The organism is Devosia beringensis (genome assembly GCF_014926585.1).
GTDB classification, from domain to species: Bacteria; Pseudomonadota; Alphaproteobacteria; order Rhizobiales; family Devosiaceae; genus Devosia; species Devosia beringensis.
Genome location: NZ_CP045422.1, coordinates 2,423,441 through 3,336,849 on the forward strand (window position 1 = coordinate 2,423,441; position 913,409 = coordinate 3,336,849).

General features: G+C 63.3%; 869 protein-coding genes, 4 tRNA genes, 2 other RNA genes, 3 pseudogenes, 2 riboswitches and 1 other annotated feature (1 of these 881 cut by a window edge). Of the genes and pseudogenes, 461 read left to right on the plus strand and 417 right to left on the minus strand.

Annotated features, from left to right (window positions below; all coding sequences use genetic code 11):
* From GDR53_RS11900 to serA, 4 genes are all read left to right on the plus strand, one after another.
* On the plus strand, positions 1-149 hold the final stretch of the coding sequence (locus GDR53_RS11900; protein WP_232846613.1) for a molybdopterin-dependent oxidoreductase. The gene continues 352 nt to the left of window position 1, outside the view; 149 of the gene's 501 nt are visible here — the last part of the coding sequence; its start codon lies beyond the left edge, outside the window; its stop codon occupies positions 147-149.
* 57 nt (positions 150-206) lie between these two features.
* Entirely contained in the window at positions 207-2,279 is a 2,073-nt protein-coding gene (locus GDR53_RS11905; protein ID WP_193334706.1) for an ATP-binding protein, read from the plus strand.
* A gap of 149 nt (positions 2,280-2,428) precedes the next feature.
* Positions 2,429-3,604 (plus strand): phosphoserine transaminase, encoded by a 1,176-nt coding sequence (locus GDR53_RS11910; RefSeq protein WP_193334707.1) that lies wholly within the window; start codon positions 2,429-2,431, stop codon positions 3,602-3,604.
* A 154-nt stretch (positions 3,605-3,758) separates the two neighbouring features.
* Positions 3,759-5,342, plus strand: coding sequence for a phosphoglycerate dehydrogenase (gene serA, locus GDR53_RS11915; RefSeq protein ID WP_193334708.1), 1,584 nt, complete (start codon positions 3,759-3,761; stop codon positions 5,340-5,342).
* Between the two features lie 396 nt (positions 5,343-5,738).
* On the opposite strand, the gene GDR53_RS11920 is transcribed toward serA, so the two are convergent.
* The gene (locus GDR53_RS11920; protein WP_193334709.1) at positions 5,739-6,683 is read right to left on the minus strand and encodes a DMT family transporter; all 945 of its coding nucleotides are present in this window, start codon (positions 6,681-6,683) and stop codon (positions 5,739-5,741) included.
* Positions 6,684-6,840: 157 nt separating this feature from the next.
* On the opposite strand from GDR53_RS11920, the gene GDR53_RS11925 reads away from it, so the two are divergent.
* Both GDR53_RS11925 and GDR53_RS11930 read left to right on the plus strand, forming a co-directional pair.
* Positions 6,841-8,130, plus strand: a complete 1,290-nt coding sequence (locus GDR53_RS11925) for an adenylosuccinate synthase (RefSeq protein WP_193334710.1) — start codon at positions 6,841-6,843, stop codon at positions 8,128-8,130.
* Between the two features lie 48 nt (positions 8,131-8,178).
* Complete coding sequence (locus GDR53_RS11930) at positions 8,179-10,143, plus strand: hypothetical protein (RefSeq protein ID WP_193334711.1); 1,965 nt, start codon at positions 8,179-8,181, stop codon at positions 10,141-10,143.
* Between the two features lie 7 nt (positions 10,144-10,150).
* On the opposite strand, the gene GDR53_RS11935 is transcribed toward GDR53_RS11930, so the two are convergent.
* From GDR53_RS11935 to thiB, 3 genes are read right to left on the minus strand one after another with little or no spacing between them, the layout of a single operon-like run.
* Positions 10,151-10,789 (minus strand): ATP-binding cassette domain-containing protein, encoded by a 639-nt coding sequence (locus GDR53_RS11935; protein WP_193334712.1) that lies wholly within the window; start codon positions 10,787-10,789, stop codon positions 10,151-10,153.
* Positions 10,776-12,368 (minus strand): ABC transporter permease family protein, encoded by a 1,593-nt coding sequence (locus tag GDR53_RS11940; RefSeq protein ID WP_193334713.1) that lies wholly within the window; start codon positions 12,366-12,368, stop codon positions 10,776-10,778. Before GDR53_RS11940 ends, GDR53_RS11935 begins: the two co-directional genes overlap by 14 nt.
* A gap of 13 nt (positions 12,369-12,381) precedes the next feature.
* The gene (thiB, locus tag GDR53_RS11945) at positions 12,382-13,389 is read right to left on the minus strand and encodes a thiamine ABC transporter substrate binding subunit (protein WP_193334714.1); all 1,008 of its coding nucleotides are present in this window, start codon (positions 13,387-13,389) and stop codon (positions 12,382-12,384) included.
* Positions 13,390-13,457: 68 nt separating this feature from the next.
* Positions 13,458-13,558, minus strand: a riboswitch (TPP riboswitch).
* Between the two features lie 26 nt (positions 13,559-13,584).
* Here thiB and GDR53_RS11950 point away from each other — a divergent pair.
* Positions 13,585-14,268 (plus strand): thiamine diphosphokinase, encoded by a 684-nt coding sequence (locus GDR53_RS11950; protein ID WP_193334715.1) that lies wholly within the window; start codon positions 13,585-13,587, stop codon positions 14,266-14,268.
* A gap of 62 nt (positions 14,269-14,330) precedes the next feature.
* Here GDR53_RS11950 and fliJ read toward each other — a convergent pair whose 3' ends face one another.
* Entirely contained in the window at positions 14,331-14,744 is a 414-nt protein-coding gene (gene fliJ / locus GDR53_RS11955; protein WP_193334716.1) for a flagellar export protein FliJ, read from the minus strand.
* A gap of 52 nt (positions 14,745-14,796) precedes the next feature.
* Entirely contained in the window at positions 14,797-16,125 is a 1,329-nt protein-coding gene (fliI, locus tag GDR53_RS11960) for a flagellar protein export ATPase FliI (RefSeq protein ID WP_193334717.1), read from the minus strand.
* 420 nt (positions 16,126-16,545) lie between these two features.
* Here fliI and ctrA point away from each other — a divergent pair, with 420 nt between their 5' ends.
* The 3 genes from ctrA (at position 16,546) to GDR53_RS11975 (ending at position 19,610) form a co-directional block, all read left to right on the plus strand.
* Positions 16,546-17,253, plus strand: a complete 708-nt coding sequence (ctrA, locus tag GDR53_RS11965; protein WP_193334718.1) for a response regulator transcription factor CtrA — start codon at positions 16,546-16,548, stop codon at positions 17,251-17,253.
* Positions 17,254-17,422: 169 nt separating this feature from the next.
* Positions 17,423-18,280 carry an alpha/beta fold hydrolase gene (locus GDR53_RS11970; RefSeq protein ID WP_193334719.1) on the plus strand — a complete coding sequence of 286 codons (858 nt, stop codon included), beginning with the start codon at positions 17,423-17,425 and terminating at the stop codon, positions 18,278-18,280.
* A 61-nt stretch (positions 18,281-18,341) separates the two neighbouring features.
* Positions 18,342-19,610 carry an RNA polymerase sigma factor gene (locus tag GDR53_RS11975; RefSeq protein ID WP_193334720.1) on the plus strand — a complete coding sequence of 423 codons (1,269 nt, stop codon included), beginning with the start codon at positions 18,342-18,344 and terminating at the stop codon, positions 19,608-19,610.
* Here GDR53_RS11975 and GDR53_RS11980 read toward each other — a convergent pair.
* The 3 genes from GDR53_RS11980 to GDR53_RS11990 form a co-directional block, all read right to left on the minus strand.
* Entirely contained in the window at positions 19,607-19,972 is a 366-nt protein-coding gene (locus tag GDR53_RS11980; RefSeq protein WP_193334721.1) for a response regulator, read from the minus strand. The genes GDR53_RS11975 and GDR53_RS11980 overlap by 4 nt on opposite strands.
* Before the next feature lie 82 nt (positions 19,973-20,054).
* Positions 20,055-20,732, minus strand: a complete 678-nt coding sequence (chpT, locus tag GDR53_RS11985; RefSeq protein ID WP_193334722.1) for a histidine phosphotransferase ChpT — start codon at positions 20,730-20,732, stop codon at positions 20,055-20,057.
* Positions 20,733-20,849: 117 nt separating this feature from the next.
* Positions 20,850-21,368: a YHS domain-containing (seleno)protein gene (locus GDR53_RS11990; protein ID WP_210321325.1), complete on the minus strand. Its 519-nt coding sequence runs from the start codon at positions 21,366-21,368 to the stop codon at positions 20,850-20,852.
* 93 nt (positions 21,369-21,461) lie between these two features.
* Between GDR53_RS11990 and GDR53_RS11995 the strand changes: the two genes are divergently transcribed.
* Both GDR53_RS11995 and GDR53_RS12000 read left to right on the plus strand, forming a co-directional pair.
* Entirely contained in the window at positions 21,462-22,031 is a 570-nt protein-coding gene (locus GDR53_RS11995; protein ID WP_193334724.1) for a DUF1134 domain-containing protein, read from the plus strand.
* 179 nt (positions 22,032-22,210) lie between these two features.
* Entirely contained in the window at positions 22,211-23,386 is a 1,176-nt protein-coding gene (locus GDR53_RS12000) for a coiled-coil domain-containing protein (protein WP_193334725.1), read from the plus strand.
* Between the two features lie 145 nt (positions 23,387-23,531).
* Here GDR53_RS12000 and GDR53_RS12005 read toward each other — a convergent pair whose 3' ends face one another.
* The gene (locus tag GDR53_RS12005; RefSeq protein ID WP_193334726.1) at positions 23,532-23,807 is read right to left on the minus strand and encodes a DUF6476 family protein; all 276 of its coding nucleotides are present in this window, start codon (positions 23,805-23,807) and stop codon (positions 23,532-23,534) included.
* A gap of 70 nt (positions 23,808-23,877) precedes the next feature.
* On the opposite strand from GDR53_RS12005, the gene GDR53_RS12010 reads away from it, so the two are divergent.
* Together GDR53_RS12010 and rpoH are read left to right on the plus strand one after the other, a co-directional pair.
* Positions 23,878-24,906 carry an RluA family pseudouridine synthase gene (locus GDR53_RS12010; RefSeq protein WP_193334727.1) on the plus strand — a complete coding sequence of 343 codons (1,029 nt, stop codon included), beginning with the start codon at positions 23,878-23,880 and terminating at the stop codon, positions 24,904-24,906.
* Between the two features lie 231 nt (positions 24,907-25,137).
* Positions 25,138-26,007 (plus strand): RNA polymerase sigma factor RpoH, encoded by an 870-nt coding sequence (gene rpoH, locus GDR53_RS12015; RefSeq protein ID WP_193334728.1) that lies wholly within the window; start codon positions 25,138-25,140, stop codon positions 26,005-26,007.
* A gap of 53 nt (positions 26,008-26,060) precedes the next feature.
* Here the strand turns inward: rpoH and GDR53_RS12020 are convergent, their stop codons facing one another.
* From GDR53_RS12020 to GDR53_RS12045, 6 genes are all read right to left on the minus strand, one after another.
* Positions 26,061-26,981, minus strand: a complete 921-nt coding sequence (locus GDR53_RS12020) for a PRC-barrel domain-containing protein (RefSeq protein WP_193334729.1) — start codon at positions 26,979-26,981, stop codon at positions 26,061-26,063.
* A gap of 103 nt (positions 26,982-27,084) precedes the next feature.
* Complete coding sequence (locus GDR53_RS12025; protein ID WP_193334730.1) at positions 27,085-28,179, minus strand: PRC-barrel domain-containing protein; 1,095 nt, start codon at positions 28,177-28,179, stop codon at positions 27,085-27,087.
* Positions 28,180-28,396: 217 nt separating this feature from the next.
* The gene (locus GDR53_RS12030) at positions 28,397-28,852 is read right to left on the minus strand and encodes a GNAT family N-acetyltransferase (protein WP_193334731.1); all 456 of its coding nucleotides are present in this window, start codon (positions 28,850-28,852) and stop codon (positions 28,397-28,399) included.
* A 33-nt stretch (positions 28,853-28,885) separates the two neighbouring features.
* Complete coding sequence (locus tag GDR53_RS12035; protein WP_193334732.1) at positions 28,886-29,956, minus strand: zinc-binding metallopeptidase family protein; 1,071 nt, start codon at positions 29,954-29,956, stop codon at positions 28,886-28,888.
* Positions 29,957-30,076: 120 nt separating this feature from the next.
* Entirely contained in the window at positions 30,077-31,798 is a 1,722-nt protein-coding gene (locus GDR53_RS12040) for a sulfatase-like hydrolase/transferase (RefSeq protein WP_332872445.1), read from the minus strand.
* Positions 31,777-32,277 carry a sulfatase-like hydrolase/transferase gene (locus tag GDR53_RS12045; RefSeq protein ID WP_193334734.1) on the minus strand — a complete coding sequence of 167 codons (501 nt, stop codon included), beginning with the start codon at positions 32,275-32,277 and terminating at the stop codon, positions 31,777-31,779. Before GDR53_RS12045 ends, GDR53_RS12040 begins: the two co-directional genes overlap by 22 nt.
* 234 nt (positions 32,278-32,511) lie before the next feature.
* On the opposite strand from GDR53_RS12045, the gene GDR53_RS12050 reads away from it, so the two are divergent.
* Both GDR53_RS12050 and GDR53_RS12055 read left to right on the plus strand, forming a co-directional pair.
* The gene (locus GDR53_RS12050; protein WP_193334735.1) at positions 32,512-32,976 is read left to right on the plus strand and encodes an iron chaperone; all 465 of its coding nucleotides are present in this window, start codon (positions 32,512-32,514) and stop codon (positions 32,974-32,976) included.
* Complete coding sequence (locus GDR53_RS12055; RefSeq protein WP_193334736.1) at positions 32,973-33,584, plus strand: LysE family translocator; 612 nt, start codon at positions 32,973-32,975, stop codon at positions 33,582-33,584. Before GDR53_RS12050 ends, GDR53_RS12055 begins: the two co-directional genes overlap by 4 nt.
* Here GDR53_RS12055 and GDR53_RS12060 read toward each other — a convergent pair.
* From GDR53_RS12060 to fliF, 7 genes are read right to left on the minus strand one after another with little or no spacing between them, the layout of a single operon-like run.
* Positions 33,581-34,525, minus strand: coding sequence for an aminoglycoside phosphotransferase family protein (locus GDR53_RS12060; RefSeq protein ID WP_193334737.1), 945 nt, complete (start codon positions 34,523-34,525; stop codon positions 33,581-33,583). The genes GDR53_RS12055 and GDR53_RS12060 overlap by 4 nt on opposite strands.
* A 2-nt stretch (positions 34,526-34,527) precedes the next feature.
* Positions 34,528-36,666, minus strand: a complete 2,139-nt coding sequence (gene flhA / locus GDR53_RS12065) for a flagellar biosynthesis protein FlhA (protein WP_193334738.1) — start codon at positions 36,664-36,666, stop codon at positions 34,528-34,530.
* Between the two features lie 7 nt (positions 36,667-36,673).
* Positions 36,674-38,041: a sigma-54-dependent transcriptional regulator FlbD gene (gene flbD, locus GDR53_RS12070; RefSeq protein ID WP_193334739.1), complete on the minus strand. Its 1,368-nt coding sequence runs from the start codon at positions 38,039-38,041 to the stop codon at positions 36,674-36,676.
* A 13-nt stretch (positions 38,042-38,054) separates the two neighbouring features.
* Positions 38,055-38,345 (minus strand): flagellar motor switch protein FliN, encoded by a 291-nt coding sequence (gene fliN / locus GDR53_RS12075; RefSeq protein ID WP_193338072.1) that lies wholly within the window; start codon positions 38,343-38,345, stop codon positions 38,055-38,057.
* A gap of 50 nt (positions 38,346-38,395) precedes the next feature.
* Positions 38,396-39,055, minus strand: coding sequence for a FliH/SctL family protein (locus GDR53_RS12080; RefSeq protein ID WP_193334740.1), 660 nt, complete (start codon positions 39,053-39,055; stop codon positions 38,396-38,398).
* The gene (gene fliG, locus GDR53_RS12085) at positions 39,056-40,141 is read right to left on the minus strand and encodes a flagellar motor switch protein FliG (protein WP_193334741.1); all 1,086 of its coding nucleotides are present in this window, start codon (positions 40,139-40,141) and stop codon (positions 39,056-39,058) included.
* 5 nt (positions 40,142-40,146) lie between these two features.
* Positions 40,147-41,775 (minus strand): flagellar basal-body MS-ring/collar protein FliF, encoded by a 1,629-nt coding sequence (gene fliF / locus GDR53_RS12090; protein WP_193334742.1) that lies wholly within the window; start codon positions 41,773-41,775, stop codon positions 40,147-40,149.
* 160 nt (positions 41,776-41,935) lie between these two features.
* Between fliF and GDR53_RS12095 the strand changes: the two genes are divergently transcribed.
* Complete coding sequence (locus tag GDR53_RS12095; protein WP_193334743.1) at positions 41,936-42,559, plus strand: glutathione S-transferase family protein; 624 nt, start codon at positions 41,936-41,938, stop codon at positions 42,557-42,559.
* 61 nt (positions 42,560-42,620) lie between these two features.
* Here GDR53_RS12095 and sciP read toward each other — a convergent pair whose 3' ends face one another.
* The 3 genes from sciP to GDR53_RS12110 form a co-directional block, all read right to left on the minus strand.
* Positions 42,621-42,899: a CtrA inhibitor SciP gene (sciP, locus tag GDR53_RS12100; RefSeq protein ID WP_035102845.1), complete on the minus strand. Its 279-nt coding sequence runs from the start codon at positions 42,897-42,899 to the stop codon at positions 42,621-42,623.
* A 206-nt stretch (positions 42,900-43,105) separates the two neighbouring features.
* Complete coding sequence (locus tag GDR53_RS12105) at positions 43,106-43,813, minus strand: flagellar hook assembly protein FlgD (RefSeq protein ID WP_193334744.1); 708 nt, start codon at positions 43,811-43,813, stop codon at positions 43,106-43,108.
* A gap of 12 nt (positions 43,814-43,825) precedes the next feature.
* On the minus strand, positions 43,826-45,418 hold the full coding sequence (locus tag GDR53_RS12110; RefSeq protein ID WP_193334745.1) for a flagellar hook-length control protein FliK: 1,593 nt from the start codon (positions 45,416-45,418) through the stop codon (positions 43,826-43,828).
* A 247-nt stretch (positions 45,419-45,665) separates the two neighbouring features.
* On the opposite strand from GDR53_RS12110, the gene mnmA reads away from it, so the two are divergent.
* Positions 45,666-46,817, plus strand: coding sequence for a tRNA 2-thiouridine(34) synthase MnmA (mnmA, locus tag GDR53_RS12115; protein WP_193334746.1), 1,152 nt, complete (start codon positions 45,666-45,668; stop codon positions 46,815-46,817).
* A 6-nt stretch (positions 46,818-46,823) separates the two neighbouring features.
* Here mnmA and GDR53_RS12120 read toward each other — a convergent pair whose 3' ends face one another.
* From GDR53_RS12120 to GDR53_RS12130, 3 genes are all read right to left on the minus strand, one after another.
* Positions 46,824-47,009, minus strand: coding sequence for a hypothetical protein (locus tag GDR53_RS12120; RefSeq protein ID WP_193334747.1), 186 nt, complete (start codon positions 47,007-47,009; stop codon positions 46,824-46,826).
* A 161-nt stretch (positions 47,010-47,170) separates the two neighbouring features.
* The gene (locus GDR53_RS12125; RefSeq protein WP_193334748.1) at positions 47,171-48,121 is read right to left on the minus strand and encodes a ring-cleaving dioxygenase; all 951 of its coding nucleotides are present in this window, start codon (positions 48,119-48,121) and stop codon (positions 47,171-47,173) included.
* 135 nt (positions 48,122-48,256) lie between these two features.
* Positions 48,257-48,616: a DUF2200 domain-containing protein gene (locus GDR53_RS12130; RefSeq protein WP_193334749.1), complete on the minus strand. Its 360-nt coding sequence runs from the start codon at positions 48,614-48,616 to the stop codon at positions 48,257-48,259.
* Positions 48,617-48,789: 173 nt separating this feature from the next.
* Between GDR53_RS12130 and GDR53_RS12135 the strand changes: the two genes are divergently transcribed.
* From GDR53_RS12135 to GDR53_RS12155, 5 genes are all read left to right on the plus strand, one after another.
* On the plus strand, positions 48,790-50,025 hold the full coding sequence (locus GDR53_RS12135; RefSeq protein ID WP_193334750.1) for a putative DNA modification/repair radical SAM protein: 1,236 nt from the start codon (positions 48,790-48,792) through the stop codon (positions 50,023-50,025).
* Positions 50,025-51,482, plus strand: coding sequence for a UdgX family uracil-DNA binding protein (locus GDR53_RS12140; protein WP_193334751.1), 1,458 nt, complete (start codon positions 50,025-50,027; stop codon positions 51,480-51,482). Before GDR53_RS12135 ends, GDR53_RS12140 begins: the two co-directional genes overlap by 1 nt.
* An 83-nt stretch (positions 51,483-51,565) precedes the next feature.
* Positions 51,566-51,642 (plus strand) — tRNA-Met (locus tag GDR53_RS12145).
* 617 nt (positions 51,643-52,259) lie between these two features.
* Complete coding sequence (locus GDR53_RS12150) at positions 52,260-53,168, plus strand: tyrosine-type recombinase/integrase (RefSeq protein ID WP_193334752.1); 909 nt, start codon at positions 52,260-52,262, stop codon at positions 53,166-53,168.
* Positions 53,169-53,171: 3 nt separating this feature from the next.
* A complete protein-coding gene (locus GDR53_RS12155) occupies positions 53,172-54,362 on the plus strand; it encodes an IS91 family transposase (protein WP_193334753.1) in 1,191 nt (396 codons plus the stop codon).
* A gap of 602 nt (positions 54,363-54,964) precedes the next feature.
* Here GDR53_RS12155 and GDR53_RS12160 read toward each other — a convergent pair.
* From GDR53_RS12160 to GDR53_RS12180, 5 genes are all read right to left on the minus strand, one after another.
* Positions 54,965-56,143, minus strand: coding sequence for an NAD(P)/FAD-dependent oxidoreductase (locus GDR53_RS12160; protein WP_193334754.1), 1,179 nt, complete (start codon positions 56,141-56,143; stop codon positions 54,965-54,967).
* A complete protein-coding gene (locus tag GDR53_RS12165) occupies positions 56,140-56,826 on the minus strand; it encodes a methyltransferase domain-containing protein (RefSeq protein ID WP_232846614.1) in 687 nt (228 codons plus the stop codon). The genes GDR53_RS12160 and GDR53_RS12165 overlap by 4 nt, the downstream gene beginning before the upstream one ends.
* A 29-nt stretch (positions 56,827-56,855) precedes the next feature.
* Positions 56,856-57,941 carry a type III polyketide synthase gene (locus tag GDR53_RS12170; RefSeq protein ID WP_193334756.1) on the minus strand — a complete coding sequence of 362 codons (1,086 nt, stop codon included), beginning with the start codon at positions 57,939-57,941 and terminating at the stop codon, positions 56,856-56,858.
* A 177-nt stretch (positions 57,942-58,118) separates the two neighbouring features.
* Positions 58,119-59,308 (minus strand): IS3 family transposase gene (locus tag GDR53_RS12175; RefSeq protein WP_193334513.1). Its coding sequence is split into 2 segments (ribosomal slippage): positions 58,119-59,050 and positions 59,050-59,308, totalling 1,191 coding nucleotides; the frame shifts between segments, so codons are not numbered across the junction.
* A gap of 164 nt (positions 59,309-59,472) precedes the next feature.
* Positions 59,473-60,945, minus strand: a complete 1,473-nt coding sequence (locus GDR53_RS12180; protein WP_332872322.1) for a DHA2 family efflux MFS transporter permease subunit — start codon at positions 60,943-60,945, stop codon at positions 59,473-59,475.
* Positions 60,946-61,458: 513 nt separating this feature from the next.
* On the opposite strand from GDR53_RS12180, the gene GDR53_RS12185 reads away from it, so the two are divergent.
* Positions 61,459-61,689, plus strand: coding sequence for a hypothetical protein (locus tag GDR53_RS12185; RefSeq protein WP_193334758.1), 231 nt, complete (start codon positions 61,459-61,461; stop codon positions 61,687-61,689).
* Positions 61,690-61,845: 156 nt separating this feature from the next.
* Here GDR53_RS12185 and GDR53_RS12190 read toward each other — a convergent pair whose 3' ends face one another.
* From GDR53_RS12190 to GDR53_RS12200, 3 genes are read right to left on the minus strand one after another with little or no spacing between them, the layout of a single operon-like run.
* On the minus strand, positions 61,846-63,015 hold the full coding sequence (locus GDR53_RS12190) for an acyl-CoA synthetase (RefSeq protein WP_193334759.1): 1,170 nt from the start codon (positions 63,013-63,015) through the stop codon (positions 61,846-61,848).
* Entirely contained in the window at positions 63,012-64,298 is a 1,287-nt protein-coding gene (locus GDR53_RS12195; RefSeq protein ID WP_193334760.1) for a GGDEF domain-containing protein, read from the minus strand. The genes GDR53_RS12190 and GDR53_RS12195 overlap by 4 nt, the downstream gene beginning before the upstream one ends.
* Before the next feature lie 8 nt (positions 64,299-64,306).
* The gene (locus GDR53_RS12200; RefSeq protein WP_210321326.1) at positions 64,307-64,660 is read right to left on the minus strand and encodes a hypothetical protein; all 354 of its coding nucleotides are present in this window, start codon (positions 64,658-64,660) and stop codon (positions 64,307-64,309) included.
* A 383-nt stretch (positions 64,661-65,043) separates the two neighbouring features.
* Between GDR53_RS12200 and GDR53_RS12205 the strand changes: the two are divergent.
* Positions 65,044-65,951: pseudogene (locus GDR53_RS12205) on the plus strand (tyrosine-type recombinase/integrase).
* A gap of 3 nt (positions 65,952-65,954) precedes the next feature.
* Positions 65,955-67,145, plus strand: a complete 1,191-nt coding sequence (locus GDR53_RS12210) for an IS91 family transposase (RefSeq protein ID WP_193334753.1) — start codon at positions 65,955-65,957, stop codon at positions 67,143-67,145.
* Positions 67,146-67,532: 387 nt separating this feature from the next.
* Here the strand turns inward: GDR53_RS12210 and GDR53_RS12215 are convergent, their stop codons facing one another.
* The 4 genes from GDR53_RS12215 to ltnD all read right to left on the minus strand — a co-directional run bounded on the left by GDR53_RS12215 (position 67,533) and on the right by ltnD (position 71,366).
* Entirely contained in the window at positions 67,533-68,303 is a 771-nt protein-coding gene (locus GDR53_RS12215) for an EAL domain-containing protein (protein WP_193334762.1), read from the minus strand.
* A gap of 470 nt (positions 68,304-68,773) precedes the next feature.
* Positions 68,774-69,661, minus strand: a complete 888-nt coding sequence (locus tag GDR53_RS12220) for an NAD-dependent epimerase/dehydratase family protein (RefSeq protein WP_193334763.1) — start codon at positions 69,659-69,661, stop codon at positions 68,774-68,776.
* Entirely contained in the window at positions 69,658-70,446 is a 789-nt protein-coding gene (locus GDR53_RS12225) for a hydroxypyruvate isomerase family protein (RefSeq protein WP_193334764.1), read from the minus strand. The genes GDR53_RS12220 and GDR53_RS12225 overlap by 4 nt, the downstream gene beginning before the upstream one ends.
* A gap of 2 nt (positions 70,447-70,448) precedes the next feature.
* Positions 70,449-71,366 carry an L-threonate dehydrogenase gene (gene ltnD, locus GDR53_RS12230; RefSeq protein WP_193334765.1) on the minus strand — a complete coding sequence of 306 codons (918 nt, stop codon included), beginning with the start codon at positions 71,364-71,366 and terminating at the stop codon, positions 70,449-70,451.
* A gap of 146 nt (positions 71,367-71,512) precedes the next feature.
* Here ltnD and GDR53_RS12235 point away from each other — a divergent pair, with 146 nt between their 5' ends.
* From GDR53_RS12235 to GDR53_RS12250, 4 genes are read left to right on the plus strand one after another with little or no spacing between them, the layout of a single operon-like run.
* Positions 71,513-72,535 carry a LacI family DNA-binding transcriptional regulator gene (locus GDR53_RS12235; RefSeq protein ID WP_193334766.1) on the plus strand — a complete coding sequence of 341 codons (1,023 nt, stop codon included), beginning with the start codon at positions 71,513-71,515 and terminating at the stop codon, positions 72,533-72,535.
* Between the two features lie 13 nt (positions 72,536-72,548).
* Positions 72,549-73,817, plus strand: coding sequence for a 3-oxo-tetronate kinase (otnK, locus tag GDR53_RS12240; RefSeq protein WP_193334767.1), 1,269 nt, complete (start codon positions 72,549-72,551; stop codon positions 73,815-73,817).
* Positions 73,810-74,466, plus strand: a complete 657-nt coding sequence (gene otnC, locus GDR53_RS12245) for a 3-oxo-tetronate 4-phosphate decarboxylase (protein WP_193334768.1) — start codon at positions 73,810-73,812, stop codon at positions 74,464-74,466. The genes otnK and otnC overlap by 8 nt, the downstream gene beginning before the upstream one ends.
* Before the next feature lie 19 nt (positions 74,467-74,485).
* Positions 74,486-75,394 (plus strand): NAD(P)-dependent oxidoreductase, encoded by a 909-nt coding sequence (locus tag GDR53_RS12250; protein WP_193334769.1) that lies wholly within the window; start codon positions 74,486-74,488, stop codon positions 75,392-75,394.
* Between the two features lie 48 nt (positions 75,395-75,442).
* Here the strand turns inward: GDR53_RS12250 and GDR53_RS12255 are convergent.
* The 10 genes and pseudogenes from GDR53_RS12255 to GDR53_RS12300 all read right to left on the minus strand — a co-directional run.
* Positions 75,443-75,847, minus strand: a pseudogene (locus GDR53_RS12255) (ABC transporter permease); the annotation flags it as partial.
* On the minus strand, positions 75,810-76,250 hold the full coding sequence (locus tag GDR53_RS12260; protein WP_193334770.1) for an ABC transporter substrate-binding protein: 441 nt from the start codon (positions 76,248-76,250) through the stop codon (positions 75,810-75,812). The gene GDR53_RS12260 and the pseudogene GDR53_RS12255, both read right to left, overlap by 38 nt.
* 8 nt (positions 76,251-76,258) lie before the next feature.
* The gene (locus GDR53_RS12265; protein ID WP_193334771.1) at positions 76,259-77,560 is read right to left on the minus strand and encodes a PQQ-dependent sugar dehydrogenase; all 1,302 of its coding nucleotides are present in this window, start codon (positions 77,558-77,560) and stop codon (positions 76,259-76,261) included.
* A gap of 750 nt (positions 77,561-78,310) precedes the next feature.
* Positions 78,311-79,003 carry a PIG-L deacetylase family protein gene (locus GDR53_RS12270; RefSeq protein ID WP_193334772.1) on the minus strand — a complete coding sequence of 231 codons (693 nt, stop codon included), beginning with the start codon at positions 79,001-79,003 and terminating at the stop codon, positions 78,311-78,313.
* Positions 79,004-79,007: 4 nt separating this feature from the next.
* Complete coding sequence (locus tag GDR53_RS12275) at positions 79,008-80,279, minus strand: amylo-alpha-1,6-glucosidase (RefSeq protein WP_193334773.1); 1,272 nt, start codon at positions 80,277-80,279, stop codon at positions 79,008-79,010.
* Positions 80,280-80,308: 29 nt separating this feature from the next.
* On the minus strand, positions 80,309-81,346 hold the full coding sequence (locus tag GDR53_RS12280; protein WP_193334774.1) for an ABC transporter ATP-binding protein: 1,038 nt from the start codon (positions 81,344-81,346) through the stop codon (positions 80,309-80,311).
* A gap of 11 nt (positions 81,347-81,357) precedes the next feature.
* Positions 81,358-82,206 (minus strand): carbohydrate ABC transporter permease, encoded by an 849-nt coding sequence (locus tag GDR53_RS12285; RefSeq protein WP_193334775.1) that lies wholly within the window; start codon positions 82,204-82,206, stop codon positions 81,358-81,360.
* Positions 82,203-83,048: a carbohydrate ABC transporter permease gene (locus GDR53_RS12290; protein WP_193334776.1), complete on the minus strand. Its 846-nt coding sequence runs from the start codon at positions 83,046-83,048 to the stop codon at positions 82,203-82,205. The genes GDR53_RS12285 and GDR53_RS12290 overlap by 4 nt, the downstream gene beginning before the upstream one ends.
* A 73-nt stretch (positions 83,049-83,121) precedes the next feature.
* Positions 83,122-84,324 (minus strand): ABC transporter substrate-binding protein, encoded by a 1,203-nt coding sequence (locus GDR53_RS12295; RefSeq protein WP_332872324.1) that lies wholly within the window; start codon positions 84,322-84,324, stop codon positions 83,122-83,124.
* Between the two features lie 62 nt (positions 84,325-84,386).
* Positions 84,387-85,448, minus strand: a complete 1,062-nt coding sequence (locus GDR53_RS12300; protein ID WP_193334778.1) for a LacI family DNA-binding transcriptional regulator — start codon at positions 85,446-85,448, stop codon at positions 84,387-84,389.
* A 430-nt stretch (positions 85,449-85,878) separates the two neighbouring features.
* Here GDR53_RS12300 and GDR53_RS12305 point away from each other — a divergent pair, with 430 nt between their 5' ends.
* The 4 genes from GDR53_RS12305 (at position 85,879) to GDR53_RS12320 (ending at position 90,558) form a co-directional block, all read left to right on the plus strand.
* Positions 85,879-87,078: an IS256 family transposase gene (locus GDR53_RS12305; protein WP_193334779.1), complete on the plus strand. Its 1,200-nt coding sequence runs from the start codon at positions 85,879-85,881 to the stop codon at positions 87,076-87,078.
* A 444-nt stretch (positions 87,079-87,522) separates the two neighbouring features.
* On the plus strand, positions 87,523-88,503 hold the full coding sequence (locus tag GDR53_RS12310; protein ID WP_193334780.1) for a Bug family tripartite tricarboxylate transporter substrate binding protein: 981 nt from the start codon (positions 87,523-87,525) through the stop codon (positions 88,501-88,503).
* A gap of 68 nt (positions 88,504-88,571) precedes the next feature.
* Positions 88,572-89,054 carry a tripartite tricarboxylate transporter TctB family protein gene (locus GDR53_RS12315; protein ID WP_193334781.1) on the plus strand — a complete coding sequence of 161 codons (483 nt, stop codon included), beginning with the start codon at positions 88,572-88,574 and terminating at the stop codon, positions 89,052-89,054.
* A gap of 13 nt (positions 89,055-89,067) precedes the next feature.
* Positions 89,068-90,558 (plus strand): tripartite tricarboxylate transporter permease, encoded by a 1,491-nt coding sequence (locus GDR53_RS12320; protein ID WP_232846615.1) that lies wholly within the window; start codon positions 89,068-89,070, stop codon positions 90,556-90,558.
* Positions 90,559-90,776: 218 nt separating this feature from the next.
* Here GDR53_RS12320 and GDR53_RS12325 read toward each other — a convergent pair whose 3' ends face one another.
* Both GDR53_RS12325 and GDR53_RS12330 read right to left on the minus strand, forming a co-directional pair.
* Positions 90,777-91,676, minus strand: coding sequence for a LysR family transcriptional regulator (locus GDR53_RS12325; protein WP_193334782.1), 900 nt, complete (start codon positions 91,674-91,676; stop codon positions 90,777-90,779).
* Positions 91,677-92,363: 687 nt separating this feature from the next.
* Positions 92,364-92,993 (minus strand): 4-carboxy-4-hydroxy-2-oxoadipate aldolase/oxaloacetate decarboxylase, encoded by a 630-nt coding sequence (locus tag GDR53_RS12330; protein WP_210321327.1) that lies wholly within the window; start codon positions 92,991-92,993, stop codon positions 92,364-92,366.
* 129 nt (positions 92,994-93,122) lie between these two features.
* Between GDR53_RS12330 and GDR53_RS12335 the strand changes: the two genes are divergently transcribed.
* Positions 93,123-94,061: a LysR family transcriptional regulator gene (locus GDR53_RS12335; protein ID WP_193334784.1), complete on the plus strand. Its 939-nt coding sequence runs from the start codon at positions 93,123-93,125 to the stop codon at positions 94,059-94,061.
* Positions 94,062-94,284: 223 nt separating this feature from the next.
* Positions 94,285-95,067 carry a 2-keto-4-pentenoate hydratase gene (locus GDR53_RS12340; RefSeq protein WP_193334785.1) on the plus strand — a complete coding sequence of 261 codons (783 nt, stop codon included), beginning with the start codon at positions 94,285-94,287 and terminating at the stop codon, positions 95,065-95,067.
* Positions 95,068-95,281: 214 nt separating this feature from the next.
* Here the strand turns inward: GDR53_RS12340 and GDR53_RS12345 are convergent, their stop codons facing one another.
* The 3 genes from GDR53_RS12345 to GDR53_RS12355 all read right to left on the minus strand — a co-directional run bounded on the left by GDR53_RS12345 (position 95,282) and on the right by GDR53_RS12355 (position 98,838).
* The gene (locus tag GDR53_RS12345) at positions 95,282-96,259 is read right to left on the minus strand and encodes a Bug family tripartite tricarboxylate transporter substrate binding protein (protein WP_193334786.1); all 978 of its coding nucleotides are present in this window, start codon (positions 96,257-96,259) and stop codon (positions 95,282-95,284) included.
* Positions 96,260-96,337: 78 nt separating this feature from the next.
* Positions 96,338-98,008: a thiamine pyrophosphate-binding protein gene (locus tag GDR53_RS12350; protein WP_193334787.1), complete on the minus strand. Its 1,671-nt coding sequence runs from the start codon at positions 98,006-98,008 to the stop codon at positions 96,338-96,340.
* Between the two features lie 56 nt (positions 98,009-98,064).
* The gene (locus GDR53_RS12355; RefSeq protein ID WP_193334788.1) at positions 98,065-98,838 is read right to left on the minus strand and encodes an HpcH/HpaI aldolase family protein; all 774 of its coding nucleotides are present in this window, start codon (positions 98,836-98,838) and stop codon (positions 98,065-98,067) included.
* A gap of 385 nt (positions 98,839-99,223) precedes the next feature.
* Between GDR53_RS12355 and GDR53_RS12360 the strand changes: the two genes are divergently transcribed.
* From GDR53_RS12360 to GDR53_RS19780, 6 genes are all read left to right on the plus strand, one after another.
* Positions 99,224-100,720, plus strand: coding sequence for a tripartite tricarboxylate transporter permease (locus GDR53_RS12360; RefSeq protein ID WP_193334789.1), 1,497 nt, complete (start codon positions 99,224-99,226; stop codon positions 100,718-100,720).
* Complete coding sequence (locus tag GDR53_RS12365) at positions 100,717-101,208, plus strand: tripartite tricarboxylate transporter TctB family protein (protein ID WP_193334790.1); 492 nt, start codon at positions 100,717-100,719, stop codon at positions 101,206-101,208. The genes GDR53_RS12360 and GDR53_RS12365 overlap by 4 nt, the downstream gene beginning before the upstream one ends.
* A gap of 37 nt (positions 101,209-101,245) precedes the next feature.
* Complete coding sequence (locus GDR53_RS12370; protein WP_193334791.1) at positions 101,246-102,274, plus strand: amidohydrolase family protein; 1,029 nt, start codon at positions 101,246-101,248, stop codon at positions 102,272-102,274.
* Between the two features lie 20 nt (positions 102,275-102,294).
* Complete coding sequence (locus GDR53_RS12375) at positions 102,295-103,236, plus strand: ABC transporter substrate-binding protein (RefSeq protein ID WP_193334792.1); 942 nt, start codon at positions 102,295-102,297, stop codon at positions 103,234-103,236.
* Between the two features lie 320 nt (positions 103,237-103,556).
* A complete protein-coding gene (locus GDR53_RS12380; protein WP_193334793.1) occupies positions 103,557-105,002 on the plus strand; it encodes an aldehyde dehydrogenase in 1,446 nt (481 codons plus the stop codon).
* A 142-nt stretch (positions 105,003-105,144) separates the two neighbouring features.
* Positions 105,145-105,342 carry an FAD-dependent monooxygenase gene (locus GDR53_RS19780; RefSeq protein WP_232846821.1) on the plus strand — a complete coding sequence of 66 codons (198 nt, stop codon included), beginning with the start codon at positions 105,145-105,147 and terminating at the stop codon, positions 105,340-105,342.
* Positions 105,343-105,681: 339 nt separating this feature from the next.
* On the opposite strand, the gene GDR53_RS12390 is transcribed toward GDR53_RS19780, so the two are convergent.
* A complete protein-coding gene (locus tag GDR53_RS12390) occupies positions 105,682-107,406 on the minus strand; it encodes a M28 family peptidase (RefSeq protein WP_193334794.1) in 1,725 nt (574 codons plus the stop codon).
* Positions 107,407-107,600: 194 nt separating this feature from the next.
* Between GDR53_RS12390 and GDR53_RS12395 the strand changes: the two genes are divergently transcribed.
* The 4 genes from GDR53_RS12395 to GDR53_RS12410 are packed head-to-tail and all read left to right on the plus strand — an operon-like array spanning position 107,601 to position 113,571.
* Positions 107,601-108,320 (plus strand): GntR family transcriptional regulator, encoded by a 720-nt coding sequence (locus tag GDR53_RS12395; protein WP_193334795.1) that lies wholly within the window; start codon positions 107,601-107,603, stop codon positions 108,318-108,320.
* Positions 108,321-108,357: 37 nt separating this feature from the next.
* Entirely contained in the window at positions 108,358-110,190 is a 1,833-nt protein-coding gene (locus tag GDR53_RS12400; protein WP_210321328.1) for a hydantoinase B/oxoprolinase family protein, read from the plus strand.
* A 1-nt stretch (position 110,191) separates the two neighbouring features.
* On the plus strand, positions 110,192-112,213 hold the full coding sequence (locus GDR53_RS12405) for a hydantoinase/oxoprolinase family protein (protein ID WP_210321329.1): 2,022 nt from the start codon (positions 110,192-110,194) through the stop codon (positions 112,211-112,213).
* A complete protein-coding gene (locus tag GDR53_RS12410) occupies positions 112,210-113,571 on the plus strand; it encodes a M20/M25/M40 family metallo-hydrolase (protein ID WP_193334796.1) in 1,362 nt (453 codons plus the stop codon). Before GDR53_RS12405 ends, GDR53_RS12410 begins: the two co-directional genes overlap by 4 nt.
* Here GDR53_RS12410 and GDR53_RS12415 read toward each other — a convergent pair.
* Both GDR53_RS12415 and GDR53_RS12420 read right to left on the minus strand, forming a co-directional pair.
* Entirely contained in the window at positions 113,568-114,545 is a 978-nt protein-coding gene (locus GDR53_RS12415; RefSeq protein ID WP_193334797.1) for an ABC transporter ATP-binding protein, read from the minus strand. The two genes, GDR53_RS12410 and GDR53_RS12415, sit on opposite strands and share 4 nt — an antisense overlap.
* Positions 114,535-115,536: an ABC transporter ATP-binding protein gene (locus tag GDR53_RS12420; protein WP_193334798.1), complete on the minus strand. Its 1,002-nt coding sequence runs from the start codon at positions 115,534-115,536 to the stop codon at positions 114,535-114,537. The genes GDR53_RS12415 and GDR53_RS12420 overlap by 11 nt, the downstream gene beginning before the upstream one ends.
* Positions 115,537-115,628: 92 nt before the next feature.
* Between GDR53_RS12420 and GDR53_RS12425 the strand changes: the two genes are divergently transcribed.
* From GDR53_RS12425 to GDR53_RS12445, 5 genes are read left to right on the plus strand one after another with little or no spacing between them, the layout of a single operon-like run.
* Positions 115,629-117,236, plus strand: coding sequence for an ABC transporter substrate-binding protein (locus GDR53_RS12425; protein WP_193334799.1), 1,608 nt, complete (start codon positions 115,629-115,631; stop codon positions 117,234-117,236).
* A 5-nt stretch (positions 117,237-117,241) separates the two neighbouring features.
* Positions 117,242-118,204, plus strand: a complete 963-nt coding sequence (locus GDR53_RS12430; protein ID WP_193334800.1) for an ABC transporter permease — start codon at positions 117,242-117,244, stop codon at positions 118,202-118,204.
* Positions 118,201-119,106, plus strand: a complete 906-nt coding sequence (locus GDR53_RS12435) for an ABC transporter permease (RefSeq protein WP_210321330.1) — start codon at positions 118,201-118,203, stop codon at positions 119,104-119,106. The genes GDR53_RS12430 and GDR53_RS12435 overlap by 4 nt, the downstream gene beginning before the upstream one ends.
* 2 nt (positions 119,107-119,108) lie before the next feature.
* Positions 119,109-120,272: a M24 family metallopeptidase gene (locus GDR53_RS12440; RefSeq protein WP_193334801.1), complete on the plus strand. Its 1,164-nt coding sequence runs from the start codon at positions 119,109-119,111 to the stop codon at positions 120,270-120,272.
* Between the two features lie 22 nt (positions 120,273-120,294).
* Positions 120,295-121,146, plus strand: coding sequence for an alpha/beta fold hydrolase (locus GDR53_RS12445; protein WP_193334802.1), 852 nt, complete (start codon positions 120,295-120,297; stop codon positions 121,144-121,146).
* Between the two features lie 172 nt (positions 121,147-121,318).
* Here the strand turns inward: GDR53_RS12445 and GDR53_RS12450 are convergent, their stop codons facing one another.
* Together GDR53_RS12450 and GDR53_RS12455 are read right to left on the minus strand one after the other, a co-directional pair.
* On the minus strand, positions 121,319-122,044 hold the full coding sequence (locus GDR53_RS12450) for a substrate-binding domain-containing protein (protein ID WP_193334803.1): 726 nt from the start codon (positions 122,042-122,044) through the stop codon (positions 121,319-121,321).
* Between the two features lie 189 nt (positions 122,045-122,233).
* Positions 122,234-122,782: a recombinase family protein gene (locus tag GDR53_RS12455; protein ID WP_193334804.1), complete on the minus strand. Its 549-nt coding sequence runs from the start codon at positions 122,780-122,782 to the stop codon at positions 122,234-122,236.
* A gap of 409 nt (positions 122,783-123,191) precedes the next feature.
* Here GDR53_RS12455 and GDR53_RS12460 point away from each other — a divergent pair, with 409 nt between their 5' ends.
* The gene (locus GDR53_RS12460) at positions 123,192-125,246 is read left to right on the plus strand and encodes a methyl-accepting chemotaxis protein (RefSeq protein ID WP_193334805.1); all 2,055 of its coding nucleotides are present in this window, start codon (positions 123,192-123,194) and stop codon (positions 125,244-125,246) included.
* Positions 125,247-125,801: 555 nt separating this feature from the next.
* On the opposite strand, the gene GDR53_RS12465 is transcribed toward GDR53_RS12460, so the two are convergent.
* Both GDR53_RS12465 and GDR53_RS12470 read right to left on the minus strand, forming a co-directional pair.
* On the minus strand, positions 125,802-126,116 hold the full coding sequence (locus GDR53_RS12465) for a response regulator (protein WP_232846616.1): 315 nt from the start codon (positions 126,114-126,116) through the stop codon (positions 125,802-125,804).
* A gap of 420 nt (positions 126,117-126,536) precedes the next feature.
* Complete coding sequence (locus tag GDR53_RS12470; RefSeq protein ID WP_193334807.1) at positions 126,537-127,205, minus strand: sensor histidine kinase; 669 nt, start codon at positions 127,203-127,205, stop codon at positions 126,537-126,539.
* Positions 127,206-127,304: 99 nt separating this feature from the next.
* Here GDR53_RS12470 and GDR53_RS12475 point away from each other — a divergent pair.
* Positions 127,305-128,494, plus strand: a protein-coding gene (locus GDR53_RS12475; RefSeq protein ID WP_193334513.1) for an IS3 family transposase whose coding sequence is annotated in 2 segments (ribosomal slippage) — positions 127,305-127,563 and positions 127,563-128,494 — 1,191 coding nt in all. Because the reading frame shifts where the segments join, the coding sequence is not laid out codon by codon here.
* 208 nt (positions 128,495-128,702) lie between these two features.
* Here GDR53_RS12475 and GDR53_RS12480 read toward each other — a convergent pair.
* On the minus strand, positions 128,703-129,971 hold the full coding sequence (locus GDR53_RS12480) for a site-specific integrase (RefSeq protein WP_193334808.1): 1,269 nt from the start codon (positions 129,969-129,971) through the stop codon (positions 128,703-128,705).
* A 339-nt stretch (positions 129,972-130,310) separates the two neighbouring features.
* Here GDR53_RS12480 and GDR53_RS12485 point away from each other — a divergent pair, with 339 nt between their 5' ends.
* The 11 genes from GDR53_RS12485 (at position 130,311) to GDR53_RS12535 (ending at position 144,332) form a co-directional block, all read left to right on the plus strand.
* A complete protein-coding gene (locus tag GDR53_RS12485; protein WP_193334809.1) occupies positions 130,311-131,282 on the plus strand; it encodes an acetylxylan esterase in 972 nt (323 codons plus the stop codon).
* Positions 131,283-131,349: 67 nt separating this feature from the next.
* A complete protein-coding gene (locus GDR53_RS12490) occupies positions 131,350-132,369 on the plus strand; it encodes a LacI family DNA-binding transcriptional regulator (RefSeq protein WP_193334810.1) in 1,020 nt (339 codons plus the stop codon).
* 413 nt (positions 132,370-132,782) lie between these two features.
* Positions 132,783-134,723 (plus strand): ABC transporter substrate-binding protein, encoded by a 1,941-nt coding sequence (locus GDR53_RS12495; RefSeq protein WP_193334811.1) that lies wholly within the window; start codon positions 132,783-132,785, stop codon positions 134,721-134,723.
* A 222-nt stretch (positions 134,724-134,945) separates the two neighbouring features.
* The gene (locus GDR53_RS12500) at positions 134,946-135,938 is read left to right on the plus strand and encodes an ABC transporter permease (protein ID WP_193334812.1); all 993 of its coding nucleotides are present in this window, start codon (positions 134,946-134,948) and stop codon (positions 135,936-135,938) included.
* An 84-nt stretch (positions 135,939-136,022) separates the two neighbouring features.
* Positions 136,023-137,084, plus strand: a complete 1,062-nt coding sequence (locus GDR53_RS12505; RefSeq protein WP_408639804.1) for an ABC transporter permease — start codon at positions 136,023-136,025, stop codon at positions 137,082-137,084.
* A gap of 4 nt (positions 137,085-137,088) precedes the next feature.
* Positions 137,089-138,117 carry an ABC transporter ATP-binding protein gene (locus GDR53_RS12510; RefSeq protein WP_193338077.1) on the plus strand — a complete coding sequence of 343 codons (1,029 nt, stop codon included), beginning with the start codon at positions 137,089-137,091 and terminating at the stop codon, positions 138,115-138,117.
* Positions 138,114-139,148, plus strand: a complete 1,035-nt coding sequence (locus GDR53_RS12515; protein ID WP_193334814.1) for an ABC transporter ATP-binding protein — start codon at positions 138,114-138,116, stop codon at positions 139,146-139,148. Before GDR53_RS12510 ends, GDR53_RS12515 begins: the two co-directional genes overlap by 4 nt.
* Complete coding sequence (locus GDR53_RS12520; protein WP_193334815.1) at positions 139,149-141,002, plus strand: DUF2264 domain-containing protein; 1,854 nt, start codon at positions 139,149-139,151, stop codon at positions 141,000-141,002.
* A complete protein-coding gene (locus tag GDR53_RS12525; protein ID WP_193338078.1) occupies positions 140,999-142,009 on the plus strand; it encodes a hydroxyacid dehydrogenase in 1,011 nt (336 codons plus the stop codon). The genes GDR53_RS12520 and GDR53_RS12525 overlap by 4 nt, the downstream gene beginning before the upstream one ends.
* A gap of 86 nt (positions 142,010-142,095) precedes the next feature.
* Positions 142,096-143,682: an acyltransferase gene (locus GDR53_RS12530; protein WP_232846617.1), complete on the plus strand. Its 1,587-nt coding sequence runs from the start codon at positions 142,096-142,098 to the stop codon at positions 143,680-143,682.
* Positions 143,683-143,684: 2 nt separating this feature from the next.
* A complete protein-coding gene (locus GDR53_RS12535) occupies positions 143,685-144,332 on the plus strand; it encodes a ThuA domain-containing protein (protein ID WP_193334816.1) in 648 nt (215 codons plus the stop codon).
* Between the two features lie 6 nt (positions 144,333-144,338).
* Here the strand turns inward: GDR53_RS12535 and GDR53_RS12540 are convergent, their stop codons facing one another.
* Entirely contained in the window at positions 144,339-145,061 is a 723-nt protein-coding gene (locus tag GDR53_RS12540) for a class I SAM-dependent methyltransferase (protein WP_193334817.1), read from the minus strand.
* Between the two features lie 146 nt (positions 145,062-145,207).
* Between GDR53_RS12540 and GDR53_RS12545 the strand changes: the two genes are divergently transcribed.
* Complete coding sequence (locus tag GDR53_RS12545) at positions 145,208-145,699, plus strand: YciE/YciF ferroxidase family protein (RefSeq protein ID WP_193334818.1); 492 nt, start codon at positions 145,208-145,210, stop codon at positions 145,697-145,699.
* A gap of 56 nt (positions 145,700-145,755) precedes the next feature.
* Positions 145,756-145,977 (plus strand): DUF2934 domain-containing protein, encoded by a 222-nt coding sequence (locus GDR53_RS12550; protein ID WP_193334819.1) that lies wholly within the window; start codon positions 145,756-145,758, stop codon positions 145,975-145,977.
* 117 nt (positions 145,978-146,094) lie between these two features.
* Here GDR53_RS12550 and efp read toward each other — a convergent pair whose 3' ends face one another.
* Entirely contained in the window at positions 146,095-146,664 is a 570-nt protein-coding gene (efp, locus tag GDR53_RS12555; protein ID WP_193334820.1) for an elongation factor P, read from the minus strand.
* Positions 146,665-146,790: 126 nt separating this feature from the next.
* Here efp and epmA point away from each other — a divergent pair, with 126 nt between their 5' ends.
* From epmA to GDR53_RS12570, 3 genes are read left to right on the plus strand one after another with little or no spacing between them, the layout of a single operon-like run.
* Positions 146,791-147,849 carry an EF-P lysine aminoacylase EpmA gene (epmA, locus tag GDR53_RS12560; protein WP_210321332.1) on the plus strand — a complete coding sequence of 353 codons (1,059 nt, stop codon included), beginning with the start codon at positions 146,791-146,793 and terminating at the stop codon, positions 147,847-147,849.
* Entirely contained in the window at positions 147,846-148,901 is a 1,056-nt protein-coding gene (locus tag GDR53_RS12565) for a lysine-2,3-aminomutase-like protein (protein WP_193334821.1), read from the plus strand. Before epmA ends, GDR53_RS12565 begins: the two co-directional genes overlap by 4 nt.
* Positions 148,902-148,903: 2 nt before the next feature.
* The gene (locus tag GDR53_RS12570; protein WP_193338081.1) at positions 148,904-149,185 is read left to right on the plus strand and encodes a hypothetical protein; all 282 of its coding nucleotides are present in this window, start codon (positions 148,904-148,906) and stop codon (positions 149,183-149,185) included.
* Positions 149,186-149,188: 3 nt separating this feature from the next.
* On the opposite strand, the gene GDR53_RS12575 is transcribed toward GDR53_RS12570, so the two are convergent.
* The 5 genes from GDR53_RS12575 to GDR53_RS12595 form a co-directional block, all read right to left on the minus strand.
* A complete protein-coding gene (locus GDR53_RS12575; RefSeq protein WP_193334822.1) occupies positions 149,189-149,674 on the minus strand; it encodes a DUF2165 family protein in 486 nt (161 codons plus the stop codon).
* Between the two features lie 146 nt (positions 149,675-149,820).
* On the minus strand, positions 149,821-150,990 hold the full coding sequence (gene fabV / locus GDR53_RS12580) for an enoyl-ACP reductase FabV (protein WP_193334823.1): 1,170 nt from the start codon (positions 150,988-150,990) through the stop codon (positions 149,821-149,823).
* Between the two features lie 105 nt (positions 150,991-151,095).
* Positions 151,096-151,746: a glutathione S-transferase family protein gene (locus GDR53_RS12585; protein ID WP_193334824.1), complete on the minus strand. Its 651-nt coding sequence runs from the start codon at positions 151,744-151,746 to the stop codon at positions 151,096-151,098.
* A 2-nt stretch (positions 151,747-151,748) separates the two neighbouring features.
* The gene (locus tag GDR53_RS12590) at positions 151,749-153,461 is read right to left on the minus strand and encodes a Rieske 2Fe-2S domain-containing protein (RefSeq protein ID WP_193334825.1); all 1,713 of its coding nucleotides are present in this window, start codon (positions 153,459-153,461) and stop codon (positions 151,749-151,751) included.
* An 87-nt stretch (positions 153,462-153,548) separates the two neighbouring features.
* Entirely contained in the window at positions 153,549-154,442 is an 894-nt protein-coding gene (locus GDR53_RS12595; protein ID WP_193334826.1) for an aromatic ring-hydroxylating oxygenase subunit alpha, read from the minus strand.
* Between the two features lie 134 nt (positions 154,443-154,576).
* On the opposite strand from GDR53_RS12595, the gene GDR53_RS12600 reads away from it, so the two are divergent.
* Positions 154,577-155,623: an Ldh family oxidoreductase gene (locus GDR53_RS12600; protein ID WP_193334827.1), complete on the plus strand. Its 1,047-nt coding sequence runs from the start codon at positions 154,577-154,579 to the stop codon at positions 155,621-155,623.
* Here the strand turns inward: GDR53_RS12600 and GDR53_RS12605 are convergent.
* Positions 155,620-156,423, minus strand: a complete 804-nt coding sequence (locus tag GDR53_RS12605; RefSeq protein ID WP_193334828.1) for an endonuclease/exonuclease/phosphatase family protein — start codon at positions 156,421-156,423, stop codon at positions 155,620-155,622. The two genes, GDR53_RS12600 and GDR53_RS12605, sit on opposite strands and share 4 nt — an antisense overlap.
* A 3-nt stretch (positions 156,424-156,426) precedes the next feature.
* The gene (locus tag GDR53_RS12610; RefSeq protein ID WP_193334829.1) at positions 156,427-157,203 is read right to left on the minus strand and encodes an SDR family NAD(P)-dependent oxidoreductase; all 777 of its coding nucleotides are present in this window, start codon (positions 157,201-157,203) and stop codon (positions 156,427-156,429) included.
* Positions 157,204-157,594: 391 nt separating this feature from the next.
* Between GDR53_RS12610 and GDR53_RS12615 the strand changes: the two genes are divergently transcribed.
* Together GDR53_RS12615 and GDR53_RS12620 are read left to right on the plus strand one after the other, a co-directional pair.
* Complete coding sequence (locus GDR53_RS12615; RefSeq protein ID WP_232846618.1) at positions 157,595-159,406, plus strand: autotransporter assembly complex protein TamA; 1,812 nt, start codon at positions 157,595-157,597, stop codon at positions 159,404-159,406.
* On the plus strand, positions 159,406-163,734 hold the full coding sequence (locus GDR53_RS12620; protein WP_193334831.1) for a translocation/assembly module TamB domain-containing protein: 4,329 nt from the start codon (positions 159,406-159,408) through the stop codon (positions 163,732-163,734). Before GDR53_RS12615 ends, GDR53_RS12620 begins: the two co-directional genes overlap by 1 nt.
* Before the next feature lie 12 nt (positions 163,735-163,746).
* On the opposite strand, the gene GDR53_RS12625 is transcribed toward GDR53_RS12620, so the two are convergent.
* Positions 163,747-164,445 (minus strand): DUF1223 domain-containing protein, encoded by a 699-nt coding sequence (locus GDR53_RS12625; protein WP_193334832.1) that lies wholly within the window; start codon positions 164,443-164,445, stop codon positions 163,747-163,749.
* Positions 164,446-164,592: 147 nt separating this feature from the next.
* Here GDR53_RS12625 and GDR53_RS12630 point away from each other — a divergent pair, with 147 nt between their 5' ends.
* Complete coding sequence (locus tag GDR53_RS12630) at positions 164,593-165,195, plus strand: class I SAM-dependent methyltransferase (protein ID WP_193334833.1); 603 nt, start codon at positions 164,593-164,595, stop codon at positions 165,193-165,195.
* A gap of 78 nt (positions 165,196-165,273) precedes the next feature.
* Here the strand turns inward: GDR53_RS12630 and GDR53_RS12635 are convergent, their stop codons facing one another.
* From GDR53_RS12635 to GDR53_RS12650, 4 genes are read right to left on the minus strand one after another with little or no spacing between them, the layout of a single operon-like run.
* Positions 165,274-167,121 (minus strand): extracellular solute-binding protein, encoded by a 1,848-nt coding sequence (locus GDR53_RS12635; RefSeq protein ID WP_193334834.1) that lies wholly within the window; start codon positions 167,119-167,121, stop codon positions 165,274-165,276.
* A 47-nt stretch (positions 167,122-167,168) separates the two neighbouring features.
* Entirely contained in the window at positions 167,169-168,794 is a 1,626-nt protein-coding gene (locus tag GDR53_RS12640) for an ABC transporter ATP-binding protein (protein ID WP_193334835.1), read from the minus strand.
* On the minus strand, positions 168,791-169,927 hold the full coding sequence (locus GDR53_RS12645; protein ID WP_193334836.1) for an ABC transporter permease: 1,137 nt from the start codon (positions 169,925-169,927) through the stop codon (positions 168,791-168,793). Before GDR53_RS12645 ends, GDR53_RS12640 begins: the two co-directional genes overlap by 4 nt.
* Complete coding sequence (locus GDR53_RS12650) at positions 169,924-171,018, minus strand: microcin C ABC transporter permease YejB (protein ID WP_193334837.1); 1,095 nt, start codon at positions 171,016-171,018, stop codon at positions 169,924-169,926. The genes GDR53_RS12645 and GDR53_RS12650 overlap by 4 nt, the downstream gene beginning before the upstream one ends.
* Positions 171,019-171,231: 213 nt before the next feature.
* Here GDR53_RS12650 and GDR53_RS12655 point away from each other — a divergent pair, with 213 nt between their 5' ends.
* From GDR53_RS12655 to GDR53_RS12740, 18 genes are all read left to right on the plus strand, one after another.
* The gene (locus GDR53_RS12655; protein WP_193334838.1) at positions 171,232-171,465 is read left to right on the plus strand and encodes a hypothetical protein; all 234 of its coding nucleotides are present in this window, start codon (positions 171,232-171,234) and stop codon (positions 171,463-171,465) included.
* 121 nt (positions 171,466-171,586) lie between these two features.
* Positions 171,587-172,228: an AprI/Inh family metalloprotease inhibitor gene (locus tag GDR53_RS12660; RefSeq protein ID WP_193334839.1), complete on the plus strand. Its 642-nt coding sequence runs from the start codon at positions 171,587-171,589 to the stop codon at positions 172,226-172,228.
* Between the two features lie 183 nt (positions 172,229-172,411).
* Entirely contained in the window at positions 172,412-173,569 is a 1,158-nt protein-coding gene (gene zapE, locus GDR53_RS12665) for a cell division protein ZapE (RefSeq protein WP_232846619.1), read from the plus strand.
* Positions 173,570-173,716: 147 nt separating this feature from the next.
* Positions 173,717-174,679 (plus strand): malate dehydrogenase, encoded by a 963-nt coding sequence (gene mdh / locus GDR53_RS12670; RefSeq protein ID WP_193334840.1) that lies wholly within the window; start codon positions 173,717-173,719, stop codon positions 174,677-174,679.
* A gap of 161 nt (positions 174,680-174,840) precedes the next feature.
* The gene (sucC, locus tag GDR53_RS12675; RefSeq protein ID WP_193334841.1) at positions 174,841-176,040 is read left to right on the plus strand and encodes an ADP-forming succinate--CoA ligase subunit beta; all 1,200 of its coding nucleotides are present in this window, start codon (positions 174,841-174,843) and stop codon (positions 176,038-176,040) included.
* A gap of 23 nt (positions 176,041-176,063) precedes the next feature.
* The gene (gene sucD / locus GDR53_RS12680; protein WP_193334842.1) at positions 176,064-176,972 is read left to right on the plus strand and encodes a succinate--CoA ligase subunit alpha; all 909 of its coding nucleotides are present in this window, start codon (positions 176,064-176,066) and stop codon (positions 176,970-176,972) included.
* Between the two features lie 232 nt (positions 176,973-177,204).
* Entirely contained in the window at positions 177,205-180,207 is a 3,003-nt protein-coding gene (locus tag GDR53_RS12685; RefSeq protein WP_193334843.1) for a 2-oxoglutarate dehydrogenase E1 component, read from the plus strand.
* Positions 180,208-180,218: 11 nt separating this feature from the next.
* Complete coding sequence (gene odhB / locus GDR53_RS12690; RefSeq protein ID WP_193334844.1) at positions 180,219-181,517, plus strand: 2-oxoglutarate dehydrogenase complex dihydrolipoyllysine-residue succinyltransferase; 1,299 nt, start codon at positions 180,219-180,221, stop codon at positions 181,515-181,517.
* Positions 181,518-181,676: 159 nt separating this feature from the next.
* Positions 181,677-182,123 (plus strand): hypothetical protein, encoded by a 447-nt coding sequence (locus GDR53_RS12695; RefSeq protein ID WP_193334845.1) that lies wholly within the window; start codon positions 181,677-181,679, stop codon positions 182,121-182,123.
* 92 nt (positions 182,124-182,215) lie between these two features.
* Positions 182,216-182,848 carry a LysE family transporter gene (locus GDR53_RS12700; RefSeq protein WP_232846620.1) on the plus strand — a complete coding sequence of 211 codons (633 nt, stop codon included), beginning with the start codon at positions 182,216-182,218 and terminating at the stop codon, positions 182,846-182,848.
* A gap of 18 nt (positions 182,849-182,866) precedes the next feature.
* Positions 182,867-184,276: a dihydrolipoyl dehydrogenase gene (lpdA, locus tag GDR53_RS12705; RefSeq protein ID WP_193334846.1), complete on the plus strand. Its 1,410-nt coding sequence runs from the start codon at positions 182,867-182,869 to the stop codon at positions 184,274-184,276.
* Between the two features lie 309 nt (positions 184,277-184,585).
* Positions 184,586-185,566, plus strand: coding sequence for a TRAP transporter substrate-binding protein (locus GDR53_RS12710; RefSeq protein WP_193334847.1), 981 nt, complete (start codon positions 184,586-184,588; stop codon positions 185,564-185,566).
* 61 nt (positions 185,567-185,627) lie between these two features.
* Positions 185,628-186,155 (plus strand): TRAP transporter small permease, encoded by a 528-nt coding sequence (locus GDR53_RS12715; RefSeq protein WP_408639760.1) that lies wholly within the window; start codon positions 185,628-185,630, stop codon positions 186,153-186,155.
* Positions 186,156-186,160: 5 nt separating this feature from the next.
* On the plus strand, positions 186,161-187,447 hold the full coding sequence (locus GDR53_RS12720; protein WP_193334848.1) for a TRAP transporter large permease: 1,287 nt from the start codon (positions 186,161-186,163) through the stop codon (positions 187,445-187,447).
* On the plus strand, positions 187,447-188,178 hold the full coding sequence (locus GDR53_RS12725) for a FadR/GntR family transcriptional regulator (RefSeq protein ID WP_193334849.1): 732 nt from the start codon (positions 187,447-187,449) through the stop codon (positions 188,176-188,178). Before GDR53_RS12720 ends, GDR53_RS12725 begins: the two co-directional genes overlap by 1 nt.
* 19 nt (positions 188,179-188,197) lie before the next feature.
* Positions 188,198-189,040, plus strand: a complete 843-nt coding sequence (kduI, locus tag GDR53_RS12730; RefSeq protein WP_193334850.1) for a 5-dehydro-4-deoxy-D-glucuronate isomerase — start codon at positions 188,198-188,200, stop codon at positions 189,038-189,040.
* Positions 189,037-189,801, plus strand: a complete 765-nt coding sequence (gene kduD / locus GDR53_RS12735; RefSeq protein WP_193334851.1) for a 2-dehydro-3-deoxy-D-gluconate 5-dehydrogenase KduD — start codon at positions 189,037-189,039, stop codon at positions 189,799-189,801. The genes kduI and kduD overlap by 4 nt, the downstream gene beginning before the upstream one ends.
* A gap of 4 nt (positions 189,802-189,805) precedes the next feature.
* Positions 189,806-190,141 carry a cupin domain-containing protein gene (locus GDR53_RS12740; protein ID WP_193334852.1) on the plus strand — a complete coding sequence of 112 codons (336 nt, stop codon included), beginning with the start codon at positions 189,806-189,808 and terminating at the stop codon, positions 190,139-190,141.
* Between the two features lie 181 nt (positions 190,142-190,322).
* Here GDR53_RS12740 and GDR53_RS12745 read toward each other — a convergent pair whose 3' ends face one another.
* Positions 190,323-190,943, minus strand: coding sequence for a peptidase M15 (locus tag GDR53_RS12745; protein WP_193334853.1), 621 nt, complete (start codon positions 190,941-190,943; stop codon positions 190,323-190,325).
* 80 nt (positions 190,944-191,023) lie between these two features.
* On the opposite strand from GDR53_RS12745, the gene GDR53_RS12750 reads away from it, so the two are divergent.
* The 5 genes from GDR53_RS12750 to GDR53_RS12770 all read left to right on the plus strand — a co-directional run bounded on the left by GDR53_RS12750 (position 191,024) and on the right by GDR53_RS12770 (position 195,650).
* Positions 191,024-191,638, plus strand: coding sequence for a trimeric intracellular cation channel family protein (locus tag GDR53_RS12750; RefSeq protein ID WP_193334854.1), 615 nt, complete (start codon positions 191,024-191,026; stop codon positions 191,636-191,638).
* The gene (locus GDR53_RS12755) at positions 191,635-191,982 is read left to right on the plus strand and encodes a DUF4326 domain-containing protein (protein ID WP_193334855.1); all 348 of its coding nucleotides are present in this window, start codon (positions 191,635-191,637) and stop codon (positions 191,980-191,982) included. Before GDR53_RS12750 ends, GDR53_RS12755 begins: the two co-directional genes overlap by 4 nt.
* 58 nt (positions 191,983-192,040) lie before the next feature.
* Positions 192,041-193,246 (plus strand): mannonate dehydratase, encoded by a 1,206-nt coding sequence (gene uxuA / locus GDR53_RS12760; protein ID WP_193334856.1) that lies wholly within the window; start codon positions 192,041-192,043, stop codon positions 193,244-193,246.
* A gap of 103 nt (positions 193,247-193,349) precedes the next feature.
* A complete protein-coding gene (locus tag GDR53_RS12765) occupies positions 193,350-195,242 on the plus strand; it encodes an ATP-binding protein (protein WP_193334857.1) in 1,893 nt (630 codons plus the stop codon).
* Between the two features lie 3 nt (positions 195,243-195,245).
* Positions 195,246-195,650 (plus strand): response regulator, encoded by a 405-nt coding sequence (locus GDR53_RS12770; RefSeq protein ID WP_193334858.1) that lies wholly within the window; start codon positions 195,246-195,248, stop codon positions 195,648-195,650.
* 83 nt (positions 195,651-195,733) lie between these two features.
* On the opposite strand, the gene GDR53_RS12775 is transcribed toward GDR53_RS12770, so the two are convergent.
* On the minus strand, positions 195,734-197,095 hold the full coding sequence (locus GDR53_RS12775; RefSeq protein WP_193334859.1) for an aminotransferase class I/II-fold pyridoxal phosphate-dependent enzyme: 1,362 nt from the start codon (positions 197,093-197,095) through the stop codon (positions 195,734-195,736).
* Between the two features lie 211 nt (positions 197,096-197,306).
* Between GDR53_RS12775 and GDR53_RS19875 the strand changes: the two genes are divergently transcribed.
* Positions 197,307-199,700 carry a putative bifunctional diguanylate cyclase/phosphodiesterase gene (locus GDR53_RS19875; RefSeq protein ID WP_193334860.1) on the plus strand — a complete coding sequence of 798 codons (2,394 nt, stop codon included), beginning with the start codon at positions 197,307-197,309 and terminating at the stop codon, positions 199,698-199,700.
* A 1-nt stretch (position 199,701) separates the two neighbouring features.
* Here GDR53_RS19875 and GDR53_RS12785 read toward each other — a convergent pair whose 3' ends face one another.
* The 7 genes from GDR53_RS12785 to GDR53_RS12815 all read right to left on the minus strand — a co-directional run bounded on the left by GDR53_RS12785 (position 199,702) and on the right by GDR53_RS12815 (position 204,511).
* Entirely contained in the window at positions 199,702-200,844 is a 1,143-nt protein-coding gene (locus GDR53_RS12785; RefSeq protein WP_193334861.1) for a succinylglutamate desuccinylase/aspartoacylase family protein, read from the minus strand.
* Between the two features lie 8 nt (positions 200,845-200,852).
* The gene (locus tag GDR53_RS12790; protein ID WP_193334862.1) at positions 200,853-201,143 is read right to left on the minus strand and encodes an MTH1187 family thiamine-binding protein; all 291 of its coding nucleotides are present in this window, start codon (positions 201,141-201,143) and stop codon (positions 200,853-200,855) included.
* A 7-nt stretch (positions 201,144-201,150) separates the two neighbouring features.
* Positions 201,151-201,885, minus strand: coding sequence for an ABC transporter permease (locus GDR53_RS12795; protein WP_193334863.1), 735 nt, complete (start codon positions 201,883-201,885; stop codon positions 201,151-201,153).
* On the minus strand, positions 201,885-202,694 hold the full coding sequence (locus GDR53_RS12800; protein WP_193334864.1) for an ABC transporter permease subunit: 810 nt from the start codon (positions 202,692-202,694) through the stop codon (positions 201,885-201,887). Before GDR53_RS12800 ends, GDR53_RS12795 begins: the two co-directional genes overlap by 1 nt.
* Before the next feature lie 84 nt (positions 202,695-202,778).
* Positions 202,779-203,531, minus strand: a complete 753-nt coding sequence (locus tag GDR53_RS12805) for a transporter substrate-binding domain-containing protein (protein WP_193334865.1) — start codon at positions 203,529-203,531, stop codon at positions 202,779-202,781.
* Between the two features lie 19 nt (positions 203,532-203,550).
* A complete protein-coding gene (locus GDR53_RS12810) occupies positions 203,551-204,384 on the minus strand; it encodes an ABC transporter ATP-binding protein (RefSeq protein WP_193334866.1) in 834 nt (277 codons plus the stop codon).
* Entirely contained in the window at positions 204,359-204,511 is a 153-nt protein-coding gene (locus tag GDR53_RS12815) for a hypothetical protein (protein ID WP_193334867.1), read from the minus strand. Before GDR53_RS12815 ends, GDR53_RS12810 begins: the two co-directional genes overlap by 26 nt.
* A gap of 52 nt (positions 204,512-204,563) precedes the next feature.
* Here GDR53_RS12815 and GDR53_RS12820 point away from each other — a divergent pair, with 52 nt between their 5' ends.
* Positions 204,564-205,370 carry a YdcF family protein gene (locus GDR53_RS12820; RefSeq protein WP_193334868.1) on the plus strand — a complete coding sequence of 269 codons (807 nt, stop codon included), beginning with the start codon at positions 204,564-204,566 and terminating at the stop codon, positions 205,368-205,370.
* 69 nt (positions 205,371-205,439) lie between these two features.
* Here GDR53_RS12820 and GDR53_RS12825 read toward each other — a convergent pair whose 3' ends face one another.
* A complete protein-coding gene (locus GDR53_RS12825; RefSeq protein ID WP_193338085.1) occupies positions 205,440-206,234 on the minus strand; it encodes a response regulator in 795 nt (264 codons plus the stop codon).
* Positions 206,235-206,393: 159 nt separating this feature from the next.
* Here GDR53_RS12825 and GDR53_RS12830 point away from each other — a divergent pair, with 159 nt between their 5' ends.
* Both GDR53_RS12830 and GDR53_RS12835 read left to right on the plus strand, forming a co-directional pair.
* Complete coding sequence (locus tag GDR53_RS12830; RefSeq protein WP_193334869.1) at positions 206,394-206,612, plus strand: NepR family anti-sigma factor; 219 nt, start codon at positions 206,394-206,396, stop codon at positions 206,610-206,612.
* A 4-nt stretch (positions 206,613-206,616) separates the two neighbouring features.
* Positions 206,617-207,189 carry an RNA polymerase sigma factor gene (locus GDR53_RS12835; protein WP_193334870.1) on the plus strand — a complete coding sequence of 191 codons (573 nt, stop codon included), beginning with the start codon at positions 206,617-206,619 and terminating at the stop codon, positions 207,187-207,189.
* Here GDR53_RS12835 and GDR53_RS12840 read toward each other — a convergent pair.
* Positions 207,164-207,553: a response regulator gene (locus tag GDR53_RS12840; RefSeq protein ID WP_193334871.1), complete on the minus strand. Its 390-nt coding sequence runs from the start codon at positions 207,551-207,553 to the stop codon at positions 207,164-207,166. The two genes, GDR53_RS12835 and GDR53_RS12840, sit on opposite strands and share 26 nt — an antisense overlap.
* A gap of 194 nt (positions 207,554-207,747) precedes the next feature.
* Here GDR53_RS12840 and GDR53_RS12845 point away from each other — a divergent pair, with 194 nt between their 5' ends.
* From GDR53_RS12845 to GDR53_RS12860, 4 genes are all read left to right on the plus strand, one after another.
* A complete protein-coding gene (locus GDR53_RS12845) occupies positions 207,748-208,440 on the plus strand; it encodes a Crp/Fnr family transcriptional regulator (protein WP_193338086.1) in 693 nt (230 codons plus the stop codon).
* Between the two features lie 121 nt (positions 208,441-208,561).
* Positions 208,562-209,311 carry a sensor histidine kinase gene (locus GDR53_RS12850; protein WP_193334872.1) on the plus strand — a complete coding sequence of 250 codons (750 nt, stop codon included), beginning with the start codon at positions 208,562-208,564 and terminating at the stop codon, positions 209,309-209,311.
* A 32-nt stretch (positions 209,312-209,343) separates the two neighbouring features.
* The gene (locus GDR53_RS12855) at positions 209,344-210,252 is read left to right on the plus strand and encodes a diacylglycerol/lipid kinase family protein (protein ID WP_193334873.1); all 909 of its coding nucleotides are present in this window, start codon (positions 209,344-209,346) and stop codon (positions 210,250-210,252) included.
* A gap of 217 nt (positions 210,253-210,469) precedes the next feature.
* Positions 210,470-211,867: an HWE histidine kinase domain-containing protein gene (locus GDR53_RS12860; protein WP_193334874.1), complete on the plus strand. Its 1,398-nt coding sequence runs from the start codon at positions 210,470-210,472 to the stop codon at positions 211,865-211,867.
* A gap of 20 nt (positions 211,868-211,887) precedes the next feature.
* Here GDR53_RS12860 and GDR53_RS12865 read toward each other — a convergent pair whose 3' ends face one another.
* From GDR53_RS12865 to GDR53_RS12935, 15 genes are all read right to left on the minus strand, one after another.
* Positions 211,888-212,328 carry a hypothetical protein gene (locus GDR53_RS12865; RefSeq protein ID WP_193334875.1) on the minus strand — a complete coding sequence of 147 codons (441 nt, stop codon included), beginning with the start codon at positions 212,326-212,328 and terminating at the stop codon, positions 211,888-211,890.
* A gap of 5 nt (positions 212,329-212,333) precedes the next feature.
* Positions 212,334-212,702 (minus strand): DUF883 family protein, encoded by a 369-nt coding sequence (locus tag GDR53_RS12870; RefSeq protein ID WP_193334876.1) that lies wholly within the window; start codon positions 212,700-212,702, stop codon positions 212,334-212,336.
* Positions 212,703-212,909: 207 nt separating this feature from the next.
* Positions 212,910-213,068 (minus strand): DUF3309 family protein, encoded by a 159-nt coding sequence (locus GDR53_RS12875; protein WP_193334877.1) that lies wholly within the window; start codon positions 213,066-213,068, stop codon positions 212,910-212,912.
* A gap of 41 nt (positions 213,069-213,109) precedes the next feature.
* Positions 213,110-213,274: a hypothetical protein gene (locus tag GDR53_RS12880; protein WP_193334878.1), complete on the minus strand. Its 165-nt coding sequence runs from the start codon at positions 213,272-213,274 to the stop codon at positions 213,110-213,112.
* Positions 213,275-213,399: 125 nt separating this feature from the next.
* A complete protein-coding gene (locus GDR53_RS12885) occupies positions 213,400-214,278 on the minus strand; it encodes a transglutaminase family protein (protein ID WP_193334879.1) in 879 nt (292 codons plus the stop codon).
* 5 nt (positions 214,279-214,283) lie between these two features.
* The gene (locus tag GDR53_RS12890; protein WP_193334880.1) at positions 214,284-216,692 is read right to left on the minus strand and encodes a circularly permuted type 2 ATP-grasp protein; all 2,409 of its coding nucleotides are present in this window, start codon (positions 216,690-216,692) and stop codon (positions 214,284-214,286) included.
* A 4-nt stretch (positions 216,693-216,696) separates the two neighbouring features.
* The gene (locus GDR53_RS12895; protein WP_193334881.1) at positions 216,697-220,047 is read right to left on the minus strand and encodes a transglutaminase family protein; all 3,351 of its coding nucleotides are present in this window, start codon (positions 220,045-220,047) and stop codon (positions 216,697-216,699) included.
* Between the two features lie 84 nt (positions 220,048-220,131).
* Complete coding sequence (locus GDR53_RS12900) at positions 220,132-221,718, minus strand: FGGY-family carbohydrate kinase (protein WP_193334882.1); 1,587 nt, start codon at positions 221,716-221,718, stop codon at positions 220,132-220,134.
* Between the two features lie 58 nt (positions 221,719-221,776).
* On the minus strand, positions 221,777-223,252 hold the full coding sequence (locus GDR53_RS12905) for a mannitol dehydrogenase family protein (RefSeq protein ID WP_193334883.1): 1,476 nt from the start codon (positions 223,250-223,252) through the stop codon (positions 221,777-221,779).
* A gap of 59 nt (positions 223,253-223,311) precedes the next feature.
* Entirely contained in the window at positions 223,312-224,316 is a 1,005-nt protein-coding gene (locus GDR53_RS12910; protein WP_193334884.1) for an ABC transporter ATP-binding protein, read from the minus strand.
* 11 nt (positions 224,317-224,327) lie between these two features.
* On the minus strand, positions 224,328-225,158 hold the full coding sequence (locus GDR53_RS12915; protein ID WP_193334885.1) for a carbohydrate ABC transporter permease: 831 nt from the start codon (positions 225,156-225,158) through the stop codon (positions 224,328-224,330).
* An 11-nt stretch (positions 225,159-225,169) separates the two neighbouring features.
* The gene (locus GDR53_RS12920) at positions 225,170-226,042 is read right to left on the minus strand and encodes a carbohydrate ABC transporter permease (protein ID WP_193334886.1); all 873 of its coding nucleotides are present in this window, start codon (positions 226,040-226,042) and stop codon (positions 225,170-225,172) included.
* A gap of 217 nt (positions 226,043-226,259) precedes the next feature.
* On the minus strand, positions 226,260-227,567 hold the full coding sequence (locus tag GDR53_RS12925) for an ABC transporter substrate-binding protein (protein ID WP_193334887.1): 1,308 nt from the start codon (positions 227,565-227,567) through the stop codon (positions 226,260-226,262).
* Between the two features lie 157 nt (positions 227,568-227,724).
* On the minus strand, positions 227,725-228,684 hold the full coding sequence (locus GDR53_RS12930; RefSeq protein ID WP_193334888.1) for a sugar-binding transcriptional regulator: 960 nt from the start codon (positions 228,682-228,684) through the stop codon (positions 227,725-227,727).
* Positions 228,685-228,745: 61 nt separating this feature from the next.
* Complete coding sequence (locus GDR53_RS12935) at positions 228,746-229,519, minus strand: FadR/GntR family transcriptional regulator (RefSeq protein ID WP_193334889.1); 774 nt, start codon at positions 229,517-229,519, stop codon at positions 228,746-228,748.
* A gap of 492 nt (positions 229,520-230,011) precedes the next feature.
* Here GDR53_RS12935 and chvE point away from each other — a divergent pair, with 492 nt between their 5' ends.
* The 3 genes from chvE to mmsB all read left to right on the plus strand — a co-directional run bounded on the left by chvE (position 230,012) and on the right by mmsB (position 233,992).
* A complete protein-coding gene (chvE, locus tag GDR53_RS12940) occupies positions 230,012-231,040 on the plus strand; it encodes a multiple monosaccharide ABC transporter substrate-binding protein (RefSeq protein WP_193338087.1) in 1,029 nt (342 codons plus the stop codon).
* A 103-nt stretch (positions 231,041-231,143) separates the two neighbouring features.
* Entirely contained in the window at positions 231,144-232,676 is a 1,533-nt protein-coding gene (gene mmsA, locus GDR53_RS12945) for a multiple monosaccharide ABC transporter ATP-binding protein (RefSeq protein WP_193334890.1), read from the plus strand.
* Positions 232,673-233,992, plus strand: coding sequence for a multiple monosaccharide ABC transporter permease (mmsB, locus tag GDR53_RS12950; RefSeq protein WP_193334891.1), 1,320 nt, complete (start codon positions 232,673-232,675; stop codon positions 233,990-233,992). The genes mmsA and mmsB overlap by 4 nt, the downstream gene beginning before the upstream one ends.
* 130 nt (positions 233,993-234,122) lie before the next feature.
* On the opposite strand, the gene GDR53_RS12955 is transcribed toward mmsB, so the two are convergent.
* Entirely contained in the window at positions 234,123-234,956 is an 834-nt protein-coding gene (locus tag GDR53_RS12955; protein ID WP_193334892.1) for an ergot alkaloid biosynthesis protein, read from the minus strand.
* The gene (locus GDR53_RS12960; RefSeq protein ID WP_193334893.1) at positions 234,953-235,414 is read right to left on the minus strand and encodes a nuclear transport factor 2 family protein; all 462 of its coding nucleotides are present in this window, start codon (positions 235,412-235,414) and stop codon (positions 234,953-234,955) included. Before GDR53_RS12960 ends, GDR53_RS12955 begins: the two co-directional genes overlap by 4 nt.
* Positions 235,415-235,472: 58 nt before the next feature.
* Here GDR53_RS12960 and GDR53_RS12965 point away from each other — a divergent pair, with 58 nt between their 5' ends.
* Positions 235,473-236,120: a TetR/AcrR family transcriptional regulator gene (locus GDR53_RS12965; protein WP_210321334.1), complete on the plus strand. Its 648-nt coding sequence runs from the start codon at positions 235,473-235,475 to the stop codon at positions 236,118-236,120.
* A 91-nt stretch (positions 236,121-236,211) separates the two neighbouring features.
* On the opposite strand, the gene GDR53_RS12970 is transcribed toward GDR53_RS12965, so the two are convergent.
* The 9 genes from GDR53_RS12970 to GDR53_RS13010 all read right to left on the minus strand — a co-directional run bounded on the left by GDR53_RS12970 (position 236,212) and on the right by GDR53_RS13010 (position 247,159).
* Positions 236,212-237,291, minus strand: a complete 1,080-nt coding sequence (locus GDR53_RS12970) for an alkene reductase (protein ID WP_193334894.1) — start codon at positions 237,289-237,291, stop codon at positions 236,212-236,214.
* 308 nt (positions 237,292-237,599) lie between these two features.
* Positions 237,600-238,091 carry a chemotaxis protein CheW gene (locus tag GDR53_RS12975; RefSeq protein ID WP_193334895.1) on the minus strand — a complete coding sequence of 164 codons (492 nt, stop codon included), beginning with the start codon at positions 238,089-238,091 and terminating at the stop codon, positions 237,600-237,602.
* Positions 238,091-240,175 carry a methyl-accepting chemotaxis protein gene (locus tag GDR53_RS12980; RefSeq protein ID WP_232846621.1) on the minus strand — a complete coding sequence of 695 codons (2,085 nt, stop codon included), beginning with the start codon at positions 240,173-240,175 and terminating at the stop codon, positions 238,091-238,093. The genes GDR53_RS12975 and GDR53_RS12980 overlap by 1 nt, the downstream gene beginning before the upstream one ends.
* Positions 240,176-240,545: 370 nt before the next feature.
* Positions 240,546-242,162 carry an EAL domain-containing protein gene (locus GDR53_RS12985; RefSeq protein WP_193334896.1) on the minus strand — a complete coding sequence of 539 codons (1,617 nt, stop codon included), beginning with the start codon at positions 242,160-242,162 and terminating at the stop codon, positions 240,546-240,548.
* Between the two features lie 142 nt (positions 242,163-242,304).
* Positions 242,305-243,138 (minus strand): 3-mercaptopyruvate sulfurtransferase, encoded by an 834-nt coding sequence (gene sseA / locus GDR53_RS12990; RefSeq protein ID WP_193334897.1) that lies wholly within the window; start codon positions 243,136-243,138, stop codon positions 242,305-242,307.
* A gap of 57 nt (positions 243,139-243,195) precedes the next feature.
* The gene (locus tag GDR53_RS12995) at positions 243,196-244,260 is read right to left on the minus strand and encodes an ABC transporter ATP-binding protein (RefSeq protein ID WP_193334898.1); all 1,065 of its coding nucleotides are present in this window, start codon (positions 244,258-244,260) and stop codon (positions 243,196-243,198) included.
* Between the two features lie 2 nt (positions 244,261-244,262).
* The gene (locus GDR53_RS13000) at positions 244,263-245,054 is read right to left on the minus strand and encodes an ABC transporter permease (protein ID WP_193334899.1); all 792 of its coding nucleotides are present in this window, start codon (positions 245,052-245,054) and stop codon (positions 244,263-244,265) included.
* Positions 245,051-245,935 (minus strand): ABC transporter permease, encoded by an 885-nt coding sequence (locus GDR53_RS13005; protein ID WP_193334900.1) that lies wholly within the window; start codon positions 245,933-245,935, stop codon positions 245,051-245,053. Before GDR53_RS13005 ends, GDR53_RS13000 begins: the two co-directional genes overlap by 4 nt.
* Before the next feature lie 114 nt (positions 245,936-246,049).
* Positions 246,050-247,159, minus strand: coding sequence for an ABC transporter substrate-binding protein (locus GDR53_RS13010; RefSeq protein WP_193334901.1), 1,110 nt, complete (start codon positions 247,157-247,159; stop codon positions 246,050-246,052).
* Positions 247,160-247,591: 432 nt separating this feature from the next.
* On the opposite strand from GDR53_RS13010, the gene GDR53_RS13015 reads away from it, so the two are divergent.
* The 4 genes from GDR53_RS13015 (at position 247,592) to GDR53_RS13030 (ending at position 252,707) form a co-directional block, all read left to right on the plus strand.
* A complete protein-coding gene (locus tag GDR53_RS13015) occupies positions 247,592-248,857 on the plus strand; it encodes an imelysin family protein (protein WP_193334902.1) in 1,266 nt (421 codons plus the stop codon).
* A 175-nt stretch (positions 248,858-249,032) separates the two neighbouring features.
* The gene (locus tag GDR53_RS13020; RefSeq protein WP_193334903.1) at positions 249,033-250,544 is read left to right on the plus strand and encodes a di-heme oxidoreductase family protein; all 1,512 of its coding nucleotides are present in this window, start codon (positions 249,033-249,035) and stop codon (positions 250,542-250,544) included.
* Entirely contained in the window at positions 250,544-251,614 is a 1,071-nt protein-coding gene (locus GDR53_RS13025) for an imelysin family protein (RefSeq protein ID WP_193334904.1), read from the plus strand. The genes GDR53_RS13020 and GDR53_RS13025 overlap by 1 nt, the downstream gene beginning before the upstream one ends.
* A gap of 1 nt (position 251,615) precedes the next feature.
* On the plus strand, positions 251,616-252,707 hold the full coding sequence (locus GDR53_RS13030; RefSeq protein ID WP_193334905.1) for a DUF1513 domain-containing protein: 1,092 nt from the start codon (positions 251,616-251,618) through the stop codon (positions 252,705-252,707).
* A 1-nt stretch (position 252,708) separates the two neighbouring features.
* Here the strand turns inward: GDR53_RS13030 and GDR53_RS13035 are convergent, their stop codons facing one another.
* Positions 252,709-253,617: a S66 peptidase family protein gene (locus tag GDR53_RS13035; RefSeq protein ID WP_193334906.1), complete on the minus strand. Its 909-nt coding sequence runs from the start codon at positions 253,615-253,617 to the stop codon at positions 252,709-252,711.
* A 143-nt stretch (positions 253,618-253,760) separates the two neighbouring features.
* Positions 253,761-254,777, minus strand: coding sequence for a substrate-binding domain-containing protein (locus GDR53_RS13040; RefSeq protein WP_193334907.1), 1,017 nt, complete (start codon positions 254,775-254,777; stop codon positions 253,761-253,763).
* A gap of 473 nt (positions 254,778-255,250) precedes the next feature.
* On the opposite strand from GDR53_RS13040, the gene GDR53_RS13045 reads away from it, so the two are divergent.
* From GDR53_RS13045 to GDR53_RS13095, 11 genes are all read left to right on the plus strand, one after another.
* Positions 255,251-256,615, plus strand: coding sequence for an ABC transporter substrate-binding protein (locus GDR53_RS13045; protein ID WP_193334908.1), 1,365 nt, complete (start codon positions 255,251-255,253; stop codon positions 256,613-256,615).
* A 94-nt stretch (positions 256,616-256,709) separates the two neighbouring features.
* Positions 256,710-257,720 (plus strand): carbohydrate ABC transporter permease, encoded by a 1,011-nt coding sequence (locus tag GDR53_RS13050; RefSeq protein WP_193338090.1) that lies wholly within the window; start codon positions 256,710-256,712, stop codon positions 257,718-257,720.
* A complete protein-coding gene (locus GDR53_RS13055) occupies positions 257,720-258,925 on the plus strand; it encodes a carbohydrate ABC transporter permease (RefSeq protein WP_193334909.1) in 1,206 nt (401 codons plus the stop codon). Before GDR53_RS13050 ends, GDR53_RS13055 begins: the two co-directional genes overlap by 1 nt.
* 60 nt (positions 258,926-258,985) lie before the next feature.
* Positions 258,986-259,990 (plus strand): ABC transporter ATP-binding protein, encoded by a 1,005-nt coding sequence (locus GDR53_RS13060; protein WP_193334910.1) that lies wholly within the window; start codon positions 258,986-258,988, stop codon positions 259,988-259,990.
* 519 nt (positions 259,991-260,509) lie between these two features.
* Positions 260,510-261,778 carry an ABC transporter substrate-binding protein gene (locus tag GDR53_RS13065; protein WP_193334911.1) on the plus strand — a complete coding sequence of 423 codons (1,269 nt, stop codon included), beginning with the start codon at positions 260,510-260,512 and terminating at the stop codon, positions 261,776-261,778.
* An 81-nt stretch (positions 261,779-261,859) separates the two neighbouring features.
* Complete coding sequence (locus tag GDR53_RS13070) at positions 261,860-262,840, plus strand: carbohydrate ABC transporter permease (protein WP_193334912.1); 981 nt, start codon at positions 261,860-261,862, stop codon at positions 262,838-262,840.
* Entirely contained in the window at positions 262,840-263,685 is an 846-nt protein-coding gene (locus GDR53_RS13075) for a carbohydrate ABC transporter permease (RefSeq protein WP_193334913.1), read from the plus strand. The genes GDR53_RS13070 and GDR53_RS13075 overlap by 1 nt, the downstream gene beginning before the upstream one ends.
* A gap of 11 nt (positions 263,686-263,696) precedes the next feature.
* Positions 263,697-264,704 carry an ABC transporter ATP-binding protein gene (locus GDR53_RS13080; RefSeq protein ID WP_193334914.1) on the plus strand — a complete coding sequence of 336 codons (1,008 nt, stop codon included), beginning with the start codon at positions 263,697-263,699 and terminating at the stop codon, positions 264,702-264,704.
* Between the two features lie 168 nt (positions 264,705-264,872).
* The gene (locus tag GDR53_RS13085) at positions 264,873-265,655 is read left to right on the plus strand and encodes a ThuA domain-containing protein (RefSeq protein WP_193334915.1); all 783 of its coding nucleotides are present in this window, start codon (positions 264,873-264,875) and stop codon (positions 265,653-265,655) included.
* A 229-nt stretch (positions 265,656-265,884) separates the two neighbouring features.
* Positions 265,885-266,931, plus strand: coding sequence for a Gfo/Idh/MocA family protein (locus tag GDR53_RS13090; protein WP_193334916.1), 1,047 nt, complete (start codon positions 265,885-265,887; stop codon positions 266,929-266,931).
* Positions 266,932-267,277: 346 nt separating this feature from the next.
* Entirely contained in the window at positions 267,278-267,529 is a 252-nt protein-coding gene (locus tag GDR53_RS13095; protein ID WP_193334917.1) for a GlsB/YeaQ/YmgE family stress response membrane protein, read from the plus strand.
* 67 nt (positions 267,530-267,596) lie between these two features.
* Here GDR53_RS13095 and GDR53_RS13100 read toward each other — a convergent pair whose 3' ends face one another.
* A complete protein-coding gene (locus tag GDR53_RS13100; protein WP_193334918.1) occupies positions 267,597-268,373 on the minus strand; it encodes an SDR family NAD(P)-dependent oxidoreductase in 777 nt (258 codons plus the stop codon).
* A 98-nt stretch (positions 268,374-268,471) separates the two neighbouring features.
* Between GDR53_RS13100 and GDR53_RS13105 the strand changes: the two genes are divergently transcribed.
* On the plus strand, positions 268,472-268,981 hold the full coding sequence (locus GDR53_RS13105; protein ID WP_193334919.1) for a MarR family winged helix-turn-helix transcriptional regulator: 510 nt from the start codon (positions 268,472-268,474) through the stop codon (positions 268,979-268,981).
* 84 nt (positions 268,982-269,065) lie between these two features.
* Here the strand turns inward: GDR53_RS13105 and GDR53_RS13110 are convergent, their stop codons facing one another.
* Positions 269,066-270,673, minus strand: a complete 1,608-nt coding sequence (locus GDR53_RS13110) for a bifunctional metallophosphatase/5'-nucleotidase (RefSeq protein ID WP_193334920.1) — start codon at positions 270,671-270,673, stop codon at positions 269,066-269,068.
* Between the two features lie 286 nt (positions 270,674-270,959).
* Here GDR53_RS13110 and GDR53_RS13115 point away from each other — a divergent pair, with 286 nt between their 5' ends.
* Together GDR53_RS13115 and GDR53_RS13120 are read left to right on the plus strand one after the other, a co-directional pair.
* Positions 270,960-271,421, plus strand: a complete 462-nt coding sequence (locus tag GDR53_RS13115) for a GtrA family protein (protein ID WP_193334921.1) — start codon at positions 270,960-270,962, stop codon at positions 271,419-271,421.
* Positions 271,422-271,487: 66 nt separating this feature from the next.
* Positions 271,488-272,135 (plus strand): ThuA domain-containing protein, encoded by a 648-nt coding sequence (locus GDR53_RS13120; protein ID WP_193334922.1) that lies wholly within the window; start codon positions 271,488-271,490, stop codon positions 272,133-272,135.
* 165 nt (positions 272,136-272,300) lie between these two features.
* Here the strand turns inward: GDR53_RS13120 and GDR53_RS13125 are convergent, their stop codons facing one another.
* A complete protein-coding gene (locus GDR53_RS13125) occupies positions 272,301-272,939 on the minus strand; it encodes an NrsF family protein (RefSeq protein WP_193334923.1) in 639 nt (212 codons plus the stop codon).
* A complete protein-coding gene (locus tag GDR53_RS13130) occupies positions 272,936-273,487 on the minus strand; it encodes a sigma-70 family RNA polymerase sigma factor (RefSeq protein WP_193334924.1) in 552 nt (183 codons plus the stop codon). Before GDR53_RS13130 ends, GDR53_RS13125 begins: the two co-directional genes overlap by 4 nt.
* Before the next feature lie 167 nt (positions 273,488-273,654).
* Between GDR53_RS13130 and GDR53_RS13135 the strand changes: the two genes are divergently transcribed.
* The 5 genes from GDR53_RS13135 to GDR53_RS13155 all read left to right on the plus strand — a co-directional run bounded on the left by GDR53_RS13135 (position 273,655) and on the right by GDR53_RS13155 (position 278,559).
* Positions 273,655-273,972, plus strand: coding sequence for a hypothetical protein (locus tag GDR53_RS13135; RefSeq protein WP_193334925.1), 318 nt, complete (start codon positions 273,655-273,657; stop codon positions 273,970-273,972).
* Positions 273,973-274,057: 85 nt separating this feature from the next.
* A complete protein-coding gene (locus tag GDR53_RS13140; RefSeq protein ID WP_193334926.1) occupies positions 274,058-274,906 on the plus strand; it encodes a cytochrome b/b6 domain-containing protein in 849 nt (282 codons plus the stop codon).
* Positions 274,903-275,703 carry a molybdopterin-dependent oxidoreductase gene (locus GDR53_RS13145; RefSeq protein ID WP_193334927.1) on the plus strand — a complete coding sequence of 267 codons (801 nt, stop codon included), beginning with the start codon at positions 274,903-274,905 and terminating at the stop codon, positions 275,701-275,703. Before GDR53_RS13140 ends, GDR53_RS13145 begins: the two co-directional genes overlap by 4 nt.
* Before the next feature lie 351 nt (positions 275,704-276,054).
* A complete protein-coding gene (locus GDR53_RS13150) occupies positions 276,055-277,596 on the plus strand; it encodes a DEAD/DEAH box helicase (RefSeq protein WP_232846622.1) in 1,542 nt (513 codons plus the stop codon).
* Positions 277,597-277,662: 66 nt separating this feature from the next.
* Entirely contained in the window at positions 277,663-278,559 is an 897-nt protein-coding gene (locus GDR53_RS13155; RefSeq protein WP_193334928.1) for a 2-dehydropantoate 2-reductase, read from the plus strand.
* On the opposite strand, the gene GDR53_RS13160 is transcribed toward GDR53_RS13155, so the two are convergent.
* Both GDR53_RS13160 and otsB read right to left on the minus strand, forming a co-directional pair.
* Positions 278,547-279,953, minus strand: coding sequence for an alpha,alpha-trehalose-phosphate synthase (UDP-forming) (locus GDR53_RS13160; protein WP_193334929.1), 1,407 nt, complete (start codon positions 279,951-279,953; stop codon positions 278,547-278,549). The genes GDR53_RS13155 and GDR53_RS13160 overlap by 13 nt on opposite strands.
* Before the next feature lie 26 nt (positions 279,954-279,979).
* Positions 279,980-280,753, minus strand: a complete 774-nt coding sequence (gene otsB, locus GDR53_RS13165) for a trehalose-phosphatase (RefSeq protein ID WP_193334930.1) — start codon at positions 280,751-280,753, stop codon at positions 279,980-279,982.
* Between the two features lie 171 nt (positions 280,754-280,924).
* Between otsB and GDR53_RS13170 the strand changes: the two genes are divergently transcribed.
* Positions 280,925-281,077 (plus strand): hypothetical protein, encoded by a 153-nt coding sequence (locus GDR53_RS13170; protein ID WP_193334931.1) that lies wholly within the window; start codon positions 280,925-280,927, stop codon positions 281,075-281,077.
* A 3-nt stretch (positions 281,078-281,080) separates the two neighbouring features.
* On the opposite strand, the gene GDR53_RS13175 is transcribed toward GDR53_RS13170, so the two are convergent.
* The 5 genes from GDR53_RS13175 to GDR53_RS13195 all read right to left on the minus strand — a co-directional run bounded on the left by GDR53_RS13175 (position 281,081) and on the right by GDR53_RS13195 (position 284,665).
* Positions 281,081-281,704: a nucleoside deaminase gene (locus GDR53_RS13175; protein WP_193334932.1), complete on the minus strand. Its 624-nt coding sequence runs from the start codon at positions 281,702-281,704 to the stop codon at positions 281,081-281,083.
* 58 nt (positions 281,705-281,762) lie between these two features.
* Entirely contained in the window at positions 281,763-282,539 is a 777-nt protein-coding gene (locus GDR53_RS13180) for an META domain-containing protein (RefSeq protein WP_193334933.1), read from the minus strand.
* 74 nt (positions 282,540-282,613) lie between these two features.
* Entirely contained in the window at positions 282,614-283,102 is a 489-nt protein-coding gene (locus GDR53_RS13185) for an ureidoglycolate lyase (protein WP_193334934.1), read from the minus strand.
* Positions 283,102-283,923, minus strand: coding sequence for a bifunctional allantoicase/(S)-ureidoglycine aminohydrolase (locus GDR53_RS13190; RefSeq protein ID WP_193334935.1), 822 nt, complete (start codon positions 283,921-283,923; stop codon positions 283,102-283,104). The genes GDR53_RS13185 and GDR53_RS13190 overlap by 1 nt, the downstream gene beginning before the upstream one ends.
* Positions 283,924-283,978: 55 nt before the next feature.
* Positions 283,979-284,665: a glutathione S-transferase gene (locus GDR53_RS13195; protein WP_193334936.1), complete on the minus strand. Its 687-nt coding sequence runs from the start codon at positions 284,663-284,665 to the stop codon at positions 283,979-283,981.
* A gap of 286 nt (positions 284,666-284,951) precedes the next feature.
* On the opposite strand from GDR53_RS13195, the gene GDR53_RS13200 reads away from it, so the two are divergent.
* Positions 284,952-285,584, plus strand: a complete 633-nt coding sequence (locus GDR53_RS13200) for a nitroreductase family protein (RefSeq protein WP_193334937.1) — start codon at positions 284,952-284,954, stop codon at positions 285,582-285,584.
* 56 nt (positions 285,585-285,640) lie between these two features.
* Here GDR53_RS13200 and puuE read toward each other — a convergent pair whose 3' ends face one another.
* Positions 285,641-287,056 carry an allantoinase PuuE gene (puuE, locus tag GDR53_RS13205; protein ID WP_193334938.1) on the minus strand — a complete coding sequence of 472 codons (1,416 nt, stop codon included), beginning with the start codon at positions 287,054-287,056 and terminating at the stop codon, positions 285,641-285,643.
* 154 nt (positions 287,057-287,210) lie between these two features.
* Here puuE and uraH point away from each other — a divergent pair, with 154 nt between their 5' ends.
* The 11 genes from uraH to GDR53_RS13260 all read left to right on the plus strand — a co-directional run bounded on the left by uraH (position 287,211) and on the right by GDR53_RS13260 (position 301,719).
* Positions 287,211-287,567, plus strand: a complete 357-nt coding sequence (gene uraH, locus GDR53_RS13210) for a hydroxyisourate hydrolase (RefSeq protein WP_193334939.1) — start codon at positions 287,211-287,213, stop codon at positions 287,565-287,567.
* Between the two features lie 3 nt (positions 287,568-287,570).
* A complete protein-coding gene (xdhA, locus tag GDR53_RS13215) occupies positions 287,571-289,037 on the plus strand; it encodes a xanthine dehydrogenase small subunit (protein WP_193334940.1) in 1,467 nt (488 codons plus the stop codon).
* Positions 289,034-291,364, plus strand: coding sequence for a xanthine dehydrogenase molybdopterin binding subunit (gene xdhB, locus GDR53_RS13220; RefSeq protein ID WP_193334941.1), 2,331 nt, complete (start codon positions 289,034-289,036; stop codon positions 291,362-291,364). The genes xdhA and xdhB overlap by 4 nt, the downstream gene beginning before the upstream one ends.
* On the plus strand, positions 291,361-292,224 hold the full coding sequence (xdhC, locus tag GDR53_RS13225) for a xanthine dehydrogenase accessory protein XdhC (RefSeq protein ID WP_193334942.1): 864 nt from the start codon (positions 291,361-291,363) through the stop codon (positions 292,222-292,224). The genes xdhB and xdhC overlap by 4 nt, the downstream gene beginning before the upstream one ends.
* A complete protein-coding gene (locus GDR53_RS13230; protein WP_232846623.1) occupies positions 292,214-293,758 on the plus strand; it encodes an ABC transporter ATP-binding protein in 1,545 nt (514 codons plus the stop codon). Before xdhC ends, GDR53_RS13230 begins: the two co-directional genes overlap by 11 nt.
* Positions 293,742-294,824: an ABC transporter permease gene (locus GDR53_RS13235; protein WP_193338092.1), complete on the plus strand. Its 1,083-nt coding sequence runs from the start codon at positions 293,742-293,744 to the stop codon at positions 294,822-294,824. Before GDR53_RS13230 ends, GDR53_RS13235 begins: the two co-directional genes overlap by 17 nt.
* Entirely contained in the window at positions 294,825-295,748 is a 924-nt protein-coding gene (locus GDR53_RS13240) for an ABC transporter permease (protein ID WP_193334943.1), read from the plus strand. It abuts the gene before it with no gap.
* Positions 295,749-295,801: 53 nt separating this feature from the next.
* Positions 295,802-296,887 carry a BMP family ABC transporter substrate-binding protein gene (locus GDR53_RS13245; protein ID WP_193334944.1) on the plus strand — a complete coding sequence of 362 codons (1,086 nt, stop codon included), beginning with the start codon at positions 295,802-295,804 and terminating at the stop codon, positions 296,885-296,887.
* An 84-nt stretch (positions 296,888-296,971) separates the two neighbouring features.
* Complete coding sequence (locus tag GDR53_RS13250; protein ID WP_193334945.1) at positions 296,972-298,198, plus strand: urate hydroxylase PuuD; 1,227 nt, start codon at positions 296,972-296,974, stop codon at positions 298,196-298,198.
* 2 nt (positions 298,199-298,200) lie between these two features.
* Positions 298,201-299,490, plus strand: coding sequence for a guanine deaminase (gene guaD, locus GDR53_RS13255; protein WP_408639805.1), 1,290 nt, complete (start codon positions 298,201-298,203; stop codon positions 299,488-299,490).
* A gap of 51 nt (positions 299,491-299,541) precedes the next feature.
* A complete protein-coding gene (locus GDR53_RS13260; protein ID WP_193334947.1) occupies positions 299,542-301,719 on the plus strand; it encodes a malate synthase G in 2,178 nt (725 codons plus the stop codon).
* Between the two features lie 13 nt (positions 301,720-301,732).
* Here the strand turns inward: GDR53_RS13260 and ade are convergent, their stop codons facing one another.
* Entirely contained in the window at positions 301,733-303,442 is a 1,710-nt protein-coding gene (gene ade / locus GDR53_RS13265) for an adenine deaminase (protein WP_193334948.1), read from the minus strand.
* Positions 303,443-303,561: 119 nt separating this feature from the next.
* Here ade and GDR53_RS13270 point away from each other — a divergent pair, with 119 nt between their 5' ends.
* Positions 303,562-303,720 carry a hypothetical protein gene (locus GDR53_RS13270; RefSeq protein ID WP_193334949.1) on the plus strand — a complete coding sequence of 53 codons (159 nt, stop codon included), beginning with the start codon at positions 303,562-303,564 and terminating at the stop codon, positions 303,718-303,720.
* Between the two features lie 41 nt (positions 303,721-303,761).
* The gene (locus GDR53_RS13275; RefSeq protein WP_193334950.1) at positions 303,762-304,721 is read left to right on the plus strand and encodes a DNA topoisomerase IB; all 960 of its coding nucleotides are present in this window, start codon (positions 303,762-303,764) and stop codon (positions 304,719-304,721) included.
* On the opposite strand, the gene GDR53_RS13280 is transcribed toward GDR53_RS13275, so the two are convergent.
* Entirely contained in the window at positions 304,718-307,039 is a 2,322-nt protein-coding gene (locus tag GDR53_RS13280) for a putative bifunctional diguanylate cyclase/phosphodiesterase (RefSeq protein WP_193334951.1), read from the minus strand. The two genes, GDR53_RS13275 and GDR53_RS13280, sit on opposite strands and share 4 nt — an antisense overlap.
* Before the next feature lie 216 nt (positions 307,040-307,255).
* Here GDR53_RS13280 and GDR53_RS13285 point away from each other — a divergent pair, with 216 nt between their 5' ends.
* Genes GDR53_RS13285 through GDR53_RS13300 form a run of 4 tightly spaced genes read left to right on the plus strand, consistent with a single transcriptional unit; the run spans position 307,256 to position 310,423 of the window.
* Complete coding sequence (locus GDR53_RS13285) at positions 307,256-308,302, plus strand: NAD(P)-dependent alcohol dehydrogenase (protein WP_193334952.1); 1,047 nt, start codon at positions 307,256-307,258, stop codon at positions 308,300-308,302.
* Between the two features lie 27 nt (positions 308,303-308,329).
* Positions 308,330-309,115 carry an SDR family NAD(P)-dependent oxidoreductase gene (locus GDR53_RS13290; RefSeq protein WP_193334953.1) on the plus strand — a complete coding sequence of 262 codons (786 nt, stop codon included), beginning with the start codon at positions 308,330-308,332 and terminating at the stop codon, positions 309,113-309,115.
* Entirely contained in the window at positions 309,115-309,900 is a 786-nt protein-coding gene (locus GDR53_RS13295; protein ID WP_193334954.1) for a hypothetical protein, read from the plus strand. The genes GDR53_RS13290 and GDR53_RS13295 overlap by 1 nt, the downstream gene beginning before the upstream one ends.
* Positions 309,901-309,919: 19 nt before the next feature.
* Positions 309,920-310,423, plus strand: coding sequence for an MgtC/SapB family protein (locus tag GDR53_RS13300; protein ID WP_193334955.1), 504 nt, complete (start codon positions 309,920-309,922; stop codon positions 310,421-310,423).
* Positions 310,424-310,720: 297 nt separating this feature from the next.
* Here the strand turns inward: GDR53_RS13300 and GDR53_RS13305 are convergent, their stop codons facing one another.
* A complete protein-coding gene (locus GDR53_RS13305; protein ID WP_193334956.1) occupies positions 310,721-311,167 on the minus strand; it encodes a response regulator in 447 nt (148 codons plus the stop codon).
* A gap of 408 nt (positions 311,168-311,575) precedes the next feature.
* On the opposite strand from GDR53_RS13305, the gene GDR53_RS13310 reads away from it, so the two are divergent.
* Positions 311,576-313,207 (plus strand): tetratricopeptide repeat protein, encoded by a 1,632-nt coding sequence (locus GDR53_RS13310; RefSeq protein ID WP_193334957.1) that lies wholly within the window; start codon positions 311,576-311,578, stop codon positions 313,205-313,207.
* 18 nt (positions 313,208-313,225) lie between these two features.
* Here the strand turns inward: GDR53_RS13310 and GDR53_RS13315 are convergent, their stop codons facing one another.
* Genes GDR53_RS13315 through GDR53_RS13325 form a run of 3 tightly spaced genes read right to left on the minus strand, consistent with a single transcriptional unit; the run spans position 313,226 to position 316,177 of the window.
* Entirely contained in the window at positions 313,226-313,558 is a 333-nt protein-coding gene (locus GDR53_RS13315; protein ID WP_193334958.1) for a DMT family transporter, read from the minus strand.
* Complete coding sequence (gene murD / locus GDR53_RS13320) at positions 313,555-314,856, minus strand: UDP-N-acetylmuramoyl-L-alanine--D-glutamate ligase (protein WP_193334959.1); 1,302 nt, start codon at positions 314,854-314,856, stop codon at positions 313,555-313,557. The genes GDR53_RS13315 and murD overlap by 4 nt, the downstream gene beginning before the upstream one ends.
* Entirely contained in the window at positions 314,846-316,177 is a 1,332-nt protein-coding gene (locus tag GDR53_RS13325) for an endonuclease domain-containing protein (RefSeq protein ID WP_193334960.1), read from the minus strand. The genes murD and GDR53_RS13325 overlap by 11 nt, the downstream gene beginning before the upstream one ends.
* Before the next feature lie 146 nt (positions 316,178-316,323).
* Here GDR53_RS13325 and GDR53_RS13330 point away from each other — a divergent pair, with 146 nt between their 5' ends.
* Entirely contained in the window at positions 316,324-316,752 is a 429-nt protein-coding gene (locus GDR53_RS13330; protein WP_193334961.1) for a YciI family protein, read from the plus strand.
* A 115-nt stretch (positions 316,753-316,867) separates the two neighbouring features.
* On the opposite strand, the gene GDR53_RS13335 is transcribed toward GDR53_RS13330, so the two are convergent.
* Positions 316,868-317,758 (minus strand): metallophosphoesterase family protein, encoded by an 891-nt coding sequence (locus GDR53_RS13335; protein ID WP_193334962.1) that lies wholly within the window; start codon positions 317,756-317,758, stop codon positions 316,868-316,870.
* A 111-nt stretch (positions 317,759-317,869) separates the two neighbouring features.
* Here GDR53_RS13335 and GDR53_RS13340 point away from each other — a divergent pair, with 111 nt between their 5' ends.
* Positions 317,870-318,346 (plus strand): NUDIX domain-containing protein, encoded by a 477-nt coding sequence (locus tag GDR53_RS13340; protein ID WP_232846624.1) that lies wholly within the window; start codon positions 317,870-317,872, stop codon positions 318,344-318,346.
* 9 nt (positions 318,347-318,355) lie between these two features.
* Here the strand turns inward: GDR53_RS13340 and GDR53_RS13345 are convergent, their stop codons facing one another.
* Entirely contained in the window at positions 318,356-319,315 is a 960-nt protein-coding gene (locus GDR53_RS13345; protein ID WP_193334963.1) for a glutathione S-transferase family protein, read from the minus strand.
* Positions 319,316-319,732: 417 nt separating this feature from the next.
* On the opposite strand from GDR53_RS13345, the gene GDR53_RS13350 reads away from it, so the two are divergent.
* The 3 genes from GDR53_RS13350 to GDR53_RS13360 all read left to right on the plus strand — a co-directional run bounded on the left by GDR53_RS13350 (position 319,733) and on the right by GDR53_RS13360 (position 322,129).
* A complete protein-coding gene (locus tag GDR53_RS13350; protein WP_210321335.1) occupies positions 319,733-320,224 on the plus strand; it encodes a GNAT family N-acetyltransferase in 492 nt (163 codons plus the stop codon).
* A gap of 106 nt (positions 320,225-320,330) precedes the next feature.
* On the plus strand, positions 320,331-320,957 hold the full coding sequence (locus GDR53_RS13355; RefSeq protein ID WP_193334965.1) for a CoA pyrophosphatase: 627 nt from the start codon (positions 320,331-320,333) through the stop codon (positions 320,955-320,957).
* Positions 320,954-322,129 (plus strand): CCA tRNA nucleotidyltransferase, encoded by a 1,176-nt coding sequence (locus GDR53_RS13360; protein WP_193334966.1) that lies wholly within the window; start codon positions 320,954-320,956, stop codon positions 322,127-322,129. The genes GDR53_RS13355 and GDR53_RS13360 overlap by 4 nt, the downstream gene beginning before the upstream one ends.
* On the opposite strand, the gene GDR53_RS13365 is transcribed toward GDR53_RS13360, so the two are convergent.
* Positions 322,126-322,323 carry a DUF1059 domain-containing protein gene (locus tag GDR53_RS13365; RefSeq protein WP_193334967.1) on the minus strand — a complete coding sequence of 66 codons (198 nt, stop codon included), beginning with the start codon at positions 322,321-322,323 and terminating at the stop codon, positions 322,126-322,128. The genes GDR53_RS13360 and GDR53_RS13365 overlap by 4 nt on opposite strands.
* A 162-nt stretch (positions 322,324-322,485) precedes the next feature.
* Between GDR53_RS13365 and GDR53_RS13370 the strand changes: the two genes are divergently transcribed.
* Positions 322,486-323,049, plus strand: a complete 564-nt coding sequence (locus tag GDR53_RS13370; protein ID WP_232846625.1) for a DUF2062 domain-containing protein — start codon at positions 322,486-322,488, stop codon at positions 323,047-323,049.
* Here the strand turns inward: GDR53_RS13370 and GDR53_RS13375 are convergent.
* Genes GDR53_RS13375 through GDR53_RS13385 form a run of 3 tightly spaced genes read right to left on the minus strand, consistent with a single transcriptional unit; the run spans position 323,031 to position 325,540 of the window.
* Positions 323,031-324,155, minus strand: a complete 1,125-nt coding sequence (locus GDR53_RS13375; protein WP_193334969.1) for an AAA family ATPase — start codon at positions 324,153-324,155, stop codon at positions 323,031-323,033. The two genes, GDR53_RS13370 and GDR53_RS13375, sit on opposite strands and share 19 nt — an antisense overlap.
* A 15-nt stretch (positions 324,156-324,170) precedes the next feature.
* Positions 324,171-325,073: an oxygen-dependent coproporphyrinogen oxidase gene (hemF, locus tag GDR53_RS13380; RefSeq protein WP_193334970.1), complete on the minus strand. Its 903-nt coding sequence runs from the start codon at positions 325,071-325,073 to the stop codon at positions 324,171-324,173.
* Positions 325,070-325,540 (minus strand): tRNA (cytidine(34)-2'-O)-methyltransferase, encoded by a 471-nt coding sequence (locus GDR53_RS13385; RefSeq protein WP_193334971.1) that lies wholly within the window; start codon positions 325,538-325,540, stop codon positions 325,070-325,072. Before GDR53_RS13385 ends, hemF begins: the two co-directional genes overlap by 4 nt.
* Positions 325,541-325,770: 230 nt before the next feature.
* On the opposite strand from GDR53_RS13385, the gene petA reads away from it, so the two are divergent.
* The 5 genes from petA to GDR53_RS13410 all read left to right on the plus strand — a co-directional run bounded on the left by petA (position 325,771) and on the right by GDR53_RS13410 (position 329,394).
* Positions 325,771-326,295, plus strand: coding sequence for a ubiquinol-cytochrome c reductase iron-sulfur subunit (petA, locus tag GDR53_RS13390; RefSeq protein ID WP_193334972.1), 525 nt, complete (start codon positions 325,771-325,773; stop codon positions 326,293-326,295).
* Positions 326,296-326,309: 14 nt separating this feature from the next.
* The gene (locus GDR53_RS13395) at positions 326,310-327,560 is read left to right on the plus strand and encodes a cytochrome b (RefSeq protein WP_193334973.1); all 1,251 of its coding nucleotides are present in this window, start codon (positions 326,310-326,312) and stop codon (positions 327,558-327,560) included.
* Positions 327,561-327,576: 16 nt separating this feature from the next.
* Complete coding sequence (locus tag GDR53_RS13400; RefSeq protein ID WP_193334974.1) at positions 327,577-328,422, plus strand: cytochrome c1; 846 nt, start codon at positions 327,577-327,579, stop codon at positions 328,420-328,422.
* A 219-nt stretch (positions 328,423-328,641) separates the two neighbouring features.
* Positions 328,642-328,836, plus strand: coding sequence for a hypothetical protein (locus GDR53_RS13405; RefSeq protein ID WP_193334975.1), 195 nt, complete (start codon positions 328,642-328,644; stop codon positions 328,834-328,836).
* A 24-nt stretch (positions 328,837-328,860) separates the two neighbouring features.
* Entirely contained in the window at positions 328,861-329,394 is a 534-nt protein-coding gene (locus tag GDR53_RS13410) for an adenine phosphoribosyltransferase (RefSeq protein ID WP_193334976.1), read from the plus strand.
* 27 nt (positions 329,395-329,421) lie between these two features.
* Here the strand turns inward: GDR53_RS13410 and GDR53_RS13415 are convergent, their stop codons facing one another.
* The 6 genes from GDR53_RS13415 to GDR53_RS13440 all read right to left on the minus strand — a co-directional run bounded on the left by GDR53_RS13415 (position 329,422) and on the right by GDR53_RS13440 (position 333,504).
* A complete protein-coding gene (locus GDR53_RS13415; protein WP_193334977.1) occupies positions 329,422-329,823 on the minus strand; it encodes a GFA family protein in 402 nt (133 codons plus the stop codon).
* Between the two features lie 137 nt (positions 329,824-329,960).
* Complete coding sequence (locus GDR53_RS13420; RefSeq protein WP_193334978.1) at positions 329,961-330,980, minus strand: TerC family protein; 1,020 nt, start codon at positions 330,978-330,980, stop codon at positions 329,961-329,963.
* 158 nt (positions 330,981-331,138) lie between these two features.
* Complete coding sequence (locus GDR53_RS13425) at positions 331,139-331,483, minus strand: hypothetical protein (protein ID WP_193334979.1); 345 nt, start codon at positions 331,481-331,483, stop codon at positions 331,139-331,141.
* Positions 331,484-331,514: 31 nt separating this feature from the next.
* Positions 331,515-332,072, minus strand: coding sequence for a MaoC family dehydratase (locus tag GDR53_RS13430; RefSeq protein ID WP_193334980.1), 558 nt, complete (start codon positions 332,070-332,072; stop codon positions 331,515-331,517).
* Positions 332,069-332,548, minus strand: a complete 480-nt coding sequence (locus tag GDR53_RS13435; RefSeq protein ID WP_193334981.1) for a MaoC family dehydratase — start codon at positions 332,546-332,548, stop codon at positions 332,069-332,071. The genes GDR53_RS13430 and GDR53_RS13435 overlap by 4 nt, the downstream gene beginning before the upstream one ends.
* Before the next feature lie 83 nt (positions 332,549-332,631).
* Positions 332,632-333,504, minus strand: a complete 873-nt coding sequence (locus tag GDR53_RS13440; RefSeq protein WP_193334982.1) for an AraC family transcriptional regulator — start codon at positions 333,502-333,504, stop codon at positions 332,632-332,634.
* A gap of 104 nt (positions 333,505-333,608) precedes the next feature.
* Here GDR53_RS13440 and melA (GDR53_RS13445) point away from each other — a divergent pair, with 104 nt between their 5' ends.
* Positions 333,609-335,063: an alpha-glucosidase/alpha-galactosidase gene (gene melA, locus GDR53_RS13445; protein WP_193334983.1), complete on the plus strand. Its 1,455-nt coding sequence runs from the start codon at positions 333,609-333,611 to the stop codon at positions 335,061-335,063.
* Positions 335,064-335,193: 130 nt separating this feature from the next.
* Here melA (GDR53_RS13445) and melA (GDR53_RS13450) read toward each other — a convergent pair whose 3' ends face one another.
* From melA (GDR53_RS13450) to GDR53_RS13470, 5 genes are all read right to left on the minus strand, one after another.
* Positions 335,194-336,561, minus strand: a complete 1,368-nt coding sequence (gene melA, locus GDR53_RS13450) for an alpha-glucosidase/alpha-galactosidase (protein ID WP_193334984.1) — start codon at positions 336,559-336,561, stop codon at positions 335,194-335,196.
* A 12-nt stretch (positions 336,562-336,573) separates the two neighbouring features.
* The gene (locus tag GDR53_RS13455; protein WP_193334985.1) at positions 336,574-338,244 is read right to left on the minus strand and encodes an ABC transporter ATP-binding protein; all 1,671 of its coding nucleotides are present in this window, start codon (positions 338,242-338,244) and stop codon (positions 336,574-336,576) included.
* Positions 338,245-338,254: 10 nt separating this feature from the next.
* A complete protein-coding gene (locus GDR53_RS13460; RefSeq protein ID WP_232846825.1) occupies positions 338,255-339,385 on the minus strand; it encodes an ABC transporter permease in 1,131 nt (376 codons plus the stop codon).
* A gap of 53 nt (positions 339,386-339,438) precedes the next feature.
* Positions 339,439-340,449, minus strand: a complete 1,011-nt coding sequence (locus GDR53_RS13465) for an ABC transporter permease (RefSeq protein ID WP_193334987.1) — start codon at positions 340,447-340,449, stop codon at positions 339,439-339,441.
* A 68-nt stretch (positions 340,450-340,517) separates the two neighbouring features.
* Positions 340,518-342,599 (minus strand): ABC transporter substrate-binding protein, encoded by a 2,082-nt coding sequence (locus GDR53_RS13470; protein WP_193334988.1) that lies wholly within the window; start codon positions 342,597-342,599, stop codon positions 340,518-340,520.
* A 159-nt stretch (positions 342,600-342,758) separates the two neighbouring features.
* Here GDR53_RS13470 and GDR53_RS13475 point away from each other — a divergent pair, with 159 nt between their 5' ends.
* Complete coding sequence (locus GDR53_RS13475) at positions 342,759-343,682, plus strand: helix-turn-helix domain-containing protein (RefSeq protein WP_193334989.1); 924 nt, start codon at positions 342,759-342,761, stop codon at positions 343,680-343,682.
* Between the two features lie 3 nt (positions 343,683-343,685).
* Here the strand turns inward: GDR53_RS13475 and GDR53_RS13480 are convergent, their stop codons facing one another.
* Both GDR53_RS13480 and ychF read right to left on the minus strand, forming a co-directional pair.
* The gene (locus GDR53_RS13480) at positions 343,686-344,126 is read right to left on the minus strand and encodes a GNAT family N-acetyltransferase (protein ID WP_193334990.1); all 441 of its coding nucleotides are present in this window, start codon (positions 344,124-344,126) and stop codon (positions 343,686-343,688) included.
* A gap of 2 nt (positions 344,127-344,128) precedes the next feature.
* Positions 344,129-345,226 (minus strand): redox-regulated ATPase YchF, encoded by a 1,098-nt coding sequence (ychF, locus tag GDR53_RS13485; RefSeq protein WP_193334991.1) that lies wholly within the window; start codon positions 345,224-345,226, stop codon positions 344,129-344,131.
* 150 nt (positions 345,227-345,376) lie between these two features.
* On the opposite strand from ychF, the gene GDR53_RS13490 reads away from it, so the two are divergent.
* Positions 345,377-346,681 (plus strand): PQQ-dependent sugar dehydrogenase, encoded by a 1,305-nt coding sequence (locus tag GDR53_RS13490; protein WP_408639761.1) that lies wholly within the window; start codon positions 345,377-345,379, stop codon positions 346,679-346,681.
* Positions 346,682-346,738: 57 nt separating this feature from the next.
* Here GDR53_RS13490 and pth read toward each other — a convergent pair whose 3' ends face one another.
* From pth to lgt, 10 genes are all read right to left on the minus strand, one after another.
* Positions 346,739-347,464 (minus strand): aminoacyl-tRNA hydrolase, encoded by a 726-nt coding sequence (gene pth, locus GDR53_RS13495; RefSeq protein ID WP_193334992.1) that lies wholly within the window; start codon positions 347,462-347,464, stop codon positions 346,739-346,741.
* A 70-nt stretch (positions 347,465-347,534) separates the two neighbouring features.
* Positions 347,535-348,167: a 50S ribosomal protein L25/general stress protein Ctc gene (locus GDR53_RS13500; RefSeq protein WP_193334993.1), complete on the minus strand. Its 633-nt coding sequence runs from the start codon at positions 348,165-348,167 to the stop codon at positions 347,535-347,537.
* Positions 348,168-348,292: 125 nt separating this feature from the next.
* Positions 348,293-349,534 carry an RNA polymerase sigma factor gene (locus tag GDR53_RS13505; RefSeq protein ID WP_232846626.1) on the minus strand — a complete coding sequence of 414 codons (1,242 nt, stop codon included), beginning with the start codon at positions 349,532-349,534 and terminating at the stop codon, positions 348,293-348,295.
* Positions 349,531-349,875, minus strand: a complete 345-nt coding sequence (locus tag GDR53_RS13510; protein WP_193334995.1) for a YciI family protein — start codon at positions 349,873-349,875, stop codon at positions 349,531-349,533. The genes GDR53_RS13505 and GDR53_RS13510 overlap by 4 nt, the downstream gene beginning before the upstream one ends.
* Before the next feature lie 11 nt (positions 349,876-349,886).
* On the minus strand, positions 349,887-350,234 hold the full coding sequence (locus tag GDR53_RS13515; protein WP_193334996.1) for a YciI family protein: 348 nt from the start codon (positions 350,232-350,234) through the stop codon (positions 349,887-349,889).
* Positions 350,235-350,328: 94 nt separating this feature from the next.
* Positions 350,329-350,688, minus strand: coding sequence for a YciI family protein (locus tag GDR53_RS13520; RefSeq protein WP_193334997.1), 360 nt, complete (start codon positions 350,686-350,688; stop codon positions 350,329-350,331).
* An 81-nt stretch (positions 350,689-350,769) separates the two neighbouring features.
* Positions 350,770-351,702 (minus strand): ribose-phosphate pyrophosphokinase, encoded by a 933-nt coding sequence (locus GDR53_RS13525; RefSeq protein WP_193334998.1) that lies wholly within the window; start codon positions 351,700-351,702, stop codon positions 350,770-350,772.
* Positions 351,703-351,815: 113 nt separating this feature from the next.
* Positions 351,816-352,577, minus strand: a complete 762-nt coding sequence (pgeF, locus tag GDR53_RS13530) for a peptidoglycan editing factor PgeF (RefSeq protein WP_193334999.1) — start codon at positions 352,575-352,577, stop codon at positions 351,816-351,818.
* Positions 352,577-353,659: a class I SAM-dependent methyltransferase gene (locus GDR53_RS13535; RefSeq protein ID WP_193335000.1), complete on the minus strand. Its 1,083-nt coding sequence runs from the start codon at positions 353,657-353,659 to the stop codon at positions 352,577-352,579. The genes pgeF and GDR53_RS13535 overlap by 1 nt, the downstream gene beginning before the upstream one ends.
* Position 353,660: 1 nt before the next feature.
* Positions 353,661-354,488 (minus strand): prolipoprotein diacylglyceryl transferase, encoded by an 828-nt coding sequence (lgt, locus tag GDR53_RS13540; RefSeq protein ID WP_193335001.1) that lies wholly within the window; start codon positions 354,486-354,488, stop codon positions 353,661-353,663.
* Between the two features lie 111 nt (positions 354,489-354,599).
* Here lgt and GDR53_RS13545 point away from each other — a divergent pair, with 111 nt between their 5' ends.
* The 4 genes from GDR53_RS13545 to proC all read left to right on the plus strand — a co-directional run bounded on the left by GDR53_RS13545 (position 354,600) and on the right by proC (position 357,145).
* Positions 354,600-354,854 (plus strand): accessory factor UbiK family protein, encoded by a 255-nt coding sequence (locus GDR53_RS13545; RefSeq protein ID WP_193335002.1) that lies wholly within the window; start codon positions 354,600-354,602, stop codon positions 354,852-354,854.
* 2 nt (positions 354,855-354,856) lie between these two features.
* Positions 354,857-355,576 carry a metallophosphoesterase family protein gene (locus tag GDR53_RS13550; RefSeq protein WP_193335003.1) on the plus strand — a complete coding sequence of 240 codons (720 nt, stop codon included), beginning with the start codon at positions 354,857-354,859 and terminating at the stop codon, positions 355,574-355,576.
* A gap of 247 nt (positions 355,577-355,823) precedes the next feature.
* On the plus strand, positions 355,824-356,324 hold the full coding sequence (locus GDR53_RS13555; protein ID WP_193335004.1) for a type III secretion system chaperone family protein: 501 nt from the start codon (positions 355,824-355,826) through the stop codon (positions 356,322-356,324).
* Complete coding sequence (gene proC / locus GDR53_RS13560; RefSeq protein WP_232846627.1) at positions 356,321-357,145, plus strand: pyrroline-5-carboxylate reductase; 825 nt, start codon at positions 356,321-356,323, stop codon at positions 357,143-357,145. The genes GDR53_RS13555 and proC overlap by 4 nt, the downstream gene beginning before the upstream one ends.
* 71 nt (positions 357,146-357,216) lie before the next feature.
* Here the strand turns inward: proC and GDR53_RS13565 are convergent, their stop codons facing one another.
* Positions 357,217-357,426 (minus strand): cold-shock protein, encoded by a 210-nt coding sequence (locus GDR53_RS13565; RefSeq protein WP_193335005.1) that lies wholly within the window; start codon positions 357,424-357,426, stop codon positions 357,217-357,219.
* 490 nt (positions 357,427-357,916) lie between these two features.
* Here GDR53_RS13565 and GDR53_RS13570 point away from each other — a divergent pair, with 490 nt between their 5' ends.
* Both GDR53_RS13570 and ltaE read left to right on the plus strand, forming a co-directional pair.
* Positions 357,917-358,927 (plus strand): methyltransferase, encoded by a 1,011-nt coding sequence (locus GDR53_RS13570; RefSeq protein WP_193335006.1) that lies wholly within the window; start codon positions 357,917-357,919, stop codon positions 358,925-358,927.
* 69 nt (positions 358,928-358,996) lie between these two features.
* Positions 358,997-360,025: a low-specificity L-threonine aldolase gene (gene ltaE, locus GDR53_RS13575; RefSeq protein ID WP_193335007.1), complete on the plus strand. Its 1,029-nt coding sequence runs from the start codon at positions 358,997-358,999 to the stop codon at positions 360,023-360,025.
* A 55-nt stretch (positions 360,026-360,080) separates the two neighbouring features.
* On the opposite strand, the gene carB is transcribed toward ltaE, so the two are convergent.
* A complete protein-coding gene (gene carB / locus GDR53_RS13580; RefSeq protein WP_193335008.1) occupies positions 360,081-363,392 on the minus strand; it encodes a carbamoyl-phosphate synthase large subunit in 3,312 nt (1,103 codons plus the stop codon).
* 378 nt (positions 363,393-363,770) lie between these two features.
* On the opposite strand from carB, the gene GDR53_RS13585 reads away from it, so the two are divergent.
* The 5 genes from GDR53_RS13585 to GDR53_RS13605 all read left to right on the plus strand — a co-directional run bounded on the left by GDR53_RS13585 (position 363,771) and on the right by GDR53_RS13605 (position 369,983).
* The gene (locus tag GDR53_RS13585; RefSeq protein ID WP_193335009.1) at positions 363,771-366,053 is read left to right on the plus strand and encodes a putative bifunctional diguanylate cyclase/phosphodiesterase; all 2,283 of its coding nucleotides are present in this window, start codon (positions 363,771-363,773) and stop codon (positions 366,051-366,053) included.
* 94 nt (positions 366,054-366,147) lie between these two features.
* On the plus strand, positions 366,148-367,017 hold the full coding sequence (locus GDR53_RS13590; RefSeq protein WP_232846827.1) for an amino acid ABC transporter substrate-binding protein: 870 nt from the start codon (positions 366,148-366,150) through the stop codon (positions 367,015-367,017).
* The gene (locus GDR53_RS13595) at positions 367,017-367,919 is read left to right on the plus strand and encodes an amino acid ABC transporter substrate-binding protein (RefSeq protein WP_193335011.1); all 903 of its coding nucleotides are present in this window, start codon (positions 367,017-367,019) and stop codon (positions 367,917-367,919) included. The genes GDR53_RS13590 and GDR53_RS13595 overlap by 1 nt, the downstream gene beginning before the upstream one ends.
* A 259-nt stretch (positions 367,920-368,178) precedes the next feature.
* Positions 368,179-369,042 carry a flagellar motor stator protein MotA gene (motA, locus tag GDR53_RS13600; RefSeq protein WP_193335012.1) on the plus strand — a complete coding sequence of 288 codons (864 nt, stop codon included), beginning with the start codon at positions 368,179-368,181 and terminating at the stop codon, positions 369,040-369,042.
* 20 nt (positions 369,043-369,062) lie between these two features.
* Positions 369,063-369,983, plus strand: coding sequence for a flagellar motor protein MotB (locus GDR53_RS13605; RefSeq protein WP_193335013.1), 921 nt, complete (start codon positions 369,063-369,065; stop codon positions 369,981-369,983).
* Positions 369,984-369,986: 3 nt separating this feature from the next.
* Here GDR53_RS13605 and clpS read toward each other — a convergent pair whose 3' ends face one another.
* Positions 369,987-370,292 carry an ATP-dependent Clp protease adapter ClpS gene (gene clpS / locus GDR53_RS13610; protein ID WP_193335014.1) on the minus strand — a complete coding sequence of 102 codons (306 nt, stop codon included), beginning with the start codon at positions 370,290-370,292 and terminating at the stop codon, positions 369,987-369,989.
* 95 nt (positions 370,293-370,387) lie between these two features.
* Here clpS and GDR53_RS13615 point away from each other — a divergent pair, with 95 nt between their 5' ends.
* Complete coding sequence (locus GDR53_RS13615; protein WP_193335015.1) at positions 370,388-370,561, plus strand: DUF1328 family protein; 174 nt, start codon at positions 370,388-370,390, stop codon at positions 370,559-370,561.
* 10 nt (positions 370,562-370,571) lie between these two features.
* Here the strand turns inward: GDR53_RS13615 and GDR53_RS13620 are convergent, their stop codons facing one another.
* The 5 genes from GDR53_RS13620 to GDR53_RS13640 all read right to left on the minus strand — a co-directional run bounded on the left by GDR53_RS13620 (position 370,572) and on the right by GDR53_RS13640 (position 374,212).
* Positions 370,572-371,039 carry a GNAT family N-acetyltransferase gene (locus GDR53_RS13620; protein ID WP_193335016.1) on the minus strand — a complete coding sequence of 156 codons (468 nt, stop codon included), beginning with the start codon at positions 371,037-371,039 and terminating at the stop codon, positions 370,572-370,574.
* A gap of 20 nt (positions 371,040-371,059) precedes the next feature.
* Positions 371,060-372,592 (minus strand): permease, encoded by a 1,533-nt coding sequence (locus GDR53_RS13625; RefSeq protein ID WP_193335017.1) that lies wholly within the window; start codon positions 372,590-372,592, stop codon positions 371,060-371,062.
* A complete protein-coding gene (locus GDR53_RS13630; RefSeq protein ID WP_193335018.1) occupies positions 372,589-373,347 on the minus strand; it encodes an ABC transporter ATP-binding protein in 759 nt (252 codons plus the stop codon). Before GDR53_RS13630 ends, GDR53_RS13625 begins: the two co-directional genes overlap by 4 nt.
* Positions 373,348-373,432: 85 nt before the next feature.
* Positions 373,433-373,672, minus strand: coding sequence for a hypothetical protein (locus tag GDR53_RS13635; protein WP_193335019.1), 240 nt, complete (start codon positions 373,670-373,672; stop codon positions 373,433-373,435).
* Between the two features lie 105 nt (positions 373,673-373,777).
* The gene (locus GDR53_RS13640) at positions 373,778-374,212 is read right to left on the minus strand and encodes an organic hydroperoxide resistance protein (RefSeq protein WP_193335020.1); all 435 of its coding nucleotides are present in this window, start codon (positions 374,210-374,212) and stop codon (positions 373,778-373,780) included.
* A gap of 122 nt (positions 374,213-374,334) precedes the next feature.
* Here GDR53_RS13640 and GDR53_RS13645 point away from each other — a divergent pair, with 122 nt between their 5' ends.
* Positions 374,335-374,781, plus strand: coding sequence for a MarR family winged helix-turn-helix transcriptional regulator (locus GDR53_RS13645; protein WP_232846628.1), 447 nt, complete (start codon positions 374,335-374,337; stop codon positions 374,779-374,781).
* Here GDR53_RS13645 and GDR53_RS13650 read toward each other — a convergent pair whose 3' ends face one another.
* On the minus strand, positions 374,782-375,498 hold the full coding sequence (locus tag GDR53_RS13650; RefSeq protein WP_193335021.1) for a ribonuclease T2 family protein: 717 nt from the start codon (positions 375,496-375,498) through the stop codon (positions 374,782-374,784).
* A gap of 50 nt (positions 375,499-375,548) precedes the next feature.
* Positions 375,549-377,525, minus strand: coding sequence for a bifunctional 2',3'-cyclic-nucleotide 2'-phosphodiesterase/3'-nucleotidase (locus GDR53_RS13655; RefSeq protein ID WP_193335022.1), 1,977 nt, complete (start codon positions 377,523-377,525; stop codon positions 375,549-375,551).
* A gap of 642 nt (positions 377,526-378,167) precedes the next feature.
* Between GDR53_RS13655 and ypfJ the strand changes: the two genes are divergently transcribed.
* From ypfJ to GDR53_RS13670, 3 genes are all read left to right on the plus strand, one after another.
* Positions 378,168-379,097 (plus strand): KPN_02809 family neutral zinc metallopeptidase, encoded by a 930-nt coding sequence (gene ypfJ / locus GDR53_RS13660; protein WP_193335023.1) that lies wholly within the window; start codon positions 378,168-378,170, stop codon positions 379,095-379,097.
* 93 nt (positions 379,098-379,190) lie between these two features.
* Positions 379,191-379,703: a hypothetical protein gene (locus tag GDR53_RS13665; RefSeq protein WP_193335024.1), complete on the plus strand. Its 513-nt coding sequence runs from the start codon at positions 379,191-379,193 to the stop codon at positions 379,701-379,703.
* A gap of 82 nt (positions 379,704-379,785) precedes the next feature.
* Positions 379,786-381,246 (plus strand): glycosyltransferase family 32 protein, encoded by a 1,461-nt coding sequence (locus GDR53_RS13670; protein WP_193335025.1) that lies wholly within the window; start codon positions 379,786-379,788, stop codon positions 381,244-381,246.
* Between the two features lie 30 nt (positions 381,247-381,276).
* Here GDR53_RS13670 and carA read toward each other — a convergent pair whose 3' ends face one another.
* Positions 381,277-382,491 (minus strand): glutamine-hydrolyzing carbamoyl-phosphate synthase small subunit, encoded by a 1,215-nt coding sequence (gene carA, locus GDR53_RS13675; protein ID WP_193335026.1) that lies wholly within the window; start codon positions 382,489-382,491, stop codon positions 381,277-381,279.
* 194 nt (positions 382,492-382,685) lie between these two features.
* Here carA and GDR53_RS13680 point away from each other — a divergent pair, with 194 nt between their 5' ends.
* Positions 382,686-383,135 (plus strand): GatB/YqeY domain-containing protein, encoded by a 450-nt coding sequence (locus GDR53_RS13680; RefSeq protein ID WP_193335027.1) that lies wholly within the window; start codon positions 382,686-382,688, stop codon positions 383,133-383,135.
* Here the strand turns inward: GDR53_RS13680 and GDR53_RS13685 are convergent, their stop codons facing one another.
* The gene (locus GDR53_RS13685; protein ID WP_193335028.1) at positions 383,136-384,329 is read right to left on the minus strand and encodes an MFS transporter; all 1,194 of its coding nucleotides are present in this window, start codon (positions 384,327-384,329) and stop codon (positions 383,136-383,138) included.
* A 180-nt stretch (positions 384,330-384,509) separates the two neighbouring features.
* On the opposite strand from GDR53_RS13685, the gene GDR53_RS13690 reads away from it, so the two are divergent.
* Positions 384,510-385,073, plus strand: a complete 564-nt coding sequence (locus tag GDR53_RS13690) for a DUF308 domain-containing protein (RefSeq protein WP_193335029.1) — start codon at positions 384,510-384,512, stop codon at positions 385,071-385,073.
* 6 nt (positions 385,074-385,079) lie between these two features.
* Here the strand turns inward: GDR53_RS13690 and GDR53_RS13695 are convergent, their stop codons facing one another.
* Positions 385,080-385,475: a hypothetical protein gene (locus tag GDR53_RS13695; RefSeq protein WP_193335030.1), complete on the minus strand. Its 396-nt coding sequence runs from the start codon at positions 385,473-385,475 to the stop codon at positions 385,080-385,082.
* Between the two features lie 70 nt (positions 385,476-385,545).
* Between GDR53_RS13695 and dnaG the strand changes: the two genes are divergently transcribed.
* The 8 genes from dnaG (at position 385,546) to queF (ending at position 391,663) form a co-directional block, all read left to right on the plus strand.
* Positions 385,546-387,480 carry a DNA primase gene (gene dnaG / locus GDR53_RS13700; RefSeq protein WP_193335031.1) on the plus strand — a complete coding sequence of 645 codons (1,935 nt, stop codon included), beginning with the start codon at positions 385,546-385,548 and terminating at the stop codon, positions 387,478-387,480.
* A 182-nt stretch (positions 387,481-387,662) separates the two neighbouring features.
* The gene (gene rpoD / locus GDR53_RS13705; RefSeq protein ID WP_193335032.1) at positions 387,663-389,732 is read left to right on the plus strand and encodes an RNA polymerase sigma factor RpoD; all 2,070 of its coding nucleotides are present in this window, start codon (positions 387,663-387,665) and stop codon (positions 389,730-389,732) included.
* 10 nt (positions 389,733-389,742) lie between these two features.
* On the plus strand, positions 389,743-390,003 hold the full coding sequence (locus GDR53_RS13710; protein WP_193335033.1) for a DUF4160 domain-containing protein: 261 nt from the start codon (positions 389,743-389,745) through the stop codon (positions 390,001-390,003).
* Positions 389,958-390,287, plus strand: a complete 330-nt coding sequence (locus GDR53_RS13715) for a DUF2442 domain-containing protein (RefSeq protein ID WP_193335034.1) — start codon at positions 389,958-389,960, stop codon at positions 390,285-390,287. Before GDR53_RS13710 ends, GDR53_RS13715 begins: the two co-directional genes overlap by 46 nt.
* Entirely contained in the window at positions 390,284-390,592 is a 309-nt protein-coding gene (locus GDR53_RS13720) for a DUF2442 domain-containing protein (protein ID WP_193335035.1), read from the plus strand. The genes GDR53_RS13715 and GDR53_RS13720 overlap by 4 nt, the downstream gene beginning before the upstream one ends.
* 23 nt (positions 390,593-390,615) lie before the next feature.
* The gene (locus GDR53_RS13725) at positions 390,616-390,906 is read left to right on the plus strand and encodes an HlyU family transcriptional regulator (protein WP_193335036.1); all 291 of its coding nucleotides are present in this window, start codon (positions 390,616-390,618) and stop codon (positions 390,904-390,906) included.
* Between the two features lie 87 nt (positions 390,907-390,993).
* Positions 390,994-391,215: a hypothetical protein gene (locus GDR53_RS13730; RefSeq protein WP_193335037.1), complete on the plus strand. Its 222-nt coding sequence runs from the start codon at positions 390,994-390,996 to the stop codon at positions 391,213-391,215.
* 1 nt (position 391,216) lies between these two features.
* Entirely contained in the window at positions 391,217-391,663 is a 447-nt protein-coding gene (gene queF / locus GDR53_RS13735; RefSeq protein ID WP_193335038.1) for a preQ(1) synthase, read from the plus strand.
* Here queF and GDR53_RS13740 read toward each other — a convergent pair.
* The 4 genes from GDR53_RS13740 to GDR53_RS13755 all read right to left on the minus strand — a co-directional run bounded on the left by GDR53_RS13740 (position 391,660) and on the right by GDR53_RS13755 (position 396,556).
* The gene (locus GDR53_RS13740; protein ID WP_193335039.1) at positions 391,660-392,703 is read right to left on the minus strand and encodes an LLM class flavin-dependent oxidoreductase; all 1,044 of its coding nucleotides are present in this window, start codon (positions 392,701-392,703) and stop codon (positions 391,660-391,662) included. The two genes, queF and GDR53_RS13740, sit on opposite strands and share 4 nt — an antisense overlap.
* A 104-nt stretch (positions 392,704-392,807) precedes the next feature.
* Positions 392,808-393,503, minus strand: a complete 696-nt coding sequence (locus tag GDR53_RS13745) for a tellurite resistance TerB family protein (protein WP_193335040.1) — start codon at positions 393,501-393,503, stop codon at positions 392,808-392,810.
* Positions 393,504-393,671: 168 nt separating this feature from the next.
* Positions 393,672-394,052, minus strand: coding sequence for a hypothetical protein (locus GDR53_RS13750; protein ID WP_193335041.1), 381 nt, complete (start codon positions 394,050-394,052; stop codon positions 393,672-393,674).
* 284 nt (positions 394,053-394,336) lie between these two features.
* The gene (locus GDR53_RS13755; protein WP_193335042.1) at positions 394,337-396,556 is read right to left on the minus strand and encodes an OmpA family protein; all 2,220 of its coding nucleotides are present in this window, start codon (positions 396,554-396,556) and stop codon (positions 394,337-394,339) included.
* Positions 396,557-396,851: 295 nt separating this feature from the next.
* Here GDR53_RS13755 and GDR53_RS13760 point away from each other — a divergent pair, with 295 nt between their 5' ends.
* A complete protein-coding gene (locus GDR53_RS13760) occupies positions 396,852-397,274 on the plus strand; it encodes a secondary thiamine-phosphate synthase enzyme YjbQ (RefSeq protein ID WP_193335043.1) in 423 nt (140 codons plus the stop codon).
* Positions 397,274-398,098: a sulfite exporter TauE/SafE family protein gene (locus GDR53_RS13765; protein WP_232846629.1), complete on the plus strand. Its 825-nt coding sequence runs from the start codon at positions 397,274-397,276 to the stop codon at positions 398,096-398,098. The genes GDR53_RS13760 and GDR53_RS13765 overlap by 1 nt, the downstream gene beginning before the upstream one ends.
* Before the next feature lie 82 nt (positions 398,099-398,180).
* Here the strand turns inward: GDR53_RS13765 and GDR53_RS13770 are convergent, their stop codons facing one another.
* Positions 398,181-398,900: an SIMPL domain-containing protein gene (locus GDR53_RS13770; protein ID WP_193335044.1), complete on the minus strand. Its 720-nt coding sequence runs from the start codon at positions 398,898-398,900 to the stop codon at positions 398,181-398,183.
* A gap of 204 nt (positions 398,901-399,104) precedes the next feature.
* Between GDR53_RS13770 and GDR53_RS13775 the strand changes: the two genes are divergently transcribed.
* A complete protein-coding gene (locus GDR53_RS13775; RefSeq protein ID WP_193335045.1) occupies positions 399,105-400,256 on the plus strand; it encodes a fumarylacetoacetate hydrolase family protein in 1,152 nt (383 codons plus the stop codon).
* Positions 400,257-400,302: 46 nt separating this feature from the next.
* The gene (locus GDR53_RS13780) at positions 400,303-401,742 is read left to right on the plus strand and encodes an aldehyde dehydrogenase family protein (protein WP_193335046.1); all 1,440 of its coding nucleotides are present in this window, start codon (positions 400,303-400,305) and stop codon (positions 401,740-401,742) included.
* A gap of 59 nt (positions 401,743-401,801) precedes the next feature.
* Here GDR53_RS13780 and GDR53_RS13785 read toward each other — a convergent pair whose 3' ends face one another.
* Positions 401,802-403,004: an aminotransferase-like domain-containing protein gene (locus tag GDR53_RS13785; protein ID WP_193335047.1), complete on the minus strand. Its 1,203-nt coding sequence runs from the start codon at positions 403,002-403,004 to the stop codon at positions 401,802-401,804.
* Positions 403,005-403,199: 195 nt separating this feature from the next.
* Between GDR53_RS13785 and GDR53_RS13790 the strand changes: the two genes are divergently transcribed.
* The 14 genes from GDR53_RS13790 to GDR53_RS13855 all read left to right on the plus strand — a co-directional run bounded on the left by GDR53_RS13790 (position 403,200) and on the right by GDR53_RS13855 (position 418,679).
* Positions 403,200-403,610 carry a rhodanese-like domain-containing protein gene (locus GDR53_RS13790; RefSeq protein WP_408639762.1) on the plus strand — a complete coding sequence of 137 codons (411 nt, stop codon included), beginning with the start codon at positions 403,200-403,202 and terminating at the stop codon, positions 403,608-403,610.
* 142 nt (positions 403,611-403,752) lie between these two features.
* On the plus strand, positions 403,753-405,078 hold the full coding sequence (locus GDR53_RS13795; RefSeq protein WP_193335049.1) for an aminotransferase-like domain-containing protein: 1,326 nt from the start codon (positions 403,753-403,755) through the stop codon (positions 405,076-405,078).
* 171 nt (positions 405,079-405,249) lie between these two features.
* Positions 405,250-407,049: a hypothetical protein gene (locus GDR53_RS13800; protein WP_193335050.1), complete on the plus strand. Its 1,800-nt coding sequence runs from the start codon at positions 405,250-405,252 to the stop codon at positions 407,047-407,049.
* 150 nt (positions 407,050-407,199) lie between these two features.
* Positions 407,200-407,409, plus strand: a complete 210-nt coding sequence (locus GDR53_RS13805; protein WP_193335051.1) for an osmotically-inducible lipoprotein B — start codon at positions 407,200-407,202, stop codon at positions 407,407-407,409.
* Positions 407,410-407,550: 141 nt separating this feature from the next.
* The gene (locus GDR53_RS13810) at positions 407,551-408,231 is read left to right on the plus strand and encodes a hypothetical protein (protein ID WP_193335052.1); all 681 of its coding nucleotides are present in this window, start codon (positions 407,551-407,553) and stop codon (positions 408,229-408,231) included.
* Between the two features lie 249 nt (positions 408,232-408,480).
* On the plus strand, positions 408,481-410,412 hold the full coding sequence (locus tag GDR53_RS13815; RefSeq protein WP_193335053.1) for an alpha/beta fold hydrolase: 1,932 nt from the start codon (positions 408,481-408,483) through the stop codon (positions 410,410-410,412).
* Positions 410,413-410,591: 179 nt separating this feature from the next.
* Entirely contained in the window at positions 410,592-411,758 is a 1,167-nt protein-coding gene (locus tag GDR53_RS13820; protein ID WP_193335054.1) for an ROK family transcriptional regulator, read from the plus strand.
* Positions 411,755-412,558 carry an ATP-binding cassette domain-containing protein gene (locus tag GDR53_RS13825; RefSeq protein ID WP_193335055.1) on the plus strand — a complete coding sequence of 268 codons (804 nt, stop codon included), beginning with the start codon at positions 411,755-411,757 and terminating at the stop codon, positions 412,556-412,558. Before GDR53_RS13820 ends, GDR53_RS13825 begins: the two co-directional genes overlap by 4 nt.
* A gap of 5 nt (positions 412,559-412,563) precedes the next feature.
* On the plus strand, positions 412,564-413,595 hold the full coding sequence (locus GDR53_RS13830; RefSeq protein WP_408639806.1) for a sugar ABC transporter substrate-binding protein: 1,032 nt from the start codon (positions 412,564-412,566) through the stop codon (positions 413,593-413,595).
* A 66-nt stretch (positions 413,596-413,661) separates the two neighbouring features.
* On the plus strand, positions 413,662-414,657 hold the full coding sequence (locus GDR53_RS13835; RefSeq protein WP_193335057.1) for an ABC transporter permease: 996 nt from the start codon (positions 413,662-413,664) through the stop codon (positions 414,655-414,657).
* A 2-nt stretch (positions 414,658-414,659) separates the two neighbouring features.
* Complete coding sequence (locus GDR53_RS13840; protein WP_193338099.1) at positions 414,660-415,436, plus strand: SDR family NAD(P)-dependent oxidoreductase; 777 nt, start codon at positions 414,660-414,662, stop codon at positions 415,434-415,436.
* Positions 415,437-415,570: 134 nt separating this feature from the next.
* Positions 415,571-417,196 carry an MFS transporter gene (locus GDR53_RS13845; protein WP_193335058.1) on the plus strand — a complete coding sequence of 542 codons (1,626 nt, stop codon included), beginning with the start codon at positions 415,571-415,573 and terminating at the stop codon, positions 417,194-417,196.
* A 644-nt stretch (positions 417,197-417,840) separates the two neighbouring features.
* Entirely contained in the window at positions 417,841-418,110 is a 270-nt protein-coding gene (locus GDR53_RS13850) for a hypothetical protein (protein ID WP_193335059.1), read from the plus strand.
* A gap of 353 nt (positions 418,111-418,463) precedes the next feature.
* Positions 418,464-418,679: a hypervirulence associated TUDOR domain-containing protein gene (locus GDR53_RS13855; RefSeq protein ID WP_193335060.1), complete on the plus strand. Its 216-nt coding sequence runs from the start codon at positions 418,464-418,466 to the stop codon at positions 418,677-418,679.
* Positions 418,680-418,731: 52 nt separating this feature from the next.
* Here the strand turns inward: GDR53_RS13855 and GDR53_RS13860 are convergent, their stop codons facing one another.
* From GDR53_RS13860 to GDR53_RS13895, 8 genes are all read right to left on the minus strand, one after another.
* The gene (locus GDR53_RS13860; RefSeq protein ID WP_193335061.1) at positions 418,732-419,694 is read right to left on the minus strand and encodes an IS110 family RNA-guided transposase; all 963 of its coding nucleotides are present in this window, start codon (positions 419,692-419,694) and stop codon (positions 418,732-418,734) included.
* A 297-nt stretch (positions 419,695-419,991) separates the two neighbouring features.
* Positions 419,992-420,693: a phosphate regulon transcriptional regulator PhoB gene (gene phoB, locus GDR53_RS13865; RefSeq protein ID WP_193335062.1), complete on the minus strand. Its 702-nt coding sequence runs from the start codon at positions 420,691-420,693 to the stop codon at positions 419,992-419,994.
* A 3-nt stretch (positions 420,694-420,696) separates the two neighbouring features.
* A complete protein-coding gene (phoU, locus tag GDR53_RS13870) occupies positions 420,697-421,398 on the minus strand; it encodes a phosphate signaling complex protein PhoU (protein WP_193335063.1) in 702 nt (233 codons plus the stop codon).
* A gap of 69 nt (positions 421,399-421,467) precedes the next feature.
* Positions 421,468-422,250, minus strand: coding sequence for a phosphate ABC transporter ATP-binding protein PstB (gene pstB / locus GDR53_RS13875; protein ID WP_232846828.1), 783 nt, complete (start codon positions 422,248-422,250; stop codon positions 421,468-421,470).
* A 74-nt stretch (positions 422,251-422,324) separates the two neighbouring features.
* On the minus strand, positions 422,325-423,689 hold the full coding sequence (gene pstA, locus GDR53_RS13880) for a phosphate ABC transporter permease PstA (protein ID WP_193335064.1): 1,365 nt from the start codon (positions 423,687-423,689) through the stop codon (positions 422,325-422,327).
* Positions 423,689-425,068, minus strand: a complete 1,380-nt coding sequence (pstC, locus tag GDR53_RS13885; RefSeq protein WP_193335065.1) for a phosphate ABC transporter permease subunit PstC — start codon at positions 425,066-425,068, stop codon at positions 423,689-423,691. The genes pstA and pstC overlap by 1 nt, the downstream gene beginning before the upstream one ends.
* Positions 425,069-425,128: 60 nt before the next feature.
* Positions 425,129-426,136 carry a substrate-binding domain-containing protein gene (locus GDR53_RS13890; protein ID WP_193335066.1) on the minus strand — a complete coding sequence of 336 codons (1,008 nt, stop codon included), beginning with the start codon at positions 426,134-426,136 and terminating at the stop codon, positions 425,129-425,131.
* Between the two features lie 432 nt (positions 426,137-426,568).
* Positions 426,569-427,324, minus strand: coding sequence for an IclR family transcriptional regulator domain-containing protein (locus GDR53_RS13895; RefSeq protein WP_193335067.1), 756 nt, complete (start codon positions 427,322-427,324; stop codon positions 426,569-426,571).
* 159 nt (positions 427,325-427,483) lie between these two features.
* Here GDR53_RS13895 and GDR53_RS13900 point away from each other — a divergent pair, with 159 nt between their 5' ends.
* Together GDR53_RS13900 and GDR53_RS13905 are read left to right on the plus strand one after the other, a co-directional pair.
* On the plus strand, positions 427,484-428,233 hold the full coding sequence (locus GDR53_RS13900; RefSeq protein WP_193335068.1) for a 2-keto-4-pentenoate hydratase: 750 nt from the start codon (positions 427,484-427,486) through the stop codon (positions 428,231-428,233).
* Between the two features lie 169 nt (positions 428,234-428,402).
* Positions 428,403-428,478: transfer RNA gene (locus tag GDR53_RS13905), tRNA-Ile, on the plus strand.
* Positions 428,479-428,521: 43 nt separating this feature from the next.
* Here the strand turns inward: GDR53_RS13905 and GDR53_RS13910 are convergent.
* The 3 genes from GDR53_RS13910 to GDR53_RS13920 are packed head-to-tail and all read right to left on the minus strand — an operon-like array spanning position 428,522 to position 431,487.
* On the minus strand, positions 428,522-429,277 hold the full coding sequence (locus tag GDR53_RS13910) for an ABC transporter ATP-binding protein (protein WP_193335069.1): 756 nt from the start codon (positions 429,275-429,277) through the stop codon (positions 428,522-428,524).
* The gene (locus tag GDR53_RS13915; RefSeq protein WP_193335070.1) at positions 429,271-430,347 is read right to left on the minus strand and encodes a FecCD family ABC transporter permease; all 1,077 of its coding nucleotides are present in this window, start codon (positions 430,345-430,347) and stop codon (positions 429,271-429,273) included. The genes GDR53_RS13910 and GDR53_RS13915 overlap by 7 nt, the downstream gene beginning before the upstream one ends.
* 3 nt (positions 430,348-430,350) lie before the next feature.
* A complete protein-coding gene (locus GDR53_RS13920) occupies positions 430,351-431,487 on the minus strand; it encodes an ABC transporter substrate-binding protein (protein ID WP_193335071.1) in 1,137 nt (378 codons plus the stop codon).
* A gap of 104 nt (positions 431,488-431,591) precedes the next feature.
* Between GDR53_RS13920 and GDR53_RS13925 the strand changes: the two genes are divergently transcribed.
* From GDR53_RS13925 to GDR53_RS13940, 4 genes are all read left to right on the plus strand, one after another.
* Complete coding sequence (locus GDR53_RS13925; protein WP_193338101.1) at positions 431,592-432,374, plus strand: class I SAM-dependent methyltransferase; 783 nt, start codon at positions 431,592-431,594, stop codon at positions 432,372-432,374.
* Between the two features lie 157 nt (positions 432,375-432,531).
* A complete protein-coding gene (locus GDR53_RS13930) occupies positions 432,532-433,764 on the plus strand; it encodes an efflux RND transporter periplasmic adaptor subunit (RefSeq protein ID WP_193335072.1) in 1,233 nt (410 codons plus the stop codon).
* A 1-nt stretch (position 433,765) separates the two neighbouring features.
* The gene (locus GDR53_RS13935) at positions 433,766-434,479 is read left to right on the plus strand and encodes an ABC transporter ATP-binding protein (RefSeq protein ID WP_193335073.1); all 714 of its coding nucleotides are present in this window, start codon (positions 433,766-433,768) and stop codon (positions 434,477-434,479) included.
* Complete coding sequence (locus GDR53_RS13940) at positions 434,469-435,680, plus strand: ABC transporter permease (protein ID WP_193335074.1); 1,212 nt, start codon at positions 434,469-434,471, stop codon at positions 435,678-435,680. The genes GDR53_RS13935 and GDR53_RS13940 overlap by 11 nt, the downstream gene beginning before the upstream one ends.
* A 62-nt stretch (positions 435,681-435,742) precedes the next feature.
* On the opposite strand, the gene hemN is transcribed toward GDR53_RS13940, so the two are convergent.
* Positions 435,743-437,089 (minus strand): oxygen-independent coproporphyrinogen III oxidase, encoded by a 1,347-nt coding sequence (hemN, locus tag GDR53_RS13945; protein WP_193335075.1) that lies wholly within the window; start codon positions 437,087-437,089, stop codon positions 435,743-435,745.
* Positions 437,090-437,489: 400 nt separating this feature from the next.
* Between hemN and GDR53_RS13950 the strand changes: the two genes are divergently transcribed.
* Positions 437,490-440,159 carry a PAS domain-containing protein gene (locus GDR53_RS13950; protein WP_193335076.1) on the plus strand — a complete coding sequence of 890 codons (2,670 nt, stop codon included), beginning with the start codon at positions 437,490-437,492 and terminating at the stop codon, positions 440,157-440,159.
* Complete coding sequence (locus GDR53_RS13955; protein WP_193335077.1) at positions 440,156-440,512, plus strand: response regulator; 357 nt, start codon at positions 440,156-440,158, stop codon at positions 440,510-440,512. Before GDR53_RS13950 ends, GDR53_RS13955 begins: the two co-directional genes overlap by 4 nt.
* Before the next feature lie 10 nt (positions 440,513-440,522).
* On the opposite strand, the gene GDR53_RS13960 is transcribed toward GDR53_RS13955, so the two are convergent.
* Together GDR53_RS13960 and GDR53_RS13965 are read right to left on the minus strand one after the other, a co-directional pair.
* Positions 440,523-441,161 (minus strand): LysE family translocator, encoded by a 639-nt coding sequence (locus tag GDR53_RS13960; RefSeq protein WP_193335078.1) that lies wholly within the window; start codon positions 441,159-441,161, stop codon positions 440,523-440,525.
* Between the two features lie 31 nt (positions 441,162-441,192).
* Positions 441,193-442,134, minus strand: coding sequence for a nucleoside hydrolase (locus GDR53_RS13965; RefSeq protein WP_193335079.1), 942 nt, complete (start codon positions 442,132-442,134; stop codon positions 441,193-441,195).
* A 224-nt stretch (positions 442,135-442,358) separates the two neighbouring features.
* On the opposite strand from GDR53_RS13965, the gene GDR53_RS13970 reads away from it, so the two are divergent.
* The 8 genes from GDR53_RS13970 to GDR53_RS14005 all read left to right on the plus strand — a co-directional run bounded on the left by GDR53_RS13970 (position 442,359) and on the right by GDR53_RS14005 (position 456,249).
* Complete coding sequence (locus tag GDR53_RS13970; protein ID WP_408639763.1) at positions 442,359-444,215, plus strand: monovalent cation:proton antiporter-2 (CPA2) family protein; 1,857 nt, start codon at positions 442,359-442,361, stop codon at positions 444,213-444,215.
* 103 nt (positions 444,216-444,318) lie between these two features.
* Positions 444,319-446,796, plus strand: coding sequence for a glycogen/starch/alpha-glucan phosphorylase (locus GDR53_RS13975; protein WP_193335080.1), 2,478 nt, complete (start codon positions 444,319-444,321; stop codon positions 446,794-446,796).
* Between the two features lie 106 nt (positions 446,797-446,902).
* Positions 446,903-449,098 carry a 1,4-alpha-glucan branching protein GlgB gene (glgB, locus tag GDR53_RS13980; protein WP_193335081.1) on the plus strand — a complete coding sequence of 732 codons (2,196 nt, stop codon included), beginning with the start codon at positions 446,903-446,905 and terminating at the stop codon, positions 449,096-449,098.
* A gap of 50 nt (positions 449,099-449,148) precedes the next feature.
* Positions 449,149-450,420: a glucose-1-phosphate adenylyltransferase gene (gene glgC, locus GDR53_RS13985; RefSeq protein ID WP_193335082.1), complete on the plus strand. Its 1,272-nt coding sequence runs from the start codon at positions 449,149-449,151 to the stop codon at positions 450,418-450,420.
* Positions 450,420-451,880, plus strand: a complete 1,461-nt coding sequence (gene glgA, locus GDR53_RS13990) for a glycogen synthase GlgA (protein WP_193338103.1) — start codon at positions 450,420-450,422, stop codon at positions 451,878-451,880. Before glgC ends, glgA begins: the two co-directional genes overlap by 1 nt.
* Complete coding sequence (locus GDR53_RS13995) at positions 451,864-453,495, plus strand: alpha-D-glucose phosphate-specific phosphoglucomutase (RefSeq protein ID WP_408639764.1); 1,632 nt, start codon at positions 451,864-451,866, stop codon at positions 453,493-453,495. Before glgA ends, GDR53_RS13995 begins: the two co-directional genes overlap by 17 nt.
* 13 nt (positions 453,496-453,508) lie before the next feature.
* Positions 453,509-455,518: a glycogen debranching protein GlgX gene (glgX, locus tag GDR53_RS14000; RefSeq protein ID WP_193335084.1), complete on the plus strand. Its 2,010-nt coding sequence runs from the start codon at positions 453,509-453,511 to the stop codon at positions 455,516-455,518.
* Complete coding sequence (locus GDR53_RS14005; protein ID WP_193335085.1) at positions 455,515-456,249, plus strand: metallophosphoesterase; 735 nt, start codon at positions 455,515-455,517, stop codon at positions 456,247-456,249. The genes glgX and GDR53_RS14005 overlap by 4 nt, the downstream gene beginning before the upstream one ends.
* 108 nt (positions 456,250-456,357) lie before the next feature.
* Here GDR53_RS14005 and ureG read toward each other — a convergent pair whose 3' ends face one another.
* The 13 genes from ureG to GDR53_RS14070 all read right to left on the minus strand — a co-directional run bounded on the left by ureG (position 456,358) and on the right by GDR53_RS14070 (position 464,568).
* Complete coding sequence (gene ureG, locus GDR53_RS14010) at positions 456,358-456,996, minus strand: urease accessory protein UreG (RefSeq protein WP_193335086.1); 639 nt, start codon at positions 456,994-456,996, stop codon at positions 456,358-456,360.
* Positions 456,993-457,424: a DUF3995 domain-containing protein gene (locus tag GDR53_RS14015; RefSeq protein ID WP_193335087.1), complete on the minus strand. Its 432-nt coding sequence runs from the start codon at positions 457,422-457,424 to the stop codon at positions 456,993-456,995. The genes ureG and GDR53_RS14015 overlap by 4 nt, the downstream gene beginning before the upstream one ends.
* The gene (locus GDR53_RS14020; RefSeq protein WP_193335088.1) at positions 457,421-458,083 is read right to left on the minus strand and encodes an urease accessory protein UreF; all 663 of its coding nucleotides are present in this window, start codon (positions 458,081-458,083) and stop codon (positions 457,421-457,423) included. The genes GDR53_RS14015 and GDR53_RS14020 overlap by 4 nt, the downstream gene beginning before the upstream one ends.
* Positions 458,080-458,544, minus strand: coding sequence for an urease accessory protein UreE (locus tag GDR53_RS14025; RefSeq protein WP_193335089.1), 465 nt, complete (start codon positions 458,542-458,544; stop codon positions 458,080-458,082). The genes GDR53_RS14020 and GDR53_RS14025 overlap by 4 nt, the downstream gene beginning before the upstream one ends.
* A gap of 114 nt (positions 458,545-458,658) precedes the next feature.
* Positions 458,659-459,045: an MliC family protein gene (locus GDR53_RS14030; protein WP_193335090.1), complete on the minus strand. Its 387-nt coding sequence runs from the start codon at positions 459,043-459,045 to the stop codon at positions 458,659-458,661.
* Between the two features lie 145 nt (positions 459,046-459,190).
* On the minus strand, positions 459,191-459,640 hold the full coding sequence (locus tag GDR53_RS14035) for a DUF4126 family protein (RefSeq protein WP_193335091.1): 450 nt from the start codon (positions 459,638-459,640) through the stop codon (positions 459,191-459,193).
* Between the two features lie 76 nt (positions 459,641-459,716).
* On the minus strand, positions 459,717-460,601 hold the full coding sequence (locus GDR53_RS14040) for a methyltransferase domain-containing protein (RefSeq protein ID WP_193335092.1): 885 nt from the start codon (positions 460,599-460,601) through the stop codon (positions 459,717-459,719).
* A 53-nt stretch (positions 460,602-460,654) separates the two neighbouring features.
* Entirely contained in the window at positions 460,655-462,364 is a 1,710-nt protein-coding gene (ureC, locus tag GDR53_RS14045) for an urease subunit alpha (protein WP_193335093.1), read from the minus strand.
* Between the two features lie 17 nt (positions 462,365-462,381).
* The gene (locus tag GDR53_RS14050; protein WP_193335094.1) at positions 462,382-462,780 is read right to left on the minus strand and encodes a hypothetical protein; all 399 of its coding nucleotides are present in this window, start codon (positions 462,778-462,780) and stop codon (positions 462,382-462,384) included.
* Between the two features lie 60 nt (positions 462,781-462,840).
* Positions 462,841-463,149, minus strand: coding sequence for an urease subunit beta (locus tag GDR53_RS14055; protein WP_193335095.1), 309 nt, complete (start codon positions 463,147-463,149; stop codon positions 462,841-462,843).
* Positions 463,150-463,156: 7 nt separating this feature from the next.
* Entirely contained in the window at positions 463,157-463,411 is a 255-nt protein-coding gene (locus GDR53_RS14060; RefSeq protein WP_193335096.1) for a DUF1272 domain-containing protein, read from the minus strand.
* 6 nt (positions 463,412-463,417) lie between these two features.
* Positions 463,418-463,720 carry an urease subunit gamma gene (locus tag GDR53_RS14065; protein WP_193335097.1) on the minus strand — a complete coding sequence of 101 codons (303 nt, stop codon included), beginning with the start codon at positions 463,718-463,720 and terminating at the stop codon, positions 463,418-463,420.
* Between the two features lie 8 nt (positions 463,721-463,728).
* Positions 463,729-464,568: an urease accessory protein UreD gene (locus GDR53_RS14070; RefSeq protein WP_232846630.1), complete on the minus strand. Its 840-nt coding sequence runs from the start codon at positions 464,566-464,568 to the stop codon at positions 463,729-463,731.
* Positions 464,569-464,618: 50 nt separating this feature from the next.
* On the opposite strand from GDR53_RS14070, the gene GDR53_RS14075 reads away from it, so the two are divergent.
* A complete protein-coding gene (locus tag GDR53_RS14075) occupies positions 464,619-464,978 on the plus strand; it encodes a hypothetical protein (RefSeq protein WP_193335098.1) in 360 nt (119 codons plus the stop codon).
* A gap of 53 nt (positions 464,979-465,031) precedes the next feature.
* Here the strand turns inward: GDR53_RS14075 and urtE are convergent, their stop codons facing one another.
* The 6 genes from urtE to urtA all read right to left on the minus strand — a co-directional run bounded on the left by urtE (position 465,032) and on the right by urtA (position 471,747).
* Positions 465,032-465,733 (minus strand): urea ABC transporter ATP-binding subunit UrtE, encoded by a 702-nt coding sequence (urtE, locus tag GDR53_RS14080; RefSeq protein WP_193335099.1) that lies wholly within the window; start codon positions 465,731-465,733, stop codon positions 465,032-465,034.
* Positions 465,730-466,803 (minus strand): alpha/beta fold hydrolase, encoded by a 1,074-nt coding sequence (locus tag GDR53_RS14085; protein WP_193335100.1) that lies wholly within the window; start codon positions 466,801-466,803, stop codon positions 465,730-465,732. The genes urtE and GDR53_RS14085 overlap by 4 nt, the downstream gene beginning before the upstream one ends.
* Positions 466,804-466,807: 4 nt before the next feature.
* On the minus strand, positions 466,808-467,563 hold the full coding sequence (gene urtD / locus GDR53_RS14090; RefSeq protein WP_193335101.1) for an urea ABC transporter ATP-binding protein UrtD: 756 nt from the start codon (positions 467,561-467,563) through the stop codon (positions 466,808-466,810).
* A gap of 3 nt (positions 467,564-467,566) precedes the next feature.
* Positions 467,567-468,742 (minus strand): urea ABC transporter permease subunit UrtC, encoded by a 1,176-nt coding sequence (gene urtC, locus GDR53_RS14095; protein WP_193335102.1) that lies wholly within the window; start codon positions 468,740-468,742, stop codon positions 467,567-467,569.
* Entirely contained in the window at positions 468,739-470,373 is a 1,635-nt protein-coding gene (gene urtB / locus GDR53_RS14100; protein WP_193335103.1) for an urea ABC transporter permease subunit UrtB, read from the minus strand. Before urtB ends, urtC begins: the two co-directional genes overlap by 4 nt.
* 75 nt (positions 470,374-470,448) lie before the next feature.
* On the minus strand, positions 470,449-471,747 hold the full coding sequence (gene urtA, locus GDR53_RS14105; protein ID WP_193338105.1) for an urea ABC transporter substrate-binding protein: 1,299 nt from the start codon (positions 471,745-471,747) through the stop codon (positions 470,449-470,451).
* Positions 471,748-471,986: 239 nt separating this feature from the next.
* Here urtA and GDR53_RS14110 point away from each other — a divergent pair, with 239 nt between their 5' ends.
* The 5 genes from GDR53_RS14110 (at position 471,987) to GDR53_RS14130 (ending at position 479,334) form a co-directional block, all read left to right on the plus strand.
* Positions 471,987-475,361 (plus strand): hybrid sensor histidine kinase/response regulator, encoded by a 3,375-nt coding sequence (locus GDR53_RS14110; RefSeq protein WP_193335104.1) that lies wholly within the window; start codon positions 471,987-471,989, stop codon positions 475,359-475,361.
* Positions 475,348-476,277, plus strand: a complete 930-nt coding sequence (locus GDR53_RS14115) for a response regulator transcription factor (RefSeq protein WP_193335105.1) — start codon at positions 475,348-475,350, stop codon at positions 476,275-476,277. The genes GDR53_RS14110 and GDR53_RS14115 overlap by 14 nt, the downstream gene beginning before the upstream one ends.
* Before the next feature lie 382 nt (positions 476,278-476,659).
* The gene (locus tag GDR53_RS14120) at positions 476,660-477,676 is read left to right on the plus strand and encodes an ABC transporter substrate-binding protein (protein WP_193338106.1); all 1,017 of its coding nucleotides are present in this window, start codon (positions 476,660-476,662) and stop codon (positions 477,674-477,676) included.
* Positions 477,677-477,763: 87 nt separating this feature from the next.
* Entirely contained in the window at positions 477,764-478,519 is a 756-nt protein-coding gene (locus GDR53_RS14125; protein WP_193338107.1) for an ABC transporter ATP-binding protein, read from the plus strand.
* Positions 478,516-479,334 (plus strand): ABC transporter permease, encoded by an 819-nt coding sequence (locus tag GDR53_RS14130; protein WP_193335106.1) that lies wholly within the window; start codon positions 478,516-478,518, stop codon positions 479,332-479,334. Before GDR53_RS14125 ends, GDR53_RS14130 begins: the two co-directional genes overlap by 4 nt.
* On the opposite strand, the gene GDR53_RS14135 is transcribed toward GDR53_RS14130, so the two are convergent.
* A complete protein-coding gene (locus tag GDR53_RS14135; protein WP_408639765.1) occupies positions 479,331-479,849 on the minus strand; it encodes a MarR family winged helix-turn-helix transcriptional regulator in 519 nt (172 codons plus the stop codon). The two genes, GDR53_RS14130 and GDR53_RS14135, sit on opposite strands and share 4 nt — an antisense overlap.
* A gap of 133 nt (positions 479,850-479,982) precedes the next feature.
* On the opposite strand from GDR53_RS14135, the gene GDR53_RS14140 reads away from it, so the two are divergent.
* The gene (locus GDR53_RS14140) at positions 479,983-480,873 is read left to right on the plus strand and encodes a branched-chain amino acid aminotransferase (protein WP_193335107.1); all 891 of its coding nucleotides are present in this window, start codon (positions 479,983-479,985) and stop codon (positions 480,871-480,873) included.
* Positions 480,874-480,936: 63 nt separating this feature from the next.
* On the opposite strand, the gene GDR53_RS14145 is transcribed toward GDR53_RS14140, so the two are convergent.
* The 4 genes from GDR53_RS14145 to GDR53_RS14160 are packed head-to-tail and all read right to left on the minus strand — an operon-like array spanning position 480,937 to position 484,793.
* The gene (locus GDR53_RS14145) at positions 480,937-481,527 is read right to left on the minus strand and encodes an ABC-type transport auxiliary lipoprotein family protein (protein ID WP_210321336.1); all 591 of its coding nucleotides are present in this window, start codon (positions 481,525-481,527) and stop codon (positions 480,937-480,939) included.
* 5 nt (positions 481,528-481,532) lie between these two features.
* Positions 481,533-483,128, minus strand: coding sequence for an MlaD family protein (locus GDR53_RS14150; protein WP_193335109.1), 1,596 nt, complete (start codon positions 483,126-483,128; stop codon positions 481,533-481,535).
* 3 nt (positions 483,129-483,131) lie between these two features.
* The gene (locus GDR53_RS14155) at positions 483,132-483,923 is read right to left on the minus strand and encodes an ABC transporter ATP-binding protein (RefSeq protein ID WP_193335110.1); all 792 of its coding nucleotides are present in this window, start codon (positions 483,921-483,923) and stop codon (positions 483,132-483,134) included.
* 3 nt (positions 483,924-483,926) lie between these two features.
* Positions 483,927-484,793, minus strand: coding sequence for an MlaE family ABC transporter permease (locus GDR53_RS14160; protein WP_193335111.1), 867 nt, complete (start codon positions 484,791-484,793; stop codon positions 483,927-483,929).
* Here GDR53_RS14160 and GDR53_RS14165 point away from each other — a divergent pair, their 5' ends adjacent.
* Positions 484,794-485,123: a hypothetical protein gene (locus GDR53_RS14165; RefSeq protein WP_193335112.1), complete on the plus strand. Its 330-nt coding sequence runs from the start codon at positions 484,794-484,796 to the stop codon at positions 485,121-485,123. It begins immediately after the preceding gene.
* Between the two features lie 45 nt (positions 485,124-485,168).
* Here GDR53_RS14165 and GDR53_RS14170 read toward each other — a convergent pair whose 3' ends face one another.
* From GDR53_RS14170 to GDR53_RS14200, 7 genes are all read right to left on the minus strand, one after another.
* A complete protein-coding gene (locus GDR53_RS14170) occupies positions 485,169-485,615 on the minus strand; it encodes a molybdenum cofactor biosynthesis protein MoaE (RefSeq protein ID WP_193335113.1) in 447 nt (148 codons plus the stop codon).
* Between the two features lie 2 nt (positions 485,616-485,617).
* Positions 485,618-485,869 (minus strand): MoaD/ThiS family protein, encoded by a 252-nt coding sequence (locus tag GDR53_RS14175; RefSeq protein WP_193335114.1) that lies wholly within the window; start codon positions 485,867-485,869, stop codon positions 485,618-485,620.
* Entirely contained in the window at positions 485,866-486,432 is a 567-nt protein-coding gene (gene pgsA / locus GDR53_RS14180; protein WP_193335115.1) for a CDP-diacylglycerol--glycerol-3-phosphate 3-phosphatidyltransferase, read from the minus strand. Before pgsA ends, GDR53_RS14175 begins: the two co-directional genes overlap by 4 nt.
* A gap of 114 nt (positions 486,433-486,546) precedes the next feature.
* Positions 486,547-487,620 (minus strand): 3-deoxy-7-phosphoheptulonate synthase, encoded by a 1,074-nt coding sequence (locus GDR53_RS14185; RefSeq protein ID WP_193335116.1) that lies wholly within the window; start codon positions 487,618-487,620, stop codon positions 486,547-486,549.
* 222 nt (positions 487,621-487,842) lie between these two features.
* Entirely contained in the window at positions 487,843-488,643 is an 801-nt protein-coding gene (locus GDR53_RS14190; RefSeq protein ID WP_193335117.1) for an ABC transporter permease, read from the minus strand.
* Between the two features lie 2 nt (positions 488,644-488,645).
* Positions 488,646-489,452: an ABC transporter permease gene (locus GDR53_RS14195; protein WP_193335118.1), complete on the minus strand. Its 807-nt coding sequence runs from the start codon at positions 489,450-489,452 to the stop codon at positions 488,646-488,648.
* Complete coding sequence (locus GDR53_RS14200; RefSeq protein ID WP_193335119.1) at positions 489,449-490,453, minus strand: ABC transporter ATP-binding protein; 1,005 nt, start codon at positions 490,451-490,453, stop codon at positions 489,449-489,451. The genes GDR53_RS14195 and GDR53_RS14200 overlap by 4 nt, the downstream gene beginning before the upstream one ends.
* 292 nt (positions 490,454-490,745) lie before the next feature.
* On the opposite strand from GDR53_RS14200, the gene GDR53_RS14205 reads away from it, so the two are divergent.
* The 3 genes from GDR53_RS14205 to GDR53_RS14215 all read left to right on the plus strand — a co-directional run bounded on the left by GDR53_RS14205 (position 490,746) and on the right by GDR53_RS14215 (position 494,539).
* Positions 490,746-491,909 (plus strand): ROK family transcriptional regulator, encoded by a 1,164-nt coding sequence (locus tag GDR53_RS14205; protein WP_193335120.1) that lies wholly within the window; start codon positions 490,746-490,748, stop codon positions 491,907-491,909.
* A 479-nt stretch (positions 491,910-492,388) separates the two neighbouring features.
* Positions 492,389-494,137 carry a methyl-accepting chemotaxis protein gene (locus tag GDR53_RS14210; protein ID WP_232846631.1) on the plus strand — a complete coding sequence of 583 codons (1,749 nt, stop codon included), beginning with the start codon at positions 492,389-492,391 and terminating at the stop codon, positions 494,135-494,137.
* A gap of 63 nt (positions 494,138-494,200) precedes the next feature.
* Entirely contained in the window at positions 494,201-494,539 is a 339-nt protein-coding gene (locus tag GDR53_RS14215) for a hypothetical protein (protein WP_193335122.1), read from the plus strand.
* Between the two features lie 152 nt (positions 494,540-494,691).
* Here the strand turns inward: GDR53_RS14215 and uvrC are convergent, their stop codons facing one another.
* Together uvrC and GDR53_RS14225 are read right to left on the minus strand one after the other, a co-directional pair.
* The gene (gene uvrC / locus GDR53_RS14220; RefSeq protein WP_193335123.1) at positions 494,692-496,581 is read right to left on the minus strand and encodes an excinuclease ABC subunit UvrC; all 1,890 of its coding nucleotides are present in this window, start codon (positions 496,579-496,581) and stop codon (positions 494,692-494,694) included.
* Positions 496,578-497,378 (minus strand): SDR family oxidoreductase, encoded by an 801-nt coding sequence (locus GDR53_RS14225; RefSeq protein WP_193335124.1) that lies wholly within the window; start codon positions 497,376-497,378, stop codon positions 496,578-496,580. The genes uvrC and GDR53_RS14225 overlap by 4 nt, the downstream gene beginning before the upstream one ends.
* 259 nt (positions 497,379-497,637) lie before the next feature.
* Here GDR53_RS14225 and GDR53_RS14230 point away from each other — a divergent pair, with 259 nt between their 5' ends.
* Positions 497,638-498,561 carry a DMT family transporter gene (locus GDR53_RS14230; protein WP_193335125.1) on the plus strand — a complete coding sequence of 308 codons (924 nt, stop codon included), beginning with the start codon at positions 497,638-497,640 and terminating at the stop codon, positions 498,559-498,561.
* Here GDR53_RS14230 and GDR53_RS14235 read toward each other — a convergent pair whose 3' ends face one another.
* The 3 genes from GDR53_RS14235 to GDR53_RS14245 all read right to left on the minus strand — a co-directional run bounded on the left by GDR53_RS14235 (position 498,562) and on the right by GDR53_RS14245 (position 500,048).
* Positions 498,562-498,957, minus strand: coding sequence for a DUF2177 family protein (locus GDR53_RS14235; protein ID WP_232846632.1), 396 nt, complete (start codon positions 498,955-498,957; stop codon positions 498,562-498,564).
* A gap of 101 nt (positions 498,958-499,058) precedes the next feature.
* Positions 499,059-499,529: an SH3 domain-containing protein gene (locus GDR53_RS14240; RefSeq protein ID WP_193335127.1), complete on the minus strand. Its 471-nt coding sequence runs from the start codon at positions 499,527-499,529 to the stop codon at positions 499,059-499,061.
* A 96-nt stretch (positions 499,530-499,625) separates the two neighbouring features.
* On the minus strand, positions 499,626-500,048 hold the full coding sequence (locus GDR53_RS14245) for a MarR family winged helix-turn-helix transcriptional regulator (RefSeq protein WP_193335128.1): 423 nt from the start codon (positions 500,046-500,048) through the stop codon (positions 499,626-499,628).
* A 144-nt stretch (positions 500,049-500,192) separates the two neighbouring features.
* Between GDR53_RS14245 and GDR53_RS14250 the strand changes: the two genes are divergently transcribed.
* From GDR53_RS14250 to hemH, 3 genes are all read left to right on the plus strand, one after another.
* Entirely contained in the window at positions 500,193-501,092 is a 900-nt protein-coding gene (locus GDR53_RS14250) for a LysR family transcriptional regulator (RefSeq protein ID WP_193335129.1), read from the plus strand.
* An 8-nt stretch (positions 501,093-501,100) separates the two neighbouring features.
* Positions 501,101-502,774, plus strand: coding sequence for a HoxN/HupN/NixA family nickel/cobalt transporter (locus GDR53_RS14255; protein ID WP_193335130.1), 1,674 nt, complete (start codon positions 501,101-501,103; stop codon positions 502,772-502,774).
* 106 nt (positions 502,775-502,880) lie between these two features.
* Complete coding sequence (gene hemH, locus GDR53_RS14260) at positions 502,881-503,906, plus strand: ferrochelatase (protein WP_193335131.1); 1,026 nt, start codon at positions 502,881-502,883, stop codon at positions 503,904-503,906.
* Positions 503,907-504,116: 210 nt separating this feature from the next.
* Here the strand turns inward: hemH and GDR53_RS14265 are convergent, their stop codons facing one another.
* The 7 genes from GDR53_RS14265 to GDR53_RS14295 all read right to left on the minus strand — a co-directional run bounded on the left by GDR53_RS14265 (position 504,117) and on the right by GDR53_RS14295 (position 514,066).
* Positions 504,117-504,845: a FadR/GntR family transcriptional regulator gene (locus GDR53_RS14265; RefSeq protein WP_193335132.1), complete on the minus strand. Its 729-nt coding sequence runs from the start codon at positions 504,843-504,845 to the stop codon at positions 504,117-504,119.
* A 61-nt stretch (positions 504,846-504,906) separates the two neighbouring features.
* Positions 504,907-506,115: an aminotransferase class V-fold PLP-dependent enzyme gene (locus tag GDR53_RS14270; RefSeq protein ID WP_193335133.1), complete on the minus strand. Its 1,209-nt coding sequence runs from the start codon at positions 506,113-506,115 to the stop codon at positions 504,907-504,909.
* Between the two features lies 1 nt (position 506,116).
* Positions 506,117-507,004, minus strand: coding sequence for an ABC transporter permease (locus tag GDR53_RS14275; RefSeq protein WP_193335134.1), 888 nt, complete (start codon positions 507,002-507,004; stop codon positions 506,117-506,119).
* Positions 507,001-507,930: an ABC transporter permease gene (locus GDR53_RS14280; RefSeq protein ID WP_193335135.1), complete on the minus strand. Its 930-nt coding sequence runs from the start codon at positions 507,928-507,930 to the stop codon at positions 507,001-507,003. Before GDR53_RS14280 ends, GDR53_RS14275 begins: the two co-directional genes overlap by 4 nt.
* A gap of 10 nt (positions 507,931-507,940) precedes the next feature.
* The gene (locus tag GDR53_RS14285; protein ID WP_193335136.1) at positions 507,941-509,698 is read right to left on the minus strand and encodes an ABC transporter ATP-binding protein; all 1,758 of its coding nucleotides are present in this window, start codon (positions 509,696-509,698) and stop codon (positions 507,941-507,943) included.
* A gap of 70 nt (positions 509,699-509,768) precedes the next feature.
* On the minus strand, positions 509,769-511,385 hold the full coding sequence (locus GDR53_RS14290; protein WP_193335137.1) for a peptide ABC transporter substrate-binding protein: 1,617 nt from the start codon (positions 511,383-511,385) through the stop codon (positions 509,769-509,771).
* A gap of 323 nt (positions 511,386-511,708) precedes the next feature.
* Positions 511,709-514,066 (minus strand): transketolase, encoded by a 2,358-nt coding sequence (locus GDR53_RS14295; RefSeq protein WP_193335138.1) that lies wholly within the window; start codon positions 514,064-514,066, stop codon positions 511,709-511,711.
* Between the two features lie 115 nt (positions 514,067-514,181).
* Here GDR53_RS14295 and GDR53_RS14300 point away from each other — a divergent pair, with 115 nt between their 5' ends.
* Positions 514,182-514,667, plus strand: coding sequence for an Lrp/AsnC family transcriptional regulator (locus tag GDR53_RS14300; RefSeq protein WP_232846633.1), 486 nt, complete (start codon positions 514,182-514,184; stop codon positions 514,665-514,667).
* A 3-nt stretch (positions 514,668-514,670) separates the two neighbouring features.
* On the opposite strand, the gene GDR53_RS14305 is transcribed toward GDR53_RS14300, so the two are convergent.
* Together GDR53_RS14305 and GDR53_RS14310 are read right to left on the minus strand one after the other, a co-directional pair.
* The gene (locus GDR53_RS14305) at positions 514,671-515,033 is read right to left on the minus strand and encodes an SH3 domain-containing protein (protein WP_193335139.1); all 363 of its coding nucleotides are present in this window, start codon (positions 515,031-515,033) and stop codon (positions 514,671-514,673) included.
* A gap of 58 nt (positions 515,034-515,091) precedes the next feature.
* The gene (locus GDR53_RS14310; RefSeq protein ID WP_193335140.1) at positions 515,092-515,598 is read right to left on the minus strand and encodes a pyridoxamine 5'-phosphate oxidase family protein; all 507 of its coding nucleotides are present in this window, start codon (positions 515,596-515,598) and stop codon (positions 515,092-515,094) included.
* 190 nt (positions 515,599-515,788) lie between these two features.
* Here GDR53_RS14310 and GDR53_RS14315 point away from each other — a divergent pair, with 190 nt between their 5' ends.
* Positions 515,789-516,364: an NAD(P)H-dependent oxidoreductase gene (locus tag GDR53_RS14315; protein WP_193335141.1), complete on the plus strand. Its 576-nt coding sequence runs from the start codon at positions 515,789-515,791 to the stop codon at positions 516,362-516,364.
* Here the strand turns inward: GDR53_RS14315 and GDR53_RS14320 are convergent.
* The 5 genes from GDR53_RS14320 to GDR53_RS14340 form a co-directional block, all read right to left on the minus strand.
* On the minus strand, positions 516,361-516,567 hold the full coding sequence (locus tag GDR53_RS14320) for a YgaP family membrane protein (RefSeq protein WP_193335142.1): 207 nt from the start codon (positions 516,565-516,567) through the stop codon (positions 516,361-516,363). The two genes, GDR53_RS14315 and GDR53_RS14320, sit on opposite strands and share 4 nt — an antisense overlap.
* 95 nt (positions 516,568-516,662) lie before the next feature.
* On the minus strand, positions 516,663-517,094 hold the full coding sequence (locus GDR53_RS14325) for an SH3 domain-containing protein (protein WP_193335143.1): 432 nt from the start codon (positions 517,092-517,094) through the stop codon (positions 516,663-516,665).
* A gap of 44 nt (positions 517,095-517,138) precedes the next feature.
* A complete protein-coding gene (locus GDR53_RS14330) occupies positions 517,139-517,333 on the minus strand; it encodes a hypothetical protein (RefSeq protein ID WP_193335144.1) in 195 nt (64 codons plus the stop codon).
* A 95-nt stretch (positions 517,334-517,428) separates the two neighbouring features.
* Positions 517,429-517,782 (minus strand): hypothetical protein, encoded by a 354-nt coding sequence (locus GDR53_RS14335; protein WP_193335145.1) that lies wholly within the window; start codon positions 517,780-517,782, stop codon positions 517,429-517,431.
* A 251-nt stretch (positions 517,783-518,033) separates the two neighbouring features.
* Positions 518,034-518,996 (minus strand): IS110 family RNA-guided transposase, encoded by a 963-nt coding sequence (locus tag GDR53_RS14340; protein WP_193335061.1) that lies wholly within the window; start codon positions 518,994-518,996, stop codon positions 518,034-518,036.
* 284 nt (positions 518,997-519,280) lie between these two features.
* Between GDR53_RS14340 and GDR53_RS14345 the strand changes: the two genes are divergently transcribed.
* Positions 519,281-519,676 carry an endonuclease domain-containing protein gene (locus tag GDR53_RS14345; protein WP_193335146.1) on the plus strand — a complete coding sequence of 132 codons (396 nt, stop codon included), beginning with the start codon at positions 519,281-519,283 and terminating at the stop codon, positions 519,674-519,676.
* A gap of 168 nt (positions 519,677-519,844) precedes the next feature.
* On the opposite strand, the gene GDR53_RS14350 is transcribed toward GDR53_RS14345, so the two are convergent.
* The 3 genes from GDR53_RS14350 to GDR53_RS14360 all read right to left on the minus strand — a co-directional run bounded on the left by GDR53_RS14350 (position 519,845) and on the right by GDR53_RS14360 (position 525,157).
* On the minus strand, positions 519,845-520,807 hold the full coding sequence (locus GDR53_RS14350; RefSeq protein ID WP_193335061.1) for an IS110 family RNA-guided transposase: 963 nt from the start codon (positions 520,805-520,807) through the stop codon (positions 519,845-519,847).
* A gap of 286 nt (positions 520,808-521,093) precedes the next feature.
* On the minus strand, positions 521,094-523,442 hold the full coding sequence (uvrB, locus tag GDR53_RS14355; RefSeq protein WP_269802209.1) for an excinuclease ABC subunit UvrB: 2,349 nt from the start codon (positions 523,440-523,442) through the stop codon (positions 521,094-521,096).
* A gap of 470 nt (positions 523,443-523,912) precedes the next feature.
* Entirely contained in the window at positions 523,913-525,157 is a 1,245-nt protein-coding gene (locus GDR53_RS14360; RefSeq protein ID WP_193335148.1) for a PQQ-dependent sugar dehydrogenase, read from the minus strand.
* Positions 525,158-525,371: 214 nt separating this feature from the next.
* Here GDR53_RS14360 and GDR53_RS14365 point away from each other — a divergent pair, with 214 nt between their 5' ends.
* From GDR53_RS14365 to GDR53_RS14385, 5 genes are all read left to right on the plus strand, one after another.
* Positions 525,372-525,812: a DUF3429 domain-containing protein gene (locus GDR53_RS14365; RefSeq protein WP_193335149.1), complete on the plus strand. Its 441-nt coding sequence runs from the start codon at positions 525,372-525,374 to the stop codon at positions 525,810-525,812.
* Positions 525,809-526,798 carry an NAD(P)/FAD-dependent oxidoreductase gene (locus tag GDR53_RS14370; protein ID WP_193335150.1) on the plus strand — a complete coding sequence of 330 codons (990 nt, stop codon included), beginning with the start codon at positions 525,809-525,811 and terminating at the stop codon, positions 526,796-526,798. Before GDR53_RS14365 ends, GDR53_RS14370 begins: the two co-directional genes overlap by 4 nt.
* Positions 526,799-526,873: 75 nt before the next feature.
* A complete protein-coding gene (locus GDR53_RS14375) occupies positions 526,874-527,416 on the plus strand; it encodes a GFA family protein (protein ID WP_232846634.1) in 543 nt (180 codons plus the stop codon).
* A gap of 180 nt (positions 527,417-527,596) precedes the next feature.
* Positions 527,597-528,505, plus strand: a complete 909-nt coding sequence (locus tag GDR53_RS14380; RefSeq protein WP_193334752.1) for a tyrosine-type recombinase/integrase — start codon at positions 527,597-527,599, stop codon at positions 528,503-528,505.
* 3 nt (positions 528,506-528,508) lie between these two features.
* Entirely contained in the window at positions 528,509-529,699 is a 1,191-nt protein-coding gene (locus tag GDR53_RS14385; RefSeq protein ID WP_193334753.1) for an IS91 family transposase, read from the plus strand.
* Between the two features lie 364 nt (positions 529,700-530,063).
* Here the strand turns inward: GDR53_RS14385 and GDR53_RS14390 are convergent, their stop codons facing one another.
* Entirely contained in the window at positions 530,064-530,639 is a 576-nt protein-coding gene (locus GDR53_RS14390) for a DUF1349 domain-containing protein (protein ID WP_193335152.1), read from the minus strand.
* 119 nt (positions 530,640-530,758) lie between these two features.
* A complete protein-coding gene (locus GDR53_RS14395; protein WP_193335153.1) occupies positions 530,759-531,478 on the minus strand; it encodes an SDR family NAD(P)-dependent oxidoreductase in 720 nt (239 codons plus the stop codon).
* 155 nt (positions 531,479-531,633) lie between these two features.
* On the opposite strand from GDR53_RS14395, the gene GDR53_RS14400 reads away from it, so the two are divergent.
* Both GDR53_RS14400 and GDR53_RS14405 read left to right on the plus strand, forming a co-directional pair.
* The gene (locus tag GDR53_RS14400; RefSeq protein WP_332872446.1) at positions 531,634-531,960 is read left to right on the plus strand and encodes a winged helix-turn-helix transcriptional regulator; all 327 of its coding nucleotides are present in this window, start codon (positions 531,634-531,636) and stop codon (positions 531,958-531,960) included.
* 463 nt (positions 531,961-532,423) lie between these two features.
* A complete protein-coding gene (locus GDR53_RS14405; protein WP_193335155.1) occupies positions 532,424-532,891 on the plus strand; it encodes an SH3 domain-containing protein in 468 nt (155 codons plus the stop codon).
* Between the two features lie 54 nt (positions 532,892-532,945).
* Here GDR53_RS14405 and GDR53_RS14410 read toward each other — a convergent pair whose 3' ends face one another.
* Both GDR53_RS14410 and GDR53_RS14415 read right to left on the minus strand, forming a co-directional pair.
* On the minus strand, positions 532,946-534,643 hold the full coding sequence (locus GDR53_RS14410; protein WP_232846635.1) for a heavy metal translocating P-type ATPase: 1,698 nt from the start codon (positions 534,641-534,643) through the stop codon (positions 532,946-532,948).
* 239 nt (positions 534,644-534,882) lie between these two features.
* Complete coding sequence (locus GDR53_RS14415; RefSeq protein ID WP_193335156.1) at positions 534,883-535,230, minus strand: YciI family protein; 348 nt, start codon at positions 535,228-535,230, stop codon at positions 534,883-534,885.
* Between the two features lie 302 nt (positions 535,231-535,532).
* Here GDR53_RS14415 and GDR53_RS14420 point away from each other — a divergent pair, with 302 nt between their 5' ends.
* From GDR53_RS14420 to GDR53_RS14435, 4 genes are all read left to right on the plus strand, one after another.
* Positions 535,533-535,901 carry a response regulator gene (locus GDR53_RS14420; RefSeq protein WP_193335157.1) on the plus strand — a complete coding sequence of 123 codons (369 nt, stop codon included), beginning with the start codon at positions 535,533-535,535 and terminating at the stop codon, positions 535,899-535,901.
* 139 nt (positions 535,902-536,040) lie between these two features.
* Positions 536,041-537,561 (plus strand): sensor histidine kinase, encoded by a 1,521-nt coding sequence (locus GDR53_RS14425; protein ID WP_193335158.1) that lies wholly within the window; start codon positions 536,041-536,043, stop codon positions 537,559-537,561.
* Positions 537,558-538,004 carry a response regulator gene (locus GDR53_RS14430; RefSeq protein ID WP_193335159.1) on the plus strand — a complete coding sequence of 149 codons (447 nt, stop codon included), beginning with the start codon at positions 537,558-537,560 and terminating at the stop codon, positions 538,002-538,004. The genes GDR53_RS14425 and GDR53_RS14430 overlap by 4 nt, the downstream gene beginning before the upstream one ends.
* A 2-nt stretch (positions 538,005-538,006) precedes the next feature.
* Positions 538,007-539,041, plus strand: coding sequence for a histidine kinase dimerization/phosphoacceptor domain -containing protein (locus GDR53_RS14435; protein WP_193335160.1), 1,035 nt, complete (start codon positions 538,007-538,009; stop codon positions 539,039-539,041).
* On the opposite strand, the gene GDR53_RS14440 is transcribed toward GDR53_RS14435, so the two are convergent.
* Both GDR53_RS14440 and GDR53_RS14445 read right to left on the minus strand, forming a co-directional pair.
* The gene (locus GDR53_RS14440; RefSeq protein WP_193335161.1) at positions 539,038-540,102 is read right to left on the minus strand and encodes an FUSC family protein; all 1,065 of its coding nucleotides are present in this window, start codon (positions 540,100-540,102) and stop codon (positions 539,038-539,040) included. The genes GDR53_RS14435 and GDR53_RS14440 overlap by 4 nt on opposite strands.
* A 10-nt stretch (positions 540,103-540,112) precedes the next feature.
* The gene (locus GDR53_RS14445; protein WP_193335162.1) at positions 540,113-541,294 is read right to left on the minus strand and encodes an HlyD family secretion protein; all 1,182 of its coding nucleotides are present in this window, start codon (positions 541,292-541,294) and stop codon (positions 540,113-540,115) included.
* A 112-nt stretch (positions 541,295-541,406) separates the two neighbouring features.
* Between GDR53_RS14445 and GDR53_RS14450 the strand changes: the two genes are divergently transcribed.
* Together GDR53_RS14450 and GDR53_RS14455 are read left to right on the plus strand one after the other, a co-directional pair.
* Positions 541,407-541,871: a MarR family winged helix-turn-helix transcriptional regulator gene (locus GDR53_RS14450; RefSeq protein ID WP_193335163.1), complete on the plus strand. Its 465-nt coding sequence runs from the start codon at positions 541,407-541,409 to the stop codon at positions 541,869-541,871.
* A gap of 204 nt (positions 541,872-542,075) precedes the next feature.
* The gene (locus tag GDR53_RS14455) at positions 542,076-542,288 is read left to right on the plus strand and encodes a cold-shock protein (RefSeq protein ID WP_137152574.1); all 213 of its coding nucleotides are present in this window, start codon (positions 542,076-542,078) and stop codon (positions 542,286-542,288) included.
* 175 nt (positions 542,289-542,463) lie between these two features.
* Here GDR53_RS14455 and GDR53_RS14460 read toward each other — a convergent pair whose 3' ends face one another.
* From GDR53_RS14460 to GDR53_RS14470, 3 genes are all read right to left on the minus strand, one after another.
* Positions 542,464-543,117 (minus strand): SH3 domain-containing protein, encoded by a 654-nt coding sequence (locus GDR53_RS14460; protein WP_193335164.1) that lies wholly within the window; start codon positions 543,115-543,117, stop codon positions 542,464-542,466.
* A 212-nt stretch (positions 543,118-543,329) separates the two neighbouring features.
* Positions 543,330-543,734 carry an acyl-CoA thioesterase gene (locus GDR53_RS14465; RefSeq protein ID WP_193335165.1) on the minus strand — a complete coding sequence of 135 codons (405 nt, stop codon included), beginning with the start codon at positions 543,732-543,734 and terminating at the stop codon, positions 543,330-543,332.
* Positions 543,731-544,327 carry a thymidine kinase gene (locus tag GDR53_RS14470; protein ID WP_193335166.1) on the minus strand — a complete coding sequence of 199 codons (597 nt, stop codon included), beginning with the start codon at positions 544,325-544,327 and terminating at the stop codon, positions 543,731-543,733. The genes GDR53_RS14465 and GDR53_RS14470 overlap by 4 nt, the downstream gene beginning before the upstream one ends.
* Positions 544,328-544,646: 319 nt before the next feature.
* On the opposite strand from GDR53_RS14470, the gene GDR53_RS14475 reads away from it, so the two are divergent.
* Both GDR53_RS14475 and GDR53_RS14480 read left to right on the plus strand, forming a co-directional pair.
* A complete protein-coding gene (locus GDR53_RS14475) occupies positions 544,647-545,039 on the plus strand; it encodes a DUF2147 domain-containing protein (RefSeq protein WP_193335167.1) in 393 nt (130 codons plus the stop codon).
* Entirely contained in the window at positions 545,039-545,440 is a 402-nt protein-coding gene (locus GDR53_RS14480) for a DUF2147 domain-containing protein (protein WP_210321337.1), read from the plus strand. Before GDR53_RS14475 ends, GDR53_RS14480 begins: the two co-directional genes overlap by 1 nt.
* A 9-nt stretch (positions 545,441-545,449) precedes the next feature.
* Here GDR53_RS14480 and GDR53_RS14485 read toward each other — a convergent pair whose 3' ends face one another.
* From GDR53_RS14485 to GDR53_RS14495, 3 genes are all read right to left on the minus strand, one after another.
* Entirely contained in the window at positions 545,450-546,355 is a 906-nt protein-coding gene (locus tag GDR53_RS14485) for a DMT family transporter (RefSeq protein ID WP_193335169.1), read from the minus strand.
* Between the two features lie 130 nt (positions 546,356-546,485).
* Positions 546,486-547,718 carry an aminotransferase class V-fold PLP-dependent enzyme gene (locus tag GDR53_RS14490; protein WP_193335170.1) on the minus strand — a complete coding sequence of 411 codons (1,233 nt, stop codon included), beginning with the start codon at positions 547,716-547,718 and terminating at the stop codon, positions 546,486-546,488.
* 188 nt (positions 547,719-547,906) lie between these two features.
* Complete coding sequence (locus GDR53_RS14495; protein ID WP_193335171.1) at positions 547,907-548,587, minus strand: Spy/CpxP family protein refolding chaperone; 681 nt, start codon at positions 548,585-548,587, stop codon at positions 547,907-547,909.
* Between the two features lie 125 nt (positions 548,588-548,712).
* On the opposite strand from GDR53_RS14495, the gene GDR53_RS14500 reads away from it, so the two are divergent.
* Positions 548,713-549,144 carry a GNAT family N-acetyltransferase gene (locus tag GDR53_RS14500; RefSeq protein ID WP_193335172.1) on the plus strand — a complete coding sequence of 144 codons (432 nt, stop codon included), beginning with the start codon at positions 548,713-548,715 and terminating at the stop codon, positions 549,142-549,144.
* Here the strand turns inward: GDR53_RS14500 and GDR53_RS14505 are convergent.
* Both GDR53_RS14505 and GDR53_RS14510 read right to left on the minus strand, forming a co-directional pair.
* The gene (locus GDR53_RS14505; RefSeq protein WP_193338111.1) at positions 549,107-551,284 is read right to left on the minus strand and encodes a heavy metal translocating P-type ATPase; all 2,178 of its coding nucleotides are present in this window, start codon (positions 551,282-551,284) and stop codon (positions 549,107-549,109) included. The genes GDR53_RS14500 and GDR53_RS14505 overlap by 38 nt on opposite strands.
* A gap of 145 nt (positions 551,285-551,429) precedes the next feature.
* Complete coding sequence (locus tag GDR53_RS14510) at positions 551,430-551,909, minus strand: DUF992 domain-containing protein (protein WP_193335173.1); 480 nt, start codon at positions 551,907-551,909, stop codon at positions 551,430-551,432.
* Between the two features lie 117 nt (positions 551,910-552,026).
* Between GDR53_RS14510 and GDR53_RS14515 the strand changes: the two genes are divergently transcribed.
* A complete protein-coding gene (locus tag GDR53_RS14515; RefSeq protein WP_193335174.1) occupies positions 552,027-552,443 on the plus strand; it encodes a MerR family transcriptional regulator in 417 nt (138 codons plus the stop codon).
* A 3-nt stretch (positions 552,444-552,446) separates the two neighbouring features.
* On the opposite strand, the gene GDR53_RS14520 is transcribed toward GDR53_RS14515, so the two are convergent.
* The 4 genes from GDR53_RS14520 to GDR53_RS14535 all read right to left on the minus strand — a co-directional run bounded on the left by GDR53_RS14520 (position 552,447) and on the right by GDR53_RS14535 (position 556,312).
* Positions 552,447-553,148, minus strand: coding sequence for a class I SAM-dependent methyltransferase (locus GDR53_RS14520; protein ID WP_193335175.1), 702 nt, complete (start codon positions 553,146-553,148; stop codon positions 552,447-552,449).
* An 82-nt stretch (positions 553,149-553,230) separates the two neighbouring features.
* Complete coding sequence (locus GDR53_RS14525) at positions 553,231-554,289, minus strand: quaternary amine ABC transporter ATP-binding protein (RefSeq protein WP_193335176.1); 1,059 nt, start codon at positions 554,287-554,289, stop codon at positions 553,231-553,233.
* Positions 554,289-555,158: an ABC transporter permease gene (locus tag GDR53_RS14530; RefSeq protein WP_193335177.1), complete on the minus strand. Its 870-nt coding sequence runs from the start codon at positions 555,156-555,158 to the stop codon at positions 554,289-554,291. Before GDR53_RS14530 ends, GDR53_RS14525 begins: the two co-directional genes overlap by 1 nt.
* Positions 555,159-555,286: 128 nt before the next feature.
* The gene (locus GDR53_RS14535) at positions 555,287-556,312 is read right to left on the minus strand and encodes a glycine betaine ABC transporter substrate-binding protein (RefSeq protein ID WP_193335178.1); all 1,026 of its coding nucleotides are present in this window, start codon (positions 556,310-556,312) and stop codon (positions 555,287-555,289) included.
* A gap of 427 nt (positions 556,313-556,739) precedes the next feature.
* Positions 556,740-556,795: a sequence feature (sul1 is cis-regulatory element that is thought to sense ions involved in sulfur or methionine metabolism; They are found in Alphaproteobacteria), on the plus strand.
* A 70-nt stretch (positions 556,796-556,865) separates the two neighbouring features.
* Between GDR53_RS14535 and GDR53_RS14540 the strand changes: the two genes are divergently transcribed.
* Complete coding sequence (locus GDR53_RS14540; RefSeq protein ID WP_193335179.1) at positions 556,866-558,350, plus strand: SulP family inorganic anion transporter; 1,485 nt, start codon at positions 556,866-556,868, stop codon at positions 558,348-558,350.
* A gap of 62 nt (positions 558,351-558,412) precedes the next feature.
* On the opposite strand, the gene GDR53_RS14545 is transcribed toward GDR53_RS14540, so the two are convergent.
* Both GDR53_RS14545 and GDR53_RS14550 read right to left on the minus strand, forming a co-directional pair.
* The gene (locus GDR53_RS14545) at positions 558,413-558,841 is read right to left on the minus strand and encodes a CBS domain-containing protein (RefSeq protein ID WP_193335180.1); all 429 of its coding nucleotides are present in this window, start codon (positions 558,839-558,841) and stop codon (positions 558,413-558,415) included.
* A gap of 146 nt (positions 558,842-558,987) precedes the next feature.
* On the minus strand, positions 558,988-559,290 hold the full coding sequence (locus tag GDR53_RS14550; protein WP_193335181.1) for a hypothetical protein: 303 nt from the start codon (positions 559,288-559,290) through the stop codon (positions 558,988-558,990).
* Positions 559,291-559,437: 147 nt separating this feature from the next.
* Here GDR53_RS14550 and GDR53_RS14555 point away from each other — a divergent pair, with 147 nt between their 5' ends.
* Both GDR53_RS14555 and GDR53_RS14560 read left to right on the plus strand, forming a co-directional pair.
* A complete protein-coding gene (locus GDR53_RS14555; protein ID WP_193335182.1) occupies positions 559,438-559,854 on the plus strand; it encodes a DUF4864 domain-containing protein in 417 nt (138 codons plus the stop codon).
* Between the two features lie 66 nt (positions 559,855-559,920).
* Positions 559,921-561,123: a pyridoxal phosphate-dependent aminotransferase gene (locus GDR53_RS14560; protein WP_193335183.1), complete on the plus strand. Its 1,203-nt coding sequence runs from the start codon at positions 559,921-559,923 to the stop codon at positions 561,121-561,123.
* Positions 561,124-561,268: 145 nt separating this feature from the next.
* On the opposite strand, the gene GDR53_RS14565 is transcribed toward GDR53_RS14560, so the two are convergent.
* The 5 genes from GDR53_RS14565 to greA all read right to left on the minus strand — a co-directional run bounded on the left by GDR53_RS14565 (position 561,269) and on the right by greA (position 566,546).
* On the minus strand, positions 561,269-562,378 hold the full coding sequence (locus GDR53_RS14565) for a hypothetical protein (RefSeq protein ID WP_193335184.1): 1,110 nt from the start codon (positions 562,376-562,378) through the stop codon (positions 561,269-561,271).
* 691 nt (positions 562,379-563,069) lie between these two features.
* Complete coding sequence (locus GDR53_RS14570) at positions 563,070-563,237, minus strand: Thivi_2564 family membrane protein (protein WP_193335185.1); 168 nt, start codon at positions 563,235-563,237, stop codon at positions 563,070-563,072.
* Between the two features lie 798 nt (positions 563,238-564,035).
* A complete protein-coding gene (locus GDR53_RS14575) occupies positions 564,036-564,929 on the minus strand; it encodes a LysR family transcriptional regulator (RefSeq protein WP_193335186.1) in 894 nt (297 codons plus the stop codon).
* 36 nt (positions 564,930-564,965) lie between these two features.
* On the minus strand, positions 564,966-565,916 hold the full coding sequence (gene trxB / locus GDR53_RS14580) for a thioredoxin-disulfide reductase (RefSeq protein ID WP_193335187.1): 951 nt from the start codon (positions 565,914-565,916) through the stop codon (positions 564,966-564,968).
* Positions 565,917-566,072: 156 nt separating this feature from the next.
* A complete protein-coding gene (greA, locus tag GDR53_RS14585) occupies positions 566,073-566,546 on the minus strand; it encodes a transcription elongation factor GreA (RefSeq protein WP_193335188.1) in 474 nt (157 codons plus the stop codon).
* Between the two features lie 201 nt (positions 566,547-566,747).
* Here greA and GDR53_RS14590 point away from each other — a divergent pair, with 201 nt between their 5' ends.
* From GDR53_RS14590 to GDR53_RS14610, 5 genes are all read left to right on the plus strand, one after another.
* A complete protein-coding gene (locus GDR53_RS14590; protein WP_193335189.1) occupies positions 566,748-567,890 on the plus strand; it encodes a PQQ-dependent sugar dehydrogenase in 1,143 nt (380 codons plus the stop codon).
* 196 nt (positions 567,891-568,086) lie between these two features.
* Positions 568,087-569,001, plus strand: coding sequence for a polyphosphate kinase 2 (gene ppk2 / locus GDR53_RS14595; RefSeq protein ID WP_193335190.1), 915 nt, complete (start codon positions 568,087-568,089; stop codon positions 568,999-569,001).
* Positions 569,002-569,088: 87 nt separating this feature from the next.
* The gene (locus GDR53_RS14600) at positions 569,089-571,263 is read left to right on the plus strand and encodes an FdhF/YdeP family oxidoreductase (RefSeq protein WP_193335191.1); all 2,175 of its coding nucleotides are present in this window, start codon (positions 569,089-569,091) and stop codon (positions 571,261-571,263) included.
* A 5-nt stretch (positions 571,264-571,268) separates the two neighbouring features.
* Positions 571,269-571,949 carry a DUF2461 domain-containing protein gene (locus GDR53_RS14605; RefSeq protein WP_210321338.1) on the plus strand — a complete coding sequence of 227 codons (681 nt, stop codon included), beginning with the start codon at positions 571,269-571,271 and terminating at the stop codon, positions 571,947-571,949.
* Positions 571,950-572,094: 145 nt separating this feature from the next.
* Positions 572,095-573,189 (plus strand): methyl-accepting chemotaxis protein, encoded by a 1,095-nt coding sequence (locus GDR53_RS14610; protein ID WP_193335193.1) that lies wholly within the window; start codon positions 572,095-572,097, stop codon positions 573,187-573,189.
* Between the two features lie 6 nt (positions 573,190-573,195).
* Here GDR53_RS14610 and GDR53_RS14615 read toward each other — a convergent pair whose 3' ends face one another.
* The 4 genes from GDR53_RS14615 to GDR53_RS14630 form a co-directional block, all read right to left on the minus strand.
* Positions 573,196-574,089, minus strand: a complete 894-nt coding sequence (locus tag GDR53_RS14615) for a TolB family protein (protein WP_193335194.1) — start codon at positions 574,087-574,089, stop codon at positions 573,196-573,198.
* 72 nt (positions 574,090-574,161) lie between these two features.
* Positions 574,162-575,595 carry a M16 family metallopeptidase gene (locus tag GDR53_RS14620; protein WP_193335195.1) on the minus strand — a complete coding sequence of 478 codons (1,434 nt, stop codon included), beginning with the start codon at positions 575,593-575,595 and terminating at the stop codon, positions 574,162-574,164.
* 4 nt (positions 575,596-575,599) lie between these two features.
* Positions 575,600-576,973, minus strand: a complete 1,374-nt coding sequence (locus GDR53_RS14625) for a M16 family metallopeptidase (RefSeq protein WP_193335196.1) — start codon at positions 576,971-576,973, stop codon at positions 575,600-575,602.
* Positions 576,974-577,087: 114 nt separating this feature from the next.
* On the minus strand, positions 577,088-579,277 hold the full coding sequence (locus tag GDR53_RS14630; protein ID WP_193335197.1) for an AI-2E family transporter: 2,190 nt from the start codon (positions 579,275-579,277) through the stop codon (positions 577,088-577,090).
* A gap of 135 nt (positions 579,278-579,412) precedes the next feature.
* Between GDR53_RS14630 and ettA the strand changes: the two genes are divergently transcribed.
* From ettA to GDR53_RS14645, 3 genes are all read left to right on the plus strand, one after another.
* Positions 579,413-581,068 (plus strand): energy-dependent translational throttle protein EttA, encoded by a 1,656-nt coding sequence (ettA, locus tag GDR53_RS14635; RefSeq protein WP_193335198.1) that lies wholly within the window; start codon positions 579,413-579,415, stop codon positions 581,066-581,068.
* Positions 581,069-581,158: 90 nt separating this feature from the next.
* A complete protein-coding gene (locus GDR53_RS14640) occupies positions 581,159-581,440 on the plus strand; it encodes a hypothetical protein (RefSeq protein ID WP_210321339.1) in 282 nt (93 codons plus the stop codon).
* Positions 581,440-582,309 carry an alpha/beta fold hydrolase gene (locus GDR53_RS14645; RefSeq protein WP_193335200.1) on the plus strand — a complete coding sequence of 290 codons (870 nt, stop codon included), beginning with the start codon at positions 581,440-581,442 and terminating at the stop codon, positions 582,307-582,309. The genes GDR53_RS14640 and GDR53_RS14645 overlap by 1 nt, the downstream gene beginning before the upstream one ends.
* A gap of 144 nt (positions 582,310-582,453) precedes the next feature.
* Here the strand turns inward: GDR53_RS14645 and GDR53_RS14650 are convergent, their stop codons facing one another.
* Positions 582,454-582,903: a host attachment protein gene (locus GDR53_RS14650; protein ID WP_193335201.1), complete on the minus strand. Its 450-nt coding sequence runs from the start codon at positions 582,901-582,903 to the stop codon at positions 582,454-582,456.
* 216 nt (positions 582,904-583,119) lie between these two features.
* Here GDR53_RS14650 and rarD point away from each other — a divergent pair, with 216 nt between their 5' ends.
* Positions 583,120-584,082 (plus strand): EamA family transporter RarD, encoded by a 963-nt coding sequence (gene rarD, locus GDR53_RS14655; protein ID WP_193335202.1) that lies wholly within the window; start codon positions 583,120-583,122, stop codon positions 584,080-584,082.
* Here the strand turns inward: rarD and GDR53_RS14660 are convergent.
* Entirely contained in the window at positions 584,079-584,978 is a 900-nt protein-coding gene (locus GDR53_RS14660; RefSeq protein WP_193335203.1) for a hydrogen peroxide-inducible genes activator, read from the minus strand. The two genes, rarD and GDR53_RS14660, sit on opposite strands and share 4 nt — an antisense overlap.
* Positions 584,979-585,073: 95 nt before the next feature.
* Between GDR53_RS14660 and katG the strand changes: the two genes are divergently transcribed.
* The 17 genes from katG to mraY all read left to right on the plus strand — a co-directional run bounded on the left by katG (position 585,074) and on the right by mraY (position 603,517).
* A complete protein-coding gene (gene katG, locus GDR53_RS14665) occupies positions 585,074-587,287 on the plus strand; it encodes a catalase/peroxidase HPI (RefSeq protein ID WP_193335204.1) in 2,214 nt (737 codons plus the stop codon).
* 203 nt (positions 587,288-587,490) lie between these two features.
* The gene (locus tag GDR53_RS14670; RefSeq protein WP_193335205.1) at positions 587,491-588,621 is read left to right on the plus strand and encodes a DUF2336 domain-containing protein; all 1,131 of its coding nucleotides are present in this window, start codon (positions 587,491-587,493) and stop codon (positions 588,619-588,621) included.
* Positions 588,622-588,774: 153 nt separating this feature from the next.
* Positions 588,775-589,725 (plus strand): ArsR/SmtB family transcription factor, encoded by a 951-nt coding sequence (locus GDR53_RS14675; protein WP_193335206.1) that lies wholly within the window; start codon positions 588,775-588,777, stop codon positions 589,723-589,725.
* A 14-nt stretch (positions 589,726-589,739) separates the two neighbouring features.
* Positions 589,740-590,636: a methylenetetrahydrofolate reductase [NAD(P)H] gene (metF, locus tag GDR53_RS14680; protein WP_193335207.1), complete on the plus strand. Its 897-nt coding sequence runs from the start codon at positions 589,740-589,742 to the stop codon at positions 590,634-590,636.
* A 310-nt stretch (positions 590,637-590,946) separates the two neighbouring features.
* On the plus strand, positions 590,947-591,807 hold the full coding sequence (locus GDR53_RS14685) for a hypothetical protein (protein ID WP_193335208.1): 861 nt from the start codon (positions 590,947-590,949) through the stop codon (positions 591,805-591,807).
* 128 nt (positions 591,808-591,935) lie between these two features.
* Entirely contained in the window at positions 591,936-592,676 is a 741-nt protein-coding gene (locus GDR53_RS14690) for a TerB family tellurite resistance protein (protein WP_193335209.1), read from the plus strand.
* Between the two features lie 47 nt (positions 592,677-592,723).
* An RNA gene (gene rnpB, locus GDR53_RS14695) (RNase P RNA component class A) lies at positions 592,724-593,115 on the plus strand.
* A gap of 152 nt (positions 593,116-593,267) precedes the next feature.
* Entirely contained in the window at positions 593,268-594,368 is a 1,101-nt protein-coding gene (locus tag GDR53_RS14700; protein WP_193335210.1) for a carboxynorspermidine decarboxylase, read from the plus strand.
* Between the two features lie 40 nt (positions 594,369-594,408).
* Positions 594,409-595,689 carry a saccharopine dehydrogenase family protein gene (locus GDR53_RS14705; protein ID WP_193335211.1) on the plus strand — a complete coding sequence of 427 codons (1,281 nt, stop codon included), beginning with the start codon at positions 594,409-594,411 and terminating at the stop codon, positions 595,687-595,689.
* 111 nt (positions 595,690-595,800) lie between these two features.
* A complete protein-coding gene (locus GDR53_RS14710; RefSeq protein WP_193335212.1) occupies positions 595,801-596,058 on the plus strand; it encodes a BrnT family toxin in 258 nt (85 codons plus the stop codon).
* Positions 596,048-596,305 carry a BrnA antitoxin family protein gene (locus tag GDR53_RS14715; protein WP_232846636.1) on the plus strand — a complete coding sequence of 86 codons (258 nt, stop codon included), beginning with the start codon at positions 596,048-596,050 and terminating at the stop codon, positions 596,303-596,305. The genes GDR53_RS14710 and GDR53_RS14715 overlap by 11 nt, the downstream gene beginning before the upstream one ends.
* Positions 596,306-596,458: 153 nt before the next feature.
* Positions 596,459-597,457, plus strand: a complete 999-nt coding sequence (gene rsmH / locus GDR53_RS14720) for a 16S rRNA (cytosine(1402)-N(4))-methyltransferase RsmH (RefSeq protein WP_210321340.1) — start codon at positions 596,459-596,461, stop codon at positions 597,455-597,457.
* A complete protein-coding gene (gene ftsL / locus GDR53_RS14725; RefSeq protein WP_193335215.1) occupies positions 597,454-597,837 on the plus strand; it encodes a cell division protein FtsL in 384 nt (127 codons plus the stop codon). Before rsmH ends, ftsL begins: the two co-directional genes overlap by 4 nt.
* Positions 597,837-599,546: a peptidoglycan D,D-transpeptidase FtsI family protein gene (locus tag GDR53_RS14730; protein WP_193335216.1), complete on the plus strand. Its 1,710-nt coding sequence runs from the start codon at positions 597,837-597,839 to the stop codon at positions 599,544-599,546. Before ftsL ends, GDR53_RS14730 begins: the two co-directional genes overlap by 1 nt.
* A 24-nt stretch (positions 599,547-599,570) precedes the next feature.
* Complete coding sequence (locus GDR53_RS14735; RefSeq protein ID WP_232846637.1) at positions 599,571-601,016, plus strand: UDP-N-acetylmuramoyl-L-alanyl-D-glutamate--2,6-diaminopimelate ligase; 1,446 nt, start codon at positions 599,571-599,573, stop codon at positions 601,014-601,016.
* Entirely contained in the window at positions 601,016-602,404 is a 1,389-nt protein-coding gene (locus GDR53_RS14740) for a UDP-N-acetylmuramoyl-tripeptide--D-alanyl-D-alanine ligase (protein WP_193335217.1), read from the plus strand. Before GDR53_RS14735 ends, GDR53_RS14740 begins: the two co-directional genes overlap by 1 nt.
* Before the next feature lie 27 nt (positions 602,405-602,431).
* Positions 602,432-603,517 (plus strand): phospho-N-acetylmuramoyl-pentapeptide-transferase, encoded by a 1,086-nt coding sequence (mraY, locus tag GDR53_RS14745; protein WP_193335218.1) that lies wholly within the window; start codon positions 602,432-602,434, stop codon positions 603,515-603,517.
* A gap of 21 nt (positions 603,518-603,538) precedes the next feature.
* Here mraY and GDR53_RS14750 read toward each other — a convergent pair whose 3' ends face one another.
* Both GDR53_RS14750 and GDR53_RS14755 read right to left on the minus strand, forming a co-directional pair.
* A complete protein-coding gene (locus tag GDR53_RS14750; RefSeq protein ID WP_193335219.1) occupies positions 603,539-604,237 on the minus strand; it encodes an anti-sigma factor in 699 nt (232 codons plus the stop codon).
* Positions 604,234-604,788, minus strand: a complete 555-nt coding sequence (locus GDR53_RS14755) for a sigma-70 family RNA polymerase sigma factor (RefSeq protein ID WP_232846638.1) — start codon at positions 604,786-604,788, stop codon at positions 604,234-604,236. The genes GDR53_RS14750 and GDR53_RS14755 overlap by 4 nt, the downstream gene beginning before the upstream one ends.
* A 150-nt stretch (positions 604,789-604,938) precedes the next feature.
* Here GDR53_RS14755 and GDR53_RS14760 point away from each other — a divergent pair, with 150 nt between their 5' ends.
* From GDR53_RS14760 to ftsA, 8 genes are all read left to right on the plus strand, one after another.
* Positions 604,939-605,727, plus strand: a complete 789-nt coding sequence (locus GDR53_RS14760; protein WP_193335220.1) for a DUF4394 domain-containing protein — start codon at positions 604,939-604,941, stop codon at positions 605,725-605,727.
* Positions 605,728-605,882: 155 nt separating this feature from the next.
* Positions 605,883-607,052, plus strand: a complete 1,170-nt coding sequence (locus GDR53_RS14765) for a peptidoglycan glycosyltransferase FtsW (RefSeq protein WP_193338114.1) — start codon at positions 605,883-605,885, stop codon at positions 607,050-607,052.
* On the plus strand, positions 607,049-608,158 hold the full coding sequence (gene murG, locus GDR53_RS14770) for an undecaprenyldiphospho-muramoylpentapeptide beta-N-acetylglucosaminyltransferase (protein WP_193335221.1): 1,110 nt from the start codon (positions 607,049-607,051) through the stop codon (positions 608,156-608,158). The genes GDR53_RS14765 and murG overlap by 4 nt, the downstream gene beginning before the upstream one ends.
* Positions 608,155-609,573, plus strand: a complete 1,419-nt coding sequence (murC, locus tag GDR53_RS14775; protein ID WP_193335222.1) for a UDP-N-acetylmuramate--L-alanine ligase — start codon at positions 608,155-608,157, stop codon at positions 609,571-609,573. The genes murG and murC overlap by 4 nt, the downstream gene beginning before the upstream one ends.
* Positions 609,570-610,547 carry a UDP-N-acetylmuramate dehydrogenase gene (gene murB, locus GDR53_RS14780; RefSeq protein WP_193335223.1) on the plus strand — a complete coding sequence of 326 codons (978 nt, stop codon included), beginning with the start codon at positions 609,570-609,572 and terminating at the stop codon, positions 610,545-610,547. Before murC ends, murB begins: the two co-directional genes overlap by 4 nt.
* Before the next feature lie 2 nt (positions 610,548-610,549).
* Entirely contained in the window at positions 610,550-611,470 is a 921-nt protein-coding gene (locus tag GDR53_RS14785; RefSeq protein ID WP_193335224.1) for a D-alanine--D-alanine ligase, read from the plus strand.
* 32 nt (positions 611,471-611,502) lie between these two features.
* Entirely contained in the window at positions 611,503-612,450 is a 948-nt protein-coding gene (locus GDR53_RS14790) for a cell division protein FtsQ/DivIB (protein ID WP_193335225.1), read from the plus strand.
* An 11-nt stretch (positions 612,451-612,461) separates the two neighbouring features.
* Complete coding sequence (gene ftsA / locus GDR53_RS14795; protein ID WP_232846639.1) at positions 612,462-613,760, plus strand: cell division protein FtsA; 1,299 nt, start codon at positions 612,462-612,464, stop codon at positions 613,758-613,760.
* On the opposite strand, the gene GDR53_RS14800 is transcribed toward ftsA, so the two are convergent.
* From GDR53_RS14800 to GDR53_RS14810, 3 genes are all read right to left on the minus strand, one after another.
* Positions 613,757-614,392: a LysE family translocator gene (locus GDR53_RS14800; protein WP_193335227.1), complete on the minus strand. Its 636-nt coding sequence runs from the start codon at positions 614,390-614,392 to the stop codon at positions 613,757-613,759. The two genes, ftsA and GDR53_RS14800, sit on opposite strands and share 4 nt — an antisense overlap.
* 37 nt (positions 614,393-614,429) lie before the next feature.
* Positions 614,430-615,236, minus strand: coding sequence for a nucleotidyltransferase domain-containing protein (locus tag GDR53_RS14805; protein WP_193335228.1), 807 nt, complete (start codon positions 615,234-615,236; stop codon positions 614,430-614,432).
* Between the two features lie 89 nt (positions 615,237-615,325).
* Positions 615,326-615,787, minus strand: a complete 462-nt coding sequence (locus tag GDR53_RS14810; RefSeq protein ID WP_193335229.1) for a VOC family protein — start codon at positions 615,785-615,787, stop codon at positions 615,326-615,328.
* Between the two features lie 243 nt (positions 615,788-616,030).
* Here GDR53_RS14810 and ftsZ point away from each other — a divergent pair, with 243 nt between their 5' ends.
* From ftsZ to GDR53_RS14850, 8 genes are all read left to right on the plus strand, one after another.
* Positions 616,031-617,734, plus strand: coding sequence for a cell division protein FtsZ (gene ftsZ, locus GDR53_RS14815; protein WP_193335230.1), 1,704 nt, complete (start codon positions 616,031-616,033; stop codon positions 617,732-617,734).
* 110 nt (positions 617,735-617,844) lie between these two features.
* Entirely contained in the window at positions 617,845-618,801 is a 957-nt protein-coding gene (lpxC, locus tag GDR53_RS14820; RefSeq protein WP_193335231.1) for a UDP-3-O-acyl-N-acetylglucosamine deacetylase, read from the plus strand.
* A gap of 95 nt (positions 618,802-618,896) precedes the next feature.
* Positions 618,897-619,733: an outer membrane protein assembly factor BamD gene (locus GDR53_RS14825; RefSeq protein ID WP_193335232.1), complete on the plus strand. Its 837-nt coding sequence runs from the start codon at positions 618,897-618,899 to the stop codon at positions 619,731-619,733.
* Positions 619,734-619,953: 220 nt separating this feature from the next.
* Positions 619,954-621,624, plus strand: coding sequence for a DNA repair protein RecN (gene recN / locus GDR53_RS14830; RefSeq protein WP_193335233.1), 1,671 nt, complete (start codon positions 619,954-619,956; stop codon positions 621,622-621,624).
* A 175-nt stretch (positions 621,625-621,799) separates the two neighbouring features.
* Positions 621,800-624,007, plus strand: a complete 2,208-nt coding sequence (ligA, locus tag GDR53_RS14835; protein WP_193338115.1) for an NAD-dependent DNA ligase LigA — start codon at positions 621,800-621,802, stop codon at positions 624,005-624,007.
* Positions 624,008-624,028: 21 nt separating this feature from the next.
* The gene (locus tag GDR53_RS14840; protein WP_193335234.1) at positions 624,029-625,306 is read left to right on the plus strand and encodes a hypothetical protein; all 1,278 of its coding nucleotides are present in this window, start codon (positions 624,029-624,031) and stop codon (positions 625,304-625,306) included.
* A 70-nt stretch (positions 625,307-625,376) separates the two neighbouring features.
* Positions 625,377-625,835 carry a DUF3828 domain-containing protein gene (locus GDR53_RS14845; RefSeq protein ID WP_193335235.1) on the plus strand — a complete coding sequence of 153 codons (459 nt, stop codon included), beginning with the start codon at positions 625,377-625,379 and terminating at the stop codon, positions 625,833-625,835.
* Between the two features lie 108 nt (positions 625,836-625,943).
* Complete coding sequence (locus GDR53_RS14850; protein WP_193335236.1) at positions 625,944-626,438, plus strand: hypothetical protein; 495 nt, start codon at positions 625,944-625,946, stop codon at positions 626,436-626,438.
* Between the two features lie 137 nt (positions 626,439-626,575).
* On the opposite strand, the gene GDR53_RS14855 is transcribed toward GDR53_RS14850, so the two are convergent.
* Positions 626,576-627,517 (minus strand): IS110 family RNA-guided transposase, encoded by a 942-nt coding sequence (locus GDR53_RS14855; protein WP_193335237.1) that lies wholly within the window; start codon positions 627,515-627,517, stop codon positions 626,576-626,578.
* Positions 627,518-627,817: 300 nt separating this feature from the next.
* On the minus strand, positions 627,818-629,641 hold the full coding sequence (locus tag GDR53_RS14860; RefSeq protein WP_193335238.1) for an aminopeptidase P family protein: 1,824 nt from the start codon (positions 629,639-629,641) through the stop codon (positions 627,818-627,820).
* Positions 629,642-629,768: 127 nt separating this feature from the next.
* Here GDR53_RS14860 and GDR53_RS19880 point away from each other — a divergent pair, with 127 nt between their 5' ends.
* The gene (locus GDR53_RS19880) at positions 629,769-629,903 is read left to right on the plus strand and encodes a hypothetical protein (protein ID WP_269802194.1); all 135 of its coding nucleotides are present in this window, start codon (positions 629,769-629,771) and stop codon (positions 629,901-629,903) included.
* Between the two features lie 120 nt (positions 629,904-630,023).
* The gene (locus GDR53_RS19885) at positions 630,024-630,155 is read left to right on the plus strand and encodes a hypothetical protein (protein ID WP_269802195.1); all 132 of its coding nucleotides are present in this window, start codon (positions 630,024-630,026) and stop codon (positions 630,153-630,155) included.
* A 184-nt stretch (positions 630,156-630,339) separates the two neighbouring features.
* Here GDR53_RS19885 and GDR53_RS14865 read toward each other — a convergent pair whose 3' ends face one another.
* A complete protein-coding gene (locus GDR53_RS14865; protein WP_193335239.1) occupies positions 630,340-631,209 on the minus strand; it encodes a 50S ribosomal protein L11 methyltransferase in 870 nt (289 codons plus the stop codon).
* Positions 631,210-631,386: 177 nt separating this feature from the next.
* Between GDR53_RS14865 and GDR53_RS14870 the strand changes: the two genes are divergently transcribed.
* A complete protein-coding gene (locus GDR53_RS14870; RefSeq protein ID WP_193335240.1) occupies positions 631,387-631,626 on the plus strand; it encodes a hypothetical protein in 240 nt (79 codons plus the stop codon).
* Here GDR53_RS14870 and GDR53_RS14875 read toward each other — a convergent pair whose 3' ends face one another.
* Positions 631,627-631,944 carry a heavy metal-binding domain-containing protein gene (locus tag GDR53_RS14875; protein ID WP_193335241.1) on the minus strand — a complete coding sequence of 106 codons (318 nt, stop codon included), beginning with the start codon at positions 631,942-631,944 and terminating at the stop codon, positions 631,627-631,629.
* A 250-nt stretch (positions 631,945-632,194) separates the two neighbouring features.
* Here GDR53_RS14875 and GDR53_RS14880 point away from each other — a divergent pair, with 250 nt between their 5' ends.
* Positions 632,195-632,725 (plus strand): hypothetical protein, encoded by a 531-nt coding sequence (locus GDR53_RS14880; RefSeq protein ID WP_193335242.1) that lies wholly within the window; start codon positions 632,195-632,197, stop codon positions 632,723-632,725.
* 3 nt (positions 632,726-632,728) lie between these two features.
* Here GDR53_RS14880 and GDR53_RS14885 read toward each other — a convergent pair whose 3' ends face one another.
* Positions 632,729-635,068: an ATP-dependent helicase gene (locus tag GDR53_RS14885; RefSeq protein ID WP_232846640.1), complete on the minus strand. Its 2,340-nt coding sequence runs from the start codon at positions 635,066-635,068 to the stop codon at positions 632,729-632,731.
* Between the two features lie 200 nt (positions 635,069-635,268).
* Between GDR53_RS14885 and GDR53_RS14890 the strand changes: the two genes are divergently transcribed.
* Both GDR53_RS14890 and GDR53_RS14895 read left to right on the plus strand, forming a co-directional pair.
* Positions 635,269-637,449, plus strand: coding sequence for an esterase-like activity of phytase family protein (locus GDR53_RS14890; protein WP_193335244.1), 2,181 nt, complete (start codon positions 635,269-635,271; stop codon positions 637,447-637,449).
* A gap of 194 nt (positions 637,450-637,643) precedes the next feature.
* Entirely contained in the window at positions 637,644-641,264 is a 3,621-nt protein-coding gene (locus GDR53_RS14895; RefSeq protein ID WP_193335245.1) for an AsmA family protein, read from the plus strand.
* Here GDR53_RS14895 and GDR53_RS14900 read toward each other — a convergent pair.
* The 3 genes from GDR53_RS14900 to ssrA form a co-directional block, all read right to left on the minus strand.
* On the minus strand, positions 641,261-641,497 hold the full coding sequence (locus GDR53_RS14900) for a ribbon-helix-helix domain-containing protein (RefSeq protein ID WP_193335246.1): 237 nt from the start codon (positions 641,495-641,497) through the stop codon (positions 641,261-641,263). The two genes, GDR53_RS14895 and GDR53_RS14900, sit on opposite strands and share 4 nt — an antisense overlap.
* A 9-nt stretch (positions 641,498-641,506) precedes the next feature.
* Complete coding sequence (locus GDR53_RS14905) at positions 641,507-641,995, minus strand: SspB family protein (RefSeq protein ID WP_193335247.1); 489 nt, start codon at positions 641,993-641,995, stop codon at positions 641,507-641,509.
* A 111-nt stretch (positions 641,996-642,106) separates the two neighbouring features.
* Positions 642,107-642,463: a transfer-messenger RNA gene (gene ssrA, locus GDR53_RS14910) on the minus strand.
* A 72-nt stretch (positions 642,464-642,535) separates the two neighbouring features.
* Positions 642,536-642,746, plus strand: a riboswitch (cobalamin riboswitch).
* A gap of 53 nt (positions 642,747-642,799) precedes the next feature.
* Between ssrA and GDR53_RS14915 the strand changes: the two genes are divergently transcribed.
* Both GDR53_RS14915 and GDR53_RS14920 read left to right on the plus strand, forming a co-directional pair.
* Complete coding sequence (locus tag GDR53_RS14915; RefSeq protein ID WP_193335248.1) at positions 642,800-643,480, plus strand: energy-coupling factor ABC transporter permease; 681 nt, start codon at positions 642,800-642,802, stop codon at positions 643,478-643,480.
* A 113-nt stretch (positions 643,481-643,593) separates the two neighbouring features.
* Positions 643,594-644,184 (plus strand): DUF1003 domain-containing protein, encoded by a 591-nt coding sequence (locus tag GDR53_RS14920; protein ID WP_193335249.1) that lies wholly within the window; start codon positions 643,594-643,596, stop codon positions 644,182-644,184.
* A gap of 3 nt (positions 644,185-644,187) precedes the next feature.
* Here the strand turns inward: GDR53_RS14920 and GDR53_RS14925 are convergent, their stop codons facing one another.
* Positions 644,188-644,388 (minus strand): YdeI/OmpD-associated family protein, encoded by a 201-nt coding sequence (locus tag GDR53_RS14925; protein WP_210321341.1) that lies wholly within the window; start codon positions 644,386-644,388, stop codon positions 644,188-644,190.
* A 224-nt stretch (positions 644,389-644,612) separates the two neighbouring features.
* Here GDR53_RS14925 and GDR53_RS14930 point away from each other — a divergent pair, with 224 nt between their 5' ends.
* From GDR53_RS14930 to hflC, 7 genes are all read left to right on the plus strand, one after another.
* Positions 644,613-645,407 carry a thymidylate synthase gene (locus GDR53_RS14930; RefSeq protein ID WP_193335251.1) on the plus strand — a complete coding sequence of 265 codons (795 nt, stop codon included), beginning with the start codon at positions 644,613-644,615 and terminating at the stop codon, positions 645,405-645,407.
* The gene (locus GDR53_RS14935; protein WP_193335252.1) at positions 645,404-645,721 is read left to right on the plus strand and encodes a nucleoside triphosphate pyrophosphohydrolase family protein; all 318 of its coding nucleotides are present in this window, start codon (positions 645,404-645,406) and stop codon (positions 645,719-645,721) included. Before GDR53_RS14930 ends, GDR53_RS14935 begins: the two co-directional genes overlap by 4 nt.
* Before the next feature lie 90 nt (positions 645,722-645,811).
* Entirely contained in the window at positions 645,812-646,819 is a 1,008-nt protein-coding gene (locus GDR53_RS14940; protein ID WP_193335253.1) for a DUF4424 domain-containing protein, read from the plus strand.
* Positions 646,819-647,298, plus strand: coding sequence for a GNAT family N-acetyltransferase (locus tag GDR53_RS14945; RefSeq protein WP_193335254.1), 480 nt, complete (start codon positions 646,819-646,821; stop codon positions 647,296-647,298). Before GDR53_RS14940 ends, GDR53_RS14945 begins: the two co-directional genes overlap by 1 nt.
* Entirely contained in the window at positions 647,295-647,819 is a 525-nt protein-coding gene (locus tag GDR53_RS14950; protein WP_193335255.1) for a dihydrofolate reductase, read from the plus strand. Before GDR53_RS14945 ends, GDR53_RS14950 begins: the two co-directional genes overlap by 4 nt.
* A 62-nt stretch (positions 647,820-647,881) precedes the next feature.
* Positions 647,882-649,009: an FtsH protease activity modulator HflK gene (gene hflK, locus GDR53_RS14955; RefSeq protein WP_193335256.1), complete on the plus strand. Its 1,128-nt coding sequence runs from the start codon at positions 647,882-647,884 to the stop codon at positions 649,007-649,009.
* A 3-nt stretch (positions 649,010-649,012) separates the two neighbouring features.
* Positions 649,013-650,134: a protease modulator HflC gene (gene hflC, locus GDR53_RS14960; protein WP_193335257.1), complete on the plus strand. Its 1,122-nt coding sequence runs from the start codon at positions 649,013-649,015 to the stop codon at positions 650,132-650,134.
* 77 nt (positions 650,135-650,211) lie between these two features.
* On the opposite strand, the gene serB is transcribed toward hflC, so the two are convergent.
* A complete protein-coding gene (gene serB, locus GDR53_RS14965; protein ID WP_193335258.1) occupies positions 650,212-651,084 on the minus strand; it encodes a phosphoserine phosphatase SerB in 873 nt (290 codons plus the stop codon).
* Between the two features lie 24 nt (positions 651,085-651,108).
* On the opposite strand from serB, the gene miaA reads away from it, so the two are divergent.
* Positions 651,109-651,987 (plus strand): tRNA (adenosine(37)-N6)-dimethylallyltransferase MiaA, encoded by an 879-nt coding sequence (miaA, locus tag GDR53_RS14970; protein ID WP_408639766.1) that lies wholly within the window; start codon positions 651,109-651,111, stop codon positions 651,985-651,987.
* On the opposite strand, the gene GDR53_RS14975 is transcribed toward miaA, so the two are convergent.
* Complete coding sequence (locus GDR53_RS14975; protein ID WP_193335259.1) at positions 651,984-653,399, minus strand: MATE family efflux transporter; 1,416 nt, start codon at positions 653,397-653,399, stop codon at positions 651,984-651,986. The genes miaA and GDR53_RS14975 overlap by 4 nt on opposite strands.
* An 89-nt stretch (positions 653,400-653,488) precedes the next feature.
* On the opposite strand from GDR53_RS14975, the gene GDR53_RS14980 reads away from it, so the two are divergent.
* The 4 genes from GDR53_RS14980 (at position 653,489) to GDR53_RS14995 (ending at position 655,313) form a co-directional block, all read left to right on the plus strand.
* Complete coding sequence (locus GDR53_RS14980) at positions 653,489-653,863, plus strand: DUF423 domain-containing protein (protein ID WP_193335260.1); 375 nt, start codon at positions 653,489-653,491, stop codon at positions 653,861-653,863.
* 62 nt (positions 653,864-653,925) lie between these two features.
* On the plus strand, positions 653,926-654,201 hold the full coding sequence (locus GDR53_RS14985) for a hypothetical protein (RefSeq protein ID WP_193335261.1): 276 nt from the start codon (positions 653,926-653,928) through the stop codon (positions 654,199-654,201).
* A gap of 293 nt (positions 654,202-654,494) precedes the next feature.
* The gene (locus GDR53_RS14990; protein ID WP_193335262.1) at positions 654,495-654,707 is read left to right on the plus strand and encodes a cold-shock protein; all 213 of its coding nucleotides are present in this window, start codon (positions 654,495-654,497) and stop codon (positions 654,705-654,707) included.
* Between the two features lie 150 nt (positions 654,708-654,857).
* Positions 654,858-655,313 carry an NUDIX hydrolase gene (locus GDR53_RS14995; RefSeq protein ID WP_193335263.1) on the plus strand — a complete coding sequence of 152 codons (456 nt, stop codon included), beginning with the start codon at positions 654,858-654,860 and terminating at the stop codon, positions 655,311-655,313.
* A gap of 2 nt (positions 655,314-655,315) precedes the next feature.
* Here the strand turns inward: GDR53_RS14995 and GDR53_RS15000 are convergent, their stop codons facing one another.
* Positions 655,316-656,815: an inorganic phosphate transporter gene (locus GDR53_RS15000; protein WP_193335264.1), complete on the minus strand. Its 1,500-nt coding sequence runs from the start codon at positions 656,813-656,815 to the stop codon at positions 655,316-655,318.
* Positions 656,816-657,202: 387 nt separating this feature from the next.
* Between GDR53_RS15000 and GDR53_RS15005 the strand changes: the two genes are divergently transcribed.
* The 5 genes from GDR53_RS15005 (at position 657,203) to GDR53_RS15025 (ending at position 663,394) form a co-directional block, all read left to right on the plus strand.
* Positions 657,203-658,972 carry an acetolactate synthase 3 large subunit gene (locus GDR53_RS15005; RefSeq protein WP_193335265.1) on the plus strand — a complete coding sequence of 590 codons (1,770 nt, stop codon included), beginning with the start codon at positions 657,203-657,205 and terminating at the stop codon, positions 658,970-658,972.
* Between the two features lie 21 nt (positions 658,973-658,993).
* On the plus strand, positions 658,994-659,548 hold the full coding sequence (ilvN, locus tag GDR53_RS15010) for an acetolactate synthase small subunit (RefSeq protein WP_193335266.1): 555 nt from the start codon (positions 658,994-658,996) through the stop codon (positions 659,546-659,548).
* A 141-nt stretch (positions 659,549-659,689) separates the two neighbouring features.
* Positions 659,690-660,433 (plus strand): pyridoxine 5'-phosphate synthase, encoded by a 744-nt coding sequence (locus GDR53_RS15015; RefSeq protein WP_193335267.1) that lies wholly within the window; start codon positions 659,690-659,692, stop codon positions 660,431-660,433.
* A 263-nt stretch (positions 660,434-660,696) separates the two neighbouring features.
* Complete coding sequence (locus tag GDR53_RS15020) at positions 660,697-661,311, plus strand: NADPH-dependent FMN reductase (RefSeq protein WP_193335268.1); 615 nt, start codon at positions 660,697-660,699, stop codon at positions 661,309-661,311.
* A gap of 154 nt (positions 661,312-661,465) precedes the next feature.
* Entirely contained in the window at positions 661,466-663,394 is a 1,929-nt protein-coding gene (locus GDR53_RS15025) for a potassium transporter Kup (protein WP_408639767.1), read from the plus strand.
* 9 nt (positions 663,395-663,403) lie between these two features.
* Here the strand turns inward: GDR53_RS15025 and GDR53_RS15030 are convergent, their stop codons facing one another.
* Together GDR53_RS15030 and GDR53_RS15035 are read right to left on the minus strand one after the other, a co-directional pair.
* A complete protein-coding gene (locus GDR53_RS15030; protein WP_193335269.1) occupies positions 663,404-663,844 on the minus strand; it encodes a hypothetical protein in 441 nt (146 codons plus the stop codon).
* A gap of 173 nt (positions 663,845-664,017) precedes the next feature.
* On the minus strand, positions 664,018-665,151 hold the full coding sequence (locus tag GDR53_RS15035; protein ID WP_193335270.1) for an NADH:flavin oxidoreductase/NADH oxidase: 1,134 nt from the start codon (positions 665,149-665,151) through the stop codon (positions 664,018-664,020).
* 131 nt (positions 665,152-665,282) lie between these two features.
* Here GDR53_RS15035 and GDR53_RS15040 point away from each other — a divergent pair, with 131 nt between their 5' ends.
* Entirely contained in the window at positions 665,283-666,179 is an 897-nt protein-coding gene (locus GDR53_RS15040) for a hypothetical protein (protein ID WP_193335271.1), read from the plus strand.
* Positions 666,180-666,220: 41 nt separating this feature from the next.
* Here GDR53_RS15040 and GDR53_RS15045 read toward each other — a convergent pair whose 3' ends face one another.
* Positions 666,221-668,194: a PhoX family protein gene (locus GDR53_RS15045; RefSeq protein ID WP_193335272.1), complete on the minus strand. Its 1,974-nt coding sequence runs from the start codon at positions 668,192-668,194 to the stop codon at positions 666,221-666,223.
* Between the two features lie 201 nt (positions 668,195-668,395).
* Between GDR53_RS15045 and GDR53_RS15050 the strand changes: the two genes are divergently transcribed.
* Complete coding sequence (locus tag GDR53_RS15050) at positions 668,396-669,055, plus strand: TetR/AcrR family transcriptional regulator (protein ID WP_193338118.1); 660 nt, start codon at positions 668,396-668,398, stop codon at positions 669,053-669,055.
* A gap of 25 nt (positions 669,056-669,080) precedes the next feature.
* Positions 669,081-670,100, plus strand: a complete 1,020-nt coding sequence (ilvC, locus tag GDR53_RS15055) for a ketol-acid reductoisomerase (RefSeq protein ID WP_193335273.1) — start codon at positions 669,081-669,083, stop codon at positions 670,098-670,100.
* A gap of 76 nt (positions 670,101-670,176) precedes the next feature.
* Here ilvC and GDR53_RS15060 read toward each other — a convergent pair whose 3' ends face one another.
* Both GDR53_RS15060 and GDR53_RS15065 read right to left on the minus strand, forming a co-directional pair.
* Complete coding sequence (locus GDR53_RS15060) at positions 670,177-671,274, minus strand: hypothetical protein (RefSeq protein WP_193335274.1); 1,098 nt, start codon at positions 671,272-671,274, stop codon at positions 670,177-670,179.
* Entirely contained in the window at positions 671,274-671,786 is a 513-nt protein-coding gene (locus GDR53_RS15065; RefSeq protein WP_193335275.1) for a hypothetical protein, read from the minus strand. The genes GDR53_RS15060 and GDR53_RS15065 overlap by 1 nt, the downstream gene beginning before the upstream one ends.
* A 256-nt stretch (positions 671,787-672,042) precedes the next feature.
* Here GDR53_RS15065 and GDR53_RS15070 point away from each other — a divergent pair, with 256 nt between their 5' ends.
* The 8 genes from GDR53_RS15070 to GDR53_RS15100 all read left to right on the plus strand — a co-directional run bounded on the left by GDR53_RS15070 (position 672,043) and on the right by GDR53_RS15100 (position 678,220).
* Positions 672,043-672,513 carry a GFA family protein gene (locus GDR53_RS15070; protein ID WP_193335276.1) on the plus strand — a complete coding sequence of 157 codons (471 nt, stop codon included), beginning with the start codon at positions 672,043-672,045 and terminating at the stop codon, positions 672,511-672,513.
* A gap of 2 nt (positions 672,514-672,515) precedes the next feature.
* Positions 672,516-673,007, plus strand: a complete 492-nt coding sequence (locus GDR53_RS15075; protein ID WP_193335277.1) for a heme-degrading domain-containing protein — start codon at positions 672,516-672,518, stop codon at positions 673,005-673,007.
* 9 nt (positions 673,008-673,016) lie between these two features.
* A complete protein-coding gene (locus GDR53_RS15080) occupies positions 673,017-673,901 on the plus strand; it encodes a PhzF family phenazine biosynthesis protein (RefSeq protein WP_193335278.1) in 885 nt (294 codons plus the stop codon).
* Between the two features lie 70 nt (positions 673,902-673,971).
* Entirely contained in the window at positions 673,972-674,799 is an 828-nt protein-coding gene (locus GDR53_RS15085) for a glycerophosphodiester phosphodiesterase family protein (protein ID WP_193335279.1), read from the plus strand.
* A gap of 82 nt (positions 674,800-674,881) precedes the next feature.
* The gene (locus GDR53_RS19890; protein ID WP_269802196.1) at positions 674,882-675,007 is read left to right on the plus strand and encodes a hypothetical protein; all 126 of its coding nucleotides are present in this window, start codon (positions 674,882-674,884) and stop codon (positions 675,005-675,007) included.
* 113 nt (positions 675,008-675,120) lie between these two features.
* Positions 675,121-676,680: a 2-isopropylmalate synthase gene (locus GDR53_RS15090; protein WP_193335280.1), complete on the plus strand. Its 1,560-nt coding sequence runs from the start codon at positions 675,121-675,123 to the stop codon at positions 676,678-676,680.
* A 53-nt stretch (positions 676,681-676,733) separates the two neighbouring features.
* A complete protein-coding gene (locus GDR53_RS15095) occupies positions 676,734-677,183 on the plus strand; it encodes a GNAT family N-acetyltransferase (protein ID WP_193335281.1) in 450 nt (149 codons plus the stop codon).
* 92 nt (positions 677,184-677,275) lie between these two features.
* The gene (locus tag GDR53_RS15100) at positions 677,276-678,220 is read left to right on the plus strand and encodes an endonuclease/exonuclease/phosphatase family protein (RefSeq protein ID WP_193335282.1); all 945 of its coding nucleotides are present in this window, start codon (positions 677,276-677,278) and stop codon (positions 678,218-678,220) included.
* On the opposite strand, the gene GDR53_RS15105 is transcribed toward GDR53_RS15100, so the two are convergent.
* The gene (locus GDR53_RS15105; protein WP_193335283.1) at positions 678,217-679,320 is read right to left on the minus strand and encodes a pyridoxal phosphate-dependent aminotransferase; all 1,104 of its coding nucleotides are present in this window, start codon (positions 679,318-679,320) and stop codon (positions 678,217-678,219) included. The genes GDR53_RS15100 and GDR53_RS15105 overlap by 4 nt on opposite strands.
* A 401-nt stretch (positions 679,321-679,721) precedes the next feature.
* On the opposite strand from GDR53_RS15105, the gene GDR53_RS15110 reads away from it, so the two are divergent.
* From GDR53_RS15110 to GDR53_RS15130, 5 genes are all read left to right on the plus strand, one after another.
* Positions 679,722-679,928, plus strand: coding sequence for a hypothetical protein (locus GDR53_RS15110; protein ID WP_193335284.1), 207 nt, complete (start codon positions 679,722-679,724; stop codon positions 679,926-679,928).
* Positions 679,929-680,155: 227 nt separating this feature from the next.
* Positions 680,156-680,231 (plus strand) — tRNA-Lys (locus tag GDR53_RS15115).
* A gap of 239 nt (positions 680,232-680,470) precedes the next feature.
* The gene (locus tag GDR53_RS15120) at positions 680,471-681,166 is read left to right on the plus strand and encodes a YjbE family putative metal transport protein (protein WP_193335285.1); all 696 of its coding nucleotides are present in this window, start codon (positions 680,471-680,473) and stop codon (positions 681,164-681,166) included.
* 119 nt (positions 681,167-681,285) lie between these two features.
* Positions 681,286-682,458, plus strand: a complete 1,173-nt coding sequence (locus GDR53_RS15125; protein WP_193335286.1) for a lipid II:glycine glycyltransferase FemX — start codon at positions 681,286-681,288, stop codon at positions 682,456-682,458.
* Complete coding sequence (locus tag GDR53_RS15130; protein ID WP_193335287.1) at positions 682,455-683,777, plus strand: lipopolysaccharide biosynthesis protein; 1,323 nt, start codon at positions 682,455-682,457, stop codon at positions 683,775-683,777. The genes GDR53_RS15125 and GDR53_RS15130 overlap by 4 nt, the downstream gene beginning before the upstream one ends.
* A 9-nt stretch (positions 683,778-683,786) precedes the next feature.
* Here the strand turns inward: GDR53_RS15130 and GDR53_RS15135 are convergent, their stop codons facing one another.
* Entirely contained in the window at positions 683,787-684,353 is a 567-nt protein-coding gene (locus GDR53_RS15135; protein ID WP_193335288.1) for a hypothetical protein, read from the minus strand.
* Positions 684,354-684,543: 190 nt separating this feature from the next.
* Between GDR53_RS15135 and acs the strand changes: the two genes are divergently transcribed.
* The 6 genes from acs to GDR53_RS15165 all read left to right on the plus strand — a co-directional run bounded on the left by acs (position 684,544) and on the right by GDR53_RS15165 (position 692,411).
* Entirely contained in the window at positions 684,544-686,490 is a 1,947-nt protein-coding gene (gene acs / locus GDR53_RS15140) for an acetate--CoA ligase (RefSeq protein ID WP_193335289.1), read from the plus strand.
* Positions 686,491-686,766: 276 nt separating this feature from the next.
* Positions 686,767-687,828, plus strand: coding sequence for a glycoside hydrolase family 3 protein (locus GDR53_RS15145; protein WP_193335290.1), 1,062 nt, complete (start codon positions 686,767-686,769; stop codon positions 687,826-687,828).
* Positions 687,829-687,929: 101 nt separating this feature from the next.
* On the plus strand, positions 687,930-688,730 hold the full coding sequence (locus GDR53_RS15150; protein WP_193335291.1) for a UDP-2,3-diacylglucosamine diphosphatase: 801 nt from the start codon (positions 687,930-687,932) through the stop codon (positions 688,728-688,730).
* Positions 688,731-688,817: 87 nt separating this feature from the next.
* Positions 688,818-689,870, plus strand: coding sequence for a glycosyltransferase family 4 protein (locus GDR53_RS15155; RefSeq protein WP_193335292.1), 1,053 nt, complete (start codon positions 688,818-688,820; stop codon positions 689,868-689,870).
* A gap of 87 nt (positions 689,871-689,957) precedes the next feature.
* Positions 689,958-691,133: an MFS transporter gene (locus GDR53_RS15160; protein WP_193335293.1), complete on the plus strand. Its 1,176-nt coding sequence runs from the start codon at positions 689,958-689,960 to the stop codon at positions 691,131-691,133.
* Between the two features lie 90 nt (positions 691,134-691,223).
* On the plus strand, positions 691,224-692,411 hold the full coding sequence (locus tag GDR53_RS15165) for an MFS transporter (RefSeq protein WP_193335294.1): 1,188 nt from the start codon (positions 691,224-691,226) through the stop codon (positions 692,409-692,411).
* 144 nt (positions 692,412-692,555) lie between these two features.
* Here the strand turns inward: GDR53_RS15165 and GDR53_RS15170 are convergent, their stop codons facing one another.
* Positions 692,556-697,730: an apolipoprotein A-IV repeat region-like domain-containing protein gene (locus GDR53_RS15170; protein WP_193335295.1), complete on the minus strand. Its 5,175-nt coding sequence runs from the start codon at positions 697,728-697,730 to the stop codon at positions 692,556-692,558.
* 355 nt (positions 697,731-698,085) lie between these two features.
* Between GDR53_RS15170 and GDR53_RS15175 the strand changes: the two genes are divergently transcribed.
* The 12 genes from GDR53_RS15175 (at position 698,086) to GDR53_RS15230 (ending at position 709,678) form a co-directional block, all read left to right on the plus strand.
* Positions 698,086-698,478 carry an Hpt domain-containing protein gene (locus tag GDR53_RS15175; RefSeq protein ID WP_193335296.1) on the plus strand — a complete coding sequence of 131 codons (393 nt, stop codon included), beginning with the start codon at positions 698,086-698,088 and terminating at the stop codon, positions 698,476-698,478.
* A 165-nt stretch (positions 698,479-698,643) separates the two neighbouring features.
* The gene (locus tag GDR53_RS15180) at positions 698,644-700,245 is read left to right on the plus strand and encodes a peptide chain release factor 3 (protein WP_193335297.1); all 1,602 of its coding nucleotides are present in this window, start codon (positions 698,644-698,646) and stop codon (positions 700,243-700,245) included.
* Positions 700,242-701,444 (plus strand): class I SAM-dependent methyltransferase, encoded by a 1,203-nt coding sequence (locus tag GDR53_RS15185; RefSeq protein WP_210321342.1) that lies wholly within the window; start codon positions 700,242-700,244, stop codon positions 701,442-701,444. The genes GDR53_RS15180 and GDR53_RS15185 overlap by 4 nt, the downstream gene beginning before the upstream one ends.
* Positions 701,445-701,514: 70 nt before the next feature.
* The gene (locus GDR53_RS15190) at positions 701,515-701,835 is read left to right on the plus strand and encodes a 2Fe-2S iron-sulfur cluster-binding protein (RefSeq protein WP_193335298.1); all 321 of its coding nucleotides are present in this window, start codon (positions 701,515-701,517) and stop codon (positions 701,833-701,835) included.
* A 207-nt stretch (positions 701,836-702,042) separates the two neighbouring features.
* Positions 702,043-703,443 carry a siroheme synthase CysG gene (gene cysG, locus GDR53_RS15195; RefSeq protein WP_193335299.1) on the plus strand — a complete coding sequence of 467 codons (1,401 nt, stop codon included), beginning with the start codon at positions 702,043-702,045 and terminating at the stop codon, positions 703,441-703,443.
* Positions 703,444-703,447: 4 nt separating this feature from the next.
* Entirely contained in the window at positions 703,448-703,771 is a 324-nt protein-coding gene (locus GDR53_RS15200; protein ID WP_193335300.1) for a DUF2849 domain-containing protein, read from the plus strand.
* Positions 703,758-705,416, plus strand: coding sequence for a nitrite/sulfite reductase (locus GDR53_RS15205; protein ID WP_193335301.1), 1,659 nt, complete (start codon positions 703,758-703,760; stop codon positions 705,414-705,416). Before GDR53_RS15200 ends, GDR53_RS15205 begins: the two co-directional genes overlap by 14 nt.
* On the plus strand, positions 705,403-706,677 hold the full coding sequence (locus GDR53_RS15210; RefSeq protein ID WP_193335302.1) for a phosphoadenylyl-sulfate reductase: 1,275 nt from the start codon (positions 705,403-705,405) through the stop codon (positions 706,675-706,677). Before GDR53_RS15205 ends, GDR53_RS15210 begins: the two co-directional genes overlap by 14 nt.
* A gap of 92 nt (positions 706,678-706,769) precedes the next feature.
* Positions 706,770-707,795, plus strand: coding sequence for an NAD(P)/FAD-dependent oxidoreductase (locus tag GDR53_RS15215; RefSeq protein WP_193335303.1), 1,026 nt, complete (start codon positions 706,770-706,772; stop codon positions 707,793-707,795).
* A complete protein-coding gene (locus tag GDR53_RS15220; RefSeq protein WP_193335304.1) occupies positions 707,795-708,115 on the plus strand; it encodes a 2Fe-2S iron-sulfur cluster-binding protein in 321 nt (106 codons plus the stop codon). The genes GDR53_RS15215 and GDR53_RS15220 overlap by 1 nt, the downstream gene beginning before the upstream one ends.
* 96 nt (positions 708,116-708,211) lie before the next feature.
* Positions 708,212-708,763 (plus strand): DUF2269 family protein, encoded by a 552-nt coding sequence (locus tag GDR53_RS15225; protein ID WP_193335305.1) that lies wholly within the window; start codon positions 708,212-708,214, stop codon positions 708,761-708,763.
* Between the two features lie 144 nt (positions 708,764-708,907).
* A complete protein-coding gene (locus GDR53_RS15230) occupies positions 708,908-709,678 on the plus strand; it encodes an EAL domain-containing protein (protein ID WP_193335306.1) in 771 nt (256 codons plus the stop codon).
* An 18-nt stretch (positions 709,679-709,696) separates the two neighbouring features.
* On the opposite strand, the gene GDR53_RS15235 is transcribed toward GDR53_RS15230, so the two are convergent.
* From GDR53_RS15235 to GDR53_RS15250, 4 genes are all read right to left on the minus strand, one after another.
* Positions 709,697-710,707: a YcjF family protein gene (locus tag GDR53_RS15235; RefSeq protein ID WP_193335307.1), complete on the minus strand. Its 1,011-nt coding sequence runs from the start codon at positions 710,705-710,707 to the stop codon at positions 709,697-709,699.
* On the minus strand, positions 710,704-712,155 hold the full coding sequence (locus GDR53_RS15240; RefSeq protein WP_193335308.1) for a YcjX family GTP-binding protein: 1,452 nt from the start codon (positions 712,153-712,155) through the stop codon (positions 710,704-710,706). The genes GDR53_RS15235 and GDR53_RS15240 overlap by 4 nt, the downstream gene beginning before the upstream one ends.
* Before the next feature lie 85 nt (positions 712,156-712,240).
* Complete coding sequence (locus GDR53_RS15245; RefSeq protein WP_193335309.1) at positions 712,241-713,161, minus strand: homoserine O-succinyltransferase; 921 nt, start codon at positions 713,159-713,161, stop codon at positions 712,241-712,243.
* Between the two features lie 67 nt (positions 713,162-713,228).
* Complete coding sequence (locus GDR53_RS15250; protein WP_193335310.1) at positions 713,229-714,095, minus strand: ATPase; 867 nt, start codon at positions 714,093-714,095, stop codon at positions 713,229-713,231.
* A gap of 229 nt (positions 714,096-714,324) precedes the next feature.
* On the opposite strand from GDR53_RS15250, the gene GDR53_RS15255 reads away from it, so the two are divergent.
* From GDR53_RS15255 to GDR53_RS15265, 3 genes are all read left to right on the plus strand, one after another.
* A complete protein-coding gene (locus tag GDR53_RS15255) occupies positions 714,325-716,106 on the plus strand; it encodes a flagellar hook protein FlgE (RefSeq protein WP_193335311.1) in 1,782 nt (593 codons plus the stop codon).
* Between the two features lie 68 nt (positions 716,107-716,174).
* Positions 716,175-718,022: a flagellar hook-associated protein FlgK gene (gene flgK, locus GDR53_RS15260; protein WP_193335312.1), complete on the plus strand. Its 1,848-nt coding sequence runs from the start codon at positions 716,175-716,177 to the stop codon at positions 718,020-718,022.
* A gap of 14 nt (positions 718,023-718,036) precedes the next feature.
* Positions 718,037-719,977 (plus strand): hypothetical protein, encoded by a 1,941-nt coding sequence (locus GDR53_RS15265; protein ID WP_193335313.1) that lies wholly within the window; start codon positions 718,037-718,039, stop codon positions 719,975-719,977.
* A 78-nt stretch (positions 719,978-720,055) separates the two neighbouring features.
* Here GDR53_RS15265 and flaF read toward each other — a convergent pair whose 3' ends face one another.
* From flaF to GDR53_RS15305, 8 genes are all read right to left on the minus strand, one after another.
* Positions 720,056-720,430, minus strand: a complete 375-nt coding sequence (gene flaF, locus GDR53_RS15270) for a flagellar biosynthesis regulator FlaF (protein ID WP_193335314.1) — start codon at positions 720,428-720,430, stop codon at positions 720,056-720,058.
* Entirely contained in the window at positions 720,381-720,806 is a 426-nt protein-coding gene (gene flbT / locus GDR53_RS15275; RefSeq protein ID WP_193335315.1) for a flagellar biosynthesis repressor FlbT, read from the minus strand. Before flbT ends, flaF begins: the two co-directional genes overlap by 50 nt.
* Positions 720,807-720,920: 114 nt before the next feature.
* Positions 720,921-722,705 carry a flagellin N-terminal helical domain-containing protein gene (locus GDR53_RS15280; RefSeq protein ID WP_193335316.1) on the minus strand — a complete coding sequence of 595 codons (1,785 nt, stop codon included), beginning with the start codon at positions 722,703-722,705 and terminating at the stop codon, positions 720,921-720,923.
* Positions 722,706-722,937: 232 nt separating this feature from the next.
* Entirely contained in the window at positions 722,938-724,722 is a 1,785-nt protein-coding gene (locus GDR53_RS15285; protein WP_193335317.1) for a flagellin N-terminal helical domain-containing protein, read from the minus strand.
* 255 nt (positions 724,723-724,977) lie between these two features.
* Positions 724,978-725,328: a hypothetical protein gene (locus GDR53_RS15290; RefSeq protein WP_193335318.1), complete on the minus strand. Its 351-nt coding sequence runs from the start codon at positions 725,326-725,328 to the stop codon at positions 724,978-724,980.
* Positions 725,329-725,431: 103 nt separating this feature from the next.
* Positions 725,432-725,899 carry a flagellar protein FlgN gene (locus tag GDR53_RS15295; protein ID WP_193335319.1) on the minus strand — a complete coding sequence of 156 codons (468 nt, stop codon included), beginning with the start codon at positions 725,897-725,899 and terminating at the stop codon, positions 725,432-725,434.
* Positions 725,896-726,225, minus strand: coding sequence for a rod-binding protein (locus GDR53_RS15300; RefSeq protein ID WP_193335320.1), 330 nt, complete (start codon positions 726,223-726,225; stop codon positions 725,896-725,898). Before GDR53_RS15300 ends, GDR53_RS15295 begins: the two co-directional genes overlap by 4 nt.
* On the minus strand, positions 726,225-727,349 hold the full coding sequence (locus GDR53_RS15305) for a flagellar basal body P-ring protein FlgI (RefSeq protein ID WP_193335321.1): 1,125 nt from the start codon (positions 727,347-727,349) through the stop codon (positions 726,225-726,227). Before GDR53_RS15305 ends, GDR53_RS15300 begins: the two co-directional genes overlap by 1 nt.
* Positions 727,350-727,595: 246 nt before the next feature.
* Here GDR53_RS15305 and GDR53_RS15310 point away from each other — a divergent pair, with 246 nt between their 5' ends.
* On the plus strand, positions 727,596-728,015 hold the full coding sequence (locus GDR53_RS15310) for a flagellar assembly protein FliX (protein ID WP_193335322.1): 420 nt from the start codon (positions 727,596-727,598) through the stop codon (positions 728,013-728,015).
* Positions 728,016-728,165: 150 nt separating this feature from the next.
* A complete protein-coding gene (gene dksA, locus GDR53_RS15315) occupies positions 728,166-728,585 on the plus strand; it encodes an RNA polymerase-binding protein DksA (RefSeq protein ID WP_193335323.1) in 420 nt (139 codons plus the stop codon).
* Positions 728,586-728,661: 76 nt separating this feature from the next.
* Here dksA and arsH read toward each other — a convergent pair whose 3' ends face one another.
* The 14 genes from arsH to flgF form a co-directional block, all read right to left on the minus strand.
* Complete coding sequence (gene arsH, locus GDR53_RS15320; RefSeq protein WP_269802197.1) at positions 728,662-729,369, minus strand: arsenical resistance protein ArsH; 708 nt, start codon at positions 729,367-729,369, stop codon at positions 728,662-728,664.
* Entirely contained in the window at positions 729,362-729,784 is a 423-nt protein-coding gene (gene arsC, locus GDR53_RS15325; protein ID WP_193335324.1) for an arsenate reductase (glutaredoxin), read from the minus strand. Before arsC ends, arsH begins: the two co-directional genes overlap by 8 nt.
* Positions 729,781-730,839, minus strand: coding sequence for an ACR3 family arsenite efflux transporter (gene arsB, locus GDR53_RS15330; RefSeq protein WP_193335325.1), 1,059 nt, complete (start codon positions 730,837-730,839; stop codon positions 729,781-729,783). Before arsB ends, arsC begins: the two co-directional genes overlap by 4 nt.
* A gap of 3 nt (positions 730,840-730,842) precedes the next feature.
* The gene (locus GDR53_RS15335) at positions 730,843-731,370 is read right to left on the minus strand and encodes an arsenate reductase ArsC (protein ID WP_193335326.1); all 528 of its coding nucleotides are present in this window, start codon (positions 731,368-731,370) and stop codon (positions 730,843-730,845) included.
* Positions 731,363-731,719, minus strand: a complete 357-nt coding sequence (locus GDR53_RS15340) for an ArsR/SmtB family transcription factor (RefSeq protein ID WP_193335327.1) — start codon at positions 731,717-731,719, stop codon at positions 731,363-731,365. Before GDR53_RS15340 ends, GDR53_RS15335 begins: the two co-directional genes overlap by 8 nt.
* An 88-nt stretch (positions 731,720-731,807) precedes the next feature.
* Complete coding sequence (locus GDR53_RS15345; protein ID WP_193335328.1) at positions 731,808-732,227, minus strand: curlin; 420 nt, start codon at positions 732,225-732,227, stop codon at positions 731,808-731,810.
* A 115-nt stretch (positions 732,228-732,342) separates the two neighbouring features.
* Complete coding sequence (gene csgH, locus GDR53_RS15350) at positions 732,343-732,726, minus strand: curli-like amyloid fiber formation chaperone CsgH (protein WP_193335329.1); 384 nt, start codon at positions 732,724-732,726, stop codon at positions 732,343-732,345.
* Between the two features lie 70 nt (positions 732,727-732,796).
* On the minus strand, positions 732,797-733,228 hold the full coding sequence (locus GDR53_RS15355) for a curlin (protein ID WP_193335330.1): 432 nt from the start codon (positions 733,226-733,228) through the stop codon (positions 732,797-732,799).
* A gap of 96 nt (positions 733,229-733,324) precedes the next feature.
* Positions 733,325-734,932: an ABC-F family ATP-binding cassette domain-containing protein gene (locus GDR53_RS15360; RefSeq protein ID WP_193335331.1), complete on the minus strand. Its 1,608-nt coding sequence runs from the start codon at positions 734,930-734,932 to the stop codon at positions 733,325-733,327.
* A 261-nt stretch (positions 734,933-735,193) separates the two neighbouring features.
* Positions 735,194-736,684 (minus strand): carboxypeptidase M32, encoded by a 1,491-nt coding sequence (locus GDR53_RS15365; RefSeq protein WP_193335332.1) that lies wholly within the window; start codon positions 736,682-736,684, stop codon positions 735,194-735,196.
* A 579-nt stretch (positions 736,685-737,263) separates the two neighbouring features.
* On the minus strand, positions 737,264-738,001 hold the full coding sequence (flgH, locus tag GDR53_RS15370) for a flagellar basal body L-ring protein FlgH (RefSeq protein ID WP_193335333.1): 738 nt from the start codon (positions 737,999-738,001) through the stop codon (positions 737,264-737,266).
* Positions 738,002-738,022: 21 nt separating this feature from the next.
* Positions 738,023-738,967 (minus strand): flagellar basal body P-ring formation chaperone FlgA, encoded by a 945-nt coding sequence (gene flgA, locus GDR53_RS15375; RefSeq protein WP_193335334.1) that lies wholly within the window; start codon positions 738,965-738,967, stop codon positions 738,023-738,025.
* 13 nt (positions 738,968-738,980) lie between these two features.
* The gene (flgG, locus tag GDR53_RS15380) at positions 738,981-739,766 is read right to left on the minus strand and encodes a flagellar basal-body rod protein FlgG (RefSeq protein WP_193335335.1); all 786 of its coding nucleotides are present in this window, start codon (positions 739,764-739,766) and stop codon (positions 738,981-738,983) included.
* Between the two features lie 15 nt (positions 739,767-739,781).
* On the minus strand, positions 739,782-740,522 hold the full coding sequence (flgF, locus tag GDR53_RS15385) for a flagellar basal-body rod protein FlgF (protein WP_332872347.1): 741 nt from the start codon (positions 740,520-740,522) through the stop codon (positions 739,782-739,784).
* A gap of 284 nt (positions 740,523-740,806) precedes the next feature.
* On the opposite strand from flgF, the gene GDR53_RS15390 reads away from it, so the two are divergent.
* The 5 genes from GDR53_RS15390 (at position 740,807) to GDR53_RS15410 (ending at position 747,491) form a co-directional block, all read left to right on the plus strand.
* Positions 740,807-741,310, plus strand: a complete 504-nt coding sequence (locus tag GDR53_RS15390; protein ID WP_193335336.1) for a flagellar basal body-associated FliL family protein — start codon at positions 740,807-740,809, stop codon at positions 741,308-741,310.
* The gene (gene fliM / locus GDR53_RS15395) at positions 741,310-742,485 is read left to right on the plus strand and encodes a flagellar motor switch protein FliM (RefSeq protein ID WP_193335337.1); all 1,176 of its coding nucleotides are present in this window, start codon (positions 741,310-741,312) and stop codon (positions 742,483-742,485) included. Before GDR53_RS15390 ends, fliM begins: the two co-directional genes overlap by 1 nt.
* Positions 742,485-742,919, plus strand: coding sequence for a DUF6468 domain-containing protein (locus tag GDR53_RS15400; protein ID WP_193335338.1), 435 nt, complete (start codon positions 742,485-742,487; stop codon positions 742,917-742,919). The genes fliM and GDR53_RS15400 overlap by 1 nt, the downstream gene beginning before the upstream one ends.
* Entirely contained in the window at positions 742,916-744,007 is a 1,092-nt protein-coding gene (locus GDR53_RS15405) for a MotE family protein (RefSeq protein ID WP_193335339.1), read from the plus strand. Before GDR53_RS15400 ends, GDR53_RS15405 begins: the two co-directional genes overlap by 4 nt.
* A gap of 184 nt (positions 744,008-744,191) precedes the next feature.
* Positions 744,192-747,491 carry a tetratricopeptide repeat protein gene (locus tag GDR53_RS15410; protein WP_193335340.1) on the plus strand — a complete coding sequence of 1,100 codons (3,300 nt, stop codon included), beginning with the start codon at positions 744,192-744,194 and terminating at the stop codon, positions 747,489-747,491.
* A 7-nt stretch (positions 747,492-747,498) separates the two neighbouring features.
* Here the strand turns inward: GDR53_RS15410 and fliP are convergent, their stop codons facing one another.
* Complete coding sequence (fliP, locus tag GDR53_RS19800) at positions 747,499-748,293, minus strand: flagellar type III secretion system pore protein FliP (RefSeq protein WP_408639768.1); 795 nt, start codon at positions 748,291-748,293, stop codon at positions 747,499-747,501.
* Positions 748,259-748,924, minus strand: a complete 666-nt coding sequence (locus GDR53_RS19805) for a flagellar biosynthetic protein FliO (protein WP_232846642.1) — start codon at positions 748,922-748,924, stop codon at positions 748,259-748,261. Before GDR53_RS19805 ends, fliP begins: the two co-directional genes overlap by 35 nt.
* A gap of 174 nt (positions 748,925-749,098) precedes the next feature.
* On the opposite strand from GDR53_RS19805, the gene flgB reads away from it, so the two are divergent.
* The 6 genes from flgB to flhB all read left to right on the plus strand — a co-directional run bounded on the left by flgB (position 749,099) and on the right by flhB (position 752,544).
* Positions 749,099-749,503 (plus strand): flagellar basal body rod protein FlgB, encoded by a 405-nt coding sequence (gene flgB / locus GDR53_RS15420; RefSeq protein ID WP_193335342.1) that lies wholly within the window; start codon positions 749,099-749,101, stop codon positions 749,501-749,503.
* Between the two features lie 22 nt (positions 749,504-749,525).
* Positions 749,526-749,936: a flagellar basal body rod protein FlgC gene (gene flgC / locus GDR53_RS15425; protein WP_193335343.1), complete on the plus strand. Its 411-nt coding sequence runs from the start codon at positions 749,526-749,528 to the stop codon at positions 749,934-749,936.
* 17 nt (positions 749,937-749,953) lie between these two features.
* A complete protein-coding gene (locus GDR53_RS15430; protein ID WP_210321343.1) occupies positions 749,954-750,289 on the plus strand; it encodes a flagellar hook-basal body complex protein FliE in 336 nt (111 codons plus the stop codon).
* A gap of 134 nt (positions 750,290-750,423) precedes the next feature.
* The gene (gene fliQ / locus GDR53_RS15435) at positions 750,424-750,690 is read left to right on the plus strand and encodes a flagellar biosynthesis protein FliQ (protein WP_193335344.1); all 267 of its coding nucleotides are present in this window, start codon (positions 750,424-750,426) and stop codon (positions 750,688-750,690) included.
* Between the two features lie 3 nt (positions 750,691-750,693).
* On the plus strand, positions 750,694-751,461 hold the full coding sequence (gene fliR, locus GDR53_RS15440) for a flagellar biosynthetic protein FliR (protein WP_193335345.1): 768 nt from the start codon (positions 750,694-750,696) through the stop codon (positions 751,459-751,461).
* Entirely contained in the window at positions 751,462-752,544 is a 1,083-nt protein-coding gene (gene flhB / locus GDR53_RS15445; RefSeq protein WP_193335346.1) for a flagellar biosynthesis protein FlhB, read from the plus strand.
* Between the two features lie 24 nt (positions 752,545-752,568).
* Here the strand turns inward: flhB and GDR53_RS15450 are convergent, their stop codons facing one another.
* Positions 752,569-752,994 (minus strand): PACE efflux transporter, encoded by a 426-nt coding sequence (locus tag GDR53_RS15450; protein ID WP_193335347.1) that lies wholly within the window; start codon positions 752,992-752,994, stop codon positions 752,569-752,571.
* Positions 752,995-753,320: 326 nt separating this feature from the next.
* Between GDR53_RS15450 and cckA the strand changes: the two genes are divergently transcribed.
* Positions 753,321-755,894: a cell cycle histidine kinase CckA gene (gene cckA / locus GDR53_RS15455; RefSeq protein ID WP_193335348.1), complete on the plus strand. Its 2,574-nt coding sequence runs from the start codon at positions 753,321-753,323 to the stop codon at positions 755,892-755,894.
* Entirely contained in the window at positions 755,891-756,286 is a 396-nt protein-coding gene (locus GDR53_RS15460; RefSeq protein WP_193335349.1) for a DUF2237 family protein, read from the plus strand. Before cckA ends, GDR53_RS15460 begins: the two co-directional genes overlap by 4 nt.
* Before the next feature lie 10 nt (positions 756,287-756,296).
* Here the strand turns inward: GDR53_RS15460 and GDR53_RS15465 are convergent, their stop codons facing one another.
* Both GDR53_RS15465 and araD1 read right to left on the minus strand, forming a co-directional pair.
* Positions 756,297-757,310: an aldo/keto reductase gene (locus tag GDR53_RS15465; protein WP_193335350.1), complete on the minus strand. Its 1,014-nt coding sequence runs from the start codon at positions 757,308-757,310 to the stop codon at positions 756,297-756,299.
* Positions 757,311-757,382: 72 nt separating this feature from the next.
* Positions 757,383-758,378, minus strand: a complete 996-nt coding sequence (gene araD1, locus GDR53_RS15470) for an AraD1 family protein (RefSeq protein ID WP_193335351.1) — start codon at positions 758,376-758,378, stop codon at positions 757,383-757,385.
* Positions 758,379-758,656: 278 nt separating this feature from the next.
* Here araD1 and recA point away from each other — a divergent pair, with 278 nt between their 5' ends.
* The 3 genes from recA to GDR53_RS15485 all read left to right on the plus strand — a co-directional run bounded on the left by recA (position 758,657) and on the right by GDR53_RS15485 (position 763,465).
* Positions 758,657-759,730: a recombinase RecA gene (gene recA, locus GDR53_RS15475; protein WP_193335352.1), complete on the plus strand. Its 1,074-nt coding sequence runs from the start codon at positions 758,657-758,659 to the stop codon at positions 759,728-759,730.
* 241 nt (positions 759,731-759,971) lie between these two features.
* Positions 759,972-762,611 (plus strand): alanine--tRNA ligase, encoded by a 2,640-nt coding sequence (gene alaS / locus GDR53_RS15480; RefSeq protein WP_193335353.1) that lies wholly within the window; start codon positions 759,972-759,974, stop codon positions 762,609-762,611.
* Positions 762,612-762,814: 203 nt separating this feature from the next.
* The gene (locus GDR53_RS15485; protein WP_193335354.1) at positions 762,815-763,465 is read left to right on the plus strand and encodes a pyridoxamine 5'-phosphate oxidase family protein; all 651 of its coding nucleotides are present in this window, start codon (positions 762,815-762,817) and stop codon (positions 763,463-763,465) included.
* 14 nt (positions 763,466-763,479) lie between these two features.
* On the opposite strand, the gene GDR53_RS15490 is transcribed toward GDR53_RS15485, so the two are convergent.
* From GDR53_RS15490 to GDR53_RS15510, 5 genes are all read right to left on the minus strand, one after another.
* Positions 763,480-764,364 carry a DMT family transporter gene (locus tag GDR53_RS15490; RefSeq protein WP_193335355.1) on the minus strand — a complete coding sequence of 295 codons (885 nt, stop codon included), beginning with the start codon at positions 764,362-764,364 and terminating at the stop codon, positions 763,480-763,482.
* Positions 764,365-764,443: 79 nt separating this feature from the next.
* Positions 764,444-765,376 (minus strand): DMT family transporter, encoded by a 933-nt coding sequence (locus tag GDR53_RS15495; protein WP_193335356.1) that lies wholly within the window; start codon positions 765,374-765,376, stop codon positions 764,444-764,446.
* A gap of 173 nt (positions 765,377-765,549) precedes the next feature.
* Positions 765,550-766,656 carry an OmpP1/FadL family transporter gene (locus tag GDR53_RS15500; RefSeq protein ID WP_193335357.1) on the minus strand — a complete coding sequence of 369 codons (1,107 nt, stop codon included), beginning with the start codon at positions 766,654-766,656 and terminating at the stop codon, positions 765,550-765,552.
* 285 nt (positions 766,657-766,941) lie between these two features.
* The gene (locus GDR53_RS15505; RefSeq protein WP_193335358.1) at positions 766,942-767,679 is read right to left on the minus strand and encodes a head GIN domain-containing protein; all 738 of its coding nucleotides are present in this window, start codon (positions 767,677-767,679) and stop codon (positions 766,942-766,944) included.
* A gap of 182 nt (positions 767,680-767,861) precedes the next feature.
* The gene (locus GDR53_RS15510; RefSeq protein WP_193335359.1) at positions 767,862-769,076 is read right to left on the minus strand and encodes an NADP-dependent isocitrate dehydrogenase; all 1,215 of its coding nucleotides are present in this window, start codon (positions 769,074-769,076) and stop codon (positions 767,862-767,864) included.
* A 103-nt stretch (positions 769,077-769,179) separates the two neighbouring features.
* Between GDR53_RS15510 and GDR53_RS15515 the strand changes: the two genes are divergently transcribed.
* Both GDR53_RS15515 and fabF read left to right on the plus strand, forming a co-directional pair.
* Complete coding sequence (locus GDR53_RS15515) at positions 769,180-769,638, plus strand: MarR family winged helix-turn-helix transcriptional regulator (RefSeq protein WP_193335360.1); 459 nt, start codon at positions 769,180-769,182, stop codon at positions 769,636-769,638.
* A gap of 51 nt (positions 769,639-769,689) precedes the next feature.
* Positions 769,690-770,970 (plus strand): beta-ketoacyl-ACP synthase II, encoded by a 1,281-nt coding sequence (fabF, locus tag GDR53_RS15520; RefSeq protein ID WP_193335361.1) that lies wholly within the window; start codon positions 769,690-769,692, stop codon positions 770,968-770,970.
* A gap of 10 nt (positions 770,971-770,980) precedes the next feature.
* Here fabF and GDR53_RS15525 read toward each other — a convergent pair whose 3' ends face one another.
* Both GDR53_RS15525 and GDR53_RS15530 read right to left on the minus strand, forming a co-directional pair.
* Positions 770,981-771,316, minus strand: a complete 336-nt coding sequence (locus GDR53_RS15525; protein WP_210321344.1) for a TfoX/Sxy family protein — start codon at positions 771,314-771,316, stop codon at positions 770,981-770,983.
* Positions 771,313-771,753, minus strand: coding sequence for a GFA family protein (locus tag GDR53_RS15530; protein WP_193335362.1), 441 nt, complete (start codon positions 771,751-771,753; stop codon positions 771,313-771,315). The genes GDR53_RS15525 and GDR53_RS15530 overlap by 4 nt, the downstream gene beginning before the upstream one ends.
* A gap of 99 nt (positions 771,754-771,852) precedes the next feature.
* Here GDR53_RS15530 and GDR53_RS15535 point away from each other — a divergent pair, with 99 nt between their 5' ends.
* From GDR53_RS15535 to GDR53_RS15560, 6 genes are all read left to right on the plus strand, one after another.
* Positions 771,853-772,434 carry a GNAT family N-acetyltransferase gene (locus tag GDR53_RS15535; protein ID WP_193335363.1) on the plus strand — a complete coding sequence of 194 codons (582 nt, stop codon included), beginning with the start codon at positions 771,853-771,855 and terminating at the stop codon, positions 772,432-772,434.
* Positions 772,435-772,561: 127 nt separating this feature from the next.
* Positions 772,562-773,164: a GNAT family N-acetyltransferase gene (locus GDR53_RS15540; RefSeq protein WP_193335364.1), complete on the plus strand. Its 603-nt coding sequence runs from the start codon at positions 772,562-772,564 to the stop codon at positions 773,162-773,164.
* Between the two features lie 55 nt (positions 773,165-773,219).
* On the plus strand, positions 773,220-774,026 hold the full coding sequence (locus tag GDR53_RS15545) for an RNA methyltransferase (RefSeq protein ID WP_193335365.1): 807 nt from the start codon (positions 773,220-773,222) through the stop codon (positions 774,024-774,026).
* Between the two features lie 107 nt (positions 774,027-774,133).
* Positions 774,134-775,402, plus strand: a complete 1,269-nt coding sequence (locus GDR53_RS15550; RefSeq protein ID WP_193335366.1) for an MFS transporter — start codon at positions 774,134-774,136, stop codon at positions 775,400-775,402.
* A 152-nt stretch (positions 775,403-775,554) separates the two neighbouring features.
* Positions 775,555-776,172 carry a 30S ribosomal protein S4 gene (gene rpsD / locus GDR53_RS15555; RefSeq protein WP_193335367.1) on the plus strand — a complete coding sequence of 206 codons (618 nt, stop codon included), beginning with the start codon at positions 775,555-775,557 and terminating at the stop codon, positions 776,170-776,172.
* A 232-nt stretch (positions 776,173-776,404) separates the two neighbouring features.
* Complete coding sequence (locus GDR53_RS15560; RefSeq protein WP_193335368.1) at positions 776,405-776,827, plus strand: VOC family protein; 423 nt, start codon at positions 776,405-776,407, stop codon at positions 776,825-776,827.
* Positions 776,828-776,874: 47 nt separating this feature from the next.
* Here the strand turns inward: GDR53_RS15560 and sbmA are convergent, their stop codons facing one another.
* Positions 776,875-778,176, minus strand: coding sequence for a peptide antibiotic transporter SbmA (gene sbmA / locus GDR53_RS15565; protein WP_193335369.1), 1,302 nt, complete (start codon positions 778,174-778,176; stop codon positions 776,875-776,877).
* 166 nt (positions 778,177-778,342) lie between these two features.
* Between sbmA and ttcA the strand changes: the two genes are divergently transcribed.
* The 3 genes from ttcA to GDR53_RS15580 all read left to right on the plus strand — a co-directional run bounded on the left by ttcA (position 778,343) and on the right by GDR53_RS15580 (position 781,272).
* Positions 778,343-779,212, plus strand: a complete 870-nt coding sequence (ttcA, locus tag GDR53_RS15570) for a tRNA 2-thiocytidine(32) synthetase TtcA (protein WP_193335370.1) — start codon at positions 778,343-778,345, stop codon at positions 779,210-779,212.
* Positions 779,213-779,223: 11 nt separating this feature from the next.
* Positions 779,224-780,027: an inositol monophosphatase family protein gene (locus GDR53_RS15575; RefSeq protein ID WP_193338124.1), complete on the plus strand. Its 804-nt coding sequence runs from the start codon at positions 779,224-779,226 to the stop codon at positions 780,025-780,027.
* Positions 780,028-780,309: 282 nt separating this feature from the next.
* Positions 780,310-781,272, plus strand: coding sequence for an IS110 family RNA-guided transposase (locus tag GDR53_RS15580; RefSeq protein ID WP_193335061.1), 963 nt, complete (start codon positions 780,310-780,312; stop codon positions 781,270-781,272).
* 27 nt (positions 781,273-781,299) lie between these two features.
* Here GDR53_RS15580 and GDR53_RS15585 read toward each other — a convergent pair whose 3' ends face one another.
* Positions 781,300-782,496 (minus strand): pyridoxal-phosphate-dependent aminotransferase family protein, encoded by a 1,197-nt coding sequence (locus tag GDR53_RS15585; RefSeq protein WP_193335371.1) that lies wholly within the window; start codon positions 782,494-782,496, stop codon positions 781,300-781,302.
* Positions 782,497-783,047: 551 nt separating this feature from the next.
* Here GDR53_RS15585 and GDR53_RS15590 point away from each other — a divergent pair.
* The 3 genes from GDR53_RS15590 to GDR53_RS15600 are packed head-to-tail and all read left to right on the plus strand — an operon-like array spanning position 783,048 to position 784,367.
* Positions 783,048-783,362, plus strand: coding sequence for an ArsR/SmtB family transcription factor (locus GDR53_RS15590; RefSeq protein WP_193335372.1), 315 nt, complete (start codon positions 783,048-783,050; stop codon positions 783,360-783,362).
* Positions 783,359-783,700 carry an SRPBCC domain-containing protein gene (locus GDR53_RS15595; RefSeq protein WP_193335373.1) on the plus strand — a complete coding sequence of 114 codons (342 nt, stop codon included), beginning with the start codon at positions 783,359-783,361 and terminating at the stop codon, positions 783,698-783,700. The genes GDR53_RS15590 and GDR53_RS15595 overlap by 4 nt, the downstream gene beginning before the upstream one ends.
* A 37-nt stretch (positions 783,701-783,737) precedes the next feature.
* Positions 783,738-784,367 carry an ATP-dependent Clp protease proteolytic subunit gene (locus GDR53_RS15600; RefSeq protein ID WP_193335374.1) on the plus strand — a complete coding sequence of 210 codons (630 nt, stop codon included), beginning with the start codon at positions 783,738-783,740 and terminating at the stop codon, positions 784,365-784,367.
* Here the strand turns inward: GDR53_RS15600 and GDR53_RS15605 are convergent.
* The 16 genes from GDR53_RS15605 to purC all read right to left on the minus strand — a co-directional run bounded on the left by GDR53_RS15605 (position 784,364) and on the right by purC (position 798,998).
* Positions 784,364-785,626, minus strand: a complete 1,263-nt coding sequence (locus tag GDR53_RS15605; protein WP_193335375.1) for a multidrug effflux MFS transporter — start codon at positions 785,624-785,626, stop codon at positions 784,364-784,366. The genes GDR53_RS15600 and GDR53_RS15605 overlap by 4 nt on opposite strands.
* A 127-nt stretch (positions 785,627-785,753) precedes the next feature.
* On the minus strand, positions 785,754-786,971 hold the full coding sequence (locus GDR53_RS15610) for an MFS transporter (RefSeq protein WP_193335376.1): 1,218 nt from the start codon (positions 786,969-786,971) through the stop codon (positions 785,754-785,756).
* A 163-nt stretch (positions 786,972-787,134) separates the two neighbouring features.
* Entirely contained in the window at positions 787,135-787,470 is a 336-nt protein-coding gene (gene grxD / locus GDR53_RS15615; protein ID WP_193335377.1) for a Grx4 family monothiol glutaredoxin, read from the minus strand.
* A gap of 146 nt (positions 787,471-787,616) precedes the next feature.
* Complete coding sequence (locus tag GDR53_RS15620; RefSeq protein WP_193335378.1) at positions 787,617-788,243, minus strand: HAD family hydrolase; 627 nt, start codon at positions 788,241-788,243, stop codon at positions 787,617-787,619.
* Positions 788,244-788,256: 13 nt separating this feature from the next.
* Positions 788,257-788,568 (minus strand): DUF6665 family protein, encoded by a 312-nt coding sequence (locus GDR53_RS15625; RefSeq protein WP_232846643.1) that lies wholly within the window; start codon positions 788,566-788,568, stop codon positions 788,257-788,259.
* A 5-nt stretch (positions 788,569-788,573) separates the two neighbouring features.
* Positions 788,574-788,807: a BolA family protein gene (locus GDR53_RS15630; RefSeq protein WP_193335379.1), complete on the minus strand. Its 234-nt coding sequence runs from the start codon at positions 788,805-788,807 to the stop codon at positions 788,574-788,576.
* A gap of 83 nt (positions 788,808-788,890) precedes the next feature.
* A complete protein-coding gene (locus GDR53_RS15635; RefSeq protein ID WP_193335380.1) occupies positions 788,891-789,457 on the minus strand; it encodes a hypothetical protein in 567 nt (188 codons plus the stop codon).
* Between the two features lie 81 nt (positions 789,458-789,538).
* Positions 789,539-791,773, minus strand: a complete 2,235-nt coding sequence (purL, locus tag GDR53_RS15640) for a phosphoribosylformylglycinamidine synthase subunit PurL (protein ID WP_193335381.1) — start codon at positions 791,771-791,773, stop codon at positions 789,539-789,541.
* Positions 791,773-792,381 carry a DJ-1/PfpI family protein gene (locus GDR53_RS15645; RefSeq protein WP_193335382.1) on the minus strand — a complete coding sequence of 203 codons (609 nt, stop codon included), beginning with the start codon at positions 792,379-792,381 and terminating at the stop codon, positions 791,773-791,775. The genes purL and GDR53_RS15645 overlap by 1 nt, the downstream gene beginning before the upstream one ends.
* A 59-nt stretch (positions 792,382-792,440) precedes the next feature.
* Positions 792,441-793,109 carry a phosphoribosylformylglycinamidine synthase subunit PurQ gene (purQ, locus tag GDR53_RS15650; RefSeq protein WP_193335383.1) on the minus strand — a complete coding sequence of 223 codons (669 nt, stop codon included), beginning with the start codon at positions 793,107-793,109 and terminating at the stop codon, positions 792,441-792,443.
* Positions 793,110-793,223: 114 nt separating this feature from the next.
* Positions 793,224-794,297 carry an acyltransferase family protein gene (locus GDR53_RS15655; protein ID WP_193335384.1) on the minus strand — a complete coding sequence of 358 codons (1,074 nt, stop codon included), beginning with the start codon at positions 794,295-794,297 and terminating at the stop codon, positions 793,224-793,226.
* A 129-nt stretch (positions 794,298-794,426) separates the two neighbouring features.
* Positions 794,427-795,800, minus strand: coding sequence for a hypothetical protein (locus tag GDR53_RS15660; protein ID WP_193335385.1), 1,374 nt, complete (start codon positions 795,798-795,800; stop codon positions 794,427-794,429).
* Positions 795,778-797,262, minus strand: a complete 1,485-nt coding sequence (locus GDR53_RS15665; protein ID WP_193335386.1) for an NAD(P)/FAD-dependent oxidoreductase — start codon at positions 797,260-797,262, stop codon at positions 795,778-795,780. The genes GDR53_RS15660 and GDR53_RS15665 overlap by 23 nt, the downstream gene beginning before the upstream one ends.
* The gene (locus GDR53_RS15670) at positions 797,259-797,726 is read right to left on the minus strand and encodes a GtrA family protein (RefSeq protein ID WP_193335387.1); all 468 of its coding nucleotides are present in this window, start codon (positions 797,724-797,726) and stop codon (positions 797,259-797,261) included. Before GDR53_RS15670 ends, GDR53_RS15665 begins: the two co-directional genes overlap by 4 nt.
* A 248-nt stretch (positions 797,727-797,974) precedes the next feature.
* The gene (gene purS, locus GDR53_RS15675; RefSeq protein WP_193335388.1) at positions 797,975-798,217 is read right to left on the minus strand and encodes a phosphoribosylformylglycinamidine synthase subunit PurS; all 243 of its coding nucleotides are present in this window, start codon (positions 798,215-798,217) and stop codon (positions 797,975-797,977) included.
* Between the two features lie 16 nt (positions 798,218-798,233).
* The gene (gene purC, locus GDR53_RS15680) at positions 798,234-798,998 is read right to left on the minus strand and encodes a phosphoribosylaminoimidazolesuccinocarboxamide synthase (protein ID WP_193335389.1); all 765 of its coding nucleotides are present in this window, start codon (positions 798,996-798,998) and stop codon (positions 798,234-798,236) included.
* Positions 798,999-799,226: 228 nt separating this feature from the next.
* Here purC and GDR53_RS15685 point away from each other — a divergent pair, with 228 nt between their 5' ends.
* Entirely contained in the window at positions 799,227-799,550 is a 324-nt protein-coding gene (locus tag GDR53_RS15685; RefSeq protein WP_193335390.1) for a DUF1476 domain-containing protein, read from the plus strand.
* A gap of 351 nt (positions 799,551-799,901) precedes the next feature.
* Here the strand turns inward: GDR53_RS15685 and GDR53_RS15690 are convergent, their stop codons facing one another.
* Entirely contained in the window at positions 799,902-800,795 is an 894-nt protein-coding gene (locus GDR53_RS15690) for a sensor domain-containing diguanylate cyclase (RefSeq protein ID WP_193335391.1), read from the minus strand.
* Between the two features lie 836 nt (positions 800,796-801,631).
* On the opposite strand from GDR53_RS15690, the gene GDR53_RS15695 reads away from it, so the two are divergent.
* Positions 801,632-801,892: a hypothetical protein gene (locus GDR53_RS15695; protein ID WP_193335392.1), complete on the plus strand. Its 261-nt coding sequence runs from the start codon at positions 801,632-801,634 to the stop codon at positions 801,890-801,892.
* A 903-nt stretch (positions 801,893-802,795) separates the two neighbouring features.
* On the opposite strand, the gene GDR53_RS15700 is transcribed toward GDR53_RS15695, so the two are convergent.
* The 6 genes from GDR53_RS15700 to rpe are packed head-to-tail and all read right to left on the minus strand — an operon-like array spanning position 802,796 to position 806,237.
* Positions 802,796-803,221 carry a GNAT family N-acetyltransferase gene (locus tag GDR53_RS15700; protein ID WP_193335393.1) on the minus strand — a complete coding sequence of 142 codons (426 nt, stop codon included), beginning with the start codon at positions 803,219-803,221 and terminating at the stop codon, positions 802,796-802,798.
* Positions 803,221-803,769, minus strand: a complete 549-nt coding sequence (locus GDR53_RS15705; protein ID WP_193335394.1) for an RBBP9/YdeN family alpha/beta hydrolase — start codon at positions 803,767-803,769, stop codon at positions 803,221-803,223. Before GDR53_RS15705 ends, GDR53_RS15700 begins: the two co-directional genes overlap by 1 nt.
* Positions 803,766-803,990 (minus strand): GNAT family N-acetyltransferase, encoded by a 225-nt coding sequence (locus GDR53_RS15710; RefSeq protein WP_193335395.1) that lies wholly within the window; start codon positions 803,988-803,990, stop codon positions 803,766-803,768. The genes GDR53_RS15705 and GDR53_RS15710 overlap by 4 nt, the downstream gene beginning before the upstream one ends.
* Positions 803,987-804,187 (minus strand): hypothetical protein, encoded by a 201-nt coding sequence (locus tag GDR53_RS15715; RefSeq protein WP_193335396.1) that lies wholly within the window; start codon positions 804,185-804,187, stop codon positions 803,987-803,989. The genes GDR53_RS15710 and GDR53_RS15715 overlap by 4 nt, the downstream gene beginning before the upstream one ends.
* The gene (gene purB, locus GDR53_RS15720; RefSeq protein WP_193335397.1) at positions 804,184-805,512 is read right to left on the minus strand and encodes an adenylosuccinate lyase; all 1,329 of its coding nucleotides are present in this window, start codon (positions 805,510-805,512) and stop codon (positions 804,184-804,186) included. Before purB ends, GDR53_RS15715 begins: the two co-directional genes overlap by 4 nt.
* Positions 805,513-805,556: 44 nt before the next feature.
* Positions 805,557-806,237: a ribulose-phosphate 3-epimerase gene (gene rpe, locus GDR53_RS15725; protein ID WP_193335398.1), complete on the minus strand. Its 681-nt coding sequence runs from the start codon at positions 806,235-806,237 to the stop codon at positions 805,557-805,559.
* Between the two features lie 186 nt (positions 806,238-806,423).
* On the opposite strand from rpe, the gene GDR53_RS15730 reads away from it, so the two are divergent.
* Positions 806,424-807,776 (plus strand): leucyl aminopeptidase family protein, encoded by a 1,353-nt coding sequence (locus tag GDR53_RS15730; protein ID WP_193335399.1) that lies wholly within the window; start codon positions 806,424-806,426, stop codon positions 807,774-807,776.
* A 67-nt stretch (positions 807,777-807,843) separates the two neighbouring features.
* Here the strand turns inward: GDR53_RS15730 and GDR53_RS15735 are convergent, their stop codons facing one another.
* A complete protein-coding gene (locus tag GDR53_RS15735; RefSeq protein WP_193335400.1) occupies positions 807,844-808,074 on the minus strand; it encodes a hypothetical protein in 231 nt (76 codons plus the stop codon).
* A 184-nt stretch (positions 808,075-808,258) separates the two neighbouring features.
* Here GDR53_RS15735 and GDR53_RS15740 point away from each other — a divergent pair, with 184 nt between their 5' ends.
* Positions 808,259-808,639: a response regulator gene (locus GDR53_RS15740; RefSeq protein WP_193335401.1), complete on the plus strand. Its 381-nt coding sequence runs from the start codon at positions 808,259-808,261 to the stop codon at positions 808,637-808,639.
* Here the strand turns inward: GDR53_RS15740 and GDR53_RS15745 are convergent.
* The 3 genes from GDR53_RS15745 to GDR53_RS15755 form a co-directional block, all read right to left on the minus strand.
* Positions 808,617-809,279: a Crp/Fnr family transcriptional regulator gene (locus GDR53_RS15745; RefSeq protein WP_232846644.1), complete on the minus strand. Its 663-nt coding sequence runs from the start codon at positions 809,277-809,279 to the stop codon at positions 808,617-808,619. The two genes, GDR53_RS15740 and GDR53_RS15745, sit on opposite strands and share 23 nt — an antisense overlap.
* Positions 809,280-809,489: 210 nt before the next feature.
* Entirely contained in the window at positions 809,490-809,732 is a 243-nt protein-coding gene (locus GDR53_RS15750) for a DUF6894 family protein (RefSeq protein WP_193335403.1), read from the minus strand.
* 258 nt (positions 809,733-809,990) lie between these two features.
* Complete coding sequence (locus GDR53_RS15755; protein ID WP_232846645.1) at positions 809,991-812,015, minus strand: methyl-accepting chemotaxis protein; 2,025 nt, start codon at positions 812,013-812,015, stop codon at positions 809,991-809,993.
* 263 nt (positions 812,016-812,278) lie between these two features.
* On the opposite strand from GDR53_RS15755, the gene GDR53_RS15760 reads away from it, so the two are divergent.
* On the plus strand, positions 812,279-813,013 hold the full coding sequence (locus tag GDR53_RS15760) for a cytochrome c biogenesis CcdA family protein (protein ID WP_193335405.1): 735 nt from the start codon (positions 812,279-812,281) through the stop codon (positions 813,011-813,013).
* An 88-nt stretch (positions 813,014-813,101) separates the two neighbouring features.
* On the plus strand, positions 813,102-814,358 hold the full coding sequence (locus tag GDR53_RS15765) for a GNAT family N-acetyltransferase (RefSeq protein ID WP_193335406.1): 1,257 nt from the start codon (positions 813,102-813,104) through the stop codon (positions 814,356-814,358).
* 47 nt (positions 814,359-814,405) lie between these two features.
* On the opposite strand, the gene GDR53_RS15770 is transcribed toward GDR53_RS15765, so the two are convergent.
* On the minus strand, positions 814,406-815,431 hold the full coding sequence (locus tag GDR53_RS15770) for a hypothetical protein (protein ID WP_193335407.1): 1,026 nt from the start codon (positions 815,429-815,431) through the stop codon (positions 814,406-814,408).
* 740 nt (positions 815,432-816,171) lie between these two features.
* Entirely contained in the window at positions 816,172-817,005 is an 834-nt protein-coding gene (map, locus tag GDR53_RS15775) for a type I methionyl aminopeptidase (RefSeq protein ID WP_193338126.1), read from the minus strand.
* Between the two features lie 126 nt (positions 817,006-817,131).
* Between map and GDR53_RS15780 the strand changes: the two genes are divergently transcribed.
* The 3 genes from GDR53_RS15780 (at position 817,132) to GDR53_RS15790 (ending at position 818,626) form a co-directional block, all read left to right on the plus strand.
* Positions 817,132-817,902: a competence/damage-inducible protein A gene (locus GDR53_RS15780; protein WP_193335408.1), complete on the plus strand. Its 771-nt coding sequence runs from the start codon at positions 817,132-817,134 to the stop codon at positions 817,900-817,902.
* Positions 817,903-817,982: 80 nt separating this feature from the next.
* Positions 817,983-818,480 (plus strand): xanthine phosphoribosyltransferase, encoded by a 498-nt coding sequence (gpt, locus tag GDR53_RS15785; RefSeq protein ID WP_193335409.1) that lies wholly within the window; start codon positions 817,983-817,985, stop codon positions 818,478-818,480.
* A 61-nt stretch (positions 818,481-818,541) separates the two neighbouring features.
* Positions 818,542-818,626 (plus strand) — tRNA-Leu (locus GDR53_RS15790).
* 55 nt (positions 818,627-818,681) lie between these two features.
* Here GDR53_RS15790 and GDR53_RS15795 read toward each other — a convergent pair.
* A complete protein-coding gene (locus tag GDR53_RS15795) occupies positions 818,682-819,017 on the minus strand; it encodes a hypothetical protein (RefSeq protein ID WP_193335410.1) in 336 nt (111 codons plus the stop codon).
* Between the two features lie 191 nt (positions 819,018-819,208).
* Here GDR53_RS15795 and GDR53_RS15800 point away from each other — a divergent pair, with 191 nt between their 5' ends.
* Both GDR53_RS15800 and GDR53_RS15805 read left to right on the plus strand, forming a co-directional pair.
* The gene (locus GDR53_RS15800) at positions 819,209-819,586 is read left to right on the plus strand and encodes a RidA family protein (RefSeq protein WP_193335411.1); all 378 of its coding nucleotides are present in this window, start codon (positions 819,209-819,211) and stop codon (positions 819,584-819,586) included.
* Complete coding sequence (locus GDR53_RS15805) at positions 819,586-819,870, plus strand: ASCH domain-containing protein (protein WP_193335412.1); 285 nt, start codon at positions 819,586-819,588, stop codon at positions 819,868-819,870. The genes GDR53_RS15800 and GDR53_RS15805 overlap by 1 nt, the downstream gene beginning before the upstream one ends.
* Here GDR53_RS15805 and GDR53_RS15810 read toward each other — a convergent pair.
* Positions 819,867-820,526 (minus strand): RluA family pseudouridine synthase, encoded by a 660-nt coding sequence (locus GDR53_RS15810; protein WP_232846837.1) that lies wholly within the window; start codon positions 820,524-820,526, stop codon positions 819,867-819,869. The genes GDR53_RS15805 and GDR53_RS15810 overlap by 4 nt on opposite strands.
* A gap of 172 nt (positions 820,527-820,698) precedes the next feature.
* Here GDR53_RS15810 and GDR53_RS15815 point away from each other — a divergent pair, with 172 nt between their 5' ends.
* The 8 genes from GDR53_RS15815 to GDR53_RS15850 all read left to right on the plus strand — a co-directional run bounded on the left by GDR53_RS15815 (position 820,699) and on the right by GDR53_RS15850 (position 825,992).
* Positions 820,699-820,881, plus strand: a complete 183-nt coding sequence (locus GDR53_RS15815) for a CsbD family protein (RefSeq protein WP_193335414.1) — start codon at positions 820,699-820,701, stop codon at positions 820,879-820,881.
* A gap of 138 nt (positions 820,882-821,019) precedes the next feature.
* Positions 821,020-821,556: a methylated-DNA--[protein]-cysteine S-methyltransferase gene (locus tag GDR53_RS15820; RefSeq protein ID WP_193335415.1), complete on the plus strand. Its 537-nt coding sequence runs from the start codon at positions 821,020-821,022 to the stop codon at positions 821,554-821,556.
* Between the two features lie 2 nt (positions 821,557-821,558).
* Positions 821,559-822,449, plus strand: a complete 891-nt coding sequence (locus tag GDR53_RS15825) for a CHAD domain-containing protein (RefSeq protein WP_193335416.1) — start codon at positions 821,559-821,561, stop codon at positions 822,447-822,449.
* Between the two features lie 2 nt (positions 822,450-822,451).
* Positions 822,452-822,931: a CYTH domain-containing protein gene (locus GDR53_RS15830; protein WP_193335417.1), complete on the plus strand. Its 480-nt coding sequence runs from the start codon at positions 822,452-822,454 to the stop codon at positions 822,929-822,931.
* A 131-nt stretch (positions 822,932-823,062) separates the two neighbouring features.
* Positions 823,063-823,818, plus strand: a complete 756-nt coding sequence (locus tag GDR53_RS15835; protein WP_193335418.1) for an SDR family NAD(P)-dependent oxidoreductase — start codon at positions 823,063-823,065, stop codon at positions 823,816-823,818.
* 102 nt (positions 823,819-823,920) lie between these two features.
* Positions 823,921-824,823 (plus strand): DMT family transporter, encoded by a 903-nt coding sequence (locus GDR53_RS15840; RefSeq protein ID WP_193335419.1) that lies wholly within the window; start codon positions 823,921-823,923, stop codon positions 824,821-824,823.
* 74 nt (positions 824,824-824,897) lie between these two features.
* Positions 824,898-825,278, plus strand: a complete 381-nt coding sequence (locus tag GDR53_RS15845; RefSeq protein ID WP_193335420.1) for a DUF1622 domain-containing protein — start codon at positions 824,898-824,900, stop codon at positions 825,276-825,278.
* Positions 825,279-825,416: 138 nt separating this feature from the next.
* On the plus strand, positions 825,417-825,992 hold the full coding sequence (locus tag GDR53_RS15850; RefSeq protein ID WP_193335421.1) for a hypothetical protein: 576 nt from the start codon (positions 825,417-825,419) through the stop codon (positions 825,990-825,992).
* Here the strand turns inward: GDR53_RS15850 and GDR53_RS15855 are convergent.
* Together GDR53_RS15855 and GDR53_RS15860 are read right to left on the minus strand one after the other, a co-directional pair.
* The gene (locus GDR53_RS15855; RefSeq protein WP_193335422.1) at positions 825,976-826,518 is read right to left on the minus strand and encodes a gluconokinase; all 543 of its coding nucleotides are present in this window, start codon (positions 826,516-826,518) and stop codon (positions 825,976-825,978) included. The two genes, GDR53_RS15850 and GDR53_RS15855, sit on opposite strands and share 17 nt — an antisense overlap.
* 3 nt (positions 826,519-826,521) lie before the next feature.
* Positions 826,522-827,286 carry an SDR family oxidoreductase gene (locus tag GDR53_RS15860; RefSeq protein ID WP_193335423.1) on the minus strand — a complete coding sequence of 255 codons (765 nt, stop codon included), beginning with the start codon at positions 827,284-827,286 and terminating at the stop codon, positions 826,522-826,524.
* 195 nt (positions 827,287-827,481) lie between these two features.
* Between GDR53_RS15860 and gndA the strand changes: the two genes are divergently transcribed.
* Entirely contained in the window at positions 827,482-828,900 is a 1,419-nt protein-coding gene (gndA, locus tag GDR53_RS15865) for an NADP-dependent phosphogluconate dehydrogenase (protein WP_193335424.1), read from the plus strand.
* 71 nt (positions 828,901-828,971) lie between these two features.
* Positions 828,972-830,282, plus strand: coding sequence for a chloride channel protein (locus GDR53_RS15870; protein ID WP_193335425.1), 1,311 nt, complete (start codon positions 828,972-828,974; stop codon positions 830,280-830,282).
* Here GDR53_RS15870 and GDR53_RS15875 read toward each other — a convergent pair.
* From GDR53_RS15875 to GDR53_RS15890, 4 genes are all read right to left on the minus strand, one after another.
* Positions 830,258-830,740 (minus strand): GNAT family N-acetyltransferase, encoded by a 483-nt coding sequence (locus GDR53_RS15875; RefSeq protein ID WP_193338127.1) that lies wholly within the window; start codon positions 830,738-830,740, stop codon positions 830,258-830,260. The two genes, GDR53_RS15870 and GDR53_RS15875, sit on opposite strands and share 25 nt — an antisense overlap.
* Positions 830,718-832,061, minus strand: coding sequence for a TCR/Tet family MFS transporter (locus tag GDR53_RS15880; RefSeq protein ID WP_193335426.1), 1,344 nt, complete (start codon positions 832,059-832,061; stop codon positions 830,718-830,720). Before GDR53_RS15880 ends, GDR53_RS15875 begins: the two co-directional genes overlap by 23 nt.
* Positions 832,062-832,184: 123 nt before the next feature.
* Complete coding sequence (locus GDR53_RS15885; protein ID WP_193335427.1) at positions 832,185-833,417, minus strand: FAD-dependent monooxygenase; 1,233 nt, start codon at positions 833,415-833,417, stop codon at positions 832,185-832,187.
* Positions 833,418-833,433: 16 nt separating this feature from the next.
* Positions 833,434-833,679, minus strand: a complete 246-nt coding sequence (locus GDR53_RS15890) for a zinc-finger domain-containing protein (protein WP_193335428.1) — start codon at positions 833,677-833,679, stop codon at positions 833,434-833,436.
* A 154-nt stretch (positions 833,680-833,833) separates the two neighbouring features.
* On the opposite strand from GDR53_RS15890, the gene GDR53_RS15895 reads away from it, so the two are divergent.
* The 3 genes from GDR53_RS15895 to GDR53_RS15905 all read left to right on the plus strand — a co-directional run bounded on the left by GDR53_RS15895 (position 833,834) and on the right by GDR53_RS15905 (position 835,852).
* Positions 833,834-834,604 carry an alpha/beta fold hydrolase gene (locus tag GDR53_RS15895; protein WP_193335429.1) on the plus strand — a complete coding sequence of 257 codons (771 nt, stop codon included), beginning with the start codon at positions 833,834-833,836 and terminating at the stop codon, positions 834,602-834,604.
* Positions 834,605-834,683: 79 nt separating this feature from the next.
* Entirely contained in the window at positions 834,684-835,523 is an 840-nt protein-coding gene (cysE, locus tag GDR53_RS15900; protein ID WP_193335430.1) for a serine O-acetyltransferase, read from the plus strand.
* A 113-nt stretch (positions 835,524-835,636) separates the two neighbouring features.
* Positions 835,637-835,852 (plus strand): DUF3126 family protein, encoded by a 216-nt coding sequence (locus GDR53_RS15905; RefSeq protein ID WP_193335431.1) that lies wholly within the window; start codon positions 835,637-835,639, stop codon positions 835,850-835,852.
* A 3-nt stretch (positions 835,853-835,855) separates the two neighbouring features.
* On the opposite strand, the gene GDR53_RS15910 is transcribed toward GDR53_RS15905, so the two are convergent.
* On the minus strand, positions 835,856-836,530 hold the full coding sequence (locus GDR53_RS15910) for a hypothetical protein (protein ID WP_193335432.1): 675 nt from the start codon (positions 836,528-836,530) through the stop codon (positions 835,856-835,858).
* Between the two features lie 117 nt (positions 836,531-836,647).
* On the opposite strand from GDR53_RS15910, the gene GDR53_RS15915 reads away from it, so the two are divergent.
* On the plus strand, positions 836,648-836,965 hold the full coding sequence (locus GDR53_RS15915) for a DUF6949 family protein (protein WP_193335433.1): 318 nt from the start codon (positions 836,648-836,650) through the stop codon (positions 836,963-836,965).
* 140 nt (positions 836,966-837,105) lie between these two features.
* Here GDR53_RS15915 and GDR53_RS15920 read toward each other — a convergent pair whose 3' ends face one another.
* From GDR53_RS15920 to GDR53_RS15935, 4 genes are all read right to left on the minus strand, one after another.
* The gene (locus GDR53_RS15920; protein WP_232846646.1) at positions 837,106-837,738 is read right to left on the minus strand and encodes a transglutaminase-like cysteine peptidase; all 633 of its coding nucleotides are present in this window, start codon (positions 837,736-837,738) and stop codon (positions 837,106-837,108) included.
* A 141-nt stretch (positions 837,739-837,879) separates the two neighbouring features.
* Positions 837,880-838,446, minus strand: coding sequence for a hypothetical protein (locus tag GDR53_RS15925; protein WP_193335434.1), 567 nt, complete (start codon positions 838,444-838,446; stop codon positions 837,880-837,882).
* 123 nt (positions 838,447-838,569) lie between these two features.
* Positions 838,570-839,202: a PilZ domain-containing protein gene (locus tag GDR53_RS15930; RefSeq protein WP_232846647.1), complete on the minus strand. Its 633-nt coding sequence runs from the start codon at positions 839,200-839,202 to the stop codon at positions 838,570-838,572.
* A 123-nt stretch (positions 839,203-839,325) separates the two neighbouring features.
* Positions 839,326-839,979: a PAS domain-containing protein gene (locus GDR53_RS15935; protein WP_193335435.1), complete on the minus strand. Its 654-nt coding sequence runs from the start codon at positions 839,977-839,979 to the stop codon at positions 839,326-839,328.
* Positions 839,980-840,160: 181 nt separating this feature from the next.
* Here GDR53_RS15935 and GDR53_RS15940 point away from each other — a divergent pair, with 181 nt between their 5' ends.
* On the plus strand, positions 840,161-840,895 hold the full coding sequence (locus tag GDR53_RS15940) for a rhomboid family intramembrane serine protease (protein WP_193335436.1): 735 nt from the start codon (positions 840,161-840,163) through the stop codon (positions 840,893-840,895).
* Here the strand turns inward: GDR53_RS15940 and hisI are convergent.
* Positions 840,892-841,347, minus strand: coding sequence for a phosphoribosyl-AMP cyclohydrolase (gene hisI, locus GDR53_RS15945; RefSeq protein ID WP_193335437.1), 456 nt, complete (start codon positions 841,345-841,347; stop codon positions 840,892-840,894). The genes GDR53_RS15940 and hisI overlap by 4 nt on opposite strands.
* 42 nt (positions 841,348-841,389) lie before the next feature.
* Positions 841,390-842,013 (minus strand): GTP cyclohydrolase I FolE, encoded by a 624-nt coding sequence (gene folE, locus GDR53_RS15950; RefSeq protein WP_193335438.1) that lies wholly within the window; start codon positions 842,011-842,013, stop codon positions 841,390-841,392.
* 141 nt (positions 842,014-842,154) lie between these two features.
* Here folE and GDR53_RS15955 point away from each other — a divergent pair, with 141 nt between their 5' ends.
* From GDR53_RS15955 to GDR53_RS15990, 9 genes are all read left to right on the plus strand, one after another.
* Positions 842,155-842,607 (plus strand): iron-sulfur cluster assembly scaffold protein, encoded by a 453-nt coding sequence (locus GDR53_RS15955; protein WP_193335439.1) that lies wholly within the window; start codon positions 842,155-842,157, stop codon positions 842,605-842,607.
* Positions 842,607-842,942, plus strand: coding sequence for a membrane protein insertion efficiency factor YidD (gene yidD, locus GDR53_RS15960; RefSeq protein ID WP_193335440.1), 336 nt, complete (start codon positions 842,607-842,609; stop codon positions 842,940-842,942). Before GDR53_RS15955 ends, yidD begins: the two co-directional genes overlap by 1 nt.
* A complete protein-coding gene (locus tag GDR53_RS19950) occupies positions 842,932-843,087 on the plus strand; it encodes a GFA family protein (protein ID WP_456298502.1) in 156 nt (51 codons plus the stop codon). Before yidD ends, GDR53_RS19950 begins: the two co-directional genes overlap by 11 nt.
* Positions 843,021-843,329, plus strand: a complete 309-nt coding sequence (locus GDR53_RS15965; RefSeq protein ID WP_456298503.1) for a GFA family protein — start codon at positions 843,021-843,023, stop codon at positions 843,327-843,329. The genes GDR53_RS19950 and GDR53_RS15965 overlap by 67 nt, the downstream gene beginning before the upstream one ends.
* A gap of 188 nt (positions 843,330-843,517) precedes the next feature.
* On the plus strand, positions 843,518-845,497 hold the full coding sequence (gene thrS, locus GDR53_RS15970; protein ID WP_193335441.1) for a threonine--tRNA ligase: 1,980 nt from the start codon (positions 843,518-843,520) through the stop codon (positions 845,495-845,497).
* Positions 845,498-845,500: 3 nt separating this feature from the next.
* Positions 845,501-845,728, plus strand: a complete 228-nt coding sequence (locus GDR53_RS15975) for a hypothetical protein (protein ID WP_193335442.1) — start codon at positions 845,501-845,503, stop codon at positions 845,726-845,728.
* Positions 845,729-845,745: 17 nt separating this feature from the next.
* Positions 845,746-846,180 (plus strand): alternative ribosome rescue aminoacyl-tRNA hydrolase ArfB, encoded by a 435-nt coding sequence (arfB, locus tag GDR53_RS15980; protein ID WP_193335443.1) that lies wholly within the window; start codon positions 845,746-845,748, stop codon positions 846,178-846,180.
* Positions 846,181-846,368: 188 nt separating this feature from the next.
* On the plus strand, positions 846,369-847,715 hold the full coding sequence (locus GDR53_RS15985; protein ID WP_193335444.1) for a UDP-glucose dehydrogenase family protein: 1,347 nt from the start codon (positions 846,369-846,371) through the stop codon (positions 847,713-847,715).
* A gap of 96 nt (positions 847,716-847,811) precedes the next feature.
* Positions 847,812-848,810: an NAD-dependent epimerase/dehydratase family protein gene (locus GDR53_RS15990; RefSeq protein WP_193335445.1), complete on the plus strand. Its 999-nt coding sequence runs from the start codon at positions 847,812-847,814 to the stop codon at positions 848,808-848,810.
* 79 nt (positions 848,811-848,889) lie between these two features.
* On the opposite strand, the gene GDR53_RS15995 is transcribed toward GDR53_RS15990, so the two are convergent.
* Both GDR53_RS15995 and GDR53_RS16000 read right to left on the minus strand, forming a co-directional pair.
* Complete coding sequence (locus tag GDR53_RS15995) at positions 848,890-850,692, minus strand: hypothetical protein (RefSeq protein WP_193335446.1); 1,803 nt, start codon at positions 850,690-850,692, stop codon at positions 848,890-848,892.
* Between the two features lie 105 nt (positions 850,693-850,797).
* Positions 850,798-851,763: a hypothetical protein gene (locus tag GDR53_RS16000; protein ID WP_193335447.1), complete on the minus strand. Its 966-nt coding sequence runs from the start codon at positions 851,761-851,763 to the stop codon at positions 850,798-850,800.
* A 191-nt stretch (positions 851,764-851,954) separates the two neighbouring features.
* Between GDR53_RS16000 and GDR53_RS16005 the strand changes: the two genes are divergently transcribed.
* The 3 genes from GDR53_RS16005 (at position 851,955) to GDR53_RS16015 (ending at position 855,041) form a co-directional block, all read left to right on the plus strand.
* On the plus strand, positions 851,955-852,542 hold the full coding sequence (locus tag GDR53_RS16005; RefSeq protein ID WP_193335448.1) for a nitroreductase family protein: 588 nt from the start codon (positions 851,955-851,957) through the stop codon (positions 852,540-852,542).
* A gap of 83 nt (positions 852,543-852,625) precedes the next feature.
* Entirely contained in the window at positions 852,626-853,432 is an 807-nt protein-coding gene (locus tag GDR53_RS16010; protein ID WP_193335449.1) for a transglycosylase SLT domain-containing protein, read from the plus strand.
* Positions 853,433-853,835: 403 nt separating this feature from the next.
* Positions 853,836-855,041: a DUF2336 domain-containing protein gene (locus GDR53_RS16015; protein WP_193335450.1), complete on the plus strand. Its 1,206-nt coding sequence runs from the start codon at positions 853,836-853,838 to the stop codon at positions 855,039-855,041.
* On the opposite strand, the gene GDR53_RS16020 is transcribed toward GDR53_RS16015, so the two are convergent.
* Positions 855,038-855,859: an NAD kinase gene (locus tag GDR53_RS16020; protein ID WP_193338130.1), complete on the minus strand. Its 822-nt coding sequence runs from the start codon at positions 855,857-855,859 to the stop codon at positions 855,038-855,040. The genes GDR53_RS16015 and GDR53_RS16020 overlap by 4 nt on opposite strands.
* Before the next feature lie 289 nt (positions 855,860-856,148).
* Positions 856,149-857,576 (minus strand): mannose-1-phosphate guanylyltransferase/mannose-6-phosphate isomerase, encoded by a 1,428-nt coding sequence (locus GDR53_RS16025; protein ID WP_193335451.1) that lies wholly within the window; start codon positions 857,574-857,576, stop codon positions 856,149-856,151.
* 440 nt (positions 857,577-858,016) lie between these two features.
* Here GDR53_RS16025 and cysD point away from each other — a divergent pair, with 440 nt between their 5' ends.
* From cysD to cysQ, 3 genes are read left to right on the plus strand one after another with little or no spacing between them, the layout of a single operon-like run.
* Positions 858,017-858,925, plus strand: a complete 909-nt coding sequence (cysD, locus tag GDR53_RS16030) for a sulfate adenylyltransferase subunit CysD (protein WP_193335452.1) — start codon at positions 858,017-858,019, stop codon at positions 858,923-858,925.
* Positions 858,925-860,823 (plus strand): sulfate adenylyltransferase subunit CysN, encoded by a 1,899-nt coding sequence (cysN, locus tag GDR53_RS16035; RefSeq protein ID WP_193335453.1) that lies wholly within the window; start codon positions 858,925-858,927, stop codon positions 860,821-860,823. Before cysD ends, cysN begins: the two co-directional genes overlap by 1 nt.
* A 28-nt stretch (positions 860,824-860,851) precedes the next feature.
* Complete coding sequence (gene cysQ / locus GDR53_RS16040) at positions 860,852-861,643, plus strand: 3'(2'),5'-bisphosphate nucleotidase CysQ (RefSeq protein WP_193335454.1); 792 nt, start codon at positions 860,852-860,854, stop codon at positions 861,641-861,643.
* A gap of 104 nt (positions 861,644-861,747) precedes the next feature.
* Here the strand turns inward: cysQ and GDR53_RS16045 are convergent.
* The 3 genes from GDR53_RS16045 to GDR53_RS16055 all read right to left on the minus strand — a co-directional run bounded on the left by GDR53_RS16045 (position 861,748) and on the right by GDR53_RS16055 (position 864,379).
* A protein-coding gene (locus tag GDR53_RS16045) for an IS3 family transposase (RefSeq protein ID WP_210321345.1) occupies positions 861,748-862,874 on the minus strand; the annotation gives its coding sequence in 2 pieces (ribosomal slippage) (positions 861,748-862,634 and positions 862,634-862,874; 1,128 coding nt in all).
* 72 nt (positions 862,875-862,946) lie between these two features.
* Entirely contained in the window at positions 862,947-863,213 is a 267-nt protein-coding gene (locus tag GDR53_RS16050) for a hypothetical protein (RefSeq protein WP_193335456.1), read from the minus strand.
* Positions 863,214-863,578: 365 nt separating this feature from the next.
* Positions 863,579-864,379, minus strand: a complete 801-nt coding sequence (locus tag GDR53_RS16055; protein ID WP_193335457.1) for a metallophosphoesterase family protein — start codon at positions 864,377-864,379, stop codon at positions 863,579-863,581.
* 387 nt (positions 864,380-864,766) lie between these two features.
* Between GDR53_RS16055 and GDR53_RS16060 the strand changes: the two genes are divergently transcribed.
* From GDR53_RS16060 to GDR53_RS16090, 7 genes are all read left to right on the plus strand, one after another.
* Positions 864,767-865,956 (plus strand): IS3 family transposase gene (locus GDR53_RS16060; RefSeq protein ID WP_193335458.1). Its coding sequence is split into 2 segments (ribosomal slippage): positions 864,767-865,025 and positions 865,025-865,956, totalling 1,191 coding nucleotides; the frame shifts between segments, so codons are not numbered across the junction.
* Positions 865,957-866,216: 260 nt separating this feature from the next.
* Positions 866,217-867,536 (plus strand): glycosyltransferase family 87 protein, encoded by a 1,320-nt coding sequence (locus GDR53_RS16065; RefSeq protein ID WP_193335459.1) that lies wholly within the window; start codon positions 866,217-866,219, stop codon positions 867,534-867,536.
* Positions 867,537-868,583 (plus strand): hypothetical protein, encoded by a 1,047-nt coding sequence (locus tag GDR53_RS16070; RefSeq protein ID WP_193335460.1) that lies wholly within the window; start codon positions 867,537-867,539, stop codon positions 868,581-868,583.
* A 37-nt stretch (positions 868,584-868,620) separates the two neighbouring features.
* Positions 868,621-870,075 (plus strand): MBOAT family O-acyltransferase, encoded by a 1,455-nt coding sequence (locus tag GDR53_RS16075; RefSeq protein WP_193335461.1) that lies wholly within the window; start codon positions 868,621-868,623, stop codon positions 870,073-870,075.
* 48 nt (positions 870,076-870,123) lie between these two features.
* Positions 870,124-870,369: an acyl carrier protein gene (locus GDR53_RS16080; RefSeq protein WP_193335462.1), complete on the plus strand. Its 246-nt coding sequence runs from the start codon at positions 870,124-870,126 to the stop codon at positions 870,367-870,369.
* Entirely contained in the window at positions 870,366-871,658 is a 1,293-nt protein-coding gene (locus tag GDR53_RS16085; protein WP_193335463.1) for a class I adenylate-forming enzyme family protein, read from the plus strand. Before GDR53_RS16080 ends, GDR53_RS16085 begins: the two co-directional genes overlap by 4 nt.
* A gap of 2 nt (positions 871,659-871,660) precedes the next feature.
* Positions 871,661-872,404, plus strand: a complete 744-nt coding sequence (locus tag GDR53_RS16090; RefSeq protein ID WP_193335464.1) for an SDR family NAD(P)-dependent oxidoreductase — start codon at positions 871,661-871,663, stop codon at positions 872,402-872,404.
* A 61-nt stretch (positions 872,405-872,465) separates the two neighbouring features.
* Here GDR53_RS16090 and GDR53_RS16095 read toward each other — a convergent pair whose 3' ends face one another.
* The 3 genes from GDR53_RS16095 to GDR53_RS16105 all read right to left on the minus strand — a co-directional run bounded on the left by GDR53_RS16095 (position 872,466) and on the right by GDR53_RS16105 (position 877,184).
* Positions 872,466-873,851 carry an O-antigen ligase family protein gene (locus tag GDR53_RS16095; protein WP_193335465.1) on the minus strand — a complete coding sequence of 462 codons (1,386 nt, stop codon included), beginning with the start codon at positions 873,849-873,851 and terminating at the stop codon, positions 872,466-872,468.
* 83 nt (positions 873,852-873,934) lie between these two features.
* Positions 873,935-874,747, minus strand: coding sequence for a sugar transferase (locus tag GDR53_RS16100; RefSeq protein WP_193335466.1), 813 nt, complete (start codon positions 874,745-874,747; stop codon positions 873,935-873,937).
* 220 nt (positions 874,748-874,967) lie between these two features.
* Entirely contained in the window at positions 874,968-877,184 is a 2,217-nt protein-coding gene (locus GDR53_RS16105; RefSeq protein WP_193335467.1) for a LamG domain-containing protein, read from the minus strand.
* A gap of 1,188 nt (positions 877,185-878,372) precedes the next feature.
* Between GDR53_RS16105 and GDR53_RS16110 the strand changes: the two genes are divergently transcribed.
* Positions 878,373-880,508, plus strand: a complete 2,136-nt coding sequence (locus GDR53_RS16110) for a GumC family protein (RefSeq protein WP_193335468.1) — start codon at positions 878,373-878,375, stop codon at positions 880,506-880,508.
* A gap of 26 nt (positions 880,509-880,534) precedes the next feature.
* Here the strand turns inward: GDR53_RS16110 and GDR53_RS16115 are convergent, their stop codons facing one another.
* A complete protein-coding gene (locus tag GDR53_RS16115) occupies positions 880,535-881,443 on the minus strand; it encodes a hypothetical protein (protein WP_193335469.1) in 909 nt (302 codons plus the stop codon).
* 232 nt (positions 881,444-881,675) lie between these two features.
* On the opposite strand from GDR53_RS16115, the gene GDR53_RS16120 reads away from it, so the two are divergent.
* The 3 genes from GDR53_RS16120 (at position 881,676) to GDR53_RS16130 (ending at position 884,411) form a co-directional block, all read left to right on the plus strand.
* Positions 881,676-882,740 carry a glycosyltransferase family 4 protein gene (locus GDR53_RS16120; RefSeq protein WP_193335470.1) on the plus strand — a complete coding sequence of 355 codons (1,065 nt, stop codon included), beginning with the start codon at positions 881,676-881,678 and terminating at the stop codon, positions 882,738-882,740.
* A complete protein-coding gene (locus tag GDR53_RS16125) occupies positions 882,718-883,902 on the plus strand; it encodes a glycosyltransferase (protein WP_193335471.1) in 1,185 nt (394 codons plus the stop codon). Before GDR53_RS16120 ends, GDR53_RS16125 begins: the two co-directional genes overlap by 23 nt.
* Before the next feature lie 116 nt (positions 883,903-884,018).
* Complete coding sequence (locus GDR53_RS16130) at positions 884,019-884,411, plus strand: hypothetical protein (RefSeq protein WP_193335472.1); 393 nt, start codon at positions 884,019-884,021, stop codon at positions 884,409-884,411.
* Between the two features lie 4 nt (positions 884,412-884,415).
* Here GDR53_RS16130 and GDR53_RS16135 read toward each other — a convergent pair whose 3' ends face one another.
* Positions 884,416-885,900: an oligosaccharide flippase family protein gene (locus GDR53_RS16135; protein WP_193335473.1), complete on the minus strand. Its 1,485-nt coding sequence runs from the start codon at positions 885,898-885,900 to the stop codon at positions 884,416-884,418.
* A gap of 371 nt (positions 885,901-886,271) precedes the next feature.
* On the opposite strand from GDR53_RS16135, the gene GDR53_RS16140 reads away from it, so the two are divergent.
* Positions 886,272-888,257: a tetratricopeptide repeat protein gene (locus tag GDR53_RS16140; protein ID WP_193335474.1), complete on the plus strand. Its 1,986-nt coding sequence runs from the start codon at positions 886,272-886,274 to the stop codon at positions 888,255-888,257.
* A gap of 39 nt (positions 888,258-888,296) precedes the next feature.
* Entirely contained in the window at positions 888,297-889,253 is a 957-nt protein-coding gene (locus GDR53_RS16145) for a glycosyltransferase family 2 protein (RefSeq protein WP_193335475.1), read from the plus strand.
* Between the two features lie 91 nt (positions 889,254-889,344).
* Here the strand turns inward: GDR53_RS16145 and GDR53_RS16150 are convergent, their stop codons facing one another.
* Positions 889,345-889,893: a hypothetical protein gene (locus tag GDR53_RS16150; RefSeq protein WP_193335476.1), complete on the minus strand. Its 549-nt coding sequence runs from the start codon at positions 889,891-889,893 to the stop codon at positions 889,345-889,347.
* 101 nt (positions 889,894-889,994) lie between these two features.
* Between GDR53_RS16150 and GDR53_RS16155 the strand changes: the two genes are divergently transcribed.
* Both GDR53_RS16155 and GDR53_RS16160 read left to right on the plus strand, forming a co-directional pair.
* Positions 889,995-890,789, plus strand: coding sequence for a hypothetical protein (locus GDR53_RS16155; RefSeq protein ID WP_193335477.1), 795 nt, complete (start codon positions 889,995-889,997; stop codon positions 890,787-890,789).
* Between the two features lie 3 nt (positions 890,790-890,792).
* The gene (locus GDR53_RS16160; RefSeq protein WP_193335478.1) at positions 890,793-892,211 is read left to right on the plus strand and encodes an O-antigen ligase family protein; all 1,419 of its coding nucleotides are present in this window, start codon (positions 890,793-890,795) and stop codon (positions 892,209-892,211) included.
* 540 nt (positions 892,212-892,751) lie between these two features.
* On the opposite strand, the gene GDR53_RS16165 is transcribed toward GDR53_RS16160, so the two are convergent.
* The 8 genes from GDR53_RS16165 to GDR53_RS16200 all read right to left on the minus strand — a co-directional run bounded on the left by GDR53_RS16165 (position 892,752) and on the right by GDR53_RS16200 (position 900,873).
* Positions 892,752-893,792 carry an NAD-dependent epimerase/dehydratase family protein gene (locus GDR53_RS16165; RefSeq protein WP_193335479.1) on the minus strand — a complete coding sequence of 347 codons (1,041 nt, stop codon included), beginning with the start codon at positions 893,790-893,792 and terminating at the stop codon, positions 892,752-892,754.
* Between the two features lie 111 nt (positions 893,793-893,903).
* Positions 893,904-895,001 (minus strand): NAD(P)/FAD-dependent oxidoreductase, encoded by a 1,098-nt coding sequence (locus GDR53_RS16170; protein ID WP_332872354.1) that lies wholly within the window; start codon positions 894,999-895,001, stop codon positions 893,904-893,906.
* A gap of 5 nt (positions 895,002-895,006) precedes the next feature.
* A complete protein-coding gene (locus tag GDR53_RS16175) occupies positions 895,007-896,014 on the minus strand; it encodes a glycosyltransferase family 2 protein (RefSeq protein ID WP_193335480.1) in 1,008 nt (335 codons plus the stop codon).
* A gap of 51 nt (positions 896,015-896,065) precedes the next feature.
* Positions 896,066-896,611 (minus strand): dTDP-4-dehydrorhamnose 3,5-epimerase, encoded by a 546-nt coding sequence (rfbC, locus tag GDR53_RS16180; RefSeq protein WP_193335481.1) that lies wholly within the window; start codon positions 896,609-896,611, stop codon positions 896,066-896,068.
* Positions 896,612-897,928, minus strand: coding sequence for an NAD(P)H-dependent oxidoreductase (locus GDR53_RS16185; protein ID WP_193335482.1), 1,317 nt, complete (start codon positions 897,926-897,928; stop codon positions 896,612-896,614).
* Positions 897,929-897,976: 48 nt separating this feature from the next.
* Positions 897,977-898,753, minus strand: coding sequence for a glucose-1-phosphate cytidylyltransferase (gene rfbF / locus GDR53_RS16190; protein ID WP_193335483.1), 777 nt, complete (start codon positions 898,751-898,753; stop codon positions 897,977-897,979).
* A gap of 144 nt (positions 898,754-898,897) precedes the next feature.
* Complete coding sequence (locus GDR53_RS16195) at positions 898,898-899,488, minus strand: HAD family hydrolase (protein WP_232846648.1); 591 nt, start codon at positions 899,486-899,488, stop codon at positions 898,898-898,900.
* A gap of 83 nt (positions 899,489-899,571) precedes the next feature.
* Complete coding sequence (locus tag GDR53_RS16200; protein WP_193335485.1) at positions 899,572-900,873, minus strand: hypothetical protein; 1,302 nt, start codon at positions 900,871-900,873, stop codon at positions 899,572-899,574.
* A gap of 156 nt (positions 900,874-901,029) precedes the next feature.
* Here GDR53_RS16200 and GDR53_RS16205 point away from each other — a divergent pair, with 156 nt between their 5' ends.
* The 5 genes from GDR53_RS16205 (at position 901,030) to GDR53_RS16225 (ending at position 907,567) form a co-directional block, all read left to right on the plus strand.
* Positions 901,030-902,325: a UbiA family prenyltransferase gene (locus tag GDR53_RS16205; RefSeq protein WP_193335486.1), complete on the plus strand. Its 1,296-nt coding sequence runs from the start codon at positions 901,030-901,032 to the stop codon at positions 902,323-902,325.
* Between the two features lie 12 nt (positions 902,326-902,337).
* Positions 902,338-902,712 carry an EamA family transporter gene (locus tag GDR53_RS16210; RefSeq protein ID WP_193335487.1) on the plus strand — a complete coding sequence of 125 codons (375 nt, stop codon included), beginning with the start codon at positions 902,338-902,340 and terminating at the stop codon, positions 902,710-902,712.
* A 95-nt stretch (positions 902,713-902,807) separates the two neighbouring features.
* On the plus strand, positions 902,808-903,362 hold the full coding sequence (locus GDR53_RS16215; RefSeq protein ID WP_193335488.1) for a transglutaminase-like cysteine peptidase: 555 nt from the start codon (positions 902,808-902,810) through the stop codon (positions 903,360-903,362).
* Positions 903,363-904,196: 834 nt separating this feature from the next.
* Positions 904,197-905,306, plus strand: coding sequence for a glycosyltransferase family 4 protein (locus tag GDR53_RS16220; protein WP_193335489.1), 1,110 nt, complete (start codon positions 904,197-904,199; stop codon positions 905,304-905,306).
* A gap of 632 nt (positions 905,307-905,938) precedes the next feature.
* Positions 905,939-907,567, plus strand: coding sequence for a GMC oxidoreductase (locus GDR53_RS16225; RefSeq protein ID WP_193335490.1), 1,629 nt, complete (start codon positions 905,939-905,941; stop codon positions 907,565-907,567).
* Here the strand turns inward: GDR53_RS16225 and GDR53_RS16230 are convergent.
* The 3 genes from GDR53_RS16230 to GDR53_RS16240 all read right to left on the minus strand — a co-directional run bounded on the left by GDR53_RS16230 (position 907,564) and on the right by GDR53_RS16240 (position 910,343).
* Positions 907,564-908,520 (minus strand): endonuclease/exonuclease/phosphatase family protein, encoded by a 957-nt coding sequence (locus GDR53_RS16230; RefSeq protein WP_193335491.1) that lies wholly within the window; start codon positions 908,518-908,520, stop codon positions 907,564-907,566. The two genes, GDR53_RS16225 and GDR53_RS16230, sit on opposite strands and share 4 nt — an antisense overlap.
* A gap of 86 nt (positions 908,521-908,606) precedes the next feature.
* Positions 908,607-908,951 carry a hypothetical protein gene (locus GDR53_RS16235; protein ID WP_193335492.1) on the minus strand — a complete coding sequence of 115 codons (345 nt, stop codon included), beginning with the start codon at positions 908,949-908,951 and terminating at the stop codon, positions 908,607-908,609.
* Positions 908,952-909,243: 292 nt separating this feature from the next.
* Positions 909,244-910,343 (minus strand): IS3 family transposase gene (locus tag GDR53_RS16240; protein ID WP_193335493.1). Its coding sequence is split into 2 segments (ribosomal slippage): positions 909,244-910,091 and positions 910,091-910,343, totalling 1,101 coding nucleotides; the frame shifts between segments, so codons are not numbered across the junction.
* A gap of 33 nt (positions 910,344-910,376) precedes the next feature.
* Here GDR53_RS16240 and GDR53_RS16245 point away from each other — a divergent pair.
* On the plus strand, positions 910,377-910,541 hold the full coding sequence (locus tag GDR53_RS16245) for a hypothetical protein (RefSeq protein WP_193335494.1): 165 nt from the start codon (positions 910,377-910,379) through the stop codon (positions 910,539-910,541).
* A 992-nt stretch (positions 910,542-911,533) separates the two neighbouring features.
* Here the strand turns inward: GDR53_RS16245 and GDR53_RS16250 are convergent.
* The 3 genes and pseudogenes from GDR53_RS16250 to GDR53_RS16260 all read right to left on the minus strand — a co-directional run.
* Positions 911,534-912,037, minus strand: a pseudogene (locus GDR53_RS16250) (transposase); the annotation flags it as partial.
* Between the two features lie 6 nt (positions 912,038-912,043).
* A complete protein-coding gene (locus tag GDR53_RS16255; protein ID WP_193335495.1) occupies positions 912,044-912,442 on the minus strand; it encodes a phage integrase N-terminal SAM-like domain-containing protein in 399 nt (132 codons plus the stop codon).
* Positions 912,443-912,754: 312 nt separating this feature from the next.
* On the minus strand, positions 912,755-913,201 hold the full coding sequence (locus GDR53_RS16260) for a MarR family winged helix-turn-helix transcriptional regulator (protein WP_193335496.1): 447 nt from the start codon (positions 913,199-913,201) through the stop codon (positions 912,755-912,757).
* Positions 913,202-913,409: the final 208 nt, after the last annotated feature.

The following is a 913,409-nucleotide window of genomic DNA, read 5'->3' on the forward strand; positions in this document are numbered from 1 at the left end:
TGGCGAGCCGGGTCAATGGCGATCTGCTGAGCGTGCGTGACAAGGGTCCGCTCTTTGTCATCTACCCGTTCGATACGCAGCCCGAGCTGTTCAACGAAGTCTATTTCGGGCGCTCCGTCTGGCAGGTAACCGCCATGAGCGTGCAGTAGGTGGAAACAGGACTGCTGGCAGCGGTAAGCCAAGCCTCGCGGCGGATGATGGCGGCAATGGCCACGCTGGCCATTGTCAGCGTCGTGCTGCTGGCCTCGATAGTGTGGCTGTTTGCCGAGCTGCGCGAGCGGCAGGATGCGGTGTCCCAATCCATCCGCGAGGATGCCGTCTGGGCCGCATTCCAGACTGATCGCGAAACCGCCCGGCTCAGCGAAGCCCTCAGGGCCCCGCCGACGGCCGGCTCGGCGAGCGAAGTCACCCTGGCCTTTGACCTGCTGTACAGTCGCATGGAACTGCTGGGCGCTGGATCCTATGCCATCACCTTCGGCAGCGATCCGGTGATTGGCAAGACGGCCGCCCAGATCGTCACCCTGATCAAGGACATGACGCCGCAGATGGACCGGATCATCGCCGATCCCTCCGTCTATCCGGCCCTGGCAGCCGAGCTGCAGGCAGCGGTCCGCAGTGCCCGCGCCCAGACCAATGCCCTGATCATCGCCACCAATGCCGCCGTCAATGCCAAGCGCGTGGAAGAGCGCAGCAAGGCCCTCGATACCTATTGGCACATCGGGGCGGCGGTTTCGGCGCTGACCGTGGCGCTGACGCTGATGGTGGTGCTGCTGGCGCTGCAATTGCGGCACATTGCCCGCTCGGGGCAGGAAATGGCGGCGCTGAGCCGTCGCAATGAGCGGGCCGCCATCGAGGCACAGGCGGCCAATCTGGCCAAGTCCACCTTTCTGGCTACCATGAGCCACGAGATCCGCACGCCGCTCAACGGCATTATCGGCATGGCCGACCTGCTGGGCGATTCCGAGCTCAGTCCGGAGCAGCGCAACCAGCTGCGGGTCATGCGGCAGTCGGGCGATATCCTGCTCGACGTGATCACCGATATTCTCGACTTCTCCAAGCTTGAAGCCGGTGAGATGCGCATCGACAGGCAGGCGGTCAGCCTGCCGCAATTGCTGCAGTCGGTGCGTGAGATCATGGCGCCCCGGGCGGCCGGCGCGCGGCTGATGCTGCAGGTGACGGGGCCGGACATCGTCATCCAGGCCGATGCGGGACGCCTGCGGCAGATCCTGATCAATCTGGTGGGCAATGCCATCAAGTTTACGCGGGTGGGGTCAATCACGGTGTCGGCGGTACTGGTGGGCGAGATGCTGCAGGTGCGTGTGGTGGATACCGGCGCGGGCATTGCCGAAGACGATCTGCCCCGCCTGTTCAAGGATTTCAGCCAGCTCGACGGCTCCAATACCCGCCTGCATGGTGGCACCGGCCTCGGGCTGGCGATCTGCCGGCGTCTTGTCGAAACCATCGGCGGCCGCATCGGCGTAGAGAGCCAGCTGGGGCAGGGCAGCACCTTCTGGTTTGAACTTCCGGTCGGACCGGTCGATGCTGGCGCTGGCCAGCCAGCGCAAGCGGCGTCGGAGGCGCGGCGCTTTACCGGCACGGGCCGGGTGCTGGTGGTGGATGACAATGCGATCAACCGCGCCGTTGCAGGGGGATTGCTGCAGCGCATGGGCATGGACGTGGCCTATGCCGAAAACGGGGCCGAGGCCCTCGATCGCATGGCCGGAGGCGCGTTCGACTTCGTCTTCATGGACATGCAGATGCCGGTGCTCGATGGCCTGGCGGCAACGCAGCAGGCCCGGGCGGCGGGACAGACCGTGCCGATTGTCGGGCTGACGGCCAATGCCTTCGAGTCCGATCGCGAGGCCTGTCTCGCGGCCGGGATGGACGGGTTCCTTGCCAAGCCCATAACGCGGCAGAAGCTGGAGGCGGTGCTGGTGCAGCTGCTTGGCCAGTCAATGGCCGAAGCTGACATGCCGGCAGAACCACTGCCCCCCAATGTCGATAGCGACTATCAGCAGGCGCTGATCGCCGAGGTCGGCCAGGAGACCTTCGACGCGCTCACGGCGCGGTTCGGCGCGGAACTGACGGTGATGATGGCGACGGCGCGCGCCGCTGCTTTGGCAGGCGACGGCAAGACACTGGAGGCGACGCTGCACACCATCAAGGGGGCCGCGCTCAGCCTGGGCTATGGCCAGCTGGCCGAGAGCATCGACCGGCTCCGCCAGCAACCCGAGATCACCGCCGCCGATGTCGACGAGCTCAGGCTCATGGCCGCCTGAAGCGGCCGGGGCAGTCGGGCGCCCGGGCGCCGTGCGGCGCAAGAAAAGAGTCATTGACGGGTCGCGGCTTCGGGCGTATCTGCAGCCTCAGGACATCTCGCCCTAACGCGAGACGCATAGACCTGGGAGGGTCGCTGAAGATGGCTCCAATGCCCCTGACCGCGCCGGCGGTAAAACCGGCCAATCCAAATTTTTCCTCGGGCCCCTGTGCCAAGCGTCCTGGCTGGACGGTTGATGCGCTATCCAATGCGCTGGTCGGCCGGTCGCACCGGTCCAAGCCGGGCAAGGCGCGCATCCAGCAGGCCATCGACCTGACGCGGCAGCTGCTCGAAGTGCCCGCCGATTACCGCATCGGCATTGTCCCCGCTTCCGATACCGGCGCCGTCGAAATGGCCATGTGGTCCATGCTGGGCGCGCGCGGCGTCGACATGCTGGCCTGGGAGAGCTTTGGCGAGGGCTGGGTCACCGATGTGGCCAAGCAGCTCAAGCTCGACGATGTGCGCATCATCAAGGCGCCCTATGGCGAACTGCCCGACCTCGCCCAAGTCGATACCGATCGCGACGTCGTTTTCACCTGGAACGGCACCACTTCGGGCGTGCGCGTCCCCGATGCCGACTGGATCAAGGCCGATCGCCAGGGTCTGACCATTTGCGACGCCACCTCGGCGGCCTTTGCGCAAAAGCTCGATTTCGCCAAGCTCGATGTCGTCACCTTCTCCTGGCAGAAGGCGCTGGGGGGCGAAGCCGCCCATGGCGTGCTGATCCTGTCGCCACGGGCCGTCGAGCGGCTCGAAAGCTTCAAGCCCGACCGGCCGCTGCCCAAGATCTTCCGCCTGACCAAGGGTGGCAAGCTGCTCGAGGAAGTCTTCGAGGCGGCGACCATCAATACGCCCTCGATGATCTGCATCGAAGACGCGATCGACGCCATGCAATGGGGTCTCGATCTGGGCGGGCTCAGCGGCATGCAGGCTCGCGCCGATGCCAATTTCAAGGTGCTGTCCGACTGGGTCGCTAAGACCGACTGGGTCGATTTCCTGGCCAAGGACGCGGCCAACCGCTCCAATACCTCGGTATGCCTCTCCATTGTCGATCCGGCCATTGCCGCGCTTGACGATGCGGCGCAGGCGAGTTTTGCCAAGGCCATGGTGTCCCGGCTCGACAAGGCCGCCGTCGCCTATGATATCGGCGCCTACAAGGATGCCCCCTCGGGCCTGCGCATCTGGGCCGGCTGCACCATCGAGACGGCCGACCTTGCCGCGCTCGTGCCGTGGCTGGACTTTGCCTTTGCCGAGGAAAAGGCCGCGCTCGACAAGGCCGCTGCCTAACTCACAGACCCCCACCCAACCTCCCCCTGAAGGGGGAGGGGCTGATCGAGTATTGGGTACCAAGGTGCCAAGGACTCGGAGCCACTCCTCCCCCTTCAGGGGGAGGCCGGGTGGGGGCTCTCTCCCCACACTCGCTTTTATCAGGGATTACCCAATGCCCAAGGTTCTCGTTTCCGACAAGCTCAGCATGGCCGCCGTCCAGATCTTCAAGGATAATGGCGTCGAGGTCGACTATCTGCCCGATCTGGGCAAGGACAAGGAAAAGTTGCTCGAAGTCATCGGCCAGTATGATGGCCTGGCCATCCGCTCGGCCACCAAGGTGACCGAAAAGATCCTGGCTGCCGCGACCAATCTCAAGGTCATCGGCCGGGCCGGCATCGGCGTCGACAATGTCGACATCCCGGCCGCCACCAAGAAGGGCGTCATCGTGATGAACACCCCCTTCGGCAATTCCATCACCACGGCCGAGCATGCCATTGCCATGATGATGGCGCTGGCGCGCCAGCTGCCCGAGGCCGATGCCTCCACCCGCGCCGGCAAGTGGGAAAAGAACCGCTTCATGGGCGTCGAAGTCACCAGCAAGGTGCTCGGCCTGATCGGGGCGGGCAATATCGGCTCGATCGTCGCCGACCGGGCGCAGGGGCTCAAGATGAAGGTCGTGGCCTTTGACCCCTTCCTGACGCCGGAGCGGGCGCTGGAAATCGGCGTCGAAAAGGTCACGCTGGACGAGCTGCTGGCGCGCGCCGATTTCATTACCCTCCATACCCCGCTGATCGACGCCACGCGCAACATCCTCAATGCCGGGGCGCTGGCCAAGACCAAGAAGGGCGTGCGCATCGTCAACTGCGCCCGTGGCGGGCTGATCGATGAGGCCGCGCTTTACGAGGCGCTCAAGTCCGGCCAGGTGGCCGGCGCGGCGCTCGACGTGTTCCTCGAAGAGCCAGCGACCGCCAATCCGCTGTTCGAGCTGGCCAATGTCATTGCCACGCCGCATCTGGGTGCCTCGACCAGCGAGGCGCAGGAAAATGTGGCGCTGCAGGTGGCCGAGCAGATTTCGGCCTATCTCAATGCCGGCGAGATCACCAATGCGCTCAACTTCCCGTCCATCTCTGCCGAGGAAGCGCCACGCCTGACGCCCTTCATCAAGCTGGCCGAAATGCTCGGCTCGTTTGCCGGTCAGCTGACCGAAACGGCGATCATGGGCATCAAGATCGAGTTCGAGGGTGATGTTGCCAGCATGAATACCCGCCCCATGGTGGCCTCGGCCGTCTATGGCGTGATGCGGCCGATGATGCCGGACGTGAACATGGTCTCGGCGCCGCAGATCGCCAAGGAGCGCGGTATCGGCGTCGAAGTGGTGACGCGCGAGCAGCAGGGCGCCTATGAGAACTATATCCGGCTGACGGTGGTGACCGAGCGGCAGGAGCGCGCGGTGGCCGGCACGGTGTTTGCCAGCGGCAAGCCGCGCATCATCCAGGTCAAGAACATCAATATGGAAGCCGAGCTGACGCCCTCCATGCTCTATGTCACCAATGAGGACAAGCCGGGCCATATCGGTCGCCTCGGCACCCTGCTGGGGACGCTGGGCATCAATATCGCCAACTTCAACCTCGGTCGTGCCGAAGCCGGTGCCGACGCCATTGCGCTGGTGTCGATCGACGGTGCGCTCGACGAGGCGCAACTGGGCCAGATCGCGGCGCTCGAAGGCGTCAAGCAGGCCAAGTCGCTGCGGTTCTAGGCATCTGCATCGTGCAGGATTTTAGGGTCGGCGCTCTGGCGCCGGCCCTTTTTGCTGTCGCTAGCGCAGCCACTTTATCCATCTTGTCCCCGGGCCAAAAACCGCGCGCATACTGTGTGCATTCCCGCCATTCACGCGGCCCCGACGCAGGGCCGGGCGGGGAGGATCGGATGGAGAGGGCGCTCTCCTGCGTGGGCAGAAAGTTGGCAGCCGGACCTGCAATATTGGTACCGCCTGATACCAGACCCCCTAAGCAAGCCGATACCGTGATGGGCGGCCCCTGGCTCCCCAAGTTTGTACACTGGCTCGAGTCAGAGGCCGCCCATTACCCGTGAAAACCGCAAGCGCAAGCCGGGCGGCGTTTCGGCGCGTTTGCGCTCTGGCGTGGCGCGTTGCCTAGCGCAGGCGGCGGGCGGCCCATTCGGCCATGGCAATGCCGGCAATGATGATGGCGGCGGCGAGGTAATGATAGAGCTCGAGCCGCTCGCCCAGGATCAGCACCGAGCCCAGCGTGCCAAAGACCGGGATCAGGTTGTGGCTGGGGGCGGCGCGGTTGGGGCCGACCAGCTCGACGCCGCGGGCATAGGCGATCTGGCTGAACATGGAGGGGAAGATCATCACATAGACCAGCACGGCCCAGACGGTGGGCGACATGGCGGGGATGCTGGCAAAGGCGGTGATGCCGGGGCCGAACAGCTGCAGCATGACCAGGCCGGTGATCGCGGCGCCGGTAAAGGCGACGGCCATGAAACTCATCATGTGCACCTGGGGCCGGAACCGCAGAGCCAGCGTATAGGCGGTATAAGTCAGGCAGGCGAGCAGGACATACCCGTCGCCGATATTGATATCGAGCGTAAGGATGCGGCGCAGGTCGCCATGGGTGGCCGTGAGCATGACGCCGGTAATGGCGATCAGCACGCCGACCACCTGCAGAATGGTGGCGCGGACGCGGAAGACGATGAAATTGGCCGCGAGAATCATCATGGGCAGGGCGCCCGTCTCGATCGAGGAATTGACGGCCGTGGTGGTGGTCAGCCCCATATAGAGCAGCACATTGTAAAGCGCATAGCCCAGCGCGCCATAGGCCATCAGCAGCGGCCAGGTGCGGCGGATCACCGGCCAGTCGGCCGCCAGGAAGCGCCACGAGAATGGCAGGATGAACAGGGTGGCGCCCACGCAGCGGGCCGAAAGCAGCAGAAACGGGTCGATTTCGCCCACGACCAGCTTGGCGGCGACCACATTGCCGCCCCAGAACAGCGGCGCCAGAATCAGCAGCAGGTAGGGTTGATCGAGCAGTCTGGCGGAAATGCCGCGATTTTGGTGATCCAGCGGCTTTGTCATCGGGACCCGGGTGATGTAAGGACAGTCGGACTTAGCAGTTATTCGGCCCCGTTGAAACGTCAACACCATGGGTCGGGAAGACAGTGGTCCAATTTTGTTGAGGCGCGACAGGCATGTCGGGCCCTTGGTGTCACGCCGATCCTGGAGATGGAATTTCATGGCTAATGTGGTTGTCGTCGGCTCGCAGTGGGGCGACGAGGGCAAGGGCAAGATTGTCGACTGGCTCAGCGAGCGCGCCGATGTGGTGGTGCGCTACCAGGGCGGCCACAATGCCGGCCATACGCTGGTCATCGACGGGGTAAGCTACAAGCTGGCTCTGCTGCCCTCCGGTCTCGTCCAGGGCAAGCTCTCGGTCATCGGCAATGGCGTGGTGGTCGATCCGCACCATTTCGTCGGCGAGCTGGAAAAGCTGCGCGCCCAGGGCGTGGTCATCACCCCCGAAATCCTGCGCATTGCCGACAATGCGCCGCTGATCCTGTCGCTGCATCGCGAGCTGGACGCCATCCGCGAGGATTCCAATTCCGGCCTCAAGATCGGCACCACCAAGCGCGGTATCGGCCCGGCCTATGAAGACAAGGTGGGCCGCCGCGCCATTCGCCTGGTTGATCTCAGCGAACCCGATACGCTGATGGTCAAGATCGAACGCCTGCTGACCCATCACAATGCGCTGCGTCGCGGCATGGGCCTGGTCGAGATCGAGGCCCAAAAGATCTATGACGAGCTGACCGCCGTCGCCGCCGATATCCTGCCCTTTATGGACCAGGTGTGGAAGGTGCTCGACGACAAGCGCAAGGCCGGCGCTCGCATCCTGTTCGAGGGCGCCCAGGGCGCGCTGCTGGACAATGATCACGGCACCTATCCCTTCGTGACCTCGTCCAATACCGTTGCCGGGCAGGCTGCCGCCGGTTCGGGCCTGGGGCCTACGGCCATCGGCTATGTGCTGGGCATTACCAAGGCCTATACGACACGCGTCGGCGAAGGCCCGTTCCCCTGCGAGCTGGACGACGAGATCGGCCGGCACCTGGCCGTAGTGGGGCGCGAAGTGGGCGTCAATACCGGGCGGCCGCGGCGCTGCGGCTGGTTCGACGCCGTGCTGGTGCGCCAGACTGTCAAGACATCAGGCATTACCGGCATCGCGCTGACCAAGCTCGATATCCTTGATGGCCTCAAAGAGATCAAGGTCTGCGTCGGCTATGAGCTGGACGGATCACGGATTGATTATCTGCCTGCCTCAATGGGGGCACAAGCGCGGGTTAAGCCGATTTACGAGACGCTGGAAGGCTGGTCGGAAACGACAGCCGGGGCGCGCAGCTGGGCGCAGTTGCCGGCCCAGGCGATCAAATATGTGCGCTTCATCGAAGAGCAGATCGGTGCGCCGGTAGCCATGCTGTCGACGAGCCCGGAACGGCTCGATACCATCCTTGTCGTTGACCCGTTCCAAGACTGAGTTTTTTTGTTACAACACGTCGCAGACATCGTGAGTATCAAGTAACCAATGGCGGACTACAAAGAGCTGTTGCGCCGGGCGATCTCGGCGCTGCCGGAGAATAACGGGGCCGCCCGCCGCGCGGTCTATGAGAAGGCGCGTTCGGCCCTGGTCGGGCAGTTGCGGGCTATTTCTCCACCGCTCCCGGCAAAGGACATTACCCAGCACAGGCTGCAGCTCGAAGATTGTATTCGCCAGGTCGAGCAGGAGGCCAGCGAGGCCGTCATCACGCTTGGACGCGAGGGAATGCCCGCCATGCGGGCTTTTGAGCCACGTCCGGCCGAAGCAAAGCCAGCAGAGACCAAGCCAGACGACGTCCGCCCCGTGGTCACCGAGCCGGTGATCCAGCAGCCCGTCAACGATGCCCCGACCGGGCCGGCGGCCCCTGCGGTGACGGCCCCGAAATCGACCGCCAATATGTCGATCGAGGAAATTATCGCCGAGGCCGCGGCGACCGGCGGCACCTCGATGATCCAGGTGCCGGTGGTCAACAAACCGAATTCGGACGCCGAATCAGCTGTGCTGCCGTCGCGCTCCGAACCGGTCCGCGCCGCGCCTATGGGCCCCGTGCCCACCACGCGCCCACCGGAATCGCTGATCCTGCCAAATGCTAGTGACAAGCGCGCCCAGCTGCCCGTGGCGGCCAATTCACCGGGCGAGAGCTATCGCCCGGGCGGTCGCATGGAGCCATCAGTCAGCGGTGCGCAGGTCGCCGTGCGCCAGCAGACTGCTCCCGTCAACGCGACAGCCGTGCAACCGGCGCTGTCGGCCGTGCGCGAAGTCGAACTTGAAACAATCGAGCCGGATGCCAGCGAGGCCGAGGGCGCCATTGAACGGGCGATCGAGACGCTGGATCGGGAAGCACGTGGCGAGAGCAATGGCGAGGCGCCGGAATCGGCCCAGACCATCGCCGAACGCATGTTCGCGACGCCGCGCAGCGGTGCTGACGATGGCGATGACAGCGGCTTTGTGTCGTCGCCCGGCGCCGGGCGTTCAGGCTCCGGGCTGACGATATTCCTCGTGGTCTTTGCCATCCTGCTGGCCGGCGTTGGCGGGGCCGGCTTCTGGGCCTGGCGCGAAGGCTATGTCGATCTCGACCAGATGTTTGGCCAGGCGCAGCCGGTGGTGGCCGAAACGGCCGATCCGACACTGCCCACGACACCCACGCTTGATCCGGTTCAACAGCCCGATGCCGCCACCGACCCGGTTGCCGCGCCCGGCAATACGGCGACGACGACAGCGGCTGAACCGACCAATACGCTTGAAGGCCTTGAGGCCGATGACCGCCTCGACCCAACGCCGCAGCCCGTGGTGCCGACCGGCAATGAGACGGTGCTGCCGCCGCTGGCCGACGCCGATGCCAAGGGCGAGGAGCGCCTGCCGGGGCAGGATGCCAGCACGATTGCCGCCAATGATCCGAGCGCCTCTGTCGATCCGGCAGTGCTGGCCGGCAGCCAGTCCCTGCTGCTCGAGGCCAGTGCCACCGGCACCACCGGGGCCGTGCCGTTCTCGGGTACCGTAGAATGGCGCGAGGGTGTGGACGAGCTTGGCCTGCCGACGCTGATCGGTCACGCCAGCATTCCGGCGCGCAATCTCGGGGTCGACGTGACGATCCGCAAGAATTCTGATCCGAGCCTGCCGGCCAGTCATTTGATGGAAGTGGATTTCCAGGTTTCGGACACCTTCATCGGTGGCACCGTGGCCAATCTTCCCGGCGTGCTGCTCAAGGATCAGGAACTGGTGCCGGGCACGCCGCTGGTGGGCGCTTCGGCGCGCGTGGTGGGCAATTCGTTCCTGTTCGCGCTCAGCGCTACGCCAGCCGACGCCACGACCAATACCGATCTGCTGGAAAACCGGAAGTGGATGGATCTGGCCGTGGTCTATGGCACTGGTCGCAATGCCATCATCACCCTCGAAAAGGATGATGACGCGCAGGCCCTGTTCGACAAGGTCTTTGCCACCTGGGCTGAGTGAGGACGCGCTAGAGGCGTTCCAGCCGCCGCTCGACCAGGCGGAACCGCCGGTTGGCGAGGCTGTCGACGTCATCGGCGTGATGGCTGACCAGGATAGTGTGCCAGCCATGGCGCAGGGTCAGGGTGCGGACGAGATCACGCACCGTGCCGCGGGTCTCGTCATCGAGGGCTGAGAAGGGCTCGTCGAGCAAGAGCACCGGCCGATTGCGCAGCAGGGTGCGGGCCAGGGCCACGCGCTGCTTCTGCCCGACGGACAACGTGGCGGTAATCTGGCCTTCGGTGCCCTCCAGTCCCACCTCGGCCAGCGCCTGGGCAACCCTGTCGTATGCTTCTGCCCGCGGCGTGCGCGCCGGCAAGCCCAGCCGGACATTGCTGTCGGTCCGCAAGTGCTCGAACAGGCTTTCCGACTGCAGCAGCAGGGAAACCGGCCGTTCTTCGGGGGGCAGGGGCAGCAGATCGGTGCCGTCCAGCGTCAGACTGCCCGAGAAGGGCTGCAGAAATCCCGCTATGAGGTCGAGCAGGGTGGACTTGCCCGAACCGCTGGTTCCCGAGATGGCGGTGATCTCGCCGGGAGCGGCAGCAAAGCTGAACACATAGGGTGCCGCCTGGCCGGGATGGGCGAAGGTGAGCGCGTCAGCGAGCAGCATTGGCAATCCTTGAGAACAGTCTGGGCAGGCCGACAAAGGCGATGATGGTGCCGACCAGCAGGATGGCGGCGATGGCGGCAGCATCATTACTGCGATAGCTGCCCAGCGCGCGGAACATCATCAGGGGCAGAGTCTGGAAATCCTGGGTACCGAACAGGGCGACGACGCCGAGGTCACCCAGCGAAAAGCAGAAGGCGAGCGCCAGCATGACGCCGATATCCTTGCCGAGGAGGGGATATTCGACCGTGATGAACTGCCGCCAGCCGGACAGGTCGAGCGAGCGGATCAGCTTGCCGCGCGTGCGGGCAATGGCCTCGAGCGGGGGACCCAGCGTGGCGATGGCAAAGGGCAAAGCAAGCAGGCTGTTGGCTAGGATGACCACAAAGGGCGCCGCTGCCGCCGGGGCGACACCCAGATTGCGCACGAGCAGAAAGAAGCCGAGCGACAGCACGACCGCCGGCACGGCCAGATAGGCAAAGACCGGCATGCCCAGCAGGGTGCGCAGGATGCCATGGTCGGTGGCAGCCCGGCCGAGTGCCAGTCCGAGGGCAAGGGCCAGCGTCAATATCGCCGATGCCGTGCCGATCAGCAGGCTGCTGAGGGCAGCCTGCCAGAAGGTGGATTGGGTCAGCAGGCTCCCCATGCCGGTGCCCAGTCCATCGACCAGAACGGATGCCAGCGGCAGCACGAAGCCGATGCTGCAGGTGAGCAGGATCAGCGTCTGGAGAACCCGGGCGAGGGGGCGGTCACGCCAGGTTGGCGCGATGGAGGCGCCGAAACTGGTGGGGATTGGAGCCAGTGCGGCGGCGATCAGGATGACGCCCGAGCAGACCGCGATCTGGGTCAAGGCCAGGTGAACCGCGCCGGTCAGGTCGAAATCCTGGCGCACTGCCGCATAGATGGCGACCTCAAGGGTCTGGTTGCCCGGACCGCCGCCCAGCAGCAGCACGATGGGGAAACTGGTAAAGGCGAGCAGAAAGATGATGGCGGCAAGGCCGGGCATGGTGCCGCGCATGGCGGGCCAGTCGAGAATGGCAAAGCGTTGTTGCGCCGTGAGGCCGAGAGACTGGCCGGTCTTGAGACGTTCCGCGGGGATCGCATCGAGCCGGGCCAGCAGGATGCGGGCGGCAAAGGCGCCGTCGAGAATGACATGAGCCAGCAGGATACCGGAGAGACCGAAGGCCGGGTTACCCAGCGGGAAACCGAGCAGGGCGTCACTGGCCTGGTTGATCCAGCCATTGCGGCCCCAGATGTCGAGCAGGCCAAACGCCACGACCATGCCGGGGGTAACGATGGCCGAGGCGAACAGGCCGACCAGCAGATCGCGCCCGGGAAACCGCAGGCGATTGAGCGCCCAGGCCAGGGCCATGCCGACCGTCAGGGAGAGCACGGTGGTGAGGCTGGCCTGCAGCGTGGTCATGCGTAGCAGGTGGGGGATATCTATGCGCGAGGCGGTGCCCTCGCTGCCGGTGGCGGCAGCAAGGATTGCCCAGAGCACCAGGGCGATGAGCCCGACAATGGCCAGCGCCAGGCCGATCGCGATGGCGATGCGGGCGGGGCGGACGGGCAGGGTCAGCATGGCGGGGCCGGACCTACTGGACGGCGGTCAGCATTTCGTCGATCCAGGCCTTGGCATTGGCGGCGATTTCCGCATCGGTCAGGGTCAGCGTCGTGGACGGCTGCGGCAGGGCCTTGAACACAGGATCGAGGGCGTCGCCGAGATCTGTCACCGGCATCATCCAGTTGGTGGACGGCATGATCTTCTGCCCCTCGGCCGAGCTCAGATAGGCCAGAAACTGGCGGGCCAGTTCCTGGTGCTGTGACGATTTGAGGATACCGGCCACTTCGGTCTGGGCCAGATGGCCTTCGTCGAACAGGGCCGCGTGGATGGTTTGATCGTCTTCGGCAATGATGTGATAGGCCGGGGACGTGGTGTAGCTCAGCGCCATGTCGGCCTCTCCGGTCAGGAACAGATTGTAGCTCTCGCTCCATTCGCGGGTAATGGTCAGGATATGCGGCTTGAGGCCGGCCCAGATCTCGGGCGCCCGATCGCCATAGGCGGCCCGGATCCACAGGACCAGTCCCAGGCCCGGGGTGGCTGAACGCGGGTCCTGGATGGCGATCTTGAAATCGGCGGGCAGGGCGATCAGTTCCTCGAAGGATTTTGGCGGCGTGGCGACGCTGTCGCTGTCATAGACAAAGGCGAAGTGGGCGTAGTCGAAAGGCACGAACTGCGCGTCGGTCCAGGCTTCGGGCAGGGTAAGGCCGGAGAGATCGAGGCCGTGATCGGCAAAGAGGCCGGTGGCACGGGCCTCGCCGGCAATGGCGGTATCGAGGCCCACGATCAGGTCGGCCTGCGTGGTGTCGCCTTCGAGCTGGACGCGGCGCAGGGTGCCGATGGAGCTGTCGGCGGCGATCCATTCGACCGAGCAGCCACCACAGATAGCCTCGAAGCCAGCCTTTAGCGCCGGGCCGGGGCCCCATTCGGCGGCAAAGCCGTCATAGGTGTAGATGGTGAGCACGGGCGCGTCCTGCGCCAAAGTGGGGGTTGCGAGCAGTCCGAAAAGGACCGCAGCAACGAAACCGGTGGACTTGACCATGGGTCATTCCCTTCGTTGGTTGCGGTCATGAAGAAGGGGATGTGTGTCAATGGCGAGAGGCCGAGAGACGGCCTTGCCATCTCGAACTTCCTCCGCCAGCATGACCTGGTTCAGGTTCAATGGGTAACTCTCAGCTCCGGAATAGTCCGGAACACCCCAGCGAGACACCCCACACTTAATGAGAGCTTTGTGACAGTGCAAGAGACTTCCGCGCGCCCCACGGACCGCGAGATCATCCGCTTTGAGCGGCCCATGGCCATCGTTGGCGGCGGTGTCGTTGACCCCGCACTGCTGCGCGAACTGGCGGAACGAGGCGTAGCGCTGGTGGGGGCGGATGGCGGTGGCGACGCCATCGGCGCAGCGGGCCTCGTGCCAGAACTGATCGTGGGCGACCTCGATTCGCTCAGCGATCGGGCTGCTTGGGAAGCGCGGACGCGGGTCATCCACATCCCCGAGCAGATCAGTACCGATTTCCAGAAAGCGCTGTATTCGACCGAGGCGCCGGTGACCCTGGCCCTGGGGATGACGGGCAAGAGGCTCGATCATACGCTGGCGGCGCTGAGTGCCGTGCTGGAATATGCGCCGCAGCGGCGGCTGGTACTGGTCGACGAGGTCGATGTCGCGCTGGCGGTGATCGGACCTATCGGATTTGCCGCGGGCGCGGGGGAACGGGTGTCAATCCATCCGCTGGTGCCGGTCAGTTTTCGCACCTCAAGCGGATTGCGCTATCGGCTTGATGGATTGCAGCTGGAGCCCGGCGGGCTGCTGGGCACCTCCAATGAAGGCACAGGCGGGCAGGTCGAGATCGTGCCGATGGATGGCACGCCCTGGCTGCTGATCCTGGGCAAGGAGCGGCTCTGGGATCTGGTGGCAGCCTGACGCGGCCGCACAAGGCAAAAAGGCCCGCGCAAGCGGGCCTTTGATGCTGGTTCGATCAGGCCTTACTGGGTGCGGAAACGCAGGCGACCGATCTCGTCATATTCTGACTGCTCGATCTTGAGCTGTTCGGCGGCCTCGCGCTGATGCTCTCGCTGGTCCAGCAATTCGACCTTCTTGAGGTCTTCCAGGGCTTCCGCCAGCGCATCCTGCGCCGCTTCGAGCTTGCCGCGCATATCGCTGGCCGAGGCCAGCAGATTGTCGCGCCGGGCCAGGGCTGCCTTGGCGAAGGTGGAATAGGCAAAATGGGCGATGTCGGAGATGCCGGTCTTGGTGTGCTCGATCTCGATCTGCTGGTCGAGTTCGGACGCCATGCGCTCGAAATCGTTGACCATCATTTCAATCTGCGCCACCTGGCGTCGCTTCTCGTCCACCTGAAACTTCTTGAGCCGGATGAGGCTCTCACTGCGCGATTTCAAGACTTGTACTCCTTACACACCAAGTCAGTTCCGGGGCCAATACAGCGCCCCATCAGTCTGCCGCGCCCGCTTCGGCGATAATGGCCTCAAGCATCTGATAGCCCTCGGCAACTGTCGTCGTCTCTTCCCGGTCCTGGCTCAGAAAAGCTTCCAGGGCCGGATAGATAGCGATTGCGCGGTCCACTTTCGGATCTGACCCTTTCCGGTAAGCCCCCAGCCGGATCAGTTCCTCCATGTCGGCATAGATCGACATGAGTTCGCGTGCCTTGGCCAGGACCGGTCTGAACTCGACCGGCACACACCCTGGCATGGTGCGCGAGATGGACCGGAGCACGTTGACCGCCGGGTAACGTCCCCGTTCGGCTATCCCGCGCTCCATCACGATATGCCCATCGAGAATGCCGCGTACGGCATCGGCAATGGGCTCATTGTGATCATCACCTTCGACTAAAACGGTAAATAGACCGGTAACAGAACCGCTGGTTGGCGTGCCCGGACCCGCCCTTTCCAACAATCGCGGCAATTCTGTGAACACCGTTGGCGGATATCCCTTGGCGGTGGGCGGCTCGCCAATGGCCAGGCCGATCTCGCGCTGGGCCATGGCAAAGCGGGTCAGGCTGTCCATCATGCACAGGACGCGCTTGCCCTGGTCGCGGAAATATTCCGACAGGGTCAGGCTCATATAGGCGGCCTGCCGCCGCATCAGGGCGGCTTCATCGGAGGTGGCCACCACCACCACGGCATGGGCGAGGCCTTCTTCGCCCAGATATTCCTGGATGAATTCATGAACTTCGCGGCCGCGCTCGCCGATGAGGCCGATGATGGCCACGTCGACATTGGTATTGCGCGCAAGCATGGACATCAGCACCGACTTGCCGACGCCCGAGCCGGCAAAGATGCCCAGGCGCTGGCCCTCGCAGACGGTGGTGAAGGTGTTAAGGCAGCGTACGCCCAGATCGAGCGGGTCGCCGACGCGGACGCGGTCATGGGCAAGCAACGGGTTCTGCCGCAGCGGATAGGCAATGGCGCCGCGGGCCAGGGGCCCCTTGCCGTCGATGGGCTCGCCATTGGCGTTGATGACACGCCCCAGCCAGCTTTCGGACGGAAAGGCGGCCCCGTCATTGCGCTGGAAGATGGCCTTGCAGCCAAGACGGACACCGGAGAGCTGGCCAAAGGGCAGGCACAGGGCGTGCCCGGCCTTGAAGCCGATGATCTCGGCAGCCAGATGGGCGCCGTCCGTGGTTTCGATCTGGACGCGCCCGCCCACCCGCAATTCGCGCACGGGGCCGACGATTTCGATCAACAGGCCCTGGACCGATTTGACGCGGCCATAGACCTCGATGTCGTCGATGGCCTCGATGGCGGAGATCAAAGCTCTCATGACGGGTTCAACTTGCGTGTCGCATTGCAGGCATTAAGGTTTCCAGACGGTCTCGAATCGAGCCGGTGACGAATCGACAGTAACCCAACGTTAAGCAAAAGGCGCTATTTGAGGCGATGGACCGGTCCGCCTGCTGATTGGCGTGTGACCCTCCGCAAACCCCCGCAAAGCCGCCATTGCATGAGTCTAAAGAGTCGGTTGCGGCCTCGACTTAAACCAATTTCTTAAGAAAAATTGATAAGATTAATCTTTTAATTTCAATGAGTTAGACTAAATTGCGGGGAATGGCATTTGCGTATTGCGGAACCGAATTAAACTTTGTTAACTATTTGGACTTAGGGTTCAGTCATATCCAGTAGGGTTGGCGTGGGCAGGCCAGGTCCCACGGTTCCAGCAGGAACGAATGACAAGGGGAATATAATGCGGGTACTCCTTATAGAGGACGACAGCGCGACAGCGCAGAGCATCGAACTGATGCTCAAGTCGGAGAGCTTCAACGTCTACACCACCGATCTGGGTGAAGAAGGCGTCGATCTCGGCAAACTATATGATTATGATATTATTCTGCTCGATCTGAATCTGCCCGACATGAGCGGCTACGAGGTGCTTCGCACCCTGCGTGTCGCCAAGGTGCAGACGCCGATCCTGATCCTCAGCGGTCTGGCCGGCATCGAGGACAAGGTTCGTGGTCTCGGCTTTGGTGCCGACGACTACATGACCAAGCCCTTCCACAAGGACGAGCTCGTGGCCCGCATCCACGCCATCGTTCGCCGTTCCAAGGGTCATGCCCAGTCGGTCATCACCACTGGCGAGCTGACGGTCAACCTCGACACCAAGACCGTCGAAGTGCAGACCCAGCGCGTGCACCTGACTGGCAAGGAATACCAGATGCTCGAGCTGCTTTCCCTCCGCAAGGGAACCACGCTCACCAAGGAAATGTTCCTCAACCACCTCTATGGCGGCATGGACGAACCCGAGCTCAAGATCATCGACGTGTTCATCTGCAAGCTGCGCAAGAAGCTCTCCGTTGCGACGGGCGGCAAGAACTATATCGAAACCGTCTGGGGTCGCGGCTATGTGCTGCGCGAGCCCGATGAGGTCGAGAGCTATTCCGAGAACGTCGCCTAGTTCTGCAGCGTCTGCTCGAACGAATTTGACCCCACGTGACCCGTCACGTGGGGTTTTTCATTGTCGGCCTGCCGTGGCGCGATGGTGTCGAAGTCGGGATGGCTGTTTCGTCGTCTGATCGGAAGCGCGCCGCAGGCCGCGCTGATCGTTCATGTCGAGGAGACCCATAATGATCCGCACCGCCATCATTGCCGGCGCCCTTTTTGTCACCAGCGCTGCCGTGGCCCAATCCGGGCAGACCGTACCCGTCAATGGTATGGAGATCTATTACGAGGTCAGCGGCGAGGGCGATCCGCTCATCGTGCTGCACGGCGCCTATATGAACATCCCGAGCATGGGGGCGATCATTCCCAGGCTGGCGGAAACGCACAAGGTCTATGCCATCGAGTTTCAGGGCCACGGCCGCACGACCGATATCGATCGGCCCATCACCTATCCCCATCTGGCGGACGACGTTGCCGCCTTAATGGATGCAGTCGGGCTCGAAAAGGCGGATGTGTTCGGCTATTCGATGGGCTCGGCCGCGGGACTGCAACTGGCCATTAGGCATCCCGAAAAAGTCGACAAGCTGGTGGCCGCATCGGTCTCCTACGATGTGTCCGGCTTTCAGCCGGCGTTTGCCGCCATGATCCCGTCCATGACGCCCGAAATGTTTGTCGGCACGCCGATGGAAGACGACTATCGCAAGCTGGCGGTCAACAAGGACGGTTTCCGTGCCCTGGTGGAAAAGCTGATCGCGCTGGAACATGAGCCGCTGGCATGGGGCGCCAAGGTGGCCGCGCTTGAAACGCCGGTGCTGATCATCACGGGCGATGCCGACGTGGCCACGCTGGAGCATGCCGTCGCCATGTTCCGTCTGCTGGGCGGCGGCGAAATGGGTGACATGGGTGCGCCCCTGCCGGCATCGCGCCTGGCGGTGCTGCCGGCCACCTCGCATACGGCGGTGATTGGCCAGGTTGACCTGCTGCATGCCGTCATTGAGCCCTTCCTGCAGGGCGAGACGCCCAAAGGCATGTTTGATCAATAGCCGCGCCGCGCCCTGCCGCAGTGCCTTGCCTCCGCCCGCGCGGCCTGCTCAATTGCCGTCCATGACGACCGAGTCCGAGATCCATCGCGCTATCACGGTTACGTGGAAGATCGAGCGGCCCCGCCTTATCGCCGGGCTGACGCGAATGGTGCGCGACATTTCACTGGCCGAGGAGTTCGCCCAGGATGCGCTGGTCTCGGCGCTCAAGGCCTGGCCGGAGACCGGGGTGCCGCATAATCCGGGCGCCTGGCTGATGCAGACCGCCAAGCGGCGGGCGATCGATCATTTCCGCCACAAGGCCATGGCGGCCACCAAGCTGGCCGAGGTCGAACGGGGTATCGAGAATGAACAGCCCGATGTCGTCGAGAGCCTGCATGAGGCCATTGACGATGAGGTTGGCGACGATCTGCTGCGGCTGATGTTTACCTCGTGCCATCCGATCCTGCCGCCTGAAGCGCGCATTGCGCTGACCCTGCGCCTGCTGGGCGGACTGACCACCGAGGAGATTGCGCGGGCCTTCCTGGTGGCCGAGCCCACGATTGGCCAACGCATCGTGCGGGCGAAAAAAACAATTGCCCAGGCCGGCATTCCGTTCGAGGTGCCGCGGGGGCCCGAACGGGCGGCCCGGTTGGGCTCGGTGCTCAGCGTGATCTATCTGATCTTCAACGAGGGCTATTCGGCCACGGCGGGGCAGGACTGGATACGGCCGCAGCTCTGCGAGGAGGCCATGCGGCTGGGGCGCGTGCTGGCCCGGCTGGCGCCGGAAGAATCGGAGGTGCATGCGCTGGTGGCGCTCATGGAAATCCAGGCGTCGCGGCTGGGCGCCCGAACCGACCGCTCCGGCGCGCCGGTCTTGCTGCCGGACCAGGACCGCGGGCGTTGGGACTGGCTGCTGATTGAACGGGGTCTGCAGGCATTGGAGCAGGCCCTGGCGCTGGGTGGGGCGGACGGGCCCTATGCGCTGCAGGCGGCGATCGCGGCCTGCCACGCGCGGGCCCGCAAGGCGGCCGATACCGACTGGTCAAGGATTGCCGCGCTCTACGGGATTCTGATGGCGCGGACGCCCTCGGCGGTGATCGAGCTCAACCGGGCGGTGGCGGTGTCGATGGCCGAGGGGCCGGCTGCGGGTCTGGCATTGGTCGATGCGATCCGCGACGATCCGGCCCTGGCCGACTATCATCTGCTGTTTGGCGTGCGCGGGGATATGTTGAGCCGGCTGGGGCGGCAGGCAGAGGCGGCTGCCGAGTTCACGCGGGCTGCGGCGCTGACGCGCAATGCACGCGAGCGGGACTATCTACTGGGACGGGCGGCTGCGGCCGAACGAGGTTAGGCGGCCTGGTCGAGGTCGAATTTGGATTCGAGGATGGTGCGGTCGAAGGGCTTCATCATGTAGTCGCTGGCGCCGGCCTTGAGGGCCAGCGCGATAGCGCCGATATCGTTCTCGACCGTGCAATAGACCACATAGGGTTTTTCGCCGCCGACATAACCCCTGAGCAGCTTGAGGAATTCCAGGCCGGACAGGATGGGCATGTTCCAGTCGAGCAGGATGGCGTCCGGCATTTCGGCGCGGCACTTGTCGAAGGCTTCCTGGCCGTCCTCGGCCTCATCGACAATGTAATCCATGTTCTCGAGGATGCGGCGCGCGACTTTGCGCACGACGGTCGAGTCATCGACGATCAGGCAGGACTTCATGTCGAAAGGGCTCCGCAGCGACTGACGCGCCATTCATTGTGACGCAGCAGTTCCTAGCATTTGGTTAGCAAAGTGCTGACCGCTATGCCGCCGTTTCAACAGCCCGGGGGATTGCGGTAAACAGGAACACGTCATTCTCGATGCCGATGCTGATATCCATGTCGGTCATGCGGGCGAGAATGCCGGTATAGAAGGGCTGAATACCGCGCGCATCGACGAAACCCTCATCGGGGGTACCGGCCAGCAGGCCGGCGGCGCCGGATGGGATCAGCGTCTTCTGGCGCTTTTCGGGATCGCTCCTGGAGGTGAACTCGAACCGCTCATTGCCTGCATCGCCATTGATGGCTGCGGTGACCTGGCCGCCGCGTGGCACGGACATGGCGGCAATCAGCAGCATGTTCATGAACAGCTTGGCCTTGTGCTTGGGCAAAAGGATCAGCGGCACATTCCATTCCAGATCGGCCTTCTCGATCTCGAACAGGATACGGGCGACCCGCTCGCATTCGCGGGTGTCGATATCGGTGCCCGAGGTCGAGGAGGCGCCATAGGCCAGGCGGGCGAATTCGAGCTTCGCGCGGCTCTGGCGCGCGGCATTGGCGATCAGGTCGCGGGCGCCGTCGGCCATTTCGGACTGGGCCGGGTCGCCCAGCACTTCAAGGCCATTGCCGATGGCGCCGATCGGGTTGATCAGGTCATGGCAGACGCGGCTGCAGAGCATCGCCGCGAGGTCGGTTGCCTTAAGGTCGATGATGTCGGCCATGCTGCTGTCTCCGTAGCGCGGGAATGTCGGCAAAGAATCACTTTTGCCGACATTAGAGGCTGGTGGTTAAAAGTGGACCCCCAATTGACTGCGGGGGCCGCCCGTCCACCAGGAAGTTCAGTTGATGGAGAGGTTCTTGGACAGCTCGGGCCATTTTTCCTCGGCCGTGCGCGCTGCGGCGTCCGGTGACAGCAGGAAGGCCTCGCGGTTGGCGGCGGAATAGAAGAGGTAGAGCCGCTGCTTGAAGACGACGAAAATCGCCGCATCGCTGTCGGAGACAAAGCCGCGCGACACGCCGGTGACGTCGTGTCCGCCATATTGGGGGGCATAAATGTCCGGCGCGCTGGCGAAGATGTCGCGATTGGCCGCCGTGGCGAAGCGCCAGACCACGTTCTTCCAGATGAATTCGTATTCGGCGAGCCCCGGCAGGGGCGCCGGTTCGGTGAAGTAGCTGACCGGATCCATGCCCGCAATGGCGAGGCCAGTGAGCGGATCGGTGACGATCAGCGTCACCACGGATTGCGCCCGGACCGGCTGCAGGGTGGTCGCAACCATGCCCAAAAGCGGCAAAACAAAGGCGAGAATGGTTAAGATTTGTTTAGAGGTTTGCTTCATCTTCAAATCAAGGATCGGCATGCGGGCGGATTTCAGACTGCCTCACAAAAGTTAAGGTCCAGGTCCTTATACGCCTGCAATTGCCGTATTTGCCTTTCGCCAGGGAGTTACCCGATGATCAGACGCCTCGTCATTCTGTTTGCCATGCTGTGCGCGGTGGCTGCACCGGTTCCGGTCGCCTTCGCGCAGGGATCGCTCAGCGACACCTATTCGGGCGATGACCTCGTCAACAATGGCAAGCAGTTCTTTGGCTCCGCCTCGCAGGGCCTGGCCTCTGTCGTGGAACGGGCCGTGAGCCAGTTCGGGCTGCCCAATGGCTATATTCTGGGTGAAGACGCCGGCGGGGCGCTGTTTGCCGGCGCACGCTATGGCGAGGGCATCCTGCACACCCGCAATGCCGGTGAGTTCAACATCTTCTGGCAGGGCCCCTCGATTGGCTTTGACGTCGGTGGCGATGGCTCCAAGGTCATGATGCTGGTCTACAATCTCAGCCAGGTGCCTGACTCGCTGGGGCGGTTTGCCGGCGTCGATGGCTCGGCCTATGTGCTGGGCGGCTTCGGCATGACCGTGCTCAAGCGCGGCAATGTGGTGATGGTCCCGATCCGCTCGGGCGTCGGGGCCCGGCTGGGCGTGAACGTGGGCTATCTCAAGTTCACCAATGAGCCCACCTGGAACCCGTTCTGATCCATTAACTGCCACCGAACAATTTTACCGTGCCGGGGCCAAAAAACCCCGGCACTGTCGTGACGGGGTCGCCCATCCGCGTTAGGGTTAAGCGCTGGTGAAGATGGCGGCGCTGCCCCATTGCTGCCAGAACGGGGAGGTCCAGGCGGGTCCAAGCCCCTGGTTTCGGAGTTCAGCCGATGCTCATCGAGAACGTCATGTATTTCGCGCTCGGCCTGCTTGTCGCTAGCCTGATCGCCCTGATCATGCTGCCGGCGGTCTGGAAGCGTGCGGTACGGCTGACCAAGCGCCGCATCGAGGCTGCCACGCCCATCACCCTGGCCGAGTTCCGCGCCGACAAGGATCAGCTGCGGGCCGAGTTTGCCCTGTCCACACGACGGCTCGAAATCAATGTCGAAACCTTGCGCAAGCGCCTGGCCGAGCAATTGGGCGACGTCAACCAGAAGCGCAACGAGCTGGTGCTGCTCAAGACCGAACGCGACAAGAACCTTGAAATCATCGCCGAGCTGGAGAGCCGGGGCAGCGCCTTGCGCAGCCGCGTCACCGAGCTGGAACGCGAAGCGACCGACCTGACGCAGCGGCTGCGTATGCGCGAGCGCGACCTGGCGCAGCGCAGCGACGAACGAGACACGCTGCACCAGACGGTCGGAAGCGCGCTGCCCAAGGCCGGCATGGTCTATGGTACTGAGCTGACCGGCGACTACGAGCAGGATATCGAGCGACTGGGCACCGCCCTGCTCATCGAGCAGAATCGCGCGGGCTTTCTGGAAGACCAGGCCAAGAGCCTGGTCAACCGGCTGGAAACGTCGGACCGCCGCAGCATCGAAACCAATGCGGCCATCGCCAAGATGCGTGCGGCCCTGGCGGAACGCGATGACAGCCAGGCCAGCGAGACGGACGGGCTGGTGGCGGCTGAAGCGCGCATGGCCAGTGCGGAAAATCGGCTCAACGCCATCCTGGCCGAGAGTCAGCAGATCGTCGAACGCACTTCGGGGCGGGTCGAACACCTGCTGGCTGACAAGCTGGCGCTTGAGGCCGAGGTTGAAACCCTGCGCAAGAAGGTGCTCGGCGTGGAATCGAGCATCATGGCCGATTGGGACAGTGAACGCCTCGAAGAGGCTTATCTGCGCGAAAAACTCAACGATATTGCGGCCAGCGTCAGTCGGCTGGTCTATGCCGTCGATAACGACACGGCGGTGGCGCCCAATCCCGAAGAGAGCCTGTTTGACCGGGTGCAGCGGTTTGCCGATGACGGGGAAAGCCGTGATGCCCTGCCGGCGGATCCCGCGCCCGTCAGCCGCCGCGGCTCGGTTTCCGACCGCATGGCGGCGCTGCGGGAAATCCAGGATCGCTAGGCTGGACAGCGTCTGACGGCGTGCATGCCGCGGGGCTTGCGCCTAGAGCCTTTCACCGTTTCGCTGAAACGGCTCAATAGCTCTAGGTCTTTGGTTTGTCGCGTTTTCGAACCGCAAAAGTGGAGCCACTTTTGCTGAAAACGCTCTAGCGAATGCCGACGCTGCGGGTCATCTCGCCGGTTTCCTGATTGAACAGAGCCAGCGTGGTGGCGCCATCGAGCGTATAGGTGACGTTGATGGCGCCTTCATTGACCAAAGCCGAGACCACAACGGCGCCGGCGGGCAGGGAAATGGCCTCGGCGATGGCTGGCGGGGGGGAGTCGCGCATCACGCGATAGACAAGGGCGACGCCAATCGCCATAAAGCCCAGCAACAGGATGCCGATCGAGATACCGAACGAGCGGCGTGCCTTCCCCAGCATGGCGAGAGCCTCGGGCGTGAACGGTTCATCCGCCTTTTGCTCGCTGGGCCCAGTTTCGTTAGGATTAGCCATGGCTGAAGATACCGCACTAGAGTTCGAGGGCGACGAGGTTGAAGTCGTGGTCGATGCCGAGATGGCCGGCGGCCGGCTCGATGCCGCATTGGCCAAGGCGCACAGCGTGCTCAGCCGCAGCCGGATCAAGGAGCTGATCCTGACCGGCGCCGTCAGCATCGACGGCAAACCCGTCAGTGAGCCCAAATACCGACTTAGCGCCGGTGAGACAATCATTCTTCTGGCCCCGCCCCCAGAAGATCCCGAGCCGCAGGCGGAGAATATCCCGCTCGATATCCTCTACGAGGACGATCAGCTGATCGTGATCAACAAGCCGGTGGGCATGGTGGTGCATCCGGCCCCGGGATCACCCAATGGCACGCTGGTCAATGCGCTGATCTATCATTGCGGGGAAAGCCTGCAGGGTATTGGCGGGGTCAAGCGGCCCGGCATCGTGCACCGGCTCGACCGGGACACTTCGGGCGTGATGGTCGCGGCCAAGACCGAGCGGGCGCATCGTCACCTGTCGGCGCAGTTTGCCGATCATGGCCGTACCGGCCCGCTGCACCGGGCCTATATTGCCTTTGTGTGGGGATCGACCGAGACCGCCAAGGGCAGTATCGACGCCCCGCTTGGCCGTGACCAGAACAACCGGCTCAAGCAGACCGTTCGCAAAGATGGTCGCGAAGCCATCACCCATTACATGGTGGAAGCACGCTTCGGCGACGAGGGCTGGGACATCACCCGCATCCAGTGCCAGCTCGAGACGGGCCGCACGCATCAGATCCGCGTGCACATGGCCCATATCGGCCACCCGCTGGTTGCCGACAGCGTCTATGCCTCGGGCTATGCCACCAAGATCAACCGGTTGCCGCCGGAAGTCGCCGCGCCGATCCAGGCGCTGGGCCGGCAGGCGCTGCATGCGGCCGAGCTGGGCTTCGAGCATCCGGTGACCAAAGAGGAGATGTCGTTCGAGGCGCCGCTGCCGCCAGATCTGGAAGCGCTGGAAGAGGCGCTGGGTGATTACAACAAGGCGTTTGCGCGCTAGACTCACCGCATGGTGATGGCGCAAGAGCGCCAACCATGCGTTGGATTGAGATAACGGGACGTTTTCCGTCGGCGGCGTCACTTCGCAATGTTGATGCAACGTTCCGCATCTTACAATCGCCAAACTGGTTTCCTATATATCCATCGTCGTCTTACGATGGTCTGGCCGGACGTCGATGGATTGATGCTATTCCGCCCGCGGCATGCGGGGGAAAACGAAAGGGGTGCAATGATGGCCCAAACGAATTTGCCAGTGCTTTCAGCCGAAGGCGGGCTCAGCCGCTATCTGCAGGAAATCCGGAAGTTCCCCATGCTGGAGCCGGATGAAGAGTTCATGCTGGCCAAGCGCTACAAGGAACATGAAGATCCCGGTGCTGCCCAGAAGCTGATCACCAGCCATCTGCGGCTGGTGGCCAAGATCGCCATGGGTTATCGCGGCTATGGCCTGCCGATTTCCGAAGTGATTTCGGAAGGCAATGTGGGCCTGATGCACGCCGTCAAGCGCTTCGAGCCCGACAAGGGCTTCCGGCTGGCCACCTATGCCATGTGGTGGATCCGGGCAGCGATTCAGGAATATGTGCTGCGCTCGTGGAGCCTGGTCAAGATCGGCACGACGGCCGCCCAGAAGCGGCTGTTCTTCAACCTGCGCAAGGTGAAGGGCCAGATCGCGGCGCTCGACGATGGTGCCCTGCATCCCGACCAGATCACGCAGATCGCCACCACGCTCAAGGTCACCGAGGCCGATGTGGTGTCGATGAATGCGCGTCTGTCCGGCGACGCGTCGCTGAACTCGCCGATGCGGGCCGATGAAGGCTCGTCGGAGTGGCAGGACTGGCTGGTCGACGATACGCCCAGCCAGGAAACCATGCTGGGCGAAAGCGAAGAATATTCTGAGCGCATGGGCCTGCTGACTACGGCAATGGATGTGCTCAACGAGCGCGAGAAGGCGATCTTCCATGCCCGCCGGCTGCAGGAAAATCCTTCGACGCTGGAAGAGCTGGCTCAGCAATATGACGTCAGCCGCGAGCGCATTCGCCAGATCGAGGTGCGTGCCTTTGAAAAGGTGCAGGATGCCGTGCGGGAAGCCGCCGGCGCGCACTGAAAGAACGACTGAAGTGAAAAAGGCGGGCCATGGGCCCGCCTTTTTTGTTGCCGCTATGGGGTAAAGATCATGCGCTGGGTGGCGCGATCCTGCGCGTAGGTCGCCGCGTCATAGGTGGGTTGGGTCTCGAGCTGTTCGCGCGTGGCGTTGATGAACAGGTAGCGGTTGTCGCGGGTGTCGGTGGAGAAGGTCAGGTTCTCATAACCAACGGCCACCGGCTTGGCGCCCAGGCCCAGAAAACCGCCGACATCGATGATGATGGCGTCAATGGTGCCATCGTCATTGGCCAGTACCTCGCCGATGGTCCCAATCTGCTGGTCGTCTATGCCATAGACGCCAATGCCCAGCATTTCTTCGCTGGTAAGGCCGGCGGTATCGAAATCGGCCAGGTTGGCGCGATCCACAGCAATGCCGGTGTCTTCACGCGCGGGTTGATCGGTCGTCAGCGCCTGGTCAATGGTTGTGGCATTGGGATTGCCATCGACAAGCTGTGCCTCCTCTTCGGCCGGTGTCAGCGCCGGCTCTCCCGTTGTCTCTACGCTGTCGGCCCAGATGAAGGCGGGCGCGGCCCTGAGCGCCTCGGCGGTCGTTGCCAGCACCCAGCGATAGGTACCGTCGCTGGCTTCAAGCCATTGCAGCTGGGCAAAATCGACTGCGACATCCTTGGCGCCGAGACCAAGAAAGCCGCCGGCACCGATAACCACCGCCGAAATCCCGATGCTCGGGGTAACGACCAGATCGACAATCGTGCCGACTTCTTCGGCGTCATCGGCTGCCGAGGTGAAGACGGATTTGTTGAGCAGTTTAGTGACCAGAGTGTCGGCGCCGGTGACGACATAGCCGCGCGACAATACGGTGGGTGCGACGATCCCGGTGCGCGCCAGTTCGCTGCTGGGGGCGAGCGGGGCAGCGTCCTGGGCGAAACTGGCGGACGCCAGCATGAGGGTGAGCGTAGAAAAGGCAATCAGGCGCATGGGCAAATCCTCCAGTGGAACGCGCGAAAAGGGCCGGCTAGATGCCGGCCCTCCGTAGAATGATCCGCGAGGAATCGTGATTCCGGCGATCCGGCGGACCGAATTACATATCGGTGGCGCGCTGGGTCGGATCGGTAGCGTAGGTGCTTTCGTCATATTCAGGCTGAGCTTCGAGCTGCTCACGCGTGAAGTCGCTGTAGATTACCAGGTCGCCATTTTCATTGGACGCGAATTCGAGGTTGTCCAAGGCAACAGCAACGGTCTTCTGGCCGAGGCCGAGAAAACCACCAAAGTCGACCATCATTGCATCGATCTCACCATCGGCGGTGAGCAGGATGTCACCCACTTCGGCAATGTCATCACCATCTGGGCCGATCACGGTCGCGCCGGTCAGGTTGTCAGCCGTCAGGGCCTCAAACTCGATGGTTTCGTAACCTTCCCGAGGCATGGTCATTGGCATGGCGTCGTCATTGGTGGCTGCCGGAGCCATTGCTGGGTCGGCCGGGGCCATTGCCGGGTCCGCTGGGGCCACGGCTGGGTCAGCCGGGGCCATTGCTGGATCAGCAGGGGCCATTGCTGGATCAGCAGGGGCCATGGCTGGATCGGCCGGGGCCATGCCGTCAGTGGTGGTCATGCCATCGGTGCCCATGGCATCGGCGGGCTCATCTTCTTCCCAGACGAAATCCGGAGCGCCATTGAGCGCGTCGGCCGTGGTGGGCAGAACCCAACGTTCGGTGTTGTCGGCAGCAAGGGAGAATTCAAGCTCGGAGAAATCCACGGCAACAGACTTTTCGCCAATGCCCAGGAAGCCGCCAACGCCGATGATCACGGCGGTTATTTCGCCATTCTCGCTGAACACCAGGTCGGTGACATTGCCGATTTCTTCGGCATCATCGCCATTGCTCGAATAAACGGGCTGGTCGATCAGGCGGGTGGCCAGATTGTCGGTGTCCACCGCAGTATAGCCGGCCGACAGTTCAAAGCCTGGCGACATGGTATTGTTGGCCGACATTGCGTCATCACTATTGGTGTCAGTGGTGACGCTGGTGTCAGGAGCCGTATCGACGCCTTCGGTCGCAGGCGCCTCGGTGGTGGTTGCCGGGGCCATTGGATCGGTGGCCGGTGCGGCATCCTGCGCCATGGCGCCGGTGGACATCAATGCTGCAAGGGCAGTAGTGGCCATGAGGGTGCGGATCATAGTAAGCTCCGTATGTTCATTCTTGAAGTGAACGGGCCGTGCGGTGCAAAACTTGGCTGTGGCGCACCGTGCGGCCCATGATGCTGGAACAACGCATCGACGTGCGGAGACGTTCCGAACGAATTTTTCCCGCAGGGTTAGATGCTTGGCCTGCGTGTCCCCAATCGGGGCCGATTTTCCGGCGGTCGGGTGGGCCAGCGGCGCGTTATCTTGCAGCCTAATCGGTGAGGCGTGCGCTCTCATGATCATAGCTGCGCATAGCCCGGTGCGGCATGCCGCCATCGATGAATTCAGGACCGAAGGCAGCAAAGCCAAGTCGCTCGTAAAAGCCGAGCTTGTCGGACTGGGCGGTGAGGTAGAAGCGGTTGCGCCCGGCCTGGCGCGCATGCGCCATGGCCGCGTGGATCATCGCCTTGGCGATGCCTTGGCCGCGAAAGGCGTGCCGCACGGCGACGCGGCCAATCTTGATATGTTCGGGCTTGTCGAGCAGGCGCAGGGTGCCGACCACTTCGCCAGCAGCGATGGCCACGAAATGGGTAGCCGTGAGGTCGTCAGCGTCGTTTTCCTCGGCTTCAGGCACCTTCTGCTCCCACACGAATACCTCGCGGCGCAGTGCGAAGGCGGCATTGCACAGAGTTGAAAAAGGCGGCACGATGAGGATGGTAGTGGTCATGGCGCCAGGATAGCCGAGTGTGGGCCCCGTTGCCTAGCGGGCACCCAGGGTCCACTGGCGATGCACCAGCTGATGCACGAAGCTGAGCTTTTCTATTACCTGGGGCGTCAGGACGAAGGGATAGGCGTCGGGGTGGCCCATGGCACGATTGAGATTGTTCAGCATGCTGGCCACCGGCACCCAGTTATCGACGATGGTCTGGGCATCAGGCGCGTTGTAGGGCACGAAGCCGGTCTGAATGGAGAGGTCGGCCTCCTGGCCATCCACCCGGGCATGGACGCCGAAGGCTGACGCCATCTCGACCGTGTCCACGATATGGAGATAATGCGCGAAGGTTTCGGCGAAATCTTCCCAGGGATGGGCGGTGGCATAGCTGCTGATATAGCTCTGTGACCAGCCGGCGGGGGCGCCATCGGCATAGTGGGCCTGCAGGGCCTGGGCATAATCCACAGATTCATTGCCGAACAGGCGGCGGAATTCGGGCAGCGGGGCGCGGCCATCGATCAGCAGGTCCCAGTAATGGTGGCCGATCTCGTGGCGGAAATGGCCGAGCAGGGTGCGGTAAGGCTCGCCCATGCTGGTGCGGCGCGCCTCGCGCTCGGCGTCGTCCGCCTCGACCAGGGCAATGGTGATGATGCCGTTTTCGTGGCCGGTGAGTACCCGTTCATTGGCGATGGGCGTATCGGCGAGAAAGCGGAAGGAGAGGCCGTGTTCGGGGTTGCTGGTGCGGGTCTGCAGGGGCAGGTCGAGCCGGAGCAAGGAGTAGAACAGGCGCTTTTTGGCGCGCTCGATGACCTGCCAGTGGGCGAGGTTGAGCGGGTCGCTGATGTCGGGAATGGTGTCGTTGTGCCGGCAGGCGGCGCAGAAGGTGTCGCCGCCGGGAACGGCGCGGATCAGCCAGTTGCAGGCGCCATGGCGGGCATTCTGGCAGAATATGTAGGGCTCGTCGGGAAAGGTCGAGGAGGCCCAGGTGCCGGCTTGCTGAACCAGTGACACCAGGGCGTTCTTGTCGGAACGATAGCCCAGCGTATGGCCGCAGCGCTCGCAGCTGGCGTTTTCGAAATAGACGGTGTTACCGCAGTGGTCACAGGCAAATAGCTTCATCGGATCCTCGATACATCACCGCAACAATGCACGAAGCATGCGCCTGTTCCGTGACCGTCAAGGTCCGAGGTCTCCGCTATTGGGCTTGATAGCGCAACGGGGGTGGGCAGGACGCCAGCATTATTGAGGGGCATCCCCCAGTGGCGGTTCGGATTGCTCGACTTTTTCCAGCAACTGCGTCGTGCCGTCGGCGAACTCGACAAATTCGACCCGTTGTGTGGTCACGCGATAGGTCGCGCCATCCAGATGGTAGACGAAGTCCACCTTGCCTGGTCTGGCAATGATTTTTACTTCGGTGGGACCGACCGGCAGGATGACGGTATCTGAGCCCGCGCGACCATCGACGGTATCGTTGCCAAGGCCGACGACCACCTTGTTGTCCGTCGCACCGAGACGGTACTCATCATCGAAGTTGGTGCCGACGAAGTTCTCAATCTGTGAAATCGTATCCACATCATCGCCACTCGTAACCGTCGGGCCGGCCATGTCCACTGCGATGGCGCCCAGACTTGAACTGTAATCGGCCCAGTCTAATGCAGGACCTCCAACAAGAGTGTCGCTTCCCGGACCGCCGATGAGGCGATCATCGCCGTCATTACCGCGCAATACGTCATTGCCAGGACCGCCGATCAGGACGTCCGATGACTTCGAGCCGATAAGAAGGTCATCCCCTTCTCCGCCTTCCACCGTGGAAGCGCCCGTCGACTGGAGCACATCATCACCGCCGAGTCCGTAAAGCTGACCAAAGCCGGCAATTTTGTTGTCCTGCTCGTTGCCTGTAAGGCTCATTGGCACTAGCAGACTGGACATCTGCAGTTCTTCGATATTGGCGGGCAGTTCATAGGAAACAGCGGCGTAAATGGTGTCATAGCCGCTGTCTGGTTGCTCGGTGATGGTGGCGTCGGCGCTCATAATGAAATAGCTATCGTTGCCCGGGCCGCCCACCGCACCATGCGCCGCCGGCGCCAGCACCATGAGGTTGGCGCCCTCTATCGGTTGCCCCACGCCCTCGGTTACCCATTGCCAGCCGTCTTGCTTGAGCGCGGTTTCCAGGTCGATGCGCAGGCTGGTCTTGGCGAGGAGATAATTGGGGTCGCTGGCCAGGTTGGTCCAGCTGTGGGGATCGGCTACTATGTCATAGAGCTCCTCGGAACCCTCGGGGTATCGGATATAGCGCATCTCCTCCGTGCGGATGGATGCCGCGCCAAACATGGTGGTAATGGCAACGCCGCCGTCCACATGGGACGTATCCTCAACGAAGGGCAGCAGCGATCGTCCAGACATTTCGTGCGTTGCCGTGACCCCAGCCAGTTCAAGCATGGTGGGGGCGATGTCGACCAGCTCCACGGGCTGGCTCACGACCTGACCGGCATTGGGGTTTCCCGGCACCTTGATGATCAGGGGCGCGCGCCCCGCCTCTTCCCAGAGGGTAAACTTGTGCCAGGTGTCCTTGTCGCCAAGGTGGTACCCGTGGTCGCTCCACAACATGACCGCGGTATCGTGGCTGTGGCCGGTTTCCTCGATGGCGTCGAGCATCCGGCCTACCATGGCATCGGCGAAGCTGATGCTGGCGAAATAGCTCTGCACCGCCGCGGGCCATTCTCCAGCGGCCTCCAGTGTATTCTGGGCGTTTTGTCCGATAATGCTGTCTACGTAAGCCGGGATATCGTCTCGGTCATTGTCCAGCACTAACGGCAAAGCCATTTGAGCGAGGGGATAGAGGTCGAAATACTCTTGCGGCACAATCCAGTTGGAATGGGGCTTGAAGATGCCCAGATACAGGTTGAATGGCTGATCGGGCGGGGCCGAGCGCAGATAGTCTATGGCGGCACTGGTGTTGATGAAATCCCGTGCTGCTCCACGTTGACCTCAAGTGCTCCAAATACGGGGAAGGAGCCAATTGAGGTCTCGTCAATACCATCTCCGTTGGACGTCCAATAATCATTAGACAAGGAATAGACGTCACAGAGGACGCTGACATCCTCCTGATCCATCATGGCCAGCGGCAAGTGGAACACCTTGCCATAAATGGCCGTATTGTAGCCGGCCGCCTTGATCATGGCGGGCACGGTGTCCTGCGGGGTCACGTATTCGAACCAGGGCTGGGTATTGTAGTGGACGCCAGTCAGCGCGGGGTCCTTGCCTGTCAGGATGGACGTCCGCGACGGATTGCACAGGGCAACCTGGGCAAAGGCATTCTGAAAGGTCACGCCTTCAGCCATCAGGCGATCGATGTTGGGCGTGTGCAAGACCCCTGGATAAAGGGACTTGAAGGTCGCGAACGCATTCATATCGTCCACGGCGATCGTGATTATGTTCATGCTGATACCCGGAACTGAAGACCGCATCCGTCTTGGTGGTGCCCACGCCAATCTGACAACAAGCGATAGACCGCCTTGTTCAACCTATTCGCCACAGATCGGCAACTCAACAAGCGGCAGGATGATCTGCTTGACGTGGCGCGTGCAAGGCCATCTATCGAAAAGTCGGCTGGGCTTGGAAAGTCGGGCTGTTGCATGTCCTGGTTGCAAATACCGGGATATTGATGCTGTGGGATGACAGAAGTCAGCAAAAGGCAGCTGTTTACGGGCAACGCGCAAGATCTGGGTGATGGCCGGGCCAGCATGCAGGCACGGTGCGGGTTAGGGATGGTGGTGACCATGGAACATGACAGCAAGGATGTAGATTTCTATATCGCCGCGCTCCCCGAGGGAGTGCGGGAGATTTTTGCGGCCGTGCGACAGACCATTGCGAATCTGCTGCCGGAGGCCGCCGAGATGATCAAGTATGACATGCCGAGCTGGCAGCTTTCGGGTCGCCCGGTGATCTATGCAGCCGCGTGGAAGCACCATATCGGGCTTTACCCGGTCTATTATGGCGACGCGGCTTTTGAGGCGGCGATCGGGCCTTATCGGGTCAAGAAGGACACGGTGCGCTTGGTCTATAGCAAGCCGATCCCGCATGATATCATCGCGCAAATCGTGGTGGCGCGCCGCGCCCAACTGGAAGCTGAATCGTGAGCATTGAATTTCTGATCACCACGCTGATTGTCGTGGTCTCGCCGGGGACCGGGGCGCTCTACACCATTGCGGCGGGCTTGAGCCGGGGCGGCAAGGCCAGTGTCTGGGCGGCCTTTGGCTGCACGCTGGGGATCATCCCCCATATGCTGGCGGCCATTACCGGGCTGGCGGCCATTTTGCATACCAGTGCGCTGGCCTTCGAGATCATCAAATATCTCGGCGTTGCCTATCTGCTCTATATGGCGTGGGCGACGCTGCGCGACACCAGTTCGCTCAGCGTGGAAGCCGACAGCGCCGACAAGTCGATACGCAAGGTGCTGGTCGAAGCGGTGCTGATCAATATTCTCAATCCCAAGCTGTCGATCTTCTTTTTCGCCTTCCTGCCGCAGTTCGTGCCGGCGAGCGCGCCCCATGCACTGCGCCAGATGCTCGAGCTCAGCGGCGTGTTCATGGTGATCAGCTTTGTGGTATTCGCCGTCTATGGGCTGTTTGCCGCAGCGATCCGTGGCCAGCTGGTGACGCGGCCGGCAATCATGGTGTGGATGCGGCGGAGCTTTGCCGGGATCTTCGTGCTGCTCAGTGCCCGGCTGGCGCTGATGGAGCGCTAGCCCATCGTGCTGGTTATGGCCTCGGCCACGTCGAGATAGATGCGGCCTTCCTCGATCTGGCCGATCTGCAGCAGGTGCAGGCCGGTGGAGACGCGCTCGATATAGCCCCATTGCCAGATGGCTTCGCTCGGCACCTGGGTGCGCCGCGTCAGGTGGCGGACATGGCTGCGCGCGATGTCGTGGGCGTGGGGGCCGGCAATGCCCTCGTGCCAGGCCCGCAGCAGCACGCCCAGATCATAGGCCGGCTCGATGGCAAGTCCATCGGGATCGATGAAGCGGAACTGCGGCGGCTCGCTGTCGAGCAGTGCCAGGGTGTTGGCCGGGTGCGGATCGCCATGCGCCAGCACGGCATTTTCCGGGCGGTAGGCCGCGGCGCGATCCTGGCAATACATCAGCGCCATGTCGATGACAGCCTGGGCGCAGGGCTGGCCAGCGTCGTAGCTGAGCGACAGAATGGCTTGTGCCAGGCTATTGGCCTTGTCGGCGCCGGTGGGGCAGGGCAGATCGGCGGGAACGGGCATCCAGGCCTGCAGCAGGGTGGCGCACATGATGTCGACCTGCCGCTCATAGGGCAGTTCGAGCGTATCGAGACGCTCACCCAGGCGCTCAAGCAGCATGGCATGGCGGTCGGGATCATGGCGGAGCAGTTTGACGTAACCCCGTCCGTCGGCACGGCGCAGCACCTCGGCCTCGTGACGGCCGGCGAGGGTGCCGGGGGTGCCCAGCTTGAGGATGACGATCTCGCCGGTCTCGGTGGTGGCTTCGGCAACGAAGGCGGCAGTGCCGCCGGGCAGCGCCGGACCGATGGTCAGGCCCCAGTCCTGTTCGAGACTGCTGAGGGTGTCGTCTAGGTTGGCGAGCCAGGCCAAGCCCGCCTCACCCTCCGAGATAGCGCGGCGGCTGACCACATCTGGAACGGGAAAGCGGGCCGGTTCGCTCATGGTCAGACGCTGCCGATGGTCTTGAGGCGGATACGGGGATGGACCTCGTTCTGGCTCATGACCACGGTCTGGGGGCGGAAGCGCTCGATGATGGCGCGGACATGGGCGCGAATGCCGGGCGAGGTGATGAGGACCGGGATTTCGCCAGCCTGGGCGGCGCGTTCATAGGCGGTCTGGACCGCACCGATGAACTGCTGCAGGCGCGAGGGGGCCATGGCCAGGTGGCGGTTGTCGCCCTCGCCCACCATGGCTTCGGCAAAGTCGCGTTCCCATTGCGGGCCGAGCGTCAGCAGCGGCAGGTTGCCGTCCGGGCCCAGATTGGCGGCGCAGAGCTGGCGGGCCAGGCGGCTGCGCACATGCTCGGCAATGGTCTGTACCGAGCGGCCATTGCCGGCGATCTCGGCAATGCCCTCGAGAATGGTCGACAGATCGCGGATCGAGATGCGCTCGTTGAGCAGGGTCTGCAGCACGCGCTGCACGCCCGAGACGGTGATGAGGCCCGGCACGATGTCCTCGACCAGCTTCTGCTGCTCCTTGGGCAGGCCCGAGAGCAGGGACTGCACATTGGCGTAGCTGAGCAGGTCGGCGACGTTGGCCTTGAGCACCTCGGTGAGGTGGGTGGAGATTACTGTGGATGGATCGATGATGGAGAGGCCGCGCAGTTCGGCCTCGTCGCGCAAAGCCGGCTCGATCCAGGTGGCGGGCAGGCCGAAGGTGGGTTCGGTGGTGTGGTGACCCGGCAGATCGATCTGGTTGCCATAGGGGTCCATGACCATGAGCTGGTTGGCATAGATTTCGCCGGCGCCGGCTTCGACTTCCTTGATGCGGACCTTGTAGGCATTGGGCTCGAGCTGCATGTTGTCGAGGATGCGGACGGGCGGCATGACAAAGCCCAGCTCGGTCGCCAGCTGGCGGCGCAGCGCCTTGATCTGCTCGGTAAGGCGATCGGAGCCGTTTTCGTCTTCCTTGACCAGGCTGAGCAGGCCATAGCCGAGCTCGAGCTTGAGTTCGTCGATCTTGAGGCTATCGGTGATGGGCTGTTCCTGGCTTGGTCCGGCCGGGCCACCGGGCTGGGCCGCGGCCTTGCTGACCGCGGCCAGGCTGGCATCGGCAATGCGCTCGTCCTTGGAGCGGGCGGAGCGCCAGGCGACATAGCCGACAAAGCCGGCGATGGACAGAAACGGAATGATCGGCATGCCGGGCAGGAAGGCCAGCAGGGCCATGACGGCCGAGGACATGCCCAAAGCGCGGGGATAGCCGGTGAATTGGGCCGAGAGCGCCTTGTCGGCGGAACCGGTGACGCCGGACTTGGACACCAGGATACCGGCGGCCGTCGAAACGATCAGGGCGGGGATCTGTGAGACCAGGCCATCACCAATGGTGAGCAGGGTATAGACATTGCCTGCCTCCTGGATGGAGAGGCCCTCCTGCATCATGCCGATGAAGATGCCGGCAATGACGTTGATGAAGGTGATGATCAGGCCGGCAATGGCGTCGCCACGCACGAACTTGCTGGCGCCGTCCATGTTGCCGAAGAAGGCGCTTTCGCCTTCGAGCTCGGCGCGGCGCTTCTTGGCGGTATCCTCGTCGATGAGGCCGGAGCTGAGATCGGCATCGATGGCCATCTGCTTGCCGGGCATGGCGTCGAGGTTGAAGCGGGCGGCCACTTCGGCGATACGGCCCGAACCCTTGGTGATGACGATGAAGTTGACCAGCACCAGGATGGCAAAGACCACGACGCCGATGACGAAATTGCCGCGCATGACGAAATTGCCGAAGGCCTCGATCACGTGGCCGGCGGCGGCCGTGCCGGTATGGCCCTCGGCCAGGATCAGGCGGGTCGTGGCCAGGTTGAGGCCCAGCCGCAGCATGGTGGCGATCAGCAGCACGGTGGGGAAAGACGAGAATTCGAGCGGCTTCTGGATGAACAGCGCCGTCATCAGGATCATGACCGAAAAGACGATCGAGATAGCCAGCAGGCCGTCGAGCAGCAGCGGCGGGATCGGCACGATGAGGATGACGATGAGCCCCATGACGCCCATGGCCAGGGCGATATCGCCCGAGCGCATGATGTCCACGACCGACGCGGCGGTCGGCAGCTTGAAGGGCGAATGTACGCGGCCGGTGGGCAGGTCGGTCATCTAGGTCCTAAGCGACGGAGCGCCGTTCGCCGGGTTCGGGCACGGGGCTGCCCTCGTCGGCATATTGGTTGAGCTTGTTGCGCAGCGTGCGGATCGAGATGCCCAGGATCGTGGCGGCATGGGTGCGGTTGCCCAGCGTGTGATCGAGGGTATCGAGAATGAGGTCGCGCTCGACATCGGCCACGGTGCGGCCGACCAGGGCCGCCGACATGGTTTGTGCGGTCTGCGCCAGCTGCGATGACAGCGAGCTGGCGGCAGCCACATCATTGAGACCCATGCCATCGGGCAGGACAATGGCATCGGGACCGATGACATCGCCTGAAGAGAGCAACACCGCGCGATGCAACGTGTTTTCCAGCTCACGGACATTTCCCGGCCAGGGGGCCTTGAGCAGGGCAGCACGAGCGTCAGGGGAGAGAACGCGCGGTGGCAGGCCATTGGCCTTGGCATATTTGTCGACAAAGTGCTCGCTGAGCGCGGCGATGTCGCCGGGGCGATCGCGCAGGGGGGGCAGCTTGAGATTGACGACGTTGAGACGGAACAGCAGATCCTCGCGGAAGCTGCCTTCGCGGACAGCGTCGTTGAGATTGCGGTTGGAGGTGGCGAGGATGCGAATGTCGACCGGGACGGGCTTGCCGCCGCCGACGCGGTCGATCAATCGCTCCTGGATGGCGCGCAACAGCTTGGACTGCAGGCGCACGTCCATTTCGCTGATTTCGTCGAGCAGCAGGGTGCCGCCGGAGGCTTCCTCGAACTTGCCGATACGGCGGGCAATGGCGCCGGTAAAAGCACCCTTTTCATGGCCGAACAGTTCGGATTCCAGCAGGGCCTCGGGAATGGCGGCGCAGTTGATCGAGATGAACGGCTTGTTGGCGCGCTTACTGCGGGCATGGACGTATTTGGCGATGACTTCCTTGCCGGTGCCGCTCTCGCCAGTGATCAGGATGGAGGCATCGGAACCGGCGATCTGGTCGGCCATCCGGACGACACGTTCCATGGCCGGGTCGCGGAACAGGAATTCGGCGCTGTCGCGGGCCACCGCGGCAATGACGGCCGCGATCAGCTCGGCATCGGGCGGCAGGGGGATATATTCCTTGGCGCCGGCGCGAATGGCGTTGACCGCGGCGGCCGCATTGGCCTCGACGCCGCAGGCCACCACGGGGATAGCGATGCGCTCGCCCTCGAGCCCGGCAATGAGCCCGGCAATGTCCATGACCACATCGACCAGCAGGAGATCGGCGCCGCGACCGGCGCGCAGGGCGGCCAGCGCGATCTCGACCGAGGGGGCGTGCGCGACCTTGGCGCCGCCATTCATGGCCATCTTGGTGGCCTCACTGAGCTGGCCTTCGAGGGCCCCGATGATTAGCAGACGCATCCTGAGTTCCTCCTTATTGCGGCTTGATGATTTCGGTCATGGTGACGCCGAGCTTGGACTCGACCAGCACGATTTCACCACGCGCAACGAGGCGCTCATTGATGAAGATTTCCACGGCCTCGCCGACCTGACGGTCCAGTTCGATGACCGTGCCGGTATCGAGCTTGAGCAGGTCGGAAACGGCCATCTTGGTGCGGCCGAGTACGACCGAAATGCGGACGGGAACGTCGAACACGGCTTCGAGGTCGGCGGCGCTACGCTCGACATAGGCCTCGGGGGCGTCATCCTTGACGGCGGCCAGCATCTCTTCGAAGCTGATGGGTTCTTCGGTATCGGGGTCGTTATCAGAAGCGCTCAATGGCCACTCTCCTGTGCAATGGGTTTGCCGGACTTGGCGGCGAGATAGGCGGTGATCTTCTTGTCGATATCCTTGGAAACGGCGCCGATATCGCGGACGAGACCGCCATCGACCCATTCCAGCTTGCCGTCGCCGACGCGCTGATCGGGGTCACCCATCACCACAAGGCGCCCGGAAAAGCCTGACGTCTGCATCTGCGCGGTGGCGATATCGCGGATACCATCGGCTATCGAGGGGTGGCAGCGCACCACCAGATGGGGGACGCTGCCGAGGCTCTGCATGCATTCGCCGATCAGGCTGTCGAGCTCGGCCGTGGGAAAGCGGGCCAGCAGGTGCAGGGCCAGCTTGCGGCCGATCGCGGCAGCCAGGCTGATGGCCTCGCGCTGGGCCAAGGCAGTGGCATCGTCCAGCGCTGCGGCCATGGCAGCGCTCTGGGTGGCCAGGGTGGCCGCGGCCGCGGCGAGGGTCTGGGCAGCCATGGAGGTGGCGTTGCGCTCGCCCGCGGCCAATCCCTCGGCATAGGCGTCCTCGCGCGCCTGGGCGACCAGTTCGGCAACCAGCTCTTCGGGCACTGTGGGCTTGGGCGGCGCGGCCGGCGTCGCCTGGCTCTTCTGGCCCATGTCGAGATTGAAGGTGAAACGTGCGGGTTGTGCCACTTACGCCACCATCTGATCGTCGGACTTGGTCTTCATGATCATGATCTCGCCCTTGGCGGCGAGATCCTTGGCCGTGGAGACCATGCGGCCCTGGGCATCGTCGACATCTTTGAGGCGAACGGGACCCATGGCCTCCATATCGTCCTTGAGCAGCTTGGCGGTGCGGCCGGACATATTGTTGAAGAAGGTTTCCTTGATCGCGTCGTTGGCGCCCTTGAGCGCCATGGCCAGTTCCTTCTTGTCCATGCGCGCCAGCAGGGTCTGGATGGCCGAGGATTCGAGCTTGGCCAGGTCCTCGAAGGTGAACATCAGCGCCTTGATGCGTTCGGCATCGTCGCGGTTGTTCTCTTCGAGCGTGGTGATGAAGCGGGCCTCGGTCTGGCGATCGAAGGAGTTGAAGATCTCGGCCATCTGTTCGTGGCTGTCGCGGCGCTTGGAATGGTTGAGCGTCGACATGAATTCGGTGCGCAGGGTGGACTCGATCTTTTCGAGGATTTCCTTCTGCACCGGGTCGAGGCCAAGCATGCGGGTGACCACGTCCATGGCCAGTTCCTCGGGCAGCACGGCCAGGACCTGGGAAGCATGGTCGGTGGCGATCTTGGAGAGCACCACGGCGATGGTCTGGGGATATTCGTTCTTGAGATAGGCGGCCAGGACGTCGGCCTGCACGTTGGAGAGCTTTTCCCACATGTTGCGGCCGGCCGGGCCACGGATCTCTTCCATTATGGAATCGACCTTGTCCTGACTGAGGAAGCTGAGCAGCAGGCGCTCGGTGGAATCGGTATTGCCGGACAGCGAGCCATTGGAGGAAACGGCGGTGACGAACTCGATCATCAGGTCATCGAGCATTTCCTGGGTGATCGGCCCGAGGCGCACCATGGCCCGGCTGAGCTGCTTGACCTCAAGCTCGTCGAGCTCGTCAAAGATGGGCTTGCCGTAATCTGGTCCAAGGGCCAGCAGCAGTGCGGCGGCCTTTTCGTCGCCTTTGAGGACGCGCGTCGTCGTCGCGTCGGTGACAACCAGCTGGCTGGCGGCCTTGGCGGCTTCGGGTGCTGGCGTTTCGCCGGATTGGGATACGAGGGCCATGAGGGTTACGCCGCGCTACCAAGCCAGTCGCGCACGATCAGCGCGGCCTGCTTGGGGTTTTCTTCAACAAGGTCACCGACCATTTTGAGCGTCTGGAGCTGGGTTTCGCCCATCGACTTGGCGTTGGCGACCCAGGCTGGGGTCTTGTCCTTGGACTCCTCGGACTGGGCGGTGATGAGCTGTCCGTCGGCGCCGACCACGCCGTTATGACCAACTTCGGCGGCCGAAGGCAGCGAGAGTGGCTTGGTCTCGGGCGTCAGGACCTTCTTGAGCAGCGGACGCATGACGAAGAAGACCAGCGCCAGGGCGATCAGCAGGGTGACGGCCATCTCGGCGCCGTTCATCAGGTCGTCGCGGGTGAAGTCGAGCAGGCCACCAGTGCCGTCGGTGCCTGGGGGGGCGATGGACGGGCGCTCGGCAAACTGCATGTTGACCACTTCAACGCTATCGCCGCGGGTGTCGGAATAGCCGACGGCCGAGCGGACCAGCGTGAGGATCTGGGTTACTTCATCGGCACTGCGCGGCGCGTAGACCATGTTGCCAGCGCCGTCATCGGTATAGGTGCCGTCGACCACCACGGCCACCGACAGGCGCTTGATCTGGCCGGCTTCGGTGACGGCCGTCTGGGTGGTCTTGGAGATTTCGTAATTGGTCACTTCCTCGGTAGAAGTGCCCTGCTCGGAGGCGCCGCCGGTGCCGGCACCCGAGGCGCCCGGCAGTTCGTTGGCAACGGTGACCTGGCCATTGGCGCCGGCCGTGAGATTTTCGGTTTCGCGCAGCTGGCTGGACCGGACCACCTGGGATTCAGGATCGAAGGTTTCCTGGGTCGTGGTGGAGCGGTTGTAGTCGATCTCGGCTGATACTTCGACGCGGGCACGGCCGGGGCCTACGACATTGGCCAGCATGTCCTCGACGCGGGTGCGCATGAGGTTCTCGTAGCTCAGGGTCCGCTCGGTGGCTTCGCCCGACATGGCGCCGTCAGCTTCGTCGCCGGTGCCAGAGGCCAGCAGGTTGCCCTGATCATCGACGATGGAGACGCGGCTGGGGGTGAGGCCCTCGATGGCGGAAGACACCATGTGCTGGATGGCGCGGATTTCGCCGTTCGAGAGTTCACCGCGCACCGACAGGACGATGGAGGCGGAGGGATCGCTGCGCTCGCGCCGGAACAGTTCGCGCTCGGGCAGCACCAGGTGCACGCGCGCCGTCTTGATGCGGGTCAGCGAGGTGATGGTGCGGGCCAGCTCGCCTTCGAGGGCGCGGACATTGTTGATGTTCTGCACAAAGCTGGTGGCGCCCAGGGTCGACTGCTCATCGAAGATCTCGTAGCCGACCTGGCCGCGCTGCGGCAGGCCTGAACCGGCCAGCGTCATACGCAGGGTGGTGATCTGCTCGCGCGGCACCAGAATCGTGTCACCTTCACCGCGCAGCTCGTAGGGTACGTTGAGGGTCTGCAACTCGCTGATGATGGCCGAAGAGTCTTCCAGCGCGAGGCCGGTATAGAGCGGCGCCAGGTTGGGGGTCTGCGCCCGCATGATCAGGAAGGCGAAAAAGCCGAGCATGAGCACAGCGACGGTCGCCATCGCTGCCAGACGCGGCAGCCCGATGCGGGTCATCAACTGTGAGAAACTGTCCAAGCCGACACTCGATTCAAACGGGGCCAATGCGACGCAAAGCTGCACGGCGATCGCTGGGCAAAAATTACCTACCTGGTGGTAAACAGAGTCTTAACGAATTGTCGCAGAATGCAAATTCCGGCAGATTGTGCCGGGCTAAGTGAATGAAGGGTTCCCGAATATGCTCAAAATTCTCGGTCGCGTGACGTCGATAAATGTGCGCAAGGCGCTCTGGGTGCTCGATGAGCTGGGCATTGCCCATGAGCGGGAGGACTGGGGACTGCCGCTGCGCGATCCCCACGTGCCAGAGTTCCTGGCGCTCAACCCCAATGCCCAGGTGCCCGTGCTGATCGAGGACGGGTTTGTGCTGTGGGAGAGCATCGCCATCATGGGCTATCTCAACCAGACCCATGGCGGCGGCGCGCTGCTGCCGGCAGACCCCAGGGAGCAGGCGCTGGCGATGCAATGGGTGCTCTGGCAAAACAACGACATGGGGAGCCACTGGGGCTATCCATTGCGCTCGATCATTCGCAAGGAAGCGGGCTTTGATGACGCGGACAAGCTGGCCCAGCAGATTGCCGCCTGGACGGACAAGATGGCCATCATCGAGGCGCATTTGGCCAGGAGCGGCCCGTTTGTGATCGGCTCGGCCTTCTCGCTGGCCGATATTGCCATCACGCTGGGGCTGCACCGCTGGTTTGCCATTCCGTTCGAGCATGCGCCCATGCCTGCGGCGGAGGCCTATTACCAGGGCATGCTGCAGCGGCCGGCGGCCAAGGCATGGCTGACCGCGCAAACGCCATAACAGCAAAGCCCGCCCGGCGAACCGGGCGGGCTTTGATTATCTGAGCCAGGAGCCTTTCGGCTCAGCCTTCGCGGTAGTGCTGGATCCAGGTCGTCCGCAATCCAGCAAGCCCATGCTTGTCGATAGCCGCTTGCCAATTCAGAAATTCATCGACGCTGAGTGTATAACGGTCGCAGGCCTCTTCAAGGCTGAGCAGACCGCCGCGCACAGCAGCGACGACTTCGGCTTTACGGCGAATGACCCACCGCCGCGTATTCGCGGGGGGAAGATCTGCAATCGTGAGCGGACTTCCGTCCGGCCCGATAACGTACTTAACGCGAGGTCGCATCTGTACGGTCATTTTACTCTCTACTCAAACCTGACCATATGTTGAGTAGACTAGGACAGTTGCCTTAAAATTCGACTAAGGCAAAGCTTACAACAGGTTAAAGCAAAGCCGCGGATTGATGATGCCCGCCTGGCACCGAAAAGATCGAGGGTGCCTTCAGCAGAACACCCCCAGGCGGGGCCCGAGGGTGTGCGACAGGTCGGTGCAGAAAGGTGGCGTCAGGCCTCTGTTTCCGGCGTCTCGGTGGCAGGGGGCTTGGCGGTGACATCGGGGATGCGGACGTCGGTTACGTCGGTAATGGCGACCCGGCGGCTGCCGATGGTGAGGATCGGGACGGCGCCGGTGAAATCGACGGCGGTGACCACGCCGATGGAGGCGGTGCTGATATTGACGGCCTTGCCGTTGGCATCGGCGCCCTTGATGTCGATGGTGTAGACACCATTGGGCTTGGCATTGCCATCGCTGCCGATGCCATCCCAGCGGAAGGTGCCGGGCCCAATATCGAGGGGGCCATTCTGCGTGTAGACCACCTGACCATTGGCGTCCTTGATGGTGACATTGGCGTTGGTGGCATTGGCGTCGGCGCTATAGGCCCAGAAGACGGCATCGCTGTCCGTCAACTCGCCGGTCTTGCCCGAGGAGGTGACTTCCTTGCCGATATAGGACACGGCGTCGGACTTGGCGGTGTTCTGGCCGGCCAGCATCAGCGTTTCGAGAAATTCATTGGTCTTGAGCTGCTGCTCGACGCCGGAGAACTGCACCAGCTGCTGGGTGAACTGGTTGGTGTCGAGCGGGTCCAGCGGATTCTGGTTCTTCAGCTGGGTGGTCAGGATGCTGAGGAAGGTATCGAAATTGTCCGCTATGCCGGCACGTGCCGAGGACGATGTCGTCGTGTTGCTGGTACCCGATACATTGCTGACAGCCATAACAACTACTCCTTACGCGATGATGTTAACGCCGCTGGCCGTGAGGCTGGCGCGGTAGAGATTGACAGTGGGTGGGGCTTCTTCGATGTCATCAACCCGGCCGCCATTGAGGCTGAACTGCTGGCCCTGGTCGTCGCGCGCCTGCTGCTGGCCACCACTGAAGGGGCTCTGCTTGAGCGAGAATTCAAGGTTGGTCTTGCCGGCATCGAGACCGGCCTGCTGCAGCGCCCGTTCCAGGGCGCGCTGATCGCGCTGCATCAGGTCGAGCGTCTCGGATTTCTCCACCACCAGGCGGGCATTGATCTGGCCGGACTTGTCGATGTCTAGCTTGACGTCGATACGGCCCAGCTCGGGCGGATCGAGGCGCATCTGGAAGCGGGTATTGCCGTCATTGACCTGGCGGACCAGCTCGAAGGCCAGTTGCGGCAGGTTGAGCTGCTGCTGGCTGGTCTGGTAGCCGGCCTGGATGACGCGCGGCGCCACGGCATCGGCGCGGGCAGCCTGCACCGTATTCTGCGCGGTACCCTGCGTGTCGTTGCGAATCTCGTTGACCGTGGCAGCGGCGGCCGCATTGGCCTTGGTATCGGCGGGGGTCTTGTCGGTATCGTCCCTGGGCTTGGCGTCCTGGTCGGTGGGGGCATCACCGCCTGAACCGGCCTTGGCATCGACGCTGAGCACCGGGGCCGGTGTCGCGCTGTCGGCTGAATCCGTGGTCGACGTGGCGGCGGCCCCGGCCTCGGCAGGCTTGCCGATCAGCGCGGTCTCGGTGAGGCTGAGGCTGGGCGTGCCGAGCGCCGGTCCGGTGGCGCCGGAATCGGCCACGGCGGGGGCTGCCAGCAATTTGGCTATGGCGGCGGCGAGGTCGGCATCAGCGGCGCTGTCGGCCTGCAGGTTGAGGCTGGCCAGAGCGCTGGCAGTATTGCCATCGCTCTTGAGGGCCTGCGCCAGTTTGGCGAGCTTGTCGCCAATGGACTGCAGCAACTGGGTCACGTCGGCGCCGGCATCGGCATTGGCGGCGGTGGCTTCGCCACCGAGCAGGGCCTGGGCCAGTGGGGCCATGCCCTGGGCCAGGCGCGCGGTGGTGCTGAGATCGCCATCCGCGGATGGCTGGGCCAGGGCTGCCAGATCGGCCAGCGATGGCGTCGCCAGGGCGGACAGGTCGATGTCGAGCTTGGCGCTCAGGCCCTCGAGCGCGCTATCAATGCGCTTGAGCAGTTCGGGATCGGCCGCTTCGCCGGCCTCCAGGCTCTGCTTGAGGGCGGCCAGATCCTTGACCAGACCGGCAAACATGGCCTTGGCGTCGATCGGGGTGGCAATGGGCAGTGTCGCGTCGATGGCGGTGGCCATGGCCTCGGGATCTTGCGGCTCGCTGTCGGCTTCGCCCGGCTGGGCATCGCCCAGGATCAGGCTCGCCAGCTTGCTGAGCGCCGATTCCAGCTTGGAACCAGCAGTTGCCTTGCCCTCCGCGGCCGGTTCGCTGCCGCCCAGCAAGGCGGCGAATGCACCATTTGCGCCATCGTCGGCTTCGGCCCCCTGGGCGTTGAAAGCCCTGGTGGTTGAAGCGCCCGTTGGGGCTTTGCTGGTAACGGTCAGGTGAGATGCCACGGTTTGGCTCGCAAGAATGAGACTAGTCCGACCAGATCAATGCAAGCGCCTTGCCAGTTTGGGAAATCCGGCAAATCTCATTTTGCTGCAACAGCTTGACCCAAGCGCCGGGTCGCGGCCTGGCGATACCAATAGGGGCAGGCGGCAATAGTTGCCGGGCAAATGTTGCGGGCGCGCGGCGAAAGCTGTATCTAGCGGCCACCAATTAATCCGCTGGCCCTTGAACCCAACCGGATACAGGACAGATATGAACTCGCTTGATATTGCCAAGCGCCCCGAAGACACGCGCGTTGTAGTCGCGATGTCCGGCGGCGTGGATTCCTCGGTCGTTGCCGGCCTCTTGGCCCGACAGGGCTATGACGTCGTCGGCGTTACGCTGCAGCTTTATGATCATGGCGAGGCGACCCATCGCAAGGGCGCCTGCTGTGCCGGCCAGGACATTCATGATGCGCGCCGGGTCGCCGCCGCCCTGGGCATTCCCCATTACGTGCTCGACTATGAAGAGCGCTTCAAGCGCAGCGTCATTGCGCCCTTTGCCAATGCCTATCAGCAGGGCGAGACCCCGGTGCCCTGCATTGCCTGCAATCAGTCGGTCAAGTTCGTCGATCTGCTGGAAGTGGCGCGGGACCTAGGCGCCGATGTGCTGGCCACGGGACATTACGTGCAGTCGCGGCTGGGCGAGGACGGGCGGCGACAGCTGTTCCGGCCGGTCGATGCCGAGCGCGACCAGACCTATTTCCTGTTTGCCACCACCCAGGAGCAACTCGATTATCTGCGCTTTCCGCTCGGCGGCCTCAGCAAGGCGGCGGTGCGCGAAATGGCGCGCGAGATGGGGCTCGAAATCGCCGAAAAGCATGACAGCCAGGACATCTGCTTCGTGCCGCAGGGCAAGTATGCCGACATCATCCGCAAGATGCATCCCGAGGCCGTGGCCGGCGGTGACATCGTGCATCTGGATGGCCGCGTGCTGGGTCAACATGCCGGAATTGTCAATTACACGATCGGCCAGCGCAAGGGCCTTGGCATTGCCGCGGCCGAGCCGCTCTACGTGATCAAGCTCGACTACAAGAGCCGGCAGGTGATCGTGGGGCCGCGCGAGGCACTCAAGACCCATACGGTGCGGTTGCGCAATGTGAACTGGCTGGGCGGCACGCCGCTGGCCGAGCTCAGCGCCGGCAATGGCGCCCCGGTCGAGGTCAAGATCCGCTCGACTACCGGGCCGCAGTCAGCGGTGATCCACAGCCGGGATGGCGATGTGTTCGTGACGCTGGTGAGCGGGGAATATGGCGTGTCGCCCGGACAGGCCTGCGTGTTCTATGCCGATGACACCGCCACCGCGGAAGTCTGGGGTGGCGGCTTTATCGCCGAGGCCGTGCCGCAGGTGTTTGCGGCGGCCTGAGGCGGACTACTGCGCTGGCGCCTGGCTTGGCGCCGGCGAGGTCGCCTCGGCATTGGCTTCGCGCAACTGCTGATAGGCATTGATGCCGCCCAGCGAGGTCGAGATGGCGATGACCACGATAAGGGCACCAAGCACCAGAATGACGATGCGACCGCGGTTGAGGGCGAAGGGGCTTGGTTTTGGTTCGTCCATGATGGCCTCGAACTGAGTCTGCAGATGCACGAGGGAGCGCGTGCTGGCAGATTAGTCATGCACGACAATGGCTGCAAAAGTAAGGCGTGGGCTGCAAAAGCAAGGCCTGACGGCATAAGCCGCGGTGCCTCTCCCCCGCGGGGGAGAGGCGGGCCGGTGGATTACACCAGCGGCTTGAGATTGGCCTCGATGCTGGCGCGGCGGCTTTCGAGGAAGGGCGGCAAAGCCAGGGTCTCGCCAAGGCTTTCCATCGGCTCGTCGGCGGCAAAGCCGGGGACGTCGGTGGCAATCTCGAACAGGATGCCATTGGGCTCGCGGAAATAGAGCGAGGTGAAGTAGAAGCGCTCCACTTCGCCGCTCGAGCGAATGCCGGCCTGAGTGACCCGATCGATCCAGAGCCGCAGGCTGTCCTGATCGGGCGTGCGGAAGGCAACGTGATGCACGCCACCGGCACCGGGCCGGGCTGGCGGCAGCGCGGGATCGACAACAACATGCAGCTCGGCGCCCGGGCCGCCGGGGCCCATTTCAAAGACATGAGTTTCCGGCGTGTGGCTGGTCATGGCGTAGGAGCGGACCTTGCGCATGTTCATCACCTGGGTGAGCACGGCTTCGGTACGATCTAGCCGCGGCACGGCCATCGAGATGGGGCCCAGGCCGATGATTTGGCGTTCAGCCGGTACCGGCGACTTGGCCCAGGGCACGACCTTGTTGACCGCATCAATCACCATGCGGAAGCGCTGGCCCTCGAAATCCTCGAAATCGAGGGAGAGCTGGCCGTTGCGCTCCTTGATGGCGCTGGTGCCGACGTTTTTCGTCTGCAGGTGGTTCTTCCACCAGTTCAGGCTGTCCTCGCTGTCGACGCGCAGGCCGGTGCGGCTGACGGTGTGGTTGCCGCGCTGCTCGCGTGCCGTCTCGAAATCAAAGAAGGTCAGATCGGCGCCCGGGGAAGCCACGCCATCGCCATAGAACAGGTGATAGGCGGTGGTCTGGTCCTGGTTGACCGTCTTCTTGATCAACCGCATGCCCAGTGTCTGGGTATAAAAGGCCAGGTTCTTCTTGGGCTCGGCGGTGACCGCCGTGAGGTGATGGATGCCTCCGAGTTCGAGCGTCATGGTCATATCTCCTGAACTGGCGCGGGTGCCGCGCTGCTGTTGCGGTAGATGTAGAGGACCGCGACCAGTTTGTGCAGGCTGACAATACCGACAGACTGATGTCGATACTTGAACAAAGGTGCTGCTATGCCGCGGTCAGGCGGCGGGGGTGCGTAGGATTTTTGCCATGGACCTGCCCTTGGCGAGCTCGTCGATGAGTTTGTCCATGATGCGGATTTCGCGCATTGTTGGCTCGGCAATTTCCTCTACCCGCACCCCGCAGATGACGCCGGTGACCAGGGATCGGGCCGGGTTCATGGCCGGCGCCTGGGCGAAGAAATTTTCCAGCGTCACGCCCGATGCAATGGCCTGGTCGAGGCTTTGCCTGTCATGGCCGGTGAGCCAGAAGAGGATTTGGTCGACTTCCTGCCGGGTGCGGCTCTTGCGTTCCGCCTTCGTGACGTAGAGCGGATAAATGCTGGCAAAGCTGTAATTGTAGACCCGCTGATTGGTCATGACCGAGCGCCTCCCACCCAGGGGCAGTCTAAAGCATGTTGTGGGCGCGGCAAGCGTCGTTAGCGGTCGGCGTGTCTTGGGTCAGCGATCACGATTGCCCGAGACCTGTCTTTTTGACATGTCCCTCGCCAGCCCGATGCGTTATCCCTTGCAGGAACATAAAGGGAACAATCATGGCCACGCTGACACTGCGCCGGAAGCTGGCAATCCTCGTCGATGCCGCAAAATACGATGCGTCCTGCGCATCATCCGGTACCGAAAAGCGCAGCAGCGCGGGGACCGGCGGCATCGGTTCGACCGAAGGCAGCGGCATCTGCCACTCCTATGCGCCAGACGGCCGCTGCATCTCGCTGCTCAAGATCCTGCTCACCAATTTCTGCGTTTATGACTGCGTCTACTGCGTCAACCGCTCGTCGTCCAATGTGGCGCGGGCGCGGTTCAGCGTCGAGGAAGTGGTCAAGCTGACGCTCGATTTCTACAAGCGCAATTATATCGAGGGCCTGTTCCTCTCCTCGGGCGTGATCCGCTCGCCGGACTATACGATGGAAGAGCTGGTGCGGGTGGCTCGAAGCCTGCGCGAGGAGCACCAGTTTGCCGGCTATATCCACCTCAAGGTGATACCCAATGCGGCGCCTGAACTGCTGGTCGAGGCGGGGCGCTGGGCCGATCGGCTCTCGACCAATATCGAGATGCCGACCGATATCGGGCTCGAGGCGCTGGCGCCGGAGAAAAAGCCGAGCGAAATCCGCACCGCCATGGCCAATGTGCGTGGCAAGCTCGACGAAGCGGGGCCGGACAAAAAGGCGCGGGCCAAAAAGCCGAAATTTGCTCCCGCCGGGCAATCGACGCAGATGATCGTCGGTGCCGATGCGGCCGATGATGGGGCCATTCTTAACCGGGCGGCAGGGCTCTATTCGGGCTACAAGCTGCGGCGGGTCTATTACTCAGCCTTTTCACCGATACCCGATGCCAGCGCGCGCCTGCCGCTCAAGGCGCCGCCGCTGATGCGCGAGCACCGGCTCTACCAGGCCGACTGGCTGATCCGGTTTTATGGCTTTGACGTCCCCGAGATCGTTTCGGGCGGCGAAGACGGGCTACTCGACCTCGTCATCGATCCCAAGCTCGCCTGGGCGCTCAAGAGCCGGGCGCGCTTTCCGGTCAACGTCAACCGTGCCGACCGGGAAATGCTGCTGCGGGTGCCGGGCCTTGGCACGCGCAGCGTCGAGCGGATCATCGCCACCCGCCGGCATCACAGCCTGCGGCTCGATGATGTGGCGCGCATTGCCGGCACAATCGACAAGATACGCCCTTTCATCGAGGCGGTGGACTGGACGCCGGGTGGATTGACCGATGATGCGCGCCTGCGCGCCCGCCTCGTGCCACCGCCGGAACAGTTGAGCCTGTTCTGATGCATGTCGTCCGCCTGCTGGCCCCTAATGACTTTGCCGAATGGCGCGGCAAGGCGCGGCAATTGCTGGCGGCGGGTTTATCCCCCGGGCAAGTGGAGTGGCGTATGCTGGGCGATGCCGGTGGTTTGCTCGACGACGTCGACGCCATGGCTCTGCCCCAGGCCGATCGTCCGATCGGCTCGGTGCCGCGGCAATTCCTCGATCTTGCGCAACAGGCCATCTGCCATGCCGATCCGGCGCGCTTTGCCGTGCTCTATGACCTGCTCTGGGCGCTGCAAAGCAATAACCGATTGCTTGAAGACGCGATACTCAGTGCTAACAGTCTGTTAACGAAATGGGCCTCTGCGGTACGGCGAGACAGCCACAAGATGAAGGCCTTTGTGCGCTTCAAAGCCATTGGCGATGACAGCGGGCTGGAGCGCTATGCGGCCTGGTTCGAGCCCGAGCATTATACGCTCGAAATGACGGCGCCGTTCTTTGCCCGGCGCTTCGACGGCATGGTCTGGGCCATCGTGACACCCTATCGCAGCGTCTATTGGGACGGGGACAGCCTGGCCTTCGGGCCGGGCGGGCAGCGTGCCGACGTGCCGCAGGACGATGCGGTGGAGGACGACTGGAAAACGTATTTCTCCTCCATCTTCAATCCGGCGCGGCTCAAGGTCAGCATGATGAAATCGGAAATGCCGATGAAATACTGGCGCAATCTGCCCGAGGCCGAGCTGATTGCGCCGCTGATCCGTGGCGCGCGACAGATGGCGGATGACATGATCGAGCGGGCCGCCAGCCAACCGCCATCCCGGCACCTGCGACAGCAGGCACGCGAGCCAGAGACCCAGGATAGCCTTGGGGATATCGCGACGCTCGCCGATGCCCGTGCCGCCATACAGGGCTGCCAGCGCTGCCCGCTCTATGAGCAGGCAACGCAGGCCGTATTTGGCGAGGGACCTGAACAGGCCGCCGTGATGTTTGTCGGCGAGCAGCCGGGTGACCAGGAGGATCTGAAAGGGAAACCTTTTGTTGGGCCGGCCGGCCAGGTGTTCGATGCGGCGGTGGCAAAGGTCGGCATTGATCGGTCGAGCGTCTATGTCACCAATGCGGTCAAGCACTTCAAATTTGTGCCCCGCGGCAAGCGGCGCATCCACCAGCGACCCGATGGCGGCGAAGTGCAGGCCTGCAAGTTCTGGCTCAATCTCGAGATCGGGCTGGTGAGGCCCAGGATCATCGTGGCTCTGGGCGCCACGGCGGCGCAGAGCCTGCTCGGAAAAGCCATCAAGATCAGCGCCTTGCGCGGGGCGCCAGTCAGCATGGCGGATGGCACGATCCTGTTTGTCACCAATCATCCCTCCTACCTGCTGCGTATCCCCGATGCCGAGGGCAGGGCGCGGGAGAGTGCCAAATTCGAGGCCGACCTGATGCTGGTGCGCCAGGCGCTGGACGCCTTGTCGATGCGGGGATAAAACTTGTCAGAGTAGCGTCTTGACAGGGTGGCGTGGTAAACTTAGTTAGGGCGCGTGGACGGGGCAACCCGTGCATGCCTTATGGCGGAGTAGCTCAGTTGGTTAGAGCAGCGGAATCATAATCCGTGTGTCCCCAGTTCAAATCTGGGCTTCGCTACCATTCAAACCCCCGGGAAACCGGGGGTTTTTTGTTGCCCGAAGGAACAAGACTGTTCCGCGTTTGAGGGGCAGGTAGCAAATAGGTAGCATGCGGTTCGAATCGAATCGCATTAAGGCGTTGAAATGGGCTGGCCTTCCCACTCTAGTCGGTTCAGATCCCTCTCTCTCCGCCATCGATCGACTATAACTTATTGATAAACAACGTTTTGTTTGCCCCATTTGTGAGGCGTGTGCACCTTTGTGTGCACTTGGCAGCTGCAATCGCTATTGGCATGCAGATCATTCACGAAAGCCGAACTCGCGGCCGTCTCTGCTCATGGCGATTGGAAATATGCCCATTGCGGGACCACGAACGCGCAGCCGATCAGGGCGTAAGACTCAGACGTTATCACCGAGTCCTCGAACGTCGACTGCGGGAGGTCGTGAGCGCAGCGCCAGAAGCATCTTAGACGCACGAGCTGACCGCAGGTGCCTGTCTGAAATGGGGTGGAAGAACGAACCCGCTGGCGCGGGAGGGTGGCCGCTGTGGGATGGTGGCGGGCCCTGAAGTCCTCGCCTGATTGAGCATCCCCGCATTCAGGCGTTCCATTCGGCTCCTTCATTTCCAGGAGCCCAACGATGTCCACGATCCTTCCCAACACCTCTGTCAGTCCACTGCGCCAGAAGCTGATCGACGATATGACCATGCGGCATTTCTCGGTGGCGACCCAGCGCAACTACATCCGCGATGTGGGGGGCTTCGCCAGTTTCCTGCGGCGGCCGCCGGATACCGCGACCACCGAGGATGTGCGCCAGTTCCAGCTGGCCCAGAGCGAGGCCGGCGTTCCGGTGCCCACCATGAACAGCGTGGTCTCGGCGCTGCGGTTTTTCTTCGCCAATACCCTCGACCGACCCGATCTGGCGCGCAAGCTGGTGCGGGCAAGACACCCCCGCAACCTGCCGGTGGTGTTGAGCCGCGACGAGGTCGCGCGTCTGCTCAACGCGACCACCAGCCTCAAGCACCAGGCGGCGCTGTCGGTTGCCTATGGCGCAGGATTGCGCGTCGGCGAAGTCGCCATGCTCAAGGTGCGCGATATCGACAGCGCGCGCATGCTGATCCGCGTCGAGCGCGGCAAGGGCGGGCGATACCGCAATGCCATGCTCTCGCCCGACCTGCTCACCCTGTTGCGCCAGTGGTGGCAGGATGGCCATCGCCAGGGTGTGCTGCATCGCGACGGCTGGCTGTTTCCCGGCCAGCATGCCCTCAAGCCGATCAGTACCAGGCAGCTCTATCGTGTCGTGGTCGAAGCGGCCCAGGCGGCCGAGATCACGAGGCGCGTCGGGCCGCATACCCTGCGGCACAGCTTTGCTACCCATCTGCTGGAGGACGGCGTCGATATCCGCGTGATCCAGGTGCTGCTCGGGCACAGCAAGCTCGAGACGACAGCACTCTATACCAAGGTGGCAACCCGCACGGTGCGGTCCGTCACCAGTCCGCTCGACCGTCTGGGCATCTTCGTTCCAACTGAGGCGCCGCCCGACGCCTGAGCGGTGCGCGCCATCATCGAGGTCGCCGATGTCTTCCGTTCGGCCGGTCCAGCCTACCGGCTCGCCCATGCCGGGCATCTGAGCCTGGACCAACTCAAGGTCATGTCGGCGATCGAGACCTGTCGCACCGCTGCCCTGGGCGGTCACGTTGAGGCCTGCACTGACTGCGGGCATCAGCGCATCGCCTATAACTCTTGCCGCAACCGGCACTGTCCCCGGTGCCAGGGCGCTGCCGCACGCACCTGGCTGGAGCAGCGCGAGGCTGACCTGCTGCCGGTCGGCTATTTCCACGTCGTGTTCACGCTGCCCGCCGAGATCGCCGATATCGCCTTCCACAACAAGGCGCAGGTCTATGACCGGCTGTTCAAGGCGGCGTCCGAGACCATGCTGACGATCGCCGCCGACCCAAAACACCTTGGCGCCCGCATCGGCATCACCGCTGTACTGCACAGCTGGGGCTCGGCAATGACCCACCATCCGCACATCCACATGATCGTGCCCGGTGGCGGCATCACGCCGGATGGAGGTTGGATATCATCGCGGCCGGCCTTCCTGCTGCCGGTGAGGGTGCTCGGCGCATTGTTCCGCCGCCTGTTCCTGACCCGGCTGCTCGAACTGCACGATGCTGGCCGGCTCACCTTCTACGGCAAGATGGCAGAGCTCAGCGATCGCCGTGCCTTCCAGCGTCACCTCGCGCCGGCCCGCAAGAAGCGCTGGGTGGTTTACGCCAAGCCGCCCTTTGCCGGGCCAGAGGCGGTGCTCGCCTATCTCTCCCGCTACACCCACCGGGTGGCGATCTCCAACAACCGCCTCATCGCCTTCGATGGGACTGCGGTGACCTTCCGCTACAAGGACTATCGCCGCACCGGCGCCGACCGGCAGCAGGTCATGACCCTGGCCGTCGACGAGTTCATCCGCCGCTTCCTGGTCCACGTCCTGCCACGCGGCTTCCACCGCATCCGGCACTACGGTCTGCTCGCCAGCTCCGCCCGTAAGGACTGCCTTGCCCAGGCCCGCAGTCTGCTCGAGGTCGCACCGGCGCCGGAGGACGCCGCGGTAACTCAGGAGACTGCCGATCCGCGGCCACCATGCCCGTGCTGTGGCGGCACTATGGTCATCATCGAGACCTTCGCCCGAGGCTGCAGGCCCCGCGCGCCGCCTGCAGCGACAGCCAAACCGGGAGAACGCCCATGACCCGGCATGATCCAATATCGGCCCAGACTGCGATGCCACCGTCGCGGCCTGCTGGAGATCTTGCCCCGCTCAATGGCCGGGCCATCATGGCACCCGCTATGGACCACATCTGCCGCCGCAAGCGCCCCTGCATCAGCCTCTTCATCGACCCGTTCGCCCCGGCCGTATCGCCTCCCGCACGCGCTCAGGGCCGTTCCCAAGCCGGCCAAATCCAGAATTACCCATAGCGCTGAGCCTGCGGATCGCGGGTTCGGTCATCCCAGACTTTCGGGCGCCTATCGGCAGCCGAAACTCTTCAGGAAATCGGTCTGGCAGCTTTTGGCCTAACTGTTCAAAAAGCGGACGTCTAAGAAGTGGCCAAGCTATCTGAAAAATGGAAATGGTCGGACTGCAACCGTCATGACCGGAACGGCGCTTCGATCGACATCGCAGCGAATCCGGCGACATTGTGCTCGGCATTGTTGTGACTGCTCGCCTAGTCACCCTAGGACCCGCACCTGGAACGCGACATTCGTGAACATCGCTGCCGCAACGCATATGCCTGAACGCAGGTCATTGTTGAGCGGATCAGAAACCGTAGAATCTGTACTGCGATATACCAATCAAAACCCGGGAAGCGTTTTGGTCTTGCCACTCACGCGCGCGCCTACCGAAAGTGCGGCAGGCAACACTTTAACTACAGTGCGTACCAGCGAGGCACTTTGTGGAAAGATTGCGAGCTTTGCCAGAAAAGCCGCAGCATGGATGCGTATAGCGAACTGCCGCCTCCATGCTTTGGCGTAGGCTGCGCCTGCGACAGCCCTACCGGCCTTGTCCCATATTTGAACCTGCCGCAGCTGTTCGGCTAATAACCAACCCGATTGCAATGCCATTGAAATGCCTTCTGCGATGATTGGGTGAGACTCGCCTGCAATGTTTCCAACCCGGAAAATGTCGTCCTGATATTGCTGTCGAATGCCTGGCCGGATCGGTCCGGCAGCCAGCCATTCTTCATGCAAACGCGCGTCAGCGAGAGCTGTTTGTGCTGAAGGGCAAGAGGCCAGAATATGGCGATGCACCACCTGTGCTGCCGACAACCCGGGCTGGTTCGATCGCAGTTGTGTGAGCACGTCACGCCGAATACAGCATGAAATTGATAGCCGCCCCTTATCTGCCCACACCATGCCCCCATAGCCCCCGGGGAACAAAAGTAGCGGCATCAGATTGCTCGCCAGTTTTGCCTGCGTTAAATGGGCTTTAAAGCCCAAGAAATCGTGGGGACGGTTGCGCTTTTCCAGATTGCTGGTGAGCTTTCCAGGTTCCCACGACCCATGTGCCGCGACAACTACCGGCGCGGCGAGGTCCATGGCCTGGCCACGTTCTTCAATGCGAACAGTGGCGAGGTCGCCATTACGGGTGATCTCTACCGCTCGCCAGGGCTGCAAGACGGTAATGCCAGCGTGGCGTGCAGCATCAAGCAACAGATTGTCCAGCACATCGCGGCCAAGGGCCCGTCCGAAAGCATCGCTATCGGCTTTCGGCATGGGCGCCTCCAATGCCGCCCCTGAGGCGAAGAGCGCCAGTCGCGCGACTTCTGGTCCGGCCAGGTTCCTGAAGGCCTCGCCAACGCCCAGTCTGTCAAGCAATGCCAAATTGACCGCCGAGATGAACTCGCCACAAACTTTGCGACGCGGAAACTCTGAACGCTCGATGATGGCTACCGATCGCCCCTGTCGCGCCAAAGATAGAGCCGTGGAAGCGCCGCCTGGGCCCGCACCAATTACAATGGCGTCGAATTTCACCGGTCTGCTCCTGAAGTTACAGCGGCGAAAACGTGGGTAAAGGGCCCCACTCGCCGCTCGGTCAAAACCTGACCCGCACCGTCTGGCCAGACTCGAGATAATTCGTCGCCGACAAATCCCGCCCGCACACTGACAGCGGCATCATGCAGCGTTACCGCATTGGCCCCAACAAACCTTAGAAACCAAGTGCTCCACAGAGCAATGCGACTCCGACGGGGCTCCGTGGCTAGAAACACGGGCGCAAGTGTTGGCATCGCTGCCAGCAGCTTGCTCAATGCGCCGCCGTCAAAGTGATGCAAAAACAGATTGGCAAAAACGGCATCGAACTGACCGGCTTCTTCACGCGCGATCCACTCAAATACGTCCGCCGTGACGGTCTTTACCTGCCATCCCAATGCCGCGAATTGCTTGATGCGTAGTGGAGTAATCAGATTGATCTGATCGAGCATCAACAATTCGACGGCGCCGTAGCGTCGTCCGAGCTTACGCGCGACGGCAAGCATAAAAGCGCCGTCGCCTGAACCAATCTCAAGCAGGCGAAGATTACCTGGTCTGATATGGCTACGCATGAGCCCTGCCATAATCCTCGTCTGAAACATCAGGGCATTGATCACCACCAAATCGCGCCGCGAGCCGATCGCGTCGGGATCATCTGCTGGCAGGCTATCAAGCAATTCGGGCATGAGCTGCCGCGCCATTGTACCCCGCAGCATCAGTGAGCCGCGTCCATGGTGTGAAACAACATTGTCTCGGCGGTAAGTCCCGGGCCAAACGCCATAGCGCAGCCCCGATGGTCGGCCTTGCGCACGGCCATCATAGCTTCGAGGACAAACATCACCGTAGCCGAGCTCATATTGCCTTTGGCGCGAAGCACTTCCCGCGAGGCCGCCAAGGCGTTGAAGGGAAGGCTAAGAGCGCGTTCGACCGCATCGAGTACCGATTTGCCACCTGGATGCACCGCCCACAGGTCGATTGCCGCTATCGGTGCTCCGTCCAGAATTTCGGCAGCCTTTGCGCCGAGGATTTCGTGAATGGCTGCGGGTACTTGACCTGACAGGACCATGTCAAACCCGTCATCACGAACGCTCCAGGTCATCAGTTCGCGACTGTCGGGCGCCACCACGGCGTGGAAGCTATCGAGCGCCATGCCGGTTGCTTCTGCGCTGATGATGGAGGCAGCGCAGCCGTCCCCCCAAAGACAGAAAGACAGTAGCTTTTCCAGATCAGTGGTTTCCTTGAGATGTATGGTACACAACTCGATATTGACCACCAGCACGCGCGCGTTTGGCTCAGAGCGTACGATATGCCGCGCTTGCTTGAGCGCATTGATCGCTGCGTAGCATCCCATGAAGCCAATGATCGTGCGTTCGACGCTGGTAGAAAGTCCGCATCTCGCCACGATTTCTAGATCCATACCGGGGGCAGAAAAGCCGGTGCAGGTGGTCACGATAATATGGCTGATAGCAGCCCTGTCCTGCCCTACCAATACCTTGTTGACTGCTTGCTCTGCGAGTATCGGCGCCAAGCGGGCATAGATGTCCATGCGCTTGGCCGTTCCTGGGAACGCGCCTCGGGCAAACACGCCATCAGCATCTGCACTCGCCGCAGTGGCATCTGAGGCTGGTGCAAAGCAAGCATAGCGATGCTCAATGCCACCCTTGTCTGCCATACGGTTAAACACAGCCCGGCGTCTCGGTTCATCAGCAAGCAAGGTGCCGGCAAAATCAATGAAGAACCGATGCACGTCGTTGGCGGGAACAGCCGTGGCTACGCTGTTGAGGTAGGCTTGAGTCGGCATATGATATTGTCCAGTCGTACGGTCTAAGCGCATCTCGCGGGAGTTTTCTTCGACGAAGGCCGCTACCGTCGCACCACCGTTAAGCAAACCATCGGGGCGAAGGTTGCATCAACGGGTTGAGAGCTCATGACGCTCTCCGTTCCAGGAGTCCTTTCACAGTGACGTTGCCCCCAACTTCTATCCAGCGTGAAGTAGACTCGGGCGGTTAGTTTGGTCGATCTGGCCGGGGTGAGCGACGGGGGCTGGCGCGGAGCTGGTCATTGAGCGGAGCGGCAGATCCCGTCGCGGGTTGAAGGTGTCGGCGTATTCGGCAGGCGTCATCCAACCCAGCCGCGAGTGCGGCCGGTGCAGATTGTAATCGGCGCGCCAAGACGCCACGGTGGCCCGGACGTGAGCAAGCGATGGGAACAGGGTCTCGTTGAGCAGTTCGTCCCGCAGCCGGCCGTTAAAGCTCTCGATGAAGGCATTCTGGATCGGCTTGCCAGGGGCAATGTAGTGCCAGTCGATCCCCATCCGGTCAGCGAAGCCCAGGATGGCATTGGACGTGAACTCAGTCCCATTGTCGCTGACGATCATCTTGGGGCGTCCTCGAGTAGCCATCAGCGTCTCCAGCTCTCTGGCAACGCGCAGACCAGACAGCGAGGTGTCGGCAACCAAGGTCAGGCATTCGCGTGTGCAGTCATCGACCACTGTCAGCACCCGGAAGCGCCGACCGTCGGTCATCTGGTCGGAGACGAAGTCCAGGGACCAGCGTTCGTTGGGCGCCATTGGGATCAGCATCGGCGCCCTGGTGCCCATGGCACGCTTGCGGCCGCCTCGACGGCGCACCATCAGCTTCTCCTCGCGATAGATCCGGAACAGGCGCTTGTGATTGACCTGATACCCTTCCCGCCGCAGCAGGACGTGCAGCCGCCGATAGCCAAACCGTCGCCGCTCATGGGCAATGGCCTTCATCCGGTCGCGCAGCACGATGTCATCGGTTCGCAGCGCCTGGTAGCGCATCGTCATCCGGCAACATCCCAATACTCGGCACGCCCGCCGCTCGCTCATCCCATAGGCAGTCTGGAGATGGGCGACAGCATCCCGCTCGGCGGCGGGCGCTACCATTTTTTTCCAAGAAGATCTTTCAGCGCGGCATTATCGAGCATGCTGTCGGCCAGCAGCTTCTTGAGCCGGGCGTTCTCGTCCTCAAGCGCCTTCAGTCGTCGGGCCTCGCTGACGTCCATGCCGCCATACTTGGCCTTCCATTTGTAGATGCTGGCATTGCTGACGCCATGCTTGCGGCACAGGTCGGCAACTGGAACGCCGGCCTCCTGCTCCTTCAAGATCGCAATGATCTGCTCTTCGGTGAACCTGGTTCGCTTCATCTCTGGTCCTTCTGATGGGGCCAGAGCCTACTTCAAACTGGATTAGGCGCAGGGGGCAACGTCACACAGCACCGTTCTTAAGGCCGGACAGGGTGTTAGCATCAGGTTATCAGCAACGTCCGCAGGTATTTCAAAGTTTGTGACAAGGGCCTCAGCGACCCACGTCATCCATCAACACTAGTCTTTTCACGCTGAGCAAGAGGCAACAGCGCCAACGCCAGCACCGTAAGAACCGCCACGAACGCCCACGCCTCATTTATTGACATCGTGATTGCCGCCTTCTGCACAAATGGGGCGACCAGAGCTTGATTTGCCTGATCGAATGAACCTGATTGTGCTGCCGTAAAAAGCCCAGCCGGAATGCCGATCGATGTTGCGGTGATTGCATCGCCTTCCATCAGTTTCCCAATGATATACTGGCTGTGGACGTCGGACCGGCCGTAGATGATTGAGTCTATGATTGCGAGCCCGATGGCGCCGCCGAGATTTCGCATGAGATTGAACAAGCCGCTCGCGTCAGGCACTTTTTCGCGTGGCAGACTACCAAGCGCCAGTCGCGTCGGCGGAAGCAAACAGAACATTATGGCTACGCCACGTAGGATTTGCGGAACCACCATCTGAGCGGCATCGGTCGACACGGTCTGGAAAGCGCTCGCGCTCATCCCCAAGGCGAACAACGCAAAGCCGGCGCCAATCAATATTCTCGGGTCGAAACGCTGCTCCAAATACACCGCTAACGGTGCGGTGGCTAACTGAGCCAAGCCTGTCACAAGCATGATCGAGCCGATTTCAAGCGCGTTGTGACCACGAACGAAACCGAGGAAAACCGGCATCAGATAGACAGACCCGAACAGCCCGATTCCGAGCACAAAGCTCAAAATACAGCCAACAAGGAACGGCCTATCGCCAAGGGTGCTGAGGTCCACTATGGGCCTATCCGCTGCCAGACTGCGAAGGGCAAAGCCGTATGCGCATATAATTGTGACAGCCAGCAACACAAGTACCAACGGTGAGGCCCAACCTTCATCGGGTGCCTGCTTGAGGCCAAGCTGCAGGCTTGCTAGTGCAATGGCGAGCATGACCAGTGACAGCCAGTCGAGCGTGCCAAGAACCGCCGGGTTAGGTTCGTCTTTCGGAAGAAACAGCGCAGCGACAAACCCTGCGACAATGCCTGGAGCAACATTGATCAGGAACAGCCAATGCCAAGAGTAGGTTTCCGTAATCCATCCACCTACAATCGGTCCAACAGTTGGCGCTAAGACGGCCAGCAAGCCGGCCAGTGTCGTGGCACGACCTTGGCTGCGAGCCGGAAACAAGACAAATACAGCCGAGAATACGGACGGAATCAGCGTCCCGCCCGCAAAGCCCTGTAGTACCCGCCAAATAACCAAAGACTCAAAATTGCTGCTGGCAGCACACCCGATTGAGGCAACACAAAACAAGGTGACAGCAATTACGAATAACCAGCGTCCTGTGAGCAGCCGGGTGAGATAGCCAGTTAGCGGAATGGCGATGACTTCCGCTATTAAATAGGCTGTCTGCAGCCAGCTCAGTCGATCGGGCTCTATGCCGACGGAGCTTTGTATGGCGGTGATCGAAGTCGCGACCACCTGCACGTCGAGGATCGCCATGAACATGCCGACGCACATGGCAATAAACCCTAGCCAAATGGTCGTTGACCTAAGCGTATTTGTCTGGTCTCGCATAAAATTATGCTCACTTCATTCGGACGGCGTTTTTTAGAAGAGGCGCTTCCGTATGATTTGCGCAAGCGAATTACATTGTCCGACCGTCAACTCGAACGCGAAAGCTGTTCCTCACGTGATCCATCCAAATTTCTCCATTGCAGCCTACACCGCCTCTTCAGCTGTTCAGGCTGCGTGACATCGCATGCTACCGCCAGCGCACTCCCCAGCGGTTCGAATCCCGCGCGGTGAATTTGCCATTGGTGGTTGTGTGAGGCTCAACCCTGTCGATGGGATTTCAGCAACACGTTACAGCATCGCAGGCTTCAAGCATTCAGGGAGACGACGATGAGGTGTGGCTGTTGTTGGGTCTGCCGTTGTTCCCGCTTAGAGCAGGTCGAACCTGCCGTTTCTCGACACGCTGGGCGCATCCATGCGACATGGATGTAAGATGGGAGAGCGGATGTGAATGATGATCAGATCGAATTGGCAGCCACAGGGCAGGCACTGAAGGCTCTCCTCGCAGTGCTGGCCTCGAACCGGGTTATAGACAGCGAGCATTGGAACGAACTAATCAGCGTTATGATTCGAGATATTCCAAACATTCAGGTCGAAAGCGTTGAAGACGACAATCAACATTTAACCGCGATTTCCGAGGCACTTAGATTTTATAAGGTTGCGATTCCGGCCACCTAAGCCGCAGCCACCATTTCATCGAACCGGTCCGGCGTCCGCCAGGCGGGCCGTGAGGCTCTCTGAGATCGACCCAGCGGTTCCAAAATGCTGTGCGGTGAAGTAATGGCCAGCCGCTGTTTGATGGTCAAGGCTCCCGCAGGATTGGGGCATAAACCATTAATCCCAGTCTTTTAACTTGCCCATTCCATTCCGCGGCAACACGTCCCCGAAGCTGAAATACCTCGGGCGTTCGTGAAACGGGAGGCGCGCCGAAGCCGTGAGCTCCAGCATACTTAGCAATTCGGAAGGGTTGCGATGATCTGGCGTGACAACGAACGCCTTCAAACGGCCATCCGCGGAAAGCCGGACCGCTGCGTCGACCACACCCACAACCTCCCGCAAGATGGCCGCTATGCGCTCTGGTGAGACGTTGTGCCCAGCGACCTGCACCGCACCGTCACGTCGGCCGGCCAGTCTCAAACTGCGATCGTCGATGCGCTCGACAAAGTCGGGTAGCGCAGCCACGGCGCCGCGGAGATCTACAAGCTGCCAGTCGCCGTCAGCCAGTGCCATCAAGTTCCAACGCGGGAGGAGGTGGTAGGCCATCGCGGGTACGTCCCGGATGGCGATCGCACCTGTCTCGGACGCGCCGTAAACGTCCACCAGCCGGGCCAGTCCAGCCACGATTAGTTCAGTGCCAATCGTCGTATCCAGCGCCCCACCCGAACTCACACCAATGACATCGGGGGGGAAGCGACGGGTTAGCCGTAGCAGGGCTCGCCATTGATCCGGAACCGCAACGACCAAATCGCCTGGCTGCAAACTGAGCGGTGTGCCGACTTTGCGCATGACCACGGGTATACCGAGCGCGTCTGGAAGCAGCGCCGTCCAGATCATGCCATATAGATGGTGTGCCGGGACCAATGCGACTACCCTGCGGCGCCCCTCGAGCAGCCCAGCGAGGAACGAGGCTTCTTCCAGTAGTTCCGATACTCGGTGGGGATAAGGTTGCGGCCTGTCCGTCGTACCTGACGATCGCACCGTAATAGACGCGTCCGGTTGGGAAATCCCCCGCATGATCAAGTCGATCCAGGCGCCAACCGTTTGCGGACTTTCCTCGCCAAGGATACCGTCATCGAGGTTGAAGGTCTCCGCCAGCGCCCCGAGGGCGCCAAGCTGTTCAAGCGAGTCCAGACCAATCCCTTCGTCACCGATAGGCATCGCTTCGGGCCAATCGCCAGATATTGACGGAACGAGGTCGCTTTCCCGAAGGCGACCAATCTCCGCGATGACCACAGCGCAGGTGATACGGTGAACGCTTGACCGCTTCAATTTGAGCAAGCTCAAGCTGCGCGGCCTTCCACGCGGTGCACGCGGTTTCGCCCGGCCCGCTTGGCGGAGTAAAGACGGGCGTCCGCAAGCGCGAGGAGGCCATCGATCGAGCCTTGCGCTTCGTCTATAGTCGCACAGCCGAAACTGGCTGTCGCTTCGACGATACCGATCGAGCTCGCAACGGTAAGTGCTGCGATGGCCTTGCGCATTTCTTCGGCGAGGGCGAGCGCCTCTTCACGATCAAAGCGCGGCAGCAAAGCGGCAAATTCCTCTCCTCCAAGCCGCGCAAATAAACCGCGCGGCGGGAGCAGCATTGCGCAGGCGGTCACCACGCCGCATAGCAGGAGATCGCCCACCGGGTGCCCATGAATGTCGTTAACTGATTTGAAGTGGTCTAGATCGAGGACTATCAGCGAGAATGGCTGCTGAAAATCACGCCAGTGCGTCTGTTCCTGCTGCATCGACTGGCTGAGATGCCGGCGGTTCGCGGCCCCAGTCAGAGGGTCGCTCATCAACAGCCGCTGTAGGTCGGCGGTCCCCTCGTTGTGTTGAGGGACATCCCGCAGCACCACAAAAAAGCCAGACCGCGTCATCTCACTTTTCGATCGCGCTACGACGAGACGCTGGCACCAGTAGTGTTCGCCGCCAGCACGCTGCTGCCACCCTTCCTGCAGGTGCCAACCATCGCGTTCGGCAATTTCGATTTGCTCACCCAAGCGCGGCACTTGCCCTGACGCTTCCGCTCCCAGAACCGTATCTAGATCCTGACCCGCGACTTCCAAATGGTCATGACCTGTCAGCTGAGTGAAGCAGACATTGGCGGATACGATCTTGCGGTCTGAGTCGATCTCAACCGTTGCGTAGCCGTTGACGCTGTCCAAAAGGGTAGCAAACCATGTATCCGCTTGGCGTAGGCGACGTTCCTGAACAACCTGCTCGCTGACGTCCGCGAGAGTCGCCATGAGCCGATCTGGCCCGAGTTTGACCAGCGTGCAGGACAGGACTTGCGGACTTCCCACTTTTCGCCCCGTTCCCAAATCCACATAGATTCGATGACCATCGCAGATTTTGCCTGTGTCGGGGCGAAAGTCGTTAGCAATACTGCGCAGCTCCGGAGCATGCTGTTCCAGTGCGGAGAACAGGTTGCTGGCATCGCGCGAGCCGGTGAGAGGCAGCAGATGCTGCATGGCGTGGGGATTGATCATCGCGATATCGCCCGCGGCGTTGCATTCGAGCAAGCCAACGGGACAAGCGTACAAGAACTCGAGTAGTTCTTCTTCACTCGACCGGTCAGACATCGCGTATCCTATCGCTCGACGAGAATGTAACGGCGCAAGCCACCGGCTCTTGCCAGCAAACGCAAGCGCACCCGTGTTGGCCGCATGCGCAGGGTCAAGACATAGGGAACTATGTCGTCCAGTTCGGGCTCGTCTTGAAAGCGTTGGGCCACCATGAAATTGTTCATGCACTGGGCCACTGCTTCAAAAAAATGAGCGCCAACTACCTGAGATGCGTCAAGCCCCGCCATGCGCGCTTCGGTCGCATTGTAGACGTTTACCGTTGTATCTTGTGAAAACCCAACGACGCCGTAGGGCAGCAAATTGTGCTCTGTCGCACTCATGGCTTCGAGCTCAGCGAGCGTTACCGCCTCAAAGCTCATTGTTGATCCTGCCAAGTCACCGCTCCTTTTGCCTTACAGTATGGGCGCCAGCCATTAACAAACCAACCCGGAAATAGCAGCGGCGTTTCGGGTGTTCCAACCAATCTGGCACCGGCAGCGCACGCCCGAACGGCCAAAAAATGGGTGCTGAGCCGCCTCGAGGTGACAACCGCTGGATGGCAGCTTGCATGAACTCTCGCTCAAAGCGCGAACGGCAAAGATGGGGTAGGTGTCGGACGGTCTTGTGTGGGGTGGAAGAACGAACCCGCTGGCGCGGGAGGGTGGCCGCTGTGGGATGGTGGCGGGCCCTGAAGTCCTCGCCTGATTGAGCATCCCCGCATTCAGGCGTTCCATTCGGCTCCTTCATTTCCAGGAGCCCAACGATGTCCACGATCCTTCCCAACACCTCTGTCAGTCCACTGCGCCAGAAGCTGATCGACGATATGACCATGCGGCATTTCTCGGTGGCGACCCAGCGCAACTACATCCGCGATGTGGGGGCTTCGCCAGTTTCCTGCGGCGGCCGCCGGATACCGCGACCACCGAGGATGTGCGCCAGTTCCAGCTGGCCCAGAGCGAGGCCGGCGTTCCGGTGCCCACCATGAACAGCGTGGTCTCGGCGCTGCGGTTTTTCTTCGCCAATACCCTCGACCGACCCGATCTGGCGCGCAAGCTGGTGCGGGCAAGACACCCCCGCAACCTGCCGGTGGTGTTGAGCCGCGACGAGGTCGCGCGTCTGCTCAACGCGACCACCAGCCTCAAGCACCAGGCGGCGCTGTCGGTTGCCTATGGCGCAGGATTGCGCGTCGGCGAAGTCGCCATGCTCAAGGTGCGCGATATCGACAGCGCGCGCATGCTGATCCGCGTCGAGCGCGGCAAGGGCGGGCGATACCGCAATGCCATGCTCTCGCCCGACCTGCTCACCCTGTTGCGCCAGTGGTGGCAGGATGGCCATCGCCAGGGTGTGCTGCATCGCGACGGCTGGCTGTTTCCCGGCCAGCATGCCCTCAAGCCGATCAGTACCAGGCAGCTCTATCGTGTCGTGGTCGAAGCGGCCCAGGCGGCCGAGATCACGAGGCGCGTCGGGCCGCATACCCTGCGGCACAGCTTTGCTACCCATCTGCTGGAGGACGGCGTCGATATCCGCGTGATCCAGGTGCTGCTCGGGCACAGCAAGCTCGAGACGACAGCACTCTATACCAAGGTGGCAACCCGCACGGTGCGGTCCGTCACCAGTCCGCTCGACCGTCTGGGCATCTTCGTTCCAACTGAGGCGCCGCCCGACGCCTGAGCGGTGCGCGCCATCATCGAGGTCGCCGATGTCTTCCGTTCGGCCGGTCCAGCCTACCGGCTCGCCCATGCCGGGCATCTGAGCCTGGACCAACTCAAGGTCATGTCGGCGATCGAGACCTGTCGCACCGCTGCCCTGGGCGGTCACGTTGAGGCCTGCACTGACTGCGGGCATCAGCGCATCGCCTATAACTCTTGCCGCAACCGGCACTGTCCCCGGTGCCAGGGCGCTGCCGCACGCACCTGGCTGGAGCAGCGCGAGGCTGACCTGCTGCCGGTCGGCTATTTCCACGTCGTGTTCACGCTGCCCGCCGAGATCGCCGATATCGCCTTCCACAACAAGGCGCAGGTCTATGACCGGCTGTTCAAGGCGGCGTCCGAGACCATGCTGACGATCGCCGCCGACCCAAAACACCTTGGCGCCCGCATCGGCATCACCGCTGTACTGCACAGCTGGGGCTCGGCAATGACCCACCATCCGCACATCCACATGATCGTGCCCGGTGGCGGCATCACGCCGGATGGAGGTTGGATATCATCGCGGCCGGCCTTCCTGCTGCCGGTGAGGGTGCTCGGCGCATTGTTCCGCCGCCTGTTCCTGACCCGGCTGCTCGAACTGCACGATGCTGGCCGGCTCACCTTCTACGGCAAGATGGCAGAGCTCAGCGATCGCCGTGCCTTCCAGCGTCACCTCGCGCCGGCCCGCAAGAAGCGCTGGGTGGTTTACGCCAAGCCGCCCTTTGCCGGGCCAGAGGCGGTGCTCGCCTATCTCTCCCGCTACACCCACCGGGTGGCGATCTCCAACAACCGCCTCATCGCCTTCGATGGGACTGCGGTGACCTTCCGCTACAAGGACTATCGCCGCACCGGCGCCGACCGGCAGCAGGTCATGACCCTGGCCGTCGACGAGTTCATCCGCCGCTTCCTGGTCCACGTCCTGCCACGCGGCTTCCACCGCATCCGGCACTACGGTCTGCTCGCCAGCTCCGCCCGTAAGGACTGCCTTGCCCAGGCCCGCAGTCTGCTCGAGGTCGCACCGGCGCCGGAGGACGCCGCGGTAACTCAGGAGACTGCCGATCCGCGGCCACCATGCCCGTGCTGTGGCGGCACTATGGTCATCATCGAGACCTTCGCCCGAGGCTGCAGGCCCCGCGCGCCGCCTGCAGCGACAGCCAAACCGGGAGAACGCCCATGACCCGGCATGATCCAATATCGGCCCAGACTGCGATGCCACCGTCGCGGCCTGCTGGAGATCTTGCCCCGCTCAATGGCCGGGCCATCATGGCACCCGCTATGGACCACATCTGCCGCCGCAAGCGCCCCTGCATCAGCCTCTTCATCGACCCGTTCGCCCCGGCCGTATCGCCTCCCGCACGCGCTCAGGGCCGTTCCCAAGCCGGCCAAATCCAGAATTACCCATAGCGCTGAGCCTGCGGATCGCGGGTTCGGTCATCCCAGACTTTCGGGCGCCTATCGGCAGCCGAAACTCTTCAGGGTTCCAGACAGTCCGCTTCTGGACGCGAGCGACAGGTTAGCAGCCGTTGGGCTGCCACTATTTAGAAATGGATTGGGTTGCAGAGAATTATGCTGCCTTTCGCGTAACCTCGGCCATAGTCTGAAATGTCTCGATCATCGGCTTCGCAAAATAGTAGCCTTGAATCAGCCTGATCCCGGCGCTTCTTAGCATTAGTAGCTCGGCCTCGGTCTCGACGCCCTCGCCCAGCACGGTAATGCCCAGCTGCCGCGCAATTCCGACGATGCCGGCGACGATAGCCTGCTTGGCCGGCGAGGAAGCGATCCCACGCACCAATACCATATCGATTTTGATCAGGTCGGTCTGAAACTGAGCCAATAGCGCCAGCCCCGCATATCCAGCGCCAAAATCATCCAGCGCCGTGGTGAATCCCATGCGCTTGTATTCGGCCACGATGTGCCGAATGTGGCTGACGTCTTCCATCCGCTCGTTTTCGGTGAACTCGAACATCAACCGGCTGGTGTCGAAGTGTGCCTTGGATGCCGCGCCCAGCGTTGCACGAATGCAGGCCTTTGGCTCATACACTGCATTGGGCAGGAAATTAATGGAGAGCTTTGCAGTCGGATCCGCCAGCTTCGCGCCCGCCAATTCGATCGCCTTGACCCGGCAGGCCTGATCGAAAGCATATCGGTTTTCGGGGGTGAGCTGGCTGAGCACCTGAAAGGCAGATTCGCCGGCGACGCCACGCACCAGTGACTCATAGCCCCAGATTGTCCCTGCCTCTACATCGACGATAGGCTGGAAGGCCATGGTGAAGGGGATGGAAAAATTGTTGGCGTCAGCATTGCGGCAGCCGTCGCAGCCCGTGGCAGAGCTCATGATGTGGTTTTTTCTCGTTGATGGATACATAGCCGACGCTAGGATCAGGATGTCACAGAGACATTACGGAAATATCACTCTCCCGTCGCCTTTGGTTTGAGCTGGAATCTGCGGCGCGACGCTGTTGACCTTATAAAAACCAACTGCCGTAGGTCGTGCGGCGCTAGCTCTCTGCCACTACCGCCACGGCGGTCTACCCAACCACGCTCATCGAACAGCCTAAGCATGGGGATGAAACTGGCTTGTTGGCATGACCGGAGTTGGGCAGTCTACGTTCAATAATAAACTCGCACATGGGGTCGGTAACTGCCAGGCAGAAACGCGCCCCATTGTGGTCGTTCAGACCGCCTTACCTTTGTCCTAAAAGTAGTCGCTCCGCTCAAGTCGAGGAAATGGCGATAACGCGACGTATTTCTGCCGTTCAGAGCGTTCGCAAGGGTCACCAAATCGAACGCCAGGATGTCTGGTGCCTAAACGTATTTGCGCCAGTTGTGTTGTTCCACAAAGCCCAGAACGTCCCGGATCTTGCGGTTGGAAATGGGCGCCTCCGACCCCGAGATCTCTCCGATAATGGGGGAGTTAGGGGCCCAGTCGCGCAGGAATTCAAGGGTTGGCGCGTTGGCCGTGATCTCGTCGTTGACGGCGTTGAAGACCTGGTAGCCCAGGCCGTCCTTGGCAATGCACAGATCGACGATCTGCCCGAGATCGCGCGCATCGATATAGCTCCAGGCATTGCGCTTGCGCGACGCTGGATCGGCCAGGAAGCGGGGAAACATGTCGTATTCGTGCGGCTCGATCACATTGCCGATGCGCAGGGCGTATATATCGTTGCCGCTCCGCATGGCAAAGGCACGTGCGGTCTTCTCGTTGACGACCTTGGACAGGCCATAGCTGTCCATCGGGTCGCTGTCATAGTCTTCGGTGAGCGGAAAGCTGTGAAAATCCTTGTCGCCCTCGGCAAAGCAAACTCCATAGGTGGTTTCGCTGGACGCGATGATCACCTTCTTGATCCCCAGCTTCACCGCCGCTTCGATGACATTGTATGTCGAGGTGACATTGGCGATGAAGGTGGTGTTGTCGGGCCGCAGCAGGACCCGAGGAACGGCGGCAAAATGGACGACGGCGTCCACCGGCGCCGGCCCGGTACCAGACGCAAACTCTGCCATGTCGAAATGCATTGACAGTGCATTGAACACCTGACCGCCGTCGGTGAGATCGGTCACCACGGTGTTGACGCCCTTGTGGTCGAGCGGCACAAGATCAAGGTTGAGCACGTCGTGGCCCCTGTCGAGCAGGTAGGGCACAACATGCCGTCCGGCCTTGCCGCTGCCGCCGGTAAAGACGATGCGCTTGCTCATAGTTTGTTCTCCATCACAGTAAGGTGGTCGCGCCAGACAAGGCCCATGACCGTATCGCCCTTTGGCCGATATTCGAGGCCGACAAAGTCGCGGTAGCCTAACGCATCGAGCTGTTGAAGAATGCCGATATCGTCGAGTTCGCCGCTGCCGGGTTCGTGCCGGTGCGGCACGGCCGCGATCTGCACGTGACCGATGATCGGCAGCAGCTTGGCAAGGCTAGTCAGCACGTCGCCGTGCAGGATCTGGCGGTGGTAGATGTCATATTGCAGCTTGAGGTTAGGCAGGCCTATCGCGCCGATCAGGTTGGCTGCCCAGGCAAAATCATTGAGAAAATAGCCCGGCATGTCACGGCCGTTGATCGGCTCGATGACGATCTCGATGCCAAGAGGCGCGGCTGCAGCGCAAGCCAGCGCGATGTTGTCGGAATAGGCCGCCACGGCATCCGCATCATCGCGCCGGCCATGGCCGCTCATCAGGTGCAGGCGGGCGGGCTTGAGCACCTTGGCATAGTCCATGGCCTGCGCCACCGATGCCGCAAAAGCCGCGCGCTGCGCCGGAACGGCTGCCATACCTCGGGCGCCGGCCGCCCAGTCGCCCGGGGGCAGGTTGAACAGGGCCAGCGTCAGCTTGTGGTGCTGGAGGCGCTCGGCAATCGCATCGACCGTATGATCATACGGAAAGAGGAACTCGACCGCCGTGAAGCCGGCATCGGCCGCCGCCGCAAAGCGGTCGAGAAATGCGTGCTCATTGAACATCATGGTCAGGTTTGCAGCCAGCTTGACCATGCTCAGGCGTCCGTTCTGGCGGGCAGGGCGATGCCGGTGATCTCTGCAATCAGCCGGGCCGGGGAGGCATCGTCGTCGCGCCCCATACCGGCGGCAGCCGTCATCAGGAACAGTTGCAGCGCCGAGGCTGCGATGGGCAGCGGAAAGGTTTCGGCGCGGCCGATATCGCTGACGATGCCGAGATCCTTGGTGAAGATGTTGACCGCGCTCCTCGGCGAATAATCGCCGTCGAGGATATGCGGCACGCGGTTTTCGAACATCCAGGAATTTCCGGCCGATGCGGTGATCACCTCATAGACCTTGGCGATATCGAGGCCCAGCTTACTGGCAAAGGTGATGGCCTCGCAGGCCGCCGCGATATGCACCCCGGCCAGCAGCTGGTTGACCATCTTGAACGAGGCGCCGATACCCGCCTCATCGCCCAGTTCGTAGACTTTGCCGGCCATGGCATCGAGCGCCGGTCGGGCGGCCGCAAACGCCTGAGGCGTGCCCGAGGCCATGAAGGTCAGTTCGCCCGACCCGGCGCGCGCCGCGCCGCCGCTCATCGGCGCATCTAGGTAGAGCAGGCCAGTCTCGGCACAACGCGCCGCGAGCGTCCGGGCCACGGCAGGCGCCATGGTGGCGCAGGAGATGATGACGCTGCCCGGCTGCATCGCCGGGACAATGCCGGAGGGCCCAAACAGCACAGTCTCGGTCTGGCCTGAATTGACCACCACGACGGCCACGATGCTGGCCGAGGCGGCCGCATCGGCGGGGCTGTGGCCGACCACGCCGCCTGCGGTCGCCAGGGCTGAAGTTGCGGCGGGCGTGACGTCAAAGCCGCGCACTACATGGCCTGCGCGCAGCAGGGATTGTGCCATGCCCAATCCCATCGATCCTAGGCCGATAACGGCGATCGTGTGCGAAGTGCCTGCGGACATTTCTGGTTCCTCATCTGCGGCGGCTGACGAACACCGGTTGCCGATGGCTGCCAATCAGTCTTATGGTAGCGCTGTCATTGTTGGCGATCATGGCCCGATCGCGGCCCTGGTGTCAATCAAGTCAACAGCGCTAAGGCAGTCCGTGTATGGGTGGCAAACGATTGGCAGGACGGCGGCAGGGCGTGACCCTCAGCGAAGTGGCACTCCGTGCAGCGGTCAGCGAAATCACGGTGTCGCGCATCTTGCGCAACACTGGCCCGATCGCTGAGGCTACCCGCTTGCGGGTGCTCGAGGCGGTGCGCGAGACCGGCTACGTGCCCAATCGCCTGGCGGGCGGGCTAGCATCCTCCGGCTCCAAACTGGTTGGCGTCATCGTCCCATCGCTGACCAATGTCGTGTTCCCAGAAGTGCTGGGCGGCATCCGCTCGGCTCTGATTGGTACGGGCTTTCAGGCGGTGATCGGCGTCAGCGACTATGACTTGGCTGTCGAGGAAGAACTGGTCGCCTCGCTGCTCGCCTGGCGGCCCGAGGCCATGCTGATTGCCGGCTTCGAGCATACGCTGGCGGCCCGCGCCATGCTCGACAACAGCGGCGTCCGCGTCGCCGAACTGATGGATATCGACAGCGCGCCGATCGATCTGGCGGTCGGCCATTCGCACTGGCAGGCCGGCCATGACAGCGGGCGCTATCTGCTGGACCGCGGCTACACCAGGTTTGGCTATGTCGGGCATGACTGGCTGGCCGATCGCCGGGCCAGGCTGCGTCATGATGGACTGGTGGCGGCGCTGGCCGAAGCAGGCCTGACGCTGGTCGAGAGCCAGCGCAACGATGGGCCAAGCTCGACACATGCCGGGCGTGACACGCTTGCAGCGCTGCTGGCGCGCGGCTCGGGACTCGATGTCGTGGTGTTTTCCAATGACGACATGGCCGTCGGGGGGGTGTTTCATTGCCTCGGCGCCGGCATCCGGCCCAAGACAGACTTGGCGCTGTTTGGCTTTAATGGCGTCGATATCGGCCAGGCTCTGCCCATGCCACTCTCCACCATGCGGTCCAATCGCTTCCTGACCGGAAAGACCGCCATCGAGCGCGTGCTGGCGCAGCGCGAGCGGCCCGGGCAAACCGAAATCATCGACACGGGCTACCAGATCCTGCCCGGCGCAACCGCCTGAAACGAGGACCCCAATGCTGCTTGGCGCTATAGCCGATGATCTGACCGGAGCCACTGACCTGTCCCTGATGCTTGCGCGCAACGGCATGAAAACCGTGCAATATGTTGGAGTACCCCAGGCCGGTGCCGATTTTGGCGATGCCGAAGCCCTAGTGGTGGCGCTCAAGTCGCGCACGATTGCCGCTGGTGATGCCATTGACATGAGCCTTGCCGCAGCGCGGGCCTTGCTGGCTGCCGGGGCCAGGCAGATCCTGTTCAAATATTGCTCGACCTTTGACTCCACTGATGCGGGCAATATCGGCCCGGTCGCCGATGCGCTGCGCGATCTGCTGGGCGGCGGGATTGCGATTGCCTGTCCAGCCTTTCCCGCGGCGGGCCGGTCTGTCTATCAGGGCCACCTGTTCGTGGGTCACACACTGTTGTCGGACTCGCCGATGAAGGACCACCCGCTGACGCCGATGCGCGACGCCAATCTCGTTCGGGTGCTGCAGAGGCAGACACGCCACACAGTGGGCCTGCTGCCGCTGAATGTGGTGGCCGCGGGTCCACACGCGGTGCAGCTCGCCCTGGCCGAGGCCGCCAAGTCGGGCCACGGGATGATGATTGCCGATGCCGTGGCGGATGCCGACCTGCGAGTGCTGGGCACGGCGCTGGCGGAGGCGAGGCTGATCACCGGCGGCTCGGGGATCGCAATGGGCCTGCCGGACAACTTCCGGCGCCAAGGCCAGATCGGCACGACGCCGCTCCCCGCCCGCATGACCGCGCCTGCCGGGCGCTCAGTCATCCTCGCCGGATCCTGCTCGGCGGCGACCCGCGGGCAGGTCGCTGGAGCCATCGCCGCGGGCATTCCGGCGCTCCGCCTTACCCCGCTCGATATCGCGGCTGGAACCCAGGATGCGGCCGGCGTGGCGCAATGGGTTTTGGCCCAAAACGCAAATGCACCGGCACTGGTCTATTCAAGCGATGACCCAGCGTCGGTCCGCCTTTCGCAATCAAGCCTCGGTGTCGAGCGGGCAGGCGCGCTGGTGGAAGAGCTACTGGGCGCCGTCAGCATCATTCTGCGCAATAGCGGATTTTCGCGTTTCCTCGTTGCCGGAGGAGAGACCTCGGGCGCGGTGGTGGCGGCCTTGGGGGCCCAGGCGCTGCGGATCGGTCCCGAGATCACCCCCGGCGTTCCCTGGACCCGCAGCATCGGCGTGCCCGATCTGGCCCTGGCTCTCAAGTCAGGCAATTTCGGCGACCCTGACTTTTTCCTCTCCGCCTGGGACAAGCTTGATGACTGACTCCATCCGACATGCCGAAAACCTCGCCCGTACCGACATCGTCAGGGTCGGCAAATCCCTGTTCGAGCGCGGCCTGACCTTCGGGTCGACCGGCAATATCAGCGTTCGGCTCGACGACGGGGGCTGGCTGATGACCCCGACCAATGCCTCGCTCGGCGACCTCGATCCAGCGCGGCTGTCGCTGTTTGACAACACCGGGCGCCATGTCGGGGGCGATGCGCCCACCAAGGAAGGCGCGCTGCATCTGGCCATGTATGGCCAGCGCCCGGATGCGCGAGCCGTGGTGCATCTGCATTCGACCCATTCGGTGGCGGTGAGCCTGCTCGAGGGTATCGATCCGCTGGACGTGCTGCCGCCGCTGACGGCTTATTATGTGATGCGCGTCGGCCGGCTGCCGCTGGTGCCCTACCTGCCGCCCGGTGATGCGGAACTGGCCCGGGCCGTCGGTGCCCTCAGCGGCGCCCATCATGCGGTGCTGCTGGCAAATCATGGGCCGGTGGTGGCGGGCACCAGCCTCGCCAACGCGCAATATGCAACCGAGGAACTGGAGGAAACCGCGCGCCTGTTCCTGCTACTGGGCACGCGGGTGATCCGGCCGCTGACCCCGCAGCAGGTCGCCGACCTGCGCCAACGCTTTGATCTCAAATAGTCTCAACAAGGAATTCGACATGTCTGACGTTTCTCGCACCGCTGACACAATCGGCTTTATCGGCCTTGGCCTGATGGGCCATGGCATGGCCAAGAATATCGTGGAAAAGGGCTATGCCCTGACGACGATGGGCCACCGCAATCGCACCCCGGTCGACGATCTGGTGGGGCGCGGGGCAGTCGAGGCCGCCTCGGTAGCCGAGCTGGCCGGCCGCTCCGACGTTGTCTTCCTCTGCGTTACCGGCTCGACCGAAGTCGAGGCGCTGGTGCGCGGCCCCGACGGGCTGCTCGCTCATCTCAAGGCCGGTTCGGTGGTGATCGATTGTTCCAGCTCGGATCCAACCTCGACCGTCAAGCTGGGCGCCGAGCTCAAAGCCGCCGGCATCGACTATGCCGACGCGCCCCTGAGCCGGACCCCCAAGGAAGCCTGGGAAGGCACGCTCGACACCATGGTGGGCGCTGAAGAGGCCGTGTTTGCGCGCATTGCACCGGTCCTTGGCACCTGGGCCGGCAAGATCGTCCATATCGGCGGAGTTGGGGACGGGCACCGCATGAAACTGCTCAACAATTTCATTTCGCTGGGCTATGGCGCGATCTATGCCGAAGCGCTGGTCCTGGCCGACAGGGTGGGCATTTCAGCCGATCGGCTCGACCAGGTGATCCGGGGCGGGCGCATGGACTGCGGCTTCTACCAGACATTCATGCGCTACACGCTCGAGGGCGACCGCGACGCGCACAAGTTCAGCCTCGCCAATGCGTTCAAGGACCTGCGCTATCTCGAAGCGATGGCCGATGGGGCAGGGCTGGTCAATGTGGTGGGCAATGCGGTCAAGAATTCCTATGGCGTCGCCATCGCCGCAGGCGGGGCCAAGGACTATGTGCCGATGCTGCCCGACTATATCGACCGGCTGAACGGCGGCACGAAATAACCAAGAAAATGAGCTCCCCCTCCCGGTGCGGGAGGGGGCGTGCGGGCCTCAGTCGGACGAACGCAGCTGGCGGATCCGTTCGAAGGCGACAGCGATGATGATCGATCCGCCGATGAACGTGCCCTGCCAGAAGGCGTTGATCCCCAGCAGACCCAGGCTGTTGCGGATCACCTCGATCAGCGCCGCGCCGACCAGGGCGCCGATCGCCGTGCCCACGCCGCCGACGAGGCTGGCTCCGCCGATGACCGCCGCGGCGATCACCTGCAGCTCCATGCCGGTGCCGATATTGGTCGTCACCGCGCCCAGCCAGCCGGTCTAGATGATGCCGGCTATGCCTGCCGACAGCGCCGACAGCATATAGACCACGACCTTGACCTGCCGCACCGGGACGCCGGTCAGCGTTGCCGCACTCTCGTTACCGCCGATCGCATAAAGATGGCGGCCAAACTTGGTCCGGGCTGCCCGCTACGGCGGTAGTCCTGCCCTTGAGGTCGACAACGGTCTGGATCGGACTGTCGGCGGCAACCATAAGACCGCCCACCGCCAGCGAATGGGGCACCATGGTGACCATATTGCCAGCGGCGCGCTGGCTGGAGACCCAGACGAAATCGGACAGGATGACGTCGACGGCGCCGGTCAGCAGCGCGACCTGCCCGGCCCGGCTATCGGCCAGCGGCCGGATCTGCAAGTTCACCCCATGGCTGGCGTCGAGACCTAGCCGCTTGATGGTCTCGATCTCCCACTGCACGGTGCCGCTTTCATGCACACCGACGGTCAGAACCTCCTGCGCACCAGCAAGGGCGATAGTGCCGGCTAGGATCAGGCCGGCAAGAATGGTTGCTAAGACATAGCGCATGGCGGCGATCAGGCGCCGGTCACGCGCCAGATGACGTCGCCGACGTCATCGGCCATCAGCACCGCCTTGTCCGCCGCAATCGCCACGCCCACCGGCCGCCCATAGGAGAATTTCTCGTCCGGCGACAGGAAATCGGTGAGAATATCCCGCGGCACGCCGACCGGCTTGCCATTCTCTAATGCCACGAAGGTCATCTTATAGCCGCTCAGAATGCTGCGGTTCCACGAGCCGTGCTGGCCGATCGCCATGCCGGCCGGCAAGCCGGGCAAAGTCCCTTCCGGCAGATAGCAGAGGCCGAGCGACGCGGTATGGCCGCCCAGCGCATAATCGGGATGGTCCTGCTTGGCGGCAGGATGGGCCGGGTCCTGCTTCACGCGATCGTCGACCACGCCCCAATAGGAATAGGGCCAGCCGTAAAAGCCGCCGTCGCGCACCGAAGTCAGGTAATCGGGGGGCGTCTCGTCGCCCAGGCCATCGCGCTCGTTGACCACGGTCCAAAGAGCGCCGGTCGTCGGCTCCCACGCCATGCCCACCGGGTTGCGCAAGCCACCGGCAAATACGCGGGACTGGCCGGTGACGAGGTCGAGTTCGTGGATGCAGGCGCGGTCGATCTCGACCTCCATGCCCAGATCCCCGATATTGCTCATCGAACCGACCGCCACATAGAGCTTGGTCCCGTCCGCGCTGGCAATGAGATTGCGCGTCCAGTGCCCGCCCGGCTTGCAATCCATCAGCTTGCGCCCCGGCGCTGTGATGCGCGTGGCGCCGGCCTCGTAGGGATAGGCGAGCACGGCATCGCTGGCGCCGACATAGAGCGTGTCGCCGATCAGCACCATGCCGAACGGCTGGCGCACGCCCTCGATGAAAGCATGGCGGATTTCAGCGACCCCGTCGCCATCGCTGTCGCGCAGCAGGGTGATGCGATTGGGGCTGGTGCCCGACGCGCGCGCCCGCTTCATGGTGACGGACATGGCGTGGCCGAACACGCCGCTCGGCTTGCCGTCTTCGCCCATCGATTCGGCGACCAGCACGTCGCCATTGGGCAGCACATGCATATGGCGCGGATGATCGAGGCCGGTTGCGAAAGCGTCGACCTTGAGGCCCGCAGCCGCCGTCGGGGTGCGACCGTTTTCCCAGCCCTTGGCCGTCGGCATTTTGAGCGTCGGAATACTGCCCTGGGCCTTGGGCGCAGGAATGACCGGCGCCGGGCCGAACACCGGCGGACGCGGACCGTCCCCGCGATGTCGGATAGCAACGGCCACGGCACCGATACCGGCAACAATATTGGCAAAGATGGAATTCACGGTCACGGGGATTACTCGATCAGGATAAGGTGGGGATCGACTGGCGCAGCGCCAGCAATTACCACGCTCCGGCGTCGGGGACTAGGGCGAGCGCCAGCCATCTGCGCGATCTGCAGCAGCGCCGATACCCACGCCCCTCCTCCAACACTTGCAAACCGCCTGGCGCCCACCTGCACGATTCTGCCATCCAGGCCCACCCCAAGGCCCCTGGACCGACCCGCATAGCTCGACCCGGCTAGGAAATCCCCCGAAGCCACCCGCGACATACCGACCGCTTCGCCGAGAACCTCGAAGGTAAGCACGACGCCCGTGACATCGAATCTCTGATGCCCCTGTCGCTGACCAAGTAACTACCCACCGACTGCTCTCCACCCCATTTGCGCCGCCCGCCGCTCCTTCGAGGGGCGGCAGTTTTTGGGAAGCCGCCGAAGGGTCCCGGATGGCCGAATTGGGGTCGACAACTGCCAGGCAGAAACGCGCCCCATTTCAGCCATTTAATCAGTCTCTCCGACTTCCTAGAAGCAGACCGTCCGCTCAAGTCGTGGCCATATTTACGGCGCTCTAGATCTCACTCGAACCACGATCAGCTGCAAAAGCGTGTTCACGGGAGAACAGGCAATGCACACGGGGGTTTAGTTCTCGGCCATTTTCCAGACCACCGCTCCAGCTCCTTTGTGCCTTGTGGGGCCTCTGCCGTTCGTCTGGTGCGCTGAAACAACACGTGGACGCAAAGCCTGAGACCTCAACTGGGGTGGTTCACCCTCGGCTCACGCTTGCTCGGTTGACGACTGGTCTGACCATAGGTGCCTTTGGGAGCAGGTCCCTGATGTCGACGAAGGGGAAGACAGGTTCGAAGCGGAAGGCTTCGGCGTGGCTGCCTTCGGGCGCATTGGCCTGACTGGCGCGGAATGCCGAAAGCACGCGGGACGCGCTGACAAAGCGGTCCGGATCCTGCGAAGCGTGACACCGGATGGCCGCATCCTTGGCCTCGACATGGGCCGTGATGTCGACATAGTGCGTCGGGCTGGCGCCCACGCCGCGCAGCGTGTCGCAATGAAGCACAGGCGCCGCGAAGGACGCGGCGATGCGCACGCCTTCGCTCAGGGCCCGGTGGTCGCCGTGATAGTCATTGGCAGCGTGGGTGATGATGAGATCGGGCGAGGCGCGCTCGATCGCGCCCTTGAGCGCCTTGACGAGGGTGGCATCGGCGACCAGTTCCCCATCGGGCAGGTCCAGAAAGTGCAGATCCGCATTGAGCAGGCCTGCGGCAGCCTCTGCCTCTGCCTTGCGGGTGGCGCGGAGATGGCCCGGAGCGCCCCGCCCGCCGCGCGTGCCGTCGGTGACAATGACATAGGCGAGTTGGTCGCCCCGCGCCGCCAGGGCGGCGAGCGTGCCAAACATGAAGATCTCGATGTCGTCGGGATGCGCACCGATGGCGAGCACGTTCATGGGGTCAGGCCTCGATGAATTCCAGGACCATGGCCGCCGTCCAAGTGAAGCGCCCGCCGCCACAGGGTTCGGCGGTGATCGGATCATAATATTCAGCAAAACCCGACTCGATAATGAGGTCAAGGCTTGAGCGCCTGATGTGGTCGGCCACGGCGCGCTCGCCGCTGGCGGCGAGGCCATCGGCGATCATGTAATTGGTCACCAGCCAGACCGGCCCGCGCCAGTAGCGCTTGGCCTCGAAGCGCGGGTCGTCCGGGTCCTGGCTTGGCACGATGAACTTCACCTTGTCCGACCATCGTTCGATGGTGCGCGCAATCGCGGCCGCGCGACCGGCGGGAATATCAGCCAGCGCCGGCAGCATGCCGCCCAACGAGGCGCTGTCGATCAGCTTGCCCGTGGTCCGGTCCTTGCAGAGATACAGGCCGTGGCTGTCGCTCCACAGGCCTTCGAGCGCAGCGATACCCTTCTTGGCCCGCGCCCGATTGGCGGCGCCAATCTGCCTCTCGCCCAGCGCTTCTGCCAGATCGGCGAGGTCCGCACAGGCACGAATGAGGATGGCATTGAAGCCGGGGTCGATTACCTGGAAAGGCGAAGCATCGTGCAGCTTCGCATTGTCCCAACCCAGCGATCTGAACTTTTCGACCAGCCAGAGGTAGCGGTCATATTGCGCCTTGGTCGGCCGGTGGGCGGGGTCGGCATGCTGGGTGTCGCGACGGGTATAGGGCGTGATGCCCTCGGTCGGAACACGCTCGAAGGCTTCGTCCCAATCCACTGAATTGTCGCGGCCCGCTTCCCAGGGATGAAGAATGGCGACCAGCCCTTCGGCCCGGGGATCGCGGTAGCGATAGAACCAGTCATGCCACCTGTCGATTTTGGGCAGCAGCAGCCGGGCTTTCTCCTCGGCCAGCTTTCTGTCCTTGGCGCGCTCGAACAGGCGTTTGACCGCAAAGCCCGCCACCGCCGGCTGGGTGAGGCCTGACGTCGGCGTCGGGCGCTTGGTGTCCCACACGCCCGGACCTGGAAAGTAGCCATCCGAATACACATGGAAGACGATATGCGGCACCATGCCGTCGGGCCATTGGTGCTCGAACAGGGTCTCGATTTCCTGCCAGGCACGGGCTTCGTCGAAATGGGCCTGACCCAGCGCGGTGAGGCAGGAATCCCAGTTCCACTGGAAAGGATAGAGCCCTTTCGTGGGTACGGTATAGGTGCCTTGGTCGTTCTCCTTGAGAACGTCGATGGCCAAGGTGCGCAATGCGGCAGTATCGGTCTTCATGAACCAGCTTTCGGCAATTGGGTTGAGTGTCAGACGGCCAGCGCTGTTTCGGGGTCGAACCAGCGGACGCGATCGGGCTTGGGTGCTAGGCGCAACTGATCGCCTGGAGCCACCTTGAGGTCGCTGTCGAGCACCGCGCGGAAAAGTTTTCCTGCCACCTCGGTCGTGACTAGCGTATGCGCGCCCAAGGGCTCGACAACGCGCACAGTTGCGGCAAAGCCGTCCGATGCGATCTCGACGTCCTCGGGGCGGATGGCAAATTCGAGACTATCGCCGACCGCCGGGCCCGCCAGCGTGACCCCCGCCACTTCAAACTGGCCGTTGGCGCCACGGGTGGCCGGCAGGAAGTTCATCGGCGGATTGCCGATGAAGCTGCCCACAAAGCGCGCCGCCGGGTTGCGGTAAACCTCAACCGGGCTGGCGGCCTGCACGATCTTGCCGCCATTCATCACCGAGATGCGATCGGCCAGCGACATGGCTTCAACCTGATCATGGGTGACATAGATGGTGGTGGTCTTGCTGTCGGCGAGCACGCCTTTGAGTTCGGCGCGCATCTCGAGACGCAGCAGCGCATCGAGATTGGACAGCGGCTCGTCCATCAGGATCACATCCGGCTCCATGGCGAGCGCCCGAGCCACGGCAACACGCTGGCGCTGCCCGCCCGACAACTGGCCCGAATAGCGCTTGAGGAGCTGCTCGATATGCATGAGTTCGGCGGTGCGATTGACCCGCCGATCGATTTCCGCCTGGGGCAGCTTTTTCATCCGCAGGCCAAAGGCGATGTTCTCGAAGACCGTCAGATGCGGGAACACGGCATAGTTTTGGAACACCATGGCGATACCGCGCTCGCGCGGCGGCAGGTGGTCGACGCGACGCCCGCCGATCCACACCTCGCCATGGCTCGGGGTTTCGAGCCCGGCAATGATGCGCAAAAGCGTGGTCTTGCCGCAGCCCGAGGCGCCGAGCAGGACCATGAACTCCTGGTCGGCAATGGTGAGGTCGATGGAATGCAGGGCGGTAAAGGCCCCGAAGCGCTTGGCGGCGTTCTTGATGACAATTTCAGCCATGGATCTCTCCTTTACCTGTTGGCGATGCCCCACATCGCAAACAGGTATTTGCGAACGGCGAAGATGAAGATGAGTGCGGGCACGACGAGCGCGGCGCCACCGGCGAACTTAAGATGAAGCGGCGACACGTTCAGGTTTTGGATCAGGAATGCGGGCAGCGTCCGGTTCTCGATGGTCAGCACCGCCGCGGCAAAGACCTCGTTCCAGGAAATGGTGAAGGCAAAGACTGCCGACGCAGCGATCCCGGGCAGGACGAGCGGCAGAACAACCTTCTGAAACGCCTGCCAGCGATTGCAGCCAAGCGTCCAGGCGGCCTCCTCGAGTTCCAGCGGGATGCCCGAAAAGAGCGAGAAGGTGATCAAGACGGCAAAGGGAATGGCCAGCACGGTATGGACGAGCGCCAGCCCGATCGCTGTATCGTCCAGCCCGGTCCGGATGAACATGACCGCCAGTGGCAAGGCCAGAAGCGGCAACGGGAAGGCCCGGGTCATCACCACCAGCATGCGGAACACTTCCTTGCCGGGGAATTCAAAGCGCGAGAGGGCATAGCCAGCCGGCGCACCAATGCCGATGGAAAGCACCATGGTGAGCACGGCGACGAGCACGGAGTTCCAGAGCGCGCGTCCGACACCCGAAAATCCGGCGAAGAACTGCAGCGAGGAGAAGTCAAAGCCCGGCAGACCAGTCTTGGGGAAGCCACTGACCTGGCTGGGCGAGGAGAGCGCGTTGACCATCAGCAGATAGATGGGCACCAGCACCCAGGCGCAAATCAGGAGCACGCAGGCCCAGAACAGGAACTTGCCCGCCCGGCGCGCCGACTGCACAGTGGAAGGGACGTCGTTGGTCTTGGCGGCACTCATATCGTGGCCCCCTTGGGAACGCGCAGCACGCGCAGGTAAAACAGCGTGGCGATAATCGAAATGCCCAGAATGACCAGCGCATAGGCCGAGGCCACGTTGCGATCCTGCAGCGCGAACTGCCAGTTATAGGTCTCGCCCATGAGGACGGGCAGCGTCGTGCCGCCCAAGGCTGTGACCACGGCGAACACCTCGAAGGCTGCCAGCGTGCGCAGGATCAGGGCCGATTGTAGGCTTGGGCGCAGCATGGGCAGGGTGATCTTGATAAAGCGCTGCCAGGGGCTGGCGCCGAACACTTCCCCAGCTTCATAATATTCCTTGGGGATCAGGCCCATACCGGACACCAGGATCACCATCATGATGGCGGTGGCGCGCCAGATTTCGGCGAGAACAACGGCCAGAAAGATCACCCAGATGTTCTGGTAGCCCAAAAAGAGGATGGGCTGATCCACCACGCCAAGGCCGTTCAGCAAGGAATTGAGGAAGCCCGACTGCTCGAAGATGGCCAGCCAGACAATGCCTGCTGCCAGGTCCGACAGACCGAGCGGTATGGAGAAGATGTAAAGGATCGCGTTGCGGCCCCGTTGCAGCTTGGTGACGATCGACGCCATCGACAGCGCCATGGCAAGCTGGATAGGCACGACGACGGCGGCGAGCAGTAATGTCCACCCGAGCGCGGAGCCGAATTTCCAGTGTGTCGCCATGGTCGTGAGGGGCTGCAGCGAAAAGCCGCCGTCACGGGTAAAGGCCAGCACCGCGATCTCGACAAAGGGATAGACGAAAAAGACCAGCAGGAAGACCGTTGCCGGCAGTAACAGCAGATAGGGCAGCACTTTGGCTTGCATGATCTTGTTCCGGGATCTGGTCACCACCCGGCCCCTTGCGGCGTCGGGTGGTCATCGCAGGGGGGAGGAGGCTTTAGTTGACCGGGCAGGCGCCTTCGGAGGCGGCGTCCGGGAGCCAGCACGGGGCGTTGGCCTGGGTCATGAGGCCACGCAGGGTCTCTGCCTGCTGGTTCAGCACGTCTTCGACCGGCTGGTTGCCGAGCACGATGCGCTCGAACGTGTCGGTATAGACCTGGTTGAACTGACCGCCGAGGTCACCAAGACCGACCGGCAGGAGCGCTGGCAGGGCATCGTCCGCGGTCGTCATCGCGTTGATGGCGGGGCCGAGAGCCTTGGCTGATTCAGGCAGTTCAGCCGGCAACCCGGCGTCGGTCACCGGGTAGAAGTTGGTGGCCAGAAGCGTTGCGACCTGCGTTTCGGGCTGCATCATATAGGCAATGAGGGCCTTGGATGCGTCCATGTCCGGCGCACTTGCCGGGATGGCAATACCCGCAAGAACAGGCATGAAGCCGCGGCCAGCCGGGCCCGAGGGCGCAGGGAAGGCCACGAAGTCATCGGGACGCTGGTTGAAGGCATCGGCAAGGCGGGCAATATGGTCGAAGGCGACCCAGACGTCACCGGCCAGGAGAGGCTCTTGCATGAAGGCGTAATTGGTCGACGCCGGGTTGGTGTACTGCCACAGTTCCTTGAATTTGTTCCAGCCTTCGGCAGCTTCGGCGGAACGGAACTTGGTGACCGTCGATCCGGCATAGGAGGGCAGCAGGAAGCCCTGGAAGAAGCGATGTTTGAGCCCCTGCGGGCCAGCTGGGAAGCCGAACTTGGGCGAGCCCGTTTCTTCCGCAAGCGCCTTGGCCCAGGCGATCAAATCGTCATAAGTGAGAGCGTTGATGTCGGCGCCTTCAGGCAAATATTCGAGCGCCTGCCTGCTGGCGGCCATGACATAGTTGGCCTGCATCCACGGCAGGTATTTTTGTTCGTCTCCGCCGAGCTTGCCCAGTTCCATGAAGGCGTCGCTGACGGTGATGCCGGATAGGTCAATGTCGGAGAGGTCGACCAGGCTGTCGCCATAGGTCGAGAGGTCGCCGTGCAGCGCCCCTACGACACCGATCTGGCCTGAGCCGGCCTGGATTTCCGCGGCGAGGCGCGTGAGGAACGGCCCGGTTTCCGAAGCCTGATAGTCGACGCCGGGCTCGAAGCCGGCAAGCACCTGCTCACGCATCTTCTGCGTTTCTTCCACCGGAGCGGCCTGGGTTGACCAGAACAGGGTCTGTGCCATGGCGACCCCCGATGTTAAGGCCAGAGCCATCGTGGCTCCGGCCAAGGCGGCGATCGGCTTTTTCATTGTCTTTCTCCCTTTTGATTTGTTGCAGTTGGCACAGGTCCGTGGCTGGCGCGGCTGACCAGTGCGGGTCGGATGAGCCGCGTGAGTGGCTCCGTGTTGCGACCTGCGATGATCTCGATCAGCATCTCGCCGATCTCGCGCCCGGCCGCGCGGGTCGAGGTTTCAAACGTTGTGAGGCCGGGCGGCGCGAAGGTGGCGGCTCCGATATTGTCGAAGCCGACGACGGAAAGGTCCCGTGGCACTGAAATGCCGGCGCGGTTGGCCTCTTCCAGCACGGAAAGCGCCAGCTCGTCGAAAAGCCCGAGTATGGCCGTCGGCCGGTTGGGTGAATTGACCAGCTTTCGGATGCTGGCGACGGTGGCCGTCCGGTCAAAACGTGGGGCCGAAACGATTTCGAGCCGGACCGAGCTGTCGCCTCGCAGCGCAATGGCAGTTTTGATACCACTTTCGCGCAGATGTCGGAACATCATGGGTTCAGCGATGCTGACAAGTCCGAAATGGCGGTGTCCGAGATCATAGAGCAGGTCGAACGCCTCCCCGAAGGCGGCCTCGCCATCGGCGTCGAGCCAGTTGACCGGCTTGCTCTGATCGAGGATGCGACCATGCGTGACAAACGGGACCTTCCGGTCGAGCAGGAAGTCCACCCGCTCGTCCACTTCTGCAATGCGCAAGAGCACGACGCCATCGGCGCGGCCGGATTCGACCACATGGCGCAGAACCGAGAGCTCGGACTGGCCTGCAGGCGCTGTCGCCAGCAACAGGTCCACGCCGTGCGCGACGAGGCCCTCGCCAAGGCCAGTCACGAACTCACCGATATAGGAATCGACGAAATTGGGGCCGCGGACCGGAAGCACCAGCCCGGCAAAGCCGCTACGCCCGGACGCCAGCTGGCGGGCGGCGACATTAGGCACGTATCCGTGTTCACGCGCCGCAGCGGCCACGCGCTGGCGCGTCTTGAGGGCAATCTTGGGATGATCGGCCAGGGCACGCGAGACGGTCGTGATCGACACGTCCAGGTGCTCGGCCAACTCCTTCAATGTCTTGCCGCGGTTTGACATATTGCGCTCAATTCAGAGGTACAAGCGCTTGCAACCAAATTACAAGCGTTTGCAATTCTGATTGCGAACCGTAACCGTTGTCAACCAAAAACGCATGGCTGCTGTGAATCCTGGGTTGAGTGCTCGTTTGCGCGGTATGGCCCGGGGCGCCGGCTCAACGAGATTAGGGCCTTTTTGCCTAGTGAGTGGAGCAGCATTCAGGGCGAACCATCACAACCTCGCATTCCGCTACCGGCCCCGCAAAAGCACGGCCGTAACGCGCCCCATTCCGGCCGTTCAAGCAGGCACTTCGATTTCCCGAAAGCGGTCGGTGGCCCTCAGCTAATCGGTCGTGTCCCCGGACGTGGTGTAGCTGAGTAGCGCGGTAGTCATCGGCGCTTTCCGGTAGGGTCTGGTTGCTTACACCAACCTGATACCGAAAGGACGACCGATGACCGACGATATGATGAACCTGCGCGCGCTGGTGGAGAAGACCCCCGATGCCGATATTCTGCGCGAGATGATCGGCTTTGCCGCCGAGCGGCTGATGGAGCTGGAGGTGGGTGCAGCCACCGGCGCTGGCTATGGCGAGAAGAGCGCTGAGCGCCTGGCGCAGCGCAATGGCTACCGGGAGCGGGACTGGGAGACGCGGGCCGGCACGGTCGAACTGCGCATTCCCAAGCTCAGGAAGGGCAGTTACTTCCCCGGCTTCCTTGAACCGCGGCGTCTGGCCGAGAAGGCGCTGACGGCGGTGATCCAGGAGGCCTATGTCCAGGGCATCTCCACCCGGTCCGTGGACGACTTGGTCAAGGCCATGGGCATGAGCGGTATCTCCAAGAGCCAGGTGAGCCGATTGTGCGAGGACATCGACGGCAAGGTGAAGGCCTTCCTCGACCGCCCCATCGAAGGCGACTGGCCGTATCTGTGGATCGATGCCACCTACCTCAAGGTGCGCCGGGGCGGCCGCATCGTCTCGGTGGCCGCCATCATCGCCGTGGGCGTCAACAGTGACGGCCGGCGCGAGGTTCTGGGCATGCAGATCGGCACGTCCGAAGCCGAGCCGATCTGGACCGAGTTCCTGCGCAAGCTAACCCGTCGCGGCCTGCGCGGGGTCAAGCTGGTGGTCTCGGACGCCCATGAGGGCATTAAGGCGGCCGTCAGCAAGGTGCTGTGCGCCACCAGGCAGCGCTGCCGCGTCCACTTCATGCGCAATGTGCTGGCCCATGCCGGCAAGAGCGGGCGGCGCGTCGCCAGTGCCTTCATCGCCACCGCCTTCGCTCAGGAAACGCCAGAGGCAGCCAGTAGCCAATGGCGGGCCGTCGCTGACCAGATCCGCCCCAAAGTGCCCAAGCTCGCCGCGATCATGGACGAGGCCGAGACCGATGTGCTGGCTTATATGACCTTCCCCAGGGAGCATCGCGTCCAGCTCCACAGCACCAACCCGATCGAACGGGTCAATGGCGAGATCAAGCGCCGCACCGAGGTCGTGGGCATCTTCCCCAACGACGACGCCATCATCCGCCTGGTCGGCGCCATCCTGCTCGAGCAAAACGATGAGTGGGCCGTCCAGAGGTCTCGCTACATGACGCTGGAATCCGTCGCCCCATTGAGCGATGATCCTCTCGTCAGCCTGCCAGCCGTGGCCCGCTGATCAGCCCGGCCCATGCCGGAAAAGCCTCGAGGCCAAGCCTCAGCTACACCACGCTACGGGACACGATCAGCTAATCCCTCCACGAACTTTTGGAGAGCTCCCCCAAGGCGTCCAATACTGTCTGGGGGCACTTCCATTCGGTCGAGTTATGGATGAGGCGACTGGTATCTCTCGACGGCGGAAGGCAGGACTGGCGGTAACTAGGCGACCTAGCGCGCGAGAACCTGTCAGTCTTCTTTCCACCGCCCCATCAGCAATCGGATAGACGACACGATGCTTCGAAGGGGCAGTCTGCAGACTGGAAAATGTAGCCATAGAATTGGGACATCAATTGGGTGACTACTGAATTAACCAAACTGGAATGTCCGCAATCGGATCGATGTGGCAAGCCAAACTGGAGGAAATTGAACGATGGAAATTTGAACCATCGGCAGGAGGACCAAAATGAAGATGCTCAGCACGCTGGTTGCGCGGAGGATTTCGTTCGTCATAATGGCAGGCACTGCGGTCGGAATGGCAATGCCCGCTATTGCGCAGTCGTATCCCGAACGGCCGATTACGGTGATTGTTCCATTCGGCCCAGGGGGTACCACAGACCTGACGGCCCGGGCATTCCAGAAGGCATTCGCCGACAACAACCTTCTTGCCCAACCGCTGGTAGTTGCCAATGTCACTGGCGGTGCAGTGGGCTCGGTTGGCGCCCGCCAAGTGCTCTCCAGCGCGCCTGACGGCTACACCTTCCTTCTTCACCATCTGGGGATGATGTCGGCGGGAGCGGTTGGCACCCAGGATTTCAGCTACACCGACTTCGAGCCGGTCGCGGGCACTACCGACTTTTGTTCCGTTGTAGTCGTGGCCGCCGACAGCCCCTACAATTCGCTTTCCGATATGCTCACGGACGCCGCTGCCCACCCCGATACGATCCTTTATGGCGCTAACCTGGGTGGCAATATTCATATTGCTGGCCTGATGCTCGAAGCGCTCCAGCCCGGCGCCGATTTCCGCATCGTCCAGATCGGGGCGGAGGTAGACAATGTCACCGCCATCAAGGGCGGCATCATCAATGCGACAACCCTCTCCACGGGCACCTACACCCGTTACAAGGCAGAGGGACTGAAGGCCCTTGCGGATCTGGCTGAACTTCGGGAGCCGACTGTGCCGGAAGTCCCCACCGCCAAGGAGCAGGGCTATGACATGACATTCTGCGTAGCGCATTGGTGGTTTGCGCCCAAGGGAACGCCGCCTGAGGTGATAGATACATTCGCGCAGGCATTGAAGGCCGCCATGGATGACCCCACTCTGCGGGCCTATTTCGAAGAACGCTCGACGTTGCTGACCTTTGAATCCGGGCCCGAATTCAAGGCCGATCTTGATGCGACCTACGAAGTGATCGCTCCAATCGCGGTGCGCGCTGCGGAACAGTGACATCGCTTCGTCGGCAGGAAGCGGCCGGCAGGCGACGCCGATTGCCCGCCCTTGATTAGGATCCTCTGATGTTCAGACGAGATGTGTTGCTTGTTTTTGGGCTGCTGGTGGTGTGTGGCGTTGTTGCGTTGGGTTCCGCCAACCTTCGGACGAGCAGCTTCGAACCTCTAGGTCCGGCAGCGTTTCCGTTGGGCCTAGCCTCGGTCATTGCCTGCCTTTCCCTGGTTCTGCTTGTTCAGTCCTGCATGCAGGCAAGATATAAATCGCGCCTGCCGAAAGTAGTCGAAGCAATCCCAACAGAAGGGGTATCGCCCCTGCGACAGTCCTGGCTGGCCGCTGCGATGATGGCTTTGGCGATTGGCTTTGGCGTAGCCATAGGAATCCTTCGAATAGACTTCGCCCTGGCCAGCGCGATCTTTCTGTTGGCGACGATGACGATCATGACGCGGTTCAGACTACGCTCCTTGCCGCTCATACTCGCGATTTCGGCCGCGACGGCCTTTGGTAGCGACTACCTTTTCACGAAAATACTCGTGATCAATCTGCCCTGAAGGAGAGCGGTCGTTGGAATGGGTTGGCTATAGTCTCGCACTCTTTGCCCCGACGCCCCTGTTGCTGATGTTGGTGGGCACTACGCTCGGTATTGTGGTCGGGGCAATCCCCGGCCTCAGCGGAACGATGCTAATTTCGCTGACGCTCCCACTTACTTTCGCAATGTCGCCACTCAACGCCATCGTGCTGCTTATCGCCATGTATGTCGGGGCGATCTCCGGCGGGTTGATCTCAGCAACGCTGCTGCGAATGCCGGGAACGCCATCTTCCATCATGACAACCTTTGACGGCTATCCAATGGCCCAGCAAGGCAAGGCTGCACGCGCACTCGGCCTGGGTATCGTCGCTTCGTTTGTAGGTGGCCTTCTGTCCTGGGTCGTGCTGGTTTTGCTAACCCGGCCGCTCGCTGACCTTGCGGCCGGATTCGGACCCTTCGAGAAATTCAGTTTGGTGATGATGGCGCTTGTTCTTATCGCCGCGGTGAGCGAGGGCTCCCTCCTGCGCGGACTAATCGCGGGACTGCTTGGCATGCTTGTGGCAATGCCGGGCGTCGATCCGGCGCTTGGCGGGTTGCGCTTGACCTTCGGTTTCAACTTCCTTGATGCAGGGTTGGATCTTGCGCCGGTGCTTATCGGCGTTTTTGCCGTTAGCCAGATCATCCGGGACAGCAGCGACATTGAGGGCCAGCCGCCGCAGATACATGATATCGGTACTCGAGACGTGTTGCTGCCGTGGAGGGACTGGAAGCGGCACGGCGGTAACATGCTGCAATCATCGGCCATCGGCACGTGGATCGGCATATTACCCGGCATCGGGGCAAATATTGCGTCGGTGGTAGCGTACACTTTCGCTCGACGCGTTTCCAAAGAGCCCGAGAAATTCGGCAAGGGCAGCGAAGAGGGCATAATAGCATCGGAGGCGGCCAACAATGCCAGCGTCGGCGGCGCCCTGGTGCCCCTGATCGCAATGGGTATTCCCGGCAGTGTCATTGATGCGGTCCTGCTCGGGGCGTTTGCCATGCATGCGCTCACGCCCGGTACGCTGCTTTTTCAGAATAACCCGGATCTCGTCGCCGCCATGATGGGGTCGGCGTTGATTGCCAACTTCATGATGTTTGTGCTCATGGTTCTTACGGCCAGGTATATCGCCAAGCTCTGCGCTGTGCCCCGCGCCTTTCTGCTGCCGCTGATCATGTTCTTTTGCGTCGTTGGTACATTTGCCCTGCGTGGCAACATGCTGGATGTGTGGGTAATGTTGGGCTTTGGACTCGTCGGGCTTGCGCTTGAGGCCTGTCGCATTCCCCTGGGACCCTTTGTCATTGGACTGGTTCTTGCACCCATTGCCGAAATCAATCTGCGCTCGGGCCTTATGATCTCCGCCGGCTCGATCGAGCCGTTGTTCACGCGACCCATATCCGCGGTCTTCATGTTTGTAGCGATCGTTTTGCTAGCCTGGCAGCTACGTGAGGAGCTGATTGTGTCGCGGCAAACTCGGCGGGTATGATGGCGCGGGGACAATTCCTGTTTGTACGCCGCTGACGGACTATCCAGGACCGAACACTGGCGTCAGACGCGGCGCTGCACACCATGCCCGAAGAGGTGTGCTTGTCCAAAAAGGTCATGCTGGCCTTTAGGCGTTGTGAGCATGCCGTGGCCTAGTCTGCACAGTCTTGGCGGCTTTTCATCTGGTTTTGCATGTCCTCAAGCGGCCACGCTATTTGATTAGAGGCCGCGGATTTTCATGCAGACGTCGCGCATGACGTCAGCGACCATCCTGGCACCCTTCGAAAGCGGGCTATCTGCAACAACTGCTGTTTCAACATGGTACGCGACGGCTCGGTTGGCTATTGGTCGCGTACGGATCAGGCCCGCAGCCACTTCTTTCGCCACGGCAAATTTTGGCAGCAGGGTGGAGCCACCGCCGGCCAGAATGAGTCCCTTTATGATCTCGATAGAGTCTATGAGGTAGAGGGGTTCGAGCGTAATGCCTTCCTGGTCGGCCGCAGAAAATATCGCGGCGCCGATGCCATTTTCTCGTCCAGGGATAATCAATGGCATTGCCAAGACCTCGGTAATCTCGATCGGACCGTCACCCGTCGCATCTGCGGTAAGGCAAACATATTCAAGCACGTCACTGGCTAGTTCCGTGGTCTTGATAAGCTTGCTGACCTCGGTCAGCGAACTTACGACGCCGAAGTCGATCCGTCCTGCCAGCAGCCATTCCTGCACGGCATATGACATGCCAACCATTATTTTGATTTTTAATGCCGGGTAAAGTTCCCGACAACGGATAAGAAGTTCCGGAACGACTGCTGCACCAAAAAGTGGCGGCAGACCCAGCGTTACATCCCCCCCCACCGTCCCGGAAAAGGCCATCACCGCACGTCGAGCCTCATAAAGTGACTGGAATATCTGGGTAGACCTGCTCAGAAGCTCCTGACCTGCGGGGGTAGCCTCAGCGCCACGGCCATCTCGGCTCAGCAATAGAACGCCGAGTTCTTCCTCGAGAAGCTTGATTTGTCGGCTGAGTGCGGGAGGGGCGACATTCAGTTTCTCCGCCGCCTTTGTAAAACTCCCGATTTCAGCAACCTGAACGAAATAGCGCAACTGTATAAGTTTCATGGCTAAGTGCTCTTTGTTCCAGGCTCAATGCTCTAATTGGTTCGTCAACCATGCTTCGGGCGCCCATCCTATCGGAACCACCTCCGATATCGAGTTCTCGGTGTTCTGCAGACAATGCTCGCCAGCGTTGTCCTGCTGAAAACACATGCGGTACTTGCCCTGACGGGGACGGGATTCTACAATTTGACTGCTGGATTGATTATCTTGGGGTAGGTTGGAGCTTCCTGTACATCGGCGTTGCCAATCTCCTCACCCAAACCTATGCGACCGCCGAAAAGGGCAAGGCGCAAGCCACCAACGATCTGACCATCGTCGTCGTGGGAGTTGCAGCTTCGCCCGGCGCCGGCGCGCTGCAAAACACCATCGGCTGGCAGGCACTAAACCTGTGGCTCTTGCCCTGGCTGGCTGCTGCAGCCGCAGCAAGCCTCTGGCTTCAGCTGTCACCAATGTTCAGTGTGGCGTCGGCAAATCGCCCCATGTCGGTCGTCCCGGGCCCTTCGGCAGGTTCCTATGAGCTGTCGTTCCCTCAAGGGCGCGGCAAATGGGTGGCAATCGGGGGTTGGTGTGTTTCGGAGAGTGCTCGGACCTGACATCGCGCTCTTTTTGTCGCTGCAATTGATGCCTCTACCCTAGATGTCTTGTGCGCAGCGCGGGACCGGTGCCAGACGTGGACTGATTATCGCGAAATCAGCCTTCAGGCAGAAACCGCTCCAATTTCATTATTCCGTAAGTTGACTCTCCAGCTGCAAGCCGAAGACGCAATTTTGCCTCGCCTTCTTCGCGTGTTTGGCTGAGCTGCAGCACCTGATCCAACTCATGCGGGTCAATCACCACTAGTCCATCGCGATCGCCGACAACAATATCACCGGGTCGGACAAGGGTTCCACCACACATAACAGGCGTCTGTACCTTTCCAACCTGACGCTTGCCCGATCCCTTTATCGAAATGCCGCGTGCAAAAACGGGGAAGCCGCTGTCAATCATGGACTGCACATCCCGCACTGAGCCATCAACGACCAGACCACCCGCTCCAATGGCGAGGGCCCCCGCCGTCATGACATCACCCCAGATGCCTGATTCCATGAATCCCTTGGCGTCGACAACCATGATGTCGCCCGCGGCCATGCGAGTTAAGGCGTAGTGCAGCATGAGGTTGTCGGCAGGTTCGCTATCAACTGTAAATGCACGACCGGCCAAACGCATTTTGGGATCAATCGGCTTGATGCCTGAATCCATTGCTCCGCGCCGGCCCTGCGCCTCATGTATGGTGGCCGATCCCAATCTCTTGAGCGTCTCGAGCGTGATTTCGTCGGGCACCTGCCCCTCCATATTTCGAACCGCAGAATTGACGCGGCAAGTGTTTATGAGCCTAGAGTAGGCAAAGGGCGTCGGCCGGGAAGAGAGCTTTTTCTTCTAACAGCTAGACACGACACCGGGGGAACGACCGTGAAGCTTCAGCAGTTGCGCTACCTTATCCAAGTTGCCGAGTCAGGCAGCTTCACCAAGGCCGCAACCAAGCTCAATATCGCCCAGCCGGCGCTCAGCAAGCAGATTCGATTGCTGGAAGACGACTTGGGTGTTCTCCTGTTTAGTCGCGACGGGCGTGGCGTACTGCCAACCGCCGCGGGCCGCGAACTTGTTGACAGGGCCAGCTCGTTGTTCACTGACCTCTATGACATGCGCCAATCGGTGATGCGGTATCGCGACACCGTCGAGGGGAGCGTGACAATCGGCATGATGCCGTTACTTGGCGCACATGTTGTTCCTGGCTTGCTGCTGCGGGCTCGAGAGTTGCATCCCAACGTGCGTGTCAACCTCATGGTGGGCATGTCCAGTGCGATACATGAGTGGGTGATATCGGGACGTGTCGATTTCGGAGTGGTCTCCGCTGCAGCGGAGACGAGCACCTACTTGGTTTATGAAGTGGTTGGTCGAGACAGGCTTCATCTGGTCACCAGCACGCTGGATTTGCCGGCTGAAGAGGGGGGAGTAGTTACCCTTGCGGAGGCCCTGGCCTATCCATTGGTTCTCCCGACCAAGTCGAACGGAATCCGAGCACTGATCGAGCGCAACGCGACCAATCTGGGCCTAACCGTCCAGCCGGTGCTGGAGGTGGATTCGGTAGAGATAATCAAGCGGCTCCTGCCGACTGGCATCGGGCGAACCATCTTGCCCAGCTACTCCATAGCGGAGGAAGTCAAGCGAGGAGAGTTACGCAGCGATCCCATCGTCGATCCGGAAATGGACCACGAGGTGGCGATCAGCTTCACGGCCGAGCGCCCCCTGAGCCCGATAGCCTCAGCTATCGCGTCGATCCTCCGCCAGGTCGTCGTTGCCGAACTGCATCCGCTGGCCGCTCTAAACGCGCCGACTGAGTATAACTGATAGAGCGGATGGTCAGCTTCCGGTGGTAAGCCCGCCAGTCCAAAATACTCATGGTTGGGGAATGGCACCGGTCGGCAATCGAGTGACTCAGATGATCTGCAGGACGGTGTGTGCGCCCAAGGCTCGCCTGAGCGTCCACTCGTTCAGAACCTGAATAAGAGTACTGAGCCTGCCACGCGTTCCCCTTTCGTCAAAGCGCACAAGACCTCCCAAGGGGAACTGCATGAAATTGTTGCCAGGGCAGATTGCCAAAGCCGCGGAGTTTCTCATCCAGGCGCGCCGGGATGGACGGCGGCTAGATTCGCTGCCGGATGCTCTCCGGCCTCAGTCCATCGATGAGGCGCACGCGATCCAGGACGCCGTATTCGCGCGTTCTGGAGAAAAAATCTCGGCCATAAAAGTCGGTGCGACGAAGGACGGTACCGTCTTTCGCGGCATTCTTCATGAGTCGCTATGCCGCGCCAGCCCGGCCGTTTTCGATGCCACCGAACATGACTTCGTCGGTATTGAAGCGGAGATCGCTTTTCGCTTTCCTGACGGTCTGGCGCCCTCCGACAAGAGCTATTTGCCTGAGGTCGTTGCAGCCGCCGCCAGCGCCTTGGCGGCCTTTGACATCGTCGGCACGCGTTTCGACAACTTCATGGCGCTGAGCCAGTTCGACAGGATCGCGGATGGACTGAATGCCGGCGGCTTCGTCTACGGCAGGGAACTTGCCGACTGGCGAGGTGTGGACTTCACGACCATGCCTGTTGAGGTCTGGGTCGATGGCAGCCGCGTGTACTCGGGCATTGGCGGCCATGCTTCAGTGGACCCCTTCCTGCCGGTTCTGAGATATGTGGATTCGGTGCGAGAAGCGGGGCTGCCACCGGGCACCTGCCTGACAACGGGCTCTTTTTGCGGCTTTTTGCCAGTCGCTCCAGGTCAAACTATTGGCGCCACCCTAGGTCGATTCGAAGCGATAGAGGTAACGCTGCGGGCCGCCGACGGAAGAGCCCGGCAAAGTTGACTGCGACACAGGCTCACTGGAACTACCTTGCGTCAAACGGCTAGTGTCGGCCGGGCGAATGCTCAATCATCGCGTGGCGATACCAGAGCTTGGCGAGGCGAAAGGTCGTACCAGCGTTCCCAACCTACAATCGACTGGTCCGGCGCGTTGGCCGCTGATGGGCGGGTAAAGTCAAAAAACGCCCACGCTGCAGCGTGGGCGTCATTGGTCATGGTCAGTTGCCATCCTGCTTGGCAAGGTCGATCAGAGGCTTGAAGCGCTTCTCGATCTCGTCCCAGGCCGCAGCGTATTCGCTAGGGTTGAGGAAACGGCCGTTGATCGCCCGCTCTTTGAGATAGGCTTGGGTTTCTGGGGCATCCAGAGCCTTCTTCAACGACGCAGCAAGTATATCGACTGTCGCTGGCTCCATATTGGCAGGCCCGACGACGCCGAGATCTACCGAAAGGGAGCCGACGTCATAGCCCTGTGCCTTGAAGGTCTTGACGCCAGAAACATCCTCGCCATCGGCCATGACGCCGAGGATGCGCAACTGGCCGCTTGCCACCTGCGGCAAAACCTCACTAAGCGTATTGAACGATACATCGATATGGCCACCAAGAAGGGCAGTCATCTGCTGTGCGCCGCCCGTGAAGTTGACGGTGGCCAACTTGATGCCGAGTGAGCGGGCGAAGTCGAGGCTGGCCAAGTGACCAGTAGAAAGACGTCCTGCGGTACCGGCCTTGAGGGAGCCGGGGTTCGCCTTAGCCGCAGCAATCAGATCCTCCACCGTGTTGTATGGGCTGGAGGCGAGAACAGTCGCTGCCGAGTTGGACGTCTGCAGTGACGCGATGGGCTGGAAGTCATCACGGCCATATGTCGACTGCCGCTCCTCGTCGAGATACGCAGCAGCAGTCGGCAGCACCATCCACATCACCGTGTAGCCGTCGGGCTTGGAACCGACGAGTTCAACTGACCCGATTTGCATCGAAGCGCCTGGTTTATTGACAACCTGAACGGTAACGCCAAGGTCGGCCTCCACCAGCGGCGCGATGACACGGGCGAACTGATCGGTGCCGCCACCCGGCGGCACCGGCACGATCATCGTGACGGTGCTGCCCGGGGTTGGGAACTCCTGTGCGTTAGCCGCAAGCGGCATGACACCGGCGACCAGCCCAACCAAGCCCGCCGCTACAAGATTGATATATCGTTTCATTGTCTAAACTCCCTTTTCCATTGTTCTTGAATACGTCTTGCCTGCCCCGCTCCTCCACCAAGCGGTCTTTCTCCAAAGTCAGGTCGTGGGCGGCTTGTAGCCGACGGCGTCCCGCATGTTTGGAGCCAACACCTGATCCGAGACATGAACATCCCATATCTCGACATCGGCATGTGCCTCATAGTCCTTCATCAGCCCGGCGAACTGGGCGATATCGCTGATCGTGGCGCCGCGTACGCCGAAGCCCTTGGCGATCGCCTCGAACGGCGGGCGACCGAAAACCGCACCGCTGTCGTCGATTCCATCCTTGCGCAGCTTGTGCACCTCTGCCCCGAAGGCCCCGTCATTGCAGCAGACGATGAGCAGTTTTACTCCCTGACGCTTCAACGACTCCAGCTCCTGGATTTGCATAAGCAGCCCGCCATCGCCCTCGAACAGCACGACTCGGCCATTCTTGCGGGCAACAGCGATACCGGAGGCGAAAGCGAAGGCGTTACCGATGGCGCCGAATGCGCGCACCGCATGATAGTTGCGCGGATCGGCACCCCGCATGGTCGTGTGCCAATAGGCCTGGTGCGCAGAGCCACTGACGAAGTCGTAGTCGGTGGGAATGACTCGCTCGAGTTCTTCGAACACCCGGCGCGGATCGAGTGTACCATCGGAGATGATATAACGGGTGTCGTCGGCGGGTTCTTCACGCAGACGTTTGGATAGCGCCAAGCTGCGGATATCGGCCTTCGCCTGCTTGCTGGCAACTGCGGCCAGCAGGGCCGTTGCGGCCAGCTTTGCGTCTGCCTTGATATAGACGTGGGCTGGCTTCAGCCCCTCCCTATAGCCGGTCGGGAGAATGTCGACCTGAACCATCTTGGCATTGGGGAACATCTTGCCGGAGTCGGTTGTAAAACGCGAAAGGCTGGCGCCAAAGACGACGACCAGGTCGACGCTTTTGCCGACGTCCCGGGAAGCCTGTCTTGCGTATCCGCCGACTATGCCAAGAGAGTTGGGGTTGTGGTCAAACATGCCCTTGGCGAGCAGTGAGGTGCCGAGCATGGCGCCGGTTTTTTCCGCCAGTGCCTCGACCTCGCTCCGCGCGTCGGACTGCATCACACCGCGACCGGCGACGATCACAGGCGCCTTGGCCTCCGACAGCAGTGAAGCCAGTTCCGCGATCTGGCCGGGGTCTGGCGTGATGCGTTGCGGCTGTGGCAGCAGTTCTGCGGATGGGCGATACGTGCCGAGATCCGGCGCGACCAGCTCCTGCAGATCGGCGGGTACGCCGATCACAACCGGTTTGCGGTCGAACTGCGCAATGTAAAACGCCTCGCGAACATCGTGATACATGCGCGCTGTGCTGTGCAGCGGAATATATTCTGCGCCGCAGGCCTTTGCCAGCGCAGCGTGGTCCATTGCCTGAAGGTACCATGGCGCGGTCAGCGGGGCTTCGCCGGCAAACACCACAAGCGGAACAAAATTGCGGGCCGCAGTCGTCAACGCCGTCATCGTCTGGGTGAAACCGGGACCATGGGTGACCGACGCCACGCCCACCTTGCCGGTGGCACTCCAGTAGCCGATCGCCATCATACAGGCGCAGTGCTCATGCCGAACGCCGAAGGTGGTCATGCCGGGCAGATGGCTCATCGCCGTCATCCACAGCATGTTGCCGTCACCCATCAGGCCGAATTGCGTATCGACGCCTTCTGCGGCAAACGCTTCAGCAAGGGCGTGGTAGATTTGTCTTTGGTGACTCACGTCAACTCCGGTGATGCTTGAGTAAAAGAATGGCGTTGAGTATCGCGCCCGCGACTCTATTTCTTGGCAAACGTCCACTTCTCCGCCAGCGTATCCGCCGCCCGGGCCAGGATCACTGCATCTACGCCGACCGCGATGAACTGAAATCCGTAGTCGATATAGCGTTCGATCTCATCGTCGTTGGTGGCAATGATACCCGATGGCTTGCCGACGGCCTTGAGCCGCTTGGCTGCGAAAGCGATCAGCGTCTGCACGTCGGCATGGCCCGACTGACCGATAAGACCCATCGACGCCGACAGATCGGCCGGTCCGATAAAGACACCGTCCACACCATCCACTAAAGCGATGTCCTCGATGACCGCGATCGCATCCTTTGTCTCGGCCTGCACCAGCAGGCAAATTTCCTCTGAGGCGCGGTGCAGATAGTCGGGAATGCGGCCAAAGCGACCTGCGCGTGTGGCGCCCCCGATGCCGCGTATGCCGGCCGGCGGGTAGCGTACAGAGGCCACGGCTGCCCGTGCCTCGTCAGCGCTCTGGATATAAGGCACGATCATGCTGAGCGCCCCTAGATCGAGCATCATCTTGAACAGGACTGGGTCATTCCAGGGCAGTCGAACCACCGGCATGGTTCGGCTACGCCCCAGAACCTGCAACTGCGCAAGAACATCGGTAATGGTGTTGGGTGAATGCTCACCGTCGATGACCATCCAGTCGAAGCCAGCATCACACAGCACTTCCGTAACTAGTGGATCACGGAACGTCTGCCAGAAGCCAAGCTGGCGCTGACCCGCAGCCAGCGACTTCTTGAATGGATTGGTCGGTAATTCCATGACGCTACCTGTCCTCTGCCTCTGTCCGGTTGCCAATGCAGCGAACTTGCCGTGCAAGGCGAACCTCCAGATTGACGCGCTTTCTCCATGTGCCGGTGAGGGTGGTGGTAACGCGTCCGAAATGGACTAGGACACAGCGTGGCCAACGGAGCCACAACAGTTTGGTTATTTCAGGTGTGCCGCAATGCTGTCTTGTGGCCGCGAAGGTTTGGGCCATAACTCGGGACGCTGACCTGCGGAACTCTTTCGAGCAATCGATAGCCGACGCGGCGACGTAAAAAGATCAAGTGCGTGATGTGGCAACTGTTTTGAATCATTGCGTTTACGGTTTGCTTTGGGAAGACTTATCGCCTTGCCGCGAGATGTCTCGGGAGGAGAACACACGGTGGATACTTTCCAGCTGCTGCTCGGCGGTTTTGCGACCTGTCTCGAGCCGCATAACCTGATGTTTGCGTTCCTCGGTTGTCTCATCGGGACAATGGTGGGTGTGCTACCAGGGCTCGGGCCGGCCGCCGGCACTGCAATCCTTATTCCAGTGACCGCCGGCCTCGATCCGACTGGCGCAATCATCATGCTGGCCGCGATCTACTACGGAGCCATGTACGGGGGCACGATTACCTCTGTGCTGATGAACACCCCGGGCGAGGCAGCGTCCGCCGTGACCTGCATCGACGGCTACGAGATGGCCAAGAGGGGGCGGGCAGGCGCCGCGCTCTCGATCGCTGCCATCGGTTCGTTTGTCGGTGGCATTATCGCGACCATCGGCCTTGTATTCCTGGCTTTGCCACTGACAAAGCTGGCGCTGACCTTCGGTCCGCCCGAGGTATTCGCCGTCCTTGTGGTCGGCTTGTCGCTGGTGACGGCGCTGGCAAGCCGCTCCCTGCTTCGTGGCCTGATCGCCGCTGTGATTGGCTTGCTCATCGCCCAGGTGGGCATCGACCCCGTTCAGGGCGCCCCGCGCTTCATCTTCGGCTTTCCCGAACTGCTCGACGGTTTCGGCGTGGTCCCGGTCGTAATGGGCCTGTTTGGCATCACCGAAATCCTGCTCAATGTCGAATCCCGCGCGACCCAGCCGAAAACGGCAAAGCTCTCGACCCTGATGCTCACCAGGGACGATGTAAAGGCCTCCGTCGGCCCGATCGGACGTGGCACGGTTATCGGCTTTTTCCTCGGACTGGTGCCTGGGCTCGGAACCGTCGTGCCGGCCTTTCTGTCCTACGTCGTGGAGAAGCGCATTTCCAGGACGCCCGAGCGGTTCGGCAAGGGCGCGATCGAGGGTGTCGCCGGGCCAGAAACCGCCAACAATTCCTGCGCCAATGCTTCGCTGATCCCGCTCTTTACACTTGGCGTGCCGAGTTCGCCGACGACCGCGATCCTGATGGGTGCCTTCATGATCAACGGCCTCACCCCTGGGCCGCAGCTCTTCATCGATCACGCCGAATTCGTATGGGCGGTAATTGCCAGTCTGGTGGTCGGCAATGTGATCCTGCTGATCCTGAACCTGCCCTTTGTCCCGGTGTGGACGACAATTCTCAAAATCCCCTATTCTCTGATGATCGTTATCATCATCGGTTTCTCGGTGATTGGCGCCTACAGCATCAACAACAATGTCTTCGATATCGCGGCGATGCTTGTCTTCGGCTTGGTCGGTTACATTTTCAAGAAACTCGATATCCCGACCGCTCCGCTGGTGTTGACCTTCGTGCTGGCTCCCCTGATGGAAAGCGGACTGCGCCAGTCTCTTGAAATGTCGCAGGGTGACTTCTCGATCTTCCTCACCCGGCCCATCACCACGACCCTACTAACCTTCGCACTGGTCTCGATCGCGGTGTCGACCTTCCAGGCAGTCAAGCCGGTGCGCGGAGCGGACAGCGAAGCATGAGTGAACCATCCCTTGCCCCGCCCCGAACCATGCAGCGTAGCTACCAGATCGCAGGCGCAGTGCTGCTGCTTTTCGCGGCGTACATCGTGACGACCGCGCTTCGCATGCGCTACTACACCTCGCTCGGCCCTGGCCCCGGCTTCTTCTCCTTCTGGCTCGGGCTTGCGCTCGGCATACTGGCCCTGGTCATGGTCGGCCAGGCAACATTCGGCAAATCTGATGATATGCCGGAAGGCTATATCGCCGAACGCGGCGGCTATCTGCGGCTAGGCACGATCATCCTCTGCCTCGTTGGCGTGGTCGTCTTCTTCGAGCGGCTGGGCTATTCGCTGACCATGCTCATAGTATTCGCAGTTTTGCTGCGCGGTCTCGGTCGCTTCAACTGGCTGGTGTCCATCGGCGGCGCGCTGATTGGAAGTTTCGGCATCAATTATATCTTCACTACCTGGCTCCAGGTGCCTCTCCCCAGAGGCGTCCTTGGCTGGTGAGTGCCATTGCACACATATTGAAAATAGGACCCCTAAAATGATCATCGACGTCCATGGGCATTACACGACCGTGATGAAAGACGTAATGGCGTGGCGCGCCATGCAGCTCAACGCCATGAACGATCCGGCCAACAAGCCCAAGCCCGATTTCGGCATCAGCGATGACCGTATCCGGGAGACGCTGGAGAGCGGCCAGATCAGGCTGCAGCGTGAGCGCGGCACGGACGTGACCATCTTCTCCCCGATCGCCAGTGCTATGGCCCACCACCTCGGCAACGAAGCGATCAGTCAGGAATGGACGCGAATGTGCAACGACCTGATCTACCGCGCCGTCTCGATGTATCCCAAGAATTTCATCGCCGTCTGCCAATTGCCTCAGTTCCCTGGAGTATCACCCAAGAACTGCATTGCCGAGCTCGAACGCTGCGTCGAGACCATGGGTTTCGTGGGCTGCAATCTCAATCCGGACCCCTCCGGCGGCAACTGGAGCGGCCCCCCACTAACCGACCGCTACTGGTACCCGATCTACGAGAAGATGGTTGAGCTAGACGTGCCGGCGATGATCCACACGGCGCTGTCCGATAACCCCAACTTCCACACCACCGGCGTCCACTACATCAACGGCGACACCACCGCCTTCATGCAGTTTCTGCAATCGCAACTGTTCAAGGATTTCCCCACGCTGCGCTTCGTCATTCCGCATGGCGGTGGCGCTGTGCCTTATCATTGGGGTCGTTATCGCGGTCTCGCCATTGACCTCAAGATGCCTCCGCTCGGCGAGCACCTGCTCGACAATATCTTCTTCGATACATGCGTTTATCACCAGCCGGGCGTCGAATTGCTGGCCAAGGTAATCCCGGCCAAGAACATCCTCTTTGCTTCCGAAATGATTGGCGCTGTCCAGGCGATCGATCCGGAGACCGGGCACTACTTCGACGACACCAAGCGCTACCTCGACGATGTGCCGTTTCTTTCCGACGACGAGCGTACGCTGATTTTCGAGGGCAATGCCCGTCGGGTCTATCCGCGGCTCAATGCTCGTCTCGCCGCCGTGGGCCTCAGCTGACGCTCAGACAGGAGGTAAATATGGCTGACAAACTTATTCTGAAAACCTGGTTCGAAATGGCGCCTCATTTGGAGGCGCTGGTTGATGGCCGTGTCACGTCCGAACGCATCGTTCTGGATCGCGTCAACTATCCGTTCCCTAAGGCCGTGCGGGCCCTGGTGCGCGATGAAGAGTTCGACGTCTCGGAGGTGCCGCTAACAACCCTGGCGCTGGCCCGGGCCTATCGCGACACCTATATCGGGCTGCCGGTGGTCGTGTCGCGTGACTTTCATCAGCGCTCCATCGTGGTGCGAAAGGACGCACCATTCCACGGACCGGCCGATCTCGCCGGAAAGCGCATCGGCGTGCGAGCCTATTCGGTGACCACTGGCGTCTGGGTGCGCGGAATCCTGCAGGAGGAGTTCGGCGTCGATCCCGCCAAAGTGACCTGGGTAACCACCGAGGACGCCCATGTTAGCGAATATAGCGAACCTTCCAACGTCGAACGCGCACCCGCCGGCGCCGATCTTCTCGACCTGCTGCTTAAGGGCGAGATTGACGCGGCGATCGGGCTCCGGAACCACGACTTCTCAAAGGTCCGCTATCTGTTCGACGATGTCGACAAGGCGACCGCCGAGTGGCACCGCAAAACTGGGGTCTATCCGGTAAACCACATCATGTCGGTGCGCTGCACGCTTGCGGCCGCCCATCCCTGGTTGTCGGCCGAGATTTTCCGAATGTTCGAAGAGGCCAAGCAACTCGCCATGCAGGCAGGCTGGCAGGCCCAGCCGACCTTCATCGACGGCACCGCCCGCGAAACACTTCTCGCCATGGTCGGCCCCGACCTCATGCCCAACGGCCTCATCCCCAACCGCCCAGCATTCAGCATGCTCCTCGAAATGGCCCACCACCAGGGCCTCACCCCGCGGCTGTTCGGGATCGACGATGTTATCGCTACGCCAGGGTCACCAGCGAGCAACTAAGCTTCGGATACGCGCAAAGCGTAACTGGCTGGAACCTGCGACGACCAACCGATTGAAAAGCCTCAGTTTGGAACTGATGGAGACGCCGATCCCGAAAACAGTTCGCGCCATCTTTGGTTACCAGCGCGTCATAGCGACGCCGACCGTGCCGAAGCGCGGGGACTGCCGCTGACGTCGCTATGTGTTGTTCCTTGCCGCCTATTGGGGGGCTCTGGATCAACCGAGCCAATGTTGCCTTCGCTGGTGGCCTCGAAGCATCGATCAAAGCCGAACTACTCGGCTTCTAATAACGGAGCGCTGCGGCGCAGGAGGAGACTGACATGGACATTGGATTTCTGATCGACGGCGCTGATCGTGGCGCCAGTGGGGGCGCAACCTATGACCGCCTGGACCCCTTCACAGGCAAGCTGGCGACGCGCGCCGCTGCCGCGACAGTGGCCGATGCCAATGCGGCCGTGGACGCGGCCGCAGTCGCCTTCAAGACCTGGTCCAAGACTGGTCCCGGGGAACGGCGCGCGCTTTTGGTCAAGGCGGCGGATGTCATGGCAAGCAAGGTCGGGGAGTTTACCCAGCTCATGATCGAAGAGACGGGTTCGACCGGGCCCTGGGCTGGCTTCAACGTCATGCTCGCCGCCAATATGCTGCGCGAAGCGGGGGCGATGACCACGCAGATTTCCGGCGAGATCATTCCATCCGACAAGCCGGGCACGCTCTCGATGGGCATGCGCCAGGCCGCGGGCGTGTGCCTCGGCATCGCGCCCTGGAATGCTCCGGTCATCCTAGGCACCCGGGCGATCGCCATGGCCATTGCCTGTGGCAACACCGTCGTGCTCAAGGCGTCGGAAGCCTGCCCCGGCGTGCATCGGCTGATCGGGCAATGCCTGCATGAGGCCGGCATCCCAGCCGGGGTGATCAACGTCATCACCAACGACCCCAAGGACGCCGCCGCGATCGTCGAAGCCCTGATCGCCCACCCTTCCGTGCGTCGCGTCAACTTCACCGGCTCGACCAGTGTCGGCCGGCGGATCGGGGAACTGGCGGGCAAGCATCTCAAACCCGCTCTGCTCGAACTGGGCGGCAAGGCGCCGTTCATCGTGCTCGACGATGCCGACATCGACGGCGCGGTCAATGCCGCCATCTTCGGCTCGTTCATGCATCAGGGCCAGATCTGCATGTCGACCGAACGGATCATCGTCGACAACACTGTCGCCGATGAATTCGTCGACAAGCTCGCCGCCCGTGCGGCGCAACTCCCGGCCGGCGATCCGCGCGGCCACGTGGTGCTCGGCTCGCTGGTGAGCCTTGCGGCGGCAGAAAAGAACGAGGCTTTGGTCACCGATGCGGTCGCCAAGGGCGCCGTGGTGCGGGCCGGCGGCAAGCGCACCGGCACTGTGGTGGCGGCGACCATTCTCGATAACGTCACCCCGGCCATGCGGGTCTATACCGAGGAGTCGTTTGGTCCGGTCAAGCCGATCGTCCGCGTCGATGGCGAGGACGAAGCGGTGCGGGTCGCCAACGACACCGAATACGGGCTGTCCTCCGCCATCTTCAGCCGCGACATCCAGCGGGCGCTGTCGGTTGCGGCGCGCCTCGAATCCGGGATCTGCCATATCAATGGCCCCACGGTGAATGACGAGGCGCAGATGCCGTTCGGGGGCATGAAGGGGTCGGGCTATGGCCGGTTCGGGGGCAAGGCCGCCATCGCCGAGTTCACCGACCTGCGCTGGGTCACCATCGAAGATCCCAACCAGCACTATCCGTTCTAGGATGCGGACGGGGCCGGCCCGTCAGGCTGGGGCGGCTACTCGAGCAGGCCGGCATCGACAATGTCATCATCGAAGAGCGCAGCCCGGACTATGTGCCGGGCAGCATCTCGCCGGCGTGCTCGAACAGGGGAGCGTCGAACTGATGGAGCGGGCCGGCTTGGCCGACCGGCTGCATGCCGAGGGCCCGCCCCATGACGCGGTGGAACTCAGCTTTGACGGGGACGCGCATCGCCTCGATTTTCGAGAACTGATCGGCCGGCAGGTCATGGTCTATGGCCAGACCGAGGTGACGCGCGACCTGATGGCGGCGCGGGGGGAGTTTCGCAGAGATGCAGAATGATCTTCCACAGAGGCCGGTGGTGCCAAAGCGATAACTCTTTTCGGCGCTCGAGCAGCTTATCGGAGTCACGCATCGAATGGCCGCTTTCCGAAGGCCTCGACGAAAAGCGGACAGACCGCTGCCGGCCCCCTTTCTGCCATTCATCAGGGCGCGGGCAACGGCAATAATGGGGCCGGTAACCGCCAGACCGCTTTCGGAAACCTGATGCGCATAGCGGACCTTGGCAACGCTTCCATTTTCTTCAAAGTGAGAATGGCTCATGCGCTATCTTCAAGTGATCGTCTCTCTTCCTGTTTTGGCAAGCCGCCAAGATGGAAGCTTCCACTTGGCGGCTTGATGTCACAGGTTAAGAAGTCGGCTGGCCTGGCGTAGTGCGGCAGCGGTGCGGTTAGAGCCGCGCATCAATTGCGTGCGGGCAAAGCCGCGCATCTCGGGCGCATGGCTGGACAGTTCGGTTGCCACCGACAGGGCCGGCAGGCCAGCCACCGGCAAGGCCGGATCATGGGTAAAGCGCGGCCCGCGGGTATAGTTGAGCGGTACCAGGATGCGGGCAAGGCCCTGGATTGCCGCATTGGCATCGGCCGCCGACACGCTGCCAGCCGATATGCCCGTATAAAAGCCATCGAGGTCCTTGGTTAGTGCCGAAAGGGCGGTCGTGACCGGATCGAGCATCACGGCGTCGTCCCCGGCGGCCTTTCGATACTTCTCAAGCGTTGCGGCGAATTCAGCCGCCGTGACGCGCCAGTCGAACGGCAGGATGTCTGCATTTGCTACCGCCATCACCGCGCCGAGATAGACCTTGATGTCCCGGATCAAAATATCGCGGTCGGCGATGTCCATCAGGTCATTTTCAGTATGCCAGGCGATGTTTCCGCCGCAGCCGCCTACAGTGTAGTAGTTCATCTCTTGGCGCTTCTGCACGGTCATCGTCGATGACAGCATGAAAAAGCTCGACAGCCCGATATTGTTGAACGAGTAGTCGCCGGCGCGCAGCGGGCGTTCGCCCTCAAATTCCAGGCCCGTCAGGTCATGCACGACGCTCTTGCAGAGCTCGGTAGCCTCGCTCATGCAGGCGACATTCTCATAGACCTCTGCCCAGCGGCAGCCGGGGCTGTCGCAATTAACCTGTGCGACGCAATTTTCGTCGAGATCAAGCGCGAAGGCGTCGGCAAACCAGGCCGAGCCCGCATAGCGACCCGTCGAGTGTCCCGGCCACCAGGCGATGCGCACCGAGCGGCGCAGCTTGTCCTTGTTGTGCCAGAGCAGGCGGGCAATTTCGAGCAGGGCCGCATCGCCTGTGGCATTGTCGCCGACGCCCACGTCCCAGCTGTCATAGTGACCGGCCAGCAGCACGAACTTGTCCGGCTCGCTAGTGCCTGTCACGTTCACCACCGGCACCAGCGACTTGAACCAGCCCTCTTCGAGCCGGGTGCGAATGGTGGCGCTGCCGCCGGCCTTGGCCAGCGCGATCAGCTTGTGGCCATCGGCATTGTTGACCACCGCAATTGGGATGGCCGGCTTGCGCGGCAGGTCGTCCAGATCGGGCGTGCCCCAGATCGAGCTGCTGATACCCCAGTGCCGGTCGACGCCGGGATTGACAGCGATGACGCCGATAGCGCCCTTTTCCTGGAATTCCAGCACCTTGTTTGGGGAAGCAAAGCCGTCGGTCAGCACGATCTTGCCGCGAATGCGGTCGGCAGCGGCGGCGGCCTCATCGCGGTTTTTCTCGTAAAAGCTCGACACGTTCGCCGACAGCGTGCCTGGAATATGGTGCAGCACCCCCGTCAGGCCCTCAGGGCAGGAAGTCGAATAGGCCGGCGGCTTGGATGCCAGCACCTCGCCACCCGCCTCGACGGATGCTTCATAGGGAATGGACAGATAGAGATTGGCTTCGAGCAGGTCGACAGGCACGCCCAGCGCTGTCAGGCGCCGGGCAATATCATGGGCCGAGGCTTCGACATCTTCGGGCTTCCAGCGCGGCATGGTCGAAAAGGCCTCGACCAGAGGCCATGCGGCATCCGCATTGACCTGATCTACTACCTGCCTGATTGTCGTATCCAGCATATCGTCCTCCATCTATCCCGTGAGCATGTCCGGCTACACGATGCCTGATGGATTATTGTACGACAATCCAGATTGTCGTACAATTTGTCTGGGCATAGCCGTTTGCCCCGGTTAGTGTTCGCAAAAAGCTCTTGCGCCGGCGCATGTCGTCATGGTGTCGGTGAGCCAGTTTTCATTCTAGACGGGCGGGACTGATGGACGATTTGCGCACACTCTTTCAAGCCGACGCGGAGAGCCTTGCTGCCGCGCCGGGTGGAGAGGCGGTGCAGGCTCCCCAATTGGTGCGCGAGCGGGTGTTTGTCTTGGTGCGTAATGCCATTGTGGATGGGCGCCTGGCGCCCGGCACGCGGTTGACCGAGCGGGAGCTTTGCGAGGCCTTCGGCATTTCCCGGACCGTGGTCCGCGAGATCGCCAGGCGTCTGGAGGCCGAGAAGCTGGCCACGGTCATCCCCCATCGCGGCCTGACGGTAGCCACCTTGACGCGCAAGCATGTCCAGGAAATCTACGAGATTCGCACCGAGCTGGAAGCCATCGCCGTCCGCAGCTTCCTCAACGCGGCGACGGATGCACACATTGCCCAGGCGCAGGCCTTCGGCGCGCAACTGCTCGATGCCGGCAAGCGTGGTGACAAGGTGCGCCTGGTCGAGACCATGGCGCGTTTCAACCATTTCATGAGCGAAGTGGCCGACAACCAGGTTGTCACTGAAGTCCTTGATCAGCTGAGTACCCGGATCAACAGGCTGCGTGTAATGGCCATGGCCGAGCCGGGTCAGCTCGAGACCGGCATGGAGGGCGTGCGCGCCATCATTGCCGGGATCACGGCACGCGATTTGACGGCCGCCGAATCCGCGGTCCGCGTCTATGTCCGCCGCTCCGGCGAGGCTGTTCTGCGGCATATGGACGGTGACCATTGACCGGCTCCCGCCAACACTTTTCTTCCCTGAAAGGCCAATGATGACTCCTGCTTCATCTGCTCTGCCGGCCCTGGCGCCGGATGCATCCCCGCTTTGCGATCCCGTCACCGTGGAAATCATTCGCGGCGCGATCATGGCCACGCAGCGCGAGATGGAGGCCCTGATCGAGCGCACGGCTATCTCGGCCTTCATTCGCGAGAAGAAGGATTTCTACACCGCGCTGTTCGATGAACGCGGGGTCATGGCGGTCGGCTCGATGGTGCCGATCTTCGGAGATCTGACGACGCCGGTATTCGAGAAATTCCCGCGCGAGAGCATGCGCCCCGGCGATCTCTATTGGTACAATGACTGCTATGGCTCCAAGGGGGCCGTGACCCATTCCAATGATCAGGTCTTGCTGGCCCCGGTGTTTCATGGTGACCGGCTCTGTGCCTTCGTGATGAGCTGGGCGCATTTTGCCGATATTGGCGGCCTGCATCCGGGCTCGATCAGCCCCGACGCGACGTCGATCTACCAGGAGGGCATCATCATCCCGCCCACCAAGCTGATCGATGCGGGCGTGGTCAACGAGATGGCCTTGGCCATCTTCCATCGCAATTCGCGCTATCCCGCCCAGAGCGAAGGCGACATGTCGGCGCTGATGGCTGCCGTGCATCTGGGCGCGACGCGCGTTGGCGAGATCGTGGCGCGCCATGGCGCTGACCGCGTCGCTGATGCCCTGGCGCAACTGCTCGAGCGGACCCGCAGCCTCGTCCGCCGCCGCCTGGCCGAAACCTTTGACTACGGCACCTATAAATTCGCCGACCAGATCGACAGCGACGGGCACGGCAATGGCCCCTTTGCGCTGCGCTTTGCCATCACCCGCGAAAAGGGCAAGGACGGCGAGGATCGCTTCATCTTCGACGCCACCGAAAGCGATGATCAGGCGCCCGGTCCGGTCAATCTGATCATGAACAAGGGCGTCCCCGGCATGGCGCTGGGACTGTATTTTCTCGGCGGCGACCCCTCTCAGGTCGTCAATGCCGGCGGACCGCTGGCCATTGATGAAGTCCGCCTGCGTCCCGGCTCGATCGTCCAACCCAATTTTCCTGCGCCGCTGGGCATGCGCGGCCTGACCATGATGCGCATGCTGGCCGTGCTCAATGGCCTGGTCAATCGCGGCAAGGGTGGCGCACCGGCAGCCCATTCAGCCTATGTCGTCACCATCATGCGGGGCACCTTTGGCAAGGAGACCGGCGAGGCCAAGCCCTTCCTGCTGGCTGACGGGATCGGCGTCGGCTATGGCGCGCGCGACTTTGCCGATGGCATAGACGCGGTCTATTTCGTCGCCCAGGAAAACTATCCCGTCGAGTTCCTCGAAGCGGGCTATCCGATCCGCCTGCGCCAATATGGCGTGGTGCCCGATTCGGGCGGTCCGGGTCGCTGGCGCGGCGGCACCGGCATTATCCGCGAATATGAAATCCTCGCCGACGAGGCCCTGCTGGCCATCCGCATCGATGGCGTCAAGAATCCGCCATGGGGCTATGCGGGCGGCATGTCGGGCGGTGGCGGCCATATCGTGGTCAATCCAGGCACACCGCAAGAACGCGAGATTGCGCCGCTGTCGGACGGCACGGCGCTCAAGAAGGGCGATATCCTGCGCATTCGCACCGGCGGCGGCGGCGGCATGGGTCACCCCTATGACCGGCCGGCTGAAAGCGTGCTGGAAGATGTCGCCGGTGGCTTTGTCACTCCCGCGGCCGCGGAAAGTTTCTACGGCGTGGTGATCACCGATGGTGAAGTCGATGTGGCGGCGACCGATCGGCTACGCCGCAATCCGCCCCCCGTCAAAGCCTTCCACCGCAACACCTATGTCGATGAGCTCGTGTAACATGACCCGACCCAATCTTGCCGTTGCCGTGGATATCGGTGGTACTTTTACTGACGTCGCTCTGGTGGATCGCGCCGGCCGCTCCTGGCGCGCCAAGACGCCCTCGATTCCGGCCGATCCCTCTGAGGCCTTCCTCAATGGTATCCGGCTTGCCCTCGAGCAGGCCGGAGCGTCGGCGGCCGATCTCGATCAGGTTCTGCATGGCACAACCGTTGCCACCAATATGATCCTGGAAGGCAAGGGCGCCCGTACCGCCCTCGTGACAACCCGCGGCTTCCGGCACGTGCTGGCCATCGGCCGGCAGGACATTCCGCGCAAGGCCAATCTCTATACCTGGATCAAGCCGGTGCCGCCCGTTCCGGCCAGCCGCATCGTCGAGATCGACGAACGCATCGCTGCTGGCGGCGCCGTACTCGAAACGCTGGACGAGGCGAGCGTCCGCGCCGCGGCAGCCCAGATTCGGGGCATGAATGTGGAGGCCGTCGCCGTGTGCCTGATTCATGCCTATGCCAATCCGGAACATGAGCGGCGCGCCGCCGACATCCTGCGCGCGGAGCTGCCCGACCTGGCCGTCACCGTGTCCAGTGATGTGCTGCCGGTAGTGCGCGAATATGAGCGCAGCCTGACTACCGTTCTCAATGCTACCGTGATGCCGGGCGTGACCTCCTATGTGGCCAGGCTCGAAAAGCGGCTGACCGATGAGGGCTCGGGCGTGCCCCTGATGCTCATGCAGTCCAATGGCGGCGTCGCTGGTGCGGCCAAAATCCGCCTGGCGCCGGCGCTGACCGCCTTGTCGGGCCCGGCTGCTGGCGTGGTCGGCGCCCGTGCGGCGGCCGAAGCCTGCGGCATTGCCGACATCATTACCGTGGATATCGGCGGTACGTCGGCCGATATCTGCCTCATCAAGGATGGTCAGATCGGCCTGACCCAGCACGGTTCAGTGGGCGATTGGCCCCTCGCTTTGCCCATGGTGGACATGATTACCATTGGTGCGGGCGGCGGTTCGCTGGCGCGGATCAAGGATGGTGGTCTGACCGTGGGGCCGGAAAGCGCTGGCGCCCGCCCCGGACCGGCCTGCTATGGCCATGGCGGCACCGAGCCCACCGTCACCGATGCCCATGTGGCGCTGGGACAATTGCCTGCCCGCCTGCTGGGCGGGCGCATGGTGCTCGATATCGATGCGGCCAAGGCGGCCGTCATGCGCGTGGCGACGCCGCTTGGCCTCGATCTGGAGACGGCGGCGCGGGGTATCCTCGCCATTGTCGACAACCACATGGTGGGTGCCATGCGGGTGGTGTCGGTCGAGCGGGGTCACGATCCGCGTGACTTCACCCTGGTGCCGTTTGGCGGGGCAGGGCCCCTGCATGGCTGCGCGCTGGCAGAACTGCTCGATATCGGCCGCGTGCTGATAACGCCGGCGCCGGGCGTGCTTTGCGCCGATGGCCTGCTTGCCGCCGATCTGCGCTCGGAATTCTCCCGCGCCATGGCCTTTGCCGGTCCGATGGATCCGCAGGCAACCGCGCCGATCATTGCCGAACTGGAGCAGCAGGCAGCCGACTGGCTCGATGTCGAGGATGTCGCTGCCGAGGCCCGCGTTATCGAGCGCAAGGCGCTGTTGCGCTATGCCGGCCAAGGCGGGGAAATCGCCGTCGACTATGCGCCCGACCGCGCCACGGTGGAGGACAATTTCCGCGCAGCGCACAAGGCCCTCTATGGCTTCAACCTGGGGGCGGCGATCGAACTGGTTACGCTGCGCGTGCATGCCACCGGGCTGGCGGCCAGCCCACCCATCGTCAATCTCGAACCAGGCGAAATGCCGGTGCCGCAGGAATTCACCGCTGTCAGCATCGATGGCGCCAGCCGTGACGTCCCGGTGATTGACCGGGCCACGCTCGGGGCGGGGGCTAGCTTTGCCGGTCCGCTCATCCTGACCCAGCTCGATACAACCACTTATGTTGCTCCCGGCTGGCACGGCACGGTCCATTCATCAGGCGGCATCCTCCTGACGCGCGGTGCAGCATGACCTCGGCCAGTCTCGCATCGGTCTTCGACCATATCGCCGCCCGCGACGACGACTATGTCGCCCGTCTCATCGACTATGTCCGCAACCCATCCATCAGTGCGCACAATATCGGCATTCGCGAAGTGTCCGAACTGCTGGTCACAATGCTGGGCGATCTGGGGCTGGAGGTGGAAGCCATCCCCACCAAGGGGCACCCCTTCGTGCTGGCCCGCTATACCGTCGATCCGGCCAAGCCGACGGTGCTGCTTTACGGTCACTATGACGTGCAGCCGCCCGATCCACTCGAATTGTGGGACAGCCCGCCTTTCGAGCCGACCATCCGCAATGGGCGTATCTATGCCCGCGGCGTCGGGGACAATAAGGGGCAGCATTTCGCCCAGATCATGGCCATCGAGGCGCATCTGAAGGTGCATGGCACGCTGCCTTGCAACCTCATCTTCCTGCTCGAAGGCGAGGAAGAGATCGGCTCGCCGCAGATCGCCGATTTCGTGCGCGATCACAAGGAGCGGCTCAAGGCCGATCTGGTGGTGACGGCCGATGGTCCGCTGCACGAATCAGGCCGGGCCACGCTGACCTATGGCGTGCGCGGCATGACCTCGTTCGAGCTGCGCGTCCGCACCGCCGCGCGCGATGCCCATTCGGGCAATTACGGCGGCGTCATGCCCAATGCCATCTGGACGCTGGTGCACCTGCTGTCGACCATGAAGACCCCGGACGGTCGCATCACCATTGATGGACTGCACGACCAGATCATCCCCCCGACGGCTGCCGAAATCGCTGCAACACAAGCACTGCCGCTCGACCTGCCGGCCTATATGGCCGAGATGGGCTTGTCCCGCCTGGACGAACCGGCAGATCGCCCGTTCTGGGACCGGTTGATGTTCCACCCGACCCTGACCATCAATGGCCTGCATGGCGGCTATGGCGGCCCGGGCAGCAAGTCGGTCCTGCCGGCCGAGGCGGTGGCCAAATGCGATATCCGCCTGGTGGATGCGATGACGCCCGAGCATGTGCAAGCCTGCGTCAAGACGCATGTGGCTAAGCATGCGCCGGAGGTGGAGGTTGTCACCTATGGCTCGATGTTGCCCTCAAAGACGCCGCTCGATGATCCCTGGGGCGTCCTTATTCAGGAGGCCATCCTCGAAGCTCGTGGCGAAGCGCCTCTGGTCTATCCTTGTGCGGGGGGCAGCCTGCCAGACTATGTCTTTACCAAAATCCTGGGGGTGCCGGCCTTCGTCATGCCCTATGCCAATGCCGACGAAGCCAATCACGCTCCCAATGAGAATTTGGAAATCGAGTTGTTTCTCAAGGGTATCCGCACCGGCGCGGCGTTGCTAGACCGGCTGGGCCGGGGCTAAACCCCGGCCATTGCCGCGGTCTCGATGGGGTGGTAGCAGGCCACCGCGCTCAGCTCGGGATAGCCCTTGAGCACCGGTTCTTCCTGCCGGCAGATATCGGTTGCCCGATTGCAGCGCGGATTGAAGCGGCAGCCTGGCGGCGGATTGACCGGATTGGGTGGCTCGCCGCGGGCGGCAGTGCCCCGCGCCAGTCTGGCCCGGGCCGGATCTGGCTCTAGGGCCGAGCCGCGCAAGGCGACAGCATATGGATGCCGAGGCTGCACCAGCACCTGGTCCGCGTCTCCTGCCTCGACCGCGCGGCCCAGATACATCACCATGACCCGCTGCGAGATGGCCCGCACCACCGCCAGATCATGGGCGATGAAGATGATGGCGATGCCCAGGCGCTGCTGCAGATCGATCAGCAGGTTGACCACCTGCGCCTGCACGGACACGTCCAAGGCCGAAACCGGCTCGTCGCAGACCAGCACGGAGGGCTCGGCCGCCAAAGCGCGGGCAATGCCGATGCGCTGGCGCTGGCCGCCTGAAAATTCATGGGGAAAACGAGATGTAGAGGCCGGGTCGAGCCCCACAGCGCTCAGCAGTTCCTCGACGCGCGCCTTGCGGGCAGCGCCCTTGGCCAGGCCATGCACGTCCAGCGGCTCGGCGACGATGTCCAGCACGGTGCGCCGGGGGTTGAGCGACATATAGGGGTCCTGGAACACCATCTGCACCTGCCGACGCAGGGCGCGGTCTCGCTTGATGGGGGCTCCCCGAAACAGGATCTCGCCCTCGTCTGGCGTTTCAAGGCCCACCAGCATGCGGGCCAGGGTGGATTTGCCACAACCCGATTCGCCGACAATGGCCAGGGTCTCGCCCGGCGCCACGCTCAGGCTGACACCCTTGACGGCATGGAAGGACTTGCCCAGCACGGCGCCACCGGCCCGGAAGGTCTTGGACAGGTTTCGCGCTTCGAGGATCGGTTCAACCGGCATGAGTAGTCTCCGCAAGGGGGTAGTGGCAGGCATGGGCGCGCCCGGGACGGGTCGCGAGCAGTTCCGGGCGCACCTGACTGCAGAGCGCCCCGCGATGGCCGCAGCGCGGATGGAATGCGCAGCCGCTGGGCAGGGCGATCAGGTTGGGGGGCGAGCCCTTGATAGGCTCAAGCCGCTCGACGGTTTCGATGCGCGGTGCCGAGGCCATCAGCGCCGCTGTATAGGGGTGGGCGGGGGCCCGGAACAGGTCGTCCACCGTGCCGGTCTCCACCAGCCGTCCGGCATACATGACGGCGACGCGCTCGGCGCTGCGGGCGACAACGCCCAGATCGTGGGTGATCAGCAGCATGGCCATGCCCAGTTCGTCGCGCAGCTCATCGAGCAGGTCGAGGATCTGCGCCTGCACGGTAACGTCCAGTGCCGTGGTGGGTTCGTCGGCGATCAGCACTTCGGGCTTGAGCGCAATCGCCGAGGCGATGAGAATGCGTTGCCGCATGCCGCCGGAAAATTGATGGGGAAAATCATCGATGCGGCGCTCCGATGAGGCAATATGGACCGATCGCAACAGCTCGATCGATCGCTCGCGGGCCTCCTTGCGGGACACCCCAAGATGGGTGCGGTAAATCTCGCCCAGTTGGTCTCCAATCGACAGCACGGGGTTCAGTGCCGAGAGCGCATCCTGGAAAACCAGGCTGATGACCCGCCCGCGCAGCTTGCGCTTGGCGTCCTCGTCCAGGGTGAGCAGGTCGTGTCCGGCCAGCTGCATCCGGTCCGCCTGGATCGATGCTTTGCCGCGTACAATGCCCATAATCGCGCGCGTCGACACCGATTTTCCCGAGCCCGATTCCCCAACCAGGGCAAGCACTTCGCCACGTTTGAGATCAAAGGATACGTCGCGCACGGCCTGTACCTCGCCCCGCAGGGTGTCGAAGCTCACATTCAGCCCGGAAACCGATAGTACGGTGCGTTCATCTGCCTGTTGTTTAGTCACGCGATGGCCTCGCTTATAAATTGTACGACAATCCTTGACACGGCTTTGGAGAGGCCGCAACACTCACGTGTCAATCGAACAGCGAGACCGCTATGATCCGCAATGTTAGGAATGCCTTTACCCGCCGAGCCGTGCTGATGGGCGGTATCTTGGTGGCTGCCGCAGCCACCGGCCTGACCGCGGTCAGTGCCCAGGATGCCACCCGTCTGGTCATCGGGACGACCGCCGATGTCGTCAACTTCAACCCACTGGTCGGCAATAGCCGCTCCGATACCTGGGTTACCAACCTGATGTATCCGCGCCTCATGCAGATGACCGCCCAGGGCTCCAAGGACCCCTACGTGGCCACGGACTGGGGCTATTCGGAAGACGGTCTTACGGCCTGGCTCGAGATCCGCGATGATCTGACCTGGAGCGATGGCACCGCCTTTTCCGCCGAAGACGTCGCCTTCACCATCACGGCGGTGACCAGCGAAAAGATTGGCGTTACTGCCGGTCTGGTTCCCGCCTTTGTCAGTGCGACGGCTGCATCGCCGACGCGCGTCGAATTCGTGCTGAGCCGCCCCGACAGCACCTTCCTGACCAATATCGGCTTCTGGATGCCGATCGTGCCAAAGCATGCTTTCCCCGAAGTCGGCCAGGTCGCCGCCTTTGCCAATGACAAGGATTGGGTGAGCGCCGGCCCGTTCCAGCTGGCCAGCGTGGAAGTGGGTCAGCGCTACGTCCTCGAAGCCGTCGACAACTATCCACTGGTCGAGGCCGGCCGCGCCACGATCGACGAAGTCGAATTCCGCGTCTTCCCCGACGTCAATGCCGAAGCCCTGGCCCTGCGCGCCGGCGATCTGGATCTGATCGCCAATGCCCTGCCGGCGCCGATCGCCCAGACGCTCAACGGTCAGCCCGGGATCACCGTCGAACAGGCGCCATCGCTGGGCTGGTCGCACGTGCTCTACAACATGCAGCGCGAGCCGCTGGACAATGTGCTGGTGCGTCAAGCCCTGGCCCATTCGGTGGACTATGAGGCCATTCGCGCCATTGCCATGCAGGGTCTGGCGCAATCGACCAATTCTTCCGTGATTTCGCCGGTGCTGAGCTATTGGGCGGATCCGGCCATGGAAGAATATACCTTTGATCCTGAGGCCGCCAAAGCCTTGCTGACGGAGGCCGGCTATGCCGATGCCGATGGCGACGGCATGTTCGACGATCTTGAACTCTCCCTGCTCTATGAGCAGAGCGCTGCCGATATCGCGAACTGGGCGCAGATCATGAAGGACAGCGCTGCGCAGTCCGGCATAACGATCAATCTGGTTGGCCTTGAGCGCAATACCTACCTGGCACGCGGCCGGGAAAAGGACTTCGATATCTATGCCGGCAACTGGGCCGTCATGGAAGAACCGGCTGCCTATCTGGGTCTGGCCTACCGCACCGATGGCTTTATCAACTACGCCTCGATTTCCGATCCGGAACTCGAAAAGCTGATCGACGCGGCCCAGGCTGCGACCACGCCGGAGGCCGTCAAGGAACAGGTCCAGGCTGCGGCCCGCCTGATCCAGGAACAGGTCTATGACAACGTGCTCTACTACCAGACCTTCCAGTTCGCTTATAACAGCGACAAGTGGGAAGGTTTCGTGATGCAGCCGTCAGACCTGCTGTCTCTGGTCAATCCACTCTCGCTGGCCTCGGTCAAGCCAAAGGGCTAACTCCTGTGCACTTGAGCGGCTATGTATTGCAGCGGCTGCTGCGCGGACTGGCGACCTTCTGGTTCGCCGTGACCATCACCTTCTTCCTCGTCCGGCTGCTGCCGGGCGACCCGGTGCTGGCTGTTGCCGGCCCGGGCATGACGGAGGAAATCCGCCTCCAGCAGCTCGCGCTTTACGGATTGGACCGCCCCCTGGCGGTCCAATACTTTGCCTATCTGCGTGAACTCGTGCAGGGCAATCTGGGCATTTCCTTCCTTCGGAGCCAGCCTGTTACCCAGGTCCTGATGGAGCGCCTGCCGTGGACGCTCCTGCTGACCGGGGCGGCGCTGGTGCTGACAGTGCTGTTGGGCATACCGCTGGGCGTTCTGGCGGCGACCCGTGCCCGTGGCTGGGTGGACCAGTTTGTCCAGGTCTCCGGCGTCATCGGCCAGTCCCTCTTCGTGCCATCCATCGGCATCTTCCTGCTCTATACGCTGGGCCTGATGGCCGGGCTGTTTCCCATTGGCGGCGCCGTCAAATCCGGACTGACCGGCTTTGCCTGGTATGCCAGTGTGGCCCACCATCTCGTGCTGCCCTGCCTGACCCTGGTCATGGCTCAACTAGCTTCCTACGTCCTGACCCTGCGCTCGACACTGATCGAGGCGCTGGGTGAGGAATATTGCGACCTCGCCCGCGCCAAGGGCACACCCGAGCGCACCGTCGTTTGGAAGCATGCTTTGCGCAATGCCCTGTTGCCGACCACGACGCTGATCGGTCTGCAGATCGGCTTTCTGGTGGGTGGTGCGGTGCTGACCGAAACCATCTACGCCTATCCCGGCGTCGGTCGGGCTATTTTCGAAGCGGTGGGACAGCTCGATTTCCCCGTGCTGCAGGGCGCCTTTGTGCTGCTGGCCGCTACCGTGGTGCTGGCCAATCTCGTCACTGACCTCGCCTACGGTTTCCTCGATCCACGGGTTCGCGCCGGATGACCATGACGACAATTACCCCCGCACCATCCCCGCTTCCCACAGCCGCGGTCCTACCACCGGCAGACCTCTCGCCAGGCCGCCGGACGTGGCGCGCCTTCCGCCGCAATCCGCTTGGCATGGGCTCGGCTGCCGTCATTCTGCTCATGGTCGCCGTCGCGGTGCTGGCGCCGCTGCTCGCGACCTTTCCCGGCGGCTATGGCCCGGAGATCCTGCAGGCGCCTTCGGCTGCCCATCCCTTTGGCACGGACGATCTGGGCCGCGATGTCCTGGCTCAGGTCATCTGGGGAACCCGCATCTCCATGATCATCGGCTTTGCCGCGTCCTTCCTGGCCATCATCATCGGGGTGGCCCTGGGCGTGCTGGCCGCCTATGCCCGCCGGCTCGACGGCGTCATCTCGATGCTGGTCGATGTCTCGCTGGCATTGCCCGTGCTGCCGTTGATGATCCTGGTCGCCGCCTTGGTGGGGCCGTCGGTGACGACGCTCGTCGTGGTGATTGCCCTGTTCTCCTGGCCTGAAGTCACCCGCATCGTGCGCTCACAGGCGCTGTCGGTGACAAGGCTGCCCTATGTCGATGCGGCCCGCACGATTGGCGGCTCCCACATCTGGATCATGACGCGCCATATCCTGCCGGCCGTGGCGCCGATCATCGTGGTGTCGGTCGTGCTGACCGCGTCGCGCGCCGTGCTGTCGGAGGCGGGCCTCTCCTTTCTGGGGCTCGGCGATCCGGAAAGCTGGTCCTGGGGCAAGATCCTGTTCAATGCCCAGCGCTCGGGCGCGCTGACCGTCGCCTGGTGGTGCACGCTGTTTCCCTCACTGGCCATCCTGCTGCTCGTGGTGTCCTCCACCCTCGTGTCCATCGCCTATAACGATGCGCGCAATCCCAGAACAAGGGAGAACTAGCCTTGAAACAACGGCTCTCGCCAGTCACCTATCGGCGCATCCAGGACGGCGTGCGCGCCCGCATGGAAGCGGGCGGGTTTGATGGCCTCCTGGTCGACGACCACCATCATGTCGCCTATCTCACCGGTTTTTTTCATTTCCCCAATGAGCGCCCTGCCGCGGTCTGGCTGACAGCGACGCAATGCCTGATGCTGGTGCCGGCGCTGGAAGCCGACCATGCCGAAAAGCAGAATACGGTTGCCGAATTCGTCGTCTATCCCGAGTTCCCGGGCATAGAAGATGCCTTTTCCATCCTGCTGGGTCAGGTCAGACCAACCGGTCGCATCGCCTATTCGCCGGCGACGCCGGCGGGGCGGGTTGAGAAATTTAAGACCTATGCGCCGGATGCGACGTGGGTGATGTCGGAAATCCTCGAGGAGGCCCGGCTGCTGAAATTTCCCGAGGAGATCGTGCTACACCGCGAGGCGGCGCGCATTTCGGACGCCATGGTCGAAGCCGGGCTCACGCTGATACGCGATGTCATTGCATCGGGTGCGCCCCTGCCCACCGAGGCCGAACTGGCCAGCCACGTTACCCGATTTGGCGTGTCCACCATGTATGCCGAGCATGACGATGTCGTGGTCGGCCAGATGCTGGCTGGCGGCCTGGTCTATACCGGCAAGAATGCCGCCTTTCCACATGGCCTGCCATCGGCCGAACGGGTCAAGCCGGGCGAGACCTTCATCCTTTCGCTCGGTTGTGCCGTCGGCGGGCGCTTGGCCGAGAGCGAGCGGACTTTTGTCATGGGCCAGCCCAGTGACGAGCAGCGCCGCTATTTCGAGGTCGCCACCCGCGCCCAGCAGACGGGCGTAGAGGCCCTGGTCGCAGGGCGCGCCTGTTCGGAGGCCAACCGGATCTGCATCGATGTGATCAAGCAGGCGGGCATGGGGAAATTCCTGCGCCACCGCATGGGCCATGGCATCGGCATCTGGCTGCACGAGCCGCCCTGGATCGCCGATGGCGATGACAGCCCGCTACAGCCGGGCATGATCGTCTCCTGCGAACCGGGCCTTTATATTCCCGGTCATGGCGGCTACCGCATTTCCGATACGGTGCTGATCACCGAGGCCGGCCCGGAACGCCTGACCAATCGTCCCCGCACCATCGATGAAAGCATCATCGGCTAAACCGCATTAAAGGAGAACAGCAATGGATGTGACCATCAATGGCGCACGCCTGAACGTCGAGGTCCTGGGTGGAGACGACAAAGCCAAGCCTGTAATGATCGTCCACCACGGCGCGCCGGGGCTGGGCAGCCATGCCGAGCCCAAGGCCTCGTTCGGTCCGTTCGCGGACGAATACCGCGTCGTCGTCTTCGACGCGCGCGGCAGCGGCGCCTCCGAGGACAAGGCGCCCTTTACCCATGAGCAGTGGGCGGCCGATGTCGATGCCATCCGCGAATGGATCGGCGCCGAGCAGATCATCATGGCTGGCGGTTCCTATGGCGGCTTCATCTCGATGGAATATGCCATCCGCTTTCCCGACCGGGTCCTGGCCATGGTGCTGCGCGATACCTCGGCCGACAATGCCCATCGCGAACTGTCGCGCGCCAATGCCCTGGCCTCGCCGCGCATCGAGGTCGACCTCGACCTGTTCAACCGCATCATGGCCGGCACGACGCGCGACAACGCTGACCTCAAGGCCGCCTGGGCCCATATCCTGCCGCTCTATGACCACGACCTCGATATGGCAAAGGTGCAGTCGCGCATCGAGAACACGCCCTATCACTATGCGACGCACAATTTCGCCTTCGCCGTGAACCAGGAAAACTACGACCTCAAGGACAAGCTGCCCGGCATCAAGGTGCCCACACTGATCACCGTCGGCCGACATGACTGGATCACGCCCGTATCAGCGTCCGAGACGATCCACCGCCTGATAGCGGGCAGCGAACTGGTGATCTTTGAACATTCCGGCCATGCGCCGCAGGTGGAGGAAGCGCCCAAGTTCCAGGCCACGGTACGGGACTTCCTCAAACGCGCCCTCGACACAGCCGACTGATGGCCCATTATTTGGCAAACTGCATGTCTGCTTCAAGGTGATTGGTAGCAGGCTCACAATGACCGCCTGGGGCGCACTGCCGACTGGCCGCTGTCGCCCCATGTCGGTCATTCGGGCACCGCGTCAGCTTGCTTAAAGCGGCCGTGCAAGGCGGCTGAACGTCAGTGATGGATCAATAGTGGCCAGCGGAAGGTGCACGCACACTGTCGATGATGGCCTTGGGTGCCGGGAGGTGCCAGATGACCTGGTAGGCCTCAACCACATCGAATGGCGTGACCTCCCGTCCGGGCAATGCCACCCATGGGGGTACCGGCAACCCGAGCAGGGCCGCCAGCGTGACGCGCGCTGCGGCGCAGCCCTGATCATAGGGCATCTGGGCGCCGACCCCCTTGATCATGCCATGGCGCGCCATGTCGAGGGCGACCTCGTTGCCCAGGTCGACGGTGGTAATGGGCATGTCGATGCCGTCCTGGGACAGTGCCCGAGCCGCCTTCATTGCCGGCACGTCCCAGACCGCAAAAATGCCCGAGAGCCCAGGAGTCTTGTCCACCATGGCCAGGGCTGCCGGCCTGGCGCCATCCAGTTCGGCAAAGCGTTCGCGCACCAGCGTGACATCGGGCCGATGGGTGGCCATCCATTTGCGAAAGGCGATTTCGCGTTCGTGGGTGGCAAAGAAGTCGATGCCATAGCCGAGAATGCCGGCGGCGCCGTTAGCCGGAATGTGGGGCGACAGCATCGCGGCGCAGCTCTGGCCGAGTCCGAAATTGTCGGTCGAAACCACGCTGGCATAGTCGGCCCCCGGCAGCATGCCCGTCGGGGCGTTGTCGAGCAGTACCAGCTTGCGGCCGGGGCTATAGCCAGTTTTGGAGCGGTGGATCCCTTCCGCCGCTTCGCTCAAATAGGCATAGTGGGAGCCAGTGTAACGTCTGCTCCGACAGTCGGGCGTTCAACCCGTTTGCCGCATTGCCTCGGTTTGAGCGGCCCGTCGGCTTTCAGGAAAATCAAAACGTGGTCTGAACGGCCGGAATGGGGCGCGTTGCTGCCAATGGCTGTCGAACAGCGACCGGCGCCCTTGGACCAAGAATCATCACTCAGGTTCAGCCAGAATTCGATAGACCTGCATGCGGGAGCAGCCAAGGCGTTGGCCTATTTCAGACGGCCCCAATCCCTCCCTATGTAGAACACGCACCTGTGCTCGATCTACTCGACGCTTACCACCGACATACCGGCCTTGCGCCTTGGCCTGCTGGATACCCTCGCGCTGACGCTCCTTGATGAAACGTCGCTCCATCTGCGCCACCATGCCAAGTACGGTCAGGACGATATGCCCCATTTCACCGCGGGTGGACACGTGGGGGTCGAGCATGGTGACGAATGCCTGTCGCTGCTCGCACTCGTGGATCAGGTTTAGTACGTCACGTGTGTCGCGGCCGAGCCGGTCCAAGCGCGCCACCATCAACTCATCGCCGGGTCTTAGAAACTGTATGACGGTTTCTAATTCGACACGCCCTTCGCGACTGCCGCCAGATACCTTTTCTGACCGAATTATCTCGCATCCTTCTGCTTTGAGCTTGGCAATTTGGATGTCTAGATCTTGATCAATGCTGCTAACGCGGGCGTAGCCGATGCGGGCCATGTGTCACCTCAAGGTTTAGCCTTGAGGCTCGCACGTCACAAATAGTGGGTGTCAACCCAGAGGTTACGCTACCGTCGCCAGCGACGTTACGTCACGCGCGGGTACGCCCTGACGTGACTGGGGGTGGGCGTAGCAGGGACTGATTTTGGCAGGCAAGGTGCGCGTTCCGGCTCGGCAGTTTTCGACCCCATATCGGTCGTACCAGCCAGTCCGGTGAATGCCTGAAAGCGGTCATGCTCCGGTCCAGGGCGCGAGCCAGCAGTCAAGTTAGTGAATTAATAACCATAATCTGCTAACCTTATCGTTGACCGACTAGCGTCTGCGGTCCTTCATTTTACCACCACTTGCCTTCGCTCCCTGCCGGTAGCCCGCAGGAGCTTAAGCATTTATTCATCAGATGAGACTGGTCATGATTTTTGCAAAGTTGGGTATAGCTGGACGCCTCTCAGTTGGCTTCGGCTTCGTGTTGTTGATGATGATTGCTTTGACTTGGAATTCAGTGAGCCAGGTCAATTTTATGAATGGCAATCTTGTCCAGGTGAACGAGGTCAATAGTGTTAAGCAACGCTATGCAATCAACTTCCGCGGTAGCGTCCATGACCGGGCGATCGCTGTTCGTGATGTGATCCTGGCAGGGTCACCAGATCAGGTCGCCACCGCCTTGACGCTGATCGGAAAGCTCGCCGGCGACTATGCTGTCAGCGAACTGGCGATGACACAAATGCTAGCCGGGCCATCAGGTGCGACCGATACTGAAAAGACAATCATCGCCGAGATCGCGGACATTCAAGCGCGGACCAATCCGCTCGTCTCACAGATCATAGACCTGCGTAACCAGGGCGATCTTGCGCAGGCGAGCTCTGTATTGAACGCACAGGCAGCGCCACTTTTCCGAGACTGGCTGGGAGCAATTAACAAGTACATTGATTATCAGACCGGGCTGAACGACGAGATCGGCGGTCAGGTCAATGCGTCGGCAAGTGGCTTCCAACTTACTGCGTTGATGTCGCTTGCACTGGTCCTGGTTCTCTCCATCGCTGCGGCTGTTCTGGTAAGTCGATCAGTCACCGTTCCCGTTAGAAAGCTTTCCCGGACCATGCGTGTTTTGGCGGACGGCGACTATACAAACGAAGTGCCGTATGTTGGGCGCCCTGACGAGTTGGGCGTGATGGCAGGAACGGTCGAGGTGTTCCGCAAGAACGGGCTACAGGTAGCCAACATGACCGCAGCAGAAGCCTCTCGCATCATTGAGGACGAAACAGCTCGAAAGACTATGATGTCAGAGTTGCAAGAAGCATTCGGGACTGTCGTAAATGCTGCAGCCGAAGGCGATTTTTCGCGACGCGTCAACGCCTCCTTCCCCGATGCCGAACTCAACGCGTTGGCCGGCAGCGTCAACACCTTGGTTCAAACTGTCGATACCGGCCTGGCCGAGACGAGCCTCGTCCTGGCAGCGATTGCAGAGGCAGACCTTACCAAGCGCGTGACTGGCAATTACCAAGGGGCCTTTAGCACCTTAAAAGACGACACTAACGCCGTTGCAGACAAGATGAGCGATATTGTCGACCAATTGCGCGTCACGTCGAGGTCTCTCAAGCTCGCCACTAGCGAGATATTAGCGGGTGCCAACGATCTGTCGGAGCGCACTACCAAACAGGCTTCAACCATTGAACAGACCTCAGCCGCCATGGAGCAAATGGCCCACACGGTCACGCAAAATGCACAGCGTTCTCAAGACGCCAGTCTCAATGCTTCCTCTGTGACAAAGATTGCAGAAGAGGGCGGTCAGGTGATGATCGAGACCACCTCTGCTATGGAGCGGATTACCAGTTCATCAGCCAAGATATCCAATATCATCGGGTTGATCGACGACATCGCGTTCCAAACCAACCTTCTTGCCCTTAACGCGTCTGTTGAGGCAGCCCGTGCGGGCGATGCTGGCAAGGGATTTGCTGTCGTGGCAGTCGAAGTGCGTCGTCTCGCACAATCGGCTGCCAGCGCTTCATCCGAGGTCAAGGTTCTAATCGAACAAAGCGCCGGCGAAGTATCGGGCGGTACCCGCCTCGTTGCTGAAGCAGCTGACAAACTCAATGCGATGCTCGAAGGTATCCGCGCCAATTCTGGCCTGATGGATGGCATTGCAAAAGACAGCCAAGAACAGGCTTCCTCGATCAAGGAAGTGGCAACAGCGGTTCGTCAGATGGATGAGATGACCCAGCACAACGCCGCTCTGGTTGAACAGATAAACGCATCGATCGAACAGACAGAAGCCCAGGCGATCCAATTAGACGGCATCGTGGATATCTTCACCATTGATGACAATCGGCAAGTTGAGGCGAGTGCAGTTGCCAAGAGGGTATCGTCAGGTGGGATTAAGGATCTGCAGGGCCGCGCCAAGCTTGCTGCGAAGCGTTTCGTTACCCAAGGCAATGCCGCAATAAAGCAGGATTGGAACGAGTTCTAAGCTAGAGCTCTATTTTTTGAGATTGCGACCTCGCCTTCTCATACCCGCCGCGCAACATCACAGCCTGCGGCTTTCAGTCTGCCATCGAACTGGAAACGAAGGTCAGCCGGCGCAATATTGTTCCGGCTGATCCCGCTTTATGCCAAGTCTAACCAAGAAGGCTGGGTTCACTTTCGTCCCGATGACGTTGCCCCAAGTTTGCCAATCCACCAATGCCTGCTTTTCCTGTAGGCTATTCCCAATGCTGCCGGTCTGCCCCCTAACTTGCCACCTAGGCTCAAGCAAGGGTAAGCGACAATCGGTCTGGCGGCAGTCGTACCATTTTGCCGTTCACGCCGCCTTTTCGATTTCCTGAAGGCGGTCGGTCAAGTGAAGGTCTCGCAAGTGTCGAAAAGCGGTGCTTTGCTGGTAGTCTAATTGTGGCGATTGATCGCGCCACTCAACAATTCTAGGACTAAAAAATCACGCCCTAAAGTGATCTCCAGCGACGTTACCCACTTGGATCAATCCTGATTAAAGTATCCTCTTTCCCATAAGAAAGAGGGCAGGCGCGGTCTAAATCGCCAGCAAATCGCGCAAGGAAACCATCACGTCGTCATGTCGGTAAGGCTTGCTAAAGAAGACGCTACCGTCGGGCATATCGGAGGGTAGAATCTTATGGTGTCCAGACGTGACGATGATTCTAACCGGCGGCCACCGATCCCGCACAGCCGCAGCCAGCTTCAGCCCATCCATGCTGCCGGGCATATCAATATCGGTAAACAGCATGCTGATCGACGGATTGGCTTCCAACAAGTCGATCGCTTGATCGGCGTTTTCGGCCTCGAATACACGGAAGGCCTCGCGCTCAAGCTGATCAATGACATCCATGCGGATCAGAGGCTCGTCCTCGACCACTAGGACTGATATTCGCGTGCTCATACTTTCCGGGCACCTTTGGTTGGATTATGGGTAGAGCTACTCAAATTTAAGCGAACAACTCGACGTTTCGATCCCTGTCTCAAGATATTTTGATGGTTTGTCATGCAAATCTCAATACCTCTGCTTTAAGCCGTCAAGCGGACAATCGGGACTGGGCGAAAGCTGTGATCTGCTGATCTGACATTAGGAGTTGGATTGGTGGCCGACGCTAAGACCTCGCACTGCAATTGTATGGCCCGGTGGAGACGACCCAGCATCGGTGGATCTCGCCCCCGTCATAAGGAATGAAATCGAAAGTTGCCGACTAGCCATCGATGGTCAATGCGTCATATGTGCCTTGTGGAACGGATGTTTTGCGTCGCAAAACCACTATGATGACACAATGCTGGTCGGCAGTCGGACAGTGATCGTCGTACCTCCGGCTCCACTCGCCCGCGCGAGTGTTCCGCCGATCTGGCGGACGAAGGCGTCTATGAACCGTGTTCCCATGCCTGACGATGCTGACGCCCGCTCACTTCCATCGATGCCGACGCCGTCATCTTGCACTGACAGGCTGAACTCGCTGTCACGCTGTCTGAAGCCGAGAATGATACGTCCTTTCTTGGCGGGGAAAGCATATTTTACCGCGTTTGTAACAAGCTCGTTGACCAACAAGCCAATCGGCACGGCATTGTCGGCACTGACCGTAAAAGGTTCGACATCCAAGGCGATCTCGATTGTCGATTTTTCGCCAAGCAGACTTGAACGAAGGCTTGCGGCAATTCCGGCGAGGTAGGCGGGCATATCCACCGGCCCAAAGACACTCGAGCGGGCGATCACGTCGTATAGATTTCCAACCGCGTTGATGCGCGACTGCATGGCTTGATATCCCGGGACGCACGGGTCTGCTGCTTGTCTGAGTTCAAAAGAGACAAATGCCGAGATTACCGCGAGCGAGTTTTTGATGCGGTGCGCCAGTTCCGCCGCCATCATGTCCTTGTTGCGATCTGAATTGATGGCCTCAGTGACATCCTCGAAAGCCAGCAGGAGGTTGGTCATATCGTCGATCAGCTTCTGGCGCAGTGGACTGACAGTGACGTTGCCCCCTGCGCCTAATCCAGTTTGAAGTAGGCTCTGGCCCCATCAGAAGGACCAGAGATGAAGCGAACCAGGTTCACCGAAGAGCAGATCATTGCGATCTTGAAGGAGCAGGAGGCCGGCGTTCCAGTTGCCGACCTGTGCCGCAAGCATGGCGTCAGCAATGCCAGCATCTACAAATGGAAGGCCAAGTATGGCGGCATGGACGTCAGCGAGGCCCGACGACTGAAGGCGCTTGAGGACGAGAACGCCCGGCTCAAGAAGCTGCTGGCCGACAGCATGCTCGATAATGCCGCGCTGAAAGATCTTCTTGGAAAAAAATGGTAGCGCCCGCCGCCGAGCGGGATGCTGTCGCCCATCTCCAGACTGCCTATGGGATGAGCGAGCGGCGGGCGTGCCGAGTATTGGGATGTTGCCGGATGACGATGCGCTACCAGGCGCTGCGAACCGATGACATCGTGCTGCGCGACCGGATGAAGGCCATTGCCCATGAGCGGCGACGGTTTGGCTATCGGCGGCTGCACGTCCTGCTGCGGCGGGAAGGGTATCAGGTCAATCACAAGCGCCTGTTCCGGATCTATCGCGAGGAGAAGCTGATGGTGCGCCGTCGAGGCGGCCGCAAGCGTGCCATGGGCACCAGGGCGCCGATGCTGATCCCAATGGCGCCCAACGAACGCTGGTCCCTGGACTTCGTCTCCGACCAGATGACCGACGGTCGGCGCTTCCGGGTGCTGACAGTGGTCGATGACTGCACACGCGAATGCCTGACCTTGGTTGCCGACACCTCGCTGTCTGGTCTGCGCGTTGCCAGAGAGCTGGAGACGCTGATGGCTACTCGAGGACGCCCCAAGATGATCGTCAGCGACAATGGGACTGAGTTCACGTCCAATGCCATCCTGGGCTTCGCTGACCGGATGGGGATCGACTGGCACTACATTGCCCCTGGCAAGCCGATCCAGAATGCCTTCATCGAGAGCTTTAACGGCCGGCTGCGGGACGAACTGCTCAACGAGACCCTGTTCCCATCGCTTGCTCACGTCCGGGCCACCGTGGCGTCTTGGCGCGCCGATTACAATCTGCACCGGCCGCACTCGCGGCTGGGTTGGATGACGCCTGCCGAATACGCCGACACCTTCAACCCGCGACGGGATCTGCCGCTCCGCTCAATGACCAGCTCCGCGCCAGCCCCCGTCGCTCACCCCGGCCAGATCGACCAAACTAACCGCCCGAGTCTACTTCACGCTGGATAGAAGTTGGGGGCAACGTCACCGACCGTTTACTCAAGTCCGGGTCGGCGGCGGTGAGGACAAAATCAGCGCTGGTAACGATCAAGATCGGGGACGACGCGACGCTGAAGTGGAAAGTGGCAGACGCTAGTCATCTGGCAGCGATCATCGCCAAGCTGAGGGCCGTTGGTGAGGTGATCCCCCTTCAATCTCCAACACCGTCAAAGCCCGGCTAATCTTCAGGTTTGGTGGATGCCTTCGCCATCGCAGCCATGGCTTCGCCGGTTTGTTCCCCGTAGGCGCGTAGGGCCTCGACTGCATGGTCGGCGTACCGAAGTGTAGTCTGAGTGGATTTATGCCCGAGCAAGGCACCCACCTGCGCCAGCGATAGACCGCCCATGACCGACCAGGATGCAAAAGTGTGGCGCAGAGTATGAAGGGTCGCCGATGCGTCAATCTCTGCAGCGGCGCGTATCTGATGCCAAGGCCGCTGCAAGGATATTGGTGATCCCTCCTTCGCACCTTCAAATAACAGCTTGTCCGGTGCTCCGCGCTCAAGTGCGGACAATGCCAAAACAACCTGGGTACCATACGGGATCACCCTGGATCCGGTCTTGCTATCGGCCAGCCGAAAGCAGTTTTTTCCTTCGTCCACGTCACGCCACCTCAGGGTCATAACCTCGCTGTAGCGCATACCCGTATATAGCAGGACGCGAATGGCCGCAGTCGCTTTGCTGCTCACGACCTGGGCCTGATCAGTGACGTCGAGTTGAGTGATTAATCTGCCGACCTCAGCTTCATCAAGGAAACGATCCTTCCGATGCTCCTTGTATTTCCGAATGGAGCTGGCCGGGTTGTCGTCGCGTAAGCCCCATTCTTGAGCGCAGCCAAACATTTTGGAAACCAGTGCAACGACCCGGTTGGCAATGCCTTCGCCGCCGCGGATTATACGCCGGCCGCGCGGCTTAGCCTTCAACTCGCGCGCGGTTTTGCCGTCTCTCACGGCAACCTTCATGCGATCAATGTCCTGTCGCGTCACATCTCTGACGCGCATTAAACCGAGGGTAGGGATCACGTGGTTGTCCAGGTTAGCTCGGTCAGTCTGGACGCTCCGGGGCTTTTTATGGGGCACGGCATACTCAGCGAGATACCGCGTCGCGAGCTCCGCTACAGTGCCCGATGCCCGGTCAGTTTGACGCTGCTGACTAACATCCTCTCCGGCGGCCGACTTCGCCAGCCATTGGCGAGCGATCTGGCGGGCCTGGTCCACAGTGAGGGGGCCGTGATCTCCAACTTTGGGGCGGCGTTGTTGGCCACTGGACGTTCGATAGTACACGAAATAGACGCGCTTCCCAGCTGGCGTGACCTTGACGCCGAAGCCAGGAACCTCTGTGTCCCAGCGAATTACGTCAGGCGCTTTTCTGGCTTTGCCAGTTTCATCGATCGGCGGCGTGGCGGGGGTGATAGCCTCGACGATCTTTTTCGTTAATTTGACTCGCATGTTTGACGATCATCTGTGCCGCTAGGTAGCAAACTAGGTAGCAGTGTAGCGGGTGATTGGTCGTATTACGAGGGGGCTGATGGGAATGAGCCAATCTGAAGATGTTTTATATTCAGGGGTTTGTGGTAAAAGCTGGTAATTGAGGGTGCTCGCACGCGCGAGGGTATCGCGGAATCATAATCCGTGTGTCCCCAGTTCAAATCTGGGCTTCGCTACCAATTCAGACCCCTGGAAACCTGATGGTTTCCGGGGGTTTTTGTTTGTTGGCCATGGCGATCATCTGGCATGGCAGCGCGGGGGCGTGCATGGTGGCGGCGACTTGATTTGCGGGAGTTCGCCATGCCGTTTCCAGACCTGACCCAGCCCGAACTGGGCGCCTATCAAAGCGGCGTGCAGACGCCCGGGGATTTCGCGGCGTTCTGGGAGAGCACCCTGGCCGAGGCGCGGGCGATCGGCGGGACGGTCAGCATTGTAAAGCAGGCGACGACGCTGACCGCAGTCGAGGTCTTTGACGTGACGTTTCCGGGGTTTGGCGGGCATCCGGTCAAGGGCTGGCTGGTGCTACCGACGCAACGCAGCGGGAAACTGCCGCTGGTGGTGCAGTTTGTCGGCTATGGCGGCGGGCGGGGATTTCCGCACGAACAGCTGCACTGGGCAGCCTCGGGCTATGCCTATTTCCGCATGGATACGCGCGGGCAGGGCAGTGGCTGGAGCGTGGGGGAGACGCCCGATCCGGTGGGCTCAACGCCCTCGGTTCCGGGCGTGATGACCAAGGGCGTGCTGGACAAAAACGGGTATTACTACCGGCGGGTATTCGCCGACGGGGTGCGGGCGATCGATGCGCTGCTGGGCCAGGACTTTGTGGATGCTGACAAAATTGCCGTCTGTGGCGGCAGCCAGGGCGGCGGGATTGCGCTGGCGGTGGCGGGCATAGACATGCGGGTGACCGCAGCGATGCCGGATGTGCCGTTCCTGTGCGATTATCCCCGGGCAGTGGCGAAGGCGACGCGCGACCCCTATGGCGAAATCGTGCGTTTCCTGGCCCAGCATCGCGACAAGAAAGACCAAGTTTTCGAAACACTTGCCTATTTCGACGGGGTGAATTTTGCCCGGCAGGCCAAGGCGCCAGCTCTGTTCTCGGTGGCGGTGATGGACGATATCTGTCCCCCCTCGACGGTCTATGGCGCCTTCAATGCCTATGCCGGGGATAACAAGACCATGATCGAATATGAGTTCAACAATCACGAGGGCGGTGGACCGTTTCAGGACCGGGCACAGATGGAGTGGCTGGCCAAGCAGTTCCGGGGATAAGTGCAGTCAGGACTTGCCTCGCGCAAGAAACGCAAATATTGCGTAGTTGAGCAGTTCGAGGCAGATCATGGCAGTGCAGAAGCGGGCCAACCAGGCCGATATCGCCGAACGCCTAGGCGTATCAGTGAGTACGGTGTCGCGCGCGCTGGCCAATGAGATGGGCATCAGCGATGCGGTGCGGCGTGATGTGCAGCGCATGGCGCGCTCTCTTGGGTATAAATCCAAGCATATAACGGGCCCGACGGGCGGGGATAAACGGGCGGTGGCGCTGGTGCCGCTGGGGAATGCGACCAGCGGGCTGTCCGGCTTCTATTTCGGCATTGTCGAGGGCATGCGGCAGCAGGCGGCGGAAGCCGGCATGATGCTCGACGTGCGGCTGGTCAACGACCAGATGGTGACGCTCGACATGATCCGCAAACAGATTGACCAGGCCGATGCCGGCGGGCTGTTGCTGGCTGGGATCGACGCCTGGGACGAGCTGGCGGCGTGGTGCGCACAGGAAGATATCCCCGCCGTGCTGGTCAATGGCAGCGACCCGCGCATGCGGCTCAGTTCGGTCTCGCCGGCCAATTTCTACGGGGCCTATCTGGCCACGCAGCGGCTGCTCGATGCCGGACACCGCCGCATCCTGCACTATACCCATCGCTATCGGCCGACAATTCTGCAGCGGCAGCGGGGCTTTGAGGCGGCCATTGCAGCCACGCCCGGCGCGCAGGGGATCATCGTCAATACGGCCGACCGGGATTCCCGCGGCCTGCTGGCCGACCTTCTGACGGGCAAACATGACGTGACCGCGCTGTTCTGCTGGAACGACATTGCCGCCGTCGAAATGCTCGAGAGCATTTATGCCCCCGACAGTCCGCTGCCTAAGGGCTTTTCGATCATCGGCTTTGACGACCTGCCGCTGGCAGGGATGGCGACGCCGCGGCTGAGCACGACGCGGGTGGATCGCGAGGCGATCGGGCGTGGTGCAGTGCGGCTGCTGAGCCAGCATATGGAGGGGGAAGGGGCGGTGCAGCAGCTCGAGATCGGCGTCAGCATGGTCGAAGGCGAAACCGTGTTTGCCGCCATTTCGTCGCCAGTATGAACGTATGATGTTGTTCCGTTCATCGGCTTTCCTCAGCCTAAAACCTTGTTCGCGCGACGCAAAATGAACAAATTTGCGTAACTTGCATGAATTGCGTAAATTGCTTGAAATAGCGCAAGTTGTGAACTAGCCTCTGTCCATCGGCAGAGCGCACCGACGAGCCCCAAGCTCAGGTGACGCTGCCGGGAGGGGCGCCGACAAACCATACCCCGTTCATCTGCCGCCTCAGGCGGACTGCTGCTCGCCTGGCGCGGGACGCAGATCTCACCGCTCACAACGAGCGGGAGCGCCGGCCAAAGGCCGGCACAGGAGGACGTGCCGGCCTTTGGCCGGCGCGGTTGCGGATGGTGGCACTGGGTCGCCATGCGCCAGACGAAACCCGGGCGAGGCAGCCCGGAACAGGGAGGATGAGGATGAAGCAGTTTACACTTTTCGGTCGTGCCGAGGGGCCAAGTGGCCTGCGGCTGGCCGGCGCAGTGGCGCTGACGGCGCTACTGGCGGCGGCGGGGCCGGCGCTCGGCCAGCAACAGGCGCCGATACTGGACGCCATGGTCGAAAGCGGCGACCTGCCGCCGGTGGCCGAACGGCTGCCAGCCAATCCGCTGGTGGTTGAACCGGTCGACAGCGTCGGCACCTATGGTGGCACCTGGCGCTCGGCGTTGCGCGGCGGGCTCGACAATGCCTGGATCGCACGTACCGTCGCCTATGACGGGCTGGTGCGCTACAATCGCGAATGGGATGAAATCATTCCCAACCTTGCCGAGAGCTGGGAGGTCAGCGAGGACGCGACCACCTATACGTTCAAGCTGCGCGAAGGGCTGAAGTGGAACAACGGCACGCCCTTTACCAGCGCCGATATCGCCTTTGCCGTCGAACTGATGAGCGAGCCCAGCTATGGCGTAGGCACCTTCATCAAGAATGCCAACAATCCAGTGACGGCCGAGGTGGTCGACGAGACCACGGTCAAGCTGATCTTTGAAAAGCCCAACGGCATCATCATGGACGAGCTGGCCAGTGTGAACGGGCTGACGCTAGTGTCGCTGAGCAAGGACTATTGCAGCCAGTTCTACCCCAAATACAATCCGAACGCTGCCGAAGAGGCCAAGGCGGCCGGGTTTGAAACCTGGGAATTGTGGATGGCCAATCGTTGCAGCTGGTCCACAGAGACCATCCGCTTCGCCAATCCCGAATTGCCGTTCATGAATGCCTGGATGATCGAGGAGCCGCTGACCGGCGACGCCACCCGGGCTACCTTCGTGCGCAATCCCTATTACTGGAAGGTCGACAGCGCGGGCAACCAGTTGCCCTATATCGACCGGCTCGAAATGCGGGTCTCGGATTCGCTCGAAGAAATCACCCTGATGGCGCTCAACGGGGAAATCGACTTCCAGGATCGTCACATCGCGACGGTGGCCAACCAGCCGCTGTTCTTTGATGGCCAGGAAGAAGGCGACTATCGCCTGGGCGAGAATATCCCCTCGAACATGAACACCATGGTGCTGCAGTTCAACTTGAACCATGTCGACCCGGTCCGGCGCGAGCTGTTCTCCAACAAGGACTTCCGTATCGGCGTCAGCCATCTGATCGACCGCCAGGAAATCATCGATGTGGTGTTCACCGGCCAGGGCTCGCCAGGCCAGGCCGCGCCGCGTCCGGAATCGCCATTCTATGACGAGGAAATGACCACCCAATATACCGAGTTCGATCCCGACGCGGCGGCTGCGGCCTTTGCGGCGGCGGGCCTGGGCGAAAAGAATGGCGATGGCTTCTACACCATGCCGGACGGTTCGCCGCTGGTGGTGACCATCGACATGATCTCGGCCTTCCGCGCGGAATGGACCGATATGATGGAGCTGATGCAGCTGCAGCTCGAAGCGGGTGGCATCGATATCGAGCTCAACAATATCGACCGCACGCTCTATTACGACAAGCGCCCCACCGGCGACTATGACGCGCAGATCTGGCAGGGCGATGGCGGCCTCGATGTGATCCAGGAGCCGCGCTACTACATGCCGAGCGGCGATGAATCGGTCTGGGCCTATCGCTGGGCGCAGTGGTATCTGGGCTCGCGCCCCGAGATTGCCGAGGAGCCGGCCGAATGGGCCAAGCAGCAAATGGAGCTGATGAACCAGCTGCGGGCCAGCGGTGATCCGGCGGAGCGCGACGAGCTGATGAAGCAGATCCTGACCATCGCCAAGGAAAACTTCCCGGTGATTGGCGTCAGCCTGCCCGGCAACGGCTACTATATTGCCAAGAACAACCTGCGCAATGTCGCCGAGCCCATGCTGCATGCCTATCTGTTCCCCACCCCCGGTCCCTACGATCCGTTCCAGTGGTACTTCGCCGCGGAATAACCTCGTCCCTCCCACCCCTCGCGGCAGCAGTGCTGCGGGGGGACCCAATGCAGCCACGCCTGGTGGCGGCTGAGCAGACGTTCCCTCCCCATGGGATGGGGCCGGCGAGGGGCTGGTCAGGTCGACCCTCATAGTCCCCCGCCATCATTGCCTCCCCTCACTGGGCTGAGGCGAAAAGAGCCGCTGCAGCGCGTGGCGAGCAGGCTTTACAGGAGATGCCCCATGCTGGGTTTCATCGGCCGACGATTGATTGCCATGGTCCTGACCATGTGGGCGGTGAGCTTTGTGGCCTTTGCCATTATCCAGCTGCCGCCGGGCGACTACCTGACCACCTATATGGCGACGCTGGCCGCCAATGGCGACCGGGTCGACCCGGCTACCATCGAGGCGCTGCGACAGCAGTATGGCTTTGGCGAGCCCTATATCGTGCAGTACTGGAAATGGATCAGCGGCATCGTGCTGCGCGGCGATTTCGGGCAGAGCTTTGAGTGGAAGGCGCCGGTGACAACGCTGATCTGGGGCCGGCTGGGCAATTCCATCCTGCTCGAAGGGCTGGCCGTGATCGTGATGTGGCTGGTGGCCGTGCCGATCGGCATCTATGCGGCAGTGCGCAAATATTCGCTGGGCGATTACCTGGCCACCATCGGCGGCTTTATCGGCCTCGCCATTCCCAATTTCTTCTTCGCGCTGATCCTGATGTATCTCAGCTTCATCTGGTTCGGGGAGACCATTGGCGGGCTGTTCTCGCCGCAATATGAGGCGGCGCGCTGGAGCCCGGGCCGGGTCTGGGACTTCCTGAGCCATGCCTGGGCCCCGGTGCTGGTGCTGTCGATGGCCGGCACTGCCGAGCTTATCCGCATCCTGCGGGCCAATCTACTCGACGAGCTCAAGAAGCCCTATGTGACGACGGCGCGGGCCAAGGGGCTCAGCGAATTCCGCACCATCATGAAATATCCGGTGCGGGTGGCGCTCAACCCGCTGATCTCGACCATTGGCTGGCTGCTGCCGGCGCTGGTGTCGAGCTCGGTGATCGTGTCGGTCGTGCTCAACCTGCCAACAGCCGGGCCGCTGCTGCTGCGCTCGCTCACGAGCCAGGACATGTTCCTGGCCGGCGCCATCATCATGCTGCTGGGCATGCTGACAGTCATCGGCACGCTGGTCTCTGATCTTCTCCTCGCGTGGATCGATCCGCGCATTCGGTACGGGAGCAAATAAATGGCAATGGATACCCTGACCCGCAATCCTGCCGTCGATACGGTCCCGGTGGTACGCGCCAAGCGCGAGAGCCAGTTCGACCTGATGTGGCGCCGCTTCCGCCAGCACCGGCTGGCGCTGGTGAGCCTGTGGATCGTTGTGGCCTTCTATCTGGTGGCGATCTTTGCCGAGTTCCTGGCGCCGACCGACCCGGGCGCCTATAGCGCACGCTATACCTATGCACCGCCCCAGGGCATCCAGCTGTTCTCGACCGGCGAGGACGGCTCCTGGCGCCTGGCGCCGCATGTGAATGGCTATGCCAGCGAAATTGACCCCAAGGCGATGCGGCGGACCTTCGTCATCGACCCCGAGGTGGAAATCCCGGTGCAGTTCCTGGCCCCCAGCGAACCCTATCTGCTGGCCGGGGTGATCCCGATGAGCGTCAAGTTCATCGGGGTGACCGAGGCGCGGGCGCCCTTCTACATCCTGGGTGCCGACCGGCTGGGACGGGACCTGCTGAGCCGGCTGATCCATGGCACGCGGATTTCGCTCTCCATTGGCCTGGCCGGCGTGACGCTCAGCCTCTTCTTCGGCATCATCATCGGCGGCTTTGCCGGCTATTATGGTGGTTGGTTCGACAGCGCGGTGATGCGGGTGGTCGAGTTCATCCGCTCGATGCCGACCATTCCGCTGTGGCTGGGCCTGGCCGCCGCCATGCCCAAGGACTGGAGCGCGCTGCAGACCTACTTCGCCATCACCATCATCCTCAGCCTGATCGGCTGGACCGAACTGGCGCGGGTCGTGCGCGGGCGGTTCCTCAGCCTGCGCACCGAGGACTTCGTGACCGCGGCGCAGCTGGATGGCGCCAGCGATTGGCGCATTATCACCCGGCACATGGTGCCCAGCTTCATGAGCCACATCATAGCGGCGGCGACGCTGGCCATTCCGGGCATGATCCTGGCGGAGACGGCGCTGAGCTTTCTCGGTCTGGGGCTGCAGGCGCCGATCGTCAGCTGGGGCACGCTGCTGCAGGACGCCCAGAATATCCGCACGCTGGCGACGGCGCCATGGCTGCTGACGCCGGGCCTTTGCGTGGTGGTGGTGATCCTGGCGATGAACTTTTTCGGCGACGGCCTGCGCGACGCGGCCGATCCCCATGGACGGTGAGATGATGACCGAACACAGCAAACCCATCCTGACCATCCAAGACATGTCGATCGTGTTCTCCTCGCCCGACGAGGCCGATATCGAGGCGGTGCGGCAGGTCGACCTGACGCTGACGCCGGGCAAGACGCTGGCGCTGGTGGGCGAAAGCGGCTGCGGCAAATCGGTTACGGCGCGGGCCATCCTGCGCCTGCTCGACTCCAATGCGAAAATTCCGCGCGGGCGCATCCTGTTCGAACCCGAGGGCGAGGCGGCCACCGACATTGCCCAGCTCAAGCAGGACAGCCTGGCGCTGCGCAAGATCCGCGGCAACCAGATCGCCATGATTTTCCAGGAGCCGATGAGTTCGCTATCGCCGGTGCATACGATTGGTGACCAGATCGACGAGATGATGACCATCCATGAGGGGCTCAACCACAAGCAGGCTCGCGAGCGCACGGTGGCGCTGCTCGACAAGGTGGGTGTGCCGGGGGCGCGCGAGCGGGAGGGGGCCTATCCATTCGAGCTCAGCGGCGGGTTGCGGCAGCGGGCGATGATCGCCATGGCTTTGGCCTGCACACCGCAATTGCTGATCGCCGACGAGCCGACCACGGCGCTGGACGTGACGACACAGGCGCAGATCCTCGACCTTCTGCGCCAGCTGCAGGCCGATTTCGGCATGGCCATGCTGTTCATCACCCATGATCTGGGCGTGGTGGCGGAAATCGCCGACGAGGTGGCGGTGATGTATCTGGGCGATGTGGTGGAGCAGGGCAATGTCTTCGATGTCTTCGCCCGTCCCAGCCATCCCTATACCCAGGCGCTGATGGCCTCGATCCCCAAGATGGCGCGCAAAGCCGAGCGGGTGCGGCTCAACCCAATCAAGGGCACTGTGCCGGCGCCAAGGGATAGACCGGTGGGCTGCGCCTTTACCAGCCGGTGTCCGCATGCCTTCGAGCCCTGCGCCAGTGTGCGGCCGGCGCGGACGGCAGTGGGCGATGGCCATCATGCCCGCTGCCACCTGCTGACAGCGGTACCGGTGGAGGAAATGGCATGAGCCGGCTGCTGACCGTCGAGAATCTGAGCAAGCATTTCACCCTGGGCGCGGGCCTGTTCGGCAAGGGCAGGCGGCTCGATGCGCTGACCGAAATCAACCTGACCGTGGAGGCCGGTGAAACGCTGGCCATCGTGGGCGAAAGCGGCTGCGGCAAGACCACTTTAGGGCGCTGCATCATCCAGGCGCAGTCGGTCAGCGAGGGAAGGGTGGTGTACCATCCCAAGGCGGGTGGCGATGTCGAACTGACCGCGCTGAGCAAGCGCGACATCAAGCCGTGGCGGCGCGATATCCGCATGATCTTCCAGGACCCGATGAGCTCGCTCAACCCCAATATGCGGGTGTTCGACATCGTCGCCGAACCGCTGCGCATACACAAGATCGCCAAGGGCAAGGCGCTTGAGGACATGGTGATCTCGATCCTCGAAAAGGTGGGCATTCCGGCCGAGGCGGTGGGACGCTATCCGCATGCCTTTTCGGGCGGGCAGCGGCAGCGCATCGGCATTGCCAGGGCGCTGGTGCTCGAGCCCAAGCTGGTGATTGCCGACGAGGCGGTATCGGCGCTGGACGTGTCGATCCAGGCGCAGGTACTCAACCTGCTCGAGGATCTCAAGACCGACCTGGGGTTGACCTATATCTTCATCAGCCACGACCTCGGGGTGGTCAACTATATCGCCGACCGGGTGGTGGTGATGTATCTGGGCCATGTGGTGGAAAATGCGCCCACCGAAATGCTCTTCGAGCGGCCGCGCCATCCCTATTCAGAGCTGCTGCTCGAGGCGCTGCCGATTGCCGACCCGCTGCGGCGCAAGGGCCCGAGCGCCGAGGTGCGCGGCGAGATCCCCTATCTGGGCAACCGGCCCAAGGGCTGCCCGTTCAACACCCGCTGCAAATATGCCCAGGATGTCTGCCGCACCGACAGGCCGGTGCTGCGACCCATCCATGGGAGCGCGCAGGAAGCGGCCTGCCACTTTGCCGAAGAACTCAATCTGAAGGGCGCCTATGACGGCGCGCCAGTCAAGGAAATTGCCTAGATGACCCATGATCCGGTGAGCGCCAATCCACTGTTTGGCAATCCGCTGCAGACCCGAGCCGATGCGACAAAGGCGCTGGGAGACCTGTTTAATCCGCTGCTGCCGTATTTTTCCGAAGGCGGAGCGCGGGTGCGGCTCGACGGGGCGGGGGCGCATTTCGACCGCGCGGCGGCCGACCTCGAAGGCTTTGCCCGGCCGCTCTGGGGACTGGCACCGCTGGCGGCAGGCGGCGGGGATTTCGCGCATTGGGAACTCTATCGCCGTGGTCTCGCCAATGGCACGGACCCCGAGCATCCCGACTATTGGGGCGCGGTCAATTCGACCGACCAGCGCATGGTGGAGCTGGCGGCGATCGGCTTTGCCATGCGGCTGATCCCGCAGCTGGTTTGGGAACCGCTGGAGCAGAAGGCCAAGGACAATCTGGCGGCCTATCTCAAGCATGCGCGGCAGTTCAACTATGCAGACAATAACTGGAAGTTCTTCCGGGTGCTGGTCGATCTGGGACTGGAAGAATGCGGCGTCGAATTCGACCGGACGCTGACCGACAAGTATCTCGAGGAACTGGACGGCTTTTACATCGCCGATGGCTGGTACCGCGACGGGAATATCCGCCGCATCGACCACTACATTCCCTTCGCCATGCACTTTTACGGGCTGATCTACGCCAAGCTGGCGCGGGGCGACGAGAAGCGCGTGGCCGCCTACAAGGAACGGGCGGTGGCCTTTGCCAAGGATATTCGCCACTGGTTCGACGAGGATGGCGGTACACTGGCCTTCGGGCGGAGCCTGACCTATCGCTTTGCCTGTGGCGGCTTCTGGGGCGCGCTGGCCTTTGCCGATCTCGAGGCCTTGCCGTGGAGCGAGATCAAGGGGCAGTATATGCGCCACCTGCGCTGGTGGGCGGACAAGCCGATTGCGCATGGCAATGGCGTGCTGTCGATCGGGTTCGGCTATCCGAACCTGTTCATGAGCGAGAGCTACAATTCGGCCGGCTCGCCCTATTGGGCGCTCAAGGCATTTTTGCCGCTGGCGCTGGGCAAAGAGCATCCGTTCTGGGCGGCGGCGGAAGCGCCGGCCGTGGTGGACGAAAAGCCGGTGCCGCTCAAGCATCCGGGCATGGTGATGATGCATACCAAGGGCAATGTGGTGGCCCTGTCGAGCGGGCAGCAGAACTGGCAGATGCGGGCGGGCGTCGAGAAATATTCCAAGTTCGTCTATGCCAGCCGCTATGGCTTTTCGGTCGAGGTCGACGAGCGGGCCTACAATATGGGCGCCTTTGACGGGGTGCTGGCCTTTTCCGATGACGGACGCCATTACCGGATGCGCGAGAGCAATGAAGTGGCGCAGATCGCCGGCGACACGCTCTATGCCCAATGGAAGCCATGGAGCGATGTCACGGTCGAGACTTGGCTGATCCCGGCCAATCCCTGGCATATTCGTGTGCACCGGATCACCACGCCGCGGCCGCTGCATGCCACAGAAGGCGGCTTCGCCATCGCGCGGGCCGACCTCAATGCCGACACGCTGACCGAAGCGGCGGGTCGCGCGGTGGCGCAGAGCGCCAGTGATATCAGCGCGATTGTCGATCTGGGCGGACAGCGGGAAGGGCGGGCGCACAAGGCCTTTCCCAATACCAATCTGATCGTGGCCAAGACGCTGGTACCGCAATTGCGCGGCGATATTGCGGTGGGCACGACGGTGCTGGTGACGGCGGCCATGGCGCTGCCAGCGGGGGAGGATGCCGACGCTGCGCTGGCGCGTGTGCCGGCGGCACCGGACATCGCGGCACTCGAAGCGCTGTTTGCCCGCGAGGGCGTCGACGTCAGCGCCATCCTGGTTCCGGAGCGGTTCTGATGCGACCCAAGATCGCCTTCGCCATGGCGGCGGACAAGACCAAGTTCGTCTTCGATGAGCAGGCCCTGGCGCGGCTGGCGGTGCATGGCGACATCGTGCAGGCAACCCCGCTCAATGAGTTCAGCGGCGACGCCGCGCGGGCGGTGCTGGCCGAGATCGATATTCTGATCACCGGCTGGGGCTGCCCGATGATTTCGGAGTCAGTGGTGCGCGCGGCGCCAAGGCTAAAGCTGATCGCCCATGCGGCGGGGACGGTGAAATATACGCTGGACCCGTCGGTCTATGCGGCGGGGATTGTGGTGACGCATGCGGCCGATGCCAATGCCGTGCCGGTGGCCGAATATACGCTGGCTTCGATCATCTTCGCCAACAAGCGGATGTTCGAAATGCGCGACGGTTACCGGGCCGATCGGGCGCGGCACACGAGCCACGCGCTGATGGACGAGCCGATCGGCAATTATCACCGTACCGTGGGGCTGGTGGGGGCCTCGCGTATCGGCCGCAAGGTTGCCAGGTTCCTGGCCGGCTTCGACTTTACCGTGCTGCTCAGCGACCCGTTCGTGCAGGCGGACGATCCGGTGACCGCCCTGGCCGAGCTGGTCGACCTCGATACGCTGCTGGCGCGCTCGGATGTGGTGTCGCTGCATGCGCCATCGCTGCCGACGACGCGGGCGATGATCGGGGCGCGGCAACTGGCGCTGATGGCCGACGGGGCCACCTTCATCAATACGGCACGCGGGGCGCTGGTGGACGAGGCGGCGCTGATCGCCGAACTGCAGAGCGGGCGCCTGCATGCGGTGATCGATGTGACCGAGCCTGAAATTCCACCATTGGACTCGCCGCTCTACAGCCTGCCCAATGTGTTCCTGACGCCGCATGTGGCTGGGGCCATCGGCACCGAGCGGCTGCGGCTGGGGCAATTGGTGGTCGATGAGATCGAGCGGTTTGTCGCCGGGGAGAAACTCGAATTCGTGGTGGAACCGGCGCTGCTGGAGCGGTTGGCGTGAACAACACACCCCTCATCCGCCCCTTCGGGGCACCTTCTCCCTCAAGGGGAGAAGGGAAGTCCGCAGATGCTGAGCACGAAGCGCGGTTGCAGTTCCTCACCTGGGACCGGACGCCGGAGGATATTGCCAGCCCGGCGCATCGGGCGCGGCTGGCGCGCTGGCAAGAGGTGGCGGGCGCGCAGTTTGCCCAGGGGTCCTATGTGGCGACGGAAGCGGCGATCTTTACCAGCCATCTGGTGCTGGGTGAGCAAAGCTGGATTGCCGGGCATGCGCTCGTGCGCGGCGATGTCGAATTCGGCGCCCATTGCACGGTCAATGCCTATGCGATGATCTCGGGCAAGGTGCGCTGCGGCGACGGGGTGCGGATTGCCAGCCATGTGAGCCTGGTCGGGTTCAACCATGGGTTCGATGATCCCGATGTACCGATCCATACGCAAAAGCATGAGAGCCTGGGCATTACCATCGAAGACGATGTGTGGATCGGGGCCAATGCGGTAGTGCTCGACGGGGTAACGGTGGGCAAGGGCGCCGTGATTGCGGCGGGGGCGGTGGTGAGCAAGGATGTGCCGCCGCTGGCCATTGTCGGCGGCGTGCCGGCAAGAATCGTGCGCTATCGCGGGCAATCGGCCAAGCGCGATAGCTTGGCGCAGCTGGAACGACTGGGGGCGCGGGCGGCGGCGCAGTGGTCGCAGGTGCTGGCCAATCACCGCGTGAATGGCGTCTATGTGTCGATCGAGGCCGATGGGCAAAGCCGGCCCAGCCTGCGGCACCGGAATGACGCCATCGAGATTGCCGCCGGTTTCGGCGCGTTGCCCGAAGGGATCGATGTCGCGGCGACGCGGGCCGAACTGCAGGGGCTGCAGGACAAGGCCACGGGGCTGTTTCCCGATCCGCATCGGCCGCTGGCGCCGGGGCAGGCGCTGCGCGATGACGGGCTGGCGCTCTATAATGTGCTCTCGGTAGGCTATGTCCTCGAGCTGCTGGGCGGCCAGCCGCTGCACCCCATTGCGGCAGTGGAGCTGGACGCGCCGGTGCTATGCGCGTGGCTGGAAAGCCTGAGCTGGCGCGAGCGGGCCTGGGGCGCCGGCGCGGCGGTGGATGCCATCGGCACGGCGCTTTATTTCAATGCGCGGTATTTTTCGACCGGTCGGGCCCGCGAGACGCTTCTGGGCTGGTTGGCACTGAACCAGGATCGGGCCACCGGATTGTGGGGCGCGCCGACCGCAGCCGAGGGATTGCTGCAGCCGGTCAATGGCTTTTACCGGCTCACGCGCGGCACCTATGCCCAGTTCGGCCTGCCGGTGCCGCAGGCGGAGCGGGCGATCGACACCATGCTGGCAAACTACCGCAATTATGGCGGGTTTTCCGGGCCGACCTATACGGCGTGCAACCTACTCGACACGGTGCATCCGCTCTGGCTGTGCCTGCAGCAGACTGACCATAGGCGCGCGGAAGCCGAAGCCATTGCCCGGGCGGTGATTGCGCGGGCAGAGGAGCGCTGGCGGGACGGGGCGGGCTTTGCCTTTGCCGACGGACAGGAGCCGAGCCTCCAGGGCACCGAAATGTGGCTGAGCGTGGTGCATCTGGCGGCCAAGCTGTTGGGCATCGAGAGCGACTTTGCCTTTGTGCCCAAGGGGGTGCATCGGACGCAGGCAGTGGGGCTGGGATTGTGAGCATGACAGGCAAGAAAGCGCTGGTGGTCTGGGGCGGGATGGAATTGCACACGCCCGAGCGCGGCGCCCAGGTGGTGCGCGACCTGCTCGAGGCGGAGGGCTTTGCCGTCACGGTGACGCCCGACTATGACGCGCTGGGGGCCGAGGATGTCGGCAGCCATGACCTTGTCGTGCCGGTGATCACGGCGGGCGAGCTGGCGCCGGAAAAGATGGACCGGCTGATCGCGGCGGTGCGCGCGGGGACCGGGCTGGCCGGCTATCACATGGGGCTGGCGACCAGCTTTCGCGCCAGCGTGCCGTTCCGCTATGCGGCCAGCTGCTACTGGGTGCAGCATCCGGGCAATATCATCACCTATCGGGTCGACGTTGCGCAGGCCGAACACCCGATCATGGCGGGGATCGAGAGCTTCGAGCATACGTCTGAGCAGTATTACCTGAACTATGACCCGGCGGTGGATGTGCTAGCGACAACCACGTTTTCGGGGGAATTCCACCCCTGGCGCAAGGAAGTGGTGATGCCGGTGGTGTTCACCACCATGCATGATCGCGGCAGGGTGTTCTATTCCTCGCTTGGCCACACGGCCGACGAGTTGGCGGGCGGGCCGGTACGCGAAATCCTGCGGCGCGGCCTGCTCTGGGCGGCACGGTAGGACCCGCTACTGCTGCTGGGCCGCCTCGGCCTGGCGCCGGAGCACTTCGGATTCCGGCAGGGCATTGGCAAAAGCCAGTTCGCGGTTGGCGCGGGACCAGAAGGCGGGGTGGACGGTGTCGAGCAGAGCCGGGTCGGTGGGGGTAAGGCCCAGGGCTGTCGTGGTGGCGGCGTCCAGATAGAGCACCGCGTTCTGGCGGTACCAGGCGGGGATGGCGTCGTCGGCCCATATTGCGGTGCGAATGAGGTCATGCGCCGTGTAGCCGTGGGCGGCGAAATGGGCGGCCCACCAGCTCTGCCACTGCTCATTGATGTGGCCAACGCCGCCCTGGCCGGGAATGGCGGCGCTGAACAGCACGGCAGGGGCTAGTGCCACCAGATCGGCGACGAAGCTGTCGGCGCGGGCTGGCGAGAGATGTTCGGCGACTTCCAGTGACAGGGCCAGGTCGACGCGGGGGCCGGCAAAGGGCTGTTCCAGATCGTGGGCGACAAAGTCGATGCGCGGATCGTCGAGCATGGCCTGCGTGACCCAGGCGCCTTCGACGCCCAGGGCCGTACGCGAGCCGCTGGCCAAGGCGGCGGCAAGCCAGGTGCCGGTGCCGCAGCCGAGATCGGCAATGCTGGCGCGGGGCAGGCCTGCAGGCAGGGCAGCCAGCAGGCGGCTGGCGGCATGGGCGGTGTGGCCGCGCCGGTTCTGGTAGAAATCGGCGGGATAAAGAGCTGCTGTCATGCGGCGGCCGATCTGAAGAGAGGCACGAGTGGGGGCAACAGGTACGGTACGGTACAACGTGCCCCGTGGATCAATTGTCGGGAACCGTCAGCATGTTACTACGTTGTTTGGCCAGCGTCCTCAATTACCACGCATGGAGACAGCAAATGGCTGCCGAAAAGACTCTCGACGACCTGTTCCTCGATACGCTCAAGGACATCTATTATGCCGAACGCCAGATCGTGAAGGCGCTGCCCAAGATGGCCAAGGCAGCCCAGTCGGCCGAGCTCAAGGCCGGCTTTGAAAAGCACCAGGTGGAAACCGAAGGCCAGATCGAACGCCTCGAGCAGATCTTTGAACTGCTGGGCAAGCCGGCCCGCGGCAAGACCTGCGACGCCATCCTCGGCATTCTCGAGGAAGGCAAGTCGATCATGGACGAGTACAAGGGCACGATCGCCCTCGATGCCGGCCTGGTCGCCGCAGCCCAGGCTGTCGAGCACTATGAAATTGCCCGCTATGGCACGCTCAAGACCTGGGCCAACGAGCTGGGCATGAAGGAAGCGGTGACCCTGCTCGAGGCCACGCTCCAGGAAGAAGTGGCCACCGACCAGACGCTGAGCCAGCTGGCCACCAGCGCGGTGAACCAGAAGGCGGCCTAAGGGTCGTTTCGGGCGCGGCTCACACGGTCGCGCCCGATCCCTTGGGAACTGGCATCATGCACAAGAATTCCGAGCTGGCCGAGGCGATGCGTCGCACGGCCTATTTCCTGTGGGAGCAGGATGGCCGGCCCGAGGGCCGGGCTATCGACTACTGGTTGCGGGCCAAGCATATCCATCAGCGCCACATGGCCTATGACCGCTGGCTGGCCGAGGGCACGCCGGTTGACCGGGCCGAGGCACACTGGAATGCAGCGGCCGGACAGCTGGACGAGAAATGAGAACGGGCCCCGATGGGGCCCGTTTTTTTTGGTGCGCGTGGAGGTAGATCGGCATCGTGCGTGAGGATCACCTCGGCCCTGCGCGCCCCGGCCTTCGCCGGGTCAGGCTCCGCTCCATCAGTCCTTGGCGCGCTCGACGTAGGAATTGTCTTCGGTATTGATGACGATGCGGATGCCGGCGCCGATATGGGGCGGGACCATGCATTTGAGGCCATTGGTGAGCAGAGCGGGCTTGTAGGAGGAGGAGGCCGTCTGGCCCTTGACCACCGGCTCGGTCTCGGCGATCTCGACGGTGACGCGCTGGGGCAGTTCCATCGAGAGGGCATTGCCCTCGAAGGTCTTGAGGTGAACCTTCATGCCATCGGTCAGATAGGCCTTCTGGTCGCCGATCACGTCGTCATGGACGGTGATCTGCTCGAAGCTCGAGGGCTCCATGAAGTGATGGCCCTCGCCATCGGAATAGAGATAGTCATATTCGCGGTCATCGACATCGGCCTTTTCGACCATCTCGACGGTGCGCCAGCGGCCGACGACCTTCACGCCATCGGAAATGCGGCGCATGTTGACGTTGGTGATGGAGTTGCCTTTGCCGGGGTGGACGTTTTCCGCCGTCAGCACGACATGCAGCGCGCCGTCCTGCTCGACCACATTGCCCTTGCGCAGCGAAGAGGCGATGACCTTGACCATTATTCTTCCTTGTTCGTAACCAATGCGCGTCGTAGAGGCAGGGCCGTCCGCGCGCGGAAATAAGCTTTCGTGCGCCAACTACCCTATCTCGGCGCAAATCTCCAGCCTTGGTGTCATAAAGGTCTCATGAGCGCATCCGATCCCTTGCCAGCCTCGCCGTGGTGGACCCCGGGCGTGCATGCCGACCGGCGGCCGATCCTGCTGGCGCGCAACCGCATCGAGGCGGCGGTGCGGACCTATCTGGCGGCAGCGGATTTTTTGCTGGTCGACCCGCCGGGGCTGCAGCGCTCGCCGGGCAACGAGACGCATCTGCATGCCTTCGGAACGACCATGATCGGCAATGACGGGGTGGGGCAGGCAATGTACCTGCATACCTCGCCCGAATTCAGCATGAAGAAGCTGCTGGCGGCCGGGGAGATGCGGATCGCGAGCCTCGGCCATGTCTGGCGCAATCGCGAACGCAGCGCGCTGCACCATCCTGAGTTCACCATGCTCGAATGGTATCGGGCGGGGGAACCCTATGACGCGGTGATCGCCGACTGCGTGGCGCTGCTGCGGCTAGCGGCGACGACGACCGGGGTGGCGGCGCTGATCTATCGGGAGCGCAGCTGCGATCCGTTTGCCGCGCCGGAACGGCTGAGCGTGGCCGAGGCGTTCCTGCGGCATGCCGGGATCGACCTGTTTGCCAGCATGGATGCGGACGGCCGGACCGATGGCGAGAAGCTGGCAGCGCAGATGGCGGCTCTGGGCATGGATGTGCCGGACGATATCAGCTGGAGCTATCTGTTCAGCCTGATCCTGACCGACAAGGTCGAGCCGCAGCTGGGGCTGGGGCGGATCACCGTGCTCGACCGCTATCCAGCGGCCGAGGCGGCTTTGGCGCGGCGGGCAGGCGACGACAGAAGGGTCAGCGAGCGGTTCGAGCTCTATGCCTGCGGCGTCGAACTGGCCAATGGCTTTGGTGAACTGACCGATGCGGATGAGCAGCGGCGGCGGTTCACTGCCGAGATGGACGAGAAGGCGCGGCTCTATGGCGAGACATATCCGATCGACGAGGATTTTCTGGCGGCGCTGGCACTGATGCCGGCGGCCAGCGGCGTCGCGCTTGGCTTTGACCGGCTGGTCATGCTGGCGACGGCAGCGCCGAAAATCGAGGCGGTGCTTTGGGCGCCGGTGGCCCAATGAGCGGGCAGCGGGCGATCAAGTCGGTGGCAGGCCTGGTCGAGGCAGGCCTGGTGAGTGAGGCCGGCGGGGTTGAGGCCGTGGCGGCGAAATATGCCGTGGCGATCACGCCCGATGTGGTGGCGCTGATCAATGCCGGCGATGCCGATGATCCGATCGCCAAGCAGTTCGTGCCGAGCGCGGCCGAGCTGGTGACCACGCCGGACGAGCGGGCCGATCCGATCGGGGACCTGAGCCATTCGCCGGTCGAGGGGATCGTGCATCGCTATCCCGACCGGGTGCTGCTCAAGGCGGTGCATGTCTGCCCGGTCTATTGCCGCTTCTGCTTCCGCCGCGAAATGGTGGGGCCGGCCGGGCTGGGGACGCTGACGCCCGAGCAGATGGATGTCGCGGTCAGCTATATCGCCGCGCATAGCGAGATTTGGGAAGTGATCCTGACCGGCGGGGATCCGCTGGTGCTGTCGCCGCGGCGGCTGAGCGAGATGATGGCGCGTCTGGCGGGCATCGATCACGTCAAGGTCGTGCGTTTTCACACGCGGGTGCCGGTGGTGGAGCCCGGGCGGGTGGATGCCGACATGATCGCGGCGCTCAAGGCGAGCGGCAAGACGACGTATCTGGCCGTGCATGCCAATCATCCGCGCGAGTTTACCGACGCGTCGCGCGCGGCCATGGCACGGATGGCCGATGCCGGCATTGCGCTGGTCAGCCAGTCGGTGCTGCTGCGCGGGATCAATGACGACGTCGAGACGCTGGCGGCGCTGATGCGGGCCTTTGTCGAGAACCGGGTGCAGCCCTATTATCTGCACCATCCGGACCTGGCGCCGGGGACCGGTCATTTCCGGCTCAGCATCGAAGAGGGCCAGGCGCTGGTGGGGGCGCTGCGTGGCCGCATCTCGGGGCTGGCCCAGCCCACCTATGTGCTCGATATTCCCGGCGGGCATGGCAAGGCCGATATCGGCGCGGCGAGCATTGCGGGCAGTGACGGGCAGTTTGTAGTGCGCGACTGGCAGGGCGGAGAACATCTCTATCCGCCGGCAGCGGAGAATGCAGAGTGAAGATGCGCAGACCTGGCGACAATGGTGGTCCGCCGCTCGACGATTCCGGGCGCCCCTGGGGCGAGGGCAAGGTCGGCAATTACTTTGAATGGAAGAAGGCCAAGCGCGAAGCCTTTGACGAAGTGCCCTATGAGATCGCCATGATGCGGGCGCGACGAGCCGAGAAAATCGGCCTCACCTATGCGGAATATACGCTCGAACTGATGGAGCGCGGCCGCTTCCTGCAGGCCGAGGATGTCGAGCGGATCGCTGAGATCATCGCCAAACGCGGCGTGCGCTATTAGCGCTCAGAGCACCAGCAGGCCAAGCACGGTGCTGCCCCAGATGGTCAGCAGAAAATGGGTATGCTGGGCGCCTTCGGCGCCGGCCCAGTAGTGTACCCACTGGCCGCCCACCAGGAAGGCTGACCAGATCAGGGTGAAGCCGAGCATGCCGATGCTGGCCAGGATGCGGGCGAGTTCGAGATCGACGGCACCCAGCGCGGCAAGGAGCAAGGCGATGGTGCCCGTCAGCATGACCAGGGCGATCAGGGTCTCGCTGATGACAATGGCGGCAAAGATCCAGCGATGCAGACGCGGCGATTCGATGCGATTGCGGCCGAGGTCGGCGTAGAGATGGGGGAATTCGTCTCGCATGCCGCGCATGGCCAGAACGTCGGCCACCATGGTGCCATTGGCCGCGGGGGCGCGAATGTTTTCGAGGGCGCCTAGCACCAGCCAGAGCGTTGGCATGGCCACCATGAAAAGCTGCACCCAGATCAGCATTTGCGGCATGCATCATTCCCCTGTTCGGGCAAAGGTTGGCATGGGCTCAAGGTGACTGCCAAGGGGCGTCAAATGCTTGGGGGGCATGCAGGCGGGGCACGGAGAATTTTGCCCAGACCAAAAAAGGGGCGCCAGAGGCGCCCCGGAATTTGGTGTCAGTTGACGACCTGCGGATCGACATCGGCGCTGTAGTCGACGCCGCCCAGGCCAAAGCCGAAGAGCTTGAGGAATTCGGCGCGGTGCTTGGGCAGGTCGGCCAGACTGGGCAGAGTCTCGGTGGTGAGCGCGGCCCAGCGCGTCTTGAGCTCGGCCTGCACGGTGTCGGACAGTTCCCAATCATCGACGCGGACGCGGTGGTCGCTGTCGAGCGCGATCTCGCCCTGCAGCTTGACGCGGAAAAGGCGATCGATCTGCTCGATCGTGCCCTCGCCAATGCCCATTTCGTCCATGACCTTGATCAGCAGGGTGCCATAGAGCGGCACGACGGGAATGGCCGAGCTGGCCTGGGTGACGACGGCCTTGAGGGCGACGACATGGGCGGCGTGGTCGCCATGGGCGGCGCGGATGGCGGCGGCGGCACGGTCGAGATCGGCCTTGGCGCGGCCCAAAGTGCCATTGTGGTAGATCGGCCAGGTCAGCTCGCTGCCCAGATAGGTATAGTTGAGCGACTGGAAGCCCTCGGCCAGCACGCCGGCCTCGGCCAGCGCCTTGATCCAGAGTTCCCAATCCTCGCCGCCCATGACCTTGACGGTGGCGGCAGCCTCCTCCTCGGTGGCGGGCTCGACGGTGATTTCCGAGACTTCGCCGGTAGCGGTATTGAGCGTCTTGGAGGTGACCTGGGCGCCATAGGGCTTGATGGAAGAGCGATAGGTGACGCCGTCGCTCGGATCGGTGCGGACCGGGGAGGCGACCGAATAGACGATGAGATCGACCTGGCCGAGATTGGCCTTGATGGCCGCTATGGCTTCGGCCTTGACGGCATCGGAAAAGGCATCGCCCTCGATGGTGACGGCCTTGCGGCCGGCGGCGATAGCGCGGTTTTCAAAGGCGCGGTTATTGTACCAGCCGGCGCTGGCGGTCTTGCCTTCGGCGGGCGGCCGCTCGAAGGAGACGCCGACCGTATCGGCATGGCTGCCAAATGTATTGACGATGCGCGAGGCCAGGCCATAGCCGGTCGAGCAGCCCAGCACGAGGACGCGCTTGCGCTCCGAGGCGATGGGGCCCTTGACCACGACATGGTCGATCTGGCGCTGCACATTGGTGGAGCAGCCGGTGGGATGGGCCGTGGTGCAGATGAAGCCGCGGATCTTGGGTTCGATAATCATGCAAAGACTCCTCGATTTTGCCCAAGGCAATAGCGGGATTGGCGGCGCGGGGCTAGCCGCCGCACCCCGATTTTATCTGGCGCGCGCTGGCATCCCGGGTCTGGATCATGCCTGCTGCAGCGCCTTGCCGGCGGGGAAGATGCCGGACATGACGACGAAGCCGGGCACGCGGCGGACGCGGTCGGTCCAGCGGCGGAGGGCCGGATAATCCTGGCGCCCAATGCCGCCCTCTTCGCTCAGCATGACATAGGGAAAGCAGGCAATGTCGGCGGTGGTGGGATGGGCGGGCGTGCAGAGCCAGTCGCGGCCTTCGCGCTCGCCGAACCAGAGATGCTCGTCCATCAGGCGGAAGATGGCATGGGCGCCGGCCTGGGCCTTGGGCAGATCGACATCGTAGAAAAAGCCCAGCGCCAGGCGGGCAGCCGAGCTGGTGGCGGTGATGTCATCGGCCACGGCGTGCCAGCGCAGTACTTGGGCCAGGATGGCCGGATCGGTGGGAAACCAGAGACCGGTCGGATCATACCTGGTGGCCAGGTAGGCCAGGATGGCGCCGGAATCGGAGAGGGTCAGCTCATCGTCCTGCAGCACGGGAAGCTGGCCGAAGGGATTGAGCCGCAGGAAGGCGTCGGACTTGTGCTGGCGGCCGGGATAGAAATCGACCGGCACGATGTCATAGCGCAGCTTGAGAATGCTCATCAGCAGCCGCAGCTTGTAGCAATTACCGGAGAGCTCGAAGTCGTGCAGGGTGATGGTCATGATCAGATATCCAGCACGAGGCGCGCGCTCTTGGCGCGGGAGACGCAGGTCATCATGGCAGTGTTGGCGCGTTTTTCGCTGTCGTTGAGATAGACGTCCTGATGGTCGCATTCGCCTTCCAGCACGCCGGTCAGGCAGGTGCCGCAGGCGCCCTGTTCGCAGGAGGAGGGGACGGTGAGGCCGGCCTCGCGCATCACCTCGAGAATGGTCTTGCCGGCGGGGACATGCAGGGTCATGGCCGAGCGGGCGAGTTCGACGTCAAAGGACGAGGTATCGTCGATGGGCTTGTCGTTCTTGAAATATTCGAAATGTATGGATGCATCCGGCCAGTTCTGCGCGGCGGCGGTGGCGCGGACACTTTCGAGCATGGCGCTCGGCCCGCAGACATAGACATGCTGGGCAAAGGACCAGGGCCCCAGAGCCGTGGCGATGGTGCTGCCGATCTCGCTGCGCGGCAGGCCGGTATGCAGCACTACCTTGCCGTGCAGGGCCTCGAGCTCGGAACGGAAGGCGACCTGTTCGCCGGCCCGGGTGAAGTAATGCAGCTCATAGTTCAGGTCCGACTTGTCGAGGAAGCGGGCCATGGAGAGCAAAGGCGTGATGCCGATGCCGCCGGCAATCAGCACGGTGCGGATGGCGTCGCGGCGCAGCGGGAAATTGTTGCGCGGCTCGGAAATGGCCAGCACATCGCCTTCGCGCACGGTATCGACCAGGATCTGGCTGCCGCCCTTGCTGGCGCTCTCCTGCTTGACGGCAATGACATAGCTCAGCAGGTCGCCGGGGCCATTGGTGATGGAATATTGCCGGATGAGGCCGTTGGGCAGATGGACGTCGATATGGGCGCCGGGCTGGAAGGTGGGCAGGTGGCGGCCATCGCGATCGGCCAGCTCAAAGCCCACCACGCCGTCGGCGCTGGTCCATTTGCGCTTGACCACCACCGGCATTGTGGTGCCGCGCGGAATGGCGATATCGGGCATGGTGGAAAGCTCGGCCGAGACCTTGTCGAAGGCAGGCTGCAGCGGCGCGGGTGCGGGCTGACGGACAGCGGCGCGTTCGAGCCGGTCCCGCAGCTTGGTCAGCGCCTCGTTGTGGTGCCGCAGGGCGAGGCTCGCGTCGTCCGGCTGGCCGGGCAGCAGGCCCCGGATGACGGCGCGGCCGGCATCGACGGGCTGGACGAAATAGAGCGTGGTGCCGAGGCGGATGGCGAGGCCGGGCAGGATCTGGGCCGGCTGGTCATCGGGGGCGAGGCGGCCAAGGGCAGCGATGACCGCTTCGGGCGCGGCATTGACCGGCATGGGGCGCAAGGCAAACCAGTCGTCGGCCGTTTCGGCGCCGGGAAAGGGGGCGAAGGCCCGGTCGCTGGTGGCAGCGGACCAGACCAGGCCAAAGGCCTCGTGCGCGGGATAGGTGCGGTTCTCGATGCGGCGGGCCGGGGCGTCGGCGGGATGGGCCGGAATATAGGTGCAGCCGGCGGAGCGGTTGGCATAGCGCCAGCCATGATACTGGCATTTGAGCTCGGCGCCCTCGTTGACGCCGATCGAGAGGCGCACGCCACGATGCAGGCAGCGATTCTCCCAGACATTGACATTGCCGTCATCGGCGCGCCAGACGGCCAATTCGCGGCCGAGCAGCTGGCCCTGATAGACGTGGCGGAAGGGCAGATCGTCGCTGGACGCGATGGGGTACCAGGCGGGGTCGGTCAGGGAGAGCGTCATGGGGTCATCCGAGATGTAAGGGATCGCGCCACGATCGGATGAGGTCGGTATCGGCGCGCCCTGGCGTACGGGGCACGCTGCATGGCGTCAGCTCGCCATGGGAATGGTGCCATAGGTGATGCCCTTCTGGCTGAGCCAGCGGCGATAGGCGATGGCGGATTTGTCGGCGCGGATCGGGGTTTCGGCCCGCGGATCAAGCGGCAGCCGCTTGGGATACTGGTTTTCGAGGATGGGTTTGTCCTGGCCGAAAATGGTCTGCTGGAAGCGGCGCAGGTCGGTGACGGTGGAGGTGGAGTCGATCATCGACTGCAGCAGATGGGCGCGGCAGCTTTCCTCGGTCATGGGCTGGAGGAATATGGCGATGACGTCGCGGCGCTCGGGGGCCTCGGGCGAGGATTTGTAGAGCACCGAGCAGAAGGGATGGGGCACGCGATAGACATATTCGACATCCATGCCCTCGGTGGCCGAGAGCGCCGCCTTGGGCTGGAAGAACTTGCACTTGGTGGCCAGCACCTCGTCGCGTTCCTCGGAGACCTCGACGTCATATTCCTTGACCTCGGTATGCGGTTCGGCGCCGAGGATGTCGGTATGGACATAGGGGAAGTGGCCCATGTCGAGGAAGTTTTCCACGGCGCGCGGGGCGGAGACGTGAATGCCGATGGAGCCGCAGCTCATGTTCTTGCGGTCGGGTTCGGCATATTCGGGAATGGGAAAGAGCGTGGCCGGCGGGTTGCCGAAGCTGGTCCAGATATAGCCATAGCCGGTGATGACCGGCAGGCGGTCGGTGATGGTCTCGGCGTCGATCTCGTCGCCCCGCTGCTCGCTGGTGCGGCGCCAGACGACGGGCAGGCCCTCGGCATCGCGGGTGATGGCGAGTTTGGTGTCGAGCAGCAAAGTGGTCTCGATCAGGCCGGGCTGGATCTCGTCGGTGGCGGCGATCACCTGCCAGAGGTCATGCGTGGTGGCGTCGATGGCGGTCATGAAAAGCCTCAGGGTTGGCAATAGCATAATCGGCTCAAGGGCAAGTGCCAGTGGAAAATTTGGCCACGGCCCATCTGACGCAGGCAGGGCGCCGGGATTCTGGTATGGAAGGGCCAAAGGACAGGAGTGCAGGCATGGCGATCGAGACAGGCGCGCAGATGTATCCGGCAGCGCTGCTGGAGCAGCGGGTTGCCGCAGCCTTGCGGGGCGCGGGCGCCAGCGAGGGCTCGCTGGCGGCGGCCACAAGGGCGATGCTGCATGCCTCGCTGGTGGGGGTGGACAGCCATGGCGTGCGGTTGACCGAGCATTATTGCCAGATGCTGGCGGGCGGGCGGCTCAACAGGGATCCGCAGCTGGTGGTCGACAAGCGGGCCGCCGGCAGCGCCATGGTGCATGGCGATGACGGGCTGGGGCATTTCGCGGCCTATAGAGCGGTCGAGGTCGGCATAGAGCTGGCGCGCGAAGCCGGCGTCGGCGCGGTGGGGATCCACCAGTCATCCCATCTGGGGGCGGCGGGCGCCTATGCGCTGGCCGGGGCGGAAGCGGGCTTCATCACCTTTGCCACCACCAATACCGATTCCATGGTGGCGCTGTTTGATGGCGCGGCGCGGTTCCATGGCACCAATCCGCTGGCCTTCGCCGCGCCGGTGCCCGATAGCCGGCCCTGGCTGATGGACATGGCGACCTCGTCGATCCCGATGAACCGGGTGCTGCTGCATCGCTCGCTGGGACTGGACCTGCCGGAGGGCGTGGCGGCCGATGCGCATGGGGTGGAAACCACCGATCCGCATAAGGCCGAGATGCTGCTGCCGCTGGGCGGGGCCGACTATGGCTATAAGGGCGCGGCCCTGGCCGGGGTGGCGACGCTGTTTTCGGCGCTGCTGACCGGGACGACGCTGGATGGCGATTTCATCCCCATGTATGGCGGGCCGGGCGGGGATATTTCGACACCGCGCAATATGGGCCATTTCGTGCTGGTGGTGGATCCGGACAAGTTCATCGGCCGCGACATGTTCGGCATGATGATCACACGCTACCTGGCCAGCCTGCGCGCTGCGCCGGTGCGGGAGGGCGCGGAGCGAGTCATGGCGCCGGGTGACCGGGAATGGGAGACGCTGGCGCAACGGGAGCATAACGGCGTGCCAGTTGATCCCGATACGGCGCGGTTTCTGGGGCTTTAGACCAGATCGAGCAGCAAGGCCCGGTGGTCGGAGACTTCGGGCCGGGCGACGACGTCGAAGCTATTGACCGTGACGTCGGGGGTGACCAGCAGGTAATCGGCGAAGCGGCCGGGCTTGGTGTAGTGGCTGGTGCGGGTATCGGTGTGGTCGCCCGTGGTGACCAGATCGCTGAGGCCGAGTTGGCCGAGCGTGGCAAAGGTCATGCTGTCGGGCAGGACGTTGAAATCGCCGCAGGTGACGAGGCGTTCATTGCCGGGCCAAACGCGGCGGATGAGGGCGGTCAGCGCCTTGGCCTGGGCAAGGCGGGCGGGCGTGTCGCCTTTGCCGGCGGTGGTGTCGCGCAGGCCATGCATGTGGGCGATGGTCAGCGGGATGCCGGCGGGATCGAGCAAGCGCAGGACATGGGCATTGCGGGCACGCGGATGGGCACCCCAGCCGTCCGAACTATAGTGGCCGTGCACGAAATCAACGGAATGGGCGGTCACCGGCAGGGATTTGCGGATAAAGGTGGCGAGGCCGAACTGGGAGGCTATGGCGGTATCGCCATCGTAGAGCGGGCCGGTGGCGGTGGGGGCAAAGAGGCCGTCATGGCCCGGCAGCAAAGCGGCGACCTCGTCGAAGAAGTTGGCGCGCTGCGGCAGGTCGAGACCCGGCTCGCGATAGGTCAACCAGTCGGTGCGGGCGCCGGGCGTGCGCGAAACCTCCTGCAGGCACAGCACGTCTGCATCGACCGTGGCGAGATAGTCCATGATCTCGGCATGCAGGCGTCCCGCCCAGGCATTGAGCGAGACGACGCGCATGGTTCAGCCCTCGCGATAGATATCGAAGGGGCCGAAGGCCTGGGTGGTGGCCATGACCTGGAGGCGGTTGACGTTGACATGGGCCGGGAGCGTGGTGCTCCAGAAGATGGTTTCGGCAATGTCCTCGGCATTCATCGCCTTGGTGCCGGCATAGGGCTTGGCCGCCTTGTCCCCGTCGCCCTTGAAGCGGACCAGCGAGAATTCAGTTTCGGTCAGGCCCGGCTCGATATTGGTGACGCGGACATTCTTGCCCTGTACGTCCGAGCGCAGGTTGAGGGCGAACTGCTTCACGAAGGCCTTGGTGGCGCCGTAGACCGAGCCGCCCGGATAGGGATAGTCGCCGGCTACCGAACCGAGGGTGACGATGTGGCCGCCGCCGCGGGCGATCAGGCCGGGCAGCAAGGCGCGCACGGTATAGGTGAGGCCCGTGATATTGGTTGATATCATGGTCTCCCAGTCGGTGATGTCGGTTTCGGCGGCCGGCTGCAGGCCCAGCGCCAGGCCGGCATTGGCGAGCACGATATTTATGCCGGCAAAGGGGGCGGGCAGGTCGGCAATGGCTGTGTCGATGGCAGCCCGGTCCTGCACGTCGAGCGCGATGATGTGGCAGTTCTCGGGACCCAGATCGATCTGCAGATCGACCAGGCGATTCCAGCGGCGGCCGGTGGCGATGACCTTGCCGCCAGCGGCGACATAGCGGCGCGCGGCCGCCTCGCCAAAGCCGGAGGTGGCGCCGGTGATGAAGGTGACGAAGCGGCTGGGATCAAGCAGCTGATACATGGCAAGGTCCTGGAGAAAACGGCAGAACCGCAAGGTGGACCGGCAAGGCCGGGGCCGTCAACCGGGCGCTGCCCGGCTATCCACCCGCAAAGCCAGATCACATTTTTCCCCAAGCGGCCTCAGCGCTTGTGCGATGGCAGGGGCTCGCGGTAAACTATTGCCCGATCGCTAGAAGAGGCGGGCGGTCTGTTTGGTGTGCGCGCAGCTTGCTTAACACAAAGTTGTCGCCCGATATGGCAATGTCGGCTTCTGCCGCACTGGTTGAAGCGTAATGGGCGGGATTGGTTCACTGCATAAAGCGCGACATGTATTGAGTTTTTGCGCCCTGTGCGTGGCGGCCGCCGGTCTGGGCATGGCCACCGCACCTGTTGCCGCATTTGAGATCTTTGGTTTGAAACTGTTTGAAGACCCCGACGCGGTGGATGCGGCGGCGGTGATTGCCGATCCGCAGCCCTATGGCGTGACCGTGGCGGTCAATGGCGCGGGCGATCTCGAAAGCGTGGTACGCACTGCCTCGGCGCTGGTGGCCGATGAAGCCGAACCGGCCTCGGGCGCGGCGGGCTTGCTGGCCAAGGCACGCGGCGACTACAAGCGCATTGTCGCGGCGCTTTATGGCGAAGGCTACTATGGTGGCGTGGTCAGCATTCGTGTCGGCGGCCAGGAAGCGGCGCGCTTGGCGCCGGATGTGGAACTGCCCGATCCGGTCGATGTGGTGCTCAGCGTCGATCCCGGTCCGCTGTTCAGCTTCAATAGCGTCAACATCATCAACCAGGCGCCCGAGACCAGCGATCCGTTCGACTATGTCGAGCCGCCTGCCAGCCGGGGCTTTGGTGCCGGCGAAACCGCCCGCTCTGGCGTCATCACCAGAGCAGAGGCCTTGGCGCTCGAAGCCTGGCGGCAGCAGGGTTTTGCCAAGGCGGTGATCGCCAGCCGCGACGTGGTGGCCGACCATGCCAGCTCGACGGTGGACGTCACCATCACGGTCAATCCGGGCCGCCAGGCTTCGTTTGGCGCGGTCAGCGTCAGTGGTACCGAGCGCATGGACCCTGACTTTGTGCAAAGGCAGGCCGGGCTGACCGGCGAGGCGTTCGATCCCGATGAAGTGGAACGGGCGCAAAAGCGGCTGGACCGGCTCGAAGTGTTCCGCTCGGCGCGGCTGGAAGCGGCCGAATCGATCGGCAGCGACGGCCTGCTACCCTATAATCTGATCGTGCAGGAACTGCCCGGCGCGCGGTTTGGCGTGGGCGCCAATTATTCAAGCATTGACGGGCTGGGGCTGGAGGCCTTCCACCTGTGGCGCAACCTGTTCGGCCAGGCCGAGCGGCTGCGGCTGGATGCGCGGATAGCCAGCATTGCCTATCCGGTGGATACGGCGCAGTTCGACTATTTCTTCGGCGGCACCTTCACCAAGCCGGGCATGTTCACGCCCGATACCGACCTGGTGGCGGTGCTGTCGGCCGAGCGGACGGTCTATCCCACCTATACGGAAACCTCGGCAGAGGGCCGGCTGGGGCTGACGCATTTCTATACCGACGAGATCACCATCGAGGGCGGCGTGAGCCTCGAGCGGAGCCGGTTCGACGACGCCTTCGGCACGCGCGACTTCACCACGGCCGGGCTCTATGGCGCGGCGACGCTGGATTTCCGCGATGACAAGGTGGACGCCACCAGCGGCTGGTATGCGCAGGCGCGGGTCGAGCCATTCTACGAATTCCAGTTTGCCAATCCGGGCGGCAAGATCGAGGTCGAGGGCCGCACCTATTTCGGCTTTGGCGAAAGCGATCCCTTCGTGCTGGCCGGCCGCATCAAGGCCGGCGCCGTGGTCGGGCCGGCGCTGGCGGAAATCTCGCCGGACAAGCTGTTCTTTGCCGGCGGCGGCGGCTCGGTGCGCGGCTATGGTTTCAAGTCGATCGGCGTCAATGACGGCAGCGGCGTGGTCACCGGTGGTCGCTATGTGCTGGAAGGTTCGCTCGAAGCGCGGGTCAAGGTGACCGATACCATTGGCGTCGTCGGCTTCGTCGATGGGGGCTATGTCGCCGCCGACGTGTTCCCGGGCCTTGAGGACCTGCGCATTGGCGCGGGCGCCGGCCTGCGCTACTATACCGGGCTGGGGCCCTTGCGGCTCGACGTGGCCATTCCTCTCAACAAGAAGCCGGGCGACGCCAATTATGCCGTCTATGTCGGCATCGGGCAGGCCTTCTGATGCGGCGTTTCTGGATCATACTGCTGCTGCTGGCCGGTTTTGGCGTGCCGGCCACCCTGGTGGCGCAGGACGTTCTCTCCATGAGCGAGGACGAGCAAAAGGGCTGGCTGACCAGCTTCGTGCAGGACCGGCTGTCGACGCCGGAGCGGCAGATCCGGCTGTCCAATATCGACGGGGCGCTCGGCTCGAATGTCTCGGTGCGCGAGATCACCATTTCGGACGCCGAGGGCGTCTGGCTGCGGGTCAACAATGCCCAGTTGAACTGGAACCAGGGCGCGCTGCTCCTGGGTCGGCTCGAGGTGCGGTCGCTGACGGCCGAGAGCATCGACTATGTCCGCAATGCGGTACCCAATGACCAGCTCGACCTGCCGCCGGCGGAGGCGGGCAGCTTTGCGATCCCCGAATTTCCCGTGGCCATCGTGCTGCAGGAACTCAATGTTCCCAGGGTCACCTTCGGCGAAACTGTTTTCGGGCTGGGCTCGGAAGTCTCGCTGGCCGGCGCCTTTACGCTCGACAGCGGCAATCTCGATACCAACCTGGATATTGTCCGGCTGGACGGGCCGGGCGGCACGCTCGATCTCGACTTGGCCTATAAGGGTGGGGAGAACAGCATCGACATGCGTCTGGCGCTGGTGGAGCCTGCCGACGGGGTAATTGCCAACCTGCTCAATATCGAGGGAAAACCGGCAGTGAGCCTGACTCTGGCGGGCGCCGGGCCGGTGGCGGACCTGCAGACGACACTGGAATTGCAGGCCAATGGCCAGGTGGCGCTGAGCGGCGCGACCACGGTGCGGCAGACCGAGGCGGGCTTTGCCGTGGATGCGGACCTGCGCGGGCCGCTATCGACGCTGCTGGCGGAGGTCTATCGGCCGTTCTTTGGCACCGAGACGGCGCTGAGCGCCCAGGCCCTGCTGCGCAATGGTGGCGGGGTGTCGATCAGCGGGCTCAGCCTCAGCGGCGGGCAGCTCCAGCTCGAGGCCGCGGCCGAAACGACCAGTGACAATTTCCTGCGCGAGCTGACGCTGAACGCCGTGGTTAGCGATCCGGCCGGTGGCGCGGTGACGCTGCCGGTGGCGGGCGCGGCGACGCAGGTGGATTCGGCGCAGCTGAGCGTGGACTATGGCGGGGCAGCAGACAGCGCTGCGGCGCAGGACTGGCGCGCCAATCTCAACATCACCGACTTTGCCCAGCCGGGCCTGGGCGCAGAGGCGGTGGCGCTGGCGGTGAACGGGGTGGCCTCGGCACTGGACGATCCGGCGGCGCGCATGGTGACCTTCAATGGCGATGGCACGCTGAGCGGGATTACCGCCGATGAGGCGACCGAAGCGGCGCTGGGCGACGAGATCGGCATCGGCCTCGCCGGTGTCTACAAGGCGGGGCAACCGATAGAGCTGGCGCAGTTGCGCGTGGTCGGCGCGGCGCTGACGGCGGCGCTGTCTGGGCAGCTCGATGGCTTTGATTTCAGCGGCGATATCGGGCTGGAAACCACCAGCATTGCGCCGTTTTCCGGGCTGGCCGGACGCACACTGTCGGGCGGCATGACGCTGGCGGCCAAGGGAACGGTCAAACCGCTGACGGGCGGGTTCGACCTGACGCTGGACGGCACCGGGCGCGACATGACCATTGATGACGAGATTGCCGATGGCTTGCTGGCAGGTGAAGTGACCCTGTCGGGCCGGGTGGCGCGCAACACCGCCGGGCTGACGGCCGAGCAGTTCCGCATTGCCAATGACCAGGTGCAGTTGCTTGCCGACGGCACCTATTCGAGCACGCTGGCAGACTTTGCCTTCAACCTCGACCTTGTCGACCTGGCGCTGCTGTCACCACAGGCCAGTGGTCCGCTCAAAGTGGTGGGCACGGCCAAGGGCGCCGATAGCGTGATTGCGCTCAAGCTCGATGCCAGCGTGCCGAGTGGCCAGTTGGCCGGGCGCGCCTTGCGCGATGGGGCGCTGCGCTTTGCCGGGCAATATGCCACCGATACGCTGACCGGCACGATCAGCGGCGGCGGCGCGCTGGACGGCTTTGCCACCACGCTGGGGGCCGATCTCAACGTGACGCCGGCCATGCAGGCGCTGGACAATATCGATTTTCAGGCCGCGGGCACGCGGATCAGCGGCGGGCTGACGCGGACGGTGGTGACCGGGCTGGTCGATGGCGGGCTCAGCGTCGTCTCGCCGGATGTGTCGGTGGCGGCGGCGCTGGCGTTGCTGGACGCCTCGGGCGCAGTCAATGCCGAGATCACGCTAGCGCCGGATGGCGCCGAACAGAGCGCCAGCGTTCGCGGCGACGTGCAGGCGCTGGCCGTCAACGACATCCGTGTGGGTGCCGCCGATATCAACGCCGACATAGCCGATCTGTTTGGTGTGCCGCAGGTGAATGGCGCGATCAATGCCAGCGCGGTTTCGGCCGCCGGCGTCGATATCGACACGCTGAATGCGCGGGCCACACAAGCGGGCGAAACCACGAGCTTTGACGCCCAGGCCGCGCTGGCGACAGGTACAGATGTCGACCTGGCGGGCTCATTGACGCCGATCGAGGCCGGCTATCGGCTGGCGCTGGACCGGGCGGAACTGGCGCAGGGCGACCTCACGGCGCGGCTGGCGCAGCCGACCGTGCTGGAAGTGGCCGGCGCGGATGTACGACTCGATGCCGTCCGCTTCGATGTCGGCTCCGGCTCGATCACCGCCAGCGGTTCGGCTGGCGAGACGATCGACATCGTGCTCGACATCGCTGCCCTGCCGCTCTCAATTGCCAATGCCGTAGCCCCCGATCTGGGACTGGCCGGCACCGTCAACGGGCAGGCGCGGGTCAGCGGGTCGAGCAGTGATCCGCAGGTGAGTTTTACCGCGCAGGCCGAGGGCATCAACGCGACGGCAATTGCCGAGTATGGCATTGCCCCGCTCAGCCTGAGCACGCAAGGCAACTTTGCCAATGGTATGGTGACGCTGGCGTCGCTGAGCGCCAATGGCGCGGGCGGCCTCACGCTGAGCGGCTCCGGTACCGTGCCACTGAGCGGCAGTGGCCTGGCCGTCAATGTGCAGGGCTCGGCGCCACTGGCGCTAGCCAATCGTTTCGTGGCCGAGCGCGGCGGCCAGCTGGCCGGCGTGGTGACGCTGGATGCCCAGGTCAGCGGCAGCCTCAGCGCACCGCGGTTTGGCGGGCGCGTGGCTACCAGCGGGGCGAGCTATGTCGATCCGGAGCTGAACCTGCGACTGGAGGCCATTACCGGCACGGCCAGCCTGAATGGCGAGCGCCTGGTCATCGACAGCCTGTCGTCGAGCCTGGCCACCGGCGGGTCGGTCTCGGCCTCGGGCTCGGTGGGCCTGTCTGGTGGCTTCCCGGCCGATATACGGGTCGCCCTCAACTCGGCGCGCTATGCCGATGGCAATCTCTTTGTCGCGACCGCCTCGGGCAATCTGGCGCTGACCGGCAATCTCACCGGCTCGCCGCTGCTGAGCGGCGATGTGCTGGTGGAAGAGGCCAATATCACGGTGCCGGAAAATCTGGGCGGCGGCGCCGCGCTGATCGAGGTCGACCATGTCAATATTCCGCCAGCGGTCGAGCAGACGCTGGTCCGCGCCAGGATCGACGACCGCAGCGGCGCGCCGATTCCGCAGTCGCGCCCTTCGGGCGTGCTGCTCGACATTAATGTCAACGCACCCAACCAGATCTTCATCCGCGGCCGCGGGCTCGATGCGGAAGTGGACGGCTCGGTGCGCATTACCGGGCCGATTGGCGACATCCAGCCCGTGGGAGCTTTCGAGCTGACGCGCGGCCGGCTGGCAATTCTGGGACAGCGGGTGACGTTCGAGAGCGGCACCGTGACGCTGGTGGGCGATCTCGATCCGGTGCTGAACCTGGTGGCGCGCACCGAGGGCGAGGATATCACGGTGTTCGTGACAGTCTCGGGCCGGGCCTCCGACATCGATGTGAGCTTCAGTTCGACCCCGCAGTTGCCGCAGGACGAAGTCTTGAGCCGGTTGATCTTCAACCGTTCGATCAGCCAACTGTCGCCGCTGCAGCTGGCCAAGCTGGCTGCCGCCGCAGCCGAACTGGTCGGCGGCGGCGGTGGCAACGGGCTGGTGGACAATCTGCGCGGCGCTGCCGGGCTGGACGATCTCGATATCGTCACCGACAGCTCGGGCAATGTGGCGGTGCAGGCGGGCGCCTATCTGCAGGATAATGTCTATCTGGGCGTGCAGGCCGGCGCCGGCGGACAGAGCAAGGTGACGATCAACCTTGATGTCACCAATGACCTCAAGGTCACCGGTTCGGCCGGGCAGGATGGTGAATCCAGCCTGGGCGTCTATTACGAACAGGACTATTGAGGGCAGCAGCCCTCAATCGGTGACGGCGGCCAGGATCGGGCCCCCCTGACGCTGCTGGATCAGGATGGCAGTGTGCAGGCCCGATGGCGGCGCCGATAGCGCCAGGCGCATGGCCGCGCCGGTCCAGCTGCCCAGATGTTGGAGATCGTGCACGACATGGGTGTGGGCCAGCGTGCGATTGGCATTTTCGCCGCGGCCGACCGGGACCTCCACCCTGTGCGGGTCGTAGCTGACGCGCCAGATATCGGCGCCAGCTGCCGGGGCGACGCCAGCGCCGATCTCCAAGCCATCGCTGACGAGATCAATGGAGGGGCCCGCCAACGGGCTGGCCTGGGCGATCAGGGCATCGACCTCGGCGAGGCGATTGCCAACGGCGGTGGTTGCGCCATTGACCACCATTTGCGGCGTATAGGGGCCGAACTGGTCGAGGGCAGGCTCATAGACCACCTGGCGATCGGTGAATTCGGGCTTGCCGAAGGTGTCCTTCCAGCCCAGCCGGTCCCAATAGGTGACGGCAAAGCTGAGGACGAGCAGGTCGGACCGCTCGCTGAGGGCGATCAGATTGGCATTGGCGGGTGGGCAGGAGGAGCAGCCCTGGCTGGTGAAGAGCTCAACCACGACGGCGGGGTGCGACTGGGCAAAGGCCGGGATGGCGCTGCACAGGGCGAGCAGCAGGCCAAAGCTGGCGCGGCGGACGGGATGAGACGACATGACACGGGTCCCTTCGAAAGGCAGATTGCAAAGACTCGTTCGTTGGCCGGCAGGAAAAGGTTACGCTGCTGAAACGGGCCTGGAGGCGATGACAGGCACAGCGAGACGGGTACAACGCCGGCGGTATCCAGCCGGCAGGGGGAAAGCATGAGCTTCTGGGATGAGCGCTACGACCGGGCCGACTACGTGTTCGGGGAAGGCCCCAATGCCTTTCTGGCGGCCAATGCCGGGCGCCTCCAGGGCTATCGAACGGCGCTGGCCGTGGCCGATGGCGAGGGGCGCAATGGCGTGTTCCTGGCCGAGCAGGGGCTTGACGTGCTCTCCATCGATGCCTCGCCGGTGGGGCTGATCAAGGCCAATGAGCTGGCCCGAAAGCGGGGCGTTCGCCTGACCACCCATTGCCTCGACATTGCCGGTTATGACTGGCCGGTGGCGCAGTTCGACGTGGTGGCGGCTATCTTCATCCAGTTCGCCGCGCCGGCGCTGCGCGCGGCCATGTTTGCCGGCATGGTGCAGACGCTGACCCCGGGCGGCTTGCTGCTGCTGCAGGGCTATCGTCCCGAGCAGCTGGCGCATGGCACCGGCGGGCCGTCGCAGGTCGAGAACATGTATACCGAGGCGCTGCTGCGGGAGCAGTTTGCCGGGCTCCAGATCATCAGCCTTGAAAGCTATGACACCGAGCTGACCGAGGGGACTGCCCATGCGGGGCTGTCGGCGGTGATCGACCTGGTGGCGCGCAAGCCGGACTGACGAACTCCGGTCTCGGGTTACCTGAAACCTCTACCAACCTCCCCCTCGAAGGGGGGAGGCGCCTCTTGAGGGGCGCGGTTAGCGCGCGCCGCCGGTCTTGGCGGCCTTGGCCTCGTCATACCACCAGATGGTAGGGAAGCCCGAGGAGAATTCGGGCAGCGGCTCGGGATGGCTGAAGCGATCCCAATGGGCGACGCGCAATTCGCGCAGTGTATAGCCCGGGACCATATAGTGGTGATGCAGCAGCACGCGGTCGAGCGCCATGCTGGCGGCCACCTGGGTGTCGCGATCATCGGCGACGATGATCTGGTCGATCAGCGCATCGATGGCCGGATCGGCGATGCCGGCATAGTTCTGGCTGCCCTCCTCATCGACGCTGCCCGAGCCAAAGTAATAGCGCTGCTCGTTGCCCAGCGAGAAGGACTGCACCCAGCCGCTATAGATGACGTCGTAATCATGCCCCCGCAGCCGGTTGATATATTGCGGGCTGTCGACCGAGCGCAGGCTTACCTGCACGCCGATCAGCGCCAGATTGGCCACCAGATTGGCGGCGACTGGCTCGAGGGTAGGGCCGTTGAGCAGGATTTCGAAGGTGAAGGGATTGCCCTGGGCATCGACCAGCTGGGTGCCTTCGAGCGTATAGCCGGCCTCGTTGAAGAGGGTCAGCGCCTGGCGCAGGTTTTCACGCAGCTTGCCGGAGTCGCCGGCCACCGGATTGACATAGGGTTCGGTGAAGACGGAGGCTGGAACCTGATCCTTGAGCGCGGTCAGGATCTCGAGCTCCTCGCCCTGGGGCAGGCCGCTCGAGGCAAAGGGCAGGCCATAGAAATAGCTGTCGATGCGCTTGTACTGGCCAAAGAACAGGGTGTCGCTCAGCTCCTCGAAATTGAAGGCATAGTTGAGGGCCCGGCGCACGCGCTCGTCCTTGAACTTGTCGTGGCGCATATTGGGGATGAAGCCGACCATGAGGCCGTTATCGGCATAGTCCTGGGGGAAAAGTTCCTTGATGACGCGGCCATCGGCGACGGCGGGGAAATCAAATCCGGTAGCCCAGCGGCGTGCCTGGGCCTCGATCCACCAGTCGAACTGGTCGCCCTTGAAGGCCTCGAACTGCACGGTGGTATCGAGGAAGTACTCATATTCATATTTGTCGAAATTGTTGGTGCCGATACGGGTGGGGTGGTTGATGCCCCAATAGTCGGGATCGCGCTGATAGGTGATGGTGCGGCCGGCATCAAAACTGGCCAGCTGGTAAGGACCTGAGCCCATCGGGGCTTCGAGCGTCGACTGGCCGATATCGCGCTGCTTGCCGCTGGCGTCGGTACCCTCCCACCAGTGTTGGGGCAGCACCATGAGCTGGCCCAGGATCAGCGGCAGCTCGCGGTTGCCGGTCTGATCAAAGGAGAAGGTCACCTCGCCCGGCGCGGTGACTTCGGCGCTGGTGACGTTCTTGTAATACTGGGCCTGGTTGGGATTGAGCGCGATGGCAGTCTCGAAGGACCAGACGACATCCTCGGCGGTGACGGGTTCGCCATCCTGCCATTTGGCCGCCGGGTCGACGCGGAAGCTGACGGCACCGTAATCGTCGGCGATCTTCAGACTCTGCGCGATCAGGCCGTAATAGGAATTGACCTCATCCATCGAGGGGGTCAGCAGGGTTTCGTAGACCAGACCCAGCCCGCCGGCCGGCTCGCCCTTGGGCAGGATGGGGTTGAAGGTATCAAAGCCGCCCTGATCGCCCAGGCGCACCATGCCCGTCTTGGGGGCATCAACATTGACATAGTCGAAATGGGTGTAGTCGGCCGGATACTTCGGGTCCGCCTGCATATTGAAGGCATGGGTCCACTCACCGGTGGCGGTCTGGGCCGTGGCCGGCGCGGCGAGGCCGAACAGCAGGCCAAGGGCAAGGAGGGGTGCGAACTGCATCGGACGGCTCCGGGAAAACGGGAATTGTGACGGAAGACTAAGCGCAATCATGACGGCGCGACAGGGGGCGCCTGGTCACGGATCGGTGGGGCGGCGAGGTTGAAGGCGGCGGCCATCAGCGTGCGGGTATAGTCCTGTTGCGGCGCGGCAAAAATGGCGGCGGCGTCGCCCTGCTCGACGATTTTGCCGTCGCGCATGACGATGAGGCGGTTGGCCAGCGCGCGCACCACCTTGAGATCGTGGCTGATGAACATGTAGGTGAGGCCATGGCGCTGCTGCAGGTCGCGCAGCAGATCGACGACCTGGGCCTGGATGGAGACGTCGAGCGCCGAGGTCGGCTCGTCGAGCACGACGAACTTTGGCTCAAGCACCAGAGCGCGGGCAATAGCGATGCGCTGGCGCTGGCCGCCGGAAAATTCGTGTGGATAGCGGAAGCGCGCTGCCGGCGGCAGGCCGACTTCCTCGAGGGCCGCGACGGTGCGGGAATCGCGCTCGGCGGCGCTGAGGCGGGACCGGTGCACGGCAAGGCCCTCGCCGATGATCTGGTCGACCGACATGCGCGGGCTGAGCGAGCCGAAGGGATCCTGAAAGACGATCTGCAGATCGGCGCGCAGCGGCCGCATGGCCTTCCAGGAACGCGACTGCAGTTCATTGCCGAGCACGACGATGCGGCCGGTGGAGGGGATGAGGCGCAGCAGGGCATAGCCCAGGGTGGATTTTCCCGAGCCGGATTCGCCGACCACGCCCAGGGTTTCGCCGCGGCGGATGGTCAGATCGACGCCGTCGACGGCGCGGATATGGCCCATGGTGCGGCGCAGGAGGCCCCGCTTGATGGGGAACCAGACCTTGAGGTCGTTGACCTCGACAAGGGTGGGCGCAGTGGGGTCGCTGACGGGCGGGGTGCCGCGCGGTTCGGCGGCCAGCAGGTGGCGCGTATAGGCGTGTTGCGGCGCGGCAAAGAGCGGGGCGACCGGGCCGGTTTCGACGATCTGACCCTCGGTCATGACGCAGACGCGGTCGGCAATGGTTTTGACGATGCCCAGATCATGGGTGATGAACAGCATGGCCATGCCCAGGCGCTGCTGCAGGTCCTTGAGAAGGACGAGGATCTGGGCCTGTACGGTAACGTCGAGCGCCGTGGTGGGTTCGTCGGCGATCAGCAGGTCAGGTTCATTGGCCAGGGCCATGGCGATCATCACGCGCTGGCGCTGGCCGCCGGACAGTTGATGCGGGAAGGCGGCGAGCCGGCTCTTGGGATCGGCAATGCCGACGGCGTCGAGCAGCTCAAGCGTGCGGGCGCGGGCGGCGCTGGCGCGCAGTCCCTGATGGATGGCCAGCACCTCGCCGATCTGGCGCTCGATGGTATGGACCGGGTTGAGCGAGCTCATCGGCTCCTGAAAGATCATCGAAATGTCGTTGCCGCGCACGGCGCGCAGTTCCGCCGGTGGGGCGGTGACGAGGTCCTGGCCCTTGAACAGGATCTGGCCGGAGAGTTGCGCCGTTGGCGGCAGGAGCTTGAGCACGGACAGCGCGGTGACGGACTTGCCCGAACCGGATTCGCCCACCAGCGCCAGGGTTTCGCCTGGGGCGATGTCGAAGGAGACATTGCGCGTCGCCAGGTTGGCGCCGAAGGCAACGGTGAGGTCGCGGACGGAGAGGAGGGGGGTGGTCATGCGAAAGCCTTGCGGGGATCGAAGGCGTCGCGGACGGCTTCGCCGATGAAGACCAGCAGGGTCATGAGGATGGCGATGGCGAAAAAGCCGGTGAGGCCGAGCCAAGGCGCCTGCAGGTTCTCCTTGCCCTGGAACAGCAGGTCGCCCAGCGAGGGCGTGCCGGGTTCGAGGCCAAGGCCGAGCAGGTCGAGCGAGGTGAGGGTGACGACCGAGCCCGAGAGGATGAAGGGCATGAAGGTGAGGGTGGCGACCATCGCATTGGGCAGCAGATGGCGCCACATGATGGTCATGTTGGAAACCCCCAGGGCGCGGGCGGCGGCGATATATTCGAAATTGCGGCCGCGCAGGAATTCGGCGCGGACAATGCCCACCAGCGAGACCCAGGAGAAGAGCAGCAGGATGCCGAGCAGGACCCAGAAGCTGGGGGCGATGACGCTCGAAATGATCAGCAGCAGGTAGAGCGCCGGAATGGCGGTCCAGATTTCGATCAGGCGCTGGGCGATGAGGTCGAGCCAGCCGCCGAAATAGCCCTGCATGGCGCCGGCAAACAGGCCGACGACGGAGGACAGGATGGTCAGGGTGAAGCCGAAGAGGATGGAAATGCGCACGCCATAGAGCAGGCGGGCCAGGACGTCATGGGCTTCGCCATCGGTGCCCAGCCAGTGAAAATTGCTCCAGCTGCAGCCCGGATCGTCGACGCCGAGCGGATAGCGGGCGCAGGCCTGGTCGCGGCTCAGCAGCCAGCTGGGCGGGGTGGCGCCGGAGCCGGGCTGATAGCCGTCGACGGTGCCATAGCTGAATTGGATGGGTGGCCAGATGGCCCAACCATTGGCGGCGATCTGCTCTTTCATGAAGTCGCCGCGATAGTCGGGCGTGCCGAGAAAGCCGCCAAAGCGGGCTTCGGGATAATCGACAAAGGCGGGGAACAGCAGTTCGCCTTCATAGGAAACCACGATGGGCCGGTCATTGGCGATGAATTCGGAACCCAGGGTCAGGGCGAAAAAGGCCAGGAACAGCCAGAGCGACCACCAGCCGCGCCGATTGGCGCGGAAATTGGCCCAGCGGCGCTGGTTGATGGGGCTGAGAAAGGGCCGGCGCGGCTGGGCCGGCGCGATGTCCGTCGTGGCGCTCATACTTCGCGGCTTTCAAAATCGAGCCGCGGATCGACCCACATATAGGCCAGGTCCGAGAGCAGCGAGATGACGAGGCCGAGCAAGCTGAAGATATAGAGGGTGGCAAAGACCACCGGATAATCGCGGGTGACGACGGAGACGAAGCCGAGCAGGCCCAGGCCATCGAGCGAGAAGATGGTTTCGATCAGCAGCGAGCCGCCGAAGAAGGCGCCGACAAAGGCGGCCGGGAAACTGGCAATGATCAGCATCATGGCGTTGCGGAAGACGTGGCGGTACAGCACCTGGTTTTCGGTCAGGCCCTTGGCGCGGGCGGTGGTGACATATTGCTTGCCGATTTCGTCGATGAAAGAGTTCTTGGTCAGCAGGGTGGTGGTGGCAAAGGCGCCCAGGCCCATGGCCACGATGGGCAGCACCAGATGCCAGAGATAGTCGAGCAGCCAGAGATGGAACGGCCAGTTGGCCGAGCCGGTGGAATGGAGGCCGCGCAGCGGAAAGATCGACCAGAAGCTGCCGCCGGCAAACAGGATGATCAGGGCAATGGCGACGAGAAAGCCGGGCACGGCATAGCCGACGATGACAATGGTGGAGGTCCAGACGTCAAAGCGGCTGCCATCGGTGACCGCCTTCTTGATGCCGAGCGGAATGGAAATGCCATAGGCCAGCAGTGTCATCCACAGGCCCAGCGAGATGGAGACCGGCATTTTCTCGAGGATCAGGTCGATCACCGAGATGTCGCGATAATAGCTATCGCCGAAATCGAAGCGCAGGTAGTTCCACAGCATGCTGCCGAAACGCTCGAGCGGCGGCTTGTCGAAGCCGAACTGCTGCTCGATGCGCGCCACCAGCTCGGGCGCCAGGCCCTGGCTGCCGCGATAGGCTGAGCCCGTCGGCTTTGCCGGCTGGGCGGTGAAGTCGCCACTCTCGCTGCCGGTGATGCGCTCGGTCATGGAGGCATTCTGGCCGGACATATTGGCCAGCGCCTGCTCCACCGGGCCGCCGGGGGCGAACTGGGTGATCAGGAACGAAATGGCCATGATGCCGAACACGGTCGGGATCATCAGCAGGATGCGGCGAAGAATATAGGCGCCCATCGGGTCTCCGGGCAGACAGGTTGTCCGGCATGCTAAGCGCGGCGGTTGGCAAGGCGGCAAATCACCATGCGGTGAAAGGGCTGGCGCCAACTGCACCATGTTGCGACAGGCTTGGCAAGCCGCGCCAGACGGGCAGGCGTTCGCCCGCCAGGCCGCGCTGCGGGCTTGCCGCGAGACGGTTTGACGGTCAGGATCGGGTGCAAGGAGACGCGTATGAGTTATCAGGTTATCGCCCATGTCGACAGCCCGGCCACCGCGCGCATGCTGGTGGTGGCGCTGCGCGCCTATGGGTTTCACCCGCTCGAGCAGGGCGAAGGCGGGTTGCCGGGGGTGGGCAATATCTTCGGCCGGGGCGGCGTGCCGGTGCAGGTGCCGGAAGAAGAAGTGGCCGATGCAACGCTTCTGGCCGCAGAACTGTTAAAGGAAATGGTGGTGGGCGACCCGTAAAGCGCCACATTGCTGTGCCTTACGTCAGTTGCGGACCATGGGCGGTTGAATGCAGGAAAGGCTTTGGCTATAAGCCAGCCAACCTGTTAACTTTTGTTAAGCCTTTGGGTAGGAGCGACCAATGACGGTTTGGATGCGCGGACTGGTTTCCGCTGCGGGCATTGCAGCCATCGCGCTGGTAGTGGCGGGATGTTCCTCGACAGGATCAAACACCGCCAATCTCAACACGATCGGCACGCCGCAGCAATTGCAGCCGGTGCAGAATTCGGTGGTGCAGCAGGGCGCGCTGCCCGCGATCGGCGCCACGGGCACCGTGGCCCCCGGCCTAGGCGGCCAGCCCGTGCTCGGCGGCGTGGCGGCCAATCCGACGTTCCCGACCAGCAATACCCAGGTCGCCGCCAATACGCAGTTGACCGGCACCCCGGTCGGCACGCCCTCATCCATTGTCTCGCTCGATCCCCTGGCCCCGCCAACGGCCGGCGCGATGACCAATGGTCCTGAAGGCGTTTGGAACGTGGTGGCCGGCGCGGCGCAGTGCCGGCTGAACCTGCCGATGACCGTCAAGACCGGCACCAGCTATTTCCGTGCCTCGGCGCCCGGTTGTGCGGTTCCCGTGCTGGCCGGCGTGGCCGGCTGGCAGCAGGTCGGCAGCCAGCTGCAGCTCTATGATGAAAACGGCAATATTGCCGCTTTCCTCGCGCCAAGCAGCGGTCGCTATATCGGCACCATGGCCGGCGGCCAAGCCATCTCGATGGCCCGCTAGAATTTCGGTGGAGCCGGCCCGGTGGGCCGGCTCCATTGTTTTGTCTCGTCTGCCCATGTCCGGCAGACCTCGTGGTGAGCGTGTCGAACCACGAGACCTGCCACCATGATCGCGCCACGACCTCTTCCTTCGCCCTGCGGTAAATGCCGGCGGCCGGGATGAGGCCTATCGAGAGCCTTGCGTTTGCCCCCTCGCCCCCGCCGCACTGAAACTGCCGCTGCCGTCGGCCCCGTCATGGGCGCCTATCAGGCGCTGGTGGCGCGCGGCACCCTGAGCGCTGATCCGGCACAGCGCGAAGCCGTGCTGCTGCTCGACGATGTACTGGCCGGGCTGGACGAGAGCAGGCCGCGCGGCCTGCTGGACAAGCTGCTCGACCGGCGGAAGGTGCCGGTGCGCGGGCTTTACCTGCATGGCGAGGTCGGGCGGGGCAAGACCATGCTGATGGACATGTTCTTTGCCGCGGCGCCGGTCACCAAGAGGCGGGTGCATTTCCACGAATTCATGGACGAGATCCATGCCGGCATGGCGGCCTTCCGCAAGAGCGCCAGGGGCAAGGATGCCGATCCGGTCGAGGCGGTGGTCAAGCCCATCATCAAGTCGGGGCTGGTGCTGCTGTGTCTCGATGAAATGCATGTGCATGACATTACCAATGCCATGCTGCTGGCGCGGCTGTTCGACAAGCTGTTCGCGGCGGGCGTGACGCTGGTCACGACCTCCAATGTGGTGCCTGACGACCTCTACAAGGATGGGCTGAACCGGCAATTGTTCCTGCCCTTCATCGACCTGCTCAAGGCCCATATGACAGTGGCGGCGCTGCCGGCGGCGCAGGATTACCGGCGGCTGAAATTTGCCGGCCAGCACGTCTATGCCTTTGGCACGGGCGACGAGGCCCGGGCCAAGATGGACCGGCTGTGGCTGCGGCTGACGGGGGGCGAGCCAGGCGCGCCGGGCGTGGTTGAAAGCACCGGGCGCAAGATCGCTGTGCCGCTGACCTGGCTGGGCGCGGCGCGGTTCGGCTTTGCCGATCTGTGCGAAAAGCCGCTGGGCTCGCGCGACTTCGTGCGCATTGCTCATCAGTTCGATGCCATCATCATCGATGGCGTGCCGCAGATGGACCGCACCATGTCCAATCAGGCCAAGCGCTTTATCCTGCTGATCGACACTCTCTACGATCGTGGCGTCAAGCTGGGCGCCAGCTTTGCCGTTCCGCTTGAACAGCTGGGCAAGGACGACAAGACCGCGTTCGAATTTCAGCGCACGGTATCGCGGCTGATCGAGATGCAGTCGGAAGACTATCTGGCACAGGGTCTGCGCGACGTGCCGGTCGAGGCCGCCTCGTAGCGCGCGGTGACGCGCCATTGCCCATCGGGCAGGGCCCCTTCGCCCATCGGCAAGGGCCAAAGCGTGGTTTAGACGAAGGGTTCACTTGCCCCTCTGAGCCGACAGGGTTAAACGTGCGCCAATTCAACGCAGTTGGGATGAGGACTAATGGCGCGCAAGAAGATCGCTCTTATCGGCTCGGGTCAGATTGGTGGTACACTCGCCCATCTCGCCGCTCTCAAGGACCTGGGCGATATCGTCCTGTTCGATATCGTTGATGGCGTGCCGCAGGGCAAGGCGCTCGACCTGTCGCAGTCGGCCCCAGTCGAGGGCTATGATGCCTCGATCACCGGCACGTCGAAATATGAAGATCTCAAGGACGCTGATGTGGTGATCGTCACCGCCGGCGTGCCGCGCAAGCCGGGCATGAGCCGCGACGATCTGCTCGAAATCAACCTCAAGGTGATGGAGCAGGTCGGCGCCGGCATTGCCAAATATGCGCCCAAGGCCTTCGTGATCTGCATCACCAACCCGCTCGATGCCATGGTCTGGGCGCTGCAGAAGTTCTCCGGCCTGCCCACCAATATGGTGATCGGCATGGCCGGCGTGCTGGACAGCTCGCGCTTCTGCCACTTCATCGCCGATGAACTCAATGTCTCGGTGCAGGACGTCAACGCCTTCGTCATGGGCGGGCACGGCGACACCATGGTGCCGCTGGCGCGCTATTCGACCGTGGCCGGCATTCCGCTCACCGACATCGTCAAGATGGGCTGGATGAGCAAGGAAAAGCTCGAAGAGATCATCCAGCGCACCCGTGACGGCGGCGCCGAGATCGTCGGCCTGCTCAAGACCGGTTCGGCCTTCTATGCGCCAGCCACCTCGGCCATTGCCATGGCCGAGAGCTTCCTCAAGGACAAGAAGCGCGTGCTGCCCGCCGCCGTCTATCTCAATGGCGAATTCGGCGTGAAGGGCACCTATGTCGGCGTGCCCGTCGTCATCGGCGCCGGTGGCGCTGAAAAGGTCGTCGAGATCACGCTCAATTCGGCCGAGCAGAAGGCTTTCGATAAGTCGGTCGGCGCCGTTGAAGGCCTGATCGAGGCCTGCAAGAAGATCGCGCCAAAGCTGGCCTGACAATACTCTGAAAGCCCCGCCGGACGCCTGGCGGGGTTTTCTGCGCTTCCGGAGCGCGCGTTTCCCGAGATGCGCGCTGCTCCGGTTCTCGAAATCCACGCCATCCGTTTCGGCGGATGGCTCCCAGAGCACCACCAGGTGCCTCCCAAAGGGTCAAGACAATGAACATTCATGAACACCAGGCCAAAGAGCTGCTGAAATCGTATGGCGCACCGGTTGCCGCCGGCGTCGCAATCTTCTCGGCCGATGAAGCCGCTGCTGCCGCCAAGTCGCTGCCCGGCCCGCTTTATGTGGTCAAGAGCCAGATCCATGCCGGTGGGCGTGGCAAGGGCAAGTTCAAGGAACTGGGCCCCGACGCCAAGGGCGGCGTGCGCTTGGCCAAGACCATTGACGACGTGGTCGCCTTCTCCAAGGAAATGCTCGGCAATACCCTGGTGACCAAGCAGACCGGGCCGGCCGGCAAGCAGGTCAACCGGCTCTATATCGAAGACGGTGCCGACATTGCCCGCGAGCTCTATTGCTCGCTGCTGGTCAACCGCGACAGCGGCCGCGTCTCCTTCGTGGTCTCCACCGAAGGCGGCATGGACATCGAGGCGGTTGCCGAGCACACGCCCGAAAAGATCATCAGCGTCGATATCGACCCGACCGCGGGCGTCACCGAAGCCGATGTGGCCAAGATCGTCAGCGCCCTGGCGCTCGATGGCGATGCCAAGGCCGATGCGGCCACGTTGATGCCGATCCTCTACAAGGCCTTTGTCGAAACCGACATGAGCATGCTCGAGGTCAATCCGCTGATCGTGATGACCGACGGCCATCTGCGCGTGCTCGACGCCAAGGTGAGCTTTGACAACAATGCCGCCTTCCGCCACGAAGAGCTCAAGGCTTTGCGCGACCTGAGCGAAGAAGACGCCAAGGAAATCGAAGCCAGCAAGTTCGACTTGGCCTATGTGGCGCTCGACGGCAATATCGGCTGCATGGTCAATGGCGCGGGCCTGGCCATGTCGACCATGGACATCATCAAGCTCTATGGCGCCGAGCCAGCCAACTTCCTCGACGTCGGTGGCGGCGCCACCAAGGAAAAGGTCACCGCAGCCTTCAAGATCATCACGGCCGATCCGGCCGTGAAGGGCATTCTGGTCAATATCTTTGGCGGCATCATGCGCTGCGACGTCATCGCCGAGGGCGTGATCGCCGCGGTCAAGGAAGTCGGGCTTGAGGTGCCGCTGGTGGTGCGTCTCGAAGGCACGCGCGTCAAGGAAGGCAAGGCGATCCTGAATCAGTCGGGCCTCAACGTGATTTCGGCCGACGACCTCGATGACGCGGCGCAAAAGATCGTCGCTGCCGTCAAGTCCGCTGCCTAAGCCCTGCAAGAGAGACCAAACCCATGTCCATTCTCGTCAATAAAGACACCAAGGTTCTCGTTCAGGGCCTCACCGGCAAGACCGGTACCTTCCACACCGAACAGGCGCTGGCCTATTACGGCACCCAGATGGTCGGTGGGGTGAACCCCAAAAAGGCCGGCGAAATCTGGACCAGCGGGCTCGACGCCTCGGCGTCGCTGCCGGTGTTTGCCAGCGTTGCCGAAGGCAAGGAGCGCACCGGCGCCAATGCCTCGGTGGTCTATGTGCCGCCCCCCGGCGCTGCTGCCGCCATCATCGAAGCCATCGATGCCGAAATCCCGCTCATCGTCTGCATTACCGAGGGCATTCCGGTGCTCGACATGGTGCGGGTCAAGGCGCGTCTCGAGAAGTCCAAGTCGCGCTTGCTCGGCCCCAACTGCCCGGGCGTGCTGACGCCGGAAGAATGCAAGATCGGCATCATGCCCGGTTCGATCTTCTCGAAGGGCTCGGTGGGTATTGTTTCGCGTTCGGGCACGCTTACCTATGAAGCCGTGTTCCAGACCACCAATGAAGGCCTCGGCCAGTCCACCGCCGTGGGTATCGGCGGCGACCCGGTCAAGGGTACCGAATTCATCGACATGCTCGAAATGTTCCTGGCCGATCCAGAGACCAAGTCGATCGTAATGATCGGTGAAATCGGCGGCTCGGCCGAAGAAGACGCTGCCCAGTTCCTGATCGACGAAGCCAAGCGCGGCCGCAAGAAGCCGATGGCCGGCTTCATCGCCGGGCTGACGGCCCCTCCGGGCCGCACCATGGGCCATGCTGGCGCCGTCATTTCGGGCGGCAAGGGCGGCGCGGAAGACAAGATCGCAGCGATGGAGGCAGCGGGTATCCGCATGTCGAAGTCGCCGGCACGGATCGGCCGGACGCTGAGCGAAGTCCTCAAGGGCTAAGTTAGCCCAAAGTCGGTCGCGCTTCGGACACAGAACGGTGTTAACCGGTTGGGATGCGGCAGGCGGAATTTGAGGTTAGGGTTGGCGGCGCCTTGCGGGGCGCCGCAAGTCTTAACAGGATGCAAAGGAAGAACGGTCAATAGTGCCTGCCAGCAATGACCGTTCATGAGGCCGGAGACTGTCCGGCTAGACCAGAAGGATGGCGGGGCGTGGGCCTCGCGAGAAAAAAGCGATGACACGACAGGAAAAGAACGACACGTTCTTGCTGACCTCGTTCCTCTATGGTGGGAACGCCGATTATATCGAGCAATTGTACTCAAGGTACAAAGGCGATCCTTCCAGCGTCGACGAGACCTGGCAGAGCTTCTTTTCCAAGCTGGATGACGGCGAGGGCGTAGCCCAGAAGAACGCCGACGGCCCGAGCTGGGGCCGCAAGGACTGGCCGCAGGCCGCCAATGGCGAGCTGGTCAGTGCGCTGGACGGCAATTGGGGCGACATCGCGGTCAAGACCGAGAAGGCCATCGCCAAGAAGGCTGAGGCCATCGGCGTGGACAAGGCCAGCACCGCTGACGTGCTGCAGGCCACGCGGGACTCCATTCGTGCGATTATGATGATCCGGGCCTATCGCATGCGCGGGCATTTGCATGCCGATCTCGACCCGCTCAAGATGAAGGCCGACGAGCCGGCGCCCGAGCTCGATCCCAAGAGCTACGGCTTCACCGAAGCCGATTACAGCCGCAAGATCTTCATCGACAACTATCTGGGCCTGGAATACGCGACGATTCCGGAAATGCTGGCGATCCTCAAGCGCACCTATTGCGGCACGCTGGGCATCGAGTTCATGCACATCTCCGATCCTGAAGCCAAGCAGTGGATCCAGGAGCGCATCGAGGGGCCGGACAAAGAAATTTCCTTCACCCCGGAAGGCAAGAAGGCCATCCTGGGCAAGCTGATCGAGGCCGAGGGCTTCGAGAAGTTCATCGACGTCAAATATACCGGCACCAAGCGCTTTGGCCTGGATGGCAGCGAGGCCACGATTCCGGCGCTCGAGCAGATCATCAAGCGCGGCGGCGCGCTGGGGATCAAGGATATCGTGCTGGGCATGGCCCATCGCGGTCGTCTCAACGTGCTGACCCAGGTGATGCAGAAGCCGCATCGCGCCCTGTTCCACGAGTTCAAGGGCGGCGCCTTCTACCCCGACGATGTCGAGGGTTCGGGCGACGTGAAGTACCATCTGGGTGCCTCGTCGGACCGCGAGTTCGACGGCAAGAAGGTGCATCTGTCGCTGACGGCCAATCCCAGCCATCTCGAGATCGTCGATCCGGTGGTGCTGGGCAAGTCGCGCGCCAAGCAAGACCAGCACATCGCGCCCGAGGGCAAGCTGGTCAACATTCCGACCGAGGGCAAGCCCGACCGGTCGATGGTGCTGCCGCTGCTGATTCATGGCGATGCGGCCTTTGCCGGGCAGGGTGTGATCGCCGAATGCCTGGGCCTCAGCGGCCTCAAGGGGCATCGTACGGGTGGTTCGATCCACTTCGTGATCAACAACCAGATCGGCTTCACTACGTCGCCGATGTATTCGCGCTCCTCGCCCTATCCGACCGACGTCGCCAAGATGATCGAGGCGCCGGTGCTGCATGTGAATGGCGATGATCCCGAAGCGGTGGTGTTTGCTGCCAAGGTGGCGGTGGAATATCGCCAGAAGTTCGGCAAGCCCGTCGTCATCGACATGTTCTGCTATCGCCGGCATGGCCATAATGAGGGCGACGAGCCCAGCTTCACCCAGCCGCTGATGTATTCCAAGATCCGCGCGCACAAGACCACGCTCGAGATCTATTCGGAAAAGCTGGTGGGCGAAGGCCTGTTGTCGGCTGCCGATATCGACCAGCTCAAGGCCGATTGGCGCGCGACGCTGGAAAAGGAATTCGAGGCCGGCCAGGACTATCGTCCGAACAAGGCCGACTGGCTCGACGGCGCCTGGAAGGATTTCCGGCCCGCCGATGCCGAAGGGCCGCGCCGCGGCGAGACCGGGGTCGAGATCGACCAACTGGTCAAGATCGGTACGGCGCTGACGCGCGTTCCCGAAGGGTTCAACGTCCACAAGACGGTCAAGCGCTTCATGGACAATCGCCTCGCGGCGATCGAGTCCGGCGAGGGCGTGGACTGGGCTACGGCCGAATCGCTGGCCTTTGGCACGCTGGTGACGGAGAGCCATCCGGTGCGCCTGAGCGGCCAGGACGTCGAACGCGGCACGTTCAGCCAGCGCCATTCGGTGCTCAATGACCAGCTGGTCGACAACAAGACCTATACGCCGCTCAACAATCTCGATCCCGAGCAGTGCCGCTACGAAGTCATCAACTCGATGCTGTCGGAAGAGGCGGTGCTGGGCTTTGAATATGGCTATTCCCTCGCCGAGCCAAAGGCGCTGACCATCTGGGAAGCCCAGTTCGGCGACTTCGTGAATGGCGCGCAGGTGGTCATCGACCAGTTCATCAGTTCGGGCGAGCGCAAGTGGTTCCGCATGAGTGGACTCGTGATGCTGCTGCCGCATGGCTATGAAGGCCAGGGCCCCGAGCATTCCTCGGCGCGTCCCGAACGCTTCCTGCAGCTCTGTGCCGAAGACAATATGCAGGTCGCCAACTGCACCACGCCGGCCAATTACTTCCATGCCCTGCGCCGTCAGGTGAAGCGCGACTTCCGCAAGCCGCTGATCCTGATGACGCCCAAGAGCCTGCTGCGCCACAAGCGCGCCACCTCGGGCCTCGTCGAAATGGGTCCCGACTCGTGCTTCCACCGCCTGCTGTGGGATGATGCCGAAGCGCCGGGCGTGCCCAAGACCACGACCAAGCTGACCAGCGACGACAAGATCCGCCGCGTCGTGCTGTGCACCGGCAAGGTCTATTACGACCTGCTGGAAGATCGCGAAAAGAAGGGCATCGACGATGTCTATCTGCTGCGTATCGAGCAGCTCTATCCGTTCCCGGCCAAGGCGCTGCTGGACGAATTGAACCGCTTCAAAAATGCCGAAGTCATCTGGTGCCAGGAAGAACCCAAGAATATGGGTGCCTGGGCCTTCATTCAGCCTTATGTTGAATGGGTATTCGACCAGATGGGCCGGACCGGCCAGCGCGTGCGCTATACCGGTCGTCCGGCTTCTGCATCCACGGCAACGGGCCTGATGCGTACGCATCTGGCACAGCTGCAGGCCTTCCTCGACGAAGCCTTGGCACAATAAAAGGACTATACATGTCGACTGAAATCCGCGTGCCGACGCTGGGCGAAAGCGTCACTGAAGCTACCATCGGGCAATGGTTCAAGAAGGTTGGCGATACCGTCGCTGCCGATGAGCCGATTGTCGAACTCGAAACCGATAAGGTCACGATCGAAGTGCCGGCGCCGGCCGCCGGTGTGCTCGAAGCGATTGCCGCCCAGCAGGGCGAGACGGTCGATGTGGGCGCATTGCTGGGCGCCATCGGCGGCGCTGCCGGCGTCACCGTGACGGCCAAGCCTGCCGCTGCGGCGCCAGCCGAAGCCAAGTCGGCAGCGCCGGCCAACAACGCTGCCGGTCCCGAAGAGATCAAGCCCGAGCCTGCTGCACAGCCGGTCACGGCGACCGACCGGGCCCCGGCCCCCTCGGCACAGAAGATGATTGCCGAGAACGGCCTTGATGCCGGCACCATTGCCGGTTCGGGCAAGGCAGGCCAGGTGCTCAAGGAAGACGTGTTGTCGGCCATGAGCAAGCTTGCCGCTGCCCCACCAGCAGCGCCTGCTGCGGCAGCCGCGCCGGCCGCCAAGCCAGCCGAGGCCAAGGCACCCGTGGCGGCCCGCGCCCCAGTCGACGAAGGCGTGCGCGAAGAGCGCGTGAAGATGACGCGGTTGCGCCAGACTATCGCCCGCCGCCTCAAGGAAGCGCAGAACAGCGCCGCCATGCTGACCACCTTCAACGAGGTGGACATGGCGCCGGTAATGGCGCTGCGGACCCAGTACAAGGAACTGTTCGAGAAGAAGCACGGCGTCAAGCTCGGCTTCATGGGCTTTTTCACCAAGGCCGTCGTGCATGCCCTCAAGGAGATCCCGGCGGTCAATGCCGAGATCGATGGCGATGACCTGATCTACAAGCAGTATGCCAATATCGGCGTGGCCGTGGGTACCGACAAGGGCCTCGTGGTGCCGGTGGTGCGCGATGCCGACCAGATGAGCATTGCCGACATCGAAAAGGCCATCAATGCCCTGGGCAAGAAGGCCCGCGACGGTCAGCTGTCGATGGCCGACATGCAGGGCGGCACCTTCACCATCTCCAATGGTGGCGTCTATGGTTCGCTGATGAGCACGCCCATCCTCAATGCCCCGCAGTCGGGTATTCTGGGCATGCACAAGATCCAGGATCGTCCCGTGGTGGTTGGCGGGCAGATCGTCATCCGGCCGATGATGTATCTGGCGCTGAGCTATGATCACCGTATCGTTGACGGCAAGGAAGCCGTTACTTTCCTGGTTCGCGTCAAGGAAAGCCTTGAAGCGCCGGAACGCCTGGTGCTCGATCTCTAGATCGCCGCATTGGGATGACAGATTTGGGGGTCCGCTAAGGCGGGCCCCTTTTTGTTGGCGGTTTCGTGATGGCGGTGACGCTCGATGCTAACAGTCTGTTAACGCGGGTGCTGCAGATGACAGCCCATGTTAACGCGTATTTGCGGAGTTGAGCGCCTGTTGCGTCCCCTGATCTATCCGGCCCTGATGTGGCTCGCCATGCTTATCCCCGCCCATGCCCAGGATGACGCCAATCCCGAGCTGGTCGGCGAGCTGATGGCCTTTCATGGCGCCAGAGCGATTGTCAGTGCGATGACGACGCATTGCTACGAGACCACCGGGCTCGACAGCGCCTACCACACCGCCAATGACAACTGGTACCTGCGCAATATCGGCTTTCTCGATCTGGCCAATCGCGTCGTCGAGCGGTTGGGCGGCGGCACGCCGGAGGCCGTGGCGGCGGCGGAGACCTATGGCGGCAGCCAGATCATGAGCGCCTATAACCAGGCCGACGACAAGGACCAGTTCTGCCGGGGCTTTCTCGAGCAGGTCAACAGCGGCGCGCTGGACATCGACAAGAGCCTGCCGGCGGCGCTGGAAAAGGCCCAGGCCATCGCCGCGCAGTAGCGGCGCGCACAATGGCGGTTTGCGAAGCGGGCAGAGTTCGCTAAACAGGGATGGCCCGCTGTGACGGGTCCCTTCATGCGCCTGGTGCCCAATTGGATTTTCCCTGGCTTGAATTTGCCGGCCTGATGCTGGCCTTTGGCATCAATGCGGTCATTCCCGGCGCCGATTTCGCCATGGTGCTGCGCCAGTCGATTGCCCATGACCGGCGCGCGGCGCTGTTTACCTCGGCGGGAATCGCCACGTCGATCCTGGTGCATGGCAGCTACACGCTGCTGGGCGTCGGGGTCATTGTCGGCCAGTCGCTGCTGCTGTTCAATATTCTCAAATGGCTGGGCGCCGCCTATCTGGTCTATCTGGCCATTGCCGCCCTGCGCAGTCCGCCGCCGCAGCCGCCCGCCGTGGCCGAACTGGGCTTGGCGCGGCGCGGCGACTTTGCCGCCTTTGCGCTGGGCTTCCTGACCAATCTGCTCAATCCCAAGGCGGTACTGTTCTTCCTGGCGCTGTTTACCAGCCTGGTCTCAGCGCATACCGGGGGCGACATCAAGGTGTTCTATGTGGCCTGCATGAGCCTGATGCTGTTTGGCTGGTTCGCGCTGGTCTCGATGTTTTTTACGACCGCGTCGGTACGACAGGGATTTTTCCGCTTTGGCAGGTGGTTTAATCGGGTTACCGGCATTACCTTCATCCTGCTGGCAGTGCGTGTCGCGCTGGCCCAGCAACACTAACCAGTTTCGGGGCTTCCAATGGCAGACGTTTTCGACCTCACCATCATCGGCTCGGGTCCGGGCGGCTATGTCGCTGCGATCCGTGCAGCGCAGCTGGGCATGAAGGTTGCCGTTGTCGAGAAATGGGCCACCCATGGCGGCACCTGCCTCAATATCGGCTGCATCCCCTCCAAGGCCCTGCTGCATGCCTCCGAGCTGTTCGAAGAGGCCGGCCATGGCTTCAAGGCGTTGGGCATCGACATCCCGACGCCGGTGCTGAACCTGGCGCAGATGATGAACCACAAGACCGAGACGGTTGCGGCCAATGTCGGCGGCGTGGATTACCTGTTCAAGAAGAACAAGATCATCACCTTCCAGGGCATCGGCACCATTGCCGCGCCGGGCAAGGTGCGCGTCACGCCACAGAATGGCGCCGCCATCGAGATCGAGACCAAGAATATCGTCATCGCCTCGGGCTCGGTATCGGCCAACCTGCCGGGCATCGAGATCGACGAGAAGAAGATCGTGACCTCGACCGGGGCGCTGAGCCTTGAAAAAGTGCCCGCCAAGCTGGTGGTGATCGGCGCCGGCGTGATCGGGCTCGAGCTGGGCTCGGTCTGGGCGCGGCTGGGCAGCCAGGTGACGGTGGTCGAATATCTCGACCGCATCCTGCCCGGCATGGACAGCGAAGTGGCGCGGCAGTTCCAGCGCATGCTGCAGAAGCAGGGCATGGAGTTCAAGCTCTCGAGCAAGGTCTCGGGCGTCGACAAGCAGGACAATGGCGCGCTCAAGGTTTCGGTGGAGCCGGCCAAGGGCGGGGCGGCCGAGCTGCTCGACGCCGATGTCGTGCTGGTGGCCATTGGCCGCAAACCCTATACCGAGGGTCTGGGCCTCGACATTGTTGGGGTGGCGCTCGATGAGCGCGGCCGCGTGCGGGTGGATGGCCAGTACAAGACCTCGGTCGATGGCATCTATGCGATCGGCGACGTAATCGCCGGCCCGATGCTGGCGCACAAGGCCGAGGACGAGGGCATCGCGGTGGCCGAGATCCTGTCGGGCCAGGCTGGACATGTGAACTATGCCGTCATTCCATCGGTGGTCTATACCAATCCGGAAGTGGCCAGTGTCGGCAAGACAGAGGACGAGCTCAAGGCGGAGGGCATCGAATACAAGATCGGCAAGTTCCCGTTCAGTGCCAATGGCCGCGCCAAGGCGATGCTGGCGACGCAGGGCTTTGTCAAAATCCTGGCCGATGTGAATACCGATCGGGTACTGGGCGCCCATATCGTGGGCAAGAGTGCCGGCGAGTTGATCCACGAGTTGGTGGTGCTGATGGAGTTTTCCGGCTCGGCAGAGGATCTGGCGCGCAGCACGCATGCGCATCCGACACTGTCGGAGGCCGTACGCGAGGCGGCCCTGTCGCTTGGTGATGGCGCTATCCACATCTAATACCCGGGCCAGCAACTCCCCTTACAATGACGCCGCCGAGATCAGTCTCGGCGGCGTTGCTGTTTTTCGAGGCTCAAAGAGGAAGCGGCCGTCTGCAAAAGTCATCATACAAGCTGGCATTGATTGTATGTTGACTTGTCCCTGGTTCTTCCATACCAGTTTGTGACCAAGATGACGCAGAGTCCAGAGGAGGAGGATGGGTCGGTCTTGCGTGGTGGGGGCGAGGGCTCTGCGCCACAGTGAACGGCGCCGGTCGCGACAGGTCGGAGGACGGCCTGACCGGTGTCATCAGATAACTGGGAGGACTCCATGTTTCATCTGCCTAAACTGGCAGCGACTGCGCTTGTCGCTGCATCCCTGATGGTTTCGACGGCCAGTGCCCAGACGGTATTGCGTTCGTCCGATACCCATCCGGATGGCTATCCGACCGTCGAAGCGGTCAAGCATTTCGGCGAGCTGCTGAGCGCCAAGACCGATGGCCGTTATAGCGTCGAAGTGTTCCACTCGGCCCAGCTCGGCCAGGAAGCCGACACGATCGAACAGACCCAGTTCGGGGTGATCGATCTCAACCGCATCTCGATCGGCGCCTTCGGCACCCAGGTGCCCGAAGCCACCGTGACGCAGCTGCCCTATATTTTCCGCTCGGCCGACCATTTCCATGCAGTGCTGGATGGCCCGATCGGCGAAGAAATCCTGGCGGCCTTCGAGGCCGTGGATGTTGTCGCCCTGGCCTATTACGACGGTGGCGCGCGCTCGTTCTATAATAGCGAAAAGCCGATCACCTCGCTTGACGACATGACCGGCATGAAGTTCCGCGTCATGGGCTCGGACATCTTCGTGGACATGGTGGCGGCCTTGGGCGGCAATGCCACGCCAATGCCCTATGGCGAAGTCTATTCGGGTATCCAGACCGGCGTGATCGACGGCGCCGAGAACAATTATCCGAGCTATGACACGGCGGGCCATGCCGAAGTCGCCAAGTTCTATTCGCTTGACGAGCACCTGATGGTTCCGGAAGTCCTGGTGATTTCCAAGATCGTCTGGGATGGCCTGACTCCTGAGGATCAGGCGCTGTTCCGCGAAGCCGCCAAGGAATCGGTTGCCAAGCAGCGCGAGCTCTGGGCTGCCAAGGAAGTTGAATCCAAGGCTGCGGTGGAGGCGCTGGGCGCAGTGATCAACGAAGTCGACAAGGCGCCCTTCATCGAAGCCATGAAGCCGGTCTACGACAAGTACGTGACCGACCCCAAGCTGCAGGATCTGGTGGCCCGCATTCAGGCGACCGAAGGCTGAGGCTTTCTTTCCGGGCTGGCGCCCAGCGCCGGCCCGATCCCATCGTGGCGGAGAACCTGACGTGAAACACTGGCTCATGCCCATCAGTCGCGCCCTGGCGCGCCTTTCCACTGCCATCCTGTGGCTAGCCGGTTTTGGCCTCATCGCCATGACGCTGATCGTCGCCTACCAGGTGTTCATGCGCTTCGTCATCAATGCCTCGCCGTCCTGGACGGAAGCGGGGGCCATCATGCTGGTGACCTGGTTCGTGTTTCTCGGCGCGGCCGTGGGGGTACGCGAGAACTTCCACATGGGCTTTGACGTGCTGCTCTACCTGCTGCCGCCCAGCGCCAAGCCATGGCTGCGGACCATCAGCGACATTGCCGTGTTCGGCTTTGCGTTCGGCATGGTCTGGTATGGCGGCGAGCTGGCGATCCGCTATTGGTCCACCCGCATTCCCGTGCTTGGGCTGCCGACGTCATTTACCTATTTCCCCATCGTGGTCTCGGGCTTCCTGATGTGCCTGTTCGCGCTGGAGCGCGTGCTTCTGCGCCTGGCCGGTGAGCCGATTGACGATCTGCCGAACGACCCGACCGTGACCGAGGCCTGATACTCATGGAATACTGGATCCTGTTCGGGGTGTTCACGCTGCTGATGCTGATCGGCACCCCCATCGCCTATTGCCTGGGCATAGCCAGCTTTGCCACCATCGTCTATCTGGGCCGCCCTGCCATCGTGGTGTTCCAGCAGCTCAATTCGGGCGTGTCGGCGTTCAGCCTTCTGGCCATTCCCTTCTTCATCTTTGCCGGCGACCTGATGATGCGGGGCGGCATCGCGGCGCGGATCATTGCCTTTGCCGGCTCGCTGATCGGGCATGTGCGCGGCGGGCTGGGGCAGGTCAATATCGCCGCCTCGACGCTGTTCGGCGGCATTTCCGGCTCGGCAGTGGCGGAAGCGGCCGCGGTGGGCGGCATCATGATCCCGCAGATGAAGGCGCGCGGCTATGGGGCCGACTATGCGGTCAATGTCACCTCGATGGCGGCGCTGATCGCGCTGCTGCTGCCGCCCAGTCACAACATGATCATCTATTCGCTGTCGGGCGGGGGCAATATCTCGATTGCCGACCTGTTCACGGCCGGCATCATTCCCGGGCTGCTGCTGGCTCTGGCGCTGTCGATCACAGCCTATATCGTGGCGGTCAAGCGCGGCTATCCCACCGAGCCGTTTCCCGGCTTCCGTAAGGCGGGTTATTTCTTTCTCGTCTCCATTCCCGGCCTGATGCTGATCGCCATCATCTTTGGCGGTGTGCGTTCGGGCATTTTTACCGCGACCGAAAGCTCCTGCATCGCGGTGTTCTATGCGTTTTTCGTCACCATCCTCGTCTATCGCTCGCTGGGCTGGGGCGAGTTCGTGCATTCGGTGCTGGGTGCGGTGCGCACCACGGCTATGGTGCTGTTCATCATCGGGGCGGCGGCCTCCTTCGGCTGGCTCATGGCCTATCTCAAGGTGGCCATCATCCTGACCGACGGCATTGCGGCGATCTCGAGCGATCCGCTGCTGGTGCTGCTGATGATCAATGTGCTGCTGCTGGTATTGGGCACTTTCATGGATATGGGGCCGCTGATCATCATCACGACGCCGATCTTCCTGCCGATCGCCAAGAGCTTCGGCATCGATCCGGTGCATTTCGGGGTGATCATGATTCTCAATCTGGGGATCGGCCTCAATACGCCGCCGCTGGGCCCGGTGCAGTTCGTGGCCGCCGCGGTGGGCAAGATCACCGTCTGGGAGGCGATGCGCAGCATCTGGCCCTTCTATGGCGCCGGGCTCATTGTGCTCGGCCTGGTGACCTATATACCGGCCCTGTCGCTGTGGTTGCCGGCAGTGTTTCGGGGTAATTGATGAGTCTCAACGACGAGGTCCTGGCACTGAGCCGCAAGCCCAAGCTGGCCGATCTGGTGATCGGATCGCTGCGCAAGCGCATTGCCGAGGGCGAGTACGAGGCAGGCGGCAAGCTGCCCACCGAAAGCCAGATGACCGCGATCTTCGGGGTCAGCCGGACGGTTGTGCGCGAGGCGATTGCGGCGCTGGCTGCCGACGGACTGGTGCAATCGCGCCAAGGTGCCGGCGTGTTCGTGATGGCCAATGCCGCCAGCCCGTTTTCAGCAATCGGCGCGAGCAGCTCCAACAAGATTTCGGTGGCACTCAACGTGCTCGAGGTGCGCATGGGCATCGAGATCGAGTCGGCAGGCCTCGCCGCCTTGCGGCGCAGCTCGAGCCAGGATGCGGCCATCCAGGAGGCCTGGAACGAGTTCGAGCGGCAGATCAAGGCCGGCACGCCGACCGGCAAGACCGATTTTGCCTTTCATCGCGCCATCGCCGCGGCGACCAATAACCCTTTCTACATCGAGGTTCTCGACGGCCTCGGGAGCCGCACCATTCCTTGCGATGTCGCCTCGCCCTGGGGCACGGAAAGCGTGCTGACGGTGGAATATCAGCTGGGGTTGCAGCAGGAACATCTGACCATTCTGAGGGCCATTTCGGCCCAGGACGCCGGCGCGGCGCGCGAAGCGATGCGCCAGCACCTCTGGCTCAGCCAGGAGCGCTACCGCCAGCGGCTGCGCGAACAATGAACAGGAAGCAGGAACAAGCATGAGCACCGACTTCGATATCCGTTTCGCCATTGATCCGGTGAGCGCGAGCACGATGAATACGGCGGAGCTGCGCGAGCATTTCCTGATCGAGGAGCTGTTCACCCTGGGTGGGGTGAACTGGACCTATACGCATTATGATCGCATGGCGGTGGGTGGGGCGATGCCCGGCGCCAAGGCCTTGGCGCTCGAGGTCATCAAGCCGACCGGGACAGCCAATTTCCTCGACCGGCGCGAGCTGATCGCCGCCAATATTGGCGGGCCGGGCACGATCACCGTCGATGGTGTGGCGCATGCGGTCGGCACGAAGGACATGCTCTATGTGGGCATGGGCAATGTCGCTGTGGCGTTCGCGTCTGCTGATGCGGCCAACCCCGCCAAGTTCTATCTGCTGAGCGCGCCGGCCCATGCCAGCCACCCCACCAAGCTGATCCGCCAGGCCGATGCCAAGCGGCTCGACCTGGGCAGCAAGGAGGCGGCCAATGAGCGCAGTATCTTCCAGTTCGTCAATGCCGACAGCGTCAAGACCTGCCAGTTGGTGGTGGGGCTGACCAGCTTCGCGCCGGGCTCGGTATGGAACACCATGCCGGCGCACGTGCACGATCGTCGCATGGAAGCCTATCTCTATTTCGAGCTCGATCCCGCAGCCATTGTCGTCCACCTGATGGGCGAACCGGACGAAACCCGCCACCTGATCGTGCGCAATGAGCAGGCGGTGATCTCGCCGCCGTGGTCGATCCATGCGGGCGCCGGCACGGGGTCCTACACCTTCATCTGGGCCATGGCCGGCGACAATGTCGACTATACCGATGTCGAAAAGATCGGGATGGACGAGCTGCTGTGACCGATCTTACCGCATTCAGTCTCGAGGGCAAGACTGTGCTGGTCACCGGCGCCAATACCGGCATCGGGCAGGGCATTGCCCTGTCCATCGGCCGTGCCGGCGGCAGGGTGATCGGCGTCGGGCGCTCGGACATGGACGAGACGGCCGGGCTGATGGCCGAGCTTGGCGCGGCGTTCGTGGCGATCAAGGCCGATCTGGGTTCGACGGCAGCGGCGCAGGCGATGTTCGACGCGGCCTGGGAGCGGCATGGCCCAATCGATGGCCTGGTCAACAATGCCGGCATCATCAGACGCGCCGATGCGGTCGATTTCACCGAGGCCGACTGGGATGCGGTGATGGACATCAACCTCAAATCGATGTTCTTCCTGTGCCAGGCCATGGGCAAGAAGGCGCTGGCGGCCGAGCGGCGCGCGAGAATCGTCAACATTTCCTCGATGCTGAGTTTTCAGGGCGGCATCCGGGTGGCCAGCTATACGGCGTCCAAGAGCGGTGTGCTCGGGATCACGCGGCTGCTGGCCAATGAGTGGGCGGCCAAGGGGATCAACGTCAACTCGATCGCCCCAGGCTATATCGAAACCAACAATACCGAGGCGCTGCGGGCCGATCCAGAGCGCTCGGCGTCGATCCTTGTGCGCATTCCGGCGGGTCGCTGGGGTGTGCCGTCCGACATTGGCGATGCGGCGGTGTTCCTGCTGTCGCGCGCCTCAAACTATATGCATGGCGCCGTCATCCCCGTGGATGGCGGCTGGCTGGCGAGGTGAATTGATGAGCGAGCAGAAACTCTTTGCACAGGCTGGTGACGGGGATGTCACGGTGCTGGCGCCCGGCAATACGCGGCGGGTGCTGATCCACACGCCCGAGCTGATGCAGGTGGAATTCGGCTTCGACAAGGGCGCCGTCGGGGCGCTGCACAGCCATCCCCATGTCCAGGTGAGTTATGTGGCCGAAGGGAGCTTTGAGGTGACCATCGATGGCAAGACGGCAGTGGTGGGGACCGGCGGCAGCTTCATCGTGTCCTCGGGTCTGGTGCACGGGGTATTGGCGCTGGAAAAGGGGCGATTGATCGATGTGTTCACGCCGCTGCGGGCGGATTTTTTGTAGCAGATTGCCGGGTCAGGTGCTTCCTCTCCCGTTCACGGGAGAGGGGGACCACGCGGAGCGTGGTGGAGAGGGGCGCCACACGTGCAGAGATTGTCCGAGACCTTGCGCAAGCGGCTCCCCCCTCCACCGCCTGACGGCGGCTCCCCTCCCCCGCAGGCGGGGGAGGAAAGGTGGCACTGCGCTACCCGATCTCCACCAGCATTGCGGCGTAAGCCGCGTCGTGGCGACCGGTGGTGTTCTCCATGCCCGGCCTGGTCAGGACGCCGCGGCGGGGTGGGATATAGCTGGAAATGCGGCGTTTGGGGTTTTCGGACCAGGTCAGGTTGAATGCGGCCAGCTTGGGGAAGAATTCCATCTCGGAGTAGGGCAGGTGATCGTGGACCCACCAGGCCAGAGCCTCCCAGTTGCCGGTACGCTCGTAATAGGGGACGAAGCGGTTGACGACCACGCAGGCCGTGGCTCCCATCTGGCCCTCGGCATCGCGGCGGTCCCAGATATGGCCCGCGTAATTGGCCTCGTTGCTGGCGCAGTTGAGCTTGTGGCTGTTGCCGAACTGGTTGACGGCGCAGGAGCGGAAGGCGGAGCGGATGGAGAGCCGGCCGAAGCGGGCCTGCAGCGGTTCGAGCAGGTTTTCACACAAGGCCATGCCGGCGGCGATGGCGAGATCAGGATCGTCGGGAATATTGGGCAGGCCATGGATGGCGGCGATCTCGGAATAGAGAAAGTCGCGCAAGTAGAAACTGGCGGAGAGGCGGACGCGGCCAAGCTCTTCGAGACCCTTGACGCTTTTGGGTTGACGCATGCTGGCCTCCGGCGCTTGAGAGGGGCATGGTGCGCGCTATCCTGGCGAACACAAACCCGGATTTGACGGGAAGGAACGAGATGCTGATCGTCATCTTCTATATCGCGATCACGGTCGAGGCGATGACGGCCGCGCTGGCGGCGGGGCGACGCCAGATGGACTGGTTCGGCGTCTGCGTGCTGGCCTGCGTGACGGCTTTGGGGGGAGGCTCGGCCCGCGACATCATTCTGGGGCATTATCCGCTGAGCTGGGTGGCCAATCCCTGGCTGCTGCTGCTGGCCTGTGGCGCAGCGCTGTTCACTATTCTCATTGCCCGCGTGGTGCACCGGCTGCGCTGGCCGTTCCTCCTGCTCGATGCGCTGGGCCTGGTGGTATTCTCGATCATCGGCTGCAATGTCGCGATCGAGATGGGGCAGCACCCGGTGATCGTCATCGTGGCTGGCATGCTGACCGGCATTGTCGGCGGCATCCTGCGCGACGTGCTGTGCAATGACATCCCGCTGGTGTTCAGCGGCGAGCTCTATGCCACGGTCTCGGCCGTGACGGGCATAATCTATTTTGGCGGGCTGACGCTGGGCTGGCCGGAGGAACCGGTGATCATCGGGGCCATGGCGGTGGGCTTCGGGCTGCGCGTGGCCGCCATCGTGTTCAAATGGGAAATGCCGCGCTTTGTCTATGACAAGGACCTGCGATGAGGCCGCAGCGCATCGTACTATCGCGCAAGGCGGGTTTTGACCTGCAGGCGATCTCGCAGGCGCTCAACGGGCTACCGGCGCAGTCGGTGGCGCGACCGGGACCGTGGGGCAATCCGTTCAGCATCGCCGATGTGGCGGCCGAAACGGGGCTTGATCATGACGCAGCGCAGGCCGAGGCGGTGGCGCGCCATGCCCGCTGGCTGGCGGGGGAACTGGTCGCGGATCGGGCGGCACCGAGCCTAGACGATATCAGCGCAACTCTGGGCGGCAAGAACCTGGCGTGCTGGTGCCGGGCCGGAACGCCCTGCCATGTCGACACGCTGCTGGCATTTGCCAACAAATAGTCTTTGCTGCCGCGTCTGCATGTGGCAAGGCACTACCATACAAGAACGGAGCAGTATCTTGCGACAGACGTGGCGGTGGTTCGGACCCAAGGACCTGTGCAGCATCGACGACATCACCCAGGTGGGCGCCGAAGGCGTGGTCAGTGCGCTCCATCACGTGCCCAATGGGGTGGCGTGGACGCCAGAGGAGATCGCCAGGCGTTATGACGAGATCGCCACGCGCAAGGACGGCACGGCCTCCGGTCTGACATGGGACGTGGTCGAGAGCCTGCCCGTGTCAGAAGATATCAAGAAGCAGAAGAACGACTGGCGCGAGCACATCGCCAATTACAAGATTTCGATGCAGAACCTGGCCAACAGCGGCATGGAGGTGATCTGCTACAATTTCATGCCGGTGCTGGACTGGACGCGTACCGACCTGCGCTGGGGCGTGCCCAATGGTGGCTCGTGCATGCGGTTCGACATCAATGATTTCGCCGCCTTCGACATCCATATCCTGCAGCGTGACGGCGCCGGGGCCGACTATTCCAATGCCATTGCCGACGAGGCGGGCCGCCGCGCGGCGGCGCTAGACGAGGATGGCAAGAAGCAACTGGCGCGCAATGTCACCATGGGCCTGCCCGGCTCCACCGAATCCATGTCGCTCGACGATGTGCGCGCGCATCTGGCCGAGTATGCCGGGATCAGCCGTGAGCGGCTGCAGGCCAATTTCGTCGATTTCCTTGAGGAGATCATCCCGCTGGCCGAGGATCTGGGGCTGCGCTTCTGCTGCCATCCCGATGATCCGCCGTTCGCACTGCTGGGTCTGCCGCGGGTGATGTCGACCGAGGCCGACTACAACTATATCCTGGATGCGGTCGACAGCCCGGCCAATGGCATGACGCTGTGTTCGGGCTCGCTCGGCGCGCGGCCGGACAATGACCTGCCCGGCATGATGGAGCGGCTGGGCGACAAGGTGCATTTCCTGCACCTGCGCAACGTCAAGCGCGACAATGACGACATTGTGGGCTCGTTCTACGAGGCCGAGCACCTGGCGGGCGACACCGACATGGTGGCCCTGATCGCGGCGGTATTGCGCGAAGAGGCCAAGCGTCGCGCGGCCGGCCGGCCGGACCACTCCATTCCCATGCGTCCCGACCATGGGCAGGACATCCTGGACGATCTGGGGCGGCGGTCGCAGCCGGGCTATCCGACGATCGGTCGGATGAAGGGACTGGCTGAATTGCGCGGCGTCATGACGGCGCTCGAACACCAGGCGCGGTAAGGCTGGCATCACTATTGCCTGGATCGTTCGAGGATCCGGGCAATAGTTTACGACTTCTCAAAGGGTTGCGCGCAGTCTGGAAGCATCTTCGGCGGGGCGCAACGTGATCACACTGACGGCATTCCAGAGGGCGGTGGACTGGTTCATTCCGCCGCACATGGCCAATGACCTGCACACGCGCAAGCGCGTGCAGATGTTCATCATCAGCCATATCTTCGGGCCGATCATTGCCTCGCCCATCCCGCTCTTCCTGTGGTTTGCCGACCCCCATCCCTGGCCGCATGTGGCGATCCTGGCTGCCTCGATCTATGGATTCTGGCCCTTTCTGGCGCTGGTGAAGCTGTTCGGGCGCTATTATACGCCGCTGGCCATGGCATCGGTGCTGAACCTGACGTTCTGCATCCTGTGGGGCACCTATAATTACGGCGGCACCAGTTCGCCGTTCCTGGTGTGGTTCGTCCTGACGCCCTTGCTGGCCTTCATGTATCTGGGCGCAGCCTGGACCGCGCGCATCTTCGTTCTCGCCCAGATCACGCTGGGCCTGGCGCTGATGTATGGCATCTATCTATATGGCGATTTCCCGCAGTACATTCCCGTCGCCGACATGGCGCTGGCCGGCGTGCTGTCGGCGCTGGGCGCCAATATCTATGTGTTCATGATGGCGGCCTATTACTCGAGCGTGGTGGACAGCCAGTCCGAGCTGATCAAGGAAATCGACCGGCACCAATATACGCTCAAGGCGCTGACCAGCGCCAAGGACGATGCCGAGCGGGCCAATGGCGCCAAGTCCGACTTCCTGGCCAAGATGAGCCACGAATTGCGCACGCCGCTCAACGCCGTGCTGGGCTATTCGGAAATCCTGCTCGAAGATGCCGAACTGGACGGACGGGGCGAGCAGATTGCCGATCTGCAAAAGATCAGCGCCGCCGGCAAACACCTGCTGGCCATGGTCAACGACATTCTCGACATCTCCAAGATCGAGGCAGGCAAGATGGCCCTGCATATCGAGAGTGTCGACCTGGACCGCCTAGTCGACGAGGTCGAGTCGACCGCGCGCCCCCTGGCTGCCAAGAACACCAATACTTTTGTGGTCGAGCGGGGCCCCAATCTGGGGACGATGCGGGCCGATGCGACAAAGGTGCGCCAGACGGTGTTCAACCTGCTGTCGAACGCGGCCAAGTTCACCCAGAACGGCACGATCACGCTGGCCATCAGCCGAGACGGCGACTGGCTGGAAATTGCGGTGATCGATAGCGGCATCGGCATTTCGCGCGAACAGCAGCAGGCGCTGTTCTCCAACTTCACCCAGGCCAGCTCCAAGATCACCGCCGTCTATGGCGGCACCGGGCTGGGCCTGGCCCTGAGCCAGAACCTTTGCCGGCTGATGGGCGGGGAGATCGAGGTCGAAAGCGAGATCGGCAGGGGCAGCCGCTTTACCATTCGCCTGCCGGCCCAGTTGGAGAAGGTGGCCCAGCCCGAACAGTCGCTGTTCCTGACGCCGCGCGGGCGCGATGAAGACAATTTCGTCAGCGAGGCAGAGCAGGATCAGCCGCACCGAGAGGGCTATGCCGGGCTCAGCGGGCATCTGCTGGACCACAACAAGCGCGAACGACTGCTGGTGGTCGATGATGACCGCAATTTCCTTGAGCTGGCTGAGCGCTTGCTGATCCGCGAGAACTATACGCCGATCTGTTCGGACGCGCCCCAGTCGGCACTGCAGATCGCCCGGACGGTCAAGCCTGCGGCGATTTTCCTCGATATCCTGATGCCCGGCTTTGATGGGTGGGACGTGCTGGCGGCGCTCAAGGCCGATCCGATCACCGTCGACATTCCGGTCTTCATGATTTCTATCCTGGCTGAGCGCAGCAAGGCCCTGGCCGCCGGGGCCGACGGCATCATCATGAAGCCGCTCGATGCGGCAAAGGTAAAGGCGGCGCTGGCGGCGCTCAAATCCATGCGCGGGCAGCGCAAGGCCGCCAATGCGCAGATTGGATAGATAATGGCACTGGTCCTGATTGTTGAAGACAACCCGATCAATCGCGATGTGCTGGGGCGTCGGCTGGAGCGGCGGGGGTTTTCCATCCGCTTTGCCGAAGACGGCCCCAGCGGGATCGCGGCGGCCAAGTCGCTGATGCCCGATGTCATCCTGATGGATATCGGGCTGGGCGAGATGGATGGGTGCGAAGCGACACGCCGCATCCGCTCGGACCCCGAGACGGCGGCGCTGCCGATCATCGCCCTGACGGCCAGCGCCTTTGAATCCGATCGTGCCAAGGCGCTGGCGGCCGGCTGCATCGATTTTGACACCAAGCCGGTGGACCTGCCGCGCCTGCTGGGCAAGATGGCGGCGGTGCTGGGTCCCAAGATGCCGGCTGCCGCCTTGGCCAGCTCTAGCGGCAACTGACCGGTCTACAGCAGGCCACGGCTGGGCCGCTGCCCCCGATCGGCTGGGAAAGGCGGCCGCGCTTGGCGACCGCCTTACAGCCCTCAGACGACTTCCGGCGTCGCCGAGGGGACGGACAGAACCGGGTCCTGATCGCCTTCATGACCCAGACGGTATTCGAGGTCGGCATCGCGCATGGCCTTGGCCAGGATCTCGACAACCTGATCGATATCCTCGTGGGTATGGGAAGCCATCACCTGGAAGCGGAACCGGGCACCGCCCTGTGGCACGGCAGGATACTCGACCAGATTGGCAATGCCCCCCAGAGCCATCAGATGGCGCGAGGCAAAGCGGCCGACGCCTTCCAGACCAAGCCGGACGGGCACGATGGGTGAGGGATCGCCCAGCGTCTCCAGACCGGCATTGGCCAGCTGGGAACGCAGATAGAGGATGTTGTCCATCAGCTTGCGACGCAGCGTGCGCCCTTCCTCGGAGCGCACGATCTGCAGCGCCGTCAGCACGGTTGCCGCCTGTACCGGCGACAGCGCGTTGGAGAAGGTGTGGGTGGCGCTGTAATATTTGAGATATTCGGCCGCCGCCTTGGTCTTGACGGCGATAAAGCCGCCATTGGAGGCGAAGGTCTTGGAGAAACTGCCGATGATGATATCGGCGTCATCCAGGGCGTTCTGCAGGCCCAAATGCCCCAGGCCATCTTCGCCGACCGAGCCCAGGTCATGGGCGCAGTCGACCAGGAGCGTAGCGTTGAACTGGTCGCACAGGGCCCGCATGGCCGCCAGGTCTGGCGTATCGGAGTGCATGGAGAAGAGGCTCTCGGTCACCACCAGAATGCCATTGTGCGGATCGTCGGCGCGAATGCGCTCCAGCTTGCGCGTCATGGCGTCGAGATTGAGATGGCCGTGATAATGGATGTGCTGCGTGGCGGCCTTGGCGCCTTCCTGCAGGCAGGAATGAGCAAGGATATCCATGACGACGTGGTCGTTGGCCCGCACGAAACCCTGGACCGAGCCGTAGCCGGCGGCCCAACCGGTCGGATAGAGGACGATCTGGCGGCCGCCTAGGAAGGACGACAGGCTCTCTTCGAGCAAAAGCGAATTAGCGGTGTTGCCGAGCAAGGCGGCGGAACCGGCGCTGTGTACGCCATATTTGCCGATGGCCTCGATGGCCGCCTGCTTGATGGCGGGGTGGGACGACAGGCTGAGGTAATCCTGGCTGGCAAAATTGATGCCCGAAAAGGCGTCGCCCGTGTCGCTGCGGGCTTCGCAGCGGGCCGTGGGGGCCGTTGAGGTCGAGCGGGCATAGGGCCACAGATCGTGTTCCCGGCGCAAATCCTGCCAGGCGTAGAAGTCGGTCACTCGCGCCATCAGATCGGCACCTGCGGGGGAGCGGAAGTCACGCAGACTGCCCGCCAGGGCGGCCTCGGGAACGGGCTTGTAGGGGGCACTCATAGAAGCTCTCCAAGGCTGGACGTCTTCCGTCTTTACAACGAAGTTACGGGGGCGGCTCGAAAATCGACGTCTCTGGCGGACATTATCGCGGGTGTGCCCGACTTACTCAAACTTTACCTTAACGATTGGTAACCGTGGCGAGATTGCCTTGCAAAACAGGGCTGGAAAAAACACAAAATTAAGTGCTGCCGACCAATGTGCCGGGATGAGCATGAGCACCAAAACAGGCCTGTTTTCGTCGATCAACGGGTTCGTCGACCGCGCCATCGGGGCCGACGGATTGCCGCCGGCTGTGCGGAGGAAGCTGCTGCGTCAGCAATTGGGCTCGGTGCGCCAGATGATGCCGGCCCTGCTGGCGGCCATGGCTGTGGTGTCGGTGGTGCTGCTGGTACTGACCTGGGGCCATGCGCGGTTCTGGCCGCTGGCGGTGACGATTGGCGCGATAAATGTGCTGCAGCTGAACGCGACTTTTCTGGCCTGGCGCAATGGCCGGCGCGAGAACGAGACCAAAGCGGCCAAACCCGTCGGACGGACGGTGATCTATGCGCTGCTGCTGGGATTGCTGTGGAGCGCGGTATTCAACCTGCTGCCGCTCGAGCTGAGCGCCAGCATGCGCGGCGCGGCGACGATCAGCGCGGGGGGACTGCTGTGCATTTCGATGATGGCGCTGGTGAATTATCCGCAGGCGCTGGCCGCCTTCACCATCCCGCTGATTGCCGGCGTGCTGGGCACGGTTATCGGGACCGGCTCAACGCCCAGTCTTTGGGTGGAAAGCGTGCTGCTCATGGCGTTTACCACTGTCATGGTGGGGATCACCTTCAACCACGCAGCGGCCTTTGTGGCGCATCGGGCTTCGGAAATGCTGCTCGACGAGCGGGGAGAAATCATCGAGCTGTTGCTGGGCGAGTTCGAGCAGAGCACGTCGGACTGGATCTGGGGGGTTGACGCTGAAGGCTCAATCAACCGCATTTCCCGGGGCTTTACCACGGCGACGGGGCTGGGTGAGGATGACCTGGTGGGTGCCGATTTCGTGCATTTCATGCAATGCGTGACGCCGGCCGATGATCCGCTGATGGCGCATCTTGAGGGTGACATCGCTGCGCGCAGTACCTTTCAGGATGTCGAACTGCGCGTCACGGCAGCCGGCGTGGACTGCTGGTGGAGCCTGACAGGCAAGCCAGCCTATGACGAAGCCGGCCGCTATCTGGGCTATATCGGCACCGGGTCGGACATTACCGAGCGCAAGCTGGCCGAGCGCCGCATTACCATGCTGGCTCATCATGACCCGATGACCGGGTTGCTGAACCGCAACAAGTTCACCGAGCAGCTCAATAGCTGCGTGGCGCGACTGGAGCGCTATGGCGCCCCGTTCGCCATGATGTTTCTGGACCTTGATCAGTTCAAGTCAGTCAATGACAGCCGCGGGCACATGGCTGGCGACCGCCTGCTGGTGCAGGTGGCGCAGCGGATCAGCGAGCGGGTGCGCGAGCCCGATCTGGCCGCCCGGCTGGGTGGTGACGAATTTGCCATCCTGCTGCCCAATACCGGCGATGCAGACGGTGTCGGCCGGCTGGCCGATGCGCTTATCGCCGACATCAGGCGCCCGTACAGCATCGATGGCCACCTGACCAATATCGGGGTGAGCATCGGCGTGGCGATGGCGCCGCTCAACGGCACGCAGCCGGACGAGATTCTGCGCAATGCCGACCTGGCCCTGTACCGCGCCAAGGCTGACGGGCGCAGCACCTATCGCTTTTTTGAAAGCCAGATGGACAGCGAGGCGCGCGAGCGGCGCCTGCTGGAAGTGGAACTGCGCGATGCCGTGGCCAAAGGCGAGCTGGCGCTGCACTATCAGCCGGTTGTGGCCACCGAGGATGAGCGCCCCGTCGGGTTCGAGGCGCTGATCCGCTGGAATCACCCCGGTCGCGGCCTGGTGCCGCCGGCCATTTTCATTCCGGTGGCAGAGCTGTCGAGCCTGATTGCCGATATCGGTGACTGGACGATCGAGCAGGCCTGCATGACGGCGGCCAGCTGGCCGGATCACCTGACCGTGGCCGTCAACCTCTCAGCCAAGCATTTCCGGCTCTCCGACATCGCGCTGGTGGTGCAGAAGGCGCTGGCCATGTCGGGCCTGGCGCCGCATCGGCTGGAACTCGAAATTACCGAGAACCTGCTGATGGAGAACCCCGACGAAGTGGTGCCCCGGCTGGCCGAACTGCGCCAGCTCGGCGTGATGATTGCCATGGACGATTTCGGCACCGGCTATTCCAGCCTGAGCTATCTGCTGAAATTCCCCTTCGACCGTATCAAGATCGATCGCTCCTTCGTGCACGCCTCGGGCGAGGATGCGGTGGCGCGCGAAACGCTCAAGGCCATCGCCGCGCTGGGGCGAACGCTAAAGCTCAAGATTACCGCCGAAGGCGTCGAGACGCGCGAGCAGGCGGACTTCCTGGCGGGCATCGCCTGCCATCAGCTGCAGGGCTATTATTTCGGGCGCCCCCTGGATCCACCCGCGCTGGCCCAGTACCTCATGACTCGCTTTGCGGGGCGGGCGGGCGCTCTGAAGGCCGAGGCCGAGCAGCAGCTGGCGGCAATCGCCAGCTAGACTAATCTTCCAGCAGATAGGCGCCGGCGCGGCCGGGCAGGATGGAAGTGCCGACAAGCTTGGCGATGCTGGCGCCGCGCCGGACATATTTGCCGCTGACCCGGGACAGTACGAAACCATCGGTGCCGGCCAATATGGGCCGGCGGGCCATGAAGGCCTGTGGCCCATCCATGGCGATGAGATCGGCAATGGGCTGGCCCTTGCTGACGCGTTCGCCCAACTCGACGTGATAGGCCAGCAGGCCCGGGGCATCGGTGCGCAGCACTTCGGTGGCTTCGAAAGGGGTTGGACCGGGCGCGGGCTGGGGCCTGGCGCCAGGATCGGAATGGATGAGGCCACGACCGGCGAAAAAGCCGAACAGGCCTGCCGCATCTTCCTGGCCGATGTGATCGAAGCTGTCGGCGCGGCCGCGATATTCCAGCGTGGCGGTTTCAGCGGCTGCCGGGATGGGGTGGTCCGGGTTGGCGAGCTGCGCCTTGCGGAATAGCGTGGGCAACACTTCGTCAAAGGAGCCGCCGCCGCTGTCTTGGGCCGTCAGCGTCGCTGCAACACCCATCCAGTCGGCCAGATCCTGCAGGCCGGGCATCAGTTCGGGCGAGGTGAAGATGTGCTTTAGGCTGTCATCGTCACAGTGCAGGTCTAGCACGATGTCGGCGGCAGCGGCCGATCTGAGCACCAGCAGGCGGAGCTGCTGGATGGCGGAGCCGGGCCGCTGGCTTTCGATCCAACCGATCACGGCGGCCCGGATGATGGCGATATTGGCTTGGGGATCGTTGCCGAGCCGGCCTGCGATGGCCGGGGCGATCAGCGGGTAGAGGTCGGGCCAGCGGCGGTTGTAGTTGACACCCGTTTCGAGGTCGTAGCGGCCGATGTGGTGGCGCAGCGTCGTGGTAGCCAGACCCAGCGGGTTGACCGAGGGGAAGATGGTGAAGCGGGCGGTGAGCTGGCCGGCGGTATCGGCATCGCGCAGGCGGGGCAGCAGGTGATGCAGGGCCATGGTGCCGGGCTGCTCGTCGGCATGGAGCGCCGCCTGCAGGTGGACGCGGGTCGGCGCGGTCTGGGGTCCGGCAGTGTACCAATAGAGCGTGGTGGACGCGCCGGGGCTGTCGCCGGCAAGCATGGTCTGGTGCAATTCAAAGGCCATTGGGCGTCCTACTGGTCGAGGCTGGCGAGCTTGTCGGCCATGCTCTGGGGTTTGTCGGTGCGGGTGGAGAAGGCTATGGTGCAGAAGATCCGCTCCACGCCCAGTTCAGTGAGGCGGGCGCAGCATGCCTCGACCAAGGTGGTGACGTCGGCCATCTCACCCTCGATATTGGTGCCATTGGCGTGCATGACATGGGTCAGGCCCGAGGCCTCGATGATGCGGCGGATTTCGCGGACATAGACGGAGACCGAGGGCCCCACGCCCATGGGGACAATGCACAGATCGGCGATGATCTTCATGGTGTTCCTAGCGCATCCATTTGGGGGCAAAGCGCATGCCTGGCGCCGCCGGCATATGGCGCATCAGCCGGCGATAGACCAGGCCGCAGAAAAAGAAGACCACCAGCGACACCGCCAGAAAGTACAACGCGGCGACGGAGAAGTGCAGGAAGGCATTGTAGTCGCGCTCGAACAGTTCCTTGGCGGTGATCATGACGTCCTTCTGCTGGCCGATGACGGGCAGGGCGAAATAGACGATGGCCGTGGCGTGGAAGAGGAAGACGACTTCATTGGTATAGGCCGGCCAGGCCAGGCGGATCAGGTTGGGCCAGACCACCTGGCGGAACTGCTGGGTGCGGCTCATGCCATAGGCGCGGGCAGCCTCGATCTCGCCGCGCGGCACCGCGCGCAGGGCGCCGTAGAAGATGTCGGCGGTGTAGGCGGCCGTGTTTAGCACCAGCACGAGCGGGCCGATGAACAGCGGATGCAGCACGAACCAGGAAATGTCGAGCGGCTTCCACAGGCTGATGTTGAACGAGAGGGTCAGCGAATAGATCATGAAGAACTGGATGAACAGCGGGGAGCCGCGGAAGGCATAGATATAGCCGCGGCTGAGACGGGAGAGCAGCGGATTGGCGGAATTCTTGCCCAGGGCCAGGAATATGGCCATGACGAAGCCGAGCGGGATCGATGCTGCCGCAAAGTAGATGTTGAAGACGATGGCCGGGGCAAAAAGCCCGAGTTCGCGCAGGAAGGTGTCCATCAGCGGGCCTCGCTCAGTATGCCGCGACCGGCGCGCTGCATCAGGGCGCCAAAGGCCTTTTCCGAGAGCAGCGTGACGAGGATGTAGAAGACGAAGAGCACCAGATAATAGCGCCAGCGCCAGTCATCATGGACGAGGCCAACGGCGGAGAGATAATTGGGGGCGCCGAGGCGATCGGCCCAGAGCACGATATCGGCAATCTGCAGCAGCGAGAGCAGCGAGGTCGCCTTGACCAGCAGCATCCAGACATTGGCGAGGCCGGGCAGGGCATAGACCCACATCTGGCGGATATGCACGCGCCACAGCACCTGGCGGGCGCTCATGCCATAGGCGCGCGCGGCTTCGAGTTGGCCGTGGGGCACGGCGCGCATGGCGCCATGAATGACATTGGTGGCGAAGGCGCCATAGACAAGGCCCAGGGAGACCGAGGCCAGCAGCAGATATTCCGGCGTGCCCAGGAACCAGTTAGCCTCCTTGCAGGGCGGCCAGGCAGCGGACTGCGCGGCAATGGTTTCGGGCGTGCAGATCTGGCCGGCCATGAACCATTCGACCGCCTGCTCGAAAGCGAGCGGGAAGAACAGGAAGAACAGCACATCGGGCACGCCGCGCACGATGGAGGAATAGGTGGAGCCGATGAGGCGCAGGGGGAAAAAACGCGAATTCTTCATCGTGGCGCCGGCGAGGCCAAAGATGACGGCCAGAGCGCCACCGACGACCGCGGCGAAAATGGTGAACTGAAAACTGGCATACCAGGTCAGGTGCTTGCCGTTGGTGAGGTAGCTCAGCCAGAAGGCGATATCGTCGCTCATAGGCTGGTCCAAGCGGGCAAGAGGAATGGCATAGTCGGGCTTTCGGAAGGATCGGGGTGGGCGAACCCACCCCGACGGAGCGCTTTATTCAGCGAAATAGGGACCGCGGCCGTCGAACCACTGGGCAATCAGCTTGTCGACCGTGCCATCCTTCTTGAGCGCGGTAAGCGCATCGTCGAACTTGGTCTTGAGCTCGGCCTCGTCCTTGCGCAAACCGCCGCCGACGCCATTGCCGATCATGACGTCCTCGCCCACGAATTCGAAGGCGCCATTGGACGCGGCGACCACGGGCTCGAGATAGGCGCCATCGGCCAGGATGGTGTCGAGATTGCCGGCGCCGAGATCGGCCATGGCCTGATCGGCAGTGGTGAACGCAACAACCGTATTGTTGGCGCCGAGGTTCTCTTCGGCATAGGCGGCCTGGATGGTGCCACCCTGGACACCGACGCGCTTGCCTTCAAGGGCCGATGGGTCAATGCCGGCGCCCGCAGCAGCGATGAACAGCGACGGATCGGGCGGGAAGTAGTTCTGGGTGAAATCGATGGTCTCGAGGCGCTCGTCGGTGATCGACATGCCGGCCATGATCACGTCGTAGTTGCCGGCCAGCAGGTTGGGAATGATGGAATCCCAGTCATTGATGATGACCTCGCAGGTAAGGCCGGCCTGGGCGCAGATGGCGGCCGCCAGATCGATCTCGAAACCGGCAGGCTTGCCGCTATCGTCGAGGAAGTTCCAGGGGGCGTAGGCGCCTTCGGTGGCGATGCGCACGGTTTCCTGAGCCTGGGCCGTGGTGCCCAGCGCGATCAGCGCAGCGGCGGCGAGAATGAGCTTTTTCATGACGATACTCCTTGGTTTGTTACGCTTGCAGAAGCCCGGTGTCGGGCCTTGTCGCCTGGTCGTGGTTGGCGGCATTGAGAAATTGCTTGAGGCGGGGTGACTTGGTGGCGCCGAAGACTTCGTCGGGGGTGCCTTGCTCTTCAATGGCGCCCTGGTGCAGGAAGATGACGCGGTCGGAAACCGAGCGGGCAAACTCCATGTCATGGGTCACCAGCACCATGGTGCGGCCTTCGTCGGCCAGCACCTTGATGACGCGCAGCACTTCGACCTCAAGCTCGGGATCGAGTGCCGAGGTGGGTTCGTCAAACAGCATGACGCGCGGATTGATGCAGAGGGCGCGGGCGATGGCGGCGCGCTGCTGCTGGCCGCCGGAGAGCTGAGCGGGATAGGCATCGGCCTTTTCGGCAATGCCCACCTTGGCCAGCATGGCGCGCGCAGCCTGCTCGACTTCCTCGCGGGCGCGCTTCTGCACGATCAGCGGCGCTTCCATGACGTTTTCGAGAATGGTGAGATGGGCCCAGAGATTGAAGCTTTGGAACACCATGCCCAGCTCGGAGCGAATGCGGCGGATCTGGTGCTCGTCGCCGATCTGGCGATGTGGCGCCGTGCCGCGCAGCAGGATTTCTTCGCCATCGATGCTGACCGTGCCGCTATCGGGAACTTCAAGCATGTTGATGCAGCGCAGCAGGGTGGATTTGCCCGAGCCGGACGAGCCGATCAGGGATACCACTTCGCCCTCGCGGGCGGTAAAGGAAATCCCCTTGAGCACATCGAGGGCGCCGAACGATTTATGGAGATCGCGGATCGCCACAACCGGCAATTTGTTCTCAGCCGCCGCCTTCGTTTGCGCCATGCTCACCCAATGCCTGCGCGCGCAGGCCTTCCTGACTGGTGACTGCCGTTTTTTCAGGCTGGCAATCTTGACCGCCTTCAACAAAAGCAAAAGCGGTGCAGATAGCAAGCGGAAATGGGCGTGGCATGTTGCTCTTGCCTATTGTATCGCCTGTGAAGGCTGCAGGCGGGTGATGGGCGATGTTCTTTTTGCTGTCAAAAGTGTTCTGGCTGGTGGCGCAGCCGATCAGCGTCTGTGTCCTGCTGATGCTGGCCGCACTGGTGCTGGTGGCCCGGCGTCGCATGGGTTGGGGCCTCTGGGTGGGCGGTGCCGGCATGTCGGTGCTGCTGGTGAGCGCCTATACCAGCCTGGGCTTGGTGCTGATCGCGCCGCTGGAAAACCGGTTTGTCCGCCCTGCGGTCATACCCGAGCAGGTTTCCACCATCATCATGCTGGGCGGCGCCACCGACGGGCGGGTAAGCAGTGCGCGCGGGATTTCAGAACTCAATGACGCCGGCGACCGAGTCTTCGAGACGCTGCGACTGGCCCAGCTCTATCCGGCGGCGCGCGTGTTGCTGACGGGTGGGTCAGGCACCCTGGCCGGGGAGGCCGAGTCCGAGGCCGCCATAGCAGGGCGCCTGCTGCAGGCCATGGGCATTGGGCAGGAGCGGCTGATGCTGGAAGAGGCGTCGCGCAATACCGACGAGAACGCCGCGCGAACGCGCGACCTGCTGGGGACACAGAGCGGGCCCGTCGTTCTGGTCACGTCGGCCTTTCACATGCCGCGATCGGTCGGCCTGTTCAAGCGGGTGGGGCTGGCGGTGGTGCCGTGGCCGGCGGACTATCGCAGCGCGGGCAATGAAGCGCTGTCGATCGATCTGGCCAACCCGCTGCTCAATCTGTCCATCATGAGCCTCGCGCTGCGCGAATGGGTCGGCCTGGCGGTCTATGCGGGCACCGGAAAGATCGATTCGGTCCTGCCTGCCCAGCACAAGCAGCCGGAATAATACCGCTGGGGCGCAGGCAACAAAAAAGGGGCCGGGAAATCCCGACCCCTTCAGGCATGTAATGCCGGCTCAGGCGGCGGCGCGGGAGCCTTCGTCGAAGAACAGGGCCTGGCTGATCAGCGCCTTGACCATGTCGGGGTTGAACGGCTTGGTGACCAGGAAGGTCGGCTCCGGGCGTTCGCCCGTCAGCAGGCGTTCCGGGAAGGCGGTGATGAAGATCACCGGCACCGAATGGGTGTTGAGAATATCGTTGACGGCATCGATGCCAGAGCTGCCATCAGCAAGCTGGATATCGGCCAGGATCATGCGCGGCTGGGTCTTGGCAAACATGCTGACCGCTTCCTTGTGGGTGCGGGCGACAGCAACGACCTTGTGACCGAGGCTCTCAACGAGCTGCTCAATGTCCATGGCGATGAGGGGCTCATCCTCGATAATCATGATTTCGGTCGCAACCTGGCGGGAAATTTCCATTGAGGCCTCTTCAATCAGGGCTGAAAATGCATTGTCGCTGACGCCGAGAATTTCGGCTGCCTGCGGATAGGTAAAACCTTCCACGGCAACGAGCAGGAAAGCTTGACGTGGACGTGGGGACAGATTGGCAAGATTGTTGGCTGCGCGCTTTTCCCAGGCATAGGTGGAAATGGGCTCTGGTACTTCGACCGCCGAGGTAGAGAACAGGGCAGAGAACAGCTTGTACAGCGCGATACGATCATTACTCGCGGCGGGAAACAGCGAGATGTCAGATATCAGGGCTTCGAGTGTGGCGGCAACATAGGCATCGCCCGAGGTCTGCGACCCGGTTACTGCCCGGGAAAATCGCCGCAGGTATGGCAGATGCGGCGCAATCCGCGTGGACAAAGTCATTAAATCGAACTCCAAGTGACGCTGCAGGCTCGTGGACACACGAAGTCTACATAACGGATCACCCCAAGAAAAGTTCCGCCTTTGTGGAACTTTTTTGACTACGACGCATTTAGACCGTCAAATACCAACGATTCAATCGATGTGACGGTTTCGTTCAGCATGAAAAAGGACAAATCTTTGACTCAGCAACCGATGCGAACGTGGGCAGACGATGGGCTGGGTCCGAATACGGATATCGGGGCCAGGCTGCGTGCGCTCTATGGCGCCGTGCAGGAAGAGGGCGTCCCGGACCAGTTGCTCGACCTGCTGGAAAAGCTCGATGCTGCCGAACAGCAACAAGCCAGCAAGCCGGGTACCACACCCCGAGGGGGGAAGTAACGGCATGACCGAAGCGTCAAAAGCGGCCCCCGAGCCTACCTCATTCAAGCGTGAAATGCTGGCCACTCTCCCCAGCCTGCGCGCCTTTGCCGTCTCGCTGACGGGCAAGCACGACAAGGCCGACGATCTGGTGCAGGACACCGTGATGAAGGCCTGGGCCAAGCAGACCAGCTTTGAAATGGGCACCAATATCAAGGCCTGGCTGTTCACTATCCTACGCAACGAATTCTATAGCCAGATGCGCAAGCGTGGCCGCGAAGTCCAGGACAGTGACGGCGCGTTCACCGAACGGCTATCGGTGCATCCGGCGCAGTATGGCTCGATGGACATGCAGGATTTCAAGAAGGCGCTCAGCCAGTTGCCTGATGACCAGCGCGAAGCCGTCATCCTGATCGGCGCGTCAGGGTTTTCCTACGAGGAAGCCGCTGAAATCTGCGACTGCGCGGTAGGGACGATGAAGAGCCGGGTCAGCCGGGCACGCACGCGGTTGCAGGAGATCCTGCAGATCGTCGGCGAGACCGACTATGGTCCGGATGCCGTGTCGGCACAGGTCACGACGCATAACCATTCGTTCTAGGCGGACCCGACAGCGCCAGGCTTACAGCGCTATGGAAATCCTCTTCGATCATCGGCTTCAGAATCACAGGGGCGCCCGGAAATTCGGGGTGCCCCTGCTGCATTTTGCTGTCGAGCGTGCTCAGGATGATGGCGATCCCGGCTTCGCGCAAGCCGGCAAGCAGAGGCCCGCTATGGTGCGGCTCGTGACTTATTTCGACAATCGCCAGGTCGATAGTGGGCCACAGATGCTCATGCTGGCGCGCTTCCTGCGGTGAGCGGGCAAACAACATGGTGCCGGCGATCCGCGACTCCAACATGCGCTGAATATCGAAGGCGATCAGAAATTCTGCCTCAACGATGAGGACTGTATGGCCACTGCGCATTGCTGGTTCCCACCTGAAGCCAGTCCAATGCGTGGAAAGCGCTAGAGTGTCATTTAACTTTGACATGTCGGAACCGACCCAGCGCGGCTGCGTTGCCGTAACTTATCGGTTTTTCAGGGTCCGGGTGCGGCGTGAGCATTGTTCTTCCCACTTCCGGGCGCCGCGTGCCCTGCGAACAGTGTCCATTGCGTTCCATGCCTGGCTTCAGGGAGTTTGAGCCGAAGGAATTGCGGTTCGTCTCGTCGTTCAAGACCGGTGAACTGGTGGCCGAAACCGGTGCCACCCTGCTCTCAGAGGGGGCGCATAGTTCGCACCTCTATACGCTGCTGTCGGGCTGGGCGTTTCGCTACAAGCTGCTGGCGGACGGGCGCCGGCAGATACTCAACTACATGTTGCCCGGCGACCTTGTCGGCCTGCAAGGTTCGATCACGGGCGAAATGGACCATTCGGTTGAGGCGCTGTCGACGCTGGTGCTGTGCGTTTTCCAGCGCGACCGGCTCAATGAGCTTTTTCAGAACCATCCCGGACTGGGATTTGACATTACCTGGATGGCGGCGCGCGAAGAGCGGATGCTGGATGACCATCTGCTGAGCCTGGGACGCCGCAGCGCCATGGAACGAGCGGCCTATTTGCTGGCGTTCCTGCACCAGAGGGCCGCCTCGGTGGGTCTGGTTTCCGATCGGACCATTGTGTTACCCATTACCCAGCAACATGTGGCCGATACACTTGGCCTCTCCATCGTCCACACCAACAAAACGCTGCGCAAACTGGCCGATCGCGGTTTCATCCGCTGGATGGATCGCTCATGCGAGGTGATTGATGTGGACGGTCTGATGACCCTGTCATCCTGGGAAGGCCTGCCCCAAGGCAGGCGGCCGCTGATATGAAGCCGGTGTCGAGGCCATATCGGGCGGCGTCGCACGACGCGTGGCCTGCAGTTGCACCGGTCACGCCGTGCAGGGAGGTCGGCAGGTGACCCGGATGATACGGCGGTGGCCAAGGCGGGAGATGCGGGCGCCGGTACGCAATAGCCTGGCCCTGCGGCAGGAGAATGCGGCGCTCAAAGGCAAGGTCAGGGCACTCTCGGCAGCGCTGGAGCAGGCGCGGGCACAGGCCGAGGCGGAGCGGGAGCGCGTCGAGGCGCTGCTGCATGACACCAGCCACCGGATCGGCAATTCCCTGGCAACGGTATCCTCTCTGCTGGGTCTGCAATTGCTGCGCAGCAAGTCCGACGAGGTCAAGCAGGCGCTGGAGGCGGCCCGATCACGCGTGCATGCCGTGGCGGCGGCACATCGTCGTCTGCACCTGGGGGACGATCTTGAAACCGCCAGTGCAGACGAGTTTCTGCAGCCCCTGCTGCAGGAACTTGCAAGGACGACGTCGAGCGGCCAGCACGTTGCGCTGGTGAGCGAGGTGGACGCGATTGCGATCACGGCGCGCGACGCCACCACACTAGGCATATTGATCGGCGAACTGGTGGGCAACGCGCTCCGGCACGGGTTCCCCGACGGCCGCGTGGGGCGCATCCTGGTGAGCCTGCATCGCGACGGGGTCGGCATCGCCACTCTGTCCGTCATCGATGACGGGGTGGGCATCGATAGCCAGACCACGGCCGGAGAGGGCGGGTTGGGCTCGGTCATCGTCAAACAGCTGGCGCAGCAATTTGGCGGCGTCCCCGAATATGAGCGCCGCGGCGAGGGCGGCCTGGCCGTGCGTGTGCCACTGCCCGGCATTGCCGGACAGCTGCCGGCGACCTGAACACGGAAGAAGGAGCGGCGGGCTTGCACATAGTGGCTGTACTCAACCGCGATGGCGGCACGTTGCGAACCATGGATATGGACGCGCTGTGCGCCCGGGCGCGGGCCACCTTTGCGCGCCAGGGTCACAGCCTCGACTGCCGAATCGTGCGGGGCGAAGACGTGGCGGCAGAGCTGCGCCGGGTGGCCGCCAGTCCGGGCGTCGACGCCATGCTGGCGGGTGGCGGGGACGGCACGGTCTCGACGGCGGCCGGCATTGCCTATGAGGCGGGGATGGCGCTGGGCGTGCTGCCGGCGGGTACGATGAACCTGTTTGCGCGAGCGCTCAAAATGCCGCTTGAGCTGGATGCGGCGCTTGAGGCGCTGGCTGCCGGGGCACTGGGCGCGGTGGATGTGGCCACGGCCAATGATCGCCTGTTCGTGCATCAGTTCGGGGTCGGCATCCATGCGCGCCTCGTGCGCATCCGCGAGGGCATGGTCTATCACAGCCGCATCGGCAAGATGCTGGCGAGCCTGCGCGCCGTGGCCGGCGTGGTGATCCGCCCGCCTGTTTTCGACGTCGAGATGGTGACCGCAACTGGCGTTGTCCGCCGGCGGGTGGCCGGGATCGCCATTTCCAACAATCGCGTGGGCGACGGCCATATTCCCCATGCGGACAGGCTGGACGCCGGCGTACTGGGTGTCTATGTGGCTGCGCCCATGTCACCGGGAGAACTGCTGGGTCTGGTGGCCGGCATTTTTCTGGGTACATGGCGCGCCAGCCGGATGATTTCCGAAAGCGAAGTCGTGGCTGTCACGTTGCAGTTTCCCAAGCGCAAGCGCGGGGCCCAGGCAGTGATAGACGGTGAACTGGTTGCGCTGGCGCCCCGTGTAGAGCTGGCCATCCATCCGCACGCCATGCGCGTTATCCTGCCTCGACCAGCTGACGAGACTGCGGTTTGATTTATTGGGAACCAAACGGGGGGTTGATGCGTTTCCAATGGTGTTCGGCCGCATTGGGTATTGGCCGGGTGACTTTGGTGATGCAGGACGCAACGTGACAAATAATGGGGCCGTGCTGCCAAAGTCGGTGATGGCAGCGGTAACGGATCGGCAGCGTCTGGACGTCGCGTCGGCGTTTCAGGCGCAAGAGGGCGACTCTGACGGTGATTTCGATAGATTGAGCCGTACTGCCGCGCGGGTGTTCAATAGCGAATTTGCCCTGATCAGCGTTGTCGGTGAGCACCAGCAGTGGTTTCGCTCGTGCGTTGGCCTGGGCGACATGACCGGCACCGACACCAATATATCGTTCTGTGCGCACACGATTGCGCTGCCCGACATGGACGATCTGGTGGTTCCGGATGCGCAGCAGGATGACCGATTCCGCGACAATCCGCTGGTGACGTCCTGGCCGTTCATCCGCTTTTATGTTGGCGCGCCCATTGTCGTGGCCGGCCAGAAGATCGGTTCGCTCTGTGTGCTGAGTGCTACGCCGCGCGACGGTGTGGAGCCGGCCATGCTGGGGCAATTGAACGATCTGGCGGGCGTGGCCTCGTCGCTGTTTGCCCTCAAGGAAGAAGCCCGGGTACGCGCCCGGACGGCAGCGGCCCTGTTGCGCGAGGAATGGCGGCATGCGCTGACCCTCGAGGCCGGCAAGGTGGGGAGCTGGGTGTGGGACATCCGTAGCGGCGAGATTGCCTGCAACGAAATGTTCCGCCGCATGTATGACCTGCCCGAGACCGGCCCCATCCAGGTCGCGCAGGTGCTCGACGCCACTCATCCCGGCGACCGGGAAAGGGTGCAGGCAGGCATTGATGCGAGCCTGAATGATGGGGTGGATTACGAGGCTGAGGCCAGAGTGGCCCGCACGGGGCGCTGGCTCACCATGCGTGGTCGCGTCTATCAGCGCGATACCGAAGGCAAGCCGCTGATCATGATGGGTGCCAGCACCGACATTACCGAGAGCAAGCAATCGGCCGACCAGACCCGGCTCCTGCTGCGCGAGCTCAACCATCGGGTCAAGAATACGCTGGCAATGATCCAGTCGGTGGCGCGGCAGACGGTGCGGCAGAACCCGGATCCGCATGACTTTATCGAGGCATTTTCCGGCCGGTTGCGCACGATCTCGGCAGCCCATGTGCTGCTGGCCGACCGCGATTGGGCCGGGGTGCAGCTGGATGAAGTCATTGCTGCCCAGTTGGGAGAGAATTTCCGCAATGATCGCCAGCGGGCTGAGGTAACCGGTGACGACGTGATGCTGCCTGCCGATCACGCGCTGGGTCTGGGATTGATCCTGCACGAGCTGACGACCAATGCGCAGCGTTACGGCGCTTGGTCGAGTACGGGCGGGGTGGTGAGCCTCACCTGGACGCTCAAGAACGAACCGGCCCGCGGCCTGTCGCTGAAGTGGCGCGAGCGCGGCGGTCCGCTTGTGGCGAGCGAGCAAGAGCACGGCCTGGGGGCCAGGCTGATCGAACGCAGCCTGAGCAAGGTGCTCGATAGCGAAGTCAAACTTGAATTCAGGCCGGAAGGCGTTGCCGCCGATGTCTGGTTGCCATTGCCTACTGAGTCCGCCTGAAGCGGCGGACTCAGTCCAGTTCAGTCTTCCTCGCCGTCATCACCGCTATTGCTGACCAGCAGATAGGCGGCAATGGCCGCGGCGGGCAGGCCCAAAGTCCGCAGCAGGGGCGAGCGCAACAGCACCGGCAGGGCGGCCAGGGTGGCGGTGGTCAGGAACGCTCCGGCCTCGCTTGAACGGCGCTTCTGCGCGAGTTCGCGCTTGCGCCGGCCTTCGCCAAGCTTGGCGCCAAGATAGACCGCCAATGCCAGCAACAGAAAGGCGCCGCCAAAGATGAGGGCGGCGTAGAGCGCGCCCAGTTGCTGGGCGAGCGCGATATACCCAGCGGCAACGAGAAAGCCGGCGCCCAGCAGGCCAAACAGGGCCATGACGGCGTTGACGATCACCGTCCGCTTGAGGCGATCGGCAAGGTGGTCAACCTCCAGGCCAAGGAGGTTTGCCAGCGGCGAGAGAAAGTTCATGGCGCTCAGTGCCGCGACAGCAGGGCCAGAACGTAGCCGATGCCGATGGCGGTAGCCACGGCGGTCAGGGGCTTTTCGCGGATGGTATCCTTGAGCTGCTTTTCCATGACGCTGGCCTGATCCTGCACGTCGTCGATGACATGCTGGCCCTGACGCTGAATATGGCGCAGTTCACTCTTGGCCGTATCGGTGGCTTCCGAGACCTTTTCGCTGCTCAGCTTGGACAGTGTTGCGGCAATGGCCTTGAGGTCGGCCTGGAGCTGGGAAACCTGCTCTTCGAGCTTTTCCTCGCGCGGGGTCGTGTCGACACGGGCAGCACGGTTGCGGGGAGCGGGTTTGGTGCGATTGGGTGCAAGGTCAGGGGTGGTGGCCATAAGAAGCTCCTGTTTCAATAAGTCAGTAACGCTGCAAGAACGTAAGCAGTTCCGCGCGCCGGCAACAGCGCTAAAAAATGCACCCCGTGGTCACGCGGAGGCGTGCCGGGGTGCAATAGCGGGCGACAGGGGGGACGACCTCGCCCGTCGAGCGCAACAAACCCGGCCATCCGGCCGGGAATGCGCTCGGTTTAGCGTGCTGACGGGCTAGATGCTGCCCATCAAGGCAAGAATGATCACGACCACCAGAACGGCACCGAGGATGCCGGACGGGAAATAGCCGTAGCTGCGGGAGTAACCCCAGGTCGGCAGGGCGCCAATCAGCGCCAGAATGAGGATAATGATGAGAATGGTACCCAAGCCCATGGTCGTTCTCCGTTATGCAATGGTGGTGATGAAAATGGCGTTCAGAGGATGGCCAGCATCAAGCCGACGACTGCCGCCAGAATGAGAAATGCCGGCGCCAATGCCTTGAACACGTCGCCATAATGGGTCTGACCATCATAGCCTTCCGTCCACACCATGCCGGTGCGGCTTGCCTGCTCAAGGGCCTTGAAATCGATATTGGTCATCACTGCCTCCGCCCTGTGCGGAGACGAAAACAAATGTTCTCGGCCGCCGCGCTGCGCCTTTTGCGCCTGGCCAAGAAACGAGAATGCATCGCTTTTGGTTCCGCCTGTCCGGCAAAAGCAGATGGCTACTGAATACGCAGCACGTCCACCGACTGCTTGGCCTCGTGCGAGCCGTGCGTCTTGAGCACGCCGACAATGGGGGAGACATCGGCATAGTCGCGGCCGTGGCCGATGGCTATGTGGTCCGGCCCGGTCAGAATAGCATTGGTGGGATCAAATTCGACCCAGCCCATGTCCTGGCCGCACCAGGCCCGCACCCAGGCGTGCATGGCGTCGGCGCCTTCGAGGCGCGGCTTGCCCTCCGGCGGATTAGTGCGCAGGAAACCCGAGACATAGCCGGACGGGATGCCAAGGCCGCGCAGGCCGGCGATCATGATATGGGCGAAGTCCTGGCAGACCCCGCGACGCAGGGCAAAAGCCTCGGCCGGGGCGGTGCTGACCTTGGTGGCCTTGGTGTCATAGGTGAAATCGCGGTGGACAGCCAGGCAGAGCGTGGTGACCGCGGCGAGCACGGACGGCGCGGCCCCGATGGCGGCCCGGGCATAGGCGGTGATGGCCGGATCGAGCGCCACGCGCGGGGACGCCGCAAGGAAGTGATGCGGGCTGCCGGCGGCGACGCTCCACAGACCACTGATCTCGCGATGCAGGCCCGCAATGGTGGGGGACAGGTCGATGGGCGGCGCCAGTTCCTCGACATGGACGCGGGCGCTCAGCCGGATCAGCAGGCTGTCATGGGGTTCGACATAGGCGATTTCGGTCGCCAGATTGCCGAAGAAGTCATTGAAGGTGCTGATGCGCTCGGGACGCGGGACAAACGACAGGCTGGAGGCGACGATGCGCTGTACGCCCGGAATGGTGATGGGGGCAACGCGCACCAGATGCCGACCGCCATGCACCGGGGCGTCATAATCGTAGCTCATCTCGAGACGCACATCATACAACATGGCCATTACACCAGATAGGCCGCGGCGATGAGGCCGGAGAGGGTGACGATATCGCTGGCCAGACTGTCAAGCCGGGCCGGCACCATGTCGATGGCATCGGCGGTGCGCAGGCCGGTTTCGATCTCGAGCGCGGCCTTGGCGGCGGGCGAGAGTTGCCCGTCAACGACGCCGCCGGGCAGCATCTCGATCTGGGCGCGCAGTTCGGACAGCTGGAAAATGGCCGAGCGCGGATTGAGCGGGTCCAAGATTAGCATGTCGATCACGCTCTGGGCCCCGGCACTGACCGAATAGCGGCGGCGATGGCTCATGACGCTGTCGCCGATTTCGAGCAGCATTTCGACCGAGCCGTTCGGTGCGCCCTCGCTGGTCAGCCAGGCGGTGATGCGGGCAATCTGGATGGCGCGTTCGAGCCGGCGACCGAGTTCGAGGAAGCGCCAGCCGGCGAAGCGATACATATTCTCATGTACCAGGCCGGAAAAGCCGGCCAGCTTGCGCAGCAGCACCGTCATGGCGTGTGAAGAGTCATCGCCGGAGCTGACGCGCCGGGCGAAACGCTGGGCGGTCTTCTGCAGATCATTGAGCGCCAGCCAGCCATCGGGCGAAAAGCGGTCGCGGATCTGGCCGGCGCTGCGCACGGCGCTATTGATCGATGACAACAGGCCCTGCGGCATCGCTTCGCTGGCGTCGACGTCGACTGTATCGAGGAAATCGGCGCAGTGGGTCAGGATGGGCAGGTCGGCATTGGAGAGTTCGCCGAGGCGGGCGTGATAGGCGCGCAGGATGCGCAAGGTCGCCTCGCAGCGTTCGGCGTAGCGACCGAGCCAGATCAGATTGTCGGCGGCGCGGCTGGGCAGGTCGCCCACGGTGCTGCGGACGAGGGTCTTGCCGCTATTGGGCAGCAGCGACACAGGCTCAACCGGTTGCGAGGACAGCACCCAGACGTCGGCCGCCTGGCCACCGCGCTGCATGGCGATGGCGCTGGTGTCGAGAGTGGAGCCGACGCGGGCGAAGCCCCCGGGCATGATCGACCAGCCGTCACGGGTACGGGCCGCGTAGACGCGCAGCGTGATCGGCCGCGGCTGCAGCTTGCCGTCGACATAGACGGGCGCGGTGGAGAGCTGGACCTTTTCCTGGCCGACAAAATTGGCGCCATTGCTGGCAATGGCCGCGATCATGGCGGCCTTTTCGGCGGGCGAAAAGGTCGAGCCCAGCCGCGTGCCATCCAGATCGTCAAAGGGCAGGGTGGTGGCAAAGGCCGGGCCGATCATCAGCTCGTCGAAATTATCGATGACGTGCTGCTGCTCAGCGGGCTGGCCGCACCACCAAGTGGCAATTTCGGGCAGCAAGAGGGGGGCGCCCAGCAGCTTGCGCGCGAGCCGGGGCATGAAGGCGGCCAACGCCCTGGTTTCGAGCAGGCCGGTACCAAGGGCGTTGATCATGGAGATCGAGCCATGGCGCAGCGCCTCGACCATGCCGGGTGTGCCGATGCGGCTGTCATAGCGCAGTTCGAGGGGATCGACGAAGGCGGCGTCCATGCGCCGCCAGAGGGCGCTGACCGGCATCAGGCCGGCCACGGTGCGCACCATGACCTTGCCGTCCTGCACGAGCAGGTCCTCGCCCTCGAGCAGCATCAGGCCGAGATAGCGGGCGATATAGGCGTGTTCGAAATAGGTTTCGTTGAGCTGCCCGGGGGTGAGAATGCCAACCCAGCCGCCATCGCGCTTGGCGTCGGCGAAGAGCATGTCGCGGAAATCGCGGAAGAAGCCGGCCAGACGATGCACGTTCATCTCGGCATAGATGTCGCTGAGGGCGTGGGTGGTGGCGACCCGGTTTTCCAGGGCAAAGCCAGCGCCCGAGGGCGCCTGGGTGCGATCGCCCAGCACCCACCAGGCCCCATCGGGGCCGCGGCCGAGCTCGAAGGCGCAGAAGTGCAGATAATGGCCGCTGGTTGGCTTGATCCCGACCAAGGGGCGCAGGAATTCGTCGTTGCGGGCGATCAGTTCGGGCGGCAGCAGTCCCTGCTGGACGAGCGTGTTGTCGCCATAGACGTCGGCGACCACGGTTTCGAGCAGTTCGACGCGCTCGATGAGGCCGGTGCTGATGCGGGCCCAGTCGGCCTCGTCGACCAGCAGCGGCACATGGGCAAGCGGCCAGGCGCGCTCATGGCTCTCGGTGCCCTCATAGGTGCGGTAGAACACCCCGGCGTCGCGCAGATACTGGTCGGCGCGCTCGAAGCGCGCGCCGAGTTCCCCCGGCCCAAGCTTGTCAAAGGCGGCCATCAGCGCCGACCAGCCGGGCCGGATCTGGCCGTCGGCATCGATCATCTCGTCGGGGATGCCGGGATGCAGCTGATAGTCGGCAATGATGCTGGGTATGGCCAGCTCCCCGTCGTGATCTTGGTCGTGCGTGTTCATGGGGCTACCAGAAGCGCGGCGGCCGGCGCAGGTCAAGCGTCAACGGGAATTCGTCCGCAGGCTTTTCGAGGCGCAGCTCGAAACCGCCGGCGGTGTAGTTGTGCGGGATGAAGCGGGCGAGGCGGCGTGCCTCGGCCTCGTTGCCATTGACGGGGAAAGTGTCGTAGCTGCGGCCGCCGGGATGGGCGACGTGATAGACGCAGCCGCCGACGGGGCGCTGGGTCCAGCGATCATAGATGTCGAACACCAGCGGCGTGTTCACCGGCAAAGCTGGATGCATGCCAGAGGCGGGCTGCCAGGCCTTGTAGCGAACGCCGGCGACGGCGGTGCCGGCCTGATCGGTAGTGCGCAGGGGCACGGGACGCTGGTTGCAGGTGACGGCGTAGCGCTCGGGATTGATGCCACTCAGCTTGACCTGCAGGCGCTCGACCGAGCTGTCGACGAAGCGGACGGTGCCGCCGATGGCGCCCTGTTCGCCCATGACGTGCCAGGGTTCGAGGGCCTGGCGCAGTTCGAGGCGGACGCCGTCATATTCGACCTCGCCGCAGAAGGGGAAGCGGAATTCGAGCTGGGCGGTGAACCAGGCCGGGTCGATGCTGAAGCCATGCCGCTCGAGATCGGCGACCACGTCGAGGAAGTCCGTCCAGACATAGTGTGGCAGCATAAACCGGTCATGCAGGGTCGTGCCCCAGCGGGTGAAATTGCCCTCGAGCGGATTGGTCCAGTAGCGGGCGATCAGGGCCCGCACCAGCACCTGCTGGGCCAGCGCCATCCGCGCATTGGGCGGCATTTCAAAGCCGCGGAACTCGACGAGGCCCAAACGACCGGTGGGGCCATCGGGCGAATAGAGCTTGTCGATACAGATTTCGGAGCGATGCGTATTGCCGGTGACGTCGACCAGCAGGTTGCGGAACAGGCGATCGACCAGCCAGGGCAGGGGTGCCGGCTGCCCCGATTGCGGATGCGGCACCTGAGCCATGGCGATTTCGAGTTCATAGAGGCTGTCGTGGCGGGCCTCGTCGAAGCGCGGCGCCTGGCTGGTCGGGCCGATGAACAGGCCCGAAAACAGGTAGCTCATGGCCGGGTGGCGCTGCCAGTGCAGCACAAACGACTTGAGCAGATCGGGCCGGCGCAGGAAGGGGCTGTCATCGGGGGTGGCGCCGCCGACCACGACGTGGTTGCCGCCACCGGTGCCGGTGTGGCGGCCGTCGATCATGAACTTGTCGGCGCCGAGGCGCGACTGGCGGGCCGCGTCATAGATGGCAGTGGTCGTGGCGACGCAATCGTCCCAGTTCGACGCCGGATGGATATTGACCTCGATGACGCCCGGATCGGGGGCCACGCGGATGACGTTGAGGCGCGGATCGTGCGGCGGGGCATAGCCTTCCACGTGAACCGGCTGGCCGACATCGCGGGCGGCGGCCTCAACGGCGGCGATCAGTTCGAGATAGTCCTCGAGGGTTTCGACCGGCGGCAGGAAAACACAGAGGCGGTGGTCGCGGATTTCGGCGGTGACGGCTGTGCGCACCTCGCCCTCGATCTCGCTGATCTCCTGCTCGGTGCGATCCTGCTGCTCGGTCGCGGCGGTGAAGCCGGCGGCAGTCTGGGCGCGCGGATCAGCCTCGAGGCCAGTCTGGCGGCGGGCGAGGATTTCCACTGGATCGGGCAGAACGCCGCGCGGGGCCCCGGGGTCTTGAGCCACCACATGGGGATAGTCGGTGGGCTTAATGTGCTTGAGCGAGCTCAGCGGCAGGCGATAGCCGGCCGGGCTGTCGCCGGGGGCCAGAAACAGCTTGCCGCGGCGGGTTTTCCACACCTCGGTCAGCCAGGGGCTGGAGGCGGCAGCGTTCCAGCGCTGCACGGGCAGGACAAAGCCGGTGGGGTTGGTGAGGCCGCGCTCGAATACCTTGGCGATGCGCGAGCGCGCCTCGGGGTCGGCCAGCTCGGAATTGGCGGGGTCGACATTGGCGGGCAGGTTGGCTTCCTTGAGCAGCCATTCGCCGGGATCCTCATAGGCCTCGGCAATGGTCTCGCCGGTGAGGCCCAGATTGCGGGCAAAGCTGTCGAGGAACTTACGGGCGTCGGCGTGGGTAGCGCTGGTCTTGACGCCTTCGCGGGCGATCAGCTTCTCGTCGGACCAGATCGGCTTGCCGTCGAGGCGCCAATAGAGCGAGAAGGTCCAGCGCGGCAGGGTCTCGCCGGGATACCACTTGCCCTGGCCGTAATGCAGCATGCCATTGGGGGCAAAGCGGGTGCGCAGGCGGCGGATAAGATCGTCGGCCAGAGTGCGCTTGGTGGGGCCGACGGCGCCGGTATTCCATTCGTCGGCTTCGAAGTCGTCGATGGACACAAAGGTCGGCTCGCCGCCCATGGTCAGGCGGACGTCATTGTCGGCCAGGACAGCATCGACCTGATGGCCCAGGGCATCGAGTTGATCCCAGGCGGCGTCCGAGAAAGGCTTGGTGATGCGCGGATGTTCGGCGACGCGGTCGACACGCATGGCGAAGTCGAACTCGACCTCGGCATAGGAGGCGGTGCCCGAAATCGGCGCGGCATTGCGATAATGCGGGGTGGCCGCCAGCGGCACGTGGCTTTCGCCGGTCAGCAGGCCTGAAGTGGGATCAAGGCCGACCCAGCCGGCGCCGGGGAGGTAGACCTCGCACCAGGCATGCAGGTCGGTAAAATCATGGTCGGTGCCAGCGGGGCCGTCCAGCGAGACCAAATCGGGCTTGAGCTGGATCAGGTAGCCCGAGACAAAGCGGGCGGCAAAGCCGAGGTGGCGCAGGGTCTGCACCAGCAGCCAGCTGGAATCGCGGCAGCTGCCCTTGGCATTGCCGAGCGTTTCCTCGGGCGTCCAGACACCGGTCTCCATGCGCACGACATAGGCCAGCTTCTGCTGGATCATGGCATTGATGGCGGTAACGAAGGTGACGGTATTCTGCGGCGATGTATTGAGACTGTCGAGGAACTGCTGCAGCAGCGGGCCGGCCGGCTCGGGCTGGCGATAGATGGACAGGTCGGGGCGCAGATCCTCGGGATAGTCGAAGGGGAAGGTTTCGGCACTTTCCTCGACGAAGAAATCGAAGGGGTTGTAGACCGTCATGTCGGCGACCAGGTCGACTTCGATCTTGAGCTCGGTGACGGGCTCGGGGAAGACGATGCGGGTCAGGAAATTGCCATAGGGGTCCTGCTGCACATTGACGAAATGCAGGCTGGGCGAGACGCGGAGCGAATAGCTCAGAACCTTGGTCTTGGAATGGGGCGCCGGCTGCAGGCGGATGATCTGGGGCTGCAAATAGACCGGGCGGTCATATTTGTAATGCGTCAGGTGATAGACGGCAGCTTTGATCGACATATATCAGCGTCGCTCTGTTCGGACCACGTAAGTGGGGCCAGCCTAGCGAGTGTGACGGCGTACCGCCAGCGTGGATGTTGCAGGTCAGACCATCGTGTCGATGACCTGCCGCTGGCGCAGCATCTCGAGAAAGATGCGGTAATCCTTGTCGAATTGCGGGCGGGCAGCCGCATCGGGCGCACGCGCATGGCCGCCCTGCTGCATGGCGGTACAGGCTGCGTCGAGGCTCGGGTAAAGTCCGGCCGCCGTGGCGGCGACCATGGCCATGCCCAGCAGGGTCGCGTCCTTGGCGGCGGATTCCACCACGGTGCAGCCGGTGGCATCGGCATAGAGCGCCATCAGCACGGCGTTTTTGGTGTGGCCGCCGGTGACATGGAGCGTATCGATGGCATAGCCGCGCGTGTTGAGGGTTTCGAGGATATGGCGGACGCCCAGGGCGATGGCGACGCAGGTGCGCCAGTAGAGCCGGCAGAGCGAGTCAAAATCGCTGTCGAGTGTCAGGCCGGAAATCACCCCCAAGGCGAAGGGGTCGCCCAAGGGCGAGCGGTTGCCGTGGAAATCGGGCAGGACGTGCAGCCGGTCGGCCAGAGCCAGACCCTCGACCTGGCGCAGTTGCAGGATGCGGGCGGCGATGGCGGCGTGCATGGGCGCGTCGGGTTCGCCACCGGCGCCGTGCCAGCGGATGATGTGATCGAGCAGGGCGCCGGTGGCGGACTGGCCGCCCTCGTTGAGCCAGACGCCCGGCAGGACGGCGCCGAAATAGGGACCCCATACGCCAGTGGTGGGGCGGTCTTCGGCCGAGAGGGCCATGACGCAGCTCGAGGTACCGGCGATGAGGGCCAGGTGGCGATCGATGGTATCGACGTCGCCGGCAAAGGCGCCTAGCACGCCGAGCGCGCCGGCATGGGCGTCGATCAGGCCGGCGCCGACCTGGCAGGCGGTGGTGAGACCCAGTGCGGCGGCAGCCGCGGCGGTGAGCCCGCCCAGATTGGCGCCGACGGGGCTGGCTTGCTCCGGCAGCGCGGCTTTGTCGAGCAGGTCCTCCAGCCCGACAAGGGCAAGAAAATCGGCCTGCCAGCTCGGGCTCTTATGCGCCAGATAGGTCCATTTGCAGGTCAGCGTCGACTGGCTGCGGGCCAGCGAGCCGGTGGCTTTCCAGGACAAAAAGTCAGCCAGGTCGAACATCATGCCGGCGCGGGCCCAGCTCTCGGGCAGGCGGCGCTTGAGCCACATCAGCTTGGGCGCTTCCATTTCCGGGGACATGACGCCGCCGGCATAGCTGAGGACCTCATGGCCGGTGCGGGTACACTCGTCGGCTTCCGCAAGTGCCCGATGATCAAGCCAGACAATTGTGTCCCAGCGGTCCTCACCCGTGGTCGAGACGGTCAAGGGCTGGCCCCGGGTGTCGCGGACGACGAGCGAGCAGGTGGCATCAAAACCGAGGCCAACCACTTGTTCCGGCAGTGCTTTCGCCAAAGCCATTGCCTCGCGGACCGCGGCGCAGACAGCACGCCAGATCTGTTCGCTGTCGTGCTCGGCGTGGTTGGCATCGGGGCGATGCATGGCGATGGGCTGCTCGGCGCGCCCCAGCAGGAGACCCTGGGTCGTCAGCACGCCGGCCCGGGCACTGCCGGTGCCCACATCCACTGCCACCAGGAGGCTTTGCGTCAAAGCTCGGGCGCCTTCTTCTCGGTTCGGGCGCGACGTTAGCCGAAGGTTTGAACCTGGGCTAGAGCTTGTCGGCCAGATAGCGCTCGAGGGTTGCCCTGGTGCCGATTTTCCAGAGCGTATTCAGGGCGTTGGAGAAGGCGGTGATGAAGGCCGGGTTTTTGGCGAGGTCGCCATAGATGTCGGCCATGGCCAGCCAGGCGGCGGGATCGGCCTTGGCCAGCTTGGCCTGGGCGGTGAGGCGAGCCCAGCTGGGATCGTTGGGCTCGATGACGGCGCCGGAGTCCGTGGTGCCATAGCAATAGCGGCACCAAAGGGCACTCACGAGTGCCAATCCGTTAACAGACTGTTGACGTTGAACCCGGTCAAAGGCCGACGGAATGATAAATTTGGGCTGCCGATTGGACCCGTCTAGGGCCAGCCGCCTTATGGTATCGCCGATTTTGGGATTGGCGAAACGGCGCTGGCAGAGCGCGTAATAGTCGCCAAGGTCAGTATCGGGCACGGGCGGGACGACGGGGATAATTTCTTCCTGCTCGACCTTGGTCAGGAAAGCGGCGACGAGCGAATGCTCCATCGCCTCGTGCACGAAGTGAATGTCGAGCAAGCCGGCGGGATAGGCGATGGTGGCGTGGCCGCCATTGAGGATACGGATTTTCATGTGTTCGTAGGGTGCCACATCATCAACGAACTGCACGCCGACCTTTTCCAGCGCGGGCCGGCCAGCCGGGAAATTGTCCTCGAGCACCCATTGCCGGAACTTCTCGCAGAAGACCGGCCAGTTATCCGCGATGCCGAAATTGTCGGCAAGCAGGGTCTTTTCACGGTCGGAGGTGGCCGGTGTGATGCGGTCAACCATGCCGTTGGGAAAGGCGACATTGGCCTCAACCCAGGCGGCCAGAGCGGGATCGACCAGATTAGCGAGCCCGATCACCGCATTCTGGGTGACGTGGCCATTGCCCGGAATGTTGTCGCAGCTCATCACCGTGAAGGGGATCGTGCCGGCGGCGCGGCGGGCCAGGAGCCCGGCCAGGATCAGGCCGAAGGCGGTGCTCGGGGCAGCCATATTGGCGGCGTCATAGGCGATATCGGGATGGGCCGGATCGAACTGCTGGCTGGCCGGGTCGATATAGTAGCCGCCCTCGGTAATGGTCAGCGAGACGATGCGGGTGGCCGGATCGGCGAGGCGGGCGATGACCGCAGCGCTGTCGCCGGGGCGGAGATAGTCGATCATGGCGCCAGTGATGCGGGCGCTGCTGGCATCGGCTTCCTGCTCGACCACGGTGGTCAGCCAGTCCTGGGCCAGCAGCTGCTGGCGCATGGCTTCATCGGCATCGCGCACGCCAGCGCCGATGATGGCCCAGTCATGATCGGCGCCAATGGCGAAGAGATCATCGAGATAGACGGCCTGGTGGGCGCGGTGAAAATTGCCGACGCCGAAATGGACGATGCCCGGCGTCAAGGCGGCGCGGTCATAGGCCGGCACGGCGGCAGTGGTGATGGAAGCAAGCGCGGCAGCGGAGAGTTTTGTCGTCATAAGCTTTAGTCCTTCACTCGCCCCGATGAGGGTTCGCTGCGGCTGAAATACCGGTTGCGTCAGATCGCCAGACCGGCGGCGTCGAAGCGATAGATGCGGGTCGGGTCGGGCGTCAGATAGACGTCGTCGCCGTGGCGGAAGGTCTGGTCGCCATCGGTGCGGATGGTCATCAGGCCGAGACCATCGACATGGACATGGAGGAACGTGTCGGAACCGAGCTGCTCGGCGACGCCGACCTTGCCCTTCCAAGTGTCGGGGGTGGGCTGGGTGGCGAGCTTGAAATGCTCGGGGCGCACGCCGATGGAATGGGCATTGTACTTGGCGGCTTCGGGACCATCGACGAAGTTCATGCGGGGGGAACCGATAAAGCCGGCGACGAAGCGGTTGGCGGGCTTCTTGTAGAGATCGAGCGGGGAGCCGAACTGTTCGACGCGGCCGGCATTGAGCACGACGATGCGGTCGGCCATGGTCATGGCTTCGACCTGGTCATGGGTGACGTAGATCATCGTGGTCTTGAGCTGCTGGTGCAGTTCGGTAATCTCGAGGCGCATGTTGACGCGCAAAGCGGCATCCAGATTGGACAGCGGCTCGTCGAACAGGAAGGCCTTGGGCTCGCGGACGATGGCGCGGCCAATGGCGACGCGCTGGCGCTGCCCGCCGGACAGGGCGCGCGGACGGCGATCGAGATAGGAGGAGAGGTTGAGGGTGCGGGCGGCGTATTCGACCTTCTGGTCGATGACGTCCTTTGGCACCTTGGCCATCTTGAGCGGGAAGGCGATATTGTCGCGCACGCTCATATGCGGATAGAGCGCGTAGCTCTGGAACACCATGGCGAGGCCCCGTCGCGCCGGCGGCGCCTTGGTCATGTCGACGCCATCGAGCAGGATGGTGCCGCTGGTCGTGTCCTCAAGGCCGGCGATCAGGCGGAGCAGGGTGGACTTGCCGCAGCCGGAGGGACCGACAAAGACGACGAACTCGCCCTCTTCGATATCGAGCGTGATGTCCGGAATGATCTGGACTTCGCCGAAGGACTTCTTGACGTGTTGCAGGGAAATCGAGCCCATTTTTCTAGTCCTTACTTTACAGCGCCGAAGGTGAGACCGCGGACGAGTTGTTTCTGGCTGAACCAGCCCATGAGCAGGATCGGCGCGATGGCCAGCAGCGAGGCCGCCGAAAGCTTGGCGAGGAAGAGGCCCTGCGGCGAGGAGAACGAGGAGATGAAGGCGGTCAGCGTGCCGGCGCGGCCCGAGGTCAGGGTGATGGTCCAGAAGGCTTCGTTCCAGGCCAGGATGACGTTGAGCAGCAGGGTCGAGGCAATGCCCGGCACGGCCATGGGGACGAGGACATGGACGATCTCGTTCCAGAGTTCAGCGCCGTCCATGCGGGCGGCCTCGAGGATGTCGACCGGGATTTCCTTGAAGTAGGTGTAGAGCATCCAGATAATGATCGGCAGGTTGATCAGCGTCATGATGATGGTCAGGCCATGCAGCGTGTCGAGCAGCCGCAGGTCGCGGAACAGCAGGTAGATCGGGATCAGCACGCCGACCGCGGGCATCATCTTGGTGGACAGCATCCACATCAGCACGTCCTTGGTGCGCTTGGTGGGCGCAAAGGCCATGGCCCAGGCGGCGGGAACGCCGATGACGAGGCCGAGCAGGGTGGAGCCGACCGAGACCACAATGGAATTGAAGGCGTGCTTGAAATAGTCCGAGCGATCCTGCACGGCAGCGAAATTTTCCAGGGTGAAATTCTGCGGCAGGAAGGTGGGGGACGAGGCGATGGCCTCGGCCTCGGTCTTGAAGGCGGTGAGGATGGTCCACAGGATCGGCGCGAACAGCAGCAGGGCGATGGCCCAGGCGAGCGCGGTGAAGCCGATGCGGGTTGGGATGGATGCGGTGCGTGCCATGATCGGTTTCCCTACGCGTCGAGGTTCTTGCCGACCGCGCGCATCAGGAAGATGGCAACGATGTTGGCGATGATGACGGCGACCACGCCACCGGCAGAGCCGGCGCCGATGTCATTGGAGAGGATGCCGGTGCGGAACACCAGGAAGGCGATATTGGTCGAGGCATAACCCGGGCCGCCGCCGGTGGTGACGCGGATTTCAGCGAAGATGCCGAGCAGGAATATGGTCTGGATCAGGATCACGATGGTGATCGAGCGGGCCATGTGCGGCATGATGATGAAGTAGAAGCGGTTGATGGCATTGGCGCCATCCATCTCGGCGGCCTCGCGCTGCTCCTCGGAAAGTGATTGCAGGGCGGTCAGCAGGATCAGCGTGGCAAAGGGCAGCCACTGCCAGGCGACGATGACGATGACCGAGAACAGCGGATACTGGTTGAACCAGTCGACCGGCTGCAGGCCGAAGAATTCCCACAGATGGGCCAGCATGCCGTAGCCGGGATGCATGAAGCCGTTCTTCCAGATCAGTGCCGCCACCGGCGGCATGACGAAGAAGGGCGAGATGACGATGATGCGCAGGATCCCCTGGCCCCAGATCGGCTGATCGAGCAGCAGGGCCAGAAAGGTGCCGCCGATGACGGTGATCAGCAGCACGCCGACCACCAGGATCAGGGTATTGATCAGGGACTGGGTGAAGCTGGGATCACCGATGACATAGACGTAGTTGGCCCAGCCGGCGAACCCGGTCATCATCGGATTGATCAGGCTGTAGTTCTGGAAGGAGAACCAGATGGTCATGACCAGCGGCACGATCATCCAGAGCAGCAGCAGCAGGACGGCCGGGGCCATCATGATGCGCGACAGGGTCTTGGTTTGTGCGGTGGCCATGTTTTCCTCGCCAAAACCCGGAAGCGCCGGGTGGTCTATCAGCAGGCCTCATCCTGAACGTGTCGAGGGCCAAGGCCGGGACACGGTCGGCGTGCCCGCCTGATGGTTAGTGCCTTGGACAAGCTCAGCATGACGTCTCAAAACGCATGCGTGACTGGTGTGCCGCCCGGTCGTAGAGTGACCATCGACCGGGCGGCACGTCTCCGGGAGGAGAGGCCTACTTGATGTAGCCGGCGCGGGTCATGTCGCGGGTGGCGGCGTCCTGAGCCTGAGCCAGGGCGTCGTCGGCAGACATCTGACCGGCAAGGGCAGCCGAGAAGAGCTGGCCCACATTGGTGGCAATGCCGGCGAATTCAGGAATAGCCACGAACTGCACGCCGACATAGGGGACCGGCTTGACGGTCGGCTGGGTCGGATCGGCCGAGTTGATGGAGTCCAGCGTCATCTTGGCGAAGGGCGCTGCTGCCTGGTACTCGGCATTTTCGTAGAGCGAGGTGCGGGTGCCGGGCGGGACGTTGGCCCAGCCTTCGCTGGCGGCGACGGTAGCGAGATAGTCCTTGTTGGTTGCCCAATTGATGAACTGCTCGGCCGCTTCGGCATTCTGGCTGCTGGTCGGGATGGCCAGCGACCATGCCCAGAGCCAGTTGCCGCGCTTGCCCAGGCCATTGTCTGGCGCCAAGGCGAAACCGACATGCTCGGCAACGGTGGAGTCAGCGCCGGTCACGAAGGATGCGGCGACGGTGGCATCGATCCACATGCCGCACTTGCCCTGCTGGAACAGGGTCAGGTTTTCATTGAAGCCGTTGGACGAGGCGCCCGAAGGACCAGCGTCGGCCATCAGCGACAGATAGGTGTCGAGCGTCGCCTTCCATTCGGGCTGATCGAACTGGGGGGTCCAGGTTTCGTCAAACCAGCGGGCGCCGAAGGAGTTGGACATGGCGGTCAGGAAGGCCATGTTCTCGCCCCAGCCGGCCTTGCCGCGCAGGCAGATGCCGTTGATGTCGGCGTCGCGGTCGGTCATGGCGCGGGCAGCTTCGCCGATGAATTCCCAGGTGGGGGCGTCAGGCATGGTCAGCCCGGCCTTTTCCATCAGGTCCTTGCGGTACATGACCATGGAGCTTTCGCCGTAGAAGGGCGCTGCATAGAGCTTGCCATCGACCGAGAGGCCGCCACGGATGGCGGGCAGCAGGTCGTCAACGTCATATTCGGCATCGGCGGAAAGGCCATCGAGCGGCACCAGCCAGCCCTGCTTGGCCCAGATCGGGGCTTCGTAGGTGCCGATGGTCATCACGTCATACTGGCCACCATTGGTGGCGATGTCGGTGGTGACGTTCTGGCGGAGAGTATTTTCCTCGAGCACGACCCAGTTGAGTTCGATGCCGGTTTCTTCGGTGAAGGCGCTCGACAGAGCCTGCATGCGGATCATGTCGCCATTGTTGACGGTGGCGATGGTCAGCGTCTGCGCCGAGGCGGATGTGATCAGCGCAAGGCTGACCGCGCCCACGAGAATGGGTGTCAATTTCATTGGTTTTCCTCCCAGTGACGAGCCGGGCAATTGTCCCGACTGTGGGCAAATACTCGCACATCATGCGGCAGAGTCAAGTGTGCCATGCGCAAATCGCTGGGCAGGCTGTGGGCTAGGGAGGGCCGAAACCGGGATTTAATGCTGTTTTTTCAAGCGGCTACGGGAGCTTGAGCAGGCCTTCAGCGGTGCGCTCGTCCGTTATCAATCCGTTAACCAGACGGCGCAGCAGGGTTGCCCGTATGCCGGGCAATTTGCGCGCGCCCATGGCAATTGCCACGACAAGGGCGTTTTCGCGCGAGGGAATGGGGGCTGAGGCCACCCGCTCATTGGTGAGGCCCTCGATAAGCTTGCCCTCGGCATCAAAGCTCCAGCCGCAGATCTCGCCGACGGCGCCAGCTTTCTGCAGTTCCTTGAGTTCGGCATCGGTGATGAAACCATCAACATAGAGCGGGGCATCCGGTCCGATATCGCCGACGCCGACAAAGGTCACGTCAGCCTGTGCGGCCAAAGCCAGGGTTTCGCGAATCATGGGCTGGCCATGCAGCAGCTGCCGTTCGCGCGCCGAAGAGGCGATGACCGGCAGGGGCATGGGGAAGCTGCGCGCCTTTACGGTATCAGCCATGTTGAAGATGACGTTGTAATAGGCGGCCGAGCCGTCGGGCGCGATATTGCCCGTCAGCGAGACCACCTTGTGATGCGGGCAGGCCATGGGGGTAAGCTGTTCGACGGCGGCCTTGAGCGTGCGGCCGGTGCCGATGGCCATGACGATGGGGTCGGGGCGCTTGAGCCAGCGCTCGATCTCGGTGGCGGTCGCCTCGGCGACGCCGATGGTTGTGGAATCGCTGCTCGGGTCGGAAGGGACGATCTCCACCAGATCGAGGGCGAAGCGGGATTTGAGGCGGCTGGCCAGGTCCATGCAGCGGCCGATCGGGTGATCGAGCCGGACCTTGATCAGGCCCTCGCTGACCGACATCGAGACCAGGCGCTGCGCCGATTGGCGGGAAATGCCGAGCTTGGCGGCGATCTCTTCCTGGGTATTGCCAGCGACATAATAGAGCCAGCCGGCCCGCGCGGCGTCGTCCAATCGGTTGCTGGAACTGTCCATTCGCTGCGCCATCAGGGATCCTGCATCGTTGCGCCGGGATTATTCGGGCATGCAGGCGACTGCTGCAAGGCGTTTATGAAGATGCGCCCGGCCGCAAGGCGAGCTGGCTGAGTGCAACGCGGATATCGCGCTCGGTGTCCTTGATGTGCAATCGCATGGCGTCGGCAGCGGCGCGGCTATTGCCGGCCTTGATGCAATCGAGGATGCGCTGATGGGCTTCGATGGTTTCGTGCAGGGTGTGGCCGCGCTTTTCGTGGCCGCGGCGGCTGATGAAGAAACCTTCGCGCAGGGGCTGGGCCATGGCCTCGAAGAGAAAGCCCAGGATGCGGTTGCCGCTGGCCAGGGCGACGGCCTCGTGGAAGCCGACGTCATGTGTGTGAAAGCCCAGTTCCTGATCATGCGACATGGCCTGGCCCTTTGTGCCGACCGTGTCGCGCATGCCCTGCAGCTCGCTTTCGATGGCGGCAATGCCGGCGCGCGAGGCGCGCTTGGCGGCCAGGGTGGCCGACTGCACCTCGAGCGAGAGCCGGATTTCGACCAGGTCGAACAGGCCCTTGGGATCGTAGTGGATGATGGATGTAAGAAAGTCGGCAAAGGCGGCGCCGTCGGGTTCGCGCACAACGGCCTTGCGGCCGCGGGCAATCTCGAGCAGGCCGCGGCCTTCGAGCAGCTTTACGGCCTCGCGGATGGTGAGCCGGCTGACGGCGTAGCGCGTGGCCAGCGCCGCCTCGCTGGGGAGGCTGGTGCCGGGGGCAAGTTCGCCCAGAATCAGCTGCGCCAGATGATCGGCGACGGTGCCCGCGGCGGTGGACTGGTCCGGGCGTGTTTCGCCGTCAGTTGTGCTCACATCCCCTCCAACTTATCTGATACCTTTGCTTCCGGCCGGGTCGCTTGAGCGATCTTTGTGGCCGGATTCCTCCTCAGGTGCCGGCACGATAGCGTCAGTTCCGGCGGACCGCAATCGCCGTAGAACATACGTTATCGTTAATATTTGATGGTCGAAAAAAATGCGCAAACACGGCAAAGCTGCTTTACAACGCTTGTCTGATTATCCTAGGTTCTGCGGCGTGGGCTGGGGAGGGCCCTGACGGCACGTGCCGTCGCGCAGGAGGACTCCATGCAGATCCAGCAGGCCGGCCACCCAAGGGTGGTTGCGCGGCCATTTTCAATGACTGTATCGGGTTCGGGCTCACCGGGCATTGCTGTCCATAGCGGACACCGCCATGAGCCAAAGTTCTTTCCCCTGACGACCATCCAAAGCTTCTGAACTCGGAATACACAAGGGAGTCGAGACGTGAAGATTTTCAAGACGCTTGCCACCGTACTGGCAGTCGGCGCCATGGCGCTGACCGCATCTACCGCGGCTTTTGCCCAGGACAAGGGCGCGATCGGCATTGCCATGCCAACGCAGTCCTCGCTGCGCTGGATCTCGGACGGCAATGAGCTCAAGGCAGCACTCGAAGCCAAGGGCTATTCGGTCGACCTGCAGTTCGCAGAAGACGACATCCCGAACCAGCTGGCTCAGGTCGAAAACATGATCACCAAGGGCGTCAAGGCCCTGGTCATCGCTTCGATCGACGGCACCACGCTGAGCGCTGTGCTGCAGCAGGCTGCTGATGCCGGCATCAAGGTTGTCGCCTATGACCGCCTGATCCGCGACACCGCCAATGTTGACCTCTACACCACGTTCGACAACTTCCAGGTTGGCGTGCTGCAGGCCAATTCGATCCTCAAGGGTCTGGGCTATCCAGAGAACAAGGGGCCGTTCAACATCGAGCTGTTCGGCGGTTCGCCAGACGACAACAACGCCTTCTTCTTCTATGATGGCGCCATGAGCGTGTTCCAGCCGCTGATCGATGACGGCACCCTTGTGGTGAAGTCCGGCCAGATGGGCATGGACACCGTTGGTACCCTGCGTTGGGACGGTGCCGTTGCACAGGCCCGCATGGACAACATCCTGTCGGCCAACTACTCGGACGGCAGCCGCGTTGACGCTGTTCTGGCCCCCTATGACGGCCTGAGCCGCGGCATCATCTCGTCGCTGCGCGGCGTTGGTTATGGTTCTGCCGACCTGGCATGGCCCATCATCTCCGGCCAGGATGCCGAAGCACCGTCCGTCAAGGCGATCATCGCCGGCGAGCAGTATTCGACCATCTACAAGGACACCCGCGAACTGGCCAAGACCACTGCCGACCTCGTCGATACGCTGGTTTCGGGCGGCACGCCAGAAGGCCTCGACACCACCACCTATGACAATGGCGTCAAGGTTGTGTCGTCGATCCTGCTGACCCCGTACGAAGTCGATGCATCCAACTACCAGGCTCTGGTCGTTGACTCCGGCTACCTGAAGGCCGAAGACCTGATGTAATCGATACCACGACAGTCTGGGCCCCGCGGCAACGCGGGGCCCTTTCCCGTATCGGAAATCGGCGCTATGCAGCGACGCTCCGGTGCATTGAAGAAAGCAGCCAATGACCAAGACCATTCTGGAGATGCGCGGCATCACCAAGACGTTTCCCGGCGTCAAGGCACTGTCGGACGTCAATCTGGACGTGCGCGAGGCCGAAATCCACGCCATTGTCGGCGAGAACGGGGCGGGGAAATCCACCCTGATGAAGGTGCTCAGCGGCGTCTATCCAGACGGCAGCTATGACGGCCAGATCATTTACAAGGGCGAAGAACAGCACTTCAAGACCATTGCCGACAGCGAGGCCAAGGGCATCGTCATCATCCATCAGGAGCTGGCGCTGGTGCCGCTGCTGTCGATTGCCGAGAACATCTTCCTGGGCAATGAGCAGGCCCATGGCGGCGTGATCGACTGGGACGAGACGCGCGACGGCGCGCGCAAGCTGCTGGGCATGGTCGGTCTTTCTGAAGACCCCGATACGCTGGTGACCAATATCGGCCTGGGTAAGCAGCAGCTGGTGGAAATCGCCAAGGCGTTGTCCAAGGAGGTCAAGCTGCTTATCCTGGACGAGCCCACGGCCAGCCTGTCGGAAAAGGACAGCGCCGCGCTGCTCGACCTGCTGATGGAATTCCGCAGCCAGGGCATTACCTCGATCCTGATCAGCCACAAGCTCAACGAAATTTCCAAGGTCGCCGACCGGATCACCGTGATCCGCGACGGGCGCACCATCGAGACCATGAACAAGGACCAGATCAGCGAAGACCGCATCATCACCTCGATGGTCGGGCGTTCGCTGGAGGATCGCTATCCGGCCCGCGTGCCGCAGATCGGCGAGACGGTGTTCGAGGTCCGCAACTGGAACGTGTTTCATCCCCAGCACCGCGACCGCCAGATCATCCGCAATATCGACCTCAATGTCCGCAAGGGTGAAGTGGTGGGCATTGCCGGGCTGATGGGCTCGGGACGCACCGAATTTGCCATGAGCGTGTTTGGCAAGTCCTATGGGCAGAAGATCAGCGGCGAGGTGTTCCTGCACGGCAACAAGGTCGACGTATCGACCGTGGAGCGGGCCGTTGCCCGGGGCATTGCCTATGCCACCGAAGACCGCAAGAGCTATGGCCTCAACCTGATCGACCACATCAAGCACAATACCACGATTGCCAATCTCAAGGGCATTTCGCGGTTCGGGGTGATCGATGACATGGCCGAGATGGACGTGGCCAACGAATACCGCAAGAAGACCAATATCCGCTCGTCGAGCGTCTACCAGATCACCGGCAATCTGAGCGGCGGCAATCAGCAGAAGGTGGTGCTCAGCAAGTGGCTGTTCGCCAATCCGGACGTGCTGATCCTGGACGAGCCGACGCGCGGCATCGATGTCGGCGCGAAATATGAAATCTACACCATCATCAATGCGCTGGCGGCGCAGGGCAAGGCCGTGCTGGTGATCTCCTCGGAGATGCCCGAACTGCTTGGCATCACCGACCGGCTTTATGTAATGAACGAGGGCCAGATCGTGGGTGAAATGCCGACGGCCGACGCCAGCCAGGAAAAAATTATGCGTGCGATTGTTCGTGCGGAAGGGAAGGCATCATGACCACCGAAACGGCGCCAGCGGGCGTCACTCCGACCACCGAGCAGGCGACCAATCAGCAGCTGACCGTGTGGGGGGCGCTCAAGTCCAACATGCGCGATTATGGTCTGCTCGCCGCGCTGATCCTGATCATGCTGTTCTTCCAGTATTTCACCAATGGCGTGCTGTTCAAGCCGGTTAACCTGACCAATATCATCCTGCAAAACAGCTATATCATCGTGATGGCGCTGGGCATGCTGCTGGTCATCGTGGCCGGCCATATCGACCTGTCGGTGGGTTCGGTATCCGGCTTTATCGGCGCGCTGGCGGCCATGCTCATGGTGGGCTGGCGCTTTCCGCCTGAGCTGGCCTTCCTGGCCAATCCCTTCGTGGCCGGCGCCATCTGCATCGTGATCGGCGCGGCCATCGGGGCGGCGCAGGGCTATCTGATCGCCTATTACCAGATCCCGGCCTTTATCGTGACGCTGGCCGGCATGCTGATCTTCAAGGGCCTGTCGCTGGCGATCCTGGCTGGCAAGTCGGTGGGCCCGTTCCCCGCCGAGTTCCAGCTGCTCTCGGCCGGCTTTATCCCCGACCTGATCGGGCAAACCGTGCTGGTGCCGGCGATTGTTGCCGTTCCCGCCAGTGACGGCGTGGCGGCGATCGCTGCGGTGCCAGCCCTGACGCTGCATACCACCAGCATGGTGGTGGGCGTGGCTGCCGTCGTGGTGATGATCGTGATGGCTATCCTGGGTCGGCGTCGCCGCCAGGCCCGTGGCTATGAGAGCGAGCCCTATGCCCTGTTCGTCGCCAAGAACCTGGTGATTGCCGCGCTGGTGCTGTTCTTCACCTATATGCTGGCCTCCTATCGCGGCCTGCCCAATGTGCTGGTGGTGATGGCCGTGCTGATCGCGGTGTTCGTGTTCGTCACCAAGCGGATGACCTTTGGCCGCCGGATCTATGCGCTGGGCGGCAATCTCAAGGCGGCGTCGCTGTCGGGCATCAAGACCGAACGGATGACGTTCTATGTGTTTGCCATCATGGGTGCGCTGGCGGCTCTCGCTGGCATGATCTATGCGGCTCGCCTCAATTCGGCGACGCCGAAAGCAGGTCAGGGCCTCGAGCTCGACGTGATCGCGGCCGTGTTCATCGGCGGTGCCTCGGCACTGGGCGGCGTTGGTGCCGTGGCCGGCGCGGTGATCGGCGCCTTCATCATGGGCGTGATGAACAACGGCATGTCGATCATGGGCGTCAATATCGACTGGCAGCAGATGATCAAGGGCGTGGTGCTGCTGGCGGCCGTGTTCTTCGATCTCTACAACAAGAAGCGCGCCGGCTGATCTGCCGCTGCAGCGTCGTCAAAGCAAAGGCCGCCGGACTATCCGGCGGCCTTTTTGTTTGTTGCCTAATGTCGACCGGGGCATGGACCCGTCGCCTTGGGATGGCTGCGCGCCGATAGATGGCAGCGCCCTAGGGCGTCCATACCGGCGCGTTGCAGGACACGAAGTCAGCAAAGGAAGCGGGGCGGCGACCGGTCATGCTGAGCACACTGTCGGTGATGCGGTCTTCGACTCCGCCAGCGATGGCGGTGTCCATGGCGGCCAGCGATGGCGCGAAGGCTGCGGGAACGCCATAGGAGACAAAGCGATCGGACAGCTTTGCCTCGGTCAGACGATGGTGCCGGACAGGCCTGCCGGTCTGCTTGCCCAGAAGGCGGGCGACCTCGTCATAAGAGAGCGTCTCCGGCCCGGTCAGGACCAGATCGCCGCTGGCGAGGTCGGTAGCGGTAAGACCGGCCACGGCCACTGCCGCGATATCCTCGGCGTCGATGAAGCCGATGCGGCCGTCCCGGGTGGCCGAATAGATGGCATTGTCGGACAGGATGGTGGGCAGGTGCTGCTGTTCGGAAAAGTTCTGCATGAACCAGCTGGGACGCAGTACCAGCCAGGACGGCGCGTGCTGGCGCAGCCAGGCATGGACCTGGCCCATCAGCGGTCCGCCTTCCTCGAGCGATGAGGCGCTGAGCAAGACGAAGCGGGTCACGCCGCGTTCAAGCGCCAGTTCCAGAAAGGGTCGCATGATGGCAAGGGGATCGACCACCCCGGGCGGGGCCACCAGATAGACCGCGCCGATGCCATCGAGGGCTGTCGCATGGGTCCGCGGGTCGGTCCAGTCGAAGGCTACGCTGTGCGGGCTTGTGGCGGAACGCATGGCCAGGCGCGGCTGGAGCGCGCGGGCCTGCAACTGTTCGACGAGGCGCCGACCCGTCTTGCCGGTGGCGCCGGTCACCAGAATGGTGCTCATGAGGACCGTCCCGGCAAGGCCGCAATGGGATCGCTGGCGCCCAGGGCGGCCATCACCACGAGCGGGTTCCAGTAGTCGAGATAGGTGGCGATGCGACCCTGCTCGAGCGTGATCACCGAGATATAGCGCTGCCGATAGGGCAGGCCGGTGGCCGCGCCCCGGCCGGTGCAGGCAAATTGCAGGATGAAGGTGCCGGGGGTCTGGCTGGCATGGACGACAAGATCGCTAAAGCTGTCGATCTCCAGCAGGCCCGACAGGCTTGCCAGATGCTGTCGCACAGCCGCGCGGCCAACGAGCCGCAGGGGTTGATCGGCCGTGGCAAAGGGGAATTCCATCACGCCATCTTCGGCCATCATGTCGACGAAGCCGGTGGCGCCTGGGTCGAGATGGTCGCCCAAGGCGGTGCGCAGAAGCGCGGCAAAGCCGGGGATGGTGTCTGGACTTGTCGGGTTTTTCATCGGATACACTCATTTTGGACGGAACGGTAGTGTTCCGTTGATATGTAGGTCGGTGTGGATGATACGCAAGCGTTCCGTCGAAAATAGTGATGCCAAGCCGCGCCGGGTCGCCACGGGGGCCGCCATCATGCAGCCTGCCGTCACCGATGCGCTGACACGGGCGCTGTTCGAGGACTGGGCCGAGCATGGGTATGTCGGCATCAGCCTCGAGCGGGTGGCCCAGCGTGCCGGGGTGGGCAAGGCGGCGCTCTATCGGCGCTGGCCGTCCAAGCTGGCCATGGTCAGCGAACGGCTCAACCATGTCGGCATCGACCTGGCGTCGCTGGAGGACACGGGCACGCTGGAAGGCGATACCAGGGCCATGCTGCTGCAGTTGCGGCGGGTGCTGCGCCACCGCCTGGTGCGGCGTATCCTGCCGGACCTGCATGCCGAAATGCAGCGCAATCCGGCCCTGGCCGCCGATGTGCGCGGCCGGGTGCAGGTGGAGCGCCGTGGCCGCGCCGCCAGCGTGGTGCAGCGGGCCATCGAGCGCGGTGAGCTGAAGGCCACGACCGACGTGGCTCTCTTTAACGATGCCGCGGGGGGGATGCTCTACTGGCGCGTCATCATCACGCGCGAAACGGCCGATCGCGCCTATATTGAGGGGCTGGTGCAGTTCATTCTGGGCGGGCTTTCGCCCGAGCAAACAGGAAGGCCGCCGGGATGAACCGGCGGCCTTCTGGGTTTTAGTCGATGCAGTCTCGTTCACCCGGCGGATGGCTTGACCATAATGCCGGGGAAGGGCGCCGCCGGTGCGATCAGGCTGCGGTGGGGTAGTCGGTATAGCCCTCGGCGCCGCCGCCATAAAGCGTGGCCGGGTTCAGCTCGGCCAGGGGGGCGCCGGACTGCAGGCGCGCCACCAGATCGGGATTGGCGATGAAAGGGCGACCGAAGGCGAAGAGGTCGGCCTTGCCCGCAGCCAGACGCTCGTTGGCCAGCGCCAGATCATAGTTGTTATTGGCGATATAGGTGCGGCTGAAGGCCTGGCGCAGCGCGTCAAAGTCGAAGGGGGCCACATCGCGCGGGCCGCCGGTGGCGCCCTCGATGACGTGGATATAGGCGAGGCCCAGCTTTTCCAGTTCGGCCACGATATAGTTGAACTGGGTCTGCGGATCGCTGCAGGTGATGCCATTGGCCGGGGTGGTTGGCGACAGGCGGATGCCGGTGCGGCCGGCGCCGACTTCGGCGATGACGGCGGCAGTGACTTCGAGCATCAGGCGGGCGCGGTTCTCAACAGAGCCACCATAGGCGTCGGTGCGGATATTGGCGCCGTCCTTGGCGAACTGGTCGAGCAGATAACCATTGGCGCCGTGCACTTCGACGCCGTCGAACCCGGCTGCGATGGCATTGGCTGCCGCCTTGCGGAAGTCGGCGACAATGCCGGGCAGCTCATCGAGCGCCAAGGCGCGGGGCGTGGACGTGTCAAAGAAGCCGCCATTGACGAAGGTCTTGGCTTCGGCGCGGATTGCCGATGGGGCGACGGGCGCGCCGCCCTCAGGCTGCAGGTCGACATGGGAGACACGGCCCACATGCCAGAGCTGGAGCACGATCTTGCCGCCGGCCTGATGCACGGCATCGGTGACGGTGCGCCAGCCGGCGACCTGCTCGGGGGTATAGATGCCGGGGGTGTCCTGGTAACCCTGGCCCTGCTGGGAAATCTGGGTGGCCTCGGCGATCACCAGGCCGGCGGAGGCGCGCTGGGCATAATATTGGGCGGCGAAGGGGCCGGGAACAAAGCCGGCAGCTGCCCGGTTTCGGGTCAGCGGCGCCATGACGATACGGTTGGCCAGGCTGATGTCGCCCACGGTATAGGGGGTGAACAGGGTCGTGTTGGACATGGTGGTCTTTCAAAAAGGTCAGGATCAGGCACGTGAACGGCGAGCAGGCGCGCGGGGAGCGCGCCCTTGTGGCGTCGGCATGGCCGAAGCCGTGGCTTGCGCCATGGACGGGAACAAAGTGTAGCGATTGTTGTGATGACGGACAGCGCACCGGCAAGCGCCGGTTCGCTGATGCATATATGATGCTGCCAAATCAAACATCAAGGACACGGCCGGAGTGTGCCGGCCTTGTCCGCGCGAAAAGCCAAGGCCGCCGGAGTGAACCGACGGCCTTTTTCTTTGCGTATTGCTGCGCAGGCGCAGGTCGGCTAGTTGCCCGGATAAGAGGGGAACATGGCGGCCAGGTTGAGGATGGCGATGAGGCGGTCCTCGTTCTTGAACATGCCTGACACCATGGCATTGGCGCGATCGCCGCCCGAAAGCGGCACGGGCCGGAGGTCCTCGGGCTGGGCAAAGATGATGTCGGAAACGGTATCGACCAGAAGGCCCACATCCTGGTTTTGCAGCGACACCACCAGCACGACCTGGCCGGTATTAATCTCGCTGCCATAGCCGCCGAGCATCACGGCCAGATCATAGACTTGGACGACCGAGCCGCGGATATCGAGCACGCCCTTGGCGCCATGCGGCTGGTCCGGCAGTGCGGTGGTTGGCGACCAGGAGCGGATCTCGCGCACGGACATGATGTCGATGCCGAAGGCCCGGTCGCTGCAGGTGAAGGTGACAAACTGATCGAGCGTGCGGACCTCTACGGGGACCTCTGCCGTCATCCGGCCGTCGTGGAAGGAGACAGAAGCCATCAGAACTCGCTCCATTCCTGCTTGATGGCGGCATTGCCATTGCTGAGATAGGACTTGGCGGCACTGGTGACGCGAGCCTGCAGGGCGCGAACACCGCCCTGCTTCTGGGGCTGGGGAGCCGCTTCGCGGCGTGCCGGGGCGCGGGCGGCGCCATCGAGCACGAAGATCTCGACAATGCGATCAAGGTCGTTGGCCTGGCCTTCGGTCTGCTCGATGGCCGCATTGGTCTGTTCCACCAGAGCGGCATTGTGCTGAGTCATCTCATCCATCTGGCGGATGGCGGTGGTGACTTCGGCGATCGAGCTGGACTGTTCCTGGCTGGCCGAGGAGATGGCCTCGATCAGGGTGGCGCTTTCGCGGACGCCGTCGAGCATGGAGGTGAGCTTGTTGGTGGCTTCAGCGACCAGCTTGGAGCCGCCGGTGACTTCACTGGCCGACTGCTCGATCAGGACCTTGACCTCGGCAGAGGCGCTGGCAGCGGACTGGGCGAGGCGACGGACTTCGACGGCCACCACGGCAAAGCCCTTGCCGGCATCGCCAGCACGGGCAGCTTCGACCGAGGCGTTCAGCGCCAGCAGATTGGTCTGGAAGGCAATGTCGTCGATCAGGCCGATAATATTGGAAATCTTGGCCGAGGAGGACGAGATGCGTTCCATGGCCTGGTTGGACTGGCGCATGACTTCGCCGGTTTCTTCCGCCGTCTGAGATACCGACTTTGCCCTGGAGCTCGCTGAGCCGGCGCGCTTGGCATTGTCCGTCACGGTGACAGCCAGTTGTTCCATGGCGGCCGAGGTCTCTTCGATCGCGGCAGCCTGCTTGGTGGTGCGTTCGGCCAGATCATTGGTGCCGGCGAGGATTTCGCCAGTAGCCGACTTGAGGGCGCCCGAGGTGCTGCGCAGCTGGCCGACAATGTCAGCGAGCTTGTCGCCAACGGCATTCATGTCATCACGCAGTTCGGCAAAGGCGCCCTGATAGGTGCCTTCCATGCGCTTGGTCAGATCGGCCTGGGCCAGAGCGGCGAGCACCTTGCCGGCCTCGGCCAGGCCGGTATTGACGGTCTCGACCATGCCGTTGAAGTTGGCCGAGATGCGGTCGATGTCCTTGTCGTCGAAATGGGCGTCGATACGCTTGGAGAAGTCGCCCTGGGCGGTGGCGGCGATGACCGCATCAAAGGACGTCTGGAAGTTGCCCATCATCTGGGCACGGTCTGCATTGATCTTGGCGCGGGCGGCGTCTTCAAGGCTCATTTCGGCGACCTTGATGCCGTTTTCGCGGAACACCTGGACAGCGGCGGCCATGGCGCCGAGCTCGTCGCCGCGGCTCATATAGGGAATGGTGGACTGCAGATCACCCGTGGCCAGGGTAGACATGCGGTCGGTGATCACGCGGATGGGCTTGGCGATCGCCTTGCTGCCGAAAATGGCCGAGCCGATCAGGGTGGCAATGACAAGGGCGCCCATGATCAGACCGATAAGCTGACCCTGAGCCATCTGCGCATGAGATGCGGCAGCGGCGGCGACTCTCGCTTCTTGGGTTGCTGCTGTGAGTTCAGCGATGGTATCGCCGATACCCTGAGAGTTGGGCTTCTGGTCTACCAAGAGCTTGGCGAGTTGCGCTGCTAGCGCGGCACCGTTGGCGCTGGGCTGGGTCGCAAGAGCGAGCTGCCCCTTGATTACCTCTGCGATCTGAACGGTCAAATCCAGATAATTCTGAGCGAATTGCTCAGCCGTGGCGATCCGGTCCAGGTTGGCCTGCAGTAGCATGTTGCCGGCGGACGAGGTAAAGGAGGAAACCATGACGTCATGCTTTGCCAGCAAGTCCTCAACTGCCAGGTCAACCGCTTCGGCTGTCGCGGCCAGACGGATGTCGCGCGAGGCGTTGCGCATGCCGGCATAGGCGATGATGGCCTGATCGAGATCCTGGCCGACCGAGATCTGCCGAGATTCCTTGTCGGCATAGGACAGGGTCGCGGCGTTGCTGTAGAGCGTCACGCCAAGCATGATGGCCACCAGGGCGATGCCCAGGCTGGCGACAAGGGTGAGCTTCAATCCGATGGTCAGTTTGGACTTTGCGGGGTTGGACACGGTGGGATCATTTTCTATTGTTGGAAGCGGCCAATGGCAGCGGAATTGCCACAAAGGGTGCGCAGGCGCAGGGTGGCGGACACGAGCGGAGAAATTCGCTCATCGCAATGTCTGGAATTTGTGCCAAAAGGTCATGCAGCAACAAAAGCAGCCCTGAGGGGCAGTCAAAGGCGAGCCAGATTTAATGCTGGAGGCGCATTTAAGATCTTTGCCAGCAAGACACTAACAAGGTCGTAATTATTCCACGCACCGTGCCGGCGCGGGCTGGAATGGCCAATCGTCAGTTGTTTCGTACGTTTTCGTACAGTCGATGGGTGCCGAGCGGGGGCAGCGGCACGCGCCAGCGTCGCTGCCGGGCGTCAGGCCGGGGTCAGTTATTGGCGACGAGCTGGGGTCGCATGGGGGTCGGCACGGACTGGTCGGCGAGGAACTGGACGAAGCGGGTGATGTCGATCGGGCGCGAGATCAGGTAGCCCTGGATGAAATCGACCTGCCCGGTGGCCCGCAGCATGAGCATGCGTTCGGGGGTTTCGACACCTTCGACGGTGATGCGATGGCCGGCGGCGTGGATCATGTCGATGGCGTTGAGCATCATGCGCGCCATCAGGCTGCCATCGGCCGACATGGCGAAGGAGCGGTCGAGCTTGACACCATCGACGGGCAGCCGCGCCAGGTTCTCGATATTGGAGTAGCCGGTGCCGAAATCGTCGAGATGGGTCTTTATGCCAAAGCGGCGCAGGGCGTCGATCTCGCGCTGGGCATGTTCGGTCTGCAACTGTTCGGTTTCGACAATCTCGATCACGGCGTCAAAGCGCTGGTTGAGGGCCTCAAAGATCAGCAGCGTGTCGCGCAGCCAGACGGCGTCGAGATCGCGCGGGAAGATGTTGAAGTTGACCTGCAGGCGATAGGCGGACGGAATCTGGGCCGACAGTTCTTCGCAAGCCTTGGCGACGACATATTCGGTCAGCTGGCGGCCGAGGCCGAGCTTTTCGACGACCGGCAGGAACTGGTCGGGATAGACAGTAGCGCCATCGACGTCACGCCAGCGCACGAGCACCTCGCAGCCACTGATCTTGCCGGTGGCCAGCGAGAGGATCGGCTGGTAGGTGCATAGAATGCTCTGCGGCGTGAAATGGCGATGAAACCGCGCCTCAAAGCTCCAGAAGCGCCGCAGCAGAGCGTGGATCTGGCCACTGATGCCCAAAGCCAGAAACCCGCCGAGCAGGATGGCGAGCGCGACACCGCGCAGGTTGGCTGTGACGACGTCGACCAGGGACGCCGTGGTTGCCATGCAGATGGTGCCATCCGGCAGGCAGGTCATGTCCGCATAAGCGCCGTCGTGCAGCGGAAAATAGCGCGCGAACGGCCCGTCAGTGGTGCGTACCGAGGCAAATATCCCTGACTGGCCAGCGCGGGGCCAGTATTGCCCACTGGCAGCGACGTCCACCATCTGAAACCGCATCCAATCGGAAGACTGTGCGACTTCATCGACTGGCGGGGTAACAATGCCGATCCCGTCGTCTACAAGAATGGTGCCTGTCAGGCCGGATCGTCCGATAAAATCGAGGGGTCTGTCGTACCAGATCAACAGCCCGTCCCGATCCGATACCACGTCCGGTGCCCCCAAGTCGTAAGGCTGGATATCTGCGGTCACCGTGCACTGCACGACGCCATCGGGTGCATAGAGGAATTCATTGAGACCGTCCGGCAGGAAGGCAACCTGTCGCAACTGGTCATGAAAGACGGGCGAACAGGGGGCGGCGGTTACGATGTCCGTGATTGCAGCAAATGTCGCGGCAACGTTCTCGCGTAGGCGCAAGTGCGGTTCCAGCATGTGCTGGGCCTCGGTGACCATCTTCTGGTGGACGAACTGGCCGCCAAGTATTGCTCCGGCCAATACCACAACCGCGAAGGTCGCCAGCCAGAGGCCCAGGCCAAGATAGCGTTGATGGGCACGGTCAATCAGTAGCGAAACGAACCTGGGCATCGGAAATCTCGGCTAGGATAATAGCTCCTAACGGCATTTGTGCAGGTTAAGTTCTAAAGGAAGATTTAAACAGCTCGGTCGAATACTTGGACGTGCGGGGCGACAGCGACGATTGACCGCTGTCGGACGGCCGGACCAGACCTCAGGTCTCGATTTCGGCATCGGTGCGGCTGCCCCATTCGGTCCAGGAGCCGTCATAGACTGCTACCGACGGAGCGCCGGCCAGCTCGGCGGCGAGGGCCAAAGTGGCCGCGGTGATGCCGGAGCCGCAGGTGGTGATCAGCGGCTTGCTTAGATCGATGCCGCGCTCGGCAAACAGGGTGGCCAGTTGTTCAGGCGATTTCATCTGACCGGCTTCGGTCAGCATGCTCACGGGCAGGTTGGTGGAGCCGGGAATATGGCCGGCGCGCAGGCCTTTGCGGGGCTCTGGCACTTCGGCATGAAAGCGCTGGGCCGGGCGTGCATCGGCGATCTGGACCGCGCCATCCTGGCTGCGGGCGCGGACGGTATCGAAATCGACGACGCGGGCGGCGTCGAAACGGGCCTGAAAGGTCTGGCGCGGGCGGGCGACCAGACCCACTTCGGTGGGGCGGCGCTCGGCGCGCCATTTGGGGCCGCCGCCGGCAAGGATGCGCACATCGCGCGCGCCCATGGCCAGAAAGGTCCACCAGACGCGGGGGGCGGAGAACAGGCCGATCTCGTCATAGATGACGATGGTCATGGTATCGGCAATGCCCAGGGCGCCCACCATACGGGCAAAGGCGGCCGGCGCGGGCAGCATGTGGGGCAGGGGGCTGTCGGTGTCGGCAACGCCGTCGATGTCGAAGAAGACGGCGCCTGGAATGTGGCCGGCCAGATAGTCGGCCTGGGCGTTGCGCGCGGCATTGGGCATATGCCAGCTGCCGTCCAGCACCACCAGGTCGGGGTCGCTCAGATGGGCAGCCAGCCAGTCGGTGGTTACGAACGGGTCATTCACGGCGATACCTCTGATTGCCACAAGAGGATGGCCCTGTGGCGTGTAGAGGTCAAATGCCTAGTTGGCGAGGACCAAAAGGTCCTTGCTGGCCAGGCTGATGGTGATGGGCTCGCCGCGCTGGGGCGGTGCGGAGCGCTGATCGTTGAAGGTATCAAGACTGAGCGTGTTGCCCCCCAGCTTGACGCGCAGGCGGATCACCGAGCCGAGGAATGTGACGTCGGCTATGGTGCCGCTCAAAGTAATGTCATTGCCCTCGCGCGGCCCGACGCAGGCGACTTCGGGGCGCAGCGTCAGCGTGGTGGGGGCATTGGCGGTCGCACCGGCGGGAAGATGGGGAACCGTCACCGTCTGGCCATCGATCGAAACGGTCTGGGCGGCCGGGTCGAGCACGGTCGCGTCGATATTGTTGAGCTGGCCGACAAAGGTGGCGACGAAGCGGGTGGCGGGCTGGTTATAGATCTCGTGCGGGGCGCCGAGCTGCTCGATATTGCCGGCATGCATGACCACGATGCGGTCGGAGATCGACAGAGCCTCTTCCTGATCATGGGTGACAAAGACGGTGGTAATGCCCAGATCGAGCTGGATGGCGCGGATTTCCTCGCGCAGCGAGACGCGGATCTTGGCGTCGAGCGCCGAGAGCGGCTCATCGAGCAGCAGCATGCGCGGGCGCGGGGCGATGGCGCGGGCCAGGGCGACGCGCTGCTGCTGACCGCCGCTCATCTCATAGGGGTAGCGCTTCTCGTAGCCGGGCAGGCCGATGAGCTTGAGCATTTCCTCGACCCGGGCGCGCCGCTCCTCGGCCGGCATGCCGGCGATCTTGAGGCCAAAGCCGATATTGTCGCCCACATTGAGATTGGGAAACAGGGCATAGGCCTGGAAGACCATGCCGAGCTGGCGCTGGTTGGGCTTGAGCGTGGTGATGTCGTGGCCATCGACGCGGATGGAGCCGGCCGTGGGCGACTCGAAGCCGGCGATCATGCGCAGGATGGTGGTCTTGCCGCAGCCGGAGGGGCCGAGCAGGGAGATGAACTCGCCCTTGTCGAAGGCGAAGCTGACATCCTTGACCACCGTGGTGGTGCCGAACGTCTTGGTGAGGTTCTGGACTTCGAGGAAGGCGGCCATGGTCAGTCGGTCCTGGCGGAAGTGCGGGGAGCGAAGCGGCCGAGCACGTTGATCATGGCCATGGCGCCCCAGGTGATGATGAAGGAGATAACGGCCAGAGCCGCCGGCTCATAGGCGCGGTTGGCGCCGATATTCTGCAGATAGGGCCCGAAGGCAGGGCGGTTGAGCAGGCTGGCAATGGTGAATTCGCCGATGACGATGGCGAAGGTCAGAAAGGCGCCGGACAGCACCGCCACCAGGATATTGGGCAGGATGATGCGGGAAATGATCTGGAAGGTGTTGGCGCCGGCGATCTGGGCCGCCTCGGTCAGCGTCTGCACGTCGATGGTGCGCATGCCGGTATCGACCGCGCGATAGGTATAGGGCATGGCCAGGGTAACGTAGCCGCAGATGAGCAGGATATCGGTGCCCAGGGCGCTGCCGGTAAAGGGAATGAGCGAGCTCGAATTGTAGAGCCGGATATAGCCATAGACCAGTACGATGGCCGGAATGATCAGCGGCAGCAGCGTCACGAATTCCATGAAGGGGCGCAGCCAGGGCAGGCGCAGGCGCACGAAATAGACGGCCGGCACGATGACCAGAATGCCCACGACGATGGCAAAGATGCCGATGACGACCGAATAGCCGAAGGTGGCCTGGAAGCGCGGGTCGGAGAACACCGACAGATAGGAATCGAAGCTGTAATAGCCGCGCCGCATCTTGAGCGAGAACTCGACGGTGGCGATCAGCGGGATGATGAAATAGGCGGCGCCGGTGAGGAAGACTACCCAGGGCCAGAAGCGGGATTTTTTCATTTCATCCACCTTTCGGCCCGGGCGGCAATGAACAGGTAGATGATATTGGCCGTGGCGGTGATGACGATCATGCCCAAAGCCAGCGCGGCGCCGAGACCCGGATTCTGCAGCGCGTCGCCGCGGATCTGGGCATAGAGCAGCACGGGCACGATGTTGAGCGAGGAGCCGGTCAGCGCATAGGCGGTGGCGATGGCGCCAAAGGCATTGGCGAAGAGCAGGGACAGGGTGCCCAGAAAGCTGGGCCACAGAATGGGCAGGCCGACATAGCGCCAGAACTGCCAGGGCGATGCGCCCAGAATGGCGGCAGCCTCGCTCCATTCCTTCTTGAGGCCATCAATGGCCGGCGCGATGATCAGGATCATCAGCGGAATCTGGAAATAGAGATAGGTGATCGTCAGACCCCAAAAGCTCAGCAGGTTGAAGCCGGAGCGGTAGAGATCGACCCCGATCAGCTTGAGGATGATGGTGACCAGGCCCAGCCGGCCCAGGGTCGAGATGAAGGCAAAGGCCAGCGGCACGCCGGCAAAGTTGGAGGCGACGCCGGAAAAGGTCATCACCGCCGAGCGCAGTCCCTCGGGCAGCTTGCCGCGAATGATGGCCAGGGTCATGGCCAGGCCGATCAGCGCGCCCAGAATGGCCGATGCCGCCGAGATGCGGATCGAGATGGAATAGGCCGCCATGATTTGCGGCGTGAAGAGGGCGTAGATATTGTCGAGGGTGAACTGTCCCTGCGGGCTGACGAAGGCGGCGCCGAGCAGGTAGACGGTAGGCAGGACGAGGAACATCACCACGAAGATGACGAAGGGGGCGACGCCCAGCCATTCAAAGGACAGGCGGCGGCGGGGTTTCGGTACCGGTGCCGGTGCGGGAAGGTCGGTCATCAAGCTGCCCCAGTAGACCTCATGGTGCGCCCGTCGAGCCCCGAAAAGCCGGTGCGACAGGCCTGGATCCAGCCACGACCCGAGGGTCGTGGCTGGCGTCGTGACGGAACAGGCTTACTCGGCGACGTTGGCGCCGACGACGGCGTCCCACTGGCCGGTGATCAGCGCCTTGGCTTCGTTCTGCTGCTCGATCGAGGGGAAGATCGCCTTGGCATAGGCGTCAGCCGGCGGCAGGGCATCGAGCAGATCCTGCGGGATCAAGCCGGCTTCGGACATGGCGTTGAAGCGGATCGGGTGGCAATAGCCCTTGAGCCAGCCGAGCTGACCTTCGTCCGAATAGAGATATTCCATCCAGAGCTTGGCAGCGTTGGGGTGCGGCGCATGGGCCGAGATGGCCTGGACATAAACGCCGGCGACGACACCGGTGGCCGGCACGACGATCTCGGCGGCCGGATTGCCTTCGAAGCTGTCGCGGAAGGCGAGCAGGTTGTAGTCCCAAGCGATCAGCACGGGCGTGGTGCCCTGGGCAACCGAAGCGGCCTTGCCGATGACGGGAACGAAATTGCCGGCGGCATTGAGTTCGGCGAAGAAATCGAGGCCAGCCTGGGCGGCGCCCTCGTGGCTGCCGGTCTTGCCGACACCAGCGGCGTAAACGCCCTGGATGGCCTGGTTGGAAGCGCGTGGGTCGCCGGCCAGGGCGACAGAATTGGCATATTCCGGCTTGGTCAGATCGGCCCAGTCGGCGGGCACGGCGGACACCAGATCGGTGTTCACCAGCATGCCCATCACGCCATAGTAGTCGCCATACCAGAAGCCTTCTTCATCCTTGGCATCGGCCGGGATGTCGTCCCAGGTGGAGACCTTATAGGCCTGGATCAGGCCTTCTTCCTTGGCCTGGGGACCAAAGGACAGACCAACGTCTATCACGTCGGGCGCCTGCGGGCCGGTATTGCCGATATTGGCGCGGATGGCCTCGAGCTCGTCGGCCGAGCCGGCGTCAGGGTTGAGTTCGTTGACGGTGATGTCGGGGTACTTGGCCTTGAAGCCGGCGATCACGTCGCCATAACCACACCAGCTGTGCGGCAGGGCGATGGTGGTGAGCTGGCCTTCGGCCTTGGCGGCTGCGTAGAGCGCGTCGAGGTCGGCCTGGGCGAAAGCGGGCGCAGAAACGGCGAGCACGGCAAGCATCGACGCGGATGCGCCGAGGGACGTCTTGATGGACATGTTCAGTCTCCCTGAAAAGTCGTTCGTCAACGCCCGTTGGCGAGCGTCGCGGCGAACTGCGGAGGGAGTAGAGAGCGGGTATGACAGTGCGATGACGGAAGGGGCGCTGGCGACCATAGACTGTTGAGCGGGCTCGCCAGAGCGCATTCAGTCTTGCTTGTCCTGCCCCCCGATCGTGCCCCACGTCCGTCAGTCGCAATTGTGACAGTGGCCTATTGTGACAGTTTCGTCCAGATGGTCAAAAAATCATCGCTGGCGGGGGCGGATGGACCGGTTCCGATGCAAGTGGCGGGCCGGGTTGGGGAATTTCCCCGCAGGCCGGATTGGCCCGGTTGTTATAGTTTAGAATGCTTCCAAGTTATTGAAGTACCAATTGATTATCCAAGGTGACATTGATAGTCCGGTTTACAGAAATCCTTTGGAGGATCAGTGATGATCTCGTTCAGCACGCGCGGTCTGCGCCGTCTTGCCCTTGCCCTGACCCTGTCGGTCATGCCCGTAGCGGCCTTTGCCGCTCCGCCGGCGGAAGCCGATGTGCTCAGCCACTATGCCGACATTGCGCTGGCCAGCTATGAAGATGCGCTGAGTACGGCCAAGGCGCTCGATGCGGCCGTGGATGCGCTGATCACGGCCCCGAGCGACGCGACGCTGGAGGCGGCCCGGGCGGCCTGGAAGACGGCGCGCGTGCCCTATCAGCAGAGCGAGGCCTTCCGCTTCGGCAATCCCATTGTCGATGAATGGGAAGGACGGGTGAATGCCTGGCCGCTCGACGAAGGTCTGATCGACTATGTCGACGCCAGCTATGGCAGCGAGAGCGACAGCAATGGCCTCTATGTCGCCAATGTCATCGCCAATCCCAAGCTGGCCATTGATGGCGTCGAACTGGATGCGACCGAGATCACGCCGGCACTGCTGCAGACGCAGTTGCAGGAGGCGGCGGGCGTCGAGTCCAATGTGGCCACCGGCTACCACGCCATCGAGTTCCTGCTGTGGGGCCAGGACCTGAACGGCACCGGCCCAGGTGCCGGTGCACGACCCTTTACGGATTACTCGACGGCCGAGCATGCCGACCGCCGCGCCGCCTATCTCAAGGCGGCGTCGAGCCTGCTGGTCGCCGATCTCGAGGAGATGGTGGGCAACTGGACGGCGGACGGCGCGGCCCGGGCGGCCCTGCCCGAGCAGGGCATTTCGACCATCCTGACCGGCATGGGCTCGCTGAGCTTTGGCGAGGTGGCTGGCGAGCGCATGAAGCTGGGCCTGCTGCTGCACGATCCTGAAGAAGAGCATGACTGCTTTTCGGACAATACCCATGCCTCGCACCTCAATGATGCGGTGGGCATCCAGAACGTCTATCTGGGGCAATATACCCGCGTGGACGGCACAGTGATCGAGGGCCCATCGCTGGCCCAGGTTATCGCCGACAAGGATGCGGCATTGGACGGGGAAATCCAGGCGCTGCTGGCCGATACCGTCGCCAAGATGCAGGTCATGGCCGACCGCGCCGAGGGTGGCGAGGCCTATGACCAGCAGATCGGCGAAGGCAATGCAGAGGGTAATGCCGTGGTGCAGGCGGCGATCGACGGACTGATCGCCCAGACCCGCGGCATCGAGCGGGCCGTGGCGCTGCTCGAACTGGGCGATGCGGTGACGATCGAGGACAGTGACTCGCTGTCAAACCCGGATGCCGTGTTCCAATAGAAGGGCCAGCCTCCAAGGAGGCTGCCCCCTCCCGACCGCCCCTGCGACAGGGAGCAGATGCTCCACTCCAGGCATATGATAGCGGAGACGCCGCTGCCGGGTTTACCCGGCAGAATCCTCCCCCTATTCCGGGGGAGGCCGGAGAGGGTAACCTCTCCATAACCGGACAGACGCCATGAAAACCCGCCTCACCCTTGCCCTTGTTGCGCTGCTGGCCGGCGGGATTGTCTTTGCCCGGGATGGCGTCGTGCGAAGCGATCTGAAGCCGGAGGATCTGGTGCGGGTGCAGCAGGTGACGGCGCCGACAACGGACTTCAGCAAGGCCGAGAATTTCGAGGGCAAGCCGGCGGGCAAGGGCACGACGAGTTTTGCGCCCAATGCCGACTCCTTCAGCCACTTCCTCGACAATCTGAGCTTTGAACAGGAAGAGCAGTTCAAGCTGGGCAATGCGCTGTTCCGCAAGATCTGGGTGAGTTCGCCCAGTTCGACCCAAGCGTCGGACGGGCTGGGGCCGCTGTTCAATGCGCGTGGCTGCCAGAGCTGCCACATCAAGGACGGGCGCGGCCATCCGCCCTTCGAGGGGCAGGGTGAGAATGTGTCGATGTTCCTGCGCCTGTCGGTGCCGCCGGGGGCGGATGATCCGCGGCCGCGCATTGACGGGGTGACGGACGAAGAGGTGGGTGACCCCATCTATGGCGGCCAGCTGCAGGACTTTGCCGTGCCCGGCCTTGCGGCCGAGGGGCGGATGGTGATCGACTACAGCGACCTGCCGGTGACGCTGGGCGACGGTACGGTGGTGACGCTGCGGTCACCAGCCTATTCGGTTGCCGATCTCAATTACGGGCCGCTGGCGGATGACATCATGCTGTCGCCGCGGCTGGCCAATCCGATGAGCGGGCTGGGGCTGGTCGAGGCCATTCCGGCCGAAGACATCCTGGCCCATGCCGATCCTGAGGACAGCAATGGCGACGGCATTTCCGGGCGTGCCAACTGGACGATCGAACCGGTCAGCCAGTCGGTGATGCTCGGCCGCTTCGGCTGGAAGGCCGGCAAGGCCAGCGTGCGCAGCCAGTCGGCCGCTGCCTTTGCCGGCGATATCGGCATTGCCACGCCGCTCGTGGATGCGCCGCATGGCGACTGCACCACCAAACAGGCCGAATGCCTGGCCATGCCGACCGGCGTGCAGACGCGTCTGGGACCTTCCGAGGCGCCCGACCCAGTGCTCGACCTGGTGACCTTCTATGCGCAGACCCTAGGCGTGCCGGAGCGCCGCGATGTCGATGCGCCAGAAGTATTGCGCGGCAAGCAGGCGTTTTACGAGGCCGGTTGCGCCAGCTGCCACGTGCCCAAATTCGTCACCAGCCGGGACGCGGAGAATCCGGCCCACCGGTTCCAGCTGATCTGGCCCTATGGCGATTTCCTGCTGCATGACATGGGCGAGGGCCTGGCCGATCACCGGCCGGAGGGGCAGGCAGACGGCTATGAGTGGCGCACGGCGCCGCTCTGGGGGATCGGGCTGACAGAAACCGTTTCGGGGCACACATTTTTCCTGCATGATGGCCGCGCGCGCAATCTGACCGAAGCCATATTGTGGCATGGCGGAGAAGCCCAGGCGGCGCGCGACGACTTTGCCGGGATGTCGAAAGCCACCCGCGATGACCTGCTGAGCTTTCTGGGATCCCTTTGATGCGCTTGATGATAATTGCCGCGCTGATGCTCGCCTTTGCCGGGGCCGCATCGGCGCAGGAGACGACGCCCGGAGAAGTGCTGCACGCCGCCGTTGTCGATGTGATCCGCCCCAATATGCTGCGGCTTGACGCGGGCGCGCGCGGGCTCGACAGCGCCATGACCGCGCTCTGTGCCGTGCCGTCGCAGGATGGCGTGGCGATCGCAGCCCAGCAGTTCAAGCAGGTTGTAGGCGCCTATGGCAGGATCGACTTCCTGCGCATCGGGCCGCTGATGGAAGACAACCGGGCCGACCGTCTGCTGTTCTGGCCGGACCGGCGCGGTATCGGGCTCAAGCAGGTACAGGCGATCCTGGCCGAGGAAGATGCGACCGCGACCGACCTGGCCGGCCTGAGGGCCAAGAGTGTGGCCGTACAGGGACTGGGGGCGCTCGAATTCGTGCTGTTCGGCACCGGGGCAGAGAGCCTGACCGATGCGACAGGCGCGTTCCGCTGCGCCTATGGACAGGCGATTGCCGGCAATATTGCCGGCATGGCCAAGGAAATGGTGGCGGGGTGGTATGTGCCGGGTGGCATTGCCGACCATTTGCAGAGCCCGCAGCCGGACTATGCCGACTATCGCTCGGAAACCGAAGCCATGGAGGCGCTGGTGGGGCTGGTGTCGCACGGCTTGGAAGGGTTGCGCGACAAGCATCTGCTGCCGTTCATGGCCAGCGATGGCGGCCCCGCCAAGCCCAAGCTGGCAGCGTTCTGGCGCGCCGGCATGACAATGGCATTCGTGCGCGCCAATGTGGACGGCATGGCCGAGCTGGTCGCCCGTTCCGGGATGGCGCGGGCGGTGGGCGAGGCCAATCGGGGCCTCGACAACTCCATCCAGTTTGAATTCCGCAATGCGGTGCGGGCGCTCGACCTGGTGACGCTGCCGGTCGAGGCGGCGGTGGCCGACGACAAACAGGCGGCGGCGCTCAGTTATCTGGTGCTGGTGACCGGTTCGTTGCAGGCGATGGTCGGCGAGCAATTGCCAACGGCGCTCGGCCTCAGCGTCGGATTTTCCTCGCTGGACGGAGATTAGCATGTGGCAGCGCCGGGCGTTTCTGAAGGCGGCGGGGGCGGGCTTTGCCGCGAGCCTGCTGCCGCGTCAGGCGCTAGCGCTGGAGCAGACCGAACTGGTGTTTGCCAGCGCGGTGCAGACCGCCAGCGGGAACTATGGCGCCGTGCTGCTGGGCGAGGCGGGCGAGCTGATCGCCAGCATTGACCTGCCCGATCGCGGTCATGACATCACGCTGAGCCGCGAGGCCGGGCGCGGCGTGGTGTTCGCCCGCCAGCCGGGGACCTTTGCCGTGGTCTTCGACCCCAGCGGCAGGGAAGCGCCGGTGACGCTGACCAGCGTGGCGGGGCGGCACTTTTTCGGCCATGGCGTGTTCTCTCCGGACGGCAAGCTGCTCTACGCCACCGAGAGCGATTTTGAAGCCGCGCAGGGCGTGGTGGGGATATATGACGCCGGTGACGGCTATCGCCGGATCGGCGAATTTCCCACTTATGGCACCGGTCCGCATGAAATGTTGCTGATGCCCGATGGGGTCACGCTGGTGGTGGCCAATGGCGGGATCGAGACGCATCCCGATTATGGCCGGACCGAATTGAATCTCGAGACCATGGACCCTTCGGTGGTGTTCATCGACCGCCGCGACGGTGGCCTCGTGGGGCAGTTGCGGCTCGATTCCGGGCTGCACCAGCTATCGATCCGCCACATGGCGACTGATGGATGTGGCCGGGTCTGGTTCGGCTGCCAATATCGCGGCGCGCCCAGCGAGAGCCCGCAACTGGTGGGCTATGCCAGCATGGATGGCGACATCAGGCTGATCGAGTTGCCGCCCGGCACGCTGGCCGACCTGCGCAATTATGTCGGTTCGGTTGCCGCCTCGGCCGACGGGGCGACCATCGCGGTGTCCTCGCCTGAGGGCGACCTGCTGGTGGCGATCGACGTCGAGGGACGCCGACCGGTGCTGGCGCAGACGCTGCGCAATGGCTGTGGCCTGGCGCCGGACGGCACGGGATTTGTTGCCAGCAGCGGGCTGGGCGAACTGATCGGCATGGCCGGCGCGGCGCGGGAAACCAAGCGCTTCGACTTCCAGTTCGATAACCACCTGCTGCGGGTGGGGTAGCTTATCCTGCAACCCTGAGCTCGCGCCTGTCGGCATCAAGCGTCGTGGGTCGTCCCATCAGGATGCTTCTGGCGCCGGGGCCGTGACCGAGCGGGAGACCGCCCAGCAGCGGAATGCCGAGCGGCTGCAGATGCTCCCGCAACAGGTCGGTTATGGTCAGCGTGCCGCTCGGCTTGAAGTCGGTGAACTGCCCTATGGCAATGGCGGCGACACCATCAAGATGACCACCCTTGCGCAGCATGGTCAGTTGCCGGTCGACCTGCCCGATGAACATATTAACCGCTTCGAGCAGCAGGATGCAGCCATCCAGCGGGGGCAGGGCCCAGCCTGCCGCGGTGGCGATCATGTCAAGATTGCCGCCTAACAGAGCACCCTGGGCGGTGCCGCCTGTGGTGAGGCTGGCGGTTGGCTCTTCCGGCTGGGGCGTCAAGACAGTGGCCGGACTGCCCATCAGGATCGCCTTGAGCGGCGCAATATCGGCCTGCCTCTCCCAGTCCCGCTCATCGCCCTGAAACGCACCATGCACGGCCCCGCCAACGCCGTGCTTCCAGAGCGCCAGTTGCAGGATGGTGATGTCACTGAAGCCCACCACGAATTTGGGGTCGTTGCGGGCGGCGGCAAAATCGAGCGCGTCGGCAATGCGGTAGGATCCCTTGCCGCCGCGCGTGGCGAATATCGCCCTTACCTGCGGATCACGCAGTGCCGCGTTGACATCGTAAAGGCGCTGTTCGTCAGTGCCGGCCAGATAGTTCAACCGCTCAAAGGCATGTTCGCCAAAATCGACCTCCAGCCCCCAGTGCCGGAGAGCCTCGGCGGTTTCTTCGATATCTGACCGCTGACAGGGACTGGCTGGAGAGACGAAGCGGATCTTGTCGCCGGGCTGCAGCGGTCGCGGGAAAACAGCATTCATGAAATGGCCTCGCAGGACTCAAGGATAGAAGGCCAGGAAAACCTGACTATGTCGACGCCAGCGAAACACTGATTTGTGCACGGTTTTGCCAGCGTGGCCCGCCCTGCAAGCAGCACAGATGGCATGTTTGATCGCGGAGGCGCTCAGCTTGGCGCCGGGCCGGTGCTTTCGCGCAGAACCAGTTCGACTGGCCAGACCTCGTGGATGTCGGCCACGGGCTTGCCGGCCTGGATCTGCAGGATCAACTCGGCAATGCGAATGCCGGCCAGGCTGATCGAGGAGCGGGTGGTCGACATGGAGGGGTACATGTTGTCGGCGTTGAGATAGGGGAAGACGTCGTCATGGGCGATCATGGACACGTCCTGGCCCAAGGTCAGCCCGGCCTGGCGAATGGCCCGGAAGACGCCGAGCGCGGTCATCATCGAGCCGGCGAGGAAGGCCGTCGGCGGGGTGTCCAGCTCGAGCATGTCATGGGCGGTGCGGAAGGCGATTTCGTCGCTGAAGGCGGCATTGCTCAGCAGTGCCGGATCGCAGGGCACGCCGCGGGCCGCGAGCGCCTTGCGGTAGCCGCTCTCGCGGTGCACGGCAAAGGTGCGATCCTTGAAGCCGTTGAACAAAGCGATGCGGCGATGGCCGAGATCGAGCAGGTGGCTGGTGGCGCGCTCGATGGCGCCGGCATTGTCGATATCGAGCCAGGCATGGGGCGCGCCGATTTCGGTGCGGCCATGCAGAACGAATGGAATATTAAGCTCCATCAGCAGTTTGGCTCGCTCGTCATGCAGGGTGGGCGAATGCAGGATGATGGCATCGACCTTCTGGCTGGCGGCCAGACGGCGATAGGCGGCGACTTCTTCGTGATAGGTCTGGACCGTGGTGACGATGATGTCGATTTCCTCTTCGGCCAGGCGCCCGCCGACGCCGCTGAGGAACTCGCTGGTATGGGGGCCGAATTCGGAGGAGCCGCGCAGCACCATGCCGATGGCGCCGGCGCGGCCGGTGGCCAGGCGCAGCGCATTGGCATTGGGGCGATAGCCGAGCCGTGTCGCGGTCTCGGCGACGCGCAGCCGCGTGGCCTCGTTGACCTCTGGATAGCCATTGAGGGCGCGGCTGACGGTGGTCTGCGACAGGCCGAGATGCTCGGCCAGATCCTTTAGTCTCATAAGCGTGCGTGGCCCCTTCCGCGTCCGCTGGCAGGCCGGTGCCTTGGCTGGCACCTGGTCCGTTCGGCCGGCATGGGGGCAGCGGGTCGGCATCGAGCCGGTCCGCATCTTCCTCCATGCGCATTCAAAGCGATTTCAAATTGCGACGCAAGGCCCGGTTTTCATGGGGTGGTTTTGCCGTGATCGCAGCGGGCTGGCGGTCACTCCTGGGTGAGCCAGTTTGTCTCAGGCAGCCGTAACCTGCTGTGCGGTTAAGGTTATATCGATTGAAGCCCCTGATATCCCGTGATGGCGATAGAGCCGTGCTTGACAGGCCATGGCCACTCTGGTTGGTTTCGGCCCAAAGCGCTTTGACCTGATGCCGGAGACGGCAGTGCAGCTGGCGCTTGGCGGGAGGACAGGCCCTTCATGCCGGCGCAAGCGCAGGCAGAATGGCGTGATCTCTCTTTTTCGGCTTACCGGGAGGATATCTTATGAAGCTCACCATGATGACAACGGCAATGCTGCTGGGCATTTCGTTGACGGCGACCAATGTGCAGGCGCAGGAACTGATGTTCCCCAAGGGCGAAGGCGCCTTCAGCTGGGCAGCGCTCGAAGAATTTGCCGCCGCCCATAGCGATCTGGCGGGCCAGACCCTGACCATTTGGGGTCCATGGCGCGAAGGCGGCGACCAGGAAATGTTTGAAAGCGTGCTGGCCTATTTCGAGGATGCCACCGGCGCAACGGTGAACTACGCCTCCTCGGAAAACTACGAGCAGCAGGCACAGATCGATGCTGCCGCCGGCTCGTCGGCCAATATCACCATCCTGCCGCAGCCAGGCCTGCTGGCCGACATGGCCTCCAAGGGCTATCTCGTGCCGCTGTCGGACGAGGTCAAGGCGGCCGTTGAATCCGGCAATGCTGCCGGTTCGTCCTTCGTCTCGCTGGGCACCTATGCCAATGCGAGCGGCGAAGAGGCCTTCTATGCCGTGCCCTACAAGTCGGACCTGAAGTCGCTGGTGTGGTACTCGCCGGACAATTTCGCCGATGCCGGCTATGAAGTGCCGCAGAGCTATGAAGAGCTCAAGACGCTCACCGAGACCATGGTTGCCGATGGCGTGACGCCATGGTGCATCGGCCTGGGTTCGGGCGGCGCGACCGGCTGGCCGGCGACCGACTGGATCGAAGACATCATGCTGCGCATCAATACGCCGGAAGATTATGATGCCTGGGTCAGCAATGAACTCAAGTTCAACGATCCAAAGGTCGTGGCTGCGCTCGAGGAATTCGGCTGGTTCGCCAAGGATGATGCCAAGGTTGCCGGTGGCGTCGCTGCCGTGGGCACCACGGACTTCCGCGAAAGCCCGCTCGGTCTCTTTGCCGTGCCGCCAGCCTGCTACATGCACCACCAGGCCTCGTTCATTCCGTCCTTCTTCCCTGAAGGCACCGAACTGGGCACCGATGCGGACTTCTTCTACTTCCCCGCTTCGACCGAACGCGATCTGGGCCAGCCCGTGCTCGGCGCCGGTACTCTTGCCGTAGTCACCAAGGATTCCCCTGCTGCCCAGGCCTTCATCGACTTCCTGATGAACCCGATCTCCAACGAGATCTGGATGGCTCAGTCCGGCTTCCTGTCGACGCTGCTGGCTGCCAATGTCGAGACCTATGCCAATGACACCCTCAAGGGTGAAGGCCAGATCCTGCTCGACGCGACCACGTTCCGCTTCGACGGGTCCGATCTGATGCCAGGCGCCATCGGCGCCGGCAGCTTCTGGACCGGCATGGTGGACTTTGTCGGCGGCAAGTCTGCACAGCAGGTTGGCGACGAAATCCAGGCAAGCTGGGACGCCATCAACTAAGACGGCTATAAGAAGAATCATCGAGACCGGCGCACGCGCCGGTTTCGTCCTATAAAAAGACGTCTGGATACGGGAGGAGCGGCAATTGGGCGATATTGTGCAGCAATTGTTTGGCGCCGTCATCGCCATTGCCGTGGCGCTCGCCGCCTGTGTTGCCTATTTCTGGGGCAGCAACTGGCTGCTCGACCGCTTCCTCAATTCCGACAATGTGACGGGGGAAGCCGTTACCCGGCGTGACAGTCTGCGCGACCGGATCCGCCCGTGGCTGTTCCTGTTGCCGGCGCTGCTGTTCCTGTCGGTCTACCTGATCTATCCCGTGTTCGAGACGCTGCGCCTCAGCCTGCTCGACAAGTCCGGCCGCAATTTCGTGGGCTTTGCCAATTACGCCTGGGCGCTGTCGGACAGCAATTTCCAGCGCTCGATCCTCAACAACATCATGTGGCTGATCGTGGTGCCGTCGCTGGCGACCGCCTTCGGACTGGTGATCGCCGTTTTGGCGGACCGGCTGTGGTGGGGCAATATCGCCAAGTCGCTGGTGTTCATGCCGATGGCGATCTCGTTTGTCGGCGCCTCGGTGATCTGGCGCTTCGTCTATGACTATCGCGGCGAGGGTGACGTGCAGATCGGCCTGCTCAACGCCATCGTCACCGGCTTCGGCCTGCCGCCGCAGGCCTGGATCACCATTCCGTTCTGGAATTCGCTGTTCCTGATGATCATCCTGGTCTGGATCCAGACCGGCTTTGCCATGGTGATCCTGTCGGCGGCGCTGCGCGGCATTCCCGAGGAAACGCTCGAGGCCGCCCGCATCGACGGCGCCAGCGATATCCGCATCTTCTTCGACATCATGATCCCGCAGATCATGGGGACGATCGTGGTGGTATGGACCACCATCACCATCGTGGTGCTCAAGGTGTTCGACATCATCTTTGCCATGACCAATGGGCAATGGGACACCGAAGTGCTGGCCAATTTCATGTTCAAGTGGATGTTCGTCAACTTCGACTATGGCCGCGGCTCGGCCATTGCCGTGGTGATCATGCTGGCCGTGCTGCCGATCATGATCTGGAATATCCGTCGCGCCAATGCAGAGCAGGGGACACGCTAATGACCGCTGTCACCGAAACATCCGAGGCCGTTGTCGCCGCGCCGACCGTGCGCCGCAAGAACTGGTTCCAGCGCGTGCGGCCGGGACGGGTCGTGACCCATCTGGTGCTGCTGGCGCTGGTGGCGCTGTGGACGCTGCCGACCGTGGGCCTGCTGGTCTCCTCGCTGCGCGACAAGGACCAGCTGGCGGTGTCGGGCTGGTGGACGGCGCTGAGCACGTCGGAATCGCTGGGCGTGACGCGCATCGGCACCGCCGCCGACCAGGCAGCCGAAGACGGTCGCTATGTCATCCGCGGCAATGTGTTCGGCAGCGATACCAACAAGCAATTGGGTGGCTTCGGGCTGAGCAATCGGGAGCCGGCGGCAGAGCCACCCGGCGGCAGCCTGCCCATGTCGGAAGGCGGCGCGATCAGCGTGGCTGAAGACGGCAATTTTGAATGGGTCTCCGATACCGAGTTCACCCATACGCGCGGCCCGCGCGTTTTCTACCAGGCCCGTATTGCGCCGCGCTTCACGCTCGACAATTACTGGGAAGTGCTGACATCCAACGGGGTGGCGCGCAGCTTCATCAACTCGTTCACGGTGACCATTCCGGCCACCATCATCCCGATCCTGATCGCCGCCTTTGCCGCCTATGCGCTGGCGTGGATGCGGTTTCCGTTCCGCGGCCTCATCGTCGCGCTGGTGGTGGGCCTGCTGGTCGTGCCGCTGCAGATGTCGCTGATCCCGCTGCTGACGCTCTATAACCAGATCGCGCAGCTCATGGGCGCCTCGGATGGCAAGACCTATCTGGGCATATGGCTGGCCCATACCGCCTTCGGCCTGCCGCTGGCCATTTATCTCTTGCGCAATTACATGGTGGGCCTGCCCAAGGAGATCATGGAATCGGCGCGCATCGACGGCGCCAGCCACTTCAAGATCTTTACCGGCATGGTGCTGCCGCTGAGCTTTCCGGCGCTGGCCTCGTTCTCGATCTTCCAGTTCCTGTGGGTGTGGAATGACCTGCTGGTGGCCATGGTGTTCCTGGGCGCGCAGCAGGATCGCCTGGTGCTGACCGGCAAGCTGGTAAGCCTGCTCGGTTCGCGCGGCAATAACTGGGAAATCCTCACGGCCGGGGCATTCATCACCATCGTGGTGCCGCTGATCGTGTTCTTTGCGCTGCAGCGCTATTTCGTCCGCGGGTTGCTGGCGGGTTCAGTCAAGTAAGTCGGGCACTCGGCCTGCAGCCGTCCCCGGACGGTTCATGAGAAGAAAGAAGAGCGGATCGTGACAAACCTCAAGCTCACCGACCTCAGCAAGCGTTATGGCCAGGTTGAAGTGCTCAAGCACATCAATCTCGACATCCATTCGGGCGAGTTCATGGTGTTTGTCGGCCCGTCGGGCTGCGGCAAGTCCACCCTGCTGCGCTGCATTGCCGGGCTTGAGGAAATCACCGGCGGCACGCTCGAGATCGAGGGCGAGGTGGTCAATGATCGTGCCCCGTCCAAGCGTGGCATTGCCATGGTGTTCCAGAGCTATGCGCTCTATCCGCATATGAGCGTGTTCGACAACATGGCTTATGCGCTCAAGATCGCCAATGCGCCCAAGGAAGAGATCGAGACCAAGGTCGCTGCAGCCGCAGAGCAGCTGCAGCTGACGCCCTATCTCAAGCGCCTGCCGGGGCAGCTGTCGGGTGGGCAGCGCCAGCGCGTGGCGATCGGCCGGGCCATTGTGCGCGACCCCAAGGTGTTCCTGTTCGACGAGCCGCTCAGCAATCTGGACGCGGCGCTGCGCGTGGCCACGCGCATCCAGATCGCCAAGCTGCACGAGACCATGACCAAGACCACCATGATCTATGTGACGCATGACCAAGTCGAGGCGATGACGCTGGCCGACCGGATCTGCGTGCTGCGCGACGGCCAGATCCAGCAGGTCGGCACGCCGATGGAGCTCTACGAGACGCCCCAATCGCTGTTTGTGGCGAGCTTTATCGGCTCGCCCAAGATGAACCTGATCGAGGGTGAACTGGCCAAGCCGTTCAATGCCCATACGGTGGGGATTCGCAGCGAGCACATGACCGTATCTCCCGATGCCGGCACCTGGAGCGGCACGGTGATCCATACGGAAAACCTGGGCTCGGACAGCTATGTCTATATCGACATGGGCCAGGAGGACCCGGTTGTGGTGCGCGTCGATGGCTCGACCAAGTATCGCAGCGGCGACAATATCCACTTCTCGCCGATCGACGACAAGATCCATCGCTTCGACGCTGCCGGCCTGCCTGTCGGCTGATCTGCGGGCCAGGTCACAGGCCGACCTGGCTGCCCCAACAAACCTGCTCCGCACCGGCCAGGCTATGCCTGTTGGCGGCTGGCAATTTTTGGTTGCCTACTTGGCTGGTTGTCGACAGCCGCCTCTGGATGTCATCCCGCCACGTCGCGTTAACCGACGCGCGGTCAGTCTTCCAAAGCGGTTTCAAATTTCAGCAAAATAGTTAACACCGAACCGTCTGGCTTGAGGTGCGTACATCAGAATGCCTGTGCCGGGATGTAGCGCGAAATTCACATTGTCATTCTATCCTGCTGATCCAGAAGGATAAAATCTGACCGCGTTGCGACGTCAGGCGAGTTACCCACAACGCGCGCTTGACAGAGATTTGGCGCTCTGCTTTCTTTTTAACCAAAGCGCTTTGAAAAGACGGCAGGATTGCCGCGACACAGGGCTTTTGAGGGAGGGGATCGAGTATGTCGGCACAGCTGTGTCGGGCTGCCCATGCCTTTCCGAAGGATGTTTCATTCGGGAGGAAATCTAATGAAAATGCACACAATGCTCGTTGGTCTGCTGACGAGCGTGACCCTGGTGATGGGGTCGGCCCAGGCCGCGGAGCTCTCAATTGTCTCGGGTGATACCGGCAATGGCCTGGCCTTCCTGCGCAGCCAGCTCGACAAGTTTGAGGCCGATACGGGCAATACCGTCACCATCGTGCCGATGCCTTCCTCGACGAGCGATCAGTTCGGCCAGTATCGGCTGTGGCTGGCGGCCGGCAATGCCGATATCGACGTGTACCAGACCGACGTGATCTGGGCGCCGCAGCTGGCCGATCAGTTCCTCGATCTGACCGATGCGGCCAAGGATGTTGTGGGCGAGCACTTCCCCTCGATCATCGAGTCGCAGACCGTGGACGGCAAGCTTGTCGCCCTGCCGGCCTTCACCGACGCACCGGCGCTGTTCTACCGCACTGACCTGCTGGAAAAGCACAACAAGCCCGTCCCCACCACCTGGGACGAGATGGCCGCGACCGCGCAGGAAATTATGGATGCCGAGCGCGCCGAGGGCCAGGCCGACATGTATGGCTTCGTGTTCCAGGGCAATGCCTATGAAGGCCTTACCTGCGACGCGCTGGAATGGGTGATGTCCAATGGCGGCGGCCAGATCGTCGAAGCCGATGGCACTATCTCTATCAACAACGAGAAGGCCGCTGCCGCCATCGATCGCGCCGCCGGCTGGATCGGCACCATCTCGCCCGATGGCAACCTGGCCTATCAGGAAGAAGAAAGCCGCGGCGTTTGGCAGCTGGGCAATGCGGTGTTCATGCGCAACTGGCCCTATGCCTATGCGCTGGGCAATGGCGATGACTCGGCGGTGAAGGGCAAGTTCGACGTGGCCCCGCTCCCGGCCGGTGATGGCGAAGGCGCCCGTTCGGCGGCGACGCTGGGCGGCTGGAACGTGGCTGTGTCCAAGTACTCGCCCGATCCGGAAGAGGCCATCAAGCTGGCGCTCTACCTGTCCTCGACCGAGGTACAGAAGGAACGCGCCATCAACCAGTCCAACCTGCCAACCATCGAGTCGCTCTATGACGACGCAGACGTGCTGGCCGCCTCACCCTTCATGGCCAACTGGAAAGAGATTTTCCAGAATGCCGTGCCACGGCCATCGGCCCCCACCAAGGTCAAGTACAACGAGGTCTCCTCGCTGTTCTGGAGCGCCGTGCACAACACGCTGTCGGGCAATGGCTCGGCCGCCGAGAACCTCGAAGTTCTTGAAGCCGATCTGACCGAGCTCAAGGGCGACGCCTGGTAAGTCCTCCCAGGACACCACGGGGTGGACGGCCGGTGACCCGGCCGCCCGCCCCGACCCATATAGTGCGCAGGGAGAGGCAGAATGGCGAGTGATATAGCGGTGTCCGCCCGCCCCATCGTGGTGGTCAAGGGACGAACGGAACTGAGCCAGCAAAGGCTGGCGGCGGCACGATGGTTCCTGCTGCCCATGCTGGCGGCGCTGTGCGTGGTGGCCGGCTGGCCATTGCTGCGCTCGATCTGGTTTTCCTTCACCGATGCCTCGCTGACGGACCTCTATGGGGCCGAATTCATCGGCGTAGGCAATTATATACGCTGGACCACGCTGGAAAGCGGCAGGACAGTCTATCGCGGCCTGCTGGTCGACCCGGCTTGGTGGAATGCGGTGTGGAACACGCTGCGCTTTGCCTTCTGGTCGGTGAGTTTCGAGGCAGTGTTCGGCATGATCGTGGCTCTGGTGCTCAATGCCGAATTCCGCGGTCGTGGCTTTGTCCGTGCCGCCATCCTCATTCCCTGGGCGATCCCGACGATCGTTTCGGCCAAGATGTGGGCCTGGATGCTCAATGACCAATTCGGCATTCTCAACGATCTGGGCCTGCGCCTGGGCCTGCTCAGCCAGAAGGTGGCCTGGACGGCCACGGCCGAGACGGCCATGCAGGCCGTGCTGGTGGTCGATATCTGGAAGACCACGCCGTTCATGGCGCTGCTGATCCTGGCCGGGCTGCAGATGATCCCCAAGGACATTTACGAGGCGGCCGAACTGGACGGCGTGCATCCGGCCAAGCAGTTCTTCGCCATCACCCTGCCGCTGGTGCGGCCGGCCCTGATGGTGGCGATCATCTTCCGGCTGCTCGACGCGCTGCGCATTTTCGACCTGATCTATGTGCTGACGCCCAATAGCGCGGCGACCAAGACGATGAGCGTGCTGGCGCGGGAGAACCTGTTCGACTTCGACAAGTTTGCCTATGGCTCGGCGCAATCGACGCTGCTGTTCCTGATCATCGCGGTGCTGACCGTGCTCTATATCTGGCTGGGCAAAGTCCGGTTTGACGGGGGAGACCGCTGATGGGCGCGACATTGGATCTTTGGAAACTGACCAAGACGGTGCTGTTCTATGCGCTGGTGGTGGTCATCGTCGTGGTCTCCATCTTCCCGTTCTACTACGCCATCCTGACGAGCTTCAAATCGGGCACCGACATCTTCCGGGTGACCTATTGGCCGGTGTCGTTCTCGTGGGAGAACTACATTGCCGTGCTCAACCAGGGCAGTTTCCCGCGTAATCTGCTCAACTCGGTCTTCGTGGCCACGGTTACGGTGATGCTGGCGCTGTTCCTGGCGGTGACGGCGGCGTTCGCGCTCAGCCGGGTACGCTTCCAGGGGCGTGGCTTGCTGTTGATGGTGATCCTGGCCGTCTCGATGTTCCCCCAGATCGCGGTGCTGGCGGGGCTGTTCGAGGTGATCCGCGCACTGGGCATCTACAACACGCCCTGGGCGCTGATCTTTTCCTACACTATCTTCACGCTGCCCTTTACCGTCTGGGTGCTGACCACCTTCATGCGCGACCTGCCGGTCGAGATCGAGGAGGCCGCCATTGTCGACGGGGCCAGCCCCTGGGTGATCATTACCCGCGTGTTCATGCCGCTGATGTGGCCGGCACTGGTGACCACGGGCCTGCTGGCCTTTATCGGGGCCTGGAATGAGTTCCTGTTCGCGCTGACCTTCACGTCATCGAACGATACCCGCACCGTACCGGTGGCCATTGCGCTGCTGTCGGGCGGTTCGCAATATGAAACGCCCTGGGGCCTGATCATGGCGGCGTCGGTGATCGTCACCGTGCCGCTGGTGGTCCTGGTGCTCATTTTCCAACGTAAAATTGTGTCGGGCCTTACCGCCGGCGGCGTCAAGGGTTGAGGAGCTAAACAATGGCAAGCATCGAGCTGCGTAACATCCGCAAGGCCTTTGGCGTGGTCGAGGTGATCAAGGGGGTCGACCTGACGGTCCGCAAGGGCGAGTTCATGGTCTTTGTCGGTCCGTCGGGTTGCGGCAAATCCACCCTGCTGCGGCTGATCTCGGGGCTGGAGGACATTACCTCGGGCGAGATGCTGTTCGACGGCAAGGTGGTCAATGCGCTGGCGCCGTCCAAACGCGGCATCGCCATGGTGTTCCAGAGCTATGCGCTCTATCCGCACATGACGGTGTTCGACAACATGGCCTTCGGGCTGACGCTGGAAAAGGGCCATGGCAAGGAGGAGATCCGCCAGCGCGTCGAGAAGGCGGCAGAAATGCTGCAGATCACGCCCTATCTCGACCGGCTGCCCAAGCAGCTTTCGGGTGGGCAGCGGCAGCGCGTGGCGATCGGGCGGGCGATCACGCGCGACCCCAAGGTGTTCCTGTTCGATGAGCCGCTGAGCAATCTGGATGCTGCGCTGCGGGTGGCGACGCGGATCGAGATCGCCAAGCTGCATGAGAGCATGGACAATGTGACCATGATCTATGTGACGCATGACCAGGTCGAGGCGATGACGCTGGCGGACCGGATCTGCGTGCTGCGGGATGGGCTGATCGAGCAGGTCGGCACGCCCATGGAGCTTTATGAACAACCCAATTCGGTGTTCGTGGCCGGCTTTATCGGCTCGCCCAAGATGAATTTCATCGCCGGCGAGAAGGCCGCGGCCTTCGACGCCCATACGGTGGGCATTCGCGGCGAGCACCTGACCATCGTGCCCGACAATGGCACCTGGAGCGGCACGGTGATCCACAAGGAAAACCTGGGCGCCGACAGCTACGTGTACCTCGAAATGGGCACCGAGGAGCCAGTGGTGGTGCGTCTCGATGGGGCCAATGACTACCGGAGCGGGGACGTGGTGCAGATCACGCCGATGGCCGACCGGGTCCACAGGTTCAATGCGGCAGGCAAACCGATCGCCTGACACGAAAAAACTGTCAGCATCGTCCAACTTTGGCCATCTGGACCCTAGACTGCGTCATATTGGACAGCGCCAATGGCGTGGCGTGCATCGGGCTGGAAGCCGGCTTTGCAACGTGCCAATTTACTGCCGTGCTGCACCTCCCTGCGGCACATCCAACAGGAGAATTTCATGCCGATCCGTACCCTGGTCTGGGGCGAGAACGTTCACGAGCAGAAGAACAAAATCGTCGCCGACAACTATCCCGAGGGGATGCACAACCAGATTGCCAAGCTGCTGGCCAGCGACAGCAATATCGTGACCAGGACCACCACGCTGCAGGAGCCCGAGCATGGCTGCACCGTCGAGGCGCTGGCCGAGACCGACGTGCTGGTCTGGTGGGGCCACGCGGCCCATGGCCAGGTCGAGGACGAGATCGTCGAGCGCATTGCCAAGCGGGTATGGGAGGGCATGGGCCTGATCGTGCTGCATTCGGGCCATTTCTCCAAGATTTTCAAGCGCCTGATGGGCTCGCCCTGTGCGCTGCACTGGCGCGAGGCCGGCGAGCGCGAGCGGCTTTGGGTCACGAGCCCGGGCCATCCGATCGCCAAGGGGCTGCCGGCCTATTTCGAGCTCGAAATGGAAGAGATGTATGGCGAGCCCTTCAGCGTGCCAGAGCCGCTCGAGACCGTGTTTGTCAGCTGGTTCCAAGGCGGGGAAGTGTTCCGCAGCGGCCTGACCTACCGGCGCGGCGCCGGCAATGTGTTCTACTTCCGGCCGGGGCATGAAACCTATCCGACCTATCACGACGACACGGTCGGGCTGGTGCTGCGCAATGCGGTGAACTGGGCCTATAATGCCAACCAGCATCCCGAACTGCTCGAGGCACCCAATACGCCGGTAGAAGAGTCGATCGAACCGCTGGTCGAGCGCGGCCCCAAGCTGCATCACGGCCGCGAAGAAGGCTTCAAGTAGGATGAGCCGGTCTCCAGGTGAGGCTGGCCTGCAAATGGTGGTCTTTTGCGCTTCCGGTGCTCACGTACCTCAGTACGCTCCGCTCCGGCTCTCAAAGACCATCATTTTCGCCTCAGCCTGATCTGGACCCCGACATATCCTTGGTGCCCCCATAACAAACCAATCTGCTGCCAAACCGGCTTGTCAGGCAATGAACGGATCACCGCGGTGATCGAGAAGGATTAAGAGAATGCGGCTGCTCATTCTGGGTACCGGGGGCATGGCCAATACCCATGCCAAGCATTTTGCGGCCATCGAGGGGGTGACCCTGGTGGGCGGGGTGGATGTCGATCCGGCGCGGGTCGAGGCGTTTAACCAGATCCACGGCATCGAGCGGGGCTTCGGCTCGCTGGATGCGGCGCTGGCCTGGGGCGAGTTCGACGCTGTGGCCAATGTCACGCCAGACTCGATCCATCACCCCACGACCATGGCGGCGCTGCGGGCCGGCAAGCACGTGTTCTGCGAAAAGCCGCTGGCGACCGACCACGCCAAGGCCATGGAAATGACCGAGCTGGCCGAGCAGATGGGCCTGATCAACATGGTCAATCTGACCTATCGCAATGTCAGCCAGCTGCAGAAGGCGCGCGAAATCGTGCAGTCGGGCGCGGTGGGCACGGTCAAGCATTTCGAGGCCAGCTATCTGCAAAGCTGGCTGGTATCGAAGGCCTGGGGCGACTGGCGCACCGAGAGCCAGTGGCTTTGGCGGCTGAGCAAGAAGCACGGCTCAAACGGCGTGCTGGGCGATATCGGTGTGCATATCCTGGACTTTGCCGCCTTCGGTGCGGGCAGCGATTTCTCCAAGGTCTTCTGCCGGCTCGAAACCTTTGCCAAGGCGGAAAACAACAGAATCGGCGAATATGACCTCGACGCGAATGACAGCTTTGCCATGACGGCGCAGCTGGAAAACGGCGCGCTGGGCGTGATCCATGCCACGCGCTGGGCAACCGGGCATTTCAACGAGTTGCGCCTGCGAATCTATGGCGAGCTGGGCTCTGTGGAGGTGCAGCACCGGCATGACTGGAGCAAGCTGTTCACCTGCCTGGGCGACGATGCGGAAACCGGCACCTGGACGGAAGTGGATGTCGAGCCGGTGCCGACCAACTACATGCGTTTCTTCGAGGCGGTGCAGAGCGGCCAGAACCTCGAACCCAGCTTCCGCCACGCCACCAATATCCAGCGGGTGCTTGATCTGGCTACGGTCACCGATCGCGACCGGCACGAACTGTCGGTGCGCTAGGCGCTTTGTGCGACAGCCGGACTGGCCACGGGCCGGGCCGGCTGACCGGCTGCCGCCCGTAGGCCACATGCGTTGTCCGGTTTGCCGGCACGGCGCAGTGGACCAGCCTCCCGCCCATGGGCGGGCAGGCTGTGGGCCGCCATCAGGGCTGATAGCGTGGTAGCCAGGATGATCTTGTCCATGAATTGCTCCTTTCGTCACCCCTGAAGACGGTCGGGTAACGACCCTAACCCGCTGTGGTTGCAGGGTGAGTGATCACATTTGGTTGGGATGACGCGGTCCGCGGTGCAACTGAATGGCGGGCTCGTGAATTGTCCCGGGTATATTTCACAGGAGCGTCATCGCCATGAGTATCATCTGGGCCATCATCATCGGTTTCTTCGCGGGCTTGATCGCCAAGTGGATCACGCCGGGCGACAACAAGCCTAGCGGCTTCATTCTGACCACGGTGCTGGGCATTATCGGCTCGGTTCTGGCCACGTGGCTGGGCCAGCAGATCTTTGGCGGTGCGCAGAGCGATGGTATCGGCTTCATCAGCGGCATCATTGGTGCCGTCATCATCCTGCTGATCTGGAACCAGGTCGCCCGCCGCCGCTAAGTCTGGATTATCGAACGAGCAAATGGGTGCCTTGCGGCACCCATTTTTGTTTGCTCGGCTATCAATTTCAGACGTAGCGTGGCGCGGGCTGGCCGTTCTGCGTGCCGGCGAAGAGCTTGGCGCGGGCCGCGTCGTAGCTGGCCCAGAGGTCTTCGTCGTGCACGGAGGGCAGGGTGACCTGCTCGCCGCGATCCATGCCGGCGAGACCGGCATCGACCAGTTGCTCGGCCGTCATGAAGACTGACGCATCGAAATTGTCGATCGATATGCCGGCTGTCTCATAGAAGTCTGTCACGGTGCCGGCCGGCAGAACGGCCTGCACCAAGACGCCATTTTCCGCCGCTTCTTCGGCCAAGCCGCGGCTGAAGGTAAGCACGAAGGCTTTGGTGGCGCTGTATAGGGCGCTCATCGGTGATGGGAAGAAACCCATGACCGAGCCGATATTGACCACCGTGCCGGACTTGCGGGCGCGCATGCCGGGCAGGACGGCGCGGGTGAGGCGCATCAGCGTGGTGACGTTGAGGGTCAAGGTGGCGGCGGCATCGGCGTCGGACATGTTGGCGGTGGTGGCGAAGGGGCCCATGCCGGCATTGTTGACCAGCAGCGCAATGGCCTCGTCGCGGAGCACCTGCTCGATGCTGGCAATGCCTGCCTCGGCGGTCAGATCGGCGGCAAGGCTACGCACGGCAATGCCATCGCTCTGCTCAAGTTCTGCGGCAAGGGCGGAGAGCTTTTCGGCGCGACGGGCGACGAGGATGAGATTGTAGCCGCGAGCGGCGAGACGCCGGGCATAGACGGCGCCGATGCCGGATGAGGCGCCGGTGATGAGGGCAGTTTTGGACATGGCTTCGCTCCTTTAGTTGAGTGCTCAACTATCTGGCGTTTGGCCGTGCCCTTGTCAATGGTGATGTACTCAACTATTTTTTGGACAGGAGATCAAGCATGGCCAAGCAAGTGCCGCCCGATGTCGACAGCGTTGAGCCTTTCAACCTGATGAACTGCACGCATACGGCAATGCGCCAGGCCTCGCGGCAGCTGACGCAGGTCTACGATGATGCCATAGCGCCGGCCGGGCTGACCTCGTCGCAGGCCATGCTGGTCAGCCGCCTCGATGAGATGGGCGGAGCGCCCGGCGGCACCGGCCCGTCGCTGCAGGCTTTGGCCAAGCGCCTGTCGATCCAGATTTCGGCGCTGACCCATGCCTTGCGCCCGCTGGTGCGCGATGGCGTGCTCGAACTGCATGCCGACCCCAAGGATGGCCGGATCAAGCGGGCCGTGCTCACCGAGCAGGGCATGAAGCAGACGCGGCAGATGTATGCACTCTGGCAGGCGGTAAACCTGCGCATGGATGAGGTGCTGGGGGCCAATGCGGGAGCTGAACTGCGGGCGTTGGCGACGAAGGTGGCATCGCCGGCGTTCCTTGCGGCCATGGGGGCATCGGCAAGGGACTAGTGGCGCCGCTCAGCAGTCCGGTCCCGTTCGGCATGAAAAAGGGCGCCCCCGGGGGGCGCCCTTGGTTTTGGTGGTTCCGCGAGCCTATTTGATCTCGGTGATGCGGCCATCGGTATAGGGCGTGTATTCGCCGCCCAGCTTGGCGATGTATTCGGCAACGACCTGCTCAAGCGGCGGGCCAAAATCGTAGGGGTTGGCACCTTCGGCAAAGGTGCCGAAGCCGTCGCCACCGCCGCGGACATAGTTGTTGGTGACCACGGTATAGGTGGCAGCCTCGTCGATCGGCACCCAGGCGTCGCCTTCGCCCTTGACCATTACATCGCTGACACGGCTGCCGGCGGGTTCGGCCAGGTTGAAGCTGTATTTCAGGCCGGCGACCTGGGCAAAGCGGCCAGCGCCGTTCTCGACATCGCTGACGCCGTTTTCGAGCGCTTCAATGACATCGGCGCCGCTGACCTGGACGGTGGCCAAGGTATTGGAGAAGGGCAGGACGGTCAGCACGTCGCCGACGGTGATTTCACCGGCGTCGATCGAGGAGCGGATGCCGCCGCCATTCTGGAAGGCGATGGTGGCGCCCTGGTCGGCGACGCGGTCGAGAATGGCATCGGCGAGCAGATTGCCCATCGAGCACTCCATGGCGCGGCAGACTTCGCGCGAGCCTTCCAGCAGGGCTGTGGTGGAGCCGATGACTTCGCTGGTCATTTCCTCGATGGGGCCGGCCAGGGCAGCCAGCTGGCCCTTGAAGTCCTCGTTGGCGGAGACCGACGCATCGATCAGGAAGGGTTCGCCCTCGGCTTTGGTGACGACGCCATTGTCATCCCAGGTGATGGCGATGTCGCCGAGATATTTGCCATACTGGTTGGCCTGTACCACCGGTACTTCGACGCCGTCAGGATTGGTCACCATGGTTGGGTAGGGGCCGGCAGCGCCTTCTGCGGTGTTGGACAGCAGAGTGTGACTGTGGCCGCCGACGATGACGTCGACCAGCGGCAGGGCTGCCGCAACATCCATGTCGACGGTGTAGCCTATATGGCTGAGCAGGATGATCTTGTTGACGCCGGCGGCATCAAGCGCCTCGGAGGCGCCGCGGACATACTGGATGACGTCGGTGAATTCGACATTGGGGCCGGGCGCGGCGATCTCGGGCGTGTCCTCGGTGGTGGCGCCGATGATGCCGATCTTTTCGCCGCCCACTTCGATGACGAAGGAGCCCTTGATCTTGCCGCGCAGGTTCTCATCGCGGGTGACGTCGAAATTGCCGCCGATGATGGGGAATTCGGCGGCATCGATGAACTTCATGAACTCTTCTGGGCCGTCGTCGAATTCGTGGTTGCCGGTGGCGACCACGTCAAAACCCATCTGGTTGAAGAAGTCGGAGACCACCTTGGACTTGTAGGTGGTGTAGTAGAGCGAGCCCTGGAAATTGTCGCCGGCCGAGAGCAGCAGCGAGTTGCCACCATCATATTTGGCGCGGGTCTCGTCGATGATGGTCTTTAGGCGGGCAATGCCGCCGAAGCATTCGCCGGCCGCGTCGGTTTCGGCGTCACAGTTGGAATCGGTGCCGGTAATGGGGTCGAAGCGGGAATGGAAATCGTTGATATGGAGGATGTTCAACGTGAATTCCGCATAGGCCACGCTGGAGAATCCAGCGCAGAGGGTGAGCGCCGTGGCGCCGAGAAGAAGTTTTTTCATCCCTGTTTTCCTTGGTTTGCTTGACGTCCGATGCCGCAATGGCCCGTCCCCGGGGTGCCGCGTTTGGCGGCATGAGGAGAGTCCGCCACGTCCTGGACACAGTTAAGCAGCCTTTTACGACAGTGAAAAGTGGACCTTCTGGTCAAACTGCCGAGCAGGCATGCAGCGGCATGGCTTCAACAAGCGTCAACCATGGTTCAAGAGAGTGTGCCGGCGTAACGCTTGGGAAAGCGGGATGCTGCAGGTTGGCTTGCACGAATGACACCATAGAGGATCGGTCCGTTCCATGAGCGCAGCCCTGCATAGCCTGATGTTCGAGGCGCCCCGTCCCACGCGGGAGCGCGCGCCCGGCGCGGGCGTGCTGCCCTTTATCGGCGTGGGTGCGGGCGGCGCGGCGGCCTTTGTCGTGCTGTCGAGCCTGCTGGTCTGGCTGCACACCGGCTATGCCGACTGGGTGGTCAATACCGCCAGCTATGCGGTGCTGATCCTGCCGGTTTATCTGCTGCATCACCGGTTTTCCTTTGCCTCGGCGGCGGACCATGGCCAGGCGCTGCCGCGCTATCTGGCGGTGCAGGGCATGGCGCTGCTGCTGGCGGCGGGCTTTTCCTATGGCGTGCACGAGATCGTGGCATTGCCCACGGTCCTGGCGTCGATTGCCGTGGTCGTGCTGACGGCCAGCGTCAATTACGCGGTGCTGCGTTTCTGGGCGTTTGCGCACCGGCCGGCGGTGGCGACACTGGCGATGTAGGCTTGGGGTTTCAATGCCCGGTCAGTCAGGTATTCTCTGCGTCGTCTGATTTGCGGAGTGTGCGGTATGAAGAGTGCTTTGATCGTTTACGGTGGCTGGTCGGGCCATGACCCCGAGGAATGTGCGGCCATCTATCGCCGCTGGCTGCATGAGGATGGTTACTCGGTGCGCATGGCGACGGAGACCAGCGCCTTTGCCGACCCCTCCATCCATGATCTGAGCCTGATCATCCCGATCTTCACGATGAGCAAGATCGAAAAGGCCGAGGTCGAGAACCTCACCAAGGCCGTCGCCAGCGGTGTTGGCCTGGCTGGCCATCATGGCGGCATGAGCGACGCGTTTCGCGACGCCGTAGACTATCAGTTCATGGTCGGTGGGCAGTGGGTGGCTCATCCGGGCAATATCATCGATTACACGGTGGACGTTGCCGATGCGGCGGACCCGGTGATGGAGGGGATCAAGTCGTTCCCCTATACATCCGAGCAATATTACATGCATGTCGACCCTTCCAACCATGTCCTGGCAACGACCACCTTTACCGGTGAACACGCGCCCTGGATCGACGGCGTGGTGATGCCGGTGGTGTGGAAGCGGCTGCATGGCAAGGGACGCGTGTTCCACTCGACCCTGGGTCACCAGGCCAAGGAGTTCGAGCATGCCGACATGGCCACGATCATGCGCCGCGGCATGAACTGGGCAGCGCGGGAAGAGTAGACGCACCATTCTCCACGCCATGCCGACCTGCAAACGCCTGTCTTCTGCGCTTCCGGTACTCACGTACTTTAGTACGCTCCGTTCGGGTTCTCGAAGACAGGCATTTTCGTCTCGGCCTGACGAGGAGCTTGGCACGCCTACGCCCAAGCCTGAGCGGCGAAAAATCTACCAGCGCAGCAGGAGCCGGCCGAGCAGGGCCCCGAGGCCGGCCACGATGGCAATGCCCAGCGTGTAGAATAGCGCCACAAACATCATGCCGTGTTCGCCGCAGGCGAAGGAATAGATCCAGGCGCCCGTGCCGCCGGCAAAAAGGCCCGCAGCAAGGCCGGCCAGCGTCGGATTGGCCGGGGCGAGGCGGCGCATTGCCAGCAGCAGCGCAAGCAGCACCGGCAGCGCCAGAACCACGATGCGCCAGGGGCAAACCAGCGACGTGCCGCCGATGACCAGGGGCATCATCTCGTCGGGCGCGGCATTGGCCAGCTGGAGCACGGCGCCGACCAGCAGCAGCGCCAGCAGGACAGGAGCGGCCAGCCATGGCCAGCGAATGCTGCCGTCAGGACGCGCCAGCGCCAGCGTCGCCACCCCACCCAGCATGGCCAGCGCCAGAGTGTAGCCAAACTTGGTCCAGAACATCATGGTGCCTGGCGCGGTGGCCATGTCTGCCCGCGTGCCCAGCCACATCAGCATGGCGATGGCAGCGACGACCGCGCTGACCAGCACGGCGCCCATGATCAGGCGCGGCAGGGCATCGGGCCGCACGGGCTTGAGGTCGGTGGCGAGACGGGCGATCAGATCGTCGGTCATTTGTTGCCTCCCGAAAAGCGGGCGGTCAGTGCCTTGAGGCCGCGATGAATGGAGACCTTGGCTGCCGTCTCGGTCATGCCATGGGCCGCAGCGGCCTCGGCAACGGTGGCGCCGTCAAGGCGGGTGCGGCGAATGAGATCGCTGGTGCGGGGCGGCACGCTCTCGAGCACCACGCCAAGATCGCGACGCGCGGCGGCGTCGGCATGGTCATCATGGGCAAAGATTGGCGCGTCATCCTGGAGCGGCACTGTCAGCCGGATCGACTGGCGGCGCACGTGGTCGACAAATTTGTGGTGCGCCACGGCATGCAGCCAGGCGGTAAAGGGTCGTGAGCGGTCATAGGTCATGCGACGGGTATGGATGGCGAGCAGAGTTTCTTGCACCAGATCCTCCGCGTGGGTGGCAAAGGCGGGGGTCAGCCGCCGGGCGAAATAGGGGCGCAGATGTCGACCAAGTTCGGCGAGCAAAGTCCGATAGGCTGCCGCGTCGCCATCAAGCGACGCCAGCATCAGGCCGCGCAGTCGCGTCTCGGTCGGGTCAGTCTGCATTGTCCACTCATTCGCTCCCTGCCTGACAATGGTTACATGGCCGCGCGGGAATTGGGAACGACCTCTTCGCGTTCACGAGCGCGTGATGCGGTAACGCTATTCCCCGGGCTGGCGAATGGCAGGGCATCACCGCGCCAATGGGCGTGGCACCACCCTGGAGACAGATCATGACGCTTGCGCTTCGTCCTCTTTCACTCGCTGCCCTGGCGGCGGCCACCTTCACTCTCGCCCTTGCCTCATCCGGCTTTGCCCAGGATGCCATGGCCACCGACGCCATGGCGCCCGATGCCATGCATGCCGATGCGATGGCCCCGATGAGCGATGACGATCTCAAGCTGTGCCTGGAGCAGGCCGGCATGATCACCTTTGCCCATGTCATGGAGGCAGCCGCGGCAGCCTGTCACGACATGCACAATGGCATGATGGGCGACGCCATGGGCGGCGATGCGATGGCAACCGATGCGATGGCGCCTGCCAAGCCATAACGATTCCGTGTTAAACGTCATTTGTTCCGCCCGCAGCCGTTACTGCTGGGGCGGAGCAAATGGTCCATGAGCGACTGGGGGAAAGATGAGCGATTCAACAGCAGTGCCGGCCGGCAAGGGGCCGCTGATCTATCGCCAGTCGATCTTTACGCGGGTAACGCACTGGATCTGGGCGATCTGCCTGTTCTTCCTGCTGCTCACGGGCCTGCAGATATTCAACGCGCATCCCGCGCTCTATATCGGCCAGCAATCCGGCTTTGAGTTCGACAATGCCGTCCTCGAGATCGGGGCGTTCAACACGCCGGCAGGACCGGTCGGTCGCACCACCATTTTCGGGCAAACCTTCGAGACCACCGGGGTGTTGGGGGTCAGCGGCTCGGCCGAGCGGCCAAGTTTTGTCGCCTTTCCGGCGGCTGTCACCATTCCCTCGTTTCGGGACCTGGGTACCGGAAGGGTGATCCACTTCTTCTTTGCCTGGCTGTTTGTCGGCACCATGTTCGTCTGGTTTCTGGCCAGCTTCATCAATGGGCATATCCGGCGCGACATCCTGGTACGGCCAGCCGACCTGGCGGGCGTGCCGCGCGACGTGGTCGACCACGCCACGCTCAAGTTCAAGCATGGCCGCAGCTATGGGCCGCTACAGCGCATCGCCTATTTCAGCGTGTTCTTCATCCTGTTCCCGCTGATCGTGCTGACGGGGCTGACCATGAGCCCGGGCATGAATGCGGCCTGGCCCTTTCTGCTCGACCTGTTCGGCGGGCGGCAGACGGCGCGCACGGTCCATTTCGGCGTGATGGTGCTGCTGGTCAGCTTCTTTGTCATTCACATCGTCATGGTGCTGGCGGCCGGTCCGCTCAACGAGCTGCGCTCGATGATCACGGGCTGGTATCGCGCCAGCCCGGGCACGCCCACCATTCAGGGAGACAAGCCATGAGCGCGAAATCAGGCTCGATCATCACACGGCGCAACTTCCTGCGCGGGTCGGTGCTGGCCGGGTCAAGCCTGGTGCTGGCCGGCTGCAACCAGTTCGATTTCTTGGGCTCCAAGGAGAACCAGGTTCGCCACGTGATGGAGCAGGCCAATGTGCTCACCTATAATGTGCAGCGGGCGCTGATCGGCGACCAGACGCTGGCGCGCACCTATGCGGAAAGCGAAATCCGCCAGGGCCAGCGCCCCAATGGCTCGACCGATCCCACCACGGCGGAATACACGTTTCTCAAGGCGCAGGACTTTGCCAGCTACAAGCTCAAGGTCATCGGCATGGTCGAGCAGCCGCTCGAATTCAGCCTGGCCGAGCTGCGCAACATGCCGGCGCAGAGCCAGATCACACGACACGACTGCGTCGAGGGCTGGAGCTGCATTGCCAAATGGACCGGCACACCGCTCGGGCCGATTCTGGACATGGCGCGGGTCAAGCCGGGCGCGCGTTTTGCCGTCTATCACTGCTTTGACAATATCCAGCGCACGCTGAGCGGGGACATTCTCTACTATGAGAGTTCCGATCTGGTGGACGCCTATCATCCACAGACCCTGCTGAGCTATGGGCTGAACGACCAGGTGCTGCCGGTGGCCAATGGCGCGCCGGTACGCCTGCGCATCGAGCGGGCGCTGGGCTACAAGCAGCCGAAATATCTGCACACCATCGAGCTGGTCGATGATCTGTCGAGCTTCGGCAAGGGCAAGGGCGGCTATTGGCCGGACCTGGGCTATGACTGGTATGGCGGTATCTAGCCTCGGCGGGCAACCGCAGCGCACACCCCCCATGCGTGGCGTGATCCCGAATTTCCTTGCTATTTCAGCGGGTCTCCCCCATTTATGCGCCATCGTCACCGGCGCATGGACCTTGAATGGATCCGCTGGCGCCAGAATGTGGTGACGGACTTCATCTCTTATCCCCTTGCGGTGAGCGGCGAAGTCAGCCCGGAAACTCTTGTCCGGGTTCGAGCCAGCACCCGCGCGATAATCCAAATCCTATCGCCCGATTGCATCTGTTGATCCGCCATTCGCACGTGCGACTGGCGATACGCGCTGCAGTGTTCTGCGCGCGGCGTAGCGCCAAATCGGCGCAGAAAGAATTGTTCCTTGAACGACTTTATTTCCCTGGGCCTGCCCGAAATCCTGACTGACAGCCTGACTGCAGCCGGTTTCATCACGCCCACCAAGATCCAGCAGGAAGCCATTCCCAAGCTGCTCGAAGGCCGTGACATGATGGGCATTGCCCAGACCGGTTCGGGCAAGACGGCCGCTTTCGGCCTGCCCATCCTGGCTGGCCTGCTGACCCTGACCGGCCGCCCGCGGCCGATGACAACGCGCGCGCTGATCCTGGCGCCGACGCGTGAACTGGCCGTGCAGATTGACGAAAACCTGCGCATGTTTGCCGGCTCCAAGATGAAGCTCGACACCGTGCTGCTGCTGGGCGGCGTGTCGCGCTACCACCAGGTCAAGCGCCTCGAGCGCGGCGTCGACATTGTCGTCGCCACCCCGGGTCGCCTCAAGGACCTGATGGATGACGGCAAGATCAAGCTGGCCGAAACACGCTGGCTGGTGCTCGACGAAGCCGACCGGATGCTCGACATGGGCTTCATTGCCCCCGTCCGTGCCGTGGTCAAGGCCATCGGCATGAAGCGCCACACCATGATGTTCTCGGCCACCATGGCGCCTGAAGTGGCCAACCTGGCCAAGAGCCTGCTGCAGGAGCCCGTGCGGGTCGATGCGTCGGTTGCCGGCTCCACCGTGGTCAAGATCGACCAGCGCGTGATCCTCTCCGGTGCCAAGGCCAAGCGCGGCGTGCTCAATGAGCTGCTGGGCAGCGACGAAGAGAAGATGGATCGCGTGATCATCTTCTCGCGCACCAAGCATGGTGCGGACCGCGTCGCCAAGAACCTCGAAATCGACGGCCACAAGGCTGCCGCCATCCATGGCAACAAGAGCCAGAACGCCCGCCAGGCAGCCCTCAAGGGCTTTTCCAGCGGTGATGTGCGCATCCTGGTCGCCACCGATATCGCTGCCCGCGGCATCGACGTCCCCGGCATCACCCATGTGGTGAACTATGAACTGCCGGACGATCCGGAAAACTATGTGCACCGGATCGGCCGTACCGGCCGCAACGGCGCCTCGGGCTTTGCCATCACCCTGTGCGATGGCACCGAGCGCGGCAAGCTGCGCGATGTGGAACGGCTGATCCGCCGGACCCTGCCCTATACCGGCGACCTGCACCTGGCCAATGAGACCGGCGTGGTGGAAGCTCCACGCTCGGCCTACAAGAAGCCTTCGGGCGGTCGGCCCGGTGCCGGTCGTGCCCCCAACAAGAGCGCCCGCCCGGCGCAGGGCGATCGTCGCTCGCCCGCCGAGCGTCGCCCCTTTGCCGAATTCGGCAAGGAAAGCACGTCCAAGACCCCGCGCACGCGCCCTGTCGATGCTCCGCGCACGCGTCCAGCCGGCGAAGGCCAGCGGACCCGTCCGGTCGATGCGCCGCGCAGCCGTCCCGAGGGCGGTCAGCCAGCCCGCGGCGTGCGTCGCGACATGGAAACCGGCAAGCCGATGGCGGCAAAGCCCGCCGGCGGCAAGCAGCGCTGGGGCAAGCCGCAAAAGGATGCTGGCCGCGCCGCGCGCAATGCCAGCTAGTTTGCGTAGACAAGATTGACAAAGGGCGGCCTCTGGCCGCCCTTTTTGCATGTCGGGAGGGACAGCATGACCAGAATAGCCATCATCGGACCTGGCGCGATCGGCGGCACAATTGCCGCCTGGCTCGCGCAGAACCCAGCTTTTTCCGTAACAGTCTGTGCGCGGACACCCTTTGCCGACCTTGAGGTGACGACGCCCAGTGGCACCATTGTTGCCCATCCCGAGGTGCTGACCGATCCGGCCTCGGCCCGGGTCGTCGACTGGGTAATGGTGGCGACCAAGACCTATGACGTGGAAGGGACCGGACCCTGGCTGGACCATCTGGTCGGCGCGGATACACGGGTCGCCATCATCCAGAATGGGGTGGAACATGTTCGGCTGTTCTCGCATCTCGTATCGCCTGAACGCCTCGTCCCGGTGATGATCAATCTGCCGGCAGCGCGCAGCGCACCCGGGCGGATCGTGCAACAGCGCCATGGCATCATCGCCGTACCAGCTGGAAAAAACGGCGACGATCTGGTGGCGCTTTTCGCCCATACCGAGATTGAGGCCCTGGTCGATCCTGATTTCCTGTCCCAGGTCTGGATCAAACTCTGCAGCAACAGCGCCGCCATTTTTCCGGCATTGACGCTGCGGGCGACCGGTCCGGTGTGGAACGCCGATATCGAGGCGATTATCCGCGGCGTGGTCGAGGAATGCGCCATGGTGGGGCGGGCCGAGGGGGCGACCATTGCGCAAAGCGTGGTCGAGGCAACGATCGAGAGCGCCCGCACCATGTCAGAGGGGACACGAGGGAGTTCGCTCCAGGTTGACCGCATGGAAGGCCACAAGATGGAAATTGACGCCCGCAATGGCGTCATCGTCCGACTGGGCGAAAAGCATGGCATTGCCACGCCGATGAACAGGTTGATGGTAACCCTGCTGGCGGCGTCTGGCAGTCCCTGGATCGTTCAGGCGACGTAAAGAATATCGCGCGTGCCCGAGGCGGTGGCTGCGCTGGGAGGCGACAGTCGATTGAGGAAGCTGTGCGCCCAGTTGTCGACGCTATAGGTGCGGGCGGCTTCCATCAGCGTGGTCCAGCGATCGATGCGCTCCTGTAGAGGCATGTCGAGCGCCATGCGCAGAGCCTCGGCGGTCTCGTCGGTGTCGAAGGGATTGACCAGAATGGCGTCGGGGAAGATCTCGGCCGCGCCGGCAAAGCGCGACAGCACTAGCACGCCGGGATTGGCCGGGTCCTGGGAGCCGACATATTCGTGGGCCACCAGGTTCATACCATCGCGCAGCGGCGTCACGAGGCCGACGCGGGCCAGGCGATAGAGCCCGGCCAGGCTGGGCTGACCATAGGCGCGCTTGACATAGGTCAGCGGTGACCAGTCGGGCTCGGCAAAGCGGCCCATGACGCGACCACAGATGGCGTCGAGCGTATCGCTGGTTTCCTGATATTCCTTGATGGTATCGCGCGAGGGGGGCGCGATCTGCATCAAGTGGGCGGTACGGCGAAAGCGGGCATCATTGGCCAGCAGCTTTTCATAGGCTTCCACCCGCTGCGGCAGGCCCTTGGAATAATCGAGCCGATCCACGCCCAGGATCAGCCGCTGCCCGGGCAGGACACGCTCGACGCGCTTGATCATCTTGGTGCCGGCCGGACTGACGGCCAGCTTGGCAAAGGCATCGGGATCGGAGCCGATGGGGAAAGCGGCCGTCTCGCTGCGGCTGAAATCGACCGAGCGCAGCGGATTGCCCGAAATGGACGAGGGCGACTGGTGATCGGCAAATTCGGTGAAGGCGGTGACGTCGCGATTGGCCTGCATGCCCACCAGATCGTAGCGCGAGAGGTCGCGCATCAGTTCGTTGTGGTGCGGAATGGCGTAAAGCGCATCGGTGGTGGGGAAGGGGATGTGCAAATAAAAGCCGATGCGGTTGCGGGCGCCCAGATTGCGCAATTCGCTGGCCAGCGGGATCAAGTGATAGTCATGCACCCAGATCACGTCATCGGGCCGGAGTAGCGCCAGCAAGGCACGGGCGAACTGCTGGTTGACGGCGCGATAGCCCTCGTACCAATGGCCCTCGATGGTGGCCAGATCGAGCCGCAGGTGGAAGCTGGGCCAGAGGATGGAATTGGAAAAGCCGGCATAATAGGCATGATGATCTGACTTGGTCAGGTCGATCTGGGCGACAGAGAGGCCATCGATATCCTCGAAATGGGCCTGGGATGACGGCGTCTCGACCAGCTTGCCCGACCAGCCGAACCAGAAGCCCTCGCGCTCGGCCAAGGTCTTGCGCAAGGCCACGGCCAAGCCGCCTGCCGCCGGGCCCTTGCCCGGCGTGCGGTTCGAAACAACGATCAGTCTACTCATCCAGTGCCCCCACGGCGTTTATTCAGTCAATGTGTTTGTGCGAACTCCCGTTCACGTGCGGCAATGTCCCCCAGACCCTGTAGCAGGGCGCGGACAGAGCCGACATCGGCAATTCGCATGCGGGCAGCGGTGTCGCCATCGCCGAGCTTGATGCCGACGCCCCCCAGTTCCTGGGCCGCGATGAAGCCGTCCTCGTCGGTGACGTCGTCGCCGATGAATATCGGGGTGCGGCCGATAAAGGGCTCCTCGAGCATGAAGGCGCGCAGGGCATCGCCCTTGCTGACGCCGCGTGGTCGGGCCTCGAACACCATCTTGCCGGGCACCAGCACAAAGTGGTCATGCCTGTCGACGATGGCTTGCATGGTCTCGCGCACGGCTTCTTCGAGCTCCGGGGCCTGGCGATAGTGCACGGCGACAGCGCCCTGCTTGGTTTCCAGGATCAGCGACGGCTCGGCCTCGACCAAGGCGCTCAGGGCCTCGGCAATGGCCTCGGCGCCGGCCAGTGAGGCGGGATCGATATCTTCCAGCACGCCATCGGCGCGGCGGCGCTGGGTGCCGTGCGCCCCGGCAACGGGCAGCAGCAAGGGCGACAGGAACCTGTCGATCTCGGCGATCTCGCGGCCGGTCAGCACGGCAAAGGCGGAATTGAACTCGCGCGCCGTCTGTTCGAGGTTTTGGGCAAGCGAGGATGGCACGGCGACGCTGTCGGGCGTGTCGGCCAGTTCGACAAGCGTGCCATCGAAATCGGTGAAGATGGCGAGCAAGGGCGCCCCGGGGGCGCTGGTGTCTGTCTGTGGCATGGTGGGCCTCATGGGGACTGGTTCGGTACAATAACGCACTAGAGCGGCATTGGTTCGGCTCAACAGGCCTGTCACATGGCTGGCATGCGGCTGCGGCTATTCTATGGGCGGCCTGATTGACGCATTGCTCGGAGGCCATCGTACCGAACGGCAAAGCGAGTTTACCGAGCCATGCACCTGTTGCCCCTGCCTGGATTGAACAGACTGCCGCAATGGCTGGTGACGGTTTTGGTGGCGCTGGTGCTCAGCCTTCTGACCTTTGCCGCCTCGTTTGCCGAGGTACCCTATAGCGAATTCCAGCCCAGCGTTATCACGCAGCCCTGAGCCTCAGGCCAGCGGAATGCCCTTGCTGCCCTTGTCCTTCTGATATACCGCCGAGGCTTCGGCGTAAAAGGCGCTGATATCGTCGAGCCGAGCCATCAGCGCTTCGCGATGAGCACGGTCGAGCGCGGCGATCATCTGGATCAGGTTATGGCTGGTCCAGAACTTGTTCACCCGGTTGTAGAGCGGCCGGTCCGGCGCGACGACGTCTGTACCGGGATCGGGAACGGCATAGACTTCCCTCAGGATGGCGATGTCGTGCGGGATGCCGAAGCTGTCGCGGGTGTCCTCGTAGCTGAACAGATAATAGAAATTGTCAAATCCGGCCCAGGTTATGCCCGACAGGCACAGCGAGCAGGGCTCGTGGGTGGCCAGGAATATGCAGTCCTTGGCCTCCGGCCGCTGGTCGGCGGGCAGTTCGTAGAAGCGCTTGATGGCGTGCATCTCGCCATGCCAGAGCGGGTTTTCCGTCTCGTTATTGGTCTCGGCGACCACCACCGACAGGTCGGACTTGCGCAGGATGGCGGCGCCGAACAGCTTGTTGCCGGTGCGGACACCCTGCTGCGTGCGGGCGGCAATGTCAGTCTGGATGACGTCGAACAGGCGAGAGATCAAATCAGCATTATCCATGGTCGCCCCGTCACGTTTGGCGAAGCCTAACCATCGGCAGTGGCCTTGGAAAGGCCAATCAGGGCTGACGCACCAGGCCGACCAGCGGCACCCCCGCCGCGTCGACGAGCTTGAGCGCATTGCCGGCCAGCTCGTAGCCGGCGGTGGCGTCCAGAGCGGCGAAGAAACGGCCTTCCTGTGCCATCACGGCCGGATCGCAGGCCATCCTGGTCCCCGCGATGGGCGAGAAGGTCAGGGGCGGACCGGCGAAATCGGCCTCGGTGAAATAGCTGTTGCAGCCGCCATTGCCGCCTACGCGCTGATCGCCAGCGATGGAGAGGGTGACCTTGCTCTGCGGCAGGATCGGATCGCCACCAATGCTGGTGACCGTCCAGACGATATCGACCAGCGGATTGGGTGTTTCGGGTGGCGGCAGAATCTGCTCGGGCGCGGGGTGCGGCGGCGGCGGCGTGAAGGCGAGCAGAATTTGCGTGCCGGTCTGGCCGCCTGATTCAGCCCCGATGGGCTGCCAATTGCGGAAAAGGGTCTGGCCCTGGGCGCGGATTTCGGCGATCAGCCCATAGGCGCCGGTCGGCCTGACGACCGAGCTGCGCACGTTGAGCGTATAGTGCAGGGGCACTTGCGACCGAGCAGGCAGAGCGGCGGCCGCGCTGGCGATCGGGACCTGATCGGGCAGGCTGACAAGGGTGACCCAGAGCTCGGCATTGGCGGGCAGCGCCATCCGCTCGCGATAGCTCACCTGGCCGGTAAAGCTGAGATCGGCGGCAAAGGCGGGGGTAGCCACTACAAGCGCCAGAAGCGCCAGCACAGCGCCCTTGATGGTTCGCACAAGCATGATGTCCTCCTCTTTGCCGAGGAGATTACCGGAGCGCCGTCCTTGTTTCGAGCCCGGCACGACGAAATGTTGCTTCAGGCCATTACGATCGGGGGCGTGTCGAAATGATATTCCTCAAGGTTGTTGCCGTCGCCGCCGCGATCGACCACCAGAAAATCGCTCTCGGCCTGCAGTGGGGTCAGCACGCCATGCCAGGTGTTCATGGCGATGTTGACGCCCTGGCCGGGGGCCGGGCGGAAGGCGCGAATGCGGGCGGGGGTGCCGCCATCATCTTCGGCGACGATGACCAGCCAGGGATTGGTCGAGAGCGGATAGAAGGCCTGACTGCCCAGGGGATGGCGCTCGACCAGGGGCAAGCTCAGGGGCAGTGCATAGGGCTGGCCGCGGAACAGCGAGAGCAGCGGCCGCGCATGCACGCCGCCCAGCTCGATGCGGGCCAGATCGTGATAGCGCTCGGTCATGCCATTGTTGATGGGGTAGTGGGTGGCACCGGCCAGTTCGATGACCTGGCCAAAAGGGGCGAAGGCCTCGGCGCTCAGTGGCTCGATGACAATGGTGCTCATCACAGGCCCAGCTTCATGTGGCGATTGACGTCCTTGTAGAGCAGGTAGCGGAAGCGACCGGGGCCGGCATAGCAGGCCTGGGGACAGAAGGCGCGCAGCCACATGAAATCGCCGGCCTCGACCTCGACCCAGTCGCGGTTGAGGCGATAGACCGCCTTGCCCTCAAGGACATAGAGACCATGCTCCATGACATGGGTTTCCTCGAAGGGAATGACCGCGCCGGGCTCAAGGGTGACGATATTGACATGCATGTCGTGGCGCAGGTCGGTGGGATCGACGAAGCGGGTCGTGCCCCAGGTGTTGCCGGTGCCAGGCATCCAGATGATCGGCTCGTCGTTCTCATTGGCGACGAAGGCGGTGGGCATGGCAATGCCGTCGGCGGCTTCATAGCGCTTGCGCACCCAGTGAAAGCGGACCGGTTCGGTGCTCTTGTTGAAGAGCGTCCAGGCGCAGCCGGGGGGCAGAAAGGCGTAGCCGCCGGGCTTGAGCAGGTGCGTCTTGCCGTCGACGGTCAAGGTGACCTGGCCGGCTACGACAAAGAGCACACCCTCGGCCTCACGGTTCGGCTCGGGCTGGGTGCTACCGCCGCCGGGAAAGACTTCCATGATGTATTGCGAGAAGGTCTCCGAAAAGCCGGACATCGGCCGGGCGATCACCCAGGCGCGCGTATCGGCCCAGTGCGGCAGGTAGCTGGTGACGATGTCGCGCATCACGCCATGGGGGATGACGGCATAGGCCTCGGTGAAGACGGCGCGACCGGTATGCAGCGCGGTTTGCGGCGGCAGGCCGCCGCTGGGCGAGGCGTAGGTTGGATCTGGCATGGGGTCCCGGGCGGTTGGTGCTCAACACAAAACTGGCAGGTATCGCGCGCGGTGGCTAGGCCGTGCGGCGCAGATCGCTGGTGATGGTGCCGGCGGCGGCGACCTCGGCCTCATGGCTGGGCTCGCGCCAAGTTTCGTTCAACGCCGCATTGTACCAATCCTGCATGGAAGGCAGTGCCAGCAGCCGCGCCGCATAGGCGGCGGCGGGCGGGCTCAGCGTCAGACCATAGGTCTGCAGGCGCAGCGCCACCGGGGCGTAGAAGGCGTCGGCGGCGGTGAAGCTTGCGCCGGTCAGGAATGGACCGCCGAAGCGGGCAAGGCCTTCGCACCAGATTTCATCAATGCGGTCGAGATCGGCCTGCAAAGCCGGGGTGACGGCGCGCAGGGTGATGCGCAGGCCGCAATTCATGCCGCAGGCATTGCGCAGCGTGGCAAAGCCGGCATGCATTTCGGCGCTGATGGCGCGGGCAAAGGCGCGCGCCGCTCTGTCGGCGGGCCAGACCTGGGGATGGCTCTCGGCGACATATTCCGCAATGGCCAGTGAATCCCAGACCTTGATGTCGCCATCGACCAGCAGCGGCACGCGGCCGGTGGGCGAAAAGGCGCGGAAGGCGTCGTGGCTGCCATGGGGGATGAAGGGCTCGAGCCGTTCGGTGAAGGGGATGCCGAGCTGGCGCAGCAGCAACCAGGGCCGCAGCGACCAAGACGAGTAGTTCTTGTTGCCGATGATGAGCGTGAACATGGACGGACCTCCAAAGATAATTGGAGTTAGCCTGCGGCCTTGCCGGGTGCAAGCGGCCGGCTTTACCCCCGCGCAAAATGGGTTCGGCTGATCCGACAACGCAGACGCGCTGGGCTCGGTGCGGGCGATGACCGCGTTTGAAAAAAATATTGATAAATCAACGCGGTATGGTTTTGGTGCCTTCTTGTGGTGGTGGATTGCATCGCCAGATAGGGACCCCGGCCTGTGGCAGGTTCTCCTCCGGAGCCAGCCATGCAGGCCGCCTATCTCTGGAAAGACCAAGACTATGCTGCTTGAGAAGCTGAACTGGCGCTATGCCACCAAGAAAATGGATCCTGCCAAGCCTGTCGCCGCCGACAAGGTGGAGCGCATCCTGGAAGCCGCGCGCCTGGCGCCGACCTCCAGCGGGCTGCAGCCCTTCCAGGTGATCGCGGTGAGCAGTCCCGAAGTGCGGGCGCAGCTGCGCGCCGCCGCCTTTGACCAGGCCCAGCTGACCGACGGCTCCCATGTGCTGGTCTTTGCCGCCTGGGACAATTACACCGAAGCGCGCATCGACAATGTGCTGGCGCTGACCATTGCCGAACGCGGCGGCAGCAGCGACACGCTGGACGCCTATTATACGCGCCTCAAGGGCATGTATCTGCCGCGCGAAGCCGCGAGCAATTTCGAACACGCCGCCCGCCAAGCCTATATCGGCTTTGGCATGTCGATCGCCCAGGCGGCCTTTGAAGGCGTGGACGCTACGCCGATGGAAGGTTTCGACCCGGCCCAGTTTGACGATATCCTTGGTCTGAAGGCCCAGGGTCTGCGCTCGGTCTGCGTATTGGCGCTCGGCTACCGCGCCAGCGCGGGCGACTGGTTGCAGGGGCTCAAGAAGGTGCGTCGGTCGACCGCCGACTTTGTGACCGAGATCGCCTGAGCGCCCCGGCGCTGCCGACGCGATTGGTGCACGGCCCTTACCGGGCCGTGCATGCTTCAGGGCAACAAGGCCTTGAGGCGCAGCAGGGCGATGCGCTCGACCTGGGCGCAGGCGGTGGCGAATTCAGCTTCGGCGCTGTTCTGCAGCCTGGCTTCGAAGGCCTCGAGGATTGTGGCCTTGGTATTGTCGCGCACGGCGATGATGAAGGGGAAGCCGAACTTGTCGACATAGGCGGTGTTGAGCATGGTGAAGCGCTGCCGCTCGCCATCGGTCAGCGCATCAAGACCCACCGAGGCCTGTTCGGCGGTGGATTCAGCGGTGAGCCGGGCCGCGGCGGCGAGTTTTCCGGCGAGGTCGGGATGGGCGCGCAAGACACCCAGGCGTTCCTCGGGGCCAGCCATGCGGAACTGGCAGCGCAGCGCGAAATGCAGGCCGATGGCGGTGTCGTTGACCGGGGCCAGTTCGCCCTCCCAGGCGCGCTCGGCGATCCAGGGCGAATGCTCGAAGATGGAGCCATAGCGGGCGACGAAATCGGCCTTGTCGAGCTGGGAGGGGATGACCTCGGGCGCAATATAGGGATGTTCAGCCGCCCAGTGCTCGGCGATGGCGAGGCGGGTGGGGATCCAGACCTTGTCGAAGGTGAGGATATAATCGACGAATTTCTTGAGACCCTGGAAGCGGCCGGGCTGGCCGACAAGCCGGCAATGCAGGCCCAGCGACATCATCTTGGGGCTGCCGGCCTCGCCTTCGGCATAGAGGCAGTCAAAGCTGTCCTTGAGAAACTGGAAATATTCCTCGCCATTGTCAAAGCCTGGGGCGGTGACGAAGCGCATGTCATTGGCGCTGAGCGTATAGGGAATGATCAGCTGTGGCTTGCCCTGGTGGACGCGCCAATAGGGCAGGTCATCGTCATAGGTGTCGGAAATATAGGCAAAGCCGCCGGTCTCGGCGACGAGGTCAATGGTGTTGAGGCTGGAGCGGCCGGTGTACCAGCCGCGCGGGGGCGCGCCGGTGGCGATGGTGTGGAGGCGAATGGCCTCGGCGATCTGGGCGCGCTCCTCGTCGGGCGGCATGTCCTTGTGCTGCACCCATTTGAGGCCATGGCTGGCGATTTCCCAGCCGGCCTCCTGCATGGCCGCCAGCTGGGTCGGGGCGCGCATCAGCGCGGTGGCGACGCCATAGACAGTCACCGGCAGATTGGCCTCGGTGAACAGGCGGTGCAGCCGCCAGAAGCCGGCGCGGGCGCCATATTCATACATGCTCTCGACATTGGCGTGGCGCTGGCCGGGCCAGGGTGCGGCGCCAATGACATCGGCGAGGAAAGCCTCGGAGGCGGCGTCGCCATGCAGGATGTTGTTCTCCCCGCCTTCCTCGTAATTGAGCACGAACTGCACGGCGACATGGGCGCCGCCAGGCCAATTGGCGTGAGGCGGGGTGGGGCCGTGGCCGTGCATGTCGCGGGGGTAACGCATGGATGAAGACTCTTTGAGCTGGTACTGGATGATAGTATGGCCCTGACGGCCGCAATCAAGATGCACAAAAATGGACCAGATGGTAAAATATGGGCATTGCGGATCAGCGTTGATGCGCTAGTCTGAGGCCGGGGAAGACCAATGGAGCAGACTTATGGCGGGTAGTGGACGCCTCACCACGCATGTGCTGGACACGATGCACGGCACGCCGGCGCGCGGCATGCGGATCGAATTGCTGTTCGTGCATGGCGACCATAATCACCATATTGCCGACAGCTATACCAATGCGGACGGTCGGGTCGACGCGCCGCTGCTCGACGAGCAGCAGTTCCAGCATGGCGAGTTCGAGATCCATTTCCACGTCGGGCAATATTTCGAGCGGCTGGGGGTCGAACTGGCCAATCCGTTCCTCGACGTGGTGCCGGTCCGCTTCACCATCAGCGAAGACAAGCATTACCATGTGCCCCTGCTGGTCAGCCCCTTTGCCTATTCCACCTATCGGGGCAGCTGAGGCATGACCGTGGTTTCAAACGCCATCCGCTTCATTCTCAATGGCGAGGCGATCAGCCTGACCGACGTGAAGCCGGACACGACGCTGCTCGACTGGCTGCGGCTGGAGCGGCGGCTGCGCGGTTCCAAGGAAGGCTGCGCCGAGGGCGATTGCGGCGCCTGTACCGTGCTGGTCGGGCGGCTGATGGGCGACGAAATCATCTATGACTCCGTGACGGCCTGCATCCGTTTCGTGGGCAGCCTGCACGGCACCCATGTGGTCACCATCGAGCATCTGCGCGGCGAGAACGGCAATCTGCACCCGGTGCAGCAGGCGATGGTGGATCACCATGGCAGCCAGTGCGGCTTCTGCACGCCGGGTTTTGTGATGAGCCTTTATGGCCTGTGGATGCGCAATCCCGACCCGAGCCAGGGCGCCATCGAAAAGGCGCTGCAGGGCAATCTCTGCCGCTGCACTGGCTATGCGCCGATCATCCGCGCGGGCAAGGCAATGTCGACCTACGGTCTGCCGCAGGGCGATCCGCTCTGGGCCGAGCGCATTGCGCTCAAGGAACAGATCAAGGCGATCCATGACGGCAGCCGCGTCGAGATCGGTGAAGGCGTCGGGCGGATCATCGTGCCGGCGAGCCTCGACGATTTTGCCGAGATCTATGCGGAAAATCCCGAGGCGACTATCGTGGCCGGCTCGACCGATGTCGGGCTCTGGGTCACCAAGTTCATGCGCGCCATCGGGCCGGTGATCTTTATCGGCCAGCTACAGGAATTGCGGGCCATTGCCGACAATGCCAGCGAAGTGCGGTTCTATGCCGGGGTCAGCTATTCGCAGGCGCAGCCCGTGCTGGAAGAGCACTTCCCGGGCATGGCCGAATTGTGGGATCGCGTCGCCGGCGAGCAGGTGCGCAATATGGGCACGATCGGCGGCAATATCGCCAATGGGTCGCCGATCGGCGATACGCCGCCGCCCTTCATCGCGCTGGGCGCCAGGCTGACGCTGCGGCGCGGCGCGCATCGGCGCGAGATCAAGCTCGAAGACTATTTCCTGGCCTATGGCCAGCAGGACCGCCAGCCCGGCGAATTTGTCGAAAGCGTCACCGTGCCGCTGCTGCCGGCGGGCGAGAAGTTTGCCGTCTACAAGCTGTCCAAGCGGCGCGAGGAGGACATCTCCACCCTATGCGGCGCCTTCCGGGTGTTTGTCAGCGATGCCGGCACGGTGGGCATGGCCCGCATCGCCTTTGGCGGCATGGCGGCAACGCCCAAGCGCGCCAAGGCCGTCGAGGCGGCGCTGGTTGGCAAGCCTTGGACGCAGGCGACCATCGATGCCGCCGTGGTGGCCTTTGCTGAAGACTATCAGCCGATTTCCGATATGCGGGCCAGTGCCGAATACCGGCTGCTGAGCGCGCAGAACATGTTGCAGCGCTTCTTCCTCGAGACCACCGGCCATGGCCAAAGGTTGCGGCGGGAGGTGGCATGAACAAGCTGCAAGCCCCGATCGCCCTAGCCTCGCTGCACAAGGATGTCCGTCATGATAGCGGGTCCAAGCATGTCACCGGCACGGCCGAATATATCGACGACATGGTCGAGCCGGCCGGCACCATGCATGCCTATCTGGGGCTGTCGACAAACCCGCATGCAGAGATCATCAGTATCGATTTTTCCGCCACAAGGGCGGCTCCGGGGGTGATTGGCGTGCTGACCGCGGCCGATGTGCCGGGCGACAATGACGTCAGCTCCAATCACAGCCATGACGAGCCGCTGCTGCCCACGGACAAAGTTCACTTCTGGGGCCAGCCGCTGTTCGCGGTGATTGCCGAGACGCGCGATCAGGCGCGGCGGGCCGCGCACCTGGCCAAGGTCGAGTACAAGGACCTGCCCTTTGCCACCAATGTGCGGGCGGCGCAGGCGGCAGGCGGCACGCTGGTGACGCCACCGCTCAAGCTCGAACGCGGCGATATCGCGGCCGGGCTGGCGGGCGCCCCGCGCCGGGTCAAGGGCAGTTTCGAGATCGGCGGGCAGGATCACTTCTATCTCGAGGGCCATATTGCTTTGGCCGTGCCGGGCGAGGACGAAGACGTCACGGTGTTTTCCTCGACCCAGCATCCCACCGAAGTGCAGGTCATGGTGGCGCAGGTACTGGGCATTCGCCTGCATGCGGTGACGGTCAATGTGCGGCGCATGGGCGGTGGCTTTGGCGGCAAGGAAACCCAGAGCAACCTGTTTGCCTGCGTGGCGGCTCTGGCGGCCAAGAAATGGAACCGCGCCTGCAAGGTCCGCCCCGACCGCGACGATGACATGACGGCCACCGGCAAAAGGCACGACTTCGTGGTCGATTACGATGTCGGCTATGACGAGAGTGGCAGGATCCATGCGGTGGACGCGGTCTATGGCGCGCGGGCGGGGTTTTCCTCGGACCTCAGCGGTCCGGTGACCGACCGGGCCCTGTTTCATGCCGACAATGCCTATTGGTACCCCGCCGTGCGGGTGCGGTCGGAACCGCTCTATACCAATACCGTCTCCAATACCGCCTTTCGCGGCTTTGGCGGGCCGCAGGGCATGCTGGCGGCCGAGCGCTGGATCGAGGACATTGCCTACGCGCTGGGCCGCGATCCGCTCGAGATCCGCAAGGCCAATTTCTACGGCACCGACAGCAACAATGTGACGCCCTATCACCAGACGATAACCGACAATATCGTGCACCGGGTGGTCGGGGAGATCGAGGCCTCGTCGGACTACCAGGCGCGGCGGGCGGCGATCCTGAAATACAATGAGGGCAGCCCGGTGCTGAAAAAGGGCATTGCCCTGACCCCGGTCAAGTTCGGCATCTCCTTCACCGCCACCTGGTACAATCAGGCCGGGGCGCTGGTGCATGTCTACAAGGATGGCTCGATCCATCTCAGCCATGGCGGCACCGAAATGGGGCAGGGGCTCTATATCAAGGTGGCGGCGGTGCTGGCCGATGCGTTTGGCGTTGGGCTGGACGTGGTCAAGATCATGGGCACCAGTACCGGCAAGGTGCCCAATACCTCGGCCACGGCGGCATCGTCGGGTTCCGATCTCAACGGCATGGCGGCCTTTGACGCGGCGCGACAGATCAAGGAACGGCTGGTGGCCCATGCCGCCAAGCTCTATCAGTGCGCGCCCGAGGCAGTACTCTGGGTGCCCGGCGGTATCCAGGCGGGCGCCACATTCGTGCCCTTCGCCGAACTGGCGGCCTCGGCCTATATGAACCGGGTGCAGCTATCGGCGGCCGGCTTCTACCAGGTGCCCAAGATCCACTGGGACCGGGCAACCGGGCGCGGCCATCCCTTCTACTACTATGCCTATGGTGCCTCGGTCAGCGAGGTCACGATCGATACGCTGAGCGGGGAATATACCGTTGATCGCGTCGATATCCTCCATGACGTCGGACGCTCGCTCAATCCGGCCATCGATATCGGCCAGATCGAGGGCGGCTTCATCCAGGGCATGGGGTGGCTCACCACCGAGGAGCTGGTCTGGGACGCCAAGGGCCAGCTGCGCACCAAGGCGCCTTCGACCTACAAGATCCCCCTGGCATCAGACGTCCCGCCGATCTTCAATGTCAGGCTGGCCGAATGGTCGGTCAATGCCGAGCCCACCATCGGCCGCTCCAAGGCCGTGGGCGAGCCGCCGCTCATGTTGGCCATGAGCGTGGTGGAAGCGCTGTCGATGGCGGTGGCTAGCGTGGCCGATTATGCCATCGCCCCCCGTCTCGATACGCCGGTGACGCCGGAGCGCGTGCTGATGGGTGTGCAGCGGATGAAGCGGGAGGCGCGGGGGTGACCAGTCGGGCTGCCGAACTCGCTGCATTCCTGGCCACAAATCCGGACGCCATCGTCTGCGCCTTGACGTCCGTGCGCGGCTCCAGCCCGCGGGCGCAGGGCACCTTCATGCTGGTCGGAAAGGCGGGCTTGTTCGGCACCATCGGCGGCGGGGCGCTCGAATATATGGTGATCGAGCATGCGCGCCGATTGATCGTTTCAGGCCACGCCGAAGACGCCATGGATGTGCCGCTGGGGCCTGAAATCGGCCAGTGCTGCGGCGGACGGGTCAAAGTCGGTCTCGACTATGCCGATGCGGCGCGGCGCGCGGCGCTGCTGGCGCAGGTGACGGCCGAGGATGCGGCGCTCCCCCATGTCTATGTTTTCGGTGCCGGCCATGTCGGGCGGGCGCTCGCGCAGATGCTGGCTTTATTGCCGGTGCAGCTCGAGGTGATCGATACGCGGCGCGAAGAACTTAACCTGCTGCCGGACCATATCGCCTCTCGCGCCGTTGCCATGCCTGAGGCGGTGGTGCGCGCCGCGCCGGCGGGGAGCAGTTTTGTCATCCTGACGCATGACCATGCGCTCGATTTTCTCATTGCCCAGGAGGCTCTGGCGCGGGTCGACAGCCCCTATATCGGCATGGTGGGTTCACGCACGAAGCGGGCCCGCTTTGCCAGCTGGTATCGGGGCGAGGGCGGCTCGGCGGCGGCGGTCGAGCGGTTGGTGCTGCCCATCGGCCAGATGGGGCTTGGGGATAAAAGACCAGCCGTCATCGCAGCACTGGCGGCGGCCGAAATAATGGTTCACATTGAGCGATGGGAAGCTGAAACGGACCGGGTCCGCACCCCTGAGACATCGGGGGTGGCCATTGGACGCTAGCATACCGTATCGGTTGGAACTCAAGGGCATCACCAAGCGCTTTCCGGGCGTCCTGGCCAATGACAATGTCAGTTTTGCGGTCAGGCCGGGCGAGATCCACGCGCTGCTGGGCGAGAACGGCGCCGGCAAATCCACGCTGGTCAAAATGATCTATGGCATCATGCAGCCCGATGCCGGCGAGATGGTCTGGGATGGTGAGCCCGTGACGGTCGCCCATCCCAAGGCCGCCCGCAAGCTGGGCATCGGCATGGTGTTCCAGCATTTCTCGCTTTTCGAGGCGCTGACCGTGCTGGAAAACATTGCCCTGGGTATGGATGCCAAGATTCCCGGGCGCGAGCTTGAAGCGCGCATCCGCGCGGTCATGCTCAAATATGGCCTGCTGCTTGATCCGCATCGTACGGTGGCGACGCTGAGCGTCGGTGAGCGCCAGCGCATCGAAATCGTGCGGGCGCTGCTGCTCGATCCAAAGCTGCTCATCATGGACGAGCCGACCTCGGTGCTGACGCCGCAGGAGGTGGAGCAGCTGTTCGCCGTGCTGCGCAAGCTGGCGGCGCAGGGCTGCTCCATTCTCTACATTTCTCACAAGCTGCACGAGATCAAGGCGCTGTGTGACACGGCCACCATCCTGCGCGGCGGCAAGCTGGTCGATACCTGCGACCCCAAGGCGGAAACCAGCCGATCGATGGCCGAAAAGATGATCGGCGCCGGACTCAAGGATATCGTGCGCGCCGAGGGCCGCCTGCTGGGCGAGGCCAAGCTGGTTGTGTCGCACCTCTCGACCACCAAGGCTGGGCATTTCGACGTGCCGGTGGATAATGTCAGCTTCACCGTGCGGGCCGGCGAGATCGTCGGCATTGCCGGTGTGGCCGGCAATGGGCAGAACGCCCTGCTCGACGCGCTGTCGGGCGAGATCCGCAGCGATGACGGCCAGAGCGTGACGCTGGACGGCTATCCGTTGGGCCTGCTCGACACGACCGGACGGCGCAAATATGGCCTCTGTGCCGTGCCCGAGGAGCGCAATGGCCACGCGGCGGTGGGCGAGTTCTCGCTGTCGGACAACAGCATCCTGACCGCGCGTGACCGGCTCGGCATGGTGGTGCTCGGACTGATCAATTCGGGCGCGGCCAGGACATATACTGGCCAGGTGATCGCCGAATTTGCCGTCAAGGCGCTAGGCCCATCATCGATGGCCGGTTCGCTGTCGGGCGGCAATCTGCAGAAATACATCATGGGCCGGGAAATCCTGCAAAAGCCCAGCGTGCTGGTGGTGAGCCAGCCGACCTGGGGCGTCGATGCCGGCGCAGCGGCGGCCATCCACCAGGCGCTGGTCGATCTGGCCGCGGCCGGCTCGGCCATCGTGGTGATCAGCCAGGATCTCGATGAATTGCGGGCGCTGTGCGATACGCTGGCGGTGATCAATATGGGTCGGCTGTCGCCGCCCCGGCCGACCGGCGAGGTGAGCGTGGAAGAGATCGGCCTGCTGATGGGCGGCGTGCACGGGGCCGGGGAGATGCATGATGCTATTCCGGCTTGAGAAAAGACGCGAACCATCGCAGTTCATGGTCTATGCGACGCCCCTGGTCGCCGTGGCACTGACCATGCTGGTGGGCGCCATCATCTTCTCGCTGATCGGATATGACGGGGTCGGCGCGGTCAGGGAAATCTTCCTCACGCCGCTCACGAATGCCTATAAGTGGCAGGATCTGGGGGTCAAGGCCGCACCGCTGATCATCATTGGGGTGGGCCTGTCGATCGCCTATCGCGCCAATGTCTGGAACATCGGCGCGGAGGGCCAGTATATCATGGGCGGGCTGGCCGGCACGGGCGTGGCGCTGCTGACCTGGGGCATGACGGGGTGGTGGATACTGCCCCTGATGGTGCTGGCGGGCGTCCTGGGCGGCATGACCTATGCGGCGATCCCGGCGCTGTTGCGGACGCGGCTCAACGTCAATGAAATCCTCACCAGCCTGATGCTGACCTATGTGGCGGTGCAGGTGATCTATTACCTCATCCGCGCGCCCTGGAAGGATCCGATGGGCATGGGCTTTCCGCAGACACGGCTGTTCTCCGAGGCGGCCCGTTTGCCCACGATCATTCCGGGTACCATCGTGCATCTGGGCGTGCCCATCGCCGTCCTGGTCGGGCTGGTTGCCTGGTTCATCATGACCCGCTCGGTATTCGGCTATCGCATGCGGGTGGTCGGGGCCGCGCCGCATGCTGCCCGCTATGGCGGGTTTTCCGAAAACAAGACGATCTGGCTGGCGCTGCTGGTCAGCGGGGCGCTGGCCGGTCTGGCCGGGGTGCTGGAAGTGGCGGGGCCGTTCCAGCGCATGGTGCCGGGTTTCCCGGCCAATTACGGCTTCACCGCCATCATCGTGGCCTTTCTCGGCCGGCTCAATCCGCTAGGCGTTATTGTTGCCGGGGTGGTGCTGGCCATTACCTTTGTCGGCGGCGAAGTGGCGCAGACCACGATCGGTCTTCCCAACGCGGCGACCGGCATCTTCCAGGCCATGATGCTGTTCTTCCTGCTGGCGGGCGATATCCTCATTAAGTACCGGGTCCGGCGCGTGGCGCCGCAGCCCTCGGCGGGAGCGGCCTAGATGGATCTGACACTTGCCATCCTTGTAACCGTGGTGGGGGCGGCAACGCCCATCCTGATCGCCGCATTGGGCGAACTGGTAGTGGAGCGGGCCGGCGTGCTCAACCTGGGCGTCGAAGGAATGATGCTGATCGGCGCCATTGCCGGCTTCGTGGTGCAGTTCCATACCGGCAATCCCTATCTGGCGCTGCTGGCGGGCGCGGCCGCAGGCATGGCGGCGTCGCTGATCTTCGGCTTTCTCGTGCTCTCCCTGTCGGCCAACCAGACGGCAACCGGGCTGGCGCTGACCATCTTCGGTACCGGCTTTTCGGCGCTGGCCGGCTCGTCCTATTCGGCGCGGCCCGTGACGCTGATGCAGCCGCTGCTGCCTGTCGAGTTCACCGCTCATCCGCTGGCACGGGTGATCCTGGGCTATCCCTTTCCGGTCTATTTCACCTTCGCCATGGTGGTGGCCATCTGGTTTTTCCTGCACCGGACGCGTTCGGGGCTGATCCTCCGGGCGGTCGGCGAGAATGACCAGTCGGCCCATTCCATCGGCTATTCGGTGATCGGGGTGCGCTATCTGGCGGTGATGTTCGGCGGCGCTATGGCCGGCATTGCCGGGGCCTGCTTCCCGCTGCTGCTGACGCCGCAATGGGCCGAGCGGATGACGGCGGGACGCGGCTGGATTGCGGTGGCGCTGGTAGTCTTTGCCTCCTGGAAGCCGTTTCGCCTGCTGGCCGGCGCCTATCTCTTCGGGCTGGTGATGACCATGGAGCTTTATGCCAAGGCCGGCAGCGGCCCGCTCAATATCGTGCCGTCCGAGCTCTGGGCCGCCCTGCCTTATCTTGCAACTATCGTCGTGCTGGTGCTGATCTCCACCCGCCGCGATGCTTCCAGCAATGCTCCGGCCTGCCTCGGCAAGCCGTTCTTGCCTTCCAATTGAAACGGCACACCAATGACCGGCTCAATTCAACAAACGTCAATCAGGAGAAACCCATGAGACTGTCGCGTCGTACTTTCGTTAAAATCGGCGGTGCCGCCGTGGCCCTGCCCATGCTGGGGGCGCGTGCCTTTGCCCAGGTGGAAAAGGTGAAGATCGGCTTCATCTATGTCGGCACGATCAATGACAACGGCTACAATTATGCCCACAATCAGGGGCGGATCTATGTCGAGGAAAATCTGGGCGACAAGGTCGAGACCATCTATGTCGAAAACGTGCCGGAAGGCCCCGATTGCGAGCGCGTGCTGCGCGAACTTGCACAGCAGGGCTGCAATCTGATTTTCGCCACCAGCTTCGGTTTTGGCGACTCGGTGATCAAGGTTGCCCCGCAATTCCCCGAGATCGCCTTTGAGCACGCCACCGGCTATATGAGCGCGCCCAATGTGGGCCTCTACAATGCCCGCTTCTATGAAGGCCGTGCGGTCTGCGGCACCATTGCCGGCCACATGTCCAAGACTGGCAAGGCTGGCTATATCGGCTCCTTCCCCATCCCTGAAGTGGTCATGGGCATCAATGCCCTGGCCCTGTCCGGGCGCCGCATCAATCCCGACTTCACCGTCAAGCCGGTCTATATCTCGACCTGGAATGATCCGGCCAAGGAAGCTGACGCTGCCCGCGCCATGATCGACCAGGGCATCGATATCATTGCACAGCACACCGACGGCCCGGCTGCTCTGCAGGTCGCTGCCGAACGCGGCATTGTCGGCGGCTTCGGCCAGGGCGCCGACATGAGCGCTTTCGCACCGGACACCCAGCTGACCGCCATCATCGACCACTGGGGTCCGCATTATCTGGCATCGGCGCAGGCCGTGCTCGATGGCACCTGGACCCCGGGCAATACCTGGGAAGGCCTCAAGGAAGACGTGGTGCAGATGGGGCCCTACGGCGCCAAGGTGCCCGAAGAGGTGGTTGCTGCGGCCGAAGAAGTGCGCACCGGCCAGATCGACGGCTCGTTCCACATCTTCACCGGACCGATCAAGGACAATACCGGCGCCGAGCGCGTCGCAGCGGGCGTCACCATGACCGATGCCGAACTGCTCAGCATGGACTGGTATGTCGAAGGCGTCGAACAGCCCGCCTAAGGCAGGACTGGTTTGATCTGAGAGGGGCGGGCGTCGTCCGCCCCTTTTTCACGGCCATGAGGTCTGCTGGGGACGAAGCGAACGATGCCTGATTACATCATCTTCTACGAATGGCTGATGTTTGCCGTGCGCTGGCTGCACGTGATCACGGCCGTGGCCTGGATCGGCTCGTCCTTCTATTTCATCGCGCTCGACCTGGGCCTGCGCCAGACGCCCAGTCTGCCGCCCCTGGCGCATGGCGAGGAGTGGCAGGTGCATGGCGGAGGCTTCTACCACATCCAGAAATACCTGGTAGCGCCGGACTTCCTGCCCGAGCACCTGACCTGGTTCAAATGGGAAGCCTACTGGACCTGGCTGAGCGGCTTCATGCTGCTGGTGCTGGTCTATTATGTCGGCGCCGACCTCTATCTTATCGACCGCAATGTCCTGGATATGCCCAATTGGGCGGCGATCCTGCTGTCGATGGGCTCGATCGTGCTCGGCTTTGTCATCTATAACCGGCTGTGCAAATCGCCGCTGGGCGAGAGCCAGACCGGGCTGATGCTGGTGCTGTTTGCCGTGCTGGTGGCGATGAGCTGGGGCTATACCCAGGTGTTTACCGGCCGCGCCGCGCTGCTGCATATGGGGGCCTTCACCGCCTCGATTATGGCGGCCAATGTGGCGATGATCATCATTCCAAACCAGCGCATCGTCGTGGCCGATCTCAAGGCAGGGCGCGTGCCCGACGCCAAATATGGCAAGATCGCCAAGCAGCGCAGCTTGCACAACAACTACCTCACCCTGCCGGTGATCTTCTTCATGCTCAGCGGCCACTATCCGCTGGCCTTTGCCACGCAGTGGAACTGGATCATCGCCTCGCTGATCTTCCTGGTCGGCGTGGTCATCCGGCACTATTTCAACACCCGCCATGCCCGCAAGGGCAATCCGCACTGGACCTGGCCGGTGGCCATTGTGCTCTTCATCCTCATCGCCTGGCTATCGAGCGGGCCGAAAGTGCCGGGTTCGGCAGGAGAGGCGGTGGCGTCGCGGGCGGCCGAGCCCTTTCTCGCCGCGGAGCATTTCGCCGCCGCCAGCCTGACGGTGCAGACGCGCTGCGCCATGTGCCATACGGCCGAGCCGGCCTGGGAGGGCGTCTATGAGCCACCCAAGAACGTCATCCTCGACAATGACAATGCCATTGCCAACCATGCTCGGGATATCGCCATCCAGGCCGGCTATGCCCATGCCATGCCGCCGGGCAATGTCAGCGGCATGACCGATGACGAGCGGGCGCTGCTGGTGGAATGGTTTCGCGAGGGGTCGGCCTTGTGAGCATGACCATACTGCGCGGCCGCGTGCTGAGCTTTGTCAGCGAACCGCACGGGCTCGATGACGCGGCGAGCTATCGCTACATTGAAGATGGTGCCGTCGCTATCGAGGACGGAAAGATTATCGCCGTGGGCGAGTTTGTGTCCGGGGGTGATGCTGAGGTCATCGATCATCGCCCGCATCTGATCATGCCGGGCTTTATCGATACCCATCTGCATTATGTGCAGAGCCAGATGATTGCCTCCTATGCCGGCTCGCTGCTCGAATGGCTCAATACCTATACCTTTGTGGAAGAGCAGAAGTTCGGCCAGCAGGGGCATGCCACTGTTGTCGCCAGCGCCTTTTACGACGAGCTGATCCGCAATGGCACGACCACGGCAGTGGCCTATTGCTCAAGCGCGCCTCAATCGGTAGATGCCTATTTCGCCGAGGCGGAAAAGCGCAACATGCTGATGATCGGCGGCAAGGTGATGATGGATCGCAACGCCCCCGAGGCGCTGTGCGACACCGCCCAGTCCAGCTACGATGACAGCAAGGCCCTGATCGCGCGCTGGCATGGGCGCGGCCGCGGGCTCTATGCCATCTCGCCGCGCTTTGCCATTACCTCGACGCCAGCGCAGCTGGCGGCGGCGCAGGCACTGGTGGCCGAGCATCCCCAGGCCTATGTGCAGACCCATCTCAGCGAAAATGACGCCGAGATCACCCTCTCCATGCAGCTTTATCCGGAGGCGCCGGACTATACCGGCATCTACGAGACCTATGGCCTGCTCGGTCCCAGGACGCTGCTGGGCCACTGCATCCACCTCAACCACCGCGAGACCGGCGTGCTGGCCGAAACCGGTGCGGTCGCCGTGTTCTGCCCGACCTCGAACCTCTTCCTCGGCTCGGGCCTGTTCGACCATGACCGCTTGCGCCAGCATGGCGTGCGGGTAGGGGTGGCCACCGATATTGGCGGTGGCACCAGCTTTTCCATGCTGCGCACGCTGGACGAGGGCTACAAGGTGCTGCAATTGCGCGGCCAACGGCTGACGCCGTTCAATTCGTTCTACATGATGACGCTGGGCAATGCCCGGGCGCTGTCGCTGGAGAGCACGATCGGCACCATTGCGCCGGGCTGCGCGGCGGACCTGGTGGTGCTCGACTCTTCGGCCACGCCGGCCATGGCGCTGCGCATGCAGACAGCGACGCAGCTGGTCGAGGAGCTGTTCCTGCTGCAGACGCTGGGCGACGACCGCTCGATCGCCGAGGTCTATGTGGCCGGCGCAAGGATGAAGTCGACTTTAGGCGGGTTGTGAGCGAGCCGGCCTTGTCCTAAGTCTGGAAGACTTGATCCAGGGAAGAGCTTCATGAGCGACTATCAGACCAAATCCGGCCTTTCGGTACATTCCCTGCTGGTCGACTTCGTGGAAAAAGAAGCGCTGCCCGGGCTTCCCGTCACGGCGGAGCAGTTCTGGACAGGCCTCGAAGGCTTGGTCGCCCAGCACATGCCGACCAATGTCGCCCTCCTGGCAAAGCGTGATCTGCTGCAGAGCCAGATCGATGACTGGCACCACAAATACGGGCCGGTGGCGAGCAACCCGCAGGGCTATGAATTCTTCCTGCGCGAAATCGGCTATCTGTTGCCCGAGCCGGCGGACTTCACCATCGAGACCGAGGGGCTCGATCCCGAGATCACCACGCTGTGCGGCCCGCAGCTGGTGGTGCCGGTCAGCAATGCCCGCTATGCGCTCAATGCCGCCAATGCGCGCTGGGGCAGCCTCTATGATGCCTATTACGGCACCGATGTGATTGCCCGCGACGGCGATCTGGCGCCGGGCAAGAGCTATAACGCGGCCCGTGGCGCCGCCGTGGTGGCCAAGGCCAGCGAATTCCTCGATGCCAGCTTTCCGCTGAGCCAGGGCAGCCATCGGGATGTGACGGCCTATCGGGTGGTGACGACCGGCGGGGTGGCCGAACTGGTCATCGACGGCGCAGCCGGCCCGGTGACGCTGCAGGATAAGGCGGGTTTTGTCGCCTATGGCGAGGGCGGGGATAGCAACAAGGCCGAGATCGTGCTGCGCCATCACGGCCTGCATGTGATCTTGGCCATCGACAAAGCCAGCGTCATCGGCGGCGCCCATGCGGCGGGGCTCAGCGATGTCATCGTCGAGTCGGCGCTGACCACCATCCAGGACTGCGAGGATTCGGTGGCGGCAGTCGATGCCGAGGACAAGGTGGGCGTCTATCGCAACTGGCTGGGCCTGATGAATGGCACGCTGGAAGAAACCTTCGAGAAATCCGGCCGGAAAATGACGCGGCGCCTGAAGAAGGATGCCGTCTTTAGCGCCCTTGACGGCAGCGACCTGGTGCTCAAGGGCCGGGCGCTGCAACTGGTGCGCAATGTCGGCCATCTGATGACCACCGATGCGGTAATGTTCGAAGACAAGCCGATCGGCGAAGGGCTGATGGATGCGGCGCTGACCGTGCTCTGCGCCATGCATGACCAGGTCAACAGCAGCACAGGCGCCATTTACATCGTCAAGCCCAAGATGCATGGGCCCGAGGAAGTGGCCTTTGCCTGCGCCATCTTCGCCTCGGTCGAGGCCATGCTCGGGCTCGACGCCAATACCATCAAGATCGGCATCATGGATGAGGAGCGCCGTACCTCGGCCAATCTCAAGGCGGCGATCTATGAAGCGCGTCATCGGGTGTTCTTCATCAATACCGGCTTCCTTGATCGCACCGGCGACGAGATCCATACCGGCATGGAAGCGGGCGCCGTGCTGCGCAAGGACGAGATCAAGAACGAGCGCTGGCTGGGCGCCTATGAGGATCGCAATGTGCTGATCGGGCTGGCCTGCGGGTTCTCGGGCAAGGCGCAGATCGGCAAGGGCATGTGGGCCCGGCCCGACGACATGGCGGCGATGATGGCGGCCAAGGCCGGCCATCCCAATGCCGGCGCCAATACGGCCTGGGTGCCCAGCCCGACGGCGGCCACCCTGCATGCGCTGCACTATCATGAGATCGACGTGTTCGCGGCGCAGCGCCGCCGGCACAACGAGGCCCTGCCGGGCCTGGGCGAGCTGTTCTCGATGCCCGTACAGGCGCCGTTTTCGCTCAGCCGCGAGGAAATCACCCGCGAGCTCGAAAACAATGCCCAGGGCATTCTGGGCTATGTGGTGCGCTGGGTGCAGCAGGGCGTGGGCTGTTCCAAGGTGCCCGACATCAACAATGTGGGACTGATGGAAGACCGCGCCACCTGCCGGATTTCATCGCAGGCCGTTGCCAATTGGCTGCGCCATGGCCTGGTCAGCCGCGACGAGGTGACAGCAACCTTCGAGCGCATGGCCGGGGTGGTGGATCGGCAGAATGAGGACGATCCGCTTTATCGGCCGATGGGTGACAACTTCCAGTCGGTGGCGTTCAATGCGGCGCTCGACCTGGCGTTGCGCGGCGCCGACCAGCCCAGCGGCTATACCGAGCCGCTGCTGCATGCCGCGCGCCGCAAGGTCAAGGCGCGCGACAGCAGGCATCCTGATCAGTAGACTTCGATTGGCGTCAGCTGACGAAGTCGAACAGATCGACGTCGAACAGGCCGCGGTCGGTCATCTTGAGATGGGGGATGACCGGCAAAGCCAGGAAGGCGACCTGGAGGAATGGCTCGGGCAGGACGCAGTCGAGCGCCAGGGCGGCGTCGCGCAGCACGTGCAGGTCATGCGACACCGTCTCGAAGGGCTCCAGACTCATCAGCCCGGCTATGGGTAGAGCCAGCTCGGCGGTGACCTTGCCGCCCTCGGCCACGGCAAAGCCGCCGCCCAGTTCGATCAGGCGATTGACCGCCACGGCCATGTCCGCGTCATTGGCGCCGACCACGGTGATATTGTGGCTGTCGTGACCCACCGATGAGGCAATGGCGCCGCGCTTGAGGCCAAAGCCGGTGACAAAGCTGCGGCCGATATTGCCGTTCCTGCCGTGCCGCTCGATTACCGCCACCTTGATGACATCGGCATCGAGATCTGGCTGCAGGCCGCGCTCGGTGGTGGCGAGCGTAGCTTCCTCGCGGAAGGTGAGGATGAGGCCGGGCCGCACGCCGATCACCGGGATGCTGTTCTGGCCGGGCTTGGGCTCGGTAATGAAGCTGTCGGCGCTGACCGGCGTCGCCTTCATTGAGCTGAGGCCCACCGGGGCTACGGGCTGGCGGGCATCGAACAAAGCCGGGACCACGAGGCGCCCGGCGGCGATGACGTCGGAGACGCGACAATCCTCAAGGCTGTCGAGCAGGGCAATATCGGCGCGCCAGCCCGAGGCCAAGAGGCCACGATCGGTAAGGCCGAAAATGCGGGCGGCTGAATGGCTGGCGGCGCGATAGACGTGATGCAGCGGCCGGCCCATGGCGATGAGGCGGCGGATCGAGCTGTCGAGATGGCCTTCCTCGGCGATGTCGAGCGGGTTGCGGTCATCGGTGCAGAGCGCGACAAAGCTCGACGTGTTCTCGTCGAGGATTTCGGCGAGCGCCTTGAGATCCTTGGAGACCGAGCCCTCGCGGATCAGGATAGCCATGCCCTTGGCCAGTTTTTCGCGCGCTTCGGCGGCGCTGGTGGCTTCATGGTCGGTGCGGATGGCGGCGGCGAGATAGCCGTTAAGCGCGGTGCCCAGCAGCAGCGGGGCGTGGCCGTCGATATGGCCCCCCTGGAACGCCACCAGCTTGGCGATAATGCCGGGATCGGCATTGAGCACGCCGGGAAAGTTCATCATTTCGGCAAGGCCGATCACCTTGGCATGGGCGCGGAACGGCTCGAGGTCCGCGATTTCCAGCGCCGCGCCCGAGGTCTCAAAGCCGGTGGCCGGGACGCAGGAGGAGAGATTGATGCGGACGTCCATCACCGTCTGTTCGGCGCTGTCGAGGAAGTAGCGGATACCCTCGGCGCCCAGCACATTGGCGATCTCGTGCGGATCGCAGATGACCGTGGTGACGCCATAGGGCAGCACGCAGCGGTCGAATTCGAGCGGGGTGACCAGCGAGGATTCGATGTGCAGATGGGTGTCGATAAAGCCCGGCACGGCAAAGCGGCCAGTGCCGTCGATGACGGTCTCGCCCTCGTAGCTGGCATGGGTACCGACGATGCGGTCGGCGACGATGGCGATGTCGGTGGTGGTGACCGCGCCAGTGATGACGTCGAGCATCTGCACATTCTTGATCACCAGGTCGGCGGGCACCTTGCCCTGGCCGGCCATGATCATGCGGGTGAGACTTGCGGCACTGGTCATCAAGCATTCCTGGTTTTGGTCAAGCAGCAAGGGTCGGCGCCCTGCGACCTTGCGTCAAGGGGCCAACGGAACCGCTGCGGTCGGGACACGTTGGTGCACAGAGCTTAACGGAGCGTCCCATGGAAACCTACGATCCCAAGAAAACCGAGACTGATGTGCGCCAGGCCAATCCGCGCAAGATGAACCTGCGTGTGCTCATGGGGTCCATGATCAGCATAGTCGTGCTGTTTGTCATCATCTACGTGGTCTATGCCATGACCCAGACCGCTCCCGCGTAACCAGCGTGCGGCTGGTCAGGGTTGGACGGAACGATCTAACCGTGCTGCGCCGCAAGCGCGGCACGGGTTTTAGCTATCTCGACGCGACGGGGGCTCTGGTGACCGATCCGGCGATCAAGGCCCGGATCAAGGCGCTTGGCATTCCCCCGGCATGGACCGAGGTGCGCATCGCGGCCAGTGAAAAGGCCCATATCCAGGTGCTTGGCCAAGACGAGGCCGGGCGCGAGCAGTATCTCTACCATCCTGAATGGACGCTACGCCGTGACGGCAAGAAGCAGCAGCGGCTCAAGGCACTGACCACGACCCTGCCGCGATTGCGCAAGAAGGTGAATGAAGGCCTCGGCGCGCCGGCGGGCAGTCGCGACCTGGCGCTGGCTTTGGCGGTTGCGCTCATCGACAAGACGGCGATGCGCCTGGGGCGCGAGAAATATCTCGAGGCCAGCGGCACGCGCGGGGCGGGCACGCTCTATACCCGCGATGTCGAGGTGAGTGGATCAGAGATCTGCCTGCGCTTTGATGCCAAGGGCGGCAAGCGGGCCGAATACTGCCTGCGCGACTCCAAGCTGGCTGCCGCCATAACCAGCATCAAGACCCTGCCGGGCAAGCGTCTGCTGGTCTATCGCGACGAGGCGGGCAAGGTGCGGCCGATCAAGACCGGCGCCGTCAACGACTATCTGCGGGCCATAACGGGGGCCGAGATTTCGGCCAAGGATTTCCGCACCCTGCATGCCAGCGCGATTGCCGGGGCCGCCCTGGCGCAACTGGAGGTGGGCGTCAGCGAGGCAGCTCGCCGGCGGCAGATGGCGCAGGTGGCGCGCGAGGTGGCCAGCGTGCTGCGCAATACGCCGATGATCAGTCGCAAGTCCTATATCGCGCCTTGCCTGTTCAAGCTGTTCAACGACGGCAAGCTCAAGGCGCTGTGGGAGAGTGCCGGCGCCGGACGGACCGGATTGCTGGCCCGAGAAAAGCGGCTGAGCGCGGTGCTCGCCGCGGTTCGCTAGAGGGATTGGTCGGGCTGGGCGCGGACGGCCGTGCTCGCGCGCATTGCGGTACGGCGTTGCTGCCGGCTGACCATTGCGTTTTCGGGCGCGGCGAAGATGTCGGTGATCCGGTCGGCAACCATCCCACCCGAAAACAGGAAGCCCTGCAGCGTATTGCAGCCCAGCGAGCCCAGGATCGTTGCCTGTTCCTCCGTCTCCACGCCCTCGGCGGTGACCTGCAGTTCCATGGCATGGGCGAGCTTGACGATGGCGTCGGTGATGGCGACCGAGACATGGCCGTCCGTGAGCTGACTGACAAAGGACCGGTCGATCTTGATGCGGTCGACCGGATAGCGCTTGAGGTAGCTGAGCGATGAATAGCCGGTGCCGAAATCGTCGAGCGCAATATGGATTCCGGCCGCCCGGAAGGTGCGCAGGTTCTGCGATGACACATGTTCGTCGTCGAGCAGGATGGATTCGGTAATCTCGAGCTCGAGATCGAGCGGCCGCATGCCGGTTTCGTGCAGTATATCGAAGACCTGGTGGGAGAATTGCGGGTTGCGCAGCTGGGTCGGCGAAATGTTGACGGCAATGGTGCGGCCGGGAACGGTGGCCCCCAGGAGGCAGGCGCGGCGCAATACGAATTCACCCAGGGTTTCGATAAGGCCGGTGCTTTCGGCCACGGGAATGAAACGGGCCGGAGAGATCTGGCCGAATTTGGGATGGTACCAGCGCGCAAGGGCCTCGGCGCCGATCACCTTGCGCGACACCTGGTCGATCAGGGGCTGGAAGACGATGGACAATTGATCGTCGCGGCACAGGGCCTCGCGCAGTTCAGCTTCAATGGTGTGCTGCAGCTGCAGCAGCTCGTTCATGTGCTCCTCATAGACCGCGGCGCGGTTGCGGCCACCGGCCTTGGCTTCGTAGAGGGCGATATCGGCGCGGCGCACCAGTTCTGTGGGCTCGGCATCGCGGCCGCGGGCCATGACAATGCCAATGCTGACCCCGACATGGGCCTTGAAGCGGCTGAGGGTGAAGGGCCGCCCGATGGATTCGATGATGCGGGCGGACACCTCCATCACATCGACGGGCTTGTCATGGGTGATGGCCAGAACGGCGAATTCGTCACCGCCGAGCCGCGCAATCATGGTGCCGGTGCCGAAGATGGCGCGCAGGCGGTCGCCCACGGTACAGATCAGTTCGTCGCCGGCCTGGTGGCCGAGGGTGTCGTTGACCTGTTTGAACCGGTCGAGATCGAGCATGAACAAGGTCAGATGCGCATTGGCATTGTGCTTGTCGGCCGCGGCTTCTGCCAGCTTGGCGTCAAAGCTCATGCGGTTATCCAGCCCGGTCAGCGCATCATGACTGGCCTGGTGCAGGCTGAGGCGGCGGGCGTTTTCGACCGCCGCTGCCGAGCGGCGCAACTGACCGAGCAGCAGGAAAATCAGGATGCCAGCGAGCAAGAACGCGCCGACCAGCAGCGGCCCGGTCTGCAACAGCATGACATAGCCGGGACGATCGCGGTTCCATTCGAAGAAGGCCACGAAGCGACCGCTGGCGCTGAGGATCGGGTAGACGAGGCGGTTGGGATTGCTGCTTTCGACCAAGGTAAAGCGTCCGTCGTCGAAGAGAAACTCCCGGTTGATCTGGCTGGCGGCGCGCCCGTCGAGAAATTGCACCGCCAGAATGATCGGCTCGGTTCCCGGCTGCGGCCGCAGGGCCGCGCGTTCGCCAATGACGGGCAAGGCTGCGACGATGGCAGGCTTGCCATCGATGATGGCAAAGTCGGTCACGGACGGCGGTGGCGGGCGGGGTGGCAGGATGGGAGGCTGTCCCTCAAGCCCGGCCGGGGCATCGAGTGGCGCGGGGGGCGGGCGCTGGCCGGGGCGAAGCGCGCGCGCCTCGGTAATCAGCGACTCGAGGCCGGCGAGCATATCGCGAACGGTACTGACATCGACGGCAGCCCCATCGACCATGGCGTAGACCGGGGCACCCTGGGCGCTGAGCAGAATGGTCTGGTCGTGCCGGAAGTAGCGGTAGAGCCACTCACCGACATTGGTTTCGATCCAGTTGCTGTCGAAAGCGGCGCTGGTCTTGCGCAAGGTCTCGTCATTGATGGCGACGCTGGCCGTCTCGCGCACGATACGCGACAGGCGGCCTTCGACCACATGGCTTATCATGGTGGTCTGCCGCTCGGCAGCGCGCTGATCGATATTGCCGGTCGACCAGACGACAAAGCCCAGCACCGCAACAACCGCGGTAATAAGGGCCAGCACCATCGGCAAAAGCGCGACGGTGGTTGGATGCCAGCGTTCGATTGTCGACGTTGCGGGCTGCATCAGACAACCGGTTGAGGAACTTGTTGGAAATCAGCATAGGGCAGGCGCATTTAGGACTGGTTACCGCCCGCGACCCGCCAAAAGGCCCAGCCATTTTGGCGCCACTGGGCAGGAAGCACATTTGCCGCCTTCGCGCGCGGCCTGGGCTGGGATAGAAATGGGGTGGTCGCGGCCCAACGGCCTGCCGACACCGTTGATATCCCGGAGCCTGACCCCATGAGCCAAATGCGCGCCCTTGTCCTTGAACGTCAGCATGAGCTGGCTTTGCGCGATATCGATCTGCCGCTCGACGTGGGGCCGGGCATGGTCAGGATCGCCATCCATACCGTGGGCGTCTGCGGCTCGGATGCGCACTATTATACCCATGGCAAGATCGGCCCCTTCGTGGTCAACGCCCCCATGGTGCTGGGGCATGAGGCGGCCGGCACGGTCAGCGCCGTGGGCGAGGGCGTCACCCATCTCAAGGTCGGTGACCGCGTCTGCATGGAGCCGGGCATTCCCGATGCCAATTCGCGGGCCAGCCGGCTGGGCATGTACAATGTCGATCCGGCCGTCAGCTTCTGGGCGACGCCACCGGTGCATGGTGTGCTGACGGCGGAAGTGGTGCATCCGGCCAATTACACCTTCAAGCTGCCTGATCATGTCAGCTTTGCCGAGGGCGCCATGGTCGAACCCTTCGCTGTCGGCATGCAGGCGGCCAGCAAGGCCCGCATCGCGCCGGGCGATACCGCCGTGGTGCTGGGGGCCGGTCCGATCGGCACCATGGTGGCGCTGGCGGCGCTGGCGGGAGGCTGTGCCCGCGTCATCGTCGCCGATCTGGCGCAGCCCAAGCTCGATATTGCCGCGCAATACCAGGGCGTGATTCCGGTCAATATCCGCGAGAAGAATATCGTCGATGAGGTCGCCCGGCTCACTGAAGGCTGGGGGGCGGACGTGGTGTTTGAGTGTTCGGGTTCGCCGCATGCCTGGAAGACCATCATGGACCTGCCGCGTCCCGGCGGCACGATCGTGGTGGTTGGCCTGCCGGTCGAGCCGGTGGCGGTGGACATTGCCGGCGCGTCGGTCAAGGAATTGCGGATCGAGAACGTGTTCCGCTATGCCCACCAATATGACCGGGCCATTGCGCTGATCGCTTCGGGCAAGGTCGATCTCAAGCCGCTGATTTCGGAAACGTTTGCCTTCGAGGATTCGATCAAGGCGTTTGACCGGGCGGTGGAAGCGCGGCCCAGCGACGTGAAGCTTCAGATCAGGGTCGCGGGTTAAGTTTCGGCTGAGGCGAGGAGGAACACAATGGATCTCAATTTACGCGACAAGGTGGCCGTGATCACCGGCGGCACGGTAGGGATCGGACTGGCCGTGGCCGAGGGCCTGGCCGCCGAGGGCGTCAACCTGGTGCTGGTCGGCCGCGACAAGGCGCGGGCCGAGGATGCGGCGGTGCAGGTGGCCCAAAGGTTCGGCATCATCGCCACTGCGATCAGCGCCGATGTCGCCACGGCGGCAGGCTGTGACGCGGTGATCCATGGCACGCGGCAGGCCTTTGGCGGCGCCGATATCCTGATCAACAATGCGGGCACGGGCTCCAACGAGACCATTGCCGAGGCCGATGACGCCAAGTGGCAATATTACTGGGACCTGCATGTGATGGCCGCCGTGCGGCTGGCGCGTGGCCTGATGCCGGCGATGAAGAAGCGCGGCGGCGGCGTGGTGCTGCACAATGCCTCGATCTGCGCGGTGCAGCCGCTGTGGTACGAGCCGATCTACAACACCACCAAGGCCGCGCTGATGATGTTTTCCAAGACGCTGGCCAATGAGGTGGTGGGCGACAATATCCGGGTCAACACGATCAATCCCGGTCTGGTGCTGACGCCGGACTGGGTCAAGACAGCCAAGCAGATCGCCGGCGAGGATGGCTGGCAGGCCCATCTGCAGGGGGTTGCCAATGAAGCGGGCGGCATGAAGCGCTTTGCCACGCCCGAAGAACTGGCGAACTTTTTCGTCTTCATGTGTTCGGACAAGGCCAGCTACTCGACCGGGTCGACCTATTTCGTGGATGGCGGGTGGCTCAAGACCGTTTGATGCTGCCCGCATCGGGCTCGGTGCTGGGCGTGGATGTCGGCTGGTCGCTCAAGGCGGCCTCGAGCGGCATCTGCCGGCTCGACTGGGACGAGCAGACCATCAGCTGGACGCTGGCGCATTTTACCGGTCACCCCGAGGCCCGGGCAGACAATCTTGCGGCGGTGGCGGGGGATCGCCTGTTGCTGGCAGTGGGCCTTGACGGCCCGCTGCGCGGCGACCTCGCGGTGATCGACCGCTACCGGACGGCCGAGCGGCTGCTGAGCCAGAAGGCCATTGCGAGCCGGATCAGCCAGCCCGGCTCCTCGCGCAGCCCGGTGGGGCGGCTGCTCAACCAACACACCAACGAATTTGCCGCCATGCTGATCGAACGCGGCGGGCTGGCCACGGCGCGGCACCCGGAGGCCGTGCACAGCCTGGCGCTGTTCGAGGCGTTTCCGACGAGCTTTCTCGGCCTGATGCTGGAGGCGGCCGAGAAGGGGATCAGACAACAGCGCTCAGACCGCTACTACACGGCGCTGGTGGCCGATGGGACGCTGGAGCGCCTGCTGGCGCATCACCTGCCCGGTCGGCGCCTGGCGGGCGCGCTGGCGGATGTGCGCAACCATGACGAGCGGGCGGCACTGGTCTGCGCGATATCGGCGCTGGGCGTGGCGGCCGGCGATTATGTGGCGGTGGGCGATGCCGATGGCTGGATCATCCTACCGCCGCGGCGGTTCATCGCCGGTTGGGCGCAGCCGCTGGTGGACAGCTGGAACCAAGCCGGGCACGACAGGTTGTCATGGTAGTGTCACAAACAGGTTCGCCATGGATATCGGTAACGAATTCGGCCTGGTGCCGACTTTTCTGCCCACCCACATCATCGCCATCCGCCTGCTGATTGCGGCCATGCTGGGGGCAATGATCGGCTTCGAACGGGAATGGCACACATCCGGCGCCGGTCTGCGTACCCATATCCTGGTGTCGGTTGCCGCAGCGCTGTTCACCATCCTGGCCTTCGAAATCTACCACACCCTGCCCATGGACGACGGGCGGGGCCGGGCCGACCCGATCCGCGCCGTCGAGGCGGTCACGGCGGGGATTGCCTTTCTGGGCGCCGGGGCAATCTTCCGCAATGGTGGCGGGGTACAGGGTCTCACCACCGGCGCGGGGATGTGGCTGGCAGGTGCGGTCGGCCTCGCCACCGCGCTGGGCTATTATGTGATTGCGACCGGTACGGCACTGTTGGCGGTGCTGGTGCTGGCGGCGCTGCGTGCGCTGTCGCACCGGGTGATCGGCGGGCATTTGGAAAGCGGCGACGCTGATCCCTAGGCGCGACGCGTTTGCTCGCAGAAGCGAGGGCCGCGGAGAGAAGCAGGATTGCGGTCTGGCGCCCGAGGGACAAGCGCCCGTCCAGCTCTGCTTCTCTCCCCGTGCGCGCGCGACCGGGAGGTGCCGCGCTCGCGCCCATGTACCTGACCCCCTTGGAGTAGGGCCGGTACCCCCTCTGCCCGCCATCCTGGCAGGCAAAAGGGAGTCGATTGGTCGGAAGGCGCCTGGGAAGCAGGATGGTCAGGACCGTCCTGCAGCGCGCTTCCGACCGCAGCATGCAGCCTGTGGACGCAGGAGCTACATGCCAACTGCTTCGGGGCGCTGCGACAGCGTCACGAATTCAACGATGTCCGCCGCGACGCGCCGATAGGCGTCCCGTTCAGCATGGCGGACAAAAACGGCGGCGGCCCCATTTGCGAGCAAGGCCTGGCGGCACTGCTCGGTTTGCTGGGGAGCAAGAACAACCACAGGAACGCCGTGCTGGCACGTTAGTTGCCCGATGGTGTCGAGAAATTCGAGATTGGCGCCACTGTGTTCCTTGAGATCGAGGATGATGAGCGCGGGCCAGGCTGCAGTGACGTCGGAAAGCACCGCCTTCAGTCGGACAAGGGCCTGGTTCGCATCGCCATAGGACTGCACGCCATGGGCGCCCTGATCGACCAGGGTACGGGTCAGCAGGTGAGCCGAATGCTCATCATCATCAATCAGCGCCACAAAGGACGCATAGTTCACATAGTTGCTCACAACTCACCTCAAGGTACCGCTCATCGCCAAACGGGTCGCTGAGTGGTCTACCGGAACGCAATAATCTTCCTCCCGGAACGCGAGAATGCGCCCGGTCTGGATGTACTAACGGGGTGGTCCATATGTCTCTGCAGGGGCCTAGCCGGCGGAGAACGGTGTCACGTAGATGACGGTGACTCCCCGGCCTATGGGCGAAGGGCCCGCCCGTCGCTAGGCAACTGCAGGTAAAATAACGGTAACGAGGGCTTGTAATTTACATGTAACACGCGACAATCCCGGCCAGTTCCGGAGGTCTGTGTGCCCGATCCGACGACACAGCGCGAAGTGATTCTGGCCTGTCTTGCGCAAATGCTTGAGTGGCCTGAAATTTCTCGTTCGCCGCAACTGTCGAAGTTCCTCGACTACATCGTGCAACGCACGTTGGCGGGGGATGAACAGTCAATAAAGGCCTATTCTATTGCTGTCGATGTGCTGGGTCGGGCGGCTGATTTCGATCCCCAGGCAGATCCGATCGTACGGGTGCAGGCGCGCCGGCTGCGCGGCCTGATCGAGGAATATTATCGCGGACCCGGCAGTGGCGACGCTGTGCGAATCTCCCTGCCGGTGGGGCGCTATGTGCCGGATTTCCATTGGATGGAGCCGGCCGGCGGCATCCGCGCAGCCGTCGATGAAACGCCATCGGCAGCGATGACGGGTCGGGCGCAACTTGCCGGCGGTCTGGCCATGTCCTGGTTTGCCGTGGCGGTCATCACCCTGGGCGTCGCCGCGCTTGGCCTGGCGCTGTTCATCTTCAACCCCATGTCGGAAACTGCCGGCAGCATGGGGCAGTTGGCGCGCCCCAGCGTCACGGTTGTCGAGTTCCAGAACCTGGCGGAGGGGCAAAGCGACGCCCCGCAGGTGGCGGGACTGGCCATCGAGCTCGTGACCGATCTGGACCAGTTCGAAGATATCGATGTGCGCTATGGCGGCGGTGCCGACGTGGCCATAGCGGTGGCCCCCAATGGCGTTGCCGACTATGTGCTCACGGGCATCGTCCGCAAGGACGGCGCGGTGGTGCAATACAGTGCCATCCTGACCGACAGCCGATCAGGCGGGGTGGTCTGGAACCAGACATTTGCCGTGCCGCTGGCCGAAGCCGTCCAGAGCGGTGTGCTCGACGCAGTGTCGCGTCGGCTCAGCCTGGTGCTGGGCAGTCCGCGCGGGCCGCTGCATGGTGCGGCGCGTCAACTGCTGGCCCAGTCGCCGGCGCTGAGCGGCAATGCCAACCTTTATTTGTGTCGCATGCTGTTCCACAGCTACCGGGCGAGCGGCAGCGCGGCAGAGGCTGACCGGACCAATACGTGCCTGTCCGGACTTGCTGCGGATGATCGGGAGTCCCCGACGGGTCTGGCGATGGCGGCGAGCCTGCTGGCCGAGCGCGATATTGCCCCGTCCGGACGGGACACCGCCTATGCCGAGCGGATGCGCCTGGCCGAGGCGGACCTCGACCGTGCCATTAGCGCAGCTCCGGTCAGCGCCTTCATCTGGGAGCAGCATGCGCGGCTGCGTCAGGACATGGGCCAGTTCGATAGGGCCCGCACCGAATATGGCTCCGCCATCCAGCTCAATCCGGCCAATGGAGATGCGCTGGCGGCCTATGCAAGGCTGCTGGCCCTGGGCGGCAATATCGCCGAGGCCGAGAGCATGGCGCGCGACGCGGCGGACGGCACGCCCAACCCGCCCGACTGGTACTTCTGTGTCCCGGCCTTGCTGGCTCTGCAGGCCGGCGACAATGCCGGGGCGATCGCCGCGGCGGAGCGCTATGCGCTGGCCGATGCTGAACTGGGTCCCATCCTGGCCATCCTGGCCGGGCAGCGCAGCGGCGACGGAGACATGGTCAATCGCTATCTGGCGCAGGTTCTCGACTTGCCTAGTTTCCGGGCGGTGGGTGTGTTGCCGCGGCTGCGTGAACGGGTGCAGGACAAGGCCCTGCTGGAGCAGATCCAGGCCGCCCTGACGGCGGCCGGCGTGCCGCTCAAGGCGATCAACGGCGCCTTCTAGGCCGATTTCGGCCTCGGGCTAATGCGCCGAGGATTGGGAAAACAGATTGATCACCAGCACGCCGGACAGGATCAGGGCCATGCCGACCAGGGCGGGCAGATCCAGGGTCTGGCCGTGCATGAAATAGGCGATCGTGGCAATCAGCACGATGCCGACGCCCGACCAGATGGCGTAGCCAATGCCGACCGGAATGGTCTGCAGGGCCAGGGAGAAGAAGTAGAAGGTGATGCCATAGCCCACCACCACCACGGCGGTGGGCCACAGGGCGGTGAAGCCGTTGGACGCGCGCAGGAACGAGGTGGCGACCACCTCGCCGGCAATGGCGATGGCGAGGTAGAGCGCGCCGCTCATGGGGAGGCGGGCCCGAACAATGTCCTGGCCAGCTCGACGAAGCGCTGGCCGCGCTCCTCGAAGTTCTTGAACTGGTTATAGGAGGGCGCGCCCGGGGAGAGGATGACCACGTCGAAGGCATCGCGCTGGGCGTGGAGCGCCTGCATGGCTGCGTCGAGATCAGGTGGCGTCAGGACGGTTATCCCTGGGGCGACGCTCTTGGTGGCCTCGGCCAGGCGGGCGCCGGTCACGGGCAGGCAGGCCAGCGTCGTCACGCCATGGCCTGCCAGCAGGCCCGCCAGTTCGGTATAGTCCTGCTCGCGTTCATGGCCGCCGGCGATCAGCGCCAGGCGCTGGCCCGGATAGGATGACAAGGCCGCCTTCGTGGCCTCCGGCGTGGTGGCAATGGAATCGTCGACAAACAGCTTGTCGCCAAAGCGGTGCTCTTCGAGCCGATGCGGCAAGGGCTTGAACGCCTTGATGCCGTCGACAATGCCATCGAGCGTGCCGCCGGCAGCCAGGGCGATTTGCGCGGCCAGAATGGCATTGTCCAGATTGTGGGCGCCCTTGAGGCGTGAGCGCGACACCGCCGACTCCACCACCTGCAGTTCCTGTGGTGTCAGGTCACGCAGCAGGCGGCGATGGTCGCGGGTCGCCTGGGCCACCAGGGCGTTGCCCTTGGCGCCAGCCCCGAGCGCAACGGGGAACCCACCATCGCGATCGATCAGGCGCAGCTTGTCGTGGTAGTAGCGCTCAACAGATCCATGCCAGTCGACATGCTCGGGATAGAGGTTGGTGATGGCGGCGATGTTGGGCAGGAAATTCATGTCGGCGGTCTGGTAGCTCGAGAGCTCGAAGACGACGACGGCATGCTTGTCGGCAATATCGAGCGGTGGCACGCCCACATTGCCGGCCAGCCCCGCATCGATGCCCGACCGGGTCAGCATCAGATGGACCAGGGTGGCGGTGGTGGATTTGCCCTTGGTCCCCGTGATGGCGATCGAGGTGCATTTGTCGCTGAAGGCATGCCCCCACAGATTGAGGTTGGAGGTGACGGGGATGCCGCGGTCCCGGGCGATATCGAACACGATCTTGTAGCGCGAGACGCCCGGGCTCTTGATGATATGGCCAAAGCGGTGGATGCGGGCAGCGTCCTTGATGTCTTCGGGCGCCATGAAGGCGGTGTCTTCGATGTCGTGCGGGCCGCTGTCAACGGTCACAAAGACCTTGAGGTCAGGTTGCTCGGCCTTGAGAAAAGCGCGGGTGGACCTGGCTTCGCGACCAGCGCCATAGAGCAGGACGGGTTCTTCAAACAGCATAAGCGGACACCTTGGCAGCCAGAGCAGGGGGGATGTGGTGATCGTGACTATCGGTCAGGCATTCGGCCATCGCCGCCTGCAGGCGCGGTTCGCCATACTGGCTCAGCAGGTCGGCCTTGACCGCGCGGACCACGGCGGCCTCGTGCCAGTCGGCGTGACGGGTCAAGGTGTACAGGCAGGCGGCCGCCTCAAGGATTTCCCCGACGCATTCCCAGGGCTTCTGGCCAGCCAGGCCCGCCAGCTCGCGGAAGGAGGCTTCATGGGCGGGATTGTCGAGCAGGTCCTTGCCGAAGATGGCGAGCAGCCGATCCTTGGCCATGAAGGGGGCAAAGATCAAGAAGACGAAATGGCATTTCGGGCATTGCCCGCACCACAGCGCCCCGTCATTGCCGGTGAGCCGGAAATTGCGGTTGCAGCTGGAAAAGACCCTGTCGAACCGGGTCTCGTGGGTGAACAGCGAGGCGATGCGGGCTTCAGAATAGGGGCGCAGCAGCGAGAAGTATTTCAGGGCGCCGCCGGTGGCGTCGCCCAGGATGGCGGCGATCAGCAGCTCGAACCCCAGCGACTTGGAATATTGGTGATTGGTCTCGCGCCCGTCGAACTCGACATTGCCCTCGCTGGCCGAGCGCTCGTTGGACAGCACGATCTGGCTGTAGCCATAGAGCAGGGCGCAGAGCGCTGCGATCATTGAGTTGATGGCGGTCGAGGGTACGTGGCCGTTGAAAAAGCCGGGCTGGGTGCCGAGCCGGATCATCTCGGGGTCCAGCGTACGGGTGACATAGATGGGCGGCGTGCCGATCTTGTCGACCGAGGTCAGGATGGGACCCTTGGGATTGACGGCAAAGGGGGTGAAGTCAACCCCGGTATGGCTGAGCAGGTCGACGCTGACCAGGGAATCCTTGCCGCCGCCAATGGGCAGCAGCGTGCGGTCGGGCAGGGTTATGGCAGGCTGGCGATCAGCGGCGTCATGCGGCGCGATGATGGAGAGCTTGTCGAAGCGCTGCAGATTGTTGCGGGCATAGAATTCGCCCAGCCCGTTTTCATAGACGTCGATTACAAAGGCGCGCTCGGCGGCATTGAGCGGGATCTGCGGCGCCGCGATCACATGGGGTGCCTGCAGCTTGAAATAGCTCACTCCCAGCACGATGGCGGTGAGGTCGAGCAGCTTGATGAAGTTCGGGCTGGTGGCGGCTCCGGGCAAGGCACCTGCCGGGAAATCGAGGGTTTCCTCGAAATGCAGCCCGTCCAGATCATACATGAAACGGGCCTGGGCCGTGTCCGGATCGTAGGTGGGGCGCTCTATCAGAAATTGGTCGGTCAACAGGAGTCCTCGCGGCTTGGTCCACATATAGGTGATTTGCGGCCCGGGCGGGAGGGGGACTGGCGGGTTGCGCCATGTCTGACTTGTCGCGCACCATTCGTCGTGACGGTATTGGGGGCCAGTGCCCCGCAACAAGGAGAAAAGCGATGCGTGTGATGGTTCTGGTCAAGGCCACCGAAGATAGCGAAGCAGGCGTCATGCCCCCGTCCGAACTGCTCGAGGCCATGGGCCGGTATAATGAGGAACTGGTCGATGCAGGAATCCTCTTGGCCGGGGACGGGCTCAAACCCAGCAGCCAGGCCAAGCGGGTCGCGTTTGACGGCCCCAGCCGCCGCGTCATCGACGGGCCCTTTGCCGAGACCAAGGAACTGGTCGCCGGCTACTGGGTCTGGGAGGTGCGCGACATGGATCATGCCGTCGAATGGGTCAAGCGCTGCCCCAATCCAATGCTGGGACCCAGCGAGATCGAGATCCGGCCCTTCTTCGAAATGGCCGACTTTGCCGCGATCATGACGCCGGAGGCCGAAGCGATCCACAATCGGGTGGCGGAGAAGGAAAAGCAGCGTCAGGGCTGAGTGGCGCAGGGGGATTGGAGATCCGGGTGGTGGGTTGTCTGGGCCATTCGACCGTAGGTCTCATGGCCTGCTTCGCTCAAATCGCGCCACTGGCGCGATTTGCCCTGCGGGACTCTCAGCAGATACGCATCTGCAGGCGCATGACGATTTCGCTGCCCAGGCGCTGATAGCCATATTCGCGCATGGTGCAGGTCCAGCCATCGCCGGCGCGCTCGATGCGGAAGAGGTTGTAGCGTGCCGGATCATCCAGCGTGCCGCCCTGGGCCGCACTGGCAGCCGCGACGCCGACCACGGGCACTTCGTGCTTGGGGCCGGGAATGGAGTGGATCGAGGAGCGGTGGGTATGGCCGTGCAGGATCAGCTCGGCGCCATGCTCGGCGATGACCTCGCGGAACAGCTTGTGGCCCTTGAGGCCGAAGGAAGGATGCTGCAGTTCGGGATTGGGCGGGTGATGGATCAGCACGGTGCGGAAATAGTCCGCCTCGCCCATCACCTTGAGGATGCGGCCGAGCCGCTCGGCCTGCTCGAGGTCAAAGCGGCCGATGGCCAGGAACGGGCGGGTCGGCACGGCGCTTGAACAGGAAATGACCGCCAGTTCGCCGATGCGGCGGACAAAGGGGAAGGCACCGGTATCGAGGGTTTCACCCTTGAGATATTCGCCCCAGCGCTGCTGCGCCGATTCCAGCGTGCCGGCGACATAGGCGTCGTGGTTGCCCGGGCAGACGGCGATCCTGTCGGCCGGGCCGAGGGCCTCCAGCCAGGTGCCCGCCCGCTCGATCTCCATGGGCAGCGCCAGGTTGACCAGATCGCCGGTGACGGCGGTGAAGTCGGCATTCTGGGCCTGCAGGTGGGCCACGAGACTGGCCAGCGTCTCGCTGTTGAGCTCGTCGTGGCGCCGCAATTTCCAGTTCAGATAGCCGGTGAGGCGCTTTCCCAGCAAGTCGCGCCACCCGACGGCGGGCATGGGAGACAGGTGAATGTCGGAGATATGTGCGAGACTGATCATTGCTGGCGTAATGCCAGAAGCCAGCGGCCAAGAAAATGCTCAATCGCCCCCCGCAGTAATTTTGTGGTGATCAAGTTCCTGCTACCGGTGGCTGCAAAGGAGTTCCGAACCATGCAGATGAATCGTTTCCAGCGGGTGCGCGCCCGGCTCTTTCTGCTGCTCAAGGGCACCTGGCAGCGCATGACGGTGGGCGCACGGGTCATGCTGGTGGATGGCGACAAGGTACTGCTGATCCGCCACACCTATGTGCCCGGCTGGCAGTTTCCGGGCGGCGGCGTCAGCCCCGGCGAAACCATCGAGGCAGCGGCGCGGCGCGAAGTGCTCGAGGAGACCGGCTATCGCGTCACCGGCGCCATGGCGCTGTTCGGGCTCTATCACAATTCCAGCACGGTCACCGATCGGGACCATGTCGCCTTCTATATCGCCAGCCAGTTCGAGCAGGGCTTTGCCTTCAAGCCCAACCACGAAATTGCCGAGGCCGGATGGTTCGACCGCCGGGCCCTGCCGGAAAAGGTCACCCCGGCCACGTCGCAGCGCATTGACGAATATTTCGATCAGGCGCCGCGGCGTGACATCTGGGGCTATTGAGGCGCCGCCCTAGCTGAGGAAGGGCAGCTCGGGCCCGATCGGGATGATCCGGCTCGGATTGATGGTGGGGTGGCTCCAGTAATAGTGCGTGCGGATATGGTCGAGATCGACCGTTTCCTTGATGCCCGGCACCTCATAGAGCGCCTTGAGATAGTGCGAGATATTTGGGTAGTCGGCGATGCGGCGGCGATTGCACTTGAAGTGGCCGACATAGACGGCGTCAAAGCGCACCAGCGTGGTGAACAGGCGCCAGTCGGCTTCGGTGATGGTGTCGCCGGTCAGATAGGCGGTTTGGCCGAGCAGGTCCTCGACCCAGTCCAGCGCGGTGAAAAGCGTGCCGACGGCCTCGTCATAGGCGCTCTGGGCGGTGGCGAAACCGGCCTTGTAGACGCCGTTGTTGATCTCGTCGTAGACGCGGGCATTGATGGGGTCGATCGTGGCACGCAGCGCCTCGGGATAGTAATCATCGGTATTGCCGGTCAGCTCGTTGAAGGCCGAGTTGAACATGCGGATGATTTCCGAGCTCTCGTTGGAAACGATGGTGCCGGTCTGCTTGTCCCAGAGGACAGGAACCGTAACGCGGCCGGAAAAGTCTGGCACCGCCTGGGTATAAAGCTGCCAGAGCAGTTCCTTGCCGAACAGCGCGTCGCCGGTCGAGCCGGTGCTGGTGTCGAAGCTCCAGCCGGTTTCGTCGGGCATTTTCGGCGAAACGACCGAGACATCGATCAGCGCCTCGAGGTCCTTGAGCTTGCGGAAGATCAGGGTGCGGTGGGCCCAGGGACAGGCGAGCGACACATAGAGGTGGTAGCGGCCGGCTTCGGCCTTGAAGCCGCCAGTGCGCGAGGGGCCGGGGCTGCAGTCAGCAGTCACCCAGTTGCGGAAGCCCGCTTGGCTGCGCTCGAACTTGCCGCCGGTCTTTTTGGTGTCATACCACTGGGTGGACCATTGTCCGTCGATCAGTTGACCCATGGGTGCAGCCTTTCCGTCATGTTGCCGACGTATTGCCGGAGTGAACTTCCGGCCGTCGCTTGCGTTGACTGACACATAGGCGATGAATGCGCGACCGATAAGACCGCAGCGGCGTAACGAAGCGTTGTGCATATTTAACACAGACGCGCCACGGGCGCCGGTTTTGCAGGATCAGCTGATGAGTTTTTGTTTACGTCCGGCCCCTGTGGTGCTAATGCGGAATCTCGGCGTGGAGGCGCCCAGGATGGCGAAGGTTTTGCTGGTAATTCGACGACCCTGAGTGGTCTTTTGAAGCGGTGCCCATTGGGCGCCGGGTTGGTGTTACCCGTCTTTTCCTGGATTGTTGATATGTCCTCTGTCTCTGCGCCTCCGGCTGCGGCCGCTGTTGCTTCCCCCCCTGCTGCGCGGACCGTTACCGTGCGCCCCGCGACCCGGTCCGGGGACGATGAATTCATCGACGACCTGCAGGCCATCGCTTTTGGGCCGGGCCGGTTTGCCCGCACCGCCTTCCGCATTCGGGAGCGCTTCCCTATCGACATGAGCCTGAGCCTGATTGCCGAAGTCGATGGCACGCCCTGCGGCTCGGTATGGATGACGCCAATCTCGATTGGCGGCATTAACGGCTATATGCTGGGGCCACTGGCCACCCATCCCGATTTCCGCAAGCTGGGCGCCGGCAAGATGCTGGCCCGGGAAGTCACGGCGCGGGCCCTGGCCCGCGGCGAAGGCCAGTTCGTCATGCTGGTGGGTGACCGCGACTATTATTGCCCGCTGGGCTGGGAGCCGACCACGCTGGGCAATATCGAGTTTCCTGGCCCGGTCGATCCGACGCGCGTGCTGCTGCTGGCCGAGGACAAGAGCCTTGCCACCACGCTGGCTGGTCCCATCGAGGCTTTCATCGAAGACTGATCGCGGTAGCCGGACTGGTTCCGGATCCATTCCGCGCTGAACGCGGTTTACCCGCTGCGGTCGCCTGCACTAAGCTGGCGGCCCCGACGCAAATTCTGGTGTTTGCTTGTCCTCCGACGACCCGTTCATCAACCGCCTCACCGCCCGCCTGCTGCCGGTGCCGCCCGCCCTGCCGGCGGCCGAAACGCTGACGCCGGACTGGGCGCCGTCGCGTCCCTTCGAGCGGCCGCCGGTTCCGGCAGCGGTGCTGATCGCGCTGGTGCGCCGGCCTGAAGGCTTTACCGTGCTCTATACCGAACGCTCGCCCGACCTGCGGGCGCATTCGGGGCAGGTGGCTTTTCCCGGGGGCAAGGTCGATGCCGCAGACAGCGATGTCGCGGCCGCCGCGCTGCGCGAAGCCTTCGAGGAAGTGGGCATGCTGGCCAGCGAGGTGGAGGTGGTAGGCTTTATGCCGACCTATTTTACCGGCACCAATTACCTGATCACCCCGGTGGTGGCGATTGTCGCGCCCAGCGGGCCCTTCGTGCCCAATCCGGGCGAGGTGCATTCGGTGTTCGAGGTGCCGCTACGGCGCATCCTGCAGATCGAGAGCTATGGCGAATTCCGTATCAAGCGGAATGGCAAGGAACACCGGACCTGGCAGATCGACCATGACGGGCATCGCATCTGGGGCATTACCGCCAATATCACGCGGCAGTTCCGCGATCTGGCTACCGGCGAGGTCGCGTCATGAGTGCCGAGGCGCTGAAGTCGGCTGAATGGCTGGTGCGGCCGGAAACGCAGGCGATCCTGGCGGCGCTGGATGGCGCCGAGGGCCGGACCCGGGCCGTCGGTGGCGTGGTCCGCGATACTCTGCTGGCGCGGCAGCGCGTCAATCCGGACATCGACCTGGCCACCGAACTGCTGCCCGAGGACGTGATGGCACGGGCGAAAGCCGCGGGGATTGCCGTCTATCCCACGGGGATCGACCATGGCACGGTGACGCTCAAGCTGGGGGAGACGCTGGCCGAGGTCACAACGCTGCGGCGGGACATCGAGACCAATGGGCGCCATGCCGTGGTCGCCTTCGGGACCGACTGGCGCGAGGATGCCAGCCGCCGCGACTTCACCCTCAATGCGCTCTATTGTGGGCCGGATGGCACACTGTTCGATCCGCTGGACGGGCTCGAGGATGCGCTGGCCGGGCACGTGCGCTTCATTGGCGATGCGGCGCAGCGGATTAGTGAGGACGGCTTGCGTGTCTATCGCTTCTTCCGCTTCTCGGCCAGCCACGGGGGCCAACAGTTCGATCCGGACGGGCTGGCGGCCTGTGCCGCGGCCGTGTCCCGGCTGGGACATCTGTCGCGCGAACGGGTGGGCCAGGAAATCACCCGCATGCTGGCGCTGCCCAAGGTGGCGATGAGCCTGCTGGTGATGGCCGAGCTGGGCCTGCTGGAATTCGACGATGTCGCGGCCCGGGCGCTGGTGGCCTATGAGACCTTGGGCGGGCAGTCGGCGGCGACGCGGCTGGCCTTGCTGGCCGGTGACGCATTGGAGGCGGCACAGGAGAGCTGGCGGCTGTCCAACGAGATGGTGGGCAAGGCGCGTGACATCGGCCGTGCGGCGGCCCTGCTGGCGGATGACCGGGTCGGAGAAGCGGCCTATCGACATGGCGAAAGTGCCGTAGAGGGCCTGGCGCTGGTGGCGGCACGTGAGGAATGGGTACAGGCACGGCTGGCTGAAACCGCCCGCGCTTTGGCGGGGCTGGTCGTGCCGGACTTTCCCGTCAGTGGACGCGATCTGGCCCGCCTCGGCATGAAGCCGGGGCCGCACTTGGGCAAGGAACTGGCCCGGCTGGAGCGCGCCTGGATCGACAGCGGCTTTGCGCTTGGCAAACCGGCGCTGCTGACCCTGGTCCAGCTTTAGTGGGGTTTGGCAGGCGTCGCGTCGGTATCGACGATGCGTTCCTTGATGCGCTCGATCATGTCGGGACGGATTTCGGTCTCGCCATGCAGGTTGCGCAGGTTTTCGACTGCCTTGCGCACAACCTCGGCCTCGTTGTCGGCCTCGGCATGCCAGGTGGCGCCCGGGATCAGTGTGCCTGATTCAAATCGTTTCATGCGATCCTCCTGGGTTTCGTTGTCTCGAAACAACGCCTGGCGAGGGGCATTCGTTCCGCTGGGCGCCTCGATCACGGCAGTTTTTCTATTCGGCGGCGGGGTTTGCCTATAGGATGCGAGACTGAAACCAGGGGGAATAGGCCGGGCATGCGGGCAGGCTTGTTGAACAAAATTCGTGATGCTGTCTGGCCGCGCATGGGTTTGCGCCGCTATGCCCGCTATCTGCAGACGCGCGTCATGCGGCTTTCCGCCAGCCCGCATGCCATTGCGGCCGGGGTGGCGTCCGGCGCCGCCGTGTCGATGCTGCCGCTGATCGGGCTGCATTTCGTACTCGGCTTCGTGCTGGCCTTCGCCCTGCGCGGCAACATGCTCGCGGCTGCCATCGGCACGGCATGGGGCAATCCGCTGAGCTTTCCCTTGTTCTTTGCCGCGTCCTACGCCGTCGGCGACTGGCTGACCGGCGGGGGCGGGGTCAGCGTCACCGAGGGGGCGCAGGTGGAGACCACCGGCGAGCAGCTCAGCCACGGCCTGTTTTCGAGCGGCTTTGAGGCGGTCTGGCCGACCTTCAAGACCATGATGATCGGCGGCGTGCCGCTGGCCGTGCTGGTCTTTGCCGGCTTTTATGTCGTGGTGCGTCTGGTCGTGACGCGGTTCCGGGCGCTGCGGCAATCCCGGCTGGCGCGCAAGCGCGGGCTGGCCAATTCGGTTCAGTCGTCGACGAACTGACCGATCTGGCTTAGGCCTTCGAGCCAGGTGCCGCCGTGCTGGCGGATAACCTGGCGCGGCAGCACGCCGGTCTCTTCGGTCAGCGCATCGGCCAAGGTCTGCGAATGGGTGACCACCCAGACCTGGGTGCGCTGCGTCGCCTTGGCAATGATGCGGGCCAGAGCCGGCAGCAGTTCGGGATGCAGGCTATTTTCGGGTTCGTTGAGCGCGATCAGCGGCGGCAGGCGATAGGAGAGCAGCGCTCCCATCAGCGCCAGAAACTGCAGCGTACCGTCGGATAGCTCATTGGCGGCGAATTCCCGCTTGGGCATATCGGCAAAGCGCATGGCGAAGCTGGCGAACTGTTCGGGCGGCGGCACGACCAGTTGGGCGCCGGGAAAGGCATGATCGACGGCCTCGTCGAGATCGACGCTGTCCTGGCGGATGTGGCGCAGCGTCGCCAGCACGGCGGCCAGATTGGCGCCATTGGCGTCGAGTGTCGGAGCCGTGACGGCGCGGGACGGCAGGCGCAGCGGGGAGTCCGCGTCGGTCCGGAACCCGTGATAGAAGCGCCAGGCCGCAATTGCCTCCCGCACCCGATCGATTTCGGGAATGCCACGCAGCCCTGACAGGGCGATCTCGCTGGAAAGCAGCACCGCATCGGCCTGCACGCGTTTGCCCTCCGCATTCCGTACCCAGATCGCCGGTCCCTTGCGCTCCATCAGTGCCACCGGGCGCCGCCCGGCCAGGGTCAGGCTCTCCTGCTTGATCATGGCCTCCAAGGGAAAGGCCGCATCGACCTTGGTGGGGAAGCCGGGCTCGATCTCATAGCTGACGGGCAAGCCGTCGTCTTGGCCGTCAGCCAGTTCCAGGCCAATGCGCAGGGACATTCGAGCCGGCTCATGACTGCGGCGCTCGCCGGCCCAGATGACCGATGCCAGCCCACCCTCCCGCGCGATATCCTGGGCAAAGTCGCCGGTCGCCGCCGCGCGCACCAGCTCGAGCGCCCGGTAGAGGTTAGTCTTGCCCACGCCATTGGCGCCGACCAGAACTGAAAGCTGGCGGACAGGAAAGCTGATGGCGCGGACCGAGCGATAGCCGGTGATCTGGATATCGGTCAGCGCCATCGCCTGCTCCTCAGCTCACGGCCAGCGGACTTCGGGCGGCATCGACGAGAGGATGGCCTGCACATTGCCGCCGGTCTTGAGGCCGAATGTCGTGCCGCGGTCGTAGAGCAGGTTGAACTCGACATAGCGGCCGCGCCGGACCAGCTGTTCATGCCGGTCGGCCTCGGTCCAGGGCGTTGTCATGTTGCGCCGCACCAGTTGTGGATAGATGCCCAGAAAGGCCTCGCCCACGGCCTGGGTAAAGGCAAAGTCGGCGTCCCAGTCGCCCGAATTGTGGTGATCGTAAAAGATGCCGCCGGTGCCGCGATGCTCGTTGCGATGCGGCAGGAAGAAGTACTCGTCGCACCAGGCCTTGAAGCGATCATAGTCGACGCCGGGGCGATCCAGGCAGGCGGCCCGCATGGCCGCGTGGAAGTCGATCGTGTCGACGTCGTCCTGGCTGCGGCGGCGGTCGAGCACCGGGGTCAGGTCGGCGCCGCCGCCGAACCACTGTTTGCCGGTAACGATCATGCGCGTGTTCATGTGCACGGCGGGGACGTGCGGATTGCAAGGATGGACAATCAACGAAATGCCGGCGCTCCAGAACTGGGCGCCCGCCTCGGTGCCCGGCATCTGCTTGGCGAAGTCGGCGGAAAACTCGCCATGCACGGTCGAGATGTGCACGCCGGCCTTCTCGAAGACGCGGCCATGCAGCATGCTCATTTCGCCGCCGCCGCCGCCGCCGGCCTCGCGATCCCAGGGCGTGCGCTCGAATTTCCCGGGCGGCAGGTCGGCATTAGGGCCGGTGAGCTCGGCCTCGATGGCCTCGAACTGGGCGCAGATGCTGTCGCGCAGGGTGCGGAACCAGAGCTGGGCGGTGGCCTTTTTGGCGTCGATGTCGATGGGAAGTGTCATGGTGGTGGAGGAATGACCCGTCATTGCAGTGCTGTAAACCCGTCCGTCTGTCTTTTTGCCTCGCCCAGGATAAGCGTTGCGGCCAGGGCGACATTGATCGAGCGCAAGCCCGGACGCATCGGAATGCGCAGGGCAAGGTCAGTGGCAGCGGCCACAGCGTCGGGAACGCCGGCGCTTTCGCGCCCGACCATGACGATGTCCTGCGGTGAAAAGACGGCATCATAGGCCGAGGTCTGGCTCTTGGTGGTCAACAGCACGAGGCGCCGCCCCTCCGCGCGCCGCCAGGCGTCGAACCGGGTCCAGCTGTCATGCTCGCGCACGGCGGCGTGGTCGAGATAATCGAGGCCCGCACGCGCCAGGGTCTTGGCGGAAAAGGCAAAGCCGGTGGGGTGGATGATATGGATGGTGGTGTCCAGGCAAGCGCAGAGCCGGATCAGCGTGCCGGTATTGTTGGCGATGTCAGGCTGATAGAGCGCTAGGTCGACCGGCATGAGACTATCCCGCGGCTTGAGGCTTGTAGGCCCGCCAAAGCAGGGCTTTGCCGGGTATAGTGTCGCAGTTGGGTGCTGTCACCGTGCGGATCACTGGACAAGCGCATGGGACAGTGCAAAAAGACCGCAACTGACGGGCCGCTTGAGGGCGGTCGGCTACCGATTCCGTCCATGGAAACCTGGTGTGCCGCTGCCGGCCGCGTCTGATGTGATAGTACGGGGAACGGACCTTGGCCACGGAAGCTCAACATTCAACGACACGACGGGATTTTCTCTTCGTGGCAACTGGCGCCGTGGCTGGCGTCGGCGCTGCGGCGACGGTGTGGCCGCTGATCAACCAGATGAACCCCGATGCCTCGACCCTGGCGGTCGCCAGCATCGAGTTCAGCCTGAACGGCATCGAGCCCGGCCAGTCGGTGACCATCCTGTGGCGCGGCCTGCCGGTTTTCGTGCGCAACCGCACGCCCGAGGAAGTCGCCGAGGCGCAGAATGTGGCGCTTGCCGATCTCAAGGATCCGCAGACCGACGCCGAGCGCACCAAGGAAGGCCATGAAAACTGGCTGGTGATGATTGCCAACTGCACCCATCTGGGCTGCATCCCGACCGGCGAATCAGGCGAATTCGATGGCTGGGCCTGCCCCTGCCATGGTTCGCAGTTCGACACGGCGGGCCGCATCCGCAAGGGTCCCGCGCCGACCAACCTGGTCGTGCCGCCGTATGAATTCGTCAGCGATTCGCTGATCCAGATCGGCTAGTGGGGGCTTTTCCGATGTCAGAACACTCAACTTACACTCCAGGCTCCGGCATCGAGAAATGGCTTGATGAGCGCTTGCCCATCATCCGGTTCTCCAAAGAGCACCTGATGGACTTCCCCACGCCCAAGAATCTGAATTATTTCTGGACGTTCGGCGCCATTCTCGTGATGTGCCTGGGCATCCAGATCGTCACCGGCATCATCCTGGCGATGCATTACACGCCCAATATCGGGCTGGCCTTCGACTCGGTCGAGCATATCCGCCGCAACGTCAATGGCGGCCGGATGATCCAGGCGTTCCACGCCGTGGGCGCCTCGATGTTCTTCGTGGCCGTCTATATCCACATCTTCCGCGGCATGTATTTCGGCTCCTACAAGGCGCCGCGCGAGATCCTGTGGATCCTGGGCGTGCTCATCTTCGTGCTGATGATGGCGACTGCCTTCATGGGGTATGTGCTGCCTTGGGGCCAGATGTCCGGCTGGGCCGCCACCGTTATCACCAATATCTTCGAGGCCATTCCAGTGCTCGGCACGCCGCTGCTGGAACTGCTGCGCGGCGGCTTCTCGGTGGGCAATCCGACGCTCAACCGCTTCTTCTCGCTGCACTATCTGCTGCCCTTCGTGATCGCCGCCGTGGTGGCGCTGCACATCTGGGCCCTGCACGTGCCGGGCAACAACAACCCGACTGGCGTCGACGTCAAGGACAGCCGCGATACCTTGCCCTTCCATCCGTACTACACGATGAAGGACGCCTTCGGCATGGTGGTGTTCCTGATCCCGTTTGTCTGGTTCGCTTTCTTTGCGCCCGACATTCTGGGTCATCCGGACAATTACATCCAGTTCAACAGCCAGATCACGCCGGCCCATATCGTGCCGGAATGGTATTTCCTGCCCTTCTACGCCATCCTGCGGGCCATCGATTTCAACCTGCTGTTCATCAACTCCAAGCTGCTGGGCGTGATCTTCTTCGGCGGTTCGATCGTCATCCTGTTCCTGCTTCCCTGGCTGGACACGTCCAAGGTGCGGTCGGGCAATTTCCGTCCGATGTTCAAGTGGTTCTACTGGCTGTTCGTGGTCAACTTCATTGGCCTGACCTATCTGGGCGCACAGCCGGCCGATGGCATCTATGTGCTGCTGTCCAAGATCTGCACGGCCTATTACTTCATCCACTTCATCGTCATCCTGCCCGTGCTTAGCCGCATCGAGAAGCCTCGGCCCCTGCCGACCAGCATCTCGGAGAGCGTGCTTGCCAAGTCGCACGCGTAAGAGAGGGGCAGGAACCATGTTCAATACCAAGACCATCCTGGCCACCCTGGCCGTTCTGGCTGGCCTGGCGGGCGTCAGCTCGGTGCAGGCCGCAGAAGACGTCGTGCATGTCGAAAAGCAGAGCTGGAGCTTTGCCGGCATTTTTGGCACCTATGACCAGAACCAGCTGCAGCGCGGCTTCCAGGTGTTCCGGGAAGTCTGCTCAAGCTGCCATGGCGCAAGGCTGATCGCCTTCCGCACCCTGGCCGAAGAGGGCGGGCCATCGTTCTCGGAAGAACAGGTCAAGGCGCTGGCCGCCGAATATGAAGTGGCCGATGCCGCAGCCGATGGTGGCGTGCGCCCGGCCGTGGCGGCCGACCTCTGGCCGTCGCCCTTTGCCAGCGAGCAGGATGCCCGCGATGCCAATGGCGGCGCGCTGCCGCCTGACTTCTCGGTGCTGGCCAAGGCCCGTGGTGTGCACGATGCCTTCCCGTTCTGGATGTTCAACTACTTCACCGGCTATTCCGAAGGCGGTCCGGATTATATCCACGCCCTGCTGAACGGTTATGAGGAAGAAGCGCCCGAAGGCTTCGAGCTGCCGGAAGGCAAGTATTACAACCACGTGTTCCCCGGTCATGCCATCGGCATGGCGCCGCCCCTGGCGGACGGGCAGATCACCTACACCGTTGAAGAAGGCCAGATGGCCGTGCCGGAAACGCTGGAACAGTATTCCACCGACGTTTCGGCCTTCATGATGTGGATGGCCGAGCCGCACCTAGCGGGTCGCAAGCAGACCGGCTTTGTCGTGCTGCTGTTCCTGATCGTCTTCGCCGGCCTGATGTATGGCACCAAGCGCAAGATCTGGGCCGGTATCGAGCACTGATCATCGGCCGCTTCGCGGTAAAATCGCCCCGGTGGGGCGATTTTAGATGATCAGGCCCGAAGAGCTACGCTCGCAGGGCACGAATACGCCGACCCATCAAATCAAAGGGCTCCCTTGCGGAGCCCTTTTCGTTACCATCACGCCGAATTCAGCCCCTTGCCATTTGGGCGGCGCGCCGCAACATAGGCCATACGCAAATCACCTGCGAGGGGAGCCCTGATGTCCGCCATTCGTCTTGCTGCGACCGTCGTTGGTGCCGCTGTCACCCTTTCGCGCAATCCGGTCGTGCGGGCCGGTATCCTGGCCGTTGCCAGCAATCCCAAGGCGCGCGAAGTGGCGGTCAATGTGACGCGCAATGCGGCCTATAGTGCCGGCGTCGTCGCCCGGCATCTGGTCGGCCGCCGGCTCCCCTGATTTTACCAGCTCTCCAGGATATTCATGTCGCTCGATCTCAAGGCCCTCGTGCGCACGATTCCGGACTACCCCAAACAGGGTATCCTGTTTCGTGACATCACCACCCTGATCGAGCATCCCGAAGGGTTCAAGCAGAGCGTCGAGGACATTGCCAGCCGCTATCGCGGGCGGGGCATAACCCATGTCGCCGGCATCGAGGCACGCGGCTTCATCTTCGGGGCCGGCGTGGCCATCGCGCTGGGCGTCGGCTTCATTCCGGTGCGCAAGAAGGGCAAGCTGCCCGGCGAGACCATCGGACAGAACTATGCGCTCGAATATGGCGTGGACACCATCGAGATCCATGCCGATGTGCTGGATGCTCGCCATGTGGTGCTGCTGGTGGACGACCTGATCGCCACCGGGGGCACCGCCATCGCCGCTGTCGGCCTGTTGCGGCGTACCGGGGCCCGGGTTGAGGGCGCCGCCTTCGTGATCGACCTGCCGGCGCTGGGCGGCGCTGCCAAGCTGGCCGGCGAAGGCGTCACGGTCAGCGCGCTGATGGAATTCGACGGACACTGAGCACCGTCGCAACGCCATGGCCAGGCGCTACCAGTTGTGGCGTCCGTCCAGCTGTTCCACCGTCACCTTTGACCAGTCGATATCGTCCACCAGCCGCAGGTTAAGGCCGAACTTGCGCTGGGCTGGTATGCCGCCGCCAGCGCCGTCCTTGGGCGTGCCATCGGCATTGTAGAGGCTGGCCCAGTCGGGGCTGTCGCCCCAGGTCTGCATGCCGCAATTGCCGCAGAAATAATGCTGGTGGATCTCGGGCGCCGTCGAGTAGCTGCGCTCATCGCTGCGCGACAGGAAGGTGAGTTCCCCTGGCGCGTAATAGGCCCAGACGGCGCCCGCACGCGCGCAATAGGTGCAGTTGCAGCTGGCCGCTTCAGTGGGGTGGCGTGGCAGTTCGATCTTGGTGGCGCCGCAATGGCAGGTGGCGATCAGGGTCATGGCAGGGCTCCTCGGTTGCCCCAGCCTGGCACCGCCCGATGACAGACCGTGTCAGGAGCGCCTGCGCTGCCATTCATGCCCACAAAAGCGGGCGGACGCCGGTGACCGGTCGTCCGCCCGCTTTCAAAGCAACTCGATCAGGGCTTGAGCTGACCGGTCTCGGGTTCGTCCGCAGCGCTGATGTCAGGCTCGTTGCGGGTCTTCCAGAGCGAGAAGATGACGCCGCCACCCAGGATGGAGAGGGTAACGATCAGCGAGAGCAGCGTGTCGATATGATAGCCCAGTGGCACCAGGAAGATCTTGATGCCGACCAGCACCAGGATGATCGCCAGCGAGGTCTGCAGGTAGCGGAAGCGGTTCATGGCGGCAGCGAGAGCGAAGTAGAGCGCGCGCAGGCCGAGGATGGCGAAGATGTTGGAGGTGTAGACGATGAAGGTATCCTGCGTCACGGCGAACACAGCCGGCACGGAGTCCACGGCAAAGATCAGGTCGACGACTTCCACCATGATCAAGGCCACGGCCAGCGGGGTCAGCCAGACAACCAGCTTGCCGGATTTGGGATCGGGCTGGCGGACGGTAAAATCGTGGCCGTGCAGCTTGTCGGTAATGCGGAAATGTTTGCGCAGGAACTTGAAGGCGAAATTGGATTCGATGTCCGGCTTTTCATCCTGGTGCTTGAACATGCGGAACCCGGTGAACACCAGGAAGGCGCCGAAAATGAACAGGATCCAGCTGAACTGGTAGACCAGGGCAGCACCCAGGCCGATCAGGATGGCGCGCAGGAATACCACGCCCAGAATGCCCCAGAACAGCACGCGATGCTGGTAAAGGCGGGGAATGGCGAGGAAGCCGAAAATGGTGGCGATGACGAACATGTTGTCCATCGCCAGCGATTGTTCGATCAGGTAGGCGGTATAGAATTCAAGCCCGGCTTCAGCGCCGCGCTGCCACCAGACCCAGCCGCCGAAGGCCATGGCGATGGTCACATAGAAGCCGTAGAGCTTGAGGCTTTCGGCTGCGCCGATCTCGCGCTCATCCTTGTGCAGGATGCCGAGGTCGAAAACCAACAGGGCAATGACAATGGTGACGAAGGCCACCCAGAAATAAACGGGCGTACCCAAAAATTCGCCCGTCAGGGCAGCAAACAGCGTTTCCATCGCCGGACCATCTCCATGTTCGTTTGGAGTGGCTCCGACATCACGAAAGCTTCAATGCTCTCGCCAGAGGGGCCCGGCGCCACCTAGGTTAGATATAGCGCGGCGCAATGAGTTCAAGCCCTGCGGCAGAAAAAATCTTCCAGCAGCGATGGCGGGTGTCAGCGGGGCGTGCACAGCATGACGATGGCATCGGCTGTTTCCAGCTGAATGGCCGCGACATAGGTGGGGTCGGCGATGACGCGTCCGGCGATGATGTTGCGCGCCGTCATCAACCCACCGTCATTGAACGCAACGCCGTCCTCGTAGCCGGTAATGGTGCCGGTGCCCGAGGCAGCGTCCCCCAGCGTGGTCGAGGCGAAGCCATAGACACTGCCATAGATGGTCAGGATGCCGGCCTTGGCGCTGGTTGTGTCGCGACAGCCCCAGTTGCCCTCAAAGCTCTGGGCAAAAGCCGGGGTGGCGGACAAAGCGGTGACGGCAGCAATAAGGGCGATTCGGTGCATGGGGACACAGTGCCGGTCTGCCGCCGCGCTTTCAAGCACGGCGTTTGAGAAGCGGGCCCAGCAGCGGCAATTTGCCGAGGGCCAGCATCAGCTTGAGGCGCAGCGGTGTCCGATAGTCGCGCAGCTTGGAAAAGCCGACCAGATCGGCGCGATAGACCAGTTCGCCGCGCTGGTTGAGCGCGGTCAGCCGGTTGAACAGCAGGCCCCAGCCGGGAATGGAGTTGGAGGCCCGCTTGTCGGTGACCACCAGTTCGTAGCTCACTGTGTCGCCGGGGCGGACGGGGACCTTGAAATCCATGGAATTGACGCCGGGGGAGGGGCCGGAGACGCCGGGCTCAAGGCCCATGGCCCGCAGGCGTTCTTCTTCGGCAAACAGTGTATCGACCATCAGGCGATGGCCGACGCTGACGGTGTGCCAGCCGCTGGCCACCAGGCCGCCGAAATGGCTGTGCTTGGCCGCTTCGGCATCGAGGTGAAAGTATTGTGCATCGTAAAGCGTGGCAAAGCGCACGATCTCGTCGGCGTCAAAAGTGTGGCTGCCGAGCGGATAGACCTCGCCCAGCACGATGTCTTCGAACCAGCGGGTCATGCCGGGGCTCCCGCGTTGCGCGTGTCGACCAGATTGGCCAGGCGCATGGTCAGCACCGGCGCGCCCTTCTGGTTGCGCACGTCGAAGTCGAGCGTGACAATGCCCCATTGCGGGTGCCCGGCCGAGCGACGCAGGTCGACAATGGTCACGGTGCCGCCAATGGTGTCATCGACCATGACCGGGTTCTTCCATTTGAGGTCGGAGAAGCCGAGCCCGCCGGCCGAGGCGATCTTGCTGAGGAAGGCGTCGACCAGCATGCGCAGGCTGAGTGCCCCGGTCTGCCAGCCGCTCGAGGCAAGACCGCCCAGCAGGCTGGCCTTGGCCGCCGCCTCATCGAGATGGAACGGGAAGGGATCGAACTCGGTCGCAAAGGCAATGATCATCGCCTTGGTCACTCGGGTCTGGCCCAGGGTGATGACTTCGCCGACGGCGAGATCCTCGAAATGGCGGCGATCGTGCGTGACAGGATTGGTCATGGGGTTGCCCTATACGTCAAGCGTGGTATTGCCCGTTTTGGTGCAGCAAGGCAACCCGGATCTGCCGAGCACCCAGATGCGCCTCATGTGCCTGCCGCCAGCCGCCCCGATGTCCGGAACTGCAGGGGCGCCATGCCGGTCTGGCGCCGGAAGGCCTTGGCCAGATAATTGGCGTCGGCAAAGCCGGTGGCCTTGGCGATGGCGGCCACGCTCATGTCGGTGGCCAGCAGCAGCCGCTCTATGCGCTCGATGCGGCGGGCCAGGACATGGGCCGAAGGCGCCATTCCAGTGGCCTGGGTAAACTGGCGCACGAAGTGGCCGCGGCTCATGTCGGCGATGTCCGCCAGGCGCTCGACCTGCAGCGGGCCGGTGAGATGGGCATCGATATGGGCGAGAACGCGGTTGATGGCAGGCGGCAGCGGCCGTTCGGTGGCGGCACTGGCTGCAAAGACGCCGTCATGCAGCGCCGCCATGGCGGCATAACTGGCGGCTGAGGCCTCGCCCGGGGTGATGTCGCTGCGCGCGATCAGCGTCAGGCAGGCCGCGGCCAGCCGGTCGACAATGGCAGGGGACAAGGTCATGACCGGCCCTGATGCATCGATGATCTGGCGCGCCAGCCGCAGGGATTCGCGGCCATTGAGCACCATCCAGAAATATTGCCAATGCTGGCCGCGTTCGAGCCAGTAGCGATGGGCATGGGGCAGGCTGAGTACCATGGTCTGGCCGGGTGTCAGCCGATAATGGACGCCGGCGAAATCGAGCCGGCCTTCGCCGACCAGCGTATGCTGGATCACCAGAAACGGCGCATCGCCGCGCTGCAGGCCGTCCCAGGAATAGACTTCGTTCAGCCGCTGCTCATAGCCGGCGCTCACGGCCATGCAATGGAGAGGCACGGCGCTCTTGGGCAGAGTCAGTCGGCGCACCTTGTGGCCATGGTCGATGAGTTCAGTGAGCACAAAATTACCCGCGATGGCACAAGCTTTCTCTACTATTCATGCGTCAGCAGCGGCTAGCAATATGACAACATATTCCTGCAATCAGTCGCACTGGATCGAATGCCATGTCATTCAAAGTTACCGTTATCGGCGCCGGCTCGATCGGCTTCACCAAGACACTGATCTCGGACCTGCTCAAGGTGCCAGAATTCGTCGGCTGCGAGTTCGCGCTGACCGATATCAACCCGGCGAACCTGGACATGGTCAAACAGGTGATCGAGACAATCGTGTCGGTGAACAAGCTGCCGGCCAAGGTCACCGCCACCACCGATCGGCGCGCGGCGATCACCGGCGCACGCTACATCATGAGCTGCGTGCGGGTGGGTGGGCTCGAGGCCTTCGCCACCGATATTTCGATTCCGCTGCGCTATGGCGTCGACCAGTGCGTGGGCGACACGATCTGTGCCGGCGGCATTCTCTATGGGCAGCGCAATATCCCGGTGATCCTGGACTTCTGCAAGGATATCAAGGAAGTGGCCGAGCCTGGCGCACTGTTTCTCAACTATGCCAACCCCATGGCGATGAACACCTGGGCGGCCGAGATGTATGGCGGCGTCAATGTCGTCGGCCTGTGCCACGGGGTGCAGCACGGCGCCCATCAGATCGCCAATGTGCTGGGCGTGACTGACGACGAACTGGACTATGTCTGCGCCGGCATCAACCACCAGACCTGGTATATCGACATCCGCGCCAAGGGCCGCAAGATTGAAGCCGATGAACTCATCGCCGGTTTCGAGGCGCATCCGGTCTATTCCAGGCAGGAGAAGGTGCGCATCGACGTGCTCAAGCGCTTCGGGGTTTATTCCACCGAGTCCAACGGGCATCTGAGCGAATATCTGCCCTGGTACCGCAAGCGGCCCGAGGAAATCGGCCGCTGGATCGACATGAGCGACTGGATCCACGGCGAGACTGGCGGCTATCTGCGCTACTCGACCGAACGCCGCAACTGGTTCGAGACCGATTTCCCGATGTTCAAGGAACAGGCCAACAAGCCGCTGAGCGAGCACAAGCGGACCAGCGAGCATGCCAGCCACATTATCGAGGCAATGGAAACAGGCCGGGTCTATCGCGGCCATTTCAACCGCAGAAACAATGGCATCATCACCAATCTGCCCGACGACGCGATCATCGAAAGCCCGGGCTTTGTCGACCGTTTCGGCATCAACATGATCGAGGGCATCACCCTGCCAACCGCCTGCGCCGCCACCTGCTCGGTCTCGGTCTCGGTGCAGCGGCTCTCGGTGGAGGCGGCCATGACCGGCAATATCGATACGCTCAAGCTGGCCGTGCTGCATGACCCGCTGGTGGGCGCTATCTGCACCCCGGACGAGGTCTGGGCCATGGTCGACGAGATGGTCGTCGCCCAGGCGCAGTGGCTGCCGCAATATGCCGATGCCATCCCGGCCGCCAAGGCGCGCATGGCCAAGTCGACGGTCAAGACCCGCGACTGGGACGGCGCCGCCCGCAAAAAGGTCCGCTCGGTCGAAGAACTGCGCGAAGTGGTGGGCGGTCACCACTAGGCCTTCAGAGATGTCCTCCCGGACAGGGCGCCCTCCGGGGCGCCCTTTTTTGTTGATCGGTCTGGCACGTGCCGAAAAAGAGCTCGGCCCCGCAGCAGAGCGCCGCGAGGCCGGTTCTCGTGGGAGAAGGTCAGGCCACGCGCTGCTTGCGCGGGCCCTGGGTCCAGCCCGGCAGCATGCTGCCATGGGCTTCGATCAGGTCGTCGACGACGTTCCAGATCTGCTCGAGATCGAGTTCGGCGGCGGTGTGCGGGTCCATCATGGCGGCGTGATAGATGTGCTCGCGGTTTTCTTCCATCATGGCGCGGACGGTCAGTTCCTGCACATTGATATTGGTGCGCATCAGCGCGGTCAGCTGTGGGGGCAGTTCGCCGATATAGGTGGGCTGGATGCCGTTGTCGTCGACGAGGCAGGGCACTTCGACGGCCGCATTGTTGGGCAGGCTGGTGATGACGCCGTTATTGCGCAGGTTGCCGTAGATCACCGAAGGCTCGCCGGTCCAGACCGAGTTGACGATGGAACTGGCGTATTCCTTGGACTGCTTGACCTCGATGCGGTCGGCCTTCTTGTAGTCCTCGGAGGTCTGCTTCCACTTGGCGATCTGCTCGACGCAGCGCTTGGGATATTCGTCGAGCGGAATGCCGAACTTTTCGATCAGGTCCTCGCGGCCCTCCTTGATGAAGTAGGGCGTGTATTCGGCGAAGTGCTCTGAACTTTCGGTGACGAAGTAGCCCAGGCGCTTGAGCATTTCGTAGCGCACCTTGTTGGGGCAGCGCGGATTCCATGTCGGTTTTGGGGCGCGGCCTTCGGCATAGGCGCGGTGCAGTTCGGGATAGAGATCCTTGTAGGAGCCGTCGGCCTGGCGATGCTCAAACTTGAGATAGAAGGCCATGTGGTTGATGCCGGCCGAGCGGTAGCGGATGTTCTCGTAGGGAATGTCCAGATCGTGGGCCAGCTCCATGGCCGTGCCCTGTACCGAGTGGCAGAGGCCGACCTGCTTGATGGTGGGGTATCTTTCCGAGATGGCCCAGGTGTTGATGGCCATCGGGTTGACATATTGCAGCATGATCGCCTCGGGGGCGACCTGCAGCATGTCCTCGCAGATGCTCCAGAGATGGGGCACGGTGCGCAGGCCGCGCATGATGCCGCCCACGCCCAGCGTATCGGCGATGGTCTGGCGCAGATTGTACTTTTTGGGAATGTCGAAATCGATCACCGTCGAGGGCTCGTAGCCGCCGATCTGGAAGCAGACGACGACGAAATTTGTGCCATCGAGTGCCTGGCGCTGATTGGAAAATGTCTCGACCCTGGCCGAAACGCCCAGCGTGGCGATCAGCTTCTTGGCGATGATTTCGCTCTCTTCGAGCCGGGTGGGATTGATGTCCATCAGCCGGATCGTGGCACCTGCCAGCGCGGGGCGCTGCAGGATATCGCCGACGATATTCTTCATGAACACCGCCGAGCCGGCGCCGATGAAAGTGATTTTTGGATTTGCCATAAATTAATGCTCCTAAGCGGCTATGTCGAACGCAGCGCGGACAAGGCGCTGGGTATATTCGGTTTGAGGATTGGTGAGGACGTCGGCCACAGGCCCCTGTTCGACGATCTTGCCATATTGCATCACCATGACGCGGTGGCAGAGGGCGCGAACGACTTTGAGGTCGTGGCTGATGAAGAGATAGGAGAGGCCCTTTTCATCCTGCAGCTTGCGCAGCAGGTCGATGATCTGGGCCTGGACGGACAGGTCGAGCGCCGAGGTCGGCTCGTCGAGCAGGATGAATTCTGGCTCAAGCGCAATGGCACGAGCGATGGCGATGCGCTGGCGCTGGCCCCCCGAAAATTCGTGCGGGAAGCGGTTGAGGATGGTGTCGGGCATGCCGGCATCAACCAGCGCCTGGCGGACGCGGTCGACGCGCTCGCGGCCATTGGCGCCGATCTGGTTGACGATCAGCCCCTCTTCGATGATCTGGCGGATCGACATGCGCGGATTGAGGCTGGCAAAGGGGTCCTGGAAGACGATCTGCATGCGGGAGCGGAGCGGGCGCATGGCCGCACGGTCCTTGTCGTGGATCGGCTCGCCATCAAAAAAGATCTGGCCGCCCTGGTTGCCGATAAGGCGGATCAGCGCCTGACCGAACGTGGTCTTGCCCGAGCCGGATTCGCCGACAATGCCCAGCGTTTCGTGGCGCATCAACTTTATGTCGAGGTTGTCGACAGCTTTGAGCTCGAAGAAGTCCGGTTTGAAGAAACCGCCGCGCTTGAGGGTGAAGCTGACCTTGACCTCCTTGCCTTCCAGCACCGTCTCATGAGCGCCCTCGGCCAGGGGCAGGGCCGTGCCCTTGGGTTCGGAGGCCAGCAGATGCTTGGTATAGGCGTGTTGGGGATTGGCGAAGAGCGCTTCCGTGGCATTGTGCTCCTGCACCCTTCCGTTCTGCATGACATAGACATATTCGCTGAACTGGCGGACGATGGTCAGGTCATGGGTGATCAGGATCACCGCCATGCCGTACTTGTCCTTGAGATTGTCGATCAGGTGCAGGATCTGGGCCTGTACAGTCACGTCCAGCGCGGTGGTGGGTTCGTCGGCGATCAGCACGTCGGGACGGTTGGCCAGGGCCATGGCGATCATGACGCGCTGGCGCTGGCCGCCCGAGAGTTGGTGGGGGTAATTGTTGAGACGAGCCTTGGGCTCGGGGATCTGCACTTCCTCGAGCAGGGCCTCTGCCTTTTTCATGGCGTCAGCCCGGCTCATGCGGTTGTGCAGGTGGAGGACTTCGCAGAGCTGCTGGCCGATGGTGTAAACCGGGTTGAGGCTGCTCATCGGCTCCTGGAAGATCATCGCCAGGTCGTTGCCGCGCAGCTTGCGCATCTGTTTGTCGGTCATGGTGACGATGTTCTGGCCCGACAGGGTGATCTGCGTCTCGGGCAGGATGGTCGCGCGCTTGGTCAGAAGCTTCATCAACGTGCGGGCGGTCACCGACTTGCCGGAGCCGCTTTCCCCCACCAGGGCGATGGTTTCGCCCTTGTGCAACTGGAACGACACATCGCGCACGGCGTTGACGGTGCCGCCCTCGACCTTGAAGTCCACGCCGATATTGCGGGCGTCGAGGATCAGTTCGCGGCCATGGCTGCCAAGGTCGTGGCGATCGTTTGAGACCGGCGTGAATTTGGGTTCGTTCATGGGCCGGTCCTCAATAGGGGTCGATGGCGTCGCGCAGGCCATCGCCCAGGGCGTTGAACGCGAACACGGTGATCAGCACGAAGATGACGGGGCTCAGAATCCAGGGATAGGAGCCGATCACCGAGAAGGTACCGGTGTCCTGCAGCATCAGGCCCCAGGAGATCAGCGGCGGCTTGACCGCAAAGCCGAGGAAACCCAGGAAGCTTTCGAGCAGCACGACCGATGGCACAGCCAGGGTGATCGAGACGATGACGTGGCTGAGCACATTGGGCAGGATGTGCCGGGTGATGATGCGGCTGTCCGTGGCGCCGACGGCGATGGCGGCACGCACATATTCGATGCGGGCCAGGGACAGGGTTTTCGAGCGCACCTCGCGGCTCAGCTGCGCCCAGCCGAGCACGGCCATGACGAAGATGACGAAGCTCAGGAACACATTGGACGGCGCGGTGACCGGGATCAGGGAGGTGAGCGCCAGATAGAGGGGCAGTTGCGGGAAGGCCAGCACGAACTCGACGAAGCGCTGTACCCAGTTGTCGAGGCGACCGCCGATATAGCCAGAGCTGATGCCGACCAGCGTGCCGACAATGGTGGTAATGGAGACCACGGCCAGGGCGATCATCAGCGAGATGCGCGAGCCGATGATGCCGCGGCTGAGGATATCGCGGCCGAACTTGTCGGTACCCAGCAGCTGGATGGGGCGACCGTCGGTGGTGCCGAAGAAGTGGATATTGGCCGGGACGAACCAGAACAGCTGGTAGCTGTGGCCGGTGACGAAGAAGCCGGTGGGTGTCGGGTCATCCTTGATCAGCCCGGTCAGGGGCTGGAAGGTGACCGGGTCGAACTCGCCGGTATCGCCGACGGGATAGACCCAGGGAATGAGGCTGAAATTGCCCTGCGGGTCCTCGAAGGCAATGACGTCGGGTGGCGCGAAGGGCAGGTTGGCCTGCTTGGGATCCATTGGCGCGAAGAAATCGGCGAATATCGATACCAGCAGCATCAGCGCCACCAGGATCAGCCCGATCATGCCCATGGGCGAACGCCTGAAGCGGCGCCAGACCAGGGTGGCATAGGTTTCGCTGCCGGAGCCATAACGGCTGACCGGGGGGATATGCTCGGTGATGTCCTCGGCGGGGGTCGGCATCGGGCCGCCAGCATCGGGGGGCAGGGGAATGGCGGAGCGGGTGCGGGTATCGGTCATTCTGCGGCTCCCCCGAGACGAACGCGCGGATCGAGGGCGACCAGCAGGATATCGGATATGATGTTGCCGATGATCAGGGTCACGGCCAGCACCAGCATGAAGGTGGCGGTGACGAAGACGTCGCCGACGCCCATCGAGCCGACAATGGCGGGGCCGACAGTGGCCAGACCGAAGACGATGGCGACCTCGATCTCACCGGTCAGCATATAGGGCAGTACGACGCCCTGATAGGCGACCAGCGGGTGCAGGGCATTGGGCACGGCGTGCTTCATGATCACGGCGCTTTCCGGCAGGCCCTTGGCGCGTGCAGTCTCGACATACTGGCTGTTGAGCACGTCGAGCAGATTGGCCCGCATGACGCGCATATTGTAGGCGAGGCCGCCAAAGGTGGCGATGAAGATGACCGGCCAGATGTGCTGCATCAGATTGACGAACTTGTCCCAGCTCCAGGCCGCGCCGCCATATTTGGCCGAGAAGAACATGCCCACTTCCGAGACGTTGAGGCGGAAGACCAGGAAATAGAGAATGATGATGGCCAGCAGAAAGCGCGGGATGGTCATGCCCAGGAAGGAGATGATGCCCAGCCCGGTATCGATCCAGCTGTACTGGCGGGTGGCGGCGACGATGCCCAGGCCAATGCCGAGCACCGAGGCCAGGATATGGCAGGTCAGCGCCAACATGATGGTGGCGGGCAGCCGCTCGGCGACCACATTGCCGACCGGCTTGTTGTAATAGAGCGAATGCCCGAAATCGAAGCGGGTCAGGATGCCGCCAATCCAGTTGAAATACTGGATTACCAGTGGCTCGTTCAGGCCGTTGGCCTCGCGATAGATCTCGGCCTGGGCTTCGGCCTGGGCGGGCGGAACGCCGCCCTGGTTGATCAGCATGGAGCGGATGGTGTCGCCATAGTCGCCGGGTGGCGCCTGGATGATGGCGAAGGTGACGAGACTGAGGACGGCCAGCAGGGGGATTGCGCCCAGGATGCGCATGACCAGAAAGCGAAGCATGGGCGAAACCTTTCATTGGTGGGCAGGGGGCGTACCCCCTGCCGAGAGTCTTCAGGATCAGGCTGCGATCACATCGGGCCGGCCGAACCGGGCGCGCCCGGCAGGGTCTGCGGATGCAGCTCGAAGTCGCCCTGTGCGTCGGCAGGGACGAAGACCCGCTCGCGGATGATGTTGTCCTCGGCCCAGTTGAACATGAAGATCGGGGCGCCGGCCGGGATATTGGCAAAGCGCTTGTTGATGATCAGGGCACCCGGGTATTGCGTCAGGCCCACCGAGTAGATGTTCTCGGTGAAGACGCGCTGGTACTTCTTCATCAGCTCGGTACGTTCGGCATTGTCGCTGGTGGCGATGAAGTCGTTGACGATGCCCACCATTTCCTCCTCGAAGGGCAACAGGTCGAGCACGTCGCCTTCGCCGGCACGATGGAAGTAGCTGGTGCGTGGACCCGTCGGGGCCAGACCTGCCGTACCCTGGACGACGGAAACCAGTTCACTGCCCTGGCGCCGAACGTGCCAGTCGAACTGACCGGCCTGCTGCATGTCGTCACGGGCCGTACCGCTCTGGAAGTTGGCAATGATGCGCAAGCCGAGCGGCTCCATCTGTGCAATCACGCCTTCGGCCAGGTTGGTATCGGTGCCGTATTCGGTATTGGCGAGCAGGGTGATTTCCACGTCGGCACCGTTGAGGGTCTCGGCGGGGTAGTTACGGATGCCATTGCCGTCGGTATCGGTCAGGCCCATGCCGTCAAGCAGGGCATTGGCCGCGTCCAGATTGAACGGGTAGTAGACCGTCGAAGCCTTGTCGTAATAGGCCGTGCCGGCATAGAGCCCGCCCGGATAGATGGCGGTAAACGGACCACGCACCAGCGAGTCGCCGAGACGCTGGCGATCCACGGCGATCGAGATTGCCTTGCGGAAATCCAGGTTGCGGTTGAGTTCACGGACGGCCTGGGCGCGGGCATCGGGTTCACCCCAGCCATTGGCGGACAGGTTGAACTCGAGCGCATAGCCGATGGTGCGGGCGCCGAACTGCAGACGGGCAGGGGCGGTATCCTCGGCGGAGCGCTTGAGCGCCTCGACATAGCTTTCGGCCTGTTCGAGGTTGGAGAAGTCGCCCGAACCGGACACGGCCTGCACGTCGCGGTCAGCCCACGTGCTGAGACGGTAGTGCATTTCGTTGAGGTAAGGCAGCTGGTTGCCGGCCTCGTCGACCTTCCAGTAGTAGGGGTTGCGACGCATGACGATGATGTCGTCAGGACGGTACTCGACCGGCACCCACGCACCCATCACCGGAATGTTCATATATTCGGGCGGGAAGGCGTTCTTGTACTGCTCGTAGGTGTTCTCGGGCTTGTACTTGGGATGTTCGGCTTTGAGGATATGGCTGGGGCCGGGGCAGAAGGTGCCATAGGCCATGGCGTAGAGGTACTGGGTCGGCCGGACTTCCTTGAACGTCCACTTGATGGTGTAGGCGTCGATCGCTTCGAGCGTCGTGCCCACGCCAAACGTCTCGGGCGTGCCGCCATTGAGCGGGGAGACATTGGTGTCGAGGATATTGTCGTTCCAGTAGAACATGACGTCGTCGGCGTCGAAGGGGTCGCCGTCGGACCACTTGGCGCCCTCGATCAGGTGCATGGTCAGCTCATGGCCGTCTTCGGACCATTCCCAGCTCTTGGCCAGGTTCGGCATTGGCTCGAGTTCGTCGGCCTTGACCTCGAACAGCGGGCCGGTGCGCGTCAGGCATTCCGAGAGGCCGATATCAATGCCGCCCCAGCCTTGGGACTGGCCGCCAATGTAGTTCCAGCCCTCGGGCCGGCCGCCGATGACGTGGCGCATGGTGTCGCCATAGACGCCGACGCCGTCTGGCATGTTGGCGGTCTTGTAGACCATGGGCTCCTTGGGCAGGCGCTCGGCGACGGGCGGCAATGTGCCGGCGTCGACATATTTCGAGGTGACCCAGTCAGGCTCGTGATATTCGGGCAGCGCCTTGTATTCCAGAATGTCGGAAATGCTGACAAAGGTCGGTTCGCTCTGCGCGGCAAATGCCGGCGGATCGGGCAGTTCGCCTGTCAGTTCCTGGGCGTGCAGCGTCAATAACGAGACGCCCAGCATCAGTCCGGCCCCACCAAGGGCCATTGCGTGTTTTCTCATAAAACCTCCCATGGCAGCGGGTCGGCATTGATCGCCTGCATCGGCCACTCCCTGCCGACTAATCCCGTGCTCAGGCAAAAATGGTACGCCTTGCCACAGCCGTTGCAATCCGGAATGATAGAGACTTGTTCCGGTTTTCTAAGAAGTGGGCGGATAAGTATGACTGTTGAAATTGCGGTACGTACGCCAAAACCGCGCGAGCGTGCACCCCGTCCCACCCCGCGGCCTGACCGCAGTTTCTACTCGTCCGGCAAGGCCTTTGGGCGGTTCGGGATCCGCTCGTTTGCGCCTCAGATCATGCCCTATGCCCATACTCATGGGCATATCGAGTTCAACTGGCTGACCCAGGGCAGCATGGACTATGTGTTCGACGGCGGCCCTGTGAGCGTGGGTGCCGGGCGGCTGGTGGCGTTCTGGGCGGGCATTCCGCACCAGACCATCGGGTTGAGCCCAGAGACGGCCATGGGGCGCCAGCTCAACATCTACCTGCCCATGGATGCGTTCCTGGAAATGCCGCAGCTGGGCCGGCTGACCGAGACCTTGATGGGCGGCGGGGTGATCGAGCTCAATGCCGACTGCGTGGGCCTCGAAACCCTCGACCGTTGGCACCAGGACTATCGCAGCGGCAATGCCCTGCGCAGCGAGATCGTGCGGGCCGAGATCGGTACGATGTTTCGTCGCGCCGCCATTACTGGCTGGGACACGCTGCTGCTGCCCTGGGTGGAAGGGGTGGGCTCGCGCACCCGGACCGGGTCACCGGTGCGCTATGTGGTGCGCATGGTGCGCCATATCGTGGAGAATATCACCGAGCCGCTCAGTGCCGAGAGCATTGCCGATGTGGTGGGGCTGCATCCCAATTATGCGACCAACCTCTTCACCAAGGTCATGCATATCTCGGTACAGAAATTCGTCACAAGGATGCGGCTGATCCGCGCCCGCTCGCTGCTGTTTGACGGCAGCCTGTCGATTGCCAATGTGGCCTACCAGTCCGGCTTTGTGTCGCAGACCCAGTTCTACGAACACTTCCGCAAGGCCTATGGCATGACGCCCAGCCAGATGCGCAAGGACACGATCGAGGGTTAGCGGTCAGTCGTCCAGCAGGGCGAAGCGGTGCGTGGCATATTCGTCGGTGAGGGTCTCAAAGCCCAGGCGTGCGTAGAAGGGGAAAGCCAGTTCGGGCACGTTGCTGTTGAGATAGTCGAAATAGGTCGCCGCATCGCGCTGGATGGCCGCGATCAGCAACTGGCCAACGCCATGCAGGCGGGCACTTTCGGCCACGTATAGGTAGCGCACGCGTCCGGCCCGCGGATTGGGATCATAGGGGTCGACATTGCGTCCGCAGGTCCCCACCAGCCTGTCGCCGTCCCAGGCACCCAGCATGATCTCGCCGCGGCGGGCAAAGACATTGGCGCCGCTATGCCAGTTCTCGGCAAAAAAGCGCAGCATGTTGTGGCCCCCCGCCTGGCTTTCTGCCAGCAGCGGCGCAAAGCCAGGGGTCTCGGGCGTAACCGGCGCGAGTGTGATCACCCTTAGGTATTGAACTTGAAGAGCATGACGTCGCCATCCTTGACGACATATTCCTTGCCTTCGTCGCGCGCCTTGCCGGCTTCCTTGGCAGCCACTTCGCCGCCCAGGGCCACGAAATCCTCATAGGCGATGGTCTGGGCGCGGATGAAACCGCGTTCGAAATCGGAATGGATGACGCCGGCAGCGGCCGGGGCCTTGTCGCCCTTGTGGATGGTCCAGGCGCGGCTTTCCTTGGGACCGACGGTGAAATAGGTCTGCAGGCCGAGCAGGGCGTAAGCCTCGCGGATCAGCCGGTTGAGGCCGGCTTCGTGCAGGCCCAGCGATTCGAGATATTCATTGCCTTCGGCATCAGGGAGCTGGGCGAGCTGGGATTCGATTTCGGCCGAGATCACCACCACGCCGGCATCGTGCGCCTTGGCATAGTCTTCCACGAGCTTGCTCATGGCATTGCCGGTGGCGGCCGAGCCTTCGTCGACATTGCAGACATAGAGCGCCGGCTTGGAGGTCAGCAGCTGCAGCTCCTGGAAGGATTTCTCTTCCTCGGCGTCGCGCTTGACGAAACGGGCGGACTTGCCTTCACGCAGCAGGACCAGTGACCGGTCGATCAGCTCGAGCGTGAGCTTGGCGTCCTTGTCGTTCTGCTTGGCTTTCTTCTCGACGCCGTTACGGCGCTTTTCGAGGCTTTCCAGATCGGCCAGCATCAGCTCGGTCTCGACCACTTCGGCGTCGGCCAGCGGATCGACCTTGTTGGCGACGTGGATGACATTGCCGTCCTCAAAGCAGCGCAGCACATAGGCGATGGCGTCGCATTCGCGGATATTGGCGAGGAACTGGTTGCCGAGGCCTTCGCCCTGGCTGGCGCCCTTGACGAGGCCGGCGATGTCGACAAAGCTCATACGGGCGGGCTGGACATTGATCGACTTGCCGATGACGGCCAGCCGGTCGAGCCGCGCATCGGGCACCGAGACCTCGCCGACATTGGGTTCAATCGTGCAAAACGGAAAGTTGGCTGCCTGGGCGGCAGCCGTGCGGGTCAGCGCGTTGAAGAGGGTCGACTTGCCGACATTGGGCAGGCCGACGATGCCCATCTTGAAACCCATGGGGAATGCTCCGGAATTTGTTAGCCTTCACTTGGTTCGGATGGGAAGAGAAGTCAATGCATCGCGCGGCAAAGCCAGCTTGTCGCGGGCGCCATTGCAGCCTATTACCGCTACCATTCCAGTTCTCATCACCATCGCCGGAGGCGTCTCGTGACCCTTTTCTTCTCCCTGGTCATTCTGGCCGTCCTGATCGCTGCCGCTGCCTGGTGGTATTATCGCGGCCGGCATATGGGCTCGTTCGCCCAGGCCGTGGGCATGGCCCCGGCCATTCCCGAGGCCAAGCCGCAGGGCGCCATCCCGATGCTCAAAATGCCGACCGCCAAGGGCTGGGAGTCAGGCGAGAAGCCCGACGTCGCCACCGGCCTCAAGGTGACGCCGTTTGCGCTCAACCTCAAGCATCCGCGCTGGGCCTATGTGCTGCCCAATGGCGACGTGCTGGTCGCTGAATCGGCCGGCATTCCCGGTACGCCAAAGAATGTGCGCGACTATGCGATGAACCGTGTCATGGCCCGAGCCGGCGCGACCCGTCCGAGCGCCAACCAGATCACGCTGCTGCGCGATGCCGATGGCGATGGCGTGCCGGAACTGCGCGAAGTGTTCATGACCGGGCTCAACCAGCCCTTCGGCATGGCCCTGGTGGGCGACCAGCTCTATATCGGCAATACCGACAGCGTCGTGGCCTTCCCCTATGAGACGGGCCAGACCAAGATCACCGCAGCGGGCCGCACGCTGATGACGATGAAGCCCGGCGGGCACTGGACGCGCAATCTCATTGCCAGCGCTGATGGCTCCAAGCTCTACGTGGCGGTCGGCTCCAACAGCAATATTGCCGAGAACGGCCTGGCCGAAGAGGCTGGCCGCGCCTGTATTTATGAACTCGACTTGGTGACCGAAAAGTCGCGCGAATTTGCCGGCGGCCTGCGCAATCCGGTCGGCATGGCCTGGGAGCCGGTAAATGGCATGCTGTGGACGGTGGTCAATGAACGCGACGGGCTGGGCGACGAGACACCGCCTGACTACCTGACCTCGGTCAAGGATGGCGGCTTTTACGGCTGGCCGTTCAGCTATTGGGGCCAGACGGTGGATGACCGGGTGCCGCAGGATGCGGCCATGGTCGCCAAGGCCTCGGCCCCCGATTACGCCCTGGGTGGCCACACGGCCTCGTTGGGTCTGTGCTGGCTGCCCGAGAATACGCTGCCCGGAATGCCGGCCGGCATGGTGATCGGCCAGCATGGCTCGTGGAACCGCTCCAAGCTCAGCGGATACAAGGTGATCCTGGTTCCGTTTGCCCATGGCAAGCCGCAGGGCACGCCGATCGATATCCTGACCGGCTTTCTGGCCGATGACGAAAAGGTCTCGCATGGCCGCCCGGTGGGCGTGGCGGTGGCCAAGGATGGCGCGCTGCTGGCGGTCGACGATGTCGGCGATGCAGTCTGGCGCGTCACCGCCGCCTGATCATCGAGCAGCTCTATCTCTGGCGGCGCGTCAACTCCGGTTGGCGCGCCGTTTGCGTCAGTCGCCCTTGAACAGCTTCTTGAGCATGTCGGCCATGGGCCCGCTGGTCGGCACTGCGGCCTGCGGTTTGGCGGGACGCGCCTGTCGTATGTGGCTCTGGCCGGCGGCCGGGGCCTTCGCCACGCCGCTGGTGGTTGGCTTGGCTGTTGGTTCGGTTTCCGGCTTGAGTGCCAGGGCCAGCTTGTTCATGAAGCCGCTGTCGTCGTCCTTGAGCAGCAGGCCGATATGCTTGCCGATGGCGTCGAGCAGCGGTTCGAGCCAGATCTGGTCGGCCTTGGCAAAATCACCCAGAACGTGGTGGGTGACGTTTTCCTTGCCGGGATGGCCAATGCCCAGGCGCACGCGCTTGTAGTTCAGGCCGATCTGGGGGTCGATGGAGCGCAGGCCATTGTGGCCGCCATTGCCGCCGCCGACCTTGACGCGCACCTTGCCGGGCGCCAGGTCGAGCTCGTCATAGAGCACGATGATGTCGGCCGGGGCGATCTTGTAGAACTTGGCGACCTGCTGCACGCTGTCGCCGGAGCGGTTCATGAAGGTCTGCGGCTTGAGCAGGATGACCTTTTCGCCGTCGATGGTGCCTTCGGCCAGACTGCCGAAATGCTTGGAGCGAAAGCCGGCAATGCCGTGCTGGCGGGCAATGGCGTCGAGCGCCATGAAGCCGATATTGTGGCGGTTGCCCTGATACTGGCTGCCCGGATTGCCCAGGCCGACAAGCAGCTTCATTGCTCACTCCGGAAACGAAAGAGGCGACCCGAAGGCCGCCTCGAACTGATGCAACAGGCGGTCAGGTCGATTACTCGGCCTTGGGTGCGGCTGCTGCTGGGGTCTCGGCATCGTCTTCTTCGCCGGCCGACTTGAGGGCGGACGGCGCAACGATGGTCGCGATGGTGAAATCGCGGTCGGTAATGGTCGGGGTCACGCCCTTGGGCAGGGTCACGGCCGAGATGTGGATCGAATCGCCGATGTCGAAACCGGTCATGTCGACGGTGATCTCTTCGGGGATCGAATCGGCCGGCGCCGAGACTTCCACGGTGTGGCGCACGATATTGAGCGTGCCGCCGCGCTTGAGACCGGGGCTGGCTTCTTCATTGATGAAGTGCACATGCACCTGAACGGTCAACTTGGTGCCCTTGCCCACGCGGAGAAAGTCCACATGCAGCGGGAAGTCCTTGACCGGATCAAGCTGGTAATCGCGCGGGATCACGGTGTGCTTGGTGCCATCCACGTCCAGCTCAATGACGTGCGACAGGAAGCCGCCGGCATAGATGAACTTGTAGGCATCCTTGTAGGCGAGGGAGACGGTAACAGGAGCCTTCTTGTCACCGTAAATAACAGCAGGAACGAGTCCCTGACGACGCAGTTCGCGAGCGGCCCCCTTGCCAACTCCGTCACGCGCCTGTGCCTTGAGCACTTTAGCTTCAGCCATGGAAATATCCACTCTGGTTGGTGTATGCGTCACTACAACAGCATACGCGCCCGTCCTCCAGGGGTGACGAGCGCTTCATGGCGCGGGCTATAGCTCAAAGGGGCTGGACGAGCAAGCGGGAAGGGTCAATCGGCCAGCAAAGCGGCGCGTTGCGCCAGCAGATAATGTCGCACAGCATCGTCGGTGGCCAGGCCAATGGCCAGGGTCAGCGCCGCATGGGCGTCTGCATGCCGGCCGGCCCGCGCTGCCAGATGGCCACGTGCCGCCCAATAGGGCTGATAGTCGGCCAGGCGCCGGTCATCGGAAAGCCCGTCCAGAATGACCAGAGCCGCTTCGGGCCCATCCAGCTCAGCCAGGGCCACGGCGCGGTTGAGGGTGACCACCGGCGATCCGGTCAGGGTTTCGAGGTGGGTATAGAGGGCCACGATAACGGGCCAGGTCTGGGCGCCAAGCCGGCGGCGCGCCACATGGGCAGACTGGATCGCCGCCTCGATCTGATAGCGGCCGCTGGGTCCGCAGGCATTGGCTTCGTCCAGCAGGACCTCGGCCAGGTCGATCTGCCAATCGTCCCAGAGGGCAATATCCTGCTGCTCGAGCGGTACGTAGAAGCCGGTGCTGTCGCGGCGGGCCCTGCGCCGCGCTTCGGCATAGAGCATCAAGGCCAGCATGCCCTTGGCCTCAGGCTCGTCCGGCAGCAGGGAAACCACCAGGCGTCCCAGCCAGATGGCTTCATCGGCCAGCGGCGCGCCTGTGCCGTCGATCTCGGCCCATCCCTTGGTATAGGCCGCATAGATGGCTTCTAGCACGGCGTCCAGCCGATCCGGCAGATCGACACGCTCGGGAATGGCAAAGGCGATGCAGGCCTCCTTGAGGCGCGTCTTGGCCCGCACCAGGCGCTGGCCCATGGTGGCCGGGGAGATCAGGAAGGCCGCAGCAATGTCCTGCGCCGTCAGGCCCAGAATGGTCTGCAGGATCAGCGGCGCACGCATGCCGCGCTCCACCTGCGGATGGGCGCAGGCAAACATCAGGGCCAGACGCCGGTCGGGAATGTCGTCATGTTGATGGGCAGCATCATCGAGTTCATCGGCCATGAGCTGTAAATGCGCCTTTCCCGCCGCTTGCGTTTGGCGTCGCCGCGCCGCGTCGGTCAGGCGCCGGCGGGCGACAGTCAGCAACCAGGCGTTGGGGACGTCCGGCACGCCATTGATTGACCAGGTCTGCAACGCGCTGGCGAAGGCATCCGCCAGCGCGTCTTCGGCGCCGGCCACATCGCGGGTGCGGGCGGCGAGATAGGCGACAAGGCGGCCGTAGCTGTCGCGGGCGACCCGCTCAGCAGTCCGGCGCGCCGTGTCGCCTGATGCCGTCACGCTGGCGCCATGGCCCAGAGCGGGCGCACTTCGATCGTGCCATAATGCGCGCTCGGGCAGCGGATCGCCCATTGCACGGCGGTATCGACGTCAGGCACGTCGACCAGCAGATAGCCGGCAAACTGCTCCTTGGTATCGGCATAGGGCCCGTCGAGAATTTCGACGGCACCAGTGCGGCGGGTGATGGAGCGCCCCTTGCTGGCGTGTTCGAGCCGCAGGCCGGGGGTGCCGACGCCGGATTTGGCGAGCGCCGCGTTGAAGGCGGCATACTCGGCCCAGAGCGAAGGGGGCGCCTTGGCAAGCGCCTCGTCATCGTGGTGGATCAACAGCAGATATTGCATGGGTGCTCTCCTCAGTTCGCCACCACGGGGCGCACTTCGATCGTGCCGGTCTGGGTTGCCGGGCATTTGGTCGCCCAGTCCATCGCGGCGTCCAGGTCGGGTGCCTCAATGAGGTAGTAGCCGCCAAACTGCTCCTTGGTCTCGGCATAGGGGCCGTTGAGTACTTCGGTCCTGCCGTTGCGGATGCGAACGCTGGTGGCGTCCGAGGTGGGCCGCAAACGGCTGCCGGCGATCATCGCCCCAGACTTTACCAGCGCGGCATTATAGGCGGTGTAGGCGGGGCTCATGACGGTGGCGTCGGGGGGCGTGGCGGCATTGGAGATCCGCTCGTCGCCATGGATCAACAGCATGAATTGCATCTGAAAGGCTCCGTTATTGCACCGGGGCACAGTCGCTCCGATGCGACAATGTCGGCGCGCGGGCGGCGCATTCTACATTTCTAGCAAGATTTCTTCAGTCGGGCCCATAGCCGGGATGAAAGGGCCGGATTTCGACGGGGCCCCAGGTGGCTGCTGGGCATAAAGCCGCCAGTTGCACGGCGCGCTCCATATCCGGCGCCTCGATCATGAAGTAGCCACCGAACTGCTCGCGCGTTTCGGCGTAGGGGCCGTCGGTCACCTTGAGCTCGCCGTTATAATTGGTGATGGTCCGGGCATCCCAGGTGGGGGCCAGGGCGGCCGTGCCGACAAAGGCACCAGCCTTTTCCAGCGTGCCCTGATAGGCCGCCATCAACTGCATGGCGCCGGCCATTTCATCGGGTGAAAATGAGGCTCCGACCTTCTCGTCGGCCATCAGCATGAGCATGAACTTCATCGCAGTCTCCTCGGTGCAGGCAGCATAGCCCGTCAGGGCAATGTCGCGCGAGGAAGCCCGATTTCGACCGGCAGGGCAGGTTTAGTCGAAAAGGCTCGACACGCTCTGTTCGCTGGCGGTGCGGGCAATGGCCTCGCCGATCAGCGGGGCGATGGCCAGGCGGCGGATATTGCCGGCGGCGCGGTGGGCATCGGTTTCCTCGATCGAGTCGGTTACCACCAGTTCCTTGAGCTTGGAGGTGCCGATGCGCTGCGCGGCGCCTTCGGAGAGCACGCCATGGGTGATGTAGGCGGAAACCTGCTTGGCGCCTGCCTTGAGCAGGGCCTCGGCGGCATTGACCAGGGTGCCGCCGCTATCGACGATATCGTCGATCAGGATGCAGGACTGGCCGGAGACGTCGCCGATGATGTTCATGACTTCGGAGACGCCGGCCTTGGGGCGGCGCTTGTCGACGATGGCCAGGTCAGTGCCGAGGCGCTGCGCCACGGCGCGGGCGCGTGCCACGCCGCCGACATCGGGCGAAACGATCATGGTATTTTCGAGCTTGTAGTTGTCCAGGATATCCCGCGTGATGATCGGCGCGGCATAGAGATTGTCGGTCGGGATATCGAAGAAGCCCTGGATCTGGGCGGCATGCAGATCAAGCGTGATGACGCGGTGGACGCCGGCCTCGGTGATCAGGTTGGAGACGAGCTTGGCCGAGATGGGCGTGCGCCCGGTGGCGCGACGGTCCTGCCGCGCATAGCCGAAATAGGGCAGGACGGCGGTGATGCGCCGGGCCGAGGAACGTCGCAGCGCGTCCGTCAGGATCAGCAGTTCCATCAGGTTGTCATTAGCCGGAAAGCTGGTCGACTGCAGGATGAAGACGTCCTCGCCGCGGACATTTTCATGAATCTCGACAAAGACTTCCTTGTCGGCGAAGCGCTTGACCGTACAGTCGGTGAGGGGGAGCTCGAGATAGCTGGCGATAGCCTGGGCGAGGGCCCGGTTGGAGTTGCCGGTCACCAGCTTCATGGGGCGCGATCCTGTCTCAACCGGCCGCGCGGAGCGAGGCCTTCCAGTTTCGCCGCAGCTTTAGCGAGTCCCTCCCGGACTCGCAACGCCGCAATTGGCCGATAGGTAAAGAATTACGTGAGACCGATGACCGCCACCTGCCGCCCGGTCTTGATGTCGTGGTGAGTCGCGTAGCGATGGGAGAAATAGCGCTCGGGATGGGCATAGGTGCAGGCGCCGACACGATCAATGGCGCCAATGCCGGCGGCGGTCAGGCAGTCGGCGACAAATCCCGGCAGGTCAAAGTGCTCGACCCCGCCGGCGGGAATGCTGATGCGGTTGCCCGCCTGCGGATGGGCGGCAAGCAGGTCGGCGGCAAATTGCGGGCCGACTTCATAGTTCGGCCCCGAAATTGTCGGGCCGATGGCCGCGACGATGCGGTCGGTCCGGGCGCCGAGGGCCAGCATGGCGGCAATGGTATTGCCGATGATGCCGTCAACCGCGCCGCGCCAGCCGGCATGGGCGGCGCCGATGATTCCGGCCTCGAGGTCGGCAAACAGGATCGGGGTGCAGTCGGCGGTCAGAATGCCGAGCAGAAGCCCAGTCCGGTTGGTAACCATGCCGTCGGCCTCGATCACCGCATCTGCGGGCAAGCGCCCGGTCACGACATGGACGGTGGCCGAATGGGTCTGCTTCAGAATGACGAGGTCGGCGGGGTCATAACCAAGCGCGGTAGCGACGCCGGCGCGGTTGGCCGCGACCGGGGCGGTGTCGTCGCCGGTGGTGAAGGACATATTGTTGCGGGCATAGACCCCGGCCGAGCTGCCGCCATGCCGGCCGAAAAACCCGTGTCGCAATCTGGTCAGCGCGGGGCTGGTTTCATAAAGGGTCGACATCAGGCAAATCCGGGTGGCTGCAGGCCGGGGCTGGCGGCGCAGAAGACCTTGAACAGATTGCCCATCTGGTCGGGGCCGATCAGCCGTGCCTTGGCGGCCGAAAGTTCCTCCGCCATGCCGGCATTGGCGGCAATGAGGGCACTGGTGCGCTCATTGATGCCCATGCGGGTGAGAAACTGTGACTGGGTAGCCAGAGGCTCGACGGCGAGGCCGGCGCGGCTGGCAACGGTGCCCAAGGCCTCGAAATCGACATGGGCGGAAATGTCCACCTCGCCGGGGGCATCGAGCACGTCGGCATATTGGTGGCGGCGCACGCCCTGCAGGGTCTCGCCTGTCTGGGTGCGGGCATAGCCGTAGTCGATGGCCAGGATCGCCCCGCCCTGGGTGGAGACGGTGGTGGCGAGCCGGTTCATCACTTCGCCGCTGGCCAGGCCGACTTCCAGCACGGCGTTGATTTCGGCCTCGGCCAGCGTTTGCGGCATGGCCGATGCGGGGATGGGCGTGGGATTGAGGCCAAAGACGCGGCGACCATTATTGGTGCCGACCATGCGTTCATGCCAGCCATCCTCGGCCCGGACAAACTGGCGGATCGGCAGGGCGTCAAAGAACTCATTGGCGACGACCAGAAGCGGCCCCGGGCCCACCTTGTCGAACCCGTCGATCCACCTGGCGCCATAGGCTTCGAGGCGCGCGTTCTGTTCGACGATCAGGGCCGCATTGGTTTCAAACAGACACAGATCAAGGCCATCGCGAAACCCCTCGGCGCGGCAGGCGACGCGCAGCACATCGGCCATCAGCGTGCCGCGGCCGGGCCCGAGCTCGAGCAGGGTAAATTCGCGTGGGCTACCCATCTGCTGCCAGAGCGTGACGATGAAGAAGCCGATCAGTTCTCCGAACATCTGGCTGATTTCGGGGGCAGTGATGAAGTCGCCGGCGGCGCCCAGGGGGTCGGCGCCCTTGTAATAGCCCTTGGTGGGGTGGGTCAGGCACAGGCCCATATAGGTGGCCACCGACATCGGTCCGGTGGTGCGGATCTGCATGTCGATGAGTTCGGGCAGGGTGGGGGCGGGCTGGTCGGTCATGTCAGGCTCGCAATATGTTCTGCTTGCGGGTCGCCGCATAGGTCACCAGGGCGATACCGCCAATGACCATGGGCAGGCTCAGCAACATGCCCATGGTCAGCCAGCCGCCATAGAGATAGCCAAGCTGGGCGTCGGGCAGGCGGACGAATTCTACGGCGATGCGGGACAGGCCGTAGCCGATGCCGAAGATGCCGGCGACCAGGCCCGGACGGCGCAGGCTGTAGAACACGTGGGTGAAGACGCGGATGACCAGGAACAGCAGCAGGCCCTCCAGCGCGGCCTCGTAAAGCTGGCTGGGGTGGCGTGGCAGTTGCTCGGGGTCGGTGGGAAAGATCACGCCCCAGGGCAGGGTGGTGGGGGCGCCATAGAGCTCTGCATTGATGAAATTGGCGATGCGGACGAGGAAGATGCCGATGATGCTGACCGCGGCGATCAGGTCGAGCCCGCTCAGCCAGTTGCCATTGCCCTTGGCGCGGGTGAACAGCACCACGGCCAGCATCAGCCCGAGCATGCCGCCATGATAGGACATGCCGCCATCAAGCGTGTTGAGGATCTGGCCCGGATTGGCGAGGTAGAAGGCCAGGTTGTAGAACAGCACATAGCCGATGCGGCCGCCCAAAACGATCGACAGCATGGTCCAGAAGGCGAAGTCCCAAATATCGTCCGCCTTGAAGGGCGGTTCGCCCTTGAGCCAGAGGCGGCTATTGGCCAGCAGCAGATAGCCATAGGCAGCGCCCAGGCCGGTCCCCACAAGGTAGCCCAAGGCATACCAGCGGACGGCAAAAGGGCCTATGGCGAAGGCAATCGGATCGATATCGGGAAAGGGCACGCGTGGGCTCCTGCGGCAATCGGCCGGACCATTGCCGCTTCGCTCGCTCTGGTCAAGTGAGCACCCATCACCTAAGTATCAAGTCAAACAGGCCAACCAGACGGGTGCGCAATGAACCAGAGCAACAAGATCTTTGACGGCCTCGGGCGCGTGATGAACGAGGCCGCCGGCGTTGCCGATGGTGTGCGCCGGGAAGTCGAAACTGCGGTCAAGTCGCAGGTCCAGCGCCTTGTTGCCGATATGGATCTGGTCAAGCGCGAGGATTTCGATGCGCTGCGCGAACTGGTGCAGGTGCAGGGCGAAGAGATCGATGCCCTGCGCAAGGACATCGCCGCGCTCAAGACCGGTTCGGGCAAAGCCAACTAACCATGCGCGTCGCCGTCCTTTCGGATGTGCATGGCAATGCGCTGGCGCTTGATGCCGTGCTGGCAGATATCGCGACCCAGGGCGTGGATGCCACGCTCTGCCTGGGCGATCATGTCAGCGGTCCGATGGACCCCGCTGGCGTCGCCGAGCGCTTGATGACCCTCGATGGGCCGATCATTTCGGGCAATCATGATCGATGGGTGGTTGAACCGCGTGCTCAAGGGCAGGGCAAGGTTGATCAGTTCGCCGCCAGCCGACTGAGCCGGCAACAGCACCAATGGCTTGCGGCATTGCCGGCGACGGCGGTGTTCAACGACGACATCTTCCTCTGTCACGGCACGCCGGCCAGTGACGAGCAGCACTGGATCGATGACTTCTACGCGGACCGTACGATGACCTTGCCCAGCGAGGAAAGCATCGTCATGGCCGCCGCGGGCGTCGACTACCCCATCATGCTATGCGGCCACACCCATCTGGCCCGCTCAGTGCGGCTGCGGGACGGGCGGCGCATCATCAATCCAGGTGCGGTAGGGTTCCAGCTGGTGCATGGTTCACCCGATGCGCGCTATGCCGTGATCGAGCTGCGGCAGGGCAAATGGTCCACGGCGCTTCGCGTGGTGGAGTATGATCATGACGCAGCGGCGGCGCAGGCCGTGGCCAATGGCTTTGACGGCTGGGCCGAGGTTCTGACCTCCGGATGGGCCCCTTCCGCCCCATTCTGACGCAAAAGCAGCGGTTGAGAGCGTCTCAATGTTAACAGCCTGTTAACCCTAAGCACCCGATCATCATCCACAAGAGATTGTCGTCCCCGGCCTGCGTCGCGTGCCCTGAATCAGTGGCACGTGTAGGTTGATTTCATCAGGACGATTCGTAAGCCCTTGTGCGTGCAAACAGTTCCCTGAGTACCCGGAATTGCCAGCCCTCGGGCAGCATGCATCCACTCTACGCATTGCCAGGACGGAAGACGGAATGTCACTCATCCAAGTCGAGCTCGATCGCAATGTTCACCCGGTGGACATTATCGAGCATATCGCCTCGATCAACGACTGGACCTTCGAACGGCAGGATGCCGACGAGATTTCCATATCGGTACGCGGCGGCTGGTGTGACTATCACGTGTCGTTCAACTGGATGGAAGATCTGGAAAGCCTGCACATTGCCAGCGCCTTCGATCTGAAGGTTCCGGAAGGCCGCCGGGCCGAGATCAAGCAGTTGATTTCGCTGATCAACGAGCAGCTCTGGATCGGTCACTTCGATATCTGGAACAAGGAAGGCGTCGTGCTGTTCCGCAATTCGCATCTGATGACGGGCGGCGCGGACGTCTCGCCGCAGCAATGCGAAGCGCTGCTGCGCTCTGCCACCGATAGCTGCGATCTGTATTACCAGGCCTTCCAATTCGTGGTCTGGGCCGGCAAGTCCGCCGCTGATGCGTTGAGTCATGTGATGTTCGAGACGGTGGGCGAGGCGTGAGTCAGGCTCTGGGTAAAATTGGTCCGATCATGCTGGTGGGCGCTGGCAAGATGGGCGTGGCGCTGGCCCGCGGCTGGCTGGATGCCGGCTTGCCGCCCGGCAACCTGGTTATCGTTCATCCCCGGCCTGGCGAGGCGCTGCTGCAACTGGCCGAGGATTTCGGCCTGACGCTGAGCAGCCAGGCCAGCGGGCTCACACCCAATGTGCTGGTGGTCGGGGTCAAGCCGCAGGTGATGGATGGCGTGCTGGAGTCGCTGGCGCCCGTGATTGCGCCGCATACGCTTGTGGTGTCGATTGCCGCCGGGATCGATCTGGCCCGCCTGGCGGGCAAGGCCGGCACGCAGCGCGTTGTGCGCACCATGCCCAATACGCCGGTGCAGGTGCGCAAGGGCATTACCGGCGTCGTGCCTGGTCCCGATGTGACCGCCGAGGACCGCATCTCGATAGACGCGCTGTTCGCCGCCTCCGGCATGGTGGTCTGGCTGGACGAGGAAGCCCAGCTGGATGCGCTGACAGCGGTCTCCGGTTCCGGCCCGGCCTATGTCTTTCATATGGTTGAAGCGCTTGCCGCCGCCGGCAAGCGGCAGGGCCTGCCCGATGCCGTCGCCGAGCAACTCGCGCGGGGCACGATAATCGGGGCTGCGGCGCTGATGGATGCCGGCAACATTGCGCCGTCGGTGCTGCGGGAGAATGTCACCTCGCCCAAGGGCGCGACGGCGGCAGGCCTGGCTGTGCTGATGGGAGAGCCGGGACTGACGGACCTGATGGACCGAACGGTCAGCGCCACCCGCAAGCGCACCGAAGAACTCGGCCGCATCTAGCCTCGGCCCGGCAAGCAAAAGGGACGCATCACCTCCAAGTAGATGCGCCCCCTTGCTTCGTGCGCCTATGTTCAGGCGCTGGTCAGTTCGTCGGCGGCGGACTTCCCGGTCCGCTTGTCCTTGACGATCTCGTAGTTGACCTTCTGGCCTTCATCGAGACCATTGAGTCCCGAGCGCTGGACAGCGGAGATGTGGACGAATACGTCCGCCCCACCCTCGTCCGGCTGAATGAAGCCATAGCCTTTTTGGCCGTTGAACCACTTTACGGTGCCAGTTGCCATGATGCGCGTTCCCTCGTGCAGTCTGCTGGTAGGCAGTCGTGGCCACTATTGGCCGCGACCTTTAGTGATATCGAGTATCGGAAATTGACGTCAGCAGAGGCGAATGGAAGTTCGCATAATCAGATCAGTCGGCCGCAATATTCGATCCACCGATCTTAGCGCCAAAAGAAATGCCGTTCAATATCTCTAAGGCCACGACAAAAAGCCCGGCGGGAACACTGTTCTCGTCGGGGGAAATGCAAACGTCGTCAAGTATTTACGCCTGATCAGGCAACCCGGCGCTGACGCGCGATGGAATGGCCGTGCAACGAGTGTCAGCCGTATCCAGTGGCGTCGTGTCACAAATCCGTGAGGCACGTAACTGCACAAAGGTACGACAGCGCAAAACTGACTGGTGGAAAGATCGATCCTGCAAACCAGAGCATGGCGGGTGCTGTGATGCGCTTGCAATCGGGCTGGAATTGCTGCACATCCCGGCGCGCCGGGGGATATGACCGGTCACCTCATAGAGATCATCGTCTTGACCAAGACGTCCTATACTTCGGGCGATGTGATCGCCGATCGCCGCGCCGACTATGCGCGGTCGCTCGCCCGCGATGGCGAGTTCGCGGCTGCCGCCGACCTCATGAGCCAGGCCCTTGAACTGGTGCCCGACTGGGCTGCGGGCTGGGATCTGCTGGGGGACTACCACGACCGGCAGGGCGACGTTGCCGGGGCGATATCGGCCTGGCGACATCTGGAAGCACTGGACGATGCCGGGGTCTTCGGTGCCCGGCTGAAACTGGCCGTGCATGGCGCCGGCCCGGCTGGCGAGGGCACGGCCGTGAGCTATGTCGAGGCGCTGTTTGACCAATATGCGCCGAAGTTCGAAAATTCTCTCGTCGGTCGGCTGGGCTATCGCGTGCCGGAGATGCTGGATGACCTGGTGGCCGCGGAAATGGCCCGTTTGGGCATTGACCGCTTTGCGCGCGGGCTCGACCTCGGCTGTGGGACCGGGCTGATGGGCGAGCGGCTGCGCGGCAAGGTTGGCCATCTCGAAGGCATCGATATTTCCGCTGCCATGATTGCCGAGACGGCCCGCAAGGGCATCTATGATCGTCTCGATAAAGCTGAATTGGTGGCGGCACTTAGCGCTCGCCGGGCGGATGCGGACTTGGTGACGGCGGCTGACGTCTTCATCTATTGCGGCGCGTTGCAGCCAGTGCTGGCGGCGCTGGTGCCGGCCTTGATGCCTGGTGGCTTGGTGGCCTTTTCGCTGGAGGCCCATGAGGGCGAGGAGGCGGTGTTCCTACGGCCGTCGCTGCGTTATGCGCATGGGATCAAGGCGACGCGCGATGCTGTGGTGCTGTCAGGGCTGGAAATCCTGCGGTTTGAGACCGTTGTGCTGCGGCTCGACCGCGGCGCGCCGATCAACGGCATCCTGGTCGTGGCCCGCAAACCGCCGATCGATGTCAGCGCCGCCAATGACGGCGCGGATGCAGGTGGGGATGTCGCGGCCTGAGCGATAGGCAGGATGGGGGGCAGCAGATAGGCTGGTTCGTCGCCATTTGAACACGACTGTGAACGCATAATGAATACGCTCCGCCACGATTTTCGCTCCGATACCGTCACCCGCCCCTCAGCAGGGATGCGCCAGGCCATGGCCGAGGCGGAGGTGGGCGATGACGTGTTCGGCGACGACCCCACCGTCAACCGGCTGGAGCAGCGGATGGCGGCCATGCTGGGCAAGGACGCGGCGATATATGTGTCGTCCGGCACGCTATCCAATCTGCTGGCCCTGATGAGCCATTGCGGTCGCGGCGATGAATTCATCGCCGGGCAGCATGCCCATTGTTACAAATACGAGGCGGGCGGCGCGGCCGTGCTCGGCTCGATCCAGCCGCAGCCGATTGCGCATCAGCCCGACGGTACGATGGATCTTGGTGACATCGAGGGTGCGATCAAGTCGGGTGACAGCCATTTTGCCACGACGCGGGTCATCGCGCTGGAGAACACCTTTGGCGGCAAGGTGCTGCCGATCAGCTATATGGCGGATGTCGCCGAGATTGCCGTGCGGCATGGGCTGGGGCTGCATCTGGATGGCGCGCGGGCGTTCAATGCCTGTGTGGCGCTGGACGCAGATATCAAGACCTTTACCGCGCCGTTCGACAGCGTCTCGATCTGCCTGTCCAAGGGGCTTGGCGCACCGATAGGCTCGGTACTGGTCGGCCGGCAGGACCTGATCGACAAGGCCCGCCGGCACCGCAAGATGCTGGGCGGTGGCCTGCGCCAGTCCGGCATTCTGGCCGCGGCTGGGCTTTATGCCCTCGATCACAATATCGACCGTCTGGGTGATGACCATCGCCGTGCCCGGCGGCTGGCGGAGGGTCTAGCCGTCCATCCGGACCTGCGTGTCACCATGCCCGATACCAATATCGTCTTTGTCGATATGGAGGCCGAGATCGGCCAGCGCTTTACCGATTTCCTCGGCTCACGCGGCATCGGCATCACCGGCCGCTATGGCCAGCAGCGCTGGGTGACCCATCTGGATGTGGACGATTCCGCAGTGGAGGGCGCACTGGCCGAAGTGGCTACGTTTTTCGCAAACGACCCTCGCTAGGCGGGGCGTGGCATGAGATCGGGACGTCGCTGAAAAGCGGCGCCCCGTTTTGTTTTTAGTCCGCGAAATAGCTCTGCAGCGAGCGGACGGTCAGATTGCCCTTTTGCAGCGCGACAATGCCTTCTACCGCGGCCAAAGCGCCGTCGATGGTGGTGTAATAGGGGATCTTGCCAAACAGGGCGGTGCGGCGGATGTCGCGGCTGTCGCTGATCGACTTCATGCCGTCGGTGGTGTTGATAACCAGCTGCACGCCGCCATTCTTCATCGAATCCACGATGTGCGGACGGCCCTCGAGCACCTTGTTGATCTTGGTGGCGGCAATGCCGTTGTCGACCAGGTAGCGCTGGGTGCCGCCGGTAGCCAGGATGGTGAAGCCGCCTTCGACGAGATGGCGGGCCATGTCGACGATATACTGCTTGTCCTGATCGCGCACCGAGATGAAAACAGCGCCGCTGGTGGGGACCTTGGAGCCGGCGCCGATCTGGGATTTGGCGAAGGCCATGGCAAAGTCGACATCAAGGCCGATGACCTCGCCGGTCGACTTCATTTCGGGGCCAAGCACGGTGTCGACGCCGGGGAAGCGGTTGAACGGGAAGACGGCTTCCTTGACGGCGATATGCTTGAACTTCTTTTCCACCAGGCCAAAGCTGGCAAGGCTCTCGCCGGCCATGATGCGGCTGGCGATCTTGGCGATCGGTTCGCCGATCACCTTGGCCACGAAGGGCACGGTACGGCTGGCGCGTGGATTGACCTCGAGCAGGTAGATGATGCCGTCCTTGAGCGCATATTGCACGTTCATCAGGCCGCCGACCTTGAGGGCAAACGCGAGCTCGGCGGTCTGGCGCTTGAGCTCGGTGATGACCTCGGGGCTCAGATTTTGCGGCGGCAGCGAGCAGGCGCTGTCGCCCGAGTGGATACCGGCCTCTTCGATGTGCTCCATGATGCCGGCGACGAAGACGTCCTTGCCGTCGCACAGGCAGTCAACGTCGATTTCGGTGGCGCCGGAAAGATAGGCGTCGAACAGCAGCGGGTTGTCGGAGAGCACCGAGTTGATCTGGCCGGTCTTGTCATTGGGATAGCGCAGCATGATGTGCGGCGGCACGAGGCCCGTCAGGGTATCCTGCACATAGCGCTCGAACTCGTTGGACGAGTGCACTATGGCCATGGCCCGGCCGCCCAGCACGTAGGAGGGGCGGATGACCAGCGGATAGCCGAGGCGTTCGGCCACGATGCGCGCCTGTTCGAGGCTATAGGCAATGCCGTTCTTGGGCTGGGTCAGCTCCAGCCGGTTGAGCAGTTTGGAGAACTGGTCGCGGTCTTCGGCCAGATCGATGGAGTCGGGCTGGGTGCCCAGGATCGGCACGCCGGCCTTCTGCACGGCCTCGGCCAGGTTGAGCGGGGTCTGGCCGCCAAACTGGACGATCACGCCATGCAGCGTGCCGTTCTGCTTTTCGCGTTCGAGGATTTCGATGACGTCTTCTTCGGTCAGCGGCTCGAAATAGAGGCGATCGGAGGTGTCATAGTCGGTCGACACGGTTTCCGGATTGCAGTTGATCATGATGGTTTCGTAGCCGGCGTCCGCCAGGGCGAAGGCGGCATGGCAGCAGCAGTAATCGAACTCGATGCCCTGGCCGATGCGGTTCGGTCCGCCACCCAGGATGACCACCTTCTTGCGGTCCGATGGCCGCGATTCGTCGGCCACTGCGCCGGCAAAGGGCACTTCATAGGTCGAGTACATATAGGCCGTCGGCGAGGCGAATTCGGCCGCCGAGGTATCGATGCGCTTGAAGGCCGGCCGCACGTCGAGCGTATGGCGCAGCTTGCGTACGTCGGAGGCCTTGAGGTTGGCCAGCTGGGCCAGGCGCGGATCGGAAAAGCCCATGGCCTTGAGGGCGCGCAGATTGACGGCATCCTGGGGCAGGCCGAACTCACGGACCTTGGCTTCCATGTCGATGATGCCCTGCATCTGCTCGAGGAACCAGGGATCGATCTTGCAGGCCTCGTGAATGTCTTCCAGGCTCATGCCCAGGCGCATGGCCTCGGCCACGTGCAGCAGGCGATCTGGCGTCGGGGTGCCGAGCGCGGCCTTGATGGCGTTCTTGTCTTCGCCTTCGCCGAGGCCGGGAATGCCGATCTCGTTGAGGCCGGTGAGGCCGGTTTCGAGACTGCGCAGTGCCTTTTGCAGGCTTTCCTGGAAGGTACGGCCAATGGCCATGGCCTCGCCGACCGACTTCATCGAGGTGGTCAGGCGATTGTCGGCGCCGGGAAATTTCTCGAAGGCAAAGCGCGGGATCTTGACCACGACATAGTCGATGCTGGGCTCGAAGCTGGCCGGGGTCATGCCGCCGGTAATGTCATTGTCCAGCTCGTCGAGCGTGTAGCCAACGGCCAGGCGCGCCGCCACCTTGGCGATGGGGAAGCCGGTCGCTTTCGACGCTAGGGCGGAAGACCGCGAGACGCGCGGGTTCATTTCAATCACCACCATGCGGCCATCGGCCGGGTTGATGCCGAACTGCACGTTGGAGCCGCCGGTCTCGACGCCGATCTCGCGCAGCACAGCCAGGCTGGCGTCGCGCATGATCTGGTATTCCTTGTCGGTCAGCGTCAGGGCCGGCGCGACGGTGATGGAATCGCCGGTATGGACGCCCATGGGATCGATGTTTTCGATCGAGCAGACGATGATGCAGTTGTCCTTCTTGTCGCGGACAACCTCCATTTCGTACTCTTTCCAGCCGAGCACGCTTTCCTCGACCAGCACTTCATTGGTCGGGCTGGCATCGACGCCGCTCTCGACGATGGCGAGATATTCCTCGCGGTTATAGGCAATGCCGCCGCCGGTGCCGCCCAAGGTGAAGCTGGGGCGGATGATGCAGGGCAGGCCGATGACCTCAAGCGCCTGCAGCGCCTCAATGGTGTTATGCGCCAGCATGGAGCGCGGGGTTTCGAGCCCGATCTTCTTCATGGCGTCGCGGAACAACTCGCGGTCTTCGGCCTTGTCGATGGAATCGGCGGTGGCGCCGATCATCTCGACATTGTATTTTTCGAGGATGCCCATCTTGCGCAGGCTGAGCGCGCAGTTCAGCGCGGTCTGGCCGCCCATGGTCGGCAGCAGCGCGTCGGGACGCTCCTTTTCGATGATCTTGGCCACCACTTCAGGGGTGATGGGTTCCATATAGGTGGCGTCGGCCAGGTCAGGATCGGTCATGATCGTGGCCGGGTTCGAGTTGACCAGGATGATCCGGTAACCCTCTTCCTTGAGCGCCTTGCAGGCCTGGGTGCCGGAATAATCGAACTCGCAAGCCTGTCCGATAATGATCGGACCCGCACCGATGATGAGGATCGATTTGATGTCGGTACGTTTTGGCATGGGTCTCGCTCGGCTCTAGGACGCAGGGGCCGGGCGGGAAAGAATCACCCGGCGCTCAGGCCACCCGCACCACACGCGCACGACAACTGGGCGTTGCGGCGCTTGGGGAAGGCTTGGTCGGGGTGGTTAAGTGGGCTGTCTAATGGAGAAGGGCGGGAAAGGGAAGGGGTGGAACCGATTGATGTTGTTCCGTCCACCGGCACCGGGGCCGTAAGGAGACGGCTGCCGCCTCCGTATGGGACATTAGCACGCCATTCATCATGGTGACGTTCAGGGCTTGGGCTCAAGATATCGTAAGCCATTTCAGCCGATAGTGCGAGCAATGCAGATTGTTGTGCGGCCTCCGGTCGCCGACCGGGACCGAAGACCAGTGACTGGATGATCAAGACGCCACAAAAAGGCAAGACCATTGCTGTCGAAGCGACCCATCGCCCCATCGCGGCGGGCGCCGGATCGCCGCGGCTGGCGCGCCGGTGGTGGAACTCGCTGCTGGGCAAGATCACCACAATTCTGCTGGTCGGGGTGTTCTTCGCCTATGGATTGGGCGCGCTGGTGGGTTGGCTCATGTTCACCAGCGCGGCGCAGGAGAGCTGGCGGGCACAGGCCAGGACCAATACCCAGATCGCCAGCGCCGCGCTGCGCAGCATCTATACCTATATCGCGGTGGACTCCGACGCCAATGGGCAGGTCAACCGCATCGTGACGGATCGGCCGGTCGGCGACGATGCATCGGTGCTCTATACCGGATTCAACCCTGGCGACGTGCTGGCAATGATCGGCGCACAGACCAAGAATGAGGCGTGGATATTTGGTTTCGATCCGGCCAGCGGCACGTTCGACAGTATCGCATCGACGTATCTGGGTGCCGAGGAACAGCCGGATTTGCTGGCGGACGATGCCCCTCTGTTCAGTATCGAAGGAAAGCAGGGCCAGTTCGCGACCGGGCTGACCTATCTGCAGGGCGAATGGCATTATGTCGGCCTGCTGCCTATCGTCAGGCCGGACGGGACGGTGCTGGGCGCCGTGGTGACCAGCATTGGTCGCGAGCCCGACCTCATGCGGGCCCAGGGCGAGCTGGTGCGCAATTCGCTGATCGTGCTGATCCTGGTGCTCGGTCTGACCAGCACCATCGGCGTGCTGGTGGCCCGCCGCCTGTTCATGCCAGTGCCGGCGCTGATCGGCGCCACGCTGCGCATCGCCGGTGAACAGACCGACATGACGACGCCCTTCCAGCATCGCACTGACGAAATCGGCGAGCTGGCCGTGGCGATTGAAACGCTGCGCGAAGCCATGGTCGAACGCGGTCACCTGCGTGACATTCGGGACATGGCCGTTGATCTGGCGCATATGGCGCATCACGATCCGTTGACGGGCCTGCCGAACCGGGTCCTGCTCATGCATACGCTGGAAGAAGCCGTCACCGGCCTGGGCGCGGGCAAGCGGTTCAATGTGCTGATGCTGGATCTCGATCGCTTCAAGTCCATCAACGATACGATGGGACATGCGAGCGGCGACAACCTGCTGGTGGCGATAGCTGACCGCCTGGTGGCGGTGCTGGCGACGGGTGATCTGGTGGCGCGGCTGGGTGGCGACGAATTTGCCATTATCCAGCAGGTTGAACGCAACCCCGCGCTGGAGGCCCGCCGGCTCGCCACGCGGCTGCTGGACGCGGTGTCGTCAGGCATTGCCCTTGATGGCCAGGAACTCGTGGTGGGCACCAGTATCGGCATTGCCTGTGCGCCGCTGCATGGCGACGCGGCCACCGAACTGCTGAAAAAGGCGGATCTGGCGCTCTATCGCTCCAAGGCCTCCGGTCGGGGACTGTTCAGCTTCTTCCAGAATGGCATGGACATGGCGGTGCAGGATCAGCACGCGCTTGAGCTCGACCTGCGGCTGGCGCTGCAGCGGGACGAGTTCGAAGTGCACTATCAGCCCATTGTCAGCCTGAAGACGATGACCACCTGCGGTTTTGAAGCGCTCGTGCGCTGGCGCCATCCGCAGCGCGGCATGGTGCCGCCCGACCAGTTCATTCCGCTGGCCGAAGAAACCGGCATGATCGTGCCGCTTGGCCAGTGGATCCTGGACCGGGCCTGCCGCGACGCTGCCACCTGGCCCGACCACTATCGGCTGGCGGTCAACCTGTCGCCGGTGCAGATCCAGAAAGCGGGGCTGGCCGAGGCCATCGCGCGGACCCTGCAGCGGTCCGGCCTACCGCCCGGGCGGCTTGAACTGGAAGTGACGGAAACCGTGGTGCTGGCGGGCGCTGAGAGTATCGACATGCTGTGCTCACTGCAGGCCACGGGGATCGGCATCGTGCTCGACGATTTGGGCACCGGGTATGCGTCGCTGAGCAATCTGGTCAGCCTGCCATTCAGCAAGATCAAGATCGACCGCAGCTTCGTGGCCAATCTGGCCGGCCTGCAGAATTGCCGCGCCATTGTCGCCGCCATTACCGGGCTGGCGCACGGACTGCACATGGATGTCACGGCAGAGGGCGTGGAGACCCAGGAGCAGCTGGCGATCCTGCAGGCGGCCGGCTGCACCAATGTGCAGGGTTTCTATTTCTCGCGACCATTGCCTGCGGCAGAGCTGGCGCTGGATGACGTTTCCACGATGCCGGTGCGCGGGTTGAAGGCAAGACGAACCCGGGGCGCGGTATGAGTCTTGATCCGGTGCGACGGGGGCAGGTTGGCGATGTCGACGATAGTGTTGGAGGTATAGGATGAGACAGCTAGCCCAGGCCCTGCTGCTGGCTATGGCCATGGCCATGACCTTGCCGGTTGCGGCACAGCCAACCGTCTTGAGCGGCACCTTGGCCAAGATTGCCGACACGGGCGTCATCGCCATTGGCTATCGCCAGGGTGAACCGCCATTCTCCTTCGAGGATGCCGATGGCAGCGTCATCGGCTTTTCGATCGATCTGTGCCGGCGCATCGTCGACCGCATCCGCACCGAGCTTGATCGCGAGGACATCATTGTCACCTATGTCGTGGCGACGCCGGCGACCCGGTTCATCCTGGTCAAGACGGGTGCGATTGATCTGGAATGCGCGGCGACCACCAATAATGCCGAGCGCCGGGAGATGGTCGAATTCTCCTTTCCGCATTTTCTGACGGCGACGCATGTGATGACGCGTCGGGCAGACAATATCGAGAGCCTGCAGGACCTAGCTGGCCATACCGTCGCGGCTGCGTCGGGCACGGTCAATATCGAACAGCTCAATGCACTGAACCGGGAGCAGAACCTCAATATCGCAGTACTGCCGACCAAGAGCACCGCCGAAGCTTTCGATATGGTGGTCGCCGGCCGGGTATCGGCCTTCGTGACCGATGGTATTCTGCTGGCGGCCAAGATCGCAGAAATGCCCGATCCAACGCTGTATGCACTGTCCACCTACACACTCAGTCGCCCCGAGCCTTATGGGCTGCTGCTGCGGCGGGACGATGCGGCATTCAAGAGCCTGGTCAATGACTCCCTGCGCGCCTTCTATGGCAGCGGCGACATCAACGCGCTCTATGCCAAGTGGTTTACCGCACCGATCCCGCCCAGTGGCATCAATCTCAACCTGCCCATGTCGGACGACATGGCCGAGGCCTTCCGTGAGCCTGTGGAGTATTTGCAGTAATGACCCTGTCCTGGATCAAAACTGTCCTGGTAGCTGGCCTGCTCCTGACGTCCGCAGTGTCGGCTCGTGCCCAGGCGCCGGAATCGACTTTGGCCCGCATCGCTGAAACCGGTACGCTACGGATCGGCTACAGTCCTGATGCCGCACCGTTCTCCTATTTGTGGGCCGACGGCAAGCCGATCGGCTACTCCATAGATCTGTGCGAACGCATTACCCAGTTGCTGCAGAAGCAGTTGGGTCTGGACAAGCTCGAGATCGCCTATGTGCGCCGCACACCCAGCGACCGGGTAGCGCTGCTGCAGGATGGCCAGATCGATATCGAGTGCGTTGCCAGCACCAATAATGCAGAGCGGCGCAAAAGCGTGGCGTTCAGCTATCCACATTTCGTCACGGCAGTCCGTTTCGTTGCGCTCAGGGAGGGAGGGCCGAGGGTGGTGGCCGATCTCAAGGGGCGTACCGTGGCGTCAACCTCGGGGACGACCGTGATTGGTGAGCTCAATGCCACCAGCCGGGAGCAGGGTCTCAACATTGCGGTCATGCCGACGCCGGATCACGAGGCCGGATTTGCCCTGATGGCGACCGGTCGGGTCTCGGCCTTTGTCATGGATGGCATCCTGCTGTCCAACCTGGTGGCGAATGCAGAAAAGCCGGAGCTCTATCAATTGTCGCTGGACACGGTGGGCGCTGCAGAGCCCTACGGGCTGATGATGCGACGCGACGACCCCGACTTCGAGGATGCGGTCAACGCGGCCCTGGTGGAGATATTCACCACAGGGGAAATCGGGCCCCTTTACGACAAGTGGTTCACCATGCCGATAGAGCCGCATGGGATCAATCTGCAATTGCCGATGTCGGAAGAACTGGCTGCCGCCTTTGAAAATCCGGCCAAGGCAATTGATTAGCCGCGCATGAAGACGCCGGCCTGACGGTGCATCACCCAGGGTGGGGCAGTTACTTGCCGCCCGTTGCTTTGCATTTGCGGCTAATTGCCCGAGCCCTGCGGCGGTCGATCTCGGTCCAGAGTTACCCGCTGTTAAGGCAAAGCCCTGATAGTGATGTCAACGGGGTGCCAGGATGCGTCAAGAATCTGGTCCGGCACTCCCTCGGTTTGACGCCCAATCTATGCGGCTGTCGACGAGTCAAAGGTGAGAGTTTAGTGACATGCGGCTGATTGTCGGCATTCTGATCGTTTTTGCCTGTGTCTTTGGCGGCTATGCGGCCATGGGCGGGCACTTGGAAGTGCTCTGGCAGCCGTGGGAATACGTGATCATTCTCGGCGCCGCCATCGGGGCATTCGTGATCGGCAATACCGGACCCATCATCAAGGGCACAATGGGTGCCATGGGAACGCTGGTGAAAGGGCCCAAATACAACAAGGCCGCCTATGTCGAACTGCTGGCGATGCAGTTCAGTCTCTACAAGTTGGTACAGTCAAAGGGCATCCTAGCCCTTGAGCCGCATATTGAAAATCCTCATGAATCGACGCTGTTTGCGCGGTTTCCAACTTTCGCCAAAAATCACCACGCCGTGGAGTTCGTCTGTGATTACTTGCGCATGGTCACCTTGGGTTCCAACAATGTCCATGAGATGGAAGCCTTGATGGACGAGGAACTGGAGACCCACCATCAGGAACAGCATCGACTGGTCAGTGCGGTGCAGTCGCTCGCTGACGGTACGCCAGCTCTGGGTATCGTGGCCGCCGTGCTCGGCGTGATCAAGACGATGGGCGCGATTGCCGAGCCACCTGAAGTGCTCGGCCACATGATCGGCGGCGCGCTGGTGGGGACGTTCTTCGGCGTTTTCGTGGCCTATGGCTTTTTCGGACCCATGGCGCAGTCGCTGGGCAATATGTACCAGGCCGAGTCCAAGTACTTCATGTCGTTGAAGGCAGGTCTGCTGGCCCATATTTCGGGTCAGGTTCCCGTCATGGCTGTTGAGTTTGCCCGCAAAGCGCTGCTGTCGGAAGACCGCCCATCGTTCAACGAGATCGACGAAATTATTTCCAACATGCCTGCGACCACCTGAGCCTGAAAGAGTACTGAAGCATGGCCGGGTACGATCAGCCGATTATCATCAAGAAGGTCAAAAAGGCTGCCCATGGACATCATGGCGGCGCCTGGAAAATTGCCTATGCCGACTTCGTGACGGCTATGATGGCATTCTTCCTGCTGATGTGGCTGATCAGCATGACCACGCCCGAGCAGAAAGAGGGCCTAGCCGACTATTTTGCGCCCTCCAATGTCTCGCTGTCGACCAGTGGATCGGGCGGCATGATGGGCGGGCAAGCGCTCGATGTCACTGGCGCCAAGATGGCGGGCTCTGCCGTCGAGGGCAAGCGCGACATCACCATGACGCCGGAAAGCCAGAGCCACGGCGCGCCCAATTCCGAGGCCGGTGGACGTGACGGGGTCAAGGGCGAAGAGGCGGCCCAAGACGGTACAGCCAACGCCGAGTTGAAGGCCGCCAAGGATCGCGAATTCCACAGTGCGGCCGCCAGTATTCGGCAGGCGTGGCAGGAACTCCCCGACATTACCAGCATACAGGACAACCTGTTGCTCGAGGTCACCGAAGAGGGGCTCGACATCCAGATCGTCGACCAGACAGGGCGTGCCATGTTCCCTGAGGGATCTAAGTATCCGACCGAGGATGCCCGGCAGGCCATCGCCGCACTGGGCCCGATCCTGCAGAAGCTGTCCAACCAGATCACCATATCGGGTCACACGGCGGCTGGCGGCGCCTATAGCAATCCGCGCTACGGTTCGTGGGAGCTGTCAAGCGACCGGGCCAATGTGGTGCGTGCGCTGCTGGGCGAGTTCGGGCTGTCGGATGACCGGATCAGTTCGGTGATCGGCCGGTCGACTGCCGATCCGTTCTTCCCCAACGACCCCTACCAGGCCGCCAATGAGCGCATCAAGATCACCGTGCTCAATGAAGCACCGCCGGTGCCGGCGGATCTGGGGCTCTAGCGCCTACTGTTCCGGCTCGGTGGTGAAAAGCAGCGGATAGCCCTCGCTCCGGGCCATTTCGGTGGCGCGGGTGGCTTTTTCCTCGGCGATTTCCCTGGTGAACACTGCCACGACGCAGGATCCCTTGGTATGGGCGGTCAGCATGATGACGGAGGCCTGGGCTTCGGGCACGCGGAACTCGGCCTTGAGCAGGCGCACCACAAAGGCGCGCGGGGTGAAATCATCATTGACCAGGATGACCTTGTGCAGCGGCGGGCGCGCGGTCTTGATGGTTGTCTGCGGACGGGTCTTGGTGCCAGTGTCGGCCATGGGGCGTCTCCTGTGCTGCGCAGTGTTTAGCGGCAGATGTGGAACACCCCGATGATATGGGGCGTTAGGCCCACAGCGTCAAATGGAGAATCACCATGCTCAAGCTCCTCATCCTGCTGGTCATCATTGCCGTGGTTTCCGGTGCCCTGGGCTTTTCCGGACTGGCCGCCGGCGCGGCATTCCTGGCCAAGATCGTCTTTGCCATCATGCTGATCGGCATCGCCATCCTGGTGGGCATGGTGCTGCTGGGCATTGCCGCCTTCAGCTGACCCGAGACCGCTAGAGGGCCAGCTTGAAGCCTTCGTGGCTATTGCTGAACCCGAGCCGGGCATAGAATCGGTGGGCATCCTTGCGGATCTTGTTGGAGGTCAGCTGGATATAGGTGCAACCGGCCTCACGACAGCGCTCAATGGCCCATTGCACCATGGCGGCACCATGGCCCGTGCCGCGCTGGTCGCTACGGATGTGGACATTTTCCAGCATGCCGCGCTTCAGGCCGAAGTTGACCAGGCCCGGGATGAAGCTGATCTGCAGGGTGCCGATGATCTCACCGGCACGTTGGGCCACGATCAGGCGCTGGTTGGGATCGGCCACAATCGTGTCAAGCGCGGCCAGGTAGCGGGGATCGTCCAGCGTTTGAGGGTCGAGCGGCGGCGTGTCCGGGCCGCGCGCGTCGCCGGCGTGGCAGAGACGGAGAATCGTCGCAATATCGTCTGGTCTGGCGTCGCGGAAAGTCAGCTGGGTCATATCGGGTCCGATGCGTAGCTTCAGGGCGCCTTGGGGCGGATCAGCAAGGCGAATCCCAGCACCAAAACTGCGATGAAAGCGGGTGCGAGGGCAAGCCAGGAGCCGACGGCCAGCAGGGCGCCCGTGCCGGCCCACATGATCGAGGAGAAGGCCTCGCTCAAGGTTGCGGCGCGGGAAGCGACCTGACGGCGACGGAACATGGACCGCTTGGCGACGACACGAAACCAGAGCTGGATGGCTGTCGCCGAACCGGCCGACAGGGCGGCGCAGAAGGCGGTGACCATGGCCATGGAGGGCGAGGCGATGGCCAGAAGCAACAATAGCGGCGCCAGCACTACGGCGATAACGGCCAGCACAGCCTCCACCTTGGCGACCAGCACGGTGCGGGCGGTTAATGGCGCGGTGGCGACCAGATCATGGGCGTCCTCGCCGGATATTGCCAGCCATGCCAGGCCCCCTGCCAGTTGGCCCGACGCCATCACCAGCACCGGCACCACGACGATGTAGGCACCGGCATTATTGCCGAAGTTCATCCATAGCAGCAGAGCAGGCGGGACCAGGTAAAGCAGCTGCATCAGGGTCTGCGACATGAGCCAGGGATCGCGCTGCAGCAGGCGCCATTCCTTGGACCGGAGCACCTGACGTTGCGAGGCGGGCCGGAAACTGCGGGTTGGCGCCCGGCGCTGGCTGCGCACGTGGCTGAGCCCGGATGCGGAAATGGCATGGTGCCCATAACTGGAGGCGGTGAGCAGGATCATGCCGAGCAAGGCGCCGAAGCCGATCGTCATCAGTAGGGCAAGAGCAGAGGCGTCGCCAAGTAGCGCCCGGGCCGGCAGCCAGACGGGACTGTCGAGGGAGGGCGCGGCGGCAACGATTTCGGCTGACTGAAACAGGGCGAAGCGGGACATGTTGCCGAAGTGCAGGATGGCTGCGGCCTGGATGCCGATGACAAAGCCGGCGCCGATAATGGCGGCGACGATCTGGGCAATGAGGCGGGTACGTTTGGGGCCGACGAAATTGAAGAGGCCAATGGTGAGCGCGAGGGCCAGGGCGGTGGCGAGCGCGCCAAGCGCCAGGACAAGGCCATAGGCGCTGAGCCAGTGGGGTCCGTCGAGCACGGCCAGGATGTTGATCAACGGACTGACGAGCACGGCGGAGAGAGCGGCGGTGGCCAGGGCGACCGAGGCAGTGCGGATGGCAAAGAGCCGCCGTGACGAGGCCGGAGACGACAGGATCAGGTCAAGGTCCGAGCGGGCATAGTAGACGCGGGTGATCGATTCCAGGGCCTGGGAGAGCATGACCGTCCAGAACAGCAGGCCGCTGCCGGTGAGCATGACGAGGGTGGCCTTGTCGGCAAAGACGCCGGCTTTGATCCAGGGGGCGACGAGGCCGAAGGCCAGCAGATGCAGCAGGGCGACGACGATGGCGAGAAAGACCGCCAGGCCAATGCCGCGGGACCGACGCCCGCCCGTCAGTATGGCCAGGGTTTCACGCCAGGCCAGGGTCAGCTCGTGGCGGGCAAACCAGGCCAGCGATGCAGGAGCCGGTGTCATGCTGCGGTGACGCCTTCTGTCGTCGCGCCCTGGGCAACGATATCGAGGAAGATATCTTCCAGACTGGATTGCCGGCCCATGCGCTCGCGCAGCTCGGCCAGGGTGCCCTCGGCAACCAGACGCCCATCGGCAATGACGCCGATGCGTTCGGCCATGCGTTCGGCGACCTCGAGGATATGGGTCGTCATGATCACCGTGACGCCGGACCGGACCTTGTCGAGCAGGACATCCTTGACCTGCCGGGCCGAACCGGCGTCGAGCCCGGTAAGCGGTTCGTCCAGGATGATCAGCTTGGGGTCGTGCACCAGAGCACCGGCCAGGGCGACCTTTTGCAGCATGCCCTTGGAGAAGGCGCCGCAGAGTTCGTTGGCATGGGGGCGCAGGCCCAGCCAGTCGATCAGCGTGTCGGCCTTTGCCTGGGCGGTGGCGGCGTCGATCTGCCAGAGACCGGCGACGAATTGCAGATATTCCAGCGGCGTCAGCCGGTTATAGACCATGGGCTCGTCGGAGACCCAGGCGGTAATGGCCTTGGCGGCGACGGGGTTGCGGCGGGCGTCGATGCCAAAGATTGAGATGTCGCCCGCATCAGGCTGCAGGAGGCCGGCGACCATGCGCAGGATGGTAGTCTTGCCGGCGCCATTGGGACCGAGCAGGGCGTAGAATTCGCCGGCGCGGACGGTGAGGTCCAGAGCGTTGACCACCGGGCGGTCGAAGCGCTTGCTCAGGCCGGTGATCGAGAGGGCTGGATGGCTCATGAAGACGCTCCGGCGTAAAGGCCAGCGGAGTCTATCTGGCGGCCCTTTCCCGCCGATGAATCGGCAGCGTTAAGATTTGCCGCTTTCAGGCGTAGCGATCCAGCAGGGGGCGAGTGGGCGGTGCGGCAGCGGCCCGCGCAACAGCCTGGGGCGCGGCGAGGCTCCCGCCGAAGATGACGGCGCTGTCATCGGGCGAAACGATGGCTGCGGCGCCCTTGGGAGCAGCAGGATCGATGAACTTCTTGGCGTCCGAAACGTCATCGCAGTTGCGGCAGACAAAGCCGTTGACGGAGATCGGGCGGGGGTAGTCAGCACTGATGGCCACAAGACACCTCGCGAATACTTGCCTAGTGTATTCGCCGGCGTATCGCAAAGCGTTACAGCCGCCCGGTCAATGCCGGGTGGCTGCAATATCATGGTTAACCAAGCGTTAAGCGACGGTCAGCTTGACGTCGACATTGCCGCGGGTGGCGTTGGAATAAGGGCAGACCGTGTGGGCCTTTTCGACGAGCGCAACAGCGGCAGCATGATCCATGCCGGGGATGGTCACCTTGAGTTCGACGGCGATATTGAAGCCGACGGCGCCCTCATTGGCGTTTTCGCCGAAGGAGACGCTGGCATCGATGGTGGTTTCGTCAGGTACCTTGATCTTGTCGCCGCGGGCGACGGCCTTGATGGCGCCGAGGAAGCAGGCGGAATAGCCTACGGCAAACAGCTGCTCGGGATTGGTGCCCGGACCGTCATTGCCGCCCATGGCCTTGGGGGTGTCGAGGGTCACCGAGAGACGATCGTCATCGGTCTTGCTGGTGCCGGTGCGGCCGCCGGTCGTGTGGGCGTGGGCGGTGTAGATTGCGGACTTGATCATGGCAGAACTCCTTGGGTCGGCGTTTGATGACGCATTCAGTAGTGCACAATTCAATTGCGCGCAATAGAAAAATCTGCGATAGATTTGAACGACAAGCCTTGGACAATCACGGTGACGATATGATGGCTCAGGACGATCCCCTTAAACTGGACTCCATGCTGTGCTTTGCCGTCTATGCGGCCGGGCACGCCTTTACCCGGTTCTACAAACCCCGCCTCGATGCCCTGGGCCTCACCTATCCGCAGTACCTGGTGTTCCTGGTGCTCTGGGAAGAAGATGATCTCACGGTCAAGGGGCTGGGGGACAAGTTGTTCCTCGATTCCGGCACGATCACGCCGCTGATCAAGCGGCTGGAAGCCCGCGGCCTGGTGCGGCGTGAGCGCGACACGGTCGATGAACGCCAGGTGCGGATCGTGCTGACCGAGGCGGGCAGGGCGCTGCGGGCGCAGGCGCTGGCGATTCCGCTGGCGGTGGGCACGGCGCTGGGCGGGGATGTCGCGGCGGGCGCGGCGATGCGCGAGGGGCTCCAAGAGTTGCGCGAACGGCTGGATGCCGCACTGGCTCTGTAGCTATTGCAGGCCCACCGGATCGACCACGCCGCCGGTGCAACCACCGTCAGTGGGACGCGCGTCGAGCAGGCGGTCGGCAAAACTGTCGGGACCGTCGATATCGCCGGTGAGGCCGATGGTGAGTTCATTGATCAGGCGGCGATTGCCGTCGTCGATGCAGGATAGTCGCACGCGCTCGCCGGCGCCGGGGCCAAAGGATGTATCGAAGGCGTCGCGAATATCGGTCTGCGTCAAGGACTGGCCGACAGCACCGGCGAAGAGGGTCGCTACGGCGCTGGCATTGATCGCCTCGAGCATGGACAGGGAATCGGCGAAATAGGCTTCGGCGTCGCCGTCATAGCAGGTGCCGTGCTTGATCCATTCATGGCGTTCCAGACCGGATTGGGTGCCGGGCATGGCCTCGGCCAGGGCTTGGGTCAGATCGGCTGACAGGTCCGGAGCCGGCAGGTCCTGCCAGTCGCCTGCCTCGTCGGCGCGCACCGTTTCTGCATCGACACCGCAATAGTCGCGCGAGCGCGGCTGCGGCCAGAGGCCGTGCAGGGCGAAATTGCTGGCGTCGAAGCGCTCGGCGGTCTGGCTTGCGCATTCCGGCCGGTCGGGCCGGGTTTCGCAGAAGGCGGGCTGCCAGCTGATCGCCAGGACATATTGCGTGCGCTCCTGGGCCTGGGCTGGCGAACAGAACGTGGTCAGCAGCAACACGGTAGCGGCAAGACGCATTTTCAATTCCTCCGCGAAGAAAGCGGGGCGGCCGTGGCCGCCCCTTGTGATCAAAGCGTGATGCGATAGAGGCCGAAGCCGTCGGCATTGGTGTCGCCGGTGGCCTCGATCTTGATCGCCGTCACGTCATCGAGATGGTCAGCCGCCTTGGGGCCGGTGGCGAACAGCACGGTGGTGTCGCCAATGGGAGCGAGCGACCAGTTGCTGTCGGCCTTGGGGTCGATGGTGCCCTGCTCGATGATGTAGCGCACGATCAGGTCGCGATTGGTATCGGGGCCCTTGAAGACGATGACGCTGGAATCGATGCCGGGGAAGGTGCCGCCGCCGCCCGCGCGATAGTTGTTGGTGGCCACGACGAACTTTGCCGCCGGATCGATCGGCGCGCCATCAACCATGAGGTCGATGATGCGGTTGGCATCGGGGTTGAGCACTTCCTTGCCGTCCGACGAGTATTTCGACGGCTGGGTGAGGTCGATCTGGTAGGTGACGCCGTCGATGACGTCGTAGTTGTAGGACGGGAAGTCCGGGTTGATCAGCTCGGCATCGGTAGCGCCGGCTTCGATCTGGTTGAAGATGCCGGCCGAGCGTTCGAGCCAGTTCTTCACGTCAGCGCCGGTGATGACCACGGCCTGGATGGTATTGGGATAAAGGTAGAGGTCGGCGACGTTCTTGATGGCCACAGGGCCGACGGGCACGTCGGTATAGTATTCCGGGCCGCCACGGCCACCGGCCTTGAACGGGGCGGCAGCTGACAGGATCGGCAGGCCTTCCCACTCGGTGCCGGCCATCATCTGGGCAATGTACCAGGTCTGGGCCTGGCTGACGATCTGCACGGATGGATCATCGGCGACCAGAGCGAAGTAGGAGTAGAGCGGCGCGGCGGTTTCGCCGACGGCGCGGCGGATATAGTCGAGGGTTTCGTCGTGCTCGGTCTGGGCGGCGGCGATGACCTCGGCCTCGTCCTCGACCAGCGGATTGACCTTGCCCTCGACGCGTTCGGCGATCGGCCGAGCCTCGGAAGTATGGCTGGCAATGGTCCACTTGCCATCGGCATCCTGCTCGAGCAGCAGGTCGATCAGACCCATATGGCTGCCCCAGAACCCGGCCATGACGGCAGGCTTGCCATTGAGGGTGCCGGCGGCGACGTCCGCGCCCTCGACGCCTTCATAGTCGGGGCCGGGGAAGACGAGATGCTGGTGGCCGGTGAGGACCACGTCGATACCCTCGACGGCAGCCAGTTGAAGCGAGGCGTTTTCGGCGCCAGCAGTCTGGTCCGCGGCAATGCCGGAATGCGACAGCGCGACAATGATGTCGGCGCCTTCTTCACGCATGCGGGGCACATAGGCCTCTGCCGTTTCGACGATGTCGCGGGTATTGACCTTACCGGTCAGGTGGGTGGCGTCCCAGGTCATGATCTGGGGCGGCAGGAAGCCGATCAGGCCGACCTTGATGGTGCGCGTGGTGCCCGAGCCGTCGACCAGCTCCTTTTCGACGATCAGATAGGGCTTGATATAGGTAGCGTCTGCCAGCGGCTCGGCTGCCAGCTCGCCGCGCACCAGATTGGCCGAAACGAAGGGGAACTCGGCGCCGGCCAGGGCCTGATCGAGGAATTCGAGGCCGTAATTGAACTCGTGATTGCCCAGGGTGGCGGCGTCATAGCCCAAAGTGTTCATGGCGGCGATAATGGGGTGCACATTGCCGTCGAGGCCCTTTTCATAGGCCATGTAGTCACCCATGGGATTGCCCTGGATGATGTCGCCATTGTCGACCAGCATGGAATTGCCGGCCTCGGCGCGAATCTCTTCGATGATCGCGGCGGTGCGGGCCAGGCCCATCGTGTCGTTGGGGGCATCGGCATAATAGTCATAGGCGAAGACCGCGACGTGCAGATCGGTGGTCTCGAGGATGCGCAGATGGGCCTGGTTGGACTGGGCCATGGCGGCGAAGGGGTGCATGGCGGCCATGGCTCCGAGGCTGGCCGAACCGGCGAGGAAAGTGCGCCGCGATAGCTTGGGCAGGAAATTCATTGGTCGTCTCCCTGAAACTGCAATGCATGAAGGGGGTGTCAGGGGGCTAGTGCTCCCAAACTGCCGAAGCGCAGTCCGGCCGGTGGCGCCCGCAGGGGCGCAGACATGCTCATGCCGTCAGGACGTGACGCGCGGATGACGACGCGGAAAGAGGCTAGGAAGTTTTGATCGGCTGGTCAATTTGTGACAGTGGACATGCAACGGTGCCGCGCGGTCGCCGGACCGGACGGTTGAGCAAGTGAGCGAACCCCGAGGCGGCTGCCGCCTCTAGTAAATATAAAAAATGAGACGATAGCCGCCTCGGGGCTTGCCATTCGAGCGTAGCTCTCATGGCCTTCTCGCCTAAAATCGCTCCACTGGAGCGATTTTGCCTGCGGCCGGTTCGAAGTTTTTGGAACTGTTCGGCGGCACGGAGATCGCTCGCCCCCGCACGGCCGTCTCGGAACCTGTGGAAGAGGCAAAACCTCCACCCGGCCCACCCCACCACTGTTCGCCTGCAGGCCGCCCATGTGGGATGATGGGCATGAGTATGCGCGCGATTTTGCAGACGGGGATAAGTCGTGCCGTAACGGCCGCACGCGGAACTGTTTGCATCCGTGGCCCTTGTTGCTAGGAACATCAATCCACGGAGAAGTGAACACCATGAAATGGCGCGGTCGGGAGCAGAGCTCGAATATTGAAGACCGGCGCAGCCAGGGCGGCAGCCGCATGGGTGGCAGTCCGTTTGGCAGCGGCGGGGGCTTTCGCATGCCCACGGGCGGCGGTGGCCGTGGCCGCGGCGGCATGGGTAGCCTGATCGGCATTGTCGTGGTGCTGGGCATTATCTGGTTCGTGACGGGGCAAAACCCGATCGACATGTTGACGGGCGGCAGCAGCAGCACGTCGAGCAGCACCGCCAGCAGCTCATCAAGCCCGGTGCCGGCCAGCGCCGAAGAGGAGGATCTGGTCGACTTTGTCGGCGTGGTCGTCAAGGAAACCGAGGACATGTGGACCGAGGTCTTCGCGGCGCAGAACGAGGACTATCCCGAGCCACCGGTGGTGCTGTTTTCCGGGCAGACCGATACGATGTGCGGCATGGCCGATGCGGCGACCGGGCCGTTCTATTGCCCCGGCGATGCCAAGGTCTATATCGATCTGAGCTTTTACGAGGAACTGCGCCAGCAGTTCGGGGCGCCCGGCGATTTCGCCCAGGCCTATGTGCTGGCCCATGAAGTGGGTCACCACATCCAGAACATTACCGGCGTGCTGCCCGACTTCAACGAGCGCCGTGCCAGCATGAGCCAGGAAGAGGCCAATGCCTATTCGGTGCGGGTCGAGCTGCAGGCGGACTGCTATGCCGGCGTCTGGGCCAATTATGCCGGCCAGGAAGATCTGCTCGACGATGGCGATATCGAGGAGGCGCTGAACGCGGCCAACCAGATCGGCGACGATACGCTGCAGAAGCGGATGCAGGGCTTTGCCGTGCCCAAGACGTTCAACCATGGCACCTCGGCGCAGCGCAAGGCCTGGTTCGAGCGGGGCTATACCTCCGGCAATCCGGCCGATTGCGACACGTTTTCGGGCGATGTCTAGACGTTGACAGCGGCCGCTGGGGCAGGCTCCAGCGGCCGGCATTTGAACGGATCGGTGGCCTGCGGCGTTGCGTGAGCAACCACAGGAGTATCCATGTCCGGCAATCTGGCCCATCTGTCGCTTGAATTTTTTACCGATGACGGACGCTTTGCCAATAGCCGGCAACCCGTGGTGATCTACAGGCTGGCGCTTGCCTCGGATGCTGCCTCGGCCGAGGCGATGGAACAGCTGTTCGACGCCAATGGCTGGCCCAGCCAGTGGCGCTCGGGCGTGCATGACTTCCATCATTATCATTCTACCGCCCATGAGGCGCTGGGGATTGCGCGCGGTTCTGCGCGGCTGATGCTGGGCGGACCGGCGGGACGCGAATTTGCCGTGAGCGCGGGCGATGTGGTGGTGCTGCCGGCGGGAACGGCGCATCGGCGCCTGTCGGCCAGCGATGATTTCCTCGTGGTCGGTGCCTATCCGCCCGGGCAGGACTGGGACCTGCTGCGGGGAGAGGCCGGCGAACGCCCGGCCGCCGACGAGCGCATTGCCGCGGTACCGCTGCCGGTGACGGACCCGGTTGGCGGGGCCGGCGGCGCCGTGCTGGAAAAATGGGCGTGAGCACAAGCCGGGCCATGGGTGGACAAGCAGGACGCGGCGGGCGATAGCGCTGGGTGAGATTGTCCCAGCGAGCCGCCTGTCCATGATGCCGCACCTCCTGCATTTCACCTGGAAGACCACCGAGCTGCCGCGCGAGATGGCGGACTATTACGGCAAATGGCAGAAGCTCCATCCGGGCTGGGAGATCAGGCTGTGGACCGACGAGAGTATGCGGGCATTCGTGGCAGAGGCCTATCCCGAGTTCCTCGCCATCTATGACAGCTATCCCAAGATGATCCAGCGGGCGGACGCGTTCCGCTACCTGGTGCTGGGCAGGCTGGGCGGGATTTATGCCGATCTCGATGTCGAGCCCTTTGCGGCGATGACGCCTTTGCTCGAGCATGACGCGTTCCTGGGGATCGAGCCGCTCGAGCATATCTTTCCCGATCGCATCCATCAGGGCGTGCCGTTCCTGCTCACCAATGCCTTCATGGGCTCGGTGCCGGGGCATCCGTTGTGGCAGGCGGTGATTGCAGCGCTGCCAAAACTGGTGGGGCAGGAGACGTTTTACGCCACCGGACCGTCGATGATCACGGCCATGGTGCTGCGTCTACCGCCGGCGCAGCGGCCGGTGCTGCTGCTGCCCGAGGTGTGGTCGCCGCTGCTGTCCAATGGCAAGCGCACGCGCAGCGATGCGGCGGCGCGGGACATGCTGAGCGCGGTGGGGCAGGTGCTCGATGCGGGTGCGGTGGGGCGGCTGGTGTCGCACAAGTGGATGACCACCTGGGTGCCCTGGCATATGCGGGCCAATCAATGGGTCGAGGTGCTGCAGGTGCCCACGGTGATCAAGTGGTGGCTGCGGGCGCGGCGCCATCCGCAGCTGGCGGGCATGGTGATCCCCGATCCGATCACGCCCTATCTCGACCAGGCGCCAGAACCGCTGAGCGCGCATCCACGCGTGCATGTGGCAGTGCGGCTGGGGTTGGGTGAGCTGGACGAGCAACTGGCACAGGCGCTGGCGCGGCTGGATTATCCGGCCGAGCAGCTGAGCGTGGCCTATCATGCCGATGAGGCAGGGGCGGCGGGGCTCAATGCCATGCTGGCGGCGCGGCCCGATGATGCAGAGTTTGTGCTGGTGCTGGACGGGCGCGTGCGCGACCTGCCGAGCGATGCCCTGATCCGCATGCTGGAGGCCCGGCGGCCGGTGGTGGCGGCCAGTTGCGTCGATGCTGAAGGGCATAATGCCGATGACGGGCTGTTCCGCTACCGGCATGGCGGCAGCTTCAAGGTGCTCTACAAGGATGGCGGGGCAACGGGTACGCTGCGCGGGGACCCGGCACACCGGGTCTATCTCACCGAGCAGAAGGTGTTCAGCCTGCTGCCGCTGGACGGGGTGGGGGAGAGCTTCGTGCTGATCCACCGCGACGTGCTGGCGGCGGGGGTGGGCTTTGCCGAGACGCCGTACAAGCTGCATAGCGGCGGCGAGGGCCTGGGCATCATGGCGCGGGATGCCGGCTTTGAGGTGGCGGGCCTGCCGCAGCTCGAAGTGGTGCGGGTGGAATAAAGAAAAGGCGCCTTGCGGCGCCTTTTTTCATCAATCGGCCATCGCCGTCGGGGCGACATATTCAGGTCGCAGCGCCACACCCTTCTGGGTGCGGACATGGTTGAGGAAGCGCGTGAACAGGTAGTGGCTGTCGCGCGGGCCGGGGCTGGCCTCGGGGTGGTACTGCACCGAAAAGATCGGCTTGCCATCGACGCTGAGGCCGGCATTGGACTGGTCGAACAGCGAGATATGGGTCTCGGTGACGCCCTTGGGCAGGCTGGCCTTGTCCACGGCAAAGCCGTGGTTCATCGAGGTGATCTCGACCTTGCCGGTGGTCAGGTCCTTGACCGGATGGTTGGCGCCGTGATGGCCCTGATGCATCTTGGACGTGGTGGCGCCCAAAGCCAGGCCGAGCAGCTGGTGGCCGAGGCAAATGCCGAAGACCGGCTTGCCTGTTTCCAGCAGGGTCTGGATGGTGGGGACGGCATAGACGCCGGTCGCCGCCGGATCGCCGGGACCATTGGAGAGGAAAATGCCATCGGGCTGATGCGCCATGATCTCTTCGGCGGTAGCGGTGGCCGGCACCACGGTGACGCGGGCGCCCTGATCGGCCAGGCAGCGCAGGATATTGCGCTTGGCGCCGTAGTCGATGGCCACGACGTGGAATTCAGGATTGTCGAGCGTGCCATAGCCCTCGTTCCAGACCCAGCCAGTCTGGTCCCACTTATAGGTCTGGGCGGTGGTGACTTCCTTGGCGAGGTCGAGACCTTCAAGGCCCGGAAAGGCCTTGAGTTCGGCCTGGATCGAGGGCTCGTCGAAGTGGCCGTCCTCGGCATGGGCGATGACGCCATTGGGCATGCCATGCTCGCGGATCAGGGCGGTCAAGGCGCGGGTGTCGATGCCGGTAATGCCGATGATGTTGCGCTTCTTGAGCCAGGCGTCGAGCTTTTCGGCAGCGCGGTAATTGGACGGGTTGGTGATGTCGGCCTTGAGCACGACGCCGCGGACGCCGGACAGGGCGGCCATGTTGACCGTCTCAATGTCTTCGTCATTGGCGCCGACATTGCCGATATGGGGGAAGGTGAAGGTGATGATCTGGCCGGCATAGGACGGATCGGTGAGAACTTCCTGGTAGCCGGTCATGGCGGTGTTGAAGCACACTTCGCCGGCGGCGTGGCCCACGGCCCCGATGCCGCGGCCTTCCAGGCGCGTACCGTCGGCAAGAATGAGCACTGCGGTCGCGGGGGATTGCTGCCAGCCGGTCACGGTGGGCCTCCAAAGTTGGTTTCAGGTGTTCGCACGGCCACCAGAAAAGCTGTCGCACTTTTCCTGACCCGCGCATCCGACGATGTCGATTGAGGCCTCCTATTAGAAGCCTCGTCGCCGTGGCGCAAGTGGCGGCGCAGGTTGATTGTGCCTATATGGGACCAGAAAATCACACAACAAGAGGATGAGACCCCATGCGCGAACAGTTCAGCGAAGGCCTCAAGACGGCGCTCAAGGCGCGCGACCAGCGCCGCACAGCGACGCTGCGGGCCATTACCGCGGCCATCCAGGACAAGGATATTTCCATCCGCCAGGAGAATCGCGGGCCGGCGACCAATGAGGAAATCCTCGCTATCGTGCAGAAGATGGTCAAGCAACGCGAAGAGAGCTTTGCCATCTATGCGCAGGCCGGCCGGGCCGACCTGGCGACGGTGGAAAAGGAAGAGATCGACATCCTCAACGAGTTCCTGCCCAAGGGGCTGACCGAGGAAGAGGTCGAGGCCGCCATCCAGGCCGCCATTTCCACGACCGGCGCCGAGGGCGCCAAGGACATGGGCAAGGTGATTGCCCAGCTCAAGGCTGACTATCCGGGCCGGATCGACTTCGGCAAGGCGAGCGGCAAGGTGCGCGCGGCGCTGGCCTGACTATTGCGCTGCCACCGCGTCGGCTGAGACCGGCGGGGTGGCGGGGCTGCGCTGCTCCCAGAGATGGGAGATGATGGCGATCAGCGTGGCCAGCACCACCGTGGTCGTGCCGATCAGCGGCAGGACGCGGTAGCCCAGGCCAGAGGCGACCATGCTGCCGCCGAGCACGGCGCCAATGGCAATGCCGATATTGAAGCCGGTGGGGATGAGCGAGGACGCCAGGTTGGGGGCATCGGCGGCCCAGGCCAGGATGCGCGACTGCACCGGCGAGCCGAAGGCGAAGTTGATGCCGCCCCAGAGCACGACCATGATGGCCATGGGGACCGGCTGCGGCGCGACGAGGAACAAAGCCGTATAGGTGACCGCCTGGAGGCACAGGATGACGATCAGCGAGGGCATCAGGCGCCAATCGGCGAGACGCCCGCCGATGAAGACGCCGATGGTGGCACCGACGCCATAGAGCAGCAGGATCCAGGGCACGGTATTGACGCCCAGCCCGGTCACCTCGCGCAACAACGGGGCGATATAGGTGAAGAGGCTATATTGGCCGATCATCACCAGCATGACGATGAACAGCGAGGTGACGATCTGCTGACGGGCCAGGGCCTTGAACTCGCGCAGGAAGCTGCCGCTGGTGGTGTCGGCGCCGGCGGTGGGCGGCAAGGCGACGGCGATGATCAGCGTGGCCACGAGGCCCAGGGCCCCGACGGCCCAGAAGGTGGCGCGCCAGCCAAAGGCATTGCCGATGGCGGTGCCGCCGGGAACACCCAGAATATTGGACACGGTAAGGCCGGACAGGATGAGGGCAACGGCAAAGCCGCGCTTGTCCTGGGGCACCAGGTTGAAGGCCACGACGGCGGCAATGCCGAAATAAGTGCCATGCGCGACCGATACGATGACGCGGGCGAGCATCAGCCATTCAAAGCTTGGTGCCAGGGCACAGAGGGCCTGGCCGAGGGTGAAGACGGCGCCCAGGGCCAGAATCAGCACCTTGCGCGACATCTTCTTGGTGGCGACGGCGACGATGGGGCCGCCAATGGCGATGCCGATGGCATAGCCGGTGACCAGAAAGCCGGCGGTGGGAATGGAGATGCCGAGGCCCTCGGCAACCTCGGGCAGCACGCCGGCAATGACGAATTCGGCGGTGCCGAAGGCAAAGGCGGCGAGGAAGAGGGCAATCAGCGGCAGGGACATGGCACAAACCGCCAAAGGCGGGCCTCATTGGATGCCGTTTCAGACCACAGGCTTGCCGGGGCAGCAATCAACAAATTGCTCGTAGGGCTATAGAAAAGTTGTAACGATGGCGCTGACGGGCGGGGCCCCGTTGCGGGCGTCGGCAGTTGTGCCGGCCCTGCGAGCGTATAGGAGGCATCGATGACGGTATCGGGTAAGACGAAACGGCGCTTTGCGCTGGCGACGGCGCTGCGCGGCGTGTTCATGCTGCTGGCGGGGCTCTATGCGGTGATCTGGCCGACCGAGGCGCTGACCGTGCTGGTGCTGGCGGGCGGGATCCTGCTGGCAATCGACGGCGTGCTGGGGCTGTGGAGCCTGACCTTCGGCGGCGGCAAGAGCGGCAATTACTGGTTTGACGTCGCCAGCAATGGCCTGTCGCTGCTGCTGGGCCTGCTGATCCTGGTCAGCCCCCTGCTGGCAACGATCTTTACGGTGACCGTGATGGCCACGCTGGTGGGTATCGTGGCGCTGGTGGTCGGGGTGATGCAGATCGTGGTCATTACCCGCGAGCGCGAGCACTATGCCCGGATCTGGCCGGTCGTGCTGTCGGGCGTGTCCTATGTGCTGCTCGGCCTGCTGTTCCTGTTCTTCCCGCTGCTGACCGCCTCGATCGGGGTGATCTTTGGCGGCGTGCTGCTGATCATGTTCTCGTTCGGCCTGTTCGGCTGGGCCTGGCGCCTCTATCAGCGCAGCAAGGCCGCCTGATCAGGCTCAGCGATAGATGACGGCGACGCCGGCAACGGCGTCGTCCTGGCGATAAATTTCGGCGCCGGGCGGGATTGTGATTTCGATATTGCCGAAGCCATCCCAGCGCGGCGCCAGATCGGCGTCGGCGCCGATCGAGACAAAGCTGGTGGCGTCCTCGGGCACCGGGTCGCCTACCGGCAGCAGGGCCGCCTGGGTATTGGGGCCGCTGTCGGGCCCGCAGGATCGCGAGAAGACTACCAGATCAAAGCGCTGGTCAGGGGCGGTGACCCGGGCATTTTCAGTGGCGCCACAGGATGGCAGGAGGCCGGCAACGGCCCAGAGCAGGCCGCCGATGGCCAGCGCTGGCAGCGTGGTCAGCACAAGCAGATTGCGGAGACGGAATTTGCCGGTGGCGTTCACAATCGGCTCCGTGCTGTGGATAAGTTGATGGGCCGTGACTCGGGCACGGGGAATGCTTATCTAGCAGATCATGCGCTTTTCCGATCAGTTTCTGGACGAGATCCGCCAACGCCTGCCGATCACGCAGGTGGTGGGTCAGCACGTCATGTGGGACAAGCGCAAGAGCCAGCCGGCCAAGGGCGACATGTGGGCCTGCTGCCCGTTCCATGGCGAGAAAAGCCCGAGCTTTCATGCCGATGACCGGCGCGGGATCTATCATTGTTTTGGCTGTGGCGTGTCGGGCGACCACTTCAAGTTCCTGACCGAAAAGGCTGGTATGAGCTTTCCCGAGGCCGTCGAGCGGCTGGCGGAAATGGCCGGCGTGCCGATGCCGGCGCGCGACGAACGGCAGGAGCAGCGGGCGGCCGAGCGCAAGAGCCTGACCGATGTCATGGAACTGGCGACCAAGTATTTCGAGGCCGCGCTCAGCCACAATATCGGGGCGCGGGCGCGCGGCTATCTGCTGGAGCGCGGCGTTTCGGCGCAGAGCCAGGCGCGGTTCCGCATCGGCTTTGCCCCGGACAGCCGCAATGGACTCAAGGAGCATCTGGCGGCCAATGGCGTCTCGGCGCAGGACATGATCGATACGGGCATGGTGGCGGTGCGCGAGAACGATCCGCTGCCCTATGACCGGTTCCGCAACCGCGTGATGTTCCCGATCATGGATTTCCGCGGCAAGGTGATCGCCTTTGGCGGGCGGGCGCTGTCGGCGGATGTGCCGGCGAAGTATCTCAACTCCCCCGAGACCGAGCTCTTCCACAAAAGGCAGACGCTCTATAACGGGCAGGGGGCGCGGCAGGCGGCCCATGACGGCAGCACGATCGTCGTGGTGGAAGGCTATCTCGACGTGATCGCTGCGGTGGCGGCGGGCTTTGAGGGCACGGTAGCGCCTCTGGGTACGGCGCTGACGGAAGAGCACCTGCAACTGCTGTGGCGCATGAGCCCGGACCCGATCCTGTGCTTTGACGGCGACAAGGCCGGCCTCAAGGCGGCCGAGCGCTCTGCCGATATGGTGATGCCCCATCTCAAGCCGGGCTATACGGTGCGGATCGCTACGCTGCCCGAGGGGCAGGACCCGGACGACCTGATCAAGGCGCAGGGGCGGGCGGCCTTTGCCGATGTGCTGGACCGGGCGCGCAGCCTGTCGGACATGATCTGGAGCATGGAGACCGGCGGGCTGGTGCCTGAGACCCCCGAGGCGCGGGCGGCGCTGCAGGCGCGGCTGCGCGAGCGCAGCAATTCGATCCAGGATAGCTCGGTGAAGTTTCACTATGCCCAGGCCTTCGATGAAAAGCTGCGGGCCTTCCTCGCGCCGGTGCGGCAGAACCGGTTCGAGCCGCGCAATGGCCAGCAGCGCTACGGCCAGAGCGGGGCCTATGGCTATCCGCGCGGCGGCACGCCCCGGTTGGTGGTGTCGGACACGCTGCGTAATTCGCGGCTGCTCAAGCCCGGCGCCCTGGCGGACGCCACGCCGCGCGAAGCGGCCATCATTCTCAGCCTCGTCAATCACCCCGCGCTGGTGGAAGACAGTTTCGAAAATCTGGCCCATCTCGACTTTGAAACGCCGGCGGCGCAAAAAGTGATGAGCGAGATCCTGAGCCTGGTTGTGCGGCATCACGATATCTCGGCGGACGACCTGCGGGCGGCGCTGGGCGCCCGTGGCCATGGCCCGGCGATTGCCCGGATGGCCGATGTGCTGATGCGCCAGGGGGTCTGGCAGATTGCTTCGGAGATCGCCCTGGCCGATGCCCAGACTGGATTGAGTCATGCCCTGGCCTTGCATAACAAGAAAGTTCAGCTAAATAGGGAGTTGAAAGCAGCCGAAGCAGCGCTGGGCGAAGACCCGAGCGAAGAAACCTTTGAAAGGCTGCGAGACATCAAGAACCAGATTACCACTGTGGATGGCACAGAGGCATTGATCGAAGGCTTTGGTTCGTTATCGGGGCGCGCGACACGCAGTTTTTAGAGATTTTCTCTAAAAGCGGGCGCGTACGCGCGATTTCGCATATGATCATGCGAGATGCTCGAGACGGACCGGGTGGCTGCTGGCGTAACGCCTGAGTGACCAAACCTTTACCTTGCTTTGAGGAGTCACCACTTAAAGCCTTATTCGGACCCGGGCGCTGACGGGTTTCGACGGAGTACCAGATGGCCACCAAGGCAGCTACCAAGACCACCAAGGACAACGAGAAGCCGGAATCCGGCGCCCCAGAGGCGACGAACGACAGCCCGTTGCTCGACATTTCCGATGCCGCCGTCAAAAAGCTCATCAAGGTTGCCAAAAAGCGCGGCTATGTGACCTATGAAGAGCTCAATGCCGTCATGCCCTCGGATGAGGTGAGTTCCGAGCAGATCGAAGACTTCATGAGCATGTTCTCGGACATGGGCATCAATGTCGTCGATGAAGACGAGGTCGAAGAGACCGAAGTCGAAAAGGACGAGGAAGACCAGGGCCAGGAAGTGGTCCAGGCTACCGGCACCGCTGTCGCCAATACGTCCAATGCGAAATCAGGTTCCGACCGCACCGACGATCCGGTGCGGATGTATCTGCGCGAAATGGGCTCGGTGGAACTGCTCAGCCGCGAGGGCGAAATCGCCATCGCCAAGCGCATCGAGGCCGGTCGCGAGACCATGATCGAGGGCCTCTGCGAGTCGCCGCTGACCTTCCAGGCCATCATCATCTGGCGCGACCAGCTCGCCGAGGGCGAGATCCTGCTGCGCGACATTATTGACCTCGAAGCCACCTATGCCGGCCCCGACGCCAAGCAGGCCGCTCCGGCGCCGGACATGGCCAGCCTGATTGCGCCCAAGACGGTCGAGAGCGCCGCCGAACGCATCAAGGCACAGCCGCGCCGTGCTGCGCCGTCGACCGGTGAAGATGGCGACTACGTCCCTGACGAGCCGCAGGCACCGCAGGACCCGGCGCCCGATGACGATGATGACGAGTTCGAGAACGCGCTGTCGCTGTCGGCGATGGAAGCCGAGCTCAAGCCGCAGGTCGTGGAAACCTTCGACCGCATCGCCACCGCCTATGGCAAGATGCGCCAGATTCAGGACCGCCACGCCCAGGACCTGAGCGCGACGGTCAGCGATGCCGACCGCAAGAAGATCGACGGGTTCCGCGCCGAAGTGATTGCCGACGTCAAGTCGCTGTCGCTCAACAATGGTCGTATCGAGAATCTGGTCGAGCAGCTCTATGACATCAACAAGCGGTTGGTGAAGCTCGAAGGGCGCCTCTTGCGCCTGGCCGAGAGCTATGGCGTCAAGCGCGAGAAGTTCCTCGAAAGCTATTACGGCCAGGAAGTGAACCCGGCCTGGGAAGCTAATCTGGCTGAGTTCGACGGCAAGGGCTGGGGCGAATTTGCCAAGCGCGAAGCTGACACGATCCGCGAAATCCGCGGCGACGTGGCGACGCTGGCGACCGAAGCCGGGCTCAACATCGGCGAATATCGCCGCATCGTGCACAAGGTGCAAAAGGGCGAGCGGGAAGCGGCCATCGCCAAGAAGGAAATGGTCGAGGCCAACCTGCGCCTCGTGATCTCGATTGCCAAGAAATACACCAATCGTGGCCTGCAGTTCCTCGATCTGATTCAGGAAGGCAATATCGGCCTGATGAAGGCCGTGGACAAGTTCGAGTATCGCCGCGGCTACAAGTTCTCGACCTATGCCACGTGGTGGATTCGCCAGGCGATCACGCGCTCGATCGCCGACCAGGCGCGCACCATCCGCATTCCGGTGCACATGATCGAGACGATCAACAAGATCGTGCGCACCAGCCGGCAGATGCTGCATGAAATCGGCCGCGAACCGACCCCCGAGGAGCTCAGCGAAAAGCTGCAGATGCCTTTGGACAAGGTGCGCAAGGTGCTCAAGATCGCCAAGGAGCCGATCAGCCTCGAGACGCCGATCGGCGACGAGGAAGATTCCAACCTGGGCGATTTCATCCAGGACGTGAACGCGATCCAGCCGATCGATGCGGCCATCCAGAGCAATCTGCGCGAAACCACGACGCGCGTGCTGGCCTCGCTGACGCCGCGCGAGGAACGCGTGCTGCGCATGCGCTTCGGCATCGGCATGAATACCGACCATACGCTCGAGGAAGTGGGTCAGCAGTTCTCGGTGACGCGCGAGCGTATCCGGCAGATCGAGGCCAAGGCGCTGCGCAAGCTCAAGCATCCGAGCCGCAGCCGGAAACTGCGGAGTTTCCTCGACAACTAGGACATGGACGATGCCGACGATCTCACGATTTTATGGCATCGTCATTCTCATGTACTGGAACGACCATGCGCCACCGCATTTTCATGCCCTATATGGCGAGGATGAGGGGGTTGTCGCTCTCGACAGTCTGGCGCTCATTCGCGGACATCTCCCTCATCGGGCGATGAACATGGTGGTCGAATGGGCGGAACAGCACAGTCGGGAACTGGAAGAGGATTGGGAACTATGCCGATCTCGTCAAATGCCAAACAAGATCGAGCCGCTGGGATAGAAGCTGCGCTCAAGCCTGGAATTCCCTGGCATGTCACTGCAGTGCAACCTGCACCCGATTACACCTTCGCGGTGGAATTCGCCGATGGCGTGAGCGGAACTGTTCGCATGGCCGGCATGATCCATGCCGATGATGCCGGCGTGTTCGCAGCGCTGCGCGATGTTGCGCTCTTCATGCAGGCTTTCGTCAGCGATTATGGCGCCGTGACCTGGCCCGGAGAACTCGACCTTGCACCGGACGCAATGTATGACGAGATTCGTGCCAAAGGCGAATGGGTGCTGTGAGCGCGGAAACAGGCATCAAGCCACCCCGCCTCAAGGTCACAGCGATCCGGGCGATCGTGCCGTTCAAGCTGGTGGTGACGTTTTCCGACGAGTCCTCGGGGACGTTCGACGCGGCCGGGATGATCGGGGAGCGCGGCGAGGGCACTGAACCCTTGCGGGACCGGCGGTTTTTTGGTTCGGTCGAACTGACCAATGGCGTGCCGACCTGGCCTAACCACTTTGATATCTCGCCGGCCTGGCTGCGCGAGGAAATGGAAAAACGCGGCGAGCTCAGGCTGCCGCTGCCGGTACGGCGCCGACGCTGACCGACACAAGAGGAGACGTGCCCATGTCGTTCTGGAAATCCCTGTTTGGTGGTGGCGCCGACACGAGCGCGCCCGCAGGCGACAAGGTACTGGGTGAGGAAAGCTACAAGGGCTTTCTCATCAAGGCGATCGAGATGAAGGCCGGCAGCGAGCTGCAGCTGGCCGGCACGATCGAGAAAGAGATTGGCGGAGAGCTCAAGAGCTACCGGTTCGTGCGCGCCGACCGCATGAGCTCGCGCGATGATGTGACGGCCCTGGCGCTGTCCAAGGGCAAGCAGATCATTGACGAGCAGGGCGAGAAGATCTTCAGCTAGTTCGACCGACACAGATATTTACGCAGACTGGCGCCGGCGGACCGCAAGGGTTCGCGGGGCTTGTCTGCCATACAGGAGAATAGACCCATGGCCAGAAAACCAACCGCCCGCAGTGAATTCGTGATGTTCGACGTGTTCTATGTCGATGGCAGCCAGCGCTCCAACCGCAAGGTGGACGGCAATCTGCTGGGGGGCCTCGACGGCGACGAGCCGGCCAAGGCAGCAATCGAAGAGCAGGACCGCCTGATTTCGGAAAAATCCGGCCTGCCGCCGCTCGAGATCAAGTCGATCAAGCGCTCGGGCAAGTAGCATGAGCGGGTTGCAACTGGGGCGCGCCGTCGAGGCTGCGGCGCAGCCGGAAGACGCCGTGCTCGATCCGGTGCCCAATCCGCATCCAGACATTGACTACGTGGCGCGCTATGTGGCCCCCGAGTTCACCTCGCTCTGCCCGGTGACCGGGCAGCCCGATTTCGCGCATCTGGTGATCGACTATATTCCCGACCAGCTGCTGGTGGAATCCAAGTCGCTCAAGCTCTACCTGACCTCGTTCCGCAATCATGGCGCCTTCCATGAGGGCTGCACCATCGACATTGCCAAGAAGATCATCGCGACCATTGCGCCGCGCTGGCTGCGCATTGGCGGCTACTGGTATCCGCGCGGCGGCATTCCGATCGATGTGTTCTTCCAGACGGGGCCAGCGCCCGAAGGCGTCTGGATCCCCGACCAGGGCGTGGCGCCCTATCGCGGGCGGGGTTAGGCCCCCGCCAGCGCCTTGTCGACGGCTGGCTTGACGACGGTGCCATAGAGCTCGATGGCCTTCATGACCTTGTCATGCGGCAGCGTGCCGACGCTGAGCTGCAGGCCGAAGCGGTCATGCTTGAACCATTCGTGCTGGCGCAGGATCTTGTCGATGATCTCCTGCGGCGAGCCCATGAAATAGGCGCCCTCGGGCGTGGTGGCGGCGTCGAACTGGCCGCGCGTCGTGGGGGGCCAGCCGCGTTCCTTGCCGATGCGGTTCATGGCTTCGCTATGGGCGGGATAGGCCCAGTCGCGGGCATCCTGGCTGTCGGCGGCGATAAAGCCATGCGAGCTGATGCCGACGGGGAGCGTCTTGAGGTCGCGGCCCACCTTGGTGGCTGTTTCGCGGTAGAAGTCGACCAGGGGGGCGAATTGGCGCGGCTGGCCGCCAATGATGGCGATCATCAGGGGCAGGCCATGAAAGGCCGCGCGGGCCACCGAATTGGGGGTGCCGCCCACGGCGATCCAGAGCGGGATCGGGTCCTGTACCGGCGCCGGATAGACCGCGATGCCCGGAATGGGCCTGGTATGTTCGCCGCCTTCCCAGGTCACCTTGCCTCCCTCACGCAGCTTGAGCAGCATGTCGAGCTTTTCCTCGAACAGGCTGTCATAGTCGTTCAAATCCAGCCCGAAGAGCGGAAAGCTTTCGATGAAGGAGCCACGGCCCGCCATGATCTCGGCGCGACCATTGCTCAGCAGGTCGAGGGTGGCGAACTGCTGCCAGACGCGGATCGGGTCTTCCGAGCTCAGCACCGTGACGGCGGTCGACAGACGAATGGATTTGGTGCGTGCCGCTGCGGCGGCCAGGATGGTCACGGGCGCAGAGGCGACGAAGTCGGGCCGGTGGTGCTCACCCAGGCCATAGAAGTCCAGGCCGAGCTGATCGGCCAGCTCGATCTCCTCGAGCAGATCGCGCAGCCGCTCGGCGGGGCTCTGCAGGGCGCCGCCGTTGAGCGGATCGGGGGTGTTTTCCGCGAAGGAGTAAAGTCCGAGTTCCATCTGGGTCGCTCCTGGTTGGGTGACAGATGGACCGGGTGCGACCGTGGATCAAGAAAGCACATTGGTGTAACCGCGCGCCAGACCGGCGCGCGGCAGGGGTGGGCTCAGACGTTGCTGGCCGATGGGGTATAGGCGAAGGGGGCTGGCGGCGCTTGTGCGGGCTCGGGCGCCTTTTCGCCGGCGGCCTTGTGAATCTCGCCGACCAAAGCCGGGTCAAGCTTGAGCTTGCTGGCCAAGGCATCGAGATAGGCGCGCTCGGCGGCGGTATCGGCCGAGATGGCGACCAGCGAGGCGGCGTAGATTTCGGTGGCATGCTCAGGCGTATCGGCGCGGGCGACAACGGCATTGATGTCGAGGGGCGAGGAGAGTTCGTCGAAGACCCAGGCCTTTTCTTCGGACGACAGGTTCATCGATTTGAGCTTGCCGAAAATGGCGTCCTTTTCGTCGGCATCGATGCGGCCATCGGCCTTGGCGGCGGCGATCATGGCGCGCACCAGGGTCTTGCCAAGTTCTTCCTGAGCCGCGGTGTCGCTGGCGGCGGGAATGAAGGCATCGCGCGCCGGTGCAGGAGCGCTGGCAGGCGCACCCTGCTGGTTATTCTGATAATTCTGCCAGGCATTGTAGGCGAGGCCGCCAACGGCCGCCACGGCGCCGATCTTGACGGCATTGCCGGCCAGCTTGCCCAGGCCGCCACCGCTCAGCAGCATGCCGGCAGCCATGCCGGCTGCGCCGGTCATGGCGGTGCGCTGGGTATTGGGGTCGGTCTGGAGGGCTTTGAGGATCTGGTCGATGTTGAACATGGGGGCTCCCTTGGTAGTTGGCCCGGAGATGGTGCTTCAACGCGACCTGCGCAAGATGGTCGGCGGGCGAGGATGTCGCAGGGGTCAGACAAACAGAAGACCCCGGTGGGGCGACCGGGGCCTTCCTCTTTGTCTCGGCGGGGGGGCCGAGACATCGTTGCGGCAAGGTTACTGAGCGGGAACAGCGGGAGTGGCTGCGGGTGCATCAGTGGTTGTGCCGGTAGCTGGGGCCGTTGCGGGCGCTGCTGGGGCAGGCTCAGTCACCGGGGCGGCATCCGTCATGGGCGCAGGGGCAGCAGGTGCTGCTGGCGCTTCAGTCATGGGCGCAGGCGCAACGGCAGGATCAGCCGGTGCTTCAACCGCTGGCGCCGTATTGCCGTCAACAGCGGTGCTTGGGCCCGAATTGGCCGAGAAGACGAGATAGCCGATGGCCAGCAGGGCCAGGACAACGATGATGCCGACGAACCAGCCCGTGCCATTGCTTTCGCGCGTATAGACGGTGCGGTTGCCATCCTTGGAATAGACGGTGTCACGTTCTTGGGTAGCCATGATGTGATCCTGTGTTGGAAACCTATGGCAGAAGAACGCGGGGTGTTTGCTTTTGTTCCGATGTTAGTTCAAGCCGGTCGCGAAATATTTACCGACAAGATACAGCTATATAATCAATGGCTTACAGAATTTCCGCGACACCTTGAGGCGAACCGGGGACGCGACGGTGGTGCCGATTTGCCGCGGTTCTGCCACCTTTGCTGCCGGTGCCGGCACGATGGAGCCCGGAACGACAAAAGGCCGGGCACTGGGCCCGGCCTCCTGAGGCTCGATCGTGGTCGCGATTACTGACCGGCGACGGTGATCAGCGGCGTGATGCGGCGGATAGTGACCCGACGGTTCTCGCGTTCGCCCGCTTCGGTGCGGATCTTGAGATAGCGCTCGCCATAACCCTGGGTGGCCAGGTTTTCCGGCGGCACGCCGTAGAAGTCGGTGAGCAGGCGCGCAACGGTGGCGGCACGCGAGTCCGAGAGCAGCAGGTTGGACGTGTCCGAGCCGACCGCATCGGTGTGCCCTTCGATGAGGAAGGTTTCACCAGGATTGGTCGCGAGCAGCTGCAACATGGCATTGGCCACATTGGACAGGGTGCTCACCTGGTCACGGCTGATAGTCGCCGCACCGGTATCGAAGGTCAGGCCGCCCACTTCCAGCTTGCGCACGCTGTCGCGGACACGAGCCGACCGCTTGACCTCGTCGATGGAGTAGAGGCGAGCGACCTGTTCCACCGGTGGCTGGCTGAAGAAGGTCTGGACCTGGCGTTCGTCGGCATAGGCCGCGTCGAGCACATAATCCTGCACTGGGATGTTGAGGCGCAGGGGAGGCAGATCCTGGCCCGGGTCACGCCAGGTGACGAGGTTGTCGTAATACTGCTCGTCAAAATTGGCCAAGACATATTCGCGACCGGATGGATCGAAGCGCGAGCGACGCAGGACGTCGCCATTGCTGTTGCGCACGGTCACGATCTGGGTGCCGTCAGGACGCGTGATGGTTTCACGGGTACGGCCATTGCTCAGGTTTTCATAGAAGATCTCGTCTTCCTGGGCATTGTAGAACCGGTCCGTATCCAGGCCCACCGAATTGACGATGAGCTGGGTGCCGACCTGCAGGATCACCTGGGTGATGAGGTCGCCACCGCTGACGCTGGCAACAGGCGCCTGTTCAATAACCGTCACATTGTTCTGCTGACCGATATTGTTCTGCGTATTGTTGGTGACGGTCGTGTTGTTGGTGATGTTGTTGACGTAGTTGTTGACGACGGTCTGGTTGACAGTCGTGTTTTCCGTCGCGGTCACTTCCGTGCCCTGTTCTGCGGCCAGCGAGACGGGCTCTTCGGCAGCAAAGGCGCGGATCGCGTCGGACTGGGCAGCACTATCGGACTCCGGTGGTGCAGCTTCTGCTTCAGCCGGGGCGGCTTCAACGGCCACTTCCGCATTGGCGGCGGGATCCGCTGCCGGGGTGGCATCGGAGTCCTTGGCGCTATCAAGCACAGGCGCAACCTGCTCCTGCGTCACGCCTTCAGGCAGGGTCTCGATCAGTTCGACAGGCTGGTCGGTGGGGGCAACGGGTGCCACGTCGAGCGCAGGGTCAATTGCGGGATCAACGACAGCCGGGGGGACTTCCATATTGGGGACGACCGGGAGCGACAGGCCGTACTCTGCCAGACACGCGGTGGTGTCGGTCATGCCAGCCTGGGCGCAGAGGTCGGCAATGGACTGCTGGGCAGCGGCCATCTGAGCCTGTGCGGCAGCCGGATCGCCACCGGCCATCATGTCGGCAATGGCGGCGTTGTAAAGGTCGACCTGAACCTGCAGCTCGGCAGAGATGTCCATGGTTGGCGCTTCAACCGGCGCGACTTCGGCAGCAGGAACCTCGGGGGCGACTTCGGGAGCCACTTCAGGTGCTGGCGCGGCCTCTTCGACTGGAGCCGCTTCAGGTGCTGGGGCAGCTTCTTCAGCAGCAGGGGCCGGGGCAGCTTCTTCGGCTGCAGGAGCAGGGGCAGCCTCTTCAGCAGCAGTTGCTGCAGCGGCAGCTTCTGCATCGGCAGCAGCGCGGGCCTGGGCAGCCTGCGCTTCGCTAGCGGCCTGGGCCTCCGCGTCAGCGGCAGCCTGAGCATCGGCTGCGGCCTGAGCTTCCGCATCGGCGGCGGCCTGGGCGTCAGCGGCAGCCTGGGCGTCGGCAGCAGCCTGCGCTTCAGCGGCAGCCTGGGCCTCAGCGGCAGCGGCAGCGGCCTCTGCATCCGCATCTGGTGCGGGCGCTTCTACCGGCGCGGCCTCAGGGGCCGGGGCGGCTTCGGGAGCGGGAGCAGCTTCTGGTGCCGGCGCGGAGATCGCTGCAATGCACTCGTCAATGCTGGCATAGCCGGCGACGATGCACAGTTCGGTCAGCGTGCCCTGGGCGGCCTCGAGGGCGGCAGCGTCACCGGATGCCTGGGCAGCGGCGTAGGCCTGGTAGGCGGCCACGAGGTTGCCGTCCTGAGCGCGGACAGACAGCGGGAGCATGGCCATCAGGCCGATGCTGGTACCAGTAAGGAGCCAGTTTCTAAGGCGCATTGTTTTTCCTTCATACGATGGGCGATTGGGCCAAGCATCGCGGCAGCACCCTGAACGCAGTCTGAACAGGTCTGAGGTGCCGTGATGTAGTGTGAAATCCCCGCAAGCCCAGAACGTCTGGGCCGGGGCATGGTTCCCACGCCTCCCCGTGCATCACTGGCAGCCCGATGATGGCGCGAATGGGGCAACTGGACGGATTGGCAGGGGACTGCGCTAGTGGGGCAGCGATTCCCCATGCTAGGCCCGACATATGCAACAAGCGATCGAAACCCTTTCCGTTTCCACCCAGGGGCAGGGGCTTTACGAGTTCACCGCCGCGGTGGAAAAGTTCGTGGCCAATGCCGATGTCGCGACGGGTCTGCTGACGGTGTTTGTCCGGCATACGTCGTGCTCGCTGCTGATCCAGGAAAATGCCGATGACGACGTCAAGACCGACCTCGAAGGCTTCTTTGCCCGGCTGGTGCCCGAGGGCATGGACTGGCTGGTGCATACCACCGAGGGGCCTGATGACATGCCTGGCCATATCAAGGCGGCGCTGACGCAGACCTCGATCGGCATTCCGATCAGCGAGGGCGTGCCGGTATTCGGCACCTGGCAGGGCATCTATCTTTACGAGCACCGCAGCCGGCCGCATCGCCGCGACGTGGTGCTGCATCTGATTGGAGACAGGTAGTGGACCTCATTGCGCAATACTGGCCCTTCGTGGCCGGGCTGATGGTGACTGGCGTGGTGTCGGGGATCGCGGCGGGCCTGCTGGGCATTGGCGGCGGGGCGATCATCGTGCCGGCTTTGGGCACGGCGCTGTCGGTGATGGGCTATGATTCCGATGTGGTCCAGCATGTGGCGGTGGGCACGTCGCTGGCCATCATCATTCCGACCGGGATTGTCAGCGCACGATCGCACTACAAGCGCGGGGCGCTCGACGTGGCGACGCTGCGCCTGTGGGTGCCGTTCATCGTGGCGGGCACCTTTATCGGCGGCCTCGTGGCGGGGTTCTTCTCCGGCGATGTGCTGCGCGTGGTGTTTGCGGTGATGGCGTTCTTGATTGCCGCCAATATCGTTTTCGGCTTCCAGACCAAGGTGATGGGGCATCTGCACGGATCGGCCGTGACGCACCGGATCTCGGCCAGCGTGGTGGGCTTCATCTCGGCGCTGATGGGTATCGGGGGCGGCTCGCTGAGCGTGCCGACGCTGGTGGCGTTTGGCGCCAGCATGCATGCAGCGGTGGGCACCTCGGCGGCCATCGGGGTGGCCATCGCGGTGTCGGGAACGCTGGGCTTTGTGCTGTCGGGCTGGGGCGTGGCGGGGCTGCCGCCGCTGAGCCTGGGTTATGTCAACCTGGTGGCACTGGCCCTGGTGGCCGTGCTGGCGGCGCTCTGTGCTCCGCTTGGCGCGGCACTGGCACACCGGCTGAACCAGCAGACGCTGAAATATGTGTTCGCCGGATTTCTGGTGCTGGTCGGGCTCAACATGGTCTGGAAAGTGCTGGCCGGCTGAAGAGGGTTGGTGGGGACGGTTGACTACGGCATACCGTCCGTCCCCACCGCCCAAGCCCCCTCAATGAGGGGTATTGGAACGTTTATTTCTTGTCGTCAGCCAGTTCCCACTGCACGCTGACATTGATGGCAAAGCTCAATTCGCCCGCTTCGACCGGCACCTTGGCGCTGTCTGCCATCTCGGCTCGAGCATACATGGGGTAGGGCTGGGGATCATTGAAGCCCTGCGTCTCGGAAATCGACACGATCTCATCGAGCGCGCTGCCGGCGGCGGTGGCATAGAGCTCGGCCTTGGCCTGGGCATCGGCAAAGGCGGCCTCGCGGGCCTTGTTGAGAAGCTCGCTCGGATCGGCCACCGAGAAGCTGACGCCGTTGACGGTATTGGCGCCGACGGTCACCGACTTGTCGAGGATGGTGCCGAGTTCTTCGAGCTGGCGCACCTTGACGGTAACGGTGTTGCTGACCTGGTAGCCGTTGATCTTGGGCGGCAGGGTATAGCCGTTGGCATCGCGGTCTTCGGAATAGACATAGTTGGGACTGACCGAGAAGCCGGAGGTCTGGATGTCGCGGGCTTCAATGCCGGTGCCCTTGAGGGCGGCGATCAGCTCGGCCATGGCGGCGGTATTGGCGTCGAGTGCCTCGCGCGCGGTGGCGCCCTGGGTGGTGACGCCGGAATTGACCATGGCCATATCGGGGGCAGCCGCGACTTCGCCGCGCCCCTCGATGGAGATCGTGCCGGCATAGGCGGGCAGGGTCAGCCCGGCGAGCAGGGCAAAGGGAATGAGGGCAGTGAAGCGACGCATTGAAAAACTCCATCACAGGATTGGGCGACTAATCGGCAGCCAATGCGTCAGTAATGGGGCGGTGATGAACCTGAGTTGAACGGGGCTGTGGACGGGTGTTCACAATCGCATCGGGCGCAAAAGTATGATTTATGACCAAGGTAGCGCTTGCGCGCTTTGGTCCGGGTGGGGTAGTCACGGGGCCTAGTAGCGGGAGGCGGCGGGATGAGCGACATGGACTATCCGGACGGCATTCTGGTGGGCCGCGCGCGCGTGCCGGGCCATGACCATCCGCGCATCGTGACGGTGCGCGACGGCAATGTGGTCGATATCACCGCCCCCGGCATGGCCACGGTGCGCGATATCGCCGAGAGCGGAAGCGCGGCTGAACATGTGCGGAACGCGACTGGGACAATTGTCGGTTCGGCCGAGACAATCCTGGCCAATAGCATGGCCGGCAAGACCGACCTGAACCGGCCGAGCCTGCTATCCCCCATCGATCTGCAAGCCGTCAAGGCATCGGGCGTCACCTTTGTCGTTTCGCTGCTGGAAAGAGTAATCGAAGAACAGGCCCGCGGGGACAAGTCGCGTGCCGATGCGCTGCGCAGCGAGATTCTGGCGCTGATCGGGATGGATTTGAGCGAGCTAGTGCCGGGCTCGGAGACGGCGGCCAAGGTCAAGGCGGCGCTGATCGCCAAGGGCGTGTGGAGCCAGTATCTGGAAGTCGGGATCGGGCCCGATGCCGAGATCTTCACCAAGGCCCAGCCGATGAGCTCGGTGGGCTATGGCGCCGAAGTGGGGCTGCATCCGAGCTCGAGCTGGAACAATCCGGAGCCCGAAGTGGCGCTGCTGGTGACCAGCGCGGGCGAGATCATCGGCGCGACGCTGGGCAATGACGTCAATCTGCGCGACGTGGAAGGCCGCTCGGCCCTGCTGCTGGGCAAGGCCAAGGACAATAATGCCTCGGCCTCGCTGGGGCCATTCGTGCGGCTGTTCGACGGCGACTTCAGCCTCGATACCATAAAGCAGGCCGAGATCGCGCTGCGGGTCGAGGGCGAAGACGGTTTCGTGCTGGACGGGCATTCGTCGATGAGCCAGATTTCGCGCACGCCGGAATCGCTGGTCGCGGCGACGGTGGGCCCGCATCATCAATATCCCGACGGGCTGGTGCTCTATCTGGGCACCATGTTTGCCCCGGTGCAGGATCGCGGCGGCGCCGGCATGGGTTTTACCCACAAGCTGGGCGACGTGGTCTCGATCTCGACATCGAGCCTGGGCACCCTATCTAACAGGGTGAACCTCTCCACCAAATGTCCGCCCTGGACCTATGGCGCCAGCCAGCTGCTGCGTGACCTGGCCAAGGCTAATCTTCTCTAGGTTGATCTGACTATCGCCACAACCTACTCACCCGAAAGGCATCACAATGGCTGAACTGCACAAGAACCTCATCAACGGGGAATGGGTTGGCGCGGACGGCGTCGAGAACATCAATCCCTCCAATATCAAGGAAGTCGTGGGCGTCTATGCGCGAGCGACCGCCGAAGACACCAAGCAGGCCATCGCGGCTGCCAAGGCAGCCTTCCCGGCCTGGTCGCGCTCGGGCATTCTCGAGCGCCATGCGATCTTGTCCAAGGCCAGCCAGGAAATCCTGGCGCGCAAGGCCGAGCTGGGCGAGCTGCTGAGCCGGGAAGAGGGCAAGACGCTGCCCGAGGGCATTGGCGAAGTGACGCGCGCGGCGCAGATTTTCGACTTCTTTGCCGGCGAAGTGCTGCGGCTGGCGGGCGAAGTGCTGCCATCGGTCCGTCCCGGCGTGGGCGTGGAAATCACGCGCGAGCCCATCGGGGTGATCGGCATCATCACGCCGTGGAACTTCCCAATTGCCATTCCGACCTGGAAAATGGCGCCCGCCATTGCCTATGGCAATACGGTGGTGATCAAGCCAGCCGACCTGGTGCCGGGCTCGACCTGGGCGATCGTGGACATCCTGCATCGGGCCGGCCTGCCGCATGGCGTGGTCAATCTGGTGATGGGCAAGGGCTCGGTCGTCGGGCAGACCATGCTGGAGAGCAAGGACGTCAACGCCATCAGCTTTACCGGCTCGGTGGGCACGGGCAAGCGCGTGGCGGCAGCCTCGATCGAGGTGGGCCGCAAGTTCCAGCTCGAAATGGGCGGCAAGAACCCGACCGTGGTGCTGGACGACGCCGACCTCAAGGTCGCTGTCGAGAGCGTGGCGCAGTCGGCCTTCTTCTCGACCGGGCAGCGCTGCACGGCCAGCTCGCGCGTCATCGTCACCGAGGGCATTCATGACGCCTTTGTCGATGCGCTGTGCGAACGCACCAAGAATCTGCGGGTCGGCGATGCGCTGGACAAGAATACGGAAATCGGCCCGGTGGTTGATCCCGGCCAGCTCAAGCAGGACATGGACTATATCGCCATCGGCCAGGCCGAAGGCGCGACGCTGCGCGTTGGCGGCAACCGGGTGAATGCCCCGACCGAGGGCTATTTCCTGCAGCCGACGCTGTTCACCGAGGCGACCAACCAGATGCGCATCAGCCGCGAAGAGATCTTCGGGCCAGTGGCTTCGGTCATTCGCGTCAAGAACTATGAAGAGGCGCTGGCGACGGCCAACGATACCGAATTCGGCCTCAGCGCCGGCATCGTCACCACCTCGCTGAAATATGCCACCCACTTCAAGCGCAATGCCGAAGCCGGCATGGTGATGGTCAATGTGCCGACGGCGGGCGTGGATTTCCACGTGCCGTTCGGCGGCCGCAAGGGCTCGAGCTACGGCTCGCGCGAGCAGGGCAAGTATGCCGCCGAGTTCTTCACGGTGGTCAAGACGGCCTATACCGCTGCCGGCTAAGCCTCTGCCGCAACGCCCATTTTCAGACGGCCCATGGCGCAAGCCATGGGCCGTTTGCGTTAGTGGACGCTGACGGCACGAGACAGGGACTGGCGGCCGAACAGGGCGCAGAGCTTGAAGATGCCCAGCTCGATCTGGGCCTCGTCGCAGAGCGAGAAGCTCAGGCGCAGGCTGTTGCGGCCGCTGCCATCGGGGAAGAAGGCGGCGCCGGGAATAAAGGCGACGCCCTGGGCGATGGCCTGATCGAGCAGCGCGCCCGCATCGAGATGGGCGGGCAGATCGAGCCAGATGAACATGCCGCCCTCGGGCTTTTGCCAGTGCAGGCCGGGCGGGGCATAGCGCTCAAGCGCTGCCAGCATGGCGTCGCGCCTGGTGCGATAGACGCTGCGGATGGCGGCGATCTGGGCGTCGAGCCCGGCCAGGGCGACCTGGTGCATGACCAGCTGGTTGATGCTGGCGGTATGGAGGTCCGCACTCTGCTTGAGCAGGGTCAGCTTGCGGATCAGCGCGGCGGGACCGCAGACCCAGCCGACGCGCAGGCCGGGCGACAGGGTCTTGGAAAAGCTGCCGCAATAGAGCGTGCGCATGGTTTCCATGCTGCCGGCGGCGGCGTCGAGCGCGGCGATGGCGGGCAGGGGCGCGCCGTCATAGCGCAGGGCGGTATAGGCGCCGTCCTCGACCACGATGGCATTGAGGGCGCGGGCGGAATCGAGCGCCTGCTGGCGGGCGGCAAGGCCCATGGTCAGCCCGGTGGGGTTGGCAAAATCGGGGGTGAGATAGAGCAGGCGCGGGGCATCGGCGCCAACCGGCCGAGGCGTGTCGAGGCTGGCAAAGCGGGCCTCATAGGCGGCAAAGGCCTGCAGCGCGCCCAGATAGGTGGGGCGGGCGGTGAGCACGGTGCTGCCTGGATCGATCAGCAATTTGCCAATCAGATCAAGCGCCTGTTGGGAGCCGGTGGTGACAAGGATATTGTCCGCCCGGGCCGGGACACCCAGGGCCTGCATGTGCGCGGCGAGAAACTGGCGCAGCGGGGCATAGCCCTCGGTGGTGGAATATTGCAGCGCCTCGCGCGCGATCTGCGGGCCGCCAAAGGCGTGCAGGCAGGCGCGCTGGAACAGGCCGATATTGAATAGAGCCGGATCGGGGATGCCGCCGGCAAAGGAGATCATGGTGGGTTTGCCGACCAGCTTGAGCAGTTCGCGGATTTCCGACGCCTTGAGGCCCTGGGCGCGGCTGGAGAGGCGAAAATCGGGCTGGTCCATTTGTATCTTCCTCAATCGATATGAATGATACAATCATCTCCATATTGTTATGTCAATCGTATTGACCTTGTTATGCGGCGGGCATAAGAATCGCTGCCGTCCGGCGGGAATTGCCCGCCAGAGCGGTATCGATGCTGCGGAGATGCGGGTTGGGTCCGATTATAACAGCGCCCGCGGGGGCGGGGAAAAGGGGGCGTGATGAGTCTGGTGAGTGACTACAGGGTGGGATCGCCCGAGGTGGCGGTGACCCATTTCAACCAGCGGCTGGCGCTGGAGACCGACTGCGCCGATGTGCAGGCGTGCCTGAGCACTGGCGATGTCGACTTCGTGCTGCTGCATGTGGTGGGGTCGGCGCAGGCGTTTGCGCGGCGGCATGTGCCGGGAGCGCTGCATCTGCCGCATCGGCAGATCACGGCCGAGCGGATGGCCGCGTGGCCGGACGAGACGCTGTTCGTGGTCTATTGCGCCGGGCCGCACTGCAATGGCGCCGATCAGGCGGCGCTCAAGCTGGCGCGGCTGGGGCGCCCGGTCAAGCTGATGATCGGCGGCCTGGCCGGCTGGGCCGATGAGGGCTTTGCCTTTAGCACCACATTCGATGCGTCGTAGCCGTTGGCGCGAATACGTTAGCACATAGTTAACCTTGAGCGCAGCATGGGGCGCCCTGGGAGAGCATGGACAGGGCCAGGCACTTGCACAATACTGACATGCCATGAGTGATACAATTTCTGACGTTAAAGATACAATGCAGATGGCGGACACGGATCTGCCGGTGCATGAGCGGTTGGCCAGCGCCGTGGAGGCCGCCATCGCGGCGGGGCAGTTTCGTGCGGGCGAGCGATTGCCGACGCATCGGCAGCTGGCGCAGCAATTCGCGGTATCGATCGGCAGCGTGACGCGGGCGATTGATGCGCTCAGCGCGCGCGGCGTGGTGCGCGGCGAGATCGGCCGCGGCACCTTCGTGCTGGAACAGGACGATGCCGATGATGGCGGGGTGGTGGACCTGACCATCAACGCGCCGCCGCCGGTCATCGCGCTGGCGCGGCTCAATGCGGCCAGTCTCATCGCCAATCGGGGGGCGCTGGCGCTGGCCCATGGTGGTTATGTCGACCCCAGCGGCACCGAGCGGCAGCGCGCGGTGATCGCCGGCTGGATCAGCCAGACGCGCACGCCGCTGCGGGCCGACGAGATCCTGCTCTGCAATGGCGCACAGCAGGGGCTGCACCTGGCCTTTGCCGTGCTGCAGCCGCGCTCGAGCGTGATCCTGACCGAAAGGGCGACCTTTCCCGGGGCGCTGGCGGCGGCGGCCAATCTGGGCATGCGCATGGCGCCAGTCGCGGTGGATGGCGAGGGCATGCTGCCAGCGGCGCTGGACGAGGCGCTGACGGAAAGCGGGGCCAAGATCATCTATACGACGCCGGTCTGCCAGAACCCGCTGGGGTTCGAGACCGGGCCGGCGCGGCGGCGCGAGATCGCGGCTTTAGCCGAACGGCATGATGCCATGATCGTCGAGGACGACATCTACGGGATCTATGCGGCCAAGGGGCGGCTGACCTATCGCGAACTGCTGCCCGACCGGGTGATCTATGTGACGAGCCTCTCCAAAAGCGTGACGCCGCTGGTGCGCGAGGGGGTGATCGCGCCGCCGCCCGCGCTGATGGCGGCGGTGCGCAAAAGATTGCGGGCGGAATGCTGGGGGCTGCCGCCCTATATCGGCGAGCTGGCAGCAGCCGTGATCGAGACCGGGCTGGCGAGCGAAGCGGCCGGCGTGCTGCGGGGCGAGGCCAAGGCGCGGCTGGAGCTGACGCAGCAGATGCTGGGCCTCGTCACCGTGCCGATGCCCGAGGGGGCGCCGCATGTCTGGCTGGCGATGGACCCGCTCAAGGCCGAGCAGTTTGCGCGCCGCGCCAGCGAGGCCGGCGTTCGCATTACCCCTCCCTCGGCCACCCAGGTGGGCGACGCGCCGGTGGCGGGCGTGCGGCTGTGCATCATGGCGCCGCCGGTGCGGCCGATGCTGGTGCGGGCGCTGACCGTGCTGGCCGGGATCTTGGGCAGCGACGAGGACGTGGTGGTCTAGGGGCCGTGCCCCGGATATCACCAGGCGGTTACTTAGGGTTGACCCTGGCGACGAATTGTAGAAGGTTTGTTCTGCGTTCCGGCATTTTGGAATGCGGTTTCTATAATTTCGGCGGACCGAGCCCAAGAACAGCAAGAACATTCCCTCGTCCGCCCCACGAGGAGAGCTACTATGGATCGACGACATTTCCTGAAGGCCACGGGCGTTCTGGGCGCCAGCCGCTGGCTGGCCGGTTCCGCGCTATCGCTGGCGCTGGTGGGTGGGACTGCCGCTGCAGCAGGGGCCGACGAGGACAGCCTGGCTGTGCTGACCAAGGCGGCGGACGGGCAGGTGGCCAAGACCATTGCGGACAAGGCGACGTCGCTGACGGGCTCGCCGCGCGGGCTGACGCGCCAGATCCGGCGCCTGCTGACACCTTTTGTGTGGGCGCGCTCGGAGCACTATCACGACGAGGCCCTGCTGCCGGTGGTCGAGGAAATGCTGACCACGCTCGAGGGGCGGCAGCATGCGGACGGCACATATAGCGTTGGTAATCGCCATTCGCCGCCCGATACCGGCTTTCTCATCGAGGATATGGGCCTGATGGTATCGATTCTGGGTGCCGACGACCACGCTGCCAGCGCCGGGTTTTCCGAGCGCATTGCGGCGATCATGGCCAAAGCAGGCCCCGGCCTTGCCGCCGGCGGGGTGCACACGCCCAATCATCGCTGGAAGATCTGCGCGGCGCTGGCGCGTATCGCCCACGTGACGGGTGACATGAGCTATGTGACGGCGATCGACGCCTGGTTCGCCGAAGGGCTGGATGTGGATGAGGACGGCATCTATTCGGAGCGCAGCCCGATTTACTATTCGGAGGTGACCAATCCGTCGCTGCTGGTGGTGGCGCATGTGCTGGAGCGGCCCGAACTGGTCGACGTGGTGCGCCAGAACCTCAATACCTCGATCGAGCATGCCGAACCGGGTGGGGATATCGAAACCATCCAGTCCCGCCGGCAGGACCAGGATCACCGCCAGATCACCCTGCGCTACTTCTATACGCAGTTTCGCGAGCTGGCGCTGCTGGACAATGACGGGCGCTTCGCGGCGGTCGCCAAGCGTATCGAAACACTGTTCAGCAAGGATATGGGGGACTTCCTGGGCGACCTGATCGAGCGGCCGGAACTGGCTGCCAACCTGCCGGCCGAAGAGGAGCCCTTCACCGATTTCAGCCGGCACTACAAGACGGCCGGCCTCGTCCGCCTGCGCCGCGGCAAGCTCAGCGCCTCGGCCTTTGGTGGGTCGGACTGGTACCATGATGGGGTGGAAAGCCCGTTCTACAACAGGATTGGTTCGGGCCTGTCGACCAACCCGACCATGCTGCGCGCGTGGAACGGCAAGGCCCTGCTGGACTCGGTGCGCATGGTCCCCAACTTCTTCTCCATGGGTCACTTCCGCTCCAATGGCATCGCCTACGAGGATGGCACGATCCGGCTGGGGAATGAGCTCAAGGTGCCCTATTACCTGCCGATGCGGCCCGAGGATCGCAACGAGCAGGGCGTCTATGCGCTGTCGCGCTCGGTGGATGGGCGCTTTTACTCCATGCTCGATTTCGAGAACCGCCCGGTGGCCACGCGCGATCTCAAGACAGCGGTAGAGATCAGCGAGGTCGATAGCGGTTTCGACCTCAACCTGGCGGTGACGGGCGAGAGCGATGTCGAGATCACGCTGGAGCTGGCGTTCCGCGAGGGTGGCGAGATCAGCGGCGCCGAGGCGCTGGAGGACGGGACCTATCATCTGCTGGATGGTCACGGCAGTTACACGGTGGGGGAGGACAGCGTTCGGTTCGGACCGGGCAATGGGGCAGGGCTGATTGAAGCCAGGCCTGGCGAGCAATATAGCTGGGCCGGTGGCGACCTGGTGCTCAAGGGGCCGCGGGTGTTCATCACTGGCAAGAGCCCGCTGACCTATACGCTGGAGCTGCGCTTCGCCTGAGAGCGGTGACTCCGCCCGGCTTGACGCCGGGCGGCACTGGCCCGTGATGAGCGGCCGAAACTGTCGGTTGGCCAGGGGCTCTCATGTGGTCTTGGAATTGCCCGGCGGCTCATCTAGATTCGGCCGCGGTTAAACCGAAGAGGAGCCACCATGAAGAAGTTTGCCCCCATTGCGCTGATCCTGGTCAGCGCGCTGTCGATCTCTGCCTGCACCACAACGCAACGGACTGTTTCGGGCGCGGCCATCGGGGGCGCCGGCGGCGCACTGGTGGGTGGCGCGGTCGGCGGTTATGGCGGCGCCATTGTCGGCGGTGCCGGCGGTGCGGCGGCCGGTGCGCTGCTGGCCAACAGCACGCGCTAGTCCAAAGCCATCACGTCGAGATGCCCCAGCGTTCGTCGTCTGGGGCATTTCCAATTGTCCGCGATCAGGGAACGCCCGGTTGCGGGCAAATGCCGGCGGGTGCCATGATAGGCGCGACAGAGCGCTCAGGGCAGGTGTCGCATGGATTTCATGAAGCTCCTCAAGTCGATCGAGGAACTGCTCTATGAGCTGATCACCTGGTTCGTGTTTTATCCGCTCACCTTCTGGCGCATCCTCACGCGGCCCATGGCCATGCTGGCCTATGCCCAGAAAGAGCTGACCGAGAAGGACGAGGAGCAGTTAGATGATGCGGTCAGTCCCCCCATCCTGCTGCTGCTGACGCTGGTGCTGCTGCACGTGCTGGAAGGGGCGCTGTCACCGGGGACGGCATCGGCGCTGCCCGGCCTGCTGCAGGACGACCGGAACCTGCTGGTCTTCCGGGCCCTGGCCTTCAGCCTCTTTCCGCTGCTTTACGCCACGATACGCCTGCGGGTCAGCGGCGCGCGGCTGACCCGCACCACGCTCAAGCCGGCCTTTTACAGCCAGAGCTACGCCACCGTGCCCTTCGTGCTGACCATGAGCCTGGGCATGCTGCTGCTGGCGCATAGCGAGGCGCTGCCGGGCGGATGGCTATGGGGTGGAACGCTCATGCTGGCCGGCACGGGCTGGTACCTGGCGGTGGAAACGACCTGGCTGTCGCAGACCAGCCAGGTGTCGGGCCTGCGGGCATTCCTGGTGACGCTGGGCATCTTCTTTGCGGCCCTGGTCATGCTGCTGCTCGTCGCCATCACGGTCGCCCTGGCGGCGCGGCAGCTGGACTAGGGAACCGCCGCGGGCAGGTCGGATTGCTATCGGGCCGGATTGCGACGGTTTCGGCAAGTTAGTGTCAAGCATAGCGCAAGAAGCGGGGGCGCGTAGCGGCGTGCCGGCGGCATCACTATTTCGAGATTTGCCAGATTAGTGCGGCTTTTGCCGCGCCGGGCGGGAGATGCTGCCTGGTTGCCTCATATTGGCAGCGCTGGTTTATCGAGGTACCAATAGGGGCAGCATTTTTTTGTAGGGAGCCGATCAATGTCGCCGGAACAGATACTGACCATCGTGACCACCCTGCTGTCGGCCCAGCCCGACAATGCCGCCTTCCAGACGCTGATGACGGGCGGCCACGACGCCCGCTATCCGGTGACCATCGAGGCCTGTCCGCGGCCGCTGCCCGCCGCCGATATCGAGGGCCAGACGGTGATCTGCGGCCGTATCGGCATGCCGGAGAACCATGACAACCCTGAGGGCAACCGGCTCGATCTGGCCTTTGCCGTGCTCAAGGCCCGCTCGCTGGCGCCGGCGCCTGACCCGGTGGTCTATCTGCATGGCGGGCCGGGCGGTCGCGCAGTACCCGATATCGCCTTCAATGCCGGCCTGTTCGATAATCTGCGCGAGCGGCGCGACCTCGTGCTGTTCGACCAGCGCGCTTCGGGGATTTCGGCGCGCACGGTCACCTGCGCCAATACGCTGGCCGACAATATCGTGGAACTGGGACGCACCACGCCGGATGCAAATGCCGATCCGGATGCGCCCGATCCGCTCAAGCTCTGCCTCGACGAGATCGAGTCGAGCGGCATTGTCCTGTCGGACTACAATACGACCCAGAACGCCCATGATGTGCGCGCGCTGATGACCGGCCTGGGCTATCCGCAGTACAATGCCTATGGGATTTCCTATGGCACCAAGCTGGGCCTCGAACTGCTGCGCGCCGATCCGGACGGGTTGCGCGCCATTGTGCTGGACAGTATCTCGCCGCCCGATGCGCGCGCCTATGACACCAACAGCGTTTCGGCCGACCTGGCGATCGGCGCCGTGGTGGATCAATGCGCGGCAGATACGGCCTGCGCGGCCGCCTTTCCCGATTTCGAGCAGACGCTCAACGCGGTTGCCGCCAAGCTGGCGGAAACGCCGTTCCCGGCCACCAATACGCCCCCCGAAATCGACGTGATGACGCTGATCAACCTGTTCGAGGACCGCAACAGCCTGGCCACGAACAGGCAGCAGACCTCGTATATTCCGGCCATTGTCGATGAATGGTCCAAGGGGACGACGCAGATCTATGACCTCTATGTCGCCGGCAAGCTGACCCCGGCCCAGACCCCCGACACGATCATCGCGCCCTTTATCGACAAGGTGCGCAATGAGGAACTGATCATGGGCTATGCCCTGCTCAACAAGGCCGAGGAGCTGCGCAGGTTCAATGTGGCGCTCGACATCCTGCTGCAGGAAGTGTCCACGCTCAGCGTCACGGCCGACTATACCCAGCTCGAAAGCGAACTCGACAAGGCCATGACGGCGGCGCTGGCGGACATGGACGTCAATACCATGATCGCCATGGCCAAGGCCTATGGGCGACTGGCCTTTGCCCAGCCGGACAAGGCTGCCATCGAGGCTTTCGTAGCCGCCTATATGCCCGAGCAGCATCTGGGGCCCATGCAGGCCATGATCGCGGCGATGACGGCGGGCGATGTCACCGCCTTCTTCGCGGCGGCGCGGCGCGATACCGGCAAGTATTTCGACAAGCTGGCCAATACGATGGATCTGGCGATCTATGCCTGCCAGGAGGATATTCCGTATAATTCCCTGGAAGGCTATCAGGCGGCGGCGGCGCGCTATCGCTTCTCGTTCCTGACCGCCGATGACGCGGCTATCCAGGAACTCTACGACACCTGCGCCAACTTCACGCCGGCGCCGCGCGAGGGCTTCCACGAGCGGGTATCATCGGACCTGCCGGTACTGGCGCTGGCCGGCCTCAATGATACCCAGACCAATAATGACGCGGCCGACTATGTCGCCGAGACGATGGCCAATGGCCAGGCCGTGACCTTTCCGGAAACCGGGCATGGCGTGATCCAGTTCTCGCAATGCGCCAAGGACATCGCCGCCGCGTTCATCGAGGATCCCATGAGCCCGGTGAACAGCAGCTGCACGGCGGCCCTCAAGGCCAGCTTCGCCACGCCCTGAACAGGGCGCGTGCAGGAGCCGATACCTACAGACCGCACCGCCTGACGGATGGCCGGGGCGTGCCCCTGCTCGGCGGAGCAGGGCACGGATACCGGCTATTACGCGCGATTCTATTTTTGAATTCCAATTGACATAATAAATAGGCACTGCCAATCTGCTGCCTATTGAGGGAGCAGAACATGGTTTTGCGCGGTACCAATCAGGAGCAGGCCCGGCCGTATAACCGGCGGATCGTGCTCGAATGCATCCGCAATGGCGGCCCGGCCACGCGGGGCGACATCGCGGCACGGGTGGGGCTGACGGTGCAGACCGTCTCGACCATCGTGCGCGAACTCGAAGACCAGAATTACCTGCTGTCGGTGCGCGAGGCGCCCAAGGGGCGTGGCCTGCCGCCGACAACGCTGCGGCTCAATCCGGACGGCGGCTATGCCGTGGGCATTTCCATCACGCCGCTGGGCGTCGAGGCCGCGCTGATGAACCTGGCCGGCGACATGCTGGGCAGCGCCGCGCGCAGCCATGCCCATGCCAGCCCCAACGCGGCCTTTGCCCTGATCGGCGAGCTGGTGGCCGAGATGCGGGCGCTGCGGCAGGACGGGCGGATCCTCGGGGTAGGGCTGGCCATGCCGGGCCCGTTTGACGTGCAATCGATGAGCTTTGTCGGACCGACGACGCTGGATGGCTGGGCCGGGGTGCCGGTACGGGCGCGGCTGGAAGAGGTGAGCAAGCTGCCCGCCTTCATCGCCGCCGATACGGTGGCGGCGGCCCTGGGCGTGCGGCTCTATGGCGAGGGCGCCGGGATCGGGCAGTTCTACTACCTGCATTTCGGTGTCGGCCTGGGCGGCACGATGATGCAGGACGGCGTGCCGGTGCGCGGCGCCTGGGGCAATGCCGGCGAAATCGGCCATATTCCGCTGATGCCGGGCGGGCGCCTCTGCCCCTGCGGCAATGCGGGGTGCCTTGAGCGCTACCTGTCGCTGGATGCGTTCAGCAACCGCCCGGACGGGCAGAGCCAGGCCGAATGGGTGGCAGAGGTCACGCCGATCTTTCACAGCGCCATCCAGACCATCGAGAACCTGTTCGACCCGCAGGCTGTGGTGCTGGGCGGTATCGCACCGGGCGAGCTGATCACCGATCTGGTGGCGACGACCGCGGTTCTGCCCAGCTCGATTTCCGCCCGCTATGACCGCACCACGCCGCGGGTCATCGCCTCGACCGGCCGCCAGTCGGTGATGCGCGGCGCGGCTGCCCTGGCTGTCTCCGGTGTCCTGTCGCCCCGGCAGGAGATCACATCTTCCCCCGATCGCGCGCAGAAACGCGATCCGTTTTCGAATGGACTGGCAGCATGAGCGAGCCCCTTCTCGTCCTCGACAATATCACCAAGAATTACGGGGCCGTGCAGGCCTTGCGCGGCGTGTCCTTTTCCATCGCCAAGGGTGAGGTCATCGCCCTGCTCGGCGACAATGGCGCCGGCAAGTCGACGCTGGTCAAAATTATCTCGGGCGGGCTGGATGCCAGTTCGGGCAGCATGAGCTTTGAAGGCAAGCCCTTCGCGCCGAAATCGCCGTCGGAGGCCAAGGCGGCCGGCATCGAGACGGTCTACCAGGACCTGTCGCTGTGCACCAATGTCGACGTGGTCGCCAATTTCTTCATGGGGCGCGAGCTGACGCGGTCGATAATGGGCATCAAGGTGCTCGACGAGGCGCGCATGGAAGAGCAAGTGGCCAAGGCCATGGCTACGGCCGGCACGCGTATCCCCTCGCTGCGCAGCAAGGTGGAGCACCTGTCGGGCGGCCAGCGCCAGGCGATCGAGCTCAACCGTTTCGTGCATTGGGGCGGCAAGCTGGTGCTGCTGGACGAGCCGTTTGCGGCGCTGGGCGTGGAGCAGACCAAGCGCGGGCTGGAGATGATCCGCCAGGTGGCGGCGCAGGGGATCGGGGTGGTGATCATCACCCATATCATGCAGCAGGCATTCCAGGTGGCGGACCGCATGGTGGTCATCCGCCAGGGCGTGGTGGCGGGCGATGTGCCGACCAAACAGACAAACGCGGACGCAGTGATCGGCATGATCACGGGCGAAACCCTCACCGGTGCCGGACCGGTAGGGGGCGCGACGGAGGGATCCGGTGCACAGGAGCGAAACGAATGAAGCACATGTTGCAATGGGGCATGGTTCTTCTGGCCGGCGCAGCCGGGATGGTGAACCCGGCCTATTCGCAGGAAAAGGGAACCGTCTATTACATGGTCCCGACCCTGCTCGACGAATTCCAGACCGGTTCGGTCAGCGCGCTCGAAATGTTCCTCGAGCAGGTCGGCTATGAGATGACGACGCTCAATGCCGACAACAAGACCGATCTGCAGCAGAGCCAGATGAATGACGTGATCACGCTGGCGCCCAAGGCGATCATCCTGGCGGCAGTGGACTTCAATGCCCTGGCGCCATCGGTGGAGGCGGCACGCGCCGCCGGCATTCCGGTGATCGAATTCGACCGCCAGATTTCCTCGACCATGTCGGACTTCACCTCGGTGGCCGGCACGGTGGAGATCGGCTATGTGGCGGCCGAGCAGGTGGAACGCCTGCTGACCGAGAAGAACGGCGCGGTCAAGGGCAAGGTGCTGCAGGTGCTGGGCGACCCCGGCGACCCCTATACGCTCGATATCCAGAAGGGCTTTGAGGAAAAGATGGCGGCCTTCCCCGAGGTCACCATCATCAGCCAGCCCGCCACGATGTGGGAAGCCAGCAATGCCGGGACGATCGTTTCGGATCAACTGCTGGCCAATCCGGACATCGATATCGTGTTCAGCCATGCCGCCCATCTGTCGGTGGCGGCCGTGGCATCGCTGGAAGCGGCCGGCAAGCAGCCCGGCGACGTCTATGTGATGAGCTCGAATGGCGCGCCGGTGGCGCTGCAGATGATCCGCGATGGCTGGATGCAGGTGGAAGTGGAGCAGCCGCTCTATGCCCAGGCTGCCGCCGTGGCCATGTTCATGGACAAGATCGTGGCCAAGCAGCCGATCGAGCCGGGCGAGTATGACGTGCTCGGGCTCAAATCGGTGGTGACCAATGAAGCATGGGGCCCGACCATCAAGATCCCGGGCGCCGCGATCACCGCGGACAATGTCGACGACGCGGCCTTCTGGGGCAATCTGCAGCCGCCCACCGAAGCCGTGACGCCGGTTCCCTAACCCAGTACTGCCCCTTCCGCCTCAGGCGGGAGGGGTCTGGTTCCCCCGCTTTTTGCGAGAAATACGATGACGCCCCAATCGCGCCGCGCGCTCGAACTCGTGCTCGACAACCTGGTCTGGTTCATGCTGCTGGCGGTGCTGGCGATCTTTTCGGCGACGATCCCGAACTATTTCCAGCCGGGTATTTTCGCCAATATCATCGAGCAATCCACCGTGCTGGGGGTGATGTCGATCGGGCTGGCGCTGGTGATCATTGCCGGGCACATGGATCTCTCCGTGGAATCGGTGGCGGCGCTGAGCGCCATGGCCGCCAGCATGGTCTTCGCCTCCTCGGGCATCGGCCTGGGGGTGGAGCTGACGCCGGGCTGGCTGGTGGTGCCGGCCTCACTGGCGCTGAGCCTTGCCGTCGGGGCGGCGGTCGGGCTGCTCAACGGCTATCTGGTGATCAAGATCAAGATGAATGCCTTCATCGTCACGCTGTCCAGTTTCATCTGGGTGCGCGGGCTGGTGGTGGCGCTGTCGGGCGGGCGCTCGGCGCAGAATCTGGCCGACGAGCTGCGCTGGCTGGCGATCCAGCGCTTTCTGGGCCTGCCGCTGACGGCCTATATCGCCATTGCCTGCTTTGTCGGCTTTTCCTTCATGATGGCCAAGACGCGCTATGGACGGCACCTGCTGATGATCGGCGGCAACGAGGCGGCGGCCTTTCGCGCCGGCATCAAGGTGGACAAGGTGCTGATGGTCGCCTTCCTGCTGTCAGGGACGGTGGCGGCGCTTGCCGGGTGGCTGCTGGCGATCCGCACCTCGGGCGCCACGGCCAATCTGGGCACCGGCATGCTGTTCAACGCCTTTGCCGCGGTGGTGATCGGCGGCGTCAGCCTCAAGGGCGGCGTCGGCGCGCTGCCAGGGGTCTATGCCGGCGTGCTGCTGCTGTCGGCGATCAATACGGCGATCAACCTGATGGGCCTGCCGGCGCATTTCACCCAGGTCATCCATGGCCTGCTGGTGCTGGCGGCGGTGCTGCTCGACACTCTCAAACAATCGATCCGGAAGAAACTGGCATGAGCATGAATGGACGCCTGGCGGGCAAGACGGCCCTTGTCATCGGGGCGGCGCGCGGCATCGGCAAGGGTACGGCCAAGCGCTTTGTCGAGGAGGGCGCCAATCTGGTGCTGGCCGACTGGGAGGAAGAGGCCGGACGGGCCAGCGCCGCGGAGCTGGGCGGCACGTTCATCCGCACCGATATTTCCAACTATGCCGATGCCGAAGCAGCGGTGGCGCTGGCAGTGGCGACCTATGGCAGGCTCGACATCGTGGTGCAGAATGCCGGGATCTATCCCTGGCAGCTGATCGAGGACACGACGCCGGAGGACTGGGACGCGGTGATGGCAGTCAATCTGCGCGGCAGCTTCAATGCGGCCAAGGCAGCCCTCAAGCCGATGCGGGCGCAGCAGTATGGGCGCATCCTTTTTACCTCCTCGATCACCGGGCCGCATGTGACCAGCCCCGGGCATGGCCATTACGGGGCCAGCAAGGCGGGGATCAACGGGTTCATCCGCTCGGCGGCGCTGGAATTTTCCGGCTATGGCATTACCGTCAACGGGGTGGAGCCGGGCAATATCCTGACCGAGGCGATGGAAGAGCATCGCGGCCCGGCCTTCATCGCCGATATGGAAAGCGCCATTCCGCTGGGGCGGCTGGGCAGCGCGCGGGACGTGGCCAATGCCTTCCTGTTCCTGGCATCGGACGATGCCAGCTATATTACCGGCACCACCATTGTGGTGGATGGCGGGCAACTGCTGCCCGAGGGCAATGATTTCCGGATCGTGCCCAGCGGCGTCTAGACGCGACGCTGCCGGGAGCTGAGGGCGGGCAGGCGGGCCAGAAGTGGACGCCAGAGCGCCGGCATTGGCTTGTCAAAGCGGACCGACTGGCTCAAGACGGTGTGTCTTGCCACCAGCCTTTGCGAGGACACGCCATGCCCGACAGACCGTCCATCCTGGCGCCGTTCAAGCATGAGACGTTCCGGCTGCTATGGATTGCCACGCTGATGAGCAATCTGGGCGGGCTGGTGCAGTCCGTCGGCGCCGGCTGGATGATGACGACGCTGACCGATTCCCACTCCATGGTGGCGCTGGTGCAGGCGTCGACGACGCTGCCGATCATGGTGTTTTCGCTGGCCGCCGGGGCGCTGGCGGACAATTTCGATCGACGGATCGTGATGATCATCGCCCAGTGCGGCATGGCGGTGGTGTCGCTGCTGCTGGCGGTGCTGGGGTTCATGGGATTGCTCAGCCCATGGCTGCTGCTCGGCCTGACCTTTCTGATCGGGGCGGGCACGGCTTTGTTCAACCCGTCCTGGCAGGCGTCGATGGGCGATATCGTGCCGCGCAGCGACCTGCCGGGGGCAGTGACGCTCAATGCCATGGGTTTCAACATGATGCGCAGCGTCGGCCCGGCTGTGGGCGGGCTGATCGTGGCGCTGGCGGGGGCGGCGGCGGCGTTCGCGCTCAACGCGTTCACCTATCTGCCGCTGATCGCGGCGCTGCTGCGCTGGAAGCCGGAGCGGGCGCCCAACCGGCTGCCGCGCGAGCATTTCGGCAGCGCCATCCTGGCGGGCATCCGCTATGTGTCGCTGTCGCCGAACCTCACCACCGTGTTGCTGCGCAGCTTTCTGTTCGGGGTGGCGGCGATCGCCATCCTGGCGCTGCTGCCCAGCGTGGCGGCGGAATATGTGGGGGGCGGGGCGCTGGCCTATGGCACGTTGCTGGGCAGTTTTGGCGTCGGCGCGATTGGCGGTGCCTTTCTCAATGGCATCGTGCGCGAGCGGTTCAGCAATGAGCTGATCGTGCGTTTTGCCTGTGTCGGCTTTGCCTTGGCATGCGCCGGGCTGGGCTTCAGCCGAGACCTGGTGCTGAGCCACCTGATGCTGCTGCCGGCCGGGTTCTGCTGGGTGCTGACGATGAGCCTGTTCAATGTGTCGATCCAGCTATCGTCGCCGCGCTGGGTGGTGGGGCGGGCGCTGTCGCTCTACCAAACCGCCACCTTTGGCGGCATGGCGCTGGGCAGCTGGCTGTGGGGCCTAGCCGCCGATGCCGGGGGGCCGGGCTGGGCGCTGACCATGGCCGGCGTGGTCCTGCTGGTCTGCGCGCTGGTGGGGGTAAAGCTGCCGCTGCCCGAATTCGAGCAGCGCGATCTGGGGCCGCTCAACACGTTCAATGAGCCAGTGCTGCGGCTGGACCTGACGCCGCGCAGCGGGCCGATCATGGTGATGGTGGACTATCGCATCGCCCAGCAGGACATCCCCAAATTCCTGGCGCTGATGACCGACCGGCGACGGATCAGGCTGCGCGACGGGGCGCGGCAATGGGCGCTGCTGCGCGATCTCGAGCAGCCCGAGCTGTGGGTCGAGAGCTATCACGTGCCCACCTGGATCGACTATGTGCGGCACAATCTGCGGCGCACCAAGGCCGATGCCGACAATATCGAGCAGCTGCGGGCCCTGCACCGGGGCGAAGGATTGCCGATGGTGCACCGCATGATTGAGCGGCAGACCGTGCCGCTGGACGACGAGACGCCGCTGCGCGGGGTGGGCGAGGTTTAGGCGTACCAGCCATGGGGGCATGACGTTGGGACGGGATGGCGGGAATCGACCCCGTTTCGGTCGCTCAAGCCTGGTTGGAGCAAAGCCAAAAGCGGTCGCTGCAATTGGTCTTCATTGCCTCTTAACGGATTCAGCTACCAATGCTGCTGCGACCGTCAGTTTTTGCTGGAAGGAAAACCAAGTGTCCCAGGTGCAGTGGGCCATCTTCCGCCGAACGTTTTTTGTCCTGACTCTGGCTTGGCTCTTTGGCACTGTGTCCTGGACGATGCTGCCAGTGCCTACCGCGGTCAGCATGATGGTTTTGCTCGCACTCGTCGCAGCCTACGTATACGCGCTCACAAAGTGGCAGCGGCCAAACTCCGACTTCAGCGACAACATAGCGCATGAGAGTCACATTTCAAACGTCGCTCTTAGGGAAGCATTCGTATCGACTATCCTCGCCTTGCCAGTGCTGCTGGCTTTGGCATGGCTTTCACAACGAGTAGCCTGAGGCTATTTCGCCGCTCATCTCGATCCGGGCCCTGAGCAGGCAGACGCGAATATGAAGCTGTCTAAGCTCTTAGATGCATCTTCAAATAGTCAAATCTCTTGTAAGAAAGCCGCTGCGAAAAGGCATTTGCCGGGTCTTCTTAGGTATGAAATAAATGACAGCTCATCTTACAAAAGTACTATCTACCTGTATTGTAGAATTGCTTTTTCAACTGGATAATGCTTCGGAGGAACAGGTGAATAGTGATTTTTCCTTGGGCCTGATGGAATATGTAGGCGCTGAATTGCAGGGGTTAGACGATCTCGACGCTGGGCAATTCATCGCCGCTATCAATGAAATAGCTGGGGCTGGTACTGGAGATGCAAGGAGACATTTTGTCGAAAATTTTCCCGACAATTTTGGATTGAGTAACACCCTCGCCTGATGCCGTTTACCTTCTGCCCTGAAGAGATCGTGTGTCGCGGGCGTATCGGGTTCTGGGTCCCGTTACACCTATGAGCTACCGACACTTGGCCTTTTACCCAAGAAGTCTAAACAGCGGTCACATGCAGCCCAAAGACCTGGCGGCAGGGTATAACGGGTTTGACCGAAAACCGATTTGATGTTGACGTCCGGTTTCAACCACCAAAACCGGACAGTCGGGTTCCCACCCCCGATATCGCCATTACCTCCACGTGAGCAGGCCGTCCGCTTTCAGCCGGGCGGCAACTCCAGAACCGATGCCAATTGCAACCAATTGGGTTTATTGGCGTACTCCTCCAGAGTGAGGACATGAGCATGGCGCACCTGCAAATCGGTATGAATGTCAAATGGCGCTGGGGCGCGCATTGGGCCCATGGACGTATCGAGCAGGTCTTTACGGAAAAGACCACGCGCACCATTCGTGGCACGCAGGTTACGCGACATGCGAGCCCGGAAGCGCCTGCCTATCTGATCACCCAGCCTCGGGGTGGCGTCGTTCTCAAGAACGGCAATGAAATCACCGAGGAATAGGGGCTGGTGCAATGCCCCCACCTAGCCTCCCCCTGAGCAACCGTGTTTGCGGTCAAGCTGTGTTGGTGTGCCAGGGGGTGTTGTTGGTGTGCCAGGGGGTGTTGTTGGCAAGGACGGCATTGGCTGTCGTGATGAGTTTGCGCATGGCGGCGACGATGGCGAGCTTTCCCGGTTTGCCCTGGGCGCGCAGCCTTTTGTAGAAGTCGCGGATGGGCGGGTTAGCACGGATGGCCGACAGGGTGGCCATATAGAGAGCGCAGCGCACCGAGAGGCGTCCGCCGGCGATATGGGCCTGGCCGCGCATCTCACCACTATCGCGGTTGAAGGGGGCGACTCCGGCCAAGGCGGCCGCCTGCTTGTTGCCGATGCCGCCCAGCTCGGGCATTTCGGCCAGCAGCACGGCGGCCGTAGTCTGGCCGATGCCGGGGATGGTGGTGAGTAGTTCGGCCCGGCGCCGTAGCGTCGCATCGCTATCGATCTGGCGGGTAATGGCCCGATCCATCTCGCCGATCTGGCTGCTCAAGAAGCCTATATGAGCATCGATGCTGGCTTGCGCCAGCGCAGCTTCAGGGTGCTCGCGACGCTGCTTTTCCATGGCCAGCATATCCACCATCTGGCGGCGCCGGCGCACCAGATCGGCCATTTCCACGGCATTTGGATCGTAGAGGGGGTCGGGATCTGGGTGCATCAGGTGAGCGAAGCGCAGGATCGCCGCGGCGTCAATCGCATCGGTCTTGGCCAGCAGCCCGTCGGCCCGAGCCAGATCGCGCACCCGGCGCGGGTTAATCGTGCTCAGCGCGATGCCATGCTGGCTGAGCGAGCGGGCCATCAGCCGCGTATAGCTGCCGGTGGCCTCACAGACCAGATGGGGCCGGGTCAGGCTGGAGATCTTTTGCACCAACCGAGCCATGCCAGCCGGATTATTGGACACGCGCAACCTGCTCGAGCCGGTGATGGCCAGATCCAGGTGCTTCTTGGAGACGTCGACACCAACATAGTCTGGGGAAAAAATCATGATCGCTCTGCCTTGTATGCGGGCATGTCGCCCAACCAACCGTTCGAGACAGTCAAGATGGGCCGGACGCGTCTGCTCAGGGGCGAGCTTGCTGGCTCTTGGGGGACACACGCTATCCAGCCCGGGAGCCCGGTAAACCCAAAGCTCCCAGGCCGATCATCGCCAATCACGGCCTCCAAGCAAACATACAAGGGGGAGGGACCGCGTGGTGGTCGGGGCACCAATCAAGGCAAGCACTGCGCTGCTCCTCCCCCTTTCGGGGAAGACGGGGTGGGGTAGGCTGAAAAGAGACGGATCTCACGCGACCTGGGCAAACCGCTCGTCAAACGCATATCCCGCGCCGCGGACGGTGCGGATGGGGTCGGTTTCGCGGCCGCGGTTGATGGCGCGGCGGAGGCGGCCGATATGGACGTCGACGGTGCGCTCGTCGACATAGACGTCATTGCCCCAGACGCCGTCGAGGAGCTGTTCGCGTGAATAGACGCGGCCGGGATGGCGCATCAGATATTCGAGCAGGCGGTATTCGGTGGGGCCGAGATGGACGTCGCGGGTGGCCCGGCGGACACGGTGGGTGGTGCGGTCGAGCTCGAGATCGCCGACCTTGAGCGCGGCGGTGACCAGGTTCGGATTGGCGCGGCGCAGCAAAGCGTGGATGCGGGCGATCAGCTCGGGCACCGAGAAGGGCTTGACCACATAGTCGTCGGCGCCGGTGGCGAGGCCGCGGACGCGCTCTTCCTCCTCACCGCGGGCGGTGAGCATGATGATGGGGACGCGGGCGGTTTCCTCGCGGGCGCGCAGGCGCCGGCACAGTTCGATGCCGGAGATTTCGGGCAGCATCCAGTCGAGCAGGATCAGGTCGGGCAGCTTGTCCTGGATGGCGTGGGTGGCCTCGTCACCGGTTTCAGCGGTGACGACGCGGAAGCCCTCGGCCTCGAGATTGTAACGCAGGAGGATGGCGATATCGCCTTCGTCCTCGACGACAAGAATGGTGGCGGGCATCGGTCAGGCCTTGATCTGGGTCCGCTGCAGTTCCTCGACATCGCTGGAAAGCTGCTTGCCGGTCTGCAGGTAATAGGCGCGTTCGGCGATATTGGTGGCGTGATCGCCAATGCGTTCCAGGCTCTTGGCGCAGAACAGCAGGTGGGTGCAGGGGGTGATGTTGCGCGGATCTTCCATCATGTAGGTGAGCAGTTCGCGGAACAGGGAGGTGTACATGGCGTCCACCTCGTCATCGCGGTTGCAGACCTGGATGGCGCCGTCGGCATCGCGGTTGGAATAGGCGTCCAGCGATTCCTTGATCTGGCGCAGCACCAGGGCGGTCATGTTGCGCACGCCATTGTAGAAGGTGGGCTGCAGGGTCAGCCCCTCGATCTTGAGCGAGCGGCGGGCCAGCTGCTTGGCCATGTCGCCGACGCGTTCGAGATCGGAAGCGACGTGGATGGCGGTGATGATGGAGCGCAGGTCCGAGGCCATGGGCTGGCGGCGGGCGATCATGGAAACGGCCATGTCGTCGATCTTGCGCTGCATGTCATCGATGCGCTGATCGGCGATGATGGTGAGGTCGGCCAGCTCGCGATCGAGCTTGAGCAGTGCCTTGGTGCCGTTCTCGATGGCGACCTCGACCTGGCCACCCATTTCGGCAATGGTCTGGGCGAGGGCGACGAGTTCGTCATTGTAGGACGAGACGATATGATCGGGGGCCATGGTGTTCCTCTGAACCTTGGGGCGGGGAACCGGCCGGGGCCGGTTCGCGCATATGAGCGGGTGGCCGGACTAGCCGATGCGACCCATGATGTAATCCTGGGTCTGCTTGTGAGCCGGGTTGGTGAAGATGTCCTCGGTGACACCTTCCTCGACCAGATTGCCCAGGTGGAAGAAGGCCGTGCGCTGGCTGACGCGGGCGGCCTGCTGCATGGAGTGGGTGACGATGACGATGGTGTAGTTCTCGCGCAGCTCGTCGATCAGTTCCTCGATGATGGCCGTGGCGATCGGGTCGAGGGCCGAGCAGGGTTCGTCCATCAGGATGACTTCGGGGCCGACGGCGATGGCGCGGGCAATACACAGACGCTGCTGCTGGCCGCCCGACAGGCTCGTGCCGGGCTCCTGCAGGCGATCCTTGACCTCTTCGAACAGGCCCGCCTTGCGCAGCGAGGAGACCACGATCTCGTCGAGGTCGGTCTTGGAACGGGCAATGCCGTGGATCTTGGGACCATAGGCGACGTTTTCGTAGATCGACTTGGGGAAGGGATTGGGCTTCTGGAAGACCATGCCGACGCGGGCGCGCAGCTCGACCACGTCCAGATCGGGATCGGAAATATCGTCGCCGTCGAGCTTGATGGTGCCGCCGACAACGGCGCCCTCAATGGTGTCGTTCATGCGGTTGATGCAGCGCAGGAAGGTCGACTTGCCGCAGCCCGAGGGTCCGATGAAGGAGGTCACGGCACGATCGGGGATGTCGATGGAGATGCCGAACAAAGCCTGCTTGGCGCCGTAATGCACGGTCACGTCGCGGGCGGTGAGGCGGATCGGCCGTTGCAGGGCGTCGGTGGGGTTCATGGTGCTGTTCACTGATTGCTGTGTCGTCTTGGGCTTGCCGGCGATCATATCCATTGGTGCATTCTCCAGTTCGCTCATACGCGGCGCTCAAGGCGGGTGCGCAGGAAGATGGCCACGGCGTTGAGCATGATCATCAGCGCCAGCAGGACCATGATGGCAGCTGATGTGCGGGCTTCAAAGAAATTCCGGTTCTCATTGCCCTGCCAGAGGAAGATCTGCACCGGCAGGGCGGTGGCCTGATCGACCACCGAGCCGGGCACGGCGGCGACGAAGGCATTCATGCCGATGAGCAGCAGGGGTGCGGTTTCGCCCAGGGCCTGGGCCACGCCGATAATGGTGGCCGTCAGGATCGAGGGGAAGGTGACGGGCAGGACGTGATGGAAGACCATCTGCGTGCGCGAGGCGCCCAGGCCCAGAGCGGCCTGGCGCAGGGCGGGGGAGACGCCCTGCAGGGCGGCACGGGTGGCGATGATGATGGTGGGCAGGGTCATCAGGGTGAGCACCAGGCCGCCGACGAGCGGGGCGGAGCGGGGCAGGTGGAAGAAGTTGATGAACACCGCGGCGCCGAGCAGGCCGAAGACGATGGAGGGCACGGCCGCCAGATTGTTGATGTTGACCTCGATGAGATCGGTGAGGCGCGATTTGGGCGCGAATTCCTCAAGATAGATGGCGCTGGCCACCCCGATCGGCACGGCCAGCACGATCACCACCAGCATCATGTAAAGCGAGCCCATGAAGGCGCCGGCGAGACCGGCCGAGGCAGGCGCGGCGCGGCTGTCGACATTGGTGAACAGGCCCCAGGCGAAATCCTGGGTGATGGCGCCATTGGCCTCGAGCGCATCGATCATGGCGCGGGCCGGCGCCGACAATTGCTGCTGCGCATCGCCCAGGTCGCGGTCGATATTGCCCTTGACCCAGTTATCGACATTGGCCGAGGCCAGCAGATCAAAGCGCACGGTCTGGCCGAGCAGGCTCGGATCGGCGACGAAGGCCTCGCGCACGACGTGGCGGGCATTGGTTTCGGGAATGGTCAGCAACTGCCGGCTGTCGATCTCGAGCCCGGCTGGGGTCACCGCCTGCATGGCAGCGTCGATGACCTTGTTCCAGTTCAGCATGGCGACGTCGCGCTGCCATTTGAGGGTGACGTCATTGAAATCGGCATCGGACTGGTCGGCAGCGCGGACAGGGGCCGGATCGACACCGAGCAGAGCCGGATCATAGGTGACGTCGAGATGCAGCGTCGCCTGATGGAAGGCGGGGATGCCCTTGCGCAACACATCGGCGAACAGCAGGGCGACAAAGCCGAGCGCGGCGCAGATCGCCACGATGCCCAGGATGCGGAAGATCTGCTCGTTGAGGTGGCGGCGGCGCAGGCCGGCGCGTACCAGCAATGTGCGTTCGGTGGCCGCCTTGCGACCGGAGCCCTGAAGATCGGTCATTATTCGTACTGCTCCCGGAAGCGGCGGACGATGTAGAGCGCCACGATATTGAGAAGAAGGGTCATGACGAAGAGGGTCAGGCCCAGGGCAAAGGCCACCAGCGACTGCGGCCCGGCGAAATCGGTATCGCCGGTGAGCTGGTTGACGATCGAGACGGTGATGGTGGAGATCGGCTCAAGCGGGGTGCCGCGCAGCACCGGGCTGTTGCCGGCGGCCAGCACCACGATCATGGTTTCGCCGATGGCGCGGCTGACGGCGAGCAGGAAGGCGCCGACAATGCCGGGCAGGGCGGCGGGCAGCAGGACGTGGCGGATGGTTTCGGACTGGGTCGCGCCCAGGCCATAGGAGCCATCGCGCATGGCCAGCGGCACCTGGTTGAGAATGTCGTCGCTGAGCGAGGAGATGAAAGGGATGATCATGATGCCCATGACCAGGCCTGCGGTCAGCGCGCTGGTGGCGCTGATATCGAGGCCAACCATGGCGCCGGCACCCTTGAGGAAGGGGCCGACGGTGACCAGGGCAAAGAAGCCGTAGACGATGGTGGGAATGCCGGCGAGGATTTCGATGACCGGCTTGATGACGGCGCGCACCTTGCGCGGGGCATATTGGGACAGGTAGATCGCCGTCATCAGCCCGATCGGCACGGCCACCAGCGAGGCGATGGCGGCAACCCACAGGGTACCGGTGAGCAGCGGCAGCAGGCCATACGAGCCGTAGTCGCCCGCCGTGGTGGAGGAGAATTTGGGGTTCCAGACGGTGCCGAAGAAGAAGTCCACCGGGCTGATGAAGCCGAAGAAGCGGATGGCTTCCGAGAGCAGCGACAGCAGGATGCCCAGGGTGGTCAGGATGGCCACGGCCGAGCAGAGCATCAGCAGGCCGGAAATGACGATCTCGACATTGTTGCGGGCGCGCAGGCGGGGGCTGATGCGGGAGCGGGCATAAAGCAGCGCCAGGATGCCGAGGCCGGCAGCGGCAGCCACGATGGCGAGGAAAGTGATGAACTGGAAGCCGCGCAGCGAGTCGGCGGCGGTCTGCTCGAAAGGCAGGATGTCGCCGGCCACGCCATAGCCGGAGGCCAGAGCGCCAATGCGCTGCAGGGTGGCGTTGAGGCCGGCCTGATCGAGCGATGTCAGAATGTCGGCGGGGATCTGGGCGACGATATAGGCGCGGGTGATGTCAGCGCCGAGCCAGGCCCAGATGCCAAGAATGAGCAAAGCGGGGGCCAGGGTCCAGATCGCCACCAGAGCCGCGTGATATTGCGGGCGGGAATGGACCTTGACGCCCTGCGGCGTGGCGAGGCGGCGGCTGGTCGCCCAGCCTGTCTGATAGGCCAGACCGAGCAGGACAAGCAAAAGGCCGGCAATAATCAGAGAGTTCATGGGCGCTGTCCCGCGGGAAAGGGAGGGCCGCGCCTGGTGGCGCGGCCCGGGTATTGACGCTTACATGCCGGCTTCGAAAGCGGCCATGACTTCGGCAGTCTTGTCGGCTGGCTGCGGGATCAGGCCAGCGGCTTCAAGCGTGCCGCCATTGCCCGAAATGGCTTCCGACAGGAAGAACTGGACATATTCCTCGATGCCGGGGATGACGCCGATGTGCTGGCCCTTGACGTAGAAGAACAGGGGACGCGACACGGGGTATTCACCGGCCGAGACGCTGTCCAGCGATGGCACGACGCCATCGACGGTAGCGACCTTGAGGGTGTCCTTGTTCTGCTCGTAGAAGGACAGACCGAACACGCCGACAGTGTCGGGGTTGGAGGTCAGGCGTGCCAGGGTCTCGGTGTAGTCACCGGCGATCTCGACAACGACGTCCTGACGCAGGGTTTCGCAAGCGTCTTCGGCAGCATCGGCAGGCAGTTCGGCAGCTTCACAACCAGCAGCGACAACCTTCTCCTGGAAGACTTCGCGGGTGCCGTGATTGGAACCGGGAATGGCCAGGGCGATGGCCTGATCGGGGAGCGAGGCGTCGATCTCGGACCAGTTGGTGTAGGGATTGTCGACCATCTTGCCATCGACGGGCACCTGGGCAGCGATCGCCTTGTATACGAAGAGCGGGGTCAGGGCGAAGTCAGCCTTGGTAGCCGACGACGCAAAGACGATGCCGTCGAAGCCGAACTGGATTTCGCGAATGTCGGTGACGCCGGCCGCGGTGCAGGCTTCCTTTTCGCTGTCCTTGATGGCGCGCGAAGCATTGGCAATGTCGATGGTGTTTTCGCCAACGCCTTCACAGAAGGACTTCAGGCCGCCGCCGGTGCCGCCCGAACCCACGACCGGGGTCTTGAACTCAGGGAAAGCCGCGCCGAATTCTTCAGCAACGATCGAGGCGAAGGGCAGCACGGTGGACGAACCAGCGATCTGGATGGTGTCGCGCGACTGGGCGAAAGCGGCTGGGGTGCCGAACGCGACAAGCGCGATAACGGCAGCACTGGCGAATATTGCAGACTTCATGGGGATTTCCTTTTCGGAATTCGTTCAAACCTGGCGAGCCGATCCGAGACATCATCCCCGGCGCCGCCCTTTGACGTGGCAGACCATAGAAGCGGCGTGCGACTGTTTTATTGCAGTCTCGTGACGCGTTTGTGACAGGTTAATGCCTTGAATTTGTTAATTGATCCGGAATGCACACGTGGTCACACGGCAAATATGACATTTGCTTAAGGCCCGGTCGGACCGGGCTCGACGGAGTCCCGCTGGGCGGGACGGACGCTGTGCGTGGAGATTTTTAGCGCGAGTTTGTGACAGTGATGCATCGACGTGGACGGCAGTGAAAACCGGCGCCTGGAACCAGCCACGTCTGGCTGAAACGGCTCAATGCTTCAACTCCTCGGCGTGTCGCGGCTGCAAACCGCAAACAGGGGAGCCCCTTGTGCCGAAAACGCTCTAGCGCAGCAGCGGCCGCACCTCGGCCTGCACCTTGCGCATCAGCGGCAGGAAATTGGCGATCATGTGCGAGGTCGAGGCCCGGGCGGACTGGGCACCGATATTGAGGGCGGCGACTGTCTGGCCCTGGGCATTGAGCAGGGGCACGGCAATGGAACAGAGGCCGAGCTCGAGCTCCTCGTCGATGACGGCAAAGCCCTGGGCGGCGACCACGGCCAGCTCGGTGGTGATCGAGGCGAGGTCGGCCTTGGTCTTTCTGGTATAGGCGATCAGGTCGGAGCGGCTGAGGATGTCGGCGGCCTGGGCCGCGGGCAGGGCTGCCAGCATGATGCGGCCCATGGAGGTGCAATAGGCGGGCATATGCGCACCGGCGCCCAGATTGATCGACATGACGCGGCGATGGGCAGCCCGGGCGATATAGAGGATCTCGGTATTGTCGAGCACGGCTGCCGAGGAAGATTCGTGGATCTGGGCGGACAGGGCGTCGAGAAAGGGCTGGATCAGGCGCGGCAGCGGCGTGGCGGCGAGGTAGGAATGGCCCAGATTGAGGATGCGCGGGGTCAGGCGGAAGAACTTGCCGTCATAGGTGGCGTAGCCGAGATGGGTGAGGGTGAGCAGGCAGCGACGCGCGGTGGCGCGCTCGAGCCCGGTGCGATTGGCGACGTCGGTGATCGAGAGGCCGGCATGTTCCTCATCGAAGCACTCGATGACGGCCAGGCCCTTGACGAGGCCGTTGATGATGTCGCCGTCGCGCATGGCGGGAATTCCTCTTGGGCGCTGAGCGCACAATGCGCGCCGGGCGCACAATAGGGGCCCCACCGGGTGGACGCAATGGCGGCAAGGCGGCTTGCACCGGGTCGGGCGGATCGGCATGGTGCCGGCAAGAGGGCGCCATCGCCCCTGATGAGGAAATCCATGTCTGACGCTATCGAAGCCGCCGCCCGGGCGCTGTTTGACGCCCGCCGCACGGCCCAGCCGATCACCGCAGTGCCCGCCGAATGGGTGCCGCAGACGCTGGCCGATGCCTACAGACTGCAGGATGCCGTGATGCGCCATGAGGGCGTGGCCGGGGGCTGGAAGGTGCTGGCGGGCGCAGAGGGCGAGCCGATGTGCGCGCCGATCCCGGCCTCGCGCTACCACGCCGATGGGACCAGCCTCGACCAGGCGGGGCTGCTGATTTTCCTCACCGAGGTGGAAGTGGGCGTCAAGCTGGGGCGGACGCTGGCAGAAAAGGGCACGCCCTATACGCCCGAAGAGGCGGCTGCGGCGATCGTGTCGCTGCATCCGGCGCTCGAAATGTGCGCCAGCTCGTTCGATGCGGGCGTGGAGGCGTCGCACCTGCTCAAGATGGGCGACCTGCAGAGCAATGCTGCGGTGATCGTGGGTGCCGCCCTGCCGGCGCCGGCCACGCTGGACCTGGCTAACCTCGACATCGCGCTGGCCTATGACGACGCGCCCGTGGCCGGCACGGCGGTGGGCGCCAGCTGGCAGCAGATCGTCGAGGCCATTGCCTGGCTGGCCAATCACGCCATCAGCCGCGGGCTGAGCCTGAACGAAGGCGATGTCATCATTACCGGTGCACGGGTGAAGCATCCGGCGACGGGGCCGATGGAAGTGGAAGCGCGGCTGGCCGGCATGGCGCCGGTAACGCTGACGCTGACATAATAGCGGGCGGGGCCGGGGCCGGAGCACGCGCCCAGGTCTGGCTGCGGACAGGGACGCGGACCGGGAAAGGTGCTGGCCTGGGTCGCGGCCGCCCGGGGTGTGCGTGACCTGTCCATTCTCTTATCGAGGGTATTGCGCTGTCCAACCGGATGTCGCAAAAGCCTCTCGGGGGCCTATAGCTCAATGGTTAGAGCCGACCGCTCATAACGGTCTGGTTCCAGGTTCGAGTCCTGGTGGGCCCACCATATTCTCCGGCTGTTATTGCACCCCGTATCGGCTGACCGTGGGCTAGGCGGCGACGCCGTCGACGATGACGTGGTCGAACTGGCGCGAGCATTTTTCGATGCGGGCGTCGACGCCGTAGACCTGGCGCAGCATAGAAGGGGTAATGACCTCGAGCGGCGCGCCACAGGCCTGCATCCTGCCATCGGCGATGAGCAGCACCTTGTCGGCAAAGCGCAGCGCCTGGTTGAGGTCATGGATGGCGATCAGGACGATCATGCCTTTCTGCCTGGCCTGAGCCTGCATGAAGCTGAGCACTTCGACCTGGCGGTGCAGGTCGAGCGCGCTGGTCGGCTCGTCCATCAACATGACATCGGGTTCGCGAACCAGCGTCTGGGCCACCGATACCAGCTGGCGCTGCCCGCCGCTCAGGGCAGCCAGGTCGCGGAAGGCGATGGGGAGGATGTTGAGGGCGTGCATGATATGGTCGATGAAGCCAAGATCGGCGTCGTCAACGGACCAGGCGCTGCCCTGCTTGCGCGCGAGCAGAATGGATTCATGGACGGTCAGCACCGCATTGGCCGAGGTGTCCTGTGGCATATAGCCGATGGCCTTCTTGCCTTTTCCCGTCTCGGTCAGCCGGATTTCACCGGGCCCCTTCAACAGGCCGGCAATGCGCTTGAACAGGGTCGACTTGCCGGCGGCATTGGGGCCGATGACGGCGACGATTTCGCCAGCCTGCAGCGGCGGCGTGGAGATGCCCGAAACGGTAAGCTTCTTGCCGTAATAGGCCCCGAGATCGTCGAGCTGAAGCGCTACCATGACCGCCTCACATTGGCGAGAATAAGGGAAATGAAGAACGGCACGCCGACCAGCGCGGTGATGATGCCGATGGGGAAGACGACGCCCGGAATGATCGACTTGGAGACGATCGAGGTCACCGAGAGCAACAAGGCGCCGGCCAGCACGGAACCGGGCAGGAAGAAGCGCTGATCCTCGCCCAGGATCATGCGGGCGATATGGGGGCCGACCAGGCCGACAAAGCCGATGGTGCCGACAAAGCTGACCGGCACCGAGGCGAGCAGCGAGATGATCAGCATGGTCTCGAGCCGGACATAGCGGACGTTGACGCCAAAGCTGGCCGCCTTGTCTTCGCCGAGCCGGATGGCGGTGAGTGCCCAGGCATTGCGGGCAAACAGCGGCAGCGCGATCAGCAGCACGGCCAGGGTGATCCAGATCTTGGGCCAGGTCGCCTTGGTGAGGCTCCCCATGGTCCAGAACACCACCTGCGACAGCGCCTGTTCGGAAGCGAGATATTGCACGAAGGCCAGCAGCGCATTGAACGTGAAGACCAGTGCGATGCCGAGCAGCACCACGGTCTGCACCGTGACGCCCCGGGCCTGCGACACGAAATGGATGAACAGCGTGGCGCCGAGCGCCATGATAAAGGCATTGACCGGCACGACCAGCCCGGCAGCGACCGGCAGCAGCGGCACGGTGGTGACGATGCCCAAAGCCGCGCCAAAGCTGGCAGCGGCGGAAATGCCCAGGGTAAAGGGACTGGCCAGGGGATTGGCGAGAATGGTCTGCATCTGCGCGCCGGCAACGGAGAGGGCGGCACCGACCACGACGGCCATGACGGCGACGGGCATGCGGATGTCCCAGACCACGGTGCGGACCTGCGCCGAAACGGCGTCGGGGTTGAACAGCGCCAGGATGACCTGGTCGAGGCCGTAGCGGGCCGGGCCCCAGGCCAGATCAACGGCAAAGGACAGGCAGAGCGCCACGGTCAGGGCGGCCAGAATGAGCAATTTGCGACGGGTGCGGGCGCGGTATTCACCGCGCCCCTCCGCTGCCGCTTCCGTCAGGATGGTGATGTCAGCGGCGGTCATGGCTTACTCGTCAGCCTTGAGCGAAATCCAGGCGCCCGGCTCATAGGCGATGGGCAGGAACCGGTCGTAAAACTCCTTGAACGTGGCGTCGGCATCCACGTCGGCAAACAGCTCGGGGTGGAACCACTTGGCCATTTCCTGGATCGCCACGAATTGGTAGGGGCTGGTGTAGAACTGGTGCCAGATGGCGTGAACGTCGCCATTTTCGACAGCGGTCGAGCCAACAAAGGCGGGTGCATCCACGAGTGCCGCCAGGGCGGCGCGGCTGGCATCGACGTCATCGGCAGCGCCGGGTCCGACGCTGACAAAGCTGGCGGCGTCGGGGGAATTGCGCCAGTCCGAACCCGTCACCACGATGATGTCGGGATTGGACGCGATGACCTGCTCGGCATTGATCGAGCCGGTATAGCCGGGCAGGAAATCGGAGCCCAGATTATGGCCGCCGGCCAGATCGACCATCAGGCCGAAATTGTCCGGACCAAAGGTGCCGCAGCATTCCACCAGACCTGCTGCGCGGTACATGAAGACGTCGGGACGCTCGGGATTGTTGTCGGCGATGACTTTGGCGATCGCGTCCATCTTGCCCTGCCAGAAGTCAGCGACTTCGGCAGCGCGCTCTTCCTTGCCGAACAGCTGGCCCAGAATGTGCAGGCTGGGCACGGTATTGTCGAGGATGTGCTCGCGGAAGTCGACATAGACGATCTTGACGCCAATGCCTGACAGCATCTCTTCGAGCTTGACCTCATCGGCCGCCGTCTTGTTGCCGATGGGTAGGATCAGCACGTCGGGGTTGAGGGTAACCACCGTCTCGGTCTGCAGGGTGCCATCGGTCAGATTGCCGAGGAAGGGCAGATCCTTGGCCTCGGGGAATTTTTCGACATAGGCGTCAAAGGAGACCTGGTCGGTCGTCCACAGATCGTTGCGCCAGCCCACAACATGGGCGAACGGATTTTCCGTCTCGATGGTGGCCAGCGAATAGAGCATGCGGCCTTCACCCAGAATGGCGCGTTCGACGGGTTTGTCGAACGAGACTTCGCGGCCAGCAACATCGGTAACGGTAAAGGCCTGGGCGAAAGCAGGCATGGAGAACGACGCCAGCCCCGCGACAGCCGACAGGAGCACCAGACGCGACATTTTCATTTTGATGTCTCTTGGAAACTTGATAATGGATGTCACCTATAAAAGATGATCCCTGTTATCAAGATTTATCTTTTAGAGTTATTCCAAGGTGTTACGGAGCGATCATGACCGAGTTCGGGGCAAACTATTCCATCCGCGATGAAATTCGCGATTTCTGGTCCGAGCGGGCGGCCACGTTCGATCAGAGCGTCGGACACGAGATTTTCTCGGAAGCGGAGCGGGCGGGCTGGCATGGGCTGATCCGCAAACATCTGGGGGACGGTGACGGTCGCGCTGCGCTGGACCTGGCCAGCGGCACCGGCGTGATCTCACACCTGATGAACGATATGGGCTTCAAGGTCACCGGCGTTGACTGGTCCGAAGCCATGCTGGAACAGGCGCGGGCCAAGGCAACAAAACGGGGTACGGACATCCGCTTCATCATGCGCGATGCCGAGAATACGCAAGAGCCACGCGGCAGCTACGACGTCATCACCAACCGGCACTTGGTGTGGACGCTGGTCGATGCGCCTGCGGCCTTCCGGGAGTGGTTCGAGCTGCTCAAGCCCGGCGGCAAGCTGCTGATCGTCGACGGCAATATGGGCCGCAAGAGCTGGGTGACCCGGCTGCGCCTGGCATTCGGCGGCAAGGCGGGACACGGAAACCTCGCACCCGGCATGTCGGAGCGGCTGCAGCGCATTCGTGAACAGGTGCATTTTTCCGGCGACATGCCGGCGGAGGCCGTGGTGGCGGCGCTCGTGGCCACCGGCTTCGTCCATCCCGTCATTGATCGCCGGCTTGGTGCGATTCACTGGCCGCAGGCCCGCAAGATGGGCTTCTGGAGGGCGCTGGAACGCCTGACCCAGGACCGTTTTGCGATCTGTGTCACCAAGCCCGACAATTCATAGCGGCTTTGCAGATCTCCTTGCGTCATGCGCGTGCGGATCGGCCGGGCATGGCCGGCCGCAGCGGCATTGGTTGATCGGGGTCAATTCCGGGGCGGCGAAAGCGCGCTAGCGTGGCTGCGAACCAATTGTCCCGGTTCACCGCAAGCTGGGGTTTGCCATGCAGCAAAATGCGCCCGATGTCGCCGCCGTGCTCGCGGCAGAAAACCAGCGCAGCGCCCAGCGCCGCCGCGTTACCCTGATTGCGCTGGTCGCCGTGGTGCTGGCCGCGGGGGGCGGCTGGTGGTGGTGGACGGCGGGGGCTGCGACGCGGAGCGCCCAGACCTACCTGACCGAAGCGGCAGCGCCGGCCGATATCAGCGTGATCGTGGTGGCCACCGGCACGCTGGAGCCGACGGGCGAGGCGGATGTCTCGAGCACCCTGGCCGGCACGATTGCGACCGTGCATGTCGATGCCAATGACAAAGTATCAAAAGGGCAGGTGCTGGCGCGGCTGGCCATGGGTGACCTTGATGCCCGGCTGGCCGGGGCGATCGCCATGGTCAGCAGCCAGGAGGCCAATCTGCTGGTGGCCGATACCAACCGGGCCGATGCCGAGGCGGTGCTGACGCGCACGCAGGCGCTGTCGAGCGGGCAATCGGTATCGGTGCGCGAACTGGAACTGGCGGCATCGGCGGCCAAGCGCGCGCAGGCGCAGCACGCGGTGGCCGAGGCGCAGCTGCGCGCGGCCCGCGCGGACCTGCAGGCGGTGCGCAATGATTATGACAAGGCCTGTATCTGCGCGCCGATCGACGGGGTGGTGCTGGAGGCCAATGTCAATCCGGGCCAGGCTATCATCACCAGCGCCGGGCTTGGCCAGGCCCTGTTCGTGCTGGCCGAAGATCTGCATCGCCTCTCGCTGGAGGTCGATATCGACGAGGCCGATATCGGCAGCGTGCAACAGGGCGACACGGCCAGCTTTGCCGTCGAGACCTGGCCGGACCGGGTGTTTGCCGGCACCATTCGCAAGATACTGTTCGCACCCAATATCGTGGATGGCGTGGTCAGCTATCGGGCCGAGCTGGACGTGGACAACGCGGACATGCTGCTGCGTCCGGGGATGACGGCGACGGCCGATATCGTGGTGGACAATCTCGACGACGTGCTGAGCATTCCCAATGCGGCCTTGCGGTTTTCGCCCGAGGTGGCGGCGGGCGGCAGCCTGATGGGGGGGATGATGCCGACCTCGAGCGTGGTCAGCCAGAGCGGGGAACGCAGCGTGTGGCTGCTGCGCGACGGCGCACCGGTCGAGGTCAAGGTCACTGTGGGTCTGACGGACGGGCAGCGCAGCGCCGTCAGTGGCGACGCCATCAAGGCCGGCGACCAGGTGGTTGTCGGCACCGTGGCGCGCTAAGATGGTGACCAAGGCGCCGGTGCTGGTGGAACTGAGGGGCCTGACCAAGACCTATGGCATGGGCGACGGCACGGTGCGGGCGCTGGACGGGCTCGACCTCAGCATCGGTCGCGGCGAGCTCATCGCCATCATGGGGCCGAGCGGATCGGGCAAATCCACGGCAATGAACATTATCGGCTATCTCGACATGCCGACGGACGGACAATACCTGTTCGACGGCGTGCCGGTGCAAGCGGTCAGCCGGGCGCAGCGTACCCTGCTGCGGCGCAGCTTTCTGGGCTTTGTCTTCCAGGGCTACAACCTGCTGTCGCGCAGCACGGCCATCGAAAATGTCGAACTGCCGCTGACCTATCGCGGCGTGGGCCGCGGCGCGCGGCGCGATCTGGCGCAGGCGGCGCTGCGCCGCGTCGGGCTTGAGGGACGCGAGCATCATCTGCCGTCACAACTGTCGGGCGGGCAGCAGCAGCGGGTGGCCATTGCCCGCGCCATCGTCACCAGCCCGATGCTGCTGCTGGCCGACGAGCCGACGGGCAATCTCGATACGGCGACGAGCCGGGACATCATGAACCTGCTGGTCGAGCTCAACCGGGAAGACGGCATCACCATTGCCATGGTGACCCATGAACCGGACATGGCGGCCTATTGCCGGCGCCAGATCCGCATCGTCGATGGCAAGGTGCAGCACGATAGCGGGGAGCCTGGCCATGCTGATTGAATCGATCCGGCTGGCGCTGAGTGCCGTCTGGCGCAATGCGCTGCGCTCGCTGCTCACCATGCTGGGGGTGACGATCGGGGTGGCGGCGGTGATCAGCATGGTAACGCTGGGGCAGGGCACCACGGCCGAAGTCGGCGAGAGCGTCGCCAGCCTGGGCAGCAACCTGCTGATGGTGCGGCCCGGCCAATATAGCCAGACGCCGGGCGGCGGCGGCGTCGGCGTGGCGAGCCTTGAGACCGCCGATGCGGAGGCGATCGCCCGACAGGTGGACCGGGTGCGCGTGGTGGCGCCGACCGACAGCCGGTCGCTGACCGTCATCGCCAACAATATCGACTTCTTCACCACCGTCATCGGCACCGACAACCGCTATCTCGATACGCGCGAATGGGGCGTGGCGAGCGGGCGGGCCTTCGAGGAGGGCGAAGTGCGCGCCGGCTCATCGGTCTGCATCATCGGTGCCGGCGTGGTGGACGAGCTGTTCAACGGGCTCAACCCGCTGGGCGAGCCGATCCGGCTCAAGAAGATGGTGTGCCGGGTGGTGGGCGTGCTTGAAGAAAAGGGCGGCTCGGCCTTTGGCGCCAATGAGGATGACGTGATCATCGTGCCGCTGCGCACGCTGCAGCGCCGCATTTCGGGCAATTCGGGCGTGACGCTGATCTATGTGGCGGCAACGGACGAGGGCGCCATTACCCAGGTCAAGGACGACGTCACCGCGCTGATGCGGGAAAGACGGCACCTGTCGGCCAATGAAGACAATGACTTCATGGTCATGGACATGCGGCAGATCGCCAGCATGCTCGACACCATCATGGGGGTGCTGACGGGGCTCTTGTCGGCGGTGGCCGGGATCAGCCTATTGGTGGGCGGCATCGGCATCATGAACATCATGCTGGCCTCGGTCACCGAGCGGACGCGGGAGATCGGCATCAGGCTGGCCATCGGGGCGCGGGAATCGCAGGTGCTGACGCAGTTCCTGGTGGAAGCCACGGTGCTGTCCGCGCTGGGCGGGATCATCGGCATTGCGCTGGGGCTGGGGGTGTCGGCGATCGGGGCGAGCTATCTCAAGGTGCCCTTCGTGCCCGATCCGCTGGTGGTGCTGCTGGCCTTCGGTTTCTCGGGCCTGGTGGGGGTTGGTTTCGGCTATTTCCCGGCGCGCAATGCAGCCCGGCTCGATCCGATCGAGGCGCTGCGGCGCGAGTGAGCATTGACCCGCCGCCAACCTGGGGCGGCGGCGGGTCAATGCGCCGAGATGCGGCGTCGCGTTCAGATGGCCTTGGAATAGCGGGCGCTGTCCTGCGCGAGATAGGCGTCAAAGGTGGCGGCGACGGTGCGGACGAAGGGCCGACCGGCATCGGTAATCACCAGGGTGCCCGGCTGCAGGGTGGCCAGGCCCTTGGTGTCTTCCATGGCAAAGGTGACCGCCTCGCAGATCACCGGCTCGGCGGCCGCACCGAAGCGCTGGCGCAGTTCGGCAAAGCTCAGGCGGAAATCACACATCAGCCGTTCGATGGCGTGACCGCGCAGCTTGTCGTCCGCGGTGAAGGCCAGGCCACGCGCCACGGTGCCTGTGCCGGCAAGAGCATGGCGTTCGTATTCGCCGGTGGCGACAATGTTCTGCACATAGCCTTGCGGCAGCCGGCCGATGGCGGAGGCGCCCAGGCCGATCAGGGCGTCGTGTTCGTCGACGGTATAGCCCTGGAAGTTGCGCTGCAGCGTGCCGGCCGCAGCGGCGAGCGCCATGGCGTCATGGGGCAAAGCAAAATGGTCAAAGCCGATATTGACGTAGCCGGCGGCGCGCAGCACGTCGGCCGCCGCGGTGGCTTGGGCAAAGCGCTGCTGGCTGTCGGGCAGGACCTTGTCGTCGATCATGCTCTGGTGCTTCTTGATCCAGGGCACGTGGGCATAGCCGAACAGGGCGATGCGCTCGGGCTGCAGCGACACCACCTGGCGGGCGGTGTCGATGGCGCCGGCAACGGTCTGGTGCGGCAGGCCATAGAGCATGTCGATATTGATGGAAGCGACGCCGCGGCTGCGCATGGCCTCGACCACGGTCCGGGTCTGGTCAAAGCTCTGCAGGCGGTTGATCGCGGCCTGGACCTGGGGATCGAAATCCTGCACGCCGATACTGGCGCGCGTCAGGCCGGCGGCGGCCCAGGCGTCGAACTTGGCGGGCTCCATGTCACTGGGGTCAAGCTCGACGCTGAACTCGACCGTGTCGGTGACATTGAAGGAGCGGCGCAGCAGGGCGGTCACCGATGCAATGTCGGCAGCGGCTAGCATGGAGGGGGAACCGCCGCCCCAGTGGATGGCGGTCACCGGGCGTTGCCCGACCAGGGCGCCGATGCGGGAAATTTCGGCGTGGAGCGCCTGCAGGTAGTGGGCGATCGGGGCGTAGCGATTGACCTGCTTGGTGTGGCAACCGCAGAACCAGCACAGCCGGTCGCAAAAGGGCAGGTGCAGATAGAGCGAGATGCGCGCATCGGCCGGCAGTTCGGCCAGCCAGGCTTCATACTGAGCCTGACCGATGCCGGCATGGAAGTGCGGCGCGGTGGGATAGCTGGTGTAGCGGGGCACCGGCGTGGTCAGTTCAGCGACAAGGGCGTTGGGCATCGGGTTCTCCATTGCCCTGACTGATAGCGGTTTGGCGGAGAGGCTTCCTTGACCTTGGTCAATCGCCCGGACGATCACGGCGGGACGGGCCGGCGCGGTCACTGCTGCGCTTTAGGAGCAAAGTCCTGTGGCAACTCCGCCAATGCCGTGCCGTTCGCCGCGGCATTGGCGCGCAGGTGCGTCAATGTTGACGTCAATGCACAAGCTGGGCGGCCAGCTTTGCCGTAAGACGTGGCACGCGGCAGCAGGGAATAGTGGCCGCAGAAAATCCTGATGCCGGAAAGTTTTGCTGCCCCCACCTTTGCGGGCCGCGTTGTCCGAACGGGCGCCAGATTTGTTGTGGTGCCCGCGTGAAATGTGGTTATGTCGGGGCCATGAGGGTGACGATTTGAGCATTGCAATGGATCGACGCGGGCCCCGCCTCGGATTGCACCGTGCTGCCACCACCCTGGTTGTCGCGCTGGTCGCGTTCATCGCCGTCGGATCGGCCTATCTGGTCTGGAAGACCTATAGCGACGCCGAAGCCCGCATCAGCGGCCAGACCGAATCGGGAGCACAGGTGGTGGCGGCCAGCATGGGCTGGGCCATCGAGACGGCCCACCAGGTATTGCGCCGGGTCGACAATTCCCTGGGCGAAGAAGTGATCGCCCCGCCCACCGACGGCGCCAGCGCGCTGATCGATGCCACGGCCAATCTGCCGGGGGATGTGCGGGTCTATGTCGTCAATACCGATGGCGCCACGCTGCTGACGACAGACCCTGAATTCACCCCCATCGATGTGCGCGACCGCGAATATTTCACCGCCGTGGCGGAGGGCGCGCCCTGGCATATCTCGTCCATGCTGATCAGCCGGCTGAATGGCCAGCAGATCTTTACCGTGAGCAAGCGCGTCGAACGCAATGGTGTGTTTGCCGGGGCGGCCATCCTCTCGTTCAATTCGGACCTGATGCAGGCGATCTGGGAGTCGCTCGACATGGATGAGCGCTCAACCGTGGCGCTGATCCGCGACGATGGCCAGCTGGTATCGCGCTACCCCCTGTCGGGCGGACCGGTCGATCTCAGCGACCAGCCGCTGTTCACGCAATATCTGCCTGCGCAGACTTCGGGCACCTATCAGGCGGTGTCGGCAGTGGATGGGGTGGAGCGGGTGGTGGGCTATCGGCGGATCGAGGGCAGCAATCTGATTGCCGTGGCCTCGATCAACCGGGATGCGGCCTATTCCGCCCTGAACCAGTCGATTCTGACCCTGCTGGCCCTGGCCATTCCGGCCGGGATCGGCCTGCTGCTGGCCGGCTATTGGGTGTTTCGCCTGCTGCAGCGGGACCGCCAGCAGCTCGAGATCGAAGCCGAGTTCGAAAGTGTCGCCGAAGCCATGCCCAACCATGTCTGGACGGCCACGCCGGACGGGGTCTTCGACTGGTTCAATTCGGAGGTCTATGGCTTTACCGGCCTTGACCATGCGGCGCTGGCCGGCACTGGCTGGATGCAGGTGGTGCATCCGGATGACCGGGCCGGGGCTGCCAGCAGCTGGCAGGCGGCGCTGCAGACCGGGGAGTCCTATGACGCCGAGCTCCGCCTGCGCGGAGCGGACGGGCGCTATCGCTGGCATCTGGTGCGGGCGGTGCCGACACGCAATGGCAAGGGCGTAGTGCAGCGCTGGATCGGCACCAATACCGATATCGACGCGCAGAAGACCTCGGCCCAGGCGCTGGCGGACAGCGAAGCGCGGTTGCGGCTGGCCATTGTCGCCGGGCAGATGGCGGTGTGGGACCTTGATACGACGACCGGTGTCATCAGCCCCTCGCCGTCACTCAACCGGCTCTATGGCTTTGCTGAAGATGCCATGCCGACCACCGAGGACTATGTCTCGCGCTATGCGCCGGGCGAGCGCGAACGGGTCGAGCAGGTCCTGGCCGAGACCATTGCCCGCGGCGACCGGGAGCTGGAAGTGGAAGTCCGCCATGTCTGGCCCGACGGCACGGAAAAGTGGCTGCTGATCCGGGCGCAGCTTGGGCTGCCGGACGATGCCGGCCGCACGGTGGGCGTGGTGATCGACATCACCGAGCGGCGGTCGGTCGAGGAAGCCCTCAAGCGCAGCGAGCGGCGCTTCCGCCTGTCGCAACAGGCGGCCGGCATTGCCTCGCTGGAGCTCGATATAGCGAGCGGAACGGTGCTGGGATCGGACCGGTTCTGGGAGATCTGGGGGCTGGAGCCGCGCGAGAGCATTCACATCAGTGCGCTCGAAGCCATTGTCGTGCCCGAGCATCAGGATGTGCGCTCGACGGCCGAGACGCGGCAGTCGGGGACGGCGGCGCCGCATGTGGAATACCGCATCAAGCGGCCGGACAATGGCGAGATCCGCTGGCTGGCCCGCCATATCGAGTTCCTGCACGATGCCACGGGCAGGCCGATCAAGATGTATGGCATCATGCAGGACATCACCGACGAGAAGGCGGCCCAGGCGCGCCAGCAGATGCTGACCCATGAGCTCGAGCATCGCATCAAGAACATCCTGGCCATGGTCTCGGCCATTGCGTCACGCACGCTGCGCGATACCGATCTGGTCACGGCGCGCGCCGCCTTTACCGAGCGGCTGCAGGCGCTGGCGACGGCGCATGACATCCTGACCACCACGCAGTGGACCGAGGCGTCGATTGCCGATGTGGTCAACGCAACCATCGTGCCCCTGCCGAGCGAGCAGATCCGGGCCAGCGGTCCCAATGTGATGCTGCAACCCAAGACGGCCTTGTCGCTGGCGCTGGCGATCAACGAACTGGGCACCAATGCGCTCAAATATGGCGCGCTGTCGGTGCCGACCGGCCAGGTCGAGATCGACTGGCGGTTTGAACCGGCGGCAGCAGGCGGATACACGCTGTACTGGCGCTGGGCGGAAAGTGGCGGGCCAGAGGTGATCGCGCCGACCCGGAGCGGCTTTGGCTCCTTTTTGGTGACGCGCGTGCTGGGCGGCGACTTTGGTGGCGTGGCAACACTTGACTATCCGCCCACCGGCGTGGTCTGCGCTTTGACGGCGCCACTGGACAAGAGCCAGGTAACAGGAATGCAGTCATGACGAGCGTATCGGGCGGGGTGGTTCTGGTCGTGGAAGACGAGGCACTGCTGCTGTTTTCCATCGCCGATGATTTGCGCGAGCTGGGGTTCAGCGTGCTGGAAGCCCGCAATGCCGACGAAGCCGTGGCTCGGCTCGAGGCGCATGCCGAAATAGCCGTGGTGTTTACCGATATCGACATGCCCGGCTCGATGGACGGGCTGGGGCTGACGGCCCTGGTCGACCAGCGCTGGCCAGCCCTCAAGGTCGTGGTTACCTCAGGCAAGAAGCTGCCCGATCGCGCCGCGATGCCCGAGGGCGTGCAGTTCCTGTCCAAGCCCTATGCGATCGAACAGGTGGTCCGCGCCATCGGCTGATCCGGCCGGCTCAGTGCTGGAAGACAACCAGTCCGGCGGCAGTGGCCATCATGACGCCGGCAGTCTTGTTGAGACGGCCCAGAGCACGCTCGCTCTTGAACATTTCGCGGGCGGCCGAGGCGAGCCAGGCATAGCCGCAGCCGATGATGAGCAGGACCGTCACCACGATGAAGGTCAGTTCGCCGAAGGCTACGGGGTTCATCTGGTCGAGCGGGATGACGGTGGGCAGGATGGCCAGATAAAACACAATGGTCTTGGGATTGCCCATGGTCAGGGAGAAGCCGGCCAGGAAAGTCTTGAGCCAGGCTTCGTTCCTGGGCTTCATCTGCTCGGCGCCGGGGCGGGCGGTCCAGAACTTGTAGGCGATATAGAGCAGGTAGGCGGCGCCGGCCCAGCGCACGACGACAAAGACCGGGCCGAACCAGGTGGCGACTGCGGCGAGGCCGAAGACGGCAAAGACGAAATAGACCAGATCGCCGGCTAGAATGCCCAGCACCATGGGAAAGGCCCCCTTGAAGCCGCCGCCCAGAGCGCGGGCCACCACCGCCGCCACGCCTGGTCCGGGGACCAGGACGGCAATGGCATAGGCGATGGTGAAGGTCAGGAGGGTAATCGGTTCCATGGCGACGCCTTTGCTGGTCTCAGACATTATCCCGGCACGACGGGCGCGGCAATCGCCGTCAGGGCAGGCGGGCCAGGCGCTCGAGCAGCAGGGCATAGAAGCCGTGGGCATCGACGTGGCGCAGGAAGTTGACGTTCCGCTCGCGGTGGGTGACGTGCCAGTAATCGGCGACGGTCATGCCGATGGTCAGCTCGCTGGCGGTCTCGATCACGACATTGCACTGGCGGCCGGCAAACAGTTCGGGGCGCAGCAGCCAGGCGATGACGGTGGGATCGTGCAGGGGGGCGCCGTCCCAGCCATATTTGACCAGGTCAAAGGTCTCCGAAAAGGTCAGCATGGCATGGGCGGCTGTGGCGCTGTTATTGCCGATGGCCAGCATGGCGCCCAGCCGTTCCGGCGTGGACTGGACCTGGTGGGTGACGTCGAGCGGCAGCATGGTGATGGGCGCGCCGCAGCGCATGACGATGTCGGCGGCCTCGGGATCGACATAGATGTTGAATTCGGCGGCCGGGGTGATGTTGCCGACCTCGAAATAGGCGCCGCCCATCATGACGATCTCGGCAATGCGCGAGGCGATCGCCGGCTGCTTGATCAGCGCCATGGCGATATTGGTCAGCGGCCCCAGGGTGCAGAGGGTAATGGTGCCGGGCTCGGCCGCCATCAGCGTGTCGATGATGTAGTCGACGCCGTGCTGGGGCTGCAGCTGGATCTGCGGGTCGGGCAGATCGGGGCCATCGAGGCCCGTCGCACCATGGACGTGCTCGGCCGTCACCAGGGGGCGACGGATGGGGCGGGCACAGCCGGCATAGACCGGGACATCCGGCCGGCCGGCGAGTTCGACGATCTTGCGGGCATTGGTGGCGTTGTGGTGCAGGCCGACATTGCCGGCCACGGCGACAATGCCCAGAACCTCAAGCTCCTCGGGCGAGGCCAGGGCCAGGAGAATGGCGACGGCGTCGTCCTGACCGGGGTCGGTGTCGATGATGATCTTGCGTGACATGGAGGGCCTTGGAGTCGGAACAGATTGGACAGATTTGCCGGACACTAGCGAGTCGGTTGATCGGGGTCGACAGGGGCAAGGGCGTTCCCCGCGAAATATCGCCAGGCCATTCGCGAGCCGGTCGAGTCAGCCTGGACATGGCGTAGACCCTCCATGCGCAAGCGGCGCTTGACGGACCGGCGCAAGCCATAAAAGCTCCGCCACTGATTTGGTGGGAGCATGTGATGGCCAGCGAGATTGTCGAGCACGGCGTGGCGGCCGCCGCCCATGGCATTGACCTGATCCCCGTGGTCGCCCTGCTGGGCGCGGCGGTGATCGGGGTACCCTTGTTCAAGCGGCTCGGCTTGGGCTCGGTGCTGGGTTACTTGGCGGCTGGATTGCTGCTGGGGCCTTCGGGCATCGGTCTGATCCGAGACCCAGAATCGGTGCTGACAACGGCCGAGCTCGGCGTCGTGATGTTCCTGTTCATCATCGGCCTGGAAATGGAGCCGTCGAGGCTCTGGGCCCTGCGCAAGCAGATCTTTGGCCTGGGCGTGGTGCAGGTGGCGGTCAGCGGCGCGCTGCTGACGGGCGTGGGCGTGCTGCTCGGCTTTGCGCCGATCGTGGCCTTCGTCTTTGGCATGGGGTTCGTGCTGACCTCGACCGCCATCGTCATGCAGATCCTGGGCGAACGGGGTGAACTGACCAGCCCGAGCGGCCAGCGCGTGGTTTCCATCCTGCTGCTCGAAGACCTGGCTATCGTGCCGCTGCTGGCGGTGGTCGCCCTGCTGGCGCCGGCCTCAGGGCCCGAGGTCGGCCTTGTGGGCCGCGTGTTGGCGGTGGCCGTGCCGATCGGGGTGGTGGCCCTGCTGATCGTGGCGGGCCAGCGGATCATGAACCCGCTGTTTGCGCTGCTGGCCTCGTCCAAGCAGCGCGAGGTGATGACGGCGGCGGCGCTGCTGGTGGTGCTCGGGGCGGCGCTGCTGTTCCAGGCGGTGGGTCTGTCGATGGCCATGGGCGCATTCCTGGCCGGCGTGCTGCTGTCGACATCGACCTTCCGGCGCCAGCTGGAGGTCGATGTCGAGCCGTTCCGCGCCATCCTGCTCGGGCTGTTCTTCCTGGCCGTGGGCATGTCGCTCGACCTTGGCACCGTGGGAGGCCAGTGGCAGATCATCGCGATGAGCTTGGTGGCCTATATGGTGGTCAAGGCAGTGGCGATCTATGTGATCGCGCGGTTGCTGAAATCGGACCATGACGAGGCGCTGGAGCGCGCGGTGCTGATGGGGCAGGGCGGCGAATTTGCCTTTGTGCTCTATACCACGGCGGCGACGGCCGGGCTGATCGACGGGCCGACCAATGCGATTTTCACCGCGACGGTGATCCTGTCGATGGTGCTGACGCCGCTGCTGATCGTGGGCATGCGCCTGCTCACGCCCAAGCCGGTGCAGTCGATGGACGGGGTGGAGGAGGTCAATGGGCTGAGCGAGCGGATCCTCGTGATCGGCTTTGGCCGTTTCGGCCAGATTGCCACCCAGACCCTGCTGGGGCAGGGGCACCGGCTCTCCATCATCGATAATGACACCGACATGATCCGGGTGGCCGCGCAGTTCGGCTTCAAGATCTATTATGGCGACGGCACGCGGCTCGATATGCTGCGGGCGGCGGGGGCGGCCAATGTCGATCTCGTGCTGATCTGCGTCAATGACAAGGCAGCGGCGACGCAGATCGCCGAACTGTTCCGTGACGAATTTCCGCTGGTCAAGGTCATGGCGCGCGCCTTTGACCGCGTGCATGCCATCGAACTGGTCAAGGCCGGGGTGGATTTCCAGCTGCGCGAGCTGTTTGAGTCCGCGGTGGTGTTCGGCGCCCAGGCGATCCGGACGCTGGGGGCAACGGAAGACGAGATCGAAGCCGTGGTTGAGGGCGTGCGCGAACGCGACCGAATGCGGTTCAAGGCGCAACTGTTCGACGATGTCAGTGCGATCGATGCGGCGCAGAAACTGCTGCTGAAAAACGCCGTCGAGCAGGCGCGCGAAGGCGGCGTGGATATCGATGCGGACAGCGTGGCCGATGCGGTCAGCAAGATCACGCGACCGACTTAACCAGGCCAGCATGTTCGGTCCCGGGGGGCTTTCGTCCACGGAAATTAAGTGCCACAGTGAGGTGTCTGAGGGGACCTTATCGTCATGAAATCTGGATTGCGACATGCCGCAACAGCCGATCGTCTACGACGCCCCTACGCCCGAACCACGCGCCATATCCGTTGAGGCCATTCAGGCGGAAATCCTCGCCAGACTGATCTATTCGGTGGGCAAGGACCCCATTGTCGCGCGGCCGCATGACTGGCTGGCCGCCACGATCATGGCGGTGCGCGACCGGGTGATGGACCGCTGGATGGAGTCGTCGCGCGAGACGTGGCGGACGTCGCACAAGCGGGTCTACTATCTCAGCCTCGAATTCCTAATCGGTCGCCTAATGCGCGACGCGATGAGCAATGTCGGCTTGATGGAGCCGGTGCGCGAAGCGCTCAAGAACCTCAAGGTTGATCTCGGCGACCTCATCGACCTCGAGCCCGATGCGGCTTTGGGCAATGGTGGCCTCGGCCGGTTGGCGGCGTGTTTCCTTGAATCCATGTCGACGGTGCAGATCCCGGCCTATGGCTATGGCATCCGCTATGTACATGGCCTGTTCCGTCAGGAAATGAGCGAAGGCTGGCAGGTCGAACTGCCCGAAGACTGGCTGGCACATGGCAATCCCTGGGAATTCGAACGGCGCGAAAGCGCCTATGAAGTCGGGTTTGGCGGCCATGTCGAGCCGGTGACAGATGCCGATGGCGAGGTGCGACAGGAATGGCGCCCCAATGACCATCTGCTGGCAGTGGCCTTCGATACGCCCATCGTGGGCTGGCGCGGCGCCCGGGTGAATACGCTGCGGCTGTGGAGCGCGCAGCCGATCGATCCGATCCTGCTCGACAAGTTCAATGCCGGCGACCATATCGGCGCGCTCGAAGAGAGTGCCAAGGCGGAAGCCATTACGCGCGTGCTGTATCCGGCGGACTCGACGGCAGCCGGCCAGGAATTGCGGCTGCGGCAGGAGTTCTTCTTCTCGTCGGCCTCGCTGCAGGACATCGTGCGCCGGCATCTGCAGCAATATGGCGATCTGGGCTCGCTGCCCGACAAGGTCGCCATCCAGCTCAACGACACCCATCCGGCCATCTCGATCTGCGAATTGATGCGCATCCTGATGGATGACAATGGGCTCAAATGGGCGGAAGCCTGGAAGCTGACCAAGGGCACGTTTGGCTATACCAACCACACGCTGCTGCCCGAGGCGCTGGAAAGCTGGCCGGTGGCGCTGCTGGAGCGGCTGCTGCCGCGACATATGCAGATCGTCTACCAGATCAATGCCGAAGTGCTGACCGATGCGCGCGGGCGCGCCAAGTTCACCGACGCGCAGATCGCCAATGTGTCGCTGATCGACGAAAATGGCGGCCGCCGCGTGCGCATGGGCCAGTTGGCCTTTGTGGGGTCGCACTCGATCAATGGCGTGTCGGCGCTGCATACCGAGTTGATGAAGCAGACGGTGTTCGCGGATCTGCACAAGCTCTATCCCGACCGCATCAACAACAAGACCAATGGCATTACGCCGCGGCGCTGGCTGATGCAGTGCAATCCGGGGCTGACCCAGCTGGTGAGCGAGACGATCGGGCCGGAATTCCTCGACGATATCGAACTGCTCAAGGGCCTGGACGCCTATGCCGACAACGCTGCTTTCCAGAGCAAGTTCGCGGCGGTGAAGCTGGAGAACAAGCAGAAGCTGGCCAAACTGATCAAGGATCGGCTGGGGATCAAGGTCTCGCCCGATGCCATGTTCGATGTGCACATCAAGCGCATCCATGAATACAAGCGCCAGTTACTCAATATTATCCAAGCTGTTGCGCTGTATGATGAAATTCGCGCCCATCCGGAACGCGACTGGGTTCCGCGCGTTAAGATCTTTGCAGGCAAGGCGGCACCCAGCTACTGGAACGCCAAGCTCATCATCAAGCTGATCAACGACGTGGCCAAGGTGATCAACAATGATCCGGCGGTGCGCGGCCTGCTCAAGGTGGTGTTCCTGCCGAACTACAATGTGAGCCTTGCCGAGGTCATCGTACCGGCTGCCGATCTGAGCGAACAGATTTCGACTGCCGGCATGGAAGCCTCGGGCACGGGCAATATGAAATTCATGGCCAATGGCGCCATCACCATCGGCACCATGGATGGGGCCAATGTTGAAATGCACAAGGAAGTGGGCGCCGACAATATCGTGATCTTTGGTCTCACCACGGCAGAAGTTGACGCCATGCGGGCCGAGAACGCACCGCCGCGCGAAGCGATCGAGGCCTCGCCGCGGCTGCATGAAGCGCTCGAAGCCATCGCGACGGGCGTGTTCTCGCCGGATGATCCGAACCGCTATCGCGACCTGATCAGCGGTGTCTATGATCATGACTGGTTCATGGTGGCGCGCGATTTCGATGCCTATGCCAAGGCGCAGGCCGAGGTGGACGACATCTGGCAGGACAAGAAACGCTGGACCGCCATGGCGATCCGCAACACGGCGCGGGTGGGGTTCTTCTCGTCCGACCGGACCATACGGCAATATGCCCGCGACATCTGGGGCGTGGCCGTACCGGAAAAGTGACAGTTGCAGCAGGCGGCAACTGGCGCTCAAGACTAGGCCTGCTGAGTATTTTTGATTTTTGACAGGGCAGCCGAATGATCGGTGGGCCTGGTCCGGGGAGCAGCGCGTGACCAAGGAAGACTGGCAAGCCGATATTGGCGAAGTGGAGGCCGTGGTCAGCGGCCGGCACCCCAATCCCTTCGGATTTCTGGGCCTGCAGGAGGTCGCCGGGCAATGGGTGCTGCGCGCTTTCGTGCCGCATGCAGAACTGCTGAGCGCCTTTACCCTGGATGGCAAGCCGCTGGGGCACCTGATCCCGCGCCATGCCGGTGGCTTCTTTGAAGGCAAGGTATCGATCAGCCAGCGCCAGCCGATCCGCTATCGCGCCAAGAATGCCGGCGGTGAATGGGATGTCTATGACGCCTATTCGTTCGGGCCGGTGCTGGGCCCGATGGACGACTATTATATGGGCGAGGGCAGCCATTTGCGGCTGTTCGACAAGCTCGGCGCCCATGAGATGGAATTCGAGGGCATCCATGGCACCCATTTTGCGGTGTGGGCGCCCAATGCGCGGCGCGTCAGCGTGGTGGGGCCGTTCAACGAATGGGATGGCCGGCGCCACCCGATGCGCAACCGCTTCGAAAACGGCATCTGGGAAGTGTTCATCCCGGTGCTGGGTACGGGCACACTCTACAAGTTCGAGATCGTCGGCGCAGATGGCGTGACACAGCCGCTCAAGGCGGACCCGTTTGCGCGGCAGTCGGAAATGCGGCCCAAGACCGCCTCCATGGTGCCCGACCCGACGCCGTTCACCTGGACGGACGAGAAATATATCGAAGAGCGCGCCACGCGCGACTGGCGCCGCACGCCGATGTCGATCTACGAGGTGCATCTGGGCAGCTGGCGCAAGCGCCCCGATGGCGGCTTTCTGAGCTATGACCAGCTGGCCGAGCAGCTGGTGCCCTACGCAGCGGACATGGGCTATACCCATATCGAGCTGATGCCGATCTCCGAGCATCCCTATGATCCGAGCTGGGGCTACCAGCCGACCGGGCTTTACGCTCCGACGGCACGGTTCGGCGATCCGGCCGGGTTTGCGCGCTTCGTCGATGCCGCCCATGAGGCCGGGCTGGGCATTATCCTTGACTGGGTGCCGGCGCATTTTCCGACCGATGCGCATGGACTGGCCCATTTCGACGGCACCGCGCTCTATGAACATGCCGATCCCCGCCAGGGTTTTCACCCCGACTGGAACACGGCGATCTACAATTTCGGCCGCAAGGAAGTCGTCAGTTTCCTCGTCAACAATGCGCTTTACTGGCTGGAAAAGTTCCATATCGACGGCCTGCGCGTGGATGCCGTGGCGTCGATGCTCTATCTCGACTATTCGCGCCAGCAGGGCGAGTGGATCCCCAACAAGCTGGGGGGTAACCAGAACCTTGAAGCGGTCGAGTTCGTGCGAAGGGTCAATACCGAGGCCTATCGGCTGCATCCGGGCACCTTCATGATCGCCGAGGAATCCACCTCCTGGCCGGGCGTCAGCAAGCCGGTCGATACCGGCGGGCTGGGCTTCGGGTTCAAGTGGAACATGGGCTTCATGAACGACACGCTGCGGTTCATGAGCCGCGAGGCGATCCATCGGCGCTACCATCACAACGACATGACCTTCGGCACGGTCTATGCGTTCAGCGAGAATTTCGTGCTGCCGCTCAGCCATGACGAAGTGGTGCACGGCAAGGGCTCGCTGCTGGAGAAGATGCCGGGCGATGACTGGCAGAAGTTCGCCAATCTGCGCGCCTACTACGCCTTCATGTGGGGGCATCCAGGCAAGAAGCTGCTGTTCATGGGGCAGGAGTTCGCGCAGCGCGACGAATGGGCCGATGCCAAATCACTGGACTGGTATCTGCTGGACGCCAGCATGCATGAGGGGGTGCGGCGGCTGGTGGCCGACCTGAACCTGGCCTATCGCGAATTGCCGGCCCTGCATGAGCGCGACTGTGAGCCGGAAGGATTTGAGTGGGTGATCGGGAACGATCACGCCAATTCGGTGTTTGCATGGTTGCGCAAGGCCCCGGGCAGCGATCCGATCCTGGTGGTTTCCAATTTCACGCCCGTGCCCCGCTCGGGGTACAAGATCCCGATGCCAATGGCGGGAAAATGGGTGGAACGGATCAACACGGATGCCGGCTGGTATGCAGGCTCCAATACGGGAAACCAGGGTGCAGTGGAGGCTTATGCCGTGGAAGGCCAGCATTGGCCAGCCGAGGCTGAGCTCTACCTGCCACCCCTGTCGACCCTGTTTCTGAAATTCGAACCAGCGTGAGCTGATTGAGATACGGCCCGGACAACGGGCGCTAGTGGAGGGATAGACGAATGGCAGACTACAGGGCACCATCACCACTGGCTCGCGAGGCCATGGCTTATGTGCTGGCCGGCGGCCGCGGCACGCGGTTGATGGAATTGACTGACCGGCGCGCCAAGCCGGCGGTGTATTTCGGCGGCAAATCGCGCATCATCGATTTCGCGCTCAGCAACGCCATCAATTCGGGCATTCGCCGCATTTCGGTGGCCACGCAGTACCAGGCGCACAGCCTGATCCGGCACATGTCGCGCGGCTGGAACTTCCTGCGGCCCGAGCGCAACGAGAGCTTCGACGTGCTGCCGGCGAGCCAGCGAGTGCGCGAGGACATGTGGTATGCCGGCACGGCCGACGCCGTCTACCAGAACATGGACATCATCGAGGATTCGGGCGCGCGCTACATCGTCATCCTGGCGGGCGACCACATCTACAAGATGGACTACGAAATCATGCTGCGCCAGCATGTGGATACCGGGGCCGATGTGACCATCGGGTGCCTGGAAGTCCCGCGCATGGAAGCCGTCGGCTTCGGCGTGATGCATGTGGACGGGCGCGACCGGGTGGTCGAGTTCGTGGAAAAGCCCAAGGATCCGCCGGGCATTCCCGACAAGCCAGACATGGCGCTGGCCTCGATGGGCATCTATGTGTTCGAGACGCGCTTCCTGATGGAGCAGCTGCGGCGCGATGCGGCGACAGAAGGCTCCAACCGCGATTTCGGCAAGGACATCATTCCCTATATCGTCAAGAACGGCACGGCCTGGGCGCACCGCTTCCCGCGCTCCTGCGTCCGCTCGAGCAATGAGGAAGTCAGCTACTGGCGCGACGTCGGCACTATCGATGCCTATTGGAAGGCATCGATCGACCTCACTGACATCAAGCCGCAGCTCGATCTCTATGACCGCGACTGGCCAATCTGGACCTATGCCGAGATCACGCCGCCGGCAAAGTTCGTGCATGATTTCGACGGACGGCGCGGCTCGGCAGTGAACTCGCTGGTATCGGGCGACTGCATCGTGTCGGGTGGTCATCTCAACCGCACCCTGCTGTCGACAGGATCGCGCGTGCATTCCTATTCGGTGCTTGAGGAAGCGGTGGTGCTGCCGCATTGCGATATCGGCCGGAATGTGCGGCTCAAGAAGGTCGTGGTTGACCGCGGGGTCAATATTCCCGAGGGGCTGGTGGTGGGCGAAGATCCAGAATTTGACGCCAAGTGGTTCCGCCGCAGCGACGAGGGCGTGACGCTGATTACCCAGACAATGGTCAACAAATATCTGGCGGGACGATGATCGAAATTCTCTCGGTTGCTTCCGAGGTCTATCCGCTGATCAAGACCGGGGGGCTCGCCGATGTGGCGGGCGCCCTGCCGGCGACGCTGCATACCCATGGCGTGACCATGCGGACGCTGGTGCCGGGCTATCCATCGGTGATGGCCAAGCTGGGCGGCGGGCGGGTCGTCAAGGAACTGGACGACCTGTTCGGGGTATCGGCCAAGCTGATCGCAGCCCGGGTCGAAGGGCTGGATGTCATCGTCATCGATGCGCCGGCGCTGTACGACCGGCCGGGCAATCCCTATGTCAGCCCGGATGGCTGGGACTGGCCGGACAACTGGAAGCGCTTTGCCGCCCTGGGCTGGGTGGCGGCGGAACTGGCCATGGGCCTGGTGGAGGGTTACAACCCGCAGGTGCTGCACTGCCATGACTGGCAGGCGGGGCTCGCGCCCGCCTATATCAAGTTCGGCCCGCGGCCGGACATCAAGACGGTGATGACGATCCACAACATCGCCTTCAAGGGATTTTTCAGCGCCGATATCTTCGGCCAGCTGCGCCTGCCGCCGCAGGCCTTCCAGGTCGGCGGCGTCGAATATTATGGCGGGGTGTCGTTTCTCAAATCCGGCATGGAATGCGCCGATTTCGTCACCACGGTCAGCCCCAATTACGCCGACGAAATCCGCACGCCCGAATTCGGCATGGGCCTGGAAGGCCTGCTGAATGGACGGGCCGACACGGTTGTCGGCATTCTCAACGGCATCGACACGACGGCTTGGGACCCGACCACCGACCCTGATCTGGCGCAGAAATTCTCGGCCAATACGCTCAACCTGCGCCAGGCCAACAAGCTGGCGCTGGTAGAAAAATTCGGCCTTGATGGCGATGACGGTCCGCTGTTCTGCGTTGTCAGCCGGCTGACCGACCAGAAGGGTATGGACCTGCTGCTGCAGGTGGTGGACGGCCTGGTCGATCTGGGCGGGCGGCTGGTGGTGCTGGGTTCGGGCGAGTCCTATCTCGAAGACGGCTTCCGGCGGCAGAGCGCGCTGCATCCGGGCAAAGTTGCCATTGCCAATGGCTATAATGAAGCGCTCAGCCACCTGATGCAGGGTGGCGCTGACGCCATCGTCATCCCCTCGCGGTTCGAGCCCTGCGGGCTGACCCAGCTTTATGCGCTGCGCTATGGCTGCGTGCCGGTGGTCAGCCGGATCGGCGGGCTGGCCGACACGGTCATCAATGCCAATCCTGCAGCCATGGCGGCCGAGGTGGCGACGGGCGTGGTGTTTGAATCCAATAGCTCCCAGGCGCTCTATGACGCCATCCGCAAGACGGTGGCGCTCTATCATGACAGCAAGGCGTGGAAGCGCCTGCAGCGGCGCGGCATGAAGTCGGACGTTTCCTGGGATGCCAGCGCGGCGCGCTATGCAGACCTCTATGCCAGCATTACCGGACTCAAGAGCGATGATGATCCAGACCGTTAAGACGACACCCTTCAGCGACCAGAAGCCCGGTACATCCGGCCTGCGCAAGCGGGTGACGGTCTATCAGCAGCCAAACTATGTCGAAAATTACCTGCAGGCCATCTTTGACAGCCTCGAGGGGTTTGAAGGGCAGACGCTGGTGATCGGCGGCGACGGACGCTTCTACAATGACGTGGCCATCCAGACGGCCATCCGCATGGCGGCGGCCAATGGCTTCGGCAAGGTGATGGTGGGCCAGAACGGGTTGCTGTCGACGCCGGCGGCCAGCCATGTGATCCGCCACTACCAGGCCTTTGGCGGCCTGGTGCTGTCAGCCAGCCACAATCCGGGTGGGCCGGATGGCGATTTCGGCATCAAGTACAATATCGGCAATGGCGGGCCGGCGCCGGAGAAGATCACCGACGCCGTCTATGATCGCAGCAAGGTCATCGACAGCTACAAGACCGTGGATGCGCCCGACATCGACCTGGGTGCGATCGGCACGCAGTCCGTGGGCGACATGGTGGTCGAGGTCATCGACCCGGTGACCGACTATACAGCGCTGATGCAGACGCTGTTCGATTTCGGCGCCATCAAGGCGCTGTTTGCGGGCGGCTTCACCATGACGTTCGATGCGATGAACGCCATTACCGGGCCTTATGCGCACAAGATCTTCGAGGACATTCTGGGGGCGCCCAAGGGCACGGTGGTCAACGGCACGCCGTCGCCGACCTTCAACAACGGCCATCCCGATCCGAACCTGGTCTATTGCAAGGACATGTTCGACCTGCTGATGACGCCTGAGGGCCCCGATTTCGGGGCTGCCTCGGATGGCGATGGCGACCGCAACCTGATCATCGGCAAGAACCGCTTCGTGACGCCCTCGGATTCGCTGGCGCTGCTGGCGGCCAATGCGCATCTGGCGCCCGGCTATCGCGACGGCATTGCCGGCATTGCGCGCTCGATGCCGACCAGCGCCGCAGCCGACCGCGTGGCGGAAAAGCTCGGCATCGAGATGCATGAGACGCCGACGGGCTGGAAGTTCTTTGGTAATCTGCTCGATGCGGGCCGGGTGACCATTTGTGGCGAGGAAAGCGCGGGCACGGGCTCGGACCATGTGCGCGAAAAGGATGGCCTCTGGGCCGTGCTGCTCTGGCTCAACATTGTCGCCGTGCGCAAGCAGAGCGTCGACGAGATCGTGCGGGCGCACTGGGCAACCTATGGCCGCAATTACTATACGCGGCATGACTATGAAGAGGTCGATGCCGCCATTGCCGGCCAGCTGATGGACGATGTTCGCGCCAAGCTGCCAGGGCTTGTCGGGCAGAATTTCGGCGAGGACCTGCAGGTCGCCTATGCCGACGATTTCAAATATCACGACCCCGTCGACGGTTCGACAAGCGCCAAGCAGGGCATTCGCATCGGCTTTACCGATGGTTCGCGAATAGTGCTGCGGCTTTCTGGAACCGGGACGGTCGGCGCCACGTTGCGGGTCTATCTCGAACGCTATGAGGCAGCCGATGGACGACACGATCTCGACACCCAGTACGCCCTTGAACCCCTCGTCGGACTCGCCGAACAGCTTGCCGGGATCAAGCAGCGCACCGGCCGCCGAGAACCCAGCGTCATCACCTGAAATCGGATTCAACATGAAACCCACGCTTGTCCCCAATGGGGGCAGTATCGCCCAGCTCGGTGCCACACTCACCGAGCAGGGCGTCAATTTTGCCGTCTATTCGGAAACGGCCACCAATATCTGGGTCTCGATCTTCGACGAGCAGGACCACGAAACCGACCGCTTCGAGCTGGACGTGCACCAGGACCATATCCGTGCGGGTCTGGTCGCGGGGCTCGGCGCCGGCACGCGCTATGGCCTGCGCGCCGACGGGGAATACAATCCCGACCAGGGACTGTTCTTTGACCCGATGAAGCTGCTGGTCGACCCCTATGCCAAGCGGCTGGACCGCGTCTTCGTGCGCTCGCCACGACTACGGCTGGATCGCAGCGAAGCGGTCGATACCGCGCCGCTGATCCCCAAGGCGATCGTGGGCGATATGGGCAATGAGAACATCCTGCCGCGCAAGAAGGCGCCGGGCATGTTCTACGAGATGAATGTTCGTGGCTATACGATGCGCCACCCCAGCGTGCAGGGGCCGCTGCGCGGCACCATCGCGGCGCTGACGACACAGCGCGTCATCGATCACCTCAAATATATCGGGGTCGACACGCTGCAACTGATGCCGACGGCTGCCTGGATCGATGAGGGCCATCTGCCCGTGCTCGGCCTCACCAATGCCTGGGGCTACAATCCGGTGGCCTATTCGGCCATCGACCCGCGGCTGGCGCCGCGCGGCCCGCAGGAATTGCGGAACATGACCGATCTCTACCGCAAGAACGGCATCTCGGTGATCCTGGACGTGGTCTATAACCATACCGGGGAAAGCGATGCCCAAGGGCCGATGCTCAGCCTGATGGGGCTTGATGCCAAGACCTATTACCGTTTCGTGGAAGTGGACGGCAAGCAGCACCTGGTCAACGATACCGGCACAGGCAATACGCTGCGCTGCGACCATCCGGCGACGCAGCGCCTGGTGATCGACAGCCTGCGCTACTGGGTCGAAGAAATGGGCGTCTCCGGCTTCCGTTTCGACCTGGCGACCGTGCTGGCACGCGATCCGGGGTTCAACCCCGAGGCGGAGATGCTGCAAAAGATCAAGGCCGACCCCGTACTGAGCCAGTGCATCCTCGTGGCAGAGCCCTGGGATCCAGGTCCGGGCGGCTATGCGCTGGGCCAGTTCGGCAAGGAATTCAAGGAACACAACGACACCTATCGCGACGAAATTCGCGAGTTCTGGCGCGGCGAGGACGGCAAGCTGGGCGCGCTGGCCGGCAAGGTGGCGGGTTCGGCCGAGATATTTGACTCCGCGGGGCGCAAGCCCAGCCATGGCGTCAACATGCTGGCCGTGCATGACGGGTTCACCCTGCGTGACCTCGTCAGCTATATCGACAAGCACAACGACGCCAATGGCGAAGAAAACCGCGACGGCCACAGCCACAATGCCTCGTGGAATTGCGGCGTTGAAGGCGAGACCGAGGACGAGACGATCATTGCCGCGCGCAAGCGCGACGTGCGGGCCATGCTGGCAACGCTGTTCGTGTCGCGCGGCGTGCCGCTGCTGCAGCAGGGCGACGAGATGTATCGCACCCAGCAGGGCAACAATAATGCCTATGCCCAGGACAACGAAATCACCTGGCTGGACTGGGAACATGGCGATGGCGACCTGGTGGATTTCGTCGCCGCGATGAGCACGTTCCGCAAGGAACACCCGGCGCTGACGCATGACCATTTCCTCACCGGCCAAGAGAAGAATGGCGTGCGGGACGTGGTCTGGCTGCATCCCGACGGGCGCGAGATGAACGAGGGCGACTGGAGCGATTCCAGCGGCTCCGTGCTCGGCATGCTGCTGCGCAACAAGGATGACGAGGTTCTGGTCTGGTTCAACCGGCGCGCCGAGCCGGTGGTTGCCCATCTGCCGGAAGGCGCGTGGGTCGTTGGCGTCGAATCCGACAATACCGCGGCAGTGGCGATTGCCGAGGGCACAGCAACGCTGACGCCCCGGTCCGTCGTTGCCCTGGTGCGACCGACGGACAGTGAATGATCGTCGCCCAGCTCAGCGACATTCACGCTGACGGATCTGCAGCGCGGCTGCAGCGGTTGGACCAGGTTCTCGCCTGGCTCAGGCCGCTGCGGCCGGACGCCATCATCGTCAGCGGCGATCTGGCGGAGTTCGAACACGCTGACAGCTACGCCGCCATAGGCGACCGCCTCGACAGTACCGGCGCGCCCTATTACGTGGTGCCGGGCAATGTCGATGACCATCACGCGATGGGACGGGTGTTCGGCCCACAGATGGGCTGGAGCGACAGGCGCCCGCTGAACTGCGTCGGCGCGGTTGGCGCCGAGCTGCGGGTGATCGGGCTGGACGTTACCGTGGCGGGCGCCCATCACGGCGATGCGGCGCCGGTGCTCGACTGGCTGGCGACGACGCTGGAGGCGGACGGGCCGCCGGCGCTGATCTTTCAGCACCAGCATCCTTTCCTGTGCGGCATTGACGAGAAAGACCGCAATATCTGCCGCAATGGCGACAGGTTGGCGCAGGTGATCAAGGCCGCCCGCAACCCGGTGCTGGGATTGACCTGCGGCCATGTGCACCGGCCGATGTTCACCCGCTTTGCCGAGCGTGCCGCGACGATGGCGCCATCCGTCACCCGCGCCAACCGGCTGCGGCTGGATGGGCGCGAGCCCGCGATCAGCGATCCGCCGGGCCTATTGGTGCATCACCTGAAGGATGGGCGACTGGTCAGCCATGTGGTGATGGTCGGCAGCTGAACGCCGCCGAAGCCGTCCGGCTGGCTGGCTATTCAGCCGCCTTGCCATTCGAGCATAGCTCTCATGGCCTTCTCAGCTAAAATCCCGCCACTGACAGGATTTTGCCTTTCAGGCCGCTTCCAAGTCAACCAGACCGCCGGCCCGCTCGATGAAGGCGATGATCTGATCGAGGCTTTCGTGCCGCAGCAGGTCGGTGAAGACATAGGGGCGGCCCTCGCGGACCTTGATGGTGTCGCTTTCCATGACCTCAAGGCTGGCCCCGACATAGGGCGCCAGGTCGGTATGGGTGATGATCAGCAGATCGGAGCGGGCGATGGCCGGCCCGCCCTTGCGGGGGATCTTTTCGCCCTGGGCCACCGAGATGACGTAGAGGGTGATGTCCGCCAGGTCGGGCGAGAAAGTCGCCGCCAGATTGTCGCCGCCGCTTTCGATCAGGATGATGTCGAGATCGGGAAACTTGCGGTTGAGATCGTCGATGGCCGCCAGGTTGAGCGAGGCATCCTCGCGGATGGCGGTATGCGGACAGCCGCCGGTTTCGACGCCGACAATGCGATCTTCGGAAATGGCCTGGGCGCGCGCCAGGATCAGCGCATCCTCGCGGGTATAGATGTCATTGGTGACCACGGCCATGGAGTAGCGGTCCCGCATGGCCTTGAGCAGGTTTTCGCACAAGGTGGTCTTGCCCGAGCCGACGGGGCCGCCGATGCCGATGCGAAGAGGTCCGTTTGGGCTTCTGGTGACGTTCATAGCAGCCTCAGGATCACGAGTAGGAGGAAGCCTGCGCCGAGCAGCAGGCAGAGCGGCGAATAGACCCGGCGGTCATTGAGCCGGAAATTGGGTTCGGGGGTTTTCTGCGCCCACCAGGATGTATAGCCGATGATGCCGCGCCCGAGGAACAGGGCGGCCAGGGGGATGCCGAGCAGGGTCAGCGCGACGCCGCCGCTGTCATGGTCGGCGAGGGCAAGCGCCAGCACCCCGGCCAGCAGCTTCCCCAGAGCGATCGCCAGAGAGATCCGCTTGCGCGGCATGTGCTGGATATCGCGGGTGCCGACCACGGTCTGGGCCAGCAGCTTTTCAGTGCGGATGGGCCAGGTCTGGCCGATCGACCAGATCAGGTGGGCCACGGACACCGCCAGCAGCAGGACAAACATCAGGGAGGCCAGCGGGATGCTCATGAGCGAAAAATCCTTGTCGTCAGCGTTTCATGGGCCATCTGGGCAATATCAGCGGCATAGGCAACCGCGCCAATATCGTCCAGTGCGGCATGCTGGCACAGATCGGCCATGGCGGCGATGTCACCTTCCAGCGCCGCCATGATCGCCAGGCCATCGGACTGACCGATCGGCACCAGGCGCACCGCGACCGAGACCTGGCTGTGCACGGTGGCGGTCAGGTAGGAGAGCAGCGTCGACTCCAGGTCGATGGCGTGGCCGGCGGCAATGGCGCCCACGGCGATGGGGTAGGGGCAGGGCTGCGGCAGATGCGCCAGGACCGGGGTGGGCCAGGCCTTGAGAGCCGTGGCGAACGCGGCGCCGGTGATGGTGGTTTCCTCGTGCCGTTCGCGGGCCGGGGTGAGCGCCAGGCAGAGATCGGCCAGCTCCCGCAGCGCGTGGGGATCGAAGCAGGCGCGATGGGCATGGGCGAGCAGGATGGCATCGGTGCGCAGGCTGCCATGGGTGAGCACGCTGCCGACCCATTGCCCGGTCGTGTCACGATCATGCACGGTGCCACTGAGAATCGCGGATTCCAGGCCTGCGGACCATGCGAAGGCGCCCACCGGGAATGCGGGGGACAGCCAGGTCAGCAGTTTCTGCAGGTCGGCAGGCGCGGTCATCGGGCGAGCAAAGCGTGGCCGGTATCGCCATGGCTGTGATAGGCGCCATGCTCGGCGAAAAACGGTTCGGTGACGTCGGCCACGGCGGCGCCCAGGCCTTCGAGCATGGTCTTTAGCACATGGTCGCGCTTGATGAGGATGCGGCCTTCCTCAAGCTGGGCGGAGGTGTGGCGATTGCCGATATGCCAGGCGAGGCGAACCAGATGGGCGGTGGAGCTGGCGTGGATGGCGTATAGCAGTTCGGGTGCCGCAACGATGGCGATGACTCGGCCATTGTCCAGCTCGAGGGCGCCATCGTGATCGAGGGTCACCGTGCTGGGAAAATCCACCATGACTTCGGTGCCGCCCGCGCAGGTCAGCAGCTTGCGGCGCAGGCGCCGTTCATCATGGGCCAGGGTGATGGTATCGAGCGGTGCGCCCCGGCCATGATGGGCGGGCAGGTGCGAGATGGCGCGGAGCATGTGCAATTCCTTGGGGCGAGCCCGGTGGTCAAAGGCTTCCCAACCTTGCACCTATTCTAGCTGCTCCAGCGCCCGGAATGAAGAGGCCGCGTCGCCCTAAATCAGCCCGCCGGCTCAAGGAATGTTGTTGATTTCCGAGCAGGTCAGGACGGGCTCGGCATCCGCGTCAAGGGTCGCGTCGAGCAGACTTGCCTCCACCCCCTTGGTGGTCCAGATCCATTTGCCGGCGGCATAGCGGACACCCGAGCCCGAGAGGACGGCGGCAAAGACCAGCGGTTGTGTTTCATCGGCCAGCGGCACTATGGCCAGGAAGTTGGGGGCCGCATTGATATAGGTGACCACGACTGGGGTTTCCGTGCCGCAATCGTAGCGCATGACGCGCTGATCGAAATCGCCGGACTGGGTGGTGATCGTCAGCTGCAGCGCGGTTTCGGCGGCTGTTGATGCGCCGGTCAGTGCGAGAGCGGAAAGGACGGTAGCAACAAGCAGTCTGGCTGGCATGGGTGAACTCCGTTTGGCTTGGGGCGATAAGAGCACAGGCAGGCGGCGGAATTGCGGAGGCCGGGGCGGACAGCATCAGCCGCCTGCGCCGGGAGGTCAAAGCTGGCTTGGGCCCTTGTCGGATCGGCCAATCGCGGCCGATGGATCAGACCAGATAGACGAGCAGAATAGCGCCGAGGACGGCCACGGCATCTTCGAGCAGGGCGGCGGGCAGATCGCGACCAAAGGCCTTGGCCAGCCTGCTGCGCAGTTCGGCGCCGGCCAGGGTGCCGATGACCGCGCCGATGGCACCCAGGATGGCACCGATGATCCAGTCGCCGGTGAGCAGACCACCAGCCAGGGCGCCGACCACGATACGGGTGCCGAACTGAATCGCCACCTTGCGGCTGGGCGTGTTGGGCAACTGGTCCGTCACCAGTTCGGCGATGGCCAGCAGGGCCAGGACGACGAGGGTAATGATATGGCCGACAAAGCTGAGAGGGCTGGCACTCAAATCAATCCAGCCGAGCCAGGCGGCCAGGGAAATGGCTGCCAGCGGCGTCATGGCCCGCAGGCCCGCAACGACGCCGATCAGTAGTGCAAAGACATAAAGCATGATGTTTGCCCCTATAGAGGCGGTCTGGTGACCGCGCGACAATAGTGGCGCGTCCGGCAGATGTCGGCAAGATGGATCAATTGCGCGTCAGCAGGTAAAGCGCGCCGGGAATGGGCTGATCGCGCTCCTGGCGGATGGGGCGGCTCTGCGTGACATCGAGGGTGAAACCGAACTGATCTGCCAGGCGCGCAATATAGGCTGCGGGATGCGCAAAGCGGCCGCTCGAGCGCAGGACCGGCGCGTCGCCGGCAGTGGTTTCCACCGAGAAAACGAGCAGACCCTGCGGCACCAGAAGGGTCGCCGTTGCTGCAAATATCGCTTCGAGAGGGCCGAGATAGACAAAGACATCGGCGGCGGTGACCAGATCATAGGGGCCGACCAAAGCGGGGTCGTTGGCTATGCTGTCGAGCAGGTCGCCGGTGCGTAGATGTCGATAGAGGCCGCGTTCATGGGCCTTACGGGTCATGCGGGGGGCGATGTCGATGCCGTGGATAGTGGCCACCAGGTCGCTGAGCGCCGCGCCGACCAGGCCGGTGCCGCAGCCCAGATCGAGCAGGCTGGCAAAGGGGGCGCGCTCGGCCAGCAGGGCGCGGATGGCCTGGGGGATGCGGTAGTTGAGGTCGCCGGTCAGATGCGCGTCGAAATCGTCGGCATAGGTATCGAAAAGGTCTGCCACGTAGCCGGTGGCCTGCACATCGGCCGGTCCGGACAGGGAGGCCAGCATGTGGGCGGCGTAGCGGTCATAGGGCACGATGGCCAGAGCCCGGGCAAAGCTGATCTTTGCCGCGTTCTGGTCGCCCAGATCGAGTTGCGCCTTGCCCAAGCCGCGCCAGGCGGCGCTGTCCTTGGGGCGCAGGGCCAGCGCGGCCGTGAAGGCCGCGACGGCCTCGTCCGGGCGGCCGCCGGCCAGCAGGGCTTCGCCGCGCGCCGTCGGGTTTTCTGCTGAATCAGGCTGCGACATGGCAGGTCCTCGCGGCGACCGGTGATGGAGCGGCCGCCGTGCTGGGCGCCTGACTAGAACAGGAAATAGCGCTGCGCCATGGGCAGTTCGGTGGCCGGTTCGCAGGTCAGCAATTCGCCATTGGCGCGCACTTCGTAGGTTTCGGGATCGACCTCGATTTCGGGGGTCTCGGCATTGTGGACCATGGCGGCCTTGCCGATGCCGCTGCGGGTATTGGTCACCGGCAGCATGTGCTTGGCGACGCCCAGCTTGTCGCGCAGGCCGTCATCATAGGCGGCCTGGGAGACGAAGGTGACCGAGGAAGAGGTCAGCAGCTTGCCGAAGCTGGCGAACATGGGCCGGTAATGCATGGGCTGCGGCGTGGGGATCGAGGCATTGGGATCGCCCATGGGGGCGGCGGTGATGGAGCCGCCGAGCAGGATCATCTCCGGCTTGACGCCGAAAAAGGCCGGGTGCCAGAGCACCAGATCGGCGCGTTTGCCGACGGCGATGGAGCCGATGTGCTGGCTCATGCCATGGGCGATGGCGGGGTTGATGGTATATTTGGCGATGTAGCGCTTGACGCGGAAATTGTCGTTGTCGCCGGTTTCCTGCGCAAGGCGGCCGCGCTGGCGCTTCATCTTGTCGGCGGTCTGCCAGGTGCGGATCAGTACCTCGCCGACGCGGCCCATGGCCTGGCTGTCCGAGGAGATGATGGAGAGCGCGCCCATGTCGTGCAGGATGTCCTCGGCGGCAATGGTCTCCTTGCGGATGCGGCTTTCGGCAAAGGCCACGTCCTCAGGGATGGACTGATCGAGGTGATGGCAGACCATGAGCATGTCGAGATGCTCGGCAATTGTGTTGACCGTGTAGGGGCGCGTGGGATTGGTCGATGACGGGATGACATTGGGCAGGCTCGCTACCCGCAGGATGTCGGGGGCGTGGCCGCCGCCGGCGCCTTCGGTGTGGAAGGCGTGGATGGTGCGGCCCTTGAAGGCGGCAATGGTATCCTCGACAAAGCCACTCTCGTTGAGCGTGTCGGTATGGATCATCACCTGCACGTCATAGTCATCGGCCACCGAGAGGCAGTTGTCGATGGCGGCCGGGGTGGTGCCCCAATCCTCATGCAGCTTGAGGCAGGAGGCACCGGCCAGCACCATTTCAACCAGCGGGGCGGGCAGGGAGGCATTGCCCTTGCCGGCCAAAGCCAGGTTCATCGGGAAGCCGTCAAAGCTTTCGATCATGCGCTGGATATGCCAGGCGCCGGTGCAGGTGGTGGCCAGCGTGCCATGCGCCGGGCCCGAGCCGCCGCCCAGCATGGTGGTGACGCCGCTCATCAGCGCTTCCTCGATCTGCTGGGGAGCGATGAAGTGGATATGGGCATCCATGCCGCCGGCAGTCAGGATGCGGCCCTCGCCGGCAATGGCCTCGGTTGAAGGGCCGATGATGATATTGACGCCGGGCTGGGTGTCGGGATTGCCCGCCTTGCCGATGGCGGCAATCCGGCCGTCCTTGAGGCCGACATCGGCCTTGTAGATACCGGTGGAGTCCACGATCAGCGCGTTGGTGATCACCGTATCGACGGCGCCTTCGGCCCGGGTACGCTGGCTCTGGCCCATGCCGTCCCGGATCACCTTGCCGCCGCCGAACTTGACCTCTTCGCCATAGGTGGTGAAGTCCTGCTCCACCTCGATGAACAGCTCGGTATCGGCCAGGCGCACCTTGTCGCCTGTGGTCGGGCCATACATGTCGGCATAGGTGGCGCGCGAGATACGAGCAGGCATGGTGTCCTCGTTCAGGTTCAGCCGAAGGTTGGCTTGGCGTGGGTGCGATAGTTCTTGAGCGCCGCCTCAATGACGGCATCGAGCAAAGCAGCGCCGGCCAGGGTGACGTCCTGGCGAGCATTGACGGCGGCCAGCGACAAAGCGAGGGCCTGCAGGGTATAGGCAGTGCGGCCGTTCTCGGCCTTGAGCGCGGTATTGCCCTCGGTGTCAATCTGGCTGAGCAGGGCGATGGTGTCGGCGTCGGTCAGTGTCGACTTGAAGCCGGCCCAGCTCTGGGAATCGCGCGTGCTGCACAGACGATCAGCGCTGCCGCCGAGGCTGTACATGGCCTCGCCATCGGCCATGCCGGTTGAATGCAGGTCGGCGACGACGGCGGTCAATTCAGCAAGAAGTCTGGTTTCGGCTTGGGTGTTCATGGTCAGCTCCGAGATAAGGTCGCGCGCCCTTTTATGGATAGTTGGGGCACAGGCCCAGCGTTAATCCAGAGCGCCCATGATCTGCTGGCGGAAGCCATAGACGGCGCGGTCGCCTGCAAAGGGGATCAGCCGCACCTCACGGGCCTGGCCGGGCTCAAAGCGCACGGCCGTGCCCGCGGCGATGTCGAGCCGCATGCCGCGGGCGCGGTCGCGGTCAAAGACGAGGCCGGAATTGGCCTCGAAGAAATGATAGTGCGAGCCGATCTGGATCGGGCGATCGCCAGAATTGGCCACCTCGATGGTGATCTGGGACGCGCCGACATTGAGCTCGATATGGCCGGGAAGGGTGATGATTTCGCCTGGGATCATGGTGTGCTCACGCAGCGTTGGCCGGGCCGCAGCCGGCGGGCTTGAAGATGCGGATGATGGATGGCGGATTGTTGGCCAGCTTGCCGGCCGGGCGGATGGGGCGGGGGACAAAGCCGCCACCGCAATTGGGGCAGATGCCGGCCAGCCGGTGTTCGACGCAGTCCGCACAGAAGGTGCATTCGAAACTGCAGATCATGGCATCGGTTGCCGACGGGGGCAGGTCCTTGTCGCAGCATTCGCAGGAGGGGCGCAGTTCGAGCATGGCGACCTAGCGGATCGGCTGGTGGACGGTGACGAGCTTGGTGCCGTCGGGGAAGGTGGCCTCGACCTGCACGTCGTGGATCATTTCGGCAATGCCATCCATGACCTGGGCGCGGGTGATAACGTGGGCACCAGCTTCCATCAGCTCGGCCACCGGGCGACCTTCGCGGGCGCCCTCGACAACGAAATCGCTGATCAGGGCGATGGCTTCGGGATGGTTGAGCCTGACGCCGCGCTCCAGGCGCTTGCGGGCCACGATGGCGGCCATGGCAATCAGGAGTTTGTCTTTTTCACGCGGGGTCAGGTTCATGGCGGGTCCTATAGATGCCAGAGGCGCGGCAGCGAGCCGGCGCCGGAAAGCTCAGCCAGAATTGGAACGATCAGGCGGCGCATTGCAAGGCCTGTTTGCGCCAGGACGCGGACGACAAGGCGTTCGCCATTGGCGCTGGCGGCAATCCGGCCTTCTTCGGGCAGTGTAGCGCGCAGGTGAACAAGGCGGGCGGCGCAGGCGTCGGCATTGGGGGCGATGTGGAGCACCGTGGCAAAGGCGCGCTTGCCGGCCAGCAGGGGCAGCCCTTTGCGTTCGGCTTCGGTGCCGTCGAGACGGGTTGCCTCTGCATGGATCAGGCGTCCGTTGCGGCGCACCCGCCAGTTGTCGCGCAGCCGGGCATCAAGCGCGACTTCGCCCATGGCGTCGCGGCCGAGCAGGATGGCTTCGATGGCGGTGAGGCTGGCGCCGTCGGCCAGATCGATGTCGATGCGGCGATCAAGCTGGCTGGCGGCAAACAGGATGGTTTCCTGCGGCAACCAGTCGAGGTGGGCATTGGCGCCAACTTCAAGACGGGTATGGACGCTGGCTGGACCTCCGAGCGAGCGATAGATGCGTTCGCAGGCCTGGGTGGTCAGCACGGCCCTGCCGTCGGCGGCAATCTGCGCCGTCCAGTCCATGCGATCGCCGCCGGTCAGCCCGCCGGCGGTATTGATCAGGACCGCCTCAAGGGCGCTGGAATGGGTGTGCGGCAGGCGAATCTTGGCGCAACCGTCCTGATAGAGCCGATCCAGCCGGGTGACGCCGTCGCTCTGCTTGGTGCTGATGCGCCCCGCGCCGCGGGCGCGCTGCATGGTCGGCAAAAAAACGTGATCAATGTCAGTAGGCACGTTGGCAACCTTATTCACCGTCAAGCATTTCTATTGTGAGCAAACGCTCTATGACCACAAAAAAACAAAGGCTTAGAAAAATGCGTTTCACTAATATTGTATCCGCTGCCGCTCTTGCTGTCGCTCTTGGTTTTTCCGGCGCCGCATACGCACAGACTATGGTCGGTGGCGTCAGCGTTACTGAGATTGATCTCCCCCGCGTTCAGGCCATGTGCGACCAGATGGTTGGCGAGACGACCACTGCTGGCGCAGAGACCGACTCCACGATGACGCCTGCTGCACCAGCGGCCGACGCGACCGATTCTGACTCCAAGGTCATCGATGACATCACCCTGAGCGATTGCGTCGAAGCCGGCCTGCTGCCTGAAGACACCGTAATCCCAGCTGAAGAAGCTGCTACAACCATGTAGTGCCGATACCTTCGGGTATTATGCGCCCGGCCTCGGCCGGGCGTTTTCTGTTTCTAGACCATCAAATGGCGGCGGACCTCGGGACGATCCAGATCGCTGGCCGGGCCCGCATGCTGGATTTCGCCGCGGTCCATGACGTAGATATCGTCAGCGATTTCCCGGCAGAAGTCGAGGAATTGCTCGACCAGCAAAATCGTCATCCCCTTTTCATCGCGCAGAAATTGCAGCGCCCGGCCAATGTCCTTGATGATGGAGGGCTGGATGCCTTCGGTGGGTTCGTCGAGCACGAGCACCTTGGGCCGTGTCACCAGTGCCCGGCCGATGGCCAATTGCTGCTGCTGCCCCCCCGACAGATCGCCGCCGCGCCGCCCCAGCATGGATTTGAGGACGGGGAAGAGCTCGAAAATATAGGGCGGAATGGACCGATCAGCGCGCTTGAGGCCGGCATAGCCGGTTTCCAGGTTCTCCTTGACCGTGAGCAGCGGGAAGATCTCCCGGCCCTGCGGCACATAGCCGATACCCATGCGGGCGCGCTTGTAGGGCGGCGCCTTGCGCAGCGCGGTGTCACCGAAACGGATGTCTCCCGCCGAAATATTGTGCACGCCGGTAATGGCCCGCAATGTCGACGACTTGCCGACGCCGTTGCGCCCCAGCACGGCGGTGATGCGTCCTGGCCGACATTCGAGCGACACCGACTTGAGCGCCTGCGCGGCGCCATAGTGCAAATCGATGGCATTGATCGACAGGGCGGTCATGGGAATCCGATCTCTTTGAGGAAGGTGTCCATCTGGCTGGTCAGGTCGTCATCATGACCCAGCCAGATATGGCCACCCGAGGGGAAGAGGACGAGCCTGGCGCCTTTGACGGTCGCGGCAATGTAGCGCGCAGCCAAAGCCGTGCCGAAACGGTCGTCCTCGACTGAAATGGCGAGTACCGGGGCGGTGATGCGCTCCAGAGCGGAAGGGGCCGGATGACCGGCAAGACGGGCATCGTTGGCCATGCCGTCGACGCGGCGGCTGACCGGGAGCAGTGACCACAGGATAGCACTGGCGCGCGCGACTTCAGCGGGCGACGCGGTCTGCAAGAGAGCAGGATCGGTGGCGAGCAGGGTGCCGGTCAGCAGGTCGGGCACGGTGCGGATGGCCGCCCAGAACAGGAAGTCTGAGCGGAACAGCTGCATGGCCGCCTCGACGCCCGCTGGCGCATTATCGGCGGTGACCGCATCCCGGCTGGGCACATAGGTGGCCGGCACGATGGGCAGAAGCGCGGCGCAGCGGTCAGGGTGGCGGATGGCAAATTCGATGGCCGAGAGCGCCCCGGCGGAGCCGCCGGCAATGGCGACCCTGTCGATACGCAAATGATCGAGCAGGTCGACGAAGGCATCGGCCTGATTGGCGCTGGAGGGGTCGGCGGGAAGATTGGAGCGGAGATAGCCAAAGCGCGACGGGGCGATGACGCGATAGCCGCGCTCTACCAGGCCATGGGCGAACATCAGGCCCTGGTCGAAGCCGCCGCCGGTGCCATGCACCATGAGGACGGGAGCGCCCGCGCCGCGCTCGGCATATTCCAGCGCCCCGAAGCGACCTTGGACAAGACTGGAAAGGTTGGGGTCGATAGCGGCATTGGCCGCTTGCATGGAATGGGCAAAGCTGGTTGCCGCCATAGTGCCGCCAATGGCGGCGCCGCCTGCCACCACGCCCATTGCCAGAAGTGTCCGCCGTGTCACCATCTGCCATTTCTCCCGGGTGAGGCCGGCGGACGAAAACTGCGCCCCCGATCGAGGAGAATGGTAGTCGTTGATCTGGCAGCGGGCGTTGATTTCCATCAATTCAGCGCCCCAGATAGCGTTCGATAACGACGGGGTTGGCGCTGACCTGATCGAGGGTTCCTTCCGCCAGGACCGAGCCTTCGGCCAGGCAGGTGACGCGAGAGCCCAGCTCGCGGACAAAGCTCATATCGTGCTCGACGACGACCACGGAGCGGGTTTTGGCGATGTCGCGCAGCAGCTTGGCGGTCTCGACGGTTTCGGCGTCGGTCATGCCGGCCACCGGCTCGTCGACCAGCAGCAGTTTTGGATCCTGAGCAAGTAGCATGCCGATTTCCAGCCACTGCTTCTGGCCGTGGCTGAGGTCGGCAGCCAGTTCATCCTTGCGGGCGAGCAGGCGCACCGTTTCGAGGATTTCGGTGATGCGGGCGATATCGGGGCCGTCGGCGACGTAGAACAGGGCCGAGAAGACGCCGCGCGGCTTTTTCAGCGCGAGCTCGATATTATCCCAGACCGTCTGGCTCTCGAACACGGTGGGCTTCTGGAACTTGCGGCCAATGCCCAGATTGGCGATGGCAGCCTCGTCCAGCCTGGTCAGGTCGGTTCGGCCGTCAAACAGCACCTGGCCGTCGTCAGGGCGGGTCTTGCCGGTGATGATGTCCATCATGGTGGTCTTGCCCGCGCCATTGGGGCCGATAATGGCCAGCATTTCAGCGGGATGGACGATGATGGAGAGGTTGTTGATGGCCTTGAAGCCATCAAAGGCCACCGAGACACCATCCAGATAGAGCATTGTGCCAAGCTTGTTGGAGTCGGTCATGGCTTACTCCGCCGGCTTGGGTTGGGGATCGGCGCGGGCTTCCACCTGCTGCGGTGTCGGCGCGCCGCGATCGTGCTGCTCGCGTTTGGTCGTAGCGGCGCGATATTGGCCGATGAGGCCGACAATGCCCTTGGGCAGGAACAGCGTGGTGACGACGAACAGCGCGCCCAGGGCGAAGAGCCAGTATTCAGGGAAGGCGCCGGTAAAGTAGGACTTGCCGACATTGACCAGAATGCCGCCGATGATGGGGCCGATAATGGTGCCGCGGCCGCCGACTGCCGTCCAGATCACCACCTCGATGGAATTGGCCGGGTCGAATTCGGAGGGGTTGATGATGCCGACCTGCGGCACATAGAGGGCCCCGGCAATGCCGGCGATGATGGCCGAGACGACAAAGGCAAAGAGCTTCACATATTCGACGCGGTAACCGAGAAAGCGGGTGCGGCTTTCGGCGTCGCGCACCGCCACCATGACCTTGCCCAGCTTGGAATTGACGATCATCGAGCAGGCCAGCACGGCCAAGGCCAGCGCAATGGCCGAGGCGGCAAAGAGAGCGGCGCGGGTGGAGCCCGCCTGCACGGGCTGGCCGAGAATGTCCTTGAAATCGGTGAGGCCGTTATTGCCGCCAAAGCCCATGTCATTGCGGAAAAAGGCCAGCAGCAGGGCGTAGGTCATGGCCTGGGTGATGATGGAGAGATAGACGCCGGTGACGCGGCTGCGAAAGGCAAGGAAGCCGAAGACGAAGGCCAGCAGGCCCGGCACGACCACGACCATCAGCATGGCGAACCAGAAATTGTCCATGCCCATCCAGTACCAGGGCAGTTCCTTCCAGTTCAGGAACACCATGAAATCGGGCAGGATGGGATTGGCATAGACACCCCGGGTGCCGATCTGGCGCATCAGATACATGCCCATGGCATAGCCGCCGATGGCAAAGAAGGCGCCGTGGCCCAGCGAGAGAATGCCGCAATAGCCCCAGACCAGGTCGAGCGCGAGCGCCAGCATGGCGAAGGTGAGATATTTGCCGAACAGGGGCACGGCATAGTTGGGCAGGCGCAGGGGATGGCCGTCGGGCAGCAGCAGGTTGGACATTGGCACGAGAATGGCGACAGCCAACAGGATGGCGACGATCCAGATCGCCTTGCGATCGAGGGCGCGGAAGAGGGCCTGGGTAATCATGCTTCGATCGAGCGTCCCTTGAGCGCGAAGAGGCCGCGGGGACGGCGCTGGATGAACAGGATGATGAGGACAAGAATGATGATCTTGCCCAGTACCGCGCCGGCATAAGGCTCGATGAACTTGTTGGCGATGCCCAGGGTGAGGGCGCCCACCAGCGTGCCCCAGAGATTGCCGACGCCGCCGAAGACCACGACCATGAAGCTGTCGATGATGTAGCCTTGGCCCAGATTGGGCGAGACATTGCCGATCTGGCTGAGGGCCACGCCGGCGAGGCCCGCAATGCCGGAGCCGAGGCCAAAGGTCAGGGCATCGACCAGAGGCGTACGGATGCCCATGGCCGAGGCCATGCGGCGGTTCTGCGTGACAGCGCGCATGTGCAGGCCGATGGCGGTATATTTGAGCACCAGCAGCAGGGCCACGAAGACCAGCATGGCGAAGATGACGATGTAGAAGCGGTTCCAGGTGATGGCCAGGCCGCCGAGCTCGAAGGAGCCCGACATCCAGGTTGGGTTGCCGACCTCGCGGATATTGGCGCTGAAGATGCGCTGCACGGCCTGCTGGATGATCAGCGAGATGCCCCAGGTGGCCAGGAGGGTTTCGAGTGGCCGGCCATAGAGGAAGCGGATGATGCCGCGTTCGATGGCGATGCCGATCAGGCCGGTGACAAGGAAGGCCAAAGGCAGGGCGATGGCCAGCGACCAGTCGAACAGGCCAGGGAAATTCTGGCGGATGATCTCCTGCACCACGAAGGTGGTGTAGGCGCCCAGCATGACCATTTCGCCATGGGCCATGTTGATCACGCCCATCACCCCGAAGGTGATGGCCAGACCGATGGCGGCCAGCAGCAGGACCGAGCCGAGCGAGATGCCGAACCAGATGTTCTGCGCCACATCCCAGACGGCGCGGTCGCGGGCGAGTCCATCTATGGCGGTCTGGATCAGCGGCTTGACCGTGTCGGGCGCGGTATTGAGGGCAGTGGTCAGCGTATTGAGCGCGTCGCGGCCGCCAATGGCCTGAACTACCGGAATGGCGGCCTGCCAGTCCTCGATGGCGGCGTCGGGCGTCTTGAGAATGATGGCGGCACGAGCCTGCTGCATGACGCGCTGGATATTGGCGTCGGTTTCGGCTGATATGGCGCTGTCGAGCAGTTCGAGCTGGGCCGGATCGGCGTCGCGCAGGATGGACTGGGCGGCAAACAGGCGAATGCCGGGGTCTTCGCTCAGCAGCGTCATCTGGCCGATGGCGGTGCGCAGCACGCGGCGCAGGCCGTTATTGACCTTGACCTTGTCGAGACCGTCTTCTGTCAGGCCGGGCAGTTCAGCCCCGGTCACGGGATCGGAGATCGTGCCCTTGCCCCCCGAGGCAGCGGTAAAGACCACCTTGCCGGTGGCCTCATCGACATAGAGTTCGCCTTCGAGCAGGATTTCGAGCACGGGCACGACACGAGGGTCGCCGGTGGCGGCGAGCACGCCGATGGCAGCTTCACGGTCCTTGAAATTGCCGGGGGCGAGGGCGTCGACCAACGGGCTGAGTTCCGCATCGGCGATCTGGGCCTGGGCAGGAGCGGCAAAGCCGAGCGTGAGGGCAAGGAGGAGCGCGATGGTCCGGAGCAGGGTGATTGCGTTCATCATTGGCCTCATGCGTCTGTCAGTGGAAAGACGAGGGCGGCAGAAGCCGTCCTCGTCGCGATTTCTGGGTGAAGCGAATTACATCGCCGTGCCGCCACACATCTTGGTTTCGGTATTGTAGTTGCCGCAGGAGATCGGGGCCGTCCAATCGGCTTCGATCATCTTGGATTCGGGCAGGAAGTCGGACCAGGCATCGCCGGGGACGAGTTCGGATTCCGAGACGACTTCGAACTGGCCATCGGCCTGGATCTCACCGATCAGCACCGGCTTGGTGATGTGGTGGTTGGGCAGCATGGTGGCGATGCCACCGGTCAGGTTCGGGGTCTCGAGGCCGATGATGGCGTCGAGCACGGCGTCGGTATCGGTGGTGCCGGCCTTTTCGACGGCCTGAACCCAGAGGTTGAAGCCGATGACAGTGGCTTCCATCGGGTCATTGGTCACCTTCTCAGCGTCGCCCATGAAGGTCTGCCAGGATTCGATGAAGGCAGCGTTTTCCGGCACATCGACGGACTGGAAGTAGTTCCAGGCAGCCAGGTGACCGACCAGGGGGGTGGTGTCGAAGCCGGCGAGTTCTTCTTCACCGACCGAGAAGGCGACGACCGGGATGTCCTCGGCCTTGATGCCCTGGTTGGCGAGTTCCTTGTAGAACGGCACGTTGGCATCGCCATTGATGGTGGAGACCACGGCGGTCTTCTTGCCGGTCGAGCCAAAGGTCTTGATGTCGGAGACAATGGTCTGCCAATCGGAATGACCGAAGGGCGTGTAGTTGATCATGATGTCTTCTTTGGCGACGCCCTTGTCCATGAGGTACTGCTCAAGGATCTTGTTGGTCGTCTGCGGATAGACATAGTCGGTGCCGGCCAGAACCCAGCGCTCGACGCCTTCGTTTTCCATCAGGTAGTCGACGGCGGGGATGGCCTGCTGGTTGGGAGCGGCGCCGGTGTAGAACACGTTGCGCTGGCTTTCTTCGCCCTCGTACTGGACGGGGTAGAAGAGGATGGAATTGAGTTCCTCGAAGACCGGCAGAACCGACTTGCGCGAGGAGGAGGTCCAGCAGCCGAAGACCGCGGCGACGCCGTTGACTTCGATCAGTTCACGGGCCTTTTCGGCAAAGAGCGGCCAGTCGGAAGCGGGGTCGACCACGACAGCCTCAAGCTGCTTGCCCAGGAGGCCGCCCTTCTTGTTCTGCTCGTCGATCAGGAACAGCATGGTGTCCTTGAGCGTGGTTTCGGAAATCGCCATCGTGCCCGACAGCGAATGCAGGACGCCGACCTTGATGGTCTCATCCTGGGCAAAGGCCGGAACCATGGCCGTCATGGAAAGGCTGCCGGCCATGGCCGCAGCAAGCAAAGCGCTCTTCGCGCCGAAATTGTTCATGTGATCGTCCCTCATGCAAAATGTGCCCCAAGCCACCAAGGGAGGCGCTTGTTGGGGGGACTGTGGGATGGATTGTTAACCGGGCCCTATACGTCGATTGACGTACCTGCCCGTCTGGCAGAGTCGCGCAGTGATCGCCGGGGCTGCAAAAACCTAGTGTTTGCAAGGAAAGAGCGTGCTAACACTGGCTTGACGATTATTTGTGCGGCCGACGAAATTGATTAACAACTAGACGGTTCATGGCGCGACAACGCATCATTCCCATCCGCCGCGAGTATAATCGCTGGGTCGCCAACCAGACCCTGGAAGATTATGCGCTACGCTTTACCGCCAAGTCGGCGCGGCGTTTTTCCAACGACCGCATTTCGCAGACGGCCATCGGGGCGATCTCTTTCCTGGCGCTGGAAGCCATCGGCGGCGCCATCACCCTGAGCTATGGCACCACAAATGCCATCATTGCCATCGTCGTGGCCTCCATTGCCATCCTGGTGATCGGCCTGCCCATTGCGCGTTACGCGACCAAGCACGGCGTCGATGTCGACCTGCTGACGCGGGGCGCGAGCTTTGGCTATATCGGCTCGACCATCACGTCGCTGATCTATGCTAGCTTCACCTTCATCCTGTTCGCCATCGAGGCCTCGATCATGTCGAGTGCGCTGCAGCTGGCGTTCGGCATTCCGCTGTGGATGGGCTACATCATCAGCGCGGTGGTGGTGATCCCGCTGGTGACGCATGGCGTGCAGATGATCAGCCGATTCCAGCTGATTACCCAGCCGATCTGGATCGTGCTCAATATCCTGCCCTTCATCTTCATTGCATTTCTCGACTGGGACAAGTTCGAGCTGTGGCGCGGCTTTGCCGGACTGGGGCTGCCGGAGGCGCCAGCCGGCAGCATGGCGCCGTTCGAACTGGCCAAGTTCGGCGCGGCCTCGGCGGTAATCCTGGCGCTGATGACCCAGATCGGCGAGCAGGTCGACTTCCTCCGCTTCCTGCCGGCCGAAGGCGCCAGCAAGTGGCGTCACAAGGTGGCGATCTTCCTGGCCGGTGCCGGCTGGGTGGTGGTGGGCGCGCCCAAGCTATTGGCGGGCTCGTTCCTGGCCTATCTCGCCCTCTCGGTGGGGGTAGCGCCCGAGCATGCGGCCGAACCCGGATACATGTATGCGGTGGCCTTTGGCTACATGATCCCCAATGAATTCCTGGCGCTGATGCTGATGGCCGTGTTCGTGGTGATCAGCCAGCTCAAGATCAATGTGATGAATGCCTATGCCGGCTCGCTGGCCTGGTCGAATTTCTTCTCGCGCCTGACGCATAGCCATCCCGGTCGCGTGGTGTGGCTGCTGTTCAATGTGGCGATTGCGCTGCTGCTGATGGAGTTGGGCATCTACCGGCTGCTCGAGGAGACTCTGGGGATTTTCTCGATCATCGCCATGGCCTGGCTGTGCTCGATCTCGGCAGACCTGTTCATCAACAAGCCACTGGGCCTGGCGCCGCCGGGCATCGAATTCAAGCGGGCGCATCTCTACGACATCAATCCGGTCGGCGTGGGCTCGATGCTGCTGGCCACGGTGATTGCGCTGGCCGCCCATTTCGGGGTGTTCGGCGCGATGGCGGCGGCCCTGTCGTCCTATGTGGCGCTGGTGGTGGCATTCATTGCCTCCCCGACGATCGCCTGGGCGACCAAGGGGCGGTATTATCTCGCGCGCAAGCCGCGCAAGCAGTGGCAGACACTGAACTCGGTGACCTGCTCGATCTGCGAGCATCCGTTCGAGCCCGAGGACATGGCCTGGTGCCCGGCCTATGCGGCGCCGATCTGTTCGCTGTGCTGTTCGCTCGATGCGCGCTGCCACGACATGTGCAAGCCACACGCGCATATCAGGGCCCAGACCCATGCGGTCGCCGCCAGCATCCTGCCCGAATGGGCCATTGCCAAGCTGCAGACAAGGCTCGGGCGCTATGGCATTGCCATGGCGATCGCGGTGACCATGCTGGGGGCGGCGCTGTGGCTGATCTACTATTTTGCCGCCGGTTCAGCGCCGCATACGGCCGATGTGGTGGGGGGCACGCTGGCGGTGGTGTTCTTCGTGTTTGCCGTCACCGCCGGGATCATCACCTGGTTCCTGGTGCTGGCGCATGACAGCCGGCTGGTCGCCGAAGAGGAAAGTTCGCGGCAGAACACGCTGCTGCTCAAGGAAATCAATGCGCATTCGCGCACCGATGCGGCGTTGCAGCGGGCCAAGGAAAAGGCCGAGGCCGCCAATCTGGCCAAGAGCCGCTATGTGGTGGGGCTGAGCCATGAGCTGCGCACGCCGCTCAATGCGGTGATGGGCTATGCGCAGGTACTGGAGCGCGATGCCGGCCTGCCGGAAAACCGGCGCGGCTCAGTGCAGATCATCAGGCGCAGTGCCGAACACCTGTCGGGGCTGATCGACGGGTTGCTCGACATTTCCAAGATCGAGGCAGGGCGGCTGCAGGTCTATTCCAACGAGATCAATATCCAGGATTTTCTGGACCAGATCGTCGACATGTTCCGCCTGCAGGCCAAGGCCAAGGGCCTCGAATTCCGGCACCGGCGGGCGCCGGCGCTGCCGCTCTATGTGCGCACGGACGAAAAGCGGCTGCGACAGATCCTGGTCAACCTGCTGTCGAATGCCATCAAATTCACCAGCGCCGGCCATGTCAGCTTTACGGTGGAATATCGCAACCAGGTGGCCAGCTTTGTCGTCGAGGACAGCGGCAGCGGCATTGGGCCAAGCGATATCGAGCATGTGTTCGAGCCCTTCGTGCGTGGCGAGGCGGAGCGCAACCGCTTCGTGCCCGGGCTGGGGCTGGGCCTGACGATCACCAAGCTGCTGACCGAAACGCTGGGCGGGGAGATCACGCTGACCAGCACGCTGGGGGTGGGGACGCGTTTCCAGGCGCGGCTGATGCTGAGCAAGGTGGAACGGGCGCAGGCGATCAGCGCCGATATCCGGCGGGTGGTCGGCTATTTGGGGCCGGCCCGCACCATCATGGTGGTGGACGACAATGAGGATCATCGCGACCTGATGCGCGAGATGCTGGCGCCACTGGGCTTTGCCGTGTTTGCCGCCAAGGACGGGCCGGCCTGCCTGCAGGGGCTGGAACTCGAGCAGCCGGACCTCTATTTCCTCGACATTCGCATGCCCGGCATGAGCGGCTGGGACTTGCTGGAGGCGCTGCGGACCCGTGGCGTCACGGCGCCCGTCATCATGCTCTCGGCCAATATCGGGGACGGCGCCGCGCCGACCGGCGCCGATACCGGCCATACCGACACGTTGGCCAAGCCGTTCGAGCTCAACCAGTTGCTGGACAAGCTGGCGACCCATCTCAAGCTGGAATGGGACTATGCCGCCCCGGCCTTGGCCCAGCAGCCGGCCAAACCGCCCAAACTGCGATCACCGGGGGGCGAACATTTGCGCGAGCTGGTCAGCCTGGGCCAGATCGGGCATGTGCGCGGGATCGAAGCCAAGCTGGTGGAACTGGCGGGCGTCGATGCCAACCGGCCGCTGGTGGAGGCACTGCGCCAGCATGTTGCCGCCTTCGACTTCGAGGGCTATGCCGAACTCATTGAGCGGGTGGGTCATGAGCCGGATTGAAAAAGACCAGGACATCGTACTGCTGGTCGATGACTCGCCGGAGTCATTGGGCTTTCTGACCTCGGCACTCGAGGATGCCGGGGTGACCGTGCTGGTGGCGCGCAGCGGCGAGGCGGCGCTCAACATTGCCCTGCGCGTGGCGCCGGACGTGGTGCTGATGGACGCCGTGATGCCGGGGCTGGATGGCTTTGAGACCTGCCGGCGGCTCAAGGCCATGGCAACCCTGACCCATGTGCCGGTGATCTTCATGACCGGGCTGACCGAGACCGAGCATATCGTGCATGCGCTCGAAAGCGGCGGCGTGGATTATCTGTCCAAGCCGATCAATGTGGATGAGCTGCGCGCCCGGATCCGGGTGCATCTGGCCAATGCCAGGCGGGCGCAGAGCGCGCGCATCGCCCTCGACGCGGCCGGGCGCCATCTGGTGGCGTTTGGCAGCAATGGCGTGGTGCTGTGGTCGACGCCGCAGAGCACAAGGCTGCTCGAGCAGTCGGGTGTGGATATCCAGGGTTCGGGCGAGATGGCCGGTCGTTTCCTGAGCTGGCGCGTGCAGCGGGGTGATGATCTGGCGCCGGGCAGCGGCTTCGAGCTGCGGCTGCCGGGGGCGCCGGAGCTGCAATATGCCTTTCTGGGCGTGGTGGGGGGCGACGAATATCTGTTCCGGCTGGCCCGTGCCCAGGCGGAGGGGCAGGAGGAGGTGCTGCGGCAGCATTTCGGGCTTACCCTGCGCGAAAGCGATGTGCTGCTGTGGATCGCCCGCGGCAAGTCCAACCGCGATATCGGGGAAATTCTGGGCCTCAGCCCGCGGACCGTGAACAAGCATCTTGAGCAGGTCTATACCAAGCTGGGTGTCGAGAACCGCGCTTCGGCAGCGATCAAGGCGATCCAGGCCCTGCAGGCGCTGTTCGAGCTGTAGCGCCGCGCGACGGGCTACGCATGTCGATCACAGATTGATTGCGCTGGAACCCTTGCCAGCACCACCCGTTGTTCGAGCAACCCCGCGGCAATAGATGGCCGGGGAGACGGTTTTGGCTCCGAACGTTGTGGAGCCATCCGGTCGGCGGATGCTGCAAAGGCTGACGCTCCTTTGTGGCGTTCCCGGTTGGGCGCGAAGCTTCGGCTTCGCGCCCTTTTTCGTTTTTGCCGACAAGATGTGAATCCAAGGCTATTTTTCAGGCGTTATGGCTTAATTTTATGCATTGTACAAAATTGTCTCATTTGTAGGCGAATTCTATTGCGCGTCGTTCGCGGGTAGGCTTGTCTTGCTGCATATTCATCCGGGGACATTCGATATGCGCATGCACAGGCTCATCACTACTTCCGTCCTTGTCGCTCTGGCCGGGCTGTCCACCCTGCCGGCCATGGCGCAGACGGCTGTCAAGTTCACGCTGGACTGGAAATATGAGGGTCCAGCGGCCGGCTTTCTGCTGGCGCTGGACAAGGGATATTTCAAGGCGGAAGGGCTCGACGTCACCATCGACAGCGGCAATGGCTCGGTCGAGGCCATTCCGCGCGTCGCCACCGGTGCCTATCAAATGGGCTTTGGCGACATCAATTCAGTGATCAAATATCTCGACGAGGATCCCAGCCAGCCGGTCAAGGCCGTGATGATGGTCTATGAGAAGCCGGTCTTTGCCGTGGTCGGCCGGAAGTCGCTGGGCGTCACCGAAGATCCGAAGTCGCTGGAAGGCAAGACCCTGGGCGCGCCGCCGCCGGATGGCGCTTTTGCGCAATGGCCGGCCTTTGTCGAGGCTGCCGGGATCGATACCTCGGGCATTACGCTGGAATCGATCGGTTTCCCCGTGCGCGAGCCGATGCTGGCTTCGGGCGATGTCGATGGCGTGTTCGGCTTTGCCTTTTCGGTGATCCTCAACCTCAAGGCCAATGGGGTGCCTGACGAGGACATCGCCACCATCCTGTTCGCTGACAACGGGCTGAACCTTTATGGCAATGCCGTGCTGGTCAACGAAACCTTCGCCGAGGGAAACCCAGAGGCCGTGAAGGGTTTCCTGCGCGCGCTGGTCAAGGGCTTCTCGGATGCGGTCGCTGATCCGGCGGCAGGCGTTGCTGCCGTATTGGCACGCAATGAAACGCTCAACAGCGATATCGAACTCGAAAGGCTCGACATGGCCAATGCGATGAATATCAAGACGCCCTACGTGATCGAAAACGGGTTTGGCGATGTCGACATGGACCGGTTGGCTGCGTCGATCGAGACGCTCAAGGTTTCCATGGGCCTGACCGGCGCCGTCGCAGCGGCGGACGTGTTCGACGCGCAGTATCTGGCGCCGGCTGCCGAGCGCATGCTGCCGTAATCAACGCCACATGGCCCGGGCAGTTTTGTCCGGGCCTTTTTCGCAGCCGGAGGCAGGATGGCTCTCGTCAGTATCGACAATGTGGATATGCGCTATGGCGGGGCTGGGGGAACCCTGGCGGTCAGCGGGCTCAACATGCGGATCGCGCGCGGTGACTTCGTTGCCGTGGTCGGCCCATCGGGCTGTGGCAAGTCCACCCTGATGAAGCTGGTCACCGGCCTGCACATTCCCCAGCAAGGCACGGTGATCGTGGCGGGCAGTCAGGTCACCAAGCCCGTATCAATCGTGGGCATGGCGTTTCAGAACCCGACCATGCTGCCCTGGCGCACGACGCTGGAGAATATCCTGCTGCCGCTCGAAATCGTCGAGAGGCACCGCCATCGGCTGCGGGCCAACAAGGCCGAGTATGTCGCCAAGGCGGAGCGCCTGCTCGAGACCGTGGGGCTCAAGGGGTTTGGCGACAAGTTCCCTTGGCAGTTGTCGGGCGGCATGCAGCAACGGGCCAATCTGTCCCGGGCGCTGATCCATGAGCCTGAACTGCTGATGCTGGACGAACCCTTCGGGGCCCTCGATGCCTTTACCCGCGAAGAGCTGTGGTGTGTCATTCGCGACCTGCATGCGGCGCAGGATGTCACCATCGTGCTGGTGACGCATGACCTGCGCGAGTCGGTGTTCCTGGCCGACAAGGTCATGGTCATGAGTGCTCGACCGGGGCGCGTGGTGGCCGAGCATGTGGTGCCGTTTGCGCGACCGCGTCAGCTCGACCTCATGTATGACAGCGCCTTCAACGAAATGGTGCAGGCATTGCATGGCGAGATCGCCAATGCGAGGGCGGCAGCATGACCGGGGTGGAAAGTGTCGTTGCCGATTCCGTGTTGCCCCCGCCCAAAGGCGTTACAATCAACTGGCTGCTGCTGGCGCCCTGGCTCTACACGATAGCCCTCTTCCTGGTGTGGGAGGTTGTCGTGCGTGCGATGGGGATTTCACAGACCGTACTGCCCGCGCCGAGCCGCATTGCCGAGGCGATCGTGCAATACTGGTCGCCGATCTGGAAGAACTCGCTGCAGACGCTCTATACCACCGTGCTGGGCTTTCTGCTGGCGGTGGTTGCCGGGCTGGGACTGGGCCTGTTCGTGGGTTGGTCCAAGTCCATCTATGCCGGGCTCTATCCGATCATGATCGGGTTCAACGCCATCCCCAAGGTGGCGCTGGTGCCGATCCTGGTGATCTGGTTCGGCATCGGCACGGTGCCCGCCGTGCTGACGGCCTTCCTGATCTCGTTCTTTCCCATCGTGGTCAATGTTGCGACCGGGCTTGCCACGATCGAGCCCGAGACCGAGGACGTGCTGCGCGCCCTGGGCGCCAAAAAGCTCGACATCATGCTCAAGGTCGGCATTCCGCGCTCGATGCCCTATTTCTTCGGCTCGCTGAAGATCGCCATCACGCTGGCCTTTGTCGGCTCGGTGGTGTCGGAATCGGTGGCATCCAATTCGGGGCTGGGCAATATGATGAGCTCGGCGCAAAGCCAGTTCAACGTGCCACTGGTGTTTGCCGGACTGATGATGCTCGCCGTCGAGGGCATCGCCATGTACGCGCTGATGGCCTGGCTGGAAAAGCGCATGACCGGCTGGGCGCACCGTTCGACGATGAGCAACTAGTCGCCGTTCACCAGGCTCAGGCGCTCCAGCGTCGCTTGATCGGCGGGGTCGACCATGCCGGCCAGGAAGCGGGTGACGATTGCGCGGGAATCCGGGGGCAGGCTGGCAATTGCCTGGTTGATGCGACTGGCCTGGGTGGCCGACAGGGTGCCGAAGAAGTCGCGGCCCTTGTCGGTGGCAAACAGCAGGCGCTGGCGGCGGTCGGAGCGGCCGGTCTTCTGCTCGACATAGCCATTGTCGATGAGCTGGCGCAGGACGCGGGCCAGGCTCTGCTTGGTGATCTTGAGGATGTCGAGCAGATCGGCCACCGGCATGCCGGGACGCAGATTGACGAAATAGAGGACGCGATGGTGGGCCCGCCCGAAGCCCTGGTGCTCGAGCATGGCATCGGCGTCGCCGGTGAAATCGCGATAGGCGAAAAAGAACAGGCCCATGATGTCGAGGGGAAGGGCCTGCCCGTCGGGCCCAGCGTAATTTATGTCAGCCTTGTTGACATTTTTTTCGTACGCTGCCATTGTCTTCCCATCAGGACGCCGTTGATGTCTTATCCCTCAGCCTTTGTGGTTTGCCAAGGCCCCGGAGGTCGGGCATGATCGTTGCCAAACAGGTAGCGGGGACGGTGTCTGCAAGCATATTCGGGAGACGAGGATGGCCGGCGTGCCGATGGACCAGCGTGAAGGCTGGATCTGGTTTGATGGCGAGTTCAAACCGTGGAAAGACGCAAAGATTCATGTGCTGACGCATGGGCTGCACTATGCCAGCTCGGTGTTTGAAGGTGAACGCGCCTATGGCGGCGAAATCTTCAAGTCGCGCGAGCATTCCGAGCGGTTGATCCGTTCGGCGGCGACGCTGGACATGCCTATGCCCTGGTCGGTCGACCAGATCGAGGAGGCCAAGCGGGCCGTGCTCGACAAGAATGGCCTGGTCGATGCCTATGTGCGTCCCGTGGCCTGGCGCGGTTCGGAAGAGCTGAGCGTGCCGGCGCGCAACAATACCGTGCATCTGGCGATCGCGGCCTGGATCTGGCCGAGCTATTTCTCGGTCGAAGAAAAGCTCAAGGGCATTCGCCTCGAATGGAGCAAGTGGAAGCGCCCGTCGCCGGAGACGATTCCATCTTCGGCCAAGGCTGCCGGTCTCTACATGATCTGCACGCTGAGCAAGGACGCGGCCATGGCCAATGGCTATGCCGACGCGCTGATGCTGGATTATCGCGGCTATGTGGCGGAAGCCACCGGCGCCAATGTGTTCTTCATCAAGGGCAAGGACATCACCACGCCGACGCCCGACTGTTTCCTCAACGGCATTACAAGGCAGACGCTGATCGAGCTGGCCAAGCGCAATGGCTATACGGTGACCGAGCGTCACATCATGCCGGAAGAGCTGAGCCAGTTCGACGAATGCTTCCTGACGGGTACGGCCGCCGAGGTTACGCCGGTCAGTGTCATCGGGGATTACAAATTCACCCCGGGCGATGGCTGCCGCACGCTGATCGACGCCTATTCGGCGGAAGTGCAGCCCAAGCGCGCCGCCGCCGAATAACTGCCGGCATCTGAATGCAAAAGCCGGGCCCAGGGCCCGGCTTTTTTGTGGCCGCTGCGTCGATCACGCGGTTTGGGCAGTCCAGAGCAGGATCTCGGACATGACCTGGCGCAGGGCGGTATCGAGCCCGCCAATGGCGGCTGCTGCCGGCTCGATGGTGGCCGGCTGGGTCGCCGAAAAGCTCCTGCTGGCGAAAATCAGGCCGCGCCGCTCGTCGACCAGCTTGGCATTGATGGTGACGGTGGCCAGGTTGCCATTGCTGGCATCGATCTCGAAGGCCTGCAGGTCGGTCGCCAGCGTGATATCGACGCTGAGCTGATCGTCGGGCCGGCCGATATTGGGAAAGTTGGAGGCCTGGAAGGTCTGCAGCAGCCGGGTCTGCACCAGACGGGGCAGGGTGTCGGATAGCTGGGCGTCGGGCAGATAGCTCAGCACATTGCCGACATCCCGCACGACGACGCGCTGGGTGTCGTAGGTCTGGACGGCCACGGGCAGGGTGATCACCACCACCCGTGACGAGCGCCGACGCATCGGCACCTGGCTGGCGCTGGTCAGATCATAGGTGATGGGCGGGGTGGCGGCGAGGCAACCGGCCAGGCCCAATGCCAGCGTCGAAGCCCCAAAGACCATGAATGCGCGTCGTGTGGTGGCCATCGGTCCTACCTCTTGTTGTATTCGCGAACGGTATCGCCGCCAAAGATCAGACCCTGAGGATTGCTCTCAAGGTTGCGCACCACGCGGTCGAGCCGCTGCAGCGTCGCCCGCGCTTCCTGAGCCAGCGAGGCATAGCCCGGCAGGCCGTTGGACGTGAAGTTGTTCAGGCCGGCGGCGATGCCGGCAGTGCTGACATTGAGCTGGTCGGCCAGTTCGCGGATCGATACGGCCGCAGCGCTGATCTGTTCAAAGACGCCTTCGCCTTCCGCATTGGTAACCGAACTGTCGACCTTGGCGAGAATTTCGTCAACCTTGCCGGCGGAGCCAACCAGGGAGGACGAGACTGTGTTCAGGTTGTCGACGATGGTGTCGACGTCTTCGGACTTGTCGCCAAGGCTGGTGGTGAACTCGTCGACATTGCCCAGGACGCGGTTGATCAGCTGCGGGTCGATCTGGGCGGCGACCTGATTGATCTTGAGCACGGCCGGGTCGAGATTTTTCACCATGGTGGTAATGCCTTCCGACAGGGTGCCGGTGGCCGCGAAGAGGCTGTCGATTTCTTCGGCATTGCGCGCCAGGCTGTCGGTGAAGGTGGAAACATCGGCGACCACCGCGGCGACCTTTTCGGGCGGCACGGAGTCGAGGATATCCTGGAGCTGGGAGGTCATCCCGCCAACCTTGCCCGACACGTCATCGACATTGGCGACGATGCGGCTGACCGCCTCGGGGTCGATGGCGGCGGTCACGGCGTCAATACGCTCAACGCTGCCCGACAGCGATGCGCTCATCGTGGTCAGGTCGCTGGACAGGGTCGAGGCGGCATCAAAGAAGGCATCAACCTTTCCGGCATTGCGCGACAGGGTGTCGCTGAACGAGGCGATGTTGTCGACGACCTGCGTGACCCGTTCCGGCGGAATTGAATCGGCCAGTTCGCCCAGCTTGGTTGACAGCGCGCCGATCTGCTCGGCCATTGGCCCCACCTGCTGGCCGGCCTCGGCGATCGTGGCCAAGGCATCCTGGACGCCCTCGGCATTGGCGGCCAAAGCATCGGTGAAGGTGGTGACGTTGCTGATGGTCTGGTTGAGCTTTTCGTCATTGGCATCAAGGAAGCCATTGAGACGGTCTACGGCGGTGGCCGTGCCGTTGATGGTGGTCGAGAGGCCATCAAGGATGGACTGGAAATCGGAGACCTTGGCATAGAGGGTGGGGACGTCGCGCCCCGGCTCGGTGGTCGGCGGGCTGGCATCGGCGGAGCCACCGGACAGCTGCAGCGAGCCCACGCCCGTCAGGCCCTGAAAGCCCATCAGCGCCTTGGTATTGGCCTTGATCGGAATGGAGGCGTCGATTTCGATGCGTGCAATGACGCGATTGATGTCGGCAGGATCGAGATGTACGGTCCTGACCTGGCCGATCTTGATGCCGTTGAACTGCACCTCGGTGCTCGGGCTGAGACCGGATACCGTCCCGGTGAAGATGATCTCGTATTCCCGCGTCTCGATATTGCTTGAGGGACCGGCGAACCAGTAGACAAAACCGAACATGGCCACCAGGACAGCAATGGCGATGGCGCCGACGATAGCGTAATTTGCCTTGTTTTCCATGGTTCAGCCTTCGGTGTTGTGGGCGCGGGGGCCGTGGAAATATTCCCTGAGCCAGGGCTCGGAGGCGGCACGCATTTCGCTCAGCGTGCCGGCCTTGAGCAGCTTGCCATCAGCCAAAGCGACGATGCGGTCGCAGGCAGTTTCGAGACTATCCAGATCGTGGGTGACCATCAGTACCGAAAGCCCCAGGGTATTGCTCAGCGTCACGATCAACTCGTCGAACTTGCCCGCGCCAATCGGATCAAGGCCAGCGGTGGGTTCGTCAAGAAACAGAATTTTCGGATCGAGGGCCAAAGCGCGGGCCAGGGCCGCGCGCTTGATCATGCCACCCGACAGCTGGGTGGGGAAGGTGTAAGCCGCCGAGGCCGGCAGGCCGACCAGATCAATTTTCATGCGGGCGATCTCGCGGCGCAGACGCGGCGACATGTCGAGATGCTCGCGCATGGGGAATTCGATATTCTCCATCACATTGAGCGAAGAGAACAGCGCGCCCTGCTGGAACAGCACGCCCCAGTCGCGCCGCAGCAGCTCGCGCTCGCGCGGGGTCAGGCCGGAAAACGGCCGGCCAAAGACGGTGATTTCGCCGCGCTGATGCGGGATCAGCCCGGCCATGGCCCGCATGGTGACGGTCTTGCCGGAGCCGGAGGGGCCGATCAGCCCGAGAATTTCGCCACTGCGCAGCTCAAAGCCCAGCCCGTCGATGACCTTGACGGGGCCAAAGCTGACGGCCAGATCATCGACGGTCATGGCCGACGCGCCGGAGGGGGAAGCGAAAGCTGAAGCGGTCTGGTTCATGGTCTAGAATCCGATCGCCGCAAAGAAGATGGCGAACAGGCCGTCGGCGACGATGACCACGAAGATCGATTTGACCACCGACGAGGTGGTGCGGCGGCCCAGAGACTCCGAGGAGCCGCGTACCTTCATGCCTTCAACCGCGGCGAGCAGGGCCACCAGCAGGCCCATGAACGGCGCCTTGATCAGGCCGACCGACAGACTGGTCATGCTCATGGCGTCGCGCAGCCGCAGGATGAAAACGTCGATGGGGATATTGCCATAGGCCTTGGCCACCAGAATGGCGCCGGCCAGACCCGCCATGGAGCCGATGAAGGCGAGCAGGGGCAGGCCGATGATCAGCACCAGGGTGCGCGGCAGCATGAGCGCCTGGTAGGGATCAACGCCCATGACGCGCAGGGCATCGAACTCCTCGCGGATGCGCATCGAGCCGATCTCGGCGGTGATGGCCGAACCGGAACGACCGGCGACCATGATGGCAGCCAGCAGCACGCCGATCTCGCGGAACATCAGGATGGCGGCCAGGTCGACGACCAGGATCGTGGCGCCGAAATTGCGCAGCTGCAGGATGGTCTGCTGGGTGATGATGGCGCCCACCACCAGAGAGATCAGCGCCACGATGGGAATGGCGCGCAGGATGATCTGTTCGAATTGCTGCACGAAGCTGGCGAGACGCAAGGGCGCGCTGCCGGTCACGGTGTGGCCGAGCGCGGCCAGCAGCCGGCCCTGGGTAAAATTGACGGCGACAAAATCGTCAGCGGCGGCCATGACGAAGCCGCCCACACCCACCAGGGGCGCCAGGAGACGGTTCTGCTGTGGCGGCGGGGTCGGCTTTACCGGCGTGTACTGGTTGATTCGCTCGAGCAGCGTCACATGCTTGTCCGAGCCGCCGACCAATTGGCGGGGATTGCCACCCTCACCGCGGTGCAATTGGGTGAGCAGCCAGGCGCCGGTGGTATCGAGGGCACCAATACCGCTTATGTCTATGGTTGGACTGGCATTTTTGGACAGGGTAGCGGTCAGGTCAGCGACCTCGTGTTCAAGTGCGCGCGCATTGCTGGAGATCCAATCGCCGGAGCAGCGGACTGGCTGATCCGCGCCCTGCTGCGCCACATGCTCGATATATTGACCCATCAGACCTGCAAATGCCGCTTTGAACGTCATGCTAATAGCATGTTCTGGCCACATTTGGGACAGTGGTGAAGCACTAACGCGTCAATGTGAGATTGGTTCGCCGCCGGCACGCGGTTATTTCCAGCGGGCTCTGGCACGGTCGTCATCGGCGTGTGCGGCGACCCAATGGCTGCCCTCGGGCCCAGTCTCCTGCTTCCAGAACGGGGCATCGGTCTTGAGGGTATCCATGAGGAATTCGGCGCCGGCGAAGGCCGCGACGCGGTGGGCCGACAGCGTCATGACCTGGACGATCGGCTCGCCGGCGGCCAGGGCGCCGTATCGATGGATCACCGTTGCTGCCAGCAGCTCAAAGCGGGTGGTGGCGTCGTCGACAAGGGTCTGCAGCTGGTTGATGGCCAGCTCGGGATAGCATTCGAGAGTCAGGGTGGTGACCGGCGTGTCCGGGGTGGAGCGGACGAGGCCGGTGAAAGTCACCACGGCGCCGGCGCCGTCAGCGGCGACGAGGAAGGCATTGGTTTCGGCGCCCGGATCGAAGCGCTCCGTGGTGACGCGGACGGGCATGGTCAGCCCCCGGTCATGGGCGGGAAAAAGGCGATGACGCTGGCGCCGGCAATGGGGGTGTCATGGGGGACCAGCCGGGCGTCGCGCGCCGATTTGATCAGGCTGCGCTTGGCGACGGCATGGGCAAAGGCCTCGTCGCGGTCTGCGAGCCAGTCGATGAGATCGGCAATGGTGAGCACGGAGGCGGGCGGGGAAACCTCTTCGCTGCCGCGGTTGAGCCGTTCGCGCAGCCAGGCGAAGTAGAGGATCTTCACTTGGCATTGCCCGACAGATGCGGCCAGCTGGCGGCCAGATATTGCCAGCCGGTCCACAGGGTCAGGGCGCCGGCCAGCCAGAGCAGGACATCGCTGAACAGGCCGAAGCCGGGGACAATGCGCTCGAACAGCACGACGGCGAGCGCTACCAGCTGGACCGTGGTCTTCCACTTGGCCAGCTGGCTGACCGGCAGCACGACCTGGGTGTTGCCGAGGAATTCGCGCAGGCCGGGGATGAAGAATTCGCGGAACAGGATGGCGCAGGCGGGGATCATGTCCCAGCCGGAAAAGCTGCCGTCCCAGGCCAAGACGGCGATCAGGATGCCGACCAGCAGCTTGTCGGCAATGGGATCGAGCATGCGGCCAAGCGGGGAATACTGATCCCAGGCGCGGGCCAGATAGCCGTCGAGCCAGTCGCTGGCGGCGGCCAGTACAAACAGCACCAAGGCGAAGATACGCATGGTCAGGTCGCCATCCATCACGAGCCAGGCAATCGGGATGATCGCCAGGATGCGGGCGATGGTGATGATATTGGGGACGAGCAGCAAAGGGTTCTTGGCCATGGGGGGACTGAACAGAATTGCCGGGGAAGGGTCAAGGGCCCGATGGGGCGCCATGACGGGCATTTTACCCGCCCCCGGGCTGGGGGCGGATAGATTGCGCGGACGAGCGTCGCTTCAGGCCACGGCCTGATTGGTGGCGGCGCGGCGGGCGGTGACCGCGTCGGCCAGGGCGGTCAGAGCAATGACGGTGGTGTCCCAGTCGATGCAGCCATCGGTGATGGACTGGCCATAGGTGAGCGGCTGACCGGCAACGAGGTCCTGGCGGCCGGCGACGAGGTTGGATTCGACCATGGTGCCGATGATGCGGCGATCGCCATTGGCCAGCTGGGTGCCGATATCGGCCAGCACGAGTGGCTGGTTTTCCGGGTTCTTGGACGAATTGGCGTGGCTGGCATCAACCATGATGGTGGCGGGCAGGCCGGCTTTAGCCGCAGCGGCAGCAGCAGACTCGACGCTGGCGGCGTCGTAGTTGGGCGCTTTGCCGCCGCGCAGGATGATGTGGCAATCGGCATTGCCGGTGGTCTGGGCAATGGCCGAGCGGCCCGATTTGGTGACGGCGAGGAAATGGTGCGGCTGGCTGGCCGAGGCGACGGCGTCCAGCGCGATGCGGACATTGCCGTCGGTGCCGTTCTTGAAGCCGACCGGGCAGGAGAGACCGGAGGCCAGTTCGCGGTGGATCTGGCTTTCGGTGGTGCGGGCGCCGATGGCGGCCCAGGAGACGAGGTCGGCAATATATTGCGGCGTCGTCATGTCGAGGAATTCGCAGGCGGCGGGCAGGCCCAGATTGGCGATGTCGAGCAGCAAAGCGCGGGCCGTATGCAGGCCCGCATCGATGTCGAAGCTGCCATCGAGATTGGGATCGTTGATGAGGCCCTTCCAGCCGACGGTGGTGCGGGGCTTTTCGAAGTAGACGCGCATGATGATCTCGATCCGGTCGCCCAGGGTTTCGCGCAACGCCAGGAGGCGATTGGCATAATCGAGCGCGGCGGCGGGATCGTGGATGGAGCAGGGGCCGACGACGACGGCAAGGCGGTCATCGGTGCCATTTAGAATATTGTGGAAGGCGTGGCGGGCGCTGATGACGGTGCGGGTGGCGGCATCGGTGCGCGGGTGCTGGCGCATCACCTCAATGGGGGTGGTGAGCTCCTTGATGGCAGTGATGCGCAGATCATCGGTCGATTTCAACATGGCGGCTTTCCTCGGGGATTTTTCGGGGCGAGGCGGCCATAAAAAAAGCCGCCTCAAGGGGGGCGGCTGGCTTCGGGTTTGGTCGTATCTTGGGAGATCAGAACAAGCGCGCGGTAGCCTCCGCCGGGAGCGGATAGCTAAAATACCAAAACGAATAGGTGGCGGCGGTGCGGATCATGGGCCGATTTGTAGCGCGGGATTTTGAGGCTGTCGACTCATACTTTAGCCGCCTGCCCCCTGATAGTTGCGCAGGCACCAGCGCCAGTGCGCCATGGCGATCAGCACCATGACCGGGCCGGCCAGCAGGCAGGCGGGGCCGGCCCAGTCGCCCAGCAGGGGCACGGGTTTGCCCAGCAGGACAGCGACGGGGACGGAGCTGATAAAGCCGAGCGGGGCAAGGGTGATCAGCAGGAACTGGATGGGCACGGGAAAGATGGTGACCGGGTAGCGGGCCAGCTCCCAGAAGCCGAAGAAGATCGAATAGAGGTGGCGCGAGCGCACCCAGACAAGCGCAGTGGCGCCGATCATGGTCATCAGGCAACAGACGACCGTGGCGCCGCTGAGAAGGGCGGCCATGAAGAACAGCATGGCCGGCAGCGACCAGACGATGTCGACGGCGGTCAGGGCCCAGGCCATCAGGCCGAGGGCGAGGACGATGTGGCCGGCATAGCCGATATTGAGACCGGAAAAGACCATGTAGACCCAGGTGCTCACCGGCTTGACCAGGATGGCATCCATGGTGCCCTGGCGCACCAGATCCTCCATTTCGCGGAATTGGGTGAAGCTGAACGAGGCGCCGAGCGAATAGGTCAAAAGGTGCACGCTGAGCAGCAGCGCCATATCCGACCAGGTCCAGCCGCCCAGCATGCCGAAGCGCGTCACGATCAGGGCAATGGCCGTGTACATGGCGCCATAGGAGGCGAACTGGGAGACCCAGCCCAGGACCATGGCGCCGGGATATTCCGCCTTGGTGCGGATAAACATGGCGACCAGTTCGCGCATGAGGGTGAGGGTGCGTGCCATGGTCAGCCGCCCTGCAGGATCAGGCGGTGGCGCGCCCTGGACCACAGCCAGGCAAGGGACAGCAGCAGCGCGGCAAGCCAGCCGAGGCCAAGGGCAAAATACAGCAGGGTCTGGGCCGGGTCGAGCTTGCCGAGATAGACCGCGGCTGGATAGTAGGAAATCCAGGCAAAGGGCAGGTGGCCGGCAAAGGCGGCCAGCCAGCCCGGGAAGAACCAGAGCGGCACCAGCCCGCCCGACAGCAGCGTCATGATGGCATTGAAAAACCAGTCGATCGACTGGGCCGTCATCAGCCAGAAGGCGGCGAGGCCCAGCAGGGTGGCGAGGGCGAACAGCAGCATGAAGGACAGCGGCCAATAGGCGAGGAAGGCGAGGCCGTGAAAGAGGCTGGCGGGCGGCAGCAGGCCGAAGACGAGGCCGATGATCAGCGCGACCGGCAGGGTAATAGCGACCAGTTCAAAAAGGAAATGGCCGAGATGGCTGGCCAGCAGATAGGCCGGATAGTGTAGCGGCTTGAGCAGGTAGACGGCGACGTCGCCGGAGCGCACCGCGGTGTCGACCTCCCCGAGCAGTCGGGAATAGTCCCAGTAGAGCAGGGGGCCCGCGAGCAGGGAGTAGGTGATCATTTCGGGCAGGGTGACCCCGGCAAACATGGCGGTACTGGTGGCGGCGCCATAGATCGAGACCCAGATGGCGATGCGGGCGAAGATGAAGACCAGGTCGCCAAAGGCGCCGGCCCAGATGGTGTGGCGATAGGCCAGGCGCGCCTGGAGGGCGTTGACGGTGAAGGCGGAATAGGCCGCCGCTCTCATGGCGTGGCTGCCGCCTGGAGCGGCTTGTTCTGGTAGAAGGTGCGGATCACCTCCTCGATGGCCGGCTCGTGCAGGGCGACGTCCTGCAGATCGTAACCGGTGCCCAGCTCGGTCAGGACGTCCAGGATCGAGGTGGTCTCGCTGTCGAGCAGGAAATGCTTGGCGGCGCCCTCGTCGCTGACGAGCCGCGCCGTGGTCAGGGTGATGGGGCCCGGATCGCTACCGAATTCGAGACGCAGGCGGCGGCGGGAGCCCAGGGCGCTGCGCAACTTGCTGAGCTCGCCGTCGAACAGCAGCCTGCCGTCATCGACCATGATCAGCCGCGGGCAGATCTCCTCGATGTCCTGCAGGTCGTGTGTGGTCAGGATGATGGTGGTGCCGCGCTCGCGATTGATGCGGGCGAGGAACTTGCGGACCGCGTCCTTGGCGACGACGTCGAGGCCGATGGTCGGCTCGTCGAGGAAGAGGATCTTGGGATCGTGCAGCAGGGCCATGGCGATCTCGGCCCGCATGCGCTGGCCCAGGCTGAGCTGGCGCACCGGGCGGTCGAGATAGTCGGCCATGCCCAGCATGGTGGTGAGAAAGGCCAGGTTGTCGGCAAAGCGGGCCGGCGGCACCTCATAGATGTGCCGGTGCAAAGCGAAGCTGTCGCGCACCGGCAGGTCCCACCAGAGCTGGCTGCGCTGGCCGAAGACGACACCGATATCGCGGGCGTTGAGCATGCGCTGGCTGTGCGGCTCGCGGCCGAGGACACTGATGGCGCCGCTGCTGGGCACGAGGATGCCGGTCAGCATCTTGATCATGGTCGACTTGCCGGCGCCATTGGGGCCGAGATAGCCGACCGCCTCGCCGGGGGCGATGGCAAAGGAGACGTCGGTCACCGCGTGCACTTCGGTGAACTGACGGGAAAACAGGCTGCACAGGGCGCCCCCCAGGCCGGGCAAGCGTCTGGCCTGGCGGAACGTCTTGGCGACGCCGCTGGCGGTGATGATGGCGGACATGGCGGGCCCTCTGAGGCGGCCATGGTTAGCCGATTCTTGGGGCGGGTAAACAGGTTGTGATCGTGTGGGCGTGCGGAAGCGGGAAGCGTGGCTTCTCGAGAGACCGGACCCACAATCATGGACCTCGGCCGGTGGCAGAGCACGGACTGCCTGACCCATCCTCTGGCCGTCGGCGCGCCGAACGGTAGTGCTTTTGCCCGATCGTAATTGTCGTTAATGATGCGAGAATCCAAATCAGAACGAGACGTCGAAATGACACCCATATGATCATAGCTGAGCGATGGTGGACCGCATGCTTCGCATAGCCCGCTCGGTGGATCAGGCGGTTGTTCGACATGCCAACGAACGCGCGGTGCTGACAGAGGTCGCGCTGCATCCCAATCTGTCGGCAGCTGCCATCGCAAAAAGGCTCAACCTGGGTTCTCAGACCGTGGGGCGCATCGTCGGCGATCTGGTGGAAAAGGGTTTCGTGTCCCTCGGCGAAACCGTGGTGTCGGGCCGGGGCAAGCCCGCAACGCCCATTCATACGAACCGCGACGCGGCATTCGCGATCGGCTGCGAGATCGGGCTTGAGCACAGCGAGCTTGTCTTGATCAATATCTGGGGTGAGGTGCTCGGGTCGCACCGGTGGAATTACGTCATCGGCGAGCCCGCTCAACTGCTCAAGCAGGTCGTTTCGATCGTCGAACTGCTCACCAACATCGTGCCAAACGCAGACCGCTCGCGCATTGCAGGATTGGCGCTAATGTCGCCGAGAAATATCGCCCACCAGATCAGGCGCATGGGTGTTGGCGAAGTCCTTGCGGGGCATTGGGCTGCGGTTGATCTGGCCACGGAGCTAGCCCTTGCCACGGGCCTGTCGGTGACCCCCTACAATGACGGAAACGCAGCCTGTTGGGGTGAACTGGCCAAACTGCAGGCGCCTCGCCCGGGCCGCATCTGCCACGTCCTGCTGTCCACCTTCGTCATCGCCGGCGTTGTTGCCGATGGTCGTCTGCTCGAAGGCAAGTCTGCCGACCTTGGGGCAATGCTGATTCCGGATGAGCACGGCCGCCTCGCCCAGCTTCACAGCGTGGCAGGACTGCAAGCCTTACTGGAGCACCCTCTGGCAAGCGCCGCGGCAATCTTTGGCACCGACCCGCTCGAATGGGATTGGGATGCTCTGGAACCGGCCGTGGCCAGTTGGGTGGACTGCGCCGGAAGGGCTCTGGCGCTAGCGGTCGTCAGCGCTGCCGCTACCGTGGGCTGCGAATTGGCCATTATCGACGCAACACTGCCGCGATCAGTCACCGAGCGTCTCGTCGCTAGTGTGAGCGCCAACTTAATAACCATGCCTAGCCCGTCCCTGGTTGTTCAGAAAGGACGGGCAGGATCTTCCGCGCCTGCGCGCGGCGGGGCAATGCTGTTGCTGTATCGACGTTTCTTCTCCGGCGAATGGGAACACTTCGACCTGTAAAGCCGAATTATCCTCTCCGTGAGTGTAATTCACGATATCCTACAAACATCACTACTGTGATTTCCCGACGGCAACGTTTTTCCGCTGCCGCCGCATTAAATCTGTATTTGGGTGAGTGGCAGTGTCCGGCATGCCGGCGCCGCTTCACGGGACAGGTATCTGCCATGCCAACCCCAATTGAAAGCGGCATAAACGCTTGTAGCAACTGTCTTGTCGGCGACCCGCCTGCACGTGGTCGTTTCCTGGCCCCGCTTGAGGTGCCACCGGCAATCTTGCCGATAATTTGAATTAAGATGGGCACCAACCTATCCCACGCGAATTAATTCCGCTTAGGAGTTTATTTAAAAATTTCGGGCTATATGTCAGCTAATGCACCCTCAAAGAGGAAAAATGCCTTGGCACTTTTTGTATCACGATCAAAGATAGTAGCGGCGCAGGCCGATCATGCGGCGCTTGACGCACTCTCTCGCTCTCAGGCGATGATTGAGTTCAGCCTCGACGGCACCATCATGACGGCCAACGGCAACTTCCTGTCGGCAATGGGCTACGAACTGGCTGAGATCCAAGGAAAGCACCATTCCATCTTTGTCGAGCCCGACTATGCAAGGTCTGCCGAGTACAAGGAATTCTGGAGCCGACTGGGTCGCGGCGAGTTCGATGCTGCCGAATACAAGCGCATCGGCAAGGGCGGCAAGGAAGTCTGGATCCAGGCGTCGTACAATCCGGTGCTGGATGCGGCGGGAAAGCCCGTCAAGGTGATCAAGATTGCCACGGATGTGACGGGCCAGAAGCTGGTCAATGCCGACCGGACCGGGCAGCTGGCGGCGATTTCCAAGTCTCAAGCCATCATCGAGTTTGATCTGAACGGCACCATTCTGACGGCCAACGCCAATTTCTGCGCGGCCCTGGGCTACCGGCAGGACGAGATCGTCGGCCAGCATCACCGGATTTTTGTCCGGCCGGAGGAGGCCGCGGCCAGTGAATACCGCGAATTCTGGAGCAAGCTGGGGCGTGGTGAATTCCAGGCCGCCGAATATCTGCGCATCGGCAAGGGCGGCAAGGAAGTCTGGATTCAGGCGTCCTATAACCCGATCATGGACATGAACGGCCGCCCCTATAAGGTCGTCAAATTCGCCACCGACATTACTGCCCGCAAGGCCGCCGTGACCATGATCGGCGCCGGACTGGCGCGCCTGGCCGAGGGTGACCTGACCGTCCGCATCGACACGCAGCTGGTCGGCGAACTCGATGATGTTCGCCGGGCCTTCAACGACACGGTGGAAAAATTTGCTGGCATTGTCAGCCAGCTGCGCGACACCTCCTCGATCCTCAAGACCGCGACGGGCGAAATCCTGTCCGGCGCCAATGATCTTGCCGAGCGCACCACACGGCAGGCCGCCGCCATTGAAGAGACCAGCGCCGCCATGGAGCAGATCGCCGGCACGGTGCAGGAAAATGCCACGCGCAGCGAGGAGGCCAGCCAGACCTCGCATGCGGTATCCGAGGCTGCCGCCAGCACGGGCGAGGTTATGAGCGAAGCCAATCTGGCGATGGAGCGGATCTCCCTCTCCTCGTCGAAAATATCCAACATCATCGGCATGATTGACGACATCGCCTTCCAGACCAACCTGCTGGCGCTGAACGCCTCGGTGGAAGCCGCCCGTGCCGGTGATGCGGGCAAGGGCTTCGCGGTGGTGGCCGTCGAAGTGCGGCGTCTGGCCCAGTCGGCCGCCAGTGCCTCGGCCGACGTCAAGGTGCTGGTCGAACAGTCCGCCACCGAGGTGGCAACCGGCTCCAAACTGGTCTCGAACGCGGCTGCCAAACTCAATGCCATGGTAGAAAGCGTCCAACAGAGCAGCAGCCTGATCGCCCAGATCGCCAGCGCGACCCAGGAGCAGTCCACCGCCATTGGCGAGGTCACCACAGCGGTGCGCGAGATGGACGAGATGACCCAGCACAATGCCGCTTTGGTCGAGGAAATGAACGCCGCCCTGGAGCAGACCGAAACCCAGGCCCGCGAACTCGACGAGATCGTGGAGGTGTTTGTCGTCGACGACAGTGTACGCGTCACCCGGCCACAGCCCAAGGCAGCACCCCGGCCAGCGGTCCGCCCCGCAGCCAGAACCGGCAATGACGTCAAGGCCTTGCAGGCCCGTGCCGGCCAGGCGGCCAAATCCTACGGCGTGCAGGGCAATGCGGCGATCAAGCAGGACTGGAACGAGTTCTAGGCCGGGCCGGCCTTTCCCGTTGCCATCAAGCGATCGATACGTCTTAGACCCGCGAGCGTCGCCATGTCCGCTGAAGTTGTAGATTTTGTTGCCAGACTGTCGGCGATCAAACGGGGCCTGCAAGTTGCCCAGGATGCTAGGGCCGCTGCTGAAGTCAGCGCGCTCTACCATGACATTGAGAGCAGTCATATCGACCACGGTCCGTCGGGTGGGGTTGATCTGATGGACCTGCAGTCGGCCCTATTGGAATTGCGGGCCGAACTGGTCAAGAAGCAGGCCGAGCTTGGCAGTGACGGCATGGATATGTTGAACGCGATCCGCATTGGCGCGCAAGCCGAGGTGATCATGCTCGGTCTCACCAGGCTGGCATCGGAAATTGCTCGGCTGGAGCGGACAAATTAGCTCTCAAGCGGTCTGCATATTCGTTGAAACAGGAGCTGCGACAGTGCCGGATGGATTCTGCGGAATTCCCTCACTCACCAGCGGCAGATATTCCGTCTGATTTGCCAGCGACATGCCCGTCCCCTACCGGCACCATATCTACCTCGCCCGCCTCATCCCGCCCGGTTGAAATGATCATAGATCAGCTGCGCCATGGCCGCCGAGATGCCAGGGACGGCCTGTAAATCCGTCAGGCTGGCGCGGCCGACAGCCTTTGCTGAGCCGAAATGGGCCAGCAGGCTGCGCTTGCGGGTGGGGCCGATGCCGCCGACTTCGTCGAGCGGATTGGAGATCTGCTCCTTCTTGCGCTTGGCGCGGTGGGTGCCGATGGCGAAGCGATGGGCTTCGTCGCGCAGGCGCTGCACGTAATAGAGCACGGGATCACGGTGCGGCAGCATGAAGGCCTCGCGGCCCTCCATGAAGAATTTTTCGCGGCCGGCATCGCGCTCCTCGCCCTTGGCGATGCCGATGAAGGTCACCTCCTTGGGCAGGTTCATTTCGGCGATGACGCCGCGCACGGCGCTCATCTGGCCGGCGCCGCCATCGATGAAGACGACATCGGGCCAATCGGGCATGCCGGTGGCCGGGTCCTGGGCGTCGGCATCGCTGTCACTGGTCAGGCGGGTGAAGCGGCGGGTCAGCACTTCGCGCATCATGCCGAAATCGTCGCCGGCGGCGATGTCGGATTTGATGTTGAAGGTGCGGTAGTGCTTTTTGGAAAAGCCCTCCTCGCCGGCCACGACCATGGCGCCCACCATATTGGTGCCCGATATGTGGGAATTGTCATAGGTCTCGATGCGGCGCGGCACGTTGTCGAGGCCGAAGGTTTCGGCGACGCCTTCAAGCAGGCTGCGATTGGTGGCGCCTTCGGCGAGCTGGCGGCCGAGCGCCTCACGGGCATTGGTGAGGGCGTGGTTGACCAGGTCGCGCTTTTCGCCGCGCCGGGGCATTTCGATCTGCACCTTGCGGCCGGCGCGGCTGGCCAGGGCCTCGGCCATGAGGTCGGGCTCGGCCAGGTCGTGGCTGAGCAGGACGAGGCGGGCCGGGGTGCGGTTTTCGTAGAACTGGGCGATGAAGGCCTCGAGCACTTCGGCATCGGTGAGGCTGGCATCGGCGCGGGGGCGATAGGGGTAATTGCCCCAGTTCTGGAAGGCGCGGAAGAAGAAGACCTGGACGCAGAACTGGCCGCCCTCGTGATGGATGGCAAAGACGTCCGCCTCTTCCACGGTCTTGGCGGTGGCATCGCCCTGGGACTGGACGAGGGCGAGGGCGCCGAGGCGGTCGCGGATCAAAGCGGCGCGCTCGAAATCGAGGTTTTCGGCGGCCTCGGTCATCTCGGCCTGGAGATGATCGCGCACCTTGCGCGACTTGCCGGAGAGGAACTGGCGGGCATCTTCGACGAGGCCGGCATAGTCTTCGAGGCTGATCTCGCGGGTGCAGGGGGCGGCGCAGCGCTTGATCTGGTGCTGCAGGCAGGGACGGGTGCGGGCGGCGTAAAAGCTGTCCGAGCAGTTGCGGAGCAGGAAGGCCTTTTGCAGGCTGGCAATGGTGCGGGCGACGGCGGTGGCGGAAGCAAACGGGCCGAAATAGTGACCGGGGCGGCGGCGGGTGCCGCGATGCTTGGTCAGCTCGGGTGCCTCGTGATCGCCGGTGATCAGGATATAGGGGAAGCTCTTGTCGTCGCGCAGCAGCACGTTGAAGCGCGGCTTGAGCCGCTTGATCATATTGGCTTCGAGCAGCAGGGCTTCGGATTCAGTCTCGGTGCGGACGAATTCCATGCCGACCGTGGCAGCGATCATGCGCTGCAGGCGGATTTCGAGGGCTTCGGGGCGGGTATAGTTGGTGACGCGGGCCTTGAGGTTGCGCGCCTTGCCGACATACATCACCGCGCCTTCGGCATCGAGCATGCGATAGACGCCGGGCGCCGCGGGCAGGGTGCGCACGAAATCGCGGATGACGGCGGGGCCGCTGGGCGGTGGGGTGGTGGGCGTGTCGTCGGTCATTTGGGCCTAGTGGGGGGCAGGCGGGGCGTGGGGCCGCGGCGGGTGGGATATTCGAGATGGCGGCCGCCATCAAGCGCCAGCATCTGGCCGGTCATGGAGGGGGTGGACAGCAGCATCAAAACGGCCTGGGCAATGTCGTCGGGGCCGGCATGGGTCTGTAGCGGCAGTGCGGCGATGCCGGCGTCGAAAGCGGCCTGATCCTGGCGGCTATGCGGCAGGACCGGGCCTGGACCCACCGCATTGACGCGGATGGCGGGCGCCAGGGTCTGGGCCAGGGTGCGGGTGGCGGTCCAGAGCACGGCTTTGGAGAGGGTGTAGCTGAAATAGGCTGGCGCGGGATGGAGCACGCGCTCGTCGATGATGTTGACGATATTGCCGCGCGTATCGGCCGGGAGCTGGGCGGCGAAATCGCGGGCGAGGAAGATCGGGGCTTCGGCATGAATGGCGAAGTGGCGATCCCAGAGGGCTTCGTCAAGGTCGGTGGCGCTGTCGGGCTCGAACAGGGAGGCATTGTTGACCAGCGTGGTGAGCGGGCCGAAATGGCCGGCAGCGGCGGCGATGAGGCCGGCGCGCTGGGCCCGGTCGGTGAGGTCGGCCTGGGCGATGGCGGCGCTGCCGCCAGCGGCGATGATGGCGTCGCGCACGGCGGCGGCGCCGCCGGCATCGGAGCGATAGTGGATGATGACGGCATGGCCGGCGCGCGCCAGAGCCTGGGCAATGGCGGCGCCGATGCGGTCACCGGCGCCGGTGACGAGCGCGACGGGGCGGGGAGTGGATGGCGTGGCTGGATGGGTCATGCTGGCAACTGGAACCTGAGGGGCGGACCATAGGCCGCTTTGAGGGGATTGTTCAACGTGTAGCGGTGGATATGACGCATCGGCTGGCAGGGTGATGCCCGTGGCATGCTGACAGGATGCGGCAGCAGCGGTGGCCACGGACGGGTGCAGGTTTGATGGCGAATGGCATGGTCAAAGCGCGCGCAGTGCGATAGCGATCTTGTGTCCTGACCGGCACGGCCTGCCGGGATGCCGTTCCACCAGGTGTGACACCAGAATCATGTCCATTGCTGCCATCGATACCCGCACCGACAATGTCGGGCGGGCCATTGCGCTGACGCTGTTCACCGTGGCGGTGTTCGGGGTGCAGGACGCCATTTCCAAGCATCTGGTGCAGAGCTATTCGCCGTTCCAGGTGACGATGATGCGCTATTGGGGCTTTGCGGCATTTGCGCTGTTCCTGGTGCTGCGGCAGGGCGGCTGGCGGCAGGCGCTGAGCTCGAAGGTGCCGGGCTGGCAGGTGCTGCGCGGGAGCCTGCTGATCATCGAGATCTGGTTTTTCGCGCTGGCGCTGAAAACCGTGCCGTTGGGCGAGCTGCAGGCGATCTCGATGGTCTATCCGCTGCTGGTGACGCTGTTCTCGATCCCGCTGCTGGGCGAAAAGGTCGGGGTGTTTCGCTTTGTCGCCGTGGGTGTGGGCTTTGCCGGCGCGCTGATCATCGTCCGGCCGGGTGGCCTGCCGATCGATGCAGGGGTCGGCTTCGCGGTGATCTCGGCAGTGCTCTATTCGCTCTATATCGTGCTGACGCGCAAGGTCAGCCAGTTCGACCGCGCGGCGACGAGCCTGGCCTATACCGGGATCATGGGGCTGCTGCTGTCGAGCGCGGTGGGGGTGTTCTTCTGGCAGCCCATGGCCTGGCCGGATGTGGCGCTGATGGTCACCATGATGGTGACGACCTGCCTGGGGCATGGATTGATGATCTATGCCCTGTCGATGGCGCCGGCCAGCACGGTGCAGCCGTTCAACTATTTTGCCCTGCCCTGGGCCATCGTGCTCAGCCTTGTGGTGTTCGGTCACTGGATCGACCCGATCTCGCTGGTCGGCGCCGGCATTGTGGTGGCGGCCGGCCTGGTCGTCATGGCGCGCGAGCGCATCCGGGCCGTCAAAATCGTTGACGGCCCGATCCTGCCCGGTCGCGAATGATCAGGCGAAGAACCTGGAAATCCAGACGCCGCCGGCCGCGCTGACACCGGTGAGGAACGTGCCCCAGGCCATGTCGACGGCGGCCACGGTGGGGGTGAAGCCCTGTACGGTGGACAGATTGGTCAGGTCATAGGTGCCATAGGCAACAAAGCCGAGCACGGCGCCCATGACCAGGGCCTTGACCACATCGCCCTCGGCCGGCGCGGCGACCAGGGCGACCACACCGACCAGATAGGCCAGGTAGAACAGGCCGGCGATGACCAGGTTGGGATTGGGCAGCAGCAGGTCGCCCAGCTCACGCTGGTAGAAGCCCTTGCCCATGGTGGAGAGCCAAACGAAATCGAGGGGGAAGAAGATCAGCGCGCAGGCGCCGTAGAGGATGAGATATTTGGTCACGATGGCGGCTCCTGACAGCATTGGTTGGCCTTGCTACGCGCCAATCGCCCGGCAGGATCACCGGCAGAGCGCCGCCCCCGAAGGAGCGGCGCCGGGAGGGCTCAGTTGCCGACGCAGAAATAGCCGTTCGGGCCATTGACGCAGACGCTGCCGCCCGAATGCGGGGGATAGCTTGGATAGGCCGGATAGACCGGATAGACGGGTGTGGGGCGCGGGGGAACCGGGGGCCAGTAGCCGGGCCGCGGCGGGCGCGGCGGCGCCCAGTGATCATAGCCGTCATCCCAGCGATCGTAGTCGTCATAACCACCATATCCGCCCTGTGACAGGTAGCTGGCCGAGACCCAGCCATCGGGGCCGCGTCGTTCGACAAAGCACCAGCTGCCGCGGCACTGCCGGACGTCGACCTGGTCGCCGCGGCGCAGGGTATCGATGACGCCGTAATGCGTGCCGGGACCGGAGCGCACATTGACGTTGCCGGTGGCATAAGCGGGGGCGGCATAGGCAGCGGCGGCGCTGGCCACAAGCGCCAGGACGGCCAGGCCACCGGTGATGATCTTCTTGCTCAGAGCCATTGTGATCTCCTTATCCCTGATAGGCGTTTCAAGCCTGTGGATGCAGATAATACCCTGGCGCCTGAACCCAAGCTGAATGGCGCGTGGGGTTGGCGGTCAGAAGGTGAGCAGATCGACGAAACGCTTGAGCCGCTCGCCCAGCTTCTTGCGCTGCTTGGGCTTGAGTTCGCCCATCAGCGCTTCCTCGAGCTGGGCCCAGTGATCGGCCAGGCTATTGCGGATGCGCACGCCGCGATCGCTGAGCGCGACGCCATTGGCCAGTTCGGGACCCACAGCCTGGCGGGTGACGAGCCCCCGCTCGATCAGGCGCGACAGACGGTCGGCCAGGCCGGCATCGGACAGGCCCAGTTCGGCGGCCAGATCGCTCTCGGTGGCGCCGGCACGACCGAGCTCGAACAGGATGGCGTCATCGCCCGGTTCGAGGCCCCGCTCGGCCAGCGGCAGCAGCAGGGCGCGATGGGCCAGCTGGCCGGCCTGGATCAGGCGGTAGAGCGTGGAACGGGATGAGGGTTTGGACATGAGTGGGAAAATAGTCCGAACTCCTTGTGCGCGTCGATTGCGGTTCCAGTCTATCGTTAATCGTGCAAGGACCAAGGCCGGATATTGTTCACCTGATGCAGGTGAGTTATGACTGGATTGCAATGATCTGGTGAACATGGTGGCATGACGCAAGACCTCGCACGCATTCGCGCCTTCGTTCAGGTCTTTGATTCCGGAGGCTTTTCTGCCGCCGCGCGGCAGCATGGCCGCTCCAAGGCGCTGCTCAGCAAATATGTCACCGACCTTGAGGACTATCTGGGCGTCCGCCTGATGAACCGGACCACGCGCAAGCTCAGCCTGACCGAGGCGGGCGAGGGCTACTATCGCGAGGCCAGTGCGCTGCTGCAGCAGCTCGATGACCTGGACGCCACCATTACCGACCAGACGGCCGAGCCGCGCGGATTGCTGCGGGTTTCGGCGCCGCGCAATTTCGGCGAGGACACGCTGGCGCCGGCCATTTTTGAGTATCTACGCAAGCATCCCAAGGTGACGCTCGATCTGCGGCTGGAGGATCGCTATGTCGATCTGGTCGATGAGGGCATCGATGTTGCCCTGCGGATTTCGACACTGGCCGATTCCTCGCTGATTGCCCGCAAGATCGCCAATATGCATGTCATCGTCGGGGCGGCGCCGGACCTGCTCAAGCGCCATGGCACGCCCAAGCATCCCGAAGACCTGCGGCAGGTGCCCTGCATCGTCGACGTCAACCTGCAGGGGCAATCGAACTGGCGCTTTGTCGAGGATGGCAAGACCATTTCGGTGCCGGTGAACGGGCCGTTGCGGGTGAATTCGCCGCTGGCGGCGCGCAAGGCCGCCATGATGGGTCTCGGATTTGTCGTATTGCCGTCCTATCTGGCCGAGCCGGTGATCGCCACCGGCGAACTGGTGCCGGTACTGACCGATTTCCTGCCGACCGGACAGACGCTGCAGGCGGTGTATCCGCATCGCCGGCATCTGGCGGGCAAGGTGCGGGCGCTGATCGATCATCTGGTGGACTGGTTCCAGACCCACCCCGTTCACTAGGATATAGCGTGCGTCTTGGGAATTTCGGACATCGGCTAGCCGGCGCCGCATTGGGCCTTGTGGGACTGGCCGCGCCGGCGATGGCGCATCCGCATATCCTGATCGATGCCAGGGTCAGCATTACCTTCGATGACAGCGGCGCTGTGATCGGCCTGCGCCACGACTGGGCATTCGACACCGCATTCTCGGCATGGGTGATCCAGGGGCTGGACGTCAATGGCGACCGCGAGACGAGTCCGGACGAGCTGCAGGAGCTGGCCGACGAGAACATGACGGGCCTGGCCGAGTTCGATTTCTATACCTATGCCGGTGATGCCGACGCCCCGATGGCGTTCACGCCGGCCGGTGACCAGCGCATGGTCTATGCCGATGGCCATACGACGCTCAGCTATTCGCTAAACGCGACCCAGCCGGCGCCGGTGGGGAAGCGGTTCGAGCTGGGCGTCTATGACCCCGACTACTATGTGGCGATCACCTTTATCGACCCCAGCGCGGTGACACTGGTCAATGCGCCGGCGGGGTGCGGGGTGGTGCTGGAGCCGCCCAAGGAAATGGCCGACGATGTCGCCGAGCGTCTCTACGCGCTGGGCCCCGATATCACGGACCTGCCGCCCGACCTGGCGGCGGCCCTGCGCGGCACGCAGGGGGTGATCGTGATCGACTGCGCTGGCGCAGCCGCAGCGGCGCCGGCCTCGGCGCTCGAGGCGGTGACGGCGGTGGCAGAAGCCAAGCCGGCGACGCCGTTTGGCGGGCCGCCCGTCGAGGTGGGTCTCAACCTGCCGCGCACCGGGTTTTTCGGCTGGCTGGCGACGCAGCAGCGCGACTTCTACCGGGCGCTGACCGAGGCGCTCAATGCGCTGCGCAGCGATTGGACAGCGTTCTGGGTGCTGGGCGGGCTGAGCTTTATCTATGGCGTATTGCACGCGGCCGGGCCGGGTCATGGCAAGGTGGTGATCTCCTCCTATGTGCTGGCCAATGAAAGCCAGCTGCGGCGCAGCGTGCTGCTGAGCGCGCTGTCGGCCATGCTGCAATCGAGCGTGGCGGTGGTCTTCGTGCTGGTGGCGGCCGGGCTGCTGGGGATGACGAGCCTGGCCATGGACAATGCGGCCAACTGGATCGGCATTGCTTCCTACGCTCTGGTGGCACTGCTCGGTCTCTGGCTGATCGCCCGCAAGCTGTTCGGCTGGGGGCACAAGCATGACCATGCGCCAAAGACCGATATGGCCCACAAGGCGCGTGCGCATCTGCATGGCGAGGCCGACCACATGCATGATCACCATGGCGGGCATGACCACCATGACCATGACCATGACCATGACCATGATCACGATGATCACCTGCATATCGTGCCGCCGGCGGTGACGAGCGGGTCCTGGCGCGAGCAGCTGGGCGTGGTGTTGTCGGTAGGGCTGCGGCCCTGTTCGGGGGCGCTGGTGGTGCTGGTCTTCGCGCTGTCGCAGGGACTGTTGCTGGCCGGCATTGCGGCGGTGTTCCTGATGGGGGTTGGCACCGCCATCACCGTGGCGGCCCTGGCGACGCTGGCGGTGACGGCCAAGGGCATGGCGGCGCGCATTGGCGGCGTCGACAACCCGGTGACTGCCAGGATCGTCTGGTGGCTCGAGCTGGCGGGTGCTGTGGCGGTGCTGGGATTCGGCGTGGTGCTGCTGATGGCCAGCCTCTAGCGCCGGATCGGATCACCCGGCGCCGCGCGACCCATCGCCGCCTTGCGCGGCGGCTCGAAGCGGCTATGGTGCGCGCCAGCCTAGAACCCCTCCAAACTGGCGCCCCATGTCCGAACACCTCCCGCCCAATCATCCCGCCGTCCTGCCGCAGAAAATCGGCGTGCTGCTGCTCAATCTGGGCACACCCGACGCCACCGACTACTGGAGCGTGCGGCGCTATCTGCAGGAATTCCTCAGCGACCAGCGGGTGATCGAGACGCCGCGCTGGCTATGGTGGCCGCTGCTCAACCTGGTGATCCTCAGCGTACGGCCGCAAAAGAGCGGCAAGGCCTATGCCTCGATCTGGGACAAGGAACACAATGCCAGCCCGCTGCTGGTGATCACGCGCAAGCAGACCGCGGCGCTGGCCGCGCGGATGGCCGGCCATGACAATGTCATGGTCGATTTTGCCATGCGTTACGGCAATCCCTCGACGCAGAGCGTGATGGAAAAGATGGTGGCCGCCGGGTGCACCAAGATCCTTCTCGTGCCGCTCTATCCGCAGAATTCGGCGACGACGACCGCCACGGCCAATGACAAGGCCTTCGACGTGCTCAAGACCATGCGCCGGCAGCCCGCGGTGCGCAGCATGCCAGCCTATTTCGAAGATCCCAAATATATCGAGACGCTCGGCAATTCGATCCGGGACGGCGTCGCGGCGCTGGATTTCGAACCGGACGTGGTGATCACCAGCTATCACGGCATGCCGGTGACCTATCTGGAGCGCGGCGATGTCTACCATTGCCAGTGCTACAAGACGACGCGGCTGGTGCGCGAATATCTCGGCTGGCCCAAGGAAAAGCTGATGGTGACGTTCCAGTCGCGCTTCGGCCCGACCAAGTGGCTGGAGCCCTATACCGACAAGACGCTCGAAGCCCTGCCGGGCAAGGGCATCAAGAAGGTGGCGATCCTGGCGCCGGCCTTTTCGGCCGACTGCATCGAGACGCTGGAAGAAATCTCGGTCGAAGGCCGCCATCTCTTCATGGAGGCCGGTGGCGAGAATTTTGCCTATATCCCCTGCCTCAATGACAGCCCGGGCGGCATGGACATGATCGAGGACATGGTGCGGCGGGAGCTGAGCGGCTGGTTGTAATATCTACGATCTGACGGGGACGTACCCCACAGCCAGCCATTCGGGCTTAGCCCTCATGGCCTTCTTCGCTTAAATCGCTCCACTGGAGCGATTTATCCTTCGGGCCGCTCTCAAGCCCCTGAGGGGGAGGGACCGCGTGGTGATTGCGGCTGGATTATGCCCAAAACTCGATCTGTCCCTCCCCCTTCAGGGGGAGGTCAGCTGGGGGCGCTAGCTCAGCTTGCCTTCGCCGATGATGGCGCGGACTTCGTCTTCGACGATGTCGAGCATGGCATTGACGGTGGCGACGGCGCGGTCGGGGTCGCCTGCCATGACGGCATCGGCCAGGTCGCGGTGGATGGGGAAAGAAGCCAGGCCGAAATCGTCGGCGCCGAAGGGCGAAGCGCCGCCGCGCTCGAGCGCACGGTCGAGATTGGCGAGGATCTGGCCATACATGGGATTGCCCGAGGCGTCATAGATGGCGCCGTGAAAGGCGTGGTCGGCCTTGCGCCAAGGGCGACCAGCGTCGACTTCGACCAGGAGCGCGTCGCACAGCAAGGAAATCTGCCGGCGCTGGTCCGGGGTGGCGGCGATGGTGGCCTTGCGCACGACGTCGTTTTCCAGCGTGCGGCGGATTTCCATCAGGCGGAGCAGGGCTTCGCCTTCGAGCCGCACCATGGTGGGCACGAGGCCGCGCGAGGTCTGCACCCGGGCGGAGAGATAGGTGCCGTCGCCGCGGCGACGACGAATGATGCCGAGACCCTCCCAGCGATTGAGCGCCTCGCGAATGGTGGAGCGGCCGACGCCAAGCGTCGCCGCCAGCGAGACTTCGGGCGGCAGGCGATCGCCGATCTTGAGGCCAGAGCGCTCGACCATGTCGGCCAGCGCGTCCAGCACCGCCACGCCGCGCGTGCGGGTTTCCAGCGGCTCAAGGTAGCTCAGGGCACTCTGTTGTCGCACGGCGCCTGATCTCCTGGCCTCAGCAAGCAATTCCCCCACACATCACAGTTTGACTGATTTGTCAGCCGTGCAGTGCAGACTGGCGGGGGGCGGGGGCCTGCAATTGCAGCAGGTCGGTCAGCGCCTCGATCAGGATATCCATCTGCGGCTTGGAATTGTAACCCTGCACCGAGAGGCGGCAGATGCAGGTGTCCTGCCATTTAAAGACCGGGATCTCGATATTGTACTTGTCGAGCAGGTCGAGCTTGAGCTGATCCACGTCGCATTCCGGGATCGGCATGGCCACCATTTGCGGGGCCGAGAAGGGCGGGCTGCTGAGCGGGGTAAGGCCGGTCAGCAGGGCCAGGCGATGGGCGGTGTCCTGGGCCAAAGCCTGGCAATGTTCCTGCACGCCGGTCCAGCCATTGGCGCGGCGGAAATCGAGCGCGGCGGTGACGGAAAGCCAGGGCGAGGGGTCGCGGGTGCCCTGCATTTCGAGCTCGTCGATGAAGGGGGAATTGCCGAAGGCGCCCTTGGCGCCCGGTTCCTTGGACTGGGCGGTCCAGCCATGGCTGATGACCAGCGGGTTGATCAGGTGCTGCACGTCGGGGCGGGCATGGAGGAATGCCGAGCCCTTGGGCGCCATCATCCATTTGTGGCAGTTGCCGGCATAGAAATCGGCGCCCAGCTCGTCGAGGGCCAGCGGGATATGGCCGGGGGTATGGGCGCCGTCGATGACGCTCCAGATGCCGCGCTTGCGGGCTTCGGCGATGGCGGCCTCAATGGGGAAGAGCAAAGCGGTCGGCGAGGTAATGTGGCTGAGGAACAGCACTTTGGTGCGCTCGGTCATGCCGGCGATGACGGCCTTGGTGAACTGGGCCTCGGAGGTGAGGGGCAGGGGCACGGTGACGACGACGATCTCGGCGCCGGTGCGGCGGGCGACATAGGCCCAGGTCTTTTCCAGTGCCGAATATTCGTGGTCGGTGGTCAGGATCTGGTCGCCGGGCTGGAGATCGAGCGACTGGGCGACGATGTTGAGCCCGAGCGTAGCATTGGTCAGGCCGACGAGATTGTCAGCGCTGGTGCCCAGTTCGGCGGCCAGAACGATGCGCGGACGGCGCATGTTTTCGGTGAGGTCGCGGCCGAGGAACTCGACGGGCTGGCCCTCGAGCTTGAGCTGCCAGGCCTGATAGGCCTCAAAGACCGGGCGCGGGCAGGCGCCGAACGAGCCGTGGTTGAGGAAGACGACATCCTCGCGGAGGAGGAACTGCCGGGCAAGATTTTCGGACACGTCAGCGGCCTTTCAAAGTCGGATCGAGGGCATCGCGCAAGCCGTCGCCAAAGAGGGTGGTCGCCAGCACGGTGATGGCGAGGGCGGCGGTGGGGAAGAGCGCGAGGTGCCAGTAGAAGAACATGAAATCGATGCCCTCATTGATCATCTGGCCCCAGGTGGGGGTGGGCGGGGGCACGCCGATGCCCAGAAAGCTGAGGCTGGCCTCGAGCATCATGGCGAGGGGTATGGCGAGCACGAAGCCGACGATGATGGGGGATATCGAATTGGGAATGAGGTGGCGGCGGATGATGTACCAGGGCGTGGCGCCCAGGGCCTGGGCGGCGCGGACGAATTCCTTGTCACGCATGGCCTTGATCTGGGCGCGGACCAAAAGGCAGACCTGCACCCAGCCGAAGAGGGCGGCGATCAGCACGATAGTGAAATAGCCGCCGCGGGTGAGGGCGCCCAGCAGCATGGCGGCCAGCAAAGGCGGCACCACCGAGAAGAGCTCGATGACACGCATGATGAACCAGTCGGTCTTGCCGCCGAAATAGCCGGCCAGGGCGCCGAGCGGAATGCCGATGACCACGCTGAACAAAGCGGCGGTGAAGCCGATGGTCAGCGAAACGCGGGCGCCATAGACGATGCGCGTATAAAAATCGCGGCCGAGGCTATCGATGCCGAACCAGTGCTGGGCCGAGGGGAAGGCCAGCGCTTCGGTGAGGAAGGACTGGGCCTCGGGCGGGGCCGGGGTGATCAGCGGGGCAAAGATGGCCATCAGGATGAGCACGGCCAGGACGGCGCCGGCAACGATGGCGGCCTTGTTGCCGGAAAAGCGCTGCCAGGCAAACCAGAGCGGGCTGCGGTGGCGATAGGGGGCGGGGGCGGCGAGGGGCTCGGTGGTCATTGGCCGCCTCCCACGCGGATGCGCGGATTGATCAGCGCATAGACGATGTCGCTGAGCAGGTAGGCGATGCAGTACATGAAGGTGATCATCAGCATCAGTGCCATTTCGAGCGGATAGTCGCGGGTCTCGATCGAAGAGACGAAATAGGCGCCCAGGCCCGGCACGCGGAACATGGCCTCGACAAAGATCGAGCCGGTGGCGGTGCCGATGAACATGGGCAGAAACACCGTGACCAGCGGAATGGCCGAGTTGCGCAGCACGTGCTGGAAAATGATACGGCGTTCGCTGAGGCCCTTGGCGCGCAGCACGGTGACGAAGGGGCGGTTGATGGTGTCGAGCATGGCCGAGCGGGTATAGCGGGCATAGGTGGCCAGCGGGATCAAGGCATAGGCGGTGATCGGCAGGATCCAGCGCTCGGGCTTGCCCCAGCCGCTGGCTGGCAGCCATTGCAGCCAGACGGCAAAGACCAGGATCAGCAGCATGGAGGTGACAAAGACCGGAATGGTCAGGCCGAAGGTGGCGACCGTCGAGGCCAGGTAATCAATCCAGGTATTGCGGTTGAGCGCGGCGGCCATGCCCAGCAGGATGCCGAGCGGGGCGCCGATCAGCACGCCGAGGCCACCGAGCACCAGGCTGGGGACCCAGGCGCGGGAAAGCAAGCCGGTGACGGTATCGCCGGGGCTCTGATAGGGCACGCCGAAATCGAAATGCAGCACGCCCCACATGTAACGGAAATACTGGACATAGAGCGGCTGATCGAGGCCGAGATTGGCCATCAGCTTGTCGCGCACAGCCTCGGATACCGGCATGTCATTGGCGTCGAAGGGGCCGCCGGGAATGGCGTGCATCATGAAGAAGATGATCAGCGACACGACGATGAAGGTGACGGCGACCGAGATGAGGCGGCGGAGGATGAAGGAGATCATGCGCTGGTCCTCATGTCGTCACCAGCGCTTCGACGCGGTGGTTGGGGGCGATGGTGACCAGTTGGGGCGCGGCGTTGGGGGCGAGGCCGGTCTGGATGACAGTATAGCGCGGCGTGGCGGCGGCGAGTTCGTCGGCCGTCAGAAAGCTGCGCTGGCGGCGGTCGCGGGGATTGGCGGCCGGGATCGCGTCGAGCAGAGCGCGGGTATAGGGGTGCTGGGGATCGGCGAAGATGGCCTGCGTGGGGGCCTCCTCGACGACGCGGCCGCGATACATGACCACGACGCTGTCGGTGAGGGATTTGACGGTCGACAGGTCATGGCTGATGAATAGGATCGAGAGCCCCATTTCGGCCTGCAGCTGCTTGAGCAGGCCGATAATCTGCGCCTTGACCGTGACGTCGAGGGCTGAGGTCGGCTCGTCGGCGACGAGCACGGTGGGTTCGAGGATCAGGGCGCGGGCAATGGCGACGCGCTGGCGCTGGCCACCGGAGAGTTCATGGGCGTAGCGTGAACCGAAATTGCGCGGCAGGCCGACGCGTTCGAGCCAGTCGAGCGCCTTTTGCGTCTGGGCGCGCGCCGTGCCCAGACCATGGATATGCAGCGGCTCGGCAATGATCTGGTCCAGCGTCATCATCGGATCGAGGGCGGAATAGCTGTCCTGGAAGACGATCTGCATGCGGCGGCGGTAGGATTTGAGCGCGGTGGCATCCATCGTCGTGATATCGGCACCATCGACCAGGACCTGGCCGGCGCTGGGTTCGGTCAGGCGCATGGCCATCATGCCGGTGGTGGTCTTGCCCGAGCCGGATTCGCCGACCAGGCCCACAATGCGGTTGCGCGGCAGCACGATATCGAGCGGGTGCACGGCGTGGAAATCGGTGTGGCTGGTGACAAAGCCGCTGCGGCGGCCGATGCGATAGGTCTTGGCGAGGCCGCGCAGTTCGAGCGCCGGCGCGGCGGCGGCGTCGAGATCGCCCGAGGGGACGAAGCTGGCATTGAGGCTGGCCAGCAGGGCCTTGGTGTAATCGTGTTTCGGCGCGTCGAATATCTGCTGCACCGGCCCCTCTTCCATGACCTCGCCGCCATACATGACCAGCACCCGGTCGACGGTTTCGGCGATGACGCCGAGATCGTGGGTGATCATGATCAGAGCCATGCCGAACTCGGCCTGGACCTTCTTGATCAGGTAGAGGATCTGGGCCTGGATGGTGACATCGAGGGCGGTGGTGGGTTCGTCGGCAATCAGGATCTTGGGGCGGCAGGACAGGGCCATGGCGATCATGGCGCGCTGCAGCATGCCGCCGGAGAGCTGATGGGGATAGAAGTTGAGGACGTCCTTGGCGTTCTTGATCTCGACGCGCAGCAGCAATTGCTCGGCCTCGGCCAGGGCGTCGCGCTTGCTCGCAGGCCGGTGCGCCTGGATGGTTTCGCAGATCTGGTGGCCGATGGTGAAAACCGGATCAAAGGCCGTCATAGGATCCTGAAAGATCATGGCGGCGGATCGGCCGCGCAGCCGCGCCAGGTCTTCCTTGCCGGCCTTGAGCACGTCGATGCCGTCGAGCAGCATGGTGGTGGCGCTGACATGGGCAGTGGCGGGCAGCAGGCGCAAGAGGGCGCTACAGCTGACCGATTTGCCGGAACCGGATTCCCCGACAATGCCGAGGCTTTCGCCTTCCTCGAGGGAAAAGCTGACGCCCCGCACCGCATCGACCTGGCCGCCATACTGGCTGAAACTGACCCGCAGGTCCTTGATGTCGAGAAGGGGCATGGGCTGGCCTTGCTGTGTAGGGAAGCGCTCCCTGGCCTTGGGAACCAGGGAGCGCGGCGCACGATCGTGACTACTGCTTGGTCAGGTGAGTGAAGAAGTAGTGGCCAAGGCGATCGAGCGAGGTGAAGCCCAGGGCGTTGGGCGTGGAGGCATCGCCGCCGAGTTCATCGGAGATGACGGCGATGGTAATGGGGTGGACGAGCGGCACGATCAGCGCCTGATCGATCATGATCTGCTCGGCTTCAGCATAGAGCTTGTAGCGGGTGTCCCAGTCGCTCTCGGAATCGGCCTGGGAGACCAGCGCGTCATATTCGGGAATGTGGTAGCCGTGGCGACCGCCATTGAAGAAGATGCCGTAGAAGTTGGACGGATCGAGATAGTCGTATTCATAGGGCGCGATGAAGATGTTGTTGGTCTTGTTGCGCAGACCGTCCATCCACTCGGCGCCGGGCAGGACGCGGATGTTCATGGTGATGCCCAGAACGTCCTTGAACTCGGCCTGCAGATATTGCGCCATGGCCGGAATGATGGCGCCGTTATAGCCACCCTCTTCGCGATACCAGATTTCGATCTCGGGGAAGCCGGCGCCGTCAGCAAAGCCGGCATCGGCCATGAACTGCTTGGCTTTTTCGGGATCAAACACGGCTTCGGCAGCGATGTCAGGATTGTAGCCAGGATAGCCGGGCGGCAGGATGGAACCGGCCGGGATGGCGATGTCCTTGAGGACGGTGGAGGTCAGCTCGGCACGATCGACGGCGTAGTAGAAGGCCTTGCGGACATTCTCGTCGTTGAAGGGCGCCGAATCCAGATCGTAGGAGATGTAGGAGGTGGCAAAGACGGCGTTCTTGCGGATGCCATCGGGATAGCGCTGGGTCGCCACCGGCACCTGGCCGGTATTGAGGAAGGAATAGTCGGCGTCGCCGGCGAGGAAGGCGGGCAGGCCGACTTCAGGGGCGCCCAGGCTTGGATCGACTTCGAGGCGGTCGATCTGGGCCTGCCACGGGCCGGTATAGGTGTCGGACTTGGTCAGGACGACCGAGTTGTTGGACTTCTCCCAGCTCTCGAGGTCGAAGGGGCCAGAGGAGACGATGGTATCGACATTGAGGGCCCAGTCATCGCCGAGCTTGTCGACGACATGCTTGGGCACGGGGTACCATAGGCTGGTGACCGATGGCAGGTAGGGTTTTGGGGCGACGGTGGTGACTTCGATGGTCAGGTCATCGACGGCGACGAGGCCAAGCGTGGACACGTCGGCAGTGCCTTCGGTGACTTCCTTCCAGCCCTTGATGCCGCCGGCGAAATCCCAGTACCAGGCAAAGTCATAGCCGCCGGTCGCGGCGCGCTGCAGGGCAAAGACATAGTCTTCTGCCGTCAGCGGCTCGCCATCGGACCAGACCAGGCCGGGCCGCAGCTTGAAGGTCCAGGTCAGGCCATCTTCGGACTGGCTCCAGCTTTCGGCCGCCATCGGCGTCAGCTCGAATTCCTTGTCGAAGGTGGCAATCGGCACCTGCAGCAGCTCGGCAAAGGTGGCCCGGGCATAGACCGTCTTCATATAGTCCATATAGGTGCCCGAGGTGGACTGGCCCGGCGCGACGATGGTGGTCTGGGCCAGCGACGGCATGGTCATGGGCGCGGTCATGGCCGTCGCGACAGCCAATGCCCCGGCGATTTTCAATAGTGTCTTCATTGCAGACTCCCTCCTTGCAGAGCCAATTGTCGACGTTCCCTCGGTGCCGGCGCGATAGCGGCTGGCCGGTCGAATTCTGCGCAGCCAGGCTGCGATCGGCAGATCAAGATTTCCCCTCGAAATCTGCCCAATGACATATGTCTGACAAATCCATTTCCGCTTGGCAAGCCGGTCTGTGGATAGGTTGCTCATTTTCTATCCCTTGATCTGCGGGCGATGCGGAAATGGGCAGATGGTGGTTTGGCAGGCAGCCCGTTGAGAGCGCCTGGTGACGCTCCTCAGCAGGCTCGCGTGGTTTGCCGGGGAAGCGCGCACGAGCACCTTCAGCGGCCCATGCTGACGCGCAGCGCGGTGGCGATGGCTTCCGCGCCGATGCCGAAATGGGCGTAGAGGTCGTTGACGGTACCGGTCTGGCCAAAGTGCTCGACGCCCAGGGTAATGGTGCGATGGCCGAGCACGCTGCCCAGCCAGCCCAACGTCGCCGGATGGGCGTCGATGGCGGTGACGAGGCCGGCGCGATGGGGGATGTCGGCGAGCAGGGTTTCGATATGGCTGGTGGCGGCAGGATCGCCATGCAGGCGGGCGCGCTGCGCGGCGTGCCAGCCGGCATTGAGGCGATCGGCCGAGGTGACGGCCAGGACCGCGACATTGCGGCGGTCGCCGCCAATGGCGGCAGCAGCGGCAATGGCCTCGCTGGCCAGCACGCCCTGATAGGCGATGACCGCCTCGCATTGCGGGGTGGGGGCTTTCAGCCAATAGGCGCCGCGGATGATGCCGGTGGTCAGGGCCTTGTCGACGCTGCGGGGCGGCTGCTCGATGGATCGGGTGGAGAGGCGCAGATAGACCGAGCCGCCGGTAACGTCGCGCGGCCAGTCGGCCAGGTCCGGGCGGGCATCGCCGGCGCGCTGCATATAGTCGAAGGCCCAGTCCATGATGACCGAGAGTTCATCGGCAAAGGCCGGTTCGAAACTGGCGAGGCCATCCTGGGACATGCCGATCAGCGGGGAGGCGATGGACTGGTGGGCGCCACCTTCGCCGGCCAGTGAGACGCCCGAGGGCGTGCCGATGAGCAGGAAGCGCGCATCCTGGTAGCAGGCATAGTTGAGCGCATCGAGGCCGCGGGAAATGAACGGATCGTAGAGCGTGCCGATGGGCAGCAGGCGCTCACCGAAGAGGGAATGGCTGAGCCCGGCGGCGCCGAGCGCAAGGAAGAGGTTCATCTCGGCAATGCCGAGCTCAAGGTGCTGGCCCTCGGGGGTGAAGCGCCATTTCTGGGCGCTGGGAATGGCTTCGGCCTGGAAGACATCGACCATGTCGCGCTGGGCGTAAAGATGGCGGCGATTGACCCAGGTGCCCAGATTGGTCGAGACGGTGACGTCGGGCGAGGTGGTGATGATGCGGCGGGCGAGTTCGCTATCGGTCTTGGCGATGGCGTCGAGGATCTTGCCGAAGGCTGTCTGGGTCGAGGTGGGGCCGGTGCCGACGAACTGGGGCCCGATGGTGGGTACGGCGGGCGAGCTGTGGCGGCGGGAGGCGGTGGTGTTGAAGGGGACGTCGGCGAGGAAGGATTCGATTTCGGCAGCGTTGTCGAGGCCCTCGAATTTCTCCCATTCATGGCCGGGTCGGACGTTCATGGACTGGCGCAGCGTGTCCATCTGCGCTGATGTCATCTGGCCGGCATGGTTGTCCTTGTGGCCGGCGAGCGGCGTGGCCCAGCCCTTGACGGTATAGGCGATGAAGACGGTGGGCTTGTCGCTGGCGGCGGCGGCTTCGAACTGCTCGAGCAGGCTTTGCGTGCAATGGCCGCCCAGATTGCCCATCAGCTCGGCCAGTTGCGCATCGCTGCGGCGAGCGAGCAGGGCGGTCAGGGCGCCCTGGTCGCCGATTTCGTCACTGAGGCGCTCGCGCCAGGCGGCGCCGCCGCGGAACATCAGCGCCGAATAGATGGCATTGGGGGCGGCATCGATCCAGGCCTTGAGCTTGTCCCCGCCCGGCTCGGCAAAGGCGGCGCGCTGCAGGGCGCCATATTTGAGGGTGACCACAGTCCAGTCGAAGGCGCGGAAAATGGCCTCGATGCGGTTATAGAGGCCCTCGCGGACAACGCCGTCCAGGCTCTGGCGATTATAGTCGATGACCCACCAGGTATTGCGCAGGCCATGCTTCCAACCCTCGAGCAGGCATTCATAGACATTGCCCTCGTCGAGCTCGGCATCGCCGACCAGGGCGACCATGCGGCCCTCGGGGCGAGAGGTATCGGCCCAGGATTTGGCGCGGACATAGTCCTGGATCAGCGATGCAAAGGCGGTGAAGGCGACGCCGAGGCCGACCGAGCCGGTGGAGATATCGACGTCGTCGGTGTCCTTGGTGCGGCTGGGATAGGACTGGGCGCCGCCAAAGGCGCGGAAGTTTTCCAGCTTTTCGAGGCTCTGCTTGCCGAACAGATACTGGATGGCGTGAAAGACGGGTGAGGCATGGGGTTTGACGGCGACGCGGTCCTCGGGGCGTAGCACGCCGAAATAGAGCGCGGCCATGATCGCCGCCATGGAGGCAGAGCTGGCCTGGTGGCCGCCGACCTTGACCCCATCGGTATTGGGCCGGATGTGGTTGGCATGGTGGATCGTCCAGTTGGAGAGCCAGAGCGCCTTGCGCGTCAGCGCCTCGATGGTCTTGATCCGGTCCATGCGTGTACCCCCTCTGCAGATGTCTGACATTGCACCTTGCCGCGCGGTGAATCCTGTCTATTCTGCGGCCATATTGGCGGACAAGCGCAGGAAATGCGCAGAAATGGCGGCATGAATGGCGGAAACAGCCAAAATCGCACCAATGGTGCTGACGGCGATCGACCGCAAGATCCTGGGCGCGCTGCAGGCGGACGGGCGGATGACGGTGCAGGCGATTGCCGAGCTGGTGGGGTTGTCGGCGTCGCCGTGCCTGCGGCGGATACGGCAGATGGAGCAGGCGGGGATCATTGCCGGCTACAGCGCCAGCGTCGACCAGAAGGCTGTGGGATTACCGGTTTCGGTCTTCATCTCGATCAAGCTGGAACGGCAGCGGGCCGAGGAGCTCGATGCCTTTGGCGCCGCCATCGGGCGCTGGCCGGAAGTGATGGAATGCTACCTGATGACCGGGCAGTTCGACTTCCTGCTGCGCGTGGTCTGCGCCGATCTCGAAGCCTATGAGCGCTTCCTGCGGGCGCGGTTGACGCAGATTGCCGGCGTCGCCTCGATCGAGAGCAGCTTTTCGCTCGGGCAGATCAAGCAGTCGCGGGTGCTGCCGCTTTAGGCCTTACCAGCCGGGACCGTCGAAATCGGGCGGGGTGACGTTGACCAGGCCACGGCCGACAATGTTGCTGCGCATGACCCAGCCAGTATCGGGAATGTGGCACCAGAGCGTGGCATCGCTGCCGCGCAGGGAGTAGCCGGCATCGCCGATCCAGCTGCCGCGGCGGGAATCGGAATCGCTCTGCGTGCACTGGTCGATGGGGATTTCGGTGCCGTCGGCGACGCGGCCGACGAGCTCGTAGCGGTCGCTCGGCCCGGCATGGATGGCGATATTGCCGCCCGACACCCGGGCGGTGATGGTCATGGCCTGGGCCGGCAGCAGCGTGGCGGCGAGCAGGGCGTTGGCGATGAGCAGGCGCTGGCGCATGGGGGTCTCCGAAGCGTTCAGATGTCCAATGCGCCAGCAGCGCGGCGGTTTCAAGGGTTTAGAGATCGACCTTGGCATTGTCGCCCATATCGGGCGCCTTGCCGGTCAGGGCGGCAAAGGCCATTTTGGCGGTCGAGACCAGCTGGTTGGGGCTGTCCCAGAGCTCGCCATCCTCGGGGGTGACGGTCAGCAGGCGGATGGCCGGATCACTGGCATCGTCCCACCAGGCCTTGTCCCAGTCGCTCCACAGCTCGGTGATCTGGGCGCGGTCATTGCTGAGCTTGGCCTTGCCGGAAATCACCGCATATTTGTGACCGCCGCTATCGACCCAGGCCATCGAGACATAGGGGAAGGCTTCAACCTGCTCGTTCTTGTGGCCTTCCTGGTCGACCAGGAAATAGATGGCGTGATCCTCGCGGAAGACGCGGGCCGAGAGCGGCCGGCTGCGCTGGCGCTCGCCATCCCAGGTGGTGAACATGCAGATGTCGATCTTGTCGGCCAGCTCCCAGATGCGGTCCTGGACTTCCTCTGGCGTCTTGTCATTGTCGTGGTGCGGCTTGACCATGATGGTCTCCTTGGCTGTCTGACAGACCAACGGGTGGCGGCGAATCTGGTTGCCGGGGATTTTTTTTGGCGCGGCGGTGATCCAGGCGTCATCTGGTCACCACCATGAACGCATGATGACTAAATTTGTTCTGGCTCAATGCATTAGGGGCTGGCAGGACTATTCTGGCGGGAAACCTAAGGAGTCGCTGATGCGCATCTATCTGCTGCTGGCCCATCCCGATCGCAATAGTCTGTGCGGCGGCATTGCCGATACCTATCAGGCGGCGGCTTTGGCCGCCGGGCACGACCTGCAGCGGCAGGACCTGGCGACGATGGCGTTCGACCCGATTCTGCACCAGGGGTATAAAGCCATCCAGCCGCTCGAGCCCGACCTGGTCGAGGCGCAAAGACTGATCGACTGGTGCGAGCGCTGGGTGATCGTCTATCCGGCCTGGTGGGGCAGCGTGCCGGCTTTGCTCAAGGGGTTTTTCGACCGCACGCTGCTGCCCGGCCAGGCGTTCGCGCCCCATGACAAGGACCCGCTCTGGGACAAGCTGCTCAAGGGCCGGTCGGGGCAATTGTTCATCACCGCCGACGCGCCGGACTACTGGACCTGGTTCGCCTATCACAATTCGGATGTGCGCATGGTCAAGCATGCCGTGCTTGGCTATTGCGGCATCAAGCCGGTGACGGTGACGCGCTTTGCCGAGGTCAAGACCAGCACCGAGGCGCAGCGCGAGGCCTGGCTGGAAAAGGTGCGGCTGATGGCGGCCAGGCCAGCCTAGCTGCGCCGGACCGGGCAGGTATTGATGCCCAGCAGAGTATAGATCGGGCAGGTGCCGACAATGCCGGTCAGCAGCGGCACGAGGCCGATCAGCATGAACCAGCGCCAGCCGGCATCGGGAAAGGCGAAGAAGGCGGCCAGCATGGCAATGCCGACAACCACGCGCAGGATGCGGTCGGTGCGGCCTTCATTGATCTTGAACATGGCGGGTTCCTCCATTGATGAGGCCCCATGCTAGCAGGACGGCGCGGGCCCACCTTGATCTGGAACAAAGAGCGCCGGCCACGGCGCTGGCACGCTCACTCGGCCGGATCGCCGAAATCGATAGTCGGATCGTCCCAGGCCGGGGTGCCCTCGCCCAAGGCATCGAGCGGATCGAGCCCGTCGCCCGCGGGCAGCAGGCTGAGCGGATCGGCGCTGAGATTGACCAGGGCGCGGCCATCGACCCAGCCGGCGCCGCGCACCAGGCACCAGTCGCCGGCGCCGGGGGCAGGCGCCGCCACGCCCGGCGCGGCGCTGCCGGAGACGAGATCGTTGCTGCAGCGCTCGATCGTGACGGTGGCGCCCGCCGGCAGGTTCTTGCCGGTGGCGGGCGTGTCGGGACCGGGGCCGTCATGCAAAGCCGGCGCGCCGCTGACAGTGGCGGTTTGCGCCGCTAGCACTGGCGCGCCGTGGAGCGCGGCGGCGAGCAGCAGGACGGGCAATAACAGGGCGGCGGGATAAAGGCGCATGGTCCCACCTGCACCCATTGGCGCACCAAAGGCAAGAAGGGCGGTCACTGCCTTATGGTCAGCAGGTTGCGCTCGGGAATCATCACCAGCTCATAGGGCTGGCTCAGCCGGTAGCGGTTATATTCGGGGTTGAACTCGGCAAAGCGGAAGCCGGCTTCGGCCATCTGGCTGGCCTCGGCCAGGGTCAGCGGCAGCGCGCGGCCGGTGCGGCCGGCCAGTTCGGTGGTGAAGATATGCATGATGACCTCGACAGGTTATGTTCACGTTATGTTCTAGCGCGAGGGCAGTCGGGAGTCGAGGGGGATGGTGATCACAAGCGGCGCGCCGCCCGGCCTCAGCCCCCGTGCCGCTGCAGCGCCTGCAGGGCCTGGGCGCGGCCTTGCTCGATCAGGTGCGCATAGCGTTCCTCGAAGGCGAGGCAGGCGGCGGTGAGATTGGCCACCTGGACGACCAGATCGGCCGGGGTCAGGGGCGTGTCGAGGCTGACCGGGTAGAAATGCGGCAGGTCGGCATGGCGGCGGAACAGGCGGTTGGCGCGGTTGAACAGGCCATTGAGCGTGAACATGGTCTGGGTCGAATAGGCGCCGGCAGGCCGCGCGCCGCGCAGCACATAGTTGAAGGCGGCCAGTTCGCGGCCGAGCCGGTTATAGCTGTCAATGCCGCGCGTGCCGAGCTTGGGTAGGGTCATGTCAGTCTCCTTGGGCCTCTGCCTGTGCTGCCGCCATGATAGGCCCGCGGCGGGGCCAGGGGATAAGAGGGACCGGCGGACGCGCCGAAACGCCGCCCGGCTTGCGCTTGCGGTGTCACGGGTAATGGGCGGCCTTTGACTCAATCCAGTTACTAACTCGGGGAGCCAAGGGCCGCCCATCACGGTATCGGCTTGCTTAGGGGGTCTGGTAGGCCCCCACCTAACCTCCCCCTGAGCAACCGTGTTTGCGGTCAAGCTGTGTTGGTGTGCCAGGGGGTGTTGTTGGTGTGCCAGGGGGTGTTGTTGGCAAGGACGGCATTGGCTGTCGTGATGAGTTTGCGCATGGCGGCGACGATGGCGAGCTTTCCCGGTTTGCCCTGGGCGCGCAGCCTTTTGTAGAAGTCGCGGATGGGCGGGTTAGCACGGATGGCCGACAGGGTGGCCATATAGAGAGCGCAGCGCACCGAGAGGCGTCCGCCGGCGATATGGGCCTGGCCGCGCATCTCACCACTATCGCGGTTGAAGGGGGCGACTCCGGCCAAGGCGGCCGCCTGCTTGTTGCCGATGCCGCCCAGCTCGGGCATTTCGGCCAGCAGCACGGCGGCCGTAGTCTGGCCGATGCCGGGGATGGTGGTGAGTAGTTCGGCCCGGCGCCGTAGCGTCGCATCGCTATCGATCTGGCGGGTAATGGCCCGATCCATCTCGCCGATCTGGCTGCTCAAGAAGCCTATATGAGCATCGATGCTGGCTTGCGCCAGCGCAGCTTCAGGGTGCTCGCGACGCTGCTTTTCCATGGCCAGCATATCCACCATCTGGCGGCGCCGGCGCACCAGATCGGCCATTTCCACGGCATTTGGATCGTAGAGGGGGTCGGGATCTGGGTGCATCAGGTGAGCGAAGCGCAGGATCGCCGCGGCGTCAATCGCATCGGTCTTGGCCAGCAGCCCGTCGGCCCGAGCCAGATCGCGCACCCGGCGCGGGTTAATCGTGCTCAGCGCGATGCCATGCTGGCTGAGCGAGCGGGCCATCAGCCGCGTATAGCTGCCGGTGGCCTCACAGACCAGATGGGGCCGGGTCAGGCTGGAGATCTTTTGCACCAACCGAGCCATGCCAGCCGGATTATTGGACACGCGCAACCTGCTCGAGCCGGTGATGGCCAGATCCAGGTGCTTCTTGGAGACGTCGACACCAACATAGTCTGGGGAAAAAATCATGATCGCTCTGCCTTGTATGCGGGCATGTCGCCCAACCAACCGTTCGAGACAGTCAAGATGGGCCGGACGCGTCTGCTCAGGGGCGAGCTTGCTGGCTCTTGGGGGACACACGCTATCCAGCCCGGGAGCCCGGTAAACCCAAAGCTCCCAGGCCGATCATCGCCAATCACGGCCTCCAAGCAAACATACAAGGGGGAGGGACCGCGCGGTGGTTGGGGCGGGATTGTGGGCGAACTCGATGCGCTCCTCCCCCTTCAAGGGGAGGCTGGGTGGGGGTGCCAGACATGAAAGAACAGATCTCCTTTGCCTGCGGCTTGCGGCGGGAGCAGACGGTGGCGGAGCGGCGGTTCTGGGCGCTGCTGGAACCCTGGCGGCGGGCGGGCTGGCATATGCGGCGGCAGGCGCCGATCGGGCCCTATGTGGTGGATTTTGTCTGCAAGCGCGCCGGGATCATTTTCGAGATCGATGGCGACAGCCATTTCACCGAGGCGGGGCTGGCCCACGATGCGCGGCGGACGGCGTTTCTCGTCGGGCTGGGCTATCGCGTGGTGCGGTTTGGCAATGACGACGTGCTGGACAATGCCGATGGGGTGGGGGAGGTGGTGTTCGGTCTGCTGGGGCCGGTGGATGGGGAGCCGCCGGGGTGGGGCACCCCACCTAACTGCGATACCCCCACCTAGATCGGGGTTGGGGATAGGCCCCCGCCTAACCGGCCATTCGAGCATAGCTCTCATGGCCTTCTCGGCTCAGATTGGTCCACCGGACCAATCTGGCCCTGCGGGCATGCCTCGAAGCCCCTGAAGGGCAAGACCCCCACCTAGCCTCCCCCTGAGCAACCGTGTTTGCGGTCAAGCTGTGTTGGTGTGCCAGGGGGTGTTGTTGGTGTGCCAGGGGGTGTTGTTGGCAAGGACGGCATTGGCTGTCGTGATGAGTTTGCGCATGGCGGCGACGATGGCGAGCTTTCCCGGTTTGCCCTGGGCGCGCAGCCTTTTGTAGAAGTCGCGGATGGGCGGGTTAGCACGGATGGCCGACAGGGTGGCCATATAGAGAGCGCAGCGCACCGAGAGGCGTCCGCCGGCGATATGGGCCTGGCCGCGCATCTCACCACTATCGCGGTTGAAGGGGGCGACTCCGGCCAAGGCGGCCGCCTGCTTGTTGCCGATGCCGCCCAGCTCGGGCATTTCGGCCAGCAGCACGGCGGCCGTAGTCTGGCCGATGCCGGGGATGGTGGTGAGTAGTTCGGCCCGGCGCCGTAGCGTCGCATCGCTATCGATCTGGCGGGTAATGGCCCGATCCATCTCGCCGATCTGGCTGCTCAAGAAGCCTATATGAGCATCGATGCTGGCTTGCGCCAGCGCAGCTTCAGGGTGCTCGCGACGCTGCTTTTCCATGGCCAGCATATCCACCATCTGGCGGCGCCGGCGCACCAGATCGGCCATTTCCACGGCATTTGGATCGTAGAGGGGGTCGGGATCTGGGTGCATCAGGTGAGCGAAGCGCAGGATCGCCGCGGCGTCAATCGCATCGGTCTTGGCCAGCAGCCCGTCGGCCCGAGCCAGATCGCGCACCCGGCGCGGGTTAATCGTGCTCAGCGCGATGCCATGCTGGCTGAGCGAGCGGGCCATCAGCCGCGTATAGCTGCCGGTGGCCTCACAGACCAGATGGGGCCGGGTCAGGCTGGAGATCTTTTGCACCAACCGAGCCATGCCAGCCGGATTATTGGACACGCGCAACCTGCTCGAGCCGGTGATGGCCAGATCCAGGTGCTTCTTGGAGACGTCGACACCAACATAGTCTGGGGAAAAAATCATGATCGCTCTGCCTTGTATGCGGGCATGTCGCCCAACCAACCGTTCGAGACAGTCAAGATGGGCCGGACGCGTCTGCTCAGGGGCGAGCTTGCTGGCTCTTGGGGGACACACGCTATCCAGCCCGGGAGCCCGGTAAACCCAAAGCTCCCAGGCCGATCATCGCCAATCACGGCCTCCAAGCAAACATACAAGGGGGAGGGATCGGATCGAGTTTGTCCACGATGGCGCCCACCCACTGCTCGGCCCCTCCCCCTTCAGGGGGAGGTTGGGTGGGGGTGTCGGGGGCCTAGTTGACCTCGCCAGACAGCGTATCGAGTTCCATTTCGCGCAGGCGCTTGACCTCGTCTCTAAGGCGGGCGGCTTTCTCGAACTCCAGGTTGGTCGCGGCTTCGCGCATCTGGGTTTCGATGTCCTTGATGACGGCGGCGAGGTTGGCGCCGACTTCGACGCGTTCCTTGCCGTCGCGGCCTTTGCCGATCGATACCGTGACGTGGTCGCGCTCGTAAACCGAGTCGACGATGTCATGGATATTGGAGCGGACCGAGGCGGGGGTGATGCCGTTGGCCTCATTGTACGCCACCTGCTTTTCGCGGCGGCGGCCGGTTTCGGCCAGCGCGCGCTCCATCGAGCCGGTAATGCGGTCGGCATAGAGGACCACCTTGCCGTCGACGTTACGGGCGGCGCGGCCGATGGTCTGGATCAGGGAGGTTTCCGAGCGGAGGAAGCCTTCCTTGTCGGCGTCGAGGATCGCCACGAAGCCGCATTCGGGGATGTCGAGGCCTTCGCGCAGCAGGTTGATGCCCACGAGAACGTCGAAGGCGCCCAGACGAAGATCGCGGATGATCTCGATGCGCTCGATGGTGTCGACGTCGCTATGCATGTAGCGGACGCGAATGCCCTGCTCGTGCAGATATTCGGTGAGGTCCTCGGCCATTTTCTTGGTGAGGACAGTGAGGAGGGTCCGGTAGCCGAGTTTGTTGACCTGGCGGATCTCGTCGACCACGTCATCGACCTGGTTCTTGGCCGGGCGGATTTCCACCGGGGGATCTATCAGCCCGGTGGGGCGGATGACCTGTTCGGCAAAGACGCCGCCGGTCTGCTCCATTTCCCACTTGCCGGGCGTGGCCGAGACATAGACCGATTGCGGCCGCATGGCGTTCCATTCCTCGAAACGCAGCGGGCGATTGTCCATGCAGCTTGGCAGGCGGAAGCCATATTCGGCCAGCGTGGCTTTGCGACGGAGATCGCCGCGATACATGGCGCCGAGCTGGCCGATGGTGACGTGGCTTTCGTCGACGAACACGAGCGCATTGTCGGGGAGATATTCGAACAGGGTGGGCGGCGGCTCGCCCGGCTTGCGGCCGGAAAAGTAGCGGGAATAGTTCTCGATGCCGGCGCAGGAGCCGGTGGCTTCCATCATTTCGAGATCGAAGAGGCTGCGCTGTTCCAGCCGCTGGGCCTCGAGGAAACGGCCAGCGCCGTTGAGCTCCTGCAGGCGGGCATTGAGCTCGGTGCGAATGGCCTTGATGGCCTGGTTCATGGTGGTGCGCGGCGTCACGTGGTGGGAATTGGCGAAGACGCGGATGAAGGTGAGGTCGGCCGACTTTTTACCCGTCAGGGGGTCAAACTCGGTGATGGACTCGATCTCGTTGCCGAACAGCGACACGCGCCAGGCGGCGGCTTCATAGTGGGCGGGGAAAATTTCCACCGTGTCGCCGCGCACCCGAAAGGTGCCGCGCACAAAGCCGGTATCGCCGCGCTTGTATTGCAGCGCCACCAGCTTGGCGAGCAGCTCGCGCTGGTCGATCTTTTGCCCTTTTTGAACGTCGATGGTCATGGCCGTGTAGTCTTCGACCGAGCCGATGCCGTAGATGCAGGAGACCGAGGCGACGATGATGACGTCATTGCGCTCGAGGATCGCCCGCGTCGCCGAGTGGCGCATGCGGTCGATCTGCTCGTTGATGGTGGATTCCTTCTCGATATAGGTATCGGTCCGCGGCACATAGGCCTCGGGCTGGTAGTAGTCGTAATAGGAGACGAAGTACTCCACCGCATTGTCGGGGAAGAAGCTCTTGAACTCGCCATAGAGCTGGGCGGCGAGGGTCTTGTTGGGGGCGAGGATCAGCGCCGGGCGATTGGTGGCGGCAATCACTTGCGCCGCGGTGAAGGTCTTGCCCGAGCCGGTGACGCCGAGCAGGACCTGGTCGGTCTCGCCATTGTTGACGCCTTCCACCAGCTCGGCAATGGCGGTGGGCTGGTCGCCGGCGGGGGTATAGGGCGTGACCATGCGGAAGGGCTTGCCGACATCGCGCTTGAGGTTGGACTGGGCCTTGTGCGGCACCCAGGGGGAAGAGCCTTCCACCTCCTTGCGGCCATGTAGGATGATCTGTTCGAGCGCCATGACGGTGGCGGTGACGCCGACGGTTTCGGCGCCCTCGACGGTGCGGCTGGAGCCGGCCTTGGACTTGGCGCTGGCCATGGCACTGCGCAGCTTGCCCTCGGTTTCGGGGTTCTGGCTGGTGCTGGCGCCTGTGGAGGGCACATGGCCGAAGCCGGCCTGCGGGCTTTCGCCCATGCCGTCGAAGTCGACGCGGTCGACCGAATTTATTTTTGTCTTTGAAGACTTCGCCGACATGCCTGTAGCGGTGTCGTTGGAGGACTTGGTGGTGCGGCGCTTTTCCAGCGCGGTCTTCTTCTTGGCGGCGGTTTCGAGCGCCTTACGGGCATCCTCGAGCACCTGCTCGGCATCGGCCGCGACCTTCTGGTCGGCCCGGTCCAGCGCGCGCTTGTTGCGCATGCGCTCGGCATAGAGCGGCTTGGAGGCCAGGATATCCTCGGCCTTCTCGATCTCGCCGAGAAAGTCATCGATGGAAAAATCGGCTTTGCCGGGGCGGGCGGATTTGTCGGCCATGGGGAGACACCGGGGGTCGGGGGGAGCAGCGCATATGGGGAACGGCGCGCGCCAATGCAATGTTTCGGTGAGCTTAGCCGCTATCGAACAGGGAGGGAACAGGGCTGCTGACAGGGCGTGTCAGCACGCTGCCTGCTGTGGGCGGAAAAGCCAGCGCCCATGGGCGCTGGCAGCACGTTGCAACAAAGCCGGGCTTAGTCGGCACTGCTGACGCGGATGATGGCGGAGGTCCCGGCCTCGCGATCCTCGGTCACCGCATAGATGGCGCCGTCGGGTCCAATGCGGACGTCGCGGACGCGGGCCTCGAGCGGGATGCGCTCCTCGAACTCGACGCGATCATCGTCGCCAAGATGGACGACAACAAGGCCGGTGGTGACGAGGCCGCCAATGATGAAGGTATTGTCCCAATCGGGGAATTCGTCGCCTTCATACCAGGCCATGCCGGAGGGGGCGATGACGGGATCCCAGTAATAGACCGGCTGCTGGGTTTCGCTGCTGGCGGTAATGCCCTCGCCGATGGCGTCGCCGCTATATTCGATGCCATAGGCAACATCGGGCCAGCCATAGTTGAGGCCGGCTTCGGGCCGGTTGAGCTCATCGCCGCCGCGGGCGCCATGCTCGACCAGCCAGAGGCGGCCGTCGTCATCGAGCGCGGCGGACTGCACGTTGCGGTGGCCCAGGCTCCAGATCTCGGGCAGGGCGCCTTCGGTCTCGACAAAGGGATTGTCCTCGATGGGCTCACCCTCGGCGGTGATGTGGAAGACCTTGCCGAAGCCGCTGGCCAGTTCCTGCGCCTGGACGCGGGTGACGTCATCGGAGCGTTCGCCGACGGTGATATAGAGCGAGCCGTCTGCATGGGGCACGATGCGCGAACCAAAATGCTTGTCGCCATCATAGGTGGGCTGCTGGGCAAAGATGGTGGTGGCATCTTCAAGCGTGCCGCCGCCTGCCTCGTCGAGCACCAGGGTCGCCGACGCGACGGTGGTGCCATTGCCGCCCTCACGGGGCTCGGCATAGGAGAAGTAGATGCGGCCGCTATCTTCGTAGTCGGGCGCCAGGGCCACGTCGAGCAGGCCGCCCTGGCCGCGCGCATCGACCTCGGGGACGCCCTCGATGGCCGGACCGGCTTCGCCGTCCTCACCGATGACATGCAGCGCGCCCTGCTTGGCGGTGACCAGCATGCGGCCATCGGGCAGGAATTCCATGGCCCAGAGCAGTGGCAGGCCTTCGGCCACGGTTTCCGTGCTGGTTTGCACCGGCTCGGCCGGCTGGGGTGCGCGATACTGGTCGGGCGAGGCGGGCTCCTGGTCGGGGGCGTTGGCGGGCTGGGTTTCGACGGGCTCGCCGGCGGCGGGTTCGGTGGTCTGGGCCAAAGCCGGGGTCAGCAGAAGGGTCAGCGACAGGGCGGTGCCGGTCAGCAGGCGACTGGTGTTGATCATGGTTTTCCCATCCAAGATTTTGAATCCATTGATTTTTCGCACAGCGTGCCGTGCGGGGCTCAAGGACTAAGGGCGGGAGCAGCGCTATCGTTGCATGGGCGGCGGTCACTAAAAACGGAGCGGGCGGGCTCCGTTGGCAGGCAGGCCCGGCAAGGCTGACCCAAAGCCGGCGAGCATGCGTATCAAGGTATTGGACACAAGACCGAGAGCGCCCATGACCCGCGACAATCAACGCCTTGCCAGCGTGCTGACCCTGGCGGGCATTGCCCCGATCTGGCTGCTGCTGGGCGCCCGACTGTGGTTGGGCATGCCGGCGCTGGTGCTGGCGCCATGGGCGCTCGGCTATGGCGCGGTGATCGCCAGCTTTGTCTGCGGCGTGCATTGGGGGCAGTTCATGAGCCAGAGCGAGACCATGCCGGTCAACCTGCTGGTCACCAGCAATGTCGGGGCGCTGCTGGCCTGGGGATTTTTGGGGCTCGGGCAGGTCTGGGTGAGCGGCGCAGCCCTCGGCCTGGCGCTGCTGCTGGCCGGGGTTTTGGCGCTGGACGCGATCATGCTGCGGCGCGGGGTGATCGACCCCTGGTTCTGGCGGCTGCGCTGGCAGGCCAGTGCCGGCCTGGGACTTGGCCTCGTGGCGTGGGGGATGCTGGCATGAGCCGGGTCGCGATCATCGGGGCGGGCATGGGTGGGGCGGCTTTGGCGCAGGCGCTGGCCGGGCAGCACGACGTGGTGCTGTTCGAAAAGGGCCGCGGCATGGGCGGGCGCATGGCGACGCGGCAGGCGCCGGGTTTTGCCTTCGACCACGGTGCGCAGTTCTTCACGGCGCGCAATCCGCGCTTTGTCGCCCTGGTCGAGCAGGCGATGGCGGCGGGCGCGGTGGCGCCCTGGGACGGGGCGATCGCCAGTGTGGCGGCTGATGGCAGCGTGAGCCTGGCCTTGCCGCGCGACACCAACTATGTCGGCGTGCCGGGCATGAACGGCTTTGTGCGGGCGGTGGCGGGCGATGTCGAGTTTCGCCCCGGCGTGGACGTGGCGCCGCTGACGCTGCGGCAGGACGATGGCTGGCGGCTGGCGGCGGTGGACGGGACCGCGCTGGGCACATTCCACTGGGTGATCTCGAGCACCACGCCGCACCAGACGCAGGCGCTGTTTGCCGGCACGGGGGCGGGCGCGGTTGTGCCGGACGGCCTGGCCATGTTGCCCTGCTATGCGCTGCTGCTGGGCTTTGAGGCGCCGTTCGAGCGCGACTGGGTGATGGCGCGCCTGGCGGCGGGACCTGTGGCCCTGGTCAGCATCAATTCGAGCAAGCCGGGGCGCGACAGGGCCGTGGGCACGCTGGTGGTGCATTCGAGCAGCGCCTGGGCGGCAAGCCAGCTGGAACAGGACCCGGTGCTCACTGAGGCGGGCATGGTGGCGGCGCTGCGCGAAGCGCTGGATGTGGATGCGAGCGCGGCGCCCTTCCGGGCGCTGCACCGCTGGAAATCGGCGCGGCTGGATGGCGAGGCAAATTACCCGCCGTTTATCGACCGGCAACGGGGCCTGGGCGCCACCGGCGACTGGACGACGGGCAGCCGGGTGGAAAACGTGGTGCTGAGCGCGCTGGACCTGGCGGGGATGATTGGGGATGGGGCCTCAGGTTGAGGAGGAGGCTGTCGAAATCGGACCGGGTCGCGCGTTGTGACGGTATAGGGATGTAGGCCACTGGAGGAAATGCGGATGAGCGTGACGACACTGGGATGCCGCTGCGGAACGGTGCGGTTGGAGCTCGATGGGTCACCCATCGTGGTGGCACAGTGCCACTGCAATTCCTGTCGAGAAGGGGCGCGGCGCCTGGCGCATCTGCCGGGGGCGCCGGTGGTGACCGGGGCGCAGGACGGCGTGGATTATGTGCTCTATCGCAAGGATCGCCTGCGCATCACCAGGGGGCGCGAGATGCTGCGGCATTTCCGGCTGGGATCCAATAGGAAGACGCGGCGGGTCATTGCCAGCTGTTGCAACAGTCCGGTGCTGGTCGAATTCGACGGCGGCCACTGGGCCAGTCTTTATGGCAGCCTGTGGCCGGCGGGCACGCTGCCCGCGCTGGACCTACACACCATGACCGGCGATCGCGTGGACACCACGCCGCTTGATGACGGCGTCCCGGCGGGACGCTGGGCGACGACAAAATTCTTTGCCACGCTGCTGGGCGCCTGGATCGCCATGGGGTTTCGCCAGCCGGCACTGGCGGCGGAAACGCCGGAGATCGTGCTGGAGGGGTGAGGGGCGCGGCGGGGTTGCCGTTCGATCTGGGCTAACGGCCGGCTTGGGGTGGGAGAACGAACCCGCTGGCGCGGGAGGGTGGCCGCTGTGGGATGGTGGCGGGCCCTGAAGTCCTCGCCTGATTGAGCATCCCCGCATTCAGGCGTTCCATTCGGCTCCTTCATTTCCAGGAGCCCAACGATGTCCACGATCCTTCCCAACACCTCTGTCAGTCCACTGCGCCAGAAGCTGATCGACGATATGACCATGCGGCATTTCTCGGTGGCGACCCAGCGCAACTACATCCGCGATGTGGGGGGCTTCGCCAGTTTCCTGCGGCGGCCGCCGGATACCGCGACCACCGAGGATGTGCGCCAGTTCCAGCTGGCCCAGAGCGAGGCCGGCGTTCCGGTGCCCACCATGAACAGCGTGGTCTCGGCGCTGCGGTTTTTCTTCGCCAATACCCTCGACCGACCCGATCTGGCGCGCAAGCTGGTGCGGGCAAGACACCCCCGCAACCTGCCGGTGGTGTTGAGCCGCGACGAGGTCGCGCGTCTGCTCAACGCGACCACCAGCCTCAAGCACCAGGCGGCGCTGTCGGTTGCCTATGGCGCAGGATTGCGCGTCGGCGAAGTCGCCATGCTCAAGGTGCGCGATATCGACAGCGCGCGCATGCTGATCCGCGTCGAGCGCGGCAAGGGCGGGCGATACCGCAATGCCATGCTCTCGCCCGACCTGCTCACCCTGTTGCGCCAGTGGTGGCAGGATGGCCATCGCCAGGGTGTGCTGCATCGCGACGGCTGGCTGTTTCCCGGCCAGCATGCCCTCAAGCCGATCAGTACCAGGCAGCTCTATCGTGTCGTGGTCGAAGCGGCCCAGGCGGCCGAGATCACGAGGCGCGTCGGGCCGCATACCCTGCGGCACAGCTTTGCTACCCATCTGCTGGAGGACGGCGTCGATATCCGCGTGATCCAGGTGCTGCTCGGGCACAGCAAGCTCGAGACGACAGCACTCTATACCAAGGTGGCAACCCGCACGGTGCGGTCCGTCACCAGTCCGCTCGACCGTCTGGGCATCTTCGTTCCAACTGAGGCGCCGCCCGACGCCTGAGCGGTGCGCGCCATCATCGAGGTCGCCGATGTCTTCCGTTCGGCCGGTCCAGCCTACCGGCTCGCCCATGCCGGGCATCTGAGCCTGGACCAACTCAAGGTCATGTCGGCGATCGAGACCTGTCGCACCGCTGCCCTGGGCGGTCACGTTGAGGCCTGCACTGACTGCGGGCATCAGCGCATCGCCTATAACTCTTGCCGCAACCGGCACTGTCCCCGGTGCCAGGGCGCTGCCGCACGCACCTGGCTGGAGCAGCGCGAGGCTGACCTGCTGCCGGTCGGCTATTTCCACGTCGTGTTCACGCTGCCCGCCGAGATCGCCGATATCGCCTTCCACAACAAGGCGCAGGTCTATGACCGGCTGTTCAAGGCGGCGTCCGAGACCATGCTGACGATCGCCGCCGACCCAAAACACCTTGGCGCCCGCATCGGCATCACCGCTGTACTGCACAGCTGGGGCTCGGCAATGACCCACCATCCGCACATCCACATGATCGTGCCCGGTGGCGGCATCACGCCGGATGGAGGTTGGATATCATCGCGGCCGGCCTTCCTGCTGCCGGTGAGGGTGCTCGGCGCATTGTTCCGCCGCCTGTTCCTGACCCGGCTGCTCGAACTGCACGATGCTGGCCGGCTCACCTTCTACGGCAAGATGGCAGAGCTCAGCGATCGCCGTGCCTTCCAGCGTCACCTCGCGCCGGCCCGCAAGAAGCGCTGGGTGGTTTACGCCAAGCCGCCCTTTGCCGGGCCAGAGGCGGTGCTCGCCTATCTCTCCCGCTACACCCACCGGGTGGCGATCTCCAACAACCGCCTCATCGCCTTCGATGGGACTGCGGTGACCTTCCGCTACAAGGACTATCGCCGCACCGGCGCCGACCGGCAGCAGGTCATGACCCTGGCCGTCGACGAGTTCATCCGCCGCTTCCTGGTCCACGTCCTGCCACGCGGCTTCCACCGCATCCGGCACTACGGTCTGCTCGCCAGCTCCGCCCGTAAGGACTGCCTTGCCCAGGCCCGCAGTCTGCTCGAGGTCGCACCGGCGCCGGAGGACGCCGCGGTAACTCAGGAGACTGCCGATCCGCGGCCACCATGCCCGTGCTGTGGCGGCACTATGGTCATCATCGAGACCTTCGCCCGAGGCTGCAGGCCCCGCGCGCCGCCTGCAGCGACAGCCAAACCGGGAGAACGCCCATGACCCGGCATGATCCAATATCGGCCCAGACTGCGATGCCACCGTCGCGGCCTGCTGGAGATCTTGCCCCGCTCAATGGCCGGGCCATCATGGCACCCGCTATGGACCACATCTGCCGCCGCAAGCGCCCCTGCATCAGCCTCTTCATCGACCCGTTCGCCCCGGCCGTATCGCCTCCCGCACGCGCTCAGGGCCGTTCCCAAGCCGGCCAAATCCAGAATTACCCATAGCGCTGAGCCTGCGGATCGCGGGTTCGGTCATCCCAGACTTTCGGGCGCCTATCGGCAGCCGAAACTCTTCAGGGATGCAGACTGTCTGCTTTTCAGCATCAAACCCAGCAAGCAGACCCGCCAACAGGGCTTGCTTATCAGGTTAGATCATGAAGCGCTTTACCATTGGGCGGGCCGATCTCGAAATTCGAGAACGTTACATTCAGTCCACTCCGCTCCGGCGTGCAGAGCATGGGGCCTACAAAGTAGGTGGGCGCGATTGGAAATGGACACAGCCGTAACAATGGCCAGCGGAAACCGTCTGTCGACGATTGCAGACGCAGTATTCCCGCTTGCACCGTGACGCGCAAATAGAAATCTGAAGGGTCGGACGCATAGACCGACGTGGACCAGTCCGACTGATCAACAGTCAGGACACTCCCCACGCACGCGGCGCCATCTGAAAGCTCGATCCCTGCTTTGATCCAATTATTTTCGTCGATACGGACCATGATGCCGGCTTGGTCGTAAAGCTCCTCATAGCGCCCCTGAACGCGCAAGGACGCCGTGAAGTCTCCCTCCCATGCCCGGCCAAAGAAGTGTCCGCTATCGCGGGTAAACCCGTAGTAGGTGTCCCGCCAAAAGTCCGTCTTCTCGTCAGAGCGCACTGTCAACGCCCCTCCGTTGACAGACCACTCGCTGGGCTCGTTGTGCCAAATGCATGAACCGAACATGACAGCTCCTTTTCTCCAGTGTGCCTACACTCAGCTCATGAAGGGCTTAAGTTCAGCCGTTCTTAACGCAATATCGTTGAACGGCTGAATTTATGTGCGGCTGTCCGTTTAGGACCAGCTCACTGATGCAGCGGCGGGAGTATAGACTCGGTACGATTGCGCGCGCTCGCCATGTCCCACACCTCGTCAGCAAGCATGTCAGGATCGATGACGGGGAAAGAATCCAGGACCATTCCAGCCGCCAAGGCCGCCGCCATTCCTGCCGAATTGTTGATCATTGCACCCACATGGAGCATCCCCGCAAAAACACCGTCGGCCCGAACTTCTTCATGCAGCGTCATGATGTAGTTGCGGGTAGCCGCCATGGCGGGGCCGGGACCGCTCATTCCTGCCACCGGCAAGACGGCGGACAGCCCATCCGCCACAATGAAGGCTCCATCGCCGCGTGATCGCATACCGGGCATCAATGCACGAGCCAATTCGATTGGCGCCCATGTCAGCACGGGCGAGATCGACTGCAGATAGCTCGCCTCCAGATCAACGGCCGGAACGAAATAGGCGGTGCTTGAAATGGGGGAGAAAAGAGCAGCATCAATCGAGCCGAGCTGCGCTTCGATTGCCTGCACGAGAGACGGGATGGCGGCAAGGTCTGTCAGATCGGCGGGGAAGGTGTAGGCTTCAATCCCCTGCTCCGCCAGTCTTCCCTTGAGCAGATCGAGGCCGGTCGGACCGCGGGCGATCAGGGCGACCTTGTAGCCTTCCCGACCAAATCGGACTGCGACGGATGCACCCAATCCCGTGCCAGCTCCGAATATTGCGATAGTCTTTTGATCAGTCATCAGGACGCTCCAGGGGTGGTATGTTTTCCTGACCACCTATGTGTGCTATCGCGGTTGGAGCACAAGAACGCAGAAATTTATGGCCTAGTCAGATGATTGTACCTACCCCTCCAGATCAGCCCGGCACCTTCCCAGCATGCCAGCAGGTGAACCAGATGCTCGGGCGTATGGGTGACAAGTGGACGATCATGACCATTACGATGCTGGTTCAGCAGCCCAGACGTTTCAACGAACTCAAACGCATGATCGGCGGTATTTCCCAGCAGATGCTGACTCGGACACTGAGATCACTGGAGGGCGATGGACTGGTCTCGCGAAAAGTCCATCCGAGTGTCCCACCTCAGGTTGAATATAGCCTGATCCCGCTGGGCCAGTCGCTGGCGCAGCCGCTGATTGCACTATCGACGTGGGTTCTGGAGAATATGGGAGCGATTCAAAGCCATCGCGAGCTGATCGGTACGACGCCTGTAAACGGCCTTTAGCGGCAAGATTTGAATGCTCTCCAAACCGCACGAACGACGGTCTCATCTGAGCAGCACCGAGGGTCAGTCGAGCCAATCGTCCGATCCTCAGGCTGGGCCACCCACATAGCAATGGCAGCTTTCAAGCATCATCAAAGTCGGCTCGAACGGCAGGGTTGGGGTCGTTTGCGGTCGCTAGCGCGGGCCGCATTGCAGGCACGCGCAGCGGCAGAATAGGCCGGTGCGGCACAGGCATCGCGCGTGTGGCTCCCCCCTCCACCGTCCCGGATCAAGTCCGGGACGGTCCCGCCATTCGACCATCGGTCTCATGGCATTCTCCCCTCCAATCGCTCCACCTGAGCGAAATGGCCTGCGGCTGGCCCGAGAGACCGCTGAACATCCGGTTCATGTCCGGTTCAGGGCGGGGGGCGCTATCTGGGGGCAACGGGGTCAGATGACCTGCAAAGCCTTCAGGAGACCAGTGATGAACCTACAGAAGAAAATGATCTCGATCGCCTTGGCCGGCACCGTGCTGCTCGGCATGGCCGGTGCCGCCATGGCGGCGCAGGCGGTGGCGACGGGCAATGTCAATGTGCGCTCGGGTCCGGGCACCGGCTATGGCGCCATCGATGTGCTGGCGCGCGGCCAGGTGGTCGATGTGACGAGCTGCCGCGGCAGCTGGTGCTTTGTGGAAAAGCCCGGCCCCGACGGCTGGGTGTCGTCGAGCTATCTGGGCGGCGTGAGCTCGAGCCCGTCCTATTCGAGCAAGCCTTCGGTCGGTTTCTCGTTCAGCTTCGGCAATGTGCCCGCGCCATCGCGCCCGGCGCCGCGCCCCAGCTATGGCTGGGACCATCATGACGGCCGTGGCGGCTGGGATCGCTATGACGACCGCGGCGGTCGCGGCGACTGGGACCGCTACGATCGGGACGATCGCGACGGCTGGTACCGTTAGGCTCCAGCACGACAAAGAGGCGCCGCCCGGGAAACCGGGCGGCGTTTTGCTGCTCTAGCGCAGCGCCCGGAGCGCATTGAGGATGACGGCGACGTCGATGGCTTCCTGCAGCAGGGCGCCCTGGACGGGCGGCAGGTAGCCCAAGGCGGCGGCGAGCATGGCGGCCAGTGACAGGCCGAGGCCGACAAAGACGCTTTGCAGGGCAATGGTGCGGGTGCGCTTGGCGATGACGATGGCCTTGGCCAGCGGCGCCAGGGCATCGACGAGCAGCACGACGCCGGCGGCCTCCGAGGAGGCGGCGGCGCCGCGAGCGCCCATGGCGACGCCGATATCGGCGGCGGCCAGAGCGGGGGCGTCGTTGACGCCATCGCCGACCATCATGACGAGGCCAGTGGCGGATTTTTCGAGGGTCAGCAGAGCCAGCTTGTCGGCGGGCTTGAGATCGCCCAGTGAAGTATCGACACCCAGCTCGGTGCCAATGGCCTGGGCGATGTCGGCGCGGTCGCCCGAAGCCAGCACGATGCGGCGTATGCCGGCGGCGCGGAGGGCGGCCAGCGAGGCCACGGCATCGGGGCGGATGGCATCCTGCAGCAGGATCAGGCCCCAGGGGCGGCCCTCGATGGCCACGGCAACGGTCATGGCGGCGATGGGCAGGCCTTCGGCCAGGGTGGCAAAGCTGCCCGCGGTGAGCTGGGTGGTGACATAATCGAGGCCGCCGACGGCCGTGAGCCGGCCATCGACCTGACCATGGAGGCCCTCGCCGGCCTGTTCGACGGTGGCGCTGGGCGTGGAGAGGATCACCGCGCGGGCACTGGCGGCCTGGATCAGCGCGGCGGCGACGCTGTGGCCACTGGCCTGATCGAGGCTGGCGGCGCGATAGAGCACGTCATCTTCGGTCACGCCGGGGACGGCGCGGATGGCGGTGACGGCGGGCAGGCCGGCGGTGAGCGTGCCGGTCTTGTCGAGAATGGCGGTATCGACGCGGGCGAGGGCCTCGAGCATGCCGCCATGCTTGACCAGCACGCCCATGCGGGCGGTGCGCGAGAGGCCGGAAATGATGGCGACGGGCACGGCCAGGATCAGTGGGCAGGGGGTGGCGACAACCAGCACGGCCAGAGCGCGCAGCGGGTCCTGGCTGAGGATCCAGGCGGCGCCGGCCAGCAGCACGGTGAGGACCAGGAAGCCCATGGCATAGCGATCGGCCAGCCGGGCCATGGGCGCCTTGCTCGATTGAGCCGCCTCGACGAGGCGAACAATGCCGGCATAGGTGCTCTCGGCAGCGGGGCGGGTGACGAGCAGATCGACGGGGTCGCCGGTCAGGGTGGCGCCGCTCAGCGCCTCGGCGCCGGGCAGCAGGTGGACGGGGATGGATTCCCCGGTCAGGGCCGACATGTCGAGCTCGGCGCGGCTGCCGGCAATGGTGCCATCGACGGGCAGGACTTCGCCATGGCGGATGAGCAGGCGATCGCCGGGCAGGATGGAATCGATGGGGACTTCCTCAAGGCTGCTGCCGGCATAGCGCATGGCGGTATGGGCGACGCGGCCGAGCAGGGCGGTCATTTCCTGGCGGGCACGGCCGGCAGCGAAGGTTTCGAGCAATTGCCCGCCGGCATACATCAGGGCCACGACATTGCCGGCCAGCGGCTCGCCAAAGCCAAGCGCCGCTGACATCGAGAGCGCGGCGACGATATCGAGGCCGACATCGCCGCGGCGCAAGGCCGTGACGATCTGGAGCAGCAGGCCGGCCAGCACCGGGGCGGTGCCCAGGGTCCAGGCAGAGCCGGCGCCGGACAGACCGGCAAAATGCAGCCCGGTGCCGGCAGCCAGGCCGAACAGAGCGATGGCAAAGAGGATGGCGTCATGGTGACGCTGCAGCAGGGTGGTCAGGGCAGAAATGGCCAGTCTCCGGTAGCGTGTCGAGACACGGGCACGAAGTCTAGCACAGCTTGGTCCGACACCATGTGACGTAGATCAACTGGCGGGCCGGCGGGCTAGAAGGTCATGACCGGGCGCACCTCGACGGCGCCGAGCGTGGCCATGGGAATGTTGCGGGCAATCTCCATGGCAGCATCGGCATCGGCGACATCGACGAGGATGAAGCCGGCCAGCACTTCCTTGGATTCGGCATAGGGGCCGTCGGTGATGATGGGCTGGCCCTTGCGGACCCGCACCGTGCGCGCGGCGTGGCGGCCCACCAGGGCTTCGGCGGCAACGAATACGCCACGCTCCATCAGCGACTGATCATAGGCCCAGGACAGTTTGCCGAGGGCGGCCCAATCGGCCTCGGTTTGGCTGGCGGCGAGGTCGTCGTCGACGATGACGGTACAGAGAAATTTCATGGCTCTATCCTTGCGAAAAGGTCAATGCGGCGATGCTGCCGGGATCTGCGCCGTGCAGCTCCACTGGCGCGACGCGGGAGCGGCGGGGGTTTCGACAAACCGGCAGACTAATTGTGATGGCGGCAGGCAGGAAGGCGAGACGCCCGGCAAAAGGGGGGGGTCCGGGGGATGTTTCGCGCCTCGCGGTGAAATAATTTGAGAAACCGCAGCTATTTCGCGAAAGTGACGGATCAATATCCCGTCCCAGCTGTTTCTGTGCCACGGGTCAGCCGGATATCAACGAACAGGGAAGTGGCATCGTCATGAAGCACAAGACAGTCGTTCTCGTGGTCGAAGACGAAGCGTTGGTGCGCATGGATGTCGTCAGCCAGCTGGAGGACGAGGGTTTCGTCGTGCTGGAGGCCGAAAATGCCGATATGGCCATCCCGATCCTCGAAGCCAATCGGAATATATCGATCCTGTTCACCGATATCGACATGCCCGGCTCGATGGATGGCCTCAAGCTCTGCGCCGCTGTGCGCGATCGCTGGCCACCGGTCAAGATCGTGGTGACGTCGGGCCATCGCGTGGTGGAAATCACCGACATGCCCGATGGCAGCGTATTCCACGCCAAGCCCTATCGCCATCGCGATGTCATCGCCTCCTTCCGCGAGCTGACTGCCCTCAGCTGAGGCGGCTGCGCGGCCCGGCGCCGTGCTGACCTAGGTGCGATAAAGCACCATGATCACTTATCTATCGTGGCGACATCGGATCGATGTTGATCCGGTCCCGGGTTTGCGGCATGAACTTCGTTCAAGCCGGAGTCTGTCCTTGCCCATTTCATCGTCTGCCTTCGTCCGCGCCACCACGCTGCTGCTGCTCGTCGGCTTTCTGGCGCTTGCCGGCATTCTGGGCACGACGATCTGGCTGGTCGAACGCAGCCAGGTCTATTTCAACGAAGTGGTCGAGGCTCGCGATGCCCGCACCACCACGGTTGACCTGCGCACGGCGCTGCAGGACGCCGAAACCGGGCAGCGCGGCTTCATCATTACCGGGGAGGAGAGCTATCTCGAGCCCTATCAGGCCGCCTCAGACACCATCGAGGCGCGGCTCGCCGATCTGGAGCGGGTGCTGCTGCCCTATCCGCAGGCGGCCGAGCCGATGGCCAAGCTGCGCGAGGATATCGCGCTCAAGCTCGCCGAAATGGCCCAGACCATCGACCTGATGCGGGCGGGCCAGCGCGAGGCGGCGACCGACGTGGTGCAGACCGATGCGGGCAAGGCGGCAATGGACCGCTCACGCGTCTTCTTCGATGCGCTGATCCGCGCAGCGGACGAGCGCCTGACCACGGGCGTGGCCGACCAGCGCGCCGCGACGACGGCGCTGCGCTGGGTGACGGTGATCGGCGCCTTCGTGATTTTCGTCGTGGTGGGCGGGGCCGCCTGGACGGTGGTAACCTATACGCGCGAAATCGCGGCGGCGCGGCGCGAGATCGAGGCGGCCAAGGAGACCCTTGAGGAGCGGGTGATAGAGCGCACCTCGGACCTGGGGCGGGCGAACGAGGAAATTCAGCGCTTTGCCTATATCGTCACGCATGACCTGCGGGCGCCGCTGGTCAATATCATGGGCTTTACCAGCGAGCTGGAAACCAATGTGGCGCTGCTGTCGGCCTATATGAGCAGCGCCGGTGACGGCACGCCTGACAGCGGCAGCAAGAGCAGCACGGCCCCTAGCTTTGACGAGGCGCGGATAGCGGCCACCGAAGACCTGCCCGAAGCCATCGGTTTCATCCGCGCGGCGACGCGCAAGATGGACGGGCTGATCAATGCCATTCTCAAGATTTCCCGCGAGGGCAGGCGGCAGCTCAAGCCCGAGAGCCTGGACCTGCCCGAACTGATCGGCGCCAGTGCCGATGCCATCCACCACCAGGTGGCCGACAATGGCGGACTGATCAGTGCCGACATCGGCGTGCCGCATATCGTGTCGGACAAGCTGTCGCTGGAGCAGGTGCTGGGCAATCTGCTCGACAATGCCGTCAAGTACCGCCATGCCGAACGGCCGCTCGAGGTCTCGATCACTGCCAGCCACGTGCCGGGCAACCGGGTCAAGATCGCGGTCAAGGATAATGGCCGCGGCATTGCCAATACCGACCATGAGCGGGTGTTCGAGCTGTTCCGGCGCTCGGGCGTGCAGAGCCAGCCGGGCGAGGGCATCGGGCTGGCGCATGTGCGCACCATGGTGCGCAGCCTGGGCGGTGATATTACACTGGCGTCCGAACTGGGCACCGGCACGACATTTTTCATCGATCTGCCGCGCGATTTGCGCAGCCATCTTGGGAGCCAAGGCAAATGAGCAATGACGGCAAGCCCGTAACCATCATCATGATCGAGGACGACGAGGGCCATGCCCGCCTGATCGAAAAGAACATCAGGCGCGCGGGCGTCTCCAACCAGATCATTCCGTTTACCGACGGCACCTCGGCGCTGGAATTCCTGATGGGGCCGGATGGCACCGGCGCGGCCAACAAGGGGCGGCAGCTGCTGGTGCTGCTCGACCTCAACCTGCCCGACATGACCGGGGTGGATATCCTGGAAAAGGTCAAGGGCAACGAGCATACGCGGCGCTCGCCGGTCGTGGTGCTGACCACGACGGACGATCAGCGCGAGATCCAGCGCTGCTACGACTTGGGCGCCAATGTCTATATCACCAAGCCGGTGGATTATGAGGGCTTTGCCAATGCCATCCGCCAGCTCGGCCTGTTCTTTGCCGTGATGCAAGTGCCAGAAACCGAATAGGCATGCCCAACCGCACCCCGAACATTCTTTATGTCGATGACGACCCGGGCCTGGCACGACTGGTGCAGAAGGCGCTGGAGCGGCATGGCCACACATTCGAACATGTGACGTCGGGCGAGGCGGGGCTGCAGCGCATTGCCGAGGGCGGCGTCGACGTGGTGGTGCTCGACCATTACCTGCCCACGGGGACGGGACTGGACGTGCTGGCGCAGCTGATCGGCCTGCCGGACAAGCCCGCCGTGGTCTATGTGACCGGCTCGGTGGAGACGGCGGTGGCCATAGCGGCGCTCAAGGCCGGGGCCACCGACTATGTACACAAGACGGTGGACGAGGATTTCCTGCACCTGCTGATCTCGGCGGTGGACCATGCCGTGGCGCTGATGAGCCTCAACCGCGCCAAGATGCAGGCGGAACGCGACATGCGCGACGCGCGCGAGCGCGCCGAAATGCTGCTCGGCGAGGTCAATCACCGGGTCGCCAATAGCCTCGCCATGGTGGCGTCGCTGGTCGGGCTGCAGGCCAATGCCATCGCCAATGAGGAAGCCAAGGGCGCACTGCGGGAAACCCAGGCGCGCATCCAGGCCATCGCCGGCGTGCACCGGCATCTTTATACCTCCGACGATGTGCGCATGGTGCAGCTGGACGAATATCTGCGCAGCCTGGCGGCAGAGCTTGAAACCACGATGCGGGCCAGCGGCGGCGCGACGCAGATCAGCCTGAGCATTGCGCCGCTGAACCTGCCCACCGAGAAGGCGGCGACGCTGGGCGTCATTGTCACCGAACTGGTGACCAATGCGCTCAAATACGCCTATGCGCCGAGCTATCCGGGCGAGGTGCGCATCGCCATGCAGGCCGGCGATAGCGAATATGCGCTGACCGTCGAGGATGACGGCGTGGGCTATGACGGCACCGGGGCGCCACAGGGTACCGGACTGGGCAGCCGGCTGGTCAAGGCGATGGCGGCCGGGCTGGGCGGCAAGGTGGCCTATGACCGGCTGCCGCAGGGCACGCGGGCGACATTGTCCTTTCCGCTCTAAGCCAGCGCGCCAGGCTCCTGGCCAAGCGGCTGGCCGGCCACCGGCAGGGCGCGGCGCCGGCGCGGCGCCAGGATGAACGCCTCGAGCAAAGCCAGCAGGCAGAGCGCCATCAGGGCGGCCAGGGTGCTCAGGACCACGCGCTGCAGCACGATCTCGATGGTGTCGCGATTGGTGAAGCTGGACATGACGATGATGGCGGTGACCGAACAGGCGAACTGATAGGTCACGGCCGAGCGGGCGCCGTCGAACATCTTGGCGGTGAAGTAGAGCGTGACCAGGGTCATGGCGGCGACCAGAAGCTGCCAGTGCGGCATGAGGCGATAGGCCAGCAGGATCAGCATGGCGACAGCGGCGCCGATCACGGTGGCCGACAGGCGCTCGATGACTTCGCGGCGGCGCATGGCATGGTCGGACTGCCCGAGCACATAGGCCACCATGATGGGCATGATGATCAGATTGGTGTCGGCCGCCGCGCAGCAATAGAGCAGGACCGGCGCAAAGATCGCGCTGCGCAGCGCCAGATCGAGTAGGGGCTTTTTGGGCTGGTGCGGGTCGCTGCGCGGGATGTGGATGCGCCTGGTTGCCGGGGGCAAGACCAGATTGAGCACGATGATGAGGACGGTGAGCATGACGCCGGTCATGGCCATGCTGTCGCGCATGGCAATGAGCGACTGATCGGAGGTGACGGCGGCAATCGAGAGCATGGTGGGAATGACGATGACCACGACGCCGGCCGGTCCGGCGCGAAACAGCATCAGCGCGAGGCCCGCAGCGCAGAGGGCCATGAACAGGGCGGTGAACAGCAGGGGCTCACCTAGCGTAGCGGTGGCCAGATAGCTGACAAGCCAGGCCAGGAGCGGAATGATCAGGGGCACCATGGCCCGGCGGAGATCAAAGGCGCCGCGCTGGCCCGACAGCAAAGCCAGGGCAAAGGCGGCCGGCAGCATCGGCACGGTAATGCCCAAGGGCTCTGCCAGCACCACGGCCAGGCCCATGCCGAGCGCGGTGCGGACGGCGAACCAGGGGTCTTCGGCGCGGTCTACCTTGGTGAGCTGTTCCATGACCCTGCCCTCAGTTGAGGCCAGCGAGCCAGGATTTGACCTGCATCAGACCGCTGGCAATGGCGGGGACGAGCCCTTCGGTGCCATTGGCGAAAATGGTAATGCTGGCCTCCGAGCCGAGGCGCAGATTGGCGGGCAAGGCGGCATCGTCGAGAACGACGCGCACCGGAATCTTGCGGGCAGGGGGAAACCAGCGGGTATCGGTGCTCGATTGCGCCAGACCGCCGACGCTGTTGCGGCCGCTGCTGATGCCCCAGGCAATGCTTTCGACCGTGCCGGGGAAGACGCGGCCCGGCGCGGCCTCGAAGATGACCTGAACGGCATCGCCCGGCGCGACATCGACCAGCTGGTTTTCCCGGAAGTCGCCGATCAGTGCCCGTGTGGCAGGATCGATGAAGGTCATGGCGGCCTGGCCGGCGGTGGCGAACTGGCCGGTGGCGAGGGAGAGGTTGGTGATATAGCCGTCCACCGGCGCCAGGACCGTGGTGTTGTCCAGCGCGAAGCGGGCCTTTTCGACGGCGGCGGCGGCGCTGCGCAATTGCGGGTTGGACTCGCCGGCCGGTCCGGCCTGGGCCTGGGCGCGGCCGACATCGGCGCTGGCGGCGGCAATGGCGGCCTGGGCGCTGTCATAATCGGCATTGGCCTGATCGAACTTGGCGCGGGCTATGGTGCCGGTGGCGAAGAGCTCGACGGCGCGGTCGCGGGCCTGGGTGGCGGTGGTGGCCTGCACTCGGGTGCGATCGAGCTGAGCCTGGGCAGCGGCGACGGCCGCTGTGGTGGCGTCAAGGCTCTGCAGGGCCTGATCGCGCTGGGCCTCGGCCAAAGCCAGATCCATCTGGAAGGTGGTGTCATCAATGGTGAACAGGGGCTGGCCGGCCTTGACCTCGGCATTGTCTTCGACGAGCACGGCGCTGACGGGGCCAGCTATGCGCGGGGAAATCTGGGTGACGAGGGCGGTGATGGAGGCGCCGCTGGCAAAAGGCGCCTGGCGATCGGCCAGGGGATACCAGACGGCAAGGCCGAGCAGAATCGCGACGATGACCATGCCCGCCCGGGCCGCTGGGCTGCTGTGCCGCGAGGGGGAGCGGGGCGCATCGGCTTCCGTGGCGACGCTGATGGCGGCATCGGGTTCGCCGGCGGGCGTGGTGGCAATGGGGAAAGGACTGGACGGGGCGGCGGCGGAGAGAGACATGGGGCGCCTGCTGAGGGTTAGTGCGAGCGCCGTATATAGCGGCATTGATATAGCTCTACAATAGAGTTATATGATTTTAGAGTTAAAAGACTGGGCAGCCAGGGAGACGAATGTGAGTGCGCCGCGAAAAGTCGAGACGGATACGGGCGATATGATGCAGCGGCTGCTGCTGGAGGTGCAGCGGTTTGACCGGCAGATCGCCGATCAGATCGGCATCAATTCTACCGATCTGCTGTGCCTGGCCTGGGTGGAGCGGGCCGAGCAGCCGGCGTCGGCCAAGGCCCTGGCGGCCTTTCTGGGCATATCGACGGGATCGACCACGGCGCTGATCGACCGGCTGGAGAAGCGCAAGCTGCTGGCGCGGGCGCCGCATCCCACCGATCGGCGCGGGCTATCGCTGCAGCCGGGTCCGGCAGTAGGGCGACCCGAGATCTTGGCGGTGCGCAGCCAGTATCGGGCATTGATGCAGCAGGCATGGTCGGGATTCAGTGCCGACGAGCTGCTGGTGGTGCAGCGTTTTCTGACCGCGACCATCGTTGCGATGGGTGAACATATTGCCAAGTCAGCGCAGGCTTGAGCCCCGCCACGGATAGAGCCTTGCCAAAGGGGCGGTTTCCTGCGACAACGGCCCTACGTTTTCAGCCTAAGTCGGCTGCCCTGATACCGGTTTTCCGGTCGTGGCTACAGACTCTATCGTGCGAACGTGCTTTCCGGACGGCATGCTGCTGCCGGACAACTGCTCGTCCGCATGCGACACGAGCCTATACTCAGGATACAAAATATGTCCACCATCACCGGTACCGTCAAGTTCTTCAACGCAACCAAGGGCTTCGGCTTTATTTCGCCTGAAGATGGCGGCAAGGATGCTTTCGTGCACGTTTCGGCTGTGCAGCGTTCGGGCCTGCAGGGCCTGTACGAGAACGACAAGGTCACCTACGAGCTCGAGACCGGCCGCGACGGCAAGGTTTCGGCAACGAACCTGACCCTGCTCTAGTCTTTCCAGACTATAGCGAAGGCCACCGTGATGTTGAAAACACGGTGGCCTTTGGCTTGTCCGGCTTTTGCCAGCGCCGCCCTTGTGGGCGGCGTTTGGCGTTTGCGGAGTGCCATGGACAAGAAAAAGGCGCCCACCGGAGTGGACGCCCTTCAGGGAGGAGAGGGTTGACGGCTTAGCGCACGCGGACCGAGACGATGTAGTCGTCAAAGTCACCCAGCGAGGAGGCGCTGGTGGTGTAGGTGCGGCAGTTGCGGTAATTGGCTTCCGAGCAGACCTGGACTTCGAGGCGGCTCGGATTGTCGATCGAGGAAATACGGTCCGTCCAGCTGCGCAGGTCGCGCGTGCTGTCGCCGGAACCCAGGCAGAAGGAGCTGCCGCGATAGCTGGTGCCATCAAAGAAGCAGACTTCGCTCACCGGGGCGATTACCGGCGGACGAGTCGGGCGCACCGGCTGCGGCGTGCCGACGCCGATGCTGACATTGGGGCCATTTCCGCCGCCGATCTGGAAGCCGAAGGAAATACCGGGCTGGGCGGAATTGACCGGGCTGCCGCCGCTGCTCAGATAGCTGGAGGAGACCCAGCCGTCCGGACCATATTTGGACACGTAGCACCAGGACCCCTCACAGCGCTGCACGTCAACCTGCTCACCGGTGCGGGCGGTGCCGACCACGGCATAGTTGGTGCCCGGGCCGGAGCGCACGTTGACATTGGTCGTGACGGTGCCGGGGGCGGCATTGGCAGCCGGCAGGAAGACAACCAGAGCGGTGGCGGCGACGGCAACGCCGGTGGCGATATTGAGCAGCATTTTGCGATTGTAGCGATTCATCGGGTGCCTCCGCATCGCGCCGTGACAGTGCCCGGCAAGTCGGGCAGGTCGGTCAGGCACGACATTATTGATTGCTTCAAGAAACGGGCAGGAGACTGGAAAAGTTCCCCGCCGGGTGAAAAGTTCAGGTCGGTCGCGGGGCGGGAAGTTGCCTGTCCCTCGCGCCGTTATCCCTCAGAAATCACAGTCCAGCTGAACGCTGGCTGAACGGATCAGTCAGGTTTTGCCTGCAGCGGGGCGATGGCGCGCTTGCTGCCATCCTCGCCCAGGGCGACATAGACAAAGCGGCCATCGGTGACCTTGACCCGATCGGCGAGACGGTCGCGCCGGGCCCAGGCTTCGATGGCCACGGTAATGGAGGTGGTGCCGACCCGCTCGATGCTGGTGTAGACGCAGAGCACGTCGCCCACCTTGACCGGGGCGATGAAGGTCATGGCCTCGACGGCGACGGTGACGACGCGGCCCTGGCTGCGCTCGACCGCGGCAATGGCGCCGGCAATGTCCATCTGGCTCATCACCCAGCCGCCGAAGATGTCGCCGGCCGGATTGGTATCGGCGGGCATGGCCAGGGTGCGGATGGTGAGGGCGCCGGCGGGTTCGGTCACGGTGGGGGTCATGCAGGTCCTTTCGCCGGCCAGCGGCCGATGGCTTCTTCCCAATGCTTGCGGCACAGCGAGATATAGACGGACTTTTCGATCGAGACCTGCTCGCCCTGGGCCAGCACGCGGCCATCCGCGCTCTGGCGGACCACCATGGTGGCCTTGGCACCGCATTCGCAGATGGTGCGAATTTCCCGCAAGACGTCGGCAATGGCAAGCAGTTCGGACGAGCCGGGGAAGAGCTTGCCCTGGAAATCGGTGCGCAGGCCAAAGCACATGACGGGAATCTTGAGGCGATCGGCGACACGGGCCAGCTGCCAGACCTGGTCGGCGGTGAGGAACTGGGCCTCGTCGACAAAGACGCAATCGACCTTGCCGCTCTCGAGGTGCTCGCGCACGGCCTGGTAGAGATCGTCATCACCAGAATAGAGCTCGGCCGGCTCGGAAATGCCGATGCGCGAGGCGATCAGGCCGACGCCGTCCTGGGCGTAAAGGCCGCTGGTATAGAGCAGCGGACGCATGCCGCGCTCGCGATAGTTATAGGCGGCCTGCAGCAGCAAGGTGGACTTGCCGGCATTCATCGCAGCGTAGGAGAAGTAGAGTTTGGCCATGGTGGCCCCGTTGTGCCGGAGCGCTGGCGGGCAAGCGAGCGCAAAGAATGCTGCTCCACAAAAAAAGGCCGCCACGGGGGGCGGCCAAGGCCGATCTGATCGGCAGGGAGAGCGGGGGTTGGCGACCGCGCTCTCCAAAGGGCCGGGCCTACGTTGGGGACGCGGGGCGCGGCAGTCCGGGCCGTGTGGGGCTGGGCCGGGAACAAGGCGACCTTAGGGTGGACGAATGACACTGGCGTGACGCCATTGTTCAGCCAGCATTCAGGCGATGATCGCCATGGTGGGGCAACACCGATCAGGGTGCAGGAGATTTATCGTGGTGGCAAACAGGCTTGGCATCGTAGCGGGCGTGATGATGGCCCTGGCAGTTGGCGCCGGCACGGCGCAGGCCTCGCCCAATGGCGTGTGGGAGCTGGACTCGCGCGACACCCGCATCGCGCTGGCGCTGTGCGGCGACGGCACCCAATTGTGCGGCACGCTCGTCTGGCTGTCGGACGTCGACTATAACGAGCAGTACAAGCCGTTCCTCAATGCGCCGGTGGCCGAAGCGATCCGGCAGAGCGGTCCCAACCGCTGGAAGGGCGCCATGCAGCTGTTCGGGCACAAGATCCAGGGCACCATCACCCAGCAGAGCGATACGCAGATGACGCTGCAGGGCTGTGCGCTGCTGGTGATCTGCAAGACCTACCAGATGTTCAAGGTGAGTCCATGATGTCGGTGGCCAGCATGCGCAGCGCGGGTGTCATGGCGGCCGTGGCGATATTGACCATGGGACCGGCTCTGGCCGCGTCGCCGGCCGGCATCTGGGAAATCGAGATGAAGGATTCGCGCTATCGCGTCGAGCTGTGCGGGCCTGCGGGGACCGATCTTTGCGGCACGCTGATCTGGCTGGGCAATGGTGCCGACAGCCCGGAAAACCTGCCCTATCTCAATACGCTGCTGATCGATCATGCGAGCCCGACCGGGCCGGGGCAGTGGGAGGGCGACCTGCATATCTATGGGCAATCGGCGGCCGGGACCATTGCCCAGGTCAGCGACGACCAGATCACCCTGACCGGCTGCGCCTTTGGCATCATCTGCAAGAGCTACCAGCTCTATCGCTATGCGGAGTAACGGGCCGCGCTAATTGGTATTGCGCGGAATGTGCATGCGGCGCCGTGTCCAGAGCGGGGGCAGGGCTTCGACGGCCAGGATAGCGGCGAAGATCAGCACCGCGCCGGCATAGCCGATCGGGGGCAGGCGCTCGCCCAGGATGATGGCGCCGCCCAAGGCGGCAAATAGACTCTCGGCCGAAAGGATGATCGCGGCATTGGCCGGCGGCACATATTGCTGGCCGATGGCCTGGAAGGTGAAGGCCACGGCGGTGGAGAGAATGCCGGTATAGGCCAGTTCGATCCAGCCGGACTGGATGGCGCTGAAATCGGGCTGTTCGAAGATGAAGGCGAGGCCCACGGCCAGTGAGCCGGCAATCAGGAAACTGACGGCGGAGACGAAGATGGGCAGGCCGGTGACACGCGCCGCCTGGCCGAGCAGAATGACATGCAGGCCCCAGAAAACGGCGCCGATCACCATCAGCCCGTCGCCGGCATTGAAGCTGTCGAGACCGCCGCCATTGAGGAAATAGATGCCGATCAGCGCCAGCGGCACGCAGACATAGATGATGGGGTGCGGGCGGGTGCGGAAGATGAGGAAACCCAGCACCGGGACGAAGAAGACATAGAGCCCGGTGAGGAAGCCGGCATTGGTGACGGTGGTGGTGATCAGGCCGAACTGCTGCAGCGCCGAGCCGGCGAGGAAAACCAGGCTGACGGCGATGATAAGCCACCAGTTATTGGCGCTCAGTGGCGCGGGACGCTTGCGGCGCTCCAGCAGGGCCAGCGGCAGCACGGCGAGGCCGCCGATCAGGTAGCGCAGACCGGAAAAGGTCAGCGGCCCCATCGAATCCATCGCCGATTTCTGGGCGATGAAGGCCAGGCCCCAGAGCATGGTGCAGATCAGAAGCAGCAGGGCGGCGACGGGACGGGACATTTTTTGGGTCTTTTCGTGGGGCTTGGGCACAGTGGTGCATTCGTCTCCCTCCCTTGGTGGGGAGGAATGAAGGGTGGGGGTCTCAAGGCGCGGCGTTCGGGCATGCGCCCACCCGACCCCGACTGCCAGACTAGGGGAGCTCTTTATCCAGAGCCGCGATCAGCTGATCGATCTCTGCGGGCGTGGTGTAGTGGACGAAGGAGAGGCGCAGGACGCCGTGATTGGGGTCGATGCCGAGGGCCTGCAGCAAACGGTAAGCATAGAAATGCCCGCCGCTGGCCATGATGCCGTGTCTGGAGAGGCGCGCCGCGACGGCAGCGCCGGGCTCGTCCAGCGCCAAAGCGATGGTGGGGGCGCGCAGGGTGGGATCGGCGGGGCCGATGATGCGCACCGAATTCTTCTGGCGCAGGTAATCGAGCAGGGGGGTGGCCAGGGCCACTTCCTGGGCGCGCATGGCGGCGTGGGCGCGGCGGAAGGGATTGTCTCCCGGCGCGCCGGGGCCGGCAATGTCGGCCACGGATTCCAGATAATCGACAATGCCGGAACAGGCAGCGATCTGGGCGTGATCGGGGCCGGCCGGGGTCAGGCGGTAGCGCGGCTTGGCATCGTTGAAGAAATGACCCTGATTGGGCAGGGCCATGGCCAGCTCGGGCCGCACGGCCATGATGCCCTGATGGGGGCCATAGACCTTGTAGGCGGAGAAGAAATAGATGTCGGCGCCGAGCGCGGCCAGATCGGGCAGGCCATGGGGCGCATAGCTGACGCCATCGATGATGGTGAGGGCGCCGACGGCCTTGGCGCGGGCGGCGATCTCGGCCACCGGGTTGATTTCGCCCACGACATTGGAGCAGTGCGGTGCGGCAACGAAGCGGACCTTGCCGTCGAGCAGCGCATCGAGCGCGGCCAGCGACAGGCGGCCGGTCTGGCTATCGACGGCCCATTCGCGGACCTCGACGCCCAGCTTGGCCAGCTTGCGCCAGGCGCCGGTATTGGCCTCGTGATCCTGATTGGTGACCACGATGGCGTCGCCCGGCTGCAGGTATTCGCCGAAGGCCTTGCCCAGGACATAGGTATTGGCGGTGGAGGAGGGGCCGAAATGGATCCAGTCGCTGGTGACGTTGAGCGCCTGGGCGACGCGCTTGTAGCTGAGGTCCATGGCCGCGCCGGCGGCCTGGGAGGCGGGATAGACGCCATAGGGCTGCAGCTTGGTGGCGCGATAGTAATGGTCGAGCTTGTCGAGCACGGCGCTGGCCGTATAGGCGCCGCCGGCATTCTCGAAAAAGGCCTGGCCCTGCAGCGATGGCTCGGCAAAGGCGGGGAAATGGGCGCGCAGGCGCGCCGGATCGAGCGGCAAAATGGTCATGGGGCGTGGTCCAGTCGGCGGGTTACCGAGTGGTAGAGCAGGCGGGGCCAAAAGCAAACCCCGGCTGTTGAGAGCCGGGGCCTGTCCGCGGTTGGGACGAACCGACGGAAACGCGATGCCGACGGGGTAGGTCAAGGCATCGCGGGTCGGCGCGCCCCTGCCGAAGCCAGAAGGCGCGCCGATCGGGATCAGCCGTTGGACGGGGCTGCGGGGGCAGCGGCGCCCGGACCGCCCATCGGGCCGGCACCGCGGCCTTCATGCTGGCCCTTGTGGTCGCCGCGGCCATGTTCGCCCATCCGGCCCTGCATGTCGCCGCGCATGGCGTGGGCGGGGGCAAGCTCGGCCTTCTGCGCGTCGGTGAGGCTGGCGAAGAATGCGGTTACCGAGGGCTGCACCGATTTGAGCGTCTCGATCTGGGCAGTCTGCAGGGCGATGCGGAGTTCGAGACCCTTGGCAATGTCGAGCGGCGCAGGCTGGGCGCCTTCGGCCGGGGCGGCGGGGCGCAGGTCTTCAAGGGCGGCAGAGAAGGTCTCGGCAGCGGCGAGGGCATCGGTCTTGAGGGTGTCGAACAGGGTCTGCTGCTCGGGGGTCATGTCGATGGCGTGGCTGAGGCGGACCAGGGCGATCTCGACGGCTTCTGAGCCACCGTCAAAGCCGATAAAGCCGGCCATGCCGCGGTCGCCACCGCGCTCGCCTTCATGCTGGCGCATGCCGGACATGGGGCCCTGGCCCCAGCCTGGTGCCGCCTGTTCGGCAGCGGCAGGCGGCGCTGGCGGGGTGGCGTCCTGCGCATAGGAGGGAGCAATGGCCGACAGGCCGACAGCGGCGGTCATGAGGGCGACGATGGCGGAGGTCTTGAGCGATGTCATCTGGAGGTTTTCCTTTGCATGGGAAGCCGGACGTTGCCGGTATGCAAAGGACCCTAACGGTGTTCACCTGTTCGCGACCTTGCGGTGACATGAACAGTTCGACAGGTTGGTAAGGTGAGGTGTGCATGATCGATATCAGAACAGATCCCCATCCCGACGATGCCGCGCTGGAACGGTTGTGGCAGGCCGCCTGGGGTGATGCCGGACCAGCATCCTTTCAGCCGATCCTGCAGCGCAGTCTGACCCATGTCGGCGCCTATGACGGGCCGCTGCTGGTCGGCTTCGTGAACGTGGCGTGGGACGGCGGCATCCACGCCTTCATCCTCGATACCTGTGTCGACCCGGCCTATCGGCGCCAGGGCATTGCGCTGCGCCTGCTGGCGCTGGCCGCCGAGACCGCGCGGGAAAGAGGCGCCGCGTGGCTGCATGTCGACTTCGAACCCCAACTTGAGCCGCTTTACCGGCAGGCCGGCTTCGGCCCGACGGCGGCCGGGCTGATGCGGCTGGCCTGGACAGGGCTCAGCGCGGGCGCCAGGCGAGGAGGCGCATGGCGTTGAGCGTCACCAGCACGGTGGCGCCGGTATCGGCGAGGATGGCGGGCCAGAGGCCGGTAATGCCCATTATGGTGGTGACGAGGAAGACCGCCTTGAGGCCGAGCGAGACGGCAATGTTCTGTCCGATATTGGCCATGGTGGCATTGGAGAGGCCGATCATGGCGGCGATGTCGGCGACCCTTCCATGGAGGATCGCGGCGTCGGCGGTTTCAAGCGCCACATCGGTGCCGCCGCCCATGGCAATGCCGATATCGGCGGCGGCCAGGGCCGGCGCGTCATTGATGCCGTCGCCGACCTTGGCGACGATCTTGCCCTCTGCCTGCAGGGCCCGCACGGTGGCCTGCTTGTCCTCGGGCAGCAGGCCGGCGCGCACCTCGAGGCCCAGTTCGGCGCCGATGGCGCGGGCGGTGCGGACATTGTCACCGGTCAGCATGATGACGTCAATGTTGATGGCTTTGAGGGCGTCAATGCCGGCTTTGGCGTCGGCGCGGGGCTCGTCGCGCATGGCAATGAGACCGGCTATCTCGCCGCCGACCAGCACGATCGAGACGGTCTTGCCGGCGTCGGTGAAGCCATCAATGACGGTCTGCAGGTCCGGCGCGATGGTGGTCTGTTCGGCGGCGGCGGCGGGCGAGAAGAGGGCGACAGCTTCGCCGCCCACCGTGCCGGCGAGGCCTTTGCCGGGAAGCGCGCGGGCAGCGGCAGCGGGCGGGATCGCGACCTTGTCGGTCTTGGCCCGCGCGAGGATGGCCAAAGCCAGGGGGTGGCTGGAGCCGGTTTCGAGCGCGGCGGCCAGCGACAGGACCTTGGCGACGGGGCGCGCGACAGCGTGGATATCGGTGACCAGCGGCCGGCCTTCGGTGAGCGTGCCGGTCTTGTCGAGGGCGACGGTGGTGATGGTGCGCAGGCTTTCGAGCACGGCGCCGCCCTTGAGCAGCAGGCCGCGGCGGGCGCCGGCGGAGAGGGCAGCAGCAATGGCGGCGGGGGTGGAGATGACCAGAGCGCAGGGGCAGCCGATCAGCAGGATGGCGAGGCCCTTATAGATCCATTCATCCCAGGACTGGCCCAGCAGCACCGGCGGCACGGTGGCGACCAGTGCGCCGGCGACGAGGACGCCGGGGGTGTACCAGCGCGAAAAGCGGTCGATGAAGCGAGCCGTGGGGGCCTTGGATTCCTGGGCCTCCTCGACCAGCTGCACGATGCGGGCAATGGTATTGTCGCTGGCGGTGGCGGTAACGCGGATGGTCAGCACCGCATCGGTATTGATGGTGCCGGCAAAGACCGTGTCGCCCGGGCCCTTGCTGGCTGGCAGGCTTTCGCCGGTGACCGGGGCCTGGTCCACGGCGCCCTGGCCAGTGGTGATGATGCCATCGGCGGGGATGCGGTCGCCGGGGCGGACCATGATGGTGGCGTTGAGGGCGAGGCTGGCGGCAGGGACTTCGGTGGTCGTCTCGCCTGTCACCAGAAAGGCGGTCTTGGGCACGAGATCGGCGAGGGACTTGATCGAGGCGCGGGCGCGGCTGGCGGCGACGCCCTCGAGCAGTTCGCCCACCAGGAAGAGCAGCACCACCATGGCGGCTTCCTCGGTGGCGCCGATGAAGACCGCGCCGACGGCAGCAATGGTCATCAGCGTCTCGATGGAAAAGGGCGTGCCGGCGCGGGCCCCGGCAATGGCGCGGCGGCTGACCGGAATGAGGCCGACCAGCAGCGCGAGCAGGAAGGCCTCGTGGCTCATGGTGGGTACGACGAGGCCTGTCAGCCAGGCGGCCAGCATGGCGATGCCGGCGCCCAGGGCCAGCAGGGCCTTGGGCGTGCGCCACCAGGGACCATCGCCGAGCGCGAAATGCTCGTCGGGCCCGGCAGGTTCGTGGCCGTGATCGTGGTCATGCTCGTGATCGTGGTCATGGCCGTCCAGCGGGGCGGGGGCGCCATCGCGGGCCAGGGCATAGCCGAGTGGCTTGATGGCCTGCTGGATTGTGGTGAAGGGGACATTGTCATGCAGCACGGTGAGGGTGCCCGCGGTGAAGCTGGCGCCGGCCTCGGACACACCGGGAATGCGGGTAACCGCGGTCTCGATCTTGCTGGCGCAGGCCGCACAGTCCATGCCGCCGACGCGGTATTTCGTTTTCGTGGGCTCAGCCATCATGCGTCCTTCCAATTGCCTATATCGGGATGCTAGCTTCTATAGTCACTAGAGGAGCAAGCGGAAAATGCCGGAAGCAGCGCCAACGAAAAACGCGCCGCCCGCAGGGGCAGCGCGTTGGTCAGGCAAGTGGCTGATCGGCAGCTTACTGGGTGGCGGTGCGCAGCTGGAAGCCGGTAATGCCGACAGCAACATTGATGCCGGTCTGGCCCTGGATGCTGAGCGGCTGCAGCATGAAGCCCTCGCTCGAACCGCCGACCAGGGCATTGGCACCGGCGCCCAGGCCCAGCGAGGCTTCGGCACTGACGCCGACATATTCGCCAGTCAGCGAGCCGGGGGCATAGGCGTCACTGCTGGGGGCCAGCACCAACCACTGGATCACCGATTCCTCGGTGAAGCCGATGTCGAGGCCAACCTTGTTGACCTTGCCATAATAGACTTCGGTCGGCTCGGTGGCTTCGGAGTCATAGAAGCTGCAGATGGCATCCTTGGACGAGCCGAGGATGAGGCCGATGCCGCCTTCGACGGTGCATTCGAGGCGACCGATCTCGATGCGTTCCTGGGCGTAGGTCGCGGTCGAGAACAGGGCAGTGGCGGCGAGGGCAGTTGCTGTGAGCAGTTTCATGTAAGCACTCCTTTCCATGCTCAACCCGCGCCGGGGCACCGGGGTTCCGCCCGGCGGGCAAAGCAGAGCAATAGCGACAAATGGGCCGCAGTCCTGGCGGCGAAAGGATAGAGCGAGATGGCGTTTCCGATTGGCGAACTGGCGCGGCAGACTTCGGTCAAGGTGCCGACGATCCGCTATTACGAGCAGATCGGCCTGCTCGACGCGCCGCCGCGCAGCGAGGGCAATCGCCGGCTCTATGGCCAGGCCGAGGTGGAGCGGCTGCGCTTTATCCGGCACGGGCGCGAACTGGGCTTCGAGATCGAAGACATCCGCGAACTGCTGGCCATGGCCGGGCAGCCGCAATCATCGTGCCACCAGGCCGACAGCATTGCGCGCAACCACCTGCGCGAGGTGGAGCGGCGCATTGCCAGTCTGACGGCGCTCAAGGGCGAGCTCAGCCGGATGATCGCCGAATGCGGGCATGGCAGGGTGTGCGACTGCCAGATCATCGAGGCGCTGGCCGATCACAGCCACTGCCTGAGCGAGCATTAGGGCTCAACCGTAACTGACCCAGCCGCGGAAGCTGAGGCCGGCATAGAACAGCGATACGCCGGTAAAGCCGGCCTGGGCCAGCATGGCCTCATCATCCTCGGGCGACAGAATGGAGAGCCGGGTGGACATGGCCTGGTGGGCGCCGGCGGCGTCGGCCGGTGGGGTGCCGCCAAAGGCCAGGTGACGGGCGATCCATTGCGAGCGCTCGGGCTCGGTCTGGGCGAAGCTGATATGGGCGCAGACAAAGGGCGCGCCCGGGACCAGGCGGGCGCGGAGCTGCTGCAGCGTGGCGAGGCGCTGGTCGCGCGGAATGAAATGGAAGGTGAGCAGGCAGACCGCGCCGTCAAAGGGTCCCTGTGGTGCCGTCTCGATAGTACCCTCATGCAGCGCCACGCGCGGGGCATGCGGGCCGATGATGTCGGTAGCCAGAGCCAGCATGTCGGCCGAGGGGTCGACGCCGTCGAAGGTCCAGCCGGGGTGATCGTCGGCGAGGGCCTTGAGTTCAAGGCCGCCACCGGCGCCCAGGACCAGCACGCGACCGGTCGGGGGAACGCGTTCGGCGAGAAGTTGCGAGGTCATGCGATGCAGGCCGGCAAAGCCGGGCACCTTGCGGGGCGGGCCCTCGGCATAGGATCTGGCGGCCGCCCCGGCAAAGGGGTTGTGCTGATGGGATGTGGGGGCGGGCGGATGGTCGGATGATGTCATGTAACTTTTATGATTACATGAAGTGAGACTGTCAAGCCGGAAGCGCCCGGGCCGGCCAGCTGGCCGGCCCGGATTGTTGGTGTCAGGCTGCGGCGTCGACCGGCGCCGGGGTGTGGCGGGCGAGGGCGCGGATGACCTGCTTGGCGGTGATGGAGCCAATCTGGATGCCGTTTTCGTCCTGGACGCCGACCCATTCATGCTCGGCAAAGAGCGGCAGGACGTCCTCGCAGCGGGCGTCGCGCGGCACCAGGATCTTGCAGGGTTCGCCGGGGCCCTTGGTCATGATCGAGCGGACATGGATGGCGCGGGCCTTGTTCACCTCGCGCACGAATTCCTCGATATGCTCATTGGCCGGGCGCAGCACGATATCCTCGGGCTTGCCCTCCTGCTGCAGGGCGCCGTCCTTGAGCACAGCGATGCGGTCGCCGATCTTGAGGGCCTCGTCGAAATCGTGGGTGATGAACAGGATGGTCTTGCCCAGCGACTTCTGCAGCTCGATGAGCTGGTCCTGCATGCCCGAGCGGATCAGCGGATCCAGCGCCGAGAAGGCCTCATCCATCAGAATGATGTCGGTATCCATGGCCAGGGCCCGGGCGAGGCCGACGCGCTGCTGCTGGCCACCGGAGAGCTGGCGGGGCTGGCTCTGTTCGTAGCCGGACAGGCCCACCGTCTCGATCCACTTGGCGGCGGTGGCGAGGCGCTCATCCTTGCCGACGCCGCGGACCTCGAGGCCATAGGCGACATTGTCGATCACCGAGCGGTGCGGCAGCAGACCAAACTTCTGGAACACCATGGCGATCTGGGTGCGGCGATAGGTGCGCAGCTCGTCGGCGCTCATCTTGATCACGTCGGTGCCGTTGACGATGATCTCGCCGGCGGTCGGCTCGATGAGCCGGTTGACGTGGCGGATCAGGGTGGACTTGCCCGAACCCGACAGGCCCATGACGACGAAGATCTGGCCCTTGGCAATGTCGAGCGAGACATTGTCGAGACCGACGACGTGGTTGGTCTCAGCCTGCACTTCGGTCTTGGACTTGCCCGAGCGCAGCAGCGCCAGGGCGGTCTGGGGATCGTCGCCGAAGATCTTGGTGACGCCACGCATGGCGATGGCGAGCTCTGGATTGGTGGTGATGTCAGACATTAGCGTGCCTCCGCCAGGCCGATACGGGCCTGCAATTGTTTGCCGAAAGCCTGCGTGACCCGGTCAAAGATGATGGCAAGGGCGACAATGCCTAAGCCGGCAAAGAGGCCGCGGCTGACTTCAAGCCGGCCGATGCCCTGCAGCACCTGGTAGCCCAGGCCACCGGCGCCGATCATGGAGGCGATCACCACCATGGAGAGCGCCATCATGGTGGTCTGGTTGACGCCCGCCAGGATGGTGGGGAGCGCGAGCGGAATCTGGACGCCGAGCAGGCGCTGGCGCGGATTGGTGCCAAAGGCGCGGCTGGCTTCCATGACGGCCGGATCGACAGAGCGCAGGCCCAGATCGGTGAGGCGCACCAGTGGCGGGGAGGCATAGACGATGGTGGCGATCAGCGCCGGGATCTTGCCGGGCCCGAAGATCATCACCGTGGGGATGAGATAGACGAAGCTGGGCAGGGTCTGCATCAAGTCGAGCAGCGGGGTGATGGACTTGCGCACATTGAGCGAGCGGCTCATCCAGACGCCGACCGGGATGGCGATGACGATGGCGGTCAGGGTGGCGGCGATCATCAGGGCCATGGTGGTCATGGCGTCTTCCCAGAGGTCCATGACGCCCAGGAAGAGCAGCGCGCCCAAGACGACGGCGGGCAGCTTCCAGTTGCGGGTGGAAAGCCAGGCGACGCCCACCAGGATGGCGATGATCAGCCACCAGGGGGTGGCGATGAGCAGATTTTCAATGCCCTTGAGCAGCATCAGCAGGGGATGGGCGGCGGCCTCGAAACCACCACCCCATTCGCGCACGACCCAGTTGAGGGCATCATCAACGGCGCGGCGTAGCGGGCGGGTATCGATCAATTCAGGAAACACGGTTTCTCTCTCTCGTGTGGAGGGCGGGCGCGGGAGGCCGGAAGGCGCGGTGGACGCGTTCGGGCATCACGCGGAAAACGGCCGGGCGTGAACCCGGCCGTATCGGCTTTAGTGGTCGATAGTGGCGCCTAGCTCAGGCTGGCGCGCACCTTTTCGGCGATCTCGGGCGATACCCAACCGGTCCAGACATCTTCCTTGGTCTTGAGGAAGTTGACGGCGGTCGCTTCGGCATCAGCCTGGTTTTCGTCACCATAGACCAGCAGTTCGCTGATTTCGGCATTGGTCAGGCCAACCTTGGAGAAGTACTCGGCAACGGCCGGTGCTTCTTCCTGCAGCCAGGCGGCAGCACCGACGATAGCGGGCGAGGACGGATAGGCGGTTATGCCGGCCGGCTCGGTGCAATCGGGATTGGTGTTGCAGGCATAGACGTCAGGCTTGATCTCACCCATGTCCAGCGCGACGGCATCGAACTTGCCGAGGATGGCAGTGGGGCCCCAATAGTAGAACAGGATGGGCTCTTCGCGGGTGAAAGCGCGGGCAATGGAGGCATCGAGCGCGCCGCCCGAACCGGGGGAGAACAGGTTCCAAGTGTCGCCCATGTCATAGGCTTCAAACAGGGCGCCGGTGGCCAGTTCGCAGCCCCAGCCGGGTGGGCAGGTATAGAGGCGGCCCTTGCTGGAATCCTCGGGATCGGGGAAGACCTGCGGATTGGCCAGGGCGGTTTCCGCCGAGGTGATCTCGGGATTGGCTTCCTGGGTGTAGCGCGGGATGAACCAGCCTTCCACGGTGCCATCGCTGATGGCGTCGCCCAAGGCGACGGTGCTGCCGTCGGTGACGGCGGCGTCCCACTGTTCCTGCACGGTGCTGGTCCAGAGTTCAGGCGCGACAGCGGGCGAACCGCGCGTCACCATGGAACTGGTGGTGGGGACGGTGTCGCCGGTGACGATCTCGACATTGCAGTCGAAGCCGGCGTCGAGCACCTTGGCGTGGATGTGCGCCAGGACGGCCGCAGAGGGCCAAGTGAATTCGGCAATGTCGATGGTGCGGTCGGTACCGCAGGCGGCAGTCGTGTCCTGCGCAAAGGCAGGTGAGGCGGCCGCAGCCATCATAGCAACAGCAATCGCGGCGGCAGCGCCACCGGTTTTCAGCATCATGAGGGGTAGTCTCCGTATTATTTGTGTAGCCCTACGATAAGGACACAGTCTAGCTCTGTCAAATCTCCAATTACATGGAAAACTCAGGTAATAATGGCAAAAAGGACTTCAGCGGAATTTGCACAATGTTTGAACACTTGTTGAAATATGGAATGCCAAGTGTTGTTATCGCTGCTGTCCGTCCGTATTTTGAACTGACAGAAGTAGAAAATTAATTTGGCGTTCGCCCGCGGGTCGCAAAAGCGCCGGAATCCCGCCCGATTGCGGCCGTGAACGGGCGGGGGCGGGCGATGGCGGTTAGACTTGGAGTGCCCAAGAGGGTGAAAAAAGCTGTCCAGCGACCCGGAAAGGGCAGCCAGGCCGTGGCGCCGCTGGCAGCGGCAGACTTGCATCCCTGCACCGGAGCGTGCAAAAGGCGCGCAGTCAACTTGGACCCGGTGCAAATCCGGGTGGCTCTTCCGGCCGCCAATCCGCCGGACACTCCAGTCAAAACGCTCCCATCGCCGCCGGCCCCAAAGGGGCTGCCGCATCGAGACGTCTGGATATTCTCAACATGACCTTTATCGAAACTCTCCGCCGCGACTGGCTCTCCAATGTGCGCGGCGACGTGCTGGCGGGCATCGTGGTGGCGCTGGCCCTGATCCCCGAGGCCATCGGCTTTTCCATCATTGCCGGGGTCGACCCCAAGGTGGGGCTCTATGCTTCGGTGGTGATTGCCATCGTGATTTCTTTTGCCGGCGGGCGCCCCGCCATGATCTCGGCCGCCACGGCGGCGACGGCGGTATTGTTCGGCACGCTGGTGCGCGAGCATGGCCTGCAATATCTGCTGGCCGCCACCATCCTGGCCGGCGTGCTGCAGATTGCGGCCGGCTGGCTGCGGGTGGGCAATATCATGCGCTTTGTCTCGCGCTCGGTGATGACCGGCTTCGTCAATGCGCTGGCCATCCTGATCTTCATGGCGCAGCTGCCCGAACTGCTCGGCGTGACATGGGAAAGCTATGTGATGATCGCGGCGGGGCTGGCGGTGATTTACCTCTTCCCGCGCCTCACCCGGGCGATCCCCTCGCCGCTGGTCTGCATCGTGGTGCTGACGGTTGCCGGCCTGCTGCTGGGGATCGATACGCGCACGGTGGGCGATCTGGGCGAATTGCCCAATGCGCTGCCCATGCTGCTGTTCCCGCAGATTCCGCTTAACCTCGAAACACTGTGGATCATCCTGCCGACCTCGATCGCGGTGGCCGCCGTGGGCCTGCTCGAAAGCCTGCTCACCGCCTCGATCGTCGACCAGATGACCGATACCAAGAGCGACAAGAACCGCGAGAGCGTGGGCCAGGGCATTGCCAATATTGCCAGCGGCTTCTTCGGCGGCATGGCGGGCTGCGCCATGATCGGGCAGTCGGTGATCAATGTGAAATCGGGCGGCCGCGGGCGGCTATCGACCTTTACCGCCGGGGCCTTCCTCCTCTTCCTGCTGCTGGTGCTGGGCGACATTGTCGGGCTGATCCCCATGCCAGCTTTGGTGGCGATCATGATCATGGTGTCGATCGGCACCTTCAGCTGGGGTTCGCTCAATGACCTGCGCAAGCATCCGCGCCGCTCGAGCCTGGTCATGCTGGCCACGGTGATCACCGTGGTGGGCACGCATAACCTGGCGCTGGGCGTCGGCGTGGGCGTGCTGATGTCGGGGATATTCTTTGCCTGGAAGGTCTCGCAGATCTTCCGCGTCAGTTCGGTGCTGACCGCGGATGGCCGCGCGCGCGATTATCTGGTCGAAGGGCAGCTGTTTTTCGCCTCGGCCGAGGATTTCCTCGAGGCGATGGACTTCAAGGAAAAGCTCGAGCGGGTGCGCATCGATGTTTCCAAGGCCCATATCTGGGACCTGACCGGGGTCAATGCCGTGGACATGGCGGTGCTGAAATTCCGGCGCGAAGGGGTCGTGGTGGAGCTGGTGGGGATGAACGACGCGAGCGCCACCATCATGGACGAGCTGGCGGTGCATGACCAACCCGGTGCCATGGCCAAGGTGCTGGGGCACTAAGAACTGATGATCAGAGCATGATGACGGGCTCCGCTGTGGCGGGGCCCGTTGCCGTTTGGGCCTCAGCTGGCGATATAGTCGCGCAGTTCGGCGGCCTCGCGCTCGGCTTCCTCGATCTTGAGCTTGACCACGTCGCCGATGGAAATGATGCCGAGCAGCTTGCCGGCCTCGGCCACCGGCATGTGGCGGATGCGGTGGCGCGTCATTGATTCCATGACCTCGGCAATGGGGGTGGTGCGCTCGCAGGTGAGCACGCCGCGCGTCATGCATTCGGCGATGGGCAGCGCCAGTGCCCGGGCCGGATCGGTGCCGAGGCGGCGGACAATGTCGCGCTCGGAGAGAATGCCGGCAATGGCATTGCCGGGGCCGGTGATGACAACGGCGCCGATATTGTTGGCGTTGAGCAGCGCCACGGCATCGGCCAGGGTGCCGGCCTGGTCCAGGGTATGCACCTGGGCGCCCTTGGATTGCAGGATCGTGTCGACAAACATTGCTTGGTCCTCCTCACCCTGACACTGGACCTGTCGCCGGGTCCGGGCAATAGGCGCTTGGTCGAAGGGGAGGGCGCAAAAAAATGGGCCAGCGCGAGGCTGGCCCATGAGGTGGTCAGGAGGCTTAGATGAACAGTAAGGGGCGATCAGCCCTCGTTATGGCCGGGCGACCAGTAGCGGCGGACCTGCCGGCGCGGCTTGGTCTCGGCCGGCAGGGCGACATTGCGCAGGGCAAAGCGCGCCACTTCAAACAGCATGACGAGCACCAGAATGGTCAGCGGCACCATGAAGACCATGACCTGGGCTTCCGGATTGGTGGCCAGGGACGCGGCGCTTGCCGGCGAGACGCCTGCCAGGATGGCGACGATGACGCCGACGCTGAGCAGGGCTGCCGACACAACGGCGTAGAGGCTGAAACTTCTGCGCTTGGGAGACGTAGCTTCTTGCATGGGATCGACGCCTTTCCTTGAACTCGCAGTGACGGCAATTAGCCATGCGAATGCGGTTCGAGTTTGTAGTGATTGGGGTGGCGGGCGTACCATTTCGCGGCAAAACTGTGGCAACGGGTTCCGCAGTGCCGCGCGAAGGAGGCTGACATGCGCATGTTTCTGGCCTTGATGGTGATGGTAATGCTGACGCTGCCCAGTGCAGCGCAGGACGATGCAGCGCCCTGGCAGGCGACGGTGACAGGGCAGATCGAAGCGCTCCGCGCGGTGGATGGCGCGGCGGCGCTGGCACTGGCGGGAGCCGGGTTCCGCGCCCAGTTCGAGGGGCAACCGGAGCAATTCTACGTAGCCATCCTGGCGAGCGGCTATGCGCCGGTGGCGCAGTCGCGGTCGCACAGCTTTGGCACGTTCAGCCGGCTGAGCGACACGGCCGTGGTGCAGGTGGTGCTGCTCGTGGGGCCCGACCAGGGCCTCTACGAAGCGGTCTATCGGCTCGAAGACGAGGCCGGTGTCGGCTGGCGGGTGGTGGGCGTGGTGCTGCGCAAGCAGGACGGCATCGGAATCTAGCCGATCGGCTTGCCTGGCATGGCGGCAGCCACTATCACTGCGTCCGGGTTTTCCGGGGAGTTGATGATGGGGTTCTTGTCCGAGGCACTGGCGCGGGTGGCGCCGTCGGCGACGGTGGCGATCAGCCAGAAGGCGCGCCTGCTGGCGCAGCAGGGGCGCGATATCATCGCGCTCTCGGCCGGGGAGCCGGACTTCGATACGCCACTGCATGTGCGCGACGCCGCCAAGGCGGCGATCGACGGGGGCAAGACGCGCTATACCGATGTCGATGGCATTCCCGAGCTCAAGGAAGCCGTCGCGGCCAAGTTTCGTCGCGACAACGGGCTTGAGGTCACCGCAGCGGACTGCTTTGTCAGTTCGGGCGGCAAGCAGATCATCTTCAACGCGCTGCTGGCCACGCTCAATCCGGGCGACGAGGTTGTGGTGCCGGTGCCCTATTGGGTGAGCTATCCGGAAATCGTGCGGCTGTGCGGCGCCACGCCGGTATTCGCCGTGGCCGACGCCTCGACCGGCTTCAAGCTGTCACCGGCGGCGCTGGAGGCGGCGATATCGCCCCAGACCAAGTGGCTGATCCTGGGCAGCCCGTCCAACCCGACCGGCGCGGCCTATTCGGCGACCGAGTTGCGGGCGCTGGCCGATGTGCTGCTGACCCATCCGCAGGTGCATATCCTCACCGATGATATCTATGAAGTGCTGGTCTATGACGGGGGCAGCTTTGCCACCATTGCCCAGGTGGAGCCGAAACTGCAGCCGCGGACGCTGACGATGAATGGCGTGTCCAAGTCGCATGCCATGACCGGCTGGCGCATCGGCTATTGCACCGGGCCGCGGCCATTGCTGGCGGCGATGACCAAGCTGCAGGGGCAATCGACCAGCTGCCCGACCTCGATCTCGCAATGGGCGGCGGTGGCGGCGCTGAACGGCTCGCAGGACTTCCTCACCGAATGGCGCGCGGTGTTCCAGGCGCGGCGCGACATGGTGGTGGCCGGGCTCAATGCCAATACCGGGCTCGATTGCCTGACCCCGGAAGGGGCGTTCTACGTGTTTCCGTCGTGCCAGCGGCTGCTGGGCAAGACCTCGGCGGGTGGGACCAAGCTGGTGACCGACGAGGATTTCGTGCTGGCACTGCTGGAAGAGACCGGCGTGGCGCTGGTGCATGGCGCGGCTTTCGGCCTGAAGGGGCATTTCCGCCTGAGCTATGCGGCGAGCAATGCGGAACTGGAAGAGGCGATCAAGCGGATCCAGGGGTTCTGCGCGGGGATTGCGTAGGAGGCGTTTACTTAAGCGCGGTCGTCACCCTCGGGCCCGACCCGAGGGGACTGTCCTTACTGCGTCTGGCAAGTGAAGAGCCCTCGGGTCAAGCCCGAGGGTGACGCGCGGTGGGTTGGCCGAGCCAGTGTGCTCTGCCTGACCGCTACTTGCCCATCCAGCTCATGAACCCCGTGCTGTCTCCGCCCGCCTCGGCGAACATCTGGGTCAGCTTGCTGGTGCTCTCATAGCTCTGCACGGCGGCTGCGTAGAAATTGTCGCTCCAGCCGGCGGCCTGGCGTTCCTCGGCGCTCATCGAGGAAAAGATCGAGATGATGTTCTGGGAAAAGGCGGTGGGGTCGCTGGATTTGGCGGCGTTCTGGAAGCCGGCCAGCAAGGCGGCGCCCGACTTGGTGCGCAGGGCAGCCTTGGCCTCGTCCACTTCAGCCGTGCTGAACTGTTCGCCGGTATTGAGGGCGATGGCCGAGAGGGTCCGGCTGGGCAGGCCCGACAGGTCGATATAGGTGCCGGCAATGGTGTTCTTGTTGAAGGTTGGCGCCTTGCCGGCCTTGATGGCGTCGGCATAGAGCGTATCGAGCGACTTGCGTGCCCCGGCAGCGATGTCGGCAATGTCCTGCTGCTGGGCGCCGCCGGCATTGACCAGCGCCAGATAGAGCTGGACGGGATCGGCCTCGCTGGTTTCGGGCATGGTCTTGGGATTGGTGGCCAGCTGCTTGAGGCCCTCGGTGATGGCGGCGCGGCCGGCGATCCAGTCGGCGCCGGCCTTTTCCTCGGGGCCAAGGCTGTCGAGATAGGTGGCGGCGGCCTTGTAGAGGGCGGTGAAATTGCCGGTGACCTGGGCGACGCCGGCCGGGCCGGCCATGGCGGCCTCGAAGCGGTGCTGCATTTCAAGACCGGCAGCGGCCTGTTCGTCGGCGCTGAAGCTGTCATCGCTGGCCATGGCGAAGAGCTCGCGCTGGTCGAGCCCGGACAGGTCGACGGCCAGCTTGTCATCCTTGAGCGGCGAGGTGCGGCCGGCTTCGATCAGCAGAGCCGTCAGCTTGGACCGCGCCTCGGAAAGTACAGTGGCGAAATCCTTGACCGCCAGGGCGGCCTGGGCGGCGCTGGAGAGGGTCACCGAGGTGGCGGCGCTGTCGGCGGGACTGGCCGCTGCGCTGGCGCTGGCGCTGCTGCTGGTGGCGGCCGTGGCCGAGCTCGGGGTCTGCCCATAGGTCGTATAGGCGGTGGTGGGGTAAGCGGCGCCGATGGCTACCATGCTGGCCTCCTGCATTCGATCTGGCCAATCCCATGCAAGCGCTATGCCGGAGAAAAGCGAGCAGAATCAATGGGGCGGCTGAGCCAGGATGTGTCGCAGGCGGCAGGATTTGCCGGGTATCGTGCAGAAATGGCACAAATGAAAAGGCCCCGCCCGAGGGGAGGGCAGGGCCAACGGGTCATCCGCCGAAGCGTCTGACCTTGGAGGTGCGGCAGGATGGGCGCCGCGAAACTGATGGCTTGATTATCGGCCAGCGTGCGCAATGGTACAAACGCGCAATGGGAAACGCTGCCATGCAGATTTGGCGGCGGGCTGAACGGCTGCGGGGATACAGGCAAAAAAAGAGGCTCCAACCGAAGTTGGAGCCCAATGATAGGGCCGAAGCCAAATCGTAAGTAGGGCCCTGCGCAAGGGAGGAGGATATGCGCCGGACCAGTGACCCCGAGCCGCGGGAGGAGGATGCAGCTCAAGATCGTGTCGCAAGAAGCGGGTCCGAGGGAGGAGGATACGGAGCGGCTTCACCAGCGACAGGTACACATATAGATTTTGACCGGATGGTCAGCAATAGATACATCAACATGCCTGCCATGCATTTGACACAGCGACAAGTTGTCAAGCAGGCGGCGCGGGCGGGTAGCGGCCCGATGCGCGATCGGGCCGCAGCCTGGTACGTGCCGGCCAGCGCGAGGCGCTAGAATACGGCGAGATAACGCAGCAGCGCGATGACGCCGATGACAATCACCACGATCTGGATGATCTGGCGCAGGCCACCCTCGATGGGCAGGCGCTGGACGAGCCAGAGAACGAGAACGACCACCAGGAAGGTGATCAGGATGCTGATTAGAACGGATGTGCCCACGTAACTCTCCAATGACGCGTTTGCCGCGCGAGGAAGTAACGCAGTCGTGAGCCGTAGGTTGCTTTGATCCGGTCCATTCGCCCTCAGGTCGCATGACCTTGCTCGCTCAGATCGCCCGGAAGGGCAAAAAAAAGCCCTGTCCGGAGACAGGGCTGATGATAGGGCCGAAGCCAAATCGAAAGTAGGACAGGGGGCAAGGGAGGAGGATATGCGCCCTGTCGGTGAACCTGGATCGAGGGAGGAGGATACGATCCCGGTTCGGTGTCACGATACTTGTTCCAAGGGAGGAGGATATGGAACGCGCCTCAGCGACACGCCCCTTATGAACTCTACCCGTATGGTCGGCAATGGGAGGTGTAACATGTCAGCCATGCAGAGGATGCAGGCCGCTCAAGACAAATGTGGCCCCGCCCGAGGGGAGAGCGGAGCCACAAGGATGTGGGAACAAGTCCCCACAAGGAGGGAACGCAGGAGGCGCAAGGGAGGGAGGAGAAGCGCCTGCTGTGCTGGACGGGATATAGGGGGAGGGGCCGTGCCTAACAATCGTGCAATGCGTATAATAGCTATGCACTGACCGCATGGAGTTTGGAATAATCCTGTCATATCAATGACAAGTGGAGCGGATCAGTCGGGCGGGTGGGGCCTGAATATCAGGCTGCGCGGCGCTTTTTCAGGCGTCAGGCCCGCGCGGCCGGGTATGAAGCAGGCCGTTGGAAGTGCCATTCGACGGCAGTTCTCACGCCCTGCTCGCCGCAAGATGCTGCAGTGGAATGATCTGCGCTTGGGGATGGCGGAACGCTAGAAGCTCCACTCGCGCGCCTTGGCGACGAGGAAGTCGCGGAAGACGCCGACGCGCTTGGAATTCTTCAGGGCCGGGGGATAGACGAAGAAGGCCTCGTAGGCCGGCAGTTCGGTCTCGGGCATGAGCTGGACCAGGCTGTCGTCTTCTTCAACCACGTAGTCAGGCAGCATGGCGATGCCGACGCCGGCGCGGCAGGCCTGCATCATGCCATAGATGGCATTGACCTTGAGCGAGGCACGGCGCGGGCTGGAATCGCTGCGGCCCATATGTTCGAGGAAGTTGATGTCGCCCAGATAGGACGGTACCGGCTCGCCGAAGCTGACAATGCGATGCTCGTCGAGCTGCTCGGCGCTGGTGGGCGTGCCGAACTCCTCGAGATAGGTGCGCGAGGCGTAGAAGTGGTTGTGCACCGTGAACAGCTTGCGCTGGATCATCTCGGACTGGTTGGGGCGGTGTAGGCGGATGGCCACGTCGGCCTCGCGCATGGCCAGGTCGAGCTCGGCGTCGTTGAGGCGGATTTCGAGCTGGATCAGCGGATAGAGCTTGAGAAATTCGTTGAGGCGCGAGCTGAGCCAGGCCGAGCCGATGCCCACCGTGGTGGTGACGATGAGGGGGCCGGTGGGCGTGTCCTGACTCTCGGACATCTGGGTTTCCACCTGCTGGAGTTCCCAGTGCATGCGGTGGGCGGTGCGGAACAGCTGCTCGCCCACCTCGGTGAGCACCAGGCCACGGGCATGGCGGATGAACAGCTTGAGCCCCAGGTCATCTTCTAGGGCGGAAATCTGCCGGCTGACGGCCGACTGGCTCATGCCGAGCTTTTCAGCGGCATGGGTGAAACTGCCCGACTCGGCGGCGGTGTGGAAGATGCGCAGTTTGTCCCAGTCGAGCATGTCTTTTGACGCTTTCTATTTGGGTCGTCGGTCGAGCTACTCCGCCGCCTCGGCGAGTTCGTGTTCGGCGAGAAAACGTTCGGCATCGAGCGCCGCCATGCAGCCCATGCCGGCGGCGGTGACGGCCTGACGATAGACATCGTCGGTCACGTCACCGGCGGCAAAGACGCCGGGTATATTGGTCTGGCAGGTGCCGGGTTTGACCTGCAGATAGCCACCGGGCTTCATGTCGAGCTTGCCGGCAAAGATCGCCGTGGCCGGGGCGTGGCCGATGGCGATGAAGATGCCGTCAATGGGCTGTTCATAGGTGCGGTTGAGCGCCAGGTCGCGCAGGGTCACGGTATTGACCGAGGGTGGCATGGCGGAGCCGCCGACTTCGGCAATTTCGGTATTCCAGCGCACTTCGATCTTGGGGTTCTTGAACAGACGCTCCTGCAGGATGCGTTCGGCGCGGAACTCGTCACGGCGGTGCACCACAATCACCTTGGAGGCGAAGTTGGTCAGGAACAAGGCTTCCTCGACCGCGGTATTGCCGCCGCCGACCACGAGCACTTCCTTGTTGCGATAGAAGAAGCCATCGCAGGTGGCGCAGGCGGAGACGCCAAAGCCCTGGAATTTCTGCTCGCTGGGCAGGCCCAGCCACTTGGCCTGGGCGCCCGTGGAAATGATGACGCTGTCGGCGGTGTAGATCTCGCCATCATGGCCGGTCAGCACGAAGGGGCGGCGGTCAAAATCGACATGGGTGATGATGTCGCTGACAAAGCGCGTGCCGACATGCTCGGCCTGCGCCTTCATCTGGTCCATCAGCCAGGGGCCCTGCACCACATCGGCGAAGCCGGGATAGTTTTCCACATCGGTGGTGATGGTCAGCTGGCCGCCGGGCTGCAGGCCCTGGATCATGATGGGTTCAAGCATGGCGCGCGCGGCATAGATGGCGGCCGTGTAACCGGCAGGGCCGGACCCGATGATGACGACTTTGGCGTGCATCGCAACGCTCTCCGACTAATGGGAGTACTCCCGCGACCCTAGTTAAGGGCCGAAGGCGTTCTCTTTCAAGGCAAACTGTCCAGCCGCCAGGCACGGGCCTGTGGGAACGTACGAAAATGTCACACTTATGGTGAGCAAATGCCCAATTCCAGGGCGTCAGGCATAGACGATTTTGATGATTTCGAAGCTGCGGGCCCCGCCGGGAGCCGCCACCTCGAACGAATCGCCCTCTGACTTGCCAATCATGGCGCGCGCAATCGGCGAGGAAATCGAGATGCGACCGGCCGAGGCATCCGCCTCCGGATCGCCGACGACCTGGTAGGTCTTTTCTTCCTCGGTGTTCTCATCGATATAGGTCACGGTGGCGCCGAACTTGACGGTGCTGCCGCTGACCTTGGACACATCAATGACGTCGGCGAGCGCAAGAATGGTCTCGAGCTCCTTGATGCGACCCTCATTGAGGCTCTGCTGTTCCTTGGCGGCATGATATTCGGCGTTTTCGGACAGATCGCCGTGAGCGCGCGCTTCCGAGATCGCCTCGACAATGCGGCGGCGCTCGGTGGCAGTGCGAAGCTCGTATTCGGCAGCCAGGGCCTTCTGGCCGCCCACTGTCATCGGGATCTTTTCCATTTTCGTCGCCTCCAATCGGCACGTCAGACAATAGCTTTCACCCCAGCCAAAATCCGTTCGGCTTATGCTTCACGATAAGTTTTAGGGGAGAGCGGGCTCAAATTGCCCGGCTGCCGCGTTGCGGTCAAGCCGGTGTGGTCAGGAAGATGGTCATGTCCACACGCGCTTTCAAGCCGGAAGCCCGCAATGAGAGGCCCAACCATGCGTTCGCCAGCCTATGTTCCAGCCTATGTTGTCGCGCTGTCGCTGCTGCTGTCCACGCCCGCCTTTGCCCAAAGCATGGAGTCGAGCGCCGGACCGCTGCAGGCACAGGTGCTGGCCGAGGGGCTCGACCATCCCTGGGCGCTGGCCTTCCTGCCCGATGGGCGGCTGCTGGTGACCGAGCGCAGCGGGCAGTTGCTGGTGCTGACCGAGGGCGTGGCCGGCGCGCCGGTCGTGGGGACGCCCGAGGTCTATGACCAGGGGCAGGGCGGCCTGCTCGATGTGGCGCTGGCGCCGGACTTTGCCGAGAGCGGCCGGATTTATCTCAGCTTTGCCGAAACCGCGGCCCATGCCGGCCAGCAGCGCGGGCAGGGCACGGCGGTGATGGCGGCGCGGCTGGTGCTGGAGGGCGATAGCGGAAGGCTGGAAGACCAGCAGGTGATCTTCCGGATGAACAAGTTCACCACCACCAACCGGCATTTCGGTTCACGCGTGGTGGTGGGGCTCGATGGCAACCTCTTCGTGACGGTGGGCGATCGCGGCGACCAGAACCGCGCCCAGGACTTTGGCGATCATGCAGGCTCGGTGGTGCGGATTGCGCCGGACGGCGCGGTGCCGGCGGACAATCCGCGGCCGGACGGCTGGGCGCCGGAGCTGTGGAGCAAAGGTCATCGCAATCCGCAGGGCGCAACGCTGCGGGCGGACGGGCAATTGTTCACCGTCGAGCATGGCGCGCGCGGCGGCGACGAGGTCAACAATCCGCAGCCGGGCGGCAATTATGGCTGGCCGGTAATCTCCTATGGCCAGGACTATTCCGGGCTGTCGATCGGGGAAGGCACGGAAAAGCCGGGGCTGGAGCAGCCGCTGACCTATTGGGACCCGTCGATCTCGCCTTCGGGGCTCGATTTTTATGATGGCGCGCTGCTGCCGGGCTGGCAGGGCGACCTGCTGACCGGCGGGCTCAGCGGCCATGTGCTGGTGCGGCTCGATATGGAGGGCGATGCCATTGTCGGCGAAGAACGGCTGTTCGAAGGCCAGCTGGGGCGGATCCGCGACGTCAAGACCGGGCCGGACGGGGCGATCTACGTGATCACCGACGCGGATAATGGGCGACTGATACGGATCGCGCCGCAGGGGGAGTAGGTCCCCTGTGTGGCGGGTTATGGCTGGGCGGGATTATGCCGCGAAGCGGGCAGGTTCCTGCCATTCGAGCGTAGCTCTCATGGCCTTCGACCCTAAAATCGCTCCACCGGAGCGATTTTGCCACTGCTTGGCCAGCTCGAAGTCACAAAAGTGTAATCTGGCTGTGTGTAGTGGCGCGCAAAACGGAGAGCTGCCCATGCGTGACTTCGCCAGCCAAAGTGACCTCGATCGGATCCGCGCGGAAATCACCGACAGTCTTGATGAAGAGCTGGAGCTGCAGTTCGAGGACGAGCAGATCGAGGCACTGGCCGGTGGCGAGGCACGGCCGGGCGGCAAGACGCTGGACCGGCGGATCTATTTCCGCGAACTGTTCCGCATGCAGCACGAACTGGTGCGTCTGCAGGACTGGATCGCCCATCACCGGCTCAAGGTGGCCGTGGTGTTCGAGGGTCGGGATTCGGCGGGCAAGGGCGGCGCCATCAAGCGCATTACCCAGCGGCTCAATCCGCGTGTCTGCCGGGTGGTAGCGCTGCCGGCCCCGAGCGACCGGGAAAAGACGCAGTGGTATTTCCAGCGCTATGTGCCCCATTTGCCGGCCGCGGGCGAAATGGTGCTGTTCGACCGCTCCTGGTACAACCGGGCCGGCGTCGAGCGGGTGATGGGCTTCTGCAGTCCGTCCGAGCTCGAGGAGTTCTTCCGCACCGTGCCCGATTTCGAGCGCATGCTGATCGGCTCGGGCATCATCCTGATCAAGTTCTGGTTCTCGATCAGCAATGAAGAGCAGGAATTCCGCTTCCGCATGCGCATCGACGATCCGCTCAAACAGTGGAAGCTGTCGCCCATGGATATGGAATCGCGGCGCCACTGGGAGGACTATACCAAGGCCAAGGAAGACATGCTGGCGCGCACCCATACGGCGGAATCGCCGTGGTGGATCGTCGATGCCGATGACAAGAAGCGGGCGCGGCTCAATACCATTGCCCATCTGCTGAGTGCCATTCCCTATGCCGACGTGCCCAAGCCGGAAGTGGTGCTGCCCGAGCGCATCCGGCATCCGGACTATGCGCGCGGCCTGGTGCCCGCGGAAATGTATGTGAAGTCGGTGTACTGAGGCGGCAGGCGCTGCCGTTATTTCAGCCGCGGCCCTTGCGGCGCAAACTTTCAGGCCCGACAATGCCTCCAATAAGGGAGCAGGGTCATGGCTGACGGCAAGCAGATCGTGGGGGGCGGGCCCAAGAAGGTGCTCTATACGCTGGCCACCATTGGCCGCATGGGCGTGGGCAAGGCCGCCAAGGCGCTGACCGCCAAGAACGCCTGCAAGGCCTGTGCCTATGGCATGGGCGGCCAGCGCGGCGGCATGACCAATGAGCTCAATGAATTTCCCTCGGTCTGCAACAAGAGCGTGCAGGCGCAATCGACCGATATCCAGCCCGCCATTCCGCTGCCGATCTTCGAGCATGAGATCGCCGATCTGGCCGAACTGACGGGCAAGGAGATGGAGCATCTGGGCCGGCTGGGCACGCCGCTGTTCAAGGCGCGCGGGGCGCAGCGCTTCGTGCCGGTCGACTGGGAATTTGCCCTGGCTCATGCCGCGCAGAAGCTGGGCGCCACCGCGCCGCAGCGCAGCTTTTTCTATTCCTCGGGGCGCTCGTCCAACGAGGCGGGGTTCCTGTTCCAGCTGCTGGCGCGGGCCTATGGCACCAATAATGTCAACAATTGCTCCTATTACTGCCACCAGGCCACGAGCGAGGGGCTGGCAACGACGATCGGCAAGGCGACGTCCAGCGTCGAGCTGGAGGACCTGACCGGGGCCGACCTGATCTTTGTCATCGGCGCCAATCCCTCGTCCAACCATCCCCGCTTCATCCATATGCTCAAGAACTGCCGCGAGCGGGGCGGGCAGGTGATCGTCATCAACCCGGCCAAAGAGCCGGGGCTGGTCAAGTTCGCGGTGCCGAAATCACCAAGCTCCATGCTCAAGGGCGGCAGCGAGATCGCCTCCGATTACTGCCAGCCGCGCATCGGCAGCGACATTGCGCTGATGAAGGGCATCGCCAAGGCGGTGCTGGAGCTGGGGCTGGCCGATACCGGCTTCATCGCGGCGCATAGTTCGGGCTTTGCCGAATTCCATGCCGACCTCGACGCGCTGGATTGGGACGCGATCACCGCGGCCTGCGGCATCAGCCGGGAGGAGATCACCCATCTGGCGCGGCAATATGGCAGGGCCAAGCATGCCGTCTTTGCCTGGGGCATGGGCATGACGCACCACATTCATGGCGTGGCCAATGTCGAGGCGATTGCAAACCTGGCCATGCTGCGCGGCATGGTGGGCAAGCGCTTTGCCGGGCTCTTGCCGCTGCGCGGGCATTCCAATGTGCAGGGCATCGGCACGATCGGGGTCAAGCCGGTGCTGGCCAAGGATGTGCTCGAAAAGATGGAGGCCGCCTTCGGCGTGACCTTCCCCGAAGCCAAGGGCATGGACACCATGGCCTGCCTCAAGGCGGCCGAAGCCGGGGCAATCGACAGTGCGGTGATCATGGGCGGCAATCTCTGGGGCGCGACACCCGATACCGGTTTTGCCAGCCGGGCCATGGAAGCGATCGGCTTCAAGCTGTTCCTCACCACCACGCTCAATATGGGGCATGTGCATGGGCTGGGTCATGGCGAGGTGCTGGTGCTGCCGGTGACGGCGCGTGACGAGGAATGGGAGCCCACCACCCAGGAATCGATGTTCAATTATGTGCGGCTGAGCGATGGCGGCATTAGGCGGCTGGAGAATGTGCGGCCGGAAAGCTGGATCCTGGGCGAGATCGGGGCGCGGGTGCTGCCCGGCGGGCCGATCGACTTCAAGGCCTTCAGCGCCCATGCGAAGGTGCGCGACGCCATTGCCGCGATCGTGCCGGGGATGGAAGAGCTGGCCGATATCGACGTGGCCAAGCGCGAATTCCACATCAAGAGCCGGGTCATGCACACGCCCGAATTCGGCACGCCTGACGGCAAGGCGCATTTCGTGGTGACGCCGATTCCCGCCAGCGGCACGGGCCAACTGAGTCTGGCCACCATTCGCAGCGAAGGCCAGTTCAACACCATCATCTATGAAGAGCGCGACAGCTATCGCGGCAATGCCGGGCGTGATGCGGTGTTTCTCAATGCGGCGGATATGGAAGGGTTCGGCGTCAGCGAGGGGCAGGTGGTGACGATCGCCTCCGATGTCGGGCGCATGCAGGCGGTGGCGCGGACCTTCGACCTGCCGCGTGGCAGCGCCATGGCCTATTATCCGGAAGCCAATGTGCTGGTGGGTACGGCGGTGGATCCGCGCAGCAAGACCCCGGCCTTCAAATCGGTGCCGGTCTGGCTGGAGCCAGGCGTGTGAGCGCCATGGCCTTTCCGCAAGCGACACTGGATTTCCTGGGCGGCATTGCAGCCAACAATGAGAAGGCCTGGTTCGACGACAACCGCGCGCTCTATGAAGCAGGCTATGTCGAAGCGGGCCGTGCCTTTGTGGAAGAGATGGGGCCGCGCCTGCGGGCGCTGTCGCCCAGCGTGCAGTTTTCGCCCAAGATCAATGGCTCGCAGTCGCGCATCAATCGCGATGTGCGGTTCTCCAAGGACAAGCGGCCCTACAAGACGCATCTGGACCTGTGGTTCTGGCACGGCGAGAAGCGCAGCTGGGATTGCCCGGGCTTCTGGTTTCGCCTGACCGCCGACAGCGTGCATCTGGGCTGTGGCCTGCATGGCATGAACAAGGAGACGCTGGAATCGTTTCGCCATTCGGTCGAACTGCCCCGCTCGGGCAAGGCGCTGGTGGAAGCTGTCGCCGCCGTTCGGGCCAATGGCGATTACGATATCGGCGAAAAAACCCGGCAACGCCCGCCACGCGGTTTCGCGGTGCCAGAGGAGCGGGCCGAATACCTGCTTTATGAAGGCTTGACTGCCGGCACCCAGATGCCGGCCATTGCGGCACTGCGGGCGGATTTCGCCGATGTCTGCCTCGGGCACTTCACCGCCTGCTGGCCGATTGGCGCGTGGCTGCTGCGCGAAATTGCCACTGGCACCTAAAACACTGGCTGCAATAGGTTTGTTTACGAAGTTGTTACTATGACGAATCATAGTTCAACTTTGAAATCAGTACTGGTTCTTGTGCGTTACTGATTAAATTTTAGGCATTCTTGTTGTTCTCACCAGGTGCAATTGGGGCACGGTCATGACTAGTAACGGCAAGACGGGCGTTATTGCCTCGCCGCGCGCCATGCGCATCGTGATGGACGGCATTGGCAGTGAGCTGCAGAGCTACGCCACCAACAATCTGCAGATCGTCAAGCAGACCAAGTTGCTGGCCATCAATGCCATTATCGAGGCCGCGCGGGCGGGCGACGCCGGCAAGGGCTTTGCGGTGGTGGCCGACGAGGTGCAGCACCTGGCCGAGCGGGCCGCCGATATCGCGGTGCGCTTCCAGGATGTGCTGATGGGGCGGATCTCGCTCAGCCGGACGATGAGCGAAACGCTGGTCGAGGAGATGGAAGGGGTCCGTCTGGTCGATCTGGCGCAGACGCTGGTGCAGCTGATCGTGCGCAACCTCTATGAGCGGACCGCCGACGTGCGCTGGTGGGCCACCGATACGGCGTTCTGGGAGGCATTGGACGAGCCGGAACCGGGCAGGCTGGCCTTTGCCGCCGACCGGCTGGCGACGATCAACCGCTTCTACAGCGTCTACTGCGACCTGGTGCTGACCGATGCGCGCGGCAGGGTGGTGGCCAGCGCCAATGGCGCGCATGCCAAGCAGCTGCTGGGGCAGGACTTTTCGCGCGAGGCCTGGTTCCGGCAGGCGCTGGCGACCAAGAGCGGCGACGATTATGCGGTGGGCGAGGTGATGGAAAGCGCCGCGCATGGCGGGCGCGAAGTGCTGGTCTACAGCACGGCGGTGCGCAGCCAGGGCCGGGCAGACGGCGCCGTGCTGGGGACGCTGGGCGTCTATTTCGACTGGCAGGCGCAGGGCCGCTCTATCGTCGAGACCGAGGCCGCCCTGCCGCCCAAGATCGCCGAACGCACCGAGGTGATGCTGCTCGACGCGCGCAACAGGATGATTGCCACGACCAGTTCGGCGCATCGTTTCGCCAGCTTCGACCTGCGCCATGAGGGGCGGGCGCGCGGCAGCTATTATGACGGCAATGGCAATATCGTCGCCTTCGCCAAGACCCTGGGCTACCAGGAATATGACGGGCTGGGCTGGTGGGGCGTGGTGGTGCAGCGCACCGAGCAGGACGACACGATCAAGCAGGCGCTGGGGCTCACCGGCTAGCCGCCTTCAGCTCTCCCTGGGATAGGCGACATAGGCGAAGCGCGCGCTGTCGGGGGCCCAGGAATTGACGTTGATGGTGCCCTGACCGCCGAAAAACGCCACGATGTCGCGCTTGTCGCTGCCATCGGGGCGCATGGCGCGCAGGATAACCTGCTTGTCGGCCGGATGGCCCTGGGTGCCGGGCGGATAGCTCAGATAGACCACTATGGTGCCGTCGGGCGATGGATGGGGGAACCAGTTCACCCGCTCGTCGTCGGTCAGCTGCTGCACAGCGCTGCCGTCGGCCCGCATGCGGAAGCACTGGGCGTGGCCGGGCGAATTGCGCTCGGAATTGAAATAGAGCCATTGCCCGTCGGGGGAATATTCCGGGCCGTCATGCGGCGCGTCGAGATCGGTGAGGCGCGTGTCTGGACCGCCGGCGGCGGGAATGGTGAAGATGTTGATCCGGCGGGTGCCATGCGGCGCCTCGACGGCGACATAGGACAAGGTCAGTCCATCCGGGCTGATGCCATGCAGGTAATAGTGGTGCGGCGTGGCGTGGCTGTTGGAGACGCGGCGCGGCGTGCCGCCCGAAAGCGGCACGGCATAGAGATGGCCGTCATCGGCGCTGACATAGACGGTCTGACCATCGGGGGCGAGCACGTGGTCATTGTTGAGATCGCGGCGGTCACCGGTATCTATGCGGACCGGGGTGCCGCCGCTCGCCGGGATGCGCCAGAGCTCGCCGCCGGCATTGAAGACCAGGGTCTGGCCGTCGGGCGTCCAGTTGGGCGCCTCGATGACCTCATCGGCGGTGAAGATGACGGTGCGGTCGCTGCCATCGGCATTGATGATGGTCAGTTCGGCGCGCTGGCCGGCGGCAAGGCTGCGGCCGCGGCGGGCAAAGACGGGTTTGGTCAAGGCGTTCTCCCGGCGACACTGGCGGCCGCTTCTGCCCGCACTATCGGCAGAAGCGGCTGCTTTGGCTAGTCGCTAGAAGGCGGGCGCGGGGGCCGCTTCAGGTGCAGGCGCTGGCTCGGGCGCCGGGCCCGGTTCAGGCGCGGCTTCAGGTTCGGGCGCAGCGTCGGTTGCCGGTGCGGGCGCCGCTTCAGGCGCCGGGCCCATCTGCAGGATGGTGGGCTTGGCGGTCAGCAGCTTGTCGGCCATGGCCTTGACGTCCGCGATGGTCACCGCGTCGATCATCTCGGCGCGGCGGGTGACGTAGTCGATGCCCAGATCCCAGCGCTGCAGGCTGATCATCGCATTGGCGATGGAGGAGGACGAGGTCAGCTCCTCGATCGGGTAGGAGCCGATGAGATATTGCTTGGCAGCGGCGAGTTCCTCGGGCGTGGGGCCCTGGGTGGCCATGTCGGCCACCACCTGCTCGATGACGCCCAGCGTTTCGGCGGCGCGGTCGGCGCGGGTCGAGCTGCCGATGACCAGGGCATTGCTGTGCAGCTGATTGCTCAGATTGGCCGAGATACCATAGGTGAGGCCGCGCTTTTCGCGCACCTCGGTGGTGAGGCGCGAGCCAAAGGCGTCGCCGCCCAGGATATGGGTCATCAGATAGGCAGCGAAGTAGTCCGGATCGGCGCGCTCGAGGCCGGGATAGGCCATCAAGATGGTGGTCTGGGGCAGCGGGTATTCAACGCGCAGGTCCTGACCGAGGACCGGTTCGATATCGGCGATCGGCGCCAGGTCGGGTTCGGCCGGCAGGCTGGCGAAGAGGTCATCCAGCATGGCGGAGGCGGAATCGGCGTCGATGGCGCCGACAATGGCGACCTTGAGGTTGGCGCGGGCGAAGAGGGCCTGGTGGCGCTGGCGCAGGTCGTCGGCGGTGAGGCCGGCCAGGGTCTGCTGGGTGCCTTCGCCGCGCCGTGCATAGGGGTGGTCGCCATAGAGCGCGGTGGCCCATTGCTGCTGGGCGGCAGTGCCGGGATCCTGGGCGGCGGCGATGATGCCGGTGACCAGTTGGGCGCGCATGCGGTCGATCGGGTTCTGGTCGAAGCGCGGGGATTCGATGGCCAGCTTGAGCAGGCCGATGGCGGCGTCGCGCTGGTCGGCCAGCATGCGCATGCTGCCATAGACGGCGTCGGTATCGGCGACAAAGCCCATTTCGGCGCCGGCATCATCGAGCGCGATCTGGAAGGCCTCGCTGTCCATGTCGCCGGCCCCCTCGTCGAACAGGGTGGTCAGCAGGGTGGTCAGGCCCTCCTTGCCCACGGGGTCCTGGGTGGTGCCGCCCTCAAAGGAGAAGCGGATGGTGACGATGGGAACGGCATAGTCCTCCACCAGCCAGGCGTTGATGCCCTGGGGCGAGGTGATGTCCTGGAACTCCACCGCATAAGCGGGCAGAGCCGGCAGCAGGGCGGCGGACAGCAGAGCGAGAACGGCCAGCGGCCGGCGGAACAGGGTGGTGAGGGTCATGGACTTATTGCGCTCCGGTGGCGGGCGGCAGCAGATAGCTGGTGACAGCGATGGCGGGATCGAGATAGCGCGCGGCCACGGCCTGTACCTGTTCGGGCGTGACGGCGCGGATGCGGTCGGGCCATTGCGCAATGTCCTCGACGGTACCGCCGGTGGCCAGTTGGCTGCCATAGATCTGGGCCATGTTCTGCTGGGCGTCGCTGGCAAAGATCATGCCGCGCAGATAGCGCGCCTTGGCGCTGTCGAGCTCTTCCTGGGTGACGCCATCGGCGATCAGCCGGGCCAGCTCGGCGTCGACGCCGGCTTCGACATCGGCCAGGGTATTGTCGCCCTGGGGCGCGCCATAGATGGAAAAGCCGCTCGGATCATAGGCTCCGCCATCATAGCCGGCGCCGGCCTGGGCGGCGATGCCGGTCTTGACCACCAGCTCCTGGTAGAAGCGGCTGCGGCTGCCGCCGCCGAGGATTTCCGAGAGCAGGTCGAGCGCCTCGGCCTCGCCGGGCTCGGCGGTGCGATAGGTGGGGACCAGCCAGGAGCGCATGAAGCTGGGGATGCCGACGCGCGGATCGCTCAGGGTGACGGTGGCGCTGGTATTGCGCTCGGGCTCGATGGTGCGGACGCGCGGCGGCAGATCGGGGCCGCGCTCGAGCTGGCCATAGCTGGCTTCGGCCAGGCTGCGCACGGTATCGGCATCGACATCGCCGGCGACGACCAGCACGGCATTGTTGGGGGCATAATACTGATCATAGAAGGCGACGGCGTCGGTGCGGTTGAGCTGCTCCATCTCGTGCATCCAGCCGATGACGGGAATGCCATAGGGGTGGTTCTGGTAGAGCGTGGCGGCGAATTCCTCGGTGAGCAAAGCCTGGGGGCTGGATTCAACGCGCTGGCGGCGCTCCTCGAGCACCACGTCGCGCTCGGCGCCGATGACGTCTTCGCTCAGCACCAGGCCGCGCATGCGGTCGGCCTCGAAATCCATCATCTGGGCCAGGGCGTCGGCGGGGACGGTTTCGAAATAGGCGGTGACGTCAGGGGTGGTGAAGGCATTGAGGTTGCCGCCCAGGGCCGACACGGCGGTGTCGAGCGCGCCGGCGGGGTGGCGCTCGGTGCCCTTGAACATCAGGTGCTCGAAGAAATGGGCAATGCCGGACTTGCCGGCCGGCTCATCGGCGCTGCCGACCTTGTACCAGACCATGTGGGTGACGACCGGGGCCCGGTGATCGGGGATCACCACCACTTCAAGGCCATTGTCGAGCACGAAGTATTCGACCGCATTGTCCGCCGGCGTTGCGGCTGGCTGGGCCAGCGCCGGCTGCAGCAGCAGGGCGGCGCAGGTGAATGCCAGCACGGGGGCGGACAGGGCAGTTCGGGTGGTCATCGGTAGGCTCCCGGGGAATGGATGGGGCAGGGATAGACGAGATGGCGACCCAGGGGGAAGCAATTATCCGTCAGTGCGGCAGGTACGGGGGCGATACGGCGAGAGTGCGGCGGTTCAGGCGGCGCGCACGGCATTGCCGCCGCCAAAACGCCGCACCAGATCCTCGGCGGCCTCCTGCAGCCGGAGCACATCCTCGGGGCTGAAATCGCGCTTTTCGTAGTCGAGCAGCGCCAGCGCGCCAACGCAGGTGCTATCCTCGACTACCAGGGGCACGGCGGCATAGAGGTCGATGCCATTGGTCTGCAGATAGGCATTGTCACCCACCAGGGGATGGGGTGTCATGGAATGGACGATCAGCGGCTTGCGGGTCTCGGCGACGATGGTGGTGAGGCGGAAGGCGGCCTCGTCTTCGACATGGCGGTCATCATGCAGCAGGTTGATGGTGGCGAAGGGAATCTCGAAGCTGTCGGCAAGCTGCTGGATGGCCTGGCCGAGGGCGTCGTCGCCGCGACCGGCGCCGGCAAAGGGTTCGGTCCGTCCACTGTCCTGGCGCTCGCGGACTTCGAGCTGGCGCGCACTGGTCAGAACGCCGTCAACGGCGTCGTCAAGCGAGCGGTAGATGGCGTCGACATGCAGGGTTTCGCTCGATTCGGGCGTGCTGAGATCGTTGAAGACACAGACCACGATGCGCACATCGGGGGCCATGCGAGCCATGCGGCGGGCGACGTAACGGGTCTGGGCGCGGATGTCGTCGCCCATGAAGACCAGCACCATGGTGTCGACGCCCTCGAGATCGAGCCGGCCGATGGCTTCCTGGCGGACCGCCACGGGCGGCAGGACGCGGCTGGCAATGCCCTCATTGGCAAGGCGGATGCCCAGGACGGTGGCGGCGCATTCGTCGATCTCGTTGCGTCCGCCGATCAGCAGCATGCTGCTCTGTTCGGGCCAGTCGACCTTGGCGACATCGGCGACCAGGGCCTCGAAGGATTGCACCAGCTGGCGGCGCTGCGGCAGCGCTTCGGGGCCATCGGCCAGCTCGCTGCTGGCGAGGCGGAGCGCGGGCATCAGGATATCGTCGAGATAGTGCTCGGTGGTGTGGGCCTCGATGTGATCCTCGGTCATCTCGATGGCGTCCTCGGTCGCGCCGCGCAGCATGCGCTGGTAGAGCCGTTCGGGCGGCGACAGCACGGGCTCGCTGCCCAGCAGGGTTTCGAGGAACTGGAACTGCGGCAGGTGCCGGCCGATGACCACCAGGCACACGGTCATGGGCGTGGCGAGGATCAGCCCGATGGGGCCCCACATCGAGGCCCAGAACATGGCCGACAGCAGGATGGCGATGGCCGAGACACCGGTGCTCGAGCCATAGAGACGGGGCTCGATGACGTTGGCGGTGGTGAGGTCGAGTACCAGGAACAGGCCGACCGAAAGCAGCAGCATATTCCAGCCGGGATCGACGGCAAAGGCGAGCAGGAAGGGGACCACGGCGATGATCAGGGCGCCGACAAAGGGGATGTAGCGGAAGAGGATGATCAGCAGGCCCCAGAGCATGGCGCTGGGCACCCCGATCAGCCAGAGGCCGATGCCAAAGATGGTGCCATAGATGGTGTTGACCGCCAGCTGGATCAGCAGGTAGCGGCCGACGCGCTGGCTGGCATCGGCGATGGCGATATTGGCCTTGGAATAGCGGCCACCGCTGACCAGGCGAATGAAGCGCTCCTGCAGGTCGCCGCGACCCATGAGCAGGAAGATCAGGAAGACGGTGACGATGGCCACGGTGGCGACCGGGCCGATGATCGAGCCAAGCACCGAGCTGAGAATGCTCAGGGGCCCGATCTCGTTGGAGATGGTCACCGGAATGGGAGCGCCCGGCAGGGTCTCGCGCGGGCCGCTGACCTGCTGGCTCAAGCCGTCAACGGCATGGTTGATCTGGTCGAGGATGGTGTTGTCGCCGAACTGGGCCTGGAGGCCGGCGATCTTGGCGGAAATGGTTTCCTGGTAGCCGGGCAGTTCCACGCCCAGCTTCATCACCTGGGTACCGGCCAGGTAGGCAAAGCCGCCCAGGGCCGTGAGCGCCAGCATCACCGAGAAGATGACGGCGATGGGATCGGGCAGGTGCAGCCGGCGGTTGAGCGAGGTGACCAGCGGCGCCAGGGCAAAGGCAAGCAGCGTCGCCAGCACTAGCGGCACGAGGATGCCGGCGCCGAGATAAAGCAGCGCCGCAATGAGCGCAAAGGTCGCCACGCTTTCAAAAACGCTGAGGCGACGCGATGGTCTGGACGGAAACGGCAGTTGACGCTGTGACAAGGCAGTTGATCCCTCTTGGCTGCAGCAACGCAGCACCGCCCGGTCCGTTCCGATCCTGCGCACAGACGTTGCCCCGAGGGGCGGCTTGGCCTACATAGACGGCAAATTCGACACTGCGGAGAGGTCAGCACGCGCATGGCACGCCAATTCATCTATCACATGGACGGAATGTCCAAGGCCTATGCCGGCGGCAAGAAGGTCCTCGACAATATCCACCTGTCCTTCTACCCCGATGCCAAAATTGGTGTCCTCGGTCCCAATGGTTCGGGCAAGTCGACCCTGCTCAAGATCATGGCCGGCATCGACACCGAATTCCAGGGCGAAGCCTGGGTCGCCCAGGGCGCCAAGGTGGGCTATCTCAGCCAGGAGCCCGAGCTCGACCCGGCGCTCAATGTGCTGGGTAATGTCATGACCGGCGTCAAGGAGAAGAAGGCCGTCATCGATCGCTATAACGAGCTGATGATGGACTATTCGGACGAGACCGCCGACGAGGCATCCAAGCTGCAGGACCAGATCGACGCGGAAAACCTCTGGGATCTGGAAAGCCAGGTCGAAGTGGCCATGGAAGCCCTGGGCTGCCCGCCGGCCGATGCCGATGTGACCAAGCTCTCGGGTGGCGAACGCCGCCGTGTGGCGCTGTGCGCGCTGCTGCTGAGCAAGCCCGACCTGCTGCTGCTCGACGAGCCGACCAACCATCTCGATGCCGAAACCACCGCCTGGCTGGAACGCCACCTGCGCGAATTTGCCGGCGCCGTGCTGATCATCACCCATGATCGCTACTTCCTCGACAATGTCACCGGCTGGATCCTCGAGCTCGATCGCGGCCGCGGCGTGCCCTATGAGGGCAATTACTCGGCTTACCTCACGGCCAAGGCCAAGCGCTTTGCCCAGGAAAAGAGCGAAGACGCAGCGCGCGCCAAGGTGCTCGATCGCGAGCGCGAATGGATGGGGCAGTCGCCGCAGGCGCGCCAGTCCAAGTCCAAGGCCCGCCTCAAGTCCTATGAAGAGCTGGTCAAGATCAACGAGGCCCGCATGCAGTCGGGCGTCGCGCAGATCATCATTCCGGCCGGCGAGCGGCTGGGGCAGAACGTCATCGACATCGAGGGGTTGTCCAAGTCCTATGGCGATCGCCTGCTGATCGACAATCTCAGCTTCAAGGTGCCGCCGGGCGGCATTGTCGGCATCATCGGCCCCAATGGCGCGGGCAAGACCACGCTGTTCCGCATGATGACCGGTCAGGAAGTCCCCGATGCCGGCACGGTCACCGTCGCCGACACGGTCAAGATGGGCTATGTCGACCAGAGCCGCGATAGCCTCGACCCCAACAAGACCGTATGGCAGGAAATCTCGGAAGGCGACGAAATCCTCCTGCTGGGCAAGCGCGAGGTGAACTCACGCGCCTATACGAGCTCGTTCAACTTCAAGGGCGGCGACCAGCAGCAGAAGGTGGGCAATCTCTCGGGCGGCCAGCGCAACCGCGTGCACCTGGCCAAGATGCTCAAGAGCGGCTCCAACGTGCTGCTGCTCGATGAGCCCACCAATGATCTGGACACCGAAACCCTCGCCGCGCTCGAAGAGGCGCTCGAGGAATTTGCCGGCTGCGCCATCATCATCAGCCATGATCGCATGTTCCTCGACCGGCTGGCCACGCATATGCTGGCCTTCGAGGGCAATAGCCATGTCGAATGGTTCGAAGGCAATTTCGCGGACTATGAGGCGGACAAGATCCGCCGGCTTGGGGCGGATGCGGTCAATCCAAAACGCGCGACATACAAGCCGCTGACAAGGTAAGACTGGAGGCGGGCGACGAGCCCGCCTTTTTGCTGTGGGGACAGTATGAAAATATTGATTTTGGGGACGGCCCTGATTTGGGGTGCAATGGTGGGCGCTGCATCGGCCGAGCCGGGGCAGTGTTCGGTGAGTGGATTTGAGACGTTTGATTGCGAGCTGGCCCATGATGGCGGCGGACTGACCTTTGCGCTGCCGGACGGGCGGGTGTTTGCCTTTGCCCTGGTCAGCGAGAGCGAGGGGCTGGGCTATATCGGGGAGGCCGAGGCGCTTTATCCCGAGGAACTGGGCGCGATGACGCCGGCGGCGGATGCGCCGGGCTGCTGGATTGGCGGCAAGGACGGTTTTGCCTTCTGCGCGCAGGTTGCCCAATAATGACCGTCGATCTGCCAGAGGCGTTCGAGCCGTTTACGCTAAAGGTCGGTGCGGCCACGCTGGCGGGATGCGAAACCGGCGAGGGCCTGCCGGTCGTGTTCCTGCATGCCGGGGTCTGTGACAAGCGGATGTGGAGCCAGCAGATGCTGGCGGTCGCCGAGGCGGGCTGGCATGCCATCGCCTATGACCGGCGCGGCTATGGCGAGACGGAAAGCGCCGACGAAAAGTTCGGCCATGTCGAGGACCTCGAGGCGCTGCTCGAAGAGTTCGGCATTCATGCCGCCGTACTGGTGGGCTGTTCGCTGGGCGGCGGGCTGGCGATTGATTTTGCGCTGCGTCATCCGGGCCGCGTGATCGGCCTGGTGCTGATCGGCACCTCGGTGACCGGGGCGCCCTGGAGCACGACCGAAGCCGAGGCGATGATCGAGGCGGCCGAAGAGGATGCCTTCGAGCGCGGCGACCGCGACATGCTCAACAAGGTGCAGGCGCATGAATGGCTCGACGGGCCGCGGGCGCAGAGCGGCCGGGTCGGCGGGGACGCGCGGGCGCTGTTCCTGGAGATGAACAGCCTGGCGCTGAACAAGCCGGACCTGGGTGGCGAAGTGCGGCCGCCCAATGCCTGGCAGCGGGTGGCCGAGATCGCTGCGCCGAGTCTCCTGCTGGTCGGCGACCAGGATTTCACCGCGCTGATCGACCGGCACGAGCACCTGAGCGAAGAAATGCCCAATGCCTTTGCCGCGGTGCTGGAGAATGTGGCGCATATTCCCACGCTGGAGCGGCCGGACCTGGTCAATTCCATGCTGCTGCAGTTCCTCGACGCGATCGAGGGCGGATCGGAAGCAGAATCAGAAGATGATTCAGAGGATTAGCCTGACCGGCTCTGGTGCCAATTCAATTAATTGCGCACCTGATTCAAGATGTTCAAATACAGATTCAAGATATTGAAAAGCCGATTCAACAGCATTGGCTGCTGAATCGGCTGCATTATTCAAAGCCTTGCGGCGTCAGCACAATCAGGCGGCGATGATGCCGTCCAGGTGCTGGGCCAGCTGGGCGGTGGGCGTGTTCGTCAGGTCCTTGTCGAGTTCGGCCAGAATGGTCTTTTTGACATTGGGCGTCATGGCTTTGCGGATATCGCCCAGGGCGATCGGCGCGGCGACGACGATCAGCCGGTCAAAGGCGCCGTCCTGCTGCTTGCGATCCAGGGTCGCCGCCAGCGATTTGCAGAACTCGGTCTCGCGATATTCCACCGGGTCGGTCTTGGGCTCCATGGCACTGCGGCCCGAGCCGGCGGAGGAGAAGCTGCGCCCCGGACGGTCGGCCTGAATGTCCTGCGCCTGAAGCGGTTCCATGGACCAGTCCAGCCCCTGCACCTGCTGCAGGCCCTTGCCCGGACCGGTGTTCTCCAGAACGCGCGCCTGGGCGCCGTCGGCGATCAAGATCCAAGTGACCGTCTTTTTCATGGTGGACTCCTGCTGCTGATTGGGTCGGATTGGCACATGCCAAGGGGACGCCAGCTGCCTCCCCCTCCCTCAACGTCGTCTTCCAACATGGCCATTGCAAGATGGGTGGGATCACGAACTCTGATTGGTCGGCGCGCGCCGGCCCTGCTATCAGGGCGCATGAGCGCGCTCCTCTGTCAGGGCGCATAAGCGCCAAGCGCGGCGCGGAGACTTCCAATGTCCTTGCCTGAATCAGCTCCCGAAGCCCTGGCACCGGCCCAGCTTGCCGCGCCTGGTGGTGTTTCTCCCCACGATGCGCGCAACGGCGCCCTGGCGGCGCTGGCGGCCTATCTGCTGTGGGGCTTTCTGCCGCTGCTGTTCAAGGCCATCGAGGGTGCCGGCTCGGTGATGATCGTGGCGGAGCGGATCGTCTGGTCGCTGCTGCTGCTGGCGGGCATCCTGGCGTTCCGGGGCGGCTTTGGCGATGTGCGGGCGCTGTTTGCCGACCGCCGGCGCGCGCTGGTGACGCTGATGACCGCGGTCCTGCTGGCCGCCAACTGGCTGCTCTATGTCTGGGCGGTGGAGACGGGCCAGGTGCTGGAGGCCAGCTTTGGCTATTTCATCAACCCGATGGTCAATGTGGCCATGGGCATGCTGCTGCTGGGCGAGCGGCAGAACAAGCTGCAGACGCTGTCGATCGGCATTGCCGTGGTGGCCATCGCCATCCAGGCGGTGGGGCTGGGCAGCGTGCCGTTCATCGCGCTCGGGCTGGCGCTGTCATTCGGCTTTTACGGCTATTTCCGCAAGACGGCGCAGTTGGGGCCGGCCAGCGGGCTGTTCGCGGAGACGGCCATGCTGGCGCCGGTGGCGCTGGCCTATGTCATCTACAATATCGTCACCTGGGGGCCGGGGATCCATGCCGATCCGATGTCGATGACCCTGATGATCCTGACCGGGCCGGCGACCACGATCCCGTTGCTGCTGTTTGCCTTTGCGGTGCGGCGGCTGCGGCTGACGACGATCGGCATGTTCCAGTATCTGGCGCCCTCGATCCAGTTCGTGCTGGCCATCACCGTGTTTGGCGAACACCTCAACGGGTTGCGCCTGCTCAGCTTCGCGCTGATCTGGCTGTCGCTGGCGGTGTTCAGCTATGACAGCTTTGCCCGGCGCAAGCGGGTAGTGGCGACGCCGGTCAGCTAGCTTGCGTTGGGTTGCCGCGTGGCCCGGATCACTTCGGCAATGCGGGCAAAGGTGGGGGCGAAGGGGGTGGCCTCGCGCCAGACCAGGCGCAGCAGGCGCCCGGCATCGGCTGCCAGCGGGTGAATGATGATGCGCGGATCGGTGGCTTCCTTGCGCAGGGCGATCTGGGGCAGCAGCGTCACGCCCTGACCATTGGCCACGAATTCGACAATGGTCGAGAGCGATGTCGCGGCAAAGGTGCGCGGACTGGTGTCGCTGGCCAGGTTGCAGGCGGCGATGGTCTGATCGCGGAAGCAGTGGCCTTCGTCAAGCAGCAGGATGCGCTCGGGGGCGATCGATGCCAGCGATACCGGGGCAGGGGTGGCCTCGTTGCGGCCGGTGGCCAGCACGAAGCGATCCTCAAACAACGGGGCGCTGACCAGGCGCGGGCCGTGCTCGGGCGGCTCGGTGGCGATCAGCGCAATATCCAGACTGCCGTCGACCAGACCCGCCAGCAAAGCCTCGGTGCGGTTTTCGCTGACGGTGAAGTCGAGATCCGGCAGCTGGCTCTGCAGCGCCGGGAAGATTTCGGGCAGCAGATAGGGCGCCACGGTGGGGATCAGCCCGAAACGCAGCGGACGATCGAGCTGGCCGCTGCGACCCGTCGCCAGGGCGTTGACCGCATCGGCGGCGGCAATGGCTTTTTGCGCCAGATCAACGAAATCGCGGCCAAAGGGAGTCAAGATAGCCCCCGTCCGCAGCCGATCGAACAGCGCCGAGCCGCACAAAGCCTCAAGCGTCATGATCTGCTGCGATAGTGCCGGCTGCGACACGCTGCATTCGGCTGCGGCACGGCCGAAATGGCCGGTGCGGGCAACGGCGGCGGCGTAGCGCAGCTGTTTGAGGGAGATGGGCATTATAACCTTATCCTATCAAGTCGCGAAGAATAATCGATTGGCCTAATGGATGTCACCCCCTTATAACGGTTCCAAACAGCTCAGGAGACTCCGCCATGGATGACGCAACCGCCCCGCAGACCACCGATAGCGCGCCCGCAGAGAGCGGCGGCAAGTGCCCGGTCAACCATGCACCGGCGCCCCGCGGCAACCGCGACTGGTGGCCCAAGCAGCTTAACGTGCAGATCCTGCACAACAACTCGACCCTGTCCGATCCACTGGGCCCCGAGTTCAGCTATGCCGAAGCGTTCAAGTCGCTCGACCTGGCGGCGCTCAAGGCCGACCTGGCCGCGCTGATGACCGATAGCCAGGACTGGTGGCCGGCCGATTTCGGGCACTATGGTGGCCTGTTCATCCGCATGGCCTGGCACAGCGCCGGCACCTATCGCATCACCGATGGCCGTGGCGGCGCCGGTGCGGGGCAGCAGCGTTTCGCGCCGCTCAATTCCTGGCCGGACAATGCGAACCTGGACAAGGCGCGCCGGCTGATCTGGCCGATCAAGCAGAAATACGGCAACAAGATTTCCTGGGCCGACCTGATGGTGCTGACGGGCAATGTCGCGCTCGAAACCATGGGCTTTACGCCATTCGGCTTTGCCGGCGGCCGCGCCGATGTGTGGGAGCCCGAAGAGCTCTATTGGGGCCCCGAGGGCACCTGGCTGGGCGATGCGCGCTATAGCGGCGAGCGTCAGCTCGACGAGCGTCTCGGCGCCGTGCAGATGGGCCTGATCTATGTCAATCCCGAAGGCCCGAACGGCAATCCCGATCCGATCGCCTCGGCCCGCGATATCCGCGACACCTTTGCCCGCATGGCCATGAATGACGAAGAGACCGTGGCGCTGATCGCCGGCGGCCATACCTTCGGCAAGACCCACGGCGCGGGCGATCCCTCGCTGATCGGACCGGAGCCGGAAGGCGCCGAGCTCGAGAACCAGGGCATTGGCTGGATTTCCAAGCATGGCACCGGCTTTGGCGCCGACGCCATTACCGGCGGCCCGGAAGTGACCTGGACGCAGACGCCGACGCGCTGGAGCAACCACTTCTTCGACAACCTGTTCAAGTTCGAGTGGGAGCTGACGCAGAGCCCGGCCGGCGCCAAGCAGTGGGTTGCTAAGGATGCCGAGGCCGACGTGCCGCACGCCTTTGATCCCAACAAGAAGCAGCGGCCGACCATGCTGACCAGCGATCTGGCGCTGCGCTTTGACCCGATCTACGGGCCGATTTCGCGCCGCTTCTACGAGAATCCCGATCAGTTCGCCGACGCCTTTGCCCGCGCCTGGTTCAAGCTGACCCATCGCGACATGGGCCCCAAGGTGCGCTATCTCGGGCCGGAAGTGCCGACCGAAGAGCTGATCTGGCAGGACCCGATTCCGGCGGTCGACCATGAGCTGGTCGATGCCAGCGATGTTGCGGCGCTCAAGTCCAAGATCCTGGCTTCGGGCCTGACAGTCGGCGAACTGGTGTCGACGGCCTGGGCCTCGGCCGCCACCTTCCGCGGTTCGGACAAGCGCGGCGGGGCCAATGGCGCCCGCATTCGCCTCGCCCCGCAGAAGGACTGGGAAGTCAACCAGCCGGCACAGCTGGCCAAGGTGCTCGACGTACTGACCGGCATCCAGAGCGCGTTCAACGACGCGCAGAGCGGCGGCAAGAAGATCTCGCTGGCCGATCTGATCGTGCTGGCGGGTGCCGCGGCCATCGAAAAGGCGGCACGCGCCGGCGGCATGGCCGTTGACGTGCCGTTCACGCCGGGTCGCATGGATGCGTCAGAGGAGCAGACCGATGCACCGTCCTTTGAGGCGCTCAAGCCACGCGCCGACGGCTTCCGCAATTATCTGAGCGGGCGGCAGTTCATGCAGCCCGAAGAGGCGCTGGTCGACAAGGCGCAGCTGCTGCGGCTGACGGCGCCGGAAATGACGGTGCTGGTGGGCGGGCTGCGCGTGCTGGGTGCCAATTACAACGGGGCCAAGCACGGCGTCTTCACCCACAATGCGGAAGTGCTCAGCAATGACTTCTTCCTCAACCTGCTCGACATGGGCACGCAGTGGCACGAGACGGCGGAAGGCGAGGGGGTCTATGAGGGCCGTGACCGCATCAGCGGCGCGGTCAAGTGGACCGCCACACGGGTCGACCTGATCTTCGGCTCGCATTCGCAGCTGCGCGCCGTGGCGGAAGTCTACGGCCAGTTCGATGCCCGCGAGAAGTTCGCGCATGACTTCGTCAAGGCCTGGAGCAAGGTGATGGAAGCCGATCGCTTCGCGCGCCAGGCCTAACGGGCCGGCCTTCGGGCCGGCTGTGACGACAAGAAATCCCGCCCCGGTGGTTCGTCCGCCGGGGCGTTTTTGTTCCCGTGGCGCGCCGGTTTGGCTGCGGTCGCTCAATATTGAATCAATTGTCGCCGCACATGTTCAGCGGCTGAAAGCTGATATCGGGTCATCGTGGACCTCCAGATGACGGCAGAAGCCGGGAGCAGACCATGAGCGAGCTTGACGAAGGACAGCGGGCGTTTTCCAGCTTTCGCGTGCTGAACGGCGACGCCAATCACTCCGAGCGTGAGCAATTGTTCCGCAATATGGCCGAGCTGTTCAGCTATGTGTCGGACCGCTGCGACGATGACCAGGTCGCCCAGTATGACGAGGTGCTGTGCCAGCTGGCCGAGTTCGTCGAGATCGAGGCACGGGCCCATGTCGCCAAGATCCTGGCCAAGCTCGACCGCGCGCCCGGCACGGTGGTGGTCAAGCTGGCCAATGACGATATCGAGGTCGCCCGCCCGCTGCTGCAGTTTTCCAATGTGCTGTCCGATGACGACCTGATCGACATCATCACCCATCAGAGCGAGCAGCATCGCGAGGCCATTGCCAGCCGCTATACGGTGGCCGACCGGGTGGGCGAGGCGATTGTCGACCATGGCCAGACCAGTTCGGTGGTGCGCCTGGTGCGCAATGCCAATGCCCAGCTGCAGAAGGGGACGCTGGAAAAGCTGGTGGAGCGCGCCACCAAGGACAGCGAAATTGCTGCCGACCTGCGCGGCCGAAGCGATATCGACTGGAACTCGCTGCGCGGGGAAATCGATGATGTCGCCAGCAAGGTGCTCGAGACCCTGGGCGAGATCGACCGGCGCTTCGATCCGGTTACGGCCGGCAAGGTCAATGCCGTCGTCTATAACCGCATGCGCAACCGCGCCGGCTTTTCCTCCACCGAGTGGAAGGTGGCCTATAACCAGGTCAAGGCGCTGAGCGACCGCAAGCAGCTCAATGAGCGCGCGCTGACACGCTTTGCCCGTTTCGGCTATGGCCACCACGCCGCCGCGGCGCTGACGGTGATCCTGCAGGTCAAGCCGGAAGTCTTCGTCAAATGGCTGGCCAGCCAGGACTATGTTGCCGTCACCGTGGCGCTCAAGGCCGCGGGCCTGGCGCCTGACCTGTTCGAGGCCATTGTCGCCACGCTGCCGTGGCGCGACCTGCCCAGCCAGGACGATATCAAGATGGTGGTCAGCCGCTTTGATGCGCTGGACCGGGAGGAGGCCATGGGCATTTTCGAGCTGTGGCGGGCGCATGCCTTCCGCAAGCGCGCCGTGACCGAAGAACGCCTGGCTGCGCAGGGCTGATCGATCCTGCCGCTGCCTGATGCATAGCGCCGCCCTTGGCCATTGAACCGGGGGCGGCGATTTCGTGTGGTCAGGGCAGCGCGTGCAAGTTCCCGCTGGACCCCGACAAAAAACCGGATATAAAGACATCTTTATATCTCGTGCGAGGGTGCTTTGGCGGAACTGGCGGAATTGGTGGGGGTGCTCAAGGCGGCGGGTGAGGGAACCCGGGTGCGCCTGTTGGCCTTGCTCGCCGATGGCGACCATTCGGTCAAGGACCTCACGGAAATTCTCAACCAGAGCCAGCCGCGGGTGTCGCGTCATCTCAAGCTTTTGGCCGATGCCGGGCTGGTGCGGCGCAATGCCGAGGGCGCCTGGGCCTATTATGGCCTGGCCCAGCAGGGCGACGGGGCCGAACTGGCCGCCTGGCTGATCGCCCGGCTCGACGAAAACGATACCGAGCGCCGGCGCGACATTGCCCGGCAGGCGGCGGTGCGCGAGAGCCAGCAGGCGCAGGCCTCGGCCTATTTTGCGACCGTGGCCAGCAGCTGGGACCTGCTCAAGACCCTGCAGGTGCCCGAAGAGGCCGTGGAGGCCGCAGTGGTGGCAGCCCTGGGCGGGCGCAAGGTCGAGACGCTGATCGATCTGGGTACCGGCACCGGGCGCATGCTCGAAGTGCTGGCCGGTTCATACCGGCACGGCTTTGGTGTCGATTCCAGCCGCGAAATGCTGGCGGTGGCGCGGGCGCGCCTGGCCAGTGCCGGGATCGGGCAGGCGCAGGTGCGGCTGGGCGATATCGGCGATCTGGACGTCTCGCTGGGGCCGGCCGAGGTCATCGTCATCCATCAGGTGCTGCACTATTTCGACGATCCGGGCCGCATGCTGGCGCAGGCGCGCCGGCTGCTGGCGCCGGGCGGGACGATGCTGATCGTCGATTTTGCGCCGCATGATCTCGAATTCCTGCGCAGCGAGCATGCGCATCGCCGGCTGGGCCTGTCGTCGGCGCAGATGGCCGGCTGGGCTGCGGCCGCCGGCCTCACCGTCGCCGGGGTCGAGGAATTTCCCAGCGCCAATACTGAACGTGGCCTGACGGTCTGCCTCTGGCGCCTCAGCACCCCTCTGTGAACGGAACCGAATTGATGATCGACGACAATGTGCGGGCCAGCCGGCAGACCGCGGACCAGCGCGCCGAGCTGCAGATCTCCTTCGAGTTCTTTCCGCCCAAGACCGATGCGATGGAAGAGCGCTTCTGGGACAGCGTGCACAAGCTGGCGCCGCTCAAGCCGCGCTTTGTCTCGGTGACCTATGGCGCCGGCGGCACGACGCGCGAGCGGACGCTGCGCATGGTGGCCTCGATCAAGAACCAGACCGGCGTCGACGCGGCGGCGCACCTGACCTGTGTCGGGGCGAGCCGGGATGAGGTCGATGCCGTGGTGCGCGGCTACCAGGCGGCCGGGATCAACCGCATCGTGGCGCTGCGCGGCGATCCGCCGGAAGGCGTGGGACAGCCCTTTACCCCGCATCCGCAGGGCTATCAGAATGCCGCGGACCTGGTGGGCGGGCTGCGCCGCCTTGCCGATTTCGATATTTCGGTATCCGCCTATCCGGAAAAGCATCCGCAAAGCGCGACCTGGGCCGAAGAGATCGACAATCTCAAGCGCAAGATCGATGCCGGCGCCGACCGGGCCATCACGCAGATGTTCTTCTCCAATGGCGATTACCTGCGCTATCTCGAGCGGGCACGGGCGGCCGGCATTACCGCGCCGATCGTGCCGGGCATCCAGCCGATCCACAATTTCAAGCAGATCGCCAGCTTTGCCGGGCGCTGCGGCACGGCGATCCCGGCCTGGCTGGCCGAGCGCTTTGACGGGCTCGACGAGGAGCCGGAAACCCACGCGCTGGTCGCTTCGGCCGTGGCGGCCGAGCAGGTCACCGAACTGCTCGACGAGGGCGTGACGGAGTTCCACATCTATACCCATAACCGCTCGCCACTGGCGCTGGCGCTGGGACGGATCCTGGGGCGGCGGCCCGAATAAAGCATGTCGAAGCCGCCTGTCCTTGCGGCGCGGGGCGGGTGATGATCGACGCGACGACGGTCCCGGTGGGCGCGTGTGTGCGCTCACAATCTCGACAGGCGTGGTAACCAGCATCCACGATTAACCTTGCGTTCACCCTGTTCTGGTGCCATTCGCTCTCGGCCCGCGCGGTTGGAAGCCTGAAAAGCGTCATTCAGCTTCGGTTCAGCTCAAGGGTGACATTGCTGGGGTGAGGGGCCATTTCATAAAATGGCCACGAAAATCCGGCTCATTCGCCTCATGAGGGCGGAGCAAATCGGGACGTATGACCATGCAGATTGACCGCCGCATCACCAATGGCCTGGCCTGGGCCGGGGTTGTTCTTGTTGTCGGGATCCCGCTGGCCGATCTGGTCACCGGGCAGCTGATGGGCGATGGCCCCAACGCCGCAACAGCGCAGATTGCCATGATCGAGCCCGTTGCGGCCGTCGCGCCCGTGCCCGTGCCGCTGAGCCAGCGCCCCGCTGCACCCGTGGTCCAGCCGGTTGCGGCTGTGCCGGTCACTGCTCCGGTGGTTGCCCCGGCAGCGCCTGCCGCGCCGGTGCAGACCGCAGCTGTTGCGCCAGTAGCAGCCAAGCCAGCGGCGCAAGCCACTGGCCAGGGCGACATCGTGGATGGCTATCTGCAGTCCGGCCGCGCTTTGCCTTCCTATATTACCGGCGCCGGGGCGCCGGCCTCGACGCCACAGCCTCCTGTTGCGTCGGCGCCTGCTGCCGCGGTTCCCCCAGCCCCCACGCCCGCCGGCGCACCGGCAACCGTCGCCGTCGCGCCCGTCCAGACCGATCCAGTGGTCACCGCAGCGCTGACGCCGGCAAAGGTGGCGCCCATGCCAATGCCCTTGTCGATGCGGCCCGAGCCCGTGCTGATCGTCGAGGGTGCGACCCGCACGCGGGCCATCCAGGTCGGCCCTGGCCTCAATCCGCGCTCGAGCGCCACGGTGACCTATGGCGACCTGCAGGACTGGGAAAGCGGCCCGCTGTCAGAGTTCCTGGCCCGGCGGCAGGGCGTTGCCGTGGTCCCCCCCGACTATGACGAGGATGGCTTTTTCCTCGATGAGGGCCCCAATGGCCCACGGCGCGGCGATCGCCTGATCGGCCCTGTCGTGCAGCCGGTTTTCCCTTTTGTGAACTAAGCACAGCGCCCATGCACCCGGCATGGTGGACCGGGGCGCCGGGAGTGACTAGTGTGTCGACTCCTGTTGCGTCGGCTCTGGAGCCGGCGTGACGTCCGCAAGAGGCACGGCATCAAGTGTTCCTATGCATGCGCAAGCCTGAAGAAAAATCGGCAGTCTGGCAGCGAGTGTCCGAGTTTGTCGGCTCGTTCAGCGAGCGGACGGGCCTGGCCGGGTCGCTGATCAATGCGCTCGACCCGGACACCTGGCTGCCCGGCGGGCGCGACGCCGCCTTCACCCTGGCGCTGATCGCCCTGGCCGCCAAGATGGCGGTTGCAGATGGCATTGTCACGGCGTCGGAAGAGCGCGCCTTCCGCGCCACGGTGGAAATCGCCGACGGCAATGAAGAGGCGGTGGCGCGGGTGTTCAACCTGGCCAAGCAGGACGTGGCCGGCTTTGACGCCTATGCGCGCAAGGTGCGTCGCTTCTTCGCCGACAGTCCGGAAACGCTCGAACACGTGCTCGACAGCCTGTTCTTCATCGCCACGGCCGATGGCATGGTGCATCCGGGCGAGCTGGATTACCTCAAATCGGTCAGCGACATTTTCGGCTTTGACGAGGTGCGCTTCGAGCAGATGGCCAGCCAGCATGTGCGGCTGGAGGCCGGGGTCGATCCCTATGCGGTGCTGGGCCTCTCGCCCAATGCGCCCGATCACGAGATCAAGCGGGTCTATCGGAGCCTCGTCGCCGAGCATCACCCAGACCGGCTGATTGCCCGCGGCGTGCCCGAGGAGCTGATCGACGTGGCGACGGCGCGCATGAAGGCCATCAACCTGGCCTATCAGGCACTGAGCAAGCCGGTGCTGCAGCCGCTGCTGAGCTCGGTCTAGTGGCCCGCGCTTGACGGCGCGCCCCATACCTCTCTACACCTCGCCAGCCAGTTGACCGGGTGACCGCTGGCAGTGGGGTAACCTGCTGCTGGAGGAAAGTCCGGGCTCCATCGAAACACGGTGCCGGTTAATGGCCGGCGAGGGTGACCTCAGGGAAAGTGCCACAGAAAGGAAACCGCCCCGGCGTGCCGGGGTAAGGGTGAAAGGGTGCGGTAAGAGCGCACCGGGTGCCTGGCAACAGGGACCGCATGGTAAACCCCACCGGGAGCAAGACCAAATAGGGATGACGCGGGGCTTCGGCCCCAGCCGGTTTTGAGGCCAGATCATCCGGGTTGGTTGCACAAGGCGTCTGGCAACAGGCGTCACAGATGAATGGTCACCACGTACGCGCCGCAGGGCGCGTGCCCTACAGAACCCGGCTTACAGGTCAACTGGCGTTTACCTTGCCTGCCAACATGTGCTGCACGCATGGTGGGCATCGGCGCGGCCCCTTGCATCAAGGGGGGAGGGCCGATACACCGTGCGCTCCGCATTCTGCCGGCCTGATGGCGGCCTCCTGGCGGGCCGACCAACGGAGTGCCGACAAGCGCCATGAGCCTGACGACCCCTTTTTACCTGATCGATGAAGCCGCTCTCGCCGCCAACCTGGCGCGGATCGACCTGTTGCGCGCCGCCTCGGGCGCCAAGTGCCTGCTGGCGCTCAAGGCCTTTGCCACCTGGTCGACCTTTGCCCAGATCGCTCCGCACATGGATGGCACGACCTCGTCCTCGCTCTATGAAGTCCAGCTCGGCCGCGACAAGTTCGGCGGGGAAACCCACGCCTATTCGGTGGCCTATAGCGATGGCGAGATCGATGCGGTGATTGCCGCGGCCGACAAGATCATCTTCAATTCGGTGAGCCAGCTCGAGCGCTTCGGCGCCAAGGCCAGCCATATGCCGATCGGGCTGCGGGTCAATCCGGGTGTCAGCCATTCCCATTTCGACCTGGCCGATCCGGCCCGGCCGTTCAGCCGGCTGGGCGAGACCGAGCTGGCCCGCATCGAGGGCGTGATGGACCGCATCAGCGGCTTCATGCTGCACTGCAATTGCGAGAATGACTCGGTCGAAGCCTTCTCCGCGTTGCTCGACACGATCGAGGCCCGGCTGGGACACCTGCTGGCGCGGCTCGACTGGGTGAGCCTGGGCGGGGGCATTGCCTTTACCGCGGACGGTTATCCGATCGAGGTGCTGGCGGCGCGGCTCAAGGCTTTTGCCGACAAATTCGGCGTGCAGGTCTATCTCGAGCCCGGCGATGCGGTGGTGACCGGCACGACGACGCTCGAGGTCAGCGTGCTCGACGTGATCGAGACCGGCAAGGCCGTGGCGATCGTCGACAGTGCCGTCGAGGCGCATATGCTTGATCTGCTGATCTATCGCGAGAGCGCCGCCGTATCGCCCGACAGCGGGCCGCACCGCTACCAGATCGCGGGCAAATCGTGCCTCGCCGGCGACGTGTTCGGCGAGTTTGCCTTCCCGGCGCCGCTGGCAATCGGCGACCGCATATCGCTGCTCGATGCGGGCGGCTATACCATGGTCAAGAAAAACTGGTTCAATGGCGTCGGCATGCCTACAATCGCCATCCGTCGCCTCAATGGCACCATCGAGCCCATTCGCGCGTTCGTGTATGCCGATTACGTCGCCAGCCTCTCCTAGAGGCTGATCTCCTTCCCCTCAAAAAGGTGTTTCGTGCCAATTGAAAAAGAACGTTTTGATAATCGGTGCCGGAGGTGTGGCGCAGGTCGCTGCTTTTAAGGCCGCCATGCACAATGATGTCCTGGGCGACATCCACATTGCCTCGCGTACGCTGTCCAAAGCCGAGGCGATCATTGCCGGCATCCTGGACAAGAAGGCGCTCAAGCGCCCCGGTGTCCTCGCCGCGCATCGCCTCGACGCGCTCGACGTGGCCGCCACCATGGCGCTGATCACCCAGACCCGCAGCCAGATCGTCATCAATGCCGGTTCGGCCTTCCTCAACATGAGCGTGCTCAAGGCCTGCATCGAGACCGGTGCCGCCTATATCGACACGGCCATTCATGAGGAGCAGGGCAAGGTGTGCGAGACGCCGCCCTGGTATGGCAATTACGAGTGGAAACACCGCGAGGCCTGCGAGCGCAAGGGGGTCACCGCCGTGCTGGGCGCCGGCTTCGATCCGGGCGTGGTCAATGCCTATGCGGCGCTCGCGGCGCGACATTACTTTGACTCCATTGCCAGCATCGACATCATCGACGTCAATGCGGGCAACCATGGGCGCTATTTCGCGACCAATTTTGACCCCGAGATCAATTTCCGCGAATTTACCGGCACGGTCTGGAGCTGGCAGGATAGCCAGTGGACCGCCAATGCCATGTTCGAGGTCAGCCGCACGGACGATCTGCCCGTGGTGGGCAGTCACAAGACCTATCTGACTGGCCATGACGAGATTCACTCGCTCTCGGCCAATCTCGACGTGCCCGATATCCGCTTCTGGATGGGCTTTGGCGACCACTACATCAATGTCTTTACCGTGCTCAACAAGCTGGGCCTGCTCTCCGAGCAGCCGGTGACCACGGCCGAGGGCGTCGAGATCGTGCCGCTCAAGGTGGTCAAGGCGGTCTTGCCCGATCCGGTGTCGCTGGCCCCCGACTATAGCGGCCTGACCTTTATCGGCGACCTGATCGTGGGCGAGCGCAATGGCCAGGCGGCCGAGCTGCTGATCTACAATATCTGCGACCATGCCGAGACCTATGTCGAGACCAACAGCCAAGCGATTTCCTATACCGCCGGCGTGCCGGTCGTGGCGGCGGCCATCCTGATCGCCAAGGGCATCTGGGACTGCCACCACATGGCCAATATCGAGGAACTGCCGCCTGTGCCGTTCATCGAGCTGATCGGCCAGATGGGCCTGCCCACCCGCCTGCGCGACGCCAAGGGCGACCGCGCCTTTGACCCGGCCGAGTTCCGCGTCGAGCGGCAGAAGGCCAAGACGCGGGCATAGGGGCAGGGACGATTGAGGCAAGGCGGCCGGGGGTGACCTCGGCCGCTTTTTTGTTGCACATTGTATATACGATATACTTGAGTTGGCGCGGCGCAAATTGTATATACAGTCATGGAGATCGAGTTCGACCCATCCAAGGATGCCGTCAACCGCGCCAAGCATGGGATATCGCTTGGACGAGCCCGAGATCTCGACATGCTGGCGGTGATGCCCGACACTCGGTTTGATTATGGCGAAGCCCGGTTCCGGGCATGGGGCATCATTGATGGTGCTGTCTATTGCCTCGCGTTCACCACGCGCGGTGATCGGGTTCGCGCCATCAGCTTGAGACGGGCCCATGACAAGGAGGTTAAGCGCTATGTCCGATAAGCCGGAATTTGACGAAGACAACCCGGAATGGACCGCCGCGGACTTCAAACGTGCCCGCCCGCCGCACGAGGTCCTGCCGCCGCACATCCTCAAGGCTTTCCCCAAGACAAGGGGTCCGCAGGCCGCGGCCAAGAAAGTGCCGGTGTCGATCCGGCTGACTGCCGAAGTCGTCGAGCGGTTCAAAGCCGATGGCCCCGGCTGGCAATCCCGCATCGACGACGTGCTCAAAAAGGCCGTGGGGCTGTAAGCCCGCGCGGCCCATGCCGTCATGTGTGATGGCCATCTCTCCTCAAATTCCCCGGCAAACCCCACATGGGAAACAGAATCTTAAGCGTCATGGGTCAAGGTGGGAGGAGTTGACGAGCCGGCTTTGTGTGCCGGTAGCGGAGTAGTGACCTTTATGGGCAAGCGTTCCATGCCCGAAACCAGTGACCAGAGCGGCCCGCATCGCCCCGTCCTGCTGAACGAGGTGCTGGCTGCCTTTGAGCCGCTGGCCGGCAAGCGCGTGGTCGACGGCACCTTTGGCGCGGGCGGCTATTCGCGCGCGCTGCTCGAGGCCGGCGCCAGCGTCATTGCCATTGATCGCGACCCCAGTGTGCAGCCCTTTGCCGATGCGCTGAGTGCTGAATTCGGCGCGCGCTTCACCTTCGTGCCCGGCACGTTTTCCCAGCTCGACAGCCTGGCCGCCGCGCATGGCCCCATTGACGGCGTGGTGCTCGATATCGGCGTATCGTCGATGCAGCTCGACCAGGCCGAGCGCGGCTTTTCCTTCATGCGTGACGGGCCGCTCGACATGCGCATGAGCGGGACCGGCGAGAGCGCCGCCGACCTGGTCAACGGGCTCGAAACCGAGCAGCTGGCCAATCTGCTCTATGCCTTTGGCGAAGAGCGCAAGTCGCGCCGCATTGCCCAGTTCATCACCGCGGCGCGCGAGACCGCGCCGATCGAGAGCACGCTGGCACTGGCAAAGATCATCGAGAAGGCCATTGGCCGCAAGCCGGGTGACGCGCATCCGGCGACGCGCTCGTTCCAGGCGCTGCGCATTGCCGTCAATGCCGAGTTCGAGCAGCTGGTCGAGGCTTTGTTTGCCGCCGAGCGCCTGCTGGGCGAGGGCGGGCGGCTGGTGGTGGTGAGCTTTCATTCGCTGGAAGACCGCATCGTCAAGCGCTTCCTTGACCCCGACAAGGGCGGGCCGGCGCAGTCGCGTCACCTGCCGCAGGTGGTGGGCGAGGCCCGGCGCTGGATCGAGGTCGGCAAGGCGCGCAAGGCCGGCGAAGCCGAGCTGGGCCGCAATCCGCGGGCCCGCTCGGCCATCCTGCGCGCCGCGACGCGCTCGGCTGAAGCGGCAAGACCGCTCAGCCTTGAAGGCCTGAGCGTACCGCAGGTGCGGCAGGCATGATCCGCAATCTCAACATCATCCTGATCTTTACCAGCGTGCTGATGCTGTCGGGCGTCTATGGGCTCAAGTTCGCCATCGAGAACACGGCCGGCGAACGCAGCATGCTGATCGCCCAGATCGACGAGCAGGAGGGCGCGCTGTCGCTGCTCAAGGCCGACGAGGCCGTGCTCAGCCAGCCCGGCCATATCGATCCGATCGTCAAGCGGCATGCTTTGGCGCTGGATATTGCGCCGGTGCGGCAGGAGCAGTTCGGCGCCTTTGCCGCCCTGCCGATGCGCCCGGCCAAGCCCAATAGCGCGGCGATGGATTCCCTGTTCACCGCGCTTGAGGCCGGTGTCGATCCGATCGATGCCATTCTCGAACTGGAGGGCATTTACTGATGGCAATCACTGCCGAGGGCCATGCCCCCACCATTGCGCTCGATGGCGCCCGCAAGGTCCGCGGCAACCTGACCCAGGCGCGTATCCGCTGGATGATCCTGGCGCTGGTGCTGGGCTTTGGCCTGGTGGGTGCCCGGCTGGTGCAACTCGGCCTCGTCGAAACCGATTCCACCATTGAAGGCCAGGCACGCGACCTGATCACGGCGACACGGCCGCCGATCCTGGATCGCAACGGGCTGGAAATGGCGGTCGATATACGCGTGCCATCGCTGTTTGCCGAGCCGCGCCGGATCATCGATGTCGAAGAGGCGGTGCGCAAGCTGCGCACGGTGCTGCCCGACCTCAGCGAGACCTGGCTGCGCAATCGGCTGACCGGCGAGCAGGGCTTTGTCTGGGTGCAGCGCGAGCTCAGCCCGACCATCGAGGATCGCGTGATGCGGCTGGGCATTCCCGGCATTGATTTCATCACCGAGTCCAAGCGCTTTTACCCGGGCATGAGCGAGGCCAGCCATATCCTGGGCTCGACCAATATCGACAACCAGGGCATTGCCGGCATCGAGCGGCACATGGATGGCGAGAATGTCGCCCTGCTGCAGGATCTGGGCCTGGCGCGCGGCAATGCGCTGACGCCGGTCGAGCTCAGCGTCGACATGCGGGTGCAGCATGTGATGCACGAGCAGCTGCTGGACGCCATGACGCGCTATTCGGCGATCGCGGCGGCCGGGGTGATGGTCGACGTGATGACCGGGGAGGTCATCGCCCTGGCATCGGTGCCCGATTTTGATCCCAATGTGCCGGCCTCGGCGCTGGTCAAGGACAGCTTCAACCGCATCACCGCCGGCATTTTCGAGCCGGGCTCGATCTTCAAGACGGTGACCATGGCCGGCGCGCTCGACAGCGGCGCGGTCAAGATCAGCGACCAGTTCGATGCGCGCTTCGGCATCCGCTTCGGCCGCTTCACCATTGACGATTTCCACGGCAAGCACCGGATCCTGGACCTGCCGGAGGTCTACAAGTATTCCTCCAATATCGGCACGATCCGCGTCATGCAGGCCATGGGCAAGGACAATTTCCGCGCCTTTTTGACCCGCATGGGTTTTGACAGCCGCGTGCCGTTCGAGCTGCCGGAAATGCGGCTGCCCACCGTGCCCAAGGACCTGTCGGAAGTCGGCGCCGCGACGGCCTCGTTCGGCCACGGCCTGTCGGTATCGCCGCTGCACATGGTGACGGCCTATGCGGCCTTCGTGAATGGCGGCAATTACATTGCCCCCACGCTCTACAAGCGCGACCTGGCCGAGGCGCAGGCGCTGTATCGGCCGGTGATCCGGCCCGAGACCAGCGCCGAGATCCGCTACCTGATGCGGCTCAATGCGCTGGAAGGCTCGGGCTCGCAGATGAACAAGGAAGCCCAGGGCTATCGGGTCGGCGGCAAGACCGGCACCGCCGAGAAGGTGGTCGATGGCCGCTACTCTTCCAGCAAGGTGACAAATTTCTTTGGCTCAGCTTTTCCTCTTGATAACCCGCGCTATGCGATGATCATCATGGTGGACGAGCCCAAGGCCGAAAATGAGCAGTCGGGCACCACTGCCGGCTGGAATGCCGGCACAGTAACCGGCCGTATCGTGCAGCGCGTTGCCCCGATGCTGGGTATTGCCCCTGATTTTGCCGAGGTGCTCGATGAGAACCTCGTTCCGTCCGTTATCCGATAGATCGATCCAGAAGGGTTTGTCCCCGTGTCATTAAGCGTAACGCAACTGCTCGAAGGCTCCGGCGCCAGACCCAAAAAGGGCCTGGGTGCGGTCTTTGGCCTCAACTCGGACAGCCGGCGCATCGAGCCGGGGGACATCTTCTTTGCGCTGCCCGGCGCCAAGGTGCACGGCAACCAGTTTGTCGCCGAGGCAGTCAGGCGCGGCGCGCTGGCGGTGATCACCGATATCGCCCCGGCGGGTGATCCGGGCGTGCCCGTCATCATCGTCAAGGATGTGCGCGCTTCCTATGCCCGCGCCGCCTCGCGGGTGTATGAACCGCAGCCGGAAATCACGGTGGCGGTCACCGGCACCAATGGCAAGACCTCGGTCGCCTCGTTCGTGCGCCAGATCTGGACCTATGCCGGCGTACCCGGCGCCAGTATCGGCACGCTGGGCGTGGAGACGGCGACGCGGCTTATCGAAGGCAGCCATACCACGCCGGATTCGCGCACGCTGCACCAGTCGATGCGCGCCCTCAAGGCCCAGGGCATCGACCATGTGGCCATTGAGGCCTCCAGCCATGGCCTGGACCAGCGCCGGCTCGACGGCATGCATTTTGAAGCCGTGGCCTTCACCAATCTCAGCCGCGATCACCTCGATTACCACGCCGACATGGATGAATACCGCAATGCCAAGCTGCGGCTGTTCACCGACCTGCTGGTCGATAGCGGCCCGGCCGTGGTCAATGTCGATGATCCTGAATATGAGCCCTTCATGTTTGCCGCGCTGGGCGCGGGGGCGACGCTGCTGACCGTGGGCCGCGAAGGCGCCTATATCGAAGTGCTCTCGATCAAGCCGGAAGGCTATGGCCAGCGCGTGGAAGTGCGCCATGTCGGCGAGAAGCTGAGCTTTCACCTGCCGCTGACCGGCGAGTTCCAGGTGTCCAATGCCATTGTTGCAGCGGCTCTGGCCATGTCGACCGGCGTCGACAAGTCCGATGCCTTTCCCGCATTGAGCGAACTGGTCGGCGCCAAGGGCCGGCTCGAACTGGTGGCCGAGCACAACGGCGCGGCGATCTTTGTGGACTATTCGCACAAGCCGGTGGCGCTGGAATCGGCGCTGGCGGCACTGCGGCCCTATGCAAAGGGCAAGCTGCGCGTGGTGTTTGGCGCCGGTGGCGACCGCGATACCGGCAAGCGGCCGATCATGGGCGAGGTTGCCGCGCGCATGGCCGACGACGTCATCATCACCGATGACAATCCGCGCACCGAAGACCCGGCAGCGATCCGGGCGGCCATCATGGCCGAAGCCAAGGGCGCACGGGAAATCGGCGATCGCCGCGAGGCCATTACCACCGCCATCAAATCGCTGCAGAAGGGTGATGTGCTGCTGATCGCCGGCAAGGGCCACGAGGATTACCAGATCATCGGGACCACCAAGCATCACTTCTCCGACCATGAGGTCGTGGCCGAGGCAATCAAGGGGAAATAATGCCGGTACTGTTCACGGTCGACGAGGTTCTGGCCGCTACGCAAGGCCGGGCCCAAGAACTGGCCGGGACATCGATCGGCTCGATCTCTATCGATTCCCGCGAGCTGGGGCCGGACGCGCTGTTCGTCGCCATCCAGGGTGACCGCCTTGACGGGCATGATTTCGTGGCCCAGGCATTGGACAATGGCGCCGCGGCGGCGTTGGTCAGCCGGGGCGAGGGGCCGCGGCGCATCCTGGTGGGTGATGCGCTTGAGGGCCTGCGCGATCTGGCGCGGGCGGCACGGGCGCGCAGCCGGGCGCTGATCGTGGGTGTCACCGGCAGCGTGGGCAAGACCACGACCAAGGAAGCGATCCGCACGGTGTTCGAGGCCGCCGCCGAGACGCATGCCTCGATCAAGAGTTTCAACAATCACTGGGGCGTGCCGCTGATGCTGGCGCGCATGCCCGTCAGCGCGCAGTTCGGCGTGTTCGAAATGGGCATGAGCGGGCCCGATGAAATCCGCCCGCTGGCGCAGCTGGTGCGGCCGCATATTGCCGTCATCACCACGGTGGCCGCGGCGCATCTGGAAGCCTTTGGCTCGCTTGAGGGCATTGCCCGGGCCAAGGCGGAAATCTTTGCCGGCATCGAGCCGGGCGGCACGGCCGTGCTCAATGGCGATCATCCCCAGCTCGGCGTGCTGCTCGAGCAGGCGCGGGCAGATGGTATCAGCAACATCGTGACCTATGGCGAGGCGCGCGGGGTCGATTGGCAGATCCTCGAGATCCAGACCGCCGCCGACAAGAGCTTTGCCACCATCGAACACAATGGCGAACGCCATGCTTTGGTGCTCAACGTGCCTGGCCGGCACATGGTGGCCAATGCGACGGCGGCACTGGCCGTGGCGCATCTGGCCGGGGTGGCGATGGACGTCGCCTTGCGGGCGCTGGCCGGCTTTGGCCTGCAGGCGGGCAGGGGGCAGCGCCGCCTGCTCGGGCCTGTGGAAAAGCCGCTGCTGCTGATCGATGAAAGTTACAATGCCAATACCGCCTCGATGCGGGCGGCGCTTGAGGTCTTTGCCGCCCAGAGCGCGCCGGATGGCCGCAAGGTGGTGGTGCTGGGCGACATGCTCGAACTGGGCCCGCAATCGGCCGAACTGCATGCCAGCCTGCGCGACGCGGTGATGGAAGCGGGGGTCGAGCGGCTCTATCTGGTCGGCCCGGCCATGACGGCGCTGGCCGCTGCCATGGGGCGCGAGCGGGTCACTGCCCATACGCAAACAGCCGCCGAGATGGCCCCGATCCTGCGCAATGACCTTGCCTATGGGGACGCAGTTATGGTCAAAGGGTCCAACGGCGTGGGGCTGTCGAGTATCGTCGGACAAATCGCCAAGCGGTTCGAGAGAACCTGACCCCAGCCAACCAGGACCCTGCCTTTCATGTTGTATTTTCTCGGCCAGTTGGGTGACGCTCTCACGGCTTTCAACGTCTTCCGCTACATCACCTTCCGCACTGCCGGTGCGGTGATCACGGCGATGTTCTTCGTGTTCATGTTCGGTCCGGGCATGATCGCCATGCTGCGCCTCAAGCAGGGCACGGGGCAGCCGATCCGCGAAGACGGCCCCGCCGGGCACCTGCTGACCAAGAAGGGCACGCCCACCATGGGCGGGCTGATGATCCTGTCGGGCGCGGTGATTTCCACGCTGCTCTGGGCCAATCTGAGCAATGGCTATGTCTGGGTCGTGCTGTTCGTGACGTTGGGCTTCGGCGCCATCGGCTTTTACGACGACTATCTCAAGGTCAAGCGGATGAGTCACAAGGGCTTTGGCGGACGCCAGCGCCTGCTGATCGAGGCGCTGATCGCCACCATCGCCGCCTTTGCCATTTCCCAGCTCAATTCTGGCGTCTACAGCAATGCGCTGCTGTTCCCCTTCGTCAAGGATCTGGCCTTCAATATGGGCTATTTCTACATGCTGTTCGGCGGCTTTGTCGTCGTGGCAGCCGGCAATTCGGTCAACCTGACCGATGGGCTCGATGGCCTGGCCATCGTGCCGGTCATGGTGGCGGCGGCCTGTTTCGCGCTGATCGCCTATCTGGTGGGTAGCGTCAATTTCTCCGACTACCTGTTGCTCAACTATGTGCCCGGCACGGGCGAACTGTCCGTGGTCTGCGGGGCGCTGATCGGGGCGGGCCTGGGCTTTTTGTGGTTCAACGCGCCGCCGGCGCAGATCTTTATGGGCGATACCGGCTCGCTGGCTTTGGGCGGCGCGCTGGGCACCATTGCCGTGGCCACCAAGCACGAGATCGTGCTGGCCATCATTGGCGGCCTCTTCGTGCTGGAGACCGTCTCGGTGATCGTCCAGGTGGCGTCCTTCAAGCTCACCGGCAAGCGGGTGTTCCGCATGGCGCCGATCCACCACCATTTCGAGCATCTCGGCTGGACCGAAAGCCAGGTGGTGATCCGCTTCTGGATCATCAGCTTCGTGCTGGCGCTGATCGGCCTCAGCACCCTCAAGCTGCGCTAGCAGGACGGGCGCCGCCCGCGATCAGATCGCGGGAGGCTTGGCGAAACCCTTGACCAGGATCGGCCCGGTGGGCCGGCCGGTCGGCGAGCCGGGAGCAGGCTCCAGCGTAATCTCGTAGAGCTGGCCGGTGGCGGGCAGCGGCAGGTCTGGCCCGGCAAGGGTCATGGCGCCGCTCTGGGTGAGGGTGCCCAGCGAGACCGGGCCGGTGTCCGCATCGGGCAGTGTCCAGACCTGCATCACCTGTCCCGCGGGCACGACGAAGTTTTCCAGCGGCAGCAGGCGCACCGTATCATCGGCATAGGCCTCGACGATGGCGCCGGGGCCATTGTCGCTTTCATTGAGCAGCACGGCCACCATGAGTGGCTGGCGCGCGGTGCTGGTGCTGGCGCCGGTGAAGTAACCAACGCCCAGCGCCACGGCCACACTGGCGGCCATCAGGCCCAGCCATTGCACCGGCGGCAGGCGACGGCGCAACGGGATTACCGTGGCGGTGGCGTGCGGAGTCGCGTCGAGGGCGCGCTCGATGCTCTGCCACAAAGCCGGGCTGGCCGGCTGAGGGGTAGCGGTGTCATCGAGCGCCTGGAACTGCTGCTGGACCCGGCTGACCGCGGCGGCCAAAGCGGGGTCGCTGGCGAGGCGCGCCTCGAAGGCGGCGCGTTCGGGCCCATCGAGCAGGTCGAGCACATAGTCGCCAATTTCCGCCAGCTGATCGGGGGTCATGACAGGCACTCCTGCAGGGCAATGGTGCCGCGACGGATCCAGGCTTTGACGGTGCCCAGCGGGGCGTTCATCGTTGCCGCCGCCTCGCCATGGTTGAGCCCGGTCACGTAGCACAGCAGGATGGCGCGGCGCCTTGGCTCGTCTAGCAGGTTTAGGCAGTGCTTGAGCGCATCGCGGTCGGAAAGGGTCTGGAAGGCGGCCATGGCGTCGCCCAGCCGGTCGCCCATATCGGCCAGCACGTCGGCGTCGTGATATTCCATGCGGCTGCCGTCGCGCAGCAGGTTGAGCGCGCGGTTGCGGGCAATGGTGGTCAGCCAGGCGCGGCCATGGCCCTGGGCGGGATCGAACTGGTCGGCCTTGCGCCAGGCGGCGACGAAGGTTTCCTGCACCACTTCCTCGGCCAGGTCGCGGCGGCGGACAATGCGCAGGGCAATGCCGATCAGCCGGGCGGATTCGAGGGCGAACAGGTCTGCCAAAGCGGGCTTGTCGCCTTGGGCAATCCGGATCAGCAGGGCATTGGTATCGGGAGCATCAGGCATGAGCAGCAACATGGGGGAATTCGCCTTCCATGTCGATTACACGCGGCCGAGGCAATTGGATGCAGCGCAGATTTATTTCATGCCTCTGCATCCAGAGGCGGGGCCCCGTGGGTAAGCCCTCTGTAACCGGCGCATCGCGCGCTGCCCCAAGAGGAGATTTTCATGCCAAAGCTCACCCAGACTGCCCTGCGTACCCTGCTGGCCAGCACCGCGCTGATCGCCGCTGCCGGCGCCGCCCATGCCGCTCCCGCCATCGGCCTCGTCGGCGGCACCACGCTTGTCATGTTCGATACCGAGACCCTGGCCGTCAGCGGCACGATGGATGTGACCGGCGTCGACGGCCTGGCCGGCATTGATGTGCGTCCGGCTGACCAGATGCTCTATGGCGTGTCGCTGGCCGGCGAGATCGTCACCATTGATACCGCCAGCGGCGCTGCCACGGTCAAGTCGACCCTGTCGGAAATGCTGCCCAGCTTTGACGGCGCCATTGTCGACTTCAACCCGATGGCTGACCGCCTGCGCCTGATGGCCACGGACGGCACCAATCACCGCGTCAATGTTGACGACGGCATGGTGACGGTCGATGGCTCGCTGGCCTATGAGGCGGGTGACATGCATGAGGGCGAGACCCCGGCCATTGTTGCCGCGGCCTATATCAACTCGATCGGCAAGCCCGAAGCCACGGCGATGTATGACATCGACGCCACCATTGCCGCGCTCATCCAGCAGACGGCGCCCAATGACGGCACGCTGGCCGCTATCGGCAAGCTGGGCGTCGAAGGCTCGAGCTATGCCTTCGATATCGCTGCCACCGAAGACCTGACCAATACCGCCTATCTCGTCATCGACAACGCGCTGCATACGGTCGACCTGGAAACCGGCGCGGCCACTGAACTGGGCGCCATCGAGGGCGTCGACGGCATGATCCACGACATCGCCATCCTGCCATAAGCCTTCCTGCCTGCATCCATCATGGCGCGCGGACCTCGGGGTCCGCGCGCTTTTTCGTTCACGAGTTGCAAAACGCAAATCCGGTTGGCAAATCGGTAACCATCTACCTGCTACAATTTGAGACAGTTTGTACCGAGTAGTCTGGCTGTCCCATGATGTTCTCCCGTGCCGAAAAAACGCCAATGGCGGAGTGGTGGTGGTCGATCGACCGGGAACTGCTGGGGGCGCTGGTGCTGCTGCTGACCTGCGGCATGGTGCTCAGCTTTGCCGCCAGCCCGCCGGTGGCCGAGCGCATTGGCCTTTCCGAATGGTATTTCGTCATTCGCCACGCCATGTTCTGCGCCCTGGCGCTGCCGGTCATGCTGGTCACCTCGCTGCTCAACCACCGCCAGGCGCGCATTGCCGCGCTGGTGACGCTGGTGGTCAGTCTCGTGCTGCTGTGGGCGACGCTGCGCTTTGGCACCGAGGTCAAGGGCGCACGGCGCTGGATGTCGTTTGGCGGCCAGTCGATCCAGCCTTCCGAATTCGTCAAGCCGGCCTTTGCCGTGCTCAGCGCCTGGCTGTTCTCGGAATCGATGATCCGGCGCAATGTGCCGGGCAAGCTGCTGGCCACGGCGATCATGGTGGCCATTGTCGCCGGCCTGCTGCTGCAGCCCGATATCGGCCAGACGGCGCTGATCCTGGGCACCTGGGCGGTGCTGCTGTTTCTGAGCGGGATTTCCTGGTTCGTCATCTTTGGCCTGGCCGGTGGGGCCGGGGCGCTGCTGTTTGGCGCCTATATGTTCTTCCCGCACTTTTCGCGCCGCATCGATACCTTCCTCAACCCCGAAGGCGGCGGCAATACCTACCAGATCGACCGGGCGCTGCAGTCGCTGCTCGAGGGCGGCTGGTTCGGCCGCGGCCCGGGTGAATCGATCGCCAAGAAGCTGATCCCCGATGCGCATGCCGACTATGTCTTCTCGGCGGCGGCGGGCGAGTTCGGCATCCTGTTCTGCATGGTGCTGGTCAGCCTGATCGCCTTCATCGTCATTCGCGCCATGCTGGCGGCGCAGCGGCAGTCGAGCCTGTTCGCCCGCCTTGCTGCCTCCACATTGGCGATCCAGTTTGCCATGCAGTCCGGCATCAACCTGGCGGTGAATCTCAACCTGATCCCGCCCAAGGGCATGACGCTACCCTTTGTCAGCTATGGCGGTACCTCGATGATTGCCGTGGCCTTCGGCATGGGGCTGATGCTGGCCTTTACCCGTATCAAGCCCGAGGAACGCATGACCACCGGCCTGCCCAGCTTCAAGAGCGCCATCGCACCCCTGGCACCCGCCGAATGAAGCGCTTCATGTTGATGGCCGGCGGCACGGGGGGGCATCTCTTTCCGGCCATGGCCCTGGCGCAGGAATTGCAGCGGCGCGGCCACGCGGTCGAGCTGATGACCGATCACCGGGTCGACGCCTATGGTGGCGATTTTCCGGCCGAGGCTATCCATATCATCCCCTCGGCGACGCCATCGCTGCGCAATCCGCTCAAATTCGTCACCGGCGGGCTGACCATCCTGCGCGGCATTGCCGTGGCCTGGGGCAAGCTGGGCAAGAGCCGGCCCGACTGCGTGGTGGGCTTTGGCGGCTATCCGACCTTTCCGCCCTTCATTGCGGCCAGCCTGCTGGGTATTCCGGGCATCCTGCATGAGCAGAATGCGGTGATGGGTCGCGCCAACCGGGCGCTGGTGCGCTTTGCCGACATGCTGGCGCTGAGCTTCAGCAAGACCAGATTTGCCGATGGCACGGCGCTCGAACAGGTGCTGACCGGCAATCCGGTGCGCGACCGGGTGCGGGCAGTGGCCGGCGAGCCCTATCCGGCGCTTGATGATGACAGCCCGATCCGGCTGGTGGTCTTTGGCGGCAGCCAGGGCGCCAAGGCGATTTCCGACATCGTGCCGGCCGCCCTTGCCGGGCTGGCCGAACCGCTGCAGCGCCGCCTGCTGGTGGTGCAGCAGTGCCGCGCCGACGACCTTGACCGGGTGGCCGAAGTCTATCGGCAGGCCCGCATCAATGTGGAACTGGCGACCTTCTTTGCCGACCTGCCCGAGCGCATTGCGCGCAGCCATCTGGTGATCGGGCGCTCGGGCGCCTCGACCATTGCCGAGCTGACCGTGCTGGGGCGGCCGGCCATCCTGGTGCCGCTGCCTGGCGCCATCGATGCCGACCAGAAGCACAATGCCCAGGTGATGGCCACGGCCGGGGCCGGCTGGGTGCTCGAACAGGCCACGCTGTCGCCGCAATCGCTTGGCACTGCGCTCACGCAGCTGTTATCGGAGCCGGCAAAACTCAGCGCCGCTGCGGCCGCCGCCCGTTCCCTGGGCCAGCCGCGCGCCGTCGAGAAGCTGGCGGACCTCGCCGAGATGCTTTCGGGCAAGAACATATTGGAACACGCGCGATGAAAATGCCCCGCAATATCGGCCCCGTCCATTTCATCGGCATCGGTGGCATCGGCATGAGCGGCATTGCCGAAATCCTGCACAATCAGGGCTATACCGTGCAGGGCTCGGACGCGGCGGTGAACCCCAATGTGCAGCGCCTGCGCGACATGGGCATCAAGGTCGAGATCGGCCAGAGCGGCGACAATCTGGGCGCGGCCGAAGTGGTCGTGGTCTCCTCGGCGATCAAGCGCGACAATCCCGAACTGGTCGCCGCCCGGGCGCGCCAGCTGCCCATCGTGCGCCGGGCCGAAATGCTCGCCGAAATCATGCGCTTCAAGACCGCCATTGCCATTGGCGGCACGCATGGCAAGACCACCACGACGACACTGGTGGCGACCTTGCTCGATGCCGGCAATCTCGACCCGACCGTCATCAATGGCGGCATCATCAATGCCTATGGCACCAATGCCCGGCTGGGCGGCGGCGAATGGATGGTGGTGGAGGCCGACGAGAGCGACGGCACCTTCGTCAAGCTGCCCGCCGACGTGGCCGTGGTCACCAATATCGATCCCGAACATCTCGATCACTATGGCGACTTCGAAGGGGTCAAGAAGGCCTTCCACCAGTTCGTCGAGAATGTGCCCTTTTATGGCTTTGCCGTGATGTGCCTCGATCACCCCGAAGTGCAGGCGCTGGTGGGCGAGATCAAGGATCGCCGCGTCATCACCTATGGGCAGAACCCGCAGGCCGATGTGCGCCTGGTGGACCTCGAAACCATCGACGGCGTCAGTCATTTCGCCGTCGAGATCCGCGATCGCATCCGCATGACGCAGCTGCGCATTGACGGGCTGCAACTGCCGATGCCGGGTGTGCACAATGCGCTCAATGCCACGGCCGCCATTGCCGTGGCCGACCAGCTGCATGTGCCGGCCGAGGCGATCCGCAAGGGGCTCAAGGGCTTTACCGGCGTCAAGCGCCGCTTCACCCGCACCGGCGTGGTGGCCGGCATCACCATCATCGACGATTATGGCCATCACCCGGTGGAAATCACGGCAGCCCTCAGGGCCGCGCGCGAGTCCACCAAGCGCGACGTCATCGCCGTGGTGCAGCCGCATCGCTATACGCGCCTGCGCGACCTGTTCGACGATTTCGCGGCCTGCTTCAACGATGCCGACACGGTCATTGTGGCGCCGGTCTATCCGGCCGGCGAACAGCCGATCGCAGGCATTACCCATGAGGAACTGGTCAGTGCCATCCTGGCGCGCGGCCATCGCGACGCGCGGGTGATCGACCGCCCCGAGGCGCTGGCGCCGCTGCTGGCCAGCCGGGCTGCCGATGGCGACTATGTGGTCTGCCTGGGTGCGGGCAATATTACCCAATGGGCGGCGGCGCTGCCGGCTGAGCTGGGCGCCTTGCTGGGCGAGGATGTCGCGTGAGCTATCCCGATCTCCTGCCGCAGTTCGAGAGCTGGATCGGCGATATTCGCGGCCGGCTGGTCCCTAACCAGCTGCTCAGCGAAGTCACCTGGTTCCGCGTCGGCGGCCCGGCGCAGCTGTTCTTCATGCCGGCCGACGAGGCCGACCTCGCGCTGTTCCTGAAACACCTGCCGGCCGAGATCCGCGTCACCGTGATCGGGCTGGGCAGTAACCTGCTGATCCGCGATGGCGGGCTCGATGGCGTGGTCATCCGCCTCTCCGGCAAGGCCTTCGGCCAGATCGAGATCCTCGACGATCAAAAGATCCGGGTCGGCACCAGCCTGCCCGACGTCAAGGTGGCGACGGCGGCGGCCGAGGCGGGCATTGACGGGCTGACCTTCTATCGTGGCATTCCCGGCGGCATTGGCGGCGCGCTCTACATGAATGCGGGCTGCTACGGCACCGAGACGCGCGAGCGCATGGTCGAGCTGCGCGCGGTGACGCGACAGGGCGAGATCATTACCCTGACCAATGCCGACATGGATTACCACTACCGCAAGTCGAACGGGCCGCGCGGCGCGGTGTTTGTCTCGGCGGTGTATCAGGGCTTTGCGGGCGACCGCGAAGACATCCTGGGCCGCATGCGCGAGATCACCGAAAAGCGCGAGGCCAGCCAGCCGACCAAGGCCAGGACCGGCGGCTCGACCTTCAAGAATCCGGACGGGCATTCGAGCTGGAAGCTGATCGACGCGGCCGGGGGCAGGGGCCTCATGGTCGGCGGCGCGCAGATGAGCGAACTCCACGCCAATTTCCTGCTCAATGTCGACAATGCCAGCGCCCACGATATCGAGACGCTGGGCGAAACGGTGCGCGCCAAGGTGCGCGCGCATGCCAGCATCGACCTCAAGTGGGAAATCCGCCGCATGGGCCATTTCCTGCCGGGCCAGGAAGTGCGCGAATTTCTCGATGGCGATGTCTTCACAGGGGCGGTCTAAGCATGAGCAAGCACGTTGCCGTCCTGATGGGCGGCTGGTCCAATGAGCGCCCGGTCTCGCTGAGCTCGGGCCGCGAATGCGCCGATGCCCTGCGCCGGGCCGGCTACACGGTCACCGAGGTCGATGTCGGCCGCGACATCGCCCAGGTGCTGACCGCGCTCAAGCCCGATGTGGCCTTCAACGCGCTGCATGGCCCGTTTGGCGAAAGCGGCATGATGCAGGGCGTGCTCGAGCTGCTGGCCATTCCCTATACGCATTCGGGCGTGCTGGCCTCGGCCCTGGCCATGGACAAGCATCAGGCCAAGATCGTGATGAAGGCGGCCGGCGTGCCGGTCACCGATCACGTCATTGTGTCCCGCGCCGAAGCGGGCCGTTCCCATGTCATGCCGCCGCCCTATGTGATCAAGCCGATTGCCGACGGCTCGAGCTTTGGCGTCTTCATCGTCAAGTCCGATACCAGCCATCCGCCGCAGGAAATCCTGCGCGAAGACTGGAATTCGGGCGAGGAACTGATGGTGGAGCGCTATATTCCGGGGCGCGAGCTGACCTGTTCGGTGATGGGCGACGTGGCCCTGGGCGTGACCGAGATCATCATCGAACAGGGCTTCTACAATTATGAAGCCAAATACGCCAAAGGCGGATCAACACACATTATTCCGGCCCAGCTGAAACCGAAAGTTTACGACAAGGTGCAAAAGTTGAGCCTTGCCGCCCATGCCGCAATTGGCTGTCGTGGCGTGACGCGCTGCGATTTCCGCTACAACGAGGCGGCAGGCGAGGATGGCGAACTGGTGTGCCTGGAGATCAATACCCAGCCGGGTATGACCCAGACATCCCTGGTGCCCGAGCAGGCCCTGCATGCCGGACACTCGTTTGAAGAACTGGTCGCCTGGATGGTGGAGGACGCGAGTTGCAACAGGTAAAAAGCGAGGCCTTTCTCGCTGGTGCGCGGATCGTGAATCCCCGTACATTGCCTGTTCCTGCCCGCTCTTCCCACCGCAAACTTGCCAACAATGTCGGCCGTGCCTGGGTGCTGCACCGCACCCTGATGAAGCGCGGCCTGCTGATCGCCGCGCTGCTGGCCGGCGTCACCACGCTCTATCAGCTGCGCGAGCCGATCGCCGGCGGCGCGCTTGCCCTTGTCGAGGCGGCCCAGGGCCATTTTGCCGATGCGGGCCTGGCCATTGGCGAGATCGCCATTACCGGACAGGCACTGACCAGCGAACAGGCCATCTTTGATGCGCTGGGTGTCGAGCCGCATACCTCCACGGTGAGCTTTGATGTCGAGGCGGCGCGCCAGCGCATTGCGGCTCTGCCCTCGGTGGCCAGCGTCAGCGTGCGCAAGAATTTCCCCGGCGATGTCACCGTCACCATTGTCGAAAAGCCGCCGGTAGCGCGCTGGCGCATTGATGGCATCACCTTCGTGGTCGATGCCAGCGGCGAGCAGATCGGCGAGGACCATGGCGCCTATGCCGACCTGCCGCTGGTGATCGGCGATGGCGCCAATGACGATGCCTTGGTGATGATCCGGGCGCTGGAGCAGTTCCCGTCTCTCAAGGATGGCCTGGTGGCTTTGTCGCGCATCGCCGACCGGCGCTGGGACATGATCTATGATACCGGCCTGCGCGTGCAGATGCCCGAGCTGGGCGTGGCTGGGGCGCTGCGGCACCTCGAGACCTATCAGGCTGACTATCAGCTGCTCGACCGCGACCTGACCGTCATCGACCTGCGCGTGGCCGGTCTTGTGGCGGTGCGCCCGACCAAGTCCGAGGCGGACCTCGCCAAGGACGAAGAAGAGCGGCAGGCCGCCATTGCCCTGCGGGCGCTGTCGCCCGACCCCTATCCGCTGCCGCCGCGCAACCTGCCCTCCGAAACCCTCAGCCAACCGATCCCCGCCCAATGATGACCGATGCCATGACCTCCCGGCTGCGCCCCGTGCAACCCGGCAAGACTTCGCTTGTGGCGGTGCTCGACATCGGCTCGACCAAGATCTGCTGCGTTATCGCCCGGCTGATGCCGCGCCCCGAGGGCAAGGCCCTCAAGGGCCGCACGCACCAGGCGCAGGTGATCGGCTTTGGCTATGGCCCCTCGGCCGGGGTCAAGAGCGGCGTGGTCACCGATATCGAAAAGGCCGAGCAGTCGATCCGCGCGGTGGTGGGCATGGCCGAGCGCTCGGCGGGGCTCACCCTTGAATCGGTTATCGTCAATGTCACGGCCGGACGGCTGGGCTCGGAAACCTTCTCGGCCGCGGTATCGCTGGACGGGCAGGAGGTCGAGGAAGCCGACATCCGCCGCGTGCTGCGGGCCGTCAACGAGCGTTCGGTGCGGCCGGAGCGCTCGATCATCCATGCGTTGCCGATCGGTTACGCGATTGATGGCCAGAAGGGCATCCGCGATCCCAAGGGCATGGTGGGCGACAAGCTGGGCGTCGACGTCGCCGTGGTCAGCTCGGAAACCCTGGCCATGCGCAATCTCGAACTGGTGCTGCATCGCTGCCACCTGCAGATCGAAGCCCTGATAGCCACGCCCTATGCCTCGGGCCTCGCCACCCTGGTCGACGATGAATCCAAGCTGGGCGTGGCCTGCATCGATTTTGGCGGCGCGACGACCACCGTCTCGGTGTTCAATGAGGGCCACCTGGTCTATGCCGATGCCATTGCCATTGGCGGCCATCACCTGACGCTCGACATTGCCCGCCAGCTGTCGGTCAGCGTGGTGGATGCCGAACGTCTCAAGACCTTTTACGGCTCGGTGCTGCCCGGCCAGGCCGACGAGCGCGACATGATCCCGATCCAGCCGGTGGGCGCCAGCCATGACGAGGCGCCGGGGCAGGTGGCTCGGTCGGTGCTGACCCGCATCATGCGGCCGCGCATCGAGGAAATCCTCACCGCCATCCGCGACCGCATGCAGGCCACCGGCATGATGGATGTCTGCGGCCGCCGCTTCGTGCTGACCGGCGGCGCCAGCGAAATGACCGGGCTGACCGAAGTGGCCCGCCGAACCCTCGCGCGCAATGTGCGCATGGGCCGGCCGATGGGCATTGCCGGCCTGCCCGAAATGGCCAAGGGCGCCGCCTTTGCCACGGTGGCCGGCATGCTGATCTATCCGCAGGTCTGCGCCAAGGAATATGCCGCGCCGCGCGGCAGCCACAAGCTGATCGGCAGCGACGGCTATCTCGCGCGCGTCGGCAACTGGCTGCGGTCGAGCTTCTAGGCCCGCAGGTCGCGCAGGCCCCAGAGCAGCAGGGTGGCGCCGAGCGCGCCGAAGGCCAGGCCAAAGGCGGCCTCGATGATGCGCCAGAACCGGTCATAGGTGCGCAGGGCGATGGCCGTCGAGAACAGCAGACCATAGGCGCCATAGATGGTCATGGCCGAAAAGGCCACCAGCGGGCCGAAGGCCAATACCTGCCACTTTTCCAGCCCCGCCCCGAACAGGAAGGTGGCGACGGCCGACCACATCAGGGCGGCCTTGGGATTGGTCATCACCACCACGAAACCACGCCGCCAGGCCTGTGCGTCGGTGAGCGGCGCCTTGCTCGTGGACACCGTCAGGGCATTGCCGGCGGCAATGGCGCGCAGCGCCCGCCAGGCCACCAGCAGCAGATAGAGGCCACCGGCAAATTTGAGCACAGTGAGCAGATGCGGAAAGGCCGCGAACAGCGATCCCAGCCCGAAGGAGACGGCCGCGGCCCAGACCAGGGTGCCGCAGCCAATGCCCAGCACCGCCAGCAGGGCCGCACGCCGCCCCTGGCCCAGGGCGACGCTGGCCACGGCCATCATATTGGGCCCCGGCGAAGCCTGGGCGAGGGCAACGCCGATCCAGACGGCGAGAAAGGCGTGCAGCATTTGGGTGTTCCGGGATTGAGCAGGTCGGTGCAGGTGATTACCAGATAATGGCATCCGGCCCCAGCGTTGCGGCCAGATGGCGGCGTGTGGCTGCTTCGAAGGCATCGGGCCAGTCGATCTGCAGCGTGGCTGCCAATTGCCGTGCGACGGGAAAGAATTCCCGTGCCAGGGCGGCCTGGGCGGCGATGAGCTGATCCCTGTCCGGCCCCGGATAGGGTAGGCCCGCGAGCATGGCCATTTGATGGGGCGGCAGCAGCCTGGTCAGGTGCAGCGCCCCGCCGGGGTCGGGGAGGGTCACATATTGCTGCAGCAGGTCGGTGAGCAGATTGCGCAGCAGGCCTGTGCCCCAGACGGCGCTGACATATTCGCCTCGTCCCAGCACCACTGGGGTGAGGCCGAGCACGCGGATGAACTCATTGATGATATAGCGGGTGGCCCTGGGGTCGGGTTGCCGGTCTGGCAGGCGGGGTAGCAGGGCATCGTAGATCCCATCCCGGTCGATCAGTGGCCTGACAAGGTCACGGGCCCGGCGGGCGCGGAAATTCTCGCTGTCCTGGATCGACAGGTCGATCCGCAGCCAGTCCTCGGTGATCGCATTGAGCACGATGCCTGCGCCATCGATCTGGTTCCAGAAGACGATCGGGGCGATGGCCTCAAGTGCCTGGCGCCAGTTGGCGGCCAGAGCGGCGTGGTCGTCGGGTGCCGCCACGGCCACCAGATCGACATCGCTCCATTCGTCCGCCGTGCCGCGGCCCAGACTACCAGCCAGAAACAAGCCTTGCAGGCCGGGGCACGCATCCATGCTACCGGTGATGGCCGTGATAAGGTTCTGCTGGTCCAACATGGCCTCCCCGCTCAATAATTCCGGGGTCACCAAACCACGTCCGATGGCCGGCGCCAAGCGCCGCAAGGCCGCTCGTCAGCGTTAAACCATCAGCCGCCGGCATAGGCCTTTTCGAGGTCGGCGACGATCAGCTTCTTCATCTTGAACATGGCTTCGGTGGCGCGTCTGGCGCCTGCCGGGTCGCTGCCGGCGACGGTGTCGTAGAGCGCGCGCGGCACGACCTGCCAGCTCAGGCCGAAGCGGTCCTTGCACCAGCCGCACATGCTCTCGGCGCCGCCGCCGTTAACGAAGGCGTGCCAGAAATAATCGACCTCTGCCTGGTCGGCGCAGTCGATGACGAAGCTGACGGCTTCGGTAAAGGGATAACGCGGGCCGCCATTGAGCAGCATGAAGCGGTGGCCGGCCAGTTCGAGCGTGGCCAGGGCGGAGGGGGTCTGCGCGTCCTGTCGCACCCGCGAGAGAATGCGCGCCTCCTTGAAGGTGGCGGTATAGAAATCAATGGCATCATCGATACGGTCGTCGAACCACAGGCAGGGCATGATCTTGGTCATGGTCACTCTCCGTGCTGGTGCCAGGCGGTGTGCCGGCACAAAGCTGCTGACTCGACGCTCGGGCGGGCGGCGTTTCGACGCGGCAGGGGCGGCAGCCGGGCCGGTATGGTTAACGCTCGCTCAATTGGTAACCGATCAGAGTCGCATTTTGCGATCACGTTAACACTGGTGAGACAATTGTTAGGGGCCGGTTAACGTTTGGGAGGGTAAATCTTTACCAACACCGCCACTATGAGGCCCTTCATGACCATCAACCTCACCATCCCGGATATCCAGGAGTTGAAGCCCCGCATCACCGTCTTCGGATGTGGTGGCGCCGGCGGCAACGCCGTCAACAACATGATCGAATCCGGTCTTGATGGCGTTGACTTCGTCGTCGCCAATACCGATGCGCAGGCCTTGTCCCTGTCCAAGGCACCCCGCATCATCCAGCTGGGCGTCGGCATTACCGAAGGCCTGGGCGCCGGATCGCACCCCGAAGTGGGCCGCGCCGCAGCCGAAGAGAGCTGGGACGAGATCAATGATCACCTCAGCGGTTCGCACATGGTGTTCATCACCGCGGGCATGGGCGGCGGTACCGGTACCGGTGCAGCCCCCGTCGTGGCCCGTGCGGCGCGCGAGCAGGGGATCCTGACCGTCGGCGTCGTCACCAAGCCGTTCAACTTTGAAGGCAATCGCCGTGCCCGCCTTGCCGAAGACGGCATTGACGAGCTGCATCGCCATGTCGATACGCTGATCGTCATCCCCAACCAGAACCTGTTCCGGGTTGCCAACGAGAAGACCACCTTTGCCGACGCTTTCGCGATGGCCGACCAGGTGCTGTTCTCCGGCGTCGCCTGCATTACCGATCTGATGGTCAAGGAAGGCCTCATCAACCTCGACTTCGCCGACGTGCGCGCCGTGATGCGCGGCATGGGCAAGGCGATGATGGGTACCGGCGAAGCATCGGGCGAAGATCGTGCCCGCCACGCTGCCGAAGCCGCCATTGCCAACCCGCTGCTCGACGACGTGTCGATGCACGGCGCCCGCGGCCTGCTGATCTCGATCACCGGCGGCCCCGACCTGACCCTCTATGAAGTCGACGAAGCCGCCAGCCGCATCCGCGAAGAAGTCGATGTGGATTGCAATATCATCCTTGGCGCGACCTATGATCCGAGCCTGACGGGCACGCTGCGCGTGTCGGTGGTGGCCACGGGTACCGATGCCACCATGGTGCAGGCGCTCGAGCCGGCCAAGCCGCATGCCTCGCGCACCCCGCTCGAAGTGCGTCGCCACGTGCCGGTTGAACCCAGCCGCGCCTCGATCGAGCGCGCTGCCGTGTCCTCGCCTGCCCCGGTCGCCGCACCGGCCGAAAGCCATGCCCATATCGAACACCAGGTCGAGGCCGCCGTGGCCGAGGCTTTCGCCTTTGCCGCCTCGCGTCCCCAGGCCGCCGCCCCGTCGATGGCCGACGAGGATGATGGCGTGATGGTCGAGCCCTATATCCCCGCCGCGGCTCCTGCCCATCAGGATGACGACGAGCCGATGATGGGCGACGACTCACCTGTGCCGAGTGCCTATGTGCCCTCCCATGCCGTTCGCCCCGAGGGTCAGCGCCGCATGCCGCGCACTGAAGAGCTGCCAGTTGTTGCACGGCGGACACAGGAACCGGCGGATCGTGTCGATGCCGAGCCGCGCAATGCGCGTGCCTTGTTCAAGCGTCTGGCCTCCAATGTGGGACTCAATCTGGGCCAGCCACAGCCGGCCGAGAAGGAAGTCCCCAATTTCTCCGCTGCCGATGATGCCGCTGCCCGCAGCGCCATTGAGGCAGGTGGCGCAAGGACTTCGCGGGTTGCCGCGCCGACCGAGGGTGCCCATGGCACGCTTGATGGGCATGGCCGCCAGAACGCCGCCGCCCCCCAGAAGGAAAGCCTCGAGATCCCCGCCTTCCTGCGCAAGCACGGTTAGTCAAGCAGGTTGGTCTGCGCAAACATTGCTCGGTGCGGCTTCCGCACCGGGTTTTTTTTGGCTAGTACAGGCTTTGGGCGAACCGGGCATGGGGTCGGAGTATTTCGAGTATGCAAAAACTGAGCACGCGCCAGCGGACCCTCGCGGCTGCGATCGACTTTTCTGGCTATGGCGTGCATAGCGGTCTTCCCGTCAATCTGACCATCAGCCCTGCGCCGGTCGATAGCGGTTACCTGATCTGCCGGAAGCTTGAGAGCGGGATCACCACGGTGCCCGTGCATGTGCATTTTTCCCGCGTCAGTCGCACGACCCTGTGCACCACACTCGATCTGGGCGACAGCGTCAGCATCGCCACCATCGAACATGTGACCTCGGCCCTCAGCGGCATGGGCGTCGACAATGCCCTGATCACCATCGAGGGCAGCGAATGCCCGATCCTGGACGGCAGTGCGCGGCCCTTCGCCGATGCGATCCTGCGCGTCGGCATGGAAATCCAGCCCGGCCAGCGCAAGCTGCTCAAGATCATGCGCGCCGTGACGGTGCGCAACAATGACGCCTTTGCCGCGCTCGAGCCCTATAATGGCCGCTCGCTCGATCTCGAAATAGACTTCGACAGCAAGGTCATCGGCCGCCAGCGCATGATCTTCGACTGGACGCCGCGCCGCTATTACGACGACGTGTCGCGCGCCCGCACCTTCGGCTTTGCCCGCGATGCCAAGATCCTGCGCCAGGCCGGCTATGCGCTGGGCTCGAGCCTGGACAATTCCATCACCGTGCAGGATGACCGCATCCTCAATCCGGGCGGGCTACGCTACGAGGACGAGTTCGTCCGCCACAAGCTGCTCGACGCCATTGGCGATCTATCCCTCGGTGGTCTGCCGATCTGGGGGCGCTTCCGCTCCTACAAGGGCGGGCACGCGCTCAACGCGCATGTGCTGGCGGGGCTCTTCTCCAGCGAAGCCAATTACGAGATCGTCAACGCCGAGGATCTGCCGCTCGAATACCAGGCATTCGACGAGCAGCCGGAAGGACTTGCGGTCAATCACTATCTGCGTTCGGTGCGCTAGACGCATCGGCGGGGCATGGCGCGCGCCACAGTTTTGATCTATTTGCTGATTAGGCCGCAGCCTATGCGGTTTTCGTATGAAAGACGGGGCAGTTCGTGACAGTTGATGTTTTTGGTGCTTACACCAGCCGGGCCGCCCGGTTCCTGACGATCGCCCTGGTTGCCGCCGTGCTGGCCGGGTGCTCGCTGTTCGGGCCCAGCAAGGTCAAGGACGAGCCGATCATTCCATCGGCAACGCTTTACCAGCAGGCACTCGACGATATCGACCGGCAGTATTTCAAGTCGGCCATCGAGTCGCTGCAAAAGCTTGACCGCCAGCATCCGCGCGATCCGATCGTGGAAAAATCCAAGCTGATGCAGGTCTTTGCCAATTATCGCGCCAATGAGCTCGATGAGGCGATCCTGGCCGCCGACCGCTTTCTGGCGATCTATCCCAATGGCAAGGACGCGCCCTATGTCATGTATCTCAAGGCAAATTCCTATTTTGCCCAGATCAAGGACATTACGCGCGACCAGCAGCTGTCGGTGGATGCCATCGAGACCTATCAGTTGCTGATCTCGAACTATCCCAAGTCCGAATATGCCGAAGACGCCAAGGAAAAGCTGCTGGTTGCCTATGATCAGCTGGCCGGCAAGGAAATGTCGGTGGGCCGCTACTATCTGGGCAATGGCCAGACCACGGCCGCCATCAACCGCTTCCGCGTCGTGGTGGAAACCTGGCAGACCTCGACTCATGTCGAAGAGGCGCTGTATCGCCTGACCGAGGGCTATCTGACGCTGGGCCTCACCAATGAAGCCATGACTGCCGCTGCCGTGCTGGGCCACAACTATCCCAATAGCAGCTGGTACAAGGAAGCTTTCGACCTGCTGGGCAAGCAGGGGCTGGCGCCCGTCGTCAACAGTGGCAGCTGGCTGGCCGGTCTGCGCAACTAAGCGCTGCAAGATTTTGTTGCTAGTTTGTTCCGGGGCGCTATGATGCGCCCCGGTTCGTTTGTGCAGGGCGGCGAACCACGGCAGAGTCGGGGCCGCTGGCACCGACCCGTTCCTGTGTGAAAGCGGCATTGAGGCTTTCGCAGGACCGCCGCCGGGATGATAACCTGCGCGATGAATGGGCTGGCTGCGTGCCCGCCCGCAATCTGGGATGACACCGCGCATGCTGAACGCGCTCTCGGTTCGCAACATCGTCCTGATCGACCAGCTCGACCTGGCGCTCGATGGCGGCATGACCGTCCTTACCGGCGAGACCGGTGCCGGCAAATCCATCCTGCTTGATGCGCTGACGCTGGCTCTGGGCGGGCGCGGCGACGCCTCGCTGGTGCGCAGCGGCCAGGAAAGCGGGCAGGTTGTCGCCGTGCTGCAGCTGGCCGCTGACCATCCGGCGCGCGCGGCTTTGCGCGACAATGCCATTCCCGACGACGAAGACATCATCCTGCGCCGGGTGCAGTTTGCCGATGGCCGTACCCGCGCCTTCATCAATGACCAGCCGGTCTCGGCGGCGCTGCTGGCGCGCGTCGGCAGCCAGATCGTGGAAATCCATGGCCAGCATGACGACCGCGCGCTGGTCGATGCGGCCACCCATCGCACGGCGCTCGATGCATTTGGCGAGCTCGAGGGCAATGTGGTGCGGCTGCGCGACGCCTGGGCGGCGCTGAGCGACGCGCAGGAGGCCGTGGCCGCACAGAAGGCCCTGGTGGCTGCCGCACTGGCCGCCGAGGACTATGCCCGCCACACAGTGGAGGAGATCGGCAAGCTCAAGCCGCAGCCGGGCGAAGAGGATGAGCTGGCGCAACGGCGCACGCATCTGCAGCAGGTAGAGCGCTCGGCCTCCGATCTCGGGGAAATCGACGAGATGCTCAATGGCCCGGCCGCGCCGGCGCCGGCTCTGGCCAGCCTGATGCGGCGGCTGATGCGCAAGATTGATGGCGGCTCGACATTGTTCCAGCCGATCGTCGACAGCATCGATGCCGCGCTGGTGAGCCTGGACCATACCAGTGACGCGCTCGAAGCGCTCAAGCGCGAGATGGCCTATGACCCGGCCGAACTCGAAAATGTCGAGGAACGGCTGTTCGCGTTAAGGGCGCTGGCCCGCAAGCACCAGACCAGCTGCGACGGGCTGATCGAGGTGCTGGAAAAATATACCGCCGACCTCGAGACGCTGCAGAGCGGGGAGACAAGGCTGGTGGCGCTCGAAGCGGCCGAGGCCCAGGCGCTCGCGGCCTATCGCAAGCTGGCCGAAACGCTGAGCGCCGGCCGCGCCAAGGCCGCCAAGGCTTTGGGCAAGGCCGTGGGCGCCGAACTGCCCGAGCTCAAGCTGGGCTCAGCCAAATTCATCGTCGATCACCAGGTCGATACCAGTCGGCTCGCCGCCTCGGGCTATGACCAGATCGCCTTTCACGTGCAGACCAATCCGGGCACGGCCGCCGGCCCGCTGCTCAAGGTGGCCTCGGGCGGCGAGCTCAGCCGGTTCCTCTTGGCGCTCAAAGTGGTGCTGGCCGACCGCGGCTCGGCGCCGGTGCTGATCTTTGACGAAATCGACACCGGTGTGGGTGGCGCGGTGGCCGATGCCATCGGCCGGCGCCTGGCGCGACTGGCCGGCAAGGTGCAGGTGCTGGCCGTCACCCATGCGCCGCAGGTTGCCGCCCGGGCGCAGCGCCACCTGCTGATCGAAAAGCAGATGGTCAAGGAGGGCGCCTTCATGCGCACGCATGTCAAACCCTTGGACAGCGCCGCCCGCCAGGAAGAGGTGGCCCGCATGCTGGCCGGCGCCCAGGTGACGGACGAGGCGCGCGCGGCGGCGAGCAAGCTGCTGAGCGAAGTGGGGTAGAGCCCCAATACCCCCACCCAACCTCCCCCTGAGGGGGAGGAGCGGATCGGGGTTCAGGCGGGATGGTGCCCTATCCACAGTCCGGATTCCTCCCCCTTCAGGGGGAGGCGAGGTGGGGGTATGCTCCTTAAACTGATGTAACAATGTTCTGCGTCCGAGTTGCCCCATGACCGACCTGTCCAGCAAACCCGTCGACGATCTGACAGAGCCCGAGGCCGATGCCGAGCTGGCGCGGCTGGCTTTGGCCATTGCTGCGGCCGATATCGCCTATCACCAGAAGGACGCGCCCGAGATCACCGACGCGGCCTATGACGCGTTGCGGCGGCGCAATGACGCCATCGAGCAGGCGTTTCCGCATCTGGTACGCGAGGACAGCCCGTCGCTCTCGGTGGGGGCGCCGCCGGCCGAGGGCTTTGCCAAGGTACGCCATGCCGTGCCGATGCTGAGCCTGGCCAAGGCCTATACCGACGAGGACGTGGTCGATTTCATCAGCCGCGGTCAGCGCTTCTTCGAGCGCGATCGGGATCTCGACATCGCCTTTACCGCCGAGCCCAAGATCGATGGGCTCTCGGCCTCGCTGCTTTACGAAAACGGCGTCTTCGTGCGCGGCGCGACGCGCGGCGATGGCGCGGTGGGCGAGGACATCACCGCCAATCTGCGCACCATCAAGGATATTCCGGAAAAGCTGGCTGGCAGCGGCTGGCCGGAGAGCATCGAGATCCGCGGCGAGGTCTATATGACCTATGCCGAGTTCCAGGCGCTCAAGGCCCGCTCGGCCGCCGCTGGCGGGCAGGACTATGTCAATCCGCGCAATACGGCGGCCGGGTCGCTGCGCCAGAAGGATGCCTCGGTCACCGCCAGCCGCAACCTGCGCTTTTTCGCCTATGCCTGGGGTGCGACGAGCGAAGATCCGGCGCCGACGCAATACGAGGCGGTGCAGAAGTTCAAGGACTGGGGCTTCCAGGTCACGCCGCTGATGGTGCGGGCGAAATCGGCCGAGGAGCTGATCGCGCAGTATCACAAGATCGAGGAGCAGCGCTCGGCGCTCGGCTACGACATCGATGGCGTGGTCTACAAGGTCGACCAGCTCGAGCTGCAGCGGCGCTGGGGCTTTGTCACCGGCGAGCCGCGCTGGGCCGTAGCGCACAAATTCCCGGCCGAGCAGGCGATGACGGTGGTGCGCAAGATCGACATCCAGGTCGGCCGCACCGGCACGCTGGCGCCGGTGGCGCGGCTCGAACCGGTGACGGTGGGCGGCGTGGTGGTCGAGAATGTCACCCTGCACAATGAGGACTATATTGCCGGCATAGACAGCAATGGGCTGCCGATCCGCGGCGAGGAGCCGATCGATATACGCATTGGCGATACCGTCGTTATCCAGCGGGCCGGCGACGTCATTCCGCAGATCGTTCGCGTGGTGCTGGAGAAACGGCCGGCCGATGCCGTGCCCTACCAGTTCCCGCATGAGTGCCCGGTCTGCGGTTCGCCGGCGACGCGCGAGGTCAATGAAAAGACCGGCAAGGAAGATTCGCGCCGCCGCTGCACCGGTGAATTGATCTGCCCGGCCCAGGCCGTGGAGCGGCTCCGGCATTTCGTCTCGCGCGGAGCGCTCGATATCGAGGGGCTGGGGGCGGAGAATATCGACCTGTTCTTCAACTCTGGCCTGGTCAAGACGGCGGCCGATATCTTCACCCTGAGAGATCGTCGCCCCGAGGTGCAGGCAGCTTTGGCCGAGCGGCGCGAGGCCCAGGCGAAAGTGCGCGAGGCGGCCTCGGGCAAGACGCGGAAAAATGTGCGCAGCGTCGAGGACCGCAATTACGAGGGGCTCGACAAGCTGTTTGCTGCCATCGATGCGCGGCGCGAACCCGAGCTCGACCGCTTCATCTTTGCCTTGGGCATCCGCCATATCGGCGAGACCACGGCGGCCATGCTGGCGCGCACCTTCGGCACGATGGAAGAGCTGATGCGGGTCGGCAAGCTGACGGCTGCGGCCGAGGATCCGACAACGGTCTTCCCCTCGGTGGACGGCATTGGCGGCACGGTGATCGAGGCGCTGGTGGATTTCTTCGGCAATGCGCGCAATGACGACGTGCTCGACGCGCTGCTGGTGCAGGTGCATCCCAAGCCCTATGTGGTCACGGTTTCGGCCGATAGCCTCGTGGCCGGCAAGACGGTGGTTTTCACCGGCTCGCTCGAGCGCATGAGCCGGTCGGAGGCCAAGGCCATGGCCGAGCGGCTGGGCGCCAAGGTGGCGGGCTCAATTTCGGCGCAAACCGATATTCTGGTGGCGGGACCGGGTGCCGGCTCCAAGCTGAAAAAGGCCGAAGAGCTGGGCGTCGAGGTGATCAGCGAAGACGAGTGGTTTACCCGCGTCGGGCAATAGGCGCATCAGCAGGAGAGCGGCATGCGGGTTTTTGGATTTTTGGCGATGGCCTTGCTGGCGCCCATGGTGGCGCAGGCCAGCGAGAACGGCGACCTGCTGACCAGCCATCTCTATGCCGGCACGCTGGCGGAGGGGCAGGCGGCTTTTGCCGCCGGCAAGGATGCGGGTGACCCTGATGCCTGTTTCGGCTGGGGCCTGCTGAGCCTGGCGGGTGCCGTCGAAGGCCTGGCGCAGGACCTCTACCGATATGGCGCCACCACGCCGGGCACGGCGCTGGCGGCGCGGATCCTGGGCGGCGGCATGATGGACGCGCCCGCTCCAGCCAATCCTGCGCCGGAACAGCTCAGCTATGCCGGCCTCCGCACGGTGCTCAGCGATTTCCGCAGCGAGGTGGCGGCGGCGCAGGCCGGGTTCCTGTGCGGCGGGGAAGCGGGCAGCGATTATGCCATGTCGGTCGACGTGCTGCAGGCGCGGCTCGACTTCAATGGCGACGGCAAGGCCGAAGAGGGCGAGACGCTTGGCGCGTTCCTGGCGCCGCTGCTGGGTGAGCTGGCCGGCGCCGACCTGACGCCGGATGACAAGGCGCTGTCCAAGGGTGTGGTGGCGGCGCCCGACAGTGTGGTGGGTTTTGATGCCGCCGATGCCATCTGGTTTGCCGGCTATAGCCAGATCCTGATGGTGCATCTCGATCTGGTGCTGGCGCATGATTTCGAGGCCTTCTTTGACGCCTATCTGCACCGGGTGTTCCCGAAGGCCGGGTTGCCGATGCAGGATTATGCCCAGGGCGGCACGCTGATGCTCGATCCGGATAGCGATGCCGGCATTGCCGACATCATCGCCGCCATTCATACGCTGAACTTCCCCGTCATCGACCGGCCGCTGCTGGCCTCCATCCCGGCCGCGCTCAAGCAGGTCACGGCTTTGTCGCGGCAGAACTGGGACCTGATCCTGGCCGAGACGGACGACAATGCCGAACTGATCCCCAATCCCGGCCAGACGGCGCGGTTCGAGGGCATGGCGGTGACCGATGACACCGTGGCAGCCTGGCGCGAGACGCTGGACGTGCTCGACCAGATCATCGCCGGTGACCTGCTGATCCCGCATTGGCGCTTCAGCCAGGGCTTTGACCTCAAGGCCTATTTCGAGACCTCCGAGCGTAGCGACCTGGTCATGCTGCTGACCGGGCAGGGGGCGCTGCCTTATCTGCGTGACGGGCCGATTGCCGATGCGCAGAGCTTTGCTGCGGGCAATGCAGTGTTCGGCGAGGAGTTCTTCCTGTTTGCGCTCTGGTTCAACTGAGCGGGCGCTATCGCCCGTCCCACCTGCCTGATAGGCCTGCCTGACCGAAGCCACGACCCCGGAGACGACGATGCGCCTTGCCCTTGCTGCCGGAATGCTGCTTGCCCTGACGGGCCTGGCCCATGCCCAGAGCTATGACACACCCGAGGCGCTGCTGGCGGCCTTCTACCAGCCCTATCTGGATGACTCGTTCGGCGAGGACGACGGCCGCTTCCGGTCGCAGGACCTGCAGGCTCTTTACGACCAGGACGCCGAGATCACGCCGGAGGGGGAGATCGGCACGCTCGACTTCGATCCGTTCATCAGCGGACAGGATTATGCCATCAGCAATCTGGTCATCGGCGAGGCCGCGATCGACGGCGACTGGGCGACCGTGGTCGTCAGCTTCGACAATTTCGAGCGGCCGGTGACGATGGATTATGACCTGGTGCTGGAAGGCGATGGCTGGAAGATCGACGACGTGGCCTTCCGCGACGCGACATCGCCCTATCGGCTGAGCGAGATCTTTGCAGCTGCCGCCGGCAACTGAAACCATATTGCCAAAATGTAATGGCGCCGCCGCAGTTCGGCCATGGCGCGATCACAGTCGCGCCGTGTCCGGACGCTAGCGCTTGGCTCTCACTTGGGGAGTATGGGCATGCGGTTGCAACTGGTGGTACTGGCCCTGGCGGGGCTGCTGGGCGGTCCGGCGCTGGCCGCCGAGCGCTATGACGATCCCAAGGCGCTGGTGAGCGCGATCTATGCCGAGTACCAGCCGGGGGCCCATGCCAGCGCGCCCAACAGCTTCTATTCGCAGCGCCTGCAGGCATTGTACGAGCAGGCGGTCGAGAACAACGTCTTCGCCGACGATGCGGCAGTGAACGGGGAAGCTTTCGTCGCCACCCAGATTTTCAACCCCTTCATGCCCGATGTCAGCGCGCTGCTGTTCGACCTCAGCATCGGCGAGCCCACAATCAGCGGCGACCGCGCCATGGTCAATGTCAGCTACCATAATTTCGACCAGCTGCGCCTGCTCAGCATCGCCGCAGTGCGCGAGGCCGATGGCTGGAAGGTCGACGACGTCGCTGCCATGGGCAGTGACGAGCATTGGCTGCTCAGCTGGGCGCTGACCTACGATCCACTGGGGTTTTGAGCTTCGCCTTTCCTCTCCCCATTGGGGAGAGGTGGCCCGGCGCAGCCGGGTCGGTGAGGGGAGGTTTCGGATTGACCAGGGTCAGGAGCAGTCCCCAGACCCCCACCTAACCTCCCCCTGAGCAACCGTGTTTGCGGTCAAGCTGTGTTGGTGTGCCAGGGGGTGTTGTTGGCAAGGACGGCATTGGCTGTCGTGATGAGTTTGCGCATGGCGGCGACGATGGCGAGCTTTCCCGGTTTGCCCTGGGCGCGCAGCCTTTTGTAGAAGTCGCGGATGGGCGGGTTAGCACGGATGGCCGACAGGGTGGCCATATAGAGAGCGCAGCGCACCGAGAGGCGTCCGCCGGCGATATGGGCCTGGCCGCGCATCTCACCACTATCGCGGTTGAAGGGGGCGACTCCGGCCAAGGCGGCCGCCTGCTTGTTGCCGATGCCGCCCAGCTCGGGCATTTCGGCCAGCAGCACGGCGGCCGTAGTCTGGCCGATGCCGGGGATGGTGGTGAGTAGTTCGGCCCGGCGCCGTAGCGTCGCATCGCTATCGATCTGGCGGGTAATGGCCCGATCCATCTCGCCGATCTGGCTGCTCAAGAAGCCTATATGAGCATCGATGCTGGCTTGCGCCAGCGCAGCTTCAGGGTGCTCGCGACGCTGCTTTTCCATGGCCAGCATATCCACCATCTGGCGGCGCCGGCGCACCAGATCGGCCATTTCCACGGCATTTGGATCGTAGAGGGGGTCGGGATCTGGGTGCATCAGGTGAGCGAAGCGCAGGATCGCCGCGGCGTCAATCGCATCGGTCTTGGCCAGCAGCCCGTCGGCCCGAGCCAGATCGCGCACCCGGCGCGGGTTAATCGTGCTCAGCGCGATGCCATGCTGGCTGAGCGAGCGGGCCATCAGCCGCGTATAGCTGCCGGTGGCCTCACAGACCAGATGGGGCCGGGTCAGGCTGGAGATCTTTTGCACCAACCGAGCCATGCCAGCCGGATTATTGGACGCGCGCAACCTGCTCGAGCCGGTGATGGCCAGATCCAGGTGCTTCTTGGAGACGTCGACACCAACATAGTCTGGGGAAAAAATCATGATCGCTCTGCCTTGTATGCGGGCATGTCGCCCAACCAACCGTTCGAGACAGTCAAGATGGGCCGGACGCGTCTGCTCAGGGGCGAGCTTGCTGGCTCTTGGGGGACACACGCTATCCAGCCCGGGAGCCCGGTAAACCCAAAGCTCCCAGGCCGATCATCGCCAATCACGGCCTCCAAGCAAACATACAAAGGGGGAGGGATCTCTTCGCGTTCCGGACGCCATCTTGCCCTATCCCCGGCAGACTCCTCCCCCTTCAGGGGGAGGTTGGGAGGGGGTCGGCGGGCGTAACTGAATGTCTCAAATCGCCGCCGTCGCCGCCTTGAGCCAGGTGCGGACCTCGGCCTCGACCTTGGGCCCGATTACCTCGTAGACCCGCTGGTGATAGGCATTGAGCCAGTCGCGTTCGGCCGGGCTCAGCAGATCGGAAGCGATCAGCCGCGTGTCGATCGGGGCCAGGGTCAGCGTCTCGAAGTCGAGATAGCCGGCAAAGCCCTGGCTGGGCTGGACCACGATCAGGTTCTCGATGCGGATGCCATATTCGCCGGCCTTGTAGTAGCCGGGCTCGTTGGAGAGCACATTGCCCGCTTCGAGCGGGATGGTGTAGCGCGACGAAATGCCGACCGGGCCCTCATGCACGCCCAGATAGGCGCCGACGCCGTGACCGGTGCCGTGATTATAGGTCACGCCATCCTGCCAGAGAAACTGCCGTGCCAAAGTATCGAGCTGGGCGCCGCTGGTGCCCTGGGGGAAACGCGCCAGCGAGATGGCGATCATGCCCTTGAGCACGCGGGTGAAGCGGTCGCGCTGCTCGGGCGTGGATGCGCCGGTCGAGAGCGTGCGGGTGATGTCGGTGGTGCCGCTGAGATATTGCGCGCCGGAATCGACCAGCATCAGCTCACCCGGCGCGAGGGTGCGGTCGGTCTTGGTCGTCACCCGATAATGCACAATGGCGCCATTGGCGCCGGCGCCGGAAATGGTGTCGAAGCTGGCGTCGACGCAGCTTTCCTCCTCTCGCCGGAAGGCCTCGAGTGCGGTGACGATGGCGATCTCGGTCAGCCCGCCCTGAGGCGCATGCTGGTCGAACCAGGCGAGGAATTTGGCCATGGCTACGCCATCGAGCAGATGGGCCTCGCGCATGCCGGCGAGTTCGGCCGCGTTCTTCTTGGCCTTGGGCAGCAGCACCGGGTCGGCTTTTTCGATCAGTCTCGCGCCGGCATCGCTGAGCGCGCTGGCGATGGCGATGGGGGCACTGGCCGGATCAAGCAGCACGGCCTTGCCGGCGGCGCCGAGGGCGGCGAGGTCATGGGGCAGGGCGGCGTTGGCGGCGACATGGGCAATGCCATCGAGCGCCGCCACCAGCTCGTCTGTGATCTTGGCCTTGTCCAGATAGAGCGTCGGCAGGCCCGTCTGCGGCAGCACGGCGAAGCCGAGCACGAAGGGGGTATTGGGCACGTCGCGGCCGCGCATGTTGAGCAGCCAGCAGATCGATTCCGGCAGGGTCAGCACGGCTGCATCGGCCTTGTCACTGGCGAGACTGGCCTGGATGGCGGCGATCTTGTCGGCGGCGCTCTGGCCGGCGCGGTTGTGGCCGAGAAATTCCACGCTGCTGACCGGCGCGCCGGGACGGCCGGTCCAGATGGCGTCCACAAGATTGGCGTGCGGCAGCAGGGTGCAGTGGCCCTCGACCAGCTTGCCCAGGTGACGCAGCTCGCCCGGCGTATGCAGCCAGGGGTCATAGGCCAGGATGCCGCCCTTGGGGACAAAGCTCAGCAGATCGGGCGAAAAACCCGGCTGCAGCCATTCGTGAATGGTGACGAGACCGGTATCGGTCTGGGCCGGCGCCTGCAAGGTATAGCGGCTGTCGACGAAGAGGCCGGCGCGGTCGCGACCCACCACGGCCAGGCCGGCCGAGCCGGTAAAGCCGGTGACATAGGCCAGCCGCGCCTCGCCGGGTGGGACGGATTCGCCGCGATGCGCATCGGCGCGCGGGATCAGGAAGGCATCCACCCCGGCCGCGGCCATGGCGGCCCGCAGATCGGCCAGGCGCGGGGCGACATTGCTGGGGTCGGCCTGTTCGACAAAGCTCTGGAACACGGTGGGCGGGAAGCTGGGCTCGGTCATGAAGGTCCTTGGGGCGTTCTTGGTGGTTCTGGAGCGGCGTGCGCCCCGGTCATGGCTGGCTTGAGGGATGAGGGCGGTGCAATCGGCCCCAAAAGCTCTATCTATGGGGTCAATACAGGAGACAATCATGGCCAATGACAAGAATTTTTTCGTCCGGGCATTTGACGCGATGGTCGCCAGCCGCGAACTGACCGCCAAGCGCTATGTTGCGCAGTTCGAGCGCGACTATGGCAAGCACAACCGCCCGTTAACGAAGCGGTAACGGGCTCTGCGAGTCCCGCAGGGCTGGTGTTCGGTTTTGGGCCTAACGGATCGTTGCGAATAGGCCTAAACAGATGATGACGACGGCAGAAGGCCCAAGTCAGAGTGCATGGAGATGATGATGACTGAGAGCAAGAACGATTTTCGCAAGACACTGGGTTCGGTAATCGATGCCCGCGGTCGCGAGTCCGGTCGCCAGGTCAGCTACCGCATGCAGCACCAGCTGATCGGTGCTTTCACCAAGCGCCCATAACGCCAAACGCGTTATATCACTGACGATCTTTTTGAGATCCCCGGAGCCTGCTTCGGGGATTTTGCTTGTCCCATGTTCCGATAGTGCAACTCGACGCGGGTCGACCGAGCCAAAACAGCGAAGCTCAAGGTTAACAGTCTGCTAACCGATTGGCGCCTTCGGTGGTGCCAAATCGACTGTGCTGCTACTTCATTTCCAGCATCAAAGTGGTCCAGTCCTTGCGCTGCAGCTTCTGCGTCAGCGTCATGCCCTGGCGGGCATAGGCGTTGATCACGCCGCGCGCCTGGTGCTGCAGAATACCCGACAGGATAATGGTGGCGCCCTTTTCTGCCGCCTTGCCGACGGCCGGGGCCAGGGCCATCAGCGGCCCGGCCAGGATATTGGCGACGATCAGGTCATAGGGACCATTTTGCGTGATGGTGGGGTGGGTTAGCCCGGTCGCCTCGACGGCGACGATGAGCTTGCCGACGCCGTTCTGCTCGGCATTGGCAATGGTGGTTGTCACCGAAATGGGGTCAATATCGCTGGCAATGACCGGGGTGCGGGTGCGCTTGGCCAAAGCAATGGCCAGCACGCCGGTGCCGGTGCCGACATCGATCATGTGGCGGGGTTTTCTGCGCTTGAGCAGCAGGTTTATGGCCTCAAGACACCCGGTGGTGGTTTCGTGATGGCCGGTGCCAAAGGCCTGGGCGGCGTCGATCTGCATGGCGGTGAGGCCGCCGGGGATCGGGCCGGTCTCGTGGCTGCCATAGACATAAAAGCCGCCGGCAATGACCGGGGCCAGGCCCTCGAGCGACTTGGCCACCCAGTTGAAATCCGGGTCGATTGGCGACACGGAAAATTCCACGGTGCCACCAAGGGTTTGGCGCGCCAGTTCAACAAATCCTGCAAGATCGGGCGGGCTGTCGCAGGTGGCCTCGAAGAACCATTCGCCGGTCTCTTCGTTCTCGTGCGCCGATGCGGTCAGCGCCAGGTCGTCGCGCTCCATCACCGCATCGACCAGGGCATAGGCCTGATCCTTGGAGAGCGGGGCGGAGAGCTGATCGACGGACATGCTGATTTCCTTGGGCTTTTGGTCTTGTTGCGCCATCGGCGTGCGGGCGTCAATGCGAACTTATCCCCGCAGCGGCCGCGCATGCTAGCTTTGCAGGAATGCGGGCAGGGTGGGAATTGGCCTTCCAGCGCAAGCAGGGAGAGGCTATTGGCGGGTAGTATCGTGTGAGAGAATCATATGTCCCGACTGCCGCGTCGTGTCGTGGTGGTGGCCGTAGTCGCCATCATCGTTCTCAGTTTGAGCTGGCTTCGCTATGTCACCAATAGCGTTAGCCTCTATGACGAGGTCGGCATCACGCTCAATAGCTGGATGCCGGCGCCGATCCGCCAATGGGGCTGTGACCAGCTGCAGGCCAACTTCCCCGGTGCCCTGCCGCCCCATGGCTGCAGCACGGGCGACGGGACGAGCTGGCTCTAGTTAAAGCTTAACTGCAGTGCCCGAGATCGACACCATCAGCATCGAGCCGCCCTGGCCGACGACTTCATAATCGAGATCGACGCCGACCACCGCGTCGGCGCCCATGCGCTCGGCCTCGTAGCGCAGTTCCTCATGGGCCTGGCGGCGCGCATCGCGCAGCGCGCCCTCATAGGCCCCGGCGCGGCCGCCGACGATGTCGCGAATGCCGGCAAACAGGTCCTTGAAGATATTGGCGCCGACAATGACCTCGCCGGTGACGATGCCGAGATATTCCCGAACGGGCCGGCCTTCGAGCGTGGGGGTGGTGGAGATGATCATGGGGTGGGGCCTCGTGTGGTCGTGTCAGAGATAGGCCAGCACAGCCGGCGGGGAAACCCCGCAGCGGCGTTTTTTGCCCGATTTGTGGACAGATGAAAGTCAGCAATAGACGAATGGATGCTATATATAAGTATTTTATAGTACGTAGAAATAGTCCGTCCTATATTTCTACATTTAAACTTTGCTGTCTTGTCAGGTTGTTGTGTTAGGAGAATAACAACGAACTGTCATAATCAGGTCGGTGTTAACGATGAACGATGTGAATTACGCGGATCGGCGCTTTTCGAGCCGAGCGCCGAGGCTGACCCTTCATCTGTCATGCTCGGTTCCCCTATCCTACTCAGACCTTGCAGAGGTCCTGAAGGACGTGGAAAGCATCTACAAGGTATCGGCACAGGAGGTTGTTGCCCGACTTACGAGCAGACCATCATCAAAACCCGATGTCCGTCTTTTGGCGTCAGAGTTCAGGTCGGGATCGCTGGAGATTTTTACCGATCCAATATTCACCGGCGTTGTGTCCGGGGTGGCAGCCAACGTTATCTACGGCGTCTTTATCCATGTGATGCAGCGGATAAAGGGGCGCGCGCCCAGTGAGAATGGCAACGGACCGGCCCTCGACGAAGAAGCCAACATCATTTCGTCGGAAAAACTGAAAACTGCCAAAGCCAAGTCCATGGAAAAGACGAATGCTCCGCGGCGACGTCTAAAGGAAAAGTCACGGACGCACGAGTTGCATATCCGCATTACCTACCGCGAGAAGACAATCGAAGTCCTCGACTAGCGCTCACCCCTTGCTCACAAAGCTCTCCAGCACCTTTTTCCGGCCGGCCTTTTCGAAGTCGATGCTCAGTTTGTTGCCCTCGATATCGGCGATGGTGCCGTAGCCGAATTTGAGGTGGAACACGCGTTCGCCCATGCCGTAGGCGGATTTGTCATTGCCGATATCGACCGAGCGGGCGACGAGGTCGCCGTCGATGGTCATGGGGCCGGCGCTGCGGCGGCTGGCCTGGTTGGCGCGGGCGCGGGCCCAGCCGGGGGTTTCATAGACGCTCTCGAAGGGGTCGGCCTTGTTGAAGCGGCTTGAGGCGCCGCCGCCGTAGCCATAGCCGCCATAGGAGGAGCCGGTATCGGTGACCTCCACCGCGTCGGCGGGCAGTTCATCGAGAAAGCGGGACGGAATGGCCGACTGCCAGAGGCCGTGGATGCGGCGGTTCTGCGCGGCGGAAATGCGCACGCGCTTGCGGCCGCGGGTAATGCCGACATAGGCCAGGCGCCGCTCTTCCTCGAGCCCGGCGCGGCCGCTTTCGTCCATCGAGCGCTGGCTGGGGAAGGTGCCTTCCTCCCAGCCGGGCAGGAAAACCGTGTTGAATTCCAGGCCCTTGGCGCCATGCAGCGTCATGATGGTGACGGCATCGGCAGCGTCGGTATTGTCGCGGTCCATGACCAGGGAAATGTGTTCGAGGAAGCTGCCCAGGGTGTCGAACTCCTCCATGGCGCGGCTGAGTTCCTTGAGGTTTTCCTTGCGTCCCTGCGATTCCACGGATTTGTCGGCCGTGAGCATGTCTGTATAGCCGCTTTCCTCGAGGATCTGCTCTACCAGCTCGAAGGGCCGCAGGCTCTGGGCCTGCATGGTCCAGAAATCGAACTGGCCCACCAGAGCCCGCAAGGTGGTGCGCTGCTTGGGCTTGAGCTCTTCGGTATCGACCAGCATGCGGATGGCCGAGAGCAGGGGCACATTGGCGGCGCGGGCGGCGCTGTGCAGCAGCTGCACCGTTGAATCTCCCAGGCCGCGCTTGGGGACGTTGATGATGCGGTCCAGCGCCAGATCGTCGGAGGGCTGGGCGACGAGGCGCAGATAGGCCAGGGCGTCGCGGATTTCCTTGCGCTCGTAAAAGCGCGGGCCGCCGATGACGCGGTAATTGAGGCCCAGGGTGATGAAGCGCTCTTCGAATTCGCGCATCTGGAAGGAGGCGCGGACCAGGATGGCCATGGAATTGAGCGGATCGCCATCGCGCTGATACTGCTCGATCTGCTCGCCGATGGTGCGGGCTTCCTCCTCGCTGTCCCAGACCTGGGTGACGGCGACCAGCTCGCCGAGTTCGGCGACATCGGTCTGCAGCGTCTTGCCGAGACGGCTTTCGTTGAAGGCGATGATATTGCTGGCGGCTTTGAGGATATTGGCGGTGGAACGGTAATTGCGCTCGAGCTTGATCACCTTGGCGCCGGGAAAATCCTTTTCGAAGCGCAGGATATTGTCGACTTCGGCGCCGCGCCAGCCATAGATGGACTGGTCGTCATCGCCGACGACGCAGATATTGGCCTCGCTGGTAGGTTTCCCCTGCGCCAGCAGCCGCAGCCAGAGATATTGGGCGACATTGCTGTCCTGGTATTCGTCCACCAACATGTATTTGAAGCGGCGATGGTAGTCGGCCAGCACGTCGGGATTTTCGCGGAACAGGCGGATACATTCGAGCAGCAGGTCGCCGAAATCGGCGGCATTGAGGGATTTGAGCCGCGCCTGGTAGGCGTAATAGAGCTTGCCGCCCAGGCCATTGGCATAGGAGCCGCTATCGGCCACCGAGACGTCCTTGGGCAGCAGGCCCTTGTTCTTCCAGCCATCCATCATCGAGGCGAAGAGCTTGGCGGGCCAGCGCTTTTCGTCGATGTTTTCGGCGTCGAGCAATTGCTTGATCAGCCGGATCTGGTCGTCGGTATCGAGAATGGTGAAGGAGCTGGTCAGCCCCACCAGCCCGGCATGGGCGCGCAGCATGCGGGCGCCGATGGAGTGGAAAGTGCCCATCCAGGGCATGGCTTCGAGGCGCGGCACCAGCTTTTCGATGCGCTCCTTCATTTCCCGCGCGGCCTTGTTGGTGAAGGTCACCGACAGGATCTGCGAGGGCCAGGCGCGGTTGGTATTGATCATGTGCGCGATGCGGGTGGTCAGCACGCGGGTCTTGCCGGTGCCGGCGCCGGCCAGCACCAGCAAAGGGCCGTCGAGGCTTTCCACCGCATCGCGCTGCTCGGCGTTCAGGCCCTGCAGGTAGTCAGGCACCTGGCTCAACTTGAACTGGCCGGTTATGGCCCCGGCTGTCGGGCGGGCGGGGGGGGGAGAGTCACCGGACATAGAAGGCCTTTCCATCGCTGCGCGCCGGTCCAGGCGCATCAGCGCGGCGATTGACGAATCTTGATTTGTTCTCCTGCGAATATAGGGACGGGCAGGGGGATTGTATAGAACGGGGGGCCGTCACCGATCTGTCATAGTGGCGTCATGGAAGTGTAGCCGGGCCGGCTTATGGCACCCCTTGAACTCAAAGGGGGATATCCATGTCGCAGACAAAACTTCTCGTCGCGCTCACGGCCACGCTGCTGGCCACGACCGCCAATGCCGGTGCTGCTGAATTTTTCAACCGCATTTCCAGCTTTCCGGTGGCGCTGAACAATCCGGATGCCGAAGAGACCTCTGCAGAGATCATCACGGTTTCGGAAGACGGCATGACGATGATCTATTCGGACAGCCCGGCTGGCGGCATCGGCTTTATCGATATCACCGATCCCAAGGCGCCAGCTGCCAAGGGCTTCCTGTCGCTGAATGGCGAACCCACCACGGTCGTGGTCATCGGCGACAAGGTGTTTTCCGGCGTCAATACGTCTGAGAGCTTCACCGCCCCCTCGGGCAATCTTTCGACCATCGATCTGGCCAGCCAGACTATCGAGGCCAGCTGCGATATTGGCGGGCAGCCCGACTCCGTGGCGCGCAATGGTGACGGCAGCCTGATCGCCATCGCCATCGAGAATGAGCGCGACGAAGACGTCAATGACGGCGAAATTCCGCAAATGCCGGCCGGTTCGCTGGCGCTGCTGAACGTGGTCGATGGCGTCGTCGACTGCGACAGCCTCAAGATCGTCGACATGACCGGTCTGGCCGAGGTCGCCGGCGATGATCCAGAGCCGGAATATGTCTCGATCAACAGCCTCAACGAGGTCGTGGTCTCGCTGCAGGAAAACAACCACTTCGCCATCGTCGACGGGAATACCGGCGAGGTCAAAAACCACTTCAGCGCCGGCGCCGTGGACCTGGTCAATATCGATACGCTCGACAACGGTTCGCTCGATTTCACCGGTTCGCAGGACGGCGTGCTGCGCGAACCCGACTCGGTCAAGTGGATCGATGACGACCGTTTCGCCGTCGCCAATGAGGGCGACTATAATGGCGGATCGCGCAGCTTCTCGATCTTCTCGAAAACCGGCGAAGTGCTCCATGAGAGCGGCGCCGATCTCGAAATGATCGCGGCGCAGATGGGCCATTATCCGGACAAGCGCTCCGATGCCAAGGGTGCCGAGCCCGAGGGCATGGACGTCGCCACCTTTGGCGAGAACACCTATATCTTTGTCGGCCTCGAGCGCGCCTCGCTGGTCGGGGTCTATAAGGATACCGGTGCCGAGCCCGAATTCGTGCAGGCGCTGCCCTCGGGCGTTGGTCCGGAAGGGGCGGTCGCCATTCCGTCGCGCAACCTCTTCATCACCGCCAATGAAAACGATCTGGGTGCCGATGGCCTGGCCCGCAGCCATGTCAATATCTTCGAACTGGCCGAGGCCGAAGCCCCGACCTATCCCCACATCATCAGCGACCTCGACGCCGATGGCCGCCCGCTGGGCTGGGTCGCCCTGTCAGGCCTGGTTGCCGATGCCGAAAAGCCCGGCATGCTGTTCGGCGTGTCCGACAGCTTCCTGGGCAACCAGCCCTCCATCTACACCATCGACGCAACCAGCCAGCCGGCCCGGATCACCGCCAAGACGGTGGTAACCCGCAATGGCCATCCGGCGCAAAAGCTCGATATCGAGGGCATCGCCCTTGATGGCGAAGGCGGGTTCTGGCTGGCCTCGGAAGGCCGCAGCGACCGGCTGATCCCGCACGCGCTCTACCGCGTCGGCGCGGATGGCGCGATCGAGGAAGAAGTGCCGTTCCCGGCCGAACTGCTGGCCGAGGAAATCCGCTTTGGCGCCGAAGGCGTCACCGTGGTCGGCACGGGCGACGACACCACGCTGTGGATCGCCATGCAGCGCGAGTGGAAGAATGACGCCAAGGGCGTCGTCAAGCTGGTGTCCTACAATCCCGCTTCGGGCGAATGGGGCGCCGTCAACTATCCACTGGAAGCCCCGGCTGAAGGTGCCTGGGTCGGCCTCAGCGAAATCACCGCACATGGCGATCTGGTCTATATCGTCGAGCGTGACAACCAGATCGGCAGCAAGGCCGTGCTCAAGGCGCTCTACAGCGTGCCGGTTGCCGAACTGGTGCCGGGTGCCCTGGGTGGCGAGCTGACCACGGTCACCAAGACGCTGGTGCGTGATTTCGTGCCGGACCTGACCTCGACGGGTGGCTATGTGCTCGACAAGGTCGAAGGCTTTGCCATCGATGCCAGCGGCGAAGGCTTTGCCGTGACCGACAATGACGGCGTGGATGACAGCTCGGGCGAGACCATGTTCTGGTCGATCGGCGCGCTGTAAGCTGCCTGCTACGGCATGATCTGGCGGCCGGTCCCAACGGGGCTGGCCGCCATCTCTTTTCTGGCGGGCCTGTCGGCCCGCATGCCTGCGCCGACGATCGTGAAATGGTTACGTGTATTCAAGGCAATGGCGGGGTTGCGCCGGGGCCGCTCTTGCCTACACTCTGACCCATCAATCCGGATGATCCACGTGCTGTGCTGAACCGCATCTACATCGTTGTTGGCCTGCTGGCGATCATCGTGCTCGGTGGGGCGTTCGTTGCCCCATACCTGATCCAGTGGGGCGATTATCGCAGCCGCATGGAGGCGCTGGCCAGCCAGGCGCTGGGTACGCCGGTGACCATTCGCGGCGACATTGCCTTTGCCCTGCTGCCGCAGCCGCGGCTCAATTTTTCCGACGTGCTGGTCGGCTCGCCGGAAGAGCCGGCCGCGACGGTGGACAGCGTCGACGCCGAATTCTCGCTGATGGATTTCCTGCGCGACAATTATGACGTGACCAAGCTGGTGCTGAGCGGGCCGGTCATCGATTTCAGCATCGACGAAAGCGGGCTGTTCGGCAGCGGCGTCAGCCTGGCCGGCGCCGGGGGCGGGGTAGCGCTGGGCCAGGCCAGCATTGTCGATGGCACGATCCGGCTGCTGGACCGGCGCGTCGGCCAGACCATGCAGGCAACCAAGGTCGAGGGCGAATTGAAGCTGTCGAGCTTCAGCGGGCCGTTCCAGCTGCAGGGGTCGGCGGAATATCAGGGCGCCCGCTATGGGCTGCGCGTCAATGCCGCAGCGCTCGATGCGGCCGGTTCGATGCAGCTATCGAGCTTCGTGCAGGCCGAGGGCGGGGCGTTTTCTCTTGCCGCCGAAGGGCTGTTCACGCCGGGCATCGCGCCCAAATTCGATGGCACGATGACCTATCGGCAGACGCCGCCGGTGGCCGCGCGGGCCGATGATATCCGCGGCGATCTGGTGCTGGAAAGCAAGCTGGTGGCCTCGACCGACCGCATCGTGCTGTCGGGCTATACGCTGCAGCCGGACCAGAACCGCGCCGGCACGCGGCTGACCGGGGCGGCAAGCATCCAGCTCGGCGCCCGGCGCAGCTTTGATGCGGTGGTTTCGGGCGGGGTGTTTTCGCTGCCGCCGCGCGACGCCAAGGAAGATGCCACCGCCTTGCCCTATGAGGCGGTGCGGTTGCTGACCGAATTGCCGGCGCCACTGATCCCGCCCCTGCCGGGGCGCATCGGCATCGACCTGGCCGAAGTGGGGTTGCGCGGCTTTGCGCTGCGCGATGTGCGGCTGGATGCCAGCAGCGACGGGCAGAGCTGGACCGTCGAGCAGTTTCTCGCGCAACTGCCGGGTGATACCGGCGTCCAAGCCAGCGGGCAGCTGGACCGGGAAGGCGATCAGCCGGCATTTCGCGGGACCTTCGCCATCAACAGCGGACGGCTCGATGGCCTGGCCCAGCTCTGGCGCAAGCCGGAAGACGACACGGCGCTGTTCAATCAAGGCGGGACGCTGGCGGGCAATGTGATGCTGACCGGCGATGCGCTGCGCGTCAGCGAGGCGCAGCTGACGCTGGCCGAGGCGCCCCATGCGGTGGAGCTGCGGATCGGCTTTGGCGCGGAACAGCGGCTCGACGTGGTCGGGCATTTTGCCGATCTCGGTCGGCAGGGCAGTGCGGTGCTGGGCGCGCTGCTGCCTGACTGGGTTGCCGAACCGCGCTTTGGCATCAGCTTCCCGGAGGGAAGCTTTTCGCTGACCGGGCAGGCGGCCCGGGTGCTGGGCCAGGATGGCACGGCGCTGGTTGCCGAGGGGCAGTGGACGCAGAACGCCATCAGCTTTTCCCGGCTCTCGGCCGGCGACTGGGGCGGGTTGGGCTTCGATGCAGCCTTCACCGCGTCGGGGAATCTCGTGGCGCCGCGGCTGGCCGGATCGGGCCGGATTGCGGTGTCGGCGGCGACGGCGCCGGCATTGGCCGGGCTCTATGACCTGCTGGGCACGCCGCCGGCCTGGCGCGACTTCATGGCGCGTTCGGCCCCGGCTGAGGTGCTGGTCGATCTCGAGCCCGGCGATGGCGACGGGCAGATCCTGACGCTGGGCGGCAAGCTGGGCGTCGCCCGGCTCGACCTGCGGGCGGAACTGGACGGCGGGATCTCTGCGCTGCGGACGGCGCCGTTGCAGCTGACGGCAACGCTGGAGGCCGAAGATTCGGCGGCGCTGGGCGAGCAGATCGGGCTGGGCCAGGCGGCCCTGTTCGACAGCGACGACATGATGGTCAGCCTGCGGCTCGACGGCACGCCGAGCAACAGCCTCGACAGCCGGATCAATATCAGCGCAGGCGAGGAATATCTGGGCTTTGCCGGGTTCCTGGTGAGCACCGATGCTGGCGAGGTGCAGGGCACCGGGTCGCTGGACATGGCCCTGGGCGATGCGGGTGGGCTGGCGCGGATCATCGGCGCGCCGGGGATCAGCCTGCCAGAGGCCAGTGGCAGCGCGCTGCTGCACTTTGAAGGCGACCGGCTGGCGCGGCTGAGCGAAATTGAAGGCAAATCCGGCGAAGCCGGTTTTTCCGGCACGCTGGGCCTGACGCGGACGCGCGATGGCGGCGTCGTGGCCGGCGACATTGCTGTCGATACAGCATCGGTTGAGGGCCTGGCAGTGACGCTGTTTGGCCGGGCGGCGATGGTCGGCGGCGATGGCGGCTGGCCCGAGGGGCCGATCAGCATTGGTGAGCAGGCGCGGACGGTGCGGGGCAGTGTCGCCGTGACGGCCGGGGGTGTCACGGCTGGGGGCAATGAGCGGCTGGGGGTAACAAGCTTTGAGCTGGTCTGGGATGAGACGCGGCTGCGGCTGGCGCGGTTCGAAGCGGTGCTGGGCGCCGGCACGGCCAGCCTCGATCTGGCGGTGTGCTGCGCCGGGCCGCTGGCCGACAAGACGGTCAGTGGGCGGCTGAGCCTGAGCGGTGCGGCCATAGCCGGGATCGCCCCGCCCGCGCTGGCCGAGGCGCTGACGGGCGTGCTGGAAGGCGGTGTGCAGGTCGACGGCACCGGCGCCAGCATTGCCGAAGTGCTAGGCGCGCTGGCCGGGGAGGGCAATTTCACTGTAACCGATTTTGCCGCTTCGCAGCTGTCGCCGCAGGTGTTTCCGGCACTGGCTGGGCTCAGTGACGTGTTGAACATGGATGGCGATGCGCTGCGCACCATCATTGCCCAGAGCCTCGAACAGGGGCCGTTTGCGGCGCCGTCGGCGGCCGGCGCCTTCACCATTGCCGGGGGCGTGCTACGGCTGACCAATTTCCTCGTCGATGGCGCCGGAGCGCGGCTGGCCGGGGATCTGACCCTTGGGCTGGAAAGCCTGGGCCTGGGGGGCGAATTCGCCCTGACGCCCAATGGCTTTGAGGATGCCGGCGGGCTGATCGGCGCCGATACGGCCCGCATCTTCAGCCGGATCGGCGGCACGCTGCTGGCCCCCATGGCGCAGCTTGACCTCGATGAAATGGTGGCCGCCATCCAGGTGCGGGCCAATGAGCTGGAAGTCGATCGCCTCGAGGCCTTGCGGGCAGCCGATGCCGAACGGCAGCGCGCGGCGGCTGAGGAGCGCAACCGGCTGATTGCCGAGCAGCGGCGGCGGGCGGCCGAAGAGGCCGCGGCGCGGGCGGCGGCCGAAGAGGCGGCGCGGCTGGCCGAGGAAGCCGCGGCACAGCAGGCGCTCGAGGCGCCACCGCCCGCTTCCGAGCCGGCACAAGCCAATCCTGCGCCGTCAGGGCCGCTTTATCTGGGTCTGCCGCCGCCGCAGCTGCCGCCCTCGACAGGCCTGCCCGGTACCTAGAGCGCCGTGCTGCCTGCAGCCGGTGTCTCCGCCTTGCGGCGATACCAGTCGAGCACGGCCAGGCGCGCCGCCGATGACAGATTGGTGGTCTGTCGGTCGGCGTCGATGCTGGCGATCAGGGCGGTCATGGTTTGTCCGGCCTCACCCGCCATCAGTTCCAGCGCCGCCCAAAATTCGGGCTCGAGCGCAATGGACGTGCGGTGGCCGGCGATGGACAGGGAGCGCTTGTCCATCGGCAGGAGTCAGGGCTTCTTGCGGAAAGCGTCGAGGCTGACGACCTTTTCACCGGGCTTTTCGCCTTCGGCGCCGGCTGTGCCGGCCTCTGCCTCGACGGCGTCGTCCTCGGCAGCTTCGACCATTTCGGCACCCGGCGCGGTCTGCGGATCAAACTGCAGGCCGAACTGGACCGACGGATCAAAGAAGCCCTTGACCGCCGAGAACGGGATGACGAGGGTTTCGGGAATGCCGTCAAAAGAGAGGCCGACTTCAAAACCGGTCTCGGAAACCTTGAGGTCCCAATACTGGTTCTGGATGACGATGGTCATTTCCTTGTCATACTGGCCGAGCAGTTTTTCGCTCAGACGCACGCCAGGGGCACGTGTCAGGAAGGAAATGAAGAAGTGGTGTTCGCCCGGCAGGCCGGTCCTGGCGACTTCCGCCAATACCTTGCGCACGACGCCGCGCAGGGCTTCCTGAGCGAGAATATCGTAGCGCATGTGGTCTTCGGCCATGGTCACCCTTCCGGTGCTGAGAGATAGAATCCCGAACGGCCCATATCAGCCCTACGTTCCGTGCGATTTCAAGAACTAAAGCTTGTCGGCTGCCCGGCACCTGAAAATGCAAGTGCAGGCTTCTGTTGCCAGGTGCCTGCGAACCCCGCCTGTCACCCGGCTAGGGGTGGAGGACTTAATTTCCCAATGCTAGCACTGCTTACGCAGCGAGAGCGACTGGAGCCTTATTGTTGTCATTTGCAACTATAAGTTTCGGACCGATAACGGTGGTACCTCACCGAGCAAAAGCACACCCTTTACACCCTCGTCGATCCTGTTTCGCCCCCATTGGCTGCCCCGAAAAGGGGTAGATGGTGGAGGCGCCGGGTACTGCCCCCGGGTCCGAATGGCTTATTACGATGACAATTTATCGCCATAGCTCTTGCGAGCAATCCCTATATAGGCGCGCTGCCGGTGCGATGCAAATGCTGCGACAAATTTCTGCGTGATCCCGGCGGTACACCGGCCCCCGCATGGCGCTTGTCCCGGTACGGCGTCATGCGCTAACGTCATCGTGATGGTTTTCGCCCCCGCATGCGCGGGGCGGATGAAAAGGGAACACGGTGCGGCGTATCCATCAGGAGCCAAAACCGTGGCTGCCCCCGCAACTGTAAACGGTTTTCGGCCGCAAAATGCCACTGACGCCAGGTCGGGAAGGCGCGTGCCGATGCAATCCGTGAGCCAGGAGACCTGCCATCACATGCGAGCACAGCAGTGCTCTTTGACGACAGCAGGCCGCACGGTGGGTGCGGAGAGGAGCCAGACATGCATATCGAACCGGGCATCGTTGACGGTGCCAAGATTACCCTGAGCTACGCCACGGCCGCCGGATCGTTCGGGCTGGCCGCCAAGATGGCGCTCGACACGATTCGCACCGAAGGCGCCGGCGCCCTGGCGCTGCGCAGCCTTTGCACCACGGCGCTGGTGTTCAGCTTCTTCGAGGTGTTTCCACACCATGCCGTCGGCGTGTCGGAAGTCCACCTGATCCTGGGCTCGACCCTGTTCCTGATCTTTGGCGCCGGCGCGACCGGGCTGGGCCTCGCCCTGGGCCTGCTGCTGCAGGGCCTGTTCTTTGCGCCCTTCGACCTGCCGCAATATGGCATGAACGTCACCACGCTGCTCGTGCCGCTCTATGCCATGACCTTCCTGGCCAAGCGCATCATTCCGCAGGCCACGGCCTACAAGGATGTCGGCTATGGCCAGGCGCTCATGCTGTCGACCGCCTATCAGGGCGGCACGGTCGCCTGGGTTGCCTTCTGGTCGCTCTATGGCGGCGGTCTCGGGGCACAGAACCTGGCAGCCACGGCCAGCTTCGGCGCCGCCTATATGCTGGTGATCGTGCTGGAGCCGCTGATCGACCTTGGCGTACTGGCTTTGGCCAAGCTGACCGGCGGTTTCAAGGGCCTGCCGCTTTTGCACAACCGGCTCTACAGTCCCGCTGTCTAGGCATTCAGGCGGTCCCAAAACTTGGGGCCGCCACCCCTGCATGTCGCCGTTTTAACGCCGTGGCAGGGGCGATCGGGGTATAGTCCGGCCAGCACTAATGTGGTGAGGCTGGCATGGCGACGACGACATCTGACAAGCTCGGTCACGCGGCAGAGCGGTTTCTGGACAAGGGCGAGACCGCGCTCAATGCGCGCGAGCGGCATGTGCTGGAAAAGGCGCTGAGCCGGCAGACCCTCTCGCTGGACACCAGCAAGACCTTTGACGAGGACGCCACTTTCGGCCAGCGGCTGGCCGATGGCGTGGCCTCGTTTGGCGGCTCCTGGACATTCCTCATCATCTTCGGCGTGGCCCTGCTGGCCTGGGTGGCCAGCAATCTGCTGCTGGCCGGCGGGGCACCCGACCCCTATCCCTTCATCTTTCTCAACCTGATCCTGTCGATGCTGGCGGCCGTCCAGGCGCCGGTCATCATGATGAGCCAGAACCGGCAATCGGCCAAGGATCGCCTCGTCACCAGCCACGACTACGAGTGCAATCTCAAGGCCGAGATCGAGATCATGGCGCTGCATGACAAGATCGACCAGATGCGCAATGACGATCTCAAGCGGCTGATCGGCCAGCAGCAGGAGCAGATCGCCCTGCTGACACGCCTGGTGCAGGGCCATCTTGGGGACGGTGCCAAGCCGGATGGTGCAGAACCCGCCTGAGAGTCAGCGTTTCCAGGCCATGCCCATATAGACGTCGCCTGCCCGCAGTTCGGCGAGCATCTGCTCAAGGTGCTTGCGCTTGGTGTCGTCGCGCTTCACCTTGTTGATCCACAGCAGGTAATCATTGCGCTGATAGGGCGGGCGGGCCTCATAGGCCTGGAGCAGGCCGCGGGCGTCGAGCGCCTCCCGGACGAAGTCGGGCATCGCTTCTCGTGGCCGCAAAGGCCGCAGGACCGGGCTCATCTTGTTTCCTCATCGACCTGGTGACGAAGGTGTTCAGCGACCATATCGCCCCCTCAATCACGATCGCGGCCAAGCTATTAAAGCATTGCTGACACGTCCTGTCAGGACGCTTGGCGGTATTCACCTACCGGGCGCCACGCTGATCACGGATCGAAGCGGCGAGCGAATCGCGGTATTGAAAGGCTATGCAGCCCTATCTCAAGCTTCTCGCCACCATCCTTGAACACGGCACCGACAAGGCCGATCGTACCGGTACCGGGACGCGGAGCCTGTTCGGCTACCAGATGCGCTTTGACCTGGCGCAGGGCTTTCCGCTGCTGACCACCAAGAAGCTGCATATCAAGTCGATCATCTATGAATTGCTGTGGTTCATCCGCGGCGAGACCAATGTGCGCTGGCTGCAGGAGCGCGGGGTCAAGATCTGGGACGAATGGGCCGACGAAAATGGCGATCTGGGCCCAGTCTACGGGTCGCAGTGGCGCAGCTGGCCGGCGCCCGATGGCCGCAAGATCGACCAATTGGCGCAGGTGATTGAATCGATCAGGAGCAAGCCGGATTCACGCCGACATATCGTCTCGGCCTGGAACCCGGCCGAGGTCGACGACATGGCGCTGCCGCCGTGCCACTGCCTGTTCCAGTTCTATGTCGCCAATGGCAAATTGAGCTGCCAGCTCTATCAGCGCTCGGCCGACAGTTTCCTGGGCGTGCCGTTCAACATCGCTTCCTATGCCCTGCTGACCCATATGGTGGCGCAGGTGACCGGGCTTGAGGTGGGCGACTTTGTGCACACTTTCGGGGACGTGCACCTCTATTCCAACCATTTCGAACAGGCGCAGCTGCAGCTGACGCGGGAGCCCCGCCCGCTGCCGACCCTGGTGATGAACCCGGCGGTGACGCGGCTGGAGGACTTCGTCTTCGAGGATTTTGCCTTCGAGGGCTATGATGCGCACCCGACCATCAAGGCGCCCATCGCGGTATGAGCCGGGACCTGGCCGCACTCGGTGATCTGGTCGCGCAGGTTTCCGACATCTATGCGCAGGGCAATGGCATTGCCCGTGACGACGACTGGTATCTGCTGAAGCTGCAGGAAGAGCTGGGCGAGCTGACGGCGGAGTATCTCAAGCTGTCGGGCCGCGGCCGGCTGAAAGATGCCGCGCCGGCGGCGATCCGGGCGGCGCTGGAGGATGAAACGGCCGACGTGCTGGCCATGATCCTGCTGTTTGCCCGCAACAATGGCATCGACCTCGAGGCGGCGCTGCAGCGGAAATGGTTCAGGCACCTTCCGCAAGACTAGCAGACCGCGCTAGATAGGTTTGCGTGCGCCCTTGCCGGTGCCGTGGCGTTTTACTCAAGTGACTATGATGCTGGCGTCGGGGGACATGCCATGAAACTGCTCTGGACTGCGACTATGCTGCTGGCGACAGGCCTGCCCGCGCTGGCCAATGACACCTCGGCGGTGCTGACGACGGGTGGTCTGGAATTCGTGACCAATGCGGATATCGTCATGCAGAGCGAGGACCTGTTCATCTCGGCCGAGCAGATCCGCGTCACCTATGAATTCCGCAATGACGGGGCGACGGACCAGACCGTGCTGGTGGCCTTTCCGATGCCCGACATCGCGCCGGATTTCTATTCACCAATCGGCTATCCGACCGGGCCGGACGACAATCTGTTTGAATTCGAGACCCGCTTCGAAGGCGAGCCCGTGGTGGCGGAGCTGCACGAATATGCCTTTGCCCATGGGGTGGATCGCAGCGACATCGTGCGGCAGTTCGGCCTGCCCATGGTGCCGATCAGCGAGCGGGCGCAGCTGGCAACCGAAGCGCTGCCGCCGGAAGCCCTGGCCGAGCTGCTGCATCTGGGGATGGTGGCGCCCGATGAATATGACGTTGGCCAAGGCATGGAAAAGCACTATTTCCCGACCTGGACCTATAGGGCGACCTATACCTGGGAGGCGGTGTTTCCGGCCGGCCAGACCGTCACCGTGGTGCACAGCTACAAGCCAAGCATCGGCGGTACGGCGGGGGTGAGTTTCCTCTACCCGGCCGATGCCTATGGGGATCCGGGAGCGGACTATGCCAAGAAATACTGCACCGATGCCGGCTTCATCAAGGCCGTGCGCGCCACGCTGACCAATCCGGACGAGCTGTGGACCACGCCCTATACCGAGACCTGGCTGTCCTACATTCTGACCACCGGCGGCAACTGGGCCGGCAATGGCATCGAGCGGTTCCGCCTCGTGGTCGACAAGGGCGATCCGGCCAATCTGGTCTCGTTCTGTGGCCAGAACGTCAAGAAGATCGGTCCGACCACCTTCGAGATGGTCGAGGAGAATTTCTGGCCGGAAAAGGAGCTTGACATCCTCATTCTGCAGCGCCGGACGGACCCGTAATGACCCTGACGATACGCCCCGCGCAATCGGGCGACGCGGCCCAGATCATCGCCTTCATCGCGGCGCTGGCGGACTATGAAAAGCTCAGCCACGAGGCGGTGGCCACAGAGGCCGATATCACGCGCGACCTGTTCGGTTCCGACCCCAAGGTGTTCTGCGAGATCGCCGAGTGGGGCGGCGAGCCAGTGGGCTTTGCGCTGTGGTTCTACACCTATTCGACCTTCCAGGGCCGACACGGCATGTGGCTGGAAGATCTCTATGTCGATCCGCAGATGCGCGGCAACGGTATCGGCAAGGCGCTGCTGACCCATCTGGCACAGCGCTGCGTGCGTGAAGGGCTGGGGCGGTTCGAGTGGTGGGTGCTCGACTGGAACGCGCCGTCCATCGCCTTCTACAAGGCGCAGGGCGGGGTGATGCAGGATGAATGGACCAAGGTGCGTGTCGACGGCGCGGACCTTTTGGCACTGGGGGCAGCATGACAGCCAGGATCGCCATGATCGTCGGAGTCGCCGAAAACGGCGTGATCGGCAGCGACCAGACCATTCCCTGGCGCATTCCCTCGGACATGGCGTTCTTCAAGCGCACCACCATGGGCAAGCCGATCATCATGGGCCGCAAGCAATATGAGACGGTGGGCAGGCCGCTGCCGGGGCGCAGCAATATCGTGGTGACCCGGCAGCAGGGCTATCAGCCCGAGGGTGTGCTGGTGCTCGCCAGCCTCGATGCGGCAGTGGCCGTGGCACGCGATATTGCACAGAAGGACGGTATAGACGAGATCGTGATCATTGGGGGCGGCGAGATATATGCCCAGATGATGGACCGGGCCGACCGACTTTATATTTCTCACATTGCCCTCAATCCGGCCGGCGACGTGCGGTTCCCTGCTATCGACCCGGCACTGTGGGCGGTGACCGAAGAGCCCGAAATTGCGCCCGATTCCAGGGACGAAGCACCCTACCGCGTCAAAGTGTATGAGCGTCGGATTGCCGCGGCGCATTGATCGCGTGGATCGCTTGCCTATATAAGGCCATAATGAAGTGACGATAATCCGAAAGGGATGCGATGCCGTGGGAGAATAATGGAGGCGGGGGTGGCCGCAACAATGGCGGTCCCTGGGGACAGGCACCCGGTGGCGGCGGCGGCGGTGGTCCAAGGCGGCCAGGCGGCGGCAACACGCCCAATCTCGAAGATATTCTCAATCGCGGCCGCGACCAGTTTCGCGGTGGTCTGCCCGGCGGGCGCTGGGCACTGATCGGTGGTGCCCTGGCCCTGGTGGCATTCTGGGGGCTCAATTCGGTCTATACTATCAATCCGCAGGAAGTCGGCGTGGAGCTGCGCTTTGGCGCCCCCAAGCCAGAGCTTTCGACGCCTGGCCTGCACTTCCTGTTCTGGCCTGTCGAAACGGTCGAGCGGGTCGTGACCACGGTCAACCAGACCCAGATCGGTGCATCCGATGCCAGTGGCGCCTCGCGCACCAATGCCTCCGGCTCCACCGAAGGGCTGATGCTCTCGGGCGATCAGAACATCGTCAGCGTGCAGTTCTCGGTCTTCTGGGCCATCGATAATCCAGTCGATTATCTGTTCAACGTGCGCGACCAGGAATCCATGGTGCGTTTCGCTGCCGAAAGCGCGATGCGTGAAGTGGTCGGTCGCCGGCCAGCCCAGGACATCTACAGCGATGACCGTAGCGGCGTGTCGGCCGAAGTGCTGTCGATCACCGAAACCATTCTGGACAGCTATGGCCTTGGGGTGAATGTCACCCAGGTGCTGATCGAGAATGCCGGCCCACCGGCCGAAGTCATCGACGCGTTCAACGAAGTCCAGCGCGCGCGCCAGGACGAGACGCGTCTGCAGGAAGAAGCCCGCTCCTACGCCAATACGCTGCTGGGTGACGCCCGTGGTCGTGCGGCAGCCCTGCGTGAAGACGCAGCGGCCTACACCAATCGCGTGGTGCAGGAAGCAACCGGTGAATCGGAACGCTTCAACGCCGTTTATGCCGAATATGTCAATTCGCCCGAAGTGACGCGCAAGCGTCTCTATCTCGAGACGATGGAGCAGGTGCTCGGCGGTTCGGAGAAGGTGCTGATCGAAAATGGCGTCGATGGCAGTGGCGTCGTGCCCTATCTGCCGTTGCCCGAATTGCGCTCGCGCGCCACGACCACGCCGACAACGACGACGACGGGGAACTAAATCATGCAAAACCGTCTCATCATCCTCGGCGTTGCCGTCCTTGCCGTGCTTTATGTCGTGTTTTCATCGCTTTACGTGGTCGACGAACGCGATCAGGCCATCGTGATGCGCTTCGGCCAGATCACCGATGTGCGTACCGAACCGGGCATTTATTTCAAGATCCCCACCGATATCGTGGACAGCGTGCAGATCATCGAAGATCGGCTGCTGCGCTATGACATCGCCAATATGCGGGTGCAGGTTTCCGGCAACGCCTTTTACCAGGTGGATGCTTTCCTGACCTATCGCATTTCCGATCCGCGGCTGTTCCGCGAACGGGCTACCGGCCAGCTGTCGGTTGCCGAGGACCGTATCGGGGCCAGCCTCGACTCCGCCCTGCGCGAGGTTTACGGCCTGCGCGAATTCAATGCCGCCCTGTCCGAACAGCGCGCGCAGATGATGCAGGAAGTGCGTGACCTGATCCGTCCGGATCTGGCCAATCTGGGTATCGACGTGGTCGATGTGCGGATCCTGCGCACCGATCTGGATGCCGACGTGTCGGCAACCACATTCGAGCGGATGCGGGCTGAACGTCTGGCCGAGGCCGCGCTGCTGCGCGCTCGTGGTCAGGAACAGGCCCAGTCGCTGCGCGCTATCGCCGATCGTCAGTCGGTCGAGATCGTCGCCGCGGCAACCCGTGATGCGGAAATCATCCGTGGTACGGGCGATGCCGAGCGGAACCGCCTGTTTGCTGCCGCCTATGGTCAGAATCCTGAATTCTTCGAGTTCTACCGCTCGATGCAGGCTTATCTGACGGCACTCCCGGGCACCGGCACCACCATGGTCCTGTCGCCTGACAGCGCCTTCTTCAACTACTTCGGCTCCAATGGCGAACTGCCGGCAGCGACGGCCAATCCGGCCGCGCCGATCCGGCCGACCGCCGCGCCGATGACGGCACCGGTCAGCGATGAACCGGCGCTGGATGGCCTTGGCATTGAAGAGACCACCGCGCCCAGCATGACGCTGGAAGATGGCTCGGAACTGACGCCAACCGTGGGCACTGAAGTGCCGACACCGGCCGAAGCCCCCGCCGAGGGCAGCGTTCCATCGGCTACGCCATCGCCTGTCGAGACGCCCGCCCAATAGTCTGGGCCCAGCGCAGAACCTGAAAAGCCGGCGCAGTCACCTGCGCCGGCTTTTTGCTGTCTGATGCGTAGGAGGCGTTATCGGACGATGTCTTCGTCGGCATAGCCCTGCAGGTAGAGCAGGGCGGTGAGGTCGGCGTGATCGATGCGGATGCCGGCCTGGGCGGCAACAGCCGGCTTGGCGTGCAGCGCGACGCCGAAACCGGCAATGGCGATCATGTCGAGATCGTTGGCGCCGTCGCCCACGGCCATGGTGCGTTCCAGCGGCACATTGCGCTCGGCGGCCAGGGCGATCAGGCGCTGGCGCTTGGTGGTCTTGTCGACGATGGGCTTGGCCACGGTGCCGGTCAGCCGGTCGCCGTCAAATTCGAGGACATTGGCCACCGCCTCGTCAAAGCCGATGCGCTTGGCGAAGAAGTCGGCGAAATAGGTGAACCCGCCCGAGACCAGGGCGGCATAGGCGCCATAGGCCTTCATGGTCTGGATCAGGGCGCGCCCGCCGGGCGCCAGGGTAATCCGTTCGCGGCGAACCTCCTCGATGACCCGGCGCTCCAGGCCCTTGAGCAAAGCCACGCGGGTATCGAGGGCGGCGGCGAAATCGAGTTCGCCGCGCATGGCGCGGTCGGTGATGTCGGCAACCTGTTCCTTGATGCCAAGGGCGTCAGCGAGTTCGTCGATGCACTCCTCATTGATCATGGTGGAATCCATGTCGGCGACGAGGATCGGCTTGCGGCGGCCCTCGCTGGGCACCAGGGCGGCGTCGACCTTGCGGGTGCCGATGACGGCGCGCGCCAGGCTCAGCGCTTCGGTTGACAGTGGATCGATGATCTCGCAGGCAATGGAGTGATCGAGCCAGTTGAGTTCGCCGCCGGTTTGCTGCACCACTGCGGCGGCCAGGTCCGGGTCGAGTTCGGAATCGATGGGATTGGCGATGAGGCAGAGGACTGGCATGGGCAATACTCAAGGAGGATACGGGTGACAGGCCGCCGGCGTGCCGTCCTGATAGCGGGTCCGACTGCCAGCGGCAAGTCGGCGCTGGCGCTCGCCATGGCGCAGGGCCAAAGCGGGGTGATCATCAATGCGGACTCCATGCAGGTCTATGACACGCTGCGCGTCGTAACGGCGCGGCCGGGGCCGGAGGAGGTCGCGCTAGCCGATCACCGGCTGTATGGCAGCGTGCCGGCGGCGAGCCGGTTTTCTACCGGCCAGTGGCTGAGCGCGGTGGGCGAGGTGATCAGCCAGACCGGCGATGCGCCGCTAATTTTCGTTGGCGGCACAGGGCTTTACTTTGACGCGCTGCTGAATGGATTCGCCGATATCCCCGAGGTGCCGGCTGAGATTGCCGCTCAAGTTCAACAAGAGATTCAAGCGCTCGATGCGCGCCAGCGGCTGGCGCTGCTGCAGCGGGAAGACCCGCTCGCGGCAGCCCGGCTCAAGGTTGTCGATCCGCAGCGGCTGGTGCGGGCCCTGGCGGTCAAGCGGGCGACGGGACGGCTGCTGTCGAGCTTTCAGGACGACAAGCAGGCCGGGGCGCTGGCGGGCTTTGACATCGAAAGGATGGTGCTCGACCCTGACCGCGATGTGCTGCGCAAGCGCATCGCGCTACGCTTTGCCGCTATGTTTGTCGGCGGCGCCGTCGAGGAGGTGCAGGCCCTGCGGGCGCTCGATCTTGACCCAGGCCTGCCGGTGACCAAGGCGATCGGGGTGCGCGAAATCGGCGACTGGCTCGATGGGGTCATCGCGCAGGACGAGGCCATCACGCTGGCCACCATTGCCACCCACCAATATGCCAAGCGGCAGCGCACCTGGTTTCGCAACCGCTTTGGCGAATGGCCGCGGCGCGGGCTGGCCTAGGCGCGGGCGCGCATCAGGCCTAGCCGCTCGCGCATGGCAAAACGGGCCACCAGCACCACTGCGACAATGCCGAGTCCGGCGGCCAGGCCCAGCCAGATGCCAACGCCACGCCACTCCAGCATGAAGCCCAGCGCATAGGCGATGGGCAGGCCAATGCCCCAATAACCGACCAGCGCGACCAGCATGGGGATCTTGGTGTCGCTGAGCCCGCGCAAAGCGTGGGCGGCCACGACCTGGGCGCCGTCGACGATCTGGAACAGGCCGGCCACGGCCAGGAAGGTGACGGCCAGGCCCAGCGCACTGGTATTGGCATCCGAGCGCGGATCGAGGAACCAGGAGACGATGAGCGGCCCCATGGTGAGGAAGAGGATGCAGCTGACGGTCATGAAGCCGGTGCCCAGGACAAAGGCGGTCCAGCCGGCCTTGCGCACGCCTTCGGGATCACTGCGGCCATAGGCATTGCCCACCCGTACGGTGGCGGCAATGCCCAGGCCAAGCGGCACCATGAAGGCCATGGAGGCGCATTGCAGGGCCACGGCATGGGCGGCGACCTCGTCGGTCCCAAGGAGGCCCATCAGCAGCGCCGCTGCGGTGAAGAGGCCCACCTCGGCCAGCACAGTCAGGCCGATCGGGGTGCCGATGCGGAAAATCTCGCGGAAGCGCGGCCAGTCGGGTTTCCAGAAGCGGATCAGGATATTGAAACGCTTGAAGCGGCGGTGGCGCAGCACATAGGCCAGCATCAAGCCGAACATCAGCAGATTGGTCAGTACGGTGGCGATGGCGGAGCCGCGCAGCTCGAGTCGCGGAAAGCCGAAATAGCCAAAGATCAGCACGTAATTGGCGGCAGCGTTGAAGGCGACGCCGCCAAGGGTGATCCACAGGATGATGCGGGTGTCATCAAAGGCCGACAGCAGCGAGCGCAGCGCCATGATGGCCAGCGCAGGAAACAGCATCCAGACCGCGATCTGGATATATTGTTCGGCCATGATGGTGGCATCGGGATCTTGGCCCAGGGCGATGAAGATCGGCCGGATCTGCAGCAGCAGTGGCACCAGGACGGCGGCAACGGCAATGCCGGCCCACATGCCCTGACGCACCACGCGACGGACGGCCTTGATGTCGCGTGCGCCGCGGGCCTGGGCTACGAGCGGCGCCACGGCGCCGACAATGCCGAATCCGAGCAGCAGGAACGGCATCAGGAAAGCCGTGGCGAGCGCACCGGCGGCCAGAAAGTCCGGCCCGAGCCAGCCGGTCATGATGACATCGGTGGCGGTGAGAGCGTTCTGCGCCAGCTGGGCGATGACCAGGGGCCAGGCCAGGGTGAAGGTGGCCCGCAGTTCGGCGGCCCAACTCGATGACGGCGAAACGCCAGGGGCGGTCGCGCTGGACGCAACCGTGACTTGCTCACTCATGAAAAAATGTCCTACTCGCAGATCATGCTCTAGCTGAATCCCGCGATTGGCGGAAGGGGCGCGGGTGGCAGGCGCCGGGGAGAAAGTCGATGACATCGAGAACGGACGTGAGCGGGCGTGTGCTGCTGCTGGCCGCGGGCCTGGCGGGCGGCTGCGGGGTGATGGCCGCTGCGGCAGCGTCGCATGGCGGCGAGTCCCGCAATCTGGCGGCGATTGCCGCGATCTGCCTGGCGCACGGGCCGGCGCTGCTGGCGCTCGGGCTGGCGGGCAGGGGTAAGCTGGCGCGGGCGGCCGGCCTGCTGCTGGCGGGCGGCACCGCGGTCTTTGCCGCCGATCTGGGTGTGCGCGAGTGGCTCGGCCACGGGATGTTTGCCGGCGCGGCGCCGCTGGGCGGCGGTGCCATGATCCTGGCCTGGGCGGCCATCGCGCTGGGCGGGGCTATTGGCGCACTGCAAAATGATTGAATGATGGTGGAACCAATCAATGACAGGGTCGTTATTGGGTTGAGATTTCCTCGGAGGCTTCCATGCACAAAATTCTGATTATTGCCGCTACCTGCCTGTCGCTCGCTGCCTGCACCACCACCCAGCAGGGCGCTACCGTTGGCGCCGTTGGCGGTGGCCTGGCCGGCGCGGCCCTCTCGGGCGGTAGCGCAGTTGGTACCGTTATTGGTGCCGGTGCCGGTGCCGTTGTCGGCGCTGCTGCTGGCAGCATGGTCGGCAAGCGTCCTGGCTACAGCAACCAGTGCATCTACCAGGCTCGCGATGGCAGCCGTTACTACGATACTTGCCCCCAGGGCTAAGTCCAGAATTGCAGCATCGCCCCATGCTGCAGGCGCCTGTCAGGCGCTGAACGCCCGGCTCGGATTCAATCCCGGGCCGGGCGTTATTGTTGATCGGTGAAACGCCTTGAATTTATCAGCAATAGCCGCCATATTTTGCTTCTACGACACTGTCTCGCGCTATCTGATCGACCGGCCACGGCCGGGAACTTGGCTATCTCCTGATCTGTGAATCGTTAGGCCGGACCCGCATTTTCGGTCCGTTTTCAACCCTTAGCCGCCCCAGCGGCGACCACTTGTGAGGACTAAGTTCCATGGCTACCACCGGTACCGTCAAATTCTTCAACACCACCAAAGGCTTCGGCTTTATCTCGCCAGAAGATGGCGGCAAGGACGCTTTCGTCCACATTTCCGCTGTCCAGCGTTCGGGCCTGCAGGGCCTCTATGAAGGCGACAAGGTCACCTATGAGCTCGAGACCGGCCGCGACGGCAAGGAATCGGCGACCAACCTGACCCTGCTCAGCTAAGCTGGCTGCGTGATTGTTGCGAAGGGCCCCCGACGGGGCCCTTTTTTGTTGTCCGGGCGGATTTTATTGGCGGCGCGAGCGCGAATCCCGCAGCATTGCCGGACGCTGCCAGTCCCTCGCGGGCCGCAGCCCAAGCGTTACAAGGGTCTCATGGTCAAGAATTTTCTGCGCAACTGGAGTCCGCGGGTCGAGATCCCCACGGAATGCCGACAGGTGGGTGCCTTGCCCTATGCGGTGGTGGACGGCCGGCTCAGTGTGCTGCTGATCACCTCGCGCCGCAGCGGCCGCTGGATCTTTCCCAAGGGCGCCATCGAGCCGGATATGTCGGCCAGCGAAAGTGCCGCCCTTGAAGCGCTGGAAGAGGCTGGGGTCGTCGGTCCGATCGAGGACGTGCCGATCGGCAGCTATCGCACCGGGTCGGACAGTGACGGTTCGGCGCTGGTGGATGTCGATATCTATCCGCTGCTGGTGGAGACCCAGCTCGAGGACTGGAAAGAGCGCAGTCAGCGTCTGCGCCACTGGGCCGTGGTGTCGGAGGCCCAACGCCTGCTGGTCGATCCGGCTCTGGGCCGCATCGCCGTGGCCCTGGCCCGGCGGTTTGGCTGAGGTCAGCCCACCAGCAGGTTGAGCACCAGGAAGACCACTGCTGCCAGCACGGCTGACGCTGGCACGGTGATCACCCAGACGGCCGCGATGCCCAGCACATGGCGGCGGCGCACCAGGCGGCGGCGGGCCTGTTGCCGATCCTTGGAGAGGGCCTGTTCGGGCGTGGCATTGAGCATGGCCGGGTCGACGAAGCGGGCATCGACCGGTACCGAATTGCCCTTCATGTCGCGCTGGGCAATATATTCGCGCAGGAAGCCGACCCCGAAAATGGCACCCACGGCAATATGGGTGGAGGAGACCGGCAGGCCCAGCGCCGAGGCGGCCAGCACGGTGGCGGCGGCCGACAGTGCCACGCAATAGGCGCGGATTTCATTGAGCTTGGTGATCTGTTCGCCGACGGTGCGGATCAGGCGCGGGCCAAACAGGGCCAGGCCCAGCGCGATGCCGACGCCGCCAATGCACAGCACCCAGAGTGGCAGGGCCAGATTGGCCGATTGCACGTCGCCGGTCTGGACGGCGTTGACGATGGCGGCAAAGGGGCCGATCGCATTGGCCACATCATTGGCGCCATGGGCAAAGGACAGCAGGGCGGCGGCGACGATCAGCGGCAGGCGGAACAGCTTGGCGATGTGCTTCTTGCGGTTCTCGATGCGCAGCGACTGACGCCGCACCATGGGCATGGCGACGAGCCAGCCGAGCACGGCAAAGCCGATCCCCAGGCTCAGGACAGTGCCGACGCCCGGAGTCCAGACGCGCTTGAGCCCCTTGGTGGCCAGGTACATGGCAAAAATGCTGGTCATCAGCGCGACCATAATGGGGACCCAGACGCGGGCGGCCGAGATCTTGTCGATCCGGGTGGTGATGGTGGAGCGGATGATGGACAGCAGCAATGCCGCAAACACGCCGCCCAGCACGGGCGAGATCACCCAGCTTACGGTGATGGTGCCGATGACCGGCCAAGCAACCGAGCCAAAGCCGGCCGCGGCGATGCCGGCGCCGACAACGCCGCCCACCACGGCATGGGTCGTGGAGACCGGGGCGCCGATAATGGTGGCCAGATTGACCCAGAGGGCGGAGGCCAGCAGGGCAGCCATCATCACCAGCACGAAGCTGTCATTATCCAGTTGATCGCCGACCAGCAGGTCGCGGGCCACGGTATTGACCACATCGCCACCGGCCAGCAGGGCGCCGGCAGCTTCAAAGATCGCAGCAATCAGCAAGGCGCCAGCCATGGTCAGCGCCTTGGAGCCGACAGCCGGACCCATATTGTTGGCCACGTCATTGGCGCCGACATTGAGCGCCATATAGCCGGCGATCGCGGCTGCGATGATGACCAGATAACTGTGGGGGCCGTCGGTAACGAGAAAACTTGCCCAGACGGCGACGGCGAGCAGGAAGACCAGCGCAAGGCCGGGAGCGGCAAGCGAACGGGCCAGGTCATGGGTGGCGGTCTGCAGGCCAGTGACCCGTTTGAGGTCCTTGTCCAGCGCGGGCTTGGCCATAGTCATCTATCCGTCACATGAAGCGTGTCGCGGCAATAGCATCGTCAGCGCAAATGGCCACCCCTTTATGGATGGCAACCCCAGTTGTTTGCCCCGGGCGCGGCAGCACGTCCGGCGTGGGGCAAGGACGGGCCGGCGGGCCGATCGGTGCGGCCTTGACTTCATTGCGCACTTGCTCTTATCAATGCGGCCAGAATTTTTTGTTGGAGAGGTCCCGTGCGGGCACTCATTCTCGTAGTAGGCAGGCGCATCGGCACCGTGGGATAACATCCCGCGCGATAGCTGGTGCGCCGAAAACAGGTCCCGAACGGGGCCTTTTTTATTGCCCGGTTTTCGCCGCTTACGAGACTGGGCTCCCAATTTGGATTGTAGGGAAGGACAGAAACAATGACCGAAAGAATGACCGGCGCAGAAATGGTTATCCAGGCGCTGACCGATCAGGGGGTCGAGCATATCTTCGGTTATCCGGGCGGCGCTGCCCTGCCGATCTATGACGCCATGTTCCAGCAGGAGGCGCTGCAGCACATCCTGGTGCGCCACGAGCAGGGCGCCACGCATATGGCCGAGGGCTATGCCCGTTCCACGGGCAAGCCCGGCGTCGTTCTGGTGACCTCGGGGCCGGGGGCCACCAATGCGGTGACGGGGCTGACCGATGCGCTGATGGATTCGATCCCCATGGTCTGCATCACCGCCCAGGTGCCCACCACGCTGATCGGCACCGATGCCTTCCAGGAATGCGACACTGTCGGCATTACCCGCAGCTGCACCAAGTACAATTACCTGGTCAAGCGCATCGAAGATCTGCCGCGCATCATGCACGAGGCCTTCCTGATCGCCACGACCGGCCGGCCCGGTCCGGTGGTGATCGACATCCCCAAGGATGTGCAGTTCGCCATGGGCGACTATTACAAGCCCGACCTCGAAACGCTGCGCCACCAGAGCTATCGCCCGCAGGTGGATGGCGATGCCGATGCCATCGAGGCGGCGGTGGAGCTGATGCTCAAGGCCGAGCGGCCGATCTTTTATACCGGCGGCGGCGTGATCAATGCCGGCCCCGAAGCGTCCAAGCATCTGCGCGAACTGGCCGAGCTGACGGGCTTTCCGGTGACCTCGACGCTGATGGGCCTGGGCGCTTTCCCCGCCTCCAATCCGCAGTGGATGGGCATGCTGGGCATGCACGGCACCTACGAGGCGAACCTGGCCATGCATGACTGCGACGTCATGATCAATATCGGCGCGCGCTTTGATGACCGCATCACCGGCCGCATCGACGCCTTCTCGCCGGGCAGCCGCAAGATCCATGTCGATATCGATCCGTCTTCGATCAACAAGGTGGTGCGCGTCGACGTGCCGATCATCGGCGATTGCGAGCGCGTGCTGGCCGAAATGGTGCGCGTCTGGCGCAGCAAGACCAATCAGCCGCGCACCGAGGCGCTGGCGCCGTGGTGGAAGCAGATCGAGACTTGGCGCGCCGTGAATTCGCTCGGCTACAAGAATTCCGACACGGTGATCAAGCCGCAATATGCCATCGAGCGGCTCTACGCGGCCAGCCAGAAGCAGGGCAAAGAGGTCTACATCACCACCGAAGTGGGCCAGCACCAGATGTGGGCGGCTCAGCACTTCCACTTCGACCAGCCCAATCGCTGGATGACCTCGGGTGGCCTGGGGACCATGGGCTATGGCCTGCCGGCCGCCGTGGGCGTGCAGGTTGCCCATCCCGATGCGCTGGTGATCGACATTGCCGGCGAAGCCAGCGTGCAGATGACCATGCAGGAGATGAGCACGGCGGTGCAGTATCGCCTGCCGATCAAGATTTTCATCCTCAACAATGAGCGCATGGGCATGGTGCGGCAGTGGCAGGACCTGCTGCATGGCTCGCGCTATGCGCATTCCTATTCGGAATCGCTGCCTGACTTCGTCAAGCTGGCGGAAGCCTATGGCGGCAAGGGCATTCGCTGTTCCAATCCGGCCGAGCTCGACGCGGCCATCGAAGAGATGTTCGACTATGACGGCCCGGTGCTGTTCGACGTGATCGTGGAAAAGGACGAGAACTGCCTGCCCATGATCCCCTCGGGCAAGCCGCATAACGAGATCATCCTGCCCGATACGGCCAATATCGGCTCCATCATCGACGAGAAGGGACGGCAGCTCGTTTAGAGCGCTGCGGAGGACAACACCATGAACGCACATCTGCAGCCGACCGGTTCGGCCTATTTCCTGACCAACGAAACCCAGGACCAGGAGCGCCATACGCTTTCGGTGCTGGTCGACAATGAGCCGGGCATCCTGGCCCGGGTCGTCGGCCTGTTCTCGGCCCGTGGCTACAATATCGAAAGCCTGACTGTCAGCGAGACCGAACACGGGCGCCGACTTAGTCGCATCACCGTTGTCGTCATTGCCACGCCCAAGGTGCTGGTGCAGATCAAGCTGCAGCTCGAGCGCCTGGTGCCGGTGCACAAGGTGCATGACCTGACCGCCGAGGGCGCCTCGCTGGAACGCGAGCTGGCGCTGATCAAGGTGGCCGGCTCGGGCGATGCTCGCGCCGAGACGCTGCGGCTGGCCGATGCCTTCCGGGCGCAGATCGTCGATGCCTCGGTGGAAAGCTTCGTCTTCGAGATTACCGGCAAGCCGGCCAAGATCGACAGCTTCATTGCCCTGATGCAGCCGCTGGGCCTCGTTGAGGTGGTCCGCACCGGCCTCGCCGCCATTTCGCGCGGCCCGCAGGGCATGTAGGCCCAAAGCCATCGATGCAGCGCCGGCGGCAGAACCCGCCGGCGCTGCATTGGATTGGCTGATGGGTGGCATCACAAATGCCGGTTGGGCGCAGCCCTGCCAATGGTATAGGGTCGGGGCGAGTTCAGACCGAGTGCGCCCATGACCCTGTTGTCCGTCAATCTCAATGCCGTCGCGCAGCTGCGCAATCGCCGCGACCTGCCTTGGCCAAGTGTCGTGGGCATAGCAAGGGTGGTGCTCGATGCCGGGGCCAGCGGCATTACCGTGCATCCGCGGCCGGATGAACGTCACATCAGGCGCACCGATGTGTTCGATCTGGCCGCCATGCTGCGCGCGGACTATCCGGCGGCGGAATTCAATATCGAGGGCTATCCGACCCCCGAATTCATCGATCTGATCGTCCAGGTCAATCCACAGCAGGTGACGCTGGTGCCCGACAGCCCCGAGCAGGCGACGTCGGACCATGGCTGGGATTTCCACGCCATGGGCACGCATCTGACCTCGATGGTGCAGGCGCTCAGGGCGCCGGGGCGGCGTGTATCGCTGTTTTGCGATTCCGATGCCGGCGCTGCGGGGGCGACGGCTGCCAAGGCAACCGGGGCGGACCGGATCGAGCTGTTCACCGGCCCCTATGGCGCCTGTTATGCCGACCCGGACAAGGCCGAATACGAGCTGGCGGCGCTAGCCGAGACGGCGCGGGCCGCCCATGCGGTGGGCCTGGGGGTCAATGCAGGCCATGACCTGACGCTGGCCAATCTGGCGGCGTTCCAGGCCGCGGTGCCGGGTGTCGAGGAAGTCTCGATCGGCCATGGGCTGATTGCCGATGCGCTGCTGACGGGCTTTCCGGCAGCGGTGCGGGCCTATCGGGCGCTGCTGGGCAGCTAGTGCCCGATCCCGGCTTGGACCCTGATAGGCGGGCTTGATTGTAGCGCAAGCATCGAACAGTGCGTCGCTGCAAAGGTGAAACTGGCGCGCCGGCACCGGGCGGACGTCCTCAAAACGGCGAAAATGCCAGTCTTTCTGTATACTTACACCAGTGTGCCCTAGGCAGCCTGCTGTTCTCGGGAGACAGCAACGTGCCTCCTTGTGAGTCGTCGTGATAGGCACATATATCGCCTCAGTTACGATTTGTTACCAAGGAGGCTTCCATGTCTGCTCTCAAGATCGCCGTTATCATCTCCTCGACCCGCCCGACCCGCTTTGGCGATCTGCCAGCGCAGTGGATCCTGGCCAAGGCCAATGAACGTCCCGAAATCGAGGCCGAAATCCTCGACCTGCGCGACTTCGACCTGCCGTTCTTTGACGAAATGGCTTCCAATGCCTGGATGCCTTCGGCCAATGCAAACGCGGTCAAGTGGCAGAACAAGATCAGCGAATTCGATGGCTATATCTTCGTGACAGCCGAGTATAACCGCTCGATCACCGGCGCCCTCAAGAACGCGCTCGATCAGGCCTATGTGAACTGGAACAAGAAGGCGTTCGGCGCCGTCGGTTACGGCACTGTCGGTGGCGCCCGCGCCGTCGAACACCTGCGCAACATCGGCGTCGAGCTGCAGATGGCCTCGACCCGTTCGGCCGTGCATATCGGCGGCGCCGATTTTGCTGCCGTGCACCCCGCCTTTGGCGGCACCAAGACAATTGCCGAGATCGAAGGCTCGATCGGCAATTCGGCCAAGGACATGCTGGACCAGCTGATCTGGTGGGGCGCTGCCCTCAAGACCGCCCGCCAGGAAGAGGCTGCAGCCGCGGTTGCCGCCGAATAGACTTACGAAGACCTCCAAAGTCTCGTTTACCAGCAAGGGTCGCTCCGCAAGGGGCGGCCCTTGTTGGTTTGAACCATTGTTGAGGCAAGGTGTTGTGTGAGACTGTGGTCGGGTGTATAGCCGCGCGGCCTTTGACCAAGAGAGCACAGGGTTCATGACGCAGACGAATGCGACCGGCGGCAGCGCCGGCATCGATGCGAGCGACCACAGCCATTCCCGTTCCGCCAAAGATTTCCCCTTGCTGGTCATGGGCGCGATCGGCGTGGTCTATGGCGATATCGGTACCAGTCCGATCTATGCCTTCCGCCAGGCCATGTCGGTTCGGCCCGGCGCCGCGGCAAGCAGCATCGAAATTCTCGGCCTGCTGTCGCTGATCGTCTGGGCCCTGACCCTGACCGTGGCGGTCAAATATGTGTTCTTCGTCACGCGTGCCGACAATAATGGCGAAGGCGGCACGCTGTCGCTGATGGCCCTGGCCCGCAAGACCTTCACCAATCCACCGGCCTGGATCACCATTCTGGGCGTTGTCGGCGCAGCCATGTTCTTTGGCGATGCGATCATCACCCCCGCCATCTCCGTGCTCTCGGCCGTCGAAGGCGTGCAACTGGTACAGCCGGGCATGGCGCGCTGGGTGGTGCCGATCACCCTGGTGATCATTGTCGGGGTGTTCTTCGTGCAGCGCTTCGGCACGGCCAAGGTGTCCATCGTCTTCGGGCCGATCACGGCCATCTGGTTCCTGGTGCTGGGCTTTTCCGGCCTCGTGCACATCATCGACTATCCGGCCGTGCTGTGGGCGATCAACCCCCTGCTGGGGCTGCAGTTTCTCGCAACCCATTTCGGCATTGCCTTTGTGGTGATCGGCGCCATCTTCCTGGCGGTCACCGGCGCCGAGGCGCTCTATGTCGATCTGGGCCATTTCGGGCGCAAGCCAATCGTGCTGGCCTGGTTCGGGCTGGTGTTCCCCTGCCTGCTGCTCAACTATTTCGGGCAGGGCGCGTTCGTGCTCGAAGTGGGCGTGCACAATGTGGAAAGCCCGTTCTTTGAAATGCAGCCCGATTGGGCGCTGCTGCCCTTTGTCGGCCTGGCCACCATGGCCACCATCATTGCCAGCCAGGCGGTGATCTCGGGCACCTATAGCCTCACCCAGCAGGCCATCGCGCTCAACATGCTGCCCCGCATGCAGGTGCTGCACACGTCCGAGACACAGAGCGGCCAGGTCTATATGCCGCAAATCAACACCATGCTGATGATCGGCGTGCTGATCCTGGTGGTGGGTTTCGGCAGTTCCGAGGCCCTTTCCAACGCCTATGGCATTGCGGTTTCGGGGGTGATGGTGGTGACGCTTTCACTGCTGGTGGTGGTGATGTGGCGGAACTGGAAATGGCATCCGGCCGCCGTCATTGCCTTCGGCGTGGTATTTGCCATGATCGACGGGGCGTTCTTCGCCGCGAATGCGGCCAAGCTGTTCCAGGGCGGCTGGGTGCCGGCCGTTGTCGCCGCGGGTGTCGCCCTCATCATGTGGAGCTGGATGTCGGGCCGGCGTCGTCTCGCGGAAAAGACCAGACGAGACGAAGTGCCGCTGGAATTCCTGGTGGAGAACCTGGCCAAGAAGCGGCCGACCCTGGTGCCCGGCACCGCGGTATTTCTGACCAGCGATATAGAGGGCGCGCCCACGGCGCTGCTGCACAGTCTCAAGCACTACAAGGTGCTGCACGAGCAGAACGTCATCCTGACGGTGCGCACCTCGGCCTCGCCGCGCGTTGCGGACGACGAGAAGGTGACCATCGACGCGTATAACGAGCTGTTCAGCCGGGTCGTCGTGACCTTCGGCTATATGGAAACGCCCAATATCCCCAAGGCGCTGGCGCTTGGCCGCAAGCTGGGCTGGAAGTTCGACATCATGAGCACCTCGTTCTTCCTGTCGCGGCGGTCATTGAAGCCGGGCAGCAAGCCAGGCAGCCCGCTGCGCTTCTGGCAGGACCGGCTGTTCACGCGCCTGGCGCGCAATGCCAGCGACGCGACGGAATATTTCCACATTCCCACCGGTCGCGTGGTGGAGATCGGCACTCAGGTGGTGCTGTAGGCAGCGTGCCTACTTCTCCATGTCCGGGCAGACATAGGGCACGGATGCCGTGACATAGCGCTGCTCGAGCACGTCGCTGCCCAGCTTGAGGCTGAGCACAAGTTCGGTCTCGGTGAGGGTGGCGATATCGGCATTGATGGTCATGCCGTCCTCGTCCCAGCTGATGGCGCTGTCGGAGACCTGCTGCCACTTGGAGAGGCGATAGGTTTCCCAGCAGCTGTCGCTGACCAGGGTGCCATCGGCGAGAAAGATCTGCATCGGGCCGGGCAGGGCCGCATCGGCGTCTGAGCGGACCCAGACCTTGTTGAGCAGGGGATTGCTGCGGTCGGCATCCTCGTCAGCGCTGTCTTCTTCGGCGTTCTGGGTATCCTGCGCCATGGCGGGCAGGGTTACGCACGTGCCCACTCCCCAGACGCTGAGCAGCGCGATGATTGCGGCCTTGGTATCCATCAGCAAGTTCCCCGTGTGCCACAGTCAGGTGGTGACTGCATCGGCGTGCGGCAAGGGTGGGCGTGCAAGAAGGCAAGATTGCGTTGGGGAAATGACAGCCCGGCGGTTTTTCCGGGACATCTGGCAGATGCCCCACCGGCGTGCCGGTGGGGTTCGATGATGGGCCGTCGCGATCAGGCCTTGGCGAAGCTGCGCAGGCCGAGCGAGCGGTCGCGGCTGCTGACGCGGTCGGCCTGGACGGGCCAGAGCTTGTAATCGGCGCCGCCCAGTTCGTGATAGGCGTGCACGGCCCAGTTGGGATCGTCGAGCGCACCGCGGGCCAGGGCGATGAAGTCGGCCTCGCCGTTAGCCAGGATGGCCTCGGCCCCCCGGACGTCGCCGAGCAGGCCAACTGCCATGGTGGGGATGTCGGCGCCGTCGCGAACGGCCTTGGCAAAGGGTACCTGATAGTTCGACACCGCATTGATCGTGGCGCCGTCAAAGCCGCCGCTCGAGCAGTCGATGGCGTCGACGCCCAGGGCCTTGAGCTCGCGCGACAGCGCGACGCTGTCCTCGACCTGCCAGCCATCTGGATGCCAGTCGCTGACCGATAGGCGCACCAGCAGAGGTTTGTCGGCCGGCCAGACGGCGCGCACGGCGGCTGTGATCTCGAGCACCAGCCGCATGCGGTTCTCGCGGCTGCCGCCATACTGGTCGGTGCGATGGTTGGCCAGAGGCGAGAGGAACTGGTTGAGCAGATAGCCATGGGCCGCATGGATTTCGACGGTATCGAAACCGGCCTGGTCGGCGCGCTTTGCGGCGGCCACGAAATCGGCGATCAGCTGGGCGATACCGGCGTCGTCGAGGGCCGTCGGGGTCTGGAAGCTGGCGTCGCTGGGGGAATGGGCAATGGCGCTGGGTGCTACCGGGGTCCAGTGCTGATAGCCCACGGCGGCCTTTTCGGCCTCGGACATGCTGGCAGTGTCGTTCCAGGTCACCGGGGTGGAGGCCTTGCGGCCGGCATGGGCCAGCTGGATGCCGGCGGCCGTGCCCTGGGCGTGCAGGAAATCGACGATGCGGGCGAGGGGGGCGATCTGCTCGTCCTTCCACAGGCCCAGATCGGCATAGGAAATGCGGCCCTCGGCGGTAACGCCGGTGGCTTCCAGGATCACCAGGCCAAAGCCGCCAATGGCAAAGCGCCCGAGATGGACCAGATGCCAGTCATTGGCGAAGCCGTCCTGCGCCGAATACTGGCACATCGGGGCAACGACGGTGCGGTTGCGCAGGGTAAGGCCGCGCAGCGTGGCGGGCGAGAAGAGTGCGGACATGGAATGCTCTTTCTTTAAACGTGGCGCATCAATGGACCTTTGCAGCTCCATCGGCAAGTGCCGATGGTTAGGACGCAGTGTTGCCGTCGGTGCATGCAATGATAGGGTCCGTCCGCAACGGAGAGACCAGCATGAAAATTACGCTCGACCTCGCTCAATTGGTGGCCGAGGGCAAACTGACAGCGGCTGAGGCCGAGCGCCTCAAGACCTATGCGGCAGCCGATACCGGGCAATTGGCCATCAATGTTCTGCTGGGGCTGGGTGCCGCCGCGGTGGCAGCCGGGGTGGGGATCCTGATCCCGTCGCTGCAAACCTTGATTGCGCTGGGGGGCATCCTGTTTGTCGCCGGGTTCGCCATGCGCGTGGCCCGCGTTGAGCAATGGTCGGTCTTTGCCCAGATCATCATGGTGATCGGCGCATTGGCGCTGGGCGGCGGTCTGTTTGCTCTGTTTGGCGAGCAGTTGTGGGTGCGTGTAGCGCTCACGCTGGGATTGGCGGTGGCAGGCGTCGTCGCGGCATCGGGACTTCTGGTTTCGCTGGCGGTAATAGCCTTCGGCGCCACCATCACCGTGGATGCCGATCTGTGGACACCGACGCATTATCTGGCCGCTGCGATCGGCTCGTTGTCGCTGCTGACGCTGGCGCTCTATCTGGTGTCGCTGCGTCTGCCGCCCGCCTATGAACGTCTCGCCATCGTCGCCATGCGGACGGCGATCCTGCTGGTCAACGCCGCCTTCTTCATCGGCTCGGTGTTCGGTGACGAACTGCTCGGCTGGTCGAGCCTGTCGTTCGCCATCGCCTGGGCGCTGGCGCTGCTGGCCTTTGGCGGTTGGGCGGTGTCCGCAAACCGGCGCTGGGTGGTCAATGTCGTGGCGGTGTTCGGCGCGATCCACTTCTTCACGCAGTGGTTCATGGTGCTTGGGGCGCAGCCGCTATCGATCCTGGGCGGCGGCCTGTTGCTGATCGGCTTTGGCCTGGCCCTGGCACAGTTCAATCGCGTCTACAGGCAGCGAAGAGCCGTCGCCTGAAACCCCTCTCCCACCCCCCAGGGCGGGAGAGGGGCCATGGCCTAGCTGCCGACGACGCCGCCGTCGCGTTTGGTCAACACCACCAGCGAAGGCCGCGCCGGCATGGAATCGGCAAAGTCCGGCCAGGATGTGCCGGCTTCATCGAGCGTCTCGGCGTCTTCCATGTCGTCGATCCGCAACTCGCCCGGATGCTGCACCGACATGAAGAGGCTGGTGCCATCGGGCGTGAAGGTGGGCGAACAGGCTTCCGAACCGGTCGGCGGAATGTAAAAGAGGCGTGGCAGGGCGCGGCCTTCACCTTCGGTGTCCATGGCATAGACGGCGTCGGCCATGCCATCGGGCGGCGGGCCGTCGGTCGTCACCCAGATGCGGCCGGCCGGATCGACGCCGATATTGTCCGGATCGGTAAACCACCCATTCTGGCTCGTGTCGGGGTGAAACAGGCTCTCCTCCTCAGGCTTTGCCGGGTCGCCGCAGAGAGCGAAGACGTCCCAGGTGAAGCGGTCCGCAGCGTGGTCGGGTGCATCCGGCGCACCGGGCGGCACCAGTTCGAGCAGGTGACCATGCGGGTTGGGACCGCGCGGATTGGCCGGGTTGACGCTCTCGGCCGCGTCGCCGCCGGCGGGCAGACGGTCTTCATTTTCGGTCATCGCGACATAGAGCTTGCCGGTGCCGGTATGGGGGATGAAGCCTTCGGGCGCGTCCATCGGCGTGGCGCCAACCAGATCGGCTGCGGCGCGGGTATTAAGCACCACGTCGGCCTGGCTGGCAAAGCCGGCTTCTGCCGTCAGCAGGCCTTCACCGGCCACTAGCGGCACCCATTCCATCGTGCCGTCGCTGGCAAATTTGGCGACCGACAAGGTGCCGCTGTCGAGCAGGTCCTTGTTGGCGGCGCGATTGTCGGGGTCGTATTTGCCCTCGGTGACGAAGCGATAGAGATATTCGAAGTCGTCGTCGTCGCCCATGAAGACAACGACACGCCCGTCCGGCGCGACGCTGACCTGGGCGCCTTCATGGGTCATGCGGCCCAAGGCGGTGCGCTTGACCGGCTTGGCGGTGGGATCCATCGGATCGATCTCGACGACCCAGTCGAACTTCATCCACTCGTTGGGTTCGTTCTCGAACTTGAAGCGTGGCTCGACGCGCGACACCGAATAGATGTCGTTCTCGTCTTCGTCCCAGCCTTGGCGCTCTACCAACTCCTGGTTGTCCAGCGTCGTATAGTCGCCGGCAAACACGTCCATCGAGCCTTCTTCGCCCGACAGCATGGTGCCCCAGGGGGTGACGCCGCCATTGCAGTTGGAGATAGTGCCGAACACCACGGTGCCCGTGGGGTCGGCTTTGGTCTTGAGGCGGTCGTCGCCGGCCGCGGGGCCGGAGATCACGATCTCGGTGCCCATATGGATGCGACGGTTGTATTGCCCGTCCTTGACGACTTCCCACTGACTGCCATTGCGGCGGATTTCGACGATGCTGACACCCGTCGAGGCCATGACCGTGCGGATCTGCGCGTCGGTCAGCTTGTCGCGATAGTCCTCCATGCTGAGGCCGGGAAACATCAGGAAGGGCGAGGCATATTCGTGGCTGACCAGCAGCAGGCCGCGATCGCTTGCAGTCGAGCCGAGCGGCAGGGGCAGGAAAGCCGTAAAGTCGTTATTGTAGCCGAACTGTCGTTCGGCGGCGGGGCCATCGATGGTGGACAGATCGAAGTCCGGGCTGTCGGGGAAGATGGCGTCGCCCCAGCGCAGCAGCACCTGGCGGTCATAGCCCTCAGGCCAGTGGTCCTCGGCATCGCGCACGCGGGTCAATTCGGTGAAGGTCAGGGTAGAGCCGCCTTCGGATGCGGCGGCGCTGCGCACGCCAAAGCTCTGGCCCAGGGCCGCGACGGCCGAGGTGGCGAGAAACCCTTTGAGCAGGGTGCGGCGATTGAAGCCTTCGTTGAGCAGGGAGCCATAGGTCTGGGCAAAGGCACGGCGCGGATTGGGACGCTCACGCGTCTTCTGACGGTCGGTCATGGTCTGGAACTCTAGAGGGGTTGCTCTTTGAGCATTCCATGCGCAGGCGACCGTTGCGTGACGTCGGCCGGGTCCGGCAATGCGGCGAACGGGGAAAATCGCTGCCAATCGGCCATGCCTGGCAAATAGCCCTTGCGTGGAACCGTACCGTACGGTACGCCTCGACGAAATAGGCCGAAACCGTTCGGCTGTCGCATGAGGATGAGCCCGGTGCCCGTGACCATCAAGGTCAACGAAGAGGTCTTTACCCCCCGCCAGCAGGCTGTGCTGACGGCGGCGCTGGATCTGCTCGTGGAAAATGGCGATGGGCTGACCATGACGGCGGTGGCCCGCCGCGCCTCGTGTTCCAAGGAAACGCTCTACAAGTGGTTCGGCGATCGCGACGGCCTGCTGACGGCCACCGTGCAGTGGCAGGCGGCCAAGGTACGCATGCCGCAGGTGGATCGCACCGGGCTCAATGCCAAGGTGCTGCGCCAGAGCATCGAGCAGTTCGCCCGCGACCTGCTGACGGTGATCACCGGTGAAGTGTCGATCACGCTGAACCGCACCGCCGTCACCCATGCGGCGCAGGAAAAAGACCGGCTGGGCAATATCGTGCTGGAGAACGGGCCGCTGGCCATTCGCCGCCGGCTCAAGCCCATTCTCGAGGCCGGGCGCGATGCGCGCCTGCTGCGCTTTACCAGCAGCGAGGATGCCTATCGCACGTTTTTCGGCCTTGTCGTGCGTGACGTGCAGATCCGCCTGCTGCTGGGGGACACCTCCCTGACGCAGGAAAATGTCGAAGCCAATATCGAAGCGGATGTCAAAGCCGCAACCGACCAGTTCTTCGCCCTCTATGGGGCGAAAGCCAACAATACCTAACACCGCTTATCAAGGGAGCACCCCCATGCGCGTTTATTACGATCGTGATGCCGATCTCAACATCATCAAATCCCGCAAGGTCGCCATTGTCGGCTATGGCAGCCAGGGCCATGCCCATGTGCTGAACCTGCGTGACTCGGGCATTACCGATGTGGTCGTAGCCCTCCGTCCAGGTTCGCCATCGGCCAAGAAGGCCGAGGGCGAAGGCCTCAAGGTGATGAGCGTTGCCGAGGCCTCCAAGTGGGCCGACGTCATCATGATGCTGGTGCCCGACGAGCTGCAGGCCGACATCTACAAGGAACATATCGAGCCAAACATCCGCGACGGCGCCGCCCTGGCTTTCGCCCATGGCCTCAATGTGCACTTCAACCTGATCGAGCCTAAGGCCAGCGTCGACGTCATCATGATCGCGCCCAAGGGCCCGGGTCACACCGTGCGCGGCGAATACCAGAAGGGTGGCGGCGTGCCCTGCCTGATCGCCGTGCATCAGGATCCGTCGGGCAATGCCCATGACATCGCGCTGGCCTATGCCTCGGGTGTCGGCGGCGGTCGCTCGGGCATCATCGAGACCAATTTCCGCGAAGAGTGCGAGACCGACCTGTTCGGCGAACAGGCCGTGCTGTGCGGCGGCGTGGTCGAACTGATCCGTGCCGGCTTCGAGACGCTGGTGGAAGCCGGCTATGCGCCCGAAATGGCCTATTTCGAGTGCCTGCATGAGGTCAAGCTGATCGTCGACCTGATCTACCAGGGCGGCATTGCCAACATGAACTACTCGATCTCCAACACCGCCGAGTGGGGCGAATATGTTTCGGGTCCGCGCATCATCACCTCGGAAACCAAGGCCGAGATGAAGCGCGTGCTGACCGATATCCAGACCGGCAAGTTCACTTCCGAGTGGATGCAGGAAATCAAGTCGGGCGGCGCCCGCTTCAAGGCGACCCGTCGCCTCGCCGACGAGCACCAGATCGAGGAAGTCGGCGCCAAGCTGCGCGACATGATGCCCTGGATCAAGGCCGGCGCGCTGGTCGACAAGGCGAAGAACTAAGTTTTCGTCACAAGAATACCGGAAGCGGGGGTCATGCCCCCGCTTTTTGTTTGTGGCTGCACAGTGTGGGCAGTCCTTAAAGGGGGGCGGGCTGGCTGGCAGCGGAGACCGCGTTATAGCGGTTGCCCAGTTCGATGCGCCGGGCCTGGGCGCGCTGCAGCGTGCGGTTGTCGCCGGCGGATGGTCCCAGGCTGTCAGCGAACTCTTCCAGGCGGTCGTCAAGCTGGCCGAGTAGCTTGAGAGCAGCATTAAGGCGATCGCCGGCATCGGCGGGCGGTGCGTCGAGCGGCCAAGTGATGGCGTCATGCGCGCAGATCGCCGCATTCTCGAGATTGCGCATCTCGATGGGCAACAGCGCCGTGGCATCGTCGGTTTGCCGCGCCTGCTCGATGCGCCTGGCCAGGTCGATGATGCGGGCACATCGATTGGCAGCCTCACTGGCTGTCGCGGCGGCCGCGTCTGCCGCGTCGACCAGCTTTTTCAGCTGCACGGCGCGGTACTGATTGAACAGGGTGACGGCGGCCGTGGCGTCGGCACGGTCCTGGGCGCGGGGGAAGATGCGCGCTGCCGCTTCCGGATCGGCCAGTGTGTATTCGACGAAGGCCATGGCCTCGTCCATGCCGGGGTCGGGCAGCACGAAATGCTCGGTGGTCAGGGCGGCGGCGCTGCGGGCAAACAGCAGGGCGACCCTGCCGTCCTCGGCATTGGCGGGGCGGGGAATGTCGCGAATAAAGCGCATGGCGGTCATAAGGCCACGTCCGGAGCGTGCATTGACGCGGATCAGGTTCGACAGCCGATTGGTGAAGACCAGATGCTGCATGGCCCACAATGGCCCCAGCCTGCTGCGGGGCAGGGATGCCAGCAGCACCGGGGCCGCCAGTTCGAGGGGTTCATCCGTGGCAAAAAAGGGAAGGTCGATCTCCAGGTCGAAATCGCTGAAACCTGCGGGTGCCCCATCCGTGGCCACCGACACCCGCTCGGCGACCCGGTCCGGCTGCGGCTCAAAGGTAAAGCTGAGCTGTCCGGTCCTGGCAAGCGTGTCGTTCACCGAAACGTCGACGGTCACATTGGTCAGCGAACCGGGGTTGTCGGCGTCAAGCGCGACATCGATATCGGCTGCCAGCGCAGCGTATGGCACGGCCAGCGCCAGCAGGATCGTCAGCATCCTCAGCATTACTTGTTCACCCCCAGAATGACGGCCAGATAGTTGCCGTGGAAGGCCACCACGCCGGCCACCGTTGCCTTGGCCAGCTGCACGGTGGTCTGGTCGCCGGCCAGTTCTTCCAGCAGCAGAGGATTGAGTTGAAAGACGGCAAACAGGCTGAGCCATCCTGCGCCGCCGACCAGCAGCAGGAGAAAGGCGGCGCGGCCGACCCGGTTGAGCTGAGTACCGGTCTTGGGTGTTGCCCCAGACAGGTCCGGTACGAAGCAGACCGCGGCAAACACCACCGGGATGGCCGCGATGACCACGGTGATGGTCTGGCCGAAGACGTCGGCCAGCGGAAAAATGAGCAGGGCGACCACCGCGATGGCCGCATCGGTCACCAGCTCCTGGGTGATGCCAAGCCGGCGCGCGAGTAGGATCAGGCACAGCAGCATTGCCATCGTTCCCATGCCCAGTAGCACCAGCAGCAGCGCGGATTGAGCAGCACGGCGGACAAATATGTCGGTGATGAGTCTGGACACGGTGGTTGCCCCGTTGCGGTCATCGGCAGGAGGAGCCTATTGCGACCGGGAAGCAGCGCAAATTGCCTACAACACGTACGGTGGACTACGGCCTGGCAGGTCGGCGCCAATCCGAGCGGATCGAGAACGGCGCGGCCCGTAGGGCGATGGACAGGCCCGGCCCGCTGCTCTCTCGGAACGCGCGCGGAGAGACTTCTGGCGCGGTGGAAACTGCGCTAAACCCATGCGCAGGATAGGGCGGAGTCGTGGGGGTAATATGAGCTTGCCGGAATTTCCCGTAGAGGGCGGTTGCCAGTGTGGGGCGGCGCGGTATCGCCTCAAGGCGAGCCCGCTCTCGGTCTACAACTGCCACTGCAAGGACTGCCAGCGCTATTCAGGCGCCGCCTGGTCGATGTCGATGATCGTGCGGGACGCCGATTTCGAGCTGCTGAGCGGCACGATTGCGCAATATCGCCGCGTGGCCGACAGTGGCAATGTGATTGTCATGAATTTCTGTGCGCATTGCCATGGCTGGCTGTGGAACGATCCGCCGGCGCCGGGCATCAAGGTGGCGCGGGCGGGAACGCTGGACGACATGGACTGGGCTGCGCCGGTGGGCAATATCTGGACCGACAGCAAGGCCGCATGGGTGCATATCGACCCGGCGCAGATCAATTTCGCCAAGGGCGCGACCGACCGCACACCGCTGTTCGACGCCTGGACGCGCTTTACCCAGCAGGACAAATGACCATGGCCGCAGCCGAAGATATCGCCCGCGTCAAGCAGCAGGAGCAGGAACTGATCCTGCCCCGGTTCGACGATGACGTCGCCTTTGCGCTGGGCAGCGCCATCCGCGCGCGGGCGCTGGCTGAGGGCCTGTCGCTGGTTGTCGATATCCGCACCTGGGACCGGCAGATGTTCTTTGCCGCCACCGCCGGCACCAGCGCCGACAATGCCGAATGGGTGCGCCGCAAGATCAACACCGTGCGCCGCTTTGCCCGCGCCAGCTACCGCATGGTGCTGGAGCGTGGCGAGGCGCCGTTTTCGCCGCAGTCGGGCGCCGACCCGGCCGATTACGTGATTGCCGGCGGCGGCTTTCCGCTGCGCGTCGCCCAGGCCGGGATTGTCGGGTGCCTCACCATTTCGGGCCTGCCCGGGCGGGATGACCATGGCGTTGCCGTCGATGCGCTGTGCGATCATCTCGGATTGGACCGAGCGGTCTATGCTTTGCCGGCACAATAGGGGCTCGAGATGAAACTGCCTTATCAGCTGCTCGACGTGTTTACCCGCACCCCGCTGCGCGGCAATCCGCTGGCGGTGGTGAGCAAGGCCGATGGTCTGCTCGACGGCGAAATGCAGGCCATTGCCCGCGAGTTCAACCTCAGTGAGACCGTGTTCCTGCTCAGGCCGCATGGCGAGCGCAACACGGCGGCGCTGCGCATCTTTACCCCCTATCAGGAACTGCCCTTTGCCGGTCATCCCACCATTGGCGCTGCCGTGGTGCTGGGGCTGACCAAGAAGGTCACGGCGGTACGGATGGAGGAGCAGATCGGGCTGGTAACGGCCCTGTTTGAAAAGCTCGATCGGCGCAGCGGCGAGGCCCGCTTTACCCTGCCAAAGCTGCCGGCCCGGCTGGCGCCGCTGACCGATGTGGCGGGGATGGCCAAGGCGCTGGGCATTGACGCCGGGGACATTGGCTGCGGCGATTACCAGCCGGCCGTGTTCAGCGCCGGGGTGCCGTTCCACCTGGTGCCGGTGCGCGATGCCGGCGTGCTCAAGCGCGTGGCCGTCAATGGCTCGGTGTGGAAGGACGTGTTCAGCCACGAGCGCCACTCGGCCTATGTCTTCACCCAGACGCCCGAGGAACACGACGTCGATCTGGCCGCGCGCATGTTTGGCATGGGCCTGGGCGAGGATCCCGGTACCGGGTCGGCCGCGGCGGCGCTGATCGGGCTGCTGGCCGAACACACTGCGCCCAGCGGGCAGAGTGACCTGGTGCTGCGCCAGGGCCATGAAATGGGCCGGCCCTGCCGCATCCTCATCCAGTTCCGCAAGGATGACGGACACCTGATCCATGGCGGTATTGGCGGACACGCCATTGTGGTGGGCGAGGGCGAGCTCGACCTCGGCGAGTAAGCGCCCGGACGGCCGTCATCAGACAGTCGGTCAGCCGTGCTAACTCCCGCGCAGCGGGAGCTCCGACCGAATGCGCTACAAGGATTTTCTGGCCGATACGACGCGGCCCTGTTCGGTCGTGGCCCATCGCGGCGACTGGCGGGACGCGCCCGAGAACAGCCTGCTCGCCATCGAGCGGGCCATTGCACTGGGCTGCACAGTCGTCGAGATCGACGTCCGCCGCACGGCTGATGGCGACTTTGTGCTGCTGCATGACGATGACCTGATGCGGACTGCCAGTGTCGCTGCCATGCCCGAAGACATCAACAGCGCCGACCTGACCCGCTTGCCGCTGCGCAACCGTGACGGCGGTATCGACAATGACTTTAACGGGCAGCTGCTGCCCCGGCTGACGGACGTCTTCGCCCTGACCCGGGACCGCATCTTCGTCCATCTCGATATCAAGCACCGCGCCGTGATCGGCGAGGTCATCGCGCTGGCGCAGGCCATGGGCGTCGACCAGCAGGTCGATGTCTGGGCCGATGTGGCGACCGAGGCGGATGCCCATTGGGTCGAGCAGACGGTGCTGTCGCCCGGCATTGCCTTTGTCGCCCGCACCCGGCTCGAGCAGGCCAGCGGACCGCGCCAGCTCGAGCTGATGTTTGGTCTCAAACCCGATATCTGTGAGCTGTCCTTCAGCAGGCTGGACCAGGTCACGGCGCTGCAGCAGCGCTTTGCGGCGGCGCAAATTCCGCTCTGGGTGAACACGCTGAACGGCGTGGCGTCGCCCGGCTTTACCGACGCGGCGGCGCTGCAGGATCCGGCGGCCATCTGGGGCGCGCTGCTGACGGCTGGGGTTTCCAGCATCCAGACCGATGAAATGGCGGCGCTGCAGCGCTTCCTGCAGACGCTCCGGTAGGCATTTGCTCATAATAGTGCGGCAGCGGGCTTGCATGGAAGTGCGGTTTCGCGCATTCTGGGCAGACATCAGGAATTGATCCATGCCGCGCTCCCGCGCCCAAGCCATTGCCATCAGCCAGAGCGACGCCCAGCGGGCCCGCCTGATGATCGCTGCCAGCTTGCTGCTGCCGCTCGCCGCCCTGCTCCTCCTTCTTATCAGCCCCTGATCACCGGCAGCTCGAGTTTTCGAGCGGGTCGTCAGGGGATTATGCCACACGCCGCACAGCACATGTCCGGCCTCTGAGAGCTTGGCTCCGGGCCGCCTGATAGGAATGACAGCATGACCACCGCCACCGATACCAATAAAGACCGCGTCTTCATCTTCGACACCACCTTGCGCGACGGCGAGCAATCGCCCGGCGCGACCATGACGCTGGAAGAAAAGCTGCAGGTTGCCGAAGCCCTCGACGAGATGGGCGTGGACATTATCGAAGCCGGCTTTCCGATTGCCTCCAATGGCGATTTCGAGGCGGTTGTTGCAGTGGCCAAGCAGGTCAAGCGCGCCACCGTGGCCGGCCTCGCCCGCGCCATTACTGCCGATATCGACCGCGCCGGCGAGGCGGTGCGCCATGCCCAGAAGGGCCGCATCCACACTTTCGTTTCCACCTCGCCGATCCATCTGGCGCATCAGATGAAAAAGACCGAGGACGAGGTGATCGAGATCATCTCGCGCACCGTGGCCCATGCGCGCAACCTGATCGACGATGTGGAATGGTCGGCCATGGACGCTACCCGCACGCCCATGGAATTCCTCAAGCGCTGCGTCGATGCGGCCATTCGCGCTGGTGCCACCACCATCAACCTGCCCGACACGGTGGGCTATGCCGTGCCGGACGAACATTTCGCCATGTTCAAGACCATCATCGAGAGCGTGCCAAACTCTGACAAGGCGATCTTTTCGGTACATTGCCACAATGACCTGGGCCTGGCCGTCGCCAATTCGCTGGCCGGTGTGGCCGGTGGCGCCCGGCAGATCGAATGCACGGTCAACGGGCTGGGCGAACGGGCCGGCAATGCCGCGCTTGAAGAGGTGGTGATGGCGCTGCGCACGCGCGGCGACGTGCTGCCTTATCACAGCGAGATCGAGACCACCCATCTCGCCCGTGCCAGCAAGATCGTCTCGGCGGCGGCGAATTTCCCGGTGCAGTACAACAAGGCCATCGTGGGCAAGAATGCCTTTGCCCATGAGAGCGGCATTCATCAGGACGGCATGCTCAAGAATGCCGAGACCTATGAGATCATGACGCCGGCCAGCGTCGGCATCAAGGCGACCACGCTGGTGATGGGCAAGCATTCCGGCCGCGCCGCCTTCAAGGACAAGCTGCGCGAGCTGGGCTACGACTTGGGCGACAATGCCTTCCAGGAGGCCTTTGTGCGCTTCAAGGATCTGGCCGACCGCAAGAAGCATGTCTACGACGCCGATATCGTGGCGCTCGTCGATGACGAGGTCGGCTCGGTGGGCGACCGCATCCGGCTGGTCGATATGGAGGTGATCTCCAAGACCGGCGGCGTGCACAAATGCGACATGACGCTGAGCATCGATGGCGAAGAAACCAGCGTCAGCTTTGAGGGCACCGGCTCGGTCGACGCGATCTTCAATGCCATCAAACAGGGCGTTGGCCAGGAGCCGAACCTGGTGCTCTATGCCGTCGATGGCGTCACCGGCGGCACCGATGCGCAGGCCTCGGCCCATGTGCGCCTGGAAATGAATGGCCGCATCGTTTCGGGCAATGCGGCCGAGCCCGATACGCTGGTGGCCTCGGCCCGGGCCTATCTCAATGCCTATAATCGCCTGCTGATCGAGCGCGGCGCTGCGGCGCAGGGCGCGCTGGCGGGATAATCTGGAAGGCCTCTTGCCCCGACCCGTCGCGGGCCGGGGCGGGGAGGGAGCAGATGACCTATACGCTGGACAAGGTGACCGAGCCGCAGGACTGGCGCGACTATCACGCCATCCGCCGGCAGGAACTGTTCGAGGCCCGCGGGCGGCACGGCCTTTACCAGGAGAACTATCCGGACGAATACACGCCGGGTAAGCACCATTATCTGCTCAAGCTTGACGGCAGGGCGGTGGGCACGACGCGCCTTGATATCCGCGGCGACGGTACCTGTGTGTTCCGGATGGTTGCCGTCACGGCGTCGGCGCAAGGTCTTGGCCATGGCCGCGTGCTGGGAGAGATGGTGGCGGATCGCGCCCGCGCCTTTGGCGCCCATACCGCGCTGGTCAATGCGGCGCCAACAGCCGTCGGCTATTATGAAAAGTCCGGCTGGCTGCGGCATGCCTGGGACCCGACAGAACTGGTCGGGATTGGCAGCGACAGCATCCAGATGCGCAAGTTCCTCTGACCGGGCGGCGGCATGACTGGTCTGCTCGCAGTCTGCTTGCACCCTCTGGCCAATTGCGGCACCAGTGAAGCCGATTGACGCTGGAGTCGCGCATGATCTTGACGGCTGAACTGCGCGGCATGGCGACCGCGGGCCTGCTTGCCTTTGGCCTGGCACTGGTGCTGGTCAGCGTACCGAGCGGCGTGCCCGGGATCGAGCTGCTCCAAAGCCTGCGCTTTCATCTAGCCGCGCTGGGCGTGCCGCTGGCGATCCTGCTGGTGCTCAGTGGCGCACGTTGGCGCGGGCTGCTCGCAGTTGTGCTGATGCTGGCCAGCGTGGGGCAGGGGGCCCAGCCGATCCTCGACGGCATGGCACGCCGCGATGCCGTTACCGGCGCGACACTGGCCAATATCAAGGTGCTCAGCTTCAACGTTCTGGCCAATCGCGAGGGGCGGGCGGCAGCCGATTTCATCATCAGCCAGGCGCCCGATATCGCGGTGACCATGGAGACGTCGGGGATCGCCGCCTATTTCGACGACCTTGCCAAGGTGCTGCCGTACCGGTTCGGCTGCACCGACCGGCAGGACTGCGACCTTGCCATATTCTCGCGGACGCCGCTGCTCGATCCCCAGATGGTCGTAATGTATCCGTTTCAGCGCCAGCGACTGGCCTTTGCCGGCACGGTGATTGACGGGGTGCCGGTGACGATTGCGGCGGTGCACCTGTCCAAGCCCTATTTTGACGAAGCCTCATGGATGGAGCTGAACCGCGCCGGCCGGGTGCTCAGCCGGGTTGAGGGCCGGCTGATCGTGGCGGGGGATTTCAACGCCGCGGCCTGGTCCAATCAGATGGTCGAGCTCAGCGCAGCACTCGACCTGGCGCCGCCACCGTTCTATCCGGCGACCTGGCCAGTGCGGGCAGGGGCGCTGGGCGTGCCGATCGACAATATGTTCACCCGCGGCGACCTGCTGATCGATACGATCGAGGCGGCCCCCAACAGCTATGGCTCGAACCATCGCGCCCTGCTGGCCGGAATCAGCCTGCGCGAAGCGCCCTAGGCAAGGGCTGACAGGGCGCGAGGGAGAGCCTCGGCCAGCAGATCAAGCGCGGCGGGCGAACCGACGCTGATGCGGATGCAGTGGTCCAGGCCGGGTGCCATGGGCTTGCGGATGAAGATGGCCTCGTCGGACAAGGCTGCCAACAGGGCTGCCGCATAAGCGGCATCGCGGCCGGTATCGATGGTAACGAAATTGGTGGCCGAGGGCAGGGGCACAAGGCCATTGGCGGTAGCGATGTCGGCGATGCGGGTCCGGGCGGTCGCGGTGCGCGCCAGGACATCCGCCAGGTGTTCCGGCGCGGCCAGGGCGGCCACGGCGCCGGCCTGGGCGACGGCGTTGACGCCGAAATGGTTGCGCACCCGCTCGAAGGCGCGAATCGTCTGACTCTCGCCCAGAGCGTAGCCGCAGCGCAGACCCGCCATGCCATGAGCCTTGGAAAAGGTGCGCAGGCGCAGCAGGTTGGGCCGGTCCGTGTCGAGCGGCGGCAGCGTGCCCGGCGGAGCGAATTCGCCATAGGCCTCGTCGAGCAGGATCAGCGTCTGTTCCGGCACCGCATCGATGAATTCGGCGACGGCGGCGGCGCTGTGCCAACTCCCCATGGGGTTGTCGGGATTGGCCAGGTAGACCACGGCGGCAGATTCGCGCCGGGCCATGGCGGCCAGGCCGGCCAGATCCTCGGCATGATCGCGATAGGGAACGCTGACGATGCGGGCGCCGAAGCCGGTCGCATGGTAGTTCAGCGTCGGATAGCCGCCCAGCGAGGTCACCACCGCGCTGCCCGGCGGGGCATAGAGCCGGATGGCGAGGCCGAGCAGGCCATCAATGCCCTCGCCGATGACGATGGCGTCGCTGGCAATGCCGAGCTGGCGCGCCAGGGCCTGGCGCAGGTCGTAATTTTCCGGGTCGCCATATTTCCAGCTTTCGGCGACAGCGTCTGCCATGGCCGCCAGGGCCGATGGCGCCGCGCCGAACGGATTTTCATTGGCCCCCAGGCGCGCCAGGAAGGGCCGGCCGCGGCGCCGTTCCAGCGCTTCGGGGCCGGTGAAGGGCACCGATTCGGGCAGGGCGGCCGCAAGCGGGGCAAGGTCGGGGCGGGACAATGGATCGCCTTTCAGGGGTATGGCGCATCCAGCCTAACGGGGGCGAATGCGCCTACCCAGAGCCGGGATAAATGTGGCAAAAGGGTGAAATTGTCACCAGCGAGGATCATATCAACTATATCATGATGTCTGGCCAGTCCCACATGACATAATTCTTGCGTGGAAGTAATCGACAAAGCCAGCGTTTATTTTGTCGCCCCATATAGTTATACACAGGCGGTATTTTTTACATAGCCGGGAGGGGACTGTGCGGCGGGGCTTTGGCTGAAGTCTTGGTTTGGGTGGTATTTTATTCAAATTGTCGGGTCTGCGGCAGGTTTCGTGAAACTATGCAGAGGCAGTCTAGGGGGTGCGTCATCTGGTTGACGCGACTACCCCAAAATCCTCAAGGAGCTCGTGCAATGCCGACAACCTACCTCCTCGCGCGGGACCATCTGCAACAGGCCGCCGCCATATTGCGGGGATCCGATAGCCGATCACGCCAGTTGCTCAACATTGTTGAGCGCACCATCAGCCTGATCGACGACATCCCGCTTCCCGCACCCGACCACCAGGATAATGTGCTGGATTTTGCAGCCTTCAGGGCCCGTTCCGCGCACCACCACTAGTCCGATGCCGGCGCCACCTCGGGCGTTTTTCGCCAGGCGCCGGCCGACGGCGTAGCCAGACCGCCGCATGCTCTCGTGCCGAAAGCGGTTTTCTTCCAAACATTTATCCCCCGATTGCGGGGTTTTCATCCGCCTGCAGCCGGCGTCGATGACGAAAGTTTTCGCAGGCGCTAGACAGCACGGAATCCCTTTGCTAGAGAGCGCCTACTTTGGAACACCCCAAACGGGGGCGAGTAGCTCAGCTGGTAGAGCAGATGACTCTTAATCATCGGGTCCACGGTTCGAATCCGTGCTCGCCCACCAAAGTCCTTCTCCTTGCCATGTTCGGTATGCGGGTCCTGATCATCCAGGATGCCGCGTCGGCATGGCTTTGGCGCTTGAGGGCGCAGTAAGCCGGCAAGCCTGTCACCAAGCTGTCGGCGCGCCCGTAAACCGACGGAATTCCTCATACTTTCGTGGATCGGCAGCGTGAGGCCCTTTTAAGTGGCTTGCCGCGGCGCTATAGGCCTTGCCAGTATTCAGCCCTGCAATGAGGCCTTCGCATGTTCGGCATCGATCCGAGTTTTCTCAGCTCGCTTGTTCAAGTCATCCTGATCGATCTGGTTCTGGCCGGTGACAATGCAGTGGTGATTGGTCTGGCGGCGGCCGGCCTCGCCAGCGATGTGCGTCGCAAGGCCATTCTGATCGGCATTCTTGCCGCCACTGTGCTGCGCATCTTCTTTGCCCTCATCACCACGCAATTGCTGGCGCTGGGCGGCGGGCTGCTGATCGCTGGCGGCGTGCTGCTGCTCTATGTATGCTGGAAGATGTATCGCGAGCTCACCACCTCGCATGAACAGGAAGAAGAAGCGCAGGAAGCGCTCGAAGATCACGATACCAATGCCGATGGCAGCGTGGCCGGCAAGGCGCCCCGCAAGACGCTGCGCCAGGCCGTCATCCAGATCATCATTGCCGACGTCTCGATGTCGCTGGACAATGTGCTGGCTGTGGCCGGCGCCGCCGCGCATCACTTCGAAGCCCTGATCATCGGTCTGGCCCTGTCGGTCGTGATGATGGGCGTTGCCGCCACCTTCATCGCCGGCCTGCTGCACAAGCATCGCTGGATCGCCTGGGTTGGTCTGGTCATCATCCTGTTCGTGGCCGTCCGCATGGCGCTTGAAGGGCTGGGCATGTTTGTCGCCCTGCCGGAGATTCCGCTGCTCTACACACCGCATGCCGCTGCCATCGCCGCGCATTAGGCTTTGGTAACCACAGCCGGCGTTTTGTCGCCAATCCCTTGCCACAATAGGGATTTGCTCATCTGCCGGCGCTAGCTTTCCGCACGAATGCAAGTGCGGGAAGACCAGGTATGTCGGTAATGGCTGATCGTTCGAGCGCGTCGCAGGCGGATGTGCCCCCCAGGGGACGCGCCATCACCGCTGCGCTGCCGGTACTGCAAACCCTTCTGGTCAGCGGGGCGGAGTGGGACCGGACCATCGCCGCTTTCGACGAAGTCTGCCAGGAACAGCTCTATGCCTTTGCTGCGGCGCGCTGGCCCTCGGTGCAGCATGAACCCATGCTGTTTCTGCTCGATGGCGAGGTGGTGGGCGGCTCGCTGATGATGGTGCAGCCCTTGCCGCTGCGGCTGGGTCATATCGCGGTCTCCAAATGGGGGCCGATGCGCAAGGACATCTCCCGCCCCGACGCCGCGGCGATCCATGCCGGCATGGTCGAGGCGCTGATTGCCGACTATGCCGACCGGCGCGGCCACATGATCTCGGTGCTGGCCTGGGCCGCCGTGACGCCCGTCAACGCGCCCCATGCCTATCTGGAAGCGCGCGGCTTCAAGCGCGGCTCGGCGCTGATGTTTCCCAGCCGCTATATTGTCAATCTGCGGCTCGACGATGCGGCGCAGCGCAAGAGCCTGCACCAGAAGTGGCGCTATCACCTCAACAAGTCCGAAAAGGCCGGGCTGAGCTTTGAACATGCCGGGCCCGAGCGCCTGCCCGAATTCGACCTGCTTTATACGGCCATGAGCGATCGCAAGCAGTTTGCCGACCATTCGGCCTATGACAGCGTCGCCTCGCTGATGACGCTGGATGACGGGTTGCGGCCCGAGCTGTTCTTCGTGCGCCATGAAGGCGTTGTCGTGGCTGGCGCGCTGATCTTCACGGCCGGCGACCGGGCCGTCTATCTCTATGGCGCCACCAATGATCAGGCGCTGCCGCTGCGGGCAGGCTATTTCATGCACTGGCACATCATCCGCTGGCTGCGCGACCATACCCGGGCCGGCTGGTACGATCTGGGCGGTACCGACGGCTTCCAGGGGCTGCATCAGTTCAAAAAGGGCATGGTGGGCGAAGCCGGGGTGATCGAACCGGTGCCGCCGGTGGCCAATTATGCCAGCAACCGGCTGGCCATGCTGGCCGGCACGGCCGCCTTTGCGGCGCGCGACGGCCTGCACCAGGTCAAGCGCGTGGTGGGTGGCTGGCGCAACCCCAAATCCCTGCCGACCCAGACGCGCTCGGGCGGCGACGAGGCGGGTCAATGAGCCTGCAGCGACGCCTCGCCTCGCAGTCAAGCATCATCTTTGCCGCCCGCCTGGGTGGCGCCGGCCTGATCTTTGTGGCGCAAGCGCTGATCGCCCGCATCTGGGGCGCCGAGCTGCTGGGCGAGTATCTGGTGGTCATGGCCACGGTCAATCTGGTGGCCATGGTGATGCCGCTCGGTTTCAGCACGGTGGGCACCTATTTCACCTCCGAATACCGGGCGCGGGGCGAACGTCGGCAGCTGCATGTCTTTGTCGGCTGGGCCTATGGCCATGTGCTGGGTGTGCTGGTGCTGCTGCTGCTGGGCGGACCGCTGGTGCTGGACCTGCTCGGCCTGGGCAATAGCGCGGTGGCGCATCATTTCATCCCGATGGCGCTGATGGCCTTTGCCGCGGCCAATGTCTTTGTCAGCGGCGCCATTCTGGTGGGCCTCAAGCGCCCCTTTGCAGGGTTTTTTGCCGATGCCATCTTCCGCCCCATGCTGGTGATCGGAGCGTTTGTCGGCACCATGGGCTTTGCTGCGCCGAGCCAGGGCCTGGCCACCATGCTGTGGAGCGTCGCCATCGGCTTTGTCGTGGTTTCCCTCGTGCAGGTGGGCATTACCGTCACCTCGCTCCGGGGTGTGCCCGATACGGCGCCGCTGCGGGCGGGCGAAGCGCGCCGCTGGTGGCGCTTTGCCCTGCCATGGGTGCTGATTTCGCTGGCAACGGACTTCTTTTTTGACATCGACCTGCTGCTGCTGAGCCAATCGCTCAGCCGCGAGGAGCTGGCGGTGTTCGGCGTCTGCACCCGCATCTTTGCCCTGATCTCGTTCGGCGTGGCCGCCGTCTATGCGGTGACCCTGCCCGACATGTTCGAGAGCGAAGCCAAGGACGATCGGCTCGCCTTCAACCGCAAGGTGGGGGAGGCCAATTTCGTCGCCAGCGGCCTGTCCATCGTGCTGTTCCTCCTGATGCTGATTGGCGGGCCGTTTGCGCTGATGCTGTTCGGCCCCAGTTTTGCGGTCGGCGCCGCGCCGCTTGCCGTGCTGACCCTGTCCCTCGTGGTGCGCTCGGTGATGGGACCGGCCTCGCTGGTGCTCTCCATTCACGACCGGCCCTATGCCAGCCTGCCCTCGGTGGCCCTGGCCGTGGTTACGCTGGTGGTCGGCAATAGCCTGCTGGTGCCGCCGCTGGGGCTGATGGGCGCCGCGCTCAGCGCGCTCATCGCTATCACCGTGTGGTCGGTGGGGCTGTGGTGGATTGCGCTGCGCACAGCCAAGCTCGATGTGTCGATCTTGCAGTGGTTCCGGACGCGGCGGGCCGACGCGGTCAACGCCTAGGGGCAGGACTCAGGCGCCGACCAGGCCCGCAAGGCGCTTCTTCAGCAGGCCGAGGCGGCCTATATTGACGCCACTGTCATAGTCGTCGCTCACCTTGGTATAGGTCTTTCCAATCAGCAGGTAATCCTGGCCGAAAATGTGCTGCTCGAGCAGGCAGATCTCGGCATAGCCATAGCGGCGCAGCAGCATGCGGGCGACCTCATTGTCCGGGCGCACGAAGGTATAGGCCTTGTGGAACCGACCATTGTCCCAGTGTGCGTCAAAGGCCCGCATGCCGAACATGCCCAGCTTAGTCTGGCGGTGCGAGGGGAAGACCCAGCTCCAGTAGCGAAACAGCGAGCCGGTTTCCGGCCCCGATACCATGGCGCCACCGGGCACGCCGTCGGCGCACATGATCATGATGTGCCAGGGATCGATCGCCATCAGATTGCGCAGGAAGACCTTGTTGAGCCGCGCCGACTCATGGGCCTTGAAGCGGTCGTTGTAGTGGGGCGAGGTGGCGATCACATCGACCAGCTCTTTGTGGATCAGATCAATGTCGGCGGGCGTAGCGGCCCGGATGGTCATTTCGGCCATGATGCAGTTCCCCACTATAAGGGGCAATTCTAGCAAATTCGCAGGCAAAGCCGAAGGCGTCTTGCCGCATGCAGTTAACACCGGGGCTAATGCCAATGACGGGACATACCTAATTAGTCGCATGGTCAAGCCCTTGCCGGGTGCAGGGTGGGTCAGTAGAACGGGTGTGGGAGAGATAAGGGAGGATAGTATGAGCGAGCAGCTCGTATTCCAGCCAAGTGCGGCTGCGATCGCACGCACCCATACGACGGCGGCGCAGTACAATGAAATGTACCAGCGCTCGATCAGCGATCCGGACGGGTTCTGGGGTGAACAGGCCAAGCGCCTGGACTGGGTGAGGTTTCCCACCAAGGTCAAGAACACCACGTTCGCGTATCCGGACGTCTCGATCAAGTGGTTCGAGGATGGCGTGCTCAATGTCGCCGCCAACTGCATTGACCGGCATCTGGCCGAGCACGGCGACGATATCGCAATCATCTGGGAACCCGATGATCCGAATGCTCCATCCGAACATATCAGCTATCGCACGCTGCACGAAAAAGTCTGCCGCTGCGCCAATGTCCTGAAGTCGTTGGGCGTCCGCAAGGGCGACCGCGTCACTATCTACCTGCCGATGATTCCCCAAGCCGCCTATGCCATGTTGGCCTGCGCCCGCATCGGCGCGGTGCATTCGGTGGTGTTTGGCGGCTTTTCGCCCGACGCGCTGGCCGGCCGCATCAATGACTGCGACTCGGCCGTGGTGATCACCGCCGATGAAGGTCGTCGTGGCGGCAAGACCGTGCCGCTCAAGGCCAATGTCGACAAGGCGCTCGAGGATTGCCCCGGCGTGTCCAAGGTGCTGGTGGTGCACAATACCGGCGCTGCGGTGGCCATGAAGGGCAGCCGCGACGTGTGGTGGCATGAGGCCGCCGCCGGCGTCGAGCCGTTCAACGACCCCGAGCCGATGAATGCGGAAGACCCGCTGTTCATCCTCTATACCTCGGGTTCCACCGGCAAGCCCAAGGGCGTGCTGCACACCACGGGCGGCTATCTGCTCTATACGGCGCTGACGCATGAGCTGAGCTTTGACTATCAGCGCGGCGAAATCTTCTGGTGCACGGCCGATGTCGGCTGGGTTACCGGGCACAGCTATATCGTCTATGGGCCGCTGGCCAATGGCGCCACCACGGTGATGTTTGAGGGCATTCCCACCTATCCCGATGCCAGCCGGCTCTGGCAGGTGGTGGAAAAGCACAAGGTCAACATTTTCCACACCGCGCCAACTGCCATTCGCGCGTTGATGGGGGCAGGGGTGCAATATGTCGACAAGCACGACATGCCCAGCCTGCGCCTGCTCGGCACGGTGGGCGAGCCGATCAATCCGGAAGCCTGGATGTGGTATTACAACCAGGTCGGCAAGGGCCGCTGCGAGGTGATCGACGCCTGGTGGCAAACCGAAACCGGTGGCCACATGATCGCGCCATTCCCCGGCGCGACGGCCAAGAAGCCCGGTTCGGCCACGGTACCGTTCTTTGGCATCAAGCCGATCGTGCTGTCGCCCGAGGGCAAGCTGCAGACCCAGACCAAGGCTGAGGGCGTCCTCGCCATCGCCGATAGCTGGCCGGCCCAGGCTCGTACCATCTGGGGCGATCATGGCCGGTTCGTCTCGACCTATTTCGAGACCTACAAGGGCTACTACTTCTCCGGTGACGGCTGCAGGCGCGACGAGGATGGCTATTTCTGGATCACCGGGCGCGTCGACGACGTGCTCAACGTATCCGGGCATCGCCTTGGCACGGCCGAGGTCGAAAGCGCGCTGGTGGCCCATCCCAAGGTCTCCGAGGCCGCCGTGGTGGGCTATCCGCACGATATTAAGGGGCAGGGCATCTACTGCTATGTCACCCTGATGGCAGGCGAAGCCAGTTCGGACGAATTGCGGATCGAGCTCAAGAACTGGGTGCGCAAGGAAATCGGACCGATCGCGACGCCGGACCTGATCCAGTGGGCGCCCGGCCTGCCCAAGACGCGCAGCGGTAAGATCATGCGGCGGATTCTGCGCAAAGTGGCGGAGAACGACTTTGCTGCTTTGGGCGATACTTCGACCCTGGCCGACCCCGGCGTGGTCGACGATCTGGTGGCCAACCGGCAGAATCGCTAGGCCGACAAAGTCACGGGCGGAGACCCCAAGATCTCCGCCCGATCAAAGGCAACGGCATCGCGAACCGGAAGGTTGAAGAACGGCCCGCACTCCAAGTCGCCCGCCAGTAGAATTACATCTTTTTCATGTCATATCAGCCCCCTAAGTGCCGCCGAGGCAATAATTTGAACGGCGGCACTGTTTTGACCGAATTCAAATGCACCGTGCAGCGGTGATTCTGATCTGGATTGGCCTGTGAAATCCTTTTTTGTCCGCGTTCTATACGCAGTATTGCTGATGCTCACGCTCCCCGGCATGGCCGGTGCGGCAAGCCTGGAGCAGATGGTCGGCCAGATGATCGTGGTGGGTTTCCAGGGCGACGATGTCGATGATTCGGCCGTGGTGGCGCTGCGCGACGAGCTGGCCGCCGGACGGCTGGGTGGCGTCATGCTGCTCAAGACCAATATCAAGAGCCTGGACGCCGTCGGCAAGATGAATGCGGCCTTCCGGGCGGCGTCGCCCGAGTTGTTGCCGTTCATCACCCTGGACCAGGAGGGCGGGGCGGTCGAGCGGCTGACCAAGGATGTCGGCTTTGCCGAGATCCCGAGCGCCGCCGCCGTCGCTGCCAGCAACAGCCCGGCTCAGGCCGAGGCGATCTATGCCCGCATGGCGCGCGCCATCGCCGCTTTAGGCTTTACCGTCAATTTTGGTCCGGTAGCCGACGTCAACCTCAACCCGGACAATCAGGTCATCGCCCGGTTCGGGCGCGCCTATAGCGCCGATCCGGAAAAGGTCGCCGACTATGACGCGGCCTTCATCGCGGGCCACCACGCCGCCGGCCTGCTGACGGCGCTCAAGCATTTTCCCGGCCATGGTTCCTCGACAGCCGACAGCCATGAGGGTTTTGTCGATATCACCACGACCTGGCAGAAATCCGAGCTCGATCCCTATCGCAGGCTGCTGGCCGCCGATGCGGTGGACATGGTCATGGTGGGTCACCTCTACCATGCCGATTATACCGACGCCGGCACGCAGACGCCCTCGTCGCTTTCGGTGCAGTGGATCGATGGCGTGCTGCGCGGCGAGCTGGGCTATGACGGCGTGGTGATCAGCGATGATCTCGAGATGGGCGCCATTCGCGACCATTTCACGCTGGAAGAGACCGTGACGCAGGCCGTGCGGGCCGGCATGGATATCCTGCTGTTCTCCAATACGGCCAAGTATCATGCCGGGTTGGGCCAGGAAATTCTCGACATCCTGCTGGCCGAGGCCAAGGCCGACCCGGCCTTTGCCGCGCGGATAGAGCAGAGCTATGCCCGCATCGTCGCGCTCAAGGCCAGCCAGGCCGACGGCGACTGATCTGCGGTCGCGGCTGGTTTCCCCACCTTCTCTGTGCCAAAGGTTCCCTCGCGGGCAAAGCGCAGATAAAGTCCGCCCCACGAAGCAGGAGTCGTTGCTTGATGGCGGATGACCGCGAGGTCCGGCAGGTCCGGGCCATGTTCATATCGGACGTACACCTGGGCATGAAGCCGATCCGGGTGGGGCAGCTCATTGAGTTCCTGCGCGCCCATGACGCCGAGACCATTTATCTGGTCGGCGACATCCTGGACGGTTGGCGCCTGGCCAAGGCCTGGCACTGGCCCAATGAATACAATGTGCTGGTGCAGCTGCTGCTCGACAAGGCCAATGCCGGCGCCAGGGTGATCTATCTGCCCGGCAATCACGACGAATTCCTGCGCGAATATCTGGGCACGTTCTTCGGCGAGATCGAATTCGTCGATCGCACCGTGCATACCACGGCCACCGGCAAGACCTATCTGGTCATTCATGGCGACCAGTTCGACGTGGTGGTGATGAATGCCAAGTGGCTCGCCCATGTCGGCGACTGGGCCTATAACGCGGCGCTCCGCGTCAATATCGCCATCAACTGGGTGCGCCGCCGGCTTGGCCTGCAATACTGGTCGCTCAGCGCCTGGGCCAAGCAGAAGGTCAAGAATGCCGTCTCGATCATCGGCCGCTTCGAGGAAGCCCTGGTGCACGAGGCAAAGGAATCGGGCGTCGACGGGGTGATCTGCGGCCATATCCATTTTGCCGCCATGCATGAGCGGCTGGGCATCCACTACATCAATACCGGCGACTGGGTCGAAAGCTGCACGGCGATCGTGGAAACCCCCGAAGGGGCGTTCGAGTTGATCAAGTGGACCGAAATGGTGGTGGCCGGCGAGCCGCGCAAATTCCGCCTGCGCCGGGCCGCCAGCTAGCGTCAAACAACCGTCACAGAGCGTTCACGCAGCCGACTTGGACTCGGGGGAGATTGTTCGGACAATCGAACCTGTGGCGGTGCTGCTATGTCCTATCCGGTCCAAGCTTCGTCTTCCCCGCGCCTGCTGATCGTCACCGATGCGTGGCGACCGCAGATCAACGGCGTGGTGCGTACTCTTGAGAGCGTCGGCAAGGAGCTGACCCGCACCGGCCATGAGGTGCATTACCTCACGCCGGAGCGGTTCTGGACGCTGCCGGTGCCGAGCTATCCGGAGGTGCGCATCTCGCTGGCGAGCCTCGGTGCGGTATCGCGCCAGATCAAGGCTGTCGGTCCCGACCACATCCACATCGCCACCGAAGGGCCGCTGGGCCTATTGGCCCGACAATATTGCATCGACCGGCGCCTGGGCTTCACCAGCAGCTTCCATACCCGCTTTCCCGAATATCTGGCCATGCGCGTGCCGGTGCCGGCGGAGTGGAGCTATGGCTATCTGCGCTGGTTCCACGCCGCGGCGGCGCGCACCCTGGTGCCGACGCCTTCGCTGCGCGATGACCTCATCGCCCGCGGCTTTGTCCGCCTCGGCCTCTGGACACGCGGCGTTGACGGCGAGCGCTTCCACCCCGGCCCCAAGACCCGCTTCACCGATCTGCCAGGTCCGCATCTGCTCTATGTCGGCCGCGTCGCAGCGGAAAAGAATGTCGAAGCCTTTCTCAGGCTCCAGGTGCCCGGCACCAAGATCGTCGTGGGTGACGGGCCCGATTGTGCCCGGCTGATGCGCGAATTTCCCGACGCGGTGTTCATGGGCTATCGCCATGGCGAGGAACTGGGCGAGCTCTATCGCAGCGCCGATGTGCTGGTCTTTCCCAGTCGCACCGACACGTTCGGCAATGTCATCACCGAGGCGCTGGCCTCGGGCACGCCGGTGGCGGCGCTGCCGGTCACCGGGCCGCTGGACGTACTCAGCGACAAGCGGGCCGGCGCATTGCATGAAAACCTCAATGTGGCCGTGGCCCGCGCCCTGACGCTGCGCCGCGAGGATGCCCGCCGGCATGGCGAATTGTTCACCTGGGCGGCCAGTGCCCGGCAGTTGCGCGATGCACTTGAACCGCTGCAGCGGCGTCTGGCTGCCACGGGCTGAACGCAACGTTGCAACAGAGGGCTTGCGTTGTCGGACGCGCCGAGTCACCAAGGTTCCGGGCACTGATTTGCCCGGAGTCTACCTTTCATGTCTCTGCTTCCTGCGCGTCTGGCGAGCCCCGAGGCGCGCGCATCCCTCTATCAGTTCACCGTCTATCTGCCGGGCGCCGTCAGTTCGGTGTTTCTGGGCATCTGGCTGAGCGAGCATGGGCTGCCGGCCGATCAGATCGGCATCATCAATTCCATCCCTATGCTGTGCCTGCTGGCCATCAATACGCTGGTCGGTCGCCTGGCAGACCGCGCCAAGGACTGGCGCAGCGTCATCATCATCCTGTCCATGGTGGGCGCGGCGGTGCCGTTCGGGCTGTTCTTCGTCAACGAGTTCTGGGGCATCATGCTGGTGTGGTCGCTGGTGACCATGTGCACCGGCTCGATTCCGCCCATCATCGACGCGGCCTCGGTGCGCATGACGCGCCGCAATGGCACCGATTTCGGCGCCGTGCGCGCCTGGGCGACGGTGGGCTATGTGGTGGGGGCGGGTGGCATCGGCATGCTGATCACCGTGTTCGGCGCCTATGCCTTTGCGCCGCTCTTCGTGGCCATGTCGCTGCTGCGCGCTGCGCTCAGCCTGCTGCTGCCGCAGTTCCGGGCGCCCGAACAGGCCAAGACGCTGGCCGCGACCATCCCCACCAAGCTGCGCGACTCGCTCAAGCCCTGGTTCGTGCTGCCGCTGGTGGCCTTTGCGCTGATCAATGCCAGTCATGCCCTGATCGGCGGCTTTGGTGGCCTGCTGTGGCACCAGAATGGCATTCCGGACTATTATATCGGTCCGTTGCTGGCCATTGCCGCCACCGGCGAGGCCGTCATGATGTTTGCCTGGCGCCGCTTTGGCGGCCGCATCACGGCGCGCAACATGATCCTGGCGGCCTGCATTGCCTCGCTGGTGCGGTTTACCGCCATGGCGTTCAACCCGCCGGTGGAAGTGCTGTTCCTCGTGCAGATGCTGCATGCCATCAGCTTTGGCGTGGGGTATTTCGGCGTGGTGCACTTCATCGCCAACTGGACCGACGAATCCAACGCCGCCGAGGCGCAGGGCTTTGCCAATATGCTCAACCAGGGCATGGCGGTGCTGGGGCTGGCGGGCTTTGGCTGGCTGGTGGTGCGGTTCGGCAGCTATGCCTTCTTCGCCTCCTCGGTGGTTGCCGTGCTGGCCATTGTCTGCGTGCTGGTGTCGCTGCGCATTCGTCCGCCCAAGGATGCGTGATCGCGCCCTCTGTCGACAGGTTGGGGCATGGTGTCCCGGCCTGACTGCCCAGCGGGTTTTCCCGATCGGGTCGAACCTTGAGTTACCCCCATGTTGCTCACCCCGGCCCCGGCGCGCCTGACCCCTGAACAGCGCACCACGGCGTTCTATTTCACCTATTTCATGGGGCCAGGCGCCGCCGTGGTGTTTCTGCCGATCTGGCTGAGCGAAAAGGGCATCAGCACCGAGCAGATCGGCCTGATCAACGCCGTGCCGGTGCTCATCATCCTGCTGCTCAACCTGGTGGTGGGGCGGGTGGCCGACAAGGCCAGCGACTGGCGGCAGGTGATCGTGATCGGCGCCCTGATCGGCGGCATCGTCCCGATCGGCCTGCTCTTCGTCAATGAATTCTGGGGCATCCTGCTGTTCTGGACCCTGTGCAGCCTGCCCGGTGGCGCCATCGGCCCGGTGCTCGATGCCGCGGCCATGCGCATGACGCGTCGTAATGGCAGCGATTTCGGCACCATCCGCGCCTGGGGCACTTTGGGCTATATGCTGTTCAACGTGCTGACGGGGTTCCTGGTGGTCTGGTTCGGCTCGGCGATCTTCGTGCCGCTGTTTGTCGGGCTGGCGCTGTTGCGCGCCGGGGTCGCCCTGCAGCTGCCGGCCTTCCGGGCCCCGCTAGGCCAGCCGACCATCGCGGCGACGCTGCCGGCCGCCGGCAAGCTGGCCGAGATCATCGTGCAGCCCTGGTTCTTCCTGCCGCTGGTCGGCTTTTCCATGGTGTTCGGCACGCATATCTTTCTCAACGGCTTTGGCGCGCTGCTGTGGAAGGAACAGGGCATATCGGAAGACGTCATCGGGCCGCTGATTGCGCTCGGCTCTGCCTCGGAGGCGGGCATGATGTTCCTCTGGCGCCGCTTTGGCGGTCGCCTGTCGGCGCGCCACATGATCCTGATTTCGGCCGGGGTATCGGTGTTGCGCTGGATCGCCATGGCCTTTGCCCCACCGGTGCCGGTGCTGGTGGCACTGCAGCTGACCCATGGCATCACCTTTGCCATCGGCTATCTGGGCTGCGTGCACTTCATCGCCAACTGGACCAGCGAGGATATTGCCGCCGAGACGCAGAGCCTTTTCACCGTAGCGCAGCAGGTGATGTCGGTGATCGCGCTGATCGGCTTTGGCTGGGTAATTGGCCTCGTCGGCAACCAGGCCTATCTGATCGCGGCGCTGGTCGCCCTTGTCGGCGCGATCTGCATCTGGGGCTCCCTGCAGCTGCAGTCGACCAGGGACAGCTGAACCGGGCAGGGCGCCCGGGCCATGGATCCCCCACGGAGTTTCGGTTCATGGGGAAGAGGTAGCAGCCGGATGACCAGTGCCTGACACAAAGAAAAAGGCCCCGGTTCCCCGGGGCCTTTTGATTTTCGTGGGTCTCTTGCTGACTTAGGCGAGGCGGCCGCTGGCATGGGCCAGGGTGGTATAGACCTTGCCGCGATCGGAGAGCAGGTGCTCGCGGGTCTCGGCGGCGGGCCGGGCGCCTGAAGCGGCGCGCTTCAGCAGCTGCTCGAACTCGCTCATATAGGCCGTTGCCGTGCGCGCGAATTCCGGGTCGCGCTGCAGCTTCTTGCGCACGTCGTCATAGGTGCCCTGGCCGGCCAGGGTGTAGATACGGCGCGAGAACACATTGGATTCACCGGCCTGATAGCGGGCCCAAGCATCGGCCAGGGCGGCGTCGTCGATCGCCTGGGCAATCTCTTCGCTCAGCCCGGACAGGCCTGGCTGGATCTGCTGGGTGCTCTGCTGCTTGGCCGTGGCATTGCGCAGCACGTCGCGCAGCCAGCCGCCTTCATCAGGCGCGGCTTCCGGTGCGGTGGCGACCGGTGCGGGCTGGCGCACCGGCTGCGGCTGGCGCAGCGGTGGCTCGGGCATGTCCATGGGCTCAGGCGCCCGCTCGAGGGTGCGGATCGGATCGGCCAGGGTCTGGCGGGCCGGTTCGGCACGGTAGCTGTCGCGGGCCGGCTCGGGCTGGCGCTGCGGCTGATAGACGGGCGTCTCGCGGCGGGGTTCCTGGCGCGGTTCGGGACGTGTCTCCTGGCGGGGCTCGGGCCGGGCGGTCAGGCGCGGTGGGGTGCCGCGGCGATCGTTGACATCGTGAGTAGCCGGCTGGCTGCGCACGATGGCGTTGAGCTCGCTGAGTGCCTCGATCTGCTCGGCCACGACGCGGCGCATGGCAGCGGCGCTGGCGCGGGTTTCCTCGGGCAGTTCGTTGACGCCGCGGGCCAGTTCGGCGCGGGTGGCTTCGAGCTCACTGCCCACTTCGCGGGCTGTCTCGCGCATGGCCTGGGCCGTGTCGTTGAAGCGCTGGGTGGCCTCTTCGATGGCCCTCTGCATTTCCACGATCATCTGCTGCTGGGCTGCCTGCAGGGCGGCGCTGGCGCGGCGGCCTTCGGCGTCGGCAGTGCCGCGGAACTGGCCAAGGCGTTCGGTAACCTGGCCGGCGGTTTCGTCCAGCGCCTGGCGGAACTGGCCGGTATTGAGGCTGATGGCCTGGCGGACCGAGGATGAGCTGTCGTTGAGCGTCTCGGCCAGCGTGCCGCTGGTGGCGTTGAGCACATCGGTGACATTGCCGGCCGTCGAGGCCAGCACGTCACTGATGCGATGGGCGTTTTCTTCGAGGGCAGCAGCAGCGGCGTCGGCGGCACGGCGTACCACATTGTCCATCTGCGCGGCATTGCTCGAGAGCGAGTTGTTGAAGCGCTCATTGGAGGTGTAGAGCGCGTCGCTGACATTGCTAGTCGAGGTGCGGATGGCCTCGGTAATGGTGCCGGTGGTCTGTTCGAGCGTCTCGGCGACGGTATTGCTGGTGGCTGACAGGGCTTCGTCCATGGCGCGACGGGCGCCGATCAGGCGGCGTTCGGTATCGTTGACGGTGTCGGCGATCGACTGGGCGAACAGGCGCATGCGGCCGTCGATATCGTCTGCGCGGGCAGCAAAGCTCTGGGCCAGCGAATCCATGGCGCCGCGGCGTTCTTCGAGATTACCTATGGCCTGGTCGCTGGTGATGGCCAGGGCATTGGTGGCCTGAGACATGTTGGTGGTCTCGGCGTCGAGCTTGCCCAGGATCGAGGAGAACTCGTCGACCATGCCGCGAATGGTGTTCTGCAGCGCGCCGACATGCTGGCTGACCATGGAGCCGGCCTGTTCGGTCTGGCCGATAGCCTCGCGCACGGTGGCCGAATAGGTCGAGGTCTGCTGGGCGACACTGGTTTCGAGGTTGGCCAGGTTGGCGGTCGAGGCGTCGAGCACCCGCTGCAGCAGCAGGTTGGAGTCGTTGAGCTTGCCCAGCGCGGCGGTGACATCGGTGAGGATGCGCGAGGTCGAGACCGCCATGATGGACTCGGCTTCCTTGGCATTCTCGCCCAAGGCGTTGCGCAGCAGGTTGCCATGGCTGTTGAGCGCGGTCTGCAGCTCTTCGGACTTGACGGTGACCAGGTCGGCGAAGGTGCTAGTGTGCTCCTCGACCGAGCGGTTGATACTGCTCAGGCGGCTTTCGATCTGGTCGACGGCGCCCACGGCCTTGACGCTGAGCAGCTGGTCGACCTCGGTGGCCGCCACGCGGATCTGGTCGAGCGCGGCGCGCACCGCGCCGTCCATGTGGTTGGCAGTGTTGCTGATATCGGTGGCGATATTCTGGGTGGCCGCGGTGATGCGGGTGGCAATGGTTTCCTCGATGCGGTCGGCGCCGGCTTCGAGGTCGGCCATCGACTGGGTGATCGAGGTATTGATCGAGGCATTGAGCGCCGAGAGGCGGTCCGCGGTGATATCGGCACGGGCGGTGATGGCCTCGGGCAGGGTGCCCAGGCGGCTGTCGACCATTTCGGTAATGGCCTGGCGGGCGGAATTGACGCCGCTCTCGATCAGGTCGGCGGCCTTGCGGGCGCTTTCGCCCACGGTCAGCGAGGCCGATTCAATGCGGGCGCTGACGCCGTGCTCGGCATCGGTCATGCGGGCAATGGCGCTGTCGAGGCCCTCGCCGAGATGCACGTTCACTTCCGATACCTTGGTGACGATCATCTCGGACATCGAGTTGACGTGCTCGCTCATGGTATTGGTCGCATCGCGCAGCGTCAGGTCGATCTTGGCGCGCGCTTCGTCACCCTGCTGGGTAATGGTGTCGGCCAGTTCGGTGGTGCGCATGCCGATGGTTTCGCTGATCGAGGCGGTATGCGTCGCCAGCGTGTCGCCCAGGGCCTCGGTGCGGGCGTTGAGCGCCTCGGACAGCTGCTGGGTGCGGGTATTGACCGCCTGGGCCAGCTGCTGGGTGCCGCCATCAAGGGTGGCGCGCAGTTCGACGCTGCGGGTGTCGAGCTCGCCGGCAATGGCTGCCGTGCTGGTGCCGACCTGTTCGACGAGGCTGCTGGTGCGCTCTTCGAGCTGGTTGGCGACGTGGCCGAAGCGCGAGTCGATCTCGAGCGTCATGGCAATGGTCTTTTCCGACAGGGTGTCGGCCAGGCGCTGCGTGCGGCCGGCGATCACCTGGTCGAAGGCGCTGGTGCTGCCGCTGAGGGCCTCGCCCAGTTCCTGGCTGCGCACGCGGATGGTCTCGCCGAAATCGCGGGCCCGGGCGTCGAGCGTCTGGTCCAGCTGCTCGGCATGGGTCTGCATGGTGCTGCCCAGCTCGCCGGCGCGGGTGGCCAGGATGGTGTCGAGTGCCTTGGTGCGGTCGTCGAGTGCCTCGGCAATGACGCCGGCATGGCCTTCGAGCGATTCAGCGATTTCGCGGCTGCGATTGCTCAGGGTCTCGGTCAGCGCCTTGGTGCGGGCGCCGAGCACTTCGTTCATCTCGCGGGTGCGTTCGCTGACCACGTCGTTGAAGCGGCCGGATTCCTCGTTCAGCGCCATTTCGAGCACGTTGGCGCGGGCGGCAAAGCTGGTGCCCTGCTGCTCGAGGCGGGCGATCAGGTTGTCGCCCTTGTCGCCGACCACGCCATCGAGGGCGCTGAGGCGGGCATCGAGAATGCTGGTGATCTCGCTGAGCTTGGTATCGAACTGGCTGAGCGTGTCCTGGCCGGCCGAGGCCAGGGTGATGCGGGCGCGTTCGGAGGTGTCGTCCAGCGCGCCATTGATCTCGATGACCGCCGACTGCATGCGGCTGTCCATGGCATTGAGCTGGATGGACACCGATTCATCGAGCTGGCGGGTGAGGGCGCTGAGCAGCACCTCGGCCTCGCGCGAACGGGAGGAGATATCCTCGGCAATGCGCTGGCCGATCATGTCGAGCCCGCCGGTCACTTCGTGGCCGCGATCCTGCAGCTGGTTGAGCAGCGCAGTGCCGCCGTCGGTGAGCAGGTTGGAGAGCGTGCTGGTGCGCTCGTCAAAGGCGGTGGACAGGCGATCGGTGCCGGACTCGATGAGGCCCGCAATGGTCATGCTGCGGTCTTCAAAGGCGGTGGTGAAGGTGGCGGTGCGTTCCTCGATCAGGCGGGTGCGCTGGTCGATGCTGTCGCCGATCTGGCCAGCGCGGCCATCGAGGGCCTCAGTCAGGGCATTGATGCGGCTGTCGACGCCGGCGGTCAGGTGGTCGGCGCGCTCGTCGAGGGTGCGGGCCATATTGGCCGTCTGGTCCTCAAAGGTCAGCGACAGGCGGCCGGTGCTCTGGTCGAGCGCGGACATGAAATCGGTGGTGCGATTATCGACCAGCGAGACAAAGCTCTCCGTGCGGTCGCCAAAGGCGCTGGTCAGGGTATTGCCGGCTGTTTCGAGCGCACGGGTGAGGTTGCCGCCGCTTTCGACGATGGTGCCGGAAATGCGCTGGCTGATCATGTCGAGGTCAAAGACCAGGCCGGTATGGCTCTCGGTAATGGCCTCGCGCACGCGGTCGGTATTGGTGAGCACGCTTTCGCGCTGGCTGGCCAGTTCGGCGATCAGCGCCCGCATGCGCGATTCATTGTCCGAATAGGTGCGCTCAAGCGCGGTGACCTCGTTGTGGATCATCACTTCGAGCTCGCCGGCGCGCGACAGAGCGCGTTCGAGGCCATCGCCCAGGGCATTGACCTCGCGGCGCACGGCCTGGCCGACCGAGGCGACCTTGTCGGCGGCGGTCACTTCGGGCTCGGCCAGCCGCATGGCGGCCTGGGTGATCGAGGAGGCGGCGTTGCGCAGGTCCTGGGCACGGCGGAACAGCGTGGCAATGCCGAAGAAGGCCAGTACCGGCACGACCATGATGGCGGCCAGGCCGATGAAGTCGATGGTGCCGATAAAGCCGGGCAGGTTGTTCAGCTGGCTGCCATAGCGCAGCCAGCCGCCGGCGCCGGAAATGGCCAGCCAGAGGATGGAGACCAGGACGGCGATCCAGATCGGCGCGGAGGAGGAGCGATTGTGCAGGCTGTAGAGGATTTTCGAGGTCGGGAAGCGATCGTCATTGGCGACGGCACCGGCCTGCTGGGCGATCTTGTCGGCGGCGCGGAGCCGCTCGCTGCGACCGGCATCGGTCACCTTGCGTTCACTGGCCTGCTGGGCGGCGTTGTCCATATTGAACACCGATTCCTTGAGGGCATCTTCAACGGCGGAGAATGCCAGCGCGGCGGGATCGTTCGTGGGGGTCGGGTTCTTCGCCATACTCTTTACAACTCTCGCGTCGGCTTGGCAGCTACAAGGCGGACTTAAGGAGAAGTATGTCCCCGACCCGTTGAAGGGGCCGTGGTCAAACCGGAACAATTCGATGCAAAAGCCACCGATTGCCCGCAACCCTCGCCGCCGCGCGCTGGTTTAAAGCCCATTAATACATTCAATTTGAACCAAACCGAACGGAATCTTACCCATAGGTTAATTTTCTGGGGAAGCGCCGGGCCATCAGGAGCGGCAAAGCAAGGCGAAGATGTGGCTTAATCAGGTGTTCACCTGGCCATATTAGGGTAGCGCCTGCGGCATTGTCCCAGTTGGACGCGTAGCCGTGTGTAACGGAGCGACCAGCATGGCGCAGACTTCAGCCGCCGTCGACCAGACCGAAAGCCGCGCGCCGACCCGGCCGGAGCGGCCGATCGACCTGGTGCACCTGGCCAAGCAGTGCATGGGCGACGCCCGTCTCGAACAGGAAATCCTGCGGCTCTACGATACTACGCTCAAGACCTATTTCGGCCGGCTGCAGCTGGCCGCCAGCTATGACGACCTGACGCTCAACATTCATTCCATCAAGGGCGCTTCCGATGGGGTGGGGGCCTTCGCCATCGCCAACCTGGCCCGGGCCGCCGAAACCGAACTGCAGGCCGGCCGACCCCTGGCACCCGAGCGCATCGACGATCTGGGCCTTGCCGTCGAAGAAGCCCGCGCCTTCATCGCCCGCCTGCTGGACAACGCACCGGCTTAGGCGGCTGATTGCAGGAATTGCCTCAGCATACCTCATGGTAAGCCCGTTGAAGGGCGAGGTCATGGCTGGGCGCCTCCCATCACCAGTTTGACCCTCTCCGCACCATCCCCTATATAGCGGCCAACCTGCCGCGCCGATGCAGCGGCCCAACCGTCCAGCAGATCCATGTCCTTATCCAGTGTTGCCGAGGCTGCGCCCCGGTCCCTTGCCGAACCTTTCCGTACCCGTCGTACCTTTGCGATCATCTCGCATCCGGACGCCGGCAAGACCACACTGACCGAGCGGTTGCTGGCGGCCGCCGGGGCGATCCAGACGGCCGGCGCCGTGCGTGGCAAGGCCGGCGTGCGCTCGACCCGGTCGGACTGGATGGAAATGGAGCAGAAGCGCGGCATTTCCATCACCTCCTCGGTGATGACCTTCGACTATGACGGGCTGACGCTGAACCTGCTTGATACGCCGGGCCACTCGGACTTTTCCGAAGACACCTATCGCACGCTGACCGCGGTGGACGCCGCCATCATGGTGATCGACGCCGCCAAGGGCATCGAGGCGCAGACGCTCAAGCTGTTCGAAGTGTGCCGCCTGCGCGACATTCCCATCATTACCTTCATCAACAAGGTCGACCGCGAGGGTCTGTCGCCGCTCGAGCTGATCGACGAGATCCAGGGCAAGCTGGCGCTCGATCTCACCCCCGTGCTGTGGCCGATTGGGCAGGGCGTGGATTTCCGCGGCTATCTTGACCTGCTGGAAAAGCGCGTGCTCAACCCGCAGGGCAAGCCGATCGCTGAATATGAAGCGATCGAGGACCTGCTCGACAACGAGACGCTGGTCGATGATCCGGTCTTCATGACGGCGCTGGAGAGTCTGGAAATGGCGACGGCCATGCTGCCGGCCTTCGACCTTGCTACCTTTCATGCCGGCCATCTCAGCCCGGTGCTGTTCGGCTCTGCGCTCAAGGGTATCGGCGTGGCCGAACTGCTGCGCACTTTGGGCGAATGGGGCCCCGAGCCGCGGCCGCAGCCGGCCATTCCGGCGCCGATCGATCCGAGCGAGAAAAAGGTCGTCGGCTTTGTCTTCAAGGTGCAGGCGAACATGGACGCCAATCACCGCGACCGTATCGCCTTCGTCCGGCTCTGCTCGGGCACCTTCACCCGCGGCATGCGGCTCAAGAATGTGCGCTCGGGCAAGGATATGGCTGTCAGCAATCCGATGTTCTTTTTCGGCAATGACCGCGAACTGGCCGAACAGGCCGTGGCCGGCGACATTGTCGGCATTCCCAATCACGGCACGCTGTCGGTCGGCGATACGCTGACCGAAGGGGCCAATATCAATGTGACGGGCATCCCGAACTTCGCGCCGGAAATCATCCGTCGCGTGCGGCTGGTCGATCACATGAAGACCAAGCAGATGGCCAAGGCGCTGTCGGATCTGTCCGAAGAGGGCGTGACCCAGGTGTTCCGCCGCATGGTGGGCGCCGACTGGATCGTCGGCGTGGTGGGCCAGCTGCAGCTCGAAGTGCTGAGCTCGCGCGTTGCCGGCGAATATGGCGTGCCGATCACCTTTGAGAGCCTCAATTACGAAGTGGCGCGCTGGGTGGAGAGCGATGAGCCGGCTGAACTCGCCCGGTTTATCACGGCCCAGAAGATCAACATGGCCGAGGACCGCACCGGGGCGCCGGTCTTTCTGGCGCAGAATGCCTGGTGGGCCGACCGGGCCAAGCAGGACTTTCCCAAGATCCGCTTTCTGACCACCAAGGAACGCCATTGACCGCCCCCGCTCCCGATCGCATCGAAGAACTGCTCAACGCCACCAAGACGGCGTTCATCGCCGGTTCGCTGGTGCGGCTGAAGCTGGGCGGCTATCACGGGGCGGAGCCGGACCTCAAGGGCATCGAGATCAAGAAGATCACGGTCAAGGGCGGCGACCGCTTCTCCTTCACCTATCGCTACAAGACGCGCGACATCATCAAGAACTTCATCCAGCCCGAGGCGCTGGCTTTGCTGCGCACCGGGCTCAAGGATGAGTTCAGCATGGCGCAGCTGGCCACCACTGGCTTTGACATGGTGCTGGAGCGCAACGGCCTCAAGATCCGCCTCAAGCGCACCGAGGTGGAAGGCCGCGAGGCGCCCTCGACCGAGCACAACCGCGCCAAGAACCGGCCGCTCAATGGCAGCGACAAGCCTTGGCTCAAGGCGCTCGGCATTGCCGGCAAAGATGGCGTGGTGCGCAGCGATGCGCAGGACAAGTTCCGCCAGATCAACAAGATGGTCGAAATCTTTGCGCCGCTGATTCAAGCGCTTAAGGCGGAACAGCCGCTGATCGTGGACATGGGCGCGGGCAAGGGCTATCTCGATTTTGCGCTCTATGACTACCTCTCCACCGTCGCCAAGCGGCCGGTGGGCGTGGTTGGCGTGGAAATGCGCGAGCAGCTGGTGGCCGACGGCAATGCCACGGCGCAGCAATCGGGCTTTGACGGGTTGAGCTTCCAGACCGGGACAATTCTGGATTTCGATGCCACCGGCGCCGATGCGGTGATCGCGCTGCATGCCTGCGACACCGCCACCGATGACGCCATCTTCAAGGGCATCAGCGCCGGCGCGGTGCTGATCGCGGTGGCGCCCTGCTGCCACAAGCAGATCCGTCGCCAGATGGAAGCCGGCAAACCCGACGCCCAGCTCGATTTCCTGCTGCGCCACGGCACCTTCTTGGAAAAGCAGGCCGAAATGGTCACCGACGGGCTGCGCGCGCTGCTGCTCGAGCTCAACGGCTACCGCACCAAGGTGTTCGAGTTCGTTTCCGACGCGCATACGCCCAAGAACAACCTGATCGTCGCCGAAAAGGATGACCGGGTCGGCCGCGATCGCGAGGCGATCCTCAGGCAGATCGCCGCGATCAAGGCCCTGTTCGGCATCGAAGAGCATTATCTCGAGGGCCTGCTGGGCGCGCGGGATGCAGGACCGCTGTGAGCCGGCTGCGGGTTTCTAAACCCGCTCTGATCCCCTATATCGGCTGACAAAGCCAATCCCCGTGAGACCCATGACCAAGATCACCTTTGTGCAGTCCGATGGCGAGCGTATCGAGACCGAAGCCCAGGCCGGCTCCACCGTGATGGAAACCGCCATCATGAATGCCATTCCCGGCATCGTTGCCGAATGCGGCGGCGCCTGCACCTGCGCCACCTGCCATGTCTATATCGATGACGCCTGGACCGAAACGGTGGGCGGCCCCTCGATGATGGAAGAGGATATGCTGGACTTCGCCTTTGACGTGAAGGCGTCGAGCCGGCTGTCCTGCCAGATCAAGGTCAAGGATGCGCTCGATGGCCTGATCGTGCATGTGCCATCCCGGCAGGGCTGATCCAGGCCGGCCAGGGGCGGGACGGGGCTAAGCAAAAATTGCTCGCCCGACCCCGCGCACAGATTCTTTTGGCGGCAGCGCGGCTTTGGCAAAGCACCCATTCCACGCCGTGCCCGCTGAGGGAAATATAGAAGCGATTGACTATCAACGCCTTGCTGCAAAGGCGCGGTTTCGCCTATTTTGACGGACAGTCACAACAGGGTTCCAATGGGTCACCTCAACACATTTCCGTTGAGCTACAAGGTTCGTGGTCTACGCATCGCCATTATCGGCGGCGGCGAGGAAGCCCTGAACAAGGTCCGGTTGGTTACTAAGACGACTGCAATGGTCGTGATTATTGCCCGCCATGTCGAGGCTGATTTTTCCCCCTTTGACGTCCTGGTGCACGAGCGCCCCTTTGCTGAAGCCGACCTGGACGGCGTGGCGCTGGTGTTTGTGGCCGAAGAGGGCGCCGACGCCGAGCTGGCCAAGGCTACTGCCCGCGCGCGTAACATCCCGCTCAATGTGGTCGATGTCCCTGCGGAATGCGATTTCTATACGCCGTCCATCGTTGATCGCGCGCCGCTGACGGTGGCGATTTCCAGCGAAGGCGATGCCCCCGTGCTGGCGCGGCTGGTGCGGGCCCGCATCGAGGCCATGCTGCCGCCCGGCTTTGGCAAGATTGCGCGGCTGGCCGGTGGATTGCGCCAGCGCGTCGAGAGCCTTATTCACACCGGTCCCGCCCGCCGGCGCTATTACGAGGCGCTGGTGACCTCGCCCCAGGTCGAGGCTGCCGTCGCTTTGAGCCCGATTGCCGGCCGTTACGAGGCTGAAGTGCTGCTCGATCAGCATCAGAGCCAGAGCAATAGTGCCGGCGTGGTCTGGCTGATCGGCGCCGGGCCAGGGTCGGAAGACCTGCTCACGCTGCGGGCCCAGCGGCTGCTGCAGCAGGCCGATGTCATCGTGCATGACCAGTTGGTGCCCGACCTCGTGGTGCAGATGGGCCGGCGCGATGCCGAGCAGATTTCCGTCGGCAAGGCCAAGGGCCACCACTCGTTCAGCCAGGCGCAGATCAATACGCTGATCGTCCGCCTTGCCAGCGAGGGCAAGAAGGTGGCGCGGCTCAAGTCGGGTGACCCGATGATTTTCGGCCGGGCCGGCGAAGAGATATCCGCGCTGCGCAAGGCCGGCATACAGTATCAGATCGTGCCCGGCGTCAGCGCGGCCATGGCGGCTGCAGCCGATACGGCGACGCCAGTCACGCTGCGCAAGGTGTCGAGCGGCTTCATCATGGCCACCGCGCATGGCGCTGAAGACAGCGAGCTGGCCCATTGGGCGGCTCTGGCGCAATCCGGGCTGACCCTGGCGCTCTATATGGGCAAATCCATCGCCTCCGAAGTGGCGGCGCGGCTGGTGGCGCATGGCGCGCGCCCGTCCACGCCGGTGGGCATAGTGGTCAATGCCGGGCGCCCCCAGATGACAACATATTCGGGCAATCTGTCATCCTTGATCGAATGGGATGCGACGCTTGCCGACGGTCCGGCAATCATTTTTGTGGGCGAAGCGGTCGCCGCCGGCGATTGGGCCAATGCGGCGCAGATCGCCGCCCAGAACTTCAAGGTAGCGTAACGGCATGGAAATTCTCACCGGCAATGAACTGACCTCCGGAGGGACGGTTTATCTCGATAGGTCAGGCGCCTGGGTCGAAGACCTGCAGGCCGCCCGGGTCTTCGCCAAGGAGGAGGCAGCCGAGCGCGACGCTGCCCTGGCCGCGACCAAGGGCACCGGAAGGGTGATCAGCCTTGAGATCGAAGAAATAACGCTCGATCAAGGGCTTATCGTGCCCAAGCGGTTGCGCGAGCGCATTCGGGCAGCGGGTCCCACCGCGCCTTTGACATTGAACGGCGCGATCTATGACCGCCAGCATCTGGGTGAGGACGGTCATGTATCGATATGACGAATTTGACGCGGCCTTTGTCGCGGGCCGCACGGCGCAGTTTGCCGATCAGGTCAACCGGCGCCTGTCGGGCGAGCTGAGCGAAGACCAGTTCCGCCCGCTGCGGCTGATGAACGGGCTCTATCTGCAGCTGCACGCCTATATGCTGCGGATTGCCGTGCCTTACGGGACTTTGTCGAGCCGGCAGATGCGCAAGCTGGCTCACATCGCCCGCGTCTATGACCGCGGCTATGGCCACTTCACCACGCGGCAGAACATCCAGTTCAACTGGCCCAAACTGAAGGATATTCCGGCGATACTGGAGGAATTGGCCAGCGTCGAGATGCACGCTATCCAGACCTCGGGCAATTGCATCCGCAATACCACGACCGACCAGTTTGCTGGCGCTGCCGCCGACGAGATCATCGATCCGCGCCCGGTGGCCGAGATCATCCGGCAGTGGTCGAGCCTGCACCCCGAATTCACCTATCTGCCGCGCAAGTTCAAGATCGCCATGACTGGGTCGCCCAATGACCGGGCCGCCATCCGCTTCCACGACATCGGCCTGCAGGCCGCTGTCAACGGGGCAGGGGAAACCGGCTGGGAAGTGTGGGTCGGTGGTGGCTTGGGTCGTACGCCGATGATCGGCAAGCTGATCAACAGCTTTGTGCCCAACGAACACCTGCTCGCCTATCTCGAGAGCATCATGCGCGTCTATAACCGCTATGGGCGGCGCGACAACAAGTACAAGGCGCGCATCAAGATCCTGGTGCATGAAGAGGGCCTCGAGACCATCAAGGGCCAGGTCGAGGCCGAGTTCGCCGAAGTGCGCGGTGGCGTGCTGACACTGCCGCAGCAGGAACTCGATCGTATCACGGCCTATTTTGCCCCGCCGGCCTTTGCCGATCGCAGCGGCAGCAAGGTCGACGTCGCCTATGAATCGATCATCGACCCCGCCTATGGCCGCTGGCTCGACAACAATATCAATGCCCATCGCGAGGCCGGCTATGCCTCGGTGACCATCTCGCTCAAGCCGATTGGCGGCGCACCCGGCGACGCCACCGACGTACAGATGGACGTAGTGGCCGACCTGGCCGAAAGCTACTCGTTTGACGAGCTGCGCGTGACCCACGAGCAGAACCTGGTGCTGCCGCATGTGGCGGTGGCTGATCTGCGCGCCGTCTACGATGTTCTGGTTGCGGCCAAGTTGGCTGACGGCAATGCCGGGCTGATTACCGACATGATCTGCTGCCCGGGTCTTGATTTCTGCGCCTTGGCCAATGCCCGCTCGATCCCGATCGCGCAGGAAATCACGCACCGTTTCGCGGCGCCGGAACGGCAGAAGGAAATCGGCGATCTCAAGATCAAGATTTCCGGCTGCATCAATGCCTGCGGCCACCACCATGTCGGCCATATCGGCATTCTGGGCGTCGAGAAGAAGGGCGGCGAGCTCTATCAGATCACGCTGGGCGGCGACGCCACCGAGCTGGCATCGGTGGGCAAGATCATCGGACCCGGCTTTGAGGCCGAGGCCGTGCCGGGCGCCATCGAGACGCTGGTCGATACCTATATTGCCCGGCGCCAGAGCGCCGACGAGACGTTCATCCAGGCCTATCGCCGGCTCGGCGAAGCGCCGTTCAAGGAGGCCCTTTATGGCGCAGCCTAAGCCGGTGCACGTCCCGGCCGCGCATGACAAGCTGCGGGCCCTGGGCATTCTGGCGCTCAACGGCATGTTCGACGAGATGGATGCGGTGGGCGTGTTGCGTCAGGCTGCGGTCGACGTGCTGCCCGGCGACCTGGCGATCGTGTCCTCATTCGGGGCGGATTCGGCTGTGCTGCTGCACCTGGTGGCGCAGGTGGACCCCAGCCTGCCGGTCTATTTTCTCGAAACCGGCAAGCACTTCGCTGAAACGTTGGACTATGTCGAGACGCTCAAGAGCCATCTCGGCCTGATCAATGTGCACGCCATCCATCCCAATGCGGCCGACATCAAGCGCTTCGATCCTGCCGGCACGCTGTGGGAGACCGACCCCGACAGCTGCTGCCATATCCGCAAGACCGAGCCGCTGGAGCCCATTACCGAGCAATATGCCGGCTGGGCTACGGGGCGGAAGCGCTTCCAGACCAAGGAACGCGGCGTCCTGCCGCACTTCGAGCTGACCAGCGATGACCGGATCAAGGTCAACCCTTTGGCCTACTTTACCGATGCCGATGTCAACCAGTACAAGGTCGACCACGGCTTGCCCGAGCATCCGCTGTTCGCTAAGGGCTACAAGTCGATTGGCTGCGCGCCCTGCACCTCGGTGGTTGCCGAGGGCGAGGACTCGCGGGCCGGACGGTGGCGCGGTCTCAACAAGAAAGAGTGCGGCATCCATTTCGATTTCAACGGAGCGATTGCCTCTCCCATGACAGCTGCCAAGCGACACACATTGTGGAAAGACGGCGCCTTCATCGCCGATCCGTTCCATGCCTGGACCGATGAGAGCATCCCGGCAACGGCGAGCTATACTCACGTGCCCCTGCCGGTATTTCTGGCCAATCGTGAGGCCTTTCTGGCCAATCCGCATCCGCTGGGCCTGCTGGTGTCGCCGGGCGACCGGATCGAGGACGTCGAGGCCGATCTTGGCGGCTTTGCCTCGATCGCCATCGCCTTCCCGGCATTTACGGATGGTCGCGGCTATTCGACGGCCCGGATGCTGACTGAACGTTATCAGTACGCTAACGAAATCCGCGCGGTTGGTGACGTGCTGCAGGACCAGATTCCGCTGATGCGGCGCTGCGGCATCAATGCGCTGGTGGTGACGCATGAGCCCACGCGTGAGGCGCTTAGTGAAAACCGGCTGCCCGAAGTGGCCATTTTCTACCAGCCCACCGGCACGACCGAAGTGCCCGTCGGCACCCGCCCCTTCCTTCGCCGCGCCTCCTGATATAGGGGAAGCGCGAGGCTTTCCCGAGCTTGCGCCCGTCGCATTTTCCGCAATGACCGAGGGCGGTGGCCCTCCAACTGGACCTGAGATCAATGAGCACTGAAATCACCACCGATGTCGTCGTCATCGGCGCCGGCCCCTGCGGGCTGTTTGCGGCGTTCGAGCTCGGTCTGCTTGACCTCAAATGCCATTTCATCGACATCCTGGACCGTCCCGGCGGGCAGTGCGCCGAGCTTTATCCGGAAAAGCCGATCTACGACATTCCGGGTTTTCCCGTGGTGACCGGCCAGCATCTCACCGACAATCTGATGGCGCAGATCGCGCCGTTTGCGCCCGAATTCCACTTCAACCGCATGGTCAATTCCATCGAGAAGCAGGCAGACGGCTCGTTCAGGCTGGCCACCGATGCCGACGAGATCTTCCATGCCAAGGTGGTGGTGATCGCGGCTGGCGGCGGCTCATTCCAGCCCAAGCGCCCGCCCGTCGAGGGCATCGAGGCCTTCGAAAACCAGTCGGTCTTCTATTCCGTCCGCAAGATGGACGACTTCCGCGGCCAGGACGTGGTGATCGTCGGCGGTGGTGACTCGGCGCTCGACTGGACGCTCAACCTGCAGCCCATCGCGCGCTCACTGACGCTGGTGCATCGCCGCGCCGTGTTCAAGGCAGCGCCGGCCTCGGTCAACAAGATGCAGGCGCTGGTGGGCGAGGGCAAGATCAACTTCCTGACCGGCCAGATTGCCAAGCTCGACGGCGCGGACGGGCAGATCAACCATGTGCACCTGATCACCGATGCCGGTGATCTCTCGGTGCCGGCAACGCGGCTGCTGCCGTTCTTCGGGCTGACGATGAAGCTCGGTCCCGTGGCCGATTGGGGCCTTGAACTCAACGACAACACCATTGTGGTGGACACCGAGAAGTTCCAGACCTCGGTCCCGGGCATCTTCGCCATTGGCGACATCAATTCCTATCCGGGCAAGCTCAAGCTGATCCTGAGCGGCTTCCATGAAGCAGCGCTGATGGCCCAGGCCGCCAAGGCAATTACCTCGCCGGGCGAACGCGTGGTGTTCCAGTACACGACCAGTTCGACCAAGCTGCAGAAGAAGCTGGGCGTGGCCTGATGAAGATCCTGGTAACCGATCAGGCGGGGGACGAGCACGAGCTCGAAGGGCTTGACGGCTGGCGGACCATGGAAGTGATCCGCGACTGGGGCCTCAACATCAAGGCGGAATGCGGTGGCGCCTGTTCCTGCGCCACCTGCCACGTCTATGTCGAGGATGGCTGGTTCGACAAACTGCCGCCGCCCAGCGACGATGAAGAAGACCTGCTCTATTCGACGCTCGACAAGAAGCCCAATTCCCGCCTCAGCTGCCAGATCCTGCTGTCCGAGGATCTGGACGGCATGAGAGTCACCCTGGCCCCGAGTTCGGCCAAGGAGTGACCGCTTTTTTGCTTGATGACAAATTGTCGCAGGTATAAAAGCTGCGCCCAACTTCGCTCGCGCCATTGCGGCTGAGTGTTTTGCTTGGGGGTTGCTATGGACTTCTACCTGATCATCAAATTGCTGCATGTATTGACGGCGACCGTCTGGGTCGGTGGCGGCTTTGTCTTCATGGTCGCAGCGGAAGTGGCGCAGCGGGCGCCGGGCCCGGTCTATGGCGGGTTTTCCGCCGTTGGCGCCCGGCTGGGCAATTTGGTGTTCGTGCCCGCCGCGATGCTGACGCTGCTGCTCGGCATCGTGCTGACGATCATGTCATGGAGCTTTGGCGATCTGTGGATTCTGCTGGCGCTGGTGGGCATTGCGGTCAGCATCGGCCTTGGCTTGATTGTCATCAAGCCGGGCTCTGACAAGATTGCCGAACTGGCACAGAGTGAAGGCCCCGACAGCCCGCGTGTTCGCGACATGAGCGCTGCCCTGTTGCACAGGGGGCGTTTTGATCTTGTCCTGATGGCCGTGATCATCGCCGACATGGTGTTCAAGCCCGGCTATGGCGACGTGGTGATCCTGTCGATCATGGGGGCCGTGCTGGCGGCGGGAGCGGTCGCATTTCTGGTGGTCAAGCCGCAGCCTGCCGCAGTTGCAGCCTGACGGTCAGGCCGCGCGAAGAGTACTGCATGGTTCCAGGCAGCTCATTGTGCGGCTTTGTACGGCCTATGATAGACGGTTTATTAGAAGTCGTTCGGCAAGATGGCGTCAGCGTCAGAACCATCATGATTGCTACCAGGATTTGGAATGACGACACCGACCAGCTGCGAAGGCTGCCGCAATACCGATGCGAGCAGCTTTGCCATCCCCTTCACCATGGCTTTCCAGCCTATCATTGACGTTTCGGCCGGCGCGATCTGGGGATATGAAGCCTTGGTGCGCGGCACCGGAGGCGAGGGGGCTTTGCAGGTGCTCAGCCAGGTCACCGACCAGAACCGCTATGCCTTCGATCAGGCGTGCCGGGTCAAGGCGATCGAACTGGCCGGCAGGGCCATTGGCGATCAGCACACCAAGCTCAGCATCAACTTCATGCCCAATGCCGTCTACGAGCCCTCGGCCTGTATCCGCGCCACTCTGGCAGCAGCGGCGCGCACGCAGTTCGATACCAACCGGCTGATGTTTGAATTCACTGAAAACGAGCACATTGCCGACGCGGCGCACGTCAATCACATCGTCGCGGAATATCGGCGGATGGGCTTTACCACCGCCATCGACGATTTCGGCGCGGGCTATGCCGGGCTGTCGCTGCTGGCGCGGTTTCAGACCGATCTGATCAAGATCGATATGGAGCTGGTGCGCGATATCGACGGATCCAAGGTCAAGCAGGCCATCGTGCGAGCCCTGGCGGGGCTGGCCAGCGAACTGGGCATTACGCTGCTCGCCGAAGGGGTGGAAACAGCGGCCGAACTGAACGTCCTGCGGAACCTCGGCATTGCCCTGTTTCAGGGCTATTATTTCGCCAAGCCCAGGCTTGAAGGGTTCACCACCAGCAGCGAGCTGATCCACAAGGCGGCCTGACTCACCTGACAGCTGCGCCTACTTGGCCGCGTCACCAGCCAGCTTGGTCAATTCCGGGATGAAGTCCCGGACCATGGGCTGCGGTTGCGTTTCAAAAGGCAGGGGGCGGACCACCCGGATGGCGGCGATGCCGACGCGGACGGTCATTAGCCCGTTGACCACGCCCTCGCCCAGCCGCGCCGAGAGCTTGGCGGCGAGGCCCTGGCCGACGAGCTGTTCAACCAGGCCATCGGTGAGCACCAAGCCACCGGTGACGGCCAGATGCGCCAGCACCGCGCCGGTAAGCCGCCAGAAGCCAAAAAAACCCGGCCGAGCGCCATAAAGGGCGGCAATGGCGCCGGCGAGGCGGACGCTCTCATAGATGACAAAGGCAATATCGACCAAAGCGCGCGGCGACACGGCGGTGACCAAGGCGACGCGGCGCGCCGAGGCGGCGGTGAGCGCCTTGGCCCGGGCATCGAGCGGCGCCATCAGGGTGCGCTCGGCCATGGCGATGATTTCGGTACCGTCAAACAGATGCGGCAGGTGATCGGCAACGGTCTGGCGGGCGCGGGCCTGCTCGGGATGGTCGGCATAGATGGCAGAGAGCCGGTCCGTGACCTGGGTGGCCTTGCTCTGATCGTTGTCGGCGGTCGCCAGAGCCGCATCGCTACGCAGGGCATCCAAGACGCGCAGGCGGCGCAGGGCGAAGGCTTCGCGCGCCGCCAGCACCAGCACTGCCAGCAGAAAGATGCCCAGCACGCCCAGGCCGAGCCAGCCCAGCGCTTCATTGGCGGCAAAGAGGTCGCGGATCAGGCGGTCAGCGGCCAAGCCAAGGCCGGCCGAAACCAGGATGCCGCCGGTGGTCCAGACGAGGCGTCCGAGCCAGCCCATACGTTTGGGCAGGGGCGCTACCAGCGTTTCGTCATCGACCGTATCGAAGGGGTTGTCGCTGAGTTCGACGGCGGCGGGGGCAAAGGCGCGGGGCGCCCGGATGAGCGCATCGGTCTCGGCAGTGATGGCGGTGGGTCGAGCGGCCGGACGTTTCATGCGAGCCAGTCTCCCACCAGATAATCTAGTGCCCGGTCGAAGCGGATATGGGGCAGCACGATATCGCCGCTGGCATTGCGATCGAGCTTTTGCGGCGGGGCAAATCGCAGGAAGTTCAGCGCCACCGGGTTGCCGTCCTCAAACAGTGAATCGGGGCGATCGGGCAAGTCCCCGGGAAACAAGGCAATTTCGGTCTTGCCGTCATAGCTGGTGCCATCGAGGCTCTCGCCCTGTAGCGGCGTGCCGATAATGGTGTTGAGCGTCTGCCCGCCTTCGGAAATCGTGCCTTCCTGCGTGGCGCGAATGCCGGCCAGGGCGATCGAACGCGTCTCGGTGCCGGCAAAGCGGGCGCGCTTGCTGGCATTGGCCACCAGCCGGTTGAGGATGGTTTCGAGGCGGTCGTGACTGCTGTGGTGCACGTGGTCCGCCTTGGTCGCCGCGAACAGGATCCGGTCGATGCGGCGGGCGAAGGGGCGAAGCAGCGGGTTGGTCTCGCCCTGGCGGAAACAGGCCAGCACCGAAGTCAGCGCGGTTTCGAGATCGGCCACGGCGGCCGGACCGGCATTGAGTGCCCGCAGCGTGTCCACCAGCACGATCTGGCGATCGAGCCGGGCGAAGTGATCGCGGAAGAAGGGGCGCACGACCTGTGCCTTGTAGGCCTCGAAGCGGTGTTCGAGCATGGCGTAGAGGCTGCCGCTGCGGACCGGTTGGGCCGGCGCGGTAAGTGGCGCGAAGGTCAGTGCCGGCGATCCTTCAAGGTCGCCGGGCAGGAGGAACCGGCCGGGGGGCAGGGTGGAAAGGGCGCCATGTTCGCGGCTGCGCCGCAGATAGTCGGTAAAGGCGGCGGCCAGGCGCTCGGCATCGGGGTCACTGGCGTCCTTGCGCGGATCGACGGCGGCGAGTTCGGCCAGGAACGGCGCCGCCTCCTTGCCCGAACCCGGCCGGCGGGCGCGCTCGAGGGCTTCGGCGCTCCAGTCGGCAAAGCTCATGCCCAGCAAAGGCAGGTCAAGCAGCCATTCGCCGGGATAATCGACGATGTCGAGGTTGAGGGTCGAAGGCCCCCGCAGGCCGGCATACCAGTGCCTCGACTGGAATTTCAGGACAATGCGCAGTTGGGAGATGCGGCGCGTCCCCTCGGGCCAGACGGGGTGCTTGCCGGTCAGGGACTCCAGATGCTGCTCATAGGCAAAACGGGGAATGGTCGCGTCGGGATAGTCGGCCAGCCGGGCGCCGATGAAGCGGCCTTCGGCCATGGCGGCAAAGCCGGGCATGCGGCCGCCGGTGAGCAGATTGTGCACCAAGGCGGTGATGAAGATGGTCTTGCCGGCGCGGCTCAGCCCGGTGACGCCGAGGCGCAAAGTGGGCGTAAAGGCGCCGGTTGCGGCATCGGCCAGATTGGAGAGGGCAATGCCCAGTTCATCGGCGATGGTGGTTGGCGGTTGCGGCACGCAGGGCTCTCCCGGAGAACCCGCAAGATAGGGATTTGTGCAGAAGGTTCAATGGGCCCCGCGCTCTGGCGGGGCCCGGTGTCCACTATTCTGCCTTGGTGCCGATCTCGGCCATGTCATAGGGCGTGGTCTGGTAGATCTGGTTGATCCAGTTCTGGAACAGCAGATGGGCATGGCTGCGCCAGCGGTTTTCCGGCGTGGCGGTCGTATCTCCATCGGGAAACAGATTGGCGGGTGTCGCGGTATCAAGGCCCGCCTTGACGTCGCGCTCATATTCATCGACGAGCGAACGATTGTCATATTCGAGATGGTTGAGCATGTGGATGGCGCGGTGTTTGGGATCGTCCACCATGCAGATGCCGAAATCGGTATTGTCGATGAGGATTTCCAGATCCGGCCCAAGCGAGGTGCGGTCGATATCGTTGATGCGCGATACCGGGATCATCGGGCTGTCGGAGAAGCCGCGCAGAAAAGGCGAGCGGTCGCCCGTCAGCTGATGCCGGAACACGCCAAAGGCCTTTTGCGGCATGCGATAACGCCGGGCGCCGTGGAAATGGTGCAAGGCCGCCTGGGCGCCCCAGCAGATGAACATGGTGTGGTGCACATGAGTCTGCGTCCAGTTCATGATCTCGACCATTTCGGGCCAGTATTTGATTTCCTCGAACGGGATATGGGCGATCGGCGCGCCGGTGACGATGAAGCCGTCGAACTTGCGGCTGCGCACCTCTTCCCAGGTGCTATAGAAGGAGTTGAGGTAGTCCTCGGAGGTGTTCTTGGACTGGTGATCGGTTACCCGCACCAGCGTCAGATCAACCTGCAGCGGGGTGGCGCCGATCAGCCGGGCGAACTGGGTTTCGGTCCGCTCCTTGTTGGGCATCAGGTTGAGCAGGCCGATTTCGAGCGGGCGGATGTCCTGGCGCGCGGCGCGCGTGGAATCCATCACATTGACGCCCTCGTCCTCGAGGGTTTTGCGGGCAGGCAGGTTGTCGGGAATTCGGATAGGCATGGCAGCCTCTTGGATGGCGATAATGACGAAGCTATTCAAGCAGTGCGCGTCTCCCCCAGGGGACGCGCTAGCGCATTCGCTGCTCGATCGCTGCCGCCATCAGGTCGATGAATTCGTCGCCGTCGCGGACCAGGGCCAGATCCGACGCTTCCACGACATAGCCGAAATTGTCGGCCAGCGCCTGGTAGCGCGGCAGCCGGTCATGCAGCAGGGCCTCAAAGCCCCAGGCGCCGAAGCCCGCCGGATCGACATCGTTGTCGTCGTGAATGCCGTGGATCAATTTGTACTCGGCCCATTTCTCGATGAGAAACCGGGGCGGATAGTACATGGGCTTGGGGCTTTTCTTGTAGCGGCGGATCAGTTCGGCCGCATCCTTGCCGGTGCCGCGGATATAGAGCATGGCGGTTGAGGCCGCGAGCGTGCTGATCACCGGATCGTCCGGATTGGCCGGGTCGACCACCTCAATCAGCGAGCCGCCGGTATCGGCGATGAAATTGTCATAGCCATAGAGCTGTTTGGCACGTTCGATGAAGTGCGACACATCCTGCAGGGCCGCAATTTCGGCGATGCGATGCTGCTCCTGGCGGCGCTGATACTCGACCAGCGGCAGGCCGTGCTTGTCCGGGTCGCCGGGCGTGCCGAGATAGCTCGACAGCGGATCGAGGTTCTCGAAGGTCAGGTTCGACGAGATATAGATCGAGTCCGAGCGCAGCAGTTCGGCCAGGAACGGCACCTTCATGGCTTCGCGCTTGAAGTTGTCGACGATGGCTTCACCCATATAGCGCGTGCCGATGCGGTAATCGGCCGAATAGTGAAACCAGTTCGAGGCCCGCAGCATGGCCGACAGGCGCGTCTTGCCGACGCCCGCCATGCCAAACACCGTCACGGCGCGGCGGGGTGACTTGATGAACTCGTCGGCGGATTGAAACAGCATAAAAAGCCCCTGGCGTCAGGCCTTTCCCAATAAGGCAACGGCCCCGTGTTCACAAGCGGGCGGCAATTTCTGCCGCCATGTCGGACTCTTTTGCCTGTTGCAGTGGGCGCGCCGTCGGTTCGGCGTCAGATTATCCAACACAATCAAGGGGCAACGCGGTTGGCACTGTACTTGCAGTTATACGGTGGACCAGGCGCAACCAGGCGCAAAAAGTTTTCGGGAGTGATTGATGGGTATCTATGGCGCGCTTTCCAGTGCGGTGACGGGTCTGCGGGCCCAGGCGCATGCGCTGGAAAACATCTCGGGCAACATCGCGAACTCGCAGACAACGGGTTACAAGCGCATCGAAACCGATTTCATCGACCTGATCCCCGATGCGCCGATCAAGCGACAGGTGCCCGGCGCCGTGCTGGCGCAGTCGCGCGGTACCAATGATATCCAGGGCGATATCAAGACGGTGTCGAACGAAACCTTCATCGCACTGAATTCGAGCGGCTTCTTTGTGGTTGAGCCCAAGGTCGGCCAGTCCGACGGCAATTCGGTGTTTGCCGGCACCAATTTCTATACCCGCCGCGGCGACTTCGAAATCGACAAGGACGGTATGCTCGTCAACGGCGCCGGCTATTACCTCAAGGGTCTGCCGATCGACACGACGACGGGCAATATTTCTGGTTCGGTGCCTGAAGTTATCCGTTTGTCCAACGCTTTCCTGCCAGCACAGAACACGCAGCGCATTGCCTATCAGGCCAACCTGCCACAGTTGCCCAAGACGACCAATTACAACGCCACCGTCTATAACAGCGAATTGCTCGAGCCAAACAGCTATGCCGGCTATGCCGGTGGTTCGGTCACCTCGGTGATGAATGGCACGGTCAACACGCTGACCGATGCCACCACCGCCACCCCGCTGCTGGCGGATGGACAGTTCATGACCCTTGAGGTCAATGGCACCTCGGTTACCTTCGAGTTCACCACCGACGGCACCGTTGCGACCGGTCGCCAGGCCATCGATATTTCCGGTGCCGCTAACATCGGCACGGTCCGGGCGGAAATGCAGGCAGCGCTGCGCTCCTCCGGCGGCCCGGCAGCGGCGAGCGCCAATGTGGTGCTCACTGGCTCGCCTGGTGCTCTCAGCATCAATCTGGGAAATGACTACCACGCCCAGTTCAAGGTGACCGACGGCACGCCCGCGGCCCTGACTGCTCTGGGGTTCACTGATCCCAGCACGTCGATTGCGCCAACGCGGCCAGCCATCACCACGATTGCCGCCAGCAACGACGCGCTGTTCAAATCCAATTCGGTCGCCGGCGGCGCCATCACCGTCTATGCGGCGAACGGCGCGCCGGCAAACGTGCAGATGCGCTGGGCCAAGGTCGACAGCGCCGCGGCGGGCGGCAAGGATACCTGGAACCTGTTCTACATGTCCGACAGCAAGGCCACCGGGGCGTCCCCGATGTGGACCAGCACCGGCGAAGTCTACACCTTTGGCTCCGACGGCTCCCTTGAGGCGCCGGGAGTGACGAGCAGCACGCTGAGCAACCTGACCATCAATGGCGTGGTCATTGGCGATGTCGAGCTCAAGCACGAGACCAATGGCGTTTCCCAGTTCGCTGACGTCAACGGCACCGTGAACGTGTCCACGCTCAACCAGAATGGCTATGGCGCCGGCGAGTTCGTTTCCGTGGCTATCAATGACAGCGGTCGTGTGGTCGCCACCTATTCGAATGGCGAGCGTATCGATATGGCACAGGTGGTGACAGCGCAGTTCAGCGCCATCAACCAGCTCAAGCGGCTCGATGGCGGCGTATTCTCGTCGACCTCGGAATCCGGTGAAGCCATTCTCGATCTGTCCGGCGAGGGTATCCTGGGCGGCGCGCTGGAAGCGTCAAACACGGATATTTCCGACGAGTTCACCAAGCTCATCGTGACCCAGCAGGCCTATGCCGCCGGCACCCGCATCGTCACCGCGGCTGACAAGATGCTGCAAGAAGCACTGAACATGATCCGCTGAGATTAACCTGCCAGTGCGGTTCGGGGCTCTGTGCTCCGGACCCAGTCCCTCTTTGAGGAGCCCGTGATATGGGTCTGACGACATCCCTTACCAATGCTGTGTCTGGTCTGAAGGTCAATCAGGACTCGCTGGCGCTGGTCAGCCGCAACATCTCCAATTCGGGGACGCCGGGCTACCACAAGCAGTCACTCAATGTCGTCGACTATAATTCCCAATCGAGCAGCTATGCGCGCAGCGTGGGGGCCAACCGGGCATTCAATACGAGCCTGCAGACCTATTACAACCGGCAGGTGTCCGACACGGCCAATTCCACCGTGCAGGCCAACTATCTCAACCGCGTCCAGGGATTTCTGGGCAAGCCCGGTTCAACCGGATCGTTGGACACGATCTTCAGTGACCTGCAGAACTCACTGCAGGCCATTGCCACCAGCCCCGATGACTACACGTCGCGCTCCAATGCCGTGGCGTCGGCCCAGACCATGGCCGAGACGCTGAACCGGCTGTCCAGCACCATCCAGGGCATGCGTCAGGAGACCGAAGGTCAGATCGCCTCCGACGTCCACAACATGAACGGCATGCTGAACTCCCTTTCGGAGGTCAACAAGCGCATGCTTGACTTGGGCATGACCGACAGTGCCCGTTCTGCGCTGCTGGATCAGCGCGATCGGCTGGTGGGTTCGGTGGCAGAACTCATCGATGTCAGGGCTGACTATCGTGGCGACGGCACCGTGGCGCTGATGACCCGTTCGGGCGTGGGCCTGCTGGACAATGGCGTATCGACCTTCAGCTTTGAAAGCGCCGGCAGCCTGTCGGCCAATTCGGTGTTTGATCCGAACTCTGCCGAGACCAAGGTTGGCAAGCTGACACTTACCACACCGTCGGGGCTGACGATCGACCTGGTGACCCAGGGCGTGCTGCAGGGCGGGCAGTTGGGCGGCCTGGTTGCCCTGCGTGACAAGACCCTTGTGGAGGCGCAAGAACAGCTCGACGAAATCGCCTCCGGCCTGGCGCTGGCCTTTTCGACCGTCAAGAATCCAGGTGTTGCGGCGAGCGACGGCGTCGTTCCACCAGCGACCGGCTTCGACATCGATCTGTCCGTGCTCAAGCCCGGCAATGACGTGCTGTTCACCTATACCGAGGGTGGCGTCAGCAAGCAGGTTCGTGTGGTCAATTCGATTGACCCGGTTGATTACAAGGATGCCTCGGGCCAGCGGGTGATCGGCATCGACCTGTCGGGCAATTCTACCGCGGCCGCGGCGGCGTTGAGCGCCAAGTTGCCGGGTCTGGCCATTACCAGCACGGGGGCGGGCAATCTGCGCATCCTTGATGATGGCGCGACGGGCAATACCGACGTCAAGAGCGCCGTGGCGCGCTCGACCTCGACCGGGCTGCAGGGCGCCGGGCTGGCATTCAACCTGTTCGTGGACCAGGGCAATGCGGTTTATACCAATGACCTGGATGGCGACCCACCGCAGAAGCAGGGCTTCGCCGCCCGTATCTCGGTCAATAGTGCCATTGTTGCCAATAACAAGCTGATGGTTCAGCACGAGGTTGGCGGCACGCTGGGCGATGCCGACCGGGCCAATTACATCATCGACCAACTCGCCAGCATGAGCTTTACCTCAGGGGGCAATCCAGCCGCCAATGCCGACAAGTTCCAGCTGACCGGCAAGCTCAGCGAAGTGATCGGTCAGGTCATCGGTTTCCAGGGTGCCAGCATCAACGCGGCTTTGACCAAGGCCGATGACCGGCAGCTGACGCTCGACACCATCTCCGACCAGATGCAGACCGAGTATGGCGTCAACCTCGACGAGGAAATGGCCCGGCTGATGGAACTGCAGAATGCCTATTCGGCCAATGCCCGGGTTATCTCGGTGGTCAAGGAACTGCTCGATGCCCTGCTGGCCTCAGTTTGACGGAGTAGCGTAAGATGATCGTCAACAAATCAATGTTCCCGCTGCAGACCGGTTTTGGCGTCATCACCAAGATGCAGGACCGCTTCGCCGATCTGCAGATGCAGCTTGGTACGGGGATGAAGGCATCAACGCTGGCCGATATGGGGCGGGACCTGCCGCTTTCGCTGTCGGTGCGCTCGCGCCTCGCCAAGATCGAGGGCTTTTCGGCCAATATCGCCACGGTCGATCTGCGCATGAGCTTTCTCGACAAGACCTTGTCCCGCCTCGATACAATGGAGAGCGAGGCGCGCAACTCGGCGGTGCAGGGCCAGTACGGCACCAACAATATCAACATGGCCACGCTGCCAAGCCTCTCCAAGGCGCGGCTGGACGAGCTGGTGACGCTGCTGAACTCCGACGTCAACGGGCGCTACCTGTTCGGCGGCTCCAATACCGACACCGCGCCGGTGCCTGACACCACCACGCTGCTCGAAGGGCAGGGCGGCAAGGCCGGGTTCAAGGCGGTGCTGAGCGAGCGCCGGGCGGCCGATGCCGGCACGCTGGGCAATGGGCGTCTGGCGAGTGCGCACACGGTTGGCACGGCGACGGTGTCGTTGGCTGAAGATGGCCTGCATCCCTTCGGGATGAAGCTGTCCAACATCTCGACGACGGCACCGAACACCGCCCTGACCTATACGGCGCCGGTGACGACGGTCCCCGCCACGGCCAAGAGCCTGGACGTAACCTTCGCAGATGTGCCCGATCTGATCGTGGCGGGCAATACCATCACCATGGGCTTCGCTCTGCCCGACGGAACGGAAACCCAGGTTACCCTGCGGGCCGTCACGACGGCGGCGGTACCGCCAGCGCTGGACGAGTTCGTCATCGGCGTCGATGCCGATACGACAGCCGTCAACTTCAAGGCGACGCTGGACGCCAAGCTGGTCGATGTCGGCTCCAAGGAGCTCTCGGCAGCCTCCAATTTCGTGGCGTCCGAGAGTTTCTTCAATGGCCCAGGTGAGCCCGTCCTGCGTGTCGCGGGTGGCAATCCTGCTACAGCGACGGCGCTGCGTGTCGCCGACGAGAGCGATACCATCATGTGGTACCAGGGCCAGTCACCCGCTGTCGCGGCCGAGGGGCTGGGGCGCATGGGTATCGGCACGGTCACCGATACGGTGACGCTGTCCGGCAAATTGCCGGTAACGGACAAATACGGCTTCCAGATTACGGCGGTGTCGGCAGACACGGCCCATATTGATACGACCTTTACCGCCGCGACCGCGACGTCCGGAGCCTCGACCAGTTTCAAGTTCGACCCTGCCCTGGCTGCCAATGAAGCCGTCAAGGTGACGCTTTCCGAGCCTGGCGGGGGCACGCGCACGCTGACGTTGACGGCTGTGAGCGGCAAGGCCGGGGCAGGGCAGTTCTCCATTGGCACCAATGCCAATGAGACGGCTGCCAATTTCGCCAAGGCCCTCGACATTGTCGCCTCCGAGGCTGCGATGACGGCAGAAGGCAATCCGCGCGCCACCGTCACCTCCCAGATCGATGACTCGACCCGGGTGGCCTATGGCATTGAAGCCAATGAATCGGGCCTGCTGCGCCTGGTGCGCAGTCAGGCGTCGATGGCGGTGGAGAACTTTCTCGACACCGATGCCGGCACCGAAGCCGATTCCAAGGCACGCTATGACGCCATGGCCCGGCGGCAGCAGCTGCAGTTGTCGGAGAGCCACAATTCCGAGCGCGGCTCGATCGAAATCCTCACCATGGAAATGGCGATTGCCCGCAATTCGCTGAAAAGCGCCACGACCCGGCACACCGACTACAAGGCCCAACTGGACAATCTGCTCAGCGATGTCGAAACGGTCAGCAAGGAAGATGTGGCGATGGAAATCCTGGCGCTGCAGACCCGGCTGCAGGCCAGCTACCAGGTCACATCCATGGTCAGCCAGTTGAGCCTCTCCAAATATATGTAGCGCCTGTGACGGCAGACCGGACAGACAAACAAAAACCCCCGCAGCGATGCGGGGGTTTTGAATTTGGCAGGTCTGTTATCAGGCGCCGCGCAGGCCGGTGGCGATCTGGCGGTTCAGCCGCACCAGAATGTCGAGGCGCTGCGGCTCGGGTGCCGCTTCAAGCAGGATTTCACGGGTCTCGTTGAGAATGAACAGGCCCAGATTGGCGATGTTCTGGCGAATTTCCTGGGGCAGGAGGCTGTCTTCCTTGGTCACGGAAGACATGAAGATGGTCCACAGCTTGCGATTGAAGGTCAGGGCGATCTTGAGTTCCTCGCGCGACCCTGTCGCCCACTCGTCCTTGACGCGCTGGATGCCGGCCGCAGCCTTCATCAACAGGGCGGATTCACGCTCGCGGGGGTTCTCAACTGCCTTGGTCGTCTGCTGGTAAGCGTGGGCGCCCTGCTGGTGCATGTTTCAAGAGATCCTGTTCATACTCAATCAGCCGATGCGCGGCCTTCAGAGCTTTGTAGAGGGCCCCGGTTAATATCTCGTTATTGATTTCATTGACTATTTCAGCGGCTGACGGGACCGCGGCCAGAAACTCGTTGATCAGCCCGAAATAGGTTTCCTGCGTCGTGCCGATATCGTCGTCGATATACATCAGCTGCACGGCCAGATAGATGCGCTTGGCGGGGGAGTTCGCCTTGGCCGGGGTCAGGATATCCTTCTCGCGCAAGATGGGCGATTTGCCGTCGATAAACAGCCGCGTGCGCTGGTCGGAATTGGTGATGATGCAATTGCCCACCAGCAGCCTCTCGCCGGGCTTGAGTTCAACCTTGAGCGCCATGGTAGCAGTCTCCCAGATTCGGGTTCAGTCACTGACCTCTAGCCTGCAATACCGGCGAAAACAACAAAGGCGGGCCTAAGCCCGCCTTGGTCACGTAACTGCCTTGCCTGGTGCTTAACGGAGCAGCTGCAGGATGGACTGGTCGGCCTGGCTGGCCAGCGAGAGCGAGTTGGACGACAGCTGCTGGCGGGTCTGCAGGGCCAGCAGGTTGGCGGCTTCTTCGTTCATGTCGGCCAGGGTCAGGTTGCCGGCGCCGGTCTCAAGAGTACTGATCATCGCCTTGGTAAAATCCTGGCGGTTCTGCACGATCGACAGATTGGAGCCGAAGGTCGATGCCTGCGAGCGGACATCGTCGAGGGCTGACTTCATGTCCATGAGCAGGGAGTCGATGTTAGCGTCGCTGTCGAGCTGCTTTTCCTCAAGCTGGGTCGGCACGCCCAGATTGGAGGCGTTGATGGTCTGACCGTTCTTGGTGCGGATGTCGATCGACGAGGTGCCGGTCTCGTTGAAGGTGATGGTCAGATTATCGCCGCGCATCAGGTTGATGCCGTTGAAGGACGCGTCATCCGCCAGCTTGTCGAGCTGATCGCGCAGCTCATTGAACTGGCTGGCCAGGCCGGCACGCACGGAATTGCCTGCAACTTCAGTGCGGGCAACGGTCGAACCGTTAATGTTGCCCGCAGATGCGCCAATGATGTCCAGCTTCTGGGTCGACTGGTTCTCAAGGCGGAGCTTGCCATTGTCGTTGGACGCACGGACACGGCCGACTAGCGCGGTGTTGGCGTTAATGCTTTCGACCAGTTCGTCGGCGGTCTTGGACATATTCTTGGTGGGTGGGGCAGCGACCAGTGCTTTTGGGGCTACGCCGGCCTGGGTGGCGGCAGTGGGAATGCTCAAGCCGCTGGTGGTGGCTGCACCGGCGCCTGAAACCGTGAATGCTTCGCCGTCCGCACGGGTGATCGTCACGGTATTGCCCGCAACCGAGGCATAGAAGCCGGTCTCACCCTGAGACTGCAGGCCATCATTGATTTCCTGGGCGGCCCGCGTGGAGTTGGTGGTTGCCGTGTCAGCAGCGCTACCGGCTGTCAGGGTCACGGTCTTGCCGCCGATGACGATGTCGCCACCGGTAAAGGTTATGCCAGACCCTACGGTGGCCGTGCCGACGCGGGTTTCAGCCGTGGCAGTGGCAGCAGTCTGAGCGGAGAGGCCCACAAGTTCGCCACCGGTGAAGACGCCGAAGGTCGTGTTGCTCGAATTGGTCAGCTTCAATTGGCCGTTTTCTACTTCGGCCTTTACCACTGAGCCGCCAAGGGTCAGTGCCATCTTCTCATTGATCTTCTTGGCAACGTCTGCGGCGGTGTCACCCTTGGCGAAGTTTACGGTATTGGCATTGCCATTGTTCACGCCGACTTGGGTAAAGCTGAATGCGCCTGCGGCCTGAGTCCTGCCCCCGGCAGCTGCAAAGCCTCCATTGCCGGTAACCACTGCTTTTTGCACATTGGTGGAGATGGCTGTGCTGCCGACCGAGCCGCCTGCAATCGTCAAGTTGCCGGTGGCGGCCGCATCAATACCGAGCGAGGTGGTCTGGAACGATTTGTCCTGGCGCGCCTGGCGCAGCGTGGATTGCATCGATTCCAGTGTCTTGGTCATGGCGCTGAGGCCATTGTCCGCGGCCTTGAGGGTCTGGATGCCATTGGCCATGGAATCCATGAGCGCATTGAGATCACTCGACCGGTTGGTCAGCCCCTTGGCGGTGAACCAGTTGCTCGGATTATCAAGAGCCGAGTTGACCTTGTTGCCGGTGGAGAGGCGATTCTGGGCGGTCGCCATCATGTCGGCCGTGCCCTGCAGCGCAAGAAGGTTCGACCGGACGGCCTTTGAGAGTGAGATATCTGACATCTATGCGATCCTTGCCCTGGGCCCGTCGCGGCCCCGTTGCAATATGGTTAACAGGAATTTTATTAATGGGGTGTTAACCGCGGTCGCCATTGTCAGGGAAAGCAAATTAAGTTCGCATCAATCTCCCTTAATAGATGATGCCGAATTGGGGTGATGCCGGGCCGGGCGCAATAGGGAAGGGGCGGACCTTGCGGCCCGCCCCTTCTTAATAAAGCTCAGTTATTTCTGAGGCTTAACGGATCAGCTGGAGAACCGACTGGTCCTGCTGGCTAGCCAGCGAGAGCGAGTTGGAGGCCAGCGACTGACGGGTCTGAAGCGCCAGCAGATTGGCGGCTTCCGAGTTCATGTCAGCCAGGGTCAGGTTGCCAGCGCCATCCTGGAGGGTGCTGATCATCGAGTTGGTGAAGTCCTGACGGCCCTGCACGATCGAGAGATTCGAACCAAAGCTCGAAGCCTGCGACCGCACGTCGTTGAGGGCGGTCTTCAGCTTGCCCAGCTGGGCATCGATGTTGGCATCGCTGTCAAGATCCTTGGCTTCGATGGTCGTGGAGACACCGAGGTTGGCGGAGTTGACAGTCTTGCCTTCCTTGGCCTGGATGTCGATCGAGGACGTCCCGGTTTCGTTGAACGTGATGGCCAGCTTGTCGCCGCGCAGCAGGTTGATACCGTTGAAGGAGGCATCGTCCGACAGCTTGTCGAGCTGATCGCGCAGTTCGTTGAACTGGTCGGCCAGGCCGGCACGCACGGAGTTGCCAGCAACTTCGCTCTTGGCGCTGGTGGCGCCCGTCACGTTGCCGCCGGAAGCGCCGCTAATGTTCAGCTTCTGGGTCGACTGGTTTTCGATGCGCAGCTTGCCATTGTCGTTGGAGGCAAGAACCTTGCCGGCCAGCGATGCATTGCTGTTGATGCTTGCGACCAGTTCGTCAGCTGTCTTGGAGACATTCTTGGTAACAGGAGCGGTTACGGCCGACTTCGCCAAGACGCCGGCCTGTGTAGCGGCGGTTGGAATGTCGAGACCGCTGGTGGCAGCGGCGCCGGCACCGGTAACGGTGAAGGCCTGACCGTCGGCACGGGTGATGGTCACGATATTGGTGGCCACCGATGCATAGAAGCCGGTTTCGCCCTGGGCCTGCAGGCCTTCATTGATTTCCTGAGCAGCGCGGGCAGAGTTCGTTGCGGCGGTATCGGAAGCAGTACCAGCGGTCAGAGTAACGGTCTTGCCGCCGATGACGATGTCGCCGCCGGTAAACGCTGCTGCAGCGGCAACAGCGTTGGCGCCGACACGTGTTTCTGCCGTCGCATTGGCAGCCGTCTGAGCGGAAAGGCCGATGAGTTCGCCGCCCGTGAGCGTGCCAAAGGTCGTGTTGCTGGAATTGGTCAGCTTCAGCTGGCCATTTTCAACTTCAGCCTTCACCACGGAACCGCCGAGGGTCAGTGCCATCTTGTCATTGATCTTCTTGGCGACGTCAGTGGCAGTGTCACCCTTAGCAAAGGCGATGCTGTTGGCGTTGCCGTTGTTCACGCCGGTCTGGGTGAAGCTCAGCGTGCCGGCTGCCTGGGTCTTGCCACCGGCAGCTGCAAAGCCGCCATTGCCAACGGCAACTGCCTTCTGAACCTGGGTTGAAACGGCTGCCTCGCCGACCGAACCGCCCGAAATGGTCAGGTTGCCCGAAGCGGCTGCATCGATGCTCAGCGAGGTGGTCTGGAACGACTTGTCCTGGCGGGCCTGACGCAGGGTCGACTGCATCGATTCAAGGGTCTTGGTCATGGCCGAGAGGCCATTGTCCGCAGCCTTGAGGGTCTGGATGCCGTTAGCCATGCCGTCGAGGAGCTGGTTCAGATCGCCAGCGCGGTTGTTGAGGCCCTTGGCAGTGAACCAGTTGCTCGGATTGTCGAGAGCCGAGTTGACCTTGTTGCCGGTGGAGAGGCGGTTCTGCGTCTCAGCCATCATCGAGGCAGTCGATGTCAGCGAGTTAAGGTTGGCGCGAACGGCTTTCGAGAGGGAGATATCAGCCATAGTACTGGTCCTTTTCTAGGAGTACTCAAAACAAACGCCTCTTTCTGAGGCATCCCCACAATCATCCGGCAGCCTCTAAAGAAACGTTAAATGGGCGATGAAATTTTGGGCAAATTCCAATGAGGTTGTTATCGCGCCGAAATGCAAAAAGCCCCGGTGGCCGGGGCTTTGAGACAAGGTGCAGCGGACGGTTGGTCACGATCTATTAAGGAAGTGGGCAAGGGATGCATTCCTGGCCATGCCGCCGCAGCTGGTTCAGGCGATCAGGTCCTTGAGGCGCGCCTGTGACTCCTCGGGAATGATGCTAGCACCGATGCGGATGATCAGTTGCTCCATGGTCTGAGGGGTTGGCGACAGGGCGCCAGCGATGACGGCCGCGGCAAAGGTCGAGGTGCGATCGCGATCGGGCGGGCTTGGCTTGAAGTCCTCGCTCGGCTGCGCTTCTGACTTGGGAAACTGGCCGCCATTGCTGGCGGTCGAGCTCTTGGCGACTGTCGGCGTGCTGTCGGCCAGAATCGGCCGTTCGCCGGCGGCTGGCCGCTGGCGAACTTCCTGAACGGCGATGGACCCCGATAGAGCCACGTGGGGCATTACTGGACTGATCATGACGCTATCCTCGCATCAACAAAATGCCATCGAATAGCGTTGCGACAAAGGATTTTAGAATCGATTACTTGGTTTGCTTAAAGTTGAGTCAAAATGATGCGAGTCAAAGGGCGCGGTTGACTGCAATTCCCCGCGCAGAATTGGCTGGGTCTGCTGTTATCGTGCCGGCGCGACCATAAGCCTTTGCCTTGTCCTGCTGGCCGACCATGCGCGCCACATCGGTCAGGATGTCCTCGGTGACGGTGCGGGCGGTGGCAAGGACGCGCAGGTTCTCGGCCATCTGCGTGGCTAGGGCCTCGTGTCCGTGCCGCAGGCGATCGATGGCCTGGGGGGCTTCGCGCTTGAGCCGTTCGGTCTGGCGCTGCACGGAGCGGGCGAAGCTGACATAGTCCTGCGCCAACCGCGCCTTGTCGGGCGTGAGTACACTGGCTTGGCGCAGGTGACCGGCGCGCAGCAGGGTAGTTTCCTGGTTCATGACATTGACCAGGGCGGCCAGGGCGGATTCGGCCATCTGGCACAGCTCGTTGGCTGGCAGATTGTCGAGGGCGGCGAGGCGGGCTGCAGCGGTCATTTATAGGCTCCGGTCGTCGGCATGATATTGTTCTGGTTATTGGCCGCTTCCTGCATGGCGAGCAGGTCGGGCAGCAATTGTTCGGCAATGCCCAGGCCGCCATTCTGCGCCATGGTGTCGGCGATCTGTTCGGCCTGCATCGAGCGCCAGGTATCCTCGCCAAAGCCGCCGCCCATGACGGACTCATCGGTCTTGATGGAGGAGAAGAGCTGCTTGGTGAGGGTATTGAGGAAGACGCCCTCGAATTCCTCGGCCTGCTGGCGGACCTTGGCGATCTGCCGCGGGGTGAGGCTGGAGTCGGGGCGGTTGGCGTTGAGGATATCCATCAGATCACCTCGATTTCGGCCTGCAAGGCGCCGGTAGCCTTGATGGCCTGCAGGATGGCGATCAGGTCACGCGGCGAAATGCCCAGGGCGTTGAGGCCATCCACTAGCTGCTGCAGCGTGACGGACTCATCGACGACGGCGAGCGCCGTTTCCGAGAGGTTGGCATTGATCTGGGTATTGGGCTCAACGGCGGTCTGGCCATTGGTCAACGGGTTCGGCTGCACCACTGTCGGGTTTTCCGCAATGGTGACGGTCAGGTTGGACTGGGCGACGGCGACGCTCGAAACACGCACATCCTTGCCCATGACGATGATGCCGGAATTCTCGTCGATGACGATCTTGGCTGTCTGATCGGTTTCCACCATCAACTGCTCGATATCGGTCAGCAGGTCGACAATGTTGCCGTTGAAGCCAGGCGGAATGGTCACGCGCACGGTGGCCGGATCCTCCGGCGTGGCGGTGGGGGCGCCGATGAAGTCGTTGACGGCCATAGCAATGCGGCGCGCCGTGGTCAGGTCCGGGTTGCGCAAAGCCAGGCGCAGCGAGGTCTGGGCGCCCAGGTGAAAGTCGATCTCGCGCTCGATCAGGGCGCCTGAGGCGATGCGGCCGGTGGTGGGGACACCAGAGACGATGCTGGCGGCATCGCCGCCGGCGCTGAAGCCGTTGATCAGCACCGGCCCCTGGGCAATGGCGTAAACCTCGCCGTCGGCCGCCAGCAGGGGGGTGACCAGCAGGGTGCCGCCCTGCAGGCTGTCGCTGTCGCCCAAAGCGGCCACAGACACATCAAGGCGGGTGCCCTGTGTGCCGAAGGCCGGCAGGTTGGCGGTGACCATGACGGCGGCGACATTGGCGGTGCGGACATTCTCGCCGGCGGTGTTGACGCCGAGGCGCTCCAGCATGGATTGCAGGGATTGCTTGGTGAAGGGCGCATTGTTGAGACTGTCGCCGGTGCCGTTAAGACCGACGACGAGACCGTAGCCGACCAACTGGTTATCGCGCACGCCTTCGAAGCTGACAATGTCCTTGATACGGGCGGCGGCGGCCTGGGCCGGGACGTTCGGGATCAGCGCCATGGCCGTATAGAGCGCCGCCAGGATCAATCTTGGCATCAATGTTCTGGTCATGCTGGTCCCCGATCTGGGCCGCACCATCCCCATGGCGTGGCATTCGGGCATTGCATTGCGAAAACTGTGCCAGTTCGCTATGGATGGTCTATCTATTTGATATTAAACGTTGTTATCGCTGAGTTTAGATGCCGCTGCCCGTTGCCAGACGGTGACCAAGCAATTCTTGCCGGGTATGTTAAAGCCTTGTTAAGGGTTTGCGGCAGATTTTGCCGGCACATCATCAAGATGATTTGAGTCCAGCTTTTGCGCATCGACACCAATAATCGCACCACCGGCGTCGGCAAGAGCGGCTCAGCCGGCCGCTCGGGCACCCGTGCGGACTTTGTGCCTGCAGGGACGGACGGACCGGCGCGCGTGGCCGGATCGGCGCCAGTAGCCGGCACCACCGGCATTGATGCCATCCTGGCGCTGCAGGCCGTGGATGGACCGCTCGAGGGCAAGAAGAAGGCGCTGCGGCGGGGCCGGACGCTGCTCGATACTCTTGATGAGATCAAGGCCGATCTGCTGGTCGGGCAGGTGAGCGCGGAGCGTCTTGATGCCCTGAGCGCCATGTTGGCCCAGGTGCGCGAACGCTCCGAGCCGGCGCTTGATTCCGTGCTCGACGACATCGACCTGCGGGTCCGGGTGGAACTGGCCAAGCTCGGGCGCTATCCGGCCCCCTGAGAGTCAGTCATCAAAGTGTTGCTGATGGTGGGCTATGCGCCTGCAGCGCAGGCATTTTGCATATTAATCACAGCAAATTTCGGCGCTTGCGAGGGTGGCCAAGCGCGCATATAACGCGCGTTCAGGGGCACATTGGAGTTGAGTCTGCCGATGACTTCGATTGCAGAAGTAGTTGAATACCGGCCCAGTGACGACGAGCCGTTCATGAACCCGCGCCAGCGCGAATATTTTCGCGGCAAGCTGAATGCGTGGAAGGAAGATATCCTGCGCGAAAGCCGGGAGACTCTGGACAGCCTGCAGGAAGAGAACCAGAATCATCCGGACATGGCCGACCGCGCCAGTTCGGAAAGCGACCGGTCGCTTGAACTGCGGACACGCGATCGCCAGCGCAAGCTGATTTCCAAGATCGATGCTGCGCTCAAGCGCATCGAAGACGGCAGCTACGGCTATTGCGAGGAAACCGGCGACCCGATCGGCCTGGCGCGGCTGGATGCTCGACCGATTGCCACGCTGAGCCTGGAAGCCCAGGAAATGCACGAGCGCCGCGAAAAGGTCTATCGCGACGAATAGAGAGCGACGAAATTTCTCAAGGGCCCGCAGCGATGCGGGCCCTTTTGTGTTTGCAGAACAGCCGCCCTGATCCCGGCTATGCCTTGGCCGGATCGATTGCTGCTGCCTGCTTTTCGGCGTCCTGCTTGCGCTCGCTATAGCGCGAGGTGAGATAGGGGGCGATGCCGCGATTGACGAGGGTGAACTTTACCAGTTCCTCCATCACATCGACCACCCGATCATAATAGGACGAGGGCTTCATCCGCCCGGCTTCGTCAAATTCCTGAAATGCCTTGGCGACCGAGGACTGGTTGGGAATGGTGACCATGCGCATCCAGCGGCCCAGAATGCGCATCTGGTTGAGGGCATTGAAGGATTGCGAGCCGCCCGACACCTGCATGACGGCGAGAGTTCGCCCCTGGGTGGGGCGGATCGAGCCGCCGGGCAGGGGGATCCAGTCGATCTGGGCCTTGAGCACTGCGCTCATGGCGCCGTGCCGCTCCGGGCTGGTCCAGACCTGGCCTTCCGACCACAGCATCAGTTCGCGCAGTTCCACGACCTTGGGATGGGTGTCTGGCGCGTCATTGGGCAGCGGCAGGCCATTGGCGTGAAAGACCTTTACCTCGGCGCCAAAGGCCTCGAGCAGGCGCTGCGCTTCAAAGGTCAGGAAGCGGCTATAAGAGCGCTCGCGCAGCGAGCCATAGAGCATCAGGATACGCGGCTTGTGACCGGTGGGGCGGTCAGCGAGCTGGGTCAGATCGGGGATGGCGAAGGCGGCGTCACGGATATTGGGCAGATCAGACAAGGCGCCGGCCCTGGGCGTCGATGATGACTTCCCCGTCTTCCTTGGTGAAGGGGCCGATCTCCGGGTTTTCCAGAATATCGAGGACCAGTTCGGACGGGCGGCACAGGCGCACGCCGCGCGGGGTCTCGACGAAGGGCCGGTTGATCAGGATGGGGTGTGCCAGCATGGCGTCCAGCAGGGCATCATCGGCCAGCGCCGCATCGCCGAGGCCAAGCTCGGCATAGGGCGTATCCTTCTGCCTTATGGCCTGGCGGACGGTGAGCCCGGCATCGGCGATCAGCTGCTGCAGGCGGGTACGGCTGGGCGGGTTGGTGCGATAGTCGATGATGATCGGCGCGACGCCGGACTGGCGGATCATGGCCAGGGTGTTGCGCGAGGTGCCGCATTCTGGATTGTGATAGATGGTGACGGTCATTGGGCCGGCTTTTCCTTGGGGTTGCGGGCGGCATTGTCGTCAAAGGCCGTGCGGGTGCGGTTGGCCAGCGCCACCAGCGAAAGCATGACCGGCACCTCCACCAGCACGCCGACCACGGTGGCCAGGGCGGCGGCCGAGGACAGGCCATAAAGGCTGATGGCGACGGCCACGGCCAGCTCGAAGAAGTTGGAGGTGCCGATCATGGCGCAGGGGGCGGCAATGCGATGCGGGATGCGCAGTGCCCAGGCCGCGCCATAGGCGATGGCAAAAATGCCGTAGGACTGGATCAGCAGGGGCACGGCGATGAGGGCGATGATCAGCGGCTGGGCGAGGATGACATTGCCCTGGAAACCGAACAGCAGCACCACCGTGGCGATCAGGCCTGCCATGGAGGCGGGCTTGAGCCGGGCGATAAAGCCATCAAGGCGCGTCGAGGAGCCGTCGGCGCCCAGTAGCAGGCGGCGGGTGAGGATGCCGGCGGCAAGCGGCACGACAATATAGAGCAGCACCGAGAGGATCAGGGTTTCCCACGGCACGGCGATGTCGGTGACGCCGAGCAGCAGGGCGACGATGGGCGCATAGGCAAAGACCATGACCACGTCGTTGAGGCTGACCTGGACCAGGGTATAGTTGGCGTCGCCGCGGATCATCTGCGACCAGACAAAGACCATGGCCGTGCAGGGGGCGGCCCCCAGCAGGATCAGTCCGGCAATATAGCCATCGGCATCGGCCGGGGGGATCCAGCCGGCGAAGATGCCCTTGAAGAACAGCACGCCCAGTAGCGCCATGGTGAAGGGCTTGATCAGCCAGTTGACCACCAGCGTGACGACCAGGCCCCGGGGCTCCTCGGCAATGCGATGCAGGCTGCCAAAATCCACGGCAATCATCATGGGATAGACCATGGCCCAGATCAGGATGGCCACGGGGAGGTTGACCTGGGCGATCTCCAGGGCGGCCAGACCGGCAAAGACACCCGGCACGATCTGGCCGAGGCCGATGCCGGCAATGATGGCCAGGAGGACCCAGACCGAGAGATAGCGTTCAAAGATGGACATGGATCAGGCCACGCTGGCAGGTTTGCTGGTGGAGCCTTCCATGGCGCCGATGGTCTTGAGGCTGGCCTTGAGTGCCAGCCGGTCGATCGAGGCGTGGGGCAGGCTGGCAAAGGCGGTTATGCGGTTGCGCATGAAGCGCAGGGCGTCCTCGAAGGCGGCGCGCTGCTTGAATTCAGGGGGCGGTACGGAGGCCGGGTCGCTGATGCCCCAATGGGCGGTCATGGGGTGGCCGGGCCAGATCGGGCAGGTTTCGCCGGCGGCGTCGTCGCAGACGGTGAAGATGAAATCCATGGTCGGCGCATCGGGAGCGGCGAATTCTTCCCAGGATTTCGAGCGCAGGCCGGCGGTGGAGATGCCGGCTTTGTCGAGCATTTCGAGGGCCATCGGGTTCACTGCACCTTTAGGGTGCGAGCCGGCCGAAAAGGCGCGAAAGCGCTTATCATCGAGATGGTTCATCACCGCTTCGCCGATGATGGAACGGGCCGAGTTGCCGGTGCAGAGGAACAGGACGTTATAGACACGCTCAGACATGATGCGCCTCCTTGGGGGTGCAGCAGGGGGTGATATCGGCGATGAGGGGATTGCAGAGCTCGGGGCGGCCGCCACAGCAGTCCTGCACCAGGAAATTGGCGATCTCGCGCACCCGCTCAAGCACGGCGCGATAGACGATCGAACGGCCCTGGCGGTCGGCCTCGATCAGGCCGGCCCGCGTCAGGATGGCCAGGTGGGTCGACATGGTATTTTGCGGAATATCGAGCTGGCGCGCGATCTCGCCGGCCGGCAGGCCGTCCGGCTCCTGGGCCATGATGAGCCGGAACGCGTCGAGGCGGGTAGCCTGCGAGAGCGCGGTGAAGACATCGATGGCGTGGCTGGTTTCCATATATCGGGATTTATCGATATAATGGACTGTTGTAAAGAGGCGCCAGGTGGCGAGGCCGGTCGGCCCCGCCAGATCGGTGCCGTGCGGCTCAGAAGCCGAATACCGTGGTCACGCCCGACTGGTTGTCGCCAAACTGGCCGCACTGGCCCTGGCTGTTATTGCCGAACTGGAACAGGGCGCAATTGTTGTTATTGCCGCGCTGGTCGATGGTGCCCCGATGACCATTGCCGTCCTGGACGATCAGGCCGGTATTGTTGCGGCCCTGCTGATTGAAGCCGGCGCTGTTGAAATTGCCGTTCTGCCGTACCGTGGCGCCGGGTTCGGATACACCATTGACCAAAGCAAGCGCCAAGAGCCCGAGGCCGAGCACCTGCTGCTCCTGCGCGCCCTGCGGGGCGAAGCTGAAGCTGAACTGACCATCAGCCATGGCAGGGGTCGACAGGCTCGCGGCACTGATGACCAGGGCTGCCGCGGCGACAGCAAGGGTTTTGATGAACTTGGTGGTCATGGCAGGTCTCCGGGTGATCATGTGTGGCTGATGACTGAAGTTTAGGAGCTGGCGGCTGAACCGGTCTGGAGCGGGGCGTTCATTTGCGGTTCAGCCGCCGGTCGGGCCGCGGTCCTCACGTGAAGAGGGCGCCTGGCTGTGTGCAGTCGATGCTCTGTCCGTCCAGGGTGATCGAGAAATCAACGCTGTAGCGTGCATCGTCCCCGATCATCATCTGGCCGACGGCAATGGTCTGATTGGCTGGGACGGTGAAGCTGCCACCCTGGCTGATGTTTGAGGAATTGCCGCCACCCCGACTTTCAAGGACCAGGCGATAGTCGCCGCTGGCCGGTTTGGGGCTGGTGACCATGGCCTCGATGGTGCGCATGCCGTTCTGGCTATGCTCGACAATTTCGCACTGAACAGTGCTGCCATCGGGGCCGGCCAGGCCGGCCGTTGCGGCGGCTGCAGCCAGGCCCAGGCCGACAAGCAGGGGCAGGGCGCGGGTAAGCTGGCTCATGGGGGTCACTCCTTGTGGTGGCGATGGTTCGTAGCTGGCGAAGGGTAATGCCGTTTCCGCTGGGCGGGGATTAGTCGCAGACCTGGACAAAGGCGGTGACATTGCCCGAGCCGCCCTGGACGACATTGGCGTTGCAGCCATTGCCGACCTGCACGCCGGCAGCAATATTGCCATTGCCGTCCTGGGTGATGACGCTGGTGTGGTTGTCGCCGAACTGGCCGATGCCGGCAGCGTTGCGGTTGCCGCGCTGGATGGTTTCGGCGCGGTTGTAATTGCCCTCCTGGCCGATGGCGCCGATATTGCGATCGCCGGTCTGGCGGCCGGTGGCGGTGTTCCAGTTGCCGCGCTGCTGCACGCCGAGGCGGTTGTACCAGCCGGTCTGGCTGCCGCCGGCGCTCTGGCTGAAGCCGTACTGATTGATGAAGACATCATTGGCCATGGTGGGGACGGCGCTGACGGCGATGAGGGCGGCGATCGCGGTGGTAATGATGGTGCGCTTCATGGTGGCTCTCCTGGATGGCTGCGCTCCCGGCGAAGCGCTTCTTGCCGATGCCCCAGAGATAGTCCCCTGCCGCCGAACCGAGCCTGAACCTGCAATTCAGACTGGGTTCAGCATTGGCGCGGCGCCCAGCGTGACGGTGCGGGTGATGCCGATGGCGTCGAGAAAGGCCGCGTCATGGCTGACCACCAGCAGGGCGCCGTCGTAACCGCGCAAACCGGCTTCGACCTGGGCGATGGCGTCGATATCGAGGTGATTGGTCGGTTCGTCCAGGATCAGCAATTGCGGCGGGGCATTGTCACCAATGGTGCAGGCGAGGCCCGCCCGCAGGGTTTCGCCGCCGCTGAGCGTGCCAACGGCTTGCAGTGCCGCATCGGCGCGGAACATGAAGCGGGCCAGAGCCGCGCGGCAGGTATTTTCGTCGGCAGCCGGGTTAAGAGCGCGGAAATTGTCTCGGATGCTGAGGGCAGGGTCGAGCAGGCTGACAGTCTGGTCGAGCAGGGCGAAGGCGACGTGGATGCGGGCGGCGCCGGATACGGGCGGCAGGTCACCGGTGAGCAGGCGCAGCAGGCTGGTCTTGCCCGAGCCATTGGGGCCGATGATGGCGAGGCGCTCGGGACCCGTAAGCTGCAGGGAAAAGTCGCGGATGACCGGATCGGTACTGTCGGGGCCGCCGCTGAGCGTATCGGCCTGCAGCACGCTGCGGCCCTGGGGCAAGTTGGTGGGCATGAGGGAAACCGTAAGGGGCGTGAGCACTTCCACCCCGGCGCGGGCGGCGCCGGCGGCCTCGGCGGCATCGCCGCGCAGCCGGTTGGCCAGTCGCGCGCTTTCGCCACTGGTGTTTTCGGCATTCTCCTTTCTGCCGCCGAGCAGGATTTTGGGCGTGCCGCCACGCGCGGCCTGGCGCTTGCCGGCGCCGTCCTTGCGCGCCTTCTTCTCGGCCACGGCCTGCAGCTTGCGGTCGATCTCGGCAACCTTGCGCTCCGAGGTGGCCAGGTCGTGCTCGGCCGCGGCCAGCTCCAGTGCCTTTCGTTCGGCGTAGAGATCCCAATTGCCGCCATAGGTGCGGGCGCCCAGGCTGGTCAGCTCGACGATGGCGTCCATTTCGCGCAGCAGAGCGCGATCATGGCTGACGACGATGGCGGCGCCCCGCCATGAACGGAGCAGGTCGGCCACCGCCTGGCGGCCATCGGCGTCGAGATTGTTGGTGGGCTCGTCGAGCAGGATGATGTCGGGCTGGGCAAGGATCAGCCGGGCCAGCGCCAGGCGGGTGCGCTGGCCGCCGCTGAGCGTATCGAGGCGTCGCTCGGGGGCGAGTTGGGGCAGGCCGACCTGCTGCAAAGCCGCCTCGATGCGGCCGGGCAGGGACCAGTCCGCCGCGCCGGCATCCTCGATAGTGCCCAGGCCCTGTTCGAGCCGGTCGAGCAAAGCCATGGCCTGGGAAACACCGAGATGGTCGGCGACGGCAGCATCGTGTTCCACTTGTACCGATTGCTCCAGCATGCCGAGCGTTCCGGCAAGGGTAACCGATCCGGCGGCAGGGGGGACAAGTCCGGCAATGAGGCGAAGCAGGGTGGATTTGCCCGTGCCATTGCGGCCGATCAGGCCGGTGCGGTGCGGACCGAAGGAGAGCTCGAGATCGGTGAAAAGCGGCTGGTTATCGGGCGTGGACCAGGAGAGCTGGTGCAGGGAAACGGAGGCGGGCATGGACGGATTCCAGATGAGCGATGCGGGTGAGGCAGTCGGTCATCGTGCAATCCATTGGGTACCGTCCGGTCAGTGCTGCGGGTGGCGGAAAGATAGGGGAGGTGGCGGAGATGTCAAGGTTGGGGGGGCTTGCCCAAACGCCCCCCACCCTTAATCCCTCCCCACGAGGGGGAGGGAGACGATGAACAATGGCATCGGATCTAGCGCCTCCCTCCCCTCGATGGGGAGGGACCGAGGGTGGGGTGGCGGGTTGGGCTGGATCTAGGCCAGGTACCTGGCCCTGAGATGGGCCTTGAAGATGTCCGCGTTGAGCGGCTGACCGGTCGCTTTGGTGATCAGTTCGGGGGTCGAACAGCGCGAGCCCTGGCTCCAGATATGCTCGCTGCGCCACTGGTTGACGCCGGTGAAATCGCCCTGGGCGACGTCGGCGCGCAGGCTGGGCTGGGCCTGTTCGAGGGTCGCCCATTGCTGTGCCGCGATCATGGCGCCCAGCGTATAGGAGGGGAAATAGCCGAAGGCGCCGCCGGGCCAGTGCACGTCCTGCATCGGGCCATCCTTGGGGTCGTTGATGGTCGAGATGCCAAGATATTCGGTCATCTTGGCGTCCCAGGCCTGGGGGATCTGGCTGGCTTCGAGCTTGCCGGTCACCAGGTCCTGCTCCAGTTCGTAGCGCAGGATGACGTGCAGCGGGTAGGTGACCTCGTCGGCATCGACGCGGATATAGCCGCGCTCGACGAAGTTGACCTCGTTGAGCACGTCGGCGACCTCCCAGCCGGGAATGGCATCGGGCCCCAGATGCTGATGCACCAAAGGCAGAGCGAACTGCCAGAATTCGGGGCTGCGGGCGAGCTGCATCTCGACGAAGAGACTCTGGCTCTCATGGATGCCCATGCCGCGCGCCTTGCCGAGCGGCCAGTGCGACCACTCCTTGGGCAGGCCCTGCTCATAGAGCGCGTGACCCGTCTCGTGCAGCACGCCCATCAGCGAAGAGAGGAATTCATCAGTGCGGTAGCGCGTGGTCATGCGCACATCGGTGGGCACGCCGCCACAGAAGGGGTGGTGCGAGACGGCGAGCGAGCCATGGGTGAAGTCGAAGCCCACGGCGCGCATGGCGGCAAGGCCCAGCTCGCGCTGCCTTTCGATCGGATAGGGGGCGTTGAGGCTCTTGCGCGGGCGGCGGGCGAGGCGCGCTTCCTGGGCGGCCAGGGCCTCGGGCACGAAGCCCTTGAGGAAGTTCTTGAGATCGGCGAACAGCGGATCGAGCTCGGCGGTGCGGTTGCCCGGATCGTACTGGTCCATCAGCGCGTCATAGGGTGCCAGGCCCGTCGCATCGGCGCGCAGTTGGGACTCCTCGCGCACCAGGGCGATGACGCCTTCGAGCGCGGGCAGGAAGCTGTCCCAGTCGCCCTTGGCGCGCAGTTCGCGCCAGAGCTGTTCGGAGCGCATGGTGGCCGCCGTCTTGCGCTCGACGAATTCGGTGGGCAGGCAGGTGGCGCTGACATATTGGCGCTTGAATTCGGCGATTGCCAGACGCTGGTCCTCGCTTTCGGGGCGGGCGGCCTCGATCCAGTCGGCGATTTGGGGGGCGGTGGCCTGGGCGTGATACATGCCGGCCAGGTTGGCCATGGCCTCGGCGCGCTTCTCGCCGCCGCCGACGGCCATATGGGTGGCCTCGTCGGCCCCCAGAATGGACAGCGCGTGCTCGAGGGATTCAAGCTTGCGGCCAAGGTCGTCGAGTTTTTGGAAGGACACGGGCAGACTCCGGAAAGTGGACCGCCGAGATGTTCCACAGGCACGGCCGAGGAGCAAGCGTGCCAAGGCGCCGCCTGAAGATGCGGTTGTCACATGGCAGCGAGCCCCGAGGCGGGTTTCGCCCCTGGTAAATTTAAAAAATGAGACGGAAACCGCCTCGGGGCGCCGGTTTTTGGAACTGTTCGGCGGCACGGGATCGCTCGTCCTCGCACGGCCGTCTCGGAACCTGTGGAAGAGGCAAAACCTCCACCCGGCCCACCCCACCACTGTTCGCCTGCAGGCCGCCGCGTGGGGTGATGGCATGAGTATAATCGCATCGGCGCTGCCGGGGATTACATCTTTACGGCGCTGTTCCTGCGCTGCTTTTTGCGAGGTAGCAGGCGGACAAAGGAAGAGGCGCAGCCCGGGGGGGCTGCGCCGGGTTTCTTGCTTGAGAGGGAAGAGGCGCAGCCGGGGGGCTGCGCCTCTGGGGAGGGCCGTTTCTGTTCTGGAAGTGGCCGGGTCGCGGCTTCCGCGCGACCGGGAGCCTGGCTGCACCATTGGGGGAATGTGCGGCCAGGAAGGGGAGGGGGAGCCTGCCTAGAAGGGCAGGATGGCGTCCATCACCTGCTGGCCATAGCGGGGCTGCTGCACGTCGGTGATCTGGCCGCGGCCGCCGTAAGCGATGCGGGCTTCGGCGATCTTGGAGGAGGGAATGGTATTGTTGGCCTGGATATCGGAGGGGCGGACAATGCCGGCCACGACCAGATCACGCACTTCGAAGTTCACCCGCACTTCCTGATGGCCCTCGATGACCAGGTTGCCGTTGGGCAGGACCTGGGTGACGATGGCGGCAACCGAGGTCTGCAGGCTTTCCGAGCGGTTGACCGAGCCCTTGCCGGTATTGGCCATGCCGGAATTGAAGTCGACAGCATCGGTGGTGTCGATGGTACCGGCCGAGGCGGTGTCGACGATGCCGCCCAGTATGCCGCCCATGCCGGCCGAATTGGTGGAGTTGCGGCTCGACTGGGTGGTGTTGGCGATCTTGGCGCTGTCATTGACGGTGACGATGACCGTGACGATGTCGCCGATGCGGTGGGCGCGCTCGTCCTTGAAGAAGCCCTTTGCCGAGGTGCGATAGAGCGAATTGGCCTGGTAGGTATCGGCAATGGCCTGCGGCATGGGCATGTTGATCGGCTGGTAGCCGGCGGTGGTGGTGGGATCGGTGATCGGGCTCAGGGCCGGGGCGTTGCCGACATTGGCCAGGCGATCCATGGTGCCGCAGCCGGCCAGAGCCAGGGTCAGCGTCAGGAGGGTTGCGAGCTTGCGAATGGTCATTTTGGGTTCTCCTGAGAGCTTTTAGAGGCCGGCCAGAGCGAGCGGTTCGGCGCTCACTTCAACGGCACCGGCGGCGATGGCAGTGGCGCTGATGACGCGCCGGGACATGAGGTTGAGCACCTGGAGCGGGGCTCCGAGCGCCGCGCCGGTGACGGCCTGGCCCTTGACGGTCAGCGTCATGGGGCCGCGGCGGAAGTAGATGGTGACGGCGTCGTTCTTGGCGATGGTCAGGGGCGTGCTGAGATCGGCAGGCTTGAGCATCATGCCTTCGCGGCTCTGGCGGCTGAGCGCCTTGCCGACAATATCTTCCAGCCGGGCGACGCCGCTGGCTTCGGCAAAGCGCAGCGGCACCGGCCGCATGACGATGTTGTCGGGGGTGAGGATGGTGCCGGCGGTGGTGTTGGTGGCCAGGTGCGGCGCGTCGATCATCAGCTCGATCGAGCCCGAGAGATCGAGCGGCTGGTCGAAGCCGGCAATGGCAAAGCGCGCGGTGAAGGTGCCGTTGGCTGGCGCATAGCGCAGACTGGTCAGGCTTGCGGGGGTGTCGACAGCTGCGGCGTTGAACGCGGTGAAGGCCGTGGCGAACTGGGTATTGGCGCTCATGCCGGCGGTGAGAATGCCGCGATTGGCGAGGTCGGCACGGATCAGTTCGGCCAGGTCGGTCTGGCCGATCATGGTGGCGGCGCGGCTGACGCGGATGCTGTCGAGACCGCGGCTTTCAAAGGCCTCGATGCCGATACGGGCGGCGGCGGCCTTGATGTCGCGCAGGGTGACATTGCCGGTCGTGCCCGGCTTGGGCGCCCGGAACAGGGCGTCTTCGGCGGCAAGGCCGGGCTCATCGAACATGTCGCCGACGGTGATGACGCCGGCGGTTACGGTGATGTCGCCCTTGAGCGCAGGGGCGGCCAAGGCGGTGGCGCTGAGCAGCAGCAAGGCGAGCGTGGCGAAAGCGGAGCGGATGATCATCTGGATAGCTCCCTTAACGCAGCTGGCTGGTGGCTTGCATCATCTCGTCAGCGCCGGAGATGACGCGGGCGTTCATCTCGTAGGCACGCTGGGCGGCGATGAGGTCGGCGATTTCGGTGACCGAGTTGACGTTGGACATTTCCAGGTAGCCCTGCATCAGATTGCCGGTGCCGTCGGCATTGGGCACGCCGATCTGGGCGGGGCCGCTGGCGGGGGTGTCCATGAAGAGGTTGTCGCCCAGCGATTCCAGGCCCGACTTGTTGACGAAGCGGGCGAGCTGGAGCTGGCCAAGCTGGACGGGCGTGCTGTCGGTGCCCACATAGGCCGAGATGATGCCGTCCTGGGAAATGGCGACCGAGGTGGCGTCGCCGGGAATGGTGATGCCCGGATCGATGGGGTAGCCGTTGGAGGTGACCAGTTCGCCGTCGGGCGAGCGCTCGAAGGAACCGTCGCGGGTATAGGCGGTGCGGCCGTCGGGCATCTGCACGCCGAAGAAGCCTTCGCCGCGAATGGCGACGTCGAGCTCGCCCTCGGTCATGTTGACACTGCCCTGGCTCATGATGCGCGGGGTGGAGACGGTGCGCACACCCGAGCCGATCTCGACGCCGGCTGGAATGACCGAGCCCGTTGCCGAGCTCTGCGAGCCGGCGCGGTTGATCTGCTGGTACAGCAGATCCTCGAATTCGGCACGGGCGCGCTTGTAGCCCGTGGTGCGCATGTTGGCGATATTGTTGGAGATGACTTCAACGTTGCGTTCCTGGGCGCTCATGCCGGTCGACGCGATATAGAGAGCTTTCATGGCCGGTCCTCAGGGTTAGGCGTTGGCGTCGCCAAGACGCTGGATGGCAGAACGGCGCAGTTCGTCCTGCTTGGTGGCCAGCGAGGCGGCCGATTCATAGGCGCGCTGCACGCGGATCATATCGGCCATCTGGGTGACGCCGGAGACGTTGGATTTCTCGATGAAGCCCTGCATGACGCCGGTCTCGGTGGCGGTCACCGGGGTGCCGCCGGCCCACAGATTGCTGCCGTCGCGGGTCAGGGCCTGGGGATTGTCGAACTCGACAAGGCGCAGGCTGCCCTTGGCGCCGGCGCTGGAGCTGACCGAGCCGTCCTTGCCGATCAGGATACCGGTTTCTTCCGGGCCGAACTGGATGGGGCCGCCCTGGCCGAGCACGGGATTGCCATTGGCGTCGACCAGCGTGCCACCGGCATCGAGCTGGAAGGCGCCGGATTTGGTCCAGCGCTCGCCGGCCGGCGTCTGCACGGCAAAGAAACCTTCGCCATTGAGCGCCACATCCAGCTCGCTGCCGGTCTGCACCATGGCGCCGCCCGAGAGATCATGAATGGTGGCCCAATCCTGCACATAGCTCAGCGGCTGATCGCCGGACTGGAAATCCTGGTCGCGGGCCACCGGCATGACGAATTCTTCAAACAGCAGGTCTTCGGCCTTGAAGCCGGCCGTGTTGATGTTGGCCATATTGTTGGCCACGACATCCATCTGCCGCTGCAGCGCGATTTGCCGGCTCAGGCCTATCAGTTGCGCATTTTCGATCATTGCTGATCCCCGGTGTTAACATCTCCGAGACCGGCCACTTCCCCAAGCGGATGGTCTCGCCGATTACCTTGCAGGAACCGTGCCATTCCGAAAATTTTAATAAAATCATACAGATAGACGTATCGATGGATGCGTCTTGCTGGGTCATGCTGGGCAAGGTCGGCAAAACTTACCCGGCAATATCTGCCGCACAGGGGTAATTTGTAACCATTCGTTAACCATGGGGCGCTTAGCTGGTCGAACAACCGGAATCGCCCGGAAAACCTTGAGTTGGCAGGTGCCCAATGGCCGCTGAAGCGGAAATCGAAGACGGCGCAGAGCCCAAAAAGGGGATCCCCAAGCTCTTCATCATCATTGGTGCGGTTGCCGTGGTGGTCCTGCTGGGCGGCGCGGCGGCGTTCTTCTTCCTGTCCTCGGGCACGGCGGAAGCCGAGCATGGCGCTGAAACCACCGATGCGCATGGCGGGGTCATCGAGGCTGCGCATACCTTCATCTTCAACCTGCCGCCGATGATCATCAACCTCAACAACGAGGCCGATGGCGAGGCCTTCATGAAGCTGACCGTGGCGCTTGAAGTGGCCAATGAAGAGATGATGCTGGAAATCCAGCCGCGCATGGCCAAGGTGATCGACGCGTTCCAGGTCTATCTGCGCGAGCTGCGCAAGTCTGACCTCGACGGTTCGGCCGGGGTGTACCGGCTCAAGGAAGAGCTGCTGCGTCGCGTCAACGTGGCCATCTATCCGTCGCGGGTCGAGTCCGTGCTGTTCAAGGAAATCCTGGTGCAGTAATGGCAGACCCCAGCGAACAGGACAAACTCAGCGACGATTGGGGGCTGGATGACACGGTCATCCCGCTCGACGTCGAGGTCGAGCAGTCCGACGAGGAAAAGGCCGCCGAAGCCACTGCCGAATGGGCAGCCATGCTCGAAGGCGATACCGGGGACGGCGAGGGCGGTCCCGACCGCGTGCTCAACCAGGACGAAATCGACAGCCTGCTCGGCTTTGACTCCAGCATCGGCAGCAATATCGAGCTGACGGGCGTACAGGCGCTGATCAATTCGGCGCTGGTGAGCTATGAACGCCTGCCGATGCTCGAAATCGTCTTTGACCGCCTGGTGCGGCTGGCGACGACGAGTCTGCGCAATTTCACCTCCGACAATGTGGAAGTGACGCTCGATTCCATTTCGTCGGTGCGGTTCGGCGATTATCTCAACTCGATCCCGCTGCCGGCCATCCTGTCGGTGATCCGGGCCGAGGAATGGGAAAATTACGGCCTGCTCACCGTCGATTCCAGCCTGATCTACTCGATGATCGACGTGCTGCTGGGCGGTCGCCGTATCGGCGGCAATATCCGCATCGAAGGCCGGCCCTATACGACCATCGAGCTGGCGCTCGCGCGGCGGATGATCGAGGTGATCCTCGACGACACGCATCGCGCCTTCGAGCCGGTGACCAATGTCAATTTCAAGCTCGAGCGCATGGAAACTAATCCGCGCTTTGCTGCGATCTCGCGGCCGGGCAATGCGGCCATCCTGATCGAGCTGCGCATCGAGATGGACGACCGCGGCGGCAAGATCGAAATCCTGCTGCCCTATGCCACCATCGAACCCATCCGCGAACAGCTGCTGCAGATGTTCATGGGTGAAAAATTCGGCCGCGATGCCACCTGGGAAGGCCATCTGGCCACCGAGATCTATTCGGCGGACGTGACGGTCGACGCCATCCTGCACGAGCAGGATGTGCCGCTGTCGAAGATGATGGCGATCCAGCCCGGCGACACCTTGATGTTCGAGCGTTCGCCCAATGATCCGGTCCGGCTGCGCTGCGGCGGGGTCGAACTGACCGAGGCCATCATGGGCCATATCGGCAATCTGGTCTCGGTGCGGGTTACCCGCCCGCTCAATCCGCCCAAGGTGACCATGGAAGCCTTTGAAGCAATAGACGAAAAATCGGAAGGACGATGATGTTCGGCTTGCCCCTTGGACTGTTCGTGGAAAGTGCAGTGGCCGTTCTGCTGGCGCTGACAATCGGTTACTGCATCGTGCTCAATCACCGGCTGAAGATGCTGCATGCCGACAAGGACGTGTTGCGGCAGATGGTGGCCGACCTGGTGGGGGCCACCAATCTGGCCAACCAGGCGATCAAGGAGCTCAAGCAGACGGCGGTTGAAGCCGATCTGTCACTGAATTCGCGGCTGGAAGAGGCTGAGCGGTTCGGCATCGAGCTGGCCAATCACGTCAATGCCGGCACGGTGCTGATGGAGCGCATCGCGCGCATCACCAGCGTGGCGCGCCACAGCCAGGCCATCGAGCCAATCGAGCAGCCGGTGCCCAACAAGGTGCAGTCCGCGCTCGAACAGCTGCAGTCCCGGGTGCGGACACGGGGAGCGGCAGCGTGACAACTATCCGCCTGCTGCCGGTCGTCGTGCTGGCCATTGGTGCCCTGCTGGTGTTCAAGACCATGGGGCTGGTCACCAATGGCAGCTATGTGCTGACCGGCGCGCGGCAGGCACAGGCATCGGGCGCCGCGGCGCCCGCGGCTGGCGCTGAAGGCGAAGACGCGCTGGCCTTGCCGCAAGAGCATACAATGGAAGACACCAGCCCGACGCTGGGCGATCAGGCGCCAACCATGAAACCGCAAAGTGCCGCGGCTGACCATGGCGCTGCGGCGCCTGCTGCGGGTGACCACAGTACACCCGAAGCGGCGGCGGGAGACCACGCGGAGACCGATCCCGCGGCAGTCGATGGCGCCGTCCCGGCGACCGACGCGGTTCCGGCAGTGGTCAGCGGCACCTATTGCCTGGATTCCGATGCCGCCATCGATGCCGAGGGCAATGTGCAGCTCAATCCGGCCAAGGCCGTCGAGGGCGCGGCGCATGGCGCGGAAGAACCGGCCGTGCCCCCGCGCAGCGGCGACCCGATGCCGGCCTTTGCCGCCTCCATGGCAGACTGCCTGCCGACCGGCGACGCCGTACCGCTGCTGATCGACGGGCAGGGCGGTTCGGAGCCGCTGCTGTCGACCGACACGGCCACCGATACCGAGCAATTGCTGCTGCAGCGGCTGTCGGCACGGCGCGACGAGCTCAAGAAATACGAAGACGACCTGACCCTGCGGTCTTCCATCGTCGATGCGGCCGAAAAGCGCATCGAAGAGCGTACCGCGACGCTGACGGCACTCGAGGCGCAGATATCGACGCTGGTGGATCAGCGCACGGAGATGGAGAGCGGCCAGTTCGCCGGGATCGTGGCGATGTACGAAACCATGAAGGCCAAGGATGCTGCGCTGATCTTCAACAATCTGGACATGGAAGTGCTGCTGCAAGTGGCCAAAACCATGAGCCCGCGCAAGATGGCGCCGATCCTGGCGGAGATGGATACGGCCCGCGCACAGGAGCTGACGGTCAAGATGGCGGCCCTGGCGGACCGTCCGGTATCGGAGATGGCGCCCGAAGATCTGGCCGCCTTGCCACAGATCGTGGGTCAGTAAGGCTTTGCCCTCAGGAGTAAGGCGCCGTTAAGCCCGGGCCGCTAGGGTGCGCAGCACGAATATCGTGTCATCCTGCGCGTCTTGCCGGCCCAGAACAGGGTACGGGACACGCGCCTTGCGTCGGGGCGGGCAGAAGCCGGTGAAGAGCGCTTTCCTTGCAGGTCTGGTGCGGGTCCGAAAGGTCTTGGCGCTTCTGGCCGCGCTGACGGTGCTGGGGCTTGCCGGGCCGGTCGCCAGCGCCGAGCAGGGTCAGCTGCTGGGTACCGAGGAAGACGGCTATGGCCGGCTGATCCTGAGCTTTCCGGGGCGCGATTCCCTACCCACCTATACGATGCGGATCGAAAATGGCGTGCTGTCGCTGGAATTCGACGAGCCGATCGCGGTAATCCTGCCCGATGTGGGCACCGTGATGCCGGACTATCTGTCGGTGGCCCGGGTCGATCCGGACGGTCGCGGCCTGCGCATCGGCCTGCGGTCCGCCTTCAGCTTCAACCGCATCGAGGCCGGCGAGAAGCTCTATATCGACTTGCTGCCGCTGGACTGGCAGGGGCAGCCGCCGCCGCTGCCGCAAGACGTGATTGCCGAGCTGGCCGAGCGCGCCAGGCTGGCGGCGATCAAGGCCGAGCAGGAGCGCAAGGCGGCGGGGGTGATCGAGCTCAACCCGCAGGCAAGCGTGCGCATCGGGCGCAATCCCACCTTCCTGCGCGTGCAGTTCGACTGGAACGTGCCCACCACCGGCGCCTTTGTCCAGGACGGCGATATGGGCATGATCGGCTTTGAATGGCCGGTCGGCATCGACCTGCGCGACCTGGCCATCGACCTGCCGCCCGAGCTGCTGACGGTGGAAAGTGCGGTCAACCCGGATGGCGCCACCGTGACGCTGCAGCTGGCCGAGGGGGTCAAGCCGCGGTTTTACGAGAATTCGCCGCGGCAATATATTCTCGACATCGATATCGCCGGGGACGGTCCGCCCAGCTTTGATGCAGCGACCCTCGCCGATGGCGTGGCCAAGCAGGATGCCGCGGCAGGGGAGCCGCCATCCACCGATCCGCTGGTGGGCATGCTGTTCCCCGAATCGGCCGGCAAGACGGTCACGCCCTTTGTCAGCGTGCTGGGCTCCACAGTGCGGGTGGTATTTCCGTTCGAGCAGGACACGCCGGCAGCGGTGTTCCGGCGCGGCAATACGGTGTGGATGCTGTTCGACACCGTGTCGGGAATTGCGCCGCCCACGCAGTCCGATGAGCTCGATGCCCTGGCCAGCGAATTTGCGGTGGTCGCCTCGGGCGACACGCAGGTGGTGCGGGTCGAGCTGTCGGAGGAAAGGCTGGCGACGCTGGGATCGGAAGGCATGGCCTGGGTGCTGTCGCTGGGCGACATCATGCTGACGCCGACCGAGCCGATCGAGCTCAGCCGCCGGCGCGACGTCGAAGGCAATTTCGAAGTTGTGGCCCAGATGGACCGGCCGGCACGGGTGCATGATTTCCGCGACCCCAATGTCGGGGATGTGCTCAAGGTCGTCACCTCCTATCCACCGGCGCGCGGCCTGTCGCGTTCGCTCGACTATGTGGATTTTTCAGCCCTGCGCAGTGTGCATGGTCTGGTCATCAAGCCCGAGAGCGAAGACTTGTTGGTCAGCGTCGAGAACGATCTGGCCGTGCTGAGCGTCCAGGGCGGGCTGACGGTATCGACCATCGACGGTCCCCGGTCGGTGGGCAATGGCATTACCGAAGCGATGCGCGGGGGCTTTGTCGATCTGGCGCGGCTGGAGCAGCCCGATTTCGGCCTGTTCGCCGAGCAGCAGCATGAAATGCAGTCCAAGGCCGCCAATGCCGAGGGGGAAGCGCGCGATCCTGCCCGCCTCGATCTGGCCCAGTATTACATTGCCAACCAGTTCCCGCAGGAAGCCATCGGCGTGCTCGAGGTGCTCGAGCAGGACCTCAAATCGACGGACCTGACCGGCAAGATGCGGCTGTCGCGGGCGATTGCCGACACCATGGCCAGCCGGCCGCTGGATGCCCTCAAGATCCTCAATACCGCCTCGATGGGCAAGGAAGTGGATGCGCTGGTCTGGCGCACCATCGCGCGCACCGAAAGCTATGACTACAAGGGCGCGAAGAGCGATGCGCTGGAGGGGCTGTCCGTCGTCGACAACTATCCCATCTGGGTGCGCAACCGGTTCTACTTCTCGGCGATCCGCTCGGCCATCGAGGCCGGTGATCCCGACATGGCCGAGCGCGTCCTGGGGCAGATCGACTTTCCGAGCCTTGATGCCGAGGACAGCAGCCTGTTCCATCTGCTGTCGGGGCGGATCGACGAGGCCAATGGGCGGGTCGCCGAGGCCATCGACACCTATGGCCAGGTGATTGCCGCCGATTTCAGGCCGACGCGGGCCGAGGCCATCTACCGGACGCTGCATCTGCTCGATGAAGCCGGCAAGCTCAACCTGGCCAAGGCTACCGAGACACTCTCGGCGGAATCGCTGCTGTGGCGCGGCAATCCGCTCGAGGCGGATATGCAGAAGCTGCTGGCGGAACTGTATTTCCGCAATGGCGACTACCGCCTGGGCTTTGAAACCGTCAAGCAGGCGGTGGCCAACTATCCCGAGAGCCCGCCGATCAATGCGCTGCGCGACGAGGCCCAGAGCATGTTCGGCGAGCTGTTCCTCAATGGCGTGGCCGATTCACTGGGGCCGGTGGATGCCCTTGGCCTCTATTACGACTTCCGCCAGCTGACCCCGCCGGGCGCGCGCGGCGACGAGATGATCCGCAACCTGGCGCGCCGGCTGGTGCGGGTGGATCTGCTGGCGCAAGCGGCCGAACTGCTCGATTATCAGCTCAACAACCGGCTGCGCGGCATTGCCAAGACGCAGATCGCGGCCGACCTGGCGGTGATCTACCTGGCGGACCGCAAGCCGCAGGATGCCATCAGGGTGCTCAATGCGACCCGCATGGAAGGCATGCCGGAATCGCTGGCGCGGCAGCGGCGCGTTCTGGAGGCGCGGGCGATGATCGATGGCGGGCGCGATCAGCTCGGCCTCGACCTGATTCGCGACCTGGATGGGCTGGACGTGACGCTGATGCGCATCGACGCGCATTGGAAGGCGAAGCGCTACAGCCAGGCGGCCGAGATGATCGAGGCGCTCTATGCCGGTCCGACGACCGATGCCGCGCTGAGCCAGCCGGCGCGGATGGGCGTGATCCGGGCGGCGGTGGGCTATGTGCTGGCCAATGACCGGATGGGCCTGGCACGGCTGCGTTCCAAGTTCGGCGAAGCCATGGTGACATCACCGGAATGGCCGATGTTCGACCTGGTGACGGGCAATGTCGAGGTGACGAGCCTCGAATTCAAGACGGTCGCGGCCCAGGTGTCGGGCGTTGAAGGCATCAATGCCTTCCTCGCCTCCTATCGCGATACTTATGGGCCCGATGGTGCGCTGGCGCCCATGGTGGCGTCAGACGCCACGACGGGTAGCGGGAACGTCTGATTGCGCCTCAGGTGCTGACGAAGCTGCGCACCAGCGAGCCGGCCACCAGGTACCAGCCGTCGACCAGCACGAAGAAAATTAGCTTGAACGGCAGCGAGATCACCACCGGGGGCAGCATCATCATGCCCATGCTCATCAGCACCGAGGCCACGACCATGTCGATGACTACGAAGGGCAGGAACAGCAGGAAACCGATCTCGAAGGCACGCCGCAGTTCGGAAATCATGAAGGCCGGGATCAGCAGCTGCAGCGGGATGGCTTCGGGCTCGTTGGGTGGCTCGGCCTCCGACAGGGCGAAGAACAGCGACAAATCCTGCTCGCGCACATTGGCGCGCATGAATTCATGCAGCGGCGCGCTGCCCTGCTCGAAGGCCTGGGTGATCTCGATGTCGCCAGCGAGCAGCGGGGCAATGCCCTGGTCATAGGTGGCCTGCAGCGTGGGCTGCATGACGAACAGCGTCAGGAAGAGGGCAAGCGACACCATCACCGAATTGGGCGGCGCGGTCTGCAGGCCGATGGCGGTGCGCAGCAGCGACAGGACCACGACGATACGGGTGAAGCTGGTCACCATCACCAGGATGGAGGGCGCCAGCGACAGCAGGGTGATCAGCCCGATGATCTGGACGGCGCGTTCGGTAATGGTGGTGTCGTCGCCGAAATCGATCGACAGATCCTGGCCAAGGGCCAGGCTTGGGGTCAGGGCCAGAACCAGCAGTACGGCCGGGCCGACATAGCGGGCAAGGGGGCGCTGCCGCCGCGGGGCGACGTCAGTTCCGCTGGGTCTCGCTGCTGCCGTCGCCAAGGTGCGTGCCCTCGATCTCTGCCTGTCCGACGTCCTCTTTAGCTGAGTCGGGGCCCGGCTGAGCGGTGGGGGAGGCGAATTCAGGGGAAACCGGCAAATCCGTGTCACTGACCGGGCGCAGGAGCCCGGTATGGCGCAGCGAGAGATGGGCACGCTTGCCGGTGGAACGACCCTGTTTCTGCAATTCCGCCAGCACGGTGCCGGGCGCGCCGGCCGGTTCGACGGCAACGGGGGCGGGCACCGGCGCCGGCGCGACCGCGACGGGGGTGGGGGGCTGTGGCGCGGCAGGCGCGGGCTGGCGCGGCGGCACCATGGGCACGGGCCGGCGCGTCGGCGGCACCGGCGCCTTGGCATCCACGGCAATGCCGGTTTCGATCACCAGGTCCTGCGGACCGCCGGTGAGAATGAGATGGTCGACATTGTCGCGGCGGATGATCAGCAATTGCCGCTTGGGATCGAGGGCCAGGCTTTCCACCACGGCAAGGCGCCGGTTGCGGCCGCGCGTCGCCCTGCCGGTGGCACCCTGCAGCAATTTGAGCAGCCAGAGCACCAGGACGATGCCGACAATGACCACGGCAAGGGCAAAGATGGCGTTGACGATTCCACCAAAGGGGGTGGTGATGATGTCCATGTCGGCTCCAAATCGCTGTCGCCGCGAATCCGGGCGGCATATCTTGCCTAGTTAGGCGGGTAAATGTGCAGATTGCGAGGCTTCTGCCGCGCAAAACCGCTTCGGTTAACACTTGATTAACCATAGGGCGGCAAGAATTGCCCATCGGACGAGCAGACTCGCGGGGAACGGCCAATGGGCCTGATGAACATGCCGGTCTTTACGGCGCTGACGGACAAGATGCGCTGGCACCAGACCCGTCAAGGCTTACTGGCAGAAAATGTCGCCAATGCGGAGACGCCCGGATTTCGCGGGCGTGATCTCAAGCAGTTCAACTTTGCCGAGACGTCCGGGGCGTTTTCGGTGGCCTCGGTGACGACGACGGCAACCCAGCCGATGCATTTTGCGGTCGGCGGGCAGGGCGACAGCGCCTTTGGCGCGCAGCAGATGGCCAATTTCGAGATCACGCCGGAAGGCAATGGTGTCTCGCTCGAAGACGAGATGATGAAGGTCACCACCAATATGATGGATTACCAGGCGGCCACGGGCCTCTACCAGAAATCGATCAAGATCCTGCGCACCGCCATGGGCAGGTCGTAAGACCGCCAGAAAGTTTGCGACCATGGACTTCTCTTCTTCCCTTCGGATTGCCGCTACAGGCCTGCATGCGCAGACCGCGCGCATGCGCGTGATCGCCGAAAACCTGGCCAATGCGGACTCCGCCGGCAAGGCGCCGGGCGATGAGCCCTATCGCCGTCGCATTCCGACCTTCGAGACGAGCTTTGACGCCGAAGTGGGCGGCAAGATCGTCGAAGTGGGCAAGCTTGCCTATGACATGAGCGACTTTTCCAGCCGCTACGAGCCCGGCCACCCGGCCGCGGACGCCGCCGGCTATGTGCAGTATCCCAACGTCAATACGCTCATCGAGACGATGGACATGCGCGAGGCCCAGCGCACCTACGAGGCCAATCTCAACGTCGTCACCGTTACGCGGCAGATGCTCGGGCGCACGCTCGACATCCTGCGCGGCTAATCGGCTAGGAAACCAGCATGGCCATCACCACACCGTTCAACGCCGCTGCCGCCGCCTATGGCAGTGCCAGCCGACTGATCCAGCAGGCAGCCAAGCCGGCTGCCGACCTGACCGCCTTGGCGCCCACAGCGGGCGGGCAGAACTTTGCCGACATGCTGGCCAGCCAGGTGCAGGGCGTGGTCGATACCGGCCGCACCAGCGATGCCATGGCCATGGACATGGTCAATGGCAAGGCCAATGTGGTCGACATGGTGACGGCGCTGAGCGAAAGCGAAATGGCCATCGAAAGCATGGTCACCGTTCGGGACCGTGTGATCTCGGCCTATGAAGAAATCATGCGGATGCCGATCTAGCCCTGCCGTCGGCGCCGCCCTGCAGGTATCCCTGCCTGGACTGAGCGGCGCCCTGAACGCCGCGTTCCACCATCGCCGAAGCGCTGCGTTAGGACTATCTTAACCCAGCGCGATTCGTGCGCAGCGAGACGATCATGACCGGCGCCGAAGTCCTCGACATTTCCAGTGACGGTATCTGGGTGCTGATTATCGTATCGGCACCGATGATGATCGTGGGCCTGGTGGTGGGCGTGATCATCGCGCTGTTCCAGGCGCTGACGCAGATCCAGGAACAGACCCTGGTCTTTGTGCCCAAGATCATCGCCATTTTCCTGACCATGCTGCTGACGCTGCCCTTTCTGGGCGCGACCATGAGCGGCTACATGAACCGCGTGATCGACATGATCATCGTGGGCGGTTGAGCCATGACGATCGGGCTCGACTGGCTGCCCAATACCGCCTTTGTCTACCTGCTGCTGTTCATGCGCATCGGGGCGATCCTGATGCTGATGCCGGCGCTGGGCGAGGACATGATCCCCATGCGCATGCGGCTGAGCTTTGCGCTGGCCTTCACGCTGGTGGTCTATCCGCTGCTGGCGCCCGACATGCCGGCCATGCCCGATGCCCTGATGGGGATCACGGCGCTGATCTTTCATGAACTGGCCATCGGCATCATGCTGGGGGCGATTGCGCGGATCACCGTAATGGCGACCAGCCTGGCTGGCGCCGTCATCGCCTTCCAGACCGGGTTGTCGAGCGCCATGGCCGCCGACCCCACCCAGGCGGGGGTGCAGGGCGCCGTGTTCGGCAGCTTTCTCGGCTTTCTGGGCATGGTGCTGATCTTTGCCACCGACCTGCACCACATGGCGCTGGCCGCGACCTTTGACAGCTACATCGCGTTTCCGCTCGATGCGCCGATCATGTTCGAGGATGCGGCGCAGCTGGCGCTGCGCACCGTGGCCAGTGCCTTTACCATCGGCATCCAGATGTCGGCGCCGTTCATTGTCTTCGGCCTGGTGTTCAACCTGGGCGCCGGCATCCTGGCGCGGCTGATGCCAGCCATGCAGGTCTATTTCGTGCTGATGCCGGCCAATATCATGGTCGGGCTGATCCTGTTCGCGCTGCTGCTGACCATGATGATGGGCTGGTACCTGACCGGGTTCGAGAACCATCTCGCGATGTGGAGGGGCTAGATGTCAGACGAAGCTCCCGAACAATCCTCCAAAACCGAAGACCCCTCGCAAAAAAAGCTCGAGGACGCCCATGCCAAGGGCGACGTCGCCAAGAGCCAGGAGGTGGTTACCTGGTTCATGTTGCTGGGCTCGGCGGCGATCTTTTCCATGATGGCGCCGGGGGCGGCCAAGGAACTGATGGCCTCGCTCGAGCTGGTGATGATGAATGCCGACCGCATTTCCCTCGAGGGGGATGGCTTTGGCGCCTTTCTCAACAACCTGGCGCTGGCGCTGCTGTTTCCGGTGATGATCCCGCTGGTGGTGCTGTCATGCTGCGCCATTGCCGCCAATCTGATGCAGCACCGGTTCCTGTTTTCGGGGGAGTCGCTGAAGCCGAAATTATCCAAGATTTCGCCGCTGGCCGGCGCCAAGCGGCTGTTTTCCAGCGAGTCGCTGGTCAACTTCGTCAAAGGGCTGCTCAAGATCGGCGTGGTGGGCACGGTGGTGGTGGCCACGGTCTGGCCCGAGCGCGACCGGCTCGAGACCATGGTGACTTCCGATCCGCTGATCATCCTGGCCGACTTTGTCGAGATGGGTACCAAGATCTTCCTCGCGACCCTGATGATCGTCACGCTGATCGCCTTTGCCGACTACCTCTATGTCCGCCAGAAATGGTGGAAGAAGCAGATGATGACGCTGCAGGAGACCAAGGACGAGTACAAGCAGATGGAGGGCGACCCGCATATCAAGGGCAAGCTGCGCCAGCTGCGGCAGGAAAAATCGCGCCGGCGCATGATGCAGGCCGTGCCCGACGCCACCGTGGTGATCACCAACCCGACCCACTTTGCCGTGGCACTGCAATATGACAAGGCCATGGGCGCCCCCAAATGCGTGGCCAAGGGCGCCGATGCGGTGGCGTTCCGCATCCGCGAAGTGGCCAAGCAGCACGATGTGCCGATCGTGGAAAACCCGCCGCTGGCGCGGGCGCTCTATGCCAGCATGGAGATCGACGACACCATTCCCAATGAGCACTTCAAGGCGGTGGCCGAGGTGATCGGCTTCGTCATGCGCCTCAAGAAGGGGGCGGGCTGGAAGTCGCGCTAAGCCGACCTCCAGCCGGCGATCCGCTCAGGCCGCCGTGGGGGCAGGGATGGGGAAGATCCGGTCATAGGCCAGGTTGAAGACGAAGGCATAGACCATGTAGAACAGGGCGAAGGCCACATCCATCAGCAGCGCCTGCCACAGGCTGATGCCCAGATACCAGGCGATCAGCGGCATCAGCGCGATGAGCAGGCCCAGCTCGAAGAGCACGGCGTGCAATACGCGCAGCAGCAGGGTCTTTTCCGTGTGGCCGCGCCAGCGCAGCATCAGACGGTCGAAGCCGTAGTTGTAGATGTAGTTCCATGCCATGGCCACGGTGGCGCTGAGGGCGCCGATAATGCCGATGTCGTGCAGGGGCATGGCAAAGGCAAGGGCGCCGAGCGGCGTGACCAAGGCCAGGCCAAGGATTTCAAACCAGATGGCGTGGCGAATGCGGTCGCGATTGGTGCGCATGAGAAGTGTCCCGAAACGATCGGGACGTCCCGAATGCAAATGCCAGAAGGGGGCGAGGTCGTCCTCGCGGCTCCAGATATCGTAGCTGGGGCGGAAAAGGCAAGGTCTGTGCCGTTGGCGACGCGCCGACGGGCAGGGGCTTGCGGCAGAAATGCCACCCGAGGGAAGCCGGGCCGGTGGCGCGATGGTCGTTTGCCCCATAGACTGGGGCCGCGAGCGCGCGGTGTTGAAAACGCCGCGCGGCCTCCCGCAGGGGGAGGGCATTTGCTAGACCTTGTACAGCGCCTGATTCGGCCCGACTGACTGGCTACGGAGCAGATTGAACCATGGCATTGACGCCCCTCGGCGAGGACTCCTATCCCGATCCGCTCATTGCCAATGGCCGCAATGGCGCCGGCCTGTGGCGGGTGGTGCTGCTGGGCGTGGTGCTGGTGGGCATTGCCGTGGGCTTTGCGCTGTTCGGCGACCAGGTCTCGCCCGACCTGATCATGACTTTTGTCGGCGTGCTGGCGGTGGTGGGCGTGTTCTGCCTGTTCGCGCTGGCCGCCGGGCTGTTCCGCTTTGCCAATGGCGAAGAACGGCGGACGATTTCCAATGCGGTGGTCGACAGCCTGCCCTTCGGCGCCGTGGTGGCCGATCGCGATGGCAAGATTGCCTATGTGAATGCCCATTACGGCAGCTTTGCCGGGGCCCTGACCAATGGGCTGCCGGTGGGCGTGCCGCGGCTGTTTGCCGGTCAGTCCGACGCCAGCGAGGCCATCTACCGGCTGTCGCGGGCCGCCAAGGACGGACGCGCCGCCATCGAGGATATCCGTATCATCGGCGGGCTGGGCGGTTCGCAGGCCAATGCCAACAAGGCCTTCTGGTATCGCGTCATGGTGCGGCCACTGCCGGAATCGGACGAGGCCAGCAAGCCCATAGTGATCTGGTCGGTGGAGGACATCACCCGCGACCGCGACAGCAATGAGAGCGCCTTCCGCGACCTGCAGCGGGCGATCGACTATCTCGACCATTCGCCGGCCGGCTTCTTCTCGGCCGATGCGCATGGCCGCATCCAGTACCTGAACTCGACGCTGACCGACTGGCTGGGCTATGACCTGGCCGAATTCAATTCGGGCCAACTGGGCATGTCCGACATCGTGCGCGGCGACGGCGCAACGCTGCTGATGCGCGGCCGTGGCGATGGCGAGATCCGTACCGAGATCATCGATATCGACCTGGTGCGCCGCAATGGCACCAGCCTGCCGGTGCGGCTGCTGCATCGTGCAGCGCGGCTGGCCGATGGCGAGCTGGGCGAGACGCGTACCCTGGTGCTCGACAAATCCAATGCGCCGGACAATGAAGAGGAACTGCGCGCGGCCGAGGTGCGGTTCTCGCGCTTTTTCAACGACACGCCCTTTGCCATTGCCACGCTCGACGCCGATGGGCGGATCATCCGCACCAATGCGCCGTTCGGGCGGATTTTCCACTGGGCGGGCGAGGAAAAGAGCATCGAGATGGAGCCGCTCAGCGCGCTCATCGGTGAGGGCAGCCGCGAGCGCTTCGGCAAGGCCGTCGGCGAGGCGCTGGCGCATCGCAGCGAGATCGAACCGGTGGACGCGCTGCTCAGCGTCGAGGGCGATCATGCCGTGCGGCTTTATCTGTCGGCCTCAGAAATGAGCGCCGGCTCGCCCGAGCAGATCAATGTCTATGCGCTGGACATGACCGACCAGCGCAAGCTGGAGGCCCAGTTTGCCCAGAGCCAGAAGATGCAAGCCGTGGGCCAGCTGGCCGGTGGGGTCGCACACGATTTCAACAACCTGCTCACCGCCATTATCGGCTTTTCCGACCTGCTGCTGCTCAAGCACAAGCCGGGCGACCCCTCGTTCAGCGAGCTGATGCAGATCAAGCAGAACGCCAATCGCGCCGCGGGCCTGACCCGGCAGCTGCTGGCCTTTTCGCGCCGGCAGACGCTGCGGCCGCAGGTGCTCGAACTGCCGCTGATCGTCGACGATCTGACGGTGCTGCTCAAGCGCATGATCGGCGAGAAGAACACGCTGACCGTGCAGCATGGCCGCAATATCTGGCCGGTGCGCGCCGATGTGGTGCAACTCGAACAGGTGATCATCAACCTGGTGGTCAATGCGCGCGACGCCATGGACAAGGGCGGCTCGATCACGCTGCGCACCGCCAATGTCGATCGCTCGGAAGCGGCGACGCTCAATTTCGAGGGCATGGTGCCGGCCGATTATGTGCTGATCGAGGTGCAGGATACCGGCACCGGCATGACGCCCGAAGTGATCGCCAAGATCTTCGAACCGTTCTTCACCACCAAGGAACTGGGGAAGGGCACGGGCCTGGGCCTGTCGACGGTCTATGGCATCGTCAAGCAGACCGAGGGTTTCATCTATCCCGTCTCGGTGGTGGGTGTGGGCACGACGTTCAAGATCTTCCTGCCGCGGCATGTACCGGACGAGAACGAAGTGGCGGCCAAGGTGGCAGCCGCGGCGGCGCCGGTGCGCGACCTGACCGGGCATGAGCGGATCCTGCTGGTCGAGGACGAGGAAAGCGTGCGCGCCTTCTCGGCCCAGGCGCTGCGTGCCACCGGCTATGAGGTGTTCGAGGCCGATGGCGGCGAAGAGGCCATGGAAGTGCTGGCCGATATCGACTTCAAGATCGACCTGATGATCTCGGACGTGGTGATGCCGGAAATGGACGGTCCGAGCCTGCTCAAGGAAGTGCGCAAGACCATGCCGCATCTCAAGGTGATCTTCGTGTCCGGCTATGCCGAGGAAAGCGTGCGTCGCGATATCGAGGACGACCAGAGCGTGGAATTCCTGCCCAAGCCCTATTCGCTCGACCAGATCAATTCCAAGGTCAAGCAGGTACTGCAGAAGCTCGGCAAGGACGAGGTGCATTGACCGAGCAGGGGCGGTTTGCCGGGCCGACTGAACTCAATGTGCTTGGTGAGGCGCTGCAGCCCTGTTCGCACGATCCGCTGACCGGGTTCTACCGCACCGGCTATTGCGCGGCGGGGCCCGACCATGCGGCGGTGCACCTGGTGTGCATCGAGGCCAGCGACGCCTTTCTGACCTATTCCAAGGCGGTGGGGAACGACCTGAGCACGCCGATGCCGCAATTCGGCTTTGCCGGGCTGGTGGCGGGCAACCGCTGGTGCCTGGTGGCCGGTCGCTGGATGCAGGCGCATGTTGCCGGCACGGCGCCGCGCGTCTATCTGCGCGCCACCAACAAGGAAGTGCTGGGCCTGGTGCCGATGGCGATCCTTCGGGCCTACGCGCTCGACCTGAACTGACCGACGACGCTCAGGCCAGGCCGCCGGGAATGGGCGTGCCGGGGGCCAAGAGGCCCTTGGCGGCCAGGCTGGTCCAGAGTTCGTGCGGGATGGTGATGTCCCACCAATCGAGAATGCCGTTAAGCTCGGCCGGGGAACGCGGCCCGGGCAGGACGTTGCAGACCACCGGATGGGTCAGCGGGAACTGCAGGGCGGCAGCCGGCAGCGGCACCCCAAAGCCCTGACACACTTCCTCGATTGCCCTGACGCGGGCGACCACGGCGTCAGGCGCCTTGGCATAGTTGAATTTATCGCCGCCCACCAGAATGCCCGAATTGAACGGGCCACCGACTACGACCGAGGCGCCGCGCTGGGCGCAGGTGGTCATGAACGGGGCGAGCGCGGTCTGTTCGAGCAGGGTATAGCGCCCGGCCAGGAGGAAGACGTCCCAATCGCCCAAGGCGAAGGCGTCCATCAGCACTTCCCATTCATTGACGCCAAGGCCAATGGCGCTGACGAGGCCGCTGTCGCGCAGTTCGCGCAGGGCGCGGTAGCCGCCGCCGGCCAGCTGCGCCCAATAGGCCGCGTTGGCCGTGCCATGGGTGGCGGTGCCGATGTCGTGGACATAGAGAATATTGACGCGGTTGAGGCCGAGGCGCTGCAGGCTGTCCTCGAAGGAGCGCATCACGCCGTCATAGGTGTAATCGTAGAGCTGGTCGAAGGGCAGGGGATCGACCCAGTTGCCCTTGTCCTGCATGGCGGGATCGACCGGTTTGAGCAGGCGGCCGACCTTGGTGGAGAGCACTGCCTCGGACCGCCGAGAGCGCAGCACGTCGCCCACCAGGTGTTCCGAGCGGCCCAGGCCATATTGCGGGGCGGTGTCGAGATAGGTGAGACCCTGGTCGAGCGCATGGCTGACCGTGGCGCGGGCCTGGTCGGCCGGCACGGCGGAGAAGATGCCGGCAAGGCTGGCGCCGCCGAGGCCCAGCGTGGTGATCTGCAGATCGGTCCGGCCGATCCGGCGCTTTTCAAAAGTTCGTGCCATGGTATTTCCCCCCGCCTCGCAAGGCGGAGGGAAACTGACATGTTAGTGTCGGGGCGGCAAGCGGGTAGCGGGCTAGTAGACATTGCCGATGATCAGGGGATGCTCATCCTGCTGGCGCAGCGGGTTGCGCAGGGCGGCGCCGAAGGGGGCGGCCTCAAGCTCGAAAATGTCATTCGGCTGCGTGGCAATGCCATCGGCAAAGCTCAGCGTGGCGGTGCCGAAGCAATGGACATGCACATCGCCGGGATTGCGGAACAGCTCATATTTGAAGTGGTGATATTCAAGATTGGCGATGGTGTGGCTCATATTGTCCTCGCCCGAGACGAAGGGCTTTTCCCACAGCACCTTGCCGTCGCGCCAGATGCGCGAGGTGCCCTCGACATGGGCGGGCAGGTCGCCCAGGCGCAGTTCGGGGCCGAAGGAACAGGCGCGCAGCTTGGAATGGGCCAGGTAGAGATAATTCATCCGCTCGGTGACGTGATCGGAGAATTCATTGGCCAGGACAAAGCCCAGGCGACGCGGCTGACCGTTCTGGTCGATGACATAGATGCCGGCGATTTCGGGCTCTTCGCCGGCGTCCAGGGCAAAGCCGGGGGAGGGGATGGGATGGCCGGGGCGGGCCACGGTATAGCCATTGCCCTTGTAGAACCATTCCGGCTGCACGCCATGGCCGCCATCGGTGGGCTTGCCGTGTTCAAGGCCCATCTGGAACATCTTCATCGAATCGGTGAGCTCGCCGGCCGGCTTGCTGCCGCTGGCCTTATGCATGGCGTCGCGGGTGGCGGCCGAGCCGAGATGGGTGAGGCCGGTGCCGGTGACGTAGAGATGAGCCGGATCGGGATGGTCGATGGGGGAAAGCATGCGCCCCTCGGCCAGGATGGCGGCGCGATCGACGGTGTCGCCCAGGCCGCGGGATGCGATCAGGGCGGCGAGGCCGCCATGGCTGGAGAGCGCGGCAATGGTCAGCTCATAGACACTGGCGGTGTCATTGACCGTCCGGGCTACCCCGTCCTGCACGGCAGCCACGGCGCGATGGCCATTGAGATCGAAGAACTGGATGAGATTCACGGCGCGGCTCCTGCGCAACAAGGCCCCTGGGGCACGATTGCGGGCATAAAACGCAACATGGCCCCGCGACGCAAGTGCAAAAATCATACTTATGATGCGCAGCTGGGCCGAGCGAGCGATTCTTCAGAGTCTATGGCCAAGAACTAACCGATGTTCTCATTTTGTCCATTGACGAGACGGGAACAATATGAGAACAAATAAAGCACATTGTATGCACCCCCAGCTCAGGCATCCGCGCGTTGCGCCGCCCTCCGGAGCGTGGAATAAGGAGAGAATTGATGGCTAACGCGTCGCTTCGTGTTGTTGAAGGTGGATCGATGGATAAGGACAAGGCACTTGCCGCGGCGCTCAGCCAGATCGAGCGCAATTTCGGCAAGGGGTCGATCATGCGCCTGGGCGAGGCGGCAGCGATCGAAGTCGAGTCGATCTCGACCGGCTCGCTCGGCCTCGACATTGCGCTGGGCATTGGCGGCCTGCCAAAGGGCCGTATCGTGGAGATTTTCGGGCCGGAAAGCTCGGGCAAGACCACATTGGCGCTGCATGTGATTGCCGAGGCCCAGAAGGCCGGCGGCATCTGCGCCTTTGTCGATGCCGAGCATGCGCTCGACCCGATCTATGCCCGCAAGCTGGGCGTCAATGTCGATGACCTGCTGATCTCGCAGCCCGATGCCGGCGAGCAGGCGCTGGAAATCACCGATACGCTGGTCCGCTCAGGCGCCATCGACGTGCTGGTGATCGATTCGGTGGCGGCGCTGACGCCGCGGGCCGAGCTCGAAGGCGAAATGGGCGATTCACTGCCGGGCCTGCAGGCCCGCCTGATGAGCCAGGCCATGCGCAAGCTGACCGGCTCGATCTCCAAGTCCAAGTGCCTGGTCATCTTCATCAACCAGATCCGTATGAAGATCGGTGTGATGTATGGCTCGCCCGAGACGACGACGGGCGGCAATGCGCTGAAATTCTACGCTTCGGTGCGCCTCGACATTCGCCGCATTGGCGCGCTCAAGGATCGCGAAGAGATCGTGGGCAACCAGACGCGAGTCAAGGTGGTCAAGAACAAGCTGGCGCCGCCGTTCCGCCAGGTCGAATTCGACATCATGTATGGCGAAGGCATTTCCAAGACCGGCGAGCTGCTCGATCTGGGCGTCAAGGCCGGCATCATCGAAAAGGCCGGCGCCTGGTTCTCCTGGGACAGCCAGCGGCTGGGCCAGGGGCGCGAGAATGCGCGGCAATATCTCAAGGACAATCCGGATGCCGCCCGGACAATCGAGCAGAGCGTGCGCGAAAGCTCGGGCTTGCTGGGCGAAGTGCTGCTGGTGGCCGGTGGCGACGACGCCGTGGGCAGCGACGAATAGGTTTCGTCCCAGGTCATTCTTCCCATGCAGGGTATTTTGAGGGGCATCGCACAAGCGATGCCCCTTTTTTGTCCGCGGGGTGCGGTGGTGATCCGGTCTGGCCGGCCGCCTGGGATGCGCGCGGCGGGCAGGGGGTACCGCATTGCTGCCGCAATGCTGGACATTTCGGCAGGCCACGCGATAGAAAGCCAGCCGACCTCTGCGGCGCGTCCGTGCCATTCTCCCGAATGAAAGTCCGTCCATGACCAGCGTTAACGACCTGCGTTCGAGTTTTTCCCAGTATTTTGTGCGCAATGGCCACGAGGCCGTGGCGTCGAGCCCGCTGGTGCCGCGCAACGATCCGACGCTGATGTTCACCAATGCGGGCATGGTGCAGTTCAAGAACACCTTTACCGGGGTGGAAAAGCGCCCTTATTCGCGCGCGGTCTCGGCGCAGAAATGCGTGCGCGCCGGCGGCAAGCACAACGATCTCGACAATGTGGGCTTTACCGCCCGCCACCACACCTTTTTCGAGATGCTGGGCAATTTCTCGTTCGGCGACTATTTCAAGGCAGAGGCGATCGAGCTGGCCTGGAACCTGCTCACCAAGGAGTGGGAACTGCCGCGCGACAAGCTGATGGTCACCATCTATCAGGATGATGACGAGGCCATGGCGCTGTGGAAGAAGATTGCCGGCCTCAGCGAAGACCGCATCGTGCGGCTCGGCGCCAAGTCCAACTTCTGGCAGATGGGCGATACCGGCCCGTGCGGTCCCTGCTCGGAAATCTTCTACGACCATGGCGACAAGGTCTGGGGCGGCCCGCCGGGCTCGGCCGAGGAAGATGGCGATCGCTGGATCGAGATCTGGAACCTGGTGTTCATGCAGTATGAGCAGCAGGCCAATGGTGACCGCTCCAGCCTGCCGCGCCCCTCGATCGATACCGGCATGGGTATCGAGCGCGTCGCTGCGGTGATGCAGGGCGTGCATGACAATTACGATATCGACCTGTTCAAGGCGCTGATCGGCGCGGCCGCTGCGGCGACTGGCGTCGACGTGCAGGGCGAGGGCAATCGCAGCCTGCGCGTCATCGCCGATCACCTGCGCTCGATGAGCTTTCTGATTGCCGAGGGCGTGCTGCCATCCAATGAAGGCCGCGGCTATGTGCTGCGCCGCATCATGCGCCGCGCCATGCGCCACGCCACGCTGCTGGGCGCCGAAGAGCCGGTGATCTACAAGCTGGTGCCCACCCTGGTGCGCGAGATGGGCCAGGCCTATCCCGAGCTGCAGAGCGGGGAGGCCATGATTGCCGAGACGGTCAAACTCGAGGAAGGGCGCTTCCTCAAGACGCTGGGCCGCGGGCTGCAGATCCTGGCCGACGAGACCAAGGAGATGGGCGAGGGGGCCGTGCTCAATGGCGCCTCGGCCTTCAAGCTCTACGACACCTATGGCTTCCCGCTCGACCTGACGCAGGACGCGTTGCGCCTGCGCGGCATCAGCGTCGACCAGCCCGGCTTTGACGCCGCCATGGCGGCGCAAAAGGCCGAAGCGCGCAAGAGCTGGTCGGGCGCTGGTGGCGCCGCCACCGACACGATCTGGTTCAGCCTGGCCGACCAGCACGGGCCGACCGAATTTTTGGGCTATGAGACCGAAAGCGCCGAGGCCGAGGTCAAGGCGCTGATCCGCGACGGCGCCGAGGTGTCAACCTTGGGCGTCGGCGAGACCGGCTTTGTCGTGGTCAACCAGACGCCGTTTTATGGCGAGAGCGGCGGCCAGGTTGGCGATCACGGCGTGCTCACCGGCGAGGGACTGGTCGCGATCGTCACCGATACGCAGAAATTCCACGGCGTCTTTGCCCACCAGGTCACTGTGAGCGAGGGTGCGCTCAAGGTCGGCCAGCCGATCACCCTGGTGGTCGATCATGCCCGCCGCTCGGCGATCCGCTCGAACCATTCGGCGACCCATCTGCTGCATGAGGCGCTGCGCCTGGTGCTGGGCGACCACGTCGCGCAAAAGGGCTCGATGGTCTCGCCCGACCGGCTGCGCTTCGATTTCGTGCATACCAAGCCGGTGACCCCGCAGGAAATGGCGGAGGTCGAAGACATTGCCAATGCCATCGTGCTGCAGAATACCCCGGTCGAGACGCGGCTGATGGGCGTGGACGAGGCCAAGGAATCGGGCGCCCGCGCCCTGTTCGGCGAGAAATATGGCGATGAGGTCCGCGTCGTGGCCATGGGCGAGCCGACCGGCAATAGCCTGGGCTGGTCAGTGGAACTGTGCGGCGGCACGCATGTGCGGCGCACCGGTGATATCGGCCTGGTCTCGATCGTGGCGGAAAGCGCCGTGGGCGCCGGGGTGCGCCGCATCGAGGCGCTGACCGGCACGGCGGCGCGGCATCGCGGCAATACCAATGTGGCCATTGTCGATGCGGCAGCCGGTCTGCTGCGCGCCGGCAGCCATGAAGTGCTCGATCGCATCGCGGCGCTGCAGGAGCAGCTCAAGCGCAGCGAAAAGGCCCTGAGCGACGCCAAGCAGAAGCTGGCCATGGGCGGCGGCACTGAACAGGTCGCCGGCCCGGAGATCATCAATGGCGTGGCCTTTGTTGGCCGCGTCGTCGAGGGGCTGCAGCCCAAGGATCTGCGCGGCCTCGTCGACCAGACCAAGAAGCAGGTCGGCTCGGCGGTGATTGCCATTGTCGGGGTGACCGAGGACGGCAAGGCGGGCCTGGCCGTTGGCGTGACGGAAGACTTGCTGGACAAGGCCTCGGCCGTCGACCTGGTGCGGGCCGGCTCGGCCGTGCTGGGCGGGCAGGGTGGTGGCGGACGGCCGGACATGGCCCAGGCCGGCGGCCCCGATGGCAGCAAGGCCGAGGAAGCCCTGGCCGCGATCCGCGCGCTGCTCTAGTCGAATTGACCCCATAGATAGAAAGGCTCCCGCCATGGCGGGGGCCTTTTGCTTTTGGGTGCGCGCCGAGGGCGGTGGGCGGCAGAAGGCAATACCCTCTTGCTGGTCCCGTCAAATCTGCTTAAATTGCCGATATGAGGTACGTACCTCAGAAATTGACCTGAACGGGAGATCAGGTCAGGACCAAGCCGGGGGAGGCGGGTATGGGCGATTTTGCGGCACGGCCGGAACATGTCATTGGCGACGAAGCAGCGTTGCGGGCGCTGTTTCCGGAAACCCACACGCTGGCGGCGCTGAAGAGCCAGCCGTTTCTGGATGCGCATGCCCAGGCCTTTATCCGGCGCTCGCCGTTCCTCTGCCTGGGGACGCAAAGTGCAACGGGCCGAGCCGATGTCAGCCCGCGCGGCGACCCGGTGGGATTTGTTCGCATCCTCGACGCACACACGCTGGCGATACCGGACCGGCCGGGCAATAATCGGCTCGACAGCCTCGTCAACATCATCGCCAATCCCAGCGTTGGCCTGCTTTTTCTCATTCCGGGCTTTGACGACACGCTGCGGGTGAACGGCCAAGCCAGCGTGGTGACCGATCCGGTTCTGCTCGAGAGCATGCGGGTCAATGACCGGTTGCCCCGGGTCGCTATCGTGGTCAGGGTCGAGGAGGCGTTTCTCCATTGCGCCAAGGCCTTCCGGCGCGCGCATCTGTGGGACCCGAGCCACTTCCAGGACCGCGCAGAGATGGCATCGCTGATGCAGATCCTGCTCGACCAGACGACCGGTGCGCCCGACGACGCGGCGGCAATGCGCAAACTGGATGAGGATCTCGAGGCCGACTACAAGACCTCGATGTATTAGTGGGGTCCAGCCGCCTATAGGCCGGTGCGGAAGAAGAACAGGCGCGGCTTCCAGCGCATCGGCCGGCGGTCGCTCAGCACGTTGAGCAGGCCGCTGGTGACGACGATCAGCATGCCGACAATGGCGATCCAGTCGGGATATTCGCCAAAGAACAGCGCGCCGAACAGGATGGCCCAGATCAGCTGGCTATACTGCACGGGGGCGACGAGGTTGGCCGGGGTGGTCTTGGTGGCCGCGATCAGCAGTAGGCCGCCAAGGCCGCCCAGCAGGCCGATGCCCAGGAAAATGGCCAGTTGCAGCAGATTGGGCATGACGAAGCCGGGCAGCATCAGCAGGCCGTTGACTAGGGCCGAATAGAGCACCTGCAGGCCGACCAGGCTGACGCGCCGCTCGGTGGGCGCGACATGGCGCAGGATCACAGTGGTGATGGCGCCCAGGCAGGCGCCGACCATGATGACGAAATGGCCGGTCTCCAGCGCGCGCAGGCCCGGGCGGATGACGATGACTACGCCGACAAAGCACAGCAACAGCAGCAGCCAGCGCTGTGGCGTGACGTTTTCCTTGAGCAGCAGTACCGAGAGCAGCGTCACGAAGATCGGCGTGGCAAAGCCGATGGCATAGACGTCGGCAAAGGCAATGTGGGTGAAGGCATACATGACGCAGGCGGTGCCGGCGATGGCCGTGGTGCAGCGCAGGTGCACTAGAAAGGGGTGGCGCAGGCGGTAGAGGTCGCGCCAGCGCTCGTTGCGATTGGTCAGCAGCAGCGGCAGGATGGAAAAGCTGGTGGTGAAGAAGGCGATCTCGAAGACCGACATGCCCGGCCCGATATGCTTGATCAGGGCATCAGCCGTGGAAAAGCTGGCATAGCCGAGAAAGGCCAGGATGACGCCGGTCGGCATTGATCAGTCCGGGAAAGAGGGGGAGTCGCGCAATGAAAGTACCATACAAGCAGGCACGGCAGGCGTCGAGGGCCACTGCCTAAATTTCAGGCCCCTGCACCTCGGTGATGTTGGAGGGTGGGCCCGGGCGAGTGGCGCGATATTCGGCAAAGCGGCCAGCAATGCGGGTGCGGGCGCCGTCGAGGAAGACGTTGACCAGGCCCGACAGCACCACCACGCCCAGGCCGATATAAGCCAGCAGATCTGGGTATTCGGCAAAGAAGAAGGCGCCCAGACCAATGGCCCAGACGATCTGCACATATTGGATCGGCGCCACCTGGCTGGCGGGGGCATTGCGGGTGGCGGCGATGAGCAGGATATGGCCCATGCCCACCAGGCTGCCGCTGGCGGCCAGGAGGCCGAACTGCTGGGCGGTCGGCCAGACAAAGCCGGGCAGCATCAGCACGGCATTGGCCACGATGAGATGGAGCGCGGGCAGGGCGATCAGGCTCACGCGCTGTTCGGTGGGGGCGATGACGCGCAGCACCGTGGTGGTGGTGGCACCGAAAAAGGCGCAGCATACGGCGGCCAGGTGGCCCAGCTTCAGCTCGCGGAAGCCGGGTTGCACCACCATCATGACGCCGAGAAAGCCCAGTGTCAGCATGGCCCAGCGCAGCCTGTCGACGCGTTCCTTGAGGATCAGCACCGACATGACGGTGATGAAGAGCGGCATCAGGAAGACCAGAGAATAGGTCTCGGCGAAGGGAATGGTGACGAAGGCATAGGTGACCAGGGTCGAGGAGGCGAGGCCGCTGAACGAGCGCAGATGCACCAGGCGCGCATCCCTGAGCTTGAAGCTGTCGCGCCAGCGCTCGCTGCGTGGCTTGGCGAAGGCGGCCGGGATCAGGCTGAAGACGGCGATGAAGAAGCCGATCTCGAAGACCGACAGGTTCTGTCCGAAGCCCTTGATGATCGCGTCGCCGCAGGAATAGACCGAATAGGCGACGACCGCATAAATCACGCCGACCGGCATGGCAGGATCCGAACATAAAAGGGAGTGGCAATAGCGGCACGCTAGCGGGCGGCGGCGATGCCAGCAAGGCCGAAACGTGGGGATCGGTACGCCTGGCAGGCTGCGACTGAAATGACGAGGGGCCGCCCGGTGGCATGCCGGACGGCCCCTGTGAGTGCCAGAATGGGCTGAGGCTAGAACGAGGCCTTGATTCCGCCGCTGACGGCATAGACATAGCCGGTATCCCAGCGTTCGCCGCGGGCATTGGAGCCGGCGCCCAGCAGGCTGGCCGAGACGCCGCCGGTGAGCTGGACATTGGGGGAGAGGTTGTAGCTGCCGCCCAGGGCGACGCCATAGCGATCTGTCTGCGTGCCGGCGGTCAGTACGTCGTTGGTGCCGGGTGTCGAGGTGCCGCGATCCCAGCTCAGGGTGCCGACGACGCTGAGCTGCTCGTTGACGGCGTGGCCCACGCCCGCAGTGACGGTCCAGCCGTCGCGATAGTCGAAGGCCGAGACCAGCGGCCCGCCAATGGTATTGACGGTGAGGCGCTGCAAGGTGGACCAGTCCATCCATTTCACCGAACCCAATGCCAGCCAGCCGGGGGCTATGCCGGTCTGGCCGCGGACTTCAAAGGACTGCGGCGTGGTGACGTCGGCCGAGGCCGCGCCGCCATAGGCGGTGCCGTTGAGGGTATAGTGCACCGGTGCATTATAGATGGCGCTGACCCGCAGGGCGTATTCGGGGATTTCATAGGCCAGGCCGGCGCGCCAGCCGGTGGACCAGCCATTGATCGAAATGGGCGTGCTCGTGGTCAGGGTCAGCGGCGCTGCGGCCTGGTAGTCGAGATTCTGTGCCGAAACGCCAGCGATGACGCTGATGACGCCGGGACCGACCTGGGCGCCGACGGCGCAGGTGAGGCCGGTATCGGTGGAGCGGATGGATTCGCTGACCGCCTGGGTGGTCGAAGCGGCATAGGCATTGGTGCGCGATGTGTCCGAGCCGAAGGGGTTCTGCACGGTCACGAGGCAAGAGGCCATGTCGAAGATGTCGGCCTTGAAGCCGGTGTTGTAGTGGACGCGGCCGGGCGTCGTGGACACCGTGCCGGCGAAGCCGGGACGCGTCACGTTCTTGTCGATATGGACATAGGTGGCGCTGGCCTTGGCCGAATAGGGCGCCGGATCAAACAGCTGATCCCAGTCATAGCCATTGGCCTCAAGCCCGCCGGCATGGGCCCCGGCCACCAGCGGCAGGGTTGCGGCCAATCCGGCCACGGCGGCGATCAGACGTCGCTTGGTATTCATGTGGTTCCTCCTCAGTCACCGATGCGGTCAGTGCGGCGCGGACGCGACGCGCCAGCCCGGTCTTGCCCGCAGGACGATTGACCTTTGCGGCAATCACTCCTCCTTCCCGTGGGCAAGTTGACCATTACGTCAATTAGGGAGGCTCAGGCTGGCGCCGTCAACACACGATGCCCGTTCTGAGGGTCGCCGGGCGGTGGTTTGTCACAACAATGTCACAATGTGGCCACTTGGCGGCCCGGTGAGGGCCGCCAGTTCTGCTGACGCAGGGCTGTGAGGGCGGAGGGTTCAGTCGTCGAGGTCGATGCTGCCGCCGCTCGATTCGTCGATATCGCGCGTGCCCGGATGGCCCGAGACATCGATATCGCCGCCACTGGAGGCCCTGGCCCGAATGCTGGCTGTAGCATGGACCGAAATTCCCGCGCCGCTCGAGGCGGCAGCGGTGACCGTGCTGGCCCTGAGGTCGTCGGCATCGATATCGGCGCCGCTGGAGGCGTCCGCCGTCAGGGTCTCTGTGGTGCCGGCAATCTCGACATCGGCGCCACTGGAAGCCTTGATCGTCACGCTGCCCAAGGCGGCGTTCTCGGCCCGGATATCGGCGCCACTGGAAGCGTCCAGGGCCAGCCGGTCGGCGCGGATGGCCATGAGGTCGACATCAGCGCCCGAGCTGGCCGAGACGCCAGCCAAAGCGGGCAGGGTGATGTCCACGGTCACGGCATTGCCGCTGCTGAGCAGCATGCCGACCAGGCCACCGCTGATGATGAAGTCGATAAAGCTCTGATCGATGCGCGCCTGCAGCACGCCGTCGACGACCTTGAGGTCAAGATTATCGAGCGCATCCTGGCTACGCGATTGCGCGGTGACCTTGAAGGCTTCGCCCAGCATCACCCTGGCGTCGAGGCCGGTGGCGATGTCGAGACGATCGAAACCGGCAAGGTCGAAATCGCGGCTTTGCGCGAAGCTTGTCGTGCTCATCAGCAGACCCGCCGTGGTTGCCAAAATGGTCGCTGCCGTCAGTTTACGCATGTGTGTCCCCGCTGTCAGATTGTCCCGACGTCCGGGATATGGGCGGGCGGCACCGTGCCGGAAAGGCCGAAACGGCGTAAAATTTTGGATCATTGGGCTTGATCGGTACAGGCCCGTACCAGGGGGCACAAAAAAGCCGGGCCCCAAGGGACCCGGCTTTCAATTCGGTTCGGCGCGACAGCTTAGGCCGACATGGCCTTCTGCAGATTCTGGTCGATGGCGTCGAGGAAGCCCAGGGTCGAAAGCCAAGGCTGGTCGGGACCGACGAGCAGGCTCAGATCCTTGGTCATCTTGCCTTCTTCGATGGTGTCGACGGTGACCTTTTCCAGCGTCAAAGCGAACTTGGCCAGCGCCTCGTTGTCGTCGAGCTTGGCGCGGTGGGCGAGGCCACGCGTCCAGGCAAAGATCGAGGCGGTGGAGTTGGTCGAGGTTTCCTTGCCGGCCTGATGCTGGCGGTAGTGACGGGTCACCGTGCCATGGGCGGCTTCGGCTTCCACCGTGCGGCCATCGGGGGTGGCCAGGACCGAGGTCATCAGGCCGAGCGAGCCAAAACCCTGGGCGACGATGTCGGACTGCACGTCGCCATCATAGTTCTTGCAGGCCCAGACATAGCCACCGCTCCACTTGAGGGCGGAGGCGACCATGTCGTCGATCAGGCGGTGCTCGTACCAGATCTTCTTGGCTTCGTACTTTTCCTTGAACTCGGCCTCGTAGATCTCCTGGAAGATATCCTTGAAGCGGCCGTCATAGGCCTTGAGGATGGTGTTCTTGGTCGAGAGGTAGCAGGGGACGCCGCGGTCGAGCGCGTAGTTCAGGCTGGCATAGGCAAAGTCGCGAATCGAATCGTCGAGGTTGTACATGGCCATGGCGACGCCGGCGCCGGGGGCCTGATAGACCTCGTGCTCGATGACCTTGCCATCTTCGCCGGTGAACTTGATGGTCAGGGTGCCCTTGCCGGGGAACAGGAAGTCGGTGGCCTTGTACTGGTCACCAAAGGCATGGCGGCCGACGATGATGGGCTGGGTCCAGCCGGGCACCAGGCGCGGCACGTTCTTGCAGATGATGGGCTCGCGGAAGATCACGCCGCCCAGGATGTTGCGGATGGTGCCATTGGGCGACTTCCACATCTTCTTGAGCTTGAACTCTTCGACGCGCTGCTCATCGGGGGTAATGGTGGCGCACTTGATGCCCACGCCATGCTTCTGGATGGCATGGGCAGCGTCTATGGTGATCTGATCGTTGGTGGCGTCGCGGCTTTCGACGCTGAGATCGTAATATTCAATGGGCAGATCGAGATAGGGATGGATGAGTTTGTCCTTGATCGCCTGCCAGATGATCCGGGTCATCTCATCGCCGTCGAGATCGACGACCGGGTTGGCGACTTTGATTTTGCTCATCGGAAATATCTCCCTGAAATCCGTACCTTGACCCGCGGGCCGTGTTCCCCGCCCCTATAGCATTGGGTTTGGCACGGCGCAAAGGTGGCATGGGCAAGGGGCCATGCCAGTTGACACCGTGCATATGCACGCCTACCTGTCGGGCATGAATAGCGAGTTTGATTTGTGTGTCGTGCTCAATGCGCGTATGGCGGCGCGGGCCGTCACGCGACTGGCGGACCGCAATCTGCGGCCCTATGGGATCACCGCGGCGCAGTTCAGTATCCTGACCTCGCTGCTCGATCACCCGGGGCGCTCGGTCACCCAATTGGCCAGCGCCATCGCCATGGACCGCAGTACGCTGTCGCGCAACCTGACGCTGCTGGAGCGGCGGGGCCTGGTGACGACAGCGCCTGCAGAACGCGGCAATGGCCGGGTGAGCGCGCTGAGCGCGGCGGGGAACAAGGTGCTGGCGGCGGCTATTCCGCAATGGCGGGCCCAGCAGGCCACGCTACGGGGCGCGCTCGACGACCCGGAATTTACGACCGTGATTGCCTCCCTGCGGCAGTTGGCACGGCTTTGAGACGATCCCGGCCTGCCGGGACACAGATTTGAATTGAACAGGAGCAAGTGCATGCTGAAGCCAGATCCAAGCGATCCCATCGTTGTCACCGGCATGGGCGTTGTCAGCCCCCTGGGCGTGGGCGTGCCGGTCATGTGGGGCCGGCTGATCGCGGGCCGCAGCGGCGTGGTGCAGAACGATCGCTTCGACACTGAGGGCTTTGGCGCCAGCATTGCCGGGCTGGTGCCGGCCAAGGCCAATGACCCCGAGGGTTTTGATCCGGTCGATTTCATCGATGGCAAGGACATCAAGAAGATGGACCTGTTCATCCAGTATGGCATTGCCGCGGCGGCCGAGGCGCTGAACCAGGCCAACTGGCACCCGACCGAACTGGCCGACCAGATGGCCACAGCCACCATTATCGGCTCGGGCGTGGGCGGTTCGCCGGTCATGGGCCGGGCGGTGGAGACCATTCAGACCAAGGGCGCGCGGCGTCTGTCGCCCTTCACCATCCCCTCGTTCCTGGCCAATCTGGCGGCCGGCTGGCTGTCCATCCTGCACAGTTTCCGCGGTCCCATCGGCACGCCCGTCACGGCCTGCGCCGCCTCGGCCCAGGCCATTGGCGACGGCATGCGGCTGATCATGACTGGCGAAGCCGAAGTCGCCGTGGTCGGCGGGGCCGAAGGCTCGGTCGATCCGATCTCAGTGGGTGGCTTTGCCGCCTCGCGGGCGCTGGCCACCTCGTTCAACGACCGGCCGCAGGAGGCCTCGCGCCCCTTCGACAAAGGTCATGATGGGTTTGTTTTGGCCGAAGGCGCTGCCGTGCTGGTGATCGAAAAGCTCAGCCATGCCAAGGCACGCGGCGCGACGCCACTGGCGATCCTGGCCGGCTACGGCACCTCGGCCGATGCCTATCACCTGACCTCGGGCTCGCCCGATGGCGCCGGCGCCCAGGTGGCGATGCGCAATGCGCTTGAAATGGCCGGCATCGACCAGTCGCAGATTGGCTATGTCAACGCCCACGCCACCTCGACCGCCGTTGGCGATGCGGCCGAAATCGCCGGCCTGTCGGCCGTCTTTACCGGCCGCGGCAAGGATCTGGCCGTGTCATCGACCAAGTCGGCCACGGGGCACATGCTGGGCGCTGCAGGGGCGTTCGAGGCCGTGGTATCGGTCATGGCGCTGCGCGAAGGCGTGCTGCCGCCCACCATCAACCTCAATGATCCAGAAGAACTGGCCGACAAGTTCGACCTGGTGCCCAATGTGGCCAAGGAAAAGCGCGTCGACTATGCACTGTCGAACTCGTTCGGTTTCGGCGGCGTCAATGCGGCGCTGGTGTTCGGCCGGATCTGACCCGCTCGCCCTATTTGGGCGGCAGGGTTTTGACAAAGGCGCGGGCGATCTCGACCCATTGAGCCAGACGATCATCGTCCTCAATGGCGTCGCCCGCGACCAAAACGAAGCCCGACATGGTGCGGCCGGTGAAATCCATCGGCTCGGCGCCGGGCAAAGCCAGCGTTGCGGCATAAGCCTGCTTGCCGCAGCGCACCAGCAGGCCGCCATCCTTCATCGGCCCCACCAGCATATTGCCATGCCACATGAAGGCAGTGCCGCCGAACATGCGGCGCTCGCTGATATGGGGGTCGTGGGCCAGCAGCAGGCGAATGCGGTCGGCCAGTTCCTGAGACGCCATGCTCATGGGCGGACAGCCTCGCGATAGGTGGCGTGCCGGGGCAGGTGGTCAGCCACCAGATCCCATGCCTGCTGGCTGCGGGCAAAGATCAGCTGACCGGGCGCAAACCAGGCATTCTGGCCGGCAAAGAAGCCGACCGGGATCATGCGGATATCGGGCGCGCGCGAGGACTGACCAAAGAGCGGCGTGCCACAGTCCGGGCAGAAGTTGCGGGTGAAGATCGCCCCCGAATCGGCTGGGCGGGCAAAGGATTTTGCCGTTCCGGTCAGCGTGAGGGCTGTTGCCGGCACCAGGGCGACGCTGGCATGGCCGGAGCCGGTGGCGCGCTGGCAGTCGAGGCACGCGCATAGCAGCATCGACACCACCGGGCCCTGCACGGCCATGCCGACGGCGCCACAGGCGCAGGCGGCGGTCACATCGATGCTGGGGCGTGGGGTGCTCATGCATGGAAGCTGCCACGGGGCGCCGCGCCGGGCAAGCGCAAGGGTTCTTGCCTTTGGCGGCCACAGTGGCAAGAGTGCGGGCGCCCAGAAGAGGACGGCATGGCGCTTTTTCCCAATCTACCCATCGTCACCGAGCGGCTGCGGCTGCGTCCCTTCACCCGGGGCGACGTGGACGGGGTATTCGCCTATCGGCGACGCGAGGATGTGGCGCGCTATCTGTTCGACGTGCCACTCAGCCGGGACGACTGCGCCGAGGCTATCCAGCAGCGCATCGGCGAGGTGGCGCTGCAGGCCGAGGGCGACAAGATCGTGCTCGGTGTCGAACTGGCCGACAGCAGCACGCTGATCGGCGAGGTGTCGCTGATCTGGCGCAGCATGGATGCCCGGCAGGGGGAAGTCGGCTGGATCTTTGATCCGGCCTATCACGGCCATGGCTATGCCACCGAGGCTGCCAATGCGCTGCTCGACCTCGGCTTCGGGCCTGGCGACATGCATCGGGTGTCGGCGCGCTGTGATGTGCGCAATGCGGCGTCGTGGCGGCTGATGGCGCGGCTGGGCATGCGGCGGGAGGCGCATTTTCGCGAGCACGCCTTGTTCAAGAGCGAGTGGGACGAGGAGTTCATCTACGCCATGCTGTGGCAGGAGTGGCACGCCCTGCGGCAGGGCAATGGCGCGGCCTAGGGGGCTGCCGGGCCGGGGTCGCGATTGGGCAAGTTATTCGTGCCGAACAAGGAACCGGGCGAATGGCGCCGACGTTATTGGGCTCATAGGGCGGGTATTGCGCCCGTCGTGCGGGGAGCGCAGCGCCATGTCAAAATCGTCTCGTTCATTGCCCATCGAAACCGACCGCCTGGTCCTGCGCTGCTTTGAGCGGCGCGATCTCGAGGCGCTCAGCGATTATCACGTGCTGCCCGCGGTGCAGCGCTATGCCTTTACCCGGACGCGCGATCGCGACCAGGTGGCCGAAGCGCTCAAGGTGATGGCCGGTCATGTCAGCCTGCAGCGCGCCGGCGATACGCTGACCCTGGCGATGATCCGCAAGAGCGACCAGCAGCTGCTCGGCCATGTCTCGCTGCACTGGACCGATTCCACCGCAAGCCAGGGCGAGGTGCGCTTCATCATCAATCCGGTGCATGCCGGCTTCGGCTTTGCCCGCGAAGCGCTGTCGGCGCTGTTCGACCTGGCCTTCGGGCACTTCCACATTCATCGCCTGATGGTGCGGTCGGACGGGCGCAACCATCACTCGATCAAGCTGATGCAGGGCCTGGGCATGCGTCTGGAAGCCCATTATCGCGAGCATGCCCTGTTCCAGGGCGAGTGGGACGAAGAGCTGCATTTTGCCATTCTCGACCGGGAGTGGCAGCAGTCGAGCAAGGTGCGGGAACTGCCGCCGCGCCATCGCGTCGCCTGATTTGCCTCTGAACGGCAAAACACGCTATGTGCGCCCCATCTGAGGGTGGGGCACCATGGCCGGAACGGATTCTTCCATCGCAATCGAGCTGCTGCCAACGCCAGCGGTGATCCTGTGTGAACCCCAATTGGGGGAGAACATCGGCACCGCAGCGCGCGCCATGGCCAATTTCGGGCTGTGGGACCTGCGCCTGGTGCGGCCGCGCGATGGCTGGCCCAATGAAAAGGCCATCGCCACCGCCTCGCGCGCCGACCATGTCATCGAGCAGGTGCGGGTATTCGAAACGCTCGAGGAAGCCATTGCCGACTTGACGCTGGTCTATGCCACCACGGCGCGGCTGCGCGGCATGCAGAAGGACGTCATTGGCCCCGACGAAGCGGCCACGCGGCTGGTGGCCCATATCGGCGGCGGGCAGAAGGCCGGACTGCTGTTCGGCCGGGAAAAGTGGGGCCTGCTCAACGAGGAGGTGGCGCTGGCCGACATGATCGTCACCCTGCCGGTGGAGCCGGCCTTTGCCTCGCTCAACATCGCCCAGGCCGTGCTGATCCTGGCCTATGAGTGGCGGCGACAGTCGGGCCAGGCGGCCAGCCTGCCCTTTGGGAGTCTCTTGCACGAGGTGGCGCCGCGCAGCGAGTTGGTGGGCATGTTCGAGCAGCTTGAAGGTACGCTGGACGAAAGCGGCTTCTTCACCTCGCCGGAAAAGCGGCCCGGCATGATCGACAATCTGCGCACGGCGCTGACGCGCGGCCAGTTCTCCAGCCAGGAAATCCGCACCCTGCGTGGCGTGATCTCCTCGATCGACCGCCGCCACCAGCGCCCCAATCCCAACCGGCAGAAGCCGGCGCCCAAGACGGACGAGTAGGGGAATCGGCATCACTTTGGTCCGGTGCCGCCAAGAAAGCGCGCCGCTGAACGGTTTGCCGACATTCCGCCTTTGACCGCGACATATTGGCATGGCATGGCCAGTTCATGAGCACGCCCCAACCCACCGACAAGTCCCGCCTCGCCTTCAGCTATATCGGCTTTCGCTATTTCTGGCTGACCACGCTTTTGGTCAGCTTTGCCGTGCAGATCATGTCGGTGTCGATCGCCTGGCAGATCTATGACGTGACCGGCAATGTGTTCCTGCTCGGGCTGGTGGGGCTGAGCCTGTTCCTGCCCGCTTTGCTGCTGATGTTGATCACCGGCCTCACGGCCGACCGGTTCAACCGGCGCGGCATCATGGCGATCTGCCTGGGGGTCGAGCTGGCCTGTGCGCTGGGCTTTCTGGCTTTCGTCAATGCGCAGGCGCATGAGGTCTGGCCAATCTTCGGGATTCTGGTCGTGCTGGGCACGGCGCGGGCCTTCTGGGGGCCGGCAGCGCAGTCGCTGGCGCCCAATCTGGTGCCGCCCAATGCGCTGAGCAATGCCATTACCGTCAACGCCTCGGCCTGGCAGTTTGCCTCGATCATGGGGCCGGCCGCCGGCGGCCTGCTCTATGGCCTGGCGCCCACAATCGCCTTTGGCACGGGTGCGGCGCTGCTGCTGGTCGCCATGGTCTGCGTGCTGCTGATCCCCAAGCCCGAGCAGAAAAGCGCCGGGCAGGCCACGAGTCTGGAAACCATCTTTGGCGGCTTCCGCTATATCTTTTCCAACAAAGTGGTGCTGGGTGCCATTTCGCTCGACATGTTTGCCGTGCTGATGGGCGGCGCAGTGGCGCTGCTGCCGGTCTATACCAAGGATATCCTGCATGCCGGGCCGCAGGAACTGGGCCTGCTGCGCGCCGCGCCGGGCATTGGCGCCATTGTCATGGCGCTGGTGCTGACGCGCTTTCCCATTCGCGACCATGCCGGCAAGCTGCTTTTTGTCTTTGTCGCCTGTTTCGGGCTGTTCACGCTGATCTTCGGGCTCTCGACCACCGTCTGGGTCTCCATTCCGGCGCTGGCGCTGGTGGGCGCCTCGGACATGGTGAGCGTGACGATTCGCGAGACCATCATGCAGCTGTGGACCCCAGAAGAGGTGCGCGGCCGCGTCAATGCCGTGAATTCTGTCTTCATCGGGGCCTCCAATGAGCTCGGCGAATTCCGCGCCGGCACGGTGGCACACTTCATCGGCCCGGTGGCGGCGGTGGCCGTGGGCGGGGTTGGGGCCATCGCTGTGGCCATTATCTGGGCGGTGATCTTCCCCGACCTGCGCCGGCAGCGCAATCTCGACAAGAAGATGGTAGCCGATGGGTCGAGCGACCCCGAGGCTGCTTGACGAAAGCGTCGCAATTGCCTAAGACGCGCCCACCTATTGGGACCTTCGGGTCCATAGGCGCACCCGGGATCTCCTGAATATTGGGGTCTGTCGGTCATCCGCAAGGATGGCAGAGGAGGGCGCGATCCATTCAACGTTAAGAAGGATACGCGATGTCGAAGCGTCATTCAGCCAAGTATAAAATCGATCGCCGTCTCGGTGAAAACATCTGGGGCCGTCCAAAGTCCCCGCTCAACGCCCGTGCTTATGGCCCCGGCCAGCATGGTCAGCGCCGCAAGGGCAAGCTGAGCGACTATGGTCTGCAGCTCCGCGCCAAGCAGAAGCTCAAGGGCTATTACGGTTCGGTCACGGAAAAGGCGTTCAAGCGCCTCTACACCGAAGCTGCCCGCGTCAAGGGCGACACCGGCGAGAACCTGATCGGCCTGCTCGAGAGCCGTCTCGACGCCATCGTCTATCGTGCGAAGTTCGTGGCGACCGTGTTTGCGGCCCGCCAGTTCGTCAGCCATGGTCACATCATGATCAATGGCAAGCGCGTCAACATCCCGTCCTACCAGGTTCAGGTTGGCGACAAGATCGAGGTGCGTGATCGCTCCAAGCAGCTGACCGTGCTGCTCGAAGCCGTCCAGCTGGCCGAGCGCGATGTGCCTGACTATGTCGAAGTCGACCACAACAAGATGACGGCAACCTATGTGCGCGTTCCCGCGCTGTCGGATGTGCCTTATCCGGTCCAGATGGAACCGAACCTGGTCGTCGAATTCTACTCGCGCTAGTCGCAGTCGAAATTCAGAATTGAAAAGGGCCGCTCTTCGGAGCGGCCCTTTTTGTTTGCCGAATTGGTCTGGTTTGCTAGACTGGGCCGGTCAGAAAAGGAGAGGTCGGTGCGGTTAGCCCGACCCTGCGGCAACCGTGACGGTCCCGCAGTCCTGGCCTTCGCTCCGGCAATTGAGTCCCATGGCCTTGAACGCCTGTGCATGTCGCCGGGCGATAGAAAGGTCTTGGAAAATGCAACAATCGATGTCTGTCATCACCCTGGCCGTCGCCGATCTGGCCCGCTCGCGCCGCTTCTATGCCGAAGGCTTCGGCTGGGTGCCGGTCTTCGACAATCCGGAAATCATCTTCTATCAGATGAATGGCTTCGTGCTGGGCACCTTCCTCCGCCCAGCGCTGGAGGCCGATATGAACCGCCCCTCACCAGCGGGGCCGGGCGCCTATGCGCTGGCGCATAATGTGGCGGGCAGGGACCAGGTGGAGCCGGTGATGGCGCAATTGCTGGCCGCGGGCGGCACCCTGCTGCGGGCGGCCGATGCGCCCGAACATGGTGGCTATCGCGGCTATGTCGCCGATCCCGATGACCACGCCTGGGAGATTGCCTGGAACCCGTCCTGGCCGATCGATGCAGAAGGCCACGTCACCTTCGCGGTGTGACCAGATAAAGCAGGGCCGCGCCGAGGAGCGGCCCTTATCATTCGACGTCAGAACTGCGCCGGCTGCTGCGGCACGGCATCGCTGGTGGGTGGCGCGGCCATTTCGCGCAAGAAGATGGGGTCGTCATAGTCGTTTGCCGCTATGGCCGTGTCGGGGATGTTGGCCTCGAAAGCCCGCAGGCGCTTGAACACCGAAATCAGCGAGATGATGGTGGTCCATGATGTGGCGAGGAACTTGAATGAATCCTCCACCTGGCCGAAGGCGTTGTTGACCTGCTGGAACAAGCCAAGCGTCATGCTGCCGGCCACAATGGAGGGGCCCATGGCGATCAGCGGCACGAAGTTGGACCCCTGGAGATAGGCATAGCGGGCGATGTTGAAGTAGAGATAGTGGCGGTAGAGCCGGAAGTAATTGTGCTGCATGTTGATGAACAGCTGCCGCACGGTCACCGGCTCGGCGCGGTCGCCATGATCTTCGCCATAGACCAGCTCCTTGCGGAATGCCGCCTCGACGCGCTGGTTCTCGAATTCCAGCCCCGGCAGCTTCCAGCCCACCGCGGCCAGCAGCACGGTGCCGAAGGCCGATGATACCAGCGCCACCCAGACCAGGCTGCCATTGACCGCCCCGAAAAAGGGCAATTCAGTAATATTGTTGGACAGGTCCCAGAGCAGGGGCAGGAACACCACCAGGGTCATCACCGAAGCCACCAGCGAGACGGCCAGGCCCTCGACGATGCTGGCAAAACGCTGGGTATCTTCCTGGATACGCTGGGACGCGCCTTCGATATGACGCAGGTGCTGCCAGTGGCTCTGGTAGAAGAAGGTCATGGCCCGGCGCCAGCGGAACAGGAAATGGGCGATGAAGAAGGCGTTGATGACCAGCACGGTGATATTGGGAATCAGCACATAGGCGACGGTCCAGATTTCGCCGAGGAACTGGTCGAGCGTCACGCTGCCGGGCGTGGTGAGCGCCGACTGGATCAGATTGTAGAACGCGCCATACCAGTCGTTCAGCCAGGCGCTGATCTGGACGTTGAAATAGACGATCTCGATGATGGTGACGCTGCCCACCACGCTCCACCAGTACCAGCGGCGATTGCCGCCGATCCAGTACCAGGGAATGCAGAACAGATAGCCGGCCAGCACCACATATTGGTAGAGCCACACCTTGTCGGATGAAAAGAACGGCTCTGGATTTGCCTCGGTGGGGGCGATCCCCAGCCAGGGGCCCAGGCTGAGCAAGGATTGCAGCTGGCCGCCGACCGTGTACCAGGCAGCCATGGCCACCGCGATCCAACAGAGGGCGGCAGTGAAGAACAGACGGGGATTGGGAAAGAACGAGCGAAACACCGCGAGACTCCTGGGTGTCGTGACGACGGGTCATCTAGCCGTCACATTTGGACTTAAGCAAGCCGCAGAAGTTAAGCTTTGGTAAGGTTGGCACCTGTCGGTTTTGCTTTCCCTCGGGGGCGGGGGGCGTTATCAGCTACGCAACCCACAGAAAGAGAGTTTCGGCATGAGCGAGGTCATGGAGCCAGCACTGGCTGATACCGACGGCGCCGAAAGCGGCTTCCACCCCATCTATGCCCAGGCGCCGGGCAGCGGCGAGTTCAACAAGCTGCGCAAGAGGCTGATCCGGCACACGCGCGAGGCGCTGGACAAGTTCGAGATGGTGCGGCCGGGCGAGAAATGGCTGGTGGCGCTGAGTGGCGGCAAGGACAGCTATTCCATGCTGGCGCTGCTGCTCGACCTCAAATGGCGCGGCCTGCTGCCGGTCGAGCTTCTGGTCTGCAATCTCGACCAGGGGCAGCCCAATTTCCCCAAGCATATCCTGCCTGAATTCCTCACCGGCATCGGGGTGCCGCATCGCATCGAATACAAGGACACCTATTCGATCGTCACCAGCAAGATGCCGGCGGGAGCGACCTATTGCTCGCTATGCAGCCGGCTGCGGCGCGGCAATCTCTATCGCATTGCGCGCGAGGAGGGCTGCACCGCGCTGGTGCTGGGCCATCACCGCGACGACAGCCTCGAAACCTTTTTCATGAACCTGTTCCATGGCGGCAAGCTGGCCGCCATGCCGCCGCGCCTGCTCAATGACGAGGGCGATATCGAGGTGCTGCGGCCGCTGATCTATTGCGGCGAGGAAGACCTGCAGCGCTTCTCGGATGCCATGGGCTTTCCCATCATCCCCTGTGACCTGTGCGGTAGCCAGGACGGGCTCGAGCGCAATGCCATGAAGGCCATGCTCAGCGATATCGAAAAGCGCATGCCCGGTCGCAAGGATGTCATGATCCGTGCGCTAGGCAACATCAATGCCAGCCATATGCTGGATACCAAGCTGTTCGATTTTTCCGCGCTGTTCGACAAAAGGACGCAACCGTGAATTTTGACGTGATGGAACTGGCCGCGATCCTGCGCGATGCGGCCCGGGCCGAGGCCCTGCCGCGCTTCCGCCGGCTCGATGCCTCTATGGTCAGCACCAAGACCGAGGCCATTGACCTAGTCACCGAAGCCGACGTGGCCACTGAAGAGGTGATCAAGGCCGCCATCGCGCAATGGATGCCCGAGGCGCTGTTCGTGGGCGAGGAATCGGTGGCCGCTGATCCGGCTTTGCTGCTGGCTTTGGCCGAGGCCGACTTGGCCGTGGTGGTCGATCCGATCGATGGCACCGCCAATTACGCCGCCGGCCTGCCGCTGTTTGCCACCATGGCTGCGGTGGTGTCCAAGGGCGAGACCATTGCCGGCATCATCTATGACCCGATGGGCGATGACTGGGTGATGGCCGAAAAGGGCGGTGGCGCGTGGCTGCGCCGGCCCAATGGCGAGGCCGTGCGCCTGCAGGTGGCGGCGCCGCTGCCGCTGGCTGAAATGGTGGGCACGTCGTCGGTTGCCTTCATGCCGGCCGGGTCGCGGTCGGCGGTGCTGGCCAATTTCGACAAGCTGCGCATGGTCGCCAACTTTCGCTGCGCCGGGCACGAATACCGCACCTTCGCCTCCGGCCATGGGCAGTTCGCCTGCTACAACAAGCTGATGCCCTGGGACCACCTGGGCGGCACGCTGATCAGCCAGGAGGCCGGCGCCTTTGCCGCCCGGCTCGATGGCCAGCCCTATCTGCCGCACCATGTCGATGGCGGCCTGCTGCTGGCGGTGGACAAGGACAGCTGGGATGAATTGCGGCGGACCGTGTTTACGTTCTGAGACTCGACCCCCACCTAGCCTCCCCCTGAGGGGGAGGGACCGCACAGTGGATTGGTGTGATTGCGCTTCAAACTCGATCTGTCCCTCCCCCTTGTATGTTTGCTTGGAGGCCGTGATTGGCGATGATCGGCCTGGGAGCTTTGGGTTTACCGGGCTCCCGGGCTGGATAGCGTGTGTCCCCCAAGAGCCAGCAAGCTCGCCCCTGAGCAGACGCGTCCGGCCCATCTTGACTGTCTCGAACGGTTGGTTGGGCGACATGCCCGCATACAAGGCAGAGCGATCATGATTTTTTCCCCAGACTATGTTGGTGTCGACGTCTCCAAGAAGCACCTGGATCTGGCCATCACCGGCTCGAGCAGGTTGCGCGTGTCCAATAATCCGGCTGGCATGGCTCGGTTGGTGCAAAAGATCTCCAGCCTGACCCGGCCCCATCTGGTCTGTGAGGCCACCGGCAGCTATACGCGGCTGATGGCCCGCTCGCTCAGCCAGCATGGCATCGCGCTGAGCACGATTAACCCGCGCCGGGTGCGCGATCTGGCTCGGGCCGACGGGCTGCTGGCCAAGACCGATGCGATTGACGCCGCGGCGATCCTGCGCTTCGCTCACCTGATGCACCCAGATCCCGACCCCCTCTACGATCCAAATGCCGTGGAAATGGCCGATCTGGTGCGCCGGCGCCGCCAGATGGTGGATATGCTGGCCATGGAAAAGCAGCGTCGCGAGCACCCTGAAGCTGCGCTGGCGCAAGCCAGCATCGATGCTCATATAGGCTTCTTGAGCAGCCAGATCGGCGAGATGGATCGGGCCATTACCCGCCAGATCGATAGCGATGCGACGCTACGGCGCCGGGCCGAACTACTCACCACCATCCCCGGCATCGGCCAGACTACGGCCGCCGTGCTGCTGGCCGAAATGCCCGAGCTGGGCGGCATCGGCAACAAGCAGGCGGCCGCCTTGGCCGGAGTCGCCCCCTTCAACCGCGATAGTGGTGAGATGCGCGGCCAGGCCCATATCGCCGGCGGACGCCTCTCGGTGCGCTGCGCTCTCTATATGGCCACCCTGTCGGCCATCCGTGCTAACCCGCCCATCCGCGACTTCTACAAAAGGCTGCGCGCCCAGGGCAAACCGGGAAAGCTCGCCATCGTCGCCGCCATGCGCAAACTCATCACGACAGCCAATGCCGTCCTTGCCAACAACACCCCCTGGCACACCAACAACACCCCCTGGCACACCAACACAGCTTGACCGCAAACACGGTTGCTCAGGGGGAGGTCAGGTGGGGGATGCAATCGCCCTTGCCGCCGCCTCGACCGCGCCCGGCCCGTGGGTAATGCCCAGGGCCTGCAGGCCGGCTTCCATACTGGCCAGGACGCCCAGCGTCATATGGGCATTCACATGGCCCATATGGCCGACGCGCAGAAAGTCCTGATAGGCCGGCTCGCTGGGCGCAGCCATGCCCAGGCCAATGCCCAGGGTTACGCCGGCCTCGGCTTCCAGCCAGCGCCGCAGGGCGCCGGCGCCACCATGGGGAATGGTCGCGGCGGTGACGGAGTGGCCGCGGTCGGTCGGGTTGGCCATGTTGAGCGCGATGGCGCTGCCGGCGCCCCAGGCGTCGAAGGCGGCCCAGACGGCGCTGGCCAGGCGCTGGTGGCGGGCCCAGACGGCTTCGAGCCCTTCCTCGTCGAGGATCATGGTCAGCGCCTCCCGCAGGCCATAGAGGTGGTGGGTCGGGGCGGTGCCGCCGAAATATTGCCAGAACTCGGTGCCGGTGCCGCGTGGCTTCCAGTCCCAATAGGGGGTGACGAGGTCGGCGCGGCGGGAAAGCTCCAGCGCCTTGTCGGAAAACCAGACAAAGCCCAGGCCCGGCGGCAGCATCAGCCCCTTCTGGCTGGCGCCGACCACGACATCGATGCCCCAATCGTCCATGCGCAACTCGTCGCAGGCCAGCGAGGCGATGGCGTCGACGGCCAGCAGCGCCGGGTGGCCCGTGCTGTCGATGGCGGCGCGGATGGCGGGCAGGTCATTGCGGGCGCTCGAGGCCGTATCGACATGGGTGACCAGAACGGCCTTGATCTGGTGGGTGGTATCGGCGCGCAGGGCGTCGGCGATACGCTGCGGATCGGCGGGACTGGCCTTGCCGAAGTCGATGATCTCGACGCTGACGCCCTGTCGCGCCAGCCCCTCCGCCCAGCCATGGCCGAAGCGGCCGGTGGCGACCAGCAGGGCGCGATCACCACGCGCGAACATGTTGCAATTGGCCGCCTCCCAGGCGCCATGACCATTGGCGATATAGATGGCGACGTGCTGGCTGGTCTGGGCGACGCGCCTGAGATCGGGAATCAGCGCCCGCGTCATGTCGACGATCTCGCCCTCATAGATATTGGGGGCGCTGCGATGCATGGCGTTGAGCACGCGCTCGGGCGAAACCGAGGGGCCGGGAATGGCGAGATAGGTGCGGCCGGTGGTCATGGATGTGGGGCTCGGAATGGGACAGGCAGGTCAAGCCATCAGACGGGACTCGCCGATCCGGAGCAATAGGCTTGCATGAATGGCAGGCATCAACGCGCTTGATGGGGACGTGCAAAAGCGCCGCCTGTCTGCGGTTGTCACGGGTAATGGGCGGCCTCTGACTCGAGCCAGTGTACAAACTCGGGGAGCCAGGGGCCGCCCATCACGGTATCGGCTTGCTTAGGGGGTCTGGTATCAGGCGGTACCAATGTTGCAGGCCATTCGAGCGTAGCTCTCGTGGCCTTCTTGCTTCAAATCTCTCCACCGGAGAGATTTGTCCGGCTACGCCGGACCAGCGGCGAAGCTGCCAAGCTTCTACCCACGCAGGAGAGCGCCCTCTCCATCCGATCCTCCCCGCCCGACCCTGCGTCGGGGCCGCGTGAATGGCGGGAATGGAGCAAGTATGCGCGCGGTTTTCGGCCCGGGGATAAGTTCGACACGGTAATCTTGCTGCCCGTGCGCCACCGCAATAGGCCTTGCGGACTCAGATAAGTCTGTGCTTATGTGTCGGCATGAGCGACACCGATATCTTCAAAGTGCTGGCCGACCCGACCCGCCGCGCCGTGCTGGAGCGGCTGGCGGTGGCCGAGCTGACGGCCACCGACCTGCGTGCGGGCTTTGCCATCAGCCAGCCGGCGATGAGCCAGCACCTGGCGGTGCTGCGCGAGGCGGGACTGATCGAGGAGCGCCGCGAAGGCCGCTTTGCCCATTACCGCGTGGCGCCGGAAGGACTGGCGCCGCTGCACACCTGGCTGGCGCGCTACAAGGCCTTCTGGCCCGGCCGCATCGACAGCCTCAAGGACCTGCTCAGGGAGATGGATCAATGACCCAGGATGACAGCGCAGTGGTGTTCGAGTGCAGCCTCGATGCACCACCGGAAAAGGTGTGGCGGGCGCTGAGCATCCCCGCCTATCTGGAGCGCTGGCTCAGGCCCGGCGACGACGTCGAGCTCGCAGTCATGGCCGCGCAGGAGAACCGGAGCCTGACCTACCACTGGCGCGAAGCCGGGCAGGGCACAACGGGTGACACCGAAGACAGCGTGGTCACCTTTGAACTCACCCCTACCGCCGAAGGGGGCACCTGGTTCAAACTGACCCACGCTCCGATGGCGGTGCCGGTGGCGGCCAATAGCAATATAGCCAACGCGACCTTGATGGCCGCCTAAAACCTGAATCACTTCAATGCTGAACGGAGGTTCGCCGATGCGCGACATGATGCAACTCGTCCCTATGGTGGTGGAACAGTCGAGCCGGGGCGAGCGGAGTTTCGATATCTATTCGCGGCTGCTGCGCGAGCGGATCATCTTCGTCAATGGCGAGATCGAGGACACTATGGCGGCGCTCGTCTGTGCGCAGCTGCTGTTCCTGGAATCGGAAAATCCGGGCAAGGAAATCTCGCTCTATATCAATTCGCCGGGCGGCGTGGTGACGGCGGCTTTGGCCATGTACGACACCATGCAGTTCATCAAGGCGCCGGTGGGCACGCTGTGCATGGGCATGGCGATGTCGGCAGGCTCGTTCCTGCTGATGGCCGGAGCGCCGGGTAGCCGCATCTGCCTGCCCAATGCCTCGATCATGCTGCACCAGCCGAGCGGCGGCTATCAGGGCAAGGTCACCGACATCATGCTGCATGCCGCCGAGAGCGAGCGGCTCAAGCGCCGCATGCACGGGCTATATGCCAAGCATTGCGGGCGCAGCTATGAAGAAGTGGAGGCAGCGCTGGAACGGGACAATTTCATGACGCCCGAGCAGGCGCGCGACTGGGGCCTGATCGATCATGTCTATCATGACCGGGAAGATATCGGGGCGCCGATGCGCCCCGACGGAGACTAGTGGGCGCTGACGGCAGCCGCTGCGGCGTCGTCGCTGTGGGTGCGGTAGTCACCGACGCCGAACAGCTTGCCCTTTTCGGCGACGAGGATGCAGAGCAGCGCCAGGATGCCCATGGAGAGGTAGCCGGCAGCGACCGGAATGGTGGTGCCGTTGAAGAGCTGGCCGATATAGCCGCCGATCAACGCGCCACCAACGGTCTGGATGAAGCCGAACACGGCCGCAGCCGTGCCGGCCACGGCGCCCAGGGGCTCCATGGACAGCGAGTTCATGTTGGATGCCGACCAGCCAAAGCTGAACATGATGATCGCCAGCAGCGAGAAGAACAGCCAGAGCGGCAGGAAGCCGGTGAGGGCAAAGGCCACCCAGATGGCGCTGAACCCGGTAAAGGTCAGCATGGCGCCATGCGACAGGCGGCGCATGCCGAAGCGACGGACGATCTTGGAATTGGTGAAGGACGACACGCCCATCAGGCCCGCCATGGCCGCGAAGGCGACCGGGAAGTAGACGCCAAGACCATAGATATCGACATAGATCTGCTGGCTGGAGCTGATGAAGCCAAACAGCGCGCCAAACAGAAAGGTGCCGGCCAGGCCATAGGAGAAGGCTACGCGGTTGGTGCAGACGATAACGAAGCCATCGTATACCGACTTGAAGCTGAGCGGGCGGCGCTCGGCCACAGGCAACGTCTCGGGCAGGCGGATGAAGGTCCACAGCCAGAAAGCGCTGGCCAGCAGGCCCATGAAGATGAAGATATTGTGCCAATCGCCGATCAGCAGGATCACCTGGCCGATGCCGGGGGCGATGATCGGGATGGCCATGAACACCATGAAGACCAGCGACATGACCTCGGCCATGGCGCGGCCCTCATACCGGTCACGGATAACGGCCGTCGAAATAACCCGAACACTGGCCGCACCCATGCCCTGGATGACGCGAAGGGCGATCAGGGCGCCGAAGCTGGGGGCAAAAATGGCCGTCAGCGCGGCGACGATATAGATGCCCATGCCGGCCAGCAGCGGGCCGCGGCGGCCGAAACGGTCGGTCAGCGGGCCGAAGGCCAGCTGGGCAACGCCCATGCCGATCATGTAGGCGGAAATGACGAACTGACGCTCGTTCTCGCTGGAGACGCCCAGGGCTTCGCCCATATAGGGCAGAGCGGGGAGCATGACGTCGATGGCCAAAGCATTGAGGGCCATCAATGCCGCCATCAGGGCAATGAATTCGGGGCGCGAGAGAACCCGCGTATAATGGTCAGACATGGAAGATTCTCAGGAAAAAGCCGCCGCAGAAACGCAGGCGCTGGAATGAGCGCAAACAATGAACCCCTCGACCTGCTTTGGCAAGGCTATATCGGCATTAAACGATGGATGGGCGACAGGCGCCGGCTCAGGCCGGTTTGAGCACCAAAGGCGGCGCGGCGCGCTCGTTGATGGGCAGGTGCAGTGCCGCCGAGGCGAGGCCCAGCAGGATGCCCAGATACCAGACCAGGCTATAGGAGCCGGTCAGGTCAAAGACATAGCCGCCCAGCCAGACCCCGACAAAGGAGCCGAGCTGGTGGCTGAAAAAGGCGATGCCATAGAGCATGCCGAGATAGCGGGCGCCAAAGAACAGGCCGACGAGGCCGGCGGTCAGCGGCACGGTGGAGAGCCAGAGCACGCCCATGGCGGCGGCGAAGGTATAGGCGGTGAGTTCGCTCACCGGGAAGATCAGGAAGAGCCCGATGGCGACGGCGCGCGAGAAATAGATGGTGGCCAGCAGCAGCTGCTTGGGAAGGCGCCCGCCGAGATAGCCGGCCAGCAGCGAGCCGACGATATTGAAGAGGCCAATGACGGCAATGGCCCAGCTGCCGACCGCGGGGGACAGCCCGCACTGCACCAGGTAGGCGGGCATGTGCACATTGATGAAGGCGAGGTGGAAGCCGCAGACGAAAAAGCCGATGACCAGCAGGCGATAGGAGCCATGGCCCCAGGCCTGGGCCAGGGTCTGCATGAAAGGCAGGTCGGCCTGGCCGGTGGGATTTTCGGTGCGGCCGCGCAGGGCATAACTGAGCGGGATGATCAGCAGCAGCGCCATGGCCAGATAGAGCAGGGCCGATTGCCAGCCAAAGGCGTTGATGAAGCCCTGGCTGATCGGGGCGAAGGCAAACTGGCCGAAGGATGAGGCCGCGGTGGCGACGCCGAAGATCATCGAGCGCTTCTCGACCGGCACGGCGCGACCGAAGGCCGCCATGACCACGCTGAACGAGCAGATGGCAATGCCGGTGCCGGTGACCACGCCGGCGGTGAGGGTCATGATGCCGGCGTCAGGCGAAAAGGCCATGCCGAGCACGCCCAGCGCATAGATGGCAGCGCCGAGAGCAATGGTGCGGGCGGTGCCGACGCGGTCGGCATAGGCGCCGGCAAAGGGCTGGGCCACGCCCCAGGCCAGGTTCTGGATGGCCATGGCCATGCCCCAGCCTTCACGAGACAGACCCAGATCGGCCGTCATCGGCAGGGTGAAGAGGCCGAAGCTGGTGCGCACCCCATTGCCGATGGCAGCGATGATGCAGCCGGCGATGATCAGCACCAGGAGCGGCACGGCGGGGCGCAAAGCGGAGGCGGTCATGACGCTTGTCTCGGAGGGAGTCGCTTCCTGTTTACGCCGCTGTCGCGGGCTGGCAAAGCGACAAAGTAGAATGCGAGCCATCAATGCCGGTGATGGTGTTGTCCGGACAAACAAAAGCGCCGGACCCAGGGTCCGGCGCCAAAGCATTGAAAAGGTAGGGTAATCAGGCGGTCTGCTTGACCGCGATACCGGCGGCTTCCATCTGGGCCTGCAGTTCGCCGGCCTGGAACATTTCGCGCACGATGTCAGCGCCGCCGATGAATTCACCCTTCACATAGAGCTGGGGAATGGTCGGCCAGTTGCTATAGGTCTTGATGCCGTCGCGCAGTTCGGCGCTTTCGAGCACATTGGCACTGCCATAGTCGACGCCGAGATAGCCCAGGATCTGGACGACCTGGCCGGAAAAGCCGCATTGCGGAAAGTCCGGCGAGCCCTTCATGAACAGGAAGACGTCGTTGTTCTTCACCTTGTCGTCGATGAAAGCGTTGATGTCGGTCATGGGTGAAACCTTTCGATGGCCGGGGCTGCCCGGGAACTGTTGGCACATAAATAGGAGCTTGGTGTGGCGCTGTCGAGGGGTGCATCGGCGATCGCCGATAAACGGCTGCCGCCCTTTGGTCAGCAGCCCGAACGCAGGATGGCTATTCAGAGTCGCTGGGCGATCCAGGGATGGCTGGTGGCATCGTCGATCGTGTTGAAGAGCACCGCTTCCCAGCCGGCGCGGCGGGCGCCGTCGATGACTCTTGGCGTGTCGTCGAAGAACAAGGGCGGTTCGGACTGCGGGCCGATGCGCTGCTCGACGAAATCGAAGAAGCCCTTTTCCGGTTTTCTGACGCCCGCACGGGCGGAATAGAAGATATCCTCGAACAGTTCGCCAAGGCCAAGGTTATGCCACAGCCACTGCGCGCGGCTATGGTCCTGGTTGGTCGCGATATAGAGCTTGAGGTCCGACCGTGCCTTCAACTGGCGCACGATTGCGAGCAGGTCAGTGTTGAGCACGGAGTCATGCGACAGCCAGTAGTGCAGGAAGGTCATGGACGAGCCGTGGTAGCCCAGGCCGGGCAGGCGTCGGTCGAGAGCGTCGATGATGGCCATGTCGCCCACCACGACCTTCTTGATAAAAATGTCGAAGATGAACTCGTTGGTGAACCGCTCTGGATCCACGCCCAGATCGGCCAGCAGGTTCTCGTTCCAGCGCCGCGTCAGTTCAGGCCGCGCGTGATAGCCATGGACCAGGACGCCATCGACGTCGAAGATGAGGGCGCGGGTCATCTGGCGAGAGCCATCAGCGCTTCTCGATTGCGCCAAGCCCGGCAAGGACTTGCGGCGGGATGCTCAGGGCCTGAATCACGTCATTGTGCTTGCGGAAGCCGATCAGTTCGCGCTGGACGAAATAGGCCCAGACGGCGTTGCGGGCCTGGGTGAGGCTGGCGGGATCGTCCGGCGTGGTGGTCAAGGCGGCGAGGGCCGCGATGACCTTGTGCTCGGCGGCGCCGAGCGAGGAGGCGCGTTCGGCCATGATTTCGTGGTCGAGGGCGGTGGTGCCGGCCTCGGGCTTGACCATGCGGATCAGATCGAGTGATTCCCGCAGTGACACCGACCTTAGTCCGGCACGACGGTCTGCAGGGCCAAGGCGTGCAGAGCGCCGCCCATGTCGGGCTGCAGGGCGGCATAGACCAGCTGGTGCTGCTGCACGCGTGACTTGCCGCGGAACTGCTCGGAAATTACGGTGGCGGCCCAGTGGTCACCATCGCCGGCCAGATCGCGGATCTCGATATTGGCGTCGGGAATGGCGGCCTTGATGCGACGCTCGATCTCGGTGGCTTCCATCGGCATGGCTCAACTCCTTGTCGCAATCGGCAGGTGCCGGTTGCGTCCTGATATGGCATGCGAATGGCGCCCCTTCAATAAGCGATGGACTATTGGGCGGGCGGGAGCGGCTCGGCCTCGGCGCTGGTGGAGAAGTTGGCGATGATGAAATCGACGATCGGCCGGGCCTGCTCGGCCTGGGTGGTATCGAAGAAGCAATCGAGGGTGTAGCCGAGGCCGTTGGCGACGGTTTCGGTGTGCACGATGGTCAGCGGCATGCCCATGGGCGAGTCGGTGCTGGTGCCCTCGTAGATCAGTGCCGGATCGCTCTGATAGGCGGTGGTGCCCTTGGTGCCCAGAGTGAAGCCGGGAAAGGTTTCGCGCCAGCCGGCCTCGACGTCGGCATCGACCAGCGAGGCCAGGGCGCTTTGCGGCGTCCAGTCGGTTTCTTCCACGGGCACATAGGTCATGCTGCATTGCAGGGGCGCGCTGGCGTGGTTGATGACCAGGGGCCGGTCCACGCCGCCCGAGGCCTGCATGGTGTCGGGATAGATCAGTGTGAAGGGCTGATCGGGCAGGGCGGAGCGCGTCACCGTGATCGACTGCGCCAGGACGGCACCCGGCGCCAGGACCAGCGACAGAAGGAACAGGGAGCCTAAAACCGGCCGAATAGTCATTGTCGTCTCCAGAAAATGCGATCGCCGCCCTTGAGGTCCCAAAGCACCCCAAAGAGCGGCGATCATAAGGCGAAAATTAGATCAGGCGGCGGCGCCGTCCATGTAGCTGGGGAACCAGCCGTCATGGGCTGCCTTGAGCGCGGCAACCGGAACGGGCCGGGCGGCGCCCAATACCAGATCAGCGCCACCGGTGGTGCCGATCCAAGGGCAGAAGACGCCCCGTTTCTTGGCATCTTCCCACAGCGCCAGCATGGCATCGCCCTGCGGGTCGAGGTTGAGGGTGACGAGGTAGCGGCCTTGGTCCTCGCCGAAATATTGCAGGACGGGGTCCTGACCTTCGAGATCAACAATCTGTGCGCCGATGCCACCGGCAATGGCCATTTCGGCCAGGGCCACGCCCAGGCCACCATCGGAGAGATCGTGGCAGGCGGTGACAATGCCCGAGCGGATCAGCTGGCGGACGAAATCGCCGGTGCGGCGCTCGTGGGGGAGCTCGACATGTGGGGCCGAGCCATCACGACGGTTGAACAGGTCGCGCAGATAGATGGACTGACCCAGATGGGTGCCGCGCAGATCGGGGGCGCCGACCAGCAGGATGGGCTGGTTCTCGGCGGCAAAGGCAATCGAGGCCATGCCGGTCCAGTCGGGCAGCAGGCCGACGCCGCCAATGGTGGGGGTGGGCAGGATGCCCTGGCCATTGGTCTCGTTGTAGAGGCTGACATTGCCCGAGACGATGGGAAAATCGAGCGCCAGGCAGGCTTCGCCGATGCCCTTGATGGCATGAACCAGCTGGCTCATGATTTCGGGGCGTTCGGGATTGCCGAAATTGAGGTTGTCGGTGGCGGCCAGCGGCTCGGCGCCGGTTGCCGTCAGGTTGCGCCAAGCTTCGGCGACGGCCTGCTTGCCGCCCTCATAGGGGTCGGCCTGGCAGTAGCGCGGGTTGACGTCGGAGGTGAAGGCGAGGCCCTTGGTGGGGTGGCCATCGACGCGGATGACGCCGGCATCGCCGCCGGGGCGCTGCACGGAATTGCCCTGGATCAGCGTATCATATTGCTCATAGACCCAGCGCCGCGAGGCGATCTGGTGGCCGCCCATCAGCTTGAGCAGGGCGTCGGCCACATCCATCTGCGGGACGTCGCCGGCAGCCAGCGCCGGCAGCGGCGCAGCAGGGGTCCACGGACGGTCATATTCGGGGGCTTCGTCACCCAGTTCCTTGATCGGCAGGTTGGCGACCTCGTCGCCCTGCCACAACACGCGGAAGCGCAGGTCGTCGGTGGTCTTGCCGACGGTGGCGAAATCGAGCTCCCACTTGACGAAGACGGCCCGGGCCACGGCTTCCTTTTCGGGATGCAGCACCATGAGCATGCGCTCCTGGGATTCGCTCAGCATCATCTCGTAGGGGGTCATGTTGGTTTCGCGGACCGGCACCATGTCGAGGTTGAGCTCTATGCCGAGATCGCCCTTGGCACCCATTTCGACGGCCGAACAGGTGAGGCCCGCCGCGCCCATGTCCTGGATGGCGATGACGGCGCCAGTGGCCATCAGTTCAAGGCAGGCTTCGAGCAGGCGCTTTTCGGTGAAGGGGTCGCCGACCTGCACGGTGGGGCGCTTCTCATCTATGTCGTCGCCGAATTCGGCCGAGGCCATGGTGGCGCCGCCGACGCCGTCGCGGCCGGTCTTGGCGCCGAGATAGACCACCGGCAGGCCGACACCCTTGGCTTCGGAGAGAAAGATCTTGTCGGTATCGGCCAGGCCGGCAGCAAAGGCGTTGACCAGGATATTGCCGTTATAGCTGGCGTCGAATTCGACTTCGCCACCCACGGTGGGGACGCCAAAGGCATTGGCATAGCCGCCGATGCCGGCGACGACGCCGGAGACCAGATGGCGGGTCTTTTCATGGTCGGGCGCGCCAAAGCGCAGCGCGTTCATCGCTGCGACGGGGCGGGCGCCCATGGTGAAGACGTCGCGCAGAATGCCGCCCATGCCGGTACCGGCGCCCTGATAGGGTTCGATGAAGCTGGGGTGGTTGTGCGATTCCATCTTGAAGACGATGGCCTGGCCATCGCCGATATCGACCACGCCGGCATTCTCGCCGGGGCCCTGGATGACGCGCGGCCCGGTGGTGGGCAGGGTCTTGAGCCACTTCTTGGACGACTTGTAGGAACAGTGCTCGTTCCACATGGCCGAGAAAATGCCCAGCTCGGTATAGGTGGGTACCCGCCCGATCAGATCGAGAATCTTCTGGTACTCGTCGGGCTTGAGGCCGTGGTCGGCGACGAGTTCAGGGGTAATCACGATATCATTGGGAATGGTCATCAAGCAGGGTTTCCATAGGGTGGCTCTGGAAAATATTCCATGTGTTCCTGGGTAGCGCGGCCCAGATCTGCACCGAACAGGTGGCCGACGAGCCAGAGCGACATGTCGATGCCGGCCGAGATGCCGGCGCTGGTGACGAGGTTGCCGTCGTGCACATAGCGCTGGTCGAGAATGTAGGTATGCGGCGCGTGGGCGCGCAGGAAATCAAGTGCGCCCCGGTTCGTAGTGGCGCGGCGGCCTTCGAGGAAGCCGGCGCGGGCCAGCAGAGCCGAGCCGGTGCAGACCGAGGTCTGCCAGGTGGCCGAGGCCAGGTATTCGCGCAATTGCGCATTGAATTCATCGTCCTGCGCCAAAGCGCGGGTGCCGCGGCCGCCGGGCACCAGCACCAGATCGGCGGGGGGCTTGTCGGCGAAGGCATAGTCGGCATTGACCCTGAGGCCGCGGGCGCAGGTGATGGCGGTGTCGCGCCAGCCCACTGTCACGACTTCAAGGGGCGCGCCCAAGACCTTGGCGACCGAGAAGACTTCCCAGGGGCCGACGAAATCGAGTTCCTCGACGCCCTCGAAGAGCAGGATGGAAATTCTGGCGGGATTGTCGGCACTATGCATGGTCAGGCCTCCAGATTTTCGTTACCGCGCCGACCCCTGGCCGGCTGCGGTACATCAGCTCAGGCCGCGACGCCCAGAAGCCCGGAAAACAGGGCCCGGCCATCGGTGCCGCCATGGGCCGCCTCGATGAGGTTTTCCGGATGCGGCATCAGGCCGAGCACGTTCTTGCGGGTATTGAGAATGCCGGCAATGTCGCGCAGCGAGCCGTTCGGGTTGGTGCCTTCGGCATAACGGAACGCGATCTGGCCTTCACCGGACAGTCGATCAAGTGTCGCCTCGTCGGCAAAATAGTTACCGTCATGATGCGCCACAGGGCAGCGGATGATCTGGCCCTGTGTGTAGCCCCGGGTAAAATCGGTATCGGCGTTGGTGACCTCGAGCTTGACCTCGCGGCAGACGAATTTGAGCGAGGTATTGCGCATCAGCGCGCCGGGCAGCATGCCGGCCTCGATCAGGATCTGGAAGCCGTTGCAGACGCCGAGCACCTTGACGCCGGCATCGGCCCGTTCGCGGACGCGATCCATGATGGGCGAGCGTGCGGCGATGGCGCCGCAGCGCAGATAGTCACCATAGGAAAAGCCGCCGGGGATGACGATGAGATCGACATCGGGCAGTTCGGTATCCTGGTGCCAGACCACGGCCGGGGCGGTGCCCGACACCTTGGTCAGGGCCGCAATCATGTCACGGTCGCGATTGAGTCCAGGGAAGACGATGACGGCGGATTTCATCGGCTATTCCTCGCTATGTCAGGCGTTGCGAGGCTCTTTTGGTGAGTCTTGGCGCAAAAGGCAAGGGCCCAAACGCGCTATCCCGGCCCCGATATCGCCATGGCCGGGCGGCGGTTACTCGGCCGGGCTGGTCGAGAGCCGTTCGGCAGGGCGGCCTGTGCCCGGCAGGTGGGCCCAGCCGGGCCGCTCGAAGAGGAATTTGCCCAAGCCGGTGCGCTCCACCAGCCAGTACAGCACCAGCGGCGCAATGATGGCGATGGCCATGGTGAGCAAGGTGAGCAGGGTCGGCTCGAGCAGGCCCAGCTTGATCAACAGGGTACGCGCCACGCCCATGGGCAGGACAAAGGCAACGTAGACGATCAGCGACTTGCTGCCCAGCCAGCGCAGCCAATCCATGGCGGGCAGGCGGGTCAGTAGCGCGGCGATGGTGCAGAGGGCAGCGGTGCCGGCCAGCGCCAGCACAAGGTGAATACCGGGCAGGCCGGCCGGTCCCATGACCGGATGGACCGGGTGCATGGCAAAGCCGGGGGAGAAAACCAGAGCGGCGTTGATGATGGCCCAGATCAGCAGCCCGACCAGGGCCAGGGGCACGCTGTCCATCGCCCAGGCCGCCAAGCGGAAGAGCTGGGGCGCCAGGACATAGCCGGCATAGAAGAAGATGAAATAGGCGGCGACCTGGTCGACGGCATAAAGCCCGCTTTCGATGGGGAGCATCTGCAGCAGCGCGCCGGCGGCAAAGACGGCCCAGACGGGCAGGCGCAGGCTGTGCAGCGCCTTGGTTGCCGCGCCCACCATGGCCAGCAGATAGATGAACCAGAGCACGCCATAGGGTTGGATCAGGGCCCAGGCCAGCTGTTCTGCAGCGCCGAGCGGATTGGTATCGAGCAGGCCGACCTTGAAGACGATGTGGATGACGGCCCAAAGCGCGTAGAAATAGAGATAGTGCACGACACGCCGGTCGGCAAAGCTGCGCCAGGGGCGGGTGATGACCTGGGACAGGAAGAGCCCGGAGAGCAGGAAGAATTCGGGCATGCGGAAGGGGGTGGCAAAGGCAATGGCCCAGTGGAAGGCGCCGACCCCGCCGGTATCCTCGCCGACGCTGGCGGCGGCGTACATCATGACCACCAGAAAGATCGACAGGCCCTTGGCCATGTCCACCCAATCAAGACGCTGTTGTGCTGCCGACATCGATCCCGCTCCGCCTGTGTGCCGCGAGCATAGCGGCAGGGGCGGTGCCAGCGGGTAAACAGCGGGTGCATGGGGCGGGATAGATGCGCGCGTGGTAAGCATTTGGCTAAGCTGGCGTGGCCAAGGCGGTCAGTCGACCCGATAGGCGAAGATCTGGCCATTGTCAGGGTTGAACTTGTCGCCCAGCGCCGAGGTGGTGAGGCCGCCCGCCTCAAGCCTCTCCAGCAGGAACGTGCATTGCGCGCAGATGATCCAGTAGGGGCGGGGCAGCACCAGCAGGCCGGGATCAATCCTGGTCATGGCGGACTGGCGCCAGTCCACCGGGCCGAGCAGGGCGCCATTGTTGCCACCGATCAGCGTGATGTCCTCGACGGCGGCGGTGGCCAGGCCGACAATGTCGGGCCAAGCCACCAATTGGCGTGCCGGATCAAAGCCGGGGCCGGCGTCGGTGCGGATGAGCTGGTAGAGGTCAGGCTCGGACCAGACCGGGGTCGTCAGGCGCAGCTCGGCCGAGGAAATGCCCTGGATCATGGGGACGACCAGCAGCAGCGGCATCACCCAGGCGGCAGAGCGCGGGGCGGTCAGGGTGAAGGCCATGAAGCACAGCATGGTCATGAAGGCGAAGTGCCAGGGATAGCGGCCATAGACGGCGGCCGTGGCGAGGGAAAAGACGAGCAGCAGCACCAGCAGGGTGGCCAGCAGCAGCGGCTCCTTGCGCAGGCCAAAGCCGAGCACACCAAGCGTCAGCAGGGCGACGACAGGGTGGCGCCATTCGGGCAGCATGGCGCTCCAGGCCAGATTGGAGAGGGTCGCCGCCAACAATCCGCCCGGGGGTGGCACGAGCCCGGCATTGCCCAGGCCCGAGAGAACGGCAAGGGCGCCGAAGACCGCGGCCAGCAGCGCCGGGGCCAGCAGTGTGCGCAGCGGCGTACCCTTTTTGAGCTGCCAGACGAGCCAGAAGGCGAACAAAAAGCCGGCAAAGAAATGGAAGCCGCAGGCCACAGCCAGCGCCCAGGTGGCAGCAAGGGGCCGGCCATGGCGGTCGAGCAGCAGGGCGCCCAGCGTCAGCAGCAGGACAATGCTGTAGGGCCGAAAGTGATAGCCCCAGAAATGCAGGATCGAGAAGGACAACAGCATCATGGCAAGCAGCAGAAACTGGCCCCGCAGCAGCACCATGAGCAGAAAGGCATTGAGGAAGACGATGGGCAGGACGACATAGCGCGCCTGGTTGAAATCGAGCACGCCCGACAGCGCGCGCAGCAGCCAGTACCAGAGCGGCGGGTGGCCCTCGCCGGGCAGGATGAAGAAATCGATGGGCTGCGACAGGGTGGTGGCCCAGAGCCAGGCCTGGGCCTCGTCGACCCATGGGTCGTGGGCAATGGCCAGGCTCAGCTGCAGCGCGCAATAGATGCCCACCAGGACATAGGGCGCGAGGGAATCGACGCGAGTCAGGAAGCCGGGGGGTGTGTCCGTTGAGGGATCAGGCGATGCGGCGGGGGACAAGGCGGTGCTCGATGGTGTCGGCGCCGGCCGCGCCGCCCTCGTGATAGTGGGCATCCTCGTTGACGGTCCAGACATCATGGAGGGTAGTGCCGGCGATGATGTTGCGGGCGGTCAGCATGCCGGTCATCATGGCATGGTCCTGGTTGTTGTATTTGTGCATGCCGTTGCGGCCGGCCAGGTGCAGATTGGTGAACTGCTCCGTCAGACCCTCGGTGATGGTATCGACGTTGAGCTTGTAGGTGTCGTCATAGACCGGGTAGGCCTTGGGCTGGCGCACCACCGAGCCGTCGATGATGTCCTCGGGCCGGGCCAGGCCGAGCTTGCCGATCTCGAACTTGGCGCGGGCGATCAGGTCGGCGTCACTCATGTCCCAGGTTTCGTCGCCGGCATTGCAGAAATATTCCATGCCGTAGCAGGCCGTATCGGGATCGGGCACCATGTCGGGCGACCAGGACTTGAAGTTCTGGATGCGGCCGACCTTGACGCTGGGATCGTGGATATAGATCCAGTTGTCGTCAAAGCTCTCCTGGCCGCGGGTGATGAGGCCGACGATGAGGAAATCGCGGTAGCGCAGGCCTGCCGATGCGGAAGCGACGGCCGGATCGCGGTCAGCGCCGAGCATGCGCACCAGCTCGTTGATGGCGGCGGTGGAGACCAGGTGATCGGCGGTGATCTTGGTCTCCTTGCCGGCGGCGTCGGTGACGATGGCGACCCATTTGCCGGTGCCAGCATGCTGGCTGAGGGCGGTGATGGTGGAGCCAATCATGATGTGGCCACCCTGCTCGACGATCCTGTCGCGGGTGCGTTCCCACATCTGGCCAGGGCCAAGGCGCGGATAGCGGAAGCTGTTGATCAGGGTCTTGATGATCTCGCCGCCGTCCCTGGGCTTGCCGCCGAAACCGAAGCTCTGGATGATGGCCTGGTAGAGGTTGAGACCCTTGATGCGCTGGGCGGCCCAATCGGCGGAGATGTCGCCGCAATCCATGCCCCAGACCTTTTCGGTATAGGTCTTGAAGAAGATCTCGAACAGGCGGCGGCCGAAATTGTTGACCACCCACTGCTCGAAGCTGACGACTTTTTTGTAGGGACGCACCTGCGCCCAGGCATAGGAGAGCACGCAGCGCAGCGCCTCGAGGGGGCCGAGCTTGGCTAGGGCGTCGCCGGCGCGCAGTGGATAGTCGAACAGCTTGCCGTTGTAATAGATGCGGCTCGAACGCGGGCGCTGCAGCATCTCGTCGCCCATGATCTCGGTCCACCAAGCCTCGACCTCGGCACTCTTGGAAAAGAATCGGTGGCCGCCAATGTCGAAGCGGTAGCCCTTGTAGTTGACGGTGCGCGATATGCCGCCGACATAGACCGGGTCACGCTCGACCATGACGACGCTGTGGCCGTCCTTGCTGAGTTCATAGGCGGTGGTGAGGCCGGCCGGGCCCGCGCCGATGACGAGGGTCTGCACATTCATGGACGCACCGCCGATTTGCCTGCGACAACTGCCAGAAGTCCGCCGGCAAAGGTGACGTGCTTGTGGGCGAAGAACGAATAGAGGGTGACCAGGGCGATGGAGCCGATATGGGCCAGGCGTTCACCCGCCGCGTCGACCGGGAGTGCATCGAGCCCGGCAAAGAGGGGCTGGCCGAACAGGTTGAGCAGCGCGAAGGCGACCAGCAGGCGCAGCAGCAGCGTGCTGAGACAGACCAAGGCGAAGCTGATGAATTGCTGGCTGGCGGGCCGGGGGTCGGTGGCAAAGACGAAATAGCGCGCGCCGGCAAAGTTGACCGCCATGCCGCAGAGCACGCCCAGGATGATGGCGGCGGCATAGAGCAGGGGGCTGCTGGCAAAGCCGGCGGACAGCAAAAGTTGCACGAGCGCGACATCGACCAAGGTCGCGGCGCCTGCCGACAGCAGGTAACGGGAAAAGCCTAGCACGGGTACCGCCGACAACAGCCTGAGATGCGCGGCAAGGCTAGCCAGAGCGGGTTAACAAACAGTCAGCGCCATAGGCGCCGAGGTTGCCCCGCCGGTGCTGGGAGGCGCGCCTAGACCGGTACGGAGGCGTAGGCGGCGAAGAGCAGGCCAAGGGTGGCGACGAACATGACGGAGAGGGAGATGGTTTTGAGCATAGTAAAGTGTCCGGCGCCGTGGCGTGGCGCGCCCCTAGATATCGCCGTCAGGCGTTAATTTGAGATTTCGATCGCGTAGTTTTCGATCACGGTGTTGGCGAGCAGCTTGTCGCACATGCTGGTGATCTGAGAACGCGCCGACTCCACATCGGTTCCCACCAGCACCAGGTCAAAGACCTTGCCCTGGCGGACGGAGGAGACGCCGGGAAATCCCAGGCCCTTGAGCGAGCCTTCGATGGCCTGGCCCTGAGGGTCAAGCACACCAGCCTTGAGGGTAACCGTTACACGGGCCTTCATGATCCAAGTCTCCCGGCTACTGAACGAGGCGCGGACCGGTGGTCAGCGCGTTTTCGGTTTCAACCAGGATGCCCAGGCGCTGGGCAACTTCACGATAGCTTTCGATCAGGCCGCCCAGGTTCTCGCGGAAGCGATCCTTGTCCATCTTGGCGCGGGTCTTGACGTCCCAGAGGCGGCAGCTGTCGGGGCTGATCTCGTCGGCCAGCACGATGCGCATCAGGTCGCCCTCATAGAGGCGGCCGCACTCGATCTTGAAATCGACGAGCTGGATGCCGACACCCATGAAGAGGCCGGTCAGGAAATCGTTGACGCGGATCGCCAGGCTCATGATGTCGTCGAGTTCGGCGGGGGTGGCCCAGCCGAAAGCGGTGATATGTTCTTCACTGACCATGGGGTCGTGCAGGGCATCATCCTTGTAGCAGAACTCGATGATCGAGCGGGGCAGCTGGGTGCCGGGCTCGAGACCGAGACGCTTGACCAGCGAGCCGGCGGCAAAATTGCGCACGATGATCTCGAGCGGAATGATTTCCACTTCCTTGATCAGCTGCTCGCGCATGTTGAGGCGGCGGATGAAATGGGTGGGAATGCCCAGACCGTTGAGCTTGGTGAAAATGAACTCCGAGATTCGGTTGTTCAGCACACCCTTGCCGTCGATGATTTCCAGGCGGGCGCCATCACCAGCGGTGGTGTCATCCTTGAAATACTGAACCAGAGTGCCGGGCTCAGGACCTTCGAACAAGATCTTGGCCTTGCCCTCGTAGATTTTGCGACGACGGTTCATTGGGAATCCGGACCGTTGGGAGGAGGGGAATTTGGCCGCTTCATGCGCCAGACTCATGCGGAAAAGCAAGCTCTTTTGCATCCCGGCCGGGTATGGGCGCCCTGCGCGGACCCGGCTTGAGCATAAGGTCGCAGCGCGGGTGGAGGCGTTGATTTGACCGGCTGAACCGCTTATGTCGATGGCAAGCGCCCGTGAGGCGGCAATGTCAAAGGCAAGCGGGAGAGTGGCATGAGCCAGTTTGATGATCGGGCAAAGGGGCAGGAAGCCAAGTTTGCCTTCGATGCTGAAACCAAATTCAAGGCCGAGGCGCGGCGCAACAAGCTGCTGGGCATCTGGGTGGCCGAACTGCTGGGCCATACCGGCGACGCGGCCACGGCCTATGCGGCCGAAGTGGTGGCAGCCGATTTCGAGGAGGCCGGTGACGAGGACGTGTTCCGCAAGGTCTCGGGCGACATAAAGGCCAAGGGACTGAGCATTACCGACGACGTGATTCGCCAGAAAATGCTCCAGCTCAGGCAGACGGCCAATGAGCAGGTCGCCTCGGAAGGCTGAGTGGCATTCATCGCGACCGATTAGGGGCCGGCCGAGAGACCGGCCCTTTTTTTGCCAGTTGTGATGGTCCGGCCCACAGAACCATTTATGGGCTATACGTAGACTCGCTACTGACGGTCTTTGCGATTTCCTGAGCACAATTTACTGAAGTCGCGGCAATGTCCAAAGCGGTGGAAAGTGAATAGCGGTTTGCGCGGGGCCACCCGCACAAGACCTTCGCCGAGACGCTTGTTCGATGAAGGCAGGGAATCCCGGCCCCTAGTGTTGCAGGTGGTCCCAGGCGGGGTGTCCCGCATTTCTGAGCTCCGGCTTTAGTATAGATCGCTTTGCACTGACGGTTTCTTCTGACATTCAGAGAGCCGACACCCGGTTACGGCCGTTCCGTTTGGACTGGTACAGTCCTTCATCGGCGCGCTCCTGTACCTCGGTGGCAAATCGATCTGACGGAACGAACTCGCTGACCCCGACGCTGATAGTGGATTCATAACGCAGGGCCTTCTTCAGGGTCGTCCGAACACGCTTGCGCAGCCGCTCAGCGATATCCAACGCATCGCCACGATGGGTGTCTGGCATCACAACCATGAACTCGTCCCCGCCAACGCGCGCTACCACATCGCCATGGCGCAGATAATGGCGACACAAAAGTGCTATTTTAACGAGGGCCGTGTCGCCCGCCTGATGTCCCAACTCATCATTAAGGCGCTTGAAATTGTCTACATCAAAGCAGAGTACCGAAGTCTGGGCGTTGTCTCGCTTAAAGAGCGTCAGCCTGTGATCCAAGGTCTCATTTAGCTTGCGACGATTGTATAGCCCCGTTAGAGCGTCAGTCTCGCTCAGCTGGCGTAGCTTTTGCTGTATCTCGTTCTTATCGGTGATATTGCTTGCTACCCATATAACAGCGGCCTCGCCGTTGACCTCAAAGCTCAGAGACTGGACCCGGCCTTCAAAATAGATGGCATGACTAGGGCCGTCGCCAGCGCCCTTCACGTCACTGCCGCTTAGTTCGTATTCGACGATATGCAGCCCACCGCTTTGCAGCGCCATTTCAATGACGCCAGCGAACCAACTAGCTTTCTCCTCGTTGAGCACGTCAAACATGCTGCTCCCGATAAGGTTGCTGCCATCGTGGTAGAGCCTGACGTCATTGCCGCCGAAAATAGCCGCGTAAACGCCACTGCGAGTGAGAATGAAGACGGGATCCGGCAGGGAATAGAGAATAGATTCCAATTGCTGCTGATTAAACACGGGACAATTTTCTCACATTACCTAATGTATGGTCCTGAAAATGCGAATTATTTCATCGATCTGGTACGCGATTCATACGAAAACAAAGCCCTATCTATCTATTTTGTCCTAGCGACATTTCATCTTTCTAAACGGCCAGATCAGTTCAGCGATCGCCAGTGACTGACGCCCACGAGCCCTATTGCAGGGTGAACTGATAATTTCGGTCTCACGGGCCTAGTATTTCGACGTGTATGGCATGAGGCGGGTCTTGGTTTCAGCAAGTTGATCCGAGACCGAACGCTGGACCGCCGGGTGGGCGTTTGCTCATCCGAGGTCATTAAATCCGAGCCAAAATGCCGGTTTGCGATGGCGTGACACGAGCGTTAATGATGTGTTTCACCAGTACTGGACAGACGCTGTATTTCGTCGTCTCATGACTTCAGCTTTGGGAGGAGTAGCCGATGTTTTCGCGAGATCTAATTCTCGAAGGTGTGCGACCCGCAGACATTCTCGCCTTGCGTCAAGTTCGAAAGGGCGGTGTCTTAAACGAGGACACTATCCGCCGGCTTGAGGCCAAAGGCTGGATAGAGGCACCAGGCGGTATTGCTTTGATCACATTGACGGGCGGGACGCTTCTGCAAGACCGCGATATCAACTAGAATGCACTGGTCGCAGCTAGACGCTTCGGTGTCCGGCTTCCACTGATAAAATGCCCGCTGACCAAATAATATTTGGGTCAATCAACCTTTTTGGGCCGACTGCTCATTCCACAAAGCTGTGCATTTCAAGTCTACTGTCGCCCCAAGAGCCCATCCAACATATATGTTGAAGTCGAAATTCCGCGGGGCTAACCCATGGCTTTCGAAATCATGAGCTTCAAGATCGTCTCGCTAAGAAGACATCCGGCATTGCGTAACCACGTGCGTGCAAATGTAGTGGTCGGACTGGTTGAGAATCTCGGATCGTATATGATTGACCTCAACTTGCGAGTGATCGTTGAAGAGGACGAACAAGACGAAGCCGTTCGGCTGGCAGTCCTAACCACGGCTGCTCGTGTGATCCGCCGAATTACTTCGGCGATAGACCAACGCGACGTTGGAGCTGCACCGGAATAATGGATGATCGCGAACAGGTGGTCACGAACAGCCTCACACCCCAGTGCATCATACTTGACGTGCACTAGAGACTGGCGCGGTTTTGATCGAAGCTTGGGTTGGTTTTTCGAGGCTACTGACCGCGCTTCAAAACCCGACTTGCTGGTATTGAAACGTTTTGGAGTTTCTCATGGCGCGAGTTTACGCATGGACAGAGGACGAAGATGAGGTTGCGCTTGACGCGATCACCGTAGGGATAAGAAGCGACACACGAATTTTGACGGTTGCTGGACTGCAGTTTGGGCAACGTGACGCGCTGATCTATTGGCCTGAGTGGGATACAAAAAACGGGCCGTTGCCGGCCGCAATGGAGGGGCCCATGCCAGTGCAGGAGGCACTAGAAAGGGCAGAGCATCTTCGAGCAGTTCATGGTTTCGCGCGAGTGGTAGTATGGGTCCAGCATCGGGAACTTTGGGATGACCGGTGGGGCGAACTGGCTGCTACGGAGGGGGTTTAGCGGTTGGTGAAGCTATGCGGCGTATCGGCAACGGCTCTAGCGTGAGTTCGATGTAAGACAACGATAGCTGTCATTGGCTGCGTTCAAGGCGCTGGCGACCCGGCGATAGCTCTTGCCGAACTGGGCAAGAACATTGCACATGAAGTGGTATCGGCAGCGCTGACAGGTGGCGGACGGCCCTTGCTGGCGGCGGCCTTGATGCCCTCTTGTGCGTCCGAGCCCCCAGCTTCGCCTCGCGCAGACTGCGCCGCGTGAGCTTGCGCAGGAACTGGGTCCCGCTCGGCTCGGCGTAGCTCCGCTGCGCGCGCAGGTTAGTGCTGGCGGCGCGCTGGCGCAGGATGGGGGGACGCTGGACGCTGACCTCCTTCGATTGCCCGGCGGGCATGAACTGTCCGTGCTAGCGAGCACTAAGCGAAATCCGGGCGAATAACCTTAGTCGCCATGCCGATGGAGGCGGGCATGACGGGCTCGAAGCCGTATTGAGCATAAAGGTGGCGGGCGTCGCCGTCGGCGATCAAGCTGACATAGGCGCCGGCAGGGGCGTGGCTGTTGAGGTGGTCCATCAGCGCGGCTATGACGGCCTTGCCGAGCCCCTTGCCTTGGTGGGCCGGTTCGAGCGCGATATCGACGATCTGGAAGGCGGTGCCGCCATCGCCAATGATGCGGCCCATGCCGATCGCTTTGCCCTCGTGCAGCACGGTGACGCCGTACCAGGTGTTGGGCAAACCCATGCTGGCCTGTTCGGCGGTCTTGGGGCTGAGGCCGGCGGCGACACGCAGGCGCCGGTAATCCTCGATGCCCGGCGTGCCGGGCTGGACGATGTAGCCGTCCATCACAGCCGCTGCATCAATCGGGTAAACATCAGCAGGCCCTCGGGCCAGGGGCCGTGGCCGGAGTCGAGGTTGATGTGGCCGGCGTCGCCGGCCTGGTGGAAGTCAGAGCCCCAGCAATTGGCAAATTCCACCGCCCGCTCCAGCGACACATAGGGGTCGCTGCTGGAGGCGACCAGCATGGAGGGGAAGGGGAAGGGGTCGCGCGGGATGGGCCGGAAACCGTAGGTCTCTTCCGGCGCGGCGGGGCTGAGTTCAATATCGGTGGGGGCCACGAGAAAGGCGCCGCGTACATTGGCGGGCAGGCGCGGCGCGGCATGGGCCAAGGCCATGACCGACAGCGAATGGGCGACCAGCACGACGGGACGTGTGGTCAGGCGGCAGGCCTGATCGATGGTGGCGACCCAGTCGTCGAGATCGGGCTCTTCCCAATCGGCCTGTTCGACAATGGCGGCGGTGCGCATGCGCTCGGCCCAGCGCATCTGCCAGTGGCCGGGGCCGGAATTGCCCAGGCCAGGCAGGATCAGGATATCGGTATCGGCCAGCTTCATGAGCGATGGGTCCTGTCGCAATAGAAACCGGACTGGGTCTGGGTGAGGCCGATCTTCTGATAGAAGCCCTCAGCGCCGGGCAGAGCCAGCAGGATGATGCTGACGCCGGGGCCGAGAATTTCGGTGGCCTTGTCCATCAGCGTCTTGCCTACGCCCTGGCCCTGGCTGGCCTCGACCACCGCCATATCGGCGCAGTAGCAGACCCAGTTCCAGTCGGTCATGGCGCGGAACAGGCCGACCAGCCGACCAGCCGACCGCCCTCGTCACGCGCGGTGACGACGAGGTTGGAATTGTCGAGCATGGCCTGGACGCGCTCGGTATTGCCGAGCGGACGGGTCGGACCCAGCGCCGACTGGCCGACACAGGCGATATATTCCTCGGCCGTGAGGCCGCTTTCCTGCGCGCAGATCAGGCTCATCCGAAGACCCTGGCAAAGATCGTGTCGACATGCTTGAGGTGATAGGCGTCGTCGAACATGGCGTCGATTTGTGCATCACTCAGAGTCACTTCGGGGTCGGCCTTGAGGTTGGCTGCGAACTGGCCGGCGCGGTCGCCGCTCATTTCCCAGACCTTCATGGCGTTGCGCTGCACGGCAGCGTAGCTGTCCTCGCGGGAATAGCCGGCCTGGGTCAGCGCCAGCAGCATGCGCTGGGAATTGTGCAGGCCACCAAGCAGGTCGAGGTTGCGGCGCATGTTCTGCGGATAGACCACCAGCTTGTCGATGACCCCGGCGAGGCGGGACAAAGCGAAGTCGAGGGTGACGGTGGCGTCGGGGCCGATCATGCGCTCGACCGAGGAGTGCGAGATGTCGCGCTCGTGCCAGAGGGCGACGTTTTCCAGCGCCGGGACCACCATGCCGCGCACGAGGCGGGCAAGGCCGGTGAGGTTTTCGGTCAGCACCGGGTTGCGCTTGTGCGGCATGGCCGAAGAACCCTTCTGGCCGGGGGAGAAGAACTCCTCGGCCTCGAGCACTTCGGTGCGCTGCAGGTGGCGGATCTCGATGGCGACGCGCTCGATGGAGCTGGCGACGACGCCCAGCGTCGCAAAGAACATGGCGTGGCGATCGCGCGGGATGACCTGGGTCGAGACCGGCTCGATGGAAAGGCCGAGCTTTTCGGCCACATATTCTTCGACCTGCGGGTCGATATTGGCAAAGGAGCCGATTGCACCGGAAATGGCGCAGGTAGCGATCTCCTCGCGCGCAGCAACGAGGCGGGCGCGGTTGCGGGCAAATTCGGCATAGGCCTCGGCCAGCTTGACGCCGAAGGTGGTCGGCTCGGCATGGATGCCGTGGCTGCGGCCGATGGTGATGGTGTCCTTGTGTTCAAAGGCGCGGCGCTTGAGTGCATCGAGCAGGGCATCGCAATCGGCGATCAGCAGGTCGGCGGCGCGGGCCATCTGCACCGAGAGCGTGGTGTCTAGAATGTCCGAGCTGGTCATGCCCTGGTGCACGAAGCGGGCGTCGGGGCCGACGATTTCGCTGAGGTGGGTCAGGAAGGCGATGACGTCGTGCTTGGTGGTGCGCTCGATCTCGTCGATGCGGGCGACGTCAAAGGCGTAGTCGCCGTGCTCGGCCTTGCGGGCATTCATCACGTCCCAGATGTTCTGGGCGCTCTCCTTGGGGACGACGCCCAGTTCGGCCAGCTTGGTGGTGGCGTGGGCCTCGATCTCGAACCAGATGGCAAAGCGCGTCTCGGCGGACCAGATGGAGACCATTTCGGGGCGGGAGTAGCGCGGGATCATATTTTTGGGCTTTCGCGTTGAAGGCTTGCAGCTAAATTATCGGGTCAGGCGAGGCGGGTCGAGGCAGCGTTGCGGATGGCGGCGATGCGGGGGGCGTAGGTGGCGGGATCATTACCGCCATAGACCGAGGAGCCGGCGACAAAGACATTGGCGCCGGCCTGGGCGACGGCGCGGGCATTGTCGGCGGTGATGCCGCCATCGACCTCGAGATCGATGGGGCGGTTGCCGATCAGCGCGCGGGCCTGGGCCAGCTTGTTGAGCGTTTCGGGAATGAAGCTCTGGCCGCCAAAGCCAGGGTTGACCGACATGACCAGCAGCAGGTCGATATCGTCGAGCACATGGGCCAGGGCCGAGACGGGGGTGGCCGGATTGAGAGCGACGCCGGCCTGCTTGCCCTCGGCGCGGATGGCCTGCAGCGTGCGGTGCAGATGCGGGCCGGCCTCGGCATGGACAGTGATGATATCGGCGCCGGCCCTGGCAAAGGCGGGAATGTAGAGATCGACCGGGGCAATCATCAGGTGCACGTCGAAGGGCAGGGTGGTGACCTTGCGGATCGAGGCCATGACGAGGGGGCCGAAGCTGATATTGGGCACGAAATGGCCGTCCATGACGTCGACATGGATGTAGTCGGCGCCTGCTGCGGCGATGGCTGCGACCTCTTCACCCAGACGGCTGAAATCGGCCGAGAGGATCGAGGGGGCAATGCGGATGGGTCGCGTGGTCATGGGGTGTTCACCTCAGCCGGGCAGGGACGAGGCTGGAATATAGCGGGCAGGGGGCGAGGGCAAGGGGAGGCAGGCGGCGACGGGGGGCCTGACCGAGTCTGGCGGTCGATTGCGATGCGTTTTTGTGCGGTTGTGGCAGCGGGCGGCGGAGGCTAGTTATCCTCAACCATCCCGTCGGAGATCCCCATGACAGACCGCAAGACCCTCCCCATCATTGTCATTGCAGAAGGCAAGGTCGCCGAGGCGGCGCTGTCGCCGGCCAATCTGGCCTGGGCCATGGCCAATGGCTTTACCGGTCAGCGCGGACAGTTGCTGGCGCTGCCGGGCGATGATGGTGCGGTTTCCGGCCATCTGTTCGGCAGCGGGCCGGAAGCGGGGCGCTCGGCACTGGTGCTGGGGCTGGCCGGGGCAGCGTTGGCCGAGGGTGATTATCACCTCGAAGGCGCGTATGGCGATGCGGTGCTGGCTGCTGTCGGCTTCCGGCTGGGCGCCTATCGCTTCGACCGCTATCGCAAGGCCAAGGCCGCCCCGCGCCTGGTGGCGCCGGCGGGCGCCGATGTCGCCGAGATCGATCGGCTGGTCGAGGCAGCCGTGCTGGCGCGCGACCTGGTCAATACGCCGACCAATGATCTGGGGCCGGATGCCTTTGCTGCCATCATCGCCGAGTTCGCCGCGGCGCGCGGCATGGACTGCACGGCCATTGTCGGCAATGACCTGATCGCCGAGAATTTCCCGATGATCCATGCGGTGGGTCGTGCGGGCAACCAGAAGCCGCGGCTGCTCGACCTGCGCTGGGGCAAGGAGAGCGACCCCAAGGTGACGCTGGTGGGCAAGGGCGTCACCTTTGATACGGGCGGTCTCGATATCAAGAACTCGGCCGGGATGCTGCTGATGAAGAAGGATATGGGCGGGGCCGCCAATGTGCTGGGCCTGACCCATGCCGTGGTCTCGGCGGGCCTGGCCGTGCGGCTGCGGGTGCTGATCCCGATTGTCGAGAATGCCATCAGCAGTGAAAGTTTCCGGCCCGGCGATGTGCTGACCTCGCGCAAGGGCCTCACGGTCGAGATCGGCAATACCGATGCGGAGGGCAGGCTGATCCTGGCCGATGCACTGGCGCTGGCCGACGAGGAGGCGCCCGAGCTGCTGCTGGACATGGCGACGCTGACCGGCGCGGCGCGGGTGGCGCTGGGGCCGGAACTGCCGGCGCTCTATTCCACCGATGACGGGCTTGCGCGCGAGCTGATGGCGGCGGGCCTGACGGCGGACGATCCGCTGTGGCAGATGCCGCTATGGTCGCCCTATGACGCCATGATGGCGTCCAAGATCGCCGATGTGAACAATGCCGGCAGCGGCGGCTTTGCCGGTTCGATCACCGCGGCGCTGTTCATGCGGCGGTTTGTGGAAAAGGCCAAGGCCTGGGTGCATCTGGACATCATGGCCTGGGCGCCCGAAGCACGGGCCGGGCGCCCGTTCGGCGGCACCGATCATGGCATCCGCGCCGTCTATGGCGTGCTCAAGCAGCGTTATCCCAAGCGCTGAGGCCAGCGGGGCGCCGGGCCGGACCGGCTCGGCAAATGGCCGCGCAGGAAGCAACAGGTGTGCGGCGTCACAATGCGCCGATGTGGCCCTTGGTGTAGAGCCGCACCGTGATGTCCCGGCGCCCGGCGCTCTGGATATAGACCTTGGCCTGCAGGGTGCCGGGCTGACCGGTTCGGACCAGATCCAGGCCCAGGGCGCGGGTGGCGGCATCCTCGGGCGAATGGGCATCTACGACATGGCTTGGCGCATGCCCCGAGGCGTAAGGACGCAAATCCAGCACGGTATGACTCGATAGCATGACTGACCTCCGGTCCGGATGACGGGCAGCCAGCGAATGCTCGTTCACGCTGCCGTTGCCAGCACTCTAAACCAGAAAGCTCAATGTAATCAGTTCTGTACGATATAGTACAAATGCAAAACATGTGGACCTGTCGCCCCCGTCGCGTATAGATGGAGACTGGAAACCGGGAAGGCGCTGACCCATGTGGGACGGTACGAGAGAGCGCGCGGCGGCCGGTTGGGTGCTGGTTGTCGAAGACGACGTGCTCATCGCCATGACGGTGGAGGACATCGTGCGCGAACTCGGCTTCCGGCATGTCACGGTGGCCTATCACCATGGCCAGGCCCTTGAGGCCATCGCCATGTTCACACCCAGCCTGGCGGTGCTCGACATTACCCTGGCGGACGGGACCGACGATTTCTCGATTGCTGACGCGCTGTCGGCGCGTGGAGCGCCTTTCGTATTCTATAGCGGGCGTGGCGTGGCAGACCTGCCCGAACGGCACCGCCGCCGCCCCTTTGTCGGCAAGCCGGCGCCGGGCGACGTGTTGGCCGGTACGATCAGGCGGGCTCTGTCGAACTAGATGTCGCGCGCGGCTCTGGCGGCTGCAGCAGGCGGCGCTGTTCGCGTTCGGCAAGGCCATAGGCGCCGTTGGAGGCCTCAATCAGGCCGGGTCGATCGAGGATGATCACACTGCCCCGGCTGGAGCCGATCAGGCCACGCCCCTCCAGCACCTGCAAGGCCAGCGTCACGCCCGCCCGGCGCACGGCCAGCATGGTGGCGAGGAAGGCATGGGTGATGTTGAAGGATTCCCCAACCCGGTCGGCGACCATCAGCAACCAGCGCGCCAGGCGCTCCTCAAGCTTGGCATAGCCATTGGAGACGGAGGTTGCGGCCACCTGGATGTGGAAGGCGCGGGAATAGCGCATCAGGGCAAAGCTGAGGGTATCGCTCTGCTCCAGCGCCAGCTGCAGGCGCGCGGCCGGGATGCGAAAGCCATCGCCCTCGACCTGCATGAAGGTTTCAAAGGGGGTGCGGTCGTCGGCGCCGAGCAGCGAAATGGCCGTCATGCCCTCCGGCCCGATGATGCCGACTTCGATCTCGCGGCGGCCGGCATTCTGCGACACGACAGACGCCACACCGCGTTCGATGAAATAGACCCATTCAATTGGCGTATCGGGCTGCTCGAGCGTCTGCCGCAAAGGCAGGTCGACGGGTACCAAATTCCCAAGCAAAGCCAAGTCTGAGGGGGAGAGAGCAGATAGGAGGTGATTTCGAAACGATTGGTCGTTTTTGGTCAATGTGCTCTCCCGCAGAGGGAAGAGCTGCATAACTCCTCACCGTCCGTGTCCGATATCCGTACAGACGGTAAGGCAGCCTAACACGGCTAAGTTGAAGTTGCGAACTATTGGTACCAAAACGAACGCAGGGGATTACCCGGTTGTTTCCGCACGATAAGCGAGTGACACGCGGGCTCTGGTGGCCCCGAGTTCGTCGCGTACCATGATCGCCATGAGACGCTCGGCAGTGCCAATCAAGGTATCGGCAGCCAGTTCGGTCAGGGTCTGCGTGGCTTCCACGATAGCCGAAGCGACGTCAGTGAGATCGGCGCCAATCTCGTCCCGAGCCGCCCCCGATCCTTCGCCATTATCGTAGTCGAAGTAAAAGACTGGCATGGCTGACTCAACTGTCACGGGGTCCAGCTGCGCTGAATGTACCTTTTCGTACCATAGCGATATGGATTGACGTCCGCAACTATGGGTAAGCGCCATGAACGGGCGCCGGCGATCACAATATGGATGGGTGGGTGTTGTGCCGGGCTGGGCGGTATGCTGAGCGGGCGGGGAGGGCGCTCGGGTGGCACGGGCGCCTTGGGGGCCCATGCGCCTGGCACGGCGCCGTAGCGGCCGTGCCAGGTGATGCGAAGGCGGGTGCTAGAACTCGTTCCAGTCCTTGGCGATGGCAGCGCTGCCGGAGGAGAGATAGCTCCCCATGGCGGACTTGACGCGGGCCTGCATGCCGCGAACGCCACCCTGCTGAGGCTTGGCGGCAGCGGCCGGACGGGACGCAGCCTGGCTGGTCTTGCCGACAGTGAAGATCTCGACGATGCCGTCGACCTTTGACGCCTGGCTTTCGGTCTGCTCGATGGCAGCGTTCATCTCTTCGACCAGAGCCGCATTGTGCTGGGTCATTTCGTCCATCTGGCGCACGGCGATGGAGACTTCCTGGATGCCGCTGGCCTGTTCCTTGCTGTCGCGGGCAATGCCGTCCATCAGGCTGGTATTGGACCGGACGCTGTTGAGCATGGAGTCGAGCTTGGCAGCGGCGCTTGCCACCAGGGTGGTGCCGCCATGCACTTCGATGGCGCTCTGGTCGATCAGGACCTTGACCTCGGAGGAGGCGCTGGCGGCTGACTGGGCGAGGCGGCGGACTTCCACGGCAACCACGGCGAAACCCTTGCCGGCATCGCCGGCACGGGCCGCTTCCACCGAGGCGTTGAGCGCCAGAAGGTTGGTCTGGAAGGCGATGTCGTCGATCAGGCCGATGATATTGGAGATCTTGGAGGAGGAGGAGGTGATCCGCTCCATGGCGCCGGTTGCCTCGACCATGACGGCGCCGCCTTCTTCGGCGACCTTGGCGATCTGGTTGGCATTGTCGCTGGCTTCGCTGGCGCGCTGGGCGTTCTTGGTCACGGTATTGGCCAGCTGTTCCATGGCCGCCGAGGTTTCCTCGATGGTCGCGGCCTGCTTGGTGGTGCGCTCGGACAGGTCATTGGCGCCAGCCAGGATTTCGCCGGTGGCCAGCTTGAGGGCGTTGGAGGTTTCGCGCAGCTCGGAGACGATGTCACCGAGCTTGTCGGCCACGGCATTGGTATCGTTCTGCAGTTCGGCAAAGGCGCCGTGATAGGTGCCTTCCATGCGCTCGGTCAGGTCGGCATTGGCCAAGGCACCCAGCACCCGGCCGGCTTCGGTCAGGGCGCCATTGGTGGTTTCGAGCATGGCGTTGAAATTGGCCGAGATGCGGTCGATATCGGCATCGTTGAACTTGGCGTCGATGCGTCGGGTAAAGTCACCGGCCGAGGTGGCGTCGATGACGCTGTCAAAGGCTGCCTGGAACGATTCCATCATCCGGGCACGGGCGACGGACAGGGCAGAACGGGAGTCCTTTTCGGCCTCGGCGACGCGGACGGCCTGGGCATTGGTCTGGAAGACCTGCAGCGCCCGGGCCATCTGGCCGAGTTCGTGGGTCGGCTCGGTGCCGGCGATTTCCATGTCGATATCGCCGCCGGCCAGAGCCTGCATGGCCTGGGTCATGCGGATGATGACGCCGGACAACCAGCGCCCGGTAACATAGGCGGCAGCTACGCCGATCAGGATGCCGAGGCCGCTGATCGAGAGCACGAGCATGACCTGGAACTGCGCTGAGGCCGTAGCCACTGGCCCGATGGTATCCTGAACTTCCTGAGCCCTGTCGGCCATGGCGGAATAGATGTCGCCAATCTGCGGGCCGAGGGCGCGCAGCTCTTCTGCTTTGGCCGTTGCGGTAACGGTGTCGTTGGCCGCCTTGGCTGCAACAAGCTCATTGAAGCCAGCCAGATAGCTGTTGGCCAGTTCCGTCACGGTAGCGATGTCAGCGAGGCCCTCGGGATTATTGGCGAAGACGGCGAGCCCATCGGCATCGGTGGTGGCGACATCGGTTATCCACTCGATCATGCCCGCCTCCTCCTCCGGCGAGGAATCGATGAGATAGTTGAGGAAAGCGATGCGCGTGCTCGAAACGTCGGCGAGATAATCATTGATCTCGGAGTTTTGTTGGGCGGCGCCGCGATAGGTCTCGAACAGGCCGGCAGTGGTCTGAACGCCAACAAATCCCACGCCCCCCACTACGCCGAGCAAGAGTACCAGGGTGCCAAATGCCCCATAGATCCGGGCAGAAAGGCTGAGATTTGTCAGATTCATCATCGATCTCCAAAGAGTGTGTTGTCCTCAAATTACATTCCAAGGGTAAATTTAAGGTTGTGATTCGGTGATGATTGCCGCATTTGTGGGCATTTCCGGGCGGTCATGATGCCGAGGCTATGCTGTTGGTAGCGCCATAAATCCTTGCGGCCGCGCCCGGCCGGACGGTGGCTGGGCTTCACGAAGGGGCGATGCGACACCGTGTGGATTGCATTGGTGCGGAGAGCGGGTAGAACAGCAGCGCAATCTGGAGCGGCGATCGCGTGGAATTTTCTCTGCCATTGGTGTTCGGCGCGGGCGTCCTGAGCTTCCTGTCGCCCTGCGTGCTGCCGCTGGTGCCGCCCTATCTCACCTATATGAGCGGGGCGAGCTTCGACCAGCTGCGCGATGAAGGCACGACCGCTGGCGCGCTGCAGCGGCGCGTGGCCTTTACCTCGCTGTTCTTCATTCTCGGCTTTACCGTGGTGTTCGTCACGCTGGGCGCGACCGCGACCGCGTTTGGCCAGGTGTTCCGGCAGGCGCTGCCGATCCTGACGCCGCTGGCCGGCGTGCTGATCATCGCCATGGGGCTGCATTTCATCGGGGTGTACCGGATCGGGCTGCTCGACCGGCAGATGCGGCATCAGGGGCCGGGCGTGGCCAGCGGGCCGCTGGGGGGCTTCCTGCTGGGCCTGGCCTTTGCCATTGGCTGGACGCCGTGCATCGGGCCGGTGCTGGCGGCAGTGCTGTCGGTGGCGGCCAGCAAGGGCACGGCCTGGGAAGGCGCAGGGCTGCTGGGCCTTTATTCCCTGGGGTTGGGCGTGCCGTTCTTTCTGGCGGGCATCGCGGTGGGACCGTTCCTGGCGTTTTTCCAGGGGTTCAAGCGGCACCTGCACACAGTCGAGCGCGTGATGGGCGTCCTGCTGGTAGTCACCGGCGTGCTGTTCCTGACGGGCAATTTCAGCCGCCTGTCATACTGGTTCCTCGAAACCTTCCCGGCCCTGGCGAATTTCGGCTAGTAAGCCTGCCTTAACCCTGATCACAGAAGCGTGACATCGCCGCGCCTGGTTCAGCACTGGTTTACCCGGCAGGGGCACAGTGGTGGGCATGACTGAAGCTGCTGCACCAGCGCTGAACCCGTCGACACCGCTCCCGGCCGATCCGGCCGGCGCGATGCTGGCCGCTGCCAGTCTGTCGCAAGCCATCAGCGTGAGCGTGAGCCACAGCATTGGCGAGGTCGAAGAAATCTGGCGGGCGCTGACGGTCAAGACGATCGAGTCGCCGGGTCAGAGTTTTGATTTTATCCGCGCCTGGGTCACCCAGCGCGACATTGCCCCGAGCGCCCAGCACTATGTCGTCGGCCGGGTCGACGGCGTCGTCGTGGCGCTGCTGCCGCTGCACCGCCGGCGCGTCTATGGCATGCAGGTCCTGACCTGGTTTCCTGGCGCCCATGCGGGCTGCCACGCCCCGGTGGCCGACCATGACCGGCTGGCGGCGCTGGGACCGGCCGGCCGCCGGGCCCTGTGGGCGGCCATGACGGCGGCGCTGGGGCGCGGCGACGTGATCTATCTGCGCTCCATTCCCGCCAGAGTGGGCGGGCATGATGGCCTGTTTGACGAGCTGGGCACATCGCTGGCCGTCGAGACGCTCTACCGGTCCGAATATGCAAGCTGGGCAGAATGCGACAGGCTGCAGCGCAGCAAATCGCGGCGCAAGCACGACCGGCAGCAGGGCGATCGGCTCAATGCCATGGGCACTGTCAGCTTTGAAGAAATCGGCAATGGCGGCGAAACGCGCCAGGCCATCGACACCATGTTTCTCCAGCGATCGGCGCGGTTCAAGGCGATGGGGATCCGCGACACCTTCGTGCAGGACTGCCTGACCGGGTTTTACCAGCAGCTGGCGGGGCCGAGTTCGGGCGTCGATGTGCGGCTGCATATATTGCGGCTCGACGGCGCCATCGTCGCGGTGCGCTACAATGTCGTGCATGGGAACCGGATGTTCTGCCTGATCTCGTCGATGATCGACGATCCGACGATCCAGCACGGCTCGCCGGGCAAGCAGTGCCTGTTGCGGGTGATGCAGTGCGTGTTCGACCATGGCATTGCCGTCTTTGACATGGGCAGCGGCTTTACCGACGAGAAGCGGCACTGGTGCAATGTGCAACTGCCGCTGCGCCAGCATTATATCGGCCTGACCTGGCAGGGCATGCTGATCGTGGCGGTGCACCAGACTTTCCAGAAGACCAGGGCGCGGATCAAGGCCAACAAGCAGCTCAAATCGGCTTTCCGCGCCAGCCGGCTGCTGTTTGACCGGCTCAGTGGCGGGGCCGAAAGGCCGGTGTCGACAAGCGACAGCTTATAGCAGCTTAAGGCCGCACAGTTATGGGAGGCGGATAGCTCATTCCGTCATCACACTCTCGGCCCCGGTTGCGGTTGCTGCGATGGCCAACCCCGAGAGCTGTTACCTGGCCGAACTCTCGCCACGAGGTCTGGGTCGACATGAGGCGGTTTGGCACCCACCATCCCCTTCCACGCCAAGCGCGACGGCGCATAATGGGATTGAGCAGTCATGGCGCTGGCATGGTTCATGACGACCGCTACTTGCTCAGCCGTCATGCCCATGGCCATCATGTTCGCGCGCGCCTGATGTCGAACCGAGTATGCTGTGATCTGGCGGGAATTGCCGCCGACCGCTGGCCGGGCGAGACGAATGGCGCGTTGGCATCGGCTCAGCAGTGTGCGGTACGTTGCGCCCGCGGCGCGTTCGATCAATAGCAATTCGGCAATTCGCTTTAGCTCGGCAACGTCGAGTGCTGACAGATTATCACTTATGACCATTCTGACCCGCACCAAGCCTCTAGAATTCGTCTCAGAATATTTTGCGGATGTGATCCAGAGACGGCCATAAGGATCTAGGCGGAGGGTCAGGAACTCGCTGGGGCGCGTCGCCAGTTCAACACCGTATCTAAGCTGGGCTGCAGCAATACGGCGGATCGCTGTTGGGCGTTTTAACAGTTCGAAAACCAAAGAATTCAAGGTCTCCGGCTTCACTGTCTTGGCGCGACCAGCCGATGTCCTAAGTCTGGTCCTACCCTCCGACACTTGCATGGGTATCTGCTCACGCAGAAGCGCATCAATGCGCTCAATCATGTCGAGCTCGATCGCACCATCATCCCACTGGTCGCGCAAGTGCTGTCGGAAAGCAGCGTGATATTGTTTGAGCGAGCTTTTGCGCAAGCCGTTGGCGTAACCACCGAGATCGGCGGCGAGATCTAACGCCGAGACCACATTCAGCCCATGCTTTTTGCACCAGGTTTTGGCCATCCCGACATAGCGCTTGCGGTAGGCGGCTTCCGTTTTTGCGACGCGCGTCTGAACCCAGCCGCCCGCATCTGGCCGACGCAGGCATGCAGGGTAAGAAGCGCTTTCATACATTTTTTATCGAGCTGGCTATGTTACAGTTGAGACGAGCATAGCCGGCTAAGCAGCAAAAGTATCCCTCAATCCGACGTGCCGTGAGAGGCAGGCAGGGGCCCATTATCCGCAAGCTGCTCTCCAGACTTGCTATCGCAGCTGCGAGCTTAAGCTGCGCCATACGCAGAAATCTCGGCCACCAAATACGTGCGTTTCAGAAGCCCCAGTATCGCTGGGGCAATCAACCAATACTCTATCGGCTTGTGGGAAAGAGCTTGATTGGGATGAAGCTATGCATGGTGGCGGTGCCCTATGACGAGCCCGCTGCCGTCCATTCCGCGCATAGAACGCGATTGGTCCACCCTGTCACGCCGTTGAAGTGCGGCGGCGATCAGTCGGTTCTTCCTGTTGAAGAGGGGATGCTTGACCAGTTAATGCTCTTAAGGAAACCGGTTCCTGCAGCAGTCGATCAGGAGGCTTGATACGGTGGTCAGCGTCGATGCGATGACGGTCAAAGCGACAATACCGCTCGCATGATTTTGAGCTGTGCATTGATTGCTGCTCTCAGTCATTCGACTGTATCTGGGCGCGCCTTTGTAACGCTGCGGACGCGCCGAGAGAATTGAAAGTTGAAGCACTTCGTGCCGTTCGAACGTTACCGCTGCTCCCGATTTCAACGGTCTTGCACTCACCGTCGGTGACCGACCGGTGAAGATGCGGGGAGCTCGATCAGGCCGCGGCGAATTCGTCGGGCCATGCGCTCATCCAGCGGCCCGGATGGCCAGGGGGTTGAACAGGCCGGCGGGTGAGAGGGTGAAGACCTCGTTGCCGGTTTCGGTAATGCCGATGGAATGCTCGCACTGGGCAGACAGCGTGCGGTCGCGGGTGACGGCAGTCCAACCATCTGAGAGGATCTTCACGTCGGGTCGGCCCAGATTGATCATGGGCTCGATGGTGAAGATCATGCCGGGCTTGAGCGGCACGCCGGTGCCCGGCCGGCCGAAATGGAGGATATTGGGCTCGTCGTGGAACAGCTTGCCCAGGCCATGGCCGACAAAGTCGCGCACCACGCTCATGCGCTCCGCCTCGGCCAGCGACTGGATGGCATGGCCGATATCGCCGGTCGTGTTGCCGGGGATGGCGGCGGCCAGGCCGGCCTCGAGGCCGGCATAGGTGATTTCGATCAAGCGCTCGGCCTTGCGGGAAATTTCGCCCACCGGATACATGCGGCTGGAATCGCCGTGCCAGCCATCGACGACCAGGGTCAGATCGATATTGACGATGTCGCCCTCGCGCAAAGCCCGCTCGTCGGGAATGCCGTGGCAGACCACGTGATTGATCGAGGTGCAGAGCGCGTGGCGATAGCCCTTGTAGAAGATGGTCGCCGGGACGGCGCCGTTGTCACGGGCAAATTCATAGGCGACCTTGTCGATGGTCGAGGTGGGGACGCCCGGCTCGACATATTCGCTGAGGATATCGAGTGCCTGGGCCGTCAGCGCACCGGCGTTGCGCATGCCGGCAAAGCCTTCCGCGCCATGCAGCGGAATGACGCCGGGCGTGCGGCGGGCTTTGGCAGGTGCGTCGACAAAGGTAATCATCAAGAACTCCGGTTGCTGCAGCGAAAATAGTCGCTGCGGCGCGCAATGGGAAGGCCAACACGCTCGCTTGACGGCGCAATCGTGCAGGGGCATTGCTGAAGCCCTTCAGAGTCAGGACATATCATGCCCAGCGCAGACAGCGTAACCGCCGGCCTTCTGGTCATTGGCGACGAAATTCTCTCGGGGCGGACCAAGGACGTCAATATCGGCGCGACAGCGGATTTCTGCACCGACCTGGGCATCGAGCTCAAGGAAGTGCGCGTGGTCAGCGACGAGACCGACGAGATCGTGGACGCGATCAACGCCCTGCGGGCCCGCTATACCTATGTGTTCACCACCGGCGGCATCGGCCCGACGCATGATGACATCACCGCCGACGCCGTGGCCAAGGCGTTCGGGGTGGCGCTGCCGATCAATGCCCAGGCGCGCGAAATGCTCGAATCGCGCTGGCGGCAGACCGGCACCGAGGTCAACGAGGCGCGGCTGCGCATGGCGCGGATCCCCGAAGGGGCCGACCTGATCGTCAATTCGGTGAGCGCTGCGCCCGGTTTCCGCATCGGCAATGTGCATGTGATGGCCGGCGTGCCAGTGATCATGCGGGCCATGCTCGAAGCCCTGGTGCCCACGCTCAAGGGCGGCAAGAAGGTGCTGTCGGTCACCGTCAAGGCGGCGGTGGGCGAGGGCACGGTGGGCGGCCCGCTGGGCGCGCTGCAGGAAGAATATCCCGACGTGAAGATGGGCAGCTATCCGCAGATGGGGCATGACCGCATCATGACCGAGCTGGTGCTGCGCTCGACCGATGCGGCGCGGCTGGAAGAAGCGGCCGGCAAGGTGCGGGCCATGGTGGCGGCAGCTCATGCCAAGGCTGGCGTTGCCGCACCGGAAGAAGACTGATTGGCGCGACGCCTGCGCTTTGCTACACAACGGCCTTCCAGATTAAACCGGGCGCCCGGCGTCGGGGCAGGAGAGATGATTTGACCGATCCGAACCAGAAGTCGTTCCCGGTAACGTGGGACCAGTTCCACCGCGACAGCCGCGCTTTGGCCTGGCGCCTAGCGGCCCTGGGGCCATTCGATGCCGTGGTGGCGATTGCCCGCGGCGGCCTCGTGCCGGCGGCCATCGTGGCGCGCGAGCTCAATATCCGCACGGTCGAGACCGTGGCGGTCAAGAGCTATGACCACCAGAACAAGGGTGGCATCAAGGTGCTCAAGGAAATCAGCCCGTCGGTGCTCGACCTGGCCAAGACCGGCGCCAAGGTGCTGATCGTGGACGACCTGGTCGATACCGGCTCGACGGCGCGCGTGGTGCGCGACATGCTGCCGGGCGCGCATTTTGCGACCGTCTATGCCAAGCCCAAGGGCCGCGAGATGGTGGATACCTTCATCACGGAAGTCAGCCAGGATACCTGGATCTTCTTTCCGTGGGATCTGGACGTGGCCTATGTCGCCCCGATCAGCGGCGGCACGGACTAGGCTGCCGGGCCCGCACCAGGGGTGGGCGCAGGCGCTCCTCCGGGCCGGGTGGCGAGACAATGCGGGCGTGGTGAAACTGGTAGACACAAGGGCCTTAAAAGCCCTCGCCGCTAGGCGTACGGGTTCGATTCCCGTCGCCCGCACCAAGACAATGGCCGAGCGGCGTGGCCGCTCAGGCAGCGTCAGGCAGGGTTCGGTCAGTCAGCGACCGACCAGGCTGTCCTGCTGGTAGTCGGGCAGGGGCATGGGGGCCAGCTTGAGGCCGGCCGTCGGGGCCAGGCCGGAAATGGCGGCGCGCAGGATGGCTTCGTCAGACGGCGTCAGGTTGCCGAAATCGAGCAGATAGAGCAGCGCAGCGGCCGTGTCACGGGCAGTGCGGGCGGGCGGCGGGCTCTGCAGGGCCTCAAGGGCAGGACCATAGGAATTGCGCACCGATTCCACGCCGTCGGAGCCGTCGCGCATCAGGATCTCGTAATTGGCCACCTGGTTGCGGAATTCTGTGATGAGCGCGGCGAGGCTGGGGGTCTTGGTCTTCATGTGCGTTCCACGAGTTTGCGCGTCCACGGTTTGCGCGATAATGCTCACACACATGGTCGTGCCGACGGGGTCCGGAAACAAGTCAGGAAAAACCCCCGAACCGGGTGAGCCGGGCGCCGGACGAACCGACCTCAGGGCGGGTCGTGGCGGCGCCGGAAAAATTTTGGCCGACAGCAGAAGGATAGAACAAGATGATCGAGCGGATCGAGACGGGCATTGCGCCATCGGCGTCGCCAGTGAGCGACGCCATCAAGGCCGGACAGCAGGTATGGCTGGTGGCCATTGCCGAGGATCCGCAGAGCGGCGCGATCGTAGCAGGCGGCATCGAAGAGCAGACCAGGCGGACCCTGCAGAACCTCGATATCGCGGTGCGGGCCGCCGGCGGCACGCTGGCCAATATCGTGCAGGTACAGGTGTTCCTGATCGACAGCAGTGATGCCAAGGGGATGAACACGGTCTATGCCGAGTTCTTCCAGAAGCCCTATCCGGTGCGGGCGACGGTGGTGGTCAAAGAACTGCTGGCCGCGGGGCTGAAGGTGGAGATGCTGGCCACGGCGGTGGTGGGCTGATGCTGCTCAAGGCTGAACTGCTCGAACAGATCAAGGCCGGGAAGGTTGACCTGATCTTCCGCCGCTGGAGCCGACCGACGGTCAAGGCCGGGGGCACGCTCAAGACCAAAGTCGGGCTGCTCGCCATCAAGGCGATCACCGACATGGCACCCGAAGATGTCACCGCGGCCGAGGCGCAGCGCGCCGGGTTTGCCGACGTAACCGCCTTCCGCAAGTGGCTCGACACGATGAAGCCGGGGCATCTGTTCCAGCGCATCGAGGTCGGGTATCTCGGCGACGCCTAGAACGGCGTCGGCGCCACGAAGGTCATGAAGATGCCGGTGGTGGGGTGGGTGAAGCCGAGTTCGGCAGCGTGCAGCTGCAGGCGGTCGGCGGCTGCGAGGGCGTCGGCGTCGGCATAAAACACATCACCCAGAATCACATGGCCGATAGCCTTCATGTGGACCCTGAGCTGGTGGGTGCGCCCGGTCAGCGGGTGCAGGCGAACGCGGGTGGCATTGGCTTCGCGCTCGATGACCGTCCATTCGGTCTGCGAGGCCCGGCCATTGTCGAAGTCGACGCGCTGGCGCGGCTTGTTGAGCCAGTCGGTGGCCAGCGGCAGATCGACGAGGCCGGAATCCTCCTGCATGACCCCGGCGACGCGGGCGATATAGGATTTGGTGGTCTGGCGATGCTCGAACTGGCTGCCGATGCGGCCATGGGCGCGCTTGTTGAGCGCCATGACCAGAACGCCCGACGTGTCCTTGTCGAGGCGGTGGCACATGCCGGCGGTCGGCCAGGTCTGGCGGGCCCGGTGTTCGAGGCAATCCCACAGTGACGGATCCTTGCCGGGCACGCTGAGCAACCCGCTCTGCTTGTCGAATACGACGATGTCGTCGTCCTGGTGCAGAACGTTGAGATAGGGCTCAAGCGGGGGGAAATAATTGGTCAATGTTGGCATGGGTCCGAGCATGGCGCCCTGTAGCAGAAGCGCCGGGGTTTGGGCAAATGCCGCACCAGCGGCGCCTGGCAAGCCAGGACGGCGGGTGGCGGGCGCCTGGATCACAGACATGTGTGGGGAACGACCAGGGCGCCAGCCCGTTGTGTCTGTAGAACATTCACAGGAGACGACCATGCACAAGGATGAAGTCGAAGGCGCTGGCAAGCAGGCCAAGGGTGCGGTCAAGGATGCCGTTGGCGGTCTGACCGGCAATGAAAAGCTCCAGGCCGAAGGCAAGCTTGACAAGGTCGAGGGCAAGGTTCAGTCCAAGGTCGGCGAAGTCAAAGACGACGCCCGCGACGCGCTCAAGAAGTAAATTGCTCTCCGGCAATCAGAAAGCCGCCCCTTGGGGCGGCTTCTTTGCGTGCCGGCGTCGGTCATGCGCGTGTCGCAGGAGCCTGATTGTGCAGTAATTCCAGTGGAATGTGACAAGCGACATCCATATGGTCGGGCGATGGAGACGAAGATCTTTGATACCGCGCTGGGCTTGTTTGGGATCGGCTGGACCGATGCCGGGGTCGCCCGCGTGCAATTGCCGGGACTGGATCGGGACGCGCTGGCCGCGCGGATCAATCGCGATGGCGCCGTGCCCGGCGTGCCGAACCGGCGCGTTGAAGCGGTAATCGAGCGGATCGAGGATTATGCCGCGGGCGAGCGCGTGGCGTTCAGTGCCGCCGATGTCGACCTGGCGGGTGTGCCGGAATTTCACCGCCGGGCCTATCAGGCTTTGCTGGCATTCGGCTGGGGGCAGACCACCAGCTATGGCGAACTGGCGCAGGCCCTGGGCGACAGGACGCTGGCGCGGGCCGTGGGGCAGGCGATGGGCGCCAATCCTGTGCCACTGCTCGTGCCCTGTCATCGGGTTCTGGCCAGCACTGGCAAGCCGGGCGGGTTTTCGGCGCCCGGCGGCGCGGGGTCCAAAGTGCGCATGCTGGCGCTGGAGGGCGTGTCGGTAGGTGCGCCGGCCGGCCAGATGGCCTTCGGGTTTTGAGCATGGGATTTGGCTTCACCCATCACGCCGGTATTCAGGCGCAGGTTCGGGCGATCGCCGTCGAGCAGATCGCGGAGGCGCTGGCCGCGTGCCGCGGCGACGACGACCTGGACAAGGTGGTGCATGGACTGCGGCGGCGCTGCAAGCGGCTGCGGGGGCTGATGCGGCTGATCGAGCCGCATTTCAAGCTGGCAAAGCGGGAGGACCAGTGTTTCCGCGATGCCGCGCGATGCCTCTCTGGCACGCGGGACGCAGCGGTGATGGTGGAAACCTTTGCCGATCTGCTGGCGGCCGAGGGCCAGCGGGATGGCGGTGGGCGGTTCGATCCGGACCGGGGCGCGGTACTGGCGCAATGGCTTGCTGGCCGGGTTGACCAGAAGCAGACGGAAGGCGACAGGGCCGCCTTGCTCGCGCCATTCGTCGCGCTGTTCGAGGCGGCAGGGAAACGCGCCAGGCGCTGGTCGCTATCGGGGCAGGGCTTCGCGCAGATCGGCGATGGACTGCAAGACAGCTATCGGGCGATGCGCGACGAATTGCGGCGGGCCGAGGCCGAGCCGACAGCGGCCGTGCTGCATGACTGGCGCAAGCACACCAAATATCACTGGCACCATGTCAGCCTGTTGCAGGCAGCGGCACCCGATCTGCTGCGGCCGCGCAAGGAGTCACTTGACCGGTTGGGCGAAATGCTTGGCGACCACCACAACCTTGCGGTGCTCGACGACCTGCTGGCGGGGCAGGACGATATAAAAGGGGTTCGCCAGGCCATTGCGGCGCGGCAGGATGTGCTGACGGCTGGCGCCCTGACACTGGGGCGGCAATTGGCGGCCGAAAAACCCGTCGCGCTGCGCGATCGCTTCGAGCATTATTGGCACTTGCTGCCAGGGAAGGCCTAGACGTGGCAGAAGAGATTGAGCGCAAGTTCCTCGTGGTGTCGGATGGATGGAAGCCTCTGGTCACGTCCAGCTCGCTGTTGCGACAAGGCTATCTGTCATCCAATGCCAAGGCGACCGTGCGGGTGCGGACATGGGACGACCAGAAGGCCCGGCTGACGCTGAAGGGCGCGTCCCGGGGCATGGTCCGGGCCGAGTATGAGTACGACATCCCGATCAGCGATGCGCTGGAAATGCTGGCCATGGCCGAGCCGCATGTGCTGGAAAAGCGCCGCCACCTGGTGCCGTTCGGGGGGCTGCTGTGGGAGATCGACGTGTTCGAGGGGCGGCATGAAGGACTCATCATTGCCGAGGTGGAACTCGACGATGAAAACCAGGTCGTCGTCCTACCCGACTGGGTCGGGACGGAAGTGACCGATGACGACCGCTATTACAATGCCAGCCTGTCGCGCAGTGACGCGATCCCCGCGCCCGGGCCCGCCTGAGGCGCTGCCGGCAGGCGGAGGAGACGTCGTTCACGGCGTGATGAACGGTGTGTTCAGAGTCAGAATACCCGCCTATCCCATTGAAATTCTTCGCTTTCGTTCCCATGTGAGGGGCTGAAAAGGAGAATATGATGTCCCAGGATTTTACCGGCAAAGTGGCTTTCGTGACCGGCGGTGCTTCCGGCATCGGTGCGGCCGTGGCGCGCCAACTGGCGGCCCGCGGCGCCAAGGTGGTTGTGGCCGATCTCAAGCTGGAGCCGGCGCAGAAGCTGGTCGATGAGATTGTCGCCGCCGGCGGCCTTGCCACGGCGGTGGCGGTTGACGTCGGTCAGCCCGAGCAGGTGGAGAAGGCGATCCAATTCGCCGTGGACACCTATGGTGGTCTGCACCTGGCGGTGAACAATGCCGGCATTGGCGGCGTAGCCAAGCCGACGGCCGACTATACGCTGGAGGAGTGGCGCAACGTGGTCGAGATCGACCTCAACAGCGTGTTCTATTCGACCAAGTATGAGATCCCGGCCCTGCTGGCCAGCGGCGGGGGCGCCATCGTCAACATGGCGTCGATCCTGGGCACCAATGGCTTTGCCAGCGCGCCGGCCTATGTGTCGTCCAAGCATGGCGTGGTCGGGCTGACCAAGGCGACGGCCATCGACTATGCCAAGCAGGGCATCCGCGTGAACGCGGTTGGACCCGGCTTCATCGAGACGCCGCTGCTGGGCGACAATATGGACAGCGAGGCCATCAAGGGGCTGCGCGGTCTGCATCCCATGGGTCGGCTGGGCACAGCCGATGAGGTTGCAGCGCTGACGCTGTTCCTGCTGTCGGACGATGCCTCGTTCATCACCGGCAGCTATCACCTGGTGGATGGCGGCTACGCCGCGCAGTAAGCGGCGGATCAAAGCAACAAGGCGGGTCTTCGGGCCCGCCTTTTTTGTTGCCTCGTGCCCGGTTGGCATGGATAGAGGGGCGTACAGCACAAAGCCCGAGTCATGACCAAAGCCAATTCCAGCGCTGCCCTGTGGCTCGCGACATTTTCCCTGATGGTGATGGCCGGCATGTCCGCAGCCATCCACGAAGCCGCCAAGGTGGCGCCGGTGGGGCAATTGGTGTTCTGGCGCAGCTTTGTAGCGCTGCTGCCGATCGTGAGCTATGTGGCGCTGCGCGGCCAGCTGGGCCTGTCCCTGCGCACAAAGGTGCCGCACAAGCACCTGATCCGCGGGCTGCTGGGCTGCGCGGTGATGTTTTTCTCGTTCATTTCGCTGGCCTATCTGTCGGTCGGCATGGCGACGGCGCTGAGCTATCTGGCGCCGATGCTGTCGATCGTGGCGGCCATGGCGCTGCTGCGCGAGCGCCCGGGCGCGGTGATCTTTGTCGGCGTGGTGCTTGGTTTCCTGGGCATCGTGTTGATGGTCTATCCGTCCCTGGTTGGCGACAGCGTACGCGATGGCACGCTGATCGGAGTAGCGGCCGGGCTGGCCATGGCAGCGACCAATGCGTTGTCGCGGGTACAGGTGAAAGATCTGACGCGCACCGATCCGCCGGCCAGCATCGCGCTGTCCTTTGCGGTTATCTGCAGCGTGGTGGGCCTGGCGACGATGGCTTTTGGCTGGGCCGAGCTCGACGGCAGGGCCTTTGCGCTGCTGATCGGCGCGGGGCTGCTCGGCGGCATGGGGCATGTACTGATGATGGAGGCGGTAGCCCGGGCGCCGGTGTCGCTGCTGGCCGCCTATGAGTATAGCGGCATTGTCTGGGCGTTCCTGTTCGACGTGACGCTGCTGGGCGTGGCGCTCGACGCCTGGTCGGTGGCAGGCGCGCTGGTGGTGGTGTTGGCGGCGGCCCTGGTGGCCTATGGGCAGGGGCGGTTCAGCGCCAAGCTGGTGGCGGTTTCTTAGGGACGCTGGGAGGGCCCGCAGTTTGGATCAATAGCGGCGCCGACGCGTTGCCCTGCAAAGGGGAAAACAACGCCATGGATATCCTGCCGCCAGAGCTGCTACATCTTATCACCAGGACGATCGAATGGTGCGGCATCGCCATTATTGTCGGCGGGCTGGTATTCGGCACGCTGCGGTTTGCGGTGCTTGCCGTAACGGGGCAGGCCGACGCGCCCGGCTTTCGGCGCTATCGGGCCGATATCGGCCGCGGGATACTGCTCGGCCTCGAATTTCTGGTGGCCGCCGATATCATCGCCACCGTGGCGCTTGAGCCCAGTCTTGAAAGCCTGGCGGTACTGGCCGGCATCGTCATCATCAGGACGTTTCTGAGTCTGTCGCTGGAGGTCGAGGTCTCCGGTCGCTGGCCCTGGCAGCAGCCCCCGACGGAAGTCCGGGAGCGGCAAAGCACCAAGTGATGCGATTGCCCGGGCCTGATGCGCATGCGGTGCCCCGGAGGGGCGCGGCCTCGACGCTGGCCGCATTTGACTATACCTGGATCACCTGGGCCCTATTATCGAACAGCCGGCGCGCGTGGCGCGAGCAGGAGAGAGACTATGCTGATCAATGCAGCCGATTTCGAGGCCATCAAGGCGGGGCGGGTGGACACGGCGTTTCGCCGCTGGGTGCGGCCCAGCGTCAAGGCGGGCGGCACGCTGACAACAGCGGCCGGCGTGCTGGCCATCGAGGCCGTGGAGGCTGTGGCGTTGAACGGGGTGACCGAGCAGGATCTCAAGCGGGCGGGATTTGCCGACCGGGCGGCACTCGACGCCATGCTGGGCAACCGCACGGGCACGCTGCATCGGATTCGCCTGCGCTATGTGGGGGCCGATCCGCGCGCCGCCTTGCGCGAAGCCAGTGCGCTGTCCGAGGCGGATGCAGCTGAACTGACCCAGACGATCGAACGGATGGACGGGGCGACGCCTTGGGTGCGGGCTACGCTGGAACTGATCGGGGAGCGGCCCGGCGCGCCGGCCCAGGAGCTGGCCGAAGTGCTGGAGCGGGACAAGACCAAGTTCAAGGGCAATGTCCGCCGGCTCAAGTCGCTCGGCCTGACGGAAAGCCTTGCCGTGGGCTACAAGCTGTCGCGACGGGGCGAGGCCTGGCTGAGCCGGGCTACTGCCAGCGCTTGAAACTCTTGAGGTGCCCCAGGGCGCCGACGGCGGTGCGCACGATCTTGTCGACGCTGTCGGTGACCGGGACCACGAGGACGTTCTCGCTGGCCGGGTCGGGGACTTCGAGCGTGGCGAACTGGCTGTCGAGCAGGCTGGTGGGCATGTATTCGTGGCTGCGCCTGGCCATGCGCTCGGCGATCACCTCGCGGCTGCCGTCGAGATAGACGAAGAGGACCGGCTCGCCGGCCTTTTGCGTGATGAAATCGCGATAGGCGCGCTTGAGGGCGGAGCAGGCGCCGACGGCGACGCCCTTTTTCTCAGCGGCTTCCTGCAGCGCGGCCGATAGAGCATGCAGCCAGGGCCAGCGATCGTCATCGGTCAGCGGGGTGCCGGCGCGCATTTTTTCGACATTGGCGGGGGGGTGATACTGGTCGCCATCAAGGAAGGGCGCGTGCAAAGCCCGGCCGAGCGCCGCGCCGACGGTGGACTTGCCCGATGAGCTGACGCCCATGACGATGATGATGCGCGCGGGGGTGGTGCTCATGGCTCACACCGTCGCCGTGAAGGCGCCATCGACATAGAGGATGTGGCCGTTGACGAAGGCCGATGCGTCCGAGGCCAGGAAGACCACGGCGCCGCCGAGTTCTTCCGGCTTGCCCCAGCGGCCCATGGGGGTGCGGGTTTCGACCCAGTCATTGAACTTGGCGTCCTTGACCAGGGCCTCATTCAGTTCGGTGGCGAAATAACCCGGCGCAATGCCGTTGACGTTGAGGCCGTGGCGCGCCCAGTCGACGGCCATGCCGCGCGTCAGATTAGCCACGGCGGCCTTGGAGGCGGCGTAGGGGGCGATGGCCGCGCGTGAAACGCCCGACATCACCGAGCAGGTATTGATGATGCGGCCATGGCCGCGGGCGATCATGTACCGCGACACGGGCTGGCTGACATTGAAGACCGAGGTCAGGTTGGTGGTGATCAGCTGGTCGAACTTGTCGGGCGGAAAGGCCTCAAGGCTCGAGCGGAACTGCATGCCCGCATTGTTGACCAGGATATCGATGGGGCCGATTTCGTCTTCGATATGGGAGATGGCCTCGTTGGTGCTTTCCCGATTGGTGACATCGAAGGCCACGGCCTTGACGCTGGCGCCGGTGGCGGCGAGGTCCTGGGCAGCGGCGCCAAGTGCCACGGCGTCGCGGGCATTGAGGACGATAGCAGCACCCGCCTCGGCCAGCGCCTTGGCCATGGCGAGGCCGAGACCCCGGCTGGAGCCGGTGACCAGGGCGCGCTTGCCCGTCAGATCGAAGGGAGAGGACATCAGGGGGTCTCCGGATAGAGGGCAAAGCGGGAAGGCTTGCCTGCCTTAGCAAGAAAAACTACCATACAAGACAGTGATTTTGGCCCAATTTTGCTTGAAGACGGCTTTCTTCAGGCGGCGTATTGTGGTCAGGTTCGCCGCCGCGCGGCAGGCGTTGCGCGCATCTTATGCGAAATTCTCGGAAGGACTGCTAGTATGTCGACAGCGGATATCGGCCTGATCGGCCTTGCTGTGATGGGCTCCAATCTGGCCCTCAACATCGCCGAAAAAGGCTACACCATTGCTGTCCACAACCGCACGGCGTCCAAGATCGACGACTTCGTGGTCACGGCCAAGGAACAGGGTCTCGACGGCAAGGTGATCCCCAAGGCGGATCTGACCGACTTCATCCAGGCCATCAAGGCGCCGCGCTCGATCATCATCATGGTCAAGGCCGGCAAGCCGGTCGACGAGATGATCGAGCAGCTGCTGCCGCTGCTCGATAAGGGCGACGCGATCATCGAATGCGGCAATTCCCTGTTTACCGACACGCAGCGGCGCTTTGACTATCTCAAGCCCAAGGGCATTGGCTATCTCGGCGTCGGCGTATCGGGCGGCGAAGAGGGCGCGCGCCACGGTCCCTCGATCATGGTGGGCGGCTCCAAGGAGCAGTGGCACAATGCCGAGCCCGTGCTGACGGCGATTGCCGCCAAGTTCAATGGCGAGAGCTGCTGCGCCTATCTGGGTGAGGGCGGCGCCGGCCACTTCGTCAAGACCATCCACAATGGCATCGAATATGGCGACATGCAGATGATCGCCGAAGTCTATGGCGTGATGCGCGATGGCCTGGGCATGACCGCGGGCGAATGCGCCGACGTGTTCAAGGAATGGAACAAGGGTCCGCTCAACTCCTACCTGATCGAGATTACCGGCCATGTGCTGGCCGCAGTCGACGGCGAGAGCGGCAAGCCGCTGGTCGAGCTGATTCTGGACAAGGCAGGCCAGAAGGGCACCGGCGTCTGGTCGGCCATTGCGGCCCAGCAGATGGGCGTGCCGGCGACGGCCATCGAGGGCGCCGTGGCGGCCCGCTCGATCTCGTCGCGCAAGGATGAGCGCGTGGCGGCCGAAGCGCTCTATGGCAAGCCGAACCGCGCCAAGACCGATGTGACGCTGGCCGACCTCGAGCAGGCTTTGCTGGCCGGCAAGATCGTGTCCTATGCCCAGGGCTTTGCGGTTATCGCCAAGGCCAGCGAAGAAAATGGCTGGGCGCTGCCGCTGGCCACGATCGCCAAGATCTGGCGCGCCGGCTGCATCATCCGCTCGCGCTTCCTCGACCAGATGTCGGAAGCCTATGCCAAGGGCGGCAATGTCAATCTGCTGGTGGTGCCGGACTTCGTGGCGCTGATGCAGGATGCGCATCCGTCGCTGCGGAAGGTCGTTGCTGCGGCTGCCGTCGGTGAATTCCCGATGATCTGCCTATCGGCGGCGCTGAGCTATTTCGACAGCTATCGCCAGGCGCGCGGCACGGCCAACCTGATCCAGGGTCAGCGCGACTTCTTCGGCGCGCATGGCTTCGAGATCGTCGGCCGCAGCACCGACCTGCATGGCACCTGGCCATCGACGCTGGGCAAGTAGGCCTGGTGATGATTTAACGGGGGCGCCAATCGCAGGATCGGCGCCCCTTTTGCATTTCTACTGGAATGACCATGGCTACCCGCAGTTTCAAACAGGCGCTGAGCCTTCGTTGGCGTCGAATCTGGCTGCCGCGGTGGCGTCGCCGGGGTCTGTTTGTCATCGGTGGCATCTTCGTGGGGCTGGCGGCGGTGGCCATGGCCTTCATGGCCGATGAAGCGCAGCGCCTGTTCTTCTTGGCGCAGCAGCAATGGCCCTATCTGCCGCTGCTGGTAACCCCGACAGGATTTGCGATCCTGGCCTGGGTCACCAAGCGCCATTTCGATGGCGCACAGGGGAGCGGCATCCCGCAGGTGATCGCGGCTCGGCAGATGACTGATATGGCCGCCAAGCAGCAACTGGTGTCGCCGAAGCTGGCGGTGGCCAAGATGTTCCTGCTGACAGCGGGTTTACTGTTTGGCGCTTCGGCAGGGCGCGAGGGGCCCACCGTGCAGATCGGCGCCTCGGTAATGTTCTTTCTGGGCCGGTTTGCGCCGCACCGGCAGCCGGGCCTACTGCTGGCCGGCGCGGCCGCCGGCGTATCAGCAGCGTTCAATGCGCCGCTGGCCGGGATCGTGTTCGGCATAGAGGAAATGAGCCGCTCGTTCGAACTGCGGACCAGCGGACTGGTGCTGGGAACGGTGATCGTGGCGGGCCTAACCTCGCTGGCAATCCTGGGGGACTACACCTATTTCGGGCGCTCCAATCAGACGCTGGCCCTTGGGGCGCAATGGTTCGCCATACCCGTGGTGGGCGTGGTGTGTGGACTGGCCGGCGGCGGGTTCAGTCGTGTCGTGATTGCCTTTGCCTTTGGTCTGCCGGGCAAGGCGGGACGCCTGATCAAGCAGCATCCAGTGCTGTTTGCGGCGACATGCGGGATGATCGTGGCCGTGTGCGGCGTGCTGACGGACGGCGTGGCCTTTGGCACCAGTGCCGAGCAGGCCAAGGCGATTCTGGCGGGCGAACAAGTTACCGGATTGTTCGGGCCGCTCAAGCTGATCGCCACCATGGTCACCGCCATCAGCGGCATTCCGGGCGGCATTTTCTCACCGTCGCTATCGGTGGGGGCAGGAATAGCCACGCTGCTGCAGGACGTATTGGGCCTTCCCATCGGCGCGCTGGCTATCATGTGCATGGCTGCCTATCTGGCGGCAGTGCTGCAGGCGCCGATCACCGCCTTTGTCATCGTCACGGAAATGACCGGCAATCACGCGCTGATCTTTCCGGTGATGCTGTGTGCGGTGATTGCGTCGTTCGTGTCCAAGGGAATCTGCAAGGAGGGCATTTATCATGCCCTGGCCCATCAGATCCTGCACAAGGCTCAGAGCGCGCGGAACATCACATAGCTGTCGACATAGCCGAGGCTGGGGTGGTTGAACGCTTCGGGCAGGGTACCGACGATGGAAAAGCCAAGCTTCTGCCAGAGATGGACGGCGGGTTCGTTGGTGGAGACCACGAAGTTGAACTGGATGCCGCGGAAGCCCTGGGCCCGGCAGTAGTCGATCGAATGCTGGCAGAGAGCGCGGGCGATGCCGCGACCGCGGGCCGCCGGGGCGGTCATGTAGCCGCAATTGGCGATATGGCTGCCGCCGCCGAGCTGATTGGCACGCACATAGCTGGCGCCCAGGATGGCACCGTCTTCTTCGGCGACAAAGTTGCGCTTTTCCGGCGAGGCGAAATAGGCGCGGGCCATGTCCTCGGTGCCGTCGCGCGGCAGGGAGAAGGTTTCGCCCGCCCGCATGATGGGTTCCATGATCGCCCAGAGTTGGGGCCAGTCGGCGTCAGTAGCGGGGCGGATTTGCATCGCGATCTTCATCTTCGTCTTCGATGGGGGCTACCCGAACCTGGCCCGGTGCCGGCATCTCGGGCACATGGGGGTGGTCTGCCAGGCTGGGGCGATAGCTCAGCTCAAATCGCCAGGCGGCCAGGCCGAAGACGACCAGCGAAATTAGCACGGCAATGGCGCAGGCGATGAACGGGGCGCCGGGGAAGTAGTGTCCGGTTTCCGGGGCGCTGGTATAGTAGGAGAAGATCTGCGTGGCGCCGAGCGGGCCGATGATGGTCGCCAGCGAACTGGCCGCGTTGACTGCGCCCTGCAGTTCGCCCTGGCTATTGTCCGGCACCTGGCGCGACAGCACGCCGTTGATGGCGGGCGGGGCCAGCCCGCTCACGGTGCCGACGGCGATGAACAGGTAGAGCTGGTAGACATCGGCCGAAAAGGCAATGCCGGCAAAGGCGGTCGCGGCGAAAAGCAGGCCGACAATGCCGACCGCCGGCTCGCCGATGCCCTTGGACAAAGGCGCGGCCAGGACGGCCTGGCTGAAGGCGAAGCCGATGCCGAAGGCGCCCAGGGTGCGACCAATCGAGGAGGAGGTGAAGCTGAACACTTCCACGGTGAAGTAACTGAAGATGGTGGGGAGCGCCTGCGTGGCCAATTGCAGGAAAAACAGCACCACGAGCAGCCAGAGGACGGCGGGATATTTGCGCAGGGCAACGACGGCGCCAAAGGGGTTGGCGCGGCGAATGTCGAATTTGCGCCGCGAGGCCTTGGGCAGGCTTTCGGGCAGCACCAGGAGGCCAAAAAGGAAATTGGCAAAGGCGAGGGCGGCGGCGGCATAGAAGGGCACGCGCGGGCCGAATTCGCCGAGTTCGCCGCCAATCACTGGGCCGATGATGAAGCCCAGACCGAAGGCGGCGCCGATCAGGCCGAAGCGATGGGTGCGTTTATGGGGCGGGGTGATATCGGCCATATAGGCGGTTGCCGTGGCCAGGGCTGCGCCCGCAATGCCGGCAATGATGCGGCCGATGAAGAGGTACCAGACGAAGGGGGCGATCGCCATCATCAGGTAGTCAAAGGTCAGGCCCAGCAAGGAGGCCAGCAGGACCGGACGGCGACCGAAGCGGTCGGACAGATTGCCCAGTACCGGCGAGAAGACGAACTGCATGAAGGCATAGGTGAAAACGAGATAGCCGCCGATCACCGCCGCATTGGCCACGCTGCCGCCGGTCAGATCCTCGAGCAGTTCAGGCAGCACGGGGATGATGATACCGACACCGATCATATCAAGCAGGATCGTCACCAGGATGCAGGTGAGAGTCAGTCGTGAGCGGGTCGCTGCTTGCATGCTCGGGGCTTAACCGTGGGTTCTGAAGGGGGACGGACGTGTCGCGCAGTTGACACAGGCGATACGCCCAAAGCAAGGCCGAAGGGCAGGGGAAGGTTGCGTGCCCGGCGCCGAAATCGGCAATCAGCGAGTCCGGCCAAGGGCTTGCGGCGAGGTCCTGTCAGCCAGATTCCGCGCCAATTGGGTATGCGCAGCATAACCATAAAGCCAATCGAGCCGGCGCATATGACCCTCGCCGCCCTGGGCAGTGATAGCCAGATCCCGCGCCAAAGTGAGCGGCCAGCTCATGTGGAAAATCCTGCCATTGGTCGCGCTGGTGCGGGCAACGCGAGCCACGCGGGCCTGACGCGCCTGCTGATAGAGGGCCAAGGCATCCTCGGCGCGGGGCGTGTTGATCAGCAGTGGCGCCAGCACGGCGGCGTCCTCGATGCCCATGGCGGCGCCCTGGGCTTGGAAGGGCACCATGGCATGGGCGGCATCGCCAATCAGGCCGATATTGCCCCTGTGCCATTCAGCCGCCTGCACCGTGAACAGGGGCCAGGGGGTCCAGCCATCACCCGCAGCCTGCAGGATGGCGCCGATGCGGGGGCTGTCGGGCGTACCCTGCCGCAGTGGCTGTGCCTTGCCCGCGATGCCGGGAACCGGCTTGGCAAAAAGCGCGATATTGACCTGGCCGCGGTGCGGCAAGGGGTAGCACACCATGTGGTAGGTGGGGGCGAACAGCACCGAGACGCGATCGAGGGCGATCTGGCCGGCCAGCGAATCGGCGGGCAGCAGGGTGCGCCAGGCGATGCGCCTGCCGTCCTGGGCCGGGGGGCCGTCCAGCAGGGTGCGGCGGGTATGGGAATGGACGCCGTCGGCGCCGATGAAGGCGCGGCCGCGGCTGGTGCGCGTTTGGCCGCCGGCCTCGTCGATGGATACGGTCACGCCATTGGCGTGCGAGACCACGTCCCAGCTGCGCACGCCGAACAGAATATCGATATTGGCGAAGCGCCTTGTGGCCTTGTAGAGCGCGTCGACCAGGTCGGCGCGGTGCATGACCACATAGGGCGCGCCGAACCGCTCGCGCATCGGCTGGCCCAGCTTCAGCGTCACCAAAGGGGTGGGGCGGCCAAAGGGGTAGATGTCGATGCCGGTCGGCTCGAGGCTGCGGGCGGCAATGGCGTCGTCGAGGCCCAGCTGGTCGAGCACGTGGCGGGCATTGGGGCTGATCTGCAGGCCGGCGCCAAATTCGGAGATGACGGGATGGCGTTCGAGCACCACCACGGTGGCGCCGAACTTGGCCAAAGCCAAGGCCAGGGTGAGGCCGGCAATGCCGGCGCCGGCGACAAAATAGACCTGGCCGGTACCCGGCATGTCAGTCAGCTCGATTTCAGGCTGCTTCGGCCCGGTAGATGGCCGAAAGGGGGCTGGAGGTGCCAGCTTCCAGGCGGGAATTGAACACGTAATGAGTCGAGCAATAGGGGCAGACGATTTCGCTGTCCTTGCCCATGTCGAGATAGATGTGCGGGTGGTCAAAGGGCGGCAGGGCACCGATGCACTGGAATTCCTTGGACCCGATCTCGATCTGGCGGAGACCTTCGGTATTGTGGAAATGAGGCGTAGTGCCGTGTGCCATCGCAAAGAACCCGGAGCGGTGATTGATTTGGCCGGACCTTAGTCCAAGGCCGAAGGCAAGGGAAGGCTTGCGCAAACCAATCGGCACTTGATTTCACGCGCCAAAGCCGCGAACTGGGCCTTTGAGCGCGCGCCTCCAGCATCTGGTGAGAGACATGCCCACTTTTCTATCCGACGGCCTGACCCTGAGCTACGAACTTGCCGGTGCGGGGCCGGCTGTGCTGTGCATTCACGGCTTTGCCTCGAGCGGGCAGGTCAACTGGGTCGATGTGGGCTGGGTGGAGACGCTGGTCGGCGCCGGTTACCAGGCCATCACGCTGGACAATCGCGGGCATGGCGCCTCGGACAAGCCGCATGACCCGGAGCGCTACCATCCGCAGGACATGGCTGGGGATGCGGTGGCGCTGCTCGATCACCTAGGGATCGAAAGGGCTGCCGTGCTGGGCTATTCGATGGGCGCGCGGATCGCGGCCTTCATGGCGTTCGGCCATGAAGAGCGCGTTGCCTGCCTGATTCTGGGTGGCATGGGGATGAACCTGATCAACGGGCTCAGCGACGGCAATGACATCATTGCCGGGCTGCGGGCGCCGGCGCTGGAGGGGCTGACGCATCCGACGGCGCGGCAGTTCCGCATCTTTGCCGACCATACCAAATCGGATCGCGAGGCGCTGGCGGCCTGCATGGAAACCTCGCGCGAGCCGATGGCGCGGGCCGATGTGCGGCGCATCAATGTGCCCGCGCTGGTGGCCGTAGGCGAGGCCGACAGCATGGCGGGGGCACCCGAGCCGCTGGCTGAACTGCTGCCGCAGGGCGAGGCCTATGTAATCCCAAAGCGTGACCATATGCGCGCCACCGGCGACAAGGCTTTCAAGGCGGCGGGACTGGCCTTTCTGGGCAGGACTTTTCCCGCGAACAGCCATTCGTGAACCAAATCGCATGCCGGCGCTTTGTCTTGGGGTACAAAATAGCCTATATCGCTAGACCACGATGAAGCGGAGCCGCGCCATGCCCACCAACGCCAAGACAGCGTCAAAGACCACGGCGGAGATCACATCGGTGGATCCGGTATGGGCGGCCGTACGGGCGGGCGCGCAACAGATCGTCGAGGCCGAGCCGTCGCTGGCCAATATGGCCATTTCGTCGGTGCTCAACCATGACACTTTCGAGCAGGCGCTGGCGCATCGGCTGGCGGCACGGCTGGACCATGCCGACGTCTCCTCCGACCTGATCCGGCAGGCCTTTGCCGATATCCTGGTGCAGGCGCCCGAAATCGGCATCAATGCACGGGTCGACCTGGCTGCGACGCTGGAACGCGACCCGGCGTGCCACCGCGCCGTCGAGCCGCTGCTGTTCTTCAAGGGCTACCAGGCGATCCAGACGCATCGCTTTGCCCATGCCCTGTTCAAGGCCGGTCGCCGTGACTTTGCGCTTTATCTGCAAAGCCGCTCCAGCCAGGTCTTCCAGGTCGATATCAACCCGGCCGTGGTGATCGGCAAGGGCATCATGCTCGACCATGGTACCGGGCTGGTGATCGGGGAGACCGCCGTGGTGGGCGATAATGTCTCGCTGCTGCAGGGGGTGACCCTGGGCGGCACGGGCAAATCGGACCAGGACCGGCATCCCAAGATCGGCAATGGCGTACTGATCGGCGCCGGCGCCAAGGTATTGGGCAATATCAAGATCGGCGATTGCTCGCGGGTCGGCGCCGGATCGGTGGTGCTCAAGGAAGTGCCGCCACGGGTCACCGTTGCCGGCGTGCCGGCCAAGGTGATCGGCGAGGCCGGGTGTGCGCAGCCGGCGCTGGTGATGGACCAGATGGTCCTCGTGCACGATATGAACGGCTAGGGCCGCAAGGCCGGGCTACTGGTTGTCACCGCTAAAATGGCTCCCAACAGGGGTTGTGTGACAGGCAGTGGTGGCTAGATTGCCGGCTTACCCAAATCAGCAGGACATCGACAGTGAACCAACCCGAGATCATCAAGCTGCAGAAGTTCCTGCAGATGAAGTTCAACAATCCCAATATCGATGTGCGCCCGCGTCACAAGCTCGACGATTCGGTCGAGGTCTATATCGGCGATGAGTCGATCGGGCTGATCCATGCCGATGACGAGGATGGCGACAAATCCTACATCTTCAACATGTCGATCCTCGATATCGATCTGGAAGATCTCTAGGCCTCAATAGGCGCCGATGCGTGTGAGCCAGAGCTCCATGCCGGCATCAAACTGGCGCCACGATTGCAGAACCGTGGCGTCAAAGGCATAAATGGCGGCAATGCCGCTGGGCAGATAGACGGTGCGCACGCACTGGCCGGCTCCCCCCGCTTCCACAGCATCCAGACATTTGGCCACGAACGGATTGGGTGACAGCGCGTCATACCAGACGCTCTCGCCGATATAGCCGTTGCGCTGCAGCATCGGCTTGCCCACGAGGCCGGCGACGCCGCCCAGGGTCTCGGTGCTGAACTGGTGCAGATAGACCCCGTCGAGAAGGCTGGCGCTGGTGCGGGCGCGGCTGCGGGGCAGCAGCGTCACATCAACAGGCAGCACAGCGCCATCGGCGGTGGTCAGCATCAGGCGCAGGTCGATCTGATCGGTAAAACCGTCGCGAATCTGCTCGCCAAAGCGGAACCAGCTGGTGGGAATGGCCAGTTCGCGCCCCGAAATGGTCTGGGTGACTGGATCGCCATCGGTCAGGGCCGGGGTGGCGGCGCGCGATACACGGCTGAGTTCATCGACCAGATAGGCAGCTCCCACCGCCAGCAGCAGCACGAGAACCGCGATGCCGGCCATGTTGTAGGCCAGGCCATGATGGGCAGTGCCCCCGGCCGCCGGGGCGGGTTGCGATTTCATTGCGTGCGTTAACCAGATTCAGTGAGGGGAGGTGACAGCTGATTGGGCAGTCAATATGCTTAATGAAGGGTTAATTTTGGCGCTCGGCACATTGCGCCGAATGATGGGGCGGACGGCATGTTCAAGGAATTGCTACCACTGTACTTGATCGCCGTGGGGCTCTGCATCTCGGGGGCAGGGACCCATCTTTATCAATGGCTGGGCAACCAGCAGGCCATGCTGCGCTATGACGGCAAGAACTTCCTGGGCTCGATGGGCAATCTGGCCATGAGCTTTGTCTGCGGCCCCTACATCATGCTGCAGCTCGGCTGGCGCCAGGAAAAGGGCGGCACGATTTCCATGACGTCCGCCATGGTGTCGGCCGTGGTTGCCTTTGGCTGGGCGTTCATCACCGGTCTTATCTTCATGGGGGCCTTTGTCGCCCTGCGCTACTAGATTGCCTGCTGCCGGACGTCACCGGGCGGCTTCGACGTACCGAACGTAATGAGGCCAGCATCGCGTGAGCGGTGCTGGCCTCATTCATCAGACCCCCATCAGGGATAGTCTTGGGGCGGGGTCCGGAACCGGTATAGGCGCTAGTTGATCCCGGCGGTGGCAGTGACCACTTCGCGGTTGTCGATCATGTCGACCCACTGGCCGGCATTGGCCTGGGACTGGCGCTTGATGAATTGGTAGGGTGTGGCATTCCACAGATCGACCGAGCCGATCTGGTTGTCGAGCACGAGGTCGCCGCGGTCGGTGCGCACCATGAGCACGGCGTGACCCTCGCCATTGGCCTGCTTGACCACGGCCATCAGCAAGGTGCTGGCGGGCCAGCCGGCATTGATCAGGTCGCGGCGCTTGGCCAGGGCATAGTCTTCGCAATCGCCATAGCCGTTGGGATAGGTCCAGAATTCGGTGGTCTGGTACAGGTCGTGGTCGGTCACCGGCACCACGGCGCCGTTGACCTGCGCGTTGACCGACAGCAATTGCTGCCACAGCGCGTCATTGAGCGAGATGGCCGGGACGACCTGGTCGTGCGACCGGCATTCGTCGGGGCGGCTCTGGCAGAACACGGCATGCCCGACCGGTATGCTCGTCGTGCCGGCATTGGTCTGGACAAAGGCAACGTTAGTCGTGTCGAAGGCCTGGGTGGGTGTGACCAGTGCTGCGAGTGCCATGAAGGCCCCCAGCAGTGCGGCTCCCAGTCCCCGAGTATTGATGTGCATTGCGCGATCTCCCTGATGGAGACCACGTTAGAGAGGGCGGCTTGCCCTGATCCGAAAACTGCCGTGTAGTTTTTATACGTGTTTTATCGATTGCCTTATGGGCCAGTTAACCATGCCGACCAAGCACTTAGTCGGGCCGGCTCAGGGTACGATTCCGACGAGCACCGCCGCATAGACCGCATCGTCCTGATGGCTGCCTTGCCGGCACTGCTTGGAGCCGATGTGAACAGAGGCGGCGGCTGCGAGATTGGGGGAGCGTAGGACAAAATTGTCCTGCATCACGGTGCGATGGCGCGAGTGCCAGTTCTGATGGTGGGCGAGGATGGTGCGCCCCGCTTGGTCGAGGATCAGCATCGTGACGCACACGTCGTCGTCGTCATGCGGATCGCGATTGGTCAATTGCTGGCTGAGGTCGAGCCGTCCGGTTGCCCCATCGATGGAGATGGCGATATCCACCCACTGGTTGCGTTTCCAGTCCCACTTCTGGTGATAGGCGGGGCATATGAGTGCAGCGCCGGTGGACAGGCACTTGGCAATGCCGAACTTTTGCCAGGAATAGCCTTGCCAGTCGGCCCGACCATCAGCACGGGCAGGTTGGGCAAGAGCGAGAAAGAGGCAGCCCAAGGTCACGAGGAGCGGCAGAATCGAGCGCAGGCTGAGTGTCATGGAACTGTTGTAATGGTATTCCTGGCGGCGGAACAGCGGCATGGCGTCAGTGTCATCAGTCGCGCTGCAGCTCAGAAGACTTTAAAGGGTCAAATCTCAGGCCCCGGATATTTAGCGTCGCATCGTGTTTGGGGAAAACCCGTTCCCATGTCTCAGCTCGATGCTCTAGTGCATGCGAAGGTTTTGTTGGACGACGGTGAGCATTTCCTGGGCGGAGATGAATTCCACCGCGACGCCGTTCTGGAAATGACGGGCGACCCGGGCTCGCATGCGGCCTAACGTGACATTGGTGCCCATGGCCGGCCGCACATCGAGCTCTATGGCGGCGCCGGACAGGGAGATGTCGATGATCTTGCAGTTGTAGCGCCGTCCGTCATCGAGGACGACCGTAGAGTGACGAATATCTGGGACGACGCGTTCGTGCCGCCGGTCCTCGGGCAGGTCGAGGATATCCTTGTTGGCCAGCCAGGTCAGTTGCGCGGCCATCTTGTCGCGCTTGCGCGGCGAGGCTGCCAGATCCATGACGAAGCCACCATCGACCTGGCTGAGGATCGTGCCTTCAATGCGACCTATGGCATCAAGATAGGCGACGACCCTCTCGCCCACGCCACCTGCTGCCGGGGCGATGACCACGGCTTCACCGGGCGACATGGCGAGGACCTGGCAAGGAAACTCCCGGCGGTCGGCCAGCATGTAGCGGCCAAGAATGGAGACCTGGACGCGCTGGTACTTGCCCGCCGTCGCAACGGTGCGGGCAGGGGCAACGAACTGCGGAGAGGGAAGATCGTCGCTAAGCATCTGGCTGCCAACCCCTTGGTGTGGAGCGCAGACTAGCCGGTCTTGGTTAACGCATGGTTCTGCGGCACCCCGGTTTGCGCGGCAAATGCCGCGCAAATTGTCGGGTGCAGCTTGGCATTGTGCTTACTGACGGCCGCCGTCGATAACGGCCAGATGGGCATAGCGGCGGGCGGTGCGGCCAAACACCATGGCGGGCATGGCCATGGGGGCAGTGTGGTTGGCATAGCCGGTGTCCGGACCAACATTGGTGGCGACTTCGCGCACCTTGTCCTGCACCGCAATGTCATCGGGCCAGATCAGGCGCAGGCCGGTGATGCGCTGTTCCATGATGGGCTGCACGCCAAGCCAATAAGGCTCGTCGAGCGCCGTCATGGCGCCGAGCAGGCGGGTATGGGTGGAGCCATTGTGCCGCAGTGGCATCAGGATGGTTTCAAAGCTCACCTTTGTGTGCAGGGCAGTGGTGCCCTGGAAGGTGACCAAAGCCACGGCATGGTCCTCGGTGACGGCGCGGATCAGCGTCTCCATGGCGTCGCCATCGCGCTCATGCCAGAGGCCGGAGAAGGAGCGACCCTTGAGTTCACGGCAATAGCTGGTGCACAAGTGCGAGCCGGCCAGGCGGAAGGAGAACTTGTCGCCCTCATCGAGTTCCAGGATGAACGTATTGGCCAAAGCCTCGCGGATCTGCGTGGGGTCAATATCCTTCCGTTCGGGCGCGCTGCGCGAGCCACGGATGGAATTCCAATAGTCATAGAGCGTCTTGGTGCTCGTCTTCTGCATGTTGCTTGACCCGCCATACGTGCATCGACGTTCCCCCTGATGGAACGCTTCTGCGGTAGGGCGACATTCGCAAAACCCCACTGCAAAAGCGCTCTTAAACAATAGTTAAGGTTAACGTGGGTGTCCCAATGTGGAAAAGAAGGCCGGAAGCCGCAGCCTGCCAGCGAGTCGGAGAGAAGTGATGTCTGAACAAGGGTCGTCGCCGGACAATGCCCCGCCTGCCGGGCGCGAGCCGGTGTTCCTGTTGCCGGGCTCGGTAACGGCCGTGATCGGCGTGCTGGTGGCGATTCATCTAGCATCAACCGTGATTCTTAACGCGGACGGGTTGCGGCAGCTGATGTTCTGGTTTGCCTTCCAGCCGCTGCGCATCGTGGCAGGGTCGAGCGATCCGACCCTGGCCGTGCCGCTGCTGTGGACGCCGTTTACCCATGCGCTGCTGCATGGCGGCTGGGATCATCTGCTGTTCAACGCGGTGTGGTTCGCTATTTTCGCCACGCCGGTCGTCCGCCGCTATGGGGCAGGGCCGATGCTGGCGCTGTTCTTTGTCTCGGCGGCGGCGGGCGCGACGCTGTTTGCCGCAACCTCGCTCTATACGGGCGCCTATCTCATCGGCGCCTCGGGCGGGGTCTCGGGGCTGACCGGTGCGGCGGTGCGGTTCATCTTCCAGCCGGTGATTGTCGCCCAGCATCCCGAAACCGGGCAGCGGGTGATCATGGGCCGCCGGCTGGCCAGCCTGGCAGAGGTCTGGCGCGATTCGCGCACACGTACCTTCGTGCTGATCTGGGTGGTGCTGAACGCCGCCGTGCCCTTGCTGCCGATTTTTACCGGGGCCGACGTGGCCGTGGCCTGGCAGGCCCATCTGGGCGGCTTTGTTGCCGGCTTCCTGCTGGTCGGGTTGTTCGAGCGGCGCAGCTAGGGCTTGGCGTAAACCTCAGCCGGATCGAACAGGCGCGGCAGCCCGGTATCCTCGAGTTTAACGACGCCATCGGTGACGATGGCGCGGCGGTAGAAGCAGGATTGGCGGCCGGTATGGCAGGCCGCGCCGCGACCGGTCTGGTTGACCACCAGAACAAGGGCGTCCTGGTCGCAATCAGTGCGCAGCTCGACGACCTCCTGCAGTTCGCCGGAGGTTTCGCCCTTTTTCCAGAGCTTGCTGCGCGATCGGGACCAGTAATGGGCGATGCCGGTTTCCAGCGTCAGCGCCAGCGCTTGCGCGTTCATATGCGCCAGCATCAGCACGGCATTGCTGCCGGCTTCGACGGTGACGACGGTCACGAGACCGGCCGCGTCAAAACGCGGGGCGAAGGCCGTGCCTTCTTCAAGCTGGTCGTGGGTGAGGGCGGCGGGGTCGGCAAAGGAAATTGTCATGGACATCCTTCTAGCGCCGCCCCGCCGGTTGATCCAGTAGGGTCAGCGCCGGCTGATCAGGGCCAGGAAGCGATCCTGCTCGACGCGATCCTCGGCGAAGACGCCGGTAAAGCGGTGGGTGATCGTGGAGGCGCCGTGGGCACGGACGCCGCGCATGGACATGCACATATGTTCGGCCTCGAGCATGATGGCGGTGCCGCGCGGGTTGAGGTGTTCGTTGATGGCGTCGACGATCTGCGCGGTCAGGTTTTCCTGGGTCTGCAGGCGGCGGGCGAAGACTTCCACCAGGCGCGCCAGCTTGGAGAGGCCCACCACGCCGTCATGGGGAAGATAGGCAATATGGGCTTTGCCGACAAAGGGGACCATGTGGTGCTCGCAATGGGAATTGAACGGGATGTCGCGCACCAGGACGATATCGTCATAGCCGCCGACATCCTTGAAGGTCTTGGACAGCACCGTGCCGGCATCCTGGCCATAGCCTGCGAAGAGCTCACCATAGGCGCGAGTCACGCGGGCAGGGGTTTCGAGCAGGCCCTCGCGCGTCGGGTCGTCACCGGCCCAGGCGATCAGCGTGCGTACCGCCGCTTCCGCTTCATCCTGAGTAGGGCGCGTGAAGGCGGCAGTGGAAGAAAGAACGGCGCCGAGCGGTGTGGGTCGGGCATCCATGGGGCGGCTCCTTTGCGTGAGGCCTTTGGTACGCGGATGCCGCGATATTGGACCAGTGGGTACAACAACCTGACAGTTCGCCTGCGAGCCCCTATATAAGGAGCAGCGCCAAGGGCGACAAGAAACAGAATTGTTTGGTTGATGGAACTCAGCGATCTCTATTCTCAAAAGATACTTGATCTTGCGGGTAATGCCCAGCAGCCACCCCGGCTGGCCGATCCGGACGGTTCGGCCCGCAAGGTGAGCCGGGTCTGCGGTTCGGTGGTCGAGGTCGATGTGGTAATCGCAGACGGCGTGATCAAGGGTTATGGCCACGCTGTCTCCGCCTGCGCTCTGGGACAGACGTCGGCTGCCGTGGTGGCGCGGGAGATTGTCGGTACGCCGGTGGGGGCGTTCCGTGACCTGCGGGTGCAGATGCATGCCATGCTCAAGGAGAATGGCGCGCCGCCCGCTGGCAAATGGAGTGACCTGGGGTTTCTCGAGCCGGTCCGGGACTATCCCGCTCGGCACCTGTCGACGCTGCTGGTATTTGATGCAGTGGTTGCGGCAATCGAAAAAGCCGAGTCCGCAGAATCACTTGCGGCGGTGCGGTGATGGATCGATTCAGTGCCGCCTTCTGGCGCGTCGTCGACCTGCCGTTCAAATTCACCGCCGTGCTGCTCATCACTATCTACCGCTATACGCTGTCGGCCTTTGCCGGGCGGACCTGCCGGCATCTACCCAGCTGCTCGGAATACACCGGCGACGCGATCTGGAAGTTCGGCTTCTGGCCGGGCGGCTGGATGGGCCTGGCGCGGTTCGTGCGCTGCCGGCCGGGCGGCACGGATGGCTATGACCCCGTGCCCGAGAGCCTGCCGGCGGCGGCGCGATGGTATCAGCCGTGGCGCTATGGAACATGGACGGGAACGGGACATGGGCATGACCATTAGCGGTTCGTGCCTGTGCGGGACGGTACGCTATTCGGTGCCGGACGAGTTTCACGCGGCGTTCAACTGTCACTGTTCGCAATGCAGACGCGCCACGGGATCGGCCTTCAAGCCGATGGCGGCAATCAGCTTCGAAAGATCAGCCTGACCCAGGGGCATGAGCATCTGCTGATCTATGGCGACAGCGACAGCACCCATGACGTGCATTGCCGCCGCTGCGGTTCGTTTCTGTATTCGCGCATTGCGGAGAGCGGAAACGGCCATGTGGCCATGGGGACGCTGATCGACGCGCCGAGCATCAAGCCGCAATTCCATATGTTCGTGGCGTCCAAGGCGCCCTGGCATGAGATCACCGACGACCTGCCACAGTTTGACGGGCTGCCGGGATAGGTCGGGGCATCCATTCCAGGCATGCAGTGCTTGCCGGCGGCCGGACTATCGCAGGATGGACCCCTGGCTACGCCGGGATGACATCGCGTTTTTGGTGCGCTCTGCGGCTGGCATAGGCGGAAAACCGTGCTAGACAGACGCCCTTGCAGTGATTTCCGCTGCATCTCAGATATTTCTGGAGATCCAAAATGACGATCAAGGTGACGTTTCCCGACGGTGCAACTCGCGACTATCCGCGTGGCACCACCGGGACCACCATCGTCGACGGCATCTCCAAGAGCCTGGCCAAGAAGACCGTCGCCATGCGCTGGAACGGCGTGCTGAGCGATCTCAGCGACGCGCCGGAGGCCGATGGCCGCATTGAATTCGTGACGCGCGACAGCGGCTCCAAGGACGTGCTGGAGCTGATCCGGCACGACGCGGCGCATGTGCTGGCCGAGGCCGTGCAGGAACTCTGGCCCGATACGCAGGTGACGATCGGCCCGGTGATCGAGAACGGCTTTTATTACGACTTCAAGCGCGACGCGCCGTTCTCGGAAGAGGACTTCCCGGCCATCGAAAAGAAGATGGCCGAGATCATCGAGCGCGGGGCGACCTTCACCAAGGAAATCTGGAGCCGCGACCAGGCCAAGGACTTCTTCGGTGCACGGGGCGAGAACTTCAAGGTCGAGCTGGTCGACGCCATTCCGGCCGACCAGTCGCTCAAGATGTACAAGCAGGGTCAGTGGATCGACCTGTGCCGTGGCCCGCATATGCGCTCGGTCAAGGATGTCGGCATGGCGTTCAAGCTGACCAAGGTGGCCGGCGCCTATTGGCGGGGTGACAGCAATAACCCGGTACTGAGCCGTATCTACGGCACGGCCTTTGCGACCAAGGAAGAGCTCGACGCCTATCTGCACATGGTGGAAGAGGCGGAAAAGCGCGACCATCGCAAGATTGGCCAAGAGATGGACCTCTATCACTTCCAGCCGGAAGCGCAGGGCTCGGTGTTCTGGCATCCCAAGGGCTATGTGCTGTTCCACCAGATGGAGGCCTATATCCGGCGCCGTCTGGATACCGCCGGCTATCAGGAAGTCAAAACACCGCAGCTGATGAGCTCGAAGTTCTGGGAGCTCTCCGGACACTGGGGCAAGTATCGCGAAAACATGTTCGTGGTGCCCGACGAGGTGCCCGGGACCGAGGAAGAAGGTCCGGTGCTCAGTGGCAAGGGCGACCTGATGGCGCTCAAGCCTATGAACTGCCCGGCCCACGTGCAGATCTTCAACCAGGGCATCAAGAGCTATCGCGATCTGCCACTGCGCATGGCAGAATTCGGCTGCTGCCACCGCAACGAGGCGCATGGCGCCTTGCACGGGCTGATGCGCGTGCGCCAGATGACCCAAGACGACGCGCATATCTTCTGCCGCGAAGACCAGATCCAGTCCGAGACCGAGCATTTCGTGCATCTGCTCTATTCGGTCTATGGTCATATGGGCTTTGACAATGTGGTCATCAAGCTGGCGACCCGGCCGGAAAAGTTTGGTGGCACGATCGAGCGCTGGGACGCGGCTGAGAAGGCGTTGGGCGATGCCCTGCGCGCGACCGGCTATGACTTCGAGATCGCCGAAGGCGAAGGCGCCTTCTATGCACCCAAGCTCGAATTTCACCTTAAGGATGCCATCGGCCGCAGCTGGCAGGTGGGCACGCTGCAGCTCGATTATGTGCTGCCCGAGCGGCTCGACGCGACCTATATCGCCGAGGACGGTTCGCGCCAGTATGCAGTGATGCTGCATCGGGCGATCCTGGGATCGCTGGAGCGCTTCATCGGCATGCTGATCGAGAACTATGCCGGGCGCATGCCGATGTGGCTGGCCCCGACGCAGGTGGTGGTGGCCACCATCGTCTCGGAAGCCGATGACTATGCCGAAAAGCTGGTGCGCCAGCTCAAGGCGGCTGGCATCCGCGCCGAGCTCGACGTGCGCAACGAGAAGATCAACTACAAGGTGCGCGAGCATTCTGTCGGCAAGGTGCCGCTGATGTTCGTGGTGGGCAAGCGCGAGGCCGAGGAGGGGACTGTATCGGTGCGCCGTCTCGGCACCGAAGGCCAGAAGGTAGAGCCGTTCATGGATGCCCTGTTGGCGCTCATGGCCGACGCGACCCCGCCTGACCTCAAGGCAAAGGCGGCCTGAGCCATGCCGCTGCGTCCATCCAACCGCGAGATCAAAGTCATCACCCATATGGGCGAGGACAATGCGCTCGGTCCCGACGACTTCAAGGATGTGGGCGAAAAGGTCTTTGCCCGCATGCTGGAAAAAGGCTGGATCGAGAAGACCGCGGTCGAGGGCAAGTACAAGGCGACCATGAAGGGCCTGATCATCCACGAAGGCGAGATCATTTACGCCGGACGATTGCGCAGTTAACAAGCAAGGAGCGGGACATGGCTGATCCCATCGTCATTACCCGCTCCGTCTCCATCGACCCGAGCGAGATCGAGGAGACCTTCGTGCGCTCGGCCGGGCCGGGCGGGCAGAACGTCAACAAGGTATCGAGCGCGGTGCAGCTGCGCTTTGACCTGGAAAACTCCCCGTCCATTCCCGAGGCCATGAAACGGCGTGCTGCCACCCTGGCCGGCAAGCGGCTGACCAAGTTCGGGGTGATTGTCATCACCGCCAATTCGCACCGCGACCAGCCGATGAACCGGGCCGACGCCCTGGAAAAACTGGTGGCGCTGCTGGTGGCGGCCTCGCATGTGCCCAAGTTCCGGGTGGCGACGCGGCCAACGCTGGCGTCCAAGCGAAAGCGCCTCGATGGCAAATCGATCCGCTCGGGCATCAAGCGGCTGCGCGGCGGTGTGACACCGGAGGGCCAGTGAACGGGAGATAGGCAGGGCATTCTGCGGAGGCAGCTCGCGCGTGCCGCAAGGTTGCCATGTGTATTTTTCGATGCGCAGAAGCAGCATTAATCATGGAGGTAGGTCATAACTCCAGTAGCTTGTTTCTAGCACGACTTTTACAGCGGTTCTCGCTATTGTGCAGGTCTTGGATTGAGGGTGCTGCTCCCATGAAAATAGCCATTGTTGGTTCGGGTTATGTTGGTCTGGTTACTGGTGTCTGTCTTGCCGACTTCGGGCATGACGTGGTCTGTATCGATACGGACGAGCGCAAGATTGATGCCCTCAAGCTTGGCCAAATACCGATCTATGAGCCTGGTCTGAGTGAGCTGGTGAAGGCCAATGTTGCTTCAGGACGGCTGTCATTCACCACCGATCTTAGGGAAGCGGTGCCGGTTGCAGAAGTCGTGTTCATTGCCGTTGGCACGCCATCGCGCCGCGGAGACGGCCATGCCGACCTGAGCTATGTCCGTGCGGTGGCCCAAGAAGTGGCCGACGCGGTGTCCGGCTTTACCGTGGTTGTGACCAAGTCGACTGTGCCCGTCGGCACCGGCGACGAGGTCGCCCATATCATTTCCAGCACCAACCCGGCAGCCGACGTGGCCGTGGTCTCCAATCCGGAATTCTTGCGCGAAGGCGCGGCGATCGACGACTTCAAGCGCCCTGATCGCATTGTAGTGGGCATCGAGGACGAGCGCGCCCGTTCGGTGATGACCGAAGTCTATCGCCCGCTTTATCTCAACAAGTCGCCGCTGATGTTCACCAACCGGCGCACGGCCGAGCTGATCAAGTATGCGGCAAATGCCTTCCTGGCCATGAAGATCACCTTCATCAACGAAATCGCCGACCTATGCGAGGCCGCCGGCGGCAATGTGCAGGAAGTCTCGCGCGGCATCGGGCTGGATAACCGGATTGGCTCGAAATTCCTGCATGCGGGTCCCGGCTACGGCGGATCGTGCTTTCCCAAGGATACGCTGGCGCTCGTCAAGATCGCTCAGGATTTCGGCAGCCCGATGCGTCTGGTCGAGACCACCGTGTCGATCAATGACCAGCGCAAGCGGGCCATGTCGCGCAAGGTGATAGCGGCCTGTGGCGGCGATGTGCGCGGCAAGACGATCGGCGTGCTGGGCCTGACTTTCAAGCCCAATACCGACGACATGCGCGAGGCGCCGTCCATCGACATCATCCAGGGCCTGCTCGACAAGGGCGCCCGCGTGGTGGCCTATGACCCGCATGGCATGGAAGCCGCTCGCGGCTTGATCGACCATGTCGAGTATGTCGGCAGTTCTTATGCGGTTGCCGACAACGCGGATGCGCTGGTGCTGGTGACAGAATGGAACGAGTTCCGTTCGCTCGACCTAGCCAGGATGAAGACGGCAATGAAAACGCCGGTGCTGGTGGACCTGCGCAACGTCTATAATGCTGAAGACGTCATCAAGCACGGCTTTGAGTATTACAGTGTGGGTCGGCCAGCCGGCTCGAGCGGCCGGGACGCCCTGACGGAGGCAGCCGAATAGACTGATGCGGGCAGGGTGGGGCAACATGAGCGGTCCCGCCCGCTTGTCAACCTAACGCGATGTGCTGGCGTCGCGCCGACCTGAAAAGAGTTTGCCTTGAAGATATTTATCAGCGGAACCGCCGGCTTCATCGGGTACCATCTGGCCCGCAGGTTTCTCAACGAGGGGCATGAGGTTACAGGCTTTGACGGGGTAACTGACTATTACGACATCACCCTCAAACGGGCGCGCCTGGCTGAACTGGCGGCGGCACCGGGGTTCACGGCCGTTGAGGGTCGCCTGGAGGATGCCGCGCTGCTGGCCGACTCGCTGCGTCAGGCGGAGGCCGAGGTCGTCGTGCATCTGGCCGCTCAGGCCGGGGTGCGCTACAGTATCGAGCAGCCGCAGAGCTATATCAGCTCAAACTTGGTGGGCACGGCCAATGTGCTCGAGGCGGTACGGGCGCACAAGCCGGTGCATTTCCTGGCGGCCTCAACCAGTTCGGTCTATGGCGGCAATACCAAGATGCCCTTTTCCGAGTTGGATGCGGCTGACGCGCCGATCTCGCTCTATGCGGCAACCAAGAAGAGCAATGAGGCAATGGCGCATTCCTATGCGCACCTGTTCGACATTCCCACCACCATGCTACGGTTCTTTACCGTTTATGGCCCATGGGGTCGACCCGATATGGCGCTGTTCAAGTTCGTCGCCGCGATCCTTGCGGGCCGCCCCATCGACATCTATGGCCAGGGCGAGATGCGACGGGATTTCACATATGTTGATGACCTGATCGAGGCCGTCATGCGGCTGGTGCCGTTGGCGCCGGTGCGTGGCCAGCCGGTACCGGGGGATACGCTATCACCGGTCGCGCCCTATCGCGTGGTCAACCTGGCCGGCGGGCATCCGGAAGAACTGATGGATTTCGTGCGCGCCATCGAGGCCGCTGTCGGGCAGAAGGCTGACTGCAGAATGCTGCCCGTGCAGGCGGGCGATCCGCTGATGACGGCAGCCGACACCACCCTGCTGCAGCAGTTGATCGGATCGGTGCCGCGTACGCCGATCGACAGGGGTGTCGCCAATTTCGTCGCATGGTATCGCCGCTACCATCGCCTGTAGCGTCAAGGCGACACCACCAGACGGCCGCCAGCGCCATGTCACAGCTGGTGGCGAGGCCGCTGTCAGCAGCCCCACTGGATCAATTGGTTGCGTCGATAGTGACTTTGTCGAGCAGGACGGTCGGGTCCTGTTCTGCTGCCATGAAATCAATAATGCCCAGGCCGGGCTGTTGCTTGGCCGTCAGGCCAATGGACAGGCTCTTCGCCTTGCCGCTGACGAAGGCGCTGACCGCGCTGCCGATCTTCTGGGCCTCTGCTGCGCCGGCCAGCATGCCGATCACTGTACCTTCGGCCAGACCGGCAAAGACCGGGCGCAAAGTGGCGGCATCGCTGCCCTGCTCGGCGGCCGCAATAGACAGGATGATGTCGGAAAGGCCGGCATCGTCGATGTCGAGCTGCAGGTCGCTCAGGGCCAAACCCATGCTGGCCGCCAGCATCGTGGTTTCGTCGCTGCTGAACAGCGCTTCGGTGGCATTGTTGATGGTGCCGGCCAGCGTGACAGTGGCCAGGTCGGCGCCGGTCAGGGACACTTCGTTGATGGCAATGGTGCTAGCGGTCTCGTCCCAGCTGGCGTCGATGACAAAGCCGGCATCAATGGAGGTCAGACCCAGTGCGACAAGGGTCTGCAGCTGTTCATCGGACGACGTGGCGGGTATTTCGAGGATGACATTGTTGGCGCTGGTGTTGAGGGAGGTCGGGATGCCGTTGACATAGTCTGACAGCGCCAGATCGAAGCTGCCAACACTGGCCACAATACGGCCATCGGCCAGATCGGGATCGGGCACATCGATGGCGACATCGCCGATGGAAAAGCCGGCAAAGGCGGGGATCAGCGACCGGGCATTGTCAGCAAACCAGCTGTCGTCAAGCGCGACAGGCGCGGCCTGGATGGCGGCAAGCGGCGCCGATAGGTCGATAGACTTGAAGCTGAGCGTATGGATGCTGATGGTGCCGTCCTCGCCAACTGCCAGATCCATGTCGGTCATGTCAATTGAAGGATAGATCCCTGGGCTCATGCCGCCCATGGTCATGCTGGCGACCGAGAAATCGACTGCGTTGTCGTCTTCGTCGACACCCGAGCAGTCAAACCCGTCGAACTGGACTGGCGAGGATTCAAAAGCGGTCAGCACATCCGCATAGAGATGCAGGGCCTTGCCAAGCAATTCGGGCGAGGGGTCGTCCATGGGGTCGTCCAGCGCCTCCAGAAGCGCCATGATCTCGACAAAGGAACTGCTGATCGGGCGGCCCCGGAACTCGGCGGCAGTCACGGCGCCAAAGTCGCAGCTGATCTCGGGCGCGGTGAAGCTGCCGCCGGAAAAGCTGAAATCGCTGTAAAGCGTCTGCATTTCGGTCTGGCCTTCACCATCGACCAGGCCATAAAGGCCCAGCAGGCCGCCGATATCGACTTGCCTGGCGGAGAGGGCGCCAAAATCGCCGCTCGCGTCGGCACTGGTGGTGACGGTGGTGCCGGACATGGTGACAGAGGCCGCGACGCCGTCGACAACGTCATCCAGCACGATATCATGCCAGACCACCGTGCTCTGGGTGGTCGTGTCGTCGGTGGTGACCTCGACGTTGAGAGTGATTTCGGGGATGGTGATGCTGGTCGCGGTCAGGCCGGCAAGCGCTTCGGCATTGTCCACCAGATCGCCGGAGAAGACGTCCCGCAGCGTCGCCTCATCCATATTGGCGGCAACGGCATCGATGGTGGGGATATCGACACTCATGCTGTTCACAGGCTCAGCGGTGCTGGCCTCGGCGGCAGGCGCCGGCTTGGTCTTGGTCTTTTGGGCCAGCGCCGGTGTCGCGGGCAGGGCCATGCCGAGCAGGCAGGCTATGGCCAAGGCAGCAAGGCGGCGGCTGGTCGATGGGCTGGACAGCATTTCGGTTCTCCCCCGGATTGGACTCCCAATCTGGGCGTTCGGTGAGGTGGCATCAATGGTCAAAAGTGTCATATTGCCCTGGTGGGGCATATGGGATGCTGATCGCTAATAGACGGCGGTGAGGACTTCGATTTCGCGGGCTGAACCGGAGCTGACCTGGAAATCACGGTTGAAGACCTGTTCGCCCTGCTTGGCAAAGACCAGGTATTCGCCCTCGGCCAGCACTGTCGAGGGGAAGGCACCGAGATCGGAGAAGATGGTTTCACCATCGGCCGTCTTGACCGTCCATTCCACGTCCGCAATGGCTTCCCCGCCGGCCTCGGAAACCAGCTTGAACGAAATCTGGCTGGCATGGTGGTAGAGGGTGGCGTCAGTGAGCTGGCCCGGCTCAATGCGCAGGTCGGCGCGAACCACCGCGTTGATGGTGCCGAAATGGGAAACGATGTGATAGGTGCCCGCCGTGAGGGTGACGATGTCGTTGGGCACTAGGCCCTCCGCCACCAGCGTGCGGTTACCATTGTCGCCCGAGAAGATATCGAAGGTGAGCATGCCTGGCGGGATGGGAATGTCGCCGGTGACCGCCGAATTAAGCCGCAAGGCGCCAGCATCGAGCACGAAGTCGAAGGCGTTGGCGCCCGGTATGACGGACATGGGTTCGCTGAGCTGAGCCCGGCCATAGGCGACATGGACGACATATTCGCCGGGCGGCAGCTCGATCTGGGCAATGCCCTGGTCGGACTTGGCCATCAAGACCATTTCGCCGTCTGGCTTGGCGGTGCTGTCAAAAATGCGCCAGACCAGGCCATCGGGAATGGGCTCGCCGCCAGGGGTAATGCGACCGGTCAGGGTCACCGGCTGCGGCGCGGAAGTAACCGCCTCGATGGCTTCGGTGGCCTGGCTGGGCGATGAAGAAGCGGTTGCCTGTGACGCGGGCGCCTCGGGGCGCGGGCGCGGCATGGGCGGCATTTCGGGGGGGCTCGACTGCGCCCAGACGGGGAGCGTGTGCAGGGGCGTGGCAAATCCTGCCAGGACCAAAGCGAGCAGCAGGGCTAGTCTCTGTCGCAAACGCATCTGGTCTCCTCTGCCGGGTGTTTGTGAATCACCGGATCGAGTTAATCGCTGAATGAGGAAAAGCTGTGTCACAGCGGCGGGGTTATGAAAACAGCGCAATGTCGGGAGCCACCGGTTTTGTGGGGCGCGGTGCTGGCTTCTGGCGCCGGCGAGGCAAATTGACTATTGCTCGAGCGCAAAGGAGACTGTGCATGCCCACCATTCCCGCCCTGCGCGATTATTTACTTACCCGAAGGTCGGTCGGCATAGCCTTCCTGCAGGAACCCGGCCCCGATAGATCGGAGCTCGAGCAGATCCTGACCATTGCCACGCGCGTCCCCGACCATGGCAAAATCGCCCCGTGGCGGCTCGTGCTGATCGCCGGCGACGACCGGGCGCAGGCCGGCGCGGCGCTGGCAGACATTGCCGCACGGAACCGGCCGGGCCTCGATGAAGCCAGTCTTGAGATCGAACGGCGGCGTTTCCTGCCGGCGCCGCTGACCATTGGCGTGATCTCCTCTCCCAAGCCGCATCCCAAGGTGCCCGAATTCGAACAGCTGCTATCGGCGGCCAATGTGGCGTTCAACCTGCAGCACGCGGCATTCGCGCTAGGATTTGCCGCATCCTGGGTGACGCAGTGGTATGCGTTTGATCCAGCGGCATCAGCTATGCTGGGCGCCAAGGCGGGGGAGCGATTTGTGGGCTTTGTCAATATAGGCACGCCGAGCACGGCGGTGGAAGACCGCCCCCGGCCGGCGCTTGACGACATTGTGAGTGTCTGGACGCCATCCCTCAGCTAACGGCGGATCATAGTTAACGGGAGGTTAACCAAGTGAGGCGCTAGTGTGGGTGGTATCGATTCCCGGAGGGGTAAGCCTGCGCCATGGGCGTACAGCCGATTTCAGTGCCCCAGAGTCTGGCCTATGTCCTGACCGCCGCCGGTGAGCGGAACGGCGTTGATTTCGACTACCTGCTGCAAACAGCCATCCGTGAGAGCAGCCTCAATCCGCAGGCCAAGGCCGGCACATCTTCAGCGGTGGGCTTATTTCAGTTTGTCGAGGGGACCTGGTTGCAGGTGCTCAAGGAAGATGGGCCGCGGCTCGGATACGCTGACTATGCCCAGCATATCGAGCGCAATGGCGATGGGCGCTATGTGATCCGCGACCCCGAAGTCAAAGCCGCAATCCTCAAGCTGCGCGAAGACCCCAAGATAGCCTCGGATCTGGCCGCAGCCTTTACCAAAAGCAATGGCGATTATTTGCAGGGGCGCTTTGGCCGCATGCCCAGTGCCGGCGAGCTATATATCGCCCATTTTCTTGGCGCTCAGGGTGCAGAGCGCATGTTTACCGCCGGCCTGCAGGACCCTGACCAGATCGCCGCCAAGCTGTTTCCCCAGCAGGCATCGGCCAATCAGGCGATCTTCTATTCAAACGGGCAGGCGCGGACCATTCGGGACGTCTACCGCGTACTGGTGTCCAAGCACGAGGCCGGTGACACTAATGCCAATTTTGCTGCGCAACAAATCGTCAGCAGTGCGCCAGTCGCCGCGCCCGCTGCGCTGCCGTCGCGTTTTTCGCCCGCTAATATGTCGTTTACGGGACTGTTCAAAAATGAACCCGATGCGGCTCCATCGACCGTTACCCATGCCGGAGACGGTGGCGCATTCTTCACCCAGCTTTACGCGCGGTGAGCATCTGTGGGGGTCAGAGAAGTTTACCATAAATTAACCATAAGGCAGCTTTAGTAAAGGCTGGCTAAAAAGAGAAGGAATGCAACCACTATTATTTAGGTACGTTTAATCTAGTACCGTTCTAGTGAGGCATCTAATCCTGATCAAATGAGGAGAGAGCCGTGCGTAGCACTGTAACACCATCAAATGTTGGAAACTTAGCCGGCCTTCCCCGGGGATGGGCCATTGTTGGCATGGCTCTAGTCTGCTGGATCCTGGTAGCAGCTGCGTGGGTAGGCGCATCCCAGTTGTTCGGCCTTATCGTCGCCGCTCTCTAGCTACTCCCGCCTAGTGTGCACTTATGGTGAACGGTTCCTTAAACCTTCCTGAATAGGATGTCCGCTGCCGGTGTGCGGAGGGCAGTATGGTTGCGTATAACGAGTTTGTTTTCCTTTCCCGTTCGCTCGACAGCGAAGATCGTGGCAGCGCGGCGCATCTATCGGCCCTTGCCTATCTCAATCATTCCGGTGCGGCTGATGAACAGGCCGCTCTCTATGCGGCGCTGATCGGCTTTCTCGATGATCCGTCGGTCAAGGTGCGTGCAGCGCTGGCCTATGGACTGTTGCATTCCAGCGCGGCGCCGCGCCCCATCATTCTGGCCCTGCTGCAGGACAGCGCCGTGATTGCGCGGGCGGTGCTGCAGTATTCGCCGGTGCTGATCGACGCCGACCTGATCGGGCTGGCTAAGAAATTCGACGTCGCCATGCTGCTGTCCATCTGCCAGCGCAGCAGCGTCAGCCCGCGGCTGGCGGCGGCGCTGATTGCCCGCAATGACTGCCAGCTGACGCTGCGGCTGTTGCGGCGGACCGATGTTGAGCTGTCAACGACCCTGTTGAACGAGCTGGCCCAGGCGCATGGCGGCGATGCCACGATGCGCGGGGCGCTGCTCGGGCGGCCGGAACTGACGGCGGCCACGCGGCTGCTGCTGGTGCAGAAGGTCAGCGATGCCCTGCGCCAGACCCGGCTGGTCAAGGGCGCACTGGCCAGCGATCGGCTGGGGCGGGTATTGCAGGATAGCGGCGACACCGCGCTGTCGGCCATTGGCGAGCGGGAGGCCGGCAAAGCCTGCCCGGACTATGTGGTGGATCTGGTGCTGAATGACCGGTTGAACACGCGCGTGCTGCTGCATGCAGTGGTCACCGGGCATGTGATGTTTTTTGCCGACTGCCTGGCCGAGCTGGCGCAGGCGCCGCGGGCCAAGGTGTTTGCCCTGCTGGAGAGCGGCAGCCGGGCGGCCCTGAATGCCTTGCTGGTGCGTTGCGGACTGGGGCAGGGGGTGCGCAATCTGCTGGCCCGGCTGGTTATGCATGCGCGCGCCAGCGACCTGGCCGACGATGCCGGGGCACGGCACTATGTGGTGACGGCGCTGACGGAGGAACTGATCGCCGAACATGACGGCGCCATTCCCGAAGAACTGGAAGAGGCATTCGCCTATCTCAGCGAGCAGAATATCGTGCTGGCCCGCAAGGCGGCGCGCGGCGTGATGGCCGCCTTTGCGCGGGAAACGCAGTCGGCCATGCTGGTTTCGCTGCAGAGGCCGGAGCCCCGGCTCGCGCTGCCGGCGGCCTAGTAGCGGAACTGCTCGCTCAACACGCGTTCTTCCAGGCTGGTGCCGGGATCAAACAGCAGCGTCACGCCGTGAGAGCGATCTTCGAAGACGGTCACTTCAAGCACATTCTGGAATTCCACATTGTCGGCGACAGCGCTGACCGGCCGCTTGACTGCCTCGCGGGTGATGAACTTGACCACGGCGCGGTTGGACAGGATGGCGCCGCGCCAGCGCCGGGGCCGGAACGGGGAGATCGGCGTCAGGGCCAGCAGGGGTGCCTCGATGGGCAGGATGGGTCCGTGGGCGGAGAGGTTATAGGCCGTCGAACCGGCCGGGGTCGACAACAGGGCGCCGTCGCATATCAGTTCTTCCAGGCGGGTCTCGCCATCGACAACGATCTGCAGCTTGGCCGCCTGATAGCTTGAACGGAACAGCGAGACTTCATTGAGCGCCAGCGCGGTGCGAGTTTCTCCGGCAGCGTCGAGCACCTGCATGGACAGCGGATAGATGCGTGTCCGCTGGACAGCCTCGAGGCGATCGAGGAGGTTGTCCTCCGAGAATGTATTCATCATGAAGCCGACCGAGCCAAAGTTCATGCCATAGACTGGTACGCCCACGCCCATCACGCGGTGCAGGGTCTGCAGCATCAGGCCGTCGCCGCCCAGTGCCACCACGACGTCCGCGGTATCGACGGGGTAATCTCCGTATCGGGCCCTGAGCTGAGCGGCTGCAGCATCCGCTTCGGGCGTCCCGTTCGTCACAAAGCAGACTCTAGAAGAAATGTGATCCAAGTCGGCCTCTCCATCATTGCGCCGATCTATCACGTCCCCCGTCACCATGCCAGTTACCCATGCGGCCATGGACTCGATGTCGGCGCAAAGTGGCACGGGACGAGCGCCGCCCCCCCCCCCGAAAAAAATGTCGAGTGATCGCTAGAGGTGATTTCAGCAGCGGACAGTATTCGCCTTTGTCGGCAGCAGCGGGTCGACGCTGTTGCGGTGGCTTCAGGCCGGAAGGTAAGTAAGACAGTCTGCCGGAGAAACTGGCGGGCCAAAGTTATGCGGATCCATCCGGCCGCCAAAATCTCCACGCCAGCGCCAAAATGTAGCTCTCGCACTGAAGGCATGGCTAGGCTCGTCCGAACTCATCCTCGATGCGAATGATGTCGTCTTCGCCGAGATAAGAGCCTGTCTGAACCTCAATGAGTTCGAGCTCAATCTTGCCCGGATTGGCCAGGCGGTGGGCGCAGCTGAGGGGGAGATAGATCGACTGGTTCTCGCTAAGCGTCGTGACCGTGCCATCAATGGTGACGTGGGCCGTACCACGCACCACGATCCAGTGCTCGGCGCGGTGGTGGTGCTTCTGAAGGCTGAGCTTCTTGCCCGGCGTGACAAAGAGGCGCTTTACCTGGAAGCGGTCGCCGCTGAAAATCGAGGAATAGCCACCCCAGGGCCGATAGGCGGTCTTGTGTATTTCGGTGAGACCGGAGGTGGTCTTGCCGGCGCGCAGCACCTTGACCATGGCCCCTACCTTTTGTGCCTCGGAGAGCTTGCCGACATAGACTGCGTCGTCGGTGGCAATCACCGCAATGTCGTCCAGGCCCTCGACAGCGACGTGGGCCGCGTCGCTGATTACCAGCGAGTTGCTGACATTACTCAGGGTAACCTTGCCGCGGCTGGCATTGTTGGAGGCATCCTTGCTGCTGGTTTTCCACACTGCGTCCCAGGCGCCGAGGTCCGACCAGTCGAAATTGACAGCCGTCACTACCGCCCGCGTGGTCTTTTCAAAGATAGCATAGTCCACCGAGATATTGGGGGCCTTGGCAAAAGAGGTCTCGTCGAGACGGACAAAATCCAGATCGGTCTTGGCTTGGGACACCGAAGTGATGGCGGCAGCAAAGGTCTCCGGAGCCAGCATCTCGCATTCGCGCAGGAAGATACCGACGCCGAGCATGAACATGCCTGAGTTCCAAAAATAGCCGCCCTCGGCAAGCATCTGCTCGGCGCGCGCCAGGTCCGGCTTTTCTGCGAAGCTCTCGACCGACCTCGCGCCGCCACCGACTTCAGCCTGCGCTTTGATATAGCCATAGCCGGTTTCAGGGTGACTTGGCAGCAGGCCGAAAGTGACCAGATCGCCGGCGCGTGCGGCGGTCGCTGCGTGCTGGATGGCTTCGAGATAGCCTGCGTCGACATCGATTTCGTGATCGGAGGGCAGTACGAGTATGATCGCATCGTCGCCAAAGCGCTCACGAACGAAGGCAGCCGCGGCCACAATGGCGACGGCTGTATTTCGCGCCACTGGTTCGAGCAAAATGCCCTGCAGGGTCACGCCCATGTCGGCGGCTTGTTCTGCCACTATGAAGCGGTAGTCCGCATTGGTCATCACCACGGCCGGTGCATAGAGCGCGCTGTCGCCCACACGATCCAGGGTTTGCTGGAAAAGGCTTTGATCGCCAGTAAGCGAAAGGAACTGCTTAGGCCGGGCGGCGCGTGAGAGAGGCCACAACCGCGTGCCTTGTCCACCTGCGAGAATGACCGGGACGATCAGTTTGGACATTCGACAGGTACCTCAAAACAAGTGGCTTTTTGCAATTGCCGGGAAGCTAACGGTAATCAGATTATTTTGGATGTATTGTCCGGGTGGTTCAATGATATTGATTAATACCCATTACGCAAGAATTTCGGGCGATCTTAACAGCATTGCGTTGGGCGCATGGCTGCCCTCCGGTGCGAATGCGTAGCGTCGGGCGAGTGGAGGCACTCCCCGCGAAGAACTTTTTTTCTGCCATGTGGGGGTGCGGCGCATTTTACTGCGCAGATGATCGGGTGATTCAGAGCGCTATCTCTCTGAAGCTAATTCAATGAGATGATTGTACCTGATGGGTGTTCGCGCCCGCGTGCTGGGCGCTTTCTGCCTTGATCGTCCGCGACGTCCGGCCTACCAAAAGGGCTTGTTTTCGGGCCATTGAGGTGGCCTGACCAAGGAGACTGGTTCCCGTGCAGAGCAATTCACTCACCCATCTGCAGACGCTGGAAGCCGAGAGTATTGAGATCCTGCGCGAAGTGGCGGCCAGTTTCGAGAGGCCGGTGATGATGTATTCGATCGGCAAGGATTCCAGCGTCTTGCTGCATCTGGCACGCAAAGCCTTCTTCCCGTCGAAAATCCCGTTTCCGCTGCTGCACGTAAATACTACCTGGAAATTCGCCGAGATGATCGCGTTTCGCGACGCCATGGCGGCAAAGCACGGCTTTGAGCTGATCACCCACACCAACCCCGAAGGGCTGGCCACCAACATCAATCCGTTCGACCACGGTTCCTCACGCTTTACCGACATCATGAAGACCCAGGCGCTGCGCCAGGCTCTGGATGCGGGTCGCTATGATGCGGCGATTGGCGGGGCGCGCCGCGACGAGGAAAAGTCACGTGCCAAGGAGCGTATTTTTTCCCATCGCAATGCCAGCCACGCCTGGGATCCCAAGAACCAACGCCCTGAACTGTGGCGGGTGTTCAACACGCGGCTCAATCCTGGTGAAAGCATGCGGGTGTTTCCGATCTCCAACTGGACCGAGCTGGACGTCTGGACCTACATCTATGCCGAAGGCATCGAGCTGCCCTCATTATACTATGCCAAATCGCGTCCGGTGGTGGAACGCGCAGGCACGCTGATCATGGTCGATGATGCCCGCTTCCGGTTCGAGCCGGGCGAGACAGTGCGCGAGGAAGTCGTGCGCTTCCGCACGCTGGGCGACTATCCGCTGACCGGGGCGATCCGCTCGACGGCGGCGACCCTGCCCGAGATCATCATGGAAATGCAGGCGAGCCGGACATCCGAGCGGGAAGGCCGGCTGATTGACAGCGACAGCGTTGGCTCGATGGAGAAAAAGAAGCAGGAAGGCTATTTCTGATGAACCTGCATGACACTCGAAATGCCATCAATGCCGAGGCCGACATTGCCCTCTGGTTGGCACAGCAGACCGACAAGTCGATGCTGCGCTTTCTCACCTGCGGCAGCGTCGATGACGGTAAGTCGACACTAATCGGCCGGCTGCTCTATGACAGCCAGCTGATCCTAGATGATCAACTGGCGAGCCTCAAAAAGGAAAGCCACAATCGTCATACTGGCGACGAAGGCATCGATTTTTCATTGCTGGTGGATGGGCTCACCGCGGAGCGTGAACAGGGCATTACCATTGATGTGGCCTATCGGTTCTTTTCCACCGACAAGCGTAAGTTCATCGTCGCCGATACGCCGGGCCACGAACAATATACCCGCAACATGGCGACCGGTGCCTCCAATGCCGATCTAGCGCTGGTACTGATCGATGCGCGCAAGGGCGTGCTCACCCAAACACGGCGACACAGCTTCATTCTGTCGCTGATTGGGGTCAAGCATGTGGTGCTGGTGGTCAACAAGATCGATCTGATCGACTATGATCAGGCGGTCTTTGATCGCATCGTCGCCGAATACCGGGCCTTCGCCGAACCGCTCGGCTTCAAGACGCTGGCCGCGATACCTGTGTCGGCATTGCGCGGCGACAATATGCTGGCGCAGAGCCCGCGCACGCCCTGGTATGGAGGGGAAGCCCTGGTGCCATATCTTGAGGGCATCGACATCAGCGAGGACCGAACGCTGGAGCTGTTCCGCTTCCCGGTGCAGTGGGTGAACCGACCGGACCTCGATTTCCGTGGCTTTTCGGGCACTGTGGCCTCCGGCGCTATTGCCATAGGCGACGAAATCCTCATCGCCGCCTCGCGAAAGCCGGCTGTGGTCCGTCGCATCGTCACCCTGGATGGTGACCTCGGCCAGGCGGTGGCCGGACAGGCAGTGACGCTGGTGCTGGACAGGGAAGTCGACATTTCGCGCGGCGACGTGCTGTCACGACCCGGCGAGACGCCGGAATATTCCAACCAGTTCCAAGCCCGAGTAGTGTGGATGAGCGAGGAGCCGGCCTTTCCGGGACGGGCCTATTTGCTCAAGGTCGGCGCCCAGACGGTGCCCGCTGCGATCACCGACCTGAAATTCCGTACCAACGTCAATACGCTTGAGCAAACTGCCGCGGCCAAGATCGAACTCAACGAAGTGGCCACCGTGACGATTGCCACCGACAAGCCGATCGCCTTTGACAGCTATGCCAGCAATGCGCTGACCGGCGGATTCATCCTGGTGGACCGATTGAGCAATGCCACTGTGGGCGCAGGCACAATCGAATACGGCCTGCGCCGGGCGCAGAACTTGACCTATCAATCCTTCGACGTGAACCGCGCCGTGCGCGCCGCGATGAAGGGGCAGGCGCCCCAGATTATCTGGTTCACCGGTCTGTCGGGCTCGGGCAAGTCGTCAATTGCCAATCTCGTGGAAAAGCGGCTCACCGCTGAAGGCCGGCATGCCTATATCCTGGACGGTGACAATGTGCGGCACGGGCTCAACCGGGATCTCGGTTTTACCGAAGTCGCGCGGGTTGAGAATATCCGCCGCGTGGCCGAAGTGGCTCGGCTAATGGCGGATGCCGGGCTAATCGTGCTGGTGTCGTTCATCTCGCCATTCCGCAATGAGCGGCAGCTTGCGCGCGAGATAGCTGGGGAAATCAGCTTTCTTGAAGTTTATGTCGATACACCGCTCGAGGTGTGCGAGGCGCGCGATCCCAAGGGTCTCTACAAGCGGGCCCGGGCCGGCGAGATAAAGAACTTCACGGGCCTCGACAGCCCTTTCGAGCCGCCGACCCGGAGCGATTTGGTGCTGCATGGTGCGGAGCAGGAACCGGTAGTTTTAGCCGACGAGCTCTATCGAGCTCTGGGTCTCTAGCTGGCTCATACGCGACGGGAAACAGGCAATGACGATGGTCGAGCAACTTATCGGCGTGGCCCTCGAGGCGGGCGCCGAGGTCATGCGCCTCTACGACACCGATTTCGAGGTTCGTTTCAAGGACGATAATTCGCCCGTTACCAAGGCGGACGTGGTGGCGGAGGCCATTATCCTGGCCGGTCTCGCCCGGATCGCGCCGTCCTTGGCGGTGGTGGCCGAAGAGGCCGCGGCGGCAGGGTGCTTGCCGGAGACTGCCGAACGTTTCCTACTTGTCGATCCGCTCGACGGCAGTCGGGAATTCATCAATCGCAATGGTGAATTCACCGTCAATATCGCCCTGATTGAGGACGGTGCGCCAGTTCTGGGCGTCGTGTATGCGCCCGCCTTGGGGCGCATCTGGTGGGGCGAAAGCGGACGCGGTGCCGGACATGGTCGCGTCGTCGCTGGCGCGTTGGTAGATCGAAAGGCAATCGAAGTGCGTGTCTGCAACCTGGCGGGGTTGGCGGTGGTTGGCAGCCGGTCCCATGGCGGCAGTGCCGTAGGCGCCTGGCTAGACCGCTTTGCCATTTCGCAGTTCGTGTTTGCAGGCTCCTCGCTCAAGTTCTGCCTACTCGCCTCGGGCGAAGCCGATCTTTATCCCCGCTTGGGCCGTACCATGGAATGGGATACGGCGGCGGGCGACGCAGTGCTGCGTGCTGCCGGCGGCAGGGTTGAAACGCTATCGGGCGAGCCACTGCGTTATGGCAAACGCAACCAGGCTCATGACACCGATTTTGCAAATCCCCACTTCGTTGCCTTTGGCGATCCAGAGTTGCGGTAAGCTAGTTCTCGGATTGGTGGGCCTGCGCAGACTAACCTGCCGCACGCGACAGCCTCAGTGCTCAGCGTGCTGAATAGCCCCGTGTTCTGTAGGCACCCTCGGGGTTAGATTTGGTGCAGTTTCTCGAACTCGACGGGCGATAGCATGCCATTGCGGACGTGCTTGCGGGTCGGATTGTAGAACATCTCTATGTAGTCGAACACATCCTGGCGGGCTTCGCCCCGGGTTCGATAGGTCCGTCGCCTGATCCGCTCGCGCTTGAGCAGATTGAAGAAGCTCTCGGCCACGGCATTGTCGTGGCAGTTTCCGCGCCGGCTCATGGAGTGAACCAGATTGTGGTGTCGCAGGAAGCTGGCCCAGTCCATGCTGGTGAACTGGGAGCTCTGGTCAGAATGGACCAGCACGGTGTTCTGTGGCTTGCGGCGCCAGACCGCCATGTGAAGAGCCTGTAGGACAACTTCGCTGGTCTGCCGGCTTTGCAATGACCAGCCGATCACGCGGCGCGAGAACAGATCGATGACCACGGCCAGATAGGCAAAGCCCTCCATGGTCTTGATATAGGTGATGTCGGTCACCCAGGCGGTATCGGGTGCAGCGACGTCGAACTGCCGGTTCAGGGTGTTGTCGATCACCACCGATGGTTTGCCACCATAGGTGCCGGGTCGGCGTCGATACCCGATCTGGGCCTTGATCCCGGCCAGTCTGGCCAGGCGGGCGATGCGGTTGGCACAACTGGTCTCGCCCTGATCAAGCAGGTCGTCATGCAGCTTGCGGTAGCCATAGACTTTGCCGCTCTGGTTCCAGGCGTCCTCGATCAGCCGGATCTGACGGATGTCTTCCTGGGCCCGTTTGCTCAGTGGCGTTTTGAGCCACGCATAAAAGCCGCTGGGGTGGATGCGCAGGCACCGACACATGGTGCGCACCGAGAACTGCTGGCGATGCTCGGCAACAAACGCGTACCTCACTTTGCATCCCTGGCGAAGTACGCGGCCGCTTTTTTTAGGATGTCGCGCTCCTCGGTGACCCGCACCAGTTCGCGCTTGAGCCGCCGGATCTCTTCGGACTGTTCATCGCCCTTATCGATCGCCCCAGAATACTTTTTGCGCCACTCATAGAGCGAGTGGGCACTCACACCCAAGCGCTGCGAAACCTCCGAAACCGGATACCCACGCTCGGTGATCTGACGCACCGCGTCCCGCTTAAAATCGTCGGTGAACTTGCCTTTGCCCATGTAGGCCTCCTTGCCTCAAAATTAGGGAAGAAGGCGTCTACAAATCTAGGGGCTATTCACTCGCATCGAAAATCAACGTGGGTTTTCGTTCTTAGCCAAAAATACCCGGAACTGTCTGGCCAGCTGTTCCACTTCGTAGTCTGGGGCATGAGTATCAGGGCTGGCCAGCTTCTGCGACGCGAGCCCAAGGCGAATCAACGAAATTATGGCCTCGTTGCAGTTTTGCACCGGTGCCTGCTCTAGTCTCCAGCGGTTCATAGCCGCGACGATTTCAGGATCTATGGACAAAACCATCTCTTCGCGGCGGATCGGTAGTTGGTCAGCAAATGCTACGGCCATTTCTTTACCCTCAATGCTGCGGGATGCCAACTAGTGTATGAGTTAACTGAGATCGGCAATCTAAGGCTCGAATTAGGGATAACGCCGGCGTGTCGTCACGTACACCCAAGCATTAACTCGCCCAGTGTGGCCAATCTTCTCTGTTGGTAACGCGAGCCCGAGACCTCATCCAACAGAGATCGGAGTGTCAGGTCAAGTTAAGCTGTCTGAACAAACTGTACAACGCGTTAACGCAGATCCAGGAAATAGGGCTTGGCAATTGCAAATCACTTCCTTGAAGAAGTGGATTAACAATCTGACAGCATCGAATCGTCATCAATTGAAACTAGGTCTACGGCGCTTCAGCAACTACTGATCTGCCGCTGTCACGCCCGAGCTCGATCACCTGATTCACTGGTGACACTGAGAAGGTTCGGCTTCTTTCCTTGCTGTAACCTCACCGCGGTCAGAGTGCCTGTAGCGAAACAGCCAGTGTCAACGCAAATGCGGTGTTGGTGAACTTGTGGCGTAGGGGCAGCCGTGTGGCCGTGCACAGACAGAGGCAGCCCTGCATAAGCCGCACTGTCATAGTCATGGACTGGCCACATCAAGTCAGCATCGTCATGATCTGCAAGGGGAATATCTGGTCGAAAACCGGCATGGGTGAACACGACACCTGGCGCTGAAACAAGGACTGGTAGATTGGCCAGAAAATCGAGATGTATCTCTGGGATGTGGCTTTGCAGCAGCGCGATGCGGTGACGGATCGGGGCGGCTCGGTAGAGGTCCGGATCAATGCCGTAGGACGCCAGGGTTTCAAGCCCACCATACCCTAGCCACTCAGCAAACTGAGGGTTTTGGACGTGTGCCAGCATCATCTCGTCGTGATTGCCGGCCAGGCAGATGCGGCGAAATCCTTGGGGGAGGGGCTCCATCAAAAAGTCGATGGTAGACGAAGATTGCGGTCCGCGGTCGACATAGTCGCCAAGCATTACGATCAACTTTTCGCCCGAGATGGCTTCGCCGTTTCCGATGATCAGATCCTGGAGCCGACGCAACTGACTTAGGCAGCCATGTACGTCGCCGACAGCGTAGATGGCCGACGGAAAGGACGACAGGACCAGCCGCTGCCGCGCTGGTATAGGATTTTCCTCGGGCCGGGCCCTTAGACCCAGTATGGAGCGCAAGCGAGACATCATAGTACTTTGGTCCCATCCCTGCCGACGCATAGGCTGAGCAAGTGCCGGCTTAGGTTGAAAGTCCAACGGTCGGCGAGCGTAAAGTAGAAACCAACCACCAAAAAACTCTCAGTTTACTATATCGATGGTCGGCATTGGCGAAATGGTATCGCCACATCGTGACGCTGACGTGGACATCAGCTACCTTTTTCGCCGTGGTGTGTAGGCGTGCGACGGGTGCCGCGACCAGCGGCAATCTGCCTCTGTATCTAGAAGGGTACACATTGAGCGATGGCGTCAATACTGCCCCTGGATTCATGATGAAGGCCGGCTGACGTTGCCCCCTGCGCCTAATCCAGTTTGAAGTAGGCTCTGGCCCCATCAGAAGGACCAGAGATGAAGCGAACCAGGTTCACCGAAGAGCAGATCATTGCGATCTTGAAGGAGCAGGAGGCCGGCGTTCCAGTTGCCGACCTGTGCCGCAAGCATGGCGTCAGCAATGCCAGCATCTACAAATGGAAGGCCAAGTATGGCGGCATGGACGTCAGCGAGGCCCGACGACTGAAGGCGCTTGAGGACGAGAACGCCCGGCTCAAGAAGCTGCTGGCCGACAGCATGCTCGATAATGCCGCGCTGAAAGATCTTCTTGGAAAAAAATGGTAGCGCCCGCCGCCGAGCGGGATGCTGTCGCCCATCTCCAGACTGCCTATGGGATGAGCGAGCGGCGGGCGTGCCGAGTATTGGGATGTTGCCGGATGACGATGCGCTACCAGGCGCTGCGAACCGATGACATCGTGCTGCGCGACCGGATGAAGGCCATTGCCCATGAGCGGCGACGGTTTGGCTATCGGCGGCTGCACGTCCTGCTGCGGCGGGAAGGGTATCAGGTCAATCACAAGCGCCTGTTCCGGATCTATCGCGAGGAGAAGCTGATGGTGCGCCGTCGAGGCGGCCGCAAGCGTGCCATGGGCACCAGGGCGCCGATGCTGATCCCAATGGCGCCCAACGAACGCTGGTCCCTGGACTTCGTCTCCGACCAGATGACCGACGGTCGGCGCTTCCGGGTGCTGACAGTGGTCGATGACTGCACACGCGAATGCCTGACCTTGGTTGCCGACACCTCGCTGTCTGGTCTGCGCGTTGCCAGAGAGCTGGAGACGCTGATGGCTACTCGAGGACGCCCCAAGATGATCGTCAGCGACAATGGGACTGAGTTCACGTCCAATGCCATCCTGGGCTTCGCTGACCGGATGGGGATCGACTGGCACTACATTGCCCCTGGCAAGCCGATCCAGAATGCCTTCATCGAGAGCTTTAACGGCCGGCTGCGGGACGAAATGCTCAACGAGACCCTGTTCCCATCGCTTGCTCACGTCCGGGCCACCGTGGCGTCTTGGCGCGCCGATTACAATCTGCACCGGCCGCACTCGCGGCTGGGTTGGATGACGCCTGCCGAATACGCCGACACCTTCAACCCGCGACGGGATCTGCCGCTCCGCTCAATGACCAGCTCCGCGCCAGCCCCCGTCGCTCACCCCGGCCAGATCGACCAAACTAACCGCCCGAGTCTACTTCACGCTGGATAGAAGTTGGGGGCAACGTCACAGCCGATACCGGCGCCTGAATCCCGCGGAGCGACGCTCGTCTCTGGCTAGCCGGGCCAGCAAAGATGGCCGCCGGCAGTAACTGTGTTGGCAGAAACGTGCCAGTCCCACTGTTGCTCCCTCTTGCTCCGGCTCTTACCGATGTGCTCTTGTTGGGGGAGCATTTCAGGCATGCATCGTCGGCATCGGCCGGTCGCATTCTCCGGAAGAACTAGAGATACGAATGGCATGATATGAGATCTTTGGTATTCCTCATTGCGCAAGTCCTGGCCATGTGCGGCGGCAGCTTTTTGCTGTGGCGCCTGGCGCTGGCCAATGTCCCGTCACGCTTTTTCTGGGCAGTCGCTTGGGCAATATCCGTTTGTATGGCCCTTGCCATCTTCATGTTCATTCAGCCGGGGAAGCTTTTCGACGACTTTGCACCCGTATATTGGGAAGCCGGTCGCGCTGTCATGTCCGGCCCCGATCAACTGTTGCCGCTGCTCCGTCTCGGCGTTGATGGTGGTTTTGTGAACCTGCCCATCGTGGCCTACATTTTCGTGCCATTCGCATTGTTGTCGTCGGAACTGGCCGGCTGGCTGTTCATGGCAATTGGCGTGGCTGCCATTGCGTATGCGTGGTGGCTTGCTGGCGATCTGTTTGGCCTGAGCCGGCCGGAACGCGGGATCAGCCTCTTCGTGACTGCTAGTTTCGGTCCCCTCTGGTACAGCGTTCGCGAAGGGAATTCATCGCACTTCGTCTTGCTCACGCTGTTGATGGCTATCGCGGCTCTGCGCAACAACCAAGATTTTCGAGCTGGCCTCCTTCTGGGCATTTCGGCAATAGTCAAGCCGCCATTGTTATTGCTTTGTGTCTATGCAGCGATCCGGCTGCGGTGGAGCATAGTGCTGGGGGCAGGACTCGTCCTCGGCGTCTGCGCCGTGGCTTCTGTTGCTGTCTTCGGGTGGAACACCAACCTGGTGTGGTATGAAACCAACATCGGCACGTTTTCGCGCGAGCCCATTGCAGCCATCAACTCACACTCTATTGCTTCGACCCTGGCACGGCTTCATCACGGCGTCGATGTGCTCGGCGCATGGGAGCCCGTAGCAGTTCCCAGTGCGATCAAGCTGGTAGGCCTTCTCGCAACCGCAGCGCTTGGCTTGGTGGCTATCTGGGCGGCAGCGCCATGGCAGCGTTGGATGGTCGGCGTGGCGGCGTTTGAGGCGGATTTTGTGTTGATCGTGGCTTTGGTGCTGTTCATCAGCACGCTTACCTGGACTCATTATTATAGCTGGTTGCTTATTCCTGCGGTCTGGGCATGGGCGCAAATCCGGGACGCGGATTACCCCAGGGATCCCATGCTCGCACTTGGCGGGGCGATCCTGCTAAGTGCACTTGCCTATGTGCAGTGGCGGCCTCTGCCGGGCATTGATCCGCTCTTGCCATGGCTGTTTTCCTATCTACTCGTCGCCGGGCTTGTTCTGTTCGGTATTCTTATCTGGGCCCGCCGACGCATCGCCGGTTCCACGCGCCAGTCGCAGCGAGAGCTTGGCGGCAGTGGCCATTCGGGAGCGGCATAGTTGGACGCCATCAATCCGGTCAAGGCTACGGTACCGCACGCGAAACACGAGCGTTGGGGATTCTGGCGATTCCTGGGCGGCGCGGTACTGCTGGGGGTGCTTGTCTATCTCTCTGTCGTTGCCTTGGTGCTCCTGGTGCCTGAACAGAACGACTACGCGCTCGCCAGTAACGTCAAGCATGATCGACTGGCTGCGCTGCCCGGCCATCGCGTGGTGTTGGTTGGTGGCTCGAACCTGGCATTCGGCATCGATAGCAAGGCCATCGAGGCGACCGTTGGATGTCCAGTCGTCAATATGGGCATGAACGGCTATTTCGGTGTGCGCTTCATGCTCAATGAAGTGAAGCCTGAGCTGCGGGCCGGCGACGTCGTCGTGCTGGCCTTCGAGTGGGACAACTATTTCAAGACTGTTGACGGAGCCAGCACAGACCTTCTCGTCGTCAGCAAGTCCAACCCGCGCGCGTTCGCAGCGATGACATGGAAGCAGCGGTGGGACGTCGCAACTGCCGGTGTTTCCTACGCTGCGCGACAAAAGGCATTGCGGCTAATCGGTGACGGCTTGTCCCAGGTCGACGCGATTATACGAGGCGATATTAACGAGGAAGATGCACGCAGCTTGATCTACACGATCGAGACATTCAGCGGCTTCACGCCGGAAGGCGATCTCGTCAGCCATCTCGGCGTGGACTGGCCATACGATTTCGAGCAGGGCATCGTTGGCCATAGTGTCGATCCCGATGTTATCCCGATGATCGCGGAGTTTGTTCAGGCAATGGAGGCCCGGGATGTGCGGGTCGTGATGTCATACACACCGCTGATGCGCGTCTTCTATGATCAGCATGTTCCCGAACTGCAAGCGGTCCACCAGCAATTGTCGGCCGCGCTCCAGGGACGGCTGCCACGTCCGCCGCAGGACTATGTGTTCGACACCGACCAGTTCTTCGATACGGTCTATCACCTCAACAATGAAGGTCGTCAAGTTCGCAGCGCTCAGTTGGGAGGCGACATTGCTGCCGGAAATCCATCGACGTGCGGAGGTGCATCGTGATCTGCATGCATCTTGGATCCCGGGGAGGTAAGTTGAGGTGATCTTCACCAGCATTGAGTTCCTCGTGTTTTTTGTTGCCGCCGCCACCGGCTATGCGCTGGTCCCGCCGGCCGCCCGCTGGATCTGGCTACTCGCGACCAGTATATTCTTCTATGCCTATGCTGGACCGACATTCCTGCTGCAGATCGTTGCTGCAGCAACTGTATCCTACGGTATCGCCTTCGGTATTGAGCGGGCAGCAACCAAGCCAGGCAAGCAGACGCTGCTGACGACGGGAATTGTGCTGCTCCTGGCCAATCTTTGCGTTTTCAAATACGCGCCATTCTTCAACAGCGTGCTGGGACCAATGGTCGGCTGGTCGGGTGCCGACCATCCCCTCATTCCGCTGCTGATGCCGCTCGGAATTTCATTCTACACGTTCCAGCTGATCGGATATCTGATCGACATCTATCGAGGGGACAAGGCCGAGCGCCACTTCGGGCTATTCAGCTTGTATGTGATGTTCTTTCCGAAGGTCATTTCGGGCCCGATCGAGCGATCAAAGAACCTGTTACCGCAATTGCATGCGCTGCCGAATTTCAGCTATCCGCTAGCAATTGCTGGCATGCAGCTGATGCTTTGGGGGGCCTTCAAGAAAGTGGTGGTGGCGGACCGGATCGCCCCATTCGTGGACCGGGTCTATTCGGCGCCGCAGGATTTTGACGGCGTCGCCACAATGTTTGCGACCTGGCTCTATGCTTTCCAGCTCTACTTTGATTTCAGCGGCTATACCGACATGGCCCTGGGCGCATCAATGGTCCTTGGGATCAAGTTGATGCAGAATTTTGACCGTCCGTATTTTGCAGTTTCCGTGCAGGATTTCTGGAAACGCTGGCACATATCGCTGACATCGTGGCTGACAGATTATGTGTATACGCCGATCACGCGATCGAAATGGATCAGGATCAAGCTCTACAACCTGATCCTCATCGCGTTGATGTCGACCTTTTTGATCTCGGGGTTCTGGCACGGTTCGCAATGGAACTACGTTGCCTGGGGTGGGCTTCATGGTGCCTATATCGTCATTTCGCTGCTGGTCCAGAAGCCCTGGAACAAGTTTGCCAAAAATGTCGGGCTGACGCGGTTTCCAAGGAGCTACACAGCGTTCAAGATCGCTCGAACCTTTTCTCTCGTGTGTTTCGCCTACATTCTGTTCCGGGCCGCCAATATGGGGGATGCCCTTTATATGATGGGCAATCTATGGACGGGTTGGGACGACATTGCCGGCAGTCTGAGGTCAGTGCTGCAGGGTGACACAAGGGCAATGGCGCTGTCGCTGCTGGGTATCGTCATCGTCATGGCGCCTGAATGCTTCCAGCATCGCAAGCTCGGGGACGTGGTGACCCAACCACTCTGGCGGACCTGGGGTCTACACTATGCGCTGGCACTGTCCATTGTGCTTTTGGGTGCATTCGATGGTATGGGCCAGCAGTTCATCTATTTCAGGTTCTGATCCCTGGATCAGCCAGAACAAACAACATCAAGTGAATGGAGTGACATCATGAACGAAGATCAGGCCCTTGCAGAAATAAAGCGCGTTATCGTACAGATTCTAGAGGACAAGGGCGAGGTCGTGCCTGCGATCACCGCTGATACTGAACTGCTGAGCGGGGCCCTCGCCATCGATTCGCTTGACCTTGCGATGATGGTTTCCGAGCTCGAGGGAAGCATCGGGCACGACCCATTCTCCCACGGCTTCATCGAATTTCGTACAGCCGGCGAACTGGCCAAGCTCTACGCCAAATGAGCCAGGGCCTTGACTTGGCGAGCGAGCCACTGGCTCCGTTGGTCGCGTCGGGCGAGACGGTCACGACGCGCGGGGAGGTGCACGGGCTCGTCAACGGTCTGATGGCAGATTTTGCAGAGCACGGGGCGACCCGCGCGCTGGTGCAAAGCGATGATCCAAGACAGCTCATGTGCGCCATTGAGGCTTGTAGCCGGGCAGGGGTGGACCTGTTTATCGCTCATACAACGGTGTCGAGCGAGCATGTCGATGCCATCTGCGCCGAGCACGGCATTCAGGCTGTGCTCGGTCAGGAAACAGACTGGCGTGAGGTTGAGGCTTTGTCGGCCACCGGCCGTGTCATGATGATGACGTCGGGGACGACGGGGCGGCCCAAAGTGGCGGCCCATACCCTCGATACCCTGCTGGCAAGGGCAAGAAGCGCGCTTGGTCAGGGCGTCCATTCGGACGGACGTTGGTTGCTCACATATCAGCCAACCGGATTTGCGGGGGTGCAGGTGATGCTGACGGCTGCCCTGACCCGGGGTCTGGTTGTGGTGCCGGACCAGCGCAATCCAGCGGGCTTCTACGAAGCGGCGCGCCGGCACGGGGTCAACCAGATCAGCGGGACGCCGACGTTCTGGCGCTCGTTCCTGATGGTGGCGCAGCCGTCTGAAATGTCGCTCCGACAGATCACGCTGGGCGGCGAAGCCGCCGACCAGGTTACGCTGGACCGCCTCCATGCGGCTTTTCCCCAAGCCCGGGTGACCCATACCTATGCCTCGACTGAGGCGGGGGTGGTTTATGCTGTGCATGACGGGAGGGAAGGTTTCCCAGCGTCCTGGCTGGAGCGTACGGAGCGGAACGTCCAGCTGCGCGTTCGCGACGGCTTCCTGCAGATCAAGACTGCCAATGCCATGCGCGGTTACCTGGCCGAGCCGAGCCAGCCCCTGCTCGAGGATGGCTGGCTGGCGACTGCGGACCGGGTTGAATTGGAGGGCGATCGAGTACGGGTCATCGGACGGGACGATGCCACCATCAATGTGGGCGGCTCCAAGGTCTATCCGCTGGCCATTGAGGCATTTTTGCTCAAACAGCCGGGGGTCGCCGAAGCACGGGTGTACGGCGTGCCAAATCCGATCAGCGGTGCGCTTGTGGCGGCGGAGGTGGTGCTGGCACCCGGCGTGGACGCCGCTTCGACGCGCAAGAGCATTATCGAGGCATGCCGGACTGCCTTGCCGAGCTATCAGCAGCCACGCAAGTTCACGATCGTCGACGCAATCGAGGTCAAAGCCTCCGGCAAAAAGGGTTAGCAATGCAACGCAAGCACGTCATCGTCACCGGCGGCAGCCGCGGTCTCGGCCTGACCATGATCAAGGGCCTCCTGGCCGATGGCTATCGCGTGTCCACCTGTAGCCGATCGATGAGCGACGGGATCGGGCGGTTGCTCGATGATGCCGAGTTCAAGAACCGGGTCTTCTGGCAGGCCTGCAGCATCGGCGATGAAGGGGAAGCCGACGGCTTCGTCAAGGCCGCGGTGGCGGCGGCGGGAGACGATGGACTGTATGGGTTGGTGAACAATGCCGGGGTTGCCCAAGCAGGTATCCTGGCCTCGTTTCCCAATGTCGAGAGCGATCGTATCTTGCGTATCAACCTGCTGGGCGCCATCGAGGCGGCGCGTGCCGCCGCACAGGTGCTGCTCAAACAGAACACCGGTGGACGCATCGTCAATGTAAGCTCCATCATCGGCAGCCGCGGCTATAACGGCATGGCAGCCTATAGTGCGTCAAAAGCTGGAATGGACGGCATGACGCGGGCGCTGGCACGTGAGCTTGGACGCCGCCAGATTACCGTCAACAGCCTGGCGCCGGGCTATGTGGCGACGGAGATGTCTTCGACGCTCACGCCGGCACAACTGGCCCAGATTGCCAATCGGACGCCTCTGGGCAGGCTTGCCTCGGAGGAGGATGTGCTGGGCGTGTTGCGCTTCATGCTGAGCGACGCGTCGGCCATGGTGACAGGGCAGGTGATCCTTGTGGATGGCGGCATCAGCTGCTGATCCAAATTCTCCTGGAGTGCTGCTGGCTCACTCCTCTGCGGAAGGACCTGGCTCGGCGGTGTTAGCTGAACCTAAGCTTGCCGCGTCGCGCGCGCGAGGCGAAGTGGCGAGCATTTTCAGCTAGCAAGAACGGCGTTCTTTGCTTCGAGGCCAGCCGATAATACAATGTGTAACCACAGATCGTTGCATAGAGTATGACGCCCTCGATGGTCACGGTGGGCATGGTGCCGAGGGAGACCATGGAATAGCCGATGTGACAAGCCACCACAGCCCAGCGACGGGAGTGCTTCGTGGAAATAGCCATCCAGAAGAACGACACCGTGACCATCAGGTGGGCGGCCACGCCGATGAAGCCGAACTCGTAGATGTAAGACACATATACGTTGTGCGCATATTTGGCGAATGTACCTTCCCAGGCGTCCGGGCCAAAACCGATCAGGATATGGGACATACTCCCACTGATTGTAGTGAAGACGTAGTCGCTCCAGATTAGGATGCGCCCGGAGAACAGCTTGCGATCTTGCGAATCGAATAGTTCAGGCGGCTTGAACAGGCTGGAAATATCGCTGGCAGCAGTGGCGATATCGGTTAGTCTCTGAGCCAGGAACGTGAACAGCAGTATGCCTATCACTACGGTGGCCACCCCAACCAGGATGCGCACCAAGACGGCCATATCCGCCTTGAACCCCTGGCCACTGCCGATCAGCAGATGCCCCGCCATTATCGGGACGGACGCCAGCAAGACTGTCCGATAGTTGGCAAACACGATCGCGATGAAAAAAATGGTGGCGTAGAGGGTAGCGCGACGCCAAGGCATGCCACGCGAGAGGACAGTTATCGACAGGCCACACAGCAGCAGAACCGAGAACACGCCTTCGTGCAGGTAGCCCCCGATGAAACTTTCGGATCCGTCAGATTCCGTGAGTGTGTTGCGAATGTTGAATACTAATGACATCACTTGCATGACGATTGGCGCGGCGAAGATCGACAACAGCCGCGGCGGAAAACTGCCGTCTCTGGGGTCGCTATCCAGAACGCGCACGAAGCTGATAGCAACGACAATGAACAAGGCCTGGCGTAACAAGGCGTTGAGCAGTCCAGACGTGCTGTTGTTGTACAGAGCGCTAAAAATCATCACGCCGATGAACACGAGGACTGGAAGAAACGCCCTATAGCGGATCAGATGGTTGCGCGACAGCAACAACCCCGAAACAATGATGGCAAGTCCCAGTAGCGAATTTATCGACTGGCCCGCGATCAGCGGATAGGCCGTATAGGTGTGCAGGAAGTTCGCCATGAAACGAACCGACAGGGCCAAATATAGGAACTTCATCGTTAGCGGCTGACCCGTCAGCGCCCTTACGGTGACGATGAACCAAACGACCAGGCCAACTGCCACCATTGGAAGCGGCAACATGACAGGCAGGAATATGGCATATGGATTCAAGTGACTTCCCTGACGTCATAGTGTTGCTGCGCGCCTGAAAGCGTCAGCTTTGAGATCACCAATAATCCATTATCGCATGTCGGTTAAAAACCGCTTCCGGAAAAGAACTCACGTGTCGCGGTCTGCGCGATGATCCGGAGGTCAAGGAAGACCGAAAAGTTCTGGATGTATGCCACGTCGTGATCAATACGAGCCTTGGCCAAATCCCGGTCAAAGGTAGGCCCACGCAGTCCATTCGCCTGTGCCCAGCCAGTCAGGCCTGGGCGCATTGCGTGGCGATAGGAGTAGTAGGGGACGACTTGATCGTAGGGAAGGCCAGCGGCGGCTTGGCCGCTGACATGTGGGCGGGGTCCGACCACGGACATCTCGCCTTTGAGAATGTTCAGCAACTGCGGCAGTTCATCGATGCTGGTGCGGCGGATAAGGCGACCGATTGGCATGATCCTCTTGTCATCTGCCGTGGTTTGAGCCACTCCAGTATCGTCGCAACTATGGGTATACATCGATCGAAATTTGAAAATCTGAAAGAATTGACCGTCTTTTCCAACCCGATCCTGCATGAAGAACACCGGCCCGCGGTCGGTCATCTTAATGGCAAGTGCCGTAAGAACCAGCAGTGGGAGCAGCGCAAAGAGCGCAAGGAGGGCGAAGACGATGTCGAATAAGCGCTTGGCACCAGCGTGGACAATGCGGCGAGCAGATGAGCGATACCCAACGGGAGCCTTGTCGATCCAGAAGGACGGAAGGCCACTTTGACTGACGACGCGAGCCCCGGTCGTGTTACCAAGGGCATGTGTTGGCCCTCTCACAGGCAGCGTCGTTGGGGCAATAACCGGCTTGTATCCCTCGGCGACTTGAGGGTTAGAGCCGGCATGCTGGATATTATGTACCGACATATTAGCAACCTCTTGCTCAATCGCCCGCCGCCGCTGATCGATCGAAATACAATTTGTTAACTTATCAGCACTATAATCATGTTCCGCGAATTTTGGCGTTCAACTTTTCGGTGAATGGTTACTTCCCCATAAGTTGGGGGTTTTGTGTTGCGAAATAGTCGCCATCAGCACGTGCAGACGACGACAGGTCGCAATAGTCTGTCGGGGAACGCAGTCGACGCTAGTGTTGATAGCCAAGATCAGAGCCCGTAAGGGCGTAGCCGTTGTTGATCAGCAGCGACCGCATGCGGCCATTGGCCCCGTACTTTCCGTTGGCACGGCCGGAGATGCGAAGGGGAACTGCCGCGTTCAGAATCGGCGTGCCGGAATCAGTCTTCCTGCCAACCATCCTGCCATCCACGTAAAGCCTCATTGTGCCTGCGTTATCGCGGTCCACGCGAACCTTGTAATACCGCGCGGCTTCCAGCGCGGGTCCTTCGATCCAAGAGACGTTTTGGTCGGTGCCGTCGTACGTCCACGCAAAGGTTAGCGACCCAGCTTCTTCACAGCGGATTACATAACCGCGCTGACGCGAAGCGTCTCCCCAATGGCTCAGCACGTCCTGGCCGCCCTCCTCGAGAGGGTTGTCGATCATAAACTCAGTGTCGATGGTGAACGGACCCGAGAAGGAGAAGTTGTCGCTGTCCGGGATGGTCACGAAATCTTCGCCGCGGCTGAATACCAACGTGTTATCGAGGATTTGGGCTTCACCGGCAAACTCGACAATGTTGAGGCCTGTTTGGTCTTCAGCGATGGTAGCTCCATCGACACCGGCAAAGCTTATTGCTAGGGCCGTTCCTGCGCCCATGGGATTGGCCTGTATATCCGCATAAAACGTCTTACGCACCGAGACTCCATTGCTACCACGCGCCTGGATAGTGACCCTCGGAGAATTGCCAACGACGGCAGGAGACAGGGTGAGGCTGGAGCCGGAAAGGGTATATTCTGGACTGTCTTGGGGATCGATAATCCGCCAGCTCGCGGCGCCTTCAGCGGTTAAAATAACGGTCTTGCTGAAGCCCTCGATGGCACTGATCTCGGCGGGCGTTGTGATTGCGCGGAGGTCGGGGTCGGAAGCACTGCCGACCACGACAGAATTGCCAGCGCCTTCGCCTTCACTTTCGACGAGGCTTTCCCGTTTTCCCAGTGCGGTTAGATCGGTGTCTATGAGGTGAACCGCCACGTTTCCGCCGTCCACGTACACTACGGCGCTGCCGCTGGCAGAGTCCGCCATCACCCCGTCACGGAAAATCGCAGATGCGGCCGAGGCGCCGTCCCCGTCGCTGCCGAACAACCAGAGGTGCGCAGCCGCGCCTGTGCCGCCACGCGACCGTGGAGTCAGGCTCTGACACTTTTCCATGATTAGTGGATCGGCTCCCATGCCACCCCAGATGCGATAGTTGCGCTTGTTATCCTCGGCAACGCAACGGGTAAGCACTGTAGCTTCAGACTTTAGATCATAGCCGCCATCGCTATTTCCGGCCGACCGATGATCAGAAATGGAAACGTTATAGTTCCCGTTCTCCGAGGCAATACCGTCAGCATTCCAGTATTTTTCTGGATCGCCATCCTGCTTGTCGAGGCAGTTGATGGTAAAGCCACCGCGAATTGATATGTCGTGAGCCTCATGATTCAGTTCGATACCCACGGCGAAGTTGTCACCGAATTGCCAGCCACTGTCGAGTTCGCAATCCTCGATCATCCAGTCGTGCGACCGGCCATGCACACGAATGGCCTTCTTGGAGAAGCCGACACCAGAAAAGCGCCGAATGACGACATTACTAAGCTCGCTTTCCTCGCTGGTGAAAAAACCATCCCGCACGTTATGGAAGTCCACGTCCTCGATGGTGATGCCGCCTTCAGTTTGGTCGGTGAAGTCGAATACCCGTCCGGTATCGACAAGCGAAAGGGACGAGAAAATGAGGTGCGAGGCCCCCTTGGCAAAGACGAACGTGGTGTCTCCGCCCAATTCAGCGGCATTGATGGCCCGGCTTTCCCGGGTCGGTCTTCTCCAACGTTTGCGATTGCCACGGATCGTGGCCTTGAGGGGCTGTCCCTGGGCATTGGCACCCATGATCAACACTGGGGCACCCGACGTGCCGCCGGCGGCGATCTCGACGGTAAGCTGGTGATGATAACTGCCCCGATCCGCAAGGATAAAGACCGTACCCCCTGGGCCAACCGCCTTGATCAAGTCACCTAGCAGGGCAAGGGAGGCCGGTTGCTGAAGGGACAGGCCGTCACCCTGACCGGTCGGCGAGATATAGGCCACAGGATTTTCCGCTCCGCGCGACTGGGCGAACGCCGGCGCGATGGCAAGCCCTGCAGCGCCGACGATGAAGTTGCGTCGGCTGATATTGCTACGGCGCACCATGGGAGCGCGAAGGTCACTGTTCATCATATTTCCCTGGTGAACATATTATGGTCGGCCGCCATTGAATAATGTCCGATCACAAACTCACTTACAATAGGCTCTCAACAAAGTCTGCCCGACCCTGCATAGACTTATATGTGGCCGCCGTACCGGTCGGTGCGGTCTACCGGAGTGCCGACCTTGGTGCCGGACATGTGGTATAATTGACAATTGATCCCCGCGCGTCTGATCCCCGCGCGTCTTTGGGTGGGACGACTAGGCAAGATCATTGAAGGTAAGCGTTTCCAACGGCTGTTACTCCGTGCGGGCCGGGGAGTGAACGGACTTCACAATGGCCTCGACCGAGAATTGCCTGCAGCTAGGGTGCTGATGGCCGTCGATTGTCAGCTGAGCTGACCGATCTTGAGAGGGCGGTCATCGCGCTCTCATTGCCGCCTAAACGCCCCGGAGGTCGCCCCCCGCACGCCGGACTGGGCAACACTGGACGGCGGTTCTCAACATGACTTGAAGCGGCTGCCATTGGGGCGTGCTGGTCGGCCATTGTCGAGCGCCCTTATTGATCGGATAGGCGGATTAGCCAATAAGGCCTGGGCTCGCGCCCGAAACCGTGACTGCATCCAAGAATTCAGGTAAGATGTTTCAGCGCGTCGAAGTTATTGCCTTTCTCAAACTCCGGTGGCGCTTGTCCGTCAGCGAGCGCGTGCGCGATGTTGAGGAGCCATGCAGCACTGCTAACGCGACTTCTGAGTAGCACGCCGAGGTATCATTTGGCCGTCACAGCTGTTGCGGGATAGCGACACCTGCTCGGAGACGGCAATGGCGCCGACCGCGCGAGGTGATGGCCGACGGAGCCATTGCAAGTCAAAGGGGCCGTCAAACCTTGAAGTGGGACTACGCTTCGCCCCCTATCACCTCTGCCGCCGTCGTTAAACTGGCCTCGCTGCCGCAGTGTATCCTCGGCCGATAGGAGGGCCATCTGCTCTCCAGCCTCAAGTCCCGTATACCAAGCAGTTTCTTGCGGCTGAGTGCTTAATCTTGGCGCCGCCGGTTCGGTGAAGCGAGCTCTGCTCCATTAACCTAGTCGACCGAACGCGTTGCATATTAAGGACTATTCGAATAGTGATCCAGATGCACTTGCCTAATGGCGGGTTTGCGTGGCTTGGATGGTAAGCACGTGCGGTGTGCTTTCCACAACTATCGATTGCGCATGATATGATCAATGATCAAGAGTTTGACATCGTCCGGGTCCTGGATGTCCTGCGACGGCAGTGGCGGCTGATTGCCATTACTTTCGTTCTACTTCTCGGTGCCTCAGCCCTCGGGATATTCGCGCTCAAGCCTGCATTCACAGCTTCGGCGCTCATATTTGTGGATACCAGTGACAAGAATCTGCTCGACCCCACTGCCGCCGGCAGTGCCATGGGCTCGGCTGATGCGAGGGTAGATAGTGAGGTCCAGATCGTTACGGCCGAGACCACGTTGCTCAAAGTGGTCAACGATGCAGGCTTGCTGAACGATCCCGAATTCGGTGTTTCCATGGACTTGCGACAGCGCATCATGTCGACGCTGCGCCTGGGACAGCAGGCTGAGCCAACTGCCGTCGAAAAAGTGATGGCTGCGCAGGTCAAGCTGCGTCAGGCAGTGAGGGTATTTCGCAACGGATTGACATTTCTGATCACCATCTCAGCGACTGCGGACGATCCGGACACCGCTGCCAATATCGCAAATCTACTGTCACGTGCCTATATCAGAGCACAGCTTGAATCCAAGATTGCCGCTACGCAATCCAGCCGAGACATCATTCAGGGCCGCGTTGCGGAGGCTTCCGCAACTGTCATCGAAACCGAAGAAGCGATGGACGATTTCATCGCTTCAAGCATTGACCGAATTGTCGCTCAGACTGGGCGCACCGATCTTGAGCAGATGCGCAGCGAACTGGAGGCGCTCAACACCAACCGCGACGTGCTTACGGCTCAAGCCGATGCCGTCCAACAGGGCCTGGCTGCCTTGAACTGGCAGGCAGTCACGGAGACCCTGCAGTCGGAGACACTCGAGAACCTGCGCCAGCGTGAGGTAACGCTACAGCGGCAATTAGCCAACGCCACTGCTGGATCGCAGACCGAAATTGATCTTCGGGCTGAACTGGCGCGCGTGGTCGCCAATCTGGGCTCGGACACCAACAGCCAGCTATCCAGCCTTCGCGTCCAGATATCCTCGGTGCAAGCACGTGCCGCTGACCTGCAATTGCAGTTGCGCTCCTCTGTTCTCAGCAGTGACTTGCCGGCCGCCATCGTCACCAACATTTACGAACTGCAACAAACCGCCGAGCTCGCGCGCAGTCAGTATCAAATCCTGTTGAGCCGTTTGAAGGACCTGGAAGCCCAGTCGTTCCTGCAGGTTGCGGACAGCAGGGTCATCTCGGAAGCACTTGTGCCCGAAAGACCGTCATTTCCTGATACCAGGCTACTTTTGGCGCTTGCCGGCATACTAGCGCTAGCCGTAGGCGTAGGCTTGGCTTACCTGCGAGAGAACGTGATCGGTGGTTTTACGTCCGATGTCCAGCTTTCGTCAGTGCTCAAGATGCCTGTGGTGTCGAGCGTGCCCAAGCAGAGAGCGCCAGAGGGAGTCAAAAGTGACAGCCTCGCAGATTTGCTGATCTCACTGCCATTCTCTCACTTTTCGGAAGCCATCCGGCGCCTGCAGGTTGGCGTCGACCAAGCAGTCAGACGCGGATGGGGAGGAGCAGGGCATTCAGCCCCGGTCATCCTGGTCGGCTCGGCAAATACCGGCGAGGGGAAGACCACATTGTCACTCTCGCTCGCCCGGGCCTATGCTTTGGCTGGCAAAAAGACGCTGCTCATCGATTGCGATCTGCGTAAGCCAAGCATCCACGCGCATCTCGGTATGCCCGCTTCGGTCAAGTTGCTCGATTTCCTCACAGACGGTGGCGAAAAGATCGATCTGGAGAGCGTCGCTGTCACCGACCGCCTTACCAAGGCGCGTGTCGTCATCGGCGCGCGCAAGGCTGACGTCCATGGCGGCCAAGTGATTACTGGCGAAGTGTTCGGTCGATTGGTCCGTGCAGCCCAGGCCAACTATGAAATCGTGGTTCTCGACACGCCCCCTGTCGGCGCGGTCGTTGACGCCCTGCATCTTGCCCAATATGCGAATGTGATCGTGATCGCCACGCGCTACGCGGTAACGTCGCAGCGCGACGCCAAGGCGACGCTCTTGGCTCTGACAGACGCCAAGCGCGATGACGCGGAAATCATGGGTGTAATCACGCAGGTCGATCAGTCAAAGTACAATAACCGCCGCAAGTACGGCGGTTACTATAATGAGGATTAGGCGGGTCCAGTTGCGGGGCAAACGATTTAGTGGACGCCCCGAAGCGCTTGATTGATGTCGGTCACGCGGACTTGGCGTAAGTGGCGGGAGAGGGTCGTGGCGCGCTCCAGGTTTAGAACTCCCTCAAAAGAGCCATAGAACTTGTAGTTGCGAATGTTTGTGAAGTGGCTGGCGCGAAGCTGGTCGCCGAACTCGCCCACCAATTCGGCGCAGAAAAGGTCATTCTCGAAGTCGCTGAACTTGACTAGATCGCGTTCCCATCGCTGCAGGTCATCAATGGAATGGCGGATCGCAGCCGCTACCTCGGATAGGGCTGCGATTTTTTTCAGCCCGCCCCCCACGAGAAGCCGAACCTGTCGCGCGGCTTCTAGCTTCCAGTTGGTGATCTCCGTCGGGAAAGCGTGGTCTATATCGCGCTCTGTCAGCGTCTTCGTCGCTGGCATTGCGGAGGCCAGCCGGTGCAATTCCGCCCGGAGATATGCATTGGACTTGGTGCTGGAGCTGAGTAGCAAGCGCATAAAGCTTCCCGGCTCAGAAAGGCCGGCCTTAGCCAGTAGCCGCACCAACTCGAGCTGATCTTCACCGAGCGCTGAGCGCAGGGCCTTGCTGGCCGCGGACTTGTCTGATGTTGAAAAATAATACCCAAGGGCCTCGGCCAGTTGGTGTTCGCTTTCCATGGTGAGCAAGTGCTTGTCGCGAAGCATTGTCAGAAGGTCAAAATGCTGCTGCATTATGTCTTGCCCTAGCAGCTCGCACTGGGCCCAGAAAATGTAGCAGTCGTAAATTTCCCACCAGACTTGGATTGTATCTTCCGCCAGTTCAGCGCGCTCGCTATGCATCAACGGCTTGTTGAGGTCTGCTTTCGTGTAAAGCTTGACCAGGCGATCCCCTAAAGCTTGCATAGAGCTTGCTGGATCGGGTTGACGGCTAACCATTAATTTCTCTCCTAGGGGAGCTCTGCGCACAATGTCGATGAACCGGACGGTCCGTGGCGGAGCATCCCAGATTATGTTTATTCATTTTTAGCAATGCCAAGCCAAGTTGGCATTTCAAAATTTGTCTGGAAACTATGATTTCAAGAACTGGCTGGTGGTCGATTGCAACCTCGCGCGTAGTATGGTCGTTTCGGTTTTCTAGCATCATGGTAACGGAGCGTCGAAGTAGCTGATGGCACGTATTCTGGTCGTCGGCGCCCGCGGAATACCTGACGTTGAAGGGGGCGCAGAGAAGAACGCCGAGCAGCTTTTCCCGAGATTGGTCGACATTGGCCACGAGGTGACGCTGCTGTCCTTGGCAAGCAACGTCAAGGAGAATAGCTATCGAGGCGTCAAACTCGTTGCCGTGCCGTCATTGTGGTTATTGAAAACAGATAAGATTCTTTACTACTTTGCCGCAATCTATCACGCGATCAGGCTTCGGCCCCAGATCGTCCACTTGCAGGGACTGGGAGCGGCACTGTTTTTGTGGGTCTATAAGCTTATGGGCATTCGCACCGTAGTTCGCTACGGTTCGGCTGACTACATCCTGCCTAAATGGGGTGTGCTGGGTCGGTTGGGGTTCCGATTGAGTGAGTATCAGCTGCAGTTCGCAGATGCCGTCATTTCAGTATCAGAGACGCTCAGTCAGCGACTGGCCGCGAACAATTTCAAGGCGCGCGTCCATTTCATTCCCAATGCGATTGACGAGCCGCATCCGTTGTGGTCCGGCAATGTTGAGAGCTCAGAGCCCCCTTATATTCTTGCCGTCGGGAGAGTGACGTCACAGAAGAACGTCGATACGTTGCTTAGAGCATTTGCGTTATTTCGAGAGACGTCTCCGCACTATGTGCTTCGCGTTGCTGGGAGTCTTAGTGATGAAACTTATGTCGAAGCTCTGTCCGCGTTCATGTCCGATGGGGTGACGATGCTTGGCGCTATTCCGCGGAACCAGGTGCCGGCGCTTTTGAGCCATTGCGCGCTATACGTGAACCTGTCGCACCACGAGGGCAATTCAAACGCCACACTGGAGGCGATCTCGCATGGTTGTCCGATCTTGGTCAGCGACATTCCTGAGAATCACGAGATGCCCTTGGGGCCCGCAAATTTTGTTGACCAGGATGACGTTGCTGCTGTTGCCAATGCGTTTTCCGCCGCGATGACAAAGCCAGAGGCGTTTGTCGTCAGCCGTGCCGGATTTCTCAGTTGGGACAAGGTCGCTGCGAGCACCAACAATGTCTATCGGACAATTCTTTAAGGTGGTCGTGATCGTGGAGAGAAAATCCATTGTATTCCTCATAAATTCCATAGCAGGCGGCGGTGCCGAGCGGGTGATGATGCGGCTCATCGACTGCTCGCGTGAGCAGCTGGTCGGTTATGATTTTCACCTTGTTCTTCTCGACATCGAGGAAGAAGCCTACGCCATCCCCGATTGGGTAACGGTGCACCGGCTAAATAGCCGAAAGCGCACTCTCTCATCCATCAAGGGTTTGTGGATCCTGTTGCGCAAGTTACGTCCGCGGCTGGTGCTCAGCTTCCTTACTCGTGCAAATATCGCCAACGTTATCGTGGCCAAGCTACTGGGACACTGTTGCGTAATCAGTGAGCGTGCCAACACGTCGGCGCATCATGCGCATGGCATGGTGGGTAGGCTGTCCAAGTTGCTGATACGTCAATGCTATTCGCGGGCGGATGCGGTCATCGCGGTAGCTGCCGGCATAGCCGATGACCTCGTCAGCAATTACGACGTCAGGCGTGACAGTGTCCATGTTATCGCCAATCCCGTAGACGCCGCGACTATCCAGCGCTTGGCAGCGGAGCCTTCAACCATCACGGTGCCACGGCCCTATATCGTGGGCATGGGACGCTTTGTGCGCAGCAAGAACTTCGCGCTGCTGCTCGACGCTTTTGCTGGATCTAAACTAGACGGCTTCGACTTGGTGGTCATGGGGCAGGGGCCCCTGGAAAAAGACCTTCGGGATCATGCCAGTGACATCGGGCTAGGGGCGCGTGTCCATTTTCCAGGGTTTTTAGCGAACCCTTTTCCTGTCATTGCCGGTGCATATGCCTATGTGCTTCCTTCAAACGGCGAAGGTTTTCCCAATGGTCTGGTTGAGGCGATGGTGACAGGAGTTCCTGTAATTGCCACCGATTGCCCTTCAGGGCCCGCCGAAATTCTCGACTATCGAGCTGAAGGCCAGATAACCAAGCTGCATGGTGGAAAACACGGATTGCTCGTGCCGATGAACGACAAGGCGGCAATGATTGACGCACTCAATTGCGTAATCCAGCCCGGCGAGCGAGACAGGCTGGCAACGGCAGCTAGCACAGGGGCCGCACGATATGGGCTAGAGAGGGCGGTGGCGCGCTATTGGGATGTCATCACGCACGCTCTTACCGTTCAGGGCGCTCGACGCTAGTCGTTCTGGCTACACATTTCGGCTCGTTCCTCCGTCAATTGACATGGGTGCCTACAGTTGGACTATTGTCCCTGAGTGGCCGGGCGTGGTGCCTGGCAGTTTGAGGAGCCAATAGGATGAAGAAATTTGTGGCCGTTCTAGTTGCACTAGCGGGACTGGGTTTTGGTGGTGTCATGGGTGTCGCTGCTCAGGAACCGGCCCAGAACTGCACCACTCCAGGAACCGCCTCACTTGCCGGAATACCCGCCGACCCCAAAAAAATAATGCCGAACCAGTCCCGACTGATCAGTGGCTATGGTCGAGGGGCAAAAAGAGGGACGTGCAAAATCTCTCTGGTCTGCATTTATGCCGACGGTAGCGACGCGGCGCGCGAAGTTGCGCGGCAACAGTGTGTGTCAGTTCGGGACTCGCTGGTACGGGGCGGCTTCACCAAGGCCGATATTTCGACCTCACGTCAGGGCCCTGGAAACGGTATGTCCGCGAACACGGTTTACCTGACTGCTTATTAGCAATCTAACCATCCCGTTGAGGCGTAATCCGTTGCAGCAGGTTTTTCGCTTTGGGGAACATCTCGCCAATCTCTCTCAGCGCTAGAACTAGGTACTTGCGCCACGCCAGCCATAGAAAAAGCGGGTATGCAATTGCTCCAGCAACGATCATGACGACCAGCCTAGCCCCCTCTGGCCAATGGGGAACGAGCATATGGCCACCGACGAGTGACACCGCGGCCATCACGATGGCTGCGGAAAACGGCGGTGTGACCGCCTGAAGCAGCGCCTTTGGAGCGATGCCAAGCTCGCGGCGCAAGATGAACAGATTGAAGACAACCGCAAAATAGGCCCGAATTACCAGGGCGACAGCCATGCCGACGGCACCGAAAGGCAGGCCGGCGAGGCAGGCGGCTGCCACGGTCGCCACCACGAAGATGTTGATCCGCAAGAGCTCGCCGGTGCGCCTCAAAGAAGTAAGTGCTGGCCGCAACATATATCCCAGGGTCGCTGGCCCAACGATCATGCACATCGCTGACATAACGTAAGAAGCATCGGACCAGTTTTCTCCAAACGCAATGGCGACGAATTGTTGCGCTGTGGCAGCGGCTCCAAAAAAGACAGGATAGCCCAAAAGCGCGGCGAACTTGGTGAAGCGAATGTAGGCACTCGCGATGCTTCCTGTCGCAGCGACCCGCGAAAAGCCGCTGATAGACGCGTTCGCGACCGGGTAGACGATCAACTGGATGAGCGAGTCATAGCCGCGCGAGCCGACACGAAAGATGGCCAGGGCGACCGGGCCAAGGACCGCGCCAAGCAGCAGGTCGGGGAGGCGAACACTTAGCGTTGACATCAGGCCCACTGCCAACAGGCGGCTGCCGTTGGAGAGCATTTGGCCGAGGTCCCGGGTCGACCAGAAGAAGCGAGGTCGCCAGTCGCTGGCATACCAGGTCAAGGCGGTCATTAGCATGGAGTGCAGTAGGCGCTGGGTAATCAGGGCCCAAAGGCCGTGGCCGGTCAGTGCCATAGCCACGCCCAATAATCCCGAAAGTACTCCAGCTATTGAGCCACGGACCGCCAGGCTGCGATAATTGAACTCCCGCCGAAGTTTGGCCTCCTGGACCACCCTGACGGCATCGATGAGAAAGCAGGCCGACAACACAATCAGTGCAATGCCACTACCGGAGGCAAACGCATAATCGACGATTGGCGCCACAGCGAGGCATGACACCAACGTCAACATCGCTGCAATTGTAATGTTAACCCAGAAGGCGACCGTCGCGTAATCATCGTCCCACTGCGGACGCTGGATTAGCAGTTCCGGGATGCCAGCTGTGTTAAGCATGCGCCCGACTTCCACCAGGACAATCGCGAAAGATGCGACGCCAAGGATCGTCGGGCTAACCACATTGGCAATGATGGCAAATACGATGAAACTAATGATGTTATTGGCGCCATTACCAATGACCGACCATACCACGCCAGTCGCAACCTCACGCTTAAGCGACATCAAATGCTCCGGTCTACCTATGCGGACGGCTGGCGCCCAAACAAACTAATCTGTTGTAGTGTCGTAATTCTGCGTTGCCGGCGCTAAACCAGCAACCCTGTCAAAGCCACTATACGTGCTTGTCGCGTACATCGGTCGGTCACATAGTGGCAATCGTCGAATTTGGCAGTGTCGCGACGGCGCCAAGTATGCCAGATCAATTACGCACGATCACAAAGTCATGTGGAACTGGGGCGGACACGGGGTATCGGCAGGCCAACTGTTGACTCGGTAGACCAACAGTAGATGATGCTGGAAAGGGCCGCCCAATAACAGGGACTGCAGGATCATGTTATCTCTATGCATTCCCGAGCAGTGATCGATAGGGACAAATGATCCGGACCACCGCAATCGTATTCGCTCTACTCGTCAGCGTACCCGCCTTCGGGCAGCAGGTGACGTCTTCGGAGCCGCCAACATCAGTGGCGGCCCTTAGCGATCGGCTGGGAAGTGATCCAGAAAGACTGGCGGAGTTGCTCGGCTTCGCGTCCGAACGGGTACGCGCTGAGGCTGACGAAGGGAACGCCGGAGCGGCCTTTTCGCTGGCAAAGTCCCTGCTTGCGGCACCGGACGCAACATCGCAAGAAGAAGGCCTTGTGTATCTCGAACAAGCTGCCGAAGCGGGCATTGTGCCGGCGCAGGTGCAACTGGCGAGTGTGCTGCGAACCGGCGGTGCCGGCGTAGTGCCCGACCCACCGCGGGCGCTCGAACTACTAGAGGATGCCGCAGCGTTGGGAGACACGTCTGCTTTGCTGGCGCTCGGGGTGTTGGTATTGGATACCCAACTGGGTAAGGCAAGTCGCGACCGGGCCGTCAGCTTGATCGAGCAAGCAGCCAACGCTGGCGACGTCAATGCTGCCAATCTACTGGGTGGCTTGTATGCTCAGGGCAGGGGCGTCCCTCTGGATGTTGATAAAGCGATGCTCTACTTCGAGATGAGCATGGTAGCCGGAAATTCACCGGCCATGATGATGATCGCTGACATTTTTCGCGGCGGAAGCGGGCCAATTGCTGCCGACCCGGATAAGGCGAAAGCGCTGTACGTCGGGGCCGCCGCACGCGGAAACCAAGGCGCCGCTCGCAGGCTCGCTGACATGTATTTTCGGGGCGAAGGTGTACCGTCTGCCCCTGATACAGCGCTGCAAATGCTCAGTGATCTCGCAGGCAACGGCGACGGCCAGGCCAATATCACACTGGCGGATTATTATCTGAGCGGGGACATCATACCAATAAACGTTGACACTGCGCGTGACTATTTCCAGAAGGCGGCCGATAGTGGCAACTCTGCCGGTCTTATCCGCTTGGGAGAACTGTATCGGTTGGGCGCGCCTGGGATGCCCGCAGATGTTAATCGGGCCATTGATTATTTCAATCGCGCCATTGAACTGGGAGCGCCAGGGGCGGAGAGATATCTTGCCAACATCTTCCTTGATCTCGCCCAACCCGTGGCCAACCCTTCTCGTGGTATTGAACTGTTAAAAGTAGCGGCCGCAAAAGGTGACGCCAACGCTGCCGTTCGCCTCGGCGACCTCTATTCGGTCAATGACCTTGTGCAGGCCGACTACGAAACCTCAAAATCATATTTTGACTTAGCTCTAAGCTATGGCAACCCCAACGCTGTAATCGACCTCGCACAAGCGCTGGTCGCCGGGCCTCTTGGTACTACGCACAGACAAGAAGCGCTGACACTTCTGAGAGGTTCAGTAGAAAGTGGCCTACCTGGAGCTTCGACTGAGTTGGCCCGTCTGCAGCTGGCGGGCACTTTCCCAAGCGAAGGGTTGTCTGGCGTTCTCACTATGCTGCTCGAATCCACGCACAATGGGGACGCCGATGCAGCGCGCTACCTAATGCAGCTGTATCGAGAAGGATATGGTCTTGTGCTGTCACCAGATCGCCCGGCTGCGGAAAACCTGCTTGCAACGCTGGGACCGGTGCTTGGGGAAGAGGGCGTGGCTATGCAACGCATCCTCTTGCTGACACCGGATCGGGTTTCCGACGAAAGTCTGGCCGCCATTGACAGCGAGTTCTCCAAACTAACTCGTTTCAATGGCCTGGTGATGCTTGAGCAGCTACGCAACAACAATGCGCATGCCTATGTATATATTGTCCAGAAACGATTAAGCGAACGCGGTATATATCAAGGTCCGGTCCACGGGACTCTTGATAGTCGCACAATCGGCGCAATGCGCGTAGCGTGCGAGAGGATGGGGGCGACACGCATTTGCGACGCGGGCCCGCTGACTAATGGCGCAGTTCAAGTGATCGGCAACTTCCTGTTCAATCCGGTGGTCAAAACTGCAGAATCAAACCAGGGATAGTGGGTTGCTGCACGCGTACATTCCAGTTGGATCACCTTGATGCCGAAGATTTCAGTGGTTATCCCGCTCTACAACAAGGGTCCACACATCCTTCGGACCTTGGCCAGCGTTCAGGCGCAGACCCTACGCCCCGATGAGATCATCGTTGTTGACGACGGATCAAGCGACGGTGGATACGAGGCAGTGCAAGGCCTTGAGATTCCGGGGTTACAGCTACATCGCCGCGCGCATCCCGGCCCGGCAGGGTCGGCAGCGCGCAACCTGGGTGCCAACGTCGCCAGCGGCGAGTGGATTGCGCTCCTCGATGCAGACGACGAGTGGTTGCCCAATCATCTTGAGGTATTTACTGAGACGCTGAAACGGGCGCCGACCCAGGATCGTGTCGCCGCCGTATTCTCAGGCTTTACCAACATCTATCCCGACGGGCGCCAGAGCACCGACCCTTTTACCGCGCGCTACGCACCTAAAGTGGCAGATGCACTCGAATTTACCGATCTTGTGTCGCTCTGGCTTGAGATGGGTACTTCGCCGATCTGGACATCGGCCGTGGTAGTGCGTCGAGAGGCACTAATTGAAGCCGGTATGTTTCCCGCCGAACGATGCACGCGTGGCGAGGACAAAGATACATGGCTGCGCGTGGCGCATGTGGGCGTATGCCTGCCCACCAAGCAGATAACCGCAGTGTATCATCGCGACGCCGTCAATATGACCACGAAACTGCGCTACGCTAACCAGCGGCCGTGCATCGAGCACTCCATCGTCGGCCTGCTTGAAGATAGCCCTGAGCACATTGATTTGTTGCTCAAGCGTCTTGCCAATGTTGAAATCTACAACTATGCGCTCGCAACGACGAAATACGAGACGTTGCGGGCTGAATGCTGGCAGGGATTTTATGGAGCAGTGGACCCGTTTCGCGCCTTCGCGCTGCGAGCGCTCAGCGTGCCAATTTTGTCATGGCTGGTGCGGTCTATCGCACGAATGCGCAGCAGAGACTGAGTTTATAGCAAGGGTCTGCACGGTGCGAACGTGAACCCGCACCGCCCATCCGTCCCAACAATAACCACGATCTGCCCACGCGATCTCTGGATCAATTCGGGCTAACGGGAATGCCAATTGGGGTGTCGACGATCGTCAGGAGCGGCGTGCGAAGCGTCGCGACATCGCTGCGATTATCGTCCGATCCAGATTCTGTTTGTGCTGGAAATGTCCTTGGCAAGGCGGCGGTCGTCGAGAAAACGCACTCAATCACAGCCTGTGAGATCAGACGGATCTGTTCGGCCTGATCGGGGTCCTCGGACGCTGCGCCAGCCATTGAGATCGCCTGGGGGATTTCGCTATCAGTACGGCAGATGCTCTGATTGACCAACCCGGCAAGGGCTACAACATAAGTAGCCAGTTCGGTTCCGATCTCATCTCGCGAAAGACCGTTGCTGTTTACAGTGCTAAGAAATTCAGCAGTTGCGTTCAGGCAGTAACCGCGCAATGGGTTGCCATCCTGCTCATCGGAGCGCTGTTCCTCTACAGCAACCGCGGCACACTGATCAACAGCGGCCGTAAGGGTCAGTGCGAACGCTGGGGCACTGACACCTGCACTGATCAATAGGGTTGCCGCAACCAAACGGAAAGCTTTGACCATTGGACTAACTCACTTACAATTTTCTACCGCAAGTAAACCATATGAGGAAGCGGATAGACCGTCAATGCGTTAGTTTATAGTAGGTAAAAACGGGCGGGCTAATGGCTAGATTCGGCAAATTCGTGAAGTTAACGTCTTCTAAGGTGCCGAGCGCTGATGATGGCTTGATGTTAACGCGACCAGATTCCATGCCGCCCCCCCGATTCTCGGACAGTTCCCTGCAGAGCCAAATTGCCGAAAGGTTGCTGCCGTTGGGTTTCGCCGCCCTCATGGTCATCGGTGGCGCGACAGCGATGTTTGTCGAGCTTGCTCCATACACATCGGCGGACACGCCGCTGTCCGCCCGCGTCATAGAATTGGCCGATGGCAATCTGGATTATGGACTCTCCACGTCATCGCGACACGTACTGCTGGCCGATTGCCGCGCCGCTATGGTCTCCCTGATTGCCAGTCTGCAAACGACACCCGTTCGCAGGAGTCTCAATTCGAACTGCCTCTCGTTCAGTGACAGGATTGTTGCCGAGCAACCAACATTCTCGATCGCCTGGCTCACCGGCGCCTTGGCGGCGGCGCAATTGGCGGATTGGGACGGGTTTAACGAGCGCCTGTCCAAATCTACACGCACTGGCGCGGTGGAGCAGTGGATCGCCCAGATACGTGTTGCCATCGCAGAAGATTATCATGATCGACTTGACGCGGAAAACGCAGCCGGGAATCAAACAGACATGAGGTTGATGACGGACACCGATGCGGGCCTTCTGGCGCTGGCGCGGGTGTATCTGATGTCTCCCGCATCGCGCGGACGCATCACGGCCGTCGTGGACAGGACGGATCAGATAACGCACGAAAAGTTTCTAAGACGGGTCAGAATGCTGTCCTCGGGCGAGGTGGTCTAGAGCATGACCGATGGTACGATCCCGATGGGGCCCACCGCGCGGCCAAAAGGTATGCGCCCCGGTAGCGACGTCTGGCGTAACGGAAAACGGTCGGACAAGGTGTTGTTCTGGACCATGATGATAGTGATTGGGCTGACGCCATTGCCTTTCGGCAGCAACCGGCCTTTTTTCTGGGCTCTCAGCGCCACGATCACAGGTGTGACAATTTTATTCTGGGCGGTTACACGAGGCAAGCAATTTCCCTTCGGCGCCATTCTGCGGGATGTAGGTCTACAGGCGTGGTTGTTTGGCTTGTTCCTACTGTTCTTGGTGGTTCAGATTCTTCCTATCGGGCCTTGGCTCGGCGTACTGGCGAGTGGAGGACTTGATGGGTTGGGGGCGGTGCCTCGCACGATTTCCCTGGCGCCCGGGGATACGTTGCTGATGTTGCTTCGGCAAGCAACCTACGCTGGTTTCTTTTTTCTCATGCTCCAGGTGGCTAGCCGTGATCGCCCGCGCAGTAGCAGCCTCGACATTTTATTGATCATTATTACGGCAAATGCAGTCATTGGACTGGCGTCGCTAAGCATGGGCGATACAATTCTGGGGCTGGAAAAATGGGCTTATTTGGGTTCTGCCACCGGGACATTCGTCAACCGGAACTCTTTCGCGACTTTTCTGGCGTTCGGCGTTGTATTGGCAATGACGCAGCTGCTGGACGTCTTGACTCATTGGCTAGAAAGCCGGCCCTCTGACAGAGAAATCCGGGCCTCTGTGCCGCCTCTGCTCTTATACCTTTCCGCCCTCTTGCTTAATTTTGCCGCGGTAGTCTCCAGCCAGTCCAGAATGGGTTTTGTCGTCACATTGTGCGGTATCCTTACCGTGATCGTGCTCGTAGTATGTCGCAATGCCAAGCTGGTGCCGGCCATGCTGGGCATTGTCGCTTCGGGCTTATTTGCAGTCGTGTGCTTGCTGATCGCCTATGGGGACGGGTTATTGGGTCGTCTGGACGTGCTGGAAAAGTCGACCGATGTGCGCTTGACCTTTTACCGACAAGTACTCGAACTCATTTCGTTGCGTCCATGGACCGGCTTTGGAGGCGGCGCTTTCGAGTTGGCCTTCCCGTTGGTGCATCAGTTGCCGGTGAGCGGGGACGTTGTTTGGGACAAAGCCCACAACTCTTACCTTGCGCTATGGTCGGAGTTGGGCCTGTTTGCCGGTTCTATTCCCCTTCTACTTCTTTTTCTCATCGCTGCGCGCATACTCGCAGCCTGGCGGGCCCGACGCGGCAGTTGGCGGGCACAGACAGTGGCGCTTGGCGCAATTGTTGTCGGCGGCGTGCATTCCACAGTCGACTTCAGCCTGGAGATTCAGGCCAATACGATCATGTTCTTGGCACTGATCGCACTAGGTTACGCAACGAGTTTAAAATCAGCGAAATAGTCGGTAGTGCGCAGTCCATGTGCAAGCACGTCAGTCGTAGGAGTGTCTAGCACGCAATACGCTGCTGGTGGCCAGCATCGGCTATCCCATGCCTCTTTGGCTCGACGATCGGCAAATAGGGGTCTTCGTTACGTTGCCTGGCTACAGCTGTAAAATGGCCACTGGCCCAGTTGTATTTCATCTTCGAGGGCTATCAAATGGGTCGTCGATACTGCCGCACCGAGTGGTGACGAAATATAGAAAGTCTAAGCAGCGCCGCACCATCCCGATCATAGCGTGCCCTTGCACACATGTGGATGGGTCATGACACCCATGACGCGGCTTAGTCTCAAGAGCGGGACGTAGCGCTATTGCGCCAAGCAGGGGAAACTGCCCGCCTGTTTGCCGCTTCTCTTAAATCGAGCAAGCATCCTCGAAGATAAAAGGAATTTTACGTCGTGCTCAACGAATGGCCGTCGAGCGCATTTGTTTACACTTCGCTCACATCGCCAAATTGGTGATCAGCTATATCAAACTGGTCGAGGATATGGTTGTCGACATCTATGTCCAAAGAAGGCGCTCTGACAGGGCACCGCTACCAATATGCCGTTCCAATACTTTGAGGCGTATGAGTTGTGAGTTGCGGAAGTCGGCGTCGGCGAACTGCATCCGGTCCAGGCCGGCGACCAGTTGTTCGATCGACTGGGCTAAAGTGACCCGAGGTTGATGATCGGGCGCCAGTAGTGCGTATTTCCCAAAATCGACTTTGTAGGAACGGCTGTCTGCCGGGGCGGTGGTGTCGATACTAACTTCAGTGCCAGGAACGGCTGCAGCAACGGCTTGCGCGAGATCGCGGACTTGGTAGTTCCGGTCGTCTGATCCTGCATTGACGACCAGATTGCGACCGCCATTGGCCGGCTTGCGGTGGATGGCCCAATCTATCGCGAGCGCCATATCTGCGACGTCGATAAGGGGACGCCATGGTGTGCCGTCGCTGAGCACTGTGATGCGCTTCTGGCTGATGGCACAGGCAACGAAGTCATTAAGCACTAGATCCAGCCGCAGGCGGTCTGACATCCCGCAGGCCGTGGCAAAGCGCAGGCTGGTGATGGTCATGTCGGTGTCGAGGGCTTCCAATTCAATCTCGGTGCCGACTTTGGACTTGGCATAAGCCGTTACCGGGTTGAGGGGATCGTTTTCCTTACGTGCAGGGCCCACCGCAACGCCGTAGACGCTGCAGCTCGACGCGAAGACGAAGTTGCTAACTCCGGTCTTGGCAGCGGCTTGGGCGATCGACATAGTCGCCTTCTGATTGATCGCCTCGGTAACTTCAGCGTAGCGATTGCCCATTGGGTCATTTGAAATGGCGGCGAGTTCGACCACAGCGTCGTAGCCCTGAAGCATTTCTGGCAACATATCGCGGACATCGCCAAAGAACTGGTTATCGAGATTGCGCTCGGGCACCTGGGAGACGCCCGTCAGGCAATGGGCGAAAAACGCCGTATCGAAACCGTCGATCACGTAGTCCGGATGGGTTTTGCGCAGATGACGCACCACGATCGGACCGACATATCCCATGTTACCTGCAATCAATATCCGCATCGTCTACTCCGTGCCCCTTGGGCCTCTTGCTTGGTAGATGTTCGCATAATGGCGTGAGTTTCTCCGCAACCTTATGAGAATACTGTTAATGACGGTCCTAGACCCGCACCACTAATCTGTGGCCACCTTGTGCAAGACCAAGTCGGCAATGGCGAGGGAGGCGGTCAAACCGGGGGACTCTATGCCGAAAAGGCACACGAGGCCGGGGGATCCATGGTCAGCAGGACCAAGAACGGCGAAGTCGGCGGCAGGTTCGCCGGGGCCAGAGAGCTTGGGACGAATACCGGCGAAAGCAGGTCGCAATTTGGTTGGATCGATGTCGGCCCATATCTGGCGAGCACCCGCAACGAATTTGGCGTGCCTGCTCGGATCGACGCGGTAGTCTATCTCGCTGATCCACTCCACATCTGGGCCGAAGCGGCTCCGGCCGGCGAGATCGAGGGTAAGATGTGTCCCAAGTCCACCTTGTTCGGGGATCGGGTAGATCAAGTGGTGGAATGGCAAGACGCTGGAATAACTGAAATAGACGCCGCGGGCGAGGTAGAGGGGCGGGACCGTCGCGGGGTCGAGCCCTTCTGTGTTGGCCGCAATATTCTGGGCGGCGAGGCCGCCGGAATTGATGACGATGTCTGCCGTGGCGGCTACTTCCGCGCTGCCGTCAACATAGATGGCCCATTGGCCATTCTTGCGGACAACCCGGGTAACTTTGGTGTTGCAGACCAGCTGAGCGCCATGGGCTTCGGCATCGGCCAGCAAAGCCATCATAAAGGCGTGAGAGTCTATGATGCCCGTCGAGGGCGAAAGCAGAGCCTCTTCGCACCGCAGGGCCGGTTCGATTTTACGGACCTCGTTAGCGCTGAGCCGCACCAGATCGGTGACACCGGCGCCCAAAGCGCTGGCGAGAATGCCATCGAGCTTGGGCGACTGGCTAGCATCGGCCGCAAAAATCAGCTTCTTGCAGTTGCTATGGGGCACATCACGGGTGGCGCAATAGGCGTAGAGCATTTCCTTGCCGACGACGCAGAGACGGGCCTTGAGGGAGCCTTGAGGATAGTAGATGCCAGCATGGATGACCTCGCTGTTGCGGGCGCTGGTCCAGGTGCCGAACGCGGGCTCGCCATCAAGGATGAACGTGTCGTGCCCGGCCATGGCCAGGGCGCGAGCCACGGCCAATCCGACGACGCCTGCGCCAATGACGATAGCGTTCACTGCCCTCAGCCTCCCCGCTTGCGCAGCTTGAGTGTGCGTAGGAGGTCCATTGCGACCGAACGGACACTGAACGGCAGGTTCATAGCGAGTTCATAGATGTGGAGCGTTGGGAATGTCGGCACCTCATTCTCATTCAGCACGGCCTTGGCCTCACCAAAGTCGTGGCGAACCGAACCGCGCTTGGTCTTGAGCAGGGCTAGCAGGCCATTGTCGATGGCGCGCTGGATGGAACGGCGGAAATAGCCATTGAACTGGGTCACTCCATCGGCAATGGTGGCTCGCTCCTCCGGGACTTGGGCGCGCTCGCGCAAGGTGGCGAAGACTCTGTCCATGACACGCTTGAGCGCTAATGCTTCGTCGACAGCGACGCGGAAATCCGGGTCCAGTTTGCCGGAAATAGAGCCGCCATGGACGCGCAGTTTCACCAGCACATTCTCATCGCAGATCACGCTGCCCCCGAGCGCTGTGATGGCATAGAGCACCCGGTCGGAGTGTCGCATATTGAAGATATCCTTGCCCACCGCCTGCAGGGCGACGGTGCGGAAGGCGACGCCTGTAAGGTTGGTGCGGAATGTCTTGGCGTCGGGCTTGAACATTTGCACCATGAACTCGGCCGCCGTGCTTCGATAGGGGGTGAGCGCGTCTAGCCGCAAGGGTTGGCCTTCTTGTGTGATCAGCTGGTGGCGTGAGCGGATGAGGGCCGCATCGGGGTTGGCGGCAATGTGGCGCGCTACGCTTGCGATATAATCTGGCTCAAGCAGGTCATCGTCGCAGAGATAGACCATCCACTCTGTGCGCACACGAGTCTGGAAGTCGGCGACCTTTTCGAGCATGCCGAGGGCAGGATTGTTGTGGATGTACCTGATCTTGGGCGAAGCGAAGGATTCGACAATTTTTCGGACAGAGTCATTCTCGGTGTCATCGTGAACGATCACCTCGAAATCCTGGTTGCTTTGAGCAAAGCAGGACGCTAGAGCGCCGCCGATATAGGCGGTGCGCCGATAGATCGGCATGCAGATGGTGATCAGCGGCGGGGCATTATCTCGCATGTGTCCTCGGAAAGCCTACATGACCGGCTCGGACGCAGCCAACAAGGGCCAGCTCCGATCCTTGTCCGAAATGGTACTGATCGGTGCCGGCCAGTGGAGGGCGAGGGCAGGGTCGTCATAACGCAACCCAATTTCGGCGCCGGGATGATATGGACTTGAGACGAGGTAGGAGACTTCGGCATCGTCCGACAAAGTCAGAAAGCCGTGTGCAAATCCGCGCGGCACAAACAATTCGCGAAAGTTGCGGGCGGTCAGTTCGAACCCTTCATGGCGCCGATACGTCGGAGAGTGAGGCCGCATGTCGATGATTATGTCGTGGATGGCGCCCTTGACGCATCGTATGAACTTATCCTCACCGTAGGGTTCCAGCTGCAAATGCATGCCGCGCAAAGTACCCTTTTTGGCGGAGATGGACATATTTTGCTGGACGAACGTGACGTCAATGCCGTGTGCCAGGAACTCGTCGCGACACATGGTGCGGGCAAACATTCCGCGGTCGTCAGCGCGTGGTTCGATGTCGATCAGCTTCGCGTCCTGCAGAGTGGTTTCATGAAAAATCATTTAAGCGAAAAACCGTTCCTGTTCGGCATACAGGGTGTCCACCAGGCGACCCTCGGGAAAGATGACATCTGAACGCCGGAGAGGTGCGTCACGCTCAAGTGGGCGGACGACGCGGCAACCCACTGCCAGACCGATCGGCAGCAGATCTTCGTTGCGAATAACCTCGATATTCTCGCATTCGCCATAGACGTGGTAGCCGCCCAGCTCGACTATTTCGTCTCCCGGATTGAGTGGTATCTTTGCCATTGCGATGACGCCAACTTCCGGGCGGACTGGCGCTAGCACCGCATCATTGAACAATACGGCGCGGGCGATCGAATAGGGCATCTCGAAGCTGCACAGATGGTAGGGCGTGTAGAAGCAATAGTAGGGGCCGGTACCCATCTTGTAGAGGTTCAGGCGATGGGTTTGAATGGGATCGTCGGCAGTGCCAATAACAAATATACCGGGGCCAGGTCGGGCGCCTACGACGTAGTCGACCAACCCCGGACCACCAGCTGCCAGATGCGCGTCAAGATACGGTGCGAAGGCCGCGATCGTGTCTTCGATTGGGACCAGTGGGGCGTAGGGATCGCCACCGGAGAAGTCGGGGCCCAGCATGCCGCGCTTGGCGACGCGCATGCCCGTGCCATTGGCCACAATGGCCTGTTCGAAGGAGACTTTGGTGCCATCCGCGAAGTTGGTAACCATCGCGGCCTTCTGGCCCCACTTTTTTGCATAGCCTTCTTGGGTGGTTGGGTTGCGGTATCGGTCGTGTAGACCCTTGATATTGCCGCACAGCACAGGTCTTACGCCCATGCCCTCAAGAAAGCGGTACATGTTCATCTCGACGCCGGGCTGGTCACCGTCCGAGAACGAATAAACCACGCCAGCCTTGTCTGCCTTTTGTTTCAGAATCGGGCCGACTGTGCCATCAGCTTCGGCATTCATGTGCACGATATGTTTGCCCGCCTCGATAGCGGCCAGCATGACCGCACTAGCATGCTCGATTGAGCCCGTGACTTCGCACAGCACATCGATGCCTTCGGCGCGCGCCATGGCAAAGGCGTCCTCGGTTACAACCGGAACGCCTTCGGCGATCGCGACCTCGATCTCGGACTGGCTATTGCACACCCGCGGCTCGCGACCAGCACTGCGATAAAGCTCCAAAGCAGGGTCGGCGCGGCGGCTCGCGATGACGCTGAGCTCCATGCCCGTGGTGAAGCTGAGCAACTGGCGAGCAACACCCGCAGCGATGAACCCTGCGCCGACCATACCGATGCGGATCGGGCGGCCCTCGGCTTGGCGCTTCTTTAGGGCTGTATCGACGATTATCATGGCATCACCATTCCTAATTAAAAATTCCGCTGAATCCAGAACGCTTGATCAGTCTGACCAGACTTTCCACGGAGCGCCCTTGGCCCAAGCGGCCTCGAGCACCTGGCGGTCCCGCAGCGAATCCATGCTCTGCCAGTAGCCGGCATGGTGGTAACTACGTAGCTTACCGCGATCGATCATGCGGTCCATGGGCTCTGCTTCCCAAGTCGTGGTGTCGCCATCAATCAGGTCAAACACCTCGGGCTCGCAAACGAAAAAACCGCCGTTGATGAGGCCGCCGTCAGCTGCGCCCTTCTCCCGGAAACCCTCGATGCGTGTCAGACTCAGATCAAGCTTAAGGGCTCCATAGCGGCCCGGCTGCGTCACAGCGGTCATAGTGCACCAGCCGTCGGACGCCTTGTGGGCGGCAATGAGCTTGGGGATGTCGACGTCGCTCAATCCATCGCCATAGGTGAGGCAAAAAGTTTCGCCATCAAGGTACTTGCGGGCCCTCTTGATGCGGCCGCCGGTCAGTGAATCGGCGCCAGTGTCAAGCACGGTAACGCGCCAGTCCTCGGTGCTGGCCTGAAGCCAATCAACGTGCCCGCTGCCCAGGTCGATAGTGAAATCGCTGCGACGGGAGCGCAGATTGAGAAAATACTCTCGGAGGAAATCGACCTTGTAGCCACCCAGGACGACGAAATCCTTGAGCCCGTAGTGGGCATACATCTTCATGATGTGCCACATGATCGGCATGCCGCCGATCTCGACCATGGGTTTGGGCCGGACCGCAGTTTCCTCGCTCAAGCGTGTGCCGTATCCTCCAGCAAGCAATGCAACTTTCATCGCCCGATCTCCATTAGCAGCTATGCTGCTTTGTGCATTTATACTTGCCCATAGAACTATCACAAAACATCGAAAATCGAACGGTGCAAATGGCGACGATGCAATCGAAGTTAATTTCAACGGTCCATTCGCATGGCGTGCCTGTTATCGGTGCAGGATTGGGTAGAACACGGGGTCCTCAAAGCTCTGAAAGTCGGCATCGGGCCCCTTGCCACGGAGCAGAAAGCCTGTACCCGCTCGCCGCGCGACGGCGCCGTCACGATCAGCACGGTCGCCTATCATGATCGCTTCGTCCGGTTCGTATCCCGTGCGTTGAAGTATAGCTTTAAGGCCTTTGGGATCGGGCTTCTGCACGGAGATGTCGGGATCGACGGCAGATACCACAATGTCGGCGGCCAGCCCCAAAGCTGCGAGCTTTTCTGTGGCACGATGATCAGACAAGATGCCAATCCGAATGTCGTTTTGGCGTAGCGCGTTGAATAGTTCAGCCGCGCCTGGGACACGATACCGGGCGATGAAGGGCAGGGGGCGGCTGTTGAACCAATCGTCCAGTAAAGCACGGATGGCTGCTTGGCTGCGATTGCTGGCGGCCGCCACGTCGGCAATGAGGGCGGACTCAAAATCGACCTGTTCGGCTTCGGCCAAACTCTCGCGGCGGCGGCGCAACCGAGAGATCACCTGTACCAACCCGAGATCGAGCCGCGTCGCCGCGTGCCAGCCGACCATCGTCGCCATACGCAAACGCATAGGAGCCGGGTCATAGAGGGTTCCGTCTATGTCAAAGACTGCGATACGGCAGTTGTCCCAGGGAGATGAATTCACGGCAGGGGGAGGTCCGGGAGGGTGTCGCGCACGAAGGCCGCAGCCTGTAGGAACGCCTGGTAGTTATTGTATCCAGCAAGGACAATCAGCGTTGTGATGACAATTCGCGCAACGTTGCGGAATTTGCCGAGGAAGCCGATCGCAGCAATGGTGAGCACATAAGGCGCTGTGTGCGCCAGGTAGAGGAAGGCGACGAAGCCGTAGACGGTATGGATAAAAATGAAGGCCGCGAGGATTATGGCGGAGGCAAATATCAACCGCCGTAGAGACACGTTGGCGTCGGTTGGCTTAAGCAAGGCCGCGACCGAAGAAATCGTGCCAGATACGAGGAGCAAGATCCAAAGCCCCAGTGCCAAAATGCCCGGCCAGTTGGACGGTACGAAATCGTCGGCAGTCATGCGCGTGCCATTCAGCCAAGTGTCGATCGTGCCCACGACAACGGGGCTGAACAACAGCACGAAGGGCCGCAGTATCATCGAGGAAACCTTGTAGTCTCCGATGAACTCGCCCTCTTTCCAGATATAGAAAACGTTGAAGAACAGTGATGCCTCGCCAAAGATGAAGTCCTGCAAGAGCGCGAGCGCCATTGCCGTCACAAGGACGGCCACGGAGATCAGAACTGGGACCTTGATATCTGACCAGATAGTGCGAAAATCCGATAGCCACCGCTTGAGCAGCGCAATCGGATGATCGAGCAGACCGTATACAATTGCCGTTGCAAGCAGGCCTGCAAACCAATTTGTGATGGTCATCGAAAGAGATGCAAGGCTTGCAAGACCGAGACCAAGATATCCGAGCCGTGTCTGCGGGCGACCAGAAATCGTGGCGTGAAGGGCGATCAGCAGCGTCGTCCCACCAAAGGTGAACGTCTCCGGCACAGTGTACCAGAACAGCATGGTTCCAGACACGAGAAACAACAGACAGATCAAGCTGCGGTCCAGTAAGCCCAGACCGATGCGGCCCAGCAACGTGAATAGCAGCACCACCGCAAATCCCGCATTGGATGCCTGAACCACGCGGACGGCTGTCATGGCATCGCCGACGAAGAGTCGGGCCAACGATGTCAACGGCCAAGTGATAAGTGAGAAAAGCGGATGCTTGTATAGGGTCCAGTGATGGTATTCACGGATCGTCATGTTCATAGCGACGATCCGCGTGTCCGAATCGAACCAAACGTCCTGGGATTGATCGGCCATTGAAAACAGACTTTGGTCGATCATGCCCGACAACACGAACGAAACCGCAACGGCTGCCGCAAAAAGCGCGGCCAAAACTATAGGGGAGAGACGCGTTGTCAAAATGGACCTCTAGCCGTGATGGGAGTGTTCGTGTTTCTAAGGAGAGAAAGTACGATTAAGGTTACTTGCACTTCGGGCAGGATTGATATGTCAGATAACGCTACTTCTGTTCCCACGCCACCTACAAACAAGAGCTAAGTTAACCGGGGTGTTGGCATGGATACGCTTAGTGAAGGTCTCGCCATGAAGCCGCTAGATACACCACAGGTGCTGACAGTCTCGCTTGAGCGAGACCTGCTGCCCAACGGCTTAATCATAGAGTCGGTGCTCGCTGCAATAGGTGGGCGTCCCGCGCAAGCGCCGGCGTTGTTGAAAGCGATGGTTACGGGGCATTTGAGCAACGTCCTGCTGCGTCAGGGCGACATGGAATTTGCCACCTTGCCGTGGCGCCAAGAGGCGTTGGACGAGTTACGGCTACACCGAGCAGCCGGAACACGGTTGATTCTGCTAGCGCAATGCGGGGCTGAAATGGCGCGGCGTGCAGTGGCGCACCTGGAACTGTTCGACGAGGTGGTCGGTGACGGCCAGGCGGCTCCGGCGACCGAGAGCTCGATCCGACAGTTGTCCCGACCGGTGCGGCCGCCGCCAATTCGTGATGCAGTTCGGGCGTTGCGACCACACCAATGGGTAAAGAACGTGCTTGTGTTCGTGCCGCTCATTGTGTCGGGTCAGTTTGACGACGTTTCCGGCTGGATATATTCCGTTCTGGCATTCGTCGCGTTCTCTTTGACGGCTTCGGCCATCTACTTGCTCAACGATCTAGCCGACCTTGAAGCGGACCGGATACATGCGCGGAAGCGCTTGAGACCGTTCGCGTCGGGCGTCCTGCCGGTGATGTGGGGATTGTGGATGGCTCCTGCGCTTCTATTTGCAGGTATAGGCACAGCCATCATGGCCAACGGTCTGCCTTATTTGGCGCTTTATGCCGTGCTATCAATCAGCTATTCGCTCGACCTTAAAAAGCGATCGTTATTCGACGTGTTCGCCTTGGCTGCGCTGTATACCGTACGCCTCTATGGCGGCGGTGAGATGTCGGGTCATTCGCCATCTGTTTGGCTGTTGGGTTTTTCAGTGTTTTTGTTCCTGGGTTTGGCGCTAATGAAGCGCATGGCCGAATTGGTGGGCACAAAGGCCGACAAATTGAAGCGTCGCGGCTACAAGCAAGCGGATCAACCACTGTTGATGGCGGCCGGCGTCGCCAGCAGCTTCTGTGCCTCGCTGGTGCTGGCGCTATACCTCGACAGTGACCAGGTTCAACTGATCTATTCCGTACCGTTCCGGCTGTGGCCCATCGTGCCACTAATGCTGTTCTGGCAATTGAAACTGTGGCACAAGACGCTACATGGGCGCATGACGGACGATCCGATCGTCTTTGCCGCCAAGGATCGCGTGTCTTGGATAGTTGGCGGTCTGATACTTGCCTGTTCCGTTTTCGCAGGTCTCCACTCCTAACTGGCAGTCAACATGACAATTCGTATATTTCTGCTGGTTCTGCTTAGCGTGACCATCAGCGCAGTCGCTCAAGTAGCCTTGAAACGTGGCATGAGTGGCCCGATCGTACAGCGGGCGCTGGACGGCAGTGAGCTCGTGCCAAAACTGATTGCAGTCGGCATGTCCCCAATGGTTTTCTTAGGGCTGGCGCTATACGCGGTTGGAGCAGTGGTGTGGCTACTGGTTCTAGCGAAAATCGACGTCAGTCAGGCCTACCCGTTTGTAGGCATCGGGTTTCTGATCACGTTGGGTTTTGGTGTTCTTCTACTTGGAGAAACCGTGACATTGGCCCGTATCATCGGCATTGCTTTCGTTTCAGTAGGTATCGTAGTGCTCAGCAGAAGCTGACATCGACGCCAATGCGCAATATTCTGTACCAGTTAAACTATTCATAGATATCTCCAGTCTAATTTTGGATCACCGACGTTTTGAGGTGGTTCCAAATGCAGCGCATACTGACTTTCCTGGCGGTTCTGACGCTGCTTTTTCCGGCAACCTTGCCCTCCTATGGTAGTGTAGGGCGCCTAGGGGCCACGCGGATGGTGCTCGAGGGGAGCTTCGATGCGCCCCTAGGCTATCAGCTGTTCTGCCTTACTAATCCGCGCCATTGCCGTGGTGGAGGAGCCAGTGAGGTCAACTACACTGATCGACTTGGCGAAATGCTCCAGCGGGTTAATTCCACCATCAATGGGGTAATACGTCCGCGCAACGAAGCTAAGGATGTTTGGTCGATCGGCGTCAGCCAGGGCGACTGTGAAGAATACGCGCTGGCCAAGCGCGCCGAACTTGTTCGGCTTGGCTTGCCTGCCAGTGCCGTGCGGATCGCAATGGCCAAAACCCGCAGCGGCCAGGGCCATGCGGTTGTTGTGGTTCGGACCAATGCGGGTGACCTCGTCCTGGACAATCTCAGAGCGCAAGTCAGCAACTGGGATGAAACTGACCTGCGCTGGGTAGCCATGGCTAGTTCCAACGGGCGGGCCTGGCAGCACATTCTCTGATTGTCGAATTCAAGCCAAGACGAGTACGTGCGTTTCTTGAGGTTTGATTGAACGGCAGCGCTATAGTGCCCCGGTTCCGCGGGCGTCCAGGCCGCTTGAGCGTGCTTGCCGCCTGCATCATCTAGAGCATGAAGTCTGGACTTGGGACGACCGGCTGACGCCAATATGCGCGACGTCTGCGGCGCCATTCCATTACCATCGGGTGATGGCGCCCCCTCGAAATCGCAAGGGCAAGACACGACAGCTTTGGACACCATCTGAACTCGGCCGATACCTGACATTGCATCAGCGGCCCCGACGTCCTATCCCTTGAGTGGATAACACTCGACGAGTCCAATTTAACGCGCTGATGCCAAGTCCCGAAGCGATATGACGACGACTGAAACTTCAAGGAGTTGCAGGCACGAAAAGCCCGTTGGACAGACCGATCCGGCGGTCATCGACCCTCAATTGGTTATCGTGCTTAGCGAGTACGGATATTCCCGGAGGACGTGCGCAATTCACCGCTGGACAATATAGTAGCCGTGTTCGATGCTGGCCGTCTGGCCGTCTGGCCGTCTGGCCGTCTGGCCGTCTGGCCGTCTGGCCGTCTGGCCGTCTGGCCGTCTGACCGTCTGGCCGTCTGGCCGTCTGGCCGTCTGGTCGTCTGGCCGTCTGGTCGCTAAGCATGAGGCCTTTGACGGCTGTGTAACAGGCCCGTTCCAAATTCTGTGCCGTCGGTGCCTGCAGTATTGTCATGTTGTGGAATGCGTACATGGGTCGCGTAGGTTTCGTATGGGTCGCGTAGGTGAAGCGGGTCCGGTAACAACCGACCGACGCAAAACTGATGTTTTGATGTTCGGATTGCGGACCGTTGGCAGCGGGCAGGGTGGTGTTGAAAACCATGTTGACAACCTCGTACGTGAGCTCGATGAGCTTGGTCTTTCTGTCCTGGTAGTCATCCGATCAAGTTATGGCAGTGAGCCCTGGGTTCGCGGGCGGGCTACCAGATTTGTACCCATTTGGTCCCCCCGTGGCGAGTATCTGGAGGCAGTGGTTCATAGCCTGCTGGCCAGTCTCTATGCCATCATCGTGCGTCCGAGGATTGTGCATGTGCATGCCATCGGGCCCAGCTTGATGGTGCCGCTGCTGAGACTTGCGGGCCTCAAGGTAGTCACGACGCACCATGGTGAGGATTACAATCGTGAAAAATGGGGTCTGGTGGCCTCTGCCGCACTTCGGCTCGGCGAATATTGCCAAGCTCGTTTCGCCAATGCGCGCCTTTGCGTATCCCGTAGCCTGGCGAAACGACTACAAAGCAAGTTTGATAGCCCGTTTGCCTATGTACCAAATGGCGTTCGGCCGATGCAGCCGGTTCCCGATACAGATCAATTGGCACGATTTGGCCTCCTGCCCGGCGAGTATGTGCTGACGGTAAGTCGGCTCGTGCCGGAGAAGCGGCACCTTGACCTGATCGCCGCGTTTGACGGTCTGCAGCGACCGGACCTGCGACTGGCAATTGTCGGCGGTGCTGACTACGAAACCCCATATTCCAGATCCGTTCAGGAACATGCAAGCGCAGTGCCAAATGTCATCATGACAGGGCTATTAACCGGGACGGCGCTGCAGCAGATGTTCAGTCATGCCGGGGTATTTGCCTTGCCGTCGACGCATGAGGGCCTTCCCATTGCCTTGCTTGAGGCCATGGCCTTCCATCGCAACGTCGTTGCCAGCGACATAGCGCCGAACCTGGATATTGGTCTGCCGATCGAATGCTATCACAAAGTGGGGGATATCGAGGATCTTCGTTGCAAGCTTGAAGCAGCGCTGTTGAACGACAGCTATGCCCATGTAGGCAGGGACTGGTCTTCGTTGCTGGCAGACTTTGATTGGACCGCCATCGCCCGCAAAACCATGGAGTTCTACGTCAACGTCAGCCCGGCGATTAAATCCGTAATTCAGTAGGACCAGGGCCAAAGAGACAGCCTGAGAAGTGCCGTGTACCGTACTTGGTGGAGATGACCAGAGTGAGATGGTCCGGAACCAGTTGGAGCGCTCTTCCAATCTTTGTCAGTCCCGCAGCATTACGCGCTTGCTCTTGCCCAAGTTCCCGTTACGCGACGGAGGGGCGTATTGTACTGCTGAACGACCGTGAAAACGGTGCCGGCAAGATCGTTGGTCAGTCTATATGTTCAGTGGGGCCCGAAAATGCGCAGGTTAAGGTCGGCGGACGTGGCGGCAAGACCACGGATATGTGCGACAAGCCAAAGACTTTGGCACTAAATAACAGGCGACTCCGGTTGGCATCACGTTGGAATCGGCACCTTATCGAGCGATGGTACACTTGCCACCTTATCGGTGGTGCCCGGCCGAGGCGGAAATGTCTGGAAGCTATGTTAAGTGACACGCGCCAAAGCGTAATCATGCGTTTCAATATGCATGAAAAGACTACTTCCAAGACCTACCAATGCAATGTACCTGGGTCGAAATGAAGGTTATACTGGTCTTGTTGGGTATATCCGGCGTACCCTAACTGCGAGCGGTTGGGCAACCTTATGATAGTTGACTCAAGACGAATCGATCAGGGGCAGCACATCTTGACGGATGTCTGTATCGTTGGAGGCGGTGCTGCGGGCATTACCCTGGCGCTGACTTTGGCAGAGCGCGGCACCAACGTCGTGCTGCTGGAAGGGGGGGGACTCACTCCAGATCCGCTGACCCAACGGCTCTATGGCGGCGAAAATCGCGGCCTGGTAAGAGAAGAGCCCGACGAAACTCGCAGTCGTTACTTGGGCGGGAGCACCAATTGCTGGGGCGGATGGTGCAGGCCGCTGGATGAAATCGACTTTGAGTATCGTGACTGGATACCCAATAGTGGTTGGCCCATGTCCAAAGCCATGCTTGCACCATACTACTTGCGTAGCCAGGAATGGCTGCAGCTTGCCGCTGTCGGCTACAGGCTGGACGAATGGGTAGAGGAAATTGCAAAACGCGACGCGGCGCTGTTGCCTATCGAGAAGACCGGTTTGCAGAATGTTCTCAGCCAACTCAGTCCCCCCACGCGGTTTGGTGCGCAATATCGGGATCGACTGAGTGCATTGCCAAATCTGCGGGTATTTCTGTTTGCCAACGCCACACAAATTGTAACTGACGAGACAGCCTCAACCGTCGACTCGATCAAGGTCGCGACGCTGAACGGCAAGCGATTTACCGTATCGGGGAAGTATTTCACCTTGGCTTCTGGCGGCATCGAGAACCCGCGGTTGTTGCTGATGTCTAACCAGGTTCAGTCGGTTGGGCTAGGCAACGGGCGCGACGTTGTCGGGCGCTATTACATGGACCACCCACGGATCAAATCGCACTTGCTCCGAGTGGCCGACGCCGATCGTTACAGGGCTCTCTATGACGCCACATTGCATCGCATCCATACTGGGCGCGGCCATGTTAGCCGCGACATCGAAGTGCACGTGGCGCCGACCTTCGACGTTCAGCGAGCGCATAAATTGTCGAACTCGCGGACCTACCTAGTCGCGCGACACAGCAATGACCTTACGAAGTCCTTCTTCGCGCTGAAGGAGATGCAACGGGCGTTATCCGGTCGAACCCACTTTGGCTATCCGCGATCGCGGGTGTTGCGCGACGTCCTGCGACAGTTGCCGACGCTACTAATAAACGCGCCGACCACCGCGATGACAATCGCGGACGTGCGTTTCAACTCGGTAAGGGCGCGGCAGGAATACTCCCTTGAAACCGTTTTCGAGCCAATTCCCAATCGAGACAGCAAAGTCAGCCTGTCTCAACAGCGCGACGCGCTAGACTTGCCGCAGGTTGTTGTCGATTGGCGGTTGACGGAGCAGGACCGTGATAACTACGCACGTCAGACCAGCCTCGTCCTGGAGGGGCTCTCTAAAGCAGGGGTGATCGAAACCCAGGGGAGCACGAAAGCGGGCGCCATCTCTTGGCCCGATGACGTCATGGGGTGCTGGCACCACATGGGCACGACGCGCATGAGTGAAGATCCAAACAAGGGCGTCGTCAATGCTGACTGTCAGGTGCACGGGATAAACAACCTGTTTATTGCAGGTAGCTCGGTCTTCCCGACGGTTGGAAGTGACTCGCCAACCATTACACTTGTGGTTCTAGCCTTGCGGCTCGCTGACCATCTGCAAGCCAACCTGGCGGACAATGTGTTGGTTCGGGGTGAGGCGAAGATGGCCGGTGCTTAGCCAGGAAGGCCGACCTCAGCCAACAGTCCTCGATGGTTGGATCCAATGGGGTCCGGCATCGCCTTGATCGTTTGGATCAGCGCGCCCCCTTGGGTAAACATATTGTCGATGGGTACCCCAAGCGCGCCTGCCTCTATCGGCCAGGTTGCTGGGTAGAACGGTGGTGGTACCAAGCCCGACCGCTCAACGAACCAACGTACGTCTGGTGACCAGGCGGCCGCGTTAAAGTCTCCCGCCAAGACGACCGGGCCGCTCAACCCGCGCAAAGTATGGGTAATCTTCCACATTTCCGCCCAGGCCGCCGTGTCGAAATAGGGTTTGGAAAGATGAACTCCAACGACGGTTATGCTCTTTCCGTTGATCGTCGTTTTGACGGTGATAAGTCGTTCTCGTTCAAATTCCAGGTTCTGTACTCGCACACTTTCCAGCGGTGTCCGGGACACGATGGACAAATCGCAAGTTGAGGCATCGTTGCATCCGGCCCTGTAGGGAAAAACGGTCGCGAGCCTGTCAAGTGACGCACTGATACCCGGTGTCTCCATTATGACGGCAATGTCGGGGAGGGTGGCTATGATATCATCGACAACCTGTTCGCCTTGCGGATTGTCGGCAAGCACGTTGAAGCTGAGGATCTTGACCGGATTGGGATCGAAGACACCATCGACTGTCCAGCGTGCCTTCTGTTGGTAGTAGATATCCAAAACTCCCTCTGCGATGCTAAGGAAGGTCAGGCCCGCCAAAAGCATCGCGCGAAGGCGGGCGCCGCTCATGTACAATACAGGTGGCAGTGCAAGAATGGCCAGCGCTATGTGAAAGCGTAGTGTTTGTAGGATGGAAATACCCGGAATGGGGATTTGGAAGCTGATTAGTAACAACCCGGCTATTGCGACGACAGCCAGGCCTGTCAGTAGCCCACGAAACTCAGTTATCTGCATAATCGGATCGTTCTTCAAAGCTGTTGTTCGCAAAAGGGAGGGGCGTTTTGGCAATCGGCGAAGCGGCAGTTGCGTTCGTTCAAGTGGTGGTGTCGACCTTGGCGCTATTTCTCACGACGGTCCCGAGATTGGCGGAGCAACATCAGGCAGAGCTCAAGCGCCACCCCCACAAGCGTGGCGACCCATTTCCCGAGGACTTCGATGCCCCTGACATCACGGAACGGAACCACAGACTGTGTGAGCTCAAGGCCGATCGCAACCACAATGGCCACGAGGATACCGATCCACGCGCGTTTCGGAAAAGCTGCCGTGCAGACAAATCCGAGCAGGAAATGCGATCCCAGCACAAATACCTGCGGTGGTACATGGGCTGGATTGAGCGCACCCCAGGCCAACGCAAAGATCAGCAGGACGGTGGCAATGCGCCATCCAGTAGCGTGTACAGGCATCGCCTCTCCCCTCTTCACACTAAGTACTCTAAATGCACCAGCACCAGGCAAACGTGAGCATGGTGCTTGGACGTTGGGCGGGGAGTGGAGAACCAAAACTTGCTGGTTTCGACAGACAGCCCACCGACGCTCACACTTCCATGATCTCAGTTCTTGCTGATTTCCAAGTTAATATTCTTCGCACACCACGGCGTTCCCTAGACGGATTGGTCAACCCAATCCTAGCGTCTCTGTGCGTGAGCTGCTCCGCGATCTTGGACCACCCGGCTGGGGATTTTCCGGTGGTAGACGCTCAGGGGCGGCCGTATGACCCCGAAGCGTTCATCAGCGATATCGGGGGTTTGTTCCCGATAGCGCTATGTGGGCGGACCTCGTTGTAGTCTCTACGCCATTCCTCCATCTTCATCCGGGCGTCGTCAAGGCTGAGGAACCAGTGGGCGTTCAGGCACTCAGCTCGGAATTTGCCGTTGAAGGACTCGATAAAGGCATTGTCAGTGGGCTTGCCCGGCCGGCTGAAGTCGAGCACGACGCCCTTTTGGTAGGCCCATAAGTCGAGGTCACGCGAGATGAACTCGGAGCCCTGATCGACCCGTATCGATTGGGGATAGCCAACCTCGCGGCAGATCCTTTCCAAAGCCAGAACTACGTCCTCACCGCGATAGCTGAACCGAGGATCAGTCGCCGGCGAGAACCGCGAGAAGGTATCCACGATTGTCAGGATGCGCAGCTTTCGCCCCGTCGCCAGCTGGTCGTGAACGAAGTCCATGGCCCAGATCTGGTTGGTCATTGTTGCTATGGTCCGGTCGTCGCGGAGCTTGGCTTTAACCCGTCGCTTGGGCACCTTGTTCCGCAACTGCAGACCCATCTCCTTGTACAGACGATAGATTCTTTTGGGGTTCACGTCCCAGCCCTCCCGCCGCAGCAGCACGTGCACCCGCCGATACCCATAGCGGACGCGGGTCTCGCAGATCTGCTTAATGCGCAGCTTCAGATCGGCCTGCTCGCTGCGCTTGCCCTTGTAATGGTAAAGCGACCTGTCAACGCTGAGCGCACTACAAGCCTTGCGGATCGAGACATTCCAGGCCTGCCGCACCTCATCGACAAGGGACCGCTTGCGGGCAGGCCTCAGAGCTTTTTTGACAGCACATCCTGCAGCATGGCCTTATCCAGCGACAGGTCCGCGACGATGCGCTTGAGCTTGCTGTTCTCCTCCTCGAGCTGGCGCAGGCGCTTGACCTCCGAAGGCATCAGCCCGGCATAGCGTTTGCGCCAGTTGTAAAAGGTTGCCTCCGCCACCCCAGCCTTGCGACAGACCTCCGCCACTGGCGTGCCATCCTCAGCCTGCTTCAACACAAAGGCGATCTGCGCTTCGGTGAACTGCGATTTTCTCATCGAACTCTCCACTTCCCGGCCAGGGGATCATAAATGGAAAATTCCAGCTCAGAATGGTCAAATTTGTTGGAGGCAGGTCAGGTCATGGGCTTGCCTGGCAACGGGGTTTTCTACTCGGTCGCCGCCAGGCGCAACATATTTGCGTTCAGGGTCGAGTTGATTGAGGTGGTGCGTGCGGTGATAGCCGCAGTCCACTGAAATCCCTTGCTCCGTTGAGCGATGATCCCCTCGGCCCGCCGGCAGTCCCCACGCTGACAAGTCCCGTCAGGCCAAAAATGGGTGGAGCCCATGCAAGCCACACCAATCTGAATGACCTGATCGACTTAGGTGAAACGTTCGACCCCATTTGCGTACCTGACAAACAGACTCACACTGTCCCTACCAGTAGCAATTTTAGACACATCCAACACTGCTCTGCAACGAATTCGCCCTACTAAACCCAGCAACCCATTATGAGGCAACGCGTGGACCGAATATACCAACTGCTTCTGGCAGCGGGATACCCGCCTGCTGCCGTTGATTGGCTGAAGCGCAGGCGGCTTGCAGCTATTATCATCCTGGCTATTGCGGCCTGGGCGCTGGTCTTGGCATTAGGCTGGCTTTTTTGGTCGTTATTGGCTTAGGGCCAGCTGCGGCTCCGTCCGCTGGAGACAGCATCAACTGTTCCGAGAATGATGATCAGCGGCGCCAAGAAGACCCACATAGCGGCGATCTGCAAGAAACGAATATTCATGATTGAGCCTCGAATGCTATTCTGGAAACCGAGATCACGGCACACAGCAGCGATCTCGTGGGCGTTCCAGGCATTCGCCAGGCTCAGGTTTTAGGTAGCATCGGCGCTTGAAGTGAGCCAGCTAGCGTGTGTTGTTAACGTTACCGCGTAGCAAGCGAATTCAGATCTCGGTATCCTGCACAAGCCGCATTCTTACCGAATTGGAAAGGCATTCTGATATGCAGCTATCTGCAATTCTGGCTGCGGAAAAGACGCGCTATGCCTCGCATCTACACGATCATCGTTCTCGCAGTGGCCGCTTGGCTGCTGTTCATTGGGCTAGGTCGGCTGATCTGGTTGGCGCTAGCCTGACATTTTGTGCGTCCTACATCGAGCATGCGCCTCTTAAGAGATTGTGCCCCGTGGCGTGGTGTAAATGAGGCCTGGCCTCCACGCATTTCTGGCTTGGCCGGGCTGATCAGCGTGCGGGGACTGCCGGCAGGCTGACGAGGGGACATCGCTCAACGGGACGACGGATTCAAGTGTCGAGAATCTGGCGCGCTGAACGGCGCACTCATCGGTCTGCTCGAGCAAGACGGCCCCACCAGCCGGACGATGGCCTCCTCGTTTGGGAAGATGCCAACGACCTCGGTCTGACGCGTTACCTCGCCGTTGACGCGCTCGATCGGGTTGTTGCTGTGCAGCTTGGTTGGATGCTCCTTGGGATATTGGCCAGAACATCGTGCTCGGGTCCGTTCATGATGTTGGCGAGCTTGGGCACCCGGGGGCGAATCTGATGGGCGACGGCCCGCCACTGGGTGCTGGCAGCCTCCGGAGTCTCCTGAGCGAAGGCCGCGGCGATGAAGGCGCGGGCCACCCGGCGGCAGCTTTTTCCGACATGAGCAAGCACACTGCGCATGAAGTGGACTCGTTAGCGCTGCAAAGTAGCGCACAGCACCTTTGTGACGGCAGCCTTGATGCCCTCAACCTACAGCGCCGCCTGATGCTTTAGGCTGGTGGTCGTGTTGCGCAGACGCGCGACCTCGTCGCGGCTCAACACCACCGGCAGGTGCCGGGGGTGCTTCACCCGCACCAGCTTGCGCGCCAGATCAGGTCGGTCGAGGGTACTGGCGAAGAAAAACTGCGGCGCCGAGACCACGCAGTTCATGGTTGGCACCGGAACGCTGGCCTCGCTCTGGGCTAGCTGGAACTGGCCAACATCCTGGGAGGTCGCGGTATCGGGCGGACGTCGCAGGAAACTGGCAAAGCACCCTACATCGCGGATGTAGTTGCGCTGGGTCGCCACCGAGAAATGCCGCATGGTCATATCGTCGATCAGCTTCTGGCGCAGTGGACTGACAGAGGTGTTGGGAAGGATCGTGGACATCGTCGGGCTCTTGGAAATGAAGGAGCCGAACGGACGCCTGATCGCGGGGATGCTCTATTAGACCAGGGCATCAGGGCCCGCCACCATCCCACAGCCGCCGCCCTCCCGCGTCAGCGGGTTCGTTCTTCCACCCCTATTGAGACAGCGCGGCAGAGAGGCCGACCGGCACGGTAGGTGCCGGTAGCAATGTGGACAGCGGCCCTCCCGACCCAAAGCAAAGCGGTCCATCCGACATATTGGGTTGAGAGGTGGGCCGCATGCCCAAGACACCAGCACAACCATGACATCGGTCGCAGCCTGGCAGGCTAATCGTCACCGCTCCGACAGTACGTCCACGCAATCTAGCACCGCAGCCACGCCCTCATCGTGATTGCCCAGCATGGCGGCGACGCGTTCAAGCGAGGCGATCAGCATGGCCTGTTCCCAATCCTGCAGGGCCATGAACTCGCTGTGAAACTGCGCATGCGCCCCGTCGGGTGCAATGGCAAGTGCCTTGCGCCCTTCCGGGGTCAGCGAGAGCCAGACCTGGCGTCGGTCCTGTTCCCCCTTGCGGCGCTGCACCATGCCCATGGTTTCGAGCTTTTGCAGCAGCGCCGTCGTGGTCGCCTGGGTTATCCCCATGCGCGCAGCGACGTGCCCGGCCGTCTGTTCCTGCTCATCAGCCAACATCTGCATGAAGATCAGCTGCGACGGTGTCAGGCCGGTCTCGCGCAGCACCTGCTTGCTGTTGAGTTCGGTGGTGCGCAGGATTTTGCGCATGGCAGTCAAAACGCGTTTCGTTCGGTCTTCCAACTCGGCACCCGTGTCGATCATCGAGTGATCTTAGCCGCGACCGTGGCTCTTCCCAAGCATAAACCGCAGACTCACGACGCATAGTTTAGTTTGCGTCGTCTAATTATATTTTGATAATTGTCGGAATCGCGGCTTTTTTGGGACGTGGGAAGCTGCCTGAATCAACACCAATCCG

Coding starts and splice junctions, on each gene's coding strand:
- GDR53_RS14490 (WP_193335170.1), bottom strand. CDS start 547,718: ATGACCATTTTGCCGCTCGATCCGGCGCGCCTGCGCGCCCATTTCCCC.
- GDR53_RS13340 (WP_232846624.1), top strand. CDS start 317,870: ATGCAGATGAATCGTTTCCAGCGGGTGCGCGCCCGGCTCTTTCTGCTG.
- GDR53_RS12920 (WP_193334886.1), bottom strand. CDS start 226,042: ATGGCCACCGCACAAACCAAGACCCTGTCGCGCATCATGATGGCCCCG.
- phoU (WP_193335063.1), bottom strand. CDS start 421,398: ATGGCCCCCGATCATATCGTCTCGTCCTACAATGACGAACTCGTCGCC.
- GDR53_RS13415 (WP_193334977.1), bottom strand. CDS start 329,823: ATGACCCTGATCGCCACCTGCCATTGCGGCGCCACCAAGATCGAACTG.
- flbD (WP_193334739.1), bottom strand. CDS start 38,041: ATGCGTCTGCTAATCATCGGGGCCCTCGAAGGCCAGCTCAGTGAGGCC.
- GDR53_RS13250 (WP_193334945.1), top strand. CDS start 296,972: ATGCCTGATTACATCATCTTCTACGAATGGCTGATGTTTGCCGTGCGC.
- GDR53_RS14540 (WP_193335179.1), top strand. CDS start 556,866: ATGACCTTTATCGAAACTCTCCGCCGCGACTGGCTCTCCAATGTGCGC.
- GDR53_RS15595 (WP_193335373.1), top strand. CDS start 783,359: ATGACCCAGGATGACAGCGCAGTGGTGTTCGAGTGCAGCCTCGATGCA.
- GDR53_RS19885 (WP_269802195.1), top strand. CDS start 630,024: ATGACTGAGAGCAAGAACGATTTTCGCAAGACACTGGGTTCGGTAATC.
- GDR53_RS15860 (WP_193335423.1), bottom strand. CDS start 827,286: ATGTCCTCTCCCTTCGATCTGACGGGCAAGCGCGCCCTGGTCACCGGC.
- GDR53_RS15135 (WP_193335288.1), bottom strand. CDS start 684,353: ATGGCCGAAATGACCATCCGGGCCGCTACGCCCGCCGACATTGATCTG.
- GDR53_RS14420 (WP_193335157.1), top strand. CDS start 535,533: ATGAAGCACAAGACAGTCGTTCTCGTGGTCGAAGACGAAGCGTTGGTG.
- GDR53_RS12170 (WP_193334756.1), bottom strand. CDS start 57,941: ATGCCGACTCAAGCCTACCTCAACAGCGTAGCCACGGCTGTTCCCGCC.
- GDR53_RS14135 (WP_408639765.1), bottom strand. CDS start 479,849: ATGGCAGCGTACGAAAAAAATGTCAACAAGGCTGACATAAATTACGCT.
- GDR53_RS13395 (WP_193334973.1), top strand. CDS start 326,310: ATGTCAGAACACTCAACTTACACTCCAGGCTCCGGCATCGAGAAATGG.
- GDR53_RS14305 (WP_193335139.1), bottom strand. CDS start 515,033: ATGCGCCAGCGCCTGCTCATCGCCAACGCCCTGCTCGCCGCCACGCTG.
- GDR53_RS12880 (WP_193334878.1), bottom strand. CDS start 213,274: ATGACCAATATCGATTTCAAGGCCCTTGAGCAGGCAAGCCGCACCGGC.
- GDR53_RS12830 (WP_193334869.1), top strand. CDS start 206,394: ATGAAAAAGGACAAATCTTTGACTCAGCAACCGATGCGAACGTGGGCA.
- GDR53_RS14545 (WP_193335180.1), bottom strand. CDS start 558,841: ATGTTTGTCGACACGATCCTGCAATCCAAGGGCGCCCAGGTGCATACC.
- fliR (WP_193335345.1), top strand. CDS start 750,694: ATGACGATCGGGCTCGACTGGCTGCCCAATACCGCCTTTGTCTACCTG.
- chvE (WP_193338087.1), top strand. CDS start 230,012: ATGGCGCTGACCGCATCTACCGCGGCTTTTGCCCAGGACAAGGGCGCG.
- GDR53_RS13045 (WP_193334908.1), top strand. CDS start 255,251: ATGAAGCTCACCATGATGACAACGGCAATGCTGCTGGGCATTTCGTTG.
- GDR53_RS16015 (WP_193335450.1), top strand. CDS start 853,836: ATGGTTGCGTATAACGAGTTTGTTTTCCTTTCCCGTTCGCTCGACAGC.
- ilvN (WP_193335266.1), top strand. CDS start 658,994: ATGAACGCACATCTGCAGCCGACCGGTTCGGCCTATTTCCTGACCAAC.
- GDR53_RS14700 (WP_193335210.1), top strand. CDS start 593,268: ATGAGCCTGACGACCCCTTTTTACCTGATCGATGAAGCCGCTCTCGCC.
- GDR53_RS14750 (WP_193335219.1), bottom strand. CDS start 604,237: ATGACCCCCGATCAGCTGGCGGAAATTGGCGACTATGTGCTCGACCTG.
- GDR53_RS14690 (WP_193335209.1), top strand. CDS start 591,936: ATGCGCAAGCCTGAAGAAAAATCGGCAGTCTGGCAGCGAGTGTCCGAG.
- GDR53_RS12310 (WP_193334780.1), top strand. CDS start 87,523: ATGAAGATGCTCAGCACGCTGGTTGCGCGGAGGATTTCGTTCGTCATA.
- GDR53_RS14900 (WP_193335246.1), bottom strand. CDS start 641,497: ATGGACAAGCGCTCCCTGTCCATCGCCGGCCACCGCACGTCCATTGCG.
- GDR53_RS15940 (WP_193335436.1), top strand. CDS start 840,161: ATGTCTGAACAAGGGTCGTCGCCGGACAATGCCCCGCCTGCCGGGCGC.
- fliN (WP_193338072.1), bottom strand. CDS start 38,345: ATGCTGGCCGCCGTCAAGGATGACGCCCCCGAGGCCTATGTCGAGCGT.
- GDR53_RS14525 (WP_193335176.1), bottom strand. CDS start 554,289: ATGTCTGACATCACCACCAATCCAGAGCTCGCCATCGCCATGCGTGGC.
- GDR53_RS12740 (WP_193334852.1), top strand. CDS start 189,806: ATGAGCGAGCAGAAACTCTTTGCACAGGCTGGTGACGGGGATGTCACG.
- GDR53_RS15060 (WP_193335274.1), bottom strand. CDS start 671,274: ATGCTGAGGATGCTGACGATCCTGCTGGCGCTGGCCGTGCCATACGCT.
- GDR53_RS13025 (WP_193334904.1), top strand. CDS start 250,544: ATGCGCTTGATGATAATTGCCGCGCTGATGCTCGCCTTTGCCGGGGCC.
- GDR53_RS13585 (WP_193335009.1), top strand. CDS start 363,771: ATGATCAAGACGCCACAAAAAGGCAAGACCATTGCTGTCGAAGCGACC.
- GDR53_RS15710 (WP_193335395.1), bottom strand. CDS start 803,990: ATGACCGACTGGAACTGGGTCTGCTACTGCGCCGATATGGCGGTGGTC.
- GDR53_RS15220 (WP_193335304.1), top strand. CDS start 707,795: ATGAAGATCCTGGTAACCGATCAGGCGGGGGACGAGCACGAGCTCGAA.
- GDR53_RS16145 (WP_193335475.1), top strand. CDS start 888,297: ATGCCGAAGATTTCAGTGGTTATCCCGCTCTACAACAAGGGTCCACAC.
- GDR53_RS15995 (WP_193335446.1), bottom strand. CDS start 850,692: ATGCTGTCCAGCCCATCGACCAGCCGCCGCCTTGCTGCCTTGGCCATA.
- mraY (WP_193335218.1), top strand. CDS start 602,432: ATGTTGTATTTTCTCGGCCAGTTGGGTGACGCTCTCACGGCTTTCAAC.
- GDR53_RS13425 (WP_193334979.1), bottom strand. CDS start 331,483: ATGCACCGAATCGCCCTTATTGCTGCCGTCACCGCTTTGTCCGCCACC.
- GDR53_RS12195 (WP_193334760.1), bottom strand. CDS start 64,298: ATGTCTGACCGGTCGAGTGAAGAAGAACTACTCGAGTTCTTGTACGCT.
- GDR53_RS15155 (WP_193335292.1), top strand. CDS start 688,818: ATGTCCTATCCGGTCCAAGCTTCGTCTTCCCCGCGCCTGCTGATCGTC.
- GDR53_RS13500 (WP_193334993.1), bottom strand. CDS start 348,167: ATGGCTGAAGCTAAAGTGCTCAAGGCACAGGCGCGTGACGGAGTTGGC.
- GDR53_RS15295 (WP_193335319.1), bottom strand. CDS start 725,899: ATGACCGCTGCAGCCCGCCTCGCCGCCCTCGACAATCTGCCAGCCAAC.
- GDR53_RS16115 (WP_193335469.1), bottom strand. CDS start 881,443: ATGGTTAGCCGTCAACCCGATCCAGCAAGCTCTATGCAAGCTTTAGGG.
- GDR53_RS14755 (WP_232846638.1), bottom strand. CDS start 604,788: ATGTTGCTGCTCATGCCTGATGCTCCCGATACCAATGCCCTGCTGATC.
- GDR53_RS13075 (WP_193334913.1), top strand. CDS start 262,840: ATGGGCGCGACATTGGATCTTTGGAAACTGACCAAGACGGTGCTGTTC.
- GDR53_RS13890 (WP_193335066.1), bottom strand. CDS start 426,136: ATGAAGTCTGCAATATTCGCCAGTGCTGCCGTTATCGCGCTTGTCGCG.
- motA (WP_193335012.1), top strand. CDS start 368,179: ATGCGGCTGATTGTCGGCATTCTGATCGTTTTTGCCTGTGTCTTTGGC.
- GDR53_RS14645 (WP_193335200.1), top strand. CDS start 581,440: ATGACCGTCGATCTGCCAGAGGCGTTCGAGCCGTTTACGCTAAAGGTC.
- GDR53_RS15770 (WP_193335407.1), bottom strand. CDS start 815,431: ATGTATGAAAGCGCTTCTTACCCTGCATGCCTGCGTCGGCCAGATGCG.
- otnC (WP_193334768.1), top strand. CDS start 73,810: ATGACTGACTCCATCCGACATGCCGAAAACCTCGCCCGTACCGACATC.
- efp (WP_193334820.1), bottom strand. CDS start 146,664: ATGGTCAAGGTCATCGCCTCTTCGCTGCGCAAGGGCAATGTGGTCGAG.
- GDR53_RS13925 (WP_193338101.1), top strand. CDS start 431,592: ATGACCGAGTTCGGGGCAAACTATTCCATCCGCGATGAAATTCGCGAT.
- GDR53_RS12595 (WP_193334826.1), bottom strand. CDS start 154,442: ATGACCGCCATCGACGCCACCACGCATGACCTCTGGCAGGTGATCGCC.
- GDR53_RS15125 (WP_193335286.1), top strand. CDS start 681,286: ATGGCTGATCGTTCGAGCGCGTCGCAGGCGGATGTGCCCCCCAGGGGA.
- GDR53_RS15875 (WP_193338127.1), bottom strand. CDS start 830,740: ATGCAAATCCGCCCCGCTACTGACGCCGACTGGCCCCAACTCTGGGCG.
- GDR53_RS12225 (WP_193334764.1), bottom strand. CDS start 70,446: ATGGTCAAGCTGGCTGCAAACCTGACCATGATGTTCAATGAGCACGCA.
- chpT (WP_193334722.1), bottom strand. CDS start 20,732: ATGGCCGACATCATCGACCTTAAGGCAACCGACCTCGCGGCGATGCTC.
- GDR53_RS14120 (WP_193338106.1), top strand. CDS start 476,660: ATGCACAGGCTCATCACTACTTCCGTCCTTGTCGCTCTGGCCGGGCTG.
- GDR53_RS12315 (WP_193334781.1), top strand. CDS start 88,572: ATGTTCAGACGAGATGTGTTGCTTGTTTTTGGGCTGCTGGTGGTGTGT.
- GDR53_RS13200 (WP_193334937.1), top strand. CDS start 284,952: ATGCTGCTTGAGAAGCTGAACTGGCGCTATGCCACCAAGAAAATGGAT.
- GDR53_RS14375 (WP_232846634.1), top strand. CDS start 526,874: ATGAGCGTGACGACACTGGGATGCCGCTGCGGAACGGTGCGGTTGGAG.
- fliQ (WP_193335344.1), top strand. CDS start 750,424: ATGACCGGCGCCGAAGTCCTCGACATTTCCAGTGACGGTATCTGGGTG.
- GDR53_RS12515 (WP_193334814.1), top strand. CDS start 138,114: ATGAGCCGGCTGCTGACCGTCGAGAATCTGAGCAAGCATTTCACCCTG.
- GDR53_RS13300 (WP_193334955.1), top strand. CDS start 309,920: ATGGATATCGGTAACGAATTCGGCCTGGTGCCGACTTTTCTGCCCACC.
- GDR53_RS13105 (WP_193334919.1), top strand. CDS start 268,472: ATGGCCAAGCAAGTGCCGCCCGATGTCGACAGCGTTGAGCCTTTCAAC.
- GDR53_RS11980 (WP_193334721.1), bottom strand. CDS start 19,972: ATGAAGTCCTGCCTGATCGTCGATGACTCGACCGTCGTGCGCAAAGTC.
- GDR53_RS12655 (WP_193334838.1), top strand. CDS start 171,232: ATGAGTTATCAGGTTATCGCCCATGTCGACAGCCCGGCCACCGCGCGC.
- pgeF (WP_193334999.1), bottom strand. CDS start 352,577: ATGTCGACCCTTTATGAAACCAGCCCCGCGCTGACCAGATTGCGACAC.
- GDR53_RS12305 (WP_193334779.1), top strand. CDS start 85,879: ATGACCGACGATATGATGAACCTGCGCGCGCTGGTGGAGAAGACCCCC.
- GDR53_RS13975 (WP_193335080.1), top strand. CDS start 444,319: ATGCCGCAACAGCCGATCGTCTACGACGCCCCTACGCCCGAACCACGC.
- GDR53_RS13285 (WP_193334952.1), top strand. CDS start 307,256: ATGAGCCAAATGCGCGCCCTTGTCCTTGAACGTCAGCATGAGCTGGCT.
- GDR53_RS15510 (WP_193335359.1), bottom strand. CDS start 769,076: ATGAGCAAAATCAAAGTCGCCAACCCGGTCGTCGATCTCGACGGCGAT.
- GDR53_RS13510 (WP_193334995.1), bottom strand. CDS start 349,875: ATGCAATATCTGCTGTTGATCCACCACGATGACGAGGCGCTTGCCAAG.
- GDR53_RS16130 (WP_193335472.1), top strand. CDS start 884,019: ATGAAGAAATTTGTGGCCGTTCTAGTTGCACTAGCGGGACTGGGTTTT.
- GDR53_RS14340 (WP_193335061.1), bottom strand. CDS start 518,996: ATGATTTTTTCCCCAGACTATGTTGGTGTCGACGTCTCCAAGAAGCAC.
- GDR53_RS12035 (WP_193334732.1), bottom strand. CDS start 29,956: ATGAAGCTATTTGCCTGTGACCACTGCGGTAACACCGTCTATTTCGAA.
- GDR53_RS14550 (WP_193335181.1), bottom strand. CDS start 559,290: ATGCAAGAAGCTACGTCTCCCAAGCGCAGAAGTTTCAGCCTCTACGCC.
- GDR53_RS13845 (WP_193335058.1), top strand. CDS start 415,571: ATGCCCGACAGACCGTCCATCCTGGCGCCGTTCAAGCATGAGACGTTC.
- GDR53_RS14860 (WP_193335238.1), bottom strand. CDS start 629,641: ATGACCGAGCCCAGCTTCCCGCCCACCGTGTTCCAGAGCTTTGTCGAA.
- GDR53_RS15245 (WP_193335309.1), bottom strand. CDS start 713,161: ATGCCTATCCGAATTCCCGACAACCTGCCTGCCCGCAAAACCCTCGAG.
- rfbF (WP_193335483.1), bottom strand. CDS start 898,753: ATGAAAGTTGCATTGCTTGCTGGAGGATACGGCACACGCTTGAGCGAG.
- GDR53_RS15285 (WP_193335317.1), bottom strand. CDS start 724,722: ATGGCTGATATCTCCCTCTCGAAAGCCGTTCGCGCCAACCTTAACTCG.
- GDR53_RS13120 (WP_193334922.1), top strand. CDS start 271,488: ATGAAGAGTGCTTTGATCGTTTACGGTGGCTGGTCGGGCCATGACCCC.
- GDR53_RS14390 (WP_193335152.1), bottom strand. CDS start 530,639: ATGTTCGGTTCATGCATTTGGCACAACGAGCCCAGCGAGTGGTCTGTC.
- GDR53_RS13830 (WP_408639806.1), top strand. CDS start 412,564: ATGTTGCAATGGGGCATGGTTCTTCTGGCCGGCGCAGCCGGGATGGTG.
- GDR53_RS15605 (WP_193335375.1), bottom strand. CDS start 785,626: ATGTCTGACCATTATACGCGGGTTCTCTCGCGCCCCGAATTCATTGCC.
- GDR53_RS13955 (WP_193335077.1), top strand. CDS start 440,156: ATGACGAGCGTATCGGGCGGGGTGGTTCTGGTCGTGGAAGACGAGGCA.
- GDR53_RS11935 (WP_193334712.1), bottom strand. CDS start 10,789: ATGCTGCTCGCTGACGCGCTCACCTTCGCCCATCCCGGCCAGGCGGCA.
- GDR53_RS12630 (WP_193334833.1), top strand. CDS start 164,593: ATGAGCTTCTGGGATGAGCGCTACGACCGGGCCGACTACGTGTTCGGG.
- GDR53_RS13840 (WP_193338099.1), top strand. CDS start 414,660: ATGAATGGACGCCTGGCGGGCAAGACGGCCCTTGTCATCGGGGCGGCG.
- GDR53_RS14505 (WP_193338111.1), bottom strand. CDS start 551,284: ATGGCTGAGCCCACGAAAACGAAATACCGCGTCGGCGGCATGGACTGT.
- GDR53_RS15715 (WP_193335396.1), bottom strand. CDS start 804,187: ATGAGCCTGATCTGCGCGCAGGAAAGCGGCCTCACGGCCGAGGAATAT.
- GDR53_RS12290 (WP_193334776.1), bottom strand. CDS start 83,048: ATGCAAGCCAAAGTGCTGCCCTATCTGCTGTTACTGCCGGCAACGGTC.
- GDR53_RS14150 (WP_193335109.1), bottom strand. CDS start 483,128: ATGGAAAACAAGGCAAATTACGCTATCGTCGGCGCCATCGCCATTGCT.
- GDR53_RS12620 (WP_193334831.1), top strand. CDS start 159,406: ATGCGGCGTTTCTGGATCATACTGCTGCTGCTGGCCGGTTTTGGCGTG.
- GDR53_RS11910 (WP_193334707.1), top strand. CDS start 2,429: ATGCCCCTGACCGCGCCGGCGGTAAAACCGGCCAATCCAAATTTTTCC.
- GDR53_RS13805 (WP_193335051.1), top strand. CDS start 407,200: ATGAAGAAGTTTGCCCCCATTGCGCTGATCCTGGTCAGCGCGCTGTCG.
- GDR53_RS14440 (WP_193335161.1), bottom strand. CDS start 540,102: ATGGAACAGCTCACCAAGGTAGACCGCGCCGAAGACCCCTGGTTCGCC.
- GDR53_RS14930 (WP_193335251.1), top strand. CDS start 644,613: ATGCAGCCCTATCTCAAGCTTCTCGCCACCATCCTTGAACACGGCACC.
- GDR53_RS13155 (WP_193334928.1), top strand. CDS start 277,663: ATGACCAGAATAGCCATCATCGGACCTGGCGCGATCGGCGGCACAATT.
- GDR53_RS16010 (WP_193335449.1), top strand. CDS start 852,626: ATGGGCGTACAGCCGATTTCAGTGCCCCAGAGTCTGGCCTATGTCCTG.
- GDR53_RS15495 (WP_193335356.1), bottom strand. CDS start 765,376: ATGCCGGTCGGCGTGATTTATGCGGTCGTCGCCTATTCGGTCTATTCC.
- GDR53_RS14380 (WP_193334752.1), top strand. CDS start 527,597: ATGTCCACGATCCTTCCCAACACCTCTGTCAGTCCACTGCGCCAGAAG.
- GDR53_RS13935 (WP_193335073.1), top strand. CDS start 433,766: ATGGTGACCAAGGCGCCGGTGCTGGTGGAACTGAGGGGCCTGACCAAG.
- GDR53_RS14660 (WP_193335203.1), bottom strand. CDS start 584,978: ATGCCCATCTCCCTCAAACAGCTGCGCTACGCCGCCGCCGTTGCCCGC.
- GDR53_RS12455 (WP_193334804.1), bottom strand. CDS start 122,782: ATGGCCCGCATCGGCTACGCCCGCGTTAGCAGCATTGATCAAGATCTA.
- serA (WP_193334708.1), top strand. CDS start 3,759: ATGCCCAAGGTTCTCGTTTCCGACAAGCTCAGCATGGCCGCCGTCCAG.
- GDR53_RS14310 (WP_193335140.1), bottom strand. CDS start 515,598: ATGGTCAAGCCGCACCACGACAATGACAAGACGCCAGAGGAAGTCCAG.
- GDR53_RS16080 (WP_193335462.1), top strand. CDS start 870,124: ATGAACGAAGATCAGGCCCTTGCAGAAATAAAGCGCGTTATCGTACAG.
- GDR53_RS16195 (WP_232846648.1), bottom strand. CDS start 899,488: ATGGCGACGATGGTCGGCTGGCACGCGGCGACGCGGCTCGATCTCGGG.
- GDR53_RS14810 (WP_193335229.1), bottom strand. CDS start 615,787: ATGACCAAGATCATGCCCTGCCTGTGGTTCGACGACCGTATCGATGAT.
- GDR53_RS14850 (WP_193335236.1), top strand. CDS start 625,944: ATGCGGTTGCAACTGGTGGTACTGGCCCTGGCGGGGCTGCTGGGCGGT.
- GDR53_RS16215 (WP_193335488.1), top strand. CDS start 902,808: ATGCAGCGCATACTGACTTTCCTGGCGGTTCTGACGCTGCTTTTTCCG.
- GDR53_RS12355 (WP_193334788.1), bottom strand. CDS start 98,838: ATGGAATTACCGACCAATCCATTCAAGAAGTCGCTGGCTGCGGGTCAG.
- GDR53_RS15265 (WP_193335313.1), top strand. CDS start 718,037: ATGATCGTCAACAAATCAATGTTCCCGCTGCAGACCGGTTTTGGCGTC.
- GDR53_RS15930 (WP_232846647.1), bottom strand. CDS start 839,202: ATGCTTAGCGACGATCTTCCCTCTCCGCAGTTCGTTGCCCCTGCCCGC.
- trxB (WP_193335187.1), bottom strand. CDS start 565,916: ATGCACGCCAAAGTCGTCATCATCGGGTCCGGCCCTGCCGGTTACACG.
- GDR53_RS13970 (WP_408639763.1), top strand. CDS start 442,359: ATGGCCAGCGAGATTGTCGAGCACGGCGTGGCGGCCGCCGCCCATGGC.
- GDR53_RS14320 (WP_193335142.1), bottom strand. CDS start 516,567: ATGTTCAAGATCAATGAAGGCCGCACCGACCGCATCCTGCGCGTGGTT.
- GDR53_RS12510 (WP_193338077.1), top strand. CDS start 137,089: ATGACCGAACACAGCAAACCCATCCTGACCATCCAAGACATGTCGATC.
- GDR53_RS13180 (WP_193334933.1), bottom strand. CDS start 282,539: ATGCTTGTGCGAACCATCAAGGGCGCTGTGCTGGCGCTTCTGGCGCTT.
- GDR53_RS12365 (WP_193334790.1), top strand. CDS start 100,717: ATGAGTGAACCATCCCTTGCCCCGCCCCGAACCATGCAGCGTAGCTAC.
- melA (WP_193334984.1), bottom strand. CDS start 336,561: ATGGCAAATCCAAAAATCACTTTCATCGGCGCCGGCTCGGCGGTGTTC.
- GDR53_RS12650 (WP_193334837.1), bottom strand. CDS start 171,018: ATGGGCGCCTATATTCTTCGCCGCATCCTGCTGATGATCCCGACCGTG.
- pgsA (WP_193335115.1), bottom strand. CDS start 486,432: ATGGCCAAGAACCCTTTGCTGCTCGTCCCCAATATCATCACCATCGCC.
- GDR53_RS15935 (WP_193335435.1), bottom strand. CDS start 839,979: ATGCAGAAGACGAGCACCAAGACGCTCTATGACTATTGGAATTCCATC.
- GDR53_RS16175 (WP_193335480.1), bottom strand. CDS start 896,014: ATGCCGATCTATCGGCGCACCGCCTATATCGGCGGCGCTCTAGCGTCC.
- GDR53_RS16100 (WP_193335466.1), bottom strand. CDS start 874,747: ATGTCGGTACATAATATCCAGCATGCCGGCTCTAACCCTCAAGTCGCC.
- GDR53_RS12270 (WP_193334772.1), bottom strand. CDS start 79,003: ATGAACGTGCTCGCCATCGGTGCGCATCCCGACGACATCGAGATCTTC.
- GDR53_RS13650 (WP_193335021.1), bottom strand. CDS start 375,498: ATGCGTCTTGCCGCTACCGTGTTGCTGCTGACCACGTTCTGTTCGCCA.
- GDR53_RS14600 (WP_193335191.1), top strand. CDS start 569,089: ATGGCTGACGGCAAGCAGATCGTGGGGGGCGGGCCCAAGAAGGTGCTC.
- GDR53_RS14915 (WP_193335248.1), top strand. CDS start 642,800: ATGCATATCGAACCGGGCATCGTTGACGGTGCCAAGATTACCCTGAGC.
- GDR53_RS12610 (WP_193334829.1), bottom strand. CDS start 157,203: ATGTATCAGCTGCTTGATCCCAGCCGCTTCGTCACCTTCATCACCGGC.
- GDR53_RS14230 (WP_193335125.1), top strand. CDS start 497,638: ATGTCCATTGCTGCCATCGATACCCGCACCGACAATGTCGGGCGGGCC.
- GDR53_RS12785 (WP_193334861.1), bottom strand. CDS start 200,844: ATGGCCTTTGAATTGCACCAGACCATGCTTGCCGGCGACAGCCCCGGC.
- GDR53_RS12445 (WP_193334802.1), top strand. CDS start 120,295: ATGGATGTGACCATCAATGGCGCACGCCTGAACGTCGAGGTCCTGGGT.
- GDR53_RS15870 (WP_193335425.1), top strand. CDS start 828,972: ATGGCTACCCGCAGTTTCAAACAGGCGCTGAGCCTTCGTTGGCGTCGA.
- GDR53_RS13125 (WP_193334923.1), bottom strand. CDS start 272,939: ATGACCGACGATCTGATCGCCCGTCTCGCCACCGACCTCAAGCCCGTG.
- GDR53_RS13630 (WP_193335018.1), bottom strand. CDS start 373,347: ATGAGCCATCCAGCCCTCTCGATCACCGGCCTGAGCAAGCGCTTCGAC.
- murG (WP_193335221.1), top strand. CDS start 607,049: ATGAAGCGCTTCATGTTGATGGCCGGCGGCACGGGGGGGCATCTCTTT.
- flgF (WP_332872347.1), bottom strand. CDS start 740,522: ATGATCGAAAATGCGCAACTGATAGGCCTGAGCCGGCAAATCGCGCTG.
- flgA (WP_193335334.1), bottom strand. CDS start 738,967: ATGATCATCCGCTCCGCTTTCGCCACGCTCGCCTTGCTGCTGCTCAGC.
- GDR53_RS13085 (WP_193334915.1), top strand. CDS start 264,873: ATGCCGATCCGTACCCTGGTCTGGGGCGAGAACGTTCACGAGCAGAAG.
- ltaE (WP_193335007.1), top strand. CDS start 358,997: ATGAATACGCTCCGCCACGATTTTCGCTCCGATACCGTCACCCGCCCC.
- GDR53_RS13170 (WP_193334931.1), top strand. CDS start 280,925: ATGCACCTGTTGCCCCTGCCTGGATTGAACAGACTGCCGCAATGGCTG.
- GDR53_RS13605 (WP_193335013.1), top strand. CDS start 369,063: ATGGCCGGGTACGATCAGCCGATTATCATCAAGAAGGTCAAAAAGGCT.
- thiB (WP_193334714.1), bottom strand. CDS start 13,389: ATGGTCAAGTCCACCGGTTTCGTTGCTGCGGTCCTTTTCGGACTGCTC.
- GDR53_RS14240 (WP_193335127.1), bottom strand. CDS start 499,529: ATGGCTCTGAGCAAGAAGATCATCACCGGTGGCCTGGCCGTCCTGGCG.
- GDR53_RS12095 (WP_193334743.1), top strand. CDS start 41,936: ATGCTCAAAATTCTCGGTCGCGTGACGTCGATAAATGTGCGCAAGGCG.
- GDR53_RS12885 (WP_193334879.1), bottom strand. CDS start 214,278: ATGTTGTATGATGTGCGTCTCGAGATGAGCTACGATTATGACGCCCCG.
- ettA (WP_193335198.1), top strand. CDS start 579,413: ATGGCACGCCAATTCATCTATCACATGGACGGAATGTCCAAGGCCTAT.
- GDR53_RS14245 (WP_193335128.1), bottom strand. CDS start 500,048: ATGTCCAAACCCTCATCCCGTTCCACGCTCTACCGCCTGATCCAGGCC.
- flgC (WP_193335343.1), top strand. CDS start 749,526: ATGGACTTCTCTTCTTCCCTTCGGATTGCCGCTACAGGCCTGCATGCG.
- GDR53_RS14430 (WP_193335159.1), top strand. CDS start 537,558: ATGAGCAATGACGGCAAGCCCGTAACCATCATCATGATCGAGGACGAC.
- GDR53_RS12725 (WP_193334849.1), top strand. CDS start 187,447: ATGAGTCTCAACGACGAGGTCCTGGCACTGAGCCGCAAGCCCAAGCTG.
- GDR53_RS12425 (WP_193334799.1), top strand. CDS start 115,629: ATGATCCGCAATGTTAGGAATGCCTTTACCCGCCGAGCCGTGCTGATG.
- GDR53_RS12395 (WP_193334795.1), top strand. CDS start 107,601: ATGGACGATTTGCGCACACTCTTTCAAGCCGACGCGGAGAGCCTTGCT.
- greA (WP_193335188.1), bottom strand. CDS start 566,546: ATGGAAAAGATCCCGATGACAGTGGGCGGCCAGAAGGCCCTGGCTGCC.
- GDR53_RS15090 (WP_193335280.1), top strand. CDS start 675,121: ATGACCACCGCCACCGATACCAATAAAGACCGCGTCTTCATCTTCGAC.
- GDR53_RS15885 (WP_193335427.1), bottom strand. CDS start 833,417: ATGCCGGGTACCGGCCAGGTCTATTTTGTCGCCGGCGCCGGCATTGCC.
- GDR53_RS14040 (WP_193335092.1), bottom strand. CDS start 460,601: ATGTCGCAGCCTGATTCAGCAGAAAACCCGACGGCGCGCGGCGAAGCC.
- GDR53_RS13010 (WP_193334901.1), bottom strand. CDS start 247,159: ATGTCCATCAAGACGTCCCTCGGCGCATCCGCGTCGATGCTTGCCGTG.
- GDR53_RS13740 (WP_193335039.1), bottom strand. CDS start 392,703: ATGGAACTCGGACTTTACTCCTTCGCGGAAAACACCCCCGATCCGCTC.
- GDR53_RS12250 (WP_193334769.1), top strand. CDS start 74,486: ATGTCTGACGTTTCTCGCACCGCTGACACAATCGGCTTTATCGGCCTT.
- GDR53_RS12405 (WP_210321329.1), top strand. CDS start 110,192: ATGACCCGACCCAATCTTGCCGTTGCCGTGGATATCGGTGGTACTTTT.
- GDR53_RS14025 (WP_193335089.1), bottom strand. CDS start 458,544: ATGCTCCGCGCCATCTCGCACCTGCCCGCCCATCATGGCCGGGGCGCA.
- GDR53_RS19805 (WP_232846642.1), bottom strand. CDS start 748,924: ATGGACATCATCACCACCCCCTTTGGTGGAATCGTCAACGCCATCTTT.
- GDR53_RS14845 (WP_193335235.1), top strand. CDS start 625,377: ATGCGCCTTGCCCTTGCTGCCGGAATGCTGCTTGCCCTGACGGGCCTG.
- guaD (WP_408639805.1), top strand. CDS start 298,201: ATGACCATACTGCGCGGCCGCGTGCTGAGCTTTGTCAGCGAACCGCAC.
- GDR53_RS13095 (WP_193334917.1), top strand. CDS start 267,278: ATGAGTATCATCTGGGCCATCATCATCGGTTTCTTCGCGGGCTTGATC.
- GDR53_RS16160 (WP_193335478.1), top strand. CDS start 890,793: ATGACCGATGGTACGATCCCGATGGGGCCCACCGCGCGGCCAAAAGGT.
- GDR53_RS15505 (WP_193335358.1), bottom strand. CDS start 767,679: ATGCGTAAACTGACGGCAGCGACCATTTTGGCAACCACGGCGGGTCTG.
- GDR53_RS12465 (WP_232846616.1), bottom strand. CDS start 126,116: ATGGATGTCATTGATCAGCTTGAGCGCGAGGCCTTCCGTGTATTCGAG.
- GDR53_RS13410 (WP_193334976.1), top strand. CDS start 328,861: ATGTCGCTCGATCTCAAGGCCCTCGTGCGCACGATTCCGGACTACCCC.
- GDR53_RS13055 (WP_193334909.1), top strand. CDS start 257,720: ATGACCGCTGTCACCGAAACATCCGAGGCCGTTGTCGCCGCGCCGACC.
- GDR53_RS12600 (WP_193334827.1), top strand. CDS start 154,577: ATGGCGATCGAGACAGGCGCGCAGATGTATCCGGCAGCGCTGCTGGAG.
- GDR53_RS13895 (WP_193335067.1), bottom strand. CDS start 427,324: ATGCGCGACGGCGACATCATCAACGGCCTCGTCAAGGGCCTGGCCGTC.
- GDR53_RS12575 (WP_193334822.1), bottom strand. CDS start 149,674: ATGCCGCAAATGCTGATCTGGGTGCAGCTTTTCATGGTGGCCATGCCA.
- flaF (WP_193335314.1), bottom strand. CDS start 720,430: ATGCACCAGCAGGGCGCCCACGCTTACCAGCAGACGACCAAGGCAGTT.
- GDR53_RS15800 (WP_193335411.1), top strand. CDS start 819,209: ATGATCGAGCGGATCGAGACGGGCATTGCGCCATCGGCGTCGCCAGTG.
- GDR53_RS14205 (WP_193335120.1), top strand. CDS start 490,746: ATGCTTCGCATAGCCCGCTCGGTGGATCAGGCGGTTGTTCGACATGCC.
- GDR53_RS12625 (WP_193334832.1), bottom strand. CDS start 164,445: ATGTCGTCTCATCCCGTCCGCCGCGCCAGCTTTGGCCTGCTGCTCGCC.
- GDR53_RS12540 (WP_193334817.1), bottom strand. CDS start 145,061: ATGACAGCAGCTCTTTATCCCGCCGATTTCTACCAGAACCGGCGCGGC.
- mmsA (WP_193334890.1), top strand. CDS start 231,144: ATGACCAAGACCATTCTGGAGATGCGCGGCATCACCAAGACGTTTCCC.
- GDR53_RS13280 (WP_193334951.1), bottom strand. CDS start 307,039: ATGCAGCCCGCAACGTCGACAATCGAACGCTGGCATCCAACCACCGTC.
- GDR53_RS13190 (WP_193334935.1), bottom strand. CDS start 283,923: ATGCCAGATCCAACCTACGCCTCGCCCAGCGGCGGCCTGCCGCCGCAA.
- GDR53_RS16135 (WP_193335473.1), bottom strand. CDS start 885,900: ATGTCGCTTAAGCGTGAGGTTGCGACTGGCGTGGTATGGTCGGTCATT.
- GDR53_RS15175 (WP_193335296.1), top strand. CDS start 698,086: ATGGCGCAGACTTCAGCCGCCGTCGACCAGACCGAAAGCCGCGCGCCG.
- purL (WP_193335381.1), bottom strand. CDS start 791,773: ATGACCATTCCCAATGATATCGTGATTACCCCTGAACTCGTCGCCGAC.
- GDR53_RS15665 (WP_193335386.1), bottom strand. CDS start 797,262: ATGAATGTGCAGACCCTCGTCATCGGCGCGGGCCCGGCCGGCCTCACC.
- clpS (WP_193335014.1), bottom strand. CDS start 370,292: ATGGCCGACACTGGCACCAAGACCCGTCCGCAGACAACCATCAAGACC.
- GDR53_RS13835 (WP_193335057.1), top strand. CDS start 413,662: ATGACGCCCCAATCGCGCCGCGCGCTCGAACTCGTGCTCGACAACCTG.
- ttcA (WP_193335370.1), top strand. CDS start 778,343: ATGAGCGAGGTCATGGAGCCAGCACTGGCTGATACCGACGGCGCCGAA.
- GDR53_RS13295 (WP_193334954.1), top strand. CDS start 309,115: ATGCTGCCCGCATCGGGCTCGGTGCTGGGCGTGGATGTCGGCTGGTCG.
- GDR53_RS13260 (WP_193334947.1), top strand. CDS start 299,542: ATGAGCGACTATCAGACCAAATCCGGCCTTTCGGTACATTCCCTGCTG.
- arsB (WP_193335325.1), bottom strand. CDS start 730,839: ATGTCCATCTTTGAACGCTATCTCTCGGTCTGGGTCCTCCTGGCCATC.
- GDR53_RS13235 (WP_193338092.1), top strand. CDS start 293,742: ATGCTATTCCGGCTTGAGAAAAGACGCGAACCATCGCAGTTCATGGTC.
- hisI (WP_193335437.1), bottom strand. CDS start 841,347: ATGACAATTTCCTTTGCCGACCCCGCCGCCCTCACCCACGACCAGCTT.
- GDR53_RS15045 (WP_193335272.1), bottom strand. CDS start 668,194: ATGACCGACCGTCAGAAGACGCGTGAGCGTCCCAATCCGCGCCGTGCC.
- rpoD (WP_193335032.1), top strand. CDS start 387,663: ATGGCCACCAAGGCAGCTACCAAGACCACCAAGGACAACGAGAAGCCG.
- GDR53_RS13400 (WP_193334974.1), top strand. CDS start 327,577: ATGTTCAATACCAAGACCATCCTGGCCACCCTGGCCGTTCTGGCTGGC.
- GDR53_RS13465 (WP_193334987.1), bottom strand. CDS start 340,449: ATGCTTCGCTTTCTGGTCATGCGCATCCTGGGCGCAATCCCCCTGCTG.
- GDR53_RS11905 (WP_193334706.1), top strand. CDS start 207: ATGGCCACGCTGGCCATTGTCAGCGTCGTGCTGCTGGCCTCGATAGTG.
- GDR53_RS12975 (WP_193334895.1), bottom strand. CDS start 238,091: ATGGCTTCTGTCTCCTTCCACGACGGCCGGATGACGGCAGAGGTCCCC.
- GDR53_RS11925 (WP_193334710.1), top strand. CDS start 6,841: ATGGCTAATGTGGTTGTCGTCGGCTCGCAGTGGGGCGACGAGGGCAAG.
- sciP (WP_035102845.1), bottom strand. CDS start 42,899: ATGACCGTACAGATGCGACCTCGCGTTAAGTACGTTATCGGGCCGGAC.
- cysN (WP_193335453.1), top strand. CDS start 858,925: ATGAACCTGCATGACACTCGAAATGCCATCAATGCCGAGGCCGACATT.
- GDR53_RS16185 (WP_193335482.1), bottom strand. CDS start 897,928: ATGATAATCGTCGATACAGCCCTAAAGAAGCGCCAAGCCGAGGGCCGC.
- GDR53_RS15585 (WP_193335371.1), bottom strand. CDS start 782,496: ATGACCACCGGCCGCACCTATCTCGCCATTCCCGGCCCCTCGGTTTCG.
- GDR53_RS14085 (WP_193335100.1), bottom strand. CDS start 466,803: ATGGAAATCAACGCCCGCTGCCAGATCAACGACTACCATTCTCCTCGA.
- urtB (WP_193335103.1), bottom strand. CDS start 470,373: ATGATGAACGCAATCACCCTGCTCCGGACCATCGCGCTCCTCCTTGCC.
- GDR53_RS12125 (WP_193334748.1), bottom strand. CDS start 48,121: ATGACGCTCGAACTCGGAGGCATCCATCACCTCACGGCGGTCACCGCC.
- GDR53_RS13345 (WP_193334963.1), bottom strand. CDS start 319,315: ATGGGTCAACTGATCGACGGACAATGGTCCACCCAGTGGTATGACACC.
- GDR53_RS12020 (WP_193334729.1), bottom strand. CDS start 26,981: ATGCGCCTGATTGCCTTTTCTACGCTCACCCTCATGCTGGCGTCCGCC.
- GDR53_RS13725 (WP_193335036.1), top strand. CDS start 390,616: ATGTCGTTCTGGAAATCCCTGTTTGGTGGTGGCGCCGACACGAGCGCG.
- GDR53_RS13330 (WP_193334961.1), top strand. CDS start 316,324: ATGCGTGTGATGGTTCTGGTCAAGGCCACCGAAGATAGCGAAGCAGGC.
- GDR53_RS13365 (WP_193334967.1), bottom strand. CDS start 322,323: ATGAAACGATTTGAATCAGGCACACTGATCCCGGGCGCCACCTGGCAT.
- GDR53_RS12865 (WP_193334875.1), bottom strand. CDS start 212,328: ATGAACTTTCTCTCGCCGCTGGCAAACCTCCTTGGCCTGGAGGTTGAC.
- GDR53_RS13135 (WP_193334925.1), top strand. CDS start 273,655: ATGACGCTTGCGCTTCGTCCTCTTTCACTCGCTGCCCTGGCGGCGGCC.
- fliM (WP_193335337.1), top strand. CDS start 741,310: ATGGCAGACCCCAGCGAACAGGACAAACTCAGCGACGATTGGGGGCTG.
- lpdA (WP_193334846.1), top strand. CDS start 182,867: ATGGCAGACGTTTTCGACCTCACCATCATCGGCTCGGGTCCGGGCGGC.
- GDR53_RS13385 (WP_193334971.1), bottom strand. CDS start 325,540: ATGCCGGTCGACCTAGCGCTCTATCAGCCTGACATCGCCAACAATACC.
- GDR53_RS11995 (WP_193334724.1), top strand. CDS start 21,462: ATGATCAGACGCCTCGTCATTCTGTTTGCCATGCTGTGCGCGGTGGCT.
- murD (WP_193334959.1), bottom strand. CDS start 314,856: ATGCTGTTTGAAGAACCCGTCCTGCTCTATGGCGCTGGTCGCGAAGCC.
- GDR53_RS15750 (WP_193335403.1), bottom strand. CDS start 809,732: ATGCCAGTCTTTTACTTCGACTACGATAATGGCGAAGGATCGGGGGCG.
- GDR53_RS13565 (WP_193335005.1), bottom strand. CDS start 357,426: ATGGCAACTGGCACCGTAAAGTGGTTCAACGGCCAAAAAGGCTATGGC.
- GDR53_RS13460 (WP_232846825.1), bottom strand. CDS start 339,385: ATGCCGACCCCCGCCGAGGACATCACCGAGCATATCCCCCCGGTCAGC.
- GDR53_RS15095 (WP_193335281.1), top strand. CDS start 676,734: ATGACCTATACGCTGGACAAGGTGACCGAGCCGCAGGACTGGCGCGAC.
- GDR53_RS12820 (WP_193334868.1), top strand. CDS start 204,564: ATGTTCTTTTTGCTGTCAAAAGTGTTCTGGCTGGTGGCGCAGCCGATC.
- GDR53_RS14740 (WP_193335217.1), top strand. CDS start 601,016: ATGCCGGTACTGTTCACGGTCGACGAGGTTCTGGCCGCTACGCAAGGC.
- GDR53_RS14115 (WP_193335105.1), top strand. CDS start 475,348: ATGAGCCGGATTGAAAAAGACCAGGACATCGTACTGCTGGTCGATGAC.
- GDR53_RS13825 (WP_193335055.1), top strand. CDS start 411,755: ATGAGCGAGCCCCTTCTCGTCCTCGACAATATCACCAAGAATTACGGG.
- GDR53_RS13035 (WP_193334906.1), bottom strand. CDS start 253,617: ATGAATGCTGTTTTCCCGCGACCGCTGCAGCCCGGCGACAAGATCCGC.
- GDR53_RS13770 (WP_193335044.1), bottom strand. CDS start 398,900: ATGCGTCGCTTCACTGCCCTCATTCCCTTTGCCCTGCTCGCCGGGCTG.
- GDR53_RS15500 (WP_193335357.1), bottom strand. CDS start 766,656: ATGAATACCAAGCGACGTCTGATCGCCGCCGTGGCCGGATTGGCCGCA.
- GDR53_RS15200 (WP_193335300.1), top strand. CDS start 703,448: ATGGAAATTCTCACCGGCAATGAACTGACCTCCGGAGGGACGGTTTAT.
- GDR53_RS14555 (WP_193335182.1), top strand. CDS start 559,438: ATGCGCATGTTTCTGGCCTTGATGGTGATGGTAATGCTGACGCTGCCC.
- ypfJ (WP_193335023.1), top strand. CDS start 378,168: ATGAAATGGCGCGGTCGGGAGCAGAGCTCGAATATTGAAGACCGGCGC.
- GDR53_RS13090 (WP_193334916.1), top strand. CDS start 265,885: ATGCGGCTGCTCATTCTGGGTACCGGGGGCATGGCCAATACCCATGCC.
- GDR53_RS14855 (WP_193335237.1), bottom strand. CDS start 627,517: ATGATTTTTTCCCCAGACTATGTTGGTGTCGACGTCTCCAAGAAGCAC.
- arsC (WP_193335324.1), bottom strand. CDS start 729,784: ATGACCGTCACCATCTATCACAATCCAGAATGCGGCACCTCGCGCAAC.
- GDR53_RS15610 (WP_193335376.1), bottom strand. CDS start 786,971: ATGACCGCCTCCGCTTTGCGCCCCGCCGTGCCGCTCCTGGTGCTGATC.
- GDR53_RS14710 (WP_193335212.1), top strand. CDS start 595,801: ATGGAGATCGAGTTCGACCCATCCAAGGATGCCGTCAACCGCGCCAAG.
- GDR53_RS12870 (WP_193334876.1), bottom strand. CDS start 212,702: ATGGCCACCACCCCTGACCTTGCACCCAATCGCACCAAACCCGCTCCC.
- GDR53_RS12910 (WP_193334884.1), bottom strand. CDS start 224,316: ATGGGCTCGATTTCCCTGCAACACGTCAAGAAGTCCTTCGGCGAAGTC.
- GDR53_RS14805 (WP_193335228.1), bottom strand. CDS start 615,236: ATGTTGGACCAGCAGAACCTTATCACGGCCATCACCGGTAGCATGGAT.
- GDR53_RS13145 (WP_193334927.1), top strand. CDS start 274,903: ATGAGCGCGAAATCAGGCTCGATCATCACACGGCGCAACTTCCTGCGC.
- yidD (WP_193335440.1), top strand. CDS start 842,607: ATGGATCGATTCAGTGCCGCCTTCTGGCGCGTCGTCGACCTGCCGTTC.
- katG (WP_193335204.1), top strand. CDS start 585,074: ATGGATGACGCAACCGCCCCGCAGACCACCGATAGCGCGCCCGCAGAG.
- GDR53_RS14560 (WP_193335183.1), top strand. CDS start 559,921: ATGGGGTTCTTGTCCGAGGCACTGGCGCGGGTGGCGCCGTCGGCGACG.
- GDR53_RS13645 (WP_232846628.1), top strand. CDS start 374,335: ATGGCTCAGGACGATCCCCTTAAACTGGACTCCATGCTGTGCTTTGCC.
- GDR53_RS13590 (WP_232846827.1), top strand. CDS start 366,148: ATGGCCATGGCCATGACCTTGCCGGTTGCGGCACAGCCAACCGTCTTG.
- ilvC (WP_193335273.1), top strand. CDS start 669,081: ATGCGCGTTTATTACGATCGTGATGCCGATCTCAACATCATCAAATCC.
- ppk2 (WP_193335190.1), top strand. CDS start 568,087: ATGCGTGACTTCGCCAGCCAAAGTGACCTCGATCGGATCCGCGCGGAA.
- flbT (WP_193335315.1), bottom strand. CDS start 720,806: ATGGCGCTCAAGGTTGAACTCAAGCCCGGCGAGAGGCTGCTGGTGGGC.
- GDR53_RS12570 (WP_193338081.1), top strand. CDS start 148,904: ATGCGCAGACCTGGCGACAATGGTGGTCCGCCGCTCGACGATTCCGGG.
- GDR53_RS15795 (WP_193335410.1), bottom strand. CDS start 819,017: ATGAAGACCAAGACCCCCAGCCTCGCCGCGCTCATCACAGAATTCCGC.
- GDR53_RS15620 (WP_193335378.1), bottom strand. CDS start 788,243: ATGACCCGCGCCCTCATCTTCGACGTCGATGGCGTCCTGGTCCATGGC.
- GDR53_RS15280 (WP_193335316.1), bottom strand. CDS start 722,705: ATGTCAGATATCTCACTCTCAAAGGCCGTCCGGTCGAACCTTCTTGCG.
- GDR53_RS15180 (WP_193335297.1), top strand. CDS start 698,644: ATGTCCTTATCCAGTGTTGCCGAGGCTGCGCCCCGGTCCCTTGCCGAA.
- xdhA (WP_193334940.1), top strand. CDS start 287,571: ATGACCGTGGTTTCAAACGCCATCCGCTTCATTCTCAATGGCGAGGCG.
- GDR53_RS13920 (WP_193335071.1), bottom strand. CDS start 431,487: ATGAAAATGTCGCGTCTGGTGCTCCTGTCGGCTGTCGCGGGGCTGGCG.
- GDR53_RS12815 (WP_193334867.1), bottom strand. CDS start 204,511: ATGCCACGCCCATTTCCGCTTGCTATCTGCACCGCTTTTGCTTTTGTT.
- GDR53_RS14050 (WP_193335094.1), bottom strand. CDS start 462,780: ATGAACACCCAAGCCGAAACCAGACTTCTTGCTGAATTGACCGCCGTC.
- GDR53_RS15545 (WP_193335365.1), top strand. CDS start 773,220: ATGGCCGGAACGGATTCTTCCATCGCAATCGAGCTGCTGCCAACGCCA.
- GDR53_RS15845 (WP_193335420.1), top strand. CDS start 824,898: ATGGATATCCTGCCGCCAGAGCTGCTACATCTTATCACCAGGACGATC.
- GDR53_RS14250 (WP_193335129.1), top strand. CDS start 500,193: ATGACGCAAGACCTCGCACGCATTCGCGCCTTCGTTCAGGTCTTTGAT.
- GDR53_RS14925 (WP_210321341.1), bottom strand. CDS start 644,388: ATGCCCGACTTCGTCCGGGAGGCGCTCGACGCCCGCGGCCTGCTCCAG.
- GDR53_RS14590 (WP_193335189.1), top strand. CDS start 566,748: ATGCGTTCGCCAGCCTATGTTCCAGCCTATGTTGTCGCGCTGTCGCTG.
- GDR53_RS14030 (WP_193335090.1), bottom strand. CDS start 459,045: ATGCCAGCCAGACTGCTTGTTGCTACCGTCCTTTCCGCTCTCGCACTG.
- GDR53_RS13315 (WP_193334958.1), bottom strand. CDS start 313,558: ATGAGCGGCGCGCTCTACCTCGCCATCGCCATTGCCGGCGAGGTGGTC.
- GDR53_RS12410 (WP_193334796.1), top strand. CDS start 112,210: ATGACCTCGGCCAGTCTCGCATCGGTCTTCGACCATATCGCCGCCCGC.
- GDR53_RS12640 (WP_193334835.1), bottom strand. CDS start 168,794: ATGACCACCCCCCTCCTCTCCGTCCGCGACCTCACCGTTGCCTTCGGC.
- arfB (WP_193335443.1), top strand. CDS start 845,746: ATGGCTGATCCCATCGTCATTACCCGCTCCGTCTCCATCGACCCGAGC.
- GDR53_RS13625 (WP_193335017.1), bottom strand. CDS start 372,592: ATGACACCGGCTCCTGCATCGCTGGCCTGGTTTGCCCGCCACGAGCTG.
- GDR53_RS15490 (WP_193335355.1), bottom strand. CDS start 764,364: ATGCCGACCGGCGTCATCCTGGCCTTTCTCGGCTATGCCAGCTTTTCC.
- purQ (WP_193335383.1), bottom strand. CDS start 793,109: ATGAAATCCGCCGTCATCGTCTTCCCTGGACTCAATCGCGACCGTGAC.
- ureG (WP_193335086.1), bottom strand. CDS start 456,996: ATGAACGTCACCAGAAGCCCAAACGGACCTCTTCGCATCGGCATCGGC.
- GDR53_RS14865 (WP_193335239.1), bottom strand. CDS start 631,209: ATGTCCGTCGATCAGCTCTCCGCCCCGCTCTCCAAGGATCAGGCCTAT.
- GDR53_RS16155 (WP_193335477.1), top strand. CDS start 889,995: ATGGCTAGATTCGGCAAATTCGTGAAGTTAACGTCTTCTAAGGTGCCG.
- ade (WP_193334948.1), bottom strand. CDS start 303,442: ATGACCAGTGCCGCAAGTCTCACCCGCATGATCATGGCCGGCCAGGGC.
- rpsD (WP_193335367.1), top strand. CDS start 775,555: ATGTCGAAGCGTCATTCAGCCAAGTATAAAATCGATCGCCGTCTCGGT.
- fabV (WP_193334823.1), bottom strand. CDS start 150,990: ATGATTATCGAACCCAAGATCCGCGGCTTCATCTGCACCACGGCCCAT.
- GDR53_RS15915 (WP_193335433.1), top strand. CDS start 836,648: ATGTTCAAGGAATTGCTACCACTGTACTTGATCGCCGTGGGGCTCTGC.
- GDR53_RS14990 (WP_193335262.1), top strand. CDS start 654,495: ATGGCTACCACCGGTACCGTCAAATTCTTCAACACCACCAAAGGCTTC.
- GDR53_RS15110 (WP_193335284.1), top strand. CDS start 679,722: ATGCCGACAACCTACCTCCTCGCGCGGGACCATCTGCAACAGGCCGCC.
- GDR53_RS12965 (WP_210321334.1), top strand. CDS start 235,473: ATGATACGCAAGCGTTCCGTCGAAAATAGTGATGCCAAGCCGCGCCGG.
- GDR53_RS14185 (WP_193335116.1), bottom strand. CDS start 487,620: ATGTTGAAATCGACCGATGATCTGCGCATCACTGCCATCAAGGAGCTC.
- GDR53_RS14075 (WP_193335098.1), top strand. CDS start 464,619: ATGACCACAAAAAAACAAAGGCTTAGAAAAATGCGTTTCACTAATATT.
- GDR53_RS16125 (WP_193335471.1), top strand. CDS start 882,718: ATGTCTATCGGACAATTCTTTAAGGTGGTCGTGATCGTGGAGAGAAAA.
- flgB (WP_193335342.1), top strand. CDS start 749,099: ATGGGCCTGATGAACATGCCGGTCTTTACGGCGCTGACGGACAAGATG.
- GDR53_RS13815 (WP_193335053.1), top strand. CDS start 408,481: ATGTCGCCGGAACAGATACTGACCATCGTGACCACCCTGCTGTCGGCC.
- GDR53_RS15755 (WP_232846645.1), bottom strand. CDS start 812,015: ATGAATCTGACAAATCTCAGCCTTTCTGCCCGGATCTATGGGGCATTT.
- GDR53_RS12490 (WP_193334810.1), top strand. CDS start 131,350: ATGGCAGTGCAGAAGCGGGCCAACCAGGCCGATATCGCCGAACGCCTA.
- GDR53_RS14785 (WP_193335224.1), top strand. CDS start 610,550: ATGAGCAAGCACGTTGCCGTCCTGATGGGCGGCTGGTCCAATGAGCGC.
- GDR53_RS14035 (WP_193335091.1), bottom strand. CDS start 459,640: ATGCTTTATGTCTTTGCACTACTGATCGGCGTCGTTGCGGGCCTGCGG.
- fliG (WP_193334741.1), bottom strand. CDS start 40,141: ATGGCCCTCGTATCCCAATCCGGCGAAACGCCAGCACCCGAAGCCGCC.
- GDR53_RS14465 (WP_193335165.1), bottom strand. CDS start 543,734: ATGACCCCCACCGTGACCGAACCCGCCGGCGCCCTCACCATCCGCACC.
- GDR53_RS14535 (WP_193335178.1), bottom strand. CDS start 556,312: ATGATGCTGAAAACCGGTGGCGCTGCCGCCGCGATTGCTGTTGCTATG.
- GDR53_RS12585 (WP_193334824.1), bottom strand. CDS start 151,746: ATGACCATCACCCTGCACGACTTCGAGCTCTCCGGTAATTGCTACAAG.
- GDR53_RS14605 (WP_210321338.1), top strand. CDS start 571,269: ATGGCCTTTCCGCAAGCGACACTGGATTTCCTGGGCGGCATTGCAGCC.
- GDR53_RS15290 (WP_193335318.1), bottom strand. CDS start 725,328: ATGATCAGTCCAGTAATGCCCCACGTGGCTCTATCGGGGTCCATCGCC.
- GDR53_RS15400 (WP_193335338.1), top strand. CDS start 742,485: ATGTTCGGCTTGCCCCTTGGACTGTTCGTGGAAAGTGCAGTGGCCGTT.
- GDR53_RS15975 (WP_193335442.1), top strand. CDS start 845,501: ATGCCGCTGCGTCCATCCAACCGCGAGATCAAAGTCATCACCCATATG.
- urtE (WP_193335099.1), bottom strand. CDS start 465,733: ATGACCGCCCTGTCGATCAATGCCATCGATTTGCACTATGGCGCCGCG.
- urtD (WP_193335101.1), bottom strand. CDS start 467,563: ATGACCGACTCCAACAAGCTTGGCACAATGCTCTATCTGGATGGTGTC.
- GDR53_RS15120 (WP_193335285.1), top strand. CDS start 680,471: ATGTTCGGCATCGATCCGAGTTTTCTCAGCTCGCTTGTTCAAGTCATC.
- GDR53_RS16205 (WP_193335486.1), top strand. CDS start 901,030: ATGGATACGCTTAGTGAAGGTCTCGCCATGAAGCCGCTAGATACACCA.
- GDR53_RS14300 (WP_232846633.1), top strand. CDS start 514,182: ATGGCGGAAACAGCCAAAATCGCACCAATGGTGCTGACGGCGATCGAC.
- GDR53_RS13175 (WP_193334932.1), bottom strand. CDS start 281,704: ATGGATAATGCTGATTTGATCTCTCGCCTGTTCGACGTCATCCAGACT.
- purS (WP_193335388.1), bottom strand. CDS start 798,217: ATGAAGGCCCGTGTAACGGTTACCCTCAAGGCTGGTGTGCTTGACCCT.
- GDR53_RS15920 (WP_232846646.1), bottom strand. CDS start 837,738: ATGCACATCAATACTCGGGGACTGGGAGCCGCACTGCTGGGGGCCTTC.
- GDR53_RS15160 (WP_193335293.1), top strand. CDS start 689,958: ATGTCTCTGCTTCCTGCGCGTCTGGCGAGCCCCGAGGCGCGCGCATCC.
- GDR53_RS12380 (WP_193334793.1), top strand. CDS start 103,557: ATGGACATTGGATTTCTGATCGACGGCGCTGATCGTGGCGCCAGTGGG.
- GDR53_RS15050 (WP_193338118.1), top strand. CDS start 668,396: ATGAGCCCGGTGCCCGTGACCATCAAGGTCAACGAAGAGGTCTTTACC.
- recN (WP_193335233.1), top strand. CDS start 619,954: ATGCTGAACGCGCTCTCGGTTCGCAACATCGTCCTGATCGACCAGCTC.
- GDR53_RS12325 (WP_193334782.1), bottom strand. CDS start 91,676: ATGAAACTTATACAGTTGCGCTATTTCGTTCAGGTTGCTGAAATCGGG.
- GDR53_RS13185 (WP_193334934.1), bottom strand. CDS start 283,102: ATGAGCACCATTGTCATCGAGCCACTGAGCGCCGAGGCCTTCGCCCCT.
- GDR53_RS15580 (WP_193335061.1), top strand. CDS start 780,310: ATGATTTTTTCCCCAGACTATGTTGGTGTCGACGTCTCCAAGAAGCAC.
- GDR53_RS14950 (WP_193335255.1), top strand. CDS start 647,295: ATGACAGCCAGGATCGCCATGATCGTCGGAGTCGCCGAAAACGGCGTG.
- GDR53_RS13130 (WP_193334924.1), bottom strand. CDS start 273,487: ATGCAGACTGACCCGACCGAGACGCGACTGCGCGGCCTGATGCTGGCG.
- GDR53_RS16090 (WP_193335464.1), top strand. CDS start 871,661: ATGCAACGCAAGCACGTCATCGTCACCGGCGGCAGCCGCGGTCTCGGC.
- GDR53_RS13360 (WP_193334966.1), top strand. CDS start 320,954: ATGAGTGCCGAGGCGCTGAAGTCGGCTGAATGGCTGGTGCGGCCGGAA.
- GDR53_RS19780 (WP_232846821.1), top strand. CDS start 105,145: ATGGAGCGGGCCGGCTTGGCCGACCGGCTGCATGCCGAGGGCCCGCCC.
- GDR53_RS15880 (WP_193335426.1), bottom strand. CDS start 832,061: ATGCAAGCAGCGACCCGCTCACGACTGACTCTCACCTGCATCCTGGTG.
- GDR53_RS16020 (WP_193338130.1), bottom strand. CDS start 855,859: ATGGTGACGGGGGACGTGATAGATCGGCGCAATGATGGAGAGGCCGAC.
- GDR53_RS12370 (WP_193334791.1), top strand. CDS start 101,246: ATGATCATCGACGTCCATGGGCATTACACGACCGTGATGAAAGACGTA.
- GDR53_RS13640 (WP_193335020.1), bottom strand. CDS start 374,212: ATGATCAAGTCCGCAATCTACACCGCCCACGCCCACACGACCGGCGGC.
- GDR53_RS15355 (WP_193335330.1), bottom strand. CDS start 733,228: ATGAAGCGCACCATCATTACCACCGCGATCGCCGCCCTCATCGCCGTC.
- GDR53_RS14575 (WP_193335186.1), bottom strand. CDS start 564,929: ATGCTCGACTGGGACAAACTGCGCATCTTCCACACCGCCGCCGAGTCG.
- GDR53_RS15735 (WP_193335400.1), bottom strand. CDS start 808,074: ATGCTATCGAGTCATACCGTGCTGGATTTGCGTCCTTACGCCTCGGGG.
- GDR53_RS12215 (WP_193334762.1), bottom strand. CDS start 68,303: ATGAGCTCTGCCACGGGCTGCGACGGCTGCCGCAATGCTGACGCCAAC.
- GDR53_RS14840 (WP_193335234.1), top strand. CDS start 624,029: ATGCGGGTTTTTGGATTTTTGGCGATGGCCTTGCTGGCGCCCATGGTG.
- GDR53_RS12300 (WP_193334778.1), bottom strand. CDS start 85,448: ATGTCAAACCGCGGCAAGACATTGAAGGAGTTGGCCGAGCACCTGGAC.
- cysE (WP_193335430.1), top strand. CDS start 834,684: ATGCCCACCAACGCCAAGACAGCGTCAAAGACCACGGCGGAGATCACA.
- GDR53_RS11920 (WP_193334709.1), bottom strand. CDS start 6,683: ATGACAAAGCCGCTGGATCACCAAAATCGCGGCATTTCCGCCAGACTG.
- cysQ (WP_193335454.1), top strand. CDS start 860,852: ATGACGATGGTCGAGCAACTTATCGGCGTGGCCCTCGAGGCGGGCGCC.
- GDR53_RS15780 (WP_193335408.1), top strand. CDS start 817,132: ATGCCCAGCGCAGACAGCGTAACCGCCGGCCTTCTGGTCATTGGCGAC.
- GDR53_RS12005 (WP_193334726.1), bottom strand. CDS start 23,807: ATGCTGGGGAAGGCACGCCGCTCGTTCGGTATCTCGATCGGCATCCTG.
- pstA (WP_193335064.1), bottom strand. CDS start 423,689: ATGACCGATCTTCAGGGCTCCGGTCGCAAGGCGGCCACCGAACGCACA.
- GDR53_RS12905 (WP_193334883.1), bottom strand. CDS start 223,252: ATGACGACAAAACTCTCCGCTGCCGCGCTTGCTTCCATCACCACTGCC.
- GDR53_RS13960 (WP_193335078.1), bottom strand. CDS start 441,161: ATGTCTGAGACCAGCAAAGGCGTCGCCATGGAACCGATTACCCTCCTG.
- GDR53_RS14980 (WP_193335260.1), top strand. CDS start 653,489: ATGACATCGAGAACGGACGTGAGCGGGCGTGTGCTGCTGCTGGCCGCG.
- GDR53_RS13030 (WP_193334905.1), top strand. CDS start 251,616: ATGTGGCAGCGCCGGGCGTTTCTGAAGGCGGCGGGGGCGGGCTTTGCC.
- GDR53_RS14715 (WP_232846636.1), top strand. CDS start 596,048: ATGTCCGATAAGCCGGAATTTGACGAAGACAACCCGGAATGGACCGCC.
- GDR53_RS14500 (WP_193335172.1), top strand. CDS start 548,713: ATGATCGATATCAGAACAGATCCCCATCCCGACGATGCCGCGCTGGAA.
- sucD (WP_193334842.1), top strand. CDS start 176,064: ATGTCCATTCTCGTCAATAAAGACACCAAGGTTCTCGTTCAGGGCCTC.
- GDR53_RS15820 (WP_193335415.1), top strand. CDS start 821,020: ATGGAGACGAAGATCTTTGATACCGCGCTGGGCTTGTTTGGGATCGGC.
- GDR53_RS14335 (WP_193335145.1), bottom strand. CDS start 517,782: ATGACCCTACCCAAGCTCGGCACGCGCGGCATTGACAGCTATAACCGG.
- GDR53_RS13515 (WP_193334996.1), bottom strand. CDS start 350,234: ATGCAATTCATGCTGTTGATCCATGGCGACGAGCGGATCTCCAATGCC.
- GDR53_RS14110 (WP_193335104.1), top strand. CDS start 471,987: ATGGCGCGACAACGCATCATTCCCATCCGCCGCGAGTATAATCGCTGG.
- GDR53_RS14370 (WP_193335150.1), top strand. CDS start 525,809: ATGAGCCGGGTCGCGATCATCGGGGCGGGCATGGGTGGGGCGGCTTTG.
- GDR53_RS12645 (WP_193334836.1), bottom strand. CDS start 169,927: ATGAGCGCCACGACGGACATCGCGCCGGCCCAGCCGCGCCGGCCCTTT.
- GDR53_RS13270 (WP_193334949.1), top strand. CDS start 303,562: ATGGAAACCTACGATCCCAAGAAAACCGAGACTGATGTGCGCCAGGCC.
- uvrB (WP_269802209.1), bottom strand. CDS start 523,442: ATGTCGGCGAAGTCTTCAAAGACAAAAATAAATTCGGTCGACCGCGTC.
- GDR53_RS14165 (WP_193335112.1), top strand. CDS start 484,794: ATGCTTGTCCGAGCCGCCGACCAATTGGCGGGGATTGCCACCCTCACC.
- GDR53_RS13405 (WP_193334975.1), top strand. CDS start 328,642: ATGTCCGCCATTCGTCTTGCTGCGACCGTCGTTGGTGCCGCTGTCACC.
- GDR53_RS12135 (WP_193334750.1), top strand. CDS start 48,790: ATGGCCACGCTGACACTGCGCCGGAAGCTGGCAATCCTCGTCGATGCC.
- GDR53_RS14935 (WP_193335252.1), top strand. CDS start 645,404: ATGAGCCGGGACCTGGCCGCACTCGGTGATCTGGTCGCGCAGGTTTCC.
- GDR53_RS15230 (WP_193335306.1), top strand. CDS start 708,908: ATGACGACACCGACCAGCTGCGAAGGCTGCCGCAATACCGATGCGAGC.
- GDR53_RS14285 (WP_193335136.1), bottom strand. CDS start 509,698: ATGCCCCTTCTCGACATCAAGGACCTGCGGGTCAGTTTCAGCCAGTAT.
- GDR53_RS15345 (WP_193335328.1), bottom strand. CDS start 732,227: ATGACCACCAAGTTCATCAAAACCCTTGCTGTCGCCGCGGCAGCCCTG.
- GDR53_RS15855 (WP_193335422.1), bottom strand. CDS start 826,518: ATGAGCACCACCCCCGCGCGCATCATCATCGTCATGGGCGTCAGCTCA.
- GDR53_RS13520 (WP_193334997.1), bottom strand. CDS start 350,688: ATGAAGTTCATGCTCATGCTGATGGCCGACGAGAAGGTCGGAGCCTCA.
- GDR53_RS12790 (WP_193334862.1), bottom strand. CDS start 201,143: ATGAAGATCATCGCCGATCTGTGCATTGTCCCCATGGGCGTGGGGCCC.
- GDR53_RS15020 (WP_193335268.1), top strand. CDS start 660,697: ATGTCTGCTCTCAAGATCGCCGTTATCATCTCCTCGACCCGCCCGACC.
- GDR53_RS12105 (WP_193334744.1), bottom strand. CDS start 43,813: ATGGCTGTCAGCAATGTATCGGGTACCAGCAACACGACGACATCGTCC.
- GDR53_RS13745 (WP_193335040.1), bottom strand. CDS start 393,503: ATGTTCAACATCGACCAGATCCTCAAAGCCCTCCAGACCGACCCCAAT.
- GDR53_RS15655 (WP_193335384.1), bottom strand. CDS start 794,297: ATGTCGGCAGCACAACAGCGTCTTGATTGGGTGGACATGGCCAAGGGC.
- GDR53_RS15700 (WP_193335393.1), bottom strand. CDS start 803,221: ATGGACGGCTACATCGTCCAGCCCGGCACGCCGGGCATCGAGGATTAC.
- GDR53_RS14055 (WP_193335095.1), bottom strand. CDS start 463,149: ATGATCCCAGGCGAAATCATCACCCTTCCCGGCCATATCGAGCTCAAT.
- GDR53_RS12565 (WP_193334821.1), top strand. CDS start 147,846: ATGAGCGGGCAGCGGGCGATCAAGTCGGTGGCAGGCCTGGTCGAGGCA.
- GDR53_RS15695 (WP_193335392.1), top strand. CDS start 801,632: ATGGCTTTCGAAATCATGAGCTTCAAGATCGTCTCGCTAAGAAGACAT.
- GDR53_RS12345 (WP_193334786.1), bottom strand. CDS start 96,259: ATGAAACGATATATCAATCTTGTAGCGGCGGGCTTGGTTGGGCTGGTC.
- GDR53_RS16210 (WP_193335487.1), top strand. CDS start 902,338: ATGACAATTCGTATATTTCTGCTGGTTCTGCTTAGCGTGACCATCAGC.
- serB (WP_193335258.1), bottom strand. CDS start 651,084: ATGCCAGTCCTCTGCCTCATCGCCAATCCCATCGATTCCGAACTCGAC.
- GDR53_RS15360 (WP_193335331.1), bottom strand. CDS start 734,932: ATGCCCGCCTCCGTTTCCCTGCACCAGCTCTCCTGGTCCACGCCCGAT.
- flgG (WP_193335335.1), bottom strand. CDS start 739,766: ATGAAAGCTCTCTATATCGCGTCGACCGGCATGAGCGCCCAGGAACGC.
- pstB (WP_232846828.1), bottom strand. CDS start 422,250: ATGAACCCCACCGACGCCCTGCAACGGCCGATCCGCCTCACCGCCCGC.
- hflC (WP_193335257.1), top strand. CDS start 649,013: ATGCAAAACCGTCTCATCATCCTCGGCGTTGCCGTCCTTGCCGTGCTT.
- GDR53_RS13420 (WP_193334978.1), bottom strand. CDS start 330,980: ATGGAAACGCTGTTTGCTGCCCTGACGGGCGAATTTTTGGGTACGCCC.
- GDR53_RS13665 (WP_193335024.1), top strand. CDS start 379,191: ATGTCCGGCAATCTGGCCCATCTGTCGCTTGAATTTTTTACCGATGAC.
- GDR53_RS15390 (WP_193335336.1), top strand. CDS start 740,807: ATGGCCGCTGAAGCGGAAATCGAAGACGGCGCAGAGCCCAAAAAGGGG.
- GDR53_RS12535 (WP_193334816.1), top strand. CDS start 143,685: ATGACAGGCAAGAAAGCGCTGGTGGTCTGGGGCGGGATGGAATTGCAC.
- GDR53_RS12745 (WP_193334853.1), bottom strand. CDS start 190,943: ATGCGTCAACCCAAAAGCGTCAAGGGTCTCGAAGAGCTTGGCCGCGTC.
- GDR53_RS12590 (WP_193334825.1), bottom strand. CDS start 153,461: ATGACGCTCTCCCTGACCGACCCCGCCTGGTACCCCATCGCGTCCAGC.
- GDR53_RS13160 (WP_193334929.1), bottom strand. CDS start 279,953: ATGAGTAGACTGATCGTTGTTTCGAACCGCACGCCGGGCAAGGGCCCG.
- GDR53_RS13795 (WP_193335049.1), top strand. CDS start 403,753: ATGGCGGACACGGATCTGCCGGTGCATGAGCGGTTGGCCAGCGCCGTG.
- GDR53_RS15740 (WP_193335401.1), top strand. CDS start 808,259: ATGTGGGACGGTACGAGAGAGCGCGCGGCGGCCGGTTGGGTGCTGGTT.
- GDR53_RS13020 (WP_193334903.1), top strand. CDS start 249,033: ATGAAAACCCGCCTCACCCTTGCCCTTGTTGCGCTGCTGGCCGGCGGG.
- GDR53_RS16050 (WP_193335456.1), bottom strand. CDS start 863,213: ATGGCCGTAGCATTTGCTGACCAACTACCGATCCGCCGCGAAGAGATG.
- GDR53_RS15805 (WP_193335412.1), top strand. CDS start 819,586: ATGCTGCTCAAGGCTGAACTGCTCGAACAGATCAAGGCCGGGAAGGTT.
- rfbC (WP_193335481.1), bottom strand. CDS start 896,611: ATGATTTTTCATGAAACCACTCTGCAGGACGCGAAGCTGATCGACATC.
- GDR53_RS13070 (WP_193334912.1), top strand. CDS start 261,860: ATGGCGAGTGATATAGCGGTGTCCGCCCGCCCCATCGTGGTGGTCAAG.
- GDR53_RS15085 (WP_193335279.1), top strand. CDS start 673,972: ATGCGCTACAAGGATTTTCTGGCCGATACGACGCGGCCCTGTTCGGTC.
- GDR53_RS15225 (WP_193335305.1), top strand. CDS start 708,212: ATGGACTTCTACCTGATCATCAAATTGCTGCATGTATTGACGGCGACC.
- GDR53_RS12280 (WP_193334774.1), bottom strand. CDS start 81,346: ATGGCTGAAATTGTCATCAAGAACGCCGCCAAGCGCTTCGGGGCCTTT.
- GDR53_RS19875 (WP_193334860.1), top strand. CDS start 197,307: ATGAGCACCAAAACAGGCCTGTTTTCGTCGATCAACGGGTTCGTCGAC.
- GDR53_RS14195 (WP_193335118.1), bottom strand. CDS start 489,452: ATGAGAGCGGCGGCCTATTCCGCCTTCACCGTCAACGCCCTCCAGGCG.
- GDR53_RS14945 (WP_193335254.1), top strand. CDS start 646,819: ATGACCCTGACGATACGCCCCGCGCAATCGGGCGACGCGGCCCAGATC.
- ftsA (WP_232846639.1), top strand. CDS start 612,462: ATGACCTCCCGGCTGCGCCCCGTGCAACCCGGCAAGACTTCGCTTGTG.
- GDR53_RS13715 (WP_193335034.1), top strand. CDS start 389,958: ATGCCGATCTCGTCAAATGCCAAACAAGATCGAGCCGCTGGGATAGAA.
- GDR53_RS15840 (WP_193335419.1), top strand. CDS start 823,921: ATGACCAAAGCCAATTCCAGCGCTGCCCTGTGGCTCGCGACATTTTCC.
- GDR53_RS13755 (WP_193335042.1), bottom strand. CDS start 396,556: ATGGCCATGCTCCCGCTGTCTGTCCGCGCTCAGGACGGCAACCTCGTG.
- GDR53_RS19880 (WP_269802194.1), top strand. CDS start 629,769: ATGGCCAATGACAAGAATTTTTTCGTCCGGGCATTTGACGCGATGGTC.
- GDR53_RS13040 (WP_193334907.1), bottom strand. CDS start 254,777: ATGAGACTAAAGGATCTGGCCGAGCATCTCGGCCTGTCGCAGACCACC.
- GDR53_RS15835 (WP_193335418.1), top strand. CDS start 823,063: ATGTCCCAGGATTTTACCGGCAAAGTGGCTTTCGTGACCGGCGGTGCT.
- GDR53_RS12545 (WP_193334818.1), top strand. CDS start 145,208: ATGGCTGCCGAAAAGACTCTCGACGACCTGTTCCTCGATACGCTCAAG.
- kduI (WP_193334850.1), top strand. CDS start 188,198: ATGAGCACCGACTTCGATATCCGTTTCGCCATTGATCCGGTGAGCGCG.
- GDR53_RS14015 (WP_193335087.1), bottom strand. CDS start 457,424: ATGAGCATCCCGCTGGCCTCCCTGATGTTTGTCCTGCTGCTGGCGGTG.
- GDR53_RS15025 (WP_408639767.1), top strand. CDS start 661,466: ATGACGCAGACGAATGCGACCGGCGGCAGCGCCGGCATCGATGCGAGC.
- GDR53_RS12275 (WP_193334773.1), bottom strand. CDS start 80,279: ATGAAGACCGATACTGCCGCATTGCGCACCTTGGCCATCGACGTTCTC.
- GDR53_RS14875 (WP_193335241.1), bottom strand. CDS start 631,944: ATGATCATCTCCACCACCCCCACGCTCGAAGGCCGGCCCGTTCGGGAA.
- GDR53_RS13710 (WP_193335033.1), top strand. CDS start 389,743: ATGCCGACGATCTCACGATTTTATGGCATCGTCATTCTCATGTACTGG.
- GDR53_RS12755 (WP_193334855.1), top strand. CDS start 191,635: ATGAGGCCGCAGCGCATCGTACTATCGCGCAAGGCGGGTTTTGACCTG.
- GDR53_RS16085 (WP_193335463.1), top strand. CDS start 870,366: ATGAGCCAGGGCCTTGACTTGGCGAGCGAGCCACTGGCTCCGTTGGTC.
- rpe (WP_193335398.1), bottom strand. CDS start 806,237: ATGACCACGCGACCCATCCGCATTGCCCCCTCGATCCTCTCGGCCGAT.
- csgH (WP_193335329.1), bottom strand. CDS start 732,726: ATGAGCCAGCTTACCCGCGCCCTGCCCCTGCTTGTCGGCCTGGGCCTG.
- GDR53_RS13525 (WP_193334998.1), bottom strand. CDS start 351,702: ATGAAGCTGGTGACCGGCAACTCCAACCGGGCCCTCGCCCAGGCTATC.
- GDR53_RS15600 (WP_193335374.1), top strand. CDS start 783,738: ATGCGCGACATGATGCAACTCGTCCCTATGGTGGTGGAACAGTCGAGC.
- GDR53_RS16165 (WP_193335479.1), bottom strand. CDS start 893,792: ATGCGGATATTGATTGCAGGTAACATGGGATATGTCGGTCCGATCGTG.
- GDR53_RS13000 (WP_193334899.1), bottom strand. CDS start 245,054: ATGAAAAAATCCCGCTTCTGGCCCTGGGTAGTCTTCCTCACCGGCGCC.
- GDR53_RS12480 (WP_193334808.1), bottom strand. CDS start 129,971: ATGCGAGTCAAATTAACGAAAAAGATCGTCGAGGCTATCACCCCCGCC.
- GDR53_RS13785 (WP_193335047.1), bottom strand. CDS start 403,004: ATGGACCAGCCCGATTTTCGCCTCTCCAGCCGCGCCCAGGGCCTCAAG.
- GDR53_RS14275 (WP_193335134.1), bottom strand. CDS start 507,004: ATGACCACCGAGCCCCTCGCCGCCCCCGCCCCCTATCGCCACCGCAGC.
- GDR53_RS12045 (WP_193334734.1), bottom strand. CDS start 32,277: ATGAACATAATCACGATCGCCGTGGACGATATGAATGCGTTCGCGACC.
- flhB (WP_193335346.1), top strand. CDS start 751,462: ATGTCAGACGAAGCTCCCGAACAATCCTCCAAAACCGAAGACCCCTCG.
- GDR53_RS15035 (WP_193335270.1), bottom strand. CDS start 665,151: ATGTCCGCACTCTTCTCGCCCGCCACGCTGCGCGGCCTTACCCTGCGC.
- GDR53_RS14190 (WP_193335117.1), bottom strand. CDS start 488,643: ATGGCACGCACCCTCACCCTCATGCGCGAACTGGTCGCCATGTTTATC.
- GDR53_RS15075 (WP_193335277.1), top strand. CDS start 672,516: ATGGCCGCAGCCGAAGATATCGCCCGCGTCAAGCAGCAGGAGCAGGAA.
- GDR53_RS14365 (WP_193335149.1), top strand. CDS start 525,372: ATGACCCGCGACAATCAACGCCTTGCCAGCGTGCTGACCCTGGCGGGC.
- GDR53_RS12720 (WP_193334848.1), top strand. CDS start 186,161: ATGGAATACTGGATCCTGTTCGGGGTGTTCACGCTGCTGATGCTGATC.
- GDR53_RS14140 (WP_193335107.1), top strand. CDS start 479,983: ATGGCCGGCGTGCCGATGGACCAGCGTGAAGGCTGGATCTGGTTTGAT.
- GDR53_RS14225 (WP_193335124.1), bottom strand. CDS start 497,378: ATGACCCATCCAGCCACGCCATCCACTCCCCGCCCCGTCGCGCTCGTC.
- GDR53_RS15635 (WP_193335380.1), bottom strand. CDS start 789,457: ATGACTATTCGGCCGGTTTTAGGCTCCCTGTTCCTTCTGTCGCTGGTC.
- GDR53_RS15630 (WP_193335379.1), bottom strand. CDS start 788,807: ATGCCGATGGAAGCCACCGAGATCGAGCGTCGCATCAAGGCCGCCATT.
- GDR53_RS15005 (WP_193335265.1), top strand. CDS start 657,203: ATGACCGAAAGAATGACCGGCGCAGAAATGGTTATCCAGGCGCTGACC.
- GDR53_RS13995 (WP_408639764.1), top strand. CDS start 451,864: ATGATCCAGACCGTTAAGACGACACCCTTCAGCGACCAGAAGCCCGGT.
- GDR53_RS12165 (WP_232846614.1), bottom strand. CDS start 56,826: ATGCCCGAATTGCTTGATAGCCTGCCAGCAGATGATCCCGACGCGATC.
- GDR53_RS15465 (WP_193335350.1), bottom strand. CDS start 757,310: ATGGCACGAACTTTTGAAAAGCGCCGGATCGGCCGGACCGATCTGCAG.
- GDR53_RS15430 (WP_210321343.1), top strand. CDS start 749,954: ATGGCCATCACCACACCGTTCAACGCCGCTGCCGCCGCCTATGGCAGT.
- GDR53_RS14280 (WP_193335135.1), bottom strand. CDS start 507,930: ATGATCTCCTTCATCCTCCGCCGCCTCATCTCGGTCGCCGTCACCTTC.
- GDR53_RS12835 (WP_193334870.1), top strand. CDS start 206,617: ATGACCGAAGCGTCAAAAGCGGCCCCCGAGCCTACCTCATTCAAGCGT.
- GDR53_RS14435 (WP_193335160.1), top strand. CDS start 538,007: ATGCCCAACCGCACCCCGAACATTCTTTATGTCGATGACGACCCGGGC.
- GDR53_RS15540 (WP_193335364.1), top strand. CDS start 772,562: ATGTCAAAATCGTCTCGTTCATTGCCCATCGAAACCGACCGCCTGGTC.
- GDR53_RS15150 (WP_193335291.1), top strand. CDS start 687,930: ATGGCGGATGACCGCGAGGTCCGGCAGGTCCGGGCCATGTTCATATCG.
- GDR53_RS14515 (WP_193335174.1), top strand. CDS start 552,027: ATGGCGTTTCCGATTGGCGAACTGGCGCGGCAGACTTCGGTCAAGGTG.
- GDR53_RS12800 (WP_193334864.1), bottom strand. CDS start 202,694: ATGAGCGACGATATCGCCTTCTGGCTGAGCTACCTCACCAACGGCAAG.
- GDR53_RS12200 (WP_210321326.1), bottom strand. CDS start 64,660: ATGAGCTTTGAGGCGGTAACGCTCGCTGAGCTCGAAGCCATGAGTGCG.
- GDR53_RS13775 (WP_193335045.1), top strand. CDS start 399,105: ATGAGCGACATGGACTATCCGGACGGCATTCTGGTGGGCCGCGCGCGC.
- GDR53_RS13800 (WP_193335050.1), top strand. CDS start 405,250: ATGGATCGACGACATTTCCTGAAGGCCACGGGCGTTCTGGGCGCCAGC.
- GDR53_RS12025 (WP_193334730.1), bottom strand. CDS start 28,179: ATGATCCGCACCCTCATGGCCACTACTGCCCTTGCAGCATTGATGTCC.
- GDR53_RS13335 (WP_193334962.1), bottom strand. CDS start 317,758: ATGATCAGTCTCGCACATATCTCCGACATTCACCTGTCTCCCATGCCC.
- GDR53_RS13140 (WP_193334926.1), top strand. CDS start 274,058: ATGAGCGATTCAACAGCAGTGCCGGCCGGCAAGGGGCCGCTGATCTAT.
- thrS (WP_193335441.1), top strand. CDS start 843,518: ATGACGATCAAGGTGACGTTTCCCGACGGTGCAACTCGCGACTATCCG.
- GDR53_RS15100 (WP_193335282.1), top strand. CDS start 677,276: ATGATCTTGACGGCTGAACTGCGCGGCATGGCGACCGCGGGCCTGCTT.
- gndA (WP_193335424.1), top strand. CDS start 827,482: ATGTCGACAGCGGATATCGGCCTGATCGGCCTTGCTGTGATGGGCTCC.
- glgC (WP_193335082.1), top strand. CDS start 449,149: ATGGCAGACTACAGGGCACCATCACCACTGGCTCGCGAGGCCATGGCT.
- GDR53_RS14360 (WP_193335148.1), bottom strand. CDS start 525,157: ATGATCAACACCAGTCGCCTGCTGACCGGCACCGCCCTGTCGCTGACC.
- GDR53_RS12895 (WP_193334881.1), bottom strand. CDS start 220,047: ATGTCGATCAAAGCTGCCGTCTATCACCTGACGCATTACAAATATGAC.
- GDR53_RS14920 (WP_193335249.1), top strand. CDS start 643,594: ATGGCGACGACGACATCTGACAAGCTCGGTCACGCGGCAGAGCGGTTT.
- hemF (WP_193334970.1), bottom strand. CDS start 325,073: ATGACGGGTCATTCCTCCACCACCATGACACTTCCCATCGACATCGAC.
- GDR53_RS15080 (WP_193335278.1), top strand. CDS start 673,017: ATGAAACTGCCTTATCAGCTGCTCGACGTGTTTACCCGCACCCCGCTG.
- GDR53_RS12400 (WP_210321328.1), top strand. CDS start 108,358: ATGATGACTCCTGCTTCATCTGCTCTGCCGGCCCTGGCGCCGGATGCA.
- alaS (WP_193335353.1), top strand. CDS start 759,972: ATGACCAGCGTTAACGACCTGCGTTCGAGTTTTTCCCAGTATTTTGTG.
- GDR53_RS12505 (WP_408639804.1), top strand. CDS start 136,023: ATGTGGCGCCGCTTCCGCCAGCACCGGCTGGCGCTGGTGAGCCTGTGG.
- GDR53_RS14395 (WP_193335153.1), bottom strand. CDS start 531,478: ATGACTGATCAAAAGACTATCGCAATATTCGGAGCTGGCACGGGATTG.
- GDR53_RS13435 (WP_193334981.1), bottom strand. CDS start 332,548: ATGACCAATCCTGTCACGCACGATCGCCGCCATTTCGAGGATCTCGCC.
- rpoH (WP_193334728.1), top strand. CDS start 25,138: ATGGCCCAAACGAATTTGCCAGTGCTTTCAGCCGAAGGCGGGCTCAGC.
- GDR53_RS13115 (WP_193334921.1), top strand. CDS start 270,960: ATGAGCGCAGCCCTGCATAGCCTGATGTTCGAGGCGCCCCGTCCCACG.
- fliI (WP_193334717.1), bottom strand. CDS start 16,125: ATGAGAGCTTTGATCTCCGCCATCGAGGCCATCGACGACATCGAGGTC.
- GDR53_RS15645 (WP_193335382.1), bottom strand. CDS start 792,381: ATGCATAGTGCCGACAATCCCGCCAGAATTTCCATCCTGCTCTTCGAG.
- GDR53_RS13110 (WP_193334920.1), bottom strand. CDS start 270,673: ATGAAAAAACTTCTTCTCGGCGCCACGGCGCTCACCCTCTGCGCTGGA.
- GDR53_RS13780 (WP_193335046.1), top strand. CDS start 400,303: ATGGCTGAACTGCACAAGAACCTCATCAACGGGGAATGGGTTGGCGCG.
- GDR53_RS15890 (WP_193335428.1), bottom strand. CDS start 833,679: ATGGCACACGGCACTACGCCTCATTTCCACAATACCGAAGGTCTCCGC.
- GDR53_RS11940 (WP_193334713.1), bottom strand. CDS start 12,368: ATGCTGACCCTGCCCGTCCGCCCCGCCCGCATCGCCATCGCGATCGGC.
- flhA (WP_193334738.1), bottom strand. CDS start 36,666: ATGACCGACCTGCCCACCGGCCGCGTACATTCGCCCTTCAAGCTGCCG.
- GDR53_RS14290 (WP_193335137.1), bottom strand. CDS start 511,385: ATGAAGACACTATTGAAAATCGCCGGGGCATTGGCTGTCGCGACGGCC.
- GDR53_RS14145 (WP_210321336.1), bottom strand. CDS start 481,527: ATGGCCACCACACGACGCGCATTCATGGTCTTTGGGGCTTCGACGCTG.
- GDR53_RS14460 (WP_193335164.1), bottom strand. CDS start 543,117: ATGAATCGCTACAATCGCAAAATGCTGCTCAATATCGCCACCGGCGTT.
- ltnD (WP_193334765.1), bottom strand. CDS start 71,366: ATGTCCGCAGGCACTTCGCACACGATCGCCGTTATCGGCCTAGGATCG.
- GDR53_RS15825 (WP_193335416.1), top strand. CDS start 821,559: ATGGGATTTGGCTTCACCCATCACGCCGGTATTCAGGCGCAGGTTCGG.
- GDR53_RS12120 (WP_193334747.1), bottom strand. CDS start 47,009: ATGGACGAACCAAAACCAAGCCCCTTCGCCCTCAACCGCGGTCGCATC.
- folE (WP_193335438.1), bottom strand. CDS start 842,013: ATGGATGCCCGACCCACACCGCTCGGCGCCGTTCTTTCTTCCACTGCC.
- GDR53_RS15205 (WP_193335301.1), top strand. CDS start 703,758: ATGTATCGATATGACGAATTTGACGCGGCCTTTGTCGCGGGCCGCACG.
- GDR53_RS14470 (WP_193335166.1), bottom strand. CDS start 544,327: ATGGCCAAACTCTACTTCTCCTACGCTGCGATGAATGCCGGCAAGTCC.
- GDR53_RS12150 (WP_193334752.1), top strand. CDS start 52,260: ATGTCCACGATCCTTCCCAACACCTCTGTCAGTCCACTGCGCCAGAAG.
- GDR53_RS15590 (WP_193335372.1), top strand. CDS start 783,048: ATGAGCGACACCGATATCTTCAAAGTGCTGGCCGACCCGACCCGCCGC.
- GDR53_RS12295 (WP_332872324.1), bottom strand. CDS start 84,324: ATGGCACAGACCCTGTTCTGGTCAACCCAGGCCGCTCCGGTGGAAGAA.
- murC (WP_193335222.1), top strand. CDS start 608,155: ATGAAAATGCCCCGCAATATCGGCCCCGTCCATTTCATCGGCATCGGT.
- GDR53_RS12030 (WP_193334731.1), bottom strand. CDS start 28,852: ATGACCACTACCATCCTCATCGTGCCGCCTTTTTCAACTCTGTGCAAT.
- GDR53_RS12340 (WP_193334785.1), top strand. CDS start 94,285: ATGAAATTGTTGCCAGGGCAGATTGCCAAAGCCGCGGAGTTTCTCATC.
- GDR53_RS14210 (WP_232846631.1), top strand. CDS start 492,389: ATGATTGAGTTCAGCCTCGACGGCACCATCATGACGGCCAACGGCAAC.
- GDR53_RS12485 (WP_193334809.1), top strand. CDS start 130,311: ATGCCGTTTCCAGACCTGACCCAGCCCGAACTGGGCGCCTATCAAAGC.
- GDR53_RS15485 (WP_193335354.1), top strand. CDS start 762,815: ATGGGCGATTTTGCGGCACGGCCGGAACATGTCATTGGCGACGAAGCA.
- GDR53_RS14170 (WP_193335113.1), bottom strand. CDS start 485,615: ATGCCCGTCCGCGTCACCACGGAGCGCTTCGATCCGGGCGCCGAAACC.
- GDR53_RS13620 (WP_193335016.1), bottom strand. CDS start 371,039: ATGACCCAGCTGACTTTCCGCGACGCCAGACCAGACGATATTGCGACG.
- ureC (WP_193335093.1), bottom strand. CDS start 462,364: ATGCCTGCTCGTATCTCGCGCGCCACCTATGCCGACATGTATGGCCCG.
- queF (WP_193335038.1), top strand. CDS start 391,217: ATGAGCGGGTTGCAACTGGGGCGCGCCGTCGAGGCTGCGGCGCAGCCG.
- GDR53_RS15255 (WP_193335311.1), top strand. CDS start 714,325: ATGGGTATCTATGGCGCGCTTTCCAGTGCGGTGACGGGTCTGCGGGCC.
- GDR53_RS13475 (WP_193334989.1), top strand. CDS start 342,759: ATGACTGTTGAAATTGCGGTACGTACGCCAAAACCGCGCGAGCGTGCA.
- GDR53_RS12635 (WP_193334834.1), bottom strand. CDS start 167,121: ATGCAGTTCGCACCCCTCCTTGCCCTTGGCCTGCTGTTCGGCCTCGCC.
- GDR53_RS12775 (WP_193334859.1), bottom strand. CDS start 197,095: ATGAGTGCCCCCTACAAGCCCGTTCCCGAGGCCGCCCTGGCGGGCAGT.
- GDR53_RS13595 (WP_193335011.1), top strand. CDS start 367,017: ATGACCCTGTCCTGGATCAAAACTGTCCTGGTAGCTGGCCTGCTCCTG.
- GDR53_RS14890 (WP_193335244.1), top strand. CDS start 635,269: ATGTCGCAGACAAAACTTCTCGTCGCGCTCACGGCCACGCTGCTGGCC.
- dnaG (WP_193335031.1), top strand. CDS start 385,546: ATGCGCTTTTCCGATCAGTTTCTGGACGAGATCCGCCAACGCCTGCCG.
- GDR53_RS14610 (WP_193335193.1), top strand. CDS start 572,095: ATGACTAGTAACGGCAAGACGGGCGTTATTGCCTCGCCGCGCGCCATG.
- GDR53_RS13915 (WP_193335070.1), bottom strand. CDS start 430,347: ATGACCGCCGCTGACATCACCATCCTGACGGAAGCGGCAGCGGAGGGG.
- GDR53_RS14885 (WP_232846640.1), bottom strand. CDS start 635,068: ATGTCCGGTGACTCTCCCCCCCCCGCCCGCCCGACAGCCGGGGCCATA.
- GDR53_RS13900 (WP_193335068.1), top strand. CDS start 427,484: ATGTCTGACGCTATCGAAGCCGCCGCCCGGGCGCTGTTTGACGCCCGC.
- GDR53_RS14295 (WP_193335138.1), bottom strand. CDS start 514,066: ATGGACCGGATCAAGACCATCGAGGCGCTGACGCGCAAGGCGCTCTGG.
- GDR53_RS14620 (WP_193335195.1), bottom strand. CDS start 575,595: ATGACCCTCACCACCCTGTTCCGCCGGCCGCTGGCCGTTCTCGCTCTG.
- GDR53_RS15685 (WP_193335390.1), top strand. CDS start 799,227: ATGAGCCAGTTTGATGATCGGGCAAAGGGGCAGGAAGCCAAGTTTGCC.
- melA (WP_193334983.1), top strand. CDS start 333,609: ATGTCATTCAAAGTTACCGTTATCGGCGCCGGCTCGATCGGCTTCACC.
- GDR53_RS14350 (WP_193335061.1), bottom strand. CDS start 520,807: ATGATTTTTTCCCCAGACTATGTTGGTGTCGACGTCTCCAAGAAGCAC.
- GDR53_RS14975 (WP_193335259.1), bottom strand. CDS start 653,399: ATGAGTGAGCAAGTCACGGTTGCGTCCAGCGCGACCGCCCCTGGCGTT.
- GDR53_RS15850 (WP_193335421.1), top strand. CDS start 825,417: ATGCTGATCAATGCAGCCGATTTCGAGGCCATCAAGGCGGGGCGGGTG.
- GDR53_RS12010 (WP_193334727.1), top strand. CDS start 23,878: ATGGCTGAAGATACCGCACTAGAGTTCGAGGGCGACGAGGTTGAAGTC.
- GDR53_RS12435 (WP_210321330.1), top strand. CDS start 118,201: ATGACCATGACGACAATTACCCCCGCACCATCCCCGCTTCCCACAGCC.
- GDR53_RS13550 (WP_193335003.1), top strand. CDS start 354,857: ATGCGCGTCGCCGTCCTTTCGGATGTGCATGGCAATGCGCTGGCGCTT.
- GDR53_RS14565 (WP_193335184.1), bottom strand. CDS start 562,378: ATGGTAGCCATCGGCGCCGCTTACCCCACCACCGCCTATACGACCTAT.
- GDR53_RS12550 (WP_193334819.1), top strand. CDS start 145,756: ATGCACAAGAATTCCGAGCTGGCCGAGGCGATGCGTCGCACGGCCTAT.
- GDR53_RS15450 (WP_193335347.1), bottom strand. CDS start 752,994: ATGCGCACCAATCGCGACCGCATTCGCCACGCCATCTGGTTTGAAATC.
- GDR53_RS13965 (WP_193335079.1), bottom strand. CDS start 442,134: ATGTCACGCAAGATCATCATCGACACCGACCCCGGTCAGGACGACGCC.
- GDR53_RS15530 (WP_193335362.1), bottom strand. CDS start 771,753: ATGAGCACCCCACGCCCCAGCATCGATGTGACCGCCGCCTGCGCCTGT.
- GDR53_RS13195 (WP_193334936.1), bottom strand. CDS start 284,665: ATGTTCACGCTCATCATCGGCAACAAGAACTACTCGTCTTGGTCGCTG.
- GDR53_RS16140 (WP_193335474.1), top strand. CDS start 886,272: ATGATCCGGACCACCGCAATCGTATTCGCTCTACTCGTCAGCGTACCC.
- GDR53_RS14330 (WP_193335144.1), bottom strand. CDS start 517,333: ATGCATATCTTCACCACCGAACTGGCCGGCCGCACCGGCCGCGCGCTG.
- GDR53_RS12850 (WP_193334872.1), top strand. CDS start 208,562: ATGCGGGCGCCGGTACGCAATAGCCTGGCCCTGCGGCAGGAGAATGCG.
- otnK (WP_193334767.1), top strand. CDS start 72,549: ATGCTGCTTGGCGCTATAGCCGATGATCTGACCGGAGCCACTGACCTG.
- GDR53_RS16220 (WP_193335489.1), top strand. CDS start 904,197: ATGTTCGGATTGCGGACCGTTGGCAGCGGGCAGGGTGGTGTTGAAAAC.
- GDR53_RS12970 (WP_193334894.1), bottom strand. CDS start 237,291: ATGTCCAACACGACCCTGTTCACCCCCTATACCGTGGGCGACATCAGC.
- dksA (WP_193335323.1), top strand. CDS start 728,166: ATGACTTCGATTGCAGAAGTAGTTGAATACCGGCCCAGTGACGACGAG.
- GDR53_RS15170 (WP_193335295.1), bottom strand. CDS start 697,730: ATGGCGAAGAACCCGACCCCCACGAACGATCCCGCCGCGCTGGCATTC.
- GDR53_RS14020 (WP_193335088.1), bottom strand. CDS start 458,083: ATGACCGCGCCTGCCGACCTGCAGAAACTGCTGACCTGGCTGTCCCCC.
- GDR53_RS14495 (WP_193335171.1), bottom strand. CDS start 548,587: ATGACATCGCTCAAGACCTCCGCCATCGTCGCCCTCATGACCGCCGCT.
- GDR53_RS14400 (WP_332872446.1), top strand. CDS start 531,634: ATGCTCGGGCGTATGGGTGACAAGTGGACGATCATGACCATTACGATG.
- GDR53_RS12825 (WP_193338085.1), bottom strand. CDS start 206,234: ATGACTTTGTCCACGCGGATTGCGCCGCATCTGCCATACCTGCGGCGA.
- GDR53_RS12845 (WP_193338086.1), top strand. CDS start 207,748: ATGCCTGGCTTCAGGGAGTTTGAGCCGAAGGAATTGCGGTTCGTCTCG.
- puuE (WP_193334938.1), bottom strand. CDS start 287,056: ATGCGTTACCCCCGCGACATGCACGGCCACGGCCCCACCCCGCCTCAC.
- GDR53_RS13670 (WP_193335025.1), top strand. CDS start 379,786: ATGATGCCGCACCTCCTGCATTTCACCTGGAAGACCACCGAGCTGCCG.
- GDR53_RS15300 (WP_193335320.1), bottom strand. CDS start 726,225: ATGGATATCCTCAACGCCAACCGCCCCGACTCCAGCCTCACCCCGCGG.
- GDR53_RS12285 (WP_193334775.1), bottom strand. CDS start 82,206: ATGAGTGCCGCCAAGACCAACGACGTCCCTTCCACTGTGCAGTCGGCG.
- GDR53_RS15515 (WP_193335360.1), top strand. CDS start 769,180: ATGCCAGTTGACACCGTGCATATGCACGCCTACCTGTCGGGCATGAAT.
- GDR53_RS12260 (WP_193334770.1), bottom strand. CDS start 76,250: ATGCGCTATGTCTTAGCAACCATTCTTGCCGGCCTGATCCTAGCCGGC.
- GDR53_RS15340 (WP_193335327.1), bottom strand. CDS start 731,719: ATGGAAACCAGCCACGCCATCGATGTCTTCACCGCGCTCTCGCAGGCT.
- GDR53_RS13545 (WP_193335002.1), top strand. CDS start 354,600: ATGAACCAGAGCAACAAGATCTTTGACGGCCTCGGGCGCGTGATGAAC.
- GDR53_RS13850 (WP_193335059.1), top strand. CDS start 417,841: ATGACAGCTCATCTTACAAAAGTACTATCTACCTGTATTGTAGAATTG.
- GDR53_RS12890 (WP_193334880.1), bottom strand. CDS start 216,692: ATGAACACGCACGACCAAGATCACGACGGGGAGCTGGCCATACCCAGC.
- GDR53_RS12750 (WP_193334854.1), top strand. CDS start 191,024: ATGCTGATCGTCATCTTCTATATCGCGATCACGGTCGAGGCGATGACG.
- GDR53_RS13750 (WP_193335041.1), bottom strand. CDS start 394,052: ATGGCTACCCAAGAACGTGACACCGTCTATTCCAAGGATGGCAACCGC.
- hemH (WP_193335131.1), top strand. CDS start 502,881: ATGTCCGAACACCTCCCGCCCAATCATCCCGCCGTCCTGCCGCAGAAA.
- GDR53_RS13910 (WP_193335069.1), bottom strand. CDS start 429,277: ATGGTAGCGCTTCAGCTCGACGATCTCGGGGCCTATTACGGCAAGAAG.
- GDR53_RS14940 (WP_193335253.1), top strand. CDS start 645,812: ATGAAACTGCTCTGGACTGCGACTATGCTGCTGGCGACAGGCCTGCCC.
- GDR53_RS15190 (WP_193335298.1), top strand. CDS start 701,515: ATGACCAAGATCACCTTTGTGCAGTCCGATGGCGAGCGTATCGAGACC.
- GDR53_RS13375 (WP_193334969.1), bottom strand. CDS start 324,155: ATGGCGCTGACCGATATCCAGATCACCGGCTATCGCTCGGTCCGCGCC.
- urtA (WP_193338105.1), bottom strand. CDS start 471,747: ATGAACAATTTCGGCGCGAAGAGCGCTTTGCTTGCTGCGGCCATGGCC.
- GDR53_RS15130 (WP_193335287.1), top strand. CDS start 682,455: ATGAGCCTGCAGCGACGCCTCGCCTCGCAGTCAAGCATCATCTTTGCC.
- GDR53_RS14130 (WP_193335106.1), top strand. CDS start 478,516: ATGACCGGGGTGGAAAGTGTCGTTGCCGATTCCGTGTTGCCCCCGCCC.
- sucC (WP_193334841.1), top strand. CDS start 174,841: ATGAACATTCATGAACACCAGGCCAAAGAGCTGCTGAAATCGTATGGC.
- GDR53_RS14455 (WP_137152574.1), top strand. CDS start 542,076: ATGTCCACCATCACCGGTACCGTCAAGTTCTTCAACGCAACCAAGGGC.
- GDR53_RS12500 (WP_193334812.1), top strand. CDS start 134,946: ATGCTGGGTTTCATCGGCCGACGATTGATTGCCATGGTCCTGACCATG.
- GDR53_RS14485 (WP_193335169.1), bottom strand. CDS start 546,355: ATGTCCCGTCCCGTCGCCGCCCTGCTGCTTCTGATCTGCACCATGCTC.
- GDR53_RS15525 (WP_210321344.1), bottom strand. CDS start 771,316: ATGAGCATGGCGTCTCAGGAACTGGCCGACCGCATTCGCCTGCTGCTG.
- otsB (WP_193334930.1), bottom strand. CDS start 280,753: ATGCCACAGACAGACACCAGCGCCCCCGGGGCGCCCTTGCTCGCCATC.
- GDR53_RS13690 (WP_193335029.1), top strand. CDS start 384,510: ATGACGGTATCGGGTAAGACGAAACGGCGCTTTGCGCTGGCGACGGCG.
- GDR53_RS12375 (WP_193334792.1), top strand. CDS start 102,295: ATGGCTGACAAACTTATTCTGAAAACCTGGTTCGAAATGGCGCCTCAT.
- GDR53_RS15560 (WP_193335368.1), top strand. CDS start 776,405: ATGCAACAATCGATGTCTGTCATCACCCTGGCCGTCGCCGATCTGGCC.
- GDR53_RS13240 (WP_193334943.1), top strand. CDS start 294,825: ATGGATCTGACACTTGCCATCCTTGTAACCGTGGTGGGGGCGGCAACG.
- GDR53_RS12495 (WP_193334811.1), top strand. CDS start 132,783: ATGAAGCAGTTTACACTTTTCGGTCGTGCCGAGGGGCCAAGTGGCCTG.
- GDR53_RS13680 (WP_193335027.1), top strand. CDS start 382,686: ATGCGCGAACAGTTCAGCGAAGGCCTCAAGACGGCGCTCAAGGCGCGC.
- GDR53_RS11930 (WP_193334711.1), top strand. CDS start 8,179: ATGGCGGACTACAAAGAGCTGTTGCGCCGGGCGATCTCGGCGCTGCCG.
- mdh (WP_193334840.1), top strand. CDS start 173,717: ATGGCGCGCAAGAAGATCGCTCTTATCGGCTCGGGTCAGATTGGTGGT.
- GDR53_RS16150 (WP_193335476.1), bottom strand. CDS start 889,893: ATGGTCAAAGCTTTCCGTTTGGTTGCGGCAACCCTATTGATCAGTGCA.
- GDR53_RS12605 (WP_193334828.1), bottom strand. CDS start 156,423: ATGCGCGTCGTCTCGCTCAATGCCTGGGCGGGACGCCTGCATGCCGAG.
- GDR53_RS16255 (WP_193335495.1), bottom strand. CDS start 912,442: ATGTCCACGATCCTTCCCAACACCTCTGTCAGTCCACTGCGCCAGAAG.
- GDR53_RS16260 (WP_193335496.1), bottom strand. CDS start 913,201: ATGCGCAAAATCCTGCGCACCACCGAACTCAACAGCAAGCAGGTGCTG.
- GDR53_RS15535 (WP_193335363.1), top strand. CDS start 771,853: ATGGCGCTTTTTCCCAATCTACCCATCGTCACCGAGCGGCTGCGGCTG.
- GDR53_RS13930 (WP_193335072.1), top strand. CDS start 432,532: ATGCAGCAAAATGCGCCCGATGTCGCCGCCGTGCTCGCGGCAGAAAAC.
- GDR53_RS14510 (WP_193335173.1), bottom strand. CDS start 551,909: ATGAAACTGCTCACAGCAACTGCCCTCGCCGCCACTGCCCTGTTCTCG.
- GDR53_RS12520 (WP_193334815.1), top strand. CDS start 139,149: ATGACCCATGATCCGGTGAGCGCCAATCCACTGTTTGGCAATCCGCTG.
- GDR53_RS13855 (WP_193335060.1), top strand. CDS start 418,464: ATGGCGCACCTGCAAATCGGTATGAATGTCAAATGGCGCTGGGGCGCG.
- uvrC (WP_193335123.1), bottom strand. CDS start 496,581: ATGACCGACGACACGCCCACCACCCCACCGCCCAGCGGCCCCGCCGTC.
- GDR53_RS11975 (WP_193334720.1), top strand. CDS start 18,342: ATGACGACCGAGTCCGAGATCCATCGCGCTATCACGGTTACGTGGAAG.
- GDR53_RS12390 (WP_193334794.1), bottom strand. CDS start 107,406: ATGCTGGATACGACAATCAGGCAGGTAGTAGATCAGGTCAATGCGGAT.
- GDR53_RS12770 (WP_193334858.1), top strand. CDS start 195,246: ATGGCACTGGTCCTGATTGTTGAAGACAACCCGATCAATCGCGATGTG.
- GDR53_RS16025 (WP_193335451.1), bottom strand. CDS start 857,576: ATGTCCAAACTGATCGTCCCGGTCATTCTCGCAGGTGGACAAGGCACG.
- GDR53_RS16235 (WP_193335492.1), bottom strand. CDS start 908,951: ATGCCTGTACACGCTACTGGATGGCGCATTGCCACCGTCCTGCTGATC.
- GDR53_RS14730 (WP_193335216.1), top strand. CDS start 597,837: ATGGCAATCACTGCCGAGGGCCATGCCCCCACCATTGCGCTCGATGGC.
- GDR53_RS13065 (WP_193334911.1), top strand. CDS start 260,510: ATGAAAATGCACACAATGCTCGTTGGTCTGCTGACGAGCGTGACCCTG.
- GDR53_RS15165 (WP_193335294.1), top strand. CDS start 691,224: ATGTTGCTCACCCCGGCCCCGGCGCGCCTGACCCCTGAACAGCGCACC.
- uraH (WP_193334939.1), top strand. CDS start 287,211: ATGGCGGGTAGTGGACGCCTCACCACGCATGTGCTGGACACGATGCAC.
- GDR53_RS15015 (WP_193335267.1), top strand. CDS start 659,690: ATGACCCTGTTGTCCGTCAATCTCAATGCCGTCGCGCAGCTGCGCAAT.
- GDR53_RS12000 (WP_193334725.1), top strand. CDS start 22,211: ATGCTCATCGAGAACGTCATGTATTTCGCGCTCGGCCTGCTTGTCGCT.
- rsmH (WP_210321340.1), top strand. CDS start 596,459: ATGGGCAAGCGTTCCATGCCCGAAACCAGTGACCAGAGCGGCCCGCAT.
- GDR53_RS13080 (WP_193334914.1), top strand. CDS start 263,697: ATGGCAAGCATCGAGCTGCGTAACATCCGCAAGGCCTTTGGCGTGGTC.
- GDR53_RS15550 (WP_193335366.1), top strand. CDS start 774,134: ATGAGCACGCCCCAACCCACCGACAAGTCCCGCCTCGCCTTCAGCTAT.
- GDR53_RS12710 (WP_193334847.1), top strand. CDS start 184,586: ATGTTTCATCTGCCTAAACTGGCAGCGACTGCGCTTGTCGCTGCATCC.
- GDR53_RS14215 (WP_193335122.1), top strand. CDS start 494,201: ATGTCCGCTGAAGTTGTAGATTTTGTTGCCAGACTGTCGGCGATCAAA.
- GDR53_RS15145 (WP_193335290.1), top strand. CDS start 686,767: ATGCTCACGCTCCCCGGCATGGCCGGTGCGGCAAGCCTGGAGCAGATG.
- GDR53_RS13005 (WP_193334900.1), bottom strand. CDS start 245,935: ATGACCGACCTTCCCGCACCGGCACCGGTACCGAAACCCCGCCGCCGC.
- GDR53_RS15215 (WP_193335303.1), top strand. CDS start 706,770: ATGAGCACTGAAATCACCACCGATGTCGTCGTCATCGGCGCCGGCCCC.
- GDR53_RS12460 (WP_193334805.1), top strand. CDS start 123,192: ATGATTTTTGCAAAGTTGGGTATAGCTGGACGCCTCTCAGTTGGCTTC.
- GDR53_RS14685 (WP_193335208.1), top strand. CDS start 590,947: ATGCAGATTGACCGCCGCATCACCAATGGCCTGGCCTGGGCCGGGGTT.
- GDR53_RS11990 (WP_210321325.1), bottom strand. CDS start 21,368: ATGCCGATCCTTGATTTGAAGATGAAGCAAACCTCTAAACAAATCTTA.
- mnmA (WP_193334746.1), top strand. CDS start 45,666: ATGAACTCGCTTGATATTGCCAAGCGCCCCGAAGACACGCGCGTTGTA.
- GDR53_RS16110 (WP_193335468.1), top strand. CDS start 878,373: ATGATCAATGATCAAGAGTTTGACATCGTCCGGGTCCTGGATGTCCTG.
- cysG (WP_193335299.1), top strand. CDS start 702,043: ATGGGTCACCTCAACACATTTCCGTTGAGCTACAAGGTTCGTGGTCTA.
- GDR53_RS13615 (WP_193335015.1), top strand. CDS start 370,388: ATGCTCAAGCTCCTCATCCTGCTGGTCATCATTGCCGTGGTTTCCGGT.
- GDR53_RS14480 (WP_210321337.1), top strand. CDS start 545,039: ATGTCGGTGGCCAGCATGCGCAGCGCGGGTGTCATGGCGGCCGTGGCG.
- GDR53_RS14995 (WP_193335263.1), top strand. CDS start 654,858: ATGGTCAAGAATTTTCTGCGCAACTGGAGTCCGCGGGTCGAGATCCCC.
- GDR53_RS12220 (WP_193334763.1), bottom strand. CDS start 69,661: ATGAGCAAGCGCATCGTCTTTACCGGCGGCAGCGGCAAGGCCGGACGG.
- GDR53_RS13810 (WP_193335052.1), top strand. CDS start 407,551: ATGGATTTCATGAAGCTCCTCAAGTCGATCGAGGAACTGCTCTATGAG.
- GDR53_RS15810 (WP_232846837.1), bottom strand. CDS start 820,526: ATGCCAACATTGACCAATTATTTCCCCCCGCTTGAGCCCTATCTCAAC.
- pth (WP_193334992.1), bottom strand. CDS start 347,464: ATGAAGCTGCTTGTCGGCCTGGGCAATCCGGGCAGCCAGTATCAGGGC.
- purB (WP_193335397.1), bottom strand. CDS start 805,512: ATGATCCCGCGCTACTCCCGCCCCGAAATGGTCTCCATCTGGTCCGCC.
- GDR53_RS12415 (WP_193334797.1), bottom strand. CDS start 114,545: ATGCCGGTTGAACCGATCCTCGAAGCGCGAAACCTGTCCAAGACCTTC.
- rarD (WP_193335202.1), top strand. CDS start 583,120: ATGTCCTTGCCTGAATCAGCTCCCGAAGCCCTGGCACCGGCCCAGCTT.
- GDR53_RS15965 (WP_456298503.1), top strand. CDS start 843,021: ATGCAGACGCGCCACGGGATCGGCCTTCAAGCCGATGGCGGCAATCAG.
- GDR53_RS13685 (WP_193335028.1), bottom strand. CDS start 384,329: ATGTCCCTGCCGCTGATTGCCCTCTTCCTCGCCGCCTTTGCCTTCGGC.
- GDR53_RS13950 (WP_193335076.1), top strand. CDS start 437,490: ATGGATCGACGCGGGCCCCGCCTCGGATTGCACCGTGCTGCCACCACC.
- GDR53_RS12955 (WP_193334892.1), bottom strand. CDS start 234,956: ATGAGCACCATTCTGGTGACCGGCGCCACCGGCAAGACGGGTCGGCGC.
- GDR53_RS15705 (WP_193335394.1), bottom strand. CDS start 803,769: ATGAAGCTGGCCGATACCGATATCCTGATCCTGCCTGGCCTGGGCAAT.
- GDR53_RS12985 (WP_193334896.1), bottom strand. CDS start 242,162: ATGCCCAGGTTCGTTTCGCTACTGATTGACCGTGCCCATCAACGCTAT.
- GDR53_RS15000 (WP_193335264.1), bottom strand. CDS start 656,815: ATGGCCAAGCCCGCGCTGGACAAGGACCTCAAACGGGTCACTGGCCTG.
- GDR53_RS15925 (WP_193335434.1), bottom strand. CDS start 838,446: ATGCCGCTGTTCCGCCGCCAGGAATACCATTACAACAGTTCCATGACA.
- GDR53_RS15765 (WP_193335406.1), top strand. CDS start 813,102: ATGACTGAAGCTGCTGCACCAGCGCTGAACCCGTCGACACCGCTCCCG.
- GDR53_RS12140 (WP_193334751.1), top strand. CDS start 50,025: ATGCATGTCGTCCGCCTGCTGGCCCCTAATGACTTTGCCGAATGGCGC.
- phoB (WP_193335062.1), bottom strand. CDS start 420,693: ATGCCCGCCACCATTCTTGTCGTCGAGGACGAAGGCGATATCGCCATC.
- GDR53_RS14520 (WP_193335175.1), bottom strand. CDS start 553,148: ATGACATCATCCGACCATCCGCCCGCCCCCACATCCCATCAGCACAAC.
- GDR53_RS14765 (WP_193338114.1), top strand. CDS start 605,883: ATGTTCTCCCGTGCCGAAAAAACGCCAATGGCGGAGTGGTGGTGGTCG.
- GDR53_RS13820 (WP_193335054.1), top strand. CDS start 410,592: ATGGTTTTGCGCGGTACCAATCAGGAGCAGGCCCGGCCGTATAACCGG.
- carB (WP_193335008.1), bottom strand. CDS start 363,392: ATGCCAAAACGTACCGACATCAAATCGATCCTCATCATCGGTGCGGGT.
- xdhB (WP_193334941.1), top strand. CDS start 289,034: ATGAACAAGCTGCAAGCCCCGATCGCCCTAGCCTCGCTGCACAAGGAT.
- pstC (WP_193335065.1), bottom strand. CDS start 425,068: ATGAACTCTCTGATTATTGCCGGCCTTTTGCTTGTCCTGCTCGGTCTG.
- GDR53_RS15575 (WP_193338124.1), top strand. CDS start 779,224: ATGGAACTGGCCGCGATCCTGCGCGATGCGGCCCGGGCCGAGGCCCTG.
- GDR53_RS13290 (WP_193334953.1), top strand. CDS start 308,330: ATGGATCTCAATTTACGCGACAAGGTGGCCGTGATCACCGGCGGCACG.
- GDR53_RS19890 (WP_269802196.1), top strand. CDS start 674,882: ATGCCGCGCTCCCGCGCCCAAGCCATTGCCATCAGCCAGAGCGACGCC.
- GDR53_RS12130 (WP_193334749.1), bottom strand. CDS start 48,616: ATGACCAATCAGCGGGTCTACAATTACAGCTTTGCCAGCATTTATCCG.
- GDR53_RS13655 (WP_193335022.1), bottom strand. CDS start 377,525: ATGAATTTCCTGCCCAAGCTATCGCGGCGCACTTTCCTCGCCGGTTCG.
- GDR53_RS16105 (WP_193335467.1), bottom strand. CDS start 877,184: ATGAACAGTGACCTTCGCGCTCCCATGGTGCGCCGTAGCAATATCAGC.
- GDR53_RS14200 (WP_193335119.1), bottom strand. CDS start 490,453: ATGTCCGCCATCATCACCGCCAGCGGCGTCGCCAAGACGTTCCGCCAG.
- glgX (WP_193335084.1), top strand. CDS start 453,509: ATGAAACCCACGCTTGTCCCCAATGGGGGCAGTATCGCCCAGCTCGGT.
- ychF (WP_193334991.1), bottom strand. CDS start 345,226: ATGGGTTTCAAGATGGGCATCGTCGGCCTGCCCAATGTCGGCAAGTCG.
- GDR53_RS14060 (WP_193335096.1), bottom strand. CDS start 463,411: ATGCTCGAACTGCGCCCCTCCTGCGAATGCTGCGACAAGGACCTGCCC.
- GDR53_RS14325 (WP_193335143.1), bottom strand. CDS start 517,094: ATGCGCCTTTATCCCGCCGCCCTGTTATTGCCCGTCCTGCTGCTCGCC.
- GDR53_RS12915 (WP_193334885.1), bottom strand. CDS start 225,158: ATGGCACGCACCGCATCCATCCCAACCCGCATCGGCTTCACCGCGCTC.
- grxD (WP_193335377.1), bottom strand. CDS start 787,470: ATGACCGACATCAACGCTTTCATCGACGACAAGGTGAAGAACAACGAC.
- GDR53_RS13455 (WP_193334985.1), bottom strand. CDS start 338,244: ATGAACGAACCCAAATTCACGCCGGTCTCAAACGATCGCCACGACCTT.
- GDR53_RS13760 (WP_193335043.1), top strand. CDS start 396,852: ATGCAACAAGCGATCGAAACCCTTTCCGTTTCCACCCAGGGGCAGGGG.
- GDR53_RS15040 (WP_193335271.1), top strand. CDS start 665,283: ATGAAAATTACGCTCGACCTCGCTCAATTGGTGGCCGAGGGCAAACTG.
- odhB (WP_193334844.1), top strand. CDS start 180,219: ATGTCGACTGAAATCCGCGTGCCGACGCTGGGCGAAAGCGTCACTGAA.
- ctrA (WP_193334718.1), top strand. CDS start 16,546: ATGCGGGTACTCCTTATAGAGGACGACAGCGCGACAGCGCAGAGCATC.
- GDR53_RS14800 (WP_193335227.1), bottom strand. CDS start 614,392: ATGCTGCACGCCTTTCTCGCCGTCTGGATCGGCGTTGCCCTCGCCCAG.
- recA (WP_193335352.1), top strand. CDS start 758,657: ATGGCTAACGCGTCGCTTCGTGTTGTTGAAGGTGGATCGATGGATAAG.
- GDR53_RS12050 (WP_193334735.1), top strand. CDS start 32,512: ATGACAGAAGTCAGCAAAAGGCAGCTGTTTACGGGCAACGCGCAAGAT.
- GDR53_RS14005 (WP_193335085.1), top strand. CDS start 455,515: ATGATCGTCGCCCAGCTCAGCGACATTCACGCTGACGGATCTGCAGCG.
- GDR53_RS15210 (WP_193335302.1), top strand. CDS start 705,403: ATGGCGCAGCCTAAGCCGGTGCACGTCCCGGCCGCGCATGACAAGCTG.
- GDR53_RS14985 (WP_193335261.1), top strand. CDS start 653,926: ATGCACAAAATTCTGATTATTGCCGCTACCTGCCTGTCGCTCGCTGCC.
- GDR53_RS13570 (WP_193335006.1), top strand. CDS start 357,917: ATGACCGGTCACCTCATAGAGATCATCGTCTTGACCAAGACGTCCTAT.
- GDR53_RS15235 (WP_193335307.1), bottom strand. CDS start 710,707: ATGAAACGTCCGGCCGCTCGACCCACCGCCATCACTGCCGAGACCGAT.
- GDR53_RS16120 (WP_193335470.1), top strand. CDS start 881,676: ATGGCACGTATTCTGGTCGTCGGCGCCCGCGGAATACCTGACGTTGAA.
- GDR53_RS15030 (WP_193335269.1), bottom strand. CDS start 663,844: ATGGATACCAAGGCCGCAATCATCGCGCTGCTCAGCGTCTGGGGAGTG.
- GDR53_RS12960 (WP_193334893.1), bottom strand. CDS start 235,414: ATGAAAAACCCGACAAGTCCAGACACCATCCCCGGCTTTGCCGCGCTT.
- ftsL (WP_193335215.1), top strand. CDS start 597,454: ATGATCCGCAATCTCAACATCATCCTGATCTTTACCAGCGTGCTGATG.
- GDR53_RS12930 (WP_193334888.1), bottom strand. CDS start 228,684: ATGGCGCAGCGAATGGACAGTTCCAGCAACCGATTGGACGACGCCGCG.
- GDR53_RS11970 (WP_193334719.1), top strand. CDS start 17,423: ATGATCCGCACCGCCATCATTGCCGGCGCCCTTTTTGTCACCAGCGCT.
- GDR53_RS12685 (WP_193334843.1), top strand. CDS start 177,205: ATGACACGACAGGAAAAGAACGACACGTTCTTGCTGACCTCGTTCCTC.
- GDR53_RS16245 (WP_193335494.1), top strand. CDS start 910,377: ATGGAAAATTCCAGCTCAGAATGGTCAAATTTGTTGGAGGCAGGTCAG.
- GDR53_RS14125 (WP_193338107.1), top strand. CDS start 477,764: ATGCGCTATGGCGGGGCTGGGGGAACCCTGGCGGTCAGCGGGCTCAAC.
- GDR53_RS15910 (WP_193335432.1), bottom strand. CDS start 836,530: ATGAAATCGCAACCCGCCCCGGCGGCCGGGGGCACTGCCCATCATGGC.
- flgH (WP_193335333.1), bottom strand. CDS start 738,001: ATGACCATTCGCAAGCTCGCAACCCTCCTGACGCTGACCCTGGCTCTG.
- GDR53_RS14415 (WP_193335156.1), bottom strand. CDS start 535,230: ATGAAATTTCTCTGTACCGTCATCGTCGACGACGACCTCGCCGCCAGC.
- GDR53_RS13555 (WP_193335004.1), top strand. CDS start 355,824: ATGTCACTCATCCAAGTCGAGCTCGATCGCAATGTTCACCCGGTGGAC.
- GDR53_RS15070 (WP_193335276.1), top strand. CDS start 672,043: ATGAGCTTGCCGGAATTTCCCGTAGAGGGCGGTTGCCAGTGTGGGGCG.
- cckA (WP_193335348.1), top strand. CDS start 753,321: ATGGCATTGACGCCCCTCGGCGAGGACTCCTATCCCGATCCGCTCATT.
- GDR53_RS13730 (WP_193335037.1), top strand. CDS start 390,994: ATGGCCAGAAAACCAACCGCCCGCAGTGAATTCGTGATGTTCGACGTG.
- GDR53_RS12470 (WP_193334807.1), bottom strand. CDS start 127,205: ATGACCAACCTCCTGCTGGCTTTCGAGGATGTCACTGAGGCCATCAAT.
- GDR53_RS12660 (WP_193334839.1), top strand. CDS start 171,587: ATGACGGTTTGGATGCGCGGACTGGTTTCCGCTGCGGGCATTGCAGCC.
- GDR53_RS12875 (WP_193334877.1), bottom strand. CDS start 213,068: ATGGGCTTGGGTACCATTCTCATCATTATCCTCATTCTGGCGCTGATT.
- GDR53_RS15305 (WP_193335321.1), bottom strand. CDS start 727,349: ATGACCAGAACATTGATGCCAAGATTGATCCTGGCGGCGCTCTATACG.
- GDR53_RS15985 (WP_193335444.1), top strand. CDS start 846,369: ATGAAAATAGCCATTGTTGGTTCGGGTTATGTTGGTCTGGTTACTGGT.
- GDR53_RS14155 (WP_193335110.1), bottom strand. CDS start 483,923: ATGAACCAGACCGCTTCAGCTTTCGCTTCCCCCTCCGGCGCGTCGGCC.
- metF (WP_193335207.1), top strand. CDS start 589,740: ATGATCGACGACAATGTGCGGGCCAGCCGGCAGACCGCGGACCAGCGC.
- GDR53_RS14315 (WP_193335141.1), top strand. CDS start 515,789: ATGCGCATCTATCTGCTGCTGGCCCATCCCGATCGCAATAGTCTGTGC.
- GDR53_RS13535 (WP_193335000.1), bottom strand. CDS start 353,659: ATGACCGACCAGCCCGCCCCCACCCTGCCCGAACTCATCGACATGCAG.
- GDR53_RS19950 (WP_456298502.1), top strand. CDS start 842,932: ATGACCATTAGCGGTTCGTGCCTGTGCGGGACGGTACGCTATTCGGTG.
- GDR53_RS14880 (WP_193335242.1), top strand. CDS start 632,195: ATGAACGATGTGAATTACGCGGATCGGCGCTTTTCGAGCCGAGCGCCG.
- GDR53_RS13100 (WP_193334918.1), bottom strand. CDS start 268,373: ATGTCCAAAACTGCCCTCATCACCGGCGCCTCATCCGGCATCGGCGCC.
- lpxC (WP_193335231.1), top strand. CDS start 617,845: ATGCAAAAACTGAGCACGCGCCAGCGGACCCTCGCGGCTGCGATCGAC.
- GDR53_RS14650 (WP_193335201.1), bottom strand. CDS start 582,903: ATGAAAAAGACGGTCACTTGGATCTTGATCGCCGACGGCGCCCAGGCG.
- flgK (WP_193335312.1), top strand. CDS start 716,175: ATGGGTCTGACGACATCCCTTACCAATGCTGTGTCTGGTCTGAAGGTC.
- GDR53_RS13015 (WP_193334902.1), top strand. CDS start 247,592: ATGATCTCGTTCAGCACGCGCGGTCTGCGCCGTCTTGCCCTTGCCCTG.
- GDR53_RS12795 (WP_193334863.1), bottom strand. CDS start 201,885: ATGGACACCTTCCTGCGCGAACTCGGGCTTTTTGCCCCGGCCATCGTC.
- GDR53_RS15250 (WP_193335310.1), bottom strand. CDS start 714,095: ATGCTGTTTCAATCCGCCGACGAGTTCATCAAGTCACCCCGCCGCGCC.
- GDR53_RS13940 (WP_193335074.1), top strand. CDS start 434,469: ATGCTGATTGAATCGATCCGGCTGGCGCTGAGTGCCGTCTGGCGCAAT.
- GDR53_RS16005 (WP_193335448.1), top strand. CDS start 851,955: ATGCCCACCATTCCCGCCCTGCGCGATTATTTACTTACCCGAAGGTCG.
- GDR53_RS14345 (WP_193335146.1), top strand. CDS start 519,281: ATGAAAGAACAGATCTCCTTTGCCTGCGGCTTGCGGCGGGAGCAGACG.
- GDR53_RS14870 (WP_193335240.1), top strand. CDS start 631,387: ATGTCCCGACTGCCGCGTCGTGTCGTGGTGGTGGCCGTAGTCGCCATC.
- GDR53_RS15955 (WP_193335439.1), top strand. CDS start 842,155: ATGGAACTCAGCGATCTCTATTCTCAAAAGATACTTGATCTTGCGGGT.
- GDR53_RS14445 (WP_193335162.1), bottom strand. CDS start 541,294: ATGTCTCTCTCCGCCGCCGCCCCGTCCAGTCCTTTCCCCATTGCCACC.
- hflK (WP_193335256.1), top strand. CDS start 647,882: ATGCCGTGGGAGAATAATGGAGGCGGGGGTGGCCGCAACAATGGCGGT.
- GDR53_RS14905 (WP_193335247.1), bottom strand. CDS start 641,995: ATGGCCGAAGACCACATGCGCTACGATATTCTCGCTCAGGAAGCCCTG.
- GDR53_RS12235 (WP_193334766.1), top strand. CDS start 71,513: ATGGGTGGCAAACGATTGGCAGGACGGCGGCAGGGCGTGACCCTCAGC.
- urtC (WP_193335102.1), bottom strand. CDS start 468,742: ATGATTACCCAGGCCCTCTTCCGCGCCCTCGATCGCAAGGCGATCTGG.
- GDR53_RS15895 (WP_193335429.1), top strand. CDS start 833,834: ATGCCCACTTTTCTATCCGACGGCCTGACCCTGAGCTACGAACTTGCC.
- acs (WP_193335289.1), top strand. CDS start 684,544: ATGAGCGAGCAGCTCGTATTCCAGCCAAGTGCGGCTGCGATCGCACGC.
- GDR53_RS12925 (WP_193334887.1), bottom strand. CDS start 227,567: ATGAAATTGACACCCATTCTCGTGGGCGCGGTCAGCCTTGCGCTGATC.
- GDR53_RS13470 (WP_193334988.1), bottom strand. CDS start 342,599: ATGAGAAAACACGCAATGGCCCTTGGTGGGGCCGGACTGATGCTGGGC.
- GDR53_RS13245 (WP_193334944.1), top strand. CDS start 295,802: ATGAGACTGTCGCGTCGTACTTTCGTTAAAATCGGCGGTGCCGCCGTG.
- mmsB (WP_193334891.1), top strand. CDS start 232,673: ATGACCACCGAAACGGCGCCAGCGGGCGTCACTCCGACCACCGAGCAG.
- GDR53_RS16000 (WP_193335447.1), bottom strand. CDS start 851,763: ATGCGTTTGCGACAGAGACTAGCCCTGCTGCTCGCTTTGGTCCTGGCA.
- GDR53_RS15730 (WP_193335399.1), top strand. CDS start 806,424: ATGACAGACCGCAAGACCCTCCCCATCATTGTCATTGCAGAAGGCAAG.
- GDR53_RS12995 (WP_193334898.1), bottom strand. CDS start 244,260: ATGGCCGCCTTCCTCGAAGTCCAGAACCTCACCAAGACGTTCGGCACC.
- epmA (WP_210321332.1), top strand. CDS start 146,791: ATGAGCGCATCCGATCCCTTGCCAGCCTCGCCGTGGTGGACCCCGGGC.
- GDR53_RS15815 (WP_193335414.1), top strand. CDS start 820,699: ATGCACAAGGATGAAGTCGAAGGCGCTGGCAAGCAGGCCAAGGGTGCG.
- GDR53_RS13860 (WP_193335061.1), bottom strand. CDS start 419,694: ATGATTTTTTCCCCAGACTATGTTGGTGTCGACGTCTCCAAGAAGCAC.
- GDR53_RS12810 (WP_193334866.1), bottom strand. CDS start 204,384: ATGGCGCAAACGAAGGCGGCGGCTGAGAACAAATTGCCGGTTGTGGCG.
- ftsZ (WP_193335230.1), top strand. CDS start 616,031: ATGACCATCAACCTCACCATCCCGGATATCCAGGAGTTGAAGCCCCGC.
- GDR53_RS12840 (WP_193334871.1), bottom strand. CDS start 207,553: ATGCGCAGTGGCCATACAGTCCTCATCGTTGAGGCAGAATTTCTGATC.
- GDR53_RS12180 (WP_332872322.1), bottom strand. CDS start 60,945: ATGTTCATGGCGATCCTCGACGTGCAGGTGGTCGCGACTTCGATCACC.
- GDR53_RS14760 (WP_193335220.1), top strand. CDS start 604,939: ATGCCAAAGCTCACCCAGACTGCCCTGCGTACCCTGCTGGCCAGCACC.
- GDR53_RS14625 (WP_193335196.1), bottom strand. CDS start 576,973: ATGACCACCCGAACTGCCCTGTCCGCCCCCGTGCTGGCATTCACCTGC.
- GDR53_RS12805 (WP_193334865.1), bottom strand. CDS start 203,531: ATGAAAAAGCTCATTCTCGCCGCCGCTGCGCTGATCGCGCTGGGCACC.
- GDR53_RS13430 (WP_193334980.1), bottom strand. CDS start 332,072: ATGACCCGCTGGTTCGAAGACATCGTGCTGGGCGAGGTCTATCCGCTC.
- GDR53_RS14670 (WP_193335205.1), top strand. CDS start 587,491: ATGAGCGAGCTTGACGAAGGACAGCGGGCGTTTTCCAGCTTTCGCGTG.
- GDR53_RS12060 (WP_193334737.1), bottom strand. CDS start 34,525: ATGAGCGAACCGGCCCGCTTTCCCGTTCCAGATGTGGTCAGCCGCCGC.
- GDR53_RS14405 (WP_193335155.1), top strand. CDS start 532,424: ATGAACCTACAGAAGAAAATGATCTCGATCGCCTTGGCCGGCACCGTG.
- hemN (WP_193335075.1), bottom strand. CDS start 437,089: ATGCCCAACGCCCTTGTCGCTGAACTGACCACGCCGGTGCCCCGCTAC.
- GDR53_RS14065 (WP_193335097.1), bottom strand. CDS start 463,720: ATGAACCTGACCCCGCGTGAAAAAGACAAACTCCTGATTGCCATGGCC.
- purC (WP_193335389.1), bottom strand. CDS start 798,998: ATGAACCGTCGTCGCAAAATCTACGAGGGCAAGGCCAAGATCTTGTTC.
- fabF (WP_193335361.1), top strand. CDS start 769,690: ATGCTGAAGCCAGATCCAAGCGATCCCATCGTTGTCACCGGCATGGGC.
- GDR53_RS15335 (WP_193335326.1), bottom strand. CDS start 731,370: ATGTCTGAGCGTGTCTATAACGTCCTGTTCCTCTGCACCGGCAACTCG.